A 922,746-nucleotide genomic window follows, 5' to 3' on the forward strand; every position below is an offset into this window, starting at 1 on the left:
GTTTGACACATTGTTTGATAGATTTCTCGAGGCCCCTTCAGTTTCTTATGCGTCAGGAACTACACGAAGGGGCCTCCTGCTTTAAGTGTCAAATAAGGGACCTTCTCAATCGATGGTGATGTGGGATATGAGGTTTTTACTCTCTAAACCCGACTCTTCCCCAGAGATAGGGTAGGGGAGACTGAAATCATAGTCGGCAAACTCTTGCGCTACATACCTGCTTCCTGTACAGTGTTAAGACTGTGTGGCTGTATCCAAATAGCCGCACAACCACGGGCTTCTCGTGCCAGTGCATAATGCCGCTACTTACGGGTGGGATACGCCCGCTTCACGCGGGTCCAAATGCTTCTGGCATGGGTTTGCCCCAGGCGTTTCCGCTAACCCCTTCCGCAGAGATGGGGCCCGGGGCGTCAACCAATCCCGTAAAAATGTTCCGCAAGGCTGGCTCGCGCCTAAAGCGAGTCGGAACCGGCGAGACGACAGGAGAAATATGATTCAGCAGGAGTCGCGACTGAAGGTCGCCGACAACACTGGTGCGAAGGAAATCCTGACCATCCGTGTTCTCGGTGGTTCCTCGCGTCGCTACGCAGGCATTGGCGACATCATTGTCGCAACCGTCAAGGATGCAATCCCCGGCGGTACCGTAAAGAAGGGTGACGTTGTCAAGGCAGTCGTCGTCCGCACCAAGAAGGAAACCCGTCGTCCCGACGGCTCCTACATCAAGTTCGACGAGAACTCCGCAGTGATCCTGAAGAACACTGATGGTGATCCCCGTGGTACCCGTATCTTCGGCCCCGTGGGTCGTGAGCTTCGCGACAAGAAGTTCATGAAGATCGTTTCGCTGGCTCCGGAGGTGCTCTAATTCATGGCTAAGATCAAGTCCGGCGACCTGGTTCAGGTTATTTCCGGTGCAGATAAGGGCAAGCAGGGCAAGGTTCTGAAGGTTCTCCCCAAGGAAAACCGCGTGATTGTTGAGGGCGTCAAGGTCGTCACCAAGCACACCAAGGCTAACCCCCTGACCGGCGCAGCAGGCGGCATTCAGAAGGTTGAGGCACCGATCCACGTTTCTAACGTTGCGATTGTTGACCCCGAGACCAAGAAGCCGACCCGTGTTGGTTTCCGCCTCGAGACTGTAGAGCGTGACGGCAAGGAGCGCACCGTTCGCGTGCGCGTTGCTAAGCGTTCGGGTAAGGACATCTAATGACCGAAACCAAGATCACCCCCCGCTTCAAGACCAAGTACGCTGAGGTCGTCGTTCCCGCTCTGCAGGAAGAGTTCAAGTACGAGAACGTCATGCAGACCCCGAAGATCGTTAAGGTCGTCGTAAACATGGGTGTTGGCGAGGCAGCTCGCGACGCAAAGCTCATGGACGGCGCAATCCGCGATCTCACCGCAATCACCGGTCAGAAGCCGATTGTTACCCGCGCTAAGAAGTCCATCGCACAGTTCAAGCTGCGCGAAGGTATGCCCATCGGTGCACACGTCACCCTGCGTGGCGACCGCATGTGGGAATTCCTGGACCGCCTCGTCACCCTGGCACTGCCCCGAATCCGCGACTTCCGCGGCCTCTCGGACCGCCAGTTCGACGGTAACGGTAACTACACCTTCGGTCTGACCGAGCAGTCCATGTTCCACGAAATCGATCAGGACTCGATCGACCGCGTGCGTGGTATGGACATCACCGTGGTGACCTCCGCGAAGACCGACGAAGAAGGCCGTGCAATCCTGAAGGCACTGGGCTTCCCGTTCAAGACCAACTAACGACTACGTTGTAGGTCCAGACCCCGTTACCGCGGGGTAGGGAAACCACAACGAGGAAGGGCTAAAGCCCACAATGACTATGACTGATCCGGTCGCAGATATGCTGACCCGTTTGCGTAACGCAAACTCCGCATACCACGACACCGTATCCATGCCCTACTCCAAGCTGAAGTCTCGCATTGCAGAGATCCTGAAGGCTGAGGGCTACATCGCCGACGTGAAGGTTGAGGATGCAAAGGTCGGCAAGACCCTGACCCTCGTCCTCAAGTACGGTCCGTCCCGCGAGCGTTCCATCGCTGGCGTGCGTCGTATTTCCAAGCCGGGCCTGCGTACCTACGCAAAGTCCACCAACCTGCCCCAGGTTCTGGGTGGCCTCGGCATCGCAATCCTGTCCACCTCTTCGGGTCTGCTCACTGACAAGCAGGCTGCGAAGAAGGGCGTGGGCGGCGAAGTCATCGCTTACATCTGGTAGTCGGTTAGAAGAGAAAGGAAGAGAATAATGTCACGTATTGGACGTCTCCCCATCTCGGTTCCCGCCGGCGTTGAGGTTAAGGTCGATGGCAACCTGGTCACCGTTAAGGGCCCGAAGGGCGAGCTCTCCCACAAGGTAGCTTCCCCCATCACCGTGGCTCTGAACGAAAACGAGATCGTTGTATCTCGTCCGAACGACGAGCGCCTGTCTCGCTCGCTGCACGGTCTGACTCGTACCCTGATTCAGAACCTGATTATCGGCGTTACCTCCGGCTACGAGAAGAAGCTGGAAATCGTTGGTACCGGTTACCGTGTGACCCCGAAGGGTAACGACCTGGAGTTCGCTCTGGGCTACTCCCACCCGATCAACATCACCGCTCCCGAGGGTATTACCTTCGCAGTGGAGGGTGCTAACAAGCTGACCGTGTCGGGTATCGACAAGCAGCTCGTTGGTCAGGTTGCAGCAAACATTCGTGGTCTGCGTAAGCCCGATCCCTACAAGGGTAAGGGTGTTCGCTACGCAGGTGAGCACATCCGCCGCAAGGTCGGAAAGGCTGGTAAGTAAACATGGCTATCAAGTCGAAGGCAGCGCAGCGTGCACGTCGTCACGCTCGCATCCGCAAGTACGTTTCGGGTACCGCTGCGCGTCCGCGCCTGTGCGTCACCCGTTCGACCCGTCACATGTTCGTTCAGGTTATCGACGATGTCAAGGGCGTAACCCTGGCATCCGCTTCCACCATGGAAGCAGAGCTGCGTGCAGCTGACCTGGACAAGACCGCTAAGGCAAAGCGCGTTGGTGAGCTCGTTGCAGAGCGCGCCAAGGCAGCTGGTGTTGAGGCAGTCGTGTTCGACCGCGGTGGTAACAAGTACCACGGCCGTGTTGCAGCCGTTGCTGACGGTGCACGCGAGGGAGGTCTTGCACTCTAATGAGCGAGCAGAACGTAAAGGAAACTCAGGTGAGCGAAGCAGTAGTAGCTGAAACCGCTGAGACCTCCAACCAGCGCGAGGAGCGCCGCAACAACCGCGGCGAGCGTCGTGGCCGTGGTGAGCGCCGTAACAACCGCGCTCGCGAGGAGGAGAAGGACAAGTACATCGAGCGCGTTGTGACCATCAACCGCGTTTCCAAGGTCGTCAAGGGTGGTCGTCGCTTCAGCTTCACCGCACTGGTCGTCGTTGGTGACGGTAACGGCCTGGTCGGCGTTGGCTACGGTAAGGCTAAGGAAGTTCCCGCAGCAATCTCCAAGGGTGTCGAGGAAGCAAAGAAGAACTTCTTCCGCGTTCCCCGCATCGAAGGCCGCACCATCCCGCACCGTGTGCAGGGTGAAGCAGCTGCAGGCGTTGTGATGCTCCGTCCGGCAACCGCTGGTACCGGTGTTATCGCAGGTGGCCCCGTGCGTGCAGTACTCGAGTGCGCAGGCATTCACGATGTGCTGTCCAAGTCGCTCGGTTCCTCGAACCAGATCAACATCGTTCACGCAACTGTTGCAGCACTCAAGGAGCTTGAGGAGCCCCTGGCAGTGGCAGCCCGCCGTGGCCTGCCCACCGATGAGGTTATCCCCAGCTACCTGCGCAACACCAAGTCTGAAAAGGCAGGTGCGTAGTAATGGCCAAGCGTATTCAGCCCAGCGACGCAAAGCTGGAAATCACCCAGGTCAAGTCCTATGTTGGTCAGAAGCAGAACATGCGCGACACCCTGCGTTCCCTGGGCCTCAAGCGCCCCGGCAACAAGGTAGTCCGCACTGCTGACCCCGTCACCGTTGGCATGGTTAACACCGTTGCTCACCTGGTGAAGGTTGAGGAGGTCAAGTAAAGATGGCAGAAGCTATCAAGATTCACGATCTGCGCCCGGCACCGGGTGCCCACAAGGCAAAGACCCGCGTTGGCCGCGGTGAAGGCTCCAAGGGTAAGACCGCAGGTCGCGGTACCAAGGGTACCAAGGCACGTTACCAGGTTCGTGCAGGCTTCGAAGGCGGCCAGCTGCCGCTGCACATGCGCCTGCCGAAGCTGCGCGGCTTCAAGAACCCCTTCCGCACCGAGTACCAGGTTGTTAACCTGGACCGCATCCAGGAACTGTTCCCCAACGGTGGCGACGTCACCGTTGAGGCACTGGTTGCTAAGGGCGCCGTTCGCAAGAACGAGCTCGTGAAGGTTCTGGGCAACGGCGAAATCTCCGTCAAGGTGAACGTTGTTGTCGACAAGGCATCGGCTTCCGCTATCGAGAAGATCGAGGCCGCTGGCGGTTCTGTAACCGTTAAGTAGTCTTCAAGACGAGAAAGCCCCCGTCCGTACACTGTACGGCGGGGGCTTTTTGCTGCTCGAAAAGACTCACAACAGGGGAATATTCCTGTATTCGCATATTTGAACGCTTGGTGTGCGCCACATTTAGCGTCCAAAAATCACGCTAAGAGAATATAAAAGCTACATAATCTGCTAGGGAGTTATCGTTACCCGCTCTAAACACGATAGACTGGAAGATGTGTTTACTGCGCCCTAAAACTCTTTGAGAGGGATGGGCGCCCCATAGACTTACAGGAGGACATGTGCTGAGCGCATTCGGGCGAGTCTTTAAGACCGCCGATTTGCGGCGTAAGCTGCTGTTTACCCTGGCAATGATTGTGCTGTACCGCGTGGGCACTTTCATCCCCGCGCCAGGCGTTTCCTACGGAAATGTACAGCAGTGTCTGAACGCCAATGTTACGAGCGGTGGCGTCTACGATATCGTTAACCTCTTCAGCGGTGGCGCACTGCTGCAGCTTTCGATCTTTGCCCTCGGCGTGATGCCGTACATTACCGCGTCCATTATCATCCAGCTGCTACGCGTGGTCATCCCGCGATTCCAGGAGCTACACGATGAAGGCGCGCAGGGTCAGGCGAAGCTTACCCAGTACACCCGTTACCTGACCATCGCTCTTGCCCTGCTGAATGCAACCACCATCGTCTCGATGGCGCGCTCCGGTGTTCTGCTGGGTAACTGCCCCGGTATCATCCCTCAGGATGATGTACTGCACATCCTGCTGATTATCGTCACCCTGTGTGCAGGTACCACCGTCATCATGTGGATGGGTGAGCAGATTACCGAGCGTGGCGTCGGCAACGGCATGTCCCTGCTGATCTTCACCTCCATTGCTTCCTCCTTCCCGAGCGCTCTGGGCTCCATCCAGCGCACCCACGGTTGGGGTATCTTCGCAGCTGTCTGCGGCATCGGTCTGCTGGTCATGCTCGCTGTAGTCTACGTGGAGCAGTCCGTTCGCCGTATCCCCGTGCAGTACGCAAAGCGCATGATTGGTCGACGCACCATTGGCGGCACCAGCACCTACATTCCGCTCAAGGTCAACATGGCCGGCGTGATCCCGCTGATCTTCGCCTCCTCCCTGCTGACCCTGCCCGGTCTGATTGCCCAGTTCAACACCCCCACCAACGGCTCCACCCCGCCGGACTGGGTTAACTGGATCAACGCATACCTGGTGCGCGGCGACCACCCGCTGTACATTGTTCTCTACTTCTTCATGATTATTGGCTTCGCGTACTTCTACGTGGCGGTCACCTTCGACCCGGTAGAGGTAGCGGACAATATGAAGAAGTACGGTGGCTTCATCCCCGGTATCCGTGCCGGTAAGCCCACCGAGCGTTACCTCAGCTACGTACTCAACCGAATTACGTTGCCTGGCGCACTTTACCTGGGTGTAATTTCCATGATTCCCCTGGTAGCGCTTATCCTATTCAACGCAAACCAGAATTTCCCGTTCGGCGGCGCCTCGCTGCTGATCGTGGTGGGTGTTGGTCTTGATACTCTCAAGCAGATCAACGCTCAGCTCCAACAACGAAACTACGAAGGACTGCTCCGATGAACCGTCTGCTCATCGTCGGCCCTCCCGGTGCCGGTAAGGGCACCCAGGCCGTCAAGATCGCTGAAGCGCTGAAGATTCCCGCGATTTCCACCGGTGATATCTTCCGCAAGAACATCAAGGAAGAGACCGAACTGGGCAAGGAAGCGAAGTCGTACATCGACTCCGGCAACCTGGTTCCCGACTCCGTCACCAACAACATGGTGCGCGCACGCCTGGCGGAAAGCGACGTCGTCAACGGCTTCCTGCTCGACGGCTACCCCCGCAACACTTCCCAGGTGCACGAGCTGGACTCCATCCTCGAAGCCAAGGGCGAGAAGATTGACCGCGTTCTCCTGCTGGTCGCAGACAACGATGAACTCGTCGAGCGTCTGCTCAACCGCGCAGCAGAGCAGGGTCGCACCGATGACAACGAAGAGGTCATCCGCCACCGCCTGAAGGTCTACGAAGAAGAGACCGCACCGCTGATCGCAATCTACCGCGAACGCGGCATCGTCAAGGAAGTTAACGGCCTCGGCGAGATTGCTGAAGTCACCGCGCGCATCCTCGACGCTCTGAAGTAATCTTCTGCTGTACCCCCGCAATTTGAGGTGCATGATGCATCACAAAGACTTGCGGGGGTACAGTGCTGTCTGTAGAGTTCTAAGCTTGGGCGTACCGCCCCACATACCTAAGGAGCCAGAATGGCACGAGTCGAAATTAAAACCAACGCACAGCTTCAGCAGATGGCTCGTGCAGGCGTCATTACCAGCCGTGCACTTGATGCGGCGGTGGCGGCAGCGCGCCCCGGCGTAACCACCGCAGAGGTGAACGCAGCCTTTGAACGCACCATGCTGGAACTGGGCGGCACCTCCAACTTCTACGGTTACTACGACTACCCGGCGACCGTATGCACCTCCGTCAACCACGAGGTTGTTCACGGTATCCCCGGCGACTACGTGCTCAAGGACGGCGACATTCTCTCCATCGACGGTGGCGCGTACGTTATTGATCCCGCAACCAACCGCCAGTGGCACGGCGATTCGGCGCGCACCGTACTGGTTGGCAACGTGAGCGAAGCACGCGCCGAGCTCTCCGCCGTCACCCGTGAGGCAATGTGGCACGGTATTGCTGCCCTGGCAACCGCAAAGAAGGTCGGCGAAATCGGCCTTGCTATCGAAGCGTACGTGACCGAAGAATACGGCGATAAGTACGGCATCATTGAAGACTACGTGGGTCACGGTATCGGTTCGCAGATGCACATGGCACCGGACGTGCTGAACTACGCTGTGCGTGACATGGGACCGAAGATCAAGCCCGGCATGGCTTTCGCTATCGAACCGATGCTCGTCACCGGTTCTATCGAGACCAAGGTGCTCTCCGACGACTGGACTGTTGTGACCGTTGACGGCTCCGACGCATGCCAGTGGGAGCACTCCGTTGCTGTGCACAGCGAAGGTATTTGGGTCCTGACCGCAGAAGATGGTGGCGCAAGCGAACTTGCTCGCTTCGGCGTAACCCCGGTTCCGATCCCCGCCTAAGTCCCACCGCTAGGGGAGGGGCCCCACCTTTAGCTACCCCACCTACACCGAAGAAACCGGCGAATCCGGTCCGGTGCGTGATAGCGCATCCGAAAGCATCCACATCACAAGGAAGAAGCTCCATGAGCGAAACTCTCAACAGCGGCGAGGCAACCGCACCCGCTGCGACCAAGGTGCCGGTTGAAATCTCGAACGTTCGCCCCGCACCCGGCCAGATTGCCCTGAAAGCACCGCGCCGTGCGAAGCCGCCCAAGCATATCGCTGACTTCGACATGGCTGGCCGCCGCGAATTTCTGAAGGAACTGGGCTACCAGTCGTTCCGTGCATCCCAGCTGTCCAAGCACTATTTTGAGCGTCTGGTCACTGACCCCGCTGAGATGACTGACCTGCCGGCCAAGGATCGCGAGCAGATGGTTGCTCAGGCGATGCCCCAGCTACTGACCCCGGTCCGTACCCTCGAGGCTGACGGTGGCGACACCCTGAAGGTTGTGCACCGCCTCTTTGACGGTGCGCTCATTGAGTCCGTCATCATGCGCTATGACAACCGCGTGACCATGTGCATCTCTTCGCAGGCTGGCTGTGGCATGAACTGCCCCTTCTGCGCGACCGGTCAGCAGGGTTTGACCCGTAACCTGTCCACCGCAGAAATTGTGGAGCAGGTCGTTGCCGGTGCCCGCTACCTGAAGCAGATGAAGGGATTGGAAGAAGCAGAAGGCGGTTCTGAGGATACTCGTCCGCTGCGTGTTTCCAATATTGTCTTCATGGGCATGGGTGAGGCGCTCGCTAACTACAAGGCAACCATGGGCGCTGTGCACCGCCTGATTGACCCTTCGCCCGAGGGCCTCGGTATTTCTGCTCGCGGTCTGACCATGTCGACCGTGGGCCTGGTGCCGGGTATTCGTAAGTTCGAGATGGAGAAGCTGCCCATTACTTTGGCGCTGTCTCTGCACGCTCCGGATGATGAGCTGCGTGATGAGCTCATCCCGATTAACCAGCGCTGGAAGGTCGACGAGACTCTGGACGCTGCGTACGACTACTACCGTACGACCGGCCGTCGCGTCTCCATTGAGTACGCACTGATTCGCGATATTAACGATCAGGGCTGGCGTGCGGATCTGCTCGGTAAGAAGCTGGCTCAGCGCGGTCGCGGTTGGGTGCACGTGAACCCGATTCCGCTGAACCCGACCCCGGGTTCGAAGTGGACGGCATCCCGTAAGGGCGTTGAGCAGAACTTTGTGGAGCGTCTGCGTGCCCACGGTATTCCGACGACTATTCGTGATACTCGCGGTTCCGATATTGATGGCGCATGCGGTCAGCTTGCAGCTAAGGAAGACTAAGCAACTGAGCTTTGACCGATAAGCGGTGCCCCTTTCCTGCGGATGGAAGTCCTTAAGACTTTCTGGAGCATGGGGGAGGGGCTTCTTCCTTTTAAACCTTAAGTGCCTGATGTCATAAAAATCACGGTTGTTTTTCCCATGTCTTTGCCGTACAGTTAACAGTTGGTTGTTTGTGCCAGTGTTAAGTGCGCCTTAAAACGCCCTAGCACCTCACCGCGGTGAGCTCACAAACAGAAGATACATTTGCCCGCCGCACCTGCGACGGGCACCGACGTTAGCGGAGGATATGGCTAAGAAAGACGGCGTCATCGAGATTGAAGGCTCTGTGGTTGAAGCTCTGCCCAACGCGATGTTCCGTGTTGAGCTGGATAACGGCCACAAGGTTCTCGCACACATCTCGGGCAAGATGCGTCAGCACTACATTCGCATCCTGCCTGAGGACCGAGTAGTAGTGGAACTGAGCCCCTACGACCTTTCCCGAGGTCGTATCGTCTACCGTTACAAGTAAACCCGAGATAAACGTCGCCCCTGGCGGCGTTTAAATCGTGTTCAAAGGGATAACGCAGTTCCCCAACGTAAGTGAGGGAACCTCTTATCTCGCCAGTAATCAAGTTGCAATCAAAAGGAATGCGATGAAGGTCAAGCCGAGCGTTAAGCCGATCTGCGATAAGTGCAAGGTGATCCGCCGTCACGGTGTGGTCATGGTGATCTGCGAAAACCCGCGCCACAAGCAGCGCCAGGGCTAATCCCTAGCAGCTGACTTCATAACTGCCCCAACAGAGGGCGGAATTGTCATAGGCACCGCTCCGAAGCAACGCCCACGAGGCGCCTTCGGATACCTCCGGACTCAGAGGCCGGGGACCGGGTAAGAATAACCCGGGCAGTGATGCTATAGACCTCTGGAAAACAACAAGGAGAAGCCAGTATGGCACGTCTCGCTGGAGTTGATATTCCCCGCGAAAAGCGCGTGGAAGTTGCTCTCACTTACATCTACGGCGTGGGCAAGACCCGTGCACACGAAACCCTCGCTGCTACCGGCGTCAACCCTGACACCCGCGTCAAGGACCTGACCGACCAGGAGCTCGTGGCACTTCGTGACTTCATCGAAGGCAACTACAAGGTTGAAGGTGATCTTCGCCGCGAGGTTGCAGCTGACATCCGCCGTAAGGTTGAAATCGGTTCCTACCAGGGCCTGCGCCACCGCCGCGGCCTGCCGGTTCACGGTCAGCGCACCAAGACTAACGCACGTACCCGCAAGGGCCCGAAGCGTACCGTCGCAGGTAAGAAGAAGTAAGCAACGTTGCTCTGTTGGATATCCCTATCCGACCAACGTATTAGAAAACCTTTGTAGGAGAATCAAAAATGCCTCCCAAGACTCGCGCTGCGGCAGCTCGTAAGACCAACCGCCGCAAGGTTAGCAAGAACATCGTTGCTGGTCAGGCTCACATCAAGTCGACCTTCAACAACACCATCGTCTCCATCACCGATCCCACCGGTGCAGTGATCTCCTGGTCCTCCGCTGGCGACATGGGCTTCAAGGGCTCCCGTAAGTCCACCCCCTACGCCGCACAGCTGGCTGCTGAGGCTGCTGCAAACCGCGCCAAGGAGCACGGCGTCCGCAAGGTTGACGTGTTCGTCAAGGGCCCCGGTTCCGGTCGCGAAACCGCAATCCGCTCCCTGCAGGCTGCAGGCCTCGAGGTCGGTTCGATCCAGGACGTTACCCCCGTTGCACACAACGGTTGCCGTCCCCCGAAGCGCCGCCGCGTCTAATTAGGTCTCGACCTAATCCCTCGACGGGTACACTCCGTACGGAGCTGTACCCGGAGAGTACAGACACCCGTCTGCTTCCTAAGATATGTTTTCCCCAACCTGTGGGCTCATATAGCGGAGCTCACCGAAAGGAAACAAAGTGCTTATTGCACAGCGCCCCACTCTGACTGAAGAGGTCGTAGCGCCCAACCGCTCGCGCTTCACCATCGAGCCTCTGGAGCCCGGTTTCGGCTACACCATGGGTAACTCCCTCCGCCGTACTCTGCTGTCCTCCATCCCCGGCGCCGCTGTTACCAGCGTCCGCATTGATGGTGTACTGCACGAGTTCAGCACCGTTCCCGGCGTGACCGAGGACGTCACTGAGATCATCTTGAACATCAAGAAGCTCTCCATCTCTTCTGAGAACGACGAGCCCGTCGTGGCCTACCTGCGCAAGCAGGGCGAAGGTGAACTGACCGCAGGCGACATCGAGGTTCCCGCTGGCGTGGAGATCCACAACCCGGAACTGCACCTGGCAACCCTGAACGCCTCGGCAAACTTCAACGCTGAGCTGGTTATCGAGCGCGGTCGCGGCTACGTGACTGCAGCTCAGAACAAGGTCGGCGATGGCGAGATTGGCCGTATCCCGGTTGACTCCATCTACTCCCCGGTTCTGAAGGTTACCTTCAGCGTGAACGCGACCCGTGTTGAGCAGCGCACCGACTTCGACAGCCTGACCCTGGACGTCGAAACCAAGGAAGCCATCGCACCGCGTGACGCCGTTGCTTCTGCAGGCAGCACCCTGGTCGAGCTCTTCGGCCTGGCACGTGAGCTGAACATTGCAGCTGAGGGTATCGAAGTTGGCCCGTCGCCCGCCGACGAGTCCATGGCAGCTGATCTGGCACTGGCAATTGAGGAACTGAACATGTCCGTTCGTTCCTACAACTGCCTCAAGCGCGAGGGCATCCACACCGTGGGTGAGCTCGTGACCCGCAGTGAAGCTGACCTGATGGACATCCGTAACTTCGGTGCTAAGTCCATTGACGAGGTCAAGGCAAAGCTCATGGAGCTTGGCCTGTCCCTGAAGGACTCCCCTCCCGGTTTCGAGCCTGCTGCACGCCCGCTTGATGACGAAGACGGTTCCGGCGAATAATTTCGACCGAATAGTTCACCCGGTTCCACCGGGATCAGTCAAACTTGATTCCCTAAGAGGCTCCGCTGCTGGGGCGTTAGGGAACGCAACTATGGAGATTTAACTATGCCTACTCCCACTAAGGGTCCCCGCCTCGGCGGTTCCCCGACCCACGAGCGCCACATGCTCAACAACCTGTCGGCGCAGCTGTTCCAGCACAAGCGCATCACCACCACCCTGACCAAGGCAAAGCGCCTGCGTCCGGTGGCAGAGCGCTTCATCACCTTCGGTAAGAAGGGCGACCTGGCTGCTCGCCGTCGCGTGCTGCGTTCCATCACCGATAAGTCCGTCGTGCACGAGCTCTTCACCGTTATTGCTCCGGCAATGGCAGAGCGCCCCGGTGGTTACACCCGCATCATCAAGATCGGTAACCGCAAGGGTGACAACGCTCCCATGGCTGTCATCGAGCTCGTCATGGAGCCCGTTGCAACCAAGGGTGCAGTTGCTGAGGCAACCAAGGTTGCTGAGAAGGCAGCTGAGGCTCCCAAGGCTGAAGCAGCTGAGGGCCTGCCCGCAGGTTCCCACGCACCCCTGGAGTCCGGCGAGGCTCCCGAGGGCTTCGAGGTTAAGGGTAACGCCGATTCCATGAAGTACCACGTGCCCGGTTCCCGTTGGTACTCCAGCACCAAGGCTGAAATCTGGTTCGACTCCGCTGAGTCGGCAGAGGCTGCAGGTTACGCCCCCGCAGGTGGCGCAGCAGCACAGAAGGTTTCCGAGTAATACGGATCTCAGCTGATTTAGGCTAAGCCTAAAATATGTCAATCCGCCGTCCACTATTGTGGGCGGCGGATTGACGTATCTGCATACTTTAAGATGAAGCTGTTCCTGAGGTCCCCTCAATCTTCAAGAACCTGCCAATGTTTTCGTACACTATCACCGCTGAAAGGCACACCAATGCAGAATGCTACTGCTTTAGAGAATCACGAAGAGCAGCTCTTCATTGCTACGCACCGCGTGCGAATTGATTGTGCCTACGACGGTTCCCTTTTCAGCGGATGGGCTGCCCAGCCGAACCTTGTCACGGTGCAGGGAGTCATTGAGAGCGCCCTTGAACTGATTTTGCGTGCACCTCACCGCGTGGTGGTCGCGGGCCGAACCGACGCCGGTGTGCATGCGGAAGCCCAGACCCTGCATTGTGATTTGAATGATGAAGATTGGGCTCGCCTGCAGGGTCGAACGGGGGAGGACGACCCGACGGCTGCCCTGGGTCGCCGCCTCACCGGTGCTCTGCAACGCTGCCTCTACGATGCGGAAGAGCAGTTGAACTTGCCGAAGAATGTTCGCGGTATTCTGCAGGGCGCTATTCAGATTCACCGGGTTACTGAGGTTCCCTTCGATTTTGATGCGCGTTTCTCCGCTACCGGTCGCCGTTACGTTTATCGCATTGCAGATGGCGCGGCGGACGGTCTTAACCCGCTGCACCGCACCTACACCTGGGCGGTGCCTGAGCATCTGGATTGTGCTGATCTTAATCAGTCGGCACAACAGCTGCTCGGTCTGCGCGATTTCCTCTCCTTCTGCAAACCGCGTGAAGGTGCAACCACAATTCGTGAACTGCGAGAGCTTAGCTTCACTCGCACAGAGAGCGGTCTTATTGAGGTGCGCGTGGTGGCTGATGCCTTCTGCCATCACATGGTGCGTTCGCTGGTGGGCGCGCTGGTGCTCTACGGCACGGACAAACGTGACGCCGCCTGGTTGCGTGAGCGGATCGAGAGCCCGGGACGCGAAGCTTCGCTGACTCTGGCGCCTCCGCATGCGCTTGCTCTGGCTGAGATTTACTACCCTGCACCGGAGTTGTATGCAGAGCAAGCAGAGCGCGCTCGAGCGAAGCGTGAAGACCACGAGGCACAGAGTGCTTAATGCCCGGTGCATATTGAGCTGTGTATATTGAGCCTGTATATTGAGCCCAGTCACATGCTGAAAGCGGTGAGGGGCTCAACGGGGGAGTGCAACCGTCGAGGGTGAATTACACGGATGGAATTTAAAATGTGTTTAAGACAAAAAAGCCCTATTTTTAAGGCTTTGGCGGTGGATTAAGCACTCGACGTCCTGTATAGTCTTGATATGTTGTGCGTGTTCTACCCGAGCGCGCTCTAAATCGCTGTCTAGTTGCAGGACGTTAAGGCGGTATAGAGTACGGGCAGAACGGGCGGCAGCTCGGTCCTCACCCGGGTGTTCGTCATGCACGTAAGTAAAAGGCGCGATACCCAACTAAGCGCCGTATGTACATTTCGAGACAAAGGCCAATATTTTGCGCACTTATACTCCCAAGCCCGGCGAAGTCGAGCGCCAGTGGCACGTCATTGACGCCACCGACGTTGTTCTCGGCCGCCTCGCAAGCCAGACCGCTATCCTGCTGCGCGGTAAGCACAAGCCGACTTTTGCTCCCCACGTTGACACCGGTGACTTCGTTATCATCGTGAACGCTGAGAAGGTCGCCCTGACCGGTGCAAAGCTCGAGCAGAAGCGTGCATACCGCCACTCGGGTTACCCCGGCGGTCTGAAGTCCGTGAACTACGCAGAGCTGCTTGAGACCAACCCCGTTCGCGCGGTTGAGAAGGCTGTTAAGGGCATGCTGCCCAAGAACAAGCTTGCTGCACAGCAGCTCAAGAAGCTGAAGGTCTACGCTGGCCCCGAGCACCCGCACGCGGCACAGCAGCCCAAGACCTACGAATTCAACCAGGTCGCCCAGTAATTCGGGCCTACGAAGAAACAATAGGAGAAATCGTGGCTCAGAACGAAGAGCAGATCGTAGTCGAGGAAGAGCTGACCAGCTACACCTCGGAGTCCGCTGCCCCCGCAGCGGCTAAGGCAGCACGTCCGGCACTGACCGTTGCAGGCGCAGCAGTTGGTCGCCGCAAGGAAGCAGTGGCACGCGTTCGCGTTGTGCCCGGTTCCGGCAACTGGACCATCAACGGTCGTAGCCTGGAAGACTACTTCCCCAACAAGCTGCACCAGCAGGATGTCAACCAGCCCTTCAAGCTCCTGGAGCTCGAGGGTGCATACGACGTCATCGCACGCATCAACGGTGGTGGCCCCTCCGGTCAGGCAGGTGCTCTGCGCCTGGGTATCGCTCGTGCACTGAACGAGATCGACCGCGAGAACAACCGCCCCGCACTGAAGAAGGCTGGCTACCTGACCCGTGACGCACGCGTCATCGAGCGTAAGAAGGCTGGTCTTAAGAAGGCACGCAAGGCTTCGCAGTTCTCCAAGCGTTAATCGCTGGTTTTCACGAAGCGTTACGCCCCGCTTCTCCCATTGGGAGGGACGGGGCGTTTTGCGTATCTATCGGTCTCAAACGTTAAGGGTGCTTGTAACTGTTACGTTTGTTCATCGAAGAGCACACCGGTAGAGTTAAAGAGTCAAAGCAGACAGGAAGAAAAGAGTACTCATGGCAGAGCAGAATCCCTCCACCAAGCCCGAAGAGCAGGCAGTGGAGGCTCCTCAGACTGAAGCCCACCAGCACACCGCTGAAGGCGCACACGCACACACCGGTTCTGAGAAGAAACAAGCCATCAAGGAAGCCCTGAAGCCCCAGGCACGCCGCACCTCCGTCGTTGAAGACTACTCGGCAGAACTGGACGAAATGGCTTCCCTCACCCGTGCCCTCGGCAAGGACAAGAAGGACGACGAAACCTCTCAGGCGTGGAAGAAGGGCTACCCCTACGACACCAAGCTCAGCCGTAAGGCATACGAGAAGGAAAAGCGTGCCCTGCAGATCGAGCTGCTGAAGCTGCAGCTCTGGGCTAAGTCCACCGGTCAGAAGATCCTCATCATCTTCGAAGGCCGTGACGCAGCGGGTAAGGGTGGCTCCATTAAGCGCTTCACCGAGCACCTGAACCCCCGTGGCGCTCGCGTTGTCGCATTGGAGAAGCCGACCGATATCGAGCAGACCCAGTGGTACTTCCAGCGTTACATCAAGCACCTGCCCTCCGGCGGCGAAATCGTTCTGATGGACCGCTCCTGGTACAACCGTGCCGGTGTTGAGCGCGTTATGGGTTACTGCACCCAGGCACAGTACTTCGAGTTCATGCGCGAAGTTCCGGACCTGGAGCGCATGCTGGTGAACTCCGGTATCCACATCATCAAGTTCTGGTTCTCCGTCACCCGCGAAGAGCAGCTCGCACGCTTCACCTCCCGCCGTACCGATCCGGTTCGTCAGTGGAAGCTTTCCCCCACCGACCTGGCCTCCCTGGACAAGTGGGACGACTACACCGCGGCGAAGGAAGCAATGTTCTTCTACACCCACACCGGTGACGCTCCCTGGACCGTTATCAAGTCCAACGACAAGAAGCGCGCACGCCTGGAAGCAATGCGTTACGTGCTCACCCAGTTCGACTACCCCGCCAAGGATGAGGCAGTCGTGGGCGAGCTCGACTCGCTGATCGTCCGCTCCGCATCCGACGTCTTCGAGGATGAGTCCGGCGACTCTCCCGACGGCTTCCCGGTTGTCAAGTAAGCGTCGATAGATAGGGGAGAGTAAAAACTCAACCCTGCGGCGATATGGCTGCCAAACAGCTTGCGCTATGAAGGTGCCTGTCTCTCTTTTCCCAACCCGGGAACGGAGAGCAGGCACCTTCGCGCATTTACACGAACCTTAGTTATGAAGCAGATGTGTAGCCGCTGAAAATCACTTTCTGATTCTGAAGAATTTACGGTGTATACGCCTAAGCAGAGTTACTCACAACGTAAAATAAAAGGGTGACTGAACGACTTTTTGGAACCGACGGCGTACGCGGTCTGGCAAACGATGTAATTACTCCCGCCCTGGCTATGGAGCTCGCTCAGGCGGCTTCTATTGTTCTGGGCTTTGACACGGTAGAAGAGGGTGTACGCCCCCGTGCCGTGATTGCAAATGACTCCCGATCCTCTGCAGACTTTATTGTCTCTGCGATGAAGGCTGGCTTCGCTAGCGCAGGTGTTGACGTGCTGGACGCTGGCATTGTCCCCACCCCCGCAGCAGCTTACCTGGTGGCACACACCGGTGCTGACTTCGGCGTGATGATTTCTGCATCGCACAACCCCGCAGCGGACAACGGTATTAAGTTCCTGGCTCGCGGCGGCCAGAAGCTGGAAGACTCCGTTGAGGACGCTATTGAGCGCGTCTACCGCGAGAAGTCCTTCCGCTACCCGACCGGTGGTGCTGTGGGTACCGTCAAGCCCCTGGAGGACGGTACCGAGGCTTACGTGAAGCACCTGGTCTCCACCCTTCCCGAAGGCAAGCCCCTTGCCGGCATGAAGATTGTTCTGGACTGCGCAAACGGTGCAGCCTACGCGGCATCCCCGGCAACCTTCGAGGCGCTGGGCGCAGAGGTCATTGCACTGGCTGTAGAGCCCAACGGCACCAACATCAATGACGGTGTGGGCTCCACCCACCCGGAGAAGCTGCAGGCAGCTGTGGTTGAGCACGGCGCGGACCTCGGCATCGCCCATGACGGCGACTCCGACCGCTGCCAGGCAGTTGACGAAAAGGGCAACCTGGTAGACGGCGACCAGATTATGGCTATCCTGGCTGTTGCCGCTAAGCGCGAAGGCAAGCTCGCAAAGGACACCCTCGTCGCAACCGTGATGAGCAGCCTTGGCCTGGAGCTGTACCTGCGCGAGCACGGCATCACCCTCGGCCGCACCGCGGTCGGTGACCGCTACGTCCTCGAGTCCATGCGCGAGCACGGCTACAACCTGGGCGGCGAGCAGTCCGGTCACGTCATCATGAGCGACTACGCAACCACCGGTGACGGCGTTCTGACCGGTATCCAGCTGGCTGCAGAGGTGGCTCGTAGCGGCCAGACCCTCTCCGAGCTGGCATCGCGCATGCAGCCCACCCCGCAGCGTCTAATCAACGTCAAGGGCGTTGACCGTGCGGCTGTGAAGACCAACGAGGCGCTCGCTGCTGCTGTCAGCGAGGCTGAAGGCGTACTGGGTGCCAGCGGCCGCGTGCTGCTGCGTGCATCCGGCACCGAGCCTCTGGTGCGCGTGATGGTTGAAGCTGCCACCCAGGAGCAGGCTGATGAGGTTGCTCAGCAGCTGGCTGACGTTGTGGCTAAGGAACTGGCACTCTAAACGTATTCTTCCCTAACGGAGGATCGAGAAAGGGCTGGGAAGGTGTAGAGATACCTTCCCAGCCCTTCTGCGTTATCAGGAACAGGCACAGGGGAAGAGGATGCGGAAAACCCCCGTATCCACAGGGGATACGGGGGTTTTGAAAGTTAGTGGTAGAGAGCAGAGAAATTACTTCTTTGCCAGAGCGTCGCGAATCTCCTTCAGGAGTGCGATCTCGGTCTCTTCCTCTTCTTCCTCTTCCTCAGCCTTGTTCTTTGCAGCCAGCTCGGTCAGCTTCTGAACGGGCACAACAACTGCGAAGTACACAGCAGCTGCGATCAGGATGAAGTTGACAACAGCGGTCAGGAACACGCCAACCTTGATCTGGTCGAAGACCAGGAATTCATCGAAGTTGGGGGACTTAACCAGCATCGAGATAGCCGGCATCAGGACGGACTGGACAAGTGCGTTCACCACAGCGGTGAAGGCGGTACCCATGATCAGACCAACTGCGAGGTCGATGACATTACCGCGGATCAGAAAATCTTTAAAACCCTTAAGCATGAGATATAGAATAGCGCCTTTTAGGTGTTCAAAAAGCAGTATCTTGAGAAAATTTTCGTTGTAAAGCATGTGTTTTTCTTCACAGCAGTTCTATGGTGCCCAATACTTAAGGTCTAGGTCACATAAAGCATGAGTAAAAATCTCTGAAACCTGCGAAAAACCGCGGATTTACGGGGTGTACACGCGAAAAAATATGCATCTACAGTGCCTATTTATTTCCGGTGCGGAACCTAGAAATACGACACACATCACCAGTTGGCGCATCCGGCAAAGCCGAAAGCTTAGCTCAGAGCCTAGCTAGCACTTGCATAATCGGGTGCCGCACCCGTACCGATAAACTCCTCAAAAGTCTTCGCACCCGAGGCCACATACTCCTGAGCAATCTGCACACCCACATAGCGGTAATGCCACGGCTCAAAACGATAACCGGTCACCGACTGACGACCATCAGGGAAACGCAAAATATATCCGTAACGCGGAGCATTCTTCGCCAACCACTGACCGGCCAGCGTATCGCGGTAACACTCCTCCAAGCGGCAACCCTCAGGAGAAGCAAAATCAATCGCCAAACCCGTCTGATGCTCCGAATAGCCGGGACGCGCAGACAACTGGTCCGCCACCTTCTGGCCGTTCACCGAAACCCAATACTGATAGGTCTGCTGCTGCACCGCATACGAACGATACGCGCTAGAAACAAGCAGAGTCACGCCATCGGTAGCGGCCGCATCAATCATCGTATCCGCCGCCTTCGCCGCCTCAGCACGCAATTGATGACCGTAGAACTCCACCAGGTCACTCGGCTCCCAATCCTGCTGCGCAAAGGGGCGCATCTTATTCACGAGGCAACGCAACGAGTCCGGCTGAGACTCAACACTGGGCTGAGCAAGAGCCAACGGGGAAGAAGAGGCGCTCGCAGAAGCCGAAGCATTTGCAGAGGCGCTGGTAGCAGAAGCAACAGGGGAGGGCGCGGCAGAAGAAGCCGCCGCAGTGGAAGAGGCACTAGACGAAGCCGCCGCAGACTCAGAAGCAGAAGCGCTCGCTGCAGAAGATGAAGAAGAAGACCCCCGGCCCTGCGAGCCACAAGCCGCCAATAGCGCAGTGCCACCAACACCCAAAGCGGCACCCAAGAGAGTGCGGCGGTTCACCACAGAACTATCAAAAGGCTCCTGAGCGGTAGACGTACGGTGCAGAGACTTCACAATAACTCCTCATCACGGTGTAGGTTCATACAAAAGTAGGTGCATACAAAAAGCGCCGGAGACCTAAAACCCACCCCGAAAGGGAGTGGAGCCTCCGGCACCTTCTACTAGAATGCACCACAAACGCACTACACGGGCGACTGAAAGCCGCACACGAACACTAAAAACCTAAAAGCCTCTAATTCTTACGCAGAAGAACCTGCTCCACGGTATGCTCGGGGCCCTTCTGCAGAATCAAATGCGCACGAGCACGAGTCGGCAAAACATTCTGCAACAGATTCGGCTCATTCACACTCTTCCAAATGCCGGTCGCCACCTCAACCGCCTGCTCATCGCTCAACTCCGCATAACGCTTGAAATACGACTCCGGATTCGCAAAAGCCGAAGAACGCAGAGTCAAGAAACGATTCACATACCAGCGCTCAATATCCTCAGTGCGGGCATCCACATAAATAGAGAAATCAAAGAAATCACTCAGCGTCAGATCAGAAGTCTCCGGACCCTCAGCCTGAGAAGGCGCCAAAACATTCAAACCCTCAAGAATCAGCACATCCGGTGCGGTGACCTCAATATGCTCATCCGGCATGATGTCGTAATACAGGTGCGAATACTTCGGTGCGACCACACGCTCGGCACCGGACTTCACCTGCGACACAAAATTCAACAGAGCACGGCGATCATAGGACTCCGGGAAACCCTTACGGTGCATAATGCCGCGACGCTGAAGCTCCGCGTTCGGGTACAAGAAACCATCCGTAGTCACCAGCTGAACATTAGGAGTAGACGGCCAACGACTCAAAAGAGCCTGCAAAATACGCGCCGTCGTCGACTTACCCACCGCAACAGAACCCGCCACACCAATAATGAACGGCACGCGGCGCTGAGACACATGCAGAAAATCATTCGTCATATGGTTCAACGAAGAAGCAGCAGTCACATACAGATTCAGAAGACGAGAAACCGGCAGATAAATACGCTGCACCTCTTCAAGGTCGACAGTCTCACCCAGACCTCGAAGAGACTCAATTTCCTCAGCACTGAGGGGAACAGAAATCTCATCGGCTAGGTGCGACCAACGGGAACGGTCAAGATGCATGAAGCGGTCATCGCCAGAAATATACGGTGCGGTGCTCATTTATCTAAGTGTACGAACTTTCAGCCCGCGGGGAAAATACCCGCCCCACGGTTTGTTTCGAGAAATAAATGTATGAGAAGAAAAGGGTAAAACCTGAAAAAGCTAGGAAAGCCACATTAAACGTGACGTATAACTGTATTTCACCGTGCGCATATTCGGATACTTGTGGGATAAACTTATAGCATGTGTGGAATCGTAGGATATGTAGGTCTGGACACTGCTCCGGACGGTAACAAGTTTGACCACAACGCATACGATGTGGTCCTCGAAGGTCTGCGCCGCCAGGAATACCGCGGCTATGACTCTGCTGGCGTGGCACTCGTATGCCCCGACGGCATCGTATTCCGTAAGAAGGCAGGCAAGCTCCTGAACCTCGAAAACGAGGTCAAGGAACACCCCCTGCCGGACTCTCAGATTGGTATCGGTCACACTCGTTGGGCAACCCACGGTGGACCCACTGACAACAACGCTCACCCCCACGTTGTCGACAACGGCCGCCTCGCCGTCGTACACAACGGTATTATCGAAAACTTCGCAGAACTGCGTGCCGAACTGCTCGCCGAAGGCGTAGAGTTCGCATCGCAGACTGACACCGAGGTAGCTGCAGCAACCATCGCAAGCATCTACAACAAGCTCGGCACCGGTGACCTCACCGAGGCAGTACGCGTCGCATCCAACCGCCTGGAAGGTGCGTTCACCATCCTGGCTATCCACGCCGACCACCCGGACCGCGTTGTGGCAACCCGCCGCAACTCCCCGCTGGTCATCGGCCTGGGCGAGAACGAGAACTTCCTCGGCTCGGACGTTTCCGCGTTCATTGACTACACCAAGGAAGCCGTCGAGATGGGTCAGGACCAGATCGTGACCATCACCGGCACCGACTACTCCATCATCGACTTCGAAGGCAACCCCGCAGAGGGCAAGCCCTTCCACATCGAATGGGACGCAGCGGCAGCTGAAAAGGGCGGCTACAACTCCTTCATGGAGAAGGAAATCCACGAGCAGCCCGCAGCGGTAGAGCAGACCCTCATGGGCCGCCTGGATGAGAACGGCAACCTCACTCTCGACGAGCTGAACATCGATGACTCGGTGTTGCGCTCGATCGACAAGATCATCGTCGTCGCATGTGGTACCGCAGCATACGCAGGCCAGGTGGCGCGCTACGCCATCGAGCACTGGTGCCGCATCCCCACCGAGGTTGAGCTCGCACACGAGTTCCGCTACCGCGACCCCATCGTGAACGAGAAGACCCTCATCGTGGCACTCTCGCAGTCCGGCGAAACCATGGACACCCTGATGGCAGTGCGCCACGCACGCGAACAGGGCGCAAAGGTTATCTCCATCTGCAACACCCACGGCTCGACCCTGCCCCGCGAATCCGACGCTGCGCTGTACACCCACGCAGGCCCCGAAATCGCAGTGGCATCCACCAAGGCATTCCTGGCACAGATCACCGCAGCGTACCTGCTCGGCCTGTACCTGGCACAGCTGCGCGGCAACAAGTACAAGGACGAAATCGCTTCGATCCTCGCCGAGTTGCAGAACATGCCCGCAAAGATTCAGAAGGTCATCGACAACGACACCCAGGTCAAGGAACTGGGCGTCGAAATGAAGGATGCCTCCTCCGTGATCTTCCTCGGCCGCCACGTGGGCTTCCCCGTAGCAATGGAAGGCGCACTCAAGCTCAAGGAAATCACCTACATCCACGCTGAAGGCTTCGCAGCAGGCGAGCTCAAGCACGGCCCCATCGCACTGATCGATGAAGGCCAGCCGGTCATCGTAGTGGTTCCCTCCGCAAACGGTCGCGACTCCCTGCACGGCAAGGTCGTCTCCAACATTCAGGAAGTGCGCGCTCGCGGCGCCTTCACCATCGTCATCGCCGAGGAAGGCGACGAGGCCGTCAAGCCCTACGCAGACCGCCTCATCACCGTCCCGGCATGCCCCTCGCTGCTGCAGCCCCTGCTGGCAACCGTGCCCCTGCAGATCTTCGCATGCGCACTGGCAGAAGCTAAGGGCCTGGACGTTGACCAGCCGCGTAACCTCGCAAAGTCCGTGACCGTGGAGTAATTCTCTGGAGTAAATCTCTGGAGTAATCCTCGGAAATCGCCTGAGCGATAACGAAAGGGCGGTGGTTGAGTTCTCTAAGAACTCAACCACCGCCCTTGTCGTTTAACCGGGCGGTTATTCGTGAATCAACCAACAAAAATAGACGCTGTGAAACAGGTATCAACCAGGCGTCATATTTGACGCTATCCCACCTAAAAGAAGCGAATCTCGCTAGACTTAAAACAAGAGAAACCGCAAGCAGGACGCGGTCACCACCCCTAACGTAAAAGGTGCAGCTCATGATCATGGGAATCGGCGTAGATACCGTCAACATTGAACGATTCGAACGAATCGTCACCGAAACACCCGCCTTCGTCCGCCGCGTCTTCACCCCCAACGAACGCACCCGGAACGTACGCTCCCAAGCCGTACGATTTGCCGCCAAAGAAGCCGTCGCAAAAGTACTCGGAGCACCCGCCGGACTCAACTGGCAAGACTGCGAAGTCGCCACAGCCGAAAGCGGCCAGCCCTACCTCATCATTGAAGGCACCATCGCCCGCCGAGCCAAAGAACTCGGCATCAACCGCATCCACCTCTCGCTGACCCACGACGAACCCATGGCTATCGCCATCGCAACCGCCGAATACCTCAGCGACGCAGAACTGGCGCACCTGCAAAAGTTCAACCCCGAAAGCTACCGACTCAGCGTCATCGCCGGCGACGATACCACCGACAAAAACTAACGTCACCAACGAAAACTAACGCAGAGCCACATCAACACCACAACCGGTCACCCCTAAGGCCCGCACGGTGCCACCTAAGGAGACAGCAATGAAGCTCATCTACACTGCTTCCCAGGTACGCGAAGCAGAAAAGCCCTACATCGAAGCCGCCGACTACGACGGCTACCTCATGCAACGCGCCGCAGACGCCGTCGCAGCCGAAGCGCAGGAACTGCTCCACGGCAAAGACACAGCAAAAATCCTGCTGCTCATCGGTCCGGGCAACAATGGTGCAGACACCATCTACGCCGGCGCCCGCCTCAGCGCCAAGGGGCACCGCGTTGACGCAGTCATCTTCGACCCCAGCGAAAAGAACCTCGAACTCATCGCCCGCGAAGGCGGCGAAGGCACCCGCGTACTCGACCCCGAACACACCCTCGAACAGCTTGCCGGCTACGACCTGACCATCGACGGCATCCTCGGAACCGGCTCCAGCGGTGCCGTACGCGGTAACGCCGGCGAATACCTGGGCGTACTCCGAGCCGCACAGCTCGACGGTAAGCTCGGCGCAGTCCTCGCCGTCGACACCCCCTCCGGAGTCGACAACAACCGCGGAACCGTGCACGAACCCTCCCTGCGCGCCGACCGCACCGTCACCTTCATCGGTCACAAGCTACCGGCAGGCACCAGCCACAGCGTCCGCTCCGGAGACATCAAACTCTACGACCTGGGCGTACCCGAAGCCCTCGACGCCCACAAGCCCGCCCTGCGCGTTCTCGAACGCGAAGACTACCGCGAACTCATCGAAATCCCCGACGAACACTCCCACAAGTACACCCGCGGCGTACTCGGCATGCTCACCGGAAGCCTCGAATACCCCGGCGCAGCCCTCATGAGCGTGCGCGCAGCCCTCAACACCGGCGTTGGCATGGTCCGCTTCGGTGCCAACTCCCACGAGCTGCGCCAGCTCATGATCGCCCACAACCCCGAAACCGTCTACTTCAGCGGCGCACCCGCCCTGCAGAGGGTCACCGTGTGGGCCGGCGGCTCCGGCTCCAGCTACGACTCGCTGGACAAGAACCGCTACCTGCTCCACTCACCCGAACCCGCCATCCTCGACGCAGGCGCCTGCGACCTGGCGGCAGAATACATGGCAACAGGTAAGCACCTCGGACCCCACAAGATCCTCACCCCGCACGCGGCAGAACTCGAACGATTCCTGCGCATCGTGCACGAACTCGCCCCCGAAACCTGGAAAAAGCACCTGGGCGACGCCATCGTACCCAGCCGCAAAGACATTGACGCAGAGCCCTTCCGCTGGGCCCGTTCCGCCTCCGAACTCTCCGGAGCCACCGTCATGCTCAAGGGCGGTTACACGCTCATCGCGGCACCCAATGGCGCCACCTACAGCGTCGCCGGAGGAAGCCCCTGGCTCGCCACCGCAGGCAGCGGAGACACCCTCACCGGCATCTACGGCGCACTGCTCGCCCAGACCGTAGCCGCCTTCGAAGCCCGCGGAGAAGCCCTGGAAGGCTGCACCTTCGCCTCTATCGGTGCGCTCGCAGTCTACCTGCACGGCGAAGCCGCACGCGCCAGCGCCACCGGAAGTGTCAAGGACGCATTGCTGGGTCCCGCCCCGGCAACCCGCGTCGCGGAGATGCTCCCCGAAGTCATTGCGCGACTCATCGCCGAATAGGGCAGAGGCGCCCAGTACGCCGCCTCCAGCCTAACGCCCTCAAGAGACCCCTAGAGCGTCTCTCAAAGCACTCTAGGCAGAAGGCACAAAGGAAGGGGCGTGAATCCACCGGAAATGGATTCACGCCCCTTCTGCGCGTTTATATCAATGGATGATGCCAAGCTGCCTGTGCCGGAGCAGCGTCTTCAAAGGAACAGCGTCTTCAAAACGGCATACATACCAGTGGGAGAAACCCCGACTATTCTTAGTACGCGCCTTCCTTAGCGAAAACCGCACGGACAGTACGCAGAAGAATAATCAGGTCACCGGTCAGCGACCAGTTCTCAACATAGTAGAGATCCAAACGAACCGACTCTTCCCACGAAAGGTCACTACGGCCCGAAACCTGCCACAGACCGGTAATACCCGGCTTCACCAGCAGGCGACGGTACGCAATATCCTCGTACTGCTCAACTTCCTCAACCAGCGGAGGACGCGGACCCACCAGCGACATATCGCCAATGAACACGTTCCACAGCTGAGGCAACTCATCAATCGAGTACTTACGGATGAACTTACCAACCGGGGTAATACGCGGGTCATCCTTCATCTTGAAGAGCACACCATTACCCTCGTTCTGCGCCATGAGGCGCTTCTTAACCTCTTCGGCGTCAGTACGCATCGAACGGAACTTCACCATCTTGAACATTTCACCGTTCAGACCCACACGGTTCTGCAGGAAGAAGACCGGACCGCCATCACGCTTGACCAGCAGCGCCACCACCAGGAACAGCGGAGACAGCAGAATCAAACCCAGACCCGAAGACACAACATCCATAGCGCGCTTGAAGAACGCCGACAGACCGGTAATACGCGGAGTCGACACGTGCACCAGCGGCAGACCATTCAATGGCTGCATGTGCATACGCGGACCGGCAATATCGGTCGTCGCAGGAGCCATAATCAGCGAAATATGCGCATCAGCAAGCTTCCAACCCAGCAGGCGAACCTGATCCGGGCTCAAGTGGTGACCATTCGTCACAGCAACCATGTGAATATCGTTCTCGCGGATGGCTTCCATAATGTCAGCCGGAGAAGTGCTGTAACCAAGCACCGGAATCGGCGCGCCAGCAACAGTGGTACCGGGAGTAAAACCGGGCAGATAGAACGCAGCGGGGGACAGGCCGGAAGCAACCACATCCTTCAGGTTCTTGTACAGGTGCTGGCCGGTCGTCACATCAGAAATAATCATGACGCGAGTCAACGCGCGACCGCGAGTACGCGAACGTACCAAGCCCTGACGAATAACCCAACGCTCTGTCAGCAGGAAGAACAGACCCAGCGGGTAAGCAATCAGCAGGTACATGCGGGTGACGTCAACCTTGAGGAAGAACGCCACAATAATCAGCAAGCAGAAGAAATAAGTGCTGCCGCGAGTAATGAGGCGGTACTCCTCAGTACCGAAACCCATGATGCGCAGGCTACGGGAGCCGTTGACCTGGAGGATAAACCACCAACCAACGGTCAGGCCAATACCCAAGAAGATGTAATCTATCGCGGGCACGCGGCCATCGAGGACGTTAATAGGCCAAACGTTCACGTAGGGCAGGTCAGCATTCTCCCACCCGAAACGAATCAGATGCGCAGCGATAACCGCAACAGCAATGGCGAAAAGGTCGCCAAGGTAAAGGGCACGCTGAACCTTGGGGTGCCAGCTTCGCTTGATAACGAAGTCTGAACCCCACATTTTTTTAAGACGATCTTGTACTTTCAACGGTGTAATCTTCCCCGGAAATTTGTCCTGTGTTATGGACCGAGAGCGGCGAATAGGCACATTTACCCCTAATTATCGGTGTAAGGGAGACGTGTCCTAGTCTTTATCCTGATGAATGAGTGAACCCCTAATCTTGCTGAGTGAATAATGGCAGAGATTACGGTAAAGGCGCTGGTAAGACGCCTAGTGGAGCGTTAGATGAGCGCACAGCGCGCATAAACGTGTTCCGTAAACTATTCTACGGGGTCGGGGGGTCTTCAGTCTCGAAGAATGAAGACGCAAAGTCGCTCCAGTGTGATGAAATCAATCACAGAAAAAAGAAGAAAAAGGGCCTTCGGGAAGAATGCCTAGTGGAGCTAAGAAACCCCAAAACCATCAGCATGTTTCACGCACTTGCAGGAAAACAATAACCGACAGATAAAAGACAAACCCCGAAGACCCCAAACCCTAAACACAGGGTGCAGAAGGGGACATTAAGGACACTCAAGCCCCGCACGATCCAAAATGAAATCAATCATCGGCTCATAACGACGCGGCGGAACGTTATCGTCCATCGGCACGCACACCGGCAGATCCCCCTGCTCAGCCGCCACAAACAGACCCGGATCATTACAATCCGCAATGCCAATTGTCAGCAACTTACAGGTCGAAGAAGCATAACCAGCCATACCGTGATCCGAAACCACCAGATCCGGAGTCACACCGCGCGCCTTCAACTGATCCAGCGCGATGCGCATCGGGCCAGGGAAATGCGTATGCTGCAGATTACCGTATTGCTCAAACATCACGACATCCATAATCTGGCGGACGTCACCGTCCAGGAAGCGCTCGCCCTCCTCAATCTGAAGAACCTCAGCACCGGCAGCCTTCGCCGCCGCAGCCATCACCGCATACATGGGGAACAGGCCCGCCGGGTGGCCGGTTGCAAACAGAATACGAGAACCGGCACGCACCGCCTCGCCAAAGATACGGGCGTACTCCTCCAACGCGCTGATGCACTGCTCGGCACCAATAGTGTCCTGACCGTGAGTATGCGAACGGTCCGGGTTCAGACCCGCGCGGCGGACCATCACCTCAAACACCGAATCGTAATCCCACTCGCGGGTCCACTGCACACCAAACTCAAGGTGCTCATTACCATCCAGGAAACCCTGAATATGGTCCAGGTTATTCTCGCGGGGGGTCGCCACCTCACCGGTAATACGCACCGAATCCAGGTACGCGGCGAACTCATCGCGGCTCATGGAGAAAGACATTAAAACTCCTCACAACGTGAAAAATACATTACTGCGAGATACCCTGACGTACCTCGGCATAAGCTTCAAGGGTTCGGCGCGCCGTCTGATCCCAACCCATCGTGCGGGCACGCGCCGCGGCGTTCGCACCCAACGAATGACGTAGGTACGGGGCACGCACCAGACGCTCAATAGCCGCCGCCCAACGCTGCGGCGTACGAGGCGCCACCAGCAGACCCGTACGGTGGTTCTCCACCGCATAGCGCAGACCGTCAGCATCCGTAGCGAGCACCGCCGCGCCGCACGCCTGCGCCTCCAACGCCACCAGGCCGAACGTCTCAGATGAGGACGGGGACGCCACAATATCGGCGGCACGGAAAATATTCGCCAGCTCAGACGCCGGAACCGGGGCCTTCAAATGCACCCAATCTGCCACACCCAGCTCAGCCGCACGCTGCAATAGGCGGCGCTCATAATCCGAATCGGAACGACCAATAATATCCACGTCCACCTGCAGGTCGGAGGGGAGCAGCGCGAGCGCCTCCACCAGCAGATGCGGGCCCTTCAACGGCTGAGGCCTGCCAGCAAAAACAATGCGGCAACGAGTCTCCGAGGTGTCATTGAGCGGATGCACGCCAGGAATCGTATGGAAAATCGAGGTGTCAACACCCGGCGGGATAATGGCAAGCTTCTGCGCGTCCGTACCGTAGTACTCGCCCATCTGCTGCGCCTCCAGGGGAGTATTCACAATCACCCGGCTCGCGGAGCTACTCATCAGACGCTCGGCGGCATAGCGTTCCGCAGGCTCGGGCGCCTCACCTTCGCCGCGGCACGCATCCTTAGCGGCAGCCGTCGTATGCGGAGTAAAAAGAACAGGAACCGGGAAGCCAACGCCTTGAGCCGACCACAGCTGGGACGCACGAGCCGCAGCCTGACCCGACAGCCAATAGTGGGCGTGAATAATATCCGGGGTGTACAGTGCCTGCTCGACGCACGCCTGCGCAAAATCATCGGTGACCGTAGCCAACTCGTTCTTCGAAAGACCACGAGCGGACGGAAGATCAAGGCTGTGGCGCACAATGCGCTCGCCGGGCTGAGGAGGCTGACGGAACGGCGAATCGGTGGGGAGCGCCTCACTGCGGTCCAGCGTGAAAACCTCAACCCGCAGCTCGGGATCTAGCTCCAGCATGGCGTGCACCGACCGGGCAATATAGACGTTCATGCCGCCTGCATCTCCGCTACCGGGCTGCGCAAAAGGGTCGGTGTGCATGGAATACACGTGAACCGTCCGAACCGGCGGCAGAGTGCTCATCGATGCTTTCCTCTCTCAAAGGTGTACCTGACCTAGTGTAGCGCGACAGGACTTTCGCACACCGGGCGGTCTAGAATTTAGTAGAAGAGAGGCTGCCTAGTACAGCCTGTACCGTGAACCCACCGTCAGAAGGACCGTGAAGGACCATGACTCACCCTCAGCAGCCTGCCGAACCGCTCTACTGCCCGCCCTGTACACCCGGCCAGGTAGAACGAAGCGCCACCATTGACCTTGATGCGCTGGAACATAATGTGCGCCGACTCAAGGAACTGATTGGCGACCGCGCGCTCATTGCAGTAATTAAGGCGGATGCGTACGGTCACGGCGCGTACCCGGTGGCGCGTTCGGCTATTGCCGCCGGTGCTGACCTGCTGGGTCTGGTGCACGTGAACGAGGCGCTGGAACTGCGCGCTGACGGTATTGATGCGCCGCTCATGGCGTGGCTGCACACCCCCTCCACCGATTTTGAGGCGGCGCTGCAGGAGAAAATCCGCCTGGGTGTTTCCGGTTGGGACCTGGAGGCGGTAGCCGCCGCCGCTGAACGCACCGGCGAGCGCGCTATCGTGCATCTGAAGGCTGATACCGGTCTGGGTCGTAACGGTGCTACCGCTGCGGATTGGCCTGCGCTGGTGGCTCGTGCCGCTTCCCTGGAGGAGTCTGGGCTGATTACGGTTGAGGGTATTTTTAGCCACCTGGCGGTTGCGGATGAGCCGACCCGCGCCGAGACTGCTCAGCAGCTCGACACCCTGGATACTTTTGTGGCTCAGGCTCGTGAGGCCGGCCTGGACCCGAAGACGGTGCATCTGGCGAACTCTCCGGCGACCCTGACCGCCTCGCTGGAGGGCTGGGATGCGGAGGAGCGTCTGCTTGGCGATGGTGTGCGTTGCGGCCTTGCACTCTACGGTCTTTCCCCGCTGCCGGAGGTCACCGCTGAGGACCTGGGTCTCAAGCCCGTCATGACGGTGGGTAGCTACATTGCCGCCGTGAAGGAAGTTCCTGCAGGTCAGGGTGTTTCCTACGGTCTGCGCTACCACACCGAAAAGCCGACCACCCTGGCGCTGGTGCCGCTCGGCTACGCTGACGGCGTGCCGCGCATTGCGGAGAACGCGCCGGTGCGCATCTACCCGGGCGCGCAGAACGCACAGAACGCACAGAACGCACAGAACGCACAGGACGGCTCCGTGCCCAATAATGCGGAGGGTAAGACCTACCGCGTGGTCGGCCGCATCGCCATGGATCAGATGGTCGTTGACCTGGGCGAACCCGGCCTGAGCGACCCCGCCCTGGGTTACCTGGGTGCCCCCGCCATCCTTTTTGGTGCCGGTGAGAACCCGCCCGTGGAAGAGTGGGCGGATGCCGCGCAGACCATTAACTACGAAATCGTGACCCGCATTTCGCCCCGCGTGGAGCGCCTCTACGTCGGCGGCTCCTGGGTTGAAGCTGAACTGAATGAGCTGTGGGGCACCGGTCAGGAGGAGGGCTAATGAGCGCTGAGTACATTTCTGCCGCCCTCGAGCTGGATGTGACCGGCCCCGACCATACCCGCCGCCTGGCGCTCACCCTGGCGCAGCACCTGAACGCCGGGGATGTGCTACTACTCTCGGGTGAGCTCGGCGCGGGCAAGACCACGTTCACCCGCTCCCTGGGTGAAGGCCTGGGCGTGCGCGAAGGCGTGATCTCACCGACCTTCGTGCTCTCGCGCGTGCACCCGAACCTGCCGGACGGCCCCCGCCCCGGCGGTCCCGACCTGGTGCACGTGGATGCCTACCGCCTCTCCAGTGCTGAGGAGCTCGACGACCTGGACCTGGAGTTCTCCCTGCCGCGCTCGGTGACCGTCATCGAGTGGGGTCGTGATAAAGCTGAGCACCTGAGCGATTCCCGCCTGGAGCTGGACTTCACCCGACTGACCGGCGCGGATGCGCGCTTCGCCTACTCGGGCGCCGAAGAATTCAGCTGGGACGACGAAGATGAAGACGAAAGTGACGAGGAAGCGGACATCCCCGAACCTCGCCTGCTGCGGGTGCGCGCCTTCGGCCCCCGCTGGGAGCATGCTTTCGACGCTCTGAAAGAGGCCCTGCAGAGCGCCTAGAGCCCGCGCGTTAGAATGATAGGGTGCTAGTACTTGCCCTTGATTCATCCGCCACCGCATCTGTGGCGCTCGCCCGTGTGCACGGCTCCGAAGCCGGTGCGTCCTTCGAAATCCTCGCCCGCTACGAGAGCGAAGATACCCGCTCCCACGCTGAGGTGATGGGTCCCTACGCGCAGGCTGCCCTGCAGGACGCTGGCGTGCGCGGCGAAGATTTGGATGCGATTCTGACCGGTACCGGCCCGGGACCTTTTACGGGTCTTCGTGCCGGTATCGTTACTGCGCGCGCTCTGGGTTTTGCCTGGTCGGTGCCGGTGTACGGCATGATGAGCTTGACCGCCCTGGCTGAGCGCGCTGTATCCGGTGCGGCTGCCGGTGCCGCCGCGGTGAATGCAGGGGAAGCTGCCGGGGAAGGGAACGTAGAACGAGCATGCGCTCCCGGTGAGGGTGCTGAGCTGCTCGTGCTCTCCGATGCACGCCGCCGCGAAGTCTACTCCGCCCGCTACCGCGTGAACGTCGAAGGCTACAGCCTGGTGGACGGGCCGAACGTATGCCCCGCCTCCGAAATTCTGCCCGGCGGGGCTCCCTCCTACGCCTACGGCTACGGTGCCGGCCTGTACTCCGAAACCCTCGAAGAGCACGGCTGGACCATCGTCGAATCTGCCCGCGAGGTTCACCCCCACGCCGAGTACCTGGTTGCCGCCGCGGCACGCCTGGGCGTAGAGAACCTGAGCGAGGACACCTCCGCCCAGTACCTGCGCGACTCGGACGCAAAGGTCCCCGCCGCAATGCTCGCCCGCCAGCAGAAGCAGGCAGCTACTCAGGGTTCCGCCGCACAGGCTGCCGCGCAGAAGGAGAGCTAAATGAGCGCTACCGAAAATATTGTGCGAGATGACCTGGCGCTGAATAACTTGGCCTTGGGCGCCCGCCTGCGCGTTGCCGAACTTGCCGACGTGCAGGCAATGCACCGCATGGAAACCACCCTGTTCCCCGCCGACGCCTGGCACATCGACATGTTTCTCGAAGAGCTGACCCACCCGACCCGCACCTACTACATGCTCGAATTGCCTGCGGAAGGTTCGGAAGATAACGAGGGCAGCTGGCGCGCTATCGGCTACTGCGGAACCATGGTCGTTGCCGACACTGCCGACGTTCAAACCATCGGCGTGCTCCCCGAGTACGAGGGCCACGGCTTCGGTCGCGCCATGCTCGAGCAGATGCACGAGCGCGCCCGCGAGCAGGGTGCCGAGCGCATCCTGCTGGAGGTGCGTGCCGACAACCCGCGCGCCCAGCGCCTCTACGAACGCAACGGCTACCGTGCGATTCACGTACGCCGCGGCTACTACGATGACGGAACCGACGCCATCATTATGGAATGCACGTTCTAAATACTCCGTTGGGCTAAACGGCAATCCCCCGCAGTAGGGGTAAGCTTCCGCCGCCCTCTACATCGCAGTATCCCTACGCCACAGCATCCCTACATCACTGCAACTAGAAGCACTACGCGCAGACAGCGCAACAGAAAGACGAACTATGAGCACTCGCGAACCCCTCGTTCTGGGCATCGAATCCTCCTGCGATGAGACCGGTATCGGCATTGTGCGCGGTGCACAGCTGCTCAGCAACACCATCTCCTCCTCCATGGAAGAGCACGTGCGCTTTGGCGGCGTGATCCCCGAAATCGCCTCCCGCGCTCACCTGGACGCCATGATTCCCGCCCTCAAGGCGGCACTCGCCGAAGCGGACATCACCCTCGATGAGGTGGACGCTATCGCCGTCACCGCGGGCCCCGGCCTGGCGGGCGCGCTCATGGTCGGTGTCTCCGCGGCGAAGGCGCTCGCTATTGCCACCGGCAAGCCCCTCTACGGCATTAACCACCTGGTCGCCCACGTTGGCGTTGGTCTGCTTGAGGATAACGGCACCGAGGACGGCTCCGACCTGCTGGCGAATGCCGGTTCCGGTGGCCTGGGCGCGCTGCTGGTTTCTGGCGGTCATACCGAAATCCTGCAGGTGCGCGACATTACCTCCGATGTGCGTCTGCTCGGCGCGACCCTCGATGATGCCGCAGGCGAGGCCTACGATAAGGTTGCTCGACTGCTCGGCCTGGACTACCCGGGCGGCCCCGCGATTGACCGCGCCGCCGCCGAGGGTAACCGCAACGCCTTCGTGTTCCCGCGCGGCCTGTCGAACCGTAAGTTCATGGGCACCGCCGAGGAGCCCGGCGCGCACCGCTACGATTTCTCCTTCTCGGGCCTGAAGACTGCCGTGGCGCGCGTGATTGAAAGCTTTGAAGCAGCCGGTGAGGAGGTCCCGGTTGCCGATATTGCCGCGTCCTTCCAGGAGGCGGTTGTGGACGTCATCACCAAGAAGGCGATGCTTGCCTGCCGCGAGCAGGGCATGAAGACCCTGCTGCTCGGCGGTGGCGTGGCGGCTAACTCGCGCCTGCGTGAGCTGCTTGCCGCCCGATGCGCCTCCGAGGGGGTGCGCCTGATTATCCCGAAGTTCACCCTGTGCACCGATAACGGCGCGATGGTTGCGGCACTGGGTGCCCGCCTGGTCGCCGCCGGTCGTGAGCCCTCGGGCGTGGACTTCACGACGGACTCCTCGCTGCCGGTGACCACTGTCTGCTTCTAAAGGGTAATGCGAGCGCGTTGATGCGGCTCGCCTCGAAGAATACCTACAGAAATGCCTCGGCACAGTCTCCCAAGAGGATTCTCCTAAAGGACTGCGCCGAGGCATTTTCTGTATTCAAACTTGAGCTGCGGGGGAATTCTAACGCAGCGCTCGTGCACGGGACTGCGCGGCAACATCTAGCGCCACCTCACGCAGAGAGCCGGTCTTCTCAAAGACCGCACGCTGACGATCCGCACCCGTACCCTCGGTAAGGATGCGGCGCACCTGCGCCAGCTCTACCTCGCAGTCAAGGTCGCGTGCCACCGGCTCCAGCTTGGGCAGAAGCAGCTCAAAATCTTCACGCAGGGTGCGCTGCACCGGCTCGTTAGAGACCACAATCTTAGCCTCCAGGCCATAGCGAGCAACGCGCCACTTATTCTCCTGCGCGTGCCAGGGGGCGAGCACCTCGATGCTTTCACCCGCCTCAATACGGCGGGAGAAGTACTCCACCAGGCACTGCGTGAACGCCACGAGCGCCGCAACATCCGGCAGGGAGGCGAGGCCATCGCAATAGCGCATCTCAATGGTGCCGTAACGCGGAACCGGGCGAACATCCCAACGGTCCTCGCTCGGGTCGTTAATCACGTCGGTCGCCACGAGCGACGCCAGGTAGTCGCTGTACTGCTCCCAGGTATCAAAGTGGAAAGGCAGACCGTTCGTCGGGAGCTGCTGATAAAGCTGGGTGCGGTGCGAAGCGTAACCGGTATCGATTCCATCCCAGTAGGGGGAAGAGCACGAAAGCGCCAGCAGGTGCGGACCGTAGTTGGTCAGCGCGTCAATGAGCGGCAGAACCTTATCGCGGGAGTCAATACCCACGTGCACGTGCACGCCGTAAATGACCATGCGGCGGCCCCAATACTGGGCGCGCTCGACCACACGCTGGTAGCGTTCCTTCGCCACGACCGGCTGGTCAGCCCAATGGGAGAATGGGTGGGTGCCGGCGGGGTAGAACTCAATGCCGAGCTCATCGGTGATTTCACGGATGATGTCGGTGAGCTCCTGCAGCTGACGGCACGCCTCAGCGACGGTATGGCAGATGCCGGTTACCACCTCGATGGTGTTCTCCAGGAATTCGCCGGTCACGTGCGCCCGGTCGGAGGCGGGCTCGAGCAGTTCGGGGCGGCGCTCGCGCAGGATGGCCAGCACCTCGCTGGCACGCTGGGTCAGTTCGCCGCTTTCACGGTCGATAAGTGCAATCTCCCATTCCACGCCGAGAGTGGACTGCGGGGAGGAAGCAAAGTCGATCATATGGCCTTTCCTGCGTCTGGAAATAGGGTCGTGCATGGTGCCGACTGTGGAAGTTATTATCGGTGGGCTCTACCCCGAGTAGGCGCCAGCTCAGCTGATGGCCTGCCCGGCCAGTACAGAAGCACCTCTAGTAGGCACTGTATCTAGTGTACGGTCTGAGGAAGATGCAGGTCCTGTTGAGTGCAGAATCCGGAACGGGAAACGTCACGAATCGTCATGAACGGTAACCCGTCCTCGGGTCTGGGTAGCCCGGGGCTGGGCAGTCGGGGTTGAGTGGCCGGGGTTGGGTAGATAGGGCTGGCGAGGCTAGAGCGGGCGCACATGCCAGCCGACGCGGCGTGAATCCCTACCCGAGCCGATGCGGGTAAAGACCAACGTTGCCGGACGGTACGAAGGTTCCTGTGCACCCTCCTGCGTGCTAGAAGAAGAATTAGCGTTCTTTTTCTGTTTCTTCTTGGACGGCTTAGAACCCGCAGAACCCAGTAGGCGCGCACGCAACTGCTCCGGAACAATATCCACGCCACGCTTCTTAATCGTCAGCGCCGTAAAGCCCTGCTCACGCACCCAGCGCTTCAGCTGCTTTTCCTGCAGGGGAATCTCCTCCAGCACCTCGTAGCAAGCAACCAGCGGATGCTCCACCGGCTCAGCAGAACACAGGTACGCCAGGTGCTCATCCAATAGAGACGCGCCAATACTCTGCGCAAACTCAGCGACCAGATGCGAGCGCACAATCGCCGGGGCAGGCTCCAGCAGGTAATCACCGGGCTGCGGCAGGGACACCGGAACGTCAACGCTCTGCTCCGCCTCTTCCGCCCTCAAGGGGCTACGGAAGCTGACCGACTCGTACGGCGGCAGCAGGGCACTGGTTTCGGCGGGGCCTTCGTTGGGGTCGGCTTTTTCGGCAGGTAGCTCACGCACAGAGGTTGCCGTGCGAGCCACCCCCTCCTGAGCCAGCGCGTTAAACCAGAGCACCAACTCGGCGAGGGAACCCTCAGACTGAATCCACTCCGCCTCAACGCGCGGGTTAGGGTTCGCCTCCGAGGCAATATCTTCGGGCGAGGGGATGCCCTCATGTGGAAAACCGGGACCCAACTTCACGCCCATCGGCACGCCCGTACGAGCCAGATTTAGAACGAACGAGAACGGGGGAGAGAACGCCTCCGGATCAAAAAGGCGCTCCGTCTGAGCCTTCTTCGTACCCCGCAACTCGCGGCGTGCCGGGTCCATCCACACAATGCCCACCGGCTCACCGGCAGCGTCCAGAAGTTCACCGTGCACGTAATCGGTCACATCCCCCGAATACACGCGCGCCTGCGGGCAAAACTCAAGGTTCTTCGCCGCAAAAGAAGCCGTCAGCGGATCCAACTCCACCGCAACCACGGCACCGCGATCGGCCGCATACACGGCAGAATCCGAGGCGATACCGCAACCCAAATCAGCCACCGTGCCGGCAACCGGGCGCAGACGCTGCGCACGATAATGCGCAATCACCGGGCGGGTCGCCTGCTCCGCCGCTTCCTGAGTGAGCATGAGGGTGCGGGCGCGCTCGCCGAACTTGGCGCGCGCACGGGTACGAGCCTGCGCCAGCGAAATAATCTGTGCAGACTCCTCGGGGCTGAAACCTCGCGAACGCAAAGAAGTAACGGCGCTGAGCGTATCCGAGTCCAGCGGGTAGAGCTCATCGGCTGCCGCGAGCGCTTCGGCGCTGAACGGAAGCTTAGCGGCGGGAGTAAAAGGGGATGCGGGAATAGGCATGCTCCTCATTTTACGGGGTGCCGATTTTGGGAGGTGGGGAGCCCGATCTGCTCGGCTTTTTGCTCAGCGTTCGCCTTGCGGTGAAACACCCCGGCAGAGGGGCGCTTTTCTTGACCGAAAGCACAGGTGAAACTAGAGTTGAGGTAGCACTCGAGACAGTCATCGGGCGCGCCACTGCGCCGCTGTCTCGCATCAAACGTAAATCCACAACCCGGAGGAACCGATTATGGCTATCAAGCCCCTGGAAGACCGCGTCGTTATCAAGATTGAGCAGGCTGAGCAGACCACCGCATCCGGTCTGGTTATCCCCGAAACTGCGAAGGAAAAGCCGCAGGAAGCACGCGTTGTCGCCGTTGGCCCGGGCCGCGTGGATGAGAAGGGCAACCGCATTCCCGTAGACATCAAGGAAGGCGACGTTGTCGTGTTCTCCCGCTACGGTGGCACCGAGGTTAAGTACCAGGGCGAAGAGTACCTGATTCTCTCCGCACGCGACGTTCTGGCAATCGTCGATTAATACTTTCAGATGCTCATGCGCCGTACCGCTCATCCGGTACGGCGCATGAGCTATCATCTGCCCCTCAAAATTTCTTTTCTGTGACGCACTAGGAGTAGCGAACACATGGCTAAGCAGCTTGAATTCAACGATGCCGCCCGCAAGTCCCTGCAGGCCGGTGTCGATAAGCTGGCAAACGCGGTCAAGGTAACCCTCGGCCCGCGCGGGCGCAACGTTGTGCTCGACAAGCAGTGGGGTGCACCCGTCATCACCAACGACGGCGTGTCCATTGCCCGCGAAATTGAACTGGACGACCCGTACGAGAACCTGGGCGCCCAGCTGGCGAAGGAAGTCGCCACCAAGACCAACGACGTAGCCGGTGACGGTACCACCACCGCAACCGTGCTCGCACAGGCACTGGTCAACGAGGGCCTGCGCAACGTCACCAGCGGCGCGGCACCCGCCGACGTCAAGCGCGGCATTGAGGCTGCTGTGGAGGCTGTCTCCGCACGCCTGCTCGAGAACGCACGCCCCGTGCAGGGCCCCGAAGTGGCGCACGTTGCCGCTATCTCCGCGCAGTCCGAGCAGATTGGTGAGCTGCTGGCTCGCGCCTTCGAGAAGGTCGGCCAGGACGGCGTCATCACCATCGAAGACGGCTCCTCCACCGAAATCGAACTGGACATCACCGAAGGTATGCAGTTCGACAAGGGCTACCTCTCGCCCTCCTTCGTCACCGACGCTGAGCGTGGCGAAGCAGTGCTGGAGAACAGCCTCGTGCTGCTCTACCAGGGCAAGATTTCCACCATCGCAGAAATCATGCCCGTGCTCGAGAAGATCGTTCAGGCGAAGAAGCCGCTGACCATCATCGCAGAAGACGTTGACGGTGAGGCGCTTTCCGCACTCGTCGTGAACAAGCTGCGCGGCACCATCAACGTGGTCGCCCTGAAGGCTCCCGGTTTCGGTGACCGCCGCAAGGCAATCATGCAGGATCTGGCAATCCTGACCGGCGGCACCGTCGTGACCGGTGAGCTCGGCATCGACCTGCCGCAGGTCACCCTGGAGCACCTGGGCTCGGCACGCCGCGTGACCGTCACCAAGTCCCACACCACCATCGTTGACGGCGGCGGCGACCCCGAGGCAATCGAGGACCGCGTGCAGCAGCTGCGCCGCGAAATTGAGCGCGTGGATTCCGAATGGGACCGCGAGAAGCTCAAGGAGCGCCTGGCTAAGCTCGCCGGCGGCGTGGGCGTCATCAAGGTCGGTGCCGCAACCGAGGTTGAGGCGAAGGAACGCAAGCACCGCATCGAGGATGCTGTGTCCTCCACCCGTGCAGCACTGGAAGAAGGCATCGTCTCCGGTGGCGGTTCCGCACTGGTTCACGCGCTGAAGGCACTGGACGGCATGGACCTGGGCAACCACGACGCAAACGTGGGTGTACAGATTGTTCGCCGTGCCCTGGTTCAGCCGCTGCGCTGGATCGCTGAGAACGCTGGCGAAGACGGCTACGTCGTCGTCTCCAAGGTCTCCGAGCTGCCCGTGGGCCACGGCTTCAACGCCAAGACCGGCGAGTACGTGGACCTCATTGAAGCCGGCGTGATTGACCCGGTGAAGGTGACCCGTTCGGCTCTGCAGAACGCATCCTCCATCGCGGCTCTGGTGCTGACCACCGAGACCCTGGTGGTTGAGAAGCCCGAAGAAACTGAAGAAGCCTAAATAGCGTGTGTGCCCGGTGCCGCCCCTCCATCGTGGAGGCGGTACCGGGCACTCGCTGTCGGTAGGCTCGGATGCGCTCGCGGTCGCGGGGGCGTTAGAACCTGTCGACAGCCTCCCGCTGAGGAATGCTTACTCTGAGTGCTTCTCAGCAAAGAAACCTTTAGCGGTTTACTATAGAAGGTAAGCTGCTCCCGTTTGCGCTCAAACCACCTTGTGGGGTGCGGGCAGACGGTTCGTACCGCATCTTGACATATGCAACGTATAGGCTGAGCTTCTCACCGATGAAGCCAGCATCCGAAAGGTAGACAATGACCATTCCCACCGCTCTGTCCGAGGATCCCTTCGGCTTCACCGGCCTGACCTACGATGACGTGCTGCTGCTGCCCGGCAACACCGACGTCATCCCCTCCGATGCGGACACCTCCACCCGCCTGTCCAAGCGCATCACCCTGAACACCCCCATCATTTCCGCCGCAATGGACACCGTGACCGACTCCGCTATGGCAATCGCTATGGCACGTCTGGGCGGTATGGGCGTTATCCACCGCAACCTCTCGATCGAGGACCAGGCGGCACACGTGGACCGCGTGAAGCGCTCCGAGTCCGGCATGATCATTAACCCCGTCACCATCGGTGCTGACGCAACCATCGCCGAATACGACGAGGTCTGCGGCTACTACAAGGTCTCCGGTCTGCCCGTCGTCAGCGAAGAGGGCGTGCTGGAAGGTATCATCACCAACCGCGATATCCGCTACATCTCCCGTTCCGATTACGAGGGCATTCGCGTCCGCGACATCATGACCCCTATGCCGCTGGTCACCGCGCACCCCAGCGTCACCAAGGACGAAGCATTCGCGCTGCTGTCCCACAACAAGATTGAGCGTCTGCCCCTGGTTGATGACGCAGGCAAGCTCGCCGGTCTGATTACCCTCAAGGACTTCGTCAAGACTGAGCAGTACCCCAACGCCACCAAGGATGAGGACGGCCGCCTGCGTGCCGGCGCCGCTATCGGCTTCTTCGGCGACGGCTACGAGCGCGCAATGACCCTGGTCGAGGCAGGCGTCGACGCACTGTTCGTGGACACCGCAAACGGCCACTCCCAGGGCGTGCTCGACATGATCGCCCGCCTGAAGAAGGACCCCGCCGCAGCACACGTGGACGTCATCGGCGGCCAGGCTGCAACCCGCCTGGGCGCACAGGCAATCATCGACGCCGGCGCTGACGGCGTGAAGGTCGGCGTTGGCCCCGGCTCCATCTGCACCACCCGCATTATCGCCGGTGTTGGCGTTCCCCAGGTGACCGCTATCAACGAGTCCGCTAAGGCGGCAATCCCGGCAGGCGTGCCGCTGATTGCTGACGGCGGTATGCAGCACTCCGGCGAGATCGGCAAGGCACTGGTTGCCGGCGCTGACTCCGTGATGCTCGGCTCCCTGCTGGCTGGTACCACCGAGTCCCCCGGTGAGTTGATTTTCATGAACGGTAAGCAGTACAAGGCATACCGCGGCATGGGTTCGCTCGGCGCGATGCAGACCCGCGGCCGCCACAAGTCCTTCTCCAAGGACCGCTACTTCCAGGCTGACGTCTCCAGCGAAGAGAAGCTGATCCCCGAGGGCATTGAGGGTCAGGTTCCCTTCCGCGGCCCGCTCTCCGCAGTGATTCACCAGCTCGAAGGTGGCCTGCGCCAGACCATGTTCTACGTCGGTTCCCGCACCATCGAGGAGCTCAAGTACAAGGGTCAGTTCGTGCGCATCACCCCCGCAGGTCTGAAGGAATCGCACCCGCACGACATCATGATGACCGTTGAGGCACCGAACTACCGCGGCTAAAACGCCTCACCAACGATGATTCGCCGCATGGTGTGCACACCGTGCGCCGTTGAGCCCGCCCCATACCCGTTCAGGTATTGGGCGGGCATCGGCGCGAATAACGCCCAGCGGCACCCCTCAAACCGAATTCGAAAGGATTCACCCCATGTCTGAAATTCAGATTGGCCTCTCCAAGAACGCCCGCCCCACCTACTCCCTGGACGATGTGGCGCTGATTCCCACCCGCCGTACCCGCGACCGTCGCGACGTTGACACCTCCTGGCAGATTGACGCGTTCAAGTTCGACACCCCCATCATTGGCGCGCCCATGGACTCGGTCATGTCTCCGGCGACCGCCATTGCGCTGGGTAAACTGGGTGGCCTGGGCGTGCTGAACCTCGAGGGCCTGTGGACCCGCTACGAGGACCCGCAGCCGCTGCTCGACGAGATTGTTGAGCTGCCCGAGGCGGACCCCGCCTCCGCAACCACCCGCATGCAGCAGATTTACTCCGAGCCGATTAAGCCGGAACTGATCACTGCACGCCTGGAAGAGATTCGTGACTCCGGTGTGGTTGTTGCCGGTTCGCTGAGCCCGCAGAATACCCAGGAGCACTACGAGACCGTGGTGAAGGCTGGCGTTGAGCTGTTTGTCATCCGCGGCGCGTCCGTCTCTGCTGAGCACATTTCGACCTCGCACGAGCCGCTGAACCTGAAGAAGTTCATCTACGAGCTCGATGTTCCGGTCATCGTTGGTGGCGTGGCTGGCTACTCGCAGGCTAAGCACCTGATGCGTACCGGCGCAGCCGGCGTGCTGGTGGGCTTCGGCGGCGGTTCTGCACAGACTACCCGCCAGGGCCTGGGCATCTCCGCACCGATGGCAACCGCTATCGCCGACGTGGCTGCGGCACGTTCGGACTACCTGGATGAGTCCGGCGGCCGCTACGTGCACGTGATTGCTGACGGCTCCTTGGGCCGCTCCGGCGACATGGTGAAGGCGCTCGCACTGGGCGCTGACGCTGTCATGCTGGGTGCTCCGCTGGCTCGCGCGTCCGAGGCTCCCGGCCAGGGCTGGTACTGGGGCAACGAGGCGCACTCGCTGGACTTCCCGCGCGGCGTGCGCACCCCGCTGGGTGTTGTTGGCTCCCTGGAGGAGGTCCTGTACGGCCCTTCGCACCACGTGAACGGCACCAGCAATATTGTCGGTGCGCTCAAGCGCGCAATGGCTAACTGCGGTTACCTGGACCTGAAGAAGTTCCAGAAGGCGGACCTGACCGTGGTTCCCGCGTACCGCGGCTAATGTAGCTTCATGAATCACCGCTTGGCGGTTGGCAGGTTTTGGTCTGCCGGTCGCCGGGCGGTGCTTTCTATACGCATGCTCTACCCCCGTTAGGGCATGTAGCAGCACCCCGGGATGGGGGAGCGGCTACGTACCGTCGGCGGCGTACAGCGATAGCGTAAAATAGATGTATCCCCGCGCAAGTGCGCGGATTAGTACCAACACGTTGAGGTAATTTTCGTGACCAACTCTGTGAACCTGGACCAGCTCGAAGAGCGTCCCGTCCTGGTGGTAGATTACGGTGCACAGTACGCGCAGCTCATCGCTCGTCGCGTGCGTGAAGCCGGCATCTACTCCGAAATCGTCCCCCACTCCATGAGCACCGAGAAGATGCTCGCCAAGAACCCGGCAGCCATCGTGCTCTCCGGTGGCCCCTCCTCGGTCTACGCCGATGGCGCACCCAAGGGCGACAAGACCCTGTTCGAAGCTGGCGTGCCGATCTTCGGTATCTGCTACGGCTTCCAGGTGATGGCCCAGACCCTCGGCGGCACCGTCGCCCAGACCGGTCTGCGCGAATACGGCGCAACCGACGCTGTGGTCTGCGCTGAGAACTCCTCCTTCCTCACCGGCACCCCCACCACCCAGAACGTGTGGATGTCTCACGGTGACTCCGTGACCGAAGCCCCCGAAGGCTTCGAGGTGCTGGCAAAGACCCCCGGCGCATCCGTGGCAGCATTCGTGGACGAGTCCCGCAAGCTCGGCGGTGTGCAGTGGCACCCCGAGGTGAAGCACTCCGACTACGGCCAGGTCGCCCTGGAGAACTTCCTCTACAATGTGGCAGGCCTGAAGCCCACCTGGTCCACCAACAACATCATCGAAGAGCAGGTCGCTAAGATCCGCGAGCAGGTCGGTAACGACCGCGTCATCTGCGCGCTCTCCGGCGGCGTTGACTCCTCCGTGGCAGCAGCACTCGTGCACAAGGCTGTTGGCGACCAGCTCACCTGCTTCTTCATCGACCACGGTCTGCTCCGTGAGGGCGAGCGTGAACAGGTCGAGCAGGACTACGCAGCATCCATGGGTATCAAGGTCATCACCATCGACGAGTCGGAGCGTTTCCTCTCCGCACTCGAGGGTATCACCGAGCCCGAGGCGAAGCGTAAGGCTATCGGCCGCGAGTTCATCCGCTCCTTCGAAGAGGCACAGCGCAAGCTGATTGCTGAGGCAGGCGAAGAGGGCGCAGACATCAAGTTCCTGGTCCAGGGCACCCTGTACCCGGACGTTGTCGAGTCCGGCGGCGGCGACGGCACCGCAAACATTAAGAGCCACCACAACGTGGGCGGCCTTCCCGACGACCTGACCTTCGAACTGGTTGAGCCGCTGCGCACCCTGTTCAAGGACGAGGTCCGCGCTATCGGTCGTGAGCTCGGCGTTCCCGAGAAGATCGTGGCACGTCAGCCGTTCCCCGGCCCCGGCCTGGGCATCCGCATTGTCGGCGAGGTTACCCGCGAGAACCTGGAGACCCTGCGTGCCGCTGACGCTATCGTGCGTGAAGAGCTGACCGCAGCAGGTCAGGACGAGCACATCTGGCAGTGCCCCGTGGTTCTGCTGGCTGGCGTTCGTTCCGTGGGCGTTCAGGGCGACGGCCGTACTTACGGCCACCCGATTGTGCTGCGCCCGGTCTCTTCGGAAGACGCAATGACCGCTGACTGGTCGCGCCTGCCGTACGACCTGCTGGCTAAGATCTCGAACCGTATTACCAACGAGGTCAAGGACGTTAACCGAGTGGTGCTGGACGTTACCTCCAAGCCCCCGGGAACCATTGAGTGGGAGTAATCCCGCTGTGGGCTACCTAGCTTTGTAGCGGGGAGCCTGTGAAGAAGCCGCCCGGTGCATCCGAATGTGGATGCGCCGGGCGGCTTCTTCGTATCTTCCTAACGATATATAGCGGGTCTGAAGATGGAGGGGTTGTCGTAGTACTGAAAGGAAAATATAATGTAGCTACGTAGTAACATTCTTTATGTTTTTGTGTTGTGCGTAGAAGGGGAAATCATGACCGTTATGACTAGCCGCGAGTTCAATCAGAACCTCGCCAAAGCCCAGAAGCAGGCTCAGCAATCACCCGTAATTATCACTAAGCGTGGTGAACCCACCTATGTCCTTATGACCTATGAAGAGTATTCGCGTAGTCAGAATGAGAGCTCTTCCCTGTATGACTTCTTCGCCAACTACCCTCAACCTGCTGAAGGTATGGACCTGCCCGAAGAATTCCCCACGGCAGAACGTTCCGCACATCAGCGCCCCATTGTGGAGTTCTAGGGGACAACGATGTACCTGCTTGATACCAATATCATTTCTGAGTTGTGGAAGCTCTCACGCGGTAAGGCTGACCCTGTTTTTGAGTCATGGTTTCGCCGTTATTCAGAAAAGCCACTCTATATTAGCGTCGTGACCCTGATGGAGCTGGAGCGTGGAGTACTCGCCATGGAACGTAAAGATCCAGCACAAGGAGCATACCTGCGTGAATGGTGCTCGGCAGTTCGAGAGAAATTTCAGAAACGAACTCTTGTTATTGACGGGGCTGTAGCTGATTGTTGCGCTGGGCTTCATGTGCCGGATAAAGCACCGGAGAACGATGCCTGGATTGCTGCGACCGCGCTGACGCACGGTCTTACCCTTGTAACGCGCAATGTTAAAGATTTTGAGCGTCTGCATGTTCGACTCCTGAACCCCTTCGAACCTGCAATATAGCGAAGGCAAGGCCTGTGAAGGAGCCGCCCGGCGCATCCGAATGTGGATGCGCCGGGCGGCTTCTTGAGCAAAGTCGTGTAGAAAAAGGGAAAGCGTTTTAGGATTTATAAAAAATCGTCTATTTATTTAAACTGCGAGTCTAAATAAAAATGCACTCCAAATAAATGCCCTAAAAAACTATGCCGAGAAATAAACCTTTTTAGTGCGGATGATGTGGATGGCGAATCGAATCACGCCAATGAGCGCTCGACCCCAACCCAAAATGCAGCGCAAAAAACGTACCAAAACAGCAGAACCCAAACGCGCACGCCATATACACGCCGTAGGTCAGCATCATAAACTCAGAATCGTGACTCACTCCCGAAGCGACATTCAACACCAATGAGACGCCCAGAATGACAAGCCACACAGCGCTCGCAGCCGCAATCAGCCACGAGATAACACTCAACACCGGGTGAGGCACCCTAAAGGTCTGCTCAGGGTTCTCAGAGGCGGGTACAGTGGCTACAGAAGCTGTAGCAGGGGCAGTAAACAGAGCAGAAGAGCGCCGCGGAATATGCGCATCAGCATGCTGGCTAGAAGCCTGCGCAGGACGCTTCACAGATTGCTGGGGGACGCCTCCAGCATCGGGAGGGGAAGAATGATACGGTTGCTGCATTGCGGGCTCCTGCATATTTAGTCTTACGGGAGAAGAAACAGCCTAGTTCCTCATCTCGTAAGAAATGAGTGACGGTGATAGAACGAAAGAATGTGGCGGAAAATATATTCTCTCTATATTTCAAGATTAGAAGCGAACCGTATAAAAAACGAGAGCATCAGCGAATAAGATGCAATATGACGCGAAAATTTCGAAAAATACAACAAAAAATCAATAAACCTCAACCTGAAGGTTCAGGGTAGGGTTATTAGACAGGGACCTTAGCCGTAAAACAACGGCGCAGACACAGCAACAGCGAAAGGAACGAGCATGGGAATGATCCTCCCACTCCTCTACTTAGGGGTAGGCTTCGGACTCGCAACGTTGCTACCCGAGCGCTGGAGCAACCGCCTGAAAGAAAGCGCCTCCGCCCTGCTGACCCGCTGGATTATCCCCACCGTCATCGTCTACATCGTCGCCACCAGTCGTCCCGAACTCTTCTTCATGGCAGCCTCCACCATGGTGCTCATGGCGCTTCTCGTACGCTGCGCCGCCTTCTTCACGAACGACCCGGTACAACGGCTCGCCCTCGTCTACCTCAACGCCGGAATCTTCGGAATCCCCGTAGTCGCCAGCTTCTGGGGCGAGGAAGCCGTACGCCTCTACGTCGGCGCGTACATCGGCAACTCCGTCATGGGTAATATCCTCGGCACCTCACTCATGCGCAGAGAAACCAATACAGACGGACTCACGACTAGCCGAGCCAAGCCCACCCGAAAAGCTGTCACACGCAAAGCTGCCGTCGGTGCAGTACTGCGGTCCCTGCTCACGAACCGCCCCATTATCGCCGTAGCAACCGGGCTGATATGCCTGCCAGTCGGACCGTTCCTCAACACCCACGCCGCCGGTATCTACCGGCTCATCACCTGGGTCTTCAGCTTCGTAGGGCTCATGGTGCTCGGCATGTGGCTGAGCACCGCTCGCCTGCACCGAACCGACCTAACACAAGCCTTCCGGTGGGCCGTACTCCGTGTCGTGCTCGTGAGCGTCTACAGCGTCGGCGTACTAACCGCCGCACACTGGATGCACACGCACACCGGGGTGCACCTTGAGCAGCTACTGGCACACCCGCAGGTACTTTTTATCCTCGGAGTGCTACCGCCAGCCGCTAATATCGTCATTCTGGAAACCCACTACCGGCACGAAGGAACAGCCGCACCCATTATCGCCTCCGGAGCAGTCGTCAGTCTGGGAATGATAGCGCTCGCCGTGCCGATCCTGCAGCTGGTTCTCTCCGGCTAAGCAGAGCCTCCAGCTAAGCCGAGAATCTAGCTAAGCAGAGCCAAGAAAGCACGCCGGGACAACAACCCGGGACAACACAGGGGAGAACGCAGAGGGCAACACAAAAGGAGGGCGGGGGCATAAGCCTCACCCTCCTTCTGCTGTCTATCACCTTATCGGCACGCCGTAGCACTCAACGAGCTACAACGCTTAGCGAACGATGTGGTACACCTTCGCCTCGTAGGGGCGCAGGGTCGAACCCGCATCGTCCTTGTAGTTCGAGCTCACCAGCTCAACACGAGCACCAGCCTCACGAGCCTCATTCAGCACAGCGAAGTCGCGCTCCTGCTCCTCAGCGGTGAAGTTCGAAACAACCAGCAAAGACTCGTTTGCGGGGCTGCCGTCCGCACCACCGGTACGGGTGTACGCGTACACAGCCTCGTCCTCGTTGTGCGGAACCTGAACCGAATCCACCGGAGCGAAGGACGCGTAAACCATCAGGTCCTTCAGCTTGCCGCGGCGCAGAGCCACCAGCTGCTGGTAGTGGTAGAAGACCGAATCCTCATCAGCCAGAACAGCCTCAGCGTTAATTGCCGGGTAGTTCGGGTTCACCGCAATCCACGGGGTCACGCCCTCGGGGCTGAAACCAGCGTTAGCGGAGGCATCCCACTGAACCGGGGTACGAGCGTTGTCGCGGCCCTTAATGTAGATCGCCTGCATCGCCTCTTCGTGGCTCAGACGCTTGTGGTCAACGTGCATGTCCTCGTAGAAGCGAATCGAGTCACCATCGCGGTAATCCTCAATCGAATCGAACTTCACGTTGGTCATGCCCAGCTCTTCACCCTGGTAAATGTACGGGGTGCCCTGCATGAAGTGCAGGGTGGTCGCCAGCTGCTTAGCGGACAGGGTGCGGAACTCATCCGAATCGTTACCGAAACGGGAGACAACGCGCGGCTGGTCGTGGTTGTTCCAGTACAGCGAACCCCAGGCGTTACCTTCCAGGGTGGTCTGCCACTCGTTCAGGATGCGCTTGAGCTCGGTCAGCTTGTACGGCGCGTAGGACCACTTGCCGCCCAGCTTGCCGTTCGGGTCGTTATCCACGCCCATGTGATCGAAGTGGAAGATCATGTTCAGCTCACCGGTGTGGTAGCCGGCCCACAGCTTAGCGTCCTGGGGGCTGGTTGCGCTGGTCTCGCCCACGGTCATCACGTCGTAGCGGCTGAAGGTCTCGCGGGTGAGCTCCTTCATCCACGGGTGCACCATGGTGCCGTTCGAGATGACGAACGGAATCGAGGAAGTGTGCTTCTCAAAGTCGGTGGAGGGGTCATCCGGGAAGCCCTCGGGCTTGGAGATGATGTTGATAGCGTCCAGGCGGAAGCCGTCAACGCCCTTGTCCAGCCACCAGCGGACCATGGAGTACAGGTCCTCGCGAACCTTCTCGTTCTCCCAGTTCAGGTCGGGCTGTTCCTTGAAGAAGATGTGCAGGTAGAACTGGCCGGTCGCCTCGTCCCACTCCCACGCCGGGCCGCCGAACTCGGACGCCCAGTTGTTCGGAGGAATCGGGTTACCGTCCTCGTCGAAGCCCTTCGGGTCCTTCCAAATGTAGTAGTCGCGGTAGGGGTTGTCCTTGGAAGAGCGGGACTCCTTGAACCAGGGGTGCTCATCGGAGGTGTGGTTTGCGACCAGGTCCATCAGGATCTTGATGCCGTGCTTGTGGGCGGTTTCGAGCATCTCGTCGAAGTCTTCCATGGTGCCGAAGTCACTCATGATGGCGAAGTAGTCAGAGATGTCGTAGCCGTTGTCCACGTTCGGCGAGTCGAACACGGGGGAGAGCCAGATGACGTTGATGCCCAGCTTAGCCAGGTAGGGCAGCTTCTCGGTGATGCCCTTCAGGTCGCCGATACCGTCGCCGTTCGCGTCGTTGAAGGAGCGGGGGTACACCTGGTACACCACGGCTTCCTTCCACCACTGGCGGCCTTCGTAGGAGGGAACCTCGTATGCCTCGGAGTTGCTCATAATTGCCTTTCTGTACTGGCTATCCAGCCGAAAAGAGGAACAAATTGTGTCTGTGATTGAAGTATAGGGCGAGGGGGCCCGGAATGTCTGTACCGGATCCCCCTCGCGCATTACATTTTGGGGTGTGCTTACTTACGCGTTACCGAAGAGGTACACCTTCGCCTCGTAGGGGCGCAGCAAGGTGCCCTCGTCGGTGAATTCACGGTTCTCATCGCGGTAGTTCGAGCTGATCAGCTTCGGGCTGTTCTCGATGGCCTTCAGCTCAGTCGGGGAGAGAGCCTGCGAGTTGGTCAGCACCACCGAGTCCAGGTTGCCGCCCGCGTAGTTCAGCTGAACGGTGTCATCGCTGAAGTTAGCGACGACCAGCAGAGCGCGCTCGCCGGTTGCTGCGGCGTCCTCGTCGGAGTTCACGCGCAGGTAGGCGTAGACCTGTTCGTCTTCTTCATCCAGTAGGCGGTACTCGCCGGTCAGGACGATCGGGTGCTCGCGGCGCAGGCTAATCAGGTCGCGGTAGTGGTAGAACACGGAATCCTGGTCAGCGAGCTCAGCCTCCGCGTTGATTTCGGTGTAGCGCGGGTTCAGCTTCAGCCACGGGGTGCCGGAGGTGAAGCCTGCGTTCTCGCCGGCGGTCCACTGCATGGGGGTGCGTGCGTTGTCGCGACCGGAGGCGCTGATGTAGCGCAGCATGTCCTCAGCGGAGACGCGACCCGACTCTTCAACGTACTTGCGCCAGGAGTCGTGAATCTCCAGGTCGTTGTAGTCCTTCACATCGTCGAAGAAGACGTTGGTCATGCCCAGCTCTTCACCCTGGTAGATGTAGGGGGTGCCCTGCATCAGGTGCAGTACGGTGCCCAGCATCTTGGCGCTGACGGTGCGGTACTCGGGGGAGTCGTTACCGAAGCGGGAGACGGTGCGCGGCTGGTCGTGGTTGTTCCAGTACAGGGAGTTCCAGCCGCGGCCGTGCAGGCCCTCCTGCCAGTGGGTGAGGATCTTCTTGAGGTCAACCAGGTTGAAGTGGCGGTCGGACCACTTGCCGGTCACGCCACCTTCGGAGGCGTCCACATCCATGTGCTCGAACTGGAACACCATCTGCAGTTCGTTGCGGTCGAAACCGGTGTAGAGCGCGGCGTCGTCCACAGTCACGCAGGGGGTTTCACCCACGGTCATGACCGGGTACTTACTCAAGACCTCGCGGTTCATTTCCTGCAGGAATTCGTGCACGCGCGGGCCGTTAGCAGCGACAGCCAGGCAGTTGTCGAGGCCGCCAGCGAGGACTGCCGGGTCATCGGGGAAGGAGAGGTCCTTGGAGATCAGGTTGATGACGTCCATACGGAATCCGTCCACGCCTTTGTCCAGCCAGAAGCGCATGATGTCGTAGACCTCTTCGCGGACCTTCGGGTTCTCCCAGTTCAGGTCGGGCTGCTTGATGGAGAAGTAGTGCAGGTAGAACTGGCCGGTCGCCTCGTCCCATTCCCACACGGAGGGGCTGAAGCAGGAAATCCAGTTGTTCGGCGGAATCGGCTTGCCGTCCTCGTCGAAGCCCTTGGGGTCGCGCCAGATGTAGTAGTCGCGGTAGGGGTTGTCCTTGGAGGAGCGTGCCTGCTTGAACCATTCGTGCTCGTCAGAGGTGTGGTTGACGACCAGGTCCATCATGAGCTTGATGCCGTGCTTGTGCGCGGTTTCGAGCAGCTCATCGAAGTCTTCCATGGTGCCGAACTCGGTCATGATGGCGCGGTAATCGGAAATGTCGTAGCCGTTGTCATCGTTCGGGGAAGCGTAGATGGGCGAGAGCCACAGCACCTGAATACCCAGCTTGGCGAGGTACGGAATCTTCTCGGTAATGCCGGGCAGATCGCCGATGCCGTCGCCATTGGAGTCGTTGAAGGAGCGGGGGTAGATCTGGTAGACCACCGGTTCCTGCCACCACTGGGTTTGGGTCGTCATGATTGTTCCTTCTCTTGGGGTCGTAATGGGTGTTGGTGCGATAGGTGCCGTCGTATTCGGCGGCTATAAGTCTGGTGCCCTTAGCGCTGGTTGGTGAGGGGCGTAAGGAGGCTCTGCGGCGCCCAGCTGGAGGGGTCGAGCTCGAGGAGCAGGCCGCTGTGATCGGAAATCGCCTCGGGGGAGTTATCTCGGAAGACCACCTCGTGGGAGGCCACGTCGACGAGGCGGTCGGTGAACACGAAGTCGATGCGCTTGGCGTCCGTGTTACCTTCCCAGCCGGCGATTTCACGGTGTACGGTGTTCTCGCCGTCGGTGTGCTCCGCCAGCGAGCGGGTATCCACCATACCGCTGGAGGTGACCAATGCGTAGCCCTCATCGCTCAGATGTGCGGCGGAGTTGAAATCGCCGCCGAGCAGCACGGGTGCGGTGAGGGCGCATTCTGCGAGTGCCTGCGAGAGGTGGGTGTATTCCTGCGCGAAGAGGGGCTCGCCGTCGAAGTCCCACCAGGACATGTGGGTGGTGGCGCACCAGAAGGTACCCGTCTCAGTTTCGATGAGGGCTGCCTGCGCTGCGCGGCGCTGTACCTGGTGGTAGCCGTAGTCGGGGGACATCTCGATGGGCTTGATGCCGCGAATCGGCAGGCGCGAGAGGATTGCTACGCATTCGTCGTAGAGGTCCCAGCCGATGTGGGCTTCGGTGAGGGTCCACTCGTAGGTTGCACCCATTTCGTTGAGCGCCTGGACGAGGAGCAGGGCGTAGTTATCTTCGCGGACCGGCACGCCTGCGCCGCCGCGGTAGTTCAGGGGTTCCTTCACCACGGGGGTGGAGGTGAGCTGGTTGACTTCCTGCAGTGCAATGACATCCACCTGCTGTTCAATGATGAACTTTGCGAGGGTACGGATTTTCGAAATCTGGTGGATTTCGCACCAGCTGTGGGTGTTGAGGGTGAGGAAGCGCATAAAACTAAGTCCGGGGTAGTGCGTGAGAAAGAAGTGTGAGGGATGCACTCCGTTGTTGACGGTTGGGAGCGTTGTGTGGGCTCTCAACCTACGGGTGCACTGTTTATGCTATCGATTCTGTGGGCTGGGTAATAGAGGAAAAGTCTCATCTGCGGTCAGTATTTTTAACCAGTGCCGGGAGATGTTTCAGGTTCTGAAAAACTCTTTCAAAACTTCTATTTTTGGTATGTGTGGGCAGGTATGACCTGGCATTATTGTTTTTGTCTAAAACACATTCGGCATTTAGCGCACGCAGGTTATGTGGCGCCGCTCTCATACACTTCCATTTGGGGGTATAAAGATACGGCGTTCGAATGCATGAACAGCAGGCTGGCAATGAGCGCCAACCCCTGCGTCCGCTCACTCGACAACCCGAAAGGGCGTATAGCCTCATGATGGAAAAAGTACAGAGGTTCGGCTCTGCCATGCTGGCACCCGTTCTTCTCTTCGCATTCGCTGGCCTCGCGGTCGGTATTGCGATCATTGCACAGAACGGCGACCTGATCCCCCTCGCTGCTGACAAGGAAAGCGCGTGGAACCACTTCTGGTCTGTTTGGGAGTCCGGCGCATGGACCGTCTTCAACCAGATGGAACTGCTCTTCGTGATCGGTCTGCCCATTGCGCTGGCAAAGACCGCTAACGCACGTGCAGTGATGGAAGCTGCAATGGTCTACCTGACCTTCAACTACTTCGTCGGCACCATGCTCAAGGTATGGGGCAAGGGCGGCACCGGTTTCTTCGACCTGGACTACACCACCGACATCTCTGAGAGCGCGGCAGGTACCGGTCTGAAGATGATTGCCGGTATCAAGACCATGGACACCGGTATCTTCGGTGCCATCATCATCTCCGCAATCGTGGTGTGGGCACACAACCGCTGGTTCGACAAGAAGCTGCCCGACTTCCTCGGTATCTTCCAGGGTTCCCAGTACGTCTACGGCGTCTGCTTCTTCCTGATGATGCCCGTGGCATTCCTGTTCTCCTGGCTGTGGCCCTACGCTCAGCACGGCATCTCCTCCCTGCAGGGCTTCTTCATCGCATCCGGCGCACTCGGCGTGTGGGTTTACACCTTCCTCGAGCGCTTCCTGATTCCGACCGGTCTGCACCACTTCATCTACTCCCCGTTCGTCTTCGGTAACGTTGTTACCCCGAACGGTATCGCTAAGGACTGGCCGAGCCACCTGACCGAGTTCGCTAAGAGCGACAAGCCCCTGAAGGAACTGTTCCCCGGTGGCGGCTTCGCACTGCACGGTAACTCCAAGGTCTTCGCACCCATCGGTATCGCAGCGGCGTTCTACACCACTGCTCGCCCCGAGAAGCGCAAGGAAGTTCTCGCTCTGCTGATCCCCGTCAGCCTCACCGCGATCCTGATCGGTATCACCGAGCCCCTCGAGTTCACCTTCCTGTTCCTGGCACCCCCGCTGTTCCTGGTCCACGCAATCCTGGCAGCATCCATGGCAGCAATCATGTACCAGCTGGGTCTGGTTGGTTACATGGGTGGCGGTCTGCTGGACTTCCTGTTCCAGAACTGGATCCCGCTGTGGGCAAACCACTCCGGCACCTACCTCATGCAGATTGGTGTGGGCCTGTGCTTCACCGTCCTGTACTTCGTGATCTTCCGCTTCATGATTCTGAAGTTCGACTTCAAGACCCCCGGTCGTGAAGAAGACGGCGGCGAGACCAAGCTCTACAGCAAGGCAGAGTACAAGGCTGCTAAGGCTGCTGAGAAGGACGGCGGCGCAGCTGCTGAGTCCGCTGATGGCGACCTCTACGCACCCCGCGCAGCAGGCTTCCTCGAGCTGCTCGGTGGCGCAGAGAACATCACCACCGTGAACAACTGCGCAACCCGCCTGCGTGTCTCCGTTGCTGATGAGTCCCTCGTCAGCCCCTCGGATGCAGACTTCAAGAGCGCAGGTGCTCTGGGTCTGGTTCGCAAGGGCAAGGCATTCCAGGTTATCGTCGGCATGGACGTTCCCCAGGTTCGCGAGCGTTTCGAGACCATGGTGAACGAAGCTAAGACCCTCTCCTAAGAGGATTCAGCCTTCAACCGTCTGACGGTATGACGCCTCATAAGGTATAGACTTCGCCGGCGGTATCGGATAACACCGATGCCGCCGGCGAAGCTGTACCCGGGCTCGTGTCCAGACGTATTCCCGGCTCAAATCTGCATAACGCGCCCCTCAACGTGAGGGAAGACCACCCTCACCCACCCTGGCTGATGACCTTAGAGCGTGTACTATTTATATATTGCTCACCATCGGATTCAGGAGCTTTGAGTGGATTTACAAGATGTCGTGAATGCGAACCAGCACCGATTCAGTGAAACTGAACGGGAAATTTTGGCATTCATGCTAGAAAACGAAGAGTTCGTTGCAGAGTCAACGATCAACTCTCTGGCACATAAAACTTATACTTCGACCAGCTCAATTATCCGCCTGACGAAGAAGCTGAACTTCTCCGGATTTGCTGAGTTGAAGTACTTCATTAAGTCCTCTCTGAACCGCAGCGAACCCTTCAACCCGCGGTTCATCGAGAGCGGCCGCGAAGACATTCAGCGCACCTACGACTACCTCGAGCACATGGAGCTGAGCGGACTGCTCAAGCGGATCCATGAGGCTCGCACTGTGTACTGCTTCGGTACCGGCTACGCTCAGCGCAACGCCGTGCAGGAATTTGCCAAGTCCATGCAGGTTTGCGGTAAGTTCTGCCACGTCATTCCGGCACGTAATGAGTTCGAAAGCGCCATGAACAATATGACCCAGGATGATGTGGTCATCATTGTGTCCTTCTCCGGTCAGACCGAGAATATGCGCGAACACATTAAGATGCTGGCGCTACGCCGCATCCCCATGATTGCGGTGACCGCCATTGGTGTGAACTACATGTCCTCGCACGCCGAGTACTCCCTGCACTACCAGACCACCCCCACCCACATCAGCACCCAGCGCAAGCCCTACTACTCCTTCGTGGCGCTGTCGGTGCTGCTGGACTACATCGTGCGCCGCTACATTGAGCACGTTGAACACGAGCGCCGTGAAACCCTGCAGGACCAGGTGGATGACGCCCTCAACAACGGGGGCGAAATCGACGCCTAACAAGGCGTGACTGTGCCCACCTGCTCCTTCACTCAATCCTTCTGAATCCGACCGAATCCGCCTGAGACCATCTGAAAGAGACACCCTGTGACCGCAATTTTCGCGCTCATCGAAAACACCGAGAAGATGCGTAAGTACCTGTTCTGGTACCTCATGATCATCCCCGCGTTGCTGCTGCTGTGGATTGCCCTGGGCGCAGCGAACTCCCAGATGGACTTCCAAGCAGCCCTGAAGATTCCCTTCTTCACCGTGGCGTTCCTAAACGCCTGCCTTAGCCTGCTGCTGGGTGGCACCCTCAAACTCGCAGGTGCAGAGAACGAACGCACCGAACGAGCCTACGCCCTGTACCTGACCGTACTGCTGGTCATTATCGGTAACCTGCCCGGCGCAATCCTGAGCTTCTTCCTCTTCCGCTCTCTGCGCTTCGGCAACCTGGAAGGCGAACTGGCACCCAAGTACCGTTGGGCGCTTCTGCCTGCCCTGGTCTTCTACGTATTGGTGACCGTAGTGCTGCTCGCCGTCAATATCGCAATGTGGTCGAAGTAAGCACACAGGCACAGTAAGCACGCAGGCGCACACTGACACCCGCCCCGCTTGAGGCACACCCGGGCAGAGGACCCCGGAAGAACCACCATCTTCGGTGTGTACGTGCAAACGTACACCGCACTGACCCACAAGGACACTCACGACGTGAACCAGATTCCCGAGCCTACCGACGCGCAGCACGCACCCGGCACCCCGGCTGATACTACTCAGCCCGCCGCAGCCGCCGCGACCTCAGCAGAGGAAACCCACGAAGTAGCCGACGAAATCAACATCGCCGAGCTGCCCGCACACCTGAACCCCGCCCACGAGGACTTCGACCCCTCGGCGGGGCTTGAGCGCTGGGCAGAACAGATGGACGTCTACACCGGCCCCGACGCGATGCTCGACTTCAACCAGGTCGACTACGTGCACATCGACCTGTCCGAGGCGAACCCCTCCGGTCTGGCTCAGCTACTCGCCGGACGTAAGACCCGCCTCTCCACGATTCTGCGCGACAAGTCGCAGCTGGAGGCGGGCATGCGCTCCGCACGCACCCTGCGCACCAAGATTTACGAACTCGCTACCGACCACGGCCTGGACTCGGGCTACTTCGTGGCGGGTACCGCCTCCTGGCTTTCGCACGACACCCGCGAGGATGCCGCCGCCTACGAGAAGCGCTTCATCGCGCCGATTCTGATGGCTCCGCTGAGCATCACCCCGCACCCTAAGGACGACGACTTCGAGCTGCGCCTTGCCGGTTCCGCACGCCTGAACCCGGCGATGGTCCGACAGATTAAGCAGGAGTACGGCATCGACCTGGGCACCATGGATGTGGCTCAGCTGGCGAACTCCATGTCCCGCCTGGACCCCGAACCGGTCATCGAACGTATGCGTGCCTCCGCCGGCCGTATTCCGGGCATGACCATCGAGTCGAAGTACTTCATCTCAACCTTTGCTGACCTGAAGGAAAGCCTGGGCGAACTGCCGCACACCGCCATCACCCCGCTGGTTCGTGACCTGGCGGCGCTGAAAGTGCCCGGCGTGAAGCCGCGTGAGCTCAATGCCCACAACCTGCAGCCGCCCCTGGACCAGCGTGACCCGGCAGAGGAAATGCTCCTGCTGGACGCGGACGCGAACGCCCAGGAGATTATCGACACCGCGGTTAGCGGATTCTCCTTCACCATCACTGCGGCGCCCGGCACCGAGCCGCTGCGTACCGCCGTGAACATTGCATCTGCCCTGATGGGTCGCGGTAAGTCCGTGCTCGTGGTGGGCGAGAAGCGCTCCACCCTCGCTGAGTTCTCGGCGCTGCTCAAGCGCACCGGCATTGAGAGCCTGCGCTACGACCTGCTTGCCGAGCATGATGCTGAGGCTCAGCGTGCCGAGTTTATTCGCGCGATCGTGCGTAATGAGAGCGCCGAAGAGCCGAACTCTGAGGACCTGAACGAAGAGCTCGTGGCGACCCGTGCCGCGCTGCTCGACCACACTCGTGCCCTGCTGAACAAGGACTCGAACTGGCAGATTTCTGTCTACTCTGCGTTGCAGCGTCTGGCTGAGCTGACCGCTTCCGAGGACGGCCCGGCAACTCGCGTGCGTTTTGACCGCCCCATGCTCGATTCGCTCATGGAGCGTGAGCAGGTGCGTGCAGAGCTGGTGCGCCTGGGCGAGATTGATGGTTTTGCGGCGGCTTCGCGTACCTCCCCGTGGTACCGTGCCCGCCTGGTCAATGACGAGGAGGCCGCTGAGGCGTACGCCCTGGTCATTACCCTCAAGTCCTCCCTGCTGAACCTGCATGAGGCGATGAACCACACCAGCGCCATGCTGGGACTGCGCCCGGGTCGTACCATCGCCGAGTGGGAGTCGCAGCTGGCGATTCTGATGCGCATCCGCGAGACGCTCAAGCGTTTCCGCGCTGATGTCTACGACCGCCCGGTGACCGACCTGATTGCGGCGACCGCCTCGGGTGCGTGGCGCCGTGAGAACGGCATCGAGATGAGCAGTATGCAGCGTTCCCGTCTGCGCCGCGCGGCGAAGGAGTACATCCTGCCCGGCGTGAATATTGGTGACCTGCACGAGCAGCTGAAGGTGGTCCAGGCGGAGCGCGCCGAGTGGATTCGCCACATTGAGGCGCCCCGCACCCCGCAGATTCCGGAGAACCTGGATCAGCTGGCTGCCGCCCTGAACTCCCTGGTTTCTGAGCTGGCGGGCCTGGGCATTGTCCTGGCGGACACTGTCGAAGGCATCGATTTTGTGCGCACCGACCTGGATGTGCTGGACGCCCGCCTGGACGCCCTCATGGCGGACCGCGTGCTGCTGATGACCCTGCCGGAGCGTGACGCCCTGACCCAGAAGCTGCGTGAGCGTGGCCTGTCGGAGCTGCTCGATGACCTGTACGCACGTCAGGTTCCGACCGAGGTTGTTTCCGCTGAGCTGGAGCTCGCCTGGTGGCAGTCTGCCCTGGAGTTCTTGCTGCAGCATCACGAAGGTAAGCTGCTGGACGGTGACCGTCTGCGCGATACGGAGTCCCGTTTCCGCCGTGCCGACTACGCCCACATGACCAGCGCTCCGGCGCGTCTGCTGGCGAAGATGGCCCGCGTGTGGACTGACCGCATTGAGTCTGAGCACGACCAGGCGGCGTACCTGAAGAGTCAGCTGCGCGGCTACGAGTTCGTGCTCGAAGAGCTGCTGACTCACGCCCCGGTCATGGCGCGTACCCTGTTGCCGCTGTGGACTGCGAGCCCCTTCGCCCTGGCGCGTAAGGTTCCCGCCTCCATGCGTTTTGATACGGTGCTTCTGCTGGATTCCGAGTCGACCCCGCTGGCGGCAAACCTGCCGGCGATTACCCGCGCCGACCAGGTGATTGCCCTGGGCGACCCGCATTCGGGTTACCCCTCGCCGTTCATCGTGTCTGCGCCGACTTTCGGTGCACCCGAGCCGACCGACGAGCAGCTGGACAGCACCTTCGACGTGCTCGCAACCATACTGCCCAACCGTACCCTGGCGATGCTGCATCGCAGCATGGACCCGGTGATTCTCGACTACCTGAACCGTGAGTTCTACGGTTCGCAGCTACATGCGGCTCCGGTGAGCCGCGCCTCCGCTCAGCCTGCCGGTTCGCTGACCGTTGAGTACATTGATACTCGCGGTAAGGTCAGCGATAACGCGAACTTGGATTCGCCCGGTGTTGAGGTGGAGCGCGTCACGAACCTGGTGCTCGAGCACGCGTACCGCACCCCGGACCGTTCGCTGGCGGTTGTGACGGCTAGCCCGAAGCACGCTCAGCGTGTGGCTGAGTCGGTGCGTCACGCCCTGAGCCTGTACCCGCAGCTGGCGCCGTTCTTCGCTGCCGGTGAGGAGTCTTTCCGCGTGGTCGATCTGACCCGCGCCGAGAGCCTCGAGCGCGATACCGTGATTTTCTCCCTGGGTGTGGGCCGTGCCCGCCTGGGTCAGGCGTCGTATGATTTGGGTCAGCTGTCTGCCGAGCACGGTCGCCAGGGCTTTGTGGTTGCGTTGACTCGTGCCCGCCGCGCCCTGCGCATCGTCTCGTGCATTGACCCGTCGGAGCTGGACCCGCAGAAGCTGCACCACGGCGCGGTGGACTTCTACCACCTGCTGCGTGAGCACGCGGAACGTCAGGCACGTGAAGAGGTGGAGGCGAAGGCACAGCGCGTACCGGAGACTCTGCCGCGTAACGCATTCTTGGCAGCCGACGAGGCTGACACCCCGGATTTGGGCGACTGGCTGCTGAACGATTTGGTGGCGCGCCTGCAGGCTTGCGGTGTGCGTGTGACTCGCGGCGAGGGTGATATCGCTCTGATTGCGCACGCCCCGGAGAAGGTGGCGGCTGAGCCGGTGCCTGCGCTGGGCGTGGCTCCCGTGGTCTCGTCGAGCCCGAGCGTGCCGGCGGCTATGCCGCTGGTGGCGTGCTCTGACGGCGAGCAGAATTACGCGCGTGCTTCGGTGCGTGAGCGTACCCGCCTGCTGCCGGAGCGTCTGAGCCGCACGGGCTGGAACTACATTACGCTGGGCACCCTGGAGGTGTTCGCTGATCCGGACGCTGTGGTGGCGCGCGTGCTGCACTACCTGGATATGGATGAGGGCGCTGAGGTTCGTGGCTAGTTATTCGTCGACGCCGAAGCCTCGCCGCGGTCACCGTCGCGTGAGCGGCGGCGGCTCGGTGAGCGGGGCTGAGCCTCTGCTGGTGGGTGTCACGACGCCTCCGGCTTCGGGTACCTCGTCTGTTGTGGGGTTTTCCGCGAAGAAAGCTGATGCTCAAAACCCGAACTCTCAGAAGGCGGGTTCCCAGAAGGCGGCTACTTCCGCGCAGCCGCTGACCCCGGAGGAGCGTGAGCGTCTGGAATGGATGCGTCAGCAGCGTCCTCCGCACTGGGGCAATAACATCGTGTAGCGCACCCGAGCCGGGAGTGCTTCTTAAACGCCGAGGGGCGGGGCAACCTGTGTTGCCCCGCCCCTCTTTTGGCTGGTGTGGAACTTCCGCCTAGGATTTGCCCTTATCGGTGCTGTAGAAGCCGGAACCCTTGAAGGTCACGCCGACGGTGTTGTAGCGCTTGCGCAGGGTTTCTTCGCCGCACTGCGGGCAGACGCGCAGCGCATCGTCGCTAAAGGACTGGCGCTGTTCAAAGACGTGGTTGCAATTCTTGCACTGGTAAACGTAGACCGGCATTTTGTCCTTCTGTATCCGTTTTCGCTGGGATGGTTTATTAACGTGGTTTGAGTGTACCGCTTTTGAAACCTTGGGAGCTATTTGCGTTTTCTTCTCAAATAGCTTTTTCTGGTTTCTTTTTGCCTTTTTCCTGAGCGCTTTTATTAATGTGTCTCGCATATCTTTACGCTTTTGCCTAAAGATTTGGGGTGTCAATCAAGAGCAAACCGGGGATGGGTGAGCCGGGTTCTTTTAGCTCTGCGGGTGAGTGCGGAAAATGCCTTCCTCGGTGAGGATGACCGGCAGAATGGCGTCCCACTGGTCGTAGGGGATAGCTTCGTACATTTCATCGGCAAAGACCACGCCGATGCTCTGCTCCTGCAGCTGCTGTGCGCTGAGCAGGGGGATAATGCGGTCGTAGTAGCCGCCTCCTTGGCCGAGGCGGTGCCCGCCAGCGTCAAAGGCGAGAGCGGGGATGAGGCGCACATTGGCGTTTACGAAGGCTTGATCGTCCTGTTCTTCGCCCTCGGGTTCGGGGATTCCCATGGGGCTGAGCGGGTGCTCAACGGCGGGGTCCCAGTGCACCCAGGCGAGTTTGCGTCCGGGGCGCACGACGGGCACGAGGATACGGTGTCTGTCCTTGTGCAGGCGGGTTAGTGCTTCAATGATGGGCGGCTCGGATTTGGTGGGCAGGTATGCCGCAATGGTGCCGGGGGAGTGGAGGCGCTGCGCGATGGCCTCGAGAATGTGGCGGGTGAAAAGGTTAGTCATCCGCTGCTGACCCTGTTCGCCGCGGTGGCTGCGTGCGGTGAGGCGGTGCGGGCGGATTTGGGAGCGGAGAATATCTTTATCCAGGGCGATATCGTCTGCGCTGGCTCCGGCGTCGGAGTTGCTGGTGGCGGCTGTGGTATTGAGAGGCATGGTGTGTCCCATCGGTATTGCGGGTGAGGTCTTATATGGGGGGCGGAGATGAGCTGGTTTGGGTCATGGTTCCTCCGCGCTGAGGGGGGTGCCTCCGCGCTGAGGAGTGTTTCGAGGCAGCGCGAAAACATCCTTGTGGGTGTCCAAAAGCAATCCGCTCTGCTGGGCTGTAGATTCTACTTTTCAGTATAGGGATTGTAGAAAGTAGCATTGGGCTCGGAAGAACGTATTCTCTCTGCACCCCTAAGAATGTACCTTCACTGATATGTAGTTAGTCACGTTGAAGATTTTTTCATGTCATAGTCTCGATAAATCGCCTTAAGTACTTTACAACTTAGGGTATTCTTGTGGCATGGCTACTGAAATTAAGTCTGTTACTAAGGCAGTTATTCCTGCTGCTGGTCTGGGCACCCGATTCCTGCCCGCAACGAAGGCAACCCCTAAGGAAATGCTCCCCGTCGTCGATCGCCCCGCGATTCAGTACGTGGTGGAGGAAGCAATTCGTGCCGGTCTGAACGACGTTCTGATGATTACCGGTCGTAACAAGCGTGCTCTCGAGGATCACTTTGACCGCGTTCCCGTTCTGGAGCAGCAGCTCGCCGAGCAGGGTAAGGACGCTCTGCTCGCATCCGTGGTAGCTACCAATGAGATGGGCGGCGACCTGCACTACGTGCGTCAGGGCGACCCCAAGGGTCTGGGCCACGCTGTTCTGCGCGCAAAGCGCCACGTCGGCGATGAGGCATTCGCTGTTCTGCTCGGCGATGACCTGATTGACGAGAAGGAAGACCTGCTCACTCGCATGGTGGAGGTCCAGGAGCGTACCGGCGGTTCCGTCGTTGCTCTGATGGAGGTTCCCCGCGAGGCTATTTCCGCTTACGGTGCAGCTGCTATTGAGGCTGTTGAGGGCGAGGACGGTTTCGTTAAGATTACCGGTCTGGTTGAGAAGCCTGCAGCTGATGAGGCTCCCTCGAACTACGCTGTGATTGGCCGTTACGTTCTGAGCTCGAAGGTCTTCGAGGTTCTGGAGAACACCGCTCCGGGCCGCGGCGGCGAGATTCAGCTGACCGACGCTCTGCAGACCCTGGCTCAGGGCGAGGGCGAAGGCGAAGGTGTCTACGGTGTGGTCTTCTCTGGCCGCCGTTTCGACACCGGTGACAAGCTGTCCTACCTGAAGGCAAACGTTATTCTTGCTGCTGAGCGCCCCGAGTTCGGTGACGACCTGCGCGCATGGCTGAAGGACTTTGTCGCAGAGAACTGCTAATTACTCTGCATCCGTCCTCTAGCGAGGGCAACCGATAAATACCAACCACGCTGAGGAAGGCGTTCTTTCCGGTGGGGCGTTAGCTCCGAGGGAGGGCGCCTTCCTTGTTTCGTAGACAGATAGTGCCGAGTGAGAGCTTGGCGATATTTCTGTGGTGAGTATGCTCCGGCATGCTCGGGTGCATATTCCTTCTGGGGTATATGCGCATATCCAGCCCGATTCTTTCCTCTTATGGAAAGCATCGGGAATATAAGGGTATGATTAAAGTCTAGGGATAAAGGGACGATAGAGGGCGACCTGATATGACGCTGTTGAACACCTCCGGTGTGTTGGTAATTCTGACCGTGATTTTGCTGCTGTGGTTTGTGCCCAGGAGCCTCCGTCGCGCGCCCGCAGGTCACGTCATGGAGCCTGAGCGTCCCCTGATTAGTGCCGAGCGTACCGCTGAGGACATTCTCGCCTCCGCCGGCGTGCTGCTGAATGAGTCGGAGGCGTACCAGTCCTCCGATCATGCGGTGGCGCCGGGTACCTCCCTGCCCTCTTCTGCTCTTCCGCAGGCTTCTTCCTCTCACGCTGTCGATGAATCCGCTCAGCCTGCCCCGGACACCGCATCTATCTCACAGATTCGCGAATCTTCCCCCACTGCGCCCTATACCGATGCAATCCCTGTAGTGGAGAAGTCGAAGCCCTCACCGCTGTCTTACTTTGATACTTCGAGCCCGAGCGGTATCGCCCTGTTGGTTGCCGCCGGTCTGGGCGTGCTTGCCCTGATCACCGGCCTTCTGGCACTCTTTGCTGATTTGGCGTGGGGTTGGGCTGTCCTCTTCCTGATTCTTGCCGGTGGTGCGTGGGCTGTGAGCCGTTTTGGTCTGCTGGAGTCTCTTGCCCATCAGGTGAAGGAGAACCGCGATGAGCGCCGCGCCAAAGCTGAAGTAGAGGATGCTGAGGACGATGATGCTGAGGGTGAAGCGTACGAAGGCTCCGACGACGAACCCTACGACGATGCACCCGAATTGGTAGATGGCCCGGCTGCTGAAGGCCCGGATTCTGAGGCTTCTGAGCCTCAGTCGCGCCCCGCTACCCGCAAGCCCGCTGCCCGCAAGTCTGCCGGCAACCTGAACCGTGAGGCGGCACGCCCGAGCCGCGCGCACATCGCGGTGGAGGCATCTGAGGATGCACCCGATGCTACTGCTCGCGAGGCTGTTGCTCGTGAGGAAGTGCCCGCGCCTTCTCAGACTGCGCGTCCCGTTCGCCCGGCACCCGCTCGTTCTGCCGCTACTGCTTCTACCGAGCCGCCTGCAGCTCACCGCCAGGAGCGTCGCCAGCAGCGTCCAAGCCGTTTCCAGCCGATTCGCCGCGGTAGCGTGCTCTTCGACCAGGAGAGCGGTTCCGCTGCTCATGCTTCCGCCACTCGTGCTTCCTCCGCTGCTGCGCCTCGTACCGCGGGGCAGCCTCGGGTAGCGCAGGCGCCGGGTGCACAGCCTCAGCCTGCTCAGTCCGCTCAGCCTGTTCAGCCCGTTCAGAAGGCTCCGGCACCCGCTGCCCAGCCGGTAGCGCCTCAGTCTGCTCAGCCCGCTCAGGTTCAGCAGGCACCCGCGCAGCAGCCGGCAATTCACCCGGATCAGCCGGTGGCTCGTCAGGCTCTGCGTGACGGTTCGCCTGTCCGCCAGGCGCCTGCTACTCCCACGGCTCCTGCCGCTCAGCCGATTCCCGAAGAGATTCCTCTGCCGGATGTCCTGGATGATTCCGAGTTCGACGCACTGGATATCGCCTCGCTGAACGACCTTGCTCACTCTAACGGTGCTATTGCGACCGGTGGTGTTCGTTCGACGAACCGTCACCCCGGTGCTGGCTCCTCCTTTGAGGCGGTCAGCAACACCTGGAACCCGGTTCAGCTGCCCAAGCCGCTGAGCGCCCTGCACCGCCAGGATCAGGGTAAGAATCAGGGTAAGAAGTAGACTTCGCTCTAAATGCGTAAAACCCCGATAGCTTGTGCTGTCGGGGTTTTTCGCGCTGTCCGGTTTTTGCGCTGTCAGTGGTTTGCGTCTATGTGAATGTGCGGTGTGGGTAAAGCTGGTAGTTAAAAAGAAAAGGAACCCCGTCCATGGGGTTCCTTTTCCAGCATCACACACAGGAAGAAAGTCTTCTAGACCGACTAGGAAGACCTTCCCACAAGGCCTGCCCTATTCGGTAATAAAAATATATCCTAATTCCTGCACCTGATACAAGCCGAAAATAGCGACACCCTGTCAATAAACTAAGGTTTGCCTAAGTAAAATCCGCGCCATTGCAGGCGACAAGGGGTAATAACCCTCGGCTGAAAAAAATTTAAAAAACTTTTTAGCCCCTCCATATGTCGAAGTAAGAAGCCTCAAAGAACCTTCAACCAGGCCAATATTGCCCACTCGTGAGAGAATAGCCGAGTGAAAGAATGGTTTGACGCACTCCCGATTGAGGTTGCCCTAGCTTTCATGTGGGTGGTCGGTATCGTCCGCACCAGCATCGTGTACGCTCTTGGTGCGCTCGCTGCTGAAGGTGGCGCGCGCCTCGACCGCATCCGCAAAGCCATGGACAGCCCGCTCTACCGTAAAGCGCGCCGCTTGATTAACCGGTGGGGCGTTGTTGCCGTGCCCCTCTGCTTTCTCACCGTGGGCCTGCAAACCGCGGTCATCATCACGACCGGCTTCACGAAAATGCCGCTGCGCCGCTGGGCTCCGGCGATGCTGGTCGGAACCCTCATGTGGGCGTGCATCTACACCACCATCGGCTTCGCAATTCTTGCCGCGCTCGGCCTGGAACCGTGGATGTTCCCGCTCGCCCTCGCCATTATCATTACGGTGCTGGTCATTGTGTCTCAGCTACGCGAACGCCGCATTAACCGCGAAACCGTTGCGAACGCTACGGAGAATATCGTCGAGAACTAGTCCTGTCTCCAGCAAGGGATAGGTGCACTATCTTGTCGGGTTGAGCCCGCTCACCTGACCCCATACCCCAGCCTAAGATGTGCTAGCGTGGAGGGATGAGTTCATCCGCATCCTCCACCGCAGGTACCCCCGAAGAGCAGCCCGTCAACGACCATGCTCTCACCATCATCGACCCCGAGTTGAGCGCGCCCGAAAACGCTACCGACGAGGTAGAAACCGAAGCGCTCGTCGGGGCTCCCACCCGCGTGTACCTGCACCCCGAGCAGCTGGCAATGATCCAGACTCCGGAGGCTCTGCCCATCCCCGTGCTACAGCGCTCCGTGCTGCGTGTGAGCTACGTGCCGGCGATTATGCCCGGCAAGTGGTTCAGCCGATGGCATGAGCGTTACGGTGACCGCGTGCAGCTGGCGGAGGTGCCCGTGCGTGAGGCGCGCGGCCTGGACTCCCTGCATCAGGACCTGTGCCTGATTGATCCCGCCGCTAACCCCGCCGCTGGATTCGCCGCTGAATCTGCAGAAGCTGCCTCCGAGGCGCCCGCCGAAGCTACCGAGCACGCCCCCACTGAGCGCACCACCATTGAGCACGCCACCATCGAGTGCAAGAACGTACCCGAGACCCCCTTCGCGCACATGAGCATTGTGCGTCCCGACCGCGAGCCGGCAAGCAACGACGGCGAGAAGTACCACAGCATCCGCCTCTACGAGGAGCTGCCCGTGGTCATTCTGCCGGTGGACCACGTGCTCACCGTGCTTGATGAGGTGCCCGTGGAGGAGCTCGCCGAAGAGTTTCTGCTGCAGCCCGCCTCCGATATTCCCGCCTATGAGGAAGTGTCCCGCGCCTGGCGTGAGAGCGCCGGCCGCATCGTGCCCGAAGGCCTGACCGATAAGGAAACCATCGAGCTGGTTGCCGCCGGTGTGGGCCTGTACATTGTGCCCATGTCCATTGCGCGTTTCTACCACCGCAAGGACCTCACCTACCGCCCCGTTGCGGGCCTGGACACCTACCCGGTGCACCTGGTCTGGCCGCGTGCCCCCAAGGGTGAGCCGCGCAGCGAAGAGCTCGAAGCGCTCCTGCAGGACTTTATCGGTATTGTGCGCGGCCGCACCGCAACCAGCGACCGCGGTAGCGAAACCCGACAGGCACGCGCCGAACGCATCGCTGCCGAAAAAGCCAAGGAAAAAGCGAAGGCACGAGCCGCCAACGCCCGACGCGAAGCCCGCGATAAGAAGCGCGCCAACGCCAAGAAAAACGGCAACGCACGCCAGCACGCTCGACAGTCCGCCAAAGCCGCCAGCGCACGCCGCGGCAAGAAACGCTAAAGAACGATAGACGGTAAAATCAAACCATGGCATTAGCAATGGAAACCCGACCCGCAGCCTACGCAGTCATCATCGAGCAGGGCAAGCTGCTCATGACTCGTTGGGTGCCCGAAGACCGCGCGCTCAGCCCCCTCTGGTCCCTGCCCGGAGGCGGCATGGAACCCGGCGAACAGGCGGACGAGACCGCGCTGAGGGAAACCCTCGAAGAGACCGGCTACAGCGTCGCCATTGAAGACATTCTGGGCGTGCACGCCGGACACTTCCCCGTGCGCTCCACCCAGAAAGACCCGCAGGCGCTACCCTTCTGCGCCCTGCGGGTGGTTTTCCGCGCCCACATTGTCACCGGCGAACTGCGCCACGAAATCAACGGCTCCTCCGACACCGCACGCTGGGTACCCATCGCTGAGCTAGACACCATCCGCTACGGCACCCTCATCGACGAGGTCGCCTCCATGATGGGCTACTCCAACGCCGCCAGCTGGGCACGCGAATACCGCGAATTTCTTGCCGACGAAAACGCACGGAAGCTTCCCTAATGAACCGACTGACCATCACCCGCCGTGCGGCGCTCACCTCCCTGGCACTCATGCCGTTGCTTGCCGCCTGCGGTAGCAACGACACGACCCCGCACGTGGATCCCTCCGCGTCCAGCTACGGCACCCTGCGCATCGGCTACGGTGCCCTGCGTGAGATGCGCGCCGTAGCGCACGTGTACGCGCGTGCCCTGCGACAGGTTGGCTACTCCGTAGAACTGGTGGACACTGACAACAGCCGCGCTACCGCCCTGCGCGGGCTCATGGTCCCTTCGGCGAACTCCACCACCCCCAGCGCCACCCTGCCCGACGACGAGGAAAGCAGCGCCGCCACCGTCGAGGCGTTAGACCTGGTCATCGACTACAGCGGCGACCTGCTGCTCTACCTGACCGACGACGGCAAAATCAGCCCCGCCGCCGCGCAGAACGAACGCATCGCAGCCTCCGTGAGCGCCTCCGCTCAGGCAGCCGGCGTGACCCTGCCCCCGGCAGCTACCCCCACCCCGGAGGAGAGCACCGCCTCCGCGCATGCTACGGACGCAACCGCGAGCCCCACCGCAAGCTCCACACGCTCCGCCGATCCCATCAACCTGCGTGCCATGAGCACCACCGACATGACCAACGCTATCTCGCGCATCCTGCCCGAAGAGCTCATGCTCCTCAACGGCGCAAACGCCACCAACAAGGATGTACTGGTCACCACCCGCGCCGTGAGCGCCCGCTACAAGTTCAGCTCCCTCGCGAACCTGCGCGATGTGCAGTCTTCCCTGGCGTTCTCCATTCCGACCGGGTACTCCAGCGGCACCTACGGCGTGGATTCTCTGCGTAGCCTCTACCACTACCGTGTGCACGACCCGAAGATTCAGGACGACCCCGCCGAACGCGTCAACGCCCTCACCGCAGACACCGTGCAGGTGACCCTGCTGCACAGCTGCGACTCCGCGATTGACGATAACCGCCTGGTCACCCTGGAAGACCCGTCAACGGCACTTCTGCAGCAGCAGCTGGTGCCCATTATTCGTCGTACCCTGCCAGATAGCGCCCGTACGGCAATTAACCGCGTATCATCTACATTAGACACGGGTAACCTCTCGTTCCTGTTGCGTCTGACTAGCGGATCCAACCCCATCGCAGATGACGACGCAGCACAATTCATTTTGGATCACCCTAGAAAGTAAATCATCATGACGAAGTACCGTCAGTCCTCAAAGTTGAGCAACGTCCTGTACGACATCCGCGGCCCCATTCTGGATGAGGCCAATCGCATGGAAGCGATGGGCCACCGCATCCTCAAACTGAACATTGGTAACCCCGCACCCTTCGGCTTTGAGGCGCCGGATGCCATCATGATGGACATCATTCGTCACCTGCCCGAAACCCAGGGCTACTCTGACTCCCGCGGCCTCTACTCGGCACGTACCGCCATTGTGCAGCACTACCAGAACCGCGGCATCATGAACCTCGACACCGACGCCGTCTACCTGGGCAACGGTGTGTCCGAGCTGATCCCGATGACCCTGCAGGCACTGTGCGAGACCGGCGACGAAATCCTGGTCCCCATGCCCGACTACCCGCTGTGGACCGCATCCACCGCGCTGGTGGGCGGTAAGCCCGTGCACTACCTCTGCGATGAGGAAAACAACTGGTACCCGGATATTGAAGACATTAAGTCGAAGATTACTGAGCGCACCAAGGGCATCGTGGTTATCAACCCGAACAACCCCACCGGCGCCGTGTACCCGCGCTCCGTGCTCAAGCAGATTGTCGACGTGGCACGCGAGCACGGCCTGGTAGTCTTCTCTGACGAAATCTACGAAAAGATCACCTACGACGGCGCTGAAGCCATCAACATGGCAACCCTCACCGGCGACGACGTGCTCTGCCTGACCTTCTCGGGTCTGTCCAAGGCATACCGCGTCTGCGGTTACCGTGCAGGCTGGGTCGCTATCACCGGCCCGAAGAAGGATGCCGCAAGCTACCTTGAGGGTATTCACCTGCTCGCCTCCATGCGCCTGTGCTCCAACGTTCCGGCACAGCACGCAATCCAGACCGCGCTCGGCGGCTACCAGTCCATTAACGAGCTGATTGTTCCCGGCGGTCGCCTGTACGAGCAGCGCACCCTGGCGCACAAGATGCTCAATGAGATTGACGGCATCAGCTGCACCAACGCGGACGGTGCGCTCTACCTGTTCCCGAAGATCGATATTGAGCGCTTCGACATTACCGACGATGAGCAGTTCGCCCTGGACCTGCTGAAGAGCCAGAAGATTCTCTTCAGCCACGGCCGTGCGTTCAACTGGAAGGACCCGGACCACTTCCGTCTGGTGTTCCTGCCCGATACGCAGACCCTCACCAGCGCCCTGGAGCGTCTGGGTAACTTCATGGCTGACTACAAGCAGAAGCACTAGCCCTGCCGTCTCTGCTACATGTAGACGGAAAATAGCCTGCCCCGCAGTTCTGTTGAGCTGCGGGGCAGGCTATTTTTAGAGGCTTTGCGGATGCGCCAGAGGGCGCAGCAACACGCCGGGAGGGGCATGCTAGTTCGCCGCAGGCTCCCCGTCCTGTGCACCAGCCTGTGCGCCGCGTGCCGCGTTCAGGCGCTCCTGCGCACCCTGCAGCCACGCCTCGCAGCGAGCGGCAAGCGCCTCGCCACGCTCCCACAGGGCGATGGAGGTTTCCAGGTCGCTGGCGCCGGACTCCAGCTGGCGCACGACCTGCTCCAGCTCGGCACGCGCCTGCTCGTAGCCGAGGGTTTCGACGGGTGCGCCCAGTTCGGCGCTGTTGAAGCTAATGTTCTCGCTCATTGAGGAACCTTTCAGAGGTAAAACTTAGGGGTGAAAACCAGGGGTAAAACTTAGGAGATGTTTGAGGGATCCGTAGAGGTCACGGTCGCCTGCGCCTGCCCGGTCGCCGCGCGCACCGTAATCTGCTCGCCCGCACTCAGCGCCGAAGCGTCACGCACAATAGCGCCCGCGGCATCCTGAACGATGGAGTAGCCGCGGTTGAGCGTCTGTGCAGGCGAGAGCGACCGCACCCGTGCCAACGTATGCGACAGAGTCGCCGACTCACGCTCCAGACGGTGCTGCATCGAACGGTGAGCGCGCTCGCGCAGCTGGCTTAGCTCTTCCACACGCATGAGCAGGGAGGACTCCGGGTGGGTGAGCACCGGGCGGCTCCGCAGCTGGGCAATGTAGTTCATCTGCATGCCCACGTAGCCGAGCACCGCACGGTCCAGGCGGGCACGCGCCTCGGTAATGCGGGCGGTTTCTTCCGAAATATCGGGCACAATGCGCTTACCCGCATCGGTGGGGGTGGAGGCGCGCAGATCGGCGACCGCATCGAGGATGGGGGAGTCCGCTTCGTGACCAATCGCCGAGACCACCGGGGTGGTGGCTGCCGCGACGGCGCGGATGAGCGCCTCCTCGGAAAAGGGCAGCAGGTCCTCGAAGGAGCCGCCGCCTCGGGCGATGACGATGACATCCACCTCCGGGTGGGCGTCCAGTTCGGCAAGAGCCGCAATGACCTCAGCCGCCGCACCCTCACCCTGAACGCGGGTATTGCGCACCTCGAAGACCACGCCGGGCCAGCGCAGGGAGGCGTTGCGGATAACGTCCTTCTCTGCGTCAGAATCGCGACCGGTAATCAGACCCACACGATTCGGTAGCATGGGCAGCGGCTTCTTCCGCGCGTCAGAGAACAGTCCCTCGGCGGCGAGAGCTTCGCGCAGACGCTGTAGCTGCTCGTGCAGGTTGCCGGTGCCGACCGCGTACACTTCCTTGCCGATGAGGGAGAGCTTGCCGTTCTTCCACAGGCTCGGCTTGGCGCGGGTGACGATGCGAGCACCTACGGTCACATCAGCCGCCAGGCCGCTACCGGCACGCCCAAAGAGCGCGAGGGTGAAGGAGAAGTCTTCGTTGAGGTCTTTAAGCTCCATGAAGACGTTGCCGCCGCGGCCGTTGAGGGAGGCGACCTGCGCCTCCACCCAAAGCTCGGGAACCTTGTCTACGTAGTTTTTGAGGTTCTGCGCGAGCAGGGCGAGGGGCCAGGGGTTGGTGGCGGTGGTTTCCTGAGACTTCCCGGGAAGCTGCCGCTCGTGCACGGGCGGCACCACCAGTGCGGGTGCCGGTTGCGCTGCGGAGGGGTTGTAGAAGTTCATACCCTCTATTGTCCCTGATTGGTTGGTTATGCGCCTGCTCACAGGTCAGCCGAGCGAATCGGGGTATCTTGCACGCAGTGCAGGTGGAACTTAGCTTCTGGCGCATTCGGCGGGTCTGAATCGGCTTTGAACAGTGTGAGCGGGTACCCTAGGCTCATGCGCTCACCCGATCAGTCAGCCCATCAGAACAACGCCCTCAACACCGCCGCGGCTTCGTCAGCGGCGGGTACTGGCGCGCAAAACTACCCGGCGGACGCGACCCGAGTCGTCGACACACGGATTACCCGCACGGACGGCTATTACACAGCGGATGAAGACACCACCCTGCTACAGCCCACGCGCACGCTCGGCCACGGGACAGCCCCCACAAAGGCCGAATTGCAGGCTGCCCCGGAGCCTCCCTTCGCGGCAGGTTTGCGCAGGTTCCTGACCGTTGTGCTGTGCGCCCTGGCCCTGGTGACCGGTCTGGGCGCAACCGCGGGTGCCTGGGTGAACTCAAAGCTCATGTCAGAGCGCGGTTTCTCACAGATTTCCTCCAACTTGGCGGAGGACTCGCAGCTTGCCTCGCGCATCGCTGACGGCGCGGTGGAAGACCTCATGAACTCCGAGGCTATGACAACCTTCCTCGACGGCACCAAAGAAAGCGGCTTATACTCCATTCTTGTAAAGCCGACACAAGACGGCATACGTTCCCTGCTCAACCGTTCCGCGGCTGAGCTATCAAAAACTGAAGAATATCGAAGCCTCTGGAAGGAAATCGCCGAGGAAACTCGCCGCTACAACCTTGAACACCAGGACGGCCCCGCCGTCATTGTGCTCACCCCCTTCTACCGTGCGCTGGATGCGAAGGTCGGCTCTATCGGATCCTTCGACCCGGACCTAACGAAGCTCGGCCCTGAAACCCTCAACATTGACCGGGTGAAGGACAGCAACAGCCAGCAGGAGTGGTACCTGCACGCCGGCATTAACCGTGCCGCCGCGCTGGGCAAGTCCACCGTGCCGCTGACCATCATCTCGGCGCTGAGCCTGCTGCTGGCTACGTTGCTGGCACCCCGGCACCGCATCCTAGTTCCGGTGGTCACGGCTCTGCTCTACGCCCTGCTGGGATGGGGCGCCGCAGCCTGGTTAGGCGGCCAGAGCCCCGAATCCCTAGGAATTACCAGCCACAGCACCGCCGGAACGGCGCTGATTACCGGGATATGGAACCAGCTCGCACCGTCACTGACCGGGCATCTGGAGGCGGCGGCAAGCTACGGGCTGGTCCTGGCAATCCTCGCCCTGCTGCTCGGTATCCTGATTCGCCTCACCGCCCTGGGCCGAAGCCCTGCGAGCGGTGCCACAGTCATCACACACTAAAAGTCCGAACAACGTAGGATAGTAACCATGTCCACTGAAACTATTGCCCTGGGCCTGCCGCCCGTACCCCGCGAGCGCCGCAGCCGCGCCGAGGTTGAAGCCGCCGCACCCGTCACCGGTGAGAAGAAAGTCCTGCTCGCCACCCCGCGCGGTTACTGCGCAGGCGTTGACCGTGCCGTGATTGCTGTTGAGAAGGCGCTGGAGCACTACGGCGCGCCCGTCTACGTGCGTAAGCAGATTGTTCACAACCGCCACGTGGTGGAGACCCTGGAGAAGCAGGGCGCTATCTTCGTTGATGAAGTGGACGAAGTTCCCGAAGGTTCCGTGACCGTGTTCTCGGCGCACGGCGTGTCCCCGGCAGTGGTTTCCGCAGCCGGCGACCGCTCTCTGAACACCATTGACGCGACCTGCCCGCTGGTGAACAAGGTGCACCGCGAGGCTGTACGCTTCGCCAAGCAGGACTACGACATCCTGCTCATCGGCCACACCGGCCACGAAGAGGTCGAGGGTACCGCCGGCGAGGCGCCCGAGCACATCCAGATCGTGAACTCGCCCGACGAGGTGGACCAGGTGACCGTCCGCAACCCCGAGAAGGTCGTCTGGATTTCTCAGACCACCCTGTCCGTGGACGAAACCCTGGAAACCGTGGCGCGTCTGCGTGAGCGTTTCCCCTCCCTGCAGGATCCGCCCTCGGACGACATCTGCTACGCAACCTCCAACCGCCAGGGCGCCATCAAAGAGATTGCTCCGCGCGCCGACCTGGTCATCGTGGTTGGTTCGGCAAACTCCTCGAACTCCGTGCGCCTGAAGGAAGTGGCACTCGAATACGGTGCTAAGCGTGCCGAGCGTGTGGACTTCGCACACCAGGTAGACGAGTCCTGGTTCGAGGGCGTGGCAACCGTGGGCCTGACCTCCGGTGCGTCCGTGCCCGAGGTTCTGGTTCAGGAGGTGCTGGCTCTGCTCGCCGAGTACGGCTACAGCACCATCGAAGAGGTGGAGACCGCGAAGGAAGACATTCTCTTCTCCCTGCCGAAGGAACTGCGTTCCGCCCTGAAGAATGACGAGAACGTGGGCCGCCAGCTCGGTGGCCGCGGCGCTAAGCCCACTCGCTAAACTCTTATACTGATGACCCCGTGTCCTCTTCCCGCTTTGGGGAGAAGACACGGGGTTTTTCGTGCCTGAGGATGCATGGGTAGGGATGCTTGCGCAGCTTCGCGTTCACGCTACGCGGGGGAGTGCCCCCTCTGCGGCGCTGGGGCGCCTTGAGGACGGAGCCCCCGCTTCGCGCGATCGCCTCCGCAGCTTCGTGGTCTCGCTACGCGGGGAGGGGGAGAGAAAGCACTGGGTTTTCGTGCCTGAGGATGCATGGTTTGGGACAGCGGTACGCGCCGGTTTCCGCTCGCGGGGGGGGGGAGAGAGAGACGGGGCGTGTGTAGGCAGCTTCGCGCTCACGCTACGCGGGGGAGTGCCCCCTCTGCGGCGCTGGGGCGCCTTGAGGACGGAGCCCCCGCTTCGCGTGATCGCCTCCGCTGCAGCCTCGAGGGCCTATTACCCCGGAAATTACCGCGTCATACCACCCCTTCCGTGAACTCATGACATTTGTCATGGGCAGGTCATGACACTCTGTACCGCACCGGTGCGAAAACCGGCGGTGTAATAGAAACATGAACACCGCAGCACTTCAGAACAGCAAGCAAAACACCGCAGAAACCGTTATTTCCGCCCGTTCCCTCCGCCAGGTTTTTACCACCCGTGCGGCAGGCACCGTGGTCGCCGTCGACTCGATTGACCTGACCGTCAAGCGCGGCGAAATCATCGCCCTGCTCGGCCCCAACGGCGCAGGCAAGACCACCCTCATCGACATGATCCTTGGTCTGGCCCAGCCCAGCGGCGGCGAGTTGAGCGTCTTCGGTCGCAACGCCTCCGAGGCGGCACGCGCCGGTCTACTCGGTGCGGTGCAGCAGACCGGTGGCCTGCTCAAGGACCTGACGATCCGCGCTACGGTCGAGATGATTGCGGCGCTGTACCCCACGCCCATTGACGTGGACGAGGTACTCGCCGGCGCCGACCTGACCGATATTGCTAAGCGTAAGGTCGGCAAGTGCTCGGGCGGTCAGCAGCAGCGTCTGCGTTACGCCCTGGCGACCATGCACTCGCCGGAACTGCTGATCCTGGACGAGCCGACCGCCGGCATGGACGTGAACGCGCGCCGCACCTTCTGGGAGCGCATGGAAGCCATCGCCGAGCGTGGAACGACCATTCTTTTTGCGACGCACTACCTGGAAGAAGCACAGAACTTCGCCCAGCGCATCGTGCTCATGGAATCCGGCTCCATCATCGCTGACGGCTCCTCCGACGAGATTCGTGCCCTGACCGGCCACCGCCACCTCAGCTTCCTCGCACCCGCACCCATCACCGACCTGGACGTGCCGGTTGAGGTCACCGAAGAGTCCGGCGGGTACCGCCACCGCATCTCCGTGGTGGAGATTGAGCGGGTACTGCGCACTCTGCTGAACAACTACAGCATCACCGACCTGGAGGTCACCAAGCCCTCCCTGGACGAGTCCTTCACCCTGCTGACCGAGCAGGCCGCCGCCTCCAAGGCATCCGACGCCTAAAGATCAGGCTGCCTAAACACCGCACCGCCTCAACATCACACCGCCGCTACACACCTCAAGGAAAACATCATGCTCCGCTACGCACTCTACGACATCCGCGCTTCTATCCTCTCGACCGACCGTTTCTTCTTCGGCGTGGCACTGCCCATCGTCTTCTTCCTGCTCTTCGGCGCGATGCAGGAATACTCCTCCCAGCCGATGGGCGACGGCAACGTAGCTGCGTACGTCATGATTGGCATGGCGCTGTACGGTGCCGTGCAGAACACCGTGGCGATTAGCGGCAGCACCGTCACCGAGCTGTCGAGCGGCTGGAACCGCCAGCTGGCGCTGACCCCGCTGACCACCGGCAAGTACCTGGGCGCGAAGGCACTGACCGCCCTGGTGATTTCTGCGGTGCCGGTCATCGCGGTGAACATTGTGGGCATGTTTACCGGTGTTGAGATTCCGCTGAACCAGCAGCTTGCCGCCGGTGCGCTGACCGTGCTGTGCGGTCTGGTGTTCGCTTTCTACGGCATCATGATGGGTCTGCTGATTCGTAACGAGAACGCCGTGTCTATTGCGAACGGTCTGCTGGTGATTATGAGCTTCTTCGGTACCGTGTTCTCCCCGCTGAGCACCGACCTGCTGAACTACGCCCGCTTCACCCCGCTGTACGGTGCCGCCGAGATCGCTCGCTACCCCTTCGCCGCAGGTCAGACCATTATTCTGGGCGGTGGTGAGGACTGGTTCGTCACCGAGCCGCTCTGGTACGCCGTGGTGAGCCTGGTCGTCTGGGCGGCAATCTTCCTGGGTGTTTCTGCCCTGCTGATGCGCCGCGCAACCCGCCGCTAAATGCTTCTTCCCGCCGCAGTCTCAAGGGTTCCGTAGTATCAGGGGCTCCCGAGGCTGCGGCGGAAGCCGTACCCACTCACACCGCCTCTGCTAACACAGCCCCTACTGACACCGCCGCACCGGTGGCATCTGCACCCGCGGCACCCGCACGTTAGGCTAGAACCATGACTGAAACCCACCTCCACCCGCACAACACCGACCAGAGTAGCGCCGAGAATGAGGCGGCACCCTCCGCCGCGAAGCGCACCCTGGGTAAGCACCGCTTCCGCTTCCTCCACCGCGAACGCCGCGGCAACGTGAACTGGCTGGCGCTGGGCTTTAGCGCCCCGTGGCTGGTGTTTCTGCTCATGCCGCTGGACAGCTTCCTCACCACCCCGGAGCTGGCGCATGTGCGCTGGACCGGTGTGGCGCTGGTGGTACTGTTCGCGGTGGTGAACTGCTCGGCGTACGCGGTGCCGTGGCTGGTGCCGGTCGCCTCTACGGTGCGTCGAAGCGTCATCTGGACGCTACTGATGGCGCTGCCTGTGGCTGGCCTGACGGCGCTTCGGCTGGAATCTGCGTATGTGGTGTTCTTGTCGTTCAGCATGTACTTTGTGGCGTTCTGGATTTTTGGCACAATCGCCCCGTACCGCCTGCGCTTGGGTGTAGCGGCGATGATTGCCCTGGCCTCCTGGCTAATTTTTATGGCGAGCATCGGCTTTGACGTCACCGCGCGCGGCGGTATCGCCCTCTTCATCGGTGCGCCGATGGTGGGCATGCTGGGCTTCTCCTACCTGATTGAGCTCGGCGAACGCGCGGACGTAGCGCGTGCCTCCCTGGCGCTCTCTGAGGAACGTGAAGAGATCGCCCGCGACGTGCACGACGTGCTGGGCCACTCCCTGACCGTCATCACCCTCAAAGCGGAGCTGGCACAGCGCCTGCTGGAGATTGACCCCGCCCGCGCCGGCGCCGAAATGGAGGCAATCGCGCAGCTGTCCCGCGCATCCCTGGCGGAGGTTCGCTCAACCGTGACGCGCCTGCGTGTGCCCGACTTCTCGGGTGAGATTGAGGGCGCGGGCCGTGCCCTGCAGACCGCCGGTATTCGCGCCGAACTGCCGGAGGCTCAGAGCGCGCTCGCGGTGGCTGGCGTGAACGCGAAGCTGTTCTCCTGGGTTCTGCGTGAGGCGGTGACGAACATGGTGCGCCACTCGGAGGCGAACGCGGCGCGGGTGCGTTTGAGCGCAACCGGTCTGGACATCCTCGATAACGGCGTGGGTGTGGGTGATGCCCGCGGTAACGGTCTGACGGGTATGGCTCAGCGTGTGGCTGCGTCCGGCGGTAGCGTGGTGATTGAGGCGGCTCCCGAGCAGTGGCTGGCGGAGAACCCGAACCCTGCCGGTGGGGTGGGCACGCGCATCCGTGTGAGCATGGATGGCGACACCTCACTGCTGTAGGTAGATGCTGTAGATTGTGGAACTTAGCGCCGCGCCCTAGACGGGGGAGCTACCCGCCCCTGTATGGTGGTGGTAGACAACCTCTTACGGTTGTTCCACCCGGTATTTTCTGCCCCGTCCTTTTCACCGTCTTCAGCCCTGGGAGGCTCCCATGATTCGTGTTCTGCTCGCTGACGATCAGCAGCTCATCCGTGAGGCTCTTGCCGCCCTGCTGGGTCTGGAGGTCGACCTGGAGATTGTGGGGCAGGTCGGTAGCGGTGACGAGGTGTTGGGCGCGGTCGCCCTGTTGAAGCCGGACGTGGTGCTGTTGGATGTGCAGATGCCCGGTGCTTTGCTGGCTGATGGTATTGAGGCGGCTGCGGCGCTGCGTGATGCGGGTGCGTTGAGTGAGTCGGGTGAGCCGGTGCGCACGCTGATTGTGACGACTTTTGGCCGCCCGGGTTATGTGCGCCGCGCCCTGGAGGCTGGTGCGAGTGGTTTTGTGGTGAAGGATACGGGTGCTCGCCAGTTGGCGGAGGCGATTCGTCGTGTGCATGCGGGGTTGCGTGTGGTGGATCCGTCGTTGGCGGCGGATTCTTTGGTGACGGGTGCTTCTCCGTTGACGGAGCGTGAGGCGCAGGTGCTGCGTGAGGCGGCGTCGGGTGGTACGGCTCAGCAGATTGCGGCGGCGTTGTTTTTGTCGGCGGGTACGGTGCGTAATTATTTGTCGGCGGCGATGGCGAAGACGGGTGCGTCGACTCGTCAGGATGCGGTGCGTATCGCCACGGAGAACGGCTGGCTCTAGCGCCCTGCTCTCATTAACCAGGGCGGCTCCTGCGCGAACACGGTAGAATGGTAGTGTCTATGCCCGCAGGCGCCCCGCACCCGTTTCTTCCCGAGACTGGCGGTGCCGCGCTTGGACGCGGGCACCATTTTCGCCCTGTGCCCGCCCGCACCCGCCGCATCACATACGCGGCGCATCCGTGTGTGGCGGGGTACATGATTCGAAGGAAAACTTGTGGCTCTAACTATCGGCATTGTTGGCCTGCCTAACGTGGGCAAGTCCACCCTGTTCAACGCTCTGACCGGCAACACTGTGCTGGCGGCTAACTACCCGTTCGCGACCATTGACCCGAACGTGGGCGTGGTGAACCTGCCGGATGCGCGTCTGAACCGTCTGGCTGAGATTTTTGGTTCGGAGCGTATTCTGCCTGCGACTGTTTCGTTCGTTGATATTGCGGGTATTGTGAAGGGCGCTTCTGAGGGTGAGGGCCTGGGTAACAAGTTCCTCGCGAACATTCGTGAGGCGCACGCTATCGCCCAGGTGGTGCGTGCGTTTGATGACCCGGACGTCATTCACGTGGACGGCAAGGTTGACCCCGCCTCCGATATGGAGACCATCAATACTGAGCTGATTCTGGCTGACCTGCAGACTTTGGAGAACGCTATTCCGCGTCTGGAGAAGGCTGTGAAGATTAAGAAGGGTGACGCCGCTCAGCTGGAGACCTACAAGGCTGCGCAGAAGATCCTGGAGGATGGTGACACCATCATTTCTCGTGCGAAGGACGCGAAGCTGGAGCTGGCTCACCTGAAGGAGCTGAACCTGCTGACTGCTAAGCCGTTCATTTACGTGTTCAACGCGGATGAGGGCATTCTGGCGTCTGAGGAGAAGCAGCAGGAGCTGCGTGACATGGTGGCGCCGGCTGAGGCTGTGTTCTTGGATGCGAAGCTGGAGGCTGATCTGGTGGAGCTGTCTGAGGAGGAGGCTCGCGAGATGCTGGAGATGAACGGTCAGGATGAGTCCGGTCTGGACCAGCTGGCTCGTGTGGGCTTCTCGACCCTGGGGCTGCAGACTTATCTGACTGCTGGCCCGAAGGAGGCTCGCGCGTGGACTATTTATAAGGGTGATACTGCGCCGCAGGCTGCTGGTGTGATTCACTCTGATTTTGAGCGTGGCTTCATTAAGGCTGAGGTTGTGTCTTTCAAGGACCTGGATGAGGCTGGCTCCATGGCGGAGGCGAAGGCTCGCGGTAAGGTCCGCATGGAGGGTAAGGACTACATCATGCAGGACGGCGACGTAGTGGAGTTCCGCTTCAACGTCTAATCTGACGGGTCGATAGGACTTTGAGAATCCGGTGACGGAGGGATGACGAAAATCATCTCACTGTCACCGGATTTTCTGTACCCTTTAAACACAATCTGAAATGGTGTCTAATTCTGAACTTTGACAATTCTTGTGCATTTTCATTATTAGATTCCCCAACAAATTTCAAGCAGGCTATAAAACCTGGCCCTGCAAATATTTGTGGATACCATTTTTGAGATAGTGAGAAGAGGATACAATCGATAGTCTGTGACGGATGCGATGAACATTGATTTGAATGCGTATATGTATACGTGTTGCAGGTGTACATTTTTAGGAGTTTTGGATGATGAAATCACCCTTATTGCTTTGTGAAGAACATGAGTGGCAGGGTTATTGGTGGCTACCAGAGAACCCTGGAAATTTAGTCCCGGGGGTCCTTAAATACGACGGTAAAGGAAAGATATTCCTTGAACTAATCGGTAGCTTTAGTGGATTTAGCTATTTCGATGGAAATCTGTATATCCCAGGCTTGGAGAATTGGGGTATTGTTTATGGAACTTCTGGGAATAGTGAAATTACTCTATTTGGGGTTTCTACTACTGAATCCAATGTGAGTTTTTCCGGAAATCCTGGTGCGGTGCTTCAGGTTGCGGTCGTAGATAGAGCGATTGTTGGCGCGCATATTCTGGATAAAGAGGATAAGATTTTTAGTGGATTCGAAGTAGGTATAGAGGATTTAAATCTTTGGGTTAAATTATCTGAATCTGAATTTAAATATGAAGATATTGAGAATGAAATCGGAGAGAAAAAATGTGGAATTTCATTATCTGTTAAGCCGATACCGGCTGCGGTGGTGAGTGATAACTTATATAATATTATCCACTCTTTTTCACCGGGTAAGATTGAATATTTAGCAGGAGAGACGGTTGGTACCATTAGCGATAAAGTTTGCATGAAAGTTGACTATGCTGATCCGAATAATTTACAGAAAGTCTTAGAGGAAGTTGGAATACTTCAGAAATTAATCTCGTTCGCTGTCTCTCGTTTTGTAGGCATTATTTCACTTCGTCTCTATAGCTCTGAAGGTGAAAGTTTGGACCAAAGTCAACCTGTTGATGTTCTTTATTCTCTCTCCAATGTCGGTTGCCCTGATTCTAAGGGGGCAGATTCTCGGAATGTTCTTTTTACATGTGAGCTTGTTTCGGTTGATAAAGTTCTTCCTCTTTGGTATGAGCTATATGGCCAATTACAGAATGCTGCCAATGAAATTTTAAGTCTACATTATTCCCCTAAGATATCTGATAAAAATGCGCTTCTGACTGCTGTTAACTCAGCTGAGATATTGCATTTTAACTTGGAGAAGCAAGGAAAAATATCAGAAGTTGAAGAGATGGCTGAATGTCAGTCGGATCGAGAGTCTCGGACTGAAAAATCAGGTGAAAAAGATGTCGAGAATCAGAAAGAAGGAGTAGCATCTGCGCCTAAGGTAAATAAAGGCAGGAAGCAAAAACTTCTAAAAGTTCGTCTTAAGGAGCTTGCAAATCGTATTGGTGAAAATATCATCTCTTTAGTGGTTCCTGATGTCGAATATTGGGCAGAAGCGGCTGCAAAATCACGCAATAAGATTTCTCATGAGGGGCATGTATTACATTATGATGAGAATGCGCAGAAGGCTATTATTTTAGTGACTACGTGCGTTGTGATTTTAAATATCTTGAAAGAGCTTGGATTTTCTTCTGAAAATCAGATGAATATTGTAAGGGGCAATCCAGGTATGCGGAGAGCTTTTTATAATGCTCAGTTGTATCTTATGCCTCCAAAAGAGGAAGCTGATGAAAAGAGTCCTGAGGATAACCAAGTATGATGATGACGTGGTGGAGTTCCGCTTCAACGTCTAAGCGATAAAAACATAAAAGCGGAGCCCCGCACTGTGTGTACAGTGCGGGGCTCCGCCCTATTAACCCTCGCGCGCCACAATAGGCAGCCGCCGGGTGTAAGCCTTATCGACCGGGATTAGTGGTCAGCACCAACCATAACGTTGGACGCCTTGATGACTGCGTAAGCGGTCTCGCCAACCTTCAGACCCAGCTCCTTGATGGACTCGTTGGTGATGGACGCAGAGATAACAACCTCGGGAGCGATTTCAATCTTAACGATGCCGTTGGTTGCACCCTCAGTAATCTCAACAACCTTGCCAGCGAACTGGTTACGTGCGGAAAGCTTCATGAAGCCGTGCCTTTCACTCAAAAAACGTACAAATACTTAAGCACTTTACACGCCGCAGCCACTGAGAATCATCTTCCACCCAAAATATTACGCACAAACCATGCAAATTTTATTTTCGGCTTCAACCACGCCCCGAACCCACCCCAAAAGGTCAACAAAAACCAGCCCCGCACATGCGGTTCGCACCCGCCAAATGGTATAGTCAGCACGAACGCGAGAATCCTCGCATCCTCCACCGTCGCACCCCGCCCTCGCTGACGCGCGCCCACACGCCGCAGCCACACACAGCAGGGGAGAAGCGGCGCATCCGCACAGATTGAAGAAGGAACCATGAGCGAAAACCTCAACGAAATCGAAGCACCCACCTGCCCCGAATGCAACGAAAACTACACCTACGAAATGGGCGAACTCTGGGCATGCCCCATGTGCGGCCACGAATGGGAACGCACCGTAGCAGGCGAAACCGAAGAAGCAGCAGGCTCCAAGGTTCTGGACTCCGTCGGTAACGAGCTCGTCGACGGCGACTCCGTCACCATCGTCAAGGGCCTGAAGGTCAAGGGCGGCGCAGACATCAAGGCGGGCACTAAGGTGCGCGGTATCCGCCTGCTCGAATCCCCCGTCAACGGCCATGACATTGAGGCGAAGGTCCCCGGCGCAGGCCAGATGTACCTGAAGTCCTCCGTCGTGAAGAAGGCATAAGCCCAGAAGGCATAAGCCGAGAAGACGTAAAGCGCTTCGCACAAGGCGCAGAAAAGGCGGCACCTCCCGCACTAGCTCACGCTAGGGGAGGTGCCGCCTTTAGTTATGGGGGACTTATTAGCGAGCCCTCAGTAGGCCGGATCGTTACTTCCTGCCGGTCATACCCAGGTACAGGGAAATGGTCAGCATCGCTGCAAAGACCGACAGAATCCAGCGCATCCAGTCGATGCCAGCGGTCGCGGCAACGCCCAGCTGAACTGCCGCCCAGTTGCCGACAGCCGCGCCGACAGCGCCGCAGATAATGGTCCAAAGAATCGAAATGTTCTGGCGGCCTCGCATGAAGAATCGTGCGATTGCGCCAATAATTGCGCCGGTGATAATGGTGCCAATGATAGTGCCCATTGTTCTCTCCAAAGGTTGTACACCTGCCGCTGTGACAGGTGGCGTGTTAGTTCCAGTGTAGGCAATGCTGGTTACGGAAAGCTTAATAACGGGTATGTTAAGGTAAACGGCACCTCAATGTTTTACGTGTAAAACACTGAGGTGCCGTTCCTGACGAACGAAGCGACTACTTCGACTTACGCCAAATCTTCAGAGCGCTGCAAATCATCGGCAACTGCAGGGGCAGGCGACCGTACGCAATAGCCTTACGCTGAGTGGACTGGTTACGCGCATCCAGCGCCATCTGAATGTTTGCGGGGAACACCGCAACAAACAGCAGAGCCGCAAGCAGACCACCGGCACGGCGGGTCTTGTCATTAGCCAGCAGGGCGGCGGTGCCCAGCTCAGCCGCACCCGAAGCGTGAGTGTACGCGTGCGCAGGGCCCGGCAGGTACTTCGGCACAATCGAGTCGAAGGGATCCGGGATGATGAAGTGCAGCGCACCCATCACAGCGAGGGCGCGAGCCATGCGAGTAGCCGAGCGCTCAGCGCTGTACTCTTTCTTCTTAAAAATACTCATGCTCCCATTATGCGCCTGTCAGAGGCGTATTCCTCGGCTCAATGGTGCGCTAACCGTCGCGTGTTTGACTGTCTAGAATGCGGACTCAGCACGCCAAACGGAAATACGTTGTTCAAAAGCAGGTAAGATAGGGAACAACGGCACCACGCGCGGATGACGCCCCGCCTGACCCTCGCCTTTAGGTGAGTCGCCAGATGGAGTAAAACACCGGGTGCCTACCGGAACAATCAAAGGAGTAATACCGTGAAGAAGATTCTGTGCATCGCTATCCTGGCAGGCGCCGCATACTTCGGTTACAAGAAGTTCGTTGCCTAAATAGCTAGCCCTCGGGCACCCTACATATCCTTAAGCAACGAAAACCCGCCGTCTCACATATGCACCATATGCGAGGCGGCGGGTTTCTCGTACGCCCAACCTCCCGGGCATCAAACACGTAGCCTAAGAGTTATAGCTCGGAGGAGGGGTGCCTTCCATATCGACTTGGTTCTTTGCCGGATTCCAAGTGAATTCAACGGTCGTGCGGCCGCTCGCGCTGGCGGAGCTCTCATCACCCTTCACGTAGCGGTAGGTCACGCTAATCGAGCTGTCGGAGGTGCGGGTAATCACCGGGGGGAAAGAGTACGGCTCGTAGGTTGCGGTACCAATGAACTTGCCGCGGTGGAACAGCAGAATATGGTGCACCATCGAGGAGATACAACAATCCTTATGAGAGCTTCCGGGAATAGCGTCAATCCACGACAGCTCAGCACAGGGGTCATAGCCTTCATAGGTTTCTGAAGTGTTCGTCCACTGAGCCCACTTGCTCTTATTCTTCAAATCGCGCAGAGCCTTAGACACCACGGTCGACGCAGAATCAGACGCGCAGGTGGAGTCCTTCTTCGACTCAGACTTGGAATCCGACTTCGACTCAGAGGTCTTCGACTCGGATGCGGTCGGCTCAGCATGAACCGTAATCGTCACCACCGACGGCACCGGAGCAGGCGACGAAGCACTCGGGGTAGCACTCGCGGATGCGCTCGGGCTTGCCGACGGGGTGGGGAACAGCTCCTGCGTAGAAGTAGCGCTCGCGGAGGCAGAAGCACTACCAGAAGAAGACACCACAGTACCCGAAACAGCAGAATCAGTGCTTGCCGAGCAGGACGTGACAACAAGAGCTAGAGCGGCGCCCAGTGCGGGTAAAGCCAAAGCGGTGCGGCCGGTAAAGCGGCGGCGAATAGAAGACATGAATACTCCTGAAGATGCGCGGCAGCGCGCATCGGTGCTGGTCAAGAAGCGAATAGTGAACTCGTCCAGTATAGGGAAAAAGAGGCGGGGACGCAGGGCGCGCGGTCAGCGCCGCTCGTTACCATGGCATGCGCGCTACGTCTGCCCGGCTGCATCTGCCCTGCAACAAAACCCTCGGCAACAAAACCCCGGCAACAGAACCCTCGGCAACAAAAACCGGCTAGCAGACCTTATCGTCCGTCAGATAATGCACCAGCCAGGCGCGCCGCGCGGTCGCAATACGTGCCGTAATCCGCGGAAAAACCCACAGGCTAATAGCGCCCTGCGCCCACAAAATCAGCGAAAACAGCAGCGGCCGGAACGCAATATCGCGCGGATCCACGCCGGGGTTGAGAAGGCGCGCGAGCGCATCCGACAGGAAAATCGACGGGAACATCAGCGACATCAGCACCGTACCCAGCACCCAGCCCGGACCGAAACAGAGCAGAACCCAGCGGGCGCTCATCCGCAGGTTCTTGCGGTGAGACCAGCGGAACTGCCAGCCGCGCAGGCGGTACGGATAAATCACGCCCAGAATCGAGCCCAGGGACACCACAATAGCCGGCACCACAAAGAACGACAGGGACATCATGAGCGTGGGGGTCAGGTTCTTGTCCTGACTGTGCAGAACCAGCGCCAGCAGGGTGCCAGAAACACCCGTGATTAGACCGATTGCAATAGCCTTCGTGCGCACGAACAGGCGCAGGGCGTGGGGGTCGCTACTGCGCAAAGCACGCAGCGCATGCTCCTCATCGTGACCCATCAGGTTCGTTGAGGTGACGTCCGCGACCATCCAGCCGACCATCACCAGCGCAAAACCAGCCGGGCCCTTAAACTCGCTAAACAGCCACGAACGCCAGGCTTCCGGGAGTAGGTACCAGCAGATTGCCGCCAGCAGGGCGTTACACATGAGCGTCTGCGTTTCCACGGGGAGGGGGCGCGTGAACATGCGGCGCAACTCGGCACGCACACTCGGCCGGTACGTATTGTGCGGATCAATGAGGGCACGACCCTCCACCCGCTGACGGCGCAGGTCCTGACGGAGTGCCCTGAAAATCGTCACGGGATGCGCCAGTGGCGCAAGACGGGAAGATACGTGCCTCAAAATGCTCACCTGCCCATTGTAGAGGTGTCGCTGGGGCACAATGGCACCGCAGGAAATCAGCTATGCGGAAACTCCGCCCACTAGTGCCTGTGTCTCCTTGCACACCCGCCCTATCCAGGGGACAATGAAGGCATGGCTGAAGTAACTCTACATAACGAACTCGTAATCCACACCAACGGCGACCTGCCCGCAGTCGGCGCAAAGCTGCCCGAATTCTCGGTTCTCGCGGCTGATCTCTCCGAGATCTCCTCCGCAGATTTCGCAGGTAAGAACCTGGTGCTGAACATCTTCCCCTCCATCGACACCGGTGTGTGCGCAACCAGCGTCCGCACCTTCAACAAGCAGGCTGCGGGCCTGGAGAACACCGTCGTGCTGTGCGTCTCCAACGACCTGCCCTTCGCAATCGGCCGCTTCTGCGCAGCCGAGGGCATTGAGAACGTCGTCACCTCCTCCGCTTTCCGCTCCTCCTTCGGTGAGGACTTCGGCGTAAAGCTTGTGGACGGCCCCCTGGCTGGTCTGCTGGCACGCTCCGTGGTCGTCGTGAACCCCGCCGGTGAAGTTGTCTACACCGAGCTGGTTCCCGAAACCACCAACGAGCCCAACTACGAAGCAGCCTTGGCAGCTATCAAGTAAGCAACTATCAAGTAAGCTTGGTATGGGAGCCGGACGCAATCTAGGCACCCGCGCTACTTCCGTCAGGGACACCTGGCGGTTCACAGCACAGCAGATACTGAACGTCTACAGTGCATGATCTAGGGTTCACCCACACATGCGGCTGGCGACAGCATAACGCCCCGCCCACCCGGTATTTCGGGTGGGCGGGGCGCTTTACTATATCCAGACGCTAGTGCTTGGAAGCGTTGGAGGTTTCGGCGGCTCCGGCGGGATCCTCATCCGCAACCAGCATATGCTCCGGCAGAGTGCCGCGGCGCTTAGCCACCGCAAAACGCGACACCAACAGCAGAATGTACACCACCATAGAAATCAGCAGCATCGACTGCGGCGCCAACACCAAACCAACCACAGCGGACACACCCGCAATAGCTGCGGTGGTATGGTCTTTTGAGCTCTGATAAGCATCGATGGCGAGCACCGCAAATAGCGCCGTCATTACAAAATCCAAGCCCTTGAGTTCACTCAAGAAACTCGCACCCAGCACGTAACCGAGCGTTGCGCTCGCCAGAACGCTCAGGTGCAGGCCCGCATGAATCCATAGGATGCGGGATGCACGAAGCTTATGGCGGTCCGGTCCGGTGTTCAGCGCGTACGCCTCATCAATGAGTGTGTACACGGTGTAGAACTTCGCCAACCCACCACGCACACGCTCAATCGGGTACGACAGGCCATACATGAGATGGCGCGAATTAATGAGCAGAGTCATCACCGCAATAGAGAACAGCGAAGCATGATTCGAAACCATATCGATCAGCACGAACTCCACCGAACCGGCAAACACCAGCATCGGCAGCAGAGGTGCCACCCAGAACGGCAGACCGTAACTGTGCACCAGCACGCCCAGACCAATGCCGACAAAGAATAGGCCCAGCATGATCACGCCGGCAACGCGAATCGCCTCCGCAAAACCGCTCTCGCGCGGGGACTGAGAGCCCTGCGCATTGGGGGAGGCGGTCGCCTCCACTACCGGAATCATGCCGGTCAGCGGAAGAGCAGATGCAATAACCTGCTCAACCTGCTCCTGGGTCGCCTGGTGAGGTGCCTGCTGCGGTGTGGGCTGAGAAGAAACAGCGGGGGAAGAAACAGAATTCTTAGAGATGCTCATCGTAACCCCCTAGAAAACCCAGTTAGCCAGCACAACGCAGGTGACGGTACCCGCCACCATGCTCAGCACCATATTCTTACGCCACAGGTGCACCGCCACGGTCACCACCAGACCTGCCAGGTACGGTGCCGCCGTAGCGAACGAAGAATAATCAATCTTCGCCACCGCATAGATGGCAAGCAACGCGACTGCGCCGAGCGGAATCCAGTGGCTGAGCGCATCCAAAAGTTCGGAGCCAGCCAGAGCCTTCTTCAGCCCGAAAGGAAGCAAACGAAGCAGGAACGTAATACCTGCAGCCACAAGAATTGCGGCAAGAATATAGCCGGTGGTCACTTCACTGTTCATGAAGATTTTCTCTTTCTGCACATACTCAGCGAAAGAACCCGAAAAGAGCGGAAGATCCCTGAACGAGGCGCGCGGGTGAAGCCCTAAGAGCATCCGCGAAAAGGGTAGGGAGAGCCCAGCCGAAGAGAGGCTGGGTGCTAAGTAGTGCGGTAGGTACGTGAGTTGATGAAAGCCGCGAAACATGGAGGCGGAGGGCCGTTCCTCCTGCACGAGTTTTTCAGTGCAAGTTTTCTGCGCGGGTAGTTGCGCGCGTCAGTAGTTCTCGTGCGTGACCTCGGGTGATGCCGCTCCCGGTGCGGTGTTACTCCGGGGCGGCACAGCGTTCTGCGTCGCTAGTTTCCTTAGCGGTGTCTTTCATCTGAGTCATGGGGTACCTTCACCTCTGGGAGCCTCCGCGCAGGTTCGCGCGGGAGGCATTATGCGAATCCTAGAAATAGAAAGAGGGGAGAGCGAAGCTCCACTCATCTATCCTAACCGGTTTTGAACACGTATGTAACGTTCTTATCGCTGTGTGGAAGCGGGCGCGTCAGGAGTAGCGGCGGTGGCTGGGCTCTCTGCGGCGCTTTCAGGCCTCAGTCGCTACCTCATGCCCCGCACGATGCGGCAGAGTACCGCGGCGCTTCGCCACCAGGAAACGCGCCAGTAGCAGCACCACATACGAACCCAACGCCACCACCAGAAACGAGGACGGCGCAAAAATCAGCGCCACCGCAGCCGAAAATGCGACAAAAAGCGCCGTCACACGATCCGGGTTAGCGCGGTAGCCGTCCATCGCAAGAACCGTGAAGATAGCCACCATCACAAAGTCCACGCCCTTCAAGCTGCTCAGGAAGCTCGCGCCCAGCACATACCCGAGGACTACGCTCAGAATCCACGAGACGTAAATCAGCACGTTCACCCACAGAATGCGCGCCCCCGAACGCTCATGACGATCGGGACCGGAATTAAGCGCGAACGCCTCATCACACAGAGTATGAACCGCCAGAGCCTTAGCCCAGAAACCCTTCACGCTGTGCAACGGGTAGGAAAGACCGTACACCAGATGGCGCGCATTCACCAGGAACACCGTCAACGCAATCGACGCCAGGGGCGTGCCCGTGCTGACCATGCCCACCATGAGGAACTCCACCGAACCGGCAAAAACTAGGGCAGAGAGCAGCGGCGCAGTCCAGAGGGGCATGCCGTGCGCGTTGAGGATAATACCCAAACCCAAACCCAACACAGCGATACCAAGCATCACCACGGAAGAGTCCGCAACAGCCAAGCGGAAATCATTCTGCGCGCCGGCGCTCTTAAGTCGAGTGCCCTTAAACCGAGTGCCCTGAAGCTTGGCGCCCTGATGTTTAGCGCCCTGACGCTTGGGAGTCTGTGCCATAAGTGGGTTCCTCGTATGCGTTACGTTCTGCGAAATGCCTCGTCTGCCTGTGCGCGGGTCAAAACAACGCCCGCCGCGGCTTTCCAGTGTATAGGAGCGGCCGGTTGACCGACGAGAAAAAGAGTCCGGGAATAAAATATGAGAAACACGCTTATAGTGAATGACACTAAACAAAGAACCACCCGAAAGGGCACCCCGAAAGGAACCTCAATGGCTGATCAGAACGCCTCCCAGAACACCGCAGAAGAGCAGAAGAAGGTGTACTCGCGCCAGCAGGAACGCCGCGAACTCGACAACTACCGCCAGACCAAGATCGAGCGCATCGACCGCCTGCGCTACCGTGCCTACGGTGCCAACGGCGCAACCCTCGACTTCGGTGTGGGTGAGGGGCTGCTGACCCCCGTCGAGCTGCTGCTTGCCGCAATTGCCGGCTGCTCCTCCGTGGACGTGGACGCGGGCACCTCCCGTCGCGCCACCCCCGAGGTGTTTGAGGTGCTCGCCTCGGCGCTGAAGCAGAACGAAGACGGCGCGGTGCGCCTCGACGACGTTGAGGTGGACTTTGATGTGCGATTCCCTGAGGATGAGCAGGGCGCCAAGGCGCAGAAGATGGTGGACCGTCTGATTCAGCTCAGCGAGCAGAAGGACTGCACCGTTTCCCGTACCGTGGAGCACCCCACGAACGTTTCGTTCCACAACCTGGCTGACTAAAGCCGGGTGAGCTGAAAACCTGGGCGAACTAGCCTGATATGGGACCCTCCCGTACCGCTTGTGATGAGACGGTGCGGGAGGGTTTTTCTGTGTTTTTGTGGTTTTGGGTGGAAAAGAGCTTGAAAAGCGGGTAGGATTGACCCTCAGATTAGAAAAACTTACGGTACGTAAGAAATCCTTATGATTGAAGAATTTCTTGACCGCAGGCCAAACCTTCGGCGGCACTACGCACAGCACGACTAGACTGGACACCAGACTAGACCGCTAGCAAACGCACGAAGCAATAGCCTCAGAAAGAAGACCTGACATGGCACAGCCTACAGAGACTTCCGGCGCTGCATCGGAAGCCACCCCCGCAGAGGGTGAACTGAAGCGAGGCCTCTCCGCCCGCCACATGCAGATGATCGCAATCGGCGGCGCAATCGGCACCGGCCTCTTCGTCGCCTCCGGCAAGACCATCTCCACCGCAGGCCCCGGCGGCGCAATCCTCGCCTACGCCCTCATCGGCATCATGGTGCTCTTCCTCATGCAGTCCCTCGGCGAGATGGCCGCGCACCTGCCCGTCCCCGGCGCATTCCAGACCTACGCGGCACGCTACGTGTCCCCGTCCTTCGGCTTCGCCATGGGCTGGAACTACTGGTTCAACTGGGCGATTACCGTCGCCGCCGAGCTCGTCGCCGTCGGCGAGGTGATGAGGTACTGGTTCCCGGACATCCCATCCTGGGTGTGGGCGGCAGGATTCCTTGTGCTGCTGACCGGCATTAACGCCCTCTCGGCACGCTCCTACGGCGAAAGCGAATTCTGGCTCGCAACCATCAAGGTCGTCACCGTGGTCGTCTTCCTCATCGCAGGTATCGCTATGATCTTCGGCATCCTGGGCGGTAGCTCCCCGGGCGTCTCCAACTGGACCGTCGGTGAGGCACCCTTCGTCGGCGGCGCCCCCGCCGTACTCGCCATCTTCATGGTGGCAGGCTTCTCCTTCCAGGGCACCGAAATGATTGGTGTGGCTGCCGGCGAATCTGAGAACCCCCGCCGCGACGTGCCCCGCGCACTGACCAGCGTGTTCTGGCGCATCATGCTCTTCTACATCGGTGCGATGGTCGTCATCGGCTTCCTGATTCCTTACTCCGACCCGAACCTGCTCACCGCAGCGGACGGCAACATCAACATCTCCCCGTTCACCCTCATCTTCGAGCGTGCGGGCATCGCCTTCGCGGCAGCCATTATGAACGCCGTGATCCTCTCCGCCGTGCTCTCTGCAGGTAACTCGGGCCTGTACGTTTCGGCTCGTATGCTCTTCGCACTCGCCCAGGAGGGTAAGGCACCGAAGATGTTCACCCACATCAACTCCGGCGGCGTGCCCATGAACGCGCTGCTGGCAACCGCAGCTATCGGTGCAATCGGCTTCATCGCCGCGCTGCTCTCGCCGGATGGCGCGTACCTGTGGCTGGTGAACGTGTCCGGTCTGGCTGGCTTCATCACCTGGGTGGGTATCGCCGTGGCTCACTACCGTTTCCGCCGCGCATACCTGAAGCAGGGCAACAGCCTGAAGGACCTGCCCTACGTGGCGCCGTTCTTCCCCGCGGGCCCGATTATCGCCTTCCTCATGTGCCTGGTCGTTATTGGTGGCCAGAACTACGAGGCGTTCCTGAGCGGTGACTGGGCTGGCGTGCTCAGCTCCTACATTGGTCTGCCCGTGATTATTGCGGTCTGGCTGGTACACCGCGTGGTCACTCGTGACCGCATCATTCCGCTGGAGCAGATTGACGTGAGCGGCATTGAGGTGAAGACTTCGAAGTAACGCGAACGCCAGCTGATAACGCCTGTGCCAGCTGATTGAATGAGCTGATACGTAAAGAGCCGCCGGTTCCCCTTGCTGAGGGGAGCCGGCGGCTCTTTGCTATCCGCAGTTTATTCCGCACGGGTGAGCTAGTCCGTATGCCCTGCAGCTCTTAGGAGTGGCGGCGCGAGCGCAGAACGCTCAGACCCAGACCCGCGCAGATTGCGGCAACGCCAATGCCAACAATCACGCCAACGCTGGATGCGCCGGTGTTCGCCAGGGTAGCCTTCTTGGGGCTGCTCTCCTGAACCGGTTGATCCTTAGCGAGGCTGTCCTTTGCCAGGTTGTCCTTAGCCGATTGAGCGGCGGTCACCGGAGCCTCCTGAGCGGGATTGCTCTGAGCGGGCTTACTCTTGGGATGCGCCACGGTCGCGTCCTCCAGCTTGTCAGCGTTGGGGGTCTTATCGGCAACCGACGCCGGAGCGACCGTTGCTTCCGGCAGCGCGGGGACGGTGGGTGCATCAGTCGGGTTTACGCCCACGGTTGCTTCCGGTAGGGGTGCCACGGTGGGTGCATCGGTCGGGTTTACGCCAATGGTTGCTTCGGGCAGGGGTGCCACGGTGGGCGCGTCAGTGGGGTTCACACCCACGGTTGCTTCCGGTAGGGGTGCCACGGTGGGCGCATCGGTCGGGTTTACGCCCACGGTCGCTTCCGGCAGCGCCGGGACGGTGGGTGCGTCAGTCGGGTTCACGCCGATAGTTGCCTCAGGCAAGGGCGCTACGGTCGGCGCATCGGTCGGGTTTACGCCCACGGTTGCTTCGGGCAGGGGAGCTACGGTCGGTGCGTCGGTCGGGTTTACACCGATGGTTGCTTCGGGCAGGGGTGCTACGGTGGGTGCATCGGTCGGGTTCACGCCCACGGTTGCCTCAGGCAGGGGAGCTACGGTCGGTGCGTCAGTGGGGTTCACGCCGATAGTTGCCTCAGGCAGGGGTGCCACCGTCGGCGCATCAGTCGGAACCGCAGACACCACGGGCTCCTGCGCGAAAAGCTCAAGAGGCTTCTGAGCATCAAACGAGCCGTACTCAGCACCCTGAACGCCAGCCGCCATGGTGCCCGCAATGTACTTGTGAGAGGTATTCAGCGTCGCCGCGACATCCGCCGGAACCTTCACCTCCGTCTCAAAAGCACCGTTGTGAATCTGCGAAGCAGGTACGGTCACCTCGGCCACGAAGCGCATACCCGTCTGAGGAAAACGACCGGGAACCCACACATTCGTATCAGACACCACCACGCGCACACCGTGCGGGGTCGCCTCACCGGTGTAGCCGGTACCGCGCACCTTCAACACAGTCTCACCCTTGGTGTTCAAGCGCGGCGAATCCACCTGAAGAACCGGTGCGGCGCTATCCTTCACAACGTCCATGCTCAGCACCTTGCCGCCCGAATAATGGCCATCAACGGCGATATTGGCGACGAAGCTGTAGTTCTTCGCCGGGTCAATCAATTCTCCAGGAACGTAGTGGGTCGCAGTAGCTGTACCATCCTTGAACGGGCCCGCAACGTGCACCGTCTGGATCGGGTTCAGGAACGGGAAACCCCTATGGTTTGCCTCATGCAAGGCCGGGGAAAAAGCAGTGGTTTTCGCGGGCAGCTTCGTCGCCTTGAGCGTAATCTTGTTCAGACGCAGGGCGGTCTTCAGCTTACGGGTATTGGTCTCAACCTTGTAGTTGTAGACCGTAATAACCGGCGGGTTAACCGGATCCGGGGTATTAGCCGCTGCAACAGAAGGCAGAGCGCACAGGCTCAACGACGCGGCAAGAAGAACAGAAGCGCCAGCGCTACCGTAGCGGCGGGAACGAGAAGAGTTAGCCATCATGAAGTTCCTTCTACACGGGTGATTGAGTGATCCGCACTCTTCCTGTATCGCGCCAAGTCGAGTGCGTATACGGTACCGCGACATCGCGGTTAAATACACCGTAACACGCGCCTAAACGCATGAACCGGACATAAGATAACTCGCCGAAATATTACATAAAACCAACGCCTACAGGGAGCACAATAGGGCGGATTAATAAGACAAACACGCACTGCGCCGGGTGGAGGATACGGAAATGCTAGGGTAGAAAGATGCCCACGCAGAAGAACCCACAGAACCGAGTAGAAGCAGCCCAGCCCACCGAGCACAGCGCTACTGAGCACAGCGCTACTGAGCACAGCGCCATCGACAGCACACGCCGCGTCGTGAACGTGTGCGCTGTAGCAATCCGCAACCGGGATGGGCTCGTACTCACCGTGCGCAAGCAGGGCAGCGAGGGGTTCATGATGCCCGGCGGCAAACCCGAACCGGGGGAGACCCCGCTACAGACCGCCTGCCGCGAAGTGAGCGAAGAAATCGGACTCACCCCCGACCCCACCCGGATGCACCACCGCGGACTCCTCGAAGCGGCGGCACTGAACGAGGCGGGCTTTACGGTACGCGCCGAAACCTACGAGTACGCACCCACCGACGAGCAACACGAACAGCTGGCTACGCTGGTGCCGCAGGCAGAAATCGCTGAGCTGCGCTGGGTTGACCCCGCCATGAGTAGCCCCTCCGATTCTGTCGCACAGGCACCGCTGAATACCGAGCAGATTTTCCCGCTGCTGGCGCGTACCCCGCTACCGTAACCACCGCGCTCGTAACCACAGCGCCCAATACGCGCCCCCAGCGCACGACCCTGAACTGGCGGGTGGCACACATGAGGTACACAGGTGCATCCGGTACCCTCAACACAACAACATCTATCGCGGGTAGAACGCATAGAGGCGCTCCACTCCGCCCCCCCCATACACCCCAAGGAGAACCATGAAGAAGACCAACTACAACCTTGCCGTCTACTGCGGTGCACGCTCCGGCAACGACCCGCTCTTCACCACCCGCGCCCAGGAGCTCGGCACCCTCTGCGCCCAGAACAATATCGGCGTGGTGTACGGCGGCGGCCGCACCGGCCTCATGGGCACCGTCGCGGGCGCAACCCTGGACGCTGGCGGCGTGGTCTACGGCGTGGTCACCCACAAGCTAGTTGGCCTGGAAGGCGTGTACCCCGGCCAGACCACCCTCGAAATCGTGGACACCATGCACCAGCGCAAAATCGCCATGATCGACAAGGCTGACGCGTTCGTCGCCATGCCCGGCGGCCCCGGCACCCTCGAAGAATTCTTTGAAGTTTTCAGCTGGCAGTTCCTCGATATTCACTCCAAGCCGGTCGCCTTGCTGAACGTCAACGGCTACTGGGACAAGCTCATCGACGCCATGCACTACATGGCGTCCACCGGCCTGCTCAACGAACGCTACCTGGACGAGCTCATCATCGCCACCACCCCCGAAGAGCTGCTGGATGCGCTCGCCAAGGACCTGGAGCGCCGCGCCGCCGAAAAGAACACTGCTGAATAAAGCCAACACTGCATAAAACCAACGCAGGAAACGAGATTGACTATGGCAACCACCCCCAACCAGGCACGCACCCTGCTGCTGACCTTCTTCGGAGCCTTCCCCGGCGTGCCCGTGAACCCCACCGTGGCGCTCGCCGAAGGTGCCCAGCGTCTGCTGGCTCAGATACGCCCGGATTTGCACGTCATCACCCGCGAGCTGCCCGTCAGCTACGACGGTTCCAGCACCGCTCTGCGCACCGCCCTGCAAGATGTGCAGCCCGACGCGCTCATCAGCCTGGGCGTGGCGGTTGGCCGCGACGCGGTCAGCCTCGAACAGGTCGCTATCAACCTGGACTCCGCCGGTATTGAAGATAACGACGGCGACCAGCGCTGCGATGAGCTAATCACCCCCGGCGGTCAGGAGGCGTACTTCTCCTCCCTGCCGGTGCGCGCCAGCTTTGAACGCCTGCGCGCGGCGGGGGAGCCGGTCGAGATTTCGTACACCGCCGGAACCTACGTGTGCAACCACGTGTTCTACGAGGGCCAGCGCATCAGCCGCGAGCTGGGCTTGAGCATCCCCGCCGGATTCGTGCACGTTCCCGCAACCTGCGCCGACGGCGAAGAGCCCACCGAAAGCACCGGCATGACCGCTCACCGCGACGCCGGTGGCGTAGTACGTGACGAGCAGGGCATCCCGCAGCTGCCCGAATCCACCGTGGTGCGCATTATTGCCGAGATCGCCTCCGACACCCTGCCTGCAGTGAACTAACAGCACGGTATTGAGCTAAAACCCATATAACAAAACCGCCGGATAGCCTCCCTAAGTGGGAGCCTATCCGGCGGTTTGCGTATTTATGCTGAGCTAATTTGTGCTGACTCTACACAGCCGGGCTATAAAACCGGCACATGCAGGCTCAAGCTACTACTTGGTGCGGTTCTTCAGGTAGTAGTCAATCAGCGAAGCAGTCGAAGAATCCTGACGAGCCAGAACCTCACGGTCACCCTCAATAGCGGGAACCAGGTCCAGCGCCAGCTTCTTACCGAGCTCAACACCCCACTGGTCGAAGGAATCAATACCCCAAACAACACCCTGAACGAAGGTGATGTGCTCGTACAGGGCAATCAGGGAGCCCAGAACGCGCGGGGTCAGGCGCGGCGCCATGATGGAGGTAGAGGGGCGGTTACCGCTGAAGATACGTGCGTTGACCACGTGCTCTGCGGTGCCCTCTGCACGAACCTCTTCCTCGGTCTTGCCGAAGGCGAGAGCCTGAGACTGCGCGAAGAAGTTAGCCAGGAACAGCTCGTGAACGTCCTGCTCGCCGTCCTTGGTCGGGTGGACCGGGTTTGCGAAGGCAAGGAAGTCCGCGGGAATCAGGCGGGTACCCTGATGGATCAGCTGGTAGAAAGCGTGCTGGCCGTTGGTGCCGGGCTCACCCCAGAAGACCTCACCGGTGTCGTAGGTGACGAAGGAGCCGTCCGCGCGAACGGACTTGCCGTTGGACTCCATGGTCAGCTGCTGCAGGTACGCGGGGAAGCGGTGCAGGTACTGGTCGTAGGGCAGAACCGCGTGGGTCTCTGCGCCGAGGAAGTTCACGTTCCAGATGTTCAGCAGACCCATCAGAACGGGCACGTTCTGAGCCAGGGGAGCGGTGCGGAAGTGCTCATCCATTGCGTGGAAGCCGGCGAGGAATTCAGCGAAAACCTTCGGGCCGAACACGATTGCCAGGGAGGTGCCGATTGCGGAGTCTACGGAGTAGCGGCCGCCAACCCAGTCCCAGAAGCCGAAAGCGTTCTCGGGGTCAATGCCGAATGCTGCAACCTTGTCCAGTGCGGTGGAGACAGCCACGAAGTGCTTAGCCACAGCCTCGGACGCTTCCTTACCTTCCAGAGCGCCAGCCTCAGCCAGGGCGGAAAGCAACCACTCGCGTGCCACGCGCGCGTTGGTCAGGGTCTCCAGGGTGCCGAAAGTCTTGGATGCGACGATGAACAGGGTGGTCTCGGGATCCAGGTCGGAGACCTTCTCAGCCACATCGGTCGGGTCAATGTTGGAGATGAAGCGTGCGGTGATGCCTGCATCTGCGTAGGGCTTGAGAGCCTCGTACACCATGACCGGGCCCAGGTCGGAGCCACCGATACCGATGTTCACAACGGTCTCGATGCGCTTGCCGGTGATGCCGGTCCATTCGCCGTTGCGCACGCGATCGGCGAATGCGTAGATCTTCTTCAGCACGGCGTGAACGTCTGCGTCTACGTCCTGGCCGTCAACGGTCAGCGCCGGGGTGTAGCCCTCGGGGCGGCGCAGTGCGGTGTGCAGTACGGCGCGGTCCTCGGTGACGTTAATGTGCTCGCCGGAGAACATTGCCTCGCGGGCCTGCTCCAGCTTGACCTCTTCAGCGAGCTTGAGCAGCAGCTCGACGGTTTCGGAGGTAATCAGGTTCTTGGAAAGGTCGACGTGCAATTCGTCGGCGGTGAAGCTGAACTTCTGCGCACGTTCCGGGTCAGCGGCAAACCATTCACGCAGGTTCGGAGTGAGGGACTTGTGATGAGCGGACAGAGCAGACCACGCGGAGGTGGTCGTAGGGTCAATAGAAGTAGTCATAGTTCCATTCTCTTATTTTCGGGTGCCTCTGTCACCTCTTTCGGGGGTGATATGGGACGATACGGCGAAAAAATCGGAACCCGGCACGCTATTGTGGGCCTTGCAGTGGCAAGATGTAGAGTAAAATCCATGACTTCTTCACCTGAACACACGCCCGCTGACACTCACGCGCAGCGCTACCTGCTCATTTCCCGCGAAGGGGAAACCCTACTCAACGATGACGGAACCCTGCACTACCTGACCGGTCACGATGCTGCCGAGCCGCTGACCGAAGAGGCGATCCTTGCGCGCAGCGTCATCCGCCCCGCCGCCTACGATGCTGACGCCCAGAAGAATATCGGGGCGCAGGTGCATGTGCTCTACTGCGAGGACGAAACCCTCACACAGGTCGCCGCCGACCTGAACAACCCTCGGGTGCGCGCCTCCACCAGTGGTTTCCGCTACTACCCGGTCCACGAGGATCCGGAGGGCCGCGCCCACTACGCCACCGCCCTGGCACGCCGCGACTACCTCATCGACATGCGCTACTCCGCATACAGCGGCGAGGAGGCGGCCCTCGGCTCCAAAGGTATCCGCCGCACCGTCTCCGGCGAGATGGTGTTCCCCCGCATCGAACCCGCCGTCATGGCGCTGGTGGCCAGCCGTGACGGCGAGCGCGTGCTATTGGCGAATAACCGCCAGTGGCACCCCAACCGTTTTGCCCTCATTGCCGGATTCGTTGACCCCGGCGAAAACCTCGAAGAGGCAATTGCCCGCGAAGTCTACGAAGAAACCGGCCTGCACACTCTCAGCACCGAGTACCGCATGAGTGACGTGTGGCCTTTCCCTCGTTCGCTCATGATTTGCTACCGGGTGCATGTGGATGAGAATGAACCCATCATCCATCACGACGGTGAGATTCGTGCCGCACGCTGGTTCACCGCCGCTGAGCTGCGTGAGGCGATTGCTATTTCGGAGGAGCGCGGCAACAGCGACGAGGACGACCCCGCCAAGCTGGAGTTGCCCGGCACGAACGCCGTCGCCCGCCGCATGATTGATGAGTGGCTCGCAGAAAAGCCCTAGTGATACACTGGTAGCTAAGCCCAACGGAGGGGGGTCCGTTTTGGCGTGCCCGGAAACGCTCTCATCGCAGAGCGGGTTCACCGGCAAACACTCAAACCGGCAAAACACCCCCAGATACCTATCTGAAGGTACTGCCCCGTGACCCCTGCGCCTTCTAGCGCGCACCCGTTGGCGAGACTATCCCCTAGATTTAAGCGAGAAACTTAACGCATGTCTGAAAACACCGCTTCGCGCCCCGACCTTCGCAATGTGGCCATCGTGGCACACGTTGACCACGGCAAGACCACCATCGTCGACGCGATGCTGCAGCAGACCAACGCCTTCTCTGCCCACGCAGATGTTGAAGACCGAGTCATGGACTCCGGCGACCTCGAAAAGGAAAAGGGCATCACCATTCTGGCGAAGAACACCACCGTGTTCTACAACGGCCCTTCCGCCAACGGTGAGACCATCACCATTAACGTTATTGACACCCCCGGCCACGCCGACTTCGGTGGCGAGGTGGAGCGCGGCCTGTCCATGGTTGACGGCGTTGTGCTGCTCGTGGACGCATCCGAAGGTCCGCTGCCCCAGACCCGCTTCGTGCTGCGTAAGGCACTGGCTGCTAAGCTGCCCGTGATCCTCGTGGTGAACAAGGTTGACCGCCCCGACTCCCGTATTGACGAGGTTGTTGGCGAGTCCATGGACCTGCTGCTCGGTCTGGCATCTGACCTGGCGGACGAGGTTCCCGACCTGGACCTGGACGCTGTGCTGAACGTTCCGGTGGTGTACGCATCCGGTAAGGCTGGCGCTGCATCCCTGAACCAGCCCGTAGACGGCCAGCTGCCCGACAACGACGACCTTGAGCCGCTGTTCAAGACCATCATCGAGCACGTGCCCGCCCCCACCTACGATCCCAACGAGGTTCTGCAGGCACACGTGACCAACCTGGACTCCTCCCCGTTCCTGGGCCGTCTGGCACTGGTCCGTATCTTCAACGGCACCCTGAAGAAGGGCCAGACCGTTGCGTGGGCACGTCACGACGGTGAAATCAAGAACGTCCGCATCTCCGAGCTGCTGGCGACCAAGGCTCTCGAGCGTGTTCCCGCAGAGTCCGCTGGCCCCGGCGAGATCGTCGCAGTGGCTGGTATTGAGGACATCACCATTGGTGAAACCCTCACCGACGCTGAGAACCCCAAGCCCCTGCCGCTGATCAAGGTGGACGATCCCGCGATCTCCATGACCATCGGTATTAACACCTCCCCGCTGGCTGGCCGCGTCAAGGGCGCAAAGGTCACCGCACGTCAGGTGAAGGACCGCCTGGACCGCGAGCTGATCGGTAACGTGTCCATCAAGGTTCTGCCCACCCAGCGTCCGGACGCGTGGGAAGTTCAGGGCCGTGGCGAGCTCGCCCTGGCTATCCTCGTGGAGCAGATGCGCCGTGAGGGCTTCGAGCTGACCGTGGGTAAGCCCCAGGTGGTTACCAAGACCATCGACGGTAAGGTCTACGAGCCCATGGAGCACATGATCATTGACGTGCCCGAGGAGTACCTGGGCGCTGTTACCCAGCTGATGGCTGCGCGTAAGGGCCGCATGGAGAACATGGCGAACCACGGTACCGGCTGGGTCCGTATGGAGTTCGCTGTTCCCGCACGTGGTCTGATTGGTTTCCGCACCCAGTTCCTGACTGAGACCCGCGGTGCCGGTATTTCTTCCTCCTACTCGATTGAGCACGAGCCCTGGGCTGGCGACATTGAGTACCGCACCAACGGTTCGCTGATTGCTGACCGTGCCGGCGTGGTGACCCCCTACGCGATGATTAACCTGCAGGAGCGCGGCACCTTCTTCGTGGAGCCCACCTCTGAGGTGTACGAGGGCATGATTGTTGGTATGAACTCCCGTGCAGACGACATGGAAGTTAATATCACCAAGGAAAAGAAGCTGACCAACATGCGTTCTTCGACCGCGGACAACTTCGAAAACCTGACCCCGCCGAAGAAGCTGACCCTGGAAGAGTGCCTGGAATTCGCTCGCGAAGACGAGTGCGTTGAGGTGACCCCCGAGGCGATTCGTATTCGTAAGGTCATCCTGGATTCCAACGAGCGTGTCCGCGAGTTCCGTCGCCGCGCCCGTGCGAACGACTAATACAGCGCGACTATTAGCGCGTTAGCGACTAACCTGCTGTAGCGGGTGCTGTCGTTACCCAAGCGCCGCGGCTGCCCGCGCTGTGGTTACCCGCGCTGTGGTTACCCGCGCTGTCGTTGCCCAGTAGCTGTGGTTGACCAAGCGCCGCCGCTACCTTCTGAAGAGGAGGTAGCGGCGGCGCTGTTTAACCGCCCGGATTCGTTCGGGACATAATGGCGGGGCAATGGGGGAGGGGCGAGGAGAGTCGAGCGCTTTTGCTTTCTGCCGAAAACCACCTCCAAAAACCGCTTCTGAAAAGCCCGAACACCCCGCGCTGCACATGCGAGTGTGTAAGATAAAATAATGCGCCTGCACGGTGGTGGCACTTATCCGCTGCTCACCTCTGCCGCTCAACGATGTAAATTGCCGGCGCGCTTTGACCATCCAAGAAACCCAACCCTGCGTATGAGAGGGAAAGCCTGTGTCTGAAACCGAGAACACTCAGCCTGATTCTGCGACCCCCAGCTACCCCACGCAGGGTGAGCGCATCGCTCCCGGCTCGCGCCGTGACCTGCTGCCGAATAACTACGATGCGAAGAAGGCACGCATCTTGTTTGTGCATGCACACCCGGACGACGAAACCTCCTCGACCGGCGCGACCATGGCGTACTACGCGCAGAAGGGCGCGGAGGTGTACCTGCTGACGGCTACCCGCGGTGAGCTGGGCGAGGTCATCCCCGAGGAGCTGCACCACCTGGAGGTCGGTAAGCCCGGCTGCCGTGATAACGGTGAGGCGCTGGGCGAGTACCGTACCGGTGAGCTTGCCGGCGCTGTTAAGGCGTTGGGTGTGAAGAAGCAGTTCTTCCTGGGGCAGGAGCCCGCTGTCGCTGAGGGTGCGCTGCCGCTGTACCGTGACTCCGGCATGGCGTGGGGCCCGGAGGGTAAGCCCGTTGCCAACCCGGTGGCGGCGGAGGATTCGTTGACCGCGCAGCCGCTGGAACCGCAGGCTCAGGCACTGGTTGCCGCTATCCGCGCCCTCACCCCCGATGTTCTGGTCACCTACGATTCGGACGGCGGCTACGGCCACCCCGACCACGTGCGCGTGTACGAGATTGTGCGCCGTGCCCTGCAGATCCTTGACGGTGACGAGGACCGCCCGATTCTCACCTGGGGTATTGAGGGTGAGTTCGACGCGGCTGATCAGCGTCTGCAGGCCGCCATTTACGGTGACGGCACCGCCAAGCGTAAGGCAATGGAGGCGCACCGCACCCAGATTACGGTCGTGGACGAGAAGACTTTTGAGTACTCGAATAAGGTGCCGCAGAAAATTTCTGCCGTGGAGACTTTCCGTGTGCTCGACGGTGACCCGACCGCGACCGTGCACCCGAAGCCGCAGGAGGCGGGCCTGGTGTCGAGCCTGCTGACCGGCTCGATTCTGGGTATTTTTGCCGGTATCGCCGGGTCGATTTATCACGCCTGGGTCGTGTACGCGGGGGATACCGCCCTGCCCCTCGGCTTGCTGGTCGCGTACCTGACGGTTTTCTTCACCGCCCTGTGGTGTGCCCTGTCCTTGCGTCGCGGCTACGCTGCGGCTGTTGTGGCTGTTGCTGTGTTCGTGACCGTGTACGTGCTCGGTTACGGTCGCCCCGATTCGCCGTTTGTTCTGGTGAATCCGGGCCATTCGGCGATTGGCCTGTACGGTGCCCTGTGGTGGTTCGGCGCCCCGGTCGCGGCGATGCTGGGTATGCTCGTGTACACGCGCGCTCGCGTGAAGGACGCGCAGTATTTCTCGCCGCGTGCGGCGCATCAGCGTGCTCGCACCAAGAAGTAGGCGCCGAGAAGTAGGCGCCAAGAAGTAGTCTGAAGCCTATCACTACGTCATAACATCAGGGAGGGGTGCTCCGATTAGCCGGGGCGCCCCTCCTGCTGTTTTTGGGAATGCTGTTGTGGGTGCTTGCGCCGCTACGGTCTTCTCAGCCCGCAGGGTAGAGGGCAATAGGAAAGAAAATGTATGCGTTATTCGGTAAATTGTGCGGGGTGGAAATAGCGGCGACTTCATCAAAAAATTCATGTGACGAAGATTTCATTTTTGGCTTAATTTATTTTTAAAAGCCTTTCGACTAGTAATAACGCAAAGAAATACCAGGTCAGCCTAGCCTAAAAAATACCCCCACAAACCCATAAGCGTACTGTCTGCTACACCACGAAAATACGGTTAAACAGCCGGTGCGCGATAGACTATACACAGACTTCCCCGCCGGGTACCAACTACTCGGCGGTTTACTCTGTAGATTCTGCCCTGCAGCAGACGACCCGCAGAACGGCGGGCACGGGGCGAACAGCTTGTAGAAAGGCACACCAATGACCTACGTAATCGCGCTTCCCTGCGTGGATGTCAAAGACCGCGCATGCGTTGAAGAATGCCCCGTCGACTGCATCTACGAAGGTGATCGTACCCTCTACATCCACCCGGATGAGTGCGTGGACTGCGGCGCCTGCGAGCCCGTCTGCCCCGTAGAAGCAATCTACTACGAAGACGACGTCCCCGAAGAGTGGACCGAATACGTCAGCGCCAACGCAGACTTCTTCGACGACCTGGGTTCCCCCGGTGGCGCAGCAAAGCTCGGCCCCACCGGCAAGGACGTGCCCTTCATTGCGGCGCTGCCCCCTCGTGGTGAGTAGTAGCCTGCGGCGCGTAACCCAAAGCGGCGAGTAATAGCTACAACCGCATAGACTAATCGCACCCGCTCACGGGTGCCAAGAGCCTCCATCTAGCACCCGGTGCCCAGGCACCGTCTAGGCGCTGGAATGGAGGCTCTTGCCATAGGCACAGAAGCGCCCGGGCGCTAGACTAAAATGACAAAAACTATTCCCAAGCAACCAGGTGACACAATGACTTACGGCCTGAACCTGCCCGAATACCCCTGGGAGGCGCTCGCCCCCTACCGCGCAACCGCCGCCGCCCACCCGGACGGTCCGGTGGACCTGTCCATCGGCACCCCGGTCGACCCTACCCCGCAGAACATTCGTGAGGCGCTGGCGGCTGCCTCCGACGCACCCGGCTACCCGACCACTCACGGCACCCCCGCCCTGCGTGAGGCTATTGCCGAGTGGTTTGCGCGCCGCCGCGGCGTGACCGGTCTGAACCCGGACGCGATCATGCCCACGGTCGGTTCGAAGGAGCTCGTGGCGTGGCTGCCGTTCCTGCTGGGCCTGGGCCCGGGCGATGTGGTCGTGTACCCGCGCGTTGCGTACCCCACCTACGATATGGGTGCCCGTTTTGCCCGCGCCGAGTCTGTGCCCGCCGACAGCCTGGACGAGTTGGATGCTGATACCCGCAGCCGTGTGAAGCTGATTTGGGTGAACTCCCCGGCGAATCCGAACGGCGTGGTGCGTACCGTGGAGCAGCTGCGTGAGATTGTAGCGCAGGCGCGTGAAATTGGTGCCGTGGTGGCGTCCGATGAGTGCTACGCGGAGCTCGGCTGGGGTGCTTGGGATGAGGCGCGCGGCGGTCAGCCGGTGCCGTCCATCCTGGATTCTCGCGTGTGCGATGGTGACTTCACCGGTCTGTTTGCCGTGTACTCGCTGTCGAAGCAGTCGAACCTCGCCGGTTACCGTGCCGCGTTCATTGCCGGTGCCCCGGAGCTGATGCCGAACCTGATTAATAGCCGCAAGCACGCCGGCATGATTGTGCCCGCCCCCGTGCAGGCCGCCATGATGGTGGCGCTGGCTGATGAGGCGCATGTGGCGGCGCAGAAGGACCTGTACCGTGCCCGCCGCGAGGTGCTGGAGGAGGCGATTATCGCCGCCGGTGGTCGCATTGAGAATTCTGAGGCTGGCCTGTACCTGTGGACCACTTTCGGCGAGTCCACCTGGGATTCGATTGGCCGCCTGGCGGAGTTGGGTATTATTGCTGGCCCCGGCGTGTTCTACGGCGAGGACGGCGAAGGCTACGTGCGTATCGCCCTGACCGCCTCCGACGAGGCGGTGGCGAAGGCTGCTGAGCGTCTGAAGGCATCTGCATCTAAGTAACGTTGCCGTCGGGTAGCTCCCGGCTGGGCTACAGTTCCGGTAGGGGTACAGCTCCGGTAGCTACCTAGCCCGAAGCGCACAAGAGTGCCCGATAGGTGAGATAACACCTATCGGGCACTCTTCAACACCCCTCACAAGGGGCTAAAACAGCTTAGGCTTCGTAACCGTTGGGGTTGTTCTTCTGCCAGTTCCAGTGGTCGCGAACCATGGTCTTAATGTCGCGGCTAGCGCTCCAACCCAGATCCGCCAGAGCAGAGGAAGGATCAGCGTAAGAGACCGCAACGTCACCGGGACGACGATCCACAATCTTGTACGGCAGCTCCTTACCGCAAGCCTCCTCGAACGCGTGCAGAACCTGCAGAACCGAGTAGCCGTTACCGGTACCCAGGTTCCAGGTGTGCAGACCGCCGTGCTGGGTAATGTAATCCAGCGCCTTCAGGTGGCCGTCAGCCAGGTCAACCACGTGGATGTAGTCGCGCACGCCGGTACCGTCAACGGTCGGGTAGTCGTTACCGAAGACGTTCAGGTGCTCGCGGCGACCCACAGCAACCTGCGCAATGAAGGGCACCAGGTTGTTCGGGATGCCCGCCGGGTCCTCACCGATACGGCCGGACTCGTGCGCACCAACGGGGTTGAAGTAACGCAGCAGAGCGATGTTCCACTTGGAGTCGGACGCAGCCAGGTCGACCAGCATGTCCTCGATGTGCTCCTTGGTGCGGCCGTAGCAGGACTGCGCATCCATGTTCATCTTCTCAATCAGAGGCATGGACTCGGGCTCGCCGTACACGGTAGCGGAGGAGGAGAACACGATGGAGTGGCAGTCAGCCTCATCCATTGCGTACAGCAGGTTCAGGGTGCCAGCCACGTTGGTCTGGTAGTACCACAGCGGCTTCTCTGCGGACTCGCCCACAGCCTTCAGACCCGCAAAGTGAATCACAGCGTCGGGGCGAACCTGCTTGAAAAGAGCCTTCATGCCTTCGAGGTCGAGCAGGTCAACCTTGTGGAACTCGGGGGCGCGGCCAGCGAGTTCAGCGACGCGCTTGAGGGACTCCTCGGAAGAGTTTGCAAGGTTATCCATGACGACGACGTCGTGACCTGCCTTGAGCAGTTCAAGTACAGTGTGGGAGCCGATGTAGCCGGCGCCGCCGGTAACGAGTACCTTCATGATGTCCTTTCGGGCTTTATATATCCGGAAAAAGTGCTCCGGATGGGGGACAAAAGCTGTTGAGCTGTATCTAATAGTACAGCCGTGCACGGGGCGTAAGTACTGCGGGACACTGTGCGCTTGTGCACTCTGGTGTGAGCACGTGGGAGGCGCTATTTAGGTGTGTCGACACTCGCCCCCACCCGCAATCTGAACCCGCCTCTCAGTTGATTTCTGAGCCGACCTCTAATCCCACCAGAAATACCACTGGCGGCTCTGGTGAATAAACTCCGTCAGCTGCTCAAAATCCTCAAACACCTGGAACGGAAGATCGGAACAGAACGCGAACTGCTCGACCGCCAGCTTCTTCGCCTCCAATGGATCGGCAACGGGGCGTTCCACCAGAAATTCCAGGCAATCAGCATTGTCAAGAGCCGCCGGGATTGCGCCGTACTTTTCACGCCAATAGTGGGTGAACGCCAGCTGCGTTTCGGCGTTCGGGCAGTCATTCCAGCCGCCGAAGGGCAAGTACGCGGGAATATCGGCGGGGTCATCGGTCGGAATCTGTAGCAGGAGCATCTCGCCCTGCTCCTCATCCAAGAGCTCGTAGCAGAGCAGAGCAGAAAGAATCGGGGCGTCATCTTCGGGCTCCTCATCGGGCAGAAAATCGGAGCTCATAAACTCGTCAACAAGCTCATTGAGATTGAACTCGTCCAAGCCGTCCTCGTGAGCATTTTCGCCGTCATCGGTAACCCTGCGTAGCTGCTGGGCAATCGCGGTGCTGCCGTACTCTTCGGCGGAGGCGCCGCCTCGGGCGGTACGGTAACGCTGCAGGACAGCACGAGTGTAGGCACTCACCTGCTCGAGGGTCAGCGTCTCAACATCGTCAATGATGTCGTGCTCAAGGGACACCGCAATGACCATGCTTTCAAGCACCGTATCGTTCAGGTTCAGGAAGAAGGGGACGAACCCCTCCGCGCGTCCCAGCTTAGCCAGCTCATCGTAACGGGCCATGGCATCAGTAGCCGCAGTGCCCATCGGAATACGCTCGTGCGAGTAGGGGAAGAGGCGCGTGAAGTGCCGGTAGGTTTCGCTCATCGTCGGCTCGGGTGCTGTGGATTCGGACGCTGCTGATTCGGGCGCTGTTGATTCGGACGCTGTGGCTTCGGGCATGGGGGGCTCCTCTCTGAACGGTACCTATCGCTTGCAATGGTCGCCTGCAGTGGCGGGTGCGCGGTACCCGGTACTACAAGCCTAGCGAAAGCTCGAGCGGCCCGCCCTGAAAATGGTCATCGTAGCCGCTGTGGATCCGCGCCCAGCCTATGAGAGCGGCGGAGAGGGAATAAAGAGCATAAAAAGGGGCCGGGATGCTTCACACATCCCGACCCCTAAAGTTCATGGCCGACCCCTAAAATTCGCAAGGGCAACCACTAGTCCAGGTACAGACTAGTTCAGGTGCAGGGCCTCGTTCAGCTCCACGGTGTTCTTCGCACGCGGCAGAACCTCAATCGCGCCGCTGATCGAGTTACGGCGGAACAGCAGGTTCGACACACCGGACAGCTCCGCAGCCTTCACCACGCGCGCCTCTTGACCCGGCAGCAGAACGCTCACGCGCGAACCAGCGGTCACGTACAGGCCAGCCTCAACCACGCAGTCATCACCCAGGGCAATACCGATACCGGACTCCGCACCCAGTAGAGAACGCTCACCAATGGACACGCGCTGAGTGCCGCCACCGGAGAGAGTGCCCATCGTGGAGGCGCCGCCACCCACATCCGAGCCGTCGCCCACCACAACGCCCTGAGAAATACGGCCCTCAACCATGGAGGTGCCCAGGGTACCGGCGTTGAAGTTCACGAAGCCCTCGTGCATCACGGTCGTGCCGGACGCCAGGTGCGCACCCAGGCGCAGGCGGTCACCGTCACCAATACGCACGCCGGCGGGAACCACGTAATCCACCAGGCGGGGGAACTTATCAATGTGGCTCACGCTCAGGTGGCCCAGCTTGCGCAGACCAATCGCAAGCTTCTGGAACTCGGCGGCAAGCACCGGGCCGTGGTTAGTCCACGCAACATTCGCCAGGGTGCCGAACAGGCCGTCCAGGTTCAGCTCATTGGGGCGAACCAGGGTGTGCGAGAGCAGGTGCAGACGCAGGTACGCGTCCAGAGCGTCTTCGGGTGCCTCATCCAGGTTGATGGAGGCGGTACGCACCTCGGTGCGGGCATTGCGCGCCGGGTGCTCAGCGACCAGGTCCTCCAGCTCGTCCGCGATGGACAGGTCGGGGGTCTGGGTGAGGGAGGGCGCGGGGAACCAGGCATCTAGGACGGTGCCGGCGTGCTCGCCAGAGACAACAACATTGACCAGTGCAACGCCGGAGGCGTAACGGGGAGTGTTTTCAGACATGCCTTCCATTATAGTTTTGGGGCTTGGCGTCCATTCAAGACCGTCTCAAATGCTCGATGTGGGCGTTGTGTGCGCGGGCGAACCTGTAAGGTGGAAGGATGAGCCTTTCCCCCAATAATTCTGATCCTCACGAGGTTCCGCAGCCACCGCTGAACCTGGACGTCTCCATGCCCGAGCTGACCCGTGCCCTACTGGATTACGAGTCGGTTTCCGGTAACGAACGAACGATTGCTGACGCCGTGTACACGGCGCTGTCGTTCTGCCCGCACCTGCACCTGACCCGTGACGGGGACGCCATCATTGCCCGCACCGAATTCCCGCCGCTGCCCGGCGCTGAAAGGGAGGGGGCTGAGGGGGAGAGTGCTGAGGGGGAGCGTACCCGCATTATCCTTGCCGGTCACCTGGACACCGTGCCCCTGCCCACCGTTGAAGGCTCCCTGGGTACTGTGCCGTCCACGGTGCGTGAAGAGGACGGTCACAGCGTGCTCTACGGCCGCGGTGCCACCGATATGAAGGGCGGCGTGGCGGTTCAGCTGAAGCTTGCCGCCGAGCTGACTGCGCAGGACACCGACTACAACCTGACCTACATCTTCTACGACAACGAAGAGGTCGCCAGCGAACTCTCCGGCCTGGCGCGTCTGATCCGCAACCACGGCGAACTCATCACCGACGCAGACTTCGGTGTGCTACTCGAACCGACCAACGGCACCATTGAGGGCGGCTGCAACGGCACCATGCGTTTCTTCGTGCGCACCCGCGGCCTCGCCGCCCACTCGGGACGCGCCTGGCGCGGCGAGAACGCGATTCACGCCCTGGCACCGGCGTTGGCGGCGCTCGCCTCCTACGAGCCGAAAACCATTGCCGTGGAGGGTCTGGATTACCGTGAGGGCCTGAATGCGGTGCAGATTTCTGGTGGCGTTGCCGGTAACGTGATTCCTGATGCGGCGGCAATGCACGTGAACTACCGGTTCGCGCCCGATAAGACCCTGGATGAGGCGGTCGCCCACGTGCGTGAGGTCTTCGCCGGATATGAGCTGGATTTTGTGGATCTTTCCCCGGCGGCACGCCCCGGCCTGGACACCCCGCTGGCTGCTTCTCTCATTGAGGCGGTGGGTGAGGAACCTCAGCCGAAGTACGGCTGGACGGACGTGGCGCGCCTGAGCGAGATCGGTATTCCCGCCGTGAACTTCGGCCCCGGTGACGCACTGCTGGCACACACCGATAATGAGCACGTGAGCTTTAGCCAGCTGACCCGCTGCCACGCGGATTTGCGTGCCTGGCTGCTCAGCGACCGCGACGAGGACTAGTCACAGTGCTGATTCTGCCGGTGCTGGCGCTACTATTTGAATTTAGGTGACCGTCAGGGGTTGACGGTCCTGCATGATATGAGATTGACATGAACTTTCTTCTGATTCTGCTTGCCCTGCTGATTGTGGGCATTACGGCGCTCTCCATTGTGGCGCTCGGCGGTGAGCGTGCCGTGCCCGGTGCCGCGTTCTTTAGCGGTGTGGGCCGTGACGGTTTGGGTACCTTTGACCGCGTGGAGGATTTGACGACTGCGGTTCGTTTCTTCGGCGCTTCCGAGGACGAGAAGGCACGTGAGAATGTGCACGGTGCGAAGGATTCTTCTGCCGCGCCGACCGCAGAATCCGCTGATGCTAACGTGGCTGCCGCTGAGCCGGTTCGCCGCGGTGCGGTTCCGCTGGCTGATGATGCGGAGAGCACTCTGAGCGCTCACGAGTTTGTGGAGAAGCGGAAGAACCCGCAGGCTGAGGGTGCGTCTTCGGCGGCTGAGGGGAGCTAGCGTCGGTGAGTGTTCCTTCTCAGCACACTAATCCTGTCCCGCCCGCCCGCGCTAACTCCGCCGCTGACTCTGCCCCTCGCACCTCCTCCGCGAAGGAGCAGAGCGAGTCTTTTGACGAGCTTCTGACCTGGGCGTACACCGTCGCCGGTGAGCGTCTGCACCGGGTGGGGGCGCGTCTGCGTGCCCTGCCCGCGTGGCTGTCGGTGCTACTGATCTATGGACTGTCCCGCGTGTGGGGCTTCATCGTGTTTGCCGTGGTCGGTCAGCAGCAGCTGCACGGTCCGTGGGGTCAGCACCTGGATTATTTGTCGTTCATCAGCACCTGGGATGCCGGCTGGTATGAGCAGATTGCGAAGGAGGGCTACCCGAGTGAGCTGCCGGTGAACGCGGCGGGTGTGGTTCAACAGAATCAGTGGGCTTTTTACCCGATTTTCCCGCAGCTTTCCGGTGCTATTAGCCATGCGACGGGCATCGGGTATTACCCGGTGGCGGCGACGGTTGCTCTACTTGCCGGTTTCGCGGCGGCGTGGGTGATTTACCTGCTGTTTGAGGCGTCGTTGAAGGCGACCGGTTTCACCAGTGAGGAGTCGCCTTCTGCGCTGTCCATGTGGGCTGTGGCGTTGGTATCCTTCTTGCCGGTGGCGCCGGTGCTTCAGGTGCCGTATGCGGAGTCGCTGAACCTGGTGTTCCTTGCCGGTGCCCTGCTGTGCCTGGTTCAGGGACGCTACGGTCTGCTGGTTCCTGTGGCTGCGTTGGCGTGCCTGTCCCGCCCGGTGGGCGTGCCCCTGGGCGCGGCTGCCGGCCTGTGGTGGTTTGCATGCTGGGTTCGTTCGAGCCGCCAGTCGGGTATGGGTACGGCGTTTGTGCGTCATCTGGGGCAGCTGGTGAGCGCCCTGGTAGTGTGTGCGTGTGCGCTGGTGTGGCCTGCGATTGCGTGGTGGGCTACGGGCCGTGTGGATGCGTACACCGCCACGGAGACGGCGTGGCGCGGCACCCATTTGGCGCCGATTCAGCCGTGGCTTTCGCAGGGTTACCTGTACTTTGGGTATGCGGCTCCGGTGCTGCTGACCCTGCTGATTTTGGGCTTTATTGCTCTGTGTTTGAGCCCGTTGGCGCGTAGGGTTTTGGCGACTCCGCTGAACCTGTGGTGTCTGAGCTATTTTGCGTATTTGATTCTGTTTTTGAATCCGCAGTCGTCGACGTTCCGTCTGTTGTTGCCGTTGTTCCCGCTGGTGATTGTGGTGGCGGCGGCGAGCCGTTCGCGGGCGTATCGTTGGGCGTTGCTGGTGGCGGGTGCATGCACGCAGTGGGGCTGGGTGGGCTGGCTGTGGCATTGGAAGCAGCTCCCCGGCGGTGGGGATTACCCGCCGTAAACCGCTGTTGTGGTGCTCTTAGCCGTGGGCGCAATACCCCTCCGCGGTGCTGTAGCGTACGCCTTCTGCTTGTCCAGAGCTTAAAGACACGTCCAGAAAGCGCCGCGGGTTCGGCGGTGCTGGCTCGGAACTGATAATCTATATTCTGTGTTTGGTATTAGTGGCACCGAGTTGATTATTTTGGCCATCATCACGTTCGTGGTGATTGGTCCCGAACGCATGCCCGAATACGCCCGACAGATTCGTGAATTCGTCAAGATGGTGCGCCGCATGGCGTTCGACGCGAAGGACGACTTCAAGGAAGCCCTGGGCGAGACGGGTCTGGAAGATATTAACTGGCGCCAGTACGACCCCCGCCAGTACGATCCGCGCGTGATTGTGAAGCAGGCATTCGCTGAGGACGACGCCGAACGTGAGCGTGAGGCAAGGGAACGTGAAGAGGCGCTGCTGAAGGAGAAGGAAAAGTCGGAGAGCCGTGCTCTTCCGCGAGGCGCATACGCCCCCTTCGACGTGGACGCCACCTAAGATTTTGAATAGAAAGAACCCCGTACCGTGATGGTGCGGGGTTCTTTCTGTATCAGCTGTTTGCCGTCAGCTTCTAGATGCTTGGGTTTAGACAGCTACATTTTAGACGAAGAGCGGCAGGCTCTGACCCGCCCTCGACTCGCCCGAGTGTAGTAGCTGCGAGGCGATGGACTGAATCTCTTCGGCGGTGGCCGAATCCGGGTGGCCCCAGACCACCGGGGTGCCCTCGTCGCCGCCGGTACGCAGGTTCACATCCAGCGGGACAGAACCGAGCAGCGGCACAGGGTAGGAGAGCGCCTCCGAAAGACGCTCAGCGAGCACCTGACCGCCGCCAGAACCGAACATATCGAGCACGGTACCGTCCGGCAGAGTCATAGCCGCCATATTCTCGACCACGCCCACGACCTTCTGACCGGTCTGCAGGCTCAGGGTGCCGGCACGCTCCGCCACATCCACCGCGGCGTGCTGCGGGGTGGAAATGAGCACCAGCTCAGCATTCGGCAACAGCTGAGCCATGGAGATCGCAATATCACCGGTACCGGGCGGCAGATCCAGCAGCAGCACATCCAGGGCGCCAAAGTGCACGTCCATGATGAACTGCTCCAGCGCGCGGTGCAGCATGGGGCCGCGCCACGCCACCGGCTCGTTGCCCTTGAGGAACATGCCGATAGAAATCACGCGAATAAAGCCGCCGCTGACCTTCTGCTCACCCCAACGCTGGGCGGGGGCGGGAACATCCACGGTCGGCGGAAGAATCAGGTCATCCAGGCGGGTCGGGGCGTCGGTAATACCCAGCAGACCCGGGATGGAGAAGCCGTGCACATCCGCGTCAATAATGCCCACCGCAAGCCCGCGCGAAGCGAACGCCGCGGCAAGATTCGCGGTCATGGAGGACTTACCCACGCCACCCTTACCGGACACCACGCCGAACACGCGGGTCAGCGAACCGGGGGCGGTGAACGGGTTGGACCGCTCCGGCTTGAGCATCGAACGCAGGGCGGAACGTTGCTGCGGGTTCATCGCGCCCACCTGCAACTGCACACGCTCAATGCCCTCAACGGTGGCGGCGGCGTCACGAACCTGCTGCTCGATAGTGTTCTTCAGCGGGCAGCCCTCAATGGTGAGCAGAACCTTCACCTCAGCCCAGTGGCGGCCGGGAATCGGCTCACCGCGCTCATCCAATTCAGGATGCACGAGCGCAGTCTCAACCATGCCCAGCTCCGTAATGGGGCGGCGCAGTTCGGGATCCTCGACGCGGGAAAGCGCCGCGTAGAGCGCATCCTGCAGGGGCGAATTAGCGGTCACGGGCGCCTCCCTCACGGGCGCGGTGTGCCTGCTGTTGCGCCTGCTGCTGTGCCTGCTGGGATGCGCGGCTCTGAGGCTGGCTCAAATCGCCGCGGTGGGGATCCTCGCCGCGGTGGGGATCCTGCTCGGAGTCCTTCGCGGAGTGTTCAGCCTTGTCAGAGGCCTGCTCGGTACCGTTCTCAGTACCCTCAGAGCCCTGCTCCTCAGCGTCCTTCTCCTCACCCTCGGAAGTGTCGATATCGTCGATAGCCTCCTCCAGGTCCTCAATGTCCTCACTGATGTCCTGCAGCTGCTCAGCGTGACGCTCCTGCTCCTGCGCAATGTTCTGCAGTTCCTCAAGAATGTCACGCAGCTCGCTACGGACGAAGTCACGGGTCGCAACCTCACGCAGAGCAATACGCAACGAAGCAATCTCGCGGGTCAGGTACTGGGTCTCCTCCAGGTTCTGCTGGTCGCGCTTACGGTCCTCAGACGCCACCACGCGGTCGCGGTCATCCTGACGGTTCTGCGCCAACAGCAGCAGGGGAGCAGCGTAAGAAGCCTGCAGGGACAGCATCAGGGTCAGCAGGGTGAAGTTCAGGCTACGCGGGTCGAACTGCATCTCCTCCGGCGCCAGGGAGTTCCAGGCAAGCCACACGCCACAGAAAATGGTCATCCACATCAGGAACTGCGGGGTACCCATGTAGCGTGCGAACGCCTCAGTCATGCGGCCGAAAGCGTCCGGGTTGGGGCTCGTGAACAGCTTCGGCTTGCGGGTGCCGGGGGTGCTCAGCTGCGAGTCGCTACGCTGCGTGCGGGAGTCGCCGCGCTCGCGGTTGCGTTCAGCGTACTTCTTCTCCAGGCGGTCTTTGAGAATGCGCGCCTTATCGATGCGGGGGTTCTCTTCGGTACGGTTTGCGTCACGGCGGTTCGAATCAGCCAAAGCGTCGTCCTACCTTTCGTACGGGAGTTCCATCATCGTAAGTTCGCCAGTCTTCGGGCAGGAGCGCATCGAGCACGTCGTCGATGGTCACTGCGCCTACCAGGCGGTGCGATTCGTTCACAATGGGAACGATGGTCAGGTCGTAGGTTGCCAGCACGCGTGCCAGCTCTTCCAAACTTGCCTGGTCAGAGACAGGCTCAGTGTCGGTATCGAGGATGTGACCGATCGGCTCGCTCGGCGGCACACGCAGCAGCTTCTGCATGTGCACCAGACCCAGGTACTTGCCGGTCGGCGTTTCCAGGGGCGGGCGGGTCACCATGACGGCAGCCGCCATCGCCGGAGGGATCTCCTCGGCGCGGATGTGCGCGAGCGCCTCCGCGACGGTCGCCTCGGGGGAGAGGATGATCGGCACCGGGTTCATGAGCGAACCGGCGGTACCTTCGTCGTATTCGAGCAGTCGACGCACGTCGTCTGCTTCGTCGGGTTCCATGAGTTCGAGCAGCTTTTCACGCTGGGCGTCGTCCAGCTCGATGAGAAGGTCGGCGGCGTCGTCCGGTTCCATCTCTTCGAGGACCTGCGCGGCACGCTCGTCGTCCAGGTGCGACAGAATCTGCACCTGGTCCTCAGCGGGAAGCTCCTGCAGAACGTCCGCGAGGCGTTCATCCTGCAGTTCTGCGGCGATTTCGACCATGCGCTTATCGCTCATCTCGTGGATAGCATCCGCAAGGTCGGCGGGCTTGGAGTTCTCGTGGTTAGCGACGAACGCGGTTGCCGCCTGCGGCTCCACGTCGGTGGAGAGCACCGCCTCGTCCCAGTCGACAATGAGGGTCTCCTTGGAGCGGCGGCGCCACGTGCTGGAGCCGGAGTTGACGCGGGAAACGAACAGCTCGGTCACGCCCCAGTCGCCGTTGCGGCGCTGCTCAATGGCGACGTCCTCAATGACGGCGTCGCCGCTGCCGTCGAGCAGGCGCACGCGGCGGTCAAAGAGCTCACCGACAATGAGAGTCTCAGAGTTGCGCTGTTCGAAGCGGCGCAGGTTCACCAGGCCGGTTGAAATGATTTGTGAGGCGTCGATACTTCGCACACGGGTCATGGGCATGAACACGCGTTTCTTGCCGAGCACCTCAACGATGATGCCGACAACAATGGGTTCGCTGCCCTTGGCGGGGCGGGCGCCCGCAATGGATGCGCCCAGGCCGCGTTTGAGCACGACGACATCTCGGAGACGGCCGAGGCGGTCACCGAAGGGGTCAAAAACGTCGAGGCCCAAAAGGCGGGCAATGTAAATCTTGCTGGGGGTGCTGAACTTCGAATTGCTCACCTCTCTAGGGTACGCTCCGCCGCGGGGATTCGCACTTTGAGAAGCCGAATTGAACAGGTGTTCGCTACGCCTGTAGAGGAGCTGACTGCCCACCGGGTCCAGGGTTGGGGTGGGCGGTAGAATAGGAGCCATGACTTCTAACCTGCCGAATATTCCCTCGACCCCGCCTTCTTCATATCTGGCGTCGCGCCTGGCGCAGGCTCAGGGCAAGCCCCTGCCCGCCGGTGAGGCGATTGCCTCCTTCGTTCGTCACGATGATGCGCTCGCCGCTTTTGATGTGCTCAGCGAGCAGGATTATCCGGTCACGGCGCTGTACCTGGTCAACGACGGTATCCGCCAGGTGGAATACCCGGTACCGTTGCCGTATGGCCGTATCTTGACTTTTGCGGCGCTTCGAGGGGCAGGATTCGGTGCGTTTTTTGCACTGCTGGTTATAGCCTCGACTAATGACTCCTCTGCGTTTGAGGTAATAAAGTATGTGCTACTGTCGATGGCTATGTTTGTGCTCTGGCAGATGTTCGTTTTGCGTCGCTCTCACGGGAGTCGCCACCCGATGCGTGCCGAATCAATTCCCTCACGTACCGTGATGTACGCCCTGCCGGAGTACGCTCAGGATGCGCGCCGCGTGCTGGGTGCCCACCCTCGCTTCTCGGCGGCGGTTGCGGCTGCGCGTGCGGCAGCTGCTCCGGAAGCTTCGCAGGCGCGTGCCGCTCAGAGCACCGTCTCGATGAATGGTGCACCGGTTCCGACCGGTGCGCCGAAGGCTCCTTCGTACCGTGCGCAGGCGGGCAGCCAGCCAGCACCGAACCAGAACCTGCCCGAGCGTGATACGACCGCGCAGAACGCGGTGGCTCAGAGCGCGGCGCAGAACATGCCCGCACCGGTTGCCCCCGCTCAGCCCGTACAGTCCGCCCCATCCGCACAGTCCGCCCAGCCCGCACAGTCTGCCGAACAGGCAAGTACCGGCCAGGCGACCGCTCAGAAGTCAGATACGCAGAAGCGCCCGGCTCAGCGGTACGGTCTGCGCGTGGATGACCCGGAAGAATACGCGAAGCTGATTCAGCCCAAGCCGCAGCGTCCGACCCCGCGACCGCAGGGCCTGCACGATAAGTCCTCGCACGATAATTCAGCGAAGGACTCCGAATAGCTGTAAGGCACAACGGCGGGAAACAGGCATAGAAGATACGCAGCGTAGAAGATACGCGAAAGCCCCTCACCGAACGAATCGGTGAGGGGCTTTCGCTATGCACACACAACCGGCACTAACCGGTGTTGGTGGCGTGAAGAGCCAGGCTTACTTCGCCAGCTTCGCCATCCACTCCTCAATACCCTCAACGGTGCGCGGCAGCGCAGCGGAGAGGTTCACGTTGCCGTCCTCGGTGCAGAGCACGTCGTCCTCAAGGCGGATACCGATACCGCGGTACTCCTCGGGGATAGACATGTCCTCTTCCTTGAAGTACAGCGCCGGCTCAATGGTGAAGACCATGCCAGGCTCCAGCTCAGCCCACATGTACAGCTCAGCCTTTGCCTGCGCGCAGTCGTGCACGTCCAGGCCCAGGTGGTGGCTGGTGCCGTGCGGCATCCAGCGGCGGTGCTGACCGCCCTCAATGGTGAGGGAAACCTCGGCAGAAACCGGCAGCAGGCCCCACTCTTCCAGACGGTGAGCCAGAACCTCCATAGCGGCGTCGTGAAGTTCGTGGAACTTACGGCCCGGCTTAGCCACAGCGAATGCGGCATCAGCAGCCTCCAGCACAGCGTTGTAGACCTTCGCCTGAACCTCGGTGAACTTACCGTTCACGGGGAAGGTGCGGGTCACGTCTGCGGTGTACAGGGTGTCGTCCTCAACGCCTGCGTCCAGCAGCAGCAGCTTGCCGTCGTCGACGGTGCCGTTGTTGCGGATCCAGTGCAGGATGGTTGCGTTGTTACCGCACGCTGCGATGGTGTCGTAGCCCAGGTCGTTACCGTCGGTACGTGCCACGGAGAAGAACGCGGTCTCAACGACGCGCTCGCCGCGGTGGTGTGCAACAGCCTTCGGCAGTGCACGAACGACCTCTTCGAAGCCCTTGACGGTCAGGTCAACGGAACGCTGCAGGTTCTCAATCTCGATAGCGTCCTTAATCAGGCGAGCCTCGGAGAGAGCCACAGCCAGTTCGGAGTCCAGCTTGTCAGCCTGCTCCAGCTCCACGCCGGTGTTGTAGCGGGAAGTGTCAACCAGAGCGTCAACAGCCGGGTCAACGTTGCGGACCAGGCGGATGTTCACGCCACCCAGGCCCTGGTTGCCGGCGTTCTTCGTGATAGCAACCTCAAGCTCGGACAGGTCGCGGGTACGCAGACCGTAACGCTCGGAGAATTCCTTCAGGGTGGGGCGGGGGCCAACCCAGAACTCGCCGTAGCGTGCATCCGCGTAGAACTCTGCGGTGTCGCGGCCAGCCAGCGGACGGAAGTACAGGGTGACCTCGTGGTTGGAGCCGTTGTCGCCGGTACCCTCTTCGACGGGCTCGAAGATCAGCACAGCGTCAGGCTCGTGGTCGATGCCCAGACCGGTCTGGTGCGCAAACGCCGAGTGGGGGCGGAAGCGGTAGTCGCAGTCGTTGGAGCGGACCTTCAGCGGGCCTGCGGGCAGGACGAGGCGCTCGCCGGGGAATGCCTTGGAGATCTTGGCGCGGCGCTCAGCGGCGTAGTCTGCTACGGGCTCGCGGGTGTAGCCGTCATCTTCGGCAGGTGCCCAGTTTGCGGCAATGAATTCGGTGAACGCAGACGCCTTAGGGGTGCTGCGGTGGTCAGTCTTCTGAGCTTCGGTGCTCTTCTCATTGTTCTCAGTCATGGGTTAATCATAGCCTCTTCATTACAGGTGGGCAGGTGTTTTATCGCTTTTGACCATAAGAGAGGGCGCGGTGGGTCAGAATATATCTTTGACCTGCGACCAGGTACCCGATATTGCGCCGCCGATATTGGTAGGGTTGAATCAGAAGAGTAGATGACATGCCTTAAAACCCCGCTGAGGTGGCGACGAACTAGCGGGGGCGGGGAAGGAGAGAAGATGACGCAGACAGAACACCGAAATAGTGCACCTAATGCGCAGCAGGTACCGCAGCCCGCTGAATCGGGAGCGCCTGAAAACCTGAACCGTGCCGGGCGCTACGATCTGCATATTCACTCCGCTATTTCTGACGGCACGCAGAGCCTGACCGAGCTGGTGCCGCTGATTGCTCGCGCCGGGTTGGCGGGTTTCGCGCTGACTGATCACGATACGACGGCTGGTTGGGCGCAGGCGGCTCAGCTGGCGGATGAGCACGGTCTGGATTTTCTGCCGGGTGCCGAGTTCTCCTGCCGGTACCGTTACACCGATGGTGAGGGCCGTGCACGCACGAAGACTATTCACCTGCTCGCTTATGGTTTTGACCCGGTGGATTCGGAGCTTGCGCGCCGTGTGGAGGCGATTCGTGCCAGCCGTGCGGGCCGTGCGCAGGCTATTGTGGACCGCCTTGCCGCCGACTACCCGCTGACCTGGGATGACGTGTTGGCGCAGGTGGGGGAGGGGAACGCGGCGGTGGGCCGCCCCCATATTGCTGATGCGCTGGTTGCTGCCGGCGTGGTTGCTGATCGTTCTGAGGCTTTTGCGAAGCTGCTGTACACGGGTAGCCCCTACTATGTGCCGCAGCAGGCGCTGGACCCGTTGGAGGCGGTGCGTCTGGTGCGTGAGGCTGGGGGTGTGCCGGTGATTGCGCATCCGATGAGTACGATGCGTGGGCCTGCGTTGAGCCTGGAGTACCTGGGTTTGATGGTGGATGCTGGCCTGGTGGGTGTGGAGGTTTATCACCGTGAGAACTCCCCGGAGGACCGGGCGCGTCTGCTGGAGTTCATTGAGCGTCAGCGCGCGGCGGGCCGTGAGGTACTGGTGACCGGTTCGAGCGATTATCACGGCGCGGGCAAGCCGAACCTGCTGGGTGAGAATACGACGGATGCGGTAACGGTGGCGCGTATCCGTGAGCTACTGGCAACTCAGTAGTAAGACGAAAGAGTGTGGGGCGGGTTCCTTGATGAGGAACCCGCCCCACACTCTTTTGTTTTCACCCCATTGCATATTCTCTAAATCTCTACCTGAAGGTTAGGATTTTTGATACGCTGAGAACGTTCTACTCATTGGGGTGCACAAAGATTGTGTCCCCTTAGTGTGAAGGAGCTATGATGCTTCGACAATTATTCGCCCGTCCTACGAAGCGGGCTATCCAGGCTGGCGGCACGGTACTGCTGGCTGGTGCCATGGTGTGCGGCAGTGTTCCGGCGTATGCCACCGGGCATTTGAAGCCTCACGAGGTGACCCCTATTGTGCAGCCTGATGAGCCGGCAGTGACCTGCAACGACCGGGCAGATTTTGAGTACTATCAGGACAACGGCAGGTTGGGGCGCCGTACTGTTTTTAATTGGGCGCAGTGTGTTGGCCTGATTTCTGAGTATCAGAAGTACCAGATGGTCAAGAAAGATAGTGTTATTTCTCGTGGTCAGTTTGTGGAGTATTTGTATCGTCTGTCGGGTTCTCCCGAGGTGAAGAATCTTCCGGGGCAGTCTCCGTATGGTGATATTAAGACTGATGATCCGCGTTTTCCTGTGGTGATGTGGGCTCGTGAGCGGGGTATTACGTGGGGTTGGAGTGATGGGAATTTCCATTACGATACCCCTGCTAGTGAGGCTGCTACTGCCTTGATGGTGTATCGATTGGCGGGTAGTCCAAACGTAACGGTAGAAGTAGACGATCCTAATGCCTATTTCCTATATACTCCTTGGAAGGAAAAATGGCCGAATATGCCCTATAATTCGGAGCTTCATAAGGCATACACCTGGTTATACTATGGTCTTCAGAATCCAAATAATAAAGATTCTGTCGAGAACGTATCGTATCGACAGCATGGTATCGTATCACCTAATGATGAATTTGAGTGGTTGACTTACGCTACGTATGAGCAGGCCTTTGAAGTGATTCGTCTGGCAGATAAATCTTTCAAATTTAAATAAGAAACGTATCCCCGCTTATGTATCAATACATAAGCGGGGATATGTTTATGAATTTATTCCACAACTATATATTCTTTTTTATTGGAAGTTCCCACTGGAGTCTCAGTAGATTTATAGACATACTGATTAATTTCAATCTTGTAGGGTGGGTTCAGGGAATTTTTAATAGAAAACTTCCATTTATCGTTCAGAACCTTGGGTTTAGGTTTGTTATTGTCTTCGTAGTCCATGTGGCATTCGTCGTATGCGTTTGCTCCAATAATATTCAAACGCCTAACACTACCTTCAAGATAGAAGCCCCACAGTGAAGCGAGGATTCTTTCTAGGGGTACTTCTTGGCTTGGCCCGTAGGGGTTGTCTGAGCGTACTCCTGTAAAGGTGCAGTCGCTAGCCCATGAGCTGATATACCAGTTCGCTGCCTCATGATTACCCGCTGTACCTGAGACTGCGTCATGCCAGCTGGAGGATTCACTGATACATCCCACATACTTATATAACACTCTTTTACTTTCGTATCATTGCATGTTCCCTAAATCTTTACCTGAAGGTTATGATTTTTGATACGCTGAGAACGTTCTACTCATTGGGGTGCACAAAGATTGTGCCGCCCCTCTGTTCGTGAAGGAGCTATGATGCTTCGACAATTATTTGCTCGCCCTACGAGGCGGGTTATCCAGGCTGGTGGCACGGTACTGTTGGCTGGTGCCATGGTGTGCGGTAGCGTGCCGGCATATTCTCTTGGTGTTCTGAAACCTCGCCAAGTGACACCTATTGTGCAGCCCAATGAACCGGCGGTGACCTGTAACGACCGCGCAATCTACGAATATAAGTACCTTCCGAATGCTTATGTGACTTACAGTCGCAAGATTATCTACGACTGGGCTGAGTGCGTTGGTCTAATTTCTGAATACCAGAAGTATCAGCTAATCGAAGAAAACACCGTAATTTCCCGTGGCCAGTTTGTGGAGTATTTATATCGCCTGTCGGGTTCTCCTGAGGTGAAGGATCTTCCGGCTCAGTCTCCGTATGGTGATATTAAGACTGATGATCCGCGTTTTCCTGTAGTGATGTGGGCTCGTCAGCGGGGCATTACCTGGGGTTGGAGTGATGGGAATTTCCATTACGATGCCCCCGCGAATGAAACGACGACAGTAATCATGGCATACCGCCTAGCTGGTAGTCCGGCGGTCAAGCTACCCGATATGAATCCTCCGAATGAGGAAGAGCCCTGGACCAAGCGGAACCCCAACCTTCCTTACGGCTCAGAGTTGCATCGGGCCTATGTTTGGTTGAAATACACTGGAGCCGGCTCCGATAAGAAGTACACTGGCTTCCACGAATCGATTAGACACCATGACGTAGCGAGCATGGACTATGAAGGTCGACGAGTGAGCCAATGGACTTTCCAAGCAACATATGAACAAGCTTTTGAAGTATTGCGCATGGCAGATACTCGAGGTGCATTCTAAAAACTTTTATAAAGAGAAGGCACCTTAGAACAGAACACTGGGGCAACACAAAAGAGTGTGGGGCGGGTTCCCGATTAGGAACCTGCCCCACACTCTTAACACGTGCTCTCACGAACGCGCAGACAAGACCGCCTAGACGCTCTCACGCGAGGCATGATGCTGCAACACCGCACCCGCAGCCGCCGCATCCATCTGAGCAGTCGCCCGCGCCGCACGAGCCTTAGCCCGCGCCTGATGCTGACGCTGACGACGCAACTCATCACGACCATCAATACGCATCTTCTTATCCACCGCATCCATCGAACGGTGACGCACAAACCGGCACGACGCACCCTCAACCGGCTGCGTAGTCTCCGTGAGCGTATCCAACACAGCCTTCAGCGCATGACGGCTCGCCGCCGTCAACGCATCACGACTCGTACCGCCACGAACACCCACCGTACGCTTCGGCGTGAACAGCACACTCGCCCCACGCGGCACACCGCGATACTCAGCGAACGACACCGGATCCACACCCAGACGCTTAGCCATCACCTCAATAGCCGGCGGATTCTGATCCACACACACGAACTTACGGCCCAACTGAGCCGCCGCCGCACCCGTAGAACCAGAACCAGCGAAGAAGTCCAACACCCAATCACCCGGGCGGGAACTCGCCGCAATCATACGACGCAAAAGGCCCGTAGGCTTCTGCGTGGGATACCCCGTCTTCTCCTTACCCGTCGGCGACACAATAGTATGCCACCACACATCCGTAGGGAGCTTACCGCGAGAAGCCTTCTCCTCAGTCACCAAACCGGGAGCCATATACGGTTCACGATCAACCTCCGCAGTATTGAAGTAATAGCTGCGGTGATCCTTCGCGTACACCAAAATATTGTCGTGCTTCGTCGGCCAGCGGCGCGTAGACTTCGCGCCGTAGTCATAAGCCCAAATCAGCTCATTAATGAAGTTCTCACGACCAAAAATCATGTCGCACATAATCTTCACATAATGAACTTCACGCCAATCCAGGTGCAGGTACAGGGTGCCGTCCTGCGCGAGCAGACGATGCGCCTGCTCAATACGCGGCGCTAGGAACGCCCAATAATCCTCGAACGAATCGTTATAGCTCGCCAGAGTCTGCAGGGTGCTCGAATAGCTCTTGCCCTTAAAACCGGTGCGGTCACCCTTCTCAGAAGCCTCCGCGCTCAAGGTGCGGCGCGTCTGCTTCTTACCCGTATTGAACGGCGGGTCAATATAAATCACGGTGAACGCACCATCGGGCAGCTCACGCAGATACTCCAGGTTATCTGCCTGCACCAGCAGCGACGGGCCCTGCGGATCGAAAACAGCCGAATCCGTGGGGTGTGCCTCAGCGGCAGGGGAGGGCGCGGCGGGCGCCGGGGATGCTGAAATACCCAACCCCGGCCCTAGCCTTCAGAACCAGCACGGTCAGCGCCACGGCCCTTACCACGAGAACCCTCAGCACGCGAGCCCTCAGAGCGGCGGCGGGTACGGCGGCGGCCCTCACCCTCCACGGGCTGACCCTCAACACGGCGGGTACGGCGACGCTGACGAGGCGCACGCTCAGTACGCTCGGATGCGCCCTGCTCGGAACGCTCAGTGCGCTTGCGGCCCTCGGAGCGGCTACGGCGCTCGCCGGAACGGCCCTCACTGCCACCGTCACGGGAGCCGCGGGAACGGCGCGAGCCCTTCTCACCGTCACGACCGCCAGAACGACCACCGTCGCGGCCACCGCGAGAACGAGCCGGGCGGCCATCACGCGAGTCACGGGCGCTCTCAAAGAACTCATCGCCCATGCCCTCAGCCACACGCTCTTCACGCGGCAGGCGGCCCTTGGTACCAAGCGGAATGTTCAGATCGTAGAACAGGTGCTCAGAGGAAGAGTAGGTTTCAACCGGCTCGGGAACACCCAGCTCCAGGGCGTCGTTAATGACCTTCCATCGCGGCAGGTCATCCCAGTCAACCAGGGTCACGGCGGTACCCTCATTGCCCGCACGACCGGTACGGCCGGTACGGTGCAGGTAGGTCTTCTCATCCTCAGGCACGCGGTGGTTAATCACGTGGGTCACGTCTTCAACGTCAATACCGCGAGCCGCCACGTCGGTCGCAACCAGAATATCGACCTTGCCGGTGCGGAACGCTTTCAGCGCCTGCTCACGCGCAACCTGGTTCAGGTCACCGTGCAGGGGAGCGGCAGCGAAGCCACGGTTCACCAGCTCCTCCGCCACGCGGGCAGCGTCACGCTTGGTCTTGGTGAAGATGACGGTACGGCCGCGGCCGGTAGCGCGCAGAATGCGGCCAATCATCTCGTCCTTGTCCAGGTGGTGTGCACGGTAGACGACCTGGCGGATTGACGCCTTAGTCTTCGAGGCGTCCTCGGGGTCGGCGGCGCTAATGCGCATGGGTTTGGTCATGTACTGGCGTGCCATCGCAATGACCGGGCCGGGCATGGTTGCGGAGAACAGCATGGTCTGGCGGTCCTCGGGCAGGTAGCTGAGGATCTTCTCAACCGACGGCTGGAAACCCAAATCCAGCATCTCGTCAGCCTCATCGAGGACCACGATCTTGACCTGCTTCAGGTTCAGGAAGCCCTGCTGGTACAGGTCGATAATGCGGCCGGGGGTACCCACCGCAACCTCCAGGCCGCGGCGCAGCAGCTCAGCCTGAGGCTCAATCGGCACACCACCGTACAGGGTGGCGACGCGGGCGTTGCGTAGCTTCGCAGCAATCGCCAGGTCCTCACCCACCTGAATAGCAAGCTCGCGAGTCGGAACCAGAATCAGCGCCTGAGGTGCGCCGGGGTACTCCAAATCAGCCCAACCCTCATCGTCGCGGCCGACCACGCGCTGAATGGTGGGCAGACCAAAGCCGAGGGTCTTACCGGTACCGGTCTTCGCCTGACCAATGATGTCCTGGCCAGACAGAGCCACGGGAAGAGTCAGCTCCTGGATGGGGAAGGGGGAGGTAATGCCAACCGCCGCGAGGGCGTCGCTAATATCCTGGCGAACGCCGAAGTCGGCGAAGGACTTTGCAGTCTGAGTGGTTTCCTGCGTGTTCGTTTCAGTCACTGGACCGTATCTTTCTACCCCAGCTCGGGGTGTGTTTCTCCCCGAATCGGGGTGCACCAGCCAGCGCCCCAACGGTGGAGGCGGTGACGGGCGGGCGTCGAAAGCCGGCCGCGGGAAATTCTTACACGGGAAATTCTTACCGAGACGCCGCCTGCACGCATGGTCAATGCACATGGTTAGTGCTCATGGTTATTCATGATGAGAAGGCGGTGCAGCCTCGGGGTCTTGAAAGGGGTACGACCGGTCATTCACTTAACCCCTCAATATTAACCCGGATTTGCTTCCGGCGCACCCCAGGCCGGTTGTGGTGTGCGCCCGTGATGGGCGATATACCGCCCCAAAACCGGGTATCGTGAGGTTTTCGCATGGGCGGTTTAAAACGCAAACCCCCGCATTCGGCACGGCGTAACCGTACGGCGCATACAGCGCACGCACACAGCGCATACAGCGCGGTTACGCATCATTGCGGATGCGGGGGAAAGCTAAAGCTTATAGGGAATTTAGTCGCCGAGGTAATTAGGCGCCGATACCGAAGCCCACGTGACGCTTCGCGTCGGAACCCAGCTCAACGTAGCCAATCTGAGCGCCAGAAATCAGGGTGGTGTTGCCCTTATCGTCCATAATCTGCAGCAGCGAGCCATCCTCAATAGCCTTCGAGACCTTCTCCATGAGGATTTCCTTAGCCTCACTGGTCTCAACAATAATTTCACGAGCAATGTGGCGAATGCCAATCTTGATTTCCATGAGTCTCCTCGCAGAATAGTCCGGCGCCGTCAAACGCGCGCCGGGTATGGGAACTTATCTTATCTAGCATCTACTCTAGCGTGAATGCGCTCGTCGGCACCGTGAACGGGCGGTACTTCGCCGGGGGCTAATAAAATACTCCACCAACGAACACCAGCAGCAAACGCAAAACACAGAAAAACGTGGCGGGGGGGGGGCAGGCTCTTAAGAGTCCTCCACCTGAATACCGTAGAGAGTCTCCAACGCCTGCACGTAATCCTCCGTGCGGCCCTCAGCCGCAAGCTTCTTGGCGCGCACCGTCGGGGTGTGCAGCAGAGACTTCACCATGCGACGCATCGCCAGCTCAAACTGCTCCGTCGCCGCACCGCAACCAAACTGGCTACGCACCTTCTCCAGCTCGGAATCCAGCACAGCCATAGTGTGCGAGCGCAGCGCAACAATCGCGGAGTCAATCGTGCGGGAACGCTGACGGGACAGGAACGCCACCAGCTCAGACTCCACGATGCGCGTAGCCGTCGCCACGGACTCTTCGGTTTCCTCGGGCGCGGCAAGGCGCACCGATTCGAGGGTAATCAGCTCAACGTTCGGCAGGTCAGCGACCGAGGGGTCAAAATCACGCGAAAGCGCCAGGTCGAGGATCGTGTGGTGACCGGCCGGAATCTGCTCGGGAAGCAGCGGATCGGAGCCGCCGGAGCAACCGATAATGATGTCGGCAGAAGCCATCGCCTGCTCCATGCCGTCCACCGGCACCGCAGAAACCTCGCGCTTTGCCGCGAACTCGGCGGCACGACCCGAACGGGAATTGACCCAAATATCGGTGCAACCGCGCTCGCGCAGTGCCGCAATGGTCGCGCCCGCGTAAGCACCCGTACCAAAAATCAGGGCGCGGCGGGTTGCCCAATCCTTTTCGGCAACCTCATCCGCAAGATCGAGGGCAACAGACACAATCGAGCGGCCCTGAGCGCCAAGCGCCGTATGCTGACCCACCTGACGAGCGGTATGCGCCGCATGCTCAAATAGCTGAACCAGCTCACCGGGAAGAGGCACGCCGTCCTCTTGTGCCTTCGCCTGTGCGGCAGCCAGAGCGCGGCGCACCTGACCGGCGATTTCGCGCTCGCCAACCACGGCAGATTCCAGGCCGGAGGCGACCGTCAGCAGGTGGCGTGCGGCCTCGTCATCGGCGTACACATCGAAGCTGGAATTGACCAGTTCTGTGTCCAGGCCGGAGGTGCGCGCAATAGAGTCGACAATCAGCTCACGAACCATGGGGACATGGGCGGATACGTGTAGCTGAACATACATTTCAAGACGGTTACAGGTGGCAAGAACGACTGCACCCTTCACGCCCAGCTGACGCGCCATATCGCTCGCCAGAACATCGGGTACGCCGGAGGCACCGGCGCTCAACGCAGCGACGGTGGTCAAATCTACGGTGTGGTGCGATGCCACAAATGCATAAGTACTCATCTAGGGGTTAATCATAACCACGCCGACTAAGCCCCTGTAAAGCTCACAGAACCTAAGTTCACGGCTCTACGGGGCTTAGTGGGCGCCACATAGTGGACAAGAAGCGGGGGTATTCGCCGGGGCGTTGTCGGGGTGCTGGCGGCAATTCAAAAGCGCAGGTAGGGGAGAATGCACCGGAATGTGAAGGGGTGTATTCGGGGCTTTACCTGCGTATTCTCTACGCAAATCTCCGCGCAAACGGGCGAAAACAGAGGGTCAGCAGGGACCTAACGGGTGTGAACTAAGGTGTCCCTCACCACTAAGGAAGCCACCTTTAGGTAAAAGTCGCCATGACATAGTGTCGCAAAAACGCCCACATAAACCTGTCACACTAGACACTATGAGCGAAAACCAGCACACCACTCTCGCATCGGAAAAGGGCCCCGCAGCGGCTGCCGCACAGGCACCCGCCCTGCCCGCACACCCCACCGACGCCCAGCGACCCCTACTCACCGACGAGCAGCTCGCACACCTACCCGCCAACCACCCCCTGCGCGCAGGCACCACCGCCGACTCGCCCATGCTCCGCGCCCTCACCGGCCGCCCCTCCAGTCACCGACCCGTCTGGTTCATGCGCCAGGCAGGCCGCTCCCTGCCCGAATACCGTGAAGCACGCGAAGGCATCCCCATGCTGGACGCATGCCTCACCCCCGACCTCGCCGCAGAAATCACCGTGCAGCCCGTCCGCCGCCACAAGGTCGACGCCGGCATCTTCTTCTCCGACATCGTCATCCCCATGAAGCTCGCGGGCGTCAACGTCGACATCGTGCCCGGTAGGGGCCCCGTACTCGACCAGCCCGTACGCACCCTCGACGAGGTGCGCGCCCTGCCCGAACTCAAAGACAGCGACCTCGACCCCATCCGCGAAGCCGTCGCCGCCACCGTAGAAATGCTCGGCGACACCCCGCTCATCGGCTTTGCCGGAGCCCCCTTCACCGTCGCCGCCTACATGGTCGAAGGCGGCCCCTCCCGCGACCACCTGCGCCCGCGCACCATGATGCACGCCGACCCCGCCGCCTGGCACGAACTCGCCGCCTGGGCATCGCGCACCGCAGGCCAGTTCCTGCGTGCACAGATTGAAGCAGGTGCATCCGCCGTGCAGCTCTTCGACTCCTGGGCAGGCTCCCTCGGTGAAGGCGACTACCGCCGCTACGTGCAGGCACACTCCGCAACCGCCCTCGACATGGTGCGTGAATACGGTGTGCCGCGCATCCACTTCGGCACCGGCACCACCGCCCTGCTGCCCGCCATGCACGAAGCCGGCGCAGACGTCATCGGCGTGGACTACCGCCTGCCGCTGTCCGCAGCGAACACCCTGCTCAACGGCGCCGTACCCCTGCAGGGCAACATCGACCCGGCACTGCTTGCCGCAGGTAGCGAAAACCTCTACGCACACGTAGACGAAGTGCTCGCCGAAGGCAACGCCGCCCCCTCGCACGTGGTCAACCTCGGCCACGGCGTACCCCCGACCACCGACCCGCAGGTGCTCACCGACCTCGTGGCGTATATCCACGAGAAAACGGCACGCTCAGGCACACGCTAAGGCAACAGATCCGCGGGGCTAACACATATCAGCGCCGCGGGCCCCCCCCAACAACCACCGCGCCCGCTGATAAAGCCAACACCGCAGGGCAGACCCGCTGACAGACCAAAGGAGAACCACCATGGGCCAGCACACCAACCAGGCACCGCACCGGACCGCACAGGCCAGCTCCTCCACCGCGCCCCAGACCGCACGAGCATTCACCCGCAACGAGAAGGTACCCACCGCCATCGTTATCGGTGGCGGCCCCTCCGGCCTCATCTCCGCACGCCGCCTCGCCGCAGCCGGCATGCGCGTCACCCTGCTCGAACAACGGCACCACCTCGGCGGTGCCGTCGGTGCCCACGAAGTTGGCGGCCTGCTCCTAGACTCCGGCGCCGAATCCTTCGCAACCCGCAGCCCCATCGTCAGCGACCTCGTCAAAGAACTCGGCCTGGGCGACCAGATCGTCACCCCCAACTCCTACGGCTCCTGGCTGTACCTGCCGCAAGGTGCCCGCCGCACCCCCAGCACCGGCATCATGGGCATCCCCGGCAACGTCAACGACAAGTCCCTCATTCCCGTCATCGGCAAGAACGGCCTGCGCCGCGCCCAGGTGGACAAGTTCCTGCCCGTATCCGCTAGCGAAAACGCGAAGACCCTCGGCGAGCTCGTGCGCATCCGCATGGGTCAGAAAGTGCTCGACAACCTCGTCGCCCCCGTCGTCTCCGGCGTGTACTCCACCCACCCCGACAAGCTCGACGTGGACGCCACCATCCCCGGCCTGCGCGCGGCACTGCGCAAGCACCGCTCCCTCTCCGCAGCAGCGGCAGCCTTCCGCTCCGCAGCACCGGCAGGCTCTCAGGTGGCAGGCATCGTCGGCGGCATGAACCAGCTCTCCGAACGCCTCGTCGAAGACCTCTACGCCGCCGGTGTTCGTATTGTCACCGGATTCGACGTCATCGCCGTAGACCGCGACGAATCCACCGGCCAGTGGTTCATCATCCAGCGCCACACCACCGACGGCGAAAACACCCCCCTCTACGCCGACTACCTGGTAGTCGCCACCGACGGCCCGACCGTAGCCCGACTCATTGGCCCGCACGTCTCCACCGCGCTACCCGCCCTGGAACCCGGCCCCGAAGTCGCCCTCGTCACCCTCGTCGTCGACGCCCCCGCCCTGGATAAGCACCCGCGCGGCACCGGCCTGCTCGTCTCCGAAGAAGCAACCGCCGTCCGCGCCAAGGCCCTCACCCACGCCACCGCCAAGTGGCAGTGGGTCGCCGACGCAGCAGGACCCGGCCGCCACGTCGTACGCCTCTCCTACGGCCGCGGCGGCGAAGACTCCCGCTTCTCCGAAGTCGCACTCGCCGACGAGCAGCTCATCACCCTCGCCCTGCGTGACGCAAGCCGCATGATGGATGTTGCCCTCACCCACCGCAATCTCGTCGACGCGGACGTCGTACGGTGGCGCGGCGTACTGCCCGCCTCCACCCCCGGACACCGCGAACGAGTCAAAGAATTCCGCGAACGCGCCAGCGAACTCGGAACCCTCAGCACCGTCGGCTCCTGGGCCGCCGGATCCGGCCTAGTCCTCACCGTCAAAGACACCTACGAGCAGATGGACCAGCTGATCTACCACGCCGCACAAGACTGGGAAGGCATCACCTCCCCGAAGGTCGCAACCGCGAAGTAGACGGCACCGCAACGGCAGAAGCTCAGCCAACAACTCAGCTCAGCCAACAACAAAGCCAAAAATTGAGAAAACGCGCAGCTACGGAAGCCGCGCCTCCAGCACAGCGAACCCTCGCTGAAGAAAGGAACACACAATGTCTCACGATCACGCAGCACACGGCCACGGCGGCGCACACGGTGCACAGGGCCAGGGCGGCTACACCCACCCCGGCCACGGCTACGGCGGCGCACCCAAGGGCTACGCAGTCCAGCACTCCGCAGCTGACGAAAACCGCCGCGGCCGCGAAGAAGGCGAAACCCTGCACTACGCCCTCTACACCGTGTTCGCACGCTCCGGCGCACGCCCCGCAGAAGCAAACACCGACGAAGCACGCGCAGAATTCGAGAAGGTCGCCGAGCAGCTCGCAGCCGACGGCGTGACCCTGCGCGGCATCTACGACGTCTCCGCAATGCGCGACAATGCAGACATCATGATCTGGACCCACGGCGAGAGCCCCGAAAAGCTGCAGGCAGCAGTCCGCAAGATCCGCCGCACCGCACTCTTCGCAGGCACCACCATCGTCTGGTCCACCATGGGCGTACACCGCGAAGCAGAATTCACCCGCAACCACGCACCCGCCTACGCACGCGGCAAGGCACCCGAAGCATGGGTCTGCGTCTACCCCTTCGTACGCTCCTACGACTGGTACTACATGAACCCCGAACGCCGCGCAGAAATGCTCAAGAACCACGGCATGAAGGCAATCGACTTCCCGCAGATTCTGGCAAACACCGTCGCAACCTTCGGCATGAACGACTACGAGTGGGTCCTCGCCCTCGAAGCACCCCAGCTCGTTGACCTGGTCGACATGATGCGCCACTTCCGCAACACCGAAGCACGCCTGCACGTGCGCGAGGAAACCCCCTTCTACACCGGCCGCCGCATCGGCGCAGACGAAGTAGCAGAGGTTCTGGCGTGAGCCATCAGCCGAACAACGGCGTAACCCTCAACGGCACACTCCTGCCGGACGACGTGGTACCCAACCGCACCGACCCGGCGAACACCGCCTCCAACGGCCCCGCCGCGCTCAACGAGCAGACCCTCGGCGACTACCGAAGCGAACGCAGCATCACCCGTGAACGTGCCGAAGAGGCACGCCCCTACGACCTGGTGATTCTCTCCTCCTTCGGTGGCCCCGAGGGGCAGGAGGACGTCATCCCGTTCCTGCGCAACGTAACCGCTGGCCGCGGCATCCCGGACGAGCGCCTCGAAGAGGTCGCCACCCACTACCGCGCCAACGGCGGCGTCTCGCCCATTAACGAGCAGAACCGTGCCCTGCTCGCCGCATTGCAGCAGGCGCTCGCCGAGCGTGGCCCGCACATCCCGATTACCTGGGCGAACCGCAACTGGAAGCCCTACGTGAAGGACGTACTCGCCGAAGCCTACGAGAACGGCCACCGCAACGTGCTCGTGCTGGCAACCAGCGCCTACCCCGGCTACTCGAGCTGCCGCCAGTACCGTGAAGACTACGGCATGGCGATCGAGCAGCTCGGCCTGGAAGGTCGCGTACACGTGGGCAAGATTCGTCAGTTCTTTGACGTGCCCGGCTTCTCCCGCGCCTTCGCTGACGGGCTGAAGGACGGCCTCGCCACGGTGCGTGAGCAGCTTGCCGCACGCGATAGCGGCTCGCCGAACCCGCGCCTGCGCATCATGTTCTGCACCCACTCGGTGCCGACCTCCGCGGCGAACGAGGCAGGCCCGCGCGGCGTGAACTACGAGGGTGGCTCCGCCTACGTGGAGAAGCACCTGCAGGTCGCTCGCGCCGTGCTTTCGCTGGTTCGCGATGAGGCTCCGCAGCTTCTGCAGAACGTCGAATGGGAGCTGGTGTACCAGTCCCGTTCCGGCCCGCCGTCCATGCCGTGGCTCGAACCGGACGTCAACGACGCACTGGAGGCGCTACCCACCCCCGCCAACCCGGCGGAGGACGGCGAAGCCCCCGTGGAAGGCGTCGTGCTGGTGCCCCTCGGATTCGTCTCCGACCACATGGAAGTCAAGTGGGACCTGGACACCGAGGCGCTAGACACCTGCGAGCGCCTGGGCGTGGTCGCCGTGCGCACCCCCACCCCCGGCACGCATCCGGCGTACGTGGAATCGCTGCGCCGCCTGATTGCCGAGCGCGTGGAGAACGGCGTTTCAGCCGACCTGCGCCCCGAACGTGAGAGCGTCCTCGCCCCGAGCGCGAGCGGTCAGTACGGCTGGTTCGACGAGTGCGAACCGGGCTGTTGCAAGCCCGGCCGTGGCGCGCCGAAGCCGGTGGTTGCAGAATACGCGCCCGCCGTTTCTGAGGACGCCGCCTCTGCCGCAACCGCTGCTGAAACCTCTGCCCGCCGCTCCGGTGGCTGCGGCTCCGGCGGATGCTGCTCCCACTAACATCACCCCTGTAGCTCCGGCTCGCCCCAACACCCCCCTAACCGGGGTACGCGGGCGGGTCGGAGCGCACGTGCCTACGGGCTATCACACACATCACTGATAAGGAGAGATATGAGCCATCACGAGTACATCTTGGGCACCCGCGGGTCTGCTCTCGCCCTGACCCAAAGCCGTATTGCTACTGAAACTGTCACCTCCCTCTACACCGAACACCAGGCACACCACGGCGCCGCAGATGCCGAGGTTGTGGACTTCACCCTGCGCACCGTCAAGACCGAAGGCGACGTGCTCACCGGACCCCTGGCAACCCTGGGCGGCACCGGCGTATTCGCGGCGGCACTGCGCCAGCGTCTGCTCGACGGTGAGAACGCCTCCGAAGAAAACCGCGTGGACATGGCAGTACACTCCCTCAAGGACCTGCCCTCCGCACCCTGCCCCGGCCTGGTCATCGCCGCAACCCTCAAACGTGAAGACCCCCGCGACGCCCTCGTAGCACGCGACGGTCTGACCCTGGACACCCTGCCCACCGGCTCCCGCGTGGGCACCGGTTCACCCCGCCGCGCCGCCCAGCTGCGTGCACTGCGCCCCGACCTTGAAATCGTGGACATTCGCGGTAACGTGGGCACCCGCATCGGCCGCGTGAAGGGCCTCGAAGAGCACGCCGGCAAACAGGTCGTGCTCCGCCAGAACACCGAAACTTCCGAACGAGCCGACCACGGTGTAGGCACCGAACGCAGCGGTGACTGCGACGCCGTGGTGCTCGCCGTCTCCGGTTTGAAGCGCCTGGGCAAGGAAGAACTCATTACCGAGTACATGGACCCCACCCGCATGCTGCCCGCCCCCGGCCAGGGTGCGCTTGCCCTGGAAGTGCGTGAAAGCGAGTTCGAGAACCCGGACCCCGCCGCGCTCACCGACCCCGAGGTGGCACGCCCGGTCCGTGCCCTCGGCCGTGCCCTGCTCGCCGCAAACCACTACGAAACCCGCCTCGCCGTCAGCGCCGAACGTGCCCTGCTGCGCCGCCTCGAAGCCGGATGCGCCGCCCCCATCGGTGCGTACGCGCAGGTGGTTGAGGGCGACCTGGTGCTCAACGTTGTGGTGGCCTCCCCGGACGGCACCGACATGCTACGCCACACCTCGGCAACCGCCGAACTGGATGTGCCCGGCGCCGAACGCCTGGGCGTGCGTGTGGCGGAAGACCTGCTGCAGATGGGCGCCGCCGCCCTGGCTGGATTGGATTTGAAGTAGGCATCATGTCTGCCTCGTGTTCTGAATACCCGCACACGGTTCTGCTGACCCGCTCCGCCGCCCAGGGCGCCGCCTTCGCACGCGCCCTCGCCGAAGAATGCGCACAGAACGGCTTGGGGGAGCCCCGGGTACTTTTCGCCCCGCTACAGCAGGCACGCACCGTCGAGCCGGGCGAAGAGCATACCGCCGCGCTGGAGGCGCTCGCCTCCGGTCAGTACGCGTGGGTGAGCTTCACGAGCGCCAACACAGTTCGCGCCTGCGCCGAGCTGTGGGGTGACCAGTTCGCCCGCGCCTGCGCGAGTGGGGGAGCACGCATCGCCTGCGTGGGCGCGGCGACCGCCCGCGCCGTGCACACCCAGCTGGGGCTGGGCACGGATTTTCAGCCGCAGGTGCAGAGCGCCGCCGGTATGCTCGCGGAGTTTGAAAAGCCTGCAGCTGATGTCGCCGCCGTGCTGGTTCTGGAAGGCTCCAACGCCCGCCCGACCCTGCGCGAAGGCCTCAAAAACCTGGGCTGGGACAGCCGCCGCTGCGTGCTCTACGACATGGTGCCCGCCGAGCAGGTGGCACCCGGCGAGCTGAGCCTCAGCGCCGCCCGCGTGCTCGTGCAGGGGAACACAGCTCAGGTGAGCGCCCCGGAAAACCCCGTGCCGGATGTGCTGGTGGTGACCGCCCCCTCCCGCCTGCACGCCCTGCTGGACGGCGCACCCGCGCTAGCGCCCGAATCGGTGCCGCCCGAGCCCGTGCCGCCTGAGTCCGTGCCTCCGGTGGTGGCGATTGGGGCGAGTACCGCCTCCGCATGCCGCGCCCTGAACCTGCGTTATGTGCAGGCCGATTCGCCCTCCCCGCAGGATTTGGCGCGCGCCGCCGCATCCCTGATTTAGACGCATCCCTCATCTAGGCCTCATTAAGACACATCTAAGACCACATATTTTTATCGAGTTTTCAGGAGAGATCATGAACCTCACCCGCCGCCCGCGCCGCCTGCGCACCACCGCAGCCATGCGTTCCCTCGTTGCTGAGACCACCCTGCGCCCCGCGCAGCTGATTCAGGTGTTCTTCGTTCGCGACGGCATTGATGAGCCGCAGCCGATTCGTTCCATGCCCGGCCAGTACCAGCACACCCTGGAGAGCATCATCCCCGCCGTGCGTGAGGCGTACGAGGCGGGCATCCGCTGCATTGACCTGTTCGGCATTCCTCGCGATGAGGATAAGGACGAGGTCGGTTCGACCGCCTGGGATTCGCAGGGCATCCTGAACCGTGCGATTGCGGTGTGCCGTGAGGAGTTCGGTGACGACCTGGTGGTTATGGCTGATACTTGCTTGGATGAGTTCACGAGCCACGGCCACTGCGGTGTGCTGGTTGATAACGGCCACGGCACGCTTGTTGTGGATAACGATCAGACTGTGGAGCTGTACTGCAAGATGGCGGTTTCGCAGGCGCGTGCGGGTGCGCACACGGTGTCCCCGTCGGGCATGATGGACGGCCAGATTGCGGCGATGCGCGCCGCCCTGGACGAGGCTGGTTTTGAGGATGTGTCGATTCTGGCGTATTCGGCGAAGTACGCTTCGGCATTCTTTGGTCCGTTCCGTGACGCGGTGGAGTCCAGCTTCACGGGTGACCGTAAGACCTATCAGCAGGATCCGGCGAACCGCCGCGAGTCGCTGCTGGAGGTGCGCGCTGACCTGGAGGAGGGCGCGGATATGGTAATGGTGAAGCCTGCCGGTAGTTACCTGGATATTGTGCGTGAGGTGGCGGAGTTTTCGCCGGTGCCGGTGGCGGCGTATCAGGTGTCGGGTGAGTACGCGATGATTGAGGCTGCTGCGGCGAACGGCTGGATTGACCGTAAGGCTGTGGTGTTGGAGTCGCTGCGTTCGATTCACCGCGCCGGTGCGGACGTCATCTTGACCTACTACGGTACGGAGGCGGCACGCTGGCTGCGCGAGCAGGACGCCTAACCCCTCCGCATACAAGACTATAAACTGGTTTATTGTAATTATTTTTAAGTATTATGATTGTGGGTCTTCCTAAATATTCTAGGGAGACCCACAATCATTTATCTACATCGTAGTATGATGTATTTGAGATAATTATTTTATTGGGTAATTTATTTTTAGGTAGTTATACTTTCTACTCCTGCGGAGCCCATGAGTAGTAACCATTGAATTCATAGAGTGATTTGAATCTCTCTGTTTCAGGGGGGGTAGTTTTCATAAAGGAATCATAAAATGTATCGTACCTAGGCCTCGAGAAGTAACTTATGTTGATATAGTATCTTCCATCTTTGAGGTTGCAATCGATATGCCCGTCTTCGACTTGAATTATTTGTTTATATCCTGTAAGTGGTATATCTTTCTTGATATTCGCAATGATTTCATCCATTAGAATCTTATTTCCTGAGATGTTTTTTGGAAATGAAAGAAACCAAAGGGCTTCGTTATGAATAAAATTCTTGTCTTCAAGAATTACTTCTTGATTTTTTTGCAGGGAATCTTCATTGCTTGCTACGACCCACTCCAGGGCGCTTCCCATAAGGAGCTTATTGATCTCTTCTGTAACGGATACCTCACCGTTACCCTTGGGGCATGAGTCGCAGTCAATGTACCGAATTGGGATATACCCTTGTCGCCCTGAAGGTGTATCTTTGTATATTGCGGTTGGGATGATTTGTCGAGGGGTCATTTTTACCGCAATGTTATTGCTTAAAGGAACTAGATACGAAGGGGGATTGATTTCGCAGCGCTTGCCATTCTTGTAGTACTCTCCATACCACTCTGTTTCTTTTTCCCAAGTGTAATCCTTGCGGAACATATCTTCGGAAGCTCTTAGATATGCCATGCCTAGGTCTGGGAGAATGAAATTGGATTTAGAAGTATATAGAACATCGATTGAGTACAGGGAGAAAACCCTTCGGCATTCAAGTCGAATGGTTGTTCTGAGCATGGCAACTAAATCTTTTTTGGATTGTTTAAATTTTCCTTCATCTTCCTGACTTAGAGGCAGTAATGCTTCAAACTGGTTTTCGTAGTTCTGCCTAAAGCCGGGGCTGCGAACCCATAAGTCGGCGACATATGGGATAAGAACTTTTTCCCATAAATTAATGGAAAGTGGTTTCTTCTGGGTGAAAATCTCTGAGAGTTCAGGCAAACTGCCTTCATATTCGTCCCACAAATCATCGACAGCGCGACCGAAGGATGAGTCATACTCTCCCTTCACATATCCAATAGTCTCTGCCCTTTTGTAATGGGGAGAAGTCATTCCTTTTCTGTGTAGGTAGTACACTTTTCTTTCTCGAGGGGAGTCATCCTTGCTATCTGAGAAAGATCCAATAATGGAGGCGGGTACGGTGTGGTCTTTTAGGTTAGTCTTCTTCTTAGTCATAAATTCTCTCCTATGAGAATCATTGCAACGAGAACTTTCGTTTCTTAGCCTATCATGTATACATAAAAATCCAGTCAAGAATGATGAAATAACGTGGGCATTCATATGTGATTTGCTGTATACATTCGGTTTTCCAAGGGACGTATTGCTATTTTTCGGGTTCCTCGTTGATGGGTTTGTACCCGAGGGAGGTGCACACAATGTTGCCGTTGGTGAAGTATTCCGCGAGCTTCTCGCGGTCAGCGGGGGAGCGCAGGTCCGCCCAGCGTTCCTGCTCCAGATAGAACGCAACCTGGGAGGTTAGGCAGACGACGCGCTCATCGTGCACCGCCACAATATGCCTGCGCAGCCACGGCATGCGCTTGGCGAGGTTCGGCGGGATTCTGGACGGCACCTTGATTTCTATCTGCCACTGTGACGGTTCGTAGAAGGTCGGCTTGATCTGTTCGGGGTTCTTCGGGAAGACACAGAACTCCTCAATGTCGGGGTAACTGTACTTCTTCGCGGGCAGGAAAAGCCGCCCAATGTAGAACGAATCGGGGTTGAACAGCAGGTAGCGCCTCCTGCAATACCACCGAGTCGCAAAGGTTATAGCGGCAACAATCCCCAACAAGATGGATGCGTCACGGCGGGACATCGGAATAACGCCCAGAACGCTCCAGCCAACGAGCGCGTAGAAGAAAACGCAGAAAGCTAGAAACAACACAAAGTGGGTTTCAGCATAGAAGTTATTTCTTTTCCAGACTCGTCTGGCTCGGGGAGGAATCTCCTCCAGCATTGGTGGAGTGCTTAGCTCCATGAGTTGTCCTCTCTACGGGGTATCGGTGATGAAGTGTGGCTTTTCGCCATTTATGCTAATTAGCCGCTAATCCACTGCGCGGAAAGACGCGATACGCGCCGCCTTCTTCGTCAGCTCATTCGCCGGCTTGTAACCCAGCGTGAGGCAAATAGCGCGCCCCTCCACAAAATACAGGGGCAGCTTCTCGCGGTCTGCCGGGGAATCCACATCCGCCCAGCGTTCCTGCTCCAGATTGAACGCAATATGCGCCACCAAACAATCGATACGGTAATCCCCGAAGCCAAAAGTCTCCAAGGAACCGTTAGAGAAAGTGACGGCAAGACGCCAATCACTGGGCATCTGCTCATCAGGGTCTATATCCTCGGGATCGCCCGTGTACCAGGGGTAAACCTTGAACCGGTCAATATCGGAGTACTGGTAGACCTTGGGCGAACGGAAAATACGCCCACGCTTCACCACGGTCGGCGTGAACTGGTAGTACGAACGCACCGTACACCACAGGTAAGGAATGGCTAGCGCGTAGACAACAAGAAACGCTATTGACGTCTTACCAATGTAGGTGGGCTCATAACCGAGCAGCTCAGTATTCGCGAGCGAATGAAGGTAACAGAGCAGAAAGAAACCACCCACAGGAATCGCCACAAAGAGGAAGATTCCCTGCCCCTTCCAATCAACCTGAATGGGCTCACTACTGGGCATAGCGGTTGTGGTGCGGAACGGGGCGCTGAGCCGACCCAGCGTCCTGGCGTAGATAGCGGGCATGCCCAGGTGACGTTCATTGGGGCTGAAACCGCGTGCGACGCGCCAGCCGCGGCGACCCCAACGCGCCGCCCAATACACCATGAGGAACGGCAGAAGCAGCCCCGGAATCAGGATTCCGTCGTACGCCATATCCCAGTACAGAACGAACGTCGAATAGACGATGACACACGCCCAGCCGTACACGAGGATATGCCCGAAATCCATAATGGCGTTCGAGCCCTTGATGCTTTCCAGCTGGGCTTCAGCCTTGCGGAATGCCGCTTCTTCTTGCTCGGAGGTGAGGTAAGTGCCAGCATCCGCGAGCTCTGTAATTGCCTTCTTCACATCCTCGACGGGCGAACCCATCACCGAGGTGTAGACTTCGCGCGCCCGCGAGGCGCCAATAAGCGTAGGGTAGGCGACCTCCACCAGCAGGCAGCACGCCAGGTAGATGAAGAACGCCACCAGCCACATGTTGCGCACCTGCTCCAGGGGCAGGCCGAGGGCTGCAAGGTCCATGAATTGTCCTCTCTACGGTGTCTCTCTACGGGGTATCGGTGATGGTGTGTCTATGGTGCTCAGAAGCCACATGTGTTTCGAAAAGCCACGTCTTATGTGGCTTCTCGAAACACATGTGGCTTCTCGCGGTATAAGAGCGGTATAAAAGTCGCCTACTTGTACTGCGCCTTCTGGAAGGATGCGCGGCGTGCCGCCTCCTCCGCATGCTTACCGGCAGGCTTGTACCCCAGGGTCGTGCAGATCACTCGGCCGTCCACGAAGTACTTCGCCAACATTTCACGGTCCGCCGGTGAATCCAGCTGCGCCCAGCGTTCCTGCTCAATCTTGAACGCAATCTGCGCCACCAAACAATCAATCTGGTGATCATTGAGCGCATAGTTGTGCTTGCGGCCGCCGGGAAGCAGAATCTCCAGCCGCCACTGGCTCGCGTCCTTCGGGTTCAGCTTGATAGCGTCCGGGTTCTTCGGGTACACACGGAACGCGCGAATCTCAGAGTAGGGGCGGGCCTTCGCCGGAAGGAGCAAGCGCCCAGCCTGGAACGAATCCGGGTTGTACAGCACGTAATCGCGGTTGTACATCAGCAGCATGATGATCAGCGGAATGTACGCCGCCGCCAAGAACCAAGACGCGTTACCAATATAAATCGCTTCCCAATCCTCATCGATGCTCCAGCCCGCTAGCGACGTCAAAAAGACCGCGGCGAGCAGGAACGCAATACCGTTGAGCCCCCAGTAGAAGGTGCGGTCGTCACGAATCGGCTCCACGCCCGGCACCGTGCCGCGCACACGGAACGGTGCGCTCAGCTTACCCAGCGTCGCCGAGTAGATGCGCGGCATACCCAGCACACGGTCGTCCTTGCTGTAACCGCGTGCTTCACGCCAGTGACGGCGACCCCAACGGGCACCGCAATACACCATGAGGAACGGCAGAATCAGCGCCGGCAACAGGATGCCGTCGTACACGATGTCCCAGTACAGGGTGAAGATGGAGACCGCCACAATCCAGGCCCACAGGTACATGACCGTGTGGAACCAGCCGCCAAACACGCCGGCACCCTCAATAGAATCCAGCTTCTTCTTCGCCTTCTTCGTGGCGCTACCCTTGCGGGACGAGCTCAGCGGCGCACCCATCGCGGTACGTTCCGCGGTGGCGCGGCGCGCCTCATCAACGGGCGAGCCAGACACCTCAAGGTACAGGTCGGCTGCCTTCTCCTTCTTGATGGGCACCGGGTAGGCGATATCCACCAGCAGGCACAAGCCCACGTACACCATGAAGGCGATCAGCCACACGTCGCGTAGCTGCTCCATGGGCAGGCCCAGAGCGCTCAGATCCATGAGCGGTTCACCTCCTTACGTCTCTCAAACCCTTACGCGGATGCGGCAGCGGCGGCGGCAGCCGGAAGAGCCGAGATGATACGGTCCATCGCCTCATCGTCGTGGGCGGCAGAAACGAACCACGCCTCGAATGCGCTCGGCGGCAGGTACACGCCGGATTCGAGCATGGAGTGGAAGAACGCGTTGTAGCGGCTGGTTGCCGAGGCCTTGATGTCGGCGTAGTTGTGCACGCCCGCCTCGGAGGTACCAAACGCCACCGAGAAGAGGTTACCGGCGCTCTGGATGGAGTGGTCCACACCGGCGGCGTTGAACGCCTCGGTCAGAGCCTGCTGCAGCTGGGCGCTGCGCGAATCCAGGTGCGCGTAGACGGCAGCATCAGCCAGGGTCAGAGTCGTAATACCCGCCGCGACGGACAGCGGGTTACCGGAGAGGGTACCAGCCTGGTAGACGGGGCCGACCGGCGCCAGGTGTTCCATGACCTCACGCTTACCGGCCAGCGCCGCGATGGGCATACCGCCACCAATAACCTTGCCGAACGTGAAAATATCGGGAACCCAGCCGCCATCCTCGGGAGCCGCGTAACCCCAGTAACCAGCCGAAGACACACGGAAACCGGTCAGCACCTCATCAAAAATGACGAGCGCACCGTTCGCGTGAGCAATCTCGTGCAGGCCACGGTTGAAACCGGGCTCGGGGGTCACCACACCCATGTTGCAGGGCGCCGCCTCAGTAATAATTGCGGCAATCTGACCCTCATGGTTCGCGAACGCCTCACGTACAGCGTCCAGGTCGTTATAGGGCAGAACGATGGTCTCCGCGGCGGTTGCGGCAGTCACGCCAGCAGAACCCGGCAGCGCCAGGGTTGCCACGCCCGAACCAGCCTCGGAAAGCAGCGCGTCCACGTGGCCGTGGTAGCAGCCCGCGAACTTAATGATCTTGTCGCGACCGGTCACACCACGCGCCAGACGAATCGCAGTCATGGTCGCCTCAGTACCGGTGGACACCATACGCACCTGATCAATCGCACCGGGAATCGCCGCGTTAATACGGTTGACCACCAGCTCAGCCAGCTCAGCCTCCGGCGCGCTCGCCGCACCAAAGGACAGACCGCGCTCAGCCGCCTGCTGAACCGCCTCAACCACCTGCGGATGCGCGTGGCCCAGAATCGACGGGCCCCACGAGCAGACCAGGTCAATGTACTCGTTGCCGTCCGCATCGTACAGGTACGCGCCCTTAGCCTTCGCCGCAAACGCAGGGGTGCCGCCCACAGAATTGAAAGCACGCACCGGGGAATTCACACCGCCGGGAATCACCGCGCGAGAACGCTCAAACAGCTTCTCGCTAGCTTCGTGGTGCAGCGGGTGGGTAGAGGAAGGAGTCATCGTATCGGTGCCTTTCAACAGAGACGGCGAACTAAAGAATTACAGGGGACGATGCACGCCAGGCAACGGAGCCTGCACGCTATGAGCGTCCCGTACCTAACCATCATAGGCGCTACAGATGAACCGCAGGTGACAAGCACCTGAACGTACCGAAAGGTGACGATAAAACACAACAGACAAGTTAGGTAACAGAAAGAAGAATACGGCGGCTACCGCAGGTGCCGGTCGGTGTCCAGACGGTTCAACACCTGAGTGTCCTGATCAAACAGCCAGTTCTTATCAAAGAGCAGACGCACAAACGCCAGGCCCATACCCAACGCCATGAAAATCAGTAGGGACTGCACAAAACCGGTCGCCGCCGAATACATGTCACCGCTGGCAAAATGCGACATGGAACGGTAGAACAGCACACCCGGAACCATCGTCACCACCGCCGGAACCGACAGGGAAATACGCGTGTACTTACGCTGATGCAGCGGCGCCACAATCTCAGCCAAAATACCCACACCAAACACGGCAATTGTCGCCGCCATATGCGCGGGCATACCCGCCTCCACCATGTGAATACGGGCGGGGTTCGCCACCGCAGCAATCACGCCACCCCACACGCACGCCACCGGGGAGGCGGCAAAAAGCATCGCGAAGCCAGCCGCCGCAACACCCGAAGAAAGCACCTGCAGAACCAAATCCAGGGTCGGATCCAGAGTAAGAGGCGCCGGAGTAGCCAACGGCAAATGGAACAGCGAACCCAACAGCCACACCGCAAACGACGCACTAATCAGCAGCAAACCCACATACGTCAGACGCGAAATACCCGCCAAAAAGTCCATACGAGAAATGTCGAGCATGCCCGTCACCATGGGGAAACCCGGCACCAAGAACAGCACCGACGAAATAAAACCAATCATATGGTTCGGGCTAACCCAACCCGCCGCAACCAGCACATTAACAACCGCAATGTACAGGCCCGCCGCCAGGAAACCACACGCCATCCACGTCGCCATGTGGCTCACGCCGCGCTTGAGCAGAGTCGAACGCAAATACTGGCCGGCACCCGCCGCCAAGAACACGACCGAGCACTCCACCAGACCGCCACGGTTCAGAAACGCGAACCCGGCACACGCCACAGCCGACGCCAACGCCAGCATCCACGGGGTGTACAGCGGCTTCGCCGAATCTATACGGTCCAGCTCGGCGTTCGCCTCCGCCGGGGTAATCTTCTCGGGAAGCTCAGAAATGAACTTACCCAACTGATCCAGCTTATGAGCGTTAATGCCCATCGTGCGCTGCTCAGCCACCTCAGTACGGAAATTACCGTCCGTGTACGAAGACGTCGAAATCTCGGTGAAGGTCACCTGCGCGTGATGCTCCTTCAACCCCACAGCCTTCGCCAAACGCGCCATCGACGCCTTAATACGGTACGCGCTCGCACCCGACTTCATCAGGATGCGGCCCAGGCGGAGCACCACCTGAGACTGCGCCACCAAATGCTCATGCGCCAGGCGGGTAGAACCCAAATAAATACTGCGCGTATTGGTGTCAGGGTACGGCTCGGTAGTGCGGGGCTGATCATCCATGAGAGGCCTTCCGGGTCGTGCTATTCACGTGCTATTCGTTGCAGGTGCGGTCACCTTCTAGCATAGGGGAGAAGCCCCGGAGGGGATAGTGTCAGCCCGTCAATAAAGGCGAGATATGATGGGTGGCTGGGGAGGCGAGAGCGAGTTTAGCGGCGCAGTTTTATCGGCGCACCGGCCAGCGGCCGTCAATGACCTCAGATTCCTTACCCGGCTGCGTACGCAACCACGCCTGGAAGCTCGCCGCCTGCTCCGCCGCCCACTGAATCTGCTGCTCGTGTAGCTGGCGCGCATCCACGTTGAGAACTTGCGGGAACTGCTCGGTCAGCTTCACCAGCAGACGCTCCGCCGCCAAGGCGTCATCAGCGGACGTGTGCGCGTTTTCTAGGGAGACACCGTACTCGGCGGCAAGAACCTCCAGGGTGCGCTTGCCGCGCTTACGTGGAATCACGTGCTTATGCAGAACGTACGGGTCGAGCACCACACCCGGCGGCAGCTCACCGTTGGCAATATTGTGACGCAGCATCTCGTGGTGCAGCACCGAAAAATCGTAGGCGGCATTGAACGCAATAATCGGCACGCCGTCAAGGTTCAACGCACCAATCGCGCCGGCAAGCTCCCACACGACCTCGCGGGCGGGACGACCGTGCTTACGCGCGTACTCGGTCGTAATACCGTGCACGGCGGCGGCACCGGCAGGGATCTCAACGCCGGGGTCAGCCAGCCACTCGCCACGGCGCACCACATTACCCTGAGGGTCCAGCAGAATCAGGGAAGCAGTCACGATGCGGGCGGTGGTGACGTCCACACCGGTGGTTTCAAGGTCAAAAGTGGCGCGCAGGCCGTTCATCCAGGTCATGCTATAAGACTAACCCAGTAGAGAAGGAGGCGCGCGTCTGGCGGTCATGCTGCTGTGGATAAGCCGTTCTCGGGGCAGTATATTAAGCCCCCCGGGGGTTGCATATTAAGTCGCCGGGGCGGCGCATAAGCCGCCGACGAGCCTGAATGACCGCCGACAAGGTACAACCGCGCTACAGCCGATAGACTGAAACCATGACAACCCAACTTCTCACCGGCATCCCCGGAACCGGTAAAACCCATCACCTCACCGAACGCGCCCTACGCTACCTCGCCGACGGCAACGACCCCGCCCGCCTGCTCATCCTCGCACCCACCCGCACCGCCGCGACCCGCATGCGAGACACCATCGCCGCCTCCAGCGATCGAAGCCTCTCCGTAGCACCCACCCGCGCCTGGGCCGCATACGCCTTCGACCTGCTCAAACGAGCCCAAACCCGGGGTCTACTCAGCGGCGTAGAAGGCAATCTCAAACTTCTCTCCGGCCCCGAACAAGACGTCATCATCGGCGAACTACTCGCCAACCACGCCGAAGGTATCGCACCCGGACCCGTCTGGCCCGACGTACTCCGCGACGCCCTCGCAACCCGCGGATTCCGCCACGAAATCCGCGACTTCTTCGACCGCATGGCAGAATACGACCTCACCGCCGAAGACGTACACGCCCTCGCCACCGAACACAACCAGCCCGCCTGGCACGCCCTCGCCCAACTGCACACCGAATACCGTGCCGTGCGAGCCCTCCGCGCCAAAAACGCCTACGACCCGGCAGTACTCATCAACGACGCCTGCCGGCTGCTACTGCGCGCCCCCGAATTCCTTGCCGAAGAACGCCGCCGCTACGACCTAATCCTCATCGACGACGTGCAGGAACTCAGCCCCTCCATCTACCGGCTGCTACGCCTCATCGCCGCAGAAGTCGCCCCCGCAGACGCCGCGCACCTGACCGAAACCCACCCCGACCTCTTCGCTGAAGGCCCCCAGGTTGTCATGACCTACAGCGACGAAGCCGTGGTCCAGGGCTTCCGTGGCGCCCGCCCCGACCTCGTCACCACCCTGCAGGCAAGCTTCCCGAGCATGCGCACCCGCACGCTCACCACCTCGTACCGCCTGCCCGCACTCATGATGCCGCTCGTGGCGGACATTCGCCGCCGCCTGCCGCGCTACACCCGGTTCGTGCCGCTCACCCCCGAGCAGGAAAGGGCAAAGAACGGCGCGCAGGCAGGGGAGAAGAACAGTGCGCAGGAGGGGGTGAAGAACGGCGCGCCCGCAACCTTCGGACGCATCAACACCACCCCCGCCGACGAAGCCCTCACCTGGGGTGCCGCCGACGAACCGCTGCTGCACCTGGGTGCCGACGGCAAAATCCTCGACCCCGCACACTACCGCACCGCACCCGCCGGAGTGTATAAGTATGCGCTCTCCAGCTCGCAGGACGAGGCGAACCTCATCGCCCAAATGCTGCTCGAAGAACGCATCTACGGCAACCACCCCTACCGCGAGTCCGCCATCATCGTGCGTAGCAGCGCGGACGTGGCGCGCATCCGCCGCGTGCTCTCCTCGAACGGTATTCCGTCGCGTACTTCCGCGGCGCTCGTGCCGGTGCGCGACGAGCCTGCCGTACGCCCCTTCCTGGACGCGCTCAGCCTGCTCGTTTACGCCCGCAAGCGTGGCGAGAAGGCGCTCAACCCCGCCGTGCACATGCCTGCCGGAGGTAGCGCAGAAGGTGCGGAGGCAGGGGAGCGGGGCGGCTACGAGGCCCTCAGCGCAACTGAAGCTGAAGAGCTCATGCGCCGAAGCCTCGACGACGTCATCGCCGAAGAAAGCCGCGCTAACCCCCTCGGCGGCGCGCAGAGCGCCATCACCCTGCTCACCTCTCGGCTCGGTGGCGCATCCAGCATGGACGTGCGACGACTCCGCCAGCAGCTGCGATCCATCGAACTGCAAAGCGGCGGCCACCGCCCCAGCGAGGACCTGCTCCTCGGCGCCCTGCTACACCCCGAAACCCTCCCCGAAGAGGGCGTAGGACGCGCCGTGCACCGCATCGCAGCCGTGCTCTCCGCCGGACGTAAAGCACTCGCGCGACCCGAATCCACCAGCACCGAAGTGCTCTGGGCGCTCTGGGAAGCCAGCGGCTTCGAAAAGACCTGGGTCGCCCAGTCACGCGGCGCAGGCCCCGACGCCGATGCCGCCCACCGAAACCTCGACGCCATGATCGGTCTCTTCGAAGCCGCCGACCGATTCGACGAGCAGATGCGCGGCGCCGGTGCCGAGCAGTTCCTCGACTTCATCGACGCGCAGGACCTGCCCATGGACACCCTCGCCGCCCGCGGCGTACGCCAAGACGCGGTCGAGATTCTCACCCCCGCACTCGCTGCCGGTCAGTCCTGGCGCACCGTATATGTATGCGGTCTGCAGGAAGGCACCTGGCCCAACACCACCGTGCGCGGCTCCCTGCTGAGCACAGGCGACCTCGTGGATCTGTGCGATGCGCGCCTCCGCCAGCGCGCCCAGCAGGCAGAACAGCAGGAGGGGGAGGGCGAGCAGCCTGTGCCGCCCGCCCGTATCCGCAGCTACCCCGAACGCGTGCGCGACACCCGCCACGACGAGCTGCGCATGTTCGCCGTCGCCGCCACCCGAGCCAGCACCCGCCTCGTGCTCACCGCCGTACGCAATGACGATCAGGCACCCGGCGAGTTCTTCGACTTCGTGCTGCCCACCGACGCGGTTGGCGACTCCACGGAGGTGCCCATCACCCGCGTGCGCCGCCCCGCCACCCTGCGTTCCCTGGTGGCGGAGCTTCGCCGCACCCTCGTTGAGGAGTCGCTGAACGCCATGCGTGCCGAAGACGCTCAGCACGGCGCGCAGGTGCACAACGCACCGGAGGAAGATGCGCTCAGCCCGGAGGCTTCCGCGTACCGACTCGATGCTGCCTCCCGCACTCTGGCGCGCCTGGCGAATGCGCAGGCACCCGGTGCCGCTCCCGACGAGTGGTGGGGCCTGTTGCCGCTTTCTAGTACGGAGTTGCTCTTTGCGCACAGCCCGGCAGACCACGCTGAACTGGACGAAAACCACGGTGAAGATGGCGAAAGCCACGCCGAAGAGCCTGCCGAAGAACCGGCTGAAAAGCCGAGCCGCCGCACCATTGCGCTCTCGCCCTCACGCCTGGAAACCATTCACAGCTCCCCGCTGGACTGGCTGGTTTCTGCCGCCCGCGCGGAAGCCCAGACCGACCTGTCCCGCTCGCTCGGCACGCTCATTCACGCCATCGCCGAGGAGTACCCGACCGGCACCCTCGAAGAGCTCCAAACAGCCCTTGACGAGCGCATTAGCTCCCTCGGCGTGCCCGCCCGCAAGGACGATGAAACCGATGAAGAGTACCGCGAGCGCGTGCCCTGGGAATCCTACGCCCTCTACGAGCGTGCCAAGCGCATGATTCTGTGCCTGAGCTACTACTACCGTCAGCACATGGGTGATGCCGGCTGGCAGAACCTCGGTGTTGAAGGCTCCTTCTCGGTGCGTGTGCCCGTGCCCTTCGACCCCGCCGGTGAAGTCGGTGAGCTGGATGCACTGCTCACCGGCCGCGTGGACCGCCTCGAGGGTACCGCCCCGGCGGAGGACGGCACCCGCCGCTACGCCATTGTTGACCTGAAAACCGGCAAGTCTAAGCCGACCGGGTCGGAGATGGAGACGCATCCGCAGCTTGCCGCCTACCAGATTGCGGTGGAGGCTGGCGCGGGTGAGCAGCTGGAGGAGCGTTACCGCGCCGAAGCCGCCGCCCTGGAAGCGGGCGAACCGCTACCGGATGCCCGCCCCCAGGAGCTGGAGTACACCGGCTATACGGGTCGTTCCGGAGGCGCGGCGCTCGTGCAGCTGGGCGCCTCGGGCGTGAACGATGAGAGCAAGACTCGCCTGCAGGTTCAGCCCGCCCTGACGGAGCACGATTCGTGGGCGGCTGAGCTGGTGCAGCACGCCGCGGAGCTGATTGCTGGCTCGCAGGTGCAGGCTCGTCACCGTGAAGGCGGCTACGGGTGCCGCCTGCCGGAGATCTGCCCGATTTGTACGCGCGGCCGCCAGGTGACGCAGCCCTAGTAGTCGCGTACCCTACGTTTACTTTCGATATCACTCACCCCGAACCTCCCATGAGAATGATCCATGAGGAAGAGGAATCATGACTGACTCTGGCGCATACGGCGCTACTAACCCCGGCGCTCGCTCCGGTACTAACCCCGGTTCTGGTGCCGGCATGCTCACCCCCGCCCAGTGGTGCGAGCACAATAGCTGGCAGCTACCCGACGGCACGCTCTTCTCGGCAGAAGCCGCCGGGAACGACCCCGCGCTCAAACCTGCCAACTACCGCAGCGCCCTTGACATTGCCGAGATGCTCAACGGCGCTGACGGTAAGAAGCCGACCCCCGAGCAGGTCCGCATGATTGAGGCGGGCCCCGCCCCGACCCTCGTCATTGCCGGTGCCGGCTCGGGTAAGACCGCGACCATGGTTGACCGCGTGATTTGGCTGGTCGATAACGGTTTTGTGCGCCCTGAAGAGGTGTTGGGCGTGACCTTCACCCGCAAGGCGGCAACCGAGTTGCGTAGCCGTATGCGTGCCGGTCTGAACACTCTGCGCCGTAGCCGCCGCGTCGCCCCGAGCGATGAGGAGCTGCGAGAGGGCATCGCTGACCCGACCGTGCTCACCTACCACTCCTACGCGAATAACCTCGTCAAGGAGTACGGTCTGCGCCTGGGCGTGGAGCAGGACGCGCAGATGCTTGGCGATGCGCAGAAGTGGCAGCTTGCCGCGCAGATTGTGCAGTACTGGGAGGGGGAGCTTCCCCTCGATAAGGACGGCGTGCCGGTGTCTGCGGCGACCATGATTAACCAGATGCTGCAGCTTTCTGACGAGTGCGCGGAGCACCTGGTGGAGCCGCAGGAGGTCATTGACTTCTGCACCGAGCAGCTGGCGGCGTACGCGGCGGTGCCTGATCCGCGCCGTGAGACGAAGACCGAGAGGGACATTCTGAAGGTTCAGCGTCTGCTGCGTAACCGCCGAGTGTACGCGCGTATGGCGATGAGCTACGCCCGCGTGAAGGCGCGCATGCAGGTGCTGGATTTCGGTGACCTGATGCGTTTTGCCGCCCGCATTGCGGAGGCTGACCCGGCGATCCGCGAGGGTGAGCGTGCCCGCTTCAAGGTGGTTCTGCTGGACGAGTTCCAGGACACTTCGCACGCGCAGATGAGCTTGTTCTCCTCGATTTACGGTGCCGATGAGGCGGCGGGTATTCCGGCGCATCCGGTGATGGCTGTGGGTGACCCGAAGCAGTCGATTTACGGTTTCCGTGGCGCTTCGGACGGTCAGATGTTCAGCTTCTACCGCCATTTCCCAACCAAGCATGTGCAACCGCTGTTCCTGTCCATTGCGTGGCGTAACGACATTTCGGTGCTGAACGCGGCAAACCACGTGGCGGAGAAGCTGAAGGAGGTTCCCGAGTGGGTGCGTGCCGCAGACGGCGATATTACCGCCGCTCAGGTTCCTGACCTGCGCCCGCGTTGCGCCCTGGTGGGGGAGCCCGGTTCGCCCGCTTTTGAGCAGGCTGCCGCGGGCATGGTGGGGCGCGTTGATTTGACGTACCACGACTCTGACCGCGAGGAGGCTGTGGCTATCGCCGAGCGTATTGCGGCGATGCGTGCGCAGGCGGTGCGCGAGTATGAGCGCGCCTACGCGGCGCATCGTTCCGGTGATGGTTCGGTGCGTCCGCGCCTGAAGATGCCCGAGATTGCGGTGTTGGCGCGTGTGCACGGTCAGCTGGACCCGATTCGTGTGGAGTGCGAGCGTCTGGGCATTCCGGTGCAGCAGGTGGGTTTGGGCGGTTTGCTCTCCCAGCCGGAGGTTGTGGATTTGGTGTCGGCGTTGCGTGTGCTGGCTGATCCGAACCGTTCAGATGCCCTGGCGCGCCTGCTGACGGGTGCGCGTTGGCGTTTGGGTGCGGCGGATATGTTGGCGCTGGGTGATTGGGCGCAGTCGCTGGTGCGTGAGCGTGAGCGCGCCCTGCGTGAGCAGATGGCGTTGCGTATGCTCGCCGAGGCTGAAGACGCCGACGACGCAGCGGCTATCAGCCTGCAGGCGGAGCACCTGCGTGCCGCCCAGGAACGCCTGGACGAAACCCTCAAGGGCGCGGTGGAGGATTCCTCCGGCTACGCCTCCCTCATTGAGGCGGTGGAGAACCTGCCGCAGGACGGCGCGGACGGCGAACCCCTCTACGGTGAGCACTACCGCGGCCGCCGCTTCTCCCCGGCGGCGCTGGAGCGTCTGCGTGCTTTTGCCGAGCAGATGCGCGTGCTGCGTGCCGGTTTGAGCGAGGAATTGGGCACGCTGCTGTACGAGATTGAGCGCACCATGCTGCTCGATATTGAGCTGGCGGTCCGCCCGGGTACCGACCCGCTGGGTTCGCGCGCGAACCTGGACGCTTTCCACGAGGTTGCCGCCGCCTACGGCATGTCGGCGCCGCGTATTAACGCAATGATTTACGCCGGTTCTGACGGCGTGAGCGCGGAGGAGGGCGACCCGGGTGCGCGCCGCTTCCTGCTGTCTTCGGGCGGCGTGAGCTACGTGATGGGCTTCCTCGCCTGGCTTGAGCGTGCCGATGACGAGGAGAAGGGCCTGGCGCTGGGCGCTGTGGAACCTGACCCGAACGCGGTGCAGCTGATGACCATGCACGCGGCGAAGGGCCTGGAGTGGGATCATGTGCTTCTGCCGGGCCTGTGCGGTAGTGCGACCGGCGGGCAGACCCCGAACCTGTGGCAGATGTCGGCTAATGCGGCTCTGCCCTGGCCGCTGCGTGGCGACCGCGAGTACCTTCCCTCGATCCTTGAGACCCCGGAGGAGATTACCGCCTTCGAGAAGGCAAAGGACCTGGAAGACTACCTGGGCGAGCATAAAGATGATGCTGCCGAGCACGCCGGTATGGAAGACCGCCGCCTCATGTACGTGGCGATGACCCGTGCCCGTAACCTGCTGGCGATGAGCGCCTACCGCTGGAAGAGTGCTTCTGTGGCGCCTCAGCCGGTGCAGCCCTTCTGGGAGGAGCTGATGGAGATGCTTTTCAAGTCCCTCTTCGGCATGGGCACGCCCACGGTAGATGCGCCCTCCGTGCGTTTCCAGGAGACGATGGATACCCCCTGGGCGGCGCCTCAGCTGGTGGGTATGGGCCTGTCGTACACGATGCCGAACCCCGCCGATAAGCGCAAAAAGGTGCACCTGAACCATGTGCGCCGTTGGGTGGAGCAGCTGGCCGAGTCGAAGTACCGCCTGGTTGAGCCAGTGACCCTGGTGCACGGTACGGTTGTGGATCCCTCGAACCTGCCGCCCGCCCCCGATGAGGCGGCACTGCTGGAAGAGCTGGAACTCTACCCCCTAGACGCTGACGAGCTCACCCCCGTACAGGCGGAGGCGCGCGCGAACGCTCGGGCAACCTACGCCGAGCAGGTGCAACGCTACGCCTGGGCGCTGGTTGAGGTCATGGCTCCCGCCCTCGCGCAGGATTGGCAGCTGGCGGCTCCTTCCGTACGAGCACGCACGGTGGCGGAGAACTGCACCCGCCTGAACCTGCCGGTGCCCGAATGGATCATCGAAGCCACCGAGCGGGAGAAATGGCGTGAGACGCAACCGCCTCAGCCCGGTTTCTCGCCCACGGTGGCGGCGGCGCTGCCGATTGAGGTGCGCGGCCAATTCGCCCAGAAGAACTACGAGGACAGGAACCCGAACCTGGGTGCGGTGCTGACCGCCATGTGGCCTTTTGATCCACTGGAGCGCCCCGTAATTTGGCGTTGGGCCTCTGACGACGCTCTCACGCAGGGTACGAAGGAGATGCTTCGCCGCGGCCAGCATGAGCACCTGGAACGTGAGATTGCGATTAACTCCTCGAGCCGTCGCGAGGCGGTCGAGCGTGCCGCCCTGGCGGTGGAGCTCGCCGTCGGCGCGGGGGAGGATGACCTGCACCAGAGCGGGGATGTAGCGGGGGAGAGCGCAAGCCACCCTGCACCCGCCGCATCTGCCGCAGCCGCGGTACAGGGTGAGTCCGCCATTCCCGAATCCCTGCGCCAGCAGGCGGTGGACTGGGAACGCGAAGCCGACCTGCTTCTGCTCATGATGGGTCAGACCGACCCGGTGCTGCGCGATCAGCTGCCGGGGCACCTGTCCGCATCCACGTTCGTTCGCCTGAGCGAGGACCCGCAGGGCACGGTGTATCAGCTGATGCGCCCGGTGCCTCAGCGTCCCTCGCGTGCGGCAACGATTGGTACGGCGGTGCACGCGCTGATTGAGGAGCACTTCGGCGTCGCACCGAGTGCCGACCCGCTGGAGGCACCCGACGCGGAGGACACGGTGGGTGTTGACCTGCCGGGTTCTGCTGCCTCCACCGCGCCCGCTGAGTCTGCAGAAGACCCCGCAGACCCCTCTGAATCTGCAATCCCGGCTGACCTGCAGGAACAGGACGAGTTCACCTTCGAGGACGCCTACGAGGAATCCGAAAGCGAACTGGAGGCCTCCGTCCAGCGCCTCTGGGAGCGCTTCGCCAACAGCGAGTGGGGCAGCGATGAGTGGAAGGAACGCATCTGGGCGGTCGAGTACCCGGTTGAAACCCACATCGAGGGGCTAAGCCTGCGCGGCCGTATCGACGCGGTGTTCCGCACCGAGGACGAAGACGGCGAACGCTGGGTCCTGGTGGACTGGAAGAGCGGTTCCCGCCCGAAGATGTCGACCATGCAGTCTCGACGCTTCCAGCTGGGCCTGTACCGCATCGCGTTCTCCCGCATTATGGGCGTGGACCCGGAGCGTATCAGCACCGTGTTCGTGTACCTGGGCGGCAAGGGTGTTGCGGAGGTGTGGGATCACCAGATCCGCGGCGGCCTGCCCACGGAGGCGCAGCTGGCGAAGGTGATTCGTGAGGCGCGCAAGGGCTAGGTAGCGGATTTCAACAGCGGATCTCCCAGCGCCGGGCGGGCGGCGCTCGCGTACTAGTGTGCCCCGCTAGCCTGCGCCGTGCCAGCCAGCACCGTGTTATCGCTTGCTGTCACCGAATAGAGAAAAGCAGCTCACGTAGGCGTTGTGCCTCGTGAGCTGCTTTTCTGTGCGGATTTCTACGGTTAATGGCAGAGGACGCCTCTTCACCCCACTGCATTAGGGTGATGAGGCGTCCTCGGCCGCTGAAGAACTATAGAGGTACTTCGTGCCCTCGCACGCTCCGGGAAAGAATCGCGCCGAACGACTGCCGCTTTCGCGGCCTCACTCGCGCCGCCGGCGCCCCGTGGGGTTTGCGTGCGTCTTTACTCTCAAACACAACCTCGAAAGTAGCTCTATAGATTTCTGCCATCGGTGATTGGTTGCGCGGTGCATGAATCCGGCTCGGGCCTGACATGACCGGTCAGGGTCCCGTCCAATCTGTCTCCCCAATTTATCGCTGCCACGATATTAGCGCTGGTCAGTGCGCTATGGGGAGTGTGTCCGCTGGTTTTCTCGCGGCACAGCAAAAGTATTCCAGGAGTTTTTGGAAAAATCTACAGGGAAAGTTTTTACCCTAAAATGCACTATTTTGAGCATGGTTCAAGATGAAGTTGAGGCCCTGTGGACTCCCAAAACCAAAAGTTGGTTTTTGTGGGTTTGTGGTGTATTTGCACCCGGGAAATATTGTGAATGGCGTCCTTGGCACACCTTCAAGTCTCAGGCTTAATCTGAGTCATTCATGCACAAAAATGCAAAACTGGTGCTCAAAAGGTGAGGGGAAACACTTAAATAAATTTTGATAAAAGGCCCACTAAGGCCCCTCCACTAGCCCTTATGGGCATAATTTCGTCGGTTTGACAGACACTCAGGGAACTGGTTTCACCGGGCACAGGCAAGCGGATATAAAACCCCCGTAGATACAGTTCAGCCCCGCAGCGCAGTACTGCGGGGCTGAACCGAAAACCTATGCGGTAGGTAGAAACCTAACGGCTACCCGAGCCAATAGCTACTCGGCGGGGCCGACCAGCGGGCCGACCTCCTCCTGTCCGAGCAGTTCGCCGGAGGCGCGCAGGTCGTCCTGAATGTCCAGGAGCATGGACACGGCGTGGGTTGCGCCGTCGCGGTCGCCGACCTCCACGGTGTGGGTGAGCCACTGGGCGATCGCGAACTCCGCGTAGAAGTTCGCGCGCTGCGCCAGGTAGGCGTCGGGCAGCTGGGGCATCTGCTGGCGGTACACCTCGATGGCCTCGTCGGTGAAGTCGATGTCCTGGCAGGAGTACAGCCAGGCGAAGTCCTGCGCGGGGTCGCCCACGTGTACATCGGACCAGCCGGTGACCTCCACGATGCGCGCGGTCGAGGGCGTTACGTGCAGTACGAGGTTCTCTGCGCCCATGTCACCGTGGACCACGCGCGGGCGGAACTGCCACATGGGTCCGGGGGAGAGCACGGTACGCCAGTGCGCGAGCAGGTCGGCGGGCACCTTGCCGGTTGCGGCGGCACGCTCGAGCTCGGCGTTCTTGCGCAGGCGAATCTGCTCCGAAGAGTAGGAGGGCAGGTCGGCTTCGTAAATGATGTCTTCGGGCATCACGTGCAGGGTTGCGATGTCCTTGGCGATGATGGATGCCAGGGAGGGGCGGTTCGCCGCAACTTCGCGGCGGCTCAGCTCGGCGAGCTGGTCCACGTCGTAGATGGTGCCGGGGATGTGCGTGTACACGAAGACGTTGCCGCCCGCGTAGGGTACGGTGCCGGCGACGGTGGGTACGGCGAAGGGCAGTCGTGCGCGCAGGCCGGGGCTGAACGACTGCAGGATGAGGTGTTCAGCTTCAAGGCGCATGCTGGCGTCGGGGCGGCGCGGGGCGCGCACTCGCCAGCGGCGACCGGTGGAGTCGGCGATGATTGCCGAGTCGAAGTCGTCGCTGTCTTCGCGGACCGGTTCGGCGCCGACGGGGTAAATCCCGGGCACTCCGGCGGAGACAATGGCTGCTAGCTGAAGGGGAGATAAAGTCACGGGTTAAGGTTACCAAACCAATGTGTGCCGTTTAGTAGTTTTTAAGATCTTTATGCCAAGTGGTGAAGATACTTGTGGACAAGCCTAAACGTGCTCGTCTGCGTATTTCTGCGCATTGCGTTGCGCTTCTCACCATGCGTGTCCAAACAGGCGGGTTCCTCACGCCTTGAACCCTCAAGCGCTGAATCCTCATGCACTGAATCCTCACGCCCTGAATGAAAGCATCAGCTAAGAAACCGCGGCGGGGCTGGAGAATGCAGTCTGGGAGAATACAATGGAAGACCGGCTATCAGCGCCTCGCGCACCCGCATGCCCGTATATCCGCATGCCCGCGCGAGCGTAAGCCGTCTGCCTGTACCGCCCGCCTTACTGATGGAGCATTATGACCGCCATACCTCAGCAGCCTCAGCATATGATCTCCGCAGACGATATTCTTGCCGGGCTTGACCCGGATCAGCGTGCGGTCGCCACGGAGCTGGACGGGCCCATGCGCGTGCTGGCGGGTGCCGGTACCGGTAAGACCCGCGCGATTACGCACCGCATCGCCTACGGTATTGCGATTGGTCGATACCAGGGCCCGCGTGTGCTCGCCTTGACCTTCACCCTGCGTGCTGCGGAGGAGATGCGCACCCGCCTGCACCAGCTGGGTGCGCACGGCGTGCAGGCGCGTACTTTCCACTCGGCGGCGCTGCGTCAGCTGGTGTATTTCTGGCCGCAGGTGGTGGGCGGTACGTTCCCGTCCATCGTGCAGAACAAAGCCTCGCTGATTACGGAGGCGGCGAACCGTCTGCGCATCAGTACGGACCGTTCCCTGCTACGTGATTTGGCGTCGCTGATTGAGTGGGCGAAGGTTCAGCTGCTCACCCCGGACACCATCATGCAGCGTCTGAGCGAGAAGCAGCTGCCCTCGGCGATTACCCCGCAGAATATGCAGCGTATTTTCCAGGCGTATGAGGACCTCAAGGACGAGCGTAACCTCATCGACTTTGAGGACGTGCTGCTGCTGACCATCGCCATGCTGGAGGAGGACGAGAAGCTCGCCGCGACCGTCCGCAACCAGTACCGCCACTTTGTGGTGGACGAGTACCAGGACGTCTCCCCGCTGCAGCAGCGTCTGCTGGATGTGTGGCTGGGCGGCCGCGACGATATTTGCGTGGTGGGCGATGCCTCCCAGACGATTTACTCTTTTACCGGCGCGACCAGCCGTTACCTGCTGGATTTTGCGCGCCGGTACCGTGGCGCGCATACGGTGAAGTTGACCCGCGACTACCGCTCGCACTCGCAGGTGGTGGAGTTGGCGAACCGTCTGTTGGCGGCGCGTCGTCCGCATCCGGATTCGAGCCCGCATTCGTGGGCGCCGCCGCTGGAGCTGATGTCTCAGCGCGGTCCCGGCGTGGATGTGGAGTGGTTCGGCTACGCGGACGACGAGCAGGAGGCCGCCGGTATTGCCGAGGATATCCGCGACCTGATGGAGAAGGACGGCGTGCCGCCTTCGGAGATTGCGGTGTTGTTCCGCACGAACGCGCAGTCGGCGGCGATTGAGTCTGCTCTGGCTGCCGCCCACATTCCGTACCAGCTGCGTGGCGCGGAGCGTTTCTTTGAGCGTCCCGAGGTCAAGCAGGCGATGCTTGCCCTGCGTGGTTCGGCGAAGTCCACGGACGGTACCGAAGACGTCACTCGCTACACCCGTGACGTGCTTGGTGGCCTGGGTTTTAAGGAGGAAGGCCCGCTCACTGGCGGTGCTGCCCGCCAGAAGTGGGAGTCCCTTGCCGCCCTCGTGCACATGGTGGACATGATGGCGCAGAACCGCCAGGAGCAACTTCGGGAGCACCGCGCGAACCCGCGCCCGGGCGTACCCGAGCCGCTACCTTTGACCATGCACGAGGTGGTGGCGACCCTGAACCACCGCAGCGAATTCAATGACGCCCCGCAGGTCAATGGTGTAACCCTCGCCTCCCTGCACGCGGCTAAGGGCTTGGAGTGGGACGCCGTGTTCCTGTGCGGCCTGAACGAGGGCCTCATGCCGATTACTTTTGCGACCACCCCGGATGAGGTGGATGAGGAGCGCCGCCTGCTGTACGTGGGCATTACGCGCGCCCGCAAGTACCTGTGGCTGACCTGGACGATGACCCGCACCGTGGGTGGTCGCGGTCAGCGGAAGCGTTCGCGTTTCCTAGACGATATTGATCCGGCGAAGCGCCGCCGCAGGGCTGAGAGCGCCGGCTCGTCGTATAGCCCAGCTCGCCCGGCTCGTTCGACTCAGCCCCGTGCCGCACAGCCCCGCCGTTCGTCGAAGGGAAGAGGAGACTATGGCTCAGCGTTTTAAGCGTGAAATTCTGCCCGCCACCGAGGATCGCCCGCAGATTGAGCTGGTCCGCTCGGCACGCCGCACCCGCACCATCAGCATGCAGCGCGACGGCGAGGATGCGCACGGCAACCCCGCCTACCGCCTGCTCATTCCCGCCGCGAGCACGAGCGAAGAGATTGACGAGCATATTGCCCGCCTGCTGCCGCGCATTCAGCGTCGTGCCGCCCGCCGTGAACGTGCCACGCAGCTGACGGTCACGGACGAGTACCTGCGCTCCCGCGCCCTGCACCTGGCGCAGAAGCACCTGCCGGAGCTGGTCGCCTCGGACAGGCTGGAGAAGCTGTCGATTCGCTGGGTGAGCAACCAGCGTCAGCGCTGGGGTTCGGCAACCTACGCGAACACGCAGATCCGCATCTCCTCGGAGCTGCAGGGCGTACCCGAGTACGTGCTGGATTCGGTGATTCACCACGAGCTCTGCCACCTCATCCAGCCGAATCATTCGGCGGCGTTCCGCACTCTGGAGGCGCGCTACCCGCAGCTGCTGCGGGCGCAAGCCTACCTGGAGGGGTACGCGCTGGGGCGCTCGCGGGCTGAGGGTGAGCGCGGCGAAAACAGCGCCAACTAAAGCACCGCTGAAAACCTATCAACCAAAACACTCCAGCCAAAACACTCGAGCGGGGGTGGCTTGTACATCTACAAGCCACCCCCGCTCGAGGTATCAGTTATTCACTTCGCTCAGCTTTACTTTTCTTCGGGCGCGTCGCCGAAGCCGCCGTCCAGCAGCTTCTGCAGCTCCGAGTCGAAGTCCACGTCGTCCAGGCTGATTTCGTTCATGCGCGCATCGTATGCGGTGAAGTCTTCCAGCTCGGCGGGGGTGGGCAGGGTCTCCGGGGTGTCCCAGAGGCCGTCGCGCGCCTCAATACCGTGGGCGTTTTCGTACCAGCGCCAGAACTGCTGTGCCTCACGCACCAGGCGCGGGCGCAGTTCCAGACCGACCAGGTTCTCGAAGACCTGCTCGCTGGGGCCGCCGTCGATGCGGCGGCGCGCCATGATTTCGGTCAGCTGCGGTGCCTTGGGTAGGTTGCGGGTCGCGTCCTCGGTGACGACGGATACCCAACCTTCGATGAGCGCGAGCAGACCCTCCAGACGCTGCACCGCCAGTTCCTGGTCTTCGGTGCGCTGGGGGCTGAACATGCCGCCTTCAAATGCTTCCTGTACGGCGTCGGGGTTGCTCATATCCACCTGGGATGCGGCGTCCTGCATGCGGTTCATGTCCACGCGAATGCCGCGGGCGTAGCGCGCCACGAGCTGAACCAGGTCTTCACGCAACCAGGGGTTTGCCTTGTGCAGGCGAATCAGCGCGGATTCACGCACGGCAAGGTAGAGCAGAACCTCCTGCGGGGGCACCTCGATGCTCTCGGCGAGCTGCTGGTAGCCGTTGGGCAGCAGCGCGGAGGAACCGGGTGCGAGGGGGAAGCCCACGTCGGTGGAGGAGTAGACCTCACCGGCGAGCTGTGCGAGCGCCTGCGCCATCTGTGCACCAAAAATCACGGAACCAATGTTGTTCAAGAAGCCGCTGTTGAGGATCTGAGAGATCTCTTCGGGCACGTCTTCGGGTGCGCCGGGCATGACCATGGACTGGGTGACTTCGGCTGCGACCGGCTCGACCATTTCGCGCCAGGAGTCGAAGGAATGCTCAACCCATTCCGCCTTGGACCACGCCTGTACCGGGTGGTTGTGGCGTTCGATGGTGGTCACTGCGTCCAGCCAGAGGTCGGCGAGGTTCGCCGCGTCTTCTACGGCACGCTTGAGGTTTTCGGGTACGGAGGGGTCTTCACCCATGGATGCGAGCATCTGGCGGGTCTGGTTCTTTACGTTATCCCAGTTCACGCCGCTGGGGCTGTCGGATGCGCCCGCACCGGAGAACATTGCCTGCACCTGCGCGAACATGCTCTGCATCATGGCGGGATTGAAGCCCATGCCCATGTTCTTCAGGTCTTCGGGGTCGATGCTGATGCCGAAGGGGTTCTGACCGCCTTCGCCGAAGAGTGCGCTGAAGGGGTTCTGTGCGCCGAAGGGGTTCTGTGCGTTGGAGGAGCCGCCCTTGCCGCCCTGGCCGGTTGCCCCTGCGGAGGGGTCGAAGCCCTGTTCCTGCATCTTCTTAATGAATTCTTCGAGGGGGTCGCGCTCGTTGGAGGCGCCGCCGGTGGGGTTCTCAGACATGTAGAAGCCTTTCGTAATCCGGGGGTGGGCGCAGCTGGCCCGCTCGCTGTCCAGCCTACCGATTTTTGCTGAGAATTTCCCGTGCCATTGCTGTGGAGGCGGGTTAATCAGCTGAGGGCACACAAGCTTGTCTTCGGGGTCGGGGTTTGGGAGCTTTTTCGTGCCGCCGTCACCGCCAGGTGCTGACACAGCGCGGCGCGGGTCAGGTACGGGTCAGAGCGTGAACGCCTCCTGGGGCTCTATTTTTAGCGGGGTCCCGGTGCCCGCCCACGTGTTGAAAAGCAGGTTTATCCGGTACTGTAGAAACCATGACTAAGTCCACCCCCGATGCTGAGCAGCAGCCGAACGCCGCCTCCGCGAGCGTGAAGAGTAATGAGAAGGCGACCAAACGCCGTCCGCGTTTTGCGCCGCGCCGCGTGAACCTGCGTTCGGTTAGCGCTGTGGCGACGTGCGCCCTGCTGGCTGGCGCTTTTGTTCTGCCCAGCTCCTATGTGAAGGAGGGCCCCGGCCCGCTCTTTGACGTGCTCGGAACCTACCAGGATAAGGACGTCATTGAGATTTCTGGCGCGCCCAGCTATAAGACGTTCGGCAAGATGAATATGACCACGGTATCGGTTTCGGGTGGCCCGTACACGGAGCTGTCCGGCGCGGAGGCGTTCTACGGCTGGTTGGCGTTTGACGGTAACCGCAGCCTCGTGGTGCCGACCGATGCCCTGTACCCGCACGTGAGCCATGAGCAGGCGACAGCGGCGACCGGTGCACAGATGGCTGATTCGCAGACTCAGGCGAAGGTCGCGGCGATGCGCCAGCTGAAGATGGCGGTGACTGAGAAGGTTCAGGTGCTTTCCACGGTGGAGGGTTCCCCGGCGGCGAGCGCGCTGAAGGCTGACGACCGCATCGTGAAGGTGGGGGAGAAGCAGATTGAGACTCTCACCGATGTTCCGAAGGCTGTGAACGCTTCGAACGGTTCGCCGATTGACGTGACCGTGGAACGTGACGGCAAGCAGCAGACGTTTAAACTGACCCCGGTTCGTTCCAGCGACAATAGCCGCTGGATTCTGGGCGCGGGTTTGAAGCAGAGCTATGACCTGCCGGCGCACGTGCAGTACAACCTGGACGGTGTGGGCGGCCCGAGCGCGGGTCTGATGCTGGCGCTGGGCACGGTCGATAAGCTGAGCGAGGGTACCCTGCTCGCCGATGAGGATGCCGGAGGCGACCCGTACCGCAGCTACATTTCGGGTACCGGCACGATTGATGCTGACGGTAAGGTTGGCGCAATTGGTGGTATTAAGTACAAGATTTTGGCGACGGGTCGTTATGGTGCGCGTTATTTCTTGGCGCCTAAGGAGAACTGCGATTCGATTGTGAAGATGCAGGCGCAGGACCCCGACCTGTTCAACTACTATCACGCCGGTCAGGTGCGCGGCACGATGGTGGTTGTGCCGGTGTCGACCCTGGACGAGGCAGTGAAGACGGTGGAGGCGATTAAATCCGGCACCCCGGATGATTCCCTGCCCCGTTGCGGTTCCTAACGTAACGTTTCTCTCCGCGAGGTTCTACCCCGTATAACGTAGAAGTCAGCCCCGGTACCTTAAGGTACCGGGGCTGTTCTGCATCCTCTTCTCTGTCCTCACCAGCCCCCTCACCTCATTATTTCGCACCCCACAACCTCTCAACCCGGGGTCATATTTCGCCCCGAGCTTCTACGAGGTTCTGCCCTTCTGCTGTACCTCTGAGATACTTAAAGACAGTTATTTTCTCTGAACGTATGATGAGCGAGGAATTGTGTCTGAGTCGACCAATAGCACCGCGCATCCCAAGCCGAAGAAGTCAACGCCTAAGCGCCGTAGCCCCCTGAGGGTGACGATTGCTGTGGTGGCGGTGCTCATTGCTGCTTTTGTGGGTGCGTCCCAGGTGTACACGGACTGGCTGTGGTTTGATCAGCTGGGTTATAGCACCGTGTTCACTACCCAGATTTTGTTGAAGGCGGCCGTATTTGTGGTGGCTGCCGTGGTGATTGCCGTGCCGCTGTGGGCTTCGATGTCCTATGCGGTCCGTCATGCTGATGTGGCGCCGGCGTCCGAGAAGAAGCCGCAGGAAGCGCCGAAGCCGGACCAGAGCGTGCCGACGAGCGGCACGGATGCTGCCGAGCAGATGCTGCGTGACGTGTTTGGTCAGCAGCGTGCTGAGGAGAGCATGCGCCGCTACCACGAGAGCGTGGATAAGGCGCGTAAGGTTCTGCTGGTTGCGGTTCCGCTGCTGTTGGGTCTGTTCATTGCTTCGGCGACGATGACTCAGTGGAGTACCGTCGCACTGTTCTTCAACCAGCAGTCCTTCGGTAAGACTGACCCGGAGTTCGGTCTGGATTACGGGTTCTTCCTGTTTGCGTTGCCGTTCTTCCGCATGGTGGTGACTCTGCTGACCTCCGCTGTGGTGCTGTCGGCGCTCGCGGGCGTGTTCATGCACTACTTCTACGGCGGTATTAAGGTGCAGCCGGGCGGTGTGAGCACTACCGTGGCGTTCCGTCGTCACGCTGCGATTGTGGCGGCTGCGTTCTTGCTGACTCGTGCGGTGAGCTTCTGGCTGGATCGTTATTCGTCGACTCAGCAGCAGGTGGGTCGCTGGGCTGGTGCCATGTACACGGACGTGAACTCGTCGATTCCGGTGAACGCTATTTTGGCGATTTCTGCTCTGCTGGTGGCTGTTATGTTCGTGGTCGCGGCTTCGATGAATCGTTGGCGTCTGCCGCTGATTAGCACCGCGATGCTGGTGGTTGTTGCTCTGGTTGCAGGCGGCCTGTACCCGTGGATTGTTCAGCGTTTCCAGGTGGTTCCGAATGAGCAGGGTGCTCAGGCAAAGTTCATTCAGCGCAATATTGATGCGACCCGTTACGCGTACGGTCTGGACAAGATTGAAACCACCCCGTATGACGCGACGATTGATACTCGTGCCGGTGCGTTGAGCTCTTCGAGCGCGACCATTGCGAATATTCGTCTGTTGGATCCGAATGTTGTGTCTTCGGCGTTTGCGCAGATGCAGCAGTTCCGTCCGTACTACCGTTTTGATTCGCAGCTGGCGGTGGACCGCTATGCGGTGGGTAATACCACGCAGGATACTGTGTTGGCGGCTCGTGAGCTGAACCCGGCGCAGACGAGCGGCGATTCTTGGTATAACCGCCACGTGGTGTACACCCACGGTTACGGTGTGATTGCCGCGTACGGTAACCAGGTGGATTCTGCGGGTAACCCGAAGTTCTTGCAGTCCGGCATTAAGGCGACCGGTACCCTGAGCGAGGATTATGAGCCGCGTATTTACTTTGGCATGAGCTCGCCGGAGTATTCGATTGTGGGCGGTAAGGGCGACACCCTGGAGCTGGACCGTCCGCTCTCTGCTGAGGAAACCAACGCCTCCGATGCGAAGTACACTTTCGCCGGTTACGGTGGTCCTCGCGTTGATTCGCTGCTGGCTCGTCTGTCTTACGCGATTAAGTTCCAGTCCTCTGACATTCTGCTTTCGGATGCGGTGCGTGAGGGTTCGCAGATTCTGTACGAACGCAACCCGCTGGATCGTGTGCGTAAGGTGGCACCGTACCTGAGCGTGGATTCTAAGCCGTACCCGGCGATTGTGAATAACCGCGTGCAGTGGATTGTGGATGCTTACACTACGAGCGATCAGTTCCCTTACGCGCAGGGTAGCTCCCAGGATGCGGCGACCGCTGCGGGTGCTCAGCGTTCTAACTCGGTGAACTACATCCGTAACTCGGTGAAGGCTACCGTGGACGCGTATGACGGTTCGGTAACCCTGTACGCGTGGGATGAGGAGGACCCGGTGCTGAAGGCGTGGCAGGGCGTTTTCCCTGGCACGGTGAAGAGCTACCGTGAGATGAACGCTTCGCTGATGAGCCACGTGCGTTACCCGACTGACATGTTCAATGTTCAGCGCACCATGCTGAATAAGTACCACGTGACGAACGCGAATAGCTTCTACGCCGGTGACGATGTCTGGTCGATTCCGAATGACCCGACCAATGATCGTAACCAGCCGATTTCGCCCTACTACCTGTCCCTGCAGATGCCCGGTGATTCGCGTGCGCACTTCTCGTTGACGACCACGTTCATTCCTCAGCAGAGCGATTCGAACTCTCGTAACGTGATGTACGGCTTCCTTGCCGCTAATGGTGATGCCGGTACCGGTAAGGACGGCGAGCGTAGCCCCGATTACGGCAAGCTGCGTCTGCTGGAGTTGCCGCGTTCTTCGGTGGTTCCCGGCCCGGGTCAGGCTCAGAATATTTTCAACTCTGACGCTGAGGTGTCGAACCAGCTGAACCTGCTGCGCCGCGGTTCGTCTGAGGTTATTAACGGCAATATGCTGACTCTGCCGGTGGGCGGCGGCATGCTGTACGTTCAGCCGGTGTACGTGCAGTCGAGCGGTGACGCTAAGTACCCGCGTCTGCAGCGTGTGCTGGTGAGCTTCGGCGATAAGGTCGGTTTCGCTCCGACTCTGGAGGAAGCGCTGAACCAGGTGTTCGGTGGCTCTTCGGGTGCGAAGCTGGACGGTTCGGCGGCTAGCCCCTCGGCTTCTGCCTCTGGCTCCTCTGGTTCTTCTGGTTCTTCGGGGGCTTCGACCGGCGGTTCGTCGGCTTCGCAGTCTTCGGAGCTGAAGCAGGCTCTGACGGATGCCTCGAAGGCGATGACCGATGCTGATGCGGCAATGAAGAAGGGCGACTGGGCTGCCTACGGTGAGGCTCAGAAGCGTCTGGAAGCAGCCGTGAAGAAGGCTCTGGAGGCTGAGGAGGCGCAGAGCGCGGCTTCCGCTAAGGCTTCGGCAGCGCCCAGTGCCTCTGCGGCTCCGAGCGCCTCTGCAGCTCCCAGTGCCGCGGCTTCTGCAAGCGCCCCCGCAAGCGCGAAGCCCAGCGCCAGCGCCTCGGCTTCTCGCTAAGACTAAGAGGCTAAGCCTAAGAGACAGCGGGGGAGTAGCCCATACCGGATGCTCATGGGTCTAGCGTCCTCGCTCTAGATCCGGGGCCTGCACTGGATACGGCTCCTACCGACTAGCTCTAGCGGTCTCTGCGGGAACATCTCTGCGGGAACGGGGTGGAAGTGATTCACTTCCACCCCGTTCCTGTATGTTCTACCCCTGGCACTGCCCCGTAGCCCCTATTCCTACCCAACTGCTTTCTACCCAACAGCCCCTATTTTTGTGTGCTTGGTTACAAATCGCGTTTTTGGCTTGCATGCCCGGTTTGGGGTCTGTATAGTTGTATGAGTCGCCGCGGGGTGGAGCAGTTCGGTAGCTCGCCGGGCTCATAACCCGGAGGTCGCAGGTTCAAATCCTGTCCCCGCAACCAGAAAAACCCGGTATCTCAACGAAAAGTCGCTGAGATACCGGGTTTTGTTTTGCCCTGACGAGACCGAATCCCTATGTTATTCCCTACCTTTCAGCCAAACTCAGGCCCGTCGTCGAGGTGGGGGGAGGGGGGACTATCACCCAACATCGAGGACTATCATCCAACGCCCCTTCGGGGCGTATGACTATCTTCGCTCGTGCATGATCTCGTGGGAGGGAGGTTGCAGAGGAGGATTTTCACCGCCTAATCGGCGTTGATACCGGCTGTTTACCGCCTGAAAATGCAAAAGCGGTATAGCATTTTCCCTCGTATCTCAACCGAATCCCAACCCTTTACCGCCTTCACCGCCTAAAACCGAAAACTTTTATATATACACACGCATATGTAGGAAGATGAACACTCGCGTGTACACTTTTTAGAAATTAGGCGGTAGAGGCGGCAACACACCATGTTTTGACTGATATACCAACGTTTTCGATATACCGCTTAGCCTCAAACAGGCGGTAACTAAGCGTGAAAGAGTAGCGTCCCGCATAGTGGTGTAACCGTGTGGTGATCGGCCCGTTGCTTGTGATGGGTGCGGTCACCGTGTGATCCTTCGAGAAAGCTCTTCTACTTCTGACTCGAAATGATTTGGAGGCACAACGATGACCGCTCCTCATATTATCGACCCTGCTGGCATGCTTGGCGAGGCGTTGTCCCAGGCATCCCCAGATTTGATGCGTTCCTTGCTCCAGCACGTCATTAACGCGTTGCTATCAGCGGACGCTGATGCGGTGTGCGGGGCCCAGTGGGGTCAACAAGATCCGCAGCGTCACACCAGGCGCAACGGGTATCGCTACCGGCCCTTGGACACCAGGGTCGGCACCATTGACGTGGCGATCCCCAAGCTGCGCTCAGGTACCTACTTTCCAGAGTGGTCCAGAGTGGTTGCTTCAACGCCGCAAACGCTCCGAAAGCGCCTTGATCACAGTGGTCGCTGACTGCTACCTAGCAGGAGTGTCTACACGCCGTATGGACAAGCTCGTCAAAACCCTGGGGATCACAGGACTGTCCAAGTCCCAGGTCTCACGCATGGCAGCCGACCTGGACGAGCACGTGGATCAGTTCCGCAACCGGCCCCTCCACGATGCCGGGCCTTTCACCTTCGTTGCCGCTGACGCACTGACCATGAAAGTACGCGAAGGAGGACGCGTCGTCTCGTGCGCGGTTCTGGTTGCCACCGGAGTCAACAATGACGGACACCGCGAAGTGCTGGGGGTGCGCGTGTCCACCAGCGAGACCGCTCCAGCCTGGAAGGAGTTCTTCGCCGACCTGGTCGCCCGAGGCCTGACCGGCGTGCGCCTGGTCACCAGTGATGCCCATCTGGGCCTGGTTGAGGCCATCGCCGCCAACCTACCCGGAGCCACCTGGCAACGATGCCGTACCCACTACGCCGCTAATCTCATGTCCGTCACCCCCAAAGCACTATGGCCCGCTGTCAAAGCGATGCTGCACTCGGTGTATGACCAGCCCGACGCGGCATCGGTCAACGCTCAATACGACCGGCTCTTGGACTACGTCCACGACAAGCTCCCCGCCGTGTGTGATCACCTCGATCAAGCCAGGGCAGACGTCCTCGCGTTCGCGTCCTTCCCCACCGGGGTGTGGACCCAGATCTGGTCCAACAACCCCAATGAACGCCTCAACCGCGAAATCCGCCGCCGCACCGACACCGTGGGAATCTTCCCCAACCGACAAGCAATCATCCGCCTAGTCGGAGCCGTCCTCGCCGAATAAAACGACGAATGGGCCGAAGGCCGACGCTACCTCAGCCTCGACATCCTCACCAGATCACGACTCACACCACAACCCACCGGGCAGGAGGACACCCCACTCCAACTCAGCGCATAACCCAACCCGAAGGACACAAAACGATTACACCACTCCACAGTACTTGACCGGTCGTAGATCCGCTTGTGGTGGCCGGCGGTGGGGTCAGGCACATCAACGAGCCAGCACCACTTGAAGCGCCGCTTCATGGTGGCGCGGCTAACACCGTTTCGTTTGGCTAGGTCGTCGAGTGATATTGCGGTGGTGCAATGCTCGATGAACTGGGTGAACACTGCCGCGTTGGTGATGTCGTTTCGACGTTTGACGCTGGAGGCGCCGCATTGTTTGCAGCGCCATCTGGTGGTGCCTTTGCTGGTGGTGCCGTTGCGTTTCATTTCACCGCCGCAGTGGCAGCGTGGTTGGTTCTTCGACATTGCGACACCACACCACGCCGCGCATAGCACATCACGGCTGCCACACCGAGGATTTCCCGTCGGGGGCTAGATATATGCTTCCGGAGCATATACTTTCCGGAAACCTACAGGTCAATCCGTGAAAATCCGCGATTCCGGACACACATTTTGACCCTTAACCCTGGGTATCGCCACCGGCCCTTGGACACCAGGGTCGGCACCATTGACGTGGCGATCCCCAAGCTGCGCTCAGGTACCTACTTTCCAGAGTGGTCCAGAGTGGTTGCTTCAACGCCGCAAACGCTCCGAAAGCGCCTTGATCACAGTGGTCGCTGACTGCTACCTAGCAGGAGTGTCTACACGCCGTATGGACAAGCTCGTCAAAACCCTGGGGATCACAGGACTGTCCAAGTCCCAGGTCTCACGCATGGCAGCCGACCTGGACGAGCACGTGGATCAGTTCCGCAACCGGCCCCTCCACGATGCCGGGCCTTTCACCTTCGTTGCCGCTGACGCACTGACCATGAAAGTACGCGAAGGAGGACGCGTCGTCTCGTGCGCGGTTCTGGTTGCCACCGGAGTCAACAATGACGGACACCGCGAAGTGCTGGGGGTGCGCGTGTCCACCAGCGAGACCGCTCCAGCCTGGAAGGAGTTCTTCGCCGACCTGGTCGCCCGAGGCCTGACCGGCGTGCGCCTGGTCACCAGTGATGCCCATCTGGGCCTGGTTGAGGCCATCGCCGCCAACCTACCCGGAGCCACCTGGCAACGATGCCGTACCCACTACGCCGCTAATCTCATGTCCGTCACCCCCAAAGCACTATGGCCCGCTGTCAAAGCGATGCTGCACTCGGTGTATGACCAGCCCGACGCGGCATCGGTCAACGCTCAATACGACCGGCTCTTGGACTACGTCCACGACAAGCTCCCCGCCGTGTGTGATCACCTCGATCAAGCCAGGGCAGACGTCCTCGCGTTCGCGTCCTTCCCCACCGGGGTGTGGACCCAGATCTGGTCCAACAACCCCAATGAACGCCTCAACCGCGAAATCCGCCGCCGCACCGACACCGTGGGAATCTTCCCCAACCGACAAGCAATCATCCGCCTAGTCGGAGCCGTCCTCGCCGAATAAAACGACGAATGGGCCGAAGGCCGACGCTACCTCAGCCTCGACATCCTCACCAGATCACGACTCACACCACAACCCACCGGGCAGGAGGACACCCCACTCCAACTCAGCGCATAACCCAACCCGAAGGACACAAAACGATTACACCACTCCACAGGACTTGACCTGAGCAAGAGCACGTTCTACAATTGACGCATAGCTTCAAGGAGGTTCGCATGACCGCCTACGACCACTCGTCGGGGTACACCTACGGCACCGATGCCGTCCCCACGTCTCCGCTCACACTCGAGGATCTACGCCAGATTGAGGGCGCCGCGCACGTCCAGCCCGGTGACGCAGAGCTGCTCGCGCGAGCAGAACCCATCCTGGCGCCGCATGCCATGGAAATGGTCGACACGTGGCGCGGGATTTTGGCTCAAAAGACCTACCTGGCAGCACATTCCGCGCATCCGGATGGACAGCCGAACCCCGAGTACGCGCAGGCGTCAAAGCCCCGATTCGCCCAGTGGATCATCGACATGTGCACGCGCGAGCGGGATCAGGCGTGGTTGGACTACCAGTACCTGATCGGAGCTCGACACATGACCGCGGCGAAGAACGCGGCGGATGGGGCGGACTCGACGCCATTCGTGCCTCTGCGCTACGTGCTCGCCTTCATCGCGCCGACTGTGGAGGTCGGGCACCGTCTCCTGGCGGAGGGCTTCGAGGGCGCAGAACTGGACGCTGTCCGTGACGCGTGGACTCGCGCTGTGACTGTCGCCGTGACAGTGTGGGCGTATGCCTACCGCGATCACCCCGAGCAATTCTGATCCGGCGCTCGCCACCTACGACTCCCCCATCGGCCGCCTCACGCTTGATAGCGGTGTATTCGTCTTTCGCACTCTCTGACTGCTCTCCCTGGAAGCCTCAGTGGCTTCCAGGGAGAGCTTTCTTTCTGGGTTATAGGACACTACGTGTTGCTGGTTGGGTGACTTTTCGGCTTTCTGGTGCGGGAAAGTCACTCTTTCAGTTGGTCGTGTTTGCCTCGTTCCTGTGAATACTGCATCGTGCTCTGTGTGTGGCTGCCCCATGATCCGTCACGGTAAGAAGTCAACAGGAGGTCCTTTGAAGATCGCGGTGGTAGAAGTCCGCTCATCATCAAGGACCTCGACCTCTACCCACAACCCCCGACCAATACCTGGTCACCCACACTCAACTCGGAAGAGCCGGAAATAGCCTTCGTGATAGCGGAATAAAACGAAGGTGTGGAACTTGCAAGGACCGATCTCAAACTGGGATTCGATAGAACAGTTTAGCAAACGCTGACTTCGCTTTGCCGTCACTTGGAAACCTATCCGTTGGAAGTGCAGCTATCCTCACATACGCTTTTCCAAGTGAAGTATAGCTATGCACGTTTCACCGACGTTAGTAAAAACCCCGAACTTATCGCAGCCAACAGAAACCCGGTAGAAAATATATAGGAGCCAAAGGTGGCGCCTTTTAAAATCCAAGTCGTGGGAACGACAGCAAACAAGATCGGTGAGGTCGCAGGTTCAAATCCTGTCCCCGCAACGGATAACTCCCGATAGCTTAGCTATCGGGAGTTTTTTTATTCCCTAAAACCCGTACTCCCGCCGACCTGTCTCCTTCTGCTGTCCTCCCGTCACCTTCCGACCGCCGGTCTGCCTTCTTTCGCCACCTTCCTGCACCTTTCCTGTCGGCGACCTGTCTTCATTTGCCGCCTACTTTTCTTCTTCTTGTGCTACCTTTCTGCCGCCTGCTGGGCGGCTTTCTTTATATCTCCTGCCTCTCCGTATCTCCTGCCTTCTGTAATCTGCGGAGGGGGTCTTCTGAACCTTGTCGGGGCGGTGCTTCGGGGAGACTGATGGGGGGGGCAGCCTGCTGCCCCTTCCGGGGTGCTTGAGGTGGATCTTTCGGCCTCTCGAAACCCCTCTTGAAACCTCCTCACGGAATTTCATAGAACCGTCGTGAAAGTACCCTGGACTGGTTTCGGAACGTCTCCCGATGCGTCTTTCGAGGTATTCCTCAGTCCGTCTATCGGGGCTTCAAGCGGGTGTGCCCATGGGGGTGGTGGAGTCACTTCCGAGCGGTTGCTGGAGGGTGGTTACGCCTTCTTGAGACGCTGCTTTTGAGCTCCTTGAAAGGGGATCTGAAAGGGGTCCTGAAGGGGGCTCTGGGGCGGGTCTCAAGAGCGTGATGAGGGGTCCGATAGGATGCCTGGGTGGGGGAGTGGCGAGGGGGCTGTTTTTGCCTCAAAGTGCATTCTCAAAGTGGAATATGCGAAAGGTGCCTATATTCCGGGCTTGGAAATCACCCGTTTTGCCCCGGAATTCCGCGGTTTTTGGCAAAAATTGGGCTTCGAGTGCAACAATTCACCCCGAAAGTGATTGTAATCACATACCAAACATTCAAGTTAATTGTAGAGTTTTTTGAAACCCTTTCAAAAAACGCTCAAAAACCCCGGAAAATCAAGGAAAAACAGTACATTCAACCTCTGCTTGAAGGTGACTAAAGTTCAACTAGAAGTTGAGAAAAAGCTCTTGTTAAGATTGAATCTTGTTCGATACTCAAAAATAGCCCCAAAAAACCGCTGGAAAAGGCTTTTTGACCTGGTAGCTTTGAGTACGTGGTCACCGCGGTCCGCCGCGTAGCTCTCCGAAATGAATACTGCAGCCCTCCATCACATGAGGACGTCCCCGCAACACACACGGGACGGTTACTGGACTTGCTCCATGCGGCATCACATTCGCAGGCCGACCGCCTATAGGCTTCTCACCTATAGACCACCTATCACTCAACCACTCTCGGGCGTTCGCGCCCCACGAAACACCAACAACGAGGACAACCCATGGCACTTCGCCCCCGCACTGTTAAGGCTGGCTCTCTCGCAGTCATCGCTGTACCCTCCGTGCTCGGTAGCACCCTGGTAGCACCCGCTTCGGCTTTCGCACCCGTCGTTCAGGACATCCCCGGCGCAGCTACCCAGGCCCCCAAGTCCCTGTTCACCTCCACTGTGCAGCCCACCCTCTCGCAGGTTGCTGTGCAGATCCGCCAGCAGGCAGAACAGTCAAAGCAGACTCAGCAGGCTCCCGCAACGACCGCGGTTCAGCCCATCCAGAAGACCTACACTGCCCAGGCAACTCAGCAGACAACCCCCTCGGCTACCTTCCAGTCCGCACAGGCGGCTCAGCCTTCCGCTCAGCCCACACTGGCACAGGTTGCACAGACCCCCGCAGCTACCCAGAGCGCTGCAACCCCTGCCGCGCAGCCCGCGCAGATCGCACAGGCTACTCAGGCGGCATCCGGTGTGGCAGCAACCCGCACCAACCAGACTTTCCTGTCCTACACCTCCCCGGCTGGTACCACCTCGCAGTACCACGTCTACGCTGAGGGCGTGGACTTCTCCAAGCCCGTTGGCGTGGTCTTCTACTTCGACGGCGACTACTGGCGCAACGACCAGTCCAAGGTCTACGACCCCTCCGGTGAGCTGGCTCAGATGGCTGCCTCCGCAGCGGCACAGAACATGCTGTTCGTGCCCGTCATCTCTCCGGACGCCAACCGTTACGATGCTGGCGTGACCTGGTGGGAAGACATGGAGCGTAACGGCGAGTTCTTCCGCTCCTTCGCGTCTTCCTTCATCGCGGCTAACGGCGTGGACTCCTCCAACGTGTGGACCATGGGCTACTCCGGTGGCGCTGAGTTCATCACCTACGAGCTGAACACCAAGCCCCAGACCTGGCGCAACGGCGGCGGCTCCATCATGGTCGCTGGCGGTGGCCTGGACGAGGGCACCCCCTCGGCTGCGCTGAAGTCCCAGCCCATGTTCTGGTACGCAAACTCGAACGACGGCACCGGTGAGACCTACCCGCAGACCTGGAGCGCACGAGGCGCCGTTGAGGGCGGCTACAACGCCTACCGCAACGCTGGCTACACCAACGCTTCCGCGACCGTTCTGAACGGCTCGGGCCACTTCGACTACAACTTCTCCGAGATTCTGAGCAGCTCGCTCACCAAGGGTAAGGCAACCGCCGCTCCCAAGGCCGAGCAGAAGGCAGAGCAGAAGACCGAACAGAAGTCTGAGCAGAAGCAGAACAACGCTCCTCGCGCCCGCACCATGAGCTCCGCAACCTACCAGAGCTACACCTCCCCGGCGGGCACCACCTCCCAGTACCACGTATACGCGAACAACCTGGACTACTCCAAGCCTGTTGGCGTTGTCTTCTACTTCGACGGCGACTACTGGCAGCGTAACGAGTCCAAGGTCTACACCCCCGACGAGGGTATGCTCGCGGCAATGGGCAAGATCGCTAACGCCCGCAACATGGTCTTTGTGCCGATCATCTCCCCGGACACCAACGCATCCGGCGACGGCATCACCTGGTGGGAAGACATGAACACCAACGGTGAGTTCTTCCGCTCCTTCGCGAAGTCCTTCATCAGCCAGAACAACCTGGACGCTTCCCAGGTGTGGACCATGGGCTACTCCGGTGGCGCTGAGTTCATCACCTACGAGCTGACTGACCACAACACCGCTTGGCGTAACGGTGGTGGCTCCATCATGGTCGCGGGCGGCGATTCGGACGGCTCCGTGGACGCTGACGCAACCACTAAGGGCTTGCCTATGTACTGGTGGGTCGGCGCGAATGACACCTCCGGTAACACCAACCCCGTCACCTGGAGCGCACGAGGCGCAGTTGAGTCCGGCTACAACGCATACCTGGGCGCAGGCTTCTCCGACGCCCGCGTGAAGCTGATTGACGGCTTCAGCCACCACGACTACGACCTGCCGCACATCCTGGCGTCCTCCCTGGACTTCGCCGGTAAGACCCCCGCGCTGGGCTACCGCGACCTGTCCGACTCGGACCCGAACTACAACGAGATTAGCTGGAACTCTGATAAGCGCATCATGCTCGGCTTCGCGGACGGTACTTTCCGCCCGAACGCTTCGGTCAACCGCGCGCAGCTGGCAACCTACCTGTACCGCGTGGCTGGTCGCCCCGCAGTGAACGCACCGGCTGTTTCGCCGTTCAGCGACGTTCCGGTCAACCACCCCGCGTACAAGGAGATTTTCTGGCTGAGCCAGCAGGGCATCAGCGGTAGCGACTTCCGCCCCCTGGAGGCCGTCACCGAGTCCACCATGGCTGAGTTCATGTACCGTGCAGCTGGCTCCCCGGCACAGGCTCAGGGCGGCTACGCGTCCCAGGCTCTGGCGTGGGCTGCCTCCAACGGTATTGGTACCGGTTCCACCTCCAATGCTGCGGTCACCCGCTCCGCGATGGCAGGTTACCTGTACATCTACGCGAACTAAGGCTCGCATCCCCTAACGCATAAAGATCCGCCCCGTTCCTAAAGTTCAGGAACGGGGCGGATCTTTTGAGGTTTAGCTCAAGAAGCTAGGCACTAGACCGGGCTTAGAGGGTCTGGGTGGGAGCTTCCACAGCCAGGGGAGCCGGAGCAGCCGGAGCGTTCTTTGCCTTCAGAGCAGCCAGACGAGCGTCCAGCTCGGTCTCGCGCTCCATCTGGTCCAGGGTGTTGAACTGAGCGTCCAGGGAGGAAGCTGCCAGCTCCTGCTGACCGATGACGCGTGCCTCTTCGCGGCGAACCTTCTCTTCGAAGCGGCTCATCTCGCTGGTCGGGTCCAGAACGTCGAACGCCTTCAGAGCGTCGTTCACCTGGGTCTGAGCTGCTGCAGTCTTCTGACGCGCGGTCAGCTCATCACGCTTGTACTTGACCTCTTCAAGCTTGGAGCGCATCTTCTCCAGGCCGTCCTTGAGCTGGTTGACAACCTGAGTCTGGGAAGCCAGCTGAGGCTCAACAGCCTGTGCAGCCTTCTCAGCCAGCAGCTGCTTGTTCAGAGCGATCTTAGCGAGGTTGTCGAACTTGTCAGCGTTGGCAACGTCGCCAGCTGCGCGGAATTCATCAGCCTTGTTAGAAGCTGCCAGAGCCTTGGTGCCCCATTCCTGAGCGGCCTTGACGTCCTCTGCGTGGTCCTTCTCGAGCAGACGCAGGTTGCCGATGGTCTGTGCTACTGCAGCCTCCGCCTCGCGGATGTTGTTGGTGTAGTCACGAACCATCTGGTCCAGCATCTTCTCCGGGTCCTCAGCTGCATCAATCAGGGCGTTGATGTTTGCCTTAGTGAGCTGTGCAATACGGCCGAAGATGGTCTGCTTAGCCATAATCTCCTACTTTCTGTTCACGGGCTGCGGGGGAGCACTACGCTCCTCGTGAGCCGTGCCCGTATAACTAATTATGTGGCAGATTTCTGGGTGCATGCTGTGAAAATGATGCACGCCTGATTTCTGTTACTTAAACTTTTGGTAAATTGCCTCGGGTGTTTTCCGACTGGGGAAAAACCGGTGAGGTAAGCTACGTGCCCCGCCGGTCAGACTGTAGAAATACCTGCAGAAACCGACCGGCAGGATCGCCAGCACCGGCAGGACAGCCAGTGTGGAGGCGGTTAGAAGCTGCCGCCGTCACCGCCGCCGCTACCCCAATCGCCGCCTCCGCTGAAGCCGCCGCCCCAGCTGCCGCCGCTACTACCGCCACTGCTGTGGCCGCCGCTGCTACCCCAGCTACTGGTGCCGGAGTTCATCGCGGTCATCAGAGCGCCCAGCAGCAGACCCTTCGCCAGGTCACCGCCGAAGCTACCGCCGCCGCGGTCGTTCTGGTTGTTGTAGTAGTTGCCGACCTCGCTCTGAGCGCGGTTCTGCGCGTCGGTCGCCTTCTGGATAGCCATATTGGCTTCCTTCATGGCGTTCAGTGGATCCGAAGAAGCCAGGCGCTGAGCCTGACCCAGGTGACGCTCCGCCTCAGAAACAGCGGTCAGGGTCATCGGGCCCACCGCAGCGCGGCGGTTATTGATGTAGCTACGCGCACCGTTCACCGCGGCGTAGGCAGAACGCATCGTACGATCCAGGTTCTGCGAAGCCGCACGAGAACGCTCGCGGGTAGCACGCATATTCGTCATTGCCTTATCCAGCTCAGCGGAGAGCTGACGCAGCTGGTTCGCCAGAGTCAGCGGGTCATTCGGGCGAGCCGAAGCACTCTGGGTGACCTGGTTGAGCACCGCCTCCATACCGGCGGCGACCGCACCCAAATCATCGCGACGCTGAGAAGCCGCGAGGCTCTTCGCCTCAGCCACATCACGCTGAATGCTCAGCAGATCGGTGCTCAGACCCAGCTGAGCCTGCTCCAGCTCCTGCGAACGGGTATGCACAGCCGCACCCAGCGCCTGAATCTGCGAGGCAGCTTCCTCAGCGGTACGCAGGTGAGCGACCGCCTCCGAACGTGCCGTAGCAACGGTTGCCTGAGCCTTCTCAACCTCAGCGGCGCACAGCACCATGTTCGACTCCAACAGGGTAGGAGTCTTGGAAATGGGCTCCAGAGCGCTGGGCAGGTAACGTTCCTTCAACGCGCGGTACTGGGCGGCAATCTCTTCCACCGAGGCGCGCAGCTGCGGCAGACGCTGAGCCAGTGCCTCAATAGCTTGAGGTGCCTCCTGTTCCAGGTTGCGCAGCTGAGCCAGCTTAGCGTCCTGCTCCTGAGCAATACGGGTGACTTCCTGAGAGTTATCAATAATCTCAGTCAACCAGGCACGCTGCTCAGCCTCGGTATCCGGGATGCTATCGGTTAGAAGCTGCTGACGCTGGAAGGACTTACGCATCAAATCCTCAGCGCGCGCAATCTCCTGAGCGAACTCAGCCACCTGCTGGTCGCTGTACTGTGCACGCGCAAAATCCAGTTCCTGCTTCGCGTGGCTCATCGTCGTATCAGCCTGAAGCAGGGCGCTACCGGCGCGAGTGCGCAGCTCCTCCAGCGGAACCTCCGGGATGGGGGAGTAGTTACGAGGCGCACCGTAGGAACGCTGAGGCTGCTGCTGAGCGTTCTTCTTCTTACGGCGGCGGTACATCGCGTAACCACCAGCACCCACGGTCGCCGCCGCACCCACACCGAGCACGCCGGTCACCACGCCAGAAGAGCTACCGCCCTTCTGAGCCTCGATACCCTCAACCGCAGCCAGCGCCGCACCCGAATAGTCGCTGTTCTGCAGCTTCGGCTTAATGTAGTTCTGGTACACCTTCGTCTGCTGATCGCTCGACAGGGTCTTGGTGCTACCGGCCAAGAAATACGCCTGGCGAGACTCGGTAGCAATCACCAGCACCACATCGGCAGAACCCCAATTGTTCTTCGTGGCAAGCGCCTTCGTCCAGCTCGAAGAAGTAGACGGGTTCTCAAACTTATCGATGACCACCACGTGCAAATCCACGTTGTGCTTCTTCGACAGAGCCGAAATCTTAGACTTCAGGGTAGAGGTATCACCCAAAGAGTTCGTGGAATCGTACACGGTGGTGCCCGTAATCTGCATCGGGGCAGCAGCCTGCGCCGACGTGCTCAAAAATGCAGAACCAGCCGGTAGAACCGCCGGGGCACAAGAAAGACCTGCCGCCAGCACTGTGGCACCCAAGATAGTGCGCAGGCGAGGGCGTGCGGGACGAATCTGACGCGCAAAGGCGTGCTCGGTCATGGTCTTTCCTCCGTTGTCGTGAAGTATGAACGGACCTGCACTTCACGGCGTGCTTGAACATCGCACACCTTAGTGCTGGTCACATTATTAGTGTAGCGGTGGCTCAGCCACGCAAACACACAGATACGAGAATGTTGCGCCGCTGTTTGCCACCCGTTTACCGACTTCCCAGGCTTTATACAGGAAAGCCGGTATACAGGAAGGCCGGTATACGGGAAAGCCGGGCCCTAGCCTCATGCTAGACCCCGGCTCACCGGATATTCAGTCAATTAGCGCCGACGCGCAATCTCCAGATTGCTCATCAGATGCTCCACTACCTCCGCGGCATCAACATCGTGGATACTCTGTACCATGCCGTCCACCACCTGAACCCGTGAAGACGAGGCGTACATCCAGCCCAAGAACTGCACATGATTCAGCAACCTAGAACTGCGATCTGCCTGCTTACGCATCTGCACCCATAGGAAGGGCGTAGTCGGCACGCCGCGGCCCTTGTACACCTGGGAGCTAGAGTGGGCGTCCAGAAGCTCAGCGAGCGCCTCAATATTTTCGGTCAGCTCCTTCAAATCCTCATCAGCGGCAGAGGGGCCAACGAAATGGCGATCAACCAGGGACCAAGGCATGTAGCCGCTACAGCTACTTACCCACGCCAGCTTCAACCGCAGATTCTGCAGGCGAAGCACCTGCTGCAGAAGCCGCGAATGGGTGCGCAACACCGACAGCGGCATAGAAGACAACTTCTTCTCCTCCGAGAGCAGGCCCTCGGAGAGGCTCTCCCCAGAAAACGCCTTATACGGATCTGCGACGCCCGCCAGAAGCGCCGGTCCCTCGTAGTGAACGAACGCCAGAACCTCGGGCACGCTCGAGAGGGCACGGATGCGCTCGCCAATGGTCGGCAGATCCTCCCCATCGGGGGCGTACTGTTCGCGGCTGAACATCAATGTCTGGATGGGCAGCTCGGCAAGGTCGGGTGAGTGGTGAGCAAGCGCCCGCAAATCAGTCACAATCTCCGCCAGAACGCCGTCCTGCTCGACCTGCAGAAGCTCCTGGAGAAGCTCAATGACAGCGCGTGCCTGCAGGCTCAAAACAGCGGCGCAGAACTCCGCATCCTGAAGCTCAAGACGCACCTTCTCCAGGCGCTCTTCCAGCGTGGACTGCACGCCCTTGAGCTCAAACTCGCTCAGCTGCTCCGGGCGGAGCATACGGTGCGTACCATCCTCGCTGGAACGGTAGAAAAGCTCGCTAAACTCCAACGTAGACTGAACGCCCTTCAACGCCTGCTCTCGCAACTCGGGCAGAACGTCAAAGGCAACTTCCGTCATCTCATTCCAGACCTTGACCTCATCGAGATTCGAATCCTTGCGCGCCGTCTTCTTCCAGGTCTCAGCAAGCTGCATGGCGCGATCAAAATCGCTCAGCTCCACAAAAGCCGCCAGCTTCTGCGCGCTCTCACGCAGATAACGCACCGCGTAGAGGCGGTCGTTCAAAGAATCCGGGAGAGTATCCTCCAGCAGACGCCAACGGAAGGTACGCTCAAAGCACTGCTCCGTCAGGCTAATGACGGTGGCACTCAGGGAGAACGCATGATCACGGGCAAAAGCGAAAGAGCCCGGCGCCTCCGCCAAACGCGGCAACGATACATAGAACTCCAACGCCCCGCTCAGCTTCAGCCGAGATACCCGGATGGTTTCTTCCAGCTCGGCGGCAAGCACCGCGCGGTCAGCCTGGGCAGTCTCCTTGAAACTGTGTAGCGGTGAAACCTGCGCACGCTCCAGCGTCTGCAGGTTCATGACGGCACGCATGAGGTAGTTCTCTAGAATTTCGATCTGCTGCCAGCGCTGACGCTGATTCAGCGGAACATGATTCTCTTGCGTGCCCACCAGCAGATGCTGCGGCACACCGCTAATCGACGGCAACGCAAAAACTTCATCCTCAGATGTACTGACAGAAAGCACCATGGGGTAGCGGCTGCGCTGCGCGTTCTCGAGCGGGAAAATGAGCTTGTGGTTGGTACTCAAAGAGAAACGATCGGAGGGCTTGCTCTCAGGAGCCTGCTGGGGAGCCTGCTGCTGCGGGCGCTCTTCAGGCTGCGCTCGCTCCTCACCCTGTACCGAGGTGTTCTGGGGCATGCTCTGCTGCTCCTGGTTCTCTGCTGAAGGGCTTTCTGCTGAATGGTTCTGCGCCGAATGGTTCTGTGTTGAATGGTTCTGGGCTGTAGAAGAACTAGACTCGCCACCTACCTGCATCGGCTCCAGCGGGGAAGGCGCCGCCACCGGCTGAGGAGGCTGAGGCGAGGGCGTCTGAGTCTGCTGAGTCTCGACAGTCTGATTCGGCTGGGGGAGCGGCGGCTGAGCACTATGACCCGGCTGCGCCTGCTTCGGCTGGTAATGCATCGGGTAGCTCACCGCGCCCTGTATTGGCTGCGAAGGAACTTGCTGAGGCTGTGCCTGCTGAGTGGGTACTTGCTGTGAAGGCGCCTGCTGGGGCGGTACCTGCTGATTCATCGCCTGGTTCTGCTGCTGTTGCAACACCTGCCGCCTAATCTCACGCGCACGACGGCGTGAGGGGCTCAACGACGCAAAAAATGCTACCGCCGCGCAGATCAGAACAAATATAAGCAGCGCGTACAGGCGGGTTGCGCCGTCCAAAGAAGACGCCACCGCCGCAGGCATGACCGGCAGCGCGCCAACAAGAGCGAAAACAGCAGAAATAATCCTCATAACTTCACCATAACCCAGCTAATCTCCCGCCGCTCATAGCACCCTCGCCTTACCGCATACTAAAAGGGAAGTAGCCGGGGTACCGGGTGCTTTCCATTGGGGCTTTCCACCAGTGCCTCCCGTGCCCGCTCACGGTTAAAAGATGATGCGGCGCAAACCCTCATACAGGGGCTCACGCCGCATCAGTCATCACTCAACTCACTATCACACCCGGGCCGGTCCTCACACCGACCCTTCGGGACATACTGGGGATTCTCGCCCCTTCCGGTGCGGGGCTCTCATCTCCCGCCCCGGAAAACTATCAAACTCGAAAACTATCAAACTCGAAAACTATCAAACTCTATGCGCTACCTACCGCCAGTCAACGCCTGGGTAGTCAGCGGCTGCGCCAACTCGGCGGCTTTCTCCGCACGATGACGGCGGTACACCATTCCCGAGCAACACGCCACAATACCCGCACCGATACCGATGGAGCTTGCCAAGACCGCACAGAAGATTAGGGTTCCGATCATCATGGGTTTCTCCTTTGCCTTTGTCCTTTGCCTTTGTCGTCGGCTCTACGTGCCTTCAACATTACGGAGCGACCCTGTGCTCAAGCTGTGTATGCGGAGGCGTCATGCTGTGTAAACCGTGGAGAAAAACCGAGTGCTTTAAAAGAGAAGCCTGAGAGCGACGAAAAATAGCGGACAAAGCATAGGAAATAAAGCTAACTTTCGCGGAACGACAGGGCGCCCCACACCAGCCAATCTGCACTGAATGAAAAAATGGGAGAAATTCCCAGGGAACTCCCCGATAACCAACAGCAAAAAGATATAGAACACCATAAAACACCCTCTACAGTAGAAAGATAGCGTGCGCCCAGGGCGACGCACACGCGCGACTCTAGGAGAACTTATGACTCAGAACAACGGATGGTCTTACGGTGGCAACGACGGCGTCACGGATGCAACCCGCCCCCTGCAGAGTGTGAACGGACAGGCAAACTACCAGCAGGGTCAGAACGCATACCCGCAGGCATACGCTTCGCCCGGATACACCTACCCCCAGGCGGCTACCGCCCAGGCTACTTCGGCACAGCCTGCACCCCAGGCCACCGATAACAACAAGCGCTACGGCGCCGGTGTTGTGCTCACCGCAGCTCTGCTCGCAGCCCTCGTCGGCGGCGGCGTCGGTGCGGGCGTCGGAGGCGGCATCGCAGCATCGAACAACAGCTCCTCCAGCGCTTCCTCGCGTGGCTCCGTCAGCTCCAATATCAGCAACTCCTCCACCGTGGCAGGCGTAGCAGAAACCGCGAAGAAGGTCCTGCCCTCCACCGTGACCATCATGGCGTCAAACGGCTCCAGCACCGGCGGCGGTAGTGGCGTTATCCTCGATAAGGATGGCCACATCCTCACCAACAACCACGTGGTCACCCTTGCATCTTCGAACGCTGCATCCACCATTGAGGTGCGCCTGAGCGACGGCACCGTGCGCACCGCATCCGTAGTGGGCCTGGACTCTGCCGCTGACCTGGCGGTTCTGAAGATCAGCCCCTCCGGCCTGGACCTGCAGCCCATCACCTGGGGCGACTCCTCCAAGCTGGTCTCCGGCGAAGCCGTGGTTGCCCTCGGCGCACCGTATCGTCGTAGCGAATCGGTGACCGCCGGCGTAGTCTCGAACGTCAACCGCGTGCAGCCCGCTGACTCGAAGGGTCAGAACTACATCCCCATGATTCAGGTTGATGTGCCCATCAACCACGGTAACTCCGGTGGCCCGCTGGTGAACCTCAAGGGCGAACTGGTCGGCATTAACGCGCAGGGCCAGGCAAGTCAGGATGGCGGCACCGCCGACGGTATGGCGTTCTCCATTACCTCCAACTACGCCAAGCGCATCTCCTCCGAGATCATCGCCAAGGGTAAGGCAACCCACGGCTACCTGGGCGCGAGCGTAAAGAACAGCCCCGCGGACACCGGTTCGGGCTCCTCCAAGCTCATCCCCGGTGGCGTTGAAATTGCCTCGGTAGAATCTAACAGCCCCGCCGCGAAGGCAGGCCTGCGATCCGGCGACGTCGTGATTGAAGCCGACGGCCACGCCGTGACCAAGAGCGACGAGCTCAACGGTACCGTGCGTGCCGCAGCAGCAGGCTCTGATCTGAAGCTGAAGATTAAGCGCGGCTCTTCCACCCATGACATCACCGTGACCCTGGGCGACGCCGACAGCCAGAAGTAACCCCTTAATCCTGAAGTAGCAGTGCGGCACAGCTGAGAAGCATCCGCTCAGACGAGACTGCTCGGTCAGTCTAAACAACGCGCACAATAAAGATGCTCCCACCCCATACGCGGGGTGGGAGCATCTTGCATGAGCGAGGCAAAACTATAGCGATACTGCAGAACGGGCGGGCTAAGCGTCCTTGAGAACCTCTCCCACACGCTTCTGCAAAGCCGGGATGACCTCCTGCTCGAACCACGGGTTCTTTGCCCGCCACCTAAAATTCAGCGGTGAAGGATGCACCAGCGGCAGGAACTTCGGAAGATAAGACTCCCACGCACGAACCGTCTCCGTCAGATTCTTCTGCGCCTTCGGGGCATGCACACCATCCAGATAGTGCTTCTGCGAGTATGCGCCCACCAGCAGAATCAGCTGAACATTCGGCATGAGCTCCAGCAGCTGCGGATGCCACTTGGGTGCGAAATCCTTACGCGGCGGGTTATCGCCGTGCGCGCCCTTACCGGGATAGTAGAAATCCATCGGTAGCAGCGAAATCAGCTCGGGATTGTAGAACTGCTCATCCGTCACGCCCATCCACTCGCGCAGCTTCACGCCGCTCGGGTCATTCCACGGGATGCGGCTCTCCTGAGCGGCGCGTCCAGGCGCCTGACCAATCACCACAATACGGGCATGAGGGGACGCCGAATAGACCGGCTCCCAGCCCCGCTCCGTGAACTCCCTATTCTGCGGATCCAAACGAATCTGCTCGGCCAGGGGAGGGGTTGTCTCCAGAATCTGCTGAACCAGAGACCCTGACAGATTATGGTGTGCTGTAGCCATGCTAGATGGCGCCTCCCTCAAAACCGTTCTGACGCCACGCCTCAAAAATCGCAATGGATGCAGAGTTGGCAAGGTTCAGCGAACGGCGGCCCGGCTTCATCGGAATCTTCACACGCTCAGTTACGTGCGGGTCCTGCTGAACCTCAGCGGGCAGACCCACCGACTCCGGGCCAAACATGAACACGTCACCGGGACGGTACTCAATATCCGCGTATGAGGTCGATGCAGTCGTCGTAAACGCAAAAACACGCTCCGGAGCCAGAGCCTCCCACGCATCCTCAAGGGTCTCATGCACCGTCACCACCGCCAGGTCGTGATAATCCAGACCCGCGCGGCGCAGATGCGCATCATCAAAGTTAAAACCCAGCGGCTTCACCAGGTGCAGCTCAGCGCCAGTAATCGCCGCCAAACGGATAGCGTTGCCGGTATTGCCGGGAATCTCAGGGGTATAGAAAAGAATCTTGAACACGTTCCTAAGTGTACCGCGCAGCCTACAAACAGCCCTCGAACAGCCCCGCACGTCCCGGGGGAGTAGCGCTCGCCAACCCAGCCGCAGGTGAACACGCCTAGAAGAGCGCGGATAGAGCGCGATAAAATAAGCGAGGCGAAAAACCGCCCAACAACCCAGCAGGAGGAACCATGAGCGCAGAAACCAACCGTCAGAACGGCCGCGTCTACCTCGACCACGCCGCCACCACCGACGTACTGCCCGCCGCCATCGACGCCATGGTCGAACAGATGCGCAACGGCGGCAACCCCTCCTCCCTTCACGCCGTAGGACGCGACGCCCGCGCCACCGTCGAATACGCCCGCGAACGCATTGCTCGCGCAGTCGGTGCCGACCCCGCCGAGGTTATTTTCACCTCCGGCGGCACCGAAGCGGACAACCTCGCCGTCAAGGGCATCTACTGGAAGCGCCGCGAAGAAGATCCGCAGCGCACCCGAATTCTCGTCTCCTCCATTGAGCACCACGCCGTGGAAGAAACCTGCGAATGGCTCGAAAAGGCAGAAGGCGCGCAGCTCGAATGGATCCCCGTAGATGAGCACGGTAGCGTCAACCCGCAGACCGTCCGCGAACTCATCGAAAAGAACCCCGAAGACGTCGCGCTCGTGACCGTCATGTGGGCGAACAATGAGGTCGGTACCGTACAGCCCATCCCCGAGATCGCCGCTATCGCCGCAGAATACGGTATTCCCGTGCACTCGGACGCGGTGCAGGCATTCGGCGCGGTGCCCATCGACTTCCACGCCAGCGGGGTGGCGACCCTCGCAATCTCCGGCCACAAAATCGGTGGTCCCATGGGCATCGGTGCGCTCGTTGCAACCCGCGCCGTGCAGATGACCCCCGTCCTGCACGGAGGCGGCCAGGAACGCTCCGTACGCTCCGGCACCATCGACGCACCCGCCATCGCAGGTTTCGCAGAGGCTGCCGTGCACTCGGTACAGCACCTCGAAGAAGAAGCCGCCCGCATCGCCGCGCTACGCAACGAACTCGTCGCGGCAATTAGCGCGCTCATCCCGCAGGCGCACCTGAGCGGCGAAAACCCGCTCACCGAAGAATACCCCGGCCAGAAGCGACTGCCCGGTAACGCCCACTTCACCTTCGAAAACGCAGAAGGTGACACCCTGCTCTTCCTGCTGGACATGCAGGGCATCAGCAGCTCCACCGGCTCCGCCTGCAACGCCGGGGTGACCCGCCCCTCCCACGTGCTCATGGCAATGGGAATGGACGAAGACACCGCCCGCAGCGCCCAGCGCTTCACCCTCGGTCACTCCACCACCGGAGCCGATATTGCGCGCCTCATCGCGGCACTACCCGCCGCCTACGAACAGGCAGCAAAGGCGGGGCTGTCCTCGCAGCTGCCGGATGCCTCCCGCTGGCACTAGAACACTGGCACTAGAAAACCAGAAGAGAAGACACCCAACCGCCCTCAGCCTGCAATCTCAGCGTTCGCTGAGGGCTGGCTGAGGGGGCACTGCCCAATATCCCGCCGAGCCCCTGCGTACAATGGGTAGCTACAGTAACGGAAAGTCCGCCCACACCAACAAGGCGTACTTTTCTGGAAGGCTCAACACAACAGAAGGATAGGCAGTGAAAATTCTTGCAGCTATGAGTGGCGGCGTTGACTCCGCAGTCGCCGCAGCCCGCGCCGTAGAAGCAGGACACGAAGTAGTCGGCGTTCACCTCGCCCTATCCCGCATGCCCGGCACCCTGCGCACCGGCTCCCGCGGCTGTTGCACCCTCGAAGACTCCATGGACGCCCGCCGCGTCTGCTCCCAGCTGGGCATCCCCTTCTTCGTCTGGGACTTCTCAGAACGCTTCAAAGAAGACGTCGTCGACGACTTCATCTCCGAATACGAAGCCGGACGAACCCCCAACCCCTGCATGCGCTGCAACGAAAAGATCAAGTTCGCCGCGCTCCTCGAACGCGCCCTCGCGCTCGGCTTCGACGCCGTGGTGACCGGCCACTACGCCCGCGTCATCACCACCGAAGACGGCAACCGCGAACTGCACCGCGCCGCCGACTGGGCCAAGGACCAGTCCTACGTGCTCGGTGTGCTCACCCACGAACAGCTCAAGCACGCCTGGTTCCCCCTGGCGGACACCCCCTCCAAGGCACAGGTACGCGCGGAGGCGGCAGAGCGCGGCTTCTCCGTGGCGAAGAAGCCGGATTCCTACGACATCTGCTTCATCCCCGAAGGTGATACCCGCGCCTGGCTGGGTGACCACATCACAATGCGCCCCGGCCTCATCAAGGACACCCACGGTGAGGTGCTCGGCGAGCACCCCGGCGCGCAGGCATACACCGTAGGCCAGCGCAAGGGCCTGGCACTGGGCCGCCCCGCCGCCGACGGTAAGCCCCGCTTCGTGCTGGAGGTGCGCCCCAAGGAAAACGAAGTCATCGTCGGTTCCCGCGAGCTGCTTGCCGTGCACGAAATACGCGGTATCCGCGCCACCTGGGCGGGCGTACCCGTGGAACAGGCGGCACGCTTCCTGGAAGAGCCCGCACAGTTGGGCGCTCGCAGCGAAGAGTTCGAGGTGACCGCACAGGTGCGTGCGCACGCTGACCCGGTCCGCGCCAAGGCATACATGACCTGGGCACCCGACCCCGAAGCTGAAGAAGAAGGCGCGCTGCGCCTGGAAACCGTAGTGCGCCTGTTGGATCCGCTCTCCGGCGTGGCACCGGGACAGACCATGGTGCTCTACCAGGGCACCCGCGTGCTGGGTCAGTCCACCATCGCCCGCGCCTACTCGCTGGACCGCGAAGACATTCAGGAAACCCTGTCCGCTAGCGCCTCTACCGGCGCCGAATAATCGCGCCGAATAGTAGCGCCGACTAGCCGCGTACCCCCGCTATTCCCAGCTGTTGCCGCAACAGCCTGCTTGAACGCAACGCACAGAAGACCACAACCGATCTGAGGAGAGACCGATGAGCCCCGAAAACACGTCCTGCGAATTTGACCCCCACGCCACCTCCATGGGCGATGAAGTCGCACCCGAGGTTTACGAGGAGCTCTTCGCCATGCGCCGCTCCATCGACAACTTCGATGCAGCGCTGGTGCACATCCTCGCGGAGCGTTTTCAGGCAACTAAGCGCGTGGGCATCCTGAAGGCTGAGCACAACCTGCCCGCCGGCGACCCCGGCCGTGAAGAGGCGCAGATCGCTCGCCTGCGTGCCATGGCGAAGGAATCCAGCCTGGACCCGGAATTCGCGGAGAAGTTCCTGAACTTCATCATCTCTGAGGTGATTCGCCACCACGTGCGCATCGCGAACGAGCACGCTGACCATGACGAAGAGACTGAAAAGTCTGAAAGCTAAGAGCCTGAAAAGCTAAGACTTTCTGAGAGCTCTGCTCTCATCCGTGCTGAGCCTCCATCAGCAGAGCTTCGATCTGCCCGTACTTTTCCCTAACCTGCCTTAACCTCACCCGTTTATGCTCCCTCAATCTTCCTCCCGCCAGAATGCCCGCACCGAGCCGGTGCCTGAGCGCTTGCTGCTGCCCGGTGAGTACCGCGCCCCCGAACGGGACGAACTGACCGAGCAGGACCTTGCCGCGCTCGCTACCGAGCGTCCGCTGGTGTGTGCTAGCGGTCGGGGCGATTTTCCCGGTGACGATTTGGCTGAGGCGATGTCCCGTGTAGAAGGTGAGCTGGGTGCCCCGCACCTGCCGTTCCTGCCGCATCTGCCGGCGCTGGGCTGGCGGAGTACCCCGCTGGCACGCACCCTGGCGGTGTGCGAGGGACTTGCCTTTGACGGCGTCTCGTTTGGTTGGCGCATGGTGCATAGCGGCGGCAGGGGAGCGCGCGAGTCTGCCCTGGCGCAGGACCGTCTGCTCTCCGATATCAATCTTCTAGCTGACCGCGTGGGCGCGCAGAAGAAACGTTTTGGCTCAGGACAGGACACCACCCCGGTGTATAAGATTCAGCTGGTCGGACCGCTGACCCTCGCAGCCAGCATCTACCTACCCGGCGGCGAGCGTGCCATCAGCGATGCAGGGGCGAGCCGTGACCTGCTGGAATCGTTCCTGGAAGGCCTGGAGCGTTGGGCGGAGTCTCTGCGTGAGGCTCTGCAGGCTCCCCAGGCGCTGATTGCCGTGCAATTGGACGAATCGGAGTTTCAGCGTCTGATGGAGGGGACCATTCCTACCGTGAGCGGCTTCCGCTCCTTGTCGGCGTTGCAACCTCACTATTATCAGCAGGTGTACCGTCGGGTGGCGGAGCGTTTTGCCGAACTCAACCTGCAGCTCATCCTGGACGTGGATGGCACCGCGCTCAAACCGGTGCAGGAGCTGAAGCTTCTGACCCAGCCCCGTCCCGCCCTTGACGCTTTGGCGCTGTTGAAAGCTATGCAGGTCGAGGGTGCCGTTCCCTGTGCTCTGCTGTTGCATCCTGACCGCGCCCGTTTGAAGGGGCCGGGCATGTTGCAGGTTCCGCCGCTGAGTGACCCTCGTTCCTGGGAACCTGTGGCGCAGCTTCTGGAGGCTCAGGCTCAGCTGTGGCTGCCGGTGGTGACCTCTGCGCGGGTTCCTGATCAGGTGCGTCGCCTGTACAGCCTGTGGCGTGAGGTCGGTCTTGAGCCGACGCAGTTGAATGCGGTGGGTTTGATGGCTGATGAGCGCCCGCAAACGGGTTCGGTGTCTTCTGCATCCACCCCGGGCGCGGTGAGTGTGCTGGATGCCACGGCTTCGCTGGCGCGAGTGACAGAGTGTGCCCGTGCATTGGCTGAGTGCGCGGTATGATTAGAGAATCAGCATTTTTATGTAAGTATTTACGACATTTCTATAGGGAGGTACTGTGAGTGCAAGCGACGCACACACCATTTTGGTGGTTGATGACGATGATGCTCTGGCGGAAATGATTGGCCTCGTGCTCGCGCAAGAGGGCTTTAACGCTGTTTTCTGCGAAAATGGCGGCCGCGCTTTTGAAACTTTTATGCGCTCCACTCCCGATTTGGTGCTTTTGGATTTGATGCTTCCTGGCATGAACGGTATTGAAGTGTGCCAGCAAATTCGCCGCTCTTCTAATGTGCCGATTATTATGTTGACCGCTAAAAGCGACACTGAAGATGTTGTTAAGGGGCTTGAGGCTGGCGCTGATGATTATATTGCTAAGCCTTTTAAGCACGCTGAGCTTTTGGCGCGTATTCGCACTCGTTTGCGTCCGCGTGAGAGCCGTCAGCTGGTGGTGTCCATTGGCGATATTGTCATGGATATGGACGGTCGTACCGTTAAGTACCACAGCACTGAGGTTCCCATGACTCCTCTGGAGTTTGACCTGCTGGCTGCGCTGGTGCGTCACCCGGGTCAGGCGTTGAGCCGCCAGGAGCTGCTGGATATGGTCTGGGGTTACACTGATGTGAGCGATTCGCTGGTAAACGTGCATGTCCAGCGTTTGCGCGCTAAGTTCGATGAGCTGGGCGCGGAGCGTTTTATTCAGACGGTTCGTGGCGTTGGCTACAAGATTCCGGCCGAGCTGGTGGGATCTTCCGGTAGCTAAGCGGAAGCTATTCATAGGCGAAGGGATAACCTGATTGTCTGTTGCGAAGTCGAGCCATGAGCACGGCGCTTTGACGGCGGAGGCGGTAGCCTCCGCCTCTTCGCGTACCCGCACTTCCAAGCCGCGTAAGGCGAAAGAGCAGCGTAGTAGGAACCTGATGCAGCGTGTTCAGCGTCTGTGGAAGGAATCCCTGCAGTTCCGCGCCCTTGGCACTGCGGGCATCATGATGTTCCTGAGCTTCTTGATGGTAGGTTGGTCCTTGTCGAGCCAGATTGCGACGAGTCTTTTTGAAAACCAGAAAGCTCAGGCGCTGGCGGAATCGGAGAGTGGTTTCCGCAACGTTCAGAGCGTGCTGGACTCCTCTGAAGCCCGTAGTGACAGCGAGATTCGCCGTAATGTGAGCCGTACCCTGACCATCTTGGACGCGGGTAGCTCGGGTAAGCGAAATTGGATTCTTGTGCCTTTGGAAGGCCAAGGTAAACAGGGCTTTATTCCTGAGCAGAGTAGTAATAATTCTTTGAACTCTTCGAGCATTCCGAATGATTTTAAAGAAACTGTTCGTGGTAAAGAAGGTATTTTCTGGCAGACGTCTACGGTGACTACTGTTGAAAATAACCGTGAGCGTACCTATCCGGTGCTTATTGTTGGCACCCATATTTCTATTGCGCAGAACCCTAATTATGGTTTGTTCCTTGTGTACGATATGACGGATTCTTCCGCCACGATTGCGCATATTAACTTTGTTCTTTTTGGTGGTTTCTGTGCACTGCTTGCTGTGGTGCTTTCTGTGGTGTGGATTGTGACTCGTTTTGTGGTCCGACCGATTACTCAGACCGCTATTACGGCGGAGAAGCTGGCTGCCGGTGACCTGGATCAGCGTGTGTCTGTACACGGTGAGCATCAGGCGGCGCGTCTGGGTTATTCCTTCAACCTGATGGCTGACTCGCTACAGGAGAAGATTGTTCAGCTGGAGCGCCTGTCGACTCTGCAGCAGCGATTCGTTTCTGACGTTTCGCACGAGTTGCGTACCCCGCTGGCGACGGTGCGTTTGGGTACGGAGCTTCTGTACGATTCGCGTGAGGATATGGACCGGCCGCTGAGCCGCACTGTGGAGCTTCTGCACGATCAGGTGGATCGTTTCCAGTCGATGCTTTCTGACCTGCTGGAGATCTCTCGCTTCGATGCCGGTAGTGCAATGCTGACCATCGACACTGAAGACTTTATGCGTGTGCTGTCGAATATTCTGCAGGAGGCTTTGCCGCACCTGGAGCGTACGAACACGAAGCTGAACGTGCATACGAGCCATGAGAGCATCATGGTGGATATGGACCGCGTACGTATTGAGCGTGTGCTCCGTAACCTGCTGTACAACGCGATTGAGCACGGCGAATCCCGACCGATTGACGTGTACGTGGGTGCGAACGCCACGAACCTGGGTGTTGCGGTGCGTGACCACGGTATCGGTCTGTCTGAGGATGAGGCCGTTCAGGTGTTCAACCGTTTCTGGCGTGCTGATACTTCGCGTAAGCGCACCCTGGGCGGTACCGGTCTGGGGCTGTCGATTGCTGCTGAGGATGTGCGTCTGCACGGCGGCACGATTGAGGCGTGGGGCGAGAAGGGCCGCGGTGCCTGCTTCACGATGAACCTGCCGCTGATTCACGGTGCGCCTTTGGGTGAGTCGCCGGTTCTTGTGACGGGTGAGCCTGAGGCAATCTCGCATCGTTCGGCGACTGCGAAGGATACGCTGCCCAATATTGCTCCTCGTGTGAACATTGAGGACGAGCTCTAAGGGGTTCGGGCGGGGAGAGGCTTACGCTTCTGCCGTATATGGGTGTGTTGGTGTTGCTCGGCTGTATTTACGCTTATCCTTGCGTATTTGCACTGTTTACCCAGTACAATCAATGCAGGTATATTTTCACGGTGTTGCTATTTCACTGTGGTTATCTTTTCACCGCGCTGCAATGGCCAGCAGCGTTAGCAGGTGATGGTTTGTCTTTGTTCGTAGAGGAAGGTTAAGACCTCCATGTCTCACAGGGCTATTGTTTCTCGACGCGCCGTGCTGTCTTGGGGTGCGGTGTCTTTGGCGACGCTCGTGAGCTCTTGCGCGGGTCTTCCCTCAAACAATCGAGTGACTCAGCACAGTAGCGGTCTGGAAGTGAAGAGTGTTAATACTTCTCCGGCGCGTGCGCCGGGTCCGCTGGCGGGTGCTACTCCCGAGGCGATTATTGAGGGCTTCGTGCGTGCTGGTGTGGATAGCATTGAGAACTATGCGGTGGCGCGCCAGTATTTGAGTTCTTCTTTTGCGGGCCGTTGGAATCCTATGGGTACGACTCGTGTGTACCGTAATACGGTGCAGCCTCGTAGCGACGATAGCGGAACTGCTGAGGGGATGTACCATGTGCGTTTCCAGCAGACGGCGACTGTGAATAGTCAGGGTATTACGAGCACCTTCCCGGAGGCTCAGACTGAGACTCAGGATTTCACCATGGTTATGGAAGATAACCAGTGGCGTATTAGCTCCTGCCCGGATGGTCTGTGGCTGGATGGTGCCGAGTTTGAGCGCGTGTTTAGCCCGTGCCGCCTGTACTTCTACGATCGTGCGTTCCGTTATGCTGTGCCGGATATTCGTTGGTTCCCGCATACGGACCGTTACTTTGAGCTGCTGGTGCGTACCCTCATGATTGGTCCTGCATCCTACTTGAAGGATGTTGCGTTCTCGGCGTTGAATGAGTCGATGAGCCTTGAGACCGCTAACATGAGCGATAACCAGGATGTGCTGGTTCGCCTCTCGGGTGAGCACCTGGACGATAACCGTTTGGCGCGTGTGCGTGAGCAGATTATGCACGGCTTGGAGAACTTCTCCGGTCTGGGTAAGACTGAGGTGTTTTATAACGGCACTCTGATTCCTGAGAATGCGCCGAGCGGCTTTTCTGCGGTGAAGCTGAACCCGGGTGTTCCTGCCCGCACGGTTGCTATTAATTCGAACGGCCAGATGGTAGCGCGCGATGACTATATGAGCAGTGCGGGTGAGCAGTTGCTTCTGCGCGGCGTGAGCCAGTTGAGCTCCCCGGCGATGGGTTACTCGGCGGATGTCTACGCCTGCTTGGCGAATGATGCCGCGAGCCTGTACACGGTGTATCAGGGTACTGCCCGCCGCGTGTGGCAGAGTACTGCTCTGACTGCCCCCAGTTTTGATGCGTATGGCTGGGTGTGGGCTGCCGATGGTGAGGGTATTGTTCGTGCCTTCAAACCGGATTCTGAGGACGCGACCGAGCGTGAGCGCGGCGTGGATATTGGCCTGTCCTGGCAGCGTAATTTGAGCTTTACGAGCGTGAACATTTCTCACGATGGTGCGCGCATGGCGATTGTGGCGTCCACTGAGGGCGCGTCGGCTGTGATTATTTCCGGCATTGTGCGTGATGATGCCGGTAAGCCTCTGCGCCTGACGGAGATGGTGCGCCTGAGCTCTTCTGTGACTCCGCGTAATGCCCGTTGGGCTGGCGACCAGAGCGTCGTGGTGGTGAACGTGAAGAATGGTGAGTCTGAGGTGATTTCCCTCAGCGGTGAAGAGACGAAGCTGGACCGTTTGGATGGTGTGATGACCATTTCGACGGCGGATAATACGTCGAATATTATTGCTCATCGTTCTGACGGTTCGTGCTACCTGATGGAGGAGCGCGGCTGGATTCGTCTGGATACGACTCTGCACGAGATTAGTTACGCCGGTTAGCCTCGGGCAGGCGCGAGCGAGAAAGGGTGCTTTCGGTGAGTTCAGAACAGCCTGGTTTGAACAAGCCCGTGAACGGGTCCCTCACCCGGCTTGTTGGCGCTCTCAGGAGCGCTGGCGGGTCTTTGGGCGAGGTTCTGATGCCGCGTACCTGCCCGTGCTGTGCGGTGCCGGTCGCCTATGATTCCGGCTCGCCGCTGTGTAAGGCGTGTCTGCCGCAGCTACATTCGGCGTTGGCGTGTGTGGAGCGAGTGCAGGTTCTGCAGCCTCTTGAGGGCACGGCTGCTCCTGAGGTGCGTGCGGCATCCCGTTATGAGGGGATTATGCCGCGTGCCCTATTGGCGTTGAAGAACGCGGGACGCACTGACTTGCTGCCCCTGCTGGGTGAGGGGTTGGCGCGTAGCGTGTATGAGCTTCTTCGGGCGCATCGGGCTGAGCTTCAGGCAGGGACTGTTCAGGCAAGGACTATTCAGACAGGGACTGGATTTTCTGATTCGGTTGAGGTTCTGCTGGTTCCGGCACCGTCCTCGGCGCAGAGTGTGCGCCACCGCGGTTATGCGCCGGCGAATCTTCTGGTGCAGGAGGCGGTGCGTCAGCTCAATCAGCGTCTGCCCGCATCGGTGCGGGTGCGCGCCGTGGATGTTATCGGTTATGCGCCTCGTAATCGGCGGGGCAGCGGCGCCTCCTTATCTTCTCGTGTGTCTTCTCTTCTAGGTGCTTCTGAGGCAAAGAACGAGCAGAAGAGCCTGGGGGCTGTGGGCCGTGCCGAGCGGATGCACGGTGCCTTGCGCGTCATGGAGCCTGCCCTGTGCGCGGGTCGGGTGAGCATTATTTGTGATGATGTGGTGACCACCGGCGCGACCGCCTCTGAGATGGTGTGCGTGCTGCAGGATGCGGGTTCGCGGGTGCTGGGTGTGTGCGCGGTTGCTGCGGTACCGAAAAGAATGCTGACATAGCGTTTCTTGTAGTTAGTTGCAAGAGATACACGATTTTTAGCTTTTAAAGTTCGCAGACGGACAAATGGCTATTATTTGGGCTAAATATTTGTCATATCTAGTGATATACGGCATGTTTCGTACTAAAATATATACAAGGGAACGGCATTGGAGTCGAACCCCCGTACCGGGTCCAACCGGACGCGGTATAAGCCCCCAACCTGGAGGGAATGATCGTGGAAGTCAACATCTACGGCCGCAATATCAAGGTCACCGAACGCCTGGAAGAATACGTGAGCGACAAGGTTCAGAAGTTCGCTCAGCTCGGCGATAACGTGAAGGACATTGACGTCAAGTTCAGCAAGGACGGTCATCTGGGTGGCGAGTCCATCCGCGTTGAGATTACCGTTGTTGGTACCGGCCCTGTCCTCCGTTCCGAAGCCCAGGGTCACGACAAGTTCGCGGTCTTCGATGAAACCTACGGCAAGCTCCTGGAGCGTCTGCGCCGTGCACGTGACCGCCGCAAGCTGTACAAGCGCGGTGGCAAGCACCCCGTCTCTGTTGCGGACGCTACCGGCTCGATTCCCGTGGTCACCGAAGCAATTACCGAGATTCTGCTGCCGGATATTCCGGTGGAAGAAGCAGCATTCGATAACAGCGAGGTCACCCTCGCCGATGAGGCAGCATCTCCCATTGAGATTCGCCGCAAGAGCTTCAAGGGCGAGCGTTTGACTCCCGCAGAAGCTGTTGACCGTATGGAACTGGTCGGTCACGACTTCTACCTGTACATTGACAGCGAGACCGGCGCACCGGCTGCGGCATACCGTCGTAAGGGCTGGAGCTACGGCATCATCACTCTGGACAACGAGTAAAACCAACGTACCTGCTGATTGCTGAGGTGCATGACTATCTCAGGCGGCATGCTCAGTAAGCAGGCTCAGGGCCCGGGTGCCTCCGACAGTACTCTGTGTACTGTTGAGGTACCCGGGTTTTCTGTGCCTTCTACTGCGCCTTCTACCGTGCCTTCTACGTGCCCGTTCCTGTAGCCTACATGTTCGTTCCTTCAGCTGGATGGGGCGGCTCTGCCTCAAGCGGAAGGTGAAAGATTCGAGCGTCACCAAATGTCACCTCGTGGGCGCACAGCGTAAAAAAGAGCTCGGACGGGCGAATTAGGCGGCTCTGCCATACAATATGTAGGAAGGCCTCACCGCGCGCACTTTCGCGCGCCCTTGGTGAGGGTACCGAAACAAGCAAGGAGTAGAAGCTCAGTGGCATCTTTCTTGGAGAAAATCCTCCGAACCGGCGATAAGAGGGTTCTGCGACAGCTCGAAGCGTACACTAAGGCGGTGAACTCGCTCGAGGACAGCTTCGCATCCATGACCGATGAGGAACTGCGAGCAGAGACCGACAAGTTCCGCGAGCGCGTCAAGGACGGCGAATCCCTCGACATTATGCTGCCGGAGGCCTTTGCGGTAGTCCGTGAAGCATCCAAGCGCACCCTGGGCAAGCGCCACTACGACGTGCAGCTCATGGGTGGTGCAGCGTTGCACCTGGGCAACATTGCCGAAATGAAGACCGGTGAGGGTAAGACCCTCGTCGCGACCCTGCCCGCATACCTGAACGCGCTGAGCGGCAAGGGCGTTCACATTGTGACTGTGAACGACTACCTGGCTGAGTACCAGGCGAACCTCATGGGTCGTGTGTTCCGCTTCCTCGGCATGGAGTGCGGCGTGATTCTCTCCTCCATGGAACCTGACGAGCGCCGTAAGCAGTACGCCGCAGACATCACCTACGGTACGAACAACGAGTTCGGCTTCGACTACCTGCGTGACAACATGGCGTGGACCGTGGAGGAGCAGGTTCAGCGCGGCCACAACTTCGCCATTATCGATGAGGTGGACTCCATCCTGATTGATGAGGCGCGTACCCCTCTGATCATTTCCGGCCCCGCAGCCGGTGAGGCAAACCGCTGGTACGCAGAGTTCGCGCGCATTGCCGCGACCCTGCTCAAGCGCGGTGAAGACTACGAAGTAGATGAGAAGAAGCGCACCGTCGGCATCCTCGAATCCGGCATTGACAAGGTGGAAGACCACCTGGGTGTGAAGAACCTCTACGAATCCAAGAACACCCCGCTCATTGGCTTCCTGAACAACTCCATTAAGGCGAAGGAGCTGTTCACCAACAACAAGGACTACGTGGTCATTGACGGCGAAGTCCTGATTGTTGACGAGCACACCGGTCGTATTCTGCCGGGCCGCCGCTACAACGACGGCATCCACCAGGCGATTGAGGCGAAGGAAGGCGTCGAAATCAAGCCTGAGAACCAGACCATGGCGACCGTGACCCTGCAGAACTACTTCCGCATGTACGACAAGCTGGCCGGCATGACCGGTACCGCGGAAACCGAAGCGGCAGAGTTCATGAACACCTACGAGCTCGGCGTGGTGCCCATCCCCACCAACAAGGGTGTGCAGCGCATCGACAACCCCGATAAGGTGTACCGCGACGAAATCGCCAAGTTCAAGGCGGTCGTCAAGGACATTAAGGAACGCCACGAAAAGGGCCAGCCGATTCTGGTCGGTACCGCAAGCGTGGAGAACTCCGAGTACCTGTCCCGCCAGCTGGCGAAGGCAGGCGTGCGCCACGAGGTGCTGAACGCAAAGAACAACGAGCGTGAGGCCGCTATTGTTGCGCAGGCGGGCCGTAAGGGCGCCGTCACCGTGGCAACCAACATGGCTGGTCGCGGTACCGACATTATGCTCGGCGGTAACCCCGAATTTGAGGCCGTCGAGAAGATGCGCGAGCTCGGCCTGGACCCGAACACCAACTCCGAAGAGTACGAGGCACGCTGGCCCGAGGTCCTGAAGGCCTGCGAAGACGCCGCTAAAGAAGAGCACGAGGAAGTCACCGAGCTCGGTGGCCTGTACGTGCTCGGCACTGAGCGTCACGAGTCCCGCCGTATCGACAACCAGTTGCGCGGTCGTTCCGGCCGTCAGGGCGACCCGGGCGAGTCCCGCTTCTACCTGTCGCTGACCGACGAACTGATGCGCCTGTTCAACACCGGCATGGCAACCCGCCTCATGGCGGCAGCCCCCGAGGATTCCGCACTGGACTCCAAGATCGTTAGCCGCGCTATCGCCACCGCACAGGCAAACGTTGAGGGCCGTAACGCTGAGCAGCGTAAGAACGTGCTCAAGTATGACGACGTGCTCAACCGCCAGCGCGAAGCGATCTACAAGGACCGCGGCCGCATCCTGCACGGTGACGACCTGAAGGAACAGATTTCCGGCTTCGTGGACGAGGTGCTGACCACCATCATTGACGACCGCGTCTCTGAAGGCCACGCCGAGGACTGGGACTTCGACGAGCTCTGGGACGCACTCAAGCAGGTGTACCCCATCTCCATCACCGTGGACGACCTGGCAGAAGACGCCGGCGACCGCACCAAGATCACTCGCGACCAGATCGTGAAGGAAGTTTTGGCGGACGCACACCTCATCTACGATGAGCGTGAAAAGAGCGTCGGCGAAGAGAGCATGCGCGAAATTGAACGCCGCGTCATGCTGTCCGTCATTGGTGAGCGCTGGCCCGAGCACCTGTACGAGATGGAATACCTCAAGGAAGGTATCGGTCTGCGTGCGATGGCTCAGCGTGACCCGCTGGTCGAATACCAGCGTGAAGGCTACGACATGTACCAGGCGATGCTCGGCGCGGTCCGCGAAGAGACCGTGACCTACCTGTTCAACCTGGACCTGTCCAAGCAGCGTACTCAGGCTTCTGCCGTGCGCCTGGCTGAGCCTTCGCGCCCGAAGTTCCTGCAGTACTCCGCCCCCGATGAGGACGGCCACGAGCAGGTTCACGTGGAGCGTTCGAAGGAAAAGTAGCCTCGGCATAAATCCGAAACCGCTATAGACGCGCAGAGAGGGTGCGAATCCAATACCGGATTCGCACCCTCTCTGCGTGTCTGTGCCTGTTTTGTGCCGGAAACCTTAGTCTTCGTCTACGCGGCTCTGCGGCTGCTCGATGGAAGTAATCAGCCAGGTGCCGTAAATCAGGCGCATCTGCATGGTCACCACGCGAACCTTATCCGCACAACGCAGCAGCGCCACCGCCTCGTAGAGCTCCTCGTGCACCCTCTGCGCTCGCACCCGCAACAGAACCGGCGGAAGAGTCAACAGCATCTCCTTGCGCACCTGACGCGGGTTCTTCGGGAAGAGGGGCAGTAGCCGGTGGAAACAATCCGCTGACACCCACTGCGCCAGCTGCTGACGCGAACGACGAGCCGACATGATCTCCAAGTAAGCAATCGCCACACCCGCGCAACGACCCTCTAGTTGGCGAGCCAACGCATCCGCAGGGCGCAACGGGCGGCCCCTCCTCGCTACCGGCGGGCGCTGCGCCGAATGCTGCTCATAACGCGGCAGCGGCAACAGCGAATAGACCGACGCGCTGTTCCGCCTCTGCACCAGCGCCATCGTGCCCTGCCCCTGCTCCGGTAGCGGAGCGATCTGCTCTGCAATCACAGGCTGAGCCACCGGCTGGGAGGTGCGTGCCGCCTGACGCTTTGAATACGGGCGGGAAGGCTGATCGTTACGGGAGGCGGGCTGCGCAGGCTGAGAACGCGGCGGCGTCCACGGGGCGCGGGGGAGAAGGTGGGCGAAGCTCATGACGGCTCCTTTCGGTGCAGAAGGATGTGTGAGGTGGGTTGAGTGAATGAGATTGAGCGAATAAAAAGCTAACGGGTGAGGTAGAAGAACCGAGACCGCGAAATTGAGATGGCGGAATTGAGATGGCGAATTGAGGTAGTGAGGGGGGGCTAATGAACGGGCTGATCGGGAATCTGCAGAACCTGCCCCTCGTAAAGCAGCTCGGCGTTCTGCCCCAGAGCGTCTCTATTCGCCTCGTAAATATCGAGAGTGTAGTTGTAAATGGTGGAGGCATCGGTGCCTTCACCCAGCTGCTCGGCGGCAATGGACCAGAGCGTATCGCCCGCCTGGACCGTGTAGGAATAGGTGCCCGCCTCAGCGCGGGGAGGGGAGAAGAACGGGCTGCGATCGTGCGGTGAGCCTGCCGCCTCCGTGGGGTGAGGAGCCAACGGAATATCAGGAATCTCGGCAGAGAGGGTTAGGGGAGCGGAGGGGGAATCTGCGGTGGTGCTGTCCGTGGCGGTGCTGTCCGTGGTGGTGCCGGCGGGATCTGCATCTGACACGGTGGCTGGGTTGGTGTCTGGGTTGGTATCTGGGCTGGTTCCTGCCGCCGCGGTACCCGTTGAAGCGCCCATTGAATCTGCGGTCATGACCGCCGAAATGGTCGTCTGCGGCAGACCCTCCGTGCCGTTTGCCCCGGCGTTGCCGGGCGTAGCCACCGCAGCCTGCGCGGGAGCCAAGACCGCGCCCACTCCAAGAGCCGTGCCGCCGAGCGTCAGAACGATGCGGCGCATAAAGCGCGGACGGAAAAATGCCGGAACCTTCAGTACCGCGCGGTCAGCGTTGCGGCTCGAAAAGCGCAAAGATCGAGCGTAGAAGAGCGCGTAGATAAAGCTGATGAACCACCAGGCGGTAATAAGGATTGCCGCCGCACCAGCGCAGAGCAACGAAGCATCAGTAAGAGGATGCGCCGAAGGGATGCGGTGCAGGTTCACGCTCAATGCGCCCAAGACCGCAGCGGAAAGCAGGGGAGGGGCGATGAAGAGCAGCGCGTCCTGGTAGTTTGCCCTAGCGTCGGACTCGGTTGCAGAGCCGGTTGCGGCGGCTACCCCGGTGCTGGCTACCCCTGCGCTGGCTACTCTGGCGCTGGCAGTACGAGGCGCGACCGCGGGACGCGAAACGAAAGTGGCAGGGCGTGAAGCCAAGGTTGCTCGGCGTGAAGCGAAGGCTTCGGGGGCTGAGCCCGGAGTGGAAAGATGGTCCACGATGACCTCCAGATGGTGTGTTTGATAGCTTTTGGTGTTGCTTCATTTATACAGGAGGTTGCACCAAAACTGAAGCAAAACGCATCAAAATGTATAAAAAACATGTAATTTGGTGGAATTTGCTTCAAAAATCAGGCTCAAGAATCATTATTCGACCAGAAAATGCCCCGGTTCGTATCCGCACCCCTCCTCGGGTAGGGTCATAGTATGAGCATGGAAAAGTTCCTACGAGACATTGAGGCGCGCCTCGCCTCCGAACGCGCCTGGGATATGGAACAGGACGCCCGCCAAGTCGCCCGCGTCCAGTACTCCACCATCACCCTCGACGACCGCCTCCTCGCACAGGTCGGCGGCCCCATCCGCATCTGCGCCACTGACATGCAAACCTATGAAGGCAAGCTTGAAATGGTCGGCGAAGAATGGGTCAGCATCGAAGCGCGCGGCGAAAACATCATCTTCCCCCTGCGCGGAATGCTTTGGTGGGAAGGCGGCATTGCTCCCGGGCGCGCTGATATTCGCCCCGAACGCTACCGCATGAAAATCCAGCTCGCCCTGCGCTCCCTTGCCATGGCGCGCGAACCCGTCCGCCTTTCCCTCGAAGGTGGCACCGTCAGCTACGACGGCGTGATCGAGCGAGTTGGCGCCGACTTCCTCGAACTGCGCCTGCTCAACGGCGGCCAGTACCCGCGCATCTACGAACGCGACCAGCACGCGCGTGCAGCCTACGGTGCGCAGGGTGGTTACGGTCAGGCTGGTTACGGTCAGAGCGCCGCCGCCAGCTACTCCCGTGCACCTGGCGGTGCTGGCGTGCGCACCATTCCGCTGGCTCGTATTAGCGCAGTCATCGCTCGTATTTCACGCTAGGGCACAGGGTGAATAGCGGGCAGTGCCCTCCGTGGGCACGCCCGCAGAAACGCCTCGACAACCATAAATACCCTGATGAAAGCGACAATAAACACAAAAAGGTCCGCCCCTCTCCGTTGAAATCTCAACGAGAGGAGCGGACCTTTTAAAGCACTCGAGCATTACGCCCGCGAGGTGCATGTTGAAATACTAATCAACCTTAGCCTTTGCGGTGAGCTTGCCGGAAGCAATCGCCTCCAGAGTCTGCTCGTGGCGCTCGGTAATGTACTCTTCAAAACGAGAACGCTCAATACGCCACTGGTTACGTCCACCAATCTGAATGGCGGGAAGTTCGCCGCTACGCACCAGAGCACGCACCTGCGAAAGCGAAACCTGCAGCTCCTCGGCAACGTCGCTCAGAGTGAGGAAACGAGGTGCAGTCATCGAATTATTCCTTTCCGTGAGTGAAATCCTGGGCCCCCTAGCCACCGTTGGCGGCCTTTTACATAGAGTCCATACAGAACATCTATTGAGTACTTTCAGTATATGCCATCACCGTGAAATTTGCTCACAAAAAGCCTTATATGAGCTGAAAAGTTATCTAATTACCCCTTCAAAAGGGGCAAGACTCAAAAATATTTCATAAACACGACTCTTGTTGAGAGAGAGTACTAAATGAAATATGCTGTTAGGGTTAGTGTCAGACTCAACCAAAGCACTATCGAAAACACACCACTCGCTCATCGGTCAGTTGAACAACACCGGAATCACCGCCGGCTTCCGCACCGAAAGGCACAACCACATCATGCGCATACGACAGAACGCGACGAAGCGTTCCACCCTCACCGAGCCCCACGCCAAACGCCTCAAAAGGCCCACCATCAAAGACTGGCGATTCATCCTCGGTGTACTTCTCGTGCTCGTCTCCATCACCGGCGTGCAGCTCTACGTGCAAGCCAACAACAGCAAAACCGAGTACTACACCGCCAAAAGCGAAATCCGCCTGGGCGAGAAGATTACCGAAGACAAACTCACCCGAGTCGAAGCGAACATCGACTCCGCCAAAGACAAGTACTTCACCCGCGCCGAAGCCGCACAGATGAACGGCAAAATCGCCACCCAGCGCATCCCCGCTGGCAACTTCATCAGCAAAGAATCGGTAGGCACCGAAACCTCCCCGGGCCGCCGCCTCGCCACCGTCAGCATTGACCGCACCGCCGCCTCCGCACTGAAGGCAGGCGAGCGCGTGGATGTGTGGACCTCTGGCCCGCGCAACCCCGACACCAAGAGCGATAACCGCACCGAAAACGGTGCCCGCGCCATCGTCACCAACGCCGAAATCGTCGCCGTAACGGTCGACGAAGGCGTGCTCGGCGCCAACGGCAAGGCAACCGTGCAACTGTGGGTCAAGGAAGAAGCCCTCGCCGCCCTGGTCAAGGAAAGCAATAGCGACTCCAAGATTAGCCTCATCCCCGGCACCTACGGGGAGGGCCAGTGAACATCCCCGTCATCCTCTACGGCGATGACGGCTCGCTCCTGAACCGCATCGAATCCCAGCGCGGCCGCGTCTCCGTGGCGCGCACCGTGCAGGACTTCAGCGAAGCCGTCGGCATGGCGCACACCGGCATTGCCCGCGTGCTGCTCTGCGCCCACGTGCCCGCCGAAATGAGCGTCTCCACCGTGGACGCGCTCGCCGCCTCCGAAGTGCTCCTGGCGGTCATCGCCCCGGACAACCTGCCGCTGCCCACGCAGGCGCACCGCATCCGCCCCGAAGCTGCCCTCGAGGAGATCCTGGGCTCGCTCGAACAGGCTGTGGATGCGGCACTCGCCCGACCCGTAGCAGGCTACGGCGTGCCCGCGCAGATTCCGACTCAGCCGCCCGTTCAGCCCGTTGCCCACCGCCCCGAGGCCGCCTACGGTCAGGATGCAGGGTACGGCTACGACAGTGGATACAGCGGCTACGGTCAGGGTTACGGTGCTGCTGGCTATGGTGCGGGCGGCTACGGCGCGGGCGGCTACGGCGCGGGTGGCTACGGGTACGACCCCGCCGCGGGCGCCGCCTCAAACACCGCCGCGCCCTACGGCGCCGACTATGGAAGCTACGGAATCGACCCCGCGGCACCCGCTGGAAACGCACCCGGTGCACCCGGCGCGCACGACCCGGCAGAAGCCTCCTCCGTTGCGCCCAGCAACGAGGAATCCGTGCTCAGCCAGGCCGCCGCCATCGTCGACTCTTTCGCACCCGGTAGCGACTACGCCCTGCACGTGCAGAATGAGAACAACGACGGCACCCTGCCTCAGCACCCGGACATCAACCAGGACCCTGAGGCGCCCTCCCGCTACCAACCCGGCCACCGCCTCGGCAAGATCGTGACCGTCTGGGGCACCCACGGCGCGCCCGGTCGAAGCACCATTGCCTTCAACCTCGCCGCCCTCGCGGCGCAGCAGGGCCAGCAGGTCTGCCTCATCGACGCAGACACCTACGCGCCCAGCCTGGATGCACTCATGGCGCTCGAGGACACCGGCTCCGGCCTGGCAATTCTCTGCTCGGACGCCGACCGTGCCCAGCTCGACGAGAAAAAAGCCGGCGCCATCATGGAGCGCGTGCCCCTCAAAAACGGCACCTTCGACTTCTTGAGCGGCATCACTTCCTCCTCGCGTTGGCCCGAGGTGCGCGCCCGCGCCTTCTCCGAAGTACTCGAATGGCTCAAGCACCGCTACGACCTGGTCATCTGCGATGTTGCCGCCCCCATCGAGGTCGACGAGGAACTGACCTTTGACGGCCCGGCACCGCGCCGTAACGCCGCGACCCTCACCGCGCTCGCCTGTGCCGACCGCGTGATTACGCTCGGTGAAGCGGACGTCATCGGCCTGCCGCGCCTGATTAACCTCGCCCGCGAGGTGCAGTCGCGACCGGATCTTTTCGCCCCCGAAACGGATGTGCAGTACTGGCTCAACCGCAGCCGCCGCGAAGCCGCAGGGTTCAACCCCGAGGCGAAGATGCGCGATAACTGGGCGCGCTACCTGCAGGTTCCGCTCACCGGCGTGATTCCGTACGAGCGTAAGGTCATGGACCGTTTGCGCCGCAACGGTGAAGCGCTGCTGGAGGTGGCGCCCCGCCACGCGGTGGTGCAGTCCCTGGAGGCGATGCTTGAGGGCATGTATGCGGTACGCCCTGGCGCGTAAGCCCGTCAGATAAGTCCGTCAGATAAGCTCGTCAGATAAAACTAGTGCTGCTCAAAGACCCGGCTTGTTGAGGTGTCCCGTTCAGAGGCTCCGGCAGGCCGGGTTTTCTGCGTCTCAAGCGGATTTAGGGTAGGGGAGTAGTGCGAATATTTCACTTCAAAATTGAGGGGTTTATCTCACCTCACAGCGTCATATTTGGGAATAAAAGCATGCTTCAAGAAATGCTCTGTAAACTATTCCAGGTATTGCCGTTTGAATGGGAATTGCGGCGAGCAAACCGTAAAATAGTTGAACCCACCCGAACTCATGGGAAGCACACAAACATATGTCTTTTGCAGAAGGAATTATGAGCGCCTGCGACTTCGGTCCCGGCGACACTGAACGCGTTCACCTCATCATGGGTGAATGGCAGGTCATCTCTGATATCGCTCAGAGCGATCTGGTTCTATGGTTCCCCACCGATTACATCGTTGCCGACGGCAGTTCCCCGGACGCCGTCTCCGGCCCCAGCGAAACCAGTACTTTCCGCGCCTTCGCGCACGTGCGCCCCTCCAACGTCCGTACCCTCTTCCACCACGACATCATCGACCACGACATGGAAGACGGCATCCGTGACGAAGCCTACCGCGTCTGGATCAACCAGAACATCAGCACCTACACCGACGAAGGAAGCGGTGAAGGCGTTGGCGCCCGCCCGCGCGTGAACGTGACCTTCGTGCCCATCGTGCGCAACAACCGAACCATTGCGTTGCTGACCAGCCACAAGATTGCTACCCCCAATGGTTACCCCTCCATCAGCGACGAGGTCTACGAATTCGCCGCTGACACCATGCTCTCCATGGTGCACTCCGGCCTGTGGCCCGACCCCCTCGCTCAGGGCAACAACACCCAGGGCAACCCCCGCGTGATTGACGGCATTATTGTGCTCGACCGCTCCGGCCGTGTGGTCGTCGCTTCCCCGAACGCGAACTCCATGTACAACCGCATGGGCATGACCGGCTACCTCGAAAAGCGAAACCTTGCCGATGTCACCCGAGCGATGCTGCCTGCCGGTGAGCAGGCGGATGAAACCCTGCAGCTGGTCCTTGCCGGTCGTAGTGACCTGCGCACCGAACTGGTCATTGCCCGCGCTCGCGTGACCATGCGCTCCATCCCGCTACTGGTGCAGAGGCGCGCCCGCCTTGAGAGTGAGGGCGCCGTGATTCTCTGCCGTGACGTGACCGAGTTGCGCCGCCGCGAGCTGGAGCTCATGACGAAGGACGCGACCATCCGCGAAATTCACCACCGCGTGAAGAACAACCTGCAGACCGTGTCCGCTCTGCTGCGCCTACAGTCGCGCCGCATGACCACGGAGGAGGCGCGTCAGGGCCTGGAGCAGGCGATGCGCCGCGTGGCAACGATTGCTACCGTGCACGAGGCGCTCTCGCAGGGTCTGACTCAGAACGTTGACTTTGACGAGCTGATTGAGCGTCAGTTCCACCTTGCCGCTGAGCTTGCTTCCCCCGGCCAGCATGTGTCCACCAAGCTGATTGGCTCCTTCGGCGCGTTGCCGAGCCAATTCGCTACCCCTCTGGCTCTGGTCATTAACGAGGTTGTCGCGAACGCCGTGGAGCACGGTCTGGACGGCGAGACCGGCACCGTGACCCTTGAGGGCATTCGCGGTACCAACGATGAGGGCGAGAATATCCTCACCGTCGTGATTACCGATGACGGTAAGGGCATGGGCGATAAGAAGATTGAAGAGTCCGGCCCGGACGCCTACCGCCCGGTGACCGGCAAGGAAGGCCTGGGCATGCAGATTGTGCGTACCCTGGTGGCGAGCGAGCTGAACGGCTCGATCCGCTGGGAGGCTAACGAGCCGACCGGTACCCGCGTGGTGATTACCGCGGTGCTCGTCTAAGCCCCTTGCTCGTATGACGTTATAGAGCTGCCGCCGCCCCGAGCACGGGGTGGCGGCAGTTTGCTGTCTAGATAGGTTCTGTATATGGCAAAAGCGTGGTGCAGTGATATTGAATCACTGCACCACGCTTTTGATGCCCTATTGAATACTCCGGAAGTTAGGATGCACGGCGGGCACGAGCTGCGCGACGCTTCATCGCACGACGCTCGTCTTCACTGGTGCCACCCCATACGCCGGAGTCCTGGCCGGTCTCGATGGCCCACTTCAGGCAGACGTCTACAACCTCGCAAGAGCGGCAGACAGTCTTGGCCTCTTCAATTTGCAACAGGGCAGGTCCGGTGTTTCCTACGGGGAAGAACAGCTCCGGATCCTTGTCCAAACAAGCTGCACGACTACGCCAATCCACGGTGGACCTCCTTCATGATTTACGGTCTCACGCGGTGGCAAGACACATCTATATTTCCTGTGTGCGTGTCAACCACATCCGCTGATGGGATGCTCACCCAGCGTTAGGGTGAAAATTGACTTATCAACTTTCGCATGTTGGAGCGGATGTGACAAGTACTTTTCTCTAAAAACTTCAGTATTACACTGAGGCATCTATCACTTAGGCAAACCTTTGTCTAATCGAGGGGTGGGGAATCGCATGCTGACACGCATCTTCTGAACCCCCGTCTCATAGGAGAGACTCGGGCGGCTGGGTGAGCGGCACCTCAGGCATAATATAAAGCGGTACCTACCCCCGACATACCGCACCGATGACGAGGCGGTGCACCCGAGACGGGGGAGCGCCCACCCGCTAATGCACCAGCACATCGGAAACATACCAGCACATCGGATCGAATACACCCCGGTCTGCCGCCAACACTACCTCTGAGGAGCCCACCGTGCCGTCACGCCCGTTCAACGTCATCTACGCATTCGTTCTGACCGAAACCTTCGCGGCATACATTCTGATTCGCGGTATCCTCTACCCCTTTATCGTCAGCGAGATGTCTACCGCCCAGGCGATTGTGGGTGGCGTACTCCAGGTGCTCATCGCCGCGGGCATGACCTACTTCGGCCTGCGTTTCTACCGCGGCCGCTTCGGTTCGCGCCTGCCCATGATCCTGATTACCCTCTGCGCCCTGTGGGTCACCGCAAGCACCCTCGTCTTGAACGTGAGCGCTTACGGCCTGAATATTGGCCAGTCCATCACGATTGCGGGTGTTATTGGCGCGGCGGCTGCCTTCATCTTCGTGCTCATGCCCAGCAGCCGCCGCTATATTGAGGCGGTCACCGAGGCGTCGGGCGAAGAAGCGGAGAAGTATAGTCGCCGACGCCGCTAAACCCCTCCCAGAGCGTAGATCTCTAGAGCGTAAACCCCCAGAGCCGCTAAACCCTAGACCGCTCAACTTTAGACCCCTACCGGCACCTTCTGCGTAGCTGCTACAGCCTGTGCTGCCGTGCTCAGCGCCAGGGGAACCTGCGCCGCGCACACGGAGGCGCCATCCACCACCACGAGACGACCGGCGGGCTGCTCACCCTGCGTGAATCGATCCAGCGGCAGCGCGGTCACCGTGCACATGTCGGCATCCGCCAGGGACGCGGGCGCGAGCAGAAGCGCACGCGAGCATCCCATGAGCGCAGCCAGCAGGGGTGAGGAGGCGCGCCTCGGCCAGGGCGTGTAGGCGACCAGCATGGCGCGGAACTCGCTGCGACGCTCCAGAAGTAGCTGCTGAACGGCGGGGGAGAGATACTGCAGGTCATCGACGAACACGAGCGTGTGCGCGGGGTCCTTCACCGAGTCCAGGAGCGCACGGGTACGCTCCACGCTCGGCGGCTCACCCGTAGCGCCGCCAGAACCCTCAAGGACGAGGGCGCTCAGTTGCGGGTTAAGCTGAGCAATACTCTCCAGCAGGGTGCTTTTACCCGCCGCCCGGGAGCCCTGCACCGGAACTACCGCGCCAGCCGGGGCGCTCAACCACACCGGCATCTGCTGGCGGTCAAACGCGACCAAGAGCTTAGCGCCCTGCGGATTGCAGGCGGCGTGGGCGGCGGTCACGTACTCGGTCGAGGGCATGCGATAGTATTCGGGGAACTGCCGCAGAAGCATGCCGGGGCGAGTGTTTGACCCGCTAGAAGCGCTCGCGGCGTTACCCCGCAGAACCTGAACCAGCTCCTGGAAACCCGCAACACAGGGCGAAAGAATCGAAGCGCTCAGCGGCTGATCCCCAATCAACTCCTCATTGATGGAACCCTCCACGCAGTAGTGGCTCTGTGCCGGGGCGGGGTAGTCCTTGCTCGTGGAACGCATCAGGTCGGCATCCAGGAAGCGGCGGCTCAGCAGCGTGGAATGCGCCGCAGCGGCGAAACGACCGCGCGGGTTCAACGCGGAGGTGAACACCACCGAATAGCCGCGACGGCACCCCTGCGAGAGCAGGTCGTAGAGCAGGTTCTCCGTATCGGGTTGGCGAACCAGCGCTTCCAACCAACTGTCCAGACCGTCCACAACAATGAGCGGGCGGGTGGAGCCCTCGGTGCCCCACAGGTTCGGGGTGCGCAGCTGCTCCAGGCAGAACCGCAGATGCGAAAGTTCCTGCGCCCCCACGAGCGCCTCAAAAACGCCAGCATAGGGTTCCAGGTCTCGGTAGAGTGCACCGTCAGAGGTCAGCAGAACAACCGGCGTGCGGGCGGTGAATGCCTGAGCTAAAAGCCCGTAGAGCATCGGGGCCCGTTCGGCACTCTGCGCCAGCAGCGCCAGCGCCTGCTGACCCGACCAGCTGATCGGGCGGCGCACACCGTAGCGGGCAATCTCCAATTCACCCAACAGATACCCTTCGGATGCGGCACCAGAGTCAGCGGGTTCCTGCGGGGCAGCCGCCGGGTCAATGCCGTACGCTACCGGTTCGTTCACCGGCGCCTGTACCGCGGGCAGCGGGGTGTTCTCGGGAAGCTCCGGCGGAATCGGGCAGTATTCATCCTGAACCTCCGCATTCTTCTGCTCACCCCTCGGTGCGTGACTCCTCGGTGCGTACTCGCGTTCATAGAGCGCACGAAGCTGCTGCGCCGAACGAATCAGCAGCTCATCCTCATTGCTACCCAACGTCTGAACGGCAGAAGCGGCAGTCAGCTCACGCCAGCCGCCCTCCTCAAGACCCAGCACCTGCACCGGACGGGCATCGCTGCTCGATGGGACCGCATCAACCAGTGGGGCGCGGAACGGCAGGGAACGACCATCCGGCAGACGCACATACCCGGCACCCGGATGCGCCGCCGAAATATACGCCGCAGACTCATGCTCCAGCAGGTTATAGGAATCCTGTGCGCTCGCCACACGTAGACAAATGCTCGTGGCAATATTGGCGCGAATATCCTGCGAAATGGCACCCTGCGGACGCTGAGTCGCCAACACCAGGTGCAGACCCAGCGAGCGGCCAATCGTGGCGATGCGCATCAGCTCAGCCATAGCGTCCGGCATGGAATCGATGAGCATGCGGAACTCATCCACCACAATCAGCAGCTCGGGGTAGCGCGGAGTGGTGCCCGCCGCCTGGCAGGAGACCAGGTAGTCGCGGTAAGAGTTCACGCCGAGCGCCTGCAGATCCACCTCGCGGCGGTGAATATCGGCGCGCAAAAATTCGAGCGCACGCTCCACCGCGGACACATCAAAATTGCTCAACACGCTGAGTGCATGCGGCAGCTGAGCCAGAGGACCCAAACCCGCCGAGCCCTTGAAATCCACCAGAATCAGGCCGAGGCGCTCGGGTGGGTAACGTAGCGCAGCGCTGAGCACCAGTGAACGCAGTAGCTGCGATTTGCCGGCACCGGTCGTGCCACCGAGCAGCCAGTGCGGGCCGTGCTCAGACAAGCCAATATTCAGCGAACCGCCCGAAGAAACACCCAGGTAGCAGCGAATATCGGAGGCGTAACGCTGAGCGGACCAGCGCTGCAGAACAGACTCCACCGCCATGTCATCGGTGCGGTTCTTCTGCCGTGCGCTCTGCGCCTGGAGGGAAGAGAAGAGATGCGCCGACTGGTGCACCTGCGCCTCACTGAGCGCGCCCTGCTCCTGTTCGCACCCGGCGCGGTACAGGTTCTCAAGAGCGGCACAGAACGCCTCAACGCTGAGCCCATCGGCGTGCTGGCACAGACCCTCACACGCCAGAGGATGCACTTGGTAGACACCCTCGGTGGGCTGCACCGCAGGCGCCACATAACCCTGCGCACGGTATCGGATACTCTGACGGTGGCTACCCTCACTCACGCACTCAACCCAGGCGGCACCAAACAGCGCGCCGGGTGCGTGGGCGGAACTATCACCCTCAGCGCTGCCCAATACGCAGAGCGCCGGGGCGTTCATCTTCTGCTCACGCGGGGAGGCGAACGCACGGGACTGCGAAGACTCCGCGACCGCCCCAGAAGTCAGCGCGGTCAGCAGCGGAGCGTAGATAGCGCTCGCCTGCAGGGGCATGAGAATCAGCGGCGGAACAGATGCCGAAAGCTCCGACTGCAAGCTGCTCTGCAGCGCCTGCAGATACTTCTCCTGCTGCACGCCCGGCAGACAACGCACGCTCACGCCCGGCACCACAGCCAGAGTCTGCACCAGACGGTTGATTCGCTGCTGATCAGTGCTATCAGCGCCAGCCAGTAGAACGTGTACCGAACCCGGATAACCCGCCACCAGCTGCACCAGGTAGGCGCGCAGGTGCGCCTCCTCCAGCTTCAGGTAGTGACCGAGAGTCGGGGTGGGGAGCGGTAGATAGTGGGGTGAATCCTGCTTCTCCAGAGTGCCCAGCGGGAGGTTGCGGCCGCGCAGGTAGGGCTGGCGAGGGCCGCACCCGAGCACAATAGCCGGGTAGACGGCATCATGCAGGGCAGAGGGGCCCGAAATCGCCAGGTCGCCCGCGGTCGGCAGGGCGAGGGCACGTTCCTTCTCCTGCAGCGCCGCCTGATGAGTCTGCTGCGATGCGGCACGGTTCTCCGCCCGACCGCCAAAGAAATGCAGAAGCATCAGCAGCGAAGACGCCGCAGACATCAGCAGAAGGAACCACATGCCGGTCACCAGCGCAATAATCAGACCCACCACAATCGGCAGGCACACGCTCAACAGAATCTGTTTGAGCTTACGCGGCGCCGGAGGGTTTACCACCACCGGCTCGAAGGGGTTGCTGGCATTGCCCAGGGGAGCGAGCGTCTGTGCGGGCTCGCCAGAGGAAGATTCGGGGGAAGAAGCGAGGGAAGAGCCGGGGGTAGCGGTGGCGGTGCTCGCATTCTGTGCGGTGTGTTCGCCGTCGGCGCTGGGTGAGGTGAGCATGCAAAGTGAGGATCCGAGGCGGAAAGGCTCGTTCCAGCGCAGGATGCGCGGCTCAGCGCCCTGCGCCCTCTTGCCACCCTGCGCCTTCTCACTACTCTCGTTCGCGGCGGGGCGCTTCTCAATCCAGCGGATGCCGGAGCTGTCGGCGTAGAAGTTGCCGTGCACCGGCTTGAGGAAGGGGTCCTGCAGGTGAATATGGCGTGGCTGTTCTCCTCCGCGGGCAGCTAGTGCCGCCCTGCCGAGGCTGGTGCGGCCGCGGCTGATGGGGAAGGTTGCGCCCGCGTCGGGTCCGCGCAGAATGTGCAGGAGGCTAACGGCGGGCGCGTTCGGAATGTGGTTATTGAGCGCAATCGAGGCGCCGACGGGGTCCTGATTGTGCGCGGGGCGCAGCTGGAACGTTGCCTCTTGTACCTTGGCGTGCGCGCCGGGCGCGCAGTGTTGCAGGGCTTGGTTGAGTGCCTGCTCTAGGGCCTGCTGGTTTGCGCTACCCGCGCTGCCGGGGTGCAGCTGTATTCCGTTGGGTGCCGCCTCGCCGTCGAGTCGGAGTACGCGGGGGTAGGGGAGCGCATCGGTGGTGTTGTGGTGGTCGAGAAAGAAGAGAGTCATACCCTCAGAAAACATTAAAAAGCATTAAAGCTCAATAAATCACCTTTATATAAACTTACATGTTCGTATTTTTTGAATTTTTCACCCCATTTTTCAAAAATTTGTGGATAAACCGCCCCAACCACCGCTTGCCTGTGCCAGCGTGTATCCCCAAATGTGCCGGTAGGGGTGCTTCTTTGTGGCGCATGGGAGCCTTGAAAAACCCGCCCTAACCCACCCCTGTATCTGCGGCTCTACGCGGCGGCTAACTGCCACAGTAAACAGGGCAGGGTGAATATTTACCCGTAAACAAAATTCCTTCCCAAAAAGCGGACCGTAAAAATGCGCAGAAGAAAGAGCTTTCTTGAACCCGCTTGACCTCGGGGTTCGTGAAGAATATTCACCCAGGGAAAGAGTGTGCGAACAATAGTCCAAAAGCCCCTAAAAGCACGTCATAAGTATGCGTAGTGCTTGATAAACAGGTATCTTAGATTATGACTATATCCATCGCGGGAGGGGCTTTTTATACCCAACCGTGCGGATTGCGGCGCGACTGAGAACCCTCGGATGTGTCCAATCTGGTAGGTGAATACCGCCCTCGCAGAAGCGGCGGTGCGCCGTGATAATACAGGAGAAAACATTGACCGCTGACCTCGTAGTAGTCGGTTCGGGCCTCTTTGGTCTGACCATCGCAGAACAGGCTGCCACTGAGCTGGGCCTGAAGGTTGCCCTGCTGGACCGCCGTTCCCACATCGGTGGTAACGCATACAGCGAGAAGGAGAAGCAGACCGGTATTGAGGTGCACCGCTACGGTGCGCACCTGTTCCACACCTCCAATGAGCGTGTCTGGGAGTACGTGAACCGTTTCACCGAGTTCACCAACTACGTACACCGCGTGTACACCCGCCACAACGGCATCGTGTACCCCATGCCCATTAACCTGGGTACCATCAACCAGTTCTTCAACGCCGCTTACTCTCCCGCAGAGGCAAAGGCGCTCATCGCTGAGCAGGCTGGCGAGCTGGCTGGTACCGACCCGCAGAACCTGAACGATAAGGGTATCTCCCTGATTGGTCGCCCCCTGTACGAGGCGTTCATCAAGCACTACACCGCTAAGCAGTGGCAGACCCCGCCGGAAGAGCTGCCCGCGTCCATCATTTCCCGCCTGCCGGTTCGCTACACCTACGACAACCGTTACTTCAACGACAAGTACGAGGGTCTGCCCGTTGACGGCTACGCAGCATGGCTGGAGCGTATGGCGGCGCACCCGAACATTGAGGTGCACCTGAACACTGACTTCTTCGAGCCCGGTCACCAGTACTCTCGCGAGAACGTTCTGGGTCAGATTCCCGTGGTCTACACCGGCCCGGTTGACCGCTACTTCGACTACGCTGAGGGCGACCTGTCCTGGCGTACCATCGACCTGGAAGAAGAAGTCCTGCCGATTGAGGACTTCCAGGGTTGCTCCGTGATGAACTACCCCGATGCTGATGTTCCGTTCACTCGCATCCACGAGTTCCGTCACTTCCACCCCGAGCGTGACTACACCAAGGACGCAACCGTCATCATGCGCGAGTACTCTCGCTTCGCTGACAAGGGCGACGAGCCGTACTACCCGGTCAACACCTCCGTGGACCGTGAGAAGCTGCTGGCGTACCGCGACCTGGCTAAGGGCGAGAACAATGTGCTGTTCGGTGGCCGCCTGGGTACCTACAAGTACCTGGATATGCACATGGCTATCGGTGCTGCACTGTCCATGTTCGACAACAAGATCCGCCCGCACTTTGCTGACGGTGCGAAGCTCGAGTCCGGTGGTGTTGACGCATAACCATGGCTGATAAGACTTTGAAGAACCTGCAGCGGGTTATTTTCCCGAGCGCAGTTGAGACCGACGTTGTTCCCCTGTACGTGGATGCGAGCGTTGCAACCGGCGTTCAGCTGCCCACCCGTATTGACGGTGACGCTTCCACCTCCATTGCGGAGGCGATGAACACCTCCGGTCAGTCTGTGTCGAGTGCCAGCGCGAACCGTGATGCCGCGAACAGCCTGAACAGCCGCCGCTCCATCACCGTGAACGCGGGTCAGAGCTTGTCTTTCGGTACGTACTTCAACGCGTTCCCCGCCTCGTACTGGCGCCGCTGGACCGACCTGAAGAAGGTCGTTCTGAGCGTTCAGACTCGCGGCGAGGGCATGGTCATTGTGTACAAGTCCAATGGCCGTGGTGTGATTCAGCGCGTGGATGCGAAGCTGCTCTCCGGCGAGGAGACCAACACCTTCACCCTGCCCCTGGCACCGTTCGGTGACGGCGGCTGGTACTGGTTCGACCTGGCTGGCACCGGCGACCTTGAGCTGATTGAAGCGAACTGGCTGGGCGACATTGAGCCCCGCGCAGACGTGAAGGCCGGTCAGGCGACCGTGCAGATTACCACCATGAACAAGGTGGAGTACTGCATCAACAACATTCGTGCTCTGGGTGAGAGCCCCGAGATTTTCGATGCTGTGCACGAGTTCCTGATTGTGGATCAGGGCACCCAGAAGGTGCAGGACCACGAGGACTTCGAAGAGGTCGTCAAGCCCCTCTCCGGTAAGTTCCGCATTATCAACCAGGGCAACCTGGGTGGTTCCGGCGGCTTCTCGCGCGGCATGTTCGAGGCTGTCAACAACGGCTCCGACTACGTGCTTCTGCTCGATGACGACGTCATCGTTGAGCCCGAGTCGATTCTGCGTATGGTGACCTTCGCGAACTACTGTAAGGAACCCACCATCGTGGGTGCGCACATGTTCGACATGTTCGACCGTTCGGTCCTGCACGCATTCGGTGAGGTTGTTGACCCGTGGCGTAACTTCTACGCTAAGCCGCACGAAGATATGGCGATGGGCCACAACCTGGGCCACCACAACCTGCGTAACACCCCGTGGCTGCACCGCCGCGTGGACGTGGACTACAACGGTTGGTGGATGTGCCTCATCCCGACCACCGTCATTAAGGAAATCGGTCTGTCTCTGCCCCTGTTCCTGAAGTGGGATGACGCTGAGTACGGTCTGCGCGCTAAGGCTGCGGGCTTCGCTACCGTGTCCTTCCCCGGTGCGGGCGTGTGGCACGTGTCCTGGACTGATAAGGATGACTCCGTCGGCTGGCAGGCGTACTACCACGAGCGCAACCGCCTCATTACGGCGCTGCTGCACTCGCCCTTCGATAAGGGTGGCCGCGTGCTGCTGGAGTCCCTGTTCTTGGACGTCAAGCACACCCTGTCCATGCAGTACTACACCGAGGCTGGCCGCTTGATGGCGCTGGAGGATCTGCTCTCCGGCCCCGAGCACCTGCACCCCTCGCTCTCGCAGCGTCTGCCGGTGATTCGTGCGATGGCTCAGGAGTACCCGGAGTCTCAGGTGAAGCCGAACGTGGATGACTTCCCGGCTATTCAGACGAAGAAGCCTCCGTTCCGTGGTCGCCGTTCCTTCGCATCCCCCGGTTACAAGAAGCTTGCTTCGTGGACCGCGAAGACTGTTGCTCGTCAGCTGTTCAAGCCGGTGAGTGAAGAGGCGAAGGCTCACCCGCAGATTCAGTTGAACTACGGTGAGACGAACTGGTGGACCCTGTCGAAGTTCGATTCGGCTCTGGCGACTAACGCTGAGGGTACCGGTCTGTTCTGGTACCGCCGCGACCCCGAGCAGCTCAAGTCGAAGCTGGCTCAGGCCGCTAAGCTGCACGTTCAGCTGGTGACCGGCTGGGATAAGCTGCGTGAGCAGTACCGTGCGAAGGCTGCTGAGGTTGCCTCCTACGATGCGTGGGCTAAGACCTTCGCTGAGCATACGGATTCTGAGCTGACCCGATGAACGATCTGAAGTCTGTTCCCCTGAAGGCGCCCGGCCGTGGGCGCGGCATCCTGGATGCGGTGAAGAACCGCTACCTGCTTCGACTGCTGGTCGATAAGGAAATCCAGGTCCGCTACCGCGGCTCGGTGCTGGGCATTTTGTGGTCGTACATTAAGCCGGGTGTGCAGTTCCTGGTGTTCTACATTGCCATGGGTATGTTCCTTGGCTTGGAACGCGGTATGCACAACTATGCGGTGTACCTGTTCTCGGGCATGATTGCCATTAACTTCTTCTCGGAGGGTTTTGGCAATGGTGCTCGCGCCATGGTGGTTAACAGCGCGCTGATTCGTAAGATTTACCTGCCGCGTGAGCTGTTCTCGCTGTCGACGGTGTGGGTGGCTCTGGTGCATTTTGTGCCTCAGATCGCCGTGATGTTGCTGGCCTGCTTCTTGGTGGGTTGGTCCCCGACCTTCCTGGCGTTTGGGTCGATTCTGGCGGGCATGCTCATCGTGATGCTGTTGTCCTATGGTCTGGGTCTGATTTTCGGTGTGGCTAACGTGTTCTTCCGCGATTCGGAGAACATTGTGGACATGCTGCTGATGGTGGCTACCTGGTTCTCGCCGGTGCTGTACTCCTGGACCATGGTGCGTGACACCCTGTACCCGTGGGTGTTCAACGTGTTCATGCTTAACCCGCTGACCGTTGCGGTGGAGCTGTTCCACTATGGCTTCTGGCATCCGACGCTCCGTCCTGAGGATTTGGCGCTCCCTGCTTCGCAGGTGGTTCCGCATCTCTTCAGCTTCTGGACTCCGATTGCCATTGGCATTTCTCTGCTGACCGTTTTGATTGGTGATTTGCTCTTCCGTAAGTTTGAGGGCAACTTCGCCCAGGAGCTCTGATTCTGTGGATATTAAGAAGCTTGAGTTCCCGCCGGTGAGCCCGGACGCTCCCGTGGTGATTCACGTGGAGAATTTGGTGAAGCGCTTCGTTCTGCGCCACACCCGTTCGATGAAGGAAGCTTTTGTTTGGCTGATTAAGGGCCGCAAGGGCGATCTTTCGGAAAAGTTCAATGCGCTCAACGGTGTGAGCCTGGATGTTCGTCAGGGTGAGCGTGTGGCTCTTCTGGGTCTGAACGGCTCGGGTAAGTCCACGCTGCTGAAGATGATTTCTGGCGTGATGCGCGCCGATGAGGGTGAGGTTCTCACTCGCGGCAATATTGCGGGTCTGATTGAGGTGGGTGCTGGTTTCCACCCGGATCTGACTGGTCGCGATAACGTGTACCTCAACGGCGCGATTTTGGGTATGTCCAAGGAGGAGATTGAGGCTTCCTTCGATTCGATTGTGGATTTCGCTGAGATTCACGACTTTATCGATACCGAGGTGAAGTTCTACTCTTCGGGTATGTACCTGCGTCTGGCGTTCTCGGTTGCGGTTCATACGAACCCGGATATCTTCCTGGTGGATGAGATTCTTGCGGTGGGCGATGAGCCGTTCCAGAAGAAGTGTATTGCGAGGATTCAGGAGCTGTGCTCTGCCGGTAAGACTCTTGTCGTTGTGAGCCATGACCTGGATCTGGTTTCTAAGATTTGTGACCGCGGCGTGGTGCTGGAGCACGGTAACCTGCGTTTTGACGGTCCGATTAAGGAAGCCGTGAAGGTGATTCGTGGCGGCGACTAGCCGCTAGATGATTGCTGGTGATGGGGCGTGTATTCCCGATGGGGGAGTGCACGCCCCTTTGCTGTGCCCGAAAGTTATACCCGAGAAGTTGCTGTTGCTCGATAGGGTTCTAACGTTTCGGCATGGGCGGCATGGGTACTAGGGGCGGCAGACGGCGACTGCGGGGTTTTAAGACGAAATGTTACGTGTGCACCGCGTGCAATATAACGGTGAGCAGCGGTAGGCGGTTCGAGAGGTGCACGCGCCACTGTTCTGCAAGTCACAGCTGACTAGGCGTTTTGGATTTTGATGCACATTGGGTAACGATGTGTGCAATTCTGTGCATCAAAAATACTCAAATACTATACTCGTAAATATTAAGGGGCGTTTTATTACATTTTGATAAATTTGATGCGCTGAGGGTAAGGTGATGATGGCATTGATGCATCAATGCTTCACCGTATTCCACACAACCACACCACGCACAGCATCGGATCATTTCAATGGAGAACACCGTACTGGATATCCGGGCGGAGCATCTAACTCTGCTCGAAGAAAATATCCGTGAGGCAATGCGCCACCGCAGCCTGGACCCGCACGAGGACCAGCACGCCGTTCGCGGACTCATTGACGAGCACCTGAACGATTACGAACAGCGACGCGCCCGCATCTCCCTGCCCGATTTGGGCGATCGCGAATCCGTGATTCAGCGCCTGCACGATGAAATCTGCGGCTTCGGCGTGATTCAGCCGTTCCTTGATGATGAGAGCGTTGAAGAAATCTGGATCAACTCTCCCGATGAAATCTTTATTGCCCGCAACGGCGAAAGCGAATTGACCGGCCTGCACCTGAGCGCCGAGGCGATCAATAGCCTACTGGAACGTATGCTCAAGCCTTCGGGTCGTCGTGTGGACCTTTCCTCCCCGTTTGTTGACGCCTCCCTGCCGGATGGCTCCCGTTTGCACGCGGTGATTCCGGATATTACCCGCAGGCACACGAGCATTAACATCCGTAAGTTCGTGGTGCGTGCCCGCCGCCTGCCCGACCTGGTGCGCATGAACTCGCTGAGTGCCGGCGCGGCATCCCTGCTGCACGCGGCGGTGGAGAGCGGCATGAACATCCTTGTGTCGGGTGCGACCCAGGCGGGTAAGACCACGATGCTGAACTGCCTGTCGGCATCTATTCCGCCGCGTGAGCGCGTGATTACGTGCGAAGAAATTTTTGAGCTCGCGGTTCCGCTCCGCGATGTGGTGGGTCTGCAGTGCCGCCAGCCGAACCTTGAAGGCACCGGTGCGATTGAGCTGCGCCGCCTGGTCAAGGAGGCTCTGCGTATGCGCCCGGACCGCATCCTCATTGGCGAGGTGCGTGAGGCGGAATCCCTGGATATGCTCATTGCGCTCAACGCGGGTCTGCCGGGTATGTGCACGATTCACGCGAACTCGGCGCGTGACGCGGTGACCAAGATTTGTACCCTGCCGCTGCTGGCGGGTGAGAATATTTCCTCGGCGTTCGTGGTGCCGACCGTGGCGTCCTGCTTTGACATTGTGGTGCATTGCGGTCGCGATTCGCGTGGTCAGCGTCAGGTCGAAGAGATTAGCATGCTGGGCGGTCGCGTTGAGGACGGCGTGATTGAGATGTCCCCGCTGTTTGTGCGTCGTGACGGTCAGATGGTGTGCGTGGCGTTGGAGCTGCCGAACCCGGACCGTTGGATTCGTGCCGGTCACCGCCCCGAGCAGGTGCTGGCGGCGGCGAAGGCGGGTCAGTAATGCCTCTGTTTCTGAGCCTGATTTTGGGGTTGGGCGTCTGCCTGATTTACCTTTCCTGCTTTCCTGATAATGGCAAGCCGCCGAAGCCGAGTAACGACCCGGCGCTGGTTGTGGCGCTGCGTAAGGCGGGTATGCATTCGCTGACTCCACGCACGTTCATGTGGGTGAGCGTTGCCAGCGGCGTGAGCGCGTCGGTTCTGCTGCTGATGCTTACTCAGCTTCTGCCGCTGGGTCTGCTGGGCCTGATTGGTGGTTTTGTGGCGCCTCGCGTGGTCGTGAATCATCGTGCCCGCGCGGCGGATGCCCGTATTTGGCAGTTGTGGCCGGATGCGGTGGACCACCTGCGTTCGGCGATTCGTGCGGGTTTGTCCCTGCCGGAGGCGTTGATTCAGCTCTCGTACCGCGGCCCGGAAGAGCTGCGTGATGCTTTCGCTCATTTTTCGCGTGATTACCGTGCGTCGGGTGAGTTTGTGCCGTCGCTGAACCGTTTGAAGGAGTACCTCTCTGACCCGGTGGCGGACACCATCATTGAGGCTTTGAAGATTGCCCGCGAGGTGGGCGGTTCGGACCTGGGTAAGCTGCTGGGTACGCTGAGTGATTTTCTGCGTGAGAATGCGCGTACCCGTTCGGAGCTTCTGGCGCGTCAGTCGTGGACCGTAAATGCGGCTCGCCTTTCCTGCGTGGCGCCCTGGTTTGTGCTGTGTCTGATGGCGACTCAGCCTGCCGCGCGCATGGTTTATAACTCGTTTGCCGGTGCGATGCTGATGATTGCCGGCGCCGCTATTTCTTTGGCGGCGTACCGCCTGATGCTGCGTATTGGTGAGTTGCCGCGTGAACGGAGGGTTTTCGGGTGAACCTGCCTCTGATTTTTGGTCTGCTGTTGGCGACCGGCGTGGGTCTGATTCTTTCATCGGTGCTGAATACTCGCAGTATTTCGTTCTCGGATCGTGTGGCGTCGCAGCTGCGCGGTGAGACTCTGCGCGAGTCGCTGTTGAAGGAGCAGGAGCGCCGCGAGCCGAGCCTGCTGGAGGCGATTTCGGCGTTCTGCGCGCCGCTTCTGCGTTCGTTGTCTTCGTCGTTGAGCGGCTCGTCGCTGAGTGATAGTTCGGTGCAGGAGCGTCTGCGTCGGGCTGGCTCTTCGCAGAGTGTGAGCGCGTTTCGTGCTGAGCAGCTGCTGTGGGCTCTTGCCGGGGTGACCGTCATGAGTGCCCTGACTGTTATCGGCGTGGTGCAGGAGCGTTTCTCCATCCTGGTGGCTCTTGTGCTGGTGCTGGTGAGCGGTTTGAGCGGCTTTCTGGCGCGTGACTGGTGGCTGGGCGAGGCGGTGACTAAGCGTGAGAAGCAGCTGGTCGCTGAGTTCCCGGCGCTGGCGGAGATGATGGCGCTGTCGGTGACGGCGGGTGAGTCTGCGCTGGCGGCTTTGGAGCGTATCTGTTTGACTTCTCGCGGCGAGTTGGCTCGTGAGTTTTCTGAGATTTTGGCGCAGACCCGCACCGGCGTTTCGCTCTTGAGTGCGCTGCAGGAGTTCGCGGAGCGTACTCGCGTTCCGGCGTTGAGCCGCTTCGTTGAGGGTATTGCTGTTGCGATTGAGCGCGGTACCCCTCTTGCTGATGTGTTGCGTGCGCAGGCTCAGGATGTGCGCGATAACGCTAAGCGTGAGCTGATGGAAACAGCAGGCAAGAAGGAGATTGCGATGCTTGCCCCGGTGGTGTTTTTCATCCTGCCGCTGACCGTAATTTTTGCGGTCTTCCCGGGCCTGTCGCTCATGCGTCTGAACTTTTAGATTTTGCGGCGGGTACACACCGTACCGGCCGCGCCGCGGTGGGCTGGGCTGATTGCCCGGTGCGCCGCACCAACCACACACTACACCCTTTGATTGAAGGAGAAAATCATGTTCCGTCGTTTCCGCACCACCCTCACCGTGCTGATCGCCCTGGCTGTCGCATCCGTGCTGGCTCTGCGCCTGAAGAACAAGCAGGATGACCCCGAGCGCGGCGACGTGCCCGGTTGGGTCATGATCACCATGATGAGCGCCGTGCTGGTTGCCGCTATCCTGGCGATTGCTCAGCCCGCTCTGACCAAGATGTTCAATGACGCGATTGCTCTGGTTCACCAGTAATGCGTATGCCCCGCTTCGCTTCTGAGCTGACTGCCGCTGAGCTCTCCTCCGCGGAACATTCTGTGGAGGATAGCGAGCGCGGTGACGCCAGCACGGAATTCGTCATGGTCGGTGCCCTGTTAGTGTTGCTGACCATGGCGATTCTGCAGGTTTCTTTCGCCCTGTACACACGAACCATGTTGGTGGATGCTGCAGCGGCTGGGGCACGTTACGGTACGATGCGTGACCGCACTCCGCAGGAGGGCATGGAGCGTACCCGTCAGCTGATTGAGGGGGCTCTTCCGTCTTCGTATGCTGAGAACATTTCGTACCGTCAGAGTAGTGATTCTACGGGTGTGCGCACTTTGGAGGTGACGGTGAAGTCTCCGTTGCCGGTGCTGGGTCCGTGGGGTTTTCCGGATTCTATTGAGGTGAAGGGGCATGCGATTTATGCGGAGCATCGTTCCGGTGATTAGTGGCTTTTCGCTTCGGCAGCGTGTGAAGGAACGTCTGAGGAGCCGGTCTGACCGGCGTCTTACTAGCCAGCACAGCCCCGAAGAGGGTAGCGCCATTGTGGAGTTCCTGGGTCTGGGTATTACTCTGCTCATCCCGGTGCTCTACGGCGTTCTGACGGTTTTTAGTTTGCAGTCTTCGGTGATGGCGGCTCATGCGGCGAGCGCCCAGGTGGTGCTGTACGTGCAGGAGCAACCGCAGGATTCGTCGGTGGGCCCGGATTTGGCTCAGCGTCTGGCGGTGCATGCTGCCGCGGATTACGGGGTTGAGCCCTCCGATGTGAGCGTGTCGTTGAGCTGTGCGTCGGGGGAATGCGTCTCAGGTACGAAGGCGTACGCCACGGTGACGGTTCAGGCGCGTTTGCCGCTGCTGCCTTCGTTTATGGGTGGCGGCGTGATTCCGGTGAGTTCTCATGCGACGAGTTGGGGGTCTGGTCATGCTGAATCCTAATGGTTCGCCGACGCGTGCCCACCTGCTCACTCGAGCCCACATGAAAATTCGAGCCAGTGTGCAGAGCCGGGCGCTCGCCTCTGACTCGCTTGCCTCTGAGCCTCTTGCCTCAGGCCCGGAAGAGGGCAGTATCGCCCCGTTGATTGTGGGCATGCTGGCGTTGCTTCTGCTCATCGGTTCGGTGACGGTGGCAATTACCGGCGCGTATCTGCAGACTCAGCATCTGCAGGATATGGCGGATGCTCAGGCGAACTCGATTACCCGCACGATCCGCACTCCGGAGGAGGCGAACAGTTCGGCAGCGTGGGAGTATGCGAGCGCGTACCTGGCGGAGGTTCAGCCGGGGCAGGATTTTCATGCGTTGCGTCTGGAGAATGTGTCCGTGGATTCTGACCACAGCGTGCACGTGTACCTGTCGGCTCGTATTCGTCCGCCGCTGCTGTCGATTCTGGTGCCTGATGGTATTGAGGTGACCGCTCATGGTTCGTCGCGTTTGAAGACGAGTCAGGGCCCGTCCACCGATTAGAGGCGTTGTGAGCCCCATAGACTGCGAGGGTGCATCCGCAAGGTAGTGTAACGGCTAGCGGATGTGCCCTCGTTTTATGCCTTCTTTTACGTCTTCGTTGCCCGCTATCTGCCCCATCCTTCTGCGCTGTGGGCTGTTGCGGGCTGTAACGGCGGGACTTTCTGGCCGTTTCGCGATAGTGTTAAAAGCTATGGCATCCTTCGACTTTTCTGCTGAGATTAAAGAGCTTCGCGCGATTTTCGACTCTATTGCTGCTGTGAGCGATATTGAGGGGATTGAGCGCGCCATTGAGGACCTGTCTGCGCAGGCTGCCGCACCCGATTTGTGGGATGACGTGGAGAACGCGCAGAAGGTGACGAGTGCACTGTCGTATAAGCAGTCGGAGCTGAATCGTCTGCGTTCGCTGTCTTCTCGCATTGATGATGTTGAGGTGATGGTGGAGCTTGCCGAAGCGGAGGATGAGGAGATTGCCGCCGAGCTGCTCGCTGATGCTGAGCGTGAGTGCGGTGAGATCCGCGCCAAGCTGGAAGAGCTTGAGGTGCTGGTGCTGCTCTCGGGTGAGTACGACCAGCGTGAGGCTGTGGTGACGATCCGTTCGGGCGCCGGTGGCGTGGATGCCGCTGATTTCGCGGAGATGCTGCTGCGCATGTACCTGCGTTGGGCGGAGAAGAACGGCTACCCGACGAAGGTTCTGGACACCTCCTACGCTGAGGAGGCGGGCCTGAAGTCGGTGACCTTTGAGGTGAATGCGCCGTACGCTTTTGGTCGCCTGTCGGTGGAAGCGGGTACTCACCGCCTGGTGCGTATTTCGCCGTTCGATAATCAGGGCCGCCGCCAGACGTCGTTCGCGGCGGTTGAGGTGATTCCTCTGATTGAGCAGACGGATGCTATTGAGATTCCCGAGTCTGAGATTAAAGTGGATGTGTTCCGCTCGTCGGGCCCGGGTGGTCAGTCGGTGAATACGACGGATTCGGCGGTGCGTATGACTCACTTGCCGACCGGTATTGTGGTGTCGATGCAGAATGAGAAGTCGCAGTTGCAGAACCGTGCGGCGGCTTTGCGCGTGCTGCAGTCTCGCCTGCTACTGTTGCGCAAGGAGCAGGAGGACGCGAAGAAGAAGGAGCTTGCCGGTGACATTAAGGCAAGCTGGGGCGATCAGATGCGTTCCTATGTTCTGCATCCGTACCAGATGGTGAAGGATCTGCGTACCGGCTACGAGGAGGGTAATGCCTCTAATGTTTTGGACGGCGGTTTGAACGCCTTTATTGATGCTGGTATTCGCTGGCGCGCTTCGGGGCGCGCGGCTGAAGAGAGCTAAGACGTATAAGGATTGAGTGATGGCTCAGAAAAAGAAGAAAGACGCGAAGAAGGACCCGAATAACGCGATTATTGCCCAGAACAAGAAGGCTCGCCACAACTACAACATTGTGGATACCTATGAGGCGGGCATTGTTCTGCTGGGTACTGAGGTGAAGTCTCTGCGTGATGGTGGGGCGTCCATTGTGGATGGTTTCTGCCAGGTGACCGATAACGAGTTGTGGCTCGAGGGTATTCATATTGCGGAGTACGGTTACGGTACGTGGACGAACCATGCGGCTCGTCGTCGCCGTAAGCTGCTGCTGCATCGTTCTGAGATTAATAAGTTGGCGCAGAAGCTGAAGGAGACCGGTTACACGGTGGTTCCGTTGAAGCTGTACTTCTCGAATGGCCGCGCGAAGGTTGAGATTGCTTTGGCGACCGGTAAGCGTGAGTACGATAAGCGTCAGGCGTTGCGTGAGCGTCAGGATGACCTGGAGGCGCGCCGCGCGATGCGTTACCGCAACCTCGGCTAGAGCTGAGACAAGGGCAGGGGCCTGTCTAGCCGGTCCCTGGCTATCCGGTCCCTGGCTAGCCGGTCCCTGGCTATCCGGTCCCTGGCTATCCGGGACCTATCTGGCCGGTCCCTGTCTAGCTGGTGACTGCGGCTGGGGTCTGGGAGCGTTTCCTCGCGTATAATGGTTGGAAATTCGTAGCGTACCGCGAGCACCATACTTTATGAGGAGACACATGTCTGAGAACCCGAACTACCAGCAGAACCCGGGCGAGTTCATTCCCGCACCGCAGCAGGCACCCGCATACAACATGCAGGGTGGCTACCCCGGCTACCAGCCGACCCCGAGCTCGGCGCTGGCGATTGCTTCGCTGATTCTGGGTATTATTGGTCTGCTGACTGGCTGGCTGATTTTCGGTGGCGTGCTGGGTCTGGTTGGCGTGATTCTGGGTATTGTTGCCCTGGTGAAGGTGAAGAATGGTACTGCCTCCGGTAAGGGCATGGCGATTGGTGGTATTGTCACCGGTGCGCTGGGCATGATTGTTGCTGTTGTTGTGCTGGTTCTGGGTTTGATCGGCATTGGTATGCTCAGCGAGTGCGCTGAGAATGCCGAGCCGGATTCGAACGGTAACTACGTGTGCACCATTCATGGCGAGACTATGACCATGAGCCCTAAGGAATATAAGGCTGTCCGCCGCTAAGTCGCGTTGAGTTTTCGAAACGTTGAGGGACCGAATAGTGTTGAACTATTCGGTCCCTTGCTCTTTTTCGGCGCTGAATCTGCCCGATTGGTGGATTCTGGGGGCTGAATCTGAAATCTTGGACTTCACAGATGACCCAAATGACGGCTTATTTATATAATGGAACCGAACTCAGCGCGCAATGGTGCGTTGGGCGAGTATAAATTGTTCGCTGCAACTGTGAAGGAAAGAACGACGGATGTCTGAGAATAACTACGGAAACAACCAGGGGAACGCACAGAACCCCTACGCTGCTCAGCAGCCTAATTCTTCCGCCCAGAGCTCGTACGGTCAGGATTACGGCCAGGCTCCTGCAGCGCAGAACACTTACGGCCAGGATTACGGTCAGAACGCATCCGCTCAGAACAGCTACGGCCAGACTCAGCAGAACACTGCTGCGCAGAACGCGCCCCAGCAGAACCAGTACGGTCAGTTCGGTGCGCAGTCTTCTTCTCAGAATGCTTATGGCCAGAACGCCGCTCAGGGTGCTGCAGCGCAGAACACCTACGGTCAGGCGCAGCCCGCGCAGCAGCAGTACGGCTACGGCCAGGATGCTTCCTACCAGGCTCAGACCGCGCAGCAGAACCAGTACGGTTACGGTCAGGACGCCTCCTACCAGGCACAGCCCGCTGACTACAACTACCAGCAGAACTCCTACCAGCAGCAGCCCCAGCAGGATGCATACGGTTACGGCCAGCCCGCGGGTTACCCGTACGCGGCTCCCGTGACGAAGAAGGCTCCCGGCATGGCGCTGGCGGCGATGATTCTCGGTATTGCGGCTGTGCTGACCGGTTTCCTCGTGTTTGGTATTCTGCTGGGTATTGCCGCAATCATTCTGGGCGCGCTGTCCCTGAAAAAGACTAAGGAAGTTGGCGCGGGTAAGGCATTCGCGCTGACCGGTATTATCACCGGTGCGGTGTCCGTCCTGATTTCGATTTCCATGCTTTTCGTATACATTTCCTTCTTCCAGACTACTGAGAAGTGCCTTGAGGTTGGTACCGATGACGGTCACGGTAACGTGGTCTGCCAGATTGGTGACAACCCGAACAACCGCATGACTGTTCCGGCTCACCGCTAAGGTTTGACCGTCTAGCACGGTACGCGAGCGGGGTGAGGCTCCCAGACAATCTGGGGCGCCTCACCCCGTTTTCTGTGCCCATGATTTCCTACGCCCGGGATTTTAGCGCCCGCCGTTGATTCGGGTGTGTGCGGTGGAGGCGCGCCCGCAGGGGCCTCTACAGGTGTTCTCTGTCAGTGAGAGCGCCGTGTGTGTGGGGTGGGGGAACTTGCACGCCGTTAAACACCTCGGATATACTGAATCTCTACCGTGTTTGAATGGCACCGCGGCATCAAGGTATGTCGAGGAAAACTTTCAGAAGACGGTGGGCTTTTTGATAAAAGCATATGGGGATGATCGGTTTCGACGATGTGAGTTGAGATGGGTGAAGCGTGCCGAGGATGCAGGGTTATCTCGTTAACGCCCTCTGCAAAAAATTAAGTGCAGAATCTAAGCGCACTGACTTCGCACTCGCTGCCTAAGCGCGAGTTGCCGTCTGTCGGCCTGAGCATGCCTTTGGCTCAGTTACCGGCATCGACTTAAAAGGCCACTGCTGCTAGCCCTTGTTGCGGGGGCTGGCGGGACTTTTACGTGACTAGGTTCGTCGGTATATGTGTTTATGCAAGTACCGGAGCCGAAAAGTAGCGTTCGCATAAACTGCGCACGGAGAAGCCCCGTTGACGCCACATCGGACCGGGGTTCGATTCCCCGCATCTCCACAATCTCCCAGCCGTCCGCTATCCCGTATGGGGTGCGGCGGTGATAATCGGTTCCAATCCAGAGGAAGAACCGCGGTAGGTTTCTACCACCCGGCAGGACGCCCCACGGCGTCACCTGCCGGGTATTTTTATGCCCAAATTCGGTCCGTTCCGGGGCGTACCGGCGTGGTGGCCACCATCATGGGCCTCGACCGCGCGATGAGATGCGGCAGCGGACCCGCCACTGAGAGTGTGTATGACAGAAGAAGCATATTTTTCATGTAATGTAAATTTACGTGTTTCATCTGAGGAGACTCTCTGATAGACTGCTGAGTAATAACGTAAGATACGTCACTATGTGACGTGGGAATACAAACACAACCGCAATTTCTGCTTGGAATTGGGGGCTAGCTGCTTCCACGATTGCAAGAGCTTTAGGGCCAGCATTTGTTGGTGGTTTTGGAAAAGCCCTTGGAGGTCCGGCAGTAATTGCCGCTGCGCTAGCTGTTGCAGCAGTGTCCTGCACTCTCACTCTTTAACCTGGGAGAGGTCCAATGCGTACGAAGAATATATTTACACTAGGATTTTTTCTCACTATTGTTCCGGTGTTCTGGGTGATTATCTCATTTGCCAGAGACGGGGAGTTCTTTAATCCAGTATCAATTCTAAGTGCAATTTTAGGAGGTCTTTTGGTCACTTTTGCAGCCAGAAGGACGCTTGAGAGTGATTCAAAGTTCCCTAAGGGACCCCCTAAAGGACCTAGTGTGTAAAACATCGCTTAGAAGTTTCTAAGAGGAAGAACCGCGGTAGGTTTCTACCACCCGGCAGGACGCCCCACGGCATAACCTGCCGGGTATTTTTATGCCCAATTGTCGGTCTGCATTGTCGGTCTGCTCTGGGGCGTACCGGCGTGCCCGAGGGCGCTCAGGTGACCGCATTGTAATGAGAACGCCATCAGAGAAGACGAAAACGCACCCTATGCCGTAGTATCGAAGGGTAGATATCGTTGTTCGGCGTTATTGTTCATTCAATCTCACCGGCAACATTCGAGAGCAACCACAGAGCCACCAAACGAGCCACAAAGTAGCCGGTCATACAGAATAGCCGGTCATAGGGACGCCGCCGCTACGACGCGGTAGCTACACAGCCGCTATGACGACCACTCAAGGACACACCATGGAAAACCAGATTCCCGCCCCCTCCTTCCCGGAGCAGAACAACGCAAACTCCCCGCAGCCGGTACCTGCAGGCGTCGCACCCGGCGCTCCCCTCGGCGCAGCACCCGCACCCGCCCTGGGCGTGGCACCCGCTAACGTGCGCGACCGCGACGACAGCTACCAGCGCATCCCGGACATCTACCGGGTGCCGACTGAGCATCGCCGCCCCTACGGTGAGACCACCGGCGACTTCCGCGGCCCCGGCTACTTCTACTCCATCGGCGCGTTCGGTGCCTCCCTGGGTGCCCTGGTGCTGACCCTCTACGCGTGGATTCAGGTCGCGGCACTCCACGCTGAGGCAAGGACCAGCTCCGGCGATTACAGCTCCTCTGCTTATAGCTCCAATCTGAGTCTGAGCCCCAACATCATGGTGATTGCTCTACTGCTCGTGGGTCTGATCCCGGTAGGCGTGTCTATCTGGCTTGCCATCTACTCGGCGAAGGTGAACGCCGGTCACACCACCAAGTACACCTCGAAGATGACGACCTTCAACATTCTGGCGTACATCATCTCGGGTCTGAGCCTGCTGGGTCTGCTCGGCACCCTCACGATGCTGTCCTAAAACAGGCAATACGTGCTCTCATAGTGATAACAGCGAGGCGGCGGCTTTCCACTGACCGGAAAGCCGCCGCCTCGCTGTATTTTTACTGCCTCCTGCTTTTACTGCCTCCTGCTCAGGGGAGGGGAGGCTAGGGTCGGGGTGCGAGCGCCTCCAACACCTGCTGCTGGACCGCCGCCGTATTACTTGCCACCAGGGACACCGGGTGCACACCGGCGACTGAAACACCCGCGTGCTCGGGCAAATCGCCCTCCAGGGTGGAGGCGACGCCGCCAGCCTCACGGATCAGCGGCAGTAGCGCCGCCACCTCGTAGAACGACAGGGATGCGTCCACGACGGTATCCACGGCACCCTCAGCGAGCATACACGCCGCCCAGAACGAACCGTACGCACGGGAACGACCCACGCGACCCAGAAGCCGTACAAGCTCGCCAGAGCGGTCTACAGCGCCTTCAGCGGCTGCCTTCCAGGATACGAGGTCGGTATACGCGGCAGACAGCTGATCCAGCTGAGTCAGCGAAGACACCTCAAGACGAGTCGCCTGCGCCAAGGACTTACCCGTGTACGCGCCCGAACCGCGAGCAGCCCACCAGCGGCGACCCAGCGCGGGTGCAGACACCACACCCACCACCGGCTCACCCTGATCCAGCAAAGCAATCAGAGTCGCCCACACCGGCACGCCGCGGCGAAAATTATCCGGCTCAGCAATCGGCGCAATCACCCACTGGCGCGACGCCTGACCGTTATAGCCGGCATGCGCACCGGCAATACCGTCGCGAGTACGCACACGCGACAGCTGCGCGCGCAGAAGCTCCTCAACCTCTCCAGCCACACCCGAGGCGTAATCGTCAGGCTCCTGCACCGGCGCCTGCGGTTCCGCGGGCTGCTGAGTAGCCTGCTGCCACGGTGCCAACGGTGCTGTAGCGGGTGCCGCCTCGGCGGGCTCTACCACCTCGGAAGCGGGGGAGAAAACCGGGCGGTCACGAAAACGCATGGCGCTCACACGATCGACGCTATCGGCAAGAATATGCGCAAGACGCAAATCGTCGGTGTACTGCTGGGGACGGCTCATAGTAATGCTCTTCTTCAGTATTCGGTGATGTAGTCAGCAAAAATGTGTGTGTAATGCTGTGTGCAGTGCAGGGGAGAGATGCTAGACGAGAGCGCCCAGTTCCTTCTCCGAATCGCCCTCTTCAGGAGTCAACAGCAGCAGCTTACGCAAGGAGTCCAGGCGGGCGGGACCGCTCTCACCGGCGTGACCGGCAGCAACGTACGCTTCCAGACCGCACTCGGGAGCCTGCGCCGCGTGAGTACACGCCTTCGGGCAATCCGCCGCACCGGGTGCCAGGTCCACGAACGCCTCCACGACGGTCTCCGGCGGCACATGCGCCAGACCGAAAGAACGAATACCCGGAGTATCAATAATCCAGGTGCCCGGCTCCATCGGCTCACCGTTCGCATTCACCGGACGCAACGCCAACGCCGACGAGGAAGTGTGGCGGCCACGGCCCGTCACCGCGTTCACATGACCGGTCGCGCGCTCGGAACCGGTCAGCGCATTCACCAGGGTCGACTTACCTACACCCGAATGGCCCAGAAGCACCGACACCTGACCCAACAGCTCCTGCAGAAGCTCCTGAACCGGCGCCGACTCCAAACCGGCAGCACCCTCCTGACTCGGCGCCAAACCATCCGAAGAGGAGGACAGCACAATCTTCAAACCGCTTGCCGCATAGTAATCCAGCAGGTTCTGCGGGTACCGCACATCGGTCTTCGTAATGCACAGAATCGGCTCAATACCGGCATCAAACGCCGCCACCACGGCACGATCAATGAAGCCGGTACGCGGCTCCGGGTTCGCCGCAGCAACCACAATCACCAGCTGCTGAGCATTCGCCACGACCACGCGCTCCGACGGGTCGGTGTCATCGGCGCTACGGCGCAGAATCGAGGTGCGCTCACCCAGACGCACAATGCGCGCCAGGGTATCCTTCGCGCCGGAGGTGTCACCCACCAGGTCCACAAAGTCGCCGGTCACAATCGCGGTACGGCGTAGCTCCTTAGCGCGCGCCGCAATGAGGGTACGCTCCTTCTCGGTACCCTCATCAACTACAACCGACCAGCGGCCGCGGTCCACCGTAATGACCCTGCCACGAATCGCTTCTTTGAAGGTCGGGCGGTCCTTCGTGCGGGGTCGGGAGCCCTTCTTGTTCGGGCGCACGCGCACATCCGACTCATCCCATTCGGAGAAATCGCGCACGTTCATGCGGGAAGAACCCATTTAGAAGACCTCCTGGTCGGCGGTAACGATGGAAGCGCCGACCTGCCATTGCGCCAGCATGTCCTCCCACATTGCGGTAAATTCGGGCATGGTCTTAGCCACGGTGGCAACATTCTGCACCACCACATTGGGGCGGCGCAGACCAATAATCGCCGCGAAGGTTGCCATGCGGTGATCGTCGTAGGTGCGTGCCAGAACCTGCGCAGCCTCAGCGGCAGCGGGGATGGGCGCCTCAATCACCAGCGAATCGGCGGTGTCGTGGGCACTGCCTCCCAGGCGGTTAATCTCAGCGGCGAGTGCGGCGAGGCGGTCCGTCTCATGACCGCGCAGATGCGCAATACCGGTCAGCTCAACGCGGCCCTTTACGAAAGCACAGGCGGCCGCCATGGTCGGCGCCAGCTCGCCACCGGCAGACAGGTCAAAGGAGAAATCGCCCTCGGGAAGCTGCGCCGGACCGGTCACGGTCAAACAGCCCTCAGCGTAGTGCACCCGGGCACTCAGCGCGGGCAGAAGCTCACGCCACATATCGCCCACCTGGGTCGTACCCGCCGACGAATCAGCCGCGGGTGCCGGCCAGTGAGGAATAGTCACAGACTCGCCGGTGACCACGGCGGCGGCAAGGAACGGGCCGGCATTCGACAGGTCCGGCTCAATGGTCATCTCAAAGCCGGGGAAGGAACCGGGGTGAACCGTCCAACGGTACTCGCCACCCTCTGCTTCGTTGCTTTGATCTGGGTAGTGCTCATGCACCCGGATACCCATCTGGCGCAGCGCCTCCACGGTCATCTGAATGTGCGGGATGGACGGCACCGAAGAACCCTCGTGCACCAGCACCATGCCCTGCGGCAGGCGAGGCGCCATCAGCAGCAGAGCGGAAACGAACTGGGACGAGGCCGAAGCATCAATACGAACCATGGGCGCCTTAGAGACACCCTCCGCGCTCGCCAGACCGGGGGAGCGTAGAACGAAGGGCAGAGCATTCTCGCCCTGTTCACACTCCACCTGCACACCCAGCTGACGCAGACCCTCCAGAACAGGACCCATCGGACGCTGACGGGCGTGCGGGTCACCGTCAAAAGCGAACTCACCCGGCAGCAGCGCCGCCAGGGCAGGCACAAAACGCATCACGGTACCGGCAAGACCGCACTCAATCGACACCGCCTGCGCCTGAGCGGAATCAGCCTGTGCAGAATCTGCCTGTGCAAAGTTGAGGGGAGTGACCCTCACATCCGGACCGAACGGCGAATCGGTCGGAACCAGCTCAATACCGGCGCCCAGCTGACGTAGCGCCTCAACCATCAGCGCCGAATCGCGCGAATGCAGAGGCGCACGCAAATACGAGGGCGAATCAGCCAGAGCAGCGAGTAGCAGATAGCGGTTTGTGAGCGACTTAGAACCCGGAATATGCACCAGCGCGTTCTTGCCAGCGGCGTTGCTGGAGGCGGGTGCCAGGGGAGCGGGCCAATCACCGGGGGAAAGCTGTACTGCTGCGTCGCTCATACATCCTCTTCTGGTTCAAATCATGGGCATGACGCAGAATCAGAGATGCTGCGCCGGTTGACATCTACCCCTATTCTACCGGTTGAGGGTTTGCGAGCCGCTGAGGGCTCCAGCGATGAGATAGGCAGCGCGAACCAGGCAATACGAACCGGGCAGCGCGAACCAACACAGTACGCAGGAAGGCGGCGCACCCTCATCGGTACACCGCCTTCACACATCGTCAGAATTCTGTCCCCTCAGCGAGGCAACAGCTTGGGGCAGCTTAGAGCTTTGCCTCGGCGCAGAACTTCTGCACATCCTGCAGCAGGCGAGCCTTCAACTGCTCGGGTGCCTGCTGAGCACACGAAGAACGCATCTTCTCACGAACCATCAGCTCAAAGTCCTTCACATCCTCGCACTCGGGGCAGGCATTCAGATGCGCCTGAATCGTGCGCAGCTGCTCGGGGCTCAGCTCCCTATCGAGGAACTCGTAGAGGTGCTTGAGGGTCGACGAGCAGGGCAGGCCGCCGCAATCCTCCAGCAGCTCGGAGGCTGCGGGGACGGAAGAATTCTTGTCTGTGCTTGACATCGGGGTTCCTTTCACACGGAAGGTATAAAGCGTTAGGGGAGAGCCGCCTCAACCTCATGGAGGCTAGCTCACGTGGAGAAGAGCGGAACTAAGAATCCGCAGGCGCCTCGGAACGAGAGCTCTCCGGCGGGGACTTTACGCCCTTGGCCTTGGTAGCCTTAGCCGGCTGCGCCTTAGTGCTCGCCTTAGCACCCGCCTTTGCTGCAGCTTTTGCCTCAGCCTTCGCTTCTACCTTTGCGATAGTCGAAGGGCGCAGGCCGTTCTCACGCGCATAATCGAGTAGCTTCTCACGCAGGATCCGGCGGCCACGATGCAGACGAGACATCACCGTGCCCATGGGAATATCCAGAATCTCCGCAATATCCTTGTACGCGAACCCCTCCACATCGGAGTAGTACACCACCATGCGGAAATCCTCAGACAGCTCATTCAGAGCCTCACGAACCTCCGTATTCGGCAGGGCACTCAGCGCCTCCGCCTCAGCAGAACGCAGACCCACCGCGTCATGCTCACCGGCCTGAGCCAGCTGCCAATCCTCCACCGTCTCACCCTGAGACTGCTGCGGCTCACGCTGACGCTTACGATACAGGTTGATGTACGTATTCGTCAGGATGCGGTACAGCCACGCCTTCAAGTTCGTACCCTCGGTGAACTGGTGGTACGAGGCAAAAGCCTTCATATAGGTTTCCTGCACCAGGTCTTCAGCATCGGCAGAGTTGCGGCTCATCCGCAGGGCGGCAGCGTAGAGCTGATCCACATACTGCATAGCGTCCGCGGTGAAGCGTTCGCGCAGCTCGCGGGTATCCGCCGCAGTGTTGGTTTCAGCCATGTTTCTCCTCTACAGGAACGCGCCAGGCGTTCACATCCATAACGTAGAATTCTTCTCTTTATTCCGCAGAACGTGCACAAACATCTGCGGGTAAAGCAAAACCCCGGGTCCGAATAATATCCGAAACGCCGGGGTTTTAAAGTGTATGCAAGATACCTTATGCGTTGGGGCGCTTACCGTGGTTTGCGCCGCCCTTACGACGGTCCTTGCGCTTACGACCGCGCTTGCTCATCAGAGCCTCCTTATAGTGTTCATGGATGCACGCCCCACCTTCGCGGTGCGCGCTCCCTATTACCTGCCCTAGCAGAGGCGGTCACCGAAAACCGGTGCTCCACGCTATAAGGGCAACGCCGTCTATTTTTTCATAGAAACGGCATGATTGCATCTTGGAACCGGGATATGAGCTAAAAAACACGAACTTTCTTCGCATCAACTCACAGTCCCAGCCGGGGGAGCGGGCTCTTAGCCGTGCTCAGGAATGTTCAGCCAGTTGTACCAGCCGCGGTGCAGAACCAGCCACGCCATCAGACCGTAACCGGACTGACCCGGGCGACCATCATTCGCGGCAAGATCGTTGCGCCACTGCTCGTGGTGAAGCAGCGGGTTGAACGTATCCACGTACACGTGGTTACGGCGGGTCACCACATCCGCGTACGCCGCCGACAGATCAGCGATACGGCGGTTACGCTCAGCGTCCAGGGTCGGCGGCGGGCCAACAACCAGAACCTTAATGTTGTTCTGCGACGCCATGTCCACAATGTTCGCCAGGTTCAAACGCGAACGAGCGCTGGTCAGACCCAAATCAATGTCAAAGGTCGACGGAGCAATAATGAGGCGGTTATCTGCACCGGGAACGAAGCGGCGGCGCGCCTCCTCGAACCAGCGTGCATTCAGCTGCTCGCTACCTTCATTGGGGGCGGCAAGGTTATATGCCGCGATGGATGCAGTGGTCTGCGGGGTGCGCGCCATAACGCGGCCAAACCAGCCCAGGGTGCGGGGGTCGCCAACACCGGCGAGCAGGTCATCGCCGACTGCCACAATTCGAATATTGCGTTGCTCCACGGAATTCTTTCTTCAGCAGGATGCGCCCGCCGTGAGAGGCGGCAAGGCACGTGAGTAATAGTCTTCATATCTAGGATAAGCGCTTACCGGCCTCTTTTCGAACTTAATACTCTATCCGGTAAGTATCCGAGACTAAAAAACCCGTCTTCCCACCAGAAACATCTGACGGGAAGACGGGTTTTGAAGAGCTAAAACCTTAGCTGTTTAGCCGTAGAAGACCTTAGCCTTCGAAGACCTGGTTGAACAGAGCCTCAGCCTCAGCTGCGTGCAGCTTACCGGTACCGGCAGCCGGGGAAGCAGCTGCGGAGCGGGAAGCAAGGCGCATACGGCGGTCAATCAGCGGCTGCAGGTTGAGAGCCATGAACGGCCACTGACCCTGGTTAGCAGGCTCGTCCTGAGCCCACACAACGTCGGTAGCGTTCGAGTACAGAGCCAGCTGCTCCTTGATTTCGCTCTCGGGCAGCGGGTACAGCTGCTCCACCGAGACAATAGCGGTCTTGGTGTCGCCGCGGCGCTCGCGCTCCGCTTCCAGATCGTAGTAGAGACGGCCGGACACGAAGACCAGTCGCTCAACCTGAGCCGGGTTGATACCCGAACGATCGCCAATCACCGGCTGGAACGAACCCTCGGTGAAGTCCTCGATGGAGGAGGCAGCAGCCTTCAGACGCAGCAGCTGCTTGGGGCTGATCACCACGAGCGGCTTGTACGGACGGTGCTGAGAGTGGCGACGCAGCAGGTGGAAGTGCGAAGCCGGAGTCGAGGGGCAAGCCACGGTCATGTTGTTCTCAGCGCACAGCTGCAGGTAACGCTCAACACGAGCCGAGGAGTGGTCAGGACCCTGACCCTCGTAGCCGTGAGGCAGCAGCATAACCAGCGAGGAGCGCTGGCCCCACTTCTGCTCGGAAGAAGACACGAACTCGTCAATGATGGTCTGAGCGCCGTTCGCGAAGTCACCGAACTGAGCCTCCCACACCACGAGCGAGTCGGGGCGCTCCACCGAGTAGCCGTACTCGAAGCCGAGAACACCGTACTCAGAGAGGAAGGAGTTGTAGATACGGAACTTACCCTGGTTCTCAGAGAGGTGCTCCAGCGGCGACCACTCTTCATCAGTGAGGTGATCGTGCAGAACAGCGTGACGCTGAACGAAGGTACCGCGCTGAACGTCCTGACCGCTCATACGAACGTCGGTGCCCTCCATCAGCAGCGAACCGAAGGCGAGCAGTTCGCCCATACCCCAGTTGATGTTGCCGGTGCGGCCCATCTCAACGCGCTGGTCCATGAGCTTCTTCAGCTTCTTGTGGATGGTGAAGCCCTCAGGAGCCTTACCGAACGCATCTGCAATGTGCTGCAGGGTCTCGCGGGAGATTGCAGTCTTGCCGGAGTGAACGACCTCGGTGTTCTGCTGAGCAGCGGGCAGTTCCAGACCGGAAACGTGCGCGCCAGCAGGAGCCGGTGCCGAAGACTGAGTCTCGACGAAGATAGCGTCCAGCTTCGAGTGGTACGAATCCAGAACCTCGTCTGCCTCCTCCTGGGAGACGTCACCACGGCCCACCAAATCCTGTGCGTACAGGGTGCGGGTCGAGGGCAGAGCGTCGATGTCCTGGTACATCTTCGGCTGGGTCATCGACGGATCATCAGCCTCGTTGTGACCGCGGCGGCGGTAGCAAATCAGGTCAACGACAACGTCGCGGCCAAAGCGCTCGCGGTACTCGAATGCCAGGCGTGCGGCACGAACCACCGCGTCCGGGTCATCAGCGTTGACGTGGAAGACCGGAGCCTTAGTCATACGCGCAATGTCGGAGGCGTGGGTTGCGGTGCGGCCGTCGTTCGGCAGGGTGGTGAAGCCAATCTGGTTGTTCACCACAATGTGTACGGTGCCGCCGGTGGTGTACGCCTTCAGGCCGGCCATCTGCAGGGTCTCCATGACGATGCCCTGGCCAGCGAACGCTGCGTCACCGTGAATCAGGATCGGCAGAACCGGGTAGCCCTCAACACCCTGCTCGCGGTAGACGTCCTGCTTAGCGCGGACGATACCCTCGAGCACGGTGTTTGCAGCCTCAAGGTGCGAGGGGTTAGCAGCCACGTAAACCTGGGTCTGCTTACCGGAATCGGAGATGAAGACACCCTCGGTACCGAGGTGGTACTTCACGTCACCGGAGCCACCCTCGTAAGGTGCTGCGGTGCCGGAGAACTCACGGAAAATCTGAGCGTAGGACTTACCAGCAATGTTGGTCAGCACGTTCAGGCGACCGCGGTGTGCCATACCAATGGCAACGCCCTTCAGGTCGTTGTTAGCGGCCTTGTCCAGAACAGCGTCCAGCAGCGGAATCAGGGACTCGCCACCCTCCAGGGAGAAGCGCTTCTGACCCAGGTACTTGGTCTGCAGGAAGTTCTCGAATGCCTCGGCCTCAACCAGCTTGGACAGAACACGCAGCTGCTCCTCGCGGGTGGGCTTAGCAACGCCGCGCTCCAGACGCTCCTGGAACCATGCGCGAACCTCGGGGTCTTCAGAGTACATGTATTCAACGGACAGAGAACCGGAGTATGCCTCATGCAGGCGCTCCAGGATGGTGCGCAGCGGCAGACGCTCGGAACCGCCGAAACCACCGGTCGGGTAGACACGGTCCAGATCCCACAGGGTCAGACCGTAGTTCTCCAGCTTCAGGTCCGGGTGCGAACGCATCTTGTAACCAACGGGGTTGGTTGCTGCGGTCAGGTGGCCGTGCACGCGGTAAGCGTGAATCAGCTGCTGGATACGTGCAACCTTGGAAATTTCGTGAGCGTCATCGACGTGGTTGTCGCGTGCCCAACGAACCGGCTCGAAAGGAACCTTCAGGTCGCGGAAGATTGCGTCGTAGAAGTCGTCGCCGCCGAGCAGGTAGTGCTCAACCAGCTTCAGGAACTCACCGGAACCTGCACCCTGAATGACGCGGTGGTCGTAGGTGCTGGTCAGGGTGATAATCTTGGACAGACCCTGCTGGGTGATGAGCTTCTCGGACAGGCCGCGGAACTCAGCCGGGTACTCCAGAGCACCCACACCGATGATGGCTGCCTGGCCCTTGGAAAGGCGGGGCACCGAGTGGACGGTACCGATACCACCCGGGTTGGTCAGCGAAACAGTGGTGCCGCGGAAGTCCTCAATGGTCAGCGCGCCGTTACGGCCACGCTTAACGATGTCGTTGTATGCGTCCCAGAACTCGCGGAAGCTCAGCTGCTCAGCGCCCTTGAGGTTCGGAACGACCAGGTTGCGGGAACCATCGGGGCGGGGCAGGTCAATAGCCAGACCAAAGTTCACGTGCGCGTTGTGGATTGCAACGGGCTTGCCCTTCTCATCCACACCGTAGGTCACGTTCATCGAAGGCATAGCAGCCACCGCGCGGATCACTGCGTAACCGATGATGTGGGTGAAAGAGACCTTACCGCCGCGGGTGCTTGCCAGGTACTTGTTGATAGCAGCACGGTTCTCGATGAGCAGCTTTGCGGGGACCGCACGAACGGTGGTTGCGGTGGGGACAGTCAGCGACTCTTCCATGGTCGTGACGACTGCCTTAGCAGGGCCGCGGAGGGGGACAATCTTGTCTTCAGCAGGTTCCACAGGTTCAGCCTTCTTGGTAGCAGCGGGAGGGGTGGTGGGGGCAGCAGGTGCAGCCGCAGGCTTCGGTGCCGCGGGAGCGGGAGTTGCTGCAGGCGCTACAGGTGCAGCAGCCGGTGCGGCAGGTGCCGCAGCAGGTGCTGCACTCGCGGTACCGGCGCCTCCCAGCGCCTTGTCGATGGTCTCAAAAATGGGCCACCACGATTGGTCCACAAGGTTCTTGTCCTTCTGGTAACGCTCGTACTGTTCTTCAACGAACCATTCGTTACCGGCAAATTCCTCAGGCACCAGATGTTCTGGCAGATTTGGCACGTTAAACGCCTCTTCCAATTAGTGTGAATTTATCCGTCGCGTCCGGGACTCACCCGGCATAGACGACCCGCGTCTTCGAGGGGCGAATCATCACGCTGAGCATGTGCGCATCGCCTTTGGTGGCTGTTGCGTGCGGGGTGTGCACCGTACCAACCTGCCTAGCGTGCCGTGAACGTCGGGGTTCATCCGCTTACCTGGCGGCACACTCATGCTCCTATGTATAAGTGTAAAGAGAAGCACGGTGAACTTTCCAGCTCATCGCGCCATATCCACAATGCAATTTTTCACTCTTGCTGATTCGCGATGACCCGCGTGTGCACCCAGCGCGGTCTTACACGTGTGAGCAGGCACTCTAAGGCACCTGGAAGAGGCGAAACCTTCGCTAAAATATTGGGTATGGATGACCCTTTGAGTAAGACTCTGACTACTAGCCAACGCAGAATACTGCCGGCACACGCTGCGCCCTATGGCATCAGTGCACCCGAAAACAACCCCTCCTCGGGTGCTCAGCATCTGGACAGGCTGCCTGTTGAATCTCTACACCAGAACCAGCACAGCGCAAACCACCCCGCGGAGGCGGTGACCGCGTGGATCTGATACTCCTGTTCATCGGCCTACTCCTCATCCTGGGTACCGGATTCTTCGTCGCCGTAGAGTTCTCCCTCGTGGCGCTCGAAACCGCGACCGTGCAGCAGGCAAAAGACTCCGGCGATAAAGCCGCCGACGCCGTCCTGCGCTGCCTCAAAACCCTCTCCACTCAGCTGTCCAGCTGCCAGATCGGCATCACCATCACCACGCTGCTGACCGGCTACACCCTCGACGCCGCCATTAAGGCGCTCACCACCGGTGTAATCAACAGCATGGGGCTGCCCAGCAGCGTGACCGATATGCTCACCCTGCTGCTGGCAATGCTCATCGCAACCCTGCTGTCCATGGTTGTTGGTGAACTACTGCCCAAGGGCCTCGCCATCGCCGAACCCTATGACGTGGCACGCCGAGTTGCCCCCGCACAGCTGGCCTTCACCCGCGTCATGTCCCCGCTCGTGCGCCTCATGAACGGCTCCGCCAACTGGATCCTTGGACGCTTCGGCATGGAAGCCAAAGAAGAACTCTCCGCCGCACGCACCCCCGAAGAGCTCTCCTCTATGGTGCGCCGCTCCGCAGAAGAAGGCACCCTCGACTCCGACGCGGCACGCTTCGTGGACCGCACCCTGCGCTTCTCCGAGCTGACCGCCTCCGAAGTGATGACCCCGCGCGGCCAGGTCGCCATGCTCGAAGACACCGCCCCCGTTGCCGAAGTCATCAAGCTGGCACGCTCCACCGGCCACTCCCGATTCCCCCTCTACAAGGGCGACCACGACAACATCGTGGGCGTCGTGCACGTGAAGAAGGCAGTCGGCGTGCCCCCGGAGGTTCGTGAAACCCTCGAAGCTGGTGCCCTCGCAGAAGACGTGCTGCAGGTCCCCGAAACCCTGCACCTGGACGCGCTACTCACCCAGTTGCGCCAAGGTGCCCTGCAGCTCGCCGTGGTCCTCGACGAATACGGCGGAACCGCGGGCATCGCAACCCTCGAAGACCTCGTCGAAGAAATCGTCGGTGAAGTCTCCGACGAACACGACCGCGGCCGCACCGAACGCCCCCTACGCTACGGCAACGGTGACTGGGTGTTCTCCGGCCTGCGCCGCCCCGACGAAATCAACGCCCTCATCCCCGGGCTCGAGGTTGAGGAAAGCCCCGAATACGAAACCGTCGGCGGCTTCATGATGGAACGGCTCGGCCGCATCCCCGAAGTAGGCGACAGCGTCCCCGTACCCGGCGGCACCCTGCGCGTGGACACCCTCGAAGGCCGCCGCGTGGACCGCATCCGATTCACCCCCGCACCTAGCGCACAGGCACAGACCGAGAAGGGAGACCGCGCATGAACGACTGGGTAGCCATCGCACTGCTCGTCATCCTGCTCGCCGGAAACGCCTTCTTCGTCGCCGGTGAATTCGCCATCATGTCCACCCGACGAGCACAAATCGACCCGCTCGCCGAAGAAGGCAATAAGCGAGCGCAGACCGTCATCTACGCGCTAGAGAACGTCTCGCTCATGCTCGCCACCTGCCAGCTGGGCATCACCATCTGCTCCCTGCTGATCCTGAATGTCTCAGAACCGGCACTGCACCACATGCTGGAGGTGCCCCTGCACCTGGTCGGCCTGCCCCACGCAATCGTGGACGTCATCGCCTTCGGCGTCACCCTGATCCTGGTCACCTACCTGCACGTGATCTTCGGCGAGATGGTTCCCAAGAACGCCGCCGTGACCCTCGCCGCCCGCGGTGTGGCTCTCTGGATTGTGCCGACCCTGGTGACCTTCTCCAAGATCTTCGCCCCCGTGGTCGCCCTGCTGAACAACCTGTCCAATAAGCTGCTGGCGCTCATGAAGGTCGAAGCGAAGGATGAAGTCGCCTCCACCTTCACCCTGGGCGAGCTGCAGACCATCGTGGCAACCTCGACCGCGGAAGGCACCGTGGAAGACGATGCCGGCGTGATCGAAAGCGCCCTCGAATTCACCGAGAAGGACGTCTACGAAATCATGGTGCCCGGCGATAAGCTCGTCACCCTGCCCTTCGGCAGCACCCCCGCCGAGCTGGAACGCGCCGTGGCACGTAGCGGCTACTCCCGCTTTGTCATTACCGACAGCGACGGAACCTACATGGGCTACCTGCATGTGAAGGACGCCCTCGCCATCGCCCCCGAGCGGTTTGAGGAGCCCTTCCCCTGGTACAAGCTGCGTTCCCTGGACACGCTCACCCCGACCACCGATATTGACGATGCGCTCGCCTCCATGCAGCGCAGTCGAACCCATATCGCGCAGGTTATGGATGAGCACGGCACCACCCTCGGCGTGGTCTTCCTCGAAGACGTGCTGGAGGAGCTTGTCGGCGAAATCAACGACACCACCCAGGATGCGGTGCGTGAGCGTATACGCCGACAGCAGTCGCGTGAAGCCCAGTAACCGCGTGAAGCCCAGTAACCGCATCGTGAGATACCCCGAATAAAATACCCGAGTAAAACACTCGAGTACAACGGGGGAATCTTGAACACAGCCCGCCCCGCACTCTCGTGAAAGAGAGCGCGGGGCGGGCTGTTTTACTATCAAAAACGGGTTGATGGGCGCACGTAAGGGGCAGGCTTAGGCGGTAGTCTCAGGCGGCGGTATGAAGCGGCGGCAGGGGAGCGGAGTAGGTATAGCTAAACATCCCTGCACCATAAGCTATTGAAAGAAAAAAGGGTAGCCTAACATCACTCAAATGAGACCAATAAAGAGTTGTTTATACGGGTGTTCGCATGATGTAGTTAAGAAACCTACAGACTAGAACGAACCGAAAGAGAGCCCTCATGTCGCACCTGAAGATCACCCGCAAGCACTTCCTCACCGCAATGGGCTCACTCGCTGCATCCTCCCTGCTGCTGGCAGGCTGCGCAACCGAGAACAGCACCTCCTCCGGTTCGTCCTCCTCGGCTGGCTCCAACAGCGGCAAGGTGAAGGTCGTCGCCTCCACTGACGTCTACGCAGACATTGCCAAGCAGGTCGGCGGCGACTACATTGAGGTCACCGCGCTCATCGCCTCCACCAGCACCGACCCCCACTCCTACGAAGCCACCAGCGCCGACCGCCTCAAGGCGAAGGACGCATCCCTGATCGTCATCAACGGCGCAGGCTACGACCTGTTCCTCGAAGACCTCGCCGGTAAGGACAACACCTCCCAGAAGATTGTGAACGCGGTCAAGGTCAGCGGCAAGCTCACCGACGCCGAATACACCCACCTGGTCGAGGACCACCGTGGCGGCGAACACCACGAAGACGGCGGCGACCACGCCCACGCACACGAGTTCAACGAGCACCTCTGGTACGACTTCGAAACCGTGAAGAAGGTCGCCCAGAAGATCGCTGAAGAGCTCGCAGGCATCGACTCCGCACACGCTGAGGCGTTCCGCACCAACGCATCCACCTTCTCCAAGGAACTGGACGCACTGAACGCAGCAGCTAAGGCAATCGCCGGTGAAGGCAAGAAGTACCTGTCCACCGAGCCCGTGCCGGACTACCTGATTTCCTCCACCGGCGCAGAGAACGCAACCCCCAGCGAATTCGCTGAGGCTGCCGAAGCCGGCAACGACGTTCCCGCGCTCGTCCTGAAGGAAACCAAGGACATGGTTACCGAGAAGAAGGTCCAGCTGCTCGCCTACAACGAGCAGACCTCCACCTCCCAGACCAACGAGGTGCTGCAGGCAGCTAAGGACGCCTCGGTGAACTACGTATCCTTCACCGAAACCCTGCCGGAGAACACCAACTACCTGGCATGGATGAAGACCAACGTCAGCAACCTCGAAAAGGCGCTCTCCTAAGTGACTGACAACAATAACGGTGCCGCCCCCGCGATTTCCATTCGCGGGGGTAGCCTCGCTTTCGGGGCCCGCACCCTCTGGAAAGATCTAACCCTCGACATCGGCGCAGGCGAATACTTCGCCGTGCTCGGACCCAACGGCTCCGGCAAGTCCACCTTCCTCAAGGTCGTTCTCGGTCTGACCGGGCTCAACGCCGGCGAAATCTCTGTGCTCGGCAAGCCCGCACGCTTGGGCAACGCCGGTGTCGGCTACGTACCGCAGCAGAAGTCCATCCCCACCTCCACCCCGATGCGCGCCCGCGACCTGGTGGGACTTGGCGTGGACGGGCACCGCTGGGGCATCCGACTGCACGGCCGCAAATACCGCGCCAAGGTGGACGAGCTCCTCGAAGCCGTCGGCGCGACCGAGTACGCGAACGTGCCGGTGGGCCTGCTCTCCGGCGGCGAGCAGCAGCGCCTGCGTATCGCTCAGGCGCTCGCGAACGACCCGAAGATTCTGCTGGCTGACGAGGCGCTGCTCTCCCTGGACCTCAACCACCAGTACGCGGTGGCTGAGCTGATTCACCGGTTCAACCGTGAACGCGGCGTGGCGGTGGTGTTCGTGACCCACGAAATCAACCCCATCATTGAGCATGTGGATCGCGTTCTCTACCTGGCGAATGGCCGTTTCACGGTCGGCTCGGTGGAAGAGGTCATGACCAGCGAGACTCTCACCTCCCTGTACGGAACCCCGGTGAGCGTGCTCAAGGCTAATGGCCGTTACGTGGTGGTGGGTGAGACTCACGCCAGCGACCACTGCCATATTGAGGGCACCGACCAGAACATTCACGGCTCCCACCTGAAGTCTGGTCTTTCTGAACCGCAGCGCACCCTACACCTTCCGGGAGGAACCACTCGATGACCATTCTTGCTTCCCTCCCCGCCCTGGCTCCGGTTGCCGCCGCGCAGAATGATTTGCTCTCCCGCATTTTCGTCTTTGACCGCTACGGTGAGCTGCTGCAGATGCTGCAGAACTCCATTTTTGCTGGCGCTGTTCTGGGCCTTATCGGCGGTTTCGTCGGTATTTTCGTGATGATGCGCGACCACGCCTTTGCGGTTCACGGCATCTCTGAAATGTCTTTCGCGGGTGCCGCCCTTGCCCTGCTGCTCGGCTATGACGTGGTGACCGGCTCCATGGTGGGTTCGATCGCCTCGGCTCTGCTGATTGCCTTTCTGGGCTCTAAGGCGAGCAACTCGAACTCGGTGATTGGTGCACTCATGCCGTTCGGCTTGGGCTTGGGTATTCTTTTCCTCTCCCTGTACCAGGGCCGTAGCGCGAATAAGTTTGGTCTGCTGACCGGTCAGATTGTGTCTGTGGACGCCGACCAGCTGAACACCATGATTATTGGTGCGGTGGTTATTATCTCCCTGCTGGTGATGGTGTGGCGTCCGTTGAGTTTCGCCTCCCTGGACCCGGAGGTTGCGCGCGCTAAGGGCGTGCCGATGCGTTTCCTGTCCCTGATGTTCATGGTGATTCTGGGTATTGCTGTGGCGCTGTCGGTGCAGGTGGTCGGTTCGCTGCTGGTGCTGGCGCTGCTGATTACTCCGGCTGCTGCGGCGATGCAGGTGACTGCTTCTCCGGTGCGCACCCTGATCCTGTCGGTGCTGTTTGCGGAGGCGTCCATTGTGGGCGGTATTCTGCTGGCTCTTGCCGGTTCGCTGCCGATTAGCCCCTACGTGACCAGTATTTCCTTCCTGATTTATGTGGTGTGCCGTGTGATTGGTGGCGTGAAGCGTCGCCATAGCGCGTCGGGCCGCCAGCTGACTGAGAAGGCGTAGGAACTATAAGAAAGAGCCCCACCTCGGGAATGAGGTGGGGCTCTTTTGTTGTCGTGCATAGGTGCCGCGGTAAAGGGGGATGTCCCGGTGCGGCGTGGACTTAGTCTGTGTGGCGTTGTGTTGCCCTGTCCATATGTCCAGTCCAGATGCCCTGTGTGTCGTGCTGTTGCGGCGTCAAAGATCCTTAAAGGCGTCAATCTTTGAAAGCGCATGTCTTTGAAAACGCCGTATCCTTCGTTGAGAAGGTTTTCCCTCGAGGAGGGGCTCCTCAGAATGAGGGGCTTGGGGGTTGCGGCTTAGCCTGCAATGTTAGCGTGCACCGTTAGCGTGCAGTGCCGCCCTGCGATTCTTCCTCGCGACGCGCCAAAGTGCAGTCCGGGCAGTAACCGGTCACTTCAACCACGTGCTCCAGCTCCGAGAAGCCGTGCTGCTTGCCCATCGCCAGTGCCCAATCCTCAAGGGCGGGTGCTTCCAGCTCAATGGCGGTGCCGCATCGGCGGCAGAGCAGGTGGTGGTGGTGATCTTTCACCCGGCAGTGGCGGTACAGAGTCTCACCCTCAATACCCTTGACCGAGTCGAGTTCACCGGCGTTAGCCAGCGACTGCAGCACGCGGTAGGTGGTTGCGAGAGAGACCTGTTCCTTGCGGTTCGCGAGGGTCAGGTGCAGATCCTGTGCTGAGATGAAATCGCCGAGCTCTTCCATGGTCGCCTTGATGATGCGACGCTGGCGGGTATTTCGGGCTTCGGCGGGCTTCGTAATTCTCCGTACGGGAATATGAGTGTCCATTGCTGAACCTTTCGGGGTGGAGATCCGCCCCATTGTGTGGTCGATCTTGTCTTACGACTTTACACTAGAGGCGTTCAAAAGGTGGTTGATTTGCGCTTTATCTCAAAAATTGAAGTTACCAACAGGCACGAATGAGGGTTAACGGTAGACTAAAACTATGAAAATGACGAAGTACACCCACTCATGTATCCGCCTTGAGAATGAGGGGCGCACCCTCGTTCTTGACCCCGGCAACTTTGCCGCTGAAGGCGAACACGCCACCGCGCTGGAAGGCGCCGATTACCTGTTCGTGACCCACGCGCATCCGGATCATTTTGATGGCCCGTCGGTGCTGCCGCTGATTGCTCAGCGCGCCGAGTCGCAGACCCCGTTGAAGATTTGGGCTCCCGAGGCTGTTGCCCAGGTCATCAAGGAGGCTGTGCCCGCTGCCGAGGTCACCGTTGTTTCCTCTGATTCTGAGTTCAGCATCCCGGGTTTTGAGGTGAAGACCTACGGTGGTCAGCACGCTCTGATTCACCCGCTGATCCAGACCATCGCCAATGTTGGTTACCTGATTAACGGTGCAGTGTACCACCCGGGTGACTCGCTGGTGGTTCCTCACCGCGTGCGTGCGAATACTGTTCTGGTGCCGATTCACGCGCCCTGGTCGAAGGTTCAGGAAGTCATCGATTTTGTGATTGCGACCGGCGCTCAGCGTGTGGTTCCGATTCACAACGGCATGATTAACCAGAATGGCACCGGCATTATTGAGGGCCTGGTGACGAACTTCGGCGCGAAGTATGGCACTGAGCTGAAGCACCTGAACCCCGGCGAGAGCATTGAGGTTGAGGCGTAAGCCTGACCGTTGAGCTTCAAACGCGCCGATGACGGCGCATGAAGGAGAGTATTATGAGCACGATTTTTACCAAGATTATTGAGGGTGAGATTCCCGGTCGCTTCGTCTGGAAGGACGAGCACTGCGTCGCCTTCCTGGACATCATGCCTCTGTCGGAAGGCCACCTGCTACTCGTTCCCCGCGCTGAGGTCGACCGCTGGCCCGACCTGCCGGCTGAGCTGGCAGCGCACCTGTTCGCTGTGGCGCACAAGATTTCTGGTGCCCTGGACCAGGCCTTTGATAAGGACCGTGTGGCTCTGATGATTGCGGGCTTCGACGTTCCGCACACTCACATCCACCTGTTCCCGGCTGACGGCATGGCTGATTACGATCCCGCTAACGCAAAGAAGGACGCGACCGCCGAAGAGCTGGATGCGGCCGCTGAGAAGGTGCGTGCCGCCCTGCGCGAGCGCGGCCACGGCGAGTTCGTGCCCGAGGCGTAAGCGCCGTTTGTAGCGCGCGTATCAACACGAAGGAGCCGCCCTCTACAGATTTGTAGAGGGCGGCTCCTTCGTTGCTAGCTATATCCCGTTGCTATATCCCGGCGGGGTGAAGCTTAGTGCTTCTCAGCCTTGGAGATCTGATCAGCCAGGTCCTCGGGGGAGAGGTTAGCGGAGGAGAACTCGGGGGTCAGCGGCAGGTGCAGCTGCAGACCGGTACCGGGGCAAATCTCGACCTTTGCGGAGCGCAGCTTGAAGTCGACCACGTGGCCGCCCTGAACGCGCTCATCGTCGATGAAGTGGGCGTGGCAGCCGGGCACCGAAATGCCCTGCTCGTAGATGGGGGTACGGAAGCCAACGATCGTGCCGGTCACGTTGTCGAACTGGACGATGTCTTCGTTCTCGGTGGCGGCAACCATCTTCGGGTAGGGCTTCTCCTGCTTGATGACAGTGCGGGTGCGGACCCACTCGAACTCGCCGTAAATCTTGATGGCGTACATGTAGTTCTTGGAGACGGTGAAGTCATCCAGAATCTGCGAGGCAGACTTGCGCAGCAGGTTCTGCGGCAGTTCGCGCTTAATCATGGGCACGAAGTTGGTGACCACGGCGTAGGGGGTCTGCTGGCGCAGGTCGGGCAGGGATACGGAGCCGTCGTGGCGCACCTGGTAGCAGACGCCGTCGAGGACGACCATTTCGCCGTCGAGGCCGTTGAAGGTACCCACACCGAAGTTGCCGTGGCTCAGGAGCTCACCGATGGTCATCTCGCCATCGTAGATGCCGTCCAGCAGCTGGGACATGAGGCCGGTCTGAAAAACTTCGTTACGGAAAACAGTTTCACCGTTTAGGATGGTCGGCTGATATGCCATGAGATTTCTCCTCGTTACAGTGGATGCGGCGTCAGACGGGTCGGTCGGTCATCGGCGATACTCGCCCCAGCAGATGCTGAAAGTATGAGGGGCGGTGGGGAGAACACGGCTTCGTGATGTCGTTTCTCGCGGAATTCGTAGGTGCCGCCGGCCGGGCGCACGCACTTTCATTGTACGCCCGTCTCTGAACATATACCTACCGGTCAGCGTGCCAGCATCTTATGATGTGACCTCTAGAACTCTGAAAACAGTCAACTGCACGAGGGCATAAAAATAGACTGGCGTTCCCTCCGGTTGCACGACAAAAAGGGAGGGAACGCCAGCATCAACAGCTTAGCCCTTAGAGCCGCTCTAAGCGCAACTCTAAGCGCAACTAAGGCACGCGAGGCTCATCGAGGCAGAAAAATATTAGACACGAACCGTCACCAAAATAGTACGGTGAGCCTGCACCCTGCAGAAACCCGGTAGAACCCCTCCGCAGACCCCGCAGAACCCCTCCGCAGAAACTTCTCAGAGCACACAACAACGGCCTATACGCTCCCCAAGGAACGTATAGGCCGTTGCCTGTTTTCAGATTAGACGCCGTAGTACAGCTGGTACTCAAGCGGGTGCGGAACCAGCGAGAGCGGCTCCAGCTCGTTCTTACGCTTGTAGTCAATCCATGCCTGAATCAGGTCCTCGGTGAAGACGCCGCCCTCGAGCAGGAAGTCGTGGTCAGCCTCCAGAGCAGCCAGCGCCTCCTCAAGGTTAGCCGGAGCCTTCTTGATGTCCTTAGCCTCTTCAGCGGGCAGCTCGTACAGGTCCTTATCGATCGGTGCCGGCGGCTCAATGCGGTTACGGATACCGTCCAGGCCGGCCATCAGCTGAGCAGCGAATGCGAAGTAGGGGTTAGCGGAGGGGTCCGGTGCGCGGAACTCCAGGCGCTTAGCCTTCGGGTTGGTGCCGGTAATCGGGATGCGGATACCTGCGGAACGGTTACCCTGCGAGTACACCATGTTGACGGGAGCCTCGTAGCCGGGAACCAGACGCTTGTACGAGTTCACGGTCGGGTTGGTGAACGCCAGAACAGCGGAGGAGTGCTCAATCAGACCGCCAATGTACCAGCGTGCGATGTCAGAGAGGTTAGCGTAGCCGCGCTCATCGTAGAAGAGGGGCTCGCCGTCCTGCCACAGCGACTGGTGGCAGTGCATACCGGAGCCGTTGTCACCGAACACAGGCTTAGGCATGAAGGTCACGGACTTGCCCCATGCGTCTGCGGTGCCCTTGATGACGTACTTGAACTTCAGCAGGTCGTCAGCAGCCTTGGTGAGGGTGTCGAACTTGTAGTTGATTTCTGCCTGGCCGGCTGCGCCCACCTCGTGGTGGCTACGCTCAACCTCAAGGCCAACCTCGTCCAGAGCAACGCACATTGCGTCACGCAGGTCAGCCTGCTTATCAACAGGAGCAACAGGGAAGTAACCGCCCTTAATCGGAGTCTTGTTACCCAGGTTGCCACCCTCTTCCTTGCGGCCGCTGTTCCAGTACGCTTCGTCAGAGTCAATCTTGTAGAACACAGAATTCGGCTCGACCTGGTAGCGGACGTCCTCGAAGACGAAGAACTCAGCCTCAGAGGCGAAGAACGCGGTGTCTGCAATGCCGGTGGACTGCAGGTAAGCCTCGGCACGCTCAGCGACGCCGCGGGGGTCACGGTGGTAGGGCTCGCCGGTGCGGGGGTTCACAATGGAGCAGATGATGACCAGGGTCTTCTCAATGCGGAAGGGGTCAACGTACGCGGACTGAACATCGGGGATTAGCTGCATGTCGGACTCTGCAATGCCCTGGAAACCGCGAATGGAGGAGCCGTCAAAAAGCTGGCCGTTGACGAAGAAATCGTCATCAATCGCCTTAGCGGGCAGGTTGAAGTGCTGCTGCACGCCGGGCATGTCGGTGAATCGGATATCAACGAAGACTACTTCTTCGTTCTTGATAAAGTCGAGAACTTCCTGGGGGCTGGTAAACATGAGGACTGCTCCTTGTTTGACTGACCGTGAAGGAGGGTATCTTCCCTCATCGCATTCAGTCTGTGGTTTAGTTTTTGGCCGCGGGCAAAACCCTGTGACATATCAAGCATAGTGGTTATTTTTTGCGCGTGCGTGACTATCGTGTTTCGGTAATGTTACAAATCTTGGAAAGGAGTTACATCTGTGTTGCCTCCCGAAACACAACAGAGATGCTAACGCCCTCTAACAAAGCCGGCAGCGGGGCCAACAACAGCGCCAACAGCAATGCTGGCAACAGAGCAATAACCGGGCGCAAAAAGGCCCCGACACAAAAGGCTCCGGCCCTCCCACTTGGGGAAGAGCCGGAGCCTTCAAAACCTATATCAGCGCCTCGCTTAGCGGCCGCGCATCGCACGACGGTCGGGGCGAGCACGCATCGGGTCAATACCCTTAGGAACAGCGTTCATCGGGTTACGCATAGTGTTCAGGGTGCTCAGGCGACCAGAAATAGCCTGCATTTCCTGCTGAGTCAGAGCCTTCGGAAGCTTGTTCATCGTCTTCACAACGTCCTTGAGCTCAACCTGACCCTCTTCGTGACCGGTCTCAATCACGTGAACCGGAACGCCGGGAGCCACACGGTTCAGGTGCTTCTTCTCAGTGTTCACCAGGGAAGTCACGCGGCTGTGAGGACCTTCGGTCACCAGCACAATACCGGGACGGCCCAGCGCACGGAAGACCAGATCCTGGTGGCGGTTCGCAGCAACGGGCTGCTCCTCAACAATCCAACCGCGGCGCACCGAGTTCATCGCCGCACCACTACGACCGGGCTGGTTCTCAATCTGGGCAAAAGCCGCAGTCTGCGCGCGGCGACCCAGCAGAAGCATCGCCACGATAGCGGCAACGCCCAGACCCAGAATCAGGAAAGTAATCCAGTTACCCAGAGCAATACCGATGAGGAGGAAAACCAAAAGGGTACCCAGAGCCGACAGACTCAGAATCCAACCGATATTCGGGTCGGACTTCTTGGTCATCTGGTAGACCTGCTTCATCTGGGCGAAAGTGCCCGGAGTGCGTTCCTTCTTCTTTTTCTTCTCTTCGCGCTTATCTGCCACGATTCTTCCTCGGCTGGTTCTTCCGCGGCCCCGAGAAGCGCCTCAAACGCTCACGGAACCATAGTGACGTAACGATGCAGTGTATGCCTGCAATTTTTCTAGTTTACCCTACCCACACAAGGGGCGGGGCATAAGGGGAGGCTCCCCGAACACCGGACGAACACCGGGTTCGAGGAGCCTCAACGCTCTCAGAAAGATTCTGAAAAGGCTTAGTAGCCCGCAGCCACCAGGGAGGAGGCTTCCTGCAGGGCTGCACCCTCACCCTCAATGTGGGCAAGGTTCTCAGGAATCGGGTAGCCGTTCTTACGCATTGCACGAGCCCACAGGCGACCTGCACGGTACGAAGAACGAACCATCGGGCCCGCCATAACGCCGGCGAAACCAATTTCCTCAGCCATGTTCGCGAAGTCCACGAACTGCTGCGGCTTCACCCAACGCTCAATCGGGTGGAAGAGCGGGCCGGGGCGCAGGTACTGGGTGAGGGTAATGATGTCACAGCCAGCGTCGTGCAGATCGCACAGTGCCTCGTAAATCTCCTCATCGGTCTCGCCCATACCCAGAATCAGGTTGGACTTGGTGACCATGCCGCCTTCCTTAGCCTGGGTAATAACATCCAGAGAACGCTCGTAACGGAACGCCGGGCGAATCTGACGGAAGATGCGGGGGACGGTCTCCAGGTTGTGCGCAAACACCTCAGGCTTAGCGTCAATCACCTTCTGAACATGCTCGGGAACGCCCTTGAAGTCGGGGACGAGCATCTCAACGCCGGTGTTCGGGCACATCTTGTGAATCTGGCGGGTAGTCTCTGCGTACAGCCACGCACCGCCGTCTTCCAGGTCGTCGCGAGCAACACCGGTCACGGTTGCGTAACGCAGACCCATGACCTTCACGTTCTTAGCAACCTTGAACGGCTCAGCGTAGTCAACAGCAACAGGCTTGCCGGTCGCAATATTGCAGAAGTCGCAACGGCGGGTGCACTCGGAACCACCAATCAGGTAGGTTGCCTCACGGTCTTCCCAGCACTCGTAAATATTGGGGCAGCCTGCCTCTTCACACACGGTGTGCAGGCCCTGACCGCGAGCCAGCTCGCGCATCTCGTTGTATTCGGGGCCAACAATAGCCTTGGTCTTAATCCAGTGAGGCTTCTTCTCAATGGGAACCTCAGCGTTGCGGGCCTCCACACGCAGTAGCTTGCGTCCTTCAGGTGCGGTGCTCAAAAGTCTTCTCCTTGGTCTAGATGTGCCCTCTGTGCAGGTGGGCCACCTTCTATATTACGCCCGCTCAGGCGTAGGTGAAACTGGTTTTCGTATATGACGAACAAAGCCGGACGCGTTACGTGCACGGCCCGATTGATGCTTCTTGACTGCGTCTAACCCTGCGTTTAGTTCTGCGTTTAGTCCTGTGCCGCGACGGGCTCGAAGGACTCCGCCAGACGGTCCTGGTACTTCAGAAGCTCCGCCTCCAGCGGCTCCAGAATATCGGCGGGGGTGACGGTGCGACCCAGCTGCTCCGAAATCGTGGTAACGCCCGCATCGCTAATACCGCAGGGAATGAACTGCTGGAAAGGCGCAGTGTCATTGCAGCAGTTAATCGCGAAGCCGTGCATGGTGGTGTTACGCGAAACGCGCATGCCCAGCGCCGCAATCTTCTTGTCCTGGGTGATGCCGTCGCCCAGAATCCACACGCCGCTACGGCCCTCAACGCGCTCACCCTTAATGCCCAGACCAGCCAGGACGTTAATGATGATCTCCTCAATGATGCGCACATACGCCACCACGTCAATGGGTTCGGGCAGACGCAGAATCGGGTAGCCGGTCAGCTGGCCGGGGCCGTGCCAGGTCAGCTTGCCGCCGCGGTCAATCTTGACGACGGGGGTGGACTTGTCTGCGGGGTACTCGTGGTCTTCGGTGCGTTTACCGGCGGTAATCACTGCCTCGTGTTCGAGTAGAAGAATCGTATTCTGGCGGGTGCGGTTAGCCACCTCATCGTGGATGCGGTACTGCTTGTCCAGGCACTCAACATAGTTCACATAGTTCGGGGCGAAGCCCACGCGTTCAATCGTCACAGACATACTTTCTACCATAGTACTGCTAGTGGAGGGAAGAAAATTAGGGCGCCCTGAATCACGTGATGAGCGAACACGTCGAAATGTTACGTGAGGGCGTGCTCGGGGGCAGGAAGGACGAAAGGGGAGGTAAATACCTGAATTCATCTATGGGGCTCTTTGGAGTATTTGAAGTATTTTAGTGTGCTTGAATATATTATTTGATGCGATTTGATAACATAATGGTATGAGAAGCAAAGAAGCACACGTTCTGGAAAGCATCGCCAACCCGGCTCTACCCACCCTGCAGATCGTCGAGTACCGGGGTGAAACCACCGAGAGCGCACCCTCCGTAACCTCTGCGTACCCCGGACGCTACACCCTGCGCGCCATTTCCCAGCCCGCTCCCTCTACACCGCCAGCTTCTACCGCGCCCACCCTGCGGGCGGCAGCCAACGGGTACGGATTCGAGGAAAACACGGATGCATCCGCTCAGCGGCACGCCCAGACCCCACAGGTAGCCGCCGCCCTACGCAACGCGCCCGGACTCGCCAAGCTCCACGCTGTTACTGGTGAATGTGCCGATCGGCTGTGTCTCTGGTACGAGCCCCTCGACGCGGGCACCCTTGACAAGCTCCTGCGCGCTCGCACCCTGACACCCGCCGAGCTCATGACCCTGGCGCGAACCCTGCACCGGGCGCTCGGCAGCCTCAAAAAGGTGGGGGAGGGGCGCGCCGAACTAAGCGCCGAATACATCGCGCTGAGCGCCGCCGGAGTGCCCAAACTCCTTCTGCCCGACGCTGTCTATTGTGAGGCGGACTCTCTAGACACGGATCAGCTCATCTCCGCTCGGGGCAACTACGAACGCTCCGCAGCGGCACTGCTATGGCAAGCCGCCTGCGGGCACACACCGGAACCTTCCTCCGCCCGCGTACCCCTCTCACTGCGCATGGTCTTACCGCGTATGGGAGCCACCGGCACCGCAACCGAAGGGGCACCCAGCAGCGAGTGGATTGAGCGCCTCGGCAGAGCCCTCGAATACCTGCTGGACGCGCCTGCCCAGGAGGCGGCGCTCGCCGGGCTGGGCTCCGTGGTCGCCCTCGCGGAGGAGGTGCCGCCTCGCCCGCTCAACGTCTACCTGAGCTGTTCAGAAAGAGCCCGCGCCCTAATTCCCGCAGCAGTGGAATCTGAACCGGTACAGAAGCTCTCAAAGGCACAGAAAGCGCAACGCTATCTAGCGGAACGTTTGCCGGGCGTGAAGAAAGCGGGGCGCGCAGTTACGACCGGTTCTAAGCCGTTGAGCTCTGCAACGAGCCCCGGGGTGAGCCTCACAAAGAATCCTGCAAAGACTGCGCCCGCCCCAAAGACCACAGAGGCGACGGGCACATCCCGCCTGAGGGCGCTACGCGGCGCGTTCACCCGCCCCACTGCGCGGCTGGGACTGGCCTCGCGGCTGGGACTGGCCTCGCGGCTGGGCATCGCCGCGCTCGCGCTGGGGGCTATCGCGCTGCCGCTCGGGTTCACCCTCTACGGGCAGAACGCCCCGGCAACGGCACAGCCCGTATCCGCTCAAGCCGTGAACGCAGCGGGGGAGCAGGCACCCGACGGCACGGCAACACAGGATCAGAGCGTACAGGATAAGGCATCGCAGGGCGAGCAGATTCTGCGAGCCCTCATCGACCAGCGGAATCACGAACGGCGCATGCGAGGCGGCGCAGAGCTCACCCTAGACACCGCCGAAGAACTCAGCCGCGACAGCGAGAACATCCGCGTGATGGCGGTGGTCTCCGCACCCGGCTACCGCGCCGATAAAACCGAGCAGGAAGCCCGCAAACTCAGCGAAGAAAACGGCGTCACCCGCCAGAAAGTCATCTTCGACCTGCACCGCGGGGAGAAAGGCTGGGAAATAGCTCGCGCCGAACCCGTCCCGGCATAGCTGACACTGTAGAAGCGAGGATACAACAAAAGCGGCGGCCCCACCCACCGAAGTGGATGGAGCCGCCGCTTTTTGCTCACCGTCCGGGAAAACCCGGAGAGCTACGCTCGGTTACCCATCAGGGCACCGCCACAAGGAAACTTCCTTGAATCTTTGCAGGTCTTAGAGGCCCAGCTCAGACTCGAAGTTTGCCTCCTCCAGGCGGGTCTTGACGGTGTGCAGGAAGCGACCAGCGTCCGCACCGTCGACCACGCGGTGATCGTAGGTGAGGGACAGGTAGCACATGGAGCGGATAGCGATAACGTCGTTACCGTCAACATCCTTAACAACCATGGGGCGCTTCACGATAGCACCGGTACCGAGGATTGCCACGTTCGGCTGGTTGATGATCGGGGTGTCGAACAGTGCACCGAAGGAACCAATGTTGGTGATGGTGAAGGTCGAACCCGACAGCTCCTCGGGGGAGATGTCGCCGGTACGTGCGCGGCCACCCAGGTCACCAATAGCCTTTGCCAGGCCAGCAATGCCCAGGTCGGAAGCGTTCTTGATGACCGGAACCAGCAGACCCTTGGGGGTGTCCACAGCAATAGCGATGTTCTCGGAGCCGTGGTAGGTGATCTGCTTGTAGTCTTCGGTCATGGAAGCGTTCAGAGCGGGGTGCTGCTGCAGAGCCTCAGCGGAAGCCTGGACGAAGAAGGGCAGGAAGGTCAGCTTAGCGCCCTCACGAGCAGCGAAGCCGTCCTTAGCCTTTGCACGCAGCTGAACGATGCGGGTCACGTCAACCTCGGTGACCTGAGTCAGCTGGGTGGAGACGTCCAGGGACTCACGCATACGCTTTGCAATAACCTGGCGGATACGTGCGGTCTTCTCGACGGTGCCACGCTTGGGGGAAACCTCGAAGGTGTGCGGTGCCTTTGCGGAACCAGCAGCCGGAGCAGCAGCTGCAGCGGGTGCAGCAGCGGCGGGAGCAGCGGAACCCTTAGCAGCGATAGCAGCCTGAACATCCTGCTTACGGATGCGGCCACCAACACCGGTGCCCTTGACGGTGGACAGGTCGATGCCGTTGTCCTTAGCGAGCTTACGAACCAGCGGGGTCACGTATGCTTCGCCCTCAGCAGCTGCCGGAGCGGCAGGTGCAGCGGGAGCTGCAGGAGCTGCAGGAGCTGCAGCGGGTGCTGCCGGAGCTGCGGGAGCCTCAGCAACCGGAGCGGGAGCAGCCGGAGCAGCGGGTGCAGCAGCAGCGGAAGCGTCGCCGATGATAGCCAGAACCTGGCCAACCTCTGCGTCCTCATCCTCGGGGATGCGGATCTCGAGCAGGGTACCTGCTACGGGGGAGGGAACCTCGGTGTCAACCTTGTCGGTGGAAACCTCAACCAGGGGCTCGTCAACCTCAACCTGCTCGCCAACTTCCTTCAGCCAGCGGGTAACGGTGCCCTCGGTGACGGACTCGCCCAGTGCGGGCAGTACGACCTCGATGCCTGCAGCAGCAGCTGCGGGAGCAGCCGGAGCAGCGGCGGGTGCTGCGGGAGCAGCAGGAGCCTCAGCAACCGGAGCGGGAGCTGCGGGAGCCTCAGCAGCTGCGGGAGCAGCCGGTGCAGCAGCGCCGGAACCGTCGCCAATGATAGCCAGAGCAGCGCCGACCTCGACGTCCTCGTCCTCGGGGACGAGAATCTGCTCAACAACGCCTGCTACGGGGGAGGGAACCTCGGTGTCAACCTTGTCGGTGGAAACCTCAACCAGGGGTGCGTCAACCTCGATGGTGTCGCCGACCTCAACGAGCCAGCGGGTAACGGTACCCTCGGTCACGGACTCGCCCAGTGCGGGCAGTACTACGGTGTGGGACATAATCTTTCCCGTTCTCCTTGTGAATGCTTGAACTAGAAAAATGTGAGCGGTGACCCGGATGCGCGCCGTATGCGTTGAAGCACGTCGACGCGCATCCGGATAGGGGCGTTGTTCAGCGGATACGCCCGGCAACCGCTAACGACCAACGGTCGTCAATACTAAGCTGACGCGCTAACGCCAGTCAGCAAAAATTATGCGCTGTGCAGCGGGGTGCCGTTCAGGACCATTGCAGCCTCACCCAGGGACTCGTTCTGAGTCGGGTGTGCGTGGATGAACTTAGCGACGTCCTCGGGGAATGCTTCCCAAGCAACCCACATCTGAGCCTCACCAATCTGCTCACCCATGCGCTTACCAATAGCGTGAACACCAACGATGGGGCCGTCCTTCTGGCGGACAACCTTCACGATACCGGTAGCACCGAGGATAGCGGACTTGCCGTTACCAGCCAGGTTGTACTCAGCGGTCTCAACGTTCTCAGCGCCGAACTTCTCCTTAGCCTTGGGCTCGGAGTAGCCAACGGAAGCGATCTCCGGGTCACAGAAGGTGACCTTGGGGATGTTCACGTCTTCAACGATGGAGGGGTTCAGGCCAGCGATTTCCTCAGCAACGAAGATACCCTGCTGGTAACCGCGGTGAGCCAGCTGAACGCCGGGGACGATGTCGCCAACAGCGTAGATGTTGCCAACGCCGGTGTGCAGGCGCTCGTTAGCCAGGACGAAGCCGCGATCCATGGGGATGCCCTGCTCCTCGTAGCCCATGTTTGCGGTGTTCGGGCCACGACCAACAGCGACCAGAACGATCTCTGCCTCGAAGACCTTGCCGTCAGCCAGGGTGACCTTAGCACCGTTAGCGTCCTGCTCAACCTTCTCGAAGAGGGTGCCGGTGTTGAACTTGATGCCGCGCTTCTTGAACGCACGCTCCAGAACCTTGATGATTGCCGGGTCCTCGTTGGGAACCAGGTTCGGCAGGCCCTCGATGATGGTGACGTCAACGCCCATAGCGTTCCACATGGATGCGAACTCGCAACCAATCACGCCGCCGCCGAGCACGATAGCGCTCTTGGGCAGGTAGTCCATTTCCAGTGCCTCAGTGGAGGTCAGAACGCGACCCTCAATGGGCAGACCGAAGGTCTTGGAGACCGAGCCGGATGCCAGGATAATGTTCTTACCCTTGTACTCAACACCACCGACGGTGATGGTGTCCTGAGCGGTCAGCTTACCCTCGCCGGGGATAACCTCCACGCCCTTCATCTTCAGCAGGCCTGCAAGACCCTTGAACTTACCGGAGACGATGTTGTCCTTGTAATCGCGAACCTTGCCCATCTCGATGGACTGCAGAACAGCGTTAACGCCAACCTTGGACGCTTCGCGTGCCTCTTCAGCCAGCTCAGCAGCGTGCAGGTACGCCTTGGTGGGGATACAGCCGGTGTGCAGGCAGGTGCCGCCGACCTTTTCCTTCTCGATCAGGCCGACGGTGAAGCCTAGCTGGCGTGCGCGAATAGCTGCAGAGTAGCCAGCGGAACCGCCGCCGAGGATGAGGATGTCGAATTCTTGAGCCACGATATTGCTCCCTTGCATAGTTGTGGGGGCTAAAGACCCCTGCAATGAGTTCTTTACCAATTTATTGGTAGGTTCCCCAGCATGCGCGAAAGGCCCGCGACTCACAAAAATCGCGCGCCCCTCTGCGTACGCAGAAAAACACTTAATACAACAATACCCCCGTTGAGGGTCGTTTAAGTTCACTCAGGGCGGTTTTAGCTGATTAATCACCCAAACAGCGCAAATTTTTCACCACTCAAGAAAAGCGGTGCGTCATAGAACGGCGTGGTGACAGGACCACCACAGCGGTCGCACAGAACGCAACCAAGAAAAGACACCAAGAAAAGATGCCAAAGAAAGACGCAGAGGAGGGCTCCCCGGTAGAAATACCGAAAAGCCCTCCTCTGATTAGTTAGCTCTATGCTGTGCGGCTACACACCAGATAGGGGTGCACCAGATGAGGGGCACCAGCTAGGATGCACCAATCAGGACGCGCGCCCAGTGCAGCAGACTACTTGGCGTAGGACTGGATGAAGTTCACCAGGGTAGCGGTACCGAAGCCGGTACCCTCCTTCGGGGTGAAGCCGTAGGGTGCCTCCTCGTTGAACGCGGGGCCCGCAATATCCAGGTGAGCCCAGGGGATGCCCTCGCCCACGAACTCCTTCAGGAACAGGCCCGCAGTCAGCGCGCCACCGTAGCGGGAACCAATGTTCTTGATGTCAGCAACGGGGGACTCCAGGCTCTTACGCAGGTAGGACTCCAGCGGCATCGGCCAGTACGCCTCACCCGCAGCGGCACCGGCTGCAATCACACGGTCGCGAATCTCCTCGTCGCCGAGCAGAGCAGCAGTGCGCAGACCCAGGGCAGCCATAGCGGCACCGGTCAGGGTAGCGATATCCAGGATGACGTCCGGGTTCGACTCAGAAGCCAGGGCAATACCATCAGCCATGACCAGGCGGCCCTCAGCGTCAGTGTTCAGCACCTCAACGGTACGGCCATCACGCATGGTGATGATGTCCTCCGGGCGCAGTGCGTGACCGCCGGGCATGTTCTCCGCCAGGCACAGGTAACCGGTCACAGCAACCGGCACATCCAGCTCAGCGGAAGCAACCACAGCGTTCAGAACGGCAGCAGCACCCGCCATATCGCACTTCATGGTCATCATCGAAGCGGCAGGCTTCAGCGAGTTACCACCGGTATCGAAGGTAATGCCCTTACCAACCAGAGCAACGTGAGCCTTCGGGTTCTCCGGGGTGTACTTCACAACGGCAAGAACCGGCTTGCGGGGCGAACCCTGACCAACACCGGAAATGCCGCCGAAGCCCTCCTCAGCCAGGCGGTCGTGGTGGAACAGCTCAATCTCAATGTTCGAGTAATCCTCAGCGACCTCAGCAGCGAACTCAGCGAAAGTCTCCGGGTACAGGTGCGACGGAGGCAGGTTCACCAGACGGCGAGCATCCTTAGCGGTCTCACCCAGAACCAGGGCGTGCACCAGAGCCTCTTCAGCCTCTTCCTGATCAATCGAAGAAACAATCAGAATGGACTCGATCTCTTCCTGGACCGAATCCTTGGTCTTGAAACGCAGGCCCTCCTCAACGAAGTTACCCAGCACAGCGCCGTGAGCAATAGCCTCAATTTCCTCTACCGAAGAAACACCGAAGTCGAAAGCAATTTCCTCAGCGGAACCAACCAGCTGACGAGCCGCAGAACCGGCAGCGTAACGCAGAGCGTCCAGACGCTCCTGACCCTCAGCGGTATCAGAGCCCAGACCCGCCAGCGCCACAATACCGGCGCCGGTGTCCTCAAGGCCGGGCAGACGCAGCAGCTGATCGGGTGCGCCCGAGGCGCCCAGCGCCTCCAGCAGCTCGTTAATACCCTCAATAGAGTCCTCAGACAGGGAGTTCGGCGCCAGGTACGCGCCGTCCGAACCCTTCAGAACGCCCAGAACCAGAACGTCAGCTTCGAGCGCTTCAAGGTCGGTGCTGTGAATAGACAGAGACAGAGACATCGTTACTCCTTTGCGTATGTCTTCTCAAAATAGTCAGGGCACATCCTCGCGCCCGAAAAACTCAACTGTAGGCCCTCGAAGAGTGAGGATGAATACCGCCGCGCAAAGCCGCGCGGACTACTGCTTCTACTCTACACGGATATGTAAGAGGGCGTGAGGTTCAGCTCTCACCCCGAACAGCCGACAGCACAGAAAAACGCACAAGAAGCCGAGCTGCAGCGTCTTAAGAACGTCGATGGGACGCCAAACAAGTTCACCTACTGCGAGAAAAGCCCGCACACTGTCGAGACAGCGCCGTCGTGGCATAAAATGAAAGACTACGGAAAGCGTCAGATAACAGAAGACGCCCCTTCGCCCCAACACCTCGGGTACCGGCAGAAAATACTAAGCCCCCCGAACGCGGCGCGAACCAGACAGAAGTGAGGAGGCGTAATGCTCAACCCCGAAGATCTCTACTTAGCCAACACCAAAATATTGGACGACCCCAGGATGCACGGGCTAACCCTCATCATCGCCCTCTCCAGCCCGCAAGACGCAGGATCCACCGCAGGCCAGCTCGGACAGGTGCTGCTCAGCGAACTCAAAAACATTGAAATCGTCGAGTTCGACAGCGACCAGCTGCACGACTACCGTGCCCGCCGCCCCTACATCCGCTACGAAAAAGACCATTTCGAAAAGCCGCAATACCCGCAGCTGAAGCTCTACGCCGTAGAAGACAGCCTCGACAAGCCGTTCCTGCTGCTTACCGGCGCCGAACCGGACCTGCAGTGGCAGCGCTTCGAAAAGGCGGTGCTGACCATCGCCCAGCGAGTCAAGCCCTCCCTGGTCGTGCTAGTCTCCGCATTCCCCATGCCGGTGCCGCACACCCGCCCCTTCCCGATTACCGCGCACGGCTCCCGCAAGGACCTGATTCGCGGCATCTCCCCGTGGAAGCCCAGCGCGGACGTGCACGCGACCATCACCAACCTGCTGGAAGTTCTCTTCACCGAAAACGGAATCGACACCGTCGGCTTCGGCGTGAACATTCCCCAGTACATTTCGGAGGCGGACCTGCCGCAGGGTACCCTCACCGCGCTCGAACACGTGGGCATGGCGGCACACCTCTCCCTACCCACCGAGAACCTGCGCGAAGCCGCACGCCACGTGCACAGCCAGATTAACGATCAGGTCAAGCAGAACCCCGAGATTGGTCGCATGATCACGACCATGGAGGAGAACTACGACGAGAACTTCCGCACCTCCGACATTGCGGTTCCCCTCTCGCGACGCGACGCGCACAACGTGCCCAGCCGCGACGAGATTGGTGCGCTCTTCGAGCGGTTCCTCGACGAACAATAAGTGCTCGCAGTAGGGGATGCTGCGGAGGAGCGCGAGTCATAGGGGCGCGGAGGGTTGCCCGCCGCGAACCTGGATCATGGATACCGTCTGGCACGTCGGATACCGCCCGCCAGGTATTGCGTGACAGGTATTGCGTGACAGATTATGACGCGGCACCCCGCGCCCCTGTGGACAAACCCCCGCGCACAAACGAACAATACGAATAAATCTGTGGATACTTCGGATACATGAACCGAAGTATCCACAGATTTATTTGTTTAACTCCGAACCCGCGCAAACCATGCCACCGTGAAGGCATGAACGCAAACAATACCCCCAACGGCAATACCCCCAACAACGACCACCTCCGCAGCGATTACTTCCACAACGACCACATCCACGGTGGCTACGACACGCCCCCGCCCATCCGCAACGAATACGACGTGCTCAGCTGCGCCCTCCACCAGCACGGCTACTGGCCCGACCACTCACTCATCATCCTCACCGCAACCGACAACACCCTCGGCCCCAGCCTGCGCGTCAACCTACCCGACGAACCCTGCACCCACAGCGAACGCGCCGACTTCCTGCACGAAACCTTCGCCAAACTCCCCACCTGCCACAACGGCGAAACCCTCACCCGCTTCTACGCCATCATCATCGACGGCGACAACACCGTACGCCAACGCCAACTGCACCCCAACACCGCACAACTTGCCGCCATCGAAGAAATCCAACGGGACGTTGACACCCAAATCCCCATCAACGCATGGCTCCACCTGCTCCACGACCCGCGCATCGTCAGCGAACTACGCTGCGAAGACGTCATCTACGCAGGCGGTGCCAGCATCTGGGCGCTCAACCCCGAACAGCAAGCGCTCACCCTCCTCGCACCCATCGAAGAAATCCGACACAGCAGCTACTACAACTGGCTCACCCGCCACGGCGACACCATCGCCGACACCGCCCACCACAACTACGCCCACAGCCCCTGGGACACCGACCCCACAACCAACCCCGAAACCCGCCACGACTGGGAAAACGCAGTAGAACTCTGGGACCACACCCATACCACCCGCCACGACGAAGCCCGCAAGGGCGTCCGCACCATCTACCGCCAAGCTCAAATCGACCTGTGCTACTGGGACGCCGCCATCAACGCTGCCGCGCACCTGCTCGCCACCCACCCGGTCGATCACGCAGGCAACCCCGCCACCGGTGATGCGCCCACCATCGGCGACGCACTCCGCGAACTCATCCCCGCCGAGGTCGCCGGGCACCTACGTGCCTCCATCGCACCGGTAACCCTCAACCCCATCACCGCCGAAATGCTCACCTACCTCGCCGGCTACGGACTCAACCACGCCCAAAAAGCGCTCGCCTACCTGCACTACTCCGCCCAATACACCTACCACGCCTTCGGCGGCGAATACCCCAGCACCAGCCCCAACCGCGCGCCGCTCGAACCACCCCACTACGGCACCCGCATCACCCGCAAAACCTACATCCCCGCCAGCTTCACCCACGCACTCAGCGCCACACCCGGCACCGAACAGGCACACGTACGCGCCGTGCCCGAAAAATGCGTGCAATGGCAAGACTGGATCCGCCGCACCCACCGCACTATTCAAGAGAGCCGTACCAGTCAACAGAACCGCAGCAACCAGCACGATAACCTCAACGGCTGGGCACTCGAAAACCTCACCCCCGCCGACCTCGCCAGCGCCGCCGAACTCAACACCATCAGCCGCGACGTGCTCCCACGCCTCGAGGAACACCCCAAAGACCACAACGCCCACAACAAACTCGAAAACCTCCAACAACGAATCGACGAAAGCTGCACCAACAGCGAATACCTCACCGAACACCACGCCGTCTACGCCCACTACCTCAACGCCCTCAAAGGAAAACTAGACAGCCCCCACTGGGCACGCCTCAACGCACTCGAACTACTCACCAGCCTGCTCACACCCCACAGCACCGACGGAGAATACGCCGCACTACGCAACACCCAAGCCTGGGCCAACTGGTACAAGGGCTACAGCACCTACGCCCGCCTGCTCCGCCAAGAAGCCCACCGCCACACATTCGGAAAGGACCTCAACATCCTCGACGTACACCTCAACGCAGGCAACCTACCCGCCTGGATCAAACACACCATCTGCGGCGAACCCGGAACACACCGCCGACCCATCAGCACCCTCAAACCCCGAAAACCCTAAAAGCCCGGCACCTAAAACCAGCGCCTAAAAGCGAAGGCATAAAACGAGGGAGGGGCGCGCCACCCCGGCACGCCCCTCCCACATGCGCCTACTCCCACACACAATCGCACCCACCCGAAACACCCCCAAGCCCACCCCGACCAGCGCGTCAAGTTGAAAGCAATTGAAAATCTGCAATACTTATATATTGACCCCGTACAGTCAATGCGCTACAACGCGCCCTCAAACCGCTCCACACAACGAGCAACGGAACCCTGCAAACCGCCCAACGCACGCGGAATAAAACCCGCCCCCACAGCGTTAAACCGGACAAACGCAGCAAACACCCCGACCGAGGACGCCAGCACAGACTTGACAGGGTCTTAGGTGTTTTGCAAACAAAACACCCCACCACAAGCCAGAAAGGGTTCTAGTGGCACCTGCAACCAGCAAGAAGACCGTGACCGGCGACGCAACCGAAGAAACCGTCGCAAAAACCACCACCAAGACCACCCGCACCAAGAAGGCAACCACCAAAGCCGCAGCGGCAACCGAAGACACCACCGGCGCAACCGCCGAAACCGGTGCTGAAACTACTGCCGAAACCGAGGCAGACAAGCCCAAGCGCACCCGCAAAACCACCACCACCGCAACCAAGCGCAAGACCGGTGGCCGCCGCAAAAAGAGCGACGACGACGAATTCGACCTCGTACTCGACGAAGACCTCGAAATCACCGACGGCGAAGATGAAACCGAAGAAGAAGACGAAGAAACCGTAGCCAAAAAAGAAGAAAAGAAGGCCGCAGAAGAAGTAGCAGCCAAGGGCTCCGGCTTCGTCCTCACCGCAAACGACGACGACGACGCACCCGCACAGCGCGTCGTCACCCCCGGCGCAACCGCCGACCCCGTCAAGGACTACCTCAAGCAGATTGGCAAAGTCTCCCTGCTCAACGCACAGCAGGAAGTCGACCTTGCCAAGCGCATCGAAGCAGGCCTCTACGCCGAACACAAACTCGCCGAAAACCCCGACATGGACAAAGACCTCCAAAAAGCCCTGCGCTGGGTCATCCACGACGGTAAGCGAGCTAAGAACCACCTGCTCGAAGCTAACCTGCGACTCGTTGTCTCCCTCGCCAAGCGCTACACCGGCCGCGGCATGCTCTTCCTCGACCTCATCCAGGAAGGCAACCTCGGCCTCATCCGCGCCGTCGAAAAGTTCGACTACTCCAAGGGCTTCAAGTTCTCCACCTACGCAACCTGGTGGATCCGCCAGGCCATCACCCGCGCAATGGCAGACCAGGCCCGCACCATCCGCATCCCCGTGCACATGGTAGAAGTCATCAACAAGCTCGCCCGCGTGCAGCGCCAGATGCTCCAGGACCTCGGCCGCGAACCCACCCCCGAAGAACTCGGCAAGGAACTCGACATGACCCCCGAAAAGGTCATCGAAGTCCAGAAGTACGGCCGCGAACCCATCTCCCTGCACACCCCCCTCGGTGAAGACGGCGATTCCGAATTCGGTGACCTCATCGAAGACTCCGAGGCAGTCGTCCCCGCAGACGCAGTGTCCTTCACCCTTCTGCAGGAACAGCTCCACTCCGTGCTCGACACCCTCTCCGAGCGTGAAGCCGGCGTGGTCGCAATGCGCTTCGGCATGACCGACGGCCAGCCCAAGACCCTCGACGAAATCGGCAAGGTCTACGGCGTGACCCGCGAACGTATCCGCCAGATTGAGTCGAAGACCATGTCTAAGCTCCGTCACCCGTCGCGTTCGCAGGTACTGCGAGACTACCTGGACTAGGAAACACCACCTAGCTTGAGCGGACGTAGCCGGTTCCCGCTCGCGGGGGAGTGCCCCCTCTGCGGCGCTGAGCGCCTTGAGGACGGAGCCCCCGCTCCGCGTGACCGGCTACTCCGTAAAGGCTTAGTTTTGCTAGTTCTAGCGCATACAGAAAAGGCTCTCCGAGATACCGGAGAGCCTTTTCTGTACCTATATGCAGTTTGTTACGACGGCTTGCGGGCGATGCTCGCGCAAGTTCAGCATGACCGGCTTGCGGACTATGCTCGCGGGGGAGTGCCCCCTCTGCGGCGCTGAGCGCCTTGAGGACGGAGCCCCCGCTACGCATGTCCGCTATGCCGTCAACGTTCAGTTCCACAGAGGCTGAGTATGTCAGGTTGGCTCTGCGGACGATGCTCGCGGGGGAGTGCCCCCTCTTCAGCGCCTGGGGGCGCTTCGAGGACGGAGCCCCCGCTACGCATGTCCGCTGCGCCGTCAACGTTCAGCGCCGCTACAGACCCAGCTGACGCAGATAACGGTCCGCCACCGCCTCCACCTGATCCAATCCGCGCACACGATCCAGCGCCTGCGACCACGCATCAGCCTCACCGCCAGCCACCGGCAAACCAGCCGCCGCCCACAACGCCGCCGTCATCGCACCCACCGAATCCGAATCCGAATCCACCGACACCGCACGGCACAACCCTTCAAACAGGGCGCCACGCACCGTCGCCTCATCGGCATCAGCAGGCAAGATCTTCACAGCATACGCCGCACACCAGAACGCCACACCCAACAGCTCCGGCGCCGTCCAACCCGTACCAAAATGCTCCGCCACAGCCCCCGGAACCGGGGCCACGCCGCGCTCCAGCAGCTCAACGGCACGACTCAACGCCGCCGCCGTACGCGAAGCATCACCCGGAATCGAATCATCCGCCGCCACCGAACCACACCACGACACCACACGCCGCGCCGCCTCTAACAATGCATCAAACGAGCCAGCCGGGGACGCCAACAAATCACGAACCAACAACGCATACGCCGCCGCCGAAGCCAACGCCTCCGGATGCCCATGCGTCAACGCCGCCGCACGCACCGCCAACAAAACCACCGTACGCTCCTGCGCCACTGGCAACACACCCAACGCCGCCGAACGCACCAACGCACCACTACCCAAAGCATCAGGATTCAACGACTTCGACACCAACTGCATCTCACCCGAACCCAACGCCCGCAACGTCGCCGCACCCGGACCACGACGAGCCGTCAACTCCGAAGACCCATCAATCTCACGATCCAACGAAAACGGCGCAGAGTCCGGCAGAACCTCACCAATACCGCGGAACCACCGCAAATACGCCAACCACAAACACGCCAACTCATCCGCCGCCGCGCCCTCATTATTCCACTCCAAAACCTCCGTCAGGCCATCCAGAGTGAAACACATCAGCTGCGTATCATCACTGACCAACAGCTCACCAAACGCCGAATCCCACGGCTTAGGGGCGCACTCCGCAATCTGCTCAGCCGACAACAACTCCAACGGATAACCCAGCGCATCACCCAGCGCAGACGCACACAACAAGCCGCGCACCCTGCCCGCAAACTCAGCCGAAACCTCAGGCGCACGCGTGAACTCAACAGAAGAAAAACTCATAGGGCGATTATCCCACGTGCGTTCAGGATGCGGAGGGTAGAGTATTCAGGCGGCTTTGGGCTCACGCTCGTGGGAGGGAGGATGTGCCAGGCGGGTTTGCACTCACGCTCGCGGCTTCGTGCTCATGCTCGCGGGGGAGTGCCCCCTCTGCGGCGCTGGGGCGCCTTGAGGACGGAGCCCCCGCTCCGCACGAGCACCTACGCCGCGGGTTGGGTGCCTGCGCCGCTGTGGGGTCCGAACCGCAAATGACGAACTGTGAGGCGCAAAACATGACGCAGTGCCATACTGAAACCATGAAGATCCTGCACACCTCCGACTGGCACCTCGGCCGCACCTTCCACCGCAGCCCCCTCACCCGCGAACACCAGCAGTTCATCGACGAACTGCTCAACTACGTGCACGCCGAAGGTATCGACGCCCTCCTGATCAGTGGCGACGTCTACGACAGCACCATCCCCACCGCCGAAAGCACCACCCTGCTCGACCAGGCACTCACCCGCCTCATGCGCGCCGGCGTGCAAGTCATCCTCAGCTCCGGCAACCACGACTCCTTCCGCCGCCTCAGCTACGGCGCCGCCTTCTTCGAAGCCTCCGGCGTGCACCTGCGCACCAGCCTCGAAGACGCCACCCGCCCCGTCGAACTCACCGACGGCACCTTGCGCGTACACGTCTACGCCATCCCCTACCTCGCGCCGCGCCTTCACGCCACCGCCCTCGGCGTTGACCCCACCCACCAGGCGGTCCTCGGCGCTGTCACCAACGCCATCCGCGCCGACGCCGCCGAACGTCACGCCCGCGGCGAAGGCGCCGACCGCATCATCGTCATGAGCCACGCAACCGTCAGCGACACCACCGGCAGTGACATTGCTGGCAGCGCAGACACCACACCCCGCAGCGACTCCGAACGCGACATCAGCGTCGGCGGCATCGACTGGGTACCCGCCTCCCTCTTCGACGGCTTCGACTACGTAGCCCTCGGCCACATCCACAAGCGGTACCCCGTCACCCCCACCATCCGGTACAGCGGCTCGCCCCTCGGCTTCTCATTCAGCGAAGAACACAACCGCAACGGCGCCTACCTCATCGAACTCACCCCCGGCGAAGAACCCGCCATCAGCGGCCACGAATGGGCAACCCGCGTACACATGAAAACCCTGCGCGGCACCATGGACCAGCTGCTCAACAGTCCCGAAAACAGCCCCTACGAGCAGGGCTACTACTGCCGCATCGAACTCACCGACGAAACCCTACCCGTCGGCGCCGTCGACCGCCTGCGCAGCCGCTACGAAACCATCTCCCACTTCAGCTACCGCAGCACCCAACCCGCCGCCGACAAACCCGCCGCCGCACCCCCCACCCGCGACGCCGACCCCGTCGAAACCTTCGACCAATTCCACCAATACGTACGCAACCGCCCCCTCACCAGCGAAGAACGCGACGTCATCACCACCCTCAGCGACCACATCAAAAGCCACAAGGACAACGCATGATCCTGCACAACCTCGAATTCGAAGCCTTCATGGCATACCCCAAGCGCCAAGAAATCAACTTCGACACCCTCAACAACGCCGGCGTATTCCTCCTCAACGGCCCCACCGGCGCCGGTAAAACCACCATCCTCGACGCCATCTGCTACGCCCTCTACGGCGAAACCAGCAGCGACCGCGAATCCGCCAAACTGCACTCCACCTACGCGGCACACAGCGGCACCAAACCCCGCGTACTACTCGACGTTACCCTCCACGGCAAACGCCTGCGCATCGACCGCACCCCCGCCTACAATAGGCCCATCACCCGCGGCGCCCGCAAAGGCCAAATGCGCGAAGAAAGCGCCAAAGCAACCCTCGCCGAACTCGCGCCCGGCGCCGACCCCGCCGACGAAAAAGCCTGGACCCCTATCTCCAGCAGCGTCGCCGAAGTCAACCGCACCATCGCCGAACGCACCCACCTGACCAAAGAACAATTCCTCAAAGTCGTACTCCTGCCGCAGGGTCAGTTCGCGCAATTCCTCAAGTCCAAGCCCAAAGAACGCAAAGAACTGCTCAAAAAGATGTTCCCCGTCGAACACTACGAGCAACTCTTTGCCGCACTCACCGAAGAAGCGAAAACCGCCCAGCAGGAAGTCGCCCAGGACGAAAACACCCAGCGCGGCTACCTTGAACGTGCCCGCGTAGAAATGCTCGCCCTGCAGGAGCTACTGGACGCTGTGGATCCGGACGCTGAGGAACCCGCGGAGGCGGGGAATGAGACTTCCGAACAGCTCACCGCTGAGAGCGTCACCGCCGAAACCCTCGACGCATGGGTCGCCGGCGGGGTAGAACGCGCCCGCGAAACCTCCGCGCGCGAAAAGCAGGAGCAGCAGCGCCTCACCGACGAAGCCGACCGGCACACCCGCCTGCTCGCCGAACGCGCCCAACTACAGGCCGACTGGCGCGAATACGAGCAGCTCTGCGAGCGCCGCACCTGCCTGACCGAACGCGCCGACGAGCACAAGGCACAGCGTGAAGAGCTGGCGCAGGCGCGTGCCGCCGCGCCCCTGCACGCACAGTACGCGCAGGTCCACGCCGAATCGCAGGCGCTTGCCGCCCGCCAGCAGGAGCAGGCAGCCTGTGCTTCCGCGCTGGATGAGAACGGCAACGCCCTGCTCGTGGCACTGCGCGATGAGGAAACCTCGGATGACGTCACCTTCCCCGAGGAGACGACCTTCGCCTCATTCCCTTCCTTTGAGCCCGCCGAACAGGAAACCCAGCTCGAGGCGCTCCTCGACACCCTGCGCGCCCTGCAGAAGAAGGACGCGCAGCTTACCGAAGAGGAAGCCGCCGCAACTGCCCTGCTGAAGCAGGCTCACACCCTCGAACAGGACAAGTCGCGTGCCGAAAAGACGCTGAGCGACCTCACCGCCCAGGCCGAGCAGCTTGCCGAAGAACTCGCCGGCTACAGCACCGCCGACGAGGAACGCACCCTCGCCGCGCACCTGGTCACCGAGGCGCAGCAGAAGCACGACGCCGCCCAGCAGATGCAGCAGAAGCTGGATACCGCCTCCGCCGCGGTCGCCGCTGCCGAGAAGCAGAGCAAGCGCACCGCCACCGCCGAGCAGAAGGTGCAGGAAAAGTGGCAGGCTTCGGCTCAGCAGGCGCTCGCGGCGACCGAGGAGTTCAAGAACCTGCAGGTGCTGCGCCTCGCTCAGGCCTCCTCCCTGCTGGCGCGTGAGCTCAAGGACGGCGAACCCTGCGCGGTCTGCGGCTCGGTCGAGCACCCCGCACCCGCGCAGATTGCCGAGGGCGAGCAGCTGGTGGAGCGTGCCGACCTAGACGCCGCCAAGGAGCGTGAAGATAGGGCCCACCAGCAGGCGCGCACCCACGAACTGGCTAAGGACCGGGCGACCAAGGCGCATCAGGAAGCCTCCGAGGCGCTTGCCGCCGCCCGCACCCAGTACGAGACCCTGGCGGCTCAGGGTGAGTGCGATGTTGAGCAGACTGCCGCCCAGTTGCAGCAGACGCAGACCCGCCTCGAGCGGGCTCAGTCCCGTGTGACCGCTCGTGACGGCGTGCTGGTGAAGGTTGAGCGGGTGCGGGGGCAGCAGCAGAAGGCTCAGGAGGCGCTACGCACCATCGAGGGCGCGGCGGTTGAGGCTCAGACTCGTCACCGTGACGCTGCGGCGCGCTGTGAGGCTGCTGCGGCTGAGTTGGCGCCTGCTCGTGCGGCGGTGGGTTTTGCGCAGCGTGTTGAGGCTGTGGAGGGCTACCGTGCGGCGCATCAGCGTCTTGCTCGTGCGGTGTTGCTGCTGGGGCAGGCGCGTGAGCGTCATGCTTTGGCGGCGGAGCAGGCTGAGCGTCTGCTGGCTGAGTCTTCGTTTGAGAGCGCTGAGCTGGTGCAGGCGGCGGTGCGCACCCCCGAGCGTGTTGACGCCCTGGAGCAGGCTGTTGCCGCGTATGAGTTGGAGCACGCCCGCCTCCTTGAGGGCTTTGGTCGTGAGGCGATTGTTGCGGTGGCAGCTCGTGTTGCCGCCGGTGAGCAGGCGCCGGATGATCTGCAGGGTGTGCGTGAGCAGGTTGAGCAGTTGCGTGCGGCGGCGCACCGTTTGACTCTTCGTGAGGGCGAGCGGGAGAGCGTGCTGCGTTCTTTGCAGGGCCTGCGTGCCGAGTATGCGGCGTTCCGTGCGCAGACGGCGCAGCGTTATGACCGCGCGCAGATGCTGGCTAACCTGGCGGCGGCTGCCCGCGGTGACACTCTGGGCGGTTATGAGCATCAGGTTGACCTGGTCAGCTATGTGCTGGGTGCCGAGTTTGAGCGTATTCTGCGGTCGGCGTCGCTGCATCTGGACCGGATGAGTGAGGGCCGCTACGGCATGGTGTTCAGCGATCACCGTGCGAAGGGTAGCCGTTCCGGTGGCGGCCTGAACCTTGAGATTACTGACACGTGGACGGGCGAGCCGCGTGAGGCGTCCTCGTTGTCCGGTGGTGAGTCGTTCTTGGCGTCGCTGTCGTTGGCGTTGGGTCTGGCTGAGGTTGTTCAGGCGAATAACGGCGGTATCGAGCTGGATACCCTCTTCATCGATGAGGGTTTCGGCACGCTGGATGCCGAGACCCTGGACATGGTGATGGGCACGATTGAGTCGCTACGTGATAGCGGCCGCACTATTGGCCTGATTTCGCATGTGGAGGAGATGAAGAACCGTATTCCCGCCCAGATTGTGGTTGAAAAGGGACAGAACGGCTCGTCGGTGAGGGTAAACTCCTATTAGGCATAAATTCGCTTCCGGGCCTCTGTTGTACCATGTCCGGCGGCTTATTCGTGAAAGAGATGATGACCTCGACACCTCAGGATAGGGACCCGAACTCAACGTATCGTGTGGAGCCTCCGGCTGATGCGCGCGCTAGCGCATCCGCGCCGGAGGTTCCTCCGCGCACCACGAAGGTGAGCCCCGCTTCCGATGCGCTGAATAAAATGCGTGCTTCGGGCACGGGTATTCCGACGGTTCCGGGCACCTCCCTGACGGATGTGGTGCGCAACAATGAGCACGTGTTGCAGGAGTTGCCGCCTCGCCCGGTTCCGGCTGCGGATGAGATTAATACGAACGCTTCGCTCCCGGATATTTTGCGTCAGCATTGGGCGTTGTTCCAGCGCAATGGTAAGGAGCAGCGTCGTCACCTGTATGCGGTGCTTCGTGCTGAGGGTTTTGCCCGTAATGTGTTGACGATTCTGTTCCACATTCCGGCGGCTTCTTCGGCGTTTGCGCTGTATATTCTGTTGGCGAGCCATCTGGGTAGTGTGCATGATGGCGGCTATGCGGTGGCGGCGTTTACTGGCGCGTATTCGGTGCAGATTATGCTCGGCCCGATGCTGGTGCGTGCTCTGGGTTTGCGGTCGTTGCTGGCGATTACGTCGGTGCTGAATATTGCTGCGGTGTTGAATATGCTGGTGATTGGTTGGCGTTTGACGGTTGACCCGAATAACGTGAGTACGACCTACCATGCGCTCTCTTGTGTGGCGATGGGCTTTACGACTCCGCCGTGGACTCCGTTCGCTCTTGAGTCGTTGTATCGCCGTAACTACCAGTACAGTGATGTTCGCTTGTCGACTGCGGTGTCGTGGGGTACGACGGCGAATATGTCGATGTACCCGCTGGCTGCTCTGCTGGTGTGGCTGGGCGATGCGTACATCACCCCGAATCATGAGTATGCGGGCTTCTGGATCACGATGATTCTGGATGCGCTGCTGTTCATTGTGGTGCTGGTGGCACCGAGGGTTCTGCCGGATATTTCGCGTATTCGTATGGCTCCGCCTCAGAATCTGGTGCGTCCGAGCCGTCAGACGGTGGTGCTGATTCTTGGCCTGGTGCTGCTGGGTGCGTGCATGGGTTCGGTTGGTTCTGGTCTGCTGGGCTTCTCGCTGATCCACGGTTCGATGAACCTGTTTATGGCGATGGTTGCGACCGGTACCGGCGCGCTCGTGGTGGTGGCTTTCCCGGTGGTTTTGGGTGGCCGTTCGGTGAATCCGTGGCACGGCTGGCTGGTGAGCGGTATTCTGCTGATTATGGCGGCGCTGTATTTGCCGGCGAGCGATGATACATCCACGATTTTCTATGCGTTGGCCTTCTGCGGCGCGGTGCTGGGTGTTGCGTTTGGTGGCCATGAGCTGTGGCTGAACCGTTCGCTCAAGCATATTCCTGATTCGCAGGCAAGCTTCTTTACTCGTTCGATGTTGGGCGTTGGTCTTGCGATGGGTTGCATGTGGGGCGGCTATATGGGCGATGCTCCGTATTACCGTAATGCGTTTATGGTTCCGGTGATTATTGCGACGATGTATTTTGCGTTGGGCCATTTGTACGGTTACCTGTGGCGTGAGGAGCATGAGGAGCAGCTGGCTCCTTTGGCTGAGACGGAACGCGGCTAGTTTAGGGCGCTGCTAGTTCCTTGCGGCTAGTTCCTTGCGGCTTGTTCCCTGCGGGCAGCTTGAGCGTGCCGAGCGCATGCTAAAAGGCGGATGCCCCGCCACCTTTTGTAGGTGGTGGGGCATCTGCCTTTTGCGTACCGTGCTTGGCGTGTTGTGAGCCTCCGCGTAAGAACCTCTGCGTGAGGCTACCGGTTTAGTGACCGCGCTTGATCCACGCCGGAAGCTCGGGTGCTTCCAGGCCGATGCCGGTGCTGTCGCCGTGGCCGGTGAGGACCGCGGTGGACTCGGGCAGGGTCAGCAGGCGGGTCGAGATCGACTCGATGATGGTGTCGAAGTCGCTGTAGGAGCGTCCGGTTGCGCCGGGGCCGCCGTTGAAGAGGGTGTCGCCGGAGAAAACGACGCCTTCGCTGTTCTCCCAGCTGAGGGTGGGTGCATAGAAGCACACGGAGCCGGGGGAGTGGCCGGGGGTTGCGATGACCTTCAGCTCGGTCTCGCCGATGCGCAGCACATCGCCGTCAGCGAGTTCGTGGTCGAAGTCCCAGGAGGGGTACACCATTTCCCAGAGCACACGGTCCGCGGGGTTCAGGTAGACGGGCGCGCCGAAGCGTTCTGCCGCCTCCTTGGCGCTGCGGATGTGGTCGTCGTGGGCGTGGGTCAGCAGAATCTTCTCCACGGTGCGGCCTGCGACGGTGCGGGAGATCTTGTCGACGTCGTGGGCGGGGTCAATGATGATCACGGAGGAGTCATTGCCGATGACCCAGACGTTGTTGTCGACGTCCCAGCAGCCGCCGTCCAGCGAGAAGGTGCCGGAGGTGACGACTCGTTCAATACGTTCGCTCACGCTACGCTCCTAGAGTTCCACGACCGAGCGCAGCACGCGGCCGGTCTTCATGGTTTCGAATGCTTCGTTGACGTCTTCGAGGCGGATGCGCTCGGAGACGAAGCCGTCCAGGTCGAGGCGGCCGAGCAGGTACTGGTCCACGAATTCGGGGAAGTCGCGGGAGGGCAGGGTGTCGCCGTACCATGCGCTCTTGATGGAGCCGCCGCGGCCGAAGACCTCATCCAGCGGGATGTTCCAGGTGGTCCCGGGTGCGGGCACGCCGACGAGGACGACGCGGCCAGCCAGGTCGCGTGCTTCGAAGGCCTGCTTGAAGGTGGGGGCGATGCCGACAGCGTCGATGACGAGGTCTGCACCGAAGCCGCCGGTGAGTTCCTTGATGGCCTCGACGGGGTCGACCTTGGAGGAGTTCACGGTGTGGGTTGCGCCGTGCTCGCGTGCGCGTGCCAGCTTCTCTTCGTCGATGTCGACGGCGATGATGGTGGTTGCGCCACCGAGCTGTGCGCCTGCGATTGCTGCGGTGCCGACGCCGCCGCAGCCGATGACTGCGACGGACTCACCGCGCTTGAGTTCACCGGTGTTCAGAACAGCGCCCAGACCTGCGGTGACGCCGCAGCCGAGCAGACCGATTGCTGCGTACTGTTCGGGGCTGATGTCAGCGGTAATCTTGGTGCACTGACCTGCCGCGACGAGGGTCTTCTCTGCGAAGGAGCCGATACCCAGTGCGGGGGTGAGTTCGGTGCCGTCCTCGAGGGTCATCTTCTGGGTTGCGTTGTGGGTTGCGAAGCAGTACTGCGGCTGGCCCTTGCGGCATGCGCGGCATTCGCCGCAGACGGCACGCCAGTTGAGGATGACCAGGTCGCCGGGGGCGATGTTAGTGACGTCATCGCCGACAGCCTCGACGATACCTGCGGACTCGTGGCCGAGCAGGTAGGGGAAGTCCTGGCCGACGCCGCCGGTGACGTAGTGGTGGTCGGTCTGGCAGACACCGCAGGTGAGGACCTTGACGAGTGCTTCGCCCTTGCCGGGGTCGGGTACGTTGATGGTGGTGACGGTGACGGGTGCGTCCTGGGCGAGGGCTACGACAGCCTTAACCTTGTGCATGCTGTTCCTTTGCTTGGGGATTGCGGTCGATGCTCAACAGCAGATGAGGTTCAACCGCAGATAAAGGTTTTTTGATACGTTCCATTCTACGAGCAATGGAGCACCCGGCGCACGATAAAGCTGATAGTGAAGCGCCCCCGCGAATTTGACGTTTTATGACGTCGCCGCCTCCACCTCGGCAGCAAAGGTGAGCGCACCGCGTCGGAACGCACCCGAGGTCAGTGCGTTGACGTGGTCGCGGCCGGGCAGGGAGATGAAGTGGTTGAGCGGGTTGTCCTCGCGCACCATGTCGTAGAGTTCCGCACCGTCGGCGGCGATGGTGTCCGCGTCACCGAGAACCACCGTAACGGGTACGCGCGGATGCGCGCCCGGATGACCCGCAGGCAGGTCCGGGGAGCCTGCACGCAGGGCGGGCACGTCGAAGAACGGGCCGAAGGGAATCCGCACGAACTTCAGCAGCGCATCGGGCTGAATGGGGGAGTTGTCAATAATCGAGGTGAAGGAGGCAATCGCCTCGTCGGTGGAGTCCGCCGCCGGGGTTTCTGCGCTCGCGGAGGCGCTGGTACCCTCGTGCGCTTCGAGCATGGTGCGCAGGGTGATGAGGTGGTCGTGCAGGGGCAGGCCGCCCAGGGTGAGGGATGCGACCGCCTCCGGGTGGGTGAGGGCGAGTTCCCAGCCGACGCGGGCGCCGAAGGAGAAACCGATAACGTGTGCGCGGGGCTCCAGTTCAACGCCGAGGTCGTTCTCGGTGGCGACGGTGCGCAGCAGCTGGGCGAGCAGGTTGGTGTACAGGTGCATGGGGGTCAGTGGCTGACCTGCCGCGTCGACAGAGGGCACCGAATCGAACGGAATTGTGCGGCTGCGCACACCCGTGTTGTTGGGGAGCTTGCAGTCGATGGCGTGCATGGATTCGGGGTCTTTGAGGTATTCGTCTGAGTGGTAGGGCAGGTCAACAATCAGCACGGGGTATCCGGCGCGCAGGTATTGGCGGATCCAGCCGGTGCCGCCGTAGAGCTGTTCGCCGCGGGTGGCGAAGCCATGAATCATGAGGGCGGGAACGCGGCTTTTGAGCTGCTGCGGCTGGTAGAGGGTGTACGCGAGGTCGGGCAGGGCAACGCTGGGTACAGCAAAGGGCGCGGGAGAGAAATCTGCACTGGTCATATGTCTATCTTAGTGACCAGCGCGGGGTTTCTGTCCTGCGCCCTTTTCTATCTCGCGCCCTTGAAAGGTTGAGGCGATACGCGCTCAGCTGAGCTGCCGCTTAGTTCTTCTGCGACTCACCGGTTGACGTATCGGTGCTCGGGTCGAAGAGCGCCTCCTGCTGAGGCTCAACCTTTGCGCTCGCATCTGCCTTTGTGCTCGTCTCAGAAGCCTGAGCCTCGGAGGCATCGGCATTCGCCTGCTTTTGCTGCTCCTTGCCGTTTTCGATGCGTCCCTTACCGTCGGCAATGAGCGTGCGAATACTGGTGGTGCTGGTGTCCACGGCCTTCTGCACGCGATCCGCAATGGAGGGGCCCTTCGGCTTGGGGAGCATTCCCTGGCCCACCGCCTGCTGCTGCAGTTCGTGCCCGGCGGACATGAGGCGTTCGCGCTGTTCTTTCATCGCACGGGATGCGGTGGTGCTGCGCGGCTGAACCTTCAGGAGTCCGCGGTCGTCTTCGCCGGCAATGATTTGGCGCATGAGCATGATTTCTGCGTCCAGGTGCGCGCCGAAGAGCAGCATATTGTTCATGATCCAGATGAACAGCAGCATCACGATCACACCACCGATCAGGCCGTAGGTGGCGTTGTATTTGCTGAAGTTATTGGCGTAGAGGGTGAAGCCGAAACCGCCCAGACCCATACCGAAGAGTGCCAGCGCCGCGCCGGGGGAGAGCTTCCACGGCTTGAAACGGCGAACGTTCGGGGTGGTGGAGTAGAGCAGGGTAATCAGGGCAATCGCCATGAATAGAATCAGCACCCAGCGGCCGTTGAGCCAGATGAGTTTGATGAGCTCCATGTCCACGGTTTTGGGTACATACTGACCGACCATGTCCAGGACAGTTACGCCCAGTAGCAGCATGAGCATCATGAGTACTACGAGGATGATGATCACGGTGGTGACGAGGACGTTCAGCGGCTTGAGAATCCAGCCGGGGCGGCCTTCACGCACACCGTAGACGGTGTTGAGTGCTCGGCCGAAGGATCCGGTGTACCCGGAGGCGGACCAGATCGCACTGAGGATACCGGTCAACAGCACCAGGCCTGCACCATGGTCGCCGGTAATCTGCTTGATGGGGTCTTCCATAATGGCGTACATCTGGGCGGGTGCGTTGTCCTTGAGGAAGGCGAGGATGACCGCGGCGCTTTCCTCACCGTGCCCAAACACACCCAGTAGCGAGACGATCGCCAGCAGGGCGGGGAAGATGGACAGCACGGTGAAGTAGGTGAGTGCTGCCGCCATGTCGCTTGCGCCGTTTACGCCGAACTTGAAGATGGCACGGCGCAGGATGTAGAGGATGCTGCCCTTGGGGAAGTCGCGTAGCTTTACGCTTGCGTACTTGGGAGCTGCGGGCTTCTTCTTACGGGAGAAGAGTCCGCGTCGAGCTCCGGCGGACACCGTGGTTGAGGAGGTGTCCGTGGAAGAGCCGGTGTGTGCAGCCAATGGGGCTCCTTGAATGAGTGGGATGTACACAGTGGTGCGCCTGTTAGCTTTAGCATGCGGGTTTCAGCGTGTGGGTGCACAGAAGGGGCAGGGAGAACAATGAGCTGTCCTTCCCGCCCCTGCGGTGACATTATAGGGTTTTCTGACCCTCCCGCATTTTTCTGCGAGTGCAGATAGGTGACCTGCTGGTCAATTAGAGAGGGTCGCCGCTCCGAAAAGCTTCAAAAAGCCTTGTCGGATGCTGTTGTCGACTAGCTGAAAACTAGTTGTGAATACCCAGAACCTTAGCGGTGTGAGCCATCAGCTCATCAGCCAGGTCGTGGTTGTCGTTGAGCTTCACGCCGTAACCGGGGATGAGCTCCTTCAGGCGAGACTCCCAACCGGCAATCTTGGAGGGGAAGCACTTAGCCAGCAGGTTCAGCATAATCGGAGCCGCAGTAGAAGCACCGGGGGATGCACCCAGCAGCGCCGCAATGGAGCCGTCAGCTGCAGAAACAACCTCGGTACCGAACTGCAGGATGCCGCCCTTCTTCGCGTCCTTCTTCATAATCTGGACGCGCTGGCCGGCCTCGATGAGCTCCCACTCGCCGCCGTTAGCCTCGGGGTAGTACTGGTACAGCGATTCGAGGCGTGCGTTCTTGTCCTTGACCAGCTCGGAAAGCAGGTACTTGACCAGGGAGAAGTTATCCAGACCTGCACGGGTCATCGGGTAGATGTTGTGCGGGCGCAGGGACAGCGGCAGGTCCAGCAGGGAACCCTGCTTCAAGAAGTTCGTCTTAAAACCAGCGTAGGGGCCGAACATGAGGGCGCGCTTGCCGTCCACGTAGCGGGTGTCCAGGTGGGGGACAGACATGGGAGGTGCGCCCACCGAAGCCTGACCGTACACCTTAGCGTTGTGCTGGTTTGCGGTGGCCTCGTGGGTGTTGCGCAGGAACAGGCCGGAGACGGGGAAGCCGCCGTAGCCCTTACCCTCTTCAATGCCGGACTTCTGCAGCAGGTGCAGGGCGCCGCCACCGGCACCGAGGAAGACGAACTTCGCGTTGATGGTCAGCGGCTCTTCCTTGTTGATGCGGTTGATGGCGTCAATGGTCCAGGAGCCGTTGGATTCGCGGTTCAGGTTGGTGACCTGGTAGCCGTAGCGAACCTCAACGCCCTTGGTCTGCAGGTGGTCAATCATCTGCTGGGTGAGGGCGCCGAAGTCAACGTCGGTACCTTCGGGGGACCAGGTCGCGGCGATCGGCTCGTTGCCCTTGCGGCCGTTGACGGTCAGCGGTGCCCACTCGGCAATCTTCTCGCGCTCGGTGGAGAATTCCATGCGCTCGAAGAGCTTCTCCTTGCGGAAGGAGTCGTAGCGTGCAGCCAGGTACTTGGAGTGGTCTTCACCGAAGACCAGGGACATGTGGGGGACCGGGTTGATGAAGTCGGTGTTGTCCAGGATCTTCTCTTCAACCAGGGATGCCCAGAACTGGCGGGAAATCTGGAACTGCTCGTTGATATTCAGTGCCTTAGCTGCCGAGACGGTGCCGTCGGGGCCAGCGGGGGCGTAGTTGAGTTCGCACAGTGCCGAGTGGCCGGTACCTGCGTTGTTCCAGGGGTTGGAGGATTCCTGAGCGGCCTTATCGAGGCGTTCAAGCAGGACGATGTTCCAGCTCGGTTCGAGTTCCTTGAGGAACACACCGAGGGTGGCGCTCATGATGCCGCCGCCGACCAGGACGACGTCGGTTCGTTCAGTACGTGCTACCACTGAATTCTCCCTTAGGGGTGCGGGTGCCCGGCCTTGGGCACAATGACTGTGGGGTACATCATCTAGCCTACTCCTTTTAGCGGGGGAGGCATAGCTAGAATCAGCAAATAACAGGAGAGTATTGCAGCTCACATGCTAGCTTCCCTGGAGGGCAAAAACCCTCCAAGGCACGCCAAACACATGCAACGCAACACTCAAACCTGAATTGTCTACAACTTACGCAGCTTACCGAACAGCTCAATCGCATTCTGCTCCGTCTGATAACCCTGAACCTCACGGCTCACCGCCACCTTAGACGTCACATTCAACAACGGAACCGCCGGCATAAACTGACCCAACTGAGACACAACCTTCGCATACAACTCACGCTGCGAATCCATCGAATCGGCAGAATCCGCGGTACGAATCGCCTCCATCACCTCAGTAAAACGAGGCGACGGCGCCACCGCCGCAGCAGTAGGCAACGGCGAAGGAGTTACCGAAGGGCTCGGCGAAGCAGAAGCCGAAGCCTCCTCCTCCGGAGACAATGGATCCGGCGAATAACTCGGCTGCGGGCTCGGAGACGCAGAAATCCGCACATTCGAATCCGCACCACGCGACGACGGCACATCAGAACTCTTCTTCGTCAAACCCGTCGTCATATCCGATGGCGCATTCGTAATCAACGAACGCACCTGATGCTCAGCAATCAGCGGCGCCAACACCGGACCAAAGAACGCATACGGGTCACGGTACATGCCGTAGAAACCGGCCAACGTAATACCGCGCTCAGAAGAAACCTCACGGCTCTTCGGCAGATACTCAGCCCACGGCAGAGGCACCGGCTTAATATTCAAATCCACTTCAATCAGCGAAGCCACCATCTCCGAATACACCTTCTGTGGAGTATCCATCCACGGCAGAGACACATCAGCCGGGTAGTAGCACTCAATCACCTGATTGTCGTACCCAGCCGTCGCCAACAGCGAGCGCGCCGTATCCTGATTGCGGTCCGTGTAATTCTTCGCATCATCAGCCTTAATGCGGAACGACGGCGAAATCAACGTCTGCGCTTCCGAGGTGCCCTGCGGATAATACTGGCGCAACGCGCCACGATCCACCGCATGCGAAATAGCGCGACGCACCGAAATATTCTTCAACACCGGATGCGCCGTATTCAGGCTCAAATACACCAGCGAGAACGGGTCACGGCCAGGAGTCTGATAACCATCACGTGCCAGCTGACCCAGATCAGAAGAATTCACCTGATCGCAGGCGTCAATATGACCCTCCATCAGTGCAAAATAACGCTTATCCGACGAAGTGAGGGTCGAAATCTGAATCTCATCCAGCTCAGGTGCCTGACCCTCAAAATGGGTGTTCTTCAGCAGACGCACCGTGCCGCCCTCGAACGACTCCACACGGAACGCACCCGTACCCACCGGGTTGCCCGTCAGCTTCTGATCAGCACCAAAAAGCGAAGGCTCAATAATGCCGAACGCCTGCTGCGTCAAAATACGCGGGAACGCCAACGAAGGACGCGACAGGGTCACCACCACGGAGTTGCCCTTCGCCACCACCGACGAAACCAACGGCATAAAAGACTGCACCGCATACGGTTGAGAATCATTCTGTGCGGGCTTCTTATCGCCCGGACGCGCGGCATCAGAGGCGCTCGGGGAGGCGGTCTCAGAAGCTGACGCACTCGGAGTAGCGGTCTCAGAAGCAGTCCCAGAAGCGCTCGGGGAGGCACTCGCAGAAGCACCCGGAGTCGCCGCACCCGACGGAGACGCCTGAACAGGCGCAGGCTCCACCGCCGAAGGATCAATAGAACCCGGCTTCGGCACACCAAAACCCCACGCAAACAAAGGCTGAGCAGGCACCGCCAAAGCAGCAGTACCCTCACCCGTAGCCAACGCCTGCCACCTCTGGAAATTCTGCACCACAGCATCCGCAGTCAACGCAACGCCATTACTAAAATGCGCCTCACGCAACACAAACGTATGTGTCAAACGGTCATCAGAAACCTTCCAGTCACTACACAACGAATCCTGAACCTCAGGATCACCCGTGTAATGATTCGCCACCAACAATGTCTGCAAAACCTGCGCCGTCACCTGATACGTACTCGCCACAGGAAACAACGCCGGGTCCAAACCCAACGGCGCCGCACCCTGCGCAAAACGGAACACACGACGCGCATCAGCAGACGACGCGCTCGCACTCGCCGAAGAACCAGTAGACGAACCGGCAGAAGACTGACCAGAACACGCAGAAAGCGCCAAACCAGCACTAAAAAGCGCGCCAAAACGCAAAACGGCGCGTCGACTCAAGCCACTCGAGCCGGCAGTAGCTCGCAGCAGCGCATCAGAATTGCCAACAGCTGACGATGCATAAGGCTGATGCTGCACGGGAGGGTCCTCTCTTCCGTCGCGGATGCTTATCTCTCAGGATAACGGTTCAACACCCAACCGGGCGAGACACACCCACCTCGGCAAGGCACATACAAGAGAGCCCGCCGCCACGAAAACCGTGACGGCGGGCCCAATGTAAATGTGTGTGTGCGCGAGGGGGGACTTGAACCCCCACGCCATAAGGCACAGGAACCTAAATCCTGCGTGTCTGCCAATTTCACCACTCGCGCGCAGTGTCACCCCCACATCCGAAGATGCATGCGTCTGAGGCAACAAAAAATTAGTGTACACCAGGAACCAAGGTTCTCCAAGCCTTAAAAGAAGCCCCCATAGGGCAAAAAGCCCGCAAACACGCCGAACAGCAACCCCCACACGGAGGTGCTACACAGCGCCGCTGCCCCTCACGCTACACACACAGAAAGCACGACCCTACTTCGGGTCAATACCCAAATCACGACGCAACTTCGCCACATGACCCGTCGCACGCACATTGTACTGAGCCAAAGCAACAACACCCTGCTCATCAATCACAAACGTCGAACGGATCAGACCCTCATACACTCTGCCGTAATTCTTCTTCTCACCCCACGCACCATACGACTCAGCCACCGCATGATCAGCATCAGACAGCAACGGGAACGTCAACGACTCCTTCTCCACAAAACGCGCAATAGCCGCCGGCGAATCCGGAGAAACACCCAACACCACATAACCCAAGGACTTCAACGACGCCAAATTATCGCGGAAATCGCACGCCTCCTTAGTGCAACCCGGAGTCGACGCCTTCGGGTAAAAATACAAAATCACCTTACTGCCCGCATAATCACTCAGACTATGCTCCACACCCGACGCATCAGCAAGGGTAAAAGCAGGCGCCGGAACACCCGGCTCAAGACGAACACTCATCAAAAACTCCTCAAAACAACAAAGGGGAGGGGACAGGCGAGCCCCACACAGTACACACACTAGTGTCCCACATACCCCACCCAAACAATGTGTCCAGGCTCACCTCAAATCAACTTGCGTACACCACAAAAACTCGCGTATAGTATTTTTCTGTTGCAAGGGAAACCTTGAAAAACAAACAAGCGCCTCTAGCTCAATTGGCAGAGCAATTGACTCTTAATCAATGGGTTCTGGGTTCGAGTCCCAGGGGGCGCACTTGAAAGAAAATCCCGCTGATTCTTCGGAATCGGCGGGATTTTTGCGTTCCCTCTGAAAATGCAGTTTATAGGCTTGAGGAGTCGGGGTTCGGCTTCACTTCTGATGGTGCGCGCCGCATGTTTCCTCCGCGCCTACGCAGGGGCACCCGTCACCCGGACGCTCCGCCCCTCCTTGCTTCGCTGCGGAAGAGCGTCCGTGTGACACCCTGAGGGCGCATCCGGAAAACACGGCGCGCTACCGACGTGCCCCCCCGGCTCCTCTGCGCATCTGTGGTTCAGGGGCTCTTGGAATCCCGCCGGTTCGTTGGGGTGCGCGGTGGTTCCGTGTGTGCGCCCCGTGCCTAGCGAACTGGGGTGGGGGAAGGCTGTCGCCTTTTAGTGTGTTGCTTGGTGGTTGGTGTTTTGCCTGCAAGCACACGAAAGCCCGCCGCAACCCTAAGAGTTGCGGCGGGCATCCAACACAAAAAATCTCTATTACAGGACCGGCCAAATCCGCGTCACAAACTCACGGAAATCCTCCACATCCTTACCCTGCTCCAGCAGGCCAACACCAAAACGAGTCGCCACCTCAGCATTATCCTCAAACGACAAATAAAACGAGCTACCATTCACCGACTCAAGCGTCACCGCATCATCACCCACACGATACGCATGCAGTGCATTCGTATTATCAATCGTCGTAGCCGTACCCGCAGGCGTCAACGCCGGCAAATTCACCGGAGCAATAATCACCTCATCAGGCGCATCCTGATACCCAACAATAAAATGCTGCTGATTAGGATACTGATGCAACGCCAAATCAGGATTACGGTAAACAGCACGACCCGTCGCATACACCAAATTGTATGCACCGTAATTAATAATCTGGTCGTCAAAAACCGGGTGCAGAACCCGAATGAGTTCCTCACCCGTCAAAAACTCGCTACTCTCAACAGAGTTACGGGGGTCAACAACCTCTGCGTACTTACTTGCTTCGGTCAGCTCATCAGCGACCGGGATAATCGGTTCGGTCATAGCTTCAGTCTACCGGGGTAACCAACGAAGGTCACGAGTATTTCGCACATATTACGCGCCATGACGCCCAAAAATGCGAGTTTTTCTCACCTGTTCAAAAACCTGCGCTAGAATCCACGCACGCGCGCAAGGTGTCCACATCATGAAAGAAGAAGGTTGACTTGGGGGTTTCCGTGCAAAAACCACCACGACACCCCATAGAGATTTGACTCACCCCCTCTCAGAGCGCACCATAGAAGGGTGAAGACAACAATGTTCCAGCGAATTCTAAACCTTGTCGACGTCGCCTAGGGCGAGTGGCAGGGTCTATTCACTGCGACTGAGCGCCCCTACCGCTACCACCAACAGCGAGGGGCTTTTTTTATAGCTTGGTACCCCCGGGCATAGGATGCGTGAGGACCACACAAACCCCACGCAGAACATTGAGTACAACGAAGAACCATTAAGACACGAGGCATTTCCATGACCATGGGATTTTCCACTTCTGATGACGCGGCAAACGCTCCCGCAGAACGCATGACCGGTTCTCAGGCAATCGTCCGCACCCTCGAAGACCTGGGTGTGACTGACGTATTCGGCCTGCCTGGTGGAGCTATTCTGCCGACCTATGACCCCCTGTACGATTCCAAGAAGGTCCGCCACATCCTGGTCCGCCACGAGCAGGGTGCAGGCCACGCAGCTCAGGGCTATGCCGTGTCCAGCGGCAAGACCGGCGTGTGCATCGCAACCTCCGGCCCCGGCGCAACCAACCTGCTGACCGCAATCGCAGACGCGAACATGGACTCCATCCCCCTGGTCGCAATCACCGGCCAGGTGTCCACTAAGTTGCTGGGTAGTGACGCATTCCAGGAAGCTGACATCGTCGGCATGGCAATGCCCATCTCCAAGCACTCCTTCATGATCACCGACTCGCAGGACATCCCCCGCGCGCTCGCAGCAGCATTCCACATCGCATCCACCGGCCGCCCCGGCCCCGTGCTCGTGGACGTCACCAAGGATGCGCAGGTCGGCATGATGGAATACCGCGGTATTCCCGAAGACCTCGAACTGCGCGGCTACACCCCCGCCACCCGCGGCCACTCCAAGCAGATCCACGAAGCAGCCAAGTTCATCACCGAATCCAAGCGCCCCGTCTTCTACGTCGGCGGTGGCCTGGTCCGTGCAGGTGCATCCGAAGAGTTCCACAAGCTGGCTAAGCTTATCGGCGCACCCGTCGTCACCACCCTGAACGCTATCGGCGCTTTCCCGGATTCCGACCCCCAGAACCTCGGCATGCCCGGCATGCACGGCACCGTCCCCGCCGTCGCCGCAATGCAGAAGTCTGACCTGCTCATCACCCTCGGCGCACGCTTCGACGACCGCGTCACCGGCCAGGTTGACTCCTTCGCACCCGAAGCTAAGGTCATCCACATTGACGTTGACCCGGCAGAAATCTCGAAGATCCGCTTCGCAGACGTGCCGATCGTCGGCGACCTCAAGTACGTCCTGCCCGAGCTGACCGACCTGCTCTCCACCGAGTTCGCAGACCAGCTGCCGAACCTCACCGACTGGTGGAACGAGCTGAACGTTATCCGCAAGGATTACCCGCTCGGCTACGAGAAGCCCGCCGATGGCCTCGGCTCGCCCGAATATGTCCTCGAGCGCATCAGCGCCCTCACCGGCCCCGACGCATACTACGTCACCGGCGTTGGCCAGCACCAGATGTGGGGCGCACACTACATCCAGCAGGAAAGCCCCCGCCACTTCATCAGCTCCGCAGGCCTGGGCACCATGGGCTACGGCGTCCCCGCCGGCATGGGCGCAAAGGTCGCACACCCCGAATCCACCGTGTGGATCATCGACGGTGACGGCTGCTTCCAGATGACCAACCAGGAACTGGTCACCTGCGCACAGAACAACATCCCCGTCAAGGTTGCCATCATCAACAACTCCTCCCTCGGCATGGTGCGCCAGTGGCAGACTCTGTTCTACGACGAGCGCTACTCCAACACCGACCTGAAGGACGGCCACGGCACCGTACGCATCCCCGACTTCGTCAAGCTCGGCGAAGCATACGGTTGCGCAACCTTCCGTTGCGAACGCGACGAAGACGTGGACGCAACCATCAAGGCTGCCCTCGAAATCAACGACCGCCCCGTGGTCATTGACTTCACCGTCAGCCCCCACGCCCTGGTGTGGCCCATGGTCCCGGCAGGCGTATCTAATGACAAGATTTGGATTGCGAAGAACACTTCGCCCGAGTTCGATCGTGAGGGAGAGAACTAATGTCTCAGCACACTCTGTCCGTTCTGGTAGAAGATAAGCCGGGCGTTCTCACCCGCGTCTCCGGTCTGTTCTCCCGCCGTCTGTTCAACATCCTCTCCCTGGCTGTGGGCCCCACCGAAAACCCCGGTGTCTCCCGCATCACCGTCGTGACCGAAGGTGACGCCCACACCATCGAGCAGATCACCAAGCAGCTGAACAAGCTCGTTCACGTGCTGAAGGTCGTCGAGCTTCCCGCCGACTCCTCCACCCGCCGCGGCCATATCCTGATTAAGGTCAAGGCAGACGCAGTAGCACGCCTGCAGATTGTTCAGGCAGCAGACCTGTTCCGCGCATCCGTGATTGACGTTTCCCCCGAGTCCGTTGTTATCGAAGCAACCGGTTCCGAGGAGAAGCTCAACGCCCTGCTGGACGTTCTGGAACCCTACGGCGTTCGCGAAATCGTTCGCGCAGGCACCATCGGCCTGGCACGTGGCCCCCGCGCCATGAGCGAGCGCATCTAACACCCACCAGGGTGCCACGCCAACCCCGCACCAGCGGGGAATAGCATCGGGTATCGCACCGCCTCAACCGGGAAACCGGCGGGCGATGCGATACCCGCCCCTATGGGCTCACAGACCTTCCGGATACTTCAGATGCTGAGAAGTACTCTCGACAGCCCGCAACTAAACAGCTATCAAGTAGAATAGTCAATGTTGAGCCCAGCCTGGGCCGCATACCAAACTTACTGAGGAGAAGAAATGGCAGCAACCATTTTCTACAACGACGACGCAGACCTCTCTCTGATCCAGGGCCGCACCGTAGCAGTTATCGGCTACGGCTCCCAGGGCCACGCACACGCACTGAACCTGCGTGACTCCGGCGTGAAGGTCATCGTCGGTCTGTCCGAGGGCTCCAAGTCCCGTGCCAAGGCTGAGGCAGAAGGCCTGCGCGTCGCAACCGTTGCAGAAGCAGCAGCAGAAGCAGACGTCATCATGATCCTGACCCCGGACCAGGTCCAGGCAAAGGTCTACGCAGAGAGCATCGAACCCCACCTGAAGCCCGGCAACGCACTGTTCTTCGCACACGGCTTCAACATCCGCTTCGGCTACATCACCGCACCCGAGGGTGTCGACGTGGCAATGGTCGCCCCCAAGGGCCCCGGCCACACCGTCCGCCGCGAATTCGAAGCAGGCCGCGGTGTTCCCGCCCTGGTCGCAGTTGAGAAGGACGCATCCGGCGAAGCACTCGCACTGGCACTGTCCTACGCAAAGGGCCTCGGCGCAACCCGCGCAGGCGTCATCAAGACCACCTTCACCGAAGAGACCGAGTCCGACCTGTTCGGCGAGCAGGCAGTCCTCTGCGGCTCCACCTCCCAGCTCGTCCAGTACGGCTTCGAGGTTCTGACCGAAGCAGGCTACCAGCCCGAAATCGCATACTTCGAGGTCCTGCACGAGCTCAAGCTCATCGTCGACCTGATGATCGAAGGCGGCATCGCTAAGCAGCGTTGGTCCATCTCCGACACCGCAGAGTACGGCGACTACGTCTCCGGCCCCCGCGTGATCTCCCCCGAGGTCAAGGAAAACATGAAGGCTGTCCTGGCAGACATCCAGAACGGCAACTTCGCAAAGCGCTTCATGGAAGACCAGGCTGCAGGCGCACCCGAGTTCAAGGAACTGCGCGCAAAGGGCGAGGCACACCCCATCGAGGCAACCGGCCGCAAGCTGCGCGAGCTGTTCTCCTGGAACTCCGTTGACGACGACTACACCGAAGGTTCCGTCGCTCGCTAAGCGGTAGCTCAGCAATAGCTTTCTAAGAATCCGGTGCTCCACCCACACCCCACACGGGGGAGGGGACGGGGCGCCGGATTCTCGCTGTTTCAGGCTAAATAGCACCACCCACCAAATATGTGATGCAGTTCATGCTTGCTCGAGTTGCGGGCACCCACAGAATACCGTATAGTATTTACTTGTTGCAGGGGAAACCCTGAAAAACAAATAAGCGCCTCTAGCTCAATTGGCAGAGCAATTGACTCTTAATCAATGGGTTCTGGGTTCGAGTCCCAGGGGGCGCACTTGATAGAAAATCCCGCTGATTCTTCGGAATCGGCGGGATTTTTGCGTTCCCTGAATAAATACAGTTTTCATGGGTTGAGGTGTAGATATTCCCCTTACTCCGGTGGTCGATGCTTGGAAGACGGTATTCGCCCTCGTTCCTACAGGGGACCCGTCCTCGCTTCGCTTCGGACACCCTGATGTCACTACGGGCGATACCGTCTTTCCTCGCTTGGTTACCTAGCGTGGCGATGGGGAATATCTATACCTCTGTGCATCTGTGGTTCAGGGGCTCTTGGAATCCCGCCGGGGGTGCGGTAGCTGTGCGGTGGTTCCGTGTGTGCCCCGTGCCTAGCGAACTGGGGCGGAGGAGGGCTGTCGCGGTTTAGCGTGTTGCTTGGCGGCTGGAAGTTTAGGCTGGTGCGCCGCGTTTTCCGGAAGCGCCCTCAGGGTGTCACACGGACGCTCTCCACAGCGAAGCAAGGAGGAAGCGGAGCGTCCGGGTGACGGGTGCCCCTGCGTAGGCGCGGAGGAAACATGCGGCGTGGCAGCCTCCACCCACACGCAATGAGCCACCGCGTATCAGAGTGTAACCCCGGTGAGAGCCTAGCCTAAGACTGCGGTAAACTGAAAGTTATGACTGCAACTCCGTTCTACATCACCACCGCCATCTCCTACCCCAATGGCAACCCGCACATCGGCCACGCCTACGAAACCATCGCAGCCGACGTGCTAGCCCGCTTCAAGCGCCTCGACGGCTTCGACGTGCGCTTCATGACCGGCACCGACGAGCACGGCCAGAAGATGCAGACCACCGCCGAAAAGCTCGGTAAGACCGCCAAGGAACTCGCCGACGAGAACTCCGCACGCTTCAAAGCAATGAACGACGCGCTGAACATCAGCTACGACCGTTTCATCCGCACCACCGACCCCGACCACTACGTCGCATCCCAGGCCATCTGGAAGCGCATGGAAGAAAACGGCGACATCTACCTCGACAAGTACGCCGGCTGGTACTCCGTACGCGACGAAGCCTACTACGCAGAAGACGAAACTGAAGTACGCGACGGCCAGCGCTACGCCATCGCCACCGGTACCGAAGTCGAATGGACCGAAGAAGAATCCTACTTCTTCCGCCTCTCCAAGTACGGCGACAAGCTCCTCGAACTCTACGCCACCGAAGGCTACGTCTACCCCGAATCGCGCCGCAACGAACTGATCTCCTTCGTCAAGGGCGGCCTCAACGACCTGTCCATCTCCCGCACCACCTTCGACTGGGGCGTACCCGTACCCGGCAACGACAAGCACGTCATGTACGTGTGGGTCGACGCCCTCACCAACTACCTCACCGGCCTCGGCTACCCCGACACCGACAACGAACTGTTCACCAAGTATTGGCCCGCCGACCTGCACCTCATCGGTAAGGACATCACCCGATTCCACTCCATCTACTGGCCCGCATTCCTGTGGTCTGCCGGAATCGAACTGCCCAAGCGCGTCTTCGGCCACGGCTTCCTGCTCGTCAACGGCGAGAAGATGTCCAAGTCCGTCGGTAACGTGGTCGACCCCGCAAACCTCGTCGACGCATTCGGTCTGGACGCGGTGCGCTTCTTCCTCATGCGTGAGGTGTCCTTCGGTCAGGACGGCTCCTACTCCGAAGAGTCCATCATCAACCGCATCAACTCCGACCTGGCAAACAACCTCGGCAACCTCGCCCAGCGTTCCCTGTCCATGGTCGCCAAGAACTGCGGCGGCGCCGTGCCCACCCACGGCGAATTCACCGAAGCCGACCGCAAGATCCTCGACGAGGCGGCAGCCCTCTACGAGCCGGTCCGTGCAGACTTCGACGAGCAGGCATTCCACCGCGCGCTCGACCGCATCTGGACCGTCCTCGCAGACACCAACGCCTACTTCGCAGAGCAGGAACCCTGGACCCTGCGCAAGAACGGCGAACTCGACCGCATGAACACCGTGCTGTACGTAACCCTCGAGGTCGTACGCCAGGTCGCCCTGCTACTGCAGCCGGTTATGCCCGACTCCACCGCCAAGCTGCTGACCCTGCTCGGCGTACCCGAAGGCAACGCACGCCAGTTCGCAGCCCTTGGCACCGCACTCGTGCCCGGCACCGAACTGCCCGCACCCGCACCGGTGTTCCCCCGCTACGAAGCACCCAAGGCATAACAGCTACCATTAGCGGATAGCGCCTGAGATAGCGCCGTAACAGATAGCGACAGAAAGCCCTCGGCTTCCCCACCCCAGATGGGGGAGGAGCCGGGGGCTTTTCGCATGCAGATATAGGTGTAGGCGCGGGGCAGAGAAGCGGGGTAGGGGTGCAGGGGTGCACGGGGCCGGGGGGGGGGGGAAAAAAAAGAGAGAGAATGCTGATTGAGCCGCCACTCATCCTTAAGGATGAGTGCGGCACCCCGCCCAGCCCGCCACAGGCTCATCTCAGCCCGCGGAATGAGTGGGGAACCCCTGCATCCGTAAGCAAAGGCCCGGTGAACACCTACCAAAATCAACCTGGAGGATGAGAAAAACCCCGTAGTCAGCGCCACGCTGCGTGAAATAATTGAACTATGACTACGACAACTCCTCACGCCCAGACGGCACAGCCCGCCGTCTCCGCACGAAACCTTTCCAAAACCTACGGCATGGGTGAAGCTACCGTCCACGCCCTCAACAACGTCTCCGTTGACTTTGAGCAGGGCAAGTTCACCGCCATTATGGGCCCCTCCGGCTCCGGCAAGTCCACGCTGATGCAGACCATCGCAACCCTGGACACCCCCGACCCGAACCCGGCAACCTCGATTCGTATTGGCGGTACCGAGCTCTTCGGCCTGAAGGACAACGCCCTCACCGAGTTCCGCCGCGAACACATCGGCTTCATCTTCCAGGCGTTCAACCTGGTCCCCACCCTCACCGCGGGTCAGAACATTGACCTGCCCCTGGGCCTCGCCGGTAAGAAGCCTGACCCGCAGTGGCGCGACTACCTGGTCAAGACCCTCGGCCTGGAAACCCGCCTCGACCACCGCCCCGAACAGCTCTCCGGCGGTCAGCAGCAGCGCGTCGCCATCGTGCGCGCCCTGCTTGCACGCCCCGAAGTGGTCTTCGCCGACGAACCGACCGGTAACCTCGACTCCAACTCCGGCGCCGAGGTGCTGCGCCTGCTACGTGCCGCCGCAACCGACCACGCACAGACCATCCTCATGGTCACCCACGACGCAAACGCCGCCTCCTACGCAGACCGCGTGGTCTTCATCAAGGACGGCATGGTCGCCGGCGAAATGATCGAACCCACCTACGACGCCGTCCTCGGCGCAATGGCACAGCTGGAAGGTCGATAAGCCGTGGCAACCACACTGAACACGGTGGCGCGCTCCAACCTGCGCGCCTCCAAAGGAAAATACGTCCTCACGGGCATAGGCATCGCGATCTCATCTTTCTTCATCGCCGCCATTATGATGCTCACCAACTCGCTGCAGGCGACCGTCAACTCCTCCGTTGGTGACGTGCTCTCCCGCGCCGAGGCGGTCGTCGCCTCCGCCGCTACAACCAGCGACGGTAAAGACAGTAGCGCCATCTACCTGACCCGTGAGCAGATCAAGAAGGTGGAACAGAGCGACCTGCTCTCCGGCTACTGGGTGCAGTACGCCGTTGCGGGTACGATCGGCACCGGCGACCAGAAAGCCCAGGTGCAGTACGACCAGCTGCCCGCCGACTCGAGCCTCTTCCCGTACAAGGTGCAGGGTAAAATCCCCAGTAGCGACCACGAAATCATGCTCTCTACCTACTTCGCGAAGAAGCACAACCTCTCGCTGAACGGCAAGGTCACCAGCACCGACGTTGTAGAATCCGTCAGTGCCCCCGGTACTAATAAGACCGCCGAATACACCGTTGTCGGTCTTTTTGACCCCGGTTTTGAGGGCTCCACCACCAATTATGCTGTCTTCATTGGCGGCACCGCCCTCGGCGAAGCCAGCTTGAAAGCAGCCGAGTCAGAAAACAGCAGCTCCGCGGCAGGCTACCGCAGTATGGCTGGCGCGAACCTCATCTACCTCAAGTTCAAGGACGGCGTAACCGACGCCAAGCTCAAGACCCTGCAGGACTCCCTCAGCACTGGCAACCAGAAAGACGACCCGCGCGTCATGACCGGTCAGAAGCTGCTGGAAGACTACCAGAAGAGCATCTCCACGGTCTTCACCTCCATTAGCGTGGTCCTGGGCGCCTTCGCGGCCCTGGCTCTGCTGGTTTCCTCCTTCGTCATCTCTAACACCTTCGCGGTGCTGGTTGGTCAGCGCATCCGTGAGCTCGCCCTGCTGCGCACCCTCGGTGCCCGCGGCGGCTCCCTCGTGCGGATGCTGCTCGTCGAATCCATTACCGTGGGCGTGGTGTTCTCCCTCATCGGTGCACTGCTGACCTTCCCGGTCGGTGCGCTGGTTGGTGCGAACCTCACCAGCATCATGATCTCGTACTCGATTACCCCGGTAATCATCAGTACCCTGATCTGCACCCTCGTCACGGTGCTTGCCTCGCTCTCTCCGGCACGAAGCGCCCTGCGCATCTCGCCCATTAGCGCAATGAGCGAGCACACCAACCTTGAGGTGCGCAAGCCCGGCAAGGTCGGCCCGATCCTGGGCCTGGTCTTCGGCGCCGCAGGTATCGGCCTGGTTATGCTGGCTCAGAACCAGGGTTCCGGTGAGGGTGCCGGCAATAAGGCCATCCTCCTCATGATGGGGGCCGCACTGCTGCTCGGTATTGCAGTCTTCCTCATCACCCCGCTGGTACTGCCGCCGCTGGTACGCGCCCTCGGCATGGTCACCCGCACCCAGACCGGCAAGCTCGCGCTCGCCAACGCGCTGCGTTCGCCCAAACGCACCGTCTCCACCGGTCGTGCCGTGCTGGTGGGTACCCTGGTCGTGTCGATTGTGCTGACCGGTTACTCGGTGCTGAGCGCCTCGCTGACCAAGGCTCTGGATCAGCAGTACCCGATTTCTGCGCAGGCGAAGTACAGCTCGTATGACCAGTCTGAGGCGGCCTCCACCGTGACCAAGGCGGAGGAGATCGCCTCCAAGGTCAAGGGTATTAAGAACGTTCAGGCATCCGCCGTCGGTTACGCAGCCGGTGTGGTCGACTACACCGTCGAGTACGAGGGACAGACCGCCAACCAGAATTCCGACCTGGTGGCGTTGAGCTCCTCCGATCTGAAGGCAATCTTGCCCGACGAAAACTCGAACCTTGCCGACGACACCGTGCTCGTGCCGCAGGGCCTCTGGAAGTCCGCAGGCTTGAATGAGTCCAGCCGCCTGAAGGCACACGGCCCGCTCGGCGAAGTGGAACTCAAGCCCGTCAAGTCCGCAACCAAGCAGCACCTGCTGATCGTCAACCCTGCCACCGCCGCCAAGCTGCAGGACGCCAAGAACCCGCAGAAGGTTGCCAACCCCGCCGCTGAGGAAGCTCAGAAGCGCCTGGAAGAAGCAATCGCCAGCGGTGACAAGGAAGCTCAGACAAAGGCAGCTCACCTGACCGTCACCAGCCAGGCAACCGGTAACGACACCGTCGTTCTGGTGCGCGCGGCATCCCCGCTGACCAGTAGCGAGAACGCGGCCCTGCAGGCTGACCTGAACCGAGCCAGCCCGAGCAGCTCCTTCACCGGTGGTCTGCAGGAACGTCAGACCTACGACCAGCTGCTGACCGTCATGCTGACCTTCACCCTGGTGATGCTCATGCTCGCAGTGGTCATCTCCATTATTGGTGTGGCAAACACGATGACCCTGTCGGTCAACGAACGCCGCCGCGAGAATGCGATGCTCCGCTCGCTGGGCCTGTCCCGCAAGCAGTTGCGCCGCATGATTTCCATTGAGGCGATCCTGATTACGCTCGCCGCAGTGGTGCTCGGTATGGTTTCCGGTGCGGTGATTGGTAGCCTCTCGGCGCAGATTATTATGTCTTCCATGAGTGCTTCCGCCCCGCTCGTGCTTGACCTGCCGTACGTCTGGTACGTGGTCATCCTGATTGTGGGTGTGCTCGCCGCGATGCTCGCTTCGGCTCTGCCGGCGGCTCGTTCGGCTCGCATGTCCCCGGTTGAGGGTATGCGCGGCTAACCCGGCATAGTCACAGTACCCGGCAAACCCGGATACTCGGCGTGAGATAGTGAAGCCCCGGAGGGTGCCCCAATATGGAGGCGCCCGCCGGGGCTTCACTGTGTCCTCTAATCTGCTAATCTGCCGTGTCCTTATATAAGGGGGCGCTAGTGGGCGATACCCGCCTCATACGCCATAATCACCGCCTGCACACGATCACGCGCACCCAACTTCGCCAACACATGCGACACATGCGTCTTCACCGTCGCCTCCGACAGCACCAACTCCCGCGTAATCTCCGCATTCGACAAGCCGCGCGCAATCAAACCCAGCACCTCAAACTCACGCGGCGACAACTGCTCAATCAACTCACGATGCGGATAATCCTGCACAGGCTCAAAGCTTGCATGCTCAGCCGGAATAAACGTCGCCTTAGGAAGCTCAGAACCAGCAGCCGGGGGAGTAGCCTGCACAGAGTCGGCAACAGGAGCAGCAGGAACAACAGGAGCGGGGGAGTCCAGCACCGGAATCATCTGCTCCAACAGACGGCGAGTCGCAGACGGCGCAATCACCGCATCGCCGCGGTGCACCGTACGAATCGCCTCCAGCAGCTGCTCCGGCGGAGTGTCCTTCAACAAGAAACCGCTCGCACCCGCACGCACCGCCGAATACACGTACTCATCAATATCGAAGGTCGTGAGCATAATAATGCGCACCCGCTCATCCTCCTCACGCTGAGCGTCACGCTCCAGAATACGGCGCGCAGCCTCCAAGCCGTCGCAGTGCGGCATGCGCACATCCATGAGGATGACCTGCGGCGCCTGCCCCTCAGAGACCATGCGGTCAAAAACGTCAATAGCCGCCAGGCCGTCATCAGCTTCCATGACGACCTGCAGGTCCGGCTGGGAGTTGACGAGCATGCTCAGGCCGCCGCGCACCAGGCGCTGGTCGTCGACGAGCATCACACGGATCGGCTGGGTGGTCTGTGGTGCAGAAGAGTACATAGTTTCAATCCTAGATCACGAGGTAGTAGAGGGCACGGGTATTAGAGGTCGCGGTAGGGCAGCGCCGCCTCAACGAGCCAGCCGCCGTCGGGCTGCAGACCGTAGGTGAGGGTGCCGTGGTAGAGGGCGATGCGCTCGCTCATGCCGCGCAGACCGTTACCGCTACCGGGTACCGGGCTGCTGGCGCGCTGATTTACGGCAGAGGCCGAGGCAGAGGAAACAGAGGAAACCGGGTCGTTCTGAATCCGCAAGTGCAGACCGGCCTCACCCCAGTGAATGGTGACGGTGGTTGCCGCGCCGGGAGAGTGTTTGAGCGCGTTGGTGAGCGCCTCCTGCACGGTGCGGTACGCCGCCAGCTCGGCACCCTGCGGCAGGGTGCGTGCCATGGTGCCGGTGATTCCGGTGAAGGTGACGGGTAGCCCGGCGCGGCGGCTCTGCTCCACGAGGGCGGGCACGTCGCTGAGGGTGGGCACGGGCGCGTAGGCGGTTGCCTCGTCCGTGCGGAGTAGCCCGAGTAGGGAACGCATCTGGGTGAGGGAGTCGCGTGCCGTATCTGCGATGAGTTCGAGGGTCTGCTCGGCAATATCCGGTGTGCTCTGCTGCTGAACCTGACCCGACTGCTCAGCCTGACCCGACTGCTCTGCCTGTTGTGTTTGCTGTGCGCGTGCGGTGCGGGCGCTCGCGGCGGCGTAGCGTGCCCCATCCGCCTGAGAAATAATGCTGGAGAGCGAGTGTGCCACAATATCGTGCATTTCGCGGGCGATGCGGGTGCGTTCGTCCTGCGCGGCAAGGCGGCGTTCCTGTTCCTGTTCGTATTCGAGGCGGCGGGCGCGTTCTTCGAACTCTTCGCTGCGCAGTTCGCGCATGCGGCGGGAGTCGCCGAGGAACCAGAAGACGGTGAAGATGGATCCGCAGAGCACGCCGAGCATCAGGGAGATGAAGATACGGGCGGGTATGTCGTCCCAGTGGTAGAGGAGTGAGAGTGAGGCCTGCACGGTGACGGCGAGTGCACCGACCCAGCCGAGGATGAGGGAGCGGAAGCGTGCACGGCGGGTCCAGTGCCTGCCGGTGTGGTAGGCAGCGAGGCTGACCGGCGGGTAGCAAGTGATGACGAGTGAGTCGGGGAAGGGGGACACGAGGGTGAGGCAGAGCGCCGCGATGACCACGTAGATGCTGCCGTAGGGGAAGCGGTAGCGGAAGTAGAGCGCGGTGGTGCTACAGAGTGCAGAGATGACCGGGATCCAGCCGTAGCCGTTGATGAAGGCAACGGAGAGCACGCAGCAGAAGAGCTGCATGTGCGCGACGACGAGGACGTTCATCCAGCTGCGTTTGTCTCTGAGGTAGCTTTGCACGCGGCTGGAGGCGGTGATGGCGTCGGCGGGCAGGTCGCTGCTTTCTGAGATGCCGCGGGTTTTCGTTACGGCGTAGCCGGGTTCGGCTGTCTCTGTGCTGTGCTGTGGGTTCTGCTGGGGTTCGGTGTGCTTGAGGGTCATGTTTCCAGTGTATCGGGGTGGTGGGGCGGGGTTAGGGGCCTCTTTTTGCTCTCACATGCAGGAATATTCTGTGGGTTTGTGTGTGGGAGTGTGTGCTTACGTGTGTGCAACACGCCAAAAACAGTTATTTTAAGTGAGTTCCACCACTTTTTCTTATGATATTTATTCAAGTTGAACTTGAGAGTTTGGGGTTGTATGGGGTTTGAATTCGGGTTTAAGAGACTTGAAGCTCCCTTAAGTAACCTATTTTGGTTGAAAAACCTTCAACTAATGCGGAGAGTTTAAGGAAAACCCCCTCATCAAGCCATTTTTGGAACCATTGCGGTACAGGTCCTTGATGGGTATAGTTTTAGCCGTACCCGAAATCTATGCCGATGGCCCAAGGCCTCGCAGAGCGAACACCAAGCGCTCTGAAGTGCACCTCCCTATATATGGGGAGCGGGATACAACATTATGTCGTTATCACCACAGAGGTTAGGCGCAAGCCTACTTCACTCACTCGAATCTCATCAGGTGACGTTCTTCGCCGTACACGACGGCGGGTGATAACTTTTATTCCTCAAAATGACATCACTCTCGAAGGACATACATGTCTACTAACATTTCTCGCCGCAAGGTTGTAGCTGGCGCAGCATGGGCTGCTCCGGTTGTCGCAGCTTCCGCTGCAGTTCCCGCTTTTGCTTCCTCCACCGAGTGTGAGTGGAACTCCACCGAAAACTACAGCATCTCCGGTCAGCCCTCCGGTGCACGCGACACTCTGAAGATTACTATTCCCGCTAAGGTCGACAAGCTCCGCTTCGAGGTTGCTGGTGGCGCAGGTGGCGGCTCCGCTCAGGTTGCTGGTGGTTCCGGTGCTCTCGTGACCGGTGAAATCCCCGTCAAGGCAGGCCAGGTTGTTGAGCTGGTCGCAGCTGCCGGTGGTGTAGCTTACCTGGCGTCCGAGCCCGGCGTTGACAGCGCGGCTATTTGGCAGACCCGCCCCGCAACCGGTGGTAAGGGCTACGGTAACGGTGGTGACGTAAACGAACAGCCCGTTCCCGCAGACGCCAAGGCTCGTGTTGAGGCTAACGCGCCCATGCCTTCCGATATGAAGCGTTACCTCTACGGTGGTTCCGGTGGCGGCTCCTCCGCTCTGATTATTGACGGCACCCCGATTGCTGTTGCAGGTGGCGGTGGCGGTGCGGGTATCCGTACCCAGCCCGGTACCAACAACATGCCCTCTTCTTCGCCTTTCTACAACCCCAAGGCAGTCAACGCTTCCACCACCAGCCTGGGTGACACCGCGGTTAAGTCCGTTCTGCCCGCAGGTGCAAGCGCATCCGCAGCAGCCGGTGGCGACGCTGAGACCTCCATCTCTCACTACACCGTTCTGAAGCCGTACGCTAACGAGCGTACCGCTATGAAGGTTGCCGGTGGTAAGGGTGGTAACGGCGGCGTCGGTGGCGCAGGTGGCGAGCAGCCCCTGCTGTACAACGACGCTAACTTCTACGGTGTTCTGGGCTTCACCAGCCAGAACAAGCAGGAGCTCTTCAGCTCCGCTACCGCTGGCGACAAGGGTGGCTCCGGCTTCGACGGTAAGGGTGCAGACGGCGTCTTCGCATACTCCTACCAGATCGATAACAACGATATCTCCAAGCTGGAAATCGTTCACCAGACCAACCCCCTTAACCTCAACGAAAAGCGCCCCTACAGCGAAAAGGACACCCGCAAGTCCTTCAACGGCTACCAGACCGTTGTCTCCGCAGGCGGTGGCGCAGGTTACGGTGGCGGTGGCTCCGGTGCTGCTCGCGGTCTCTCCGCTATCATTACCTCCCAGAAGTGGAACGCTAACGAAGAGCCCACTCGTTACCGCCAGAACGTTAGCGCACTGCTGCAGGCAGGCGCAGGTGGCGCAGGTGGCTCCTTCGTTTCCCCCACCGTTCCCAATGGTGAGATTTCCTCCGCTAACAACGCTGCAAAGCAGTCCGGCGTTCGTAACCCCGGTTACGTGAAGGTTACCCTCTGCACCCGCTCCTAATAGCAGTAGCATCTAGGGTCCTCACACTGAGCGAGAACTCATAACAATATTCCCCGGCTGAATTATCAGCCGGGGAATATCGTTTTAATCGGCAGAAGCTGAACGCCACAGAATCCAAGACCCCAGAAGCCAGTGGGCGCCGGGTCGAACCAGAAGGGTAGGGGAGTGGCATGGCAGGAGCTGTAGCTGGTCAGACGTCGTCTAGCCCAGAGTCTGAGAACCCGCCCGCACGCTCTACCGCCCACCCGCGGCGCGTATTACGGTAGAGGCATGACTGAAGCACGTAGCATCGACCTCGCCGTCATCCCCGGCGACGGCATCGGCCCCGAAATCATTACCGAAGCCCAGCGCATCCTCACCCGCGCCTGCGAGCTCGAAAACATCACCGTAACCCCCACCCACTACAAGCTCGGCGCCGAGCACTGGCTGGAAACCGGTGAAACCCTGCCCGACTCCACCATGGACGCCCTCAAACAGCACGACGCGATCCTCTTCGGTGCCATCGGTGCAGACCCGCGCAGCGGCAAGATTCCCTCCGGCCTCATCGAACGCGAAATGCTCCTGAAGCTGCGCTTCGCCTTCGACCACTACATCAACCTGCGCCCCTCCCGTCTGTACCCCGGCGCAGTCTCCCCGCTTGCCAACCCCGGCAACATCGACTTCGTCGTCGTGCGTGAAGGCACCGAAGGCCCCTACATCGGCAACGGCGGCGTTATCCGCGGCGGCACCCCACACGAAATCGCCACCGAGGTCTCCCTCAACACCGCGCACGGTGTGGAGCGCCTGGTGCGCTACGCCTTCGAGCTGGCTTCCACCCGCCGCAAGAAGGTCACCCTCGTACACAAGACCAACGTGCTCACCCACGCCGGCCGCCTCTACAACCGCTACTTCACCGAAATCGCGACTGAATTCCCCGAGGTCGAGACCGACTACCTGCACATTGACGCGACCACCATCTTCATGGTCACCGACCCCGCCCGCTTCGACGTGATTGTCACCGACAACCTCTTCGGCGACATCATCACCGACCTCGCCGGTGCAGTCACCGGCGGTATTGGCTACGCGGCAAGCGGCAACATCAACGCCGTCGGCGAGTTCCCCTCCATGTTCGAGCCTGTACACGGCTCCGCACCGGACATCGCCCGCCAGAACAAGGCAAACCCCACCGCCGCAATCCTCGCCGGTGCAATGCTGCTGCGCCACCTCGGCCACGATGCCGCCGCAGCCCGCATTGAGGACGCCGTCGAGGCAGATATGCGCGAAAACGGTGCCAGTGTGCGCGGAACCGATCAGGTCGGCGCGGACGTGCTCGCACGCCTCGGCTAATACTGGCTCGGCTAAAACTCATCTGCCGTAGCAGTTGAACGCAAAACACTCGTGAAGCCCGGAAGGAACACCCCTTCCGGGCTTCACCCATACCTGCACCCGCGCAGCCCCTGTTCACATCCTGAATGGGAGAAAAGGTGCGCATGCGGCAAACGCATCTTTCCGGTACTCTAAAACAGGTCAGGCACACCCGCCCGGCACCTCGGCGGTGGACACCATCCACCACTAGCTTTGATGCATCCGACTAGCACAGACCGCTAGATGCACCCATCTGCCCCGCACGACAACGCGCCCGGCGGCACACACCGGTCCCTCGCCCCGCCGCGAGAACCGCAATTCAAAGAACGCCCACAGAGGCAACTAGACGAAGAGGAACGCAGAACGATGGCCATCGAATTCAGCCACGAAGCAAACCAGTCACCCGCCACCGCCGAACGCCGCGCCGAAATCCTCGCAAACCCCGGCTTCGGCGACTACTTCAGCGACCACATGGTCACCATCGACTGGGAAGGCGACTACAAGACCGGCGGCACCTGGTACGACGCACGAGTTCACCCCTACGGCCCGCTCGTCCTCGACCCCGCAGCATCCGTCTTCCACTACGGTCAGGAAATCTTCGAAGGCATCAAGGGCTACCGCCACGCCGACGGCTCCGTATGGACCTTCCGTCCTGAAAAGAACGCAGCACGTTTCGCGAACTCCGCACGCCGCCTCTCCCTGCCCGAACTGCCCGCAGAGACCTTCATCGAATCCCTGCGCGAACTCGTGAAGATGGACGAGCAGTGGGTACCCACCGGCGACGGTGAAGCCTTCTACTTCCGCCCCTTCATGATCGCAACCGAGGCATTCCTGGGCGTTCGCCCCGCACGCCACGTGCAGTACCACGTCATCGGCTCGCCCGCAGGTAACTACTTCGGCACCCCCGAACCCGTGGACATCTGGCTCTCCACCACCTACGCCCGCGCAGGCGAAGGCGGCACCGGCGCGGCAAAGTGCGGCGGTAACTACGCAGCGTCCATGATCGCCCAGATCGAAGGCGAAAAGCACGGTTGCAAGCAGGTCATCTTCAAGGACCCGCACCGCGGTGACGCCATCGAAGAGCTCGGCGGCATGAACGTGTTCTTCATTTTCGGCAAGGAAAACAAGATTGTTACCCCCGAACTGACCGGCACCATCCTCGAAGGCGTGACCCGCTCCTCGCTGATTCAGCTCGCCAAGGACCGCGGCATGACCGTTGAAGAGCGCGCCATCACCCTCACCGAGTGGCGTGAAGGCGTGGCAAACGGCGACATCACCGAAATCTTCGCCTGCGGCACCGCAGCAGTGGTTGCCCCCATCGGCAAGCTCAAGGCTGAAGACTTCGAAATCCCGGCACCCACCGAGCACTTCGGCGAAATCTCCAAGAGCCTGCGCGAAGAGCTCGTCGGTATTCAGCTGGGCACCGTTGAGGACCGCCACGGCTGGATGACCCGCCTCATCTAAAACGTGAATCTCAAAACGTGAATCTAACGTAACCCGCGAAATCCCCGCAGGATGCCCGCCCGACCCGCACATCGCGCGGCGAGCAGCCCGCGGGGATTCGCTGCGCCCGGTAAAGATAGGGGAGTGCATAGGGGAGGGGAGGCGCACCTCGCCGCCTCGCTCAAACCCGACCCGCCGCTGCAACCCTCGAAGGCTGGTACCCTAGAAAGTATGCGTATTGCACGATTTACCGTAAATAATGAGCTCCACTTCGGGCTGGTAGAAGGTGACGCAGGCGAAGAAACCCTGCGCGTACTCGCCGGCGACCCCTTCTACTCGGGCATCGAACCGACCGGCACCACCTACCCCATCGACCAGGTGCGCCTGCTCGCCCCGATCATCCCCCGCTCCAAGGTGATTGGAGCGATCGCAAACTGGGCAGGAACCGAGGCGCCCGCCTCCCCGCAGTTCTTCCTCAAGCCCAACACCACCGTGATTGGCCCCGGCGACCCCGTGACCCTGCCCGAGTACTCCGAAGCCGTCAGCGCAGAAGGTGAACTCGCCGTCATTATCGGTCGTATCGCCAAGTCAGTGCCTCTTGAGCGCGTGCACGAAGTCATCTTCGGCTACACCGTAGCCAACGACCTCACCGCCCGCGACCTGCTCGAAGACCGCCAGTGGACCCGCGCCAAGGGCTTCGACGGCTCCACCCCGCTCGGCCCGTGGATTGAAACCGACCTGGACACCGACTCGCTGAACATCACCACCTGGGTTGACGGCGACGTCGTGCAGGAAGGCAACACCTCCGAAATGCACTACTCCGTAGCCGAACAGGTTGCCGCAGCCTCCGAAATCTTCACCCTGCTGCCCGGCGACGTACTGCTCACCGGCACCCCCGCCGGCATCAGCGTACTGCGCGACGGCAACGAAGTAGAAGTCGAAGTCGAAGGCATCGGCTCCCTCGTCACCCGCGTGCGCGACTAAGTAGCCCGCGCCCACAAACGTAACGTACATCCTGAAACACACCGTCAAGGAGACATCATGACCGAATACCACGGTCCCGTACTCAACAGCCCCGCAGACACCCGCGTCCGCTTCTGCCCCTCGCCCACCGGCACCCCGCACGTGGGTATGGTCCGCACCGCCCTCTTCAACTGGGCGTACGCACGCCACACCGGCGGCAAGCTGATCTTCCGCATCGAAGACACCGACGCGGCACGCGACTCCGAAGAGTCGTTCAACCAGGTGCTCGAATCCCTGCACTGGCTCGGCATCAACTGGGACGAAGGCGTGGGCGTCGGCGGCCCCCACGAGCCCTACCGCCAGTCCGAGCGTAAGACCGCAGGCATCTACAACGAGGTCTTCGCAAAGCTCGTTGAAGGCGGCTACGTGTACGAAGACTTCTCCACCCCCGACGAGGTGAAGGAACGCCGCAAGGCAGCCGGTCAGGACCCGCAGCTCGGCTACGACAACTACGACCGCAACCTCACCGAAGAGCAGAAGGAAGCCTATCGCGCCGAAGGCCGCCAGCCCGTGTGGCGTCTGCGCATGCCCGACGAAGACATCACCTTCAACGACCTCGTTCGCGGTGAAATCACCTTCAAGGCAGGCACCGTACCCGACTACGTGGTCGTCCGCTCCAACGGCGACCCGCTGTACACCTTCGTGAACCCCGTCGACGACGCACTCATGGGCATCACCCACGTGCTGCGCGGCGAAGACCTGCTCTCCTCCACCCCGCGCCAGATTGCGCTCTACCGCGCGCTCATCGACACCGGCGTGACCAGCTTCATCCCCGAATTTGGCCACCTGCCCTACGTCATGGGCCAGGGCAACAAGAAGCTCTCCAAGCGCGACCCCGAGTCGAACCTCTTCCTGCTGCGCGACTCCGGCTTCATCAAGGAAGGCCTGCTGAACTACCTGTCCCTGCTGGGCTGGTCCCTCTCCGCAGACCAGGACGTCTTCAGCATCGACGAGCTCGTCGAGCACTTCGACGTACACGACGTTGTCGCCAACCCCGCACGCTTCGACGTGAAGAAGGCAGAGTCCATCAACGGCGACCACATCCGTGCGCTCGACTCCAAGGACTTCCGCGACCGCCTCATCCCGTACCTGCAGGCTGCAGGCGTACTCGGTGAGACCCTCACTGAGCGTGAAGAGCAGGTCCTCACCGAAGCAGCCCCCCTCGTTCAGGAGCGCATGCAGCTGCTCGGCGAAGCACCCGGCCTGCTCGCATTCCTCTTCAAGGCCGACGAAGAAATCAGCACCGCAGACGACGCACGCAAGCAGCTCAAGGAATCCGCACCGCAGGTCCTCGCCGCCGCTATCGAGGCTCTGGAGCCCCTCGAGGACTTCACCGCAGCCAACATTGAGGCAGCCCTGCGCGCCGCAATCGTCGACGGCCTGGAAATCAAGCCGCGCCTCGCATTCGGCCCCGTGCGTATCGCAGTGTCCGGTGAGCGCATCTCCCCGCCGCTGTTCGAATCCATGGAAATCCTGGGCAAGGAATCCTCCCTCGCACGCCTGCGCAAGCTTGCCGCTGAACTGAGCTAACCATGAAGCAGTCGATCATGGGGCAGGCGTTGCTGAAGGGCACCCTCATGGCGCTCACCAACGCCTGCATTATCTGGCTGTTCGCCTACATCGCCGGCTTTGACCGCTCCGTGTGGATGGTCATCATCATTATTGCCGGCGCGGTACTCGCCTACGTGACCGCATTCCTGGAGGCACGCGCCATGCAGAACGCGGCTCGCGGCGGCGACGTGAGCACCTCCTCGTCTGTCGTGGACTCTTCGGATTCTTCTGATTCTTCTGGCTCTTCGGACGAAGAAGAGGAAGAGGACGACTTCGTGGACCCGGGCCCCGACCCGGACGCGGGCGACTTCGACGCCGGAAGCTCCAGCAGCTCTGACTACAGCAGCTCCAGCAGCTCCGACTACAGCAGCTACAGTAGCTCCGACTACTCTGGCGGCGGCGACTCCGGTGGAGGCGGCGATTCCGGCGGTAGTAGCGACTAAGCTCTAGCTAGTTTTGGTGCGCTCGCAGGTACCTGCGGTGTGTACTTTGAGAGCTCCAGCTCAAGAAAATCCCCTGATCCGGTGGGAATCTGACGACTGAAAAGTCTGAAGAAACCCGGCGGATCAGGGGATTTTTCATAAATTTGAGAATATTTTTTGTGATGGATATTTCCTATAAAATTACTAGTCAGTATCTTTTATTGGGGTGAATCTGGTTCCGCTTGGGGGAGCGAGGTAAGAATTTGGTTTGCGCACCCCGACAAAGACTCGTATAGTAGTACCTGTTGTTGCGACGAACTGAAAAGTTCGAATCGAAAACATGCGGTTGTAGCTCAGTTGGTAGAGCACCACCTTGCCAAGGTGGATGTCGCGAGTTCAAGTCTCGTCAACCGCTCCACTAAAGCCCCGAGGTTCGCCTCGGGGCTTTTTCGTTGTCTACGAAAGTTTTGGCAAGTCTTGGCTTTGGAGATGCGGGGTGGGGTGAGGGTTTTATGATCTTTCCCGAGGTGACTGCTTGGGTGACTGTCCAGCCGTCTGACTCTCTGGCTGCTGGGAAGTGGTGCAGGAAGAAAAAATCTTCAAAAAATTTGGGGCGCAAAGCGTGCTGAGGAGGGGGTAAAGCTACTCTCCGAGCCCCCTCGAAGCTGTCTTGAGGGGCGAAAATCGGCCCCAAAACCCTCTTTTTGAAGAAATTTAAAAAACTTTTTAGCCCTAAAAACCCCGGAAATACGCGGAAGTGGCGGGCATGAAACCGTGAATGTGAGGCGGCTCTCCAGATTTCGGCTTGCACGCCTCCAGAAAGACCCGTATAGTTATTACTCGTTCCGGTGATAAGCCGAAAGGCGAAAAACGGAACGGTAACTCAATAGAGTAATGGGATATGGTGTAATTGGCAACACGAAGGTTTCTGGTTCCTTTGTTCTAGGTTCGAGTCCTGGTATCCCAGCTAACCTCCTAACGGAGGTTGCGGCCCCATCGTATAGCGGCCTAGTACTCCGCCCTCTCACGGCGGCAACACCGGTTCAAATCCGGTTGGGGTCACCACTAGGAAAGAAGCTCTTCATCTTCGGATGAAGGGCTTCTTTGTTTATCCGATGAAAACTGTTTTTAGATTCTATGGTGCCGCGGTGAGCCTCTCACGGCGCCGCTCCTTACGTCGCGGCACTCCGGGGCATGATGGGTTTCCTCGCGCGCTCGGCATCATGCCCCGCCACTTCTTACGGCGTGGCATTCGGACGCATAATGAATTCCCTCGCGCGCTCGGCATTATGCGCCCTCATCACCATACAAATCCGGTTGGGGTCACACTAGGAAAGAAGCTCTTCATCTTCGGATGAAGGGCTTCTTTGTTTATCCGGTGAAAACTGGATTTAGATTCGGTCATGACTTAGCGACTTCAGCAATAGTTAAAAGCTATCTCTGAAGACACTAACCCAGTCCCATAGTCCGTAACTCATGACCAGAGTCCATAAGTCATTACTGAACCCGCAGCCGTCTCCGGTCGGAAGACCTCTTAGACTCTGTGGTGCCGCCGCATACTCAATGGGGATAAAAAAAGGGGCGCGCAAAATTTGACCTTCACGCCAAGCCTCGGTATAGTCTTATCCGTAAGCGTGATTGGCGCAGTGGTAGCGCGCTTCGTTCACACCGAAGAGGTCACTGGTTCGAACCCAGTATCACGCACCAAATAACCCCCGTTTCAAGGAACGGGGGTTTTATTATGCCCAACGGTATTTGTGCCCACAAGCAGTACAACACAGCCGCGGACACAACCACCCGAGAATGAGGTACCCCGTGACAACACCCGAACTCGCCACCGCCACCGACTACGGACGCATGTACGCGCGCGTCCGCGGAGGAGAACCCCTCGTCCCCTCCATCACCACCGTCATCGGGCAGCACGCCAGCGACCTCAGCGGCTGGCACGGGTACATGGCAGCCAAAGCCGCCCTCGAAGACCAGCGCGCCTACCGCGCCACCGGATCCCACGGCCTCAAATTCGCCATCATCCGCGACGCAGCCAGCGCCTCCGAACGATACCGCGACGCAGCCGCCGCCCGAGGCGACCGCGTCCACAACTACGCCGAAGCCGTCGCCCTACGCGCCATGGGACGCGAACACAACCTCGACGAAAGCCGCGAACAGCTCATCATCAACGGCGAACAAGCCTACGCCGACCGCTTCGACGAATGGTGGGAAGCCTTCAAACCCCGCCCCCTCGCCGCCGAAATCACCATCTGGAACGACACCGTCGGCTACGCGGGAACCCTCGACCTCGTCGCAGAAATCGCTGGCCGAACCTGCATCATCGACTACAAAACCAAAGGCACCGACAAACGCGGCCGCGTCAAAGCACTCGACGAAAAAGTCGTCATGCAGCTCGTCGCCGGACTCAAAGCCGAAGAATCCCTCGTCGACCCCGACGAAGGCACCTGGGAACCCTGGAAATACGGCGACGCGCCCGTCCTCATGGGCGTGGCCCTCGGCGAAACGCAGGTGTTGCCGCAGCAGGCAAACCCCGCCGTGCTCGAACGCAACTGGTACAAGTTCTGCGCCCTGCGCCGCGTCTGGGAATTCGACCGTCAGGTTCAAGAATTTGAAGACCCCTCGCTCATGCCCGTAGTACCGCCGCCGGTGGCATAGGCCAGTACCCCGCCCGAGGCATAGGGGAGAGGTATCAAAGCCCTGCGGAGGTGAGGCTCAGCCCTCACCCTGTCGCCTCGATTCGTTCTAGATTCGCGCTACTGAATCGGCGACAATAGAACAATAGGCAGAACGGCGCCCGCGCGGCCGCGCGGCCGCTGTGAAAACCCGCTGGGAAAAACCGCCAGCGCAGTTCTGCCGCCATATTGAAATCCGTAAGCACATTCCCGGCACCCGCCGGCAAAGGAGAACCATGACCATCCTGAGCATCCGCACCGTAGGCGACCCGGTGTTGCGCAGCGTCTGCGACCCCATCACCGTCTTCGACGACGACCTGGCACGACTCATCGACGACATGCTAGAAACCATGTATGACGTGGGCGGCGTGGGCCTTGCCGGCCCGCAGGTTGGCATCTCCAAGCAGATCTTCACCTTCGGCGGCATTGACGACCGCGAAGGCTACATCATCAACCCAGTGCTCGAAGTCGGCGAAGAAGACCAGGAAGGCGGCGAAGGCTGCCTGTCCGTGCCCGGCCAGAAGTCCGCGACCCCGCGTAAGAACTGGGCGCGCGTAACCGGCGTGGACCGCCACGGCGAACCCCTCGTGCTGGAAGGTGAGGGCCTGTTTGCGCGCATGCTGCAGCACGAAACCGACCACCTGCACGGCAAGCTCTTTATCGACCGTCTCGTGGGTGAAGACCGCCAGCGCGTGATGCGTGCCCTGCGCGCCGCAGACTACAACACGGTCGCCGCTAAGACCGTGACCGAGCGTGCAGCCCGAGTGGGCGGTGCCTTCGGCGGCGGTGGCGCATTCGGTGCCGGTTCCTCCTTCGGTAGCTTCGGAAAGTAGGCTCACATGCTCAACATCATTTACGCAGGCACCCCCGACGTTGCCGTGCCCCCGCTCGACTACCTGGCGAACTCCGATAAGGTGCGCGTGGTCGGCGTGCTCACCCGCGAAGACGCCCCCGTGGGCCGCAAGCGCGTGCTCACTCCCTCCCCGGTGGCGCAGCGTGCCGAAGAGCTCGGCCTGCCCATCGTGAAAGCAAACCGCTGGAACGACGAAGCTGCCGCGGCCATTGCCGAACTGAACGCTGACGCAGCCGCCGTGGTCGCCTACGGTGCCCTGCTGCCGCTGTCCGCGCTGGAATCCCTGCGCTACGGCTGGGTCAACCTGCACTTCTCCAAGCTGCCCGCATGGCGCGGCGCCGCCCCCGTACAGCGCGCCCTCATCGCCGGTGAGCAGGAAATTTTCTCCACCACATTCCTGCTCGAAGAAGGCCTGGACACCGGCCCCACCTTCGAACAGGAATCCACCCCCGTAGCCGCCGACGACACCGCAGGTGCCGTGCTGATGCGCCTCGCCACCAGCGGCGGCGCACTGCTGGAACGCACCTTCGAACGCCTCGAAGCGGGCGAGAACGGCACCGTGCAGGTCGAGGACGAGTCGGTCAGCTACGCCTCCAAGATGAGCATTGCCGACGGCCGCCTCACCTGGACCGAACCCGCCGAGCGGATCCTGGCACGCTTCCGCGGCGTGACCCCCGAACCCGGCGCATGGTGCGAACTGGGCGAAAACCGCTTCAAGATTGGTGGTCTGGCGGTTGCCGACGAGCGCCTGGTGCAGTCCCTGATCGAGGCGAACGGCGGCCCCCTCGCACCCGGTGCGGTACGTCTGCACGCGAAGAAGGTACTGGTCGGCACCGGTACCGAACCGCTGATGCTGCTGCAGGTTCAGCCTGCCGGTAAGAAAATGATGGATGCGCCCGCGTGGGCTCGCGGCGCTGGCAAGGACATGGCGGAAGGCCTGGTGGTACTCGCATGAGCAACGAAAAGCGCCCCTACAAGGGAGGACACGGCAAGCCCGGTCACGCTGGTAACGCCGGCAACGGCAAGTTCAACCAGGGCAAGTCTCATCAGGGCGGCAGTCAGGGTGAGGGCGGTGCGAAGCGTAAGCGTCGCCGCCGCTCTGGCTCCGGCACTGGTGTGAGTGAGCAGAACCGCCAGCAGTCTCAGAACCGCCAGCGTTCGCAGAATAGCCGTTCTCAGAGCCGCCCGCAGAAGTGGGACGACAACTCCCGCCCCGAATCGCGCACCGGTCGCCGCTTTGACGGCCTGACCAGCGTCGAACGCGCCGCACGCCGCGCCAAGACCGAACACGACGACACCAAACGCGGTGGCGGCGGCACCTCTCAGCGCAATAAGAGTGGCCACGAACGCAACCGCCGCTCCATGTCCGCCCGCGAATTCTCCGCGGCGGCACCCTCCGCACGCTCGCGTACCGCAGACACCGCACGCGCAACCGTCTTCGACGTACTGCGCTCCGTGGCCGAATCTGACGCCTACGCGAACCTCGTGCTGCCCAAGGCGATTCGTAGCCACCGCCTCGACCACCGCGACGCAGGCTTTGCAACCGAGCTGACCTACGGCACGCTACGCCACCAGGGCACCTACGACGCAATCCTCAGCCGCTGCGTAGACCGCCCCCTCGAGAAGGTCGGCACCACCACCCTCATCGTGCTACGCATGGGCGTGCACCAGCTGCTGAACATGCGCGTTCCCGCCCACGCGGCACTGAACCAGAGCGTGTCCCTGGCACGCGAAAAGATTGGTGCGGGCCCGGCAAGCTTTATTAACGCGGTGCTGCGCCGCGTCTCCGAGCGCACCCCCGAAGAGTGGTACGAACTCATCATCGAGGACGCGAAGGACGACACCGAACGCATGGCGCTGCTCGCCTCGCACCCCGGCTGGATTGTGCGTTCCATGCGCCAGGCACTCGTCGCGCACGGCCGCCCCGCCTCCGAAATTGAGCAACTGCTCGAAGCGGACAACCTCGCCCCCGTGGTGAACCTGGTTGCGCTACCCGGCCTGGGTAGCCTCGACGAGGCACGCGAACAGGGCGCCGTCGACGGCGAGCTAGTTGAGGGTTCGGCACTGTACGCCTCCGGCGACTTGGCGCGCCTGGAATCCGTACGCGAAGGCACCGTCCGCGCGCAGGATGCCGGCTCCCAACTGGTGGCACGCGCGCTCGCCGCTGCACCCCTGGACGGCACCGACACCGCCTGGCTCGACCTGTGCGCAGGCCCCGGCGGTAAGGCGGCGCTCCTCGGCGCGCTCGGTATTCAGCGCGGCGCATCCCTGGTCGCCAACGAGGCGGCACCGCATCGCGCCCAGCTCGTGGAATCCTCCATGCGCCCCCTGCCCGAGGACAGCTACACGGTACTCACCGGCGACGGCCGCCAGATCCGCGAGACCCTGCGCAAGAACGCCTCCAACCTGCCCGGCTCCATTGAACCCGGTCAGCTGTTCGACCGCGTCATGGTGGATGTGCCCTGCTCCGGTCTGGGTGCCCTGCGCCGCCGCCCCGAGGCGCGTTGGCGCAAGTCCCCGCGCGATATTGCAGAGCTGCTGCCCCTGCAGCGTCAGCTCCTGGACGCAGCCATTGAGGCGACCCGCCCAGGCGGCGTCATCGCCTACGTGACCTGCTCCCCGCACGCGGCAGAAACCCAGAACATTGTGGCTGAGGTGCTCGAAAGCGGCGCGGTCAGCCTGCTCGACTCCGCCGCCGCACTGCGCGAAGTCGCCCTGCACACCGAGGGCCCGAACGGCGAACCCGTGAGCGTGCTGGAGGGGGAGAAGGACCCCGGTCACACCCCCGAGATCAAGGTTAAGAAGGGCGCCCCGGCCGTGAAGGCTTCGCAGAACCCGACCACCGCTCAGCTGTGGCCGCACGTGCACGGAACCGACGCCATGTTCCTCGCTCTGCTTCGTAAGAACTAGCCGCTTCACCGCCGAGCACCATTCGCCATACGGCACGGATTTGAAAGGAACCCCATGGGTATTGCCATTAACCCGTCGATTCTCTCGGCGGATTTCGCGAACCTGCAGCGCGAGCTGGAGCGCATTTCCACCGCAGACGCCGCGCATATTGACGTGATGGACAACCACTTCGTCCCCAACCTCACCTGGGGCCCGCCCGTGGTCAAGCGTCTGCGCGAAATCTCCCCGGTGCCGTTCGACGTGCACCTGATGATTGAGGACGCCGACCGCTGGGCACCCGAATACGCCAGCATGGGCTGCGAATCGGTGACCTTCCACGCGGAGGCGGCTATCGCCCCCATCAAACTGGCGCGCACCCTGCGTGCTGAGGGCGCGAAGGCGGGTATGGCGCTGCGCCCGGCAACCGCCGTGGAACCCTACCTGGACATGCTCAGCGAACTGGATATGCTGCTAATTATGACCGTGGAACCGGGCTTCGGCGGCCAGGCGTTCCTGGATGTGACCCTGCCGAAGATTGCCCGCGCCGCCAAGGCGATTGAGGGCGCGAACCTGCCGGTGACAGTGCAGGTGGACGGCGGCATCACCGAAGAGACCATCCTGCGTGCCGCGGAGGCGGGCGCAACCTGCTTCGTTGCCGGCAGCTCGGTCTACGGCGTGGATGAGGCGCTCGGCGGCCCGGAGGCGGCCATCGCCTCCCTGCGTGCGGCGGCTGCATCGGTCAAGCGTTCCGGCGGCGGATGCGGTTGCGGCCACTAGCGGTACTCGCCGGTAACGGCGCACGCCAGTAATGGTGCCCGGCATCTATAAAGCCTCAACGCCCCGTTGTGAAGAGCGCCCCGTTGCGGCTCTTCGTGGCGGGGCGTTTTGCGTGCCCGGCTTTCTCAACCGCGGCAGATTCATAGCGAAAACTGGTGGGGAGGGCCACCCATTTAAGCGACATAGTGTCAGCAAGACTGTGACAAAGAGTGAAATATGTTACCCGCGGAATTCCGCGGCAAAACCGGGCATCCTGACGGTCTGAGAAGACAAACAGAACGCGCCTTGATGTAACACTCAGATATCTGTAAGGTTAGGTATAGTTTAGTTATATCTAGGGGGAACTATGTCTTTCAATCGAACCGAGCTGACCGACACCGAAAACCAGGGCGCACCGGGCGTTAACCGCCGTGCCTTCTTTGGCCTCGCGCTCGCCTCCTCGGCTGCTCTCGCCCTCGCAGCATGCAGCAGCGAGACCACCACGACCACCACTTCCGGCGGTTCCACCTCCGGCGGTAACAGCGGCACCCGCACCATCAAGGATATTGACGACGAGAACGTAGAAGTTCCTGCCAACCCGCAGAAGGTTATCGTCCTCTCCGAACCCACCCTTGACGGCCTTCTCGCCCTCGGCGTGACCCCCGTCGGTTCCGTCTCCGGCCGCGGCCAGTCCGGCGTGCCCAACTACCTCGCCGACCGCGCCAAGGGCGTGCAGATCATCGGCACCGTCGCCCAGGTCAACTACGAGCAGATCGGCAACCTTGACCCCGACCTGATCCTCGTCGACTCCACCGGCGTGGACAAGCGCTCCGACGCCTACGAAACCCTCAAGAAGATCGCCCCCGTGGTCTACTGCGGCTACGCGGGCGGCGACTGGCGCATCAACTTCCGCAACGTCGCCAACGCCATGAACATGGTTGACAAGGGTGAAGAAGTCATCAAGGCATACGAGGCAAGCGCCGCAGCGCTGAAGGAGCAGCTCGCCCCCAAGTACGGCGACAAGACCTTCTCCATCGTCCGCTGGGCAGGCAACGGCCCCGCACTGATTCTCAAGGAACTGCCCGCCGGTCAGGTGCTCAACGACCTGGGCCTCAAGCGCCCCGAGGCACAGGACCGCAACGGCCAGGGCCACTCCGAGCCCGTCTCCCTGGAGAACCTGGCAACCATCGACGCGGACTACATGTTCCTGGGCACCCTCGGCGGCGCAAGCCAGCAGAACCCGAACGCGCAGGGCTCCGCAGGCCTGCAGGGCGCCGAAGAAGCACTGAACAAGGCGAAGGAAACCTCCGGCTTCACCAACCTGAAGGCAGTCAAGGACGACCACGTGATTCTCGTGGACGGCTCCAAGTGGACCTCCACCGGCGGCCCGCTGCTGCTCGAAGGCATTGTTGAAGACGTCAAGAAGGCGCTTCCGCTCTAAACGCCCTGTTCTGAACACTCTGTTCTAAACACCTCGTGAAGCAATCACCCGCTGAAGCTTCCTGAACCCCCTTCCCGCCGCACCCTAGACCCGCGGCGGGAAGGGGATGCACGACCCACCACACCATCCTCAAGGACCACAATGACCGAAACTCGACCCGCACGCACCGCAGCCCGCTATGGTGCCGTCGTGGCTCTCGCTGGCGCGCTCATCACCCCGGGAGCCGCGCTGACCGGTACCACCATCGCCTACGCGGAGACCCCCGCAGCCACCCAGCAGGCGGATAAGGCTACCGTCACCATCTCCACCGAGAAGTGGCGCGAAGGTAAGCTCGTGCTACGCGGAACCGGTTTCACTAGCACCGCTCCCAGCCGCGGCGCTGTGTTCGCGGTGAAGTTCCTCGACGCCCTGCCGGATGAGGCTCACCAGGCGATTAACCCGATTACCAAGAAGGGCGGCAACTCGCCCGCAAACTTCATGGCAACCGCCAATGAAGATGGCACCTTCGAGGTTGAGGTGTCCCTGCCGACCCCCGAAAATACCGGTCTGACCGCTGAACAGCTGAAGAGCAAGGGCTGGACCGTGGAGGGTACCAGCCACCGTATCCAGGTGCTTTCCGGCTCCCTGGGCGGTATGGATGCGGACGGTAACACCTACGATCGTCGTGCATCTGTGGCGCAGAATATTACCCTGAGCGACCCGGCTCCGAGCCCCGCACCGACCGCAGAGCCTACTGCGACTGCTGAACCTACCGCTGAGCCTACTGCGGAGCCGAGCGCTACCGCTGAGCCGACCCCCGAGCCGAGCGCAACCGCAGACCCTACCCCCGCACCCAGCGAAGACTCGAAAACCTGCGCCCCCGCTGGCGACTCCTTCACCCCGCGCCTGACCATCGAGAACCCCAAGGCGGTTCAGGGCGGCAAGCTGCACCTGACCGGTGACGGCTGGTGCAACCCCGAAGACAAGAAGGCATCCGTTATCGGCCTGAAGATTGACGATGGCAAGGTATCCCGTAACGACGCCACCGCGGTCAACGATAACCGCACCATCTGGGCTGTCATCACCCCCGATGAAAACGGCCATATCGACACCTGGATTGACCTGCCCACCCGCGCAAACGCAGCCTTCAAAAATGATGAAGACGCCGCCAAGTACGCCTCCGGTGAGCACACTCTGCGACTGCTGACCGGTAGCCTGCGTGAGGGTGACCGATCCGGAACCTACGGCGGCGCCAACAGCCAGGGCGGCATCAACACGACCTTCACCATTGGCGAGTACGCCCCCGGTGACGCACCCGAGCCGGTCAACGCCTCCGATCTGACCGATGGTCACGGCGTGCAGGTGAGCCGTAACGGCTCCACCGTGACCGTGACCGTGCCGAACGCTGAACCGGGCACCTGGGTGTACGCCGCGACCTACCTCGGTAACTCCCCGCAGACCCTCTACGGCTCCGGCTGGAAGCGTCTGGACGGCAACCGTAGCTTCAGCTATGAAACCAGCGTGAGTATGCCCGCCGCCACCTACCGTGTGGTCGTACACAACGGCAACCAGGGTGCTGAAAATGCGGTGCTCGGTTTCGCAGACATGACCGTGGAACGTGCTGTTACCCCTCGTCAGGAAGTTTCCCGCGATGAGCAGGACGCCTCCGACCAGCTGGTCGAAGAGCTGAACGAGAACCCCGCAACCGCAACCTCCACGGCACCTGTGCCCATGCGTAACGCGGGCGGCCGCATCAGCACCCGCGCCACCGACGTGGACGCATCCCTCGCCGCCCTGTCGCAGAGCACCGCTCCGGTTGTGAACCGCGTGCAGGCTAAGGCGAAGGTTCAGAGCGCGCAGAAGTCCCTGGGTACCAGCCTGCAGAAGACTGACGGCGCCGCGAAGAAGGCTGCGAAGGCCGCCGCCGGTTCGAAGAACTCGCAGAACACTCAGGGCTCGCAGGGAACTCAGAACTCCGCAGCAGGCACCAAGGCGCAGGGCCCGGTCATTGAGGGTACCGAGCTGACCGGTCTGACCAAGTGGCTGGTCAACAACGCCAATAACCTGCTGCTCTCGGCGGCTGGCCTGGTGGTTTTGGCTGCGGCTCTGATCCTGCGTACCTCCAAGAAATAAGCTCTCTCAAAAAGTAAGCTCTGACCACACATTCATATCGGCACCGGCTCACGCCCCGTACTCTTGACTCCGCACCCTTGAACAGGGGCGTGGGCCGGATACCCCCAACCACTCGGGTCGCAACCTACTGAACTGTACTGACACGAACCCGGTAGCGTTCAGCTTTGACCCCGGTAATTTTGAAAGGACCACCATGCGTGCACCTTTTTCGGGATCCCCGAAGGCATCCCTGACCTCTAAGGCGCTGACCGCCTGCGCCGCCGCAACCCTGGCGCTGGGCTTGGGTGTTGGCACCGCATCCGCTCTGCCTCCGGGCGGTGCGAAGGCCTCTACCCCCGGCACCTCCTCGACCGTTTCCTCCTCTGTGAGCGAGCACGGCGTGATTTCCTTTAGCGTGAGCGGCTTCCCCACGAACACCGTGGTGTCCGTGAAGGTGGACGACGGCGACCTGTGCCCCTCCGATGCGGCTCAGGGCGCGTGCGTGGTGCACCAGCAGAAGACCGATAACAACGGCAACGTCTCCGGTTCCTTCGTTCTGCCGGATGTAGGCCCTGGTACCCACACCCTGCGTTTCCTTGCGACCGGCGAGAAGCGTGACAAGGACGGTAAGTACCTGGGTACCGAGGCGTACACCAACCGCAGCCCGGAGTTCACCGTGGTGGGCGAGGGCGGTTCGGATAATTCCTCCTCGAATTCTTCGGGTTCTTCCTCGAACCGTGGCTCTTCTGGCTCGAAGGGCAACGGTGGTTCCTCGAACGGCGGCTCGAACTCTAACAGCTCCGACTCCGCAGACGAGGCTCAGGGCTCTAACGATTCCAACGAGTCCTCGTCCAACGGTGGCTCGAACGGTTCCTCGAATGGTTCGGCAGGCGGTGCGGCTGAGGCTGAGACCGTCTACACCGACGCTGAGGGTAACACCATCACCAAGGAGGAGTACGACCGCCTGAACGCGGAAGCTGGCTCTTCCGATACCTCCGCATCTTCTGGTTCTTCCGCCGCTCCCGCTGCTTCGGCTTCTGCAAATGCCCAGAAGAAGGCGACCGCTTCGGCGAGCGCGTCCTCTTCGGCTGTTGCGCGCGGTACTGCGTCGAACCCGAGCGCTTCGGCTTCGGCTAACACCGCGTCCACCGTGCAGACCGTGACCTACGGTGCTGCCTTCCCGTGGATTGGCGTGGTGGTTCTGGGCGTGAGCGTGGTGGTTGCCGCTGCGCTGCTGATTGCCCGCAAGAGCTAAGACTTAACGTCGGATGCGGGTGGGGGAGTGCCCTGCCCGATCCGGCGTTTCTCTCGTTATTTACCGGTGTGCCGGGTGCCCCTCCTGTGGGGTGCCGGGTGTGCCTCCCTGTTTTCTTGTATCGAGCATAAGGAGCATAGTGGCCCGCACGAGCTCATTGTCCCGAGATGTTCAGCAGGAGAGTACGTCCCGTCAGGGTTCTGTGATTCAGGGGCAGAAGTTGGGTAAGCGCCTGGCTTTTCTGTTCTTGTTTGCGGTGCTTTTGGTGGGGGCTGTGGCTGCTTCTTTGCTGTTTGGGTCGAATAATCTTCCGCCGGATCAGGTTCTGGCTGTTTTCAATGGCACTGCTTCTGAGCAGGCGCAGACGATTGTGATGGAGCAGCGTATTCCGCGTACCCTGGTGGGTCTTGCGGCGGGTGCCGCGTTGGCGGTTGCCGGTTCGTTGATGCAGTCGTTGACTCGTAACCCGTTGGCTGAGCCCGGTCTGATGGGTGTGAATGCCGGTGCTGCGGTGGCTGTGATTGCTTCCGTGGTGGTTTTTGGTGTGATGGGTATTTGGCAGTACATGGTTGCTGCGACGATTGGTGGCGCGTTGGCTGCGGTGCTGGTGTATACGCTGGGTCGTGGTCGTGACGGGTCGATTGTGAAGCTTGCGTTGGCGGGTGTGGCGATTTCTGCTGCACTGTCGGCGATTGCGCAGGGCTTGATTTTGGCTGATCAGGATGCGTATAACGAGTTCCGTGTGTGGGTTGCCGGTTCGCTGGAGGGCCGCGGTATGGATATCGCTTCGACGGTGGGTCCGGTGATTGTGCTGGGTGTGCTGGTGGCGTTCTTTGTTGCTCCTGCGATTAATGCTTTGAGTATGGGCGAGGAGGCCGCGACCAGCCTCGGCGTGAGTGTTCGTACGACCCAGAATTTGACGTTGCTGGCGGTGACGGTGCTTGCCGGTGCTGCGACTGCTGCGGTGGGTCCGATTGGTTTTGTGGGTTTGGCGGTGCCGTTTGTGGTGCGTGCTTTGCTCGGTAATGATGTGCGCTGGGTGAATTATGGTTCGGTGCTGTTGGGTCCGGTGTGGCTGCTGTGTGCTGACGTGTTGGCGCGTGTGCTGGTGGCTCCGCAGGAGACTCAGGTGGGTATTGTGGCGACTCTTGCCGGTGCCCCGGTGTTCTTGTTCTTGATGACTCGTCGTAAGGTGGAGGCTCTCTAATGTCGAATTCTTCCGCTCTTTCGATGGCGACCGCCACCACCCCCGCTAATCGTTCGGCGCGTCGTCGTGGCCGCGATTTGGGTGGCCGCCCGGTGCTGACGGTGCGCGGTCCTGTGAGTGCCCAGGTGCCGTGGCGCGTACTGATCCTGAATGTGGCGTTGGTGGTGCTGATTGCGGCGCTGGCGTTTTGGGGCATGTTGCAGGGTGACTACAATATCGCCCCGGATAAGGTGATCCCGGCGTTGCTGGGTGAGGGCAAGCAGATTACGGTGGCTTTCGCTCAGCAGCGTGCGGCGCGTATTGTGGCGGCGCTTCTGGTGGGTGCGGCACTTGGTCTCTCGGGTGCGATTTTCCAGGTGATTTCGGGTAATGCCCTGGGATCGCCGGATATTATCGGTTTCACGAATGGTGCCGCGACCGGTGCGCTGTTGCAGATTATTGTGTTCAATTCCGGTCCCGTTGAGGTTGCTCTGGGCGCTGTGGTTGGTGGCTTGGCTACCTCGGTGCTGGTGTGGTTGTTGACGCGCCGCACGGGTCTGCACGGCTTCCGCCTGGTGCTGGTCGGTATTGGCGTGGGTTCGACCCTGGCGGCGTTTAATTCGCTGCTGGTGGTGCGTGCCTCGCTGACTCAGGCGCAGACTGCGGCGTCCTGGCTTGCCGGTTCGCTCAATGACATCACCTGGGAGCGCACCTACGCGCTGCTGGGTCTGCTGCTCGTGGTGACTCCGCTGCTGCTGATGCTGGTCCGCCCGCTGGGCGCGATTCGTTTTGGTGACCAGGTGGCATCCGGTTTGGGTGTGAGCGTGAACGCGTACCGTGTGGCGGCTCTGTTCATCGGTGTGCTTCTGGTTTCGCTGGCGACCGCGACGACCGGCCCGATTGCCTTCGTCGCCCTGGCGGCACCGCACATCGCGAAGACTCTCGCCCGCAGCGGCGGGGTGGGCTTCACCTCCGCGGCACTCATGGGCGCGCTCATGGTGCTCGGTTCCGACCTGATTGGCCGTTTCGCTGTTCCCGGACGCATCATTCAGGTGGGTGTGGTGACCGGTGCGATTGGTGGCCTGTACCTGATTTACCTGATTTACCTCGAAAGGAAGAAGAGCTAGTGAACACTAGTGTGACGACCCGCCTTGAAGGCGAGAACATGGTGGTTGCCTACGGTGAGCATACGGTGCTCAACGGGGTAGATTTTCAGGTGCCGGAGGGGGAGCTGACCGTCATCCTGGGCCCGAACGCTTGCGGCAAGTCGACCACTTTGAAGGCTCTTGCCCGCGTGAACCCGCTCAAGAAGGGTGAGGTTCGCCTGGACGGCACCCCGCTGCCGCAGATGAAGTCCCGCGCCATCGCTAAGATTCTGGCGATGCTGCCGCAGACCCCGGAGGCGCCGAGCGGCGTGACCGTGGCGGATGTGGTGGCGCGCGGCCGCTACCCGCACCAGTCGCTGCTGCGTTCCTGGTCCGATGAGGACGAGCGAGCCTGCGTGGAGGCGATGCAGGCGGCGAACGTGCTGGAGCTTGCGGAGCGTCCTATTGAGGCGCTTTCGGGCGGTCAGCGTCAGCGTGTGTGGATCGCCATGACCCTGGCGCAGCAGACCCCGCTGATTCTGCTCGATGAGCCGACCACCTACCTGGATATCACGCACCAGATTGAGGTGCTGAACCTGACGAAGAAATTGCATTCCGAAGGCCGAACTGTAGCCGTGGTGTTGCATGACCTGAACCTTGCTTTCAGGTATGCTACTCATGTTGTGTTAATGAAGCAGGGCCGGATTATCGCTCAGGGTGATCCGCGTGCAATAATTACACCGGAACTTATTCAGGAAGTTTTTGACCTGCAATCGGTCATTATTCCTGATCCGTGCACTGGTACCCCTTTGGTGATTCCGAAGGAGAACCAAACGATTCATATTGCCGCTGACGCTATTTCGGCGGCCCGCGAAAGCGAGTAGTTTTCGCCCCTAAGCCGCGTGGGAGTTTGCGCCAACCGTCTCAGTACGGGTGGAAAAGCTCGGCATTGCGCCAAGCAGCGAACGCTAGGATCTGAGGGACCCAGGATCCCCTGCGCGTAGGGCGCCTACCCGGTGCTCGCCCGTCTTTGACGCATGAACGGACCCGAGCACTGGGTAGGTTCCATTTTGGGAACCCGTAGATGAGGCACCGAGACTGCCGCATGAGACCTTCCTCTTGTGAAGGTTTGATGCACGGTCTCGGTGCCTCATCTCATTTAACTGCGCGGTTTGTGCCTGCTGTTTTTGCCAACTATTTTTACCGCCCCAATTTTCGGCCCCACTTTGGGCGGTGTTTGCGTGTACTGTCATGAATGTCATGTTTTGGTTCTTTCGCTTTTTCCTTTGGCTGGAGTTTGGGTAAGGGATACCATAGAGTGAGGCAGTGGAGGCTAACTAACGATAATGCGCCTCCTCACCGATTCTCACCGATTGAGTGTTTTCACAGACCAAGGAGGAACCGTTGGGCGAGCACGAACCCACCGCGACCGTTCCCGCGCAGAACGCTTCTGCACAGGTTGCTTCTGCGCAGCCTCGTACCGTTGCGCCGGCTGTGCGCCCGAGCCCTCCCAAGATCCCGCGCCCTGTACCGGCACCGCGCGTGGACAGCCCCCTCATCAGCGCCCTCATCGCCGAGGCAGTCAGCCCCGAAGAGCTGAACGCCCGCATCGTTGAGGTCGTCTCCGAAGGCACCCCCATCATCGAGCCGGTGCATCTTGACGACGGCACCATCAGTGAGAACGAGCGCATCGTCACCTTCCTGTACTACAACGAGCAGGCGGAGCAGGTGCTCATGTTCATCAACCGCCTGACCGATGAGAAGAACCTTGATCGTTCCCTCATGGCCCGCATCGAGGGCACCGGCTGGTGGCAGCTGAGCATGCAGATGGAAACCACCTGGCGTGCCTCCTACAACTTCTTGCCGGCGCTGCCCGGCGAGCGCCCCGCCTGGCTGGGCGATGACGACCAGGTGCGCCTGCGCGCCGCCCTGGACTCCGGCGAGGGTGACCCGCTGAACCCCGAGACCGTGTGCAACCGCATCGGTCGTTGCATGGGTGTGGTGCAGCTTGAGCACGCGCCGGTGCAGGAGTTTATCCTGACTCAGGAAGAGATTGACGCACTGCCCGCCCCCGAGTGGATGCAGACCTCTGACGGCCACCAGTACGTACTCGGTCGCGTGGGTAACCCCGCCCCGGATGCGCCGCTGTTCATCCAGTTTGACGGTGAGATGTGGTTCAGCCAGGGCATGGAACAGACCCTCAACCGCGCCCATGAGGCGGGCCGTATTCCGGCGATGCACGTGTTCTTCCTGCACTCTGGCGGTCGTGAGAACCGCTGGAAGGAACTGAACGGTGACAACCCGATTGCCGACTACCTGGTGGAGATTGCGTTCCCGCACCTGGAGGCGGTGCACGGCATTAAGACCGACCCGCAGAACATCGTGATTAACGGTCAGTCCCTGGGCGGCCTGTCCTCCCTGCTGGCGGTGCTGAGCCGCCCGGAGGCGTTTGGCGGCGCGATCGCGCAGTCTTCGTCGCTGTGGCAGCCGCAGGTCATGGACCGCCTGGACGAGCTGGAGGCGGCGGGTGAGATCGACCGCCTGCGCCACCTGTACCTTGAGATTGAGGTGGGGGAGCAGGAGTGGGTTCTGGTACCGCCTCACCGCGAGCTGAAGGCGCGTCTGGAAAAGCTGGGCCTGGAGAGGGCACACTGCACGACCTTCAACGGCGGTCACGATTATGCGTGCTGGCGCGGTGCGATTGTGCCGGCCCTGGAACGCATTATTGCTGCCAGCCGGGAGGCTGAACGTACTGAGCCAGGCTCTGAAGAGAACCAGCGAGAGGTAGCCTAGGGCTCCGCCCGGGTAGAGCACACCCCGCATGGTGGGCGTGCGGGGTTCCCGTTAGGGTAAACACCGCCGCGCCCGTATCCTAGAGAAGTACAGCCTAAGAAGAGTGCAGTACTACCGCGCCGCGAGGGGTACCGAAAGGTACCCGGCGTAGGCTGTACACCCGCCCTCATCGACGAGATGGCATCACGCTGCGAACGCACCAGCACGTGAGCGCTATAGAAACCGCAAACGACACAGAAATCGAGAGAAGATGACCGTAGAACGTAGCCCCCTGGCCCCCACACCGCTCATCCCCGAGTCTTTTGCCGCGAAGTACCGCGAAGCCGGCTACTGGATCGACCAGACCATCCCCGAGTTCCTGCTGGATGCCTGCCGCGCAAAGCCGCACTTCCCGGCGCTCGTGGCGATCTCGCACGCGCAGCTCGATGAGGACGGCAAGCCCCAGCAGATTCGCCTCTCCTACGGGGAGCTGGAGGCGGCAGGTCGTGCCGCTGCGGCGCGCCTCATTCAGGCTGGCGTGCAGCCCGGTGACCGCGTGCTGCTGCAGCTGGGTAACACCGCCGAGTACCTGGTGTACCTGCTGGGTATTTTCTGGGCGGCGGCTCTGCCGGTGTTCTGCCTGCCGCAGCATCGCACCACCGAGCTCGTGCACTTTGCGACCCGTACCGACGCGGCGGCGCACGTGTTCTCTTCGCTGACCCCCGGCGCGGATTTCGCCGCCCTGCACGAGGACGTTGCCGCCGAACTGCGCAAGAACTCCCAGGAGCCGCCGGTCGCTATTGACGTTGCCGAGCCGCTGACCCCGCTGACCGACAAGGAGCTCGCTGAAGAGTTCGTGCCCGGCGTCATTCAGAACACCGAGAACCAGCGCGCGAGCGAGCAGGTGGCGTTCCTGCAGCTCTCCGGCGGTACGACCGGCATCTCGAAGCTGATTCCCCGCACCCACGCCGCCTACCTGTACTCGGTGCGCGGCTCGGTCGATATCTGCAAGCTGAACAACAACACGACCATGCTCGTGGTGCTGCCCGCCGCGCACAACTTCACGATGAGCTCGCCCGGTATTCTGGGCGTCATGTGCGTCTCCGGCAAGCTGGTGTTTGCGGCGGATCCGTCCCCGCAGACTGCGTTCCACCTCATTGAGATGGAGGGCGTGACCACCTCCGCGCTGGTGCCGCCGCTGGCTCAGGCGTGGGTCGCCTCCGCGGAGAAGCGCGATGTGTCCCTGCCGTCCCTGCAGACCCTGCAGGTGGGCGGCTCGAAGCTGGCTCCGGCGGTTGCGGGCAAGATCGAGTCCGTGCTCGGTTGCACCGTTCAGCAGGTGTTCGGCATGGCTGAGGGACTGGTGAACTACACCCGCTCCACCGACCCGATTGAGATGCGTCTGAGGACTCAGGGCTACCCGATTAGCCCCGACGACGAAATTCTGATTGTTGATGATCAGGACCAGCCGGTTAAGCGCGGCGAAAGCGGCCACCTGCTCACCCGCGGCCCGTACACGATTCGCGGCTACTACCTGGAGGAGAACGCGAACCGCTACGGCTTCACCGAGAACGGTTTCTACCGCACCGGCGACATTGTGCGCCTGGTCGCCGGCAAGTACCTTGAGGTGACCGGCCGCGCGAAGGACCAGATCAACCGCAACGGCGAGAAGATTGCCGTGGACGAAATTGAAGAGCTGGCGCTGACCCACCCCGACGTTTTTGACGCCGTGGTTCTGGGCATCCCGGATGAGACCGTGGGCGAGCGTGTGGGCCTGGTCATTGTGCCGCAGGAAGGCGCCGACCTGGGCGAAAACCCGCGCCGCACGATGCACGAGTTCTTCACCTCGAAGAAGCTCGCCGACTTCAAGATCCCGGAGCGCGTGCAGGTTCTTCAGGAATTGCCCACCACGAATGTGGGTAAGATTTCTCGCCGCGAACTGCGCGCCAAGCTTGCCGAAATTTTCGGCTAAACCCTTTTCGGCTAAACCCTACGCCCGTATTCCTACCCCTACTTGAGGAGAAAAATGTCCGCATTTGAGACCCTGCGCCCCATCATGGAGAAGTACATCGTCGAGCCCGACTCCCTGCAGACTGCTTTTGACGAGCCGACCACCGACCTGTTCTCGCTGGGCCTGGACTCGATGGGTTCCTTCGCCCTGCTCGACGACCTTGCCGCAGAAGGCGCCGTGATTGAGTTTACCGAGCTGGTGGAGAACCCGACCGTGGAGTTCATCGCCTCCCGCCTGGGCTAAGCGTTACCGCACCCCGAGTGCCCGCCTGCCGCAAATGCAGGCGGGTGCCCGGGGTGTTTGCTACTCGCCTCGCTCGCCCCGCTTAATCTGTGCCGTCTCGCGCCGTATTTGTTGCTATGTTTACCGGCTATGTTTACGCTAGCCAGCGCGAAATGGCGGGGCGGTAGCCTACCTTTCACACACCGCATATCATCCCTAATCCAGACCCTTACTCCAGACCTTTGAGAGGCCACCATGGGCGTAGCTGATACTACCGCACCCGATAGCTTCGGGACTGCTTCCGACCTTCGCACCGCCGCGACTGATCCCGCATCGCACAGTGCTGACAGTCCCTGGCTGCCGCTGACCACGAACGCGCGCGGCATCTACTTTGCCGCCGCGATTGACCCGTCGAACCCCTGCTACAACACCGCGGAGGTTCTGCAATGCCCCGCGGACACCGACCTCGATCTGCTGCGTGAGGCGCTGGTGCAGCTCTACCGCGAGAACGAGGGCTTCGGCGTGCGCACCCGCATTGCCGATGGTGCCGCCTCCCAGCAGATTCTGACCGAGGAGGCGTTCCTCGCGGGCATTGACCTGCTCGTGGACGGGGGCGAACTGGACGGGGGCGAGCTGAGCGACACCGCGAAGGCGGGGGAGGAGAACTCCTCTGACCTGCCCGGCTCTGACTTGCCCGCGCCGGTACGCGCCTGGGCGCAGCGCCTACTCGCCCAGCCCCTCACCACCGATGAGGGCGTGACTGTGCGCAGCGCAGTGGTGCGTTACGGCGGGTTCCTCTGGGTTTACCACTCCTTCTCCCACGTGGTTGCCGACGGGTTCGCCGCGTTCAACGGCCTCTCCCGCGTGGCGGCGATATACCGCGCCCTGTCCGCCGGTCAGCCGGTCCCGGCAACCCGCCGCATGAGCCTGCAACAGCTACTCGACGCCGACGATGCCGCCTCCGACGCCCGTGACGAAGACGTCGCCTTCTGGGAGGCGAGCGGCGCCCTGGAACAGGAAGACACCTCCCTGGCGGGTCGTACCGCCTCCCCGTCGGCGCGGTCTGTACGCCTGGCATTCAGCATTGATGTGCCCACCCAGCAGGCTCTGCTGGATGCGGCAAAGCAGCACGCCGTCTCCTGGCCGGTGCTGGCGACCGCCGCCGTGGGCTCGTACCTGGCGCGTGTGGGCGGCTACCCGCAGGCTTCGTTCGGTGTGCCGCAGATGAACCGTATGTTCGCCCGCACCCTGCCGGAGGCGACCCGCGCCCTGGGTGCGGCGAGCGCGCAGACCGGCTGTACCGCGGTGAATGTTCTGCCGGTGCAGGTTGCGGCGACCGGTCCCATTGCGGAGTCCCTGCACTCGGTGAAGGAGCAGTACGCCCGTAACGCTGAGCATCCGCTGGCTCGTCAGGAAGATTTGGAGCGTACCGCACGTAACGCCCAGTCCAGGCTGTTTGGTGCGCAGATTAACGTGGTGCCCTTTGACGCGGTGCTGCCGCTGGCGGCACCCTCCAAGGACGAGTCCGGATCCGCGGTACCGACCGCGCGCATCCACAATATCTCTGCCGGTCCCGTTGCTGACGCGACCTTCACCCTGCGCGGCATGCCCGGCCGCGGCAACAGCATCTCCTGCGAGATTGACATGAACCCGGCGCTCTACACCGCTAAGGAGCTGGAACGCCACGCCGCCCGCCTGAGCGAGTGGCTGCCCGCCTACGCCGCGGAGGCGCAGCGTGAGGGCGCCTCCCTGAACAATCTCGGCTTGGCGACCGAGGCGGAGCTTGCGACCCTGCGCGAGCTGACCGCCCCGGCGCTGACCGAGCACCCGATGGAGTACAAGACCCTGCTGGGTCGCTTCCGTGATGCGGTGGCGGCGCATCCGCGGGCGCTCGCGGTGCTGGATTCTGCCCCCGCGCCCGGTGAAGTGCTCACCCCCGAGTCGGAGCGCGCCTACGCTTTTGACCGCGCCCTCACTTACGCCGAACTGGATGAGCGCGCCCGTGCGCTAGCCGCGCAGCTGCTGGACTGGGGCGTTCGCCCCGCCGATGCGGTGGGTCTGCGTGTGCACCGCGGTGTGGAGCAGTACGTGGCGCTGTACGCCCTGCTGTACGCTGGCGCCACCTATGTGCCGGTGCTGCCGGATCTGCCCGCCGAGCGTGTGGGCGTGATGATGGAGGACGCCGAATGTTCCCTGCTGTTGCACGGCCCCGGTCTGCAGCCGCTGAGTGCGCAGGAGCTGAACCCGCAGGATCCGCAGCGTCATGCGAACCTGCCCCAGCATACCCTGCCGTTGCTGAGCACTGACGAGCCCACCGGGGTAGTCTACTCTGCACCCGCCGCCGAGGAGCTTCCGGGCACGAAAACCGGTCTGGACGAGGACGCTTACGTGCTCTTCACCTCCGGCTCCACGGGCAGGCCTAAGGGCGTTGCCATCAGCCACCGCGCGATTGATAACCGCCTGCGCTGGCAGCAGCACCAGATTCCGGTGGGGGAGGGCGACCGCGTTCTGCACAAGACCCCCATCTCCTTTGACGTGCACGTGTGGGAGCTGTACTGGCCGCTTGCCGAGGGTGCCGCCGTGGTCATTGCCGCCCCGGATGGGCACCGCGACCCCGCCTACCTGGCGCGTGTGATTGCCGAGCAGTCCGTCACGGCGGTGCACTTTGTGCCGACCATGCTTTCGGCGCTGACCTCTTCGCCGGCGGCGCGCCGCATCCTGGCTGATGCCGGATTCGGGCATGACCGGGAACAGCCTCTGCGCTATGTGGTCTGCTCGGGCGAGGCTCTGCAGAAGGACCAGGTGCAGGCTGCGGGCGAGGTTCTGGGCGTGTACCCGCTAAACCTGTACGGCCCGACCGAGGCGGCGGTGGACGTGACCTTCTGGGAGACCTCCGCCGACCCGCAGCGCGAGAGCGTGCCCATTGGCGAGCCCGTCTGGAACACCGGCACCCTGATTCTTGACCCGACCGGCCACCCCGTGCCGGTGGGTGTGACGGGTGAACTGCACCTGTCGGGTGTGCAGCTGGCGCGCGGCTACAAGAACAACCCGCAGGCGACCTCGGCGGCTTTCGTGGAGCAGGCTCCTGCCGGTGTGCTCGCGCTGCTGAACGGTGAGAGCCAGCGTCTGTACCGTACGGGCGATTTGGCGTGCTGGGAGATTCTTCCCGATGGTCGCGCCGTTATCGGTTACCGCGGCCGCACGGACTACCAGATTAAGGTGCGCGGTCAGCGCCTGGAGCTGGGCGATATTGAGATGGCTCTTGCCGCGGTTGAGGGCGTGAGCGCTTCGGTGGCTCTGCTGTACCGCGGTCTGCGTGAGCCTGCCCTGGCGGCGGTGCTGGAGGTGGGCGACGTGCCCGCCGAGCGTGCCGAGCAACTGGTGGAGGCGGCGCGTAAGCATTGTGCGCAGGTTCTGCCGGATTACATGGTGCCGACCCTGTGGCATACTCTGCCTGCTCTGCCGGTGAGCCCCTCCGGTAAGGCTGATCGTAAGCTCTTGGCGTCCCTCGATTTGACCCCGCAGACTTCTGATGCTGAGGGTCCGCACGGTCTGCTGGAGCAGCAGCTGTGCTCGATTATTGCCGGTGTGCTGGGTCGTGAGCGTTTCGGCGTGGATGAGGATTTCTTCGCTTCGGGCGGTCATTCGCTGGCGGCTCTTGAGGTGATTGCCGCGGTTGAGGAGCAGCTGGGTCTGCGCGTGAGCATCGGTGCGCTTTTCACGCATCCGACCGTGCAGGCTTTGGCGGCATCTATTGCGGGCGAGCGCGGCGAGGGTGCGGAGTTCGCGCCGGTGCTGCCGCTACGTGAGCATCCTGCCGCGCATGATGCCGCTGAGCCCGCTCATCAGCCTGCGCCGCTGTTTATTCTGCCGCCTGCGGGTGGTTTGGGCTGGTGCTATGCGGGGTACCTTTCGCATCTTCCGGCTCAGCAGGGTGTGTATGCTTTGCAGGCTGAGGCGTTCTCTGACCCGCAGGCCGGGTTTGCGTCGAGCTTGCAGGAGTTGGCTGAGGGCTACCTGAAGCTGATTGAGAAGACTCTGGCGGAGCGTTCGTTGCCGCGTCGTTTTGCGTTGATGGGCTGGTCTGTGGGCGGTACTGCCGCGGTGCAGGTGGCGGCCCTGGCGCAGGCTGCGGGTGCGCTGGTTGAGCGTGTAATCCTGCTGGATGCGTATCCTTCGGAGCAGTGGCAGGGTGTGCCTGCGCCGGATGAGCAGGAGAGCTTCCGGGCGCTGCTGCGTATGGGCGGTTTGCCGGAGCCTGCCGCCGGTGAGCAGCTTGATTTGCCGGGTACGTTGGAGCGTCTGCAGAAGGCGGGTTCGGCGATGGGTTACCTACCGGAGGAGAAGTTGGGCGTGTGCCTGGGTAGTATGCGTGCTTCGGCGGCGTTGATGCGTGGTGCTGAGCAGGCGTTCTTTGATGGTGATGTGTTGCTGGTGGGTGTGCCGCATGAGGATCAGCCGTATCTGGATGCGAAGGGTTGGGCGGCGCATGCGTCGTCGTTCCGTGCGGTGCTGCTGGAGGGTACGCACCCTGACCTGGTGAATCCGGCGCGTTTGGCGGAGGTGACCGGCCACTTCGCCGATTAGCCCTCTCTATCTGCAGAGTAGTTAATAAATTAAATGTCCCCGATTGATGAATCATCAATCGGGGACCTTCTATTTATTGGTTTTTGAGAACCCACTCTTTATATCGGAGATAAACTTCTGATAGCTGCCGTCGCTGTTCTTCTAGTTTTGTTTCGTTATCTCGAATGAGCGGTTTTTGATATGAAGCTACAAGATTGGCAAGACCTTGAGCCATTCCTGTATCTTTACTGCATTGTGCTTCAATGACACTGATTCGAATTTCTTCTTCCGATGCCGGGGCATTATTATCACCACTAGCGCGGGTTGCATTTGATAGTTCTTGTGTTTCCCATTCATAGTCGCCTTTTCGTGGCGTTAGACCTTTATCCGATAGGCATTTCCACCATGCTTCACGGTATTTTTTCCATTCGGGATGATTCATGGCAGCTGCATAGGATTGGCCGTGGATTCGACGATAGGCTTCTCTGAGGCCACTTTGCTCTTCGAGGCTGATGCCGGCAATCTCTTTCAACGTGGCTAAGATTTCAGGCATGCACTGTTCCATGATTTTTGTGTCATAGCCCCCGGATGATGGTGCATTCCCGGGTCGCTTGTAGTTTCCATATTTGGCGGAGTATTCGGGGTTCCAGAGGCCAAACTCGCGACCGGACGAAAAGAATTTCCTATCTTCTACATCATCCGGGATATATATTTCGTAGGATTGGCCGTGTTTTGCGAAACAGCGCTGCCTGAGAATTTCCAAGGCTTGATTGTAATACTGGGAATTTTCATCGAAACTGTCATTGTATTCTTCGAGTGGAGTAATGATTCGGTTGTTTTTATAGTCTAGAGTTGCTTGGGCTGTTTCATCACGTTCTAGTTGCGGGCCTGTAGAACAGGATGTGCAGGCTAGCGTGAATGCAAATGTTATGGCCATTGCGGGTTGAAAGATTTTCTTGAGGTTCATGATTCTCCCTCCTTAATTGGATAAAGAATATGTGACAGTAAAGAAAGCGGGGCTGTATTTTGCTGATTGTTGCAAAGCATATGCCTCGGTGAATATGGGCGTCGAGAGAATCTGGAATCTATGTGAATCCCAGAGCGATAAGCAGAATCTCGGGGGAGTGCCTGCTAGCTTGGGAGTGCACCCATAGCGAAAGGCCAAGACGCTATGGCAGACCACGCACAAGGGTGTTTCTGCAGCGTCATGACTACTAGGAGAATGTTCTAGAGCTTCATCATGAACCCCTATGAGTTATGGAGGGTAAATGCTCGTAGATGAGTGAGCCGTGCCCTCCGTAATGTGTTGACCGGGCACCCTGAATATCCACCAATGCTGTGGTGAATATCATAGTTAAGGGTAGTTAAAGGCTACCACCGGCTAGGTACACACGGCAACCAAAACTCCGGTCACGTCTGATTTATTACATAAGAAATGCGTAGTCAACGAGAATATCAACAGGAAGCAGCTTGGGTACCCTGCGCCTCCTCACAGTTAAAACACGAATGCCCCCGGTCGATGAATCATCAACCGGGGGCATCGTTTAGCGTCTAACGCAGAACCGGGGTTCTACCGCTAAATGCTTAGTGCTGCTCCAGCTCGGAGTTAGCGTTCACGTTCAGCAGGTCGTACTTAGCGAATGCCTTCGCGGGAACGTCTGCTGCAACCTCGCCGCGCTTTGCCAGCATCTGCAGGGTGCGGACAACAACCGACTCTGCATCGATGTGGAAGAAGCGACGTGCACCCGGGCGGGTGTCTGCGAAGCCGAAGCCGTCAGCACCCAGGGTTGCGAAGTCGTTCGGAACGAACTGGCGAATCTGGTCGGGAACCTCCGAAGCGAAGTCGGTGGTCGCGATGATCGGGCCAGCAGCGCCTGCCAGCTTCTGGGTCACGTAAGGAACGCGAGCGGGCTGGTTCGGGTTCAGCAGAGCCTCTTCCTCAGCGGCAATGCCGTCGCGACGCAGCTCGGTCCACGAGGTGACGGACCAGACGTCTGCGGAGACGCCCCAGTCCTCAGCCAGCAGCTTCTGAGCCTTCTCGGCCCACGGAACAGCAACGCCGGATGCCAGCAGCTGTGCCTTGGGGCCGGAGGTCAGCGGGGACTCGCTGATCTTGTGGATACCCTTGATGATGCCCTCAACGTCAACGTTTGCCGGCTCAGCAGGCTGGTGAATCGGCTCGTTGTACACGGTCAGGTAGTACATGACGTTGTGGTCTTCGTCCTTGGTGCCGTACATCTGCTCGATACCGCGCTCAACGATGTGAGCAATCTCGTAGCCGTATGCCGGGTCGTAGATCTTGAACGCCGGGTTGGTGGACGCCAGAATCGGGGAGTGACCGTCGTTGTGCTGCAGACCCTCACCGGACAGGGTGGTACGACCTGCGGTTGCACCGATAACGAAGCCGCGGCACATCTGGTCGGAAGCTGCCCAGAAGCCGTCGCCGGTGCGCTGGAAACCGAACATCGAGTAGAAGATGTAAATCGGGATCATCGGCTCGCCGTGGGTGTCGTAGGAGGTACCGATAGCGGTGAACGCTGCGGTTGCGCCTGCCTCGTTAATACCCACGTGAACAATCTGGCCCTCGGGGGACTCGGTGTAGGTCAGCATCAGCTGGTGGTCAACGGGCACGTAGTTCTGGCCGTTGGGGTTGTACAGCTTAGCGGACGGGAAGAAGGAGTCCATACCGAAGGTACGTGCCTCATCGGGGGTGATGGGAACGATACGGTGACCGAAGCCCTTCACACGCATGAGGTCCTTCATCAGGCGGACGAACGCCATGGTGGTAGCAGCGGTCTGCTTGCCGGAGCCCTTCTTGGTCTGTGCGTAGACCTTGGGCTCGGGCAGGGTAATCTCGGGCTGTGCGTTTGCGCGACCCGGGATGTAACCGCCGAGTTCCTTACGGCGTGCGTGCATGTACTGCAGTGCCGGGTGGTTTGCCTCGGGCAGGTAGTACGGCGGGTTGTACAGATCCTTCTCCAGCTCCTCGTCGGAGATGGGGATGTTCAGGTGGTCACGGAAGCCCTTCAGTGCTTCCATGGTGAACTTCTTGATCTGGTGGGTGGAGTTACGTGCCTCGAAGTAGGGGCCGAGCTCCGCACCCTTAATGGACTGTGCCAGGATGACGGTGGGCTTGCCCTTGGTCTCCATAGCTTCCTTGTAGGCTGCGTAGAGCTTCTTGTCGTCGTGGCCACCCAGGCGCAGGTTGAAGATCTGCTCGTCGGTCAGGTCTGCAACCAGTTCCTTGGTCTCGGGGTACTTGCCGAAGAAGTGCTCGCGGATGTAGCCGCCGTCTTCGCCGCGGAAGGTCTGGTAGTCACCGTCGAGGGTTTCGTTCATCAGCTGGATGAGCTTGCCGCTCTTGTCCTTCTTGAGCAGCTCGTCGTAGTCGGAGCCCCACAGGACCTTGATGACGTGCCAGCCTGCGCCGCGGAAGAATGCCTCAAGCTCCTGAACGATCTTGCCGTTACCGCGAACGGGGCCGTCCAGACGCTGCAGGTTGCAGTTGACGACGAAGGTCAGGTTGTCCAGGTGCTCGTTTGCAGCCAGCTGCAGTGCACCACGCGACTCGGGCTCGTCCATTTCGCCGTCGCCCAGGAATGCCCAGACGTGCTGCTCGGAGGTGTCCTTGATCTTGTGGTTGTGCAGGTACTTGTTGAAGGATGCCTGGTGGATTGCGTTCAGGGGGCCCAGACCCATGGAAACGGTCGGGAACTGCCAGAACTCGGGCATGCAACGGGGGTGCGGGTACGAAGGAATACCGTTTGCGCCCTTGGTCTTCTCCTGGCGGAAGCCGTCCATCTGCTCTTCGCTCAGGACGCCCTCAACGAATGCGCGGGAGTAGACACCGGGGGAGGAGTGACCCTGGAAGAAGACCTGGTCGCCGCCACCGGGGTGGTTACGGCCGCGGAAGAAGTGGTTCTGACCCATTTCGTAGAGGTCAGCGACACCTGCGAAGGTGGAAATGTGGCCACCAACGCCGATGCCCTTCTTCTGGGCACGCTGAACCATGATTGCTGCGTTCCAACGGATCCATGCGCGGTACTGGCGCTCGAGTTCCTCATCGCCGGGGTACTCGGGCTGCTGGTCTGCGGGGATGGTGTTGATGTAGTCGGTCTTGACCAGAGTGGGGACCTTTACGCCCTTTGCGCCAGCCTCCTTGAGCAGCGCGCGAAGGATGTACTCTGCACGCTCGGTGCCGTGAGTCTTGATAAGGTCCTCGAGGGACTCAGCCCATTCCTGGGTCTCTTCTACGTCGATGTCCTTCAGGCCATCAAGAAGGGTGCTCAGGGAGTGCTCGTTCGGTACGTTAGCCAAACTAATCCAACCTCTCTTCTGTGCGGTTGTGTAGATTGTTCGCCGCGATGTTGCATTGTCGAACAATCTCTGCGTTTAAGCGCTATAGATCCGTGGGGTCTACTTCGCTACTTATCTCTACTATCTTAGACCTAAATGTGGGCTTCTTGGCATCAAACGAAGGTTTTTGTGATGTGGGTTTCGTGGCTTAGCTCTCTGAGCGAAAAATATGCGCATCAAAAGTACTAGTTAGGGTCTTTTTGTATCTAAATAGTGCGGAATGGTGGGGGTGGCGGAATGGCGCGGAATGATGGGGTATGACCTACCTATAAGGCCGGGGGTCAACATGGCTTGATGTGGCTTGCTGTGGGGTTAGTTGCGAAAAAGAAAAAAATATTGAGACATAGAACACGTGTCTCGGATTTGCGTGGCGCCTCAAAAGCCCGTATAGTTTTCTCTTGTGTTCGCCACTGAAACGACAACGAATCAGTGAGAACTACGGGTCTTTAGCTCAGCTGGTAGAGCGCCACGTTTACACCGTGGATGTCATCGGTTCGATCCCGGTAGGACCCACCGCTAACCCCGGTACCGCAAGGTACCGGGGTTTTTGTTTACCCGGTGTTTGCTGACCTATTGACCTGCCGCGAGGGTATGCTGCGAGGTGCCCTGCGGGAAGCTCGCGAAGATAATCCAGCCGGAACTGCGATTCCTTCGAGCATAAAACTGCACTCCACCTATATATAGCCTGCCCTAAGCGCGTATCCTTATATACATGACTGAAAACAAGAAGGCACAGATTGGTGTCACCGGCCTTGCTGTCATGGGCGCAAACCTCGCCCGCAACCTGGCACGTAACGGCTACACCGTGGCACTGCACAACCGTTCCGTAGAGAAGACCGACGCACTGCTGGCTGAGCACGGCGCAGACGGCGACTTCATCCGTACCGAGTCCCTGCAGGAACTCGTTGACTCCCTCGAGTCCCCCCGCCGCATCCTGATTATGGTCAAGGCGGGCGCACCCGTCGACGCAGTGATCGAGCAGCTCACTCCCATGCTCGATGAGGGCGACATCATTATCGACGGCGGTAACTCCCACTTCCCCGACACCATCCGTCGCGAGCACGTCCTGGCTGAAAAGGGCCTGCACTTCGTGGGCGTTGGCGTCTCCGGCGGCGAAGAGGGCGCTCTCTGGGGCCCCTCCATGATGCCCGGCGGCTCCGCAGAGTCCTACAAGCACCTGGGCCCGCTGCTCGAAAAGATCGCAGCGAAGGCACCTCAGGACGGCGCACCCTGCTGCGCATGGATCTCCACTGACGGTGCGGGCCACTTCGTGAAGATGGTCCACAACGGTATCGAGTACGCCGACATGCAGGTGATCGGTGAAGCCTACGACATTCTGCGCTCCATCGCGGGCATTGAGCCGGCACAGCAGGCAGAAATCTTCAAGACCTGGAACGAAGGCGACCTGAGCTCCTACCTGATTGAAATCACCGCTGAGGTGCTCGCACAGGTCGATGCAAAGACCGGCAAGCCCCTGGTCGACGTTATTGTTGACGCAGCGGGCCAGAAGGGTACCGGCCTGTGGACCGCTAAGGCCGGCCTGGACCTCGGTTCCCCCGTCTCCGCTATCGCAGAGTCCGTGTTCGCACGCGCCCTCTCCTCCTCCGAGCGTGAGCAGCGCGAGCAGGCACAGCGCGAACTGCCCGCAGGCCTCATCGCAACCACCGGCATTGGTGCAGGCGACCCCGAGTTCGTTGAGGATGTGCGCCGCGCACTCTTCGCATCCAAGCTCGTTGCGTACGCACAGGGCATGGACCTGCTCACCCGCGCAGGCAAGGAATACGGGTGGGACCTGAAGCTGGACACCATCGCATCGCTGTGGCGTGCAGGCTGCATCATCCGCGCCGAGCTGCTGGGCGACATCATGGCTGCCTACGCTGATGAGGCTCCCGCGAACATGCTTCTGGCACCCGCTTTCAAGAACCTCATGGAGGAGCTCGTTCCTTCCTGGCGTCGCGTGGTGGCTAAGGCAACCGCACTGGGCATCCCCGTGCCGGTGTTCGCTTCCGCGCTGTCCTACTACGACGGTCTGCGCCGCCACCGCCTGCCCGCATCCCTGATTCAGGGTCAGCGTGACTTCTTCGGTGCACACACCTACGGTCGTATTGACGAAGAGGGCGCCTTCCACACCATGTGGAGCGGCGACCGTTCCGAGGTGAACGCAGCGGACATTCACGTTCACTAAGCTCCCGTAGCTGAATACGTCAAGCCCGCCTTCGGCTGGATGAGAATCCGGTCGAAGGCGGGCTTTCGTTATGTCTTATATGGGGCGCCCCCGAGGTGTATTCAGGGGTATAGCAGGGGAGAAGACCTGCAGAGCCTAGCCAGGAGCCGTCAGGCGCGCCGCTACCGCCTCAAAACGCTAACAAGCACTAAATCCACATGGCGGGGTCAATATACTCCACAGCGTCCACCAGCGGCTTCTTCTTCTCCGGGGTACGCGGACGGTGCTTCGCCGGAATACCGGTAATAATCGAATCGGCGGGGTGATCGTTGACGACCACGGCGTTCGCACCGATAGCGCTATCGGAACCAATCTCCACCGGACCCAGCACCTTAGCGCCGGCACCAATGGTCACGCGGTCACCGATGGTGGGGTGACGCTTCACCTTCTCCAGGGAGCGACCGCCCAGGGTCACGCCGTGGTACAGCATCACGTCGTCACCGACCTCAGCGGTTTCACCAATAACAATGCCCATGCCGTGATCGATGAAGAAACGGCGGCCAATGGTCGCGCCGGGGTGAATCTCCACACCGGTCAGAAAACGAGCAAACTGCGAGAGAGTACGGGCCAGAGCCTTCGTCTCATCCTTCTGCCAGAGCTTATGGGTCAGACGGTGAACCCAAATGGCGTGCATGCCCGAATAGTTCAGCGCAATCTCGACAGCGCCGCGCGCAGCAGGGTCGTGCTGGCGGACGTTCTCAATATCTTCACGCAGACGCGCAATAAAACTCATGGGTTCCCTTTCCCTCATCGGTCGTTCTCTGTATATGCGACCTTTCAAAGGTACCAACAACGGGGCCCTTTCGCCTATTCCCGGCCTGCTACATGTCATAGTAGACACGCTTACCAAAAACTCAGTCACACAAACGCGCGGAACGTAATATTTCTGCCGGTCAAAAGATGCAAAAGCCCCGCCTCGGGACCGTCCACAGTGGGACGAGCCGGAGGCGGGGCATCAGCTATCCAAACCCTAGGTCCAAGACCTCAGGCAGGGAGTAGGGGTGGAAACAACGGGCTATTAGCCGCGGATATCCTCGTACAGGGCGGTAGAGATGTAACGCTCACCGAAGTCGGGAACAATAGCCACGATCAGCTTGTCCTTGTTCTCAGACTTCTTAGCCTCCTCCAGAGCAGCCCAGACAGCCGCACCGGAAGAAATACCGCCCAGAATACCTTCCTGGGTAGCCAGCAGGCGGGAGGTGCGCATAGCGTCCTCAGCGCTGACCGGAGTCACCGAATCGTAGACGCCGCGGTCCAGAGTCTCCGGAACGAAGTTAGCGCCCAGGCCCTGAATCTTGTGGGGGCCAACGCGACCCTCGGAGAGCAGCGGGGAGTCCTTCGGTTCAACCGCAACAACCTTCACGTCCGGGTTCTGCTCCTTCAGGTACTTACCGGTACCGGAAATGGTGCCGCCGGTGCCAATACCCGCCACGAAAATGTCGACCTTACCGTCGGTTGCTTCCCAAATCTCAGGGCCGGTGGTGTTGTAGTGAATGGCGGGGTTTGCCTCGTTGGTGAACTGGGACGCCAGAATAGCGTTCTCGGTGGTCGCAACGATTTCCTTAGCCTTCTCCACAGCGCCGCGCATACCCTCGGTACCCGGGGTCAGCACAATCTGAGCACCGTAAGCGCGCAGCAGCACGCGACGCTCAGCAGACATGGTCTCCGGCATGGTCAGGATGACGCGGTAACCGCGAGCAGCACCCACCATAGCCAGCGCAATACCGGTGTTACCGGAAGTACCCTCAACAATGGTGCCGCCGGGCTTCAGCGCACCCGACTTCTCAGCAGCGTCAATGATGGCGCGACCGATACGGTCCTTAACCGAACCTGCGGGGTTGTAGAACTCAAGCTTGACCGCAACGTTACCGGGAAGGCCCTCGTCCAGTCGGTTCAGCTTAACCAGGGGGGTCTGGCCGGTTGCTTCAACAATGCTGTTGAGAATCTTTGCCATGGGGTGCTCCTTACATGAGCTTGGAGGGAGGCCAGCCGCGACGGGGTCTCCGCAATGAATAATCGGTTACGTGGCAACTCTACTACTCGCCGGCGGCAGGTTTAAACCTGCGGTCACAGTTCGTAATAATGCCAGAGAAAAACCTCAAGGAACGAGGTTCAGGAAGAGGGTACAGAAAAGCGCCGCACAAACCCTTTCTCGATAAAGGATGATGAATGTGCGGCGCTCTCTAGAAACATTATGTAGCCCAAAAGACAACCTCTGTATATAAGAGTAATGATGAACTCTGTTCACCGCAAGCTGGAGCCACAAATTTTATTGCCATCAATGGAAAAAACAGTAAAGACCGCATCCTGAGATGGAAAAGACCCAAAAATGGGGGAGAAAACCAGCCTCAGAGGACTAGTTGATGTCCATGTGCAGGTCCCACTTGTTGTTCAAGTAGCGGCCAACAGCCTCACCGAACATCTTCACGTGACGCTTATCAGCCGCCACGGTCTGCTCCTTACCGTCCTTGAACAGCTTCTCACCCAGATCCACGTTCAAAGTCACGGTCCAGTTGTACGCGCCCTGCGCCAGAACCGGCTGCTTAGTGCCGATAGTCAAGGTAGCGGTCGGGTTCACGTACCAGGTCTTCTTCTCGTCAATACCTGCCTTGGTGGAGTCCGCGTACTTCTTCATCGCCGCCAGGGTCTCCTGGTCGGTGCTGACCTCGTTCATGTAGCGCATATCACCGGTACGCAGCAGGTACTCAAACGCCGCACCGAAGTACGCCAGAGCCGCCGCGAAGCCAGCCACCGAATTCTGGTGCATGGCCTCCGGAACAATCGGGGAGGGAACATTCTGCGGCGGGTGCTCAGCGTTACCCGGCTGGTACTCGCCGTGCTCCTCCATCTTCTCCAGCTTCGCTACGCCGCTGTAATCCTTATTGTCGTTAGGCAGCGGAGAATTCGCTGCGGTAGCCGAAGCCGACGCAGAAGCGGAAGGGGAAGCAGATGCCGAAGCCGAAGCGCTCGGCGACGCGGTAGCAGACTCAGAAGCAGCCGCAGAAGCGCTCTCAGAGCCAGAAGCGGAAGCAGACGCCTCAGAAGTAGCCTTAGAGCCACAAGCGGCCAGCAAAGCCATGGAGCTGACGCCCAGTACACCCAGCGCCGCGCGGCGGGTCAGGTTCTCGGACATAGTGATACCTTTCAGTCAGTCGGTGATTGCAACCAGTTTAGCCGCAAACCCAACAGGATACAGAGTCGAGTGGGCGAAGCGTGAGAAGCGCCTCGCAGATCAAAGCGTTATGACGAACTATGACGCCGCGGAGGTGGCGGACGCCTCAGCGGAAGCCTCAGCGGAAGCCCCAGCAGAAGCGGCGGCAGAAGAGGGTGCGGAAGCCGAACCGGATGCCGCCGCGCTCGCGGTGCCACCGGTAGCGCCACCCTGGGCGGTGCCACCTTGCAAGGTCGCGCCGTACGCCACGCTCAGCTCCCACATCTTAGAATCAGCATGGTAGCGGCCGCGGAAATCACACTCCTGAACCGTCACCTGAGAAGCTGGCCCCGCCGCCGTCGCAGAAGCAGAAACAGAAGCGCTGGGGGACGCCGACTCAGACACCAGCGCATCCTCAGAAGGCTCAGTAGGCTCAACCGATGCGGAGGCAGAAGCAGAAGCACTCGCGGAGGCGACCACCGGCTGGATCTTGCCCTCAGCCACCGCCTCCGTACCGAAATCCAGAGTGTACTTGCCCTTAAACAGTAGGTTGCCATCACTCATAATCGACGGCTGCGCACTCGACAGCGCATAAGAAGCCGAGGGATTCACATACCAGGAACCCTTCTGCACACCCGCAAGAATAGAAGCCGACAGGGCATCCACTTCAGAGCGAGTCTTCGAGGATAGGGTAATGCCGGTCGAGAACGCATCCGTACTACCGGTCTTCACCAGATAATCCATAGCCGCCGCAAAATAAGCAATCGCCTCATGAAAACCCGTCACCGTATTGACCGACAGCGCCTCAGTCACCTTCGGCTTCGGAGCATTACGCGGCGGATGCTCCACCGTACCCTGCTCATAATTCAACGCGCCCTCATAGTGGGTGTACTCCACCAGACCCGAATAGTTCTGACCATCATCACTGTACCCATTCGGGTTAGCGCTCGACTTCGAACCGCTCAAGCTACCGCCCTGAGAACCAGACTGCTGGCTAGAACCACCCGAACCGCACGCGCTCAACAGCGCCGCAGAACCGGCAACAGCAGAAACGCCCACGCCCAGGCGCAGCAGGGAGCGGCGAGAGAAAGAAGACTGAGAAAAAGAAGACATACAAAAACCTTGAATCCGGGAAAGTACGTTACTACCAGAGTAAAACAGATCATGCCCTAACCCGAGTGCGAGTTAGGGCATGATGCCTCATCCATCTGAGGGCTTAAAGGTTGTCACCATTAGAATTGCCGCCATTACCGGAGTTGCCGGAATCACCAGAATTACCGCCGTTAGCACCACCGGAATCGCCAGCATTACCGCCGTTAGCGGCACCACCGGAAGCACCACCATTCTTAGGCTGAGCCGAAGCCTGCGCCTCATACTCATCCTGAATAGTCAAAGTCCAATCATTATCGTGGCGCACACCGGTAACCACCAGGCCACGCTCAGTGCGGCGAACCTTCTCAGACATCTCCGCAGGAGCGCCATCAACCACAACGGTTGGACCCAAATCAATCACCAGGTCGAAAGTCCACTGCACGCTCTTCTTCACCAGAGTCGGAACAGCAGTGAACGCAGACATCGTCACCTTCGGCGAAACAAACCAGTCACGTGCCTGAGAGCTCTCATTCGACTCATCCATGAACGAAGAGAACGAGGCAATGAACTTCTCGTCAGCCTTCGACTCACGCAGCGGAGCCGCATCACCGGTCAACACCAGGTAGTTAATCGCCGCATACACGAACGCAATCGAATCGTACAGACCCTGCACCGAGTTCTCCGAAGCACTCGCCGGGCGCTTGGGGACCGGCACGTTCTGCGCGGGAGCGGACTCGGTCGCCGGAACGAAAGTGCCCTTCTTCTCATAGTTATCGAAGGTGACCTCGCCGCTAAAGTCAGTGCGCGCAGAAGCCGAGGGAGACATCTGAGGGGTATCCGCATCAGCGTTCTCGGTGGTGGACGAAGAACCACCGCAGGCAACCAGCAGGGCGCTCAACGACACGCCTGCAACGCCCGCACCGGCGTAACGCAGAGCAGAACGGCGGCTGATGCCGGTAGCGGAACCATTAGAAAGCCCAGAGGTCAAAGGGAAAAGCGCCACGGAGTACCTTTCGAGTGAGAATCTCAGGTGAGAGACGAGTGAGAGTGCGCCTCGACAAGCGGATATCACACGCGGATATCCCTCTAGAGACAGTCCTAAGTATAACGCGCCCCCGCCTTCACACCCGTGCGTACCACCGCTCAAATGAGCGTGATATGCCGCCCATCAGCGAACTTACCGCAACCAGCGGCAACAGCGCACCGAGGGACGCAGGGCATAGTGAAGGAGAGGACGTGTTCATCGTCTATAGGGATTGTCTATAGGGGAGGGGCTACTGGGCACCCCCGGCAGGAGTAGCTTCTCCACCAGCGGCACCGGGCTGAGCAGCGCCGGGATCAGGAGCGCCGGGAGCTACACTCGGCTGAGCCGTCGCAACGGCAGGCTGAGTCGCCACAGGCTGCGCGGTAGCCGCAGGCGCCTGGGTAGCGGCAGGCGCCTGGGTAGCGGCAGGCTGAGGAGCCTGTGCGCCACCATTCTGAGCGCCACCGTTCTGTGCTCCACCATTCTGGGAGCCAGTGTACTGTCGTGCGCCGCCGTTTTGGGTACCACCGTTCTGTGCCGCACCATTATTTGCGGTACCCTGCGCGGCACCGTTACCCGAAGTATTCGCGCCGGTGTTCGCGCCGCCATTAGCCGCCACGGTGCTGTCATCAGTCACCGTCGGAGTGTAAGTCGACGAAGGATGCGCGCGCGGAGTCTGCGTCGGCTTCGGAGTCAACGCGGGATCATACTGCTGAGGCGAAATCACGACCCAGCGCTTCGCCTCCTCATCGTACTCAGCGTACAGAGCCTTAATCTCCGGGGCCTCAGTGTCCTCTAGAGGCTTGGTCGTATTGGTTGCCTTCTCAACCTGCAGGCCGTGCGCCTGCGTTACGGTGCACGCCCACGAATACTTAGTACCGCGGGTCGTCGGCTGCTTATCGGTCAGGCGGAACGTCCACTCGCCACCCACCAGCCAGTTCGTGCCGGGCGCGTAGAACGCACGCAGCTTCTCCAACGCCGCACGGTCGGTAGCGTTCTGCGCCTGAACTACCTGTAGAGCCGGACCGGGATCACCGGTCATACGGGCATAGTTCACCGCCGCCGCAAAATACGCGAAAGTGGCGCGCAGACCGCGGGCATTCTTGTCGTACATGCTCTCATCCTCAACGGGGATGGGCACGGCGCTCGCCTTAGAATCCACGCTTGCCGGGCCGGCGGTCGGCTCAATCGTGTAGACCTGACCGGTCTCCGGGTCGGTGCTACTCATCGGGGCAGCGCCATGACCGGGAATGTACTTGGTCCACTTCAACTCGCCCGACAGGTTATCGTAGGCACCCGCAATCGAAGCGGAAGCAGTGGGGGAGGCGGTCGCCTCCTCAGTCTTTTTGGAACCGCAAGCGGCAAGCATAGCGCCCAGGGCGGCAGTGCCCGTGAGCGCAATAAAGTGGCGGCGGCTGTGAATCATAGTGATCCCCTTGAATGTGCTGTGATGCGGAAGTATCGGTGATAGGTGAAGAGCTCACGCCCTCATCCTCAGCCTAACATCACGCCACTATAGGAGGGCGCGAAACAGTCACCCGCGGGGCGGGCAGAGGCATATTGAGGCGAAAATGGGCGGACCTCATCTAGCCCTAGCCTATAGATTTCACGCGTGGCACACAAATAAAAGCCCTCATCCGTGCCTCATATCACCCAATATGACGGGATCTTTGAGGCACGGATGCAAAGAAGCTTTAGGCTGAACCTCGAATATAACGAGCCGCCTTAGAAGAGGTGCTCTCATTCGGGGTCGGCTGCGCGCTCGGAGTATTCGTGGACGGTTCAGGGTTAGCCGCAGGGGTGGCGGTAGCACTCGGGGAAGACTTCGGATCCTCCAGCATCTGCCAGCCCTCTGGGCCAAAGTAGACGTAAGCGTCCGCCTTCTGATTACTGCCGTAGATACCGGTGAGCTGCTCACGCTGACGGGTCTCATGGTTGAACAGGAACGCGTTCTCGTCCACCTTCAGGGTCGCCTTCCAGCAGTAGACGTCCTGCTCGGTGGCGGGCACCGGCTGCGGGGAGCTCAGGTTAATGCACATGGGGTGGTTGTTCTTAGAGACCAGCCAGCCGATGTTGTAGCGGTAGATATCGCGGTACATCTGCGCCATGTTGCTAAAGTGCTCTTGGCCGGGCAGGTTCATGAAGGGGTCGGTGTCGCCGGTGAGAAGCATATAGTTCTGCGCCGCACCCCAGTACTGCAGGAAAGCGTGCAGGCCCTCAACGGTGCGCTCTTTAGCTTCCGGGGGCATGATGGGGCGGGGGACATTGACAGCTCGATGGCTCAGGGTGCCGTTCGAGAAATTTCCGGAACGCTCAAAGAAGCAATCCGGCAGAAGAGCAGGTCCGCGACCATCCAGAGCCGACGCCGGCAGAGGCTCGGCGTACGTAATACTGCGCGTGGTGGTTGCAGATTTGGTCTGGGTGCTCTGAGGTGCCGGTGCGGCATGATCGGGAGAAGACTTGGTGAGCGGTTGAGGACGAGAAACGACGGGGCTGCAGGCGCTTGCGAGTGCACTCAGAGTCGCACCAGACGTGAGGGCAAGAAGATGGCGGCGTGACAGCGAACCGAACATACGCAACCTTTCGCAAGAGTAAAGACGGGCAGGCAATAACGGGTAGCTCGGATGCAGTGAACCCCAACGGCAATAAATTTTGCATGCAGTTGCGTGAGGGGTCGGTGAGCGTTCCCGATGTGTGGCATACCGCGGTGAGTACGGATGCAATAGAAAGGGCAGGCCAGAAGCCTCCTGAAGGAATCGGTGTGGTTATGACCTGCCTGGTTGTCGTGCTCAACGATTCTAAGCGTACTTTTAGGTTCGAAAAGACCATATCTACCCCTGAGCGTAAAAAGTTATCAAATCTTAATATTTGCCCGTTTTATGCGGGTTATAAAACGTACCAATGTGTTTGGGATAACCGCATTAAAATCTGATGTTTCCCCTAGAAACTTAGGGATTTTTCAATCTTTTCTTGAGCGAATCAAACTCATATTGGAGTTATTGCACCACAACTCAAAGGTACTAAAACAACCCCTCAGAGTTGTTCGAACATCCCTCAAAAATACCTCAGTAAGAGCCCCCAAACTCCCCGCAGCCGCAACGTGCCCACCACAACGCCCACGCATGGCATGAAGCGGCTTCACCCTATGGGACAATAGCGCTGTGACTACCACCGACTATGCGCAGCTCAAAGCAGCTCGCGAACTGCTCACTCGAATCCCCCTCCCGCTCGACGTAGAAGCCGGCGAAACCCCCGGCACCCCCTACACCGTCACCCACGACGGCACCACCGAGCACGGCACCGCCACCGCGCGCACCCTGCTTGCCGCCATGGCACGCCAACTTGACGACTACATCCTGCCGCGCAGCGCCAGCGTCGACAATCCCCTCACCATCGTGGTCGGAGGCTCCACCGGCGCCGGCAAATCCACCCTCGTCAACACCCTGCTTGGAGAGCCGCTCACCCAGTCCGGCGCGATTCGACCCACCACCCGCCACCCCGTACTACTGCACCGTGCAGAAGACGAAGCGGCTCTGTCCCCCGAACGCTTCCTGCCCACCCTGCCGCGTACCCGCACCTCCGGCATGAACGCCGGGTCGCAGGCACTACCCGGCCTTGACCCGAAGATTGCGCGCGCCCTCATTCCTATTACTACCTCTGCGCTACCGCAGGGCATCGCGCTCATTGACGCACCCGATATCGACTCCGTCTCTGAGGAAAACCGCACCCTCGCCAAGGAGCTGCTCTCCGCCGCCGACCTGTGGCTCTTCGTCACCACCGCCAACCGCTACGCCGACGCCGTGCCCTGGGAACTGCTCCACGAAGCAGCCGCACGCTCCATCGCCATCGCCGTGGTGCTCAACCGCGTGCCCGAAGGCGACGAAGAGGCCATCGAAAACGACCTGCGACGCATGCTCGACGAGGCCGGAATCCACGCCGTACTGATTCACACCGTCACCGAACAGCCGCGCGACGAAAGTGGCATGCTCGCCCCCGTCAGTCTCGCCCCGCTGACCCTGTGGATCCGCGAACTCGGCGCCGACGCACCCGCCCGCGCCGCCATTGCCCGGCAGACCCTCGCCGGTGCCGTCGAAACCCTCGCCGGTAACCTGCAGGTGCTCGCCGCCGAACAGGCGCGCCAGCAGGCGGCGCACCAGTCGCTCGCCAGCATCGTAGCCGAAGAATACGAGGACGCGCTGACCACCATCGACGGCGCCCTCTCCGACGGCTCCCTGCTGCGCGGCGAAGTGCTCTCGCGCTGGCATGACTTTGTGGGAACCGGCGACTTCTTCCGCTCCCTCGACAGCACTATCGGCCGCCTGCGTGACCGCGTCGGCTCCGCCCTGCGCGGTCAGCCCGCCGCCGCCCAGAAGGTAGAAGACGCCCTCGAAAGCGGCATCCACGCCGTCGTGCTGGATGCGGCCGCCCGCGCCTCCGAAAATACCCGCACCCGCTGGCGTGCCAGCCGCGCCGGACGCTCCCTGCTGGCGCGCCTGGATGCGCCGCAGGCGGTTTCTGCTACGCCGCAGGCTGTTGCAGTTGCGCCGCAGGCTGTTTCTTCCGCGTCCGAACAGAGCACAGACGGTGAGGTGAAGGGCGAGGTGCAGTCCGCCGAAGACATTTTCTCCGCAGCTGTTGCCGAGCAGATTCGCCTCTGGCAGGGTTCCGTCCTCGAAATGATCCGAGAAGAAGGCGCCGACAAGCGCAAACGCGCCCGCTTCCTCTCCCTGGGCGTGAACGCCGCCGCCGTGATGCTCATGGTCGCCGCGTTCAGCCTCACCGGCGGCATTACCGGTATTGAGGCGGGTATTGCGGGCGGTAGCGGCGTGGTCGGCACCAAGCTGCTCGAGTCCATCTTCGGTGAAGACGCGGTGCGCCGCATGGCGACCCGTGCCCGCACCGACCTGCTCGAACGTATGGCGGATCTGCTCACCGAGCACGCTCAGCCCTTCACCGAGGTGTTGGAAGAAACCGACCCGCAGGCTGATGCCGAGGACATTCACCGCGCCGCCGAGCAGGTGCAGAAAATTGCCGCGGAAATGAGTGTGCAGAGCCAAGCTGCACAGGCAAAGAGTGTACAGACCCCCTGGTCGGCTACAGCATAGTTAAGGGCGGCGCGCTCAACCGCCTGTCAGCAGATAACCCACACCGCGCACCACAGACGAAGAAAACGCACTATGACTACCCCCGAGAACAAACCTGAGAACAAAGGCACTACTCCCGCCGTGGCGGCCTCGCCCTTCGCGCGCTCCGTCGCATCCCTGAAGGAAGCCATCAGCTACGGTGAAGGACGAGTCCCCGAAACCGTCCTGCTTGACGCCGCCGAAACCCTCGAACGCCTCAGCCAGCGCCGCGAACTCTCTACCGAACACACCGTCATCGGCTTCTTCGGCGCGACCGGCAGCGGCAAATCCACGCTCTTCAACGCCATCGCCGGGCAGAATATTGCCCTCTCCGCCCCCACGCGCCCGACCACCTCCACCGTGCAGGCGGCCATCTGGGAGGCAGAAGGCAGTGAAGAACTGCTCGACTGGCTCGGCATTGACAAGCGCGTCTACCCGCAGACTCAGGCGCTCACCGCCGAAGGAGAAGCAAACGGGGGTAACGCAAGCGGGGGAGCGGTGGCACCCAACGCCGTCACCGAACCGGCACCCGGACTCTTCAACCGTATCCGCCGCGCAGTAGGTGGACGCGGCGAAATGCGCACCCGCACCGGTGGCCTCATCCTGCTGGACATGCCCGACTTCGACTCGGTCACCACCACCAACCGCGACCTTGCCGCCCGCATGATGCGCTACGTGGACGTACTCGTCTGGGTTGTCGACCCTCAAAAATACGCCGACGCCGTCATCCACCGTGACTTTATGGTGCCGCTTGCCGCCTCCGGCGCGCAGGCACTCTGCGTGCTCAACCAAGCTGATAAACTGGCGCCCGCCGAGGTGCCCGCCGTGCTCGCATCCCTCACCCGCCTGCTCCAGGCTGAGGGCACCGAAGCGCACCTGCTCGCCGCACCCATCGCCGTCTCCGCGCGAACCGGTGAGGGCGTCGACGTGCTCCGCGACCTGCTCGCCCAGGTAGCCGCCGCCAAGAGCCTGTCCCTGCAGCGAACCGACGCGCAGCTGCACGCCACCGCCTCCCAGCTGCGCGCCTACGCCGGGGGAGAGGGGGCCGTACTCGCCGGAGCCTACGCCCTCGAAGCGGAACAGAAGCTCGTGAAGGCATGCTACACCTCCAGCCAAGCAGAACAGGTTTTGCAGGCGGCAACCGCCTCCTACCGCCGCGCCGCAGGCCAGCACACCGGCTGGATCCTCACCCGCTGGACGAGCCGCCTGAAAGCTGACCCCCTGCGCCGCCTGCACCTGGGGCAACAGGATGAGAAGAAAAGCTCCTCCAAGGCCGCGAAGTCCGCGGGCATGCTCGGCTCCGATAGCGAGAACGCGCCCGAGCTGGTGGCGTCCTCATTACCCCCGCTGAGCGCCGCCCAGAAGGCAGGCATGGCAAACGCCGTACGCCAATACAGCAAGCAGATGGCGGCCCGCATCGACGAGCCGTGGAAACGCAGCATGAAGGAAGCCGCCCTCTCCCGCGAGGCGGAGCTACCCGAACTGCTCGAACGGGACATGATGCGCATCGACTACGGTCTGGGTCGCACCCGCGCCCCCTGGGTCATCTTCAACGCCCTGCAGTGGATTGCGCTACTGAGCGCCCTGGTAGGTGTCGGCTGGCTGACCCTCATCTCCGGCATGGCGTACCTGCAGATTCAACTGCCGCCCGCGCCGACTCCCGAAGGCTCCCCGGTACCCCTGCCGACCCTGCTTCTGCTGCTGGGTATACTCCTCGGCATCGCCTCGGCGGGTGTGGGCAGGCTGCTCACCGCCATGGGCTCACGCTACTACGCACGTAAGTTGCGGGGTCGCCTGCAGACCGGCGTTGAGAAGGCGGTGCAGTCCTGTGTGGTCGCCCCGGTGCAGCTGGAAGCTAAGCGCCTCAACGCCTACCGCAAGGCGCTGGACATTTAGCGGCATATCATCTGAAACCGCATAAAAGAATCCCTCCCCACCTCAATGAGGCGGGGAGGGATTATTTTCGTGAAAACTATCTATAACGGAGCCTTAGCTTTCCTCAACATCCGAGGCTGAGTGAGAAGTAGAAAGCTCACGCAGACCGTTTGTAATCGCCTGAGCAGCCTTGACGACCAGCTCGGGGTAGTTGCGGTTCGGCTGGCGGGTCATACGATCAATCGGACCCGAGATAGAGACAGCCGCAATCACCTTGCCACCGGGAGCGCGCACCGGAGCGGATACCGAGGCGGTACCGCGCTCGCGCTCGCCCACGGACTGCGCCCAGCCGATGCGGCGCACAGCCGCGAGCATGGCGGCGCTGAAGTGTGCATCGCGCAGGCCTTCAACAATGCGGTTCTGATCTTCCCAAGCCAGCAGTACCTGTGCGGCGGAGCCAGCCTGCATGGACAGCTGGGTACCGACCGGAATGGATTCGTGCATGCCGGAGGGGCGTGCCGCGGTCGCAACGCACACGCGCCAGTCACCCTGGCGGCGGTACAGCTGGGTGGACTCGTCAGCTTCGAGGCTGAGCTTCTGCAGGATCGGGTCGGCCACGGTGATGAGCTCATCAGAAATGGTGGCGGAGGCGAGTTCGGTCAGACGGGGGCCGAGCATAAAGCGTCCCTGCACGTCGCGGGCTACGAGGCGGTGATGTGCCAGTGCCACGGCGAGGCGGTGCGCGGTGGGTCGTGCCAGGCCGGTTGCCTTGACGAGGTCGCCCAGGGATACGGGGCCTGCCTCGAGGCAATCAAGAATGAGGGTCGCCTTGTCGAGCACGCCAACGCCGGAGGAGCCGTGGGAGTGTACCTCTACCATCTGCTCGTCGGCGGCCATGTGTTCGGGCGGCTTGACGGGGTCGACAACCGGTGCGTTGTGGTGTGTGGATGCGTTGGGGTGACGCATTCCGTGTGCGTTAAAACGTGAGGCGGAAGGAGTCATTCTTATATTCTATCTCAGAATATGAAAGATACCCCGGACTTCATGGACTCTTTGGGGTGCAGAGCTGAAGATGGAATCACCCCCTACGGGATAAATTATGAATTTTTCATAATAAGTGTTTATGTGGGTTTATGGGGAAAAATATGCGAAAAGCCGCAGAAAAATGCGTGCAATCCCGCAAGCTTACCCTGGAGTCATAGAATAAACCCACACAAAAACACTCGCTGGTTCGGGGTGTTTCTAGGCCGTCTCACAGGCTAAGAATCCGTGAAAAAATGTGCGACACGCCGCAGGGAAATACCGGTTTGAGGGTCCCATCGGGTACATAATCCGCCCCTCAACCCTGCAAACCAGCGGCGCGCATCACACCGAACGCATCCACCGTAGGAACGCATCAAGCAGGAGAAAGCATGACTAGCGAACAGAACGCAACCACCGCGGGCACCCGTCCGCGCACCCTGGCAGAAAAAGTCTGGGACGCACACGTCGTCGTCCCCGGTGAAAACGGCAAGCCCGACCTGCTCTACATTGACCTGCAGCTACTGCACGAAGTGACCTCGCCCCAGGCATTCGAGGGTCTGCGCATCGAGAACCGCCCCCTGCGCCGTCTCGACCTGACCATCGCCACCGAGGATCACAACACCCCCACCGACAACATCTTCGGCACCATTGCTGACCTGACCAGCCGCACCCAGATCGAGACCCTGCGCCGCAACGCCAAGGAATTCGGCGTGCGCATCCACTCCCTCGGCGACGAGGAACAGGGTATCGTGCACGTGGTCGGCCCGCAGCTCGGCCTGACTATGCCCGGCATGACCATCGTCTGCGGCGACTCCCACACCTCCACCCACGGTGCGTTCGGCGCTCTCGCGTTCGGCATCGGCACCTCCGAGGTGGAGCACGTCATGGCAACCCAGACCCTGCCCCTGGCACGCTTCAAGACCATGGCAATCAACGTTGAAGGTACCCTCAAGCCCGGCGTGACCGCCAAGGACATCATCCTCGCCGTCATCGCGCAGATTGGCACCGGCGGCGGTCAGGGCTACGTGCTCGAGTACCGCGGCTCCGCAATCCGCTCCCTCTCCATGGAGGGCCGCATGACCATGTGCAACATGTCCATTGAGGCGGGCGCACGCGCCGGCATGGTCGCCCCCGACGAGACCACCTTCGAGTACATCAAGGGCCGCCAGCACGCACCCAAGGGTGAAGAATGGGACAAGGCAGTCGAATACTGGAAGAGCCTGCCCACCGACGAAGGCGCCGTCTTCGACAAGGAAATCTTCATCAACGCCGACGAGCTCGAACCCTTCGTCACCTGGGGCACCAACCCCGGTCAGGGTATTCCGCTGAGCCACGATGTTCCCTCCCCGGACGACTTCGAGGACGAGAACGACAAGGTCGCAGCAGAACGCGCCCTCGAATACATGGGCCTGAAGGCGGGCACCCCCATGAAGGAAATCCCCGTGGACGTCGTCTTCCTGGGTTCCTGCACCAACTCCCGCATCGAGGACCTGCGCGCCGCAGCAGACATCGTGCGTGGCCGCACCATCGCCGAGAACGTACGCATGATGGTCGTGCCCGGTTCCCAGAAGGTCCGCGCGCAGGCAGAAGCAGAAGGCCTGGACAAGGTCTTCAAGGACTTCGGTGCCGACTGGCGCTTTGCCGGTTGCTCCATGTGCCTGGGCATGAACCCCGACCAGCTGGCACCCGGTGAGCGATGCGCCTCCACCTCGAACCGTAACTTTGAGGGCCGCCAGGGTAAGGGTGGCCGCACCCACCTGGTCTCCCCGGTGGTTGCCGCCGCAACCGCTGTGCGCGGTACCCTGTCCGCCCCGTCCGACGTCGTGGCCTAGCACGCCGCTATAGCTAAGGAGCCATTATGGAACCCATTATTAAGCACACCGGCATTGGCGTGCCGCTGCGTTCTTCGAATGTTGATACCGACCAGATCATTCCCGCCGTCTACCTCAAGCGAGTGACCAAGACCGGCTTCGATGATGCCCTCTTCGCTAACTGGCGTAAGGACCCCGAGTTCATCCTGAACCAGGAGCCCTACAAGCACGGTAGCGTGCTGGTGGCGGGCCCGGACTTCGGTACCGGTTCTTCCCGTGAGCACGCCGTGTGGGCGCTGCGCGACTACGGTTTCAAGGTCGTTATTTCTGCTCGTTTTGCTGATATTTTCCGCGGCAACTCGGGTAAGCAGGGCCTGGTCACCGCGCAGGTTGCACAGGACGATATTGAGTTGATTTGGAAGGCGCTGGAGCACGAGCCCGGCACCGAAATCACCGTTGACCTGGAGTCCAAGACCGTAACCGTGGGCGCGCTGGTCGTTCCCTTCGAGATTGACGACTACGTGCGCTGGCGCCTCATGGAGGGCCTGGATGACATCGGTCTGACCCTGCAGAACCTCGAGGCTATCGAGGCGTACGAGGCGAAGCGCCCCTCCTGGATGCCCCGCACCCAGGAACTCTAAATAGGGGAGCTCTCAGCCGAGCGCTCTAAAACCTAGAGATATAAAGCTCGAAGGCGGCGACTGATTCAGTCGCCGCCTTCGAGCTTTTCTGCATCCGCACCTCGGCACCCAAAACCTCTGGGCACGCATATAAATTGGCACACATATAAATGCGCCTCCCCGGAGCATTAGCTTCCGGGGAGGCGCATTGATTCAATACCTAGAGCTTAGGCGCCCTCAGTGATGGGGGTGTTCAGGGTTGCGTTCTCGGTGCAGCTGTACAGTGCCGCCGAACCGGGGGAGCGCACGCCCGCGGTCGGGTTGGCGTTCTGCGCGGTGGCAAGAGCGAAGTCAGAAACCACCTCGTGGTTAATGTAGCTGCCGCCTGCACCGCCGCCGCTGCTCAGAGAGCTGAGCGAGTAGATGTTGCCTTCGCTCTCGAACTGCACCTGACGGCCGAAAACGCCCTCGTTGTACGTACCGACGGTCCAGATGTTCAGGCCTGCGCCGCCGCCGCCGTAGCCGGCGCCTCCGCCGGATGCCACGGAAGTGAGGGAGAGCTTACCGTAGGTGCGGGAGAGTAACGCGCCCGAGCCGCCCTTACCGCGGTAGGAGCCGGTAGCGTCCGCACCGCCGGTGCCCTTCTCCTTCTCACTCACGGAGTCGCCCTCGTAGCGGTAGTAGCGCGGGAAATCGTAGGAATCGAACCAGGACTCGGACATGGGCAGGAGCTTCAGCTCGTTGTTCTCGTCGAGGACGCCGATCAATGCCTCACCGAGGGTACCCGCGACGCCGGAGCGACCAGCGGTACCGCCGGTGACCATGAGGCGCATGTCGAGGGCCTTGTCGTCCTCGTCGAGGGGCATGAATTCCTGGTAGGGGCTTGCCATGAGCATGCCGCCCTGACCGGTGTTATCGGTGCCCAAGTCACCGCCCGCGCTGCCGCCTGCGGTGGTGGATGCGTCGCGGCTGTCCAGTGCCACGCGCAGTGCCGGGTTCAGCTGATCCTTGGGCTGGGTGTCGAAGAGGCTCTGGTGGGTGGTGAGGGTTCCCAGCTGTGCGCCGCCGCCACCTGCACCCGCAACGGCTACGACGGTGACTGCGCCGTCGCGGACGAGCTCGACCGCGGAGGAGCCGCCGCCGGATGCACCGTACACGTAGCCGCTGTTAGTACCCACTACCTGCGCTGCGCCGGTTGCGGTGCTGGAGCCGGTGGAGTCGCCGCCCGCTGCGTAGCCTTCGCCGCCGAGTGCGGGCTTCGCGCCGGACGCCGAGCCGACGCCGCCGTTACCCGCCCAGACGCGCAGGATATCGCCGGGCTTGACCGCCAGAACGCCGCTGAGCTGCGCGCCGGCACCGCCGCCAGCTAGGGATGCGTTCGTGACGTCGGTCAGGTAGCTGGGGGTGAAGGAAGATGCGGCACCGCCGGCACCTCCCACGAGGTCGAATCGTACTCGTCCAACGCCTTCAGGGACGAGCCATTCGGTGTATGCACCAGCCTTGTCGTCGAAGCCGGTTGCGGTCGGCTTGAGGGTCAGGGCGGGGGAACAGGTGGGCTCGCCGCTTGCCGCCCATGCAGGGACGGTTGTGCTGGCGAGGATAACGGGGGCACTCCATGCCGCACCCTGTACGAGGCGGCGGCGTGAAATAGCTGATGCAGTGTTGTGATGTGTCATATTGGGTCCTCCGGTTGTTTCGCGGATGCAGCCGCGAAATAACCTGTGGCTGGTTGCGATGTGCCCTGGTTTTTAGTTGACTTTCGAATATTTACGGTGATGTTGAGGTGAATTTTTGAAGTTGAAGTGAGTCAGGAAGCCGAACCGTTGTGGTTGGGCGCCATCGCAGGGTTTATGCAGTGAATACACGCCCGTTCCCTGCCGTGAGGCTCCGTACTGCATGGAGCAACGGCAATGCCGGCGCAGATGCCGCAGCTGAGAGCCGATTGGCTCCTCGGTGAGAGTGGAGGCGCCGTTCAGCGGGTAAGAGTGTGCACGTTATTGTAGGGGGGAGGTTACTCTCAAGTTCAAATTCGTGCGTCAAAAAGACGAAACTGGCGTCAAATTTCGGTGAAGAACCAGAAAATGTTTGCATTGTTGTGAATATTTGTGTATCTTTTTGTTTTTTCTGGCACTGAATCTGGAGGGGTCAGAGCGGTTTATCACACACACAACGGAGCAAAATCCCAGTCACGAGTTCCAAAGGCTCTTCAGTGTTTGGAGCACCTTTACGCAGGGCTTAGAATAATGATGAATATATGCGCCCGTTTCACCCTGCTACCGGCAGAGGGCACAGCACGTATGAGCGTATGAGAACGCGGCGTATCGGCACACTGTTAAAGTTCGGCCTAAACCAGCCGACTCCACAAAGGATTTTTAATGACTGAGAACATCAGCAAGCTTCGCATTGAAGGTGGCACTCCGCTCGTTGGTGAGGTCCACGTTCGAGGCGCCAAGAACCTGGTGCCCAAAGCGATGGTCGCAGCACTGCACGGTTCGACCCCCTCGACCCTGCGTAACGTCCCTGACCTGAGCGATGTCGAAATCGTTACCACCCTCGTGGAGCTGCACGGCGCAAAGGTCGACTACGACCGCGAAGCTGGTGTTCTGACCCTCAACCCCGCACAGGATGCAACCACCGCTGCAAAGAACGCAGAGGAGATTCAGCTCTTCGGCGGTAACTCCCGCATCCCGATTCTGATGGTGGGCCCGCTGCTGCACACCCTCGGTACTGCACGCATCCCCAACCTGGGTGGTTGCAAGATCGGTGACCGCCCCATCGACTACCATATGTCTGCACTGCGCAAGTTCGGCGCAGTCGTTGAGAAGGACGATGAAACCGGCACCACCCTGATTGTTCCCGAAGAGGGTCTGAAGGGTGCAGAGATTGTGCTGAACTACCCCTCCGTGGGCGCTACCGAGCAGGTTCTGCTCACCGGTGTGCGCGCTAAGGGTAAGACCGTCCTGCGCAACGCAGCGATTGAGCCCGAAATTATTGACCTGATTGCTGTTCTGCAGAAGATGGGTGCCATCATCTTCATTAACGAGGACCGCACCATCGTCATTGAGGGCGTGGACGAGCTGACCGGCTACGATCACGCGTCCCTGCCCGACCGTAACGAGTCCGCTTCTTGGGCTTCTGCGGCTCTGGCTACCGGCGGCGATATTTTCGTGCGCGGCGCGGCTCAGAAGGACATGACCGCGTTCCTGAACCAGTTCCGCAAGATGGGCGGCCTGTACGAGGTGACCGCCGAGGGTATCCGCTTCACCCACCCGGCTCAGCGCACTCCCGGTGCCCAGCTGAAGCCCATCGTCTTTGAGACCAACGTGCACCCCGGCTTCATGACCGACTGGCAGCAGCCCCTCGTTGTGGCGCTGACCCAGGCTAAGGGCGCATCTATCGTGCACGAGACCGTGTACGAGGAGCGTTTCGGCTTCACCAACGCCCTGAAGCAGATGGGTGCAGATATTGTTGTCATGCGTGACTGCGTGGGCGGCGCACCCTGCCGTTTCGAGGGTAAGGGCTACGGCCACTCCGCTATTATTTCTGGCCCGACCCCGCTGACCGGTGCCGACATTGAGGTTCCGGACCTGCGCGGCGGCTTCTCCCACATCATTGCTGCTCTGGCGGCTAAGGGCACCTCTCACGTGAGCGGTGTTGAGCTGATTGCTCGCGGCTACGAGAACTTCGAGGAGAAGCTCAAGGGCCTGGGTGCTAACTTTGAGGTGCTGGCACGCAAGGCGTCGAAGGCTCCCAAGCCCGATGCGGCAATCGTTGTTGTTGAGCCCGAGGAAGTTGAGGTTCAGGACTAGTGAGCGGACAGCAGGGAAAGCAGGCTCTGCCTGAGATTGAGCCCACCGCCTCCGGTGATGCTCTGTATAAGGTGCTCGGTAACGCTGCGCGCGGGCTGTACAAGCTCATCGCACGCGTTGAGATTACTGGCCGTGAGAACCTGCCCAAGAGCGGTGGGTATATTATCGTGGCTAACCACACCACCGAGCTTGACCCGGTGACCGTGGCTTTCCCTGCTTTCGTTGAGGGCGCCCTGCCACGCTTCTTGGCGAAGGATTCACTCTTCCGCGCACCCGTGCTCGGCTACATTATGCGCAAGCTCGCGCATATTCCCGTGGTTCGCGGTTCGGTGGATGCGCGTAAGTCCCTGATTACCGCCCGCAAGATTGTTGAGGCTGGCGGTGCCGTCGTGATTTTCCCGGAGGGCACCACCACCCACGATCCGCAGTTGTGGCCCATGCAGGCGCGTACCGGTGCGGCTCGTTTGGCGCTTGCGACCGGCGCACCCGTCTTCCCGGTGGCGCACTGGGGTGACGAGCAGATTCTCGGTTACGTGGATGAGGCCGGCGAGGATGGCCGCATCAAGGAGAAGCGTAAGATTTCGCTGTTCCCGCGCAAGACCGTCCGCGTGAAGGTTGGTAAGGCGCTGGACATCGCCTCCCTCGTTGAGGACGCCAGCCCCGAGGCTAAGCACACCCGCACCGAATTGGGCGTGGTCACCGACGCCATGCTGGACGCTATTACCGCCGAGCTGGAGAAGATCCGCGGCGAGAAGGCTCCTGAGGGTCGTTGGAACCCGCGCACGAAGCGTCGTGAAGCTCCCGGCACCCCCTCCGGCCCGGTCGGTGGTGCGCTCGGCGAACCGGACGAAAAGTAGTATTCCCGCTGGGAACCATTGAGAGCCCCGATAGGTACCCGACCGGGCGCCTATCAGGGGGCTCACCCAAGGACCTCATCCAAGGACCTCACAAGGAAGATGGTGTTTTCGTGACCTTCTTTGGACGCACCCCCGCAGCAAGCCCTGAATTTACCCCTCCGGCAACCGTACAGTCTATTGCTGTGCTTGGCGCCGGTAGCTGGGGCACCGCTTTCGCTAAGATCGCGGCGGATGCTGCCCGCGAGCGCGGCGATAACACTCGCGTGACCCTCATCGGTCGTGATGAGCAGGTGATGGCTGAGTGCGAGCGCACCCGTGAGAACGCCCGCTATTTTCCGGAAATGAAGCTGCCGGACAACATGCACTTCACGGCGGATGCCCCCGCGGCGCTGACCGGCGCCGATATTGTGGTTCTTGCCCTGCCCGCGCAGGTTCTGCGTTCGCAGTTGCAGAGCTTCGCCCGCTATATTGAGCCGAACGCCATGCTGGTATCTTTGGCGAAGGGCCTGGAGACCGGTACGGGTCTGCGCATGTCGCAGGTCATTACCGAGGAGCTGGAAGAGGCTATGGCTCTGCGCGGTGCTGATGTGCGCGCAATCGGCCATATTCCGCACCGCGTGTGCGTGCTGTCGGGCCCGAACCTGGCGAAGGAAATCATGGGGGAGGAGCCTACCGCCTCAGTGGTTGCGGCTCGTACCCTGCCGGTGGCTGAGGCTGTTGCTCACGCGATTGCGTGCGCGTACTTCCGCCCGTACACCAACACGGATGTGGTGGGCACCGAAATTGGCGGCCTGGTGAAGAACGTGATTGCCCTTTGCGTGGGTATTTGCGAGGGCCGCAATTACGGGGATAACTCGAAGGCGTCCATTATGACTCGCGGCCTGGCGGAGATTACCCGCCTGGCGGTGGCGTTGGGCGGCGAGGCTGCGACGATGAGCGGTCTTGCCGGTATGGGCGACTTGATCGCGACCTGCTCTTCGCCGCTGTCTCGTAACCACACGGCGGGCCGTCTGCTGGCGCAGGGTATTACCCCTGACCGCCTGCATGAGCACATGAGCCAGACTGCTGAGTCGATTAAGTCGGCGCCGGTGGTGGCTGAGTTGGCTCGTCGTCACGGTGTGGAGATGCCCATTGTTGAGGCTGTGGTGGCTGTGCTTTCGGGCCGTATCGGCATTGAGGATTTGGCGCCTCAGCTGCTGGGGCGTTCCCTTAAACATGAAGGGCATTAAGAGCACGCAATGAACCTGAGCTCGGTAACCACCGCTGTGTTGGGCTCCGCAGGGTATGGGGCGCTGTGTGCTGCAGCTACAGGGTCGGTAGCTCAAAAAACCGAGTGCGATCGCCCGGTATACCTGTGGGAACCCGCCGATATGGGAGAAACCGCGCACCAACTTCCGGTGACTTACACCACCGATATATACGAGGCTCTTGAGAGCGTCGATATTGTGGTGGTTCCCTGGGACGAACAGGCTGATTCGTGCCCCGAGGAGATGACGGGGGTCATGGCATTCCGCCGATGGGCGTACCTGCTGCCTCAAACCGCTATAGTGCTCGCAGCCGCAGGTTCTGCCGAGGACACCATGAACGTGTCTGAATATCTGCGGCAGATACTGCACACTGAGTTTCCAACGCGGCGTGAACGTGTGGCGGTGCTAACTATTACCGCTCATCATCTGGCGGGTACAGGTGTGATGGAACCGGTAAAAACTCACCCCAGGCGCCCCCGCACCGCCACTCTCACCACCGACGATGCGCACATGCATCAGCTGATTACCGCCTTATTTGATGGGCCTGTGCTGCGTATTCACCGTGCGCCATGACCCCGGTATCTGCGGTTACCGCAGCTTGGGTACTAGTGTCAGAAAGGCCCGTAAGAGACGATACAATGGGCTGTAAGTGGGGCGGGTACGCCCCGAAACGAACAGGGAGAAATATATGACCGAGAAGAAGACCGTCGCCCTGCTGTGCGGTGGCCGCTCCTCCGAGCACCCGATTTCGCTCATTACCGCCGCTGGCGTTCTGAGCGCCATTGACCGCACTGCCTACGACGTCATCACTATCGGTATTACCCGTGACGGCCGCTGGTACCTGACCGATGAGCAGCAGCTTGCCGAGCTGACCGCTGGCACTCGCGGTACCGCAGAGTTCCCCGAGGGCACCCAGCAGGTGTTCCTGCCGATGGGTGCCGGCGATTCCCGCCTGACCCTGGTGGATGCTGAGGGTAACGTTACCCGCACCGCGCCGGTGGACGTTGTGTTCCCGCTGCTGCACGGCCCCTTCGGCGAGGACGGCACCGTGCAGGGTCTGCTGGAAATGGCTGACCTGCACTATGTGGGTTGCGGCGTGACCGCATCCGCTGTGGGCATGGATAAGCACTTCATGAAGGTTGCTTTCGAATCCGCTGGCCTGGAGGTCGGCCCCTACGAGGTTGTCACCAACCGCCAGTGGGAGCACGAGGACCGCGAGCAGATTCTGGAGCGTGTGCTGAAGCTGGGCTTCCCCCTGTTTGTGAAGCCGACCCGCGCGGGTTCTTCCTTCGGTATTACCAAGGTGGATTCGGTGGAGGAGCTCGTGCCCGCGATTGAAGAGGCGCGCCGCCACGACCCGAAGATTATCATCGAGGCCGGCATCGTGGGCCGCGAGATTGAATGTGCCGTGCTGGACGGCCACCACGGCGAGATGCCCCGCGCATCCTACCCCGGCGAGATTGAGGTTGTGGACGAAGATCACGGCTTCTACGACTTTGAGGCGAAGTACGTTTCTGAGTCGTCCGCTGTGACCGTGTGCCCGGCGAACCTGCCGCAGGACGTGCAGGATCGCCTGCGCGAGCTGGCCGTGAAGGCGTTCCTGGCGCTGGACGGCGAGGGCCTGTCGCGTGCGGACTTCTTCTACACCGAGGATGGCCGCCTGGTCATTAACGAGGTGAACACCATGCCCGGCTTCACCCCGATTTCGATGTACAAGACCATGTGGGAGAACACCGGTATTTCCTACACCGATCTGATTAGCGAGCTGCTGACCCTGGCGATGGAACGCCCCCTGGGCCTGCGCTAGGTCTTAGGTCTGCGCTAGTTTTTGAATACGTAGCAGTGGGGGGAGTAGCCCCTGCAGTGAGATGCCCCGCCACGGATTCTTGAGGAATTGCGGCGGGGCGTTTTTTGCGCGGTGGGCAAGTTAATGTCTGTGTGGGCGGGGTAATTGGTACGTATTAGCCTCTAAATCTTGATGAGAATCACTCTAGATTCACCAATGAGAAAAATCACTTAAACTCGCCTCGGGGTCCCTTAAATAGGGGAGTGCAAATTCTAAAGCGGTGTTGATAAGGTGAAACGTAATTCTGCTCACAAGTGTATGAAATGATGCTTCTGGGTGATGGAAAGGTGTCGTTGATAGTCTTTGCACATCGTGAAGCTCAAAGATTGGTATGAAAGCGCTAAAATGAGTAATGAAGAAAAAGCCGATTCGGTAGAATAGATGAAGCCATATCCAATCTGCCCTAGCGATTGGGTATCTATTCACTCACAACGTATCAGAAAGTCAAGGACAACCTTTTGGGAAAACGAAACCGTAAGGTGGTCTCTGCGAGTCTGGCGACAGCACTGGTTGCTTCCGGAAGCCCATACGTAGCCTCATTTGCTCAAGATGTGCAGGAGGCAGCGTCACAGCTTCCGCCGAACCCTGTCGGCACCGCAGAACAAACCCTGGACCCCGCCGCGACCGCGGCATCTTCCTCTCGGACGGCAGTACCTACGCTCGCAACCGTGAGCGCATGGCCCACCGCCCAGGGGGATAATAAGACTGACAATGCGCAGGCAGAGCCCACCGCTCAGCCTAGCGCTTCTTCGAGTGCTCAGCCCACGGCTAGTGCTGAGCCTTCCGCGAGTGCTACCGCTACGGCGAGTCCTAGCGTAGAGCCCTCTAAGGACGCGACACCCACTGCGCAGCCCACTGCCGAGCCCTCCGCTTCTGCGAGTGCTACCGCTACGGCAAGTCCTAGCGCAGAGCCCTCTAAGGAGGCGACCGCTGAGCCTACCGTAGCTCCCAGTGCAAGTGCCGAACCGAGCGTTGCTCCTACCGCAACCCCGACGGCAGAACCTACTGTTGCTCCCACTCCGGAGCCGACCGTTGCACCTACTGCGGAACCCAGCAAGGACGCAACCCCTCAGCCCACTCAGGACCCGACTCCCGAGCCTACGGTAGAGCCCACTCCTGAGCCGACGAAGGATGTAACTCCCGAACCGACCCCGGAACCTACTCAGGATCCGACTCCTGAACCCACTCCCGAGCCAACTAAGGACGTAACCCCGGAACCAAATCCGGAGCCTACCCCTGAACCGACTCAGGACCCTATCCCGGAACCGGAGCCTACTCCCGAACCGACTAAGGATCCCATCCCGGAACCGAATCCGGAACCCACTCCTGAGCCGACCAAGGATGTAACTCCCGAGCCGACTCAGGAACCGAGTAAGGAGCCGAGCGAGGCACCCTCCCAGGATCCGACCCAGGCCCCGGTAGTGCCCGCGCCGACTCAGGAACCCACTAAGGATGCAGAAATCCCCGTGATTCCGGTGATTCCGGTGAATCCGCCAGAAGACAACAATGGTAGCTCAGACGCCAAGACTGTTACCCCGATTGAGACTGAGCCTGTTGCCCCGATTCCTCCGGCGAACAACCCGGTGACCGTCCCTGGAAACCGTCAGGAAACCTCGGAGGAAGATGTCGTCATCTCCATCGAGCTTCCGCGACCGGGCAAATCCTCTGAATCCTCAAGCTCCTCTTCGGGATCTTCAAGCTCTTCACCGAGCACCAAGGCACCGAATGACAGGCTTGATGACAACGAGGACGATCCGTTGCGTTCTGGTGGTACCACCCTCGGACGAATCGCAGCCAATAATGGCTCGAATGACTCCATCCCGGGTGCGGCAGACTGGGTTGCTGGATACCTCTCGCGCAATAAGACCGACGAGGACCACTCCCAGGAGACAAGCCCCTCGAGCTCCTCAAGCTCGGTATCGGCTTCGAAGTCGCCCAGCTCCTCCACCTCGGCTAGCGCCAGCCGCTCCGCAAAGAGCGTGACAAAGGCTGACGGTGCGAACGCCGCTCAGGAGCAGACCGTGAAGAACGCGGACGCAGACGATTCCGGACTTTCCGGGATTGCACCGCTGATTCTCTTCTCGCTCATCGGTCTGGTGCTGATTGCTCTGGCAATCCGCTACTTCAGCCGCGGAGCATAAGGTGAACATAACGCGTAAGAATACGCGATAATAGAGGATGTGAATCCTCAGACTTTTAGCGAAACGCGGGACAACCCCATGCGAGAGACACCTCTCTCGAAGCTGGGGGAGTCCCGCGTTCTGCGCGCCTTCATGCCGATTATCAACGCCCACAATGAGCGGGTTGCCGCTACGGCACGCCAGGCGGGGCACATTGAACCGCTCGATGTGGGTCCGGGCGACGACTGTGCCGTCCTCGCCGCGCCTGCGCCCGGTCAGCGTACCGTGGTCACCACCGACACTCTCGTTGAGGACCAGGACTTCATGAACCTGTGGCCCGGCGGTATCGCACGGATGGGTGAAGGCGGTGAGTTCATTCTGGAACCCGCCCGCAGCAGCGGCTACGATGTGGGGCGCAAAGCAGCGACCCAGAACCTTGCCGACGTTGCCGCCATGGGTGCACGCCCGGCGAGCCTCTTCATCTCCTTGAGCCTGCCCGGTAGCACGCCTTACGGCTGGATTGACGGCTTCGCCCACGGCATTGTGGACGGAATCAACGCCTGCGGAGCCACCGAATGCGTGATTGGCGGCGGCGATATTGGCGACTCCACCGAAATGTCGGTGACCGTCACTGCCCTCGGCTACACGGACCGCGCCGTGCTACGCTCCGGCGCACGCCCCGGCGACACCATCACCCTGGCGGGACGTACCGCCTGGTCCGATGCCGGTCTGCGCCTACTGCTCAACCCGCTCTCCCTGCCCGCCACGGCAGTATTGCGTGCCGTTGCCGCAGGTCATGATACTGAGGCGGCGCTGGACGCGGTGAGCCGGGCATGGGCTCAGCAGCAACCGGAAGGTACTGGCGCTCTTCCTGCTGGCGCTCTTCCCGAAGGGCTCATCGAGCTTGCCCGCACCCTCACCCCCGAAGATGCCGCGCACATGATTGCGGTCTGCGAGCGCGCCGTCGAGTCGCAGCACCACCCGGTCAGCCCCATCCCCGCCGGTGAGGTGGCACGCCTGCATAAGGCAAGCTCCATGCTGGATCTTTCCGACGGACTCGTCAAGGACGCCGGACGAGTTGCCGCCGCCTCCGGGGTGCAGATGCGCCTCGACCGCGCCGCCGTGGATGCGTTCGCCGAGCCGCTACTACCGCTGGCGCGCCTGCTGCTGGCGATTGGTGAGCGCAACGAGGCGGGGGAGAGCCCCGCATCCCTGGCGCGCACCTTCGTGCTGGTTGGCGGAGAAGACCACGGCCTGCTGGCGACCTTCCCCGGTGAGGTACCCGAAGAGTTTGTGCCCCTGGGCGCCTGCGTGGCGGACGCCCCGGAGCGAGGTCTGAGCGCCGAGCTTTACGGTGCCGAACGCCGCCACAATGCGGTGACCGGCGCGGCGGTCGTGATGGACGGCCGCTCCCTGGACGGCATGGGCTGGGAACACTACGGAGCTTCCGTGTAGAAGCTTGACCCACTACCGCAAGTCACCGAGCGCCGCAAGTCACCGAGCGCCGCGAGGTGCGTGCGGTTTGTGTTCCGTCTGTGTTTTCAGTCCGCGGGATGGGCGGTGGGTAATACCGTACATTTAACCGAAATTGCTTAGAATAGAAGTACGAAATAGGTTGGATTCTGCCCGTGCCGCAGGTGCTGAGACATCAGTTGGGAACTAGCCGAGAACCACGCGAAACTGATAGGGAGGGTAGCGTGAACGCAGAACAGAACCAGCGCACCGAAGAGCGCGAGATTTACCGCCGCGCCTGCGTGCGCGCCTACCGCTTCGGCGTAGCGTGGTCCACTGCCGCTCGCACCACCATCGAACGCTACCGCGAGGCGCTCAACGAACTCAACGGGTTCCCCGTGCCCGATAAGGACACCGGCTCCAATATCGCCCACACCCTGCTGACCCTGACGGAAGAGTTCGAGCGGGGCATGGAGCAGGTTCTTCCTAACGGGGACCTGTCTGGCGGAGAAGATGCGTATGCGCCCGAGGCGCCGGGCGCCTCCGAAACCCTCGCCCACCTGTGGATTCAGCTGGGCGGCATCTACGAGCACGCGATTATGCGCGCATCCCGCGTGGCGCGCGGCAACTCCGGTACCCTGCTCTGCGCCTGGGCGCTGGAGGCGGTGCGCAGCTACTGGTTCCTGCCCGGAAACCTCGCTCGGGAGCTCGGTGACGCAGCCGATGAGCTGCCGCTCGTGCGCGCCCTGGAAGCAGACTACGAGCGCGTTATTGCTCGCGGATCCCTGCCGAAGCACCGCGAAGTGAAGCTGGAGTACGCCCACGCGGAGGCGCGCGCAATGGCGTTTGCGGCGGAGCGTATTCGCGCCAGCGTGGGGGAGCAGATGGTGCCCTCCACGATGCTGTCGGTCATGGTGGAGCTTGCCCGCCTGGACGCACACTACGATGCGGATGCTGCTGACGAGGCGCTGAAAGAGCGTCGACGTGCGCTGATGCGTGCCGCCCTGGAACGTACCGCGCAGTTCCCGCCCTCACCCGAGCTTGCCGGTTTCGTGGATGCCGGCGCGCTCGGCTTCTACCTTGCCGTGGTGCACTCCAACCCGCGCTGGGAGGGGGCAACCCTGAACGAGGCGCAGGTAGAGTCCATGCTGCGCGCGCCCTCTGATGCGGTGCGGGCGGGCTCTGAACCCGCCGAGCACGCAGAAGGTGCGCACGCAGAACATGCGGGGCAGGCCGGCTGGGAGCTCATGGGCACGCTGACCTGCGAGCCCCTCGCCCTGGCGCAGCTGCGCCTCGAACTTGAAGCCATGGGCGACAGCCTGCTCATTACGCCCCTGGACATGGCGGCTGGACTCTGGGCGCTACACGTGCACGTGCCCGAAATTGACCCCGCCCGCGAGCTGATTATGGGTTACGGTCAGTGGTCGGATGAGCGTATTTCCTCCCTGGCGGACGGCCACCACGCCGACCACGCATGCCGTGCGGAGGGCGGCGCATGAGCCCCGCCCGACGTTCCGTGAACCCGCAGCAGGAAGCCCTGGACTTGGGGCTTCCCGAGCCTGCGCCTAACAAGAGTGCGCCGGTCAAAGCTGCGTCGGCTAAAAGTGCAATGGCTGAGGCTACGAAGAGCAAGGCTTCACAGACCAAGCCTGCGAAGGTTGAGGCAGTGCAGGGTGAGCCCGTAGGTTCTGCGCCTGCCTCCCGCGCCGGTTCTGCGACCCGAGCTCAGCAGGCAACACAGGATGCGCCGCTACTGAGCGATGAGCAGCTCCGCACCACCGCCGAGCTGACCGTGCGTGATCTTGCCGCCTACGCCCGAGGCGAGGTGAGCCGCGCCGAGCTGAGCGAACGCGCGGCACAGCGCGCCAGCGCACCCTACCGTAAGGCGCTCAAGACGCTCAAGCATTCGCTGGGTCCCGCCGCGCACACCATGACTGATGACGCTATCTACGAGCTGGTCGATATTGCGTTGGCGGCACGGCAGGCAACTCAGCCGGAGGAACCTGCCCGGAAAGCGCCCGCGCGGAAGAAGCCAGCTCAGAAGAATCCGACTCAGAAGAAGCCAGCTCAGAAGAAAACAGTTCAGAAGGAACTAGCTCAGAACAAGCCGAGCCCGCAGGAGAACGATATTGCCGCGCGGGCTACTTCGGCGCGCCCGCAGAAGGTCACGAAAGCGAGCGAGGAGGTCGAGCAGAAGCCTGCGCCGAAGAAGAACGCTATCCGGAAAACCGCAGACAAGAAGGCAACGCCCGCACCGAAAACCCAGGCGAAGAAGGTCACTGATTCCAAGGCCGCCGCGCCGAAAACCCCCGCACCGAAAACCGCTGTCAAGAAGGTAACACCCGCGCCGAAGACCCCGGTGAAGAAGGCTCCCGCACAGAAGGAACCTGTACATAAGGCTTCCGCGAAGAAGGCAGCTACTGAGAAGGTTGCGGCTGCGAAGCCCACATCAGCTGCCGCGGAGGCTAAGAGCCGCGCCCTGGCGCGCTACGCCTCCGAAGACCGCATCGAAAATGCGCCGCTCAAAAAGTACCTTCCCGCGCCCAGTGCCAAGGCAATCTCCACGCACCTTGACCTGCACACCGTTGGGGAGATGCTCGATTACTTCCCGCGCAAGTACCTGCCGCGAGGTGAGCTCAGCTCCTTCGCCGAACTCGTTGAGGGCCAGGACGTCACCATCATCGCCCGCGTGGTGCACGTGAGCACCCGAACCATGGCGGCGCGCCGCGGCAAAATCACGGAAGTGATCATCACCGACCGGCTCTCCGATGCCACCGGGCAGGATGCGCCCGCCGGTTTTGGCGCCGCTGGTTTTGGTGCTGCTGGCCTCAACGCTGGTGGCCCTGTATCCGTGGTGCCCGGGCGCGCTAACCGCCCCGGCGCATCCGGCGCGTCTAGAGTATCCGGCGCGCCCGCGCAGAACTGGCAGGCAACCGGGATGCACAACCCGCGCATCAACGCGCTCGCTCATTCCACGCACAACTCCGGTGCGCACAACCCTGCCACGCAGAACCCCGCTACCCAGAACCCGGCACAGGGCAGGGGGGCGCAACCCGCCTCCTATAGCGGCTACGCAGACAGCTACGGCCAAGACAGTTTTGCGCAGGATAGTTTTGCGCAGGGAGGCCTCTTTGGCGTGCCCGCACCCAGCATGACGAACCCCGGTGCGATCATCGGCTCGCAGATGAAGCTCTCCTTCTTCAACGCCTGGACCGCCGCCCGCGAAATCCGCGAGGGCGAAACCATGATGTTCTCCGGCAGGGTCGGCATCTACCGCGGCGAATACACCCTCACCAACCCGCACTACGCCCTGCTCTCGAAGGACGCCTCCGGCGCGGACGTCACCGACGCCGCCACCGCCCCCGTGCCCGTCTACCGTGCCCCCGTGAAGCTGCCCACCGACCGCATTAGCGGCTACATGGCGCAGCTGCTCGAAAAGGTACCGCTCAAAGAACTCGAAGACCCTGTACCCTACACGATTCGTCGCGCCCGCAAGGTGCCCTCGCTGGAGTGGACGTACCGCGCCCTGCACACCCCCGACTCGGAGGACACCTGGCGTGCCGCGCAGGCGCAGATGCGTTACCGTGAGGCCTTCGTGCTGCAGAGCGCGCTCGCCCGCCTGCATTCGGTGCGTGCCGCGCACCTGACCCAGCCGCGCCCCGCCGTGGAGGGCGGCCTCGCCGATCAGCTGCTGGAGGTTCTGCCCTACGAGCTGACCGAGGGGCAGCAGAAGGTGGGTGCTGAGATTGCCGCGGATCTGTCGAGCGAATCGCCCATGAATCGCCTGCTGCAGGGTGATGTGGGTTCCGGTAAGACCGTGGTGGCTCTGCGCGCCATGCTGCAGGTTGCCGATGCGGGCGGCCAGTCCGCGATGCTCGCCCCGACCGAGGTGCTCGCCGAGCAGCATTTGCGTTCGGTGCTGGACATCCTGGGGGATATGGCGGCGCCCGAAGACTCTGACGCTGACGATTCTGCCGAGGTTTCAGCCGACGAATCTGCTGCGGGAACTCTCGCGGGGAACGGGGAGGAACCCCGCCGTGTGCGTGTGCGCCTGCTGACCGCCTCCATGGGTACCCGCGCCAAGCGCAAGGTACTGCAGGAGCTCGCCGACGGCACCGCCCAGATTGTGATTGGCACCCACGCCCTGCTCTCCGATGAGGTGAGCTTCCACGATTTGGGTCTGGTCGTCGTGGACGAGCAGCACCGCTTCGGCGTGGAACAGCGCGACGGCCTGCGCGGCACCGACGGCGCCCTGCCGCACCGCCTGGTCATGACCGCAACGCCCATTCCGCGTACCGTCGCAATGACCGTGTTCGGTGACCTGGACGTGTCCGTGCTCGACACCCTACCCGCCGGCCGACAGAAAATCTCAACGCACGTGGTGCCCCTCGCCGAGAAGCCCGCCTGGGCGTCCCGCCTGTGGAGGCGCGCCCGCGAAGAAATCGACGCGGGCCACCAGGTGTATGTTGTCGTACCCAAAATCGGGGAGGACGGCGACAGCCTGGAGGAGGGTGCCGCGTTCTTTGGGGCATCCAGCCTGAACGGTGCTGGAACCGGCGCGGGCAACTCTGCTCAAGGTTATTTCGGTCAGGGCGGTAGCGCGAGTAGTGACGGCAAGGTTCAGCTGACCTCGGTCGCCTCAATGTACTCCTACCTGAGCGCTGAGGACGCCCTCGTCGGCGTGCGTATCGGCACCCTGCACGGCCGTATGGACCCGGCGGAGAAGACCGCTGTCATGACCGCTTTCGAGCGCGGTGAAATTGACCTGCTCATCAGCACCACCGTCATTGAGGTGGGCGTGAACGTCCCGAACGCCACGCTCATGATCATCATGGACGCCGACCGCTTCGGCATCTCGGGCCTGCACCAGCTACGCGGTCGTGTGGGCCGCGGCGGCTACGCGGGCACCTGCCTGCTGGTGACCCGCCAGGAGGAGGGCGGCGTGTCCCGCGAGCGCCTGGATGCGGTCGCCTCCACCACGGACGGCTTTGAGCTCTCCCGCATCGACCTGGCGCAGCGCCGCGAGGGTGATATTCTGGGTGCTGCACAATCGGGCTCGAAGAGCACCCTGCGGTTCTTGCGGGCGCTTGCCGATGCCGACATTATTGAGCGTGCCCGCGAGGATGCCCGCTCGGTGGTGGAGAAGGACCCGACGCTGGCTAAGCATCCGTCGCTGGCGCGTACGATTGACCGTGCCCTGGACGCTGACCGTGAGGCGTTCCTCGGCAGGGGATAAGCGCCCCACGAGGCAGAACACGCCGCCCGCCCTGCCCGCTGCCTACCCACCACCCGCTGAAACCGTGACTTCAACACACCGCACTAGTTAAGAGGAGAGACCCTATGAGCCGTATTATTTCCGGTGCCGCCGGAGGCGTTCGCCTTGCCTCGGTTCCGGGGGATAATACTCGCCCCACCACCGACCGGGTGAAGGAATCCCTCTTCTCCAAGCTGGAGAGCTACGACATTATTCGTGGCGCCCGCGTGCTGGACGCCTTTGGCGGCTCGGGCGCGCTCGGCTGTGAGGCGCTATCGCGCGGTGCCGCCTCCGTGACTCTGCTGGACACCTACCCGAAGGCTGTTGCGGTGATTCGCAAGAACGTTGCCGCGGTGGAGAAGGCGATGGGCCGCAACGGCTCTGGTTCTTCTGGCGCTACCGGTTCTGCGGCGCGCGTGCAGCAGTCTCAGGCGCTGACCTACGTGAAGTCCGCCTCCGGTCCGTGGGACCTGGTGTTTGTTGACCCGCCCTACGCCATGCCGAACGAGCAGGTCACCGAGCTACTGGAGGCGCTCACCCCCAAGCTTGCCGAGGGCGCCGTGGTCGTGGTGGAGCGTTCTTCGCGAGATGCGGAGCCGGTGTGGGGCGAGGGCCTGTACTGTTTTTCGACCCGTCAGCACGGCGAGACGGTTCTCTACTACGTGGAGCCTGACGAGGTGGAGGAACAGACGGGTGACGAATCCAGCGACGAGCCCGGCAACGAATCCGGCAAGGAGGCTGAAGAGCTCGCCGCCTAAGTTTGCCGCCTCATCTCACCGCGCCCCTAGCCTTTCTGCCTCATCTTTCCCCCTCAGCCTGCGCTCGCCCGCATGCCGCTATCCCGCATCCTAAATTCGCCCGCATCTACTCATTCCAACGTCTGATATTTATTCGTGAAGGGACCGCCATGATTGCCCTCTGCCCCGGATCTTTTGACCCCGTGCACCACGGCCACCTGGAAATCATTGCCCGCGCCGCTCAGCTCTTTGACGAGGTGATTGTGGGCGTGGCGCACAATAGCTCCAAGAAGTATCGCTTCTCCCTGGAGGAGCGCGTGCAGCTGGTGCGTGAGTCCCTGCAGGAGCTCGGCATTGAGGGTGTGAGCGTGGAGCCGATTCCGCCGGGCGTGCTGCTTGCCGAGTACGCGGCGGAGCGTGGCGCTAAGGTGCTGGTGAAGGGTCTGCGTTCGGCGACGGACTACAGCTATGAGGCTCCGATGGCGAGCATGAACCGCCATCTGGCACAGGTTGAGACGGTGTTCTTGGCGGGTGAGGACCGCTACGGTGCGGTGTCGTCCACGATTATTCGTGAGGTGGCGTCGCTGGGTGGTGACGTGACTCCCTTCGTGCCGGAGGCGGTCGCCCGCGCCCTGAAAAACGCCTAAAACGCCTCATCAACCCGGACAACCCGAGCAACCCGGGCAACCCGTGTGTGCACCCACCCGACACGCCCGGCATGCCTGACACACTCAACAGGCAAGGCAAACTGCCACTGACTGGGCAAACTGTACCGCCGACCGGGCGCTTAACTACCTGTGGAGTAGCCCGACCGGCCGGTTAAGTACCGCGCGGCGCCTCCTTAAGGGGATATTTAAGAGGTGAGCGCCACTTAAAGAGATTTAAAAGGCGCTTAATCTTGATTAACGGTGCGAACCACCCCTAAAATGGGACTTTGGTTTATACATTTCGTAAGGAGAAACGCCATTTCACGTGCAGACGCATCGCCGCTGGTTGTATCAGTCACTAACCTGATTCACCGCCCCGGCACCATGGAAACTCTCACTGAGGTTCTGCCCGCACCGGCAGACCTGGGTAACACGCTCATCGGCGTGGAAGAGGGTTCGGATATTGACCTCGATATTCGTATGGAGTCTGTTGTTGATGGTATCCTAGTAACCGGCTCCGTTGTTGTGGATGTACACGGCGAGTGTAGCCTTTGCTTGGATCCGATTGATTACGAGATGTCGGCCAATATTCAAGAGCTTTTCGTCTTTGAGAAGGCCCCGGCTGGCGGCCCCGAAGATGAAGTAGATGAGCAGTACGCCGTTGAGGATGATTCCATCGACCTTGAACCGGCTCTGCGGGACGCAGTAATCCTTCAACTGCCGTTCCAGCCTGTTTGCAGGGACACCTGCCAGGGTCTGTGCGCCGATTGCGGTGCGCGCCTGGAGGATGACCCCGGGCATCATCACGAGGTGTTGGATCCGCGCTGGTCGGCCCTACAGGGCCTGCTCGGTGCAGATACCGAAAACTAAATTGTTGTTACTAGAGATTGTGAGATAGCTGTGGCTGTTCCCAAGCGCAAGATGTCCCGCGCTAACACCCGCGCACGCCGTTCCCAGTGGAAGGCATCCGTGCCCCAGCTGGTTAAGACCGTTGAAAACGGTCGCGTGACCTACAGCCTGCCCCACCAGGCAAAGGTTGTAACCGACGCTGCAGGCAACGCCCTGTTCCTGGAGTACAAGGGCCGTAAGGTTGCAGACGCCTAAGAAGCGGTGAATCCTTATGTTTGAATTTCCTAGTGTTGATACTAGGGAGTTGCGTAAACGTCTCGGGGTCGATATCGACGCCGAGACGTTTTTGCTATCCCTAACGCACCGTTCCTACGCCTTCGAGAACCCCGGGGTGGAGCATAACGAGCGCCTGGAGTTCCTGGGCGATTCGGTGCTTTCCCTGGCAATTGCTGAAGAAGTGTACCGACGCTACCCCGACCTGCCCGAGGGTGAGCTCGTGAAGCTGCACCACGTGGTGGTGTCTACGGTGGCGTTGGCGAAGGTGGCGCGCGACCTGGATTTGGGCCGGTACATCCTGCTCGGTAAGGGCGAGATTCACACCGGCGGCGCCGATAAGGACTCGATCCTTGCCGACACCATGGAGGCGATTTTCGGCCTGACCTACCTGGAGTGCGGTCGCGAGGCGGCTCGTGACTTGGTGCTGCGCCTGATTGCGCCGCTGCTCGATGATGAGAAGGTCCTGAACTCTGGACGCGACTGGAAGACCGAGCTGCTGAACCTCGCCACCGCCCGCGGTTGGGGAGACGTGCGCTATGAGGTCACCGGCGAGGGCCCCGATCACGCGCGCGTGTACACTGCGGTCGCTATTGTGGCGAACCAGCAGGCCGGTACCGGTGTGGGTCCGAGCAAGAAGGAGGCGGAGCGCCTTGCCGCTGAGCAGGCGTACCGCGTTCTGGTTTAGGCTCATTCAATCATCCTGCAGGTCTGCTAACTCTGCGGGGCTCTTGATCCTGCAATCCCGTTGAGGTGGTAATTCATGCCCGAACTGCCCGAGGTAGAAACCGTCCGCGCAGGTCTAGCCGACCATTCGTTGGGCCGTCCCGTGCGGGCGGTGCGCGTGGTCGATGCCCGTTCGCTGCGCAGGCACCTGCCCGGTCCCGCCCACTTTGAGGCGGCACTCACCGGCAGGGTGCTGCGCGGTGCCTACCGCCGCGGCAAGTACCTGTGGCTGACCCTGAGCGAGGCGGACGGCACGCTTGCCGACGAGGCGCTCGTGGTGCATCTGGGCATGAGCGGTCAGCTGCTCGTGCGCGATGAGCCGGGCGGCGAATCTGGTAGTGACCCGGGTAATGATTCGGAGGCTCGTGCGGCGTTTGATGAGCAGCCGCGGCACCTGCGCGTGGCGCTCGAGCTAGGACCGGCTGGAAATTCGGAGAGTGCGGCGAGCGCCAATCGGGCAAGCGCTGGGCAGCGCTTGCTCTTTGTGGATCAGCGCATCTTCGGTGGCATGTTCCTCAGCCCGCTGGTACCGGACGTACCCGCATCGGTTGCAGTGGACGAAGTAGCACCGGGTGAAGCAGCGCCGGGTGAAGTACCGGAGCATTTTCTGGTACCGGAGCGTTTTCTCGTGCCCGAGGCGGTCAAGCACATTGCCCGCGACCCGCTGGACGAGTTCTTTGACCCCGCGGCGGTGCGCCGCAAGTTCCTGCGCACCTCCAGCGGCATTAAGAAGGTGCTGCTGGACCAGTCGGTCATCTCCGGGGTGGGCAATATCTACGCCGACGAGGCGCTGTGGCGGGCGCGACTACACTACGCGAAGCCCGCACGCACCCTCAGCGCTGCCCAAACCCGCGAACTGCTGGAGGCGGTCACCCAGGTGCTACGCGAATCCCTGGCGGCTGGCGGCACAAGCTTCGACGCCCTGTACGTGAACGTGCTCGGCGAATCGGGCTACTTTGAGCGCTCACTGAACGCCTACGGTCGTGCCGGGGAACCCTGCCACCGTTGCGCGGAGGCGGGCCGCACCTCCCTGATGGTGCGTGAACCGTTCCAGAACCGCTCGTCCTACCGTTGCCCGCACTGCCAACGGGCCCCACGTGCTCGATAGGTCAAGGTGCTCGATCAGTTAAGGGCTCTCGATAGGTAAGAGCTTACGATAGGTAAGAGCTTACGATAGGTAAGAGCTTACGATAGGCGCAAACTCACGCTAGATATGCACGTGACGGCGTAGCTACGTTCCTCCCAGGAGGGGGGATGTAGCTACGCCGTCATTCGTTTAAACCGTATTCGTTTAAGCTTCATTCGTTGAAACCAGGGGCGGGGGAGCCACCCCGAAAAGAAGCGCTTAGCGGCTGTATTTGTCGCCGTAGAACAAGCCCAGACGCTCGTAGCCTTCCTCAATCGACACCGAGGGCTCCCACTGCAGAAGCTCGCGGGTGCGGCGCTGATCAAACCAGTGCGCGGTCGACAGCTGCTCGGCGAGGAACTCCGTCATCGGCGGCTCATCACCGGCGGTCACGTTCTTCGGCAGACGCTCCCACACGCGCTCAATGACTTTACCCGCCAGTGCCGCAACCTTCGCCGGAACCGAGAAACGCGGGGCGGGAACGCCCACCGCCTCACAGAAACCACCGAGCAGCTCAGCGATAGTGCGCGGCTGACCGTTCGTCACCACCAGCGCCTGACCCGCAAAAGCATCGAGGCGCTGATAGCCGCGCACCAGCGCATCCGCGGCGTTATCAATGTAGAGCGTATCAATCAGGCCCGTACCGCCGGAGAGCAGCGGCAGGCGACCCGCGGCGGAACGTTCCAGAATACGCTCGACCAGCTGGGTATCGCCCGGACCCCACATGATGTGAGGACGCAACGCACCCACGCGCAACACCCCGCCACCGGGCAGTGTGGTGCCGTTTGCCTCCAGCGCCAGGAGCTCAGCGGCAGCCTTCGAACGAGCGTAGTTACCGCGCGCATGCTCCGGGGACGCCACGCCGGCACCATCGCCCACAATCGCCGCACCGGCATGAGCCACCGACGGCGACGAAATGTACAGGAACGAACCCACCGAATGGTTCAGCGCCGCCTGTAGCAGGGTGCGGGTGCCCTCAATGTTGATGCGCTCATAGTCAGCCCACTCGCCGCTGACCGAAACCTTCGCCGCGGCATGCACCACGCCGTTCACGCCGGTTATCGCCAGGTCCACAGCCTGCGCGTTCGTAATATCGCCGCGCACCTGCTCAAAACGGGGGCGAATCGAATCGGGCAGAAGCGCCGCAATACCCGAATCACCACGCTGAAAAACGCGCACATCATAGCCGGCACGCAGCAACGCCAGCACGCTCTCACGACCCAACAGGCCGCTCGCACCGGTAAAGAGGATGCGCTCGCCAATACGCGGCGCGAAATCAGGCTCCTCAACCGGGCGTAGCGAACGCGGGGCGGGGTCGGTGTAGCGCGCCGCCAGCGGCTGCGCCGGCTTGCGGAACCGAGCCGTCGGGGAAGTCACCGCATGCGAGGTCGACAAGCGGTGACCAGACGGGCGGGACGCAGACAAGCGGGGTACAGACTCGTGGGAAGAGGACTCACGCGAAGAATGAGGGGACATCATACTCCTTAGACTTAGGGATCCGGCAGGCGCTTACGCCCCCGCAAGGACCTTCGACGCCCACTCACCCAGGGCGGGGCGGTCAATCTTCGAATTGTGGCGAATATCGGTCGGATGCTCGTGCACCACCAGCACCGCGGCAAGCTCCACGCCGGTATCCTCGGCAACCTTCTGACGTACCAGCTGCGAGAGCTCGAAGGGCGCCACACCCTCCGCAATGGGGAAGCGGCGAGCGCCGGGCACGCGATCGAGCAGGGCACGCTTGAGACCCGATGCCGACTGGCGCGCCTCCAAAGCGGCAGTATTCGCGGACGCCTCAATGACCAGCACCGGGGCGGCGGTACCTGCAGGGCCCACTGCGACCAGGGCGGCGCGGCGCACCTCGGGCAGGGACTCGGCGGACTGCTCAGCCGCAACCGGGGTCAGCACGCCCTGCGAAGTCAGCAGCACGTGCGCGAGGCGACCCTCAACCCACAGGCGACCCGAAGCATCCAAGTGGCCGACGTCACCGGTATGATGCCAACCCGGAGTGCTAATGGACTGCTCCTCAGTCACCCACAGGGTATCGTAGCGGTCCTTCACATGCGGCGCCGACACCAGAATCTCACCGGTCACACCCGGCTCATGGGTCAGCTCATCCGCCACCGAACCGTCCTGCAGCAGAGGCGCAATAGCCACCGCCGCACCGTACACCGCGAAACCAACGCACACGCCGTCACGGGCGAACGGGTCAAGCACCTCACCGGCAGCATTCGGGGTACCCTCAGCAATCGCCTGGCGAATCATCTCGAAAGACACATCGGTCACGGGCAGACCCTCGGTCATGCCGTACGGGGTATGCAGGGAGGCGTTCGGCACCAGGGCGGAGAGCGCCTCCAGCAGCGGCACGGGAATCGGCGCGCCAGCGCTCAGCACAGTCTGAACCTTGGCCAACGCCGCACGCTGCTCAGCGTTCAGCTCGTCGGCGGTCGCCACCACATTCACCAGGGCGGCGGGGGAAGCAAACACGACCGACGCATCAATAGCCGCCGCAGCCGACGCCAATGCCGAAGCCGTCAGGGTCTTCGGGCGGGTCACATCCATCGTCGGGGTCACGCTGGTAGCACCCAGCGCCGGACCCAACAGAGCAAACGGCGCGAAGCCAGCCACCAGGCCGCTACCGGGCGCAAAACCGTACGTATTCGCAATGGCATCACGCATACCCGCCAGCTGACGCTGCGTGTACACGACACCCTTCGCCGGGCCGGTCGAACCGGAGGTGTACAGCACCGCCGCATCAGCCTCCGGCACGGGGGAGGGGAACTCTACCACGGTCGGGGTGGGCACCGGCGCACCCGGAGTGCCGTCAGCGGCGGGCGCGGTAAACACCGAACCGGCAACGCCCAGCAGCTTCTCCTGCACCGAACCCAGCGGCTCCACAGAAATACGCACACCCGGCCACAGCAGGGTACGGGCGGCACTGAGCGCGGCGGGAATACCCACCAGGAAGCTCGGGTTAGCGCCCTTCAATGCGCGAGTCAGACCCGGAATGCCCAGACCGGTATCAGCCACCACAATGACCGCGCCCAGCTTCATGCAGGCGTAAATCAGGGTGGTCAGGCGGGCACCCGGAGGCACCATCAGGTTCACGCGGTCACCCGGACGCACACCCAGGGCGTGCAGGCGGGTCGCGGCGGCGTTGACCTGCTGGTTCAGCTCAGCCCAGGTCAGGGTCACGGACACGGAGGTGCCGTCACCCTTGGGATCCATATCCACCACGGCGGTGGAGGTGTCGTCGGCGCGTTCGGTGAGGGCCGCAAGCATGGGGCGGAACGTTTCGCCACTCTGCACCAGACCGTGGCGGCGCGCGCGGGCGGCACGATGCTCCGCCTCCGCATTACGCGGCGGCACCAGCACGCCATCCTCCAGCGTGCCAAAGGTCTGCGCAAGCCACGACATCATGGGGGTGGCAATATCGTAATCCTCAATGACCAGGTGCGATGCCTTCTCGTAGCGGTGCACCTTCGCCTGCGGCATGCGCTCCATCAGATCAAACAGGTAGCGGCGCTGGAACACCGGGTCCTTCGTGCCCCACTGGAAAAACGCGGGCACATCCAGGTCACGGATCCGCTCGGCAATACGCTGCATCGGGGCGTAGGAAGGAACATCGGCGCCGGTCGGAATATCGCCCACAAAATTACGCACACCCTCACGCCACGCCGAATGAGCGTACGGCGCACGGTACGTACGGTAAATCGCCTCGTTGAGCGGGCTCGGGTACAGGCGCTTAGGCTGCTGACCCACCGGCTGCGGCAGGGCACCATCAAGCGCCCCGGCACCGGCAGAACCCGGCGCGGGCAGACGGCCCTCATTCTGAGCCAAACCCAGGGTCACATCAATAAACGCGGTCGAATCGTGAGTACCCCACTCGTGCACACCCAACGCCAGGCGCAGGGCGGCAGGGATATTCTCAATGCCGTCATGGTAGACCGCGGTGTTCGTCAGCATTACGCCCGAAAGAATCTCACGATGCTCCAGCGCCCAACCAAAGGACACCAGCCCACCCCAGTCATGGGCGAGGGTCACGAGCGGCTTATCGGTCTCATCCAGACCCAGCGCCTTCGTGAAATCACCCAGGTCAGCGATACGGTCGGTCAGGGTGCGGCGCTCACCCTCCAAATCCAGGTGGGTGCGCTCCGAATAACCCATATCAATCTGATCAACCGCAACCACACGCCACGGGGCGCGCTCATTCACGCCCGCATCCAGCACGGTACGCCACAGGTACGACCAGGTCGGGTTACCGTGCACGCACAGGATCGTGCCAATCGGCTCCAAACCCTGCTCGACCAGCACCGGAAGGTTATCCAGGTAGTGCCAGCGGCGCGCGCCAGCCTGCTGCGCCCGCTGCTCAATGGGGGCGGTGGTGGGCACCTCCAGAAGGTGGGAGTAGCGCGGGTTCACGCCCGCCCATTCCTCCGGATTGTAGGGAGGCTGAGCCTTAGGGAAATTCAAATGGCGCATGCTGGGGGAATCCTTCCGGATCGAATCGGTGAATGTCTACCGCACTATGGCTAAAGGACTGCCGGTTAAGGGCAGCGACTATGGGCTACAAGGTTAAGAGCTGCCGGCTAACGGGCTACCACTGAATCTCGAGCAGGGCGGTGTTCAGGCCCGAACCCACACCCATGCACAGAATACGGTCGCCCTCCCTATAGGTGGGGGCGCACTCGGCCAGGGTCATCGGCAGCGCCGCGGCAGCTACATTGCCCCACTTCGGGAAAGTCATGGGGATGCGCTCACGCTCAATACCGACCGCCTCAATAATGGCGTTCGTGTGGGCGTTAGAAATCTGGTGAGTCACGTAGGAGGTCATGTCGTTCCACTCCCAGCCGTCCTGATGCGCCTGCTCCCACGCCTGCGCCACCAGCTCCAGGCCGTACTTGAGCAGGCCCTCGGCGTCAGTGTTCATGCCCTGATCCGCCTCGCCACCGATGCACAGGTTACGGTGCTCAGTGCCCGCGCGGGACACCGAACCGACAATGCGGTGACCCTCCGGGTGACGGTCAGCGCGACCAATCACAGCCGCCGCCGCACCCGAACCGAGGGTCAGGGTCGCGAACTGCGCCAGCACATCCTCGCGGGTCGAATCGGGGTTGTTCAGGATGCGCACCGCGGTACGGTGCCACGGGGAGGGGTCCTCGCCAGCCACAATCAGGGCGTAGTCGATAGCGCCCGCATCAATCATGGTGGAGGCGACAGTCATCGCGTTCACAAAGCCCAGGCAGGCGTTCGTAATATCGAAGTTCAGTGCGTGACGCGGCAACTCCAGGCGGTCGTGCACACCCACCGAAACGGCGGGCTCAAAGTTATCGCGAGTCACCGAAGCGTTAATCAGCAGGCCAATCTGGGAACGGTCAATGCCCGCCTCCGCAATAGCCTTCTCAGCTGCGGCAACCACGCCGTCCTCGAAGGTCTGGCCCTCAGCCCAGCCGCGGCGAGTACTAATGCCGGCAAGACGCTCCAGCAGGCCCTTGGGCATGCGCAGACGCTTGTAGGTTTGGGCCAGCTGCTCATCGAAGTAGTCGCTCGTGACGACCTCCGGAGGCAGCTCATGGGTAATGGACAGTAGAGCTGCATTAGCGTGGCGAATGTCAGAGTTTGTGCCGACCTTCTCGGCGGGTGCATTCAACAATGGTGTGGCCCTTGAAAATAGAAGTCAGTGGGATGCAAAGACGGCGGGGAAACGCACAGCGGCCCCGCAGAATTTGTGATGCTCATTCCAATCTACCGCACAGGTCGGGCGAACCCGTATCCGTAGACCCAATATGAACGCCCCCGTTCACCCGGCGCGTAAGATGGTGCACAATGAGGAACTTTGAGTCCCATTTGCTTCGTGCACGCTAACGCCGCCCGCCCACCGCACCGCGTACACTAGAGGGATGCCGCCACGCACCACAGAACGTGCCCGGCACACACCAGATTCTTTTGCAGAAAGGCCCCTTGTGCACCTGATGTCGCTGACCCTGCGCGGGTTCAAGTCTTTCGCCTCCGCCACCACTTTTGAGTTCACCCCCGGCATTAACGCGGTGGTTGGACCCAACGGCTCCGGCAAGTCCAATGTGCTGGATGCGCTCGCCTGGGTGATGGGTGAGCAGGGTGCTAAGAGTCTGCGCGGCGGCAGCATGAAGGACGTCATTTTTGCCGGCTCCGGCGAGGCTGGTTCGGGCGACGGTGCCCAGCGTGCGCCTCTGGGTCGCGCCAAAGTCACCCTGACTTTCGACAATTCTGACGGCACCTTCAGTATTCCCGCTGATCGGGTGCAGATTTCGCGCACCATGTTCCGCTCCGGCGGCAGCGAGTACGAGATTAACGGTTCCCCGGCGCGCCTTGCCGATATTCAGGACCTGCTCTCGGAGGCGGGTCTGGGGCAGCAGATGCACGTGCTCGTCGGCCAGGGCCAGCTGGACGCGGTCCTGCACGCTACCGCCCAGCAGCGCCGCGACATGATCGAGCAGGCGGCAGGCGTGGTCAAGTACCGCCGCCGCCAGGAGAAGACCAGCCGCAAGCTGGAGTCTGTGGCATCGAATGTGACCCGTCTGAGCGACCTGGTTGCCGAGCTGGATTCGCAGCTGCAACCGCTGAGCGAGCAGGCGGAATCCGCCGCGACCGCACGCCAACTGCAGGCGCGCATCCGCCAGCTGGAGGCGGTACTTTTGGCTCGTCAGCTGGGTGTTCTGCAGGCTGAGCAGGCGCAGGCTCTCGCCTCCGAAGCGGAAGGTACCCGCCGCGCCGAAACCCTGAAAGAACAGCTGGAGGCGGCGCGTGCGGCGTCCGCGAAGCATCAGCAGGAGCAGAACCGCCTGAACACCGAGGTCACCGCCTGCCAGAAAGCCGTGTCGACCCTGCGCGAGTCCGCCGCGCGCGTGCGCACCGTGCAGTCTATCGCCGCCGCGCGCGTGCGCACCTACCGTGTGGAACTGACCGAGGCGACCGCAGCCGCCCGCGCCGGATACGAACGCGCCCTGGAACTGCTGGAGGAGCGCCGCGAAGAGGCAGAGCGCGCGGTGGAAAGCTACGCCAGCTTTGAGGAGCGCTACGATGCGGCGCTGAAGAACGTTGAGAAGGCGGCATCCGAGGTGGCGCAGACTGAGCGTGCCTCGGGTGAGGCGGCGCAGTCTCGTGTCCGCGCGCAGGCTCAGCTGGATGCCGCCCGCGCCGCTGCGGTGGAGGCGACCCGCGCCTACGCGGCGGCGGCTGAGCGTGCCGCAACCCTGCGTGAGGCGCTGGGCCAGAGCATGGGGGAGTCACCCGCCGAGCCGGGCGCTGAATCCGCCGAGGCGGTGTTCGACCCCGAGACCGGCGAGCTCATGGATTCTTCGAGCAAGGGCGCGAGCCTGCTGCGCGTGCTGGATGCCGTGCAGATTGACCCCGAGTATGCGCGCGCGGCATCTGCGGCGCTGACCTCGCTGGCGACCGCGGCGTTGAGCGTGCCGGTTGAGGGTGCCGAGGCATCGCATCTGCGCGGTGATAAGGGTGACGAAAGTAGCGAGTCTGCCGCGAAGGAACTTTCAACAGAACTGCCCGAATCCTGCGCCGCCGAGCTGCGCGAGCTGGGTATCCGCCCCGCAACCGAGATCATCGAACCGCTCAGCGAGGATGCCGCCGCGCTCGCCGGCATCGACGAGCACGCCCTGGCTCGCGTGACCGCGGCGCTGAGTGAGCGCCTGGCGGGCGTGCTATTCGCGCCGGATACCGCCTCCGCAGAGCACGCCCTGCACCTGCTCGCCAAGAATGTAGACGCAGGTCAGCGCGCTATCTGGCGTATTTTTGACCCCGCGGGCACCGAACACACCCGCTACAGCCTGCTCTACCCGGCTGAGGGCGCCAGCCCCCTGGAACTTGCCGCCGCATACCGCGCCGCATCCCAGGTCGTGACCCGCACCCGCGCCGAACTGGACGAGGCCGAGCAGGCCGTTCAGCAGGCTCAGACCGCGGCAGAGGCAGCGGTTGAAGCAGAACGCGAGGCAGCGAAGGCGGCGGGCGTGGCGAGCGCCGAGCATGCCCGCGCCCGCGCCCAGGCGGAGTCCCTGGAAGTCTCCGCGCAGAACATTCAGAATGAGCGCGCCCGCCTGAACGAGCGCCTTGCCGCCGCGGAGGAATCCGTGGCGCAGGCGCGCGTCGCCTACGAGTCGGCGCGCACCCGCGAGGATTCCTACCTGGCGGGCACGGGGGAGCAGGCGCCCGCGGCGACCATTGAGCGCCGCGCCCAGCGTTTGGGTGAGGTGCTTGCCGAGCAGGTGAGCGAGCGTGAGCAACAGCTGCACGAGCTGAGTACCGCCCTGAAGAACGCCCAGGAGGGTCTGACCAGCACCAATGATGAGGTGCAGGACCTACAGGCGGCGCACGCGGCGGCGCTGACCCTGCTGGCGCGCACCCAGACGGAGGCGGTGCGCGTGCAGGAGCGTGTGCAGGCGCTGGCTGAGCGTGCCCGCCTGGTGACCGGTTTGACCCTGGAGCAGCTGGAAGAGGAGTACTCCGAGCAGCTGCCGGTTGACGTGCCCGCAGGGGAGACGGTCGAAAACGCCGTCTCCGAAAATACTGCTACCGAACATACCGCTACTGAAACGGCATCAGAGACCGCTGAAGCCTCCACCGAGAGCGTGCGCGCTCGCCTCAAGGCGACCCGCGCCGAACTGGAGGCGCTGGGCGCCATTAACCCGCTGGCGCTGGAGGAGTACGAAGCGCTTTCTGAACGCCACGCCTACCTGAACCAGCAGATTGAGGATTTGAAGGCGACCCGCCGCGACCTCAACACGGTCATGGACGAGGTGAGCTCCCACATCGCCGAGGTCTTCACCGCCGCGCTGGAGGATATTAACACCCACTACCGCCGCATCTTTGAGACCCTCTTCCCGGGAGGCGAGGGCCACCTGGAGCTGGACGACCCGTCCGATCCGTTGAATTCGGGTGTGGAGATTCACGCGCGCCCGGCGGGTAAGAAGGTGAAGCGCCTGTCGCTGCTCTCCGGCGGTGAGCGTTCGCTCGCTTCGCTGGCGCTGTTGATTGCGATTTATATGTCTCGCCCTTCGCCGTTCTACGCCCTGGACGAGGTTGAGGCGGCGCTGGATGACCGCAACCTGTCGCGCCTGCTGCAGGTGATTGGTGAGCTGGGGGAGCGTTCGCAGCTGATTGTGATTACGCATCAGAAGCGCACGATGCAGATTGCGGAGACCCTGTACGGGGTGTCGATGCGCGGTGGCGTGTCGACGGTGCTTTCTCAGCAGATGGAGGAGCTGCGCGAGCTGCTGTAGCTCGCCGCGCGCACCTCAACCTGCGCGTCCCCGACCCTGCCAAATGCACCCACCCGGGCGAACGTCACATGTCCTAGGAATGGTCATGTGCACCCCAGGGTACTGTTCACCGCCTGCACCCGGGTACTATAGGGGGATATGTGCGAACGCCGCCCCGCCCTACCCGCGGTTGGCGTGGTGTTTCGCTGTGATCAGGCCTGATGCCCCGCCCTACCCGCGGCGCGCATCCGGCGGCAACCATCCAGGGAAGGAATAGTGATGAGCGAGAACCTGGCAGATGCTTTCCTCAACGGCGAGTCGTTGAAGAATGCCCCCGGCCCCTATTTTGGTGAGTACGGCGGGCGGTGGATGCCCGAGTCGCTGATTGCCGCCATGGATGAGCTGGAGGCAACCTTTAACGAGGCGAAGAACGACCCCGAGTTCATTGCTGAGTTCCAGCGTCTTTCTGCTGAGTATTCGAACCGTCCGTCGCTACTGACTGAGGTTCCGAAGTTCTCTGGGCACGCTGGTGCGCGTGTGTTCCTCAAGCGTGAGGACCTGAACCACACCGGTAGCCACAAGATTAATAACGTGATTGGTCAGGCTCTGCTGGCTAAGCGTATGGGTAAGACCCGTCTGATTGCTGAGACTGGTGCGGGTCAGCACGGTGTTGCGACTGCGACCGCGGCTGCGCTCTTCGGCATGGAGTGCGTGGTCTACATGGGTGAGGAAGACACTGAGCGTCAGGCGCTGAACGTGGCTCGTATGCAGCTGTTGGGCGCGAAGGTGATTGCGGTTCAGAACGGTTCCCGCACCCTCAAGGACGCCATTAATGAGGCGCTGCGCGACTGGGTTTCGAACGTTGAGAACACCCACTACCTGCTGGGTACTGCCGCTGGTGCGCATCCGTTCCCGGCGATGGTGCGTTTCTTCCACGATGCTATCGGTGAGGAGGCGCGCGAGCAGATTCTTGCCGAGACTGGCCGCCTGCCCGATGGTATTGCTGCCTGCGTGGGTGGCGGTTCAAACGCGATTGGCCTGTTCCACGCGTTCTTGGACGATTCTTCGGTTGAGATTTACGGTTTTGAGGCTGGCGGCGACGGCGTGGAGACCGGTCGTCACGCGGCGACCATTACTCTGGGCCGCCCGGGCATGCTGCACGGCGCGATGACCTACCTGATGCAGGATGAAGACGGTCAGACCATTGAGTCCCACTCGATTTCTGCCGGTCTGGATTACCCGGGTGTGGGTCCGGAGCACTCCTACCTGTCCGATATTGGTCGCGTGACCTACGAGCCGGTGACTGACACCGAGGCGATGGACGCTCTGCGTCTGCTCTGCCGTACCGAGGGTATTATTCCGGCGATTGAGTCCTCGCACGCTCTGGCGGGTGCGTTGCGCGTGTGCCAGCGTTGGGCTGCTGAGGATCCGGAGGCGGCACGCGAGAAGACGATGATTGTCTGCCTGTCCGGTCGTGGCGATAAGGACATGGAGACCGCGCTGAAGTGGTTCGGTCTGGGTAAGGCGATTCCGTCCTCGACCCTGATGACCGGTAATAAGGAAGCTGCCGCATCCGCTGCACAGAACGCACAGGCTGAAAGTGAGGCTAAGTAATGAGCTACCAGGACGCTATTTCTCAGGCGGCACCCTTTGAGGTGTTGGACGGTACGTTCCCGACTACTAACCCCGATTCGCCTCTGGCGGCTCGTCTGGCTGAGTGCGAGAAGCAGGGCCGTGCGGCGCTGATTGGCTACCTGCCGGTGGGCTTCCCGACCCTGGATGAGTCGATTGACGCGGCGATTGCTCTGGGCAATAACGGCGCGGACATTATTGAGCTGGGCGTTCCCTACTCCGACCCGGTCATGGATGGTCCGGTGATTCAGAAGGCGACCGGCGTGGCGCTGGAGAACGGTTTCAAGCTTCCTCAGCTGTTTGAAGCGGTCCGCCGTATTACCGAGGCGACCGACGCGGTGGTTGTCGTGATGACGTACTGGAACCCGGTTCTGGCGTACGGTGTGAAGAATTTTGCGCGTGATTTGGCGGCTGCCGGTGGCGCGGGCATGATCACCCCGGACCTGGTGCCTGATGAGGCGTCGGCGTGGTTTGAGGCTTCTGACGAGTACGGTCTGGATCGTATTTTCTTGGCTGCTCTGTCTTCTTCGCCGGAGCGTCTGTCGACCATTGCGAAGGCGTCGAGCGGTTTCGTGTACGCCGTGTCGGTGATGGGCGTGACCGGTGCCCGCACCTCCGTGTCGGAGGCGGCTCGCACCCTGGTTGCGGACATTAAGGCTGCCGGTGCGCCTCGTGCGTGCGTGGGTCTGGGTGTTTCGACTCGTGCCCACGTTGAGGAGATTGGCGAGTATGCGGACGGCGTGATTGTCGGTACCGCGCTGGTGAAGGCTTTGGCTTCTGGCGGTGTTGAGGCGGTGGCTAAGCTGACCCGTGAGCTGGCGGGGCGTGAAGGCTAATGTCTGATGTACTGTCGCTGGCGAGCGTGCCGGTAGCTAACGTGCTGGCGTCGATTCCGTCACCGAGCGTTTCGTACCTGCAGCTGGGCCCGTTCCGTGTGCATTTCTATGCCCTGTGCATTCTTGCGGGTATGGCGGTGTGCTTGTGGCTGGGTTCTCGCCGTTGGAAGGCGGCGGGCGGTACCCCTGAGCGCGTTTTCGATGTGGCGATGTGGGCTATTCCGGCGGGCATTATTGGTGCCCGCGCCTACCACGTGCTGATTACTGACCCGGGTAGCTATTTCGGTCCGAATGTTGCTGATCCGTGGGCTTTCCTGAAGATTTGGGAGGGCGGCATCGGCATTATGGGTGCCGTGTCGGTTGGTGCGTTGGGTGCCTGGTATGGTTGCCGCCGCTACGGGATTAATTTCCCTGCCTTTGCGGATGCGGTAGCGCCGGGTATTCTGCTGGCTCAGGCGTTTGGTCGCTGGGGTAACTGGTTCAACCAGGAGCTGTTCGGCAAGCCGACGACTCTGCCGTGGGGCCTGGAGATTAGCGCTTCGAGCGGTAATTTCCCGACCCAGTATCCGGCGGGTACGCTGTTCCATCCGACATTCCTGTACGAGTCGCTGTGGAACCTGCTGGGTGTGGCGTTGCTGCTGTGGCTGGGCCGTAAGGGCGTGCTGAAGCTGGGTCAGACCCTGTGGCTGTACGTGTTCTACTACGGTGTGGGTCGCCTCTTCATTGAGATGTTCTTGCGTATTGATACCTCGGAGATGCTCTGGGGCGTTCGTATTCACGTGTGGACTGCTCTGCTGTTGGTTCTGCTGGGTGCTGCTGGTTTTGTGGTGGCTGGTCGTCGTGCGGCGGCGAAGGTTGCTGCGGGTATTGAGCCGGCTCCTGCGGAGTTCGCTCCGAAGCCTGCCGCAGATGAGTCTGCAGAGGACGCTGAGGAGAAGGCATCCGAGAAGGCAGCCGAGAAGGCAGAGCCCGCCGAGGATTCTGACTCTTCTGAGTCTTCGACGAAGGACTCCCAGGCGAAGGACTCCTAGACAAAGGGCTCCTAGCTTTCATCTAAATTCATAGAAAACCGCCGGATGGGGAAGAACCCCCGTCCGGCGGTTTTTTGTACCTGCTTCTCCACTCTGGCGTTCTTCCAAGCGTATGCAGAATTCATAGGCTGGTATGCGGTAGCGCCATGCATGGATTTAGGCCGCTGAGAAGGCATAATAGAGGTATTGCATGTGGTGGGCATCCGCGTAAGGAGTATGAGGCTCTTCGAGTGGTGATGTCTGCCTCGTCTGCGTTTAGAAACACCCACTCAACGTACAGGATTTTATCGTGAGCTCTTCTTCCGGCGATTTTTCGCGCGCCGTTTCTCCTTCTTCTCGTGCAGGTCTGTCGCGCCGCCGCCTGGTGGCTGGTGCGGCGTGGGCTACCCCGGTCGTTGTGGCGTCGTCGGTGATTCCGGCGTATGCGGCTTCTGATGAGGAAGGCGAGTGCACCGGCCCTTACGAGGATTCGACGATGATCACTGCCGGTGACGGCGTGAAGAAGGTTGCCGTGCTGACGGTTCCTGCGGGCGCTAAGCGTATGCGTTTTACCGCTGTGGGCGGTGCTGGCGGCACGAACTACACTGTGGCTGATGCCGGTTCCGGCGCCATGGTGGAGGGTTCTATGGCTGTGCGCGGCGGCCAGACTATTAGGTTGACTGCCGGTTCGGGCGGTATCGGTAATGGCGAGCTGAACCCTGCTGAGGGCGGCGACGGCTACGGTGTGGGTGGCTCCTCGAAGGCTTCTTCGCCGGTTCCCGCGAATGTTGTTTCTGCAATTAACGATTTGACCCGCATTTCTGGCGGTGTGACCGGTCGCGGCGGCATGAGCGCTGTGCTGTATTCGGCGTCCGGTGGTGGTTCCTCCGCTATTGAGGTGGATGGCGTGCCGATGATTGTTGCCGGTGGTGGTGGCGGTGCCGGTGTGCTGGCGTCGTATGCGACGGTTCTGCCGAACCCCGCGAATGCGGGTGCTGTGCGCCCGACCGCGCACTATTCGCTGGATAGCTCCGGCGGTGAGCACCAGTTCAGCACCGGTGGTGGCGCTGGTTCGGGTGACGGTGACGGTTCGCCCGGTTTTGTTGGTTTCACCTCGTACGAGGCGCAGTCTAATCCGATTTTGACGGTGAACCCGGGTTCGGGCGCTGCCGGTGGTGTGGGAGGCGCTGGCGGCGAGAAGCTGAACCCGCCGACTGCTGACGGCCCGGTGATTGGTTTTTCGAGCACCTCCACTCAGAAGCTGGTGAGCACTGCGACTGCCGGTGCGGCGGGTGCGAGCGGTTTCCGTGCGAAGGGCGCCGATGGTGTGGCGAGCTATTCGTACCAGTGGGATCAGACTCCGGAGGGTGTCGATAACCGCCCGTCGAACGCTGGCGAGCTGTTTAACGGCTACCAGTCGGTGGTTTCTGGAGGCGGTGGCGCCGGTTATGGCGGCGGCGGCTCCGGCGCTGCGTTGAGCGTTTCGGCTCGTGTGGTGTCGCAGAAGTGGAATAATGATTCGGCTCGTGCCCGCTATGCGGTGGGTTCGGTGCAGCTGGCTGGCGGTGGTGCTGGCGGCGGTACGTTCATGGATTCTACGGTGCGCATCATGGATCTGGGTTGGGCGTTGAACGCTCCGAATGGTCCGGGTGAGCGCGGTGCCGGCTATATTGAGGTTGCTTTCTGCTTCTAGACGGCTTCTAGGCGGCGGCTGCGAGCTTCTAGAGCTGCTATGAGCCTGTAGGAATCGTATAGGTGCAGATTGAACCCTTTCTTTAGGGTGGTATGCGCCTCAAACTTAATATTTAAATTTTTTCTGAATGCCTCCCAGACCGCTGGTTTGGGAGGCATTCTCATCTTCTGTGTCGGTTCGTCATAGCGTCATATCAACCTTTGGCGGTTTAGCGCATTGGTCGGAATAGACCTTATCGAAAGCTCATCCTCGCTCGCGTGCCGACCCCTAAATAACCCCTCTGTCATATTCGGGGGTGAACCTTTAGATTGGCGGCTCATCATTTTACGGTGGAGATGTAAAGAATACGCGCGCCCACCCCGCTAGGTTGCACAGCGCAGATTGCGGCTTACAGATTGCGGCTTGCAGATTGCGGTTTGAGCGCGGCCACCGATGACTAAGGAGTTTAGATCATGTGCAAGGAAACCATGAAGGCTGTTGTTGTCCCTGAGAAGGTTGACGGTTCGGTTGTTGTCCGTGAGGTTCCCGTTCCGGCTGTCGGTCACGGCCAGGCGCTCGTGAAGATTGAGTACTCGGGCGTGTGCCACACTGACCTGCACGTGGCTTCCGGTGACTTCGGTGAGGTTCCGGGCCGTATTCTGGGCCACGAGGGTATCGGCCGTGTCGTCAAGGTTGGCGAGGGTGTTGAGTCCCTGAAGGAAGGTGACCGCGTGTCGGTGGCTTGGTTCTTCGAGGGCTGCGGCCACTGTGAGTACTGCACCTCGGGTCGTGAGACCCTGTGCCGTTCGGTGAAGAACGCAGGCTACTCGGTTGACGGCGGCATGAGCGAGTACACCCTGGTGACCGCTGATTACGCTGTGAAGGTTCCCGAGGGCCTTGACCCGGCGCAGGCTAGCTCCATTACCTGCGCTGGTGTGACCACCTACAAGGCAATCAAGGAGTCGCTGGTCCGCCCGGGTCAGTGGCTGGTTGCTTACGGTGCTGGCGGTCTGGGTAACCTGGCTGTTCAGTACGCTAAGAAGGTTTTCGGCGCCAAGGTTATCGCTGTTGACATCAACGATGACAAGCTGGCTCTGGCTCGTGAGACCGGCGCTGACCACGTCATCAACGGCCGTGAGGTTGAGGACGTTCCGGCTCGTATTCGCGAGCTGACCGGCGGTGGCGCTCACGCTGCTGTGGTGACCGCAGTGTCGAAGGTTGCATTCAACCAGGCTGTTGAGTCGGTTCGTGCGGGCGGTTCCGTGGTGGCTGTTGGTCTGCCCTCGGAGATGATGGAGCTGTCCATTGTGAAGATTATTCTGGACGGCATCCGCGTGGTGGGCTCCCTGGTGGGCACCCGTCAGGATCTGGCGGAGGCGTTCCAGTTCGGTGCTGACGGCATCGTGGTTCCGGTGGTTCAGCTGCGTGAGGTTGACGAGGCACCGGCTGTCTTCGAGGAAATGGCGGCAGGTAAGATTACCGGCCGTATGGTTCTGGACTTCGCTAGCCTCTAAGCTGGCGGATGATTCGAGGCGCCCGGTAGGGCTTCAAGGTCTCACTCGGCTGGGGTCTTGCCGGTAGTTTCGATGGTTATAACGCCTAGGGCGCATCCCGTGTGGCGAGGGAGTAGGGGTACTCTTTCTGCTGTGCATACGACGCGGGGTGCGCCTTAGTGTTTTAATGCGGCGTTTTAGGGCCCCGGTTTATAGATACGGGTTTATAGCTGCGGGTTTTTGAGAGCCGTTATCGTAAGGGACTGAAAACCCCTGTGAGTACTAGGTACCTAAACGTAATATACGCGGGAATTTATTTTGAAATATCCGCGGAAATATATCAAAATTCCCGCTAAATTAGTTCAATAGAGCATCTTATTTGACATCTAAAGACCTTAAAATGCATGCTTGAATTGTAAACATTCAACCACTGGTTGAGGCGTAATATTTGTCGAAGAGATAGGTTTTGAACACCCTTGCACATACCCTTGATGTAACGGGATGTAACGTGTGAAGGTTTCGGCCCTCCTAGATATCGATTCCTTCTCCCGGAACGTTATACCCGGGTGAATTTCAGCATCTTCGTACCGTGCCGTTATTCACCGTTGAGTCCTACTTCCGGTTAGGCGCCCCTCTAGACACCTTCGGAAGAGGTCTCACAAGATTAGTGTGGGCCCCACGGACATAGTCAATGGGGACTATGTCCGCCACACTAATCCGAAATTCTTGGACAATTCCGCAATAACGCTTCGCGGCGGCGCACCGCCTCGACATAAATTTACCTGCCGGCACGGGTAACATAGCCGGGTTCTCTACTCACTCGGTAACCCACCCGCTACAGAACGCATCTTGATTTTTGTGTTGTTCAGAAGATGCGCCCTGCAGCAAAAGAACGAGGGGCACCTCTGCCAGGTGCCCCTCGTTTTCCTATGCGCGTTTTATCGTTGGCTAGATGCCACGCTGCTTAGTAGATGCCACGCCGTGCGGTCCAGCGGATCGTGCCGCGCTCAAAATCCATGTAGTACACGCCGTTTACATAGGTTTCGTCGCCGCGTGCCGCACCGTAGCGGGCGGTGTTCTTCTCCCAATGCTTGAAGATTGCGCCGTTACCGTTGGTCTCGTACGCACCGTACGCATCCGACCAGAGCAGTACCTTGCCGGAGGCGAATCGCACCTGAGCACCCGTGGAGGTGGCGGTTTCGTCGGTCACCGGGGCACCCCAGGTACTGCGGTGCTGCAGGAAGCGGTGGTAGAACGCGCCGCCGGTGTGTAGGCGGTGGGTGCCGGTCTGTGCGGACCACACGTAGGTGGTGCTGCCGGTGAATTCCTGCTTGATGAGGCCGTTACCCAGGTTCTGTTCATCGGTGGTGGGGGCGCCCCTCATGCCTGCTTTGCGCCAGGTCCAATAAATGTCACCGCGCTCGTTGATGATGTGGGTGCCGGTAGCGGCAGACCAGTAGCCGCCCTCACCGTTGGCGAAGGAGACCGCCATGGTGTCGGATCGGGTTTCCTCGTTGGTGGTCAGGCCGCGGAATCGTGCCACGTCGGAGCGGAACTTCTGGTCCAGGCCGCCGTTGGTGACCAGCCAGTGCGAGCCGTGGGAGTTCGTCCAGTAGATGGTCTTACCGTTGGTGAACTTCTGCGCGTACACGCCGTGACCCAAAGAGTATTCGGTGCCAATCGGGTTGCCGTAGAAGGCGCGGTTCTTATTCCAGAAGCCACCGATGCCGGTACGAATATCAATCGAGCCGGTCGCAGTGGTCACCACATTCGAATCCTGACCGTTCGCCCAATTGCGGTGTACCGCGTTGGGGTTCTTCGCCAGAACCTTCAGATCGTTCACGGTGCCGGGGAAGAAGTTCGAGTCACCCACGAACGGGCCGGAGTCGGTGAACTGCCAAATGTCGTAGCCGCTCCAACCCGCCGGAATTGCACCGACCACGGTCGAGTAGCTTGCCAAGTGCAGTAGCAGAGTACCGAACTGCGGCGAACCCACGCACTGCGACCACCAGGAGGTTGCAGTGTACACCATCGGGGCGCGACCGGTCAGCGAACGATAGGTGTCCACAAAGTCACGGGTCCAGGCGGTCAGCTGCGCCGGGGTCATGTTGTAGCAGGTGTTGCCGTAGGCCGGGTAGGGGTTGAATTCGATGTCCAGCAGGCCCGGTAGGGTCTGGCCGTCGGCACTCCAACCGCCGCCGTTCTGCACGAAGTAGCGCGCCTGATCGGCACCCGAAGAGGTACGGGGGTTCGCAAAGTGGTAGGCGCCGCGCACCATGCCGACCCGTGCCGAGCCGTTGTACTGCTGAGCGAAGTAGGGGTTGGTGTAGTAGCCACCCTCGGTCGCCTTCACATAGGCGAAGCGGGAACCAGCGGCGTAGGCGCTCGCCCAGTCCACGTTCTGCTGGTGCGAGGAGACGTCCATGCCGAGGGTACCGCCGGAGGGAGCCCACGCGGAGCGGCCTTGTGCCAGTGCCTGACCGGAAGCCAGACCCTGCGCGGAGCTCTGGGTTGCAGAAATACCGCTTGCAGAAATACCACTCAGGGTCGCGGTAGAAGCGGGGGAGGTGGCGCCGGTGCGCGCGTTCGCGGTGCCCAGGCGTTCGCGTTCACCCGCGCCCATGGCGGGGTTGGAGCGTTCGACCAGGGACGCATCCGGGGCGGGAGCGTAGCTGAGCTCTTCGTAGGATGCGTTGGGGTTGACCTCTGCGGCTGCGCTCATGGTGGGAGCGGCAAATGCGGCGGGAACGGAGGTGAAGGATGCAGCGACCAGGGCGAGTGCACCTGCGGACGCCACGATAGAGCGGGCTGCCGCGGAGCGCGCGGCAGTCTGGAGTTTCTTCATGATTTTGCCTGTATTCGAGTGAGTGTGTCGATGTAGCCTTGTGTGTGCGGGCTTACGAGCGAATATGCGGGTAGTTGATTGTTTGGGGTATATCAACCGTTGCTGTGACAACCGGTGGACACAGCTAACAGCCTACGGTACTTGCACCGCTGTGCGCAATGTTTTTTGCGCATCATCCTGCGAGATATAACTTTCACATAGTGCACAGTAATTTGGGGTCTTCTGGGGAACTGTTTTGTTTTGGGGCTTGTCGGTGCATTTATTGGGCTCAAATTTTTGCGAAAAATTTTAGGTGTGCGACACGCCGGGGCATTGCGAATTTCACTCTGTGGACTGCTGTGTCGGGGCGTAGCTGGGGTGTAGCCAGAGCATAAGGAAAGGGGTGGGCCGCACACACAAAGACCCACCCCTCATGTTCCGGGTACTGTAATTAGCGCGGCCTCGCACCGGTACCCGGAGTTTCATGGTCGATGCAGGAGAGATGAAGAGTCATCGACCACGCTATGGTGCCTGTTGGCACGTTTATCTCGGTGAGCCCCGCCCGCTCTCTCGGCTTATCGCCGTGCCTACCCGAGAGGGGCAGGCGGGGTCAACAAAAGTTAGTGTTTCCCGAAGGGTTTAGAGGAACTTTGCGATGTCCTCAATGAGCGGCTTGAGAGTCTCGCGGTCGATGTACTCAGCCTTGCCGGTCTTGTAGCATTCGAGCATCTGCTGAATACCTTCGTTCGGGTGCGGGTTTGCCATGAGCCATGCGCGCACCGGGCCCTTCAGGGCGGTCTTGTGAGCCAGCGAAATCTTGTCGAAGTCGATACCGCCACGCAGGTGGTAGACGGGGCGACCCTCGGTCAGTTCGGGGGTGTAGCTCTTGGCGACGGCCTTGTCCAGCAGCTTCTTGGAGTATTCACCGGTGAAAGAGACGGTGAAGAACGCGGTGCGGTTCTTCTTGGGTGCAATGATAGGCAGGATCTTCTTGCGAAGTGCCGGTGCGCCGTTGAGGAATCCACCGTAGTCGCTGCCGGCAATCACGAAGGCGTCGAATGCCTCTGCCTGCTCGGGGGTGACCTTGGAGGCGGGGACAATCTCAACTTCGGGAGCCTGCGGGAGTGCACGCAGATCTTCTGCCAGCCAGGTGGCGTACTGTTCGGTGTAGCCGTAGGTGGAGCCGAAGATAATCAGCACGCGAGTAGTCATCTGTGAACCTTCCAGATATATTTCGCATTTCAAATACTAATTATGGGTTCCAATATAGGCTAGGCGCGCGAAAATGTGAAATCGCCCAGCTTTTGGATGCCCCATCTATCTTCTCACAGCCCACTCTGAGTGTCTCTATGTTTTTGAAACACGCCCGAAGGTTCTCGAGTGTGACTAAATATTGCGCAATGGCTGGTTTCTATGAGTAAAAAGCACCCTAATTTACTTTCCGGGGTGAGGAGGGGTAGTGGGTGTGAAAACTGGCTTTCCGTGGCATGCCTGGCGGGTGGGAGGTGGTGCTCAAAATGCGACGTGAAACACAAATTCTTCGATGGAAAGAGTTGGGGGAACCATACCCAAGCGGGCTTAAAACCCCTATAATTGAGAAAGAGTCCCACACATCCGGCACGTGGTTAACTGTTAGAACGCGTGGGAATAATTGGGAATTTGACGTTAGTCTTCCCCGGAAAACCAGTGTGAACCTCCAACGGTCACACAAAACAACACACAAAGGTTAGGTACATGAGGCGCGCAAAAATCGTTGCAACCATCGGTCCGGCAATCGAGTCCCCCGAGAAGATCTCCGAGGCAATCAAGGCTGGCCTGAACGTCGCCCGTCTGAACATGAGCCACGGTGACCACGCCGAGCACCAGGCACGCTACAACACCATCCGTGAACAGTCTGCAAAGCTCGGTAAGGACGTTGCTATCCTCGCCGACCTGCAGGGCCCCAAGATCCGCCTCGAGCGCTTCGCAAACGGCAAGGAATACCTTGAGCCCGGCGCAGACTTCACCATCACCTCCGAAGACGTTGAAGGTACCGCAGAAATCTGTGGCACCACCTACAAGGGCCTGCCCGGCGACGTCAAGCTCGGCGACAAGCTCCTGCTCGACGACGGTAAGATCCGCCTCGAAGCAATTGAGGTTACCCCCACCCGTGTTCGCACCCGCGTGGTCGTCGGTGGCCCCATCTCCAACAACAAGGGTATTAACCTGCCCGGTGCAGCGGTCTCCCTGCCCGCACTGACCGAGAAGGACGCAAACGACCTGCGCTTCGCACTGAAGATGGGTGCAGACATTATTGCACTCTCCTTCGTTCGTACCGGTGCAGACGTTGACCCCGTCCACAAGATCATGGAAGAAGAGGGTATTCGCGTACCCGTCATCGCCAAGATCGAGAAGCCTCAGGCGGTTGATAACCTGCAGGACATCATCGACAAGTTCGACGGCATCATGGTCGCTCGTGGTGACCTCGGTGTTGAGCTGCCCTTCTCCGAGGTTCCCCTCGTCCAGAAGAAGGCTATCGACATGGCACGCCGCTGGGCAAAGCCCGTCATCGTGGCAACCCAGGTGCTCGAGTCCATGACCGACAACCCCGTTCCTACCCGTGCAGAGGTTTCTGACTGCGCTAACGCAATCCTCGACGGTGCAGACGCGGTAATGCTCTCCGGTGAGACCTCGGTTGGTAAGTACCCGATCCTGACCCTGCAGGCAATGGCTGAAATCGTCAAGGACACCGAAGAGGGCGGCCTGTACCGCGTGCCCGAGCTGGACCGCAAGCCCCGCACCCGCGGTGGCGCAATCACTCGTGCAGCAGTGAACATCGCCGACCAGCTGGATGCGAAGCTCATCGTGACCTTCACCCAGTCCGGTGACTCGGCACGTCGTTTGGCACGTCTGCGCCCCGAGACCCCGATCGTTGCGTTCACCACCAGCCCGAAGGTTCGCTCCTTCCTCTCCATGCTGTGGGGTGTTGACGCTGAGCAGGTTGAGATGATCACCGATCAGGAAGATATGTTCCACTTCGTGGATGAGTACCTGCTCAAGAATGGTCTGGCAGAAGCTGGCGACCTGGTCGTCGTTGCTGCCGGTGCTCCCGCAGGCCGCGCAGGTACCACCAACATGGTTCAGGTACACCGCGTCTCCGGTGCTGAGGGCGAGCGTGAAACTCTGCGTCCTTACGAGGAGGACGAGGTCAAGCGCTAAGCCGCTTGCTCTTTCTGAGTGATTTTTTGAAGGGTAGCCGGGGCTAGTTCCCGGAATATACTGCCCGATGTACAGAAACCACTCGATGCATAGAAGCCGCCGTCCGGTCGTGAATTCTCACGGCTGGGCGGCGGTTTCTTGTGTCTCTTCTCGTGTCTTCATCGTTGCCGTATCTGATGCACGGATGGGCTCTGATGCGTGGGTAGACCGCAAGCGGGCCGCGAGTGGGCGCAGGGCGAATATGCAAAAAGCGGCGGGAAAGCTTCAAACTTTCCCGCCGCTTGTGCGTTGGTGCCCGAGGTGGGACTCGAACCCACACTCCGAAGAACCTGATTTTGAGTCAGGCGCGTCTGCCAATTCCGCCACTCGGGCGTATCACGCATTCGTGCGTAACACCTTTAGAATTCTAACCCAGGCTGTCTAGAAAATCTAATCTATCTGACGTGTTGAGCCGGCTGAGGCGGGGTGCGGGAGGGGGTGTTGAGCGTAAATCCTGAGCTCAGGGTGAACCGGCGCCACTTATCCACAGGTGGAGGCGGGGGAGAAAGCGCGCATCCTGTATCCTTAAAGACTGACTAACCATCCCCGTTCGCCTTCGCGGCTGGGGGCCACCTCAACGTTAAGAAAGTGATCACGGCTCGTGTTCAATTCTCTCTCCGACCGCTTGACGGCAACTTTTAAGAACCTGCGCGGCAAGGGCCGCCTCTCCGAGGCAGACATTGATGCAACCGTCCGCGAAATCCGCCGCGCCCTGCTCGACGCTGACGTCGCCGTCCCCGTGGTCCGCGAATTTACCGCCCACGTGAAGGAACGCGCTCTCGGTGCGGAAGTTTCCGAGGCGCTGAACCCCTCCCAGCAGATCGTCAAGATCGTGAACGAGGAGCTGGTGAGCATCCTCGGCGGTTCGACCCGCCGCATCAACATGGCGAAGAGCGGCCCGACCATCATCATGCTGGCGGGTCTGCAGGGTGCCGGTAAGACCACCCTGGCTGGCAAGCTGGCTCACTGGCTGAAGGGCCAGGGCCACACCCCGATGCTGATCGCATCCGACCTGCAACGCCCCAACGCGGTGACCCAGCTGAAGGTTGTTGGCGAGCGCGCGGGCGTGCCCGTGTACGCGCCGCACCCCGGTGTGACCAGCGAGTTTGACGTACCCACCGGCGATCCCGTGCAGGTGGCACGTGACGGTGTGGCTGAGGCTCGCGCTAAGCTGCACGACGTGGTGATTGTCGATACCGCGGGTCGTCTGGGTGTTGACGCTGAGCTCATGCAGCAGGCACGCAATATTCGTGACGCTATTGAGCCGCACGAAGTTCTGTTCGTCATCGATGCGATGATCGGTCAGGACGCCGTGAACACCGCTAACGCCTTCAACGAGGGCGTGGACTTCACCGGTGTGGTCCTGTCTAAGCTTGATGGTGACGCCCGCGGTGGTGCGGCACTGTCGGTGGCTTCGGTGACCGGCAAGCCGATTATGTTCGCGTCTACCGGTGAGAACGTCACTGACTTTGAGCAGTTCCACCCGGACCGTATGGCAAGCCGCATCCTGGATATGGGTGACATCCTGACTCTGATTGAGCAGGCTGAAGCTCAGTGGGATAAGGCTGAAGCCGACCGCATGGCGAAGAAGTTCATCGATCAGGAAGACTTCACTTTTGAGGACTTCCTGGCTCAGATGCAACAGATTCGTAAGCTCGGTTCCATGAAGAAGCTGCTCATGATGATGCCGGGTGCGGCTCAGATGCGTCAGCAGCTTGAGGCTTTTGACGAGCGCGAGATTGACCGCGTGGAGGCGATTGTTCGCTCCATGACCCCGCATGAGCGTGTGGCTCCGCGCATCATTAACGGTTCTCGCCGTGCCCGTATCGCTAAGGGTGCGGGTGTGACCGTGTCTGAGGTGAACCAGCTGATGGAGCGTTTCGCTCAGGCTCAGAAGATGATGAAGAAACTCGCTTCGGGCAAGATGCCCGGCATGCCCGGTGGTATGCAGATGCCCGGTATGGCGGCTGCGGCGGGTGGCGCTCGTAAGAACGCGAAGAACAACAAGAAGAAGAAGGCTCGCTCCGGCAACCCGCAGAAGCGTGCGGCGCAGGAGGCGGCAACAGCTAAGGCGCAGCAGGCTCGCGCCGGTGCTGCATTCGGTCAGCAGGCTCAGAACCAGGAGATGGATCTGTCCAGCATGAACCTGCCGAAGGGCTTCGAGAAGTTCCTGCAGTAAGAACAAATATGAGCCCCTAAAGGGGTGGTACGGGTGCGCACGTGGTGACGGGGCGCACCCGTACCGGTATGGTGCCCGGTTTGGGCATGTAAACGGGTGTGTGAAGGGAAGGTATCAATGGCTCAGAATGAGCAGAATTGGGATCGAGAGAACGCGGATGATCAGCTGAATGAGCAGATTATGCCGTGGTCTCAGCGCGCCTTCGCTGATGATGCTGTAGAGGGGCCTGCCGGTGAATCTGCCACCGAATCTGCAGACGAGTCTGCCGTTGAGTCTGTAGCTGAGGAGGGCTCACTAGGCTTCTCTGAGGCTTCCGCAGAGGAGGGTGAGGACGAACTTTCAGGCGATTTTGCGGACGACCTTTCAGACGACTTTGCGGATGGCTTCGACAATGATTCGAGCATCCTTCCCGGGTACACCCCCGTCTGGGCGCGTATCGCCCTCGAGTACGGGGAGCACGCCGCTGAACTGGCGGGCGACCTCGTCTACTCCAGCGAGAGCGACGACCCCGCCGTTGACGACGTTGCCGCAACCATCCTGAACCTCATTCGTGAAGCCCGCAGTATGCACGATGAGGTGAAGGCGGAAGACCCCGATAAGCAGCGAGCCTGGAACGACCGCACGAAGGTTGACCGCCTCGCCGCCGCCTTGGAGAGCGAAGAGTGGACCGTCGATAAGCTCACCGGCATGTGGGACGACGCCCCCGCACCCGCCGGAACCGGCGAATCGGATAGCCCCGAGTACCTGCGCGCCCAGGATGAGGAGCGCACCGCCGAGAAGCAGCGCAATGAGCGCATCGAGCAGACTATGGAGCTGGAGGAGAAGATTCAGCGCCGCCGCATCATGGCTCGTTCCACCACCGATGAGGAGCTGATTGCCGCCCTCATTGAGGCGACCGCCGCCTCCCCGGAGCTGATTGCTTACGAGATGGGTGAGCATCAGGTGCAACTCTACGTGCTGTGCGCCGTGGATGATGAGGGCTACATGAACGTGCTGGAGGTCGCTGACGGCCACCTGCACGTGGGTACTCCCGTTGAGGATTACGTGGCGCAGCTGGTGGATCAGCTGCCGGTGACCGGTGCCGCCCTTGAGGGTGAGGCGACCGTGTGGGAGGAGCTACCCAATGGACAGGGTGAGCTGGAGTTCCTGGTGGACGGTGACGCTGCCATGCTCGTTGACCTGCCCATTGACATGATTACGGGGCTTCTTTTGGCGTACCTTCCTGCCGGTACTCGACAGGTTGTTGCCGCGCCGGCAGGGGAGTGGACCCTCATTTCTGCCGACCCGGTGGATCTGATGGCGCTGCTGGGCCTGCTGAACTGCAACGCCCTGATTGCTGAGGGCAACGCGAACCAGCAGCACCTGGTGGTCTATGAGGAGCCCGCCCGCGAACCCTACTCGGATGAGGAATGGTACCTGGAGGCGTTCGGTGAACCCTACGAGAATATCGTGGAGGAGTTCACCTGGCAGCGCGTGCCTAAGCGTCTGAACCGTGCCCTCAGTCGTGAGGAAGTCGCACGTTTTGGCGGTGTGCTGGAGGATTTGCTCTCGGAGCTTCCCGGTAGCGCTCCGGAGCTGTCGGGCTCGAAGATTTTCGGTTCCGATGAGGATGAAATCGAGCAGGGCATCGCTAATGTCATGGCGATGTTTGGTGTGGAGGCTGACTCCATTACCGGTCGCCGCCTGAATGCGTACCTGCGCGATACGAGCAACACCCTGGCGTTGGAGTCGGTGTTGCAGCTGCTGGATGTTCCCACGGAGCTGGCGTTGGTTCCGACTACCGGTTTTGATGTGGCGTCGATTAGCACGGCGCGCGTTTTCGGCAATGAGGATGAGGGCTTCGCGCAGCCTGCAGATGCGGCTGAGCCCGCTGAGACTGAGCCTGCTGAGACCGAGCCTGCCGATGCGTCTGAATCTGCTGATGCGCCTGAAGGTACTTTCTCTGAGGACGACGAGGAGATTGAGCCCTACCCGGGCGGCTACACCTCGCCCATGGACCGTAGCTACCGATTGGTTGCGACCGGTCGCCGCGTGACCCTCGCCGAGTGGATGGATGCCATTAGCGAAGGTCATATTCCCTTCGAGTACACTCATATGTCTTTCCCGGAAGACGCTTTTGATGAGGAAGAAGACGTCCTGGACTCTGAGGCGTTTGATGACTTCGAGGCTCACTATGAGCAGGACCGCGATTCCGATATGGACGAGGCGAACCAGCCTACGGGTGGCAGGAATTTCACCCCGGAGGAAGAAGAAGCTATTCTTGCGCATTTGAGGGCTGCCCTCGCACCGCATTCCGCTAAGTCTGCAACGGAACAGCCTGCCGCAGAACAGCCTGCGGTAGAGCAGTCTGCCGCATCGCAGACCGAGGCGACCCCGGCTGAGGACGCACCATCTGATGCCGCACCGTCTGAGAACGCATCCGCTGAAGATGTTCCGTCTCAGGCAACGCAGGTAGCCCCCTCCGCACGGTCTGCCTCGAAGAAGCCTGCCGCGAAGGAACCTGCCTCGAAGAAGCGCTTGACCGCCGAGCAGATTCGCGCCAAGACCCGCCGTGTGGGTCTTGTCCTGGGCGCGGATGTGACCGCTCAGAGCGCTATCGCCCTGACCCTGGCGAATGTGGCGCGCCGCCGTCGCGCTCAGGGTAAGGCGAGCCGTAAGTTCTCGGTGGCTGCCGCACTCTTTGCGCTGAATGCCACCGTGGAATCCGCCCTGATTCCCACGGTGCTGCGTTCTTTTGAGCAGACTCAGATGAAGAAGCACGCCCGCCCGGTGGCGGATGCTGAGCTGGTGCATCCGGGTGGTAGCGCGAGCGCTGAGCACTCGACCAAGAAGCGCACTCTCATTGACGATTTGCGTGAGGGCCACTACCGCACGGTGGAGGATGCTGCCCCGTCCACGGAGCAGGCACCCTCTGGACTGCGTGAGCGTGCCCTGGGTATAGTGCGTAGCATCAGGCAGCGCGCTGCGAAGAAAACCGACCGCTAAAGGAAAGAAGCCATGAAGGATTCCTATCTGAGCGATGAAGAGCTGAAGGCTTTTATCGCCACCTTGCCCACGCGCCGTTTGGCGGCGGGCGCGCTGATTCGTAATAAGCGCGGCGAGATGCTGCTGGTGAAGCCGAACTATAAGGACGGCTGGATCCTTCCCGGCGGCACCGTGGAGGCGGGCGAGGCGCCCAAGCCCGGTTGTGAGCGTGAGATTGCGGAGGAACTGGGCCTGGATGTGAAGCTGGGTCGTGTGTTGCTGATTTTCCACGGTCTGGCGTTGGGCGTGTGGGGCGATTCAACCTACTACATGTATGACGGCGGCGTGATTGCAGCGGATACGAAGATTACCCTGCAGGATGCTGAGCTGGTGACCTATGAGTGGGTTGCTCCGGAGAACCTGGAGGGTTACGTGCGCCCGTCGATGGTTCAGCGTCTGCGTGAGTGCTACCGCGCCCTGGAAACGGGGGAGACTCTGGAGATGAGCAACCTCGACTCCTAATAACCTCGACTGGCGGCGGCTACGCTGCGGCTCGCCGGGGAGCTACAGGGGTGCATCACGGGCATATCACGGGGCACAGAACGCCGTTTAAAAGTGATATTCGGTGCCTTGGGCAATTATTTTTCCGTGTCGCTAGCTTAAAATCTTGGGCTCTGATACCCTAGCTGAGTACCCGGCGACGCGCGACCCCTCTCTTCGCGCGCCGTTGTGTCCATAGAGGCGCCGTGAATGGCCCGCCCCACGGGTGCTGAACCGTGTGCCTCGCACCAAATTATGAAACAGGAGTAACCACTAAAGTGGCTGTTAAGATTCGTCTCAAGCGTATGGGTAAGATCCGCGATCCTCGTTACCGCGTCGTGATCGCTGATTCGCGCGTCAAGCGCGACGGTAAGACCATCGAAGAGATCGGTATTTACCACCCGACCGAGCACCCCTCGCGTATCGAGATCAACTCTGAGCGTGCTCAGTACTGGCTCTCCGTCGGCGCACAGCCGACCGAGCAGGTTCTGGCTCTGCTGAAGCTCTCGGGCGACTGGGCTGCATTCAAGGGCGAGAAGGCAGAGTCCAAGATTCTGCCCGTCGAGGCTAAGGCTGAGTTCGTTGTTCCCGAAAAGGGTTCCGTGATCCTGCCCGAGGCTATCACCCCCAAGGCTGAGAAGGCTGAAGAGGCTGCTGAGGAAGCAGCACCCGAGGCTGAGGCTGAGGAAGCAGCTGAGTAATTATGTTGGCTGACGCACTCGAACACCTGGTTCGAGGGATTGTCGATCGTCCGGAGGACGTGAAGGTGCGCCTGCGCACTCAGCGTCACCGTGAAACCCTTGAGGTTCGCGTGCATCCGGATGACCTGGGCCGAGTTATCGGCAGGTCCGGTCGTACCGCCAAGAGCATCCGTCTGGTGATGGACGCTATTTCTGATGGCGAGCCGATGCGTATCGACATTATCGACACCGACAAAAAGCGACGCTAGCTCGTTAACGCTTGAAGCCCCCGCTCCCGGAATTTTTCCGGAAGGCGGGGGCTTTCGCGTACCCGGGTCCCGGTGGTAGTGCGGGCGGCAGAATGCACCCGTCCCTGGTGCCCGGTAGAATAGTGGGAGCCGTGCACGTGCACGGCGTAGGTTTTCGACTTGTACCCAGCGGAGGAAAATTATGCAGGTTGTGGTGGCTCGTATCGGTAAGCCTCACGGTATTCGTGGTGAGGTGACGGTTCAGCTCTTTACTGATGCCCCGCAGGAGCGTTTTGCCCGCGGTGAGGTGCTCGGTATCGAGAATTTCAAGCCCGGCTCTGCTGCCGCTTCGGTGGCACCTACCGGTGAGCTGACGGTTGCCGGTGCCCGCTGGAACAAGAAGATTCTGGTGGTCCGTTTTGATGAGGTGACTACCCGCAACCAGGCTGAGGAGCTGCGCGGCAGCCGCCTGGTCTACGAAGTTCCCGAGGATGAGGGCGATGAAGAGGGCTTCTACGAACAGGAGCTGGTGAACCTGCCCGTGTACCTGCTGGCGGATGTTCCCGAGGGTGAGAGCCCCGTGGATAACCCGGCTGTGGGTAAGCCTCTGGGTAAGGTGACCGGTCTGCAGACCATGCCGGTTCAGGATTTGCTGCTGATTAAGCTGGCTCGTTCGCCGCGTCTTGCCTCCGGTGCGGGTGAAGAGATTATGATTCCTTTTGTTGAGGAGATTGTGCCTGAGGTGGTTCCCTCGACCGAGGATGAGCCCGGCTTTGTGCTGCTGACCCCTCCGGCGGGTTTGATTGACCTGGTTGAGGATGCTGAGCAGGATTCTGCGCAGGCAACCGAGCATGCGACCGAGCAGGCGGGGGAGTAGTCCGTGCGCTACGATGTGGTCACGATTTTCCCCGAGTACCTGGAGCCGCTGAAGCTGTCGCTGCTGGGTAAGGCGCGTGAGAAGGGCCTGGTGGACCTGCACCTGCATGATTTGCGTGAGTACACCTTTGACCGTCACCGCACGGTGGATGACACCCCGTACGGCGGTGGCGCGGGCATGGTGATGAAGGCGGAGCCGTGGGGCTTGGCGCTGGATGAGGTGCTTGCCGCCTCCCCGCTGAACGCCGCTACCGAAGATGCTTCTGAGGGTGCTAACTCTGAGGGTGCCGAGGCTGATACCCGCCCTCTGCTGATTGTCCCGTCCCCGGCGGGCGCCGTTTTCGATCAGGCGATGGCGTATGAGCTGGCGGAGGAGAAGCATATCGTCTTCGCTCCGGCGCGCTACGAGGGTATTGACGAGCGTGTGCTGGACTGGGCGCAGGAGAGCTTCCGCGTGATGCCCGTGTCCCTGGGTGACTACGTGCTTTACGGCGGCGAGGTTGCGGTCATGGCAATGATTGAGGCTATCACCCGCCTGATTCCGGGCGCGATGGGTAACCCCGCCTCCCTGGAGGAGGAGTCGCATACGGGCGGTCTGCTGGAGTATCCGGTGTACACGAAGCCCGCCGTGTGGCGTGACCGTGAGGTGCCGGAGGTGCTGCTGTCGGGTAATCACGGTGCGATTGCGCGTTGGCGTCGTGACCGTCAGATTGAGCGCACCCTGGAGCGCCGCCCGGACCTGTTGGAGGCGTATCCGGTGGAGCAGTGGGATAAGAAGGATCGCCGCTTCTTGGCTGAGCGCGGGGTGCATTTTGCGAATCCGGCGAAGGCGGCTCAGAAGAAGGCGAAGAAGAGCTCTGCACCGCAGACCGATAGTGCGGCTCAGGCAGATACCGCGCAGCATGAGGCAGCATGGCCTGATACCGCACAGTCTGATACCGTACAGACCCAGCCGGAGTCCTAAGATTCGAACAGGTGCTCGTGGGCGCCTCGTGATTCTCTGAATGGGGGTTAGCGTCATATAACTGTTAGTTGGCGCTAACCCCTATTTTTTGTGCCCGTGAACCGTTATGCTGAGGTTAACCTCGCTAAGAACCTAGCTTACCTATAGCTGGTGCGAGGTTGTAACTCGCTTTCATTGTTGAAAGCACGTACTCAACAGAAGGAGGACACATGTCCGTTGTTAAGGTTCACCGTTTGACTGTCGTTGGCGACAATCGTGATGAGCTGGAGAAGCGCTTTGCCGCTGCCCGCCACATCGCTGACTCTTTCCCCGGCTTTGAGGGTTTTGAGCTCTGGCGCCCTCTGGATGAGGGTGGCGACTACTTCGTGGTGACCCGCTGGGCTGATGAGGCAAGCCATGATGCGTACGCGGCGGCTCGTCGTGAGCGTGACCCGAATACTGTTGTCTCTCACGCTGATGGCACCATGAGCTTCGAGAAGGTGGAGTTCGGCGAGTAACGGGTTGCTCTGAGTAACCGGTCACTCGGGAAACTATAGATAAATCCCAACGATAATCGCCCTGATGAGGGGTTATCCTATTTTTATCTCACATACTGAGGGGTCGCACTAACTTTTCTACATATTGCTTTAAGTGGGTATTAGCCCATATGGAGGTGATATAAGGAAGGTTTAGGGCGGCTCCTCCTTGATTTTTCAGGGGTTAAAGTCTGCAGGCGTTTTGCCCCGATTGGGTATGTGGGTTTGGCGCTGCAAAACACCTGAAATATGCTCAATAAGTGCTTGCGGAATACCTCAATCCGAAAGTGACACTTTGATGCAAAAAGGTTATTATTATTCCCGAGAGTACACATTCGTCCGTGCCGGTAGTTCGGGCGAAGGCAGTGATTCCCTCTCAGCTACATCGCATGACGTAGCTGAGTCACTCAAGGGAAATATTCCGTGCACCCATGTGAGTGCCTCCTCTGCATAGGAGGTCTGGCAAGGGAGCCGACTCAACTATCACGTATTCACACAAGTGGTGCATGGTACGGACCCCCGCAATATATGGGGTGGGAGCTTGGTGGTTCGAGCGTTCATTGTGGTTGATGACCCATTCAGTCGCGGATAGGAATGTGCTTTGCAAAGCGGGTGAGCAAGCCGGTGGTCCGGACCGGTGCTCACCCGCTCCGCTGTTAAAGACCGCTTTTCACTCGCCTCAAACTCCACGTTTCCCCGGTGCTTTTCGGCCTAATGCTTTTCGGGTACCGGGCGCTCGCGGAACTCGATGGGCCGCTTCGCCTTGGGCAGCGAGTACATGACGCGCAGGTACGCATCCTCTACCAGCTCCTCCAGAACCCGCCCGGTTACGCCTTCGCCGGCACCCACAGAAATCCAGTGCCGCTTATTCATGTGCCACGCCGGAATGATGCTCGGGTAGATGCGCCGCAGCACCTCTGATTCTTCCGGGTCGGTTTTGAGGTTCACGATGGGGTAGCCGATGCCCTCGGTGTACATGGCGAATATCTTGCCGCCCACCCGGTACACCGTGTGCTCGGGACCGAACGGCTGATCGCGCGTCGCCAGCGGCATGGCGAGCGCGAAGCGGTCAACGGCATGTTCGAGGTCCTCGGGTGCCAGAAGTTTGGGGGAGGGGTTTGTGCTCATAGCTTCGAGTCTAATACCCGTGCGGTACTCCGCATAGCGTGCACCCCAAAACTCTCGTACCCTCAGCCGAATCCACGCTAAAATAGGTAACTATGGCTGAATTTATTTATCAGATGATCAAGGCCCGCAAGACTGTGGGCGACAAGGTCATCCTTAACGACGTGACGATGTCGTTCTTCCCCGGCGCCAAGATCGGTATGGTTGGTCCGAACGGTGCGGGTAAGTCGACCATCCTGAAGATCATGGCTGGCCTCGACCAGCCCTCCAACGGTGAGGCGCGCCTGACCGCAGGCTACACCGTGGGTATCCTCATGCAGGAGCCGCCGCTGAACGAAGAGAAGACCGTTCTGGGCAACGTTGAAGAAGGCGTGGGCGAAATCAAGTCCAAGCTGGACCGCTTCAACGAAATCTCCGCCCTCATGGCTGAGCCCGACGCTGACTTCGACGCCCTCATGGAAGAAATGGGTCAGCTGCAGGAAGCTATCGACGCTGCTAACGCATGGGACCTGGACTCCCAGCTGGAGCAGGCAATGGAGGCGTTGCGCTGCCCGCCCGCTGACATGCCCGTCACCCACCTCTCCGGTGGTGAGCGCCGCCGCGTGGCACTGTGCAAGCTGCTGCTGCAGAAGCCTGACCTGCTGCTGCTCGACGAGCCCACTAACCACCTGGATGCAGAGTCCGTGCTCTGGCTGGAGCAGCACCTGCAGTCCTACGAGGGTGCCGTCATTGCGATTACCCACGACCGTTACTTCCTCGACCACGTTGCCGAGTGGATCGCCGAGGTTGACCGCGGTAACCTGTACCCCTACGAGGGTAACTACTCCACCTACCTGGAGAAGAAGCGTGCCCGCCTCGAAGTTCAGGGCAAGAAGGACGCTAAGCTTGCTAAGCGCCTGAGCGAGGAACTGGACTGGGTCCGCTCCAACGCTAAGGGCCGCCAGGCTAAGTCGAAGGCTCGTCTGGCACGCTACGAGGAGATGGCTGCGGAGGCTGAGAAGACCCGCAAGCTTGACTTCGAAGAGATTCAGATTCCTCCGGGACCCCGCCTGGGTAACGTGGTTATTGAGGCTGAGAACCTGCAGAAGGGCTTCGACGGCCGCTCCCTGATTAACGGTCTGTCCTTCTCCCTGCCCCGTAACGGCATTGTGGGTGTGATTGGTCCTAACGGTGTGGGTAAGTCCACCCTGTTCAAGACCATCGTTGGCCTGGAGCCCCTCGACGGCGGCGAGCTGAAGGTCGGCGAGACCGTCAAGATCTCGTACGTTGACCAGAACCGCGCGAACATTGACCCGGAGAAGACCCTCTGGGAGGTTGTCTCTGACGGTCTGGACTACATCCAGGTCGGCAACGTTGAAATGCCTTCGCGTGCGTACGTTTCCGCGTTCGGCTTCAAGGGCCCGGACCAGCAGAAGAAGGCGGGTGTGCTCTCCGGTGGTGAGCGTAACCGCCTGAACCTGGCGCTGACCCTCAAGCAGGGCGGTAACCTGCTGCTGCTCGATGAGCCCACTAACGACCTGGATGTTGAGACCCTCGCATCCCTGGAAAATGCGCTGCTGGAATTCCCCGGCTGTGCAGTGGTCGTCTCTCACGACCGTTGGTTCCTGGACCGCGTGGCAACCCACATCCTGGCGTGGGAGGGCACCGATGAGAACCCGGATCAGTGGTACTGGTTCGAGGGTAACTTCGAGTCCTACGAGAAGAACAAGATTGAGCGCCTCGGCCCTGAGGCTGCTAAGCCGCACCGCGTGGTGCACCGCAAGCTGACCCGCTAGGGTTTGGTTCGGTAGCGAGCCCCGCCTCCTGCGCTGTTGAAGCGTGGGGAGGTGGGGCTTTGCTGTGCCCGCTAGATGCCGTATGCGCTGAATGGTGTACGCGCGGACGAGGGGAATGTGCTGACAAGGGGAGGGGCGCGTGTTCGCCGGTAGAAATAGTTCGCCCAGCGGTGACCGGTACGTCATGGCGGAGTTCACATTCGCGGTTTAATGGATGTGTACAACTAACGCATTTGATACGAAGGATTGGAGATCATGCTTTCAAAATATAACTGGATGTCCCTAGTGACCGGTCTGCTACTGGTCGCAACGGCAATCTACATGTTCGCCAACCCCGCGACCCCGCTGGCAGTTCTGGGTTTTGTGTTCTCCGTTGCGGTGTTGCTCGGTGGCGTGTTTGAGCTGGTACGTTACTTCGGTGCGCTGAAGCCAGCACGTACCGGCTGGGACCTAATCAACGGCATCCTGACCGTGGTGGTAGGCCTGATTCTGCTGACAGCCTCGGCGGGCGCACAGGCGACCTACATCCCGACCATTGTGGGTGTGTGGCTGGTTGCGTGGGCGCTGATTCGTCTGATGACTGCTCAGGGCCTGAAGTACCTGAGCTTCGCCGCCGGACGCCACCTGCAGTTCTCTGCTATCGGTACCCTGATCCTGGGTTTACTCGTGCTGCTGTTCCCGATGTTCTTCGGTGCGGTGGCAGTGTGGCTGATTGCCCTGGTGCTCCTGCTGGCTGGTCTGGTGTTTGTGGGTGACTTCTTCGTTTCCCGCCGCACCAAGCGCACCGTGCACATTTCCCCGGACGGTGTGATTGACGTCGAAGCCCGATAAACACCCGTTAGCGGCGTTGAGCGCATAAACTAGATACGGAAAGACCGTGTGAGACAACCACCTCACACGGTCTTTCTGTATGCTCTAACGTTTGCGCTGAAGCTTTAGGGTGTACTTGCGGCTCTAGCGGCACTCTGCTTTAGCGGTATTCGGGCAGGCGGAACATCATTTCCTGCGCCACGGTCGCCACCAGCTCACCGGAACGATTGAAAATCGAACCCTGCGCGAGCATCCTGCCGCCCTGAGCGCTCGGGGAATCCAGCACGTACAGCAGCCACTCATCGGCACGCGCCGAACGGTGGAACCACATCGCGTGATCCAGCGAGGCGCTCTTGAGGCCCGGCTCCAGCCAGAACTTGCCGTGACGGCGCAGAGCCGGCTCCAGCGGCAGGTAATCCGAAGCGTAAGCAATAGCGGCACGGTGCTCCGCCTCTGACGCCTCAGAACCATCAGCATGCACCAGGCGGTCAAAGGTCTTGAACCACACGCAGGCACGCGGCTGTGTCGAGGAAGCATCCGGCTGAGTGTACAGGGGCGCGTCCACGTGGCGCATATCAATCGGGCGTTCCCACGCGACCGCCTGTGCAATGGGGTGGGGGAGCTGGCCCAAATAGTCGCTGACCATGGGTAGCGACTCGGGGTCCGGAACCTCCGGCATAGTCACAGCGGTGTGCTCCGGTCCGCGGCTATCGGACTGGAACGACATAATCGCCGAGAACATGGGCGCCTCATCCTGGAACACCTGCACACGGCGGGTCGAGAAAGAGCGGCTATCGTTCAGGCGCTGAGTGGCGAAGAGCAGCTCACGCTCAATATCGCCGGGGCGCAGAAAATAGGCGTGAATCGAGTGGATGTCCTTGCCCTCCACCGTGCGGTCGGCGGCAATGATCGACTGGGCAAGAACCTGACCACCGAAAGTACGCGGCTGCTCGCGGGTGAGCGTCACGCCGGTAGACACTTCATCACTACCGAAGGATGCGGGTGCCGCCTCCACGGGGGAGAGGTCCAACATGCGCATGAGGTTTTGGGTCACAGTGGGCTTGGTCATGGTTTCATTCTCGCACGTTTTCAATGAACCGGTTTCTGGCGTAGAGTGGGAGAGCATACTCTGAGACAACTATGATGGGTTGATTTAGAGTATTGACTAGGAACTATGACACCGGATGATTGATCCGGAACGTCACACACCATTGCACAATATCACCCACCAACTTGCCACCGAGCAGGCCAACGCCGAAAAGGAGCAGAAATGACTACGCCGTCTGAAACCACCCCTGACACCGCACAGGACAACGCTCCCGACCAGAACAGCGCACCGAACGCGGCTGCATCTATTGAGCTCAAGTACAACCCCCACGAAGGCGTGGAGGAGCCCTACCTGATCCTGCCCGGCGGCGCCCAGGGTGCCGCAGTGGTCAAGGACCTTGCCACCTACATTTCTCGCGCCCTGGCGGTGAACCCGGACGCCGCTATCCGCCTGACCGCGCGCGGCCGCGTGGTGGCGGTATTCGCCTGCTCCCTGGAGCCGGAGGACGCCTCCTCGAGCACCCCGGTCATCATGGGTCTGCGTGCCCTGCACCTGCTGGCTGACTCCACCCTGGACATGACTGTACAGGCGCAGGCGCTGCTGGACCGTCTGGCGCGTCTGCAGAAGCAGGCGGAAGAGCAGGTCAACGAAGAGAACCCGCAGCTGGTGCTGTTCATGCCGCCGGTGACCGTCAACGCTAGCTGGGCTGGTAAATCGGCCCCGCTCAGTGGCTGGTACGAGGTTGGCACCGTCCCGGTTGAAGAGTTCCACCGCGCCACCGCAGAGGGCCTGGAGGCGGTAGAACGCGCCCTGCCCGAGAACCCCGGCGCCGCGGTGCTTTCCACGGTGCGCTCGCGTATTTGGTCCTCCGATATGGTGCTGGAGTACCTACCTGAACTTGATACCGTGCTTGTGCCGACCGGCGCGGCGTTTGCCCTGCGCGTGTTCGGTTTCATCCCGGAAGGCTTCACGGGCGATCTGCCCCTGTTCGCCGCGCATGTGGGGTCGGATGAGTGGCTGCGCATTGTGGCGCCCGCCGGTATGGTGCTGGTGCGCCGCGGTTCCGGTTCGCTGCTCTAACTCTCATCGAGATACTCAGACTTTTACGCTGGTGGTGTGGGCTCTTAGCCTGCGCCACCAGCCGTTTTTCTATACCGCGTGACATCAATGGGGCAGTTGTAATAATGACACTCGATAGGGCATTACTTTACGAAAATAGGGTATTCTAGAAAAACTACGCCCTCTCACCGGGGCGTCTATGACACACCGATTTACCAGCCACACCGCACGGGAATTCTTCCGCAGCGCCCTCACCAGGCGCATCCTTCCCGTACGGATCGAAAGTGAGACCTAAATGGATCTGATTGCAGTCGACATCGACGGCACCCTTGCCAGCAACCGAGATCAGATGGACAAGTACCTGACCGGTTTCTTCGCAAGCAACCGCCGATTCTTCAAGGCCATCCGCAACGCCACGGTCAACGTTGAAGTTGCCGACCAAGTTCGCGAAATTGCGGCAGAAACCGGCGCAGAGGTCGTAGTAATTACCGGCCGCGACGGCACCTACATGAAGGAACTGAACCAGTTCATCGCCCGTGCAGGTCTGGAACCCAAGCACGTATTCGCTAAGCCCGGTAATGACGGCTCCAACAGCCCCGCGTGGAAGGACTCCATCATTGAGTCCCTGATTGCTGACGGCAACCGCATTATCCACGCTTTTGAAGACACCGACCATGAGGTGTACCTGCGCCGCGGCATCCCCGTCACCTGGATTGCCCCGATTCGTGACTACATTGGCGAATGGCACTACGAGTCGATCGACATTGACCCCGTCGCCTGGGCTGCTGAGCAGCGTGAGAAGGAAGCCGCGCGTGAGCGCCAGAAGCGTCGCCTTGCGGAGGGCGTGCTCGCACACCAGAAGGCTGAGGCGAAGGAACGCCAGGCGAACGTAGCGGTATAAATCCCGCACACTAACTTGAGAGCTGCGGTGGGTAACCCACTCAAACGAATGAGGCGCCGGAAGGATTCAATCCTTCCGGCGCCTCATTTTTTTTTGACACTATATGCGCTTACGCGGCTGATTTAGTGATACCGAGCAGCTCACGCAGGCGGGCCTCGAACGGGGCCGCCAGCTTGTACTGCGCCTCATCCTTCAGGTGTACGCCATCAGCCATGTCACCCTCAGTCAGGTAAATGGTCTGCCAATCCGCGGTGTCCATGAACAGCACGCCGGTCTCGCGGGCACCCTGCCGCGCGACCTCGTTCGCCACGTGACGCTTATGTGCCAGCTGCTTATCCGCCGCAGCGTCCTCGCTCATCGACACCACGCCGCCGAACACAATCTTTGAAGACGGGTACATGCGTCGCAGTTGCTCAATGACCTGAGTCTGGTGCGCGTTCACGTGCTCGCGAGCCTTCGTCTCATCCTCGTGAATGTAAATGTCGTTACCCGAGGCGTCCAGGTAAATCACGCCGGGATTACCGCTCGGCAGAGCCCAACGGCCACCCATCACGCCCTGATAGTAGGAGGGGCACACGCCTTCGCGGGCGGTCACAAAACCCACGCCGCCGCAACGGAACAGGTACGGAACGAAACCTGCCTGCTTCAGGCCCAAACCAACCCAGGAGGTTGCGGTCACCTGCGAGTCGCCAATCACCAGGGCGTCCTTAGCGCCCAGGACGTTCGCGTTACGCGGCAGACCGTTCGCCTTATCCCAGTAGAGTTCAGCCTTCTCAAACTTGGTGTGCAGAACGCCGTTCTCGGAACGCCAGCTCACCGGCAGACCCTCCCAGCCGGCAAAGTCGCTGTACTGGCGCTGCTTCCACCAGTGCTCGTAGACGCCGGATTCCACCGCGACCGGACCGTACTTGGGGGTGTACATGACCACGCCACCCTTGAACTGCTGAACCAGCATGTCGGCGGCATCAGCGGTGGTAGAGAACGGTGCCTGAATCTCACCGGTTGCCTGCGCGCCCTCCTTACCGAAGGCGTTCTGCGCGGTGCGTTCAATCTTCTGCGCCGGGGTAGTCGGTTCCGGAGTCGGCTCGGAGGAGGGGGACTCGCTGGGGCTTTCCTGCGCCGACTGGGTAGGCTCGGCGCTCTCAGCGGCAGTAGCGGCGGTGCTACCGGGCGCGTTGGAGCCTCCTGCGGAGTACACGCCAAAGGAACCGGCAGCAACCACAGCAAGGACTGCGCCGGTCAGAGAAACTTTCGCGATAGGAGACTTGATAGAAGGCATGCACAACAGTATACGATAGGCGCAACCCCAAGTAGAGAGCTTTTGAAGGATATTCAAACGAAAATGGCAAAAAATATGCACCGCAGTGACAAGATTTTGGGCCCTTGATGCAAAACGTCCCCTCCCACCCCGAATCTCGGGGTAGAAGGGGACGAATAAAAACCCATGAGCAAAAACCTATGAGAGCAGGTGGCGAACCCGCCTCAGCTCACAAGCATTGTTAGATGTCAGCCGCCTGAACCTTCAGCGCACGAGCCACGCCGTCGCGTGCCTCCGCAATCTGACGGTACAGAGCCGCAGCATCCTCAGGCAGAGAAGCCAGGTACGCCTCGGTACGCTCCAGCAGTTCAGCGGTCGGCTCGCTCGGGTACATGCCACCAATAATCTGCATGGAAATCTCGTGCGAACGCGAACGCCAAATGCCCTCAATCTGCTCGAAGTACGGCTCATCGTACTGGGCAATCAGCTCGGGCTTGCCGGACTTAAAACCGGAAATAGCGTAACGCTGAATCATGTTCGACAGCTCGCCGGTCACCATGATCTTGTTCCAGTACTCAGCCTTAGCCTCCGCAGTCGGAATCGACGCGTACGCCTGAGCGGCGTACTGCTGACCGTTCGCGGTGTTGTCGTTCTCCAGCTCCGCAGCGATCTGCTCGGCGGAGAAACGGCCACCGGTTGCCAGGCGGCACACCAGGTTCCAACGCAGGTCAGCGTCAATGTCCAAGCCCTCAAGGGTCAGTTCGCCCTCGAAGAGGCGCTGCACGTTGTCGTACTGCTCCTCGGTGCGGGTCTGGTTGATGAACGCCTGCAGCAGCTGCAACTGAGCATCCGAATCGGGCTCTGCAACGCATGCCAGCTCCCAGAGACGGTCAGCGGCACGGTGGCGGGTCTCCTCGCGAGCCTCGGGAGCCACGAAGGAGTGCAGGGTAGCGGACAGGTTGTTAATCTGGGTGCGCAGAGCGGTAGAGTTAGTCTCCTTGCCGATGTTGTTCAGCACCAGGTCAACGTACTTACGCGCCGGCATCTGAGCGTCACGCACGGTATCCCAGAGCGAACCCCAAACCACGCCGCGAGCCACGGACGAGTCAATATCGCCCAGGTGCTTGATAGCGGTCTCAATGGAACGCTCATCCAGGCGAATCTTGGCGTACGCCAGGTCCTCATCGTTCAGCAGCAGCAGGTCGGGGCGCTTCTTACCGAGAGCCTCCTCGACCACGGTCAGCTCGCCGTCAATGTCCAGCTCGATGCGGTCGGTGCGGGTCAGCTTGCCGTCCACCAGGTTGTAGAAACCAATCACCGCACGGTGCGGGCGCAGAGTCTCGAAGCCCTCAGCGTAGGACTGGCGAATACCCAGCGACGAAATGTTGCCAGCCTCGTCGTTCTCCACCTCAACAGCCAGGGTGTTCACGCCAGCAGTCTCAAGCCACTTAGCGCTCCACGCACGCACGTCACGGCCGGAGGTGCGCTCCAGCTCAACCAGCAGGTCATCCAGAACGGTGTTGCCCCAGCTGTGCTTATCGAAGTACACCTTCAGGGCAGCCATGAAGTTCTCCTGGCCAACCCACGCCACCATCTGACGCAGCACCGAAGCGCCCTTCGCGTAGGTAATGCCGTCGAAGTTCACCTGAACATCGGCAAGGTCACGGATCTCAGCCACGATCGGGTGGGTCGAAGACAGCTGATCCTGACGGTACGCCCAGGTCTTCTCCGAAGCGGCGAAGGTAGCCCACGCCTCCTTGGCGTAGCGGGTGTTCTCCGCGGCGGCCAGGGTAGACATGAACTCCGCGAAGGACTCGTTCAGCCACAGGTCGTTCCACCACTTCATGGTGACCAGGTCGCCGAACCACATGTGAGCCAGCTCGTGCAGAACGGTAATCGCGCGGCGCTCACGCAGAGCCTCCGCAACCTTGGAACGGAAGACGTAAGTCTCCAGGTAGGTCACGCAGCCCGCGTTCTCCATCGCACCGGCGTTGAACTCGGGCACGAACAGCTGATCGTACTTCTCGAACGGGTACGGGGTCTTGAACTGCTCCTCGTAGAACTCGAAGCCCTGGCGGGTCAGCTCAAACATGTCCTCAGCATCCACGAACGGCATGAGGGACTTACGGGCGTACACACCCAGCGGAATCACGCGACCCTCAGAGTTGGTCAGCTCGCTGGTGACCTTCTCGTAGGGGCCAGCCACAATCGCGGTAATGTACGAAGACATGCGCGGGGTCGGCTTGAAGAACCAGGTCTTCGCGCGGCCGCAACCGCATTCCTTGTCCTCAATCTTCACCTCGGGCTGGTTCGACACAACCACCCAGTGCGAGGGCACGCGCACGATGAACTCAAACTCAGCCTTCAGGTCGGGCTGCTCAAAGACCGGGAACACGCGGCGGGAATCCGGCACCTCAAACTGAGAGTACAGGTACACCTCGCCGTCAGCGGGGTCCACGAAACGGTGCAGACCCTCACCGGTGTTGGTGTAGAACATCTCTGCGTCAATGACCAGGGTGTTCTCAGCCGCCAGGTTCGGCAGCTGGATGCGCTCGCCGTCAGCCAGGTCGGTGCTCAGCTCTTCGCCGTTGAGGTTAATGGACTTGACCGAGGAAGTGATGGCGTCAATGAAGGTGGAGGCACCTTCTTCAGCGTCGAAGCGGATTTCAACCTTCGAAGAGAAGACGTCTTTGTCCTTCGGAAGGTCAAGCTCAATACGGTACGAGTGCACGCGCTTAATGATGGATGCGCGTTCGATTGCCTCATTGCGGGTTAGGTTCAGGCCGGGCATACAGCTCCCTCTCCTTAGATGTGAATAGCGTGCCGTGGTGACACGCCCTGTCATGGTGTCCTGGTTCCCGAGGCGCGGCTCCTGCGACGCTGCATACGTAGCGCTGGAAGTTTTCAAACGTGGGCGCGGCGAATCGGGACACCAAAAAGTGCCATAACCCACAGTCTACCGTATAGGTGGGGGTCTAGAAGGGTTCCCATTACCCGAACCAGCGCGAATTCGATACAGTTAAGACAGAAAAAACCTAAACGGGGAGGCGCATCCCACCTGATGGATGCGCGGCGCACTCTAGCAACGGCGCTCAGAACTGAGAACCGGCGCCTCCCAAGAACGCACGAACACACGTCACACCAAGACAAAATCACCAGGAGAGTACCCATGCGCGTACACATCGCAACCGACCACGCCGGCCTCGAGCTGAGCCACTACCTGATTGAGTCCCTCACCGCTGCGGGCTACGAAATGATTGACCACGGCCCCGCCGACTACGACCCGCTGGACGACTACCCCTCGTTCTGCATTAACGCGGCCCTCGGTGTGAAGCGTGACCGTGAGGCTGGCCTGGACTCCCTGGGTATTGTGCTGGGCGGTAGCGGCAACGGTGAGCAGATGGCTGCGAACAAGGTTGAGGGTATCCGCGCGGCTCTGGCGTGGAACCACGACACCGCTGCGCTGGCCCGCGAGCACAACAACGCACAGGTTGTTGCTGTGGGCGGCCGCCAGCACAGCAAGGAAGAAGCACTGGAAATCATCAAGGTCTTCCTGGCTACCCCCTGGACTAACGAGGAGCGTCACGCACGCCGTATCGGTCAGCTGGCTGAGTACGAGCAGACCGGCGACATTGCCGGCAAGCAGATTGACGCTGCCTAAGCTCTAAAACATGAGGCGCATAGTGCAGGCTATGCGCCTCAGTCGTTCCTATACTCCATATCATCCGCGCTATTTCTAGCAGATTCTAGCCGACAAGTTTTCGAGGAGAACCCGTGCCCGAAGGCCACTCCATCCACCGTATCGCCCGCCAAATCAGCGACGTCTTCACGGGCGAGCGCGTGCAGGTTACCTCCCCGCAGGGCCGCTACGCTGAGGGTGCCGCCCTGCTGGACGGTCACATCATTACCGGGGCGTACGCGCACGGCAAGCACCTGTTCGTGACTTTCGATAACGATCTGACCCTGAACGTGCACCTGGGTATTTACGGTAACTGGAGCTTCGGCGGGGACGAGACGTTCACGGGTGCTTCGAGCATTGGTGCGCCCCGCAAGATTGGCGAAAAAGAATACGCGGCGGGGGAGGGGGACCCCTACGCCGGTCCTCCTGAGCCGAAGAGTACGGTGCGTTGCCGTATTGTTTCGGAGCACGGCTGGGCGGACCTGGTGGGCCCGACTATCTGCCGCACTCTCACCCCGGAGGAGGTGCGCACCGTCCGTTCCAAGCTCGGTCCCGACCCGCTCAACCCGGATGCCGACCCCGAACAGTTCTACCGTGCGGCCCGCAAGAGCGGACGCCCCATCGGCGTGATTCTGATGGATCAGGCGGCAATCTCCGGTGTGGGCAATATCTTCCGCGCCGAATCGCTCTACCGCCAGGAAATTGACCCGCTACGCCCCGGCAAGACCCTCAGTGACGAGGAGCTGAAGCGACTCTGGGAAGACAATAAACACCTGCTGGTCATCGGCGTGCGCGTGGGTCGTATCATCACCACCGAACCTGAAGACCGCCCCGGCGTACCCGAAACCGAAGCCTGGCCCGACCACGCCAACTACGTGTACATGCACCACGGCGAGCCCTGCCGCCGCTGCGGAACCACCATCCGCGTGGAAGAAATCGCCGGACGCAAACTCTACTGGTGCCCCGGCTGCCAGAAGTAGCCACAGGAGGAGAAGAACAATGGCTGAGGCTCTAATGGTGGTGGATGTTCAGAGGGGTTTTCTGCATCCGCAGCTACCGGCTAGAAATAATGACGGTGCGGAAGAGAAGATGCAGAAGATTATGGAGGCTTTCCGCCGTTCAGGGCGGGAAATAATCCATATTCAGCATCGAGGAACGGACCCGAGCTCTTTCTTTTACGATGAGGAAAATATTAGGTTTCAGTCCGGATTTGAGCCTCATGCGGGGGAGAGGGTATTTACCAAAAATGTGAATAGTGCGTTTATTGGTACGAATCTGCTTGCCTATCTGCGTGAACGCGGGATTGACCGGCTCACGGTGATGGGCTGTACGCTACCGCATTGTGTGTCTACCACTGTGCGGATGGCGGCAAATTATGGTTTTCAGGTGGTTCTTGTTGAGGATGCCTGCGTAACCTTTGCGCTTTCTGATGGTGCCGGCGATTTTCTTTCCCCGGAGATGGTGCACCTCTACAATGTTGCGGCGTTGCGCGATGAATTCGCCACGGTCGTCTCGGCACAGCAGGTGCTTGAGGAGTATGTATAAGCAGGCTGGAGTGTGCGGATTCTGAGCGCGCGAGGAAACAAATCCGCATGCGGAAGGGATTCCCACAGATTCGTTCAGGATAGTTCTCGAGGGGATGACGGGCTGGAGGGCGAAAATCCCGAGCGCGCGAGGGAATGTATTTTCGCCCGTAAGCGATTCCCGTCAACCCCGAGCACAAAAAATCCCCCCGACAACGTCGGGGGGATTGTGCGAGGGGATGACGGGAATCGAACCCGCGTAATCAGTTTGGAAGACTGAGGCTTTACCATTAAGCTACATCCCCGGAATGGAACTTGACCATAGTAACGAGGTTCCATCTGCGCTGTCAAACTCTTAGGCGTGTTGGTGCGGTTTTACGTGGTGACTTTTGTGTGTTCTTGCGGGCGTTTGTCTCATCTTTTTGTGCCGGTCTGCGCATCCTTATGAGGGGAGTACGCGCTCAGTGGAAATAAACCGCGCACGAGCCGCTGTGTTGGGCATTTAGCGGGAAAACAGGTAAACTAGGGCACTGACTGTGTTAAACACGCAAGTGCGCAACACGGTCGGTTTCACGGGGCGTGGCGTAGCTTGGCTAACGCGCCTGCTTTGGGAGCAGGAGATCGCAGGTTCGAATCCTGTCGCCCCGACGTGAAACGGTTGCCGCGACGCTACAGGGTCGTGGCGCTCTTTCCACTAAGCAACCGCGGCACACACGATTCGTGCCGCACCGAAACTATATGAGGAGATCACGGACGTGAAGACCGCCGTCGAGAAGCTCAACCCGACCCTCGCAAAGATTGAGGTCGAGGTTCCCTTCGCAGAATTCAAGCCCTACCTGGACCGCACCTACAAGAACCTCTCGGGTCAGATCAGCGTTCCCGGCTTCCGCAAGGGTAAGCTGCCCAAGCAGCTCATCGAGCAGCGTGCGGGCTTCGACTACATCGTCGAGGCATCCCTGAACGACGCTCTGAACGACTACTACGCACAGGCACTGGGCGAGAACGAACTCTCCCCCCTGGCACAGCCCGAGCTGGACGTTCAGTCCCAGCCCTCCACCGAGAACCGTGAGGCAGACGTCAAGCTGACCATCACCGTCACCGTCCGCCCCGAAATCGAGCTGCCCAACTACGAGGGCCTCGAGGTTGAGGTTGACGAGGTAGAGGTCACCGCTGAGGACGAGGTTCAGGCACTGGACGCTCTGCGTGAGCGCTTCGGCACCCTGAAGACCGTTGAGCGCCCCGCAGCTGACAAGGACTTCGTGACCATCGACATCGCCGCAGAAATCGACGGCGAGCAGGTAGACGCAGCAAACGACCTGTCCTACCAGATTGGTTCCGGCACCATGCTCGACGGCATCGACGAGGCTCTGACCGGCCTGTCCGCTGGCGAGGACGCAACCTTCGAGACCAAGCTCTCCGGTGGCGAGCACGCAGGCGAGCAGGCAACCATCAAGGTCAAGCTCACCGCAGTCAAGGAGCGCGAGCTGCCCGAAGCTGACGACGAGTTCGCACAGCTGGCTTCCGAGTTCGACACCATCGAAGAGCTGAAGGAAGACATCAAGAAGCAGGTTGCAGAAGCTAAGGTTGCCGAGCAGGGCACCCAGGCACGCGACAAGGTCCTCGCAAAGCTCGTTGAGCTCGTTGAGATCCCCGTCCCCGAGAAGGTTATCGAGGACCAGCTCGAGCAGCACTTCAACAACCCCAACGCTGAAGCAGGCCACGACACCGAGGAACACCGCGCCGAGGTTCGCGAGAACACCGAGACCGCATTCAAGAACGAGATGGTTCTCGACGCTGTTGCGGACAAGGAAGAAGTGACCGTTGACCAGGCTGAGATGATCAACTACATCATCACCATGAGCTCCCAGTACGGCATGGACCCCAACCAGTTCGCACAGATGCTGGACGGCTCCGGCCAGGCTGGCGCACTGGTCGGCGAGGTTCGCCGCTCCAAGGCTCTGGCAGCAGTGCTGAAGACCGCAGTGGTCAAGGACACCAAGGGCAACGTTGTTGACCTGTCCAAGTACCTGGGCGAGGGCGAAGAGGCAGCTGCCTAAATCCCCGCCACGGTCTGCAAGAAGCCACCCCGCTAGAGGGCGTGAGCTGATTGCTTGAAACGTGTAGCCTCAGCGGGCATCCACCGAGCTTATCGGTTGGGTGCCCGCTGAGGCTCTTTTCACCCCCGGCTATTCCGCCTCTGCTTCACCCCCTGGCGAACGAACAACCCGAAGGGAAGCGGGGGAGAGCAACTATCGGTAAGGTAGTAGCAACGAAACTTTTCGCGTGCGCTCCGGCGCGTAAATCGCGCAAAGATGCAGCGAAGACCCATTAGAGAAGAAGAGGAAGAATGTCCAGCTACATGCCTCTGCCCATCGGCGCCTCCCAGGCAGCCGGCGTGGCGCCCGCGCCGTCTATGGCAACCCCCATCGTTGGTGCCCAGGAAGATTACGTCTACAACAGCCTCCTGAAGGAGCGCATTATCTGGCTCGGCTCTGAGGTGCGCGACTCCAACGCTAACCTCATCTGCTCCCAGATGCTGCTGCTCTCGGCTGAAGACCCCGAGGCAGACATCTACCTGTACATCAACTCTCCCGGCGGCTCCGTCACTGCCGGTATGGCTATCTACGACACCATGCAGCTCATCCCGAACGACGTGGTGACCGTGGTGACCGGCATGGCAGCATCCATGGGTCAGTTCCTGCTCACCGCAGGCACCATCGGCAAGCGCTACGCAACCCCGAACGCCCGCATCCTCATGCACCAGCCTCTCGGCGGCATCGGCGGTACCGCATCGGATATCCGCACTCAGGCTGAGCTGATTCTGGACATGAAGAAGCGCCTGGCAGAGATTACCGCTGAGCGCACCGGCAAGAGCCTGGAAACCATCCTGAAGGATAACGACCGCGACAACTGGTTCAATGCGGAAGAAGGCCTGGAATACGGCTTCTTCGACCACATTGCTACCACCGCCGGTAAGCTGCCCGAATCGAAGAACGCATAAGGGAGATGCACATGAACTACCTGCCGAACGATATCACCACCTCGGCGCCGGCTATGCCGAGCAACCGCTACGTGCTCCCCAGCTTCGAGGAGCGCACCCCCTACGGTTACAAGCGTCAGGACCCGTACGCAAAGCTGTTCGAGGACCGCATCATCTTCCTGGGCACCCAGGTGGACGACGCATCCGCTGACGACATCATGGCTCAGCTGCTGGTTCTGGAGGCACAGGACCCCGAGCGTGACATCACCCTGTACATCAACTCGCCCGGCGGTTCCTTCACCGCAATGACCGCCATCTACGACACCATGCAGTTCATCCGCCCCGAGATTCAGACCGTGTGCCTGGGTCAGGCGGCATCCGCTGCGGCGGTTCTGCTGGCTGCCGGTACCCCCGGCAAGCGTCTGGCACTGCCGAACGCTCGCGTGCTGATTCACCAGCCCGCACTGAGCGGCCAGCAGGGCGGTCAGGCATCTGACATTGAGATTCACGCGAACGAGGTTATGCGTATGCGTGAGTGGACTGCACAGACCCTGGCACTGCACTCGGGCAAGACCTACGAGGAAGTTGACCGCTCCATTGAGCGTGACAACATTCTGACTGCGGCTGCTGCCCTGGAGTACGGCCTGGTCGATAAGGTGCTGGAGTCGCGTAAGCTGCGTAAGCCTGCAACCAACACCGCTATTTCCCACACCTAAACTTTAGTTTTGAGGAATATCCCGAGTATTTTTCGGGGGAGGGGCGGCATCGTGCCGTGTGCGAGCCTTTGGGCTGGTGCGCGGTGCGGTGCCGCCCTTTTTTATGCCCACTGTTTTGTGCCCGCCGGGCAGGTTACGGCGAGGCGAGCAGATAAGCGGCGTTGGCCTGCGCTTTTGTGCCGGGCTTTATTATCTGCCGGGCTTTACCGTCACATACCGGAGTATCAACCTCCGCCGCCGTCATAAAAGACGCGCTTTGTCATATGCCCGGTAAGTCCGTCCATTTGCGGTGCGTAATTCTGAGTTCCGGGGTGAACTCCGGTAGCCTTAGAGAAGGAGAAAATTAGAGTATTTCATACCGGTTTCTCGCTCAAACCAGGGCGCCCACCACCGCCCCTCCTAAGAAATCACCGCAGACATCAGAACGCTGACCCTTCTGCACTGATTTCACCACGCCGATCGAAAGGGAATCTTCGTGGCCACAGACGTCATTGTGCCTCCCGAACAGCCCAACGCCAGCATGCGATGCTCTTTCTGCAAGAAGACTCGCGCGCAGGTTTTCAAGATTGTGCTCGGCCCGAACGTTTCCATCTGCGACGAATGCGTGGAACTGTGCGAAGAGATCCTCGCTGAGGAGCGTCTGAAGGTGAAAGCCCCCGCGGCTGCCCCCGCGCCTCAGCTGGCCACTCCGCGCGAAATTTACAGCTACCTCAATGACTACGTTATCGGTCAGGACGCGGCGAAGCGCACCCTGGCGGTGGCGGTGTACAACCACTACAAGCGCATCCACGATATTGATAACCCTGTGTTGACCTCCCGCATTCTTTCGGCGACCGCGGGGGAGCAGGTGGAGCTGGGCAAGTCGAATATTCTGATGCTCGGCCCGACCGGTTGCGGTAAAACCTACCTGGCGGCAACCCTGGCGAAGAAGCTGGATGTGCCCTTCGCCCTGGTCGACGCAACCACCCTCACCGAGGCGGGCTATGTGGGTGACGACGTGGAGAACATTCTGCTGCGCCTCATCAACGCCGCTGACGGCGATATTGCCAAGGCTCAGCGCGGCATCATCTACATTGACGAGATCGACAAGATTGCCCGCAAGGGTGGCGAGAACCTCTCCATCACCCGTGACGTGTCCGGTGAGGGCGTGCAGCAGGCGTTGCTGAAGATTATTGAGGGCACTGTGGCGACCGTACCGCCGGAGGGCGGACGCAAGCACCCGGCGCACGCGAATATTGAGATTGATACCTCGAACATTCTCTTCATCGTGGCCGGTGCCTTCGACAATATTGACGACCGCATCGCAGCCCGCGTGGGTGCCGGCGGCATCGGTTTCGGCGCTGAACTGGGAGGTTCCGTGAAGAACCCGCTGGACCAGATTATGCCCGAAGACCTGGCACACTACGGTATTATCCCCGAGCTGATTGGCCGTCTGCCGGTCATCTCGACCCTGAGCGAGCTCAACGAAGAAGAGCTGGCTCGCGTGCTGACCGAACCGAAGAACGCGCTGCTCAAGCAGTACCGTCACCTCTTCGCTTTGGACGGCGTGGAACTCATCATCGACGACGCAGCAGTCGCCGCTATTGCCCGCCTCGCCGCCGAGCGCGGTACCGGTGCCCGCGGCCTGCGCTCCATGATGGAGCAGATTCTGCAGCCGATTATGTTCGACATCCCGGACCGCACCGATGTGGTGTCCATCGTCATTGGTGAGGACACCGTGCTCAACGGCACGGAACCTCGCTACGTGCTGCAGGCGCCCGACCCTGAAGCCGAGACCACCCGCACCGTCAAGAAGGGGGAGGCGAAGGCCGCCTCCCTGAAGGACGCGGACCGTCAGGCGGCATAACCGAATACTTCCAGCCGACAGGCTAGGGAATAAAGAAGCCGTCGCCCCGGTTATACGGGGTGACGGCTCACTAGCAGGTACCGCTCTCGTTGGCTTGTCCTGAAGAGCGTGTGCTGAAGAGCGTGTACCGAAGAATAAGCGCCGGCTCATGAAGCGGCTGCCGCAACCGTATGAGAGAGGAACACTCATGGCTGAGAACGCACCCGCACAGGTCGATTTCTGGTTCGACCCGATTTGCCCCTGGTGCTGGATTACCTCCCGCTGGATCGGTGAGGTGCAGAAGGTCCGCAACATTGAGGTGACCTGGCGCCCCTTCTCCCTGTCCATGCACAACCAGGGCCGCGAGCTGCCCGCCAGCTACCAGGCAGCGATGGACAAGTCCTGGGCACCGGCCCGCCTCATCACCGCTGTGCGCGAGCTGCACGGCAACGAGGTCATCAAGCCCCTCTACGATGCTCTGGGCGAGCAGATTCACCACAACAGCAATAAGGCTGATTCCTACCGCGACGCAATCGTCAAGGCGCTGGAGGAGGTCAACCTGCCCGCAGAGCTGGCGGATGTCGCCTTCACCGATCAGTACGATGAGCAGATGCGCGCCTCCCTGGACCTGGCGCTGGAGACCGTGGGTGGTACCGATGTGGGTGTTCCGCTGATCTCTATCAACGGCACCGCTTTCTTCGGCCCGGTCATCTCCCCGAGCCCTGCCGGTGAAGAGGCAGGTAAGCTCTTTGACGGCGCTCTGGCGCTGGCTTCCTACCCCGGCTTCTTTGAGCTGAAGCGCCCCCGTAACGTGGGCCCGATTTTCCACGGCGAAAAGGGCGAAGCCTAGGAACCCTGCAATGTGCTGAGATTCCTGCAATGCGCGCGGGCTCGGTAGAGTCTGCGGCTGCAGAGCAAAAAAGTACCGCCCGGTCAGTACTGACCGGGCGGTACTTTTCTATTCACTCTGTTGCTCTGAAAAGTGCAATCCCTGAAGCATGTATTCTATGCGCGGTGAGTGCGGCTTGCAGAGGTAGCCTTGCGTTCCTTCTGAGCTTTCTGCGCCTGCTGTGCCTTCTGCGTCTTCTGTGCCTTGCGCTGAGCCCTGTGTTCGAGAACCTTCGGGTGTGTTGCCCGCTGCACAATCTTCGTATCACGCATATGGAAGGTGCGGGTTGCCGTGTACTGGACTGCCGCGTCCGAGGTGAACGCCAGCATCGCAAACACGGCAACGCCTAGTTGGAAGAAAATCGTGGACAGCGGCAGGGACTGGTGCCCCCACAGCACACCGCCGGTAATCGCCGCGAAGTTCAGCGCCGTCAACAGCAGAGCCAGTCGGCGAGCCTTCGACGAGCCTCGCAGAGTGCTCCACAGCAGGAACAGGTGCACCGCCGAATAAATCACCACGAAACCAACCAGCACCGTACCGGTAATGGTCAGCAGCACGTCGCTATCCACCTGATCGAAGAGGTTCAGCAACTCAATGTCGTTGCCGGAACCTTCCTCCAGCAGCTTGGCACGCAGAGCCGGGCGGCTGAGCGCCAGAATGACGCTGTTGATAATGTCTGCGAGGGTCACGGCGATGAGCATACCCGAACCGACCAGCAGATTCAGCGGCATGCGGTACGCCAGGTCGTGCGCGCTGGAGAGGTGAATTTCTTCCCGCTCCTGCGGCTCCAGTCCCTCATTGTTCAGCACGATGACCGGGAGCGCGCCGTCCGTGCGGATTGCGTCACCGCCGCCGTTACGGGCGTGGTAGCCGGAGGAAAAATCGTGCAGAATCTCAACGTGAGTTTCCGGGTGAGCGTACTGAATGGACTCCACAATGTAGTCGCGTTCAAAGTCGGTTTCAGCGTCAATGCGGTGCGTGACCTGCAGGGTGAAGAAGCTGAAACCCACACCGGAGTCGTAGGTGCCCGCCGCTAACCAATCCACCTGGTGACCGCCCGGCAGAAGCCAGCCGTCCGGGGTTTTCCAGAAGCGCACGTGGTGGCGCTTCTCGGGGTTGCCGTCCACTTCCTTCTGGTAGGCAAAAGCCTGCGTCTTACCAAAAATTTTCAGCGGGGAGACCGGCGCCTCCGCGTAGGAGCGGCGGGTGATGGTGGAAAGAATAATCTTCCAGGAAGAGACGAGGGTGACGTCGTCAGCGCGGGTCCAGCCGGCGTCCTGCATGACCTGGTGAATCTGCTCCTCGGTACCAATCAGACCGATATTGACCGGGTCGCCGAGCAGGCCATCCGGAGTGCGGGTGCGCCCAATAAAGTAGTCGGGCACGTAGATGCGGGTCATGATGGCGTGAAAACGCGGTAGCGTCAGGTACGCGGTGACCGCCCAGAAAATAAAAGCGATGGGGAAACCCCAAAAAGAGTGGCCCACCGTATTCGCCAGAATCAGGAAGGTCAGCACGAGGGCCGCGACGCCGGCGAAGATGAAGAAGAGAGTGTCCCAGAAATCGACCCAGAGGCTACGCGGGACGAGGTCTTGCGCCGCGCCGCGCGCGTCAATATCACCACGGTAGACCGGTGGCGAGGTAACTGGGGGAGCGACATCGCTGCGTATAGGCCGCAGGACGCGTTTTTGGTGGGACATTCCCGCCCTTTCTGCACATAGTTAGGGTCTTTGAATATCCATAACTATAGCAAGGGGCAGAATGTGCGAAGTATGCATTCCGGGCAGGGCTTAATCGCTTGGTTCGATTGCCCTGCCGCAGAAAACCCTGCCGCAGAAAAACCGCAGAAAAACGCAGTACTAACACCGAGTGCTGGTGTTGCCGCGCGAAAGAAATATAGGGTGTGCCCCTACTCGGGGAGGGGCTTAGCCTCAACCGCGGCACGTGCGGCCGCAATGGAGCTTTCGTGGTGCAGCATATCGCGGCTTTCACGCATGAGGCGCACCCACTTGCGGGTCAGCTCTTCGAGCTTCTGAGCGCTCAAAGAGCCGGAGGCGATGCTCGCCTCATCGGCGGCGGCGCTGGTGGAAATATGCTGATGCCACAGCTCGTACACTTCGTTGGTGTAGTTGGCATGTAGCGTCTGGGCGTACTCACGTGCCTGGCTGATGTATTCGTTCAGGCTCTTGTGGTAGTGCTGAAGTTGATCGGGGGAAATGTTGGCTTGCGCTCCTGGCGGTGAGCTCGGGGTTGAGCTCTGCCTCGCGTGCGGGTTATCAGGGGAACCGGAAGGTAATGAGTGTGCAGTCATGATGATATAGGGTGCGCCCACTTTGGCGCGGGGTCAGAGCCAGGTGGCATCACTGCCCCCTGACCGGTTGAGTTCTTGTCGTGCGGTTGGGCGGTTATGTCTAGTTCGTACCGGTGATTTGTCTGTTGCTGAAGCTGAATAGAGGGTTGTTCCTGGCGGTAAAACCCTCACATCAACAATCATACATAAAGTGACAGTCAATCTCATAAGGTTGATTATGCTCTTTGCACATTGATGAATATAAAAATGGGTTGGAAACCCCACGGAAACCCCATAGAACCGCAAACTAAACCCACATCGTTGGGGGAGGCACTGGCGAAGATTCTCAGAGGGCTGGAGCAGACATTCACGGGCACAGTTTGGATAAAGCCTATAGTCAGGGCCGTAGAGATTAGCTGCCGCACCCTCACACCCGGCGAGCTGCAACGAACAGCAGGCACAGAAAACGGGGCGGTACCGTCAATCGGTACCGCCCCGTCCTCAACGCTCAAGGAGCGTCATAAATTTAAGCGAAGAATGCTCAATTTAGGCGAAATTACTCAGCTGCTTCTTCTACAACGAGCACAACATCGCGAACCTCCAGCTCGCCCTCAGCCGCCACCAGGGACAGCTCACGAGCGTTACCGGCTGCCTTCAAATCAGCCAGGCCAGCGGCAATGCGATCCAGCTGAGCCTGCGGAGCCGCAATGGTTGCGGACTCAACCTCGGTGCGCTGCTTAACCTTCGCGTCGCTCTTAGCCTTACGCAGACCACCCAGAGCCTCAGCAACATCCGGCAGGATCTGCTTCAGCGACTCAATCTGAGCCGGGTCAGCGTCCGCCAGGACCCACTGAGCAGAAATGCCAGCAGTCGGGTTCTGTGCAGAGTACTCAGCCAGCAGGGTACCTTCCAGAATGGGCAGTGCCTGCGGCCACTCGGCGCGGTGCACGCTACCTGCACGCCACCAGGACCAAATCTCTTCGGTCACGAACGGCAGGAAGGGCGCGAACAGGCGTAGCAGAGCATCCAGGGTGGTTGCCAGCGCAGCCAGAACAGAAGCCTGCTCCTCCTCACCGCGAGCACCGTACGCACGGTCCTTAATCAGCTCAACGAAGTCGTCGGTGAAGGACCAGAAGAAGCTCTCGCAAATCTGCAGGGCACGAGCGTACTCGTACTTCTCAAATGCGGCGGTTGCCTCTTCAATCAGGTACGCCAGGCGAGCCAGCAGGGAGCGGTCCAGGGCGTTGATGAGCACGCGGCCCTGAGCCTGCGAGGTGATGACGGACTTCTCGGTAGCGCCCAGGTTCAGCACGAACTTGGAGGCGTTGAGCAGTTTAATGGCAAGGCGGCGGCCAATCTTCATCTGGCCTTCGTCGTAGGCGGTGTCAGCACCCAGGCGAGCGGAAGCAGCCCAGTAGCGCACAGCGTCCGAACCGTACTTCTCCAGAACCTCGTTGGGGACCACAACGTTGCCCTTGGACTTGGACATCTTCTTGCGGTCCGGGTCGAGAATCCAGCCGGAGAGCGCGGTGTTGTACCACGGCACGGAGGAAGCCAGGGTCTCCGCGCGAACAGCGGTGGAGAACAGCCAGGTGCGGATAATGTCGTGACCCTGCGGGCGCAGATCCATGGGGAAGGTCTTCGCGTGCAGGTCCGGGTTTACGCCCCAACCGGTCGCAATCTGCGGGGTCAGGGAGGAGGTAGCCCAGGTGTCCAGAACGTCCGGGTCAGCGATGAAGCCGCCCGCTACGCCGCGCTGATCCTCGGTGTAACCGGGAGCAGCCTGAGATGCGGGGTCAACCGGCAGCATCTCTTCGGTCGGCAGAATCGGGTTCTCGTAGTCCGGCTCACCCTCAGCGTCCAGCGGGTACCAGACGGGGAAGGGAACGCCGAAGAAACGCTGGCGAGAAATCAGCCAGTCGCCGTTCAGACCCTCAACCCAGTTCTCGTAGCGGCTACGCATGAAGGAGGGGAACCAGTTCATTTCACGGCCGCGCTCGATGAGCTTCTCGCGGCGTGCAGCGTCACGGCCACCGTTGCGGATGTACCACTGGCGGGAAGCAACGATTTCGAGGGGCTTGTCGCCCTTCTCGTAGAACTTCACGGGGTGGGTAATCGGCTTGGGGTCGCCGTCCATTTCGCCAGCTTCAACCAGCATTTCCACGACGGTCTTCTGTGCGGTGAAGACGGTGGTGCCTGCCATGCGCTCGTAGCGCTCGCGACCCTCGGGGGAGGTGATCCATTCGGGGATTTCGCGGGAGAAGCGGCCATCGCGACCGATGAGGGCGCGGGTGTCCAGCTGCAGTTCACGCCACCAGGTGACGTCGGTGGTGTCACCGAAGGTACAGATCATGGCGATACCGGCACCCTTGTCGGGCTGTGCCAGCGGGTGCGCCTTGATCTCGACCTCAACGCCGAACAGCGGGGAGGTGACGGTGGTGCCGAATAGCGGCTTGTAGCGCTCGTCGTCCGGGTGCGCCACGAGAGCCACACAGGAGGGCAGCAGCTCGGGGCGGGTGGTCTCAATCCAGACCTTCTCGCCGTTGGGGCGGTGGAAGCTGATGCGGTGGTACGCACCGGGGCGTTCCTTGTCTTCCAGCTCTGCCTGTGCCACTGCGGTGCGGAAGGTGACGTCCCACATGGTCGGTGCTTCAGCCATGTAGGCGTTGCCTGCTTCCAGGTCCTTCAGGAAGGCGAGCTGGGAGACCTTGCGGGAGTGCGCGTCGATGGTGCGGTAGGTGCGCGACCAGTCAACGGACAGGCCCAGGGTGGTGAAGAGGTTTTCGAAGACCTTCTCGTCTTCAACCGCGAGCTCTTCACAGAGTTCAATGAAGTTGTTGCGGGAAATACGCGGCCACTTTGCCTGGCTGCGGTCGGGCTTGGGGGTGCCGTCTGCCTTCCAGGTGATCAGGTCACGGAAGGAGTCGTTGTCTGCCACGGAGGGGTCGCAGAGAACGCCGTAGTAGTTCTGAACGCGGCGTTCGGTGGGCAGGCCGTTGTCATCCCAGCCGAGGGGGTAGAACACGTTCTTGCCGGTCATGCGCTGGTAGCGTGCAATGACGTCGGTCTGGGTGTAGGAGAACATGTGACCCACGTGCAGGGAGCCGGATGCGGTCGGCGGCGGGGTGTCAATGGAGTAGACCTGCTCGCGAGTGGTGTTCTCGTCGAATGCATAGGTCTTCTCGTCGGCCCAGCGCTGCGAGAGCTTCTCTTCGAGGCCTTCGAGGGCGGGGCGGTCGGGAACGTTAATCTGTACGGGCGAGTCTGAGCCCAAAATGTTTTCAGCCATAACGGCTATTTTCTCATATTCACGGCATTCTCTCAGCTCCAGGGGAATTCTGTGCTGCGCTGAGCTGTTCGTACTGCTCGATGGCGGCTTCTAGACGCGCCAGGAGGTGCCGGTACCGGCGCGCGAACTGCGCCCTGCGTGCTGCGGCGCGTACCCCGCTGGAGGCGGTGAGTTCCTGCCAGCTGGCGGGGTCGAGGTAGCTCTGCCCGAGCAGCAGGTGTACCTCAGAGCTGTAGGGGGTTCCGGTGGCGGCACGGATGCTGCGCGCCCTCTGCTGGAGTGTTTGGCGCCGCTCGTGTAGTGCGGTGATGCGCTGGCGTGGTGTTGCTGTCATGTGGGGGTCCCTATATGAGGAGTAATCGGCGATTTAGCGGAAAACTCAGTGGTAAGTTCAGCGGCAAACTCAATGGAAAACGGCAATGGGGGGGGGGAGGGATCCCCTTAACGTACTGCCCTCGGTTACCTGAAGTGTAGGCGCGAAAATCCGCGGTATCAATAGCCGCGGTATCAACAGTGACAGTATCAGTACAGTATCAATAGTGACGGTATCAACAGTTGGTGAATCCTTCTCAGCGGCGCGGCGGCGGCGTAGACTGAAAGTACACGACCTTTGAGGAGTTGCCATGAGTTCTCTGAGTATTTTCGGTTTGGGCACGTCTGAAACTGTTCTGCTGATACTGCACCTGGTGCTGGTTGCGTTGTGCATCTGGCATTTGACGGTGTGTAGCGGTTACGGTGAGGCGCGCATGCGTTTCGTCCTGCCTCTGATTGTGTTCATGCCGGGCGCCGCGATTCTTTATTTGATGTCGGCGCGTGAGGGTACGGTCCCTCCGGATACGATTAAGACCGGTAGTAGTTCGCCCGTGTATTTTGAGCACCGCCTCGGATTCCGTGACGGTGGTAGGAGCCGCTGGGGTCTGCCTCGCCGCCGCAAGTAGCGGCCTGACGGGGTGCCGGGCGGTTGTGGTACCGGCACCTATCTCACTTCTCACTATCGCACTATCGAAAATTTCAAAATATATGCCCGCGAGTTTGCTTGAACAGAGCACCCGCGGGCATCGCTCTACTAGGATTAAAGTATGACTGAGAACACCCACATTCCTGCATCTCCTTTTCTGCCTCATACTGGCGACGGCAAAGTTGCCGTGGTGACTGGCGCATCCAGCGGTATTGGTCGTGCCACTGTGCACCAGCTGGTGGCAAGCGGCTGGACCGTCTACGCTCTGGCACGCCGCACCGACCGACTCTACACCCTCTATGCGGAGACGGGCGCTCACCCGGTGACCTGTGACGTGACCGACGAGCATTCCGTGCGCTTTGTTGCCGAGCAGATTCTGGAAGAGCAGGGCACCATTGACGCCCTGGTCAATATTGCCGGCGGCGCTATTGGCGTGGATAAGGTCGCCGACGGCAAGACGGTTGACTATCTGAAGATGTACCAGATGAATGTGCTCGGCATTCTGCACATGGTGCGCGCCTTCGCGGAGGCGCTGCGGATGAATGGTCACGGTACGATCCTGAACCTGACCTCCACCGCAGCGGAACATGGCTACGAGGGCGGCGCCGGATACAACGCGGCAAAGTTTGGCGCTCGCGGTCTGACCGAGGCGCTACGCCTGGAAGAGGCGGAGCATAATGTGCGCGTGATTGAGATTTGCCCGGGCATGGTGCACACCGAGGAGTTCTCCCTGAACCGCCTGGGTTCCAAAGAGGCGGCTGACCGTGTTTATGCCGGAGTTGAGAAGCCTTTGACCGCCGAGGACGTGGCGCAGACCGTGACCTTTGCGTTGAACGTTCCGCACCACGTGAACCTCGACCGCATTACGATTCGCCCGGTAGCGCAGCCGAGCCAGTTCAAGGTGATTCGTAAGGAGAGCTAAGCTTTGCACTCTTGCGCTCGCTGATGCGGGGTTATTGTGCGTGCCTCGCCTGCATTCCAGATTCTTGGGATGCGGGCGAGGCTTTTTGTGTGCGCGCCCGGTAAATCTATGGCTTGTGTGGAGCTTTGGTTGGGGTGCCGTGCGGGGCGGGAATAGGTGGGGGAGAGATGTCAAGGAGTACTTGATGAAACTATAAAGTGGTACGTGAGACTTTAAGGTTCACCATAGTGAAATGGTTGGGGTGAAATTATCCACGGAAAGTATCATATTTTCTTCAAATACAATCAAAATGTAGGGTTGCCGGTGCTCATATGTCAGTATATGACCACAAAACACCATAATTGGTCTGTAATAACTCTCAACTTGAGGGGTAGTTTTATAACGATTTTATTACAGTTGCTTAAAGCGGGCATTAAGAGGGGAGAAGACTCAGGGTCGGGTGCTAGCCTTTTAGCAGTCACACCCGTATGTGAACCTGCGCGCCCCTCAAAGACGGAGGCGCACCGCGTAGGTTCACCACCGATAATTCAGAGATCGAGGAAAAATGTCGAAGACTACCCGTCGCGTTTACAAGATCGCAGCTGCGGCAGCTTTTACCGCTGGTTCTGTGGCAGCAATCCCGGCAACCTTCGCGGCAGAAGCACCCGCCGATCAGCAGCAGCAGGTTGTCGACCAGAAGGCAACTGCTCAGGCTTCTTCCCTGCCTGGCGGTAACGCAACCGAGACCCCCAAGGCAGAGGCTCCCAAGACCGAAGCTCCTAAGGTTGAGGCAACTGAGGCTCCCAAGGCTGAGGCTCCGAAGACCGAAGCTCCTAAGGCAGAGGCAACTGAAGCACCTAAGGCTGAGGCAACCGAGGCACCTAAGGCTGAGGCAACTGAAGCACCTAAGGCAGAGACTCCCAAGGCTGAAGCACCTAAGGCTGAGGCTACCGAGGCTCCCAAGGCTGAGACTCCTGCCCCCACCGCTCCTGCAACCCCCGAGCCGACCACCCCCTCCACCCCGACCCCCGAGGCAAAGCAGGCTGACCCCTCCATCGTTATCGAGGATGCTCGCTTCCCCGGTAACGCACAGCTGAACACCGTGAGCGTTGTTGGCACCGGCTTCTACGGTGAGAAGGTTGGCCCCGGCGTACAGGTCAGCATCTACGCACTGGACGCAGACAACCAGATCACCGGTGAGGCTCTCGCTACCGTTGTGGTACCCGCAGAGCAGATTCAGGACGGTACCTTCAAGGCTTCCATTACCGTTGAAGCAAGCAAGCTGCCTGCTGGCGCATCCTACGCACTGGCTGCTGTCAGCAACCCGCAGGGTCAGCCCAACGAGAAGCTCGTGGCTATCTCCTCCTTCAAGGTCACCGAGTCTACCTCCCCCGAGGCTCCCAAGAACGAAGAGACTCCCGCTCCCGTAACCCCGGCACCCGAGGCTCCCAAGACTGAGACCCCCAAGGAAGAAACTCCTGCTCCGGAAGCACCCAAGGCTGAGACTCCGGCACCCGAGCAGACCGAGACCCCCGCTCCTGAGGCACCCGCGGCACCCGAGAATGCAACCCTCACCACCGAGGATGCTTCCCTGGATCCGAACGACCAGTACAACGTTCTGACCTTCAACGGCTCCGGCTTCACCCACGAGTCCGTCGCTAACGGTGTCCAGATCGCAATCTACCGTCTGGATGCAAACGGCAACATCACCGGCGAGGCTCTGGCAACCCACGATATTCCCGCTTCTGAAATCGTGAACGGCACCTTCCGCGTCAAGGTTAGCGTTCTTGCCGAGCTACTGCAGCCCGGTTACGCCTACGCAATGGTGGCAACCAGCGACCCCAACGGCCTGGTGCACCAGGTGGCAGTCACCACCGCTACCGTGAGCGATGCGAACAACCCCGCACCGACCCTGCCGGCAGCTACCGAGGGTGACAACACCACCGTTCGCGATAATGGCGACGGCACCACCAGCGTCTTCACCGCTGAAATGCGCGAAGACGGTTCGGTTGTCGTAACCGAGACCCGTATGCCTTCTTCTCAGGCACCCAAGGCTAAGGTTGGCAACGCATCCGCTGCCACCTCCTCTAGCTCCAATGGCCACACTGTAGGTGTCTCCGGCACCAAGGGTTCGACTTCGACCTCTTCTTCGGCTTCCTCGAAGCCGCAGCTGGCTAACACCGGTGCTGAGGGCGTTGCAGGTATCGCAGGTGTTGGTGCCGCAGCTCTGATTGCTGGTGCTGCACTGATGCTCCTGCGCCGCCGTAGCCTCTAATAGCTCAGCCTCTATAGGTTAGGCTCTGAAAATCTGATGCTCACCGCAAGGTGAGTGACACGAGTGCCGCCAATGCTCTAGAAAGAGTATTGGCGGCACTTTTGCGTGTCGGTGGTTTTGCGTGCCGACAGTTTTGCTGAGCTGTTCTGCCGAGGTTATTTATTGGGTGTTTATTGGTATGCACGCTTTTAGTGAATGCGCCGGGAAAAGCGGTGTGACCTGCTATTTTTTCACTTAAAAGAAATAAATTAAATGCATGAATGTGCAGAATATTTTTATCTCAAATCCATTAAAACTGCATATGCATGCAATAAAACCTTGAGCCTCAAGGGAGAGTTTAAAAATTTTGCCTAGTCCATGCAATTTGAGTGCTCTTGATGCTGTTCCGAAGAGTAAAAAATATTCTGTGTGGGTTATTGCACAGGAAAACACTTGGAAGGTAAAGCGGATTTACCGCAATAAACGCAAAAGTATTGTTAGTGTGGAATTACCGATAAATAGAGCGATTCCCTTCGCGGTAACTTCCACTATTACATGAACGTTATGACTAGTCCGTACGTTATAGCGTTCAATCCCGAAGAGGCACCTGTCCACCTTCGATCCGTGGCACCCTCCGGAGGGTATCGTTCACACTCACAGAAAAGGTGTGTTCCATGCCCGAACCCGCTCACTCAAAAACTCGTGCAACAGCCGCTATTGCTGCTTCCGTCCTGTCCGTCACCGGTGTTGGTGCTGCGCACGCAGATGTGCAGGTGCAGAATACTGGAGGAGTGGCTTCAGCGACCACGGTGGAGTCTGATAATCCTCCCTCCGAGGAAGATGTAACCCCCATCGAAAACGTTGCTACCCAGAATTCCCCGCAGGTGTACGTAGAGCAGGGCGTTGTCATTAACCCCGCACGCTCCCAGAGCATCACCGTCAGTGGTGAAGGCTTCACCGGCGGCCCTGTTGAGCGTTACGGCGTGGCGGTCTACGTGAGCGAATACCGCCAGTACCCCCTCTACGCGTTGGCTCGCGGCTCCGCCGTAGCGATGACCCTCGTACCCGAACTCGACGTGGAGGGTGGTCGCTTCAGCACCCAGCTGACCCTGCCCGCAGGTACCCTCGACCCCAACCAGCAGTACGTCGTCGCGACGGCAGTGGTTGACCCCGGCAAGGGCTACGCAACGGAAGACCCCTCCTACAACTCCTCTGCACCCCTGGAGCTGCTGCCTGCAGACACTCAGAATGAGCCGCTCAACGCTCAGATTCTTTCGGGCCAGCTGGAAATCCCGCAGGAAAAGAACCTCATCGTCTACAAGGTCACCGGTCTGGGTGAGGCGCAGGCCTTCGAGGTGATGACCTATGCCTACGCCCTGGATAGCCAGGGTAACCGCATCCTGCTCGCTGCCTCTCCCGCACGTGCCGACGTTATGAACGGCACCCTCTTGGATGGCATTGAGGTGCCCGGGTCCAGGTTGGAAGAAGTGCAGGCTGTTCACGAAGATCTGCGCTATGTGCTCAGCGTTGAAATCGCGCCCTCTGCCGCTAATGGTTATACCGCCCAGGAAGTTGAGGTTCCCTTCATGAATGGTTGGAATGCACAGAATGGCTCCGCTCCGGTTGCTACCGCTGAGCGCGCAATGGCGGAGCAGGCACAGTCTAAGAAGAAGCGGTCTGAAGAGGATGTACAGTCCGAGCAGAGCGCCCAGGCTGAGTCTGTCCAGGCTGCCTCGAATGCCCAGTCTGAGCAGGTGGTTGCCGTGAGCCCCGTCGAGCAGTTCGACCGCGTACTGCCCGAGGATGACCCGCGCCGCCACTACGACCTGCCGCGCAACACCGTCTTTGACCGCGTCCATGACACCACCGAAGAACAGAACAACACCTCTAACCCCGTGATGACCGCCCGCCTGCACGTAGAAGAAACCGTAGTTCCCGAAAATGACTCTGAGAAGGCTCTGACCGTGCGCGGCGAGGGTTTCACTGGCGTCAGCTCGGTACACCTGATGGTTAGTGCTGTCGACGAATACGGTGTGGCACGCGGTGGCGTAATTGCCTCGGCTGATGTCTCTGAGATTGACGCCTCCGGTGCTTTTACTGCCCAGGTGCAGATTCCCGGCTCGGAGCTCAAGCCCGGCACTACCTACCGTGTGAGTGCTGTGGCGGAGGATGAGCAGGGCACCGTGCGCATGGTCAATGGTGGTTTCACTGTCGATCGCGATAGCGCGGATAACGTGCCTGCAACCCCTGAGGCGTCGGAGTCTGAAAGCTCTGCGCCTGAGGTTAATGCGCCTGATGCTACCGCGCCTGCTGAGGCTACCGCTCCTGCGGCAGATCAGCAGAAGGCGGGGGAGAGCGCTACCGACCAGAAGGATGATACTTCGGTTCCGGTTCAGAACACCGGTGCTCAGGATGCGTCCGCTCAGAAGGTCGAAGCTCAGGAGGTTGAACTGCAGAAGAGTGGCGAGCAGAAGGCGCAGGCCTCTGGTTCTCAGAAGGTTGCCGCTGGTGCCCAGCAGAAGCGTGAGCAGTTGGCGGCTACCGGCGCCTCCAATATGTTGGTCATTAGCGCTGCTGGATCGCTGTCACTGCTTGCCGGTATGCGTTTGAGCCGCCGTCGCCGTAGTGAGATGCAGCTCAGTTCTCGCCGCTAAAACAGGTCAATTATTGCCCCACTAGGCAAAACATGCACATAGATGTAGGGATGTCCGAAATGCAAGATTCGGGCATCCCTACATCTTTAACTTTTTCTAAGGTTATACCTATAATTTAGAGTGCTGTCATAGACGGTACTATCACTCTTACCACCCCGTTCACCCGGGGTAGGAGTCGCTGTGAAGCGCCTCCCGGTCACCGATATCAGAGAACCGTTATTCTGCGCCTACTTCCGACCTTTGGGCGCAGGAGTCACACAACGATTCATCACACTCACTCACGAAAATAGGTGACCATGTTTTCCACGCAGCGTTCCTGCCGCGGCGCGGCGCTAGTAGCGTCTGCCGCCCTCGGTTTGGGCGGCTCCGTCGCGCCTGCAACTCTGGCCCCCGCTACCTTCGCATCTGCCGCTCACGCGCAGACTCAGCTGTCTCCGAAGCCTGAACTTCCCATCGCCGTTGCCACCGATGTGGTTCAGCACAGCATCACCTTGGATCTGCTGGCTCAGACTAGCGACTACACTCTCCTGCAGGTCAGCGGTGTAACTTCCCTGGATCAGGTGAAGGTTCGCCTGTCTGCCATCTCCGTTGAGGATGGCATTATCGCCACTATGACCGTACCTGATGCTCAGCTGACTGCCTCAAAAAATGAAGAAGGCAACATGGAGCTGAGCATTCACCAGCGCCTCAATGTTGAGCAGCCGTACATGGTCGAAATTGAGAATCTAAGCAACGGCGAGACTGTCTCCGTTGAGTTTATGCCTGAGCATGGTGTAACAGCCGATGAGATTATGGCTAGCCGCCAGAACATTTTCTTCCCCGACACCCCCGGTGTTCCCCGCGTTAACCGCGTGGAGGCGAACCCCGCCCCCGAGGTGTCCCTGAGCCCCAGCGCATCCCCGAGTGCCGCGAAGGATAGCCCGCGCCCGACGGTAGCCCCGGCACCTTCTGAGGCGCCGTCTGCATCGCAGAGCGCTTCGGCACGTCCTTCCGCGAGTGCATCTGCTAGCGCCTCGGCGAATGCGTCGGCGAGTGCATCCGCGAGTGCGTCTGCCAGTGCTTCTGCTTCGGCGAGCTCTTCTGCTGATGATGCGGCGCCTGCTGAGGTGACCGAGGATCGTCTGCTGGTGCACTCCCGCTCTGATCAGGCTCCTGCGGAGACCCGCGAGGCGACCCTGGAAATTTCTACCGCAGAACTGCGCGGTTCGGATGAGGTGCAGCCGATTAGCGTGCGCGCTAAGAACGTGGCAGAGAGCGGCTTGGGTTATGACGTGATGGTCTTTGAAATGCCTGCCGATGGTGGTGCCGTGGGTTCGCCGCTGGCGACCACGCATGTGAGCCCTCAGCAGGTGGCTGATGCTTCTTTCTCTGCTGATTTGAAGGTTCCCGGCACTTCTTTGAATGCGGGTAAGCGCTACCGTGTGGTTGTGGTGGGTGGTGACTCCACTGAGGAGCTGAAGCTCATGGCGACCAGCACTTTTGGTGTGAGCGTGATTCAGCGTGCTGTTCCTGTTGATCCGGCTCCGAGGCATACGAATACTGTTGTTCGCCCGCTGGCCCCGGTGATTTCTGAGGCGAATCAGCGGGTGAGCCCTTCGGCTCCTTCGGGGTATGTGAGCCCTGTGGGCTCTTCAGATGCCTCTGCAGACACTCAGGGTTTGGTGACTGATTCTGTCGCTAAGATTCCGTCGGCGGATGGCGCTCTGGGCTACATTGTGCAGGCGCAGCAGTCTGCGCGTGCGATTACCGCGCAGGCTCGTAGTTCTGTGGCTGAGACTACGGTGGTTCCTTCGACGCTGGTGATGTCTGGTTATGCGGTGATGCTGCCCGGTCGTACCGTGGTGAACCTGTTGGGTTACCAGCCTCTAGAGGGGGAGACGGTGACTGTTGCTTCGCCGCAGGAGAATGCGGGTGCTGCGGGTTCGGGTAGCTTCTATACGCGTAGCTCGAAGTCGCGCGGTGATTCTTCCGGTTCGAAACTGGAGGCGAGCGCCCAGGATAACGGCCCTCTGCCGGAGGGTACCTTGCCGCTGAGTATTGCCCTGCTGGGTTCGGTTGCCTTTGTGGGTACCGCTGTGGCGGTTAATGTGTATCGACGTCGCATTGAGGGTGTTGAGGAGCTGGGCGCTGAGTAGCCCTGCTTGAATAGCTCCGGATTCTGGATCTTCGCGCGTGAGACGTGTGGCTCTCTGTAGGGGAGTCGTTGAGTGGGAGGCGCTCTGCCGGGTGCGTGTTCGGTGGGGCGCCTTTTGCGCGCCTGGTTGCCTGCGTACCTGATGTCGACCCTGCTGCGTGGCGGTCTGTTGCGCTCCGGTCTGGTGTGCCTTGGGGATGGTGTAAAAAATCTCTTTTTCGTGCACTTGTGGGAATATTTTCTTGCATTCGAATTTTGCGTTATTTATATCTCAGTAAAGTATTTAATTCCTTTTATTTTGGCGATTATTGCGACATAAAGTTTTAGCACATGAATGCAATGCAACATTAAGTGCAATATCCGTGTTAGTCTAGGGTGTAACCGACGTACTGATGCGCAAATACCTGGATCAGAAACACCGGCTTGTGGTGAGCCTTCCCTAGTCCAGGCTTTGTGCCTACATCGCTTGAAATGGCACACATGACTATCACTCAACTTCCGAAACGAATTCATGCTCTTTCGCTTGCCGCCGCTTTGGGTGCAAGTGCTTTTGTGCTTCCTGGCGCCTCCGCAGTAGAGGCTGAAGCAATTAATGTGAATGATTGTCTGGCGGCTCTAGTTAATAACGAATTTGATTCGAGTTGCCCTTATGAAGACCTTGAAATTGAGGTCGATACCATCGAAATTCGCGTGCAGTCCATTAAGGATGGCAAAGCGACCCTGAAGCTTGCACCCCTTTACGAGGGTGGCTATGTGGGTGACGCATCCAAGGTCTACTTGGTGTTGCAGTACTACAGCACCACCGGCGCGGTGCTCGGATCTGACACCTACGAGCCGTCTGCCCTGCAGGTCGAGCGCGCTGATGACGGCTCGATGCTTGTCACCTTTGAGTTGCCGCAGACGCCCCAGGAAGGCTACTACTCCATTAGTGCCATGGATCTGATGACCTCCGACGCGGGTTACGGCGAATTCATGATTTCTGGAGGCTCCCTCGTACCGCACGCTATTCCGGTTGAGGATGACTCTGACGAGGTTCTGGTGGACAAGAAGGAGAGTGCCCACCATGTGCCGACCATTGATGAGTTGAAGGCGCTGGAGAAGCTCCGTGAAGAGGAGCAGAAGAACCAGCAGGCTGCAGATCAGAAGGGTAGCAAGGATAGGGTCAAGGTGGAGATTCCCTCTGATTCTTCTGAACACTCGAATTCTTCTGAACACCCGGATCTTGAAACTCACACTCAGAAGCTGGAACAGGTCCCGGGTGGATCGGGCTCTTCTCGTGATACTCAGACCCTGAGTGTTTCGGAACTGAAGGTTGCGTATGCTGAGGTTCGCTCTGATAAGGAAACCAAGCCGGTGACTATCAGTGCAGAGCGCCTGCCCGTGAACGCGGCTGGCTACGACCTGATCGTGGTTGAAACCGATATGAGCGGCAACCACAAGGGCGATGCGCTGTCCATTACGCACATCAGCTCTAATCGCATCGTCAATGGCGCGTTCAAGGAAGAGATTGGTATGCCCGGTTCTCTATTGAAGACCGGCTCGGTGTACACCGCTTACCTAGTCCGTGCGGACGATACTGAGTACGCAGAAGAAGTTGTCTCGGTGCGATTCAAAGTCAGCGGCGAAGCGACCGGTAGTGCAACCTCCTCGACGAAGGATGAGATGCCCAGCCAGGATGCCAACGCATCGCTCACGCCCAGTACCAATGCGGCCGAGGCAACCGGCACCACTGCGGGTAGCTCCTCCGCTGCTAGCGCCGTCTCGACCCGCTCTGATGCAACCCAGTCGGGCTCAGGCCAGTCTGCCACGAGTGCGCCCCGCTCCACCCTGGATGCGGTGAGCGCCATGTCCAAGGCAAAGGAAGCGAAGGCGGAGCGTCAGCGTCAGGCCCTTCTGGCTTTGGCTCAGGCACGTACGATAAGTCCGCGTTCGGCTTTTGAGCCGACCCATACTAACCAGATTTCGGCGTATAGCTCGGGTTCTGACCCGGCGTCGATTGCTGTTGCTGCGAACATGGATGCTCTGACGGATGAAGAAAAAGCGGCGTCGGCAGCTTCTGGTAGTGGCAATAAGGGTTTCACTCCCGTGGTTCACTCCGAGTCTAATACTCGTTCCGCGACGGTGAACTCGAACGTCACCCAGGTGCACTCCAACGCGAATGCTGATCGTCAGGATGGCGTGAAGGCTGTAGCTTCCGCAGCATCTCCTGCTGGTGAAGAGGTCGCGCAGCACGGTGTAGCTTTCTGGGTTCTTGGAGGTGCCAGCTTGATGCTGGTGGTTGGTGCCGCGTGGATGGCTCACCGCAGGGGAATCCTCGGCGGCTAATATTCCTCATCAGTGCTTTTTGACCGCTCTGTATATGATGTTCTTTGTTTCATGAGGAATGTTCGCCCCCGCTATCTGTAGACGCAGATAGCGGGGGTAATTCGTATGTTCAGGGTGTTCAAAAAAACTCTACCCTCGCATGAATAAACCTTAAGGTTCGTGATAGGGTTGACATAACCGATAAATAGATGCGAGCTATTGTCAGGTCTTCGCCACCTGAAATACGAAGCGGAGCGTGGTACGACGAGTCCGGGCGCATGACGCTCCCGAAGGGCTCCCCGCGGCACGTGAAGAACGAGCAGTAGTGCGCACAATTCCACCACGAAAAGACGCATTGCATGAGTATTTATTCAGCGAAGCACCGTATTGTCACCGCAACCATTTTGGTTGCGGGGCTTCAGTGTGGGCTTGTTGTACCCTCCGTCGCAGCGGAAGCCCCCGTCACGACGCACTCTGCCATGCTGAAACCCTCCGCATTGAACGCGGACCAGGCTGAAGACAACCAGAAGGCGCAGAGCGCAGCCTCCACCATCACCATGAAGGCGCAGCTTAGGGATGGCGGCTACCTTCTACGTTGGACGGGCTTTCCCAAAGATCTGGAGGCCTCCAGTGTTCTGGTTGACGTGAACTTCTACACCCCTTCCGGTGAGTATGGTGGCTCCGTGCTGGAAAGCCCGACCCTAACTGAGGGGACCAAGGAGGGGGAGTTCCGCCTGCTGATGAGCCCGGCAACGGACTCTAACGTCGTGTACGTCATTGTTCTGGAAGATACCGTGCACGGCGTCTCCTACGAATTCTTCGTGACCGAGCGGGACAACCGCCTGGTTGAGGCCGCTGATCCGCGCAACGGTAAGGCAAAGCCCACCGAACCGCCGATCGACATTGAGCGCGAAGAAGCCGAAACTGCCGAGGCGACTCCTCAACCAACCCCTGAAACTGTAAACTTGCCTTCGCCCACCGCCATCTCAACTACCGCCACCTCATCCACCGATACGTTACCCACCGATGCGGGCGGTGACACGGTTCGCCGTACCGTAGACAACCGGAAGAACAAAGATTCTGGTCAGTATGTTATCTCCGAAGACACCAGTATGCATGACCCGATGAATCAGCGCGAGGGTAAGGCGCACATGTCCATTCAGGACTCGCAGGGTAACTCTCAGGATGACACAAAGCCCGTCACGGTCCGTGCCACGAACTTCCCTCAGAACGAGAAGGGTTACGACCTGATCGTCATGGAAATCGACTCCAATGGCAACACTGTGGGTGATGCGCTCGCCATCGTGCATGTGGGTCCGGAATCCATTTCTGCCGGTGCTTTCGAGGCTGTGATTGGCGTGCCCGGTGCGTCCTTGCAGATTGGCAAGACGTACCTGGTGGCAGCATTTGACGCCGCCAATGATGGCAACCTTCAGCTGAATACGGTTCGTTTTACGGTGACTCAGGCTTCTGTCGAGAATGGTGGCTCGTCGTCTGATTCTTCCTCTAAGAACGAGAGCGAATCGGCTGCGGAACCTTCTGCGAATCCTACGATTACCACTGATTCTGCAGGTGCATCTGGCGCGAGCACACCCGCCGCAGGATCTAGGTCTAAGACCCGCGGTATTCAGGCTGATACCGCCATGGCTCCGGGCACTAAGGACGCCACGATTTCTGTTCCGCGCCCCTCGGGTGGTTCTGTTACCGAGTCTTCCTCGGCTCTGGGGTACCGCACTGAGGAGGCGCAGCCTGTTCAGGTGCCGACCCCCGACTCTAATCTGCCTTCGGGTATCGACTCGGCGGCGCAGTCTCGCCGCGCCGCGATTCTGAATGGTTCTTCCTCTCAGGTTCGTACTGAGCACGGGTCGCCGGATGGCGTGAAGGCAACGGAGGCGCAGATTACCCGCAATACGAGTAAGAGCTCGCCTCTTCTACCGATTTTGGTAACTTTGGGTGGCGGCCTGATTCTTGGTGCCCTGGGCGTGTCACGTGCGCACACCTCGAAGAAGGATTAGTTGCGTAGATTAGTTGCGTAGGGGCTGGGGGAGTGGTGGCCCCCCGGTGCTTGTTCCCTGGTGCTTGGGCGACGTGCTGGTGTGGGCTAGTTGTATCCCCGTCAGTGTGCGGTGGGGTGTTTTGTCATAAAACGGTTCACTTGGTGTGTATCTTGAGAAATTCTCACACTGTCGATATAGTAAGCCTGTCCTAACAATGTCGATAGTATGGATGCACACCAATGAAGATTTTCACATCTAGCACCCGCCTCTCCAAGGGAGCCTGCGCCCTCGCCGTCGCTGGCGCTGTCGCCCTGCCCCTGGCACCCGTTCTCGCCGAGAACATTAATATCGCTGCCCAGAACGTTGCCGCACAGAACGTCGCTGCAGGCGACCAGGCAACTGCTGGCGCGTCCTTCGGTTGGGGCGTGCGCGCCTCCTTCCTGTCCTATAACGGTATGCCCCGCGAAATGACCGACGGTGCAGCCTGGGACGCAACCGCAAAGCAGTTCACCTTCACCCCGACCTCCACCACCGTCTCTGAAGACGGCAAGCAGGTCACCCTGCAGGCTGCCGGCCGCCTCTGGTTCACCGGCCACTGCGCCGAAGGTCAGGACCCCGAAACCGGTTGCGCCCTGAACCTCACCTTCTCTAACCCCCGCGTGGAACTGAACCTCGCTGACGGTACTGGCTCCCTCTACATGACCGTGCGTACCAAGAACTACGCCAGCGGCAAGTTCGAGGGCCCCATGGAAGTCAAGATGGCTACCCTGAGCACCGGCACCGCCAAGCAGAGCGAGAAGGACGGCGTGGTCAGCATCAGCGGCATCTCCGCGAACCTGACCGCCGACGGTAACCACGCCTTCTCCGACTTCTACAACGAAGGCGCCAGCCTCGACCCGCTGAGCATCTCCTACACCGGTAGCGCAGCTAACGCCTCCAAGAGCGCCTACAGCGCCGCCGAGTCCTACAACACCGGCGCGGGCGTGAACCAGCCCCAGAACACCGCACGTCTGGGCCAGAACCACATCGTGCACGTGGCACCCCCGAGCTTCAGCGGCGACACCACCTACACCGTGCTGAACAGCTCCAACCTGAAGATGACCGACACCGGTGTTCTGAAGGCAATCAAGGGCGTTTTCGCTGTGGACGCTGACGGCAACCGCATGCTCGTCATCGGCAGCGAGACCAACAAGCCCGAGCTTTACACCGTGACCGCTGAGGGTAAGCTCGTCTCCTCCGGTATCTACTCTGACGCGGAGCTCGGCGCCAACACCGTCAAGGCAATCGGCTACAACCCCGCCAACAACACCTGGGGCATCCTCAGCATTGACGGCCAGGGCGGCGGCAAGCTGACCATTATTGACGCATCCGGTAAGGCAACCTCGCAGGCTCTGCCGAAGCCCGACTCCATCGACCCGCAGGTTGTGAACGCTTACTCGCTCGACGAGTACTACGGCGACTCGTTCTCCAACAACACCGTGACCCTCGCGCCGCTGCCCGACGGTAGCTTCGTGTACGCACCGTCGACCTCCATCTACGATGCGTCTGGCGAAAAAGTGGTCCAGAAGGGCCACCTGCTGCACCTGAGCAGCAACGGCGTGTCCCTGGTGCCGAACTCCTCGCCCGAGGGCTACACCACCGCCCTGCCCTCGACCCTGGTCAGCCCCAAGGGCTACATTTACCGTTGGAACAACTGGTACGGCGGTAAGGTCCAGGTTCTCAAGTACGAGAACGGCACTTTCAGCGTGGTCCGCGAGTCCTCAACCCTTGAGGGCTTCGAGAAGACCGAGGTCGCCACCATGTTCCTGACCCGTGCGGGTAACGTGGTCGTGGTGGATGCGTCCGGCTCCCGCCTGGTGTTCATGGATGACACCCTGAACAAGGTGAACGAGGTGGTGCTCTCCTCGATGCGCAAGACCGACAAGAGCGGCGGCTACAACGCCCTCGAGCTGCCCAACGGCGATATTATCTACCCGACCAGCTTCGAGAACCCGAACACCTACGAGGATCAGCTGTGGCTGAACCGTCTGGCAGCGAACTCGGCACCGGCACCGGCACCTGAGCCGACCAAGGCACCGGAACCGACCGTTGCTCCGACCGTGGCACCCTCTGTCGAGCCGACTGTTGCCCCCACCGCGGAGCCGACTAAGTCTGCTGAGCCGACTAAGTCTGCTGAGCCGACCGCGGAGCCTTCCGCAACTGCAGAGCCCTCTGCCACCGCTGAGCCGACCGTTGCTCCCACCGCGGAGCCGACTAAGTCTGCTGAGCCGACCGTTGCTCCGACCGCGGCACCCTCTGCAACTGCAGAACCCACCATGACGCCTTCTGCAAGCGCTGAGCCTACCGTGACCGCTGCTCCGACCGTGGCACCCTCTGCAACCGCTGAGCCCAGCGTGACCGCAGAACCCACCGCAGTGCCTTCGGAGGAGCCCACCTCGCCGTCTCTGCCGACCGCGTCCGTTGCTCCCAGCGTTTCCGTAGCGCCTTCTGTTGCCCCGAGTGCTTCTACTGCTCCTTCTGCAACCCCGAGCGCATCGGTGAGCGCATCCCCGACCGCGGTTCCGAGCGTTCCCGCCGTGACCCCTTCGGCGACCGTGTCCGCGTCGGCGTCCGCATCGGCATCCGCTAGCGCGTCTGCTTCTTCGAGTGTTTCTGCGAGCGCGTCGAGCTCCGCAAGCAGCTCCAGCAGCGCTTCGGTGAGCGCATCGGCATCTTCGAGCGCCTCCGCTTCCGCTTCCGCGAGCGCTTCCGCTTCTGAGAGCAGCACCGCCGACCAGAACACTGCCGGCCACAAGGGTGGCTCCAACGGTGGTTCTGACATGGGTTCCGGCGCATCCGACAACTTGGGTGTGAGCGGTTCCAATGGTGGTTCCTCTAACGGTGGTTCCTCCCTCGGTGGTGGTTCTTCCGCAGGTAGCTCCTCGACCTCCGGTAGCTCCTCCTCGAAGCTGGCTCAGACCGGCGCATCCGGCGCTATGTTCGCCGCAGCAGCTGGTGCTATCACCCTGGCTGCAGGTACCGCACTGGTTGTGGCACGTCGCCGCAAGAGCTAAGATTTAGCCTTCGCGCAACACCCCGCTTCGTTACTCGTGTTCATGAGTAGGGAAGCGGGGTGTTCCTTTCATACAATGGAAATATGACTATTCTGAATGTAATCGCAACCTCGCATGGCACCGACTCGGTCGCCGGTCGCGAGGCTATCACGCTGATTCGTGAGCAGATTAAGTTCCTGCTCGCACAGCGTAACGACGGTGTGGAGTACCGTGTCCACGCCGCATATGTGGATGTGGAATCTCCCAGCGTTGATGATGCCGCAGCCTCCCTGCCCAATGATGAGCCCTGCGTGATTGTGCCGATTCTGCTGTCGACCGGCTTCCACACTCAGGTGGATTTGCGCCGTGCCGCACGCAATAGCGGCATTGAGCGTATCAGCATTGGTGAGTCTCTGGGTCCGGATCCTCGCCTTGCCGCGCTGACCCGCGCCCGCTTGGAGGAAGCTGGTTGGACTCCCGGTGACGGCCCCGTGGTTCAGGGTGCTGCCGGTTCTTCTCGTGCTGATGGTCGTGCGGACATGAGCCGCGCGGCTGAGCTGCTGGCTGAGGAGTTGCACGTTCCGGTGCATCACGGCTTCATTGCCGCTATTGATCCGAAGTTCCACGAGGTGGTTGCTGAACATCAGCCTAAGTTTGCTGCAACCTACCTGCTGGCGGAGGGGTTCTTCGCCGGTAAGATGCGCCGTGATGCTGAGTCGACCGGTGTGCCGGTGAAGGTTGCCGCGCCGCTGGTGAACGCGCAGGGTGGCGCTTCTGCTGCCGTGGTGGCGGAGTGCTTTATTGACCGCATGGATGCGGCTATCGCCCAGCTGGATGCCGCCTAACAACTCAGGTTTGCGGTGCGTGTAGATGCGCTCGTAAGGCTGGAAGTGTTAATACAAAAAACCTCGGGACGTCATGGTCCCGAGGTTTTTGTGTTGCTGTGTTTGAGTAGCCGTAGGTGGCTGAACGTTTAGGCGGTCTTGAGGTAGACGTCGCCGTCACGGACCTCTACGGGGTAGACCTTGATGGAGTAGGAGGGGTCAGAGACGCACTCGCCGGTGGTCAGGTCGTAGACCTCCTTGTAGAGGGGGGAGGTGATGGTGGGGTTGCCGTTCTTTTCGCCGACGATGCCGCGTGCGAGGACCAGCGCCTGGCTGTGCGGGTCGAGGTGGTCGCTGGCGAAGATGCCGTGCTTGGTCTTGTAGATGGCGTACTGGTAGCCGTCGACCAGGGCGACTTCACCCCAGTTTTCTTCGAGGTCAGATTCGGCGCAGATGCGTACCCAGTTCTCAGCCATGGGGGTTTCCTTTCGAAGTGGTGGTCTGCGCCGCGCGGGGTGCAGGACACAATAGCGGTTCGTGTGTTCTTTGTTTGGAGTTTACCTTATGAAACCCACATTTGGAAATGGGGCGCGCGGAGGGTGCTAAAGGTTATTTTTACCCTAAAAAGACACCCTCAAATTTCATAGATTAGCCTTACCTAAATTAAGTCTAGATAAGGTAAGAATACCCTATTCTAGCCCGATATTCCGCGGATTTTTTTGGAAAATTTTCCCAAAAAATGCGGATTTTCGATACCTCAACCCCGCGCTAGCGTGTACGATAAAAGTCGTAGTTTAAAACGCCTTTTGACTGCCTGAAAAAACAACATAATCCCACACAAAAATGTTTCGTAATTTTCAGATGCATTCTAAAGAAGCGGGCGCTCTAACTACTCGGTACGCATCAGATACGAGCCCAACGGCACGGAAACTAGGAGTTCCAACGCCGGGCATGATTCGGTCGCACGCTGAGGGTAGATAAGCGCCATGAACTACCTGCATTACAACTAGGAAGGAAAATCCATGTCGCACACCCCCCGCAACATTCTCGTTGTCGGCGCAGGCCCCGCTGCGTGGCGTTTTGTACGCGCGTACCACGAAGGCGCTGAAGCTGCCGGTCGCGCTGCGGACACCATCACCGTCCTCAACGACGAGCCCTACATCCCCTACGACCGCGTTGCTATCGAGCAGATTTTCAAGGACACCGAGAAGGACCTGACCCTCGGCGATCCCGAACTGTGGAATGCAGAGAACATCAACCTGGTCAACAACTGCCACGCAGAGAAGCTTGACCGCACCCGCCGCGTCGTCACTGACACCGAGGGCAACGAGTACCCCTACGACGTGCTGGTTTTCGCAACCGGTTCCCGCGCGGTTCGTATCCCCATTCTTAACTCGGACGCAGCACACGTCTTCCGCACCATCGATGACGTGAAGAACATGGTCTCCGAGGTCAAGCGCCTGCAGGAGACCCTCGGCCGCGCACCCCGCGGTATCGTCGTCGGTGGCGGTCTGCTCGGTCTCGAAGCAGCTGAGGGTCTGAAGGATCTGGGCGCAGAGCCCACCATCCTGGACGTGGCTCCCTGGCTACTGTCCGTTGAGGTTGACCAGGGCGGCGGTTACGCCGTGAACGCCCAGATTAAGGCAACCGGCATTGAGATTGAGACCGGCGTGTACATCTCCGGCATCAACAAGGATGCTGACGGCAACGTCGTCTCCGTCTCCATCGCAGACTCTCCCTCCGAGGATGCAGAAATCCGCACCCTGCCCGCCGACATGGTGGTCTTCGGTGCCGGTATTCGCCCCAACGACGAGCTGGCACGCGAGGCTGACCTGGCACTGGGTGAGCGCGGCGGTATTCTCGTCAACGACGCATGCCACTCCTCCGACGAGCACATTTGGGCTATCGGTGAGGTCGCCTGCGTGCTGGGCCGCACCTGGGGTCTGGTCGCACCGGCTAACGCTATGGCTGACGCTGTGGCAGCTAACCTGCTCAACGACAACGAAGAAGCTCAGGTTGAAGAGTTCGACATCGCAACCAAGCTGAAGTTCTCCGGCGTTCAGGTTGCCGGCTTCGGTGACCGCCGCGGCACCACCGAGGGCTGCCTCGAGGTTCTGTTCGCAGACCCCGCACGCGGCATGTACCAGAAGATCGTGACCAGCGGCGACGCAAAGACCCTGCTCGGTGGCGTGTTCGTCGGTGACACCGCTCCCTTCGACTCCCTCAAGCCCCTGCTCGGTCGCGAACTGCCCGCTGAGCCGAACGTCTACCTGACCGCAGCTGGCGGCGGCGACGGCATCCCCGACACCGAACTGCCCGACGACGCAATCCTGTGTTCCTGCAACAACATCAGCTTCGGTGCTGTCCGCGAGGCAATCGTAGACGGCAACCACGATGTTGCATCCCTGAAGTCCTGCACCACCGCGGGTACCCAGTGTGGTTCCTGTGTGCCGATGCTGCAGAAGACTCTGGAACAGCAGATGAAGAAGATGGGTCTGACCGTCTCCAAGGCACTGTGTGAGCACTTCGACTTCTCCCGTGCAGAGCTGGCTGAGGCTGTGCGCCTGACCAACCTGGACGACTTCGACTCCGTGCTGGCACGCTTCGGCCACGGCGGCGACGGCTGTGCAATCTGTAAGCCGACCGTTGCGTCGATCCTCTCCTCCTTCCGCAACTCTTACGTTCTGGATGCTGGCCGCGGTGGCCTGCAGGAGACCAACGACCGTGCACTGGCGAACATGCAGAAGAACGGTACCTACTCCGTTGTTCCGCGTATTCCCGCAGGTGAGATTCCCGCTAAGAAGCTGGCTGTTATCGCAGAGGTCGCTGACGAATTCGGCCTGTACGTGAAGATTACCGGTGCGCAGCGTATCGGTATGTTCGGTGCTCGCCTGGAGCAGCTGCCCTACATTTGGGAGCGTCTGGTGGATGCCGGCTTCGAGTCCGGTCAGGCATACGGTAAGTCCCTGCGTAACGTGAAGTCCTGCATGGGTTCGACCTGGTGCCGCTTCGGCGTTCAGGACTCCACCGGCATGGCAATCCAGCTGGAGAACCGTTACCGCGGCCTGCGCTCCCCGCACAAGTTCAAGTTCGGCGTCTCCGGTTGTAACCGTGAATGTGCCGAGGCACAGGGCAAGGACGTTGGTCTGATTGCAACCACCAACGGCTGGAACCTGTACCTGGGTGGTAACGGTGGTGCAAACCCCGCTCACGGTCGCCTCTTCGTGAAGGACGCTTCCAGCGAGGACATCATCCGCTACATTGACCGCTACCTGATGTACTACATCCGTACCGCGGATAAGCTGCAGCGTACCGCTCGCTGGCTTGAGGATCTGGATGAGGAGCACGGCGACGGTCTGGCACACCTGCAGTCCGTCCTCATCGAGGACTCCCTGGGTGTGTGCGAGGACCTGGAGCGCGACATGCAGCGTCACGTTGACTCCTACGAGGATGAGTGGGCAGCAACCCTGAAGGACGAGCGCCGCCTGCGCCGCTTCCGTGCCTTCATCAACGAGCCCAACGGTAGCGACGAGGGTTCGCACCTGTACGTGCTGGAGCGCGAGCAGATTCGCCCCGCAACCCCTGAGGAAATTGCGGCGGCAGAAGCTGGCGAGTCCAACACCGTCCTGCTGACCGGTGCCAAGATTCCCGTGGGTAAGCCCAGTGACCTCAACCCGGTCCCGGCAGCGTAGTATGTGCCCGAAGATTCCTCCGTTCCCGCCCCGCGAGTTCGCCACTATTGACGAGGTGCTCGCGGGCGGGGCGCCCGGGCACACCCTGGACGATAGCGTGACGGAACGCGGCATTCTTCTGCCCGGCGAGCCCGCCGAGAATCCCGGCAAGGTCTACATTGTGGGCGGTGGCCCCGGTGCCGCCGACCTGCTGACCCTGCGTGCGGCACGTGCCCTGAGCGAGGCGGACGTGGTCCTTCTGGATCACCTCGCCCCGCAGGAGTACGGCGAGTACGCACCGAACGCCCTCATCGTTGATGTGGGCAAGGTTCCCGGTAAGCACGCTGTTCCGCAGTCCCGCATTCAGCAGCTCATGATTGACTACGCGCTCTCGGGTAAGACCGTGGTGCGTTTGAAGGGCGGCGACCCGTACGTGTACGGTCGCGGCGCTGAAGAGCTGGATGCGTGCATCGCCGCCGGCCTGGAGGCTGAGGTTATCCCCGGCATTACCAGCGCTATTGCGGTTCCTGCGCGTGCGGCAATTCCGGTGACCCTGCGTAAGGTGTCCTCGATTTTCACCGTCATTTCTGGTCACTCCGGCCTGTCGGAGACCGAAGTGTCGGCTGTTGAGGCGACCCTGCGCGCTCAGGGCACCGTGGTGCTGCTGATGGGAGTTCGTACCCTGCCCGATACGGTGGCGTCTCTGCTCTCTCGTGGGATTGAGGCTGACACGCCGCTGGCAACCATTGAGAACGGTTTCTCTGAGAAGGAGCGTGTGACTGTCACGACCCTTGAGAACGCTCAGGTGGATTGCGCATCGGTCAAGGCGCCGGCTATTACCGTCATCGGTGAGGTCGTGCATTATGCTCGCGATGATCAGAACCGCTTTGTGAGCGAGGTTCACGAGCGTCTGCGTGAGCGTTCCACCTCCTAGAGACGGTGCGCTAGATAGCACGGTGCGTTAGATAATATTGCGCAGCCCCGCATCCTTGGTTTTTCCTAGTTGCCGAGGAGCGGGGCTGTTGCTGTGCCTGCTGGTGTTGCTGTGCCGAGTTGTATTGCTGTACTGGGTCATATTGCCGCGCCGGGAAACGATGCGGCACAAAAACACTGGCATAAAAACAGCGGCGCAAAAACATGCGAAAGCGGGGCGGGTATCAGTTGATACCCGCCCCGCTTTGTCGTGGGTGTTGCTCTCAGTGCCTAGAGCCAGTGCCTAGAGCCTCAGTACCTAAAGTCTCTGAGCCTAGATCTTGAAGTCGTTGCCGCTGCCGGAGCTAGAGCTACCGGAGCCGCTGGACTTGCTGGCAGAAGCCGACGCGGAGGGACCCTCAAAGACCTTGCGGAATTGGTCGCTGTACTGGGACACGAAGTACTCGCGGCTGGTTACGCGCCACTTGCCCTCGGCGTACACCACGTAGATCACGACATCCAGGGTGCTTGCCTTCTGAACCTCACCCTTGCCGTTCTGGTAGATGGTGTATTCCTTGACAACATCCCGGCAGGGGAACGCGACAACAGCCAAATCGGTAGAGGCAAGAGCCTTCCCGTCCTTGTCGTCACGGATGCTCAGCTTGCTCTCGTAGTCCTTAGTCCAACCGCCCGCGGCGTAGAGCTTAGCAATAGCCTTCAGGTTGTTGACCAGACCGCTGTCAGCGCCGTGGACCAGACCCTTGAGGTACTGCAGGTCGCCGTTATACATCGCGGCAATGTACGCGCTCTGGTATGCAGCCAGGGTCTTGTAGGCACCCTCGAGGCTGACGGTGCGCTGAGCCACCGTATCAATGACCGGGATCGGAACATTCTTCGCGGGGGAGGTATCGGTCGGCTCAACGTAGTGCGCAATGGCGGGCTTGTACTCGTACTTGACGTCGCCAATGTACTTCTTATAGTCCTTCAAGAACTCGTCGGACGGAATAATCTTCGCGTTGTTACGGCTTGCCGAGGACGAAGATGACGACGAAGCGGATGCCGAAGCCGAGGCAGACTCAGAAGGCGAAGCCGAAGCTGAGGGAGAAGCGGAGGCGCTCGGGGAGCCGGAGAAAGTATCGCCGGTACCGGTGGGGCGAATATCCTTGTTGAAAGCGCATCCTGCTAGAGCCAAAGCACCGGCGGTCAGGCCGCCAAAAAGAATGGTGCGGCGGGTCAATCCGTTTCGGTCGTTAGCAGAGAGGCTGGCGTGTGCACTCGGCCGGAAGGACATGGTATCTCCTGAAAAGTGGTTGATCGAGGTAGCTCGCTTCACAACGCTGTGATGCGTACGAAAGGATCCGCCTCATCGTTTTTGTATGGTGCGCGGTACCAAGGGGGTACCGGGATACGAGCGTGCCGGAGCGTGAACTGCGGCGGTATGAAGTATCCACTTCCCACTATAGAAGACAGGTTTTAAAACTTCGTCAAAAAACCCTGGACGTTGTCTTTAAGGCACAATAACCCAAAGTCGGTGAGGTGCAGGGGTGATTGTGCCTCAACGACTTTGGGTTATGAGCTATTGGACTGATAAGACGGGGCTACTCTCAACCGGAGATAAGACCGGGGAAGGGGTAGTAGGCCCCTGCGGTGCTAGACCTTAGTGGAGCCGCGACCCGAGGATGAAGAACCGCTAGAACCGGCAGAGCCGGAACCTCCAGAACTAGAAGAACCGGAGCCAGAAGAGCCTGAAGAGCCCTTGCCTCCAGCAAAACGCTCGTCCAGATAGCCGGTACTAATGCGCCACCACTTACCCTCGGTGTAGAGCATGATGTGCGAAACGGATACCTGAGTAATCGCCGGAACCTTGCGTTCGGTGCCATCCGGCTGATGGATGGCGGTGGCAGAATACTGGGAGTCCACCAAGATTTCTACGTAGCCGTCACCGTCCTTCACAGCACTGTCCGGTTCGGTATTCCGCATGGAAATGCTGCATGTGAACTCCATGTACCAGCCGTTCTTCTCGTACAGTTCCTTGACCGCCTTGACCTCATCAATGGCGCTCTTATCAGCCGGGTAGGTCAGCTCAATCGCCTGATCCGCGTAGCGACCGTCCTTGAGTGCGGCGATCTGGGCGCTGTAGTAGGCACGCAACGTCTCGTAGGCACCCTGGAAGGTCGGCTCCTCACGGTGCGGAACGCTCTTGAGGGGCTTGGGTACGTTCTTCGCCGGGGAAGAAGCAGTTGCCGGCTGGTACTCGCCCATGTACTCGCCGGTCAGCTTCAGGGGTCCGGGGTACTTCTGCCAGCCCTCGACCAGCGCATCCTCGGAGACGGGTACGCGTGCCGCACTGGACGAGCTGCTTGTGGCATTTGCTGAAGCACTTGCCGAAGCGCTCGCGGAGGAAGTAGCGGTAGCAGATACCGAACTAGATGCAGAAGGTGAAGCGCTCGCGGAAGGGGTGGGGGAGCCTATCTTAGCTTTTGCCTCTTCGCTCAGCGGGCGAATATCGGAGGCGCAACCCGCCATGAGGGAAACCGCGCCACCGAGCAGCAGGGCGCGGCGGCTTACAAGGCGGGACGTAGCGGAACGGGTGCTCGAAGAGCGGTCGGATGAGAGCATCGGTGAACTCCTTGATCTTTTCCGAGGCGGGCTCGGGGCACCCGGCGGCGGGCGCGTGGTTATATGGCGTGTTAGGTGAGGTCGTGAAAGGGGTAAAAACTTTAGGCAAATGCCGCGGTTTCAGACTCCGTTCCGGAAGTGACCTCGGGTGTACCTCACGCCGTGGGTGAGGGGTACTGGTGAACTCATCGTTGAGACTGCTGCAGTCACGCCCGGGTGAGGGGGTAGATGCTATCGAATCATCATTGATGTGTTGCACGATTCATTTTAGACTATTTTGAGGTCAAAATGCACGAAAAAGCACCTTAGTAATCCCTGGGAGTCTATAGGGTGCTCAAGATATCAATCACTGTAAAGTATTGCGACCATGCCCTGTTAATGGGGAGTTATTGGATGGAGCTAGGGGCCCGGTGGGGGGTGCATGCGTACGCCAAATTAAGTGATTTCAGTCATAATTATGACGTGAAAAATGAAAGAGCTACACCTCGGCGCTCTCAAAAGATGGGGGAGAGGAAGGTGCTTAGTTCAACCTTCTGCCTGTGAGAAGGTCTTCAAAGCCTCAGGAAAAATCCCCGATTCCCAAGGGAAAACCCGCTCGATCAACCCCAAATATGCACTCTATTCACCCGCTATGCATTGGCGAATAATCCAGAAAAACCGGTTCCCACACGGGATGCTGCGGGGGTGAAAACTTGCAGGGGTGAATATCTAGTGGAATTACATCGGTGTTCACCCCATATCTTGTGGTTGCACTGGGGGCAACTCCATGGGCTCCCCTGAAAAAATCGAATCCCACTTAAAGCAACACGCAAGGAATGTAAAAACATACATCCTTAAACACGCCCGAGTGCGGGGTGAGGCAAGACCCCTTAAGCCCCCTACTCGCTCTAAATATCGCCGAACGAAGAACCATTCTGTTTTACGCCTCCAGCATTGGCGCATCAGAAAAGTACTGTTCAAACCCACACCCCGCGGGGTTGCATACAGACACAAAAGCCACATAAACTATTAGTGTTTGCAACGACCCGGCCATCACCGGCGAGCAATTCGGAAGAACGGACCGCACCTGCGGACACCCGCCAATCGCTGCGGCGAGGGTGTCTTAGCGGAAGAGATGTAGTCCCAGTAGAACCGGACGGTTAAGCCCGATATAGCTGTAATAAGCGACTGATACCCGCCCAACGCGCCGCTCTTCCGGTGGCTAGGTATCGCGGACATACGCCGCGGCACCCCGTAGCCCCGGGAGGGTTCGGTGCGTTGAGCTGTTAAATCAGTAAGCAAGGTGGTACCGCGCCGCATCCTGCCCCCGGCACAGCCCGGACCGGTCAGCGATGCCCAGGCGTCCTTGCACCCGTCATGTCAATCCTCACCCGCTGAAACGGTGCGGACGACGAGTGCTACGTACCCTGTCGCCCCAACCTCTCAGCGTTGAGAACAACAGATAAGGGCGCACAAACACATGTCCCATGTATATCCCAAGGCGAGCGCCTTTGAAGCCGCAGGAAGCGGCGTCACCGCATCGCCCAAGTTCCCCGCACTTGAAGAAGCAGTCCTCGACTACTGGAAGAAGGACAACACCTTCGCCGCATCCGTCGAGAACCGCCCCGCAGGCGAAAACGGCGAAAACGAATTCGTCTTCTACGACGGCCCTCCCTTCGCTAACGGCCTGCCCCACTACGGCCACCTGCTCACCGGCTACGCCAAGGACCTCGTCGCACGCTACCAGACCCAGCGCGGCCACAAGGTAGAACGCCGCTTCGGCTGGGACACCCACGGCCTGCCCGCAGAACTCGAGGCAATGAAGCAGCTCGGCATGACCGACAAGCGCGAAATCCTCGAAATGGGCATCGACAACTTCAACGACGCTGCCCGCGCATCCGTGCTCAAGTACACCAACGAATGGGAAAAGTACGTCACCCGCCAGGCACGCTGGGTCGACTTCGAAAACGACTACAAGACCCTGAACGTCGAGTACATGGAGTCCGTCATCTGGGCGTTCAAGCGCCTCTACGACAAGGGCCTGACCTACCAGGGCTTCCGCGTGCTGCCCTACTGCTGGAAGGACGAGACCCCCCTCTCCAACCACGAGCTGCGCATGGACGACGACGTGTACAAGGACCGCCAGGACCAGACCGTCACCGTCGCATTCCGCCTCACCGCAGACACCGCCCTCGGCGCTGACGAGAAGGTCGCTGCAGAACTCGACGGCGTCGAAGCACTCGCATGGACCACCACCCCCTGGACCCTGCCCACCAACCAGGCGCTCGCCGTCGGACCCGAGATCGAATACTCCCTCGTACCCGGCGCAGGCAAGTTCGAGGGCCGCTCCTTCCTGATTGCCTCCGAGCTGCTCGGCTCCTACGCCAAGGACCTCGGCTACGAAGGCGACCAGCCCGAAAAGGACGCAGCTGCAGCCGTCACCGCACGCTACACCGGCTCCCAGCTCGAGCACGTGCGCTACACCCCGCTCTGGGACTACTTCGCAGACACCGAAAAGTGGGGCACCGAAACCTCCTGGCAGATCCTCGTCGCCGACTACGTCACCACCGGTGACGGTACCGGCATCGTCCACCAGGCACCCGCCTACGGTGAAGACGACCAGAAGGTCTGTGAAAGCTACGGCATCCCCGTGATCCTCTCCCTCGACGAAGGCGCAAAGTTCCTGAACCTCTTCGCTGAGCCCACCGCCTCCGGCTCCACCGCCCTGGCTGAGATTGCAGGCGTGCAGGCATTCGACGCGAACCGCACCATCATCAACGCCCTCAAGGCAGATGACGTGCTGATCCGCGAGAAGTCCTACGTACATTCCTACCCGCACTGCTGGCGCTGCCGCACCCCGCTCATCTACCGTGCAATCACCTCCTGGTACGTGAAGGTCACCGACTTCAAGGACCGCATGTACGAGCTGAACAAGCAGATCAACTGGATCCCCGAAAACGTGAAGTACGGCCAGTTCGGCAAGTGGGTTGAGAACGCACGCGACTGGTCCATCTCCCGTAACCGCTTCTGGGGCTCCCCGATCCCCGTGTGGGTTTCGGACGATCCGAACTACCCGCGCATGGACGTGTACGGCTCCCTCGAAGAGCTCAAGGCAGACTTCGGCCGCCTGCCCCTGAACAAGGACGGCGAACCCGACCTGCACCGCCCGTACATTGACGAGCTGACCCGCCCGAACCCGGACGACCCGACCGGTAAGTCCACCATGCGCCGCGTGGAAGACGTGCTCGACGTCTGGTTCGACTCCGGCTCGATGCCCTACGCACAGGTGCACTACCCCTTCGAGAACCAGGAATGGTTCGAGAACCACTACCCGGCAGACTTCATCGTCGAGTACATCGGTCAGACCCGCGGCTGGTTCTACGTGCTGCACGTGTTGGCGACCGCGCTCTTCGACCGCCCCGCGTTCAAGAACGTCATCAGCCACGGTATTGTGCTCGGTTCGGACGGTCAGAAGATGTCCAAGTCCCTGCGCAACTACCCGGACGTCTCCGAGGTCCTCGACCGCGACGGCTCCGACGCAATGCGCTGGTTCCTGATGTCCTCCCCGATCCTGCGCGGCGGCAACCTGATCGTGACCGAGCAGGGCATCCGCGAGGGTGTTCGCCAGGTCATGCTGCCGCTGTGGAACGTCTACCACTTCTTCGCCCTGTACGCTAACGCCGCCAACAACGGCGAAGGCTACAGCACAAAGCTCAAGTACGACTCGCAGCACGTGATGGACCGCTTCATCCTCGGCAAGACCCGCGAACTCATCGAGCAGGTCACCGCAGCGATGGACTCCTACGACATCTGGAACGCCTGCGAATCCCTGCGCCAGTACGCCGACGCACTGACCAACTGGTACGTGCGCCGCTCCCGCGAGCGCTTCTTCAACGAAGACACCGACGCATTCGACACCCTCTACACCGCACTGGTGACCGTGTCGAAGGTCGCCGCGTCCCTGCTGCCGCTCAGCAGCGAGGAAATCTACCGCGGTCTCACCGGTGAACGCTCCGTGCACCTGGCTGACTGGCCCGAGGCATCCGCTTTCGCTGACGAGTCTGACCTGCTGGCTCTCATGCAGACCGTGCGTGAGGTCTGCTCCGCCGGTTCGGCACTGCGCAAGGAAAAGAAGATCCGCGTGCGCCAGCCGCTGCAGAAGATGACCGTGGCGATCGCACCCGAGCAGTTCGCTGCCCTGGGTACCGCTTTCGGTGAGAAGGGCGCGGAGTACTTCGCGAACATTGTCGAGGACGAGCTGAACCTGCGCCAGGTGGAGCTGGTCAGCGCCGACACCGTCGACCCCGCCGACTACGGCATCTCCCAGCAGCTGAAGGTCAACGCACGTGCGGCAGGCCCGCGCCTGGGCAAGCAGGTGCAGGTTGCTATTAAGGCATCCAAGTCCGGTGACTGGACCGTGACCGAGGACGGTACCGTCCTGGTCGGCGTGGCAGCACTGGACGGCGGCCTGGCTCTGGAAGAGGGCGAATACGAGCTGGCAACCGTGGTTGCCGCTGACGCTGAGGGTGCTGAGCACACTGCGGCTGCGGTTCTGCCCGGCGGCTTCCTGGTCCTCAACATTGAGCTGACCGACGAGCTGGTAGCCGAAGGTATCGCCCGCGACACCATCCGCGCTATTCAGCAGGCACGTAAGGACGCCGACCTGAACGTTGCGGACCGCATCAACCTGAGCATCGCGGCACCGGAGGAAACTCTGGCAGCTCTGCGCGCCAACGAAGCGCTGGTGACCGGCGAAACCCTCGCCGTGTCCCTGCAGCTGAGCGAAGCAGCCGAGCTGAGCATTAGCGTAGCCAAGGCATAAAACGCCTGAATCGTACGGCCGTCCCGCCCCCTTGACCGGGCGGGGCGGCCCGTCGTCTATCCCGCCGCACGGTTATCCTGCCGCACGGTGGGCCCCTGTCGGCACAGGCCGGCTATCCCAGTGAGGAGAACAATGAGCGAGAAGAATTACCCCGCAATTCCCGACCCCGAGGGCGTGGAGCGGGTCTACGGTGAACTGCTGGCGCGAGCCCCTGAAAACAAGATGGCGCCGCGCCTGGACGCCGTGGCGCGCGCCGTCGAAATCCTCGGCGATGTGCACCGTGCCGCGCCGGTCATCCACATCACCGGCACGAACGGCAAGACCAGCACCGCCCGCATGATTGAGGCGCTGCTGCTCGGCCACGACCTGCGCGTGGGCCGCTTTACCAGCCCGCACCTCGAAAGCGTCACCGAGCGTATCTGCATTAATGGCGCGCCCGTACCCGATGCCACCTTCGTGCGCATTTGGGAGGAAATCGCCCCGTACCTGCAGATTGTGGACGCGGAGATGACCTCGCGCGGCGAGCCCGCCCTGACCTTCTTCGAGTCCGTTACCGTGCTTGCCTTCGCGATTTTCGCGGACGAGCCGGTGGACGTGGTGGTGCTCGAGGTTGGCATCGGTGGCACCTGGGACTCCACGAACGTTGCCGACGGCGTGGTTTCCGTGGTCACCCCGATCGGCCTGGACCACACCGATATGCTCGGTGATACCCTCGCCGAGATTGCGACCGAAAAGTCCGGCATTATCAAGCCCGGCGGCTTCCTGATTTCTGCCGCGCAGGACCCTGAAGCGGCGGATGTGTTGCTCGCCTCCGCCCGCGAAAAGGAAGCATCCTTCGCCTTCGAAGGCGTGGAGTTCGGCATTATCTCCCGTGAGCTTGCGGTCGGCGGTCAGCTGCTGACCCTGCGCGGCCTGGCGGGCGAGTACCCGGATGTGCCGCTGTCCCTGCACGGTGCGCATCAGGCGCAGAACGCCGTGGTGGCTCTCGCCGCCGTGGAGGCGTTCTTCGGCGGTCAGCGTCAGCTGCCCGAGGACGTGGTGCGTACCGCGTTTGAGACGGTGCGCTCGCCGGGCCGTCTGGAGGTTGTGCGCACCGAGCCGCTGACCATCCTGGATGCGGGCCACAACCCGCACGGTGTGCGCGCGTCTGCGGCCGCGCTGACTGAGGCGTTCAAGCTGTCGCACCTGCATTCTGTGGTCGGCATCCTGGGTGAGAAGGATGCTCTGGGCATGTTTGAGACCATGCGCGAAGAGTACGTGGACGCTTCTGACGGCACGTTCCGCCTGTACTTGGCGGCGTCGGATTCACCGCGTGCGATTGCGCCGGAGCGTCTGCACGAGCTGGCGCTGGATGCGGGCCTGGACGAAGACTCGATCGAGGTGTTTGAGCACCTGGACGAGGCGATTGCCACCGCCATGGAGAACGCCCTCTTTGAGCAGGAGTCGGCGGGTGTGCTGATTACCGGTTCGATTACGGTCATTGGTGAGGCGCGTACCCTGCTGGCGGCACATGAGGAGGCGAAGACCCCCGGCGCTGAGGCTGAGGAGCTGCCGGATGAGCTGCCCGCCGAGGGTGCTTATGCGGGTTCTGCGGGTGCAGCATCGGCTTCGGCTCTGGCTGCCGCGGCGGCTGCGGCTGCTTCTGCTGAGCCGGATGAGCTGCTGGACGGCATCATGGCTGAGCTGGGCGGCGAATCTGCGCCGGGTTCTTCGCTGGAGGATTCGCTGGGTCTGCCGCTGGGTGACTCGTACACCGATGATTTCTTCGGTGATGATGACTCCGAGGACGATGCGGATCACTAAGGCGACCTGTTGAGGTTGCAGATATGAGGCGGGGCGCCGCCCCCTAGTTGGTTTTGCCGGCTGGGGGAGTGGCGCCCCGCTTTTTCTGGCGCTGCCCTCATGCTCCCACTCGAACACATGCACTCTCACGTGTTCCCATGGGCTCTCACCTAACCCCAATCGCTCAAATTCAACCGGCATCGCTCGCCCACACTCACCCAAAAATCGAAAAGAACGAAAATTTTCGGGCATCGGGGTACAAAACCGGGCACGCCGTCGCGTCTCGGTGCTATATTCGCTGAGGCGCCGGCCCCACTGTCTGAGGCCGCACCAACACACCCGCACACATACGCATACCAGCGACGGTATGCCACATAGTGAAAGGCACCCATCATGCCCGCACCCTTCACCGATTTGATTGGCACCGATTCGTTCACCGAGTCCCTACGCCAGGAGAACCTCGCCACCTGGCTTTCCGCCACGAATCACCGCTTTGTTGCTGAGCTTTTTGACGGCTCGATTGCCCCGCAGGTCATGGCGGGGTACCTGGTGCAGGATTACCGCTTCCTCGATACCTTCCTCGCCCTGATTGGTGGCGCTATCACCAACGCCGATACTCTCGCGGGCCGCCTGCGCCTCTCCAAGTTCGCGGGCGAAATCGCCGGTGACGAGAACACCTACTTCCTGCGCAGCTTTGAGACTTTGGGCGTGACCGAGCATCAGCGTGAATCCATGCCCGATACGGAGGCGACCACCGGCTTCAAGCGCCTCTTCCTGGATGCGGCGGCAAGCGGCAGCTACGCGGCGATCCTGTCGGTGCTGGTGGTGTGTGAGGGTCTGTACCTGGATTGGGCGTCCAAGGCTCCCGCTAAGCGCCCCGATTCTTTTGTGCACCACGAGTGGATCACCCTGCACGACTACCCGGAGTTCCGTGAACTGGTTGATTTCCTGCGCCGCGAACTGGACCGTGTGGGCCCGTCCGATGCGCAGCGCGCCCGCGAGTTCTTTAGCCGCGCGGTGGAGCTGGAGCAGCTGTTCTTTGACGAGTCGTACACCCACCCGCTGCCCTAAGTAGTACCCTTGATGAAACCCCCGGAAGGTTCCGCCCGCCGCTGAGTTGCGGGCACCTCCCGGGGGTTTTGCGTGCTGAAGAGGCCCTGAAGGCGCCACGAAAGCGTCCCGAAAGCGCGCCCATCTGCGTAAAATAGCATGTCATAAAACGGAACATTTAGGCTGATGGCGTGCCATTTGGTGGTGTGAGAAGCTAGGATAAATGAGGTACCGCTTCCGGGGTGCTGGCTATGCCGCGCCGGTAAGTATCACCGTAAAACACTATCTGAAGGAGTCGTATGAGTACCGCCGCATCGAGTACTACCGAGCCCACCCACGCTGAAAAAGAAGCGCACCACGGGCACGCGGGAACCACGGGCAGCTACTCAGACCGACAGCTCGGATTCTGGCTGGTTGGCGCCGGCCTGATTGCGCTGATTTCTTCGGCGATTCTGGTGTATGAGCGCCTGCAGATTTACATTGATGCCGGCCATTCCACGGTCTGCGATATTAACGCCCTGCTCAGCTGCGGCACGGTGATGCGCACCCCGCAGGCGGAGGCTTTCGGCTTCCCGAACCCGTTCATCGGCCTGGTGGGCTTCTCGATTGTGGTGACGATCGGCGCCGCGATGATGGCGGGTGCACAGTTCAAGAAGTGGTTCTGGGTGTGCATGAATATTGGTTTGGCGGCGGCGACCGCATTCATCATGTGGCTGTGGTACCAGACGACGTTCCAAATCAACGCCCTGTGCCTGTTCTGCATGATCGTGTGGGTTATGACCATCACGCTTTTTGTGAAGACCACGGTCCGCAACGTCTCGGCGGGTGTTGTCCCGGCCTCGCAGTCGATGCGTGAGAGCGCTCGCGGCTGGTCCTGGTTTGCGATTAGCCTGTGGCTGATCCTGATTTTCGGCATTATTGTGATCCGCTTCTTTGAGGTCATTGTGAATATGATGCGCTAAGCGTTCATCTCTGAGCTTGGTTTGAGGGCCGATGCCCCGAACACGCAACGCCCCGGTGCCTGTTGGTGCTGGGGCGTTGCTGTGTCTGCGGGCGGGTGAGGTTGTGCTGGGCTGGGGCACAGAGCTGGGGTGCCGTGTAGCGGGGGAGGCGCCGGTGATCCCGCTGGTGGTGGTCAGCGGGGAAGCGGCGCGGGTGCGTATAATGGTCAGGTATATTCTTGAGCGGCATCGGTCGGAGCGGTCCGCGGGTTTTACCTGCGGCGTCGGTTGCCTGCCGTTCTGATGGACACTAGATTCTTGATACCCCTTCGAGGAGAACCGTGAAGACTGCCGGAATTGCCGCAATGGGCGTTGCTGCCGTTATTTTTCTGACTGCCCTGCTGTTGCTGACCGCCGGTCACTTCTCGCTGCTGTGGGTGATTCTGCTGGTGGTTTCTCCGTTCGTTTTTATTCTGGGTGTTCCGTTTGCGACCGGTTCCGGTCCGGAGTACCTGCCGACCGACCCGAAGCTTGCTCAGCAGGCTCGTGAGGCGCGCGATGCGGAGCTGGGCCTCGACTAGCTTCTAGAGGCTAGCCCCTTCTCTGATAGTTTTTTGAAGCCGGGTGTGCGTAGTGGCACGCCCGGCTTTGCTGTACCCGCCATGCGCCCGCACAACAACACCCGCCGTAATGTGTCCCATGTAATGTGCCCTCGCATCCTGCCGGGAACTGGAGCCCGGATAGGACGGGTGGGGTGGCTTAGAGGCACCCTCTACCGGGTATAATGGAACACGGTGTCTTGTGCGCCCCGCACGCGCATAAAGATCCCCACCAACGCATCGAGGGAGAGTACCCGAAGAGCGTCGGCTATAAGCCGCGGAGCATAACTGTCGCACCGCGCGGGCCGCCCGCCTCGGCGAAGAAACCCGAAGACCGGCAGGGCACCCAGGAAGGGTGTGAGCGTGCCGTGCTCGAGAGCGAGGTGGCTGTGACCGTCGCGGCGCGCTCTGCGTTCCGCCCGCTCGCCCCCTACGGCAGAAGCACTGAACGAGATAGTGCCCGGTAGCGCCAACGAACGCGCACCGTAGGGTGAGGCTTGAGCCGCGGTGGCAGCAACTAGGCTTTGCGCTGTATGCGCGCTGTTAAAATCCTTGCGGTGCGGAGCAGGGTGTAACGAAAGAAGATTAATGTCTGACGAGAAGAACGTCGAACTTGGGGTTTTTGAGGCGCTGAACGCCCTCGCGGAGGAGAAGAACGCCTCTGCAGAGACCCGTGAAACTCTGCGTAAGAATGTTCGCGAGAGCTCTGACGCCCAGCAGGGTACTGAGCGTCGCCGTCCGGGTCGCCCGAAGAAGGAGAAGGCTCCTGAGGTTCCCCTGGATGAGGCGATTGCTGCCGGCCTGACCAACCTGCGTAACGCTAAGGCTAAGCACGCGCCGGCACCTAAGGTTGCCGCTCCCGTTGTGTCTGAGACCGAGGTTGCTTCTACTCTGGATAGCCTGTTTGAGGCTGCTGAGAAGAAGGCGGCTGAGCCTGCTGTCGCGGAGAAGGCCGCGAAGGTGGAGACCATCGAGAAAACTGCAAAGGTTGAGACTGTCGAGAAGACCGCGAAGGTTGAGACTGTCGAGAAGACCGCGAAGGTAGAGGAAGTTGTCGCTCCCGCCGCCGAGTCTGCCGTTGAGGTGAAGGAAGAGACCGCCAAGGTTGAGGTCGTAACTCCCGCACAGGCTGCTGAGAAGACCGAGGCTACCGCTGAAGCTGCTGAGCAGAAGGCTGAAGAGGCCGCCGCAGAGCAGCCCGCTGAGGCTACTGTAGTTGCTGAGGAGTCTGCAACCGAAGAAGCTGAGGCACCCGCCGCAGAAGAGCCCGCAGCTGAGGAGCCTGAAGTAGCTCCCGAGCCGGTCAAGACCATTAGCGATCTGCAGCGCGAAAAGCTGCAGGAGCTGCGCTCGCGTACCCCCATGGGTGCGATGCCGCTGTTCATGGCACCCGAGCCGGAGGAGCTGAGCGAGCTCGCTGTCGCCGCCAAGCTGGAGCGTGAGGCACGCCGCGCCGCTGCCGAGGAGCAGAAGCGTAAGGAGCGCATGGAGCGCCGCCGCGAGGAGGCCGCCGCTGAGGCCGAGGTGACGAGCCACCGTCGCCGTCGCCGTCGCCGCGGTACCGAAGATATTGAGATTGAGGGCGGCGTTGATGATGACGTTGAGACCGTCACCAAGGTGCGTGCACCGCGCCTGGCTGACTCTCACGCATCCAACACTGTGACCGGTGTGCGCGGTTCTACCCGCCTGGAGGCGAAGCGCGTGCGCCGCCGCGAGTCCCGCTCCCTGGGTCGCCGCCGCCACATCGTGACTGAGGCTGAGTTCCTGGCTCGCCGCGAGTCCGTGGACCGCCAGATGCTGGTTCGTCAGAAGGACGGCCGCATCCAGATTGGTGTGCTTGAGGACGGCGTGCTGGCTGAGCACTTCGTGTCCAAGACCCAGCAGGATTCCCTGATTGGTAACGTGTACCTGGGTAAGGTTCAGAACGTTCTGCCGTCCATGGAAGCTGCGTTCGTTGACATTGGACGCGGCCGCAACGCTGTGCTGTACGCGGGCGAGGTCAACTGGGATGTGACCGGCCTGGACGGTGCACCCCGCAAGATTGAGAACGCCCTGAAGCCCGGCGATTCGGTTCTGGTGCAGGTCACCAAGGACCCGATTGGTCACAAGGGTGCCCGCCTGACCAGCCAGGTTTCCCTGCCCGGTCGCTTCCTGGTGTACGTGCCGGGTGGTTCGATGACCGGTATTTCCCGCAAGCTGCCCGATACTGAGCGTGCTCGCCTGAAGAAGATTCTGAAGGACAAGTTGCCCGAGGGTGCTGGCGTGATTGTTCGTACCGCGGCGGAGGGTGCTTCTGAGGAGGAGCTGACCCACGATATTAACCGTCTGCGTGCGCAGTGGGAAGAGATTCAGGAGAAGGCTAACTCCCGCAAGGTGCTGGCTCCGGAGATGCTCTACCAGGAGCCCGACCTGATGATTAAGACCGTGCGTGACGTCTTCAACGAGGACTTCACCGCGATGATCGTTCAGGGTGAGAACGCGTGGGATTCCATTGAGGCGTACGTGACGTACGTGGCGCCGGACCTGGTTTCCCGCCTGCAGCAGTGGGATGGCGACGACGACCTCTTCGACCACTACCGCATCAACGAGCAGCTGGCGAAGGCACTGGACCGTAAGGTGTACCTGCCGTCGGGTGGTTCGCTGGTGATTGACCGTACCGAAGCCATGACCGTGGTGGACGTGAACACCGGTAAGTTCACCGGTAGCGGCGGCAACCTGGAAGAGACTGTCACCAAGAACAACCTGGAAGCTGCTGAGGAGATTGTCCGTCAGCTGCGTCTGCGCGATATCGGCGGCATTATCGTCATTGACTTCATTGACATGGTGCTTGAGTCGAACCGTGACCTGGTTCTGCGTCGCCTGATTGAGTGCCTGGGTCGTGACCGCACCAAGCATCAGGTGGCTGAGGTGACTTCGCTGGGTCTGGTTCAGATGACCCGTAAGCGCCTGGGTACCGGTCTGCTTGAGGTCTTCTCGGAGCCCTGTGAGCAGTGTGCCGGTCGTGGCCTGGTGGTTCACGATCAGCCGCTGAGCGGTCGTAGCGGTGGCGCGTCGGATTACATCCACCGCCATGAGCGTAATGACCGTAAGCGTAGCCGTGCCGCTGCTCGCGAGGATTCTCGTGACCAGCAGAAGCAGGATGCTCTGGAGTCGAAGAAGGCTGAGCGCCGTAACGCTATGGCTGCGGTGGCTGCCGCATCCGCTCACAGTGAGGAAGCTTCGGAGGAGACCGCTTCGACCCGTAAGAAGCGTAAGCGCCGCAAGCGTTCGCGCCGCGCGGAGACCGCTGAGCTTTCGCTTGAGCAGGAGATTCAGGGTATTGCCGAGGCTGCCAGCGAGCAGGCTCACGCGGAGGTTGCTCAGCGTGAGGACAAGGTCGCTGAGGTCACCGAGGGCAACTGGATTGGTGAGCAGGGCGGTTTCTCCCTGGAGCAGTTGGCGAGCGCGTTCGACCGCGTGGAGGAGCAGTCCGCTGAGGATTCTTCGAAGGAGCCTGCTGAGGGCCGTTCGGAGGAGCGTCGTTCGTCCAAGCGTGGCGAGAAGAAGTCTTCTCGTAACCGCCAGCGCCGCGAGCTGACCGATGCGGATATTGCCGCTGTGGAGGGCTCCGGCGCGGGTTCGCTGGAGGACGAGCACCACGTTGACCCGGAGCTCGACCCGCGCTTTACCCGCTCCTCGGATCGTTTTGAGGCGATTCGCGCTGGCGAGGCGAAGGCTCGTGCTTCTCAGAAGGCTGGCCGTCTTGCCCGTGCTGAGGGTGAGTCGTTCCGTTCGGGCCGTGAGGATCGTTCGGAGGAGCGTCGTTCGTCCAAGCGTCAGAACGCTGATTGGAAGAACGCTGAGCAGCAGAACGCTGAGGCAACCTCCGCTGAGGTAAACTCGGGTGTGCAGAAGGCTCAGGATTCCAAGCGTGTTGAGCGTGAGGACCTGCGCATTGAGGATGTTCGTGAGACTCCGCGTGCGTCCCGTCGTCGTGCTCGTCGCGCCGCTGATGAGAAGCGCGCCGAGCAGGCAGCTGAGCAGGCAGCCGCAAAGTCTGATAAGGTTGAGAAGTCTGAGCCTCGCACGGTTGTGACCGGCGTGATTGGTGCTCCGGCTGTGACCGGTGTGGTGGGCGCAGCTCCCGCAGTGGTTGAGGTTCCGGTTGAGGAGGCTCAGAAGCCTGCGGCTCAGGTGCCCGGTTCGACCCCGCGTAAGCGTCGCACTCGCCGTGCGGCTTCGAGCGCCGGTGCCGGTGCTCAGGTCGTGACCGTGGACGTTTCCGAGCGTGCTGAGGGTTCCGTGGTTGCTTCCGCTTCTGTTGCGGATGTGGTTCCGGTGTCTGATGACGCTTCGGCCCCTGTTTTGTTCGGCATTGGCGTTGCTGCTGCCGACATTAAGCGTGAAGGTAAGGACGATTAGTCTTTAGCTTCCGATCATCGGAATTCCGATGGTGTGTTGTATATGAGATAGCCTCGGTAGGGTGAGCCGGAACTTCCCTACCGAGGCTATTTTTTTCTGTGCGTGTGCTGCGTCATTTTAAAGGCGCTATTAAGAGTGCGGTGCAGTATTAGAGGAGCATCACGTGGTGTCTGCGGATAATCCGTGAAACTATCTATTGCGCGGCGCGTAGATCATGCCGTATCCTTAAGGACTGGTGTTTATCTCAGTGAAGCCCTATCGACGCAGGGCCAGCGGGAGACACCGCTCCCACCCGCATCGTCTTCGGCGCGGTCGAGTGATCGGCTGAGTTTGGAACGTGCGGGAGAGAGACACCACCGGTGAGCCTCGCGTGTTGGCTTCGGCGGGCAATCCCGTCGGAACGCACGGGCCGTTCCTCCTTGTTCGCGGTCATTTGACTGGCGGGGGAGGGCGCACAGCAATGAAAGCGCAGGCTGCTCATTCGTGTGAGATCCAAGAAGCAAGTTGTCGAGAAAAGTGAGTCCCATAGTGGCATACGCGATTGTACGCGCTGGCGGCCGCCAGGAGAAGGTTTCCGTAGGCGACCTCGTTACCCTTGACCGTGTTGCAGGCGAGCCCGGCAGCACCATCGAGCTGCCCGTGCTGCTGCTCGTCGACGGTGACAAGGTCACCGCTGACGCAAAGTCCCTGGCTTCCGCCAAGGTTGTTGCTGAGAAGGTTGAGGACCTGCGCGGTCCGAAGATCGTTATTCAGAAGTACAAGAACAAGACCGGTTACAAGAAGCGTCAGGGCTTCCGCGCCGAGCTGACCACCGTCAAGATTACCGCTATCAACGCGTAATCGAAACGACCGGAATTCAACCCTAAGGTAGGAATACAGAATGGCACACAAGAAGGGCGCAAGCTCCACCCGTAACGGCCGTGACTCGAACCCCCAGTACCTCGGTGTTAAGCGCTACGGCGGCCAGTCCGTCAACGCAGGCGAGATTCTCGTTCGCCAGCGCGGCACCCACTTCCACCCCGGCCTGAACGTTGGCCGCGGTGGCGACGACACCCTGTTCGCTCTGGCAGCAGGCACCGTCGAATTCGGTACCCGCAAGGGCCGCAAGGTCGTTAACATCCTGGCAGCAGCTGAGTAATACTCACCGCTAGGGCAGAGGGGGTAGGCGTTAGTCTACCCCCTCTCGCTATGACCTCGAATGCCGTGGATGCCCGCCTGTGCTGGGCTCCACGATGAGGCGCACCCCAACCCGGTCGCGCCTGCCGCCGCATCCGCAGCATGATTGGTGTGTGCCGTGCGGTGGCGAAGTGAAGATTTTCCAAGATAAGGAGAACCCGTGGCAGAGTTCGTGGACCGCGTGGTCTTGCATGTATCTGGCGGTCGCGGAGGTAACGGCTGCGTCTCCGTGCGACGTGAAAAGTTTAAGCCCCTGGGCGGCCCTAACGGCGGTAACGGTGGTAATGGTGGCGCGGTGATTCTGCGCGTGGATAACCAGACCACGACCCTGCTGGAGTACCACCACAGCCCGCATCAGCACGCCCCGAATGGCGATATTGGTCGTGGTGATATGCACCACGGCTTTAACGGTGAGGACCTGATTCTGACCGTGCCGCAGGGTACCGTGGTGAAGGACCGCGAGGGTAATGTTTTGGCTGACCTGCTGCGTGTGGGCGACGAGTATGTTGCTGCCCGCGGCGGTATGGGCGGTCTGGGTAACGCTGCGTTGGCTTCGGCTAAGCGTAAGGCTCCCGGTTTTGCCCTGTTGGGCACCCCCGGTGAAGAGGCTGATATTGTTCTGGAGCTCAAGTCCATTGCGGATGTGGCTCTGGTGGGTTACCCCTCGGCGGGTAAGTCTTCGTTGATTGCTGCGATTTCTGCGGCGCGTCCGAAGATTGCTGATTACCCGTTCACCACCCTGATCCCGAACCTGGGTGTGGTGCAGGCGGGCGATGTTCGCTACACCGTGGCGGATGTTCCGGGTCTGATTGAGGGCGCTTCGGAGGGCCGCGGTCTGGGTCACCGCTTCCTGCGCCATGTGGAGCGTTCTTCGGCTCTGGTGCACGTGATTGACTGCGCTACTTTGGAGCCGGGCCGCGACCCGATTAGTGACTTTGAGGTGATTCGCGGCGAGCTGCAGAACTATGAGGTTGACCCGACTGCGGGTGTGACCGTGCCGCTGCATGAGCGTCCGCAGATTGTGGTGCTCAATAAGATTGATGTTCCTGAGGCTCGTGAGCTGGCGGAGTTTGTTCGCCCCGAGTTTGAGGAGATGGGCTTTAAGGTCTTCGAGATTTCGACGGCTTCCCACGAGGGTCTGAAGCCCCTGATCTTTGCGATGGCAAAGCTCGTTGAGGAGGACCGCGAGGCTCGTGCCGCTGCCGAGAAGGAAGCGGAGCGCGTGGTTGTTGAGGCTCCTGTGGTTCGCCCGAAGGGCTTCCGCGGTAAGAAGAAGCAGGAGTTCATTATTCGCCGCGAGGAGCGTAACCTTGAGCCGCTGTTCCGCGTGATTGGTGAGAAGCCTGAGCGTTGGATTCAGCAGACTGACTTCAATAATGATGAGGCTGTCGGCTACCTGGCGGACCGCCTGGCGCGCCTGGGCGTTGAGGATGAGCTGTTTAAGGCTGGTGCTCGTGCCGGTGACGCCGTGGTGATTGGCGAGAACGACAACTCGGTGATCTTCGATTGGGAGCCGACCATGGTCGGTGGCGCTGAGCTGCTGTCCTCCCCGCGTGGTACGGACGCTCGTCTGGAAGAGATCATTCGCCCGACTCGTGCGCAGAAGCGTGTGGAGTACAAGGAGCGTATGGACGCGAAGGCGGAGGCTCGTGCCGAGCTGGAGTCCGAGCGTGTTGCAGGCGTGTGGACTGAGTCGGTTGAGTACCGCAAGAAGTTGAAGGAAGGCAAGGTCGACGAGAATATCGACATGCCGAACGTTGAGGACTAGTAGCTAGGCGTTAGCTGTTGCCCAGACAGCTGTTACCTCGACGATGATTGGTGCCGCGCACCGGGGTTTGCTCCGGTGCGCGGTGCTTTCTTTATGTGCTGTGTGGTTGCCTCTCGCGCCGGATGTGCGCGTCGGAACATACGGGCGATTCTGCTGGCGATTCTGTGGGTGAACCTGTGGTCGGGTGTGCTGGCTGGGTATTCCACTGGCGGCTTAGCTCACCCCCGTCATTTCGGTTTTTTTGACCGCAAGCAGGTAGCATAGAGGGGAATGTACGCGGGCCATTTTCGGTGTTGCGTACCTTCTGTGTACCTGCCCGCATCCGCACCTGTGGTGGCTCCTTAAGCTGCTGTGGCGCGGTCTCTGTCCCCAGCAAGGACGGCATTTGTGACTGACCAGCCTGTTCACCTTGATTTTGGTGCTCCGAGCACCGAGTCGATTCCCCCGCGCATTCCCGGTCGGGTGCGTCTGGGCGTGATGGGTGGAACTTTCGACCCGATTCACCACGGACACCTGGTGGCGGCTAGCGAAGTTGCCGCCGTGTTCGACCTGGACGAGGTCGTGTTTGTTCCGACCGGTCAGCCCTGGCAGAAGGTGGGGGAGCGGCACGTGAGTGACGCTGAGCATCGCTACCTGATGACGGTGATTGCGACCGCGTCGAACCCGCGTTTTACGGTGAGCCGTATTGATATTGACCGTGGCGGCGCCACCTACACCTTTGATACGCTTAACGAGCTGCGTGCCCTGCGCCCGGATGCTGACCTGTTCTTCATTACCGGTGCGGACGCGATTAGCCAGATTATGACCTGGCGCAATGCCCATAAGCTGTGGGATTTGGCGACTTTTGTGGGCGTGACCCGCCCCGATCATGAGCTGGATCCGCCGATGGCTGAGGGTCGTCATATTACGACCCTGAAGATTCCTGCGATGGCGATTTCTTCGACCGATATTCGTCGCCGCGCAGCTGAAGACGCCCCCATCTGGTACCTGGTGCCCGATGGTGTGGTGCAGTACATTGCTAAGTACGGCCTGTACAAGAAGGACGCCTTGACGGCGTACCGTGACGGCTTGCCCCGCGTGAAGGATGAGTCTGGGCAGGCACCCCAATCGACGAATAATGAGGGAACACATGAGTGAAGCTACGGGTTCGAAGCCCTATAGCGAGGACGAAGCGTACCTCTACGAGACGTACGTGACCGAGGACGGCATTGAGGTGCCGCCGCCTACTAAGGTGATGGGTCCGCGCCGTCTTGCCCGCTACCGTGAAGAAGTTGCCGAGTACTTGCGTGCGGCCCGCCGCGGTGAGCCCGCGAAGCCTGTTGAGAACATGGGCTCCGTGGTTTATACGAACGCTATTGACCCGCAGGTTCTGGCTGTTCAGCGTCGTTTTGCGGCACTGGCGGCTCAGGGCAAGATTGACACTGAGGCGAACGATGAGGAGAAGCTGCACGAGCCTGCTCCTTTGACCAGTAGCCTGCGTGTTCTGCGCCCCGAAGAGATCGCGCAGAACCGTGTGGATGCGACCAGCCCCTCCGCGGTGGATAACCCGATGACTTCTTCAATCCCGGTCATTGCCGTGGTCAAGGAGGAGAAGCCTGAACCCGAGCTGCACCAGTACCTGGTGCGCGATGAGCCGAAGGTTGAGGAGCTGGACAGCTCTGACATTGAGGCTGAGCAGACCGAGGTTGCTTCCGTTGAGGAAGAGACCGTTGAGGTTACTGAGGTTGAAGAGTCCGCTGACGAGCTGCCCACCCGCGTGAGCGCGGTGAACGCTCAGGGTCTTGACCTGAGCGTGCTGGATAGCGCCTCCGCAGGGGATACCGTAGATTCGGTGGACGGCGACCCGACTGTTGCTCTGAGCCCGGATGAGGTTGAGGAGCTGCTGCAGCGCATGGTGGATCGTCAGGGTCCCGACGAGGCACTGGTCGAGGAAACCGCTGAGGAGTCCGACAAGGATTCTGAGGATGAAGAGTCTAAGTCGGCTGAGTCGAAGTCTGCTTCGGCTGCATCTGCTGAGGCTTCGAAGGATGCTGAATCCAAGGAAGCTGCGTCGAAGGAAGCTGGGGAAGACTCTGCTTCTGAGAGTGCTGTTGAGAAGGCTGAAAAGGTTCTGCAACCTGCACAGAAGCCCTCCCTGGCGTGGCTGTGGATTGTGCTGCTGATCGCCCTGGTCGTTGTCGGTCTGATTATGATTTTTGGCCCTAAGTAGGCCGTGAACAATGCACCCCTGTTGCGGGTGCTGCCGGCGGGTGTTCTGCCGGCAAGGAAGGAAAATATGACTGCTGCACAGTCCTCGATTGAGGCTCTGCGCATTGCCGCCCGCGCTGCGGAGGAGAAGCAGGGAACTAACCTGTTCGCTGTGGATGCTTCCGACGCGATGGGTCTGATTGATGGCTTCCTGGTGGTTTCTGCCCACAACGAGCGCCTCGTGAACGCTGTTGCGGATGAGGTTGAGGATGCTCTGCGTGAGCAGGCTGACCTGAAGCCGGTTCGCCGTGAGGGCCGTTCCTCGGGTCGTTGGATTCTGTTGGACTTCGGCGATATTGTCGTGCACGTTCAGCATGAGGAGGACCGCGAGTTCTACGCTCTGGATCGTCTGTGGGCTGAGGCTCCGCGTATTGAGCTGGGCGTTGAGAACGAGGCTCCCTTCGACATCGAGGGTGAGACTGAGGAGGATGCTGCACGCATCATTCCCGCTCAGGATGAGGCGTAGGCTTCCGCTTGATTTTTAGTTGATGAGGGGGTGGGCCCTGTTGGCGCTGTATGGTGCCGCGGGGTCCGCCCCTTTTCTGCGTATTTCGAGGGTGTTTCTGCCCGCCTGGTTTCCCTTTCTGGTTACCTGATTGCCCCTTCTGCCTGCCCGGTTGCCCCGGAACTTTTTTGGGTTTTTGGGTGCGCTGGTTTGCATCGCTGTCCGTGGTGTGTGTAATATATTCATGTTGCCTCGTTGAGGTCACTAACAGAATATGGGGATATGGCGCAGCTGGTAGCGCACCTGCATGGCATGCAGGGGGTCAGGGGTTCGAGTCCCCTTATCTCCACGTTTTCCTCGGTTGAGGAGCTTTTCGCCCGGTTCTTGTGAATCGGGCGATTTTGCTATCTGCCGATAACTCTCGATAGTCAACAACGCAGTTCATAGTTGAGGAGAAGCGCATGGGAGCGCACACACATCACGGCCACCACGGGCATCACCATGGGCACGACCATTCGCATGCCCCGAGTCCGGAGGATGCCGCCTCGATGCGCCCGCGCCTGCTGATTGCGTTCAGCTTGGCGGTTGTTATTGTGTTGGCGCAGGCGATTGGTTCGTTGGTCACGGGAAGTCTTGCGCTGCTGACCGATACGGCGCACGCCATTACGGACGCGTCCGGCCTGCTGGTGGCGCTCACGGCGGCTTCGCTGATGACGCGCCCGGCGACCTCCCGCCGCACGTGGGGTTTCCGCCGCATTGAGGTGCTTGCCGCCCTCGGGCAGTCGGTGCTGCTGCTGGCGGTGGGTATCTACACGGCGGTGGAGGGCGTGCATCGCCTGTTCGCCCCGCCGGAGGTGCCCGGCACCGAACTGCTGATTTTTGGTGTGGTTGGCCTGGTGGCGAACGCTATTGGTATTGCGGTGCTGGCTACGGCGAGGAACGCGAACTTCAATATGCGCGCCGCGTTCCTGGAGGTGCTCAATGACGCCCTGGGTTCGCTGGGTGTGATTGTGGCGGCTATCGTGATTTGGTTGACCGGCTTTTACCAGGCGGACGCCCTGGCGGGTCTGCTGATTGCGGCGCTGATTGTGCCGCGTGCGGCGCGTCTGATGAAGCAGACTACGGCGGTGCTTATGGAGTTCACCCCGGACGGCCTGGACCTGGATGCGATGCGTGAGCATATCTTGAGTGTTGACGGTGTGGTGGAGGTGCACGATGTGCATGCTTCGACGGTGGCGACCGGCCTGCCGGTGGTGACCGCGCACGTGGTGGTTGCCGATTCGTGCTTCCATGACGGCTCTGCGGTGGCGATTCTGGACCGTATCCGTTCGTGCGTGGCGAGCCATTTTGAGGTGTCGGTGGAGCACTCGACCTTCCAGCTGGAGACCGCCGAGTTGGGTGGTCGTGAACCGGATTCGGTTCGCCACCCCTAAGCCACCTGAACCCCTAGGCCACCTGAAAACCTTGCGTGTGTGATTTCTGCGTGCCGAAATAGCGGGGGGAGAGGCGACCGTGATATTTGGCGGCTTATATTTGGTCGCTTCAACACGCAAAAGATACACTCTTTAGGGAGCAAAAGGCGCTCCTCACCCACACACTTTGACAGGCTCGCGGGCAGGCTCTTTAGTTTGGTAGCCGCGGTAGCCTGCAACGATGAGCGCCTCAGCCTGGCCGAAACGGAACAGTGGGCGGGCGCATCCTGAAATTTTTGACGAGAACAACCACGATTAGCAGCAGATACGGAACACTATGCATTCACCTATTGCCACTTACCTGACCGAGACCCTCGAGTCGGTCGCTTCTGATACCTCCGGTGAGCTGGCAAACTACATTCCGGAACTTGCCGCCGTGGACCCGGACAAGCTCGCCGCGTCCATCGCCATGGTTGATGGTGAGCAGTACGCCGCCGGTGACTCCGATGTGGAATTCACGATCCAGTCGATTTCTAAGCCGTTCGTGTATGCCCTGGCACTCGCGGACCGCGGCTATGATGACGTGCTTGCGAAGGTGGGCGTGGAGCCTTCCGGTGAGCCGTTCAACGAGCTGTCCCTGGAGGACGGCTCCGGTAAGCCGCTGAACCCGATGATTAACGCCGGCGCGATTACCACCCATTCGCTGGTGGGCCCTCCCGGTGCGACGCAGGGCGAGCGCATGGAGCGCGTCATTTCTGGTCTGTCTGCGTTTGCGGGCCGCCGCCTGTCGGTGAACGAGCGCGTGTACGAGTCTGAGCTGGAGCACGCGCACCGCAACTACGCGATTGCGCACATGCTGCGCGGCCACGGCATCCTGACCGGTGACCCGACCGTGGCGGTGCAGGGTTATACCCGCCAGTGCTCGCTGATGGTGACGGTCAAGGATTTGGCGTTGATGGCGGCGACTTTGGCGAACTATGGTGTGCATCCGGTGACGGGTGAGCAGGTGGTTCCTAAGACTGTGGTGCGTCAGGTGCTGAGCGTCATGTTCACGTGCGGTATGTATAACGCGGCGGGCGACTGGGCGACCCAGGTGGGTGTTCCGGCGAAGAGCGGCGTGGGCGGCGGCATTATTGGTGCGGTGCCCGGTCAGCTGGGTGTGGCGACGTTCTCGCCGCGCCTGGACGGTCACGGTAACAGTGTGCGCGGCGTGGAGCTGTTTGAGCAGTTCTCTGATGACATGGGCATGCACGTGATGAACGTTCCGACGGTGGCTCGTTCGGCGTTGCGCGCGAACTACCAGATCGGTTCGGGGGACGAGTCGATGCGCCTGATTCAGTTGCAGGGCCGTATCCGTTTTGCGGGTGTGGAGCGCGTGATTCGTGAGATTGTGGAATCCCCGATGGAGGGTTCGAAGGTCGCCCTGGATGTGACGCGCGTGTATGCGGTGGATGAGGTCGCTCAGAGCATGCTCCTGGAGCTGATGCGTCGCCTGCGTAATGACGGGTACAAGGTGTACCTGATTGATAATGACGAGACGATCACGAACACGGATGCGCTGCGCAGCATGGGTGTGAAGGTTCTGACGAACCCGGCGGCGGTGACTTCTGCCGAGTCGGACGCTGAGCGTGTGGCTGAGGCGGACGCCGAAGAAGCTGCGGAGGCTGCGGCTCTGGAGGCGCTGAATGCGCTGGAATCCGCTAAGGCGGAGCAGCCGGAAGCTTCGGAGTCCGAGTAGGTTTCTCTCCGCGTACTTGGATGTACGATTGTGTGAACTTATATATTGAGGCCCCTTTCCCGGGCGCGTTGTGAACGCGTTCTGGGGGAGGGGCCTTGCTGTACTTAGAATTGCGCCCTGCGCTGTGGTTGGAGCTGTAGCTGGATTACCTGGGTTACTTGGATTGCCTGGCGTGCGGGGATTACCTTGCGTGCGGATAGCTTAGGGTGCTGAGCGTGGTATTCGGCGAGCGAGTGGAACGAATGCGCGTAAAGGTTCTTTTATCGCGGCGTTATTACTCATTACGTAATATTTTGAATTTTTCGATATCTAACGGTGGTCTCATCATACACTCGTAATATGAACACTGTTCCACACTCAGAAACACCTATCACTACTCGTCAATCCGCTATTACTGACCTCACTGCTGACCGGGCGGTGGCGGGCGCCTCTGCCCGCGCCTCCATGGGGCGACGGGAACTCTTACAACACGTTGGTACCTTTGGTCTAGGCGCGGTGAGCTTCGGCGTGCTGGGTCTTGGCATCACCGGCTGCACCCCGTCTGCTGCGGAAGGCGCCCACGGAGCGGCGGCTGGCGGGTCTGCCTCGGGTAGCGCATCCGGTAGTGCCTCAGGTAGCGCCTCGGCGACTCCTTCGGCAAGCTCGGCGGCTACCTCCTCCGCATCTGCGACTGCGACCTCGTCGAACCCGGTTCCCGCAGCGCGCGCCTGGACCGGCCCGCAGACCGGCCTACCCGGTGAGGGCAAGTACATTGCGTGGACGGTTGATGACGGCGCTGACCCGGAGGTGGTGCGCGCCTACGCGGAGTTTGCTCACCGTACCGGCACGCGCCTCACTTTCTTTATTAATGGTCAGTACCCGGCGTTTAAGCAGCATCGTGACCTGTTGTTGCCGCTGGTGAAGAGCGGCCAGTTGCAGATTGCGAACCATACGTATAGTCATGCGGCGTTGACGAGCCTGACGGATGAGCAGATTGTGCATGAGCTGACCCGTAATGATGAGGAGATTATGCGGCTTTTTGGGGTGTCTTCGAAGCCGTATTTCCGCCCGCCGTACGGGTATTATGATGCGCGCGTGTTGGCGGCTGCGGCGTCGTGTGGTTTTACGCGCCCGGTGTTGTGGTACGGGTCGTTGGCGGATTCTTCTAATATTTCTTCGGCTGAGGTGTATGCCTATGCGGAGAAGTATGCGTTGGCTCAGCATATTGTGATTGGGCATTTGAATTATCGGGGTGTGGTGTCTGAGCTGGACCGTATTCGGGCGTTGTTGGATCGGCGCGGTTTGACGACTGTCACGATTCGTGACTATTACGGGTAGTGCGGGGGAGTCCTGGCGGGGGTTCCGGTGGGTATACTGGGAGGCATGATGAAGCTTCCTCAGAACCCTATCCTTCGGCAGGTGCACCGTTTCCGTGAGTCGCTGCTGCTTCTGCTGTATTATTCGCTGTCTTTTCTGGGTGTGCGGTGGGTGCGCTCGGGGCATCCGCGTGTGGCGGCGGTGTGGTCTGTGGGTTTGTGGCTGAATTTGGTGGTGCGCGGTATGGGTCAGCTGGTGCGTATGCTGGTGCCGGTTCTGCAGGATGCGGAGGCGCGCCGTGCTCGCGCTGAGCGTGCCCGCGCCTACCAGCCGCGCTAGCCCTGCTGCCCGCAGGTTCTTACCCCGCGCGGATTCTAGGCTGATATGACGAAGCCCCCTTGTACTAGAAATAGCACGAGGGGACTTCGTTTTTAACGTTAGCTTGGTTTCTTTGTCGCTGAAATTTCTATTTCTTCTTTTTGTCAGTCCATTCGCAGGCGATACCGTCATCGTCTCTATCCAACTCAGCCCGATAGCCAGGTTCACCCCGGTGTATGGGCGCAGCACCTGCAGCTCGGGCTTCAGCACAGTTCTTGTAATACACGCTGGACTGCGCCGGGGCTTCCTGAGTAGGCACTTTCTGAACGGGAGCAACTGCCGCAGGCTCCTGAGCTGGAGCCTGCGTTGCCACGCGAGTAGGCCTTGGTTTCGTGGCTCGTGGAGTAGGAGTATATGTCTCCCACGGAGCTACAGAAGGACTGGGAGTTGGTGAAGGCGAAGGAGTTCGTTTAGGACGTTTAGTTTTACTAGGCTTGGGTGAAGGGGTCTTTGAAGCAGAGTCTTTAGCAGGTACAGTTTTCTGTTCAGAGGTCTCCGTCGAGCAACCGGTCAGAAGCAGGGCACCCGCAAGAACACCAACGGTCGCGGCGTGAATTTTCAACACAATATTCCTTTATAAAGTGAGTGGACAAGGATGTTCACCGTAGAACACACACTCAAGTGTAAAGGAAAACTATCCCACCCGCAGGCACTATTGAGCCTTTCAAGCATTCTGACAAGGGAAGAAACACCAACCGGGCACAGCAAAGCCCCCTCGTACCGGTTCACACAAGAACCGGTACAAGGGGGCTTCGCTATATATTCGCTATATCTAGGGGCACCAGCCGGAGGCGCTAGGGGAGTAGCGCCCCCACTGGGATAGCTCTAGCGGGAAGCACTAGCCAGAACCGTTGCCCAGATCCGCTGCCCAGAACCATTGCCCAGAGCCGCCGCTAGGAGCAGTTGCCGTTCATATCGCAGGACGGACCCGCCTCCGAGGCACCCGCCAGCGGGTTCAACAACTCAACCTGATGGGTCTGCTCCCACACCTGACGCAGCGCCTGCACCAGCGCCTCCGCAGGCTGCGCACCACTGACCGCCCACTTCGACTCAATCAAGAAGAACGGCACACCGTTAATGCCCAGCTGGCGCGCCAACTGCTCATCAGCACGCACGTGCTCCGCGTAACGGTCGCTCTTCAACACCGCCTCAACCTCGGCAGTATCCAGGACAATCTCAGAGGCGATATCCAGAATCGACTCGTGATCCTGAACCGAACGGCCCTGGGTAAAGTACGCCTTCTTAAACGCCTCCTCCGCCGCCGACGCCAAGCCCTGCTCCGCCGCATAGTGAATCACACGGTGCGCATCAAACGTGTTACCGTAGCGTGCCTGCCGCCAATTGAAATCCAAACCGACCTCGCGGGCGCGCTCCGCCAACGACTCCTGGGTCGCAATCGCCTGCTCCAACGGCATCTGATACTTGCTAGCAATCATCTCCGGCAGCGAACCAGCCGGGTACTCCGTAGCCGACGGGTCCAGCTCAAAGCTATGCCACACCACCTCAACCTCGTCACGGTGCTCAAACTCGGCGAGCGCCTGCTCCAGGTTACGCTTGCCCACGTAGCAGAAGGGGCACACAATATCGGACCAAATATCAATACGCATGGTATCTATTCCTTTCACACTCGGATGCGGCAGCTGCCGCAACTGTACGCTCACCTAACGCCCCGGCCGCAGTGATTATTCCCCGGCGTTTATTCCCGCCGCTAGTTTCAAGCCCTGCCGAGTGCCGCCCCCTTATAGAAGATGCACGGATAAGAAGCCCCGGCGGGGACAACGCTAAAAACGCCAGCAGAGTTGGCGCGTTTTGCAGATTCCTGGCGCAAATTGCTGTATTGCTGGCGTCTTTTGCTCCGTATAGTAGTAACCACAAGGCAACGGAAACCACCGAAAAACTCGGCAGGAATCCACAACCAAGTTTCTAATCTTCAAGGAGAACACATCATGGCAACCGCACTCATCACCGGTTCTTACGGCGGCCTCGGCACCGAATTCGTCAACATCCACGCAGCAACCGGCGGCGACGTCATCCTGGTTGGCCGCAGCCAGAGCAAGCTCGACACACAGGCAGCACAGGTCGAAAAGGACTACGGCGTGAAGGCATACACCATCGCCGCTGACCTCTCCACCGAAGCAGCCGCCCAGCAGATCTTCGACGCGTGCCAGCAGCTCGGCATCCTGCCCGACTACTTCATCAACAACGCAGGCTTCGGCGGTCAGGGTGACTTCGCTCGTGAGCGTTCCATGGAAGATGACATGTCCATGATTGCTGTGAACATCGAATCCCCCACCCGCCTGCTCAAGCTCTTCCTGCCCGAAATGATCAAGCGCGGTTCCGGTAAGGTCCTCAACGTCTCCTCCACCGCAGCTACCATCCCCGGCCCGCTGCAGGCAGTCTACTACGCTACCAAGGCTTACATCACCAGCTGGTCCAACGCTCTGTGGCGTGAGGTTCAGGGCACCGGTGTGACCGTCTCCTGCCTGATGCCCGGCGCTATGGCAACCGGCTTCGCAGCAGCAGGCGGCCTGGACGACACCAAGCTCTTCGCTAACGCTGTCTCCCCGGCACAGGTTGCCAAGGACGGCTACGACGGCATGATTGCAGGCAAGATCAACGTTGTCTCCGGTCTGGTCGCGTGGCAGAAGCCCCTCATTTCCCTCTCCCCGATGATGCCGCGCAAGGCAATGCTGAACTTCGTCTACGACCAGCAGATTGCAGGTAGCGCAAAGTAACACCCTATGAAAACCTACATACTGGATGCCCAGTTCTCACAGCTCTTCACCGCCTTCGACATTGATCCCGGTGAAGTGCTCCGCAAAGCGGGCCTGGCAGAAGACCTCTTCAGCCGTTCAACACCCGCCCTGTCCGGCTCCGACTATCTAGCTCTCATGGAAGCAGTAGGGCAGTTGGCGCCCTCCGAGGACTTAGCGATCCGCCTGGCAACATCTGACGGTGTTGAGCGTTTCAGCCCGCCCATATTCGCGGCGTACTGCGCTCAAAACGGTCAGCGGTGCATCGAACGGTTAGCTCAGCATAAGCCCCTCATCGGGCCGATTCGTTACCGCCTCGAAACCCTGGGGCAGGAAAGCACCCTCTACATTGAGGCAGATGAACCCGGAATCCAGATCCCCGCATTCCTGGCAGAAGTCGAACACGCTTTTATCCTGCACATTATCCGCTCAGCAACCAAAGAGCAGATACAGCCCCTTCGCGTAGAAAGCGTCTACCCGGTCAGCTCCTCCCTCGAGAAACTGCTCGGTGTGCCGGTAGAAGTGACCGGAGTCAACGCCATCACCTTCAAACTCTCGGATCTGCAGATTCCCTTCATCTCCCACAATGAGAGCATGTGGTCCTACTTTGAGCCGGAGCTCTCACGCAGGCTCTCGCAACTGGACGTGGAGGACAGCACCTCAGCTCGAGTGCGTGCCGCCCTGGTGGAACTCCTCCCGGCGGGGGAGAGCACCATCGAGGACGTAGCCCGCAAGCTCGTCACCAGCACCCGAACCCTGCAGCGGCAGCTCTCTGAGGAAGGCACCACCTTCCGTAAGCAGCTCAACCATGTGCGTCTGCTCCTTGCCAAGCAGTACCTATCCACCACGGATATGAGCATGGACTCTATCGCGTTCATGCTCGGCTACCTTGAAGCTAATAGCTTCGTGCGCGCCTTCACCCTCTGGACAGGTACCACGCCCGCCGCATACCGTGCCGAACACCGTCACGCGTAGACCCACGCATCAAGGTGCGGACACCATACGAATGAACGCATTGTGAGAACGCAAGGCCCCCTCGAACCGGGTTTTCCGGTGCGAGGGGGCTTTTACTGTATCTAGAGCTTTAGCCGAAACGACTAGCGGCGGGCAGTCGCCGAAGCGCTCGTCGTAGTAGCCGGCGCGGTCGTAGCCGCCGGAGCCGCCGTCGCACGAGCAGGCGGAGCAGTCGTTGCCGCCGGAGCCGTAGTAGCCTGCTGGCTAGCCGCTGCCTCATCCTCATAGCGAGTGGTCGGTGCCTGAGTCGGAGCCTCAGTAGTAGGCTCCGGGGTAGGGGCCTCGGTGGTCGCCTCAGGTGACGGGGTGTGCTCCTCCGGGGTGGGGGTCGGCGAAGGAGCCGCCGCCTTAATTTCTTCCTCGGATGCGTCACCGTAGTAGTCACGAATCGTCACCGCAGTCAGGCCGCGGTCATCGAGCAGGCCCTTCACCTTATCCAGGATCGGGATGATCGTCTCGTAGTTCAGGTGACCCAGCACAATCTGCTGCGGCAGCATGTAGCGGATGCAGCGCGTGTAAATCACGCGGGGGCTCGTCTTCGCCTCATCACCGGTAGTACCGTTCCACATGACCGGGCGGGTAAAACCAATCTCGCCGGCTGCCTTCAGCACCGCATCGTTATAGCGACCGTAAGGTGGGCGGAAGTACGGCTTCGACGAGACACCGAACATGCTCATAATCTCGTCTTCGTTACGCTGCAGCTCTTCCTTCACGCCCTCAGCGTCCAGGGTAGTCAGGTCGGCGTGGCTGTAGGTGTGGTTCGCAACCTGAATCTGACCGCTCTGAACCAGCGGACGCAGCAACGACACATGCTCCTTAAAACCGGTGTAAGAAGCGTTAATGAAGAACGTCAGGCGAGTATTCGTACGCTTCGAGAACTCAGCGTAACCGCGAATCGCCTCCGGGCTCGCGCCGTCATCAACAGTCCACGCAACATACTTACCCTCACCAATAAGAGAGTTGCCGATACCGGGCCATTCGCGCGGCTTATCAACCGGGTTGCCAGCAGCGGCAACGGTCGGCGAATTCGTAGGTGCGGGGCGAGTAGCAGCAGTAGTCTCGCCGCCAGCCTGATACGGAGTGAAATTACCGCTGGTGCCGTCGTAGTCATTCGACTTCTTCGAGCAGGCAGCAATCAGCGGAAGCATAGCGGTGCCGAGCACAAAAAGTCGGCGGTTAGGCTGTGAGTGGGTCATACTCTCCAGGATAACGCCCCCACCTGCAAGGAACGAATCTGAACGGCGAATACACCCCTAAATAATGCGCACATCACACCGCGCGCTCAGCACCACAGTATTAATAGGTATAAAAACTAGGTATAAGAACACAAAAATCAAGAAGCCGCAAGCCGGTAACGCTCCGCTAAACTAGTGGGATGGAGAATCTGGGCACTCACGAATTGCGCAACCTTGTGAACGATGCTGCCGACGAGGCAGTCAACATCGGCTACCGCGTTGCTGACCGGCTGCACAGGTGGCGCGAAAAGCGCGCCATCGCCGCCGGTCGCGAGCCTATCCTCGTGCCCACCGAAGGCTACGGACGCGCCGCCTCCGACGGCAACCCCGGCTGGGTCCGCGTTATCGCCCGTGCACTCTACAAAACGGTCACCCTCGAACGCCTGCTGCAGGTTGTAGAAGGTACCCAAGACACCGCCAACCCCATGCGCGGCTGGCGCTCCTTCACCGCCACCGCAATGTCCGATGCGCCCGTCACCATCGTCATCGACGGCACCAAGTATGAAGCGTACACCGACCGCGGCGGCGTGCTCGACGTCAAACTTAGCATCGACCTGGAACCCGGTATCCATGAAGTCATCATGTACGTGCCCGGCTCCCGCGCCGTAGCAACCAGCGTCTACATCGTTCCCGAAAGCCAGAAGCTCGGCGTCATCATGGACGTCGACGACACCGTCATGGTCACCATGCTACCGCGCCCCCTGGTTGCCGCCTGGAACTCCTTCATTCTCGACGAGCACGCACGCATCCCCACCCCCGGCATGGCGGTCATGACCGACCGTATCCGCCGCAGCCACCCGGATGCGCCGTTCATGTACCTGTCCACCGGCGCCTGGAACATCACCCCGACCCTGCGCCGCTTCCTCAGCCGCAACGGCTACCCGCGCGGCACGTTCCTGCTGACCGACTGGGGCCCCACCCCCGACCGCTGGTTCCGCTCCGGCACCAACCACAAGGTCGAGTCCCTGCGCCGCCTCGCCGAGGAATTCCCGCAGATGAAGTGGATCCTCGTCGGCGACGACGGGCAGCGCGACCCGTACATCTACAACGGCTTCGCGGTACGCTACCCGGACAACGTGGCGGCAATCGTCATCCGCAACCTGACCGTGGGGGAGACCATGCTCGCCTCCGGCCGCGTGTGGAGCGACTACCGCGCCGAACAGATGATGCGCTCGCCGCTGTGGATTGAAGCCACCGATGGCGTAACGCTCAGCAAGAAGCTGCGCGAGCTGGGCCTGATCGATTTCTAGCCGGTTGTGTTTCTCCTGCGCCTCACCGGTGCCTCACCGGTTGCTAAAACCAGTGCCGATACCCAGTAAACCCACCGCAAATACCGCGAAATACCGGTATATGCGGTGGGTTTTGCTGTTTCAGCGGAATTAACCAACTTAAACCCACGACACACCGGCTCATCAAAAAGAGTTAAAAATCTTTTCTACAGCTTTAATCACACAGCTTAAAGCCGCTCGAAGGGGGTTAACCCTCGCCATTAAGAAAGTCCGTTCTGCTTTAAAACCGCGCCGTTCCGCGCAAGAACGCGTGAGAGTTAAGATCTCTTTAAAATCAAGCCCGAATCTGCCGGGTTTTATGCCCCCGAAAGCATACATGAGGTTAACTGAACCTCAACTTGGCGGGCGAATGAACCCTTAAAAATCCTGACCAACTTAAACCCCACCTGTGGATAACCCGGCGCACCCCGCGAAAATCCAACGAACTAGCCCCGCGGCAGGGTGTGGATAAGCTGTAGACACCCCATCTTAAGTGGGTTCAGCTGTGGGTTTATCGAACGAAACACGCCCCTCACACCACATCATCTTGTGGTGCAGAAAAATCTCGACACTAGATGTAGTATTAATACTCGGTTCCACCACTACGGCACTTTTGAGCGCCCTGCCCCCGCGCAGGAAACCGCCACACCCCACTAGGAGGGGTAGCGGACGGCACCGCGCTCACCGTCAACACCACGTGGTGAACCACAGACGAAACACGCCAGATTCATTCACGAGATAACCCCGCCTGAGCGGGAGAAAGTAAGAGGCATTCCCATGGTAGTGACCGTGTACACCAAGCCGCAGTGCGTCCAGTGCAACATGACCTACCGCGCCCTCGACGCGAAGGGTATCAGCTACATCAAGGTTGATATCACCGAAGACGCTCAGGCCCTCGAAATGGTCAAGTCCCTCGGCTACATGCAGGCACCCGTCGTCATCGCAGGCGACGAGCACTGGTCCGGCTTCCAGCCCGACAAGATCAACGCTCTGGCAGCGTAACAATCCAGCCGAAACCCGCACAAACGGGAATCGGCACGGAACTCACACCGGCACACGAGAATAAGGAGTACACGTTGAGTACCGCCCTCACGCCCAACCCCGTCGACGAGCACGCAGAAATCCGCAAGATTCTTATGGATGCACGCAACGCCTCCGAGGGTCGAGCGACCGAGGTCCTGGACGACACCGCGCCGCTCATCGTGTACTTCTCCTCCATCTCCGGTAACACCCACAAGTTCGTGGAGAAGATCCGTGCCCGCCGCCTCCGCCTGCCGCTGCGCACCGGCGAAGACACCCTCATTCTTGATGAGCCGTTCGTGCTCGTCGTCCCCACCTACGGCAAGCCTGAAGGCGCCGGTAACGTTCCCCCGCAGGTGGTTAAATTCCTGAACGTGGAGCAAAATCGCAACCACATGATCGGTGTGATTGGCTCCGGCAACACCAACTTTGGTCCGCTCTTCGGTATCGCGGCAGACATTGTCGCCAAGAAGTGCGATGTGCCCGTGCTCTTCAAGTTTGAGCTCATGGGCACCGATTCAGATGTAGAAAAAGTCAACGAAGGATTGGAAGCATTTTGGACGCAAAACTGCCCTCAGCACTAGAAACTCTCGGTGCGAGCCACAGCGGCAAGAGCGTGCCCGAGAAGTTCAAGGGTATGAGCTACCACGAACTGAACGCACTGCTGAACCTCTACGATGAGAACGGCCAGATTCAGTTCGATGCAGACCGCCAGGCTGCACGTCAGTACTTCCTGCAGCACGTCAACAACAACACTGTCTTCTTCCACGACCTGGAAGAGAAGATCGAGTACCTGATCGAGAACCAGTACTACGAGCCGGAACTCTTCGACAAGTACAACTTCCAGTTCATTAAGAACCTGTTCAAGCGCGCCTACGCCGTGAAGTTCCGCTTCCCGACCTTCCTGGGTGCCTTCAAGTTCTACACCTCCTACGCGCTCAAGACCTTCGACGGTCAGCGCTACCTGGAGCGTTTTGAAGACCGCGTCTGCATGGTCGCACTGCTCCTGGCAGAAGGCAACGAGAAGCTCGCCGAAGACATCGTGGACGAGATCATCTCCGGCCGTTTCCAGCCGGCAACCCCGACCTTCCTCAACGCAGGTAAGAAGCAGCGCGGCGAGCTCGTCTCCTGCTTCCTGCTGCGCATGGAAGACAACATGGAGTCCATCGGCCGCTCCATCAACTCTGCACTGCAGCTCTCCAAGCGCGGCGGCGGCGTGGCATTCGCCCTGACCAACCTGCGCGAATCCGGTGCGCCCATTAAGAAGATTGAGAACCAGTCCTCGGGCGTTATCCCCGTCATGAAGCTGCTGGAAGACGCCTTCTCCTACGCAAACCAGCTCGGCGCACGTCAGGGTGCCGGTGCCGTGTACCTGCATGCACACCACCCCGACATCTACGCCTTCCTGGACACCAAGCGTGAGAACGCTGACGAGAAGATCCGCATCAAGACCCTCTCCCTGGGCGTTGTCATCCCCGACATCACCTTCGAGCTGGCGAAGAAGAACGAGGACATGTACCTCTTCTCCCCGTACGATGTGGAACGCATCTACGGCGTCCCCTTCTCCGACATTAACGTCTCCGAGAAGTACTACGAGATGGTCGACGATGCACGCATCACCAAGACCAAGATCAACGCGCGTGAGTTCTTCCAGACCATCGCAGAGATCCAGTTCGAGTCCGGCTACCCGTACGTGATGTTCGAAGACACCGTCAACCGCGCGAACCCCATCGCCGGTAAGGTCATCATGTCCAACCTGTGCTCCGAGATCCTGCAGGTCTCTGAGCCGTCCACCTACCACGCTGACCTCGGCTACGAGACCGTCGGTAAGGACATCTCCTGCAACCTCGGTTCGCTGAACATTGCACTGACCATGGACGGCGACGACTTCGGCAAGACCGTGGAAACCGCGATTCGTTCGCTGACCTCCGTCTCCGACCAGTCCGACATCCGCTCCGTACCCTCCATCGAGCGCGGCAACAACATGAGCCACGCCGTGGGTCTGGGCCAGATGAACCTGCACGGCTACCTGGCACGCGAGCACGTCTACTACGGTTCCGAAGAAGCGCTGGACTTCACCAACATGTACTTCTACACCGTCGCCTACCACGCAATCCGCGCCTCCATGCAGATCGCTAAGGAACGCGGCCAGCGTTTCGAGGGCTTCGAGAACTCGAAGTACGCATCCGGTGAGTTCTTCGCCAAGTACATTGAGAAGGAATGGGAACCGCAGACCGAGCGTACCCGCGAACTGTTCGCTAAGCACCACATCCCCACCCGTGAAGAGTGGATTCAGCTGGCTGCTGACGTGGCACAGTACGGCATGTACAACCAGAACCTGCAGGCTGTTCCGCCGACCGGCTCCATCTCCTACATCAACGGTTCGACCTCTTCGATTCACCCGATCGCTTCGAAGATTGAGATCCGCAAGGAAGGCAAGCTCGGCCGCGTCTACTACCCGGCGCCGTACATGACCAACGACAACCTGGAGTACTACCAGGACTCCTACGAAATTGGTTACGAGAAGATCATCGACACCTACGCTGTGGCAACCCAGCACGTGGACCAGGGCCTGTCGCTGACCCTCTTCTTCCGCGATACCGCAACCACCCGCGATATCAACCGCGCCCAGATTTACGCATGGCGTAAGGGTATCAAGACTATCTACTACATCCGTCTGCGTCAGATGGCTCTTGAGGGTACCGAGGTTGAAGGCTGCGTATCCTGCATGCTCTAGCCCGAATGCTGTGACGCATTCAGCCTGAGCTGGCACACTATAACTAAAGACTGGAAGGGGCGGTTACGGTGAACACGCAAACCGCCTGCGCGACCGGTTGGGCGCGCGTGGGACCGTAACCGCCCCTTAAGAATCGGAGAATTACTAATGAGCGAAAAGGTGAAGCTCGTCGACCACGTGATCGAGGCTATCAACTGGAACCGTATTGAGGACGAGAAGGACCTTGAGGTTTGGGATCGTCTGACCGGTAACTTCTGGCTGCCGGAAAAGGTGCCGCTGAGCAACGACGTGCCCTCCTGGAAGACCCTGACCGAGGAAGAGAAGCAGCTGACCATGCGCGTCTTCACCGGTCTGACCCTGCTGGACACCATCCAGGGTACCGTCGGCGCCGTGTCCCTGCTGCCGGACGCTGTGACCGCGCACGAAGAGGCCGTGTACACCAACATTGCGTTCATGGAGTCCGTGCACGCAAAGTCGTACTCCTCGATCTTCTCGACCCTCGCCTCCACCAAGGAGATTGACGAGGCGTTCCGCTGGGCTTCTGAGAACGAGCACCTGCAGAAGAAGGCGAAGATCGTTCTGTCCTACTACATCGGTGACGACCCGCTGAAGAAGAAGGTTGCCTCCACTCTGCTGGAGTCCTTCCTGTTCTACTCGGGCTTCTACCTGCCCATGTACTGGTCTTCGCACGCGAAGCTGACCAACACCGCTGACCTGATTCGTCTGATTATTCGTGACGAGGCAGTGCACGGCTACTACATTGGCTACAAGTTCCAGCGCGGCCTGGCGAAGGAATCCGCGGAGCGTCAGGCAGAGCTGAAGGAGTACACCTTCAACCTGCTGTACGAACTGTACGAGAACGAGGTGGCGTACACCCACTCCCTGTATGACGGTGTGGGTTGGAGTGAGGACGTGAAGAAGTTCCTGCACTACAACGCTAACAAGGCTCTGATGAACCTGGGCTACGAGCCGATGTTCCCGGCGACCGTGACTAACGTGTCCCCGGCGATTCTGTCGGCACTGTCCCCGAACGCTGATGAGAACCACGACTTCTTCTCCGGTTCCGGCTCTTCCTACGTTATCGGTAAGGCTGTGAACACCGAGGACGAGGACTGGGACTTCTAAACCCCACTCGCCCTGAGATATAAGGCTGAGATAAACCGTGCGGAACCCCCGCGTGTCCACTGTGGATGCGCGGGGGTTCCGTCGTTTAACCGGGCTGCGGAAGCAGGGGAGAAGGGCCGGAGAAGACACGGAGAAGCAGGGGAACGGGAGCGGTTTTGCCGGTTCCGACGGTTCCAACTGCCGGAGTTTTTACCTTCACCCTGTAGCATAAAAAATTATTGATATATCGGGGTACGGGGCGTACTGTTGGACTACTACCCCACAACCCCGAAAGGAACACCCATGCGTTCAGTTGTCATGGAAGCCCCCGGCAAGGTCGTCGTCAACGAAGTCGACAAGCCGACCCTCCTCGAACCCACCGACGCCATCATCAAGCTCGCAGCATCCTGCATCTGCGGCTCCGACCTGTGGCCCTACCGCGGCGCACAGCCCGTTGAGCACCGAGCAATGGGCCACGAATACATCGGCGAAGTCGTCGAAGTAGGCTCCGAGGTCACCACCGTAGCCCCCGGCGACTTCGTCGTAGGCTCCTTCTGCATCTCCTGCGGCGAGTGCGAAACCTGCACCGCAGGCTACCCCTCCCGTTGCCTCAAGGCAATCGCAGCAGGCGACGCCTTCATCGGCGCACGCTCCAACGGCACCCAGGCAGAATACGCCCGCGTACCCTTCGCAGACGGCACCCTCGTCAAGACCCCCGCAGCACCCACCGCAGAGCAGATCCCGCACCTGATGGCGGCATCCGACGTGCTCGGCACCGGCTGGTACGCAGCAGACGCAGCGCAGGCAGGCCCCGGCAAGACCATCGTCGTTGTTGGCGACGGCGCAGTCGGCCTGAGCGCAGTCATCGGCGCTAAGCAGCTCGGCGCGGAGAAGATCATCATCATGTCCCGCAACCCCGAACGTCAGGCGCTCGCTAAGGCATTCGGCGCAACCCACATCGTGGAAGAGCGCGGCGAAGAGGGCATCGCCAAGGTCATGGAGCTCACCGACAGCGTGGGCGCACACGGCGTTGCGGAGGCTGTTGGCACCCAGCAGTCCTTCGACCAGGCGCTCGGCTGCGTACGCCACGGCGGCTACATCGGCTTCGTGGGTGTGCCGCACGACAGCTCCATCGGCACCGATAAGCTCTTCGGCAAGCAGGTTCACCTGGAGGGCGGCCCCGCCCCCGTGCGCAAGTACCTGCCGACCCTCATTGATCTGATTTACAAGGGCGAAATTGAGCCCGGCAAGGTATTCGACCTGGTTCTGCCCATCGACGAGGCAGCTAAGGGTTACGAGGCAATGGACCAGCGTACCGCCACCAAGGTTCTGCTGACCATGCCGTAATAGCCGGTCGTATCGCCGGTTGGCTGTATCGCCGGTTCTTGTGCCTTCTGTACCGGCACTGTACCGGCAAACCGGCGTGTATGCGCTACTGATCCCCGCACCGACCCTGTTCGTTCCACGTGAGCGTAGGGTACCGGTTGCGGGGATTAGTGCATTAAAAATCGGGTTTATTTGCCACCTTCCGGCGAGGTGGGGGACAAATGCGTGAGCTAAGGCATAGAATGAAAGAGCATGATTCGTACAACTCGAAGGATGATAATGACGAAGAAGCCTTTCCCTTCCGACCTCGAAATCGCACTTGCCGCCGATCTTTGGCCCATTAACAAGATTGCAGCGGACAACGGCATCAGCGAAGATCGCCTTGAACCCTACGGTAAGTACGTGGCTAAGGTCCTCCTCGACGAAACCACCAACGCAGAGACCGCCCGCAAGCGCGGCTCCAAGTACATCGTGGTTACCGCAGTCACCCCCACCCCGCTCGGTGAAGGTAAGACCGCAACCTCCGTCTCGCTCGCACAGGGCTTCGCACAGACCGGCCGCAAGGCAATCCTGGCTCTGCGTCAGCCCGCAATGGGCCCGACCTTCGGCATTAAGGGCGGCGCAGCGGGCGGCGGCTACTCCCAGATCGTTCCCATGGAGAAGCTGAACCTGCACCTGACCGGCGACTTCCACGCCGTCACCGCAGCACACAACCTGCTTGCCGCAATGATCGACAACCACCTGCACCACGGTAACGAGTTGCGCATCGACCCGCGCGCAATCGAGTGGCGCCGCGTTATCGACATGAACGACCGCTCCCTGCGCAACATCGTCGTGGGTCTGGGCGAACGCATGGACGGCGTGGTTCGCGAGACCGGTTTCGACATCACCAGCGCCTCCGAAATCATGGTGATTCTCTCGCTGGCAACCTCCTTCAAGGACCTGCGTGAGCGCCTGGCAAAGATTGTGATCGGCCTGAACTACGACGGCGAGCCCGTCACCGCAGCCGACCTGAAGGCTGACGGTGCAATGTCCGTCATCCTGGCAGACGCAATCAACCCGAACCTGCTGCAGACCCTGGAGCACACCCCCGCACTGATTCACGCGGGCCCCTTCGGCAACATCGCAACCGGTAACTCCTCCGTGGTCGCCGACTACGTTGGCCTGGAGTACTCCGACTACGTGATTACCGAGGCTGGCTTCGGTGCCGACATGGGTGCGGAGCGTTTCTTCAACGTCAAGTGCCGCGTCTCCGGCCTGAAGCCCGACGCTGCAGTGCTCGTCGTCACCGTGCGCTCCTTGAAGTCCCACTCCGGCCTGTACAAGATCGTTCCGGGCAAGCCCCTGCCCGAAGGCATGCTGCAGGAAAGCCCCTCCGACGTGGAGAAGGGCGCAGAGAACCTGAAGAAGCACATCGAGATCGTGCGCAACTTCGGTGTTCAGCCGGTCGTGGCAATCAACGCGTTCCCGACCGACTTCGAGTCCGAGCACGAGACCATCCGCCGTATCGCTGAGGAGGCTGGCGCTCGCGTCGCTATTCACCGCGGTGTGGCTGAGGGTGGTAAGGGCACCACCGACCTGGCAGACGTGGTTGCTGAGGCATGTGACGACGTTTCGGATCTGAAGTACACCTACGATCTTGAGGACTCCATCGAGACCAAGATCGAGAAGGTCGCCACCAAGGTCTACGGTGCGGACGGCATCTCCATTGCTCCCGCTGCCGCTAAGCAGCTGAAGCGTTTCGCTGAGCTGGGCTACTCGCACCTGCCCGTGGTTATTGCGAAGACCCACCTGTCTATCTCTTCGGATGCAACTTTGAAGGGCGCACCGACCGGCTGGATCCTGCCCGTGCGCGAGGTTCGCCTGGCTGCAGGTGCTGGCTACGTCTACGCTATCTGCGGCACCATGCGCACCATGCCGGGTCTGAGCAAGAGCCCCGCAGCTGAGCGCATTGGCTTCGACGAGAACGGCGTGATGGTCGGCCTGTCCTAAGGCGACTATTCCGGCTGATCTATAGCTAGTGGAGGCGGCGCTCCTTTCCCACAGCCGGGGGAGGGGCGCCGCTTTGCTGTGCTCCAGTGGTGGCAGGTGCCGGGCGGCAGATGGGGTGAATGCCGGTGTGATTGCCAGTGAAAAGGCTGAGCATTGGGGTTTTGGGTGCTGAACGGTGCTGAATGGCGGGGGAGTGAAGGATAGTGGAACCCCTAGTGGAGGGGTCTTTCACCCTTTCCTTGAAGGCTTCCCGAGTGCCCCTCCGGAGGGTGGGATTGGTATGTGCTGGTTAATAATTGGGCTCTATTTATGCTTGAAAGTCAGTTTTTATTAAACAATCTGTAGAAGTTGATTTTTTAGTGACACACTGTCTTGCATTTTGTGAAAATATGGTATTGACTAGGTGTTTTATTTTTTAACAGGGGTTTCAATGGGTGTACTCAGTGAACCTGAAGGCGGGACTGCTGTTATCGTTTTGTTATAAAAGCTCTACTTTAGGGGGTACCCAATGGGCCCAAACAGACCAATTGATTTTTCCCTCGAGTGTATATCCGTACATGTTTTGAACAGTGCGTGGTGCATTTTTTCCATTCCATGAAGTTGCAAAAGCTTGAAGATAGTTTGACCTTAACCCTCTACTTCCGCGGAATACCGGGATAAAACCGGGTACTGAGTCTTCAAAATTACTGAGCATGAAGCTCAGGTTAAAGATGCACTGAAGTGCCAAATGAGGGAAAATCTAAAATTATTTTGGGTGAAATAAGTCACACTAAAACTCGAAAAAAATGAAATTGGTACGTATGTATACCCTAAAAAATAGCTATTTTTATTACAGAATGATTACATTGAGGCGCGGGTCACTAAAACGGGCTCTCCGTACCAAATTGAGCGGCAAAACAGCCCCCAAAAAGTTCGCTACTATTGAGTCATCAAGTAATCGTGAGATTTCCAAAGTCCTCGGGTTGCTTGTGTTTGAGTGAGTGATAGATACCCCTGGGTGTCATGAGAAGCGACTGCGTATCGATGCGCAGTCGCTTCTCTGTTTAACTTTTGAATTTCGCTGCTTGAATTTCATGGAGCCTCAGATAGACGGGACCTTGGCTAGAGCTTGGACCGAGGGCCTCCAGAACCTGTTCCATATGCATCCCGCACATTCAACGCCGAATGCGCTCGGAATGCGCTCATAGGGAAGTGCTCTATATGGGTGCCTGCCGCATCATGGGAGCCCCTACACTGGAACTATGACTACTTACCCCGAACCCACCCTCATCTTTGAGAACCCCGAACTGACTGTCCGTGCGTTCAGCGTCTCTGAGATGGACAACAGCGTCTACCTCATCACCATGCGCGCCACCGGTGAGCAGGTGCTTATCGATCCCGCGGACGATGCAGAAGAACTCTACGCCTTCACTCTCGATGCGCTCCTGAGTGACTGCCCGCAGCTCGAGCTGGTAGACGGTGAAGAGCGCCGCGTGCGCGTTATGGAGCGAGAAGAGGACTTCAACTCTATTAGGCCCCGCGCAATTGGTCTGACCGGCATCCTGGTCACCCACGGTCACTGGGACCACATCCGCGCTATTAAGGAGCTTGACCGCCTCACCGGTGCTGTCACCTCCGCGGGTGCAGCTGATGTGGCTGACATTAAGGAACAGGAAGACTACACCGTCGAAGAAGAGCTGACCGGCGGCGAAAGCTTCGACTTCTACCTCTCTGATACCGTCATCCGCGCCCTGCACGTGCCCGGCCACACCCCCGGATCCATCGTCTACACCCTCGAAACCACCTGGGAAGACGGCACTCCCGCAACCCTGTTGTTCACCGGCGACACTCTCTTCCCCGGCGGCGTGGGTAAGACCGACTCCCCGCAGCAGTTCGGTGAGCTCTTCTCCAACGTGCTCGAAAAGCTCTTCGGCGGCTTCGAGGACGACGCTATCGTGCTGCCCGGCCACGGCCGCTCCACCACCCTCGGCGATGAGCGCCCCCACCTGGAAGACTGGGGAACCCGCGGCTGGTAAACCGCGCCTGACAGTCCACCTCATATAAGTACTGCACCCTCATGCCTTCACCTGCCGCATAATCCCGCTGGTGAAAGGCGTGAGGGTGTAGAATTTAAGTTCGAAGATAAGACGAAAGGATTTTCGATGACACCCCGCCCGGCACACGGTAGCACCGCACTCAAAGCGAACGATCTGACCAGCATCCGGGTTCAGGGTGCCCGCGAAAACAACCTCAAGAACGTAGACCTCACCATTCCGCGTGATGCGATGGTAGTCTTCACCGGCCTTTCCGGCTCCGGTAAGTCCTCCCTCGCCTTCGACACCATCTTCGCGGAAGGTCAGCGCCGCTACGTTGAGTCGCTGTCCTCCTACGCGCGTATGTTCCTCGGACAGGTCGATAAGCCCGACGTAGACTTCATCGAGGGTCTCTCCCCGGCGGTGTCTATCGACCAGAAGTCCACCTCCAAAAACCCGCGCTCAACCGTCGGTACCATCACCGAAATCTACGACTACATGCGTCTGCTCTGGGCACGAGTTGGTCACCCGCACTGCCCCGAATGTGGCGAAGAAATCACCCAGCAGACCCCGCAGCAGATCGTGGACATTCTGCAGGAATACCCCGAACGCACCCGCCTGCAGATCCTCGCGCCCGTCGTCAGCGCACGTAAGGGCGAGTTTGTGGACCTCTTCAAGGACCTGCTGACCCAGGGCTACTCGCGTGCCCGCGTGGACGGCGAAACCGTGCAGCTCTCCGACCCGCCCAAGCTCGCCAAGCAGTACAAGCACACCATAGAGGTGGTCGTCGACCGTATCGTCATTAAGGACGGTATTCACCAGCGCCTCACCGACTCCATCGAAACCGCGCTCAAACTCGCCGACGGCCGCGTGCTCATCGACTTCGTGGACCGCGAGCAGGACGACCCCGAACGCACCCGCTCCTTCAGCGAAAACCTCGCCTGCCCCAACAACCACCCGCTGCAGATCGACACCATCGAGCCGCGTGCCTTCTCCTTCAACTCGCCGTTCGGCGCGTGTAGCGCCTGTGACGGCATCGGCTCGCGCCTGGAAGTAGACACCGAACTGCTCGTGCCCAACCCCGACCTGACCCTCGGCGAGGGTGCTATCGCTCCCTGGTCGCAGGGCAAAGCAACCACCGAATACTGGCTGCGCCTGCTCGCCGGTCTGGGTGAGGAGCTCGGCTTCGACCTGAACACCCCCTTCAAGGACCTGCCCGCCAAGACCCGCGCCGCCATTCTGGACGGCAAGGACTACAAGGTTGAGGTCTCCTACCGCAACCGATTCGGCCGCGAACGCCGCTACACCTCCGGATTCGAAGGCGTGAAGGCGTACATCAAGCGCAAGCACGAAGAAACCGAATCGGACTTCGCCCGTGACCGCTACGAACAGTACATGCGCCAGGTCGCCTGCCCCTCCTGCGGCGGCGCGCGCCTGAACCCGACCATCCTCGGCGTGAAGGTCGGCGGCAAGTCCATCGCAGACATTACCGACCTGTCCCTGGCTGACGCACTTAGCTTTGTGCGCGGCCTGCAACTGACCGCCCGCGAAGCCAAGATTGGTGAGCAGGTCCTCAAGGAAATTGATGCGCGCCTGCAATTCCTGCTGGACGTGGGCCTGGACTATCTGACCCTCTCACGCTCCGCCGGTACGCTCTCCGGCGGTGAGGCGCAGCGCATCCGCCTGGCCACCCAGATTGGTTCCGGTCTGGTCGGCGTGCTCTACGTGCTCGACGAGCCCTCCATCGGCCTGCACCAGCGCGATAACCGCCGCCTCATCGAAACCCTGACCAAGCTGCGCGATATGGGCAACACCCTCATTGTGGTTGAGCACGACGAAGACACCATGCGCGAAGCCGACTGGATCGTGGACGTAGGACCCGGCGCCGGCGAGCACGGCGGCGAAATCGTGCACTCCGGCAGCTTTGAGGAGCTGCTGAAGAACACCAAGTCCATTACCGGCGACTACATGGCTGGCCGCCGCAGCATTGAGGTGCCCGCATCCCGCCGCCCCGTGGACAAGAAGCGTCAGCTGACCGTGCGCGGCGCCCGCGAAAACAACCTCAAGAACGTGACCGTGTCCTTCCCGCTGGGCGTGTTCACGGCGGTGACCGGTGTGTCCGGCTCGGGTAAGTCCACCCTCGTCAACGACATTCTGTATACCTCACTGGCGAACAAGCTCAACGGCGCCAAGCAGGTGCCCGGCCGCCACAAGAGTATCGACGGCCTGGAACACCTGGACAAGGTCATTCACGTGGACCAGTCGCCCATCGGCCGCACCCCGCGCTCGAACCCCGCCACCTACACTGGCGTGTTTGACCACATCCGCAAGCTGTTCGCAGAGACCAGCGAAGCGAAAATGCGCGGCTACACCCCGGGTCGATTCTCCTTCAACGTCAAGGGCGGCCGCTGCGAGGACTGTTCCGGCGACGGCACCCTGAAGATTGAAATGAACTTCCTGCCGGACGTGTACGTACCCTGCGAAACCTGCCACGGCAAGCGCTACAACCGCGAAACCCTCGAAGTGCACTACAAGGGCAAGACCATTGCCGACGTACTTGAAATGCCCGTGGAAGAAGCCGCAGAGTTCTTCGCCGCATTCACCCCGATTGCGCGCCACCTGAACACCCTCGTGGACGTGGGCCTGGGTTACATTCGCCTGGGTCAGCCCGCAACCACTCTCTCCGGCGGTGAGGCGCAGCGCGTGAAGCTCGCAACCGAACTGCAGAAGCGCTCCAACGGCCGCTCCATCTATGTGCTGGACGAGCCGACCACCGGCCTGCACTTTGAAGACATCCGTAAGCTGCTTGCCGTGTTGCAATCGCTGGTTGACAAGGGCAATAGCGTCATCACGATCGAGCACAACCTGGACGTGGTCAAGTGCGCCGACTGGATTATCGACATGGGCCCCGAAGGCGGTAGCGGCGGCGGCACCGTCATCGCCGAGGGCACCCCGGAACAGGTGGCTCAGGTGAAGGGCTCGCACACCGGCGCATTCCTCGCTGAGATCCTGAACTAGTTGAGAACTTGAACTAAAGGAAATCTACGTGACTGATACTCAAGCAACCGGACCTGCCCGGGGAGCTCAGGCAATCCGCGACGCTGTGAACCGAGGCCCTGTGAACCGGGGCGCTGTGACCACCGCGGACCGTGCCCGGCACATCCTGCACACCCAGCTGGAGGCGGACTTCTGCCAGGCACCCGGCTCGATTAGCCGCGCCCTCGAAGAGCTACGCGACTACCCGGAAGCCGAGAGCCTGCCGCTACTCGCCACCGTGCAGCCGCCCTCCGAGAAGATGGGCGCCGCACGCCGCCGCAACGACGACATCTGGGAGCTGCGCGTCGCCAACTACGCGAGCATCGGCATTCTCTGTGCCAAGCATCCGCGCGTGCTGGAGAAGGCCGTCGACTACATGCTCGGCGACCAGTCGAACTGGCTGGGTGACTACGCGCAGCTGCGCCAGCTCAACGAACTGCTCACCCCCTACACCCAGCAGGTCAGCGGCACGAGCATCTACTACACGCCCGACCGCGCCCTGCTGAACTCGGTCGTACCCGAGGGCGTGCAGGCGCAGGAGGTCAAGTGCGCCGTGCCCGGTGTGGGCATGATGCGCCGCGTTGACCCCGCCGAGCTGAAGGCTGCGCTGCTTGCCGAAATCACCGGCGAGCGCACCATCCGCAGGGAGGCAAACGCCTCCGCGGGTGCGATTGAGGTTGACCCGGAAGACACGGAGGCGCGCGTAACCCGCCTGCGCGTGGAGCTGCTGGACGCTGAGCAGTTTGAGCGCTTCCGCGGGGATAAGCGCTACTCGAACGCGCTGGGCTTTAGCGTGACCCGCCCGGATGTGCTGGTGCTTGCCGCCTACCCGGTGGAGGAGAACGCATCTAAAGCCTCTGAAGTGGCCGCGGCGGGGGAGAGCGACCCGGCGCTCGCAGACCCTATCGCTATGGTTGGTATGAGCGACGATTCGCCGATTATGCGCCAAATCGGTATTGATGTGCTGCCCGCCTGGCGCGGTGCCGGCATCGCCAGCGTGCTGGTGCGTGATGCGGCACGCCTGACCCTGGCGGAAGGGTACCTGCCGTTCTACGGTACGAGCCCCTCGCACATGCTGTCGCAGAGGGTGGCGATGAATGCCGGGTTGGTGCCGACCTGGTGGGAGTACGTCTCTACCAGCCTGAACGACCTACCCATGGACTAGGTGTTATATATGAAAAAGCCCCCAAGATGTGAAGTCTTGGGGGCTTTTTACTGTTGAGTTTTGCTCGCGGTGAGTTTCGCCTGCTGGCTTCTCAGTGTTCAGCGTCTAAAACCTTAGCTTCTACAGCTTCGCGCCGTTGCTGGCAATCACCTCGCGGTACCAGTGGAAGGACTTCTTGCGGTAGCGCGCCAGGGTGCCGGTGCCGTCGTCGTTGCGGTCCACGTAGATGAACCCGTAGCGCTTGGACATCTGCGCGGTGGAGGCGCTAATCATGTCGATGCAACCCCAGGTGGTGTAGCCGAGCACGTTCACGCCGTCCTCAATCGCCTCACGCACGGCGTGCAGGTGCTGGCGCAGGTAGTCGATGCGGTAGTCGTCTTCCACAGTGAGCTCACCGTTCACCTCGACCAGTTCGTCGCGGGCACCCAGACCGTTCTCCACGATGAATAGCGGCTTCTGCCAGCGGTCCCAATACTGGTTGAGAACCACACGCAGACCGGTCGGGTCAATCTGCCAACCCCATTCGCTGGCGGGCAGGGTCGGGTTCGCCACGCCGCCGAGGATATTGCCTTCGCCGCGCTCGCCTCGTGCCGGGTCGCCGGTCGCGCAGGTGGACATGTAGTAGCTGAACGACACGAAATCCACGGTGTTTTTCAGGTCCTCGCGGTCCTGCTCGGTGATGTTCAGCTCCACGCCCTTCTCACGCAGGGCACGCAGGAAGTAGCCGGGGTATGCGCCGCGCACGTGCACGTCACCGAACGCGAAGTTCGCCTGTTCCGCCTGCATGGCGGCGAGTACGTCGGCGGGGTCGGGGGTGAGCGGGTAGGTGGGCATGGCTAGAATCATGCAGCCGATCTGTGCGCCGGGTGCCAGTTCGCGTGCCGCGGCGGTGGCGCGTGCGGAGGCGACCAGCTCGTGGTGCATCGCCTGGTACAGGTCGGCGTCGCTGAGCTGGTCCGCCGGGGTGTTGATGCCGCCGGACATGAACGGCAGGTGCAGCATCGAGTTGATTTCGTTGAAGGTCAGCCAGTACTTCACACGCTTGCCGTAGCGGGCGAACACGGTGCGGGCGTAGCGTTCGTAGAAGCCGATGAGTTCGCGGCTGGTCCAGCCGTTGTACTGCTCGACCAGGTGCAGCGGCGTTTCGTAGTGGCTGAGGGTGATGAGCGGTTCCATGCCGTGCTTTTCGAGCTCGTCCAGCACGCGGTCGTAGAAGGCGAGGCCCGCCTCGTTCGGGGTTTCTTCGTCGCCGCGGGGGAAGATACGCGACCAGGCGATGGAGAAGCGGAAGACCTTGAAGCCCATCTCCGCGAGCAGGGCGATGTCTTCGCGGTAGCGGTGGTAGAAGTCGACGCCTTCCAGCTTGAGGTTGTCCTCGGTGGGTTCGGCGGTGCGCGGGTACAGGCCGCCGGCGGGTAGCACATCCTGCAGGCTGGGGCCCTTGCCGTCTTCATTCCAGGCGCCTTCGAACTGGTTGGCGGCGGTGGCGCCTCCGAAGAGGAACCCTGCGGGGAACGCGCCGAGCGGCTGCGGCTCGGTCAGCGCCGGGTTGGTGTTGGGCAGCGCGGCGGTTTGGGCGGTGATGTGCTGGTCCTGATGCACGGCATCCTCCAAGGTGTTTTGGGTCTTTCTTCTACCCTAGCGGAGGGGGTGGGGGATTACTAGGTTTGCGCTGTTTTGGGGTTCAGTTTTGGGACTCAACGGGCGCGTAAAAGCCCGGTGTTCTCACACGAAAATTCACGTGAGAATACCGGCTTTTGCAGTGCTTTTATACAGCGCTTTTATGCCGAGCTAAGCTGCTAAGCTTTTACGTCGGGGTAAGCTGCTAAGCTGCCGCGGGGTCTGCGATACTAGTTGGCGAAGCCGAGCGCGAACAGCCACGCGGTACCGACTACGCCCCAGACGACGAGGTTCACGATAGCTGCCATGAAGCCGATCTTGAACCATTCGCCCACGCTGAAGTAGCCGGAACCGTAGTACACGCCCGCCGGACCGGAGGCGTAGTGGGTGATGCCGCCAATCAGGTTGCCCATGAAGCCGAGGAACAGCGCCGCGAACATCGGCGGAACACCGGCAGCTACCGCCGCACCGAGGAACACGGCGTACAGCGCCACAACCTGCGCGGTGTTCGAAGCGAACATGTAGTGGATGAAGAAGTACGCCAGAACCAGGATTGCGAATGCCATAGGCCACGCCATGCCGCTGACGCTGTGCGCCGCCTGCTGACCGATCCAGTCGACGACCTTGAGCTTCTTCAGGTGGTCCGCCATGCCGACGAGCACGGCGAAGAAGATGAGGGTGGACCATGCGCTGGAGTTCTTCGCCATGTCCTTCCAGGTCAGGACCTTGGTGACCAGCAAAATCGCGATGCCGAAGAATGCGGCGCTGGTGGCGTCAATACCCAGGGAGGTACCGGTAATCCACAGGACCAGCAGCAGTGCGAAGGTGCCGAGCATGATCCATTCCTTGGAGCTCATCGGGCCCATTTCGTGCAGTTCCTGGCGGGCGTGCTCGGGGGCGTCCGGGGTCTTCTTGATGGTCGGCGGGTAAATCTTCGACATGATCCACGGCATCACGATCAGTGCGGCAAGACCGGGGACGATAGCGGCGAGCGCCCAGGTACCCCAGTCGAGGTTGATGCCGCGGTCGTGCGCGAACTTCTGCGCCAGCGGGTTACCCGCCATTGCGGTCAGGAACATTGCGGAGGTGATGGTGTTGACCTGCGCCTCCGTCATGAGCAGGTAGGAACCGAGCTTACGGCGCGATTCGGGGGTCTCGTTGGTGGAGCCGTTGACCTCGGAGAGGGAACGGATAATCGGGTAAATCACGCCACCGGCACGTGCCGTGTTGGAGGGGGTGGCGGGGGCGAGAACCAGGTCGGTGATTGCCATACCGTAGGACAGGCCGAGGGAGGACTTGCCGAGCGCACGCACGAACAGCAGCGCGATGCGCTTGCCCAGGCCGGTGATGAGGAAGCCGTCGGCGATGAAGAACGCGGCAACAATAATCCAGATGGAGGAGTTACCGAAGCCGGTCAGCGCCTCACTCTTTGCCGCCATGGTGCCGGTAATCATTGCGGCACCCAGGCCGACGAGCGCCACGGACGGGGTGGGCAGCGGCTGCAGGATCAGGCCGAGGATGGTGCCGACGAAGATGGCGAGCATGTGCATGCCGCGCGGGTCGACGCCTTCGGGGGCAGGAATGAACCAGATGGCGAGGGTCGCTACGAGGATGATGGCAACGTGCAGGATCAGCTTGTTTCGCTGTTTGCGGGCTGCGTTCGCCCCCTGGCTGGGGGCGGCGGCTACCGCTGTGTTGGTGGACTGTGTCATGTCCGTACTCCTTATGTGAAACGTACAGTGTGGTCCGTGGCGGGTGGGCCGTCACGGTGTGCGCGTTTCTTCTGCGTTGTCATGCTGTGTTGTGTACTTGTGGCAATGTGTGGGATGCCACGTAGTCTTTTAATCGTAGTGGTTTGGGTTCACCGAGTGAAGAAAATCGGCATAAAAAATGTGAATATGACCGGGCGTATCGACCGCTGGGCAGTCACCTCTGAGCTGCCCTTGAGACGCCCGCCGACCGCGCATCGTAAGTGACGGGCGTAACCGTAAAATAGGAACGTGCAGATTATTCGAGAGACCGGCCCCGAGTCCGGCGATATCCTCATTCACCACGACCAGACGGTGCAGATGCTCCGTGAGGTGGCAAGCGGGCAGCGTGAAGCCACCCTACGCATGTATCAGCCGAACCCGACGGTCGCTTTCGGCCGCCGCGACGAACTAAACCCCGGATTCGCGGACGCCTCCGCGGCGTGCGCCGAGCACGGTTTCGAGGTGCTGGTACGCAAGGTTGGAGGGCACGCCGCCGCCTACCATCAGGGGTGCCTGGTCGTGGACCATTTTCAGCCCGCCTCCGACGCGCGAAGCGGCAACACCCTACGCTATGAACTGTTTGGTTCCATGTACGCGCAGGCGCTACGCGAAGTCGGCGTGGACGCGCGCATGGGCGAGATCCCGGGGGAGTACTGCCCCGGCGAGTATTCGGTGCACGCGCAGCTTCCCGCCTCCGCAGGTGGTGGCCGCATTAAACTGGTCGGCACCGCCCAGCGTGTGGTGACCGGCGGCTGGTGGTTCAGCACCGGCATCGTGGTCTCTGATTCTGCACCCCTGCGGGCGGTTACTGCGGATGTGTACCGTGCCCTCGGCATGGACCTGGACCCCGCCACGGTTGGCGCGGCGCAGGATGCGAACCCCGCCCTGCTCATGGAAGACCTGGAAGACGCCATCGTTGAGGTGTACGCCCAAAACGGCTTTCGCTGAAACGATTCGCCGAAGTGACGCACCGAGCGATTGGCCGGGCTGATTCACCGGACTGATTTCGCTCATCTTTATCCCTGACTTTACCCATAGACTTTTACCCCTAACCCGCCCCGAACTACCCCCACCTGAAGCGAAGGAGCATCCATGCGTTGGGCACAGATTAAAGACTCGAAGGGCAGCCGCGCAGTCTGCTTCTTCGAAGAGACCGTGTATGAGCTTCCGGCGAAGCTCAGCCCGCTACTGAATTTCTACAGCCGGTTCCGCCTGAACTTTGGCGACCCGAAAAACGCCGTAGCAATCCTGAAGGAGAACGGCGCGACCGTCATGGGTCACGGCGAGGAACTATGGAACTCCCTGCCGTTCATTCGCCCGCTGGATAAGCCCGGCAAGATTGTGTGCGCGGGCTTGAACTACCGCGACCACGCCGCAGAAATGAACCTTGAAGTACCCGAGCATCCGGCGCTGTTCGCGAAGTTCCCGAACGCTCTGATTGGTCCCGGCGAGCAGATCCGCATGCCCGCCGATGACGGCACCGGCAGCACGAAAATCGACTGGGAGGTTGAGCTGTGCCTGGTCGTGGGCGCTCGCCTGCGTAACGCCACGGAGGAGCAGGCACTCGAGGCTCTGATGGGGTACACGGTCATGAACGATGTGTCGGTGCGTGACTGGCAGGGCCGTTCCTCGGAGTGGTTCCAGGGCAAGAACTGGGATGCGATGACCCCGTTCGGTCCGGTGATTGTGAGCCCCGATGAGGTTGACCCGGTTGCCGGCCTGGAGCTGGTGTGTGAGGTGGACGGCGTGGTGCGTCAGCACGGCACGACGGCGGATATGGTGTTCACCCCGGCGCAGCTGCTGTCCTATATTTCGCGGTTTATGACCCTGGAGCCGGGCGACCTGGTGGCGACGGGTACCCCGGCGGGGGTTGGCTTGTCGCTGCATCCGCGTCAGTGGTTGAAGCCGGGTCAGACGGTGCGCACCCGCATTGAGGGCATTGGCGAGCTGGTGAATGTCTGCTCGGAGGCGGGCGCCCTGTAGCTATCCGGTAGCTCCGTAGTTATCGGGTAGCCCCGTAGCTACCGGATATTTCTGTGAGCAACCGCAATTGAACCCACGTGAACCCACTGAGGCGTCTGCGGTGCCTGCTATTGGGTGCACTAGAAGGCACCCATAAATGAATACTTATGCACCCCGCATGTGTTTTTGAGGCACATGCGGGGTGTTTCTATACCTTTTTAAAGCTCCCGGTGGGTGGCTTGGAATTCTTGGAATGTACGGCGAAGAGCGTCCTGTACGGGGGAGTGTGGCGCATGCATGGTTACACGCTGCCAAACACACAAAAACTTTAAGATTTGACCTAAATCTTAGGGTTTTGGGTGGGTTTTGTGGGTCTATAGGGGTGAAACAAGGGGGTTCCTGTGGGTGCGGCCCCTGCTTGAAAGTTGCTGATCTGGCGTACGGGAGCCCCTGTTTCGGTGATTGAGACCATATCTACCCTCGGTACAGAATCCCAATTGTGGGCACGTGTGAGAAATTCAACAGGGGGTTTTGGTGCGTCATTCCGGGAAGTTTGTGGTTGAAGGTTTAGTTTTTCGTGCGCAATTTTCGTTTTTCTCAAGTTACACTCGCCTGACTAGGAGTAAAACTCAAACACTGTGGTGCAAATTTCAAGAGGCTGAACATCTATCGGTGCACACAGGTGTAAAGAAATATGAGCCTAAACCTGAACCTTTGACAAAAAAATCGGTGCCCCAAGTCACAAACTCGTTTTGCGTTCGCCTAAAAGACTATGTAGGGTATGGGGATTATCTGAGAGTTTCCTGAGAATTCCTGCCAGAAGATCAGGACCCACCCGGGCATACCCTCAGATGCATATTTCACTCACGTCCGTGTTTGTTCATACAAACGCACTCACTCAAACAAGCCGACACGAACGGAAGAAAAACATGACCACAACTGCATCCAAAAATCCGGCACAGCGCCCGACAAACCGCCGCCGTGCCACCATCGCTGTCTCCACAGCACTGGCAACCGTCATCACCGGCGCGAACCTCCCCGCGACCTTCGGTGCCACCGCCTCCACCCGCAACGTATCCGGTACCACCTGCGTCGAAGCAGGCTACCGCACCGTGCCGACTCTCGCGAACATTACCAACGTCGCGCCCGGTCCGACCTGCTACTGGAACCCCGACCAGCAGGCACAGACCATTGACACTCTCGCACCGGTCGACTCCTCCCTCACCAAGGAGCAGCTGACCACCACCGAGAACACCTCGCCCCTGAGCGGCAAGCTCGCCAGCGACTCCTTCGCAGCCCAGAAGCTCACCGGCACCGAAGCCGTCGCGCCCAACAGCAGCGAAATTAGCCGCACCTTCCTCGAATACAGCGGCGATGCGGGCAACCACCCCGTCACCACCGCCATCAACGGCGGTACCCTCAAGAAGATTCGCACCCAGACCGTTGGCGGCCACGAGAACATCCCGACCCTCGCCGTGAACTCCGCGAACCCGCACCAGGAGTACGTCGAGGTCGTCTCTCGTGACCAGCGCGTCAACGCTAATCCCGAGAACAAGCGCATTCTCACCGGCGGCATCCCGATCCCGAACTGGCTTGCTGAGGACCACGGCCTCTCCGGCGACCAGTCCATCGCCCTGTACGACGAGGCGACCGGCATCTGGCGCTCCTACTTCAAGTTCGTCAAGGATGCAGACGCACAGACCTACACCAGCACCGCCCGCGTGCAGGTGGGCGGCGGTAACGCATCCACCCCCAAGAGCGCCAAGATTCAGTACGACAACGTCGGCCGCGGCAATGCGGGTCAGACCGTCACCATCAAAGCGCCCGTGAGCATCGATGCGAAGTCCGGCAACGCCCGCACCTCCTACCCGATTGCTCGCGGTGCGAAGTTCCGCCTGGCAAAGAACGTGCCCGGCGCGTCCATCAACGAAACCACCGGCGAGATCACCTACAAGATTCCGGCAGGCACCCGCGGCACCGTGGACATCCCCGTTGCGGTTGACTACCCGGCGACCTACCACGTGTCCTCCGGCGGCTACATGCTCGCTAAGCCGAACTTCGGCGGCGTGGGCGAAGACAACTACTGGCTGACCCTCAAGAACGGCACCTCCTCCGTGGTGGGCCTGGCAAACGAGCTCACCCAGATCGGTGTGGACGAGCTTAAGGCAGGCAAGATCAACCACATGGTGTCCATCACCGCGGCTGACTACGCAGCGATGACCGCCTCCTTCCCTGCGAAGGGCACCGACGGCAAGATTAACCTGAGCAAGTACCCGAACGCACCCCGCGCGGGTCAGCGCGGCTTCCTGCCCGCAAGCTTTGACGTGGAAGAGCACCTGGCAAACACCGGCCACGCCGACGACCAGCTCACCCGCATGATCCTGACCGCGATGAAGGAATACGGCTTCATCCTTACGGACCACAACCTCTTCACCAACGCATTCAACCTGGAGGCGGCAAGCTCCTACGCACCCTACGCCCGCCAGGGTAAGAACGTGTACAAGGAAGACCCGCAGCTGGCGGCAATGTTCGCGAACTTCGTTCCCAGCGGTTTCACCGGCAACCAGTTCCCCTGGCAGCAGGTGCAGTGGATGCCCGTGAACTACACCGAGTCCGCTGAGAATACCGCACGCCGTGAGGGTACCCAGGTTCTGCCGCAGAGCAACAACCAGGCGACCGACTCGAACGCTGACGCACACAAGATTGCACGCCCCGTGACCGTGCGCCGTTCCGCCGTGCGCACCCCCAAGGCTGACCGCATCAGCGATGCCGAGACTCAGAACGCGGCAGTGAACCAATCTTCGGATGCCGTGAAGTTCAAGTACCCCTCGGACGCTTACGGTAAGACCGGCACCGGCTCCGGCGTGATTTACCAGCCCGCCGAGCACCACGCCACCGTCTACTCGGGTGAAACTGCCGTGGCGCAGAGCGTGCACCAGAGCCACAAGGTCTCCCCGAACTACCGCTACGCCCGCGACTACAACTTCCAGGAAATCGAGCAGACCCCGAACTTCCGCCCCAGCCGCTGGGTCAACAAGGAGAAGATCAACACTGCTGGCGGCCAGTTCTCCAGCGCCGAGACCGGCATCCGTTTTGCCTCCAACGGCAAGACCGGCACCTACTCGATTGATCTGAATACCCACGAGGTTACCGGCACCACCTGGGACCTGCGCCGCGATAACGGTAAGAACATCACCGTGAACCGCACCGGCAAGGCACCCGCCCGCATGTCCGATGTGAAGGCGAAGAAGGGTTCCGCCGCACAGCTGTACTCGATCCCGCTGAAGGTGCACGTGGTCGACAAGAACAGCCCCATCGCGCGTGAGGACTCCGTCTCCCTGTACTCGGGCACCACCCAGAACGTGGCAGTGCTGAACAACGACGAGGCGTCCTTCGGCGCGTTCAGCCGCGGCGAGACCGTGAAGAAGCTGGAGCTGCTTAACCAGCGCGGCCAGGCCGTCAGCGCATACAGCGACGAATACGGCACCTACCGTGTGGTGACCCTGCCCGACGGCACCCAGGGCATCGCGGTTTCTGCTAAGAATAAGCAGGGCTTCGCACCGCTGGTCCGCTACCGCGCAGTGACCGACAAGGGCGTAAAGTCCGCTGAGGGTTACCTGCAGGTGGCAGTAGCTAACCGATAGCGGCCGCGCATGTAGTATTAGCGCACTTCAAGAGCGCACATAGGGGAGAGGGGCACGCTCAAGAAAGCACGCCGCACAGGCGTCACTTTCTTGACGTGCCCCCTTCCTGTACCTAAGGTGAAAATACTATGACTCAGAGCCAGCACACAGACCAGACCGAAACTAACACCACCCACAACCACCCCGCAGACCATGTAGCGGCGCACATCGCCGAGCATGCCTCGGCGCACGACCACGAGGTGCCCGCCAACGCGCCCCTCCTTGAAGGTAGCTGCCCCAAGGATTGGGAGGAACAGTTCGGCCCGTCCGTCGCGATTTTCTCTGCGCTCGCGAACCCGCTGCGCCTGGCGCTTGCGCATCACCTGATGCACCGCCCGCACAGTGTGAGCGAGTTGCACACCTGCCTGGGCATTTCGCAGCCTCTCGCATCGCACCACCTGCGCATCCTGCGTGAGGCGCACGTCATTGACCGTGAGCAGCAGGGCCGCACCACCATTTACCGTCTGAAGGACGACCATATTAGCCACATTGTGCTTGACGTGTATGAGCATACGCGTGAGCATCATGCGGACTAGTCTGCCCTTAAGCTGAGCGTTGGCTGGGAGCCGTTGTAAGATGGTGTGTGTCCGTGCACCAGTACAGTGCGGAATAGTATGCGCACCCGCGGCGCCCCGAGTGGCACGCGCGCGCCTGAGTTAAGGAGACTTATGTCTGCCGCTGATTCTTCAGCAATTGTTATTAGCGTTTCTGGTGAGGAGCGCGAGGTCACCGCGAAGACTGCCGCTGAGCTGTTCGCTGACGACCCGAAGATCGTTGTAGCACGCGTGAACGGCGTGCTCGTTGACCTCTCCCACGAGCTGTCTGCTGGCGACTCCGTTGAGCCGGTTTTCATTCACGAACCGGACGGCCTGAACGTTCTGCGCCACTCCGCTGCGCACGTGATGGCGCAGGCGGTGCAGGAGTACCGCAAGGACGCCAAGCTGGGCATTGGCCCGTACATTACTGACGGCTTCTACTTTGACTTTGATGTGGCTGAGCCGTTCACCCCGGAAGATCTGAAGAAGATCGAGAAGTCGATGATTAAGATCATCAAGTCTGGTCAGCTGTTCCGCCGCCGCGTGGTCACCCACGACCAGGCTGTCGCTGAGATGGCGAACGAGCCGTACAAGCTGGAGCTGCTCTCCCTGAGCCAGGGCCCCGGTTCTGGTGCGGATGCTGCCGAGGGTGCATCCGTGGAGGTCGGCGAGGGTGAAATCACCATCTACGACAACGTGAACCCGAAGACCGGCGAGACCGTCTGGAAGGACCTCTGCCGCGGCCCGCACCTGCCGAACACCAAGCTGATCGCTAACGGTTACGCCCTGATGCGTGCCGGTGGCGCGTACTGGCGTGGTTCTGAGAAGAACCCCATGCTGCAGCGTATTTACGGTACCGCGTGGCCGACTAAGGACGAGCTGGTGGCGTACAAGGAGCGCATCGCTGAGGCGGAGCGCCGCGACCATCGCCGCCTGGGCCGTGAGCTGGACCTGTTCTCCTTCCCGAAGAACATTGGCCCCGGCCTGCCGGTGATTCACCCTAAGGGTGGCGTGATTAAGCGCGAGATGGAAGATTACGTGCGTACCCGCCACATTCAGGAGGGTTTCCAGTACGTCAGCACCCCGCACATTTCGAAGGAAGACCTGTTCTACACTTCCGGTCACCTTCCGTACTATGCGGACGGCATGTTCCCGGCTATGGAGCTGGATAACGGTCATTACCGTCTGAAGGCTATGAACTGCCCGATGCACAACGAGATTTACCGTTCTCGTGGCCGTTCGTACCGTGAGCTGCCGCTGCGTTTCTTCGAGTTCGGCACCGTGTACCGTGATGAGAAGTCCGGCGTGCTGCAGGGCCTGACCCGCGTGCGCATGATTAGCCAGGACGACTCCCACTCGTATGTGACGAAGGAGCAGGCACCGGACGAGGTGCGTCACCTGCTGAAGTTCATGCTGAGCCTGCTTGAGGACTTCGGCATGACTGACTTCTACCTTGAGCTGTCCACCCGCGACACTGAGGGCGATAAGAAGGACAAGTTCATCGGTACCGATGAGCAGTGGGAAGAGGCTACCGCGGTTCTGGAGCAGGTTGCGAAGGAGACCGGCCTGGAGCTCGTACCCGATCCCGGTGGAGCTGCGTTCTACGGCCCGAAGATTTCGGTTCAGGCGAAGGATGCTATCGGCCGTACCTGGCAGATGTCGACCGTTCAGTACGACTTTAACCAGCCGAGCCGTTTCGGTCTGGAGTACCAGGCTGCGGACGGCACCGTGCAGGAGCCGGTCATGATTCACTCGGCGAAGTTCGGCTCGATTGAGCGCTTCTTGGGTGTGCTGACTGAGCACTATGCGGGTGCGTTCCCGGCGTGGCTGGCACCGGTTCAGGTGATTGGCGTGCCGGTGGCTGAGGCGTTCAACGACTACATGACCGAGATCGCGGATAAGCTGCGTGCGCACGGTGTGCGTGTTGAGGTGGATTACGGTTCGGATCGTTTCACGAAGAAGATTCGTACTGCGTCTACTGAGAAGGTTCCGTTCATTCTGATTGCTGGCGGTGAGGATGCGGAGCACGGCGCTGTTTCGTTCCGTTTCCGCGGTAACAAGCAGGAGAACGGTGTGCCTGTGGATGAGGCTGTGGCACGTATTGTGGAGCATATCCGCAACCGCGTGAACGAAGACCCCAAGCCCAGCACTGAGGCTGCTGAGTAGTACTAGGCTTCTGGTCTAACTCATATATAGAAACCACCCCCTTTGCGGCGACAAGCTGCGGAGGGGGTGGTTTCTTTTGTGCGCTTTGAGGAGGTGCGGGTGGAGAAAAGTGTGTTGTGGTGGAGTTTTTCCTAGTCTGGGCGGGTGTCTTCGTGCTAATGTAAGTGACGGCGCTAACGTTCGTTGGCGTTCACAAGTATCGATAACTGAAAGAATCGGTTAGAGAAGTGTTTGTGGTCGTAATGCATCATATTGCGACCCGTGGACCAAATATCTTTTCCCATAGTTTAGGAGATGTGATGACGAATCTCGAGGAAGAAATTCGTAAAGCTCGGCGCGAGATTAGGGCAGAGGCCTACGCGATGAGTATCGGTGAGCTGGCGAATATGTACGCTGAAGGTGACTTGCTTTTGACACCTGTATATCAGCGTTTGTTTCGCTGGGATCTACGACAGAAGAGTCAGCTTATTGAAAGTATCCTAATTGGACTTCCTTTGCCTTCTGTTTTCGTCGCTGCAGATACGGAGGGGCGCTGGGAAGTGGTGGATGGACTACAGCGTATTAGTACGCTTTTGGAGTTTATGGGATATCTGAAAGATGAAGAATTAGAGAATGAAGATAATCATAAAATTAAACCTGCATCCGTACTAGGAAAAACTGAATATCTTCCCTCTCTTGAAGGCGTTGCTTGGGATGAAGAGGTGAGAACTAAGAATACACCTAAGGGGTATCTCAGTGAGGCTCAAAAGCGAGACCTTAGGCGCTCAAAGATTGATGTTAAAATCATTGAGAGAGATTCTGACATTAAGGCAAAATATGATCTTTTTAAGCGCCTTAATTCAAATAGCAGTAAATTGGATCCTCAGGAAATTCGTAATGCGGTAATTGCTAGTGAATCCCCGGAAATGGTGAGGTGGATTTCGCGGAAGGCAAGTTCTCCTGAGTTTTTGAATCTTATGACTCTTACTCAAAAGCGATTGAAGAAGAAGTATAATGAAGAGATGCTTCTTCGGTTCTTGTTGCTATCTCACCTGTCCAATGAGAATATTAAAAGCATATCAGATTTCACTAAAGATATAGATAATTTTGCATTTGATATTGCGGTAAATTTTGAATCCAGAAAAGATGCATATGATGAATTGTTTGATGCTACGTTTGGAAAGTTGTCAGAGTTTCGCAATATTTTCCATCCTTGGGACAGTAAAAATAATAAATATATTGAAAAATTTAGCCTTAGTGCATTTGAGGCATTTGCCTCCGGTGTTGGGTATTGTGTCTTCAACGATTTAAAGTTTAATGATAATTTTGAGGAGGTATCCAAGAAATTCTGGGGAAAGCCTGAGGCGAAGAAGATTACTGGGTCAGCGACTGAGGCGCGAATTAAATGGACGGTCCCGGCTGGTCGTGAATTACTAGGCGCTTCGATAGATTAGGGGATTTACTTCTGTGTCTAAAGAAGAAGCAAGCAACCTGGACATTGATTTTGAAAAAGAGATTGATGCAGAAACAGCCTGGAGGAAACGTGAATTAATTCAAATTAAATTTGATATAAAACGGATTAAAAACCAGCAGGAGTCTTTAAGAATTAGTGCAAAAATGTATAGATTAAAGGCTGCTTATGTCATGCTTTATTCACATTGGGAAGGGTGCGTCAAAGAGATGGGATTGAAGTATGTTGAGGCCATTAACTCAAAAAGGTTGTCTCAGTCGGACGTCAATGATTCTTTGAGAGCTGCATTTCTGGCAGATTCTTTAAAGCCGCTTGCCTCTTTGGTAAGTAAAGATGGTTTTGATATATCTAAATTCTTGGACAAGTATTCTGAGTTTCAGGAGAAGGATTTCTTTGTTAAAGCATCGATTGTAAATACAAAGGCTAACCTTGGGCATGATACTCTGTTTAAAATACTTCAGGATTTAAATGTTTATGACTCATCAATCAGAGAATCTCTAGGTGGAAAATTTATAAAATCAAGTAAAAATCTTCTTAGTATGAGAAATGCTGTTGCTCACGGCAATAAAGAGGTTGTTGAAGAAGTAAATGAAGCGATTGATCAGTATTTGGAAATACATCAAGAAATTGTAGATGCAATAGATGTAATAGCGGATGCGTTTTGTGACGCGTGGATTTATAAGAAATATCTAAAGACTGTAGGGTAAAGAGATGTTTGATAGATCTTGTACAAATTGTTTTATATCAGTGTGGAAAGGAGTATCATAAAGGGGTATAGATTTCTGAGGAAATAAGCTTGCATCGGGGTGCTGTAACTGGTCTACCCGTTGTAATCCAGAACAGTCTGCACTCGTAGCCTTGTGGGTTTAGAGTGTCGGGGAGCGCGGCAAATCATCCAAGCCGAACGCGTACGAAACCTCGGACAAGACTCACGAGGCGTAACAACCGTTGCCAGCACATCCGGCGTAACCCAGCCGGAAACCGCACATGAAGACCTAACAATCGGCACCTTCCTGCAGTACGCACAGATGATCCCGAACGGCTCAGTCGTCCTAGAAAGCGACCTGAGCCCAGCACGGAGGCTGCTGAGTAGTACTAGGCTTTCTTGGTCTAGCTCATATATAGAAACCACCCCCCTTGCGGCGACAAGCTGCGGAGGGGGTGATTTTTTGTGCGCTTTGAGGAGGTGAGGGTGGGGGAGGGACGGGTGGGGTGCAGAAAGTTGTGTCGCGGGCTAGTTTTTAGCTCCAGAGTGCTAGCGTGGTAGTAAGGCGAACGTCCATAGTCATTCAGAAAATGGGTAGCTGGATGGTCCTGAAAATGATGTCTCACTGTTGATTATTGAGGGAGCACGAGCGTATGAAGTCGAATAAGTATGTTCCTGTTGGGATGCTGTTCTTGATCCTGGCAATTATCTTGAACGCAGTGTCAAATGTCAGCGACCTAGTGCTTGGAATTCTCTACGGCATCTCAATAGCAGTATTGATTATTGGACTTTTGAATAGTCGAAAATAGGTGCTGCATCAGACAAAAACGGACCCGGCAGCTATCCATCAGATAGCCCGCCGGGTCCCTTCTTTATACCGTTGCTATGCGCTCAGCCCTAGCGGGTGGTGCGCTCCAGCAGCTGCAGCACGTTCTAGTAGGTGTGGCCAGTGCGGGCTGACTGCAGTTGACCGTGGCCAGCTAAGCTAGCGAACTGGCACCGAGCCTATATATAGGACCCCCTGCGGCGACAAGCTGCGGAGGGGGTGGTTTTTGTTGGTAAATTTTACAATATTTGATATTTCAAATACCTGAATACGTCAGTAAATATTTGTGTGATACATTAAAATTATTACCTGATTGGTTAAGGTGTAATAATGGTTGTGCATTAATTATTTTATAAATAAATTTTAAAATACTCAGGAGGAAGATTGGGAAAGAAGAAACCTCGTTTGCAAGAGGGCGCTGTTTTTCAGTGCTTATGTGCATCGTGTCGTAAAACTTGGAATATCCCTGCAATTATCTCATACCTAGATGATGAAGGGAATATTAAAATATCGGACAGGCATACAACTTGCACTAAAACTGATTCTAATAAAAATTTATTCTATAACTTTAGTTTGGAGCTATTGTTTCACGATGATTCTCTTCGAGCTAATGAATATTGGAATATAATTCGTGGGTGTTCCTCTCATCGAAATTTTCATTATCATATTTACCGGTATCACAGTGGCCGTGATACACGTATGGAAAATCATCCACTGAACAGTATTGCGGAGAGTAATGCTGCTTATGAGGAAGCAAATATCCATATTGTAGAAGGTGCCATAGAGAGGATTGAAGAATGGCAAGCCTCGAATTGATGAAGGAGCGAGCTCGTATTGCTGGCCGATTCAATCTGGCTGCTCGTCGGAACTCAAAGTACCGCAATATTGTAGATCTTGTGGCATTTAAATCAAATGGAGAATGCCGTGTTGTTCCAGCTGCGCCTGTAGAAAAGGTAAATGATGTGGTGCGTCGATCTTTAGCTATTGCTGATGGTTTTCCTGTTGTTGTTGTGACTGAGGTGGAGGGGCAATTGTATGCGAAAACTCTGCACAGTACTGCCGAGAAGGTGCTTGACCAAAAACCGCAAGGTGTTGTTCTAGCGTCACCTGAGACGGGTATAACCGAGGCAAAAACATTGCCAAATGATGTGAATATTGGAGATTATTTAAAAAGTATTCAGGGAATTTCTAATGTTTCAAATATATTGGAAGAAGATTATTTGTCTCTCTGGAACGAATCTTCTCATGAAAATAAAATTGAAGCTAATATTACTAAGTTCTCATTTGCCTAAATACTTGTGTGGCATAAATAAATTATATTTAAAACATAGTAGGGACCCGGCAGGCCATCCACATTGGATAGCCCGCCGGGTCCCTTCCTTTATACCGTTGCTATGCGCTCAGCCGTTTAGCGGGTGGTGCGTTCCAGCAGCTGCAACACGTTCTGGTAGGTGTGGCCGGTCGCCTCCGTCATGCCCTGCTCACAGGTGCGGTTTGCCGAAATGTATGCGGCGAACTCCTTCTGCTCGCTCAGCTCCGCAGCCTCCGCCTCCGTAGCGCTCGCAGTCAGCTCAGGGTGCAGCATACCGCGGTCACCCGCATAACCACAGCAACCCCAGTGCTTCGGCACGTACACGTCGTCACTCATCGCGTTCGCAATCTTCTCAAACGCAGGCTGAGTACCCAAGTGAGTCATGGAGCAGGTCGGGTGTAGCGCAATCGACGGCAGGGGAGCAGACACGGTCAGCTTGTCCAGCATGTTATCGGCGGCGAACTGCACCGCGTCGTACATGCGCAGACGCGAGAAGTCCGGCTCACCCGGCTTCAAACCGTTCACGATCTTGTGCTCCAGCGCCTCAATAACCTTCTTGCGCATCACCTCAAGACCCTCAGTACAGGATGAAGCGTCACACACGACCGGCAGGCGGCCACCGTCAGTAGCCTCCCACAGGGACTTCAGCACACGGTCGCTCATAATCGAGTAGCCGTCGGTGAAGCCCTTCGACTTCCACGGGGTAGCACAGCACATCTCACCAATATTGTCCGGGATGCGGTACTTCACGCCCGCACGCTCACACAGGCGAATGAACGCCTGGGTTGCATTGACCGGGTCGTGCTTGCCGTCGCCGTCCACGCCGCCGAACATGGCGTTCACGCAGGCGGGGAAAAACACGATCTCAGCGGTTGCGTCCTTGTGCGGCTTACGCGCCGGGCCACCAACCGGCAGGTCCTTCTTGTAGGAAGGAACCATGTCGTCACCCATGACCTTGCGGGCAATATCGGTGGTGCCGTGTACTACGGGGAACGGCAGCTTCTTCGCCACGGTCAGGGCCTTGCCGGCGACCTTGTCCATGATGCCCCACTGCTGCGCGGCGACCTTCCAGCCGGTAGCGGCCAGCTTGTCCTGGTTCTCAGAACGCAGGCGGCGAATCAAATCACCGGTGTTAATGTTCACGGGGCAGCGGGTCTGGCACATGCCGTCCACGGCACAGGTCTCAATGCCGTAGTACTCGTACTCCTTACGCAGGCGCTCGGCGAGCTCGTGGTCGCCGTTCAACTCAGCGGCGGCAATCTCACGGCGCAGCACGATGCGCTTACGCGGGGTCAGGGTCAGGTTGCGGGAGGGGCAGACCGGCTCGCAGTAGCCGCACTCCACGCAGCGGTCGACTTCTTCCTCGACGGTTTCGGCGACCTTCAGGTCGGTCACGTAGTCGGTGTCCGGCTCGGCGAGCAGCACGCCGGGGTTCATGAAGCCCTTCGGGTCAATGAGACGCTTGATCTGGCGCATCACGTCGAAGAGTTCCTCACCGAACTGGCGGCTCACGAACGGCGCCATGATGCGGCCGGTACCGTGCTCAGCCTTCAGCGAGCCTTCGTTACCGAGAATCAGCTGAACCATTTCTTCGGTGAACTCGCGGTAGCGGTCCAGCTGCTTCGGGTCGCGGAACTGCTCGTTCAGCATGAAGTGGATGTTGCCGTCCTTCGCGTGACCGAAAATCACGGAATCCTTATAGCCGTGTGCGTCGAACAGCTTGGTCAGGTCGCTACAGGTGTTACCCAGAACCTCGACGGGCACGACCACGTCTTCCAGCAGGGCGTTCGTGCCGGAGGGGCGGTTACCCGCAACGGTGGTGTACAGGCCGCGGCGTGCCGCCCACAGGGCGTTACGTTCAGACAGCTTGCTGGTCATCGACACCGGCGAAGCCACCGGCAGGCTCTTAAACATGGGTGCAGCAGCGGCGGCAAGGTCGCTCAGCTCCTGCTCAGAGTTGCCCTGGAACTCAACCAGCAGGGCGGCGTGGTCCTTCACGTCGATGGCGGCGAGCGCCTCCGCAGCCTGACCGGTACGCTGAGCCACACGAATACTGGTGGCGTCCATCAGCTCGACGGTAGCGAGCTTGTTAGCAACCAGTTCGGGTACGGAGCGTGCCGCGTCAATGAGGTTGTCGAACACGAGCAGGCCGGTGGAAATGTTCTTCAGAATCGGCAGGGTGCGGTAGGTTGCCGAAGCAACGAAGCCGAGGGTACCCTCCGAACCAATCAGCAGGTGCTGCAGAATGTCCACGGGGGTTTCGAAGTCGACCAGGGAGTTCAGGCCGTAACCCATGGTGTTCTTCATGGAGTACTGCTGGCGAATCTTCGCCATGGACTCGGGGTTCTCGGTGACGCGCTTGCGCAGGCGCAGCAGGCCCTCGTGAAGCTCGGGTTCGAGGGAGCGTAGCTTCTGGTCGGCGTCCGGCTCGGCGGTGTCAATGATGGTGCCGCTGGGCAGCACGAACACCATGGAGTCCAGGGTGTTGTAGGTGTTGTACTTGGTGCCCGAAGACATGCCGGAGGAGTTGTTCGCGACCACGCCACCGATGGTGCAGGCGGACCAGGATGCCGGGTCGGGGCCGAGCTTGTAGCCGTATGGTGCCAGGTAGTTGTTGACCATCATGATGGTCGCGCCGGGCTGCACGCGCACCTTCTTGCCGTCTTCAAGAACCTCGATCTTCTTGAAGTGGCGGCGGGTGTCGACCATCAGACCGTCGCCGCTGGACTGGCCGGAGAGGGAGGTGCCGCCGGAGCGGAAGGTCAGCGGCAGGCCGAGGTCGCCGGCTGCGCGGAAGATGTTGGCGACGTCTTCGGCGGAGTCGGGGCGGATCAGGCCGGCGGGTACGAGCAGGTAGTGGGATGCGTCGTGTGCAATAGCGAGGCGTTCGAGCTCGGAGACGCTGGATTCGACGGCTTCTGCGCGTGCGTCGCTGAGCAGGCGCTTGAGGGTGTCCTCGTAGGGGGAATTGAGGGCTTCAGATGTATTTGACACAACGGTCATAATCTTGAGCTTCCTTACAGATGAAGGGGTGTGTAATGCTGTCTTTCTCAGTATCTTCTTTTGAACGCCGTCTTTTCCGCTTAGCTATGGCTAAGCTTGGCGACTACTTGTCACCATAAGGGAAGCGGGTTATACGCCGGGTGGTGATGTGGTTTCCCTGCGTATTTATTGGTATCCCGTGGGTTTTGTGCATGCGCCTGAAGGAGACAGCTACCCTGCCCGCGGACCGATTTGGAATTTTTTAGGTTCACCTACCAGCTGCTGTAACAATCCAGCAAACAACCCAAAAGAAAACGTGGGGCAGAAAGCTACATGCTTTCCACCCCACGCTTGTGTAACGTTTAGGCTTCGTCGAAGAAGTCCTCATCAATCCTCTTGATGGTGTAGGTTCGTTCCACCTGTACGCCGATACCGTACTTCACCATGAGACGGGCCAGCTGGTCACCATCTACCAGAACCACTGAGGTGCTACCGCTGAGTTTCTTCGCGAACTCCCGCGCGTCGGTGGTGAAAGAGCTCGAGGTGATGAATACGCCCTGCGTACCTTCTGCATGTACCGCACCGACAAATTCTTGGATAGCCGGTCGGCCTACGGTGTTTTTCTCACCGTATCGCTTGGCCTGAACGTAAATCTTTGACAGACCCAGTGCGTCCTGGTCGATGACTCCATCGATACCGCCATCGCGAGATGCCTGGGTGACGATACCCCGCTCTTCGGCGCCTCCGTATCCCATAGCTAGCAGGATATCCACCACCAACTGTTCAAAAGCGCCGGGGGATATGGAACGTACGCGCTCCAGAATATCGTGCACGAGTGCAGACTCCAGCTGAGCGATACTCTCATCAATGAGCTCTTGGGGAGTGCTCTCGTCTACGTTTGCGGGTTCGGACGTGCTGGGGGCTACCTTGGGCACATCGTTCTTCGTGCCGCTCTTAGCCGGCTGAGTCGGGGTTGCTGTGGAGGAGTTCGACTTAACGCCGCGAACAATCTCCGCGACGATTTCCGAAGGGAGGCCCTGAGGGTACTGATTAGCAAGCTTCTTGCCTTCGTCCGAAATCTTCTGACGGCCGCGACCCGGCGATTCAACGGCTCCCCACTGTTTGAGGTAGGTGAGACCCCAGCTAATGCGGTCCACGTATACAAGGCGTCGACGGTTCGACATGAGTTGCTTCATCTGCTTCGGTGAGAGTGCGGAACGCGCGGCAACAGCGGTATAGATTTCCTTATTGCTACGCTCGACGCCGTCGGAAAGGTAACTCAGGATATCAGGAATAAACTCGTAGAACTTGGGAACCACGACCGGTTCGATCTCGGATGCTGACGACTGATTGGTCATCGAGATAATCTCCATTGATTGGTGGATGTATTGTCGAGTACAACTATACCCTCAGGTGGGACAGCTATTCCTGCTCGCGGTCAGCGGTAATTGTTTAGATACTGTTCGGAGGGCACCGGAAGTGCGAGGGTGCTACAGAGGAGAGACGCTCAACCCTAGGCGCGGCCGCCGAGCGCCGTAACATTCCAGCTAGCAGTACTATCAGAAGTCACCACACCACAAAACAGAGGAGAACCCGCTGAAGCACGCACCCCCAAATCCTCCACAAACACGCGGCCACCCGCAGGCACACTACGCTCCTTACGATCCACACCCGCACAATACACCGTCATCTTCGCACCCGAACGGTTCTCCACCGCAACCGAACCGCCACTCGACACCGTATCGTGCACAAAACCGCGGCTGCCCTGCATCTGAATCTCGCCAACCTCCGCGCTCTGACTCGTCAACGGCACACCATCAGGCGCCTCAAACTCACCCGAAGAACCAACACCCGCCGCACGAACCGACACCATCCACTGCGCATCATCAGTCAGCTGCGACGTCGACGCCGTCACACGCGCCGAACTATACGGCACACTCACCGCACCGGCAGACTTCGCGGAACTAGAAGGACCGGTACTAGAAGGAGCCGGCGCAGACGCGCTCGCCGTATTACGAACCCACACGCCCGCACCCTCACCCGAACCGCCAGCAACCACCTCAACCTGAGTGCCCGAACCGTCAGTGACCGAAACCTTCATCGTGCCCTCCGGCTCACCGCGACGCTCAAACTCCACATACGAATAGGAGGCGGGCGCCGCCGGGCCCTCAAAGACCGCCTCCTCAACAGCGCCGCGACCGGTAAACAGGCGGAAACCCTCAGAATCCTGAAGCACCGGCGCCGTCGCGTGGCTCGCCGCAGTCGGCTCAGACGAAGCCTCAGCAGACGCAGAAGGGGAGGAGTTCAGGGAGGCGCACCCACCCAGGGCAGCGGCGAGCGCACCGGAGAGGCACAGGCTCACGCCCAGCTGACGGAAGCTCGGGTGAGGAAAACCTGACTGGCGGAAGCTCGGCAGGTGCAAGAAGGAAGCGGTGATGTGTGAAGGCATAAGGCACTCCGAGGTGCGGGTCGGCAACGCTACGAGGCAGTAACACTGCGGGGGATAGTAACACTGCTGGATAGCGCAACCGAGGTGATGGGTACACCACATATTGTGTCAGGTTAAATGCCCGCAGTGCAATGAAATAGAAACGCAAACGCAACGGCGCGGAGTATCATTCACACTATGGATAAGGCGGAACAGAACCAGGCAGAAAACACGGTAAAGAACGGCACAGCACCCAATACGTCGGCAGGGAATAGCTCGGGGGACAGCCCGGCGGGTGCGTCTGTGCGCCCTGAAACTACCGCATCTAAAACCGCTCCCGCTGAAGCAATCCCCGCTACAGCGAGTCCGGCAGCAGCTAGTCCCGCAGAAGCAACCGCCCTGCCCGTAGACGCCGTGCAGATTGATAGCGCCCGCCTGGACAGCGCTCACTCCGTCTACTCCACCGACCTGGACCCCGACGACGACTACGAAGAAGTCGTCGAAGAATACGCCACCACCGACGCGCCGGACGGCACGCACCGCGAGGAACGCCGCATCACCCGCACCACGCATCACCCGCACGGCAAGGGCGACCAGAAAGCTGGCACTCCGAATACGGGCTCCCCGAAAGCAGGCACCCGGGGCAACCCCGATGATGCCGCCGAGATAATCGATGCGGGCGAACCCGAAACGCACACCACGACCATCCGTACGGTCACCCGCACCGTCACGGACCCACCGCGTCGCGCCCCGCGCACCCGCCTGTTCCGTACGCTCAGCAAGTACCGCGGCGAGAAGAACCTGGCGGCGTGGGAGGAACGTTCCTCAACGCCCATGTTCGTGGCGTCCGTGCTGTACCTGCTCGCGTTCGCCGCACCCATCATGAGCACGCGCATCCAAGAACCGTACGACGGGTACCTCAACATCATTCAGATGATTCTGTGGGGCCTATTCGCCGCCGACTACTGCATTCGCCTGTACCTGGCGCCACGGCGACTCTACTTCATCACGCACAACCTGATGAACCTGGCGATTGTGCTGCTACCCGCGTGGCGTATTGTCAGCTTCCTCGCCATGATTCACCTGACCACCAACCGCCAGTACAAGAGGCTCTCAGAGCTGGCGGTGAAGCTCTTCGGGTACACCGCAATCTTCATCATCATGTTCGCCCTGGCAATCTATTCGGTGGAGTCCTCCGAGCCGGGCGCGATGATTCGTGACCTGCCCACCGCCTACTGGTGGACGTTCACGACCCTCGCCACGGTCGGTTACGGCGACGTCTACCCGATCACCGGCATCGGCAGGGTTATCGCCGTGGTCGTCATGCTGTACGGCGTGGGTATGGTCGCGGTTGCGACCGGTGCGCTCGCCAGCTGGATTATCGAAAAAATCGGTGGCAGGGAGGAGCAAGAGTACCCCGCAACCAAGGCTGACGTGGACGATCTTCGCCAGGAAATTTCTGAGCTACGTGCCCTGCTAGCTCGTGAGTATGCGCGCCGTGAAGCCCACAACTACACCCTGCGTGAGGTCGTGGATGAAGACGGCGTACACCCGATTCCTTCGGAGGCGGAGGCGGCACGCCGCGCCGGTTTCGGTGCCCCCGGTTTCGGTGCTGCTGAGCCCGCCTCGGCTGCTGCCTCGAATACCGCACCGGGCGCCGCGCGGACTGGTGAACCCGCTGATTCCTCGACCTCTCATGAGGTTGCGGTGCGTGAGCAGGAGCCAATCGCCCTGCTGGAGGAGACTCGCCAGACGTTCACGATTATTCGTGAGAAGTTCGCGTTGCGCTCTCGCAAATAGGTGTTGAGTTCTGCTGAGTTCTGCTGTTGTCTGCAACGAAATTGTGGGTTTGCCGGTGGCGCGGCAGAAATACTGGGGCAGAAATCCAGAAAATCTCGCCAGATATTATGTTGTGGCTTGTCAAGGTAAAATTAGCCCGCTCAGAGTGCAAATTGGTGCTCTTGCCTGTGAATAACCCCTCAATTTAAGGTCTAATGTGACCAAACTATCTTTTAAAAATAACCGTCACTAGTGAAACTCCTAGCCAGAGCCTATAAACTATCTACGTGCCGATTACCGAGCACCCTGTAGCCCAATGCGCTACGGGGTGTTGTCGTATCCCCACCTCACTCACGGGCAGACACCACTCAACTCACAAACTCACTCAAACACACACACTCTGTTAGGACACTTTCGTGGCACCTAAGTCCACCCTGGGTGCGCTCGCTCTACTCGTCAGCGCGCTCTCCCTCACCGCGTGCGCATCCGCACCGAATAACGCCTCCGCATCCGCTGTTGTTGACCAGGCTGCTTTTGCAACCGCCGAACCTAGCGCCGTTTCCGCCCCCGGCGACGACAGCACCGGAATTAAGGCGGCGGCTGGCGTCTCGCAGGACCCGTCGATTCACCCGACCGCAACGCAGCCCACCGAGACCCCCGCACCGGATAACACGAGCAATCAGGAACCTGCCTCACCCGCCCCGACCGCTATGCCTTCTTCCATGCTCGCGACTCGTTCGACGACGAGTGCTGACGGCACCTGGGTTCAGCAGGGCGCCGCCGACCTCGAGAACTACATGGACGCCGTCATCCACGACGGTGTTATCGAGGTGACTTACCACCTGAACCACGAAGAGCTGGCGACCCCCTTCTGGGTTGGTGCTTTCGAGGCGAAGACCGGCAACTTTACCTACGTTTCCCGCGTGGATCGTGCGAAGCTGGCCCGCGCACCCTACGCCTCCGACAAGGAAGCCAAGGAATTCACCATGGAGAACGGTGTGCTGAGCTTCCCCATGACCTATGAGGGCGCCACCCGCATCATTCACCTGGAAAAGCAGCACGGCTAAGCGCGCTACCGGGGGAGTCATCTCATATCTGGCACGCATAGCGGATGGGTCGTTCCCGTTGCCGCGTGCGGGCTATAGAATGGGACTATGAGCGAGAACACGACCCCCGAGCACGGCACCGCAGCCTCGGTGCAGGATTCCTTCGAGCTGCCCGGCGCACCGGACCAATTCCAGCGCCTGTGGACCCCTCACCGCACCGCCTATGTGAGCGGTGGCCAGAAGGACTACACCGAGAAGACCTGCCCCTTCTGCACCGCGCCCAGCCGCAGTGACGAGGAGTCGCTGATTGTGCACCGCGGCGAGCATGCCTTCGTGATTCTCAACCTCTACCCGTACAACCCGGGGCACCTGCTCATCTGCCCGTACCGTCACATCCCGTTCTACGATGATGCGACCGAGGCGGAAACCATGGAGATTGCGCAGCTGACCCAGCTCGCCATGAAGGTTCTACGTGAGGTGTCGCATAATGACGGCTTCAACATTGGCATGAATCAGGGCAAGGTGGGCGGCGCGGGCATTGCTGATCACCTGCACCAGCACATTCTGCCGCGCTGGAGTGGGGATACGAACTTCCTGCCGATTATCGCTCACACCAAGACCATGTCCCGCACGCTGGATGATATGCGTGTGGCTATTGCGGAGGGGTTTGCTCGACTCAGCTAGGCAGGCTGGCTAGACGATCCGGTCTAGGTAGCCCGGCCTAGATAGCCCAGTCTAGATAGCTCGGTGGCCCGGTTGGCAGGCTTGGTGGGTTTGAAAATCTGCACTCACTACTTCAATTTGCCAACCAGTGCAGAAAAAACTTGCTTCATAAATGCGTAGATTAGGCGGTCGACGCGTATTTGAATGATGTTATGCCCCTTGGATATGGCAAAGTTTTAACTGCAGCGACGCTGCGGGGAAGCTTCCGGCTTCCATGAACACCGCATAGCTCACCGAAAAATAGCGGTCACCGATCGCTTTCGGGCTTGGCAGGGTAAGCACCCTGCATCAACCACAGAGGTCAGCGCCTCAACTGAGAACCCACCCGGTCGTGCGTGAACGCGCGGCAACACTGCGAGGGGTGCGGATCAGCGTGAAGGCTGCTGGCCTCTTTTGCGCTCCGAGGATGCGCGCCGGGAATGTGTGGAGCGTCTGGGGCAGTCCCGCCAGCCGCGCCGTGAACCCGCCAGAGCCGTGAGATGTGCCAGCACTAGATGCGCCAGACCCGCTAGAGTGGAATGCTATGGACTACCCCAACCTGCTTGAGACTGCTTTCGACGAGTTTAGTGCCGCGCCTGCTGTAGCTACTGCGCCTGCCGCCGGTAATGATGCCGGTGCAGCCGGTGATTCTGCAGGCGCGCCGCAGCTGCTCATCTGGAGGCAAATCCGCTGGTCCAATCGCCGCCCGCTCATTGAGGTGGAACCGGTCGTGCCTGTAACTGGTGGAGCCATTGGCGGGGTCGCTGAAGGAGCTCATCACCGGTCATCTCAAGCGGCAGGGGAGAGCGCTCCTATCCAGGAAAGCGTGCCCGCTCAGCTTGGCGTTCCGAGCGGGGTGCGCATCCAGATTCCGCTGACCCCCGGCGCCTACCTGGGGCTGCGTATTCCGCGCGATAGCGAGGGGGAACTCTACCGCTACTGCGCCGGCTACACCACCGGCGTAAGCGGTGACGCCGCCCCCGAATCTGCCTCCGAACCCGGGGTTACCTCCGCCGGAATCCGCCGCGTACCCTGTCCCGAGGGCACCCGCATCCAGCGTGGCCAGCAGTGCCCGCGCTGCACCGCCCGCGACGAATTCACCGCCCTGCACAGCGCGCACCTGTACCCCGGAACGCTCACCGAATCCATGCGCGCCTACGCCATGCTGGAGCACCGCCTCTACATCGCGACGTTCCCGGACGGCACGCACAAGGTCGGCACGAGCTCTCTGCATTCGACCCCGCGCCGCCTGGACGAGCAGGCGGTCGCCACCGCCACCTACATTGCGCTCGCACCCGACGGGCTTACCATTCGCCGCGCCGAAGATGCCGTGACCGCCCTCGCGAAGATTCCGCAGGTCAAGCAGGTGGCGAGCAAGTACCGTGCCTGGACGAACCCGCTGCCCGGCGCGCAGCTTCGCTCTGCTCATCAGGAGGCGGTTGCCCGCGCCCGCGAAGCGCTCGCCGAGCTGGCGCGCACCGAGCCGGAGGTGCCGCTCACCGCCCTGGATGAGCCGTGGATTCCGTCGCTCGCCATGAACCGCCCGTATGCGGCACTGCGGGCGCAATCGCCCGAACCACTGGCGCCGTGCGATTCTGGTCTGGGTAATCCCGGCATCGAGAGCGGGGCGGCTGGCTTCTTCTGCACGGGCGCGGCGGGTCAGTTTTTGAGCGCCCACACCGGCGATGCTGACGCGGCGTTCCTGGTGAATACTGCCGCGTGGAGGAATGTGCTGGTGGAGCCTGCGCAGGAGTTCACGCGGGTGAGGGTGCAGGGTTCGCTGTTCTAACTACCCCAGCATCCCGCCCCGTCCGGCTGTAGCGAACGAGTCCCGGCGGACCATTCAGCCGTTAGCGTGCGTGTACTAAAATGGTAAGCATGTCCAAACCCCTCATTCGTCTTCTCGGCCAGGGCGTACGCGTCGCGACTAAGCTTCGCGGCGGCGGCTCCGCCTTCCCCGGCCTTGTCATGGAAAAATTGCACCCCGACTTCGTCGCTGAAGAGCTCGCGAAGCTGCCCTACGGCGTGGTTGTTGTCTCCGGTACGAACGGTAAGACCACCACCACGAAGATGGCTGTGCAGCTGCTTGAAGCTCAGGGTCTGAAGGTTTTCACTAACCGCACCGGTTCGAACTTTGTGCGCGGTGTTGCCGCGGCACTGCTGGGCGAGATGACTCTCGGCGGCAAGCTTGACGCTGATATCGCTGTGCTTGAGCTGGACGAGGCGCACGCCGTGCACTTCGTCAAGGCTGTCAAGCCCGACTACGCTCTGCTGTTGAACGTTCTGCGTGACCAGCTGGACCGCTTCGGTGAGATTGACACGACCCGTCGCATGCTGGCGACCGTCGCCTCCGCAACGACCGGCACCGTGGTGCTCAACCGTGAGGATCCGCGCATCCGCTCGCTCGCTGAGAACGTGCAGCCGGGCGTGACCGTCAAGTACTACGGCCTGGATGAGTCCCTGCGCTCGTACTTCCCCTCGGATGATGAGATGCGCGGCGGCACCGTTGCGAAGGCAACCCTTCCCGATGCAGACGTCACCCTCACCGCGTTCTCCGGCACCTCCGCTACGTTTGATCTGGCGGGTGTGGAACGAGTCGGTGAGATTAACCTCTACGGCATTTACAACATCTTCAACGCAGCAGGCGCTATGGCGCTGACCCGCGCCGTCATGGGAGATAAGCTCAACGAAGATAAGCTCATTGCGGAGCTGGCGAAGATTACCCCCGCCTTCGGTCGCGGTGAGACCCTGAACGTGAACGGCCGCCCACTGCAGCTGCTGCTCGTGAAGAACCCGAGCGGTTTCCGCCTGTCCCTGGCGAGCGCGAACGCTGACGACTACGCCACCATGATCACGATTAACGACCAGTACGCTGACGGTCGTGACGTGTCCTGGCTGTGGGATGTTGACTTCGACAGCTTGAAGAAGACCGGCGTGCAGATGGTTTCGGGCGTGCGCGCCTGGGATATGGCGCTGCGCCTGGAACATGACGGCGTGAAGGTTGACGAGGTCAACGAGAACCTCGCCGATGCGCTCAAGGGCTTCATTGCCTCCAGCGGTAACGCGCCCATGCGTATTTTCTGCACCTACACCGCAATGCTGGCTCTGCGTGAAGAGCTCGCAAAGATCACTGACGTTGAGAGGGTATCCTAATGACGGCAACTCACACTTTTGAGGGCACCCCCGCCTCCGGCCCCAATAACGGTAAGACTCTGCGTATTCTGCAGCTGTACCCGCTCGACATGAACATTTACGGCGACTGGGGTAACACCCTGGCGTTGGCTCGTCGCGCGCAGGCACACGGCTTTGACGTGCAGATTCTGGATCACAACCCCGGTCAGCCTTTCCCGAAGGATGTTGACATTATTCTGGGTGGCGGCGGTCAGGATTCCGGTCAGTCCGTGATTCAGGACGACCTGCACGCTAATGGTGACACGCTGCGCGCGCTGGCTGAGGATGGCGTGCCGATGCTCGTCATTTGTGGCCTGTACCAGCTGTTCGGCAAGGAGTTCCGCACCCGTGAGGGTGAGGTGCTGAAGGGCATCGGAATTTTTGATGCGCACACGGTCGGCGGTGATGACCGCCTGATTGGCAACATTGTTGAGGAGTCTGAGGAGTTCGGCACCGTGATTGGTTTTGAGAACCACTCGGGCCTGACTTACCTGGGTTCTGGCTGTACCCCGCTGGCTACCGTCACCAAGGGCGAGGGCAACAATGTGACTGATGCATACGAGGGTGCGCGCGTGCACAACGTGATTGGCACTTACCTGCACGGTTCGCTGCTGCCGAAGAACCCGAAGATTTCGGACTACCTGATTGAGCAGGCGGCTAAGCGTAAGTTTGGCGAGTTCACGCCGAACACGATTGACGACTCGCTGGTGGAGAAGGCACGCGCTTCGGCTGCATCTCGCCCCCGCTAGCATCCTATTCCGGGCGGTGGCGTGCACTTTCTGAGGTGGTGTGCGCCTCCGCTACGGTATAGTTATGTGAGTACAGTACGGTGCGTGGGACGTTTCGCCGTGTCCGCACAGAGGTTTTGACTAAGGGAGATACGAATGTCCGGTCACTCTAAATGGGCGACTACTAAGCACAAGAAGGCTGCTATCGACGCTAAGCGCGCGAAGGCGTTCGCGAAGTTCATTAAGGCAATTGAAGTTGCAGCACGTATGGGCGGCGCTGATATTGCTGGTAACCCCGCTCTTGACCTGGCTGTGTCCAAGGCGAAGAAGAACTCCGTTCCTAACGACAACATTGACCGCGCAATCAAGCGTGGCGCTGGCCTGACCGGTGAGACCATTGACTACACCGAAATCATGTACGAAGCACGCGGCCCGCAGGGTACCGCTCTGTACATTGAGTGTCTGACCGATAACCGTAACCGTGCAGCGTCTGAGGTTCGCCTGGCTGTGACCCGTAACGGCGGCACCATGGCTGACCAGGGTTCGGTTGCGTTCCTGTTCGAGCGTAAGGGCGTTGCTGAGGTCACCAAGACTGACGGTCTGACCGAGGACGACGTTCTGATGGCTGTCCTGGATGCAGGTGCCGAAGAGGTTCTGGACGAGGGCGACGTGTTCACCGTTGTTTCCGCAGCGACCGACCTGCCCGAGATTCGTAAGGCACTGGACGAGGCTGGCCTGGAGTACAACAACGACGACCCGGTCTTCCGCCCGACCATGCAGGTTGACCTGGACGCCGAGGGTGCTAAGAAGTTCATGAAGCTGGCAGACGCTATTGAAGAGCTCGACGACGTTCAGAACGTCTACTCGAACGCTAACGTTTCTGCTGAGGTTATGGCAGAGCTGGAAGCTGAGTAATCGCTCGGATTCTGATATCTGATGCTTGAAGAAGCCGCTCCTTTAACCGAGCCGCCGTAGGGTGGCTGGTTGGGGGAGTGGCTTCTTAGCGTTTTGGGCTATATTGCCTGCGATACCGCATCTTGGGGATGCGCTGGATACTTTTCGCGGGGTGCGCGGTGACCGCACTTGTGGTGACCGTTCTCGCGGTGACAATGTTCGTGGCGTGCCCCGGTGCCGGGTGCTAGGATTCTGAAGGGCTAGAATCTAGAGATTCTAGAGGGAGTTTGTCGAAAGGGGAGATGATGGCTGCCGCTCAACCTGCCGCACGCGATAGCATGCGTGAAAACCGTACCGCTGCCGCTGTGGAGCGTGTGCCGGGTGCAACCCGCATCATGGGTGTTGACCCGGGTCTGACCCGCTGCGGCTTCTCCATGCTCGATATGACCGCCGACCGTAAGGCGCACTTCGTGAACGTGGGTGTTGCCGGCACGATCCCTGCGGAGTCCCTGGACCAGCGTATTCTCTGGATTTTCAACGCCGCCTCCCACTGGCTGGACACCTACAAGCCGGATGCCCTGGCGATTGAGCGTATCTTCGCTCAGGAGCAGGTGAACACGGTGATTGGTACGGCGCACGCTTCGGGTGCGGTAATTTCTGCGGCGGCGATGCGCGGCGTGCCGGTGTTCTTCCATACCCCCTCGGAGGTGAAGGCGGCGGTGACCGGTAGCGGCCGCGCCGATAAGGCGTCGGTCGGTCGCATGGTGACCCGTATTTTGGGGCTGGATTCCATGCCGAAACCCGCCGATGCTGCCGACGCCCTGGCAATTGCCATTTGTCACGGTTGGCGTGGCGGCGGCATCGGTTCGGGTATTAACATGTCCGCTCAGACGCAGACTCATCAGGGTTCACGCCCGGCACAGGCGCCTCGCGGCGGGGTGTTGACTCCGGCGCAGCGTGCCTGGATGGAGGCGGAGGCGCGCGCTCGCCGCTAGAGGTGCCTGTGTGTGCCTTCGTAGGTCTTTGCGCCCCTCCTGCTGGCTTGTGTATATTCGCTAAGAAGTTCGAATATATGCTTGATTTCAGAAGAAATATTCTAATATACTTGTAGTGTCTCCCCGTCGAACTGGGGGAGTGCGTTCTGTGGGTGCCGGAGTTCCCGGTGCCCTCACACTGCCGCGAGCCTCATTCCTGGGCGCGGTGTTGAAAGGTGGAGAGAAATGATTGCATCCCTGACCGGTCGTGTGGCTCAGGTGGGCCTTGACCATGCGGTGATTAACGTGAACGGTTTCGGCATGCTCGTGTACGCTACTGCGCGTACTCTCTCCAAGCTGCGCACCGGTGAGGAAGCTACCGTGCTGACCACCATGATTGTGCGTGAAGAGTCGATGACTCTCTACGGTTTTTCGGAGCCTGCCGAGCGTGAAGTGTTCGATATGATGCTTTCGGTTTCCGGTATTGGTCCGCGCATTGCTCTGGCGGTGTTGAGCGTTCACACTGCTGCTGAGGTGGAGCGCGCCGTGGCGACCGGTGACGATAAGGCGTTCACGAAGGTTCCCGGTATCGGCCCGAAGGGCGCCCGCCGTATTGTGCTGGAGCTTGCCGGCAAACTGATTCTCAGCGATGGCCAGACCGATGAGCTACCGCTGAGCCAGGGCATCATCTGGAAGCCGCAGGTGCTTGATGCTCTCACCTCCCTGGGCTGGAGCGAGAAGGACGCTTCCGCCGCTATTGACGCCTACGTGCAGCACAACCCTGCCGCAGAGACTGAGCCGGTTGGTGTGGCTCTGCGCGGTGTGCTCGCCTCCTTGGGTACTCAGAACACGGTGGGCCGCCACTAATCGGCGCGCCCTGTTCGTTGTATCCCACTCAAACTTTTGTGAAAGAAGAATTCTATGAGCCAGAATCCCTATGAGCCGCAGCCCGCGGCGTCCCTGGTTTCCGGCGGGTATTTTCCCGGTCAGGTGCCCGGCACTCAGGCGTCTTCAGCTCCCGCCCAGCGCCTCGTGGCGATGGAAGAAGAGCCTGAAGAGAAGATGATTGAGGCGGCACTGCGCCCTAAGTCCCTGGATGACTTTGTGGGTCAGCGCCGTGTGCGTCAGCAGCTGTCCCTGGTGCTGGAGGCTTCGAAGATGCGTGGCCGTAGCGCCGACCATGTGCTGCTGTCGGGACCTCCCGGTCTGGGTAAGACCACTCTCGCAATGATTATTGCGGCAGAGATGGAGGCGCCGCTGCGCATTACCTCCGGCCCGGCGATTCAGCATTCGGGTGATTTAGCGGCGATTCTGTCTTCGCTGACCCCCGGTGAGGTGTTGTTCCTGGATGAGATTCACCGTATGAGCCGCCCGGCTGAGGAAATGCTCTACATGGCGATGGAAGATTTCCGTGTGGATATTGTGGTCGGTAAGGGCGCGGGTGCGACCTCCATTCCGTTGGAGCTGCCGCAGTTCACCCTGGTCGGTGCGACGACCCGCGCGGGTCTGCTGCCCGGCCCTCTGCGTGACCGATTCGGCTTTACCGGTCACCTGGAGTTCTACTCGGTGGAGGAGCTTGAGCTGGTACTTCGCCGTAGCGCGGGCCTGATGGACATGCAGATTACCTCCGAGGGATTCACCGAGATTGCCGGTCGTTCCCGAGGCACGCCGCGTATTGCGAACCGTCTGCTGCGCCGTGTGCGTGACTGGGCGCTGGTCAACGGCGTGGATCGCATTAATGCGACCGATGCCGCAACCGCTCTGGACATGTACGAGGTGGATTCGCGCGGCCTGGACCGCCTGGACCGCGCTGTGCTGGAGGCGCTGATTCACAAGTTCGGCGGCGGCCCGGTGGGTCTGTCTACCCTCGCCATTGCGGTGGGTGAAGAGACGGAGACCGTGGAGACGGTTGCCGAGCCGTACCTGGTGCGTGAGGGCCTGATTGGTCGTACCCCGCGCGGTCGTGTGGCTCTGCCCGCGGCGTGGGAGCACCTCGGCTTGGAAGCCCCGGAGATTCAGCTTTAGGCCCGATTCAGCTCTAGACCCGCACCAGCTGATAACACAGCAGTTGATGACACAGTAGTAGCCCGTGTGAGGTAGCAACAACCTCCCGCGGGCTTCTCTGTGCGCTCCTTTGTATCGTTCGGCAACGCATCTTTCTGCACCACTTCTACAGGCGCTGTCAGGTTCCATCGGGCTCTGCCGGGCTTTATCAGCGACATAAAATTACGCCGAGAGAGTCCAAAACTCAGGTTAACCTCACAAAAATGCTGGTTCGGGTCACTAAAGCTCAAGCTCTCGCGTAGGATGGATACGTACTGTATCTACGATTCCACACCTTCTGGTACGCTCAACCCTCGCGGTGAGCGGCACGGGTGCGGATGTGAAAGTGAGACCATGGATTTTAACCTCCTGATTATGATCGCCATGATGGCGCTGCTGGCATGGATGATGTTCTCTGCGCAGAAGCGTCAGCGTAAGCAGATGGAGGAGCTGCAGGCAATGCGACGTGCGCTCGTCCCTGGTGATCAGGTGATGACTGCTTCCGGCGTTTACGGCACCGTTGTCAGCACTGACCTTGAGAACAACAAGCTGCAGCTTCAGATTGCAGAGGGCGTTGTGATTACTGCGTCCATGAATGCGATCCTGAACCTTGTTGAGGAGGAAGCCCCCGCAGCGCCCCTGACCGAGGACGTGTACGAGGCTACCGCATCCGAAGCTCCCGCTTCCGATACCTCTTCTGATACCGCTAAGTAATTCAGAGCGTATGAGCCCGGCGCCCATGAGCGGCGTCGGGTTTTCACGTTACGGAATCTGTAGAACACTCAATACTATTCACACGAAGAAGGAACATTATGGCTAAGCGTTCACCGCTTGCAGCCGCGCGAGGGGCGCTCCTCTCGATGGTCCTGCTCATGGTTGTTATGGCTGCCGGTATTTTTGGCAGCACCTACTCGGGAGGTTCTTGGGCACCGAAGCTCGCCCTGGACCTTTCGGGTGGTACTCAGATGATTCTTTCTCCGAAGGTCAATGGCTCTTCGGATGGGAACGTCACCCAGGAGCAGTTGAACCAGGCGGTTGAGATTATTCGTCAGCGCGTTGATGGTGCCGGCGTTTCGGAGGCGGAGGTTACCACCTCCTTCGGCTCGGGTAATAACGTGGTTGTTTCGGTTCCCGGAACAATTAGCGCTGAGACTCGTCAGCTGATTCAGGCGTCTGCAAATATGACGTTCCGCCCGGTGCTGCTTTCTGGTGCCGGTACTGCGGTGGCTGAGGATGCCCGCACTGCGGACGATAAGCTGCCCAAGCCCTCCGCGGAACCGACTAATGGTTCGGACCGCAACTGGATTACTGCGGACCTGTACAAGCAGTACGAGGCGAAGGACTGCACCGCGGCACGTAATGAGGACGCCGATAGTGCCGACCCGACTAAGCCGATGGTGGCGTGTTCCACTGACGGTAAGGAGAAGTACATTCTGGGTCCTGTGGAGCTGAGCGGTAGCGATATTTCTACCGCAAGCCACTCGCAGGAGACGAGCGGTCAGGGCGTGACGACGGGCCGTTGGGCTGTGAACATTCAGTTCAACGATGAGGCTCGTGAGAAGTTCCAGAACATCACTTCTCGCCTGAACGCGATTCGTGCGAAGAACGCAAATGATCCGCGTGCCCGCTTCGCAATTCTGCTGGACGGCAAGGTGCTGTCCTCCCCGGTGTCGCAGGCAGTGATTTCTGACGGCAAGCCGCAGATTACCGGTAACTTCACCGAGCAGGAGGCGAAGGCTCTCGCCGATCAGCTCAAGTACGGTGCCCTGCCGATTAGCTTCACGATCCAGTCGGAGCAGCAGATTTCTGCGACCCTGGGTTCGGAGCAGCTGCGTGTGGGTCTGCTGACCGGTCTGATTGGTCTGCTGCTGGTGTTCGTGTACTCGCTGTTCCAGTACCGTCTGCTGGGCTTTGTCACGATGATGTCGCTGATTGTGGCTGGCATTATTTCGTATGAGGCGATTGCGCTGCTGGGTTGGGCGTTGAACTACCGCCTGTCCCTGGCTGGTGTGGCGGGTCTGATTGTGGCGATTGGTGCTACGGCTGACTCGTTCATCGTCTACTTTGAGCGTATCCGTGACGAGATTCGTGCGGGCCGCACGATCCCGTCGGCGGTGAACCACGGTTGGCAGCGTGCATCCCGCACTATTTTGGCGTCGAAGGCTGTGAACCTGCTGGCTGCTGTGGTGCTGTACGTGGTGTCGGTCGGTTCGGTGAAGGGCTTCGCGTTCACCCTTGGTTTGACCGCGATTGCTGACCTTGTGGTCGTGTACCTGTTCACCCACCCGATGCTGACCCTGCTGGCGAATACCCGCTACTTCGGTGAGGGTCACCGCCACTCGGGCCTGTCGCCTGAGTCGCTGGGCGCTACGCCGCTGTACCGTGGTGCCGGTCGCCTCCGCAGCCCGGAGGAGAAGCAGCTGAGCATTGCTGAGCGTCGCCGTGCAGAGCGTGCCGCCGCTGAGGCTGACGAGTCTGCTTCTGATGAGAAGAAGGAGAGCTAAGCATGGCTACCGATGTGAAACCTAATGCTTTTGCCCGCTTCGGTAATGACCTGCATTCGGGTGCCCGCTCGTACCCCTTCGTGGGTAAGCGCCGCCTGTGGCTGCTGCTGGCTACTGTGCTGATGGCGGTTTCGGTTCTGATTCCGGCTGTTGGTGGCGGCTTCAACCTGGGTATTGATTTCCGTGGCGGTTCGGAGTTCGTGGTCTCGAAGACCGCGCACGTTGATACTGCTACGGGTGAGCGCATTATTCACGAGAAGGCGAAGGATGCTTCGGATGTTCGCGTGACCAATATTGCGCCGGGTACGATTCGTGCCCAGATGAGCAAGCTCAGCGATGATGAGACTCTGCAGGTGAAGGCGGCTCTGCAGGAGGGTTACGGCGTCTCTGAGAATGACGTGACCTCCTCGTTTGTGGGCCCGACCTGGGGTGCGGATGTGACCCGTCAGGCGTTCTGGGGTCTGATTGCGTTTGTGGTGCTTGCGCTGATTGGTATGGCGTTCTACTTCCGTACCTGGAAGATGTCGCTGGCGTCTATTGCGGGCCTGTTCTTCACCGTGGTGGTGACGGTTGGCCTGTACGCCGCGTTCGGCTTCGAGATTACTCCGAGTGCAATTATTGGTTTCTTGACGATTCTGAGCTACTCGCTGTACGACTCGGTGGTGGTGTTCGATAAGATCCGTGAGAACACCGAGGACGTGCTGGAACGCCGCGACACGACCTTTGCCGAGCAGATTAACCTGGCGGTGAACCAGACTCTGGTCCGTTCGATTAACACGGCTATTGTGGGTGTTCTGCCGGTGGGCGCGATCCTGTTCATTGGTGCGTTCATCCTGGGCGCGGGTACTTTGCAGGACCTGTCCCTGTCGCTGTTTGTGGGTATTCTGGTGGGCATGTTCGGCACGCTGTTCGTGTCTGCTCCGCTGTATGCTTCGCTACGTTTGGGTGAGCCTCAGATTCGTGAGCACACCGCGAAGGTGGAGAGCGGCAACTTCAAGGACGCTGAGGCTGAGGAGGCTGAGGGTGACTCTTCGGAGGAGCCCGCCGAGGCTGAGAAGTCTGAGAAGTCTGAGAAGGCTGAGAAGTCCGAGGATTCCGCAGAGGACGAGAAGGCTGCCGAGAAGCCCGCTAAGAAGCCGGCACGTGCAACCATTGAGATTCACCGCGTGAACCTGAACGGTTAGCCTGCGTTCCGCCAGCGCTACTAGTGCTACTGTGCTACTGGCGTTGCTAACGATAGGGGAGTCGATACCGAGAGGTGTTGGCTCCCCTTTAGTGTGCCCGCAGTTTTATGCCCGCTGGTTTGTTCCTACCGGCCTAATATTTCACAGGTCTAATGTGTCACAGTGCGGCATAGTTTACGCACATATTTTGGCGCATATCCGCGTGCTGGGTAGGATAAAGGTAGAAGATACTGCGCGCCCGCATCCACGCCTTTCAACGACGAGCAGATTCGGGGGCTCAGGTCATCGCTGTTACGTCCAAAGGAGCCCGGAATGAGTGCAGAACCTGCCGTGAACACCAACGCTGAGAACCCTGCAGGGACCGCCGAGAAGCCTGCGGTTCGGCCCGCTGGCCCGATTCCTCTGCCTGAAACTGATTCGTCTGACGCAAAGAAGAAACGCGGCTCGCACCGCGTCATGGCTGCTGGCGGGCGTGTGCCGAACCGCCTGGTCTTCGGTAGCCGCAGCAGCAAGATGGAGGCGTCCGATTCGCGCGGCGGTACCATCCGTTTCTCCCCGATGATTGCGCCGGTCGTACGTGCCGTGCGCCGCTACCACCCGGACGAAGACATCCAGGTGCTGCAGCGCGCCTACGAGGTGGCGAACCGTTGCCACGAGGGTCAGAAGCGTAAGAGTGGCGACCCGTACATCACCCACCCGGTCGCGGTGACCGCAATTCTTGCGGAGATGGGTGCAACCGGCCCCGTGCTCGCCGCCGGCCTGCTGCATGACACGGTGGAAGACACCGATTACACGATGGAGCAGCTCACCGAAGAGTTCGGCGAGGAGGTCGCCTACCTGGTCGACGGCGTGACCAAGCTGGACAAGATGACCTACGGCGAGAACGCCTCCATTGAGACGATCCGTAAGCTCGTGCTGTCCATGAGCAAGGACATCCGCGTGCTGCTCATCAAGCTTGCCGACCGCCTGCACAACGCGCGTACTTGGCGTTTTGTGCCGCAGGCTTCTGCCGCGAAGAAGGCAGAAGAGACCCTGAAGATTTACGCGCCGCTCGCGCACCGCCTGGGCTTGAACACGATCAAGTGGGAGCTGGAGGACCTGTCCTTCGCCGCCATGAGCCCGGAAATTTACGCCGAAATGGTGCGCATGGTCGGCGAACGTACCCCCGCGCTCGAAAAGTTTCTGAACGAGGCGCGCACCAAGATTAAGGAGCGCCTGGCACAGGTCGGTATCGAGGCGACCGTGACCGGCCGCCCCAAGCACTACTACTCGATTCATCAGAAGATGAAGACGAAGGGCCGTAGCTTCGACGAGATTAATGACATCCTCGCGGTGCGCATCATGGTTGAGGAGGAGGCGGAGTGTTACACCGTGCTCGGCCACGTGCTGTCCCTGTGGCCGTCGATGACTGGTCGTTTCAAGGACTACATTAAGAACCCGAAGAACAACAACTACCAGTCGCTGCACCTGACTGTGTACGGTCCGGGTAACCTGCCGCTTGAGATTCAGATCCGCACCTACAAGATGCACGAAGAGGCCGAGTACGGTGTGGCTGCGCACTGGCGCTACAAGGCGGCGTCGCGCGGCGAGAAGGTCGCGGCTCGTGGCGGCGCGCCCGCGAAGGACCCGAAGGAGCCGGGCACCCAGACCTCGGCGATGATGAACGTCGGCATCCTGCAGTCCATCGCCGAGATTTCGAACTCCAACCCGGAATCGGAGAAGTTCTACGAGTCGCTCGCCGACACCCTCGACACCGACGAAATCGTCGTACTCACCCCCAACGGCGAGGCAATCGCCCTGCCCAACGGCTCCACCCCCGTGGACTTCGCCTACGCCATCCACAGTGAGGTTGGCGACCGCACCGTCGGCGCGAAGGTCAACGGCCGCCTGGTGCCGCTGCACACGGTCCTGCCCACCGGCGCGACCGTGGAGATCATGACCACGAAGAACGAGGATGCCGGCCCCAGCGAGGACTGGCTGAAGTTCGTTCGCTCCTCACGCGCTCGCACGAAGATCCGCCAGTACTTCGCGAAGGAACGCCGCCTGGAGGCGCTGCTCGCCGGCCGCGAGATGCTCACCAAGAGCATGCGCAACAGTGAGCTGCCGCTGCAGAAGATGATGAGCCCGGAGATTATGACTCAGGTGGCTCAGCTACTGCACAAGAACGACGTGGCGTCGCTGTACCGTGCGATTGGTGAGCACGAAATCACGCCGAAGCAGGTCATTGACACCCTGGTTGAGGTGCACCGCGGCGACGAGCCGGCACCCGAGGTTGAGGTCAGCGACTTTGACGAGACGCTGCTGAAGTCCACCCGCAAGGCGATTGGCGATAACGGCGTGATTGTGCCGGGTGCTGAGGGTGTGCTGACGAAGATTGCGCGCTGCTGCACCCCGGTTCCGCCGGATGACATTATCGGCATTGTGACCCGTTACAACGGCATTTCGGTGCACCGCCGCGACTGCCCGAACATGCGTAACGCTGACGAGGAGCCGCGCGTGACCACGGTTGAGTGGGCGTCTTCGCCGACCGCTACGTATCGTGTGCAGATTCAGGTGGAGGCGCTGGACCGTAAGGGCCTGCTGAGCGACCTGATTCGCGCGATCTCTGAGTCGGGCGTGAACATTCTGGATGCGCGCGTGCACACTTCAGAGGATCGTACCGTGGTGGACCGCTTCGCCCTGGAGCTGGGTGACCGCTTCATGCTGGAGCACGTGCTGAACGTGGTCCGTAACGTGACGGGCGTGTACAAGGCGTACCGCCTGACCGGCGCGAAACCCTCGGAAGCGTAGCCTCTTTAGAAATATCCTTCATAGGTTGATTCGAGGTGCTGGTTTTTGTACTCTTGAGTTAACCGTTCGGCCCGCTACTCTTGATGGAGTAGACGGGCCGGATTTCTATTTTCTGCTCTTTACACTGAGAAGCCACATGTGTTCCGAACACATGTGGCTTCTCGCCGTTAAACGGGTTGTGTTCCAGAATGACGAACGGGCGAGTGCGGGGTCTGGGGAACCCGTATACTGAAAGAGTTCGCGCCGCCGGGTACGAAACGGCTTGTGGAAGCTACGAACGCTCCCACGGAGTACAGCATCTAGACCGGCGCTGGCGCATGTGTACGACCGGGGCCGCACTGGTTCCGAACTTTTGACGTTTCTTCGACTGTAGAAACGATTACTGATGAGAGGTTGACCGCCCCTATGACGACGCAGTCTACGGATTCTTCCGCTACCACTGACGAGCACCGTAACCGCAATACGGAGCGTGCGCAGCTGCACTCTACGATTTGGCGTATTGCGAATGACCTGCGCGGTTCGGTAGACGGCTGGGACTTTAAGCAGTACGTGCTGGGTATGCTTTTCTACCGTTACCTCTCTGAGCGTCTGGTGAAGCATCTCAGCGATGCTTCGTCCGGCGGCAATTATGCAGCGCTTCCCGATAGTTTTATTGACGCTGAGGGTAAGCGTGATGTCATTAAGAATCTCGGTTTTTTCCTCTTACCCTCAGAGCTCTTTTCCTCAGTACATGCTGCTGCACAGCGTGATGATAACCTCAATGAGACCCTTCATAAGGTTTTCAAATCAATCGAGTCTTCAGCTGAGGAGATTTATTCTGAGAATAACCTAAAAGGTCTTTTTGATGATTTTGTATTAGACTCTAATAAATTGGGAGCGACTGCTACTGCTCGTCATGAGACTCTAAAAAAACTTATGGACGCTGTGGCAGAGATGGACCTTAGCTCTGATTATTCGGAGAGTTCAAATGACGCTTTCGGGGATGCATACGAGTTCCTTATGGGTATGTACGCGGCGAATGCGGGTAAGAGCGGAGGTGAGTACTACACTCCACAGGAAGTCTCAGAGCTCCTGGCAGAGATTGCTATGGACGGGCGTAATCCCCAAGATATTAGTACCGTGTATGACCCGGCGTGTGGTTCAGGTTCGCTGTTGCTAAAGTTTGCCCGCATCCTGCGAGAACGTGGTGACGAGGTTGAGATGCCACTTTTTGTAGGACAGGAGATTAACCTGACGACCTATAACCTGTGTCGCATGAATATGATTCTTCATGGTCTTGATTTGAACGGTTTCAACATTGCGCATGGTGATACCTTGATAAATCCGAAGCATCGCAGGAACCTCGAAGCGAGGGAGAATGCTGGGGATAAGGCCTATGGCCTCTACGATGCTATCGTGTCTAATCCGCCCTATTCCACGAAGTGGAAGGGCGATTCTGATCCGACCCTAATTCACGATGAACGTTATGCCCCGGCAACAGTTCTGGCACCTAGGTCGAAGGCTGACCTGGCGTTTACGATGCACATGTTGGCTTCTCTTGAAGAAACGGGTACGGCTGCGATTGTCGAATTTCCAGGTGTGCTGTACCGTGGCAATGCCGAGCGCAAGATTCGTGAATATTTACTGAAAGAGGACAGGGTGGACGCTGTAATTCAGTTGCCCCCTAACCTGTTCTACGGCACGAGTATTGCGACTTGCATTCTGGTTCTGAAGAAGAGTGCCCGTAAGGACCATTCGGTGCTATTCGTGGATGCTTCGCACCTCTTCGATAAGGGCACGAACCAGAACATTCTGGGTAAGGCGCACCGTGAGAAGATTCTGGAGGTGCTGGCGGCTCGTGAGGAGCGTGAGCATTTCTCGGCGCTGGTTCCGGTGGAGAAGCTGCTGGAGCAGGAGGCGAACCTGGCGGTGTCGAGCTGGGTTGAGCCGGAGGATACGCGTGAGCGCGTGGATATTGTTGAGCTGAATTCCCGTATTGAGGGTATTGTGGCTCGTCAGGCTCAGTTGCGCGTGGAGATTGACGCTATTGTGGCGCGCCTGGAAGGCGGCGAGTAGTCATGGCTGAGGTGACGAATTATATTGACCGCCTGATGGCTGAGCTCTGCCCGGGCGGGGTAGAGTACCGCCCGCTGGGTGAAATTGCTGATATTGGAACTGGTAAGAGCGACAAGAAGGACGCTCAGGAGTCTGGGCAGTATCCTTTTTATGTTCGTTCCAAGACAATTCTTCGGTCGTCAAAGTATCTATACGATGAGACTGCAATTGTTATTCCTGGTGAAGGTGGCGTTGGTGAAATCTTCCACTTTGTATCCGGGAAATATGACCTGCATCAGCGCGCCTACAGGATTTCTTTTACGGTTGATGAAATGAACCCCAAGTTTGGGTATTACTATATTTCTTCATTCTTTAAAGAATATATTAACCGGCATGCAGTTGAAGCTACCGTTAAATCTATTCGTAAGCCAATGCTTGTGAAGTTTGAGGTCCCTGTTCCTCCCTTGGAGATTCAGGAAGCGATTGTTGAAATTCTCGACAAATTCACGAACCTGGAAGCAGAGCTGGAAGCGGAGCTGGAAGCGCGTACTCTGCAATACGAGTATTACCGTGACTCGCTCTTCGAAGCCCTTGACTGCCCCCGTGTTCCCCTGGGCTCCTTTGCGCAGCTTGTCCGTGGTTCTGGTATGCCGAAGACCGATTTTTCCGAATCCGGTGTAGGTGCAATTCACTACGGCCAGATTTATACGAAATTCGGTACTGCAACCGCAGAGGTTATAACGCACGTCCCGGAAGAGAAAGCAAAGAAACTTGCTGTAGTTAACCCCGGTGATGTCATTGTCGCTAACACGAGTGAAAACCTTGAAGACGTTTGCAAGGCTGTAGCGTGGGTTGGAGATTCTGACATTGTTACTGGCGGTCACGCAACGGTTATTAAAGCTCCCGAGCAGAACGCAAAGTTTATTTCTTATTACATGGCAACCGGCCGGTTCAATAAGGATAAAAGGCGTCATGCTTTCGGTACGAAGGTTATTGATGTTGCGCCTAAGAACCTTGCGAAAATCGAGTTTCCGGTTCCGCCTCTGGAAGAGCAGCAGCGCATTGTCGATATTCTCGACCGCTTCGACTCTCTAACCACGAGCCTCTCCGAGGGTCTACCCGCAGAGCTCGCCGCACGTCGTAGTCAGTACGAGTACTACCGTGACCAGCTACTTACCTTCCCCCGCAAGGGCGACAACCAGTAGCCACCCGCGCATCAAACTGCGCATCACGCGCACACCCCGTGCAGGGGCGGCACCCCGCCACCCCTGCGCGGGCCCCGCACTTCAATCGCACTCAACAACCCAAACTCAAACTAGCCGGGCTCACCAACCCCGAGCCCAACCGTCCATATTCCACCCCTACACAAAGGAGTACCCCGTGGAAACTGTACCCAACTACCCCTATCTCTCTGAAGGTAGCCGTGACCGGGTCCTCACTAGCGACACCTATACTGTTATCGGTGACCGTGAAAAGGCTCCTGGTTATGATGAATGGAAGACTGCACAGACCCTCCATAGTTCAGCTCAAACTGAATCTCAACTTGAACGCGAACTTATTAGGGTTCTTAGGGCCCAGGGATATGAATATTTACCGCGACTCACCGACGAAGCCGCACTCATCCGCAACCTGCGCGAACAGCTCGAACGCCTCAACACCCGCCCCGAAGAAGGTGCTTACGGCCCCAATAGCGGATTCCACTTCAGTGACGAAGAATTTGACCGCTTGCTTAACCGGCATATTGCTCGCTATAACGATGGCATCCTTGAGAAGGCTAAGCTCATTCAGGAGGAACGTCGTATCAACTTCTATCTTGACGACGGTACCCCACGCAATATAATACTCATCGATGCCGTTAACCCTGCACGCAACCGCATGCAGGTCATCAACCAGTACCGTGTACCCGATGACCAAGGCAAAACCCTGAACCGTTACGATGTAACCATCCTCATCAACGGTCTGCCCCTTGTACATATCGAGCTCAAAAGGCGTAGCATCTCCATTCGCCGCGCCTTTCAACAGATTGAACGCTACCAGGGAGAGGGTTTTCAACAAGATACCTACCGTCTTTTCGAATACGCCCAAATCTTTATTATTAGCAATGGTGTAGACACTAAGTACTATTCCAACACCGTACGTCACAAGCACATCGAAGATCAGCGGAAAGCCAGCCGCAAGGTAGCCTCCGGCGGCTCCGCGGGCAAGAGTTTTGAGTTCACTAGTTATTGGGCGGATTCAAAAAATAACCGTATTGGTGATTTGATGCTTTTCGCCCGTACCTTCCTGAATAAGCGAACTATTGCAAATATCCTCACTCGATACTGCATTCTCACTGTAGATGAAGACCTGCTCGTCATGCGTCCCTACCAGATTGCGGCAACCGAGCGAATCATCAACCGTGTCGAAATCGCCAACAATGACCCCAAGCGCCTCGGTACCAAGGAAGCCGGCGGCTACATCTGGCATACTACCGGCAGCGGTAAGACCCTCACGAGCTTCAAAACCGCACGCCGCCTGGCAGAAACCGGGCTTGTCGAAAAGGTCATCTTTGTCGTGGACCGCAAGGACCTCGATTACCAGACTATGCTCGAATACAATAACTTTCAGGCAGACTCCGTTAGCTCCACCGGTAGTACCCGTGAACTCGGCGAACGCCTCGCCGACAGCGGAACCGGCATTGTCGTCACCACCATCCACAAGCTGTCCAATCTAATCTCTGCTGAACCCAAGCACCCTGTCTACCGTCAGCGTGTAGTTATCATCTTCGACGAATGCCACCGCTCTCAGTTCGGCGCAATGCACCGGTCTATTCGTAAGCGTTTTACTAAATACAGCATGTTCGGCTTCACCGGTACCCCCATCTTCGACGAAAATTCCGCAGGCGGCCCCGGTACCACTACCGTAGAAATCTTCGGAGACCGGCTACATTCATACACCGTTGTGGACGCTATCAACGATAAAAATGTACTGCCTTTCCATATGGAGTACACCATCACAAATGCAACCTACAGCGATGAAGAGAAAAGCGCATACCAATTAGAGTGCATTATGGAGGGCAGTGAGCAACCAAATCCAAAAGATATCGAGAAGTACCTCCAATCTAAAGAAGCTCTTGAAAACCCTCAACGAATTGAGGCTATTGCAACCTACATTCTGGATAACTATGACCGGAAAACTAATCAGCGTGCAGGTCGTAATTATGACCTTAAACGGATTAGAGATATCACTGATCCTGTTACTGGTGCAAAATCCAGGGAACCCTATACTGTAACAGTTCGCGGTTTTAACTCAATCCTGGCAACCTCCTCAATCGATGCTGCCTGCACCTACTACGACACCATCAACACCCTGCAAGAAGAACGTATCGCAGACGGTGTACTCGACCCTGCCAAAAAGTTGAAGGTTGCCATCATCTACACGCAGGGCAACGGTTCGCAGTTGTTCGATACCTTCGGCGAGGAAGAAAACTATGAATTTCCCACCGCGGGTAGCGCAGAACAGAACCGCATGGCAGGCTTCCTCGAAGACTACAACACTATGTTCAGCACGAATTTCAGCGCTGATGGTAAGTCCTTTGACAATTACTATAAAGACGTCTCTCGCCGTATGAAGACACGCGAATTAGACATGCTCATTGTAGTAAATATGTTCCTGACCGGTTTTGATTCTAAGACCGTCAATACTCTATGGGTCGATAAGAATCTCAAGAGTCATGGTTTGGTCCAGGCTTTTAGCCGTACGAACAGAATTCTGAACTCTCTTAAGCCTTCCGGTAACATTGTATGTTTCCGTGATTTGGAAGAAGCTACGAATGATGCTTTTGCCCTCTACGGTGACTATACTGCTGGCGCGAATGCTGGAAGTGGCTTGGAAACTCCGTGGAATATTGTGCTTACCCGCCCATATAAGGAAGCCCATATTGAGTACTGTAAGGTCGTAGATGAGCTCCGTGAAGAATTCCCTGTAGACGCTGGAGGAAATATTATTGCGGATACTCCGGAACAAAAAGTACGCTACGTTAAACTCATTAACCAGGTACTTACCCTACAGAATGAGTTGGAAGTCTTTGATGAATTTATTCGGGATGGAAGTGCTCAGCTAATTAGTGACTACGATATGCAAGGCTATCTGGGTAAATATAACGATATTCGTGAAGAAGCACGTGAAGCACGTGATTATGACGGCGAACTTGCCAACCCAGATGGAGGGGATGAGCTAGGTCCTGATCCTTGGTACGACCAGATAACCTTTGAAGTGGAATTGCTTAAACAGCAGAACATGGACGTCTACTTTATCTTGGAGCTGGTCGCCAAAGCGCGTGCTGAGCGTGATAATGCTAGGGATCAGAAAGAATCGCAGGAATACACTGAACGTCGCATTGAAGAGTTCCGCAAGATAGTTCATCGTGCTGTCCGCAGTGATAATGAGCTGCGCAATAGCGGCGATATTATTGAAGACTATTTTGAAAAGTACCTTACTGAACCGACTGTAGACGCAGAAGGGTCGGAAGACGTACATGAGCGGTTCCGTATCTACGTAACTGAACGTCGAGTTAGTGAAGAAGATTCCATCGTCCAGGAGGAAGAGCTAAAGCGCGAAGAAACTCGGCGTGTAGTCAATCGTGCGTTGCGTGAAGGAAACCGAAGCATTATCGGTAAGGTTAGTCGTCTCATTAAGAGTAAGATGTCGTTCTTCGGAGGCGCCTTGGGAGATCCTGACCTTGAAGATGCCGCAGTTAAACGCCAGCGCGTACAGAATAAACTGGAGAAGCACATTGGCCGATTCATGCCGTTCCTCGGCGGCCGCTAACCTACTGTGTCAGTGGTAGTCCGCGGTAACCAGCGGTAATTCGCCCAGAAGCCACATGTGTTTCGAAAAGTCACTTCTTTGGTGGCTTCTCGAAACACATGTGGCTTTTCGCCGTTAAGCGGGGAAGGGGTGGCACAGCATCAACCCGGCTCTACGCTACTGATCAGCCCCTCTGCACAGCGCCGATTTTCGGTCATGGGTTAGTGACTTTGGTGTGGGTTAAAACCTCAGCCCAAAGTCACTAACCCATGGTCGAAGTCCGTAACTCATGACCGAATTTCCATACGGGGCGGCACAGCCCCTTATCTTGTCAGGGGTCTTTTCTAACCTGTAATCAGAAGCACCGAAATTCGCAGAGTTGGGAAGGAAGAGACTATGGGTAACCTCGGTATGACCGCAGCAGTGACCGCACTTGCATTAGTGGCTTCGACTGTAGGCCTTATTTTTCTGATGGTTCTTGAAGCAACTGGATATTATTGGTATGCGGCTGCCAGGAGGGAAATAATTGCTAATCTTCTAAAAGAATTTGGTATATCTAGAGAATCTAGAGTTGAATCTCTTAAACGATTTGGGAAGGTAGTAATAAAGAATACTGCATTTAATATATCTCACCCATTTCATCTATTTCCTCCCAAAGATGTAGATAACGAATTTAAAGATAAAGTTCAAAATTTTCTAAAGTTGGTTGAAAAGGAGTCAAGCTCTATTGCCCAAAGTCATTGCATTGATTCATTGGCCCAGCTAGAAAAAATGAATGGACTCACCCCTAAATATGACCCATCTAGGGAGGTTTATCTATCTTTAAGGGATTTTTGCTCCGAGATAGAGGAAATTAAATATGCAGATTTTGTTAGCTATGATGACGTTCTGAACCTCATTAAAGAAGAAAGTATCCTGACAAAGTATTCTTGGGTTAAGAAGCGCTGGCAATCTGGCTACCTCCTTCCCATGATGCGTGATTTTGTTGACTATGCCGGGAGGGGAACGACTATTGGGTTGTTTATTGGTTTTACTATTGCCTTAATCCAAAGGGATCCTTTTGGTTTGGTCATGACGGTACTTCCTGTGGTAGGTGCAATCATTGGGGCAATTTCATACTCTATAAAAATTGACCTTATCGAGAATGAAGTGAATAGGGTCAACAAGGGAAAGTATAAAACCCCTATAAGGGTAGCAGTTAGATCTATTGTTTTCACTTTGTGTGTTTACTTATTTTTGAACGCTAGTTTTCTGATAGTTGCTCTACTATATGGGCCAAGATTTGGCGGTTAATATACCAATGATTCAACCTTTGGTAGATTATTCTCCGTCTAATGCATAATGAACTGTGAAAGTGATGCTATGTATCGTCTGATTAGAACGAAGCCCCAACATAGTTCTAGTGATAGCGGTGTATTCTCAATCCAGCCCTCCGAGTGGCTATTCTGTATTGGCAACTCGGTGGGCTGCTTTGACATGTTAAAAGCTTTTATAAGCTCGATGCATCTGCGGGAGAGCGTGCCTCCAGAAAACCCCTCGTCACGCAATATTTTTCTGCTTTTTCTCCGTCGTGGGGCGGTGCAGCCCCTTATCTTGTCAGGGGTGCCCCGTACCTTGGTGGTAGAGAACAACGACGCGTTCTCACCCACTCTGCCGAGCGACCAAAGGAGCCCCTCATGTACACGGTTGGTTACTACAATGACGAAGACTTCCGCGCCTTCTACTCCGGCCAGGACGCCGCCAACATTGACGACTTCTTCACTGACAACGGCGAATACCTCATGGTGTACCTGCCGGAGGTGGCCGACCGCGAGTTCCTCGCCGGCCTCCGCTACGGTAACGGCTGTGACGCTCTCTGCCAGAGCGGATACGCCCTCGACGAGGCGGAAGAGGCACTTCGCGACATGTATGCGCTCGCCGTGTAGCCCTCCCACCTGTCACAGATGGGGATCCGGTCATGAGTTACGGATTTGTGCCATAGGTTAGTGTCTTTGGTCGTAGTTAAAAACCATGGTCGAAGACGCTAAGCCATGGCACAAATTCTGCTGAGGCTCCACCTCCACGCTGGCGGAAATTCGGTAATGACTTAGCAATTTCGATCATGACTTAGCGTCTTTGGAGGGGGTTAAAACCCCAGCCTGAAGTCACTAACCCGCCACCAAAAAAGCTAAACCATAACCGGCTCCCGCCCATCAACCTGGCGCATCCAGGGCCGCCTTCTTTTTAGACAGAGGTTTTCGATAGGTTAGTGTCTTCGCCGTGGGTCTTTAACCCGCAGTGAAGGCACTAACCTATCGAAGATCCATGAACCCGGTGCGCCCTCCATCTGCATCGGGTGGAGGGGCGCGAATATAACCCCCGCAGACACGCAGAAGCCACATGTGTTTCGAAAAGCCACCAAAGAAGTGGCTTTTCGAAACACATGTGGCTTCTCGGCGTTAATTTCTCGGCGCTATGAGGTTAATCTAGGTCAGTAACCCGGGGCACCAAGCCTCTATCAGCCGGCACCCCGGGCATTACCTATCCGGCTAAAACTCCGGCTAGACCTTAGTTGCCGAAGCCCTGCAGGGTTGCTGCCCAGGCGCGGCGCGCCTCCAGAGCTTCCTTAGCCTTGGCGATCTTCTTGGAGTCGCCGCCCTTCTCAGCTGCGGCGAGCTCTGCTTCCAGCTCGGCGAGGGAGTCCTCGATCTGTGCGAGCAGGGAGTTCGCGCGGGCTGCCTTGGCGGGGTCGTTGCGCTTCCACTTTGCCTCTTCGGCGCCGTTGATTTCGTCCTGAATGCGGCGCAGTTCGCCGTCGATACGGCGCAGGTCGTTGCGGGGCACGCGGCCTGCCGCATCCCAGCGGTCCAGGATCTTCTCGAAGGCTGCCTTCGCGCCCTCAATGTCCTCGACGGGCAGGAGTGCGCGTGCTTCTTTGAGCAGTGCTTCCTTGACCTTGAGGTTTTCGGCGTAGACTGCGTCCTGCGCTGCTTCGGCTTCGTTGCGGGCGTTGAAGAACACGTCCTGTGCCGCGCGGAAGCGTGCCCACAGCTTGTCGTCTTCGCGGCGGTGGCCGCGGGGTACCTGCTTCCAAGCACGCATCAGGTCGCTGTATGCGCGGGAAGTTTCAGACCAGTCAGTGGAGGTGGACAGCTCTTCCGCACGTGCAATCAGCTCTTCCTTGGCGCGCTTGATGCGTGCGTTGCGGTCGTCCAGCTGCGAGAAGTGTGCGCGGCGGTTGCGGTCGAAGGTGGTGCGGGCTGCACGGAAACGCTTCCACAGCTCGTCCTCTACGCTCTTTGCCAGGTGAATTTCGCGCTGTGCCTTCTTCCACGCTTCGAACAGTTCGTTCATGCGGGAGTGGGAGTTCTTCCAGTGAATCTGGTCGGGGTCCTGGCCGGCAATCTGCTCTGCTTCCGCGACGATTTCTTCGCGGACGGCGAGGGCGCGTTCACGGTTTTCGGTGCGTGCCTGCTGCTGCTTTTCGCCGAGTTCAGCGATCTGCTCTGCGAGGGTGATGAGGCGCTTCTGCAGGCCGGAGTAGTCGCCGACCATGTTGCGCACACCAATCTGTGCACCGATGGAGGTGATGCCCTTCTGCAGGTCTGCTGCGGGGGCGTTGTTGGCGAGGCGGGATTCGAGCAGGGCAACCTGCGCCTCGACGTTTTCAAACTTGCGGGCGAAGTAGCTGAGCGCTTCTTCTTCGGAGGCGCCGGGCAGCTGGCCTACTGCGTATTCTTCGCCGTCGACAATGACGAAGACGTGGCCGTCCTCGGAGACGCGGCCGTACTGGCGTGCCTTTTCGAGGTTTACAGTGTCGTCGGGTTTGGTAGTCACCGCTATAACTCTTTCACTCGGGGGTGCTGGGGGTGGGGCGCCTTTGCGCTGTTCCCCGTGGTGGGCACCCGTTTGGGTGTGCGTGTGCACCTCCTAAGCATAGCCTCTGTGGGGTGTGTGTGAGTAGTGTCTGGTCGTGTTGTGTTGTGGGCGAACCTGCCGGCCGCGGGTTTGTGCGGGTTTGGCGGGTGGAACTGGGGGAGTGGATGCTGTGCTGGGGTGGGTGTTGGTATGATGGGTAGATATGCCCGGAGGTGTTCCGGGGTTTTGTTGTCGAGTTCTTTGTCAAGGAGTATCGCGTATGGCTCGCAAGGCTTCGCTGTCTGGTTTTCCCGAGTATCTTCCGGCTGAGCGGTTGGTTGAGAATCATGTTCTGGACACTCTGCGTGAGACTTTTGAGTTGCACGGTTTCTCCCCGATTGAGACTCGTTCGGTAGAGACTATTGAGCAGCTGCTGCGCAAGGGTGAGATTGACAAGGAAGTTTACGCAATTTCTCGCCTGCAGGAGGATGAGGCTGCTAAGGCTAAGGAAAAGCTGGCTCTGCACTTTGACCTGACCGTGCCGTTTGCCCGTTACGTGGTGGAGAACGCTGGTTACCTGAATTTCCCGTTCTCGCGTTACCAGATTCAGAAGGTGTGGCGTGGTGAGCGTCCGCAGGAGGGTCGTGCCCGCGAGTTCACTCAGGCTGATATTGACGTGGTTGGTGACGGCGAGCTGCCGTTCCGTTACGACGTGACCCTGGCGCTGGTTGTTGTTGATGCGCTGTCGAAGCTGCCGATTCCTGAGTTCAAGCTGCGTGTGAATAACCGCAAGCTGGCTGAGGGTTTCTACCTGGGCTTGGGTTTGACTGATACTGCGGCTGTTCTGCGTTCTATTGACAAGCTGGAGAAGATTGGCGCTGAGCGTGTGGCTGAGGAGCTGCAGGCTGAGGCTGGTGCGAGCGCGGATGCTGCCGCTGCCGCCTTGGAGTTGGCGCAGATCCGCACTGAGGACGCTTCTTTTGTGGAGCAGGTGCGTGCGCTTGCCGCTAAGTATTCGGTGGAGCATGAGCTGCTGGATCAGGGTCTTGCTGAGCTGGCTGAGGTCATTGAGGAGGCGGCTCGCCGTGCGCCGGGTAAGGTGCTGGCTGACCTGTCGATTGCTCGCGGCCTGGACTACTACACCGGCACCGTGTACGAGACTGTTCTAGTTGGTCACGAGTCGCTGGGTTCGATCTGTTCGGGTGGCCGTTATGAGTCGCTGGCGTCGAATGGTAAGAAGACGTACCCGGGTGTTGGCCTGTCGATTGGTGTGACCCGTGTGGTGGCTCGTATTCTGTCGCAGGGTTTTGCGCAGGCGAGCCGTAAGGTGCCTTCGGCTGTGTTTGTGGCTCTGACGAATGATGAGGGCTGGTCTGCTGCGAATGATGTTGCGGATGCGCTGCGTGCCCGCGGTATCGCGTGTGAGGTGTCTGCGAATGCGGCGAAGTTCGGTAAGCAGATTAAGTACGCTGAGAAGCGCGGCATTCCGTTCGTCTGGTTCATTTCGTCGGATGAGTCGGGTGCCCCGGTTCACGAGGTGAAGGATATCCGTTCGGGTGAGCAGGTTGCTGCTGATCCGGCTTCGTGGATGCCGCCGGCTGAGGACCTGCACGTTCAGATTGTGCGTGCTGAGGGCCTGTAAGTAGATCGGTAAAGAGTAGGGGCCTGTAGCACCTGTGGTGTTTGGCCGCTGTATTATCTGGCTGCTCTAGTATCTAGCTGCTCTGGGCCTGCATATGGACCCGCATATGGATGTGTACCCGCCTGGTGGGGAGGATGTTGACCTCCCTGCCGGGCGGGTTTTTATTTTCGGTAATGACTTAGTGACTTTGGAGGGGGTCTTTAACCCGTACCAGAGTCACGAAGTCATTACTGAAATCCATAAACTCATCACTAAAAAACTGCAACCTCGCACGGAACACCCCCGCCACCCTCCTCACCTCCACCCGCCTCCTGGGTCTTCGGCTACCTACCCCGGGTTATTTCAGAAGTAGATTCCGTAAATGGGTCACGACCTCCAGCTCCTTGTTGAAGATGTCAGCCCACGTGAGGTGCACGACCGTCCAGCCGGCACGGGTTAGGGCACGGTCGCGGGCGGCTTCGTAGCGGTCCCTGCCGGGGTGGTCCACGTATTTCTGTTCGCCGTCGAACTCGAGAATGACCCGCGCCTCGGGCCAGGCGAAGTCCACCCGATAGTTGTGTCCCTCGCATGAAATCGGGTACTGCGTTACGGGCAGGGGCAGCATGTGTTCCATGAGTAGGCACCGGGTGAGGCTCTCGCCCGCCGACTCGCTGGATGCATCCACCGCCTGCGCCAGGAGGGGCCCTGCGGAGCTGCCGTACCCCGTGAGGTTCAGGAGAATCTCGGTTACCTCGCGGGGTTCCAAGAGTCCCCGCCGCATGATGGAGTCGGCGAGAACCACCGCCTCCCGAAAGGGCCTGGTGCGTGCACAATCTTGTAGCGTGCGAGCTACCGTCGTCACCATGATGGATGTGCCGGGTAACCTGGTGACTTCCTCGGGGCCGGTGGCGCTGTAATGCCGGGTGATTCTTCCCTTGTCAGAGGTGCTATGACTACAGCTATACACGCTTATCATTTGGGGAACAGAGAGTACATCAAGTCCCCATAGCGCCGCGGCTGATGTGTGGGAGAAGATCCCTTGAAGACCCATCATCTGAGCAGCGATGCACCGTACCGTGAGCCGCTCTTCGGGGGTGAGCGCTTGGGCATCGCGGGTGTAAATATAGGCTCCTCGCTGGATACGTTGCAGAGACCCTTCCGCCACTAGCTTGCGAATGCGTTTCGGCCCGATTCCTCGCAGGTTGAGCATCTGGGAGTTCAGCACGAATGGGTGTAGTTCTGCGGCGCGGGTAATTTCTGGTGTAGCCGGTAGTACGTTTGGGACGCGTTGCCACGGAATAGTTACGGTGTTCATAGGCTTTATCCTGGCAGGCTGTGTGAGGTTGTGGGGCTTGTTCGTGAAATCTGTGGATAACTTGGTCGGTTTTGCAGAATGAGCGTTTGTCCACAGGCATGCGGAGTGGATTCCCCGGTAATACTTCGATAGGGTAGTGGGTTTTCGATAGGTTAGTGTCTTCGCCCCGGGGTAAAGGCCCACGGCGAAGACACTAACCTATCGACCGCAGACCCCCACGAACCTGCCGCCCTACCCGCCTCCTGCCTCCGCGCCCTATTTTCTGCCCCTGACTTGCCCGGAGGGGATACAATATATGAGGCGCACGCAGTGTGCGCATATCATCAACCGCGTGTACCCGGCTACTGTCTATAGTCGTGAGGTGCCCGCTATGAAAGGAATGTCTGTGCTTCGCACTCACACCAACGGCGAGCTGACCGCCGCAAACATTGGAGAGACTGTTACCCTGACCGGTTGGGTGGCTCGTCGCCGCGACCACGGTGGCGTCGCCTTCGTTGACCTGCGTGACCGCGAGGGCGTCACCCAGTGCGTTTTCCACAACGAGGCTGACTTCGAGCACCTGCGCAACGAGTATGTGCTGCGTGTGACCGGTCTGGTGACTAAGCGCCCGGAGGGCAACGAGAACCCGAACCTGGCGACCGGCGAGATTGAGGTTGAGGTGTCCGCCGTTGAGGTGCTGAACACTGCCGCTCCGCTGCCTTTCCAGATTGACGAGCACGTTGAGGTGGGTGAGGAGGCGCGCCTGCGCTACCGCTACCTGGATCTTCGCCGCCCGGAGCCGGCTCGCATCATGCGCCTGCGTTCGGACGCGAACCGTGCGGCACGCAACCTGCTGGCTGAGGACGGCTACATTGAGGTTGAGACCCCGACCCTGACCCGTTCCACCCCTGAGGGTGCGCGTGACTTCCTGGTGCCGGCTCGTCTGGCTCCGGGTTCGTGGTACGCTCTGCCGCAGTCCCCGCAGCTGTTCAAGCAGCTGCTGCAGGTTGGCGGTATTGAGAAGTACTACCAGATTGCTCGTTGCTACCGTGATGAGGATTTCCGTGCCGACCGTCAGCCTGAGTTCACTCAGCTGGACATTGAGGCGTCGTTCGTTGATCAGGAAGACATCATTGAGCTGGGCGAGCGCATCGTTGAGGCTGTGTGGAACCTGATTGATGTGAAGGTTCCCCGCCCGATTCAGCGCATGACCTACAAGGATGCGATGGAGAAGTACGGTTCGGACAAGCCTGACCTGCGTTTTGGTCTGGAGCTGACTGAGCTGACCGAGTACTTCAAGGACACCACTTTCCGCGTGTTCAAGGCTCCTTACGTGGGTGCTGTTGTGATGCCCGGTGGTGCTTCTCAGCCTCGCCGTACCCTGGACGCTTGGCAGGAGTGGGCGAAGCAGCGTGGTGCTAAGGGCCTGGCTTATGTCCTCATTCAGGAGGATGGCGAGCTGACCGGTCCGGTTGCTAAGAACATTACTGACGCTGAGCGTGCTGGCCTGGCTGAGGCTACCGGCGCGAAGCCCGGCGACTGCATCTTCTTCGCTGCTGGTGAGGCTAAGGCTTCCCGTGCGCTGCTGGGTGCTGCTCGTGTTGAGATTGGTCACCGTACCGGCCTGATTAAGGACGGCGAGTGGTCCTTCGTGTGGGTTGTTGATGCCCCCATGTTTGAGTCTTCTGCTGAGGCTACTGAGTCCGGTGACGTGGCTCTGGGTCACTCCGCGTGGACTGCTGTGCACCACGCGTTCACCTCCCCGAAGCCCGAGTTCATGGATACTTTCGACACTGACCCGGGTTCGGCTCTGGCGTACGCTTACGACATTGTCTGCAACGGTAACGAGATTGGTGGCGGTTCGATCCGTATTCACCGCCGTGACGTGCAGGAACGCGTGTTCGCTGTGATGGGCATTGGTGAGGAAGAGGCTCAGGAGAAGTTCGGCTTCCTGCTGGATGCGTTCAAGTACGGTGCACCGCCCATGGGTGGTATTGCGTTCGGTTGGGACCGTATTGTGTCTCTGCTGGCTGGCGTTGATTCGATCCGCGAGGTTATTGCGTTCCCGAAGACCGGTAATGGTTTCGATCCGCTGACTGCGGCTCCTGCACCGATTACTCCGGAGCAGCGTAAGGAAGCTGGCGTTGATTTCAAGCCGAAGAAGAAGGACGAGGAGTAATCTTCTCTAGTCTTTGGTCGTGCGCCCCGTAGGGGTGTGGGGCTGTGCGGTGTAAACCCGGCGGGCGTTGAGTTGTGCCGGGGTTGCCGTTGAGGGTGGGCTGTGTATTCTGCTGGTGCAGGGTCGCAGCCCACCTTTTGTATCAACTGGCGTGCGTGCCGATTTGTGTACTAACCAGAAGTGTGTACTAACTGAAGGGGGGAGGGGAGCATGCGTATTCTGGTTGCCGGCCCGAGTGGTAGCGGTAAGACGACGTTCGCGGCGCGGTTGGGGCGCCTCCTGGACATTCCGCATACGGAGATGGACTCGTTGCATTGGGGTCCGAACTGGACTCCGCGCCCTAGTTTTGAGGCGGATGTTCAGGCGCTCATTGAGCGGCCTGCGTGGATTACGGAGTGGCAGTATCCGCAGGTGCGCGGCCGCCTGCTGGAGCGTGCGGATGTGGTGATTTACTTGCGCTATAGCCGTGCGGTGGTCATGTGGCGTGTGGTTCGCCGGACGGTGCGCCGTGCGGTGACGGGTCAGAGGCTGTGGGCTGATAACGTGGAACCGCCGCTGTGGAATATTCTGCGCGACCCGGACAACATGATCCGGTACACGTGGAGGAGCTACCCGCACGTGGGCCAGCTGCTGGCGGAGGCTCGCGGGCAGCATCTGCAGAAGCGTTTTATTGAGTTTCGTACTCCGCGGGCGGCGAACCAGTTTTTGCGTGCCGTGCAGCTGCGCGGAGTGCTCTGAGGCTGTTGCCTCTAGAACTGTGGCTCTCCTAAACCAGCCGCCGAGAGTGGTGTTGAAAGAGATGTATGAGCCGGGTGAAGGCCGGTTCCATGATGAAAGGTGAACGATGCGAGTAGTTATTCAGCGTGTGACCCGCGCGGTGGTGCGTGTGGCGGGTGAGACGGTCGGCGCGATTGAGCAGCCCGGCTACCTGGTGCTGGTCGGTATCACGCACGGTGACGGTGCGGCGCAGATTGCGAAGCTTGCCGATAAGACTGCTAACCTGCGCCTGATGGAGGGGGAGAAGTCCCTGCTCGATGAGGGCGCACCCGTGCTGGCGGTCAGCCAGTTCACCCTGTACGGGGATGCGAAGAAGGGCCGCCGCCCCTCCTGGTCTGCTGCTGCGCCCGGTGTGGTGAGTGAGCCGCTGTTCAACGACTATGTTCAGGCGCTGCGTGAGCATGGCCTACACGTGGAGACCGGCGTGTTCGGTGCGGACATGCAGGTGGAGCTGGTCAATGACGGCCCGGTGACCCTGATTCTCGATAGTGAGACCCTCTAGGGCGGCGCTTTCGATAGGTTAGTGGATTGCCCCGGGGTTTAAAACCCACGGCGAAGACACTAACCTATCGAAAACCCGTGTGGTGTCACGCCGCGAGCTAAATCCGCAGCTGTATACCCACACCCCGTACCCGCCTCCAGATTGTGAAACGATAGAGTAAGACTATGGCTGATTCCCTCTTTAACCTTGAGTTGCCCGATGACGGGGACCGCGTGAGCCTAATCGGTGCGTCCGCTGAGGAGCCCGCCTCCTCGCGTGCCTCTGCGTCGCGTGCGCATTCTGCCCGTTCGGCGTCTCGTGCGCCGTTGGCGGTGCGTATGCGTCCGCGCACGATTGATGAGGTCCTCGGCCAGGAGCACCTGCTGACTCCGGGTGCGCCTCTGCGCGTGTTGGCGGGGGAGAATGCCGGACCGGCTGGCCCGTCCTCGGTGATTTTGTACGGCCCGCCGGGTACGGGTAAGACCACCCTGGCGCATGTGATTGCGCGCGCGCCGGGTCGTAAGTTCGTGGAGCTTTCGGCGATTACCGCGGGCGTGAAGGATGTGCGCGCGGTCATGGATCAGGCGCTGCTCGACCGCGACATGTACGGCACGACCACCGTGCTCTTCCTCGACGAGATTCACCGTTTTACAAAGGCTCAGCAGGATGCGCTCCTGCCCGGTGTGGAGAACCGCTGGGTGATTCTGGTGGCGGCTACGACGGAAAACCCGTCGTTCAGCATTATTTCGCCGCTGCTCTCGCGCTCGCTACTGTTGCGGGTTCATTCGTTGGAGCAGTCCGATATTGAGCGTCTGATTGACCGTGCGTTGGCTGACCCGCGCGGTTTTGACGGTGCGGCGGTCATTGATGAGGATGCGCGCGCCCACCTCGCGGCGGTTTCTGGAGGCGACGCTCGCCGCTCCCTGACCTCCCTGGAGGCTGCGGCTGCGATTGCCTTTAGCGAGGCTGAAGCTGCGGGAAATGCCCCGGCAGAAACTGGCCCCGCAGAAACCGGTGCCGAAGAGGCCGAACCTGCCGCGCCGGTGCGCATCACCCTGGCACACGCCACGGAGGCGGTGGACCGCGCCGCGATCCGCTACGACCGTTCGGGTGATCAGCATTATGACGTGGTGAGTGCGTTCATTAAGTCCATGCGTGGCTCTGATGCGGACGCCGCGGTGCACTACTTGGCGCGCATGTTGGAGGGTGGCGAGGATCCGCGTTTTGTGGCGCGTCGCATCATGATTTTGGCGAGTGAGGATATTGGTCTGGCTGATCCGCAGGCGCTGCAGGTGGCGACGGCTGCGGCGCAGTCGGTGGCGCTGGTGGGCATGCCGGAGGCGCGCATTATTCTCTCGCAGGCGGTGATTTATTGTGCGCTCGCGCCGAAGTCGAATGCGGCGTATAACGCGATTAACCGCGCGATTGCGGATGTGCGTGTGGGTGCTGCCGGTCAGGTTCCGGTGCATTTGCGTGATGGTCATTATGCGGGGGCTAAGCAGTTTGGTCACGGCGTGGGGTACATTTATGCGCATGATGAGCCGGGGCATGTGGCGGCACAGCAGTACCTGCCGGATACCCTGCGCGGCACGGTCTACTACGAGCCGACGCAGCATGGTTTTGAGCGCACGTTGACGGAGCGGCGTGAGCGTATCCGCCGTATTTTGGATGCGGCTCCGGCGCAGGATACGACCCGTTAGCTCATGCGGCGCCTAGTAATACTTAGGAAATGAACGGATGAAGCTTTCTCTTTCCTTACCTCCCGTGATTGCTTCCGAGCTGGTGCACGCTTTCGGTGGGCTTGGCATGCGGGGTGAACTTTATGATGGGCGGAAGACCTATTGTTTGGCGCGCCGACCGGCACTCTATGTGAAGGGTGAACCGGAGCTTCTGTCAGAAGCGGGTCTTCGCTTCACGGTAGGTGATGGAGCCTATGAGGCGACCGTGAATCTCGTGCATCAGGAGTATGCGGGTTGGCATATTGTGTGTAGCCCCCTGCAGGGTGGAATTGCTGGTCAGAGGCCTGCTGTAGAGGTGACATTTGGCCCGCATACTCACGTTTTCACTCCGTATTCTCTAATCCATGCTGCGGCCCCGGAGGGGTGGACTACCTGGCGTGAGATGGTTGACAGAGAGCTGCTCACATATACGCTACTTTTTGCAGAGGTAACAGATAATCTCGCGGGGGATATGCGTAGCCTGCCGTCTGTTGTCGAGCTTTTTGACGTTCCTACTGAGGAGGTCGTTCTTTTTGTGTTCGATTTTGAACGGGATGATTCTGCTTTACCGAGCCCAGACGAGGTTACTGCTGAGCTTCTTGCCCCGAACGAAGGTACAGCTGCTGCGCTGTGTGGGTACAGTTTTGTGGCGTAGATTTGTCTGAGTGCTGGAAATGATGCGCCTGAGGACACGCGAAGATGGCACCGGCAGACCCTGCCGGGGGAGTGGCGTGCCCCTGTAGGCGAGCCAGCTGCGAGAGCCAGCCACACGAACCACCCGCACCAAACAGTAGGCAAACAGAAAGCGGTGCGTAGTACCTCGGTAGTACTGCGCACCGCGTCAGAGTTTTGAGTTGTGATAGACGTCTTGGCTGTCGGCCTTCCCGGAAGGGCGGACGCCAAGCTTGTTATGGTTTCTAGTCTAGGCGATATGGGGGCGCGGTTCAAGCTATTTCCCATAAAGACACAGGTTAAAAATAACGAAATGATTACAATCCAACATCTCGGCGCCGCAATTTTTCGGGGAAGTCGCACCTAAATAGCTCTGACGGGCATAAATAATTCCTGTGGGGGTCGTGTGGGGAAGCATCAAAAACCCACATACACAGTGATTTGAACCAAAGATTTCCCAAAAGGCTGGTAAAGCCCGGGGGCATCCGGTAAGCTTGACGGGTCTGGCAATTACTATGCCCGCATCCGTGCGGGTGTCAGTAATGTAGCTGCGGGGTACTCTGCCCCGAGCTCTCCGCCCCACCGCCGTACAGCAACGACCGAGTCGGTCGCGTACGGATTCCGGCGGGGTCAACCGAGGAGGCCAGTATTCAACAGACCGAGGCCCCACCCGTGAGGGTGCAGGAGCCTCACATATGAAAGGTAGATTGTGGCTAAGCACAACCGCACCCGCCGTACCGTGCGTCAGTCCCGTGCCCTGGGCATTGCACTGACCCCGAAGGCAGAAAAGTACCTCGAGCGTCGTCCTTACGGCCCCGGCCAGCACGGCCGTGCCCGCAAGAAGGCTGACTCCAACTACGCTACCCAGCTGAAGGAAAAGCAGCGTCTGCGCGCTCAGTACAACATCCGCGAGGCACAGATGCGCCGCGCATACCTCGAGGCAAAGCGTACCGAGGGCCAGACCGGTAAGAACATGGTCGAGCTGCTCGAGACCCGCCTCGACGCTCTGGTTCTGCGTGCAGGCTTCGCCCGCACCATTGCACAGGCACGTCAGATGGTTGTTCACCGTCACATCATGGTTGACGGCGTTCGCGTGGACCGCCCCTCGTTCCACGTCAAGCCCGGCCAGCTGATCCACGTTCACCCCAAGGCTGAGAAGACCACCCCCTTCCAGGCTGCGGCTGCAGGTGAGAACCAGGCAGTTCTGCCCGAGGTTCCCGCATACCTGAACGTTGAGATCGAGAAGCTGCACGCAAAGCTTGAGCGCAAGCCCAAGCGCGAAGAGATCCCCGTGATCTGCGACGAGCAGCTGGTCGTTGAGTACTACTCGCGTCTGGCATAATCTCGATTTTTCGAGAAGCAACCCGTCCTGCACCGTTCGGTGGGGGCGGGTTGTTCCCGTTTAACGCGCGGGTTTTTGGGGTATATACACCAGAGGGCAGTGGTGCCGCTGAACCTGTGAATCTTCCTTCGCTGGGAGTTTCATGAGAGTTTAGGGGGCGCTTGAAAGATTTTTCGACTAAAATAGGGGATTGAACTGTGTATACAGTCCGGCTGCGTGCCACGGTGGCACGCGGTCCTGTACGACTATTGATAAGCATCATGCATTGAGCGGAATGGGGATATAGATGACCGGCGGAGATATTGCGGGCCTGATTGCGGCAGGAGTTTTTGCGATTCTGGTGGCCCTGCTTGCGCTACCCATTATTCGCCTGACCAAGGTGTTTGATGAGCTTATCGTGACGATTCGTTCGTTGAACCAGAGCACCGGCCCCCTCATTGAAGAGGTGACCCGCACTGTGGTGACCACCAATGAGCAGCTGGAGAAGGTTGACGACATCACCTCGAACGTTTCGGATGCGTCCGCGAACGTTTCTGCGCTGTCCTCGCTGGTCACTTCGACTGTGGGTCAGCCGCTGATTAAGGTTGCGTCCTTCTCGTACGGTGTGCGTCAGGCGTTCCGCGGCGGCAAGTCCGGCGACGCACACGGCACCGGCAACACTGGCAACACCGCTGGTGGCCAGTACGGTTCGGCACAGTCCTCTTACTCTGCAGGTGGTGAGAACTAATGGGTCTGCTTCGTTCAGCTCTTCTGCTTGGCGCCGGTGCGGCGGTTGGTTACTTCGCTTCCAGGCGTGCCGCCTCCGAACCTGCTCAGCGTACCCCCGGCAGCGCCCTGCTCATGCGTGAGCACGGTGAGCTTGCCCTCAACCCGGAGTCTCAGATGGGAAAGTTCTTCGATTCGCCGATTGGCAAGCCCCTGCAGCCGTACGCGTTGCGTGCTGTTGAGTTCGCCGCCCGCGTGCGTGAAGGCATGCAGGAGAAGGAGATGGAGCTCAACGCTAAGGTGGAGCGCCAGAAGCAGGATTTGCGTCCTGGCTCCCTGGATACGTGGGACCGCCAGATGAGTTCGGCTGAGATTGAGTCCACGAACCGCCGCTTGGCTGAGCGTGAACTCATTGAGGTGGAGGCTGAGATTGCCTCCTTGGAAGAGGCTCAGAAGCGAGCGCGTGAGCAGCGTATTGCGCGTGACCGTCAGCTCGGTGACGGCTTCTTCAACTAGGTTTTAAGGTGGTGTCTTCGCCCGTAAACCACGGTACGAGACTGGCTCGATTAGCCATTTTGCTCTCGGGCAGGCACCATAGGTCAGTAGACTAATTTAGAATTTCGCACAGATTACTCTAAGGAACGAGATGCTCTCACAGGAGATTTCCAAGCGCTGGATCGATTTCTTCGCTTCCCGCGGCCATACTGTGGTGCCTTCGGCATCGCTGATTTCGAACGAGCCCGGCGCTATGTTCACCATTGCCGGTATGGTGCCGTTCATTCCCTACTTCCTGGGCCGTGAGACCCCTCCGTTCTCCCGCGCGACCAGCGTGCAGAAGTGCATCCGCACCCTGGATATTGAAGAGGTCGGTAAGACTGCGCGTCACGGTACCTTCTTCCAGATGGCTGGTAACTTCTCCTTCGGTGATTATTTCAAGGAGCAGGCGATTCCGTTTGCTTACGAGCTGCTGACCACCCCTCAGGATAAGGGCGGTTTCGGTCTGGATCCGGAGCGCCTGTGGGTCACCATTTATGAGGGTGACGATGAGGCCTTCGACATTTGGCACAACAAGGTGGGCTTCCCGGCTGAGCGTATTCAGCGTATGGGCATGAAGGAAAACTACTGGTCCACCGGTCAGCCCGGCCCCGCAGGCCCCGACTCGGAGATCTTCTATGACCGTGGCCCCGCGTACGGTAAGGAAGGCGGCCCGGCGGCTGACGACGACCGTTACATTGAGATTTGGAACCTTGTGTTCATGCAGTACCAGCGTGGCGAGGGTATCGGTAAGGATGACTTCGAGATTCTGGGTGATCTGCCGAAGAAGAACATCGATACCGGTCTGGGCGTTGAGCGTCTTGCCATGCTGCTACAGGGTGTTGAGAACTTCTACGAGACCGACCAGGTTCGCCCCGTTCTGGACGCTGCTTCTAAGCTGTCCGGTAAGAAGTACCACGGCTCTGAGTCTGCTGAGGACGAGGGCTATGAGGACGACGTGCGTATGCGCGTGGTGGCTGACCACATCCGTTCCTCGCTGATGCTGATTGCTGATGGCGTGACCCCCTCCAACGAGGGTCGCGGCTACATTCTGCGCCGTCTGATGCGCCGCGCTATCCGTGCGATGCGTCTGCTGGGCGTTACTGAGCCCTGCCTGCCCGTGCTGTTCCCGGCTTCGCGTGATGCGATGAAGGGTGCTTTCCCGTACGTTGCTGACGACTTCGAGCGTATTTCCCGTATTGCGTACGCTGAGGAGAAGGCGTTCCTGCACACCATTGAGACCGGTACTGAGCGTCTGGAAGAGGCAGTTGCTGCCGCTAAGAAGGACGGCTCTAACGCTGTTTCCGGTGCGGAGGCGTTTGCTCTGCACGACACCTACGGCTTCCCGATTGACCTGACCCTGGAGATGGCTGCTGAGGCTGGCGTGAAGGTTGACGAGAAGGCTTTCCGTGAGCTGATGGCTGAACAGCGTCACCGTGCGCAGGCTGACGCTAAGGCGAAGAAGGGTGCGTTCGCTGACCTGTCCGAGCTGCGTAAGCTCGTGGATGAGCGTGGCTCCATCTTCACCGGTTACACCGAGCTGCGTACTGAGACTAAGCTGCGCGCGATCCTGGTGGATGGCGTGTCGGTTCCCGCCGCTAAGGCTGGCGACAAGATTGAGGTTGTCCTGGATGAGACTCCGTTCTACGCGGAGGCTGGTGGCCAGGCAGCTGATACCGGTGTTATTACCGGCAACGGCTTCATTATTGACGTTCAGGACGTTCAGCAGCCCGTGAAGGGTCTGAGCGTTCACCGCGCCGTTGTGCGTGAGGGCGAGGTTCACGTCGGTGCCGATGTTGTGGCACAGGTTGACGTTCAGCGCCGCCGCGACGGTGAGAAGGCACACTCCGGTACCCACATCATTCACGCTGCTCTGCACCAGGTGCTCGGCAACGAGGCTACCCAGCGTGGCTCTTTCAACAAGGAAGGCTACCTGCGTTTTGACTTCGCGTGGAACGAGGGCCTGTCCGAGTCCGCTAAGCGTGAGGTTGAAGAGGTTGCTAACCTCGCAATCCGCGATAACCACGAGGTGATTACTCGTGAGATGCCGCTGGCTGAGGCTAAGGCTCTGGGCGCTATGAGCCTCTTCGGTGAGAAGTACGGCGACGTGGTGCGTGTTGTTGAAATCGGCGGCGAGTTCTCCCGCGAGCTGTGCGGTGGTACCCACGTTGGTTCGTCCGCTGAGATTGGTTCGCTGACCCTGCTGACCGAGGGCTCTGTTGGCTCCGGTAACCGCCGTGTTGAGGCTCTGGTGGGTCTGGATTCCTTCAACCACCTGGCTGCTGAGCGTACCCTGGTGAACCAGCTGACCGGCCTGATGAAGGTTCAGTCCTCCGCTGATCTGCCGGAGAAGATTAACCAGACTCTGGCTAAGCTGAAGGCTGCTGAGAAGGAACTGGCTCAGCTGCGCCGCGAGAAGCTGCAGGCTGAGGCTGGCAAGCTGCTGGAGAACGCACAGACCATCGGTTCTGTTCGCGTTCTGGCGCATGACGCTGGTGAACTGGACGCTAACGGCGTTCGTGAGCTGGCTCTGGATCTGCGTTCGCGCTTCGGCTCCGAGGCCGCTGTTGTCGCCGTGGTGGGTGTGGCTAATGGTCGCCCCGTCGTCCTGGTGGCAACCAACGAGGGTGCTCGTGAGGCTGGCGTGAAGGCTGGCGCTCTGGTCCGCGTCGCTGCCGGTGTTCTCGGCGGCGGTGGCGGCGGTAAGGACGACGTCGCTCAGGGTGGTGGCCAGGATGCATCCAAGATTGGTGCTGCACTGGACGCTGTCCGCGACGCTATCGCACAGGCTCAGGCCTAAACATGGCAGAATTCCAGCGCGGAGTGCGGATGGGTGTCGATGTGGGTAACGCCCGCGTCGGCACCGCCCTCAGCGACCCCGACGGTATCCTCGCCACCCCGCTCAAGACGCTACGCCGCGACGCGAAGAAGAACTCTGACCGCCGTGTTTTGCGTAAGCTGATTGAGGTGAACGAGGTGGTGGAGGTGTTCGTCGGGCTTCCGAAGACCATGCGTGGTGGGGATTCTCCCTCCACGGAAATGGCTCGGGAGTACGCTCAGGCTCTGCGCTCCGAGCTGGATGCCGAAGAGAAGACACACATTAACATTTGGCTGGTGGATGAGCGACTCACCACCGTGAGCGCTCACCGTGCACTGCACGAGGCTGGGGTTTCCAGCCGAGATTTCAAGACTATGGTTGACCAGGTGGCGGCTGTGAATATTTTGCAGTACAGCCTGGATGCCCTCAAGGCGGGGCAGTCCGTAGCCGGGTACAAGGTGAGCGATCCGGCCCACGAAGAAAACCGACCGTCCGAGTCAGAAGGGACCACGGTCGGTGCCGTCAACGAAACGGAGAACCTTCAGTGACCGAACAGAATAAACATCCCGAAGAGAGCGGGCTCGACCTCTTTAGGCCGACAGCCGAGGATGAACGTAAGGGCATCACCGGCATCACGATGGAACAGGAAATCGTGTCGGTGGCTACGTTGCGTGCGCGTAAGCGCCGCCGCCGTGCCATCATGCTGAGCGCGATTTCTCTGTTTGTGGTGGCTCTGGTCATCATTTCGGGTGCCCTGATTACTCGCTATGACCCGTTCAAGACTCGTGACTACTCGGGTGGCGGCAATGGTACGACCGTGACCTTCACGATTCGTTCTGGCCAGTCCACCGCGCAGGTGGCGCAGGAGCTTGAGGCAGCGGGCGTTATTGCTGATGCTGATAAGTTCGTTGAGGTGTACACCAAGGAGAGCAAGGGCAAGTACCTGCAGCCTGGTACCTACGAACTGCAGCAGCACATGAGCAGCTCGAGCGCGATTACGACCATTATCGAGGCGAACAGCAACGTCCTGTACCTGGCGATTCCGCAGGGTAAGCGCGTGAGCGAGACCATCGACCTGATTGTTTCTGGCTCCGATGGCGCATTCACCCGCAAGCAGGTTGAGGATGCGGTCAGCAACTACACCCAGTACGGTGTGCCGAGCAACTTCCCCTCGATTGAGGGTTGGCTGCACCCGGGCGAGTACCGCTTCCCGAAGGACACCGACATCAAGAAGGTCATTCAGACCATGGTTGATAAGACCAAGGCTGACCTGAAGGAAGCCGGCGTGAGCGGCGACCAGAAGACCTTCGAGGTTCTGACCATCGCCTCCATCGTGGAGCTTGAGGCTCAGCCGAAGGACTACGTGGCGGTTGCGGGCATCATTGAGAATCGTCTGAACAACCCCGATGGTGAGACCTCGGGTCTGATTCAGTCGGATGCGACCGTGACTTACGGTCTGGGTGTCCGCTCGTACCACCTGACGGAGGAGCAGAAGGCCGATAAGAGCAATAAGTACAACACTTATGCGAATAAGGGTCTTCCGAAGGGTCCGATTGGTTCCCCGCAGCTGGCTTCGATTAAGGCTGCTGCGGCTCCTGAGAAGAACCCGTACTACTACTGGGTGACTGTGGACCTGGACTCCGGTGAGACCAAGTACTCCCGCACGTACGCTGAACACCAGCGTTATGTTGAAGAGTACAACCAATGGTGTTCTAATCACCCGAACCGTTGTAGCTAAGTTGCTGCTGATTGGTTCAGCCGGTAGCTACGATCGATAGTTTTGGACTGAAGGTTTCTTGCTGAGGCGGGTACCGCCTCCACGAGAGTGGGGGAGGTGCCCGCCTTTGCTGTACCCGAATACTGGGCTGTGCTCGGTTGTACTCGGTTGCGGTCGGTTATTTGGCTATACCCGAATAGTGGTTTGTCCCTTAAAATGGGTAGAGTGCGCCTATGAACGCGAGTTCGTGGCGTGCGTGTCCGTAAGCCCCAAGCGTTGAGAGCGTTCCCCAGCGTTGAGAGCGAGAGAGTACCGATGAAGACTGAACCGTACCGCGAAGCGCTGTACCGTGAAGCGCCCTATCTTCGCCGCGCCTACGTGCTGGGGCACCCGATTGAGCATTCCCTGTCACCTGCGCTGCATCGTGCGGCGTACGACTTTTTGGGCGAGGCGAATCTTGAATATGATCGCCGCGATACTCTACCCGATGATTTGCCGGCGATAATGCACGGTGTGCGCCACCCGGACGGTACGGAGGACGCCCCGTATATTGCGGGTCTGTCAGTGACGATGCCGTTGAAGACCGCGGTCATTCAGTATTGCGATGAGATCAGCGAGATGGCGCAGGTGACCGGTGCTGTGAATACGGTGTATCCGCGCGGCGAGAAGGTGCTGGGGCATAATACGGACGTCATCGGCATTGTGAACGCGCTGCGCCACGCCGGTTTGGAGCCGCACCCACTCAAGGATTCCGCCGCGATTGTGGGCGGGGGAGCGACCGCTATTTCCGCTTTGGCGGCGCTGCACGCATTGGGGTACCGCCGCGTGAGCGTGTACGCTCGTTCCCTGCATAAGCTTGGTAGCGTGCAGGAGGCGGCGGACCGCCTGGGTGTTCAGCTGGAGCAGATTTCCCTAGCTGAGCTGCCGAAGAATCTTGCTGAGCGCGGTCATCACCCGGTGGTGTCTACTCTTCCTGCCCATGCGGCGGATGAGTGGGCGAGCCAGCTGAGCGGACTGAAGGGCGCCTCCGCGACGCACCGGCCGGTACTGCTCGATGTTGCGTATAACCCGTGGCCTTCGGTGCTGGCGAGCGCTTGGGAGGCGAACGGCGGCACGGTGGTTTCTGGTTTGGAGATGCTGCTGTATCAGGCGGTGGAGCAGGTTCTGCTTTTTACTGACCGCACCCTGTCTGAGGGTGAGCTGCTGGGCCTGGTGAATGCGATGTGTGAGGCGGCTGGTCTTCCACTTCGTGCTTCCGTTTCGTGAAAAAAGCGTGCTTTCACTCGCTCAGTAAACAGGCATTTTATACACTATTTATACACGTGAAGAATTATTATTCCTTCCTCCTGCGCTGCGGTGCGGGTGCGATGAAAAGAGGTTAACCTATGGCCCTGCGTTGGCTCACTGCCGGAGAATCCCACGGCGAGGCGCTCGTCGGCATTATTGAGGGCGTACCCGCCGGTGTGGAACTCACCAGCGACATGGTGCGTGACGCCCTGGCTCGTCGCCGCCTCGGCTACGGCCGCGGTGCCCGCATGAAGTTCGAGGAGGACCGCGTGCGCATCCTGGGCGGTGTGCGTCACGGCCTGACTCAGGGCGGCCCGGTCGCGATTGAGATTGCGAACACCGAGTGGCCCAAGTGGACTGACGTGATGAGCTCCGACCCGGTGGATCCGAAGCTGATTGAGGGTCGTGCGCGTAATGCTGCGCTGACTCGTCCGCGCCCCGGTCACGCCGATTTTACCGGCATGCAGAAGTACAACTTCTCTGAGGCTCGCCCGGTGCTGGAGCGCGCCTCCGCCCGTGAGACCGCGACCCGCGTGGCTCTTGGCGTGGTTGCCGCCCAGATTTTGAAGGCTCTGGGTGTTGAGCTGGTTTCTCACACCGTGGCTGTGGGTGGCGTGCACGCTCCCGAGGGCGCCCCGGTGCCTTCGCCCCGCAACGTTGACCAGCTGGACGCTGACCCGCTGCGCTGCTTCGATAAGGCAACCTCCGACGCGATGGTTCAGCGCGTGGATGAGGCGCACAAGGACGGTGAGACTCTCGGCGGTGTGGTTGAGGTGCTCGCGTACGGTATGCCTCCCGGACTGGGTTCGTACGTGCACTGGGACCGCCGCCTGGACGCGCGCCTTGCCGCAGCGCTGATGGGTATTCAGGCTATTAAGGGCGTTGAGGTTGGTGACGGTTTCGCGACCGCTGACCGCCCGGGCACTGCCGCTCACGACGAGATTTCCATTGGCGAAAACGGCGTAACCCGCGATACCAACCGTGCAGGTGGTATTGAGGGCGGCATGAGCATTGGCGACCTGCTGCGTGTGCGCGCGGCAATGAAGCCCATTGCGACCGTGCCGAAGGCTCTGAAGACCATTGATACTTCCACCGGTGAAGAGGCTCGCGCCCACCACCAGCGTTCGGACGTGTGTGCTGTTCCCGCTGCCGGCGTGGTGGCGGAGGCGATGGTCGCCCTGGTGCTCGCTGAGGCTGCACTGGAGAAGTTTGGTGGCGACTCGATTGGTGAGACTCGCCGCAACATGGATTCCTACCTGGACGCTATCCCGGCGTCTCTGGCGTGGGAGTCTAACGTGGCTGGTTGGGACGCGTAGTGCCCCTTCCGGCGGAGTCTGAGGGCCGCGGCGCGGAAGGTCACGGTTCCGGGGAGGTTTCTGTGAAGCAGGGCGTTCGCCCGGTCGCTTCGAGTCCCCTTGCGCGTATTGCTGCGGCAACGCAGCGTGCGCGAGGGGGCGCTTCGCCGCGCCCCGAATCTGGAGTCTCGGAATCCGGTACTTCTGCTGCGGCTGAGCAGGCTGTTGAGGCTCGTGAGGATGCCGCGTCGGTTTCTTCTGCCCGCCCGGCGTCTCGCGTGCCCACTCCGGCTGACCTGATGCGTTCTGGCACCCGCCCCCTGCCCGCCGCTGCGGCGAGCACGCAGGGTGTGCGCCTGTACGCCTCCTCGGTATCTGAAGACGCCGACCCGGCGCTCGGCCTGGACGAGGATTTGCGCCTGAAGCTACTTAGCGCCCTGCAGGGCATGGGCACCGCCGCCGCGGAGCCCGGTAAGGAGCCCGCGAAGGCGGAAGCGCCCAAGCCGACTGCACCCAAGCCTGTTGCGCCGAAACCTGCCGCGCCCAAGCCGGCACCTGCCAAGCCCGCAGCTCCGAAACCGGCTGCACCGAAATCTGTCACGCCGTCGGTAGCCGCTGCGCCCAAGCCGGCACCTGTAAAGCAGGCACAGCCTGCAGAGGCGGCGGGGGAGAGCGCTACCGCTTCTGCGCCCGCAACTCCCGTAGCCGCAGCCCCCGCAACTCCCGTAGCTGTGCCCGCGGCTGAACCCGCCAAGCCGGTGCGTCCGACCCCGGCACTGTTCGGCAAGGTTCAGGTTGCTGCACCCGCAGTACCCGCCACGGCAGAAGAGAGCCAGGCAGGGGAGAAGCCCCTCGAAGCTTGCGCGCCGGAAGAAACGCCCGCATCGGAAGAACCCGTTGCGCTGGAAGAAATCCCCGCGGAAATCCCCGCAGAGGCGCTCACCGAAGACGAGTCCGCCGGCGCTCGCATCCACCCGCAGCAGGTGCGTGAAATGCACGAGAACTTCGCGGAACGCTCCCGCCCCATCGTGCTCATCGGCCCCATGGCGGCAGGTAAGACCTACATCGGTACGCACCTGGCGCGTTTCTACGGCTACGAGTTCCTCGACGCCGACCAGCTCATCGTGGAACGCTACGGTGAAGTCTCCGAAATCTTCGAGATTTTCGGTGAGGCGTACTTCCGCGAGCTCGAACGCAAAACCATCGAAGAGGTCCTCACCTCGCCCGTGTACCGCAACACGGTGTTCTCCCTGGGCGGTGGCGCGCCCATGACCGACTCGGTTGCGGAGCTGCTCAAAGACGAATGCGTGGTGTACATCCTCGTTGATGCTGACACCGTCACCCCGCGCATTACCGGCAACAAGACCCGCCCGCTGCTGCAGCCGAACCCGGTCGAGCGGTGGACCGAAATTTTTGAGCGCCGCCGCAGCCGATACGAAGAGCTGGCGCACTTCACCCTGGACGCACGAGGCGGCCGCCCCATCACCGAGATGACCGCCGAAATCCAGGCGTACGTGACCGCAACCCGTGCCTCCCGCGCGCAGCGCCCCCAAGCATAACCCCTCACCTGTGAAAGGACACATGATGAGCACTCAGCCCACCCCCACTTTCGGTGCCTCCGGCGCGGAAGATATCACCCGCATCCCGGTGACCGGCAGCTCCCCGCGTGAGAACTATGAGGTTCTCATCGGCCACAACCTGCTCGGTAAAATCCCCGAAATTCTGGGCAACCGCACCAAGAAGGTGCTCGTGATTCACCCGCGTGCCCTGCGTTCCACCGGTGAGCTGGTCATGGAAGACCTGCGTGCCATGGGCTACGAATCGTTCAGCGCCGAAATCCCGGATGCTGAGGAGGCGAAGCACTACCAGGTGGCGGCGTTCTGCTGGCAGGTGCTCGGTCAGAACGACTTCACCCGCACCGACGCGATTATCTCCGTGGGTGGCGGCGCTATTACCGACGTTGCCGGTTTCGTGGCGGCAACCTGGCTGCGCGGCGTGCGCGTCATTCACATTCCGACCACCCTGCTCGGCATGGTGGACGCTGCCGTAGGCGGTAAGACCGGCATCAACACCGCCGAGGGTAAGAACCTGGTCGGCGCGTTCTGGCCGCCCGCCGCGGTGCTCTGCGAAATCGGCACCCTGCGCACCCTGCCCGAGCATGAGCTGCTGACCGGCATGGGTGAGGTCGTCAAGTGCGGCTTCATCGCAGACCCCGAAATCCTCGATCTGATCGAGGCGAACCCGAACGCCGTACGCGACTCGCAGTCCGCCGTGATGCGTGAACTCATCGAGCGTAGCGTGCGCGTGAAGGCGGAGGTCGTCTCCGAGGACCTGCGCGAATCCGGCCGCCGCGAAATCCTGAACTACGGCCACACCCTCGCCCACGCCATTGAGCGCAACGAGCGTTACCAGTGGCGTCACGGCGCGGCAGTGTCCGTCGGCATGGTCTACGCCGCCGAACTGGCGCTGGCAACCGGTCACGCCGACGAAGAACTCGTGGCACGTACCCGCCGCATCCTCGAATCCCTGGGCCTGCCCACCTCCTACAAGGCAGACGCATGGCCCCAGCTGCTCGAAGCAATGCGCCGCGACAAGAAGGCACGCGGCAACCTGCTGCGCTTCATCATTCTTGACGGTCTGGCTCGCCCGCGCGTCTACGAGGTACCGGACGACTCGATCCTGTACATGACCTACCAGGAAATTACCGAGTAGGTGATGAGTCCCGTCCATTCACCGGAGGCACCCGGCACGTATCTGCCAGCACATGACAGGCAGTACGCGCCAGCCAGCGGGGTGCCGCAGAATCTGTGGCGCCCCTGCTAGGCAAATTCGTGCGCATCCTGTAGAATGTACGGGACATATTTTTGCTCATTGAAAACTTAGCGCCGCGCCGGGTACCACTACGGCGTGAGCGTCGATGACACGAAGGAGAGCCCCATGGCATCCACTACCGATATTAAGAACGGCGCCGTCCTGAAGATTGACGGCAACCTCTGGTCCGTCGTAGAGTTCCAGCACGTTAAGCCCGGTAAGGGCGGCGCATTCGTCCGCACCAAGCTGCGCAACGTTACCTCCGGCAAGGTCGTCGACCGCACCTTCAACGCTGGCGCTAAGATCGAAACCGCAACCGTTGACCGCTCCGACTACCAGTACCTGTACCAGGATGGCGACGACTACGTCTTCATGGACATGAAGACCTACGACCAGATCAACGTTCCCGCAACCGTTGTTGGCGACGCAGCAAACTACATGCTCGAGTCCCAGACCGCAACCATCGCAATGCACGAGGGTAACCCCCTGTACATTGAGCTGCCCGCATCCGTGGTCCTCGAAATCACCTACACCGAGCCCGGCCTGCAGGGTGACCGCTCCACCGGCGGCACCAAGCCCGCAACCGTTGAGACCGGCTACGAGATCCAGGTTCCCCTGTTCCTGGAGACCGGCACCAAGGTCAAGGTTGACACCCGCACCGGTGAGTACCTCGGTCGCGTGAACGACTAATGAATTCGCGTACGAAAGCCCGATTGCGCGCCCTCGAAGTGCTCTTCGAGGCGGATCAGCGCAACGAAGATTATATTGAGGTACTCCGCCGCCGCCGACTGTACACGGTAGCGCAGATTTCTGCTTACTCTGAGGAAATCATTCGTGGCGTCCGCGACCACGACGAAGAAATCCGCGAGTTTGTGGAGACTTACGCCCGTGACTGGTCCTTCGAGCGTATGCCCGCCGTGGACCGTGCCGTGCTGCGTATTGGCACTTGGGAGCTTCTGTACAATGACGAAGTTCCGGATGCTGTCGCAATTTCTGAGGCTGTCGGTCTGGCGCGTGTGCTGTCCACGAATGACTCTCCGAAGTTCGTGAACGGTCTGCTGGATAAGCTCCGTCAGGTGAAGCCGACCCTGCTCGCGTAAGACGTCCCGCCGCAGCCTGCCCGCCAGCCTATGGCTACTTGGTTGGTTTGCCACTGTTGAGGATGCACCCGCAGGGGAGCGTACGTGAAACCCCCGCCGTACTGTAGTTCGCTACAGGACGGCGGGGGGTTTCTGTGTCTACGCTTCTTCGGTCGGTGCGGTTCTGCGTGGGGTTCCGGATTGGGTGCAGATGCGCTTGCTGGGTTCGGCGGTATTCGAGGCTTCACCGGACAACGCAGGCGGGGGAGTGCCCCCTCTGCGGCGCTGAGCGCCTTGAGGACGGAGCCCCCGCCTCGCGTGTCCGGTATGCGCCCCATTACATCAGGGGCGGAGGTTAGACAACCTCGTCTACCTCATAGTCGCAACCTTCGTGCTCAATATCGGTACTGCCGAGAACATATGCCCCGTCATCACGTCGAACGATAAAGATCCTCCGTGTTTGGCTGGCGTTCAGCCTAGACCCGTCAGACAGACGAATATTACTAGTATCTTCACAGTAGGTGATGGCTATACCCGCGTTAGGCTCCGAAGGCTTAGAACCATCAGAGTGCTCCAAATTGTAGATAGAGGGAAAGCGAACATCACGGACGATAATATCGCCTTCCACAGGGGAGGATGCTGCGAGCTTACGCATAGACTCTGCCTGCTTTTTAACGCTTTCGAGAATACCCTTACTTACGTACTGAAGTAGCTCCTCATCACTGGTATGTTTCAGATCTCCATGCACCCAGGCGTTCTTAACACGTAGATGCTGGTCCAATACGGCGTACGCTGCGACAAGCGCCGCGTTTTCAGCTTCCTTCGAATCATTATTGGTGTCCACGCTCGGGCGAACCAATACAATCTCGGAGCCGGACGGGCCGGTCGGAGTAGGCGAAGAAGTAGCAGTGGGAGGCGCAGAAGCCTCAGTACTTGCCGATTCAGCGCTCGCGGAAGTGGAAGCGCTCGATTCTGCGTTGACCTGCGCGCCTCCGGAACATGCGGACAGGGTGAGCATCAGTGCCGCAGAGAGCGCGGCAATAGAACTACGGTTAAACATCATTGTTGGTTCTTTTCTGGTGTGTGGTTGTGTAAACCGCAGAATTATCCCTACAGCAACGTGTGGAATTCAGCGGAATGTTATCGATTGATGCCATTACCCTAACATACATCTACAGAGCACACACCCCGGCGTATTGTTTGTCCATTTTGTCGAGAGCCTGCTCGTTGTGGTGCAGGCTAGGGGCTCGGTACGCGCCTCATCCTGTCTCCCCCTCACCGTGAGCGGTCTCTCGCCGAACCTGAACGTAGCCTGTGAACTGTGGTACCCTACTAGAAGCACAAAACCTTTAAATCCGTCCCGTGAGGCGGGGAAGGAGACGGCTATGCCTGGGTCAACTGTACCCACATCCGGCGCGAATCAGGGGCGAAACGTAACCGCAGCCCCCCATTCGGCAACCCCTCAAAACGCCTCCGAGGACGCGACCACCGTCGGCCGCACCATCCTCAGCGAGGACGAAATCCGCCGCGCCCTCACCCGCATCGCCTACGAAATTATTGAAACCAACAAAGGCGTAGAAAACCTCGTACTCATCGGCATCCGCTCCCGCGGCGTGCCCCTCGCCGTACGACTCGCCGCCCGCATCCAAGCCATCGAGCCGAACTTCAACGCAGAAACCCGACTCGGCGCCCTGGACATCACCGCCTACCGCGACGACCAGCCCGTCTCGCCCAACGGCACCACCTCCCCAGATACCGCAGGGGAGAGCATCATGCCCAGCATCGGCATTGAAGGTAAAACCGTAGTCCTCGTTGACGACGTCCTCTACTCCGGCCGCACCGTACGCGCCGCCCTCGACGCACTCAACGCCCACGGACGACCCGCCCTCGTACGCCTGGCAGTCCTCGTAGACCGCGGACACCGGCAACTACCCATCCGCGCCGACCACGTGGGCAAAAACCTGCCCACCAGCGCCAGCGAAACCGTGCGCGTCGTACTGACTGAAACCGACAACGCAACAGACCGAGTTGACATTATCCAGCTGGGAGGGCTCTCATGAAGCATCTGCTCGACACCCGCGAACTAACCCGCGAAGAAGCCATCGAAATCCTTGACGTCGCCGACTACATGGCGCAGGTCAAAGCCGAAAACCGCACCCTCAACGTGCTCAACGGCAAGACCGTCGTCAACCTCTTCTTCGAGGACTCCACCCGCACCCGCCTCTCCTTCGAAGCCGCAGAGAAGCGCCTGGGTGCAGCCGTCACCAACTTCTCCGCCTCCGGCTCCTCCCTGTCTAAGGGCGAGTCGCTCAAGGACACCGCGCAGACCCTCAAGGCGATTGCCGCGGATGCGTTCGTGATCCGCCACTCGGCATCCGGCGCACCGCAGCGCCTCGCCGAGGCAGGCTGGACCGACATCCCCGTGCTCAACGCGGGCGACGGCACCCACGCACACCCCACCCAGGCACTGCTCGACGCTGTGTCCCTGCGCCAGTACAAGGCAGAACTCGACGGCCTCGACAGCCCCCGCGGCACCGACCTGTCCGGCATGCGCGTGCTCATCGTTGGCGACATTCTGCACTCGCGCGTGGCACGCTCCAATCTCTGGCTGCTGAGCACCCTCGGCGCGCAGGTCGTCTTCGTTGCACCGCCGACCCTGCTGCCGCTGAACACCGCCTCCTGGGTTGAAGAAGCGGGCGTAGAAATCTTCCACGACTTCGACGAAGCCATCGCCACCAACCCGGACGCCGTGATGCTGCTGCGCATCCAGAAGGAACGCATGAACGCTGCGTACTTCCCCTCCGCAGAGGAGTACACCGACCTGTGGGGCCTGACCGCCGAACGCTTCGCAACCCTGCAGGCGCAGCCGCAGCCGGTCGCAATCCTGCACCCGGGCCCCATGAACCGCGGCCTGGAAATCTGCACCGAAGCCGCCGACGCCACCAACTCCTGGGTCCTGCGCCAGGTCAGCAACGGCGTGGCGCTGCGCATGGCGGTGCTCTACCTGCTTCTGACCGACGGCTCCAGCGCCAAGCTCTACGCCGGCGACGAATCCTAAACGACCTTCCTAACGAGAGGAACCAACACCATGAGCAAGTACCTGATTAAGGGCGCAAGCCTCTACGGCGAAAAGGTCGCCGACATCCTCATCGAGGACGGTGTGATTAGCCGCATCGCAGAGAACATTGACGCCGCAGACGCACAGGTCGTCGAGGCGGCAGGCCAGGTGGCGCTGCCCGGCCTGGTCGACATCCACACCCACCTGCGCCAGCCCGGCTACGAGGCATCCGAAACCGTTGAGACCGGCACCCGCGCAGCAGCCCTGGGCGGCTACACAGCAGTGTTCGCCATGGCAAACTCCATGCCCGTGGCAGACACCGCCGCAGTCGTTGAGCAGGTCGACCGCCTCGGCAAGGAATCCGCATGGTGCCGCGTGCAGCCCATCGGCGCAGTGACCGTGGGCCTGAAGGGCGAGCGCCTCTCCGACATTGGCGGCATGGCGAACTCCACCGCGAACGTGCGCGTGTTCTCTGACGACGGCATGTGCGTGTACGACCCCGCCGTGATGCGCCGCGCCCTCGAATACGTCAAGACCTTCGACGGTGTTATTGCGCAGCACGCGCAGGAGCCGCGCCTGACCGAAGGCGCCCAGATGAACGAAGGTAAGGTGTCCGCTGACCTGGGTCTGACCGGTTGGCCTGCCGTCGCTGAAGAGGCAATCATTGCTCGCGACGTGCTGCTGGCTGAGCACCTGGACTCCAAGCTGCACATTTGCCACCTGTCTACCAAGGGCTCCATTGAGGTTGTGCGCTGGGCTAAGTCCCGCGGCGTGAAGGTGACCGCGGAGGCAACCCCGCACCACCTGCTGCTCACCGACGAGACCGCACGCACCTACGACCCGGTCTTCAAGGTGAACCCGCCGCTGCGCACCGAAGAGGACGTTATGGCGCTGCGTCAGGCAGTTGCTGACGGCATCATCGACGTGATTGGTACCGACCACGCACCGCACCCGGCCGAGACCAAGGAATGTGAGTGGGCGTGCGCAGCGAACGGTATGACCGGCCTGGAGCAGGCACTGTCCATCATCCAGATGACCCTGGTTGACACCGGCATGATTACCTGGCGCGATGTGGCACGCATCCTCTCTGAGGAGCCCGCGAAGATTGGTCGCCTGGACCACGAGCAGGGCCGCCCGCTTGCCGAAGGCGAACCGGCAAACATTGTGCTGGTCGACCCGAAGGCAACCCGCGTCATCAAGCCGGAGGAGCAGGCAACCAAGGGTAAGAACAACCCCTACCGCGACATGGAGGTGCCCGGCTCGATCCGTGCAACCTTCTACGCTGGCCACCCGACCGTGCTGAACGGCGAGCTGGCAACCCCGCGCCGCTAACCTGCGAGGCGAACGTACGTGGTGACCGTGCCTGGCGGTGGTAGGTTCACGCCTGCCACCGCCTTGCGGGGAGCACCGCCCCCAACCTCACCGACCCAGGCCGAGACAATCGACCGAGACCCCAACCGAAAGAGAGAACCTTCGTGGGAAAGTTCCTGACCGCCATCATCTGCATCGCCCTGGTTGCCCTGTGCATCTACGGCATGTGGCACGGATGGCGCTCGCGCCTGGCACGTCAGGCGAACATGTTCGGCTCCCTCAAGGAAGTTCCCGAACGCTACGAGGGCATGACCGCTGACGCCGCTTTCGAGGGCGAATACGTCAGCACCACGATCTTCGGCAACTGGCTGGACCGCGTGGGTTTCGACTCGCTCGGTTTCAAGAGCAAGTCCACCCTGCTGATTTACCCGGACAGCATCATCTTCACCCGTGACGGCGCGAAGGACCTGTGGATTCCGGCGAAGAAGCTCGCCGTCATCACCACCGACCGCGGTATGGCGGGCAAGGTTGTGGAGAAGAACGGCCTGGTTGTGATTGGTTGGACGCTGGACGGTCACCGCGTGCAGACCGGCTTCCGCACCCGCTACGCCGAGGACAAGCAGGCGGTACTGCAGGAACTGCGCCGCATCGCCCCGAACGCGGTGGATGCGCCCGAGAAGTGGGCGGCAGAACCGGAAGCCTAACCGGCAGCCCGGACTAATATCCCGGACCAATATCCCCGGCGCACCCGCACACCCATAGATTTTGCCCCACGGCAGGCGAACACCCCGCCGAAGGCACCATAGACTACCCCGGAACCTGCACGGTAGAGGCCGTACAGGAAGCGGGGGAGAACACCAGAGAAAAGGAAGAAGAGCATGACTGACATGACACGATCCGGCGCCCTGCGTACGGACCGCGCGCTGCTCGTCCTGGAGGACGGCACCGTCTACCGCGGCTATGGCTACGGCGCAACCGGCGCGTCCCTGGGCGAGGCGGTTTTCTCGACCGGTATGACCGGCTACCAGGAAACCCTGACCGACCCCTCCTACGCGGGTCAGATTGTGGTTCAGACCGCTCCCCATATTGGCAACACCGGCGTGAACACCACCGACGCTGAGTCCCGCAAGATTTGGGTTGCAGGCTACGTGGTTCGCGACGCCGCACGCGTGGCATCCAACTGGCGTTCTGAGCGCACCCTTGACGAAGAGCTCATTGAGCAGGGCATCGTCGGTATTCAGGGCATTGACACTCGCGCCCTGACCCGCCGCCTGCGTTCGAGCGGTTCGATGCGTGCGGGCGTGTTCTCCGGTGAGCACGCAGAACGCCCCGAAGCTGAACTGCTGGAGGAGGTGCGCGCCTCCGAGCCGATGGCCGGCCGTAAGCTCGCTGACTCCGTTTCGGTTGACACCGCCTACACCGTTGAGCCGCACCAGTTCAACTGGTTCGCACCCCCGGTCGCAACCATCGTCGCCCTGGACCTGGGCATTAAGTCGATGACCCCGCAGCGTTTCGCTGAGCGTGGCGTGCGCGTGCACGTGCTGCCCGCAAACGCAACCCTCGAGGACATCTACTCCTACAACCCCGACGGCGTGTTCTTCTCCAACGGCCCCGGTGACCCGGCAACCGCTGACGAGCAGGTTGAGCTGCTGCAGGGCGTGCTGCGTAAGGGCACCCCGTTCTTCGGCATCTGCTTCGGTAACCAGTTGCTTGGCCGCGCCCTGGGCTTCGGCACCTACAAGCTGCCCTTCGGCCACCGCGGCATCAACCAGCCGGTCATGGACAAGACCACCGGCAAGGTTGAGATCACCGCGCAGAACCACGGCTTCGCTGTGGATGCGCCGATTGGCGACTACGTGACCGCACCGAACGCCGAGTTCGGTCAGGTCATGGTCTCCCACGTGGGTCTGAACGACAACGTGGTTGAGGGCCTGACCTGTAAGGACATCCCCGCGTTCTCCGTGCAGTACCACCCCGAGGCTGCTGCGGGCCCGCACGATTCCGCCTACCTCTTTGACCGTTTCATCGACCTGATGGTCGCAACCAAGACTGCAAAGGAAGCATAAATGCCTCGTCGTACTGACCTTAATAGCGTCCTCGTCATCGGTTCCGGCCCCATCGTCATCGGTCAGGCAGCGGAATTCGACTACTCCGGCACTCAGGCGCTGCGCGTGCTGAAGGAGGAGGGCGTGCGCGTCATCCTCGTGAACTCGAACCCGGCAACCATCATGACCGACCCCGAGTTCGCGGACGCCACCTACATTGAACCCATCACCCCCGAGGTGATTGAGAAGATCATCGAGAAGGAAAAGCCGGACGCAATCCTGCCGACCCTGGGTGGTCAGACCGCGCTGAACGCGGCAATCTCCCTGGATGAGCGCGGCGTGCTCGCCAAGTACAATGTTGAGCTCATCGGCGCGAACATTGAGGCGATTAACCTCGGTGAGGACCGTGAAGCATTCAAGGGCGTGGTGGAGCGCGCCGGCGGCGAGTCTGCACGCTCGGTGATTGTTCACTCCATGCCGGAGGCGCTGGAAGCCGCTAAGGAGCTGGGCTACCCGATGGTGGTCCGCCCCTCCTTCACCATGGGTGGTCTCGGCTCGGGTATGGCGTACAACGAGGAAGACCTCTACCGTATTGCCGGTGCCGGTATTCAGTACTCGCCGACCAGCGAGGTCCTGCTGGAGGAGTCCATCCTCGGCTGGAAGGAATACGAGCTGGAGATGATGCGTGACACCAACGACAACGTCGTGGTCGTCTGCTCCATCGAAAACTTCGACCCCGTGGGCGTGCACACCGGTGACTCCATCACCGTGGCACCCGCACTGACCCTGACCGACCGTGAGTTCCAGAAGTTGCGCGACATCGCGATCAACGTGATTCGTGAGGTTGGCGTGGACACCGGTGGTTGTAACATCCAGTTCGCGATTGACCCGAAGACCGGCCGCATCATCGTCATTGAGATGAACCCGCGCGTGTCTCGTTCTTCGGCGCTTGCGTCGAAGGCTACCGGCTTCCCGATTGCGAAGATTGCGACCAAGCTGTCCCTGGGTTACACCCTGGATGAGATTCCGAACGATATTACTCAGAAGACCCCGGCGTCCTTCGAGCCGACCCTCGACTACGTGGTCGTGAAGGTTCCGCGCTTCGCGTTTGAGAAGTTCCCGGCTGCTGACCCGACCCTGACCACCACCATGAAGAGTGTTGGCGAGGCTATGGCTCTGGGCCGTAACTTCACTGAGGCTCTGCAGAAGGCGATGCGTTCGCTGGAACAGAAGGGCGCGTCCTTCTCGTTCAAGCCGCTGACTCTGTCTGAGGCTGAGCTGGCTGAGCTGATTGAGAAGACTAAGGTTCCGACCACTCAGCGTATTTACCAGGTTCAGCAGGCTCTGCTGGCTGGCGCTACCGTGGAGCAGCTGCACGAGGCGACCAAGATTGACCCGTGGTTCCTGGATCAGCTGGTGCTGCTGAATGAGGTTGCCGGCGTGGTTCACGCTAAGCGCGACCACCTCGACCCGGAGACCCTGAAGCTGGCCAAGCGTCACGGTTTCTCGGACGCTCAGATTGCTGAGATTATCGGCTCTTCTGAGGATGTTGTGCGCGGTGTTCGCCACGCTCTGGGTATCCGCCCGGTCTTCAAGACTGTTGACACCTGTGCTGCCGAGTTTGAGGCGTTCACTCCGTACCACTACTCCTCCTACGACCTGGAGGATGAGGTTGCGCACCACGAGAAGCCCTCGATTATGATTCTGGGTTCGGGCCCGAACCGTATCGGTCAGGGTATCGAGTTCGACTACTCCTGTGTGCACGCTTCGCTGGTGCTGCGTTCGCTCGGTTACGAGACCGTCATGGTCAACTGCAACCCTGAGACTGTTTCGACTGACTACGATATTTCGACTCGCCTGTACTTCGAGCCGCTCACCCTTGAGGATGTGCTTGAGATTGTTGAGTCGGAGCGTCGTACCGGCGGTCTGATGGGCGTATTCGTTCAGCTGGGCGGTCAGACTCCGCTGAAGCTGGCTCGTGCCCTGAAGGATGCGGGCGTGCCGATTCTGGGCACCACCCCCGAGGCTATTGACCTGGCTGAGGACCGCGGCGAGTTCTCCCGCGTGCTGGAGGAGGGCGGCCTGATTTCGCCCAAGAACGGTACCGCGTTCACTTTCGAGGGTGCTAAGCGCATCGCTGACGAGATTGGTTACCCGGTTCTGGTTCGTCCTTCGTACGTGCTGGGCGGCCGTGGCATGGAGATTGTCTACGACGAGGCGAACCTGGCACGCTACCTGGAGAACGCTACCGAGGTTTCGCCTTCGCAGCCTGCTCTGATTGATAAGTTCCTTGAGGACGCTATCGAGATTGACGTTGACGCCCTGTTTGACGGCGAGGAGCTGTACCTGGGCGGCGTCATGGAGCACATCGAGGAAGCCGGTATTCACTCGGGTGACTCCTCCTGTACTCTGCCTCCGATTACTCTCGGCCCGGACATCATCGCAAAGGTGAAGGACGCTACCGAGAAGATTGCTCGCGGCACCGGTGTGCGCGGCCTGATTAACATTCAGTTCGCGTACGTGTCTGAGAACCTGTACGTGATTGAGGCGAACCCGCGTGCGTCTCGTACTGTTCCGTTCGTGTCGAAGGCTACCGGCGTGCAGATGGCTAAGGCCGCTGTGCTGATTGGTCTGGGTAAGAGCATTGCTGAGCTGAAGGCTGAGGGCTACCTGCCGCAGAACATGGACGGCGCATCCCTGCCTGAGGAGACCGCGATTGCTGTGAAGGCTGCGGTTCTGCCGTTCGCTCGTTTCCGCACCCCCGAGGGTGTTGTGGTGGATTCGCTGCTGAGCCCGGAGATGCGTTCGACCGGTGAGGTCATGGGTCTGGATAAGCACTATGACACCGCGTTCGCGAAGGCTCAGGCTGGTGCTGGTTCGCCGCTGCCGACCTCCGGTAAGGTATTCATTTCGGTGGCTAACCACGATAAGCGTAACGTCATTATTTACGCGAAGATGCTGGAGTCGCTGGGCTTTGAGATTGTTTCGACCGGTGGTACTGCTGAGATTCTGCGCCGTAACGGCCTGAACTCGGTGCTGGTGGCTTCGAAGTTCGCTGAGGCGAATGGCGACCACTCGATTGTGGACATGGTCCGCAACGGTGACATTGACCTGATTCTGAACACCCCTGCCGGTGGTGCTGCTCGTAGCGATGGTTACGAGATTCGTGCCGCTGCGGTTTCGGTGGGCTGCCCGGTCATGACCACCATTTCTGAGTTCGCTGCGGCTGTTCAGGCGATTAATGCTCTGCGTGAGCACAGCTGGGACATCATGAGCCTGCAGGAGCACGGCGTTCAGCTGGCTGCCGCTGTGGATGCTCGTTCTGAGGGTGGCGAGGCGTAATGTCCGCTGCTTTTGGTGATCGTCTGGCGAAGGCGATGGCGGAGCGCGGCCCGCTGTGTGTGGGTATTGACCCGCATCCGAACCTGCTGGAGCAGTGGGGTCTTGAGGATTCCGCTGCCGGTCTGGCTGCTTTTACTGAAGCGGTCTATGAGGGTTGCGCCCCGTTTGCGGCGGCGTTGAAGCCTCAGGTGGCGCTGTTTGAGCGTCACGGTTCGGCTGGTCTTGCTGTGCTGGAGGCGCTGTTTGCCCGCGCTGCCGCTGATGGTGTGCTGATTGTTGCTGACGCTAAGCGCGGCGACATTGGTTCGACCATGAAGGCGTACGCGGACGCGTGGCTCGGCTCCTCCTCGCCGCTGGGTACCGATTCGGTGACTTTGAGCCCGTACCTGGGTATTGAGTCGCTGCGTCCGGCGCTGGATTTGGCGAATGAGAATGACCGCGGCACTTTCGTGCTGGCGTTGACTTCGAACCCCGAGGGTAAGAGCGTTCAGCACGTGGGCGCGTCGGAGTCCGGTCATTCCGGCGAGTCCGAGGGCGCTGTGGCTAAGCGTATTATCGCTGCGGCTACCGCTGAGAACGCTTCCCGCCAGTGGGAGCAGATGGGTCCGTGCGGCCTGGTGGTTGGCGCGACTGTTGGTCAGGCGCTGGTTGATTTGGGTATTGACCTGAGCGTGTTCAACGGCCCGATTCTGTCGCCGGGTTATGGTGCGCAGGGCGCTTCGGCGGCTGATCTGTACCGCGTGTTTGCTGGCGTTGAGTCGCAGGTGCTGGTGAATTCCAGCCGTGGCGTGCTGGCTGCTGGCCCGTCGGTTGAGGGTTTGGCGAAGGCTGCGCAGGCGGCTCGTGATGACCTGTTGGCGGCTCGCGGCGCATAGTTCGCGTGTTGCGTGAGGGGCGTGTGCTCCGGGTGGATTCTGTTGAGAGTCTGCTCGGGGTGCGCGCCCTTTTTGCGTGTATTGTGGGGGCTGAGGTGCTCAGCGTGATGCGAGTTTGCTCACCTCTGTAGTCGGGGAGTGCGCCTGCTCTATGAGATGCGTGCATGGCTCCACTTTTGATAGGGCGAATACTCCGCTATGCTATAGGGGTACTCCCTGATATTTACGTGCTGACGTGCGTAGACGCATTGTTGGTGTGAGGGTGAGTGCCGCGGGTAGAACGGGGGTTCTCGTGCTATCCGTGTTACATTAGTTGATAAGTAAAATTCTATAACTCGCAGAAATGGGGGACCCAACCATGCCGCTGACTCCGCTAACTGAGGATGCGCGCGCCTCCGCCCGCGAGAAGGCAGTACTTGCCCGAGCACACCGCCAGGAAATTAAGCGTGCACTGAGTGACCGTGAACTTTCCGTACGTCAGGTGCTCGACATGGTCGATTCCGACCCTGCACTGGCTAAAATGCCGGTGGGGCAGATGTTGCGCGCACTTCCGGGCATTGGTGCCGTTCGAGCTGAACGCATCATTGAAGAACTTCATATTGCACCGACTCGCCGCCTTGGCGGCCTGGGTGTACACCAGCGTCGCAAGATGGTGGAGTACTTCAACCGTAATTCGCGGTATTTGAACCGTGCACGTCGTAAGACTGCTGGTCAGTCTTCCGAGTCTTCTCAGTCCTAATACCTCGTGCCTTCAGCCGATGAAGGCGCAGTAAGGAAGCTATGTCTCAGCCGACTCTCACCGTACTGGCTGGCCCCACTGCTGTTGGCAAGGGTACGGTGTGCCAGTACATTCGTGAGAACTACCCGAACGTGTGGTTCTCTGTTTCCGCTACTACTCGTGATCCTCGCCCCGGTGAGGTTGACGGTACTCACTACTATTTCGTTTCGATGGAAGAGTTTGACCAGATGATTGCTGACGGTCAGATGCTTGAGTACGCTGTGGTGCACGGTAAGAACAAGTACGGTACTCCGCGCGCTAAGGTCCAGGAGGCCCTGGACGCTGGCCGCCCGGTGATCCTTGAGATTGACCTGCAGGGTGCTCGCCAGATTCGCGAGACCATGCCTGATGCCCGCCTGATTTTCTTGGCTCCTCCGAGCTGGGATGAGCTGGTGTCGCGTCTGGTGGGTCGAGGCACCGAGAGTGAGCAGGAGCAGGCTCGTCGCCTTGAAACCGCGAAGATTGAGCTGGCTGCTGAGAAGGAATTTGACGTCACGGTCGTCAACGACTCTGTTGAGCGTGCAGCGAAGGAAATTGCTGAGCTGATTGGCGCCGCCTAATCTGCATGCTTTGCGTTTGCGGTGGGGCTAGAGTTTCTTCCGACCTGTAGTTCTGCCGTGAGGCGTTGTGAAGGGTGGGGGTTTCGAAGAGTTTTCTTCGGAGCCCCCACCTTTTTTGGCCGGGCCGACATCTTTTGTCCGGGCTGGTACGTGCGTTTTAGCCGTTGAGAGGGTAGAATGGTTCTTTAGTTTTGACCGTGCCCTCAGTGTGCCCGGTTTGCGCCATAGCGCGAACGGTGTGCGGGGGCGTTCGGTACGTACATTCCATCAAGCTATTTGGAGTTTTTAGTGGCAAACGAAAACAAGGAACACGAGGACTACAACTTCGTTGACGGTGTCGCTCCCGAGGGCATCGTGAGCCCCAGCGCTGACGCGCTGATTGAGAAGGCGGAGTCCAAGTACGGCCTGGTGATTTTCGGTGCCCGCCGTGCACGCCAGATTAACGCGTACTACGCTAACCTGCAGGACAATACTGCTGCGCACGTTGGCCCGCTGGTTGACGCTGAGTCGAACGAGAAGTCCCTGTCGGTGGCAATGCGTGAAATCATTGCTGACCGTGTTGTGGCGGAGCACCGCCCGGGCGCAAAGTTCGACGAGGACGGCTACCCGATTCCCGAGGATCTGTCCGCTGTGATTGATTTCAGCGCGGCTGAGTTCCCCGGCGCTATCGAGGAGGAGTACATCCCCGCAGGTAGCGAAGAGGTTATCGCTATCGAAGAGGTTATCCTCGACGAGTCCGCTGAGTAATCTGCTTCTACAAGGATTCTTTGACGTACCATGCGCATTATCGTTGGTATTGGAGGGGGCATTGCTGCGTATAAGGCGGCGATGCTCCTTCGTCTTTTTGCGAAGAATGGCGACGAGGTAATCGCCATGCCCACCCCGAACGCGACGAAGTTCGTGGGTGTTCCCACCCTGGAGGCGCTGAGCGGCAACCCCGTCTCAACGGACGTGTTTGACCGCGTGCCGGAGGTGAACCACGTGCGTCAGGCTGAACAGGCTGACGCTGTGGTGATTGCCCCGGCGACCGCTGATTTGCTGGCTCGTTTGGCGGCTGGTCGTGCGGATGATCTGCTGTCCTCCACGGTGTTGACGACGCACGCCCCGGTGATTTTGGCGCCGGCGATGCATACCCAGATGTGGGAGCATCCGGCGACTCAGGCGAATGTGCAGACTCTGCGTTCGTGGGGCTATCACGTGATTGAGCCCGCGATTGGGCGTTTGACGGGCCCGGATTCTGGCCCCGGTCGCATGCCTGAGCCGGAGGATATTTTCGCGGTCGCACTGGACGTGATTGCGCGCTTCCCGAAGGGTCAGGTACACCCGGTGTACACGCCCGGTTACGCGCCGACTGAGCCCCTGTACACGGGCACGGAGCAGGAGCGTCTGGCGGCGGCACGTGCGGCGACGCTGAACTCGGCGCTGCTTGGTCAGGTTGAACCCAGCCAGGCTGATTCGGGTCAGGTAGCTGGCGCATCCGAATCGCTGCGTGGTCCTCTTGCCGGTCGCCTTGTGGTCATTACCGCCGGCGGCACCCGTGAGGCGCTGGACCCGGTACGCTTCCTCGGCAACCGTTCGACCGGCAAGCAGGGCGTGGCGCTCGCGGAGGCGGCACGCGACCTGGGCGCGACTGTGCACCTGATTGGTGCGAACCTTGAGGTTCCCGCGCCGGAGGGTGTGCAGGTGACCCGTGTGGTCAGCGCCCTGGAGCTGCGTGAGGCGACCCTTGAGGCGAGCGCGGCGGCGGATGTGCTGATCATGTCTGCGGCTGTGGCTGATTTTAGGCCCGCCGAGTTTGCCGAGTTCAAGATAAAGAAGAGCGCCGACTCTGAGGACGCGCCGGTGATTCAGCTGGTGCGCAACCCGGATATTCTGCGTGAGGTCGTTGTGCGCCGCCAGCAGGCTCGTGAGGCGGGGGAGAGCACCCTCGGCCCGAAGCTCATTGTTGGTTTTGCGGCGGAGACCGGTTCGGTGGAGAAGACTCCGTTGGAGCTGGGTCGTGAGAAGCTGCAGCGTAAGGGTACGGACTTCTTAGCGGTCAATACGGTGGGCGTGAATCGTGGTTTTGGCACGGACGATAACACGATTACGCTGCTGTCGACTCTGAACGATGAGGCGCCGGTGTTCTCCGGTTCGAAGAAGGAGCTGTCGGTGCGTCTGTTGGAGCATGTGGCGGCTTTCCTGCCGGAGCTTTCTGCCTGAGCTTTTGGCCTATGGCAACCTGGTGCATCCGCGTGTAGTTGCGGAGCGTTCATAGTTCGAAACGTTCGTGGTGTGGAGCCCGTGCGGTGCCTCCTGTGGGAGGTATCGTGCGGGCTTTGCTGTACCCTTACGGCTCTGCCGCCCGCCTCCTTCTGCGGCCCCCTTGGAGAGCATTATGCGCAGGGATTTGTGACCGGGATTTCTTTCCTTTCGGCTTCGGCTGGGGGAGTGCCTCATATTTCTGTCATACTGGTGAAATTTCTGACCGTACCCCTGAACCGTCAGATAAAGGTCTTGTATCATGGCATAGAGAGTATTTCGCGTCGAAGGGGAAGAAGCACCATGCCCGAGAATCAGAGCAAGCCCGCCACGGTACAGTCCGCCCAGAGTGAGGAGCGCCCTCAGATTCTGGTGATCACCGGTATTTCCGGTGCAGGCCGCAGTACTGTCGCAAATGTACTGGAGGATGAGGGCTGGTACGTTATCGATAACATCCCGCCGCAGATGCTCGGTTCCCTGGCTGAACTGGTGACCCGCGACGGTGCGCGAGTTCCGAAGGTGGCGCTCGGTATTGACGTTCGCGCCCGCGCCCTGTTCTCCGATCTTCCCGCTGCGATTGAGACTCTGCGCAAGTCCGATATTGACTTCTCCATGCTCTTCCTTGACGCCAAGGATGAGACCATTATTGCCCGCTACGAGGCTCAGCGCCGCCCGCACCCGCTGCAGGGTGAGGGCCGCGTCCTCGACGGTATCCGCGCTGAACGCACTCTCTTTGAAGGTCTGCGCCTCGCTTCTGACCGCACCATTGACACCACCGGCATGAACGTTCACGAGCTGGCTCGTACCGTGCGTGAAATGTTTGCTGAGGGTGCGGATAAGAAGCTGAACCTGACCGTGATGAGCTTCGGCTTCAAGTACGGTGCGCCGTCGGACGCTAACTACATGGCTGATATGCGTTTCATCCCGAACCCCCACTGGGTTCCGGAGCTGCGCCCTCTGACCGGTCAGGACGCCCCGGTGCGCGACTACGTGCTGGAGCACGCGGGCACTGAGGAGTTCATCAGCAACTACCTTGCGGCCCTTCGCCCCGTGCTTGAGGGCTACCGCCGTGAGGGCAAGTACTACGCCACCATCGCAATTGGCTGCACCGGTGGTAAGCACCGTTCCGTGGCTGTGACGGAGGAACTGGCTCGTCGTCTCTCTGCTTTCGGTGAGCTGAACGTGAATGTTCAGCACCGCGACAAGGGCCGCGAGTAAGTTTTTCCCGGCGCGTCCCAACCACCGCGTCGTGATTCATTGGCCGCCGTCCGGCCCTGCACCGTGGGGCCGGCATACCGTTCCTTCCGGGTATGTGAGGTATTACTATGTCCACCCATTCGACCAGTTATGACACTCAGGGTATTCCGCGCCTGCCGGCTCTGCCGACTCAGGCGTTGCGCCTGTTGAAGACCACGCACCGTTCGCCGAAGGTCACGGCGATGGGCGGCGGTCACGGGCTGTACGGTTCCCTGTCTGCGCTACGCCACGTCACGCCTGATTTGACGGCTGTTGTGACGGTTGCTGACGATGGCGGCTCGTCGGGTCGTTTGCGTGAGGAGATGGGTATTCTCCCTCCGGGGGATTTGCGTATGGCGCTTTCTGCGCTGTGTGATGACACCGATTGGGGTCGCACGTGGCGTGATGTGATGCAGCATCGTTTTAGCGCGCCCGAGGGTTATGAGGGGGAGTTCCCGCTGGATTACCATGCTCTCGGTAACCTGCTGATTGCGACTCTCTGGCAGCTGCTGGATGACCCGGTTGCCGGCCTGGACTGGGCGGGTGCCCTGCTGAATGCGCGCGGCCGTGTGCTGCCGATGGCGCTGGATCCGATGGTCATTTACGGCACCGTGCTGCGTGAGCATAACGGCGGCGGTATTGAGCGTGTGAAGGTGGTCGGCCAGGTGAACCTCTCAAAGGAGGAGCGGGTTCACGATATTGGTCTGACCCCTGAGAATGCTCGCCCCTGCCCGGAGGCGCTCTCCGCTATTGAAGAATCCGATTGGATTGTTTTGGGCCCGGGTTCGTGGCGTACGTCGGTTCTGCCGCATCTGCTGTTGGACGCTCAGCGTGAGGCGATTATCCGCACGGAGGCGCGCCGCTGCGTGGTCATGAACCTCTCCGACGATAAGGAGACGGTCGGCTTCACCCCGGCAACGCACCTGGATTTGTTGCGCCAGTACGCCCCGAAGCTTCACCTGGACGCGGTGATTGCTGACGCTGACATGCAGGCTGATCACCGTTCCGAGCTGGAGCGTGAGGCTTCTGCGATGGGTGCGAAGGTTGTGTGGGCGCATCTGCGTTCGAGCTCCCAGCCGAATGTGCACGACCCGCTGAAGCTTGCGGCTGCGTATAACGAAGCGTTTGAGCTGAGTTCTTAGATTGACTGGCTTGGATTTGCGGCTCAGGTGTGCTGCTTGAGCTGGCTGTTTTGTGCGCTCTTTTCCTGATTTTTAGACTTAAACACTACGCCCAGAAGGACCTTTCATGGCATTAACCACGCTCGTCAAGGACGAACTCGCCAACTACGAGGCAACGAAAGTCTCTGCTCGTAAGGCAGAAATCTCTACGATTCTGCGTTTTACCGGAGGCCTGCACATTGTCTCGGGGCGAATCGTGGTGGAGTCTGAGGTCGACCACGAGGCAACCGCCCACCGCATGCGCCGCACCATTGCGGAGATTTACGGTCACGACTCTGAGCTGACCAGCGTCAGCGGTGGTGGTCTGCGTCGAGGCGGCCGCTACATTGTGCGTGTGGATCACGGTGGTGAGGCACTAGCTCGCCAGACCGGTCTGCTGGATTTGCGTGGCCGCCCGGTGCGTGGCCTGCCGCCGGCTGTGGTGAACGGCTCCCTGCAGGATGCCGAGGCGGTTATGCGCGGTGCGTTCTTGGCGCACGGTTCGCTGACCGAGCCGGGTCGTTCCTCCTCCCTGGAGATTACCTGCCCCGGCCCGGAGGCGGCGCTCGCGCTGGTGGGTGCGGCTCGTCGCTTGGAGATTATTGCGAAGGCACGCGAGGTGCGCGGCACCGACCGTGTGGTGGTGCGTGACGGCGAGACCATTTCGCAGCTGCTGGAGCGTATGGGTGCGACTAGCACCCTGACCACGTGGCGTGAGGCGCGCACCCGCAAGGAGGTTCGTGCGACCGCAAATCGTCTGGCGAATTTTGATGATGCGAACCTGCGCCGTAGCGCTCAGGCGGCTGTTGCGGCGAGCGCCCGCGTGGAGCGTGCCCTGCAGATTCTGGGGCATGAGGCGCCGGATCATCTGCGCTATGCCGGTGAGTTGCGTGTGTTGCATAAGCACGCGTCGTTGGATGAGCTGGGTCGTCTGGCTGATCCGCCGATGACGAAGGACGCGATTGCGGGCCGTATTCGTCGCCTGCTGGTGATGGCTGATAAGCGTGCTTCGGAGCTGGGCGTTCCGGGTACTGAGCTTCCGCGCGAGGACTAGGCGAAGGCTAGATTCCGGTCTTAAACGGTGCGGGAAGCTCGTGTGGCTGAGGTGTTTGTGACGGTTTTGTGACAAACCAAACCCCTCCGTTTTTGAACAAAAACCGCATATTTTTCAAAAATGAGCCTGTGGATGGCCCCTTTCGCGTTGTGCGAGGGGAGTTATCCACAGGCTCTTTGCATGCGCTCGTGCGTTCGCGCGCGTGAGCCTAGGGTAGGGGTATGACGAGCATGACCCCCAACCCCGACCAGAATGCTGTACAGGGCACTGTGCAGGACAGCGCACCCCAGCAGGGTAGTACAGCCCAGCAGGGCGGCGCGCAGCGTAGCGCCCGCTCCCTGATGAACAGCCTCTACCGTAGCCCGCGCGCCCGCAAGAACGGCGCGCCGGACGCCGAGGACACCGTGCCGCTGGCTATTGCCGCTGAGGTAACGCCGGCGCAGATGCCTGCCGAAGAAGCACCCGCCGAGCCCGCGCCTGCCGGCCAGCCCGAGGCATCCCAGCCGGAGTCGAATGGCTGGGCTGACTGGGATCAGCAGCCCGACTGGAACGAGGTGGACGACTGGGCGGAGTGGGAGCAGGCTGATCAGCCCGGCACCACCCGCAGTACCCGTTGGGGCTTGTCGCCGCGCGTGTTGCTTCTGGTGGCGGTGCTGGCGTTGGTTGCCGTGGTGTGGGGTGTGACCCAGTTTTCGGCGGCGCCGCGTGCCGAGCAGGTCGCCTCCCCGAGTGCTTCAGCCGAGTCGGTGCAGGCGGTGGGTGCCCAGCAGAGCCCCGGTGCTCAACCCGGCACTCAGTCTACTGCCCAGCCGGGTGCTAACCCGAGTGAATCTGCGCAGGGTGGCGCCTCCGGTGAGGCTACCGTGCGGGTGCACGTGGCGGGTGCCGTGAACAACCCCGGCGTATATACTCTGCCCGCACAGGGTCGTGCCGTGGATGCGATTGCCGCCGCCTCCGGTGCCGCCGCGGATGCTGACCTGGACCGCGTGAACCTCGCCGGTACGCTGAGTGACGGGGTGCAGATTTATGTGCCGCATCGTGGTGAGACGGCCGCCCCGGCGCAGATTCAGCCCAATGGCGGCACGGCGAATGCCGGTCAGGGTAACTCGGCGAATGGTGCAGCGCAGAACGGTGCATCTCAGGGTGGTACTCAGCCTCAGCCTGCACGCACGCTGACCGCTTCGGGCAGCGCCCAGAAGGGCTCATCCCCGGTGAACATTAACACCGCCACCGCTGAGGAGCTGCAGTCCCTGCCGCGTATTGGTCCGGCGATGGCTCAGCGCATTATTGCCTGGCGTGAGGCGCACGGCGGTTTCCGTAGCGTGGATGAGCTGGATGCGGTGCCCGGCATCGGTCCGTCGATGCTGGAGAATCTGCGTCCGCTGGTGACGGTCTAATGCACCGGCAGAATCGCTTGCAGAACCGCAGGCCGAACCGCCAGCAGGCGGGGGTTCGGGAACTATTTCCCGGGTCCTTGCGTCTCACCGGATCCGCGGCGACGGTGTATCGCCGCGCCCGCTACCGCTGGAGCATCGGCGCTGAACGGTGGCGTACCCGCCGCGACGAGCAGGAGCTGCGCGCCCAGGGAAGCCTCATTCATCTGGACCTTCGCCTGAGTTTTACGGTGCTGGCGCTGTGGGCTTTTACCGCGGTGGCGCTGACCGTGGGCACGTGGCGGGTGGTGCATCCGCTGGCGTGCGTGCTCATTGCCCTGCTGGGGTGCCTGGCGATTCTGCTCTTCTTTCCGCCGCGTGCGGTGATGCCCTACAGCCTGCTCTTTCGCACGACCGGTCAGCTGGTTTTTCTGGCGTGTATTGTGACGGTTCAGGCGGTGCTTTTGTGCGCTACGGGGGTGGATGCATCCCGCGCCACCCTACAGCAGGCGCAGGGTGCCTCGCTTCGTCTGAACGGCACGGTGGAGCAGGTTCGCCGCGTGGATCCGCGAACTACCCTGGTGGTTATTAAGCTGGAGGAAATTCAGGGGCGGAGCGTGCGTGCGCTGGTGAATGAGCGGGTGCGCGTGTACCGGCGTGATGGTTCGGCAAAGAGCGCCGCGCAGCGTCTGGAGGCACGTTCGGCGGCGAGTTCGGCGACTCAGCAGCAGGGGAACGGTACCGCGCGCCCGCAGGCACTCTATCCGGGCATGAAGGTGACCGCCCTCGGCACGGTGGAGTTCAACGGTTCCACGGCGAAGCTGAGCGGCGCGACTATTTTCCCGATGCCTGCCCCCGCCTACGGTGCCGGGTCGGACACTATCACCCGGACTGCGGAGGAGCCGTACCTGTCCACGCTCAAGGAGCAGCTGCGCACCCGCGCCCTGGACACCCTCGACACGGAGTCGGCGGCGCTGGTTTTGGGCACCGCCTACGGGGACGATTCGCTGATGAGTTCCACCGCGCGGGAGGAGTATAAGCTCAGCGGGCTCAGCCATATTACGGCGGTGTCCGGGGCGAATATTGCCATTGTGTTTTTGGGCGCGTACCGGCTGGTGTTGGCGATTCGCCCGTACCGTTTCGCCAGCGCATACCTGCTGTTCCGCTCCTGGAAGCAGCGGTTGCGGGGGAGAGGCGCGGGTCCTTCTCGCCGCCCCGCGTACCCCCGGCGCGCCGCCCATACTCAACAACTAGCCCAGCCTCAAAAACCCGCCCGTGCTCAACGGCCTACTCTGCCAAACGCCCACGCCCTGCCGCCGCTTGTGCATCGGCTGAGTACCCTCGCCATTCCGCACCGCGTCATGGTGCTGTGCGGGGTTGCGGCGGTGCTCGCCTACGCCATGCTGCTGGAGACTGAGGGTTCCGTGATTCGTTCCCTCGCCATGGGTCTGCTCGGTGCTTACGCGATGCTGTGCGGTTCGGGTCGTCAGTCCTTGGCGGCGCTTCAAACGACGGTGCTGATGTGTTTGCTTGCCGCCCCGCACCTTGCCGTGGATATGGGGTTCGCCCTGTCGGTGACGGCAACCTCCGCGCTGATTCTGCTGGGTCCGCCGCTGATTCGCCTGCTCATGCGCCTCATGCCGGTGTTCTGCGCGGAAATGCTCGCCGCGCCAATCGTGGCGTCCCTGTGGTGTACTCCGCTGATTTTGGCGATGAGCGGTAAAGTGCCGCTCTACTCTGTTCCGGCGAACCTGATTGCCGCTCCTTTGGCGCCGCTGAGCATGCTCGCCGGGCTGGGGGCGCTCGGATTCATGCTCCTGGGTCTGCCCGCTCTGGCGGATGTGTGCCTTCGTGCCGGTGGTCTTGCCGCGCAGGGTATTGAGTGGGCGGCGCACACTGCCGCGCACGCGCCGGGTAACCCGTGGGAGCCCGGTTCGAGCGTGCCGGCGGTGGTGTGTAGCGCCCTCTGCGTACTGGGTCTGAGCGTTGTCCTCTGGTGGGTGGATGCGCGCCGCTACCGTGCGGTCACGCACCGGCAGTATGTGCGGGTGGTACCGCACACCGCGCCCGCCTATCAGCACCCCCATCAGCCCGCCCGTTCTTAACCATCTCGCCCTGCCCAATTCACCCTGACCAATGCTAGGAGGCACCCGAGAAGAAAACGCTATGATGGATACTCGAGACTCTACCCGCGCCGCACCCCCGTGCGCAGTGGGGCCGAGTTCAGCCCGTACCCTGCAGATAAAGGCGAGTGATAAGCGTGTCCGAGCGTAAGCGTTCAACCCAACGTGGTGGTTCCCGAGGCTACGCCCGCCGAGGCGGCCCCGCCCTCGACACCGCGTGGCGTACCGTCACCCCGGCGCCCGCCGTCATGCTCTACGGCCCGGAGGAGTACTTCGCCTCCCGTGCCGCGGCACGCCTGCGTGAGCTGTTCCGCAGCATCCACCCGGAGGTGGACCGCGTTCAGATTAACGCCGCTACCTACACGGCGGGGGAGCTGATTCTGCACGCTTCGCCCTCCCTGTTCGGTTCTGCGAAGATCATTGAGGTTGAGAACCTCGCCTCCATGAGCGACGAGTTTTTGACCGATACGCTCGCCTACCTGAACGCCCCCGAGCCGGACATCATGCTCATTCTGAACCACTCGGGCGGTAACCGCGGCAAGAAGCTCATCGACCTGGTGCGCTCCCAGTTCGTGCTCATTAACTGCAAGGCGCTCAAGACCGATCGCGAGAAGAGCGAGTTCTTGGCGGGGGAGTTCGCCGCCGCCCAGCGCCCGATTACCGGCGGCGCCCTGGCGTTGCTGACTGCCGCCTCCTCCGACACTGCGGAGCTTGCCGCCGCCTGCCAGCAGCTGCTCTCTGACGTACCCGGCGAAATCACCGAGGAGGTGGTGAACCGCTACTACGGCGGCCGCACCGAGGTCACCGCGTTCCGTGTCAGTGACGCGGCGATTTCCGGTAACGCCCCGGAGGCTCTGCGTCTGCTCCGCCACTCCCTTGCGACCGGCACGGAGCCGATTCCGATGCTTGGCGCGCTCGCTATGCGTATCCGCAATATTGCGCGCGTTCACCACGTGCGTATGAGCGCTAATGAGCTGGCGCGTGAGGTGGGTATGTCACCGTGGCAGGTTGAGCAGGCTCAGCGTGACGGCCGCCGTTTTACCGGCGCCCAGTTGGCGCATATTGTGCAGCTTCTGGCTGATGCGGACGCGCAGCTGAAGGGCGAGTCGCAGGATGCTGTGTATGCGGTGGAGCAGGCTGTTTTGGCGATTGCTCTACCTCCGCGCCTGTAGTGCATAATAGAGCCCATGCTCGAAATTCTGAAGAAAATTTTCTTTGCCCTGCTGCCCTTCCTGCAGAAGGCGGCAGAGGATGCCCTCAACGAGGCTACTGCGTCTAAGGGCGGCTCCGAGTCCTCCCAGAAGAGTGAGTCCCGCAAGGATGAATCTCGTCAGCGTGAATCTCGTCAGGGTGAGGCTCGCACCTCCGGCTCTTCGGCGCCTAAGCCGAGCGCCCCGAAGTCTTCCTCGGCACCTAAGCCTTCCGCACCGGCCTCGACCGGCGCATCCGACGGTTCGGATTACCCGGGCGATTACCGTGACATGATCAACTTTGAGTACTCGCCTTCCCTGGATGGCGACGCTGACCCGGGTGAAATCGTGTGGACGTGGGTTCCCTTCGAGGAGGACCATTCGCAGGGTAAGGACCGCCCGGTGCTTCTGGTGGGTCGTGACGGTGAGTACTTGCTGGCGCTGATGATGACCAGCAAGGATCACAATAACCGTGAGCACGCTGATCCGAATTACCTTGATATTGGTTCGGGCCCGTGGGATCCGCAGGGCCGCGCTTCTGAGGTGAAGCTGAACCGTGTGATTCGTGTTCGCCCGGATGCGATGCGCCGTGAGGGTGCGATTATGCCGGAGGATACGTTCCGCCTGATTGAGCGTGCGTGGACTCGCCATAACGGCTAACGCCCTGTGCCGGTAGTTTCACCGGCGACCGGTGCGGATTATCTGCGCCGGATGTGGAGGCTGCGTGTAGCGGTTTTCACAGTATTTTTCTCTCCGCGAGGGTCTGTCGTGGAGGCTGTTCATCTGGTATTATGTGTGGTTGAGTGTCCGATGGTCATCGGGCACTGCTGGCCGGTTGCCATAGGCATCCCCACGCCGCTCAGTCGATGATCGGCCAGCGTCGCCCTCACCGACCAATAAGACAAAACAGAAAGTTTAATTGTGGCTAACATTAAGTCTCAGAAGAAGCGTATCCTCACCAACGAGAAGGCTCGTCTGCGCAACAACATTGTAAAGTCCGAGCTGAAGACCGCGACCCGCAAGGTCAAGGCTGCTGTTGAGGCACAGAACAAGGAAGCAGCTGTTGAGGCTCTGCGTTTTGTGAACCGTAAGCTGGACAAGGCTGTTTCCAAGGGTGTTCTGCACAAGAAGACCGCTGCAAACAAGAAGTCCGGTCTTGCTACGCTGGTAAACAAGGCTTTCTAAAACTTGCGGGGTACGTGAGTACCTCTCTGGTTTAAGGGCAGAGACCCCCTGTGTTCCCCCTCCTCTAAGGGGAACGCAGGGGGTCTCTTTTTGCCCAATTCTTGGTACGGATTCCCTGCCCAGATTCGGGGAGGCGCTCGCCCGGTGACGAAACCGCTTGCGGGTTGCGTGGGAGCCCGTATAGTGGGAACTATCGGCGGTACCGCACACCGCCCGCACCCTAACAATAGTGCCGTATAGACGGCACCGGGGGAGTGAGCACCGCCGATACACACCACACAACCACCGACCACGAGCTAAGGACAACGATGAGCCAGCCTAACTTCCCTCCCGCCCGACTCTTTGACGCTTTCGCCAAGCCCGCCTCCCCAGAACAGCCCGCGAAGAAGGGCCTGCTCGGCAAGCTGCGCCTGAGCGAATCCTCCGAAGAGGACAACTACACAACCGTCATGCTGGTCGGTTTCAACTCCGCGAAGGAACCGCCGGGCAACGGCGAGGACGCCCTCGACGTGATTCACCGCGCCTTCGACCCGTGCGATGAGAGCCCCGGCTTCGACATGGACGACTTCTACGACTACGGTTCCGTCGCCCCGCAGCTGCTGAACAACGACGATTCCGAATCCACGGTCCTGGTGTGGCCCAAGATGTTCTACAACATGGTCACCATCCCGGAGCGCCGCCTGCGCCTGCTCGTGGTGACCGGCCCCGCCCCGAGCCTGTGCCTGCAGCGGTTCATGAACCGCTTCTTCAAGTACGTGAAGAAGCTCCACGTGGACCACGCAATCTTCGTTGAAACCTTCGAGGACCAGGTGGCGCACACCCGCCCGTACCCGTACACGCTGACCACTCACGACGAGAAGCTGGCGGCCATCCCCGGTATTCTGCACGAGGACTACACCGGCCCCACCTCGGTGACGATGGCAATGTCTGCGCTCGCCGCTGAGCACGGCCTGTCCTCCTCGGTCATGCTGCGTATGAGCATCCCGGGGTACCTGAGCTTTGACCAGCAGAACCCGCGCGCGGTCGTGAGCCTGATCGAGGCGCTGGAAGTCATCCTCGGCATTACAGTCGAGTCGGAGGAGTACGACCGCCTGCGCGCCCACGCCGATGAGTGGGAGGCGGAGCTCGCCGAAGAAATGGCGAAGGACTACGAGAAGGTTGAGCTGGTGCGTGAGATTGAGCAGAAGATGGATTCGACTCTGCGCACTGTCTCCGGTGAGGTGATTGCTGAGGATATTGAGGGCTACCTGGATTCCCTCAGCGGCACCTCCGGGATCGACTCAGGGACCGTAAATCCTGGCGATGGTGGTGCGGATTCCGCGGAGGATTCTTCGGAACGCTAGGTCCGTTCGCACATATGGCGCGGGTATGGGAAAATGATAGGTAACTATGCCCATACCCGCAGCCAGCATCTCGAAAGGATGATGTGATTGGCACCGATGTCGAAGAACCCGCCCGTTCCGGCGGCGACCGACCCCGCGATTATTCGCAATTTCTGCATTATCGCCCATATTGACCACGGTAAGTCCACCCTCGCAGACCGTATGCTGCAGGCCACCGGCGTGGTTGCCCCGCGCGATATGAAGGCGCAGTACCTGGACCGCATGGACATTGAGCGTGAACGCGGTATCACCATTAAGTCTCAGGCTGTGCGCATGCCCTGGGATGTTGACGGCACCTCCTACGCGCTGAACATGATTGACACCCCCGGCCACGTGGACTTCACCTATGAGGTGTCCCGCTCCCTGGCCGCGTGTGAGGGTGCGCTTCTGCTCGTGGACGCCGCCCAGGGTATTGAGGCTCAGACCCTGGCGAACCTGTACTTGGCGATGGAGAACGACCTGACCATCATCCCGGTGCTGAACAAGATTGACCTTCCCGCGGCTCAGCCCGATAAGTACGCTGAGGAGCTGGCGAACCTGATTGGTTGCGAGCCGGACGAGGTTCTGCGCGTATCGGGTAAGACCGGTGAGGGTGTTGAGGCTCTGCTGGACCGTATTGTGGAGGCGATTCCCGCCCCGCAGGGTGACGCATCCGCCCCGGCGCGTGCCATGATTTTTGACTCGGTGTACGACTCGTACCGCGGTGTGGTCACCTATGTGCGTGTTGTGGACGGTAGCCTGCAGCCGCGTCAGAAGATTAAGATGATGTCCACCGGCGCTGAGCATGACCTGCTCGAAATCGGCGTGATTTCCCCTGAGCCTGTCCCGTCGAAGGGCCTGGGTGTGGGCGAGGTGGGTTACCTCATTACCGGTGTGAAGGACGTCCGTCAGTCCCGTGTGGGTGATACCGTCACTTCTGCCGCGAAGCCTGCGCAGGAGTCCCTGGGCGGTTATGAGGACCCCAAGCCGATGGTGTTCTCGGGCCTGTTCCCGATTGATGGTTCTGACTACCCGGCGCTGCGTGATGCGCTGGATAAGCTGAAGCTCAACGACGCCGCGCTGATTTACGAGCCGGAAACTTCTGCCGCTCTGGGCTTTGGTTTCCGCTGTGGCTTCTTGGGTCTGCTGCACCTGGAGATTGTGCGTGAGCGTCTGGAACGCGAGTTCAACCTTGACCTGATTTCGACCGCACCGAACGTTATTTACGACGTGGTGGATGAGGCGGGTAATGCTAAGCGCGTGACCAACCCGAGTGAATTCCCCGAGGGTAAGGTCGCGACCATTCGCGAGCCCATGGTGGCGTGTACGATTATTGCCCCGAGCGAGTACATTGGCGCGATTATGGAGCTGTGCCAGGCTCGCCGCGGCCAGATCGGCGGCATGGATTACCTGTCCGAGGATCGTGTGGAGATGCGTTACCGCCTGCCCCTGGCAGAGATTGTGTTCGACTTCTTCGATCAGTTGAAGTCCCGTACCCGCGGTTACGCGTCGCTGGACTGGAAGTTCGACGGTGAGGAAGAGGCTGACCTGGTGAAGGTCGACATCCTGCTGCAGGGTGAGAAGGTGGATGCGTTCAGCGCCATTACTCACCGCGATAAGGCGTACTCGTACGGCCTGATGATGACTTCTAAGCTGCGTGAGCTGATTCCTCGCCAGCAGTTTGAGGTGCCGATTCAGGCGGCTATCGGTTCGCGTATTATTGCCCGCGAGAATATCCGCGCGATGCGTAAGGACGTTCTGTCTAAGTGTTACGGTGGCGATATTTCGCGTAAGCGTAAGCTGCTGGAGAAGCAGAAGGAAGGCAAGAAGCGCATGAAGATGGTCGGTCGTGTGGAGGTTCCTCAGGAAGCCTTCATTGCGGCACTGTCTTCGAGCGAGGAGAAGGAAAAGAAGAAGTAGCCTTCTCAGATCTTCTAATGTAGGCGGCGTGCTCTACCCCTAAGTGGGGAGGGGCACGCCGCCTTTGCTATGCCTAGACGGGCATAGGTTGCTTGGAGATAGGTAATTAGCATTATTTTGATATTCATTAGGGTGTAATGCGTGTTACCCCTTGTCAGGGTATTAGGTGTAGAAGTAAGGTAAGACTGGGTGTAGCACGGATGATTACACCCATGGTTTACATTCAAAGGAGAATCATGAACGACAAGGTTCCCAAGAATAAAAAAGATCATCTTATTCCTGCATGCATAATTGGAAGTTTTTCTAAAGAATCGGGGCAAGGAGACAGAAGAAGAAATAATATAGTCTCTGTAAAAAGAAGAGGAAAAGCTGAAATCTATGAAACCAAGGCGGGGAGTGTACTATATTCTAATGGAGAATATGATTCTCTATTAGATGACCTATCTGGAAGAAGGGTTACAGATGGGCTATGGGATGAATATGAAAGTGAACTTCCCAAGCTGATAAAAAATTTTGAAAGCAGAATGAAGCTATCTTGGGACATGTATATAGAGACGTTAGTTCCATACGTGGCATCATTGTTCATCCGGGACCAAGGGTACAGGAAATGGGTAAATTCTCAGGCAAATAACCTATTGGGGGCAGACGCAACAGACGAGACAACTCAGTTCAATCGTGGAAAATTCTATGCAGAGAATAAAATAGATATTCTTGCATACTCTATCGATGTTCTTGTAGATGAGATGAAGCGTTTTATTTTACCTGATAGAGGTATATCATTTATTTTTCCTTCATCTGATGAATGGAGATCTGATTCAATGATTTCAGATTGTGGAGTTCCTAATGGCTCCAGGATTTATCTAGCTGGAGAAGATTGCTTAAGTCCTCTATCATTCCTTGTTCCAATCTCCTCAAAAATAGTAATCAAGCTGACACCTAGAGAGAATATATATGGTTCACTAGAAGGCGATACTGTACCCATTCGGTACATTGATTTAACCCAGCAAATTGTAGATACTGAATTTGGTAAGGAACAAGCGGTTAAATATATCAATACTGCATTGGCGCAAGGCGCTAGGGATGTGATGATTGGTGCAGATAAAGATAATTTAACGAACATTGAATTTTTTGATATTTCAGATGATTATTTTGTTGAAAACATTCTTGCAATGGGTGCGTTAATTAGGGAAAGTAGCAAGGAGGCCGCAGGCAATATATGTAAGTTTTATAGAAACATGGAAGGATTCACGGGGGAAATAATATATCATAAGCATGCAGGGCCTGTATTAAGATCTTTTCTTATTAGGAAATACATAAATCCCAGTGATGATGAGTTGCAATTTTACGGAAAACGCGGACTAAGAAAAATAAATAAGCAGACAGACTTTAAATATATAGCAGAATATATATTCTAAAACAATAATTAAGGGGTGCATATATTCCAGTTATATGCACTCCTTAATTATTGCTTTAATTTTATAGTCTGTCACCTTAGTGTCGTTGCATCCTTTACAATTTACCCAATTGGAAAATGTAGGGTTTGAATGTGATTTATCTAATGCTAAAATATGCACAGTATGATTTTGTTTTGTGGAAGAATTATTATTCTTTAGCTCGGAAATCTACGTATTGCATTAACGTATTTATCGCAGATATATAGGAGGCAGAATGCCCGCCCAGCCCACCGGCGCCCCCGCACCCCGCGACGGGCGCATCCCCGCCACCAGCGCGGCAGGATGCGAAACCCGCGACTTCAGCCTCTACGTACACATCCCCTTCTGCTCCGTACGCTGCGGCTACTGCGACTTCAACACCTACGCCACCGAAGACTTCGGCAACGGCATCGGACTCGGCACCTACGCCGACGACGCCATCGCAGAAATCCTCTTCGCCGCCCGCACCCTCGAAACCTCCGGCGTCGCAAAACGCCCCATGCACACCGTCTTCTTCGGAGGCGGCACCCCCACCAAACTACCCGCCCGTGACCTCGTACGCATCCTGCACGCAGCCATCGACGTATTCGGCCTGGTCGAAGGTGCAGAAGTCACCACCGAAGCGAACCCCGACTCCGTCACCCGCGAAGACCTGCAAACCCTCAAGGACGGCGGCTTCACCCGCGTATCCTTCGGCATGCAGTCCGTCGTCCCCGAAGTGCTACAGGTACTCGACCGCACCCACACCCCGTCGAACGTGCCGAAGGTCGTCGCCTGGGCTAAGGAGGTCGGCCTGCAGGTGTCCGTGGACCTGATTTACGGTTCGCCGGGGGAGAGCCTGCAGCAGTGGGAGCAAAGCGTGCGCGCCTCAATCTCCTACGAGCCGGACCATATTTCCGCCTACTCGCTGATCGTGGAGGACGGCACCAAGCTTGCCGCGCAGATTCGCCGCGGCGAATACACCATGCCCGACGAAGACCTCATGGCGGACATGTACCTGCTCGCCGAGGAGCTACTCACCGAAGCCGGTTACAACTGGTACGAGGTCTCCAACTACTCGCGCAGCCAGGACACCCGCAGCGACCACAACCTCGCCTACTGGCGCAACCAGGACTGGTGGGGTATCGGCCCCGGCGCGCACTCGCACGTGAACGGTACCCGCTGGTGGAACGTGAAGCACCCGGTACCGTACACACAGAAGGTGCGTGCAGGGGAGTCCCCGGCGGCGGCACGTGAGGTACTGGACACCGCCACCCGTGCTTTTGAAACGATTATGCTCATGATCCGTGTGCGTGAGGGCCTGGCGATGCGCGAGCTACTCGCCGTGCACGATGAGGCGCAGCTGGGCGCCTCCCTGCGCTGGCTAGTTTCTCAAGCTCTGATTGAGCCTGACGCTTTAACTTCTCAGGCTGAACCTGACCCTGAAGCTCACGTGCGCCTGACCCTCAAGGGTCGCCTGCTGGGGGACGCGGTGACCCGTGAGCTGCTTCCGGAAGTCTCGGAAGAGCACGAGGAGCACTAAGAAATACCTGCGTGATAAGGGGCTTTCTAGTTGGGGCTGCGTCTTGGCTCAGGTCTGTCGCAGCTCCACTTGAGCGCTGTCTCTGCTGCCGCCTGCGCACGGCGTACATCCCGGAATTGCCGTAATATTTCGGTAATTTCGGGGTGTTTTTGTGGGTTCAGAAAAATTTTTAAAAATTTTTTCGGGGCTTTTTGGAGGAGTGTCAGGGGAGTACTAAACCTTACACGGGCGTGCTAATTGTTCGCATTTGTGCTGGACTAGCTGAAAGAATTTTCCACTCTTTCATACCATTTTTAGGGTGCGTATTTTTCGAATACTTTCCTGCGAAAAATTTTCCCAAAACCCCTAATTTCAAGTTGTGGTTGAAGGTTACGCTGTGCCATAATAGGTCTTGGCAGGACGGTATATGTCTAACAGCGTGTTCTCGTCTTTGCTGAAGTTGAGTGAATACGGTTGTGGGCTCCTGGTAACAGGGGCCCACGATCGTTTAACAACGATTATCTACAGCACCATTCGGTAGAGTTTGCGGCAATTCATGCACACTGAGCAAAGAAGCCCCAAAAGAAAAGCCCTGACAGAAAAGCGCCCGGAAGCAAAGCTCCCGCAGGGTAGCGCCTCCGCCAATAGCCTCTAGAGCAGCAGTACTTAAACACTGAACGCCCCGCACACAACGTGCGGGGCGTTCATCGTAAAAGCTATCAGCGCGGTTTTAGGACTCAGTAGATTCTGCGTTCTCGGTGGAGTAGAAGCGGTCCAGCAGGCGCGGGTTAAAGCGGTAGCTGTACGGCTCACCGCGGTTCACCTCAATGCCGGCACGCAGCGACGCAATAGCCATGAACAGCCACACGAGCGCGCCCAGAACCATAGCAATGTTGCCCAGGCCGGGCAGGAAGGACAGCACCCACAGCACCACCAGAGCAATGGAGGGCAGGAGGGTGAAGTTCATCGCCTCGCGAGCTTCCTGCTCAGCGAAGGGCGCGTTATTGCGGCTGACGTAGAAAACCGCTGCGGAAGGGATGATGCCGAGAATACCGCCGAAGTGAGCGAGAGTCGCACGGTTGCGGTCCTGAATCACGCTAATCTTACGGGTTTTCTGAGGCCCGGTTGCCGGGCGAACATCGTTAGTCACGAAAATCCTGGTTCGATAGAAGTTTCTTGTGGCGATCACCTCAGCCGGTGGAAATACCCTCCGAAGAGGTAAATCGTTTGAGCGGCGGTGACCTAAGAGTGTAGTGATGTTGCGGCAAAACCCACAGGGGCAATGCCACACGCTCAACCATTGTACCGCTTTAGCGGGCAAAACCCACAGGATAATGCCCTCGTGGGAAAGGTTCTGAGCAAACTCACACCTGCGCCCGCAGACTGGGGCAGAATAACGGGTTGCGGGTGCGGTTAGGCTGGGGTTAGGCGCCCGGCTCGGTCAGAAAATCGATGAGCGATTCCACCGGGCCGAGCAGCGTCGGATCCAGGTCAGCGTAGGAGTCAACGCGGGAGAGGATGTGCTTCCACGCCTGCGCCACATCCGCCTGCGTTTCATGCGGCTGACCCAGACGACGCAGCGTGCCCTTCTTGAAGTCCTCGCCGCGCGGCACCTGCGGCCACGCCTTCAAACCCAGCACTGAGGGCTTGACTGCCTGCCAAATATCAATGAACGGGTGGCCCACAATCTTTACGTGCCCGGCGGCACCGGGCACAGCCATCGCCTCCGCGACAATATGCTGCTCCTTCGTGCCCTCAATCAGGTGGTCGACCAGAATACCCAGGCGGCGGCCCGGCCCCGGCGCGAACTCACGAACAGCGCCGGCAAGGTCATCCACGCCGTGCAGCGGCTCCACGACAATGCCCTCAACGCGCAGATCGTGGCCCCAGACCTTCTCCACCAGCTCGGCGTCGTGCAGACCCTCAACCCAGATGCGGGAGGCGCGCGCCACCCGAGCCGGGGCGTTCTTCACCGCGATAGAACCGGAGCGAGAAATCGTGCGCTTGGGCTCCTTCGCGGCCACCGGGGCGACAATCTCAACGGGCTCACCCTCAATCAGGTAGCCAGGACCCAGCGGGAAGTTCTTCACCCTGCCCTTCGCGTCCTCGAGTCCGAAGAAGAGAGCACCGCCGATGCGTTCAGCCTTCACGACCTCACCCACCCAGCCGTTAACATCCTCAATGAGCAGGCCGCGGCGTAGCGGCACCTTACGCGGGGGCGGTGCCTGGCGGCTCATGCGGGCGGCGTTTAGATCCTGGGCACCCCAGCCGTAGGGGGAGTGGTGGGTACTCAACGTATTCTCCTTTGGGGCGGTAGGGGCAGGGCCGGTAGGGCGGTGACAACGCCGGAACAGTTTAGAGAGAACCGGCAGAGGAACTAAAACAGGGGTCGGGCACCCCGCAGATTAAGCGGATAGCGGGAGCGACCCCTTTCAGCCTAGCTATTGTATCGGGTCGGGGGTAGTATCCCCTAGAATTGATACGACCATTGTTGGCGGTGCACTCATCGAGCACCGCCATCGTCTCGAGAGGAAGGAAACGCATGAGCCACTACGATACTCTCGGCGTATCGAACGACGCCAGCCCCGAAGAGATCAAGAAGGCGTACCGAAAGAAGGCACGTCAACTGCACCCCGACGTGAACCCCTCCGAGGACGCAGCCGAAGAGTTCAAGCGCGTCACCCTCGCCTACGAGGTGCTCTCCGACCCCGAAAAGCGCTGCAACTATGACACCACCGGCGACGAACAGGGCCGCGCAGGCTACCCCGGAGGCGGCGGCTACCCGGGCGGCGGATTCAGCGGCTTCGGCGGGTTCGAGGACCTGCTGAACATGTTCACCGGCGGCGCGGCAGGTGCCCGCGGCCCCGCATCCCGCATGCGTCAGGGCCAGGACGACCTGATTACCGTCTCCATCAGCCTGCAGGACGCCGTGTTCGGTGTTGAGAAGACCATTGAGCGTCGCTCCGCCGTGACCTGTAAGTCCTGTAACGGTGAAGGCACCGCGGAGGGCACTCAGCCCGAAACCTGCACCACCTGCTCCGGTCACGGTTTCATGCAGCGCCGTGTGCAGTCCATCCTCGGTACCGTCATGCAGCAGGTCGAATGCCCCGACTGCCACGGCTACGGCACCGTCATCAAGACCCCCTGCCCTGAATGCCACGGTCAGGGCCGCGTCCGTGAAGACGTGCCGCTGACTTTCAACGTTCCCGCCGGTGTGCACGACCAGGCGCGTATCCGCCTGCGCGGCAAGGGCGAGGCCGGTCTGTACGGTGGCCCCAACGGCGACCTGTACATTGATCTGAACGTCAAGCGCGACAAGTACTTTAGCCGCGAGGGCGACAACCTGGCCACCACCGTGAACATCCCCATGGTCGCAGCGGCACTGGGTACCACCATTCCGCTGAAGACCTTCGACGGCGACCAGGAAGTTGTTATCCCCGCAGGCACTCAGAGCGGTGACGTGATCACCCTCAACGGCCTGGGCGCAACCGTGCTCGGCACCGAGCGTCGCGGCGACCTGCTGGTGCGTATCCAGGTGGTCACCCCCACCGACATGACCGAAGAACAGCGTGAACTGCTGCGCCAGTTCGCCGCCCTGCGCGGTGAATCCCTCACCGAAGGTTCGCAGGTCAAGCACCGCGGTGGTCTCTTCTCCCGCCTGAAGAACCAGTTCAAGTAGGATTCCTACACCAAGCTGAGGATGCGGCGGGTGCGGTACTCAACCCGCACCCGCCGCATTCCTGTTAGCACTGCTGTTAGTACTGCTGACAGGAAAGCGCTGTACGCGCCCGCGCTAAGCTGCACACCTATTTCACACTCCACCCACACACCCACGCTTTCAACCCGCACCTCAAGGAGAACCATGAGCGCCCCCATCTTCTACATCAGCACGGAAGAATACGACGCACTCACCCCCGGCGCCACCTGCGCGCTGGGCGGCTCCGAAGGCAAGCACGCCCTCGTCAAGCGCCTTGAGCTCGGCGAACGCATCGACCTGGGTGACGGCACCGGCCGCCGCGCACTCGGTACGGTCGCCTCCATTAATGCGGACGGCGTGAGCGTGCAGGTGCAGGAGCTGCGCGAGGAACGTAGCGTGCCCTCCATCTACCTGGTGCAGGCGCTCGCGAAGGACGGCCGCGACCTGCTCGCCATCGAGACCGCGACCGAGCTGGGCGTGTACGGTGTGCTTCCGTGGAGTGCGGACCGCTCCATCGTGCGGTGGAAGGGGGAGCGCGCCTCCAAGGCACACACCAAGTGGCAGAACACCGTCACCGCCGCCGCGAAGCAGTCGCGCCGCGCGCTCATTCCCGAAGTGTACGACCTGTACAGCACCGCCGACCTGGTGGAGCTCATTGAAGAAGTAGCCGGTTCGGAGCAGTCCGCCGCCGTGTTCATCCTGCACGAGCAGGCGACCGAACGCCTCAGCACCCTGGCACGCAAGCTTGTCGAGGCGGAGAACCTGCCCGAAGAAATCTACCTGCTCGTCGGTCCCGAAGGCGGTATTAGCGACCGCGAAGTGCAGCTCTTCACCGACGCCGGCGCGCAGCTGGCACTGCTCGGTGACGAGGTGCTGCGTTCCTCCACCGCCGGGTCTGCCGCCATGTGCACCCTGAACGTGGTGCTGGGTCGCTGGTAGAGCACCTCCGGTAGAGCGCCGCCGCTCAAGTCCAGCTCCGGCACAGTCCAGCCGGTAAAAGCGCTTGCTAGAGCCCAGCTGATAGAGCCCACCCCGAGCGTGACACATCACGCACATCTATACTTGTAAATACATCACTAGCCAAGGAGCCCATATGACTACCTCCCGACCTCTATCAACCGCGCGCACCGTATCCTTCAAGAGCGCCGCAGAAATGATTGCCGTGCTCGGCCCGCAGGACGCGCACCTGGCGATTATCGAGGACTACTTCGAGCAGATTAGCCTGCGCCCCAAGGACCTGGACGTGCTCATTACCGGCCCCTCCGAGGCCGTGAACACCGTCGCTAAGCTGCTGAACGAACTGCGCGTGCTCTCCAGCCACGACACGCAGATTACCGTGCAGGTCATTCACCGCCTCATGGGTATGCTCGGCGACGAGCTGAGCAACCCGGCGCACTCGCTGTCCACCAGCATCCTCTCCACCCGAGGCACCACGATTCGCCCCAAGACCATTAACCAGAAGAAGTACGTGGACGCTATCGACGCGAACACCGTCATTTTCGGCATCGGCCCGGCGGGTACCGGTAAGACCTACCTCGCCATGGCGAAGGCTGTGCAGGCGCTGCAGACCCACGAAGTGAACCGCATTATCCTCACCCGCCCCGCCGTGGAGGCTGGTGAGCGTCTGGGCTTCCTGCCCGGCACCCTCAACGAGAAGATCGACCCGTACCTGCGCCCGCTCTACGACGCACTGCACGACATGCTCGAGCCCGAAACCATCCCCAAGCTCATGGAGGCGGGCACCATCGAGGTCGCACCGCTGGCGTACATGCGCGGCCGCACCCTCAACGACGCATTCATTATCCTTGACGAGGCGCAGAACACCACCGCCGAGCAGATGAAGATGTTCCTGACCCGCCTGGGCTTCGGCTCGAAGATGGTCATTACCGGTGACATCACCCAGATTGACCTGCCCGGTGGCGCCGCCTCCGGCCTGAAGCAGGTGCGCAACATTCTGCAGGGCGTGGAGGATATTCACTTCAGCATCCTGGAATCCTCTGACGTGGTGCGCCACACCCTGGTGTCGAACATTGTGTCCGCCTACGATCAGTGGGGCGAAGACCAGAAGGCGATGGAACGCAAGCGCAACCGCAAGGTCAAGCGCGCCACCATCGAGGCCGCAGCCGAGAAGCTGCTGGACCGCGCCGGTATTAACGGCGGCTCTGAAAAGAACGCCGAAAAGGACGCCGCGCAGAACCCCAACAACGCACAGACCACCCCGGAAGGACGCTAAACGGTGGCAGAGATCGAATTCGACTGTGAAGAACCCGCAACCGGTGCCGACCCGGCAACCGATGCTTTCATCCGCGAATCTTTCGAAGCGGTAGACACCGAGGTGCTCACCCGCCTCGTCGAGCACGCCTTCAAGCGCATGCACCTTGCCGATGACACCTACCTGTCCATCGCCATCGTGAACGAAGACGAAATGGAACGCGTGCACATCGAGTGGATGGACCTGCCCGGCGCAACCGACGTAATGAGCTTCCCCATGGACGAGCTGGAACCCGGAACCCCCGAAAACCCCTCCAGCGGCATGCTCGGCGACATCATCCTCTGCCCGCCCGTCGCCGCACGTCAGGGCGCAGATGCGGGCCACAGCACCCTCGACGAGCTGTGCCTGCTCACCACCCACGGCATTCTGCACTGCCTCGGCTACGACCACGGCACCGCCGAAGAGGAAGCTGAAATGTTCGGCATTCAGCGCTCCATCCTCGAAGAGTTCCTGGGCCGCCCGGCACCGGTCGAAACCCGACACTAGGGGAGCGGCGTGGATATTCTACTCACAGCCCTCCTCGCCGTTCTTGCGCTCTGTCTGACCGTGGTCGCGGCGATCGCCGAAACCGCGTTCACCTACCTGCCGCACAACGAGGCTGAGGAAGCGGTGGAGGCACACCCGGACACCCTCGGCGCCCGCGTCCTGCAGCGCACCCTCGACGGTGACTCCGAGGTGTACACGCACCCGCTGCGCCTGACCCGCCTCATTGCGGCAGCCGCCGCGGTGCTCGCCACCATGACCTGCCTGCTGAACCTGGTCGAGGTGCACGCGCTCGCCGCCGTGCTGACCCTCGTATTTGTTGCGCTGGTGGGCTACCCGATTCTGCACGTGCTGGCGCGTTCGGTGGGTCGTAACCGCCCGGTTGCGTCGATTCGTGTGCTGGCTCGCCCGGTGCACTACCTGTCAGTCCTGCTGAGCCCGGCGACCGGTCTGCTCGATAAGCTCAGTGTGCGCCTGGCGCCGGAACGTTCGGCTGAGGCCCCGGTCGGCGTGTTCGATGAGGAGGAGTTGCGCGAGTTCCTGGACCGCGCCTCCGATGCTGAAACCATTGAGGACGACGAGGCGCAGATGGTGCAGTCCGTCTTTGAGATGGACGATACCCGCATCCGTTCGCTCATGGTTCCGCGTACCGACATGCTCACCGCCAGCCGTGACACCCCTCTGCGTGAGGCACTGAGCCTGTTCCTGCGTTCGGGTTATTCGCGTATGCCGGTGATTGGTGATTCGAGCGATGAGATTCTGGGCGTGCTCTACCTGAAGGACGCGATGCGCGCCTTCATCCTGCATTCGGAGTCTCCGGAGGGTACCGCCCTGCCGACCGTAGTTGAGCTGATGCGCCCGGCTCGTTTTGAGCCCGAGTCGAAGCGCGCCATGGACCTGCTGCGTGAGATGCAGCGCGAGTCCACGCACGTGGCGATCATTGTTGACGAGTACGGCGGCACCGCCGGTCTGATTACCCTTGAGGATTTGATCGAGGAGCTGGTCGGCGACATTTCTGATGAGTACGACCATGAGCGCCCCGAGTACACGCTGAACGATGACGGCACGTTCCGTCTCTCTGCCCGTCTGGGTATTGATGAGCTGGGCGAGATTTTCGGCCGTGAACTCGACGATGAAGATGTTGATACGGTGGGCGGTCTGCTCGCTAAGCATCTGGGTATGGTGCCGATTATCGGTTCTGAGATTGAGATTGACGGCATTCATATTCGTGCGATTGGTTCGTCGGGCCGCCGCCACCAGGTGGATATGCTGCAGGCGTGGTATGAGCCGCCTCGTGATGAGCAGCAGAACGCTGAAGGTTCCCCGGAATCCTCGGGGTCTAATTCCTCGGAGTCTAGTTCACCGGAGTCTCATTCCCTGACCTCTGAGGTTGCTGACATCCTCACCGTGGATACCGAGCCGCCCGCTGTGGCTGAGCCGCACGCGCATCCGGATCTTCCGGGAGATATTGCAGAGGCTGAACCTGCCACCGATACGCACGGCAACCGCTAGGTACCGAACATAGATGCACAGCATCTTCCCTAACACGCTTTGAGTCGGCCGCCCCGCCCAGAAAAGGCGCAGGCAGATGAGGCTGGCACCCCATACCCCGCACGGGGTTTGACAAGGAGAAACACATGGACCAGGAGTACACCCCGCTCGATTTGAGCATGCTGGACTTGAGCACCCCGCTGCCGACCTACCCGGAGAATTTCCGCTCGGGCTTCGCGTCGCTGGTGGGCCGCCCGAATGCGGGTAAGTCTACTCTGACGAACGCTATGGTCGGTCAGAAGGTGGCTATTACCTCGAACCGTCCGCAGACGACCCGCCACACGATCCGCGGTATTGTGCACAAGGACGAGTACCAGCTGATTCTGGTGGACACCCCGGGTATTCACCGCCCCCGCACTCTGCTGGGTGAGCGTCTGAACGACCTGGTGGCGAGCACCCTTTCGCAGGTGGATGTGCTGGGCTTCTGCATTCCGGCGAATGAGAAGATCGGTCCGGGTGACCGTTACATTGCCTCGCAGCTGGTGGCGTCGAGCAATAAGCCGGTGGTTGCTATTGTGACGAAGGCTGACACTGTGAGCTCCGAGGAGCTGCGTGAGCAGCTGCTTGCTGTTGAGGCGCTCGGCGAGGAGGTCATGAGCGCTGAGCGTGCGGCTCGTGCTAAGCGCGCCGCGCATCGTGCGAAGAAGGGTAAGGGCGGCAAGAATGATGCTGTGCCTTTCGCGAAAGGTTCGGGTCCTGCGGCTAAGCGCCGTGCCGGTGAGGTTGCTGAGCCGATGCCGGTTGACGGTAAGGGCGGCTGGGCTGCGATTATCCCGGTGTCTGCGGTGAAGCATTTCCAGGTGTCTGCGGTTGCTGACCTGCTGGCGCAGTACACTCCGCTGTCGCCGCCGCTGTACCCGGATGGTGAGCTGACCGATGAGCCGGAGGCAACCCTTATCGCGGAGCTGGTGCGTGAGGCCGCCCTGGAGGGTGCGCGTGAGGAGCTGCCCCACTCGATTGCTGTGACGGTTGAGGAGATGGAGTTCCGTGAGGGCCGCCCGGCGGATAACCCGCTGCTGGATGTGCACGTGAACCTGTTTGTGGAGCGTGAGTCGCAGAAGTACATCATTATCGGTAAGGGCGGCTCGAATCTGCGCAAGATTGGTACGAAGGCTCGTGAGCAGATTGAGGCGATGCTCGGTACCCGCATTTATTTGAATATTCATGTGAAGGTTGCGAAGGAATGGCAGTCTGACGCGCGTGCGTTGAACCGCCTGGGATTCTAGTAGCTTTCCTGAGCGCATCGCCTTGAGGGACTACTCCGAGAGGCGGTCGCGCCTCCTTGTTTTCACCCGGTGGCTTGCGGAAATATGTGCATGCCTCCGGGTGAAACTTTTCACTCTCATTCGGCGCTCATAGGGAAGAGTGTTACTCTGAGAAAGCACTTGCTCACCGGCAGAAAGAGAAAAGGTATGCCCCAGGCACCTCGTTTACGAAGCACCGGTCGTCATATGCGCACGACGGTCATGACTTCAAACCGCAATAAGTGGATTGCTCTGCTCGTTGCTTGCATGCTCGTCGTTGTTGTCGGCTACGGTGGTGTGGTGGCTCTGCGTATGCGCAATAATCTGCATACTCAGGAGCTGAACATCAGCAATTACAAGGACGGCCTGGAGAACGGCGCCTTGGACATTCTCGTGATTGGTTCCGATACCCGTAAGGGTAATAACGGGGCGTACGGTGATGAGGATGACCGCAATTCTGAGGCTCGCGCGGACGTGATGATGCTGTTGCAGATCAGCAAGGACCGTAAGAACGTGAGCGTGCTGTCGTTCCCGCGTGACTTGATGGTCGATGTTCCGCAGTGTACTGATCCTGAGACCGGCACCGTGTACCCGGCTGAGGAGAACGTGCAGATTAACGAGTCTCTGTCTCGCGGTGGTGCCGGTTGTACTGTGGCGACCATTAGCAAGCTGACCGGTGTGAATATTGACCACTTCATGTTGGTGGACTTTAACGCTGTGAAGGAGCTGTCGAAGGTCGTTGGCGGCGTTCAGGTGTGTGTGGACGCTCCGATTGATGACGAGTACAGTGGTCTGAAGCTTCCTGCGGGTACTTCCACTGTTGAGGGTGAGCAGGCTCTTGCGTTCTTGCGTAGCCGCCACGGCTTCTCGGATGGTTCCGATATTGGTCGTATTCAGGCTCAGCAGGGCTTCTTGTCTTCGCTGCTGCGTAAGGTGAAGAGCGAGGGTACTCTGTCGAATCCGGGCCGTCTGATTAACATTTCTGAGGCGATTACTCAGAACGTGACGGTGGATAAGAACCTGGCTAATATCAGCACTCTGGTGGGTGTTGGTGCGACTCTTGGTGGCGTGGACCTGTCGAATGTTGTGTTTGCGACGGTGCCGACTGAGCCGTGGAGCCAGGACGCGAACCGCCTGCAGCTTTCTGCGGATGCTGCGAATGTGTTCCAGCGTCTGCGTGATGATAAGTCGCTGAAGGAGAAGGCTCCGGAGGCGCCGGCTACTGCAGCCGCTCCGGTTCAGCTTGATCGTACGGTTCCGGTGAGCGTGTACAACGCGACCGGTCTGGATGGCCGCTCGGCTACGATTTCTTCGGTGATTGAGGGCCTGGGCTACTCGAATGTTACTCCGGGTACCTCCGCTAACCCGACGAACTTCACCACGGTGTTCTACTCGACCGGTTACGAGGCGGAGGCGAAGGAAATCGCCGCGAAGCTGAACGTGACCCGCGTGGTGGCGACCGAAGAGGTTCTGGGCGTGTCGGTGACGATCGGTACTGACTTCCCGTCCGGTGAGGCGATGGAGAAGCAGGAGGCTGCGATTGCGGGTAACGCGACCGGTCAGACTGCTGATCAGAACAAGTGCCAGACTGCTTTCGCCTACTAGGTTGTAGCTAGTAGAACCGAGTAGAACACAGCGCTGATGCGTGAATAGTGAGTGAAGGGGCGTAGCGCCAGAAATGGTGGCTGCGCCCCTTTGCCGTTAATTCTTTCCAGATGATGGACGGCACTCCGTGCGCTGTGCCACCGCCTCCGGCGCCTGTGATAGCGTGGAGGTATGACTATTGTCGGTGAGAGCATGCGCGGGGTTACCCGCCAGGCAGTGAACCTGCTGCTTATTCGCCGGAACGGGGCACGCTAGAATCTGCCGCAACCGTTCCGGCTTTTTGACGCGGCATCTCACCTTCGCATCCTTTCTGATGCACCGCCTTGACCACGGCTGCCGGGGACCGATACCCGGCACGGTACGAGCCCCACATTTGGGGTAGAGCGAGACGGACCAACCAACAGGAATTCATCATGAAAAACCACCAGAAGCCCAGCCCCATGCCGGTACACAAGTACCGCCCTTTCCACGAGCAGATTGTTGTTGACCTGCCGGACCGCACCTGGCCGGATAAGGTCATTGAGAAGGCTCCGCGCTGGTGCGCAGTGGATCTGCGTGACGGCAACCAGGCGCTGATTGACCCCATGGACACCGACCGTAAGCTTGCCATGTTCAAGTTGCTGGTGAAGATGGGTTACAAGGAAATTGAGGTTGGTTTCCCTTCGGCGTCGCAGACTGACTTTGATTTTGTACGTACTCTCGTTGAGGACGGCCACATCCCTTCGGACGTGACCATTCAGGTTCTGGTGCAGGCGCGTGAGCACCTGATTGCCCGCACTTTTGAGGCGATTGAGGGCGCACCGCAGGCGATTGTGCACTTCTACAACTCGACCTCCGTGCTGCAGCGTCGCGTGGTGTTCAACCAGGATCAGGAGGGCGTGCTGGATATCGCCCTGCAGGGTGCGCGCCTGTGCCGCAAGTACGAAGAGCAGATGATTTCTGATACTAAGGTCATCTACGAGTACTCGCCCGAGTCCTTCACCGGCACCGAGCTGGAGTATGCGGCTCGCGTGGTGAACGCTGTGGCTGAGGAGCTGGAGATTGGTCAGAACGGCCGCGAGCTGATTGTGAACCTGCCCGCTACCGTTGAGATGGCTACCCCGAACGTGTACGCCGACTCGGTCGAGTGGATGCATCGCAATCTGAACCACCGCGAGCACATTGTGCTGTCGTTGCACCCGCATAATGACCGCGGTACCGGCGTGGCTGCTGCTGAGCTGGGTTACCTGGCGGGCGCTGACCGTATTGAGGGTTGTCTCTTCGGTAATGGCGAGCGCACCGGTAACGTTGACCTGGTGACTTTGGGTCTGAACATGTACACCCAGGGTATTGATCCGCAGATTGATTTCTCTGATATTGACGGTATCCGTAAGACTGTTGAGTACTGCAACCAGTTGAAGGTGCACGAGCGTTCGCCGTACGGTGGCGACCTGGTGTTCACTGCGTTCTCTGGTTCTCACCAGGATGCTATTAAGAAGGGCTTTGAGGCTCTGGAGCGTACCGCTGCTGAGGCGGGTAAGACCGTGGATGAGGTGTACTGGGAGGTTCCGTACTTGCCGATTGATCCTCGCGATTTGGGTCGTACCTATGAGGCGATTATTCGTGTGAACTCGCAGTCCGGTAAGGGCGGTATGGCGTACCTGCTGAAGCAGGATCATGGTCTGGATTTGCCGCGTCGTGCGCAGGTTGAGTTCTCGAAGATTGTTCAGGCTCGTACCGACGCTGAGGGTGGCGAGATGACCAGTGAGAAGCTGTGGAACATCTTCGCGGATGAATATCTGCCCGCTGCTGATCCTGAGAAGCGTTGGGGTAAGTACCGTATTGAGTCGATTAATATTGATTCGGCTGATACCGGTGCGACGACTCTGCGTGTTGGTCTGAATATTGATGGTCACACGTACACTCGTTCTGCTTCGGGTACCGGCCCGGTGGATGCTCTGCAGAACATCCTTTCGGGTGAGGGCGTGGATATTCGTGTGATGGATTATTCGGAGCACACCATGTCGGCTTCGTCGACTGCTAACGCTGCTTGCTACGTTGAGGCTGCTGTTGGTTCTCGCGTGCTGTGGGGTATCGGTGTGGACAGCTCGACTACTCGTGCGGCGTTGAAGGCGATGATTTCGGCTGTGAACCGTGCGCTGCGTGATGAGCGCCAGGCGTAGGCGATGACCGTTATGCTTTGTGCGCGGTTTGCGGGTGACCGTTAACCGTGCATGATGTAAGGGGCGGGATGCATACTGGGAGTATGTATCCCGCCCCTTAGGCGTTTAATGTGCTCAGGTATTGTGTGCGTTGGCGGGTTGTGGGGCGAATAATCTGCAGAGAGGAACTCTCATGAAAAGCTACGCGATGGTGTTTAGCCCCGTTGATGCGGCGGGCACCGATTCTTCTGCTCGTGCCTGGAATTATGAGCTGCGCGGTGGTGATGATACTGCTCTGCCTGCCGGTTCCCCCGAGGTGTGGGAGGCTGGCTGGGTGGGTTCGACTGGTCCCGGTATTGAGCAGGATCAGTGGCCGCGCAGCACGTTTACGGGTTTGCCGATGCAGCATATTTTTACGGTGAGGTTGCCGGAGGAGTACCTGCCGGATGCGCAGAAGTACCCGGGCGTGGTGGCGTTCTCGTTCTTCGCTGGTGATGGCCAGTTCGCTGAGGATGAGGCGACTGAAGGTGTTGCTAATGCTGCCAGTGATGACCCGTTTGAGGTGCAGTATGCGCAGGCTCGGGTGCATCCGTATCAGCTTCTGTTGCGCGATATTTTGGATGCTGAGTTTGCGGTGCTGTACCTGAACGAGCAGGAGTTCTCGTCCCGCACACAGCCGCCTGAGGATGTGCGCCGCCCCGGTGAGCATCGTGGCGAGGAGGAGAGCTTCAGCGCCTGGGCTTTGGCGGATCAGCAGCAGCCGCTGGCTCGTAAGCCTGCTCTGGTGGGGTGGGTTCCGACGGATGACCCGAATGCCGGTAAGGTCCCCAGTGATGTGTTTGAGAATGTTGACCCGGATACCGGTTATCTGAGTCCTTTCGATTGGGACTCGGAGGATTCGGAGTGGTTTGAGTGGGCTAAGCCGCTGATTGCGGTGGGTACTCACCTGGGCGGCACTCATTTTTATGCGCAGGCTCTGCCGGAGGGCATGACGGCTCGTTATATTGAGTTCGATGAGTTTGATGTGCTGAATTTTGGGTGCGGTAGCGCTGTTTTTGATTTTGAGACCGGTGTTTTTGACTGGTCGTGCGACTAGTACGCTTGCGCCTGTGACCCACATTTGACACGCCGTTGACACGCATTTGAGGTGTTTGCGCGGCTTCCCTTGAACCGTGTATGAGCCGTAGATGCACCGCGGTGTACCGCCCAAACCGGCACCCCGAGCGTTTCACAGTGTGGACGGGGCGGTTTGCGGAGGTTCCACATCACCTTCCGTGAGCCGTCTCGGGCGGGTGTGCCTGCGGTATCCTTGAAACCGTGGAATGGATTCAAGCGATTATTTTGGGCTTCGTTCAGGGCCTGACCGAATTTCTGCCGATTTCGTCATCGGCGCATCTGAACATTGTTGGCCAGATCCTGCCGGAGAAGGCTGACCCGGGCGCCGCGTTTACCGCAATCACCCAGCTGGGTACTGAGACTGCGGTTCTGATTTTCTTCTGGCGCGATATTGTGCGCATTGTCAAGGCGTGGTTTGGTGCTCTTGCCGGTCGCGTGCCGCGCAACGACCCGGATGCCCGCATGGGTTGGCTGATTATTATTGGCTCCCTGCCCATCGGTGTTCTGGGTCTGTTGCTGGAAGACTACATTGACACGCAGTTCCGTAGCCTGTGGATTGTGGCGACCATGCTGATTGTCTTTGCCGTGTTCCTGGGTCTTGCGGACCGTTTTGGCCGCGAGCAGCGTGAGCTGAAGGACCTGACGTTCCGTCACGGCCTGCTGTACGGTTGCGCGCAGGCGCTGGCACTGATTCCGGGCGTTTCCCGTTCGGGCGGCACCATTACTGCGGGTCTGTTCATGGGTTACACCCGTGAGGCAGCTGCGCGTTACTCGTTCCTTCTGGCTATGCCCGCCGTGTTCATGTCTGGTCTGTACAAGACCTTTAAGGTGGTTACCGGTGAGGAGGCGACCGGCTTCTACGGTATCCCGTCGACGATTGTTGCGACTCTGGTCGCGTTCGTGGTGGGTTACCTGATGATTGGCTGGTTCCTGAAGTACGTGTCTTCGAAGTCCTACGGCATTTTCATTTGGTACCGCATTGCGCTCGGTATCCTGATTTTCGTTGGTCTGGGCACTGGCGTTCTGAACGCTACTTCTTCGGCGTTCTAAGGCTTTAGCCCTCAGCGTGATATGACATACCCGTCCGTGAGTTTCTCACGGGCGGGTATTCTTATTGGAGTAGATTTTTTGGCACCCGCATGCCCTTAGGCCGGGCGGCGGGTGTGGCGCGTCCACCGGTGTGGGCGTTTTTACGGAAAGGAAACCCATGCGAGCTTGGGATGCCCCCGCCTCTGTGACTCTGCCCGGTCAGGCTGCGCTGCCGCGTATTTTTGATACTTCTGCCGGTGAGATTGTTCAGGTTCAGGAGGATAAGGCGGCGAGCCTGTACGTTTGCGGTATCACCCCGTACGACGCGACGCATATGGGTCATGCATCCACTTATGTTGCTTTTGACCTACTGCACCGTGCCTGGCTGGATGCGGGCGTGCCGGTGACGTACGTGCAGAACGTGACCGATGTGGACGACCCGCTGCTTGAGCGTGCGACCGCCACGAACGTTGATTGGCGTGAGCTGGCTGAGGATCAGACGGAGCTGTTCCGCACCGACATGAAGGCGCTGAACGTGATTCCGCCGGCGCACTATGTGGGTGTGGTGGAGTCCATTGAGTGGTTGTTCCCGCTGATTGAGGATTTGCTGCGCCGCGGCCTGGCGTACCGCGTGCCCGGTTTCACGGACGAGCAGGGTGTGGTGCATCCTGACGGTGACGTGTACCTGGACTTGAAGGCTGTGCGTGAGCTGCCCGCGAACGCTGAGGGCTACTCGTGGGAGCCGGGCGAGGTCTGCCACCTGACCCGTGACGAGATGCTGGAGATTTTTGCTGAGCGCGGCGGCGACCCGAACCGTGCCGGTAAGCGTGACGCGTTGGATCCGCTGCTGTGGCGTGTTGAGCGTGAGGGCGAGCCGAGCTGGGATGCCGGCGAGCTGGGCGCGGGCCGCCCCGGCTGGCACATCGAGTGCACGATGATTGCCCGCCGTTTTGTGGATGGTTCGCTGACCGTTCAGGCGGGTGGTAACGACCTGACTTTCCCGCACCACGACCTGGGTGCGGGCCATTCGTGGGCTGTGTCTGCACGCCCGCACGCTAAGCATTACGCGCACACCGGCATGGTCGGTTTGGATGGCCACAAGATGAGCAAGTCCCGCGGTAACCTGGTACTGGTTTCGCGTCTGCGTGCGGCCGGTGAGGATGCAAACGCGGTGCGTCTGGCGATTATGGGTCAGCATTACCGTTCGGATTGGTTCTGGACTGATGAGCTACTGGAGCACGCGAAGGCTCGCCTGGATACGTACCGTCATGCGGTGTCGGTGGCTGAGGGCCGTGAGGGTTCCGAAGGTGTCACCGATGAGGCGGCGGTTGAGCTGCTCACCGCTGTGCGTGAGGCACTCGGTGAGGACCTGAACGCTCCGGCGGCGTTGGCTGCCGTGGATGCGTGGGCTGTGAAGGCTCTGGCGGACACCACCGTCGGCGGTGGCGCGCTGGTGCGTGACATCCTGGCGGCACGCCTGGGCGTGGTCCTCTAAGATGGCTTCGTCGGTCATGGAGGAGCTGTACGCTCTTCGCCCGTATGACCGTGAGACGGTCGATGCGCTCGCCGCAGAGATGTTAGCTGAGGTGCGCGCGTACGAGGCGCAGAGGGAAGCGTAGGGCTTCTGAGAGCAACAAGAGGGGTGGGTGACTCTGGAATAGTCCAGGGTCACCCACCCCTCTTGCTGTTTATCTGGTTAGAGTACTCGGCGATAAACCTTAGCCATCAATTATTATTAATCGCATGGAACAACTTGAACTCAGAGTTCTGAAACAGATGGAAAACTATGTCTCACCGTTTGACTATGGCACTGAAGGGTTTAACGATGGGTGGTGGCATGGTCCAAGAATAGATACTATTGCTGATGCCGAAAATTACGGTACTGCTTATGTACAGCTTCTAAAAGACGGTATCGAAATCGGCCGAGCAGAAATTACCTATCGGGATATATCTCCTGATTATGTTGGTATTACCACTGCCGTACGTTGTCGAAAGATCTGGTTTTTTGAGATAAACTCGGGTTTTCGTAGGCAGGGTTACGGTAAAACGTTCACCGCATTGCTGACAGAAAAATATTCAGAACTACCTCTTGTCGCTTTTTCAAAAGGTGCCGATGATTTCTGGGCGGGCATTGGGTGGTATTTTTATCCCCCTAAAGATAAGGAAGAGACCAACCCCATGAAACTTTTTGCTTCAAGGGAGATTAGTAATTAGAGGTTTAGCTACTGAAATAGATAGTGTTATCCCGTATAAGTCTGTATCCATATTTGGTAGAAAGCCTCAACATCTAAGCCATATTCAGCGGAAGCGCGCTAGTGTGCAATATTCTCACAGCCTACCTGGGTGTAGCCCTGCTAAAGAGGCATACGTATAAAGGGGTGGGTGACTCTGGAATAACTCCAGGGCCACCCACCCCTTGCGTTTAACCGGTTGTAGAACCCGATACCGGCAGCTATTGAATGGCTAGTCTTCGGTGTCTACAAATTCCTCGCGGAAAATCTGTTCACCGGCGAGAACCTCATCAAGAAGCTTCTCCTGAGCGGGTTCCAGGTGCACCAGGTGCGTGAGGGTGTAGAGCAGACGCTCGTACTCTTCGCTCCAGGCATCCGGCCATTCTCGCTGAACAATATCGTTGAGTGAGGAGCTACGGCGCACTGCCGGCTTCTTAAGGCGGTATTTAGCCCACAGACCCAGCACCTGGTTGCCACCAATGGTGTAGTCGAAGACGCGTTTCTCCACGTTCTCGCAGCGAGCCTTACCGAAGGAGACCGTGCCCATTACTGGGTTGTTTTCCTCCTCAGAGAGGCTATTAACCGGGTCGGGGGAGAAGCTGGGCTTCTTCTCCGGCATGGTCCTGCCCATGTCTACCGTCGGGGTCGGCAGGGTATAGTCTGCATCTTTGGGCAGCTGGTGCAGGTATTTCATACCCGGTAGGGGTTCACCGCGTTCACCGTAAGTGTGCAACCACACAACCTGCTTGCCGAGCTGAACGGCGCGCTCCCAGAGCGCAGGGTCAGCGGTGAGAGGCACACGAATACCCGCCTGCTGGAGTGGCTTGTCAAAGGTGCGCACATAGCCGGGATGCCCCGTAAGTGCAGCCAGATAGTAGACGAGATCGCCGGGAGCATCTGCTCCGAAGCGCTGGCTGAGGAGCCGTGCCGTCGGTTCGGTAAGATTAGGAGAACCATCGACAGCGAAAGCCGGGTGAACTCGTCCGCCTTCACTTCCCTTAAAAGAGTTTTTATCTGGGATCAACGAGCTGATGTAGAGACCAGGTCCCGCTTTGGGATGACGTGAGTGTTGCTCCACAATAAAAATCTGGTCAGGAATGCGATATTCCCATAATTTGGGTGAGGGCCTGTGAATTAGACGAGCATCAGCCAAAATATACTGACGGTCAAAGGAACGATATCCTACCGGTACAATATTCGGCGCATCCGGAATAACCTCGCGAGCAATCTGGTCGTTAAGGCTTTCATGACTTCCTTGGAAAGTATCTTCTCCGGGAAGCGGTTTTTTACCTGCGAAGATACTGGTGCTATCAGTTTTCTTAAAACGCTCAGCACGTACCTGCAAATCGGTGCCCTCAATCAGTTCAGCCCAGCGTTCTTCCAAAATGGACAAGGAAGGATCATATACCCACGACCTAGAAGGATCAATCCCAGGAAAATGGTCTAGGTAGAAATCAGGCAATTCAGGGTAGCTATCCCAGTCACCACCCGCTTCGGGAGCAAACTTATCGCCCCAGCCGGAACGTACCGGCTCAAACTCTGCACCGTCCAGGTCGAGGGCAGCGAGGGCTTGCGTTTTCTCAGCAAAGGTACCGTGCAGGGCAACGTAGCGAATATCCGCGGGAGTTTCCTCATCGGTATCTTCTTCCCGTAGGAAAAGAGCAATGGACACCGGGGTCTCAATGGCAAAGATAGCGTTCTCCGCCGGAGGCTGTAGGCCTTCAGGGGTCACATTAATAATCCATCCGCGGCTAGAAGAGCGGCGAATGTACTCGCGCATTCCCGCAAAACCGGGTCCATTCAGATAGCCGTCTGCGGTAATGAAACAGACCACACCCGCACGCTGAGCGCTATCAGGCTGACCTTCCAAAGCACGGAAAGAATCCTCAAAGACCTTCCAAAAAGCCCAACGCCAGAAATAGACGTACAGGTTTTTCAGCACATACTCGTACTTGCCCATACTGGGGGCACGGAAGTCGTCCAGAATGGGAGAGTTTTTTTCTTTCTTATCCTTTTTCTTGTAGCGGTGCCCAGATTCAACCCAGCCACCCATACCTTGCGCTTTGTCTTTGTAGGGCGGGTTGCCGATGCACACCTGAATGGGGACCTCACGCTTTACTCTGGTTGCCTTATTCGACAACTGATAGAGCAAGCGTAGAGTATTACCACTCATAGGCTTTGCCCTTGAGTAGGGATCATACAATGTATCTGCCACATAGAGGTTCAAACCATCCTTGGGAACCTCAGCGCCCAGCTCCTTAAGAGTCTGGTTGAGGCGTAACTCAGCCACGGAGAAAGGACCCGACTGCAACTCAAATCCGTACAGGTTCTCTGCCAGACGATTCAGAGCGCGAGTACGCGCGGTAGGAGGCAGGCTCTCCGTCTTCGCTACCTTATGCATGACTGACAGAGGATAGGTGCCGGTACCCATCGCCGGGTCAATTACGGACACACCCTCACTCGCCAGACCGTGCTCCTTACCCAGGTAGATGCGCAGGGCGTCATCCACTAGACGCACCATCTGGTCTACCACCTCAACGGGGGTGTAGTAGCTACCGGTCTTTTTGCGTTGTTCAGGATTGTAAATACTTAGGAAATGCTCGTAAAGATGCAGATATACATCTGCCTTTCCCCCGGAGATATATTCCCAGGAGGCAGCGCCCATGACTCGCACAATGACGGCTAGAGCGTTATACAGGGAGCTCTTCTCGTCCAGATGTTCGGTGAGCAAACCCAGCGCATTACCCAGCAGACCGTGCTGAGAACGCAATCGATTAGCCATAGTTGATAGAGATTCAATGCTGAGATTATGCCCCTCAGATAGTGCAACGACCAGCGAGAATACCACCGTCTGAGCAAAGCTATCTGCGAATTCCTCGTTGCTCGTGCCGGGGGCGAGGGTATCACGCCAGTCATCACGTAGACCTACCAACTTAGACGGGATCAGAAGGTCCTCCTCGCCCTTCTTCTTAGCTTTCGCCTGATCCGCTTTATAGGTCTTTTCCTGCGCATCAAGACCCAAGAGCATCTCCTCACGTAGCAGTGCTGCCAGGGGCGCCAAGGTTTCCACCAGTCGGTCAGCGCTTGTAATAGGAGCCGGTACCCAGCGCAAGAAATTCAGGAAAAGGGTAGCCAGATTGGCTGGAGCAGTCCATGTAATTTTTTCAGGAAATAGAACACGCTTTTTCTTGATAATGACTGAACCAGCATTTATGTTTACTGCGTTATCGTTTTTCTCAGAGCCTGTCGGTACAGGCTTACCATAACGATAAAGACGCCACTCGGTGCCATTGGTGTACAAAAGGTTTGGGAGGTTCCGCAGACGCTGCCACTGCTTATACTCGTGGCTCTTCTTAGTGAAAGAATCGGGGTCAATGTTCTTACCCGGGGCCTTCAGCTCCACATAACCGGTCAAAACACCATCGACCATGATGGCGTAATCAGGGCGAACCAGACCCTCAGAAACTAGACCCCCCCCCGCTGTTTTCAGCGAGGTCTCACGGACGGTCTGAACTTCCATTGAATGCAGAGCACCAAAACCCTTCAGAAGGGTAGCTACCGGGTTCGTCAGCTGAGCTTCCGGTTCACCTTCCCCAAAGCCCAGGTTCTCTCGCACCTGATCGCCGAACTCGGCAATCAGTGAGTTGAAATCAGTCATAATACTCTTTCCTTTGCCCCATAATTCGTGGGCACTAAGGTGTTTCTGCCCGCAGAGGATTTCCACGGACTCTCATCAAGTCTAACCAAAAAATAAGTAGCCCCCATTGCTCAGTGGTCATCGCTCCATCCGTGCCGCCGCCCTATCACGCTTGCGAGGGAACACGCCACAGCCAATTTGCAGACTCCGCTAAAATAGAAAAGGACTTTTTCCGTACCCGAGTTCGCCGCACAGCGCGAACAGCACAGACTGACCCAAACCCGAGGAGAATCACCCCGTGAGCAGCGGCACCCCCACCCCCACCGGCGCAATCAACCGCCGCGGCCCCTTCCGCCCCGGCGAGCGCGTCCAAATCACTGACGAACGCGGCCGCATCACCACCATCACCCTCGCCGAAGGCGGCGAATACCACTCCCACAAGGGCTTCCTCAAGCACGACGACCTCATCGGCGCACCCGAAGGCACCGTCATCCCCAACACTCACGGCATCCTCTACCAGGCGCTGCGCCCCCTCTACAAGGACTTCGTGCTCTCCATGCCGCGCGGCGCAGCCGTCGTCTACCCCAAGGACGCCGCCCAGATCATCGTCAAGGCAGACATCTTCCCCGGCGCACGCGTCGTCGAGGCAGGCGTCGGTTCCGGCGCACTGTCCATCGCGCTGCTGCGTGCGGTCGGCGACTACGGTTGCGTGCACTCCTTCGAACGTCGTGAAGAGTTCGCAGACGTCGCCCGCGGCAACATCGAGACCATGTTCGGTGGCCCCCACCCGGCGTGGAAGCTGAGCATCGGCGACCTGCAGGACACCCTGCCGCAGGTTGAAGAGCCCGGCAGCGTCGACCGCGTCGTGCTCGACATGCTCGCACCCTGGGAGTGCCTGGACGCCGTGGCGGAGGCGCTCGCACCCGGCGGCGTGCTCATCTGCTACGTTGCGACCGTGACCCAGATGTCCCGCCTGGTTGAGGGTATGCGCCTGGACGGCCGCTTCACCGAACCCGAATGTGACGAAACCATTGTGCGCGGCTGGCACGTGGAGGGTCTGGCGGTCCGCCCCGACCACCGCATGGTGGCACACACCGCGTTCCTGGTCGTGGCTCGTCGCCTCGCTGACGGTGCGGTACGCCTGGCACCGAAGCGTCGCGCGTCCAAGACTGACTTCTCTGAAGAGGATATGAACGCGTGGATTCCCATGAACGTGGGTGAGCGTGAGGTGACCGATAAGAAGATTCGCCGCGCCGCACGCGATGCGAAGAACCTCGCCGCTCACGCCGCACGCGCGAACGAGATTGCGCTCGAACAGAACGGCATCGAGTCTGCTGAATAATTGATGAACCACCTTTGACCTGCGGGGGCACGGGCGTTGCCTGGAGCCCCCGCAGTGCACTCACCAGGATACTCACTGTGCCCAACCACCCGCACCGAGTAGCCGCCGATTAGGACGAACAGCTAAAGGAGCTACCGTGTCCACCCACGAATCTGCAGATCAGGCAGGAACCCCCCAGTACGGCACCGCCCACAGTGCAGCCAGCGCGGCACCGCACTACTCGGCTGCTTTCGGGTCGACCTCCCTGCCCGGCAGTCAGCCCGTCAGCGCGCAGGAGTATGATGCCGTGCTGCGTCGACTTTCCGCGGCGGAGGCAACCCGCGACAATATGAGCCGACAGATTCGTGGTGCGGGGGAGAAGAACCGCAAGCTCGTTGAGGCAATCACCAGCATGCGCTACCAGGTGGAGCGTCTGCGCGCCTCCCTGTCGCAGAACGTCATGCCGCCGCTGAATTCGGCGATTGTGCTGGCGGTGCATGAGGGTCAGACCATGACCTACGAGCAGGTCGCTGACGATAAGACTCCCGCCGAGATTGACACCTACCTGGACGTGCAGGTGAGCGGCCGTATGATGCGTATTCCCGTATCCCCGCTCATCGACCTGTCCACGCTGACCCCCGGCATGACCGTGCTGCTCAACGACAAGACGGAGGCGGTGCTCGCCCTGGACACCGAACCCTTCGGTGACGTGGTGACCGTGCGCGAGGTGCTGGATGAGCAGCGCGTGCTGGTTGATACGTCCTCGGGTGCTCAGCAGGTGGCGCGTGTGGCTGGTTCCCTCGACATTGAGCAGCTGCGCACCGGTGATGCGGTCACCCTCGACACTCGCACCCGCATGCTGACCTCGCAGGTTCCCGCCTCCCGTTCGCAGGAGCTGGTGCTGGAAGAGATTCCGGACGTCACCTACGAGCAGATTGGTGGCCTGGGCGCGCAGATTGAGCAGATTCGTGACGCGGTGGAGCTGCCGTACCTGCACCCCGAGATTTTTGAGCGCTACCACCTGGCACCGCCCAAGGGCATTCTGCTGTACGGTCCTCCCGGTAACGGTAAGACCATGATTGCTAAGGCTGTGGCGAACTCCCTGGCGGCTCGTGCGGCTGCACTGAACCCGGGTTCGGCTACTCGCGGCTACTTCTTGAACATTAAGGGCCCCGAGCTGCTCGATAAGTTCGTCGGTGAGACCGAGCGTCAGATCCGCGATATTTTCGTTGCCGCCCGTGAGAAGGCGGAGGCGGGTCACCCGGTCGTCGTGTTCTTTGACGAGATGGAGTCGCTGTTCCGTATGCGCGGTTCGGGTCGTTCCTCCGATATTGAGACGACCATCGTGCCGCAGCTGCTTGCCGAAATTGACGGCGTGGAGTCGCTGCAGAACGTCATCGTTATTGGTGCGACCAACCGTGAAGACCTCATTGATGCCGCGGTGATGCGCCCGGGCCGACTCGACCTGAAGATCCGCATTAACCGCCCGGACGCCGCCGGTGCGGCAGAGATTTTCGGCCTGTACCTGACCGAGGACCTACCCCTGGACGCTGCGGAGGTGGCAGCCGCCGGCTCGACCCGCGCCGCCCTGACCGCGATGATTGCGGCGGCGACAGGTCAGCTGTACGCGCGCACCCCCTCCACGGCGTACGCTGTGGCAACCGTGGATTCTTCCATGGTCGTTGGTTCTGGCGCGAGCGCGAACCTGTCCACTCACACGCTGTACCGCGGCGATTTCGCTTCGGGTGCGGTGATTCGCAATATTGTGGACCGCGCGAAGAAGGCGGCGATTAAGGAGCAGCTGCAGGCGCTGACTGCCGGCGCGGACGCTTCGAGTGTGGGTATTGGTACCCGCCACCTGCTGGAGGCGGTACGCGCCGAGTTTGAGGATCAGGTGGACTTGCCGCCGCTGCCCGATATTGAGGATGCGCTCACCGTTGCCGGTGTGCGTGGCCGTCTGGTGTCGGTGGAGCCGCCGCGCTAAGCCGCGCCTCCCGCACTACAAGCATGAGCCGGGCGCTTATCCCGCATTAACCTCAGTATTACCGCAGGTCCAGAGCCTTCAGATGGTATAGAACTTTTCAGGAGAACCCCATGAACTCCACCCCCAGCTACGGTGTGCACCGCATTATGGGTGCCGAAACCGAGTACGGCGTCATCGCCCCCTCCGCGCCGGGCACCAACCCGACCGTGCTGTCCGCACTGGTGGTCAACACCTACGCCAAGTTGGCATTCCGCCGCGGCGCCGCCTTCCGTGAGCAGCTACAGCGCCGCGCCCTGGCGGATGAGCTGACCGCCGAGCAGGTACGCCAGGCAGAGAACTACTCGACCGCCACCCCGGAAGGTCAGTGGTTGGGTGAGTCCGAGTCGCCGCTGCGTGATGCCTTCGGTCAGGTGCAGGACGCCTCCACCGCCCATTCGAGCCAGATGACGCACACCCGCACCGAGCTGACCAGCGAAGATATCGCCCTGGAGATTATGCGTGAGGCGGGCGTTCAGGCACCGGGTGAGCCTGCCGAGCCGCGTAGTGCCCTGGATGCGCTCGCCGGTGTGCACGGTCGCGGTGGTTTCCCGGAGCGTCTGGATTGGGACCGCGTGACCATGAACGCGATTCTGCCCAATGGTGCGCGCCTGTATGTGGATCACGCGCATCCGGAGTATTCGTCGCCGGAGGTTCTGACCCCCGCCGATGCGGTGCTCTATGACGCTGCCGGTGACGCGCTGGCGTACGAGTCGCTGGTGGAGTTGGGCAATCACGCGCAGGATTTGCCGCAGGTGAAGCTGTACAAGAACAACACCGATTCGAAGGGCCAGTCGTACGGCGCCCACGAAAACTACCTGATTAGCCGTGATGTTCCGTTCGAGCAGGTTTCGGATGCGCTCCTGCCGTTCTTTGCGACCCGCGCAATTTTTACGGGTGCGGGCCGTGTGGGTATTGGTACGCACGGTGAGGTTCCGGGTTTTCAGATTAGTTCGCGTGCTGATTTCTTTGAGCGCACGATTGGTCTGGAGACCACGATTCGCCGCCCGATTGTGAATACGCGCGATGAGCCGCATGCGGATGAGTCGAAGTACCGCCGCCTGCACGTGATTCCGGCGGATGCGAACCTCTCGCACTATTCGAACCTGTTGAAGTTTGGTACGGCGGCGCTGGTGATGAATCTGATTGAGTCGCACAGCGAGCAGCACCCGGTGCTGCCGGGTGTGCGCCTGTCCGATCCGGTGGCGGCGATGCACGCGGTCAGCCACGATTTGTCGCTGTCGGTTCAGCTGCCGTTGGCGCCGTCTTCGGCAACCCTGCCAAACCCGGTGTCCACGAGTGGTTCTGCGAGCGCCCTGCAGATTCAGCGCGCCTACTATGAGGCATCCCGTGCGCACGAGGAGTCGAACCCGGCGGGTGTGGATGCTGCAACCGCACAGATTCTTGATCTGTGGGGCGAGGTTCTGGACGCCCTGGAAACCAACCCGCTCTCGCTGGCGGATCGTCTGGATTGGGTGGCGAAGTATGCGCTGGTGCGCGGCTATGTCGCTCAGGGCGTAGATTATGCGAATCCGAAGTTGAAGGCGTTGGATTTGCAGTACGCTGATATTGACCCGTCGAAGAGCCTGTATCACCGTCTGGTGGCGCGTGGCCGTATGCGCACGCTGTTCTCTGCGGAGCAGGTGGAGCGTGCGACGACTGAGCCGCCGCGTGAGACGCGCGCGTTTTTGCGCGGCACGCTGATGTCCCGCTGGCCCGAGGAGATTCTGGGTATTAACTGGGATACGGTGTCCTGCCGTGGCAGGTATTCGAAGGATCTGACTCGTTTTACGATGATGGAGCCGACCCGGTACGGTGCCGCCGAGGTGGAACCGCTGCTGGATGAGGTGAACCATTCGGATGAGCTGCTGAACCGCCTGCGCTAGTACGCTAGTAGCACCTCACCACCCCTAAACCCACATCAACTCACATTTTTCCCCGGGGCGAATACCCCCATTCGGAAGAGTGAAAACCACATAACCCACAGGTAGGGTGCAGTAAGACCGGGGTACCAAAACCCTCACCCCACCCCTTACACCCCGCATCCGACCCCACTCAAAACTTATTTGTCCACAACCGAAAACCCCTTGAGGAGAGAACCATGAGCCGCGAACGCATCAGCGCACAGCAGACCGAAACCACCGCAGCCGAGCAGGAGCAGGAACTGACCCTCGCCGCCTCGCACATGGTGTCTGACGTGAGCGAGGTCGACGACCTGCTCGACGAAATTGACGGCCTGCTCGCTGAGAACGCTGAAGACTTCGTCACCGGCTTCGTCCAGAAGGGCGGCGAGTAACCGGCGCACCTGCGCGCCGGGTCAGCATCATGGAACACCGTATTTTCGGCATTGAAAGCGAATTCGGGCTCAGCTACGTCCCGCACGGGCTCGGTCGGCTGAGCATCGAAGAGTCCGCCGCCGCCCTTTTCAAGCCCGTCCTGGATCAGTGGCGTTCAACGAACGTCTTCCTGCCCAACGGCGGTAGGCTCTACCTTGACGTGGGTTCGCACCCCGAGTACGCCTCCGCCGAATGCGGCAGCATTGACGAACTGCTCGCGCAGGAACGCGCCGGTGAGCTACTTTTCGCGGACCTGGCGCGTACCGCCCGTAAGCGCCTGCTCGCAGGTTCGGAGGGTCGCCCCCTCGACGGTGAACTGTACCTGTTCAAGAACAACGTGGATTCGGCGGGCAACTCCTACGGCAGCCACGAGAACTACCTGATCAGCCGCAAACTGCAGTTCAACGACCTGATTAAGCAGCTCGTGCCGTTCCTGGTGACCCGCCAGATTCTGGTCGGTGCCGGTAAGACCCACCCGAACGGTGGCCCGGTGCCCGGTTCGACCGACCCGGCGTCCAGCACGGGTGTGCCCTCGTACTCGTTCTCGCAGCGTGCCGACCACATTTGGGAGGCGGCGTCCACCTCGACCTCGCGCGCTCGCCCGCTCATTAACACCCGTGACGAGCCGCATGCGGACGCTTCGAAGTTCCGCCGCATGCACGTCATTAATGGTGATTCGAACATGGCGGAGCCGACGACCCTGCTGAAGATTGCCAGCACCGACCTGGTGCTGCGCATGCTGGAGGACCGCTTCCCGGTCACGAGCCTGGATATTGTGTCTGTTCCGGCGGCTCTGCGCGCTATCAGCCACGATCTAACCGGTACTGCGACCTTCGAAACCACGGACGGTAAGCATTACACGGCGTTGAGCGTTCAGCGTCACTACCTGGATGCGGCACGCCAGTACGTGCAGCAGTACGGCGCGCACCACCACCACGTGGACTACGCCCTGGACCTGTGGCAACGCACCCTGGACGCTATCGAGTCCGGCGACTACAGCAGCATTGATACTGAGATCGACTGGGCGATTAAGAAGAAGCTTCTGGATGCCTATATTGCCCGCGCCCGCGCCGCTGGTCAGCCTGCCGATTATGCGAGCGCCCGCATCCGTCAGCTGGATTTGGCGTACCACGACATCGACCCGGAGCGTAGTGTCTTCCACGCGCTGGTTCGTCGCGGTGCGGTCAAGCGCATCCTGCCCGAGGGTGCTGCGGAGGCGGCGAAGACTCAGCCGCCGAACACTCGCGCCCTGCAGCGTTCGCGTTTCATTAACGCGGCGGTTGCGGCGGGGGAGCAGTTCACCGTGGATTGGGTGCACTTGAAGCTCAACGCCTACCCGCAGCACACGCTGGTGTGCAAGGACCCGTTTGCTACCGGCAGCGAGGAGCTGGAGGAGGTGCTGAGCCTGCTGGCGTCTAAGGCGCGTCAGCATCAGGAGGCGGCATTCCCGCCGCCCTGCTAATCAACAGCACTGCTAGGCAGCTCTGCTAGAAATGCTCTGACGAGGGGAAACCCACCGGCGGTCGGGGCTGTAGACCTTCGGGAACATCCCGGCCGCAACACAGCTTGAACACAGCTACGTGCCGTAGCATAAAACAGCTAAACCTATACCTGTAAACTGTTCTGTGGCACACGGGCACTCACACGCCCCACTCTCACAGAAAACCCCAGAGGATAACACTATGATGAAACGCTCTAAGCTCACTATTTTCGGTGCCAGCGCGGCAGCTCTCGCGCTCGCACTGTCTGCATGCGGCGAACAGGCAACCAACAACGGCGACCTGTCCAAGGTGCAGTACACCCTGAAGAACGCGACCGCTGAGCCCGAAGCAACTTTCGCAACCCCCTTCGCCGCGTCTAGCCCTTCTGCGTACGTGATTGAGGAAGGTAACGGCGACTCCATCAACGATGGTGACTACGTGCTCGTTGAGGCTGCCGTATTCAAAGGCACCGACGGCAAGATCAACGGTTCCACGTACTCCAGCGAGCCGATTCTATTGCCAGTCAATGAGCAGCTAAAAAAGGCAGCACCGCAGGTATACGAAACCCTGAAGAAGATTAAGGTTGGCGGTTCTTTCTCGTACACCACCAACGTTCTGCAGCAGCGCAGCACCGCAGGCGTGACCACTACGACCGCTTCGCCCGGTACCGCAACTAACGTTGAGGTGTACACCGTGAAGACGAAGCTGCCCAAGTACGCAACAGGTAAGGCCGTTGAGGCTGACCCGTCGCTGCCGTCCTTCACCCTGGATGAGTCCACCGGCAAGGCAGAGCTGAAGATGCCCGATAACAAGCAGGAACACACCGAGCTGGTCTCCAAGACCCTCATTGAGGGCGAGGGCCCCGAGGTGAAGGAAACCGACACCGTGTACGTGCGCTACATTGGCGCACAGTACTCCGACGGTAAGGTCTTCGACGGCAACTATGACAAGACTCCCACCGGATTGTCCCTGCAGGGCGTTATCAAGGGCTGGACTCAGGGCTTGAAGGGTAAGAAGGTCGGCTCCCGTGTTGAGCTGGTCATCCCGGCTGATTTGGCGTACGGTAACGACACCGGCGGTTCCAAGCCTTCGGGCACCCTGGTGTTCGTGGTTGATATTCTGGGTGCGGAGGAGAACCCGCAGACCCTGCAGCGTGCTCAGGCTGCTTCTAGCGCGGCCGCTGCGGAGGCGAGCGCCTCGGCAACCGCTTCTGCGACCGCAACCCCGGCGGCTACCGCTTCTGCGACCGCGCAGTAGCCTGGGACCCATATTTTCGGTACCCACATTTTTATACCGCGCTCGCCGCTTATATGATGTAGGCGGCGGGCGCACCCACTATTTCGATTCATTTCGAACCAATCAAAGGAGACACCCATGTCTTTCGGTCAGCGTAACCTCGACCGCGAAAAGCCCGAAATCGATTTCCCCGAGGGCGACGCCCCCACCGAGCTGGTCATCACCGACCTGATCGAGGGTGCAGGCGCTGAGGTTGTTCCCGGCTCCCGCGTGCTCACCCACTACGTTGGTGTGGCATTCTCCACCGGTGAAGAGTTTGACGCGTCGTGGAACCGCGGCGAGCCGCTGCCGTTCCAGGTGGGCGTTGGCCAGGTTATCCGCGGTTGGGATGAGGGTCTGCTCGGCATGAAGGTCGGCGGCCGTCGTCGCCTGGAGATTCCCGCCGACATGGCGTACGGTGACCGCGGCGCAGGCTCGGTCATTAAGCCCGGCGAGTCCCTGATTTTCGTGGTGGACCTGCTGGACGTCCGCTAAGGACTAGCCAGGTTCTCGCGTTTCTCACGTAAGAGACACGTGGCCCGGTGCTTTCTCCCGATTGTGGGAGGGGCACCGGGCTTTTGCGTGCCGTGGTTTTGGGTGCGGCTATTAGCGCGCCCGCGAGATTTTATACCCGCGCACTCCTTCCGCCCCCGCCCCGTACGCTGAACCGCCCCATACGCTAAGTAAGTGCTGCGGAACACACACGGTATGATGGAATCATGTCCACCGCAGCTCAGCTTTACATGACTCTTCACCGCCTCGCCACCGCCGCCGAGGCACGCGACACCGCAACCCGAACCCAGGGCATCAGCCGCAACGAACTACTGACCCTGCTCGGCATTAGCACGCGCGCTAACGGCTCCCTCAGCGAGTCCCAGGAACGCGCCTTTGAACGAGCCAAGCAGACCCTGCGTGATGCCGGCGCGCGCATCACCCACGTGACCACGGATCTGGGGGAGCGCTACCGCCTCGAACCCAGCAACGCCGCAAAGCTGCCCGCCTGGAACCCTACCGCCGAGGAGTTCCGCCTCATCAACACGATCCTGCGCGGCTGGGAAGGCACCGAACTGCAGGATGACGCCTACCGCATCCTGCGTAAGATTGCGCTCACGAGCGAGAACCTCACCGATGAGGCGCTCGCCGCCGCGAAGATTCAGGACCCGAAGACCGGCAAGCGTCAGCGCGCGAAGAACCTGCACACCTACCGTGAGCCCCTTCAGCGCATTTACTTTAGTGATAACCCGCACCTGAATGAGCTGTTTACCGCCTATGCGGAGCGTAAGACCGTCACGTTCACCTATCAGACGGCTGCCGGTGCGACCCGCCTGCAGGAGAAGGTCAGTGTTGCCGGTATTGGTTACCGTTACGGCACCTGGTATTTCGTCGGGTACTACACCGAGAGTGCGGAACGTAAGGAGTACACCTTCCGTGCTAGCCGTATTCAGAAGCTCACGATGCTCTCGCGTATTGATTCAACCCCCATCAATGCGACGTTCAACGCTAAGAACTGGCTTGAAGACATTCAGGGGTACGAAGAGTACCTGTCCGTCGTGGAGGTTAGCGCCGATTCTACGCGTTCGGAGCCTTTCACTGTGCCTTCGTACGGCACGATTGATAGCGCTGTGGCGGCGACCAGTTACAGCTGCGTGATTGAGCCACCCGCTGAATCAGACTCTGCTGATTCGGGTTCCGAGGCTGCCTCTACCCGCCAGCGTGACAGCTACGCCGCCCAGCAGCAGCTTTTGCGCACCCTCACCGACCTGCACAGTGGCGCGGTCGAAGACCCCGGCACCTGGAGCAAAATCGACCAGCGTAACCGTAATAACGTCCTTGATGCCCTCGTCGACCTGATTCTGGGTCTGCACCGTGCCGACCGCTGGGCGAGCACCCACGGTGAGGCGCCCATGCCGTTGAACCAGCTCAACGCCCTCTACAGCGTGGACACCGACAAAAACCGCGACCTCGGTAAGACCATTATTCCCGAGATTTTCGCGCAGGTAGATACCGTTCCCTTCGATTCTGATCCCAAGGACCCGGACGCGCTCAAGCCCAGCTACATTAACCTGCTGCCGGACTTTGGCGGCGCCACCCCGCACACGCTGCTGAACTACGCGCGCCTTACTGACACTGAGCTCGCCATTCTCGTCTTTACCCTCTCTGCCGCAGATATTCTGCACCCGGCGGATGCGCGTCTGGGCAGTATCCGTGCGGCGCTCGCCGTCGCCTACCCGAACGCGCCCGTCTATGCGCAGCACCTGTGCTTCGCCCCGGAGGAGCCTTTGTTGCAGGAGGCGACCGCCGCCCTGAGTAGCGGCAATGCCGTGACCATTGGTTACGGTACCTCTGAGCGTGCCGCCGACCGCCTGGTGGACCCGTATGCGTTGGTGTTGCACCGCGACCACATGTACCTGCATGCGTGGTGCCGTACCGCTGAGGAACGCTACTATGCGGCGCGCGGTGAGGAAGTCCCCGAGTACGTACCCGAGGCTTTTGCTCACCCCACCACCGGCGAGGCAGCGAACAGTGTAGTTGCAGACAGCGAGGCTGCGGATAATGAAGCGGGGGAGAAGACCCCCACTTTCTGGCGTAATTTCCGCCTCACCCGCATCAACCACATCCGTGAGGCGGGCGCGGGTCGTACCCACCCGGTCACCGGTGACACCGTTCCGCATTGGCACGCGCAGCAGCACAGTACTCAGACCAACCCGTTCGCTGAGTTGCGGATTCACCCGACCGAGCATATTCCCAGCGGTGAGCCACTCGATACTCTCACCGCAACGTACATGCGTCGAAGCACCCACCACGTGAAGAAGGCTTCACGCACCCAGTACGTGCGCATCCACTACTACAACAACGCCCACGGCGCTGGCGATAAGAACATTCTCGATACCGTCATTGCGCACCGAGGTGCCCTCGAACTGGTCGGTCCCGAGCACCTGCGCGCGGCGTTGCTTGACCAGTTGCAAACCCTCAACGCGAGTAGCCGCAGGGGTGTGCCCGCAGAAAAATAGAACTTCACCCACTAGCAAAAACACCCTAAAAACCCATCTAAGGCGCCAAAACATTAACCTAAAACTTGTATAATGGTGCTCATGTCTTGGTGGTTCTGGATTTTGCTATGGGGCGCGCTCATCATCTGCTCGCTCCTCTATTTGGCATGGTTCACCTACAAAGCACTCACTCGCGGTTTCACACTCCTTGACGAAACCGTAACCTGGGTCGAGTCAATCGAGGGACAATTCGACGCAGCGCAAGCGAACGCAAGCCGAAAACTCCCACGAGACACCACCCTCGGGGTATTCACACCCATCACCGAGGCATACAATAACTACGAACAAGGTAAGCAGACACGCAGGTCTGAGCGGATCAAGCGACGGGTCTCCCGACGAGATCGACTCGGCCAACCTCAAAACATCGGAGACCTGCTCTAACCAGAAAGGCACACCATGGGCCAGATTTTCAGCCACCCCGCGACCATCATCGTCGTTATCCTCCTTATCGTCCTGCTCTTCGGCGCACCCAAGCTGCCCGGCATGGCACGCAGCCTCGGCCAGTCCATGCGCATCTTCAAGACCGAAGTTGAGGGTCTGAAGAACGACTCCAAGAAGGACCCCCGCGAGAAGGACGGCGAAGAGGTCGTCACCGCTGAGGTCGTAGACAACGGCAAGGACGGCAAGACCGAAACTAAGTAACGGTCCCGCCCCCAACGCACCAAACCCGTGCCAGCCCACCGGCCGGCACGGGTTTTGCGGCACCACCCCGTAAACACCCCATCAGACCCCCTCAGCCGCATCACATACGGCACCGACACCCAGAGGACACCACGTGGCAACACCCGACCAGGACGTGCGCAACCGCAAAGTCAATCCTGAAGCACGCATGGAACTCAAGGAACACCTGCGCGAATTCCGCGACCGCTTCATCAAAGCGGCTATCGCAACTGTCATCGCAGCCATCATCGGTACGGTCTTCCTCTACCAGCCTTTCATCGAAATGATCTCTGCGCCCCTGGAGCAGATCAACGTAGAAACCGGCCGCAACGCAAACCTGAACTACGGCAGCGTCGCATCTCCTTTCGACCAGCTGCTGAAGGTCGGTATGTACATCGGCTTGGTGATTGCCTCTCCCGTTTGGCTTTACCAGGCGCTGCGATTCCTGCTGCCGGCACTGCACACCAAGGAGAAGAGGTATCTCTTCGGCTTCCTCACCGCATCTATTTTCGCGTTTGGTTGCGGTGTCGCCATTTCGTACTTCACCCTCCCCGGCGTGGTCTACGCGCTGCTGAAGTTCACCCCCGTCAACAAAAATAACTTCATTGACGCGGGCGTGTACATCTCCTTCATCCTGAAGTTCGTTGTGACGTTCTCCTGCGCCTTCATCATCCCGGTTATCCTGGTCGGCATTAACATGCTGGGCCTGATTCGCGGCACCACCATTTTGAAGGCTTGGCGTTGGGTTGTCGTGCTCGTTGCAGTGATCGCAGCGCTGACCGCACCCGGTAGCGACATCATGATGATGTTCGTGCTCATGGCGCCGCTGCTGATTTTCTTCTTCACAGCAATCGGCATCTGCATGATCAACGACAAGCGCCGCGACCGCAAGCTCGCCAAGCTGGCGCAGGGTGCGGATGAAGCAAGCCTGAACACCGCAACCAGCAGTGAAGATCTGGCGAAGATGGGTTACTTCGACGAAGAGAAGACGTCCTAAATTGAATAGCTCGCTGTGAGCGAGGCAGCCGCAAGGGGCGGGGTACAGAGAACCTGTACCCCGCCCCTTTCGCTCGCCCGAAAAAGCATAGCCACCGATGCGCTCGCTGTTCGCCCATACCGGATTAGTGCCCCTGGAGGATGCTTTCTGGAGGCTTGCGGCAAGCGAACCGTTACACTGGACATACTATGAGCAAGCACCACGCACAGCACACATCCGACGCACACACTTCTACCGCTTCTACCGAGCAGACTCCAGCGGAGCGCACCGATTACGCTGCCGCCTACACCGCATCCCGAGAGCGCGCCGCGTATGCGAAGACCGCCCTCGGGGCTTTTGAGGCGTCCCTTGATTTTCCGCTGGATGATTTTCAGCGTCAGGCGTGTGCCGCCGTGGAGGCGGACCGCTCCGTCCTCGTTGCCGCACCCACCGGCGCCGGTAAGACCATCGTGGGTGAGTTCGGTATCTACCTGGCGCTGCGCCGCGGCATGAAGGCGTTCTACACGACCCCCATTAAGGCGCTGAGCAATCAGAAGTACCACGACTTTGTGCGCGCGTACGGTGAGGATTACGTGGGTCTGCTGACCGGCGATACGAGCATTAACACGGAAGCACCCGTGGTTGTGATGACCACCGAGGTGCTGCGCAATATGCTCTACGCCAATTCGACCACGCTGACCGGTCTGGGCTATGTGGTGATGGATGAGGTGCACTACCTGGCGGACCGTTTCCGTGGCGCAGTGTGGGAAGAGGCAATTATTCACCTTCCCGAGCATGTGAACGTTATTTCTCTGTCGGCGACGGTGTCGAACGTTGAGGAGTTCGGCGCGTGGCTGGATACGGTGCGCGGCGGTACGGACATTATTGTTTCTGAGCACCGCCCGGTGCCCCTGTGGCAGCACATGATGGTCGGTCACCGCGTGGTGGACTTGTTCGTACCCGAGGACAACTCCGCACAGGGCAAGAACCAGGAGCCGGAGGAGAAGCTCTCCCGCAAGCAGGCGAAGAAGGCACAGAAGGCTAAGCAGCGCGGCGCAACCGTGGAGGCGGGCGCTAACCCGTTGCTTGCCGGTCTGCGTCTGAACCCGCAGCTGAAGGCGCTACGCCCCGGCTTCCGTTCCGCACCTGGCCGTGGCCGTTACGGTGGTAAGCGTGAACGTTTCCGTCACCGCCGTGAGGGCTGGCTGAATGAGACGTTCAGCGGCGGCTCGAACCGCCGCGATCGCTTCAGTAATGACCGGGACTTTGATGCGCGCGGTGAGCAGAAGCCCCTGCGCCCGCAGCGCATCACCCGCCCGGAGATGGTGCGCGCCCTCGACAAGCAGGGCCTGCTGCCCGCTATTTGCTTTATCTTCTCCCGTGCCGGTTGCGATGGCGCCGTCAGCCACTGCGTATCCGCCGATATTACGCTGACCACCCCTGAACAGCAGCAGACCATCCGCGCCTACATTGCCGAAGCAACAGCGCACCTGGACACCCGCGACCTGAACACCCTCGGCTACTACGAGTGGCGTGACGGCCTGATTCGCGGTATCGCCGCGCACCACGCCGGCCTGCTGCCCCTCTTCAAGGAGGTTGTAGAAACCCTCTTCGCGCAGGGCCTGATTAAGCTGGTCTTCGCCACCGAAACCCTCGCGCTGGGCATCAACATGCCCGCACGCACCGTCATCCTGGAAAAACTCACCAAGTATAACGGCGAATCCCACGTAGACATCACCCCTGGCGAATACACCCAGCTGACCGGACGCGCCGGCCGCCGCGGCATCGACATCGAAGGCCACGCGGTCGTCATGTGGCGCCCCGGCATGTCCCCCGAACACGTGGCAACCCTCGCCTCAACCCGCACCTACCCGCTGAACTCCTCATTCCGCCCCACCTACAACATGGCGGCAAACCTCATCGCCTCCTACGGCGCCGAACGCACCCGCAAAATCCTGGAATCCTCCTTCGCACAGTTCCAGGCAGACAAGTCGGTCGTGGGCGTCGCCTCCCGCGTACGCAAAAACGAAAGCGCCCTAGAAGGCTACCGTGAAGCCATGGCATGCCACCTGGGCGACTTCACCGAATACGTCCAGCTCAGCCGCCAGATCGCCGAACTGGAAAAGAAGGCATCCAAGAGCAACGAACGCCACGCACGCGCGCAGGCACACCACAGCATCCAACAGCTCCTACCCGGCGACATCATCTACATTCCGCACGGCCGCTCCCGCGGCTACGCAGTCGTCATCACCCGCTCCGACTCGCACGCCGACCCGCGCATCGGCATCATCACCGAGGACGCGCACCAGCGCACCGCCTCAACCCGCGATTTCGAAGGCGCCGTCGAACCGGTCTCACGCATCAAAATCCCCAAGCGCCTGAGCCTCAAAACCGCCAAGGAACGCCGCGACACCGCAAGCCGCATGCGCCAGGCACTCTACGACGGCCGCGCCCCGCGTGCGCTCGCACAGCAGAACATCCCGGCTCGTCAGAACAGCATTGACGCGCAGCTGGAGGCTCTGCAGGCTCAGCTGCGTAACCACCCGTGCCACGGCTGCTCCGACCGCGCAAACCACATGCGTTGGGCTGAGCGCTGGCAGAAGCTCAACTCTGAAACGGAAGGGTTGCGCCGTCAGATTGCCCGCCGCACCAACACGATCGCGCAGGTCTTCAACCGCATTGCGCGCCTGCTGGAGAGCTACGGCTACGTTGAGCGCACCGAGGACGGCGAATTGTCGCTCACCACCGGCGGCCAGGCTCTGCGCCGCATCTACGGCGAGCGCGACCTTCTGACCGCCCTGTGCCTGGACGCGCACTTCCTCGACGGACTGGAGCCCGCCGCCATCGCGGCAACCGTCGCCGCACTGACCTACCAGGGTAAGCGCGACGCGGTGGAATACCTGGCTCACTACCCGCACCCGTCCCTGCGTGCACCCATTGCGACGATTACGCAGCGCCTCGCCGACCTGAACGCAGCCGAGGAACAGTTCAAGGTCAACCCGACCCCGGCATGCGACTTCGGCCTGGTCGAACCCATGTACGCATGGGCGAACGGCGCGCACCTCGCAAAGGCAATCGAGGACACCGGCCTTGCCGCCGGCGACTTCGTGCGCTGGGCAAAGCAGGTACTGGACGCCCTGGATCAGATTGCGCACATCCGCTCGCTGGACCCGGTCATTCGCGCCCGCTGTGAAGAGGCGATTGAGGCGGTCCGCCGCGGCGTGGTCGCGCTGGACGTCTAACCGGCGCCTTAGTGCTACACCGTGCATGGTGCTACACCGTGCTACGTCGTATATAGTGCAACGCCATGCCCGACCGGTTCGGACTACCACCCCCGCCACCGCGCACCGTTCCGCCTTATTCCGCCTCATCTGAGGCATGTCGTCTAAGGCACGTCATCTAAGGACGAACGAACTACCGCAGGTAGCGGGGGTGCTTCTATACTCAAATGAGATGCTCAGCTCAGCTACGCGGACACCAATGAAGTGCCCGCGCTCGTGTGCGCCTCGGCGTGCCTCAAAGGTGAAAGGATTCTAATGTCTACCCGTATTTTTGTAGATGGTAGCGTGTACAGCCCGGTCGACCCGTACGCAACCGCAATGCTGGTCGAGGACGGTACCGTCCGCTGGGTTGGTTCCGATTCAGGCGCGCGTTCAATTGCCGACGAATCAGCCACCATCACCGAACTCGAAGGCGCCCTGCTAACCCCCGCCTTTGCGCGCGCACTGGCACCGGTCGCAGGCAAGGAAGCACCCGAAATCCTCGACTACCTGCAGGCATACCGCGCAGCCGGCTACCACACGCACACCCTCCTCGCCGGCATGGAAGACGTACCCGACCTCGTCTCCGCACTCAGCTACTACACCGCCGAACACGGCACACCCGACATCCGCCTCATCCTCAACGCCACCGGCGTAGAAACCGATGAACTGATCAGCGCCATCAAGGCACTACGCCCCCTCACCGAAGGCGAACGCGCCGTCAAGGGCCTGCAGCTGGTCGGCATCTTCGTCGCACCCGCCGAAGCCCCCGCAGCAGCACAGGTAGCCGAAGACGCCGTACTCCTGCTCTCCATCGACGCATCCACCGGCTTCACCCCCGCAGCCGACGCCGCGCTCGCCGTACGCGAAAACCACCCCTGGCTGTCCATCCGCCTAGACGCCGCAATCAGTACCCCGCAGGACCCCATCACCGACGAATACCTCACCAAACTGGCAGAAGCACGCATCAACCTCGGCCTGAGCGTCTGCGAACCCGAAGAAGACGAAACCGCCAATGACACCGTCCAAGCACTCCTCGCACACGCCGGGGGAGAAGCACGCGAGTCAGTAGCCTCCGTAGCACGCCGCGCAAACGCAACCGGCACCTCCATCGCCCTCGGCTCCGACGCACAACTCTACGCACCCGGCGCCTGGTCCCTCATCCGCGAACTCGTCAACGACGAACACGGCATCTCCGCACGCAGCGCCTTCGCCGCCCTCACCCGCGGCGTATACCGCCTAGCACACGAAGAAAACCCCTTCACCGGCCAGCTAACCCCCGACACCCCCGCATACGTAGCACAATGGCGCGTCGAAGCCCTCATGGTCCAAGCACCCGACTCCCGCGTAGCATCGTGGAGCACCGACCCCCGCGCTCGCATTCCGTTGCTTCCGGTGTTGGATGAGGATTCGCCTCTGCCCGTTTTGGAATCTATTTACACTGAAAGTAACTAATTTTTTAGCTTGTCAACAACCTTTTTAGGCTGTTTAGGGGCGGTGGAAGCCCCCGATGGTTCAGTTGCCCACACGTTTACCCGGTATACTGGATACCTACACTGCCTGTTTTATATACACCTGTGAGGGAGTAATATGCGCGTTCTAACTGTCATCCCGACGTATAACGAGAAGGAGAACCTGCCCATCGTGGTAGAGCGTCTTCGCAAGGCAGCTCCCGAGGTGGACATTCTCGTGGTGGATGATAACAGCCCCGATGGCACCGGCCAGATCGCTGACGAGCTGTCGGCTAAGGATTCCCAGATTCACGTTCTGCACCGCACCGTTAAGGACGGTCTGGGTGGCGCATACCTCGCTGGCTTCGATTGGGGCCTTGAGGCAGGCTACGACGTTCTGATTGAGATGGACGCTGACTGCTCGCACCAGCCTGAGCAGCTTCCTTCTCTGGTTCGTGCTGTGGAGGCGGGCGCTGACCTGGCTATTGGTTCGCGTTACGTTCCCGGCGGCAAGACCAAGAACTGGCCTGCTCACCGCCAGATTCTCTCTCGCGGCGCTAACCTGTACACCCGCCTGATTCTGGGCACCTCCATTAAGGACATTACCGCTGGTTTCCGTGCGTACCGCCGTGACGCCCTGCAGCGCCTGAACCTTGATGGTATCGACTCGAAGGGTTACGTGTTCCAGGTTGATCTGGCGTGGCGTTCTGAGCAGGCTGGCCTGAACATTGTTGAGGTTCCGATTACCTTCGTTGAGCGTGAGATTGGCGCTTCGAAGATGGACGGCAACATTATCTTTGACTCCATGTCTAAGGTGACCCGCTGGGGTATGGCTAACCGCGTTCAGAAGCTGAAGAAGGTTCTGGGCAAGTAAGACTTCTTGCCAAGGTGCTTCTTGCACCTGATTTAAACGAAAGGCCGGGGCGGATACATATCGTATCTGCCCCGGCCTTTTTGTGCTTTCGGTAGCGCCCTTTCCTGGCTCATGTACCGACCCCGGCTCACGTACCGAGAAAAGCCAGCACCAAACGAAGAAAGCCCGCTAAGAGCACGAGTGGCGCCTTAGCGGGCCTTCTTACAGCGCGGGCTTCTACAGCGTTTCTACGGTGCTTTTAGAGCGCGTAGTGCTTGCGGTAGTATTCCAGGCGGTCTTCCAGAGTCTTTTCCAGCTCTTCGATGCTGCGGCGTTCCATGAGCATATCCCAGTGGGTACGTGCGGGCTTCTCTTCTTCGGCGTCTGCGGTGGAGTCGCCGTTGACGAGGTATGCTTCCTTACCGGACTTTGCGGTCCATACCGAGGGGATTTCTGCTTCTGCCGCGAAGGTCACGAAAACACGGTCACCGTCTGCGGTACGGTATTCGACGCGCTGGCGGGGCGCGGGCTGTACGTTCGATTCGGTTTCCATCGACTGGGAACCCAGGCGCATACCGCGCAGGCTACGATCGCTCATTTTTCCTCCAGTGTCGTCGGGTGCGCTCTTTGGCGCTTTAGGCATAACGTTGGGCGGGGGAGAGCTATTCCCTCGAACGTTTACAAAACATCCATTATATCGGTAATAGTCTCCGCCCGCCCAGCGTGGTGGTGTTTATTCGGCGTGATTTTTGGTGATTCACGCCTTTTATGCGTTAGATTTCGCGTTTAGCCGTTGATGCCGTAGCTTCCGGGTGCCTGCGGTGCACTCTTGGGCGCCTCCGCTGCGGGCTTCTTCGGTGCGTCCGTAAGGTCGGATGCGGGCAGGGTGCCGAATGCGTTGCCCAGGCCGCGCAGTGCATCGCCGAGTTCGGTCGGGATGAACCAGAGCTTGTTGGCGTCGCCTTCGGCGAGCTTGGGCAGGGTCTGCAGGTACTGGTAGGTGAGCAGCTGCTGGCTGGGGTTGGATTCGTGGATTGCTGCGAAGACCTTCTGCACGGCTTCCGCTTCACCGTTTGCGCGCAGGATTGCGGACTGTGCGTCACCTTCTGCACGAAGAATCTGTGCCTGCTTTTCACCCTCTGCACGCAGGATGGCTGCGCGGGATTCACCTTCTGCGGTCAGAATGTCGGACTGCTTCTGGCCTTCTGCGGTGAGGATTGCGGCGCGGCGGTCACGCTCTGCACGCATCTGCTTCTCCATGGAGTCCTGGATGGATGCCGGGGGCTGGATTTCCTTGATGTCCACGCGGGAGACGCGCAGGCCCCAGCGGCCGGTGGTGGAGTCGAGTACGCCTCGCAGCTCGGCGTTGATCTGGTCACGGGAGGTGAGGGTCTGCTCCAGGTTCAGGCCACCGACGACGTTACGCAGGGTTGCGCTGGTCAGTTCGTCCACGGCGCGAATGTAGTTGGTGATTTCGTAGGTTGCAGCCTTAGGGTCGGTGACCTGGAAGTACACGACGGTGTCGATGCCGACCACGAGGTTATCTTCGGTAATCACGGACTGCGAGGGGAAGGAAACGACCTGTTCACGCAGGTCGATGAGGGGCAGCACGCGGTCAACTACGGGGATAACGAGGTGCAGGCCGGGGTTGAGGACGGCGTGGAACTTACCCAGTCGTTCGACGATGCCGGCTCGTCCCTGCGGGATGACGCGCACGGTCTTTGCGAGCATCGTCAGCACGAAGAGGATGAGTAGGACCGTCAGAATAAGGCTGATAGGCATTGTTTCTCCTTATCGGTGAGTTATATGGTGTGTTTTTGGGTATCTGAACCTGCTTCTAGGGCCAGTATTCAGATGGGTCTTAGTTGTTGGTCTTAGTCGTGGGGGAGAGGCTCTACGATTGCGGTAGCGCCCTCAATGGCTCGTACCCTCGCGTGCGATCCTGCAACGAGCGTTCCGGAGGCGGTGCGCGCCGTCCAGGTGTCGCCAGCTAGTACCACTAAACCGGTTTCACTAGTCACATCTTGAGTGACTCGCACCTCAGTACCAATGAGTGCTTCGGCATTAGTGACAGCTCCGGTGGCTGATCTATTGAGTTTCTTCAGCAGTGGCGGGCGCAGACCAAGAACCAGAATCACGCAGATTACCACGAAAATAACGGTTCGAATCAGCATGTTATCCACGAAGGGCGATATTGCTGCGGTGACGCCTGCGCTGATCGCCAGCATGAGAAAGAACAGGTCGAGGCTGAGCATTTCTATGACGGCGAAAACGAGAGCGAGTGCAACCCAGAGCGTCCAGGGTGTCTCAAAGAGCCAATCCACGAGTTTTCTCCTTTGATGTACATCAACCGGCGTGGTTGACGTTGGATCTGCACACGAGGCGACGACACCTTCGTGATGCGGGGTATATCCATTATTTCAGGTGGATTGAGTACTGGCGACGGTTCTGGTGACCGAGTGAGGTTAATACATGAACTGTTAAGACTTTATTTAGATACGGGGAATCTCGGGTTCATTCTAGACCTCCCTAAAAAGCCGATAATATACATTATGTAAAGTAGACCTATTTTTCACTACCCCACCGGCTACTCACCGGTGCTTTCTACGCTCTAGCTGGTACGGGTTAAAACTGCGCTCCTCGTGGTGCGACTACTGCGACTGCACTGTTCCATCCGTGGCTCTGCGCTCAGCTAGGCGCTCATATACCCCGAACCTTCGGGCCCCTCAGCGCCTCCCGTTAAACGACAAACACCCGAGACGAGCTCACACCATTCGGTGCGCCCCGTCTCGGGTGCCTGTCATCAGCTACTGAGCTTTTTTATTCTGGGCTTCTTTATTCTGCGTGCTTTTCGCTGAACTCTACCCAGGCGTTAAGCACACGCTCCGCTGCGCCGGATGCAATAGATTCGCGCGCATCAGCCAATGCCTGAGTGAAACGGGTCTCAAAGCTCTCGCCGTTGACCGGGCGGTACGCGACCAGGCCAGCCGCAGCGTTCATCACCACAGCGTCGTGAATGGCGCGCAACGGGCTCTTCGGGGACTCGCCCTCCCCCGCCAAAATTGCGCGGAAAACGCCCGCGTTGTACTCGGCGTCGCCGCCACGCAACTGCTCCAGCGGTGCGTTCTGCAGACCGTACTCGGTCGGGTCAAAACGGTACTCGGTCAGTTCGCCGTCTACGGCCTCCCACAGGCGGCTCGTGGTGGCGATGGTCAGCTCATCCAAGCCGTCATCACCGCGGAAAATCAGGGCGTGATCGCCGCGCTCCGCGAAGACGTGAGCCATCTTCTCAGCCATGACCGGGTTAGCAACGCCGATAGCCGAGGACTTCACGCGAGCCGGGTTCGTCATGGGACCCAGGTAGTTGAACGCGGTCGGAATGCCCAGCAGGCGGCGGGTTGGGCCCACGTGGCGCATTGCCGGGTGGAAAGTCATCGCAAACAGGAACGTGATACCCGTCTCGCGAGCGCATTCGGCGACTGCGGGAATGGGCATGTCGAGGCGGATTCCGAGGGCTTCGAGGACGTCTGCGGAGCCGGATTTGGAGGTGGAGGCGCGGTTACCGTGCTTGACGACGGTGGCGCCGGTGCCTGCGATGACAAGGGCTGCCATGGTGGAGATGTTGACGGTGTTTTGCTGGTCGCCGCCGGTGCCGACGATGTCTACGGCGTGGGGGTCGATGTCGATGGTTTCGGCTTTGGCGATCATGCCGGCTGCGAGTGCGCCGAGTTCTTCGGGGGTTTCGCCTTTGGAGTGGAGGGCGGTGAGGAAGGATGCGAGGATCGGCTGTTCGGTTTGGCCGGTCATGATGTGGTCCATTGCCCAGGCGACTTCGGTGTCGGTGAGGTTTTGGTGTTTGATGAGCTGGTTGAGGATGTATTTCCAGGTGATTTCGTGCGTAGTCATGTGTTAAGTGTAAAACCCCCGCCGCGTATCTGCATGGTTGGGTGCAGTATGCGAGACGGGGGTTTGTTAGGTGTGTTGCGCTTTAGTGGCGCGTGGTGGGTGCCTTCGGTTTAGTGGAAGGAGTCACCGCATGCGCAGGAGCCTGCTGCGTTGGGGTTGTCGATGGAGAAGCCCTGCTTTTCGATGGTGTCTTCGAAGTCGATGGTGGAGCCTTCGAGGTAGGGTGCGCTCATCTTGTCGACGATGACTTCTACGCCGTCGAAGTTGCGGACTGCGTCGCCGTCGAGGACGCGCTCGTCGAAGTAGAGCTGGTAGATGAGGCCGGAGCAGCCGCCGGGCTGGACGGCGATGCGCAGGCGCAGGTCGGTGCGGCCTTCCTGTTCGAGGAGGGTGCGGACCTTGGTCTGTGCTACTTCGGTGAGGTTGACGCCGTGGGTCGGCAGTTCGGTGGTGGTTTCACTCATTGGTGTTGTCCTTTTGTTTGGTTGGTTGCCCGTGTGCGCCGCGTGTGGGTGCGTGTGGGCGTTTTAGCCTTCACGATACGCGCCCGGGTGTTTGATGTACAACCTAGGGTGTGCATAGTTCGCCGGGGGCGTGAGTTTTGGTGTGGAGGCTTGACATGTAATTCTGCTTCTAGGATACCGAAAAAGTGGGGGTTGGGGGTTGGGGTTTGTGACCCTTCTCCCCCACTTTTTGTGGATGTTCCTAGCGGGCGCCGAGTGCGCTCAGAAGCAGCGCCTCCGCGAGGATTGCGTTCTTGAAGTCCGGGATGTAGAGGGACTCGTTGGCGCTGTGTGCGCGGGTGTCGGGGTCTTCTACGCCGGTGACGAGGATCTGTGCCTGCGGGAAGAGGTCCTTCAGGTCGGAGATGAACGGGATGGAGCCGCCCATGCCGGTCTGTACGGGTTCGACGTCCCATGCGGCGCGCATTGCGTCGAGGGCGGTCTGTGCGCCGTCTGCGTCGACTTCGGTGGCGAAGGGCATGCCGGAGTCAACGGCGGTGTAGTTCGCCTGTGCGCCGTGGGGTGCGTGTGCCTTGATGTGTTCGGCGAGGGCGCGGTGTGCGTTTTCGGGGTTGTCGCCGGGTGCTAGGCGGGTGCTGATGCGTGCGCGGGATACGACGGCGAGGGTGTTGGAGGAGGTTGCGATGGAGGGGATGTCCATGCCGATGACGGAGATTGCCGGCTGGGTCCACAGGCGGGAGGCAACGCTACCGGTGCCTGCCAGGGGTACGGTGTCGAGGATGCCGGAGTCGTTGCGGAAGTCTGCTTCGGCGTATTCGAGTTCGGGTTCGGGGGCGCGGTGCAGGCCTTCGACGGCTACGGCGCCGGTGGCGTCGTGCAGGGTGGCGATGAGCTGTGCCATGAGGGTGTGGGCGTCGAGCATGGGGCCGCCGAACATGCCGGAATGGATGGCGTGGCTGCCGACGCGTACTTCGATGTCGCCGGATGCGACGCCGCGCAGGCTGGTGGTCAGTGCGGGTACGCCGGCGCGCCAGTTGGCGGAGTCTGCGACGACAATGTAGTCGGCGGACAGTTCCTCACGGTAGGTTTTGAGGAAGGAGACGAAGGAGGGCGAGCCTGCCTCCTCTTCACCCTCGATGAAGAGCTTCACGCCGAGCTTGAAGTCATCGCCGAGAGTCTCGTTGAGGGCTGCGAGCGCGGCAAGGTGCACGAGGATGCCTGCTTTGTCGTCTGCTGCGCCGCGGCCGTAGAGTCGGTCGCCCTTACGGGTTGCGACGAAGGGGTCGGTGTCCCACAGGTCGAGGTCGCCGGCGGGCTGCACGTCGTGGTGGGCGTAGAGCAGGATGGTCGGGTAGCCTTCTGCGGCGGGGCGGGAGGCGATAACGGCGGGCATGCCCTGCTTTTCGGTGCCGTCTGCGGCGGTGTAGGTGGCGCGTTCGATGCGTACGTTGTCGAAGCCTGCCTTGGTTGCGAGCGCGGCGACTGCCTCGGCGCTGCGGTCTACCTGGGTGAGGTCGTGCGATTCCCAGGCGATGGAGGGAATGGCGACGAGCTCGGTGAGGGTCTGCAGGGTTGCTTCGAAGTTTTTGGTGACGGCGTCGCTGAGGGCGCTGTGGTGGGTGAATTCAGTAGTCATGTTTCTACCTTACCCCCACCTTGACCCTGCCTTGCCCCTAACCGCCGGGTGGTTGGGGTTGTTTCAGTTGCTGGTGTGGGCTTGTGGGGGCGGGTTTGGTGTGTGCCGTTCGGGTATGATGGGAGGGTGTTTGGTCGTAAGAAAGAGAAGGCTGAAGCGGAAGCTGTTCAGCCGCAGGTTGTAGAGGAGCCTCAGGCTCCGGTTAATCCGAAGTTCACCCCGAAGAAGGGCCGTCCTACTCCTTCGCGTAAGGAGCAGCAGGCGGCTCGTCGTCAGCCTCTGGTTGTTAATGACCGTAAGGAGGCGAAGGCTCGTGAACGTGAGGCGATGGCGAAGGCTCGTGAGCGTCAGAATGATGCGTTGATGGGTGGCGATCAGCGTTACCTGCCCGCCGTGGACCGTGGTTCGCAGCGTCGTTATATCCGTGACTACATTGATGCGCGCCGTAACCTTGGCGATTTCATGCTGGCTGTGCTGCTGGTTCTGCTTATTGGTGGCTGGATTGCTCAGGGTGTGGCTGGTACGTCTTCTGCGGCGGCGCCGATTTATTACGGTTCCGTCTACGCAATGTATGCGCTGATGATCCTGTGGGTTGTTGACTACTTCATTTTGTGGCGCAGCTTGAAGAAGAAGCTGATTGCGAAGTTCGGTGAGGTTCAGCGTGGTTCTGGCATGTATGCGTTTAACCGTGTGATGATGATTCGTCGTATGCGCCGCCCGGTTCCGATGGTGAAGTACGGCGAGTACCCGCACTAAGTCGTTAGTGCCTTATAGGTGCTTGGGGAGAGGTCCTGAAGGTTCAGGCCTCTCCCCTATTTTTATATTCTTATTTGTTCTTGCGCGAGAAGCCACATGTGTTTCGAGAAGCTACTTCTTTGGTGGCTTTTCGAAACACATGTGGCTTCTGGACGTATAACCGTGGCTAGACGCCGGTACGGTTAGGCGTCGATTTGGGAGTAGAGGATCTGCCATGTGCCGTCGCGGTGTTCGAGGGCGAAGACGTAGATTTCTTCTTCCTTGTCGCTACTCCAGGTTTCTTGGCGGCCGTCGGGTTCTACCTCGGTGTGTTTGTCCCATTCGTGGTTGGTTTTCAGGTAGTAGGTTCGGCTGTCGTCGCTCCAGGGTATGCCTTCGGGTTCGAAGTGTTCGATGCCGTCGATGACCCATCCGCCGCGCTGGTAGAGCGCTTCTATTTCGCGATAGATTTTGAGTTCTCCGTCGTTTGAGGTGGAGAGGAATTCGCGTGCTTTGCTGTAGTCGCCGGTTTGGACGCCGTAGTTGACCCACTGGTTCCAGGCGTCCATGGTTTTGAGGATGCCCTCCGGGGTCTTTGCGCGGTATCCGTTTTCGGGGGCGTTGGGTTTGGGGACGTTCTGGGCGGGGCCTTTGGCGTCTGCTTTGCGGTATTCGCCGTTACTGGCGTTGTTGCCGGCGCTACTGCTTGAGCTGCTGCTGGTGGCAGGCGTGCCGGGAGCTGTGGAGCCATCTCCTGCAGTTATGATGTCGTGCGGCACGCAGGCGGCGAGTAGGGCGCTGAGGCTGATGAGTGTGCCTCCGGTCAGCATTGAGCGGCGGTTCAGCATGTTGGGGTTCATGGTTGGTCCTCCACATCGTTGTAGTGCATGGTCTCCCGCTTATCTCCATTATGCGCGAGCGCGAACTTATACGCTCAGAAGCCACATGTGTTTCGAAAAGCTACTTCTTTAGTGGCTTTTCGAAACACATGTGGCTTTTCGGCGGAATAGAGGGCACACAAAAGGGGGCACCGCCTCCACCCCAACGGGTAGAGAACAGTGCCCCCTTTCAGCACGCCAAGTTAGCGCACAGAGTCAACACGTCGGGGAGCATAAAGCCCCCCGCCTGTACACCTTTTAGCGGCGAGCGCGGCGCAGCTTCACCAGGCCACGGTTAATGTGTGCCGCCCAGAGCGGACCCTCATACAGGAACGCAGTGTAGCCCTGCACCAGGTCAGCGCCAGCGTCCAGGCGCTCCTGCACATCCTCAGCGGTGGTCACGCCGCCAACAGAGATGATAGCGAGGTCGTCGCCAATTTCGCGCTTGAGCAGGCGCAGCACCTCAAGGGAGCGGGGCTTCAGCGGCGCACCGGAAAGACCGCCGGCACCGATTTCCTTGACCTTGGTCATGTCGCTGGTCAGGCCCAGGCCGTCGCGGGCGATGGTGGTGTTGGTGGCGATGATGCCGTCCAGCTTCAGTTCCTTCGCCAGGGCTGCCACCTCAATCACGTCCTCGTCGACCAGGTCCGGCGCGATCTTCACGGTCAGCGGTACGTGGCGGTTGGGGCATACGCGGTCTGCCTCTTCACGCACGGCGGCAAGCAGCGGGCGCAACGACTCGATAGCCTGCAGGGTGCGCAGACCCGGAGTGTTCGGGGAGGAGACGTTGACGACCAGGTAGTCTGCCTGCGGTGCCAGGGTGCGGGTAGAGATCAGGTAGTCCTCGATAGCGTTTTCAAGCTCAACGACCTTGGTCTTGCCGATGTTCACGCCAATGACGGGGCGTACGGCGCCGCGGTATTCGGTTTCGAGGTCTGCGCGGGCGGCGGCAACGCGCGGGCCTGCCGCTGCGGCACCGTCGTTGTTGAAGCCCATGCGGTTGATGACCGCCTTATCTTCCACGAGGCGGAAGAGGCGCGGCTGCGGGTTACCCGGCTGCGCCTGACCGGTAATGGTGCCAATCTCGACGTGGCCGAAGCCGATACCAGCCAGTGCAGCAATGCCCTTACCGCCCTTGTCGAAGCCTGCAGCCAGGCCGAACGGCGAGGGGAAAGTAATGCCCATGACGGTGGTTGCCAGTTCCGGTGCGGGCTGGAAGTACTTGCGCAGCGCGCGGGTGATGCCGACGTTGCGCAGGGTCTGAACGCCCCAGAAGCCGACGTGGTGTGCCTTCTCGGGGTCCATGCCCTTGAAGAAGATGTTGAAGAAGGTCGGGTAGATGCGCATTTGTTCTCCCTAGTGTTGGAGGGTGTGGGTGGTTTATGGGGCTATGAGCCGGGCGTGCCTGGTCTGTATACCGGGGGCTACTTGTCGTTGGCGACGGCGTCGACAGCGCCACCGTAGCGGCGGTCGCGGCGTGCGTACTCTTCGACAGCTTCCCAGAGGGTGCGGCGGTCAACGTCGGGCCAGAGCACGTTCATGAAAATCATCTCGGCGTAGGCGCTCTGCCAGAGCAAAAAGTTCGAGATGCGCTGCTCACCGGAGGAACGCAGGAACAGGTCAACGTCGGGCAGGTCCGGCTCGTCCAGGTACTTCTGGATGGTCTTTTCGGTAATGTTGCCGGGCTTGAGCTTGCCCGCCACAGCGTCCGCTGCGATAGCTGCCGCCGCGTCAGCGATTTCTGCGCGGCCGCCGTAGTTCACGCACATGGTGAGAGTGCAGACGGTGTTGTCGATGGTTTCGCGCTCGCAGTGTTCGAGCTCTTCGATGACGTTCTTCCACAGCTTGGGTCGGCGGCCAGCCCAGCGGATGCGCACACCCCAGGTCTTGAGGGTTGCCAGCTGGCGCTGCAACACCTCGGTGGAGAAACGCATAATGAACGCCACTTCGCTGGGTGAGCGCTTCCAGTTTTCGGTGGAGAACGCGTAGGCGGTCACGTACGGGATGCCCATCTCGATAGCGCCCGCAACAACATCCAGCAGTGCCGCCTCGCCGGCGCGGTGGCCCTCGGTGCGGGGCAGGCCGCGTTCGTTTGCCCAGCGTCCGTTACCGTCCATGACGACGGCGACGTGCTGCGGAATGAACTTCTTCGGAATCGGCGGCGGGGTTGCCCCGGTGGGGTGTGCGGGCGGGGGTACGGGCTGGGTGCGTGCCATGTGTGCCTTTCTTCCCTGGCGGGTTCTCCCCCGGGGTCGTTTGCCTAGATATGCGCCAGATACAAACCTGGCGTGCTGTAGCTATTTTACCGTGACACAGCGCGCATGGGCGGGTGCTTCGGGGGTTATTTTGCGTCCTGGTTGACGCATGATTGGCGCACCGGCGTGCATCTACACTGTGCGGGTGGTTCTTTACAGCGAAGGACTTTCGTTCTCGAGGGCGCTCGCCGTTTTCAGGGGGTGTTCGAGCAGGTTCTGGGTGGTTTTCAGGTAGAGCCCCAGAATTTTGGAGGCAACCGGCACGGGTGCTGCATCAATCGTCTCCCAGGCGCGCGGATCCGCCGATGCGGTGGCGAGCGCATAGCCGAGCTCTTCGGCACGCAGGCCGGTCAGGGGCGTGTCGGTGGCGGGTGCACATTGGGGGCAGAGGACCGTGTGGTGCCCGTAGGTGTGGGCGGTGTGGAAGGCAATGTACCTGCCGCTTCCGCCTGTAGCGCCGGGGATTGTAGTGCCGGGGGTGCTAGTGTCTGCTCCGTTATCGCCAGGGTAATTTGTGTTCACGAGCGGGTTACCGCATCGGGTGCAGTTCTCACCGATGAGCGGCCAGCCGGCGGCGTTCATGCTGCGCGCCAGGTAGCGGGTCAGAATCCTCTGCGGCACATGCTGCCCGTGCGCAAGCGCGGCAAGCGCCCCGTGAGTCAGAGTGTAAATATCGGAGGTACTGTCGGTGTCTTTGGTGAGTGCTTCCGCCAGTTCGGCGATGGTGGAGGCGCACGTGTACGCATCATAGTTCGCCATGATAGGTGCGGTGTAGGCGTGCAGGGTTGCCGCCTGGGTGATGGTGTGCAGGTTGGTTCTGCCACGGCTGAAGGACAGGTCGGTGTGCATGAACGGTTCGAGTCGCCCACCGAATTTGGAGGTGGGTTTGCGTACGGCTTTGGCGACGGCGTGGGTGATTCCGCCGTCGCGGGTGAGCATGATGATGATGCGGTCGGTTTCGCCGAGTTTTTGGGTGCGGAGGATGAGGGCGGCGTCGCGCCAGGTGCGGGGTTCGCTCACGGGTGTCTCCGTTCTCGGTACATGCTCGGTAGGTGCGTGGTGGATGCTCAGTAGATGCTGAGGGCAAGATCTACGCGGGTGTTGTGGGTACGGTTCGACCCCTGCCGTATTACCCCGCGTAGGGGGTACCGGTCAGGGGTCGGTCCGTAACGTATGGGCGAGGCGCTATTTAGTCCTCGTACTCGATATCGTCGTCGATGTCGTCTTCATCGTCGAGGATTTCTTCCAGGTCGTCCTCGTCTTCGTCACCGTAAACGCTCAAGGGGGTGACCTCGTTGTAGGCTTCGAAGAGGGAATCTTCGTAGGCTTCGAAGGCGTTGGCGATTTCTACGTACGCCTCATCGACGGCGGGGTCGTGCTCGCCGGTTCGGTTTACGACGGCGGTCAGGTGCGCCTCCAGCGCGTCAAGGAGGCGGGTGAGTTCGGTGCGAGGATCAATGCTCATGCCATTATTCTACTACCTACGCGCCTATGGTGTGCGCCGGGCGGTCATAGGGCGGTTTAAATGCGGAACTATGAACGGGCACAGCAGGTCAACCGGCAGGTCAACCGGCTGATAAGTTCGGGGCGGCGAAGAGAGCCACAAAGTCAGAGCGGTAAAGCCAGGTCGGTGCGGCGAGGCCGGTAAAGCCAAGCATGCACGCGGCGCATCACGCACCGTACATAAAGCACCGCATAGAAACACCTGATAGACACAGCGAACCCGCCGTCCCCAGCTTCCCCACTCCTCAAGGGAGCAGGTGCCGGGTGCGGCGGGTTCTTCTGTCGGTTAGTTCAGCTTGACGCTGCGCCTACTGAATGTTTGCTTCTTACGGGTTGAGCCCGAGAGAATGAGAAGCCGGGGTTTTAGAAGCCCAGGGATGCTGCCGATGCGCGGATTGCCTCAGCGGATGCCTTCAGCTGTGCCAGCTCAGCCTCGTTCATGGGAACCTCGAGCACGCGCTGGATGCCCTCACGGTTGACGATGGTGGGCAGGGACAGTGCAACGTCCTTGAAGCCGTACAGCTCGCCTGCAATGGTGGTGGAGACGGGCAGCACTGCGTTCTGGCCGCCGAGGAATGCCTCAGCGATACGTGCGCCGGAGATACCGATTGCGTAGTTGGTGGAACCCTTGCCCTCGATGACCTTGTACGCTGCGCGCATAGCTTCGGTTGCCAGTTCTGCACGGACCTCTTCGGTGAAGACGGGCTTGCCGTCCTGCTCCCACTCGGTCAGGGGAACCATGCCGATGTTTGCTGCGGACCAGACGGGGAACTCGGAGTCGCCGTGCTCGCCAACAACGTTTGCGTGAACGCTCTTGATGGAGACGCCAGCCTTGTTAGCGATCAGCCAACGCAGACGGGAGGAGTCCAGAACGGTACCGGAGGACAGCACGCGGTTTGCGGGCAGGCCGGTGATCTTCTGGGCAACGATGGTGAGAACGTCACAGGGGTTGGTGACGAGCATGATGATTGCGTTGGGTGCTACGGACAGGATGTTCGGCAGCAGCTTCTCGAGGATTGCGACGTTTGCGCCTGCCAGCTCGAGGCGGGGCTGGCCAGGCTTCTGGCGAGCACCAGCGGTGATGATAACCATGTCGCAGTCGCGCAGCAGTTCGATGTCGTCGCCACCGGTTACGGTTGCTTCGTGTGCGAACATTGCGCCGTGTGCGATGTCCAGTGCTTCAGCGTGTGCGCGCTTGCCGTCGATGTCGTACAGGACGATTTCGTCTGCGGAGCCGCGGACCATAGCTGCGTATGCGGTTGCGCTACCGACGCCGCCTGCACCGATGACGCCGAGCTTGGTGGGGTTGTTGACACCGTTCATTGCTGTATGCCCTCTTTCGTGAGAGTTATCCGTGTGGTGCGAGAGGATTCTCGCGGGGTTTATAAGGAAGCGGGTGTGTGCCTCGGGGGTGAATTTCCTGAGGTGGGCTCGCTTCGTTACTTTCTATTATGCCGCAGATTTTGCGTTTTGTGTTGGGTTATTTTGCTTTTTTCGATGGGTGCTGGTGACTTTATGGGCTATGAGGGGTGTTTTTCACTCATAAAACCAAATAATGACGTTCTGACCTTTTGAGCAAGCTCACATGTCGCTCTCACATGTCGCTAAAGTAGCCCTCAACATCCACGGCACCGCCGGAAGCCTCGAAATCGGCACGAACCGCCTGCGCCAACTCGTCATCAACCAGGAAATCCAAAGCCACAGAAGCCAAACCGAACGACGCATCCAGGGCAGCATCCACCGCCGCTGGAGTGTCCGCACAGTGCGCGAACTCCACCGTGTGCATACCGGTACCCTCGGGCGCAATCTGAATCAGCGGGTGAATACCGGGCACACGCAGGCTCACATTACCGAAATCGGTAGAAGCCGCCAGGGTATCGCTGACAGTGCCAGGCGGGTACGGGTGGCGCCCCACCGAACGCTGAGCCGAAACCCAACGCTTCAACAGCGGACGATTCGTACGCACCGGCATGGTCATCGGCGAAGAATCCCACGTCACCTCCGCACTCACGCCAGCCATGAGCGCCGCGCCGCGCAGCACCTCCTCAACCCGTCGCGACAGCGCACGCAGAGTCGGCGCGTGCTTAGAACGGATATTAATGTGCAGGCTCGCGGTGGCAGGAATCAGGTTCGGAGCGTCCCCGCCGTGGTCAATAATCGCGTGGATACGGTCAGAGCCGGGAATCTGCTGACGCAACAGACCCAAACCCTGATACGCCAGGTTCGCCGCATCCAGCGCGTTACGACCCATAAACGGGTGCGAGGACGCATGCGCGCTCACGCCCCTATAGGTCACACGACATTCGCGGCGGCCCAGCCACGCCTGATCAGCCACATCCATAAAGTAGGGGTGCACCATAATGGCGGCGTCCACCTGCTCGAATGCCCCGGCGCGCGCCATCAGCTCCTTACCGGCTTCAGACTCTTCGGCGGGCGTGCCGTAGTAGAGGACCCTACCGCTGAACGCCTCGGGGCCGGTGGCGAGCGCATCCGCCAGGGCAAGGAAAGCACCCAGCCCCGATACCGCAATGACGTTGTGGCCGCAGCCGTGACCGATGCCCGGCAGCGCGTCGTATTCGGAGAGAATCGCGATGGTGCGGTGCTTGGCGGGGTCGTAGTCGGCGCTGGTGAGCTCCACCTTGAACGCGGTATCCAGGCCGAAGGCGGGGTACTCGATACTGAGGTTCGGGTGGGCTTCGCGGACCGCGTCAACGAGCGTGCGGGAGGCGAAGTACTCCTCGTAGGCGGTCTCAGGATGCGCGTGAATCGCCTTGAGAATTGCGGTCAGGGAGTCCGCGCGGGTGGCTACGGATTCGGCGAGGTCGCGGCGAATATGCGCCAGCCCGCTGTCTTCGTCGAGGTGGTGACCTTTTCCATGACCGCGGTGCGGGCTGTGCCCCTTTCCGTGTCCCTTTCCATGACCGTGGCGCTCGCCGTGGCTACGTTCCTGCTCAGGCTGCCCATGGTCGGCGTGCTTCTGCTCGGGATGTGCGTGCTTGTGCTTGCGGCGGTGCTCAGCGGCACGCTTACGCTGCTCGGTTTCAAGGGCAAGGATCTCAGAGTACTCGCTACCGCGCACGCAATCAGCATCGGGCGCGTCATAGTGGCGGGTTGTTGCGGCGGGTCGGTTCGGTACCGTTCGACCGGAATTATCAGAAGTGGGCTGGGTGGGGGCGGCAGTGCCCTGTGCGTTCGCGTCAGTCATGCTTCTACGCTACCGTCTGCGCTCGCCGGGCGCTAGATGTTCGGGCATGATGGAGTCGAAAACACCCAAAAAGAAATTTGTGTCACATAAAAGAAAATTTGTATATATCCTAGGAATCTTTGATTCATAGGAGTAGCGTTAAGCACATGGGAGCGGCAATCCAGCCGCACCCGTCACCATCCGGCGCTAGCGATGCGAATGCCGGCAGGACAGTTCACAACCGGTCCAAACCATGTCGTTTGGGCCTCTGCCATTACCGTGACAGACCCATGGATGCGAACCGTACCGGCAAGCACACACCGCAGTGAGCGCCACAACCACGCTAAGGAGCTCCATCCCATGAAGGCAGCACGCTTCTACGACCGTAACGACATCCGCATTGAAGACATCCCCGCACCCGAAGCCGCTGCGGGCGAGGTTCTGGTCAAGGTCGCATGGTGCGGCATTTGCGGTACCGACCTGCACGAATACCTGGACGGCCCCATCTTCTGCCCCCAGCACGGTCACCCCCACCCCATTTCTGGTGAGGACTCCCCCGTCACCCTCGGTCACGAATTCTCCGGTGTTGTTGAGGCACTGGGCGAAGGCGTAGACGACCTGCAGGTTGGCGACCACGTTGTTGTCGAGCCCTACATCATTCGCGATGACGTCTACACCGGCCCCGACTCCAAGGACTACCACCTGTCCAAGGACATGAACTTCATCGGCCTTGCCGGTCGCGGTGGTGGCCTGTCCGAGAAGGTCGCTGTCAAGCGTCGCTGGGTTCACAAGATCCCCAACACCATTCCCCTGGACGAAGCTGCACTGATTGAGCCGCTGAGCGTTGGCTACCACGCTGTTGAGCGTGCAGGCGAGTTCGAAGAGGGCGCATTCGCACTGGTCACCGGTGCTGGCCCCATCGGTCTGCTGACCTCCGCAGTTCTGAAGGCTAAGGGCGCTAAGGTCATCATCTCTGAGCTGTCCCCGCTGCGCCGCCAGAAGGCTCTGGATTCCGGCGTTGCTGACTACGCTTTCTCCCCCGCAGAGGTTGACGTTCTGGCTGAGATTCACAAGCTGACCGACGACCGTGGCGCTGACATCGCATTCGAGTGCACCTCCGTTCAGCCCGCACTGGACCTGATTCTGGATGCCCTCAAGCCCACCGGTAAGGTCGTCATCGTCTCCATTTGGGGTAAGCCCGCTTCCCTGGACGTTCAGAAGGTTGTACTCAAGGAGCTCGATATCCGCGGCACCATCGCATACGTGAACTCCCACCCGGAGACCATCAAGCTCGTTGAGTCCGGCAAGATTGACCTCAAGCCCTTCATCACCGGCAAGATCGCTGTGGAAGACCTCATCGACAAGGGCTTCGACACCCTGATCCACCACAACGAGACCGCTGTGAAGATTCTGGTCACCACCGACCCGGAGCGTCTGGCTGAGTAATTCAGTGTCAGCTGATGCAGCTGTTCTTCTAGCTTCCCTAGCGTAGCTAGTGTGGGGTGAGGTTCCCTTCAAGGAACCTCACCCCACTACTTTTTTGCGCGCTGATATATTTTGAGCGCTTCTTTGCGACGGAAATTTCTGCGACTGAAGTTTCTGTGCCTATTTTGCAGCCCGAAAGTTTGCGGCCAGGAAGTTTTCAGTCCGAAAGTTTTCAGCACAGGCCTTTCCGAAAGGCGCATGCCAGCACACTAAAGCTGATGGGACCATCCGGGCATACAAAAATCCCCGGTTCCGAAGAACCGGGGATTATCTGTGCGCGAGGGGGGACTTGAACCCCCACCCTCTAATACGAGGACTAGCACCTCAAGCTAGCGCGTCTGCCTATTCCGCCACCCGCGCAGGTGACTTTCGAACGTTTTCCTTTCGGTGCCGTTCGAAGCAACACGTAATACTATACGGGCTTTCTGAATACTCTGCAAATCGAATGGGCATGTTCTGCGTCACATATTCAAGGTTGGTTGGTTCGCCGTGCCCCCGGTGATCTTCTCGCACCGTGAGTAATATGACCGGCACACCCCAGTCAACTGCCATATTTTCGGTCATAACGACTAGAATAAAGAGCATGAATAATGAGAACCTCTCCCGCGAAGAAGCCGCAGAACGTTCGGCTCTCATCAGTGTCGACACCTACGACGTGCATGTCGACCTGACTAACGCCAAGGACCCCGAATTCGAGTCCTACCCCACCGTCACCACCGTCCGATTCTCCTGCAACACCCCCGGTGCAGAAACCTTCATCGACTACATCCATCACAGCGTCGACTCCGTTAAGCTCAACGGCACCGAACTGACCCTGGCTGACGTCGTCAACGGCGCACGCATCACCCTGCCCAACCTGCAGGCAGAAAACGTGCTCACCATCCACGGTCGCTCCTACTACTCCCGCTCCGGCGAAGGTATGCACCGCTACTTCGACCCCTCCGACGGTCGCGTCTACCTGTACACCCAGTACGAGCCCTCCGACTGCCGCCGAGTCTTCCCGAACTTCGAGCAGCCCGACCTGAAGGCAGTCTTCAACTTCCGCATCACCGCACCCAAGGACTGGGTCGTCAGCTCCAACGGCGTACTCGAAAGCCAGGTCGTAGACCCCACCGACGACTCCATCACCAAGCGAGTCTTCTCCCCCACCGCAAAGATCTCCACCTACATCACCGCAATTGTTGCCGGCGAATACTTCACCGCAACCACCACCTACAAGCCCAAGAGCAAGGTCAACAGCGGTGACATCCCCCTGGTCGCATACTGCCGCCAGTCCCTCAAGCCGCACTTCGACTACGACCACATCTTCAAGGTCACCAAAAACGGTCTGGACTTCTTCCAGGACCTCTTCGACTACCCCTACCCGTACCCCAAGTACGAGCAGGCATTCGTGCCCGAATACAACATCGGCGCAATGGAGAACCCCGGTCTGGTCACCTTCACCGAAGACTACATCTTCGTCTCCGGCGCAACCGAGGACGACCTCGAAGGCCGCACCAACACCATCTGCCACGAAATGGCGCACATGTGGTTCGGCGACCTCGTCACCATGAAGTGGTGGGACGACCTGTGGCTCAAGGAATCCTTCGCAGACTTCATGGGCACCCTCGGCGCTAAGGAAGCTAACCACTTTGAGGATGCGTGGGTCACCTTCGCGAACAACCGCAAGGCATGGGCATACATGCAGGACCAGCTACCCACCACCCACCCCATCGTCGCTGACATCCCCCACCTAGAAGCAGCATCGCAGAACTTCGACGGCATCACCTACGCAAAGGGCGCATCCGTGCTCAAGCAGCTGGTCGCCTACGTAGGCTTCGACACCTTCATCGAAGCAGCACGCGTGTACTTCAAGCGTTTCGAGTGGGGCAACACCTCCCTGAACGACTTCCTGCAGGTACTCAACGAGGTGTCCGGCCGCGACATGCAGGCATGGGCTAACGCATGGCTGCAGACCTCCGGCGTGTCCGCACTGGGCACCAAGCGCGTCTACGGCGAAGACGGCCAGCTCACCGACCTGATCCTCACCCAGGAACTGCCCGCACAGCAGCCCGCAGGTCTGGGCCGCCCCCACGTGGCAAAGCTGGAAACCTTCGCACTAACCGACGGCAAGCTCACCTCCACCGGCCTGTTCTCCCTCGAGTACCCGGCAGAGCCCGTCTCCGAGCACCGCGTGGAGCTCACCGATGAGCAGAAGAAGCTCGTTGGCGAAGCTGACCTGCTCATGCTCAATGCCGAGGATCACACCTACGCCAAGGTTGCCCTGACCGACGAAGACGGCCTGCAGGCAGCTATCGAAGGTGTCTCCACCCTCGAATCCGCACTCTCCCGCGGCCTCATCTGGGGCTCCCTCTGGGAGAACGTGCGCGATGCACGCCTGCCCGTCACCACCTACGTCGACGCAGTCGTACGCAACGTCTCCAAGGAACCGAGCGCATCCCTGCTGGGCACCATGGTCAACAACGCACAGGTCGCTATCGCAACCTTCTCCGCACCCACCGGCCGCGAGCGCCTCTACGACGCTCTCTACGACGCATTCGCAGCTGCACTGGCACAGGCTAAGCCCGGCTCCGACGAGCAGCTGATTCTGCTGCGCGCCCTGATTGCGGTCTCCACCAACGCGACCAAGGGTGAAGAGCTCTGCCGCGATATTGCCCGCGGTGCTTTCGAAGACACCACCGGCGATATTGCTGACGCAACCGGTATTCCTTACGACCAGAACCTGGGTTGGAGTGCGCTGGGTGCGCTCGCAAGCCGTGACCTGGTGACCGTTGAGGATTTGGACCGTGCGGCTAAGTACAGCCCCTCCTCGATTTCTTCGAATGGTTACGCGTACGCGATTGCTGCCCTGCCCTCTGCTGAGCGTAAGGCTGCTGCGTACAAGACCATCATGGAAGACGAGTCGCTGTCGAACGACGCCCTGGCTTCGACCATTAACGGTTTTGCTCGCGGTCCGGTTGAGCTGCGTGAGTCCTACTACGACTCCTACTTTGAGGCTCTGCTGCCCATTTGGGCGTCCCGTTCGATTGGTATGGCGACCCGTATTGTGCGTGGCCTGTACCCGAAGGCTCCGTACAACACCGGCTCCACCGAGGGTCTGGGTGTTGAGGGTAACCCCTCCGTTGCGCTGGCTCAGCGTTGGCTGGAGGCGAACCCCGAGGCTCCTTCGGCTCTGCGTCGTCTGGTGCTGGAGGCTCAGGATCACGGCCGCCGTTCGATTGTGGCGCAGAAGTTCAACGCTTCCCTGCAGGACTAAGCTGCATGGTTTGAGTAGCCGAGCGGGGTGCGAGTCGGTACCTAGGTATCCAAGTATCTAGGTGTCTAGGTAACCAGGTATCTAGACTAGGTTCCGCTCCCCCCCCCGCTAGGTTCTCAATCCGCTGTGAGAGACTGCCGTTCGGCACGCTCCCGGTAATGCTCCGGGACGTGCCGGGCGGTGGTCTTTTTCTGGCTCATCTATAGAATTCACAGCGGCGGTACGCCGTCTACATATTTCTCTCATACGGTGGTTCAAACGCCGACATAGGCGCTTGTTGGTGAGGTAGTTGGCGGGGTAGTTTCGCTAGGGTACAAGACTATATGCACCCGGTGCCAAAAGACAGATAAATGTCACCCCTATTTATAAGCTGTCCAGACTGAAAGCATGAGAGAATAGACTAGGTATCCGCTCGCTTAGACATATCAGAAGGAGTTTTCAGTGGTCGATTACGCACTCGGTGACCGCGGTAGCGTTAACATCGTCACCGATGATTACTACGAAGCAGAAACCCTCCAAATCTTTGAGGAACTGCACATCGACCGTGAACGGATCTGGTACGGTGAAGCGCGCCTCGTGCCCGAACCGGATAACCCCTACGAGCCCAATAGCATTGCCGTCTACATTGACGAGTTCAAGGTAGGCCGCATGAGCGTGGAGGACTCCGCAGCGTACTGGGATTCCATTACCCGCGTGGTCGCCTCCGGCTACGAACCCATCGCGCACCTGCAGCTCTCCGCTGTTGCCGTACGCACTGAAGGCGGCGGCATGCACGTGAAGAGCACCGGTGTTCTCTCCCTGTCCGCGCCTAGCTCGCTCTTCCCCCTCAACGACGCACCGACCCGCGCGACCCTGCTGCCCCAGGGCCCGTCCATGAAGGTACTCGACGAGAAGGAACACTCCGAATACCTGCACAGCATCCTGCCGCCCAGCGGTGAAGGTCGCGTGATCCTGACCCTGGAAGCGAACCAGCTCAAGACCTCCGACGGCCGCTTCGTTGACAGCGTGGAGGTGCGCCACGACCGCAAGCTCGTGGGCCGCCTGAGCACCCAGATGTCTGAGCAGCTCGCACCCGTCATTCGTTACGCGTTTGAGAACGACCGCCTCACCAGTGCGTGGGGCACTATTCGCGGTAACACCCTCGAGCTGTCGCTGACCGTTCAGGCTGCACGCCCCGCCGACATTCCGCAGGAATGGTACGAGACTCTGCCCAATAACGTTCCGGCACTGCTACCCGCTGGCGAAGAGTACGAGGTGCCCGCCGCATTCGTACCCACCGAAGGCGAGCGCCACTACCTGGAGTCCTCCGCACAGCAGGCTCCGAAGAAGCGTCGCGGTTTCATGAGCTCCCTGACCGGCGGTTCCATTGCTTCTGAGTCGACCCACCATGAGCCCACCGCCGAGAAGCCGATGATCGAGTACAGCCTGGAAGAAGAGGAGTACTACGAGCCGAACGAACGCGACCGCCTGGTGAACCTGGTCAAGGGTGCAGGCCTCGCCGTTCTGGTCGCCGGCCTGATTTCGATGCTGTGGACCCCGATGCTCGGCATCCTCATCGCTATTCTGGGTGGCGCCGTTGCGGCAGTCGCCTTCTACTTTGGTCGTCAGCCCTACTACGAGGACTATGACGAGTATGAGGAAGAATACGAAGAAGAGGGAACTGCTGAAGAAGCAGAAGAAACCAATATGAAGGCATAAGCTCCTCTGCGACAGAGCGTAAAGATACGAAAGGGCGGCTACCCCACCATCACGGTGAGGTAGCCGCCCTTTTGTGTGCCCCAGCAGCTCTCTAAACGCCAACGAGGCACTTCCAGGTATCTACATTCCGACAGCTTTTCGGGAACAGTTAAAAACCAGCGGGGGCGAAAGCCTCATCAGCTTTCACCCCCGCAAGGAGTCAGATCTTAGTCCTGGCCGTAAGTCGCCATGAACTGATCCATGCTGTCATGCTGCAAAGCATAGGACAGGTTAGCATTCGCAGCCTGGTTCACGATAACAATCGACTGACCGTCGTAGGACCAACCCGGGCCTGCGTTCGGCAGGGTGGTCATACGCATCGTGGTGTCACCGCTGGTCAGCACCGGAGCCGCAATTTGGGCAATCTGCGCTGCATCCAGACCGGAGTCCACGCGCATATATCCTGCGATAGATTCAACAGCAGATTGGAAAGAACCCACATTATTCAATGCGCCCTTAGCTTTCATCGTGTTATACATACCACGCAGGAACGCACGCTGGTTACGAACACGCTGGTAGTCGCCGTCAGCGAACGGGTAGCGAGCACGCACGAACGCAAGAGCCGCACCACCATCCATATGCTGCATACCCTGCTTGAAAGACCACGCATTGATATCGAAGTCGAAAGGTACCTGGACATCCACGCCATTAACAGAGTTCACTAGAGCCTTGAAGCCCTCAAACTCAATCTCAGCCACGTGATCAATCTTGATACCCAGCAGGTTCTCAACGGTTGCAACCTGCAGAGAAATACCGCCGTAGTTCAGTGCCGCGTTAATCTTTGCCGCGCCGTAGCCGGGGATGTTCACCCAGGTATCACGCATAATCGAGACCAGGTACACGCCCTTACCATCAGCAGGGATGTGAGCAAGCATGATGCTATCTGCACGGGAACCGCTCACCAGAGCAGCCTCAGAACCGGAACGGGTATCGCTACCGAGCAGCAGGATGTTCTTGCCCGGACCCTTCACGACATTGTAGCTGTAACCGTCATCCAGGATGCCGTCGCCGTCCTTATCGTGATCGCTCGCGTTAGCTGCAAGAGCCGCAGCAGCATCGGAGCTGTTCTCGCCATTAGCACCGTTCTTGCCGGTATCCGAGTTGGTGACGGTCGGAGCCTTCAGATCCGTCACGTTGAGCTTCTTAGCCTCGCCAAGCTGCTCCTTAATTTTGCTGAGATCTTCATCCACCTTAGTGATGGAGTCAAACTTCTCGGTCTTGCTATCCCAGGTGTGGCCAGCACGCCAAATAAAGAAACCAATACCGAGGGTAATAACCAGCAGAAGAATCAGCAGGATCAGCAGAATACGCTTGACCCATTTCTTCTTCTGCGACGGTTCAGAGTGAGCGTCGCTCATTAAGTTGTCCTTTGTTTGAGGTGGTGATACGCGAGGTGCGCAGCGCATCCAGCGAAGTCTCTAGAATGCAGAGAGCCGGAGAATACCCGCCGATACGGGGCGGCGCTGGAGGGCACAGAAAATGCACAACTCGCAAAATACTTTCCCATTGTAACGCTGTCAGCGGGTCTGCGCACCGGCGAACGAAAGGTTTTACACTACAACTTTCCTCACGTTCACGCGATTTATTTTGCTATGTGCCGCAGAACGCACAATGCCCCGCCTCCCTGAAAACCAAGGAGAACGGGGCATTGATTTCGCTAAAAAGCAAAACTGGGACAGAAGATTTACTTCTTGCCGAAGTTGCCGAAGCGTGCGTTGAAGCGCTCGACGCGACCTGCGGAGTCCATGATGCGCTGCTTACCGGTGTAGAACGGGTGCGACTCGGACGAGATTTCAACCTCGACGATCGGGTACTCGTTGCCGTCTTCCCACTTCTCGGTCTTGTCCGAGGTCATGGTAGAACGGGTCAGGAAGACCTTGCCGGATGCGAGGTCGCGGAACAGAACCAGGTTGTAGTCCGGGTGGATTTCTGCCTTCATTGATTACCTTCTTCTGCTACTGGATTTTGCCAGTAGCCCTTATATAGATGGAGTAGGTTTTTCGATGTGCAGCTATCGAGAAAATCTCAGAGCGCATCACCATTGTGCCCGCATAGGGCGCGCACAACCCATTAAGGGTACCACCTTCACGGATTAAATCCCAGTACGTTCCCTCACAGGCACCAACCTACACACCGCGAGGGCACCCGAAGAAGGCACTCACGCGGGTTAATAACCAGATTAGGACTCGGGTTATGAACGCGGGCGGGTCTCCCAGAACGCCACGGCGCTCGCCGCCGCAACATTCAAAGAATCCACACCGTGCGACATCGGAATCATCACCGTATCGTCACACGCCGCCAAGGTGCGGGGCGACAGACCGTGCCCCTCCGTGCCCAGAATCAGCGCAAGCTTCTCATCCCGGCGAGCAGACAGCTCCTCCAGGGTCAGCGAGTCCTCCTCCAGAGCCAACGCCGCGCTCTTAAAGCCCAGCTCGTGCAGGGTCTGCAAGTCAGCAGGCCACGACTCCAAGCGAGCCCACGGCACCTGAAAAACAGTACCCATCGACACGCGAATCGAGCGGCGATACAGCGGATCAGCACACCGCGGAGTCACCAGCACGGCATCCACGTTCAGCGCGGCAGCCGAACGGAAAATAGCTCCCACATTCGTGTGGTCCACAATATCTTCCAAAATCGCCACGCGAGAGGCACCCTGCAGCAACTGCTCCAGAGGCTGCGGCGCCGGACGAGCCATCGCCGCCAACGCACCACGATGCAGATGAAAACCGGTCACCCGCTCCAGCTGCTCTTCACTACCCACATACGCGGGAGTGTCAGGATGGGCGCGCAAAACATCCGCCAAATCATCAGCCCACTTCTCACTCATCAGGAAAGAAACGGGCTGATGACCGGCAGCGAGCGCACGACGAATCACCTTCGAGGACTCCGCAATGTAAATACCCCACTGCGGTTCCATGGCGCTACGGAGCTTCACATCGGTCAGCTGCGTGTAGTAGCGCAAATCCTGCTCGGGTGCCTGCGCCAGGGCCGTGACCGACTCGATGGCGTAGACACGCTCGGCACGCTCAGCGATCTGTTCTGCGCTCAGCTGCTTCGGGGCACGGCTCATGCGCGCTTGAACGCGGAGTAACGACCCGCGGAGGTGACGGTCAGAGCCAGGTCCATGTCGTAGGTTGCTGCGAGGTTCGCCTCGGTAATGGTGGACAGAATCGGGCCGGCTGCGACCACGCCGCCGTCACGGATCAGCAGGGCGTGGGTGAAGCCCGCCGGGATTTCCTCGAGGTGGTGGGTGATGAGTACGGTAGCCGGTGCGTAGGGGTCAGCGGCAAGTGCGGTCAGACGCTCGACCAGGTCCTCACGGCCGGAGATGTCCATACCTGCGCCGGGCTCGTCCAGCAGCAGCAGCTCGGGGTCGGTCATGAGGGCGCGGGCGATCAGTGCACGCTTGCGCTCGCCGTCGGAGAGGGAGCCGAAGGTGCGGTCAGCGAGGGTATCGACGCCCCAGTCAGCCAGCAGCTCGGTGGCACGCTCGTCGTCCATGACGTCGTATTCTTCCTTCCAGCGGCCGGACACGGCATACGCTGCGGTCACGACAACGTCAGAGACCTTCTCGCTGGCGGGAATCTGGGTAGCCGAAGCACCGGAGGACAGACCAATGCGCGGGCGCAGGTCGAACACGTCAACAGCGCCGAGGGTCTCGTCAAGGATTTCAACCTCGCCGCTGGTCGGGTGCAGGCGGGCTGCCGCAATCGAAAGCAGAGTGGACTTACCGGCGCCGTTGGGGCCCAGAACGACCCAGCGTTCACCTTCGTTCACAGTCCACGAAACGTTGTTAAGGATGGGGCGGCCGCCGCGAATCACGGAGACATTCTGAAGGTTGAGTACGGTGCTCATGGTTCTTCTTCCAGTGAGTTAGATGGATGGGATGCGCCCCACCCCGCAACCCGTGCCGGGTTATCGGAGCGGTGGGCGCACATAGTGCGCGGGCACCCCACATTGGGTTCCTCGCGCAAAATCTAGGAGCTATAGGGGGCTCAGGGGCTATAGGTGCCGCCGCGTAAAGGGGCGGCGCGCCTCATCAAATGTACCTTGTCAGATGTACCTTGTCAGGGGTGCGGGTGCATCCGCAACGGCACCTATAGCAGCTGAAGTTATTAGTCGATGAAGCCGCGTGCGCCGCCGACCAGCTCAACGTGGCCGGTCTCAACGTCTGCGGTGACCATCTTCGCGATTTCCTGCGCGAACTCGTTGACGGTGTAGAGCTTGCCGGCGGTCTCGCGGCGCTGCTCAATAGCACCGGGGTGCAGGCGGTTCAGCAGGGTTGCGGTGACGGTGCCTTCAATCATGTCAGCGGACACCACGACCAGGGAGATACCCTTCTCGGAGAGTGCGGGGATCTCGGCGATCAGTGCGTCTTCGCCTGCGCGCTTGGACTCTGCGACGGGCTTGTACTCGTCCATGGTCTCAACCTCGCGAATGAAGTGCGCCTGGTGGCTGGTCACGAACACGATGCGTGCACCTTCGGGCATCTTCTCTGCAGCCAGGCGTGCCAGGTTCAGCTGTGCGTCACGGTTCAGGCGCATTGCGTAGTCTTCGCCCATGCCGGTTTCCATGCCGCCCGAAGCGTTCAGGATTAGGTAGTCCAGGGAGCCGAAGGTCTCCACAGCGGTGTTGACGAGGTTCTGCAGGTCCTCGCTGTTGGTCACGTCAGCCTGCACTGCGATTGCCTTGCCGCCAGCCTCTTCAATAGCCTTGACAATCTTGTTCGCGCGCGGTGCCTTGGAGCGGTAGTTCACCACAATGTTCGCGCCCTCGGCGGCGAGAATCTGTGCGGTGTCTGCGCCAACGCCGCGGGAGGAGCCGGTAATGATGATGGTCTTGCCGGTCAGCTGTGCCATAGTTTTATGTCCTTAAGTCTAGAAAGGGTGCGCCCACGCTCGGGCGCTTTATGCAGTCCGTACAGGGTGGGGTTAGTGACCCATGCCCAGGCCGCCATCAACGGGGATGACAGCGCCAGAAATGTAGCTAGCCTCATCGGATGCGAGCCAGCGAATCACGCGAGCAACCTCTTCAGCCTCAGCGAAACGACCAGCCGGGATGGATGCCAGGTAGTTCTTCTTGGTCTCTTCGGGCAGAACCTCGGTCATTGCGGTGTTAATGAAGCCCGGTGCCACCACGTTAGCGGTGATGTTACGGCCACCCAGCTCACGGGTGATGGAGCGTGCCATACCGACCAGTGCAGCCTTAGATGCGGAGTAGTTGACCTGACCGGGGGAACCGTACAGACCCACCACGGAGGAAACCAGGATGATGCGGCCGCGCTTGAGCTTCAGCATGCCCTTGATGGCGCGCTGAACCACGCGGAAAGAACCGGTGAGGTTGGTGTCGACCACGTCGGTGAAGTCGGATTCCTTCATGCGCATCAGCAGCATGTCGCGGGTGATACCTGCGTTGGCGACCAGCACTTCCACGGGGCCGAATTCTGCCTCAATTTCCTTGAATGCTTCGTTAATGCTGTCGGCATCGCGTACATCTGCCTTGACGGCGAAAAATTCTTCGGGGGCTTCACCGCTACGGTAGGTGATGCAGACGTTGTGTCCTGCTGCCTGGAATTCCTTGGCAATTTCGTAGCCGATGCCTCGGTTGCCGCCGGTGACCAGCACGGTCTTGGGAGTGTTCTCGCTCATGAGCTTCCTTGATGAGTCGACCCCTCGCAATCAGAGCCGATGCAGCGGCTCCACGGTTGGGGTGTGGACGGATGGACAGTCGAACCCTATTTTACCGCGTTTTAGGGCGATGGTGCCGCAGGCTACACTCCACTCTTGAACGCTGAACACCTACTCCCCTTCTTTTGCATACCTCATCGGGCGCGTACACTAGCTGAAGCGGAACAGCCCGCGCCCCCTTTCTGCGGGCTCGCGCGGGCACAGAATAACACCGCACGTAGAGGCGCAATAGTAAGGATAAGAAGACATGGATCTGCTCGGTTCACTCTCTCAGGATGCACAGCCCGAGTACGCCAAGTGCTCCCGCAAGGGCTGCCAGCAGGCGGCAGAATTTCAGCTGCTCTGGAACAACCCGAAGGTGCACACCCCCGAGCGCCGCAAAATCTGGTTGGCGTGCTCCGAGCACGTGGGCTGGCTCGAGAATTACCTACGCGAGCGTGAGTTCTGGAAGCAGACTCTTCCATTTGAAGGCTAGCACCGCTTGAGAGGTAGCTCCGTTTGAGGGATAACCCCACCTATCGAAAGTAATTTCGATATATGCTATATTTGTTCTAATGAGTTCGGGTGAGCATCCCGGCACGCCAGACAATTACACTCGCTGGACAATTACGCTCACTAGGCAATCACACCCAAGGAGGCACCTCCCCATGATGGGCTATTCACACACCGTCAGCGCCGCAGCTGGCTGGCTAGTGCTCGTCGAGACGGGAGTGGTGCAGGTTCCCGATACCCCCACCCTCATCGTGACTACTCTGGCGTGCGCCGGCGCGGGTATGCTACCGGATATTGACCACCACAACGGCAGTATCGCCAACTCCATTCCACCCATTTCACGCTGGGTAGCACGCATTGTCGGTGCAGTCAGCGGAGGACACCGCAAGGGAACGCACTCTATTTTGGGTCTGGTAGCCTTCTGGGCGATTGCCTATTTCAGCGCCAACCTGAGCTACAACGGAATCCCCTGGGCTTCACTACTTCTTGCCGCATTCTCGGGCGGTCTAGCCTTACGTGTGCTTGGCGCACCGGGTGGATGGATCGGTGCCGTCGCCCTCGGGTACGCCGCCTACACGACCGATTCGCTGGCACTACTCCCCTGGGCTATTTCGGTCGGTGCCACCATTCACCTGATCGGCGACCTGCTGACAACCCGCGGACTGCTACCCCTCTACCCCATTGTCATCAAGCCCCTGGTGGCATCCCCCCTATGGAAAAAGAGCGGCTACATGGCGCTCCCAATCCTGGGTGATGCTGGCAGCGTACGCGAGAAGGCGCTCGTTCTAGCACTGACCGGGTACGTCGCCTGGTACGCGGCAGCCATGATGGGCTTCACCGAATACCCCCTGCAAATGTTCGGGCTGGGTATTCACGCCGCATAACTAAATTCTCAACGCATAACTAAATTCTCCATGAGAACAGTATCAAAGAGGACAGCAAAGCGCCCCGTCACTTCCCTACGGAAGCGGCGGGGCACTTTTCTAATCCTTATCCCGACCTATCGGGGTGAGAGATTAAGCGTCCTGGATGGGCCAGAAGACGTCAACCTCAACGTTCTCTTCACCGGAGGTGGGGTACTTCTCGAACTCAGTGTTGTGCATTGGCAGTTCTCCTTTGTGAGCGGGCGGGAATCTCTTCTCCCCCGCGTTAGCTCACCATCTGTAGTGAGCCCTAATGTTTCGCTTTTGCGTCCTCGCAATGGCGGGAACAGTTATAAGTCTACGCCCCATACATGTTGGGTTTCTACCATTTTTCCCACAATGTATGTAGAGACACATGAAAAATTCAAAAAGCCCACACAGACCCCCCGAAATATCGCCTAAGAGCTTTTCTTTCCCTCAGGAAAACCCACAAGTCAACATTATTTCCCGTCAAATACGCCGCGAGTTTCATGCGCCAGAACCCACAATTCCCATGCACGGGAACGCAATAACACCACATATGATCAGAAAACAATACAACCCCACGGGCCAGGTCACATTTTTCGGCACTATTCACGAGAAAAATACCGACAACATCTTCCGCAACACATTTTCAGAGCACAGAAATACGCCACAAACAATACGCCCCGGACAATAGAACAACGCGCACAATAAAACACCGCGCGATACACACAAGACACGCAAAGAGGCCCCGGTGCCACACGGCACCGGAGCCTCCCCCATGCTTTTATGTCGGTGAATATTGCTCTATGAATATTGCTTTACGCCAGCCTTTACGCCAGCGAAATCAGATCCTGGTAATCCTTCGACCATAGGTCCTCCACCGCATCCGGCAGAAGCAGCACGCGCTCAGGATCCAGCGCTTCCACTGCGCCCTCATCGTGAGAAACCATCACAATAGCACCCTGGTACGCCTTCAACGCATTCAGAATCTCCTCACGCGAGGCGGGGTCCAGGTTGTTGGTCGGCTCATCGAGCAGCAGCACGTTCGCACTCGACGCCACCAGGGTCGCCAGGGACAGACGGGTCTTCTCACCACCGGAAAGCACACCGGCAGGCTTATCCACATCATCACCGGAGAACAGGAACGAACCCAGAATCGTGCGCACCCGGGTGTCATCCAGATCCGGCGCAGCAGACTTCATATTCTCAAAGACAGTGCGGTCGCCATCAAGAATTTCGTGTTCCTGCGCAAAATAGCCCAGCTTCGCGCCGTGACCGTACACGACCTCGCCCGTATCAGGCTCGATGGCACCAGCCAGCATGCGCAGCAGAGTGGTCTTACCGGCACCGTTCAGGCCCAGCACCACCACGCGCGAACCGCGGTCAATTGCCAAATCAACGTCCGTGAAAATCTCTAGAGAGCCGTAGGACTTTGACAGACCCTGGGCAGAGAGCGGAGTCTTACCGCACGGCGCCGGATCCGGGAAGCGAATTGCCGCAACCTTATCGCTCTGACGCTCCTCCTCCAGGCCGCGCAGAAGCTTCTCAGCACGCTTAATCATCTGCTGAGCAGCAACGGCCTTCGTCGCCTTCGCGCGCATCTTATTCGCCTGCTCCATCAGAGCATTCGCCTTCTTCTGCGCATTCGCACGCTCACGCTTGCGGCGGTGCTCATCCTGCTCACGCTGAGTCAGGTAGTTCTTCCAGCCCATGTTGTACTGGTCAATCACGCAGCGGTTCGCGTCCAGGTAGAAGACGCGGTTGACGACCAGTTCCATCAGGTCAACATCGTGGCTAATGACCATCAGGCCGCCCGAGAAGTTCTTCAAGAAATCGCGCAGCCACAGAACCGAGTCGGCATCCAGGTGGTTGGTCGGCTCATCCAGCAGCATGGTGTCCGCATTGGAGAAGAGAATACGCGCCAGCTCCACACGGCGACGCTGACCGCCCGACAGAGTAGACAGCGGCTGGGCGAGCACACGCTCCGGCAGGTCCAGGTTGGAGGTGATGACCGCCGCCTCCGACTCAGCCGCGTAGCCGCCACCGGCAATAAACTCAGCCTCAAGACGGTCGTAGCGGCGCATACCCTTAGCGCGCACCGCCGGGTCCTCGCTCGCCATGTCTTCCTGCGCCTGACGCATCTTGCGCGCCACACCATCCAGGCCACGCGCCGAGAGGATGCGGTCACGAGCCAGCTGGCTCATGTCATCCACCTTCGGGTCCTGCGGCAGGTAGCCGATAGTGCCGCTACGGGTCACCGTACCGTCAGCAGGCAGGGTCAGACCGGCAAGCACCTTAGTCATAGTGGTCTTACCGGCACCGTTGCGGCCCACCAGACCAATCTTGTCGCCCTTATCGATGCGGAAGGTGACCTCTTCCATGAGCAGGCGCGCACCTGCACGCAATTCGAGGTTCTGTACAGCAATCATGGGTGCCTTTCCGGATGGCGTCTGGTGTGTGGTCTTGGAGTGCTCGGTAGGCGGGATTCGCCGGGCTAGAAGTGGCGAGCGCGCGGAGCACCTCATCAATTTTAGTGCAGGTGTGCCGAGTGCGCATGTGGGAAACCTTTTGTTTTTGTGGCGTGAGGTGTACGATACATACCGAACACTATTTGTAGAACATTGTTCAAAACTGGGTTGTGACAAGCAAGTCAACCACCGCTACCCTCAACTCCGTAGAAAAATCTGCGGAGAAATACGTATCAAAGGAGTACCACCTCAATGACCGATTCCGCGCGCGAATCAGCCCAGGCAATCCCGGCAACCCAGGCACCGCGCCGTAACGTAGCGGCAAAGACCTCCCTCGCCACCGATCTCTCCCTCATCGCAGTGTTTGCAGGCTTCATCGCCGCGCTCGCCATCATGCCCGCCATGAGCCTGGGCGGCATCGCGGTCCCCTTCACCTTCCAAACCCTCGGCATTTACATCACCGCCCAGGTGCTCGGCGGCAAACGCGCCACCGCCTCCGTGGCGCTGTACCTGCTGGTCGGTTTTGCTGGCCTGCCCATCTTCGCTAAGGGCGGCGCCGGTCTGGGTACGCTCGCCTCCCCCAGTGCCGGCTACCTGCTCGGCTTCCTGCCCTTCGCTGCTATTGCCGGTACCCTCGCCTACCTGTTCACCCGTAACACTCGTTCGGTTGGTGCGACCTTCCTCATGGCTCTGCTCGCGAACTTCTGCGGTTTTGTGGTTCTGACCGCCTGCGGTATCGCCGGTATGATGGTGAACGCCCACATGACTTTTGATGCCGCGTTCAGCGCGGCAATGGTATTCGTTCCCTGGGATCTAGTGAAGTCCACGATCGCGGTTCTGGTTGGTTTGTCGGTACGCCGCGCCTTCCCGTCCCTGGCTTCTACCCAGCGTTAAAGGCACACAATGTGCCACACGAGAGGATAGCTATGTTTTTTCGCCGCTCCACGCGCCAGCCTGCACCACAGCAGGTACAGGGCGAACAGGCGGTGAGCGCCTCTACCAGCATGCCCGCCCTTGAGCTTGAATCGGTAAGTGTTTTCACCGAGCTACCCGAAGGCGGGCATCGCCGTATCCTCAAGGATGTGAGCCTGCGGTTCACGGCGAAGCGCACCGCGGTGCTCGGTCTGAACGGTAGCGGCAAGTCCACCCTACTGGGGCTTTTCAATGGGCTCACCCACCCGGATGAAGGTATTGTGCGCGTGAACGGTGTCGACACCCTGGAGGCGCCGAGCCGCAGCTCGAAGGGTGCGGGTGCTCGCGGTAATTCGCAGGGCGCTTTTGAGGGTGTGGGCATGCTCTTCGCCCAGCCGGAGGCGCAGCTGATTATGCCCACCGTTGCCGAAGATATTGACCTGAGTCTGCGCCGTGCCGCATCCGTTGAAGGTAGTTCCCTCAGCGGTGAGCAGCGCCGCGAACGGATTCGTGGACTGCTCCGTGAGCGTGGCCTCGAACGTCTGGAGGACCAGAGCGTTTTTACCCTCTCAGGAGGCGAAAAGCAGCTGGTCGCTCTCACCAGCGTGCTGGCGGCGCACCCGCAGATTCTTCTGCTCGATGAGCCGACTACCCTACTGGATTTGCGCAATCGCGCGCGGCTGCTCAAGCATTTGGAGTCGCTGAATCAGATGCTGGTTCTCAGCACGCACGACCTGGATTTGGCGGCGTCCTGCGATGAAGCCGTGATTATCCATGACGGCCGTTTGCTCGCTCAGGGGGATGCGGTGCAGCTGGTGCAGCAGTACCGCACGTGGTGTGCCGAGGGGTTCCCCAACGAGGGTGCTACCGAAGGTCTGGATTCGTCAGGAGGCGCGCATGGGCGCTAACACGCCGCGTGTGAACCCTCGTCCCGCCTCCCAGGGCTCGGATTTCAACCCCGGCACCCTGCTGGTGGGTTTCTACCAGCCGCTGGGCACACCGGTGCATCGGGCGCCGCTGTGGTTCAAGGGGGCGCTCTTCTTTGGGTTGTTTCTGCTGTTGGCGGTGACCGGCTGGCAGGTGGCGCTGGTGGCTTTGGTCGCGTCCGCACTGTGCGCCTTGTGGGCTGGTGTGCCCGCCTCCCAGTTGTGGCTGGTGGTTCGCACATTGTCTCTGCTGCTACTGATTATGGTCGCCTATTACGTGTTTACGGGGCAGTACGCCTCCGGCGCGGATGCTATCGCGACCATGCTGACGGCTTTCTACGCTTCCCGCACCCTGCTGGTGAGCACTCCCCTGCCGGTTCTGATTGACGGCTTTGTGAGGCTCTGTTCGCCGCTGCGTTTCGTGGGTCTTTCTCCCGAGCGTCTGGGTCTGCTGATTGCGTTGATGGTCCGGTCGATTCCGGCGCTCATGGACCGTTGGGGTGCGTTGCGCAGGGCGGCGGTGGCGCGTAATCTGCCCAAGCGCATGTATTGGCGGCTGCTGATTCCGTGGGTGGTGCAGGCGGTTGATTACGCGACGGCGACCGCTCGTGCTTTGCGGGCACGACACGTGGATGAGCTGAAATAGCGCAGATACGCGAGAGGGGCGGGGTGAACCGTAAAGTTCACCCCGCCCCTTCGCTGTGCCTCGCCTAGCTTAGGCTGGTTTAGGGCGTTTCAATGAGAAGCGCTGCCGGGAGCTGCTCCCACCACAGGTACCAGTCGTGCTGGCCGTAGAGCGCCTCCACAAGCTTGTCGAAGCCGCGGTAGACACGCACCGGCATCGCCGAGGAAACCATCGTATGCTCAACCGCCAGGATCTCTGCGTCGCGGCGAGTCGTGACCGGTACAGGCGTGTAGAACTCGATAAAGTCCGAGGCAATAACAGCCGGGTAGGCGTCGTCGCGTTCAAACCAGTAGCGGGCAATGGACAGCATCGCCTCGGGGCTGGGGCTGGAGTCCCACCCGCCGAAAGGCAGGTAGGCGAACACCCCGGAAGCATCCCACAGCGGCAGGTCCATGATGAGCAGTTCCGCGGCGCTGTCAATGTCGGTGGCTTTGACCTTCTCATTGATGATGCCGGCGGTCAGTTCGAAGGGGTACTCCGCTTTCAGCGGCATAGCGATATCGTCTTCACCGAGTTCGCCGTTTTCCATGAGGAGACGGTAGGTCTGCAGGTAGGTGCTCTCGTTCAGGTGCCGGAACGCCTCGTGCGCGGCAACTTCTACACCGACTTGATCCAGGTAATGGTGATGGTCGGTGATGAGCTCATGTGCGTACCGCTCGACGGTGTCGGCGGTGATGTCCTGCACTGGGGTTGAGGTACGCAGGGAGACGTTATTCTCAATGGTCCCGAGCAGGGTCGGGTCGAGGGCAACCACGATGGGGGTTGTTCCCCGGTTCTTGCCCTCGTAAAGGTGTTCGAGGTATCGCCGGTTAAGTTCGGCTCGTGGGGCGCCGTGGCGGATTCGCTCGTGTGGGTAGGGATACAAAGCGACGAAGCGCTCATAGAGCTCTGCCATGGTGTTCTCCGATGTTTGGTTGCCCCCAGTTTATCGCGTATTTTCGCGCAAAAATACGGGTTTTTGGATGTTTTAGCGGGGCACGGAGGGCGCGCGATTTTTTCGTTTGATGAGTGTGTATCGGTGTGTGCTAAACACGCTTAAACTGCCTTAGTGTTGGGCGGTTTGCGCGCCGATTTTCGCTAGAAAAAGTTAGAAATTTTTCGCCACCATATGAGATTGTGGGCGAGTTACCCCGGGCGGTACCAAAGGGTTCGGCGGACACTTTCGCGGAGGGGCGGGCGCCTCCTGAATGTCTGTTACCAACCGCAGATACACGGCAGAAAGGGCACCAAACCCACAATTTCAGAAGGAAAAACACCCTCTTTTCTTCTTCGGCGCGTCATATTTGACGTATTAGGGGTGTTTCGGGCGAGTTCTGCCGCCGCCGCGTAGCTGCTGGAGTAAAGTGTTGGTACCAGCTACCGCCCGTGCCGTGTTGGTACGGAAAACGCCGCTGGGACCATCAACTCGCAGGAGTTCAAACCAACGGAGGTTCTCATGTCGAATAACTACTACAAAGAGATGGTTCGCCTGGCTGACAGCATTGCTGATAAGGCGCATGAGGGGCAGACTGACCGTAACGGCTGGCCCTATATCTCCCATCCCCGCCGTGTGGCTCTTGGGGTGCGTAAGCTTGCTTGTGAGTTGGCTGCCGCAACTCACCCTGATATCTCTTTGGAGGAGCTGAAGGCTGAAGCGCAGATTGTGGCGCTGCTGCATGACACGGTGGAGGATACCGGCGTTTCTCTCGCTTTCTTGGCGCGTCATTTCTCGGCGCGTATTGTGGATGCGATTGAGGCTTTGACCCGCCGCCCGGGTGAGTCGCGTGAGTCGTATCTGAGCCGGGTGCGTGTGAATGATTTGGCTCGTCTGGTGAAGCTTGCCGATATTGCGGATAATACTGACCCGCAGCGTTTGGCGCTTCTGGAGGAACCGACTCGTACCTGCCTCATGATTAAGTATGAGCACTCGCTGAAGCTGCTGCACCTGAACGACTAGGTTCAAAGCTGACAGTATAGAAGCCGCCCGGTATGGAATATATTCCATGCCGGGCGGCTCTTTGTGCTTTCTGTGAGTAGAAGCTGAGCCTATCGTTTAAGCTCTATAATCTGTAACTCATTTTCATCCTGGTTGCTCGTATCAAAGCGGTATTCCTTCTTAGAGAAGATCCTCCATAGATGGGTTGGAATCAGGATTAGACTCTTCCACCCACAGGTCGGTAAGAACTAAGTCGTTGCTATGGGGTCTCGGTTCCAATTCGTTCCAGTCTATTAGAGCCAATACAGGGAAAGAGAAATCTGCACCAGTAATGACACATTCCCCTTTACCCAAAGACGGAATCGCTTCAAAGGAGGCATGATCCAGAGTTGATGTTGTTCTTCCAACTATCTGTAAATCAAGCTCGTTAACGAGTCGATGAATAAAAAAGTTATGTATCTGGTAGACAATTGAAGGCAATATATCCGCAGGGCGCTGACTAGAAAGAGTTACGTAAAAACCAAACTTCCTACCTTCTTTAACGATTTCTTCAAAGGCATCGAGGCAATAATCTTTTCCGCGATTTTCCAGTTCACCCGAATTAGCATTTAGAATATTATGTGCTTCATCAATAATAAGGTGAGTTGTTGAACCATTACCTTTTTTATCCTTTTGTTCAGCGTACATAATTTTTGCAACCAACGCAGGTATCATACGTTTAGTGTTCTGATTTGCACTCGACAAATCTATAATGTTGAGATTATTGAAATTTTGAAGACTTTGTTCACCCACAGAGACGACTTTATCTAAATCCTTTAAAGCTACACCTATTCTTTTCATAAGAGGATCAAGATATTCTTTTTGTACGTCCCCCCAAGCCGTATTATATATATAGGAGAACCTAAGGATAAACCCTAATCGACTCAAAGGTGGTGAATTTTTCAGGGCCTGCTCCAAGACTGGCAAAAGGGATTTTTCTAATTCATGATTAACAAATTCACTTAAATCCAGACCGTCACATATCATCCTCTCGGAATCAAACCCCTTGGGGTAATCTGCATGAAATCCTGGATTGCCATTGTAATAATAACTACCGGCCCCTTGCGAGGAAACCATCGAAAAAAACGAACTATAAAAATTCCATGAAGGTCCATTTTTCTCAACAAACTCTTTATATAAATCAACCCATTCACTATATGCCTCACTATGAGCAGTGAGCTGCGTAGTTAAAATCTTCTTATACGTTCTAAGTATAGACTTTGCCAAACGACCCCAATCTCCTCTTTTCTTATTATAATGATTAAGTGTGCTATTTATAAATGAAACCTGATTTTCAGAACGCGCACCAAAGAGCATAGACAGAATTTCTGCATCAGACAAATAAGTCTCACTCAAAGGAATTCTATTTAAATTACCCGATCTTGCAGATAATTTAAACACACTCTTTTTTTCAAAAGAAACACCAAAGGAATCATCATGCGAATATTCCCCATTGAAATCAATAACAATAAATTTTGAATTTTCTAGCGCACCTTTCCCATATTTTTTAAATAGATTGAAATATAGGCGATGTAAAGTGTTTGATTTGCCACTACCAGAATTCCCAAATATACCGATATGAGAGCCAAAAACGCGACTAATTGGAATATTAACTTCCTGATTTCCAAGAAGGTCACCTCCAACACGTAGCACAGGAGTTCCATCACCCAATGAATACATTGCAGAATAGTCATTATGGGTAATGCATGCTACTTTATTGCCAACCATGGGGACATAACGAGACGTAACATTAAACCTCCCATCCTTAATAGTTCCCACACTCTTTGTTTTAATGATCCTATTAATAGAATCCTTAGAGTATCTATTGTCAAACTCTTTACTGCCGACAGGGTTTTGCTGGTCAATAATTTTTTCTGATATCACTTTTGCAACAATTCTAACATTCCCTTGAAGAATCGACACAAAAGAACCAACCTTGGGACCAGGAAGAATCTGACCATCCCATAAAATATTAGACCCATTGACCATTTCATACATAGCTATCTCTGCAATATTTGATTCCACAGAGACAACAATCCCAATATGCTTATCCATCTCACTTGACTCCAAAGCGAAAAATTCTAGTTACAGCATCCAGTGTTAAATGTTCACTATCTGCAATCGAATTACTATCAGACCGAATATCCCTTGGCCAAATAAATTTCAGATTTTTTGGATATTCAGATGGCTCATATCCTAGATTCCTAATAATATTTCCCTCAGTTCTATCTGAGTAGCAAAAAATATACGCTTTTAGTTCTTTATTTCTAAGTGCTCGCTGCATCATTTTAGATATATGCTTATCTTGAAATGAAAATCCAACAACGAACAAAACTGACTGGGGTTTATCTAATTCAGTTTGAAAAATCCTAAGGGTGTCATGAAAATAGTTCTCCGCAAATGTATTTCGTGATTCATGACCATCGGGCTTAACAATAACGGGGCCATCCACAACTTCTGCCTTAATTTCTATCTCATCATTATCTGTTTTTTTCCAATTAACTGAGCCATGTGGCTTAATCAATGAAACACTAGGAATTTCGTCAATAAAATTATTGGAGGGCCCCCTATAGGAAACAGTTCGATTAAAATTTAAATTATCCAAAATTCTCTCAAAATACCCTCGAGAACCATCATTGACAACAAATGTTTCAGATTTTGATACTTTATCAAGAGCGCCTTCAAGAAATAAATCATAATTAGTCGTAAAGATATTTACATTTTTGGGAATCTGGCGCGAGTTCATTCTGTTCATGAGACTAACGATTTCCCGAACAAATGCGGTATAGCTCCTAGAAACCAGTTTTACACTATCCAAGTCCCCCCTGTCTTCCTCTGAGCGACCCAAAATAATTTCACTTACTCGAATGACATCTTTTAAAAGTAATTCATTGCCATATTCTTCGCAGGTTTTGCAATGTGCGCCTCCTGCAGATTCATTAGGTGTCTCATGGTCATTGTTTCCTCTGGCTTTTTCCCAATACGTATTCATCGTGCCAATCGCACCCGATGAACATCCTGAGCCAATCAGAAAATTCACATTCTTGCTGACCGCAACCTCGCGGATCTCTTCCAGAATATGCATATCCCCTCCTATGGAAATATGGTTAACAATATCCTTCTCAATATAGCTTCATCATGGTGAACGGTCAAAGCCCTCTAAAGCACAAAAGTACCCGCCCGGTGCCGAAGGCATACACCTTCCGCACCGGGCGGGTACCTTATCTGCGGTCAGGAGCTTAGATGTTGAAACCCAGCGCGCGCATCATATCGCGGCCGTCCTCAGTAATACGCTCCGGACCCCACGGCGGCATCCAAACCCAGTTCACACGCCAAGAATCAACCAGGTTATCCAGGTTAGCCTGAACCTGCTCCTCAATAACCTCCTGCAGCGGGCACGCCGCGGTGGTCAGAGTCAGGTCCAGAATGAGGGTTCCATCCTCATCCCAGCGCAGACCGTAGAGCAGACCGAGGTCAACAATATTGACGCCGAGCTCCGGGTCAATAACCTCCTTGAGGGCTTCCTCAATCTCTTCCTGAGGAACACGACCCTGCACAGTCTCAGTCATAGTTCTATCTTTCTGTCAGAATCCGGTCAGGGAAGAAGCTTACTTCTTACCCACGTAAGCTACGTAGCCCTCTTCTTCCAGGCGGTCAGCCAGCTCGGGGCCGCCCTGGTCAACCATCTTGCCGTCCACGAACACGTGCACGAACTGCGGCTTGATGTAGCGCAGGATGCGGGTGTAGTGGGTAATCAGCATGACGCCCATGTTGTTCTCGTCGTGCGCACGGTTCACGCCCTCAGACACGATCTTCAGTGCGTCAACGTCCAGACCGGAGTCAGTCTCATCCAGGATGCCGAACTTGGGCTTGAGCAGCTCCAGCTGCAGAATCTCGTGGCGCTTCTTCTCACCACCGGAGAAGCCCTCGTTCACGTTACGTGCGATGAACGCGGGGTCAATCTCCAGGTTCTTCATGGCTTCCTTAACGTCCTTGGTCCAGGTACGCAGGGAGGGAGCCTGACCGTCCACAGCGGTCTTAGCGGAACGCAGGAAGTTGGACATGGTCACACCGGGGATCTCAACCGGGTACTGCATAGCCAGGAACAGGCCTGCGCGTGCACGCTCGTCCACGCTCATCTCGGTGATGTCCTCACCGTCGAGCAGGATCTGACCGGAGTCAACCTGGTACTTGGGGTGGCCAGCAATGGTGGAAGCCAGAGTGGACTTACCGGAACCGTTCGGGCCCATGATTGCGTGAATCTCGCCCGAGTTGATGGTCAGGTTAACGCCCTTCAGGATGGGCTTGGTGGTTTCGTCGTCGAGGATAACCGAGACGTGAAGGTCCTTGATTTCAAGGGTAGACATTGATTTCTCCTGGTAAAGCTTAGTTGTTGCTGAGGGCGAGCTCTGCCTCAAGGGCCTCGGTGAGCTGCTCTTCAAGTTCGGGAACACGAATCTGCTGAATGATCTCGTTCAGGAAGCCGCGCACGACCAGACGGCGTGCCTCAGCCTCCGGAATACCGCGAGCCTGCAGGTACCACAGGTGCTGTTCATCGAGCTGGCCGGTGGTGGATGCGTGGCCGGCGCCCTCAATCAGGCCGGTCTCAATCTCCAGGTTCGGCACGGAGTCGGCGCGGGGGCCAACTTCCAGCAGCAGGTTACGGTTCAGCTCGTAGGTGTCGGTGCCTTCTGCATCCTTACCAATCAGAACGTCACCAACCCATACGGAGTGCGCACCCTTACCCTGCAGTGCGCCCTTGTAGGTCACGCGGGACTTGCAGTTGGGTACGGAGTGGTCCACGAACAGGCGGGACTCAATGTGCTGGCCAGCGTCTACGAAGTACAGGCCGTACATTTCAGTCTCAGCGCCGGGAGCAGTGAACTTGGTGGAGGGGGTCACGCGCACCAGGTCGCCGCCGAGGGACACCACAACGTGCTTGAAGCGTGCGTTGCGGCCCAGCTTAGCGTAGTGTGCGGAGGTGTGGATTGCGTCGTCAGCCCACTGCTGCACGGAAACAACGTTCAGCTCAGCCTCGTCGTTCACCACGAACTCAACATTCTGTGCCAGGACGGTGGAGCCGGTGTGGCGCAGAACCACGACAGCCTTCGAGAAGGGCTTAGCCTCAATCACGATGTGCTGTGCGGCAGGCTCGTTGCCGGTGCCGGTGATGTCGATTTCCACGTGCTCAGCCAGTTCAGCTTCGGCGGGGATGGTCACCACGGTTGCTTCGGTGAAGCTGGACCACGCGTTCGCTGCCACACGGTCCTCGGGGATACCTGCGGAGCCGATGCGTGCATCCTCGCGGGAGACGGTCTCAACCTGAACCTGCTCGGGTGCAGTGATCTTCGGTGCCGGTGCGGTGCCGGTCAGCTTCTCCAGGTGCAGGCCGCCCAGACGCTTCAGCGGGGTGAAGCGCCAGTCCTCTTCACGACCGGTCAGGGGTGCGAAGTCCTCCACGTTGTAGGAGGTCTTACGCTCTGCACGGGATGCTTCGAGTACCTTCTGGACGTTGTTCGGGTTGGAGCCCTGGTGGTGTGCCTCGGTGGCGCGCAGCAGGGTGTCATCGTGGGCGAACTCGGTGGCGAGCTTCTCGCCCTCCTGGTCCATGCCGGGGATGATCGGGGAGTGGTAACCCAGGGTTTCTTCGTTGGTCGGCATTAGCCCACAGATCCTTCCATCTGAAGTTCGATCAGGCGGTTCAGTTCGAGTGCGTACTCCATCGGCAGCTCACGTGCGATGGGCTCAACGAAGCCGCGGACAATCATTGCCATTGCTTCTTCTTCGCTCAGGCCGCGCTGCATCAGGTAGAACAGCTGGTCCTCAGAGACGCGGGAAACGGTCGCCTCGTGACCCATGGTCACATCGTCCTCGCGGACATCCACGTAGGGGTAGGTGTCGGAGCGGGAGATGGTGTCCACCAGCAGTGCGTCACAGACCACGGAGGACTTGGAGTGCTTAGCGCCCTCACGAACCTGAACCAGGCCGCGGTATGCGCTGCGGCCGCCGTTACGTGCCACGGACTTGGACACAATGGTCGAGGAGGTGTTCGGTGCAATGTGAACCATCTTCGAGCCGGTGTCCTGGTGCTGACCCTCACCCGCGAATGCGATGGACAGGGTCTCACCCTTAGCGTGCTCACCGACCATGTAAACAGCCGGGTACTTCTGGGTGACCTTGGAGCCGATGTTGCCGTCCACCCATTCCATGGTGGCGCCCTCGTGCGCAACCGCACGCTTGGTCACCAGGTTGTAGACGTTGTTCGACCAGTTCTGGATGGTGGTGTAGCGAACGCGTGCGTTCTTCTTCAGCACAATCTCAACCACTGCCGAGTGCAGGGAGTCGGACTTGTAGATGGGGGCGGTGCAACCCTCAATGTAGTGAACGTAGGAGCCTTCGTCCGCAATAATCAGGGTGCGTTCGAACTGGCCCATGTTCTCGGTATTAATGCGGAAGTACGCCTGCAGCGGGATCTCCACGTGAACTCCCGGGGGAACGTACACAAAGGAGCCACCGGACCATACGGCGGTGTTCAGTGCGGAGAACTTGTTGTCACCAATCGGGATGATGGAGCCGAAGTATTCCTTGAACAGTTCGGGGTATTCGCGCAGACCGGTGTCGGTGTCGACGAAGATCACGCCCTGCTTCTCCAGGTCCTCACGGATCTGGTGGTACACGACCTCAGACTCGTACTGTGCAGCCACACCCGCAACGAGGGAGTTACGCTCCGCCTCGGGAATGCCCAGGCGCTCGTAGGTGGTGCGGATGTCCTCGGGCAGCTCCTCCCAAGAAGCCGCCTGACCCTCGGTCGAACGCACGAAGTACTTGATGTTGTCGAAGTCGATTTCGGAAAGATCCGCACCCCAGGTGGGCATGGGCTTACGCTCGAAGAACTTCAGCGCCTTCAGACGCATGTCCAGCATCCACTGGGGTTCGTTCTTCTTTGCAGAGATGTCGCGCACGACATCCTCATCCAGGCCGCGCTTTGCTACCTGGCCTGCTTCGTCGGAGTCTGCCCAACCGTACTCGTAGTTGCCAATGCCCTCGAGTTCGGGGTTCATCTCCAGGATCTCTGAAATGACGGTGTCGTTGGCGTTCTGCCCAACTTTCTCAGTCATTACGGCCTTTCTTCGATGGTTATTACATTTCTTGCCGCCACCTGCCGGTTGCAGGTGCGGTAGTTGAGGGGGCTGATACCGCGCTCGACCACGGCGTTTAACGCAGCGTGGGGCGGGCGGGTTTCAGCATGCGGGTCGCACCCTTGAGGGGTTCATCGGGGTGCGCCGCTGGGTACTGCGGTGATTGTTACGCGGAAGATTCCTCCGAAGGTTTCCCTGCGGATTCTTCTGTGTTCTTCTCACTCTCGGCGGTGACGCGGTTCAGGGGCACGTGCGTGGTACACACATGAGCACCCGAAGCCATGGTTGAAAGCCTACGGACATCAACGCCGAGCAGGTCAGAAATAATCCCGGTTTCCTGCTCGCAGAACACTTGGAAGTCTCCAGCGAGGTCGCGTACCGGGCAGTGACCCTGACAGAGCTGAATACTTGCCAGGAAATGCTCGGGAACAGTTCGTCCTGCAGGAGGCGCGGTGACCTGAGCGGTCGCCACAAAACCATCCTTGCTCATTGCCTCTGCGAGCGCCTGCGCTCGGGCTGCCACATCGTCACCGGCGGCTTCTACGACGGGTCGGTAGCGGGCTTCCATTTCTGCGGCGCGGGCGGAGGCGAAAGCTTCGAGAGCTTCCTGCCCAACCGTGTCGCGGAGCATTTGCAGGGCTTCGCGGGCGATGATGAGGTAGTCGTTGCCGAGGCGTTCGTGGCCCTGGGGGGCGATCACGTAGCGGCGGGCGGGTCGTCCGGCTCCGGCGCCGTGCTTTTTGATGGGCGCGACCTCAATCATGTTGTTGGATTCGAGGGCGTCGAGGTGGCGGCGTACCGCTGCGGGGGTGAGGCTGAGGAGCTCACCGAGGGTTGCTGCGGATACGGGGCCGTTGTTGAGGACTTCACGCAGGACGCGGTCCCTGGTGCGTTCTTCTGCCTCGGCTTTGCGCTTGGATGTGCGTGCCGCGGAGGACTTTGTACTGGAAGCACCAGTAGAGCCCGAGGCGGCAGTTCGGGTGCCGTTTCGGGTCTGCGCCTCGTTCGTTGAGACGCGCTGAGGGGTCTTATTCACGGAATACACAAATAAAGTATGTCCTAATTAGTTTTTCTTTGGCTAGTTAGGTACCCCTACTTGCTAACTTTTCTACCTTAGGGTGAACTTTTAAGTCGTAACAAGTGTGCCTTAAACGTGAGTTAGGGCATAAGATGAAGGGGGCACACACGCTCATTCATCGAAAAAATCGAAAGTGACTGTCTATGGAGACCACCACCGCGGGCCAGCAGGACCACCCGGGGCGTGCATCCGCCACGCCAACGGCGCACTCTGAGCACCACACGGAGCCCGGAGCCTCCCCCACCGCACGACGACGCATCATCACCGAAGAACCGGCGCTCAGCATTAAAGACCTCATCAAAGAGTTCAAACCCTCACGCGCCTTCCGCACCAAATACCCCGAACGGCTCACCGCCAGCGGGCTCTACCGCGCCGTCAACAAGGTCAACCTGCGCGTCTTCCCCGGTGAGGTGGTCGTCCTACTCGGAGCCAACGGCGCCGGCAAAACCACGACCCTCGCCTGCGCGCAGGGTCTACTCAAACCCACCCGCGGTACCGTGCGCCTGCTCGGAGAAAACCCGCTACAGGCAGACCCGGAGCTGCGCGCCAAGGTCGGCATTATGCTCCAGGACGGCGGCCTACCCAACGCCATGCACCCCATCCCGCTGCTGGAACACATCTCCACCATGTACACCGACCCATACCCGGTCGAAGAGCTCGCAGAGCGCCTCGGCATTGATGCCTTCAACGGCACCACGATTCGCCGCCTCTCGGGTGGTCAGAAGCAGCGTGTCTCCCTCGCCGCCGCCCTCATCGGTCGCCCGGACGTGCTCTTCCTCGACGAGCCCTCCGCGGGCCTGGACCCGCAATCCCGCAACGTCGTCTTCGACATCATTCGTGAACAGCGTGAACTCGGCACCGCGATTGTGCTCACCACGCACCTGATTGACGACGCGCAGAAGCTCGCCGACTATGTCTACATCATTGAAAACGGCACTACGGTTCAGGAAGGTACCGTCTCCGAGCTCATCGCCAGCGACGGCACGAACCGTCTGCAGTACAGCCTGAACGCACCCACCCCCACCCGTGAGCAGCTACTGCCCGCGCATCTGCGTGCCGGTGTGGAACTCATCGAGAAGGTGCCCTACACCCCGGCGCGTGACGGCGCCCCCTCCGTACCCGGCGAGTATGAGCTGGTCGGCGCGCTACGCCCCGAGCACCTGGCGGCATTCACTGCGGCACTCGCCGAGCATTACCTCATGCCGATTTCTCTGACCATGGAACCGAAGACCCTTGAGGATGTCTTCCTCGACATTTCAGGACGTGATATCCGATGAGCAACACCGCACGCACCAACAACCGGGCTGCAGAAAAGCCTGTGGAAGAGAACCAAATGGAAGAACGCGCCGCGAACACCCGCCCCAAGGTCTCTTCTATTGACGAAGACGAGGAGTACATTCCCCCGCGCGCGAACTACCCGCTCGTGCGCGTCATTGAGCAGGGCCGCTACGAAACCATGGCGATGCTACGCAACGGCGAGCAGCTGATGCTCAACATTATTTTTCCCGTCATGGCGCTCATTGCCCTGCGCTTCACCGGCCTGATTGATGAATACGCTAACTCGGTCGGTGTCTCCCGCATGGATGCGGCGGTCCCCGGCGTTCTAGCGCTCTGCGTGATTTCTACGGCGCTGTCCGGTCAGGGCATTGCCACCGGTTTTGATCGCCGCTACGGCGTGCTACGGTTCCTGGCGACCACTCCCCTGGGTCGTAACGGCCTGATCATGGGCAAGTGCATTGCAGTGCTGGTGGTCGTGGCGATTCAGTTCACCCTGGTGGCGGTGCTCGGGTACGGTCTGGGGTGGCGCCCGGACGCTATCGCCGTCTCGCGCTCCATCATCACGATGATCATGGGTGCCGGCGCATTTACGGCACTGGGACTGCTCATTGCCGGTACGGTACGCGCGGAGGCGACCCTCGCCATCGTGAATATCGCCTGGGTGATTCTTGCCGGTGCCGGCGGCGTCGTATTCCCGCTGAAGTCCTTCCCCGACTGGTACGCCGCGGTTGTGGCATGGTCACCCTCGGCGGCTCTGGGCGATGCGCTGCGCGGCAACTTCATTCAGCATCAGTGGCTTGCCGACCCGCACTGGGTATTGATCGTATGGACCGTGGTCATTGGGTTTATTGCCTCGCGCAAGTTCAAGTGGTCCGACTAGTAGCGACCTAACCAGTAGCGACCCAGATAGAAGCATCCCAGCTAGAGGCGACCTGATTGCCCCTGATGGTCACAGCCACAGGTAAAAAGGCACGGGCAAAAAGGCACAGGTTAAGCCGCAGGTTGCAGGTTAAAAGGCGGGCGCCGGATATGTTCCGACATATCCGGCGCCCATTTATTTAACACAAACTTTTAGCCTCAACCGCACACAGAATGTACGGTCTGAGACTAAAAGATAGCACCCCCTCCAGAACCTTATATCTCGCCACCACAGCAAGATAATCATCAGTTTCCGCGCGGAGGAGGGGCTTCAATCACCGAGATGCAGACCGACCCAACCACTGTTTCGGTCTGCAACCTTCCTGCTCAACCTTAACATGAGCTTCACCACTTACACAAAAATTGTTACATTACTGAACAATATTCAGCCACGAGCTCAGCAATACCGCCCAAAAGTACGCACTCCACACCCGGAAAGACCAGTCAACAGAGGCATAACAGCCCGTATCACCCTGTGAATGTCTGCAGCCCCACACCGGATACTGCCGTTTAGTGAACTATCCTGTTAAAACGAAAGGGTCGAAACAAACCTCCCGGCTCCCCGCACCTACCCGGGCATCTACCAGGGCATCTACCTGGTACTTACCAGGGCACTTACCCAAGTACCTACGCAGGTACCCACCGGCGCGGGAATAAGTACCCCCCGAAGGCACGTTACACCCGACGGACAGCGCGCTAGCACAAGCCTGCTGGCGCATCCACTCACGTTGTGAAAGGACACCCCACGTGGCAGAGAACTTCCAGTGGACTGAAACCGACCAGCGCGCCGTAGATACCGCACGTATCCTCGCCGCAGACGCCGTAGAAAAGGTCGGATCCGGTCACCCCGGCACCGCAATGAGCCTGGCGCCGGTCGCCTACCTGCTCTTCCAGAAGGTCATGAACCAGGATCCCTCCGACGACCGCTGGGAAGGCCGTGACCGCTTCATCCTCTCCCCCGGCCACACCTCCCTCACCCTGTACACTCAGCTGTTCCTCGGCGGCTACGGCCTCGAAATGAAGGACCTGGAAGCCCTGCGCACCTGGGGCGCCCTCACCCCCGGCCACCCCGAATACAAGCACACCAAGGGTGTAGAAATCACCACCGGCCCGCTCGGCCAGGGCCTGGCATCCGCCGTTGGTTTCGCCTACGCACAGCGCCGTATGCGCGGCATGTTCGACCCCGAAGCTGCACCGGGTACCTCCCCCTTCGACCACCACGTCTACGTCATCGCCTCCGAAGGTGACGTGCAGGAAGGCGTCACCGCCGAGGCGTGCGCGCTCGCAGGTCACCAGGAGCTCGGCAACCTGATCGTCGTCTGGGACCGCAACCACATCTCCATTGAGGAAGACACCGACGTTGCCTTCACCGAGGATGTAGCAAAGCGCTACGAGTCCTACGGTTGGGATGTTCAGCGCGTGGACTGGACCCGCACCGGCGACTACGTTGAGGACGTCGCAGAACTGTACGCCGCTATTGAGCGCGCGAAGGCTGTCACCGACAAGCCCTCCTTCATTGAGCTGCGCACCATCATCGGCTACCCCGCTCCCACCAAGCAGAACACCGGCGCAGTGCACGGCTCCAAGCTCGGCGCCGATGAGGTTGCCGCAACCAAGGAACTGCTCGGCTTCGACCCCGCCAAGAGCTTCTTCATCGAGGAGAACGTCCTGGCACACACCCGCCAGCTCGTTGAGCGCGGCGCAGTGGCACACAAGGCATGGGATGAGAAGTTCGAGGCGTGGGCTAAGGCAAACCCCGAGCGCGCTGAACTGTACAAGCGCCTCGTCGCAGGCGAACTGCCCGCCGACTACAAGGCTGCCTTCCCCGTGTTCGAGGCTGGCACCTCCGTGGCAACCCGCGCGGCATCCGGCACCGTCATCAACGCTATCGCTGACACTTTCCCCGAACTGTGGGGCGGCTCCGCTGACCTCGCCGGCTCGAACCTGACCACCATCAAGGGTGCAGAGTCCTTCAACCCGGCATCGCGAACCACCGAAGACTGGACCGGCAACCCCTACGGCCGCGTGCTGCACTTCGGTATTCGTGAGCAGGCTGCCGCAGCAATCGTCAACGGTATTGTGCTCTCCTCCCCGACCCGCGCGTTCTCGGGCACCTTCTTCGTGTTCTCCGACTACCAGCGCCCGGCTGTTCGCCTCTCCGCACTGATGGGCGTTCCCGCAGTGTACGTGTGGACTCACGACTCCATCGGCGTGGGCGAGGACGGCCCCACCCACCAGCCGATTGAGCACCTCTCCGCCCTGCGCGCTATCCCCGGCTTCGACGTGGTTCGCCCCGCGGACGCTAACGAAACCGCCGTCGCATGGCGCACCATCCTGGAGAAGTCCGACCGCCCCGCAGGTATCGTGCTTTCCCGTCAGAACCTGCCTGTTTGGGCTCGTGAAGACGTGCACGCAGACGCTGAGGGTGAGAAGTTCGCTTCCGCTGAGGGCACCGCACGCGGCGGCTACATCATGGCTGACACCGAGGGCACCCCGGACGTCATCCTGATCGCTACCGGTTCCGAGGTTGAGCTGGCTATTCAGGCTCGCGCAACCCTCGCAGAGCAGGGCATTGCGGCTCGCGTGGTTTCCATGCCTTCGCGCGAGTGGTTCGCTGAGCAGAGCGAGGAGTACCGCGAGTCGGTTCTGCCCTCCTCGGTTGCAGCCCGCGTCTCCGTCGAGGCTGGCCTGGCGATGAGCTGGTACGACCTGCTCGGCACCGCCGGCCGCGCCGTGTCCATCGAGCACTTCGGTGCATCCGCCGATGCGAAGACCCTGTACCGCGAATTCGGTATCACCGCGGAGGCTGTCGTGGCTGCCGCCAAGGAATCCATCGCCGCCGCCAAATAAGCGATACTCGTGCCCTCGGAACGCAACGGTTCCGGGAGGCGCGACGCGAACAATCCGGGCGCCCCGCTACGAGGGGCGCCCGGGCCCGCTATCGCGTCCCTCCAATACTTTTTCATTTCCTCATTCAAGAATCGAAGGTTTTATCCATGTCTGAGTCCACTCAGAAGCTTTCCGACGCCGGTGTCTCCATCTGGCTTGACGACCTCTCCCGTGAGCGTCTGACCAGCGGCAACCTCGCCGAACTCATCAAGACCCACAACGTCGTCGGTGTGACCACCAACCCCACCATCTTCGCTGGCGCGCTCTCCAAGGGCGCCGCATACGCTGAGCAGATGCGTGAACTTGCCGCAGCTGGCGCAAGCGTTGAAGAGGCAGTCTTCGCCGCAACCTGCGACGACGTACGCGCAGCCTGCGACGTGTTCGCACCCGTCTACAAGGCATCTAACGGTTTTGACGGCCGCGTCTCCATCGAGGTTGACCCCCGCCTGGCACGCGACGCCGAAGGCACCGCCAAGATGGCACGTGAACTCTACGAGCGCGTGGGCCGCGAAAACGTCATGATTAAGATCCCCGCAACCCAGGAAGGTCTGCGCCCCATCGCAGAGACCCTGGCTGCTGGCATCAGCGTGAACGTGACCCTGATTTTCTCCCTGACCCGCTACCGCGAGGTCATCAACGCCTACATGCTCGGCCTGGAGCAGGCGCTGGAGAACGGTAAGGACCTGTCCACCATCCACTCGGTCGCATCCTTCTTCGTCTCCCGCGTAGACACCGAAATCGATGCGCGCCTCGAAGCTGCCGGCGGCGACGCTGTGCAGCTCAAGGGCAAGGCAGGCCTGGCGAACGCACGCCTCGCCTACGAGGTGTTTGAGGAAATGTTCTCCTCCCAGCGTTGGGCACGTCTGGAAGCACACGGCGCAAACGTACAGCGCCCGCTGTGGGCATCCACCGGTGTGAAGGACCCCGCACTGCCGGACACCCTGTATGTCACCGGTCTGGTTGCGCCCAACACCGTGAACACCATGCCCGAGGCAACCCTGAACGCTGTTGCCGACCACGGCGAAATCACCGGCAACACCATCGTTCCGAACTACTCCGAAGCGAACAAGGTTCTGGACGCTATCTCCGCTTACGTCTCCTACCCGGAGGTCGTGGAGAAGCTTGAGGTTGAGGGCCTGTCCAAGTTCGACATCTCCTGGGAAGAACTGCTGCAGACCGTCCGCGAGGCACTCGAGCAGGCTAAGTAGCCGCACCACAGTAGCGGCACCACAATAGCCGCCGAAAATATAGTGCGGCACTAACCGCTGTCGGTGTGCACCGCCCGATGCGCACCATGGCACCCCTATCCAATCTGCCGGGGTTCCCGCCAGAGCTTCACCGCTCGGGGAACCTCGGCGAATTAGGGTGCCACTGAAACAATCCCGTCAAAACCGGTACAATACAGGGTACACACCTTCCAGAATGCGGCTTCGCCTCCGCGCGAATAAAGGTACGAACCGCGCGCCGCACGAACCAACCAAGGCAATCAAAGGAATATATTGTGACTATCGGTCATGAAGCGAACCCCCTCAGGGACACTCGCGACCGCCGCATTACCCGCATTGCGGGGCCGTCCGCGCTCGTCTTCTTTGGCGTAACCGGTGACCTGGCCCGCAAGAAGCTGCTTCCGGCAGTGTATGACCTCATGAACCGCGGTTTGCTCCCGCCGAGCTTCGGCCTTGTCGGCTTCGGCCGCCGCCCCTGGAGCGATGACGATTTCCGCTCCTACGTACGCGAATCCGTTGAAGCACACGCCCGTACCCCCTTCCGCGAAGACGTATGGAACCAGTTCCAGCAGGGCATGCGATTCGTCGTAGGCGCCTTTGACGACGACGCAGCCTATGAACAGCTCAAGAGCACCCTCACCGAACTCGACGAACGCGGTGCCCACGGCAACCACGCCTTCTACCTGTCGATTCCCCCGAAGGCATTCGAGCAGGTCCTCACCAAGCTCGCCGAACACGACCTCGCATCCCGCGATAACGACACCGTCAACCCCGTCGACGGTTGGCGCCGCGTGGTCATCGAAAAGCCCTTCGGTCACAACCTTGAAAGTGCACGCGAACTGAACTCCATCGTGGAGGCAGTCTTCCCGCCCGACGCAGTGTTCCGCATCGATCACTACCTCGGCAAGGAAACCGTGCAGAACATCCTGGCAATGCGTTTCTCCAACCAGATGTTCGAACCGCTCTGGAACTCCAACTACGTTGACCACGTCCAGATCACCATGGCAGAAGACATCGGTATCGGCTCCCGCGCAGGCTACTACGATGGCGTGGGTGCAGCCCGCGACGTCATCCAGAACCACCTGCTGCAGCTGCTCGCCCTCACCGCCATGGAAGAGCCCCTCAGCCTCGATGCCAAGCACCTGCGCGCCGAAAAGGCTAAGGTCCTCGAAGCGCTCCGCATTGACGATCTGCCGAACTCCTTCGCGCTCGGTCAGTACGCCGCAGGCTACCAGGGTGGCGAACACGTCAACGGCTTCTTCGACGAAGCAGACATCCCTGCAGACTCCCGCACCGAAACTTTTGCAGCGCTGAAGGTCTCCATCGCAAACCGCCGCTGGGAAGGCACCCCCTTCTACCTGCGCGCCGGCAAGCGCCTGGGCCGCCGAGTCACCGAAATCGCCGTGGTCTTCAAGAAGTCCTCCGACCGTCTCTTCGGCGAAAGCGAAAACCCGCAGGTCGGCCAGAACGCCATCGTCATCCGCGTGCAGCCCGACGAAGGCATGACCATTCGCTTCTCCGCGAAGGTCCCCGGCACCCAGATGGAAATCCGCGACGTCAACATGGACTTCGGCTACGGCCACTCCTTCACCGAAGAGTCCCCCGAAGCCTACGAACGCCTCATCCTGGACGTTCTGCTCGGCGAACCGCCGCTGTTCCCCCGCCACGAAGAAGTCGAGCTCTCCTGGAAGATTCTCGACCCCTTCGAAGAGTACTGGGAAGAAAACCGCATTAAGCCTGAACCCTACGAGTCCGGTTCGTGGGGTCCGCGTTCAGCACACGAAATGCTTGAGCGTGACAACCGCGCTTGGAGGCGCCCGTGATCTCGCACCTGCATAACACCACCGTTTCCGCCATCAACAAGGAACTGAGCCACCTGGCGGCAGCCAACGGTAGCCTCAGCAGCGGACGAGTTCTCACCCTTGTTGTCCTCGCGGAAAAGGGCCACTCCCGCGAAGCGATGCGCGCCGCAATTCGTGCCTCCCACGAACACCCGAGCCGCATTATTGTGCACATCTCCCACGACCCGCTCGACCCCGACCAGCTGGATGCAGAAATCCACCTCGGCGGCGACACCGGCGCATCCGAGATGATTGTGTTGCGCGGCTGGGGTAGCGCATCCCGCCCGACCGAAGCACTCATCTCCGGTCTGCTGTTGCCGGACTCCCCGATTGTGGTCTGGTGGCCGCACTCGGTGCCGGAGAACCCGGCACAGCACTCCATCGGTCGTATCGCTCAGCGTCGTATCACCGATTCTGCGCGCGCAGAGGACCCGAAGGAAGCTCTCAAGCACCTCACCGAGGTGTTCCGTGCCGGCGACACCGACCTAGCGTGGACCCGCCTCACCCTGTGGCGCACCCAGCTGGCAGCGCTCATGGAGCAGATGCCCTCCTCCCCCGTGCGCCGCGTGGTCGTGTGGGGTTCGAGCAAGTCCCCGTCCGTGGTGCTACTCGGTACTTGGCTCGGCTGGAAGCTTGAAGCGCCCGTACACCTCGCCACCATCGGTGCGGCAAACCGCGGCCTGTACCGCGTCAGCATTGAGCGTGAAGACGGTTCCGTGACGATGTTCCGCCCCGGCATTTCCGTGGCGACCATCTCCACCCCGTACGCACCCGATCAGCAGATTGCGCTGCCGGTGCGCACCCTCGCCGAGTGCATCTCTGAGGAGTTGCGCCGCCTCGACCCGGACGACACCTACGGTGACGTGCTGAAGCAGGCACTGTGCACCGTCACCCTTGTGGACGATACCTGCCAGCCTGAAGACATGCTGGATCTCGAAGAATACCCGGAGGTTTTCGATGCCTAAGATTCAGAACATGGGCGCATCCACCCCCACCCTGGTGGCGCACCCGACCCGCGAGGCTCTCGCAGCGGACGCGGTGACCCGCATCCTCGACATCATTGAGCACGTGCTCTCTGAGCGCACTATCGCCCACATTTCGCTGACCGGCGGCACGATGGGTATCGCCACCTTGAAGGCGTGGGCTGAGAACGAGCGTGTGAAGGATATTGACTGGTCCCGCGTGCACTTCTGGTTCTCCGATGAGCGTTACGTGCCCGAGCGTAGCCCCGAACGCAATGACGGTCAGGCTATTGAGGTGCTGCTCGCTCCCCTGCTTTCGCACGGCCTGGTCGTGGGTAATGTGCACCGTATGGGTCCGTCCGATATTTTCACCGGTCTTGAGGCTGCCGCCGAGCACTACGCTTTCGAGATGCGCGACTACGCCGGTTCCGCACCGGCTGTGAGCGTGCAGATGCCCGAGGGCGCAACCGAACTGCCGCTGGCTGGCGGTCACGGTGGCGGCGCAGGTCACGAGCACGGCGGCTCCGGCGGCTGTGGTTGCGGTGGCGGCGGTTGCGGTTCTTCTGCACCTGAGCAGTCCATCGAAGAGACCACTCTGGAAGACTTCGATGCTGAGGCTGCTGAGCCCGCAGGCGGTTGCGGATGCGGCGGCGGAGGCTGCGGTGGTGGCGGTGGCGGCCAGTGGCCCGCACCGGTCTTTGACATCACCCTGCTGGGCATGGGCCCGGACGGTCACATTGCGTCCCTGTTCCCGGGCCGTAAGCAGGTTCTGCTGGGCACCGGCCTGCCGGAGGACCCGGTTGAGGGCGGTAAGGCTGTGACCGTGATGGTGTCTGATTCGCCGAAGCCGCCGGCTGAGCGCGTGTCGGTGACCCTGCCGATTATCAATAATTCGCGTCACGTGTTCTTCCTCATCACCGGTGAGGATAAGCAGGATGCGACCAGCCGCCTTCTGGCTGGCGCGAAGCTGGACGCTGAGGACCTGAACGCTCAGCTGCTGCTGGAAACCCCGGCGGTGGGTGCGCGCGGTAAGAAGCAGACCCTGATTTTTGCAACCGAGGAGTCGCTGGCACCTGAGAACCGCTCGTAAGGTTCGGTTCTGGGCTGCATCAAGATAAAGAGTGGAGCCCCGGATAGTTTCGACTATCTGGGGCTCCACTCTTTGCTACGCTCGCCTACTGCCCGTCTACTTTTCAGCAGCGGCAGGATTCTGCGGTTGCTGTTCCTGGGCCTCCTCCGCGTCGTCCTCGAAGCCCACGTACAGTGCCGCCAGCGACGGAACCGTCGCCTCCAGCACCTCCTGCGCCTCCTCAGCGGTCGGGGCGAGCTTCGCACCGGTCAGGTGCAGGTACTCGCGCACCGTCATGGGCTGCGCCCAGTCGAAGTGCTCGCGCACGGCGGTGATGTTCGCGCCGGATTGCAGCACGTTAATGCCGCGGGCAAGGCCGATGTCCGTCACCTTCACGATGGCGTCGGTCTCCTCGGGGATGTCGTACGGGTCGCGGTTCTGCAGGTCCACGATGAACGGCAGCACGCCGCGGCTCTCAGCGCGCAGGGCGAACTTGGTGTGCACCTGGCTCACCTCGTGCACCTCACCCACACCCACGGCAGGCACCACCATGAAGCCCGCTTGCAGGTCGTTCACCGCGTCCAGGGTACTTGCCTGCCCGAAACCGGAGTACAGCTGCACCACCGGCACGAGGTAGCACACCTCCGCCTTGAGCGCCTTGCGTGCCTCAATGTCGATGTACTCCCAGGCGCCGCCGGTACCGTCCGTAATGTCACCGGAGTGGTGCGCGTAAATGGCGCCCTGGCTGTTCTTCACGGTCTGCGACCAGTAGCTGATCTTGTCCATGTAGTTGCCTTCGGCGTCGAACATCATCAGCGACAGGTCAATGTCCACGCCCTCATCCCAGAAGCAGAAGAGGCGGATCACGCCGGTGGGCGGCAGGTGCACCGTCGAGGTGTTGTAGCGGCCCATACCGTCCAGGGAGGGGCGGGCGCTGCGGGTGTTCAGCGGCATGACCATATCGCCCACCTCGTCGGGCAGGTAGATGCTGGTCTCGGCAAGACGACCGGACAGGCCAATCTCGACCAGGCGCTCCAGCAGGTCCAGCACCGCCGGGCTGTATTCGCGCGCCGGAATCATGGTGGCGATACCGGTCTTGGACAGGTTCATTCGCTGCGGGGCGGCAGGCTGAGCCTTCTGACCGGAAGCCTCGCGACGCTCTGCGCGCTGGTGCGCAGTAGCTTCGGAGCCGACCGGAATGGACGGCAGCGGATTCTCCGGGCCGGAATTCGCGCCGAAGAATGAGCCCAGCGGGTTCGGGATACCCGCATTCTGCATGAGGTTCTGAACCCTCGCGACACCCTCCGGGTTGCGGCGCGCGTAGTCAGCGAGCTCCCGGTCCTCCTGCACCGCCACCGGGTTGGCGGGACGCTCCTTCGGCGGGTTCGCGAGCGCGTTACGCTGCAGGGTCACCAGGTTGCGGATCTGCACCAGGATGGGCGCGGAAACGCGCTGCGCCACGGCGGCAAAAGCGTCAAAGATGACCTGCTGGCCGGGGCTCGGCGCGGTGTCGATGCCGTAGCGGGGCGCCTCGAACGCGGTCAGGGCGCGCACCAGCTGGCGTGCAAACACGCCGGGGCGGGTGGAGAGCAGACGTGCCACATTCTGCGCATCCTTAGTTGCGTAGGCGCGGTCTACCAGCGACTCGAAGCTGTACACCTCACCGCGGTACAGGTCGTCAGCCCAGCGGCTCAGCGCGGTCAGCGAGGGGTAGTCGCCGGGATGAACCGCCTTGACGAGGCGCTTGTACATTTCGGCGTTGGGTGCGCTGTCGTAGCGGGCACCCACCGGGTCGGCATCAATAATGCGGTTGAGCAGGTGCGCGATGCGGGTGCGTTCGCTACGGCGCAGCTTCAGGCGCGGCGCGATGCTCAGGCTCAGATCACCCACCGTGCCGTTGAAACGCAGACGCGAGTAGGCGGCGGCGAGGGCGAGCGCCTCCTTCATGGTGCGCAGACGCTCAGCGTCTTCGGGGTGCAGGCAGGCGGCGATGAACACGCGGTTCTCGCGGCTGGTGTTCTCCGGGCGGGCACCCGGCAGAGCGTCATGCTGGGCGAGGAAACGGCGCAACGCCACCAGGTCGCGCTGGTCGGTCTGGTTGTACGCCTGCTGCTGACCGAGCAGCTGCTGGTAGAGGGCGCCCGCCATAATCAGGGCGTTCTGCACGCCGCTGACCATCTGCAGGGGTCGGCGGTTGCGTTCCATGGCCGCGAAGTTGGAGCGGCTCATCGGCTGCTGCCACTCGTAGGGCACGTAGTTCTCGGGTAGACCGCCCAGGATGCGCTCGGTGCCGTCCGGGTTGTAGTACGGGTTGGAGAGGTAGTGCATGATCTGCTCGGTGTAACGCTGCTCGTCGGTGAGCGTCAGGGCGCGCAGATCAAAGTCGCGGCGGAACACGCGACCGGGGCGGTACCCGTATTCGTAAGACCAGATGGTCGCGAACAGGGCAAACTCGTTGGCGCTGGCACGCAGCGCCTGGGCGAGGGACTCGTCGCTGAGGGCCAGACCGCAATCACTCAGGAAGGACACTCGCCCCAGGTCGGTGTCGAATACGCCGGCCTGGTGCCGCTCATTAATGCTCGAGTAGTTCGAGCGGTAGTAGGGGCCGTACAGGTCGGTGAAGACGTACACGCCGTAGCGGCGCATCAGGATGAGGCGCACGAGGGGGCTGAGGCCCTCGGGCGCTTCGCCGTGAAGGTACGCGGATTCGTTGAGGTAGGGTGATTCTTGCAGGTAGGGGGATGCGTCGTAGGGAGTGGTCACGGGTCGTCCTTTCCGTTGGTCTCACCCGGCTGTCACCGTCGGTGGTGGTCTATTTTCTTATCGTAGCGGTGTGGGCGCGAGTTGTCGCTGGGTTTGGTCATCGGTGACCGGCGGGGGTGCTTAGCTACTTAGCTCGGGTTCTCGGCTTCTTCGGTGGTGCCCAGTTCATGGGCGGTACCCGGTCCATGCGGGACGGAAGTTAAAAGAAAAATGGCGGGAAGCGAAGAATCCGACAAATATAAGAAAAAGATATTTCAGAAAGTAGGACTCTTCATGATCCGCCATTACCTATAGATTACTCCCGCCCCGCGAGGGTGGTCAAGCCGTTTCGTCACCGAAGCATGCTCGGGGGGGTTTCTACTAGGGGGTTTCTACCCGCCGGTGAGGCTCTAGCTAAGGGGCAAGTAGCCTCACCGGCAGGTAGGTTTTTCGGGCTAGGACTCCCCCAGCAGGGCGAGCGCAGCCTCGCGGGCGGCAAGCGCCTCCTCCGTCTCGCGGGCAGGCACAGCGGCCAGGGCACGTAGTGCTTTCGCCATGACCGTGGAGCCCTTCATCTTCGGCTCCAGGACGGCGGGAATCTCAACCGGCGTGCCGTACAGTTCGGCAAGCTCCACGGCAAGCTTCACGATGGGAGCACTCTGCCTCACCTGCGGGAGCACCGGAAGAATCTGGCGCACCGTCTGGAAGATAGACCACCCCGCCAAGGGGCTCAGCGAAGCGACATCGTTCAGCGTCTGCACCAGGCGATTCACCCCGAACCAGCCGTGTTCCAGCAGGTACCCGAGCTCGCTGGCGAAAAGGCGCGCATCCCAGTTGCCGCGGTCTATGAGGAACGCAATAGTCTCCGCCGTCAACGCGCGACGTTCCGGGGCGTACACTACAGAAGCCCACGCCAGGAAGTTATACGACGGCACCCCCAGAGCACGCTCCGCCGTACCGAGCGCCTGCATAACCTCCTCAAAACCGTGAAGACGAGAGAACTGATACACGCTCAGCAGTGGCTTATACTGCACCGCCAGGAGGTCCGGGTTGTGGCGCATCGCCCAGGCGTACCAGCCACATATCAGGGCAACAGACGGTACCTCGGTATGTTCCAGGGAACGTCCCGGATACTCCGCACGGGCACCAGCCACCGTGTATGTCGCCGCCGTGAACGTGCTCCGCTCCGTGGCAGGTTCCTCCCCCGGCACCTGCCACAGATCATAGGTGGAATCATTCACCTCATACTCGCCACGCAGAACCTTCGGAAGCGCCTCACGGTACGACTTGAAACGAATCACCGTGCGCTCAAAAGAACGCTCCACCGCAGGTAACGGCTCCGCCAGCAGAGGCGCAAAGCCCTGCCCAGCCGCGCCCTCGCTACTATAGGGCTGATCCCCGAACGCAACACGCAACTGCTCATGGAATAGTGCCGTGGGCGACCGGTACGCCCAATATTCGCTACCCTTGCGCGGGTACCCCTTGAAGTGAAAATCAGCACCCTGAAAACGGCCCGTGTGCTCGGCGAGTGCCGCCTGCGGGTCAGGGTCTGCGGCGTGTACATGCTGGACCAGCAGACGGTACGCCAGATACCGCAATTGGTCGCGACCGTCATGCCAGGCACGGCTCAGGTAGCGACGCAGATGCTTCTGAAAAGCGGGACTGAACTCAATGACTCGCCCCTCCTGATGCGCCCGGTGCAGGTAGGCCAGCAGCGCAGGGATGCGGCGGGCAGACTGCTCCCTCTCGTTGAGGTGGTAGAGGGCGAACAGCAGCTCTTCGCAATCCCGATCGTCCCGAATAGCGTCCCGGGTAGCCTCGGATGCGCGCCCAGCCTGCGGCGCCGCGTTGAAGGCAGCATTCAGCTCAGAGGCCGAGAACCCAAGGGCAGGGACATCCGGGATTTGCACGCTACGGGGCTGCTGATCTGATGCGGACTGATTTGAGGCAGGCCGGGTGGAGGCGGGCTGAGTCGAACTAGGCTGTGCTGGCGCAGTGCCGAGGCACAGCTTCCGGGCGCGGTCCTTGAGCTCCAGAGGAAGAACCTCCACAGCATCCTGCACATAGCCAGAGACCTCAACGGCACGTCCCGGAACCGCCCGAACACTCAACTCAAGCACCTTCAAACCGGCGGTCATCAGCTTCTTCTCACGCCGAAACAGCAACTGCGCGGCGGCAGGCAGCGCATCCGCCACCAGGGTTTGAAGCTCACCAGCAGTCAGCGGCACCTGACCGGCAGGAGCAGAACCGCCAGAGGGCGCGCAAACCTGCAGAACACTCTGCAGCATCTGGGCACCCACAGCAGCCGTGGTCGCCACCGGCGAAGCCAACAACGCCGGAATCAGCGCCCCGAGCCGAGCATAGGATTGCGCCTGAGCCGCCAAAGCCTGCTGACGTTCAGCACCGCGCAGCCCCTTCGGAACCGCCGTCAGAGCCTCAAAGGCACGCGAGAAAACGCGGGCGTTCTGTGGCGCATAATCACGCAGCAACGCCTGAACGCACTCCTCCTCAATCCGGGCGCGATACTGCGGAAAATGCTCCGCCAAATACACGAGGAAATCATGACCGCAGATGGTCAGCTGCGCATCATAAATAAACCAGACCGCGAGACCATTCGAGGGCAAGGCTCCCTCCACGGTAAACAGCGCCCAGATTTTTTCCCAGTGTTCCGGGTGCTCCCTGAAAAAATCGGCAATCGCCTCATCATCCATAGAGCGCATGGAACGCCCCGGCACTACGCGCCACAGGAAATTCTGCAGGTATTCGGCGCTCCACGCAGGCACCGCGGGATGCACACTTTCAGGCACAGTATTAGGCACCGCTCTCCCCCAGCAGGGCGAGCGCAGCCTCGCGGGCGGCAAGCGCCTCCTCCGTCTCGCGGGCAGGCACAGCAGCCAGGGCGCGTAGTGCTTTCGCCATGACCGTGGAGCCCTTCATCTTCGGCTCCAGGGCGGCGGGAATCTCAACCGGCGTGCCGTACAGTTCGGCAAGCTCAACCGCCAGGCGCACATAGTCGCCACCCTTCGTCAGCCCACCGACCATCGGCAGCAGCAGACGCAGAACCTGCAGCACACGCCAACCCGCCAGCGGACTAATAGCCGACACCTCACGCAGGGTCGCCACCAGGCGGTTCGCAAGGACCATCCCGTCCTCCAGTGCCCACTTCAGGGTCTCTGCGAAGGTTCCTGTATCCAGCAGGCCCGCCTCAAAGAGTGCCGCGATGGCTTCTGCCGCCGCCAGACGGTACTCGGGGTTCTTCGCGCTCGCCACATAGCCGAGCAGGGTGCAGGTCGGGGCGCCCACCTGCACGGTGGACTCCCTCAGCGCGCGCATGAGCACGGGGACGGGGGTTACGGTCTTCTCCTCAACGCACTCCGAAGCGGCAAATAGGAAGTATGCAGAGAGCAGGTCCGGGTTATTCTGAAGCAGCCAGGACGCCCATTCGGTAAGCGCCGTCATGAAGTCGCCCTGCCAGCCGTACGATTCAGAAGCATTCGGCAAAAAGGTGAAGGGAATGAACGCGGTGTTCAGCACCTCGTAGGCGATGGCCTCCTCGGGGCTCATGCTAGCGGTTGCGTGGCTCAGCGCCTCGCGCGCCTCATCCACGGTATCCACGATATCGCTCTCGACCTGCCACATCGGTTCATGACGAACAAAGTCGGCGGCAACAAATTTTCCGGTGGGTTCTCCCGCTTGGCTAGCTTTACGGTATTCCTCAACCTTGCTGTCATTAAGGCCGGAATAGTAGACGCTCCAGGGGATATCCAGGGCAGAAACAGTGCGATAAGTCCAGTCGCTGTAGGTAAGCTGACGGGCAGGTAGTGGTGCGCTCAGCAGACGCACCGTGCGACCTTCTGTGTGGTACTCTCCCCCGGCGGCGACAGCACGCATCTGCTCGCGGAAGATCTTGTAGAGGTCACGGTAGCCTTCTAGCGACGTGTAGCCAGGGTCCCAGAGGTGGTGCTTATTCTGGACGACCAGGCGCACCATCTCTTCTGTAGAAATGAGCTTGCTATGGTCGCTGGAGCGCCGCCATATCAGCTGGCTACGTTCAAAACGCTGCATGATCGAAGCCATTTCGGAAATTTCCTCAGACTTGTATCCCGCGGCCTCGGCGTTAGCTTCCAACACGGCGCAGAGCGCAGGCATGTACGCGACGTTGTTGTAGCTGTAATGGTCAGCAATTTTGCGCAGGGTGCGAAGCTGCTGCTGTTCCGCCGGTGCCAGCTTGTCGGTCGCGGCAAAGTGGTAAAGGCGTGCCAGGTTCTCTCCCCGAATGCTGGGAGATTCATCCCCGGTAATTCGACCGGAGGTGGTGTTCGACTCATCCGTCAGCAGAGTGCAGAACTCATCCAAATTTGCAATGGATGCGATGGGTTCTCGGCGCTCAACGCCGCGCAACAGCACCGGCGGCACCTCTACGGAGGCGCCCGCCGCCTCCGCCTCTTCCGCCTGGGGTAGGCGGTCTTCGGGCAGGCAGGCTTCCGCGGCGCCGCGCAGTTCCAGGGGTAGCACCTCGTAAGCCTCAAGGATGCGCTCAGCAACGTAGTTGGCGAGCGCCAGCTGCTCGGCGGTTTGCGCCTTCTTGCGCTTGGCTTTGCTCAAACCAGCGTACTGGGTGGTAATGAGCTTGAGCAAGCGCAGGGCACCGCGCTGAATCTTCTTTTCGGTGCGGTAGAGGTTCGCGCCGAGTGCGTCGATGAGCTGTTCCAGCTCGACCTGTTCGAGCGGTGCCAGCTCTGCGTTTTCGTTCTTCTGCAGGGCAGCGGGTGCGCAGGCTTTGAGCACGTTCTGCAGCATGGTCTGGGCGAAACCAACCGATGCGCTGGGGTCGGCGGTGAGGACAGCCATAAGCTGCGCGAAGCGTGCCCGGTTTTCTGCGTCGGTGGGCTGCAGATCGGTGTAGACGGAGTGGAACGCAGCCGAGTTGAAGGCGCTAAAATCGCTGGTCAGGCCGCGCAACAGGGCGTCCAGAATCTCGTCGCGAATGTCGAAGTATTCGCCCATCAAGCGGCACAGTTCGGCGCTTTCTCCCATGTAGTTGCCGTACCCCTTGAAGAGCACCCCCTCGGTGCGGAAGACCGCCCAGAACTCCTGGTCGAGCAGGGTCATGTCACGGGTGAAGAAGGTTTTGAGCTGGGCGTGATTACTGGCGCTTCCCTTCTTCACGCTGGGCAGGGCTTCGTGCAGGAAAAGGACCAGGTATTCGGGGGCATCGCAGCTCAGCTTGCGGGCGCGAAGCAGCGTGTAGCAGGTTTCCCAAATTTTCTTCGAGCGCGCCCAAGAGTTCGGCAGCCCCTCAATAAAACGCAGAATCCACTCCTCGGGGCGTTCGGTGGCGCCGAGCAGGAACGCATCAATCAGCTGCTGGTCGGGTTTACCTTCCCAGAGCAGGGTGCGCATGGCGCGACCGGCGGAGCGATGGTATTCCCACGGGTCGCCGTCGGGGGTGCGCACGAGCGCCCCGGCAACGTAGGCGGCGAGCGGGGTGCGGTTAATGTGGTCGCTACCGATCACGCTCTTAGGGGTGAGGGTTCGGGCGAGGGATGCGCGTTCCTCCTCGGTGGAGCCGCTGATGACGGCGTGGTATTCCTGCACGTCAGTTGATTCTGCCGCCATGAGGGCTTTGAGGGCGGCGCGGCGCTCTTCAAGTGTGCGCTCACCTGCGCTGTGCTCGCTAGGGTTATGCGGCTGGGCGGTATCAGTCATCGGTACCTGCTTTCGGGGGTTAGTGAAGGTAGTGAAGAGTTGAACGGAGGTGTTGGACGGGTACGGGTTGAGCGGTTAGCCCTGCACCTGTTTGAGGATATTCCGGGCGTACCGCGCCTTCTGCGAAGAGCCGGTCAGTGAACCCAACCAGGCACGCAATGGCTCATCCACCAGCTCCGCACGGGTGGCAGAGTCGAGAGTTGCCAACGCCTGGCTGAAAGCGCCCAGTAGCTTACCGAGCGAGTTCGCCCCGACATCCAGGTGCGGTATGAGGCGCGCGAAGAAGCGCACAGCTGCCCGCGCATCCAGCTGGGCGAAGTCGGTCAGGGCGAGCGCCCAACGGTTCAGCATCGCCAGCGGCACAAAGTTCACGAAGCCTGCCGTGGCGTCCTCAAGGCTGAGCTGATCGTCCAGCACGCGGTGCATGATTTCCACGGCGAGGGAACGAATCTCAACGCGCTGCTCCGAGAAACCCGCAGCGAACACGAATGCGCAGGCGGGACCCCACACGCCGGGATGCGCCGCCAATGCCAAATACAGGCTCCGGTCGAAGGCGCTGTGATCCAAGATGTACCAGTTGCTAGTAGCGCAGTAGTACGCCAGCGGTTCTGCCCGCGAGGGGTAGAGCAGGGCGTACTGTCCTTCTTCGTCGTGGTGGGCGGTGGCGAGGCCGCGGAAAGCGTTCAGCTCCGGGGTGGAAGCGCCGTGCATCACCCCGTTCAGTTGAAGGCCCCAGCTCTTTTCCCTCTGGGATACCGTGATGGATTCCAGGTAGGGGTTCACGCGCCCGGTGGCGAGGGTGCCGTCAAGGGCGGAGCGGAGCACACGAATCTGGGTAGGAGCAGAGCGCGGAGCGTCCTCCTGAGCGTTCTTCACGTATTGCTCTTCGAGGCTTTCAAGCAGGGCCAGTGCCTCAGCGCGACGGCTCTGTGCGTCCTGTCGCTGCTCATCGGTAGCGTACGGAAGCAGCACCTCCGGCACACGCACACGCAACAGCGCCGCCGTGAAATCCGGGCGCAGGATGGGGGCTCCATCAGCCAGGTTCTTGGCGTACCGGCGCACCAGGGTATCCGGATGCACCCACCCGCCGAGCAGTTCAGGGGTGGCAAGCGGCGTGTAGCTCTGCCTGCTCTTCAGCGCGCCGAGGGCGTCCTTGAAGCCGGTGCTGAAGAACGCGGCGTGGCGGGAGTACATGTAGTGCAGGTTCGGCACCGTACCGGGGTCTTCCCTCTGGGTCATCTCCGATGCCTGCTCGCGCTCACGCAGCTTCCCGGCGGCGGCTAGAACCGTCAAATGCACGCGCATGTCGAACCAATCCAGACCCCAGTGGTTCAGCTTTTTCAGGCAGAGGGGAACAAGCTGTTCGAGCAGGTTCGGGCTCTGCGCGGTGCCGTCGGCGCTGAGCAGGTAGGCGGTGAGCAGTTCCAGCTCCAGCTCACATCCGGCGTGCGTTTCGGGCTGGTCTGCTTCGTTGAGCGTATCGGAGGTGGCGCAGGGCGCGACCTGGTGGTGCAGGAGCGCACGGGCGCGTTCTTGCACGTCAGATGCGGTAACGGGGCGCACGGGGGTGTCCCAGTACCGGTGGATTGCGGTGCGGGAGGCGGCGAGCGCCTCCGCGGCGGCGGCCTCAATGTCAGCAGCTTCAGTGAGGGCGCTTTCCTCACCGCTCCCCTGTCCATTCTCCAGGTCTTGTGCTTCTTCAAGCAGCGGCGAGCCGTTCTCCTGAATCTGCGCCACAACCAGCGGATCCAGCTGGGAACGGTAGTCGCGGTAGAGTTCACGGGCACGCTCAGCGAACACGATAACGTCGGCGCTCGCGTCCTCAGCGGCACCAGCCTGCACCCATTCTTCGAGGTGGTTGAGGGCGGCGGCTTGAACCTGCGCGTGGGTGTGGCTGAGCGCCATGACCACAGCGTCTTCGCAGGCGGCAGCGTCGAGGGTGCCCGCCCGGTAAAGCGCCTGGAGCATGGTCAGGATTTTGAGTGCGTTTGCCTTGGTTCCGGCGCATACGGCGGGTGCCGCGTAGGCGAAAGCGGCGGCATCCAGCGCCTGCGGGTTTTTGCTCCAGAGGCGGTGAATATGCTGCACACCGAGGGTTACGCTCGGACCGATGGGCGAGGAGAAAAGCGTCAGAAATTCGCTCTGACGTGCCGCGATTTCTTCAGCGGTGAGTTTAAGCCCGGTGACCAGGCGTGAAAACCAGCCGACCCGGTACGCCGGGAAGTCGCTCATGAGGGAGCTTAAGAGCGCGTCAATGAGGCGGTCACGGCTGATCAGCCCGGTTTCGGTGGCTTCGATGAGGGCGCAGGACCAGCCGGGGTTGTTGACCTTCTGTGCGGGCTTGTAGGAGTCGCGCTGGGTGAGGGATACGTCCCGGTTGCCTTCGACGGCGAGCATGCCCCAGATGAGCTCTTCACGCAGTTGCTTATCTTCACGCAGCAGCGGGAGGATCAGCTCGCGGTCACAGTTGATGAGGGCGGTGTAGTATTCCTCGTTGTGTTCGAGGCGCGCCCCGCCGTAGAGCTCAGCTAGGCGCATCGCAACGCCTCCGGTGAACCAGCCGAACTCTGCGAAGGCTTTCACGCGGTCCTGGGTGACGGTTCCGGGCGTGTTTTTACCGAGCTGGGAGCCGAATGGGGTGGTGACAATGTCGAAGTACTGCCAGCGGCGGTAAATCTGTTCGAGGGTACCACCGACCGCCAGGATGTTGGCGAGGTTGCGGTTGAAGTGCATGATGTCGCTCCAGGTTTTCTGTTGCCTGGTGAGCGGGTAAATGACTTCGCCGGGGAGCGGCTCGGTGATGACACCTTCGGGGAAGGTGTGCGTTTCGGGGCGTTTACTCATGATGGTCTTTCGGGAAGGAAGCTGAGGCGAGCTTTTGGGGCGTCGTCTTTTAGTGCGGTGCGTGGTATGTCGGGGCGTTTACCCTAGCCGGCGGCGTGTTCGCGGTAGAGAATACTGACCGCCAGCGCGTGCTTGCAGGGGCCGCGCGTACCGCGGTATTTCAACCACCAGGGGCAGGAGCAGAGGTACCCCTCCACAGCGTACGGGTCGGCGGGCAACACCACAGTGTACGTGTTCTCACCGCTGCGCACACTGTACTCACCGGTGCCGTGCTCCCCAGCACCGACCCGCTCAATAGCGCCGGAGTCGGCAAGCTTTTTCGCGCCGACTAGGCGCGGGTGCATGGCGGTCAGCGCCTCCGGATGCACGGGCAGCGGGCGGTGGAAATACTCGCCAGCATGCGCGTCAAAACCAACCTGACCGGAGGAAGCCAGCAGGGCGAGGGCGTCGCGGGTTGCCGCCTCATCCAGGCCTGCGCGGGCAGACATGACGGGCACGTCAATGCGCGGCTCGAAGGAGAGTAGCACGCTGAGCATGTCGGCGTTCTGGGCGGTGTTCGGGTTAGACAGCGCCTGCAGCACGGATCCCTCACCGGAGAACCCGCGTGACTTTTCGGGGCTCAGGCCAATGCTCAGGCGTGCGCCGGGCAGGTGCGCCACCCACACGCTGGGCACGGGCGCGTTACCGGCGGTCACGGGCTCACTGTACGCGTCCAGGCGCTGAATGTGGCGGATGAGCGGCTCAAGCACGCGCAGACGTTCGGGGCCCGCCACGCATACGGATCCGGCGGTGGCGCGGGTGGCGAGGCGCAGGGAACGCACGGCGCGGGTCGCCCACAGCACCGCCTTGGTGCTGGAGTTACGCGGCAGGGAGTGGATGAAGGTTCGGGCGGCGGCAGCGTCCAGGCTGTGCACGGGACTCATGCGGGATGAAAGCATCTGCGTTTCTGCAAAGCCCTTGAGCCAGCGGATGGGCAGCGGCACTTTTTCTTCCATGACGGAGCCATCAAGTGTGGTGGTGAGCAGCCCGTCGTCGCCAACGTTCAGGTGGATGGGCTCCCCTGCCCTGAGGGAGGCGAGCGCGGCGCGCAGGGGCGGGTTGACGTCTACGTTGGTGACGCCTACGGCGCTGTGGCTGGCGTCGAGTGCGCTGGAGTCAACGTCGAGGCGCGCGTACACTCCGCAGCAGGCGCTGAAGGATTCGAAGCGTAGGCCTTCGGCGGTGCTGGTGACGACGGGGTCTGCGGCGCGTAGGGCTCCGGCGAGGGAGCTGGGCGGCACGTAGAAGCGGGTGCGGGCGACCCTGGCGACGACCAGTAGTGCGGTGGCGTAGACGTCTGCTCGTTCGAGGAACCCGGAGAAGAAGTACGGGTGGGAGGCGGCACCTTCGGGGGTGCTGCCGCCGCTGGTGGCGAGGCTGAGCGCGAGGGAGTCGGCGCCGTCGATGAGGGCTGACGGTGCGGTGTACGTGTAGTCGAGGGTGTAGGCGCTCATGGCTTCTTTGCCTTTCGTATGTGGTGTATATGTCCTATCATGCCGTAAAGATTCGCGCCCCGCTACCGCTTTCGTCATTACCGTTTGGTGCATAAAAAATCCCCGGCATTCTCGGTTGAGAAGTGCCGGGGAGAAGCTTTATTGGCTCACCCTCGATGGGGTGGGCGCGGGCTCTAGCTAGAGGCTCTGGCTAGACGACAATCTGGCCGTTGAAGCGCATTGCCAGGCCGTACAGGACCACTGCGATAACCCAGATGACGATCACGGTGACGGTCAGGCGGATCAGGTTCTTGGACGCCATACCGGAGGAGTTCAGGGAGTTGGTCATACCGCCGCCGAACATGTCGGAGAGGCCGCCGCCCTGACCGCGGTTGAGCAGCACAAGCATCACTGCGATCACGCTGGTGATGGCGATGATGACCATGAGTACGTTCATGATGACGTCCATGGGGACCTTCCTTCGTTGTCTTCTGGTGGGGTGCCTGGGCTGCGGGGTGCAGACAGACGGGTTTAACTATACGCTACCGCCGCCATTCGGTCACGTTGAGGCGGCTTTTTACGCGGCGTGGTTGCTGCGGCGCTGGTATTCGCTGGGGGTCAGCTGCAGGGCTGCGGGTCGGTCGGTGAGCACACGCTGGGCGGTGAGTTCGTCGCCTTCGGTGTCGTAGGCGCGCACGTATCCGCCGTCGATGAGGTAGTAAGTGAACTGCTGCGCGGCTGCCCAGTAGGCGCCTCCTTCAGTGTAGAAGCCCTGGTCTACCCAGTCTCGCAGGGTGAGGGTCACGGGAATTTCGGGTGAGGAGGTACGGCTGTAGAGCTGGTCGAGGAATGCTTCTCGGCGGCTCTCGAAGTACTGGTATTCGGGCGAGGGTTCCCGATATTCTGCGCCGCCTGCGTAGTCGATGCTGCCGCCGTCATTGCCGGGTAGGCGCGGGGCGTTCACTTTGCGGTTGCGCAGGTAGCTGTAGAGAATCATGCCGACGAGGGCTGCGACGACCAGGGAAAAACCAAAGCTGAACATGCCGTTAAGTGTACGGGGCGAACCGCGGGGTTGGCGTGTTCTGGGCGGGTTTTGCGGTTAGGGGCGAACGCGCCCGCCTCCACAGCTGGCTCATACACCAGCCTCTTGCCCCTCCGCCGCTAGCTCGTTGGCGGTTAAATGGTTCAGCGCCCGGTCGGATGGGTACCCGCCGGGCGCTGTAACGCTATGAGACGCTATGGTGCGTCGGGGTTTTATGCGTCGAAGCGTGCGATTGCTGCGAACTCGTCAGCCTGCAGGGATGCACCGCCGACGAGCACGCCGTCCACGTCTTCCTTGCCCATGATGGAGGGTGCGGAGGAGGACTTGACGGAGCCGCCGTAGAGGACGCGGACCTTCTCTGCAACGTCTGCGGAGTAGAGCTTAGCGATTTCTGCGCGGATTGCTGCGGACATTTCCTGTGCGTCGTCTGCGGTTGCAACCTTGCCGGTGCCGATTGCCCAGACGGGCTCGTATGCGATGACGAGGGTTTCTGCCTGCTCTGCGGTCAGACCTGCGATGGAGCCGCGCAGCTGCTCGAGGGTGTACTCGACGTGGGTGCCTGCTTCGCGGATTTCGAGGGGCTCACCGACGCAGAGGACGGGGGTCAGGCCGTGCTTGTATGCTGCCTGGACCTTTGCTGCGCACAGTTCATCGCTTTCGTGGTGGTAGGTGCGGCGCTCGGAGTGGCCGACGAGCACGAAGGTTGCGCCGAGCTTGGAGAGGAATGCGCCGGAGATTTCGCCGGTGTATGCGCCGGAGTCGTGGACGGAGAGGTCCTGGCCGCCGTAGAGGATGTCCAGCTTGTCGCCTTCGACGAGGGTCTGCACGGAGCGGATGTCGGTGAAGGGCGGGAAGACGGCTACTTCGGTTGCGGAGAAGTTGAAGTTTGCGTCGTCGAGGGTCCATGCGAGCTTCTGGACGAGGGTGACTGCCTCTGCGTGGTTGAGGTTCATCTTCCAGTTGCCTGCGATGAGGGGCTTACGCGACATAGTTCGCTCCTTAGCTTTCCCGCGCGGTATGCCGGGCGGGGTTGTTGTTCGGAATTTTCCTTTTCTATTTTAGAGGGTTGGCGGCATATTTTCACTGGTTCGGCGCGGTTTTATGCTCCACGTTGACTATTCTCACCCCACGTTCACCGCTTTCTTTCAACCCTTGCTATTTTGCGGGTTCTGTTGCCATTTAAACGGGTGCAGGGGAAGCCTCATAGTGGCTTCCCCTGCGGATGCACTTCCTCGGTTTTGGAGAAAGCTACAGCTGCCCAAATCCTTGCGGGTAGATTGGCTCGTAGGTGTTGCGGTTGCTGTAGCCGTCACGGTCGACCACAATCACCCACTGCCCACGCAGATGCTCCACAGCCAGCGAGAAACGCCCCAGGTACTTCAAATATTTGCGGATATCCTGCTTCTCACCCGTCTCAGTCACATAAAACGCAAGGTCCTTAGCCTTAGTCGTGTACAGGGTGCTCACCAGGATATTTCGGCTCGTATTTTTAGCCTTTTCACCCGCAACAAGATTATCAACAACGTTGGCACTCAGCACATTCTTATCAGCCGAGATAACCCACCCGCGCTTCTCCCTGTACAGGCGGAGAATATCGGGGTGGAGTACCTTTTCCGGGTCCGTGACCTTAGAAAGAGGCTCAGTATCGCCCGTGTGGTAGAAGTAGTTCATCGACGCAAAGAAGTACGCCAAGAACGCGTACAGGCCGCCGCGGTCGTAGTTATCCATTCCGGGCTGCTGAATAGGGTACGGCACGTTCTGAGCCGCCTGTGCCTCGGTGGCAGGAATGAAGCGGCCCTTACGTTCAAACGCCGTGTAGACGAGCGGTCCGGAGGAAGGCCCCATCGTACGGAGCTCGTTGTACTTCTCCGTGGGTTCCAGGCGCACAAACTCCTGATCCCGCTTCTTATCGGTTTTGGACTCTGAACCAATCTCATTGAGCAGTTTGGTACCCCAACCAAAAGCTATCGCGACGAGGGCGGCGCCAGCGAACACGCCAGCCCGTATAAACCTGGCGCGAGATAGCATATGCCTCATGTACGCTCGTTGCTCGTTATACCCGGGCCCACCGTATCCGGTGCCACCAAAGTTATTCGTCATGTTGCTCTCCCCTCCCCTAGCTCAAGCTATTTTCTGAAATGAATTGGACGGGCCTCCACTCATTCGTAAATTGTGTGCGTAGAGTCCCGTGTATTGCGCCGTCACGGATCAGGCCGCGCATATCAAAATCGGTGATGGGGTACACCTGGTTCGTGTCTTTGCGGTACACCTGAACTTCGGGAAGAATATCGAACCGCACATTCCATTCCACAATTTTTAGCGTCTCGTCAATGAGGCGCGGCTGCCCCTCCAGCAGGTTCATGGTCAGAATCTGGGGATTAGGAGTAATGACCCAGCCCCTGCCCTCTTCGTAGAGGTCCTGAATGGCGGGGAAGAACATTTCTTCGCTGATATTGTCCATCCGCAGAACGGCAGGTTCCGAGGCGAGGATCATGTAGTTTTGGCAGGCGTAGTAGTAGCCCAGGTAGGGGCGCAGGTTTGACACCTCGTAACGGCTCGGGGTGTACCTCACCCCCGGTGCGGGTGCCGAGTAGGCGGGGTGGTCCCGGTTTGCGGGTGTGTAGGGCCCGATCACGTGGTCGGCAACATACGGGTATGTTCCGGTGTAGTCTTTTTCGTCAAAAAGCGTTTGAGCGTTTACGGTCATTCTTTCCTCCCTGATTCCGTATTCACAAGCTATCGAGTTCATGAGCTGCCAAGTTCGCAAGTTGCCGAGGCGGTTCTGGGCTGCTCGCGGGCGGCTAGGCTCAACAGCCGGGCGTCTTCGCCCGTCCGCCTTTGCTTGTCCGTCTTCGCTTGTCTGTATTTGCTTGTCTGTTGAGGTGCGTACGCTCCCCACTTCACTTCCCCGCGGCAATCTTGAGATTGCCAGCCGGGGCCCTCTATATTTCCAGTCTATTAGAGCTAGTCCCCTGCGTCCCCGATACAAGCTGTACGTTGCAGAATCCACAGCATATAGCCAGGAAACAGTATGCAAACACCCGCAAGGACAACTAACCGGGCATGAGCGGGCATGCAGAAACCCCCGCCGGAACGGTACCGAAATACCGCCCCGACGGGGGTTCCTTACACTAAAACCGTGTACTAAACCTGTGCATCCAGATTAGGCGCCCAGTGCCTCCAGGCCGGGCAGAGTCTTACCCTCAATGTACTCGAGGGAAGCGCCACCACCGGTGGAGATGTGGCCGAACTGCTCATCCTTGAAGCCCAGGTTACGGACTGCAGAAGCAGAGTCGCCACCACCAATGATGGAGAATGCGTCAGAGTCGACGATAGCCTGTGCCACCGCGCGGGTACCCTCAGCGAAGGGAGCAATCTCGAACACGCCAACGGGGCCATTCCAGAAGATGGTCTTTGCGCCCTTGATCTTCTCAGCGAAAATCTCAGCGGTCTTGGGGCCAATATCCAGGCCCTCAGCCTCTGCGCCCAGCTTGCCGCCGGTCAGATCCTCAATGGGGCGAATCTCGGTGTTAGCGTCAGCGGAGAATGCGTCAGCCCAGACAACATCCACTGCGGTGATGATCTCGGTGCCCTTCTCGGGAGCTTCCTTCAGGTAACGCAGAACGTTCTCGACCTGGTCCTTCTCCAGCAGCGACTGGCCAACCTCGTAGCCCTGTGCGTATGCGAAGGTGTAGCCCATGCCGCCACCAATGAGGATGGTGTCAGCCTTACCGATCAGGTTGTCAATCACGGCGAGCTTATCGGAAACCTTAGCGCCACCCATGACCACAACGAAGGGACGCTCGGGGTCGTTCAGGGTCTTAGCCAGAACGTCAACTTCCTTCTTCACCAGGTCACCCAGGTATGCGGGCAGACGCTTAGCAACGTCGTAGACGGAAGCGTGCTTGCGGTGAACTGCACCGAATGCGTCGTTCACGTATGCGCCGTTCTCGCCGGTCAGTGCGACCAGCTCGTCAGCGAATTCGCCGCGCTCTGCGTCGTCCTTGGAGGTCTCGCGTGCGTCGTAGCGGACGTTCTCAACGACCAGAACTTCGCCATCAGCCAGGGCTGCTGCCTTAGCCTTTGCGTCCTCGCCTACCAGGTCGGTTGCAACCTTCACGGGCACGGATGCCAGCTCAGCCAAGCGTGCAGCTGCCGGTGCGATGGAGTACTGGGGGTCGACCTTGCCCTTGGGGCGGCCCAGGTGTGCGGTCACGATAACACGTGCGCCAGCCTTGGCAAGCTTCTCAATGACGGGCAGGGATGCGCGGACGCGGCCGTCGTCGGTGACAACGCCGTCCTTCAGGGGTACGTTCAGGTCGGAACGGACGAGAACGTAGCGGCCTGCGACGCCTTCTTCGAGCAGTTCGGACAGTGCCTTAGCCATAGGAATTCCTCCTGGATAGGTGGGTTTATATACCGTTTCCATCATACCGAATACTAGGGTGTTTGACAGCCTAAAAAATAGCTTTTATATGGTGTTTCTCCGCAGAATATCGCGGATATTCGCACACTCTATCAGCTATTTTCTTACGGTACTTTTGACCCAAAAAGGGCGACGGAAAATAGTATGTTTATACGTTTTTTGGGGTTTTATTAAGACCCTTTACACAGGGTCTTGGTACAGCAAACCCCGACTCCCCCGCTTAATGCGGTGGTGCCGGGGTTCACTATGCGTTAGTTACGCGGGGTGACGCTTACACTCGGTGAGCGTCGTAAGCCTATTGGGGCTTAGAGGGAAGCCACAACCTTGTTGGTGAACTTCACGAGGCGTGCAACGTAGCCGTACTCGTTGTCGTACCAAGCGATAACCTTCACCTGGTCGCCGATGACCTTGGTCAGCGGTGCGTCGAAGACGGTGGAGATGGGCTCACCCTCGATGTCCTTGGACACGATGGGATCCTCGTTGTACTTGATGATGCCCTTCAGGGGGCCCTCAGCTGCGGCCTTGACTGCTGCGTTGACTTCCTCAACGGTGACCTCGCGCTCAGCGGTGAAGGTCAGGTCGGTGATGGAGCCGGTGATGGTGGGAACGCGGACTGCGAAGCCGTCCAGCTTACCCTTCAGCTCGGGCAGAACCAGACCAACAGCTGCTGCTGCACCGGTGGAGGTGGGGACCATGTTCACAGCTGCTGCGCGTGCACGGCGCAGGTCGCGGTGGGGAGCATCCTGCAGACGCTGGTCAGCGGTGTATGCGTGGATGGTGGTCATCAGACCCTGCTTGATGCCGAATGCATCGTTCAGAACCTTAGCCATCGGAGCGAGGCAGTTGGTGGTGCAGGATGCGTTGGAGACGATGTGGTGGTTAGCCGCATCGTACTGGTCGTCGTTCACGCCCATGACGAAGGTGCCGTCGATGTTCTTACCGGGAGCGGAGAGGATAACCTTCTTAGCGCCAGCCTCGAGGTGTGCCTTTGCCTTGCTGCCTTCGGTGAAGAAACCGGTGGACTCGAGGACTACGTCAACGCCCAGGTCCTTCCAGGGGAGGTTCTGGGGGTCGCGCTCAGCGAGGATCTTGATTTCCTTGCCGTCAACAACCAGTGCGCCTTCCTTGACCTCGACCTCTGCGTTGAAGCGACCCATGATGGAGTCGTACTTGAGCAGGTGTGCCAGGGTCTCAACATCGGTGAGGTCGTTGATTGCGACGATCTCGAAGCCGACGCCCTCGGTCTGAGCCACGCGGAAGAAGGTGCGGCCGATGCGGCCGAAGCCGTTGATTGCTACGCGTACAGTCACTGGAGTATCTCCTTGTCAGTGCGTTGGTGGCGGTGTACAAATCCGATGCCTTGCAGGCTCTGGTTTATCGGATTCGTCCGTGCTCTATGTTGCCCGGTGCGTTCCGCCGTTGTTGGTAATAATCCTACCCTAGTTTGTGTGTGTTTTGGTGTGTTCTATCGAGAAATTTTTGTGAGTTGCGCCATAAAAACCGGTAAAAACCCGTTGTTTTCTGTTGTTTTACGTTGTGTTCACCCTTAGAAAATGTTGCGATACGGTCACGGCAACATAAACACACATGAAACGCACATTTATTAAAAACCGCGCCGTATCAAGGCAAAATCTGAGGGTAAAAAATACCCTTTCACCTGCGAATGGGTTTCAATGACGCCCTTAGCGCCCGCATGCAGTGCAATTTCTCACGCGAAAACAGACGAGCCCAACGTAAGACACACCACAGCCTTAAAACGGGTTAAATGCGCTCCCGGCGTACAGTTTTCGTGTCGCGTGTCGTGATTGTATCTCGTGTCGCAACAGGGGCGGCTAGTACACCACTATCGCAACAGCACCCAAACCCGAATGAGCCGATAGCACCGGCGGTAGCGCACTCACCAAAAACTCCGGCGCCGAAGAAGCGGCAGCATCATGAACGAGGGAGCTCTCCCCCAGCATCTGCTGAACCTGCTCGTACAGTTGCACCGCCTGCGCCGCATTACCCACATGATGCACCGCAACCACCTCACCGCGCGGGGTTGCAGCAAGCAAAGAATTAGCAGGGTCGGCGGCAGTAGAACCCGTTGAAGCAGAGGTGAGAGCCGCCGCATGCTGATGCTCACGGCAGGTCTGCACGGTCACCTCCACCAGGCGCTCCAGGGCGCGCGCCGCAGTGCGGGGACGCTCCACATACGCCAGCTTGCCCTCGGTGATTGTGCCAATCGGCTTGATCTGGAACATCTGCCCCACCATCGCCAACGCCGGGGAAACACGACCGCCGCGGCGCAACGCATCCAGGGTCGGGATATAGAAGTAGAGCGTGGACTGCTCGCAGATGGATTGAATGTAGTCCACCAGCTGCGCGGGGGTCGGATGGTCAGCAGTCGGACACTCAACATTCGAGCCGGCGGATGCAGCGTTTAGCACCTCCAGGGCACGCACCACCGCATGACCGTAGGCGCCCGCGACCGTACGGCTATCCACCACGCTCACGCCCTCGGAACCCAGGCGGCTCAGGCGGGCACCGGTGCGTGCCGCCTCCACCGTGCCCGAGAGCTCACCGGACAGATGCACAGACACCACATGCGTAAAACCTCGCGACGCCAAATCGTCATACACATCAGCAAACACGCCCGGCGCGGGCCCGGAAGTGCTCACCGTCTGACCCATCACGTGCGCGAGCATAATCGCCTCGTCCACCTCAGCGGCGGTCAAACCCTGCAGCTGACGATCCGGCTCACCGGGCGTGCGAATAGTCACCGGCATCGGAACCAGCACAAAATTACCGCGAGCGCTCAGACGCTGCACCAACTGCGGGTCGAGGGCGGCGGCGCTATCGGTCACCACGGCAATGCGGTTCTCTGCGTTGTTTTCTCGCTCCATATCCCGACCCTTCTTCCGGTTCGTCAGTGCATGATTCGATGACGAACCCTCTCCTAGCGTTCCCTGAACATTATGGCACTCATCACTACTGCAGTACAGCAAAGCCCCGCCGCGCCTCCGGTACGTTCCACAGAACGAACCGAAGCCACAGCGGGGCTTGTACTTTATCTAAGAAGCTTAGATTCTAAGAAATTTAGATTCTAAGAAGCTTAGATCACGATGTTCACGAGCTTAGGCGCACGAACAATCACCTTGCGGATCTCGGCGTCACCAATCGAACGCTGAACAGCGGCATCCGCCAGAGCCAGCTCCTGAAGCTCCTGCTCGGAAATATCCTTCGCAACCTCCAGGCGAGCCTTGACCTTGCCCTTAATCTGCACGATAGCGGTGACGGTGTCATCCACCAGCAGAGCCGGATCAACCTCGGGGAAGCCCGCGGTCAGAACCGGGGTGTCGTGGCCGAGAGCGTGCCACATGTCCTCAGCGGTGTAGGGTGCGTACAGAGACAGCAGAATCGCGATAGTCTCAGCAGCCTTACGGACAGCCGGATCAGCCGCACCAGCACCGGAATCAATAGCCTTACGAGTAGCATTCACAAGCTCCATGGTCTTCGCAACAACCACGTTGAACTTGCCGTTATCCAGCAGGCCCTGAACCTCGTGCACGGTGCGAGCAATCAGCTTCTGCAGCTCCAGGTCGCCGGTGGTTGCGTCAACACCGGGTTCGCTGGTGACGTCCTGAGCCACACGCCAAGCGCGCGCCAAGAACTTCTGCGAACCGGACGGGGAAACATCCGCCCAGTCCACGTCATCCTCGGGCGGGGACGCGAAAATCATGGTGGTGCGGATAGCGTCCACACCGAACTTGTCGAGCTGCTCGCCCAGGTTCACGCCGTTACCCAGCGACTTGGACATCGCCTTACCACCGTTGAGCACCTGACCCTGGTTCATGAGCGCCTTGAACGGCTCATCGTGCTTAATCAGGCCCAGGTCACGAACAACCTTGGTGAAGAAGCGTGCGTACAGCAGGTGCAGAATAGCGTGCTCCACACCACCAACGTACATGTCGACGGCACCCCACTCGCTCATAGCCTGCGGGTCGAAGGGGCCCTCATCGAAGTTCGGGGAAACGTAGCGCAGGAAGTACCAGGAGGAGTCCACGAAGGTGTCCATGGTGTCCGAGTCACGGCGAGCCTGCTTGCCACACTCGGGGCAAGGCACAATCGCCCAGTCATCGGCAGCAGCAAGAGGCGACTGGCCCTTAGGAGCCAGCTGCTCACCGCGCAGGTTATCGGGCAGCAGCACCGGCAGCTGATCCTCAGGAACCAGAACCTCGCCACAATCCTCACAGTGAATCACGGGGATGGGGGTACCCCAGAAACGCTGGCGGGACAGCAGCCAGTCACGCAGACGGTAAATAACCTTACCCTCACCGGTGCCAGCAGCCTCAACCAGCTCAACAGCCTTAGCGATCGCCTCAGCCTTCGGCAGGCCGGTCAGCTCACCGGAGTTGATGAGCACGCCGTCACCAGCCGCAGCAATACCGCTGGTAGCCGGGTCCTCAGCACCCTCAACGTCCAGAACCTTCACGATGGGCAGGTCGAACTTCAGGGCGAACTCGAGGTCGCGCTGGTCGTGCGCGGGCACAGCCATAATCGCGCCGGTACCGTAGTCGGCGAGCACGTAGTCAGAAGCCCAGACGGGCAGCTTCGCGCCGGTCAGCGGGTTGATCGCGTAGCGGCCGGTGAACACGCCGGTCTTCTCGCGGTCGGAGGACTGGCGGTCAATATCGCTCAGTGCCTTAATGTCTTCGCGGTACTGCTCCAGGGCAGCCTTGTGCTCGGGCGCCACGATCTGCTCGGCGAACGCCGCATCCGCAGCAACCACGATGAAGGTTGCGCCGTACAGGGTGTCCGGGCGGGTGGTGAACACGGTGAAGGACTCAGCGGGCTGGTCCTCGGTCGCCTCAATCTCGAAGCGCACCTCAGCACCCTCAGAGCGGCCAATCCAGTTGCGCTGCATGAGCAGAACACGGTCGGGCCACTTGCCTTCCAGCTGCTCCATGTCGTCCAGCAGCTGCTGTGCGTAATCAGTGATCTTGAAGTACCACTGGTTCAGCGACTTCTTAGTCACGGTAGTACCGCAACGCTCACACGCACCGTTCACAACCTGCTCGTTCGCGAGCACGGTCTGGTCCTTGGGGCACCAGTTGACCATGGAGTCCTTACGGTACGCCAGGCCCTTCTTGTAGAACTGCTCGAACAGCCACTGAGTCCACTTGTAGTACTCGGGGTCCGAGGTGTGCAGGCGGCGGCTCCAGTCAGCGGCAATAGCGTAACGCTTGAAGGACTCAGCCTGAGTCTCAATGTTCTTGTACGTCCACTCCTTGGGGTGAGTGTCGTTCTTAATGGCTGCGTTCTCAGCGGGCAGGCCGAAGGAGTCCCAGCCAATCGGGTGCAGAACATCGTAGCCGCACTGCTTGAAGTAGCGGGCGTTCATGTCACCAATAGCGAATGCCTCCGCGTGACCCATGTGAAGGTCGCCGGAGGGGTACGGGAACATATCCAGCACATACTTGCGGCCCTTGGGGGCGTCACCGGTGGGCTGGAAAACCTTCGTTTCGTCCCAGTAGGGGCGCCACTTGGCTTCCATAGCGCGGAAGTCGTACGCATTTTCGTTGCGTTCGGTCTCTACCTGAGCAGACACAGCGATTCCTTAAATAAAGACAGGTTGATAAAAACTTAACCCTCCAAGTGTAACGCGAAACCCGCACCGCGCCAGAGTTGAGGCCGCACCGACTACCAAATGGACGGCACCGCCCGCCCGACCACCCGCCCAGCTGACGATGCGGGGCGCAAGTTTCAGAGCCCTTTCAGGCTTCTCCCCTAGAATTAAGAACGGGACTTCGCCGTCCCAGTACCCAACCCGCGAAAGGTACCCATGACCTCCACCGTTACCCCGGACTCCCCCAACACCTCAGTTCTTGAGGGTGTGCCCGGCCCGCTCATTCCCGGCACCCGCCACGACGCCCTCATCGGTGACGGTGCGCAGGCAGTCATGACCCGCTACTGGCAGTACGGCAAAGGCATGAACGACGGCACCTTCCCCGAAGGCTCCTACCCCGTGCTGCTCGTGCACGGATTCCGCGGCGACCACCACGGCCTGGAAATCATCGCGAACTACCTACTGAAGCTCATCCCGAACGTCAGCATCATCAGCCCCGACCTGCCCGGTTTTGGCCGCTCCGCAGACCTGCCCGAAAATACCCAGAGCGCAGACACTCAGGGCGAAGACAATATCAACGCGTACGTGGCGTGGCTGAACAACTTTGTGAAGCACACTAACCCCGCCCGCGAGGATGCACAGCCCCTGCCGCTGCACGTGGTCGGCCACTCCTTCGGCTCCATCGTCACCAGCGCCTTCGCCGCCGCACACCCGAACTCGCTCGCGCTGCTCTCGCTCATCAACCCCATCAGCGAACCCGCCCTCGAAGGTAGCCAGCGCGTCGCCTCCCGCCTCGCCTCCCTCTATTACCGTGCCGGCGCGGCACTACCCGAAAAAATCGGCTACCCGCTACTGCGCTCGCAGCTGATTACCCGCGCCTCCAGCGAAGTCATGATGCGCACCAAAGACAAGGCAATGCGCCGCTTCATCAATGGCCAGCACGCCGCCTACTTCGGCTCCTTCGGCTCCCGCCGCGGAGTGCTCAGCGCCTACGAAGCGTCCATTACGCACACCGCCGCCGAATACGCCGCCGCAATCCGGGTTCCGGTGCAGATGCTCGTCGCCGAAGACGACGACCTGGGCACCCCCGAAACAGCGCGCGCCATGTACGCGACGCTGACCTCCCGCGACCTGCCCGCTACTTCGACCGGTGCCCGCGAGCGCCTGGACATGATCCCCGAAGTCGGGCACCTCATCCACTACGAAACCCCGCACCTGGCCGCGGAACTCATCGCCGATTTCGCCACCGACCACTCAGGGAACGAGAAGTAAGGAACCAACATGAAACTCATGGTTGACGCCCGATACACCCGTATCGGCTTCCACGACGGCATCAGCCGCTACACCGCATCCCTACTGGGCGCGCTCAAAACCCTCATCGACACCGGTGACGAAGCCGCCACCGACCTCGACCTGACCATGATCATTAGCGACGAGCGTCAGCTGGACATGCTGCCGGATTTGCCGCACGTGAAAATCTGCTCGCCCACCGGCCCGCTCGAACCGACCGCCTCGCTGCAGCTGAACAAGTACGCGCCGGACGTGGTGTTCTCCCCCATGCAGACCATCGGCTCCACCGGACGCAAGTTCAAGCTGATCCTCACCCTGCACGATTTGATTTACTACTCGCACCCGACCCCGCCCGGGTTCCTGCCCGCACCGGTACGCGTGGGCTGGCGACTCTTCCACAAGACCTACACCCCGCAGCGCATCCTGCTCAATCACGGCGACGCGGTCGTGACGGTTTCTGAGTCGACCGCCTCGCTGATTCGTGAGCACGAGCTGACCACCAAGCCGCTGTTCGTGGTGCCCAACGCCCCGCAGCCCGGCAGTGTCGTCTCCCGCCAGACCGCACTGGAACGCGCCACCACCCGTGAAGAGCAGCCCGTCAAGCACCTGGTGTACATGGGTTCGTTCATGCCGTACAAGAACGTTGAAACCCTACTGCTGGCGATGCGTTCCCTGCCGGATTACCGCCTGCACCTGCTGTCGAAGATGCCGCCACAGCGTCTGGTGCAGCTCACCGACGAACGCCTCATCGGTGAGAACGTGGAGGTGCACAACGGCGTGAGCGATGAGGAGTACCAGCAGCTGCTCCGCCAGGCGCACGCCCTGGTGACTGCCTCCCGCGAGGAGGGTTACGGCCTGCCCGTGGTTGAGGCGCAGGCTGCCGGTTGCCCCGCGGTGATTAGTGACATCCCGATTTTCCGTGAGATTGCCCCGCACGCCGTGTTCGCGCCGGTTGACGGTGCTCCGGAGGCGCACGCCGCCGACTGGGTGAAGGCTATCCGTTCCCTGGAGGACACCGCCGTTCGCGAGCGCGTGATTATTGACGGCCTGTCGGATGTGCGCCGCTACTCCTGGCGCGACTCGGCGCTCAAGCTGCTGGAGGTCGTGCGCGGGCTCTAAAGCCTGCGTTGGGCAAAGAAATGCCGCCGCACTCCCCCGAAACTCGGGAGGGTGCGGCGGCATTCTCATATTCAATTCGTGCGCGCCGGGTGGCGTATGCGGCGTACAGCAAACGATGTGCAGCGGCGGTTCGCTACACACTTCCTCCGCGCCGACGCAGGGAACCCGCCCTCGCAGAGCTCGGGCACCCTGAGGGCGCATCCGGAAGGTGCAGTCTCACCGCATCACACCGGAGCAGAAATCCTTATACGTAAGCTCCGCGGGCTGCTTCCTTCGCAGCCAGCTCATCCGCGTGACCGTACGCGTAGAAAATCTTCGCGTCATCCAGCTCAGCAAAACGAGCCAGGTAGCGGCACACCGCGCCACGCTGGGCCTTCGTCATCGAGGACAGCAACACAGGATCCGGGTGAGTAATGCCGTTATCGCGGCTCGGTGCCGATTCGCCAAATTCCGGCTCGTAATCATAGGCAATATTGGTGAAACTCATCGGTGAGTACCTTTCCTTGGGGCGTTTCTGAGTGGAGCGCCGCAACAATGCAGGCACTGCCGGAGGTAACACCGCGAAAAGAACCTACGGAGATCACAGGAAGTCTCTTCGCAGTAGTGGTCGTGATACCTCTAAACTACCCAAGAGCCAATCAATGTTCAAGAACCATCGGGGAACGCCCCGATAGTGGACGCGTCCCCGGTTGTCAGGAAGAAATCAGGGGCATCACAGCGGCGTATGCCCCCGAGTTCCCAACCAAGCTAAAACCTGCCTAAAAGCTACCCCGAAAGCCAGCCCGAAAAGCAGAAATGCTGCCGCACTCACCAAGAGTGCAGCAGCATTTCTAAAAGCTAACGATGCGGGCTACGCCATAGTTGCGTAGAGGCCGCGCTCGGCATCCTTACGAGCCAGCTCATAGGCGTGACCGTACGCGTAGAAAATCTTTGCGTCATCCAGCTCAGCGAAGCGCGCCAAGTAGCGGTAAACAGCTCCTCGTTCTGCGCTGGTCATGTCGGAAAGCAACACGGGGTCCGGGTGCATGACGCCGTAATTGTGTACAGAAGCAGACCCACCGCATGCAGGTTCGTATGCGGGGGTGATCATAGTCTGAGTCACCAGTATTCATCTTTCGTTGGTGCGCACGGTTGTGAGGCATGCGCGAAGTTGAGTGATAGATACTGCCAACACCACCTCGACAAGTGCCGAAATAGTATCCGCAGTGCTGAAGTATATTACCGTGGATACGGAGACTACGCTAATTAGGGGCACCTAGAGCTACCATCAGCCACTAGATGCACAAAGGTGCATAAAATGGCGGATGTGTGCCCACACCGAGCGAGGCTAATCTACACCCCGTTCGCCTGTGCCGCGCTGGCCTGGGATGCATAAGTTTGAGATGTGCCCTTCTCCCCTGCGCTCGCCATGACTTCATCCTCATCGTCCTCGTCACCATCAAGGCCCAGAAGAGCCGTCACCATCGGCAGAGGATTGAACTCGCCCAGCTGACCGGTGCGGTCCACCTTGCGCATCATGAACGCACGCTGCAAACGCCGCTGAGTCCACGGCGAGAGCACCAACATCAGCAGCGCCTCCACCACAAAAATGCCGATCAGAACCCACAGCAGCAGATCCGAAGAACCCGCCTGCTCACGCAACTGCTGAGCATCCGCCACCAAACGATCGATGCCCTCCGAATGCAGGCGCGACGTATCAAGCCCCGTCAACGCGGACAGGCTCACCGGCGACGCCACATTCAGTAGCACCGACAGCATCAGCAGAAGCACCGCATACAGCCCGTAATGCATGGTGCGCATCAGCTTCTTCACGCGCGCAAAACCGTGGTTCAGTTCCGTACCAATATCGGTGAAAGCCGCCGCCTTCTGCGCCTGCTCGCCCGCCGGCATCATGTGCGGCACCAGGCGGTGCGAAAGCATCAACGGCACCGGCGAACACGCATCAAAATACTGCATGTGACTATTCACCGACGGGCCCGGCAGGGTCACAAAGCTGACATCCACACCGGCGGGCTGAGTAATATTCGACCTGCCGATACTGTCACCACGAGCGGAAATCTCGCACCGGTCAGCCACATCAAGCTCCTGCAGCATCGGCGCGTAGGCGCGCACATACAGGTGGCAGGCGCTACGCACCGACATCATGAGCGCCAGAATCAGCGCGCCCCAAAACGCCACGGAGGCGGCGGTCAGCTCAGGGACAGCGCCCTCAACACGCAGCTGAGCCAGCAGTAGCATGAACACCGCGTACAGCATGAAAACGCCGTGCACGAAGAGCAGCGGAATCAACCACTTCACGTAGGCTCGCGTGCCGTACGGGTTGACCAGGCGCACATCTTCCGGGGTGTTTACCGAGGTAGTTGCGGAGGTTTTTGCGGAGGCGCTTTCCCGAGCACTCTTGCGGCCGATACGCGCCCGCCCCTTCAAAGTACCCGGCACGCTCGCGACCAGGGGTACCACACTCAACGCCAGCGGCACCAGCATCGCATGATGCAGCAGCAAACGGTACGGGCTTGCCAGCAGGGACGCCTCCACCAGCCACGAGAACGCCGCGATCACGCTCACCCACAGCAGCATGGCGCGGTTACGGTAGCCGCCCGCGGCATCCAAAGACTCCGGGATGTCGTTGCGGTCACTAGCGATAATGCTAATCGGAACCACGCCACTACCCAGGCCGTAGAAGAAACGAATCGGCTTCTTACCCGCCGCCGCACGGCGACGCAGCAGCTCATAGCTCAGGTAGCCACCCTGCGAATGGGCAATAATACCCACCGCATCGCTACGGGAACTCAAATCATCCAGCTGACGATCCAGACGCGCATAAATACGTTCCAAATCGCGTGAATCCGGGCTGGTCGCCGTCTGAATCAGCTGCGTAGGAATAGCCTTCACCAGCGCCCACAGCTCACGGGCACGACGAGCCAAAACCCAGCCCACAATACCCAGACCGAGCACCGCTGCAAGAGCCGTAAACGCACCCTGCGCAGTGCCCAGGGACGCCACAAAAGCATCACGGAAGGTCATCACAGTCATCGCCGCCAGCACCAGCCACAGCGCCACGTTCATGAACCGCGCCATAGAACGCAATAGGTGCCCGGCGCGTTCACGCCAGGTCACGCCGGGGCGCTCATAGTAGAAGCAGAACATCAAAAACAGCGGCAAAACCGACGCCAACCAGGGCAAATGTTCCTTCAACGGGCGGTAATGTCTGGGTCGCCAGAAGCCCTCCTGAAAGAGGAGGCTACGGCGAGTGACCGTGCGCACCGGGCGCGGCTTCGGCTGAGGCAGGCGCGGAAATTCAAGATTGGGCAGCTCAATATTGGGTAGTTCGATGTTCGGGAGCTCTACCTTGGGAAGCTCAATTTTGGGCAGATCAATCTTAGGGAGCTCCACTTTAGACAGGTCAACCTTGGGTAGTTCGACCTTTGGAAGTTCCACCTTGGGCAGCTCCACCTTGGGCAGCTCCACCTTGGGCAGCTCAAAACTAGAGAGAGCAAAACCGGTACCCTCCGGCGCGGGTAGCTCCTCCGCTGGGGCATCCTCAAACACCGGAAGACCCAGCACGCTCACATCAAACGCGGGGCGCAATACAGCCCACTTACGCAGGCGGTACTTACGCGCAGAGTCCAGAGTGCGCTCCAGAAGATTCTGTCCCTCAGCCGCAGAAGACGAGGCGGTTTCTTCCTGAACGGGGTTCTCCTCAACCTCCGGGCTTTCCTCGACCGGGTCGGCGGGGTATTCCGTGCGCTCAATCGTCAACGAATACGTCAGCTCGCTATGGTGGCTCAACGGGTTCACCTCAGCGGCAGACGGGAGGGTATCGCCGTCAGGAATCAGCTCAACACAAACCCGCGCAGAAGCCTCCGCCTCGGGGGGCTCTTCGGAGGGGGGCGCCAGAGGAAAGGGCTACAGAATCCGCACCCGTATTCAGCGCCAACAAAGTCTGCACGCTATGCGCCACCGGCTTGCCAAAATACGCGAGCGTCTCGCCGTGATTCTGGTAGCCGATGCCGTGAATCAGCAGCACCGCCGCATCATGGTGCTTACCCTTACGGTGCAGGGCGCTCTTCGGATGCGCAGAAGCATACTCAGCCAGCCGCCGCTGCTCACCGTCAGGCAACGCGCTACCCTTCAGCAGATGAGGCACCTTAGACATGCCTCTCACCTCCTCGCCTCTGCGCTGACCCCACAGACACAACCCACGCCGTCAGCACCGCGTTCAGGGGCAAAACCGCCCCCTCACCAAAACACTACAGCACGACTAGAAAATTACAGCACGTCCAGACCGTCACAACGAATCTGAACCGGTCGCTCCCCCACGTTCTTCTTCAACGCCGCAATCGTTGCACGCGTAGCACGCAACTCGCGGGTCACCTGCTGGGCAATGCCGTACGAGAAGAACAGCAGGGTACGCCAATCGCCCTGAACCGGCGCCTCCTCAGAATCCTCAACAAGAGACTCCGACCAGGCAAAATACCCCTGATCCAGAGGAACCGGACCCACAATACGCAACTGCTCACGCACGCGCTCCGGTAGCGCAGAAGAGCCCAAGAACTCTTCCATGAAGGCGCGAACATCTGCCTCCGCGCCAGTCACCGCAGCCGTACGAACCGCCGGAGGCAGACCCGTCTGAGCGCGCTCCTCCAGCTCCTGACGAGCAAACCACGCCGGATCCCAACGCACCAGCGCCTGCTCCACCGGCGACGGCGAAGCAGTCGTCACCACCGTACCCTCAAGAGCCGCCGGACGAACCAACGCCGCCGCATTCAACCAGCGACGTAACGCCGCCTCCGGAGCACGCAACGAATCAAAACGAAGCATCTTATCGGCATCCAACAAAAGCGCCGCCGCATAGCCGCCAAAAGCCACCGGCTCAGCACCCGGAGTCGCCACCACCAGCGCAGGCTCAGGACCAACCGACGCCCGCACGTGGTCACCCGCCGAAGAAATCACCGGAACATTCGGGAACGCACGACCCAGCTCCTCAGCAGTACGAGTCGCACCCGCCGCCGAATAACGCCAATGCGTAAAACCACACTCAGAACAACGCCACTGCTGCGCCAGGTGACCGCACCACGAACATGACGGAACCGACGAACCCGAAGCCACCGACAACGGTCCGCTACACTCGCCACAACGCGCCGGCATGCGGCAACGCTCACACGAAAACGACGGAATATAACCGCTACGCGCCACCTGCACCAGCACCGGGCCACGCGCCAACGCCCGACGAGCATGCTCAAACGCCAGGTGAGGAATACGCGCCATCGCCGCCAACGGGTCACGCGCCAACTCAAACTCCGAACCCGTCGAAAAAATACGCGGCGAATAATCACGCACCAGCGCACGCGGCGCACGCACATGAGACGCCCAGCGGGTACGCACCAGACGCGCCGCCTCACTACTCATGCTGAACCCGACAAACAGCGCCGCAGTATTCTCAGCAGAAGCACGCAGAAGCAACACGTCACGGGCATGACAATACGGGGCGCGCCGCTCCACCAGCGAAGAATCGCCGTCATCCCAGCACACCACCAGGCCCAGGTTCGCCACCGGCGCGTAAGCTGCCGCGCGGGTACCAATCACCACCGGAACCCGGCCCAAACGCGCCTTCACAAACCCGTGATAGCGCGTATGCGGAGTCGAATCAGAACTCAAACGCACAAACGAATCAGCGGGCAGACGCTCGGCGAGCGCCGCCTCCAGAAGATCCAGGTTCTTAGCGGTCGGAACCACCGCAATAGCGCCGCGACCACTTGTTGCAGCCGTCGCGAGTGCGGTCGCCACAACATCCGCCCACGTGTGCTCCAGGTGGCCGGGAAGAACCGTCATCACGGCGCGGGTCGCGGCACCGGCGGCAACATCCTCAATGAACTCCGCACCGTTCTCGTAATCGGAGAAGACGGAGGCGGCATCCGGGGCGTCCGGGTTCAGTGCCGGCGGGTCCAGCACAAAGGGTGCGGGCGCGCCGGGGGTGGCAAGCCAAGCGTACGGGTCGGTAGCGCTGGAGACAGCGGCACTGAAGGTGGCGGAGGCGGCAGAAGGCTCAGATTCCGCGCTCTCGGAAGCCGCGCTCTCGGGAGCATCGGAAGTGCTTACCGGGGCAGAATCGCCCAAATACGCCGACTCGTAACCCGGTAGAAGGGGCGCGTACTTCTTATCCAGCGCGGCAATGCGCGGCGGCACCGCCAGGCGCAGCACGTTCGCCACCGTGGAGGCGTAACGGTCGGCAAGCGCCTCCGCGAGCGCAAAAATTTCAGGCGCAACAGCCGGCACACGCGACAGCACCGACTTGAGCGGCAGCAACGAGGTACGCGTCCAATCGGTCGTGGCGGCGCGTTCCTCAATGTAACCGGTCAGCTCGTGGCCGTTGAACAGCACGCGCACGCGGGCGCCGGGCACCGCATCCTCACTCAGCTCGGCGGGCACGCGGTAATCAAACGTGCGGTCCACCTGCGGCAGGGTGCTATCCACGCGCACACGCGCCACAGGGTTCGGCACGCCGCTCGCCTCCAGCTCAGCGGCAACATTCACCGGCTCCGGGGCAGCCGGAATCAGGGCATCACGAAGAGCAGGAAATCCCTGCAACAGGTCAAGCTGTTGCAGGGATTCCTGCTGGGCACCCAACGGTGCCGAAGAGTTCGATTCAGAACTGCTCTGAGTCACCCGAATCAGCGTGCTCCTCTACCCTGACAGATATTAGGAGGAGGACACTGCCGAACGCAGTGCATCCACGCGGTTCAGGCGCTCCCAGGTGAATTCCGGCTCGGTACGACCGAAGTGGCCGTGAGCTGCGGTCTTCTTGTAGATCGGGCGGCGCAGATCCAGTTCGTTAATGATTGCCAGCGGGCGCAGGTCGAAGACCTCACGCACAGCCTTCTCAATCTTGATCGGGTCGACCTTCTCGGTGCCGAAGGTTTCAACGTACAGACCGACCGGCGCTGCCTGGCCGATAGCGTACGCAACCTGAACCTCGGCGCGGTCGGCAAGACCGGCACCCACAATGTTCTTCGCAACCCAACGCATTGCGTACGCTGCGGAACGGTCCACCTTCGACGGATCCTTACCGGAGAACGCGCCACCACCGTGACGAGCCGAACCGCCGTAGGTGTCCACAATAATCTTGCGGCCGGTCAGGCCCGCGTCACCCACGGGGCCACCCTGAACGAAGCGGCCAGCGGGGTTCACAATGAACTTAGCGTTGGAAGAATCCAGATCGACGCTACCCAGAACCGGTGCAATCACGTGCTTCTCAATGTCTGCACGCAGGTCAGCCAGGTCGTAGCTTGCGGTGTGCTGGCTCGAAACAACCACGGTGTCCACGGAGACGGGGACGTTGTTCGAATCGTAGCCGAGGGTCACCTGAGTCTTGCCGTCGGGGCGCAGCTCGGTCAGCAGGCCGTCCTTACGGACCTTGGTCAGACGCTCAGAGAGGCGGTGCGCCAGCCAAATCGGGGCGGGCATCAGCACGTTCGTCTCGTTGGATGCGTAACCGAACATGATGCCCTGGTCGCCCGCACCCTGGCGGTCGTACTCGTCAGCAGCGATGCCCTGACGAACCTCGAGGGACTCGTACACGCCGGCGTTAATGTCCGGGGACTGCTCGCCAATGGACACGGACACGCCGCAGAACTCGCCGTCGAAGCCGCGGGTCGAGGAATCGTAGCCGATACCCAGAATGGTCTCGCGCACGATGGAGGGGATTTCGACGTAGCTGGAGGTGGTCACCTCACCAGCAACATGCACCTGACCGGTGGTTACCATGGTCTCCACAGCAACGTTCGCTGCGGGATCCTGGGCAATGATGCCGTCAAGGATGGCGTCAGAAATCTGGTCACAAATCTTATCGGGGTGGCCTTCAGTCACCGACTCGCTGGTGAATAGGCGCAGATGGTTATTACTCACGGTTTCCACTCTACTGGTTGAGGGCGCGCGAAGATAGCGCGCTCGTAATGATGACGGTTTCCTTCAATTATGACACGTTTGTTAAGCGCTATTACGAGGCGGGGCGCTGCGTTCACACCCCGGGCGGGCTTTCATGCGGCACCACCGGACGCATAGATCAGCACTGCTTAGGTCAGCGCCGCCAGAATCTTCTGAGCCAACGCCGGACCAATACCCGGCACCGCCGTCAGCTCCTCGGCGCTCGCCTGCTTAATCTGAGCCACCGACCCGAAGTGCTTAATCAGCGCGGCACGCTTCACCTCGCCCAGACCGGGCACCTCGTCCAGGGCGGAGGCGACCATCGCCTTACCGCGCTTAGAACGGTGGAAGGTAATCGCGAAACGGTGCGCCTCGTCGCGGATGCGCTGCACCAGGTACAGCGCCTGCGAGGTGCGCGGCAACACGACCGGGTAGTCGTCGTCAGGCAGCCACAGTTCCTCCAGGCGCTTAGCGATGCCGGCAACGTACACATCCGTAATGCCCAGGTCGCTCAGCGCGGCGGATGCGGCAGCCACCTGAGGCGGGCCGCCGTCCACGAGCACCAGGTTCGGCGGGTAGGCGAACTTCGCCGGCTCGGGCGTGGAGGCGTCAATCTCGCCGGAGTGCACGGGCGCGGCTTCGCGTTCCGCCTGCTGCGCCAGGTGCCTCTTGAAGCGGCGGGTAATGACGTCGTACATGCTGGCGGTATCGTCGCGCGCGGCGTCGCCGGTAATACTGTAGGTGCGGTAGGCGTTCTTCGCGGGCATGCCGTCCTCAAAGACCACCATGGATGCGACCACGTTCGTGCCCTGCACATGCGAAATGTCGTAGCACTCGATGCGCAGCAGCGGGTCGGGCAGTTCGAGCGCCTCCTGCAGCTCCACGAGGGAGGCGCTGCGAGTGGTCAAGTCACCGGCACGGCGGCTCTTGTGCAAGGTCAGCGACTGGCGCGCATTCTCGGCAACCGTCTTCATGAGTTCTGCCTTGTCGCCGCGCTGCGGGACGCTAATCTCCACGGGGCCACCGCGCACCTCCGCCAGCCAGGACGCAAGCTGCTCCTTATTCTCAGACTCCACCGGCACCAGCACGGAGCGCGGAATATCGTAGCTATTCAGGCTCTTCTCGGCGTCCTTCTGGGAGGCGAGGCTCGCCGCAATATCGCTGTACACCTGCGCGATCAGCTGCTCAATGAGCTGCGCGTCGGTGCTGTCGTTGACTTTCTCCACGATCCAGCCGCGCTGGCCGCGGATTCTGCCGCCGCGCACAAAGAACACCTGAACGGACGCCTCCAGGTCATCCTCAGCGTAGGCGAACAGGTCGGCATCCACGGTCGCGCCGAGCACCACGGCATTACGCTCAAACGCTTTAGTCAGCGCGGCAATATCGTCGCGAAGAATAGCGGCGCGCTCAAAATCCATATCAGCCGCGGCGGCTTTCATTTCCGCGGTCAACTGGGCGATATGCTTCTCAGCACCACCCGCCATGAACCGGGTCAGCCCGCGCGCCAACTCGCGATGCTCCTCCGCGCTAATCTTGCCCACGCACGGCGCCGCACACTTATCGATATAACCGAGCAAGCACGGTCGGCCACTATTCTTCGCGCGGTTAAACACGCCATTCGTGCAGGTGCGCACCGGGAACACGCGCAGCAGCGCATCTAGGGTTTCACGAATCGCCCACGCCTGCGAATACGGGCCAAAATAGCGCACGCCCTTACGGCGCTCACCGCGAGTCACCATCGCGCGCGGGTACACATCGCTGACCGTAATCGCCAGGTACGGGTACGACTTATCGTCACGGAAGGCAATGTTGAACCGCGGCGAAAACTCCTTAATCCAGGTGTATTCGAGCTGCAGCGATTCCATCTCGCTCGCCACCACGGTCCACTCCACACTCGCCGCCGTATGCACCATCGCATAGGTCTTCGGGCTCAGCGTCTGCGGGGACGCAAAATAGCTGTTGAGGCGGTTACGCAGGTTCTTCGCCTTACCCACGTAGATGACGCGGCCATCGGCATCGCGGAAACGGTAAACGCCCGGGTCGGTGGGGATTTCGCCGGGGGCGGGGCGGTAGCTGGAAGGCTCTGCCATGGGTACTTTCTCCTCGCTCTACTGGGCTTTACGACGGTTCTCGCAGCGGTTCTCTGTGGTGGGGCTCGCGAGACCGCCGGGGTCATCTCGGGCTCGCGCATACGACAAACCGCGCATCCTACACCCATCTCCCCCAAAGTGCGGGGGTCGGTGCGTGAATGCGCGGTTTAAGTCTACGCGGTACAGGCGGCGCGTGCCCTAGCCTGCGTCACGTGCGGCTGAGGGCGAAACGTTGTATTCGTGCTTTCGCGCCTGGCCGGACAGCTGAGCAATCTCACCCATGATCGCGTCGGTGGTAACGCGGCGCTGCTTGCCGGTCATCTTCTCGCCGGTTTTCTCAAAGTAGAGCGGCTTACCCACACGAATCGTGAAGCGGCGCGGGTAAATCATGTTCGAACCAGGCTTCTGCAGGCGGTCGGTACCAATCAGACCGACCGGAACCACGGGCGCGCCGGTCATGTGCGCCAGCCACGCCACACCAATCTTGCCGCGGTACAGGTAGCCGTCGCGGGAGCGGGTGCCCTCGGGGTAAATGCCGAAGACCTTACCCTCCTGCAGTTTCTCCAGGGCAATGTCGAGCGCCTTGAGCGATTCGGAACGGTCGGAGCGGTTCACGGGAATGATGTCCACGGCTTCGAAGAATGCCTTCATCATCTTGCCGCGCGGGCCGGGGGTGTTCACGTACTCAGCCTTGGCGAGGAACGCCACGCGGCGCGGCATCATGGCGGAAATAATGATGGAGTCCAGGAAGGACAGGTGGTTGGAGGCGACAATCACCGGGCCGGTAGCGGGGAAGTTTTCGAGTCCGGTCACGCGGGCGCGGAAGACGGTGCGCAGGATTCCGGTGACTGCTTTCTGGGTGGTTTTGTAGAGAAGCACGTGAACTCTCCTGATGTGCCGATAGATTGCGGGCTGTGGCGGCGGTCCGCCGTGGATGCGGGGTGAGCGACCCCTTCAGATGGTGCGCCGTGCGGGTGCACAGAATCTGTACTGAAAAAAATTTGTACTGTGTTTAGTAGTACCGGGTTTTATTATTCCACACCCGGGTGTAGGAACGTGAGGGGTGCCGCGCTCCCCTTCCACATGCTGGGATGCGCCAGCCTGCATAGCTTCCGCCCCGAAACGCCCCGGAACACCCTGGAATACCCTAGAACGCCCCGGAACACCGAAACCTTCGCCTCCCCCTCCGTTACAGGCGGTGAGGTAGCGCAGGGCGGCAGCGCGAAAGCTAAGGGTTCAACCTCAACGTAATATTTCAGGTTTTCCGCCGTGTGATTGCAGATTTTCCAGAAAAGTAGCCGCGTCACATTGTGACGCTACGTCAGCAAAGTTTCGTAAATGCGTATTTAATATGCAAGAATAAAAGGCAGGGTGGGCTGTCGCACCTCCCTCAAGGACGATTCACCCCGAACATAGTGAGCCGCCCCTCCAGCGGATGTGCGTCGGAGCCACTCCACATACAAATTCCACGCACACTGGAGACATACACTATGGCTACAAAACCCGTCTCGCGTGCGCAGGCAGCAAAGATTGCCCGCCGCTCAGACACGGTCGGTGCCTATGCCGGAAAAGGCTGGGTACAGGCTGTTGCGTTTGTGATGCTCCTGGGCTTCACCATCATGGCAGTCCTTGCAATGCGCACCTACGCACTCTCCATGCCGCTCCCCGACAAAATTGTCGGCAATGACGGCAAAACTATCGCAACCCAAGAACAGATTCTGCACGGTCAGGAACTGTTCCAGGGACGCGGCCTGCAGCAGTACGGATCCGTACTCGGTCACGGTGCCTACCTCGGCCCCGACTACACTGCAGAATACCTGCGCCTGACCACCGATGCCGCCGTCAAGGAGTACCGTGAGCAGGGCAAGCAGGACCCCCGCGAACTCGTCAAGAACGAGTGGCGCAAGGAGAACAAGTACGACGAGCACACCAAGACCATCACCTGGTCCGCTGGTCAGACCAAGGGCTACCAGCTCATGCTCAAGCACTACCGCGAAACCCTGATGAAGGGTGACACCTCGCAGGGCCTGTTCCCCAACGCCATTAAGAACGACGAAGAACTGCACGACATCGTCGCATTCTTCGGCTGGACCGCATGGGCATCGGCGGCAGACCGCCCCGACCAGCCCTACTCCTACACCAACAACTGGCCCTCCGAACCCAACGTGGACAACAAGCCCACCGCGGATCTGATGGTCTGGTCGGCACTCTCCCTGATTGCCCTCATCGGTGGTACCGGTCTGATGTTCGCCATCTACGGCCGCTGGTCCCGCGCTATCGGCTGGCACGCGGAAGAGGCACCCGTCCTCGACTTCCGTCAGCCCGACGAAGTTCGCCTGACCCCCTCGCAGAAGGCAGCCTGCTTGCTCTTCGCAACGATCCTGGTGCTGTTCCTGCTGCAGGCTCTGGTGGGTGCGCTCACCGAGCACTACCGTGAAGAACTCACCGGATTCTTCGGTATCGACATGGGCCAGCTGTTGCCCTACACGGTATCCCGAACCTGGCACCTTCAGCTCTCCCTCTTCTGGACCGCAGGCGCGTTCCTGGCGGGCGGTATCTTCATCGCCCCGCTGATTACCCGCCGCGAACCCAAGAAGCAGGGTCTGCTCACCTACGTTCTCATCGGCGCCGTGGTCTTCGTGGTCCTCGGCTCGCTGCTGAACGAATGGTTCTCTCAGAAGGGCCTCATCCCCAAGGAACTCACCGGCTTCTTCTCGCAGCAGTGGGAGTTCCTGGACCTGCCGCGATTCTTCCAGATCCTGCTCACCGCGGGTATGTTCATCTGGATCGTCATCGTCTGGCGTACCCTCTCCGCTCGTCTGAAGGGCTCGAAGAAGACCTCCCTGCCGTGGCTGTTCCTCTTCTCCGGCCTCGCCATCCCCATGTTCTACGCGGTCGGCCTGCTCGCAGGTCAGCGTACTCACGTGACCGTTGCCGAATTCTGGCGATTCTGGGTGGTTCACCTCTGGGTGGAGGACTTCCTCGAACTGTTCACCACCGTCATGGTGGCGTACATCTTCGTGCTGCTCGGCGTGGTCCGCGAGCGCATCGCGATCTCCATCATCATGATGGACGCCGTGCTCTACTCCGTCGGTGGTGTGATCGGTACTCTGCACCACACCTACTTCGTCGGTACCCCCTCCGAGCAGATGGCATTCGGTGCGTTCTTCTCGGCTGCTGAGGTTATTCCGCTGACCTTCCTGACCGTTGAGGCGTGGGGCTTCATGCAGCTGGGTGCTCGCCAGTACTCCAACCGTACCAAGCCTTTCCCGCATCGTTGGGCTGTCATGTTCCTGATTGCTGTGGGCTTCTGGAACTTCCTCGGCGCTGGTGTGTTCGGCTTCCTGATTAACCTGCCGATCGTGTCCTACTTCGAGATTGGTACCGCGCTGACCGCAAACCACGCACACGCCTCCATGATGGGTGTGTACGGTATGCTCGCGATCGCGTTCGCGGTGTTTGGTCTGCGCTACCTGCTCCCGGAGAACAAGTGGCCTGAGAAGGGTCTGAAGTTCTCCTTCTGGACTCTGAACATTGGTCTGCTGTGGATGTCCTTCATCTCGCTGCTGCCGCTGGGTATTGCTCAGCTGTACAAGTCCGTGGGTGAGGGCTACTACGAGGCTCGTTCCTTCGCGTTCATTCACGACGGTGCTTCCGCCGTGATGGGTTGGATGCGTATGCCCGGTGACGTCATCTTCCTGGTCGGCATCATCCCGCTGATCAAGCTGGCGCTGCTGGGTATCAAGGAGATCTTCTCCAAGAACGCTAAGGAAACCGTCCTGGAGCTGCCCGAACCGCCGCTGTACGAGGTGGTTGAGGACGCTCGCATCGCAGAGTTCGCCGGCGCTAAGGCTGCCGAGGAGCTGCCCGAGCAGACCAGCCCCTACCGTAGCGATCGTCGAGGCTAACCATGCCTGAGCAGATTGCTGGAGTTTCTTTCCTCGTGTGGCTGGCCTGCGTGTACGCGCTCGGCCTGGTCGCCGTGGGTTGGGGCTTCGATATTCTCGCCAAGCGCACCAGCCAGCGCATGGTGGCGGCGCGAACCTTCGGGTTCACCTACCACCAAGAGAGCGACGCGTGGCTCTGCCCCGAAGACCAGTGGCTGTGGGCGACCGCATTCGACTCGGATAACCGAGTGATGCGTTACCGCGCCAAGCCCAGCGTGTGCAACACCTGCCCGATTAAGGACAGCTGCACCGTCTCGGCGAACGGTCGCGAGCTCACCCGCGAAGTGGACGAATGGCCCTACTCCGAGTCGGGTCGTTTCCACCGCGGGCTGGCGGTTGCTGTCTCGCTGCTGGGTGTGGTCACCCTGATTGGTGCCGCCATCGTCTGGCACTCCCCGCTGGAGCTTCTGGTGGAGGGTGCCGCCGCGGTGGTCTGCCTGTCGCTGACCTACCCGCTGGCTGTGAAGCTCATGCGTTCCCCCGCGAACTTCGAGAACGATCCGAAGCATATTCACGCATCCACCGCTGATGAGTCGGTGAACGTGAAGATGGATCGTTTCGCGGCGAAGTGGGGTGGTGTGTCGAATGAGCGTAAGCGCCGTACCGAGCAGACCCGCAAGCAGATGATTGCGGATGCAACCCTGCCGGTTCGTACCTCTGCCCTCGACCCGGACCGCCCCGCCTGGAGCGGTACCGGCACCTCGGTTAAGCGACTGCACAAGACCACGAACGAGGTCTTGCAGGAGCAGAACCTGGCTGAGGTTGAGGCCGCGGAGGAAATGGCGAAGAAATAGCGCTGCATAGGTTTTTCCGTTCCGGCGGCTGACCGGCTGGCTGGTCCCGTCTGTTAGCTTCGGCGGCTACCCCGTGTGGGTTTCTCTTTTGAGTTTTCCATGCGGGGTGCCGCCGGGGCGCCGACCCGCCGCGACGTGCGCCGGGACGGAGAATTCCCCTCCCTCAACTCCCCCACACACAGCCCGGTACCGGGCACCCCCTACTACCTGCACCGTATGAGGCGCGGGCAGGTGGGCACACATACCGTCCTCCCCCAATACTTGTGAAGGAAAACCATGGATCCCGTCACTTTGGCAACTATCCTCATCCCAGTTGCCGTCATTGTTCTTTTTATTCTGATTCGTATGTTCCGCGTCATCCCCGAATACGAGCGTGGCATCTCCTTCCGCTTCGGTCACCTGCGTTCGGAGCTGAAGCCCGGCCTGAACGTCGTCTTCCCCCTCGTTGACTCCCTGCAGCGCGTTGATATGCGTGTCATCACCCTGACCATTCCCCCGCAGGAAGTCATCACCAAGGACAACGTCCCCGCCCGCGTGAACGCCGTGGTCCTCTTCCGCGTGACCAACGCCAAGAACGCTGTGCTTGAGGTTGAGAACTACCCGATTGCCACCAGCCAGATTGCGCAGACCACCCTGCGTTCCCTGCTCGGTCGCGTTGACCTGGACACCCTGCTCGCACACCGCGAGGACCTGAACGAGGACCTGCGTTCCATCATCGGTTCGCGCACCGAACCGTGGGGTATTCAGGTGGAGCTCGTCGAAATTAAGGACGTTGAGATTCCCGAGGCTATGCAGCGCGCCATGGCTCGTGAGGCTGAGGCTGAGCGTGAGCGCCGCGCAAAGATCATTTCGGCACGCGGTGAGCTGGAGGCTTCGAGCGAGCTGAAGGAAGCGTCCGACATTCTGAGCCAGTCCCCCGCCTCCCTGCAGCTGCGTTACCTGCAGACCCTGCTGGAGCTGGGCGCCGACCAGAACTCGACCGTGGTCTTCCCGCTGCCCATGGACGTAATTGGCCCCCTCGTGGGCGCGCTCAAGGGCGAGAGCAAGTAGGCTACTCCCCTTCCCTGATGTACTAGCCTGAAGTACCCGCCGCGGCGGCTAATTCGCAGCCGCGAGAAACATAGAAATATCCCGTGCAGATGAGAGCATCTGCACGGGATATTTCTATGCGGGATTTGTACGCGAAACACTTTCAAGCCGAATGCTTTCAAGCGGAGCCCCGACACAAAAGCACCGGGAAGGAAGGCGTTTGGCCCGCCGCGGGGGTTGGATGAGGTGGTTGCGGCGGGCCAAACTTTCCTAGGTCGGCTACACACCGTAGAGGTGCGGGCGCGGCAGGTACATCAGCCAGTTGGGTGAGGGCCGGAATCCTACCGCAAACGGTTTTCACCGACGCCTTAAGCATAACCGGCACGCGCCCCGAACCAGCGGCAGTTTGAGTGAAGCATCAATCACCCATCTCGCACCATGCCGGGGCGGTATTCAGCCCAGAATCGGCGCCTAAAACATCGGTACCTCAAGCACCGGCGAGCTGGCTACAGTGCAACCCCTAGCGCAGTGCCCGTCAGCTAGCGCAGCGCCCAGCAAACTAACGTAATGCTCGGTGCGCCTGGTCAAAGAACTCGCGCTCATACACGCACGCCGACAGGTACGCCCGCGCCGCACGCACACGCTGAGCCGGTGAAGCCGCCTCAAACGCACGCTCCACCTCCGCGAGGCTACGCGCCACATCCGCGGCGAACTCTTCGCCACCGTACATGCTCAGCCACTCCGCGTACGGGTGGTCCGCGTGATTCTGCGAGGAGAGCACAGCGCCCACCTCTTCGTACAGCCAGTAGCAGGGCAGGACCGCCGCGGCACCGACCACGTAATCCTCACCGGCGGCGGAGGCACGCAGGAAATTCGTGTACCCCATCGTAATCGGCGAGGGACCACCCAGACGCGCACGGTTCGCCAACCAGCCCTCGTGCAGCTGCGATTCGGCGGCAATCGCCTCGTGCGCACCGGCCGCCCAGTGCACCTGCGCCTCAGCGGTATCAGCACGCGCCGAGAGAGTCGCGAGCGCACGCGAATAATCCCGCAGGTAGAGGGCGTCCTGGTCCAGGTAGAAGGCGAACAGGTCCTCGTCGAGGGTGCCGTCACCGAGGGCACGCACGAAGGGCAGGTCCAGGATCTGGTGCCAGGTTTCGCCGCCGGCTGCCCAGAGGGCGGCGGTCCAAGGACCGGCGGGCTGTACGACGGCTTCACCGGCGGGTACGGGGCTGACCGGTAGCAGACGCTCCGGGCTGGTGCCGTCCAGGGTATTGCCCTCAGAGTCGGTGGTGGCGAGCAGGTGATGCCACGGGTACGCGGAGGCGGCAGCCTCCAGACGGCGGGCACGGGCGGCGTGGTCCACCGGGCCGTGGCCCTCACCGGAGCCGACCTGCAGCCCGGCACCTGCGGCAATGGATTCGTGGAGCCAGCGGGTGCTCCACTGCAGGGCGCGGTAGGTGTCTTCGCTGGTCAGAGTATTCTTCTCGCCCTCAGAAGATTCTGCGGCTTCGGTGTGCCCTGCGGCCTCGGTGTGCTGGAGCAGTTCCACGCCCAGGCGGGTCGCCAGCGAGGAGGACAGGGAGCATCCGGTGCCGTGCGTATTGCGGCTCTCCAGGCGCGGGGTGCGCACGTGCGCGCAGGTGCCATCCGGGAAGACCGCGGTGTTACCGGCGTCCTGACCGCACAGGTGGCCGCCCTTCACAATCACGGTGGTTCCAGTCGCCGCCGCAAGGTTCGCCGCCTGCTCATGCGCCTCATCAAAGGTCTGGGCGGGCTCCTTCTGACAGAGCACGGCAAGCTCCGGAATGTTCGGGGTAATCACGTCCACGAGCGGCACGAGGTCGCGCAGCGCCTGCTCCGCTTCCGCCTGCAGCAGGCGGTCACCGCTAGAAGCAATCATGACCGGGTCGAGCACGACCACGGGCACGGGGTGCTCACTCAGCCAGGTGCTGACGGTGCGGATCGTGTCCGCGTCGCCGAGCATGCCGATTTTTACGGCGTCAACCGTGACGTCATCAAAAACGGCAGCAAGCTGCGCGGTCAAAAATTCCAGGGGCGGGGTGAATACTTCGCGCACTCCGCAGGTGTTCTGGGCGACCAGTGAGGTGGTCACGCACATGCCGTAACCGCCGGATGCGGTAATGGACTTGAGGTCCGCCTGAATACCTGCACCGCCGGAGGGGTCGGTTCCAGCAATGGACAGAACCCTCGGCACCCTAGAGGTCCCAGGTGCCCCGGGAGTTCCGGAGGCGCTCGCGCCGGGTGCAGAGTTGGAGGTAGTTGAGGGGTTGGTGGGTGCGCACGCGGGCGCGGTAGGCTGCTCTGCCATGATCGATAATCCCTTCGCTAGTTCGAACTAGAGCAGGTTCAATGGGTGATTCTCTCAGCCTTGAGTGTTCTGACGCCGTTTCGTGCGCCCACTGTGCCGTATGCCCCGTATACCCTTCATTGGGCGGGGTGGGCTGGTGTTGGGCGGGTTGCGGGCGTCTCAAGGCACCCCATATCGCTCTGCCAGGTTATCACAACGATTCTCAGGAGCTGAAAGTTTTGCGGGCGGCAAGTGAATCTCTCCGAAATTTTCGTTTGAGCATTGTGTTGCTACACCCCCACTCCGGCGCGGCTTTTCCAGCGCAGGTTTCAGCGCACACCCCACCCAGAACTCGCCCATTAAAGAGCAGTGCCCGGCACCGCTTCACGCAGTACCGGGCACTATCCGCCGAGTAAATCAGTCGGGCATATCCGCCGGGCTTAGGTCAGGGCGAAAATCTCTGCCGGTGAGCCCTCCGCAATGATCCTGCCCTCGTGCAGCAGGACCGCGCGGTCAGCCAGGGAGGCGATACGCGCATCGTGCGAAATGATCAGCACCGCACGGTTCGCCAGCACGGCACGCAGAGACTCGGTGGCGTCCGCGAGCTCCAGCTGGGTGGTGGACTCGTCCAGAATCACGGCGTGCGGGTCAGCCAGCACAATACGTGCCAGTGCCAGCTGCTGAATCTGGTCGCGGGTCAGAGGCGAATCCGCGCCGCTGACGACGGTATCCATGCCCTGCGGCAGGTCGCGCCACCAGCGGGCACCGACAGCGTCCAGCGCCTCGCCCATCTGCTCGACGGTTGCATCCGGCACGACCACCGTAAAGTTATCGGCGAGAGTACCGAAGAAGACGTGCGCTTCCTGGGTGCAGACCAGCAGGCGCGGGCGGCCGTCAGCGGCGGCATCGGTCGGAAAATCGCCGTGACCGACGGGGCGACCCATCACGTTAATGGTGCCGTCCAGGGCGGTCAGCGAACCACCGATTAGGCGCGCCAGGGTGGTCTTACCCGAGCCGGAGCGGCCCACCAGGGCGAGCGCTTCACCGCGACGAATCTTCAGGGTGATGTCTTCCAGAACGAGGGCGTCGGGCGAGTAGCCGTACGAAACCTGGGAGCAGTCAATGGCGTACTCCGGGTTCTTCACGGCTTCATCAGACACGGCGGAGAACGCTTCGGCACGGTGCTGTGCACGCGCCTCACGCTGCTTCTTCGCCAAGGACACCACACCGAACACGCGGCCCATGTTCACGAGCATGATGCGCAGGCTGCTGACGTGGTGGTTCAGCATGTCGGTGAGGACTCGCAGGCTGAACACCATGACCGAGGCGGTCGCTACGGCACCCCAGCTTGCCCAGCCGAGAGCCACGCAGGCGGCACCCCAGAGCATGCACAGAATCGTGGGCATCCAGGAGTTGATAGCGTCCACGGTGAAGTACAGCTGGCGGATGCGCACCATGCCCAGCTGCGCGCCAAACAAACGTTCCTTGTTCTCAGCGGAGAAAACCTCTTCACGGGCGGCGTGAACGCCCAGCTCGCGAATCGTGGAGGTGCCGCGAATGTTCTCGGTCAGCACGCTGTTGAGGTCACTCACGCACTCCTGGGCGGTCTGGTTGCGTGCCGCCATGAGCGGCAGCATCTTCGACATGATGAGGGCAAGACCGGCAATCATGGGCAGCATGATCAGACCCATTGCGGGGCTCACAAACGCCAGGGAGATGGTGGAAATCAGGAAGTACAGCAGCACGTAGATTGCGCCGAGCAGGTCCTCGCTGACGGACTTGGCTGCCGAGGACAGGTCGTCGGTCACGCGGGTGAGCAGGTCGCCGCTACCTGCTTCTTCCACGGTGCGTGCATCCAGGTCGAGGGTGCCGTCGAGGGTGTCCTGGTTGGTGTCGCGGGTAACGAGCGCTCCCAGTCGAGCCGCGCTGTACGAGGAGACCATGAGGGTTATCGCCTGCACGATGAACGCCGCCAGGATAATCAGAATCGGCTGCCACGGGTAGCTGGAGAACTTGCCTGCCACCACGTCGTCCACGGTGGCACCAATCTGCAGGGGCACCACCGCGCCCATGAGGGTGCTGACCATGTAGATGACGAAGGTGTAGAGGGCGCGCCCCTTATGCGCCACGAGGTAGTTCCACATGCGGCGTGCCACGTAGGCGGGGGTTTCGATGGGAAGCTGCTTTGCCATGCTAGTTCACCTCCTGATTCTGAGTGGTTGAGAGAGTTTCCGAGTCGGCGGCTGGGTAGCCGTCACGTTCCATGCGGCGGGTTGTCTCCGCGGTCGTGGAGACAACGTAGACCTGCTCCAAATCCTGCAGCAGGCCGGGGTAGCCGACGGGCAGGCGGTCACTACCGACCTGGGTTTCCATCGCGTCGTAGATGTAGCGCTGGCTGGGTTCGTCCACGGAGTTCAGCGGCTCGGTCAGGATAAGCACCTGCGCATCCTGTGCGAGCGCGCGGGCGAGTGCCAGACGCTGACGCTGACCGCCGGAGAGGTTCGCGCCTTCACTGGTGATGCGGGCGGCGAAGTAGTCTTCGGGGTTGCGTCCGCCCAGTCGGTAGGCGATTTCGCGGGAGTCGGTAATCTTCAGCAGCTCCTGGTCCTTTGCCTGTGCCAGCTCCTCATCAGGGTTCGGCACGGTGCCCAGGCGCAGGTGCTCCTGCAGGGTTCCCGCGAAAATCATGGGGTTCGGTTCGCTCAGTAGCACGCGGCGGCCGGAGGCGTCCTTGAGGTCCTCTCCCCCGCGTCGCAGGGTGCGGGCGAGCGCCTCGGCGTAGTCCTGCGCGGTGAGGTTGTAGTCGCGCGGGTTGACGTACACGATGCGCGGGTTGCTGGCACCGGCGGGGGCGACGGGTACGGGCACCTCAAGGGTGCTCGCCTCGGCCGCCTGTTCGGCGCGTGCCAGCTGCGCCATTTCTTCGTCGGTACGCGGCTTCTTCAGCACGCCCTGGCGCACGCCCGCGTGACCTTCGAGGCGGGCGATTTTGGCGAGCGCAATCTTGGCGTAGCGCCATTCCGTCAGGAAGTTCTGGGTAATCCAGATGGGGCCGCCCATCATCGAGATAATGGAGGCGACGGTCACCAGGGACGCGGCGGGGGTGTCGGAGACCCAGCGGCCGTTTTCGACGTGGCCGGTGAGGGCGAAGCCGATGCCGAGCAGGGTCACGGCACCGCCGAGTAGCGCGCGGATGAGGTACATCCAGCGGTGCGTCTTTTCGTAGCGCATGTAGCTATCGAAGACTTCGTCGGTGCCGCGGTGGTAGCGTTCACGCATCTGCTCTTCAGCGCCCAGGCCGGCGATGGTGCGCAGACCGGTGGCGATGTCGGAGGCGCGCGAGGAGGCTTCGCCATCCTTCTCACGGTAGTCGCCAATCTTCGATTCGAGGAAGGACGAGTACCAGGCAATCACGCCGACCACAATGAGCGTACCGATGAGGGTAACGACCGCGGTGACGGGGTTGATGAGCCAGAGTTGCACGGCACCGAGGGATGCGATGATTATGGCCTCGACGAATAGCGGCAGTGAGAAGTAGACGTTGGTAACACGTCGTACGTCTTTGTTCATAACGGTGACTGCTTCACCCGCGTCAACGGTTGTGCGGGTGCGTCCCATGAGCCGGTTAATGTAGGCGCGCCAGTCGCGGCCGAGTTCAGCGCTGAGAGTCATGGAGGTACCCCAGCCGAAGAACTCGTTAATCACGATGAAGGTGATAGCGGCGACGACGACCCAGAACATGGGCCAGGCGTCGGGGGCTTTGCCAGCGATGTGCTGGTTGATGAATTGACCCACCATGACGGGAATCAGGATTGCGCCGATGCCTGCGGTGGTTTCTCCGAGGATGGGGATTACCCAGCGGTGCCAGGGGTATTTGTGTCCGGGCGCGGTGACTCGCAGGGCGAGGCGCTTTTTGAGGGCTTCTTCTTCAGCCTTGCGCAGTTCGCTGCCGGTTATTTCCGGTGCAGATTTTTTCTGCGCGGCTTTTTCCTGCGTGGTTTTGTTATGCATGGATTCTTCATGCGTAGCTTCTTCACGCGCAGCGTTTTCTTGTGCCTTGTCAGCGTTGTATTCAGTCATTCAACGTCTCTCCTTTCTCTTACCCTATTCCTTTATCAATGTGGCACGCAACACTATGAGTGCATTAGTGGGGCGTGTCGTTATTTTGTGCAACGTATCTGGGGCGTGTATCAACCGCGCAATATAAGCCGGCATCAATCGGCGGACTTGAACCTACGCGGTCATTGATGCGGTCTGGCGCCCTGTGGCGTGGAACCCTACAGCCTGGCACCCTACAGTCTGGAGCCTCACGTCGTGGAGCCCAGCGGCATAGAACCCTGTGCGTTCAACCTTCTGAACGCAGACTTTCTGAGCGCGGGGTTGTGCATCGCTGCACCTAGCCTGCACCTAAAGCGCTTTGTTCTACCCTACCTGAACTTTGTGGTTTCCCGCATTAGAGCACGCGCCTTCGCGCCCCTGCCGAGTTGTTCCCTCGTAACGATAACGCCCCCGCACCCGCCCTATTCCCGATAGACTGGAATTCTCATGAGTATTTTGAATTTTCTTTCTCCCTCGCTGGGCGAGAACCCCGGCGACTACAATCGACGCGATTTCAAGGGCAACCCCCTCACCGCCGAAGAAATCTATGAGGCATTCACCGAGTGGATTTCGACCCGCGGCATGACCCTGTACCCCGCGCAGGACGAGGCTGTTCTGAGCATTGCCGCCGGACATAACGTGGTGCTGGCAACCCCGACCGGTTCGGGTAAGTCCACCGTGGCTGTTGCCGCGCATTTTACGGGCCTGGCGACCGGTCAGCGTTCCTACTACACCGCCCCCATTAAGGCGCTGGTGTCTGAGAAGTTCTTTGACCTGATCAATATTTTTGGTGCCGAGAACGTGGGCATGATTACCGGCGACTCCGCCATTAATACGGAGGCGCCCATTATCTGCTGCACCGCGGAAATTCTCGCCAATATTGCCCTGCGCGAGGGTAAGGATGCGGACCTCTGCCAGGTCATCATGGACGAGTTCCACTTCTACTCTGACCCGCAGCGCGGCTGGGCGTGGCAGCTTCCCCTGCTGGAGCTTCCGCAGGCGCAGTTCCTGCTGATGAGCGCGACCCTGGGCGATACGACTCGTTTCCAGGAGGAGATGACGGCGCTGACCGGTCGCGAGAGTGACCTGGTGGCGCATTCTGAGCGTCCCATTCCGCTGCATTTCTACTACTCCACCACCCCGGTTCAGGAGACGGTGCAGGAGCTCGTGCAGACCAAGCAGACTCCGGTCTACATTGTGCACTTCTCGCAGAAGGCGGCGCTGGAGCAGGCGAACGCACTGCTGTCGGTGGCTATTGCTTCGAAGGAAGATAAGGAACGCATCGCCGAGCTGATTGCTAAGTTCCGCTTCGGTCCGGGCTTCGGTAAGGCCCTGAATAAGCTGGTGCGTGCCGGTATCGGTATTCACCACGCGGGTATGCTGCCCAAGTACCGCCGCCTCGTGGAGCAGCTGGCTCAGGAGGGTCTGCTCAAAGTGATTTGCGGTACCGACACCCTGGGTGTGGGTATTAACGTGCCGATCCGTACCGTGCTGATTACGGCGCTGTCAAAGTTTGATGGTGCCCGTAGCCGCCGTCTGCGTGCCCGCGAGTTCCACCAGATTGCCGGACGCGCAGGCCGCGCCGGTTTTGATACCGCAGGCACCGTGGTGGTTCAGGCACCCGAGCACGATATTGAGAACGCCCGCCTGCTGGCTAAGGCTCAGGCGAAGTTCGGTGATGACACGAAGCGCATTAACCAGTCGCTGTCCTCCAAGCGTAAGAAGGCGCCGGAAGGCTTCGTTGGCTGGTCTGAGAAGACCTTCGAGCAGCTGGTAGAAGCCGCCCCGGAGCCGCTGACCTCCTCCTTCGACATCACCCATTCGATGCTGCTGAACCTGATGCACCGCCCGGAGAACCCGGTCATTGCCGCGTACCGCATCATTCAGAACAACCACGAGAGCCCGGCGCGCCGCCGCGAGCTGCTGCGCAAGGCGATTGGTATCTACAAGGAGCTGCTGACCGGTGGCGTGATTGAGCGAACCAACACCCCTGACGAGCACGGCTCCTACCTGCGCCTGACCGAGGACCTGCAGGATAACTTTGCCCTCAACCAGCCGCTGTCCGCTTTTGCGGTCGCCGCGCTGGAACTGCTCGACCCCGAATCCCCCAGCTACGCGCTGGACGCGCTCTCCCTCATCGAGGCAACCCTGGAATCGCCGAACCAGGTGCTGTACGCACAGGAACGCAAGGCAAAGAACGAGCTGTCGGCACAGCTCAAGGCGGACGGTGTGGACTACACCGAACGCATGAACGAGCTGGACAAGGTCACCTACCCGCAGCCCCTTGCGGAGCTCATTGATCAGGCGTACACGACCTACAAGCAGTCCGCACCGTGGGTTGCACGTTTTGAGCCGCGCCCCAAGTCGATTGTGCGTGACATGTACGAACGCGCGATGGGCTTCAACGACTTCGTGCAGTACTACTCGCTCGAACGCGCCGAGGGCGTGCTTCTGCGTTACCTTTCTGACGCGTACAAGGCGCTGCGCCACACCATCCCCGATTCTGCCGTGACCGACGAGCTCGACGACATCATCGAGTGGCTCGGCGAGCTCGTGCGCCAGACCGACTCCTCCCTGGTGGACGAGTGGGAGAAGCTGGCTGCCGGCGAAGACACCGCAACCATTGCCGCCGAGCACGCCTCCATCGAGGAGGAAGAGCCTCCCGCCGTGACGAAGAACCTGCGCGCTTTCCGCGTGATGGTGCGCAACGCCCTGTTCCGCCGTGTGGAGCTCTTCGCTGAGGAGCGTGACCGTGCCCTGGGCGCGCTGGACGAATGGTGCGGCTGGGATGCCGACCGCTGGGCGGACGCCATGGACGACTACTTCGACACCTACGACGACATCTACACGGACGCCGATGCGCGCTCGCCTCGCCTGGTCAGCATGGATGAGGACACCGCCGCGCATCCGGGCGTGTGGAAGGTTCAGCAGAGCTTCGCCGACCCCGAAGATAACTTTGACTTCGGTATTCGTGCCGAGGTTGATTTGGCGGCCTCCGATGAGGCGGGGTACCCGGTGCTGAAGATCCTGAGCGTGGGTGAGTTCTAAGGCTCCAATTGAGGCTCCGTCTGGGGCTCTGTTTGAGACTCCATCTAAGGCTCCGCCCAGATGTTGCCCGTAGTGGGCTAGAATACAGAGTATCTATCTATTTGAATGAAAGAAGGTTCACCGTTGACCGTTTCTTCGCTTCCCAAGGTTGAGTACCGCAAGGGTTCGGTCGTCAAGCACGACGGCTACGAGATTACCGACCACTGGTTCCAGGTTCCCCTGACCCACGGTCTGATTTTCTCCAAGGGCAAGGATGCCGCTCTCTCCTCCCGTTTCGCGGACCAGACCATCACCGTGTTCGCCCGCGAGGTTGTGAGCACCAACGAGACTCTGACCGTTTCGGCTGATAAGCGTCCTTACATTGTGTACCTGCAGGGTGGCCCCGGTTTCGGTTCGCCGAAGACCGGCTCCATTGGCGGCTGGATTGCTGAGCTGGCGAAGACTCACCGCGTGGTTCTTCTGGATCAGCGCGGTACCGGCATGTCTTCCCCGCTGTCTGCTCGCAACATCACCGCTGTGGGTGACCCGCAGGTTCAGGCTGAGTACACTGAGCTGTTCCGTGCGGACTCCATCATCGCTGACGCGGAGGCTGTCCGCGAGGTGCTACTGGCTGACCGTGCCGACAAGCGCTGGTCCACCATTGGTCAGTCCTTCGGTGGCTTCCTGACCCTGTCCTACCTGTCGTTCGCACCTCAGTCGCTGCGTGACTGCCGCATCACCGCGGGTCTGGCACCGATTCGTACCTCCGTGGACAACGTCTACCAGCACACCTTCGACCGTATGAAGGAACGTGTTGAGGAGTACTACAGCTGGTTCCCCGAGGACGCCGAGCTGGCAACCCGCATTGCTGAGCACCTGCGCACCCACAAGGAGTACCTGCCCACCGGTGAGCGTCTGACCGATCACCGCTTCCAGATGGCTGGTCACTTCCTGGGTGGCTGCTGGCGCGAGCGCGGTCTGCACTACTTCCTGGAGACCGCTTTCGCTGAGGGTAACGACCACCTCTCCGATCAGTTCCTGACCGCTATGGGTGCCGAGGTGACCTTCCAGGCGAACCCGCTGTACGCCCTGATGCACGAGACCATTTACGCTGACGGCCCCGCTGATGGCGTTCTGCCCGGCATCCCCGGCTACGAGCTGTCCCCCTCCCCCGCGCCGACCAACTGGTCTGCTGCTCGCGTGGCGGCTTCCCGCCCCGAGTTCGCACCGGATGCGGATCGTCTGCTCTTCACCGGCGAGCACATCTTCCCCTGGTACTACGAGGAGGATCCCTCGCTGCGTCCGCTGGCTGAGGTTGCTAACCTGCTGGCTGAGAAGAAGGACTGGGGTCGCTTGTACGACCACGCACAGCTGCACAAGAACGAGGTTCCCGTGGTGGCTGCGGCGTACAACCCGGACGTGTACGTGGACTTTGAGCACTCCATGGAGACCGCTCGCTGGGTCGGTAACACTCAGGTGTGGACCTCGAAGACCCACCACCACGACGGTTTCGGTTCTGACCCGCTGACCATTCTGGGTCACCTGAAGAACATGCTGGCTGAGGTTCACAACCAGTAATTCTTCGCCGGGTAGTCATTCTGCCCCGGGTTTATCCCCGAATATATTTTGATATAGCTAAAGCCCCTCACCCCGGTTGATCCGGTGTGAGGGGCTTTAGTGTGAGCACTCAGCCTCGTGAGGCCGCAGGCTCAGTAGCTCAAACTACTACTTGGAGGAAGCGTGCGCATCCTGCGCGGTGCGGGCACGCATCACGAGGGCGTGGTATTCGTCTTCCTTCTCGATCAGCTCTTCACGCAGCTTGGCGGGAATGGCATTGAGCTTCTCGGTTTCCTGCTGCCAGCGGGCGGTGATGTCCGCACGCTCGGCGGCGGGTGCATCCTCGGGCAGTGCCAGGTACTTCTCGGAGAGCGCCTGAACACGCTGAATGGTCTGCAGTGCGCGGCCCTTGGGGCTGAGCAGCGAGGCAAGCACGGTAATGATGAGGACACCCACGATGACCATCAGCGACATTTCGGTGGTAATCTCCACAACGTGCACGGGCTCGCCGTGGTTAATGAACGGCAGGTTGTTCTCGTGCATTGCGTGCAGGATCAGCTTCACGCCAATGAACGCAAGGATGGTCGCCAGGCCGTAGGAGAGGTAGACGAGGCGGTCCAGCAGGCCGTCAATGAGGAAGTACAGCTGGCGCAGACCCATGAGGGAGAATGCGGTCGCGGTGAACACAATGTAGACGGACTGGGTGAGGCCGAAGATCGCGGGGATCGAGTCGAGCGCGAAGAGCAGGTCGGAACCGGCGATAGCGACCATGACGAGCATCATGGGGGTCATGACGCGCTTGCCGTTTTCGATGGTGAAGAGCTTGTCGCCGTCGAAGTGGTCGCTGGTCTTCAGGTACTTCTTGGCGAGGCGGACCATGATGTTGTCTGCTTCGTCGTCGCCGTCGCCTTCGGTGATTTCGTCCTTGAGCAGGTTACCTGCGGTCATGAGCAGGACCAGGCCGAAGATGTAGAACACCCAGGCGAAGGAGTTGATGATTGCCGCGCCGGCGAAGATGAAGGTGCCGCGCGCCAGAATCGCGAAGACGATACCGAAGAGCAGAACCTTCTGCTGATTCTCACGAGCGACGCGGAAAGTGCCCATAATAATCATGAAGACGAAGAGGTTATCGACCGAGAGAGCTTCTTCGGTGATGTAGCCTGCGTAGAATTCGGTGGCGGCGGAGGGGCCGTTCGTCACGAAAATGTACAGACCGAACAGCATCGCGATGCCGATGTAAATACTCGACCAGATGGCCGCTTCCTTGACGGAGGGTTCGTGCGCCTTACGGACGTGGAACACGAAATCGAAGGCCAACAGACCCGCGATGATGAGAATAGTAACCAACCATTGCAACCCGGTAACTTCCATGGGGAGCCTTTCTTGTGGTGTGCGTACAGGACCACAAGTCTCTCCCGCCGACCTGAATGGAGGTCGGCCCGATTCACCGGTTAGGCGCCTTCGGCTAACGTGCTGACGATGAGTCGATTGGTGGGATACTCCCTTGCTCGGTGAACGATTATACCTTAGGGTTTATGATTCTCTGAAGGTCCAGTGAAGTTTTTATGTTTCTGACGGTTTATTAGGTGGTTTGAAGGGCGCGAAATCACCGGTATTTATAGATTATTTGTAGGGTGCCGAAGGTCGTACTAGCACAGTAGGCATGCTTCCGTACACGCAAAGAGGGACCCGAAGTGGTGCCACTCCGAGCCCCCCAAGGTGAAGAGCCTCCGCGGTTTAAGAACCAGCGGTATGGGTTTAGATGTTCAGCTCGCGCAAACGTGCTACAAGCTGCTGACCCAGGTCAGTACCTGCAGAACGAGCAATATCTTCAGTACCCGGCATGCTCAATGCGCCGTACACGTACACGGGTTCTGCCCACTTCATGCTGGAAAATGCCGCGGTGTTCTGCAGAGGGTTGAAGATTTCGGGGAAGTTGTTCGGCAACTTCTCCGCATAGATTTCTGCGTTTGCACCAGCACTTGCGGCAACTACGAGGGTCTTACCGGCCAGCTTATCGCCGTCGCTACCGTAGGCGAATCCGTAGGTGAAGACCTCATCCAGCCACTGCTTAAGCAACGCGGGAACCGAGTACCAGAAGACGGGGAACTGCAGAACGATAACGTCCGCTTCCACGAGAGCCTGCTGTTCTGCGGCGATATCAAATGAACCATTGACGCGGTGGGTTGCAATTTCACGCACCTCAACGTTTTCTCCCAGGGCATCGGTGACAACACGGAGAGCTTCAGCGTTGGCGGTCGAAGATTCGGGAGTGGGGTGACCGTAGATGATAAGAGCCTTAGACATTTGTCTTCTTTCTGTAATGCAGTTTTCAGCTAATGATTATGAATCGTTCCGACGGGGTTATCCCGTCGGATGCGGCATTCCGGGTTTAGCGCTGCTACTAGTTAGCAACGGTGAAGCGGCGGCCCACGTGCTTGGGCTCCTCCGCCTCATCAATCAGTGCGACAGCGAAGTCCTCGGCGCTAATGGAAGCACCTGCGGGGGTGTCCAGCGCGGTGTTGTACTTGCCGGTGCGCTCGCCCGGTGCGATCTCGAACGCCGGGGAGACCATGGTCCAGTTCAGACCCTCGGAGGCGCGGTATTCGTCAAGAATATGGGAGAATGCCTTCGCCTCGGGCTTGTACTCTTCGGGGAAGCCCTCGCTATCAACGAAGCGGTTGCCGTTGCCGTCCTCGAGGGAGCCGGCACCGCCGACGACCAGCAGGCGACCGGTAGGTGCTGCCGCGATCAGTGCGCGGTGTGCGTCAATGACCGGCTGCGCGGAGGTGCCGCGGCCCGCAGAGACGGCGACGATGGTGACGTCGTGGTTGTTGACGACGTCAACCAGTGCTGCGGTGTCTGCGAGGTCGATGCTGTGGGCGGTAGCGCCTTCGGGTGCCTTGCCGGAGCGGGTGTAGGCGTCAACCCGATGGCCGCGGGAGATTGCTTCTGCTGCGGTGCGTGCGCCGACCATGCCGGTTGCGCCGATGATTGCGATGTTCATGAGGGCTTCCTATCGGAGTGGTTTCTGACGTTTTTGTTGCGGTTTTTCTTGCGGTATTCCGCGTGATAGTTTTATAGTATCCATTAGAAACCAGGTACCTCAAGGTAACTATTAGGGGGTTTGAGAAAATATTTAAAAATATTTTTCGCACCCCTCGCACCCCCTCAAACAGCCCTTGGCAGATTGAAAAGACAGCAGCTATGACCATCACGCTCACCTCCCCCGCACGCAAAACTGCAACCACGCACGAAACCACCTCCCCAGCACGCGAAACCGCAACCACCCGCACCCCGCAGGACGACCTGCCCGCCAATATTCTCGCCCACGCCTGCCCCTCCCGCACCGTGATGCGCCACCTCACCGACCGGTGGACCCCGCTCATTGTTGCGGCGCTCTCCGAACAGCCCGTCGCCCGCTTCGGTGAACTCAAAGCAATGATTCAGGGCGTCTCCCCCAAGGTCCTCACCCAGACCCTGCGCTCCATGGAACGTGACGGCCTGGTAGAACGCCGGGTCACCGCATCCATTCCGCCACGTGTGGACTACGAACTGACCGCGCTCGGTACGACCCTCATTGAGCCGATGGCCGCCCTGCGCCACTGGGCGCAGGACAATATGCAGGCGGTACTCGAAGCCCGCGAGCGCTACGACGCCGCCGCACTAGAGAATGGCGACGTATAAAAGGCGCAGCGGCAAGCGGCACAGCGTAAAAAGGTGCAGCGTAGAGCGGTGCAGTGGGAGCAACACATCGCAGACCAGCACGCATAGACCAGCACCGCGTAGCAAGCCCACATCAAAGTAGCCCTCCCCGTGAACTATTACGGGGAGGGCTACTTTTTCATTCAGTGAGGATCATTCAATGAGGAGATTCAATTAGGAGGTCGTCATATTGAAGGTCGGCGGGGTGAAAGCAATCGCGTTCACCTGCTTGTTCGTATCCAGTTTGTCGTTCTCATGAATCGTCGGCACGGTGATAACCACCTCGAACTGGTACATGCCTTCCATGAGCTTATCGCCACGCAGCGCAAAACGCGCGGAGATGCCGGTCGCCTGATCATTCACGCTCGATGCAAACGGAATGACCTGACCCTGAACGGTCTGAGTCTTGCCGTTGCGGGTCATGACGGTTGCTTTGCCGGTCGGGTCGGTCGTGAAGACCTGACGGTCAATGATTTCACCCTTGGGCGAGAAGAGGTAAATGTCCATGGACGGGTGCAGGTGCGTGGTGCCGGCCGTCGCCTCCAGCGCGGAGACGTTGTAGGTCATCACGAACTCACCGCAGTTCAGGTTGAGGTCGCCCTCAGGGCCGTGAGTCGCCTCGTACACGGACATGAGGCGGATCGTTGCGGGGTTCGGGGAGGTTGCATTCTCCATGGACCACCACGCCTGACCGGTCACCGGCGCAGTCACGGGCTTGTTCTTGGTGCGCGACTGCAGGGCGCCGCTGGCGGGGTTGGTGATCATCCAGCCGCCGACCTGGGTGAAGTCCGGGCCCTTAACCGTCTTGCAATCATCAGCCGAGGCTGCGAATGCGGGCACCGCCGTGGAGACGGCAATAGCGGGCGTAGCCCAGAGCGCGCCGCGGGTGAGGTTGCGGCGGGTAACGGAACGAGCTCCCGTAGTGTGTTCGTCTGAAGGGTTATTCGAAATAGTCACAGATTTTTCTTTATCGTTCGGAAGCGTCACGGTATTATTTGACACGTAAAACACTTTGATAGTGTACAGCATGTATCTGCACTCAGTGGAACTTCACGAGCAATGAATTATATCATGGCGAAAAACCCAAGTCAGACACCTAAACGCCGGACTTAGAGCACCGGGCTCAGAGCACGGTGTTTAGGGTACCAAGTTTAGAGCACCGGGTTTAGGCGTGACCCGCCTCCTTCATCAGGCGCAGCTCCTTCTTCAAATCGGCAAGCTCATCACGCAGACGCGCCGCCAACTCAAACTGCAGATTCTCCGCCGCCACGCGCATCTGCTCATTCATCTGCTCAATCAAATCCAGCAGATCCTCGGCGGGTACCGCCGCCAGGCCGTCGGCACGAACACGCGCCTCCGCACGGGCGAGAAGCTCCTCCGACTCCGGGGTGCTCGTGGCAATCTTCGACGAGGTCACAGAACCGGTCTTCGCACCCGCACTCACCGTGCGGGCACCCTTCTTACCGCTCTTCCGCAGCTGCAGAAGCTCGCGGGTATCTTCCTCCTCGCGGGCGAGAACATCCGTAATATCGGCAATCTTCTTACGTAGCGGCTGCGGGTCAATGCCGTGCTCACGGTTGTACGCCTGCTGAATCTCGCGGCGGCGGTTCGTCTCATCAATCGCCACGCGCATAGAATCCGTAATCTTATCGGCATACATATGCACCTGACCGGACACATTACGCGCCGCACGACCAATGGTCTGAATCAGCGAAGTGGTCGAACGCAGGAAGCCTTCCTTATCGGCATCCAGAATCGCAACCAGGGACACCTCCGGCAGGTCCAGGCCCTCACGCAGCAGGTTAATACCAACCAGCACATCAAAAGTACCCAGGCGCAGCTCACGCAGAAGCTCCACACGGCGCAGAGTGTCAACGTCGGAGTGCAGGTACTGCACCTTCACGCCGTGCTGCAGCAGATACTCGGTCAGATCCTCCGCCATGCGCTTGGTGAGGGTCGTGACCAGCACACGCTCATCACGCTCAACGCGCACGCGAATCTCCTCAAGCAAATCATCAATCTGACCCTTAGTCGGCTTGACCACAATCTCCGGGTCAATCAGACCGGTCGGGCGAATAATCTGCTCCACATAACCATCAGCCTGCGACAGCTCATACTTACCCGGAGTCGCCGAAAGGTAAATCGTCTGACCGATACGCTCCAGGAACTCCTCCCACTTCAGCGGGCGGTTATCCATCGCCGACGGCAGACGGAAACCGTGCTCCACCAGGGTGCGCTTACGGGACATATCGCCCTCATACATGGCACCAATCTGCGGGACCGTCACGTGCGACTCGTCAATAATTAGCAGGAAATCATCCGGGAAATAATCCAGCAGACAGTTCGGGGCGCTACCGGGGGCACGACCGTCAATATGGCGCGAGTAGTTCTCAATGCCGTTGCAGAAGCCCATCTGCTCCATCATTTCCAGGTCGTAGGTGGTGCGCATGCGCAGACGCTGCGCCTCCAGCAGCTTGCCCTGGGATTCGAGGGTCTGCAGGCGCTCGCGCAACTCATCTTCAATGGAGGTGATAGCCTTCGCCATACGCTCCGGGCCAGCAACATAGTGGCTTGCAGGGAAGACGTACATTTCTTCTTCCTCGCGAATCACCTCGCCGGTCAGCGGGTGCAGGGTGTAAATCGCCTCAATCTCATCACCGAAGAACTCAATGCGGATCGCGTTCTCCTCGTACATGGGGATGATTTCGACGGTATCGCCGCGCACACGGAACGTGCCGCGGTGAAAGTCCATGTCGTTACGCGCGTACTGCATCGCCACGAACTGGCGCAGCAGCTCGTCGCGGTCAATCTCCTCACCGCGACGCAAAGTCACCATCTGCTCAATGTACTCCTCGGGCGTGCCCAAACCGTAAATGCAGGACACGGTCGCAACCACCACCACGTCACGGCGAGTCAGCAGGGAGTTCGTCGCCGAGTGGCGCAGACGCTCCACCTCCTCGTTGATGGAGGAGTCCTTCTCAATGAACGTATCGGTCTGCGGCACGTACGCCTCAGGCTGGTAGTAGTCGTAGTACGAGACGAAGTACTCCACCGCATTATTCGGCAGCAGCTCGCGCAGCTCATTCGCTAGCTGCGCGGCCAGGGTCTTATTCTGCACGAGCACCAGAGTCGGACGCTGCACCGCCTCAATCAGCCAGGCTGCGGTCGCGGACTTACCGGTACCGGTAGCGCCCATCAGCACGATGTCCTTCTCACCGTTCTGCACACGCTCGGTGAGCTCGGCGATAGCCTTCGGCTGATCACCGGCAGGCTGGAAGGGGCTAATGACCTCAAAGGGGGCGACAACGCGGTTAATCTGGGGTGCGTAACTCATGTATCCATCCTAGGGGAAAGCCGCCCGATGCGCGCTACGATTGGTCGCCCCTTTTCTGCTGGCGCAATACGATGACGCGCAATGCGCTCGCAATACCCTCTGCCCACCGGTGGCTACGCGCCTGCGGGTACATGCCAGTGGGGCACCTCGCGGGTAAGGATTTAGCGCACCTCCACGGTCGCTCCGGCGAGGCTCATCAGCCCCCGGTTCGTCAGCGGAAGATACCCATTCAGGGCGCTCAAAATCAGCTGCATGGTGCGCTCTTCATCCTCCACGCTCAGCCCGCGCGGAATGCCCACACCCGGCACGCAGATGCGCTGCTTATACAGGTCAATCACCGCGCACACGGTTCGGTTCGGCACACCCAGCACCGGCAGCATGCCGCGGTGGTTGACGGTGCGCAGGCCCTTACCGACCACGGCGGCGGTGCGGATATCCGGCAGGGCATTCCCCTCAAACCGGGAGGCGCCCGCACCGTTCGCAAAAGCGGCAGGGTCGGGAATACTATTCGGCACCGCGCTCTTCTCGTTAAGCGCAGACAGCATCGGCTCCCCCACGGCGGCGGTGACCGCCACGTAGCGTACCTGCCGGTCCATGGCGTTGAGGTAATCCAGTTCCGCGTACTCCTCCACGCGGTAGTTCCCGACCAGGCCAGCTTCACCCGACCCGGTTTCTTCCACGGTTCGGGTGATGACTTCTTCATCGTAGAAGCTTGCCACGCACACCTGCGGGGCGCCGCGCTCAATGCGGGCGCGGCACTGGTAGTCGTCATCGAGCAGCCAGAGGGACAGCTCGTAGCCGTCGGGTACATCGCGCACACCGGTCGCGAGTAGCACTTCGCTACTGTCCAGGGGGAACGGCTCCCAGCCTGCCGGTTCGAACGCGTTGAGGGCACCGTCCAGGGCGGGGTTGCAGGATCCGAGGCTCGGTGCCTGCTCAGCCGGGGTGAACGCCTCGGTGGAGGGCATGGCGATGGTGAGCCCGCGCATCCTGCCGGCGAGGCAGAGTTCAACCGCCATGAGAAGGTGACCCGCACCTTCACGGCTGAGCGCTGGGCTCTGAACCAGGTGCGCCACACCGGAGTTATCCAGGCTGAGGTGTTCGCCGACTCCGCGGGCGGCGTTAGAGTAGCGGTTGTGCAGGCGCACCAGCTCGTCAAGGGGCAGGGCGCGGCCCACGGTGCCGAACGCCTGGGCGATGGCGTGAACATGTTCGGGGAAGACACGGCAGAGCCTGCCGAGCTGACGGGCAAACTCTGCCGGACGCTGCGTGAGCACGCCCAGCAGGGTGCCGAGGTTCTGCTGGCGGTAGGCGTTGAGTAGCTGGGCGACGGTGGCGGGTTCAAGCTGCTCAGCGCTGTTCCGCTTGTGGAGGCGCGTTCCTGCGCGGTTGAGGGTTGCGGTGCCGCCGCGGCTGCCCGCGGACTGCTCTGATGAGTTTTTGCCTGCTTGTTCGACTGCTTGTTCTCGGTAGGTTCCCGACTGCGTCACGTTTTCACGACCTTGAGCTCTTCAGAGCGTTCGTTAGCTGATTCTTTATAGGGTGACGGGCGGGGCTCGGCGCCTACCGGCAGATGGTTCGTGCACACACCACCGTCTGCCGGATCGTATAGTACCGGCATACAGCTGTGCCTCGTTCCTTGAGTAACTAAGCTATAGCTTCAAGACGTCAGCATCAGGATCTCAGCACTGAGATAGTACCCAGTTCTCCGCGCTGAGATGTCAGCGTTGAGCCCGCCCGTCAGTGCGGGAGCACCCGCTCCCCCGTGGAGGCGCCGGGCTGGGTTACCGCTGGTGATGAACCCGTTGCCCATGCTGTGGAGGGGCGTGTGCGTTCCGCAACGCTTTTTAGGCTATCAGCTTTAGCGGGCAATTACTAGGGTTAGAGTAACTATTGATTAAGGTTGAGCTATGTTTCAGGTTTTGAGAGCTTTATGCGGGCGTTTTAGCCCGGAAATCCAGGAAGAACAGAAATCTAAGACCGGGAATCTAGAATCTGGAATCTAGGGGCCGGTAACCTAGACCGGCAAATCCACCCACTGCGTATCGCCCCAGGTCACGCTCGCCGCGCCGGAACTCAAGCTCACCACCAGCTCCTCGGCACGTTCCAGCTCCTCCGGGCGGTCAAACACACCCAGGGAAATCGTGGCACCCTCCGCGCCATACTCGGTACCCAGCACGTTCAGACCGGCGGCGCGGATTTCGTTTTCCAGGCGGCCAGCGTCCGCATGCGAACTGGGCACCCGGCCCACGCGCAGACGCTCACGCGAATCAAATAGCGCACCGTCCAGGGTCTGCACCACCGCATCCGTGTAGGCACGCACCAAACCACCCGCGCCAAGCTTAATGCCGCCAAAGTAGCGCACGACCACCGCAACCACATCCGACAGGTCGGTGCTGCCGTCCTCGCGGGTCTGACGCGCCAGCAGCGCCTGCATCATCGGCACACCGGCGGTACCGGCGGGCTCGCCATCGTCGGAGGAACGCTGAATATCGCGGTCAGCACCAATAATGAACGCCGAACACACGTGGCGGGCGTCGTGGTAGGTTTTGCGCACCGACTCGATGTATGCGCGCGCCTCCTCAACAGTGCTCACGCGCTTGATGTGACCAATAAATTCGCTACGCTTAATTTCGAGGAGGCTCTCATAGGGCTCATCGCCGCGCGGCACAAGGTAGCGGTTGGCGCGAGTTTCTTCCTGCATGTGTCCTCCTCTAATCAGTACCTATCTATTGTGGCACAGCCCGTCAGGAGCACCGTCCATGTCCCAGTCTTCTTCCCCCGCTTCTACCGCCCTGCGCCGTTACGCCCTCACCGGCGGTATCGGCAGCGGCAAGAGCACCATCGCCTCCCTCTTCGTTGAGCAGGGCGCGTTCCTGGTGGATGCGGACGCTATCTCCCGCTCCCTCATGGAGCCCGGGGAGGCGGTACTCGCCCGCACGGTCGCGGAGTTCGGTGAGCATCTGCTCGATGAGGACGGCCGCCTCAACCGCCCCGCCCTGGCGCGTATCGTGTTCAATGATGAGCAGGCGCGCCTGCGGCTGAACGCGATTGTGCACCCCGCTATTCGTGAGCGTGCCGCGCAGCTGGTGGAGCAGGCACAGTCCGAGCCCGGTTTTAGTGGCGTGGTGCTGGAGGACATTCCCCTGCTCGTGGAGACCGGCGACCCGTCCGCCTTTGAGGGCGTGGTCGTGGTGCGCACTCCCCTGGCGACTCGCCTGCAGCGCCTGGTGTCTTCGCGCGGCATGAGTGAGGAGGATGCGCGCGCCCGCATTGCCGCGCAGGCAACCGACGAGCAGCGTGAGGCTATCGCAACCTGGATTATCGATAACGGCGGTTCGCTAGAGGAGACCGCCGCGCAGGTGCGCGCCGTCTGGGCGCAGATGACCGCCTCCTAAAACCCTCCCCGGCAGCACCGGGCACACGCCCCGGATCCCAACGCGCCCAGCCCCAAACCCAAACCCTCCCAGAACGCAAAGAACCCCCTCACCTCCCAAACGGGAGATGAGGGGGTTCCCCTGCTCTAGGCACCCCGTGCGGGGTTACCTATCGGCTATTACGCCTGATGAGTGCTCATCTGAGCGGCAGATTAGTTGCCGGTCAGCTTCTTGCGGAGCTCAGCCAGTGCCTCATCCGATGCGAGGGTACCTGCGGAAGCGGGCTCCTCGGAGGAGTAGGAGGTCGGTGCGGGCTCAGCTGCTGCGGGAGCCGCTGCTGCAGCCTCTGCGTCAGCCTCGAGAGCCTTAGCAACCTGAACCTTGTGAGCCTCGAAGCGAGCCTGTGCCTCTGCGTACTGTGCTTCCCAAGCCTCGCGCTGTGCGTCGAAGCCTTCCAGCCACTCGTTAGCCTCGGGGTCGAAGCCCTCGGGGTACTTGTAGTTGCCAGCCTCGTCGTACTCTGCAGCCATACCGTACAGAGCGGGGTCAAACTCGGTAGCGTTGGGGTCAACGCCCTCGTTTGCCTGCTTGAGGGACAGGGAGATGCGGCGGCGGTCCATGTCGATGTCGATGATCTTAACGAAGACCTCTTCACCAACGGAGACGACCTGCTCAGCCAGGTCAACGTGGCGGGTTGCCAGCTCGGAGATGTGGACGAGGCCTTCGATGCCGTCCTCAACGCGCACGAATGCACCGAAGGGAACGAGCTTGGTGACCTTGCCGGGAACAATCTGACCCAGAGCGTGGGTGCGAGCAAATGCCTGCCACGGATCTTCCTGGGTTGCCTTGAGGGACAGGGACACGCGCTCGCGGTCCAGGTCCACCTCGAGAACCTCGACGGTAACGGGCTGGCCAACCTCGACAACCTCGGACGGGTGGTCGATGTGCTTCCAAGACAGCTCGGAAACGTGAACCAGACCGTCCACGCCACCCAGGTCCACGAATGCACCGAAGTTGACGATGGAGGAGACAACGCCCTCGCGGACCTGACCCTTCTCCAGCTCGTTGAGGAAGGAGGAGCGAACAGCGGACTGAGTCTCTTCCAGGTATGCACGGCGGGACAGAACAACGTTGTTGCGGTTCTTGTCCAGCTCGATAATCTTAGCTTCGAGCTGCTGGCCGATGTAAGGTGCGAGGTCGCGGACGCGGCGCATCTCAACGAGGGATGCGGGCAGGAAGCCACGCAGACCGATGTCGAGGATAAGGCCACCCTTGACAACCTCGATAACGGTACCGGTAACGACGCCGTCGTTTTCCTTGACCTTCTCGATGTCGCCCCATGCACGCTCGTACTGTGCGCGCTTCTTGGAGAGGATCAGGCGACCTTCCTTGTCCTCCTTGGTGAGGACGAGTGCCTCAACCTCGGAGCCGAGCTCGACAACCTCAGAGGGGTCGATGTCGTGCTTGATGGACAGCTCGCGGGAGGGGATGACGCCTTCGGTCTTGTAACCGATGTCGAGCAGAACCTCATCGTGGTCGATCTTAACAACCTGGCCGGAGACGAGATCGCCATCGTTGAAAACCTTGATGGTCTTCTCGACAGCCTCGAGGAATGCCTGCTCGTCGCCGATGTCGTTGATTGCGACCTGAGGGATGTTGGTGCTCATGTAGTGAGGGCTCCAATTGGATTTCTAATAGGTCGACGCTGCCGGTTCGCCGTTCAACACCCCCGAGTGGAGGCGCCGGCCGGCTCACTTTTTCACCCCGGCGTGCACGGCATAGGGCCGCTAACACCTTTGAACGGGGTGAGGAAACGTCGAGCTGACGGATACTTACAATGTGTACCGCCCACCGGAAGCGAATGCTTTAAGGCAGGGTGTACGAGCGATCTGCGCCCGTCTTCTCCCCGTTTTCTTAAGGAGAAAAAGAGCATAGAAAACCCGTACGTTGGTACACGCAGTTAACAGTTTACGGGAATCCCGGGCGTGTCGTCAATGGTTACGCGCCCGGTTTTACTCCCCTATTTTGCAGGTAGGACGGGGACGACTCGCGGGACGGTGCTCGTCCTCGTTCCTACAGGGGCACCCGCCCTCGCTTCGCTTCGGGCACCCTGATGTCACTACGGACGACACCGCCCCTCCGCGCGAGACACCAAGCCTAGCCGGAACGCAGGGTAGCTATACCCTCCGGAAGCGACATCAGGGTACCCTCTCGGGTGCTCTCCGCAGCGAAGCAAGGAGAGAGCGGAGCGCCCGAGAGGGTGGGTTCCCCTGCAGGAGCGGAGGAAGGGTATAGCGTACCCACCCGCCCTGTAGGAACGAGGACGAATACTGCCTTTCCAAGCAGAGCCAAGCGGCCCAGCTTTCCCAAGCGGGAACTGAGGGGCTAAGCCTAGTGGCCCGCCTCCTGCCAGGACTTGCCCCAGCCGACCTGCACATCCAGAGGAACACGCAGGGATGCGGCACCGCTCATCTCCTCGACCAGTACGCGTTCGGCAGCTTCACGCTCACCGGTGGCGACTTCGAGGATGATTTCGTCGTGCACCTGCAGCAGCATGCGGGTCTTGAGGCCCTCTTCGCGCAGGCGGCGGTGAATGTTGATCATGGCGATCTTGATGATGTCCGCGGCGGTGCCCTGAATCGGGGCGTTGAGGGCGGCGCGTTCGGCGGCTTCTCGGCGTACACGGTTGGGCGAGTCCAGGTCGGGCAGCACGCGGCGGCGGCCGAAAATGGTTTCGGTGTAGCCGTCCTGGTGTGCCTGCTTGAGCACACCGCGCAGGAAGCGTCCCACGCGTCCGAAGCGTTTGAAGTAGTTGGTGCGCAGTTCGCCGGCTTCGTCAGAGCTGATGTTCAGCTGCTTGGCGAGGCCGAAGCGGGACAGGCCGTATGCCAGGCCGTAGGACATTGCCTTGACCTTGGAGCGCTGCTCGGGGGTGACGTCTTCGGGTGCGACGCCGAAGACTTCGGAGCCGACGTAACGGTGCAGGTCCTCCCCCGCTTCGTAGGCTGCGATGAGCTTCTCATCGGCGGCGAGGTGCACCATGATGCGCATTTCGATCTGCGAGTAGTCGGCGGTGAGCAGACCCTCGTACTCCACGCCGTCGACGGGTGCGGGCGCGACGATGAAGGCGCCACGGATGCGGCGGCCTTCTTCGGTGCGGATCGGGATGTTCTGCAGGTTCGGCGCGGTTGAGGAGAGTCGACCGGTGGAGGCGGCACCCTGCTGGAAGGTGGTGTGCACGCGTCCGTCGTCGGCGGCTGCTTTCTGCAGGCCTTCGACGGTCTGGACGAGTTTGATGTTGTCGCGGTAGGCGGCGAGCGCACCGAGGAATGCGGCACCGTCGGACTCCGGGGAGATTTTGGAGAGCAGTTCGGTGACGGATTCGGCGTCGGTGGAGTAGCCGGACTTGATTTTGCGGGTGTGCGGCAGGGCGAGCTTGTCGAAGAGCACGGTCTGCAGCTGTTTGACGGAGGCGAGGTTGAGGGGTTCTTCGCCGTCGTCGGTTTCGACGGTGTCGCCGATGATGGCGCGTGCGGCGTCCTGTGCTTGGGCTGCGCGTGCGGAGAAGGTGTCGTGTAGTTCGGTCAGGAGCGCGTCGGAGACGGCGATGCCTGCCTGTTCCATGTCTGCGAGGACGTAGAGCAGCGGCAGTTCGATTTCTTCGTAGACCTTCAGCTGGCCGTGTTCTTCCATTTCGAAGTGAAGCAGGCGTGCGAGTTCGTGAATGATGCGGCTGATTTGCGTGAAGTAGCGCAGGTTTTCGACGGGTTCGGCTTCGCCGGGCATGCTGAAGAGGGAGGGTTCTGCCTCTTCTTCTTCGGGCTGGAAGACGAGCTGCGCGTAGGGGTCCTTGGGGATCCAGAGGTAGCGTTCGGCGAGGTCTTCCATGCGTTCGGAGAAGAGCTTGCGGGTTGCGGTGGGGATGAAGCCGCACATGTAGGAGGACAGTGCGGGGTCTTCGACGGCGCCGGCGAGTTCGTAGCCGTGGGCGCGCAGGAGTTTGCGCTGGTTTTTGAGGTCCATGACGATTTTGCGGGCTGCTTCGTCGGAGAGCCAGGCGGCGAGGGCGGCGTCGAGTTCCGGGTCGATGGTGCGGGTGTCGATCCAGAGGCTGGTGCTCTTGCTGGTGAGGAGCACGCCGAGCAGTTCGGGGTTTTCTTCGGCGGCGCGGATTTTGGTTTTGGTGACCTTGACGGCGGGTGCGTCGCCGATGGCGGGGCGCGCTACGGGCAGGTTGGTGACCGGGTAGAGGGTCACGGCGCCTTCGAGGCGTTCGGGTACGGCGATGGGCGCGCCCTGTTCGTCGGTGCCGTAGTTTTCTTCGGCTGCGGAGGCGCAGAAGGCGCGGAATGCTGCGGCGTCTGCGTTTTTGGTGGGTGCGCTGGTGTTGATGGGTGCGTAGACGGGGCCGGTGGGTGCTTTCTTGGTGGCGCCCTCCTCCCCTGCTTCTGCGGTGGAGCTTGCAGAGCCTGCGGTTCCGGCTGCGCGCACGATGGGGCCGAGGGTGTCGGCGGCACGCTTGCGGATGGTGCGGAACTCTACTTCGTCGAAGAAGGTGTTGAGCGCGTCCAGGTCGGGGGTGAATGCGGTGTCTTCGAGGGTGATGTCCAGGTCGAGGTCGTTGACGAGCTGGTTGAGGCGGCGGTTGCGCACCACGTTGTCGATGTTTTCGCGTAGTGCTTCGCCCTTCTTGCCGCCGATCTTGTCGCTATTTTCGATGACGGCGTCGAGGGAGCCGTATTCGCCGAGCCACTTGGCGGCGAAGCCGGGGCCTACGCCGGGTACGCCGGGCAGGTTGTCCGCCTGCTCACCGGTGAGGGCAGCAAGGTCGGGGTACATGTGCGGAGGTACCTTGGTTTTCTTTTCGACGGCGGCGGGGTCCATGCGCTGAATACCCTTGGAGGGGCCGGTGGTGACCGGGTAGAGCAGGGTGACGTCGTCGGTGACGAGCTGGAAGATGTCGCGGTCGCCGGAGAGGATGAGTACCTTGTAGCCGGCTTCGGTGCCGCGGCGGGTGAGGGTTGCGACGATGTCGTCGGCTTCGTAGTTTTCGTAGGTGAGCGCGGGGATGTTGAGCGCGCCGAGCATCTTCTTGATGAGGTCGATTTGGCCGTTGAAGGCTTCAGGGATGGCGTTGCGGCCACCCTTGTATTCACCGTATTCGGCGGTGCGGAAGGTGCCGCCGGGCAGGTCGAAGGCTACGGCGATGTGGCTGGGCTGGTTGTCTTTGATGATGCTCAGCAGGGTGGAGAGGAAGGCGTGGACGGCTTCGGTGTGCTGGCCGTCGCTGCGCACGAAGATGTGCTGTCCGGTCTTTTCGGCCATGGTATAGATGCCGAAGAAGGAGCGTAGGGCGAGGGAGTGTCCGTCAATGAGCAGGAGGGTTTTGTTCTCTGTAGTCACTCTTCTAGTGTATCGAGTCTGAGTTTGCTCGGTGGTTGGGTTCGTGACGGCTGGTTTTGTGACGGCTGGTTTTGCGCGGTGGCTACTGGTCAGTCCTGCTGGGAGGCGCCCGCGCCGTACTGAGTGCCGGTGCTGTGCCATATAGCGGAATCACGGGGTGTGTGGAAAGAGTTTTACCTCATATATAGGCGCCGGTGGGGTGCGTTTGGTGAGTTTTCCTCCCAAAAACTGTGCCCCATGCCACTATGTAAGGTGGATAATAATACAGTTTCCAGATAATATATAACCTTATTATCGCCTCCAGCGTAGGAAACCCCCACACCCCGTGTATTCATAGGCAGAACTCTACCCAGAATTCACCGGCAGAATTCACCAACAGGATTCACCGGACCGTGAGGGCACCTCCCGCGCTTAACACAACGAACCCTCATTTAGGAAACTATGAAGGCACTCAAAAAACTTCCCCTCCTCGCGTGGATTATCATCGCGATTGCATCGGGTGTGCTTATCGGCATGCTGACCCCCGGAATGATTAGCGGCATCAATGACGCAACCGGCGCAGCCATCCCCACCGACTTCATTGTGCAGCTCTTCGTCTCCTTCTCCACCGTGTTCAGTGCCTTCCTGAGCTTCGCGATTCCGCTGATTATTATCGGCTTCATCGTGCCCGGTATTGGTTCCCTCGCGCAGGGTGCAGGCAAGATGCTCGGCATCACCGTGGGTCTGGCATACCTCTCCAGCATCCTTGCGGGCTTCCTGGCACTGACCTGCGCATTGCTGCTCTACCCCATCATCCTGAAGGGTCAGCAGCTGGCATCCTTCGACAACCCGGAGAACGCACTCTCCGCCGGTTACGTTTCCATTCAGTTGCCCCCGATTATGGGTGTGCTCAGCGCGCTGGTTCTCTCCTTCATTCTGGGTCTGGGCATTACCGCACTGAAGACCCGTGCGATGCTGAACCTCTTCGAGGACTTCCAGGTCATCGTTGAGAAGATGCTCAGCTACGTGATTATCCCCCTGTTGCCCGTGCACATTGTGGGCGTGTTCGCGAACATGACCCTCGCCGGTCAGGTCGCCAAGATCCTCTCCGTCTTCGGTCTGGTCTTCGTCATGGTGATTATCCTGCACTGGGTCACCCTGGCCCTGCAGTACTCGGTGGCTGGCGCGGTGTCTCGCCGTAGCCCCATCCAGATGCTCAAGACCATGATGCCCGCGTACTTCACCGCAATCGGTACCCAGTCTTCGGCTGCGACCATCCCGGTGACCGTGCGTTCGGCAAAGAAAGCTGGCATCTCTGCTCGCGTGGTGGACTTCGCGATTCCGCTGTGCGCGACCATTCACCTTTCCGGCTCCATGATTACCATTACCTCCTGCGCGGTGGCTGTGCTGTTCATGACAGGTAAGAGCCCCGACTTCGGTTCGCTGGTTCCCATGATTCTGGTGCTCGGCGTGATGATGGTTGCCGCTCCCGGCGTTCCCGGCGGTGGCGTGATGACCGCAATCGGTCTGCTCGAGTCCATGCTCGGCTTTGACTCCTCCATGATCGCCCTGATGATTGCTCTGTACCTGGCTCAGGACTCCTTCGGCACCGCAACCAACGTGACCGGTGACGCGACCATCGCAGCCCTGACCGAGCGTATTTCCAAAGCAATCGGAGCGAACCCTGATAAGGAAATTCGCGACGAGGACATCGAAAAGGCAGAAGCTATTTCCGCTTAATCCTCATCCGCTCACATAGCGTTTTTCAGCCCCGTCTCCTGAGTTCAGGAGGCGGGGCTGAATCGTGCCCGGAACCTCCCCCGCAGGTCAAAGGCACCCTAACCGAGGAGTACACTGGAAGTCATGACTGAAAACAACACACAGCACGCACCCGTCCGCGCGGCAGCACCCACCACCCTCAGCGCAGAAGAAATCAAGGCGCAGCTGACCGAAAGCGGAATCCCCGAACACCTGCACCCCTACTTCCCCCGCGGCCTGGGCGAACTCATCCCCGCCATGGGCATTAAGTTCCAGGAACTCACCGCAGAACGCACCGTCGCAACCATGCCCGTTGCCGGTAACACCCAGCCCATCGGCCTGCTGCACGGCGGCGCCAACGTGGTTCTTGCCGAGACCCTCGGCTCCCTCTCCGCGGGCGTACACGGCGGCGAAGACCTCGTAGCGGTCGGCGTGGACATCAACGCAACCCACGTACGCCCGGCAGTCTCGGGTCTGGTCACCGCAACCTGCACCGCCGTCAAGCTCGGACGCACCCTGTGCATCCACTCCATCGACATTGTGGATGAGCGCGGCCGCACCACCTGCACGGCGCGCATCACCAACATGCTGATCCCCCGCCCCACTGCATAAATTCCCACTGCATAAAGTCTTACAGCCTACGCAAGTAGCCTAAAATCGTAGAAGCACGGGGTACACGGCACCCCGCCAACACCCATCAGAAGGTACGACCAGAAGGAGCACCATGGCCCGCGAGCGCACCCCCTATTTCAAGCGTTACCCGAAGATTGTGCGTGCCAAGCGCATTGTCCTGCCCATCGCAATCGGTGTAATGCTGGTGTGCCTGGTGACCGCCATCAATAACCCCGGTAGCTTCTGGTGGCTGGGCGTGATGCTCGGTACTGGCGGCATGCTCTGGGCGGGTTCTCCCACGGACCGCCCGATTAGCGGCCCGAACAATGACGACGACGATTTGAACCGCTACCTGCGCTAAGCCTGCCTGCGCTAAATCTGTCTGGCACGGCAGCTCTTGCGGCATTGGGTTACCTGCGGCACCGGCACAGAAACGCTCCGGGTTTAGAAACGCTCCGACTGCCCCAGCAGGGTGCGAGCTTCAGAGGTTAAACACTAACGCCCCGTCTCTCAGCTTCACTGTGAGGGATGGGGCGTTAGCGTGTCATGAAAAGGTGCTGATCAGATACTGACCAACCGAAGGCGCATACGGGCGAATCCTAGTCTTCGCCGTAGCCTGCGTTCGTACCTGTACCGTGATGTACTTTATACGTCTCGCATTTAGGAGAGCTGCTTGATAATGGTGTCGGAAACTTCGCGCATGGACAGGCGGCGGTCCATGGAAGTCTTCTGAATCCAGCGGAATGCTTCCGGCTCGGTCAGGTTCATCTTGGTGATGAGTAGCGACTTTGCGCGGTCAACCAGCTTGCGGGTCTCGAACTGGTCGCGGATGGTGCCAACTTCCTTCTCGAGAGCGCGAATCTGCTCGTAGCGGCTGATTGCCACCTCGATTGCGGGGACCAGGTCGTTCGGGGAGAACGGCTTGACGACGTACGCCATAGCGCCTGCCTCAACGGCACGGTCGACAAGTTCCTTCTGGCTAAATGCGGTCAGCAGAACGACGGGAGCGATCTGCTCCTTCGCGATTTCTTCAGCTGCGGTGATGCCGTCCATGATTGGCATCTTCACATCCATGAGGACGAGGTCGGGGCGGTGCTTCTGTGCTAGCTCGACGGCGGTCTTGCCGTTATCGGTTTCTGCAACGACATCGAAACCCTGGTCCTTCAGAATTTCGACGATGTCGAGGCGAATCAGTGCCTCGTCTTCTGCCACGACGACGGTGCGGGCCGGGCCCTGCTCCTCCGCCTGGTTTTGAGTGGTCAGCTCTGACATTACTCTTCTCCTTATCAAATTGAATCACTTAAAGTCTACAGGAGGGAATAAATGTTCATCTACTTTCTCGCCCTGTCCCCCGCGTGTTATATGCGTCCTATATGCAGGTGGGAGGAGTTTTCTTGTGTCATCTTGGAGCCGCCACGCAGATTTTGCACCTTCATGCATATTTTTGTTCTATACTGCTTATAACAACAAAGAAAAACCTCACAATATAGACGTCACGCGGCGAAATTCACACCTAAAACATAGACCCGAAAATGACTCTGACATGCACTAACACACCCTCGGGTTAGACACAAACGTAATAAACAAAATATTTATACCGAAACTCCATCACCTGCCAAAGAAGGCCGATACACTGGAATGGATTATTCTCCTCGACTTCTCCGGCACTCGCATTTGACCGACCATACTCGATACCCGGAGGGGATTCATGTCAATCACCCGTCAAGCACGCACCCTGTACTCAGACTTCGTCGAGTACAAGGAACTCGACCGCGAACCGCTGACTTCCATTCACCCCGGAATTCTCGTCGCCTTCGACTCCACAGCGCTTGCAAGCCTCTACAACTACCCAACCCACATTAGCGACGAAATCCTCCGCGCCTACTCACAGCTGCGCGGACACGCATTCCTCCCCCACCAGGCACTCAAAGAATTCTGGGCAGCACTCGACGGCGCCTCCCCCGTACCCGCCGCCGCAGACCGCGTCCGCTCAGCGCTCGCGTCCTTCAAAGAAACCCTTCCCGAAGAACGCAACTCCCCCTGGAGCGCGCTGCGTTCAGTTGCGCACCAGCTGGACCACTCCATCGCGCAGATCATGAGGATCCTCGAACCCACCACCGACACCGGATCCATCAACGTGGCACGCCGCGAAGACGACACGATCCTGCCGAGGTTGAACCGCATCTTCACCGGACACGTAGGTGCCGCCCCCAGCCCCGAACGCCACGAACAGCAGTGCCGTGAAGCCCTCGAACAGGGCCACCCGCTACTCGCTAACGCCAGCTTCGACGCCGACTTCGCGCTCTGGAACCAGTGCCTTACTGAAGCAACCACCCGCGTGAAAGGCACCGACTGCGTATTCGTCACCGGCGGTGTGCGCGACACCTGGCTGCGCAACGGCCCGCAGGTACGCGCCGCATCGGGTGGCAAACCCGTGCGCCAGCTGGCGAACCGTCAGCTGCTGCGTGAATACGCGCAGGCAACCGGAGGCGGCGTGTTCCGCATCTACACCGTTGAGGAAATCCTGCGGCTCGCCTCCAACCAGTACGGCGTGACCGTCAGTGACGCCACCTACAATGCGATTCGCGCGGAACAGCCCGTAGCCGTGTAAAGCCGCGGTATAAAATCACCACGTAAAGTCGCCGTCGAGAATAATCCCACCACACTAACCACAAATAACGCTAAGAAGCCACATGTGTTTGATGCACATGTGGCTTCTTAGCGTCTCGGAAGCTAACAGACGTCCTTCGTTACGCTATCCCTCGCGGCTGGCGCGGTACAGCTCAGCGGCATGCTGCTCCAAGGAGTCGTCATCGCCCAGAAGCAGGTAGCACAGGTACAGGGTGAAGGCGGCGCGGCGGTCGTCAGCAAGCGCGCTGGTTCCTTCGCCGGGCTGGGTGCTGAATACGATAACGTCATGCGCCTGAGGCAGTGCGGCAATCAGGTGTGCGGCGGTCTCGTAGCCGTCCTGGTTGCCGGGCAGGGTGACGTGGTGCGGCTCCTGGTTCTCATCAGCAGCACCGGCCTTCGCTCGAGCGGCATGAAAGTTAGCCTTAAGGACGTCCTTAACACGGCTAATCAGCTCGTCATCGGGCAGTGCGCGGTCAGTATCTGCCAGCGCCACGTGGATGCTGTTCAGAGTCTCGTAGGGGTGCGCACCCGCAAAGTATCCGGCGGCGAGCGCGTAGCCGGTCAGCAGCTGCGCCTCGGGGTCGGTGAAGGTGCCGCGCGCCTCACGCAGGGCGGGCAGTAGAAGCTCGGTCAGGAGGGGGTGCAGGGACTCGGGGGCGTTCGCGATAGCCTCCTGCAGGTACTCTTCCGCCTCTGCGGTGGGCTCGGCGTTGAGTAAGGTCAGGAAAGCCTCATCGGTGCCCGCCCAGCAGCGGGCAATCAGTACGAGGGTTGCAATGAGCGCGAGAAGGTCGCGGTAGTTGCCGGAACGGTCAGCGCCGAAGGACTCAGCAACAACGCGGGCGAGCATGCGGGCGGCAATGTTCTCGAGGATGAACTCGTCGTAGGTGTTATCGCCGGGCCAGTTTGCGGGGTCGGGAAGGTAGGTTTCGTCCAGGTACCGCAGCACGGGCTCGAGGGGCGCGGGCGCATCCGCCGCGAGGTCGGGGCGGCACTGCTCAACCCAGCTGTTCACGGTAGCCTCGTCAGCGATGCCGGTAGCCTCAGCAAGCTGGGCGCGCGACAGGCTATACGGTGCAACGAGCTGGGCGAGGTCATCGCACGCGCCATTGGAGCGGTAGGTGGGCCGGTAGTTGGGGGTGGGAAGAGTTCCGGGGAGATTGGCGGCAGCCATGGGGGCTCCTTCGCTGAGGTTCGGGGTGAATTGGGTTGTATGGTGTGCGATGCGCGGGGCCTCTTGAGGGGCCAGTGTTGAGGGGTCGGCGCATCTTCTGTTTTCAGAATATCCCAGAGCCCCGAATCGTGTACGGCCCGCGGTCATTACACGCCCGTTAACCGCGAAAAGCCACATGTGTTCACAACACATGTGGCTTCTCGGCGGAAAGATAAAGGATGTTAGTCCAGCAACGCGTCCACGAATGGTTCCGGGTCGAACGGCGCCAGGTCGTCAGGGCCTTCACCCAGGCCGATGAGCTTGACGGGAACGCCGAGCTCCTCCTGGATAGCGACCACGATGCCGCCCTTTGCGGTGCCGTCGAGCTTGGTCAGTACGATACCGGTGACGTCCACGATATCGCCGAAGACCTTCGCCTGAACCATGCCGTTCTGGCCGGTGGTCGCGTCAATCACGAGCAGAACCTCGGTGACCGGCGCCTCCTTCTCGATAACGCGCTTAATCTTACCGAGCTGATCCATCAGGCCGGACTTGTTCTGCAGGCGGCCCGCGGTGTCCACGAGCACGGTGTCAACGCCCTGCTCCTTGCCAGCCTTCACGGCGTCAAACGCGACGGATGCGGGGTCGGCGCCTTCCTTCTCGGAACGCACGGTCTTCACGCCCACGCGGTCACCCCAGGTGGTCAGCTGCTCAGACGCCGCCGCACGGAATGTGTCCGCGGCACCAAGGAGCAGGGTCTGACCGTCAGCAACCATCACGCGGGCAATCTTACCGACCGTGGTGGTCTTACCCACACCGTTCACGCCAACGACCAGCACCACGCCGGGGTTGCCGTCGCTGCCGGCGGTCTTCAGCTCGCGGTCCATGTCGGGGCGAACAATCTTCACGAGCTCTTCGCGGAGCATCTTCTTCACGGCGGCGGGGTTGCTCGTACCCTCAACGCGCACGCGCCGCTGCAGCGCCTCCACCAGGCGGGTAGTCGGCTCAGAACCGAGGTCAGCCAGCAGGAGGGTTTCTTCAACCTCGTCCCAGACGTCCTGGTCGATACGGTCGCGGGAGAGCAGAGCCAGTAGGCCCTTGCCGAGCATATTGTTGGAGCGTGCCAGGCGGGCACGCAGACGCACCAGGCGACCCGCGGACGGGTCGGGCATATCAAGTTCAATAGCGCGAGGTGCCGAGCTTTCGGGTTTTTCCGCCGATCCGCCGGAGGCTTCTGCCGCCTCCTGACGCAAAGACTGCAGGTTCGCGGTCTTCTTGGGTCGGCGCAGAACGGCGAAAAGTATACCGGCGATCACCAGTACACCCAGCACGATTGCGCAGATTATCATCATCGTTTCATTCACACTACTAGCTTACCGGTTTGGGCGGTTTGGCTGGTCGAGATTACGCGCATGCCCGGCTGTCGGCGGAGTAGACTGGACACTGTTAAGTTTTTTAGCCGAACACATGTTGGGCAGTTGCGGGTGGGGCCTGCGGCTGCCGCACGGCACCGCACGATTTCGAGGATGAACATGAGGAACCCTGCCACAACACCGCCTGTTTTTGACCCGCGCACGATTGACCCGAACCGTGTGCCGACTGGTTTGAAGGTTCTGATTGTTGCGTCGTTCATGATTGCGGTGGGTTTTGGTTTGGTGGCGCCGGTGCTGCCGAATTATGCGCAGAATTTTAATGCCACGGTCACTATGGCGACGATGGTGGTTTCTGCGTTGGCGATTACGCGCCTGATTTTTGCGCCGTCGGCGGGTCAGCTGATTACCCGTTGGGGTGAGCGTCCGGTGTACACGATTGGCATGCTGATTGTGTCGGTGACGTCGTTTATGATTGCGTTCGCCTGGGATTATTGGGTGCTGCTGGCTTCGCGTGCGGTGGCGGGTATCGGCTCGGTGATGTTCACGGTTTCTGCGATGGGTCTGCTGGTGCGTCTGTCCCCGGCACATATGCGCGGCCGTATTTCGGGCTATTATGCGACGGCGTTCCTGTTGGGTAACCTGCTGGGCCCGGTGATTGCGAGCGCGCTCGCGCCGTTTGGTATGCGCGCGCCGTTCATTGTGTATGGTTTTTCGCTGCTGGCGGCGGGCCTGATTGTGTGGTTCTTGATGCCGTCGCAGGCGGCGTTGGAGGCGGAGCGTGACGCGATTATGGAGGCGGCGGCTCTGGCTGAGGGTAAGGGCACCGGGGTGTTGCCGTCGGCGGCGCCTTCGCCTGCTGGCGCATCCGGTCAGGGGGCTAAGCCTGAGTCTTCTTCGGGTAAGAGCGACCTGCCTGCGATGACGGTTCGTGACGCGTTGAAGTTCTCGAATTACCGTTCTGCGTTGGTTTCGAATTGGGCGATTGGCTGGTCGGTGTTTGGTGTGCAGTCGTCGATTATTCCGTTGGCGGCGGCGTATTTGGCGACTGGCGGTGACATGTCTAATTCGGTTGCGGGTACCCTGTTGGCTTCTTTGGCGATGGCGACGAATTCGTTTGGTAATGCGTTGACGCAGACGTTCTCGGGTCGTTTTTCGGATCGTTTTGGTCGCCGTGTGATGGCGTTTTCGGGTCTGCTGTTGGCGGGTTCTGCGGTGACGTTTATGGGGTTCGCGCCGGTGGCGTGGGTGTTTGTGTCGTTGACGGCGTGCTTGGGCATTGGTGCGGCGTTTATGGGCCCGTCGATTCAGGCTGCGGTGTCTGATGTGATTGGTACTCGCCGCAGTGGTGGTCAGGTGTTGGCGGTGTATCAGATGTTTAGTGATTTTGGTATGATTTTGGGTCCGCTGGTGGCTGGTTTGATTGCGGATGCGTGGGGCTTTGTTCCGGCGTTCATTATCAGTGGTTTGTTGTTGGTGGCGGCGGCGTTTACGTGGGCGCCGTTCCGGAAGGCGCGCTGGCCGAAGGATATTGCGGACGCGGACTATACGGGCCGCTAAGAGCTCTATAACAAGTGAAAAGCCGGTGCCCGGTTCCTCCTGAGTAGGTAGGAACCGGGCACCGGCTTTATACATCTATTTTGATTTTAGGGCAACAGCCAGACGGGCCCAATAACGTCCGGGCCGCCCCAGAGCAGTCGCATCCACAGGGCGGATCCGAGCAGACCCGCCAGCACCAGCAGGGGGCGGTACATGCGGCTCTTCGGCAGGTAGGCTGCGATTAGCAACGACAGGGGGAACACCGGCAGCAGAATACGCACGGTGGATGACGTCGGGAGCCAGAAGATGAACAGGTATCCGGCGTAGCAGGCGGTCCACAGCCACAGGGCGGGGTGTAGCAGGGTGCGGGTGAACTTCTGTGACATCCACCAGTAGAAGCTCAGGATGAGGAGCACCAGGCCCGCCCACATGATGATGGCGGGTACGGAGCCTACGAAGTAGAGGTTGAACTGGTGGACCCACTGGGCGAAGTATTGGTGGCCGTCTTCAACCTTGCGGAAGCTCCAGCCGAGTTCCGTGGCGAGGTACGCGTCCATGCGTCCGGTGCGTAGAGCCGCGTGCAGGGGGTGTACGAAAGCGAAACCGCACACCAGTAGCGCGCCGAGGAGCTGGCCGAAGCGTCCACGGAACGCAGCCCATGCATCCGACAGTGCGGACTGTGAGGGTTCGTCGGCACGGCGGGCGAGGTAATCAGATACGGTGCACCACAGCCACCACAGGCCGACAAAGGCGCCGAGCGGCACACCCAGGGGGCGGGACAGCGCCGTCAGAAGAGCTACGGGCAGTAGCAGGATGTAGCGGCCACGCACCACGCACCAAACGCTCATGGCAAGGAGCAGAGTGGAGAGAGCTTCGGCGTAACCGGTGATGAAGATGGGGCTTGCGGGGCTGAACGCGTACACGGCGAGCGCCCACAGGGCGATGCGGTTTCGGCTCTCATCACCAACGAGGGCTCGGGTGTCAAAGATGCCGCGGTCACGCCAGTTCAGGCTGCCGATGAAGAGGCGGTAGAGTACGACTGCCAGGGCGAGGCCGGCGGCGAGGCTGACTCCGACTGCGGCGAGGCGGTGGTCGATACCGAAAATGTCAGCGACTTTGCCGCTGATCATTGAGTGGAGGGGCATGAAGGCCCATGAGTTGAAGGATACGGACCCGTCAGCGCGGAGGGGTAGCTCGGTGGGGTACCACTCTTTGTAGATGTCCCGGTACCAGCCGGCGTCCCAGATGTTGAGGTAGGAGAGGAGGCCGGGATGGTTTTTGTTTTCGTTGCTGAGGGGGTTTCGCTGGTCTTCTGCGAGCGAGTACGCGAAGGTTGCGAGGTGGGTTGCGCAGGCTAATGCCCAGATGATGAGGGCGGGAATCCAGGTGCGCCAAGCGGGCAGTTTCTGGGGGTTAGGTGACTCGGTGTTACGCACCCGGGTTTTAGCTGAGGGACGTGACGCTTTGAGGGTGGGTACGGGACCGGCGGAGGAGCCGGAAGTGAGGTCACGTTCGATGAAGGACGCAGGTTTTTCTGGGGATTGAGCCATAGTATTCTCGCGAGTGTAGTGTGGACGCATAATGGATATTCGGCGCCGTATCGGTTGAATCGTGTCTATTAGATACGGCGGGTGCTGCCCAGTCCAAGGCGGGTGGTGCAGTTTAGTGAAATATCCATGTGTAGACTATCAACGAACTGACTGCGTCTCAATGTGAACGCGCTATTCCTGCTGATTATGACGAAAGAGATGCGTGGAGCCGGTGCCTGCGAGGGAGCAGGTACCGGCTTTATGTGTGCGAGAGGTGGGCTGACAGCAACACTCAACCTCAGACCAGCTTTATATACCCCAGCCTGAGGCGAGCTAACCCAAGAAGGAAACCCCAGACCAACCCCTATATCAATCAACCCGAGGGATAGGCGACCTAGAGGGCGTACCGGACACGCGAAGCGGGGGCTCCGTCCTCGAAGCGCCCCCAGGCGCTGAAGAGGGGGCACTCCCCCGCAAGCGTGAACCGGTACAACCTCTCAAACAACTACCCCACGGAAGCCTCACTCCCCCGCGAGCGGCGTCCGGTACAACCTCTCAAACAACTACCCCACGGAAGCCTCACTCCCCCGCTTCGTGTGTTTTGGTCCCCTTCTCTTAGCAACCCCTATCGGGTCACCGGCACCTTGGAGAATTCACGCACGGTACCCTCCGGGTCGCCGGAGCGTACCAGCGCTTCACCGATGAGTACCGCATCCGCACCGGCACCGGCGTAGGCGCGTACGTCCTCGATGCTAGCGACACCGGATTCGGCGACCTTGATGACGGAGTTGGGCAGGTGCGCTGCGAGGGAGGCGTAGTGTTCGTTGTTGACTTCGAGGGTCTTGAGGTTACGCACGTTGATGCCGACGATCTTGGCGCCGATGCGCTGGGCGACCTCGATTTCTTCGGGGGTGTGGGTTTCGACGAGGGCGTTCATGCCGAGCGATTCGGTGAGTTCGAGGAATTCGCGCAGGGTCTGCTCGTCGAGGGCTGCGACGATGAGCAGGACCAGGTCGGCGCCGTGTGCGCGTGCTTCCCAGATCTGGTATTCGTCGACGGTGAAGTCCTTGCGTAGCACGGGGATGTTCACGGCGGCGCGGACTGCGTCGAGGTCTGCGAGGGAGCCGTTGAAGCGGCGCTGCTCGGTGAGTACCGAGATTGCTGCGGCGCCACCTGCCTCGTAGCGTGCGGCGAGCGCGGCGGGGTCCGGGATCTCACCGAGCGCACCCTTGGAGGGTGAGGAGCGCTTCACCTCAGAGATAATGCGGGCAGTCGAGCCGTTGCCGCCGCCGGGTACTTCGCCGCGGAGGGAGGCGAGCGCGTCGCGGGCGGGTGCAGCGGCGAGGGCGCGCTTCTTCATTTCCTCGAGGGGAACCTGCTGTACGCGGGCGGCGAGGTCTTCGCGGACGCCGACAATGATCTCGTCGAGAACGGTGCTCATGGTGTCTCCTTGGGTTACTTGGTGGCGTTGACGGCTGCGTCTGCGTCCAGGGGTGCCAGGCCGGAGGCGGTCAGCACGGCGCGCAGCGGGGCGGCGGACTTGTTGACGGTTTCGAGGGTTTCGGAGTCCGGGTTGGAGTCCATGACGAGGCCCGCGCCTGCCTGTACGTAGGCGGTGCCTTCCTTGAGTACGGCGGTGCGGATGGCGATTGCCATGTCCATGTTGCCGGCGAAGTCAAAGTAGCCGCATACGCCGCCGTAGACGCCGCGGCGGGTGGGTTCGTATTCGTCGATGAGCTGCATGGCGCGCGGCTTGGGGGCGCCGGAGAGGGTGCCTGCCGGGAAGGCGACGCGCAGCACGTCGTAGGCGCTGAACTGCGGGTCGAGTTCGGCGCTGACGGCGGAGGAAATGTGCATGATGTGGCTGAAACGCTCAATGATCATGAACTGGTCGACGGACACGGTGCCAGGCTTGGCGATGCGCGAGAGGTCGTTGCGTGCCAGGTCGACGAGCATGAGGTGTTCGGAGCGTTCCTTCTGGTCGGCGAGCAGTTCTTCGGCGAGTGCGAGGTCTTCTTCGCGGGTTGCGCCGCGCGGGCGGGAGCCGGCGATGGGGTGGGTGCTGGCGATGCCGTCCTTGAGGGTGACGAGCGCCTCTGGGGAGGAGCCGACAATGTGGAAGGGGGTGCCGTTGCTGTCTTCGAAGTTGAAGAGGTACATGTACGGCGAGGGGTTGGACTGGCGCAGTACACGGTACACGTCGAGTGCCTTGGCGTTGGTTTCGGCTTCGAATCGGCGTGAGAGCACGATCTGGAAGACGTCGCCGTCGATGATGTTCTTCTTGGAGCGGTCGATGGCGTCCTTGAAGCCCTGTTCGCTCCAGGTGAGGGTGACGTCTTCGCGGACCTTACGGTCAACGTCTGCCACGCCGGAGAGAATGGAGGTGGTGGCTGCGGCGCCGCGTTGCAGGCGGCGGAGCATGCTGTGCAGGCGCGCTACGGCGTCCTCGTAGGCGCCGTCGACGTTTTCGCTGGTGCCGTTGAAGTTGATGGCGTTGGCGACGAGCAGGACGGTGCCGTCCTTGTTGTCGTGGATTGCCATGTCGGAGACCATGTTGAGCGCGAATTCGGGCAGGTTCACGTCATCTGCGGGCGGGTAGGGCAGGTGCTCCCAGTGGCGCACGACGTCCCAGCCGAGGTAGCCGACCAGGCCGGAGGTGAGCGGCGGCAGGGTCGGGTCGGGTTCGGTGTAGAGCATCTGCAGGGTCTTGGCGATGGCTTCTACGGGGTCGCCGTCGACGGGTGCGCCGGCGGGGGTGCGTCCCTGCCAGTGGACTGCGCCGTCAACGGTGGTGAGGGTGGAGCGGGAGGATGCTCCGATGAAGGAGTAGCGGTCCCAGGCTGCGGATTCGCCTTCTGCGGAGATTTTGGCGGATTCGAGCAGGAAGGTGCCGTGGGCTGCTTCGACGGGTTCGCCCTGGTCGTTTTGGAGTACGAGGGATCGGTAGATGCCGATGGGGGTGAGTGAGTCGGCGAGGATTTTGATGTGTACGGGAATGACGCGGGTGCCGGCTGCGCGGGCGCGGAATTCTTCGAGGCTGGGGGTGATGGTGCCCAAATCCTGCATTGCTGTACTCCTTGGTGTTGGGTTGGGAGCGCGTCGGTGCGCTGTGTCCCTTAGCTGCCGCGCTGGGTTTTACCGGTGCATGAGGGTTTTACCGTATGTGCCGGTGTGTTTCTCTGGCGCATACATGCCAGATTCTTATACGCCCGATCATGCCTGATAAGGCCCGGTAAGCCCTTTAAAGCCCGGTAAGCCCTGCGCGCGGGTTGTTTCAGTTTAACCGGTGCTACGGCCCAGTTTCACGGTGAAGAGTCAATAGTTCTCTTCGTGAAACTGAGCCGCGTACCGTTCAGCGGTGTTAGTTGCTGAACTGCTTGAGGGTTGCTGCGGTCTGCAGTGCCGCTGCGGTTGCCTCGTAGCCCTTGTCTTCGTTCGAGCCTTCCAGGCCTGCACGGTCGAGTGCCTGCTGCTCGTTATCGCAGGTGAGCACGCCGAAGCCGATGGGGCGGCCGGTCAGCACGGACACGTCGGTCAGGCCGTTGGTTGCGCCCTGGCAGACGTAGTCGAAGTGGGGGGTGCCGCCGCGGATGACCACGCCGAGCGCGACGATCGCGTCGAACTTCTCAGCGAGGCGGGTTGCTGCGACGGGCAGCTCGAAGGTGCCGGGAACGCGCACGAGGGTCGGCTCAATGCCTGCGTCGCGTGCTGCACGCTGCGCACCGTCGATGAGGCCGTCCATGACCTGGGTGTGCCAGCTTGCAGCTACGATTGCGAGCTTGAAGCCCTTGTAGTCTTCGGGGTTGAGGGTGGTGTCTGCTGCGCCTACGCCGCTCATTGTGTTCTCCTTGTGGGTTTTGGGTTTTTGAAAAGTTTAGTGTGCAGGGGTGCCGCGGGCTATCTGCGGGGTCTCTACTCTGTGCCGCTACGCGCTTTTGAGCACGTGGCGCATACGCTCACGCTTGGTCTGCAGGTAGTGTGCGTTCTCGACTCGGGCGGGAATTTCGTCCGGGATGAGGTCGGTAACCTGCAGGCCGAGGCTTTCGAGCGCCTCCTGCTTGGCGGGGTTGTTGGTCACGAGCCTCAACTCGTTCACACCGAGTTCCTGCAGGATCAGTGCCGCCTGCGAGTAGTCACGCATGTCGCCGTCCAGACCGAGCGCCAGGTTCGCGTCGAGGGTGTCGAGTCCGGCATCCTGCAGCGCGTAGGCGCGGAGCTTGTTGACCAGTCCGATGCCGCGTCCTTCGTGGTTGCGCACGTAGATGAGGTACCCGCCGGTGCGGCCAATGATGCGCAGGCCGTTCTCCAGCTGGGGGCCGCAATCGCATCGGAAGGAACCGAAAATGTCGCCGGTGGCGCATTCAGAGTGGATGCGTACCGCGGGTGCTCCCCCGTCCTCGGCGGGTACGGGGGTGCCGTCACGGTCGAGGGCGCGGGCGCTGATGTGCTCGGCGCCGTCTGCGAATCGCCAGGCGCGCAGACCGAACAGACCCTGCGGGGTGGGTACGGCGACCTCTTCGGTGCTTTCGACCAGTAGCGGGCTGGGGTTGGGCACCATGTCGAGGGGGCTGACCCGGTAGCCTTCAGCGAGCTGGGAGGCGATGCGCAGGGATTCGGCGCTGAGCTCTTCAGCCTGCGCCTCAATCGGCTCAACCAGGGTGCCCGGCTCTGCCAAGGTGACAGCCGCGGGGGTACCCGATGCGGAAGTGCCCGGCGTTGCCTGGGTGTTAGGGGTTTCGCTCATGCGTTCTCCTACGCCTTAGCTACGTACTTGATGAGGTCTTCGATAGAGATCATGGGCAGGTTGTGCTCGGTGGCGAAGGCGCGCAGGGCGTCGAAACGCATCATGGAGCCGTCGTCGTGCACGACCTCGGCGATAACGCCCACGCCGGACAGGCCCGCCGCGAGGGAGAGTTCCACTGCGGCTTCGGTGTGGCCGGGGCGTTCCGCCACGCCGCCGTCAACGGCGCGCAGCGGGAAGATGTGGCCCGGGCGGGTAATGTCAGCCGGGGTGGAGGATGCGTCCGCGAGGATCTGCACGGTGCGTGCGCGATCTGCCGCGGAAATGCCGGTGCTCACGCCGGATGCCGCATCGCAGGAGACGGTGTATGCGGTGCCCTTGGGGTCTTCGTTGTTGGTGACCATGGGCGGCAGGTTCATCTCGTCGGCACGCTTGTTGCTCAGGGGCGCGCAGACCACGCCGGAGGTGTAGCGGATCATGAAGCCCATCAGCTCGGGGGTTGCGTGCTCGGCGGCGAAGATGATGTCGCCTTCGTTTTCGCGGTCTTCATCGTCGACGACGACCACGGCGCGACCTGCGGCGATAGCGTCCACCGCGGTCTGTACGCTGTCGAGGACGCTTGCAGCGTCGGCGCGACGCGGTGCAACCTGCTCGGAGGAAGAGGCCTGGGGCACGCCTGCGAACGCGGTCAGACGCTGCACGTACTTAGCGAGCGCATCGGTCTCAAGGTTCACGCTGTCGCCGACCTTGAGCGCGCCGAGGTTGGTTGCCTTCAGGGTTTCAGGGATCAGGCCGACCTCGAACCATGCGGGGGTTTCGCCGGGCTCAGATACCGCGGTGACGGTCAGGGACACGCCAGAAACCGCGATGGAGCCCTTCTCAGCGAGCAGGGGCGCCAGTTCGGTGGGCAGGTTGAAGCGCAGGGTGCTCCACGCCTCGTGCGCGGTGACGGATGCGAGGGTACCGACCGCATCCACGTGGCCCTGCACGACGTGACCGTCGAGGCGGCCACCGGCGGGCAGGCAGCGCTCCAGGTTGACGGTGTCGCCGGGGTTCAGGTTGCCGAGGTTGGTGCGGCGCAGAGTCTCACCCATCACGTAGGCGCGGAACTGGCCGGGCTGCAGCTGGTCGAGGTCGATAGCGGTGAGGCATACACCGTTGACGGCGAGGGAGCCACCGTGTTCGAGGTCGGCGACAATGTCACCGGCGTTGAGGGTCAGGTAGGCTGCGTCGCTACCTTCGATGGGGGTGATGGATTCTACGGTGCCGAGGGCGCCAATGATTCCGGTAAACATGTGTGCTTTCCTTTTCTCGCCGTGTCCGCCGGGGCGTCGTCGTTGAGGGCGACGGGCGGCGATGGTTTGTTCGTCGGTATAACTATACGTATTTTTCGAATATTCCCCGTGACGGGGAGCTTTTGTGCCAGCATGCGAACCAGCCGGCATGAATCAGCCGGTACAAATTAACCAGCGCGAACTAGCCGGGTACAGGCGGGCGGGGGCTTTGAGGTGTTACTTCCCCGCCCACGCTTAGCCCAAGGGCGGCTAACCCAAGCGAAGCTAATCCAGCCGCGGTTCCGGCGCGTGGCAGGCGTCCAGCTTCGGCAGGGTGCGCCGCTCACCAGGCTCCTGCGCGGTTCCGCGAGGTGCCGGCACCAGGTGCGTTGCGGTGTCATTGCCGAGCACGCGCACCGCCGGGAACATTCCCAGATCATCCAGTTGCAGGCGCGGTGCCTGCGCGAGGGTGTCCACGAGCAGACCGTAGACGGCGCTCTTGCCCTGCCCCATAATCATGGGGGCGCGGTACCAGACCATCTCATCGATGAGGTCTTCACCGGAGAAGAGGCCAACCATGCCGGGGCCACCCTCAATCATGAGGTGCCGCACCCCGCGGGCGTACAGCTCATCGAGCAGTTCGCGCGGGTCGTGGGTGAAGACCTGCAGGAAGTTCTGCGGGTCCGCCTCCACGCCTTCGGGCGGGTTGAGGCCGCGCACGCGGTAGTTCTCGGGAATCTCGGTCTTGCCCATGACCACGCGCAGCGGCTGCTTCTCGAAGCGTTCCCCGTTGGCGTCGCGCGCATCCAGGGTCGGGTCGTCCATGAGGGTGGTTCGGGTGCCGGTCATGACGGCGTCGGCGCGGTGACGAATCAGGTGCCCGTCAATACGCGCGGCGGGGCCGGTAATCCACTTGCTCGTGCCGTCAGCTGCCGCAATGAACCCGTCCAGGGTGGAGGCGCTCTTTGCTGTGATGAAGGGGCGGCGTTCGGCGGCGGCAATGAACCAGCGCTCATTCAGCAGGTAGGATGCGTTCGCGAACTCCTCCATGGCGTGCACGGTGACGCCCTGCGAGCGCAGGTAGGCGGCGCCTCCGGCTGCGTTTTCGGTGTCGTCGCTGTAGGCGTAGTAGAGTTCACTGATACCCGCCTCGGCGACGGCGTGGGAGCAGGGGCCGGTGCGTCCGGTATGGTTGCAGGGCTCCAGGCTCACGTACATGCGGGCGCCGGTGAGGTCGGTTCCCGCGGCACGGGCGGCGGCGAGGGCGTCGGCTTCGGCGTGCGGGGTGCCTGCGCCTCGGTGGTAGCCAACGTGCAGCAGGTGCCCGTGCGCGTCGGTAATAACAGCGCCGACGAGGGGGTTCGCGCCGCGGATGCCCTGGCGTGCCGCCTGCAGCGCCAGGGTCATGGCGTCTGCGTGGCTGAGCGCCTGCTCGGGGTCGGGCAGCTGGAGGGTGCGTGCGGCGGGCAGCCCGGCGAGGTGCCCGTACTCCGCGGCGGAATAGTCCGCCTCGTTGTGCGGCAGAGACACGCTCGGGGCAACGGTTGCGGGCAGGTGCGCGCTCGCCAGCACCTGCAGCGAGGGGTTCTGCGGCATTTATGCACGGCCCTTCTGTAGGTCAGTCACCTCAACGGTCACGTCGGGGAACTGGGTCTGCACCCGAGTCTTCTGCGCCTCCAGGTTGCGGGTGCGCCACCAGACGAAGAAACCGACGAGGGTGAAGCATCCGTAGAACACGTACATGAGGGAGGTTGCGTAGTAGCCTGCGCTCCACAGCAACGGCACACCGACCAGGTCGACGGCAACCCAGATGAGCCAGAATTCAACCCAGCCGCGCGCCATGCCGTAGGTGGCGAGCAGTGAGCCGGTGAAGATCCAGGCGTCGGACCAGACCGGTTCGTAGGAGCCGAGCGCACGGAAGATGGGGGTGAGCAGCAGGGTGCCTGCAACCATGGCAATAACCAGGCCTGCGCGTTCGGTGTTGGTGGCCCACGTGGGGATCACCGCGGCACCTTCGGAGGCGTCACCACCGGCGGCACGGGTTGCGCGCCAACGATGCCAACCCCAGATGGACACGGCAATAAACATGATCTGGCGGCCTGCCTGGCCGAGCATGGTCACGGGGTGCGGGCTGCCGACGAGGGCGCCCAGGAAGACGGTGAGGAGCAGCAGGTTGCCGAGAATGCCGACGGGCCACGCCCATACTTTGCGTCGCATGCCGCCGAGCGCCGATGCCAGGCCGAATGCGTTTCCGAGAACTTCGCGCACGAGGAGGGACTGGTCCCCCACGTGAATTTGTGCGTCGAAGAGCCACCGCAAGATGTCCATTGTTTCTTTCCTCTCTGAGTTGGACCGTGTGTCGGATGCGCTGGGTGCGCATCTGCGGCGGCTCCGGGGAGAGGAACAGAAAAGGGCGGCTACCGCGGGCATCTTAGGGAGTGCCCGGTATCCGTACTGAGGCGGGAGCAACAGATCAGCCAGCCGTGGCTGAAATCAGCGACTGCGGTCGAGGGGAATAACGTACCGGCACCTACGAAAGGCGCCTCTCCCCTGTCGCACAGAAAACCACTGTGCTGAAAACTACTATGCTGAAAACCGCCGTGCTGAAAACTACTGCGCTCTCGAGTATTTTTCGCGAGTAGCAGTTCTCTCAAACAACTGCTTCGGTGCACCCTACACACTATCCCGGTTGTCGGGAGGTGCGGCGGAGTGCGCTCCTGCCTTTTTCTGCTCGTGCTACCTTCCATCCAGACTGTACTGTCGGCACCGGATTTTCACCGGTTCGGCCTCTCTTGCGGGCGGGCGTCTCTAGTGGAGTCTTGGCGTCCTGCGCGGATACGAAGATTCGTACGATTTTTGCCTGCCTGCGAGAGCGGTTCGCGGGCTGTGACCGCCGGTTCGGAATTTCACCGACCCCGGAGCACGATGTCGATATTGATTATGCCACAGCGCACGCCGGGGGTTTAATTTTGTTTTCTCTGGGATAACTTCCGTGACAAGATGACGTTTTATGACTGTGCTAGCAGTGCGGCTTCACGCCCCCTACGCGACTGCCCGCGGTAGCCGCCCGCAGGACCGCTTTGGAACCCAATCCTTCATTTTTCGGGGACGATTTATCACGGTTTCATAACGGTGAAGAGCGCCAAACAGACCAAAGAGTTACGGGGACCTCCAGGGGGTTGCTCAGGGCACATTGAACACCCGTCAATACCTTTATGACAAGGAATTATAACAATAAGGTTAAATTATTGGTTTAAGGTTTACTCCAGGGGTGATTTAAGGTTATTCTTATCTACAGGAGCTCCCATCACCGATAAACCGGTTCCGTTGAGAGCGACATGATTCGGACCATCCGAGCACTCACATCAAACCCTTAAGCTTCTGCCATTTGAAGCTGGAAAACTGGCCCGCGGACTGCATTCCCCGGATGGTTTTCACGCAGCATCTGCGCGTACTGGATTGCGCAGTATTGCGGCGCACGATGTTGATGTGCTTCACCATCGGGAGGCAACCACACCGAATTATTTTTCAACGGAACCGGCGTGGGAGCTCTTCCGAATAAACTTCCGGAAGATTGCATGGTATGCGCCTTTGTAAACCTCTACGAGGGGCGTTGTGCGTGTCAAACGGTCATAAGCTCCCGTTCTTCTGTCGTCGCCTACCGTGGTGCGCGATGGGGGTTACGGGAACCTTGCGGGATGGTTGATCCCGCGCGCTCTGCATTGTCTTGTGGAGTGTGGTGTGTTTGGGTGGCGTATTCGCAGTGCCGGAGCGGATACGCCACCCGTTTTTAACGCGTAAAACCCTGCCCACCCCAAACTTAGGCGAGCTGCACACGAAACTCAGCCCCAGACCAACCTCATATACCAAGACTGAGGCGAGCTAACCAGAGAAGGAAACCCCAGACCAACCCCTATCTCAACCAACCCGAGGGATAGGCGACCCAGAGGGCGTACCGGACACGCGAAGCGGGGGCTCCGTCCTCAAGGCGCCCCCAGGCGCTGAAGAGGGGGCACTCCCCCGCAAGCGTGAACCGGTACAACCTCTCAAATAACTACCCCACGGAAGCCGCACTCCCCCGCGAGCGTTGTCCGGTACACCCTCTTCTCGCAAACGCATCCAGAAAACGTAACGCTCCCCCATCTACAGATAGTAGATTGAGGGAGCGTTATGTCTTTATAAGGCTAAAGCCTGAAGGATTAGCCCTCTACGGAGCGGAATGCTACAACCGCGTTGTGGCCGCCGAAACCGAAGGAGTTCGACAGTGCCACGATCTCGCCGGCGGGCAGTTCGCGTGCCTCGGTCACCACATCCAGGTCAATCTGGGGGTCCTTGTTGTCCAGGTTGATGGTGCAGGGCGCGGTGCGGTGGTGCAGAGCCAGTACGGTCAGCACAGCCTCCAGGGCACCCGCGCCGCCGAGCAGGTGGCCGGTCATGGACTTGGTTGCGGAGACGGCGATGTTCTTGGTGTGTTCGCCGAAGGTTTCGTGCATTGCGGTTGCTTCGGGCAGGTCACCGGCGGGGGTGCTGGTGGCGTGCGCGTTGATGTGCACGACGGTCTTCGGGTCGATGTTGCCGTCTTCGAGGGCTTCGCGCAGCGCGCGGGTTGCGCCGAGTGCTGCGGGGTCCGGTGCGGTGATGTGGTAGGAGTCGGCGGAGACGCCGGTGCCTGCCAGTTCCGCGTAGACGCGTGCGCCGCGTGCCTTGGCGTGTTCTTCGGATTCGAGGATGAGTGCTGCTGCGCCTTCACCCATGACGAAGCCGTCGCGGTCGACGTCGTAGGGGCGGGATGCCTTTTCGGGTTCGTCGTTGCGGGAGGAGAGTGCCTGCATCTTGGCGAAGGCTGCCATGGGAAGCGGGTGGATTGCTGCTTCGGCGCCGCCGACGATGACGATGTCTGCCTTGCCGCTGCGGATCATTTCGGCGCCCAGCTGCATGGCTTCGGTGGAGGATGCGCATGCGGAGACGACGGTCTGTGCTGCGGCGCGTGCCTTGAGGTTCATGGAGACTGCTGCTGCGTTGCCGTTGGGCATGAGCATCGGGACGGTCATGGGGAGGACGCGGCGGGGGCCCTTTTCGCGGAGGGTGTCCCATGCGTCGAGGAGGGTCCACACGCCGCCGATGCCGGTGCCGAAGGCTACGCCGGTGCGCTCGGGGTCGACTTCTTCTGCGGATTCGGCGTCGGGGCCGGTGAATCCTGCGTCTTCCCATGCTTCGCGTGCGGCGATGAGGGCGAGCTGGCCCGAGGGATCCAGGCGCTTTGCTTCTACCTTGGTGAGGCGGCCGGATTCGAGGGCGGGCACGGCGAGCTGGCCTGCAATGTATACGGGCAGGTCGTATTCCTTGACCCAGGGGTGGTCGAGGGTGGATACACCAGATACGCCCTTGGTGGCGTTTTCCCAGGTGGTGGGGACGTCGCCGCCAATGGGGGTGGTCGCGCCGAGGCCGGTCACCAGCACTTTTCGAGACATTGTGGCACTTTCTCTTCGGTGGTCGATTTGGTGGTTTATCCGGTGGTGTGTGGATAAAAACCTGTTGGGCCCGGGGATGCGGTGCGCGTTTTCACGCCGTGGAGAGTGCAGTCATCGCACCCTGTGTGTTCCCGGGGTGTGTTGGATTGAAAGCTGAGTGAATAGCGATGCGGCGCGGGCCGGTGAGAGCCCGCGCCGCCTCGTTATTGGTTATAGCTTAGGCAGCGTTCGCGATGAACTCGACTGCGTCGCCAACGGTCTTGAGGTTCTGGACCTCTTCGTCCGGGATGGTCACCTCGAACTTCTCCTCAGCGTTCACGACGATGGTCATCATCGAGATGGAGTCGATGTCCAGGTCCTCGGTGAAGGACTTGTCCAGCTGAACGTCCTCAACCTCAACGCCGGTCTCTTCGTTAACGATTTCTGCCAGACCTGCGAGGATCTCTTCCTTGTTAGCCATTCAGGGGCTCCTTTGTTGTTTCGATGGTCATCGCACCCGCCGGGTGGGGGTACGCGTGCATTACCGAGTTTATCGTGTCTGCGTGGTGTACGCATGCGTCAACTCGGAGTTTAGGGGATGCTTTCCCGTTATAGTTCTTTCGCAGACGGCGCGGCGCCCGCGAAGAAGGAACGGGTGAGCATCGGGCTCCGGTGGTTTTCCTTAGGGAAGGACGACTACCTGAGCTGCGAATGCCAAGCCGGCACCGAAGCCGATCTGCAGGGCGAACTTGCCGGAGAGTTCCGGGTTCTCCTTGAGCAGGCGGTGTGCGGCGAGCGGGACCGATGCGGCGGAGGTGTTACCGGCATCGACGATGTCGCGTGCCACTGCCACCGTGTCGGGAAGCTTGAGGGTCTTGACCATCTGGTCAATGATGCGGGCGTTTGCCTGGTGCGGGATGAGCGCGCCGAGTTCGTCGGGGGTGATGCCGGCGGTTTCGAGTGCCTGCTTGGCAACCTTCGCCATTTCCCATACTGCCCAGCGGAAGACGGAGGGGCCGTCCTGGCGCAGGGTGGGCCAGATCTTTTCGCCTTCCTGCACGGGGTTTGCTACGAAGTCGCGGTTGCGGATGTCCAGCAGGGAGTGAGTCATACCCACAGTACCCCAGCGGGAGCCGTCCGAGCCCCATACGGTGGGGGCGATGCCGGGTTCGTCGGAGACGCCTACGACTGCTGCGCCCGCGCCGTCGCCGAGCAGGAAGGAGATGGTGCGTTCGGTGTTGTCGATGAAGTCGGAGAGCTTCTCAACGCCGATGACCAGCACGTGCTTTGCGGTGCCCGCGCGGACGAGGGCGTCCGCCTGGGCGATGCCGTAGCAGAAACCTGCGCACGCTGCGGAGATGTCGTATGCGGGGCACTTGGAGCCGATTGCGTCGGCGACCAGGGTTGCCAGGGAGGGGGTTGCGTAGGGGTGCGAGATGGTCGAGATGATGACCGCCTCAATGTCCTCACCGGCTACACCGGATGCCTCGAGGGCGTCCTTGGCGGCACCGATAGCGAGGTCGGTTACCGACTGGTTTTCGCTGGCGCGGTGGCGGGTTGCGATGCCGGTGCGCTGCTTGATCCATTCGTCGGAGGAGTTGATTGCCTCAACGATGTCATCGTTGGGGACGATGACCTCACCGCGGGCTGCGCCGTAACCGAGGATGCGGGAGTAGCGGTTGATTTCGTACTGCTTGAGGGTAGTCACGTATTCAATCCTTAGTGCTGATGCTCGCAAGACACTGTGTGCCTCGCATGTCTAAAGTGCATATCTAGTGTGAAGGGTTCCTGGCGTGAGGAGAGCTGGGGGCTCTCCTGCGGCATTTAGCCCTTCAGCGAGGCGAGATCCTCGGGAGTGTTGATGGAGGTGCCGGGCACACCGCGCATCGCGCGCTTTGCCAAGCCGACCAGGGTGCCTGCGGGGGCGACCTCGATAATGCCGGCGACCTCACGCTCGAGTAGGGTTGCCATGCACAGGTCCCAGCGGACGGGGCTGGTGACCTGGGAGACGAGGGTCTTGACGAACTCTTCACCGGATGCCACGGCGGAGCCGTCGCGGTTGGTCAGCAGTGCGGAGGTCGGGTCGGATACCTGCAGGGATGCGGCGAACTCTTCCAGGGCGGGCACGGCGGGTGCCATGGCCTCGGTGTGGAATGCGCCAGCTACCTTCAGGGGGATGACGCGAGCGCGTGCGGGCGGGTTCGCGGCGAATGCTTCGATGGCGGGGATGGGGCCTGCGGCTACGATCTGGCCGCCGCCGTTGGAGTTTGCGGCGACGAGGCCTGCTGCGTCGATGGCTTCGCGGACGTTTTCTTCAACGCCGCCGAGTACTGCAGCCATGCCGGTCGGGGAGGCGGCTGCCGCCTCCGCCATGCCGTTGGCGCGCACGCGCACGAAACGCATTGCGTCTTCGTCGCTGAGTACGCCCGCGAGGGCTGCTGCGGTGATTTCGCCGACGGAGTGGCCCGCGAAGATGAGTTCTTCACCGTCGAGTTCGCGTAGTGCGAGGCGACCGGTGACGATGCCTGCAGCCACGATGAGGGGCTGGGCGATTGCGGTGTCCTTGATGGTTTCTTCTTCGGCTTCGGTGCCGTAGTGAATCAGGTCGATGCCTGCCGCTTCGGAGAGTCGTTCCAGGTGCTCACGCACACCTTCAATCTCGAGCCAGGGGCTCAGGAAGCCCTTCTTCTGGGAGCCCTGTCCGGGGCAAACGAGTGCGCGCATGCGGTGCGACCTTTCTGGTTTTTAGTACTCGTACGCGGTGCCTCCGCAGAGACGGAGACCACGGCTAGTCTGTTACCTATGCTACCTTGTTCAGCCGCTTTGCATAAACATCGCAGTGCAAGAATTTTGGGGTGCACTGGGAGCGTAGACAGTGGTTGAACAGTGTATAGCTTAGATTGAACTCCCCCATTCGTACAACCCGAACGGGCAAGGTTCAAATAGAGAGACAGCTAACTTTCGAGTTGCCCCCCCCTATGCTCGCGGATGCGCCCGCGCGTACGTTTCCGCCAGACGCTTCATCGACACGTGCGTGTAAATCTGCGTGGTCGCCAACGATGAATGACCCAACAGCTCCTGCACCGAACGGATATCGGCGCCACCATCGACCAGGTGAGTCGCCGCCGAATGACGCAAAACGTGCGCACCCGAGGCCTGCGTGTTCTCCACCGTGCGCAGTAGGCGGGTCAGGTCCTCACGAATCTGACGGGCGTTCGCACGCCCACCGCGAGGGCCAATAAACAGCGCCGTCACGCCCTGGGAACCCTCCGGAATCCACTGCGGACGACCATAAGACACCCAACGATTCAATGCCTTGAGCGCCGGGGTACCCAGCGGCACCACGCGCTCCTTATTGCCCTTACCCAGCACGCGCACCGTCTTATTTGCACGGTCCACGCTCTGCAAATCCAGGCCGGTTAGCTCAGAAATACGCATACCCGAGGCGTACAGCACCTCTACCACAGCTTCGAGGCGTAGCAGGCGCGCATCACGAGGATCCTGCGCCCGACGCTCCTGCAAGGTGGTTAGTAGCTGGTTCATCTGCTCACGGCTCAGCACCGGCGGCAGGTGATTCTCCCGCTTGGGGGTGCGCATACCGCGCGTAGGGTTGGCGTGCACCAGTTCCTCCTCCTGAGCCCAGGTGAAGAACGTGCGTAGGGTCGAGCCGCGGCGCGCCACCGTAGAACGAGCCGCCTGCCGCAAATGTAGCGAACCCAACCACTCACGGATGAGGGATGCGTCAATGGTGTCCAGATGCCGCACACCGCGGCGCGCCATGTAGCCGAAGAAGCCCTCCAAATCCGAAATATAGGAACGAATCGTCTCTTCGGAACGGTGCTTCTCATAGCGCAGAAAACGCTCAAAACGGTCCAGGACGGGGCGGAACACCTCGCCGGAAACGCCCAGTGCAGAATCGGGTAGAGCCGAGCCGGGTAGGGCTGAGTCCAGGCTTTCGCCGTGAGTCTGGGGATGACTGGCGGCAAGGCTACGGGTGTAGGTCACCGGCAGGGTCGCGGAGGGAGCCTCATCTCGGTATTCTTCCCGGTATTCTTCCCGGCTCTCGCTCCGGTTTTCGTGCTGGCGGGCGGGGGTCATGCATCCCTCCTTTCGTGGTTCCGGTTCCTGACTCTAGCGGCGTTGGCGCTTCTCAACAGTGTATTTCTGTCCCCTGCTGTATTTCTATCCGCGGCTATATTTCTGTCCCGGCGCATCTGCCGTTAGGACGGCGGGGTAGGCTCCGCGCCAGTACGCGCGAGCCTACCCCAATTGTAGAGAGATTCAGCCTCCTCCACGCACCGCCCCGTCATGACCGACCGCCGCATCCCGCTATAGCGGGGGTGCTCAGTGGCTCTCCTACGCTGCGGCAGCCGGGCGGACCTTCCTCCAGCTCGTTCCGCTGCTCTCCGCCAGACCGCAGCGACCCAGGTGGAACAGGTCAGCCATCACGTCGCGAGCGCTCAACCCGAGGGCGGCGGCAATCTCGTCCACGCCGCGGTAGGAGCGCGGGCTCAAGTCATCCCAGACTCTGCCCTGTCGTTCGGTCAACTCATCCAACGCGCTAGAGGACGCCACCCGGTCCCATTCGCTCTCGTGCTCGGTACCCAGCTCGAAACCCGCGGCGGCATCGTACTCGAGAATATCGGCGGCCTCGGTGAGTGTTTGCGCTAGTCCATCGCGTAGCAGACGGTTCGTGCCCACCGAGTTCGGCGAGTTAATCTGCCCCGGAACAGCCCAGAGGGTACGCCCAATCTCCAGCGCGTGACGAGCCGTATTCAGCGCACCGGAACGCCAGCGCGCCTCCACCACAATAGTGTGCCGCGCCAACGCCGCAATCAGGCGGTTACGCTCCAGAAAACGCCACCGCGTGGGGGTGTTGCCCACGCTCACCTCACTCATGATGAGCCCGCGGTCAACAATCATGTTCAGCGCATCCGAGTTCTGCGCCGGGTACAACCGATCCAGCCCACCCGCCATGAAGGCGATAGTCGGCAGGTCGCTACCCTGCTGGGTCAGAGCCGCCCGATGCGCCGCAATATCAATGCCCATCGCACCACCAGAAATCACCGTGTACCCGCGGCGCGCCAGCTCCGCGGCAAGGTGGGTCGTCGCCTCCGTACCGTAGATGCTCGGGTCGCGCGAACCGACCAGCGCCACGCTCGGGGCAGAGGCCACATCCAGCAGGTGCCGCGAATCGCCTCGGCACCACAGCCCGTACGGTCGGGCAGGCCCCAAATCGTTCAGCTGCGGCGGCCACAGCGGATCGGCGGGAGTAACCAGCCACGCCCCGCAGGTTGCCGCCATGTGCGCCTCCGCATTCAGGGTGCGTTCCATGCGGCGGTTCCAACGCAGGCGGCGGGTCGCGAGCGCCTTGCCAAACTTATCGCGGCTCATCTGATGCTCACCCGGCGTGTAGTAGTCATTCGCGCTGAAAAACAGGGTGGACTCCCCCTCCGCGGGCGCACCCACCGAGTGCAGAAAATCGCTGAGCTGTTCGTCCGGTTCGCCGTGCTCCCAGGTGTGCTCATCCGGGATGTGCCCGGTCAGCAGGTAGTGCAGGGTCAGCGGCGCGCCCAGGGTGGTGAGGGATTCGACCACGAGCTCATCGGCGGGTTCGGCGGAGCGCATCAGCTGGGCGATGCAGCAGCGGATGTACTCGCGGCACGCCGCCTCAAGCTCCTGCGCGCTGAGGGTGGGATTGAAGAGCGGTGCGGTAGCTACAGGGGTGGTTGTGTCTGCGGTATCAGCAGATTTTTTGGCTACTGATTCAGCACCCTCTTGGTTTGCAGACTCCGGTGTCTCGTCCAGGTACACCGGATTCAGACAGGAAGCGAGGAACCCCGGCAACCGCGCCGCGTTATACGGGCTCGGCGAGGGTTCCTGCCCCAGCGACAGAATATGCGCCACCCTCTCACGCACCAGGGCGTGCGCATCCAGGGTGCGACCGGGTAGGCGGATTTGCAGTTCCTCCTGCACAAAATCCTCCGCCGCGCTCTCTTCTGGCGTGTGCTCTTCAGGCACACGCTCTTCCGGAGCTGCTTCTCTCAGCCCGTTGCCTTTCAGTTCAGCCTCTTCAGCTCGTTTTCTTAGTTTCTTCTCACTCATGATCTTCTCCTCTCGTGAGTTGCTCAATCTCGTGAACACTTCTTCGTTAACGCCTCGGCGCTCAAAGCGTCGGCACGCTATTTCAACTGCCCCTGCTGCCTCAAAAAGAGCGCCACGTCCAGGTGCTCCCGGCTCGGGTAGGTGGCACCCTCCAAATCGGCGAGGGTCCAGGCGATACGCAGCACCCGGTCGTAGCCGCGAGCCGTCAGCGTTCCGCGATCCACGGCGGCGTTCAGCTCACCGGTGAGCTTCGCATCCAGACGCAGCGGGCCGCGCAGAATCTTGCCGTTCATCTCCGCATTCGTCTTCAACCCGTACGGCTCCAGGCGCTCCTTCTGAGCCTGCCGCGCCGCCATGACGCGCTCACGAATCTGCGCCGAACTCTCATTCACCTGACCGCCCGCAAGCTCCGTGGAAGACACCTTCGGAACCGTCACATTCACGTCAATGCGGTCCACCAGCGGGCCAGACAGCCGCCCAAAATAGGCGCGACGCTCACGCGGGGCACACGTGCACTCTGTACCGGTACCCACATTCATGCCGCAGGGGCACGGGTTCGCTGCCAAAATCAGCTGAAAACGCGCCGGATAGGTCGCCGATGCACTCGAACGATCCAGGGTCACGGTCCCCGACTCCAGGGGCTGACGGAGCGAATCGAGCACCGTGCGTTTGAACTCCGGCGCCTCGTCGAGAAAAAGCACGCCGCGGTGCGCTTTAGACACGCAGCCCGGGCGGGGAATGCCGCTGCCGCCGCCCAGAATCGCCGGCGCGGAGGCGCTATGATGCGGTGCCTCAAACGGCGGCTGACGCACCAGCTCACTCAGGTGCTCCCCCGCCGAGCAGAGGGAACGAATCGCGGTCACCTCCATCGCGGCATCGTTGTCGAGGGTCGGCAGGATGCTCGGCAAGCGCTCCGCCAGCATGGTTTTACCCGAACCGGGAGGGCCGGTCAGCAGCATGTGGTGACCACCAGCAGCGGCAATCTCCAGGGCAAAACGGCCCTGCGACTGACCGGCAACATCGCTCATATCCGAGGGAATTTCAGCCGGTTTTACTGCCGGTGCGCTCGCCTCCGTCTGCGGGGTGGGCGGGTAGGTCAGCTTCTGACTCTCAGCCCCGAGAGCGGCAAAAACCTCAGCCAAGCAGCGGAAACCGCTCACCTGCGCGCCGGGAATGAGCGCCGCCTCCTCAGCATTTTCGGCGGGCACAATCACGCGGTGGCGTCCAGCATCCACGGCGGCTTTGACCGCCGGCAGGATGCCCGGCACGGGGCGTAGCGTTCCGTCCAGACCCAGCTCACCCAGGAAGACGCTATCGCCGCTGGGGTGCAGTTTCTTCTCCGCCTGCAGCGCCGCAACCACAATGGCCAGGTCGAACGCCGAGCCGCGTTTGGGCAGGGTTGCCGGGGTCAGGTTCACGGTGAGCCGGTGCTGAGTGAGGGTGATGCCGGTGTTTTTCGCCGCGGAGCGCACACGCTCTTTCGACTCGTTGAGGGCGGTGTCCGGCAGGCCCAGCAGCACGAAGCCGGGCAGACCCTGCGAGATGTCAGCCTCAACGTCAACGATGTGCCCGCGCAAGCCCACGAGCGCCACGGAATATGTGCGTGCGAATCCCATTACGCCACCGCCTTCAGATGCTCAAAGGTGAAGGTTTCGCAGGTCCCGGTCACCGCAATGGCGTCGATGCGAAAGCGCGGAAAATCCAGGTTCTCGCGCAGCCTGCACCACAGAATCGCCAGCGAGCGCGTGCGGCGCGCCTTATCGCGGTCAATGGACGCGAACGGGTGCCCAAAGTCTTCGCTGCTGCGGGTCTTGACCTCAATGAAAACCAGTTCGTCCTCGGGGTCGATGGCGATCAGGTCGAGCTCGCCGCGGATCTGCTCGTGTTCCAGTCCGGCGGGCGGGCGCCAATTCCTCTCCAGAATCCGGTAGCCGTTCGTCTCCAGGATGCGGGCGGTCAGCTCCTCGCCCCACCTGCCGACGCTGTGGGCGCGGGGCTGGGTTCGCTGGATCTGGGTTCGCGGAGTCAGGGGTCTGTTGGGTGCGCTTCGGGTTGCGGCGCGGGCTGTTATTCGGGCTGTTGTCATGGGTCTCTCCCCGGTAGATAGCGGTAGTGCTTCTACTGTGCCCGCCTCGCGCGTGCCCGAACGCGGTTAACAAAAAACTGTGGATAACCTCGGTTCCCAGAAGGAATTAGAGGTTATCCACAGCCATTTATTTGAAATTTTGGGGCATATTTTTCAAAAACACCGCTCGGGTGCCGATTCGGCGCGTCATATTCGCGCGGGTTCATCATCTCAGTTCCACCGCCCGGCTTCATCACGGGGGTTCATCGCGCGGGTTCATCACCTAGCTCTGCCGCCCGGCAGCTCGACACCGGCGCGCTTCCCCCCGGCAGCTCGGTAGCCGCACCTACCCCTGGCAAGGCGGTGAATCAGGCGTGAGCTAGGCGTTCGTGAGCTAGGCGTTAAAGTCCGGCATTTCCGGCACGGTGAACTCCTGGTTGGGCAGGCGCTCCTCCACGTTCACGTCACGCACCGAGTAGGCGTGCACCTTCTTCACAAAGCGGTTGGAGCGGAATACATCCCACACCCACACGTCGCTCATGCTCACCTCAAAGTAGAGGGTGCCGTCCTGCACGTGCGGGGTGACGTCCACCTGGTTCGCCAGGTAGAAGCGTCGGTCGGTTTCTACCGCGTAGCTAAAGAGCGACATAACGTCTTTGTATTCGCGGTAGAGCGCCATTTGGGCGTCGGTCTCGTAGTTTTCGAGGTCTTCTGCGCTCACTACTCTTCCTTTCCTGGGCTTTTAGTACTAATTCAGCGATAGCACATTTGGCTTTCGCAGGCTTCCGAGGCACGGTTTCAGGCATGCCACGCACTCTAGCCCCCCCCTAGTAGCGCTGTGCCGCGGCAGCCTCAATCTGCTCGGCGGTCGCAGGAAGCGACCATGACAGTCGATGCTGCGGGCTGGGGCCCTGCACGCTAATCGCCTCGCGGTGAGCGGCGGATCCGTAGCCCTTGTTCTTCGCCCAGCCGTACCCCGGGTAGCGGGTATCCAGCTGGACCATCAGCTCGTCACGTTCCACCTTCGCAACCACCGATGCGGCGGCAATGGAGGCGCACTTGTAGTCGCCCTTAATGACCATGATTACCGGCATCTGCGCGGGCTCACCCGCACCCTCCCAGGCTTGGGCGAGCAGTGCGTTGTAGTGTGCCTGCGCCGGGTCCGGTGCCAGCGCGCTGAACAGGTCCTCCTGCGGAGGGGTGAACCAGTCGTGCTTACCGTCCAGCAGGGCGGCTTCGGCGCGGTATCCGCGGCGCGCCAGCTCGGCGAGCGCACGCTGGGCAGCAAGCCTCAGCGAGAGGGTCATGCCGAGCCGGTCAATATCTGCCGGTTCCACGTGCCCGACCGCCACGGCGCACCACTGGCGGATTTCGGGAACCATGGATTCGCGGCGTGCCGGTGAGAGCGCCTTGGAATCGATCAGCCCGCCCACTTCGAGGGTGGCGTCCGGGGTGAGGATTGCGACGCCCACGGTGACCGGGCCCGCCATGGAGCCGCGGCCCACCTCGTCGATTCCGGCAACCGCGCGGGCGCCAGAGGCGAAGAGCTGCTGCTCGTACTCGAGGTCGGCAGCAGGCGGGGTTGCTTTCACGGGCTTAGTTTTTGCGGGTTTCGTTGCGCTCTTCTGGGCGCTCACCATCATTCCCAAGCTCGCTTACTCGCTCGGGGTGGAGGTCGGCGCAGGAACGGAGGAGAACACCGAGCTCTCATCCTGCAACAGACCGAAGTGATTCAGCGGCCACGCCACCACGAACACGTTACCCTGCACGTCGTCCTTGGAGATGAACGCGGTGCCGTCGCTAATGTGGTAGCGGGAGTCGGCGGAGTTGCTGCGGTGGTCACCCATCACGAAGTACTTGCCGGCGGGCACGGTCACCTTGAAGGGCACCTCCGAGGGCGGGTTGCCGGGGTACAGGTACGGTTCGGTGATTTCTACACCGTTGACCTTGATCTTGCCGGTGCCGTCGCTCTCGACCACGTCACCGGGGGTGCCGATAACGCGCTTGACCAGGAAGTTCGAGGAGGTATCCGGCAGAATACCCGCGAAGGACAGGGCGTCCTTGAGCGGGCTGCTGGTCTTCTGGGTGGAGGGAATCCAACCCTGAGAGTCCTTGAAGACGATGACGTCGCCGCGCTTGGGCTCGCTAAAGTAGGAGCCCGCCACGTTAATGAACACGCGGTCGTTGACCTGCAGGGTCTGCTCCATGGAGCCGGAAGGAATGTAGAAACCTCGCAACAGGAAGGTCTTGACCAGGAACGCGATGACCAGCGCGTAGAGGATGACGGTGCCACCCTCGCGTGCCTGCACCCAGAACCATTCGCCGAGGCGGCCTTCTTCCTGCGCCTGGGAGTAGGTCAACTCTGCCTGTTCGGCGCGCTTTGCCTTGCGGCGTTCCCTGGGGGTCATTTCGGAGAAGTCCTTGGTGGTTTCCACGTCTGTAGCATTCTCCTTATCGGTGGCTTCTTCGCGCTCGGTATTCTTCGCGTCCTTCGCAGCGGCACTCTCAGAAGTACCGGTGGAGGCGGCGCTCGCCTCGGCACTAGCTACCACCTCGCGGGTGCTCTTGGTATCGCTTTCGGTCGCCTCAGTAGCGCCCGCGGATGCCGCCCAGGGGGTATCCTTCTCGGCCGCGGCCTTCTCAGCGTCCGCGTTCTCTGCTGCAGCCTTTTCGGCGGCGAGGCGCGCAAAGTATTCTTCCATTTCGCGGCGCTCGCGGCGGCTTTGAGGCTGGTATCCCTCGGGGAAGGGGCTGGTGTTCGCAGTGTTCTTATCGTCTGCCATGCTGGAGTGAGCCTTTCGTTTGAGAGATACCTAGCTCGAGTGAAACGGTACCTAGCTATTGTATCGAGAGTGCTTGCGCTCTTGGGCTTTTATTTTCTGAGAGCGGCAAGGTTCTCAGAATATGCAAAAACCGCTCCTTGCCCGCGCAATGCGGTTGGGGAGCGGTTTGCAACAGAATTCTGTATCTATAAAGATTAGAACTCGCGCTTCTCGCGGATACGAGCAGCCTTACCGTGGCGGTCGCGCATGTAGTACAGCTTTGCACGACGAACGTCACCGCGGGTCACAACCTCAATCTTCTCGATGGAGGGAGAGTGAACGGGGAAGGTACGCTCAACACCAACGCCGAAGGAAACCTTGCGGACGGTGAAGGTCTCGCGAACGCCTGCACCCTGGCGGCCAACGACGAAGCCCTTGAAGACCTGGATACGGTGGTTCTTACCTTCAACGATCTTAACGTGAACGTTCAGGGTGTCACCGGGGCCGAATGCGGGGATGTCGTCACGGAGGGACTTCTTGTCGAGGAAGTCAAGAGTCTGCATAGTTGTAGATCTCCAGAGTCATCTGCCGCAGGTCAAATAGACTCAGATTGCTCTGCCCCACTGCGGGACAGAAAACCTCATGCTTCGGACAGGATTGGTGCCCGAAGGTTGACATCGTTGGTCGCTCTCCCCCCTGCGGCAGGGGCGTGCCCGATGTCAACACAATGCTCCATTATCCCAATGCACCCGCGTTTATGCAAGCATCCGGGGAGCACTTTTAGAAGGGGGGTTCGTCACTCTGCGCTCCCCCGTTCTGTGGAGGAGTGCCCTGAGCGGTCACACCGGGTGCCTCCGCGTTCTGCTGGGGTGCGTGCGCAGGCGCATACTGCTGCGTGTACTGAGGCGCCTCCTGCTGAGGTGCCCCCTGCATGTCGTTGACCGTGCGCTTCTCCACGGTGCGGGCGAAGGTGCTCGTACCGTAGTTCAGGTCGTGACCGATGCCCAGGGCATCCACTTCTACCGTGGTGCCCTGCGTGCCGTCTTCGCGGTTCCAGCGGCTAATGCGCTGGCGGCCGCTCACGACCAGCGGTTGCCCCTTCTCAATGGAGGTGGCGATGTTCTGGGCAAGGCGGCGGTAGGCTTTCACGGTGTACCAGTTGGTGGTGCCTTCCTTCCAGGTGCCGGTGGCGTCCTGCCAGCGCGGGGTGCTGGCGAGGCGAAAGTTCACGACGGGCACCCCGTTGGGCAGGGTGCTCAGTGCCGGGTCGGAGGCGGTGAATCCGCGGATCAGGATGGTGTCGCTCATGGTTTCTCCTTAGAAACTAATGGGTGGGTTCCTTCACCTTGCCAGGGGTGAGCGAACCCCGCATCTGCCGACCTCTGTACCTGTGGATAACCTCGCGTTTTGCGGTTTTGAGCACCGCCTGTGGATAGAGTTTTTGAACTTTTTGCCCCGTTTTTTCAAAATTAGCCCGCGGGCACCCCATTCCCTACAGAAATATGACGACCGTTCCCCCGACCCCCCATCCGGCATCGTGTCAGGTATCCGTGATAGGTATCTCAGCGTCGGGACGGCTATTTTTACCCTCAAGTTCACTATTTCAGCCCCGCGCACTCTATCCTTGATGATGCGGTGCACTCAGCCGCTTCCCGTCTACCCGCCTTGGAGAATCCGTGAGCAAAAAGCCCGCGAATAACAACCTGCCTTCTTTGCAGGAACTTCAGCAGCTGCAACGCAACCTGCCCAAGCTGCCCGATTCGATGGACCCGCAGAAGAAGCGCCTCATTTACGGCCTGCTCGCCGTGCTTGCCGTCATTGTGCTGATTATTGGCCTGGTCTACGTGAGCAAGAACGGCGTGGACGGCCTGCTCGGCTCCGATAAGAGCACCTCCGCCACCGATGACGAAGAGACCAACGTTCAGACGGAAACCCTCGCCGAGGTCAAGAACCCGTACAAAGCGGTTGATCCCGCGACCGCGCTCGCACCGGATCTGGCGACTGCGAAGAGCGAGCTGGCGTCCCTGCAGGTGAGGGATCGCGCGTCGAAGAACGGCTACTCTCGTGACCAGTTCGGCCCCGCCTGGGATGACGTTGACGGTAACAAGTGCAACACTCGCGACGACATTCTGCGCCGCGACCTGACCAATGTTCGTTTCAAGGTCAGGACCCACGCCTGCACCGTAATCAGCGGCACTCTGAATGACCCGTACACCGGCAAGACCATCGAGTTCAAGCGCGGCAAGAAGACCTCCTCGGCAGTGCAGATTGACCACGTGGTGGCTCTTTCGAACGCGTGGCAGACCGGCGCGCAGGATCTGACCGCAGAGCAGCGCCGCCAGCTGGCGAACGACCCGGAGAACCTGCTGGCTGCAGACGGTCCGGCGAACCAGCAGAAGTCCGATGCGGACGCCTCCGAATGGTTGCCGAGCAACACCGCCTACCGCTGCACCTACGTGGCACGCCAGGTGCATGTGAAGGCGAAGTACAAGCTGTGGGTGACCGCGGACGAGAAGAAGGTTATGGAGCGCGTCCTCAACTCCTGCAAGGACACCAACCCTACTAAGAAGTAGTCCCGGCTAAGAAATAGCCTCCCGGCACCTCGCCGCGCACCAACGTAAACACATAAAGAAAACCGCCCCGCACCCTGAGTTTTGGGTGCGGGGCGGTTTTTCTATGCGGCGCCCCAGGAGGGAATCGAACCCCCGACCAAGAGATTAGAAGGCTCCTGCTCTATCCTCTGAGCTACTGAGGCCTTCCTCTAGGGTACATGAGAATTTATGCTTCTCATGCACAGCACGCCTCAGGTAGGGGCTACCCCGCCGGGCAGCACATCCGGTGAGCACGCCGGATGTTCGCGCTAGGAGCCTACCTTGGTGGCTTCCCGTTCTGCCTTCTTCACCTCGCGGCGGCGTGCACGGCGGCTTGATGCGCCGGGGAACAGCTGCCACCACAGGCGGATGGTGGTGCGGCGAATCTGCGTGGGGTGCAGGCTCACGTACACCAGGCGGCGGGTTGCCGGGTCGAGGGCGACCAGGTAGATGATGTAGCCCAGGCAGATGACCGTCGCGATGAGTCGGCCCATGTCCTGGTTGAAATCGCGCAGGTAGGGCGACACGTTCAGCTGGTCGCTCACGCCGTACGCCATGAAGAACAGCGTGGTGATGAAGTACCACATGAGCTGGAAGTGCGAGCGCAGGCCGGTTGCGGCGAGCATCGGGATGGCCCAGAGCAGGTACCAGGGCTGAATCATGGGGCTGCACAGGAGCATGAACAGGATCGCGAGGCCGGCGTGGCGCACGATGTTGCGGTCGCGTCCGACGAATGCCATTGCCATGGCGCCAAGCATGCCGATGCCCTTGCCGACGGTCTCGATGAGCTTGCGGATCACGTCGAAGGCGTCGCCCTGAACGAACAGGGAGGCGGCGCCGATGACCAGGCCGAAGGGGGTGTACCAGATGTACTGGCCGCCGGTGGTGGACAGTGCCTTGATCCAGCCGAATTCCAGTCCGGTTGCCCAGCCCATAAGCGCCATTTCGGCGAGCAGCAGCACGCCGGAGAGCGCCCAGAAGATGAACTTGCGCGGCCAGGAGGCGTTCTTACCCGCCCAGAGCAGACCCACGAAGGGCAGCACCACGAGGGCGAGCGGCTTGACGGCAACGCCGAGGGCTACGAAGGTCACGCCGAGCGGGCCGCCCCACCAGGTGTCGCGGTAACGCTTGGCGTAGTAGAGGCCGCCGAGCATGAACATGGTCATGAGCGAGTCGTTGTGGCCGCTGGCGATGAACGATGCGATGAACAGCGGGTTCGGGCCGATCTGCCAGAGGGCGCGGACCTGGTTGAAGCCGTGCGCCTGGGCGAGTTTTGCCACGTAGAAGAGGATGCCGATGACCGCGAGCACGGAGAGCAGGCGGAAGTAGAAGAGGGAGAGGTCGATGTTCTCCCCCGCCAGGCGCACAATCCACTCTTCGAGTTTGAGGGAGACCGGTCCGTACGGGGGCGGGGATTCCGCCCACATGGGGTCCGCACCGTTCTGCATGAAGTTTGAGATTTCGGAGACACCGTGCTTGTACGGGTTGAGGCCGTGCGCCATGACCATGCCCTGGCCGTAGTAGGAGAACATGTCGCGGCTGTAGATGGTGAAGGCGAAGACCTGCGGCAGGGACCAGCTGGTGATGACGGCAATCATCCAACGCATGGTGTTGGGTTCGTTCCAGTCGCCCATTTTCTGGTAGATGCGCAGCCATTCGCGGCACATGATCATGGCGCCGAGGGCGAGCATGATAATGCCGGTGATGACCCATGCTGCTTCGAATCGGATGGCGCGGATAGTGTCGTAGCGCCAGAAGCTGGAGCTGTCGGCGAGCCAGCCGACGGCGTAGGAGCCGAGGGTGACCATGATGGAGCCGATGGTGCCGATAATCAGCGTGCGCAGACGGTGATTATTGACGTAGTCCAGGAGTTTGGGTGAGAGAGGTGCGTCGTGTGCGCCGGGTGTGGCGAGCCGGTGTGCTAGCTCCTTTGGTGCGCGCATAACTCCCTTTCTGTCTGCATCGTCGTTCTGGTTTTTATCATACCGGAGCCCTTGGATGCACTGGCGAGAATCACTGCCGCGAAGACGCTTGTGGACACACCGGAGGGCACACCGTAGGGTACACCGGATAGCACGCGGACTGGTGCGGTTCTCCCCTGCTGCCGCCGTTTGCGCATCCTCTTATGCCCGATGCGCCTTGTTGTGCCCTTTTGTGACGTGCTGTTCGCCGGGCCGGCGGCGTTTGGGGGTAGAGTGGGAGGGTGAGTATTTCTAGTGAACGTATTGTATGGATTGACTGCGAGATGACCGGCCTGGACGTGGAGAATGACGCTCTCGTCGAGGTGGGTGTTCTGGTCACGGATGCCGATTTGAACATTCTGGGTTCTGGCGTTGAGTTCGTCATTAAGCCCGGTGATGAGTCTCCTGCCGGTGCGCTGGAGAACATGAATGACTTTGTGCGTTCGATGCATGAGGCATCGGGTCTGCTACCCGATATTGAGCACGGCGTGTCGATGGATTACGCGCAGGAGCAGGTGCTTCGCTACATCAAGAAGTATGTTCCGGTGGCGGGCAAGGCGCAGCTGGGCGGCAACTCGGTGGGCATGGATAAGCGCTTCTTGGAGCGTTACATGCCCGAGGTCATGGCGCATCTTCACTACCGTGTGATTGATGTGTCGACCATTAAGGAGCTGGCGTCGCGCTGGTACCCGGCGGCTCGTCATAGCGCCCCGGCGAAGACCGGTAACCACCGCGCACTGGGTGATATCAAGGACTCGATTGATGAGTTGAAGTATTACCGCCGCGCTATTTTTGTGCCGCAGGGCCCTGATGCGATTGCTTCAGCGCAGATTGCGCGTGAGGTGGAGGCTGAGCGTGCCGCACGCGAGGCAGCTGAGCGCGAGGCTGAGGCATCCGCTTCTAAGGCGGCTGAGGCATCCGAGGCGTAAGCAAGGCATGTAACGAGCATCACGGCTTTTCAACTTGGCAGGTATCTGAATCTCCTGTACAGTAGTATCCGTTGCATATCGCAAGGGAAACCAAGCGAAGCACATGGTGGTCGTAGCTCAGTTGGCAGAGCGCCTGGTTGTGGTCCAGGAGGTCGCGGGTTCAACCCCCGTCGATCACCCCGATGGAAAGGGTCGTTATGGTTATCCGTAACGGCCCTTTCGCTTTACCCCCTGTTCGGTTTGCCTGTACACGGTTCACCCGCACACGGCGTACCGGAACAGAGCTTCTACACCCGCACGTTAAACCAGCGAGCGGGAACGGGGCGCAGCACATCTTCACGAAGTGCATCCTCACGAAGCACACCTTCATGAGGCAGGCACTCATGAGGCAGGCACACCCGGCAAGTTCCCGCCCAACAGTTCCCGTTCAACACAAGCAAAGGATAATTCCGTGGCTATTCGCCCCATCGTTATTCACGGCAACCCCGTTCTGCACCGCCCCGCGGCACCCGTCACCGAGTTTAATGATGAGCTCAAGGAGCTCGTGGCTGACATGTACGAGACCATGGACGCATCCAACGGTGTGGGCCTGGCGGCACCGCAGATTGGCGTGGGCCTGCGCGTCTTCACCTACAAGATGGAGAATGAGGACGGTGTTCCCCCGCGCGGCTGCATCATCAACCCGGTACTGACCCTGGGCAAGATTTCTACCGCCGATCCGGACCCCTACGAGGAGGAAGAGGGCTGCCTGTCCTTCCCCGGTTACGGCTTCCCCCTCAAGCGCGCAGAGTGGGTGACCGTGAACGGTCTTGACGAGCACGGCAACCCCGTCCAGTTTGAGGCGACCGGCTGGTTTGCACGCTGCATGCAGCACGAAACCGACCACCTGGACGGCAAGCTGTACGTGAACCGCCTGAACAAGAAGTGGACCAGCAAGATGAAGAAGGTCGTGAAGAAGGAAGGCTGGACCGTCGACGGTAACTCGTGGATGCCCGGCGTTGATCCGGATCCGTTCGGCCACTAATCACGAGCTCTTCTGAAGGTCAGACCGACCTTTCGAGAAGTTTAAAACGAAGACCGCGAATGCACTCTCAAGCGCATTCGCGGTCTTCGTTTTCTATCAGCCGGTCATGTTTTCCACCAGCCAACGGTAGCGTGAAACGGGTCATCCTATGAGCCGGGTTCTGTCTAAAACGCCACCCGAAGGGGCGTTTCGAGGCAATCATCTATCTAGAACGTACGTTGCCGCACGTCTCAAGCAGCCTACCCGAATACGCACCCCACCTCCGCGAAGGAAGCTGACGGGGATCGGGCGCACTACCCTACCATGGCGTATTCTGTTTGACCTTGCTCCGAATGGGGTTTACCTAGCCGGGCACGTCACCGCGCCCGCTGGTGGTCTCTTACACCACCCTTTCACCCTTACCGCGGCGAACCGCGGCGGTTTACTTTCTGTGGCACTGGCCTGCGGGTTACCCCGAGTGGATGTTATCCACCATCCTGTGCTGTGGAGCCCGGACTTTCCTCGAAGCACGTGTGCCTCGCGATTGCCCGGACGGCCCGTTTCACCCAACCCATTATACGCACACCCTTGGAGGCGGCTATTTCCCGGGCTCCCTCACGGGCACTCAGGGGCGAACTGGGACACGCAGGGATACGCCTGGCACCTCACAACTGCACTGCGTCTCACAGCTACACTGCGTCTCGCGGGTACACTGGAGAGATGCTGATTCTTCTTCCCCCGTCCGAAGGTAAAACTCCCGCCCCCACTGGCAACGCGCCCGTCTGCTTTGCTGATCTTTCATTCCCCGAACTGACCGTCGAGCGTGAGAGCGTCCTGGAGGAGCTGGCGGCTGTCAGCTCGGGACCCGACGCTCTGGCGGAGCTCAAGGTGGGTGCATCCCTCGAAGCAGAGGTGGAACGCAATACGCGCCTACTGACCGAACCGGCACAGCCCGCGATTCGCACCTACACGGGCGTGCTGTTCGAGGCGCTGGATTATGAGAGCTTCTCCCCCGCCGAACGCGATGCCGCGCACTGGTCGTTGCTGATTTCTTCGGCGCTATGGGGTATTCTGCGCCCCGAGGACGCGATCCCCGCCTACCGCCTGTCGATGGGTGTGAAGCTGGGTTCGGTGGGTGCGCTCGCCTCCTTCTGGAAGGGCGCGTTGGGTACCGCCCTGGAGGCTACCGCAAAGGACCAGCTGATTCTAGATTGCCGTTCTGCCGCCTATGCGAAGTCATGGGTGACTCCCCCGTCGCAGACTCTGGCGGTTCGTGTGGAGCGTGTGGCGACTGATGGGTCGCGTAAGGTCGTCTCGCATATGGCGAAGCATTACCGCGGTCTGTTTGCGCGGTACCTGATTCAGTCGGGCTTGGCGGCTCGTCCTATTGACGGCTCCACAGCGGGTATTGCCGAATTTTTGGAGGCGGTCAGCGCGGACTGGTCGGTGGAGTGCACTCTGCCGACGGCGCGAAAGGTGGGCGTTTTGACGCTGCTGGTGCATGAGCAGTAGGTCGCCCAACTATTTTTTCGCCTATTTTTTGCATCATATTGAAAATTTTTTAACTATTTTTCTAGGGGCTTAAACCCGTATCGTCCCCTGTAAAACCACATTTCCCCACATTGAGCGGGTAGGTTTTTATGGGGTGCAAGGCGGATAGTGTCTATCTATCCACCTTCTTTTTGTGCACAGAAGTGCTTATAGTATTAAACGTCTCGCCATTGGTGGCGGGTAATTCGCTCACAAACGCTCATATTCTCAACTCAGCACACACGAAGCACGACATGCCACGTACGTATAACAAACTCGCAGAGGCTTAACCAATGGTTATTGGTTTGCTAGCGTAGAAGTAACCACTCAGAAACACATCGATGGGACAATGAAATGTCTACTTTTTCCTCTCGTCGCGCCCTTTTTAAGGGTGCGGCAGCACTAACAGTCGCTGGCGCTTTGGGTGCGCACCACGCCGGCGAGCAGAGCGCCCAGGCTGCCACCTTGGACGTTAAGACCACCCCGCTGACGTTCAAGGTTACTGAGGCGTCATTTGATATTAGCGGCTTCAACCTCAGCTACGAGATTACCGGTCTGCAGGCTGTGCTTGATACCGGCCTGTACACCCCGTACATTGAGGCCGGCTACTACACCAAGGAGAAGGGCTTCAGGCAGTTCTATTTCTTCTCTCTTGAGCCGAAGAAGCGCATCGAGAATGATGTCTACATTAGGCACCACATCATTAATCGTGATATCACCGGCGGCCCGAATGCAAACTATGGTATTCGCCTGTCTCTTCGTCCGCGCCGTGAGCAGTACACCATTCTGCGCACTCTTGAAGTTCGCCCTACGATTGACACTGAGTTCGCGTGGGCACCGTTCATTGTGGACATTGATATGGATGGCGAGTACGCTCCCGATATCTACAGGTCATGTAAGGCGAAGGTTCTGTTGCTCGATAAGGACCGTTGTTTCCACCCCCAGCGTGCGGTGACCCGCGGCGACCTGATGGATGCTATCTACCGAAGCGCCCGCTCGCCGAAGGTGAAGCTTCCTGCGCGTTCTCCCTTCCCGGATTTGTCTCCGAAGGATGAGCGTTACGCGGCGTACATTTGGGCGTATCAGAATGGTCTGACTTCCGGCTGGTCTGACGGTAAGATGCACCCGGAGGCGGTGGCTAGCCGCGCTACGATGGCTGCGTTCTTCTACCGTTACAAGCATCTTCCCTCCTCTACCGGTACTCGCTGGTACAATCCGACCACCCCTGCCGATATGAAGCCTGGTTCCCCGTTCTTCGTGGAGTGCTCGTGGCTGCACTCGTCGGTGAATATTGATACGAGCTATTACTATAAGAGCAAGGATTTCCGTCCGACCAAGACTGCTACCCGCGAGGAGCTGGCTCGTGTCCTGTCAATGCTCGACATGCTTGACACCATCCCCAATAGCCCTTATCTCGATGATTAGGATTTGGCAGGCGCCGTGAACCGGACGGTTGACCCTACACGTTTTAGCGTGGGTTGACTTCTGAGAACAGCAACTGAAGATAGCGGCTATAGAAGGGGCGGTGAGAGTTTTTCTCTCACCGCCCCTTTTTTGTGTACCCGTTTTTGTGTGCCCGTTTTCTGATGCTGGCGCTGCTGGGTGCCGTTTTTAGCGCTGGTTTTGTTTACAGTTTTGTTTCTCTGTTGTGTAGTTTTTTGGGGTCGGGCTTTGTATAAAACCGGGGGCGTAAATTTCGAATTTTTTGTCTTATAACTCTTATTGGAATGTTTTTCTCGTGTTTTCATTGAATGTCTAAGACGCGGATTGGTAGGCTGAAATTGCACTTCAGCATGCCGCCGCTACGGGTCCTCTACTATGTGGATTCGGTGCGGGTTCGGTGCGGTGGACTGTCACTCATTGATCCTCTCAACTTCTTTTCTCATTCGCCCTCTTTCATGTAGAAAATTCAGATTGGATAATGATGTCCTCTTTCTTTAAGCCTGTTCGTGGCACGCACCGAAGGGTTGCGGGTGCTTCCCTGGCGTTGGGTTTGTCTCCGCTGTTGGCTTTGACGCCGGTGGCGGCTCAGCCGGCGCCCGCCTCCCCCGCGCAGAACGCGCCCGTACAGAACACTCCCGCACAGAACGCGCCTGCCCAGAACAAACCTGCACAGGGTGATCAGCAGGATGCTTCCCTGCCGACCCTGCGCGTGTCCAGCGGTTCCCTCGACATTCTTCACGGCGGTACCGTGCACGTGGAGGGTACCGGGCTGAGCCCCGAGTTCTTGGCGCATCATGAGCTGCGTAGCCTCACGATTGCTCCGAAGGGCTCTTCGACCTACGCTAACCCCTACCAGAAGGTTGATCACCGCGGCCTTGTCTTTGACGCTCCGAAACCAGCTGCTGACGGCAGTTTCAGCGCTGACCTGACGGTTCCGGCGAATAGCCTCCCGGCAAACCTGGAGTACGAGGTCATTCTCACCTACCGCCCCGTAGACGATGCGCACCCCTATGCGTGGAACACTGAGGACCGCATCCGTACGGCGCTACCGGTGGAGTTCAACCTCCCGAAGGCTGTCCTTCCCTCCATCACCTATGATGTTTCGGCTATTTCTGAGGAGCAGATTGCTTCCGGTCAGCCGATTGAGGTGACGCTGACGGGTACCGGTTTTCAGGATGTCAGCTCTGTAAAATTCACCCTATCCGAACATGATGAGCAAGGAAAGGTCACGAACGATAATGTGGCTTCACTTGGTGAGCTGAAGGCGCCGGATACGGAAGAGAATCAGCGCATTTTCAAGGGCCTGATTCCTAACGGCTATTTCCAGAAGAAGGTCACTATCCCTGCGGGAGTTCTAAAGTCCGGTAAGGGGTATTCCCTGGGTGTTTCCGGTGTAGAAACCCACGGGTGGCCTAAGCTGACGCGTAAGTTCCCCTTCGTTCCGGTGGGCAATAATCCTGCGCGCATGGCGTATCAGGATAATTCGTTCAGGAATACCCTGCCGAAGGTATCCGTTGCTGCGCAGGATTTTGATCCGGGTCAGGACCGCGTCTATAAGGTGACTATTTCTAATATTTCACCCGAGGTGGACCTGGGGTACTACCTTGATTCTGTGTCGATTTATAACGCTACCTCTGGTGAGCAGGCACCCTTTGCGAGGAATGATGTAGCGGGCCAATACGATAAGCAGGATGAGCTGGTGACCCGCAACGCTGACGGCACTCTGACGGTGGAGGTTGAGTATAAGGTTCACGGTGATTCCTCCTATAGGCCTTCTTCTCGCGGTTCGATGGCTGAAGTGCGTGTGGTGTTCTCGGACTCTAAGTATTCGTACGGTAGCCATAAGTTCACGGTGAGCGCGCAGCTTCCGATGGTCCCTCCTGCCGCTGATGCTGTTGATTGGGAGAACCCGGCGAATGTTAAGTTGAAGGTCGATTCGGGGACCCTCAATATTTCTCAGGGTGGCACGGTGTCGGTGACGACTTCCCCGTTGAGCGCTGAATTCCGTCAGAAGTACGCTTTCTACGAGCTGGCTCTGGTGAAGCGCGGATCGGTGTACGTGTATGAGGAGCACCATAGTTATCCGCCCCTCAACGAGTACGGCGGGATGCTCAAGGACTTGGAGCATCAGGTGCGTGAGAACCCGGACGGTAGCCTCACCTACACGTTTAAGGTTCCCCCGCAATACCTTGAGGTTGCCAATGGTACGCTCTTCGATGTGGTGATGTCGTACTACCCGTTGGATGATTTTGAGCCGGAACCTTCGAGTAGGTCGAACCGTTTGTATGCCCGCGCCCATATTGATGTGGTTCAGGAAACGCAGCCGACCCGTGGGACCTACACCTTCAGTCAGTCCGCTATCGATAACCCGTGGAAGGATACGACGCTGCGAGTTGAGGGACGCCATGTCCTCTCCCAGGCTAGTGAACTGATTTCTAATGAGTCGCCGGTCGTCGCTATCTATGAGGCTGACCCTGCAACGGGAAAGATGGTGGGCCAGCCCGTGTTCACTCAGCAGGTGGACTACACGTACTCCGGGGTTAACTCCAGGTGGTTCCGCAATAACTATTTCAGCACGGAGCTGAAGATTCCTGCGGGTACGTTGAAGCCGGGCAAGCTCTACTTTATTGGTATGTATGGGGACGGGTTGCCTTACCCCGGCATGGAAGATTCTCCGGGTTCTATGCTGAATGATGTTGCGGAGTTCCTTCCGGTGCATTCCCCCAATCAGGAAACCGCACGTCCTGCGTTGCATCTTGGGTCGGTGAGGCTGAACCCGTACGCGAAGACGAACTCGTTTACGGCACGCGCTACCGAGCTCTATGCACCGGGTGAAGGATTGTACCGCCTCTCGGTGCAGCATGTTGATGAGCAGGGGCGTTTGAGCGGTCAGACGGTGTTCCAGCGGGCGATCCCCGCTGAGCGCATCAAGGACGGCAGGGTGGAGCTGAATCTGACGATTGATCAGCAGCTGAGCTATTCGGGTGCGTACCGTCTGGTCTTGGAGAAGGTCACCCCCGGTAAGGATGGTGCCGGCGAGTCGGTGGAGCAGCTTGCTGTCGAGGATATTCCCGTGAATCTGACGCATAAGGATGAGTTGCAGGCGGCTGAACGCTGGTTTGCTGAGCGTCAGATTCTGCCTGATCCTTCGCCGCAGTCCAAGAATAGCAATCTGACGCGCCGCGATGTGACGGTGGCGCTGTACCGCCTGGCGGGTTCCCCGAAGGTTGACCTGCCTGCAACCAGTCCTTATGCGGATGTGGCGACGAGCGACCCGGACTACGCCGCGTACATTTGGGCTCGCCAGAAGGGCATTACCTTCGGCTGGGTGGACGGCAAGTTCCACCCGGAGGTGAGCCTTTCGGCCCCGTCGACGGTGGCGTTCCTGTACAGGTATCAGAAGGCGGTGGGTCAGGCCATTCCGAAGGCGCCGACCTCTCCCTCGCTGCCGAAGAGCAGTAGCCTGCCGGGCAATAATGACGCGCTCCGGAGTACTACCGGCTGGGAGCATAAGGCTCTTAAAGGTGCCGCTTTCTGGAGTGAGGTTCAGTGGGCTGTTGATCACCGCGTGTGGGGTTACGCCGTGTGGGATCACGGCGTTGACAAGGAACACGTTTATGAGGGCTTTGATTATTCTTTCGTTTCCTCTGGTGATTTGGCGTTGATGCTGTACCGCATGGAGCACGGCGGCAGCCACCTCAAGTAGCGCCCGGTCGTAGTAACCGGTGGGTTGGAATGTTCGGATTAGTTCGGCTTTTCAGCCCGCCGGTACCGCCCCTCCTATTCGTTTCTCCAGAACGCTTCTTCTCCCCTGTTCGGGGTTTTCTTTTCACACTTTATCCGCTCAACTTTTTCACTCACTTCATCTACTCACTCGTTTCAATCACCGTACAGTTTTTTGTAGATGGGATTATGATGTCTTCATTCTTCACACCACGAGGCGCCCGGTGCCGCTCCACTGCCCCGCGCCGTTCAGCTACCCAGCATCACCCGGCGAGCACCCGCGCGCTCAGCCTATCGTTGCTGCTGGGTTTGAGCCCGCTTGCCGGTATTACTCCGGCGGCACTGGCGGCTCCCGAACACCCGGCGCAACCAGCACAGGCGACCCCCGCCTCTCCCGCTGCAGCTTTGAACCAGCGCCAGGCAGAAAACCAGCAGATTCCTGCAGCTCAGGGCGAGCAGACCAGTTCGCTACCGATTTTGCGTGTCACCAGTGGCACGTTAAAAATTGAGACTGGCGGCACGGTGCATGTTGAAGGCACCGGCTTCACTCCCGAGTTCTTGGCGCATCACGAACTGCGTAGCCTCACAATTGCCCCGAAGGGCTCTTCAACCTACGCCAACCCCTACCAAAAGGTCGATCACCGCGGTCTTATCTTTGACGCCCCAAAACCGGCCGCTGACGGCAGTTTCAGTGCCGACCTGACGGTTCCGGCAAATAGCCTCCCGGCCAACCTTGAGTACGAGGTCATTCTGACCTACCGCCCCGTAGACGATGCCCACCCCTACGCGTGGAACACTGAGGACCGCGTCCGTGCGGCGCTGCCGGTGGAGTTCAACCTCCCGAAGGCGGTGCTCCCCTCCATCACCTACGATGTTTCGGCTATCTCTGAGGAGCAGATTGCCTCGGGCCAGCCGATTGAGGTGACGCTGACGGGTACCGGTTTTCAGGATGTCAGTTCCTTGAGTTTCACGCTGTCTGAGCAGGGAACAATTAGGACCTACAGCGTGGCTTCTCTGGGCGAGTTCCAGGCGCCGGATACGGAAGAGAATCAGCGCATTTTCGAGGGCCTGATTCCGAACGGCTACTTCCAGAAGAAGATCACTATCCCTGCCGGAGTCCTGAAATCCGGTAGGGGGTATTCCCTAGATGTTTCCGGTGTAGAAACCCACGGGTGGAATAAGCTGTCGCGTAAGTTCCCCTTCGTTCCTGTGGGCAATAACCCCGCGCGTATGGCGTACCAGGATAATTCGTTCAGGAACACTCTGCCGAAGGTTTCTGTGTCTTCCCCGAACTTTGATCCCGGTCAGGACCGCGTCTATAAGGTGACTATTTCTAATATTTCACCCGAGGTGGACCTGGGGTACTACATTGACTCTGTGCGGATTTATAACGCTACCTCTGGTGAGTCCAAGCCTTTCGCGGTCAACGATGTGGCGGGCCAGCACTACAAGCGCGACGAAATCGTAACCCGCAATGCTGACGGCACCCGTACGGTAGAAATCGAATATAAGGTTCAGGATGATGACGGGTTCTACCCCTCTCACGTGGGCTCGACGGCAGAAGTTCAGGTAACGTTCTCGAACTCTGAGTATTCGTACGGTAGCCATAAGTTCACGGTGAGCGCGCAGCTTCCGATGGTGCCGCCTCCCGCTGATACGGTTCGCCCGGTGAACCCCGCAAACGTGCAGCTGAAGGTCGATTCGGGAACCCTCAATATTTCTCAGGGCGGCACGGTGTCGGTGACGACTTCCCCGTTGAGCGCTGAATTCCGTCAGAAGTACACCTTCTACGAGCTGGCTCTGGTGCGACGTGGATCGGTGTACGTGCATGATTGGCGTAATAATAATCCGCCTCTCGACCAGTACGGCGGGTTTCTCAAGGATTTGAAGCATCAGGTGCGTGAGAACCCGGACGGTAGCCTCACCTACACGTTTGAAGTTCCCCCGCAGTACGTTGAGGCGGCGGACGGCGAGCTCTTTGACGTGTTCATGTCGTACTACCCCTCGGATGTAAATGAGCGGGATTTGTTGAGTCCGATATATCGTATTTACATCCGCGCCCATATTGATGTGGTTCAGGATGCGCAGCCTACCCGCGCGACCTACCGTTTCAGCCGGTCTGCGATTGATAACCCGTGGAAGGATACGACGCTGAGGGTTGAGGGTTGGCACGTCCTCTCGCAGGCTAATAACTTCGCGGGGGATGGTGAACAGCCGGTTCTCGCCTTGTATGAGGCTGACCCGGCAACAGGCAAGATGGTGGGTCAGCCCGTGTTCACGCACACGCTGAAGTTCACTAACCAGCAGGATAACTACGGCACGTTCCGTAACAACTACCTCAACACGGAGATGACGATTCCGGCGGGTACGTTGAAGCCGGGCAAACTGTACTTCATGGGCGTGTACGGTGGCGGGGTGCCTTACCCCGGCATGGAAGATTCTCCGGGTTCTATGCTGAATGATGTTGCGGAGTTCCTTCCGGTGCATTCCCCCGATCAGGAGTCTGCACGACCCACGCTGCACCTTGGGTCGGTAAGTTTGAGCCCGTACGCGAAGACGAACTCGTTTACGGCACGCGCTACCGGGCTCTCTGCACCGGGTGAAGGATCGTACCGCCTCTCGGTGCAGCATGTTGATGAGCAGGGTCATTTGACCGGTCAGACGGTGTTCCAGCAGGCAATCCCGGCTGACCTCATCAAGGACGGCAGGGTGGAGCTGAATCTGACGATTGATCAGCAGCTGAGCTATTCGGGTGCGTACCGTCTGTTTATGGAGAGGGTCACCCCCGGTAAGGATGGTGCCGGCGAGTCGGTGGAGCAGCTTGCTGTCGAGGATATTCCTCTGAAGCTGACGCGTGAGGGTGAGTTGCAGGCTGCTGAACGATGGTTTGCTGATCGTGAGATTCTGCCTGGTCCTTCGCCGATGTCCTGGAATAGCAATCTGACGCGCCGCGATGTGACGGTGGCGCTGTACCGCCTGGCGGGTTCCCCGAAGGTTGACCTGCCTGCAACCAGCCCTTACGCGGATGTGGCAACAAGCGACCCGGACTACGCCGCGTTCATTTGGGCTCGTCAGAAGGGTATTACCTTCGGTTGGGCGGACGGCAAGTTCCACCCGGATGCGCCCCTTTCGACCTCGTCGACGGTGGCTTTCCTGTACAGGTATCAGAAGGCGATGGGTCAGGTCACGCCGAAGGCGCCGGCCTCTTCTTCGCTGCCGGGTAACCAGGATGCGCCCCAGAGTTCCGGTGGCTGGCAGCATAAGGTTCGTGAGGGTAGCGCTTTCTGGCGTGAGGCTCAGTGGGCTGTTGATTACCGCATGTGGGGTTACAGCGTTGACGGGGAATACGCCTATGAGGGCTTTGATAATTCTTCCATTTCCTCTGGTGATTTTGCGTTGATGCTGTACCGTATGGAGCACGGCGGTAGCCACCTCAGGTAGCGCCCGATCGTGGTGAGGAGTGACCGGTGGGCTGGAATGTTCGGCGTAGTTCGACTTTTCAGCCCGCCGGTGCAGCCTCTGTTCCTCCCCTCCCCAGCGGCTTCTCTTGCCTGACATCAGGATTTACGGGGCTTCTTCTCCCCTAGCCTGGCTTTTCAGACTATATCTGCTCGACTTCTTCGCTCGCTTCATCTACTCACTCACTTCAATCACCGTACAGTTTTTTGTAGATGGGATAATGATGTCTTCATTCTTCACACCACGAGGCGCTCCGCCTCACTCCGATACCCCGCGCCACCCGGCGAGCGCCCGTGTGCTCAGCCTGTCACTGCTGCTGGGTTTGAGCCCGCTTGCCGGTATCACCCCGGCGGCACTCGCAACACCGACCCAGGCGGCACCTGAGCAACAGGCGCAACCAGCACAGGCTGCACCCGCCTCCCCCGCACCGTTACCCCCTGCTGCCCCTGTAGCTGAGGATAAGAAACCTGATAACCCGGTTGGCCTGAAGCTCACCTCGGGCACCCTCAATATTTCTGAGGGCGGCACTGTTTCCGTGACCACTGCGCCGCTGAGTGCCGAGTTCCGCGCGAAGTACACGTTGTATGAGTTTGGCATTGTGGAGCGCGGTGAGAATTACTTCTGGTCACAATACGGCAACCCCCTTCCTGAAGCGCAGTACGGCAGCAAGGTTGCCGACCTCCGCGCTGAGGGTAAGGCCCACGATAATCCTGATGGGAGCGTCACGTTCACTCTTGACATCCCGAAGCAGTGGATGATGGTTCCGGAGGGAACCCTCTTCGATGTGGTGTTGACCTATTACCCGTCCGGTAAGCCTGACCCGCGCGACTATCCGTATGAAGATCTTCGTAGCACGGCGCGAATTCCTTTGCCCACGGTGCGCGACCCTGAGCCTGATCAGCCGACGTACCGCTACAGCATTTCGGCGATTGATAAGCCGTGGCAGGATACGACTCTGACGGTTGAGGGCTACCATATTCTTCCCCCGAATATCGTAGGTGGATACGACAGCCAGGCATACGTCACTCTGTATGAGGCAGACCCGGCTACGGGAAAGATTATGGGACGCCCTGTGTTCTCCCATGTTGTTCCGTTGACGGGCAACTGCTTGCATCACTGTACGGGTTTCCGCAATAACTATTTCGGCACGAAGATGACGATTCCGGCGGGTACGTTGAAGCCGGGCAGGCTCTACATGATTGGCATCTACGGTTCTAATCTGCCTCACCCGGGCGAGGAGGACTATAACGGCAGCTTGCTGACCAGTGTTGCGCAGTTCCTTCCGGTGCGGTCGGGGCAGCCGAGCGATAACCAGCCGAATCCTGACCAGCCTGTAGCGCGGCCGGATTTGTACATTCCGCATAAGCGCATCAACCCGTATCAGGAGATGAATACTCTCACCGCCCGAGTCTCGGGTCTTCCGAAGCTTACCGAGGGCTATTACCGTTTCTCGGTTCAGGCAACGGATATTTTTGGCGAGCTGACCGGTGAGAAGGCTTTGGAGCAGGTTATTCCCGTTGAGCGCATCCACGATGGTGCCGCTGAGGAGACGCTGAACGTCCCCGGTAGCGCGCTGAATTATGAGGGGTCTTACAGGGTTGTTCTGGAGAAGGTAATCCCTGGCAAGGATGGCGCCGCGGATGCGGTCGAGCCGGTGGCTTCTGAGAATCTTGATCTCTTGGCGAATACTGCTGAGGAGCAGAAGGCGGCTGTCGAGTGGGTTAAGCAGCAGGCTCTTTTGGACGAGAGTAAGACCGTTTTGAGTCGCCGCGATGTGACGGCGGCGCTGTACCGCCTGGCGGGTGCACCTCATGTTGAGCTACCTGCAACCAGCCCTTATGCGGATGTGGCGACAAGCGACCCGGACTACGCCGCGTACATTTGGGCTCGTCAGAAGGGCATTACGTTTGGCTGGGCGGACGGCAAGTTCCACCCGGAGGCGAAGCTTTCGATGCGTTCTACGTTGGCGTTCTTGTACAGGTACCAGCGGATGGTCGCGCCGGCTCCTGCGCCGGAGTCGAGCAGTTTGCCGTCTTCGTCTGTGCCCAAGAACAGTAGCGTGCCGGGTGATTCTCCGGTCCGGGTTTCGCGTTCGCATTGGTCCGATTATGAGCGTACGGATACTGCATTCTGGCGGGAGTCGCTGTGGGCTACTCAGCAGTTCATCTGGGGTTATAAGGATTATTCTCGCCGTTACGCTGAGGATTTCAGTTCGGATACTGTTTCTTCTTCGGAGTTGGCGGTCATGCTGTACCGCCTGGAGCACGGCGGCAGCCGCCTCAAGTAGTTGCCCTGAAGTAGTTATTTGAGAGTCGCCTCCTGCGGCCACGCAACCTGATGCTATGTTGCTTTACAATCGGTGATGGCGGGCTGAAATTTCGGGCTGATTCGCCCGGCTTTTCAGCCCGCCAGCACTTTCGCTAAGACGCACTGTGCGCCCCCTTTTCTACTCAACTTTTCGTTCCTTTTCACCGTTCATTTCTCCCCTTCCACTCAACGTTTTCCCTCACTCACTTCAATCACCGTGCAGAAAACCACCGTGCAGGAAACAACCGCGTAAAAAGCACAGTGCAGAACATTAGATGGGATAACCGTGTCTTCCTTCTTCCGACCAACCACCGCTCAGGGTGCTAAGATGCCCGCACTAAAAGCCTCTGCCCAAAATGCCCGCACTCTAAAGACTCAGGGCAAGAAGGCAATCAGCCTCTCCCTGTTGCTGGGCATGACCCCGGCGCTGGCGGTCACCCCTGCTGTGCATGCTGATGCGGCACCGGCGAAACCCGCACAGACTGCTCAAGCGGCCCCTGTTCAGGTAGGCGCCGCCTCCCCTGCCGCATCGCTGCAGGCAACCCCCGTACCCGGTGCCGCTACCGACGCTACCGGTATTAGCGATGCTGACAAGATTGATTTGAAGGTCACCACCGGCACTCTCAATATTTCTCAGGGCGGCACGGTGTCCGTGACGACTTCCCCGTTGACCCCCGAGTTCCGTAAGAAGTACAAGCTCTTCCAGTTCGGCCTCGTGAACCGTGGTACCGGTTACGAGTGGTCCCGTACCGGCGAGGCAACCCAATATCCGCTGCACCGCGGCAAGGTTGATCATCTTCGAGATGAGGGTATTGTCCGCGACAACCCGGACGGGAGCCTCACCTTCACCTTTGAGGTCAAGAAGCAGACCATCCCGGCTAGCCCTTCGCCTGCCCTTGACGTGGTGCTGACCTACTATCCGGCGGGTGAGCGCGAGCCGAACGCCGATGAGTATGAGGACCCCCGCCTTACTGCCCGCACTCCGCTCAGCCTGACTCAGGACCCTGAGCCGGATCAGACTACTTACGTGTACAGCATGCCGGCGGTCGATAACCCCTGGGTTGATACGCAGCTGACGATTGAGGGCTACCATATTCTCTCTAAGCAGCTTGTTGAGCCGGGGAGTGCCCCGGCGTATCTGATGCTGTATGAGGTTGACCCTGCAACGGGAAAGATGGTGGGCAAGCCTGTTTTCACCCATAAAGTTCGTTATACGGATTGCGGTGAATACTATTGCTGGAGTTTTCTCAACAACTATTTCTCTGCGGATGTGACAATTCCTGCGGGTACTCTGCGACCGGGTAAGGCGTACATGATTGGTGTCTACAGCGGCCTCTTCCCGGATCCGGATGAGGAGAAGGTACCCGGTAGCCTTTTGACGGATGTTGCCCCGTTTATTCCGGTGCGCTCGCCTGACTCGAACGCCGAGATGAAGGATGCTGCCCCGGTTCTGCGCGTTGAGCCGCAGCAGATGAGCCAATATCGTTCTGACTCACCGCAGGTGAGCCCCTATTGGGAGAAGAACACGTTGCAGGTGCGTGCCGTGAATCTGCCGAAGCTCACTGAGGGCCATTACCGTTTCTCTATGCAGGCTACGGATGCTTCTGGCAATCTGACGGGTCAAAAGGCGTTGGTGCAGGATATTGCGGCTGACCGCATCCAGAGCGGTTACACGGAGGCTACGCTCACTATTCCCGGTGAGACGCTGAATTATCAGGGCGGTTATAAGCTGGTGGTGGAGAAGGTTCTTCCCGGTCAGGGTGGTGCCGCGGATTCTGTGCAGCAGGTTGTTTCTACTGACCTTGGTTTGGTGGTGAACGCGTTTGAGGAGCGTGAGACTGCGAAAAGGTGGTACAAGGCTCAGCAGCTTCCTAAGTCAGAGTCCTATTCTTCTGAGAATTTGACGCGCCGTGATCTGACGGTGGCGTTGTACCGCCTGGCGGGTTCCCCGAAGGTTGAACTTCCTGAGACCAGTCCGTATCCGGATGTTCAGCCTGATGACCCGGACTATGCAGCGATTGTGTGGGCTCGTCAGCAGAGCATTACGTTCGGCTGGGTTGATGGTGGGTTCCACGCGGATGCACAGATTTCTGCTCGCTCTATCGTTGCGTTCTTGTACAGGTATCAGCGTTCGCATGGTAAGGTGTCGCCCATCTTGCCGACTGCCGCGCCCCAGCCTCGTAATGGCAGCTTGCCTGGGTCGAAGGATTCTGAGCTGAGCACTAAGTATTGGGCTACGGATTTAAGCGAGGGTAGCGCTTTTTGGCGTGAATCTCGGTGGGCTGTGCAGCAACACATCTGGGGCTACGCCGAGAATTGGCTACGCGAGGACTTTACCTGGCCGCAAACGACCACCTATGATTTGGCGGTCATGCTGTACCGTATGGAGCACGGCGGTAGCCACCTCAGGTAGCACCCGGTCGTGGTGTTAGCCATCTTGGTTGGCTTTCGTCAAATAGGCGACTTTATGGCTCTGTTTATGTGCCATTTTTATTGTGGGTGACTTTTATGTTGCCTTACCCACCGCATTGTGAATATTCTCAACCTGCAGAGGTTGCATAGGTGCGAATTTTTCGAATGCGGTGGGTTTTTTGCGCTTTCTTTTTTGTACAGTGACCAGTGTTTGTGCTTATCAGCACACTATTTAGGCATATTTTCCACGTCATGCACATACTTTTTAAAGCTATACTTCACCTTAAGACATGCGATAAAACACACAGGCATTTTTCGCACTGATGACCTTTCAGGTTCCAGCACGTCTTAACTATTTGCTACGGTGTTTATGCGCACCACACTCGATGCGTGACACCGATAAAAACTGATTGGATAACAATGTCCTCACTTCCCAACCACATGCGCTTTGCGCTACCCAAAAATGTGGCCAAGAGCAGCTGCGCCATCACCCTGGCTGGCGCTATGCTCTTGCCTCTCTCCCCCGCGTTTGCCGCACCTGCTACTCCGGTAGCAGCCGAGGCTGTTGCGCCGGGTGAGGTTCAGGGTGCCCAGCGCCTGCAGGTTACCTCCGGCACTTTTGATATTCTCAAGGGCGGCAACGTGACGGTTAGCGGCTCCGGCTTCTCCAAGGACTTCGTTAAGGGCAAGTCGTTCCGCCTGTACGTTGTTCCGAAGGGTGAAAGCGTCGCTTTCCCGCCGCACCACCCGCGTGATTACCCCTTCTATGTTCAGGATGTTCCCGCGTCCGCTTTTGCGGCTGACGGCACCGTGAACCTGACCGCTTCTATCGGCGCTAACTATCTGGAGGCCAATGGCTCGTCCTTCGATGTTGTGCTCGGTTACCGCGATGACGCTGAAGACGGCTGGATTCCTGCGGATGAGGTTCGTACTGAACTGAAGGTTGCGGATGTTCCCGCCGTTGATTCCCCGACCCTGTCGTACAGCGCTTCGTCGGTGAATGCTTCTGAGAACGCTAAGGTCACTGTGAACGGTGCTGGTTTCCAGAATATTTCGTACAACGGTAGCGAGTCGCTGATTGTTGCGGTTCGTGCGGTTGATCCGGCGACCGGTAAGGCGACCGGCCCCGCACTGGCTCAGTCGGAGGCTAAGTTCACCTCCTACTCTGCTTTCTTTGGTCAGTACATGGGTTACACCAACGGCCGTTTCTCGACTGTTCTGGACATCCCGGCGGGCACCCTGAAGTCCGGCAACTCCTATGTTGTGCAGACTTTCGAGTTCAACGTTCCGGAAGATAACGATGAGGCGAACAGCCAGGCGCTGAGCACTCAGGCGTTTGTTCCGGTGAACGGTGAGAACGTTAAGAAGGCCTCTCCTTCGGTTTCTTTGAGCACTGACAAGGTGGATCTGAGCTCTTCGACCACTATCCGTGTGAAGGGTAAGGATTTCGACGTCCCCGCTGGTGCTACCGTGAATGTGCTGTTCTCGGCTGCTGAGGCTGACGGCAACCCGACCGGTGAGGCTCTGGATAGCATCACTCTGAACGCTGACCGTGTGGCGACCGGCGCGTTTGAGACGACCGTTAACGTTGACGGCACCAAGCTGGATGAGGATAGCCACTACGCTATTTTTGTAACCATCAACTACGCCGATGGTCAGCGTGAGCGCATCGCGGCTGATTACCTGACCCTGACCGGTGAGTCTGCGAACAAGAAGGCTCGTGAGCGTTTCGCTGATGTTCCGGCTGCTCACGCGAACCACAAGGCTGTTCTGTGGGCTGCTGATCAGAAGCTGATTGATTCTCGCGAGAAGGATTGGTTCGGCGTTAATGATGATGCGACCCGCGGCGAGCTGACTGTTGCACTGTACCGTATGGCTGGTTCCCCGAAGGTTAATCTGCCGGCTACTAGCCCGTACCCGGATGTGAAGGCCGATGACCCGAACTACGCTGCGTACATTTGGGCTCGTCAGAAGGGTATTACTTTCGGCTGGTCTGATGGTAAGTTCCACGCGAATGCGTCTGTGTCTAACGCTACTGTTGCGGCGTTCCTGTACCGTTTTGATGGTAAGAAGTCGGTTGCTGCGACTGAGGCGCCGTACACCGATGTAAAGGTCGGCTCTGCGTTCTACCGTGAGATTACTTGGGCTAAGCAGCAGAAGCTGCAGGTTTTCCCGGGCTCTGAGTACCACCCGTCTGCGCTGGTGAGCCGTGGTGAGCTGGCTGGTTTCTTGATGAACTACAAGGTCCGCTAGGGTTTTGCTAGTTCACTGGGTTTAGCTTCTAGGTTCTAGAGATTATGCCGGGCTGGCGGCGATGAAACGTTGGTTTTATCCCGCCGGCCCGGCTTTTCTGTGCCATTGCGGGGTGTTTATGAGGTGTCTGCAAGGTATCTGTAGGGGCGCGTGCGGGACTGTCGCCCGGTGCTGTTCCGCGGTTTTTCGAGGTATTTTTGCCGGCTAACACGCTAATGTGGGCTGTACCGCATGTGGGGCGCACCTCATGCGGTACCCGCTATTGGGCGGATTTTTGGGGTGCTCCACTCCCCTTTTTAAGAATGTTCTGTGGAGTGTAAATTAATATTTTTCAAGCTGTGGTTTATGCTTAGGACTGTTGCGCCCCCTTGGTGCGCACCCTTATCCGGCTGGGTGCGTAGAACTAGAGGGAGCCCATCACACACCGATACATCAACCACATTGAGGATTTATGTCCCAGGATTTTAAGCAGTCGACTGATACTGCCCATAATTCTTCTGCACCTCTGCTGGCACCGGAGGGCACCCCCGAGGCTTCTTCTCAGGCTGAGTCGAAGAAGCGTAAGCGCCGCCGTATTGAGCTGGCTGTTGGCGCTGTGGCGCTGGCGGGTGTTTTGTATCTGCCGTTCTCACCTCTTTTCTCTTTTTATGATCCGTCGGAGGCGCGTCTTTCTTCGGCGGATACTGCTGCGCCGGCGACCGCTTCGGCGACTTCTACTTCTGCTCTGGTGTCGAGTTCTTCGACCCAGGGCCCGAAGATTCTGCGTCCGTCCGTGACCGCGCCGGATGCGAACACTATTTTTGCTGATGCCCCTGAGGATTCTGCGTACTATGCGGGTATCCGTTGGGCTGTTCGCACCCAGACGATGGAGCCGGTTTCTGAGGACCAGTTTGGTGCTGAGGATCCGGTGACTCGTGGCGAGTTGATCACCATGTTCTATAAGCTGGCGGGTTCGCCGGCGGTGACTCGTCCGGAGCATTCGCCGTATGCGGATGTTGATGAATCTGACCCGAACTATGATGCGTACCTGTGGGCGCGTCAGGAGCGTATTACCTCCGGCTGGGTTGATGGTAAGTTCCATGCGGAGGCGCACCTGTCGAATGCTTCCGCTGCGGCGCTTCTGTACCGTGCTGATGGTGCGCAGAAGATTCAGATGTCGGGTACTTCCCCGTTTAGCGATGTTTCGTCTGCGACTCCGTTCTACCGTCAGATTGTGTGGGCGTCTCGCCATGGCGTGTCGACGGTGTCTGAGGGTAATGCTTTTGAGCCGACGACTCAGACCTCTCGTGGTCGTATTGCGATGATGATGTACCTATATTTCCGCACTTCCTAGTTTCTGTGCTTCGTTTTAGCGCTTTGCTTTAGCGTGTTTGTCTGCCCCGCACTCCTGTTTGGGAGTGCGGGGCCGCTCGTATTTTGAGGACTGTGCGCGGGGCTGTCTGGGGTTGGAGCTACTTGGGTTTGGTGCTATCCGTGCGCGGCATCATGCACGCAATGAAATATTTCGGAAGGTTCAAGTTTTTCTTGAGTAACGTACCAATTTCTACTTGAAGGTTTGTTAGGGTGAGAGTGTTTCCTGAACCGATGGGGACACTCAACCACTTCTCATTGGGTTGGCGCAGATTCGACGGATATTTCTCATTCCTATTTAGAACCTGCATCGGCGCAATGGACATGACCGATAAGGAATGTTTATGTCCGCTCTTCCGAACTCTAAGTCTTCACTCCTGTATGCAACTCGCAGCTGCAGTGCACTGGCGCTGGCGGGTGCGATTATTCTGCCGGTGACTCCGGCGCTTGCCCAGAATGCTACTGCAGATATTCCTGCAGCGGCTGGTTCTCTGCCGGGTGATCGCGTCCGTGAGAATCCCACTGATACTTCTGATGAGTTCTATCCTCACTTGAGCTACAACGCGTTGAAGAATACTGATAAGGATCAGGTTCTGGACTTCTGGGGTTGGGGGTTTGAGGGTGATTTTAACTCCCCGAAGGGTGTTCAGGTTGTTGTGCGAGAGGTGGGTTTGAACTCCCCGGTTCTGGTGGTTAGCGACATCGTTGAATATAACCACGAGAATCTGGCTTTCGCTTACCAGAGCGGCTACATCCACGGTACGGCGAAGATTCCGGCAAACACCTTGGATAAAGAAAAAGATTATGTTATCGAGGTGTGGGGTAACAACGGCTACGAGGGCGACGAGTTTATTACCCCCGTCGTGGGTCAGGCACCCGAGGGCCGCGGTACCCTGCTTGCTACCCAGGAGCTGGATTTCGAAGGCTCTGACGGCACGACAGCTGCGGATATTCCGGGTAAGACCCCGCAGAAGGTTACGTTCAGGTACCGGTACGACGGCGAGGATTCGTATCTGTACACCGCTGAGGGCGGCACCATCCATGTGAAGGGTTGGGGCTACACCAAGGAGTGGCGTGATAAGCACGGCAAAGTAGTGTTTTATATTGCTACTTCTCGGGGTGTTCCTGACGACGGTGATTTCCTACCCGCTAAGGATGTGTTGCTCCGTTTTGAGGAGGGTAAGGATTTCACCATTGCTGAAAACGGCACCCTGAATGCTCAGTTGAGGGTCAAGCCCGGTGAGCTGCAGAACTACTACGAGCCTCGCGTCCCCTTCCCCGGTGCTCCGAGTTACGAGAAGCGTTATGAGGTGAATTATGAGATTGGCATGTTTACCGAGAAACAGGGTCAGCCCCCGCTGACCCTTGATGATCTGCGGGCTGGCAAGAACGTGCTGTTTCATAGTGCGCTGTACACTCAGGCGTTCCGACCCAGCCCGTTTGCTCCCAAGGTGGAGTACAAGGCTCTGGGTGATACTACCGCTGATCAGAACATTTACTTCTTGGGTACCGGCTTCTACGGCCAGTTTAACTTCTCCAGGGGTGTTCAGTATGTGATTCGTGAGAAGGGCTCAAACACCCCGGTTCTGGGGACGAGCGACATTTTTGAATATAACCACCCTAGCCATATTTCTGAGTTCAAGAACGGCAAGGTACGCGGCGTCGTGAAGGTTCCGGCGAATACTCTGGATCCGGCGAAAAAGTACGTGGTGGAGGTTTGGACTAACAACGGCTACAAGAACGGCGAGAATGCCGGCCCTGTGGTGGGCAAGGCACCTGAGGGTCGCAGTGAGCTGTTGGCTTCTCAGGACCTGAACTTCAAGGGGTCTGACGCTGATGAGGGTAAGCAGCCCAGCCTGACTGATGAGCAGCGTAAGGAACGCGCTACCCGCGGCGAGCTGACGGCGGCTCTGTACGCTCAGGCTGGTAGCCCCAAGGTGAACCTCCCGGTAGTCTCCCCCTGGCCGGATGTAAAGACCACCGACCCGAACTACGCCGCTTACGTGTGGGCTCGCCAGAAGGGCATTACTTTCGGCTGGTCTGATGGTAAGTTCCACGCGGATGCCGGCATTTCGAACGCTACGGTTGCGGCATTCACCTACCGTGCAGCGGGTTCCCCTACCCTTGATCATGACTGGCACTCGTACACTGATCTGACCCCGGATTCTGCGTTCTTCCGTGAGATTGTGTGGGCTGGTCAGAACAAGGTTGCGCTGAGCACCAGCGGCACGTTCAATCCCAAGCACATGGTGACTCGCGGTGAGCTGGAGGTTCTGATGATGGCTTTCTAGGTTCGCTAAGATAGCCATCTGAATAACCCCGCGTTCCCGAATGGTTTTTCTGTTCGGGAGCACGGGGTTCTGTTTTCGGGGTTTAACGTGCTGAGTTTTAGCGTGCTGGGTTCAGTTTTTAGCGGCTGGTCAACCTGGGAAAACCCTCAGAACCTTCAAGTCTCTCTTGAGTGTTTCCTGACATCTGTTCAGCCCTTTGATAGGGTGAAATTGTCCCCGAAATTGACGGGGACATTCGACCACTTCTCATTGGGTTGGCGCAGATTCGACGAAGATTTCTCACTCCCCTTTTAGAAACTGCATTGGCGCGATGGGTTCGACCAATAAGGAATGATTATGTCCGCTCTTCCGAATTTCAAGGCTTCGTCCTTCTTCCGTGCAGCACGGGGTTGCGGTGCATTGGCGCTGGCTGGCGCGATGGTTTTGCCGATGTCTCCTGCGCTTGCTCAGAATGTTGCCGCGGATGCTCCTGCGGCGGCTGTCGCTGGTTCCCTGCCGGATGATCGCGTCCGCGAGAATCCTGTTGCTACTTCTGATGAGTTCGCTCCTCATTGGCGCTACAACGCTTTGAAGGATACCGGTAACGATCAGGTTCTGGATTTCTCTGGTTGGGGTTTTAACGGTGACATTCAGTCCCCCAAGGGTGTTCAGATTGTTGTGCGTGAGAAGACCCTGAGGGCGCCGGTTCTGGCAACCAGCGACATCATCGAGTACAACGACCCCGAGTATGCGTTCCAGTACCAGCATGGGCTCCTCAACGGTAACGTTAAGATTCCCGCTAACACCCTGAATAAGGCAAAGCAGTACGTTGTCGAGGTATGGGGCAACAACGGCTACCAGGAGGGTAGCGAAGACCTGGTGACCCCCGTTGTTGGCAAGGCACCCGAGGGCCGCGGTACTCTGCTCGCTTCTCAGACGCTGAACTTCAATGGTTCTGACGGCACGACGGCTGCGGATGTTCCGGGCGCTAAGGCCACCCAGGAGGACGCTCCGACGTTCGAGGTTCTGTACGACGGCAAGGCTCAGCTGCTGTACACCTTTGAGGGCGGTACCGTCCACGTGAAGGGTTCGGGTTTCACTAAGGAGTGGCGTGAAAAGCACGGCAAGGTGGCGGTTTACCTGGCCGCTTCTCAGGGTGTTCCCGACGGTAGCCTACTGCCCGCTGATGATACGCCGCTGCGTTTTGAGGAGGGTAAGGACTTCACCATTGCTGAGGACGGCACCCTGGATGCTCAGCTGACGGTCAAGCCGGACGTGCTTCAGCGCTACTATGAGCCTCGCTACTACTTCCCCGGTATCCCGACTTACGATGTGCGTTACGAGGTTGACCTGGTTGCTGAGCAGCAGGGTCAGCCCCAGCTGACCATTGAGGATCTGTGGGCTGGCAAGAATGTGATTCGCCGTATTGCGGTGCAAACTCAGGCGTTCCGTCCCAGTCCGTTTGCCCCCAAGGTGGAATACAAGGCTCTTGGCGATACCACCACTGATCAGGACATTTACTTCTCGGGTACCGGTTTCTACGGTGAGATTCACTCCGTCAAGGGTGTTCAGTATGTAATCCGTGAGAAGGGTTCGAACACCCCGGTTCTGGCGACCAGCGACATCATTGAGTACAACCACCACGACCGTGCCTTTGAGTATGTGAACGGTGTAGTGAACGGCACCGTGAAGGTTCCGGCTAACACCCTGGATGCTTCGAAGAAGTACGTGGTGGAGGTCTGGGCTAATGACGGCTACAGTGAGAGCGGCGAGTTCCTTGCCCCCGTTGTAGGTAAGGCACCTGAGGGTCGCGGTGAGCTGTTGGCTTCTCAGGATCTGAATTTCAAGGGCTCTGACGCTGTTGAGGATAAGAAGCCTAGCTTGACCGATGAGCAGCGCAAGGAACGCGCTACTCGCGGCGAGCTGGCGGTGGCTCTGTACCTTCAGGCTGGCGCGCCCGAGGTGAAGCTGCCGGAAGTCTCTCCGTGGTCGGATGTGAAGACTGACGACCCGAACTACGCTGCGTACATTTGGGTTCGTGAGAAGGGCATTAGCTACGGCTGGTCGGACGGCAAGTTCCACGCGGATGCTGGCATTTCGAATGCTACCGTTGCGGCGTTCACTTACCGTGCGGCGGGTTCTCCTGCGGTGAAGGGTGATTCTCCCTATGTGGATGTTAAGCCTGGTGCTCCGTTCTATCGTGAGATTCTGTGGGCTAGCCAGAATTTGCCTACCGTGTACGGTGGTCAGTATTTCATTCCTAAGCAACTGCTGACTCGCGGCCATTTGGAGACTGTTCTGACTGCTTTCCAGTCTCGCTAAGCTGGCTCTGCTTATCGACTAGTTACCTGAAGAACCCCGTGTTCCCGAGCAGGTTTTCTGTTCGGGAACACGGGGTTCTATTTTTGGGTTCTGTTCTCGGGGTTTAGCTTGCTGAGTTTAGCTTGCTGGGTTCAATTTTTAGTGGCTGGTCAACCTGTGAAAAACCTCAGAACTCTCAAGCCTCTCTTGAGTGTTCCCTGACATCTACCTGAGGGTTTGCTAGGGTGAAAATGTCCCCGAAACCGACGGGGATAATCGACCACTTTCTCACTGGGTTGGCGCAGATTCGACGGAGATTTCTCACCCCAGGAACCCTATGAACCTGCATCATCCCGGTGGGTACGACCCGTTAGGATGATGTATGTCCTCGCTTCCGAACTCTAAGTCTTCTTTCCTCCGTGCGGCGCAGGGGTGCGGCGCGCTGGCGTTGGCTGGTGCTATGGTTCTGCCGATGACCCCGGCGCTGGCTCAGAATGCGGCACCTGTTGCTGATGCACCGGCGGCGAATGCTGTAACCCCCAAGCCGGCTGCTCAAGACGCAGCGGCGCAGCCGACGTACTCCGCTGATTATGACGGTATTCTGTACACCGGCGAGGGCGGCACCGTGACTCTGAAGGGTGCCGGTTTCACTAAGCAGTGGCGTGAGCAGCACGGCACCGTTGTCTTCTACATTGCGGCTACGAAGGACCGCCCCGGTAACGCTGAGCCTTCAACGTCGATGCTCCGCTTTGAAGAGGGTAAGGACTTCACAATTGCCGATGACGGCACTTTTGAGGCTAAGCTGACCATCAAGGCTAAGGCCCTGGAGAGTTTCTACACTCCCATCGATTATTTCCCGGGTATCACCCTGGACGAGGTGCGTTACGAGACGGGTATTTTGACCGAGGCTAAGGGTCAGCCGCAGTCGAGCATTGAGGATATTTGGGCTCGTAAGAACGTTATCGCTCACAATCCGATGTACACCCGCGCTTACCATCCTGAGGTCATGGCACCTAAGTTGAAGTACGACGCACTGAAGGACACCACGAAGGATCAGGAGCTGCTGGTCCAGGGTGAGGGTTTCGTTGGGGAGGAGCTGCCTGGCCGTGAGGGTGCCATGTACGTGATTCGCGAGAAGGGCACCGGCACCCCCGTCCTGGCGATGAGCGATATGAAGTCCTACTATGAAAGCCCCGATGGTGTAACCCGCCTGGAGGGAGGCACTCTTTACCGCACCATCAAGATCCCTGCAAACACCCTGGATCCGTCTAAGCAGTACGTCATTGAGGTGTGGAGCGACTACGACTACGACCTCACCAAGAAGGACAGGCCCCTCATCACCCCGATTGTGGGTTACGCGCCGGAGCACCGCGGTGTTCTTATGGCTCGTCAGGATCTGAAGTTTGAGGGTGTTCCGGACTTCACGGATGCTACTGCGCCCCAGCGAGAATACAAGACCCTGACCTCGAAGCTCACCTACCAGGAGCAGAAGCAGCGCGCTACTCGCGGCGAGTTGACTGCGGCGCTGTACGCTCAGGCTGGCAGCCCCAAGGTGAACCTCCCGGCAGTCTCCCCGTGGCCGGATGTGAAGACGACCGACCCGAACTACTCCGCTTACGTGTGGGCTCGTCAGAAGGGTATTACTTTCGGCTGGTCGGACGGCAAGTTCCACGCGGATGCCGGTATTTCGAACGCTACTGTTGCGGCGTTTACTTACCGTGCGGCGGGTTCCCCGGCTGTTTCTGGTGTTTCTTCGTTCACGGATGTTAATCCGAGTTCCGCCTTCTACCGTGAGATTCTGTGGTCCACTCAGCAGTATGTCATTACTCCGGATTTCGGCGCTTTTAATGCGACGGATCTGGTGAATCGTGGTCAGCTGGAGCAGATGCTGTTCAATTTTCAGAACCGTGCTAAGTAAGGCGCGTTAGTTCCGCGCTAACTACCCCCGTGTTCCCGAACAGGTTTTCTGTTTGGGAACACGGGGTTTTCTGCGCCCGTTTTCTGCACCATTTTTCTGTGCATATTCTTTGAGTGTTCGCAGGGTCGTTGAGGCACAAAAATTTCAGGACTTTCAACTGTTCCTTGAGTGTTTTCGCAATTTCTCATTGAGGGTTTGGTAGGGTGAGAATACCCCAAAACAGATGGGGATAATCAACGAATTTCTTATTGGATTAGCGCGACTTCAACGGTGAAGATTCGGTTGGGAATCATCCTGCAGGAATTGCAAACATCCAATGGGACGTACCATAAGGATGTTTTATGTCCCCACTTCCGAGTTCTAAGTTTTCATTCCGCCGTGCAACGCAGGGTTATTGCGCGCTCATGTTGGCTGGCACTATGGTCCTGCCGATGACACCGACGCTGGCTCAGGACACAGTACCGGTCACTAACAATTCTGTCGCTAACGCACCGGTTACCGATACTGCTTCCCCGGTTTCCCAGGACGTCACGGATGGCCCGTCTTTCACCATTGATTATGGGGAGGGTGCGGCTTTGTACACCGATGAGTACAACGAAATTACGGTGAGGGGCACCGGTCTCACCAAGGAATGGCGTGAGCAGCACGGCGAGGCAGTCCTTTACATTGCCGCTACAGAGCATCATCCCGATAACGTTGAGCCTTCAAGGTCGGTGCTTTTCTTTGGAGAAGGTTGGCGTTTCCCTATTGCCGATGACGGTACTTTTGAGGCAAAGCTGACGATCAGATATGGCGACTTGGAGAGTTTCTACACTCCCGCTTATGGGGTCCCGTATTTCCGCGGGGAGGATGTGCGCTATGAGATTGGTATCCTCACAGTGGGCGAGGATCAGCCGTGGCCGACCATTGAGGATATTTGGGCTCGTAAGAACGTGGCTATTCACAAGCCAATATATACCCGTCGCCATCCTGAAATTATCGGGGCCCACTGGAGGTACGATGCACTGAAGGACACCACGAAAGATCAAGAGCTGATGATTGAGGGTGAGGGTTTCAGCGCGTATGAGCTCCCCGGTCGTGAGGGTGTCATGTACACAATTCGTGAGAAGGGCACCGGCACCCCCGTCCTGCTCATGAGCGAGATGGAGCGCTACTACGATCGCGGCCATGGCACACTTCAGCTGTGGGGAAACGCTGTTTACCGCACCATCAAAATTCCCGCGAACACTCTGGATCCGTCTAAGCAGTACGTCCTTGAAGCGTGGAGCGACTACGGCTATGTCAGCCAGACGGATAAGACTCTGATTACACCGATGGTGGGTTACGCGCCGGAGCACCGCGGTGTTCTCATAGGCCGTCAGGACCTGAAGTTTGAAGGTCTTGAGGAATTCACGAATGTATCTTTACCCAAGCCCAAGTATAAGCACCTCTTCTCAAAGCTTAGCGATGAGGAACAGCAGCAGCGCGCTACTCGCGGTGAGCTAGCTGCGGCACTGTACCTTCAAGCTGGCGCCCCCAAGGTGAACCTCCCTGCAGTCTCCCCGTGGCCGGATGTAAAGACAGACGACCCGAACTACGCCGCGTACATTTGGGTTCGTGAGAAGGGCATTAGCTACGGCTGGTCTGATGGTAAGTTCCACGCGGATGCAGGTATTTCACGCGCTACTGTTGCGGCGTTCACCTACCGTGCGGCGGGTTCCCCGGCTGTTTCTGGTGTTTCTTCGTTCACGGATGTACATCCAAGTTCCGCCTTCTACCGCGAGATTTTGTGGTCTACTCAGCATGGTGTCATCAATCCGCAAAGGGGTATTTTTGAGGCAACCACGATGGTAAATCGTGGTGAGCTGGAGCAGATGATGTTTATTTTTCAGAACCGCACTGACTATGGTGGGCTGGTTCTAGTCTGAGTCTATGACCCCGTGTTCCCAGACAGGTTTTCTGTTTGGGAACACGGGGTTAGCTTTTATTGGCTGATCAACCTGTGAAATGCCTCAAAACCTTCAAGCATCCCTTGAGCGTTCTCTGACATCGTTTCGAGGGTTTGATAGGGTGAAAATGTCCCCGAAACCGACGGGGCTTCCAATCACTTTTCTCATAGGGTGTGTGCAGATTCAATGGCGAATTCCCTACTCGCCACTGAACCAGTACAGTCCCGAAGAAACAACTTTAAGGATTTCTTATGTCCTCGCTTCCGAACTCTAAGTCTTCTTTCCTCCGCGCAGCTCAGGGGTGCGGCGCGCTGGCGTTGGCTGGTGCTATGGTTCTGCCGATGACCCCGGCGGTGGCTCAGAATGCGGTTCCTGCCGCTGATGCCGCCGTTGCTGCCGCTACCCCGCAGGCAGTTCACCAGGTCGCTGCGGCTACCCCGACCCTGAACGTTTCCATCCCTGACGGTTACAAGTACGATGGCGTAAACGCATCCCTCGTCACGACCGAGGGCGGTACCGTCCACGTGAAGGGCGCGGGCTACACCAAGGAGTGGCGCGCTCAGCACGGTACCGTGGCACTGTACATTGCTCCCGCGAACTACGCGCCCTCCGGCTACGAGATTCCTACCTCGAAGATGCTGCGCTTTGTGGAGGGTCAGGACTTCACCATTGCCGATGACGGCACTTTTGAGGCTGACCTGAAGGTTGAGGCGTACAAGCTTGCCGCCTACTACTTCGTTGATGATGACAACTTCCACGATCCGACCGGCGGCACCAAGTACGATGTCCGCTACGAGATTCACGTGGTTGCTGAGCAGAAGGGTCAGAAGCCGCTGACCGCTCAGGAACTGTGGACCAGCAAGAACGTGGTGAGCACCCAGGTTCTGAACACTCTGGGTGAGAAGCCGGAGCCGTTCGCACCGCGCCTGGGCTACAACAGTGTGGCTGATTCCGCAAAGTCGCAGGATCTGAACGTTGGCGCTCAGGGCTTCTACGGTGAGATTCACTCCGTCAAGGGTGTTCAGTTCGTGGTTCGTGAGAAGGGTTCGAACACCCCGGTTCTGGCAACCAGCGACATTATCGAGTTTGACCACCCCACCGAGTCTTCGGCGTACCGTGACGGCAACCTGTACGGTAACGTGCATCTTCCGGCAAACACCCTGAACGCTTCGAAGAAATACGTAATTGAGGTCTGGGCTAATGACGGCTACGGCGAGAACGGCGAGCTGATTGCACCGGTCGTGGGCAAGTCCACCGAGGGCCGCGGTACCCTGCTCGCATGGCAGGATCTGGACCTGAACGGTACGAACGGTTACCGGGACGCAAACCTGCCCAACGCTCAGGATCCTAAGAAGGACGACCAGAAGCCTGCTCCTTCCGACGAGAAGCTGAAGACTCCCGCAACCCGCGGTGAGCTCGCAGCTGCCCTGTACGTTCAGGCAGGCACCCCCGAGGTGAAGCTGCCCGAGACCTCCCCCTGGCCGGATGTGAAGACTGACGACCCGAACTTCCCCGCTTACGTGTGGGCTCGTCAGAAAGGTATTACCTTCGGTTGGTCGGACGGCAAGTTCCACGCGGATGCCGGTATTTCAAACGCTACCGTTGCGGCGTTCGCCTACCGTGCGGCTGGTTCACCCGCGGTTAAGGGCAACTCCCCCTACAGCGATGTTGCTCCCGGTTCGGCGTTCTACAGTGAGATTCTGTGGGCTCAGCAGAACAAGGTGGTGCTGAACGCTAGCGGCGCTTTTGATGCTCAGCACATGGTGACTCATGGTGAGCTGGAGACTCTGATTGAGGCGTTCCAGGCTCGCGCTAAGTAAGGTCGTTTAGACCGCCCACGTCCCCCTCGGGTTTTACCTTGAGGGCGCGTGCGGCGCGGCGCATCGGACAGCTCTCTGATTCCCCGTGCTCCCGAATTGTTTTCTGTTCGGGAGCACGGGGTTCAGCTTTTAACAGCTGCCGCTGTGTGAGATTTCTCGAAACCTTAAAGTATTCCTTGAGTGTTTCCTGACAAGCGTTCAACGCTTTGATAGGGTGAGGATATCCCCGAAACCGAGGGGATTTTCAACCACTTTTCTCATAGGGCGTGCGCAGATTCGACGGTAGATTCTCAGCCTGCAGGTAAGCTCGCGCAGCCCGGAGAAATAACCCTAAGGATATTTCATGTCCTCACTTCCGAACTCTAAGTCTTCATTCTTCCACGCGGCTCGCAACTGCAGTGCACTGGCGCTGGCGGGCGCGATGGTCCTGCCGATGACCCCGGTGCTAGCCCAGGACGCAGTGCCCGCCGCAAACGTGCCTGTTACTAACGCACCGGCTGTAAATGCCCCCGCCCCTGCAACTCAGGATGTCGCGGATGAGCCGTCTTTCACTGTTGTTTATGAGGATTACTACTTCCAGAACGGCCGTGACTACATCGAGCAAGAGGGCGACGGTCTGTACACCGGTGAGGATAGTAAAATTACGGTTCTGGGCACCGGATTCACCAAGGAGTGGCGCGAGCAGCACGGCAAGGTTGTCGTCTACATCGTGCCTGAGGAGAACGTCCCCTACAACGCTCTGCAGATGACCGACACTCTTCTGCGGTTTGAAGAGGGCAAGGACTTCACCATTGACGATGACGGCACCTTTGTCGCCACTCTGAAGGTTAAGGCTAATACTTTGCCGAGTTACTACACCCTCACGGAGTATTTTCCGGATATGACTCTGGACAAGGTGCGTTACGAGGTTGGTATCCTCGCCGAGCCTACGGGCCAGCCGCAGTCAACCGTTCAGGATATCTGGGCTCGCAAGAACGTTGTGACGCATCACGGTCTGAGCACCAATGATTATCACTTCGACACTTTCGCACCTAAGTTGAAATACGATGCTCTGAAGGACCCCACGAAGGATCAGGAACTGCTGATTCAGGGGCAGGGCTTCGTGGGGAATAACATCCCCGGCGCCGAGGGCATGATGTACGTCATTCGCGAGAAGGGCACGGGTTCCCCCGTCCTGGTCATGAGCGAGATGAAGCATTACGTCCAAGGCGATGATGAATACGAGACGAGCCTGGAGGGAGGCTTCGCTTTCGTCAATCTCAAGATTCCCGCGAACACGCTGGATCCGTCCAAGCAGTACGTCATTGAGGCGTGGAGCGACTACGGTTACCCCAGCAAGACGGATAAGACTCTCATCACCCCGATGGTGGGTTTTGCCCCGGAGCACCGCGGCGTTCTTTTGGCGCACCAGGATTTGAAGTTTGAGGGTGTCCAGCGGTTCACGAATGCTTACGTACCCGTAGAGGAACGTATGTACTTTTCGACATCGTTGAACGACGAGGAACGGAATCAGCCCGCCACCCGCGGTGAGCTGGCTTCCGCCCTTTATGAGATGAAGGGCAGCCCCAAGGTGGACCTTCCTGAAGTCTCCCCGTGGCCGGATGTGAAGACGGACGACCCGAACTACGCCGCCTACATTTGGGCTCGTGAAAAGGGCGTTACTTTCGGCGGGCCTGACGGAAAGTTCCACGCGGAGGACGGTCTCACGAATGCAACCGTTGCCGCAATGATTTACCGTGCGTCTGGTTCACCGGAAGTATCGGGTGTTTCGTCCTTCCCGGATGTTACGCCGGATTCCGCGTTCTACCGTGAGATTCTGTGGGCTACCCAGCAGAATGTTATTACTCCCGAGACCGGCATGTTTGAACCGAATCATGCTGTGACCCGCATTGAATTGGACTGGACGTTGTTTTATTACCGGCATCGTGTGATGAACCCTATCACTACCGGTCTGTATCGCATTGCTAACTAAGTAGGCCAGGTAACTAAGTAGGCCGGCCGGTTCTAGCCCGGGCACCTCGTCACAACGGACGGGGTGCCCGGGCTCTTACGCGCTGAGGGAATCCGCGCGGATTCTTCTAGAGTTCTCGCCCCCTAGAATTCTCGCCCTAGAGTTCCCACGCGGGGGCTGCGGCGGTGCTTGCCGAGCGCGCATCCTGACCGGTTGCCACGCCGGTGGAGACGGTGAAGTCCCACGGGTCGGTGTTCAGTGCGGACAGCTTCGTTTCGATGGCGAAGCCGCGTTCGGCGAGCAGGGCACGCAGACGGTTTGCCGCCGACTGCAGCCAGAGTGATTCGCTGGCGGCGTGGGAGCAATCAATCAGGGCGATGTTGCTGCCGTCGACTCGTGCGGTTTCGCGGAATTCGCTGGCGGGGTGGTGGCGCAGGTCGGCGGTAATGTACACCTGCGCGTCGGTGGCCCGCACAGCGTCGAAGAGGGAGTCACCGGCACCACCGCAGAGGGCGACGCGGTGGATCGGCTGGTCGGCGCGTCCGGCGATACGCAGGCCGCCGGCGGTTGCAGGCAGTGCCGCAGCGAGGCGTTCTGCCAGCTCCTTGAGGGTGATTTCTTCGGGCAGAGTGCCGAGGCGGCCGGTGCCTACCGCGTGTTCCTGCTCGTCGAGTACCTGGGTTTGCGCTTCAGTGAGCGGTTCGCGGTCAATCAGGCCGATAGCGTCACAGAGTGCTTCGTTCACACCTTCAACGGCGGCATCTGCGTTGGTGTGCGCGCCGAGCAGGCCGCATCCGCCCTCGATGAGGGTGTGCAGAACGTTGCCCTTGTAGTCGCTGTCGGGAATGAACTTTGCGCCGCGGAGCAGCAGCGGGTGGTGGGTGATGAGCAGCTGTGCCCCTTCGTCTATGGCTTCTTCGGCGGTGGCGGTGAGGGCGTCTACTGCGAAGAGGACGGTGCTCACTTTAGCGGCGCCACGTCCGGCGACGAGGCCGGAGGCATCCCATCCGGCGGCGAGCTGCGGCGGGAAGAGCGTGTGGAAGGCGTCGACGACTTCTGCGAGGGTGGGGGTTTCTAGTTTTTCAGTCATACCTCTATTGTGGCAGGTGGCGCAGTGGGGATGTGGCGGGGTTGCGGGCGGTTTACGCCGAAGCCTGCGACTGTGCAGGAATATTGTGCGGCGCGGCGGTGTTCTTTAGGTAGTGTGGTTTTCTACATGTTAGTTCGAAGCTCACTATTCGAGGAGGAATCATGACTGATGTTGTACTTGCCGGCGGCTGTTTCTGGTGCCTGGATGCGGTGTACCGCCAGTTCCGCGGGGTTGAGGCGAGCGTCTGCGGCTACACGGGCGGCGATACTCCCGACCCTGATTATCGTTCGGTGTGTTCGGGCGCGACCGGGCATCAGGAGGCGCTGAAGCTCAGCTTTGACCCGCAGGTGATTGACCTGGATACGGTGTTGGATATTTTCTTCACGAGCCACGACCCGACGAGCTGGGATCGTCAGGGTGCGGATACCGGTTCGCAGTACCGTTCGGTGCTTTTCTACGCGGATGAGCAGCAGCGTGAGGCGTTTGAGCGTGCGGTGGCGCGTGCTCAGCAGCTGTACCCCTCCCCCATTGTTACGGAGATTAAGCCCTTGGGCGTGTTCTATGAGGCGGAGGAGTATCACCAGAATTATTACGCGTTGAATCCGGCGCAGGGTTATTGTGCGTTTGTGGTGAGCCCGAAGGTGGCTCAGGCGCGCCGTAATTTTGCGCATCTGCTCCGCTAGCTGCCCCGTTAGCCGCTCTGTTAGCCGGTGCATCCGGTTCAGTCGAGGCGTATTACGTTGTTCACCCCGTAGCTGTCTTTTGTTGTGCGACAGCTGCGGGGTGTCTTCATATGCCTGGCTATTTGTTGTTCGCCTGCGCTTTACGGTTGCTATAAGGTGCGCCCGGTATGATGGGGGTGTCGACTCACTCCCCTTTGTCCGTTGACCTCACCGAAAGACTGCTGATGACTAGCTCCTCTTTTAAGCCCGTCGCTTTGAGCCGCCGCGCCGTGTTGGGTGCGGGCGGTGTTGGTCTTGCCGCCGTGTTGTCTGCGTGTGCGCGTACGGTGCATCCGCCGGTTGATGTTGCCGCTTCTGATTCGGCGAGCTCGTCTGCTTCGCCGGCGTTGCCGTCTGCGAATAAGTCGTATAAGGGTAAGGTCACTTTCGATAACTTTGAGAAGAACGGCGAGTACGTTCCTGCCACGGCTGAGAAGAAGGCGCAGAATGTGCCCAAACCGATCATGCCGGAGAAGGTGCAGGAGCTGAGTATTGACGGTATTTATGCGCTGATTGGCTATTGGATTTCTAGTTTTAATTATCTGGCGTTGACGGGTGATATTGAGCCGTTGAAGAAGACGGATCCTAGTAGTGAGTACTATAAGGAGCTTGAGCCGATGGTCAAGCTCTATGAGACGGGGCGCGGCTGGATTTATGACACGAGTGAGCCGATGTCTGTGTATCTGACGACGGATACTCCCACGCAGATTGAGGGTGACCGTATTCTTTATTTCTGGCGTGCCCGTTCGCTGGTTGATCAGAATGGGAAGAGGCATCTGACGGAGGGCGATAACCGCGATAAGTCCCTGGTTGGGGCGGCGGATGCGCAGGGCCAGGCGATGAGGATTGTTGTGGAGTATAAGGAGGGTGCTTGGTTTATGAGCACTCAGAAAGATAAGGATGCTGATAAGAGCTCGAATTCTGCGAGTGCTTCAGCTTCTTAGTCTTCTGTTGTCCTTGTCTGTGTCTTCGCTATAGTGCTTTGGGGCGGTATTAGGTAGGGCTTCGTAATCGACACTATATGGCGACTTCTGCGGGGCGGCTGTGTGCTTGCCGGTATGATGGGATTGTCGACTCACTCAATTTCCTCTGTTGACTTCCTTTGAAAGGCTGATAATGACGAGCCCTTCCCCCACCTCTGCTGGTATGTCCCGCCGCGTGGCGCTGGGTGCAACCGGTGCCGGTGTGCTGGCTGCATTGACTGCGTGTGCCAGTGATATTCGCCCGCTGGCTGACGGTAGCGCATCCAGCTCTCCTTCTGCTTCTGCAAGTGCGTCCGAAAGCGCATCCGCGAGTGCCTCGGCTAGCGCTTCAGCTTCTGCTTCTTCCGGCAAGTCCTACAAGGGCTTTGTGAAGTTCGATAACTTCGAGAAGAACGGCGAATACGTTCCTGCCACGGCTGAGAAGAAGGCGCAGAACGTGCCGAAGCCTCTCGTTCCGGCGAACATGAACGATCAGAACGTTGATGGCTTGTACGCGTTCATCGGCTACTGGCTGGCGAGCTTTAACTATGCACTGATGACCGGCGATGCTGAGCCGATGAAGAAGGCTGACCCTGCAGATGTGTATGCGAAGAGCCTGGAGGAATTTACGTACATGTACGAGAGCAATCTGGGCTGGATGTACGGTACGGATACCCCGGTTACTATTGAGCTGATTACTGGTTCACCGCAGAAGGCATCCGGTAGCACTACCCGTTACAACTGGCCGGGTTACATGAACTACAGCCCTGATGCGAAGATTCATCGTGAGGGCAAGTCTGACCAGCCCCTTAAGACGGATTCCAGCCAGAAGGGCCAACTGATGAAGGCTGCTGTGGAATACAAGGACGGTAAGTGGTTTATGCTCACCGGCAATGAAGGCTCTTCTTCGTCGGCTTCCGGTTCTTCTTCTAGCTCTTCTTCTGTCTAGACCCCACCATAATGGTCAGGCGTAACGGCTTATGATGAGCTTCTCCCCGCCCGCGGTAATGCACCGTGGGCGGGGTTTCTTTATGCCGAAACTCTGCGAAAATTCTGCCGAAACTCTGCGGAAACCCAGGGAACACCCAGGGGAAAACCCCGCGGATGTTCGGGGTTGGTGGAGGGCGCCTCGGGTACGCTTAATGTATATACATTGACGTACTACATGTGGTCTTTACCTGCAGGTTGTGAGCCCCGTGCTGATGGCTTTGGGGGTGAAGGTTCCGACGAAGGACTTCCGATGACTACTTTCTTCACTCGACGTACTGCCCTGGGTGTTGCTGTTGCTGGCGCGCTTTCTGCGTTGACTGCGTGTGCCAGCGATATTCGTCCGCTAGCTGGCGGCACCGGCTCGGCTTCTCCGTCGGAGGCGGCCACCGCCTCCGAGACTGCCTCCCCGTCGGCGTCTGCGAGCGCTTCTCCTTCGGCGTCTGAGAGTGCTTCTGCGAGTGCTTCTGCCGCTTCGGGGCTTCGCTCTTCGGGTAAGTCCTATAAGGGTGCGATAAAGTTCGATAGCTATGAGAAGACCGGCGAGTATGTTCCGGCGAGCGCTACGAATCCGGCGGAGAATATGCCGAAGCCTGTTCCTCCGGCGAATATGAAGGAGCACAGCGTTGATGGTGCGTATGCTTTCTTGAGTTTCTGGCTGGCGAGCTTGAACTATTTGATGATGACGGGTGACCCGCACCCGATTGAGATTGTTTACCATGATGGCTACGGCTGGGAAAAATATCCCAGCACGATTAAGCTGTATGCGTTGGGTGCTGGTTGGGTGTACGGTACGGAAACTCCGTATATTGTTGAGCTGCTAACGGACGCTCCGCGTGAGGTGCCGGGTAGCGATAATACTCGCTTTATTTGGGAAGGCTATTCCTACATGGACCCGAAGATGATGCGCCATTTTAGGAATCAGCCGGAGAAGGCGACGAGTGCTGATGAGTCGAAGAAGAAGGTGGCGAGGTTCCGTCTGGAGTACAAGGACGGCAAGTGGGAGCTGTCTAGCGCCGCTTAGTTGCCGTCTGGCGGAGGGTTTTCCCCTCGTGGTGATTTCTCATGGTGTAAGACCCCGCACCTGGTAAAACGCTGGGTGTGGGGTCTTAATTTTCTGAACATGCGAGGTGGCCACAGGGCTATCTGGTGGCTCTCGGGTAACCTTAAATGTATATACATTGACGTACTGATAGGCCTGTACGGGGTGCGTATGCACACCACGGTGTGTGGCGTGATTTGCTTTGTATTGGCTCCAACGAAGGGCTTCCGATGACTACCTTCTTCACTCGACGTACTCTCCTGGGTGTGGGTGCGACCGGTATTCTTGCGGCGCTGACTGCTTGCGCTAGCGATATTCGCCCGCTGTCGCAGGGTTCCGGCGGTTCCTCCGGTTCGCCTTCTGCTGCTTCTGGTGCGGCTTCTTCTTCTGCGAGCGCCTCTGCGTCGCCTTCGCCCACTGATGATCACACTCCCGGCTCGTATGTTGGCCCGATTAAGTTCAATAACTACGAGCGGAACGGCACCTACATTGCGGCGAGTGCGAATGCGCCGGCGCAGAACGTGCCGAGGCCCCTCATCCCGGAGAAGATGAAGGAGAACAGCCCCGAGGGTGCCTACGCTCTGATGGGTTATTGGCTTGCCTCCCAGAATTATCTGATTCTGACTGGCGATGTTGAGCCGCTGATGCAGGCGGATCCGGCAAAGGCTTTTTTGAAGAACTCTAAGACCATGATTAAGCTCTACGAGTCGGGCCTGGGTTGGATTTACGGTTCGGATCAGCCGTACAAGATTGAGATTGCGGAGAACGAGCTTCAGCCGGTTGCTAATAAGCCGAACCGTTATGAGTGGCTTGTGACCGTCGCCTATGACCCTGCCGCTAAGTACCACATTGAGGGTGAGCCTGATGCGACTATCGTTGAGGAGGAAAAGACGATTCCTCGCACGACGAAGTTCATCATGGAGTACAAGGAAGGCATGTGGCGCATGCTCCTGGATAACAACAGCTAAATTTCTTCATCTTCTGACACACATTACTTAAGGATTTTTTTCATGGCTACTTTTCTTTCTCGACGTGCCGCACTAGCTGCTGCTACCGGCGCCGGCGCGGCTGCGGCGCTGACTGCCTGCGCTAGCGATATCCGCCCGCTGGCTGATAGCTCCGCCTCCGGTGAGGCTTCGCCTTCGGCAAGCGCTTCTGAGTCCGCGAGTGCATCCCCCTCGGCATCGGCGTCGGTGTCGGCGTCTTCTTCCGCTAAGAAGTCGTACAAGGGCGCGGTGAAGCTCGACAAGTACGAGAATAACGGCGAATACGTTCGAGCAACTGCCACTCAGAAGGCACAGAACGTGCCGAAGCCTGTTGTTCCGGAAAAGATGCACGAGGCAACCATTGAGGGCATGTACGAGTTCCTCTGCTACTGGGTGGCAAGCTTCAACTACATGTTCATGACGGGCGATTACGAGCCTCTCAAGAAAGCTGACCCTGAAGGCCGCTATGCGAACGATCAGGCCAATGCCGTTCTTATCTACTCTTCCGGTAAGGGCTGGGTGTATGACACGGATGCACCGGTTACCGTTCAGCTGCTGACTGATGCTCCCAAAAAAGTCGAGGGCGGCCCCAACCGTTACGATTGGCTCGGACGCATCATCTATGATCCCAACGCAAAGGCCCGCGTTGAAGGTCATGACCCTGTTCCCCTGGTTGAGGGATCGACCAAGAGCGAGGCGACCAATTTTCCGTTTGATTATAAGGACGGCGCCTGGTTCTTGCTTAGTGATGAAGAAGCCGACTCCCCCTCTTCAGAGGCAAGTAGCGCTGGCGCCTAACCCGCGTTCCTAGCCACTTGTCCTAGCCACTTATGGCGATGAGAGAAGCCCCCGTATGCAGTTGAGGCTGCGTGCGGGAGCTTCCCCTTTTTCGCTTGCATAGCTTTTGTTTACATGACCTGCGTGCGGTTGTGTTGAACTGCCCCCAGACGATCAGCTGCAGGCTTCGAACGTGTCACCCAACCTGCTCGGGTACGCTTAAAAGCACACGAACAAACCATTGAGGGGTTCTCATGCCTACCTTCATTACCCGACGCACCGCCCTGGCTGTCACCGCTGCCGCCGCGCTCGCTTCCTTGACTGCCTGCGCGAGCGATATCCGCCCGCTGGAGGACCCGAGCGTAGTTGACCCGATGCGCCCCTACAAGGGCGAGTTGAAGTTCAATAGCTACAAGTCCACGGGAACCTACCGCCCCGCAAGCGCCACGGAGAAGGCGGAGAACCCGCCCATGCCCGTCCCTCCCCAGAATATGAAGTCGAAGACGACCTCGGGCATGTACGCGGCGGTGGGCTACTGGGTCGCATCGGTGAATTATCTGACCATTACCGGTAATAATGAACCGTTCAAGGTCGTGGACCTGGACGGTATCTACGTGCAGAAGATGAAGTCGTATGTAGAGTTGTACGCAAAGGGTGAGGGGTGGATGTACGGCACCGAGACGCCGCTCATGGCTGAGCTGACCGAGGAGACCCCGCAGAAGGTTGACGATCAGCAGTACCGTTGGAAGGGTATTGTCCGTGGCCATAAGGATGCTGTTCTCCATTACGTACCCGAGGACAGGGACATTCGTGTGGGTGAGTCGAGCGGTGATTCCAGTAACGATGAGGTCACTTTTGTGTTGAACTATCGAGACGATGCGTGGATGGTCACCGTTGAGACGAAGAATTCCTCGACGACTTCTCCCGGTTCCTCGGGTGGGAGCGATTCTGGCCTTAACGTTTAGGATGCGGCGGCGCTGGAAAATACGGACGCAGGAAAGCGGCGGTGTAGGAAAGCAGCAGCACAGGAGGATGATGACACTTTCCCCTAGTAAACGGCGCTTTTCGTTAGCTAACGTAGCTTTTGTAGCATTTTCCAAGGATTAATAACGAGAAAATCATAAACATACCCAAATGAACTAAGGTACCCTTAAATAGATACACCGATAATCTATTGAAGGGTGCCTTATGTCTACCTTCGTAACCCGACGCGCCGCCTTTGGCATCGCCGCCACCGCCGCGCTCGCTTCCTTGACCGCCTGCGCCAGCGATATCCGCCCGCTCAGTGACCCGAGCACGGCTGATGCGCAGCGGCCCTGGTGATTATGAGTTCTTCTTTATCTTGGAGTATCAGGATGGTGCCTGGACGGTTTGGAATGAACCAGCCAAACTTACGACGAGCTCGCCCAGCTCAAGCGCAAGTAGCTCCGGCGCCTCCGTTTAGAACCCCGACCATGTCGTAAACGTACGCGAGTCTCTGACCCCGTGTTTTTCGTCATCTACCGCCGCTTTTACGGTCATGGAGGCGCACACAACATTGGGCTGACCACTCCCCTGCGATATTCTGGAATTAGTTCAATACCGGCACATACTTTATTCACCTCAGAAAGAGCCCCATGTCTACCATGTATACCCGCCGCACCGCCCTGACCGCACTGGGCCTGGGCACCGCAGCGCTTCTTGCCGCTTGCTCTTCCAAGTCTTCCTCCGAGTCTTCAGCGACCGCGAGCGCATCCGCTACCGAGTCTTCGACCGCGAGCGCTAGCGCGACCGCATCCGTCTCCCCCACCGCTGAGGCAACCACCACCGTTGAGCCTGGCCCCAGTATGAAGGGTGAGGTCGTTCTTGCCGACTACTCCTCCACCGGCACTTTTGAGCCCGGCACCAAGGAGCACAAGGCTGTCAACGTTGCGATCCCGGTTGAGCCGGCGAAGCTGCGTGAGAACAGTGTTGAGGGTCTGCACGCGTTCATCGCGTACTGGCAGGCTACCCTGAACTACCTGCTGCTGACCGGTGACGGTACCCGCTTCACGAACATTGACCACACCGGCGACTACTCGACTGTGGCTGAGTTCTTCCAGAGCATGTACGCTTCGGAGAGCGGCTGGGTTATTGGTTCGGAGCGTCCGATGGTTCTGTCGCTGACTGCTGACCGCCCGACTAAGGACACTCGCACCGGCTACTACACTTGGGCATCCGAGATGGTGATTGATGGTGCTGAGGGTGCTGGCGTGTACAGCAAGACCAATGATCGTGTGCAGCCGCTGACCGAGGTGTTCAAGTACCCGGGTAAGCCGGTGGCTGGTCAGATTGTGGCTCATTACCAGGACGGCACGTGGCGTATGGTGCGTCGTGCTCCGGGTACTGCGTCTGCTTCGCCGGTTCCGTCGCTGAGCCCGAGCGCTTCGGCTGAGGGTGCTGCATCTGCAGAGGCGACCGCTGCTTCTGCTGAGGCATCGGCACAGTAGGTTCGAATCCCCTATACCGGACCCCCTATACCGCCGAGAAGCCACATGTGTTTCGAAAAGCCACAATCATGGTGGCTTCTCGAAACACATGTGGCTTTTCGCTTTTTATTCCTTCTTGAAAAAGACAGATATAAACAAAAAAGCCTTGATTCCGAAGAATCAAGGCTTTTTCCTAGTTGTGACCCCAACCGGTTTGTAACGGTGACGGAGGGGCATGATGCCGAGCGCGCGAGGAAATCCATCATGCCCCGGAGTGCCGCGACGTAAGGAGCGGCGCCGTGAGAGGCTCACGGCGGCACCACAGAATCTAAGAGCTCTTCCGACAGATACAGATACAAACAAAGAAGCCCTTCATCCGAAGATAAAGGGCTTCTTTCCTAGTGTGACCCCAACCGGATTTGAACCGGTGTTGCCGCCGTGAGAGGGCGGAGTACTAGGCCGCTATACGATGGGGCCGTGAGATTTACATCTCTTTTACCAGGTCTCCCTGGCAACACATATAACTATACAGAGGTTCCCGAAAACAGCCAAATCGAAAAGCAGTGAATTGAGTCACATATTTTACACCGAGTGCAAGACCCACCGCATAGGCTCCTTTCCAGCCAAACCAGGCACTCCCCCGGCAGCTTCCACCGCCACCACACCCCGCCTCCACCCAATAAACACCTCACAAAACGCCACGGCGCCAAGGCACAAAAATGCGCCCCGCACAGTGTACGGGGCGCATCCGCTCAAATTAGAGCAAGAAACTATGCCTTACGGCGGCGAAGCACCATCACAGCAGCACCAGCGATCAGCGCAAATGCACCGACAGCCGCCAGGCTCAGAACACTCTGAGCACCAGTCTTAGCCAGCGAACCCTTGCTCTGAGGCGCAGACTTGGTCGCAGAAGCGCTCACCTGAGAATCAACGCCGGAGCTCTTAGGCTGAGACTCAGACTTTGCCGAAGAAGAGTTCTTCAGCGGCGCGGTCTTCGTAGTAGTTCCCAGCTGGTCGTTAGCTTCCTCGGTCTTCGAAGGTTCACCCTTCGACTGCTCAGCCGCAGGCTTCTCTGCTACTGCAGGTGCAGACGCGGAAGCAGAAGGCTCAGCGGAGGGGGAGGCCGGGAATGCCGGCTCATCAGCCTCATTGCGGTTATCTGCGTTGCCAGCGTCCTTCGCGTCATTAACAATCAGCGAAACAGCCGAATCGTAATTGCGGTTGGTAGCCACATCAGAACCAGCAGTGACGGTGCCGAGCATGTAGCCCTGGCTGTACTGCATGGTGTTTGCCGGAACACGCAGAGTTGCCTCGAAGGAGTACTTGCCGGTACGTGAGTTGTAGACAAACGCGCTTGCCGGAACGATAGTAGACACCTTCTGGATGTTTGCCAATTCGCTATCGGTCAGCTTGTCATAACCCATCGACCATTCACCTTCCTTGACGAGGAACAGGCGGAGACCTTCGGCCGGCGGCTTATCATAGTCGTAGCCGGACACGTGGAAGGTGTAGGGGCGGGTAATGTCGACGGTACCCTCAGCGAAGTTCAGGGTGGGGTCAATCAGCACTGCAGTAGCCTGCTTCGGGTAGCCCTGGAAGGGAACCTTTGCGGGATTAATAGTCGCGGTGGAGGTGAATTCACCCTCGGAAACCTTAGCGTAGAACTTCACGATGGAGTTCGGAACCAGCTTCTGCTGCGAGGAAGGAACAGCCTTGCCGTTACGATCCACGGTCGCCTTGGAGGTGTAGGTGTCAGTCAGGGAGCCGTCACCGGTCTTCGCGTTCAGCACATAGGGTACTGCCGCGGTGGTGTTGGCGATGTCCTGCTTATCCACTGCAATGACGGAGCCGTCCTCGGCGATGGTCAGGTCGTTAGCCTTACCGCCATTCATCTCAACCTCACCGATTACACGGTCGGTCTTAGCGTCGAAGATGGCGATCTTACCGGTACCGAAGTCGGTCACGTACACCAGGTCGCGGCCCTCGTCGTTCTCCATGGACAGCGCCTGGGTGCCGAACTTGACGAACTTCTTGAACGCACCGGTGGTCAGGTCGTACACGGAGATACCGGAGTTTACACCATCCACGCCCTGGGAGGAGACGTAAATTTCGTTCTCGGAGTGGTCAATAGTGACGTCAGAGGGGCGAACCTCAACAGAGGAGTTCTCGCCGCGGGTCTGAATAACCTGCTCGGTCTTGAAAGTGTGGGTGTTAATGACGAAGACCTTGCCGCCGGTGCGCTCAGGCACGTACAGCTTGTCGCCATCAACGGTCATGTTCATGCCGATGTAGCGGGTACCGCCATTGGGGGCACCTTCCAGCTGCAGCTTGGTGACCTCGAAGGTCTTCATATCGATTGCGGACACGTAGTAGCGACCGGTCACGAACACCTTGCCGGAGTTGTGGTCCACCAGCACAGAGCGGGGGTGCTCAATCCAGTTCGGGTCACTCTCGGCAATGCCGTGGTTAGTCCAAATCTGCTCCATGGTGTTCTGGTCGAACACAGACAGGGAGTTGTCGGTGGTGTTAGTAACCCACACGGTACCGGACACATCATCAACAGTGATGCCGTACGCGGAAACGTAGCCAAATTCGCCGTTCTTATCCAGCTCGAAGGGAAGCGCTGCCACTTCTTCAATCTGAAGAGTGTCTGCGTTGACACGAGCAATAGTGGAGGCGAGGTCGCCGCGTGCACCCACGCCGACCATCCAGATCTTGTTGGTCGCCTTGGAGTAGGCAACCTGGTACTGACCGGGCAGGCCCTGGGTAATCTGCGCGACGGATGCGGAAGTGTCAACAACGCGGCTCAGCGATGCGGTGGAAGGAGTCGATGCGCTGGAGGCGGCGGTCTGGTTTGCGGTATTCGGTGCTGCGAAGGAGGCAGGAATCATGGCTGCGCCGGAGATCGCGAGCGCGAGGGAGCCGACGGCGAGCCCCTTCAGTGCTTTACCCGAGGAGGGAGTGAGGTTCAATGTGTGTCCTTCAAATGTGTAACGGAAGTGCTCACATGCCGCATGCGAATGCTAACGAGACACCCGTGAATATGCGGTGACATATTCGACGGCACGAAAAGCAGAAATGCAGGTAACGCATAAATTTACCTACCTTCTAATCCTCAGTGTTTTCCCAGGAAAATACAAGCAGCGACGTGGGTGTGTTTTGTATTTTTATGAGTGAGCCCCTAATTCGCCTCCAGTATCACGTGAAGGTTGAGCTGTTTCCGGGGTTTTTCTTTGCTCTTGCAGGCAAAAACCCTGTCCACAAGGGGTGTTGTGACGCTTTTATATTTACACATTAATGTAAAAGTTTAGGTGAGGCGCGCCAGTAACATTCACCGCTGGCCACACATTTTTTCGACATTCAAAACCTATATTTTTACAGACAAGTGCACATATATAAATATATTTTAAAACCTCTGCCCAGCATTAGCCCAAGCAGGCACGCAAAAGGCGGGTACCCCTCCCCCAGATTCGAAGAATCCGAAAGAGAAAATACCCGCCTTCTCACGCGTTAGATCGAGCATTCAAGCCCGAAAACTAAACGCTACACTTTATGCCTTGCGGCGGCGCATCACCAGAGCAGCACCCGCAATCAGAGCCACAGAAGCGAAAGCAACCAGCGGCATCACAGCGTCAGCACCGGTGTTCGCCAAAGCGCCACGCGAAGAGCCAGCCTGCGAAGAACCAGCATCGCTCTTAGCTACCGAGGAACCACCGATAGAAGAATCGGAGGAGCCGCCATTCTTCACAGCCGAACCGGACTTATCAGCCTTCACAGCATCCGGAGCAGACTTGGAGTCCTGTGCACCGGTCTTAGCGTCAGACTTGGCATCAGACTGAGATGCCTGATCCTTGGAGGTCTGATCCTTAGCCTCTGCGGTATTCTCGGACTTAGCATCAGACTTCTTGTCCTCAGCCTTCTTGTCCTCAGGCTTCGGGTCAGCCGGCTTCGGATCAGCCGGCTTCGGATCAGCCGGCTTCGACTCCTCAGCCTTCACACCGGTCACCGTCGGGTAACCCGCGAACTGCAGCGAAGTCGGGGTGATGCCCACCGGAGCTGCGCTCGCGTCGGTGTCCTTCACGCCAACCTTGAACTTCAGAATCGAGTTAGCCTTCAGCTGCTGAACCGATGCGGGAACGTCGTTACCCTGGCGGTCCTTGCCGGGCAGGGTGGTGTACTCGCTGGCGGTGGTGATCTCGCCGGTGGTGCCGTTGAGCACGTAGGGCAGGGTCACCTTCTCGTCGCGGTCCTTCTTGTCGAGAACCAGCACGGAGCCATCCTTGAGCAGGGTCACGTCGTTCGCGGCTGCCCCGTTCATCTCGACCTCGCCGATGACCTCGTCAGCGCGACCGTCAAAGACAGCCACCTTGCCGGTGCCGAAGTCGGTCACGTACACCAGGTCGCGATCCTCATCGTGCTCCAGTGCGAGCGCCTGGGTGCCGAACTTGACGAACTTCTTGAACGCACCAGTGGTCAGGTCGTACACAGAGATACCGGAGTTGACGCCCTTCACACCCTGAGAAGAAACATAAATCTCATTCAGCGAGTGATCCACCGCCACGTCGGAGGGGCGAACCTCAACGGTGGAGTCCTCACCCTGAGTCTGGATGGTCTTCTCAACCTTGAAGGTCTTGGTGTCCACGACGAAGAGCTTGCCACCGGTGCGCTCGGGCACGTACAGCTTACCGCCGTCCAGGAACAGGTTCATGCTCACGTAGCGAGTACCGCCGTCGGGTGCGCCTTCGAGCTGAATCTTCTCAACCTGCTTGGTCTTCAGGTCGATCGCGGATACGAAGAAGCGGCCGGTCACGAACGCCTTACCGGACTCGTGGTCAACCAGAACGGAGCGGGGGTGCTCGATCCAATTCGGGTCGCCTTCCTTCACGCCCTCGTTAGTCCAGATGAGCTTGAGGGTCTGCTGGTCGTACACTGCCACGGAGTTGTCGATAGTGTTGGTGACCCAGACGGTGCCGTCCACGTCATCAACAGTCACGCCGTATGCGGAGGTGTAACCGTACTGGCCCTTGTCGTTCTTCTTCACGGGCAGCTCGGCGAATGCCTCGGTCTGCAGAGTGTCTGCATCCACGCGTGCCAGGGAGGAAGCGAGGCCGCCGCGCGCACCCACGGTGGGTACGAACAGCTTGTGGTTCTTCTTGGAGTAGCCAACCTGGAACTGGCCGGGCAGACCCTGAATGATGTTTGCAACGCTAGCGTTTGCATCCACGGTGCGGTGTGCCTCGGTGGAGGGGGCGGTGGAGTCGGTTGCCTTGGTCTTGGTGGCGGTTGCCGGGTAGCCCTGGAACTCGCGGGTTTCGGGGGTGACCTGCTTGACCTCGGAGTTGTCGCCTGCGGTTGCGGTGACCTTGAACTTCAGGATGGAGTTCGCCTGAATTTCAGAAGTCTTTGCGGGTACGTCGTTGCCCTGGCGGTCCTTGCCGGGCTTGCTGGTGACCTTGTCCGAGGTGCTGACGGTGCCGGTGGTGCCGTCGAGGACGTAGGGCACGGTTGCGGTTGCGCCAGCCTGCTTGTCCACAGCAACAACGGAGCCGTTGGGCAGCACGACCAGGTCGTTTGCCTTGCCGCCGTTCATGGCGACCTCGGCGATTAGCTTGTCCGCTGCGCCGCCGTCAATCACGCCCACCTTGCCGGTGCCGAAGTCGGTCACGTACACCAGGTCGTTGGCCTCATCGTTATCGAGCGAGAGCGCCTGGGTGCCGAAGGGGATGAACTTCTTAAACTCGTAGGTGGTCGCATCGTACACGGATACACCGGAGTTCTCGCCCTGCGAAGAGACGTAAATTTCGTTCTGCGAGTGGTCAATAGCCACGTCGGAGGGGCGAACCTCGCCGTCCTTATCGCCCTTCACAGAGATGGTCTTCTCGACCTTGAAGGTCTTGGTGTCGATCACGAAGAGTTTGCCGCCGGTGCGTTCGGGCACGTACAGCTTACCGCCGTCCACCAGAATGTTCATGCTGATGTAGCGGGTACCGCCATCGGGCGCGCCCTCAAGCTGAATCTTCTCGACCTTCTTGGTCTTCAGATCGATAGCCGAGACAAAGAAGCGACCGGTCACGAAAGCCTTACCCGACTCGTGATCGACACGCACCTCGCGGGGGTGCTCAATCCAGTTCGGGTCGTCCTTGCTCAGACCCGCATTGGTCCACAGCTGCTTCATGGTCGCCTGATCGTATACGGCAACGGAGTTATCGCGGGTGCTGGTCACCCACACGGTACCTTCCTCGTCATCGACGGTGATACCGTACGCACCCTCGTAGGAGTAGCCCGAGTCCCCCTTGATAATGGGCAGCTCGGCAACTGCCTCAATCTTCAGGGAGTTCGCGTCAATGCGAGCAATCGTAGAAACGTGCTCGTCGCGGTCTGCAGTGCCAGCAACCCAAATCTTGTTGGTCTTCTTGGAGTATGCGACCTGGAACTGACCGGGCAAGCCCTGGGTGATCTTTGCCATCGCCTTGTCGGTGATGGTGCGAGCTTCACTGCTCTGGCTTGCTGCCGGGGTGGATTCTGCCGCGAACGATGCGGGGATGGTGGCAACGCCGGAAATTGCCAGTGCCAGCGATCCAACGGCGAGGCCCTTGAATGCCTTGCTCGAAGCGAGGTTCATATGTATGTCCTTTTTCGTGGGTGGTGTGTGGAGGTGCTTCTCTCCCCCACCGATGGGTGGTGAGGTGCCGCGTTTTTCCTGCTCTCTAGTGTGGGTTTCGTGGGCCCACGAGGAAGGAAACTAGTCTTCACACAGTATTAAGTAAGGCAACCGTTAACTTACCTTCTAGGTAATACTTACTTAGCGCACAGAATTTTTCAAGATTTCAGGTATATATGACGCAAAATTTCATATGCCAGGCACAGCCTGTCACTAAAACTCCCCGAGGTGCGGCAATATAGCAGCGAGGCACGACTAGGCACAGCAAAACCCCCGCCTCCAGCAAAGCCAGAAGACGGGGGTTCCACACACCCCAATACACAGTGCCGAAGTGACACGGTGCCGGGGTGACTAAAAATTAGGAGACATACGAGAAGTCAGTGAACAGCAGGTTCTGCAGCTTGTAGCGGCGAATGAAACGAGCCAGCTCCGCGCGAGTAGTCGGCGCGGTCGGGTTGAACACGCCCGAAGCATCCAGAACGATGTCGTTCGCGCCAGCCCACGCGACGTAACGGTGCAGAGTACCAGCACCGAGCACGTCGCGGAAACGAGAACCAGCGCCCTCCTTCATTTCGGTCAGCTGAACCTCCGCGTTGTACTGGAACAGCACAGCCGCCAGCTCCTCGTGAGAAACCGGTGCGGTCGGGTCAATCTTGTCGCCACCAGTGAGCGGCTCGGTGATCTTGCGGTCACGAGCCCAGTGCAGCGCGTTCGCGGTCGGGCGGCCTGCCGCATCCGCGAAGGGTGCAACATCCGAGTTTTCGCTCACGCCAGCGTGACCAGCAGCGTGGTTCAGCAGAGCAATAAGCTCCTCACGGGTCACCGGGCGGTCCGGCTCAAACGCGCCAGTCTGCGGGTTCGGCATCAGCCACTTCTTCTGGTTCGCCATGCGGATATCCTCAGCGAACGGGTGGTTATCCGGAACATCCTCGAAAGAAGTCTTCAGGATCTTGGTCTCAGCCAGGGGGATGCGCGCAGCAATCTGGTGGGTGATCTCCTGACCCCACGGGTCGGAGCAAATATCCAGCTGCAGGGCGTGATCAACACCCTCACCCTGCATCAGCTCGATGGGGAACTGGTCGCTACCGCTGAAGCTGTCAGCGTCACCGTCAAATTCGGGGGTGAGCGGCCAGGAGCGCAGAGTTTCGAAAGAGTCGTTACGAACGTAGCCGTGGCGTACGGTCAGGGTGGTGCCTTCGGTGAGGAATTCGCGCAGACCGTGTGCAGTGTAGTTGACGGTCATACCGGTTTCAGTGATGGTGGCGCGCTGAATAACGAGGCGCGGGCCTTTAGTTTCCTCGGTTGCCGGGGCAAGGTTTGCGGGGGCTTCGTCTGCCTGAGCGGCCTGTGCCTGCAGGGTCAGTGCGCCTGCAGCGGCGGCGGCAGAAGCACCCTTTACGAAGAATCGTCGTGAGAGTCGATGGGTAAGCAAGGGCATGATTGTCCTATTCAGTTCTTGTTTGAGTTGAGTGAGTTACGGGTGGCAGGACGCGTGGACAGCGGCGTAAACGGTGAGTGAGGCCGATACGGTGGTTCCCTCCCCTGTGTGCGTGAGTGAGACGCAGCGTACGGGGTGCGGGTGTCTGTCGGGCGGATGCGCGGTGAGTGAGACCGGCACGAGTTCCCTGACCCAGTCATCTAGCGTACCTTAAGGTCCCGTTTAAAGCGAAGACGAAACGGCGGTGATTTTACGCCCATTTTCGGTATTCAACGAAGTAGGGGCGTTATCTGGCAACGTTTGCCGGAAGTTGGCATGGGTTCTTGATGGGGCGGCTTTGAATTGCTCTACGCCAAAGTGTTCCGGGATGTGGAATATGTGGGGTTCTGAGGTTTTGTGTGCGACACGCTGTTTCAAACCCTTTTCAAAGAGTTATAGTTATTGGTACCCTATCACTGTTTCTATATCCTAACAAAGGAGTTACCCATGGAGGCCAAGGAATTCTCTGAGAAGGCCCTCCTCTTTTTCGCCAAGTCCAAGTACGCCGACCTCTTCGGCGTGGCACTGGTCATCGCCATCGCAATCGCCTCAGGATACCTGAGCACCAACCTCGCCAAATACGTTGACTGGGGCCCGATTACGAGCTTCATCCCCCTCGGCGTGATTTCCGTGATTAACGTGGGTATTTCGATGATGTCTACCCGCCTGACCGGCCGCCTCTCCAACGTTGGCAACGTGCTCGGCATTATTAACACGGCGCTGTCCGGAGCGATCGACTACATTCTGGGCAACAAGGCAGCAATCATCACCTACCCGGTGACCTTCATCGTGTACACCTTCGCGATTCGTAGGTGGCAGAACTCCGAACGCGGCAAGGCTCTAGAACCGCCGACCGGCACGAAGGGCCAGCTGATTATTGGCGGTATTGTGGCGGGTTCGTTCGCGTTCTCCCTGGTCACGAACTACATTGGCTACGGCGGCAAGACCTCGTTCCTGTTCTGGATCACGACCGTAGTGTTTGGCCTGTCCCTGTCAGCGAACATTCTGAACGCGCTCAAGCTCACGATGCAGTGGCAATTCTGGTTCCTGTACAACACCGTGCAGTGCATCAAGGCGCTGACCCAGGGCAACTTCGCGAACGTCGGCAAGTACATCTTCTACATCATCAACAGCGTGGCAGCGCTCCTGCTCTGGACCCGAAACGGCACCTCAGCCAAGGGAGCTGTAGCGGCGGCAGCGTAGGGGTACTCCCCCGGGCGGTGACAGCGCCACTCTGCAGCTTAGTTACTAACGCATGATGAGGCCCCTCGGCCTGCAGTTTACTACTGCGGGCCGAGGGGCCTTACCTGTGCCCCGCGAGTGCGGGGAATACGTTGAGTTTCTTTCATTATTGCCCTTGATATAGGGCTCATCCCCGCTCGCGCGGGGAACACGGGCGCGCCACGAAAGCCCTATAGGTTTGGTTCGGCTCATCCCCGCTCGCGCGGGGAACACGTAGTTTGAGTCGATAGCTGGTAGAGCGCCCAGGACTCATCCCCACTCATGCGGGGAACATTCTTTGACGAACTCCTGGCCTTTGTTGCGGGTCGGCTCATCCCCGCTCGCGCGGGGAACACGATGACCACTGACCGTCAGCGCCCTTCACCCGGGGCTCATCCCCGCTCGCGCGGGGAACATTCGGCTGTCGCGCGTATGCACAACACCCTGGGCGGCTCATCCCCGCTCGCGCGGGGAACACACAAGCCGCTCATCCAAGAACGTCGCTGTCGTCGGCTCATCCCCGCTCGCGCAGGGAACACGGAGCGAGGGAGGGAGGGGAGGGAGCCCTGCCCGGCTCATCCCCGCTCACGCGGGGAACACACCGCCCAACCAGCATTGTCCTTGCGTGACGAGGGTTCATCCCCGCTCGTACGGGGAACACAAGAAAAAACGCTCATTTATCCTTCTTTTCTTTGACCTCAACACCATGTGGACGCGGGGTGCCGCTGTTATTCCAGCCCCACGCTCGGGATTTCGGCGGGTTCTCCTCACGCCAATCCATCCAGCGGCGCACCTCAGATTCAAAATAACCCCATGTGCTGCCGATACGCGAGGCGGGGTGCAGGTCGCCCTTCTTGCGGGCATTATTCACGGTCTTAACCTCCACCCCAGCCATTGCTGCAACCTCTTTAGAGGACAGATACACAGTGAACTCCGTGTATTCCTCTTTCTTTGCCATTGCTGTTATCCTTTCTTCTGCGTGTTTCATGATTTCACGCCCTTCTATCCCCCTCGTTTAGTGGGGGTTTCCCCGGTGCCTTTTCCCACGTCCTTTATTAGGCGGTGGCACCGGGGTTTTATATTCCTGCAGTCAATAAACAGACAACCGCCTGGACAGTATTAGTCACGACTATAATGCCTGCCAGCCCAAACGAGCAGATGCCAAGCCCGACTACAATTATTCAGCTTTTATCGCCGATTCTAGATACCCAGCAGGCTCTGAGAGTAAACCCAGCCAAGACCAGCGAGAAGTGGACAGCAACAGCGAATCCGGCAACGCCGAAGCTTAGCCCTGCTAGTACGAGGAACATCGGCTCCCTTCTCCAGCCGGGAGCCTAGGAGGGGAATCATCCCCGCTCGCGCGGGGAACACGCCATGACCGCGCCGGGTGCATCAATCACCAGGGGCTCATCCCCGCTCGCGCGGGGAACACGGGGATAGGGTCTGCGCCGGTGGACAGTTCAGCGGCTCATCCCCGCTCGCGCGGGGAACACGACCCAGCCGAACTGGGCTTCCACCAGCATGGCGGCTCATCCCCGCTCGCGCGGGGAACACCGGCTCCTCCGAAGCATCCGACGAAGCCTCGGCGGCTCATCCCCGCTCGCGCGGGGAACACCTCAGGGCACCAAAAGACATCGCGGCCGTTCACGGCTCATCCCCGCTCGCGCGGGGAACACTTTGCGGTGATGTCTGCGAGATTTGCGAGTCGCGGCTCATCCCCGCTCGCGCGGGGAACACCCTCTGGAATACCTCAGGACATCGCCTAAGCACGGCTCATCCCCGCTCGCGCGGGGAACACGCCGGTGCTGTGGCTGCCGCTATCGCCCTGGCCGGCTCATCCCCGCTCGCGCGGGGAACACTATAATTCCTCAGATGGTGATTTTGATTTGCTCGGCTCATCCCCGCTCGCGCGGGGAACACGCCCATTCGATGAGGCAGTTCACGAGGCGGGGCGGCTCATCCCCGCTCGCGCGGGGAACACCGCTCCATGCCCTGCACGGTGAGCGACTGTCCCGGCTCATCCCCGCTCGCGCGGGGAACACGGACCGACCAAGTGGCCGAGGTGCAGTTCACCTGGCTCATCCCCGCTCGCGCGGGGAACACCCATTCCACCAAACCGGCCAGCGTGTCGGTTGCGGCTCATCCCCGCTCGCGCGGGGAACACACAGAACGGGTCAGTGCCGTGCAGGGCGTGCTCGGCTCATCCCCGCTCGCGCGGGGAACACCAAACCTGGCAGACATCACCGCAAAGAACGCGCGGCTCATCCCCGCTCGCGCGGGGAACACGGTAGACTAGGCACATTATCGCTAGTGCGCTAAGGCTCATCCCCGCTCGCGCGGGGAACACAGCAGAATAGGAAGGCGGGTGCAGGTTGGGCACGGCTCATCCCCGCTCGCGCGGGGAACACATGAGGAAATCTCGCAGGCTTTGCATGCGGCGCGGCTCATCCCCGCTCGCGCGGGGAACACAACACGTTGACTGGCTCCTGGTGGGCTATTTCCGGCTCATCCCCGCTCGCGCGGGGAACACTTTGCGCAAAGGAGCGGAGAGCCGTCATGAATCGGCTCATCCCCGCTCGCGCGGGGAACACATTCCTGATTGGAGAGAAAAATGACTAACGTGCGGCTCATCCCCGCTCGCGCGGGGAACACCGACCGACAGCGAGCGCTGGGACGGGGTCTGCCGGCTCATCCCCGCTCGCGCGGGGAACACGATAAGCTCCTGCAGAATCGCGGCGTTACCGACGGCTCATCCCCGCTCGCGCGGGGAACACAGGTCACTAAGACCCTTTGAGCGGCGGCAAGCCGGCTCATCCCCGCTCGCGCGGGGAACACCTGTGTCCGTCGTAGGCGGCGTGCCGGTGACTAGGCTCATCCCCGCTCGCGCGGGGAACACAGCCCATCTCGCCACCCCACTGCCCGCTCGGGCGGCTCATCCCCGCTCGCGCGGGGAACACTGGGATGTTCATACTGGCATCATTCGCGAGTACGGCTCATCCCCGCTCGCGCGGGGAACACCGCCAATCTGTCGGGTGCTCATGGCCACCGTCCGGCTCATCCCCGCTCGCGCGGGGAACACAACACACGGTACATTTTTAGTAGCCAAAAAATCGGCTCATCCCCGCTCGCGCGGGGAACACTCGCACCCGTAGACCTGAAACCCGTGCCGGCGCGGCTCATCCCCGCTCGCGCGGGGAACACCTCGTAGTAGTGAATATGCTCAGCGGCGAGCGCGGCTCATCCCCGCTCGCGCGGGGAACACGACGGGGCCTCGCTTCGTGTTGATGACTCGCGCGGCTCATCCCCGCTCGCGCGGGGAACACCCGTTCGGTGTGCGTGATAGCCACGTGCCCGGCGGCTCATCCCCGCTCGCGCGGGGAACACCAACAGCTCTAACCCTCAATGAAAGCCCACCCCGGCTCATCCCCGCTCGCGCGGGGAACACGGCGAAATGGGGTTTAGTGTAAATACGCCTGGCGGCTCATCCCCGCTCGCGCGGGGAACACGTTGTCGAGAAATTCGACCTGCACGCCCCGATCGGCTCATCCCCGCTCGCGCGGGGAACACGCCCGTGCTGGCCGACTCGTCGGTACGCCCCGCGGCTCATCCCCGCTCGCGCGGGGAACACTCGGCGGTCGCCTGCGGCCTGGTGTTCAGCAGCGGCTCATCCCCGCTCGCGCGGGGAACACGCCTAACACTGCTCCTAGGTCATAATCTATGTCGGCTCATCCCCGCTCGCGCGGGGAACACTCGAACCAGCCTTCACCGTTGCCGGGTAGCGCCGGCTCATCCCCGCTCGCGCGGGGAACACGTATAGCGTATGAGGTTAGTACATTCCTGCTTCGGCTCATCCCCGCTCGCGCGGGGAACACGGGCAATAGCGGCATTCACATTCTTGCGCACACGGCTCATCCCCGCTCGCGCGGGGAACACGCATTGATGAGCTAGGCGATAAGACCAATTCCCGGCTCATCCCCGCTCGCGCGGGGAACACACTTGCTGACATGGGGCTTTACCCCCTACATCAGCAAAATAGAATCACTTTGGAGCCAGAGCCTGCATCCAGAATACACGATAAACAACCGCTCCTAACCACGACGAGCACGGCGATACTTACTCGCCTTACTCCACCCAGATTTTGGCACCGTTTTACGAACCACCGGGCGATAAATCAGCTTCACACCCTCAAAATCCACAGGCTCCCAATCCGCATTATTCACCCGAAACTCAAGCCGCTGCTCATTATCCGCCGGAAACACCATCGTCGCCCTACCAGCACCACCCGACTCCAACACACGCGCCCACAACTTCTCACGAATCCTGGCACTCACACGACCCACAAACACGCCAGGATTAATCTCCAAAAGCCACTTCGTCAAATCACCACGAAGACTCACCGGACAAGCAGACAACACAATCACAATCATGACTCGTCTCCAGAGAAATTCGCACGCGCCGTAGTACCTCCCGTGTACTCATCCCACAAAAGCATCTCAGTACTATCAAGCATCTCCTCAGGAACCTCCTCAGACAACAGAAGCCGCTGAATATCCCGCACAACCCGCTCCATCACCTTCTCAGAACGAATACGGTCACGCACCGCCCTACGCGTCACAGACCCAATATCCATCCCCTCCGTATAGCCAGCAACCACCTCAAACGCAGCAGGAATCGTAACCTCCGCCTTATACAAATCAGCAACGTCATACACAAAAGAAGAAGCATGCCCCGTATGCACAAAACCCAGCCCAGGCGCACATCCCAAAGACACAATCGCCGCATGAACAATCCCATACAACGCGGCATGAGCAGCCGACAACGCCTGGTTAATCGGTGACCCATCACCAAAATTATTCGGATCATACTCACGGCGCTCCCACGGAACACCAGTCCGCTCAGACCACTGCCTATACACAGAACGCACCCTAGCGCCCTCCCTGCCACGCAGCTGCTGCATCGTCAGCTCGCTCGTGTCCTCACCAGGAAAACGCCACTGATACATCATGCGCGCCACAGCCAAACGGCTCCGCGTATTCGACACCAACTTCGCCTGAGCAATCAACAGACGCGAAGAACGAGCCACAGACTTACCGCTCGCATAATAACGAACACCCTGCTCGCCAACCCACACCACCGTAGTACCGCACTCCCCCAACAAAGCCATCGCCTGATGAGTAATACGAGTACCCGGCCCCAACAGCAAAGCGCTCAAACTCGCAGCAGGGCAATGAACCACGCCCTCTTCCTTCACAAACGTCACCGCACTATCCGCACGGGAAATCGTCGCATGCTCCACATACACAAAACTCAAACGGTCAGAACTACGAAACAGCTCAGACGAGCTCGGAGGAATAGCCCCCTGCATGATCTTCTCCTATGAACATCAGCGTGCCAGCATCGGCACAAAAATATGAGTGAATAAAGAAAGGGCGGGGCACCATCACACAGAACAGTCCCCCGCCCTTCACCCGCATTACCTAGCGAGACAGAGGCGCCAACGTCAGAAGGCCCATACCGTACGCCTTACCCCTGCCCATACCGGAGAGCAGAGACTTACGGAACAGCTCAACATCAGTGATGCGAAGAGCACCATCAAACTGAGCCTTACGGTGAGTCACCTTACCGACCTTACCCTCAGCATTGCGGCGAGCAAACGCAAGGTCCTGACGAGAAGAAACCATCGGGCACTCCTCAATATCCTGACCTTCTACCGCGGGAATTACTTCAAATCCCCACTGCGGAGCACGCTCACGAATCCACGCCCGCTGTTGCTCAGCCGTCACATGCGGGAACGCTTCACGCTTGCCCGTCTGCTTATTCGTGTGACGCTTCACCGGGTTTGCGGCAAGACGGAAAGCCCACTCCTGACCGTTCTCCAGCTTCGCCAGCAAACGACCATAATGAGCGCTCTCACCAGGGCGAGTCTGCCAGCCAGCCTGCTCCACAAGAGCCGAAAAATCAGGCTCCTCAGGGCTCAACATGTACAGAACCGGAGCATGCTTAGACTCATCCAAACGCCACAGGATGCGGTTCTCAGAATAATCCGTATCCGGCGGCAAAGTCGCCATCACAGCTGCATGCATCGCCTGCGGGCTACGCAACAACTTCCACGCACCACGACGCTGCGGATTAATCATGAAACGAGAAAAATACGTCATGCTTCCATCACCGCCTTCATGTAATCAGGCTCAGAATCCTGGGTAGAAGAACTCTTCGCAGAAGCCCCTTCCTCCATGTTCTGTGCAAGCTGATCTTCCTTGACATTTACGAGGACAGGCTCAACCGACACAACCTCACGCGTAGCATACTGACGATGCTCCGAGCTGAAACTCACCGGAATATCCTGAACCAAATCACCGCGCTCACCAGGCAACGCATCACGCAGGATGCGCAACGCTACCGGGCTCGGAAAATCCTTACGACGATACTCAGGAACCTGCCACTCCAACGAACGCAGAGCCTCCTCAGCAGACTCCTCACGGATACCCAAAACAAGGTCGTAACCAGCCGGGCATGCGCGCCGCCCAAGATACAGAGGATATACGGGCTTCTTCAGTGCAGACTCGACAGTCTCCAACTGTTCACGTTCACCTTCCAGAGCTACCACAAAAACAGCATCCGACAGGTACATACGAGTCGAAAGAGAAGCCGCACCATTCGGGTTCTTAGCCCAATTCTTAGCGGTCTGATAGTCACGAATCAGGGTACCCGAGGCATCCGTACGCACCGCAAACTTCAACGAAACCAAATCGTCAACCGGCTCGTTACGCGAGCGCCCCAAGGCAGCAGCGACCATTCCAATCACGCCAGATTTGCTCGGCTCATGTCCGGCATCACGGCGACGGAAACGGCTCTGAGTGCCCCATGACTGCAACGGCCCGCTCATCTTCAAGAGCAGGGTGGGCATTAGGACTCCTGAGAGGTGAGAGCAGTCAGCTGAGCTTCCAGGGACTCCAGCAGACCCTTCAGAGAAACAGGTTCGCCAAGACCAGCCAGTTCTTCCTTGAGGTCGCCCAAAGCCAGAACATACGAAGCGACCGGCTCATAACCGTACGCTTCTTCAATGTTCTTAGCCTCAGATGCGAGCGCACGAGCTGCAGCCACGCGGCGTCCCTCAACCTCGGTAATAGCCTTCTCGAAGGCGTTCACGTAAGAGATGGGGCGGTCGTTGCGAACGGTTACGATAACCGCGTCAGGCAGGGTGCGTGCGGCGAAAGAATTCTGCTTACCAGTAGGCATAGAGTTGATGAAGGAACGGACAAACGCCAGGGTTGCTTCAACGCTTGCAGAAGTATCACCCAGGTTAGCGTTCAGTGCATCCAGGTTGATGTTGGCGTAGCGGTAGAAGGTGCTTGCCGCCATCTCAACGGTGCCAATCATGCCCGCACCGGTAGTGTCATCGGAAGAACGAACAACGTCATCCACTGCGGTGTAGTAGTCGAAATCGGGTTCAGAACCGTGAACACTCAGGGCGTGTGCTACCTGGCATGCTGCGTCAACGTTGAAGTCGGCTGCTTCTGCCAGCATACGACCGAAGAGAGCAATATCAACGCTGTGGTTGGTGTCAAGGATTTCCTTAACATCCTTCGCAACGAGCTTCTCGCCGTTAGCGTCAATAATTGCCTGTGCCAGCTTGTCAATCTGCTGGTTGCTCAGCAGAATCAGGTAGCCAGAAACAGCGCGGCCTGCTTCTTCGTCTTCCTTCTTCTTCGGCTTCTCCAGCTTGATCTTTGCCGCCTTGAACGCCTCAACGACAGCCTTTTCAGCCAGGTCAGCATCGAACTCAGGCGCAAGGTCCAGGATACGTGCCACTACCTTGTCAGCAACCAGGCGGGTACGTACGCCCAGCTTCGAGCGGTCAAGGTGCGATTCAAAATCGCGGCGAATAACGGACTTCCAAGCCTGGCTGGAAACGCGCTGACGCTGAACGCCGCCAAAGAAAGCGGACTTGGGGCTGCCGGTGTCGTCACGGTTAATGTTCGACGGGGGCAAGGTCTGCAGGGCGTGGATGTCGACGAAAGTAGTCATAATTTTTTTCCTTCTTTCAGGAGTGATAGTTACTTAGTGGTTTTATTCGCAGCAGCGCGAACAGGGATGAGTCCATAGGAGAAGTCGCGGTTCCAGCGGTACAGCACCTTCTGACGCGTCGTAGGGTTCAGAAGATACATGTAATCCACCGCAAATCGACCGTAGTCAAAGGCAATACCTTCGGAACGGAGCAGAGTAATCAGGCTCCGCAAGTAATGCTGGCGAGCGTTCTCCGTCTGAGCAGTCAGCAGAGAATCAAAACGCTTCTTCATCGAAGAAGTAGTCTGACTGACCAAACGACCGACTGCCTGGCCGAAAGAAACACCCGCAACATGCATAGGCTGGTTCTGCGCCTGCTGGTGCAACGCGAAAAGAGTCAAAGCAGTGTACGCGGCATTCTCCGCATTACTCGGTTGGTCGCCCTTGCCTCGGTACTCTTCAGGGATACCTTCAGTACCGTCTTCCTTCTCCAAGACGAATCCCCAAAGCTCAGGATGAGCCAAGGGCGGTTCGCCCGTTCCCCGGCGAAGCTTCGCCAGCTGTGCAGTAGCAGACGAAACACCGCTACTCTTCTGGTGGTAAAGGCGCATCACCTTTGCAGCAATAAACTGCTGCAGGTCATTCTGCGCAGTACGGTCACTCATTAGTGTCCTCCTGAGGTGAGTGAGAGGTAGAGGCTTGATAAGCCAAAGGGATGATCTTACGCAGACGCGCATGGAGCTGCCGTTCTGCGTGAGCAACACTGTAAAGAACTTCGTTCCCCGAAAGATCCTTACCAAAGAAACCAAGCATAGCCTTGGGCCCTGCACTATCAATAAGGATGTTCGCTTCATGCTGGATAGCGGTACGCACCAGACGCTGCCATTCTTCCTTCCTAGCGGAGATGTCCTCTGTTGCCCCCTGACCTGCAAGCCAGAGGCGGAAAGACTCCTCCATACGGTTAAGTACGGCTTCGGTAGCATCTGCACGGAATTCATATTCCCGACCTGCAGCACGCAACAAATTACCCGCAAACTGTCCCAGAGCAATTGCCGCGTCCATGGTTGCCTGAATATTTTCACGCACCATCTGGGACGCGCTCACGCCTTCATCAGTCAGCAGAGAAAGCTCAATGGTCATCGAGTCAGAAATAATGTTCTCAATCACGGCACTCTGGTTGCCGTACTCAACGCCTACCAGCTGAACCTGCACCTCCGCATCAGTCGGAAAGTACCTTCCCGAACCCAACTGACGAATCACAGGAGCAGGCTTATTCTGCTTCTCAGATTCCGGGGTGAGACGAGTCAGCAGAGCATCAGCTCCACGCCACAGGGTGCGTTCAGCCGAATGAGCCTGAGGCATCCACACCTGTTCAGTCTTCGACGACTGATTCTTGCTGTAGCGATAACCCGTCAGCGGGTCAGTATAGGTATTGCGGTCAAACCATTTATCACCATTAGCAACAAGGACCGAAGTTACGCGCTCGCCGTCATGATGCAGACGGATACGGCGTGACTGCCAGGTCAAAATCTCGCACATGCCACTCGCCGGCACCGGCTCATCCTTGTACTGAGCCGCAGGACCACCAGTGTACGCACGCGGTGCTGCAGTATCAGGCTCAGCACGCTCCCATACCGGGAGATCAAGCGCAAACGACTCATCATCAGTCAGCTGCTCGTAGTCGAGACTGTACAGCAGGGTTTCCATGATGTTGGCGCCGTGAACAATCACCTTACCGGTGGTGCCGTACCAACCAACACCCAGAGGGTAGCCCTTACCGCCCTTAACACGGGGGTCACCCACTGCGCCAGATTTAATACCGGAATAGTCCCAGGCTTGAATCGTCAGCAGGTAGCGTGCTGCCTCGGCAAAACTCAGAGAGTCCAAGGTCTTTTCAGCGCGAACCGAGAAGTACTCGCTCTCCGAGTCCAAAAGCAAGCGGCTAACAGGTTTCGTGTCTCCCTTAGCCGTACGCAAATCATGCACCTGCATAAAGGGGCGGTCACCGCCTACCAGCCAGAAACGGTCCTTGAAAATTTCAAGGTATCCCAGAACAGCCGCCAGATTGTCAGCATCAGGCTCTCGCATCTGGCGAATCCAAGGAGCCGCACCACCAAAGGTCTTAACGCCTTCGCTAAGAAAAGTGGCACGCGCAAAGATAATGAGCACAACACCCAAGATTGCAACATCGGTTAGCGGATTATCCGTTTGAATTCGGTCAATCTCATACACCCGTTTGAAGAAATCCTGGAGTGACAGCTCAGCAACCTCGCCCGTTTTCAGTCGAACCGGGATCCACGCTTCATCAACAAGATTGAAGCGGGGTTCTTCCAAGCTAGCCATTCGCACTCCTTTCATCATCGAAATCGGCTCATCGTCGTGTGACGAATGAGCAGTCATAAAAATGGTTTCTAGTCCACAATAGGAGTGGACCGTTAATTTAGCCTTGTCAGGGGGTTCTTGGTGGACCTCCAGCGGCTTGATAGTTCCACTATAGGAGCACCAAGAAGGTTAAGTCAAGTGAATCTACCAATTTATTAATACCTTTGATATTTTTAAGGTGTAGAATAAAACCGAAGCAACGGAAGCAGAATCCCCGCTAGCGCAGGGACCACATCAACCAATTTTATAAATACTGGCTCATCCCCGTCTGCTTCGGGGAACATACGCCTCGCACCGCAGCGAGGTACGCACTAGTCTACCGTCTAAGGAGAATCATGGCACCCGCCCCTGAGTATCTTTCAACACCTGAAACGGCATCATTCTGGGCAAAAACAGGAGACAAGGACTCCCCTACCCGCGGCCTCTCCCTCGTTCAGCACATGCTCGATGCTGGTTCTGTTGCCGCCCGACTCTGGGATACATGGCTCGCCCCGGGTCTACAGAAGCGATTCAGTGAGCACCTCCACCTGTCCATGGAAGATACGCGCGCGCTCGTATGCTGGCTTGCCGCCACCCACGACATGGGCAAAGCAACCCCTGAATTCTCCGGGCAGCTCGATGCACGACGCGACGAAAACCTCGCTATATACCGTCAGCGTATCGAGCAGCAGGACTTTGAGTTCCCTGAAGACCTTGTGACCCCCACTAGCGGTATGCGCTGCCCCCACAGTAAATACAGTCAAAGCATCCTCACTCACTTGCTCACCAGCAATGTCGAGGGCATGCCGAGTGAAGTTGTTGAAACTCTCGCAAGTATTTCCGGCGCGCACCACGGCACACCCGCAGACTATCTCTCTACATCCGCTGAACTGAGCAACGTCATTTTGGAGCGCCTCTCCCCCAAATGGCATGCCACCTGGCAGGAACTCTACGACATCACCCTGGAACGTTTCGGTGCATCCTCGGCGTTACAGCAGCTAGCACAGCACGAACAGGCTATCCCCGTCTCCGTGCAATTCTGCATTACCGGTTTCGTCATCATGTCAGACTGGATTGCTTCAAACCCTGATTTCTTCCCCATGGGCACCTTCGGTTCAGCCGAACAGGAACAGCGAGCGCGCATTGGTTGGCAGGCGCTCGGGCTTGAACAACGCTGGATCGCCGCGCTGGATACCGACCCCGACACCCCTGCAGCTGATCTCTACGCATCCCGTTTTGGGTGGAAGAATCCCACCCTACGCCCCATGCAGGAAGTCGTAGTCGAAGCGGCACGCTCCATGCAAAGCGGCGGCATGATGTGCATCGAAGCACCCATGGGTCAAGGTAAGACCGAAGCCGGTCTTATTGCTGCCGAGTTCCTGGCTCAGGCAACCGGTCGCACCGGCGTAGCCTTTGCGGCACCGACCCAGGCGACTTCTAATGCCCTCTTTGACCGTGTTACCGAATGGGTGAAATACCAGACAAACAATGTGGCACAAGAACACGGTGGACCTCTTGAACCGCACTCCATGTTCCTGGGCCACTCCAAGAACCGTTTCAACAAGTCCTATGAGGCGCTCTCCAAAGCAGATATTTTCGACGAGTCTTCTACCCCTGGGCGAGAAAACAACCGAAAAACGCTACGCCCTGGAACGTCTCTCGCGCGGCACAGCTGGCTCAGCGGTACGAAGAAGGGACTTCTCTCCAGCTTCGTCGTGTGCACTATCGACCAGGTTCTCATGACCGCACTGCAAGCACGGCATGTGATGCTCCGATATCTTGGCCTTGCGTCTAAGGTCATCATCATTGATGAGGTACACGCCTACGACGCATACATGAGCAAGTACCTTTCCGCTGCGCTCTACTGGCTGGGTCAAGTGAATGCGCCCGTCATTCTCATGTCGGCAACCCTGCCGTCAGCTACTCGTGATGATTTGATGAAGAGCTATGCCAAGGGCTTGAGGACTGGAGCAGAACCGAACAAGGTAACTGCTTCTGTTTCTACACAGCAGAATAATGACTTACTGGCTCGAATGATGGCGAATCTTGCGAAGCCTCAAGCACCTTCAGCACCTGCCGTGACTGAAAATTCTCCTCTTGATTTGGATTATCCCGTCATTCACACGCTCACCGCCGAAGACAACGGAACACCTAAGAAATGGAAGGTCGAACAACCCGTAGAGCAAACCGAAATCGAGTTGAAGCTCATTGACGACAGCCCCGAAAGCGTCCTGAACGTACTCGAACCGCTCGCCAATGACCACGGATGCGCCGCAGTCATCTGCAACACCGTTGGACGAGCTCAGGAAATGCACGCATTCCTGAGTGAACAGTTCGGTGAAGAGCACGTAGTCCTCACGCACTCTCGCTTTACCGCCACGCACCGCGCCGAACAAGAAGAACTCCTTGTCTCAAAGCTCGGCAAGAAGGCGCACTACAGCGAAGCTGACGGGGAGGATTCCTCGCGCCCGCACCGCCTCATTGTGGTGGGTACGCAGGTCATCGAGCAGTCACTTGACCTGGACTTTGATGTAATGATTACCGACTTCGCGCCGGTCGACCTGGTACTTCAACGCATGGGACGTCTGCACCGTCACGATAGCCGCAGCAGCTCAGAACGCACCCCCGCATACCGCAAACCGGTGTGCTACGTGCGAGGAGTTGAGACGTTCGGCTCGCACATTGAGGCACCCGACTTCCCGCGTGGATCCAAGGCAGTCTACGAGCCGATGATTCTGCTCAGCAGCTACGCACAGCTACTCCCCCACTTCGACGGTGAGCCGATTCGAATTCCGGCAGACATTAGCCCTCTGGTGCAGAAGACCTACCAGGAAAATGCGTCTGCTGAGATTCCTAGTGCTTGGGCAGAAGTCTACGAAAGCGCCAAGCAGGAGTACAAGAAGAGTAAAGAACAAGCCAAGGCCCGAGCTAAAGGCTATCTACTCTGTGCACCTCATGGTGACCAGCACACCATGGCGGACTGCATGAACCGCCTCCTCCATTCCAACGACCAGCGATTCTCCGACGAGCAAATCGGTGAGGCAAAGGTTCGCGACACCGACGCGTCCCTGGAAGTTATCGCAATCGTTGCGGAACGGAACCAACCGGGCAATCCCAAGAGCGCGATTAAAAGCTACCGGCTCTTGCCTTCCATCAACGGCACAGACGAGGCTGAATCTCTCCGCTTTGACGCTTCAGCCGATGACCCGCCGACTTACTGGCAGAGCATGCAACTTGCGGCTTCGTCGATTCGACTCCCCTACCAATACTCAGATGCACCCAACCACCGCATCAAGGGTCGGATACTCCGATTCGACGCTGCACTCGACCAGCTGGAGAAGGAACGCATCGAGAACTGGCAGAAATCATTCATGCTGGAGGGGCAGCTCATCCTACCCTTCGAAGAGGTCGAAGCAGGTGTGTACTCCTACACACTCTGCGATTACGAACTGGTGTACAGCACCCAGCTAGGCTTGCAGAGCTTCAAGCTTGATAACGAAGACTAGCCAAGACAAACAAAGACCCCCGCCCGGATCCTCTCGTGGAGCATCCGGCGGGGGCCTTTTGCATATAAAACTTTTCGGCGCAGTTCACGCATTCACGCTGCACGGTTTCGCAGCGTCAGGCGGCGGCTACTCAGATTCGCCGAGCATGCCCTCACGAGCCAACGCAGTCAAACGAGACACCGCACGGAAATACTTCTTCTGATAACCACCAGCCAGCATCTCCTCAGTAAACACCTTGTCAAAAGGCACACCCGAAGAAACAATCGGCAAGTCCTTGTCATACAGGCGGTCAGCCAACACCACAAAACGCAGCGCCACCGACTGCTCAGTAATCGGGTGAACATCACGCCACGCAATACCATCCAGGCCATCAATCAGCTGACGGTAACGCGACGGGTGCACCTTCGCCAGATGCTCCACCAGATCAGCGAAGTTATCAACACCAACAGTCTGGCCGCCGAACACTTCCTCAACCTTCGCATCAAACGCATCATCAGCAACAGGCTCCGGCGCAGCAGGCAGGCCACGGTGACGGAAATCCTCACCATCCACACGGTGCACCTCAAACTGCGAAGCAAGCACCTGAATCTCACGCTTAAAATCCTCAGCCGCGAAACGGCCCTCACCCAGCGCACCAGGCAACGTGTTCGACGTCGCCACAAGCTTCACGCCAGCATCCGCCAGCTCACGCATCAGACGAGACATGAGCACAGTATCACCCGGATCATCCAGCTCAAACTCGTCAATACACACCAGCTTGTAGCTGCTCAACGCCTCAACCGTCTTACGGAACGTCAACGCACCCACCAGGTTCGTGTACTCCACAAAAGTACCGAACGCCTTCGGGCCATCCACATAATGCCACAACGACGCCAACAGGTGAGTCTTACCCACACCAAAACCGCCGTCAAGGTACAGGCCAGCCTTCGTAGAATCCTTCTTCTTGCCACCAAACAGGCGACCAAAGAAACCGGCACCAGCGCCGCCACCATTAATCTTGTCGCCAAAATCCTTCAGCTTCTGCACAGCCTCAGCCTGCGACGGCTGATTCGGATCAGGAATGTAGCTATCAAAAGACACTTCGCCAAAACGCTCAGAGGGGCGGAAACCCGCCAGCAACTCATCAGCAGAAACACGAGGGATGCGGTCGGTCAAGTGTACGGTCGTGGTGGGCACAAAAACTCTTTTCTTCAGTGACGGCGATGTGACTTCCGCTTTAAGTGTAGTACTGTCTAACACCCCGCGTGAGCGGCATGAGTTGCCCGCCACATTACGGGCATGAGGAGGGGGTGGTGGGATATGCGGGAGGGGCTACTGGGCTGGGACGCGGAGGTCGGGAATGCGAGGGCATGGGCGTTCGGGTGCGGAGGCTGAGGTGGTGCGCTCCCCGGGCTGGGTCTGTATTCCTACTTTCTATTTTATTTTTCTGACAAATAAGATTATAATAAGGAGCGTTTATCTTCGGAGGTTTTTATGTCATTTCTATCAAAAAATTGGGCAGGACTGTCAGTCTGCCTGATCATTTCTATCATCTCTTGGGTTTTAGGAGGATTCCTGCCTGTTGTGGGAGCACCTGTTTTCGCCATTTTTATCGGAATGATTCTCCATCCCTTTCTCACTTCCTATACACAACTGGATGCCGGTTTGACTTATAGCTCCAAAAAACTGCTTCAGTATGCTGTTATTTTGCTTGGGTTTGGACTCAATATCTCACAAGTTTTCGCAGTTGGAACATCTTCCCTTCCTGTTATCCTTTCAACTATTTCAATTGCTTTGATTATAGCTTTCTTTTTCCAACGCTTTTTTAACCTTGATACAAAGCTAGCTACCTTGGTTGGAGTTGGATCTTCTATCTGTGGCGGTTCTGCCATTGCAGCGACTGCTCCTGTTATTCACGCCAAGGAAAAAGAAGTAGCCCAATCCATTTCTGTTATCTTTTTCTTCAATGTCTTGGCAGCTCTTATCTTCCCAACTCTAGGTTCTTGGCTCCATCTTTCCAACGAAGGTTTTGCTCTCTTTGCGGGTACTGCGGTCAACGATACTTCCTCTGTGACAGCTACTGCTAGTGCCTGGGATAGTCTTTACAATGCAAACACTCTTGAGCCTGCAACTATTGTCAAGCTGACACGTACTCTAGCTATTATCCCTATCGTTCTCTTCCTCTCCTATTATTGGCAAAGCCGTCAACAAGGCAACAGCCAAGGAGTGAAGCTTCAAAAAATCTTCCCCGTTTTCATTCTCTACTTTATCCTAGCTTCTCTGCTAACTACTCTTCTCACATCTTTCGGTGTCAGCACTAGCTTCTTTTCACCTCTCAAACAACTCTCCATATTCTTCATCATCATGGCTATGAGTGCTATTGGTCTCAAAACCAACCTCATTGCTATGATCAAATCCAGTGGAAAATCCATTCTTCTTGGAGCCCTTTGCTGGATTGCTATCATCCTGACTAGTCTTGGCATGCAATTACTCATCGGTATTTACTAAGAAAAAAGGGAGTCTAAAGGCTACCTCAGAACGTAGACAAATCAGATGGATTTTGGACTGTCGTTGGCTCGCTTTCTCAAGAGCAGCTGAAGGAAAAAGGGCTACTGAAATAACCCCATAACCATTGAGAAGCCACATGTGTTTCGAGAAGCCACTTCTTTGGTGGCTTTTCGAAACACATGTGGCTTTTCGCCGCACAGGTAGGTAGGTGGGTAGGTAGGCAGGTAGGTAGGCACATAGGCAGGTATCTGCGCAGGCTTGCCGGGGCACGCCTCCGGGACCCCGCCTCATAACCGGCTGCGGCCCCGCAAACCCACCCCACGGCGCATGGCGTCTTCCGTAAAATGGTGTCTATGGCTAAGAAAACTAAAGGTAAGAAGAGCGGCGCAGCAACCGCCGCCGTGGCACTGCTGACCGAGACGAACACCCCCTTCCAGATGCGCGAATACGAGCACGTTGAGGGCGTCACTTCCTTCGGTGAAGAGGCCGCGAAGAGCCTCGGCGCCTCCGAGGAGCAGGTGTTCAAGACCCTGCTGATTGTGCACGAGAAGGATTTCGCGGTCGCGATCGTACCGGTCTCTGGCAAGCTGAACATTAAGGCCGCTGCCGCTGCCCTGGGCTGGAAGAGCGCCTCCATGTGCGACCCGAAGGTCGCTGAGCGCCGCACCGGCTACGTGGTGGGCGGTATTTCTCCGCTGGGTCAGAAGACCCCCTCCCCCACCCTGCTGGATGAGTCTGCGCAGCTTTTTGACACGATCATGGTCTCTGGCGGTAAGCGCGGCCTGGATGTTGAGCTCGCCCCGGACGACCTGCTGAAGCTCACCAACGGCAAGTACGCTGATATCCGCGCGTAGCGGGAATAACCCGCCCGGCCGCGGCGTTACATATGTCGTAAGAGCCTGGGCATGAGAGCAAAGTGAAGGAGTCATGATGGGTAACTCGCTACCCGGCGTGGGTGCTATCGCCAAGAACTGGCGTGAAGTTCTCAAGCCTGAAGAATACGCTGTTCTGCGTGAGGGCGGCACCGAGCGCGCGTTCACGGGCGAGTATTGGAACACCCACACGGAGGGTGTGTATTCTTGCCGTGCCTGCGGTACGGAGCTGTTCCGTTCCGATCAGAAGTTCGATTCGCATTGTGGTTGGCCGTCGTTTTTCGCGCCGCTGGCTGAGGACCGTGTGCGTTATCTGGAGGATACGACGTTCGGTATGCGCCGTGTGGAGGTGCGGTGTGCCGCCTGCGATTCGCATCTGGGTCATGTGTTTGAGGGTGAGGGTTACCCGACTCCCACGGATTTGCGGTATTGCATTAATTCGGTGTGTCTGACGCTGACCCCCGCTAGTGAAGCACAGCCTGGCGATACCCCGGTTGACGGGACGGAATCCACCGAATAGACCCCGCCAATGCCCCCAGCAGGCACGCCGGTGAACCGCTTATTGTGAGTCTCTCTAAATTCGAGGCTTTAAGCTCGGGCGGGTAGAATGGCGTAGTGCCTTCGCGGGCACGCCACCCCGCCCGGGCTCGTGTTTGCTCGGGCGTACGCCTACCCGGGCATCTGGCGCATCGTACGGGCGCGTCGAACCAGACAGAGGAAAAGGATTGAGTGCATGAGTACCGCAGCTGAACAGAATGCCGCAGGCACCCCTCAGCTGACCCTTCACGGTATCGAAGTTCCGGACGTTGTTCCTCTGGAGGCCCCTTCCTCACCGATTCCGACTCTCATCACCACTGAGAGCGGTCTGCGTCGTGCCGCTGAGCAGTTGGCGGCGGCGTCCGGCCCTGTGGCTGTTGATACTGAGCGTGCTCAGGGCATCCGCTACGGTTCGCGTGCCTTTTTGGTGCAGCTTAAGCGTGAAGATCAGCTGTACCTGATTGACCCTGAGGCGTTCAAGGATTTGCGCATTATTAACGATGCTTTGGCGGATGCTGAGTGGGTTATTCACGCCGCGATTCAGGACTTCCCGAGCCTGGATATGCTCGGTATGCGCCCGAACCGCCTGTTTGATACGGAGCTTGGTGCGCGTCTTGCCGGTCTGGAGCGCGTGAACCTGGGTGCGACCGTTGAGGAGCTGCTCGGCTATAAGCTGGCGAAGAAGCACTCTAAGGAAGACTGGTCGCGCCGCCCCCTGCCGGAGTCCTGGCTGAACTATGCGCTGCTGGACGTTGACGTGCTCATTGATTTGCGTGACGCGTTGGAGGATTTGCTCCGCCAGCAGGGTAAGCTGCAGTACGCCCTGGAGGAGTTCGAGTACCTGTGCAAGACCCCGGTGAAGGATCCGACGGATCAGCCGGAGCGTTGGCGTAAGACGAAGGGCCGCACGATGTTGCGTTCGGTCAAGCAGCTGACGGCGCTGCGTAACCTGTGGCATGAGCGTGACTCGCTGGCACGTAAGAAGGACGTTGACGCGAAGCGTCTGCTGCCCGATTCTGCGATTGTGGAGGCGGCACGCACCATGCCGCGTAACGTGCCCGCTATCATGGCGATTCCCGGTTTTCAGACGCGCGGTTTGCGTCGTGAGGGCCCGCGCTGGGTGCGTGCTATTGCTGCGGCGGCACGCGGTGAGAACGCCGTACCGTTCACTTTGCCGTCGACCGCCCCGCCGCCGTTGAAGGCGTGGGAGTCTAAGCGCCCCGAGAACTTGGCGCTGTTCACCGAGGTTCGCCAGGCAATTGATGAGCTCTCTGAGAAGCTGACCATTCCGGCGCAGAACCTGATTACGACCGATTATGTTCGCCGCCTCTGCTGGGAGCCGCCGGCTCGTTTTGACGAGCAGACCCTGCGGGATGCGCTCGCCGAGTACGGTGCGCGTTCGTGGCAGACGGGTCTGGTTGCCCCCGTGATTGCGCCGATTTTTGCCCGCCACCTGGGGTAGATTTCACTAACGCTAAATAGACATGTGCCGGTTGGGTGTGTTGCTGATGCGACCACCCGACCGGCACTTTGTGTGCCTCGGAGTGTGTGGCGGGGGTTTGCCGCGGGATTGCACCTCAGGAGTTTGCATTGGGTGCAAATGCGAACAAAGCTTAGCCTGCTCTCATTCGATTTTTATCCCAAACCGGCATAGGGTGGAGAGAGTACACGAAAGGAACCATCATGCCCGCACCTAACGGATGCTGCCGCTCTCAGAAGGCATGCGCCTCCCCCACTGCATCTGCCGCCGTCGACACCGCAGTCGATACCGCAGAGATTGAATCTTCTGCTCGCGTCTTTTCCCGCCGCGCAACCCTTATCACCGGTGCCGTCGCATCCGGTGCGCTGCTCGCATCCTGCGCTGAAGGTGACTCCAACGTCACCGTACCCGAAGGCAGCGTAGAGATGGGCGCCGCCTCCGCAGTGGGCGTAGGTAAGGCGGCTAAGTTGACCCACGGCTCCACGACCGTTATCGTCTCCCAGCCCTCTTCGGGCGAATACAAGGCGTTCAGCACCGTCTGCACCCACCAGGGCTGCCAGGTGCAGGTGCAGGACTCCAACCGCATCGTGTGCCCCTGCCACGGCTCCGAATACGCCGTAGCTGATGGCTCGGTCATTCACGGCCCCGCTGAGGAGGCACTGACCAGCTACCCGGTGCAGGTGAAGGGCGGCAAGATTTTCGTCGCCCACACCAATAAGGACTCCTAAAACCTGTAGTTCAGAAGACGTACGGCAAAGCCCCGCCCATCACAATGGGCGGGGCTTCTTGCTGTATATACTGTGCCCGTCATTGACGGGTACTTGTCGCTGAGCACCTGCTATTGCGGCGCGCTACTGAGAGAAGCTCAGGCGGCACATCTCAGGTACGACCGCTTAGCGGGTGTGGCGCGGCTTCTGGCCCTCTTCACGAGCGAACGGCACCTTATCGCCAGCCAGCTGCGCACGCAGGTCCGCGATAATGGTTTCCGCGGTCAGACCGACCTCCTCAAGAATCTGCTCGCGGGAAGCGTGCGGAATGAACTCCGCAGGAAGACCCAGCTCGCTCAGCGCGGTATCCACGCCAGCCGCACGCATTTCCTGGCGGATGCGCGAACCCACACCACCGGAACGCACGCCGTCCTCAATGGTCACCACAATACGGTGATCACGAGCCAGCTCAATAACTGAAGACGGCACCGGCATCACCCAGCGCGGGTCAACCACGGTGGACTGGATACCCTCGGCGGCAAGCACCTTCGAAGCTTCCAAAGCCACGCGAGCCATAGCGCCCACGGCAACGAACAATACGTCACGCTGACCGGTCTCCGGGTGGGGTTCACCGGTGCGTGCCAGCACGTCCACACCGTCGCTGCGACGCTCCAGGGCGGGAATGTCCTCACCCACGGAGCCCTTCGGGTAACGAATCACGGTCGGTGCATCGTTGATAGCTACAGCCTCACGCAGCTCTTCGCGCAGGGTCGCGCCATCACGCGGAGCCGCCAGGTGCAGACCCGGAATGAACTGCAGCATCGCCAAATCCCACATGCCGTGGTGGCTTGCACCGTCCGGGCCGGTAATGCCGGAGCGGTCCAGCACCACGGTCACGCCCGCCTTGTGCAGGGCAACGTCCATGAGCAGCTGGTCAAAGCCGCGGTTCAGGAAGGTAGCGTAGAGGGCAACCACCGGGTGCATGCCGCCGTACGCCAGGCCGGCACTCATCGCCACAGCGTGCTGCTCAGCGATACCCACGTCAATAACGCGCTCGGGGTGGCGCTTCTGGAATTCGCGCAGACCCACAGGAATCAGCATCGCGCCGGTAATGCCGACGACGTTCTCCTGCTCATCCGCAATATCTGCGATTTCGCGACCAAAGACACCGGTCCACGACTCGGAGGTGCTGGTCGAAACATCCTCACCGGTCAGCGGGTCAATCTGGCCCACCGCGTGGAACTGGTCGTCCTCATTCGCGCGGGCGGGCGCGTAGCCGTGGCCCTTCTCGGTAATGGCGTGCACAATCACCGGGCCGGCGTAGTTCTTCGCCGCGGTCAGTGCGTTCTCCACAGCCTGCTGGTCGTGGCCGTCAATGGGGCCCACGTACTTCATGCCCAGGTCTTCAAAAATGCCCTTGGGTACGACGACGTCCTTAATGCCCGCCTTCATGCCGTGCAGGCCGCGGTACACCATCTGACCGACGGGGCCGCCGCGCTGCAGACCGATGCGCACCGCATCCAGGGCGTGGTCGTAGCGGTGATCGAGGCGCACACGATCCACCTGCTGCTGCACACCGTGCTTGAGCTCAGAGAGCTGGTTCGCGAAACCGCCAATGGTCGGCGCGTAGGAGCGGCCGTTATCGTTGACCACAATCACGACCTTGCGGGTGCGGTCGGCAGCAATATTGTTCACAGCCTCCCACGCCATGCCGCCGGTCAGCGCGCCGTCACCAATGAGAACCACGGTGTAGCGGTCATCCTCACCGTTGAGCTTGTGCGCGCGAGAAATACCGTCAGCCCAAGAAATCGAGCTGGAAGCGTGCGAAGAAGCAATAATGTCGTGCTCAGACTCGCCACGATCCGGGTAACCCGACAGGCCACCCTTCTGACGCAGAGTCTTAAAGGCGTGACGACCAGTCACCAGCTTATGCACATAGGACTGGTGGCCGGTGTCGAAAAGAATGTTGTCCTTGGGAGATTCGAAGACACGGTGAATGCCGAGGGTCAGCTCCACAACGCCCAGGTTCGGGCCCAAGTGACCGCCGGTCGCCGACACATTCGTCACGATGAACTGGCGAATCTCCTTAGAGAGCTCCTCCAGCTGCTCGTAGCTGAGGTTCTGCAGGTCCGCCGGAGACTGAATACCCGGGAGCAACTTGGCAGTGGCACCATCGCCAATGCTGTAGTCTGCGGTGGGTGCGCCACCGGCGGCGCTATTCGGGGTCTCCTCCTGCGGCAATGCGTTTTCAGCGGGCATACACCCACACTCCTCAAGGTTGGGGCACGGCTCATTCCGTGCGTTGGTTCTTCAATGATTCTACCGTTTACGGTGCCAAAAAGCAGATTTATACGCCCGCAGAGCAAGACGCACCGGGTTGAGCGAAAACAGCCTGAAATAACCCCTAGTGGGCAGGCTGGCGAACAGCCCAGCCCGCCCTACACAGCGATTATTTGCTTCTTTGTTACGGCAACTAGAGCTGCGCGCTACGTGGTGCGGCGGCGACGCGGACGAGGCTTCGCCGGGGCACGCTCAAAAAGCGCCACCGACTCCACATGATGCGTATTCGGGTACATATCAAACGCTCGAAGCTGCACCATGTCCCAACCCAGCTCACGCAAAATACCGGTGTCACGACCCAGGGATGCCGGGTCGCACGCCACGTACAGAATACGCTTGGGGTCCAGCGCATCCAGGCGTTCCAGGGTGGTTCGGTTCGCACCCTCACGGGACGGGTCAAGGACCACCGCATCAATGGCGGGGATTTCACCAAACTCAAGGGCGGTCTTCAAATCCACCAGGTGGCGTGCCACGTCGCCGCGAATCACCTCAATGCGGGTGTCCGCCGAGTTATCGGTGCGGGAACAACCATCCGGCGCAAAGTTCGAGCGCGCATCCTTATGGGTCACCGGGGAACCCTCAATGCTGACGACGGTACCCGTCGCGCCCACGGCGTCCGCGAGCGCGGCGGTGAACAGGCCCGCGCCGGCATACAGGTCGAGGGTGCATTCGCCTTCCTGCGGGCGGAGCATGGTGAGCATGGTTCCGACCATGGTGGAGGGGGCGGCGCGGTGAATCTGCCAGAAGCCGCCGGCAGACACCTGGTAGCTGAATCGGCGGGAGCCGAAGGTGACTTCTTCGGTAACGGAGCGCAGGCCCGCGCCGAGCAGCTGGTCGCCTTCGGGTACGCGGCGGTAGGGGCTGTGGGCGGAGCCGGGGCGGCCGCGCTTGGGTTTGCCGTTGGAGGTAGACTGCGGGGTGAAGAAGAGGGAGATTTTGCGCTTGGCGAGCAGTCCCCAGGCGTCGGATGCCTGCTGTTCGATGTCTTTGGCGACTTCTTCGATGGAGAAGCGCGGGTCGACGATGAACTGCAAGAGGACCCTGCCGCGGGAGGAGACGGTTGCCTCGACTTCGCGTACGCCGCGCAGGTTCAGCTTCTCAAGCTCTAGGTTGCGCAGTTCGGTGGCGGCGAGGGGAAAGTCGATGACCGGTACGGGCTGGGAGGCGCGGTAGGGGTGCATGCCGATGCGCCAGGTGACGGCGGAGTTCTCATTGCCGCTGTTCTTCTGGTTGCCTGGCTTATCGCCGGGCTGGGTGCGGACCTTGGTGACGTTGTAGCGCACGCGGGTACGCCAGGACAGGCCCTCGTTGTTATCGCGCAGGGGTAGCTCTTCAACGATGAGGTTGGTCAGCAGGGGCGATTCGAGGGGCAGGCCGCCCAGGCGGTTGATCTGGGTGCGGACGATATCGGTCTTGTAGCGTCGCTGCTCGGCCAGGCTGATGTGGCCGTATTCCATACCGCCGAGCAGTTCGGGTACTCCGGTGGCTGCGGCGCGTTCCTCTTCGGTGGCGAGCGCATCCGCCTGAATCCAGGGGTGGGGGCGGCGCGCCAGGGAGGGTACGGGTACGGAGATGACGTCTGCGAAGTAGAAGCGGCGCTTGGGGCCGATTGCGGTGATGCGCACTTCTGCCTGTTCGCCGACGATGCCGTGACGCACGAAGATGACACCCTGTTCGGTGCGCGCTACGAAGGCGCCGCCGTGCGCGGGTGCCTCGCAGGTGACGGTGAGGGTCTGCCCGACGCTGTATCCGTCTACGTTGTTGGAGGCGGCAGGCGTGGTAGCAGTGTGGGTCACAGCATTGTCTCCTAAAGAATCACTTAATGTGAACTATTTTACACCGGATTGTACCTTTACTCCGGTTCCGACGCCCCGCAAGGGGCGCCTCATTAGTTGCAAAAGGCAAAGTCCAGGCGCTATGCGGGGTGCTCAAGCAAAGTTGCAGGGCAATTGACCGGGCTGGGCACCGAGCAATTATTTCTGGGCGCTAGGCAATTTTTTCTGGGTACCGGGCGATTATTACGGCTGGCGTTTCTTCTCGCGCGCCACAGCGTCCGCCTCGTGCAGGCGGCCGCGGTACACCGCGTGGCGGTTGCTCTGAATCAGTTCACGGCCGCCACCGGCAGAACGAGTAATCTTCGGGGCGACAGCTGCCGTTTGGTCCTCTGCTTCTACCGTTGATTCTTCGCTGTGTAAACGCTGATCAAAAATCTCATCATACACCTCATCCTCGTGCATCGCCCAGGGCACGGTTGCCGTCATGACACCCGGCTCGTGCAGAAGCGCCCGCTTGAGGCGGCGCACCGTGCGGCGGTGCAGAAGACGCTGCCACCAGTGCTCCACCACGAACTCCGGCAGGTACACCACCAAAATATCGCGCGGCGACTTCTTGCGGCGGCGGCGAATATACGAGACGACCGCATCCACGGTGTTACGGTACGGCGAATCAATGACGGACAGCGGCACCGGAATACCGAGGGCGTACCAGCGCTTCTTCACAATCTCCAGGGCGGCGCGGTCGTTGTTGACCGTCAGCGCCTCAATCGTGGAGGGGCGACCGGCACGCGCATAGGAGAGGGCACGAACCGCCGGGCGGCGCACACGCTCCACGTACACGATGGCGTGCACACGCGAAGGCAGTGCCGCCACATCCGCAACGGATTCGGCGTTCAGGGGGATGTCCAGGGCGGCATCCACCGCATCGTAGTGGCGGCGAGTCACAACCATACCTCCAACCATCAGGGCAATCATTCCAAGGGAGAGCCACGCACCGGCGGCGAACTTCGTCACCACGACGATGACCAGCACCGCGGCGGTCACAACCACACCCACCGCAGAGACAGCGATATCACGAATCAGGGCGCGGCGCGGCATCTGCGCGAGGGTAATACGTAGCAGACGCATGCGGTAGCGTACCACCGCAAGCTGAACCAGCACCATGGACAGGCACATGCCCACAATGTACAGCTGAATCAGCGAGTACACATCCGAACCGAAAACGGTGGTGAGGAAAATTGAGAATGCCGACAGCGCCAGCACACCGTTCGCGTACAGGCCGCGCGATTCCACGCTGCGGAAGAACACCGGCAGGTACTGGTAATCAGCCAGCGACGAGGCAATCACCGGGAAGCCCGTAAACGCAGTCAGCGAGGCAATAATCAGCACGCCCACCGTCGCAAACACCAGCAGCTGCGCGAAGAACGGAACACCCTGATAAATCGCCAAAGCCACCTGGTACAGCGCCGGCTTCTGGTGGAAGTACTCCCCCGGCGCGTGCCCGTCAATGAACAAGAAACGAGTCGTATCGTGCACCATGTGCACGCGGGTTGCCGCCGCAAAACCGAGCAGGCTCACCAGCAGGACCGAGGTGATTAGGCCCATCATCATCATGGTGACCGCCGCATTATATTTCTTCGGGCGGCGGAAATACTTCACCGAATTAGAGATCGTAGAAACACCCGAGAACGCCACCAACCCGGCGGAGAAAGAACGCGCCAGAAGCAGCACCAGCGCCAAGCCTTCCATGGCATGATCCTGGTATTCGGGGGCAATCACGTAGGTTGCCGATTCAGCCAGCGGCAGAGTACCCGTAGCGGCACGAATCCAACCCACAATGAGGGTGACTCCCAACAACGCCAAGAACACATACAGCGGCCAGTACGCAATCTTTCCCAGCAGCTGCACGCCGCGCAACGCAAACAGCGTCAGGGCAACAATGAGCAGCACCGCAATGAGGGTGCGCCAATCCTGAATCTGCGGGTACAGCGCCACCAAAAACGAGGACGCCGAAGACATCGAAACCGCCACCGTGAGTATGTAGTCCATCAGCGAGGATGCACCCATCACGATCGAGGGCAGCGCACCCAGCTTGCGGTGCACCAGCTGAATATCGCCCTCGGAGGCAATCTGATTAATGTTGTAGCGGTAGGTGCCAATCACCAGCAGACCCACCATCGCCACACCCAAACCAATCCAGGGCGAAAAAGCGAGCGCAGAGGCACCCGCGGCGGCAAGGGTCAGAATCATCTGGTCGGCGGCGTAGGCGACCGAGGAGATACCGTCGGCACCGAAAAGAGGCAGGGCGTAGCGCTTCGGCAGCGCGACTGCCGAAAGATTTCGCGTGCTGACCGGCTGACCGGTCAGGGCGATGCGCATCTTATCCCAACGATTCCTCACGCTGTTAAGGCTATCGGTCGCGGCTTCAAAGCTCAATTTTATTCAGCCGAATAGTGGGCATTGCGAGCGGAATATCACGGAGCCTCGGCGCGGAACCTCACCCGCCCATTACACTGGTAGAGGTAGGCGGTAACGCCTTCTGGACACAAAACATCAACACATTCGGAGGGTTGTATGCCTCACTTCGTCATTATGGGTGCCGGACGCGTGGGCGTCATGTTGGCGCGCACTCTGGAAGCTTCGGGGCATACGGTCGCCGTCATCGACCAGGACGAACGTGCCTTCCAGCCGTTGCGTAAGGGCTTTGAGGGGCGTCTGGTGACCGGTGTTGGCTTCGATGAGGACGCCCTCAAGCGTGCCGGTATTACCGAGGCGTACGCTTTTGCCGCCGTCTCTTCGGGCGATAACTCGAATATTATTGCCGCCCGTGTGGCACGCGAAATGTTCAAGGTGAAGAACGTTGTGGCGCGTGTGTACGACCCGAACCGCGCCGAGTTCTTCCAGCGCATGGGCATTCCCACGGTCGCGTCGGTGCGATGGTCCACCGACCAGGTGCTGCGCCGCCTGCTACCCGAGCAGGCGCTCAAGGGCGACTTCCGTGAACCCTCGGGCCGCCTCATGCTCACCGAAATTCCGCTCGACGACGGCTGGGCAGGCCACGCCCTGACCAGCATCGAAAGTGCCGCCGGGGTGCGCATTGCCTACATCACCCGCTTCGGCGAGGGCATGCTCCCCCGCCCGGACAGCGCCTACCAGCAGGGCGATAGCGTGCACGTGATGATGCGCACCGACGACGTTGCGGACGTAACCCGCATCCTCTCCCGCCCGCCGCGCGTTGAAGACGAAGAAGCGGAGGCTGAGGGGGACTACGCCCCCGCCTCGGGCCACCGCAAGCATCCGCACCGCAAGCATCCCCACGGCCCGAAGAAACCCGCCGAGCAGAAGCACAACGACGGCCCCGTCATCGAGCATGAATTCCACCTCGGTGACACTCCCCCGGAGCTGCCCGATCCCCTCGAACTCATCGGCCGCCATCGTGACCACTCGAAAGGTGAGAAGTAAGTGAAGGTCCTCATTGTTGGTGCCGGTTCCGTGGGCGCCTCCATCGCTAAAGAGCTCATGATGAACGGCCACGACGTGACCATCATCGACTCCAAGCCCGAAGCCAAGAAGCGCGCCGATCTGCCCGGCGTGCGCTGGCATATTGGTGACGCCTGCGAGCTGTCCGTGCTACGCCAGGTACACCCGAACAAGGCGGACGTGGTCGTTGCCGCAACCGGTGACGACAAGGCAAACCTAATGGTGTCCCTGCTGGCTCGTAGTGAGTTTGGTGTGCCCCGCACCGTGGCACGTGTGAACAACCCGCGTAATGAGTGGCTTTTTGATGACTCCTGGGGCGTGGACGTTGCCGTGTCCACCCCGCGCCTGATGACCGCCCTCGTCGAGGAAGCCGTGGAAGTCGGCGACGTGGTGCGCCTGCTGACCCTGCAGGCTGGCGGCGCGACCCTTGCCGAGTACACGGTGCCGGACGGCCATCCCGTCATTGGTTACCGCGTGGACCACGTGCAGTGGCCCGTCGATACGGTGCTCACCGCCATCCTGCGTGACGGTGCGCCGATCCCGCCCAGTGCGGATGTGGCGATTGAGGGCGGCGACGAGCTGTTCTTCATCACGACCATCGCCGGCGAAGACCAGATCCGCGCGCTGTTTGCATAGCGTTGTTTGAAGAGGCGAACGCCCCGGTCACCCTTCACGGGTACCGGGGCGTTCGCCTACTTTTATAAAGCTTTTGATGAAGTTGTGGGGGCGTGTCTTAGCGGTTCGCAGAGCTTTCAGGGCCTTCAGAACCTTCAGAGCCTTCAGACTCTGCGGCTACCTCAGCTTCTTCAACATCCGGTGCTTCAGTGTTCAGCGCCTCCTCGGGAGCCGACACACGCCACGCCAGCCACACGCCCAAAGCGTACAGCGGCAGACCCATAATCAGGCGGGTCGCGCCCAGCGCCTCCACATTATTCGCGAAGTACAGGGGCACTTGCACGGCAAGGCGCAGCATCATCAGCACGGTAATAATCCAGGTGGCAAGCATGTACTGGCGCAAACGCACCGGGTTCTGGCGCCAGCTCAGCGCCTCACCACGAATGACCGCGAAAATCAGACCCATCAGCGGCCAACGCACCAGCATCGACAGCAGATACGCCAGGATGTACACGCCGTTCGTCCAGAAGCCCACCACAAAGTAGTCGCTCGCATTACCGGTACGGTACGCGGCAAACGCACAGATCGCCACGCCCACCAGACCGGTCAGCGCACTCACCAGCTTAGAGCCCTGCACCAGGCGAATCAGGGTGAACACGCCCGCCGCAGCCAACGCCGCAATCAGGGACAGGTTCAGCTCCTTCGTCACGGTGAACAGCACCAGGAACGCCACCGCGGGCAGGGAGGATTCCACCAGGCCGCGCCAGCCGCCAATAGCGTGCAGAATATCCACGTCGCCGTTAGCGGTGCGGCGCATATTCGCGCCCATGGAGGCGCTCAGGCTCTGCGCCAGCTGATTCTCCTCCCGCGCCGGGACATCTGCGGTGCTAGGTGCGGGGTTAGCGTTCGGATCGGGCTGGGTCGAAGACTGCTCAGCGCTCATATTTTCCCTTCTCCACAAAGAATTGCGGCACAATCTCATAGCGCGGGTTATAAATCACCGGCTGATGCGCCCTCACAGACACCACCCCGGAACAGCGCAGCAGCGCACCGGCATGCACGCCGGGCACCATCTGCTGGCCCTGCCACTTGAGCATGACCCTATCCCCCGGATTAAACGGCGCATATGGCGGGAAAGACACCTCGTGCGGTTCCTGCACCGCCACGGTCGCCAAAGACGCCGTGTTCAGGTGGTGTTGCTTCTCGGGGTCCTCGGATTCCTCCTCGAAATCCTCACCGGGCGGCTCCACAATCGGCATACCAATCAGCGCCAGCGGGCTCGACCATTGCAGCGGCTTCGACTTAGCCACCACCAGCTCGGCACGGTACATCGGCTTATCCTGCACGGTCGGCAACCACACCTGCTCCACGCGTCCTGCAAGGCGTACGCGAAAGCGCTCGGGGTACCCGGGAGCAAGAATCTGCTCCTCAGGAACCGCGAGCGCACTCGGGTAGTTCGAGAACTCAGGCATTAGCCAATCTCGGTAATCTCAGGGCCGCGGCGAGGCATCGGGCGCAGTTTGCTGTGCTCATTCTCGGTTTCTTCCTCAACGGCGGGCTCTTCCTCAGCCGCAACGACCAGGTCGGCGGGCAGAGTCATGGGCAGCAGTTCACGCGGCGGGCGCGGGTCGTCGCCACGGTCCACCACGACGGTGCGGAATACTTCCTCCACGGAGGCGGCAGCCTTGTCGTCACCGAGCACAGCCGCGCCGGAGATGACGCCGCGCAGGAACCAGCGGGGGCCGTCCACACCCACGAAGCGGGCGATGCGCTCGCCGGGCTGGCCGTCCGGGGTGACGGCGGGCAGGCGGGTGAGCATCTCGGCACCGAAGACGCCGGCGTAGATTTCGACAACGCCGCCCTGGGAGGCGACGGACTCGGTCAGGTCGTGACGGATGTCGTCCCAGATGCCGGTGGTGCGCGGTGCGGCGAATGCCTGCACCTGCAGGGTTGCGCCGTCGCGGGTGATGGTTGCGGCGATTACCGCGCCGGTTGCGTCGTCAGTTTCGAGGCGCAGGTTCATGCCGTCGAGCAGCTTGATGCGCAGCGCACCCAGGTCGACGTAGTCTTCGAGGTCTTCGGCGGTGACTTCTTCAATATCGTGCGGGCCGTTGACGCGGTCGTACTTGATGACCTCGGGAGCATCAGCTTCGGCGCCCTCAGCCTCGATTTCCTCAGCTTCAGTGGTTTCTTCGGTCGCCTCGACTGCCTCTTCGGTCTTTGCCTCTTCAACCTCAGCGGCGTGCTTCTTCTTACCAAATCCGAACATGGTATTCCTACTTTCACCGCACGCAGGGTGCGGGGGTTTCTTCTCTTCTCTCGTGCGGCAATCGCGGTGAGAGCAGACTAGTGGATTCCGCTGGAGCCGAAGCCGCTGGAGCCGCGTTCGGTCTGTTCCAATTCATCCACCACGGTAAAGGTTGCGTGCTCGTACTTCTGAATGACCAGCTGGGCGATGCGGTCGCCGCGCTGCACGTGGAAGGACTTGGTCTTGTCAGTGTTGAGCAGGGTGACCATCAGCTCGCCGCGGTAGCCGGAATCAACGGTGCCGGGTGCGTTCACAATGGTGATACCGTTCTTGGTCGCCAGGCCGGAGCGCGGGTGAACCAGACCGACGTAGCCTTCGGGCAGGGCGATTGCCACGCCGGTGGGGACGAGGGCGCGTTCGCCCGGTTCCAGCTCGAAGTCGATGCGGGAGCGCAGGTCGGCGCCGGCGTCGCCGGGCTTTGCGTAGGCGGGTGCGGGCAGCTCGGGGTCGAGCAGCTTAATGTGGACGTTTACGGGGGTCATCATGGTCAATACTCTAACCTTTCGCGGGTGTCTGTGCCATCACCTCGCGCTGTGTTGAGGCTCTACTGCGGGGTGTTTTCGTTACGTGTTCGCGTTGAGCACATGCCGCAGCGTGTGCCGTGTTGGGTGCGACGCGGCGCTGTTCTTGTGCGCGCTTTCACATACACGCTTTCACATGCTCAACGGCACATACTCAACGGGGCGGGTGCACTCGGCACTCGCCCCGTCATGAGGTGTATGTCGGGTGGGTGTTAGCCCTTCCCTAAAGTTTTAGCCCTCGCACTCGATGCAGTAGGACAGGCCGCCCTCTTCGCGTGCAATCTGCGAGCGGTGGCGCACCAGGAAGCAGGATGCGCAGGTGAACTCGTCGTCCTGAGCGGGCAGCACAACAACGTTCAGCTCCTCGTTGGAGAGGTCAGCACCGGGCAGCTCGAAGCTTTCTGCTGCGCTGTTTTCGTCTTCGTCCACCGCACCGGACTGCATCTCGGAACGGCGGGCGTTCAGCTCCTCGTAGGACTCTTCGTTCTGCTCTTCGTCCTGCTTGCGAGGTGCATCGTAATCAGTTGCCAAACTTTCACGCTCCGTTGGTTCTGTGGCTGTGTGTTGGACTAGGCCACGCTGGTTTAATGAGTGCTCTAGGTACCGCTGGTGTGTAATTAACCCCGACGGCATGCCAGGTATTGTTCACCATTGGCACCCTATTTGTCTAATCCTGGGTAGGCTTTGGACTGTTTAGGCGTCACATTCTAGCTTTTTCGGTGCGAAAAGTACATCTTTTTTTGGTGAAAATCCCGCCTCCGCTACTGATTTACCGCGCTTTCACGGTACCCTGGTAGGTAGTTTGCGTTCCGTGCAACACATTCACGAACGCGTCCGGTTCACCTATGGAGGTTCTCATGCTTGAACTGCGTCTGATTGGCGTTCACGATGACGGCGAAAATCTGGTGCTTGAGTCTGCTGACGGCACCCGCTTCTTGCTGCCGATTGACGCGAACCTGCGCACGAGCATCACCAAGGCTCGCCGTATTCAGCCTGCCCGCGGTCTGGGCGCTAAGGGCACCTTCGGTCCGCGCGATATTCAGACCCGTTTCCGTCAGGGTGCCTCCGTTGAGGAAATCGCTGAAGAGTCCGGTTGGGAGCCGGAGCGCGTGCGCCGCTACGAGTGGCCGATTGTTGCTGAGCGTGCCCACATTATTCGTGCCGCTCAGAGCGTGAAGATTGGTCGCCGCAGCTCCGCTTCGGGTACCGCACAGATTCCCGTGACCCTGAGCGCCCGCATTGAGGAAGTCTCCGAGCGTTACGGTTTTGAGGACGCAACCCAGGACTGGACCACCCGCCAGCAGGAGAACGGCCAGTGGCGCGTTGAGGTTGATATTGCGCTGAAGGATTCGGTGCGTCAGAACCTGCCCGCGCAGGTCGTCTTCCCCGCACGTTGGGTGTACAACCCGGCGAACCAGGGCCTGTACGCGTCGAATGAGGCGGCGTACTTCCTGATGGGCAATAGTGAGGACGCTGTTGCCGCCGCCGCGAAGAAGGCTCCCGTGGAGGTTCCTCCCGCCCGCCTGCCGAAGGCACCCGAGCCCGCACCGGCACCCCTTACTTCCTCTGAGAGCGCTGATGAGCGTAAGCTCAAGGAGCTTCTGGAGCGTGCCCGTTCGGTGCGCCCGGCACAGGTTGAGGAGCCCGAGGTGTTCGTGCACCGCGAGCCCGCTCAGCCCGCTGAGCCTGTAGCACCTGCGGCTCCTGTTGCGTCTGCGTCCGCTGCCCCGGCAGCATCTGCACCGGCGGCTCCGGCTGCACCCGAGCCCTCCGCAGAGACCACCGACCCGCTGGCTGTGGATTCGGAAGCACCCTCTGAATCCGTTCCGGTCGAGTCCTTCACCCTGGCGGCACCCATCGAGGATGCACCCGCTGCTGAGGCCGCTGAGGCGCCCGCTGCTGAGGCACAGCCTGAGCCCGCCTCCGCCGAGCCTGCATCTGAGGAGAAGCCCAAGCCCTCCTCCTCGAAGAAGCAGCGTGTGAGCGTTCCGGCATGGGATGACATCATCTTCGGTAGCCGCAAGTAAGCGCCCCTCGCGCTGCCCGATAAAGGGCATCTAGGCAGTAGCTTCTAGGCAGGGGCTTTAGGCCGGGCTTTAGGCAAGGGCATCTAGACATACGAAAACCGCTGGTTATTCACCCGAATAACCAGCGGTTTTCTGTATCTTCTCAGCCTGTGCCCTCTGATGTTTTAGAAGACTAGTACTTTAGAAAGTCTTGAGCATACGCAACGGCACCAGACGCTCAGCGTCCGTCAGCGAACCGTGCTGACCAACCATGTGCAGGGCACGCTCCTGATAGTGACGCATATCGTACAGCGCCCAGTCGTCGCGAGCGCACACCATCAGGTCGCCAATGCGGCCGCGCGCCGCATCCGTAATGACCGGGCCAAAGTAGCCGGCACGCATCAGTTCGCGAGAGTCAATCACCCAGGCGCGCTCGCCCCAGTACTGCGCCCAACGCTGCGCGGTGGCGGTGCGTGCCGCCTCCGAGGTGTCTTCCAGGTACAGGTGCACGGCGCGCGGCTCACCGGCGGTCATCGCAATATTGCGGGTCAGCTCCTCAACGCCCGAGTAGTCAATGCGCTGGTGCTCGGGCACGTTCACCATGCCGTGATCGGCGGTCACGAAGAGCGCCGCCCATGCCGGGGCGCGCTCCGCCAGACGCTTCAGAGCCGAGTTCAGTTCCTCCAGCTGCTGCAGCCATTCGTTGCTGCCCACGCCGTAGCGGTGGCCCGCCGCATCAATCTCGCCCCAGTACAGGTACACGGTGGTCGGGGTGCGGCTAGACAGCGCCTCCAGGGCGTAGGTGACGCGGGCGTTATAGCCGACGGCATCCACAAAGTCGCCGCCGCGCAGCGCCGCCTCGGTCAGACCCGTGCCGCGGTACTTGCCCAGCGAAATGGTCAGCACGCGGCGGTTCGTATGGTGGCGTTCCAGCACGGTCGGCAGCGGTTGCCAGGCGTGCGGGTCCACTGACTGATCCCAGCCGGAGAGGTGGTTCATGACCGAGCCCGCTCCCCCGTTACCAGCCGGGTTGCGCACCTCGTAGCCGGCAATGCCGTGCGCGCCGGGTGCCGTGCCGGTACCAAGCGAAGTCAGGGAGGCGGCAGTCGTAGTGGGGAACGCGGCGTCCAGCGGGCCCAGGTTCAGGGTCTTACGCAGGGCGGGCGCGTAGCCACCGTAGCTGTTGAGCAGCTGCTCGCCCAGGCCGTCCACCATGATCACGCAGGCGTGACGGAACGACACCGGGTCAACATCCTGCTCCGCGAGGCGGCCGGCAAGGTTCAGCGGGTCGGCAACAGCGTGGAACGCCGGGTCGGAATCTAGCGCGTGCGCGGGGCGCGCCAGGCTTCGCTGAGCCACCAGAGAGGAGGCGGACTCCAGCACATCGGCGATGCTATTGCTACCGTAGGCGGGCGCGGGAGGCAACGGCGCGCCCAGAACATCGTGCAGGGTGGTCTGTACCGTCATAAGGTCCTCTCAGGGGTGTGGCGGGTGTGTGAAAGTACGGGGCGCCGCACGGGATTTATGCCGCGCGGGCTGTTATTGTGCGGCGAGCGCTACCACCGGTGCTTATCGGTGATGCTTATCGGCGGGTTGCGTACATGCGGGCACGGTGCAGAGCACGCGCAAAATGCTGCGCACGCTGAACCGACTCCGGGCCGTCAGCGGTCGCAGAAACACGCACCGCAATGTCCTCGCGGCGCGCATCGCCGGTGAAGCCGTGGTCGGCGTTGCACTGCGAATCCTGGCAACCGGCAGGAGCCAGCTCCATGTGCAACGAACCGGTCCAAGCAATCTGGAAGGAAATCTCAGTCGGGGCGGTGCTACCGGCGTTGTACGCCTGCGGCTGGCTGAAACCGTAGCTGATGGTGACCGCGTTCAGGGCGCTCAGGTGCACCGCCTCCACGCTCACATGCGCCACGGTGCCCTGCGCGTCACCCTCAAGGTGCTGGTCGTCCAGGTGCGCAAAGATGACGTGCTCACCGCAGAGCACCATCACGGTGATGTGGCGGTGAAAATCATCGCGGGAGAAGTGGGTTTCATGCTGTACGAAGTGCGCGTCCGGGTTCATGCCCGCTAGCGCGTCATCCACCACTTCCAGCACGAGGTCGGGGTAGAAACCGGCATGCTTAATGTCTGCGACCAGTTGCTCGCGTTCGGGGGTGGTGGCGTACATCGTACCTCTTTCGTGCGGTGCCCTCATGAGGCGACGTCGGTCGGCGCACACAATGAAGGCGGTTAGGTATTACTCCCCTCTACCTTAGAGGGTTCCAGCCGGGCTGTGCTACTTGACCACGCTAATACAGGCTCATATGACGGCGTGCACTCCCCCGGTACGCTTCGGTTACTGCTCCGCAACCGCCTTGGCGCACCCCACAGATGACGCCGACCAACCAGCCCGTCTCATCCGCTACCACCCGCTAAAATAGGAGGAGCGAAAACACACCGACACGAGGAGATATATGGCTCGCCGATCCAAATCCGCCGTCAGCGACTACCCGGTGGATGTGGTAGAGAATATCGTCGACATCGACGTATCCGCCGAGATGGAAACCAGCTTCCTGGAATACTCCTACTCGGTGATTTATTCGCGCGCCCTCCCCGACGCCCGCGACGGCCTCAAGCCCGTGCAGCGCCGCATCCTCTACATGATGCAGCAGATGGGTCTGCGCCCCGACAAGGGCCACGTCAAGAGCGCCCGCGTGACCGGCGAGGTCATGGGTAAGCTCCACCCGCACGGCGACGCCGCCATCTACGACGCGATGGTGCGCCTCGCCCAGCCCTTCGCGCTGCGCCTGCCCCTCGTTGACGGTCACGGTAACTTCGGCTCCCTCGATGACGGCCCGGCAGCCGCCCGATACACCGAAGCACGCATGGCGCCCGCCGCGCAGGCACTCACCGCGGATCTCGAAGAAGATGTGGTTGACTTCGTGCCGAACTACGACAACCAGTTTATGCAGCCCTCCGTGCTGCCCGCAGCGTTCCCAAACCTGCTTGTCAACGGCACCACCGGCATCGCGGTCGGCATGGCGACCAACATGGCGCCGCACAACCTACGCGAGGTCATCGCCGGTACCCGCCACCTCATCGCTCACCCCGAGGCGACCCTCAAAGACATCATGAAGTTCATCCCCGGCCCCGATCTGCCCACCGGCGGCACCATCGTGGGTCTGGGAGGTATCCGTGACGCCTACGAAACCGGCCGCGGCACCTTCAAGACCCGCGCGAAGGTCTCCATCGAGCAGGTCAGCCCCCGCAAGCAGGGCATTGTCGTCACCGAACTGCCGTACATGGTCGGCCCCGAAAAGGTCATCGAAAAGATTAAGGACGGCGTCAACTCCAAGAAGCTCACCGGTATCTCCGACGTGGTCGACCTGACCGACCGCACCAACGGTCTGCGCCTCGTCATCGAAATCAAGAACGGCTTCAACCCGGAGGCGGTGCTCGCCGCCCTCTACAAGCACACTCCGCTTGAGGATTCCTTCGGCATTAACAACGTGGCGCTCGTGGACGGTCAGCCGCAGACCCTCGGCTTGCTCGACCTGATGCGCGTGTACATTGACCACCGCCTGAATGTGGTCCGCCGCCGCACCGAATTCCGCCTGGGCAAGCGCACCGACCGCCTGCACCTGGTGGAGGGCCTGCTCGTGGCGATCCTCGACATTGACGAGGTCATCCAGATTATTCGTGAGTCTGATGAGACCGCTCAGGCACGTGAAAAGCTGAAGGTCGTCTTCGACCTGACCGACACCCAGGCGAACCACATTCTGGAACTGCGTCTGCGCCAGCTCACCAAGTACTCCCGCCTGGAGTTGGAAGCAGAACGCGACACCCTGCAGCAGGAAATCGCGGAACTGCAGCGTATCCTCGGCTCCGATGCGGCGCTGCGCGAGCTGGTTTCTGACGAGCTCGCCGAGGTCGCCGAACGCTACGGCACCGACCGCCGCACCCAGCTCAAAACCAAGGACGACATGCAGGTCGCCATTGAGGCAGTCACCGCGCAGTCCAAGGCGAAGAAGAGCCTGGGCCTCGCCCTCGAAATCGCTGACGATCCCTGCTGGGTGCTGCTTTCGGCCTCCGGCATGATGGGACGCACCCCCGGCAAGCCCATCCGCGAGGCGCTCGTGGATCCTGGCAAGCGTTTCAAGCACGACGTGTTCACCTCGATTGTGCCGACCACCGCGCGCGGCGAAATCGGTGCCGTGACCTCCGCAGGACGCATGGTGCGCCTGTCCGTCATGGACATTGCGGTGCTGGACGAGAACGGCGGCACCCCCTCCATGGCGTCGGCGGTGAAGGCAGCCGAGCTGGTTCAGCTCGCCAAGGGTGAGAAGCTGGTCGCCCTCGTACCGCTGAACACGGTGCTGGCGCTGGCAACCGCGGGCGGCGTGATTAAGCGCCTCAACCCGGATTACCCGCTGAACCAGACCGAGTGGGACATCATGAAACTCAAGGACGGCGACGAAATCGTAGCCGCCGCCCCCTGCCCCACCGACGATGCGGTACTCACTTTCGTCACTCGTGACGCGAAGCTGCTGACCTTCGACGCGGCGAAGGTCCGCCCGCAGGGACGCACCGGCGGCGGTATCGCAGGCATCAAGCTTGCCGACGGCGACCGCCTCATCGCCCTGGGGGTGACCGCGCCCGGCGACGCGGCGGAGGTCGTAACCGTCACCAACGGCAAGGACGGCCTGGCGAGCGCCAAGGTCACCGCCCTGAGCGAGTACCCACAGAAGGGCCGCGCGACCGGTGGTGTGCGTGCGCACCGCTTCCTCACCGGTGAGAGCCAGCTGGCTCTGGCGTGGGTTGGCGTGGGCCCGGCGAAGGCGGCGTCCTCCGGCGGTGTGGCTCGTTCCCTGCCGACTGAGCACGGTGCCCGTGACGGTTCCGGTGTGATGCTTACTCAGAGCATCGGCATTGTGGGCCCGAACTATGCGGCTGTTTCTGCTGAGCTGGCGGTTAGCCCGGAGGGTGAAAAGCTCTTCTAGGCGCGCCGTTCACGGCCTTTCGACCTCATGTTGCTAACGAAGCCGGGGGTGAAGACACGTTGTGTGTGTCTTCACCCCCGGCTTTTATGTGGTGTACCTTAAGTAACACAGCACACATTTATTGACGCATTGTTCTTAGAGGATTTGTCGTGCTTGATTTACTGTCCGTCACACCAGAGTTATTTATCGTGCTCCTGCTTGCTGCCTTCTGCGCGGGATGCATTGACTCTGTCGTGGGCGGAGGCGGCATGATCCAGCTCCCCGCCCTACTCATGGCGCCCGGATTCTCCCCCGTCGCCGCCCTGAGCACCAATAAAGTTGCCAGTTCCATGGGCACTTTGACGAGCGCCTCAACCTATATTCGCTCGCTCAAAATCCCGTGGAAAATCCTGCTCCCCGTAGCGTTCGTGGCGTTCTGCGCCTCCGCCGCCGGCGCGTACTGCGCCACGATCCTGCCAGCACATATTTTCCGCCCTGCCATTGTGGTGGTTCTAGCCGCTATCCTCGTCTTCTCAGTGCTACAACCGCGCATACCTCGCGGGCAGCCTCGCGTGCTCGCAACCTCATCGTTCCTAGTGCGCGGCTTTGCGCTGGGTCTGATTCTGGGCGGCTACGACGGCATCCTCGGGGCTGGCACCGGCGCGATGATGCTCGTCGCCCTGCAGATAGCCATGGGCTACGATATGCTCCACGCAACCGCAGCCGCCAAGGTTCTCAACACCGCCACCAACCTCGGCGCGCTCCTCTATTTCATTCCGCTAGGCTCGATTCACTGGTTCCTCGGAATTGCCATGGGATGGGCCAACATGGCGGGAAGCTGGGTTGGTGCCCGCACCGCAATTCACCTGGGTGAACGATTCATTCGCCACGTGCTCGTTATCGTTATGACCCTCATGCTGCTGCGATTGAGCGCGCAGATACTCGGCTGGGTTTAGCTCCCTCCTCCCCACCCTCACCCGAACCTATTCGCGCGGAGATATAAACACTCAGAACTATCTGCGCACAAAGAAATGCCCCGGTACTTTCACGAAGTACCGGGGCATTCCTCGCAGTTTCTTGCGTTCAATCTCGCCCGTGGTGGCTACGCTCAGCTGCGTTTAGAGGCGAACCACCTCGTCGCAGCGGGCAATATCCTCAGGACGGTGCGACACCAGAACCGTAGCCACGGAGCTGGAGCGGGTTGCCGCGTCCAAGTCAGCCATCAGTGCGCGGGCAGACTCAGCATCCAGGTGCGCGGTCGGCTCATCCAGCAGCAGCACCGGCGAGTTCACCAGCAGGGCACGAGCCACCGCCAGACGCTGACGCTGACCACCCGACAGGAAGGAACCGCCAGCGCCCACCGGGGTGCGCAGGCCCTGAGGCAGAGCGTCAAACCACTCGCCCAGACCCACACGGCGCAGAACCTCAATCAGCTCTTCCTCGCTCGGGCGATCCGAACGGTCACGAGCCAGCATCAGGTTACCCTCAAGGGTCGACTCGAAAATGTGAGCCGCCTGCGGGCACCACGCTGCGTAGCCGCGCAGCTGCTCACCTTCCAGGACCTCACCGGAAGCCAGCACGCGGCCGGACTCCAGTGGCAAGAAGCCCAGAACGGTTGCAAGCACCGTAGACTTACCGGAACCGGAGGGGCCGGTCACCGCAGTCCAGGAGCCCGCACGGGCGTTCATGTTCAGGTCGGTGAAGACCGGGTGATCCATGCCGGGCCAGCGGGCGGCAGCGTCCTGCAGGCTCAGGGCGGGTTCAGCGACCTTCACACCGAGTTCCTGCGGGGTACCGCAGCTGACCAGCTTGGGCTCGCCGGGCTTCGGCGGGCGCGGAGTATCGCTCTGAGAACCAGCCGCAGATTCGGGGCGATCAAAGCGGTGAGCACGCTGACGGTCAGCCTCCAGCAGCTCCTCCATCTCAGCCTCCGCGCGGGCACGCAGACGCTCAACACGACGCGGCAGAACGTGGGTGTCCACCTCAGCCTCGGTCGGCACGGAACGCTTCAGGGTCGAGGTCGCAACAACACCCTCCAGGGATACGTCACGCACGCTCGGGGCAATCGTCGCGAGCAGGCGGCTGAACGCGGGCCAGGAGCGGACCGCCTCAACATGGCCCAGGGAGCTTTCCAGCATGCCGGTGCACAGCAGCACCACAATCGCCGCTTCGGGGGCACGCACGGTGCCATCAACAGCCAGCGGGTATGCAATGACTGCGCTCGCCAGAGCTGCACCGAACCAGCTCAGAGTCACGAGGGTACGACCCACGCCCTGAGCGGTCGAGCCCTTCTGCAGGGCGGACAGGTTCTCGGCGTCCAGGGCGCCGTTAGCCTTCTCAGCGGTGGTTGCCACGCCGTTAGCGCGCAAATCCTCAGCAGCCGAGAGCATGCCGGTGCCCAGGCGCAGCATCTGCGCGGTGGAGCGGCGAGCCAGCGCCTCCGCGCGGGCATCGGCGCGGAGCACAATCCACGGAGCCACAAAAGTGCTGACCAGCACGGCAAGCAGAACCGGAATCAGAGCCTGCGGCAGAATGCACGCGGTCGTAATCAGCGCCGCGGTCATGACCAGCAGGTGCGCAGCCGGTGGAATAATAACGCGCGGCACGCCGTCACGCAGCTCATCAATACCGCCCACGAGGCGTTCGAGCAGCGCGTCACCACGCAGCAGGGCACGAACGCTGCTCACGCTCTGCCATGCGCCAACCCAGGCGCGCAGACGCAGAATATTTGCGGCGGCAAGAACCTTCGAGTGGGTCATCAGACGCTCAGCGTAGCGGGCGCAGGCACGACCCAGGCCGAAGAAACGCACGCCCACAATGGCGACCATCAGGTACATCATTGCCGGGCCCTCGGCGGCGCGAACAATCAGCCAGCCGGACAGCGCGGTCAGTGCCGCAGCCATCAGGGAAGTAATCGCAGCCATGATGACCGGGCCGGTTGCGGCGCGAACACCGATACCGGTCAGTTCCTTCAGGGTGCGCAGGCTTGCGAACAGGCCAGCAGGCGCAGCTTCCTCGGCCTCGACAGCTGCGGAGGCGCCCGCCGGGGCGGTGCTTTCAGCCTCGTACTCTTCCCTGTCCTTGAGCAGGTGCGCGGGGGCTTGCGCGGGAACCGCAACGCGGGCGGTATTCGCCTCGGCGGTCCATGTGTAGCCCTGGGCGGTCTGCACGGCACGAACGAGGATATCGCAGCCAGCGGCGAGCTCCTGCTCGTGGGTCACGATCAGCACGGTTGCGCCAAGTTCCGCCAGGCGGTGCAGGGCACGGGTCACCAGGTATGCCGAGTAGGCGTCCAGGTGCGCGGTCGGCTCATCCACCAGGACCGTCAGCACGGTCTGTTCACCGCCGGCACGGTAGATAGCCTCGGCACGAGCCAGGGTGCGTGCCACGGCGAGGCGGCGTGCCTGACCTGCGCTGAGGGCACCGGGTTCGAGGGCGGTCAGCTTCTCCATGCCCAGCTGAGCCAGCGGGCCAACCAGCAGCGTGGACTCGGCATCGGTGACGGACAGCTTCTTGGAGTCCATCGCTTCACTGAGCAGAGCGGCTGCACGCTCACGCTCCGCCTCGGTGGCGCTGAGTGCGTAGAGCGCCATTTCGGTCTGCACGGTCGGCGCGGTGAAGACCGGCGACTGCGGAATAACCAGGGTGGTTCCCAGACCGGTCACGCTACCGGTCAGGTGCACGGGCTCCTCCGAGCCGGTGGGCACCAGACCCTCGCGCACGGCACCGGAGAACACGTTCAGCAGGGTGGACTTACCGCAGCCGGACTCACCCATCACGCCGATAACCGCGCCGCGTGCATCCTGGGCAGTTACACCCTGAGCGGTAGCAACGCGACGGTCCAGATTCAGGGACAGGTTAGTCAGCACAGCAGGACGCGCCGGGTAGCTCACCGACAGGTCCTTAACGACGATGGTGGAAGGCTGAGCCTTCTGCACTGCCGAATCCTGCACTGCCGGATCCTGCACTGCCGGATCCTGCACTGCCGGATCCTGTGCATTCGAGTCCGCAGCGGCGGCGGGCAGGGGCGCATCAATAATCTTCTGGGCGCTACGCAGGGCGGCAACGCCGTCCTCCGACTGGTGGTAGGCGGCACCCACATCACGCAGCGGCTGGTAGCATTCGGGGGCCAGCAGCAGCACGAGAATTGCGGTATCCAGGCCCAGGGTGCCGTTGACCAGGCGCACACCAATCAGCACAGCAATCAGCGCCACCGAAATAGTGGTGATGAGCTCCAGAGCGAGCGAAGACATGAAAGCGCTACGCAAAGTCTGCATGGTGCGTTCACGGTAACGCTGGCCGAGGGCGTTCATGGAGCGGGTCTGTGCACGTTCACGGCCCAGACCGATAATGACGGGCAGGCCGCGCACCAGCTCCAGAATATGGTCGGAGAGGCGGTGCAGCTCAGCCTGAGCTTCTGCGGTTTCGTCGCGGGTGTTCTTACCAATCAGGATCATGAACACCGGAATAAGCGGCAAGGTGCATACCAGCACCATGGCGCTCATCCAGTCTAGGGCCGCCACAACAACCCAGAGGATAAACGGCACAATCGCGGTGGACACGAACGCGGTCAGGGTCTTCGTGTAGTAGTCATCCAGGGCGTTCAGGCCGCGGGACAGCAACACAGCGGTCGCGCCGGTACCTTCGGGGGTGTCTGCGCCACCGGTGGCGAGCACACGCTTGAGCAGCGAGGAACGAATCTGAGACTTCGCTCCGGAGGCGGCACGCTGCGCGCTCACAGCCAGCAGGTAGTCGGTACCCGAGCGGACGAGCAGGGCAGCCACGGCGACCGCAATCAGGCCGGGGGTAATGGTGTCTGCGTCACCGAAGATACCACCGAGGCCGAGCAGCCAGCCGCCGTGCGCCTCCAGCTGCGCCTGCGCGGAGCCCGAGAACTCAATGTAGGCGCGGTACACGTCCGGGGCGCTGGTCTCTTTGAGACGCGCGTGCTCGGCGGCAACAGCGGCGAAACCGGCGTGTGCCGCGCGGGCAATAATCACAGCCAAGGCGGCACTGAAAAGCACCGTCGCGAGGGTGTGCACGGCGGTGATAACACCGAACGTGCTGAGGGTTTTACGGGCGTCAGGGCCCAGAGGTGGGCGGCGGTCAGCGCGGTCATTGCGCTTTCCCTCGGTCACCTCTGGTGCCTCAGTGTTCTGATGTTTGTCAGCATGACGCGGTGTGTGCGTTCGACTCACGTGTTGTCCTTAGTCTTCTGCTGTTTTTACCTCCCATCAGTTTAAGGGTTGGGCTATCCAATACCTATTTGACCAGTCAAGTTTCGGATAATTGGCTGTCCCTCACCCCGCGCTAGTTCTAGCCGCGCATCGCATCAGCGGGGCTCTTGCGGGATGCCACCCACGCCGGGTACGCCGAAGACACCAGACCGGTAAGGGCGCCAACGCCCACTCCGAGCACCACGAATCCGGGCGAGAGAACCGCCTGCCAGCCCTGCACGAGCGAAAGAATAATCGTCGCAATCATGCCGGAGCAGGCGCCGATGGAGCCGCCGAGCACGCCGAGCATGACGCCCTCCATGAGGAAGATGCGGGCAATCAGCCATTTACTCGATCCGATGGCGCGGCGCAGCGCAATCTCTGCGGTGCGCGATTGCACGGACAGATACATTGCGGTTGCCGCCGAGAGGGAGGCGAGCACCAGCAGAATACCGGAGAGCACACCCACGTACAGGCCCAGATCCGAGGCGATAGACGCGCGTAGGCTCTGCAGGTCGGAGGGGGTTTCCACGTTGATCTGGCTGGGTTCAGCGGGCTTGAGGGTCAGCGGAATTGCCTTGGCGACCGCTTTGCCGTAGCCCCGTTCGGTTTCGGCAATGTATGTGACCTGGCCGCGTCCGGTGCGCTGAAGTGTGCCCGGCGAGACAATGACCGTATTCCTGAATTCGTAGCCGCTATTGCCGGGGTCGAAAAGGCCGACGACCGGCATCAGCTGACCATCCACCCAGATGCTCACACCGGGTGCCACCTGCGGCAGTCCGCCGAGCTTAATGCCGTAGTCGACGGCGGGTAGCTCGCCGGGTCGGGGCTCGGTTGTGGCGTTATCTGCCGCCTTATCTTCGGGGAGAATGCCGAGGGCGCGGGCAGCGGAGACCGAGACGATAGCGCCCGAGAGCTGCTCGGCGCGTTCACGGTCGGCAACGTTCTGCAGGGTGAGGGTCGAGTTCATCTGTTCGAGCGCACGCAGGGTTTCGGGGTTCATGCGGGCACCGATTTGCTCGAGCCTGGTCTTCGAGGTGGAGCTGAGGCCAATCGCCGTTTTGGGTTCGTCCTCGTAGGGGCTGAACCGAGTGATTCGCACGTCGGCTGGCGCCACGCTGCTGACGAACCCGGTGTTCTTCACGTAGTCCAACGCGCTAATGCGGTCGGCAACGTTCTGCGCAGATTCACCCTGCCGGTAGGTTCCGAGCATGTTCTGGTCATTGTCCCTGTCGCTGATGTAGAGCGTGGATTGTTCGGATCCGAGCAGACGCTGGTTCACCTGGTAGCTGGCGGATTCGCTCATGCCGGAGGCGCTGATGAGTCCGCCCACGCCCAGGGCGAAGGACAGGCCCAGCAGCAGGGTGCGTAGCGGTCGTGAGGTGAGCGCCGAGATTGCCTCGATGCTGTCGTCGGTGAGGAAGCTTCCGCGGCGGTGCGCGGCGGGCTTCTCCCCCGGCGCGAGGCTGGCGGGGGTATTCGCGGGAGCATCTGCAGTGGCTTCCGCCGGGGTGTCTGCTACAGACGACACAGCCTCGGCGACCGGCACCTCAGTCACCGGCACCGTAGCCGAATCGGTGCGGCCCTGCTCATGCAGCCGCCCATCCTCAATGCGGATCACGCGGCGGGCGGCGGCGGCAACCTCCGGGTCGTGCGTAATAACCAGCACGGTACAGCCGGTGGCGTTAATGCGCTGCAGAATCTCAATGACCTTGGCGCTATTGTGGCTGTCCAGGTTGCCGGTGGGCTCGTCGGCAAGAATCAGCGGCGGGCGCGTGGCGAGGGCGCGGGCAATGGCGCACCGCTGCTTTTCACCGCCGGAGAGGTAGCGGGTGCGGATGCTGGCGCGGTCGCTCAACCCCAGAAATTCTAGGGTTTCTTCGGTGCGTTGCAGGCGCTCGCCGTAGGGTACGCCCTGCACGCGCAGGCCCATGGAGGCGTTGGTGGTGCTGGTTTCGTCCAGCAGCATGTTTGAGGATTGGAAGATGAAGCCGAGGTGGTCTCGGCGCATTTCGTCGCGTTCTCTGTCGCTGAGTCCTTCCGTGTTTTTGCCGAAGAGGCTGTAGGTTCCGCTGGTGGGAGTGTCGAGCAGGCCAATGGCGTTGAGCAGGGTTGATTTACCGGAGCCCGACGGACCAATAATGGCGAGGAATTCGCCGCGTTCCACCACCAGGTCGAGACGATCGAGGACGGGTCGGTCGCTCCCCTCAAAGATGCGGGTAATGCCGCGCATTTCGATGGCGGGCGCGGTACCGAGCCCGGCGGCAGGTGTAGCGGCGGACGCTACGTTGGGCGCAACTGTAGGCGCACGTCCCGGGCTTGCGTCTGGGGTTCTCTTACGGCGGCTCATGAGACAAGCACCTTCTGTCCCGTGCTGAGGTTCGCGTTGATGGCGGCGTATCCGCCGGCGGTGCGTAGAACCTCAACGTTGACTCGTTCGGTAGCGGGCGCATCCTTGCTGGTCGAGGTGGAGCTTCCGCCCTTTTCAACCAGCACGTAGGTGCCCTGGGAGTCCTGGCGTACCGCGGTAGTCGGCACGGCGAGGGTGGTTGAGGTGTTGCCCTTACTGGTGATGGATGCGCTCTGCCCCGGAGTGAGCTTGCTCGGGTCGTCGGCGCTGAATCGCACGCTCTTTGCCGCACCCTTGGAGGGGTCGTTCTGCAGCTCACCAATGCTGGTGATGGTGCCCTCCACGCTGCCGGTGGAAGTGCGCAGGCTAACGCGGTCGCCGACCTTGAGCTTATTGGCAACGGAGAGCTCAACGCTGGATTCCACGTAGGGTTCGCTGGTTTCTACACTCGCGATGGGGTTGCCGTCGCTGATGAGCTGGCCGACCGCCGCAACTGCGGTGACGGTGTGGCTTCCGCCGGGCAGAATCGCGTAGTTGTTGCGGGCAATGCTGGTGACCCCTTCGCTGGGCACGCCGGTCAGGTGCGCGCGGTGCAGGCGCGTGACGGCGTCGAGGGTGTCTTCGGTGACGGTGCCGCTCTGAGCGGTGGCGTACCCGGCGGAGTTCAGTGCCTTCTGGAAGGCGAGCACGTCGTCACCGTTATCGCCCAGGTGGAGGTCGCGGTACAGCGGTAGCGGCCCATCCAGCACGAAGACGGGGTCGGCGCCAATGATGCCGATGAAGTCACCGGCCTTGAGCACGTTACCGGGCTTCTGGTTCTGGTAGACGAGCACCGGCTCACCGTTGGTGCGCGCACTAATCGGGGCGGTCTCTCCAGCCTTGGTGGTTCCGGCAATGGCGAGGCCCTCGCTGACGGTTCGTTCTTCAACCTTCGCCCAGACCGGAATCACGGTTTTCGCCTGCACGGCCGGGTCGGGGCCCGTGGCGGCGTAGCGGGTGCCCAGGTAGAAGGACAGCATGAGCGAACCGATGGCGAGGATAGCCAGCAGCAGGAGCACGCGGGGTCGGGCGATGCGTTCGCTGAAGCGGTGCCCGCTGTTTTGGTTTTTCGTGTGAGTGGTCATGGCGGTGTCTTTCTAAACTGTTTTTGCGCTGTCTTTTAGCGCCCCGGTTTACTGGTGCTCCAGAACGTACTGCTTGAACTTCTCGTCACGCTCACGTTCTGCCTTGCGTTCCTGCTCAAGCTGCGACTGGTACTTGCGGATGAGCGGCATCTGATACTGTGCCTCCAGGTCGTAGAGCTGCTTGCTCATGCCGACCTGCTGGTTACATTCGGCCTGGATGGTGGCGATGCGGATCTCTTCTTCGGAGGCGGGCTCGTTGAAACCGCCGTTCTTGCTCCGCTGCTCATTCAGCGGGCTTTCCTCGGCGACAGAGCCTGCCCTATTGGGGGTGAGGCCGCGGTCAGAGACGCACTGCTTCCACTTCTCTTCGAGCTCGCGGTGCAGTTTGCTACCGTAAACGGCGTTAACCGCCTCGGTGGAGATACGACTGGATGTGGACTGCACATCATTCTCGGGCCTCTTACCTTCGGGAACCGCGGCGTCCAGGGTCTCGCGGGCCTTGTCAAGACATTCGGTGCGAAGCTGCTCCTCGGGGCTCAAGCTCTCCGGTGAGCTAAAGGAGATGGGGGCGGCGTTGGGGTCTCGCTTCTGGAATCCGTACTTCTTGGCGTATTCGACGTTCCAGGGGCCGTACTTTCGCCCATTATCGCCGCGCGGCGCGCTTTCAGATTGGGGAGCTTGGACGGTGTAGCTCTGCCCGTGTTCGGCGTAGCACTGCTTCATGGCGATTTGATGGGCCGTGTATTCGTAATGAGTGCCCACCTCGTAGTAGACGTAATCGTCCAGGGGCATCTTCACGATGTCCTGCTCCGCGTCAAAGATGGCGTGGACGCTTTCGTCGCGTTCCAACGGCGGGTTAAAGAGCGAGCATGCGCTCAGCGGGAGCACGCCGATGCAGAGCAGGGCGCCCGTGGCGAGCAGGCGGCGGCTCATGCCAGTGCGAGGGGCGGTGGTGCGGCGGGTGAGGAACTTCATCGTTAAACCCCTTTCATAAGAGTGAGTTGTACACCACATTACACGTTCTACTCCCTGTCGCGCCCGAATTTCGGGGGGGTGTGCACCAAAAATTTTTGCGCGCCCACTCGCCTGCCGCGAGCTGCATCCGCTGCGGGAATATCCTCGCGGGTGCGGGCTACCCGCCGAGCCTGTGTCTCGGGTGGCCCGCACCATTACCGGTCTTTCCCCGGTATCAAGATTCGGTTTTAAAATCCGACGTCAAAACCGGTCGTGGACGCTCGGGTTACTGGTGCTCCTGAACGTACTGTTTGAACTTCTCGTCGCGGTCACGGTCGGCTTGGCGTTCCTGTTCAAGCTGCGACTGGTGCTTGCGGATGAGCGGCATCTGGTACTGGGCTTCCAAGTCGTAGAGCTGCTGGCTCATGCCGACCTGCTGGTTACATTCGGCCTGGATGGTGGCGATGCGGATCTCTTCTTCGGAGGCGGGCGCGTTCGGTCCTCCGTTCTTCATCATCTGATCAAACATCGGAGTTTCCTCGGCGACGGATCCAGCCGAGCGCGGGGTGAGACCGCGGTCGGAGACGCACTGCTTCCACTTCTCTTCGAGCTCGCGGTGTAGCTTGCTTCCGTACACGGCGTTACCCGCTTCGGTAGAGATACGAATGTAGGTGGGCTGTTCTTCCTTCTCAGGCCTCTTGCCGTCGGGCACCGCGGCGTCCAGAGTTTCACGGGCCTTGGTATAGCATTCGATGCTGAGCCGCTCCTCGGGGCTCATGCTCTCCCCCGAGTTGTAGGAGATGGGATCGGCTGCGTTGGGGTCCCGCTTCTGAAAACCGTACTTCTGGGCGTACTCAACATTCCAGGGGCCGTACTTTCGGCCCAAATCACCGCGTGGCCCGCTTTCAGAATGGGGAGCTTGGGCGGTGTAATTCTGCCCGTGTTCGGCATAGCACTGCTTCATGGCAATCTGAAAGGCCGTGTACTCGTAGTTGGTGCGCTCGTAGTTGCGGTAATCGTCCAGGGGCATCTTCACGATGTCCTGCTCCGCGTCAAAGATGGCATGGACGCTTTCGTCACGTTCCAACGGCGGGTTAAAGAGCGAGCAGGCGCTCAGAGGCATGATGCCGATGCAGAGCAGGGCGCCCGTGGCGAGCAGGCGGCGGCTCATGCCAGTGCGAGGGGCGGTGGTGCGGCGGGTGAGGAACTTCATCGTTAAACCCCTTTCATAAGAGTGAGTTGTACACCACATTACACCTTCTGTTCCCTGTCGCGCCCGAATTTCGGGGGGGGGTGTGCACCAAAAATTTTTGCGTGCCCGCTCATCTGTTGAGAGCTGCATCCGCTGCGGGCATAGTCTCCAGCAGGAATAGCCCTCTGTGTGCATAGTCCACTGTGTGCATAGAAAAATCCCCCGAACTTCTCAGAAGAGAAATTCGGGGGATTCTTCAATCAGCTACATGCTACTTGGTCGGCAGTTCAGCCAGTTCGGTAGCGTCGTGAGCCTCGGGGATGTGATCCACGTGCAGACGCTTACGGAAGACCCAGTAGGTCCATGCCTGGTAGACGAACACGACCGGCAGACCAAGGCAGGTCACGAAGGTCATAACGCCCAGGGTGTACTCGGAGCTGGATGCGTTCGCAATGGTGAGCGAGTATGCCGGGTCCAGGGTGGAGGGCAGAACGTTCGGGTACATTGCGGTGAAGATTGCCAGCGCGCCGAATGCGAGGAACACGGACAGACCAGCGAAAGCGCGACCCTCACGGCCACCCTTTGCGGAAATCCAAGCAATCAGAACAGCAACCACAGCCAGGATGGTGCACAGCCAGGAGATGCCGTTACCGGTAGTGAAGTCCAGAGTCAGAACCCATGCAACGATCGGCAGCAGCAGGACGGGAGCCCAGCGTACCAGGGTGTTGCGGGCACGGTCGCGGATTTCGCCGTCGGTCTTCAGGGCGATGAAGGCAAGACCCTGAACCAGGGAGAAGCCCACGAAGCCCAGACCGCCGAGCAGAACCGGCAGGGAGACCCATGCGAAGGCGCCGCCGACGCGGTCGCCGTTCTCGTTGATGGGCAGACCCATGGAGGTCAGGCCCAGCAGAGCACCGACGAGCAACGCGATGAAGAAGGAAGAAACAGACAGAGCGATGTTCCAGTTACGGATCCACTTCTCGTCGTTCTTCTTACCGCGGTATTCAATTGCGACCACGCGCAGAATCAGGAAGACCAGCGCGAGGGTCAGGGGGATGTACAGAGCCGAGAAGAGGGCTGCGTACCAGATGGGGAATGCTGCGAAGATAGCAGCACCGCCGGACACAATCCACACCTCGTTACCGTCCCAGACGGGGCCGATGATGTTCAGCAGCAGACGACGTTCCTTCTCGTTCTTGGTGAACTTGGAACCCATCAGCATACCGACACCCAGATCGAAACCGTCGAGAATCATGTACATGATGAGGAAGACGCCAATGGCGACAAACCAGAGGGTGGGCAGGCCAGGCTGACCGGCAAAGATATTGAAATCAAAGTTCATGGTGAATCAATCCTTACCCGCCTAGTAGGCGAACTCCAGCACATCGCGCTTGGACTTGTCGTTGGACTCGTCCTCGTGGGGCGACTGAACCAGCTCGGGCATTGCTGCCACAACACCGGCCTTGACGTACTTGATGAGCAGGTAAACCTCAACCACCATCAGCACGCCGTAGAGCAGACCCAGGGTGAGCAGGGAGAAGAGGATTTCTTCACCGGAAACACCCGGGGAGATAGCTGCTGCGGTGAACAGGTGGATTGCGGGGTCACCCTGAAGGTTCGGAGCCACAACGAAGGGCTGGCGGCCCATTTCGGTGAAGATCCAGCCCAGTGCGATTGCGAAGAAGGGAGCCATGATGGACCAGACAGCAACGTTCTTGAGCAACTTGGACTCGGGAACGGTGCCAACGCCCTTCTTACGGGTTACCCACAGTGCGTAGAGGTAGAGGGGCAGTACGACTGCACCCAGACCAATCATGCCGCGGAAGCCCCAGTAGGAGACCTCGAGGGAGGGCAGGTAGTCAATCTTCTGACCTGCACGCTCGCCGTAGAGCGGGTTGTTGGGCAGGTTGGTGCCGAACTTAGCTTCGTACTCGGGCAGCAGGGTCTGAATACCCTTCACCGGGGTATCGAAGTTGTCGTGAGCCAGGAAGGACAGCACGCCGGGAACCTCGATGATGGGGGTGATCTTGTCACAGCTCTGAGCGCCGAGCTCGCCGACGGTCAGAACGGAGAAGGAAGTGCCGTCGTGGCACGCAGCTTCTGCAGCAGCCATCTTGAGGGGCTGCTCGTGGATCATCATCTGTGCCTGCAGGTGACCGGATGCACCAACACCTGCGAACGCGAGGAGACCAACGACTGCGCCCAGGCGCAGGGACTTGAGCCAAACCTGGAAGTCCTTCTTGTCTCGTGCGCCCTTGTCGGACTCACCAACAACGACCTTGCCGTCAACGACCTTGTCGATGCCGTCCTTGCGGCGACGCCACAGCTTGTACCAGGCAATACCGACCAGGAAGCCACCGGCGACCTGAATGGATGCGGTGATGACGTGAGAGAAGGTCACCCATGCGAGGGGGTTCATCAGCACTGCGCCGATGTCGGTCATACGGGGACGACCATCAATCATTTCTGCACCAACGGGGTGCTGCATCCAGGAGTTTGCAACCAGAATGAAGAATGCAGAAATCCAGGAGCCGAGAACTGCCATGAACAGCGAGAACGCGTGTACAGCAGGCTTGAGGCGGTCCCAACCGAAGATCCACAGACCGAGGAAGGTCGACTCAACGAAGAAGGCGAAGAGGCCTTCCATTGCCAGCGGAGCGCCGAAGACGTCGCCGACGAAGCGGGAGTATTCACTCCACGCCATGCCGAACTGGAATTCCTGAACCAGACCGGTGGCCACACCCATAGCGAAGTTAATGAGGTACAGCTTGCCCCAGAACTTCGTCATGCGCTTATATTCGTCCTTCTTGGTACGAACGTAGCAAATGTACAGGTAGGTCACAACAAGGCCCAGACCCAGAGTCAGCGGAACCATGAAGAAGTGGTAGACGGTGGTAATACCGAACTGCCACCTACCAAAATCAAGGGGATCCATTGATAGGTCCTTACTATGTGTGTACTTAATGTGCGTTTGTGCCAGATTTCGGGTAGCCCGCCATCGATGGAGGGCATACGAGAGTTACTGACACAGTGTCTCTCATGCTTCTAAGGTACAGGGTTTTCCTAAGAAGCTGTGAGTAGGCTGTGCATAGTATGGACGTTTATTGTTTGACGTTTCGCTAAAGGTACCTTGGACGTTATCCCTCGATGCAAGGGTGGTGAGAGGAATGAGACACGATGGTGCCTTGCGGGGTTGAGAAGCAGTTTCGGAACCTTGGTGAAATATTGCAGTTTTTAATATTTTCTGCAAAATTTTGGTGACAGATTTCGTGATTGTGACAGATGCTTCAAGTAGTGCTCAAAGCTTAAATTTGCCTGTTTCATGCGGAATTTACGCGGAATCTCCGAGAATTGCGTGACTATTCTCACACAAAATTCATGGATTGTGACACGCCAGCCACCACTGCCCCGCAAGGCACCGCACGCTACATATCGATGCTCTACATATCAATGCTCTCGGCATCCAGCTGATGAGCACCCGCAATGATGAACTCCTTACGCGGAGCCACCTCAGAACCCATCAACAGAGAGAACGCACGCTCGGCAGCCTCCGCATCCTCAATACGAATACGACGCAGCATGCGATGACGCGGATCCATCGTCGTCTCAGCCAACTGGTCAGCGTCCATCTCACCCAGACCCTTATAACGCTGAATGGGTTCCTTATAGGACACCCCCTGCTCCCGCAAAGAATCCAGAAGCACGTGCAGCTGATTCTCCGAGTAGGTGTACACCATCTCGTTCGGCTTGCCGCGGCGCACCACCTCCACGCGATGCAGAGGCGGAACCGCAGCGTACACGCGACCCGCCTCAATCAGCGGGCGCATGTAACGGTAGAACAGGGTCAGCAGCAGGGTACGAATGTGGGCGCCGTCCACGTCCGCATCGGTCATCATAATGACCTTGCCGTAGCGAGCAGAATCCAGGTCAAAAGTACGACCCGAGCCTGCACCAATCACCTGAATCAGCGCCGCGCATTCAGCATTCGCGAGCACATCAGTCACCGAAGCACGCTGAGTGTTCAGGATCTTACCGCGAATCGGCAGCAGAGCCTGATACGAAGAAGAACGCGCCAGACGCGCAGTACCCAGCGCCGAGTCACCCTCCACAATGAACAGCTCAGAATGCTCAACGTTGGTTGAACGGCAATCCACCAGCTTGGTGGGCATGGACGAAGACTCCAGCGCGGTCTTACGGCGCTGAGTTTCCTTATGGATGCGCGCCGAGACGCGGGTCTTCATCTCAGAGACGACCTTCTCGCACAGAGCGGTCGCCTGAGCCTTCTCCGCACGGGCGGTCGACTCCAGGCGAGCCTTCAGGGCGTCCCCCACAACCTTCGACACGATCTGGCGAACCGCAGGGGTACCCAGAATCTCCTTGGTCTGACCCTCAAACTGCGGCTCAGCAAGACGCACGGTCAGCACGGCGGTTAGGCCGGCGAGCACGTCGTCCTTCTCAATCTTGTCGTTACCCACCTTGTACTTGCGGGCATTATCGGCAAGGTGCTTGCGCATCACGCGCAGCAGGCCCTGCTCAAAACCGGTGGTGTGGGTACCGCCCTTGGGGGTGGCAATAATGTTCACGAAGCTACGGACCGTCGTCTCGTAGCCGATGCCCCAGCGCAGGGCAACGTCCACCTCGCAATCGCGTTCCACGTCAGTCAGCTGCGAGCGGCCGTCCTCACCCAGCACAGGCACGGTCTCGGTAAAAGAGCCGTTGCCGCTAAAACGCCAGGTGTCGGTAATACGCTCATCGTGCGCCAAGAACTCGACAAACTCACTAATGCCGCCGTCGTACTGGAAAACTTCCTCGTGGGGCTCCAGCTCGCCGGGGGTGCCGGGTAGGCGGCGCTCATCGCGGATGCAAATACGCAGACCCGGAATGAGGAACGCGGTCTGGCGCGCACGAGCAGCCAAGTCCTCGTAGCTGAACTTAGCGTCGGGGGTGAAAATCTGCGGGTCAGCCCAATAGCGCACACGGGTGCCGGTCACGCCACGCTTAGCGCGGCCCACAATCTGCAGGGCGTCAGTGCCCTCGGTTGCGGGAGTGAACGGATCATCAGGCTTGGGAGTGCGGCCGGACTCGAAGAAGCCGGGAATGCCGTGGTGGAAGGACATCTGGTAGGTCTTCGAGCCGCGGTCCACCTGCACATCCAGGCGGGAAGACAGCGCGTTCACCACGGAAGCGCCCACACCGTGCAAACCACCGGAGGCATTATAGGAGCCGCCGCCAAACTTACCGCCGGCGTGCAGCTTGGTGAACACGACCTCCACGCCGGACAGGCCGGTGCGCGGCTCAATATCGGTGGGGATACCGCGGCCATCATCGCGCACCTCAACCGAACCGTCACGGTACAGAATGACCTGAATGGACTGACCGAAACCGGCGAGCGCCTCATCCACCGAGTTGTCGATAATCTCCCAGAGGCAGTGCATCAGGCCGCGGGAGTCGGTGGAGCCAATGTACATGCCCGGGCGTTTGCGTACAGCTTCCAGACCTTCCAGCACGGAGAGGTGACGGGCGGTGTAGTTCGAAGACGCCACGGGAATCCTTTCGGCAAGTGATGACTGTGTGTTCTCTGCAGGTGTTCCCCGCAGGTGTTTTCTGCAGGTGATCTCTGCGAATATACTCTGCAGATGTTCTCAGCACGGCAAGCTCGCGTAAGGGGAGAAAGAAACGCCCCGGCTTGCGCTCATAGTGCTCTAAGTTTCTATTCTATCGTGGCTTGTTGCCCGCTTCTGTCTGCACCGTCATTAGGCACTGCACCGTCATTAGGTCCTGTCGAGAGAATAAAACAGCAGAAAAGCACCGGCCGCCACTCCCCCATGGAGTAGCAGCCGGTGCGTGAGTATCTGCGGGTATCTGAATTTTTAGGGTGCGCTTTCGAGGTATTCAGCCTGTGCTTTTCCAACCTGTGCACTTCCATCCTGTGCTTTTCCAACCCAGGCACCTCATGGCAAAGTTTCCCCTAGTGTGCCTCACCCGTGGCACGCGAGGAGCTCTCGTGACGGTTCGTGACCATGATATTGGACTTGAAGTAGAACTCTTCGGGCAGCTCATTCGTGACCGGGCCGTGCGGGAACTCGCTGAGCTTCGGCACAAAGTACCAGTCCATCAGCTCGCCGCTACTCTGCTTGAGCACGCGGCGTTCCCTCATGGCGTGGTGTACCTTGCGACGCAGGCGCGGGCTGTCTTTCAGGGTGCTGGTGAAGACCCACGGAGTCTCGTAGCCCTCGGTCATCATGCCGAAGGTGATGCGCAGGTTGCCGTTCGTATCGGCGTCCATCGTGAAGTCGCCGTCTGCGATGTCGGTGAAGGCGAGCATCCAGCTGTGGCGGCGTTCGTAGCTTTCACGGGTAGTCTGCAGCGCCGCAATGATGCGGTGGTCAACCAGTAGTTCCACCTTGCGTTCGGTGATTTCGCCCAGACGAGCGTAGGAGCCGAAGGCGCGGTTCGCGCCACTGCGGCGAGGCCACTTCGTCACCGCACCGTGCGGCACCTCCCCCGCAAAGGTGAAGGGGCCCGTAATGGTGCCGGGCAGACGCAGACGCTCAAACGGAGCAGTCGGCAGGAAGGTCGTCAGCAGCTGATCGGAGCTCACCGACTTACCCCAGCGCGCCATCTCAAAGATGGTCGGTTCAGGGCCCACCGGGTAGAGGCGCGGCATCTTGCGACCGAACTCGTCAAAGCCATCAATAAACTCACCGTTGGAGCTGTACCCGGGCATGGTCGCGCCGAGCGGGCGAGTCCACGACCCCGAATACGGTTTGGTCAGGTGCGGGTTCTCCACCGGCAGGATGCTGGTGCGAGCGCCCAGGTAGGCGGGCATGCGCGAGAGGTTACGCCAGGCGAACTTCGCGGCAACCGCCTCGCGCCACCACATCGGGCGTTTGCCCGGGGTCTGCCCGCCCAAGCAGTGTATGAGCAGCCAGAATCCGGCCCAGCCGAGGCACCCTGCGGCAACCACCCAGAAAATAATCGTCAGCACAGTGTGCAGGGTTCCGGTCGCCCAGATATTCGTGGCAATCAGAGCCATGAACGCCGCCCACGCCGCCATGACGTACGGGCCGAGTGTAATCATCGGGTCAACCACCTTCACGGCGGCAATGACGCGGCGGTTCAGTCCGCGCCACACGTAGGAGTACGCCCAGCATCCGGCGGCAAGGGCGAGTGCCATCAGCAGAAGAAGGATGAGCATCGGTGTGTCTCTTTCGCTGCAGGTTTTTCTACCGCGGTCGGTGACAGCAAGCATCGGGCAGATGCCCCGCTGAAAGGCTCTTCAATAGCAAAACTCGTCTGCCGAAGGTACCTTCAGCAGACGAGTTTCTTTGGTGTCACTAACCTTGAGGTAAAGCTTCTCACACTATTGTGCCTTTAATTGGTATCTCAGTGGGGGATTTTAGAGGGATGCGTGAAAAATTCGCACCCAACCCCGCGTTTCCACCCAACAGAGCGGCACAGCGAGTACGCTCTGGTGCCTCAGCGACGGTTTTAGACAGCGGTTTTAGGAAGCCAGCGCCGCAGCAATCTGAGGAATCAGCGCCTCAAAAGCACGCGCACGGTGGCTAATCGAGTTCTTAATCTCGGCGGGAATCTCAGCGCACGACTTGCCAGCGTACTGACCCTCGTACAGGGCGTTCTCACCGTTCAGCTCCACGGGGCGCAGAATCGGATCGTAACCGAAGCCGCCCTCCCCCGCCGGTGCAGTCAGCAGCTCGCCGGGCAGCTCGCCGTACTCGACCGCCTCAAAACCGTTCGGGGAGGCAACCGACGCCGCGCAGCAGAACTTCGCGCCGCGGTGCTCGGCAGGAATATCGCTCAGCTGAGCCAGCAGCAGGTTCAGGTTCGCGCTGTCATCACCGTGGCTACCCGCCCAGCGCGCCGAGAAAATACCGGGGGCGCCGTTGAGCACATCCACCGACAGACCGGAATCGTCAGCAATAGCGACCAGACCGGTTGCCTCTGCAACAGCGCGCGCCTTCAGCAGGGAGTTCTCAGCGAAGGTCACGCCGGTCTCGGGAACATCGGGTGCGTTCACGCTGGAGGCGTCAACCACCTGGGTATCAACGTCCAGGCCGTCAATGCGTCCGCGCAGAATTTCGCGCAGTTCCTTGAGCTTGCCCTTATTGTGGCTCGCCAGAACAATCTTTGCGTCTGCCATAGTTTCTCCTTGTCGACGGAACTAGTTACTGGAACCGGTTAGTGTGCCAGTGCTTCACGCTGAATCTGAGCCAGCTCTGCGGTGCCTTCCAGCGCCAGGTCGAGCAGGCTGTTGAGCTCGTCGCGGTCGAAGGGCGCGCCCTCTGCGGTGCCCTGAACCTCAACGAACTTGCCGCTGCCGGTGACGACCACGTTCATGTCGGTCTCTGCGCGTACGTCCTCGGTGTAGGGCAGGTCCAGCATGGGGGTGCCGTCAATAATGCCCACCGAAATTGCGGACACCGAATCAATCAGCGGGTTCGCCTTAGCGGGCAGAATCTTCTGCTCCTTCGCCCAGGTAATAGCGTCAGCCAGCGCCACGTACGCGCCGGTAATCGAAGCGGTGCGGGTGCCGCCGTCAGCCTGCAGAACATCGCAGTCGAGCACGATGGTGTTCTCGCCCAGCTCATCCATGTTGATGACGGCGCGCAGGGAGCGACCAATCAGGCGAGAAATCTCGTGGGTGCGGCCACCCACGCGGCCCTTCAGCGACTCGCGAGAAGAACGGGTGTTGGTGGCGCGCGGCAGCATCGCGTACTCGGCGGTCACCCAGCCCTTACCTTCGCCCTTGAGCCAGCGCGGCACGCCCTCGGTGAAGGATGCGGTGCACAGCACGCGGGTGTTGCCGAACTCGATGAGGGCGGAACCCTCAGCGTTGCGGGACCAGCCGCGGGTAATGGTGATGGGGCGCAGTTCGTTGAGGGCGCGGCCGTCTTCGCGGGTTGCAGTCATGGGTTCTCCTTGGGTCTGTCTGTTGGTTCTGTGTTAGCTGGCGCGAAAGGCGTGCACTGGGGTTGTTATGCCTAGTCCGGTTTGTTTTAGCCCAGTCCAGCTCGGGCTTCGCCTAATCTAGCTCTGGCTTAGGGAGCGCAATCGCGGTGTTCAGCGGCGGGTCGAGCACCTCCACCACGTTCAGGGTGGACGTGACCGGGTTAGCCTCCGTCGGGCGCGGGTAGATGCGGTAGCTTGCCGCCATTTCGGCAATGCCGACCGGGCCGGAGAAGGCACTACGCGCCTCCGCGTAGGCGATGTCCGGGTCGTTCCACACGGGCAGGTGGGTCAGCAGTAGGTTGCGCACGCCCGCCTCCGTGGCTGCCTGACCGGCACGCTTGCCGGTCAGGTGAATGCCGCGCAGGGCGTCATCGCGGCCCTCCTGGTAGGCGGCCTCGCAGAGGAACAGGTCAGCGCCGCGAGCAGCCTTAACCAGGCCCTCGCACAGGTCGGTATCGCCCGAGTACGAGAACACGGTGTGGCCCTCACGGTCATTGCAGGTGATACGCAGGGCGTACGGGTCCTTCGAGGGGTGAACCACGCGGAACGGCTCCACGCGGAAGGGCCCAATCTGCACAGGCTCACCCTCAGTCCAGGTGTGGTACTCGAACTCGGTGCTCATGCCCGGATCCGGGTCCAGGCCGTGAGTCGCCGAAAGGTACTCGTTAATCGCGGCGGGACCGTACAGCGGAATGCGGCCCTTGGGCCAGCCGCGCGGATCCCACTTGACCGCCACGTGCAGACCGGACAGGTCGATGCAGTGGTCCGGGTGCAGGTGCGAAATCAGGATCGCGTCGATATCGCTCAGGTCAATGTGGCGCTGGAGCATGCCGAGTGAGCCGTTGCCCATGTCCATGATGATGCGCCAGGTGCGACCCGCGAAGTCCGTGGCGGTGAGCATATAGCAACTAGCCGGTGAGACGGGGCCGGGAAAGGAGCCCGTGCAACCGATAACGGTTAGACGCATGAGGTGTCGTCCTTAGGGGTGGTGCCGGAAAATTCGGTGCCCGCGGAGGTGTGTGCCGCCTCTGCGGAATCTGCCGATTCGTCGATGTTGATGTTGCGGTGTGCCGCAAGCATTTCGGGGGTGAGCGCCGCCAGCGAGCCGGTCGGGTAGCGTTCCGCCACGGAGCTGGTGTGGCGCACGTTGGTGACCTCGGGGCCGAGGAAGCGGCGCGCCAGCTGCGAAAACGTCTCAGATTCGCCGGTGGCGAGGAATTCGTGGCGCGGGTTTTCCTCGGGGACCGGGCTTTCAATGGCGTGGTTGAGCAGTTCGCGGTACACGTCCTTCGCGGTCTCATCCGCGGAGGAAACCAGGGTGACGTCCTCACCCATAATGTAGGAAATCACGCCAGCCAGCAGCGGGTAGTGGGTACAGCCGAGCACGAGGGTGTCCACGCCAGCGTCCTTGAGCGGTTGCAGGTACTCGCGGGCGGTCTCCAGCAGCTCGGGGCCGGAGGTAATGCCCTTCTCCACGAACTCCACGAAGCGCGGGCACGCCACCGAGTGCACCTCAAGGTTCGGGGTAATCGCGAAAGTGTCCTCGTAGGCGCGGGAGGTGACGGTCGCCTCCGTAGCAATCACGCCGATCTTGCGGTTGCGGGTTGCGGCGAGCGCACGGCGGGCGGCGGGCTGAATCACCTCAATGACGGGGATGCCGTACTGTCGGGTGTAGCGTTCGCGGGCGTCGCGGAGCACCGCTGCGGAGGCGGTGTTGCAGGCGATGACGAGCATTTTCACGCCGGAGTCGACGAGTTCGTCCATAATGCGTAGCGCGTTGGCGCGTACTTCTGCGATTTTGAGGGGGCCGTAGGGGCCGTGGGCGGTGTCGCCGACGTAGATGATACGTTCGTGAGGCAGCTGGTCCATGATGGCGCGTGCCACGGTGAGTCCGCCGACTCCGGAGTCGAAGACGCCGATGGGTGCCGCGGCGGTGGGGCCTACGGGCGCGGGGCTACCCCAGGGGGTGCGGGCACGGTAGGGATTGGTTGCGTCGATACTGTCACTCATGTGTCACCTACACTTTGTTATCGGTCGGGTACCACGTTCTATGCTAACTCGCTAAGGTTACCCATTTATTCCATAGAGCGGTTAGATGAGTCGAGAACCACCATTATGTGGTTGTATATGACAATAGTTTGAGGGGTAATTCGAAAAATTCGTTCTATTCTTGCTCGTTTGCCCCGCCAAATGCTCCGCCGGGCGTTTCTTCTTCGTCGTCCAGCCCGTCGAGCATGGCGAGCATGAGCGAGTCCTGAACCCAGGAGACGAAGTTGTACACCACAGCCATGTACTCTTCCTGGGTCTCAATCTTGGAAGGGTCGGTGAACGCCGCAATATCTTCTGCGCTCTCTTCGTCCACGATGTAGAGGCGGTCGGCGAGCACCAGGCGAATATCGCCGAGCGCGGCGGCCCAGGCGCGGGCATGTTCTTCGTTGAGGCGCAGGTCGCTGGATTCAATATCGAAGGCGAGCATGGCGAGGTTCGCGCGTTTGGTTTCGCGCAGGTCGCGTTCGGTGTAGCGGCGGTATTCGGTGGCGGTCTCGTCGTCGCTGCTTGCGGCGGGTAGTAGGCGTGCTACGGCGCTATCGGCGGGGACGGTGGGGTTTTCGGTGATGCCGACCAGCGCCTCCAGCGGGTCGACGGTGCCGCCGTCGGCGGTGGTGTCTGCCGGGCGCAGTAGCGCGCGCACGTCTTCGGCGAGTTCGCGGATCAGGTCGCGTTCGGCGGGTTCGAAGGAGGCGGTGTAGCCTCCGGGGGTGCGGCGGAAGGGTCGCGCCATTAGTTTTCTACTTTCTCGAAGGTTGCCAGCAGGCCCCAGGCGTGCATTGCCTGGGTGTGTTTTTCGGCGTCTTCGCGCGAGCCGGTGAAGACGATTGCCTTGCCGTTATTGTGCACCTGCAGCATGAGCTCTTCGGCGCGGGCGCGGGAGTAGCCAAAGTGACTGCGGAAGACGTAGGACACGTAGGTCATGAGGTTGACGGGGTCGTTCCAGACGATGACTTTCCATGGGGTGTCTGTGGCGAGGATGTTCTCCAGGGCGGTGTCGAGGTCGGTGTCCTCGAGGGTTCCGGTGGAGAGGGTCACGGCGGTAGTGTTCATTGGTTTCCTTTGCGGCCGGTTCCCTTTGATTATACGGGCGGGCCTGTGTTGCCCCTGTGTTGCCCCGTGCCGCTCCCGTGTTGCCGCTGTGTTCGTCCTGCGCCGCTGCGGTGTTTATTATGCAGTGATCCCGCACAGAGTGCTGGTAATTTGTCATACTACAGCACTTAGAGTCAAGAATACTTTATGTAGTGATTGACACGCCGACTTAAGAGGAAAAATACCCTAATCCCCCACTACAATAAACATATGGCTACTACCTCTCTTCTCACCGATCACTACGAACTGACCATGCTCCAGGCGGCACTCGCCTCCGGCGCAGCCAACCGTAAGTGCACCTTCGAAGTCTTCACCCGCCGCCTGCCCGCAGGCCGCCGCTACGGCATCCTCGCAGGCACCGGCCGATTCCTCGAAGGCCTCGCAAACTTCCGCTTCAACGACGAAGAACTCTCTTTCCTCTCCTCCCGCAACATCGTCAACAAAGAAACCCTCTCCTACCTCGAATCCTTCACCTTCAGCGGCAACATCCGCGGCTACGCAGAAGGCGAAGCGTTCTTCCCCCACTCCCCCGTCATGCAGGTCGAAGGCACCTTCGCCGAAGCGTGCGTCCTCGAAACCTACCTGCTGTCCATCCTGAACTTTGACTCCGCCGTGGCGAGCGCCGCCTCCCGTATGAGCGCAGCCGCAGGCAACCGACCCTGCCTCGAAATGGGTTCTCGCCGCGCCCACGAACGCGCCGCCGTCTCCGCTGCACGCGCCGCAGTTATCGCCGGCTTCGCGGGCACCTCCAACCTGGAGGCCGGTCTGCGCTACGGCCTGCACACCATCGGCACCAGCGCCCACGCCTTCACCCTGCTGCACGACAGCGAACGTGAAGCATTCGAGGCGCAGCTGCGTTCCCTCGGCGCCCGCACCACCCTGCTCGTCGACACCTACAACGTGGACGAGGCAGTCCGCCTCGGCGTGGAACTCGCTGGTGAAGAGCTCGGCGGTGTGCGCCTGGACTCCGGCGACCTGGTCGCCACCGCGGCTCGCGTGCGTGAACTGCTCGACTCGCTCGGTAACACTAACACCAAGATCACCGTCACCAGCGACCTGGACGAGTACGCTATCGCATCTCTGGCGGCAGCACCCGTGGACTCCTACGGCGTGGGTACTAAGCTGGTCACCGGTTCCGGTGCGCCGACTTCCTCCATGGTGTACAAGGTTGTTGAGCGTGAGAACGCCGCTGGCGAAATGCAGCCGGTCGCTAAGGCGTCGGCTGGCAAGGCGTCCATTGGTGGCGCCAAGCGTGCGGCCCGCCGACTCAACGGCATGGGTATCGCGACCGCCGAGGTTCTGGGCACCCACGAGGACCCGAACCTGCTCGAGGACACCCGCCCGCTCATGGTGGACTTCGTCCGCAACGGCGAACTGCTGCCCGGCTTCACCGGCGAGGAAGGCGTGCGCCGTGCAACCGCCCGCCACGCAGCATCCCTGGCTGAGCTTCCCGAAGCTGCCCGCCGCCTCTCGGAGGGTGAGCCGATCATTCCGACCGAGTTCATCTAAACCACCCTTCTGAGATACTGTTTTCACCTGGCGAATCAGAGTGAAAACTCATTCCTACTTGTAAAGGACAGACATGTCTAAGGCACTGATTATTGTTGACGTGCAGAACGATTTCTGCGCCGGCGGCACCCTCGCCACCGAGCGCGGTGCAGACGTTGCCGCGCTGATTAGCGAATACGTGGAGAACAACCACCACCGCTACGACGCGATTGTTGCCACCCAGGACTGGCACATCGAGCCGGGTTCGCACTTCTCCGACACCCCCGACTACGTTGACACCTGGCCGGTGCACTGCGTCGCAAAGAGCAAAGGCGCGCAGATTCACGAGAACCTGGACACCGACTACATTGAGGCGTACTTCCGTAAGGGCCGCTTCGAGGCAGCGTACTCGGGTTTTGAGGGTCTTCTGGCACCTGAGGATGAGGTCGCAACCGGCGAGCACGAGCCCGGTGTGGATGCGTCTGAGGACGGCCCGCAGACTCCCCTGTCGGAGTGGCTGGATGAGCGCGGTATCGAGTTCGTCGATGTTGTTGGTATCGCCACCGATTATTGCGTGTCGGCAACCGCTCGCGATGCGGTCGATGCAGGCTACGAGACTCGCGTGCTGCTTGACCTGACCGCGCCCGTGCACGAGGACAAGCTCGACGACGTGGTTGCCGAGCTTGAAGATGAGGGCGTCGAGGTGGTTGAGGTTCTCTAACCTCGACCTTGAATATACAGAGACGTTGAATATACGTTGAATATACAGAGGCGGGGAGCCCGGGATGTACTATCCCAGGCTCCCCGCTTCTAGCATGCCCATAACCTAGCGTGCCTATAACCTAGCGTGCCTGTAACCAGCCGAGGTCATGAAACCTCTGCGGTTATGCAGCAGATTGAGCCGCTTACTTAAAGCGGACCTTCGCCATGACCTCGCTCACCCAGGCATTTCTGGGCGCGAAAAAGCCCGCGAGCGCATACACTCGCGGGCTTCTACCACTCACGTTCAGAAGGCGCTAAGACTAACCCTTTGTCTCGCAGAGGTACACCTTGGCTTCGCCATCATGGACGTTAATGCCGGTCCTCATCGCGTTCATAGAGTTAGAGATTTCACCCTCAATAACGCGCGGCGACAGGTACGAACCACCCGCACCACCGGCACCGGAGAACTGCAGGTAGCTCACGCTCTGGCGAATACCATCAGGGTTGTTATTCCACTTCTGAATGGTCGTAATAGCAGACAGCGCCAGTGCAGCACCCGAACCGCCACCACCGTAGCCGCCGCCACCGCCTCCGGACATTGCGAACTGGTAGCCGTTGAACTCGGCGGCAATCTCCTCAGCAGAGAATTCGATGCGCTCGCCGCCGGGCAGGGTCAGCACTTCAAGGTTCTTCGGGTCGTTATTGTCGAGCTGGTAGCTATAAGCGACAGCACCGTTACCACCCTTAGCCTTAAAGCCGGAGCCGCCCGCGTTACCTGCGGTCGAAGAGCTGTACAGCACCTGGTTATTCTGGCTGTCGTAGCTAAAGATATGGTTGGGGCTACCAGTCGGCACCTCGGGCTTAGCACCACCCGCTCCACCGGCGCCATTGTTTCCACCCTTACCGCCGTCAACAGATACCTTAGTGTTCAGGCTGTGGGTGTAGAACTGGGTGCCCGTGGTGGCGTCTCCACCGCGAGTGCTCAAACCGCTACCCGCAAAGCTGCGAATGGGCGGATCAGTCGGGTGGTAAATATTCGTCACGCTCGCGTCAAGAACAGCGGGGAAATGCTTGGCGTGAGGCGCTGAGGTGTAGGAGTACGTGATGCCGCCGCCACCGCCACCACCTGCAACAGCGATGACCTCGCCGTCAATTAGCAGTGCCGAGGCGCCGCCGCCGGGGTGTCCATAAACCTCAACGGTACCCTTGGGACCCCTTTTAAGTTCCCTCCAGTTGAGGGCGCCCGGGTAGCGTTTGGTCACTTCAGCCACCACTTCGGCAGGCATGGTGAATCGGGGTGCGTCGCCGCCGTCGCCGTAGCCACGCCCGCCTCGTCCGGGCCCGTCAGTCGTAAGCCTGCCCCGGCGGTGGTAGTTTCCCCCAGAACCGCCGCCCGCAATGATACGAACCGTCTGTCCCGGCTTCACTTCAACGATTCCAATCGCGCGGGCACCCGAGCCGCTTTCGTGGCCGGTGTCGCTGACTCCGCCACCACCAAAAATATCGAAGCGGATCCTATGCACGTTAGCGGGGACGGTGAATTCCTCTTCTACACGATAGTCACTATATCCCCTCAAGAACTTGTGGGGACTGTCAGCAAAGACGCAGTCCATGGATGCAGCGAACGCGGGAACAGCAGCCGAGGTGGCGATGACGGGGGCGGCCCACGCGGCACCCGCAACGACCCTGCGGCGAGAAATATGAGTAGACATCAGTGTCCTTCGGTGTGGTTAGTTCAGGTGCTCGCTCCCCTACCGCGCGCGGGGCGGCAGACTGTGCCGGGCTGATGCTTCCCCGGAGGCGGGGCTCATCAGGTGCTACGCTACCGCCTCAGCTGTGAAGCGGAAAATGTGGTGCTTCAGGTGTGCGTGGTTGGGAAACGGTGACCTGGTGTTTCTCTATATGTGCACCGCTCATGCACTCAGCACTGCCCTTTTATTCATTCTGGCCGGTGTCTAAGAGCGGGGAGGAGTCTACACCGAACCGTGTGTTCAGCGCCGGATGTTACCTCCTCTTCTACCCTACAGGTATAAGGCTCTAGTTGAGGGTCATCTCTGCTTATGCGACCAAATATTACGGGCACGCAAAAGCCCCGCGAGCGCATACACACTCGCGGGGCTTCAAGCCAAGAACTGCTACCGGTAGTAGCTAGTTCAACATACACAAGGCAATATCAAATTACTTTCCGGTCTGGCAGAGATACACGGATACTTCACCTTCATAAGAACCCCATGCCAAGATATGTCCATTATTGAAAGCCACTGACATCTCCCCTTCCATCACCTGCGGCGCCAGGTAGGAACCACCCGCACCACCAGAGCCTGCCATCTGCACATAGCTGATGCTCTGGCGAATACCCTTCGGGTTGTTATTCCACTTCTGGGCAATCGTGATAGATGACTGCGAGAGCGCCGCACCAGAGCCGCCACCACCGTAGCCGCCACCGCCGCCACCGGATACCATAATCTGTGCACCATTGAAGAAGGGCGCTACATCGTAGTAGCCGATTTCTTCTCGGGTTCCATCGGGGAATTCAAGAACTTCTACGTCGTCCTGACGCCACCATGCCTTATTATTGTCCAATTGGTAGCTCATGGACATTACGCCATCGCCACCCTTACCGTTCAGACCATCAGTGCCGGGATTACCAGCGGTCAAGGAACTATAGATAATCTGATTATTCTGGCTGTCAAAGCTCAGGATTCCGGAATGATTACCAGTCGGGACACTGGGCTTAGTACCACCGGCACCACCAATACCCCCACCGCCACCTTTACCGCCTTCAACAGTCAGTTCAAGGCTCACATCCTGGGCATAGTATTCGTGGGCTTCGGTGGCGTCACCGCCACGAGCCCCACCAGCAACACCAGCTGCGCTGTATACGGGCGCGTGGGTCGGGTGCTCGGGCCCAGTCATACGAACATCCACAATGCCTGGGAAATGGCGCCTATAGGGCTTTGCAGTGTATGGTTTGCCAACATTAGCCGCTCCACCACCGCCACCAGCAACAGCAATGACCTCACCGTCAATCAACAGTGCTGAGGACCCGCCACCAGAGCATCCATAGATTTCTTCCATCGGCATCGGTTGAGGAAGTGGACCATTGTCCCAATAGCTTCCCCAAATCCAGCGCTCATAAACATTATTTAGAACCTCTTTGGGAATTTTCACCTCGGGGATTGACCCTCCGTCACCAAATCCGTATCCGCCCTTTGCAGGACCGAGTCGGTATCCCTCGCCTACAGGATAAGGTTGAGGTTCATAACGGCCTTCACCGCCTGCAATAATTTTGACGGTCTGATGGGGTTTCACTTCAACGATTCCGCTAACTTTAGCGCCGGATCCACCAGGAAGATTGGTGTCGTAGGTCCCACCTGCACCACCGATCAGCTCAAAACGTAGCTTATGGGTGCCTTCTGGAATAGTAAATTCTTTCTCTGCTCGTTCAAAATGGTTCATTCCTCGAGCAGAAACATACGCGTTCTCTGCAAAAGTACAGTCCACAGAAGAGGCGAAAACCGGCACTACTGAAGAAGCCGCAATCACGGGAGTTGCCCAGGCGGCACCCTTCACCATCCTGCGACGAGAAATATGAGACATCACTGTCCTTCAAGGGTTGGTGCAACCGTCCCAGTGCACACTATCCGGGTGCGCGCCTTCCTGGGGTTGGTTGCATGGTGTTTCTTAGAGTTTTGATGACCCGCATAGACCTATATGCTGCGCATCAATGGAAAGTTCCCTGAGCCCGGCGACCATGCCGTGTTTCTAAAGAACTTACCCCCACTAGGCTACACGTTCTATCTCCGCGCTGTCATGATTATCGCGCCTCAGACCCAACATTTTTGCATTTTATGCATACAGAAGCCCCGCAAGCGCATACACTCACGGGGCTTTTCTCTACGTTCTATCCGCGTTCTAGCGTCGGCCCACGAACCAGTCCGACAGCTTATCGATACGCGCCTGAATCTGCTCTGCAGAAGCTTGCGCGACCGCCGGGCCGCCACAAATCTTACGCAGCTCATTATGAATCACGCCGTGCGGCTGACCCGAACGAATCGACCATGCCGCCACATTCTTCGCCAGCTTATTACGCAGCGCCTTCAACTGGCGGTGATCCACCACCGAAGGTGCCGCAGTCGCCGGGCGGCGTGCCGCGTGTTCACGCTGATGCGCTCGCAGTAGCGTACCGACCTGTTCGGCATCCAGCAGACCCGGAATACCCAGGAAGTCCTGCTCCTCCTCGCTACCCACGGCAAGGTTGCCGGAGGCGAACTCGGCGCCGTCGAACAGCACACCGTGGAAGGACGCCTCGGAGCCGAGCGCCTCGAACTTGCCGCGCGCCAGCTGTTCGGAGGCGCGTTCCTCGCGGTTTGCTTCTTCGAGCAGGTGGTCGTCCAGGCCCTCAACCATGGGGTCGATTTCCTGGGGTGCGCCGCGGTCGAGGGCGTGGTCACGTTCCACTTCCATGTCGTTGGCGAGCATCATCAGCTGCGGCACGGACGGCAGGAACACGGAGGCGGTTTCGCCGCGCTTGCGGGCACGCACGAAACGGCCGATCGCCTGCGCGAAGAATAGCGGGGTGCTGGTGCTGGTGGCGTACACACCCACGGCGAGGCGGGGCACGTCCACACCTTCGGACACCATGCGCACGGCGACCATCCAGCGCTGCATGCCTTCACGGAATTCGTCGATTTTTGCCGAGGCTTCACGATCGTCAGAGAGGATCACGGCGGGGTATTCGCCGGTAATTTTTTGAAGCTGCTCGGCGTAGGCTTTAGCATCCGCGTGGTCGGTGGCGATGACGAGCGCACCGGCGTCGGGTACGGTGCGGCGCACCTCGGTCAGGCGCTTGTCAGCCGCCGCGAGCACGGTCGGGATCCATTCGCCGTTGGGGTCGAGGGCGGTTCGCCACGCCTGGGAGGTGATGTCCTTGGTGAAGCCTTCACCGAGGTTTGCCGCCATTTCCTCACCGGCAGAGGTGCGCCAACGCATCTGTCCCGAGTACGCCATGAAGATGACCGGGCGCACCACGTGGTCCTTCAGCGCGGGGCCGTAACCGTAGGAGTAATCTGCCTTGGAGCGGCGGATACCGTCGTTGTCCACCTCGTAGGTGACGAACGGAATCGGGGAGGTATCCGAGCGGAACGGGGTACCGGTCAGCGCCACGCGGCGGGTTGCATCGTCGAACGCTTCACGCAGACCGTCACCCCAGGACAGCGAATCGCCAGCGTGGTGAATCTCGTCAAAAATCACGAGGGTCTTCGTTGCCTCGGTGTTGCGGGCGTGCAGCTGCGGCTTATTCGCCACCTGCGCGTAGGTCAGCGCCACACCCTTGTAGTGGCGGCTGATGGTCACATCCGCGTTCTTGAAGTTCGGGTCAATGGGAATACCAACCTTCGCGGCGGCGTCTGCCCACTGCTTTTTCAGGTGGTCGGTCGGCGCCACAACAATGAGCTGGCGGACCGTGCCGCGGTTGAATAGTTCCTTGGCGAGGGTCAGCGCGAACGTGGTTTTACCCGCGCCGGGGGTTGCGACTGCCATGAAGTCGCGGGGGTTGGTTTCGAAGTACTTCTGCATGGCTTCTGCCTGCCAGGCGCGCAGGCTGACGGAGGTGCCCCAGGGGGCGCGGTCGGGGTATGCCGGGGAGAGCTTCGGCTTCACCATACTGTCGAATAGTGTGGGTTCCTCTGCGGGTGCGCTCATTCTCTCCTTCTTCCTCGTCTGCCTCTGCTGGTTCCTTCCGCCGATTCAGCGTAGGCGCTTCTGCCTCGTTTGGAGGTGGTGAGCGTCTGGCGTTCCTAGTGCTCTGGCGGTCCGGGCACAGCGAGGTTAAATTCTAGCACCACATCCGCGGGTTGGGCCGGGCTGTGGTGCAAGAATTTGGTGCTAGTCAGCAACGTCTCATGGGCGGTGTTGGGCCGTTGAGTCTGACTGCTGCGTGTTATTCAGATGTAGTTATTTCAGTCGTATTGTCTGAGGTGTCTTGCCTGGCGCGTATTATTCGCCGGAGCCGTTGTCGCCGTCGTTACCGGGTGCGAGGCCTTCGTAGATTTCCTTGCACTGGGGGCAGACGGGGAACTTCTGCGGGTCACGGCCGGGTACCCACATTTTGCCGCAGAGGGCGCGCACGGGTTCACCGGTCAGCGCCGATTCGAGGATCTTTTCCTTGCGTACGTAGTGGGAGAAGCGCTCGTGGTCGCCGGGCTCAGAAAGCTGAGTTTCTTCGCGTTCGAGCAGAGCGGTGCCGCCTGCGGTTCCGGGGCCAAAGGGGTCTTCGATGCCTTCGATCGAGCTCATGTTTCTCCTTGATGATGAGGTGGGATACATAGGGTGAGGGGTGCCGCTGCACGGTTGGGTGCTCGGCGCCTTCTCTATTTTAGTAGCTGTTGCGTGGTGCTGAGCCCGCGGGCGGTCAATAAGGAGGCAGACCACAGTTCAACCATAGGCTCTTAGGTGTTGCGGTGAGTTTCCTTCCGCTAGAATTTCGGGCGGCACAGAAGCATAGAAAAGGGGTTCCGTGCCAGGCTTAGTACCTAACACGGAACCCTTCTCGTTTATTCCTGATGCGCTGGAGCTTCGACTCTCGTTAGTTCGTTTGGAAGCGTGCCACGCGCTCCAGCATCTTGGAGCTGACCTGGTCGTAGCGGTGACCGCCCCACGCCACGCCACCCACGAGCAGTGCGGCACCAATCAGGAGCTGAATCAAGCCACCGAAGACGAGGGTTAGTAGATCTTGGGTCACGAAAATGTACACAACAACCGAGATACCGCCGGGTAGCGCGCTGAGCATCACCAGAATTACGGTGAGCATCAGCAGCAACTGATTAGCGAAGCCCTCATTGTTCTTCGGGTTCTTGAACGGGTTAGCACCCGGAGGCGCCACGGGCGGGCTAATGAAGGTGTCCATCACGCTGCCCATACCGGACGCTGCGGCGAGCACGCCCAGCTGGTGCATCAGCACGATGGGGAAAAGCTCCAGGTGTCCATTTGCCGCTGAGGCGACGAACACCATCACCACCACGATCGGAACCATCAGGATGCTGTAACCCCAGAGACGGCCGAGACGATCGTCAATACCGCGTAGCGGGGAGAGCACGTGCAGGCTGAATGCGGTGTTGTCGTATGAGACGAGGTAGCACATGTAGTAGCCGGTGAAGACGGTGCAGAAGTACATCCAGAATCCGAAGAGCTGCATAACGCCGCTATTGATAATCTGGTTAGCTTCAGCCGCGTTGATGCCGTTAAAACTGGCCCGACTTTCGAAGGAGCCTACCGAGCTCAGGAACAGGGGCATAGCCACCGTCAGTATCAGGTAAAGCATGGCGGTGCTTACGGTCAGCAGCTGCAGACGGTTGTCTTTCAGAAATGAGTGCAGGGTTCGTGCCGCCACGGCGCCACGCGGAGTTGCGGGGAACCGTGCAAACAGGCCCAAATCACCTGCGGCAACTTCGGCAGCGCTGGCGTGGTGCGCGCTACCGCCCACATTCGCCATGGAACGTGCCAGGTTCTTACCCCACAGCCACCATCCACCAACCAGGTAGACGAGGGTCAGAACCAGGCAACCAAGGGCGGCGCCCATATTGCCGGTCGCCACAAAGTAGGGCACCGCAAACGCGGACCCGAAGGGCGTCACGCTGAGCCACGGCAGGTAGGGCAACACCTCTTCCCAGTGCTTGGTCAGGTAGGTTATCGTTCCACCGAAGATAAAGCCGGCGCTCATCATCAGTAGCATGGCAACGATCATCAGGGTGTTGGCGATGCGCGGGTTATCGTTCAGCGCCATGCCCAGGCGGTTGGCGAGGCGCGCCCACACCATGAGGTTCGCAAGGCCGAGCACGCAGCAGATGAGGTACACGACCAGCGCGAGCGGTTGCGATATAAACGCGATAGCGCCCAGCAGCACGGCAATGATGCTCGCGATGCCGGGGATACCCACGAACCCGCCGAGGAACTGGCCCTTCTGCAGGGTGGAGGGTTTGATGGGGAAGAGCACGAATCGGCTCTCATCCAGGGTGCCGTCCAGACCGCTGAAGAAGATAGGGACGATAGCCCAGGCGAGCGCAATAACCGCGCCTACCAGGAGGGTTCCGAGCTGGCCGTATTCGGGTACCTTCGAGTTAGCGATAACGTATGCGGAGCCGAGGCCGAAGAGCATACCGCCCGCATAAAGCGCCGCAAAAATCAGGCCGATGAGCGCCCAGATGCTTCGGCGGAAGGAAGCGAGCACATACTGCCACTTTAGTGAGACGAGGTGCCCAACCATGACAATCCTTCCGAGGAGGTGCGGCCACCGACCAGCTGCACAAATCGTTCTTCAAGGCTCACGCCGGCGCGTACTTCGTCGACGGTTCCGGCGGCGAGAATACGGCCGGAGTCCATGACGGCTACGTGGTCACACAGGCGCTGCACGAGGTCCATCACGTGCGAGGAGATAATGACAGTTCCGCCGGAGGCTACGAAGCCACGCAGAATGTCCTGAATATTGGCGGCAGAAACCGGGTCGACCGCCTCGAAGGGCTCATCCAGGATCAGTACGGAGGGCGCGTGAACGAGGGCGGCGGCGAGCGCAATCTTCTTGGTCATACCGGCGGAGTAGTCGGCAACGGCACGGCCTGCAGCGTCGGTCAGGTCCATTGCGGCGAGCAGGTCCTTGACGCGGGAGGCAACGGTTTCTTTATCGATTCCGTGCAGGTAGCCGGAGTAGGTGATGAGCTGCTCACCGGTGAGCTTGTCGAAGAGGTGCACGCCGTCGGGCAGCACACCCAGGTGTGCTTTGGCTTTGAGCGGGTCGGCCCACATGTCGATGCCTCGCACGTATGCGGTGCCTTCGTTGGGCTTGAGCATGCCGGTGACCATGGAGATGGTGGTGGTTTTACCGGCGCCGTTGCGGCCGACCAGCCCGTAGAACGATCCGGAGGGGATGTCGAGATTGATGCGGTCGACGGCGACCTTCTGACCGAATGCCTTGGTGAGGCCGCGGATTTCGATGGCGGGGCGAGCGCCAGCCGCAGGTGCGGTCTGCGGGGTGACGGGTAGCTGCGGTGCTACCGACGCGGGAACGACAGCTTCCGGAGCTGCAGGCTCGCGGTTTGCGGCTTCTGGGGTTACAGCCTGGGGTGTTGCCGCGGCGGGTACTGCCTCTATT

General features: G+C 60.1%; 678 protein-coding genes, 17 tRNA genes, 2 other RNA genes, 4 pseudogenes, 1 CRISPR repeat array and 1 riboswitch (1 of these 703 only partly in view). Of the genes and pseudogenes, 435 read left to right on the forward strand and 266 right to left on the reverse strand.

Going from position 1 to position 922,746, the window contains the following annotated elements; all coding sequences use genetic code 11:
- The first annotated feature begins 490 nt into the window (after window positions 1-490).
- From rplN to glmM, 24 genes are all read left to right on the forward strand, one after another.
- Window positions 491-862, forward strand: a complete 372-nt coding sequence (gene rplN, locus ACP3RB_RS01450) for a 50S ribosomal protein L14 (protein WP_005504986.1) — start codon at window positions 491-493, stop codon at window positions 860-862.
- Between the two features lie 3 nt (window positions 863-865).
- On the forward strand, window positions 866-1,201 hold the full coding sequence (rplX, locus tag ACP3RB_RS01455) for a 50S ribosomal protein L24 (RefSeq protein WP_005504988.1): 336 nt from the start codon (window positions 866-868) through the stop codon (window positions 1,199-1,201).
- Window positions 1,201-1,761: a 50S ribosomal protein L5 gene (gene rplE / locus ACP3RB_RS01460; RefSeq protein ID WP_005505001.1), complete on the forward strand. Its 561-nt coding sequence runs from the start codon at window positions 1,201-1,203 to the stop codon at window positions 1,759-1,761. The genes rplX and rplE overlap by 1 nt, the downstream gene beginning before the upstream one ends.
- A gap of 73 nt (window positions 1,762-1,834) precedes the next feature.
- The gene (rpsH, locus tag ACP3RB_RS01465) at window positions 1,835-2,233 is read left to right on the forward strand and encodes a 30S ribosomal protein S8 (RefSeq protein ID WP_049331925.1); all 399 of its coding nucleotides are present in this window, start codon (window positions 1,835-1,837) and stop codon (window positions 2,231-2,233) included.
- A gap of 27 nt (window positions 2,234-2,260) precedes the next feature.
- On the forward strand, window positions 2,261-2,797 hold the full coding sequence (gene rplF, locus ACP3RB_RS01470) for a 50S ribosomal protein L6 (protein WP_005505004.1): 537 nt from the start codon (window positions 2,261-2,263) through the stop codon (window positions 2,795-2,797).
- 2 nt (window positions 2,798-2,799) lie between these two features.
- Complete coding sequence (rplR, locus tag ACP3RB_RS01475) at window positions 2,800-3,159, forward strand: 50S ribosomal protein L18 (RefSeq protein ID WP_005505006.1); 360 nt, start codon at window positions 2,800-2,802, stop codon at window positions 3,157-3,159.
- A gap of 29 nt (window positions 3,160-3,188) precedes the next feature.
- Entirely contained in the window at window positions 3,189-3,833 is a 645-nt protein-coding gene (rpsE, locus tag ACP3RB_RS01480; RefSeq protein WP_171840195.1) for a 30S ribosomal protein S5, read from the forward strand.
- A 2-nt stretch (window positions 3,834-3,835) separates the two neighbouring features.
- Window positions 3,836-4,042, forward strand: a complete 207-nt coding sequence (gene rpmD / locus ACP3RB_RS01485; protein ID WP_004005265.1) for a 50S ribosomal protein L30 — start codon at window positions 3,836-3,838, stop codon at window positions 4,040-4,042.
- A gap of 2 nt (window positions 4,043-4,044) precedes the next feature.
- A complete protein-coding gene (gene rplO / locus ACP3RB_RS01490) occupies window positions 4,045-4,491 on the forward strand; it encodes a 50S ribosomal protein L15 (RefSeq protein WP_005505008.1) in 447 nt (148 codons plus the stop codon).
- Window positions 4,492-4,772: 281 nt separating this feature from the next.
- A complete protein-coding gene (gene secY, locus ACP3RB_RS01495) occupies window positions 4,773-6,080 on the forward strand; it encodes a preprotein translocase subunit SecY (RefSeq protein WP_424826947.1) in 1,308 nt (435 codons plus the stop codon).
- A complete protein-coding gene (locus ACP3RB_RS01500; protein WP_424826946.1) occupies window positions 6,077-6,640 on the forward strand; it encodes an adenylate kinase in 564 nt (187 codons plus the stop codon). Before secY ends, ACP3RB_RS01500 begins: the two co-directional genes overlap by 4 nt.
- A gap of 120 nt (window positions 6,641-6,760) precedes the next feature.
- On the forward strand, window positions 6,761-7,597 hold the full coding sequence (map, locus tag ACP3RB_RS01505; RefSeq protein ID WP_298592551.1) for a type I methionyl aminopeptidase: 837 nt from the start codon (window positions 6,761-6,763) through the stop codon (window positions 7,595-7,597).
- 122 nt (window positions 7,598-7,719) lie between these two features.
- On the forward strand, window positions 7,720-8,934 hold the full coding sequence (gene rlmN / locus ACP3RB_RS01510) for a 23S rRNA (adenine(2503)-C(2))-methyltransferase RlmN (protein ID WP_005505017.1): 1,215 nt from the start codon (window positions 7,720-7,722) through the stop codon (window positions 8,932-8,934).
- Window positions 8,935-9,220: 286 nt separating this feature from the next.
- Entirely contained in the window at window positions 9,221-9,442 is a 222-nt protein-coding gene (gene infA, locus ACP3RB_RS01515) for a translation initiation factor IF-1 (protein WP_005505018.1), read from the forward strand.
- Between the two features lie 124 nt (window positions 9,443-9,566).
- Window positions 9,567-9,680 carry a 50S ribosomal protein L36 gene (gene rpmJ, locus ACP3RB_RS01520; RefSeq protein WP_004005257.1) on the forward strand — a complete coding sequence of 38 codons (114 nt, stop codon included), beginning with the start codon at window positions 9,567-9,569 and terminating at the stop codon, window positions 9,678-9,680.
- A gap of 179 nt (window positions 9,681-9,859) precedes the next feature.
- Window positions 9,860-10,228 carry a 30S ribosomal protein S13 gene (gene rpsM / locus ACP3RB_RS01525; protein WP_005505026.1) on the forward strand — a complete coding sequence of 123 codons (369 nt, stop codon included), beginning with the start codon at window positions 9,860-9,862 and terminating at the stop codon, window positions 10,226-10,228.
- Window positions 10,229-10,296: 68 nt separating this feature from the next.
- The gene (gene rpsK / locus ACP3RB_RS01530) at window positions 10,297-10,704 is read left to right on the forward strand and encodes a 30S ribosomal protein S11 (RefSeq protein ID WP_005505028.1); all 408 of its coding nucleotides are present in this window, start codon (window positions 10,297-10,299) and stop codon (window positions 10,702-10,704) included.
- A gap of 139 nt (window positions 10,705-10,843) precedes the next feature.
- Window positions 10,844-11,836: a DNA-directed RNA polymerase subunit alpha gene (locus tag ACP3RB_RS01535; protein WP_304191857.1), complete on the forward strand. Its 993-nt coding sequence runs from the start codon at window positions 10,844-10,846 to the stop codon at window positions 11,834-11,836.
- Between the two features lie 105 nt (window positions 11,837-11,941).
- Window positions 11,942-12,595: a 50S ribosomal protein L17 gene (gene rplQ / locus ACP3RB_RS01540; RefSeq protein ID WP_005505032.1), complete on the forward strand. Its 654-nt coding sequence runs from the start codon at window positions 11,942-11,944 to the stop codon at window positions 12,593-12,595.
- Between the two features lie 174 nt (window positions 12,596-12,769).
- On the forward strand, window positions 12,770-13,735 hold the full coding sequence (truA, locus tag ACP3RB_RS01545; RefSeq protein WP_424826945.1) for a tRNA pseudouridine(38-40) synthase TruA: 966 nt from the start codon (window positions 12,770-12,772) through the stop codon (window positions 13,733-13,735).
- Window positions 13,736-14,126: 391 nt separating this feature from the next.
- Complete coding sequence (gene rplM, locus ACP3RB_RS01550) at window positions 14,127-14,570, forward strand: 50S ribosomal protein L13 (RefSeq protein WP_005505035.1); 444 nt, start codon at window positions 14,127-14,129, stop codon at window positions 14,568-14,570.
- 32 nt (window positions 14,571-14,602) lie between these two features.
- Window positions 14,603-15,094 (forward strand): 30S ribosomal protein S9, encoded by a 492-nt coding sequence (rpsI, locus tag ACP3RB_RS01555; RefSeq protein ID WP_005505036.1) that lies wholly within the window; start codon window positions 14,603-14,605, stop codon window positions 15,092-15,094.
- Window positions 15,095-15,266: 172 nt separating this feature from the next.
- Complete coding sequence (gene ppk2 / locus ACP3RB_RS01560) at window positions 15,267-16,334, forward strand: polyphosphate kinase 2 (protein ID WP_311448939.1); 1,068 nt, start codon at window positions 15,267-15,269, stop codon at window positions 16,332-16,334.
- Window positions 16,335-16,576: 242 nt separating this feature from the next.
- Window positions 16,577-17,935 carry a phosphoglucosamine mutase gene (gene glmM / locus ACP3RB_RS01565; protein WP_311448940.1) on the forward strand — a complete coding sequence of 453 codons (1,359 nt, stop codon included), beginning with the start codon at window positions 16,577-16,579 and terminating at the stop codon, window positions 17,933-17,935.
- Between the two features lie 168 nt (window positions 17,936-18,103).
- Here glmM and mscL read toward each other — a convergent pair whose 3' ends face one another.
- The 3 genes from mscL to coaA all read right to left on the reverse strand — a co-directional run bounded on the left by mscL (window position 18,104) and on the right by coaA (window position 20,812).
- Window positions 18,104-18,478, reverse strand: coding sequence for a large conductance mechanosensitive channel protein MscL (gene mscL / locus ACP3RB_RS01570; RefSeq protein ID WP_294632050.1), 375 nt, complete (start codon window positions 18,476-18,478; stop codon window positions 18,104-18,106).
- A 293-nt stretch (window positions 18,479-18,771) separates the two neighbouring features.
- Window positions 18,772-19,677, reverse strand: a complete 906-nt coding sequence (locus tag ACP3RB_RS01575) for a M15 family metallopeptidase (protein ID WP_426699228.1) — start codon at window positions 19,675-19,677, stop codon at window positions 18,772-18,774.
- A gap of 178 nt (window positions 19,678-19,855) precedes the next feature.
- The gene (gene coaA / locus ACP3RB_RS01580) at window positions 19,856-20,812 is read right to left on the reverse strand and encodes a type I pantothenate kinase (protein WP_060824439.1); all 957 of its coding nucleotides are present in this window, start codon (window positions 20,810-20,812) and stop codon (window positions 19,856-19,858) included.
- Between the two features lie 183 nt (window positions 20,813-20,995).
- Between coaA and glmS the strand changes: the two genes are divergently transcribed.
- The 3 genes from glmS (at window position 20,996) to ACP3RB_RS01595 (ending at window position 25,276) form a co-directional block, all read left to right on the forward strand.
- Window positions 20,996-22,879 (forward strand): glutamine--fructose-6-phosphate transaminase (isomerizing), encoded by a 1,884-nt coding sequence (gene glmS, locus ACP3RB_RS01585; protein ID WP_049338090.1) that lies wholly within the window; start codon window positions 20,996-20,998, stop codon window positions 22,877-22,879.
- Between the two features lie 278 nt (window positions 22,880-23,157).
- Complete coding sequence (locus ACP3RB_RS01590; protein ID WP_426699229.1) at window positions 23,158-23,601, forward strand: holo-ACP synthase; 444 nt, start codon at window positions 23,158-23,160, stop codon at window positions 23,599-23,601.
- An 88-nt stretch (window positions 23,602-23,689) separates the two neighbouring features.
- Complete coding sequence (locus ACP3RB_RS01595) at window positions 23,690-25,276, forward strand: bifunctional ADP-dependent NAD(P)H-hydrate dehydratase/NAD(P)H-hydrate epimerase (protein ID WP_311452661.1); 1,587 nt, start codon at window positions 23,690-23,692, stop codon at window positions 25,274-25,276.
- 244 nt (window positions 25,277-25,520) lie between these two features.
- Here the strand turns inward: ACP3RB_RS01595 and ACP3RB_RS01600 are convergent, their stop codons facing one another.
- The 3 genes from ACP3RB_RS01600 to ACP3RB_RS01610 form a co-directional block, all read right to left on the reverse strand.
- Window positions 25,521-27,002, reverse strand: coding sequence for a sugar transferase (locus ACP3RB_RS01600; protein ID WP_311452660.1), 1,482 nt, complete (start codon window positions 27,000-27,002; stop codon window positions 25,521-25,523).
- A 500-nt stretch (window positions 27,003-27,502) separates the two neighbouring features.
- On the reverse strand, window positions 27,503-28,285 hold the full coding sequence (locus tag ACP3RB_RS01605) for a phosphatase (protein ID WP_426699230.1): 783 nt from the start codon (window positions 28,283-28,285) through the stop codon (window positions 27,503-27,505).
- Between the two features lie 28 nt (window positions 28,286-28,313).
- Window positions 28,314-29,576, reverse strand: a complete 1,263-nt coding sequence (locus ACP3RB_RS01610; RefSeq protein WP_426699231.1) for a glycosyltransferase — start codon at window positions 29,574-29,576, stop codon at window positions 28,314-28,316.
- 146 nt (window positions 29,577-29,722) lie between these two features.
- Between ACP3RB_RS01610 and alr the strand changes: the two genes are divergently transcribed.
- The 5 genes from alr (at window position 29,723) to tsaD (ending at window position 34,296) form a co-directional block, all read left to right on the forward strand.
- Window positions 29,723-31,060 (forward strand): alanine racemase, encoded by a 1,338-nt coding sequence (gene alr, locus ACP3RB_RS01615; RefSeq protein WP_426699232.1) that lies wholly within the window; start codon window positions 29,723-29,725, stop codon window positions 31,058-31,060.
- The gene (gene tsaE, locus ACP3RB_RS01620) at window positions 31,060-31,665 is read left to right on the forward strand and encodes a tRNA (adenosine(37)-N6)-threonylcarbamoyltransferase complex ATPase subunit type 1 TsaE (protein WP_426699233.1); all 606 of its coding nucleotides are present in this window, start codon (window positions 31,060-31,062) and stop codon (window positions 31,663-31,665) included. The genes alr and tsaE overlap by 1 nt, the downstream gene beginning before the upstream one ends.
- Before the next feature lie 23 nt (window positions 31,666-31,688).
- Window positions 31,689-32,525: a tRNA (adenosine(37)-N6)-threonylcarbamoyltransferase complex dimerization subunit type 1 TsaB gene (gene tsaB, locus ACP3RB_RS01625; RefSeq protein ID WP_426699234.1), complete on the forward strand. Its 837-nt coding sequence runs from the start codon at window positions 31,689-31,691 to the stop codon at window positions 32,523-32,525.
- Entirely contained in the window at window positions 32,526-33,050 is a 525-nt protein-coding gene (gene rimI / locus ACP3RB_RS01630) for a ribosomal protein S18-alanine N-acetyltransferase (protein ID WP_426699235.1), read from the forward strand.
- A gap of 145 nt (window positions 33,051-33,195) precedes the next feature.
- A complete protein-coding gene (gene tsaD / locus ACP3RB_RS01635; protein WP_303980281.1) occupies window positions 33,196-34,296 on the forward strand; it encodes a tRNA (adenosine(37)-N6)-threonylcarbamoyltransferase complex transferase subunit TsaD in 1,101 nt (366 codons plus the stop codon).
- A gap of 138 nt (window positions 34,297-34,434) precedes the next feature.
- Here tsaD and ACP3RB_RS01640 read toward each other — a convergent pair whose 3' ends face one another.
- Together ACP3RB_RS01640 and ACP3RB_RS01645 are read right to left on the reverse strand one after the other, a co-directional pair.
- Window positions 34,435-35,583 carry a glutamate--cysteine ligase gene (locus ACP3RB_RS01640; RefSeq protein WP_426699236.1) on the reverse strand — a complete coding sequence of 383 codons (1,149 nt, stop codon included), beginning with the start codon at window positions 35,581-35,583 and terminating at the stop codon, window positions 34,435-34,437.
- 306 nt (window positions 35,584-35,889) lie between these two features.
- A complete protein-coding gene (locus ACP3RB_RS01645; protein WP_426699237.1) occupies window positions 35,890-37,338 on the reverse strand; it encodes a THUMP-like domain-containing protein in 1,449 nt (482 codons plus the stop codon).
- Window positions 37,339-37,564: 226 nt separating this feature from the next.
- On the opposite strand from ACP3RB_RS01645, the gene groES reads away from it, so the two are divergent.
- From groES to ACP3RB_RS01685, 8 genes are all read left to right on the forward strand, one after another.
- The gene (gene groES / locus ACP3RB_RS01650) at window positions 37,565-37,852 is read left to right on the forward strand and encodes a co-chaperone GroES (RefSeq protein WP_005505066.1); all 288 of its coding nucleotides are present in this window, start codon (window positions 37,565-37,567) and stop codon (window positions 37,850-37,852) included.
- Between the two features lie 105 nt (window positions 37,853-37,957).
- On the forward strand, window positions 37,958-39,544 hold the full coding sequence (gene groL / locus ACP3RB_RS01655; RefSeq protein WP_294630489.1) for a chaperonin GroEL: 1,587 nt from the start codon (window positions 37,958-37,960) through the stop codon (window positions 39,542-39,544).
- A 308-nt stretch (window positions 39,545-39,852) separates the two neighbouring features.
- On the forward strand, window positions 39,853-41,370 hold the full coding sequence (gene guaB, locus ACP3RB_RS01660; protein ID WP_060824453.1) for an IMP dehydrogenase: 1,518 nt from the start codon (window positions 39,853-39,855) through the stop codon (window positions 41,368-41,370).
- A 145-nt stretch (window positions 41,371-41,515) separates the two neighbouring features.
- Window positions 41,516-42,646, forward strand: a complete 1,131-nt coding sequence (locus tag ACP3RB_RS01665; RefSeq protein WP_049356381.1) for a GuaB3 family IMP dehydrogenase-related protein — start codon at window positions 41,516-41,518, stop codon at window positions 42,644-42,646.
- Between the two features lie 219 nt (window positions 42,647-42,865).
- Window positions 42,866-44,458 carry a glutamine-hydrolyzing GMP synthase gene (guaA, locus tag ACP3RB_RS01670; protein WP_426699238.1) on the forward strand — a complete coding sequence of 531 codons (1,593 nt, stop codon included), beginning with the start codon at window positions 42,866-42,868 and terminating at the stop codon, window positions 44,456-44,458.
- Between the two features lie 216 nt (window positions 44,459-44,674).
- Window positions 44,675-44,941 carry a type II toxin-antitoxin system Phd/YefM family antitoxin gene (locus tag ACP3RB_RS01675; protein ID WP_070593719.1) on the forward strand — a complete coding sequence of 89 codons (267 nt, stop codon included), beginning with the start codon at window positions 44,675-44,677 and terminating at the stop codon, window positions 44,939-44,941.
- A gap of 9 nt (window positions 44,942-44,950) precedes the next feature.
- Window positions 44,951-45,373: a type II toxin-antitoxin system VapC family toxin gene (locus tag ACP3RB_RS01680; RefSeq protein WP_426699239.1), complete on the forward strand. Its 423-nt coding sequence runs from the start codon at window positions 44,951-44,953 to the stop codon at window positions 45,371-45,373.
- A 973-nt stretch (window positions 45,374-46,346) separates the two neighbouring features.
- On the forward strand, window positions 46,347-47,312 hold the full coding sequence (locus tag ACP3RB_RS01685) for an AEC family transporter (RefSeq protein WP_426699240.1): 966 nt from the start codon (window positions 46,347-46,349) through the stop codon (window positions 47,310-47,312).
- Window positions 47,313-47,501: 189 nt separating this feature from the next.
- Here the strand turns inward: ACP3RB_RS01685 and ACP3RB_RS01690 are convergent, their stop codons facing one another.
- The 3 genes from ACP3RB_RS01690 to ACP3RB_RS01700 all read right to left on the reverse strand — a co-directional run bounded on the left by ACP3RB_RS01690 (window position 47,502) and on the right by ACP3RB_RS01700 (window position 52,210).
- The gene (locus tag ACP3RB_RS01690) at window positions 47,502-49,307 is read right to left on the reverse strand and encodes a glycoside hydrolase family 13 protein (RefSeq protein ID WP_426699241.1); all 1,806 of its coding nucleotides are present in this window, start codon (window positions 49,305-49,307) and stop codon (window positions 47,502-47,504) included.
- A 132-nt stretch (window positions 49,308-49,439) separates the two neighbouring features.
- Entirely contained in the window at window positions 49,440-51,251 is a 1,812-nt protein-coding gene (locus ACP3RB_RS01695) for an alpha-glucosidase (protein ID WP_426699242.1), read from the reverse strand.
- Window positions 51,252-51,331: 80 nt separating this feature from the next.
- Window positions 51,332-52,210, reverse strand: coding sequence for an endonuclease/exonuclease/phosphatase family protein (locus ACP3RB_RS01700; RefSeq protein WP_426699243.1), 879 nt, complete (start codon window positions 52,208-52,210; stop codon window positions 51,332-51,334).
- Between the two features lie 431 nt (window positions 52,211-52,641).
- On the opposite strand from ACP3RB_RS01700, the gene ACP3RB_RS01705 reads away from it, so the two are divergent.
- The 5 genes from ACP3RB_RS01705 to ACP3RB_RS01725 all read left to right on the forward strand — a co-directional run bounded on the left by ACP3RB_RS01705 (window position 52,642) and on the right by ACP3RB_RS01725 (window position 60,277).
- The gene (locus ACP3RB_RS01705; RefSeq protein WP_424826931.1) at window positions 52,642-54,279 is read left to right on the forward strand and encodes an alpha-glucoside-specific PTS transporter subunit IIBC; all 1,638 of its coding nucleotides are present in this window, start codon (window positions 52,642-52,644) and stop codon (window positions 54,277-54,279) included.
- Between the two features lie 318 nt (window positions 54,280-54,597).
- On the forward strand, window positions 54,598-55,344 hold the full coding sequence (locus ACP3RB_RS01710; RefSeq protein WP_426699244.1) for a MurR/RpiR family transcriptional regulator: 747 nt from the start codon (window positions 54,598-54,600) through the stop codon (window positions 55,342-55,344).
- Between the two features lie 87 nt (window positions 55,345-55,431).
- Window positions 55,432-55,890: a cell shape determination protein CcmA gene (locus tag ACP3RB_RS01715; protein ID WP_294644498.1), complete on the forward strand. Its 459-nt coding sequence runs from the start codon at window positions 55,432-55,434 to the stop codon at window positions 55,888-55,890.
- 96 nt (window positions 55,891-55,986) lie between these two features.
- Window positions 55,987-59,988 carry a DEAD/DEAH box helicase gene (locus tag ACP3RB_RS01720; RefSeq protein WP_426699245.1) on the forward strand — a complete coding sequence of 1,334 codons (4,002 nt, stop codon included), beginning with the start codon at window positions 55,987-55,989 and terminating at the stop codon, window positions 59,986-59,988.
- Window positions 59,981-60,277 carry a hypothetical protein gene (locus tag ACP3RB_RS01725; RefSeq protein ID WP_426699246.1) on the forward strand — a complete coding sequence of 99 codons (297 nt, stop codon included), beginning with the start codon at window positions 59,981-59,983 and terminating at the stop codon, window positions 60,275-60,277. The genes ACP3RB_RS01720 and ACP3RB_RS01725 overlap by 8 nt, the downstream gene beginning before the upstream one ends.
- A gap of 90 nt (window positions 60,278-60,367) precedes the next feature.
- Here the strand turns inward: ACP3RB_RS01725 and ACP3RB_RS01730 are convergent, their stop codons facing one another.
- The gene (locus tag ACP3RB_RS01730) at window positions 60,368-60,553 is read right to left on the reverse strand and encodes an FmdB family zinc ribbon protein (RefSeq protein WP_311452638.1); all 186 of its coding nucleotides are present in this window, start codon (window positions 60,551-60,553) and stop codon (window positions 60,368-60,370) included.
- Between the two features lie 231 nt (window positions 60,554-60,784).
- Window positions 60,785-61,453 (reverse strand): 5-formyltetrahydrofolate cyclo-ligase, encoded by a 669-nt coding sequence (locus ACP3RB_RS01735; protein WP_426699247.1) that lies wholly within the window; start codon window positions 61,451-61,453, stop codon window positions 60,785-60,787.
- A gap of 352 nt (window positions 61,454-61,805) precedes the next feature.
- Here ACP3RB_RS01735 and galU point away from each other — a divergent pair, with 352 nt between their 5' ends.
- The 7 genes from galU to ACP3RB_RS01770 all read left to right on the forward strand — a co-directional run bounded on the left by galU (window position 61,806) and on the right by ACP3RB_RS01770 (window position 69,898).
- A complete protein-coding gene (gene galU / locus ACP3RB_RS01740; RefSeq protein WP_315428574.1) occupies window positions 61,806-62,714 on the forward strand; it encodes a UTP--glucose-1-phosphate uridylyltransferase GalU in 909 nt (302 codons plus the stop codon).
- Window positions 62,715-63,016: 302 nt separating this feature from the next.
- Window positions 63,017-64,672: a hypothetical protein gene (locus ACP3RB_RS01745; protein WP_426699248.1), complete on the forward strand. Its 1,656-nt coding sequence runs from the start codon at window positions 63,017-63,019 to the stop codon at window positions 64,670-64,672.
- A 465-nt stretch (window positions 64,673-65,137) separates the two neighbouring features.
- The gene (locus tag ACP3RB_RS01750) at window positions 65,138-65,638 is read left to right on the forward strand and encodes a DedA family protein (RefSeq protein ID WP_426699249.1); all 501 of its coding nucleotides are present in this window, start codon (window positions 65,138-65,140) and stop codon (window positions 65,636-65,638) included.
- Window positions 65,639-65,733: 95 nt separating this feature from the next.
- Window positions 65,734-66,957 (forward strand): LysR substrate-binding domain-containing protein, encoded by a 1,224-nt coding sequence (locus ACP3RB_RS01755; protein ID WP_426699250.1) that lies wholly within the window; start codon window positions 65,734-65,736, stop codon window positions 66,955-66,957.
- A gap of 38 nt (window positions 66,958-66,995) precedes the next feature.
- Complete coding sequence (locus tag ACP3RB_RS01760; RefSeq protein ID WP_005505097.1) at window positions 66,996-67,493, forward strand: NUDIX domain-containing protein; 498 nt, start codon at window positions 66,996-66,998, stop codon at window positions 67,491-67,493.
- The gene (locus tag ACP3RB_RS01765; RefSeq protein ID WP_426699251.1) at window positions 67,493-68,668 is read left to right on the forward strand and encodes a glycine betaine ABC transporter substrate-binding protein; all 1,176 of its coding nucleotides are present in this window, start codon (window positions 67,493-67,495) and stop codon (window positions 68,666-68,668) included. The genes ACP3RB_RS01760 and ACP3RB_RS01765 overlap by 1 nt, the downstream gene beginning before the upstream one ends.
- A 6-nt stretch (window positions 68,669-68,674) precedes the next feature.
- Window positions 68,675-69,898, forward strand: coding sequence for a pyridoxal phosphate-dependent aminotransferase (locus ACP3RB_RS01770; protein ID WP_298593290.1), 1,224 nt, complete (start codon window positions 68,675-68,677; stop codon window positions 69,896-69,898).
- 129 nt (window positions 69,899-70,027) lie between these two features.
- Here ACP3RB_RS01770 and ACP3RB_RS01775 read toward each other — a convergent pair whose 3' ends face one another.
- Complete coding sequence (locus tag ACP3RB_RS01775) at window positions 70,028-70,294, reverse strand: exodeoxyribonuclease VII small subunit (RefSeq protein WP_426699252.1); 267 nt, start codon at window positions 70,292-70,294, stop codon at window positions 70,028-70,030.
- A 50-nt stretch (window positions 70,295-70,344) separates the two neighbouring features.
- Window positions 70,345-71,646: an exodeoxyribonuclease VII large subunit gene (gene xseA / locus ACP3RB_RS01780; protein WP_426699253.1), complete on the reverse strand. Its 1,302-nt coding sequence runs from the start codon at window positions 71,644-71,646 to the stop codon at window positions 70,345-70,347.
- 156 nt (window positions 71,647-71,802) lie between these two features.
- Between xseA and ACP3RB_RS01785 the strand changes: the two genes are divergently transcribed.
- The 8 genes from ACP3RB_RS01785 (at window position 71,803) to ACP3RB_RS01820 (ending at window position 81,813) form a co-directional block, all read left to right on the forward strand.
- Window positions 71,803-73,002, forward strand: coding sequence for a dehydrogenase (locus ACP3RB_RS01785; protein WP_426699254.1), 1,200 nt, complete (start codon window positions 71,803-71,805; stop codon window positions 73,000-73,002).
- A gap of 27 nt (window positions 73,003-73,029) precedes the next feature.
- A complete protein-coding gene (locus tag ACP3RB_RS01790; RefSeq protein ID WP_296705415.1) occupies window positions 73,030-74,115 on the forward strand; it encodes a 4-hydroxy-3-methylbut-2-enyl diphosphate reductase in 1,086 nt (361 codons plus the stop codon).
- Window positions 74,116-74,666: 551 nt separating this feature from the next.
- On the forward strand, window positions 74,667-75,620 hold the full coding sequence (locus ACP3RB_RS01795; RefSeq protein WP_426699255.1) for an ATP-binding cassette domain-containing protein: 954 nt from the start codon (window positions 74,667-74,669) through the stop codon (window positions 75,618-75,620).
- A 69-nt stretch (window positions 75,621-75,689) separates the two neighbouring features.
- Complete coding sequence (locus ACP3RB_RS01800; protein WP_426699256.1) at window positions 75,690-76,451, forward strand: ABC transporter permease; 762 nt, start codon at window positions 75,690-75,692, stop codon at window positions 76,449-76,451.
- Window positions 76,452-76,615: 164 nt separating this feature from the next.
- Complete coding sequence (locus ACP3RB_RS01805) at window positions 76,616-77,884, forward strand: sensor histidine kinase (protein WP_426699257.1); 1,269 nt, start codon at window positions 76,616-76,618, stop codon at window positions 77,882-77,884.
- 151 nt (window positions 77,885-78,035) lie between these two features.
- Window positions 78,036-78,668 carry a response regulator transcription factor gene (locus ACP3RB_RS01810; protein WP_298594010.1) on the forward strand — a complete coding sequence of 211 codons (633 nt, stop codon included), beginning with the start codon at window positions 78,036-78,038 and terminating at the stop codon, window positions 78,666-78,668.
- A 213-nt stretch (window positions 78,669-78,881) separates the two neighbouring features.
- Window positions 78,882-79,967: a redox-regulated ATPase YchF gene (gene ychF / locus ACP3RB_RS01815; protein WP_005505132.1), complete on the forward strand. Its 1,086-nt coding sequence runs from the start codon at window positions 78,882-78,884 to the stop codon at window positions 79,965-79,967.
- Between the two features lie 325 nt (window positions 79,968-80,292).
- On the forward strand, window positions 80,293-81,813 hold the full coding sequence (locus ACP3RB_RS01820; RefSeq protein WP_426699258.1) for a HEPN domain-containing protein: 1,521 nt from the start codon (window positions 80,293-80,295) through the stop codon (window positions 81,811-81,813).
- 149 nt (window positions 81,814-81,962) lie between these two features.
- Here ACP3RB_RS01820 and ACP3RB_RS01825 read toward each other — a convergent pair whose 3' ends face one another.
- Complete coding sequence (locus ACP3RB_RS01825) at window positions 81,963-82,175, reverse strand: TOBE domain-containing protein (RefSeq protein WP_005505155.1); 213 nt, start codon at window positions 82,173-82,175, stop codon at window positions 81,963-81,965.
- 330 nt (window positions 82,176-82,505) lie between these two features.
- On the opposite strand from ACP3RB_RS01825, the gene ACP3RB_RS01830 reads away from it, so the two are divergent.
- On the forward strand, window positions 82,506-82,874 hold the full coding sequence (locus ACP3RB_RS01830; RefSeq protein WP_426699259.1) for a zinc ribbon domain-containing protein YjdM: 369 nt from the start codon (window positions 82,506-82,508) through the stop codon (window positions 82,872-82,874).
- Window positions 82,875-83,018: 144 nt separating this feature from the next.
- On the opposite strand, the gene ACP3RB_RS01835 is transcribed toward ACP3RB_RS01830, so the two are convergent.
- From ACP3RB_RS01835 to ACP3RB_RS01850, 4 genes are all read right to left on the reverse strand, one after another.
- The gene (locus tag ACP3RB_RS01835; RefSeq protein WP_294630554.1) at window positions 83,019-83,276 is read right to left on the reverse strand and encodes a GlsB/YeaQ/YmgE family stress response membrane protein; all 258 of its coding nucleotides are present in this window, start codon (window positions 83,274-83,276) and stop codon (window positions 83,019-83,021) included.
- A 166-nt stretch (window positions 83,277-83,442) separates the two neighbouring features.
- Window positions 83,443-83,835 carry a DoxX family protein gene (locus tag ACP3RB_RS01840; RefSeq protein ID WP_049358632.1) on the reverse strand — a complete coding sequence of 131 codons (393 nt, stop codon included), beginning with the start codon at window positions 83,833-83,835 and terminating at the stop codon, window positions 83,443-83,445.
- Window positions 83,836-84,273: 438 nt separating this feature from the next.
- Window positions 84,274-85,059, reverse strand: a complete 786-nt coding sequence (locus ACP3RB_RS01845) for an LppP/LprE family lipoprotein (protein ID WP_426699260.1) — start codon at window positions 85,057-85,059, stop codon at window positions 84,274-84,276.
- A gap of 220 nt (window positions 85,060-85,279) precedes the next feature.
- Window positions 85,280-86,161 (reverse strand): hypothetical protein, encoded by an 882-nt coding sequence (locus tag ACP3RB_RS01850; protein WP_426699261.1) that lies wholly within the window; start codon window positions 86,159-86,161, stop codon window positions 85,280-85,282.
- Between the two features lie 174 nt (window positions 86,162-86,335).
- Here ACP3RB_RS01850 and tpx point away from each other — a divergent pair, with 174 nt between their 5' ends.
- The gene (gene tpx / locus ACP3RB_RS01855) at window positions 86,336-86,836 is read left to right on the forward strand and encodes a thiol peroxidase (RefSeq protein WP_294630562.1); all 501 of its coding nucleotides are present in this window, start codon (window positions 86,336-86,338) and stop codon (window positions 86,834-86,836) included.
- Window positions 86,837-87,047: 211 nt separating this feature from the next.
- Here the strand turns inward: tpx and ACP3RB_RS01860 are convergent, their stop codons facing one another.
- The 3 genes from ACP3RB_RS01860 to ACP3RB_RS01870 form a co-directional block, all read right to left on the reverse strand.
- Window positions 87,048-87,983 carry an AzlC family ABC transporter permease gene (locus tag ACP3RB_RS01860; RefSeq protein WP_426699262.1) on the reverse strand — a complete coding sequence of 312 codons (936 nt, stop codon included), beginning with the start codon at window positions 87,981-87,983 and terminating at the stop codon, window positions 87,048-87,050.
- A 9-nt stretch (window positions 87,984-87,992) separates the two neighbouring features.
- A complete protein-coding gene (locus ACP3RB_RS01865; RefSeq protein ID WP_060824483.1) occupies window positions 87,993-88,328 on the reverse strand; it encodes a branched-chain amino acid transporter permease in 336 nt (111 codons plus the stop codon).
- Window positions 88,329-88,893: 565 nt separating this feature from the next.
- Window positions 88,894-89,703: an AzlC family ABC transporter permease gene (locus tag ACP3RB_RS01870; RefSeq protein WP_426699263.1), complete on the reverse strand. Its 810-nt coding sequence runs from the start codon at window positions 89,701-89,703 to the stop codon at window positions 88,894-88,896.
- 210 nt (window positions 89,704-89,913) lie between these two features.
- Between ACP3RB_RS01870 and ACP3RB_RS01875 the strand changes: the two genes are divergently transcribed.
- Window positions 89,914-90,411, forward strand: coding sequence for an OsmC family protein (locus ACP3RB_RS01875; protein ID WP_311474125.1), 498 nt, complete (start codon window positions 89,914-89,916; stop codon window positions 90,409-90,411).
- 307 nt (window positions 90,412-90,718) lie between these two features.
- A complete protein-coding gene (locus tag ACP3RB_RS01880; RefSeq protein WP_426699264.1) occupies window positions 90,719-92,212 on the forward strand; it encodes an amino acid permease in 1,494 nt (497 codons plus the stop codon).
- A gap of 151 nt (window positions 92,213-92,363) precedes the next feature.
- Here the strand turns inward: ACP3RB_RS01880 and ACP3RB_RS01885 are convergent, their stop codons facing one another.
- Window positions 92,364-94,067 carry a hypothetical protein gene (locus ACP3RB_RS01885; protein ID WP_426699265.1) on the reverse strand — a complete coding sequence of 568 codons (1,704 nt, stop codon included), beginning with the start codon at window positions 94,065-94,067 and terminating at the stop codon, window positions 92,364-92,366.
- 251 nt (window positions 94,068-94,318) lie between these two features.
- On the opposite strand from ACP3RB_RS01885, the gene ACP3RB_RS01890 reads away from it, so the two are divergent.
- The 3 genes from ACP3RB_RS01890 to ACP3RB_RS01900 all read left to right on the forward strand — a co-directional run bounded on the left by ACP3RB_RS01890 (window position 94,319) and on the right by ACP3RB_RS01900 (window position 96,371).
- Window positions 94,319-94,858, forward strand: a complete 540-nt coding sequence (locus tag ACP3RB_RS01890) for an NUDIX hydrolase (protein ID WP_426699266.1) — start codon at window positions 94,319-94,321, stop codon at window positions 94,856-94,858.
- A 178-nt stretch (window positions 94,859-95,036) separates the two neighbouring features.
- Window positions 95,037-95,624, forward strand: a complete 588-nt coding sequence (locus tag ACP3RB_RS01895) for a TIGR00730 family Rossman fold protein (protein ID WP_426699267.1) — start codon at window positions 95,037-95,039, stop codon at window positions 95,622-95,624.
- Window positions 95,625-95,666: 42 nt separating this feature from the next.
- Window positions 95,667-96,371 (forward strand): pyroglutamyl-peptidase I, encoded by a 705-nt coding sequence (locus ACP3RB_RS01900; RefSeq protein ID WP_426699268.1) that lies wholly within the window; start codon window positions 95,667-95,669, stop codon window positions 96,369-96,371.
- 153 nt (window positions 96,372-96,524) lie between these two features.
- On the opposite strand, the gene pgi is transcribed toward ACP3RB_RS01900, so the two are convergent.
- Entirely contained in the window at window positions 96,525-98,201 is a 1,677-nt protein-coding gene (gene pgi / locus ACP3RB_RS01905; protein ID WP_426699269.1) for a glucose-6-phosphate isomerase, read from the reverse strand.
- Between the two features lie 129 nt (window positions 98,202-98,330).
- Between pgi and ACP3RB_RS01910 the strand changes: the two genes are divergently transcribed.
- From ACP3RB_RS01910 to dapC, 5 genes are all read left to right on the forward strand, one after another.
- On the forward strand, window positions 98,331-99,263 hold the full coding sequence (locus ACP3RB_RS01910; protein ID WP_426699270.1) for an NAD(+) diphosphatase: 933 nt from the start codon (window positions 98,331-98,333) through the stop codon (window positions 99,261-99,263).
- A gap of 210 nt (window positions 99,264-99,473) precedes the next feature.
- Window positions 99,474-101,387 (forward strand): translational GTPase TypA, encoded by a 1,914-nt coding sequence (gene typA / locus ACP3RB_RS01915; RefSeq protein WP_426699271.1) that lies wholly within the window; start codon window positions 99,474-99,476, stop codon window positions 101,385-101,387.
- A 460-nt stretch (window positions 101,388-101,847) separates the two neighbouring features.
- Window positions 101,848-103,197 carry a PIG-L family deacetylase gene (locus tag ACP3RB_RS01920; RefSeq protein ID WP_426699272.1) on the forward strand — a complete coding sequence of 450 codons (1,350 nt, stop codon included), beginning with the start codon at window positions 101,848-101,850 and terminating at the stop codon, window positions 103,195-103,197.
- 530 nt (window positions 103,198-103,727) lie between these two features.
- Window positions 103,728-104,048 (forward strand): ferredoxin, encoded by a 321-nt coding sequence (gene fdxA, locus ACP3RB_RS01925; protein ID WP_303980118.1) that lies wholly within the window; start codon window positions 103,728-103,730, stop codon window positions 104,046-104,048.
- Window positions 104,049-104,258: 210 nt separating this feature from the next.
- Window positions 104,259-105,398 (forward strand): succinyldiaminopimelate transaminase, encoded by a 1,140-nt coding sequence (dapC, locus tag ACP3RB_RS01930; protein WP_426699273.1) that lies wholly within the window; start codon window positions 104,259-104,261, stop codon window positions 105,396-105,398.
- A gap of 151 nt (window positions 105,399-105,549) precedes the next feature.
- Here the strand turns inward: dapC and galE are convergent, their stop codons facing one another.
- From galE to dapD, 3 genes are all read right to left on the reverse strand, one after another.
- Complete coding sequence (gene galE / locus ACP3RB_RS01935; RefSeq protein WP_049341848.1) at window positions 105,550-106,563, reverse strand: UDP-glucose 4-epimerase GalE; 1,014 nt, start codon at window positions 106,561-106,563, stop codon at window positions 105,550-105,552.
- Between the two features lie 225 nt (window positions 106,564-106,788).
- Window positions 106,789-107,715 (reverse strand): DUF4253 domain-containing protein, encoded by a 927-nt coding sequence (locus ACP3RB_RS01940; RefSeq protein WP_426699274.1) that lies wholly within the window; start codon window positions 107,713-107,715, stop codon window positions 106,789-106,791.
- A gap of 273 nt (window positions 107,716-107,988) precedes the next feature.
- Complete coding sequence (gene dapD / locus ACP3RB_RS01945; RefSeq protein ID WP_311649140.1) at window positions 107,989-108,954, reverse strand: 2,3,4,5-tetrahydropyridine-2,6-dicarboxylate N-succinyltransferase; 966 nt, start codon at window positions 108,952-108,954, stop codon at window positions 107,989-107,991.
- 89 nt (window positions 108,955-109,043) lie between these two features.
- Between dapD and dapE the strand changes: the two genes are divergently transcribed.
- The 4 genes from dapE (at window position 109,044) to ACP3RB_RS01965 (ending at window position 112,647) form a co-directional block, all read left to right on the forward strand.
- Window positions 109,044-110,252, forward strand: a complete 1,209-nt coding sequence (dapE, locus tag ACP3RB_RS01950) for a succinyl-diaminopimelate desuccinylase (protein WP_426699275.1) — start codon at window positions 109,044-109,046, stop codon at window positions 110,250-110,252.
- 89 nt (window positions 110,253-110,341) lie between these two features.
- Window positions 110,342-110,749 (forward strand): taurine ABC transporter substrate-binding protein, encoded by a 408-nt coding sequence (locus ACP3RB_RS01955; protein ID WP_426699276.1) that lies wholly within the window; start codon window positions 110,342-110,344, stop codon window positions 110,747-110,749.
- Between the two features lie 5 nt (window positions 110,750-110,754).
- A complete protein-coding gene (locus ACP3RB_RS01960; RefSeq protein ID WP_426699277.1) occupies window positions 110,755-112,122 on the forward strand; it encodes a hypothetical protein in 1,368 nt (455 codons plus the stop codon).
- A 147-nt stretch (window positions 112,123-112,269) separates the two neighbouring features.
- A complete protein-coding gene (locus ACP3RB_RS01965; protein WP_303968341.1) occupies window positions 112,270-112,647 on the forward strand; it encodes a twin-arginine translocase TatA/TatE family subunit in 378 nt (125 codons plus the stop codon).
- A 102-nt stretch (window positions 112,648-112,749) separates the two neighbouring features.
- On the opposite strand, the gene ACP3RB_RS01970 is transcribed toward ACP3RB_RS01965, so the two are convergent.
- The 3 genes from ACP3RB_RS01970 to ACP3RB_RS01980 are packed head-to-tail and all read right to left on the reverse strand — an operon-like array spanning window position 112,750 to window position 116,195.
- Window positions 112,750-113,952, reverse strand: coding sequence for a P-loop NTPase (locus ACP3RB_RS01970; RefSeq protein WP_294630602.1), 1,203 nt, complete (start codon window positions 113,950-113,952; stop codon window positions 112,750-112,752).
- Window positions 113,942-114,874, reverse strand: a complete 933-nt coding sequence (locus ACP3RB_RS01975; RefSeq protein ID WP_426699278.1) for a DUF1003 domain-containing protein — start codon at window positions 114,872-114,874, stop codon at window positions 113,942-113,944. Before ACP3RB_RS01975 ends, ACP3RB_RS01970 begins: the two co-directional genes overlap by 11 nt.
- Complete coding sequence (locus tag ACP3RB_RS01980; RefSeq protein WP_311446876.1) at window positions 114,867-116,195, reverse strand: magnesium transporter MgtE N-terminal domain-containing protein; 1,329 nt, start codon at window positions 116,193-116,195, stop codon at window positions 114,867-114,869. The genes ACP3RB_RS01975 and ACP3RB_RS01980 overlap by 8 nt, the downstream gene beginning before the upstream one ends.
- Before the next feature lie 130 nt (window positions 116,196-116,325).
- Between ACP3RB_RS01980 and ACP3RB_RS01985 the strand changes: the two genes are divergently transcribed.
- Window positions 116,326-117,342: a hypothetical protein gene (locus ACP3RB_RS01985; RefSeq protein ID WP_426699279.1), complete on the forward strand. Its 1,017-nt coding sequence runs from the start codon at window positions 116,326-116,328 to the stop codon at window positions 117,340-117,342.
- A gap of 147 nt (window positions 117,343-117,489) precedes the next feature.
- On the opposite strand, the gene ACP3RB_RS01990 is transcribed toward ACP3RB_RS01985, so the two are convergent.
- Window positions 117,490-119,019, reverse strand: a complete 1,530-nt coding sequence (locus ACP3RB_RS01990) for an aminopeptidase P family protein (protein WP_304192646.1) — start codon at window positions 119,017-119,019, stop codon at window positions 117,490-117,492.
- Between the two features lie 216 nt (window positions 119,020-119,235).
- Between ACP3RB_RS01990 and ACP3RB_RS01995 the strand changes: the two genes are divergently transcribed.
- Window positions 119,236-120,204 carry a PHP domain-containing protein gene (locus ACP3RB_RS01995; protein ID WP_426699280.1) on the forward strand — a complete coding sequence of 323 codons (969 nt, stop codon included), beginning with the start codon at window positions 119,236-119,238 and terminating at the stop codon, window positions 120,202-120,204.
- A gap of 176 nt (window positions 120,205-120,380) precedes the next feature.
- Window positions 120,381-121,208 carry a heme peroxidase gene (locus ACP3RB_RS02000; protein ID WP_426699281.1) on the forward strand — a complete coding sequence of 276 codons (828 nt, stop codon included), beginning with the start codon at window positions 120,381-120,383 and terminating at the stop codon, window positions 121,206-121,208.
- Window positions 121,209-121,261: 53 nt separating this feature from the next.
- Here the strand turns inward: ACP3RB_RS02000 and ACP3RB_RS02005 are convergent, their stop codons facing one another.
- On the reverse strand, window positions 121,262-121,693 hold the full coding sequence (locus ACP3RB_RS02005) for a hypothetical protein (RefSeq protein ID WP_426699282.1): 432 nt from the start codon (window positions 121,691-121,693) through the stop codon (window positions 121,262-121,264).
- Window positions 121,694-121,837: 144 nt separating this feature from the next.
- On the opposite strand from ACP3RB_RS02005, the gene ACP3RB_RS02010 reads away from it, so the two are divergent.
- The gene (locus ACP3RB_RS02010) at window positions 121,838-122,677 is read left to right on the forward strand and encodes a heme peroxidase (RefSeq protein WP_426699283.1); all 840 of its coding nucleotides are present in this window, start codon (window positions 121,838-121,840) and stop codon (window positions 122,675-122,677) included.
- 132 nt (window positions 122,678-122,809) lie between these two features.
- Here the strand turns inward: ACP3RB_RS02010 and ACP3RB_RS02015 are convergent, their stop codons facing one another.
- From ACP3RB_RS02015 to ACP3RB_RS02030, 4 genes are all read right to left on the reverse strand, one after another.
- On the reverse strand, window positions 122,810-124,081 hold the full coding sequence (locus tag ACP3RB_RS02015; RefSeq protein WP_426699284.1) for a DNA-methyltransferase: 1,272 nt from the start codon (window positions 124,079-124,081) through the stop codon (window positions 122,810-122,812).
- Window positions 124,082-124,089: 8 nt separating this feature from the next.
- Window positions 124,090-125,751, reverse strand: coding sequence for a DEAD/DEAH box helicase (locus tag ACP3RB_RS02020; protein WP_426699285.1), 1,662 nt, complete (start codon window positions 125,749-125,751; stop codon window positions 124,090-124,092).
- 516 nt (window positions 125,752-126,267) lie between these two features.
- Entirely contained in the window at window positions 126,268-126,495 is a 228-nt protein-coding gene (locus tag ACP3RB_RS02025) for a DUF3107 domain-containing protein (RefSeq protein ID WP_070507618.1), read from the reverse strand.
- Window positions 126,496-126,699: 204 nt separating this feature from the next.
- A complete protein-coding gene (locus ACP3RB_RS02030) occupies window positions 126,700-127,962 on the reverse strand; it encodes a glutamyl-tRNA reductase (protein WP_426699286.1) in 1,263 nt (420 codons plus the stop codon).
- A 379-nt stretch (window positions 127,963-128,341) separates the two neighbouring features.
- On the opposite strand from ACP3RB_RS02030, the gene hemE reads away from it, so the two are divergent.
- The 7 genes from hemE to hemB all read left to right on the forward strand — a co-directional run bounded on the left by hemE (window position 128,342) and on the right by hemB (window position 136,829).
- Window positions 128,342-129,544 carry a uroporphyrinogen decarboxylase gene (hemE, locus tag ACP3RB_RS02035; protein WP_426699287.1) on the forward strand — a complete coding sequence of 401 codons (1,203 nt, stop codon included), beginning with the start codon at window positions 128,342-128,344 and terminating at the stop codon, window positions 129,542-129,544.
- A gap of 121 nt (window positions 129,545-129,665) precedes the next feature.
- The gene (gene hemG, locus ACP3RB_RS02040; RefSeq protein WP_426699288.1) at window positions 129,666-131,219 is read left to right on the forward strand and encodes a protoporphyrinogen oxidase; all 1,554 of its coding nucleotides are present in this window, start codon (window positions 129,666-129,668) and stop codon (window positions 131,217-131,219) included.
- Between the two features lie 133 nt (window positions 131,220-131,352).
- Window positions 131,353-132,177: a hydrogen peroxide-dependent heme synthase gene (gene hemQ, locus ACP3RB_RS02045; protein WP_304192625.1), complete on the forward strand. Its 825-nt coding sequence runs from the start codon at window positions 131,353-131,355 to the stop codon at window positions 132,175-132,177.
- Complete coding sequence (locus tag ACP3RB_RS02050) at window positions 132,174-133,628, forward strand: ferrochelatase (protein WP_426699289.1); 1,455 nt, start codon at window positions 132,174-132,176, stop codon at window positions 133,626-133,628. Before hemQ ends, ACP3RB_RS02050 begins: the two co-directional genes overlap by 4 nt.
- A gap of 111 nt (window positions 133,629-133,739) precedes the next feature.
- Complete coding sequence (locus ACP3RB_RS02055; protein WP_426699290.1) at window positions 133,740-134,873, forward strand: hydroxymethylbilane synthase; 1,134 nt, start codon at window positions 133,740-133,742, stop codon at window positions 134,871-134,873.
- 5 nt (window positions 134,874-134,878) lie between these two features.
- A complete protein-coding gene (locus ACP3RB_RS02060) occupies window positions 134,879-135,754 on the forward strand; it encodes a uroporphyrinogen-III synthase (protein ID WP_426699291.1) in 876 nt (291 codons plus the stop codon).
- Window positions 135,755-135,827: 73 nt separating this feature from the next.
- Window positions 135,828-136,829: a porphobilinogen synthase gene (gene hemB, locus ACP3RB_RS02065; protein ID WP_426699292.1), complete on the forward strand. Its 1,002-nt coding sequence runs from the start codon at window positions 135,828-135,830 to the stop codon at window positions 136,827-136,829.
- A gap of 172 nt (window positions 136,830-137,001) precedes the next feature.
- Here the strand turns inward: hemB and ACP3RB_RS02070 are convergent, their stop codons facing one another.
- The 7 genes from ACP3RB_RS02070 to ACP3RB_RS02100 form a co-directional block, all read right to left on the reverse strand.
- On the reverse strand, window positions 137,002-138,252 hold the full coding sequence (locus tag ACP3RB_RS02070; protein WP_426699293.1) for a hypothetical protein: 1,251 nt from the start codon (window positions 138,250-138,252) through the stop codon (window positions 137,002-137,004).
- Window positions 138,253-138,400: 148 nt separating this feature from the next.
- Window positions 138,401-138,958, reverse strand: coding sequence for a hypothetical protein (locus ACP3RB_RS02075; RefSeq protein ID WP_426699294.1), 558 nt, complete (start codon window positions 138,956-138,958; stop codon window positions 138,401-138,403).
- A gap of 159 nt (window positions 138,959-139,117) precedes the next feature.
- Window positions 139,118-140,311, reverse strand: a complete 1,194-nt coding sequence (locus ACP3RB_RS02080; protein WP_426699295.1) for a carboxylate transporter — start codon at window positions 140,309-140,311, stop codon at window positions 139,118-139,120.
- 152 nt (window positions 140,312-140,463) lie between these two features.
- A complete protein-coding gene (locus tag ACP3RB_RS02085; protein ID WP_426699296.1) occupies window positions 140,464-141,645 on the reverse strand; it encodes a sugar dehydrogenase in 1,182 nt (393 codons plus the stop codon).
- Between the two features lie 32 nt (window positions 141,646-141,677).
- The gene (gene hemL, locus ACP3RB_RS02090) at window positions 141,678-143,027 is read right to left on the reverse strand and encodes a glutamate-1-semialdehyde 2,1-aminomutase (protein ID WP_426699297.1); all 1,350 of its coding nucleotides are present in this window, start codon (window positions 143,025-143,027) and stop codon (window positions 141,678-141,680) included.
- 209 nt (window positions 143,028-143,236) lie between these two features.
- On the reverse strand, window positions 143,237-144,604 hold the full coding sequence (locus ACP3RB_RS02095; RefSeq protein WP_426699298.1) for a threonine/serine ThrE exporter family protein: 1,368 nt from the start codon (window positions 144,602-144,604) through the stop codon (window positions 143,237-143,239).
- A gap of 160 nt (window positions 144,605-144,764) precedes the next feature.
- Window positions 144,765-145,460: a 3'-5' exonuclease gene (locus tag ACP3RB_RS02100; RefSeq protein WP_426699299.1), complete on the reverse strand. Its 696-nt coding sequence runs from the start codon at window positions 145,458-145,460 to the stop codon at window positions 144,765-144,767.
- 194 nt (window positions 145,461-145,654) lie between these two features.
- Here ACP3RB_RS02100 and ACP3RB_RS02105 point away from each other — a divergent pair, with 194 nt between their 5' ends.
- Both ACP3RB_RS02105 and ACP3RB_RS02110 read left to right on the forward strand, forming a co-directional pair.
- A complete protein-coding gene (locus tag ACP3RB_RS02105) occupies window positions 145,655-149,551 on the forward strand; it encodes a PD-(D/E)XK nuclease family protein (RefSeq protein ID WP_426699300.1) in 3,897 nt (1,298 codons plus the stop codon).
- A 79-nt stretch (window positions 149,552-149,630) separates the two neighbouring features.
- Window positions 149,631-154,418, forward strand: coding sequence for a UvrD-helicase domain-containing protein (locus ACP3RB_RS02110; RefSeq protein ID WP_426699301.1), 4,788 nt, complete (start codon window positions 149,631-149,633; stop codon window positions 154,416-154,418).
- A gap of 1,045 nt (window positions 154,419-155,463) precedes the next feature.
- On the opposite strand, the gene ACP3RB_RS02115 is transcribed toward ACP3RB_RS02110, so the two are convergent.
- Entirely contained in the window at window positions 155,464-156,465 is a 1,002-nt protein-coding gene (locus ACP3RB_RS02115; protein ID WP_049349437.1) for a phosphotransferase, read from the reverse strand.
- A gap of 382 nt (window positions 156,466-156,847) precedes the next feature.
- Between ACP3RB_RS02115 and ACP3RB_RS02120 the strand changes: the two genes are divergently transcribed.
- Together ACP3RB_RS02120 and ACP3RB_RS02125 are read left to right on the forward strand one after the other, a co-directional pair.
- Complete coding sequence (locus tag ACP3RB_RS02120) at window positions 156,848-158,791, forward strand: ATP-dependent helicase (protein WP_426699302.1); 1,944 nt, start codon at window positions 156,848-156,850, stop codon at window positions 158,789-158,791.
- On the forward strand, window positions 158,775-159,398 hold the full coding sequence (locus tag ACP3RB_RS02125) for a M48 family metallopeptidase (protein ID WP_426699303.1): 624 nt from the start codon (window positions 158,775-158,777) through the stop codon (window positions 159,396-159,398). The genes ACP3RB_RS02120 and ACP3RB_RS02125 overlap by 17 nt, the downstream gene beginning before the upstream one ends.
- A gap of 116 nt (window positions 159,399-159,514) precedes the next feature.
- Here the strand turns inward: ACP3RB_RS02125 and ACP3RB_RS02130 are convergent, their stop codons facing one another.
- Window positions 159,515-160,996, reverse strand: a complete 1,482-nt coding sequence (locus ACP3RB_RS02130) for a zinc-dependent metalloprotease (protein WP_426699304.1) — start codon at window positions 160,994-160,996, stop codon at window positions 159,515-159,517.
- Between the two features lie 308 nt (window positions 160,997-161,304).
- On the opposite strand from ACP3RB_RS02130, the gene ACP3RB_RS02135 reads away from it, so the two are divergent.
- From ACP3RB_RS02135 to ACP3RB_RS02150, 4 genes and pseudogenes are all read left to right on the forward strand, one after another.
- Window positions 161,305-162,528: a YlbL family protein gene (locus ACP3RB_RS02135; protein WP_314604408.1), complete on the forward strand. Its 1,224-nt coding sequence runs from the start codon at window positions 161,305-161,307 to the stop codon at window positions 162,526-162,528.
- Window positions 162,529-162,781: 253 nt separating this feature from the next.
- A complete protein-coding gene (locus tag ACP3RB_RS02140; RefSeq protein WP_426699305.1) occupies window positions 162,782-165,934 on the forward strand; it encodes a UPF0182 family protein in 3,153 nt (1,050 codons plus the stop codon).
- 332 nt (window positions 165,935-166,266) lie between these two features.
- Window positions 166,267-166,343 (forward strand) — tRNA-Met (locus ACP3RB_RS02145).
- Between the two features lie 647 nt (window positions 166,344-166,990).
- Window positions 166,991-168,236, forward strand: a pseudogene (locus ACP3RB_RS02150) (IS256 family transposase).
- A gap of 47 nt (window positions 168,237-168,283) precedes the next feature.
- Here ACP3RB_RS02150 and ACP3RB_RS02155 read toward each other — a convergent pair.
- Window positions 168,284-168,589, reverse strand: a pseudogene (locus ACP3RB_RS02155) (transposase-like zinc-binding domain-containing protein); the annotation flags it as partial.
- A 150-nt stretch (window positions 168,590-168,739) separates the two neighbouring features.
- On the opposite strand from ACP3RB_RS02155, the pseudogene ACP3RB_RS02160 reads away from it, so the two are divergent.
- From ACP3RB_RS02160 to ACP3RB_RS02170, 3 genes and pseudogenes are all read left to right on the forward strand, one after another.
- Window positions 168,740-169,814: pseudogene (locus tag ACP3RB_RS02160) on the forward strand (IS256 family transposase); the annotation flags it as partial.
- Window positions 169,815-169,912: 98 nt separating this feature from the next.
- Window positions 169,913-170,506: a protoglobin domain-containing protein gene (locus ACP3RB_RS02165; protein ID WP_426699306.1), complete on the forward strand. Its 594-nt coding sequence runs from the start codon at window positions 169,913-169,915 to the stop codon at window positions 170,504-170,506.
- Between the two features lie 2,039 nt (window positions 170,507-172,545).
- On the forward strand, window positions 172,546-175,005 hold the full coding sequence (locus ACP3RB_RS02170) for an S-layer homology domain-containing protein (protein WP_426699307.1): 2,460 nt from the start codon (window positions 172,546-172,548) through the stop codon (window positions 175,003-175,005).
- 103 nt (window positions 175,006-175,108) lie between these two features.
- Here ACP3RB_RS02170 and ACP3RB_RS02175 read toward each other — a convergent pair whose 3' ends face one another.
- From ACP3RB_RS02175 to ACP3RB_RS02190, 4 genes are all read right to left on the reverse strand, one after another.
- Complete coding sequence (locus ACP3RB_RS02175; RefSeq protein WP_049342210.1) at window positions 175,109-175,873, reverse strand: PspA/IM30 family protein; 765 nt, start codon at window positions 175,871-175,873, stop codon at window positions 175,109-175,111.
- 281 nt (window positions 175,874-176,154) lie between these two features.
- Entirely contained in the window at window positions 176,155-178,221 is a 2,067-nt protein-coding gene (locus tag ACP3RB_RS02180) for a TPM domain-containing protein (RefSeq protein ID WP_311446717.1), read from the reverse strand.
- A gap of 269 nt (window positions 178,222-178,490) precedes the next feature.
- On the reverse strand, window positions 178,491-180,941 hold the full coding sequence (locus ACP3RB_RS02185) for a non-ribosomal peptide synthetase subunit (protein WP_311446716.1): 2,451 nt from the start codon (window positions 180,939-180,941) through the stop codon (window positions 178,491-178,493).
- A 347-nt stretch (window positions 180,942-181,288) separates the two neighbouring features.
- Window positions 181,289-181,456, reverse strand: coding sequence for a hypothetical protein (locus ACP3RB_RS02190; protein ID WP_311446715.1), 168 nt, complete (start codon window positions 181,454-181,456; stop codon window positions 181,289-181,291).
- Between the two features lie 379 nt (window positions 181,457-181,835).
- On the opposite strand from ACP3RB_RS02190, the gene ACP3RB_RS02195 reads away from it, so the two are divergent.
- Entirely contained in the window at window positions 181,836-183,149 is a 1,314-nt protein-coding gene (locus tag ACP3RB_RS02195) for a S1C family serine protease (protein WP_311446714.1), read from the forward strand.
- A 171-nt stretch (window positions 183,150-183,320) separates the two neighbouring features.
- Here the strand turns inward: ACP3RB_RS02195 and ACP3RB_RS02200 are convergent, their stop codons facing one another.
- Window positions 183,321-183,968 (reverse strand): uracil-DNA glycosylase family protein, encoded by a 648-nt coding sequence (locus ACP3RB_RS02200; RefSeq protein WP_314673334.1) that lies wholly within the window; start codon window positions 183,966-183,968, stop codon window positions 183,321-183,323.
- A gap of 1 nt (window position 183,969) precedes the next feature.
- The gene (locus tag ACP3RB_RS02205; RefSeq protein WP_005508556.1) at window positions 183,970-184,437 is read right to left on the reverse strand and encodes a tRNA (cytidine(34)-2'-O)-methyltransferase; all 468 of its coding nucleotides are present in this window, start codon (window positions 184,435-184,437) and stop codon (window positions 183,970-183,972) included.
- A 170-nt stretch (window positions 184,438-184,607) separates the two neighbouring features.
- On the opposite strand from ACP3RB_RS02205, the gene ACP3RB_RS02210 reads away from it, so the two are divergent.
- The 10 genes from ACP3RB_RS02210 to secA all read left to right on the forward strand — a co-directional run bounded on the left by ACP3RB_RS02210 (window position 184,608) and on the right by secA (window position 198,512).
- Entirely contained in the window at window positions 184,608-185,855 is a 1,248-nt protein-coding gene (locus tag ACP3RB_RS02210; protein WP_314929232.1) for a cysteine desulfurase family protein, read from the forward strand.
- A 205-nt stretch (window positions 185,856-186,060) separates the two neighbouring features.
- Complete coding sequence (gene mnmA, locus ACP3RB_RS02215; protein ID WP_424827062.1) at window positions 186,061-187,284, forward strand: tRNA 2-thiouridine(34) synthase MnmA; 1,224 nt, start codon at window positions 186,061-186,063, stop codon at window positions 187,282-187,284.
- A 115-nt stretch (window positions 187,285-187,399) separates the two neighbouring features.
- Window positions 187,400-187,789: a chorismate mutase gene (locus ACP3RB_RS02220; protein ID WP_314645077.1), complete on the forward strand. Its 390-nt coding sequence runs from the start codon at window positions 187,400-187,402 to the stop codon at window positions 187,787-187,789.
- A gap of 115 nt (window positions 187,790-187,904) precedes the next feature.
- Window positions 187,905-189,209 carry a methionine synthase gene (locus ACP3RB_RS02225; RefSeq protein ID WP_315342040.1) on the forward strand — a complete coding sequence of 435 codons (1,305 nt, stop codon included), beginning with the start codon at window positions 187,905-187,907 and terminating at the stop codon, window positions 189,207-189,209.
- Window positions 189,210-189,264: 55 nt separating this feature from the next.
- Complete coding sequence (gene mtrA, locus ACP3RB_RS02230; protein WP_294630689.1) at window positions 189,265-189,966, forward strand: MtrAB system response regulator MtrA; 702 nt, start codon at window positions 189,265-189,267, stop codon at window positions 189,964-189,966.
- A gap of 34 nt (window positions 189,967-190,000) precedes the next feature.
- Window positions 190,001-191,755, forward strand: coding sequence for an MtrAB system histidine kinase MtrB (gene mtrB / locus ACP3RB_RS02235; protein ID WP_426699308.1), 1,755 nt, complete (start codon window positions 190,001-190,003; stop codon window positions 191,753-191,755).
- A 234-nt stretch (window positions 191,756-191,989) separates the two neighbouring features.
- The gene (locus tag ACP3RB_RS02240) at window positions 191,990-193,696 is read left to right on the forward strand and encodes an LpqB family beta-propeller domain-containing protein (protein WP_426699309.1); all 1,707 of its coding nucleotides are present in this window, start codon (window positions 191,990-191,992) and stop codon (window positions 193,694-193,696) included.
- A gap of 122 nt (window positions 193,697-193,818) precedes the next feature.
- The gene (locus ACP3RB_RS02245; RefSeq protein WP_426699310.1) at window positions 193,819-194,649 is read left to right on the forward strand and encodes a ComF family protein; all 831 of its coding nucleotides are present in this window, start codon (window positions 193,819-193,821) and stop codon (window positions 194,647-194,649) included.
- 209 nt (window positions 194,650-194,858) lie between these two features.
- The gene (gene hpf, locus ACP3RB_RS02250) at window positions 194,859-195,500 is read left to right on the forward strand and encodes a ribosome hibernation-promoting factor, HPF/YfiA family (protein ID WP_304193568.1); all 642 of its coding nucleotides are present in this window, start codon (window positions 194,859-194,861) and stop codon (window positions 195,498-195,500) included.
- Between the two features lie 396 nt (window positions 195,501-195,896).
- The gene (secA, locus tag ACP3RB_RS02255; protein WP_426699311.1) at window positions 195,897-198,512 is read left to right on the forward strand and encodes a preprotein translocase subunit SecA; all 2,616 of its coding nucleotides are present in this window, start codon (window positions 195,897-195,899) and stop codon (window positions 198,510-198,512) included.
- A 105-nt stretch (window positions 198,513-198,617) separates the two neighbouring features.
- Here the strand turns inward: secA and ACP3RB_RS02260 are convergent, their stop codons facing one another.
- The gene (locus ACP3RB_RS02260) at window positions 198,618-199,295 is read right to left on the reverse strand and encodes an Rv3235 family protein (protein WP_314852856.1); all 678 of its coding nucleotides are present in this window, start codon (window positions 199,293-199,295) and stop codon (window positions 198,618-198,620) included.
- A gap of 149 nt (window positions 199,296-199,444) precedes the next feature.
- The gene (locus tag ACP3RB_RS02265) at window positions 199,445-200,539 is read right to left on the reverse strand and encodes a LysM peptidoglycan-binding domain-containing protein (protein ID WP_315295493.1); all 1,095 of its coding nucleotides are present in this window, start codon (window positions 200,537-200,539) and stop codon (window positions 199,445-199,447) included.
- 207 nt (window positions 200,540-200,746) lie between these two features.
- Here ACP3RB_RS02265 and ACP3RB_RS02270 point away from each other — a divergent pair, with 207 nt between their 5' ends.
- Complete coding sequence (locus tag ACP3RB_RS02270; RefSeq protein WP_426699312.1) at window positions 200,747-201,403, forward strand: histidine kinase; 657 nt, start codon at window positions 200,747-200,749, stop codon at window positions 201,401-201,403.
- A 189-nt stretch (window positions 201,404-201,592) separates the two neighbouring features.
- Here the strand turns inward: ACP3RB_RS02270 and ACP3RB_RS02275 are convergent, their stop codons facing one another.
- A complete protein-coding gene (locus tag ACP3RB_RS02275) occupies window positions 201,593-201,826 on the reverse strand; it encodes a helix-turn-helix domain-containing protein (RefSeq protein WP_005505378.1) in 234 nt (77 codons plus the stop codon).
- A 361-nt stretch (window positions 201,827-202,187) separates the two neighbouring features.
- Here ACP3RB_RS02275 and ACP3RB_RS02280 point away from each other — a divergent pair, with 361 nt between their 5' ends.
- The 3 genes from ACP3RB_RS02280 (at window position 202,188) to ACP3RB_RS02290 (ending at window position 206,468) form a co-directional block, all read left to right on the forward strand.
- The gene (locus ACP3RB_RS02280) at window positions 202,188-202,880 is read left to right on the forward strand and encodes an SAF domain-containing protein (RefSeq protein ID WP_303966482.1); all 693 of its coding nucleotides are present in this window, start codon (window positions 202,188-202,190) and stop codon (window positions 202,878-202,880) included.
- Window positions 202,877-204,568: an AAA family ATPase gene (locus ACP3RB_RS02285; RefSeq protein WP_315342027.1), complete on the forward strand. Its 1,692-nt coding sequence runs from the start codon at window positions 202,877-202,879 to the stop codon at window positions 204,566-204,568. Before ACP3RB_RS02280 ends, ACP3RB_RS02285 begins: the two co-directional genes overlap by 4 nt.
- A gap of 325 nt (window positions 204,569-204,893) precedes the next feature.
- Entirely contained in the window at window positions 204,894-206,468 is a 1,575-nt protein-coding gene (locus ACP3RB_RS02290; RefSeq protein ID WP_294630711.1) for a sensor histidine kinase, read from the forward strand.
- Between the two features lie 157 nt (window positions 206,469-206,625).
- Here the strand turns inward: ACP3RB_RS02290 and ACP3RB_RS02295 are convergent, their stop codons facing one another.
- Window positions 206,626-206,874, reverse strand: coding sequence for a WhiB family transcriptional regulator (locus ACP3RB_RS02295; RefSeq protein ID WP_005505386.1), 249 nt, complete (start codon window positions 206,872-206,874; stop codon window positions 206,626-206,628).
- A 481-nt stretch (window positions 206,875-207,355) separates the two neighbouring features.
- Between ACP3RB_RS02295 and ACP3RB_RS02300 the strand changes: the two genes are divergently transcribed.
- Complete coding sequence (locus ACP3RB_RS02300) at window positions 207,356-207,796, forward strand: alpha-N-acetylglucosamine transferase (RefSeq protein WP_294630713.1); 441 nt, start codon at window positions 207,356-207,358, stop codon at window positions 207,794-207,796.
- Between the two features lie 68 nt (window positions 207,797-207,864).
- On the opposite strand, the gene ACP3RB_RS02305 is transcribed toward ACP3RB_RS02300, so the two are convergent.
- Window positions 207,865-212,370, reverse strand: coding sequence for an FtsK/SpoIIIE domain-containing protein (locus ACP3RB_RS02305; protein ID WP_426699313.1), 4,506 nt, complete (start codon window positions 212,368-212,370; stop codon window positions 207,865-207,867).
- 619 nt (window positions 212,371-212,989) lie between these two features.
- Here ACP3RB_RS02305 and glf point away from each other — a divergent pair.
- The 17 genes from glf to ACP3RB_RS02390 all read left to right on the forward strand — a co-directional run bounded on the left by glf (window position 212,990) and on the right by ACP3RB_RS02390 (window position 229,258).
- Entirely contained in the window at window positions 212,990-214,177 is a 1,188-nt protein-coding gene (glf, locus tag ACP3RB_RS02310) for a UDP-galactopyranose mutase (RefSeq protein ID WP_426699314.1), read from the forward strand.
- Window positions 214,178-214,179: 2 nt separating this feature from the next.
- The gene (locus tag ACP3RB_RS02315) at window positions 214,180-216,186 is read left to right on the forward strand and encodes a glycosyltransferase (protein WP_315260497.1); all 2,007 of its coding nucleotides are present in this window, start codon (window positions 214,180-214,182) and stop codon (window positions 216,184-216,186) included.
- The gene (locus ACP3RB_RS02320; protein ID WP_304193492.1) at window positions 216,183-217,064 is read left to right on the forward strand and encodes an ABC transporter permease; all 882 of its coding nucleotides are present in this window, start codon (window positions 216,183-216,185) and stop codon (window positions 217,062-217,064) included. The genes ACP3RB_RS02315 and ACP3RB_RS02320 overlap by 4 nt, the downstream gene beginning before the upstream one ends.
- Before the next feature lie 4 nt (window positions 217,065-217,068).
- Window positions 217,069-217,842, forward strand: a complete 774-nt coding sequence (locus ACP3RB_RS02325; protein WP_303978078.1) for an ABC transporter ATP-binding protein — start codon at window positions 217,069-217,071, stop codon at window positions 217,840-217,842.
- A gap of 482 nt (window positions 217,843-218,324) precedes the next feature.
- A complete protein-coding gene (locus ACP3RB_RS02330) occupies window positions 218,325-219,587 on the forward strand; it encodes a CpaF family protein (protein WP_311468764.1) in 1,263 nt (420 codons plus the stop codon).
- Window positions 219,587-220,441, forward strand: coding sequence for a type II secretion system F family protein (locus ACP3RB_RS02335; protein WP_296702262.1), 855 nt, complete (start codon window positions 219,587-219,589; stop codon window positions 220,439-220,441). Before ACP3RB_RS02330 ends, ACP3RB_RS02335 begins: the two co-directional genes overlap by 1 nt.
- Window positions 220,438-221,370 (forward strand): type II secretion system F family protein, encoded by a 933-nt coding sequence (locus tag ACP3RB_RS02340; protein ID WP_049345773.1) that lies wholly within the window; start codon window positions 220,438-220,440, stop codon window positions 221,368-221,370. Before ACP3RB_RS02335 ends, ACP3RB_RS02340 begins: the two co-directional genes overlap by 4 nt.
- A gap of 108 nt (window positions 221,371-221,478) precedes the next feature.
- Window positions 221,479-221,706, forward strand: a complete 228-nt coding sequence (locus ACP3RB_RS02345) for a hypothetical protein (protein WP_070676030.1) — start codon at window positions 221,479-221,481, stop codon at window positions 221,704-221,706.
- Between the two features lie 5 nt (window positions 221,707-221,711).
- Window positions 221,712-222,161 carry a TadE family protein gene (locus ACP3RB_RS02350; protein WP_399548223.1) on the forward strand — a complete coding sequence of 150 codons (450 nt, stop codon included), beginning with the start codon at window positions 221,712-221,714 and terminating at the stop codon, window positions 222,159-222,161.
- A 22-nt stretch (window positions 222,162-222,183) separates the two neighbouring features.
- The gene (locus ACP3RB_RS02355; protein WP_426699315.1) at window positions 222,184-222,648 is read left to right on the forward strand and encodes a pilus assembly protein TadE; all 465 of its coding nucleotides are present in this window, start codon (window positions 222,184-222,186) and stop codon (window positions 222,646-222,648) included.
- A complete protein-coding gene (locus ACP3RB_RS02360; RefSeq protein ID WP_426699316.1) occupies window positions 222,611-223,174 on the forward strand; it encodes a pilus assembly protein TadG-related protein in 564 nt (187 codons plus the stop codon). The genes ACP3RB_RS02355 and ACP3RB_RS02360 overlap by 38 nt, the downstream gene beginning before the upstream one ends.
- Window positions 223,175-223,364: 190 nt before the next feature.
- On the forward strand, window positions 223,365-224,492 hold the full coding sequence (prfB, locus tag ACP3RB_RS02365) for a peptide chain release factor 2 (protein WP_426699317.1): 1,128 nt from the start codon (window positions 223,365-223,367) through the stop codon (window positions 224,490-224,492).
- Window positions 224,493-224,511: 19 nt separating this feature from the next.
- Window positions 224,512-225,006 (forward strand): SsrA-binding protein SmpB, encoded by a 495-nt coding sequence (smpB, locus tag ACP3RB_RS02370; RefSeq protein WP_005508591.1) that lies wholly within the window; start codon window positions 224,512-224,514, stop codon window positions 225,004-225,006.
- A 214-nt stretch (window positions 225,007-225,220) separates the two neighbouring features.
- Entirely contained in the window at window positions 225,221-225,685 is a 465-nt protein-coding gene (locus ACP3RB_RS02375) for a DUF4190 domain-containing protein (RefSeq protein WP_311452100.1), read from the forward strand.
- Window positions 225,686-225,923: 238 nt separating this feature from the next.
- The gene (locus ACP3RB_RS02380; protein ID WP_426699318.1) at window positions 225,924-226,802 is read left to right on the forward strand and encodes a DUF4190 domain-containing protein; all 879 of its coding nucleotides are present in this window, start codon (window positions 225,924-225,926) and stop codon (window positions 226,800-226,802) included.
- A 328-nt stretch (window positions 226,803-227,130) separates the two neighbouring features.
- Window positions 227,131-227,503, forward strand: a transfer-messenger RNA (tmRNA) gene (ssrA, locus tag ACP3RB_RS02385).
- Window positions 227,504-228,655: 1,152 nt separating this feature from the next.
- The gene (locus tag ACP3RB_RS02390) at window positions 228,656-229,258 is read left to right on the forward strand and encodes a hypothetical protein (RefSeq protein ID WP_426699319.1); all 603 of its coding nucleotides are present in this window, start codon (window positions 228,656-228,658) and stop codon (window positions 229,256-229,258) included.
- 127 nt (window positions 229,259-229,385) lie between these two features.
- On the opposite strand, the gene ACP3RB_RS02395 is transcribed toward ACP3RB_RS02390, so the two are convergent.
- The 8 genes from ACP3RB_RS02395 to ACP3RB_RS02430 form a co-directional block, all read right to left on the reverse strand.
- Entirely contained in the window at window positions 229,386-230,327 is a 942-nt protein-coding gene (locus ACP3RB_RS02395; protein WP_426699320.1) for an inositol monophosphatase family protein, read from the reverse strand.
- Between the two features lie 81 nt (window positions 230,328-230,408).
- Window positions 230,409-231,536, reverse strand: coding sequence for a ribosome small subunit-dependent GTPase A (rsgA, locus tag ACP3RB_RS02400; protein ID WP_426699321.1), 1,128 nt, complete (start codon window positions 231,534-231,536; stop codon window positions 230,409-230,411).
- A complete protein-coding gene (gene aroA / locus ACP3RB_RS02405) occupies window positions 231,537-233,036 on the reverse strand; it encodes a 3-phosphoshikimate 1-carboxyvinyltransferase (protein ID WP_426699322.1) in 1,500 nt (499 codons plus the stop codon). It lies immediately after the preceding gene.
- Between the two features lie 262 nt (window positions 233,037-233,298).
- Window positions 233,299-233,604 carry a mycothiol system anti-sigma-R factor gene (gene rsrA / locus ACP3RB_RS02410; protein WP_426699323.1) on the reverse strand — a complete coding sequence of 102 codons (306 nt, stop codon included), beginning with the start codon at window positions 233,602-233,604 and terminating at the stop codon, window positions 233,299-233,301.
- 88 nt (window positions 233,605-233,692) lie between these two features.
- The gene (locus ACP3RB_RS02415; protein WP_426699324.1) at window positions 233,693-234,433 is read right to left on the reverse strand and encodes a sigma-70 family RNA polymerase sigma factor; all 741 of its coding nucleotides are present in this window, start codon (window positions 234,431-234,433) and stop codon (window positions 233,693-233,695) included.
- A 157-nt stretch (window positions 234,434-234,590) separates the two neighbouring features.
- Window positions 234,591-234,665 carry a 50S ribosomal protein bL37 gene (locus tag ACP3RB_RS02420; RefSeq protein ID WP_095343185.1) on the reverse strand — a complete coding sequence of 25 codons (75 nt, stop codon included), beginning with the start codon at window positions 234,663-234,665 and terminating at the stop codon, window positions 234,591-234,593.
- Window positions 234,666-234,895: 230 nt separating this feature from the next.
- Entirely contained in the window at window positions 234,896-235,495 is a 600-nt protein-coding gene (locus ACP3RB_RS02425) for a GDSL-type esterase/lipase family protein (RefSeq protein ID WP_005505446.1), read from the reverse strand.
- A gap of 220 nt (window positions 235,496-235,715) precedes the next feature.
- Window positions 235,716-239,399: a multifunctional oxoglutarate decarboxylase/oxoglutarate dehydrogenase thiamine pyrophosphate-binding subunit/dihydrolipoyllysine-residue succinyltransferase subunit gene (locus ACP3RB_RS02430; RefSeq protein ID WP_426699325.1), complete on the reverse strand. Its 3,684-nt coding sequence runs from the start codon at window positions 239,397-239,399 to the stop codon at window positions 235,716-235,718.
- 587 nt (window positions 239,400-239,986) lie between these two features.
- On the opposite strand from ACP3RB_RS02430, the gene ACP3RB_RS02435 reads away from it, so the two are divergent.
- From ACP3RB_RS02435 to ACP3RB_RS02455, 5 genes are all read left to right on the forward strand, one after another.
- A complete protein-coding gene (locus tag ACP3RB_RS02435; RefSeq protein WP_426699326.1) occupies window positions 239,987-241,321 on the forward strand; it encodes a hemolysin family protein in 1,335 nt (444 codons plus the stop codon).
- Window positions 241,318-242,400: a hemolysin family protein gene (locus tag ACP3RB_RS02440; RefSeq protein WP_426699327.1), complete on the forward strand. Its 1,083-nt coding sequence runs from the start codon at window positions 241,318-241,320 to the stop codon at window positions 242,398-242,400. The genes ACP3RB_RS02435 and ACP3RB_RS02440 overlap by 4 nt, the downstream gene beginning before the upstream one ends.
- Before the next feature lie 383 nt (window positions 242,401-242,783).
- Complete coding sequence (locus tag ACP3RB_RS02445) at window positions 242,784-243,791, forward strand: metal ABC transporter solute-binding protein, Zn/Mn family (RefSeq protein ID WP_426699328.1); 1,008 nt, start codon at window positions 242,784-242,786, stop codon at window positions 243,789-243,791.
- Window positions 243,792-244,691, forward strand: a complete 900-nt coding sequence (locus ACP3RB_RS02450; RefSeq protein ID WP_311446673.1) for a metal ABC transporter ATP-binding protein — start codon at window positions 243,792-243,794, stop codon at window positions 244,689-244,691.
- Window positions 244,688-245,608: a metal ABC transporter permease gene (locus tag ACP3RB_RS02455; protein WP_426699329.1), complete on the forward strand. Its 921-nt coding sequence runs from the start codon at window positions 244,688-244,690 to the stop codon at window positions 245,606-245,608. Before ACP3RB_RS02450 ends, ACP3RB_RS02455 begins: the two co-directional genes overlap by 4 nt.
- A 322-nt stretch (window positions 245,609-245,930) precedes the next feature.
- Here ACP3RB_RS02455 and ACP3RB_RS02460 read toward each other — a convergent pair whose 3' ends face one another.
- Window positions 245,931-246,395, reverse strand: a complete 465-nt coding sequence (locus tag ACP3RB_RS02460) for a Fur family transcriptional regulator (protein WP_298593895.1) — start codon at window positions 246,393-246,395, stop codon at window positions 245,931-245,933.
- 157 nt (window positions 246,396-246,552) lie between these two features.
- Here ACP3RB_RS02460 and ACP3RB_RS02465 point away from each other — a divergent pair, with 157 nt between their 5' ends.
- Both ACP3RB_RS02465 and ACP3RB_RS02470 read left to right on the forward strand, forming a co-directional pair.
- Complete coding sequence (locus ACP3RB_RS02465; RefSeq protein WP_294642145.1) at window positions 246,553-247,230, forward strand: MBL fold metallo-hydrolase; 678 nt, start codon at window positions 246,553-246,555, stop codon at window positions 247,228-247,230.
- A gap of 53 nt (window positions 247,231-247,283) precedes the next feature.
- Entirely contained in the window at window positions 247,284-247,712 is a 429-nt protein-coding gene (locus ACP3RB_RS02470) for an HIT family protein (protein WP_049342167.1), read from the forward strand.
- Window positions 247,713-247,825: 113 nt separating this feature from the next.
- Here ACP3RB_RS02470 and budA read toward each other — a convergent pair whose 3' ends face one another.
- The 5 genes from budA to lipB form a co-directional block, all read right to left on the reverse strand.
- Complete coding sequence (gene budA, locus ACP3RB_RS02475; RefSeq protein ID WP_049352570.1) at window positions 247,826-248,575, reverse strand: acetolactate decarboxylase; 750 nt, start codon at window positions 248,573-248,575, stop codon at window positions 247,826-247,828.
- Window positions 248,576-249,150: 575 nt separating this feature from the next.
- A complete protein-coding gene (gene glnA / locus ACP3RB_RS02480; protein ID WP_426699330.1) occupies window positions 249,151-250,575 on the reverse strand; it encodes a type I glutamate--ammonia ligase in 1,425 nt (474 codons plus the stop codon).
- Window positions 250,576-250,949: 374 nt separating this feature from the next.
- The gene (locus tag ACP3RB_RS02485; protein WP_426699331.1) at window positions 250,950-251,666 is read right to left on the reverse strand and encodes a DUF4191 domain-containing protein; all 717 of its coding nucleotides are present in this window, start codon (window positions 251,664-251,666) and stop codon (window positions 250,950-250,952) included.
- Window positions 251,667-251,875: 209 nt separating this feature from the next.
- Window positions 251,876-252,883, reverse strand: a complete 1,008-nt coding sequence (gene lipA / locus ACP3RB_RS02490; protein ID WP_049347251.1) for a lipoyl synthase — start codon at window positions 252,881-252,883, stop codon at window positions 251,876-251,878.
- 176 nt (window positions 252,884-253,059) lie between these two features.
- Window positions 253,060-253,737 carry a lipoyl(octanoyl) transferase LipB gene (gene lipB, locus ACP3RB_RS02495; protein ID WP_426699332.1) on the reverse strand — a complete coding sequence of 226 codons (678 nt, stop codon included), beginning with the start codon at window positions 253,735-253,737 and terminating at the stop codon, window positions 253,060-253,062.
- A 220-nt stretch (window positions 253,738-253,957) separates the two neighbouring features.
- Here lipB and ACP3RB_RS02500 point away from each other — a divergent pair, with 220 nt between their 5' ends.
- Entirely contained in the window at window positions 253,958-255,646 is a 1,689-nt protein-coding gene (locus tag ACP3RB_RS02500) for a peptidase (protein ID WP_426699333.1), read from the forward strand.
- Between the two features lie 162 nt (window positions 255,647-255,808).
- Here the strand turns inward: ACP3RB_RS02500 and sucB are convergent, their stop codons facing one another.
- From sucB to ACP3RB_RS02515, 3 genes are all read right to left on the reverse strand, one after another.
- Window positions 255,809-257,491 (reverse strand): 2-oxoglutarate dehydrogenase, E2 component, dihydrolipoamide succinyltransferase, encoded by a 1,683-nt coding sequence (gene sucB, locus ACP3RB_RS02505; protein WP_426699334.1) that lies wholly within the window; start codon window positions 257,489-257,491, stop codon window positions 255,809-255,811.
- Window positions 257,492-257,682: 191 nt separating this feature from the next.
- The gene (gene lpdA / locus ACP3RB_RS02510; protein ID WP_044142607.1) at window positions 257,683-259,068 is read right to left on the reverse strand and encodes a dihydrolipoyl dehydrogenase; all 1,386 of its coding nucleotides are present in this window, start codon (window positions 259,066-259,068) and stop codon (window positions 257,683-257,685) included.
- Window positions 259,069-259,540: 472 nt separating this feature from the next.
- Entirely contained in the window at window positions 259,541-261,037 is a 1,497-nt protein-coding gene (locus ACP3RB_RS02515) for a leucyl aminopeptidase (RefSeq protein WP_426699335.1), read from the reverse strand.
- A gap of 432 nt (window positions 261,038-261,469) precedes the next feature.
- Here ACP3RB_RS02515 and ACP3RB_RS02520 point away from each other — a divergent pair, with 432 nt between their 5' ends.
- From ACP3RB_RS02520 to ACP3RB_RS02530, 3 genes are all read left to right on the forward strand, one after another.
- Complete coding sequence (locus ACP3RB_RS02520) at window positions 261,470-262,375, forward strand: PAC2 family protein (RefSeq protein WP_311452117.1); 906 nt, start codon at window positions 261,470-261,472, stop codon at window positions 262,373-262,375.
- Between the two features lie 296 nt (window positions 262,376-262,671).
- A complete protein-coding gene (locus tag ACP3RB_RS02525) occupies window positions 262,672-264,576 on the forward strand; it encodes a metal-dependent hydrolase (protein WP_426699336.1) in 1,905 nt (634 codons plus the stop codon).
- A 412-nt stretch (window positions 264,577-264,988) separates the two neighbouring features.
- Window positions 264,989-266,356 (forward strand): RNA polymerase sigma factor, encoded by a 1,368-nt coding sequence (locus ACP3RB_RS02530; RefSeq protein ID WP_426699337.1) that lies wholly within the window; start codon window positions 264,989-264,991, stop codon window positions 266,354-266,356.
- 487 nt (window positions 266,357-266,843) lie between these two features.
- On the opposite strand, the gene ACP3RB_RS02535 is transcribed toward ACP3RB_RS02530, so the two are convergent.
- Window positions 266,844-267,989 carry an ADP-ribosylglycohydrolase family protein gene (locus tag ACP3RB_RS02535; protein WP_426699338.1) on the reverse strand — a complete coding sequence of 382 codons (1,146 nt, stop codon included), beginning with the start codon at window positions 267,987-267,989 and terminating at the stop codon, window positions 266,844-266,846.
- Window positions 267,990-268,258: 269 nt separating this feature from the next.
- Between ACP3RB_RS02535 and ACP3RB_RS02540 the strand changes: the two genes are divergently transcribed.
- From ACP3RB_RS02540 to ACP3RB_RS02550, 3 genes are read left to right on the forward strand one after another with little or no spacing between them, the layout of a single operon-like run.
- A complete protein-coding gene (locus ACP3RB_RS02540) occupies window positions 268,259-269,479 on the forward strand; it encodes an exonuclease SbcCD subunit D (RefSeq protein ID WP_426699339.1) in 1,221 nt (406 codons plus the stop codon).
- Entirely contained in the window at window positions 269,476-272,733 is a 3,258-nt protein-coding gene (locus tag ACP3RB_RS02545) for an AAA family ATPase (RefSeq protein ID WP_426699340.1), read from the forward strand. The genes ACP3RB_RS02540 and ACP3RB_RS02545 overlap by 4 nt, the downstream gene beginning before the upstream one ends.
- A gap of 59 nt (window positions 272,734-272,792) precedes the next feature.
- Window positions 272,793-274,385 carry an MFS transporter gene (locus ACP3RB_RS02550; RefSeq protein WP_426699341.1) on the forward strand — a complete coding sequence of 531 codons (1,593 nt, stop codon included), beginning with the start codon at window positions 272,793-272,795 and terminating at the stop codon, window positions 274,383-274,385.
- Window positions 274,386-274,578: 193 nt separating this feature from the next.
- Here the strand turns inward: ACP3RB_RS02550 and ACP3RB_RS02555 are convergent, their stop codons facing one another.
- From ACP3RB_RS02555 to bcp, 8 genes are all read right to left on the reverse strand, one after another.
- Window positions 274,579-275,226, reverse strand: coding sequence for an MBL fold metallo-hydrolase (locus ACP3RB_RS02555; RefSeq protein ID WP_426699342.1), 648 nt, complete (start codon window positions 275,224-275,226; stop codon window positions 274,579-274,581).
- A 9-nt stretch (window positions 275,227-275,235) separates the two neighbouring features.
- The gene (locus ACP3RB_RS02560; protein ID WP_314728870.1) at window positions 275,236-276,327 is read right to left on the reverse strand and encodes an S-(hydroxymethyl)mycothiol dehydrogenase; all 1,092 of its coding nucleotides are present in this window, start codon (window positions 276,325-276,327) and stop codon (window positions 275,236-275,238) included.
- 153 nt (window positions 276,328-276,480) lie between these two features.
- Window positions 276,481-277,488, reverse strand: coding sequence for an alpha/beta hydrolase (locus tag ACP3RB_RS02565; RefSeq protein ID WP_426699343.1), 1,008 nt, complete (start codon window positions 277,486-277,488; stop codon window positions 276,481-276,483).
- Window positions 277,489-277,588: 100 nt separating this feature from the next.
- Window positions 277,589-278,971, reverse strand: a complete 1,383-nt coding sequence (locus ACP3RB_RS02570; protein ID WP_426699344.1) for a YihY/virulence factor BrkB family protein — start codon at window positions 278,969-278,971, stop codon at window positions 277,589-277,591.
- A gap of 262 nt (window positions 278,972-279,233) precedes the next feature.
- Window positions 279,234-280,715: a malate:quinone oxidoreductase gene (locus tag ACP3RB_RS02575; protein ID WP_311449418.1), complete on the reverse strand. Its 1,482-nt coding sequence runs from the start codon at window positions 280,713-280,715 to the stop codon at window positions 279,234-279,236.
- A 209-nt stretch (window positions 280,716-280,924) separates the two neighbouring features.
- A complete protein-coding gene (locus tag ACP3RB_RS02580) occupies window positions 280,925-283,105 on the reverse strand; it encodes an ABC transporter substrate-binding protein (protein ID WP_426699345.1) in 2,181 nt (726 codons plus the stop codon).
- Window positions 283,106-283,256: 151 nt separating this feature from the next.
- Window positions 283,257-283,338, reverse strand: a tRNA-Leu gene (locus ACP3RB_RS02585).
- Between the two features lie 199 nt (window positions 283,339-283,537).
- Window positions 283,538-284,014, reverse strand: a complete 477-nt coding sequence (gene bcp, locus ACP3RB_RS02590) for a thioredoxin-dependent thiol peroxidase (protein ID WP_426699346.1) — start codon at window positions 284,012-284,014, stop codon at window positions 283,538-283,540.
- A gap of 182 nt (window positions 284,015-284,196) precedes the next feature.
- Here bcp and ACP3RB_RS02595 point away from each other — a divergent pair.
- Window positions 284,197-284,269 (forward strand) — tRNA-Lys (locus tag ACP3RB_RS02595).
- 476 nt (window positions 284,270-284,745) lie between these two features.
- On the opposite strand, the gene ACP3RB_RS02600 is transcribed toward ACP3RB_RS02595, so the two are convergent.
- Window positions 284,746-285,285, reverse strand: coding sequence for a hypothetical protein (locus tag ACP3RB_RS02600; protein ID WP_426699347.1), 540 nt, complete (start codon window positions 285,283-285,285; stop codon window positions 284,746-284,748).
- A 462-nt stretch (window positions 285,286-285,747) separates the two neighbouring features.
- Here ACP3RB_RS02600 and ACP3RB_RS02605 point away from each other — a divergent pair, with 462 nt between their 5' ends.
- From ACP3RB_RS02605 to ACP3RB_RS02635, 7 genes are all read left to right on the forward strand, one after another.
- Entirely contained in the window at window positions 285,748-287,550 is a 1,803-nt protein-coding gene (locus ACP3RB_RS02605; protein WP_426699348.1) for an acetolactate synthase large subunit, read from the forward strand.
- The gene (gene ilvN / locus ACP3RB_RS02610; RefSeq protein ID WP_060824598.1) at window positions 287,550-288,050 is read left to right on the forward strand and encodes an acetolactate synthase small subunit; all 501 of its coding nucleotides are present in this window, start codon (window positions 287,550-287,552) and stop codon (window positions 288,048-288,050) included. Before ACP3RB_RS02605 ends, ilvN begins: the two co-directional genes overlap by 1 nt.
- A 237-nt stretch (window positions 288,051-288,287) precedes the next feature.
- On the forward strand, window positions 288,288-289,316 hold the full coding sequence (gene ilvC / locus ACP3RB_RS02615) for a ketol-acid reductoisomerase (RefSeq protein ID WP_005508646.1): 1,029 nt from the start codon (window positions 288,288-288,290) through the stop codon (window positions 289,314-289,316).
- A gap of 211 nt (window positions 289,317-289,527) precedes the next feature.
- Window positions 289,528-289,600: transfer RNA gene (locus ACP3RB_RS02620), tRNA-Lys, on the forward strand.
- Window positions 289,601-290,216: 616 nt separating this feature from the next.
- Complete coding sequence (gene metG / locus ACP3RB_RS02625; RefSeq protein ID WP_426699349.1) at window positions 290,217-291,761, forward strand: methionine--tRNA ligase; 1,545 nt, start codon at window positions 290,217-290,219, stop codon at window positions 291,759-291,761.
- Window positions 291,762-292,156: 395 nt separating this feature from the next.
- On the forward strand, window positions 292,157-292,924 hold the full coding sequence (locus tag ACP3RB_RS02630; protein ID WP_012903286.1) for an ABC transporter ATP-binding protein: 768 nt from the start codon (window positions 292,157-292,159) through the stop codon (window positions 292,922-292,924).
- 3 nt (window positions 292,925-292,927) lie between these two features.
- On the forward strand, window positions 292,928-295,681 hold the full coding sequence (locus ACP3RB_RS02635; RefSeq protein WP_426699350.1) for an FtsX-like permease family protein: 2,754 nt from the start codon (window positions 292,928-292,930) through the stop codon (window positions 295,679-295,681).
- Between the two features lie 146 nt (window positions 295,682-295,827).
- On the opposite strand, the gene ACP3RB_RS02640 is transcribed toward ACP3RB_RS02635, so the two are convergent.
- Entirely contained in the window at window positions 295,828-296,664 is an 837-nt protein-coding gene (locus ACP3RB_RS02640) for a response regulator (RefSeq protein WP_426699351.1), read from the reverse strand.
- A gap of 41 nt (window positions 296,665-296,705) precedes the next feature.
- Window positions 296,706-298,157, reverse strand: a complete 1,452-nt coding sequence (locus ACP3RB_RS02645) for a sensor histidine kinase (protein WP_426699352.1) — start codon at window positions 298,155-298,157, stop codon at window positions 296,706-296,708.
- Window positions 298,158-298,746: 589 nt separating this feature from the next.
- On the opposite strand from ACP3RB_RS02645, the gene ACP3RB_RS02650 reads away from it, so the two are divergent.
- The 25 genes from ACP3RB_RS02650 (at window position 298,747) to ACP3RB_RS02770 (ending at window position 329,786) form a co-directional block, all read left to right on the forward strand.
- A complete protein-coding gene (locus tag ACP3RB_RS02650) occupies window positions 298,747-300,174 on the forward strand; it encodes a transcriptional initiation protein Tat (protein WP_426699353.1) in 1,428 nt (475 codons plus the stop codon).
- A gap of 270 nt (window positions 300,175-300,444) precedes the next feature.
- The gene (locus ACP3RB_RS02655; RefSeq protein WP_426699354.1) at window positions 300,445-301,500 is read left to right on the forward strand and encodes a 3-isopropylmalate dehydrogenase; all 1,056 of its coding nucleotides are present in this window, start codon (window positions 300,445-300,447) and stop codon (window positions 301,498-301,500) included.
- A gap of 384 nt (window positions 301,501-301,884) precedes the next feature.
- On the forward strand, window positions 301,885-302,982 hold the full coding sequence (locus tag ACP3RB_RS02660) for a branched-chain amino acid aminotransferase (RefSeq protein ID WP_426699355.1): 1,098 nt from the start codon (window positions 301,885-301,887) through the stop codon (window positions 302,980-302,982).
- 210 nt (window positions 302,983-303,192) lie between these two features.
- Window positions 303,193-303,945 carry a fumarylacetoacetate hydrolase family protein gene (locus ACP3RB_RS02665; protein ID WP_005507404.1) on the forward strand — a complete coding sequence of 251 codons (753 nt, stop codon included), beginning with the start codon at window positions 303,193-303,195 and terminating at the stop codon, window positions 303,943-303,945.
- Window positions 303,946-304,002: 57 nt separating this feature from the next.
- Complete coding sequence (gene gltX, locus ACP3RB_RS02670) at window positions 304,003-305,514, forward strand: glutamate--tRNA ligase (RefSeq protein ID WP_426699356.1); 1,512 nt, start codon at window positions 304,003-304,005, stop codon at window positions 305,512-305,514.
- A gap of 2 nt (window positions 305,515-305,516) precedes the next feature.
- Entirely contained in the window at window positions 305,517-305,978 is a 462-nt protein-coding gene (locus ACP3RB_RS02675) for a hypothetical protein (RefSeq protein ID WP_426699357.1), read from the forward strand.
- Window positions 305,979-306,299: 321 nt separating this feature from the next.
- Window positions 306,300-306,375: transfer RNA gene (locus ACP3RB_RS02680), tRNA-Gly, on the forward strand.
- A 477-nt stretch (window positions 306,376-306,852) separates the two neighbouring features.
- Window positions 306,853-306,924, forward strand: a tRNA-Gln gene (locus ACP3RB_RS02685).
- A gap of 22 nt (window positions 306,925-306,946) precedes the next feature.
- Window positions 306,947-307,022, forward strand: a tRNA-Glu gene (locus ACP3RB_RS02690).
- A 567-nt stretch (window positions 307,023-307,589) separates the two neighbouring features.
- Window positions 307,590-307,664: transfer RNA gene (locus ACP3RB_RS02695), tRNA-Val, on the forward strand.
- Window positions 307,665-307,772: 108 nt separating this feature from the next.
- A complete protein-coding gene (locus ACP3RB_RS02700) occupies window positions 307,773-308,621 on the forward strand; it encodes a cytochrome (protein ID WP_426699358.1) in 849 nt (282 codons plus the stop codon).
- A gap of 253 nt (window positions 308,622-308,874) precedes the next feature.
- A complete protein-coding gene (gene def, locus ACP3RB_RS02705) occupies window positions 308,875-309,471 on the forward strand; it encodes a peptide deformylase (protein WP_298593938.1) in 597 nt (198 codons plus the stop codon).
- 6 nt (window positions 309,472-309,477) lie between these two features.
- Window positions 309,478-310,446: a methionyl-tRNA formyltransferase gene (gene fmt, locus ACP3RB_RS02710; protein WP_426699359.1), complete on the forward strand. Its 969-nt coding sequence runs from the start codon at window positions 309,478-309,480 to the stop codon at window positions 310,444-310,446.
- The gene (locus ACP3RB_RS02715; protein WP_426699360.1) at window positions 310,443-312,401 is read left to right on the forward strand and encodes an RsmB/NOP family class I SAM-dependent RNA methyltransferase; all 1,959 of its coding nucleotides are present in this window, start codon (window positions 310,443-310,445) and stop codon (window positions 312,399-312,401) included. Before fmt ends, ACP3RB_RS02715 begins: the two co-directional genes overlap by 4 nt.
- Window positions 312,402-312,455: 54 nt before the next feature.
- Window positions 312,456-313,157 carry a ribulose-phosphate 3-epimerase gene (gene rpe / locus ACP3RB_RS02720; protein ID WP_296703063.1) on the forward strand — a complete coding sequence of 234 codons (702 nt, stop codon included), beginning with the start codon at window positions 312,456-312,458 and terminating at the stop codon, window positions 313,155-313,157.
- Between the two features lie 346 nt (window positions 313,158-313,503).
- Window positions 313,504-314,577 (forward strand): ABC transporter substrate-binding protein, encoded by a 1,074-nt coding sequence (locus ACP3RB_RS02725; RefSeq protein ID WP_426699361.1) that lies wholly within the window; start codon window positions 313,504-313,506, stop codon window positions 314,575-314,577.
- Window positions 314,578-314,718: 141 nt separating this feature from the next.
- Window positions 314,719-316,689, forward strand: coding sequence for a peptidase (locus ACP3RB_RS02730; protein ID WP_426699362.1), 1,971 nt, complete (start codon window positions 314,719-314,721; stop codon window positions 316,687-316,689).
- Between the two features lie 193 nt (window positions 316,690-316,882).
- Window positions 316,883-317,923 carry a plasmid partitioning protein gene (locus ACP3RB_RS02735; RefSeq protein ID WP_426699363.1) on the forward strand — a complete coding sequence of 347 codons (1,041 nt, stop codon included), beginning with the start codon at window positions 316,883-316,885 and terminating at the stop codon, window positions 317,921-317,923.
- Between the two features lie 139 nt (window positions 317,924-318,062).
- Window positions 318,063-319,130: a FecCD family ABC transporter permease gene (locus ACP3RB_RS02740; protein ID WP_426699364.1), complete on the forward strand. Its 1,068-nt coding sequence runs from the start codon at window positions 318,063-318,065 to the stop codon at window positions 319,128-319,130.
- Window positions 319,130-320,236, forward strand: a complete 1,107-nt coding sequence (locus tag ACP3RB_RS02745) for a FecCD family ABC transporter permease (RefSeq protein WP_308561042.1) — start codon at window positions 319,130-319,132, stop codon at window positions 320,234-320,236. The genes ACP3RB_RS02740 and ACP3RB_RS02745 overlap by 1 nt, the downstream gene beginning before the upstream one ends.
- Window positions 320,236-321,078, forward strand: coding sequence for an ABC transporter ATP-binding protein (locus tag ACP3RB_RS02750; RefSeq protein WP_060824615.1), 843 nt, complete (start codon window positions 320,236-320,238; stop codon window positions 321,076-321,078). Before ACP3RB_RS02745 ends, ACP3RB_RS02750 begins: the two co-directional genes overlap by 1 nt.
- 520 nt (window positions 321,079-321,598) lie before the next feature.
- Window positions 321,599-322,987 (forward strand): enterochelin esterase domain-containing protein, encoded by a 1,389-nt coding sequence (locus ACP3RB_RS02755; protein ID WP_426699365.1) that lies wholly within the window; start codon window positions 321,599-321,601, stop codon window positions 322,985-322,987.
- 250 nt (window positions 322,988-323,237) lie between these two features.
- On the forward strand, window positions 323,238-324,938 hold the full coding sequence (locus tag ACP3RB_RS02760) for a (2,3-dihydroxybenzoyl)adenylate synthase (RefSeq protein ID WP_426699366.1): 1,701 nt from the start codon (window positions 323,238-323,240) through the stop codon (window positions 324,936-324,938).
- A 54-nt stretch (window positions 324,939-324,992) separates the two neighbouring features.
- Window positions 324,993-325,220, forward strand: coding sequence for a phosphopantetheine-binding protein (locus tag ACP3RB_RS02765; RefSeq protein ID WP_049360351.1), 228 nt, complete (start codon window positions 324,993-324,995; stop codon window positions 325,218-325,220).
- 234 nt (window positions 325,221-325,454) lie between these two features.
- The gene (locus tag ACP3RB_RS02770) at window positions 325,455-329,786 is read left to right on the forward strand and encodes an amino acid adenylation domain-containing protein (protein ID WP_426699367.1); all 4,332 of its coding nucleotides are present in this window, start codon (window positions 325,455-325,457) and stop codon (window positions 329,784-329,786) included.
- Window positions 329,787-329,859: 73 nt separating this feature from the next.
- On the opposite strand, the gene ACP3RB_RS02775 is transcribed toward ACP3RB_RS02770, so the two are convergent.
- Together ACP3RB_RS02775 and aceE are read right to left on the reverse strand one after the other, a co-directional pair.
- A complete protein-coding gene (locus ACP3RB_RS02775) occupies window positions 329,860-330,732 on the reverse strand; it encodes a hypothetical protein (RefSeq protein WP_426699368.1) in 873 nt (290 codons plus the stop codon).
- A 617-nt stretch (window positions 330,733-331,349) separates the two neighbouring features.
- Complete coding sequence (gene aceE / locus ACP3RB_RS02780) at window positions 331,350-334,082, reverse strand: pyruvate dehydrogenase (acetyl-transferring), homodimeric type (protein ID WP_426699369.1); 2,733 nt, start codon at window positions 334,080-334,082, stop codon at window positions 331,350-331,352.
- Between the two features lie 479 nt (window positions 334,083-334,561).
- Between aceE and ACP3RB_RS02785 the strand changes: the two genes are divergently transcribed.
- Together ACP3RB_RS02785 and gndA are read left to right on the forward strand one after the other, a co-directional pair.
- Window positions 334,562-334,634, forward strand: a tRNA-Val gene (locus ACP3RB_RS02785).
- 199 nt (window positions 334,635-334,833) lie between these two features.
- Window positions 334,834-336,306 carry an NADP-dependent phosphogluconate dehydrogenase gene (gndA, locus tag ACP3RB_RS02790; protein WP_426699370.1) on the forward strand — a complete coding sequence of 491 codons (1,473 nt, stop codon included), beginning with the start codon at window positions 334,834-334,836 and terminating at the stop codon, window positions 336,304-336,306.
- Between the two features lie 187 nt (window positions 336,307-336,493).
- On the opposite strand, the gene epsC is transcribed toward gndA, so the two are convergent.
- The 7 genes from epsC to ACP3RB_RS02825 form a co-directional block, all read right to left on the reverse strand.
- Window positions 336,494-337,078 (reverse strand): serine O-acetyltransferase EpsC, encoded by a 585-nt coding sequence (gene epsC, locus ACP3RB_RS02795; protein ID WP_060824622.1) that lies wholly within the window; start codon window positions 337,076-337,078, stop codon window positions 336,494-336,496.
- 285 nt (window positions 337,079-337,363) lie between these two features.
- On the reverse strand, window positions 337,364-338,299 hold the full coding sequence (cysK, locus tag ACP3RB_RS02800; protein WP_303984090.1) for a cysteine synthase A: 936 nt from the start codon (window positions 338,297-338,299) through the stop codon (window positions 337,364-337,366).
- A gap of 402 nt (window positions 338,300-338,701) precedes the next feature.
- Window positions 338,702-339,478, reverse strand: coding sequence for a DUF6318 family protein (locus ACP3RB_RS02805; RefSeq protein WP_426699371.1), 777 nt, complete (start codon window positions 339,476-339,478; stop codon window positions 338,702-338,704).
- 117 nt (window positions 339,479-339,595) lie between these two features.
- Window positions 339,596-340,609, reverse strand: coding sequence for a DUF6318 family protein (locus ACP3RB_RS02810; protein ID WP_426699372.1), 1,014 nt, complete (start codon window positions 340,607-340,609; stop codon window positions 339,596-339,598).
- Window positions 340,610-340,712: 103 nt separating this feature from the next.
- Window positions 340,713-341,591, reverse strand: a complete 879-nt coding sequence (locus tag ACP3RB_RS02815) for a DUF6318 family protein (protein ID WP_426699373.1) — start codon at window positions 341,589-341,591, stop codon at window positions 340,713-340,715.
- A 271-nt stretch (window positions 341,592-341,862) separates the two neighbouring features.
- Window positions 341,863-343,038: a DUF6318 family protein gene (locus tag ACP3RB_RS02820; protein ID WP_426699374.1), complete on the reverse strand. Its 1,176-nt coding sequence runs from the start codon at window positions 343,036-343,038 to the stop codon at window positions 341,863-341,865.
- Between the two features lie 268 nt (window positions 343,039-343,306).
- A complete protein-coding gene (locus ACP3RB_RS02825) occupies window positions 343,307-344,185 on the reverse strand; it encodes a DUF6318 family protein (protein ID WP_426699375.1) in 879 nt (292 codons plus the stop codon).
- Window positions 344,186-344,773: 588 nt separating this feature from the next.
- Here ACP3RB_RS02825 and ACP3RB_RS02830 point away from each other — a divergent pair.
- Together ACP3RB_RS02830 and ACP3RB_RS02835 are read left to right on the forward strand one after the other, a co-directional pair.
- On the forward strand, window positions 344,774-346,717 hold the full coding sequence (locus tag ACP3RB_RS02830) for a dynamin family protein (RefSeq protein WP_426699376.1): 1,944 nt from the start codon (window positions 344,774-344,776) through the stop codon (window positions 346,715-346,717).
- A gap of 72 nt (window positions 346,718-346,789) precedes the next feature.
- The gene (locus ACP3RB_RS02835) at window positions 346,790-348,631 is read left to right on the forward strand and encodes a GTPase (RefSeq protein WP_426699377.1); all 1,842 of its coding nucleotides are present in this window, start codon (window positions 346,790-346,792) and stop codon (window positions 348,629-348,631) included.
- Window positions 348,632-348,724: 93 nt separating this feature from the next.
- Here the strand turns inward: ACP3RB_RS02835 and ACP3RB_RS02840 are convergent, their stop codons facing one another.
- Window positions 348,725-349,612, reverse strand: a complete 888-nt coding sequence (locus tag ACP3RB_RS02840) for an IclR family transcriptional regulator (protein ID WP_374046250.1) — start codon at window positions 349,610-349,612, stop codon at window positions 348,725-348,727.
- A 410-nt stretch (window positions 349,613-350,022) separates the two neighbouring features.
- On the opposite strand from ACP3RB_RS02840, the gene leuC reads away from it, so the two are divergent.
- Both leuC and leuD read left to right on the forward strand, forming a co-directional pair.
- A complete protein-coding gene (gene leuC, locus ACP3RB_RS02845; RefSeq protein ID WP_308561775.1) occupies window positions 350,023-351,465 on the forward strand; it encodes a 3-isopropylmalate dehydratase large subunit in 1,443 nt (480 codons plus the stop codon).
- 26 nt (window positions 351,466-351,491) lie between these two features.
- Entirely contained in the window at window positions 351,492-352,085 is a 594-nt protein-coding gene (leuD, locus tag ACP3RB_RS02850) for a 3-isopropylmalate dehydratase small subunit (protein ID WP_005505627.1), read from the forward strand.
- Window positions 352,086-352,291: 206 nt separating this feature from the next.
- Here the strand turns inward: leuD and ACP3RB_RS02855 are convergent, their stop codons facing one another.
- Window positions 352,292-353,740 (reverse strand): transcriptional initiation protein Tat, encoded by a 1,449-nt coding sequence (locus ACP3RB_RS02855; protein ID WP_426699378.1) that lies wholly within the window; start codon window positions 353,738-353,740, stop codon window positions 352,292-352,294.
- 699 nt (window positions 353,741-354,439) lie between these two features.
- Here ACP3RB_RS02855 and murA point away from each other — a divergent pair.
- From murA to mutM, 15 genes are all read left to right on the forward strand, one after another.
- Entirely contained in the window at window positions 354,440-355,873 is a 1,434-nt protein-coding gene (gene murA, locus ACP3RB_RS02860) for a UDP-N-acetylglucosamine 1-carboxyvinyltransferase (RefSeq protein WP_060824635.1), read from the forward strand.
- Window positions 355,873-356,730: a lysophospholipid acyltransferase family protein gene (locus ACP3RB_RS02865; RefSeq protein ID WP_294630838.1), complete on the forward strand. Its 858-nt coding sequence runs from the start codon at window positions 355,873-355,875 to the stop codon at window positions 356,728-356,730. The genes murA and ACP3RB_RS02865 overlap by 1 nt, the downstream gene beginning before the upstream one ends.
- Before the next feature lie 110 nt (window positions 356,731-356,840).
- Window positions 356,841-357,959: an NAD(P)H-dependent glycerol-3-phosphate dehydrogenase gene (locus tag ACP3RB_RS02870; protein ID WP_424826414.1), complete on the forward strand. Its 1,119-nt coding sequence runs from the start codon at window positions 356,841-356,843 to the stop codon at window positions 357,957-357,959.
- A 141-nt stretch (window positions 357,960-358,100) separates the two neighbouring features.
- Entirely contained in the window at window positions 358,101-358,550 is a 450-nt protein-coding gene (locus ACP3RB_RS02875; protein WP_424826413.1) for a hypothetical protein, read from the forward strand.
- Window positions 358,551-358,665: 115 nt separating this feature from the next.
- On the forward strand, window positions 358,666-359,784 hold the full coding sequence (locus tag ACP3RB_RS02880) for a D-alanine--D-alanine ligase family protein (protein ID WP_426699379.1): 1,119 nt from the start codon (window positions 358,666-358,668) through the stop codon (window positions 359,782-359,784).
- A 707-nt stretch (window positions 359,785-360,491) separates the two neighbouring features.
- Entirely contained in the window at window positions 360,492-361,964 is a 1,473-nt protein-coding gene (locus ACP3RB_RS02885; RefSeq protein ID WP_426699380.1) for a hypothetical protein, read from the forward strand.
- A 78-nt stretch (window positions 361,965-362,042) separates the two neighbouring features.
- Entirely contained in the window at window positions 362,043-363,398 is a 1,356-nt protein-coding gene (locus ACP3RB_RS02890) for a thiamine-phosphate kinase (RefSeq protein WP_426699381.1), read from the forward strand.
- 242 nt (window positions 363,399-363,640) lie between these two features.
- Window positions 363,641-364,894, forward strand: coding sequence for a Dak phosphatase (locus tag ACP3RB_RS02895; protein ID WP_426699382.1), 1,254 nt, complete (start codon window positions 363,641-363,643; stop codon window positions 364,892-364,894).
- The gene (locus tag ACP3RB_RS02900) at window positions 364,891-368,631 is read left to right on the forward strand and encodes a helicase-related protein (RefSeq protein ID WP_426699383.1); all 3,741 of its coding nucleotides are present in this window, start codon (window positions 364,891-364,893) and stop codon (window positions 368,629-368,631) included. Before ACP3RB_RS02895 ends, ACP3RB_RS02900 begins: the two co-directional genes overlap by 4 nt.
- 104 nt (window positions 368,632-368,735) lie before the next feature.
- A complete protein-coding gene (gene rsmD / locus ACP3RB_RS02905) occupies window positions 368,736-369,407 on the forward strand; it encodes a 16S rRNA (guanine(966)-N(2))-methyltransferase RsmD (protein ID WP_426699384.1) in 672 nt (223 codons plus the stop codon).
- Between the two features lie 149 nt (window positions 369,408-369,556).
- Window positions 369,557-370,033 carry a pantetheine-phosphate adenylyltransferase gene (gene coaD, locus ACP3RB_RS02910; RefSeq protein WP_060824643.1) on the forward strand — a complete coding sequence of 159 codons (477 nt, stop codon included), beginning with the start codon at window positions 369,557-369,559 and terminating at the stop codon, window positions 370,031-370,033.
- Window positions 370,034-370,294: 261 nt separating this feature from the next.
- The gene (locus ACP3RB_RS02915; RefSeq protein WP_426699385.1) at window positions 370,295-370,903 is read left to right on the forward strand and encodes a YceD family protein; all 609 of its coding nucleotides are present in this window, start codon (window positions 370,295-370,297) and stop codon (window positions 370,901-370,903) included.
- A gap of 30 nt (window positions 370,904-370,933) precedes the next feature.
- A complete protein-coding gene (gene rpmF / locus ACP3RB_RS02920; RefSeq protein ID WP_005505656.1) occupies window positions 370,934-371,137 on the forward strand; it encodes a 50S ribosomal protein L32 in 204 nt (67 codons plus the stop codon).
- Between the two features lie 16 nt (window positions 371,138-371,153).
- Complete coding sequence (gene rnc / locus ACP3RB_RS02925; RefSeq protein ID WP_060824644.1) at window positions 371,154-371,843, forward strand: ribonuclease III; 690 nt, start codon at window positions 371,154-371,156, stop codon at window positions 371,841-371,843.
- A 75-nt stretch (window positions 371,844-371,918) separates the two neighbouring features.
- Complete coding sequence (mutM, locus tag ACP3RB_RS02930; protein ID WP_426699386.1) at window positions 371,919-372,989, forward strand: bifunctional DNA-formamidopyrimidine glycosylase/DNA-(apurinic or apyrimidinic site) lyase; 1,071 nt, start codon at window positions 371,919-371,921, stop codon at window positions 372,987-372,989.
- 237 nt (window positions 372,990-373,226) lie between these two features.
- Here the strand turns inward: mutM and ACP3RB_RS02935 are convergent, their stop codons facing one another.
- The 3 genes from ACP3RB_RS02935 to ACP3RB_RS02945 form a co-directional block, all read right to left on the reverse strand.
- Window positions 373,227-374,483 carry an NAD-dependent epimerase/dehydratase family protein gene (locus ACP3RB_RS02935; protein ID WP_426699562.1) on the reverse strand — a complete coding sequence of 419 codons (1,257 nt, stop codon included), beginning with the start codon at window positions 374,481-374,483 and terminating at the stop codon, window positions 373,227-373,229.
- Window positions 374,484-374,516: 33 nt separating this feature from the next.
- Window positions 374,517-377,486: an alpha/beta fold hydrolase gene (locus ACP3RB_RS02940; protein WP_426699387.1), complete on the reverse strand. Its 2,970-nt coding sequence runs from the start codon at window positions 377,484-377,486 to the stop codon at window positions 374,517-374,519.
- A gap of 115 nt (window positions 377,487-377,601) precedes the next feature.
- Window positions 377,602-378,657: a 3-oxoacyl-ACP synthase III gene (locus ACP3RB_RS02945; protein WP_426699388.1), complete on the reverse strand. Its 1,056-nt coding sequence runs from the start codon at window positions 378,655-378,657 to the stop codon at window positions 377,602-377,604.
- Between the two features lie 310 nt (window positions 378,658-378,967).
- Between ACP3RB_RS02945 and ACP3RB_RS02950 the strand changes: the two genes are divergently transcribed.
- The 6 genes from ACP3RB_RS02950 to adhP all read left to right on the forward strand — a co-directional run bounded on the left by ACP3RB_RS02950 (window position 378,968) and on the right by adhP (window position 388,919).
- Window positions 378,968-382,276 (forward strand): chromosome segregation SMC family protein, encoded by a 3,309-nt coding sequence (locus tag ACP3RB_RS02950; protein WP_426699389.1) that lies wholly within the window; start codon window positions 378,968-378,970, stop codon window positions 382,274-382,276.
- 258 nt (window positions 382,277-382,534) lie between these two features.
- Window positions 382,535-383,869 (forward strand): tryptophan synthase subunit beta, encoded by a 1,335-nt coding sequence (gene trpB / locus ACP3RB_RS02955; protein ID WP_426699390.1) that lies wholly within the window; start codon window positions 382,535-382,537, stop codon window positions 383,867-383,869.
- Window positions 383,869-384,723 carry a tryptophan synthase subunit alpha gene (trpA, locus tag ACP3RB_RS02960; RefSeq protein WP_426699391.1) on the forward strand — a complete coding sequence of 285 codons (855 nt, stop codon included), beginning with the start codon at window positions 383,869-383,871 and terminating at the stop codon, window positions 384,721-384,723. Before trpB ends, trpA begins: the two co-directional genes overlap by 1 nt.
- Entirely contained in the window at window positions 384,723-385,754 is a 1,032-nt protein-coding gene (gene lgt / locus ACP3RB_RS02965; RefSeq protein ID WP_426699392.1) for a prolipoprotein diacylglyceryl transferase, read from the forward strand. The genes trpA and lgt overlap by 1 nt, the downstream gene beginning before the upstream one ends.
- A 289-nt stretch (window positions 385,755-386,043) precedes the next feature.
- A complete protein-coding gene (locus ACP3RB_RS02970) occupies window positions 386,044-387,426 on the forward strand; it encodes a phosphoenolpyruvate synthase (protein WP_426699393.1) in 1,383 nt (460 codons plus the stop codon).
- A 452-nt stretch (window positions 387,427-387,878) separates the two neighbouring features.
- Complete coding sequence (gene adhP / locus ACP3RB_RS02975) at window positions 387,879-388,919, forward strand: alcohol dehydrogenase AdhP (RefSeq protein ID WP_012903352.1); 1,041 nt, start codon at window positions 387,879-387,881, stop codon at window positions 388,917-388,919.
- A gap of 943 nt (window positions 388,920-389,862) precedes the next feature.
- On the opposite strand, the gene ACP3RB_RS02980 is transcribed toward adhP, so the two are convergent.
- Both ACP3RB_RS02980 and ACP3RB_RS02985 read right to left on the reverse strand, forming a co-directional pair.
- Window positions 389,863-391,743 carry a GH25 family lysozyme gene (locus tag ACP3RB_RS02980; RefSeq protein ID WP_426699394.1) on the reverse strand — a complete coding sequence of 627 codons (1,881 nt, stop codon included), beginning with the start codon at window positions 391,741-391,743 and terminating at the stop codon, window positions 389,863-389,865.
- Window positions 391,744-392,361: 618 nt separating this feature from the next.
- Window positions 392,362-392,934 (reverse strand): flavodoxin domain-containing protein, encoded by a 573-nt coding sequence (locus ACP3RB_RS02985; protein WP_315427669.1) that lies wholly within the window; start codon window positions 392,932-392,934, stop codon window positions 392,362-392,364.
- 522 nt (window positions 392,935-393,456) lie between these two features.
- On the opposite strand from ACP3RB_RS02985, the gene pyk reads away from it, so the two are divergent.
- The gene (pyk, locus tag ACP3RB_RS02990) at window positions 393,457-394,920 is read left to right on the forward strand and encodes a pyruvate kinase (RefSeq protein ID WP_426699395.1); all 1,464 of its coding nucleotides are present in this window, start codon (window positions 393,457-393,459) and stop codon (window positions 394,918-394,920) included.
- Between the two features lie 289 nt (window positions 394,921-395,209).
- Here pyk and ACP3RB_RS02995 read toward each other — a convergent pair.
- Window positions 395,210-395,292 (reverse strand) — tRNA-Leu (locus ACP3RB_RS02995).
- A gap of 268 nt (window positions 395,293-395,560) precedes the next feature.
- On the opposite strand from ACP3RB_RS02995, the gene ffh reads away from it, so the two are divergent.
- From ffh to ACP3RB_RS03035, 8 genes are all read left to right on the forward strand, one after another.
- The gene (gene ffh, locus ACP3RB_RS03000) at window positions 395,561-397,138 is read left to right on the forward strand and encodes a signal recognition particle protein (RefSeq protein WP_426699396.1); all 1,578 of its coding nucleotides are present in this window, start codon (window positions 395,561-395,563) and stop codon (window positions 397,136-397,138) included.
- 117 nt (window positions 397,139-397,255) lie between these two features.
- On the forward strand, window positions 397,256-400,123 hold the full coding sequence (locus ACP3RB_RS03005) for a hypothetical protein (RefSeq protein ID WP_426699397.1): 2,868 nt from the start codon (window positions 397,256-397,258) through the stop codon (window positions 400,121-400,123).
- Window positions 400,124-400,135: 12 nt separating this feature from the next.
- Entirely contained in the window at window positions 400,136-400,624 is a 489-nt protein-coding gene (locus ACP3RB_RS03010) for an NUDIX domain-containing protein (RefSeq protein ID WP_426699398.1), read from the forward strand.
- 296 nt (window positions 400,625-400,920) lie between these two features.
- A complete protein-coding gene (gene rpsP / locus ACP3RB_RS03015; RefSeq protein WP_049356712.1) occupies window positions 400,921-401,343 on the forward strand; it encodes a 30S ribosomal protein S16 in 423 nt (140 codons plus the stop codon).
- Between the two features lie 2 nt (window positions 401,344-401,345).
- Window positions 401,346-401,591: an RNA-binding protein gene (locus tag ACP3RB_RS03020; RefSeq protein WP_005505691.1), complete on the forward strand. Its 246-nt coding sequence runs from the start codon at window positions 401,346-401,348 to the stop codon at window positions 401,589-401,591.
- Between the two features lie 181 nt (window positions 401,592-401,772).
- On the forward strand, window positions 401,773-402,447 hold the full coding sequence (rimM, locus tag ACP3RB_RS03025; protein WP_314850841.1) for a ribosome maturation factor RimM: 675 nt from the start codon (window positions 401,773-401,775) through the stop codon (window positions 402,445-402,447).
- Window positions 402,448-402,450: 3 nt separating this feature from the next.
- Window positions 402,451-403,410 carry a tRNA (guanosine(37)-N1)-methyltransferase TrmD gene (trmD, locus tag ACP3RB_RS03030; RefSeq protein WP_426699399.1) on the forward strand — a complete coding sequence of 320 codons (960 nt, stop codon included), beginning with the start codon at window positions 402,451-402,453 and terminating at the stop codon, window positions 403,408-403,410.
- A gap of 209 nt (window positions 403,411-403,619) precedes the next feature.
- Window positions 403,620-403,907: an antibiotic biosynthesis monooxygenase family protein gene (locus tag ACP3RB_RS03035; protein WP_426699400.1), complete on the forward strand. Its 288-nt coding sequence runs from the start codon at window positions 403,620-403,622 to the stop codon at window positions 403,905-403,907.
- A gap of 729 nt (window positions 403,908-404,636) precedes the next feature.
- Here ACP3RB_RS03035 and ACP3RB_RS03040 read toward each other — a convergent pair.
- Complete coding sequence (locus tag ACP3RB_RS03040; protein ID WP_311452180.1) at window positions 404,637-405,053, reverse strand: MmcQ/YjbR family DNA-binding protein; 417 nt, start codon at window positions 405,051-405,053, stop codon at window positions 404,637-404,639.
- A 92-nt stretch (window positions 405,054-405,145) separates the two neighbouring features.
- Here ACP3RB_RS03040 and ettA point away from each other — a divergent pair, with 92 nt between their 5' ends.
- Window positions 405,146-406,825 (forward strand): energy-dependent translational throttle protein EttA, encoded by a 1,680-nt coding sequence (gene ettA / locus ACP3RB_RS03045; protein ID WP_297604938.1) that lies wholly within the window; start codon window positions 405,146-405,148, stop codon window positions 406,823-406,825.
- Window positions 406,826-407,080: 255 nt separating this feature from the next.
- Complete coding sequence (locus ACP3RB_RS03050; RefSeq protein WP_426699401.1) at window positions 407,081-407,656, forward strand: HdeD family acid-resistance protein; 576 nt, start codon at window positions 407,081-407,083, stop codon at window positions 407,654-407,656.
- Window positions 407,657-407,795: 139 nt separating this feature from the next.
- Here ACP3RB_RS03050 and ACP3RB_RS03055 read toward each other — a convergent pair whose 3' ends face one another.
- The gene (locus ACP3RB_RS03055; RefSeq protein ID WP_426699402.1) at window positions 407,796-408,704 is read right to left on the reverse strand and encodes an acyl-CoA thioesterase; all 909 of its coding nucleotides are present in this window, start codon (window positions 408,702-408,704) and stop codon (window positions 407,796-407,798) included.
- Between the two features lie 201 nt (window positions 408,705-408,905).
- On the opposite strand from ACP3RB_RS03055, the gene ACP3RB_RS03060 reads away from it, so the two are divergent.
- Together ACP3RB_RS03060 and ACP3RB_RS03065 are read left to right on the forward strand one after the other, a co-directional pair.
- Entirely contained in the window at window positions 408,906-409,763 is an 858-nt protein-coding gene (locus ACP3RB_RS03060; RefSeq protein ID WP_426699403.1) for a transcriptional regulator, read from the forward strand.
- Between the two features lie 274 nt (window positions 409,764-410,037).
- A complete protein-coding gene (locus ACP3RB_RS03065) occupies window positions 410,038-410,643 on the forward strand; it encodes a peptidase (protein ID WP_311452183.1) in 606 nt (201 codons plus the stop codon).
- 109 nt (window positions 410,644-410,752) lie between these two features.
- Here ACP3RB_RS03065 and ACP3RB_RS03070 read toward each other — a convergent pair whose 3' ends face one another.
- Window positions 410,753-411,922 carry a GDSL-type esterase/lipase family protein gene (locus ACP3RB_RS03070; protein WP_426699404.1) on the reverse strand — a complete coding sequence of 390 codons (1,170 nt, stop codon included), beginning with the start codon at window positions 411,920-411,922 and terminating at the stop codon, window positions 410,753-410,755.
- Window positions 411,923-412,142: 220 nt separating this feature from the next.
- Window positions 412,143-414,692, reverse strand: coding sequence for an aminopeptidase N (gene pepN / locus ACP3RB_RS03075; RefSeq protein ID WP_426699405.1), 2,550 nt, complete (start codon window positions 414,690-414,692; stop codon window positions 412,143-412,145).
- A gap of 378 nt (window positions 414,693-415,070) precedes the next feature.
- Here pepN (ACP3RB_RS03075) and ACP3RB_RS03080 point away from each other — a divergent pair, with 378 nt between their 5' ends.
- The 3 genes from ACP3RB_RS03080 to ACP3RB_RS03090 all read left to right on the forward strand — a co-directional run bounded on the left by ACP3RB_RS03080 (window position 415,071) and on the right by ACP3RB_RS03090 (window position 417,125).
- Window positions 415,071-415,562 carry a ribose-5-phosphate isomerase gene (locus ACP3RB_RS03080; protein WP_070605377.1) on the forward strand — a complete coding sequence of 164 codons (492 nt, stop codon included), beginning with the start codon at window positions 415,071-415,073 and terminating at the stop codon, window positions 415,560-415,562.
- Between the two features lie 113 nt (window positions 415,563-415,675).
- Window positions 415,676-416,560, forward strand: coding sequence for an Fpg/Nei family DNA glycosylase (locus ACP3RB_RS03085; RefSeq protein ID WP_426699406.1), 885 nt, complete (start codon window positions 415,676-415,678; stop codon window positions 416,558-416,560).
- A gap of 19 nt (window positions 416,561-416,579) precedes the next feature.
- Window positions 416,580-417,125: a cysteine hydrolase family protein gene (locus ACP3RB_RS03090; RefSeq protein WP_426699407.1), complete on the forward strand. Its 546-nt coding sequence runs from the start codon at window positions 416,580-416,582 to the stop codon at window positions 417,123-417,125.
- Window positions 417,126-417,337: 212 nt separating this feature from the next.
- Here the strand turns inward: ACP3RB_RS03090 and ACP3RB_RS03095 are convergent.
- Window positions 417,338-417,408 (reverse strand) — tRNA-Gly (locus ACP3RB_RS03095).
- A gap of 268 nt (window positions 417,409-417,676) precedes the next feature.
- On the opposite strand from ACP3RB_RS03095, the gene ACP3RB_RS03100 reads away from it, so the two are divergent.
- From ACP3RB_RS03100 to ACP3RB_RS03125, 6 genes are all read left to right on the forward strand, one after another.
- Window positions 417,677-417,751 (forward strand) — tRNA-Pro (locus ACP3RB_RS03100).
- A gap of 107 nt (window positions 417,752-417,858) precedes the next feature.
- The gene (tig, locus tag ACP3RB_RS03105; RefSeq protein ID WP_311446147.1) at window positions 417,859-419,160 is read left to right on the forward strand and encodes a trigger factor; all 1,302 of its coding nucleotides are present in this window, start codon (window positions 417,859-417,861) and stop codon (window positions 419,158-419,160) included.
- A 290-nt stretch (window positions 419,161-419,450) separates the two neighbouring features.
- Window positions 419,451-420,104, forward strand: coding sequence for an ATP-dependent Clp protease proteolytic subunit (locus ACP3RB_RS03110; RefSeq protein WP_005505718.1), 654 nt, complete (start codon window positions 419,451-419,453; stop codon window positions 420,102-420,104).
- A 5-nt stretch (window positions 420,105-420,109) separates the two neighbouring features.
- Window positions 420,110-420,799: an ATP-dependent Clp protease proteolytic subunit gene (locus ACP3RB_RS03115; RefSeq protein WP_012903382.1), complete on the forward strand. Its 690-nt coding sequence runs from the start codon at window positions 420,110-420,112 to the stop codon at window positions 420,797-420,799.
- A gap of 475 nt (window positions 420,800-421,274) precedes the next feature.
- On the forward strand, window positions 421,275-422,645 hold the full coding sequence (clpX, locus tag ACP3RB_RS03120) for an ATP-dependent Clp protease ATP-binding subunit ClpX (protein WP_426699408.1): 1,371 nt from the start codon (window positions 421,275-421,277) through the stop codon (window positions 422,643-422,645).
- 187 nt (window positions 422,646-422,832) lie between these two features.
- Complete coding sequence (locus ACP3RB_RS03125) at window positions 422,833-423,474, forward strand: DsbA family oxidoreductase (protein ID WP_426699409.1); 642 nt, start codon at window positions 422,833-422,835, stop codon at window positions 423,472-423,474.
- A 155-nt stretch (window positions 423,475-423,629) separates the two neighbouring features.
- Here ACP3RB_RS03125 and ACP3RB_RS03130 read toward each other — a convergent pair whose 3' ends face one another.
- The 4 genes from ACP3RB_RS03130 to ACP3RB_RS03145 all read right to left on the reverse strand — a co-directional run bounded on the left by ACP3RB_RS03130 (window position 423,630) and on the right by ACP3RB_RS03145 (window position 429,426).
- Window positions 423,630-425,213 carry an LssY C-terminal domain-containing protein gene (locus ACP3RB_RS03130; RefSeq protein WP_426699410.1) on the reverse strand — a complete coding sequence of 528 codons (1,584 nt, stop codon included), beginning with the start codon at window positions 425,211-425,213 and terminating at the stop codon, window positions 423,630-423,632.
- 209 nt (window positions 425,214-425,422) lie between these two features.
- A complete protein-coding gene (locus ACP3RB_RS03135) occupies window positions 425,423-425,824 on the reverse strand; it encodes a hypothetical protein (RefSeq protein ID WP_426699411.1) in 402 nt (133 codons plus the stop codon).
- Between the two features lie 535 nt (window positions 425,825-426,359).
- On the reverse strand, window positions 426,360-429,092 hold the full coding sequence (gene valS, locus ACP3RB_RS03140; protein WP_426699412.1) for a valine--tRNA ligase: 2,733 nt from the start codon (window positions 429,090-429,092) through the stop codon (window positions 426,360-426,362).
- A 19-nt stretch (window positions 429,093-429,111) separates the two neighbouring features.
- Window positions 429,112-429,426, reverse strand: coding sequence for a hypothetical protein (locus ACP3RB_RS03145; RefSeq protein WP_426699413.1), 315 nt, complete (start codon window positions 429,424-429,426; stop codon window positions 429,112-429,114).
- A 289-nt stretch (window positions 429,427-429,715) separates the two neighbouring features.
- On the opposite strand from ACP3RB_RS03145, the gene ACP3RB_RS03150 reads away from it, so the two are divergent.
- The 10 genes from ACP3RB_RS03150 (at window position 429,716) to ACP3RB_RS03195 (ending at window position 446,171) form a co-directional block, all read left to right on the forward strand.
- Window positions 429,716-430,030, forward strand: a complete 315-nt coding sequence (locus ACP3RB_RS03150) for a hypothetical protein (RefSeq protein WP_060824675.1) — start codon at window positions 429,716-429,718, stop codon at window positions 430,028-430,030.
- 141 nt (window positions 430,031-430,171) lie between these two features.
- Complete coding sequence (locus ACP3RB_RS03155; RefSeq protein ID WP_426699414.1) at window positions 430,172-430,972, forward strand: SDR family oxidoreductase; 801 nt, start codon at window positions 430,172-430,174, stop codon at window positions 430,970-430,972.
- A 544-nt stretch (window positions 430,973-431,516) separates the two neighbouring features.
- Window positions 431,517-433,226, forward strand: a complete 1,710-nt coding sequence (locus tag ACP3RB_RS03160; RefSeq protein ID WP_426699415.1) for an LPXTG cell wall anchor domain-containing protein — start codon at window positions 431,517-431,519, stop codon at window positions 433,224-433,226.
- 653 nt (window positions 433,227-433,879) lie between these two features.
- Entirely contained in the window at window positions 433,880-435,859 is a 1,980-nt protein-coding gene (locus tag ACP3RB_RS03165; protein WP_426699416.1) for an adhesin, read from the forward strand.
- Window positions 435,860-436,155: 296 nt separating this feature from the next.
- Window positions 436,156-437,994 carry a propanediol dehydratase gene (locus ACP3RB_RS03170; protein ID WP_426699417.1) on the forward strand — a complete coding sequence of 613 codons (1,839 nt, stop codon included), beginning with the start codon at window positions 436,156-436,158 and terminating at the stop codon, window positions 437,992-437,994.
- A 72-nt stretch (window positions 437,995-438,066) separates the two neighbouring features.
- A complete protein-coding gene (locus ACP3RB_RS03175; RefSeq protein ID WP_426699418.1) occupies window positions 438,067-438,312 on the forward strand; it encodes a hypothetical protein in 246 nt (81 codons plus the stop codon).
- 161 nt (window positions 438,313-438,473) lie between these two features.
- Window positions 438,474-440,318 carry a hypothetical protein gene (locus ACP3RB_RS03180; protein ID WP_426699419.1) on the forward strand — a complete coding sequence of 615 codons (1,845 nt, stop codon included), beginning with the start codon at window positions 438,474-438,476 and terminating at the stop codon, window positions 440,316-440,318.
- A gap of 338 nt (window positions 440,319-440,656) precedes the next feature.
- Window positions 440,657-442,312, forward strand: coding sequence for an enoyl-CoA hydratase (locus ACP3RB_RS03185; protein WP_426699420.1), 1,656 nt, complete (start codon window positions 440,657-440,659; stop codon window positions 442,310-442,312).
- Window positions 442,313-442,533: 221 nt separating this feature from the next.
- Complete coding sequence (locus ACP3RB_RS03190; protein ID WP_426699421.1) at window positions 442,534-445,347, forward strand: HtaA domain-containing protein; 2,814 nt, start codon at window positions 442,534-442,536, stop codon at window positions 445,345-445,347.
- An 83-nt stretch (window positions 445,348-445,430) separates the two neighbouring features.
- The gene (locus ACP3RB_RS03195; RefSeq protein WP_311452203.1) at window positions 445,431-446,171 is read left to right on the forward strand and encodes a sirohydrochlorin chelatase; all 741 of its coding nucleotides are present in this window, start codon (window positions 445,431-445,433) and stop codon (window positions 446,169-446,171) included.
- A 128-nt stretch (window positions 446,172-446,299) separates the two neighbouring features.
- Here the strand turns inward: ACP3RB_RS03195 and nirD are convergent, their stop codons facing one another.
- Window positions 446,300-446,626: a nitrite reductase small subunit NirD gene (gene nirD / locus ACP3RB_RS03200; protein WP_049350096.1), complete on the reverse strand. Its 327-nt coding sequence runs from the start codon at window positions 446,624-446,626 to the stop codon at window positions 446,300-446,302.
- 546 nt (window positions 446,627-447,172) lie between these two features.
- On the opposite strand from nirD, the gene nirB reads away from it, so the two are divergent.
- Window positions 447,173-449,842 (forward strand): nitrite reductase large subunit NirB, encoded by a 2,670-nt coding sequence (gene nirB, locus ACP3RB_RS03205; RefSeq protein WP_426699422.1) that lies wholly within the window; start codon window positions 447,173-447,175, stop codon window positions 449,840-449,842.
- A gap of 1 nt (window position 449,843) precedes the next feature.
- Window positions 449,844-450,755: a uroporphyrinogen-III C-methyltransferase gene (gene cobA / locus ACP3RB_RS03210; RefSeq protein ID WP_314604782.1), complete on the forward strand. Its 912-nt coding sequence runs from the start codon at window positions 449,844-449,846 to the stop codon at window positions 450,753-450,755.
- Between the two features lie 312 nt (window positions 450,756-451,067).
- Here the strand turns inward: cobA and ACP3RB_RS03215 are convergent, their stop codons facing one another.
- Both ACP3RB_RS03215 and ACP3RB_RS03220 read right to left on the reverse strand, forming a co-directional pair.
- Window positions 451,068-452,024 (reverse strand): DUF6318 family protein, encoded by a 957-nt coding sequence (locus tag ACP3RB_RS03215; RefSeq protein ID WP_426699423.1) that lies wholly within the window; start codon window positions 452,022-452,024, stop codon window positions 451,068-451,070.
- A 359-nt stretch (window positions 452,025-452,383) separates the two neighbouring features.
- Window positions 452,384-453,352 carry a DUF6318 family protein gene (locus tag ACP3RB_RS03220; protein ID WP_311468644.1) on the reverse strand — a complete coding sequence of 323 codons (969 nt, stop codon included), beginning with the start codon at window positions 453,350-453,352 and terminating at the stop codon, window positions 452,384-452,386.
- A 1,459-nt stretch (window positions 453,353-454,811) separates the two neighbouring features.
- Between ACP3RB_RS03220 and ileS the strand changes: the two genes are divergently transcribed.
- The 17 genes from ileS (at window position 454,812) to ACP3RB_RS03305 (ending at window position 477,347) form a co-directional block, all read left to right on the forward strand.
- Window positions 454,812-458,153, forward strand: coding sequence for an isoleucine--tRNA ligase (gene ileS, locus ACP3RB_RS03225; protein ID WP_426699424.1), 3,342 nt, complete (start codon window positions 454,812-454,814; stop codon window positions 458,151-458,153).
- Between the two features lie 132 nt (window positions 458,154-458,285).
- A complete protein-coding gene (locus ACP3RB_RS03230; RefSeq protein WP_426699425.1) occupies window positions 458,286-459,956 on the forward strand; it encodes a bifunctional folylpolyglutamate synthase/dihydrofolate synthase in 1,671 nt (556 codons plus the stop codon).
- Between the two features lie 372 nt (window positions 459,957-460,328).
- Complete coding sequence (locus tag ACP3RB_RS03235) at window positions 460,329-461,006, forward strand: TenA family protein (RefSeq protein WP_311446125.1); 678 nt, start codon at window positions 460,329-460,331, stop codon at window positions 461,004-461,006.
- 278 nt (window positions 461,007-461,284) lie between these two features.
- Window positions 461,285-461,947 carry a vitamin K epoxide reductase family protein gene (locus tag ACP3RB_RS03240; RefSeq protein WP_426699426.1) on the forward strand — a complete coding sequence of 221 codons (663 nt, stop codon included), beginning with the start codon at window positions 461,285-461,287 and terminating at the stop codon, window positions 461,945-461,947.
- A gap of 320 nt (window positions 461,948-462,267) precedes the next feature.
- The gene (locus ACP3RB_RS03245) at window positions 462,268-462,507 is read left to right on the forward strand and encodes a nucleoside-diphosphate sugar epimerase (protein ID WP_070635093.1); all 240 of its coding nucleotides are present in this window, start codon (window positions 462,268-462,270) and stop codon (window positions 462,505-462,507) included.
- A 606-nt stretch (window positions 462,508-463,113) separates the two neighbouring features.
- Window positions 463,114-466,926, forward strand: a complete 3,813-nt coding sequence (locus tag ACP3RB_RS03250; protein WP_426699427.1) for an Rne/Rng family ribonuclease — start codon at window positions 463,114-463,116, stop codon at window positions 466,924-466,926.
- Window positions 466,927-467,454: 528 nt separating this feature from the next.
- Entirely contained in the window at window positions 467,455-467,766 is a 312-nt protein-coding gene (rplU, locus tag ACP3RB_RS03255) for a 50S ribosomal protein L21 (RefSeq protein WP_005505764.1), read from the forward strand.
- Between the two features lie 40 nt (window positions 467,767-467,806).
- Complete coding sequence (gene rpmA / locus ACP3RB_RS03260) at window positions 467,807-468,064, forward strand: 50S ribosomal protein L27 (protein ID WP_005505766.1); 258 nt, start codon at window positions 467,807-467,809, stop codon at window positions 468,062-468,064.
- 198 nt (window positions 468,065-468,262) lie between these two features.
- Entirely contained in the window at window positions 468,263-469,870 is a 1,608-nt protein-coding gene (gene obgE, locus ACP3RB_RS03265) for a GTPase ObgE (protein WP_426699428.1), read from the forward strand.
- A gap of 387 nt (window positions 469,871-470,257) precedes the next feature.
- The gene (gene nadD, locus ACP3RB_RS03270; RefSeq protein ID WP_060824694.1) at window positions 470,258-471,007 is read left to right on the forward strand and encodes a nicotinate-nucleotide adenylyltransferase; all 750 of its coding nucleotides are present in this window, start codon (window positions 470,258-470,260) and stop codon (window positions 471,005-471,007) included.
- Entirely contained in the window at window positions 471,000-472,079 is a 1,080-nt protein-coding gene (locus tag ACP3RB_RS03275) for a sulfite reductase subunit alpha (RefSeq protein WP_311452213.1), read from the forward strand. Before nadD ends, ACP3RB_RS03275 begins: the two co-directional genes overlap by 8 nt.
- Before the next feature lie 66 nt (window positions 472,080-472,145).
- Window positions 472,146-472,583: a ribosome silencing factor gene (gene rsfS, locus ACP3RB_RS03280; RefSeq protein ID WP_005505774.1), complete on the forward strand. Its 438-nt coding sequence runs from the start codon at window positions 472,146-472,148 to the stop codon at window positions 472,581-472,583.
- A 255-nt stretch (window positions 472,584-472,838) separates the two neighbouring features.
- A tRNA-Ala gene (locus ACP3RB_RS03285) sits at window positions 472,839-472,911 on the forward strand.
- Window positions 472,912-473,023: 112 nt separating this feature from the next.
- Complete coding sequence (locus tag ACP3RB_RS03290; protein ID WP_311452214.1) at window positions 473,024-473,995, forward strand: cation diffusion facilitator family transporter; 972 nt, start codon at window positions 473,024-473,026, stop codon at window positions 473,993-473,995.
- Between the two features lie 316 nt (window positions 473,996-474,311).
- Complete coding sequence (locus ACP3RB_RS03295; RefSeq protein WP_070593382.1) at window positions 474,312-475,712, forward strand: glutaminase; 1,401 nt, start codon at window positions 474,312-474,314, stop codon at window positions 475,710-475,712.
- A 495-nt stretch (window positions 475,713-476,207) separates the two neighbouring features.
- Window positions 476,208-477,029, forward strand: a complete 822-nt coding sequence (locus ACP3RB_RS03300) for a polysaccharide deacetylase family protein (RefSeq protein WP_426699429.1) — start codon at window positions 476,208-476,210, stop codon at window positions 477,027-477,029.
- A 45-nt stretch (window positions 477,030-477,074) separates the two neighbouring features.
- Window positions 477,075-477,347: a hypothetical protein gene (locus ACP3RB_RS03305; protein WP_231917957.1), complete on the forward strand. Its 273-nt coding sequence runs from the start codon at window positions 477,075-477,077 to the stop codon at window positions 477,345-477,347.
- Between the two features lie 127 nt (window positions 477,348-477,474).
- On the opposite strand, the gene ACP3RB_RS03310 is transcribed toward ACP3RB_RS03305, so the two are convergent.
- Together ACP3RB_RS03310 and ACP3RB_RS03315 are read right to left on the reverse strand one after the other, a co-directional pair.
- Entirely contained in the window at window positions 477,475-477,951 is a 477-nt protein-coding gene (locus tag ACP3RB_RS03310) for an excalibur calcium-binding domain-containing protein (protein WP_426699430.1), read from the reverse strand.
- Between the two features lie 328 nt (window positions 477,952-478,279).
- On the reverse strand, window positions 478,280-478,993 hold the full coding sequence (locus tag ACP3RB_RS03315; protein ID WP_426699431.1) for a DsbA family oxidoreductase: 714 nt from the start codon (window positions 478,991-478,993) through the stop codon (window positions 478,280-478,282).
- 339 nt (window positions 478,994-479,332) lie between these two features.
- On the opposite strand from ACP3RB_RS03315, the gene ACP3RB_RS03320 reads away from it, so the two are divergent.
- Both ACP3RB_RS03320 and ACP3RB_RS03325 read left to right on the forward strand, forming a co-directional pair.
- Window positions 479,333-480,121 carry an SDR family NAD(P)-dependent oxidoreductase gene (locus ACP3RB_RS03320; RefSeq protein WP_426699432.1) on the forward strand — a complete coding sequence of 263 codons (789 nt, stop codon included), beginning with the start codon at window positions 479,333-479,335 and terminating at the stop codon, window positions 480,119-480,121.
- Window positions 480,122-480,127: 6 nt separating this feature from the next.
- Window positions 480,128-481,114 (forward strand): helix-turn-helix domain-containing protein, encoded by a 987-nt coding sequence (locus ACP3RB_RS03325; protein WP_426699433.1) that lies wholly within the window; start codon window positions 480,128-480,130, stop codon window positions 481,112-481,114.
- Between the two features lie 122 nt (window positions 481,115-481,236).
- Here ACP3RB_RS03325 and ACP3RB_RS03330 read toward each other — a convergent pair whose 3' ends face one another.
- Complete coding sequence (locus tag ACP3RB_RS03330) at window positions 481,237-482,349, reverse strand: polysaccharide deacetylase family protein (RefSeq protein WP_426699434.1); 1,113 nt, start codon at window positions 482,347-482,349, stop codon at window positions 481,237-481,239.
- A 179-nt stretch (window positions 482,350-482,528) separates the two neighbouring features.
- Between ACP3RB_RS03330 and ACP3RB_RS03335 the strand changes: the two genes are divergently transcribed.
- The 10 genes from ACP3RB_RS03335 (at window position 482,529) to ACP3RB_RS03380 (ending at window position 498,048) form a co-directional block, all read left to right on the forward strand.
- The gene (locus ACP3RB_RS03335) at window positions 482,529-483,638 is read left to right on the forward strand and encodes an App1 family protein (protein WP_311474030.1); all 1,110 of its coding nucleotides are present in this window, start codon (window positions 482,529-482,531) and stop codon (window positions 483,636-483,638) included.
- A 795-nt stretch (window positions 483,639-484,433) separates the two neighbouring features.
- Window positions 484,434-484,658, forward strand: a complete 225-nt coding sequence (gene nrdH, locus ACP3RB_RS03340) for a glutaredoxin-like protein NrdH (RefSeq protein ID WP_426699435.1) — start codon at window positions 484,434-484,436, stop codon at window positions 484,656-484,658.
- A gap of 74 nt (window positions 484,659-484,732) precedes the next feature.
- Window positions 484,733-485,260 (forward strand): class Ib ribonucleoside-diphosphate reductase assembly flavoprotein NrdI, encoded by a 528-nt coding sequence (gene nrdI / locus ACP3RB_RS03345; protein ID WP_308561555.1) that lies wholly within the window; start codon window positions 484,733-484,735, stop codon window positions 485,258-485,260.
- Window positions 485,233-487,413, forward strand: coding sequence for a class 1b ribonucleoside-diphosphate reductase subunit alpha (gene nrdE / locus ACP3RB_RS03350; protein WP_311446110.1), 2,181 nt, complete (start codon window positions 485,233-485,235; stop codon window positions 487,411-487,413). Before nrdI ends, nrdE begins: the two co-directional genes overlap by 28 nt.
- Window positions 487,414-487,560: 147 nt before the next feature.
- Window positions 487,561-488,538, forward strand: a complete 978-nt coding sequence (nrdF, locus tag ACP3RB_RS03355) for a class 1b ribonucleoside-diphosphate reductase subunit beta (protein ID WP_311449702.1) — start codon at window positions 487,561-487,563, stop codon at window positions 488,536-488,538.
- A gap of 282 nt (window positions 488,539-488,820) precedes the next feature.
- Window positions 488,821-489,864: a zinc-dependent alcohol dehydrogenase family protein gene (locus ACP3RB_RS03360; RefSeq protein WP_426699436.1), complete on the forward strand. Its 1,044-nt coding sequence runs from the start codon at window positions 488,821-488,823 to the stop codon at window positions 489,862-489,864.
- 258 nt (window positions 489,865-490,122) lie between these two features.
- Window positions 490,123-491,835 (forward strand): formate--tetrahydrofolate ligase, encoded by a 1,713-nt coding sequence (locus tag ACP3RB_RS03365; RefSeq protein WP_424826358.1) that lies wholly within the window; start codon window positions 490,123-490,125, stop codon window positions 491,833-491,835.
- Window positions 491,836-493,076: 1,241 nt separating this feature from the next.
- Window positions 493,077-493,850 (forward strand): MBL fold metallo-hydrolase, encoded by a 774-nt coding sequence (locus ACP3RB_RS03370; RefSeq protein ID WP_311452225.1) that lies wholly within the window; start codon window positions 493,077-493,079, stop codon window positions 493,848-493,850.
- A gap of 126 nt (window positions 493,851-493,976) precedes the next feature.
- Complete coding sequence (uvrA, locus tag ACP3RB_RS03375; RefSeq protein WP_426699437.1) at window positions 493,977-496,865, forward strand: excinuclease ABC subunit UvrA; 2,889 nt, start codon at window positions 493,977-493,979, stop codon at window positions 496,863-496,865.
- A gap of 28 nt (window positions 496,866-496,893) precedes the next feature.
- Window positions 496,894-498,048 carry a GNAT family N-acetyltransferase gene (locus tag ACP3RB_RS03380; protein ID WP_426699438.1) on the forward strand — a complete coding sequence of 385 codons (1,155 nt, stop codon included), beginning with the start codon at window positions 496,894-496,896 and terminating at the stop codon, window positions 498,046-498,048.
- A gap of 120 nt (window positions 498,049-498,168) precedes the next feature.
- On the opposite strand, the gene ACP3RB_RS03385 is transcribed toward ACP3RB_RS03380, so the two are convergent.
- Both ACP3RB_RS03385 and ACP3RB_RS03390 read right to left on the reverse strand, forming a co-directional pair.
- A complete protein-coding gene (locus ACP3RB_RS03385; protein WP_426699439.1) occupies window positions 498,169-499,650 on the reverse strand; it encodes a glycoside hydrolase family 1 protein in 1,482 nt (493 codons plus the stop codon).
- A gap of 248 nt (window positions 499,651-499,898) precedes the next feature.
- On the reverse strand, window positions 499,899-501,380 hold the full coding sequence (locus tag ACP3RB_RS03390; RefSeq protein ID WP_426699440.1) for an anion permease: 1,482 nt from the start codon (window positions 501,378-501,380) through the stop codon (window positions 499,899-499,901).
- 288 nt (window positions 501,381-501,668) lie between these two features.
- Here ACP3RB_RS03390 and ACP3RB_RS03395 point away from each other — a divergent pair, with 288 nt between their 5' ends.
- From ACP3RB_RS03395 to ACP3RB_RS03430, 8 genes are all read left to right on the forward strand, one after another.
- Window positions 501,669-502,367, forward strand: coding sequence for a lipoate--protein ligase family protein (locus ACP3RB_RS03395; protein ID WP_426699441.1), 699 nt, complete (start codon window positions 501,669-501,671; stop codon window positions 502,365-502,367).
- Window positions 502,368-502,511: 144 nt separating this feature from the next.
- A complete protein-coding gene (locus ACP3RB_RS03400; RefSeq protein ID WP_311452229.1) occupies window positions 502,512-503,402 on the forward strand; it encodes a fumarylacetoacetate hydrolase family protein in 891 nt (296 codons plus the stop codon).
- 908 nt (window positions 503,403-504,310) lie between these two features.
- Window positions 504,311-507,025: a Rib/alpha-like domain-containing protein gene (locus ACP3RB_RS03405; RefSeq protein WP_426699442.1), complete on the forward strand. Its 2,715-nt coding sequence runs from the start codon at window positions 504,311-504,313 to the stop codon at window positions 507,023-507,025.
- Window positions 507,026-507,153: 128 nt separating this feature from the next.
- On the forward strand, window positions 507,154-507,600 hold the full coding sequence (locus ACP3RB_RS03410; RefSeq protein WP_426699443.1) for an ArsR/SmtB family transcription factor: 447 nt from the start codon (window positions 507,154-507,156) through the stop codon (window positions 507,598-507,600).
- 132 nt (window positions 507,601-507,732) lie between these two features.
- On the forward strand, window positions 507,733-509,766 hold the full coding sequence (thrS, locus tag ACP3RB_RS03415; protein ID WP_426699444.1) for a threonine--tRNA ligase: 2,034 nt from the start codon (window positions 507,733-507,735) through the stop codon (window positions 509,764-509,766).
- Between the two features lie 299 nt (window positions 509,767-510,065).
- Window positions 510,066-511,199, forward strand: a complete 1,134-nt coding sequence (locus tag ACP3RB_RS03420; protein ID WP_424826348.1) for a DUF262 domain-containing protein — start codon at window positions 510,066-510,068, stop codon at window positions 511,197-511,199.
- A gap of 13 nt (window positions 511,200-511,212) precedes the next feature.
- Window positions 511,213-511,923, forward strand: a complete 711-nt coding sequence (locus tag ACP3RB_RS03425) for an MAE_28990/MAE_18760 family HEPN-like nuclease (RefSeq protein WP_424826347.1) — start codon at window positions 511,213-511,215, stop codon at window positions 511,921-511,923.
- A gap of 1,622 nt (window positions 511,924-513,545) precedes the next feature.
- Window positions 513,546-514,040 carry a hypothetical protein gene (locus ACP3RB_RS03430; RefSeq protein WP_424826346.1) on the forward strand — a complete coding sequence of 165 codons (495 nt, stop codon included), beginning with the start codon at window positions 513,546-513,548 and terminating at the stop codon, window positions 514,038-514,040.
- Between the two features lie 116 nt (window positions 514,041-514,156).
- Here the strand turns inward: ACP3RB_RS03430 and ACP3RB_RS03435 are convergent, their stop codons facing one another.
- The 3 genes from ACP3RB_RS03435 to ACP3RB_RS03445 form a co-directional block, all read right to left on the reverse strand.
- On the reverse strand, window positions 514,157-517,063 hold the full coding sequence (locus ACP3RB_RS03435; RefSeq protein WP_426699445.1) for an FAD-binding and (Fe-S)-binding domain-containing protein: 2,907 nt from the start codon (window positions 517,061-517,063) through the stop codon (window positions 514,157-514,159).
- A 341-nt stretch (window positions 517,064-517,404) separates the two neighbouring features.
- Window positions 517,405-518,400 (reverse strand): restriction endonuclease, encoded by a 996-nt coding sequence (locus ACP3RB_RS03440; RefSeq protein WP_426699446.1) that lies wholly within the window; start codon window positions 518,398-518,400, stop codon window positions 517,405-517,407.
- 155 nt (window positions 518,401-518,555) lie between these two features.
- Window positions 518,556-519,491, reverse strand: a complete 936-nt coding sequence (locus tag ACP3RB_RS03445) for a hypothetical protein (RefSeq protein ID WP_426699447.1) — start codon at window positions 519,489-519,491, stop codon at window positions 518,556-518,558.
- 282 nt (window positions 519,492-519,773) lie between these two features.
- On the opposite strand from ACP3RB_RS03445, the gene ACP3RB_RS03450 reads away from it, so the two are divergent.
- The 19 genes from ACP3RB_RS03450 (at window position 519,774) to ACP3RB_RS03540 (ending at window position 546,032) form a co-directional block, all read left to right on the forward strand.
- On the forward strand, window positions 519,774-521,270 hold the full coding sequence (locus tag ACP3RB_RS03450; RefSeq protein WP_426699448.1) for a potassium channel family protein: 1,497 nt from the start codon (window positions 519,774-519,776) through the stop codon (window positions 521,268-521,270).
- Window positions 521,271-521,665: 395 nt separating this feature from the next.
- Window positions 521,666-522,316: a hypothetical protein gene (locus ACP3RB_RS03455; protein WP_315429509.1), complete on the forward strand. Its 651-nt coding sequence runs from the start codon at window positions 521,666-521,668 to the stop codon at window positions 522,314-522,316.
- Window positions 522,317-522,403: 87 nt separating this feature from the next.
- Entirely contained in the window at window positions 522,404-522,979 is a 576-nt protein-coding gene (locus ACP3RB_RS03460) for an HIT family protein (protein WP_426699449.1), read from the forward strand.
- Between the two features lie 562 nt (window positions 522,980-523,541).
- Window positions 523,542-524,786 carry a hypothetical protein gene (locus tag ACP3RB_RS03465; protein ID WP_426699450.1) on the forward strand — a complete coding sequence of 415 codons (1,245 nt, stop codon included), beginning with the start codon at window positions 523,542-523,544 and terminating at the stop codon, window positions 524,784-524,786.
- A gap of 80 nt (window positions 524,787-524,866) precedes the next feature.
- A complete protein-coding gene (locus ACP3RB_RS03470) occupies window positions 524,867-526,150 on the forward strand; it encodes a MurT ligase domain-containing protein (protein ID WP_426699451.1) in 1,284 nt (427 codons plus the stop codon).
- A complete protein-coding gene (locus tag ACP3RB_RS03475) occupies window positions 526,150-526,917 on the forward strand; it encodes a type 1 glutamine amidotransferase (RefSeq protein ID WP_426699452.1) in 768 nt (255 codons plus the stop codon). Before ACP3RB_RS03470 ends, ACP3RB_RS03475 begins: the two co-directional genes overlap by 1 nt.
- Window positions 526,918-527,052: 135 nt before the next feature.
- On the forward strand, window positions 527,053-527,811 hold the full coding sequence (locus ACP3RB_RS03480) for a YebC/PmpR family DNA-binding transcriptional regulator (RefSeq protein ID WP_049345517.1): 759 nt from the start codon (window positions 527,053-527,055) through the stop codon (window positions 527,809-527,811).
- Between the two features lie 284 nt (window positions 527,812-528,095).
- Complete coding sequence (gene ruvC, locus ACP3RB_RS03485; RefSeq protein ID WP_426699563.1) at window positions 528,096-528,785, forward strand: crossover junction endodeoxyribonuclease RuvC; 690 nt, start codon at window positions 528,096-528,098, stop codon at window positions 528,783-528,785.
- Window positions 528,786-529,010: 225 nt separating this feature from the next.
- Window positions 529,011-529,631 carry a Holliday junction branch migration protein RuvA gene (gene ruvA, locus ACP3RB_RS03490; protein ID WP_311649121.1) on the forward strand — a complete coding sequence of 207 codons (621 nt, stop codon included), beginning with the start codon at window positions 529,011-529,013 and terminating at the stop codon, window positions 529,629-529,631.
- A 171-nt stretch (window positions 529,632-529,802) separates the two neighbouring features.
- Window positions 529,803-530,789 carry a Holliday junction branch migration DNA helicase RuvB gene (ruvB, locus tag ACP3RB_RS03495; RefSeq protein WP_172855776.1) on the forward strand — a complete coding sequence of 329 codons (987 nt, stop codon included), beginning with the start codon at window positions 529,803-529,805 and terminating at the stop codon, window positions 530,787-530,789.
- A gap of 372 nt (window positions 530,790-531,161) precedes the next feature.
- Window positions 531,162-531,521, forward strand: coding sequence for a preprotein translocase subunit YajC (yajC, locus tag ACP3RB_RS03500; RefSeq protein WP_294630923.1), 360 nt, complete (start codon window positions 531,162-531,164; stop codon window positions 531,519-531,521).
- A 98-nt stretch (window positions 531,522-531,619) separates the two neighbouring features.
- Window positions 531,620-533,311: a protein translocase subunit SecD gene (secD, locus tag ACP3RB_RS03505; RefSeq protein WP_426699453.1), complete on the forward strand. Its 1,692-nt coding sequence runs from the start codon at window positions 531,620-531,622 to the stop codon at window positions 533,309-533,311.
- A 2-nt stretch (window positions 533,312-533,313) separates the two neighbouring features.
- Entirely contained in the window at window positions 533,314-534,495 is a 1,182-nt protein-coding gene (gene secF, locus ACP3RB_RS03510; RefSeq protein ID WP_426699454.1) for a protein translocase subunit SecF, read from the forward strand.
- A 312-nt stretch (window positions 534,496-534,807) separates the two neighbouring features.
- The gene (locus ACP3RB_RS03515; RefSeq protein WP_426699455.1) at window positions 534,808-537,285 is read left to right on the forward strand and encodes a RelA/SpoT family protein; all 2,478 of its coding nucleotides are present in this window, start codon (window positions 534,808-534,810) and stop codon (window positions 537,283-537,285) included.
- Between the two features lie 405 nt (window positions 537,286-537,690).
- Window positions 537,691-539,340, forward strand: coding sequence for a type I restriction-modification system subunit M (locus ACP3RB_RS03520; RefSeq protein ID WP_371572706.1), 1,650 nt, complete (start codon window positions 537,691-537,693; stop codon window positions 539,338-539,340).
- 2 nt (window positions 539,341-539,342) lie between these two features.
- Window positions 539,343-540,524, forward strand: a complete 1,182-nt coding sequence (locus ACP3RB_RS03525; RefSeq protein ID WP_426699456.1) for a restriction endonuclease subunit S — start codon at window positions 539,343-539,345, stop codon at window positions 540,522-540,524.
- Between the two features lie 175 nt (window positions 540,525-540,699).
- Entirely contained in the window at window positions 540,700-544,128 is a 3,429-nt protein-coding gene (locus ACP3RB_RS03530) for a type I restriction endonuclease subunit R (RefSeq protein WP_426699457.1), read from the forward strand.
- Window positions 544,129-544,503: 375 nt separating this feature from the next.
- Complete coding sequence (locus ACP3RB_RS03535) at window positions 544,504-545,400, forward strand: hypothetical protein (protein ID WP_426699458.1); 897 nt, start codon at window positions 544,504-544,506, stop codon at window positions 545,398-545,400.
- 383 nt (window positions 545,401-545,783) lie between these two features.
- Entirely contained in the window at window positions 545,784-546,032 is a 249-nt protein-coding gene (locus tag ACP3RB_RS03540) for a hypothetical protein (RefSeq protein ID WP_070686411.1), read from the forward strand.
- Between the two features lie 622 nt (window positions 546,033-546,654).
- On the opposite strand, the gene ACP3RB_RS03545 is transcribed toward ACP3RB_RS03540, so the two are convergent.
- Window positions 546,655-547,923 carry a DUF349 domain-containing protein gene (locus ACP3RB_RS03545; protein ID WP_426699459.1) on the reverse strand — a complete coding sequence of 423 codons (1,269 nt, stop codon included), beginning with the start codon at window positions 547,921-547,923 and terminating at the stop codon, window positions 546,655-546,657.
- 301 nt (window positions 547,924-548,224) lie between these two features.
- Here ACP3RB_RS03545 and hisS point away from each other — a divergent pair, with 301 nt between their 5' ends.
- The gene (hisS, locus tag ACP3RB_RS03550; RefSeq protein ID WP_049350086.1) at window positions 548,225-549,586 is read left to right on the forward strand and encodes a histidine--tRNA ligase; all 1,362 of its coding nucleotides are present in this window, start codon (window positions 548,225-548,227) and stop codon (window positions 549,584-549,586) included.
- 337 nt (window positions 549,587-549,923) lie between these two features.
- Here the strand turns inward: hisS and ACP3RB_RS03555 are convergent, their stop codons facing one another.
- The gene (locus tag ACP3RB_RS03555) at window positions 549,924-550,250 is read right to left on the reverse strand and encodes an endonuclease domain-containing protein (protein WP_426699564.1); all 327 of its coding nucleotides are present in this window, start codon (window positions 550,248-550,250) and stop codon (window positions 549,924-549,926) included.
- Between the two features lie 94 nt (window positions 550,251-550,344).
- On the opposite strand from ACP3RB_RS03555, the gene ACP3RB_RS03560 reads away from it, so the two are divergent.
- The gene (locus ACP3RB_RS03560) at window positions 550,345-550,482 is read left to right on the forward strand and encodes a hypothetical protein (protein ID WP_426699576.1); all 138 of its coding nucleotides are present in this window, start codon (window positions 550,345-550,347) and stop codon (window positions 550,480-550,482) included.
- Window positions 550,483-550,742: 260 nt separating this feature from the next.
- On the opposite strand, the pseudogene ACP3RB_RS03565 reads toward ACP3RB_RS03560, so the two are convergent.
- Window positions 550,743-550,880: pseudogene (locus ACP3RB_RS03565) on the reverse strand (DUF559 domain-containing protein); the annotation flags it as partial.
- A 385-nt stretch (window positions 550,881-551,265) separates the two neighbouring features.
- Between ACP3RB_RS03565 and aspS the strand changes: the two are divergent.
- The 17 genes from aspS to nusB all read left to right on the forward strand — a co-directional run bounded on the left by aspS (window position 551,266) and on the right by nusB (window position 570,295).
- Entirely contained in the window at window positions 551,266-553,038 is a 1,773-nt protein-coding gene (gene aspS, locus ACP3RB_RS03570; RefSeq protein WP_044150411.1) for an aspartate--tRNA ligase, read from the forward strand.
- Between the two features lie 210 nt (window positions 553,039-553,248).
- On the forward strand, window positions 553,249-553,776 hold the full coding sequence (locus ACP3RB_RS03575) for an adenylate kinase (protein ID WP_426699460.1): 528 nt from the start codon (window positions 553,249-553,251) through the stop codon (window positions 553,774-553,776).
- A gap of 106 nt (window positions 553,777-553,882) precedes the next feature.
- The gene (gene dtd, locus ACP3RB_RS03580; RefSeq protein WP_426699461.1) at window positions 553,883-554,317 is read left to right on the forward strand and encodes a D-aminoacyl-tRNA deacylase; all 435 of its coding nucleotides are present in this window, start codon (window positions 553,883-553,885) and stop codon (window positions 554,315-554,317) included.
- Between the two features lie 164 nt (window positions 554,318-554,481).
- On the forward strand, window positions 554,482-555,996 hold the full coding sequence (locus ACP3RB_RS03585; protein ID WP_426699462.1) for a replication-associated recombination protein A: 1,515 nt from the start codon (window positions 554,482-554,484) through the stop codon (window positions 555,994-555,996).
- Between the two features lie 37 nt (window positions 555,997-556,033).
- Window positions 556,034-556,669, forward strand: coding sequence for a hypothetical protein (locus ACP3RB_RS03590; protein WP_426699463.1), 636 nt, complete (start codon window positions 556,034-556,036; stop codon window positions 556,667-556,669).
- A 726-nt stretch (window positions 556,670-557,395) separates the two neighbouring features.
- Entirely contained in the window at window positions 557,396-558,028 is a 633-nt protein-coding gene (gene rpsD / locus ACP3RB_RS03595) for a 30S ribosomal protein S4 (protein ID WP_005508739.1), read from the forward strand.
- 286 nt (window positions 558,029-558,314) lie between these two features.
- Window positions 558,315-558,755 (forward strand): DUF948 domain-containing protein, encoded by a 441-nt coding sequence (locus ACP3RB_RS03600; protein WP_314729495.1) that lies wholly within the window; start codon window positions 558,315-558,317, stop codon window positions 558,753-558,755.
- A complete protein-coding gene (locus ACP3RB_RS03605) occupies window positions 558,755-559,249 on the forward strand; it encodes a hypothetical protein (protein ID WP_005508736.1) in 495 nt (164 codons plus the stop codon). The genes ACP3RB_RS03600 and ACP3RB_RS03605 overlap by 1 nt, the downstream gene beginning before the upstream one ends.
- 130 nt (window positions 559,250-559,379) lie before the next feature.
- The gene (gene alaS / locus ACP3RB_RS03610) at window positions 559,380-562,067 is read left to right on the forward strand and encodes an alanine--tRNA ligase (RefSeq protein WP_426699464.1); all 2,688 of its coding nucleotides are present in this window, start codon (window positions 559,380-559,382) and stop codon (window positions 562,065-562,067) included.
- A gap of 2 nt (window positions 562,068-562,069) precedes the next feature.
- Entirely contained in the window at window positions 562,070-562,633 is a 564-nt protein-coding gene (gene ruvX / locus ACP3RB_RS03615) for a Holliday junction resolvase RuvX (RefSeq protein ID WP_012903482.1), read from the forward strand.
- Window positions 562,630-563,823, forward strand: coding sequence for an endolytic transglycosylase MltG (gene mltG / locus ACP3RB_RS03620; protein WP_426699465.1), 1,194 nt, complete (start codon window positions 562,630-562,632; stop codon window positions 563,821-563,823). Before ruvX ends, mltG begins: the two co-directional genes overlap by 4 nt.
- Before the next feature lie 294 nt (window positions 563,824-564,117).
- On the forward strand, window positions 564,118-565,068 hold the full coding sequence (locus ACP3RB_RS03625; protein ID WP_426699466.1) for a shikimate dehydrogenase: 951 nt from the start codon (window positions 564,118-564,120) through the stop codon (window positions 565,066-565,068).
- 119 nt (window positions 565,069-565,187) lie between these two features.
- Entirely contained in the window at window positions 565,188-566,405 is a 1,218-nt protein-coding gene (gene aroC, locus ACP3RB_RS03630; protein WP_060824748.1) for a chorismate synthase, read from the forward strand.
- Window positions 566,405-567,943, forward strand: a complete 1,539-nt coding sequence (locus ACP3RB_RS03635; RefSeq protein ID WP_426699467.1) for a shikimate kinase — start codon at window positions 566,405-566,407, stop codon at window positions 567,941-567,943. The genes aroC and ACP3RB_RS03635 overlap by 1 nt, the downstream gene beginning before the upstream one ends.
- 25 nt (window positions 567,944-567,968) lie before the next feature.
- Entirely contained in the window at window positions 567,969-569,096 is a 1,128-nt protein-coding gene (gene aroB / locus ACP3RB_RS03640) for a 3-dehydroquinate synthase (protein WP_005505930.1), read from the forward strand.
- A gap of 225 nt (window positions 569,097-569,321) precedes the next feature.
- Window positions 569,322-569,885, forward strand: coding sequence for an elongation factor P (efp, locus tag ACP3RB_RS03645; RefSeq protein WP_219101370.1), 564 nt, complete (start codon window positions 569,322-569,324; stop codon window positions 569,883-569,885).
- Complete coding sequence (nusB, locus tag ACP3RB_RS03650) at window positions 569,885-570,295, forward strand: transcription antitermination factor NusB (RefSeq protein WP_296704113.1); 411 nt, start codon at window positions 569,885-569,887, stop codon at window positions 570,293-570,295. Before efp ends, nusB begins: the two co-directional genes overlap by 1 nt.
- A gap of 334 nt (window positions 570,296-570,629) precedes the next feature.
- Here nusB and ACP3RB_RS03655 read toward each other — a convergent pair whose 3' ends face one another.
- Window positions 570,630-571,337, reverse strand: coding sequence for a methyl coenzyme M reductase subunit gamma (locus ACP3RB_RS03655; RefSeq protein WP_426699468.1), 708 nt, complete (start codon window positions 571,335-571,337; stop codon window positions 570,630-570,632).
- A 322-nt stretch (window positions 571,338-571,659) separates the two neighbouring features.
- On the opposite strand from ACP3RB_RS03655, the gene pyrR reads away from it, so the two are divergent.
- The 23 genes from pyrR (at window position 571,660) to hemW (ending at window position 600,041) form a co-directional block, all read left to right on the forward strand.
- Window positions 571,660-572,334, forward strand: coding sequence for a bifunctional pyr operon transcriptional regulator/uracil phosphoribosyltransferase PyrR (pyrR, locus tag ACP3RB_RS03660; RefSeq protein WP_304193164.1), 675 nt, complete (start codon window positions 571,660-571,662; stop codon window positions 572,332-572,334).
- Window positions 572,331-573,332, forward strand: a complete 1,002-nt coding sequence (locus ACP3RB_RS03665; RefSeq protein ID WP_426699469.1) for an aspartate carbamoyltransferase catalytic subunit — start codon at window positions 572,331-572,333, stop codon at window positions 573,330-573,332. The genes pyrR and ACP3RB_RS03665 overlap by 4 nt, the downstream gene beginning before the upstream one ends.
- A gap of 30 nt (window positions 573,333-573,362) precedes the next feature.
- The gene (locus tag ACP3RB_RS03670) at window positions 573,363-574,664 is read left to right on the forward strand and encodes a dihydroorotase (protein WP_049337441.1); all 1,302 of its coding nucleotides are present in this window, start codon (window positions 573,363-573,365) and stop codon (window positions 574,662-574,664) included.
- Window positions 574,665-574,807: 143 nt separating this feature from the next.
- Entirely contained in the window at window positions 574,808-575,347 is a 540-nt protein-coding gene (locus tag ACP3RB_RS03675; protein ID WP_311647936.1) for a hypothetical protein, read from the forward strand.
- 174 nt (window positions 575,348-575,521) lie between these two features.
- A complete protein-coding gene (gene carA, locus ACP3RB_RS03680; RefSeq protein ID WP_304193171.1) occupies window positions 575,522-576,709 on the forward strand; it encodes a glutamine-hydrolyzing carbamoyl-phosphate synthase small subunit in 1,188 nt (395 codons plus the stop codon).
- The gene (gene carB / locus ACP3RB_RS03685; RefSeq protein WP_311452835.1) at window positions 576,710-580,030 is read left to right on the forward strand and encodes a carbamoyl-phosphate synthase large subunit; all 3,321 of its coding nucleotides are present in this window, start codon (window positions 576,710-576,712) and stop codon (window positions 580,028-580,030) included.
- On the forward strand, window positions 580,030-580,905 hold the full coding sequence (pyrF, locus tag ACP3RB_RS03690; RefSeq protein ID WP_426699470.1) for an orotidine-5'-phosphate decarboxylase: 876 nt from the start codon (window positions 580,030-580,032) through the stop codon (window positions 580,903-580,905). Before carB ends, pyrF begins: the two co-directional genes overlap by 1 nt.
- A 358-nt stretch (window positions 580,906-581,263) precedes the next feature.
- Entirely contained in the window at window positions 581,264-581,644 is a 381-nt protein-coding gene (mihF, locus tag ACP3RB_RS03695) for an integration host factor, actinobacterial type (RefSeq protein WP_070847723.1), read from the forward strand.
- A gap of 41 nt (window positions 581,645-581,685) precedes the next feature.
- Entirely contained in the window at window positions 581,686-582,243 is a 558-nt protein-coding gene (gene gmk, locus ACP3RB_RS03700; protein WP_296704085.1) for a guanylate kinase, read from the forward strand.
- Window positions 582,244-582,531: 288 nt separating this feature from the next.
- Window positions 582,532-582,990 carry a DNA-directed RNA polymerase subunit omega gene (gene rpoZ, locus ACP3RB_RS03705; RefSeq protein WP_314704761.1) on the forward strand — a complete coding sequence of 153 codons (459 nt, stop codon included), beginning with the start codon at window positions 582,532-582,534 and terminating at the stop codon, window positions 582,988-582,990.
- Window positions 582,991-583,020: 30 nt separating this feature from the next.
- Window positions 583,021-584,445, forward strand: coding sequence for a bifunctional phosphopantothenoylcysteine decarboxylase/phosphopantothenate synthase (locus tag ACP3RB_RS03710; protein ID WP_426699471.1), 1,425 nt, complete (start codon window positions 583,021-583,023; stop codon window positions 584,443-584,445).
- A 342-nt stretch (window positions 584,446-584,787) separates the two neighbouring features.
- Window positions 584,788-585,702 (forward strand): RNase adapter RapZ, encoded by a 915-nt coding sequence (rapZ, locus tag ACP3RB_RS03715; protein ID WP_005505957.1) that lies wholly within the window; start codon window positions 584,788-584,790, stop codon window positions 585,700-585,702.
- Between the two features lie 107 nt (window positions 585,703-585,809).
- The gene (locus tag ACP3RB_RS03720) at window positions 585,810-586,862 is read left to right on the forward strand and encodes a gluconeogenesis factor YvcK family protein (protein WP_012903503.1); all 1,053 of its coding nucleotides are present in this window, start codon (window positions 585,810-585,812) and stop codon (window positions 586,860-586,862) included.
- Between the two features lie 106 nt (window positions 586,863-586,968).
- On the forward strand, window positions 586,969-587,934 hold the full coding sequence (whiA, locus tag ACP3RB_RS03725; RefSeq protein WP_219101387.1) for a DNA-binding protein WhiA: 966 nt from the start codon (window positions 586,969-586,971) through the stop codon (window positions 587,932-587,934).
- 221 nt (window positions 587,935-588,155) lie between these two features.
- Window positions 588,156-589,331, forward strand: a complete 1,176-nt coding sequence (locus ACP3RB_RS03730; RefSeq protein ID WP_426699472.1) for a ComEA family DNA-binding protein — start codon at window positions 588,156-588,158, stop codon at window positions 589,329-589,331.
- Between the two features lie 77 nt (window positions 589,332-589,408).
- Window positions 589,409-591,412, forward strand: coding sequence for a ComEC/Rec2 family competence protein (locus ACP3RB_RS03735; protein ID WP_426699473.1), 2,004 nt, complete (start codon window positions 589,409-589,411; stop codon window positions 591,410-591,412).
- A 155-nt stretch (window positions 591,413-591,567) separates the two neighbouring features.
- Complete coding sequence (gene holA, locus ACP3RB_RS03740; protein WP_426699474.1) at window positions 591,568-592,602, forward strand: DNA polymerase III subunit delta; 1,035 nt, start codon at window positions 591,568-591,570, stop codon at window positions 592,600-592,602.
- A gap of 15 nt (window positions 592,603-592,617) precedes the next feature.
- Window positions 592,618-593,280 carry a type II toxin-antitoxin system PemK/MazF family toxin gene (locus tag ACP3RB_RS03745; RefSeq protein ID WP_426699475.1) on the forward strand — a complete coding sequence of 221 codons (663 nt, stop codon included), beginning with the start codon at window positions 592,618-592,620 and terminating at the stop codon, window positions 593,278-593,280.
- Window positions 593,281-593,541: 261 nt separating this feature from the next.
- A complete protein-coding gene (gene rpsT, locus ACP3RB_RS03750) occupies window positions 593,542-593,805 on the forward strand; it encodes a 30S ribosomal protein S20 (protein WP_049360830.1) in 264 nt (87 codons plus the stop codon).
- 308 nt (window positions 593,806-594,113) lie between these two features.
- The gene (locus tag ACP3RB_RS03755) at window positions 594,114-595,148 is read left to right on the forward strand and encodes a PAC2 family protein (protein WP_426699476.1); all 1,035 of its coding nucleotides are present in this window, start codon (window positions 594,114-594,116) and stop codon (window positions 595,146-595,148) included.
- A gap of 96 nt (window positions 595,149-595,244) precedes the next feature.
- Window positions 595,245-597,086: a translation elongation factor 4 gene (gene lepA, locus ACP3RB_RS03760; protein WP_371260001.1), complete on the forward strand. Its 1,842-nt coding sequence runs from the start codon at window positions 595,245-595,247 to the stop codon at window positions 597,084-597,086.
- Between the two features lie 236 nt (window positions 597,087-597,322).
- Window positions 597,323-598,501: a hypothetical protein gene (locus tag ACP3RB_RS03765; protein ID WP_426699477.1), complete on the forward strand. Its 1,179-nt coding sequence runs from the start codon at window positions 597,323-597,325 to the stop codon at window positions 598,499-598,501.
- A gap of 253 nt (window positions 598,502-598,754) precedes the next feature.
- On the forward strand, window positions 598,755-600,041 hold the full coding sequence (gene hemW, locus ACP3RB_RS03770) for a radical SAM family heme chaperone HemW (RefSeq protein ID WP_426699478.1): 1,287 nt from the start codon (window positions 598,755-598,757) through the stop codon (window positions 600,039-600,041).
- 709 nt (window positions 600,042-600,750) lie between these two features.
- On the opposite strand, the gene ACP3RB_RS03775 is transcribed toward hemW, so the two are convergent.
- Together ACP3RB_RS03775 and ACP3RB_RS03780 are read right to left on the reverse strand one after the other, a co-directional pair.
- Window positions 600,751-601,170, reverse strand: a complete 420-nt coding sequence (locus ACP3RB_RS03775) for a DUF4870 domain-containing protein (RefSeq protein WP_426699479.1) — start codon at window positions 601,168-601,170, stop codon at window positions 600,751-600,753.
- 274 nt (window positions 601,171-601,444) lie between these two features.
- Window positions 601,445-602,314, reverse strand: a complete 870-nt coding sequence (locus ACP3RB_RS03780) for a DUF3097 domain-containing protein (RefSeq protein WP_426699480.1) — start codon at window positions 602,312-602,314, stop codon at window positions 601,445-601,447.
- Window positions 602,315-602,562: 248 nt separating this feature from the next.
- On the opposite strand from ACP3RB_RS03780, the gene dnaJ reads away from it, so the two are divergent.
- From dnaJ to ACP3RB_RS03845, 13 genes are all read left to right on the forward strand, one after another.
- Window positions 602,563-603,699 carry a molecular chaperone DnaJ gene (dnaJ, locus tag ACP3RB_RS03785; RefSeq protein ID WP_426699481.1) on the forward strand — a complete coding sequence of 379 codons (1,137 nt, stop codon included), beginning with the start codon at window positions 602,563-602,565 and terminating at the stop codon, window positions 603,697-603,699.
- A gap of 183 nt (window positions 603,700-603,882) precedes the next feature.
- A complete protein-coding gene (locus ACP3RB_RS03790) occupies window positions 603,883-604,656 on the forward strand; it encodes a 16S rRNA (uracil(1498)-N(3))-methyltransferase (protein WP_426699482.1) in 774 nt (257 codons plus the stop codon).
- A 154-nt stretch (window positions 604,657-604,810) separates the two neighbouring features.
- A complete protein-coding gene (locus ACP3RB_RS03795; RefSeq protein ID WP_426699483.1) occupies window positions 604,811-605,950 on the forward strand; it encodes a PhoH family protein in 1,140 nt (379 codons plus the stop codon).
- A 3-nt stretch (window positions 605,951-605,953) separates the two neighbouring features.
- The gene (ybeY, locus tag ACP3RB_RS03800; protein ID WP_005505992.1) at window positions 605,954-606,475 is read left to right on the forward strand and encodes an rRNA maturation RNase YbeY; all 522 of its coding nucleotides are present in this window, start codon (window positions 605,954-605,956) and stop codon (window positions 606,473-606,475) included.
- 9 nt (window positions 606,476-606,484) lie between these two features.
- Window positions 606,485-607,984 (forward strand): hemolysin family protein, encoded by a 1,500-nt coding sequence (locus ACP3RB_RS03805; RefSeq protein WP_426699484.1) that lies wholly within the window; start codon window positions 606,485-606,487, stop codon window positions 607,982-607,984.
- Between the two features lie 125 nt (window positions 607,985-608,109).
- Window positions 608,110-609,249 (forward strand): GTPase Era, encoded by a 1,140-nt coding sequence (locus tag ACP3RB_RS03810; protein WP_424826310.1) that lies wholly within the window; start codon window positions 608,110-608,112, stop codon window positions 609,247-609,249.
- A 186-nt stretch (window positions 609,250-609,435) separates the two neighbouring features.
- Entirely contained in the window at window positions 609,436-610,872 is a 1,437-nt protein-coding gene (locus tag ACP3RB_RS03815) for an LCP family protein (protein WP_426699485.1), read from the forward strand.
- Window positions 610,873-611,285: 413 nt separating this feature from the next.
- Complete coding sequence (gene leuA / locus ACP3RB_RS03820) at window positions 611,286-613,034, forward strand: 2-isopropylmalate synthase (RefSeq protein ID WP_296704020.1); 1,749 nt, start codon at window positions 611,286-611,288, stop codon at window positions 613,032-613,034.
- 172 nt (window positions 613,035-613,206) lie between these two features.
- A complete protein-coding gene (locus tag ACP3RB_RS03825) occupies window positions 613,207-614,109 on the forward strand; it encodes a hypothetical protein (RefSeq protein WP_426699486.1) in 903 nt (300 codons plus the stop codon).
- Window positions 614,110-614,330: 221 nt separating this feature from the next.
- Window positions 614,331-615,179, forward strand: a complete 849-nt coding sequence (locus ACP3RB_RS03830) for an undecaprenyl-diphosphate phosphatase (RefSeq protein WP_049334200.1) — start codon at window positions 614,331-614,333, stop codon at window positions 615,177-615,179.
- A 157-nt stretch (window positions 615,180-615,336) separates the two neighbouring features.
- Entirely contained in the window at window positions 615,337-616,653 is a 1,317-nt protein-coding gene (mshC, locus tag ACP3RB_RS03835; protein ID WP_314644510.1) for a cysteine--1-D-myo-inosityl 2-amino-2-deoxy-alpha-D-glucopyranoside ligase, read from the forward strand.
- Window position 616,654: 1 nt separating this feature from the next.
- Complete coding sequence (locus tag ACP3RB_RS03840) at window positions 616,655-616,777, forward strand: hypothetical protein (RefSeq protein ID WP_314729420.1); 123 nt, start codon at window positions 616,655-616,657, stop codon at window positions 616,775-616,777.
- A gap of 124 nt (window positions 616,778-616,901) precedes the next feature.
- Window positions 616,902-617,372 (forward strand): GCN5 family acetyltransferase, encoded by a 471-nt coding sequence (locus tag ACP3RB_RS03845; protein ID WP_426699487.1) that lies wholly within the window; start codon window positions 616,902-616,904, stop codon window positions 617,370-617,372.
- A gap of 249 nt (window positions 617,373-617,621) precedes the next feature.
- Here ACP3RB_RS03845 and ACP3RB_RS03850 read toward each other — a convergent pair whose 3' ends face one another.
- Window positions 617,622-621,047 (reverse strand): type ISP restriction/modification enzyme, encoded by a 3,426-nt coding sequence (locus tag ACP3RB_RS03850; RefSeq protein WP_426699488.1) that lies wholly within the window; start codon window positions 621,045-621,047, stop codon window positions 617,622-617,624.
- A 277-nt stretch (window positions 621,048-621,324) separates the two neighbouring features.
- On the opposite strand from ACP3RB_RS03850, the gene ACP3RB_RS03855 reads away from it, so the two are divergent.
- From ACP3RB_RS03855 to ACP3RB_RS03915, 13 genes are all read left to right on the forward strand, one after another.
- On the forward strand, window positions 621,325-622,368 hold the full coding sequence (locus tag ACP3RB_RS03855) for a tRNA (adenine-N1)-methyltransferase (protein ID WP_426699489.1): 1,044 nt from the start codon (window positions 621,325-621,327) through the stop codon (window positions 622,366-622,368).
- Between the two features lie 136 nt (window positions 622,369-622,504).
- Window positions 622,505-624,331 (forward strand): proteasome ATPase, encoded by a 1,827-nt coding sequence (gene arc / locus ACP3RB_RS03860; RefSeq protein WP_049349601.1) that lies wholly within the window; start codon window positions 622,505-622,507, stop codon window positions 624,329-624,331.
- Between the two features lie 110 nt (window positions 624,332-624,441).
- A complete protein-coding gene (dop, locus tag ACP3RB_RS03865; RefSeq protein ID WP_426699490.1) occupies window positions 624,442-626,253 on the forward strand; it encodes a depupylase/deamidase Dop in 1,812 nt (603 codons plus the stop codon).
- Window positions 626,254-626,468: 215 nt separating this feature from the next.
- Window positions 626,469-626,663 carry a ubiquitin-like protein Pup gene (locus ACP3RB_RS03870; RefSeq protein ID WP_426699491.1) on the forward strand — a complete coding sequence of 65 codons (195 nt, stop codon included), beginning with the start codon at window positions 626,469-626,471 and terminating at the stop codon, window positions 626,661-626,663.
- Window positions 626,664-626,692: 29 nt separating this feature from the next.
- Window positions 626,693-628,165, forward strand: coding sequence for a Pup--protein ligase (gene pafA / locus ACP3RB_RS03875; RefSeq protein ID WP_426699492.1), 1,473 nt, complete (start codon window positions 626,693-626,695; stop codon window positions 628,163-628,165).
- A 220-nt stretch (window positions 628,166-628,385) separates the two neighbouring features.
- Window positions 628,386-629,441, forward strand: coding sequence for an FKBP-type peptidyl-prolyl cis-trans isomerase (locus ACP3RB_RS03880; protein WP_314644498.1), 1,056 nt, complete (start codon window positions 628,386-628,388; stop codon window positions 629,439-629,441).
- A gap of 117 nt (window positions 629,442-629,558) precedes the next feature.
- On the forward strand, window positions 629,559-629,954 hold the full coding sequence (locus ACP3RB_RS03885) for an FKBP-type peptidyl-prolyl cis-trans isomerase (protein WP_005508667.1): 396 nt from the start codon (window positions 629,559-629,561) through the stop codon (window positions 629,952-629,954).
- A gap of 224 nt (window positions 629,955-630,178) precedes the next feature.
- Window positions 630,179-632,470, forward strand: a complete 2,292-nt coding sequence (locus ACP3RB_RS03890; RefSeq protein ID WP_426699493.1) for a WYL domain-containing protein — start codon at window positions 630,179-630,181, stop codon at window positions 632,468-632,470.
- 435 nt (window positions 632,471-632,905) lie between these two features.
- Entirely contained in the window at window positions 632,906-633,151 is a 246-nt protein-coding gene (tatA, locus tag ACP3RB_RS03895) for a Sec-independent protein translocase subunit TatA (protein ID WP_005506024.1), read from the forward strand.
- A 133-nt stretch (window positions 633,152-633,284) separates the two neighbouring features.
- The gene (gene tatC, locus ACP3RB_RS03900; protein WP_426699494.1) at window positions 633,285-634,166 is read left to right on the forward strand and encodes a twin-arginine translocase subunit TatC; all 882 of its coding nucleotides are present in this window, start codon (window positions 633,285-633,287) and stop codon (window positions 634,164-634,166) included.
- A 188-nt stretch (window positions 634,167-634,354) separates the two neighbouring features.
- The gene (locus ACP3RB_RS03905) at window positions 634,355-637,387 is read left to right on the forward strand and encodes a DEAD/DEAH box helicase (RefSeq protein ID WP_426699495.1); all 3,033 of its coding nucleotides are present in this window, start codon (window positions 634,355-634,357) and stop codon (window positions 637,385-637,387) included.
- Between the two features lie 294 nt (window positions 637,388-637,681).
- Entirely contained in the window at window positions 637,682-638,860 is a 1,179-nt protein-coding gene (locus ACP3RB_RS03910; protein WP_426699496.1) for an amidohydrolase, read from the forward strand.
- 135 nt (window positions 638,861-638,995) lie between these two features.
- Window positions 638,996-639,730, forward strand: a complete 735-nt coding sequence (locus ACP3RB_RS03915) for a polyprenol monophosphomannose synthase (RefSeq protein ID WP_426699497.1) — start codon at window positions 638,996-638,998, stop codon at window positions 639,728-639,730.
- A 238-nt stretch (window positions 639,731-639,968) separates the two neighbouring features.
- Here the strand turns inward: ACP3RB_RS03915 and ACP3RB_RS03920 are convergent, their stop codons facing one another.
- From ACP3RB_RS03920 to ACP3RB_RS03945, 6 genes are all read right to left on the reverse strand, one after another.
- Complete coding sequence (locus ACP3RB_RS03920; protein WP_005506034.1) at window positions 639,969-640,307, reverse strand: RNA polymerase-binding protein RbpA; 339 nt, start codon at window positions 640,305-640,307, stop codon at window positions 639,969-639,971.
- A 188-nt stretch (window positions 640,308-640,495) separates the two neighbouring features.
- Complete coding sequence (locus ACP3RB_RS03925) at window positions 640,496-641,491, reverse strand: SPFH domain-containing protein (protein WP_426699498.1); 996 nt, start codon at window positions 641,489-641,491, stop codon at window positions 640,496-640,498.
- A gap of 92 nt (window positions 641,492-641,583) precedes the next feature.
- Window positions 641,584-642,033: an NfeD family protein gene (locus ACP3RB_RS03930; RefSeq protein WP_426699499.1), complete on the reverse strand. Its 450-nt coding sequence runs from the start codon at window positions 642,031-642,033 to the stop codon at window positions 641,584-641,586.
- A gap of 511 nt (window positions 642,034-642,544) precedes the next feature.
- Window positions 642,545-643,615 (reverse strand): anthranilate phosphoribosyltransferase, encoded by a 1,071-nt coding sequence (trpD, locus tag ACP3RB_RS03935; RefSeq protein ID WP_426699500.1) that lies wholly within the window; start codon window positions 643,613-643,615, stop codon window positions 642,545-642,547.
- Window positions 643,616-643,725: 110 nt separating this feature from the next.
- Window positions 643,726-644,079: a HesB/IscA family protein gene (locus tag ACP3RB_RS03940; RefSeq protein WP_049358261.1), complete on the reverse strand. Its 354-nt coding sequence runs from the start codon at window positions 644,077-644,079 to the stop codon at window positions 643,726-643,728.
- 241 nt (window positions 644,080-644,320) lie between these two features.
- Entirely contained in the window at window positions 644,321-645,715 is a 1,395-nt protein-coding gene (locus tag ACP3RB_RS03945; protein WP_426699501.1) for a M20/M25/M40 family metallo-hydrolase, read from the reverse strand.
- Between the two features lie 126 nt (window positions 645,716-645,841).
- Between ACP3RB_RS03945 and ACP3RB_RS03950 the strand changes: the two genes are divergently transcribed.
- Window positions 645,842-646,471, forward strand: a complete 630-nt coding sequence (locus tag ACP3RB_RS03950) for a DUF3043 domain-containing protein (RefSeq protein ID WP_426699502.1) — start codon at window positions 645,842-645,844, stop codon at window positions 646,469-646,471.
- 182 nt (window positions 646,472-646,653) lie between these two features.
- Here the strand turns inward: ACP3RB_RS03950 and ACP3RB_RS03955 are convergent, their stop codons facing one another.
- The 7 genes from ACP3RB_RS03955 to ACP3RB_RS03985 all read right to left on the reverse strand — a co-directional run bounded on the left by ACP3RB_RS03955 (window position 646,654) and on the right by ACP3RB_RS03985 (window position 654,291).
- Window positions 646,654-647,310 (reverse strand): DUF6318 family protein, encoded by a 657-nt coding sequence (locus ACP3RB_RS03955; protein WP_426699503.1) that lies wholly within the window; start codon window positions 647,308-647,310, stop codon window positions 646,654-646,656.
- A 276-nt stretch (window positions 647,311-647,586) separates the two neighbouring features.
- Window positions 647,587-648,675 carry a quinone-dependent dihydroorotate dehydrogenase gene (locus ACP3RB_RS03960; RefSeq protein ID WP_049341239.1) on the reverse strand — a complete coding sequence of 363 codons (1,089 nt, stop codon included), beginning with the start codon at window positions 648,673-648,675 and terminating at the stop codon, window positions 647,587-647,589.
- Between the two features lie 77 nt (window positions 648,676-648,752).
- Window positions 648,753-649,544: an isoprenyl transferase gene (locus ACP3RB_RS03965; protein ID WP_005509086.1), complete on the reverse strand. Its 792-nt coding sequence runs from the start codon at window positions 649,542-649,544 to the stop codon at window positions 648,753-648,755.
- Between the two features lie 192 nt (window positions 649,545-649,736).
- Complete coding sequence (gene recO, locus ACP3RB_RS03970; protein ID WP_426699504.1) at window positions 649,737-650,603, reverse strand: DNA repair protein RecO; 867 nt, start codon at window positions 650,601-650,603, stop codon at window positions 649,737-649,739.
- Between the two features lie 169 nt (window positions 650,604-650,772).
- The gene (locus tag ACP3RB_RS03975; protein ID WP_311452306.1) at window positions 650,773-651,048 is read right to left on the reverse strand and encodes a hypothetical protein; all 276 of its coding nucleotides are present in this window, start codon (window positions 651,046-651,048) and stop codon (window positions 650,773-650,775) included.
- Between the two features lie 401 nt (window positions 651,049-651,449).
- A complete protein-coding gene (locus ACP3RB_RS03980; RefSeq protein WP_049341246.1) occupies window positions 651,450-652,409 on the reverse strand; it encodes an L-lactate dehydrogenase in 960 nt (319 codons plus the stop codon).
- A gap of 271 nt (window positions 652,410-652,680) precedes the next feature.
- A complete protein-coding gene (locus tag ACP3RB_RS03985) occupies window positions 652,681-654,291 on the reverse strand; it encodes an amidohydrolase (RefSeq protein ID WP_426699505.1) in 1,611 nt (536 codons plus the stop codon).
- Between the two features lie 339 nt (window positions 654,292-654,630).
- On the opposite strand from ACP3RB_RS03985, the gene ACP3RB_RS03990 reads away from it, so the two are divergent.
- A complete protein-coding gene (locus ACP3RB_RS03990) occupies window positions 654,631-655,716 on the forward strand; it encodes a 2,3-butanediol dehydrogenase (RefSeq protein WP_304193583.1) in 1,086 nt (361 codons plus the stop codon).
- A 313-nt stretch (window positions 655,717-656,029) separates the two neighbouring features.
- On the opposite strand, the gene ACP3RB_RS03995 is transcribed toward ACP3RB_RS03990, so the two are convergent.
- Window positions 656,030-656,115, reverse strand: a tRNA-Leu gene (locus ACP3RB_RS03995).
- A gap of 223 nt (window positions 656,116-656,338) precedes the next feature.
- Between ACP3RB_RS03995 and pepN (ACP3RB_RS04000) the strand changes: the two genes are divergently transcribed.
- Both pepN (ACP3RB_RS04000) and ACP3RB_RS04005 read left to right on the forward strand, forming a co-directional pair.
- Window positions 656,339-659,011 carry an aminopeptidase N gene (gene pepN, locus ACP3RB_RS04000; RefSeq protein WP_426699506.1) on the forward strand — a complete coding sequence of 891 codons (2,673 nt, stop codon included), beginning with the start codon at window positions 656,339-656,341 and terminating at the stop codon, window positions 659,009-659,011.
- Between the two features lie 441 nt (window positions 659,012-659,452).
- Window positions 659,453-660,709: a hypothetical protein gene (locus ACP3RB_RS04005; RefSeq protein WP_311452310.1), complete on the forward strand. Its 1,257-nt coding sequence runs from the start codon at window positions 659,453-659,455 to the stop codon at window positions 660,707-660,709.
- Between the two features lie 206 nt (window positions 660,710-660,915).
- Here ACP3RB_RS04005 and ACP3RB_RS04010 read toward each other — a convergent pair whose 3' ends face one another.
- The 6 genes from ACP3RB_RS04010 to ACP3RB_RS04035 all read right to left on the reverse strand — a co-directional run bounded on the left by ACP3RB_RS04010 (window position 660,916) and on the right by ACP3RB_RS04035 (window position 666,396).
- Complete coding sequence (locus ACP3RB_RS04010; protein WP_311452311.1) at window positions 660,916-662,106, reverse strand: LCP family protein; 1,191 nt, start codon at window positions 662,104-662,106, stop codon at window positions 660,916-660,918.
- A 326-nt stretch (window positions 662,107-662,432) separates the two neighbouring features.
- Window positions 662,433-662,687: a type B 50S ribosomal protein L31 gene (locus ACP3RB_RS04015; RefSeq protein WP_005506069.1), complete on the reverse strand. Its 255-nt coding sequence runs from the start codon at window positions 662,685-662,687 to the stop codon at window positions 662,433-662,435.
- A 252-nt stretch (window positions 662,688-662,939) separates the two neighbouring features.
- Window positions 662,940-663,818, reverse strand: coding sequence for a TrmH family RNA methyltransferase (locus tag ACP3RB_RS04020; protein WP_314933872.1), 879 nt, complete (start codon window positions 663,816-663,818; stop codon window positions 662,940-662,942).
- Complete coding sequence (locus tag ACP3RB_RS04025) at window positions 663,815-664,603, reverse strand: ABC transporter ATP-binding protein (RefSeq protein WP_294631075.1); 789 nt, start codon at window positions 664,601-664,603, stop codon at window positions 663,815-663,817. The genes ACP3RB_RS04020 and ACP3RB_RS04025 overlap by 4 nt, the downstream gene beginning before the upstream one ends.
- 260 nt (window positions 664,604-664,863) lie before the next feature.
- Complete coding sequence (locus ACP3RB_RS04030) at window positions 664,864-665,607, reverse strand: SDR family oxidoreductase (protein ID WP_060824810.1); 744 nt, start codon at window positions 665,605-665,607, stop codon at window positions 664,864-664,866.
- Window positions 665,608-665,679: 72 nt separating this feature from the next.
- Complete coding sequence (locus tag ACP3RB_RS04035; protein WP_005509097.1) at window positions 665,680-666,396, reverse strand: beta-ketoacyl-ACP reductase; 717 nt, start codon at window positions 666,394-666,396, stop codon at window positions 665,680-665,682.
- Window positions 666,397-666,682: 286 nt separating this feature from the next.
- Here ACP3RB_RS04035 and ACP3RB_RS04040 point away from each other — a divergent pair, with 286 nt between their 5' ends.
- Complete coding sequence (locus ACP3RB_RS04040) at window positions 666,683-666,910, forward strand: hypothetical protein (RefSeq protein WP_005506080.1); 228 nt, start codon at window positions 666,683-666,685, stop codon at window positions 666,908-666,910.
- Window positions 666,911-667,082: 172 nt separating this feature from the next.
- Complete coding sequence (locus ACP3RB_RS04045) at window positions 667,083-667,811, forward strand: metal-dependent hydrolase (RefSeq protein WP_049354628.1); 729 nt, start codon at window positions 667,083-667,085, stop codon at window positions 667,809-667,811.
- 833 nt (window positions 667,812-668,644) lie between these two features.
- Here ACP3RB_RS04045 and ACP3RB_RS04050 read toward each other — a convergent pair.
- A complete protein-coding gene (locus ACP3RB_RS04050; RefSeq protein ID WP_426699507.1) occupies window positions 668,645-670,243 on the reverse strand; it encodes an ABC-F family ATP-binding cassette domain-containing protein in 1,599 nt (532 codons plus the stop codon).
- A 291-nt stretch (window positions 670,244-670,534) separates the two neighbouring features.
- Here ACP3RB_RS04050 and ACP3RB_RS04055 point away from each other — a divergent pair, with 291 nt between their 5' ends.
- The 3 genes from ACP3RB_RS04055 to ACP3RB_RS04065 are packed head-to-tail and all read left to right on the forward strand — an operon-like array spanning window position 670,535 to window position 672,766.
- Window positions 670,535-671,176, forward strand: coding sequence for a biotin transporter BioY (locus ACP3RB_RS04055; RefSeq protein WP_426699508.1), 642 nt, complete (start codon window positions 670,535-670,537; stop codon window positions 671,174-671,176).
- A 32-nt stretch (window positions 671,177-671,208) separates the two neighbouring features.
- The gene (locus ACP3RB_RS04060; RefSeq protein WP_426699509.1) at window positions 671,209-672,102 is read left to right on the forward strand and encodes an energy-coupling factor ABC transporter ATP-binding protein; all 894 of its coding nucleotides are present in this window, start codon (window positions 671,209-671,211) and stop codon (window positions 672,100-672,102) included.
- Window positions 672,092-672,766, forward strand: a complete 675-nt coding sequence (locus tag ACP3RB_RS04065; RefSeq protein WP_303962254.1) for an energy-coupling factor transporter transmembrane protein EcfT — start codon at window positions 672,092-672,094, stop codon at window positions 672,764-672,766. The genes ACP3RB_RS04060 and ACP3RB_RS04065 overlap by 11 nt, the downstream gene beginning before the upstream one ends.
- 79 nt (window positions 672,767-672,845) lie before the next feature.
- Here the strand turns inward: ACP3RB_RS04065 and ACP3RB_RS04070 are convergent, their stop codons facing one another.
- Window positions 672,846-673,700, reverse strand: a complete 855-nt coding sequence (locus ACP3RB_RS04070; protein ID WP_426699510.1) for a DUF4253 domain-containing protein — start codon at window positions 673,698-673,700, stop codon at window positions 672,846-672,848.
- A 540-nt stretch (window positions 673,701-674,240) separates the two neighbouring features.
- Here ACP3RB_RS04070 and ACP3RB_RS04075 point away from each other — a divergent pair.
- On the forward strand, window positions 674,241-674,741 hold the full coding sequence (locus tag ACP3RB_RS04075) for an HD domain-containing protein (RefSeq protein WP_005506097.1): 501 nt from the start codon (window positions 674,241-674,243) through the stop codon (window positions 674,739-674,741).
- A 159-nt stretch (window positions 674,742-674,900) separates the two neighbouring features.
- Here ACP3RB_RS04075 and ACP3RB_RS04080 read toward each other — a convergent pair whose 3' ends face one another.
- From ACP3RB_RS04080 to ACP3RB_RS04110, 7 genes are all read right to left on the reverse strand, one after another.
- Window positions 674,901-676,814: an ATP-binding protein gene (locus tag ACP3RB_RS04080; RefSeq protein ID WP_426699511.1), complete on the reverse strand. Its 1,914-nt coding sequence runs from the start codon at window positions 676,812-676,814 to the stop codon at window positions 674,901-674,903.
- Window position 676,815: 1 nt separating this feature from the next.
- Window positions 676,816-677,844 carry an SIR2 family protein gene (locus ACP3RB_RS04085; protein WP_426699512.1) on the reverse strand — a complete coding sequence of 343 codons (1,029 nt, stop codon included), beginning with the start codon at window positions 677,842-677,844 and terminating at the stop codon, window positions 676,816-676,818.
- 154 nt (window positions 677,845-677,998) lie between these two features.
- Window positions 677,999-678,328 (reverse strand): metal-sulfur cluster assembly factor, encoded by a 330-nt coding sequence (locus tag ACP3RB_RS04090; RefSeq protein WP_060824818.1) that lies wholly within the window; start codon window positions 678,326-678,328, stop codon window positions 677,999-678,001.
- 39 nt (window positions 678,329-678,367) lie between these two features.
- Entirely contained in the window at window positions 678,368-679,126 is a 759-nt protein-coding gene (gene sufC, locus ACP3RB_RS04095) for a Fe-S cluster assembly ATPase SufC (protein ID WP_311452319.1), read from the reverse strand.
- 19 nt (window positions 679,127-679,145) lie between these two features.
- A complete protein-coding gene (gene sufD, locus ACP3RB_RS04100) occupies window positions 679,146-680,420 on the reverse strand; it encodes a Fe-S cluster assembly protein SufD (RefSeq protein ID WP_311472702.1) in 1,275 nt (424 codons plus the stop codon).
- On the reverse strand, window positions 680,420-681,877 hold the full coding sequence (sufB, locus tag ACP3RB_RS04105; protein WP_060824821.1) for a Fe-S cluster assembly protein SufB: 1,458 nt from the start codon (window positions 681,875-681,877) through the stop codon (window positions 680,420-680,422). Before sufB ends, sufD begins: the two co-directional genes overlap by 1 nt.
- A 187-nt stretch (window positions 681,878-682,064) precedes the next feature.
- The gene (locus ACP3RB_RS04110) at window positions 682,065-682,943 is read right to left on the reverse strand and encodes a helix-turn-helix transcriptional regulator (RefSeq protein ID WP_426699513.1); all 879 of its coding nucleotides are present in this window, start codon (window positions 682,941-682,943) and stop codon (window positions 682,065-682,067) included.
- Between the two features lie 176 nt (window positions 682,944-683,119).
- Here ACP3RB_RS04110 and ACP3RB_RS04115 point away from each other — a divergent pair, with 176 nt between their 5' ends.
- The 7 genes from ACP3RB_RS04115 (at window position 683,120) to ACP3RB_RS04145 (ending at window position 693,180) form a co-directional block, all read left to right on the forward strand.
- Window positions 683,120-684,253 carry an ABC transporter ATP-binding protein gene (locus ACP3RB_RS04115; protein ID WP_426699514.1) on the forward strand — a complete coding sequence of 378 codons (1,134 nt, stop codon included), beginning with the start codon at window positions 683,120-683,122 and terminating at the stop codon, window positions 684,251-684,253.
- Complete coding sequence (locus tag ACP3RB_RS04120) at window positions 684,250-685,134, forward strand: ABC transporter permease (protein ID WP_426699515.1); 885 nt, start codon at window positions 684,250-684,252, stop codon at window positions 685,132-685,134. Before ACP3RB_RS04115 ends, ACP3RB_RS04120 begins: the two co-directional genes overlap by 4 nt.
- 785 nt (window positions 685,135-685,919) lie before the next feature.
- On the forward strand, window positions 685,920-688,022 hold the full coding sequence (gene tkt, locus ACP3RB_RS04125; RefSeq protein WP_426699516.1) for a transketolase: 2,103 nt from the start codon (window positions 685,920-685,922) through the stop codon (window positions 688,020-688,022).
- A 146-nt stretch (window positions 688,023-688,168) separates the two neighbouring features.
- Window positions 688,169-689,269 carry a transaldolase gene (gene tal / locus ACP3RB_RS04130; protein ID WP_426699517.1) on the forward strand — a complete coding sequence of 367 codons (1,101 nt, stop codon included), beginning with the start codon at window positions 688,169-688,171 and terminating at the stop codon, window positions 689,267-689,269.
- 293 nt (window positions 689,270-689,562) lie between these two features.
- Complete coding sequence (gene zwf / locus ACP3RB_RS04135; protein ID WP_426699518.1) at window positions 689,563-691,110, forward strand: glucose-6-phosphate dehydrogenase; 1,548 nt, start codon at window positions 689,563-689,565, stop codon at window positions 691,108-691,110.
- On the forward strand, window positions 691,107-692,093 hold the full coding sequence (locus tag ACP3RB_RS04140; RefSeq protein ID WP_426699519.1) for a glucose-6-phosphate dehydrogenase assembly protein OpcA: 987 nt from the start codon (window positions 691,107-691,109) through the stop codon (window positions 692,091-692,093). The genes zwf and ACP3RB_RS04140 overlap by 4 nt, the downstream gene beginning before the upstream one ends.
- On the forward strand, window positions 692,086-693,180 hold the full coding sequence (locus ACP3RB_RS04145; protein WP_426699520.1) for a 6-phosphogluconolactonase: 1,095 nt from the start codon (window positions 692,086-692,088) through the stop codon (window positions 693,178-693,180). The genes ACP3RB_RS04140 and ACP3RB_RS04145 overlap by 8 nt, the downstream gene beginning before the upstream one ends.
- Before the next feature lie 96 nt (window positions 693,181-693,276).
- Here the strand turns inward: ACP3RB_RS04145 and ACP3RB_RS04150 are convergent, their stop codons facing one another.
- The 14 genes from ACP3RB_RS04150 to leuS form a co-directional block, all read right to left on the reverse strand.
- Window positions 693,277-695,922 carry a hypothetical protein gene (locus ACP3RB_RS04150; protein ID WP_426699521.1) on the reverse strand — a complete coding sequence of 882 codons (2,646 nt, stop codon included), beginning with the start codon at window positions 695,920-695,922 and terminating at the stop codon, window positions 693,277-693,279.
- 434 nt (window positions 695,923-696,356) lie between these two features.
- Window positions 696,357-698,621, reverse strand: a complete 2,265-nt coding sequence (locus tag ACP3RB_RS04155) for a DUF6493 family protein (RefSeq protein ID WP_426699522.1) — start codon at window positions 698,619-698,621, stop codon at window positions 696,357-696,359.
- A gap of 91 nt (window positions 698,622-698,712) precedes the next feature.
- Complete coding sequence (locus ACP3RB_RS04160) at window positions 698,713-701,610, reverse strand: endonuclease (RefSeq protein WP_426699523.1); 2,898 nt, start codon at window positions 701,608-701,610, stop codon at window positions 698,713-698,715.
- Between the two features lie 75 nt (window positions 701,611-701,685).
- Window positions 701,686-704,454, reverse strand: a complete 2,769-nt coding sequence (locus ACP3RB_RS04165) for a DUF6493 family protein (protein WP_426699524.1) — start codon at window positions 704,452-704,454, stop codon at window positions 701,686-701,688.
- Between the two features lie 83 nt (window positions 704,455-704,537).
- Window positions 704,538-705,947, reverse strand: a complete 1,410-nt coding sequence (locus ACP3RB_RS04170) for an SWIM zinc finger family protein (protein ID WP_426699525.1) — start codon at window positions 705,945-705,947, stop codon at window positions 704,538-704,540.
- 190 nt (window positions 705,948-706,137) lie between these two features.
- The gene (gene secG, locus ACP3RB_RS04175) at window positions 706,138-706,395 is read right to left on the reverse strand and encodes a preprotein translocase subunit SecG (protein ID WP_005506130.1); all 258 of its coding nucleotides are present in this window, start codon (window positions 706,393-706,395) and stop codon (window positions 706,138-706,140) included.
- A gap of 108 nt (window positions 706,396-706,503) precedes the next feature.
- Window positions 706,504-706,968: a hypothetical protein gene (locus ACP3RB_RS04180; protein WP_426699526.1), complete on the reverse strand. Its 465-nt coding sequence runs from the start codon at window positions 706,966-706,968 to the stop codon at window positions 706,504-706,506.
- A gap of 212 nt (window positions 706,969-707,180) precedes the next feature.
- Entirely contained in the window at window positions 707,181-707,957 is a 777-nt protein-coding gene (gene tpiA / locus ACP3RB_RS04185; protein WP_005509126.1) for a triose-phosphate isomerase, read from the reverse strand.
- Window positions 707,958-708,216: 259 nt separating this feature from the next.
- Window positions 708,217-708,963, reverse strand: a complete 747-nt coding sequence (locus tag ACP3RB_RS04190) for a DUF6318 family protein (RefSeq protein ID WP_426699527.1) — start codon at window positions 708,961-708,963, stop codon at window positions 708,217-708,219.
- A 121-nt stretch (window positions 708,964-709,084) separates the two neighbouring features.
- The gene (locus ACP3RB_RS04195) at window positions 709,085-709,675 is read right to left on the reverse strand and encodes a DUF6318 family protein (RefSeq protein WP_426699528.1); all 591 of its coding nucleotides are present in this window, start codon (window positions 709,673-709,675) and stop codon (window positions 709,085-709,087) included.
- A 456-nt stretch (window positions 709,676-710,131) separates the two neighbouring features.
- A complete protein-coding gene (locus tag ACP3RB_RS04200; RefSeq protein WP_426699529.1) occupies window positions 710,132-711,355 on the reverse strand; it encodes a phosphoglycerate kinase in 1,224 nt (407 codons plus the stop codon).
- 344 nt (window positions 711,356-711,699) lie between these two features.
- The gene (gene gap, locus ACP3RB_RS04205) at window positions 711,700-712,704 is read right to left on the reverse strand and encodes a type I glyceraldehyde-3-phosphate dehydrogenase (RefSeq protein WP_315340994.1); all 1,005 of its coding nucleotides are present in this window, start codon (window positions 712,702-712,704) and stop codon (window positions 711,700-711,702) included.
- Between the two features lie 522 nt (window positions 712,705-713,226).
- Complete coding sequence (locus ACP3RB_RS04210) at window positions 713,227-714,279, reverse strand: DegV family protein (protein WP_426699530.1); 1,053 nt, start codon at window positions 714,277-714,279, stop codon at window positions 713,227-713,229.
- A gap of 209 nt (window positions 714,280-714,488) precedes the next feature.
- Window positions 714,489-716,930, reverse strand: a complete 2,442-nt coding sequence (gene leuS, locus ACP3RB_RS04215; protein ID WP_426699565.1) for a leucine--tRNA ligase — start codon at window positions 716,928-716,930, stop codon at window positions 714,489-714,491.
- Window positions 716,931-717,218: 288 nt separating this feature from the next.
- Between leuS and ACP3RB_RS04220 the strand changes: the two genes are divergently transcribed.
- Window positions 717,219-718,274, forward strand: a complete 1,056-nt coding sequence (locus ACP3RB_RS04220; RefSeq protein WP_426699531.1) for an alpha/beta fold hydrolase — start codon at window positions 717,219-717,221, stop codon at window positions 718,272-718,274.
- A 9-nt stretch (window positions 718,275-718,283) separates the two neighbouring features.
- On the forward strand, window positions 718,284-719,411 hold the full coding sequence (locus tag ACP3RB_RS04225; RefSeq protein WP_426699532.1) for a glycosyltransferase family 4 protein: 1,128 nt from the start codon (window positions 718,284-718,286) through the stop codon (window positions 719,409-719,411).
- Window positions 719,412-719,655: 244 nt separating this feature from the next.
- Here the strand turns inward: ACP3RB_RS04225 and ACP3RB_RS04230 are convergent, their stop codons facing one another.
- The 8 genes from ACP3RB_RS04230 to ACP3RB_RS04265 all read right to left on the reverse strand — a co-directional run bounded on the left by ACP3RB_RS04230 (window position 719,656) and on the right by ACP3RB_RS04265 (window position 730,303).
- Window positions 719,656-719,898, reverse strand: coding sequence for a DNA mismatch repair protein (locus tag ACP3RB_RS04230; protein WP_303967496.1), 243 nt, complete (start codon window positions 719,896-719,898; stop codon window positions 719,656-719,658).
- 363 nt (window positions 719,899-720,261) lie between these two features.
- Complete coding sequence (locus ACP3RB_RS04235; RefSeq protein WP_044143859.1) at window positions 720,262-720,513, reverse strand: hypothetical protein; 252 nt, start codon at window positions 720,511-720,513, stop codon at window positions 720,262-720,264.
- A gap of 230 nt (window positions 720,514-720,743) precedes the next feature.
- Window positions 720,744-723,200: an aconitase gene (locus tag ACP3RB_RS04240; protein ID WP_426699533.1), complete on the reverse strand. Its 2,457-nt coding sequence runs from the start codon at window positions 723,198-723,200 to the stop codon at window positions 720,744-720,746.
- A 49-nt stretch (window positions 723,201-723,249) separates the two neighbouring features.
- Window positions 723,250-723,567, reverse strand: a complete 318-nt coding sequence (locus ACP3RB_RS04245) for a hypothetical protein (RefSeq protein WP_426699534.1) — start codon at window positions 723,565-723,567, stop codon at window positions 723,250-723,252.
- A 113-nt stretch (window positions 723,568-723,680) separates the two neighbouring features.
- Window positions 723,681-726,077, reverse strand: a complete 2,397-nt coding sequence (locus ACP3RB_RS04250) for a primosomal protein N' (protein ID WP_426699535.1) — start codon at window positions 726,075-726,077, stop codon at window positions 723,681-723,683.
- A gap of 33 nt (window positions 726,078-726,110) precedes the next feature.
- Window positions 726,111-727,316, reverse strand: coding sequence for a methionine adenosyltransferase (gene metK, locus ACP3RB_RS04255; RefSeq protein ID WP_070690219.1), 1,206 nt, complete (start codon window positions 727,314-727,316; stop codon window positions 726,111-726,113).
- A gap of 167 nt (window positions 727,317-727,483) precedes the next feature.
- Complete coding sequence (gene uvrC, locus ACP3RB_RS04260) at window positions 727,484-729,424, reverse strand: excinuclease ABC subunit UvrC (protein ID WP_426699536.1); 1,941 nt, start codon at window positions 729,422-729,424, stop codon at window positions 727,484-727,486.
- Window positions 729,425-729,622: 198 nt separating this feature from the next.
- Window positions 729,623-730,303 (reverse strand): lysophospholipid acyltransferase family protein, encoded by a 681-nt coding sequence (locus ACP3RB_RS04265; protein ID WP_426699537.1) that lies wholly within the window; start codon window positions 730,301-730,303, stop codon window positions 729,623-729,625.
- A gap of 611 nt (window positions 730,304-730,914) precedes the next feature.
- On the opposite strand from ACP3RB_RS04265, the gene ACP3RB_RS04270 reads away from it, so the two are divergent.
- The 3 genes from ACP3RB_RS04270 (at window position 730,915) to ACP3RB_RS04280 (ending at window position 735,215) form a co-directional block, all read left to right on the forward strand.
- Window positions 730,915-733,332 (forward strand): nitric-oxide reductase large subunit, encoded by a 2,418-nt coding sequence (locus tag ACP3RB_RS04270; RefSeq protein WP_426699538.1) that lies wholly within the window; start codon window positions 730,915-730,917, stop codon window positions 733,330-733,332.
- A 2-nt stretch (window positions 733,333-733,334) separates the two neighbouring features.
- Window positions 733,335-734,165: a transposase gene (locus tag ACP3RB_RS04275; protein WP_426699539.1), complete on the forward strand. Its 831-nt coding sequence runs from the start codon at window positions 733,335-733,337 to the stop codon at window positions 734,163-734,165.
- Between the two features lie 276 nt (window positions 734,166-734,441).
- Window positions 734,442-735,215: a slipin family protein gene (locus ACP3RB_RS04280; protein WP_005506196.1), complete on the forward strand. Its 774-nt coding sequence runs from the start codon at window positions 734,442-734,444 to the stop codon at window positions 735,213-735,215.
- Between the two features lie 538 nt (window positions 735,216-735,753).
- Here ACP3RB_RS04280 and ACP3RB_RS04285 read toward each other — a convergent pair.
- The 3 genes from ACP3RB_RS04285 to ACP3RB_RS04295 form a co-directional block, all read right to left on the reverse strand.
- Window positions 735,754-737,526 (reverse strand): bifunctional hydroxymethylpyrimidine kinase/phosphomethylpyrimidine kinase, encoded by a 1,773-nt coding sequence (locus tag ACP3RB_RS04285; RefSeq protein ID WP_426699540.1) that lies wholly within the window; start codon window positions 737,524-737,526, stop codon window positions 735,754-735,756.
- 419 nt (window positions 737,527-737,945) lie between these two features.
- On the reverse strand, window positions 737,946-739,697 hold the full coding sequence (locus tag ACP3RB_RS04290; RefSeq protein WP_426699541.1) for an ABC transporter ATP-binding protein: 1,752 nt from the start codon (window positions 739,695-739,697) through the stop codon (window positions 737,946-737,948).
- Window position 739,698: 1 nt separating this feature from the next.
- A complete protein-coding gene (locus ACP3RB_RS04295; protein ID WP_426699542.1) occupies window positions 739,699-741,585 on the reverse strand; it encodes an ABC transporter transmembrane domain-containing protein in 1,887 nt (628 codons plus the stop codon).
- Between the two features lie 465 nt (window positions 741,586-742,050).
- On the opposite strand from ACP3RB_RS04295, the gene ACP3RB_RS04300 reads away from it, so the two are divergent.
- Both ACP3RB_RS04300 and ACP3RB_RS04305 read left to right on the forward strand, forming a co-directional pair.
- The gene (locus ACP3RB_RS04300) at window positions 742,051-744,651 is read left to right on the forward strand and encodes a DEAD/DEAH box helicase (RefSeq protein ID WP_426699543.1); all 2,601 of its coding nucleotides are present in this window, start codon (window positions 742,051-742,053) and stop codon (window positions 744,649-744,651) included.
- A gap of 105 nt (window positions 744,652-744,756) precedes the next feature.
- Window positions 744,757-746,208, forward strand: a complete 1,452-nt coding sequence (locus ACP3RB_RS04305; RefSeq protein ID WP_426699544.1) for an alpha/beta fold hydrolase — start codon at window positions 744,757-744,759, stop codon at window positions 746,206-746,208.
- Window positions 746,209-746,355: 147 nt separating this feature from the next.
- Here the strand turns inward: ACP3RB_RS04305 and ACP3RB_RS04310 are convergent, their stop codons facing one another.
- The 3 genes from ACP3RB_RS04310 to ACP3RB_RS04320 all read right to left on the reverse strand — a co-directional run bounded on the left by ACP3RB_RS04310 (window position 746,356) and on the right by ACP3RB_RS04320 (window position 749,194).
- Entirely contained in the window at window positions 746,356-747,558 is a 1,203-nt protein-coding gene (locus tag ACP3RB_RS04310) for a TerC family protein (RefSeq protein WP_426699545.1), read from the reverse strand.
- A gap of 387 nt (window positions 747,559-747,945) precedes the next feature.
- Window positions 747,946-748,494 carry an NAD(P)H-dependent oxidoreductase gene (locus tag ACP3RB_RS04315; RefSeq protein ID WP_311445998.1) on the reverse strand — a complete coding sequence of 183 codons (549 nt, stop codon included), beginning with the start codon at window positions 748,492-748,494 and terminating at the stop codon, window positions 747,946-747,948.
- 97 nt (window positions 748,495-748,591) lie between these two features.
- A complete protein-coding gene (locus ACP3RB_RS04320) occupies window positions 748,592-749,194 on the reverse strand; it encodes an NAD(P)-dependent oxidoreductase (protein WP_426699546.1) in 603 nt (200 codons plus the stop codon).
- Between the two features lie 200 nt (window positions 749,195-749,394).
- On the opposite strand from ACP3RB_RS04320, the gene ACP3RB_RS04325 reads away from it, so the two are divergent.
- On the forward strand, window positions 749,395-749,874 hold the full coding sequence (locus tag ACP3RB_RS04325) for a winged helix-turn-helix transcriptional regulator (protein ID WP_426699547.1): 480 nt from the start codon (window positions 749,395-749,397) through the stop codon (window positions 749,872-749,874).
- Window positions 749,875-750,066: 192 nt separating this feature from the next.
- Here ACP3RB_RS04325 and ACP3RB_RS04330 read toward each other — a convergent pair whose 3' ends face one another.
- From ACP3RB_RS04330 to ACP3RB_RS04345, 4 genes are all read right to left on the reverse strand, one after another.
- A complete protein-coding gene (locus tag ACP3RB_RS04330) occupies window positions 750,067-750,849 on the reverse strand; it encodes an ornithinee aminotransferase (protein WP_426699548.1) in 783 nt (260 codons plus the stop codon).
- Between the two features lie 208 nt (window positions 750,850-751,057).
- Window positions 751,058-753,226: an excinuclease ABC subunit UvrB gene (gene uvrB, locus ACP3RB_RS04335; RefSeq protein ID WP_426699549.1), complete on the reverse strand. Its 2,169-nt coding sequence runs from the start codon at window positions 753,224-753,226 to the stop codon at window positions 751,058-751,060.
- A 161-nt stretch (window positions 753,227-753,387) separates the two neighbouring features.
- A complete protein-coding gene (locus tag ACP3RB_RS04340; protein WP_426699550.1) occupies window positions 753,388-754,716 on the reverse strand; it encodes a 2-oxoglutarate dehydrogenase in 1,329 nt (442 codons plus the stop codon).
- Window positions 754,717-755,243: 527 nt separating this feature from the next.
- A complete protein-coding gene (locus tag ACP3RB_RS04345; RefSeq protein ID WP_426699551.1) occupies window positions 755,244-755,930 on the reverse strand; it encodes an IMPACT family protein in 687 nt (228 codons plus the stop codon).
- A 58-nt stretch (window positions 755,931-755,988) separates the two neighbouring features.
- On the opposite strand from ACP3RB_RS04345, the gene coaE reads away from it, so the two are divergent.
- On the forward strand, window positions 755,989-756,624 hold the full coding sequence (gene coaE, locus ACP3RB_RS04350; protein ID WP_426699552.1) for a dephospho-CoA kinase: 636 nt from the start codon (window positions 755,989-755,991) through the stop codon (window positions 756,622-756,624).
- Window positions 756,625-756,815: 191 nt separating this feature from the next.
- On the opposite strand, the gene rpsA is transcribed toward coaE, so the two are convergent.
- Both rpsA and polA read right to left on the reverse strand, forming a co-directional pair.
- A complete protein-coding gene (gene rpsA / locus ACP3RB_RS04355; protein ID WP_070616461.1) occupies window positions 756,816-758,270 on the reverse strand; it encodes a 30S ribosomal protein S1 in 1,455 nt (484 codons plus the stop codon).
- A gap of 724 nt (window positions 758,271-758,994) precedes the next feature.
- Entirely contained in the window at window positions 758,995-762,006 is a 3,012-nt protein-coding gene (polA, locus tag ACP3RB_RS04360) for a DNA polymerase I (RefSeq protein WP_426699553.1), read from the reverse strand.
- Window positions 762,007-762,447: 441 nt separating this feature from the next.
- On the opposite strand from polA, the gene ACP3RB_RS04365 reads away from it, so the two are divergent.
- The 3 genes from ACP3RB_RS04365 (at window position 762,448) to ACP3RB_RS04375 (ending at window position 764,716) form a co-directional block, all read left to right on the forward strand.
- Window positions 762,448-763,725 carry a dicarboxylate/amino acid:cation symporter gene (locus tag ACP3RB_RS04365; RefSeq protein WP_296703338.1) on the forward strand — a complete coding sequence of 426 codons (1,278 nt, stop codon included), beginning with the start codon at window positions 762,448-762,450 and terminating at the stop codon, window positions 763,723-763,725.
- A gap of 123 nt (window positions 763,726-763,848) precedes the next feature.
- Window positions 763,849-764,355 (forward strand): PaaI family thioesterase, encoded by a 507-nt coding sequence (locus ACP3RB_RS04370; protein ID WP_426699554.1) that lies wholly within the window; start codon window positions 763,849-763,851, stop codon window positions 764,353-764,355.
- 112 nt (window positions 764,356-764,467) lie between these two features.
- A complete protein-coding gene (locus ACP3RB_RS04375; RefSeq protein ID WP_049341350.1) occupies window positions 764,468-764,716 on the forward strand; it encodes a hypothetical protein in 249 nt (82 codons plus the stop codon).
- Window positions 764,717-765,015: 299 nt separating this feature from the next.
- Here ACP3RB_RS04375 and ACP3RB_RS04380 read toward each other — a convergent pair whose 3' ends face one another.
- Window positions 765,016-765,627 carry an ANTAR domain-containing response regulator gene (locus ACP3RB_RS04380; RefSeq protein WP_005509159.1) on the reverse strand — a complete coding sequence of 204 codons (612 nt, stop codon included), beginning with the start codon at window positions 765,625-765,627 and terminating at the stop codon, window positions 765,016-765,018.
- A 436-nt stretch (window positions 765,628-766,063) separates the two neighbouring features.
- Between ACP3RB_RS04380 and ACP3RB_RS04385 the strand changes: the two genes are divergently transcribed.
- Complete coding sequence (locus ACP3RB_RS04385; protein WP_426699555.1) at window positions 766,064-766,966, forward strand: PIN-like domain-containing protein; 903 nt, start codon at window positions 766,064-766,066, stop codon at window positions 766,964-766,966.
- 144 nt (window positions 766,967-767,110) lie between these two features.
- Here the strand turns inward: ACP3RB_RS04385 and ACP3RB_RS04390 are convergent, their stop codons facing one another.
- The gene (locus ACP3RB_RS04390; RefSeq protein ID WP_426699556.1) at window positions 767,111-768,160 is read right to left on the reverse strand and encodes a glycosyltransferase; all 1,050 of its coding nucleotides are present in this window, start codon (window positions 768,158-768,160) and stop codon (window positions 767,111-767,113) included.
- 221 nt (window positions 768,161-768,381) lie between these two features.
- Window positions 768,382-769,491: a signal recognition particle-docking protein FtsY gene (ftsY, locus tag ACP3RB_RS04395; RefSeq protein ID WP_426699557.1), complete on the reverse strand. Its 1,110-nt coding sequence runs from the start codon at window positions 769,489-769,491 to the stop codon at window positions 768,382-768,384.
- A 180-nt stretch (window positions 769,492-769,671) separates the two neighbouring features.
- Between ftsY and ACP3RB_RS04400 the strand changes: the two genes are divergently transcribed.
- On the forward strand, window positions 769,672-771,069 hold the full coding sequence (locus tag ACP3RB_RS04400; protein ID WP_311452999.1) for an MFS transporter: 1,398 nt from the start codon (window positions 769,672-769,674) through the stop codon (window positions 771,067-771,069).
- Between the two features lie 86 nt (window positions 771,070-771,155).
- Here the strand turns inward: ACP3RB_RS04400 and ACP3RB_RS04405 are convergent, their stop codons facing one another.
- The 21 genes from ACP3RB_RS04405 to ACP3RB_RS04505 form a co-directional block, all read right to left on the reverse strand.
- Window positions 771,156-772,598 carry a hypothetical protein gene (locus tag ACP3RB_RS04405; RefSeq protein WP_426699558.1) on the reverse strand — a complete coding sequence of 481 codons (1,443 nt, stop codon included), beginning with the start codon at window positions 772,596-772,598 and terminating at the stop codon, window positions 771,156-771,158.
- A gap of 604 nt (window positions 772,599-773,202) precedes the next feature.
- Window positions 773,203-774,018, reverse strand: a complete 816-nt coding sequence (gene trpC / locus ACP3RB_RS04410; protein WP_314893948.1) for an indole-3-glycerol phosphate synthase TrpC — start codon at window positions 774,016-774,018, stop codon at window positions 773,203-773,205.
- Window positions 774,019-774,032: 14 nt separating this feature from the next.
- Complete coding sequence (locus ACP3RB_RS04415; protein WP_070830669.1) at window positions 774,033-775,643, reverse strand: anthranilate synthase component I; 1,611 nt, start codon at window positions 775,641-775,643, stop codon at window positions 774,033-774,035.
- Window positions 775,644-775,938: 295 nt separating this feature from the next.
- A complete protein-coding gene (gene ribH / locus ACP3RB_RS04420) occupies window positions 775,939-776,415 on the reverse strand; it encodes a 6,7-dimethyl-8-ribityllumazine synthase (RefSeq protein WP_005506244.1) in 477 nt (158 codons plus the stop codon).
- 87 nt (window positions 776,416-776,502) lie between these two features.
- Window positions 776,503-777,321, reverse strand: a complete 819-nt coding sequence (locus ACP3RB_RS04425; protein WP_426699559.1) for a GTP cyclohydrolase II — start codon at window positions 777,319-777,321, stop codon at window positions 776,503-776,505.
- An 8-nt stretch (window positions 777,322-777,329) separates the two neighbouring features.
- The gene (ribB, locus tag ACP3RB_RS04430; RefSeq protein WP_426699560.1) at window positions 777,330-778,613 is read right to left on the reverse strand and encodes a 3,4-dihydroxy-2-butanone-4-phosphate synthase; all 1,284 of its coding nucleotides are present in this window, start codon (window positions 778,611-778,613) and stop codon (window positions 777,330-777,332) included.
- A gap of 264 nt (window positions 778,614-778,877) precedes the next feature.
- The gene (gene ribD / locus ACP3RB_RS04435; protein ID WP_426698618.1) at window positions 778,878-780,188 is read right to left on the reverse strand and encodes a bifunctional diaminohydroxyphosphoribosylaminopyrimidine deaminase/5-amino-6-(5-phosphoribosylamino)uracil reductase RibD; all 1,311 of its coding nucleotides are present in this window, start codon (window positions 780,186-780,188) and stop codon (window positions 778,878-778,880) included.
- Window positions 780,189-780,920 (reverse strand): nicotinamide riboside transporter PnuC, encoded by a 732-nt coding sequence (gene pnuC, locus ACP3RB_RS04440; protein ID WP_426698619.1) that lies wholly within the window; start codon window positions 780,918-780,920, stop codon window positions 780,189-780,191.
- Between the two features lie 401 nt (window positions 780,921-781,321).
- Window positions 781,322-781,520: riboswitch (FMN riboswitch) on the reverse strand.
- 1,271 nt (window positions 781,521-782,791) lie between these two features.
- On the reverse strand, window positions 782,792-784,063 hold the full coding sequence (gene fabF / locus ACP3RB_RS04445) for a beta-ketoacyl-ACP synthase II (RefSeq protein WP_304193786.1): 1,272 nt from the start codon (window positions 784,061-784,063) through the stop codon (window positions 782,792-782,794).
- Between the two features lie 217 nt (window positions 784,064-784,280).
- A complete protein-coding gene (locus ACP3RB_RS04450) occupies window positions 784,281-784,523 on the reverse strand; it encodes an acyl carrier protein (protein WP_005506250.1) in 243 nt (80 codons plus the stop codon).
- Between the two features lie 201 nt (window positions 784,524-784,724).
- Window positions 784,725-785,750 (reverse strand): beta-ketoacyl-ACP synthase III, encoded by a 1,026-nt coding sequence (locus ACP3RB_RS04455; RefSeq protein ID WP_426698620.1) that lies wholly within the window; start codon window positions 785,748-785,750, stop codon window positions 784,725-784,727.
- Window positions 785,751-785,866: 116 nt separating this feature from the next.
- The gene (locus ACP3RB_RS04460) at window positions 785,867-786,766 is read right to left on the reverse strand and encodes an ACP S-malonyltransferase (protein WP_005507477.1); all 900 of its coding nucleotides are present in this window, start codon (window positions 786,764-786,766) and stop codon (window positions 785,867-785,869) included.
- A gap of 252 nt (window positions 786,767-787,018) precedes the next feature.
- Window positions 787,019-788,140, reverse strand: coding sequence for a tyrosine recombinase XerC (locus tag ACP3RB_RS04465; protein ID WP_426698621.1), 1,122 nt, complete (start codon window positions 788,138-788,140; stop codon window positions 787,019-787,021).
- Between the two features lie 258 nt (window positions 788,141-788,398).
- Window positions 788,399-790,147, reverse strand: a complete 1,749-nt coding sequence (gene dprA, locus ACP3RB_RS04470) for a DNA-processing protein DprA (RefSeq protein WP_426698622.1) — start codon at window positions 790,145-790,147, stop codon at window positions 788,399-788,401.
- A 77-nt stretch (window positions 790,148-790,224) separates the two neighbouring features.
- Entirely contained in the window at window positions 790,225-791,763 is a 1,539-nt protein-coding gene (locus ACP3RB_RS04475) for a YifB family Mg chelatase-like AAA ATPase (RefSeq protein ID WP_311446023.1), read from the reverse strand.
- A complete protein-coding gene (locus ACP3RB_RS04480; RefSeq protein ID WP_426698623.1) occupies window positions 791,763-792,233 on the reverse strand; it encodes a YraN family protein in 471 nt (156 codons plus the stop codon). The genes ACP3RB_RS04475 and ACP3RB_RS04480 overlap by 1 nt, the downstream gene beginning before the upstream one ends.
- 373 nt (window positions 792,234-792,606) lie before the next feature.
- Window positions 792,607-792,933 carry a DUF2469 domain-containing protein gene (locus tag ACP3RB_RS04485; protein ID WP_005506259.1) on the reverse strand — a complete coding sequence of 109 codons (327 nt, stop codon included), beginning with the start codon at window positions 792,931-792,933 and terminating at the stop codon, window positions 792,607-792,609.
- A gap of 106 nt (window positions 792,934-793,039) precedes the next feature.
- On the reverse strand, window positions 793,040-793,861 hold the full coding sequence (locus tag ACP3RB_RS04490; RefSeq protein WP_426698624.1) for a ribonuclease HII: 822 nt from the start codon (window positions 793,859-793,861) through the stop codon (window positions 793,040-793,042).
- A gap of 6 nt (window positions 793,862-793,867) precedes the next feature.
- Window positions 793,868-794,995, reverse strand: a complete 1,128-nt coding sequence (gene lepB, locus ACP3RB_RS04495) for a signal peptidase I (RefSeq protein WP_426698625.1) — start codon at window positions 794,993-794,995, stop codon at window positions 793,868-793,870.
- 194 nt (window positions 794,996-795,189) lie between these two features.
- Window positions 795,190-795,537 carry a 50S ribosomal protein L19 gene (gene rplS, locus ACP3RB_RS04500; protein WP_049337710.1) on the reverse strand — a complete coding sequence of 116 codons (348 nt, stop codon included), beginning with the start codon at window positions 795,535-795,537 and terminating at the stop codon, window positions 795,190-795,192.
- Between the two features lie 217 nt (window positions 795,538-795,754).
- The gene (locus tag ACP3RB_RS04505) at window positions 795,755-796,282 is read right to left on the reverse strand and encodes a single-stranded DNA-binding protein (protein ID WP_426698626.1); all 528 of its coding nucleotides are present in this window, start codon (window positions 796,280-796,282) and stop codon (window positions 795,755-795,757) included.
- 368 nt (window positions 796,283-796,650) lie between these two features.
- Here ACP3RB_RS04505 and ACP3RB_RS04510 point away from each other — a divergent pair, with 368 nt between their 5' ends.
- Entirely contained in the window at window positions 796,651-797,547 is an 897-nt protein-coding gene (locus ACP3RB_RS04510; RefSeq protein ID WP_426698627.1) for an HNH endonuclease family protein, read from the forward strand.
- Between the two features lie 109 nt (window positions 797,548-797,656).
- On the opposite strand, the gene ACP3RB_RS04515 is transcribed toward ACP3RB_RS04510, so the two are convergent.
- Together ACP3RB_RS04515 and mptB are read right to left on the reverse strand one after the other, a co-directional pair.
- Window positions 797,657-797,729 (reverse strand) — tRNA-Arg (locus tag ACP3RB_RS04515).
- Between the two features lie 105 nt (window positions 797,730-797,834).
- The gene (gene mptB, locus ACP3RB_RS04520; protein WP_426698628.1) at window positions 797,835-799,508 is read right to left on the reverse strand and encodes a polyprenol phosphomannose-dependent alpha 1,6 mannosyltransferase MptB; all 1,674 of its coding nucleotides are present in this window, start codon (window positions 799,506-799,508) and stop codon (window positions 797,835-797,837) included.
- Between the two features lie 260 nt (window positions 799,509-799,768).
- Here mptB and orn point away from each other — a divergent pair, with 260 nt between their 5' ends.
- From orn to def (ACP3RB_RS04535), 3 genes are all read left to right on the forward strand, one after another.
- On the forward strand, window positions 799,769-800,455 hold the full coding sequence (orn, locus tag ACP3RB_RS04525) for an oligoribonuclease (RefSeq protein ID WP_311452913.1): 687 nt from the start codon (window positions 799,769-799,771) through the stop codon (window positions 800,453-800,455).
- A gap of 106 nt (window positions 800,456-800,561) precedes the next feature.
- Window positions 800,562-800,634 (forward strand) — tRNA-His (locus ACP3RB_RS04530).
- A 272-nt stretch (window positions 800,635-800,906) separates the two neighbouring features.
- Window positions 800,907-801,479 (forward strand): peptide deformylase, encoded by a 573-nt coding sequence (gene def / locus ACP3RB_RS04535; protein ID WP_303966237.1) that lies wholly within the window; start codon window positions 800,907-800,909, stop codon window positions 801,477-801,479.
- A gap of 133 nt (window positions 801,480-801,612) precedes the next feature.
- On the opposite strand, the gene rnpB is transcribed toward def (ACP3RB_RS04535), so the two are convergent.
- An RNA gene (rnpB, locus tag ACP3RB_RS04540) (RNase P RNA component class A) lies at window positions 801,613-802,018 on the reverse strand.
- A 160-nt stretch (window positions 802,019-802,178) separates the two neighbouring features.
- Here rnpB and ACP3RB_RS04545 point away from each other — a divergent pair.
- From ACP3RB_RS04545 to ACP3RB_RS04610, 14 genes are all read left to right on the forward strand, one after another.
- Window positions 802,179-802,970, forward strand: coding sequence for a YaaA family protein (locus ACP3RB_RS04545; protein WP_311452912.1), 792 nt, complete (start codon window positions 802,179-802,181; stop codon window positions 802,968-802,970).
- Between the two features lie 372 nt (window positions 802,971-803,342).
- Window positions 803,343-804,413: an S-layer homology domain-containing protein gene (locus tag ACP3RB_RS04550; RefSeq protein WP_311452911.1), complete on the forward strand. Its 1,071-nt coding sequence runs from the start codon at window positions 803,343-803,345 to the stop codon at window positions 804,411-804,413.
- 496 nt (window positions 804,414-804,909) lie between these two features.
- Window positions 804,910-808,137: a siroheme synthase gene (locus tag ACP3RB_RS04555; protein WP_426698629.1), complete on the forward strand. Its 3,228-nt coding sequence runs from the start codon at window positions 804,910-804,912 to the stop codon at window positions 808,135-808,137.
- 206 nt (window positions 808,138-808,343) lie between these two features.
- Window positions 808,344-811,595: an S-layer homology domain-containing protein gene (locus tag ACP3RB_RS04560; protein WP_426698630.1), complete on the forward strand. Its 3,252-nt coding sequence runs from the start codon at window positions 808,344-808,346 to the stop codon at window positions 811,593-811,595.
- Window positions 811,596-811,833: 238 nt separating this feature from the next.
- A complete protein-coding gene (locus tag ACP3RB_RS04565) occupies window positions 811,834-813,900 on the forward strand; it encodes an S-layer homology domain-containing protein (RefSeq protein ID WP_426698631.1) in 2,067 nt (688 codons plus the stop codon).
- Between the two features lie 348 nt (window positions 813,901-814,248).
- Window positions 814,249-816,333 carry a peptidase gene (locus tag ACP3RB_RS04570; RefSeq protein ID WP_426698632.1) on the forward strand — a complete coding sequence of 695 codons (2,085 nt, stop codon included), beginning with the start codon at window positions 814,249-814,251 and terminating at the stop codon, window positions 816,331-816,333.
- Between the two features lie 419 nt (window positions 816,334-816,752).
- Window positions 816,753-818,585 carry an S-layer homology domain-containing protein gene (locus tag ACP3RB_RS04575; RefSeq protein ID WP_426698633.1) on the forward strand — a complete coding sequence of 611 codons (1,833 nt, stop codon included), beginning with the start codon at window positions 816,753-816,755 and terminating at the stop codon, window positions 818,583-818,585.
- Window positions 818,586-819,036: 451 nt separating this feature from the next.
- The gene (locus ACP3RB_RS04580) at window positions 819,037-819,918 is read left to right on the forward strand and encodes an S-layer homology domain-containing protein (RefSeq protein ID WP_070629587.1); all 882 of its coding nucleotides are present in this window, start codon (window positions 819,037-819,039) and stop codon (window positions 819,916-819,918) included.
- Between the two features lie 361 nt (window positions 819,919-820,279).
- Complete coding sequence (locus ACP3RB_RS04585; protein WP_426698634.1) at window positions 820,280-822,226, forward strand: gluconolactonase; 1,947 nt, start codon at window positions 820,280-820,282, stop codon at window positions 822,224-822,226.
- Window positions 822,227-822,562: 336 nt separating this feature from the next.
- A complete protein-coding gene (locus tag ACP3RB_RS04590; protein WP_426698635.1) occupies window positions 822,563-824,527 on the forward strand; it encodes a gluconolactonase in 1,965 nt (654 codons plus the stop codon).
- A gap of 361 nt (window positions 824,528-824,888) precedes the next feature.
- Entirely contained in the window at window positions 824,889-826,424 is a 1,536-nt protein-coding gene (locus ACP3RB_RS04595; protein WP_426698636.1) for an S-layer homology domain-containing protein, read from the forward strand.
- Window positions 826,425-826,765: 341 nt separating this feature from the next.
- Complete coding sequence (locus ACP3RB_RS04600) at window positions 826,766-828,331, forward strand: S-layer homology domain-containing protein (RefSeq protein ID WP_426698637.1); 1,566 nt, start codon at window positions 826,766-826,768, stop codon at window positions 828,329-828,331.
- A 272-nt stretch (window positions 828,332-828,603) separates the two neighbouring features.
- A complete protein-coding gene (locus ACP3RB_RS04605; RefSeq protein WP_426698638.1) occupies window positions 828,604-830,172 on the forward strand; it encodes a gluconolactonase in 1,569 nt (522 codons plus the stop codon).
- Window positions 830,173-830,515: 343 nt separating this feature from the next.
- On the forward strand, window positions 830,516-832,144 hold the full coding sequence (locus ACP3RB_RS04610; RefSeq protein ID WP_426698639.1) for an S-layer homology domain-containing protein: 1,629 nt from the start codon (window positions 830,516-830,518) through the stop codon (window positions 832,142-832,144).
- 136 nt (window positions 832,145-832,280) lie between these two features.
- On the opposite strand, the gene ACP3RB_RS04615 is transcribed toward ACP3RB_RS04610, so the two are convergent.
- Window positions 832,281-833,213 carry a Nif3-like dinuclear metal center hexameric protein gene (locus ACP3RB_RS04615; protein WP_426698640.1) on the reverse strand — a complete coding sequence of 311 codons (933 nt, stop codon included), beginning with the start codon at window positions 833,211-833,213 and terminating at the stop codon, window positions 832,281-832,283.
- Window positions 833,214-833,374: 161 nt separating this feature from the next.
- Between ACP3RB_RS04615 and msrA the strand changes: the two genes are divergently transcribed.
- From msrA to ACP3RB_RS04660, 9 genes are all read left to right on the forward strand, one after another.
- Window positions 833,375-833,896 carry a peptide-methionine (S)-S-oxide reductase MsrA gene (msrA, locus tag ACP3RB_RS04620; RefSeq protein WP_426698641.1) on the forward strand — a complete coding sequence of 174 codons (522 nt, stop codon included), beginning with the start codon at window positions 833,375-833,377 and terminating at the stop codon, window positions 833,894-833,896.
- Window positions 833,897-834,120: 224 nt separating this feature from the next.
- Entirely contained in the window at window positions 834,121-834,879 is a 759-nt protein-coding gene (locus tag ACP3RB_RS04625; protein ID WP_426698642.1) for a DUF6318 family protein, read from the forward strand.
- 172 nt (window positions 834,880-835,051) lie between these two features.
- Window positions 835,052-835,846: a DUF6318 family protein gene (locus tag ACP3RB_RS04630; RefSeq protein WP_424826216.1), complete on the forward strand. Its 795-nt coding sequence runs from the start codon at window positions 835,052-835,054 to the stop codon at window positions 835,844-835,846.
- Between the two features lie 291 nt (window positions 835,847-836,137).
- A complete protein-coding gene (locus ACP3RB_RS04635) occupies window positions 836,138-836,908 on the forward strand; it encodes a DUF6318 family protein (protein ID WP_426698643.1) in 771 nt (256 codons plus the stop codon).
- 248 nt (window positions 836,909-837,156) lie between these two features.
- Window positions 837,157-837,894 carry a DUF6318 family protein gene (locus ACP3RB_RS04640; RefSeq protein ID WP_426698644.1) on the forward strand — a complete coding sequence of 246 codons (738 nt, stop codon included), beginning with the start codon at window positions 837,157-837,159 and terminating at the stop codon, window positions 837,892-837,894.
- A 42-nt stretch (window positions 837,895-837,936) separates the two neighbouring features.
- Window positions 837,937-838,710, forward strand: a complete 774-nt coding sequence (locus ACP3RB_RS04645; RefSeq protein ID WP_426698645.1) for a DUF6318 family protein — start codon at window positions 837,937-837,939, stop codon at window positions 838,708-838,710.
- Between the two features lie 233 nt (window positions 838,711-838,943).
- A complete protein-coding gene (locus ACP3RB_RS04650; RefSeq protein ID WP_426698646.1) occupies window positions 838,944-839,654 on the forward strand; it encodes a DUF6318 family protein in 711 nt (236 codons plus the stop codon).
- A gap of 223 nt (window positions 839,655-839,877) precedes the next feature.
- Window positions 839,878-840,012 carry a hypothetical protein gene (locus ACP3RB_RS04655; protein WP_426698647.1) on the forward strand — a complete coding sequence of 45 codons (135 nt, stop codon included), beginning with the start codon at window positions 839,878-839,880 and terminating at the stop codon, window positions 840,010-840,012.
- Window positions 840,013-840,305: 293 nt separating this feature from the next.
- The gene (locus tag ACP3RB_RS04660) at window positions 840,306-841,157 is read left to right on the forward strand and encodes a DUF6318 family protein (RefSeq protein ID WP_426698648.1); all 852 of its coding nucleotides are present in this window, start codon (window positions 840,306-840,308) and stop codon (window positions 841,155-841,157) included.
- 383 nt (window positions 841,158-841,540) lie between these two features.
- Here ACP3RB_RS04660 and ACP3RB_RS04665 read toward each other — a convergent pair.
- From ACP3RB_RS04665 to ACP3RB_RS04680, 4 genes are all read right to left on the reverse strand, one after another.
- Window positions 841,541-841,613: transfer RNA gene (locus ACP3RB_RS04665), tRNA-Glu, on the reverse strand.
- Window positions 841,614-841,906: 293 nt separating this feature from the next.
- Entirely contained in the window at window positions 841,907-844,108 is a 2,202-nt protein-coding gene (locus ACP3RB_RS04670) for an LPXTG cell wall anchor domain-containing protein (protein ID WP_426698649.1), read from the reverse strand.
- A gap of 578 nt (window positions 844,109-844,686) precedes the next feature.
- Window positions 844,687-847,758, reverse strand: coding sequence for an LPXTG cell wall anchor domain-containing protein (locus ACP3RB_RS04675; RefSeq protein WP_426698650.1), 3,072 nt, complete (start codon window positions 847,756-847,758; stop codon window positions 844,687-844,689).
- A gap of 397 nt (window positions 847,759-848,155) precedes the next feature.
- The gene (locus ACP3RB_RS04680; RefSeq protein ID WP_426698651.1) at window positions 848,156-849,235 is read right to left on the reverse strand and encodes an S-layer homology domain-containing protein; all 1,080 of its coding nucleotides are present in this window, start codon (window positions 849,233-849,235) and stop codon (window positions 848,156-848,158) included.
- A 486-nt stretch (window positions 849,236-849,721) separates the two neighbouring features.
- Between ACP3RB_RS04680 and ACP3RB_RS04685 the strand changes: the two genes are divergently transcribed.
- The gene (locus ACP3RB_RS04685) at window positions 849,722-850,477 is read left to right on the forward strand and encodes a nicotinamide mononucleotide transporter (RefSeq protein WP_426698652.1); all 756 of its coding nucleotides are present in this window, start codon (window positions 849,722-849,724) and stop codon (window positions 850,475-850,477) included.
- Between the two features lie 691 nt (window positions 850,478-851,168).
- Here ACP3RB_RS04685 and ACP3RB_RS04690 read toward each other — a convergent pair.
- The 8 genes from ACP3RB_RS04690 to casA form a co-directional block, all read right to left on the reverse strand.
- Window positions 851,169-851,453 (reverse strand): helix-turn-helix domain-containing protein, encoded by a 285-nt coding sequence (locus tag ACP3RB_RS04690; protein ID WP_426698653.1) that lies wholly within the window; start codon window positions 851,451-851,453, stop codon window positions 851,169-851,171.
- Between the two features lie 384 nt (window positions 851,454-851,837).
- A CRISPR array of direct repeats spans window positions 851,838-854,489; the repeat unit is 29 nt; unit sequence CGGCTCATCCCCGCTCGCGCGGGGAACAC.
- Between the two features lie 94 nt (window positions 854,490-854,583).
- Window positions 854,584-854,922, reverse strand: coding sequence for a type I-E CRISPR-associated endoribonuclease Cas2e (cas2e, locus tag ACP3RB_RS04695; protein WP_426698654.1), 339 nt, complete (start codon window positions 854,920-854,922; stop codon window positions 854,584-854,586).
- On the reverse strand, window positions 854,919-855,860 hold the full coding sequence (gene cas1e, locus ACP3RB_RS04700) for a type I-E CRISPR-associated endonuclease Cas1e (protein ID WP_070635348.1): 942 nt from the start codon (window positions 855,858-855,860) through the stop codon (window positions 854,919-854,921). The genes cas2e and cas1e overlap by 4 nt, the downstream gene beginning before the upstream one ends.
- A 112-nt stretch (window positions 855,861-855,972) precedes the next feature.
- The gene (cas6e, locus tag ACP3RB_RS04705) at window positions 855,973-856,653 is read right to left on the reverse strand and encodes a type I-E CRISPR-associated protein Cas6/Cse3/CasE (RefSeq protein WP_426698655.1); all 681 of its coding nucleotides are present in this window, start codon (window positions 856,651-856,653) and stop codon (window positions 855,973-855,975) included.
- Window positions 856,650-857,402 carry a type I-E CRISPR-associated protein Cas5/CasD gene (gene cas5e, locus ACP3RB_RS04710; protein ID WP_426698656.1) on the reverse strand — a complete coding sequence of 251 codons (753 nt, stop codon included), beginning with the start codon at window positions 857,400-857,402 and terminating at the stop codon, window positions 856,650-856,652. The genes cas6e and cas5e overlap by 4 nt, the downstream gene beginning before the upstream one ends.
- Complete coding sequence (gene cas7e, locus ACP3RB_RS04715) at window positions 857,402-858,523, reverse strand: type I-E CRISPR-associated protein Cas7/Cse4/CasC (RefSeq protein ID WP_426698657.1); 1,122 nt, start codon at window positions 858,521-858,523, stop codon at window positions 857,402-857,404. The genes cas5e and cas7e overlap by 1 nt, the downstream gene beginning before the upstream one ends.
- Before the next feature lie 29 nt (window positions 858,524-858,552).
- The gene (casB, locus tag ACP3RB_RS04720; RefSeq protein WP_426698658.1) at window positions 858,553-859,167 is read right to left on the reverse strand and encodes a type I-E CRISPR-associated protein Cse2/CasB; all 615 of its coding nucleotides are present in this window, start codon (window positions 859,165-859,167) and stop codon (window positions 858,553-858,555) included.
- On the reverse strand, window positions 859,160-860,845 hold the full coding sequence (gene casA, locus ACP3RB_RS04725; RefSeq protein ID WP_426698659.1) for a type I-E CRISPR-associated protein Cse1/CasA: 1,686 nt from the start codon (window positions 860,843-860,845) through the stop codon (window positions 859,160-859,162). Before casA ends, casB begins: the two co-directional genes overlap by 8 nt.
- A gap of 374 nt (window positions 860,846-861,219) precedes the next feature.
- Here casA and cas3 point away from each other — a divergent pair, with 374 nt between their 5' ends.
- On the forward strand, window positions 861,220-864,369 hold the full coding sequence (gene cas3, locus ACP3RB_RS04730) for a CRISPR-associated helicase Cas3' (protein WP_426698660.1): 3,150 nt from the start codon (window positions 861,220-861,222) through the stop codon (window positions 864,367-864,369).
- Window positions 864,370-864,495: 126 nt separating this feature from the next.
- On the opposite strand, the gene zapE is transcribed toward cas3, so the two are convergent.
- The gene (gene zapE / locus ACP3RB_RS04735; RefSeq protein ID WP_049327058.1) at window positions 864,496-865,545 is read right to left on the reverse strand and encodes a cell division protein ZapE; all 1,050 of its coding nucleotides are present in this window, start codon (window positions 865,543-865,545) and stop codon (window positions 864,496-864,498) included.
- A 297-nt stretch (window positions 865,546-865,842) separates the two neighbouring features.
- On the opposite strand from zapE, the gene ACP3RB_RS04740 reads away from it, so the two are divergent.
- The 5 genes from ACP3RB_RS04740 (at window position 865,843) to ACP3RB_RS04760 (ending at window position 870,473) form a co-directional block, all read left to right on the forward strand.
- Window positions 865,843-866,856 carry a YeiH family protein gene (locus ACP3RB_RS04740; RefSeq protein ID WP_426698661.1) on the forward strand — a complete coding sequence of 338 codons (1,014 nt, stop codon included), beginning with the start codon at window positions 865,843-865,845 and terminating at the stop codon, window positions 866,854-866,856.
- Between the two features lie 353 nt (window positions 866,857-867,209).
- Window positions 867,210-867,710, forward strand: coding sequence for a Cys-tRNA(Pro) deacylase (gene ybaK / locus ACP3RB_RS04745; RefSeq protein ID WP_049340583.1), 501 nt, complete (start codon window positions 867,210-867,212; stop codon window positions 867,708-867,710).
- A gap of 76 nt (window positions 867,711-867,786) precedes the next feature.
- Entirely contained in the window at window positions 867,787-868,248 is a 462-nt protein-coding gene (gene msrB / locus ACP3RB_RS04750) for a peptide-methionine (R)-S-oxide reductase MsrB (protein WP_314644684.1), read from the forward strand.
- A 213-nt stretch (window positions 868,249-868,461) separates the two neighbouring features.
- A complete protein-coding gene (locus ACP3RB_RS04755; protein ID WP_426698662.1) occupies window positions 868,462-869,727 on the forward strand; it encodes an HRDC domain-containing protein in 1,266 nt (421 codons plus the stop codon).
- 221 nt (window positions 869,728-869,948) lie between these two features.
- Window positions 869,949-870,473 (forward strand): Rieske (2Fe-2S) protein, encoded by a 525-nt coding sequence (locus tag ACP3RB_RS04760; RefSeq protein WP_294631321.1) that lies wholly within the window; start codon window positions 869,949-869,951, stop codon window positions 870,471-870,473.
- Window positions 870,474-870,638: 165 nt separating this feature from the next.
- Here the strand turns inward: ACP3RB_RS04760 and dxs are convergent, their stop codons facing one another.
- The 3 genes from dxs to ACP3RB_RS04775 all read right to left on the reverse strand — a co-directional run bounded on the left by dxs (window position 870,639) and on the right by ACP3RB_RS04775 (window position 876,946).
- The gene (gene dxs / locus ACP3RB_RS04765; protein WP_426698663.1) at window positions 870,639-872,711 is read right to left on the reverse strand and encodes a 1-deoxy-D-xylulose-5-phosphate synthase; all 2,073 of its coding nucleotides are present in this window, start codon (window positions 872,709-872,711) and stop codon (window positions 870,639-870,641) included.
- 227 nt (window positions 872,712-872,938) lie between these two features.
- Window positions 872,939-874,588 (reverse strand): class I SAM-dependent RNA methyltransferase, encoded by a 1,650-nt coding sequence (locus ACP3RB_RS04770; RefSeq protein ID WP_426698664.1) that lies wholly within the window; start codon window positions 874,586-874,588, stop codon window positions 872,939-872,941.
- A 222-nt stretch (window positions 874,589-874,810) separates the two neighbouring features.
- On the reverse strand, window positions 874,811-876,946 hold the full coding sequence (locus ACP3RB_RS04775; protein ID WP_311452789.1) for an APC family permease: 2,136 nt from the start codon (window positions 876,944-876,946) through the stop codon (window positions 874,811-874,813).
- A 195-nt stretch (window positions 876,947-877,141) separates the two neighbouring features.
- Here ACP3RB_RS04775 and ACP3RB_RS04780 point away from each other — a divergent pair, with 195 nt between their 5' ends.
- Both ACP3RB_RS04780 and ACP3RB_RS04785 read left to right on the forward strand, forming a co-directional pair.
- A complete protein-coding gene (locus ACP3RB_RS04780) occupies window positions 877,142-878,029 on the forward strand; it encodes a potassium channel family protein (protein WP_426698665.1) in 888 nt (295 codons plus the stop codon).
- Entirely contained in the window at window positions 878,030-878,683 is a 654-nt protein-coding gene (locus ACP3RB_RS04785; protein WP_303977894.1) for a potassium channel family protein, read from the forward strand.
- A gap of 97 nt (window positions 878,684-878,780) precedes the next feature.
- On the opposite strand, the gene ACP3RB_RS04790 is transcribed toward ACP3RB_RS04785, so the two are convergent.
- The 5 genes from ACP3RB_RS04790 to ACP3RB_RS04810 form a co-directional block, all read right to left on the reverse strand.
- On the reverse strand, window positions 878,781-879,605 hold the full coding sequence (locus ACP3RB_RS04790; RefSeq protein WP_426698666.1) for a DUF3159 domain-containing protein: 825 nt from the start codon (window positions 879,603-879,605) through the stop codon (window positions 878,781-878,783).
- On the reverse strand, window positions 879,595-880,134 hold the full coding sequence (locus tag ACP3RB_RS04795) for an asparaginase (RefSeq protein ID WP_424824945.1): 540 nt from the start codon (window positions 880,132-880,134) through the stop codon (window positions 879,595-879,597). The genes ACP3RB_RS04790 and ACP3RB_RS04795 overlap by 11 nt, the downstream gene beginning before the upstream one ends.
- Window positions 880,134-880,931, reverse strand: coding sequence for a DUF3710 domain-containing protein (locus ACP3RB_RS04800; protein ID WP_426698667.1), 798 nt, complete (start codon window positions 880,929-880,931; stop codon window positions 880,134-880,136). Before ACP3RB_RS04800 ends, ACP3RB_RS04795 begins: the two co-directional genes overlap by 1 nt.
- Window positions 880,932-881,008: 77 nt before the next feature.
- Window positions 881,009-881,455, reverse strand: a complete 447-nt coding sequence (gene dut, locus ACP3RB_RS04805; RefSeq protein ID WP_044142235.1) for a dUTP diphosphatase — start codon at window positions 881,453-881,455, stop codon at window positions 881,009-881,011.
- 267 nt (window positions 881,456-881,722) lie between these two features.
- On the reverse strand, window positions 881,723-882,022 hold the full coding sequence (locus ACP3RB_RS04810; RefSeq protein ID WP_005506382.1) for a DUF4193 domain-containing protein: 300 nt from the start codon (window positions 882,020-882,022) through the stop codon (window positions 881,723-881,725).
- Window positions 882,023-882,348: 326 nt separating this feature from the next.
- On the opposite strand from ACP3RB_RS04810, the gene sepH reads away from it, so the two are divergent.
- A complete protein-coding gene (gene sepH / locus ACP3RB_RS04815; protein ID WP_426698668.1) occupies window positions 882,349-883,518 on the forward strand; it encodes a septation protein SepH in 1,170 nt (389 codons plus the stop codon).
- A 180-nt stretch (window positions 883,519-883,698) separates the two neighbouring features.
- Here the strand turns inward: sepH and ACP3RB_RS04820 are convergent, their stop codons facing one another.
- Both ACP3RB_RS04820 and ACP3RB_RS04825 read right to left on the reverse strand, forming a co-directional pair.
- Entirely contained in the window at window positions 883,699-884,964 is a 1,266-nt protein-coding gene (locus tag ACP3RB_RS04820) for an alkaline phosphatase family protein (protein ID WP_426698669.1), read from the reverse strand.
- Window positions 884,965-885,079: 115 nt separating this feature from the next.
- A complete protein-coding gene (locus ACP3RB_RS04825; RefSeq protein ID WP_426698670.1) occupies window positions 885,080-885,673 on the reverse strand; it encodes a DUF5998 family protein in 594 nt (197 codons plus the stop codon).
- Between the two features lie 286 nt (window positions 885,674-885,959).
- Here ACP3RB_RS04825 and ACP3RB_RS04830 point away from each other — a divergent pair, with 286 nt between their 5' ends.
- Both ACP3RB_RS04830 and ACP3RB_RS04835 read left to right on the forward strand, forming a co-directional pair.
- On the forward strand, window positions 885,960-888,485 hold the full coding sequence (locus ACP3RB_RS04830; protein WP_303974673.1) for a DNA gyrase/topoisomerase IV subunit A: 2,526 nt from the start codon (window positions 885,960-885,962) through the stop codon (window positions 888,483-888,485).
- A 248-nt stretch (window positions 888,486-888,733) separates the two neighbouring features.
- Window positions 888,734-889,420: a TSUP family transporter gene (locus ACP3RB_RS04835; RefSeq protein WP_246827947.1), complete on the forward strand. Its 687-nt coding sequence runs from the start codon at window positions 888,734-888,736 to the stop codon at window positions 889,418-889,420.
- Between the two features lie 162 nt (window positions 889,421-889,582).
- On the opposite strand, the gene ACP3RB_RS04840 is transcribed toward ACP3RB_RS04835, so the two are convergent.
- From ACP3RB_RS04840 to clpS, 15 genes are all read right to left on the reverse strand, one after another.
- Entirely contained in the window at window positions 889,583-893,602 is a 4,020-nt protein-coding gene (locus ACP3RB_RS04840; protein WP_426698671.1) for an ATP-binding cassette domain-containing protein, read from the reverse strand.
- 178 nt (window positions 893,603-893,780) lie between these two features.
- The gene (locus tag ACP3RB_RS04845; RefSeq protein WP_426698672.1) at window positions 893,781-896,030 is read right to left on the reverse strand and encodes an ATP-binding cassette domain-containing protein; all 2,250 of its coding nucleotides are present in this window, start codon (window positions 896,028-896,030) and stop codon (window positions 893,781-893,783) included.
- Entirely contained in the window at window positions 896,027-897,154 is a 1,128-nt protein-coding gene (locus ACP3RB_RS04850; RefSeq protein WP_426698673.1) for an efflux RND transporter periplasmic adaptor subunit, read from the reverse strand. The genes ACP3RB_RS04845 and ACP3RB_RS04850 overlap by 4 nt, the downstream gene beginning before the upstream one ends.
- Window positions 897,155-897,202: 48 nt before the next feature.
- Window positions 897,203-898,129 carry a multidrug transporter gene (locus ACP3RB_RS04855; protein ID WP_426698674.1) on the reverse strand — a complete coding sequence of 309 codons (927 nt, stop codon included), beginning with the start codon at window positions 898,127-898,129 and terminating at the stop codon, window positions 897,203-897,205.
- Window positions 898,130-898,394: 265 nt separating this feature from the next.
- On the reverse strand, window positions 898,395-899,321 hold the full coding sequence (locus tag ACP3RB_RS04860) for a multidrug transporter (RefSeq protein ID WP_426698675.1): 927 nt from the start codon (window positions 899,319-899,321) through the stop codon (window positions 898,395-898,397).
- A 250-nt stretch (window positions 899,322-899,571) separates the two neighbouring features.
- Entirely contained in the window at window positions 899,572-900,642 is a 1,071-nt protein-coding gene (gene cydB, locus ACP3RB_RS04865) for a cytochrome d ubiquinol oxidase subunit II (protein WP_303977919.1), read from the reverse strand.
- 21 nt (window positions 900,643-900,663) lie between these two features.
- A complete protein-coding gene (locus tag ACP3RB_RS04870; RefSeq protein WP_426698676.1) occupies window positions 900,664-902,235 on the reverse strand; it encodes a cytochrome ubiquinol oxidase subunit I in 1,572 nt (523 codons plus the stop codon).
- 505 nt (window positions 902,236-902,740) lie between these two features.
- The gene (locus ACP3RB_RS04875) at window positions 902,741-904,843 is read right to left on the reverse strand and encodes a DNA gyrase/topoisomerase IV subunit B (RefSeq protein ID WP_426698677.1); all 2,103 of its coding nucleotides are present in this window, start codon (window positions 904,841-904,843) and stop codon (window positions 902,741-902,743) included.
- 425 nt (window positions 904,844-905,268) lie between these two features.
- Complete coding sequence (locus ACP3RB_RS04880) at window positions 905,269-906,498, reverse strand: peptidase E (RefSeq protein WP_426698678.1); 1,230 nt, start codon at window positions 906,496-906,498, stop codon at window positions 905,269-905,271.
- A gap of 306 nt (window positions 906,499-906,804) precedes the next feature.
- Entirely contained in the window at window positions 906,805-907,461 is a 657-nt protein-coding gene (locus tag ACP3RB_RS04885; RefSeq protein ID WP_049350311.1) for a non-canonical purine NTP pyrophosphatase, read from the reverse strand.
- Between the two features lie 38 nt (window positions 907,462-907,499).
- Window positions 907,500-908,231 carry a ribonuclease PH gene (rph, locus tag ACP3RB_RS04890; protein ID WP_049359116.1) on the reverse strand — a complete coding sequence of 244 codons (732 nt, stop codon included), beginning with the start codon at window positions 908,229-908,231 and terminating at the stop codon, window positions 907,500-907,502.
- Window positions 908,232-908,343: 112 nt separating this feature from the next.
- Window positions 908,344-909,237, reverse strand: coding sequence for an MBL fold metallo-hydrolase (locus ACP3RB_RS04895; RefSeq protein WP_426698679.1), 894 nt, complete (start codon window positions 909,235-909,237; stop codon window positions 908,344-908,346).
- Window positions 909,228-910,280, reverse strand: coding sequence for a glutamate racemase (gene murI / locus ACP3RB_RS04900; protein WP_303963081.1), 1,053 nt, complete (start codon window positions 910,278-910,280; stop codon window positions 909,228-909,230). Before murI ends, ACP3RB_RS04895 begins: the two co-directional genes overlap by 10 nt.
- A gap of 154 nt (window positions 910,281-910,434) precedes the next feature.
- Window positions 910,435-911,052, reverse strand: a complete 618-nt coding sequence (locus tag ACP3RB_RS04905) for a DUF2017 domain-containing protein (RefSeq protein ID WP_426698680.1) — start codon at window positions 911,050-911,052, stop codon at window positions 910,435-910,437.
- Entirely contained in the window at window positions 911,052-911,372 is a 321-nt protein-coding gene (gene clpS, locus ACP3RB_RS04910) for an ATP-dependent Clp protease adapter ClpS (RefSeq protein WP_005507825.1), read from the reverse strand. The genes ACP3RB_RS04905 and clpS overlap by 1 nt, the downstream gene beginning before the upstream one ends.
- A 249-nt stretch (window positions 911,373-911,621) precedes the next feature.
- Here clpS and ACP3RB_RS04915 point away from each other — a divergent pair, with 249 nt between their 5' ends.
- Both ACP3RB_RS04915 and ACP3RB_RS04920 read left to right on the forward strand, forming a co-directional pair.
- Window positions 911,622-912,920, forward strand: coding sequence for a nicotinate phosphoribosyltransferase (locus ACP3RB_RS04915; protein ID WP_426698681.1), 1,299 nt, complete (start codon window positions 911,622-911,624; stop codon window positions 912,918-912,920).
- A 73-nt stretch (window positions 912,921-912,993) separates the two neighbouring features.
- Window positions 912,994-913,620: an isochorismatase family protein gene (locus tag ACP3RB_RS04920; protein ID WP_426698682.1), complete on the forward strand. Its 627-nt coding sequence runs from the start codon at window positions 912,994-912,996 to the stop codon at window positions 913,618-913,620.
- A gap of 301 nt (window positions 913,621-913,921) precedes the next feature.
- On the opposite strand, the gene ACP3RB_RS04925 is transcribed toward ACP3RB_RS04920, so the two are convergent.
- From ACP3RB_RS04925 to ACP3RB_RS04950, 6 genes are all read right to left on the reverse strand, one after another.
- Window positions 913,922-915,313, reverse strand: coding sequence for a transcriptional initiation protein Tat (locus ACP3RB_RS04925; protein ID WP_426698683.1), 1,392 nt, complete (start codon window positions 915,311-915,313; stop codon window positions 913,922-913,924).
- A gap of 466 nt (window positions 915,314-915,779) precedes the next feature.
- Window positions 915,780-917,201 carry a transcriptional initiation protein Tat gene (locus tag ACP3RB_RS04930; RefSeq protein ID WP_314671673.1) on the reverse strand — a complete coding sequence of 474 codons (1,422 nt, stop codon included), beginning with the start codon at window positions 917,199-917,201 and terminating at the stop codon, window positions 915,780-915,782.
- A 315-nt stretch (window positions 917,202-917,516) separates the two neighbouring features.
- Window positions 917,517-919,304, reverse strand: coding sequence for a DEAD/DEAH box helicase (locus ACP3RB_RS04935; RefSeq protein ID WP_294627078.1), 1,788 nt, complete (start codon window positions 919,302-919,304; stop codon window positions 917,517-917,519).
- Window positions 919,305-919,598: 294 nt separating this feature from the next.
- Window positions 919,599-919,898: a DUF3039 domain-containing protein gene (locus tag ACP3RB_RS04940; protein WP_005506434.1), complete on the reverse strand. Its 300-nt coding sequence runs from the start codon at window positions 919,896-919,898 to the stop codon at window positions 919,599-919,601.
- Window positions 919,899-920,187: 289 nt separating this feature from the next.
- Window positions 920,188-921,864, reverse strand: a complete 1,677-nt coding sequence (locus ACP3RB_RS04945) for a transporter (protein ID WP_426698684.1) — start codon at window positions 921,862-921,864, stop codon at window positions 920,188-920,190.
- Window positions 921,840-922,746, reverse strand: partial view of an ATP-binding cassette domain-containing protein gene (locus tag ACP3RB_RS04950; protein WP_426698685.1) — the 3' portion only. Its footprint extends 77 nt past the window's final position; 907 of the gene's 984 nt are visible here — the last part of the coding sequence; the start codon falls outside the window, past its right edge — the gene reads right to left on this strand; the stop codon is at window positions 921,840-921,842. The genes ACP3RB_RS04945 and ACP3RB_RS04950 overlap by 25 nt, the downstream gene beginning before the upstream one ends.

Origin of the sequence: Rothia mucilaginosa (genome assembly GCF_049990865.1) — a bacterium.
Taxonomy (GTDB): Bacteria; Actinomycetota; Actinomycetes; order Actinomycetales; family Micrococcaceae; genus Rothia; species Rothia mucilaginosa_I.

Coding starts and splice junctions, on each gene's coding strand:
- rplN (WP_005504986.1), top strand. CDS start 491: ATGATTCAGCAGGAGTCGCGACTGAAGGTCGCCGACAACACTGGTGCG.
- rplX (WP_005504988.1), top strand. CDS start 866: ATGGCTAAGATCAAGTCCGGCGACCTGGTTCAGGTTATTTCCGGTGCA.
- rplE (WP_005505001.1), top strand. CDS start 1,201: ATGACCGAAACCAAGATCACCCCCCGCTTCAAGACCAAGTACGCTGAG.
- rpsH (WP_049331925.1), top strand. CDS start 1,835: ATGACTATGACTGATCCGGTCGCAGATATGCTGACCCGTTTGCGTAAC.
- rplF (WP_005505004.1), top strand. CDS start 2,261: ATGTCACGTATTGGACGTCTCCCCATCTCGGTTCCCGCCGGCGTTGAG.
- rplR (WP_005505006.1), top strand. CDS start 2,800: ATGGCTATCAAGTCGAAGGCAGCGCAGCGTGCACGTCGTCACGCTCGC.
- rpmD (WP_004005265.1), top strand. CDS start 3,836: ATGGCCAAGCGTATTCAGCCCAGCGACGCAAAGCTGGAAATCACCCAG.
- rplO (WP_005505008.1), top strand. CDS start 4,045: ATGGCAGAAGCTATCAAGATTCACGATCTGCGCCCGGCACCGGGTGCC.
- ACP3RB_RS01500 (WP_424826946.1), top strand. CDS start 6,077: ATGAACCGTCTGCTCATCGTCGGCCCTCCCGGTGCCGGTAAGGGCACC.
- map (WP_298592551.1), top strand. CDS start 6,761: ATGGCACGAGTCGAAATTAAAACCAACGCACAGCTTCAGCAGATGGCT.
- rlmN (WP_005505017.1), top strand. CDS start 7,720: ATGAGCGAAACTCTCAACAGCGGCGAGGCAACCGCACCCGCTGCGACC.
- infA (WP_005505018.1), top strand. CDS start 9,221: ATGGCTAAGAAAGACGGCGTCATCGAGATTGAAGGCTCTGTGGTTGAA.
- rpmJ (WP_004005257.1), top strand. CDS start 9,567: ATGAAGGTCAAGCCGAGCGTTAAGCCGATCTGCGATAAGTGCAAGGTG.
- rpsM (WP_005505026.1), top strand. CDS start 9,860: ATGGCACGTCTCGCTGGAGTTGATATTCCCCGCGAAAAGCGCGTGGAA.
- rpsK (WP_005505028.1), top strand. CDS start 10,297: ATGCCTCCCAAGACTCGCGCTGCGGCAGCTCGTAAGACCAACCGCCGC.
- rplQ (WP_005505032.1), top strand. CDS start 11,942: ATGCCTACTCCCACTAAGGGTCCCCGCCTCGGCGGTTCCCCGACCCAC.
- truA (WP_424826945.1), top strand. CDS start 12,770: ATGCAGAATGCTACTGCTTTAGAGAATCACGAAGAGCAGCTCTTCATT.
- ppk2 (WP_311448939.1), top strand. CDS start 15,267: ATGGCAGAGCAGAATCCCTCCACCAAGCCCGAAGAGCAGGCAGTGGAG.
- mscL (WP_294632050.1), bottom strand. CDS start 18,478: ATGCTTAAGGGTTTTAAAGATTTTCTGATCCGCGGTAATGTCATCGAC.
- coaA (WP_060824439.1), bottom strand. CDS start 20,812: ATGAGCACCGCACCGTATATTTCTGGCGATGACCGCTTCATGCATCTT.
- glmS (WP_049338090.1), top strand. CDS start 20,996: ATGTGTGGAATCGTAGGATATGTAGGTCTGGACACTGCTCCGGACGGT.
- ACP3RB_RS01590 (WP_426699229.1), top strand. CDS start 23,158: ATGATCATGGGAATCGGCGTAGATACCGTCAACATTGAACGATTCGAA.
- ACP3RB_RS01595 (WP_311452661.1), top strand. CDS start 23,690: ATGAAGCTCATCTACACTGCTTCCCAGGTACGCGAAGCAGAAAAGCCC.
- ACP3RB_RS01600 (WP_311452660.1), bottom strand. CDS start 27,002: ATGTGGGGTTCAGACTTCGTTATCAAGCGAAGCTGGCACCCCAAGGTT.
- ACP3RB_RS01605 (WP_426699230.1), bottom strand. CDS start 28,285: ATGTCTTTCTCCATGAGCCGCGATGAGTTCGCCGCGTACCTGGATTCG.
- ACP3RB_RS01610 (WP_426699231.1), bottom strand. CDS start 29,576: ATGAGCACTCTGCCGCCGGTTCGGACGGTTCACGTGTATTCCATGCAC.
- alr (WP_426699232.1), top strand. CDS start 29,723: ATGACTCACCCTCAGCAGCCTGCCGAACCGCTCTACTGCCCGCCCTGT.
- tsaE (WP_426699233.1), top strand. CDS start 31,060: ATGAGCGCTGAGTACATTTCTGCCGCCCTCGAGCTGGATGTGACCGGC.
- rimI (WP_426699235.1), top strand. CDS start 32,526: ATGAGCGCTACCGAAAATATTGTGCGAGATGACCTGGCGCTGAATAAC.
- tsaD (WP_303980281.1), top strand. CDS start 33,196: ATGAGCACTCGCGAACCCCTCGTTCTGGGCATCGAATCCTCCTGCGAT.
- ACP3RB_RS01640 (WP_426699236.1), bottom strand. CDS start 35,583: ATGATCGACTTTGCTTCCTCCCCGCAGTCCACTCTCGGCGTGGAATGG.
- ACP3RB_RS01645 (WP_426699237.1), bottom strand. CDS start 37,338: ATGCCTATTCCCGCATCCCCTTTTACTCCCGCCGCTAAGCTTCCGTTC.
- groES (WP_005505066.1), top strand. CDS start 37,565: ATGGCTATCAAGCCCCTGGAAGACCGCGTCGTTATCAAGATTGAGCAG.
- groL (WP_294630489.1), top strand. CDS start 37,958: ATGGCTAAGCAGCTTGAATTCAACGATGCCGCCCGCAAGTCCCTGCAG.
- guaB (WP_060824453.1), top strand. CDS start 39,853: ATGACCATTCCCACCGCTCTGTCCGAGGATCCCTTCGGCTTCACCGGC.
- ACP3RB_RS01665 (WP_049356381.1), top strand. CDS start 41,516: ATGTCTGAAATTCAGATTGGCCTCTCCAAGAACGCCCGCCCCACCTAC.
- ACP3RB_RS01675 (WP_070593719.1), top strand. CDS start 44,675: ATGACCGTTATGACTAGCCGCGAGTTCAATCAGAACCTCGCCAAAGCC.
- ACP3RB_RS01680 (WP_426699239.1), top strand. CDS start 44,951: ATGTACCTGCTTGATACCAATATCATTTCTGAGTTGTGGAAGCTCTCA.
- ACP3RB_RS01685 (WP_426699240.1), top strand. CDS start 46,347: ATGATCCTCCCACTCCTCTACTTAGGGGTAGGCTTCGGACTCGCAACG.
- ACP3RB_RS01690 (WP_426699241.1), bottom strand. CDS start 49,307: ATGAGCAACTCCGAGGCATACGAGGTTCCCTCCTACGAAGGCCGCCAG.
- ACP3RB_RS01695 (WP_426699242.1), bottom strand. CDS start 51,251: ATGACGACCCAAACCCAGTGGTGGCAGGAACCGGTGGTCTACCAGATC.
- ACP3RB_RS01700 (WP_426699243.1), bottom strand. CDS start 52,210: ATGCGCTTCCTCACCCTCAACACCCACAGCTGGTGCGAAATCCACCAG.
- ACP3RB_RS01705 (WP_424826931.1), top strand. CDS start 52,642: ATGATGGAAAAAGTACAGAGGTTCGGCTCTGCCATGCTGGCACCCGTT.
- ACP3RB_RS01710 (WP_426699244.1), top strand. CDS start 54,598: ATGCTAGAAAACGAAGAGTTCGTTGCAGAGTCAACGATCAACTCTCTG.
- ACP3RB_RS01730 (WP_311452638.1), bottom strand. CDS start 60,553: ATGCCGGTCTACGTTTACCAGTGCAAGAATTGCAACCACGTCTTTGAA.
- ACP3RB_RS01735 (WP_426699247.1), bottom strand. CDS start 61,453: ATGCCTCTCAATACCACAGCCGCCACCAGCAACTCCGACGCCGGAGCC.
- galU (WP_315428574.1), top strand. CDS start 61,806: ATGGCTACTGAAATTAAGTCTGTTACTAAGGCAGTTATTCCTGCTGCT.
- ACP3RB_RS01745 (WP_426699248.1), top strand. CDS start 63,017: ATGACGCTGTTGAACACCTCCGGTGTGTTGGTAATTCTGACCGTGATT.
- ACP3RB_RS01755 (WP_426699250.1), top strand. CDS start 65,734: ATGAGTTCATCCGCATCCTCCACCGCAGGTACCCCCGAAGAGCAGCCC.
- ACP3RB_RS01760 (WP_005505097.1), top strand. CDS start 66,996: ATGGAAACCCGACCCGCAGCCTACGCAGTCATCATCGAGCAGGGCAAG.
- ACP3RB_RS01765 (WP_426699251.1), top strand. CDS start 67,493: ATGAACCGACTGACCATCACCCGCCGTGCGGCGCTCACCTCCCTGGCA.
- ACP3RB_RS01770 (WP_298593290.1), top strand. CDS start 68,675: ATGACGAAGTACCGTCAGTCCTCAAAGTTGAGCAACGTCCTGTACGAC.
- ACP3RB_RS01775 (WP_426699252.1), bottom strand. CDS start 70,294: ATGAGCGAGAACATTAGCTTCAACAGCGCCGAACTGGGCGCACCCGTC.
- xseA (WP_426699253.1), bottom strand. CDS start 71,646: ATGAACTTCTACAACCCCTCCGCAGCGCAACCGGCACCCGCACTGGTG.
- ACP3RB_RS01785 (WP_426699254.1), top strand. CDS start 71,803: ATGCGCTCACCCGATCAGTCAGCCCATCAGAACAACGCCCTCAACACC.
- ACP3RB_RS01790 (WP_296705415.1), top strand. CDS start 73,030: ATGTCCACTGAAACTATTGCCCTGGGCCTGCCGCCCGTACCCCGCGAG.
- ACP3RB_RS01795 (WP_426699255.1), top strand. CDS start 74,667: ATGAACACCGCAGCACTTCAGAACAGCAAGCAAAACACCGCAGAAACC.
- ACP3RB_RS01800 (WP_426699256.1), top strand. CDS start 75,690: ATGCTCCGCTACGCACTCTACGACATCCGCGCTTCTATCCTCTCGACC.
- ACP3RB_RS01805 (WP_426699257.1), top strand. CDS start 76,616: ATGACTGAAACCCACCTCCACCCGCACAACACCGACCAGAGTAGCGCC.
- ACP3RB_RS01810 (WP_298594010.1), top strand. CDS start 78,036: ATGATTCGTGTTCTGCTCGCTGACGATCAGCAGCTCATCCGTGAGGCT.
- ACP3RB_RS01820 (WP_426699258.1), top strand. CDS start 80,293: ATGATGAAATCACCCTTATTGCTTTGTGAAGAACATGAGTGGCAGGGT.
- ACP3RB_RS01825 (WP_005505155.1), bottom strand. CDS start 82,175: ATGAAGCTTTCCGCACGTAACCAGTTCGCTGGCAAGGTTGTTGAGATT.
- ACP3RB_RS01830 (WP_426699259.1), top strand. CDS start 82,506: ATGAGCGAAAACCTCAACGAAATCGAAGCACCCACCTGCCCCGAATGC.
- ACP3RB_RS01835 (WP_294630554.1), bottom strand. CDS start 83,276: ATGGGCACTATCATTGGCACCATTATCACCGGCGCAATTATTGGCGCA.
- ACP3RB_RS01840 (WP_049358632.1), bottom strand. CDS start 83,835: ATGAGTATTTTTAAGAAGAAAGAGTACAGCGCTGAGCGCTCGGCTACT.
- ACP3RB_RS01845 (WP_426699260.1), bottom strand. CDS start 85,059: ATGTCTTCTATTCGCCGCCGCTTTACCGGCCGCACCGCTTTGGCTTTA.
- tpx (WP_294630562.1), top strand. CDS start 86,336: ATGGCTGAAGTAACTCTACATAACGAACTCGTAATCCACACCAACGGC.
- ACP3RB_RS01860 (WP_426699262.1), bottom strand. CDS start 87,983: ATGAGCATCTCTAAGAATTCTGTTTCTTCCCCCGCTGTTTCTTCTCAG.
- ACP3RB_RS01865 (WP_060824483.1), bottom strand. CDS start 88,328: ATGAACAGTGAAGTGACCACCGGCTATATTCTTGCCGCAATTCTTGTG.
- ACP3RB_RS01870 (WP_426699263.1), bottom strand. CDS start 89,703: ATGGCACAGACTCCCAAGCGTCAGGGCGCTAAACATCAGGGCGCCAAG.
- ACP3RB_RS01875 (WP_311474125.1), top strand. CDS start 89,914: ATGGCTGATCAGAACGCCTCCCAGAACACCGCAGAAGAGCAGAAGAAG.
- ACP3RB_RS01880 (WP_426699264.1), top strand. CDS start 90,719: ATGGCACAGCCTACAGAGACTTCCGGCGCTGCATCGGAAGCCACCCCC.
- ACP3RB_RS01885 (WP_426699265.1), bottom strand. CDS start 94,067: ATGATGGCTAACTCTTCTCGTTCCCGCCGCTACGGTAGCGCTGGCGCT.
- ACP3RB_RS01890 (WP_426699266.1), top strand. CDS start 94,319: ATGCCCACGCAGAAGAACCCACAGAACCGAGTAGAAGCAGCCCAGCCC.
- ACP3RB_RS01895 (WP_426699267.1), top strand. CDS start 95,037: ATGAAGAAGACCAACTACAACCTTGCCGTCTACTGCGGTGCACGCTCC.
- ACP3RB_RS01900 (WP_426699268.1), top strand. CDS start 95,667: ATGGCAACCACCCCCAACCAGGCACGCACCCTGCTGCTGACCTTCTTC.
- pgi (WP_426699269.1), bottom strand. CDS start 98,201: ATGACTACTTCTATTGACCCTACGACCACCTCCGCGTGGTCTGCTCTG.
- ACP3RB_RS01910 (WP_426699270.1), top strand. CDS start 98,331: ATGACTTCTTCACCTGAACACACGCCCGCTGACACTCACGCGCAGCGC.
- typA (WP_426699271.1), top strand. CDS start 99,474: ATGTCTGAAAACACCGCTTCGCGCCCCGACCTTCGCAATGTGGCCATC.
- fdxA (WP_303980118.1), top strand. CDS start 103,728: ATGACCTACGTAATCGCGCTTCCCTGCGTGGATGTCAAAGACCGCGCA.
- dapC (WP_426699273.1), top strand. CDS start 104,259: ATGACTTACGGCCTGAACCTGCCCGAATACCCCTGGGAGGCGCTCGCC.
- galE (WP_049341848.1), bottom strand. CDS start 106,563: ATGAAGGTACTCGTTACCGGCGGCGCCGGCTACATCGGCTCCCACACT.
- ACP3RB_RS01940 (WP_426699274.1), bottom strand. CDS start 107,715: ATGCCCGAAGCCACAGCGTCCGAATCAACAGCGCCCGAATCAGCAGCG.
- dapD (WP_311649140.1), bottom strand. CDS start 108,954: ATGGAAGGCATGTCTGAAAACACTCCCCGTTACGCCTCCGGCGTTGCA.
- dapE (WP_426699275.1), top strand. CDS start 109,044: ATGAGCCTTTCCCCCAATAATTCTGATCCTCACGAGGTTCCGCAGCCA.
- ACP3RB_RS01955 (WP_426699276.1), top strand. CDS start 110,342: ATGAACTTTCTTCTGATTCTGCTTGCCCTGCTGATTGTGGGCATTACG.
- ACP3RB_RS01985 (WP_426699279.1), top strand. CDS start 116,326: ATGACTTCTAACCTGCCGAATATTCCCTCGACCCCGCCTTCTTCATAT.
- ACP3RB_RS01990 (WP_304192646.1), bottom strand. CDS start 119,019: ATGACTGAGAACAATGAGAAGAGCACCGAAGCTCAGAAGACTGACCAC.
- ACP3RB_RS01995 (WP_426699280.1), top strand. CDS start 119,236: ATGACGCAGACAGAACACCGAAATAGTGCACCTAATGCGCAGCAGGTA.
- ACP3RB_RS02000 (WP_426699281.1), top strand. CDS start 120,381: ATGATGCTTCGACAATTATTCGCCCGTCCTACGAAGCGGGCTATCCAG.
- ACP3RB_RS02010 (WP_426699283.1), top strand. CDS start 121,838: ATGATGCTTCGACAATTATTTGCTCGCCCTACGAGGCGGGTTATCCAG.
- ACP3RB_RS02025 (WP_070507618.1), bottom strand. CDS start 126,495: ATGGAAATCAAGATTGGCATTCGCCACATTGCTCGTGAAATTATTGTT.
- ACP3RB_RS02030 (WP_426699286.1), bottom strand. CDS start 127,962: ATGAGTACTTATGCATTTGTGGCATCGCACCACACCGTAGATTTGACC.
- hemE (WP_426699287.1), top strand. CDS start 128,342: ATGAGCGAAAACCAGCACACCACTCTCGCATCGGAAAAGGGCCCCGCA.
- hemG (WP_426699288.1), top strand. CDS start 129,666: ATGGGCCAGCACACCAACCAGGCACCGCACCGGACCGCACAGGCCAGC.
- hemQ (WP_304192625.1), top strand. CDS start 131,353: ATGTCTCACGATCACGCAGCACACGGCCACGGCGGCGCACACGGTGCA.
- ACP3RB_RS02055 (WP_426699290.1), top strand. CDS start 133,740: ATGAGCCATCACGAGTACATCTTGGGCACCCGCGGGTCTGCTCTCGCC.
- ACP3RB_RS02060 (WP_426699291.1), top strand. CDS start 134,879: ATGTCTGCCTCGTGTTCTGAATACCCGCACACGGTTCTGCTGACCCGC.
- hemB (WP_426699292.1), top strand. CDS start 135,828: ATGAACCTCACCCGCCGCCCGCGCCGCCTGCGCACCACCGCAGCCATG.
- ACP3RB_RS02070 (WP_426699293.1), bottom strand. CDS start 138,252: ATGACTAAGAAGAAGACTAACCTAAAAGACCACACCGTACCCGCCTCC.
- ACP3RB_RS02080 (WP_426699295.1), bottom strand. CDS start 140,311: ATGGACCTTGCAGCCCTCGGCCTGCCCCTGGAGCAGGTGCGCAACATG.
- ACP3RB_RS02085 (WP_426699296.1), bottom strand. CDS start 141,645: ATGGATCTGAGCGCTCTGGGCCTGCCCATGGAGCAGCTACGCGACGTG.
- hemL (WP_426699297.1), bottom strand. CDS start 143,027: ATGACTCCTTCCTCTACCCACCCGCTGCACCACGAAGCTAGCGAGAAG.
- ACP3RB_RS02095 (WP_426699298.1), bottom strand. CDS start 144,604: ATGGATGATCAGCCCCGCACTACCGAGCCGTACCCTGACACCAATACG.
- ACP3RB_RS02100 (WP_426699299.1), bottom strand. CDS start 145,460: ATGACCTGGATGAACGGCCTGCGCGCCACTTTTGACCTTGAAACCACC.
- ACP3RB_RS02105 (WP_426699300.1), top strand. CDS start 145,655: ATGACAACCCAACTTCTCACCGGCATCCCCGGAACCGGTAAAACCCAT.
- ACP3RB_RS02110 (WP_426699301.1), top strand. CDS start 149,631: ATGACTGACTCTGGCGCATACGGCGCTACTAACCCCGGCGCTCGCTCC.
- ACP3RB_RS02120 (WP_426699302.1), top strand. CDS start 156,848: ATGACCGCCATACCTCAGCAGCCTCAGCATATGATCTCCGCAGACGAT.
- ACP3RB_RS02125 (WP_426699303.1), top strand. CDS start 158,775: ATGGCTCAGCGTTTTAAGCGTGAAATTCTGCCCGCCACCGAGGATCGC.
- ACP3RB_RS02130 (WP_426699304.1), bottom strand. CDS start 160,996: ATGTCTGAGAACCCCACCGGCGGCGCCTCCAACGAGCGCGACCCCCTC.
- ACP3RB_RS02135 (WP_314604408.1), top strand. CDS start 161,305: ATGACTAAGTCCACCCCCGATGCTGAGCAGCAGCCGAACGCCGCCTCC.
- ACP3RB_RS02165 (WP_426699306.1), top strand. CDS start 169,913: ATGACCGCCTACGACCACTCGTCGGGGTACACCTACGGCACCGATGCC.
- ACP3RB_RS02170 (WP_426699307.1), top strand. CDS start 172,546: ATGGCACTTCGCCCCCGCACTGTTAAGGCTGGCTCTCTCGCAGTCATC.
- ACP3RB_RS02175 (WP_049342210.1), bottom strand. CDS start 175,873: ATGGCTAAGCAGACCATCTTCGGCCGTATTGCACAGCTCACTAAGGCA.
- ACP3RB_RS02180 (WP_311446717.1), bottom strand. CDS start 178,221: ATGACCGAGCACGCCTTTGCGCGTCAGATTCGTCCCGCACGCCCTCGC.
- ACP3RB_RS02185 (WP_311446716.1), bottom strand. CDS start 180,941: ATGAGGATTATTTCTGCTGTTTTCGCTCTTGTTGGCGCGCTGCCGGTC.
- ACP3RB_RS02190 (WP_311446715.1), bottom strand. CDS start 181,456: ATGATGATCGGAACCCTAATCTTCTGTGCGGTCTTGGCAAGCTCCATC.
- ACP3RB_RS02195 (WP_311446714.1), top strand. CDS start 181,836: ATGACTCAGAACAACGGATGGTCTTACGGTGGCAACGACGGCGTCACG.
- ACP3RB_RS02200 (WP_314673334.1), bottom strand. CDS start 183,968: ATGGCTACAGCACACCATAATCTGTCAGGGTCTCTGGTTCAGCAGATT.
- ACP3RB_RS02210 (WP_314929232.1), top strand. CDS start 184,608: ATGAGCGCAGAAACCAACCGTCAGAACGGCCGCGTCTACCTCGACCAC.
- ACP3RB_RS02220 (WP_314645077.1), top strand. CDS start 187,400: ATGAGCCCCGAAAACACGTCCTGCGAATTTGACCCCCACGCCACCTCC.
- ACP3RB_RS02225 (WP_315342040.1), top strand. CDS start 187,905: ATGCTCCCTCAATCTTCCTCCCGCCAGAATGCCCGCACCGAGCCGGTG.
- ACP3RB_RS02240 (WP_426699309.1), top strand. CDS start 191,990: ATGTCTCACAGGGCTATTGTTTCTCGACGCGCCGTGCTGTCTTGGGGT.
- hpf (WP_304193568.1), top strand. CDS start 194,859: ATGATCGTGGAAGTCAACATCTACGGCCGCAATATCAAGGTCACCGAA.
- ACP3RB_RS02260 (WP_314852856.1), bottom strand. CDS start 199,295: ATGAGCTTCGCCCACCTTCTCCCCCGCGCCCCGTGGACGCCGCCGCGT.
- ACP3RB_RS02270 (WP_426699312.1), top strand. CDS start 200,747: ATGAGCATGGAAAAGTTCCTACGAGACATTGAGGCGCGCCTCGCCTCC.
- ACP3RB_RS02275 (WP_005505378.1), bottom strand. CDS start 201,826: ATGACTGCACCTCGTTTCCTCACTCTGAGCGACGTTGCCGAGGAGCTG.
- ACP3RB_RS02280 (WP_303966482.1), top strand. CDS start 202,188: ATGCGCATACGACAGAACGCGACGAAGCGTTCCACCCTCACCGAGCCC.
- ACP3RB_RS02290 (WP_294630711.1), top strand. CDS start 204,894: ATGTCTTTTGCAGAAGGAATTATGAGCGCCTGCGACTTCGGTCCCGGC.
- ACP3RB_RS02305 (WP_426699313.1), bottom strand. CDS start 212,370: ATGACTCTCTTCTTTCTCGACCACCACAACACCACCGATGCGCTCCCC.
- ACP3RB_RS02315 (WP_315260497.1), top strand. CDS start 214,180: ATGGCTGATAAGACTTTGAAGAACCTGCAGCGGGTTATTTTCCCGAGC.
- ACP3RB_RS02320 (WP_304193492.1), top strand. CDS start 216,183: ATGAACGATCTGAAGTCTGTTCCCCTGAAGGCGCCCGGCCGTGGGCGC.
- ACP3RB_RS02330 (WP_311468764.1), top strand. CDS start 218,325: ATGGAGAACACCGTACTGGATATCCGGGCGGAGCATCTAACTCTGCTC.
- ACP3RB_RS02335 (WP_296702262.1), top strand. CDS start 219,587: ATGCCTCTGTTTCTGAGCCTGATTTTGGGGTTGGGCGTCTGCCTGATT.
- ACP3RB_RS02345 (WP_070676030.1), top strand. CDS start 221,479: ATGTTCCGTCGTTTCCGCACCACCCTCACCGTGCTGATCGCCCTGGCT.
- ACP3RB_RS02350 (WP_399548223.1), top strand. CDS start 221,712: ATGCCCCGCTTCGCTTCTGAGCTGACTGCCGCTGAGCTCTCCTCCGCG.
- ACP3RB_RS02360 (WP_426699316.1), top strand. CDS start 222,611: ATGCGACGAGTTGGGGGTCTGGTCATGCTGAATCCTAATGGTTCGCCG.
- prfB (WP_426699317.1), top strand. CDS start 223,365: ATGGCATCCTTCGACTTTTCTGCTGAGATTAAAGAGCTTCGCGCGATT.
- smpB (WP_005508591.1), top strand. CDS start 224,512: ATGGCTCAGAAAAAGAAGAAAGACGCGAAGAAGGACCCGAATAACGCG.
- ACP3RB_RS02375 (WP_311452100.1), top strand. CDS start 225,221: ATGTCTGAGAACCCGAACTACCAGCAGAACCCGGGCGAGTTCATTCCC.
- ACP3RB_RS02380 (WP_426699318.1), top strand. CDS start 225,924: ATGTCTGAGAATAACTACGGAAACAACCAGGGGAACGCACAGAACCCC.
- ACP3RB_RS02390 (WP_426699319.1), top strand. CDS start 228,656: ATGGAAAACCAGATTCCCGCCCCCTCCTTCCCGGAGCAGAACAACGCA.
- ACP3RB_RS02395 (WP_426699320.1), bottom strand. CDS start 230,327: ATGAGCCGTCCCCAGCAGTACACCGACGATTTGCGTCTTGCGCATATT.
- rsgA (WP_426699321.1), bottom strand. CDS start 231,536: ATGGGTTCTTCCCGCATGAACGTGCGCGATTTCTCCGAATGGGATGAG.
- aroA (WP_426699322.1), bottom strand. CDS start 233,036: ATGAGCGACGCAGCAGTACAGCTTTCCCCCGGTGATTGGCCCGCTCCC.
- rsrA (WP_426699323.1), bottom strand. CDS start 233,604: ATGTCAAGCACAGACAAGAATTCTTCCGTCCCCGCAGCCTCCGAGCTG.
- ACP3RB_RS02415 (WP_426699324.1), bottom strand. CDS start 234,433: ATGGCTGAAACCAACACTGCGGCGGATACCCGCGAGCTGCGCGAACGC.
- ACP3RB_RS02440 (WP_426699327.1), top strand. CDS start 241,318: ATGAACGACTGGGTAGCCATCGCACTGCTCGTCATCCTGCTCGCCGGA.
- ACP3RB_RS02445 (WP_426699328.1), top strand. CDS start 242,784: ATGTCGCACCTGAAGATCACCCGCAAGCACTTCCTCACCGCAATGGGC.
- ACP3RB_RS02455 (WP_426699329.1), top strand. CDS start 244,688: ATGACCATTCTTGCTTCCCTCCCCGCCCTGGCTCCGGTTGCCGCCGCG.
- ACP3RB_RS02460 (WP_298593895.1), bottom strand. CDS start 246,395: ATGGACACTCATATTCCCGTACGGAGAATTACGAAGCCCGCCGAAGCC.
- ACP3RB_RS02465 (WP_294642145.1), top strand. CDS start 246,553: ATGAAAATGACGAAGTACACCCACTCATGTATCCGCCTTGAGAATGAG.
- ACP3RB_RS02470 (WP_049342167.1), top strand. CDS start 247,284: ATGAGCACGATTTTTACCAAGATTATTGAGGGTGAGATTCCCGGTCGC.
- budA (WP_049352570.1), bottom strand. CDS start 248,575: ATGGCATATCAGCCGACCATCCTAAACGGTGAAACTGTTTTCCGTAAC.
- glnA (WP_426699330.1), bottom strand. CDS start 250,575: ATGTTTACCAGCCCCCAGGAAGTTCTCGACTTTATCAAGAACGAAGAA.
- lipB (WP_426699332.1), bottom strand. CDS start 253,737: ATGTCTGTGACGATTGAACGCGTGGGCTTCGCCCCGAACTATGTGAAC.
- ACP3RB_RS02500 (WP_426699333.1), top strand. CDS start 253,958: ATGAGAAGCAAAGAAGCACACGTTCTGGAAAGCATCGCCAACCCGGCT.
- sucB (WP_426699334.1), bottom strand. CDS start 257,491: ATGTCCCACACCGTAGTACTGCCCGCACTGGGCGAGTCCGTGACCGAG.
- lpdA (WP_044142607.1), bottom strand. CDS start 259,068: ATGCAAGGGAGCAATATCGTGGCTCAAGAATTCGACATCCTCATCCTC.
- ACP3RB_RS02515 (WP_426699335.1), bottom strand. CDS start 261,037: ATGTCTCTGTCTCTGTCTATTCACAGCACCGACCTTGAAGCGCTCGAA.
- ACP3RB_RS02520 (WP_311452117.1), top strand. CDS start 261,470: ATGCTCAACCCCGAAGATCTCTACTTAGCCAACACCAAAATATTGGAC.
- ACP3RB_RS02525 (WP_426699336.1), top strand. CDS start 262,672: ATGAACGCAAACAATACCCCCAACGGCAATACCCCCAACAACGACCAC.
- ACP3RB_RS02535 (WP_426699338.1), bottom strand. CDS start 267,989: ATGAGTTTTTCTTCTGTTGAGTTCACGCGTGCGCCTGAGGTTTCGGCT.
- ACP3RB_RS02540 (WP_426699339.1), top strand. CDS start 268,259: ATGACGCAGTGCCATACTGAAACCATGAAGATCCTGCACACCTCCGAC.
- ACP3RB_RS02545 (WP_426699340.1), top strand. CDS start 269,476: ATGATCCTGCACAACCTCGAATTCGAAGCCTTCATGGCATACCCCAAG.
- ACP3RB_RS02550 (WP_426699341.1), top strand. CDS start 272,793: ATGATGACCTCGACACCTCAGGATAGGGACCCGAACTCAACGTATCGT.
- ACP3RB_RS02560 (WP_314728870.1), bottom strand. CDS start 276,327: ATGCACAAGGTTAAGGCTGTCGTAGCCCTCGCCCAGGACGCACCCGTC.
- ACP3RB_RS02565 (WP_426699343.1), bottom strand. CDS start 277,488: ATGACCAGTGCAGATTTCTCTCCCGCGCCCTTTGCTGTACCCAGCGTT.
- bcp (WP_426699346.1), bottom strand. CDS start 284,014: ATGAGTGTTCGTCTTGAGCCGGGTGTTCCGGCGCCTGCTTTTACCCTT.
- ACP3RB_RS02600 (WP_426699347.1), bottom strand. CDS start 285,285: ATGACCGAACCGATTATCCCGGTCGCTGATGAGCTGACCGAAGCAAGT.
- ACP3RB_RS02605 (WP_426699348.1), top strand. CDS start 285,748: ATGACCATGGGATTTTCCACTTCTGATGACGCGGCAAACGCTCCCGCA.
- ilvN (WP_060824598.1), top strand. CDS start 287,550: ATGTCTCAGCACACTCTGTCCGTTCTGGTAGAAGATAAGCCGGGCGTT.
- ilvC (WP_005508646.1), top strand. CDS start 288,288: ATGGCAGCAACCATTTTCTACAACGACGACGCAGACCTCTCTCTGATC.
- metG (WP_426699349.1), top strand. CDS start 290,217: ATGACTGCAACTCCGTTCTACATCACCACCGCCATCTCCTACCCCAAT.
- ACP3RB_RS02630 (WP_012903286.1), top strand. CDS start 292,157: ATGACTACGACAACTCCTCACGCCCAGACGGCACAGCCCGCCGTCTCC.
- ACP3RB_RS02640 (WP_426699351.1), bottom strand. CDS start 296,664: ATGTACTCTTCTGCACCACAGACCACCCAGCCGATCCGTGTGATGCTC.
- ACP3RB_RS02645 (WP_426699352.1), bottom strand. CDS start 298,157: ATGACCCTCAAGCACACCGAACCCCAGCAGAACCCACAGCACAGCACA.
- ACP3RB_RS02650 (WP_426699353.1), top strand. CDS start 298,747: ATGTCTACTAACATTTCTCGCCGCAAGGTTGTAGCTGGCGCAGCATGG.
- ACP3RB_RS02655 (WP_426699354.1), top strand. CDS start 300,445: ATGACTGAAGCACGTAGCATCGACCTCGCCGTCATCCCCGGCGACGGC.
- ACP3RB_RS02660 (WP_426699355.1), top strand. CDS start 301,885: ATGGCCATCGAATTCAGCCACGAAGCAAACCAGTCACCCGCCACCGCC.
- ACP3RB_RS02665 (WP_005507404.1), top strand. CDS start 303,193: ATGCGTATTGCACGATTTACCGTAAATAATGAGCTCCACTTCGGGCTG.
- gltX (WP_426699356.1), top strand. CDS start 304,003: ATGACCGAATACCACGGTCCCGTACTCAACAGCCCCGCAGACACCCGC.
- ACP3RB_RS02675 (WP_426699357.1), top strand. CDS start 305,517: ATGAAGCAGTCGATCATGGGGCAGGCGTTGCTGAAGGGCACCCTCATG.
- def (WP_298593938.1), top strand. CDS start 308,875: ATGACCATCCTGAGCATCCGCACCGTAGGCGACCCGGTGTTGCGCAGC.
- fmt (WP_426699359.1), top strand. CDS start 309,478: ATGCTCAACATCATTTACGCAGGCACCCCCGACGTTGCCGTGCCCCCG.
- ACP3RB_RS02715 (WP_426699360.1), top strand. CDS start 310,443: ATGAGCAACGAAAAGCGCCCCTACAAGGGAGGACACGGCAAGCCCGGT.
- rpe (WP_296703063.1), top strand. CDS start 312,456: ATGGGTATTGCCATTAACCCGTCGATTCTCTCGGCGGATTTCGCGAAC.
- ACP3RB_RS02725 (WP_426699361.1), top strand. CDS start 313,504: ATGTCTTTCAATCGAACCGAGCTGACCGACACCGAAAACCAGGGCGCA.
- ACP3RB_RS02730 (WP_426699362.1), top strand. CDS start 314,719: ATGACCGAAACTCGACCCGCACGCACCGCAGCCCGCTATGGTGCCGTC.
- ACP3RB_RS02735 (WP_426699363.1), top strand. CDS start 316,883: ATGCGTGCACCTTTTTCGGGATCCCCGAAGGCATCCCTGACCTCTAAG.
- ACP3RB_RS02745 (WP_308561042.1), top strand. CDS start 319,130: ATGTCGAATTCTTCCGCTCTTTCGATGGCGACCGCCACCACCCCCGCT.
- ACP3RB_RS02760 (WP_426699366.1), top strand. CDS start 323,238: ATGACCGTAGAACGTAGCCCCCTGGCCCCCACACCGCTCATCCCCGAG.
- ACP3RB_RS02765 (WP_049360351.1), top strand. CDS start 324,993: ATGTCCGCATTTGAGACCCTGCGCCCCATCATGGAGAAGTACATCGTC.
- ACP3RB_RS02770 (WP_426699367.1), top strand. CDS start 325,455: ATGGGCGTAGCTGATACTACCGCACCCGATAGCTTCGGGACTGCTTCC.
- ACP3RB_RS02775 (WP_426699368.1), bottom strand. CDS start 330,732: ATGAACCTCAAGAAAATCTTTCAACCCGCAATGGCCATAACATTTGCA.
- gndA (WP_426699370.1), top strand. CDS start 334,834: ATGACTGAAAACAAGAAGGCACAGATTGGTGTCACCGGCCTTGCTGTC.
- epsC (WP_060824622.1), bottom strand. CDS start 337,078: ATGAGTTTTATTGCGCGTCTGCGTGAAGATATTGAGAACGTCCGCCAG.
- cysK (WP_303984090.1), bottom strand. CDS start 338,299: ATGGCAAAGATTCTCAACAGCATTGTTGAAGCAACCGGCCAGACCCCC.
- ACP3RB_RS02805 (WP_426699371.1), bottom strand. CDS start 339,478: ATGTCCGAGAACCTGACCCGCCGCGCGGCGCTGGGTGTACTGGGCGTC.
- ACP3RB_RS02810 (WP_426699372.1), bottom strand. CDS start 340,609: ATGTCTTCTTTTTCTCAGTCTTCTTTCTCTCGCCGCTCCCTGCTGCGC.
- ACP3RB_RS02820 (WP_426699374.1), bottom strand. CDS start 343,038: ATGATTCACAGCCGCCGCCACTTTATTGCGCTCACGGGCACTGCCGCC.
- ACP3RB_RS02825 (WP_426699375.1), bottom strand. CDS start 344,185: ATGTTCGGTTCGCTGTCACGCCGCCATCTTCTTGCCCTCACGTCTGGT.
- ACP3RB_RS02835 (WP_426699377.1), top strand. CDS start 346,790: ATGACTACCCCCGAGAACAAACCTGAGAACAAAGGCACTACTCCCGCC.
- ACP3RB_RS02840 (WP_374046250.1), bottom strand. CDS start 349,612: ATGACTCCTTCCGCCTCACGTTTTAACGCACACGGAATGCGTCACCCC.
- leuC (WP_308561775.1), top strand. CDS start 350,023: ATGACTAGCGAACAGAACGCAACCACCGCGGGCACCCGTCCGCGCACC.
- leuD (WP_005505627.1), top strand. CDS start 351,492: ATGGAACCCATTATTAAGCACACCGGCATTGGCGTGCCGCTGCGTTCT.
- ACP3RB_RS02855 (WP_426699378.1), bottom strand. CDS start 353,740: ATGACACATCACAACACTGCATCAGCTATTTCACGCCGCCGCCTCGTA.
- murA (WP_060824635.1), top strand. CDS start 354,440: ATGACTGAGAACATCAGCAAGCTTCGCATTGAAGGTGGCACTCCGCTC.
- ACP3RB_RS02875 (WP_424826413.1), top strand. CDS start 358,101: ATGGGAGAAACCGCGCACCAACTTCCGGTGACTTACACCACCGATATA.
- ACP3RB_RS02880 (WP_426699379.1), top strand. CDS start 358,666: ATGACCGAGAAGAAGACCGTCGCCCTGCTGTGCGGTGGCCGCTCCTCC.
- ACP3RB_RS02890 (WP_426699381.1), top strand. CDS start 362,043: ATGCGAGAGACACCTCTCTCGAAGCTGGGGGAGTCCCGCGTTCTGCGC.
- ACP3RB_RS02900 (WP_426699383.1), top strand. CDS start 364,891: ATGAGCCCCGCCCGACGTTCCGTGAACCCGCAGCAGGAAGCCCTGGAC.
- rsmD (WP_426699384.1), top strand. CDS start 368,736: ATGAGCCGTATTATTTCCGGTGCCGCCGGAGGCGTTCGCCTTGCCTCG.
- coaD (WP_060824643.1), top strand. CDS start 369,557: ATGATTGCCCTCTGCCCCGGATCTTTTGACCCCGTGCACCACGGCCAC.
- rnc (WP_060824644.1), top strand. CDS start 371,154: ATGTTTGAATTTCCTAGTGTTGATACTAGGGAGTTGCGTAAACGTCTC.
- mutM (WP_426699386.1), top strand. CDS start 371,919: ATGCCCGAACTGCCCGAGGTAGAAACCGTCCGCGCAGGTCTAGCCGAC.
- ACP3RB_RS02935 (WP_426699562.1), bottom strand. CDS start 374,483: ATGTCCCCTCATTCTTCGCGTGAGTCCTCTTCCCACGAGTCTGTACCC.
- ACP3RB_RS02940 (WP_426699387.1), bottom strand. CDS start 377,486: ATGCGCCATTTGAATTTCCCTAAGGCTCAGCCTCCCTACAATCCGGAG.
- trpB (WP_426699390.1), top strand. CDS start 382,535: ATGAGCGAGAACCTGGCAGATGCTTTCCTCAACGGCGAGTCGTTGAAG.
- trpA (WP_426699391.1), top strand. CDS start 383,869: ATGAGCTACCAGGACGCTATTTCTCAGGCGGCACCCTTTGAGGTGTTG.
- lgt (WP_426699392.1), top strand. CDS start 384,723: ATGTCTGATGTACTGTCGCTGGCGAGCGTGCCGGTAGCTAACGTGCTG.
- adhP (WP_012903352.1), top strand. CDS start 387,879: ATGTGCAAGGAAACCATGAAGGCTGTTGTTGTCCCTGAGAAGGTTGAC.
- ACP3RB_RS02980 (WP_426699394.1), bottom strand. CDS start 391,743: ATGAAGAAACTCCAGACTGCCGCGCGCTCCGCGGCAGCCCGCTCTATC.
- ACP3RB_RS02985 (WP_315427669.1), bottom strand. CDS start 392,934: ATGACTACTCGCGTGCTGATTATCTTCGGCTCCACCTACGGCTACACC.
- pyk (WP_426699395.1), top strand. CDS start 393,457: ATGAGGCGCGCAAAAATCGTTGCAACCATCGGTCCGGCAATCGAGTCC.
- ACP3RB_RS03005 (WP_426699397.1), top strand. CDS start 397,256: ATGGCTCAGAATGAGCAGAATTGGGATCGAGAGAACGCGGATGATCAG.
- ACP3RB_RS03010 (WP_426699398.1), top strand. CDS start 400,136: ATGAAGGATTCCTATCTGAGCGATGAAGAGCTGAAGGCTTTTATCGCC.
- ACP3RB_RS03020 (WP_005505691.1), top strand. CDS start 401,346: ATGTTGGCTGACGCACTCGAACACCTGGTTCGAGGGATTGTCGATCGT.
- rimM (WP_314850841.1), top strand. CDS start 401,773: ATGCAGGTTGTGGTGGCTCGTATCGGTAAGCCTCACGGTATTCGTGGT.
- ACP3RB_RS03035 (WP_426699400.1), top strand. CDS start 403,620: ATGTCCGTTGTTAAGGTTCACCGTTTGACTGTCGTTGGCGACAATCGT.
- ACP3RB_RS03040 (WP_311452180.1), bottom strand. CDS start 405,053: ATGAGCACAAACCCCTCCCCCAAACTTCTGGCACCCGAGGACCTCGAA.
- ettA (WP_297604938.1), top strand. CDS start 405,146: ATGGCTGAATTTATTTATCAGATGATCAAGGCCCGCAAGACTGTGGGC.
- ACP3RB_RS03050 (WP_426699401.1), top strand. CDS start 407,081: ATGCTTTCAAAATATAACTGGATGTCCCTAGTGACCGGTCTGCTACTG.
- ACP3RB_RS03055 (WP_426699402.1), bottom strand. CDS start 408,704: ATGACCAAGCCCACTGTGACCCAAAACCTCATGCGCATGTTGGACCTC.
- ACP3RB_RS03060 (WP_426699403.1), top strand. CDS start 408,906: ATGACTACGCCGTCTGAAACCACCCCTGACACCGCACAGGACAACGCT.
- ACP3RB_RS03065 (WP_311452183.1), top strand. CDS start 410,038: ATGGATCTGATTGCAGTCGACATCGACGGCACCCTTGCCAGCAACCGA.
- ACP3RB_RS03070 (WP_426699404.1), bottom strand. CDS start 411,922: ATGCCTTCTATCAAGTCTCCTATCGCGAAAGTTTCTCTGACCGGCGCA.
- pepN (WP_426699405.1), bottom strand. CDS start 414,692: ATGCCCGGCCTGAACCTAACCCGCAATGAGGCAATCGAACGCGCATCC.
- ACP3RB_RS03080 (WP_070605377.1), top strand. CDS start 415,071: ATGCGCGTACACATCGCAACCGACCACGCCGGCCTCGAGCTGAGCCAC.
- ACP3RB_RS03090 (WP_426699407.1), top strand. CDS start 416,580: ATGGCTGAGGCTCTAATGGTGGTGGATGTTCAGAGGGGTTTTCTGCAT.
- ACP3RB_RS03110 (WP_005505718.1), top strand. CDS start 419,451: ATGTCCAGCTACATGCCTCTGCCCATCGGCGCCTCCCAGGCAGCCGGC.
- ACP3RB_RS03115 (WP_012903382.1), top strand. CDS start 420,110: ATGCACATGAACTACCTGCCGAACGATATCACCACCTCGGCGCCGGCT.
- ACP3RB_RS03125 (WP_426699409.1), top strand. CDS start 422,833: ATGGCTGAGAACGCACCCGCACAGGTCGATTTCTGGTTCGACCCGATT.
- ACP3RB_RS03130 (WP_426699410.1), bottom strand. CDS start 425,213: ATGTCCCACCAAAAACGCGTCCTGCGGCCTATACGCAGCGATGTCGCT.
- ACP3RB_RS03135 (WP_426699411.1), bottom strand. CDS start 425,824: ATGACTGCACACTCATTACCTTCCGGTTCCCCTGATAACCCGCACGCG.
- valS (WP_426699412.1), bottom strand. CDS start 429,092: ATGGCTGAAAACATTTTGGGCTCAGACTCGCCCGTACAGATTAACGTT.
- ACP3RB_RS03145 (WP_426699413.1), bottom strand. CDS start 429,426: ATGACAGCAACACCACGCCAGCGCATCACCGCACTACACGAGCGGCGC.
- ACP3RB_RS03150 (WP_060824675.1), top strand. CDS start 429,716: ATGAGTTCTCTGAGTATTTTCGGTTTGGGCACGTCTGAAACTGTTCTG.
- ACP3RB_RS03155 (WP_426699414.1), top strand. CDS start 430,172: ATGACTGAGAACACCCACATTCCTGCATCTCCTTTTCTGCCTCATACT.
- ACP3RB_RS03160 (WP_426699415.1), top strand. CDS start 431,517: ATGTCGAAGACTACCCGTCGCGTTTACAAGATCGCAGCTGCGGCAGCT.
- ACP3RB_RS03165 (WP_426699416.1), top strand. CDS start 433,880: ATGCCCGAACCCGCTCACTCAAAAACTCGTGCAACAGCCGCTATTGCT.
- ACP3RB_RS03170 (WP_426699417.1), top strand. CDS start 436,156: ATGTTTTCCACGCAGCGTTCCTGCCGCGGCGCGGCGCTAGTAGCGTCT.
- ACP3RB_RS03180 (WP_426699419.1), top strand. CDS start 438,474: ATGACTATCACTCAACTTCCGAAACGAATTCATGCTCTTTCGCTTGCC.
- ACP3RB_RS03185 (WP_426699420.1), top strand. CDS start 440,657: ATGAGTATTTATTCAGCGAAGCACCGTATTGTCACCGCAACCATTTTG.
- ACP3RB_RS03190 (WP_426699421.1), top strand. CDS start 442,534: ATGAAGATTTTCACATCTAGCACCCGCCTCTCCAAGGGAGCCTGCGCC.
- ACP3RB_RS03195 (WP_311452203.1), top strand. CDS start 445,431: ATGACTATTCTGAATGTAATCGCAACCTCGCATGGCACCGACTCGGTC.
- nirD (WP_049350096.1), bottom strand. CDS start 446,626: ATGGCTGAGAACTGGGTACGCATCTGCGCCGAATCTGACCTCGAAGAA.
- nirB (WP_426699422.1), top strand. CDS start 447,173: ATGTCGCACACCCCCCGCAACATTCTCGTTGTCGGCGCAGGCCCCGCT.
- cobA (WP_314604782.1), top strand. CDS start 449,844: ATGTGCCCGAAGATTCCTCCGTTCCCGCCCCGCGAGTTCGCCACTATT.
- ACP3RB_RS03215 (WP_426699423.1), bottom strand. CDS start 452,024: ATGTCCTTCCGGCCGAGTGCACACGCCAGCCTCTCTGCTAACGACCGA.
- ACP3RB_RS03220 (WP_311468644.1), bottom strand. CDS start 453,352: ATGCTCTCATCCGACCGCTCTTCGAGCACCCGTTCCGCTACGTCCCGC.
- ileS (WP_426699424.1), top strand. CDS start 454,812: ATGTCCCATGTATATCCCAAGGCGAGCGCCTTTGAAGCCGCAGGAAGC.
- ACP3RB_RS03230 (WP_426699425.1), top strand. CDS start 458,286: ATGAGCGAGAAGAATTACCCCGCAATTCCCGACCCCGAGGGCGTGGAG.
- ACP3RB_RS03235 (WP_311446125.1), top strand. CDS start 460,329: ATGCCCGCACCCTTCACCGATTTGATTGGCACCGATTCGTTCACCGAG.
- ACP3RB_RS03240 (WP_426699426.1), top strand. CDS start 461,285: ATGAGTACCGCCGCATCGAGTACTACCGAGCCCACCCACGCTGAAAAA.
- ACP3RB_RS03250 (WP_426699427.1), top strand. CDS start 463,114: ATGTCTGACGAGAAGAACGTCGAACTTGGGGTTTTTGAGGCGCTGAAC.
- rpmA (WP_005505766.1), top strand. CDS start 467,807: ATGGCACACAAGAAGGGCGCAAGCTCCACCCGTAACGGCCGTGACTCG.
- ACP3RB_RS03275 (WP_311452213.1), top strand. CDS start 471,000: ATGAGTGAAGCTACGGGTTCGAAGCCCTATAGCGAGGACGAAGCGTAC.
- rsfS (WP_005505774.1), top strand. CDS start 472,146: ATGACTGCTGCACAGTCCTCGATTGAGGCTCTGCGCATTGCCGCCCGC.
- ACP3RB_RS03290 (WP_311452214.1), top strand. CDS start 473,024: ATGGGAGCGCACACACATCACGGCCACCACGGGCATCACCATGGGCAC.
- ACP3RB_RS03295 (WP_070593382.1), top strand. CDS start 474,312: ATGCATTCACCTATTGCCACTTACCTGACCGAGACCCTCGAGTCGGTC.
- ACP3RB_RS03305 (WP_231917957.1), top strand. CDS start 477,075: ATGATGAAGCTTCCTCAGAACCCTATCCTTCGGCAGGTGCACCGTTTC.
- ACP3RB_RS03315 (WP_426699431.1), bottom strand. CDS start 478,993: ATGCGTATTGATATTTGGTCCGATATTGTGTGCCCCTTCTGCTACGTG.
- ACP3RB_RS03320 (WP_426699432.1), top strand. CDS start 479,333: ATGGCAACCGCACTCATCACCGGTTCTTACGGCGGCCTCGGCACCGAA.
- ACP3RB_RS03325 (WP_426699433.1), top strand. CDS start 480,128: ATGAAAACCTACATACTGGATGCCCAGTTCTCACAGCTCTTCACCGCC.
- ACP3RB_RS03330 (WP_426699434.1), bottom strand. CDS start 482,349: ATGACCCACTCACAGCCTAACCGCCGACTTTTTGTGCTCGGCACCGCT.
- ACP3RB_RS03335 (WP_311474030.1), top strand. CDS start 482,529: ATGGAGAATCTGGGCACTCACGAATTGCGCAACCTTGTGAACGATGCT.
- nrdH (WP_426699435.1), top strand. CDS start 484,434: ATGGTAGTGACCGTGTACACCAAGCCGCAGTGCGTCCAGTGCAACATG.
- nrdF (WP_311449702.1), top strand. CDS start 487,561: ATGAGCGAAAAGGTGAAGCTCGTCGACCACGTGATCGAGGCTATCAAC.
- ACP3RB_RS03360 (WP_426699436.1), top strand. CDS start 488,821: ATGCGTTCAGTTGTCATGGAAGCCCCCGGCAAGGTCGTCGTCAACGAA.
- ACP3RB_RS03365 (WP_424826358.1), top strand. CDS start 490,123: ATGACGAAGAAGCCTTTCCCTTCCGACCTCGAAATCGCACTTGCCGCC.
- ACP3RB_RS03370 (WP_311452225.1), top strand. CDS start 493,077: ATGACTACTTACCCCGAACCCACCCTCATCTTTGAGAACCCCGAACTG.
- uvrA (WP_426699437.1), top strand. CDS start 493,977: ATGACACCCCGCCCGGCACACGGTAGCACCGCACTCAAAGCGAACGAT.
- ACP3RB_RS03390 (WP_426699440.1), bottom strand. CDS start 501,380: ATGACACAGTCCACCAACACAGCGGTAGCCGCCGCCCCCAGCCAGGGG.
- ACP3RB_RS03400 (WP_311452229.1), top strand. CDS start 502,512: ATGCGTTGGGCACAGATTAAAGACTCGAAGGGCAGCCGCGCAGTCTGC.
- ACP3RB_RS03405 (WP_426699442.1), top strand. CDS start 504,311: ATGACCACAACTGCATCCAAAAATCCGGCACAGCGCCCGACAAACCGC.
- ACP3RB_RS03410 (WP_426699443.1), top strand. CDS start 507,154: ATGACTCAGAGCCAGCACACAGACCAGACCGAAACTAACACCACCCAC.
- thrS (WP_426699444.1), top strand. CDS start 507,733: ATGTCTGCCGCTGATTCTTCAGCAATTGTTATTAGCGTTTCTGGTGAG.
- ACP3RB_RS03420 (WP_424826348.1), top strand. CDS start 510,066: ATGACGAATCTCGAGGAAGAAATTCGTAAAGCTCGGCGCGAGATTAGG.
- ACP3RB_RS03430 (WP_424826346.1), top strand. CDS start 513,546: ATGGCAAGCCTCGAATTGATGAAGGAGCGAGCTCGTATTGCTGGCCGA.
- ACP3RB_RS03435 (WP_426699445.1), bottom strand. CDS start 517,063: ATGACCGTTGTGTCAAATACATCTGAAGCCCTCAATTCCCCCTACGAG.
- ACP3RB_RS03440 (WP_426699446.1), bottom strand. CDS start 518,400: ATGACCAATCAGTCGTCAGCATCCGAGATCGAACCGGTCGTGGTTCCC.
- ACP3RB_RS03445 (WP_426699447.1), bottom strand. CDS start 519,491: ATGCCTTCACACATCACCGCTTCCTTCTTGCACCTGCCGAGCTTCCGC.
- ACP3RB_RS03460 (WP_426699449.1), top strand. CDS start 522,404: ATGAGCGAGAACACGACCCCCGAGCACGGCACCGCAGCCTCGGTGCAG.
- ACP3RB_RS03465 (WP_426699450.1), top strand. CDS start 523,542: ATGGACTACCCCAACCTGCTTGAGACTGCTTTCGACGAGTTTAGTGCC.
- ACP3RB_RS03470 (WP_426699451.1), top strand. CDS start 524,867: ATGGTAAGCATGTCCAAACCCCTCATTCGTCTTCTCGGCCAGGGCGTA.
- ACP3RB_RS03475 (WP_426699452.1), top strand. CDS start 526,150: ATGACGGCAACTCACACTTTTGAGGGCACCCCCGCCTCCGGCCCCAAT.
- ACP3RB_RS03480 (WP_049345517.1), top strand. CDS start 527,053: ATGTCCGGTCACTCTAAATGGGCGACTACTAAGCACAAGAAGGCTGCT.
- ruvC (WP_426699563.1), top strand. CDS start 528,096: ATGGCTGCCGCTCAACCTGCCGCACGCGATAGCATGCGTGAAAACCGT.
- ruvA (WP_311649121.1), top strand. CDS start 529,011: ATGATTGCATCCCTGACCGGTCGTGTGGCTCAGGTGGGCCTTGACCAT.
- ruvB (WP_172855776.1), top strand. CDS start 529,803: ATGGAAGAAGAGCCTGAAGAGAAGATGATTGAGGCGGCACTGCGCCCT.
- yajC (WP_294630923.1), top strand. CDS start 531,162: ATGGATTTTAACCTCCTGATTATGATCGCCATGATGGCGCTGCTGGCA.
- secD (WP_426699453.1), top strand. CDS start 531,620: ATGGCTAAGCGTTCACCGCTTGCAGCCGCGCGAGGGGCGCTCCTCTCG.
- secF (WP_426699454.1), top strand. CDS start 533,314: ATGGCTACCGATGTGAAACCTAATGCTTTTGCCCGCTTCGGTAATGAC.
- ACP3RB_RS03515 (WP_426699455.1), top strand. CDS start 534,808: ATGAGTGCAGAACCTGCCGTGAACACCAACGCTGAGAACCCTGCAGGG.
- ACP3RB_RS03520 (WP_371572706.1), top strand. CDS start 537,691: ATGACGACGCAGTCTACGGATTCTTCCGCTACCACTGACGAGCACCGT.
- ACP3RB_RS03525 (WP_426699456.1), top strand. CDS start 539,343: ATGGCTGAGGTGACGAATTATATTGACCGCCTGATGGCTGAGCTCTGC.
- ACP3RB_RS03535 (WP_426699458.1), top strand. CDS start 544,504: ATGGGTAACCTCGGTATGACCGCAGCAGTGACCGCACTTGCATTAGTG.
- ACP3RB_RS03540 (WP_070686411.1), top strand. CDS start 545,784: ATGTACACGGTTGGTTACTACAATGACGAAGACTTCCGCGCCTTCTAC.
- hisS (WP_049350086.1), top strand. CDS start 548,225: ATGGCTCGCAAGGCTTCGCTGTCTGGTTTTCCCGAGTATCTTCCGGCT.
- ACP3RB_RS03560 (WP_426699576.1), top strand. CDS start 550,345: ATGATGGAGTCGGCGAGAACCACCGCCTCCCGAAAGGGCCTGGTGCGT.
- ACP3RB_RS03575 (WP_426699460.1), top strand. CDS start 553,249: ATGCGTATTCTGGTTGCCGGCCCGAGTGGTAGCGGTAAGACGACGTTC.
- dtd (WP_426699461.1), top strand. CDS start 553,883: ATGCGAGTAGTTATTCAGCGTGTGACCCGCGCGGTGGTGCGTGTGGCG.
- ACP3RB_RS03585 (WP_426699462.1), top strand. CDS start 554,482: ATGGCTGATTCCCTCTTTAACCTTGAGTTGCCCGATGACGGGGACCGC.
- ACP3RB_RS03590 (WP_426699463.1), top strand. CDS start 556,034: ATGAAGCTTTCTCTTTCCTTACCTCCCGTGATTGCTTCCGAGCTGGTG.
- ACP3RB_RS03600 (WP_314729495.1), top strand. CDS start 558,315: ATGACCGGCGGAGATATTGCGGGCCTGATTGCGGCAGGAGTTTTTGCG.
- ACP3RB_RS03605 (WP_005508736.1), top strand. CDS start 558,755: ATGGGTCTGCTTCGTTCAGCTCTTCTGCTTGGCGCCGGTGCGGCGGTT.
- alaS (WP_426699464.1), top strand. CDS start 559,380: ATGCTCTCACAGGAGATTTCCAAGCGCTGGATCGATTTCTTCGCTTCC.
- ruvX (WP_012903482.1), top strand. CDS start 562,070: ATGGCAGAATTCCAGCGCGGAGTGCGGATGGGTGTCGATGTGGGTAAC.
- ACP3RB_RS03625 (WP_426699466.1), top strand. CDS start 564,118: ATGAAGACTGAACCGTACCGCGAAGCGCTGTACCGTGAAGCGCCCTAT.
- aroC (WP_060824748.1), top strand. CDS start 565,188: ATGGCCCTGCGTTGGCTCACTGCCGGAGAATCCCACGGCGAGGCGCTC.
- aroB (WP_005505930.1), top strand. CDS start 567,969: ATGAGCACTCAGCCCACCCCCACTTTCGGTGCCTCCGGCGCGGAAGAT.
- efp (WP_219101370.1), top strand. CDS start 569,322: ATGGCATCCACTACCGATATTAAGAACGGCGCCGTCCTGAAGATTGAC.
- nusB (WP_296704113.1), top strand. CDS start 569,885: ATGAATTCGCGTACGAAAGCCCGATTGCGCGCCCTCGAAGTGCTCTTC.
- ACP3RB_RS03655 (WP_426699468.1), bottom strand. CDS start 571,337: ATGATGTTTAACCGTAGTTCTATTGCCGCGCTCTCTGCGGCACTGATG.
- pyrR (WP_304193164.1), top strand. CDS start 571,660: ATGCCTGGGTCAACTGTACCCACATCCGGCGCGAATCAGGGGCGAAAC.
- ACP3RB_RS03665 (WP_426699469.1), top strand. CDS start 572,331: ATGAAGCATCTGCTCGACACCCGCGAACTAACCCGCGAAGAAGCCATC.
- ACP3RB_RS03670 (WP_049337441.1), top strand. CDS start 573,363: ATGAGCAAGTACCTGATTAAGGGCGCAAGCCTCTACGGCGAAAAGGTC.
- carA (WP_304193171.1), top strand. CDS start 575,522: ATGACTGACATGACACGATCCGGCGCCCTGCGTACGGACCGCGCGCTG.
- carB (WP_311452835.1), top strand. CDS start 576,710: ATGCCTCGTCGTACTGACCTTAATAGCGTCCTCGTCATCGGTTCCGGC.
- pyrF (WP_426699470.1), top strand. CDS start 580,030: ATGTCCGCTGCTTTTGGTGATCGTCTGGCGAAGGCGATGGCGGAGCGC.
- mihF (WP_070847723.1), top strand. CDS start 581,264: ATGCCGCTGACTCCGCTAACTGAGGATGCGCGCGCCTCCGCCCGCGAG.
- gmk (WP_296704085.1), top strand. CDS start 581,686: ATGTCTCAGCCGACTCTCACCGTACTGGCTGGCCCCACTGCTGTTGGC.
- ACP3RB_RS03710 (WP_426699471.1), top strand. CDS start 583,021: ATGCGCATTATCGTTGGTATTGGAGGGGGCATTGCTGCGTATAAGGCG.
- rapZ (WP_005505957.1), top strand. CDS start 584,788: ATGCCCGAGAATCAGAGCAAGCCCGCCACGGTACAGTCCGCCCAGAGT.
- ACP3RB_RS03720 (WP_012903503.1), top strand. CDS start 585,810: ATGTCCACCCATTCGACCAGTTATGACACTCAGGGTATTCCGCGCCTG.
- whiA (WP_219101387.1), top strand. CDS start 586,969: ATGGCATTAACCACGCTCGTCAAGGACGAACTCGCCAACTACGAGGCA.
- ACP3RB_RS03730 (WP_426699472.1), top strand. CDS start 588,156: ATGACGAGCATGACCCCCAACCCCGACCAGAATGCTGTACAGGGCACT.
- ACP3RB_RS03745 (WP_426699475.1), top strand. CDS start 592,618: ATGCTCGAAATTCTGAAGAAAATTTTCTTTGCCCTGCTGCCCTTCCTG.
- ACP3RB_RS03755 (WP_426699476.1), top strand. CDS start 594,114: ATGAGCCAGCCTAACTTCCCTCCCGCCCGACTCTTTGACGCTTTCGCC.
- lepA (WP_371260001.1), top strand. CDS start 595,245: ATGTCGAAGAACCCGCCCGTTCCGGCGGCGACCGACCCCGCGATTATT.
- ACP3RB_RS03765 (WP_426699477.1), top strand. CDS start 597,323: ATGAACGACAAGGTTCCCAAGAATAAAAAAGATCATCTTATTCCTGCA.
- hemW (WP_426699478.1), top strand. CDS start 598,755: ATGCCCGCCCAGCCCACCGGCGCCCCCGCACCCCGCGACGGGCGCATC.
- dnaJ (WP_426699481.1), top strand. CDS start 602,563: ATGAGCCACTACGATACTCTCGGCGTATCGAACGACGCCAGCCCCGAA.
- ACP3RB_RS03790 (WP_426699482.1), top strand. CDS start 603,883: ATGAGCGCCCCCATCTTCTACATCAGCACGGAAGAATACGACGCACTC.
- ACP3RB_RS03795 (WP_426699483.1), top strand. CDS start 604,811: ATGACTACCTCCCGACCTCTATCAACCGCGCGCACCGTATCCTTCAAG.
- ACP3RB_RS03810 (WP_424826310.1), top strand. CDS start 608,110: ATGGACCAGGAGTACACCCCGCTCGATTTGAGCATGCTGGACTTGAGC.
- ACP3RB_RS03815 (WP_426699485.1), top strand. CDS start 609,436: ATGCCCCAGGCACCTCGTTTACGAAGCACCGGTCGTCATATGCGCACG.
- leuA (WP_296704020.1), top strand. CDS start 611,286: ATGAAAAACCACCAGAAGCCCAGCCCCATGCCGGTACACAAGTACCGC.
- ACP3RB_RS03825 (WP_426699486.1), top strand. CDS start 613,207: ATGAAAAGCTACGCGATGGTGTTTAGCCCCGTTGATGCGGCGGGCACC.
- mshC (WP_314644510.1), top strand. CDS start 615,337: ATGCGAGCTTGGGATGCCCCCGCCTCTGTGACTCTGCCCGGTCAGGCT.
- ACP3RB_RS03840 (WP_314729420.1), top strand. CDS start 616,655: ATGGCTTCGTCGGTCATGGAGGAGCTGTACGCTCTTCGCCCGTATGAC.
- ACP3RB_RS03845 (WP_426699487.1), top strand. CDS start 616,902: ATGGAACAACTTGAACTCAGAGTTCTGAAACAGATGGAAAACTATGTC.
- ACP3RB_RS03850 (WP_426699488.1), bottom strand. CDS start 621,047: ATGACTGATTTCAACTCACTGATTGCCGAGTTCGGCGATCAGGTGCGA.
- dop (WP_426699490.1), top strand. CDS start 624,442: ATGAACTCCACCCCCAGCTACGGTGTGCACCGCATTATGGGTGCCGAA.
- ACP3RB_RS03870 (WP_426699491.1), top strand. CDS start 626,469: ATGAGCCGCGAACGCATCAGCGCACAGCAGACCGAAACCACCGCAGCC.
- pafA (WP_426699492.1), top strand. CDS start 626,693: ATGGAACACCGTATTTTCGGCATTGAAAGCGAATTCGGGCTCAGCTAC.
- ACP3RB_RS03880 (WP_314644498.1), top strand. CDS start 628,386: ATGATGAAACGCTCTAAGCTCACTATTTTCGGTGCCAGCGCGGCAGCT.
- ACP3RB_RS03885 (WP_005508667.1), top strand. CDS start 629,559: ATGTCTTTCGGTCAGCGTAACCTCGACCGCGAAAAGCCCGAAATCGAT.
- ACP3RB_RS03890 (WP_426699493.1), top strand. CDS start 630,179: ATGTCCACCGCAGCTCAGCTTTACATGACTCTTCACCGCCTCGCCACC.
- tatA (WP_005506024.1), top strand. CDS start 632,906: ATGGGCCAGATTTTCAGCCACCCCGCGACCATCATCGTCGTTATCCTC.
- ACP3RB_RS03905 (WP_426699495.1), top strand. CDS start 634,355: ATGAGCAAGCACCACGCACAGCACACATCCGACGCACACACTTCTACC.
- ACP3RB_RS03910 (WP_426699496.1), top strand. CDS start 637,682: ATGTCTACCCGTATTTTTGTAGATGGTAGCGTGTACAGCCCGGTCGAC.
- ACP3RB_RS03915 (WP_426699497.1), top strand. CDS start 638,996: ATGCGCGTTCTAACTGTCATCCCGACGTATAACGAGAAGGAGAACCTG.
- ACP3RB_RS03920 (WP_005506034.1), bottom strand. CDS start 640,307: ATGAGCGATCGTAGCCTGCGCGGTATGCGCCTGGGTTCCCAGTCGATG.
- ACP3RB_RS03925 (WP_426699498.1), bottom strand. CDS start 641,491: ATGCCTATCAGCCTTATTCTGACGGTCCTACTCATCCTCTTCGTGCTG.
- trpD (WP_426699500.1), bottom strand. CDS start 643,615: ATGACTACGCACGAAATCACCTGGAAATACATCCTCAACCAGCTCATC.
- ACP3RB_RS03940 (WP_049358261.1), bottom strand. CDS start 644,079: ATGAGTGAAACCACCACCGAACTGCCGACCCACGGCGTCAACCTCACC.
- ACP3RB_RS03945 (WP_426699501.1), bottom strand. CDS start 645,715: ATGACTACTGAATTCACCCACCACAGCGCCCTCAGCGACGCCGTCACC.
- ACP3RB_RS03955 (WP_426699503.1), bottom strand. CDS start 647,310: ATGAACCCCAACATGCTGAACCGCCGCTCAATGCTGACCGGAGGCACA.
- ACP3RB_RS03960 (WP_049341239.1), bottom strand. CDS start 648,675: ATGCGCATCTACCCGACCTTCTTCAACATCTTCTTCAAGGGCATGGAC.
- ACP3RB_RS03965 (WP_005509086.1), bottom strand. CDS start 649,544: ATGGCACGCACCCAGCCCGTACCCCCGCCCGCACACCCCACCGGGGCA.
- ACP3RB_RS03975 (WP_311452306.1), bottom strand. CDS start 651,048: ATGAGCATTGATCCTCGCACCGAACTCACCCGCCTCCTTGACGCGCTG.
- ACP3RB_RS03980 (WP_049341246.1), bottom strand. CDS start 652,409: ATGAACGGTGTCAACAACCCCACCAAGCTCGGCGTCATCGGTGCAGGC.
- ACP3RB_RS03985 (WP_426699505.1), bottom strand. CDS start 654,291: ATGACTGACGCGAACGCACAGGGCACTGCCGCCCCCACCCAGCCCACT.
- ACP3RB_RS03990 (WP_304193583.1), top strand. CDS start 654,631: ATGAAGGCAGCACGCTTCTACGACCGTAACGACATCCGCATTGAAGAC.
- pepN (WP_426699506.1), top strand. CDS start 656,339: ATGAATAATGAGAACCTCTCCCGCGAAGAAGCCGCAGAACGTTCGGCT.
- ACP3RB_RS04010 (WP_311452311.1), bottom strand. CDS start 662,106: ATGAGCGACGCTCACTCTGAACCGTCGCAGAAGAAGAAATGGGTCAAG.
- ACP3RB_RS04015 (WP_005506069.1), bottom strand. CDS start 662,687: ATGAAGGCAGAAATCCACCCGGACTACAACCTGGTTCTGTTCCGCGAC.
- ACP3RB_RS04020 (WP_314933872.1), bottom strand. CDS start 663,818: ATGAGCCGTGCCCCGAAGCAGCTGAGCGCAGAACAGATCGCTGAGCGT.
- ACP3RB_RS04025 (WP_294631075.1), bottom strand. CDS start 664,603: ATGAGCACCGTACTCAACCTTCAGAATGTCTCCGTGATTCGCGGCGGC.
- ACP3RB_RS04030 (WP_060824810.1), bottom strand. CDS start 665,607: ATGGCACAGCTGACCGGCAAGACCATCATCATTACCGGCTCCTCCCGC.
- ACP3RB_RS04035 (WP_005509097.1), bottom strand. CDS start 666,396: ATGAGCGAGAACACTCCCAAGACCGTGCTGGTCACCGGCGGCAACCGA.
- ACP3RB_RS04040 (WP_005506080.1), top strand. CDS start 666,683: ATGGATCTGCTCGGTTCACTCTCTCAGGATGCACAGCCCGAGTACGCC.
- ACP3RB_RS04045 (WP_049354628.1), top strand. CDS start 667,083: ATGATGGGCTATTCACACACCGTCAGCGCCGCAGCTGGCTGGCTAGTG.
- ACP3RB_RS04050 (WP_426699507.1), bottom strand. CDS start 670,243: ATGATTGCTGTACAGAACCTCGAATTGCGTGCAGGTGCGCGCCTGCTC.
- ACP3RB_RS04055 (WP_426699508.1), top strand. CDS start 670,535: ATGACCGATTCCGCGCGCGAATCAGCCCAGGCAATCCCGGCAACCCAG.
- ACP3RB_RS04060 (WP_426699509.1), top strand. CDS start 671,209: ATGTTTTTTCGCCGCTCCACGCGCCAGCCTGCACCACAGCAGGTACAG.
- ACP3RB_RS04065 (WP_303962254.1), top strand. CDS start 672,092: ATGGGCGCTAACACGCCGCGTGTGAACCCTCGTCCCGCCTCCCAGGGC.
- ACP3RB_RS04070 (WP_426699510.1), bottom strand. CDS start 673,700: ATGGCAGAGCTCTATGAGCGCTTCGTCGCTTTGTATCCCTACCCACAC.
- ACP3RB_RS04075 (WP_005506097.1), top strand. CDS start 674,241: ATGTCGAATAACTACTACAAAGAGATGGTTCGCCTGGCTGACAGCATT.
- ACP3RB_RS04080 (WP_426699511.1), bottom strand. CDS start 676,814: ATGGATAAGCATATTGGGATTGTTGTCTCTGTGGAATCAAATATTGCA.
- ACP3RB_RS04085 (WP_426699512.1), bottom strand. CDS start 677,844: ATGCATATTCTGGAAGAGATCCGCGAGGTTGCGGTCAGCAAGAATGTG.
- ACP3RB_RS04090 (WP_060824818.1), bottom strand. CDS start 678,328: ATGACTGAGACTGTGCAGGGTCGTGTTCCTCAGGAAGAGATTGAGGAA.
- sufC (WP_311452319.1), bottom strand. CDS start 679,126: ATGTCTACCCTTGAAATCAAGGACCTTCACGTCTCGGTTATCCTCGAC.
- sufD (WP_311472702.1), bottom strand. CDS start 680,420: ATGCCGACCAACGAAGAAACCCTGGGTTACCACTCCCCGATCATCCCC.
- sufB (WP_060824821.1), bottom strand. CDS start 681,877: ATGACTGAGAAAGTTGGGCAGAACGCCAACGACACCGTCATTTCAGAG.
- ACP3RB_RS04115 (WP_426699514.1), top strand. CDS start 683,120: ATGGAGACCACCACCGCGGGCCAGCAGGACCACCCGGGGCGTGCATCC.
- ACP3RB_RS04120 (WP_426699515.1), top strand. CDS start 684,250: ATGAGCAACACCGCACGCACCAACAACCGGGCTGCAGAAAAGCCTGTG.
- tal (WP_426699517.1), top strand. CDS start 688,169: ATGTCTGAGTCCACTCAGAAGCTTTCCGACGCCGGTGTCTCCATCTGG.
- ACP3RB_RS04145 (WP_426699520.1), top strand. CDS start 692,086: ATGCCTAAGATTCAGAACATGGGCGCATCCACCCCCACCCTGGTGGCG.
- ACP3RB_RS04155 (WP_426699522.1), bottom strand. CDS start 698,621: ATGCGCTCTATGGATGATGAGGCGATTGCCGATTTTTTCAGGGAGCAC.
- ACP3RB_RS04160 (WP_426699523.1), bottom strand. CDS start 701,610: ATGACTGATACCGCCCAGCCGCATAACCCTAGCGAGCACAGCGCAGGT.
- ACP3RB_RS04165 (WP_426699524.1), bottom strand. CDS start 704,454: ATGAGTAAACGCCCCGAAACGCACACCTTCCCCGAAGGTGTCATCACC.
- ACP3RB_RS04170 (WP_426699525.1), bottom strand. CDS start 705,947: ATGAGCGCCTACACCCTCGACTACACGTACACCGCACCGTCAGCCCTC.
- secG (WP_005506130.1), bottom strand. CDS start 706,395: ATGGACGTCATCATGAACGTACTCATGGTCATCATCGCCATCACCAGC.
- ACP3RB_RS04180 (WP_426699526.1), bottom strand. CDS start 706,968: ATGTTCAGCTTTGGTTTTTCCCTGGTCGTCGCAGCCCTCGTCGGCATG.
- tpiA (WP_005509126.1), bottom strand. CDS start 707,957: ATGTCGCGTAAGCCCCTCATCGCAGGCAACTGGAAGATGAACCTCAAC.
- ACP3RB_RS04195 (WP_426699528.1), bottom strand. CDS start 709,675: ATGACCGTAAACGCTCAAACGCTTTTTGACGAAAAAGACTACACCGGA.
- ACP3RB_RS04200 (WP_426699529.1), bottom strand. CDS start 711,355: ATGGCTAAGGCACTGTCCGAACTGCTCGAAGAAGGCGTCGCAGGCCGC.
- ACP3RB_RS04210 (WP_426699530.1), bottom strand. CDS start 714,279: ATGGAGCGAGAAAACAACGCAGAGAACCGCATTGCCGTGGTGACCGAT.
- leuS (WP_426699565.1), bottom strand. CDS start 716,930: ATGGAAGCCAAGTGGCGCCCCTACTGGGACGAAACGAAGGTTTTCCAG.
- ACP3RB_RS04220 (WP_426699531.1), top strand. CDS start 717,219: ATGACCTCCACCGTTACCCCGGACTCCCCCAACACCTCAGTTCTTGAG.
- ACP3RB_RS04225 (WP_426699532.1), top strand. CDS start 718,284: ATGAAACTCATGGTTGACGCCCGATACACCCGTATCGGCTTCCACGAC.
- ACP3RB_RS04230 (WP_303967496.1), bottom strand. CDS start 719,898: ATGAGTTTCACCAATATTGCCTATGATTACGAGCCGGAATTTGGCGAA.
- ACP3RB_RS04245 (WP_426699534.1), bottom strand. CDS start 723,567: ATGTCTAAGGTGCCTCATCTGCTGAAGGGTAGCGCGTTGCCTGACGGT.
- uvrC (WP_426699536.1), bottom strand. CDS start 729,424: ATGGCAGAGCCTTCCAGCTACCGCCCCGCCCCCGGCGAAATCCCCACC.
- ACP3RB_RS04270 (WP_426699538.1), top strand. CDS start 730,915: ATGGCTACAAAACCCGTCTCGCGTGCGCAGGCAGCAAAGATTGCCCGC.
- ACP3RB_RS04275 (WP_426699539.1), top strand. CDS start 733,335: ATGCCTGAGCAGATTGCTGGAGTTTCTTTCCTCGTGTGGCTGGCCTGC.
- ACP3RB_RS04280 (WP_005506196.1), top strand. CDS start 734,442: ATGGATCCCGTCACTTTGGCAACTATCCTCATCCCAGTTGCCGTCATT.
- ACP3RB_RS04285 (WP_426699540.1), bottom strand. CDS start 737,526: ATGGCAGAGCAGCCTACCGCGCCCGCGTGCGCACCCACCAACCCCTCA.
- ACP3RB_RS04290 (WP_426699541.1), bottom strand. CDS start 739,697: ATGGCAAAGCAGCTTCCCATCGAAACCCCCGCCTACGTGGCACGCCGC.
- ACP3RB_RS04295 (WP_426699542.1), bottom strand. CDS start 741,585: ATGACTGAATACAACGCTGACAAGGCACAAGAAAACGCTGCGCGTGAA.
- ACP3RB_RS04300 (WP_426699543.1), top strand. CDS start 742,051: ATGAGTATTTTGAATTTTCTTTCTCCCTCGCTGGGCGAGAACCCCGGC.
- ACP3RB_RS04305 (WP_426699544.1), top strand. CDS start 744,757: ATGAAAGAAGGTTCACCGTTGACCGTTTCTTCGCTTCCCAAGGTTGAG.
- ACP3RB_RS04310 (WP_426699545.1), bottom strand. CDS start 747,558: ATGGAAGTTACCGGGTTGCAATGGTTGGTTACTATTCTCATCATCGCG.
- ACP3RB_RS04315 (WP_311445998.1), bottom strand. CDS start 748,494: ATGTCTAAGGCTCTTATCATCTACGGTCACCCCACTCCCGAATCTTCG.
- ACP3RB_RS04320 (WP_426699546.1), bottom strand. CDS start 749,194: ATGAACATCGCAATCATCGGCGCAACCGGCATGGTCGGCGCACGCACC.
- ACP3RB_RS04325 (WP_426699547.1), top strand. CDS start 749,395: ATGACCATCACGCTCACCTCCCCCGCACGCAAAACTGCAACCACGCAC.
- uvrB (WP_426699549.1), bottom strand. CDS start 753,226: ATGAGTTACGCACCCCAGATTAACCGCGTTGTCGCCCCCTTTGAGGTC.
- ACP3RB_RS04345 (WP_426699551.1), bottom strand. CDS start 755,930: ATGCAGGAAGAAACTCGCGCCAACCGCTACCTTGTGCCGCGCGGCGAT.
- coaE (WP_426699552.1), top strand. CDS start 755,989: ATGTCCCAGTCTTCTTCCCCCGCTTCTACCGCCCTGCGCCGTTACGCC.
- rpsA (WP_070616461.1), bottom strand. CDS start 758,270: ATGAGCACCAACATCCCTCAGGTCGCAATCAACGACATCGGCGACGAG.
- ACP3RB_RS04365 (WP_296703338.1), top strand. CDS start 762,448: ATGAAGGCACTCAAAAAACTTCCCCTCCTCGCGTGGATTATCATCGCG.
- ACP3RB_RS04370 (WP_426699554.1), top strand. CDS start 763,849: ATGACTGAAAACAACACACAGCACGCACCCGTCCGCGCGGCAGCACCC.
- ACP3RB_RS04375 (WP_049341350.1), top strand. CDS start 764,468: ATGGCCCGCGAGCGCACCCCCTATTTCAAGCGTTACCCGAAGATTGTG.
- ACP3RB_RS04380 (WP_005509159.1), bottom strand. CDS start 765,627: ATGTCAGAGCTGACCACTCAAAACCAGGCGGAGGAGCAGGGCCCGGCC.
- ACP3RB_RS04385 (WP_426699555.1), top strand. CDS start 766,064: ATGTCAATCACCCGTCAAGCACGCACCCTGTACTCAGACTTCGTCGAG.
- ACP3RB_RS04390 (WP_426699556.1), bottom strand. CDS start 768,160: ATGGCTGCCGCCAATCTCCCCGGAACTCTTCCCACCCCCAACTACCGG.
- ftsY (WP_426699557.1), bottom strand. CDS start 769,491: ATGATGATAATCTGCGCAATCGTGCTGGGTGTACTGGTGATCGCCGGT.
- ACP3RB_RS04400 (WP_311452999.1), top strand. CDS start 769,672: ATGAGGAACCCTGCCACAACACCGCCTGTTTTTGACCCGCGCACGATT.
- ACP3RB_RS04405 (WP_426699558.1), bottom strand. CDS start 772,598: ATGGCTCAATCCCCAGAAAAACCTGCGTCCTTCATCGAACGTGACCTC.
- trpC (WP_314893948.1), bottom strand. CDS start 774,018: ATGAGCACCGTTCTCGACGAGATCATTGTCGGCGTCCGCGAAGACCTC.
- ACP3RB_RS04415 (WP_070830669.1), bottom strand. CDS start 775,643: ATGCAGGATTTGGGCACCATCACCCCCAGCCTCGAAGAATTCCGCGCC.
- ribH (WP_005506244.1), bottom strand. CDS start 776,415: ATGAGCGGCGTAGGCGCAGCAGACACCACCCTCAACCCCGAAGACTAC.
- ACP3RB_RS04425 (WP_426699559.1), bottom strand. CDS start 777,321: ATGAGCGAAACCCCTAACACCCAGGCAACGCCGGGCACTTCCGCATCG.
- ribB (WP_426699560.1), bottom strand. CDS start 778,613: ATGTTTACCGGAATCATTGGCGCCCTCGGCACCGTAGAATCCATCACC.
- ribD (WP_426698618.1), bottom strand. CDS start 780,188: ATGCCGCAGAACCCCTCGCTGCAGGTGCTGGCGAGCGCGCACCTGCCC.
- pnuC (WP_426698619.1), bottom strand. CDS start 780,920: ATGGACATCTTGCGGTGGCTCTTCGACGCACAAATTCACGTGGGGGAC.
- fabF (WP_304193786.1), bottom strand. CDS start 784,063: ATGTCTCGAAAAGTGCTGGTGACCGGCCTCGGCGCGACCACCCCCATT.
- ACP3RB_RS04450 (WP_005506250.1), bottom strand. CDS start 784,523: ATGGCTAACAAGGAAGAGATCCTCGCAGGTCTGGCAGAAATCGTTAAC.
- ACP3RB_RS04460 (WP_005507477.1), bottom strand. CDS start 786,766: ATGCGCGCACTCGTTTGCCCCGGACAGGGCTCCCAGAAGAAGGGCTTC.
- ACP3RB_RS04465 (WP_426698621.1), bottom strand. CDS start 788,140: ATGACCCCCGCCCGCCAGCACGAAAACCGGAGCGAGAGCCGGGAAGAA.
- dprA (WP_426698622.1), bottom strand. CDS start 790,147: ATGAGTGAGAAGAAACTAAGAAAACGAGCTGAAGAGGCTGAACTGAAA.
- ACP3RB_RS04475 (WP_311446023.1), bottom strand. CDS start 791,763: ATGGGATTCGCACGCACATATTCCGTGGCGCTCGTGGGCTTGCGCGGG.
- ACP3RB_RS04480 (WP_426698623.1), bottom strand. CDS start 792,233: ATGACAACAGCCCGAATAACAGCCCGCGCCGCAACCCGAAGCGCACCC.
- lepB (WP_426698625.1), bottom strand. CDS start 794,995: ATGGCAGACGATAAGAACACTGCGAACACCAGCCCCTTCCCCGAGGGA.
- rplS (WP_049337710.1), bottom strand. CDS start 795,537: ATGCAGACTCTTGACTTCCTCGACAAGAAGTCCCTCCGTGACGACATC.
- ACP3RB_RS04505 (WP_426698626.1), bottom strand. CDS start 796,282: ATGAGCGACACCATCCTGATCCGCGGATTCACCGCCTCCGACCCGGCA.
- mptB (WP_426698628.1), bottom strand. CDS start 799,508: ATGCGCGCACCAAAGGAGCTAGCACACCGGCTCGCCACACCCGGCGCA.
- ACP3RB_RS04545 (WP_311452912.1), top strand. CDS start 802,179: ATGCTGATTCTTCTTCCCCCGTCCGAAGGTAAAACTCCCGCCCCCACT.
- ACP3RB_RS04550 (WP_311452911.1), top strand. CDS start 803,343: ATGTCTACTTTTTCCTCTCGTCGCGCCCTTTTTAAGGGTGCGGCAGCA.
- ACP3RB_RS04555 (WP_426698629.1), top strand. CDS start 804,910: ATGATGTCCTCTTTCTTTAAGCCTGTTCGTGGCACGCACCGAAGGGTT.
- ACP3RB_RS04560 (WP_426698630.1), top strand. CDS start 808,344: ATGATGTCTTCATTCTTCACACCACGAGGCGCCCGGTGCCGCTCCACT.
- ACP3RB_RS04565 (WP_426698631.1), top strand. CDS start 811,834: ATGATGTCTTCATTCTTCACACCACGAGGCGCTCCGCCTCACTCCGAT.
- ACP3RB_RS04570 (WP_426698632.1), top strand. CDS start 814,249: ATGCCCGCACTAAAAGCCTCTGCCCAAAATGCCCGCACTCTAAAGACT.
- ACP3RB_RS04575 (WP_426698633.1), top strand. CDS start 816,753: ATGTCCTCACTTCCCAACCACATGCGCTTTGCGCTACCCAAAAATGTG.
- ACP3RB_RS04580 (WP_070629587.1), top strand. CDS start 819,037: ATGTCCCAGGATTTTAAGCAGTCGACTGATACTGCCCATAATTCTTCT.
- ACP3RB_RS04585 (WP_426698634.1), top strand. CDS start 820,280: ATGTCCGCTCTTCCGAACTCTAAGTCTTCACTCCTGTATGCAACTCGC.
- ACP3RB_RS04590 (WP_426698635.1), top strand. CDS start 822,563: ATGTCCGCTCTTCCGAATTTCAAGGCTTCGTCCTTCTTCCGTGCAGCA.
- ACP3RB_RS04595 (WP_426698636.1), top strand. CDS start 824,889: ATGTCCTCGCTTCCGAACTCTAAGTCTTCTTTCCTCCGTGCGGCGCAG.
- ACP3RB_RS04600 (WP_426698637.1), top strand. CDS start 826,766: ATGTCCCCACTTCCGAGTTCTAAGTTTTCATTCCGCCGTGCAACGCAG.
- ACP3RB_RS04605 (WP_426698638.1), top strand. CDS start 828,604: ATGTCCTCGCTTCCGAACTCTAAGTCTTCTTTCCTCCGCGCAGCTCAG.
- ACP3RB_RS04610 (WP_426698639.1), top strand. CDS start 830,516: ATGTCCTCACTTCCGAACTCTAAGTCTTCATTCTTCCACGCGGCTCGC.
- ACP3RB_RS04615 (WP_426698640.1), bottom strand. CDS start 833,213: ATGACTGAAAAACTAGAAACCCCCACCCTCGCAGAAGTCGTCGACGCC.
- msrA (WP_426698641.1), top strand. CDS start 833,375: ATGACTGATGTTGTACTTGCCGGCGGCTGTTTCTGGTGCCTGGATGCG.
- ACP3RB_RS04625 (WP_426698642.1), top strand. CDS start 834,121: ATGACTAGCTCCTCTTTTAAGCCCGTCGCTTTGAGCCGCCGCGCCGTG.
- ACP3RB_RS04630 (WP_424826216.1), top strand. CDS start 835,052: ATGACGAGCCCTTCCCCCACCTCTGCTGGTATGTCCCGCCGCGTGGCG.
- ACP3RB_RS04635 (WP_426698643.1), top strand. CDS start 836,138: ATGACTACTTTCTTCACTCGACGTACTGCCCTGGGTGTTGCTGTTGCT.
- ACP3RB_RS04640 (WP_426698644.1), top strand. CDS start 837,157: ATGACTACCTTCTTCACTCGACGTACTCTCCTGGGTGTGGGTGCGACC.
- ACP3RB_RS04645 (WP_426698645.1), top strand. CDS start 837,937: ATGGCTACTTTTCTTTCTCGACGTGCCGCACTAGCTGCTGCTACCGGC.
- ACP3RB_RS04650 (WP_426698646.1), top strand. CDS start 838,944: ATGCCTACCTTCATTACCCGACGCACCGCCCTGGCTGTCACCGCTGCC.
- ACP3RB_RS04655 (WP_426698647.1), top strand. CDS start 839,878: ATGTCTACCTTCGTAACCCGACGCGCCGCCTTTGGCATCGCCGCCACC.
- ACP3RB_RS04660 (WP_426698648.1), top strand. CDS start 840,306: ATGTCTACCATGTATACCCGCCGCACCGCCCTGACCGCACTGGGCCTG.
- ACP3RB_RS04675 (WP_426698650.1), bottom strand. CDS start 847,758: ATGAACCTCGCTTCGAGCAAGGCATTCAAGGGCCTCGCCGTTGGATCG.
- ACP3RB_RS04680 (WP_426698651.1), bottom strand. CDS start 849,235: ATGCCCTTGCTTACCCATCGACTCTCACGACGATTCTTCGTAAAGGGT.
- ACP3RB_RS04685 (WP_426698652.1), top strand. CDS start 849,722: ATGGAGGCCAAGGAATTCTCTGAGAAGGCCCTCCTCTTTTTCGCCAAG.
- ACP3RB_RS04690 (WP_426698653.1), bottom strand. CDS start 851,453: ATGGCAAAGAAAGAGGAATACACGGAGTTCACTGTGTATCTGTCCTCT.
- cas2e (WP_426698654.1), bottom strand. CDS start 854,922: ATGATTGTGATTGTGTTGTCTGCTTGTCCGGTGAGTCTTCGTGGTGAT.
- cas1e (WP_070635348.1), bottom strand. CDS start 855,860: ATGCAGGGGGCTATTCCTCCGAGCTCGTCTGAGCTGTTTCGTAGTTCT.
- cas6e (WP_426698655.1), bottom strand. CDS start 856,653: ATGACGTATTTTTCTCGTTTCATGATTAATCCGCAGCGTCGTGGTGCG.
- cas5e (WP_426698656.1), bottom strand. CDS start 857,402: ATGCCCACCCTGCTCTTGAAGATGAGCGGGCCGTTGCAGTCATGGGGC.
- cas7e (WP_426698657.1), bottom strand. CDS start 858,523: ATGACTACTTTCGTCGACATCCACGCCCTGCAGACCTTGCCCCCGTCG.
- casB (WP_426698658.1), bottom strand. CDS start 859,167: ATGAGTGACCGTACTGCGCAGAATGACCTGCAGCAGTTTATTGCTGCA.
- casA (WP_426698659.1), bottom strand. CDS start 860,845: ATGGCTAGCTTGGAAGAACCCCGCTTCAATCTTGTTGATGAAGCGTGG.
- cas3 (WP_426698660.1), top strand. CDS start 861,220: ATGGCACCCGCCCCTGAGTATCTTTCAACACCTGAAACGGCATCATTC.
- ACP3RB_RS04740 (WP_426698661.1), top strand. CDS start 865,843: ATGTCATTTCTATCAAAAAATTGGGCAGGACTGTCAGTCTGCCTGATC.
- ybaK (WP_049340583.1), top strand. CDS start 867,210: ATGGCTAAGAAAACTAAAGGTAAGAAGAGCGGCGCAGCAACCGCCGCC.
- msrB (WP_314644684.1), top strand. CDS start 867,787: ATGGGTAACTCGCTACCCGGCGTGGGTGCTATCGCCAAGAACTGGCGT.
- ACP3RB_RS04755 (WP_426698662.1), top strand. CDS start 868,462: ATGAGTACCGCAGCTGAACAGAATGCCGCAGGCACCCCTCAGCTGACC.
- ACP3RB_RS04760 (WP_294631321.1), top strand. CDS start 869,949: ATGCCCGCACCTAACGGATGCTGCCGCTCTCAGAAGGCATGCGCCTCC.
- dxs (WP_426698663.1), bottom strand. CDS start 872,711: ATGCCCGCTGAAAACGCATTGCCGCAGGAGGAGACCCCGAATAGCGCC.
- ACP3RB_RS04775 (WP_311452789.1), bottom strand. CDS start 876,946: ATGCGCATCGCCCTGACCGGTCAGCCGGTCAGCACGCGAAATCTTTCG.
- ACP3RB_RS04780 (WP_426698665.1), top strand. CDS start 877,142: ATGCCTCACTTCGTCATTATGGGTGCCGGACGCGTGGGCGTCATGTTG.
- ACP3RB_RS04790 (WP_426698666.1), bottom strand. CDS start 879,605: ATGAGCGCTGAGCAGTCTTCGACCCAGCCCGATCCGAACGCTAACCCC.
- ACP3RB_RS04795 (WP_424824945.1), bottom strand. CDS start 880,134: ATGCCTGAGTTCTCGAACTACCCGAGTGCGCTCGCGGTTCCTGAGGAG.
- ACP3RB_RS04800 (WP_426698667.1), bottom strand. CDS start 880,931: ATGTTCGGATTTGGTAAGAAGAAGCACGCCGCTGAGGTTGAAGAGGCA.
- dut (WP_044142235.1), bottom strand. CDS start 881,455: ATGATGACCCCCGTAAACGTCCACATTAAGCTGCTCGACCCCGAGCTG.
- sepH (WP_426698668.1), top strand. CDS start 882,349: ATGCTTGAACTGCGTCTGATTGGCGTTCACGATGACGGCGAAAATCTG.
- ACP3RB_RS04820 (WP_426698669.1), bottom strand. CDS start 884,964: ATGACGGTACAGACCACCCTGCACGATGTTCTGGGCGCGCCGTTGCCT.
- ACP3RB_RS04825 (WP_426698670.1), bottom strand. CDS start 885,673: ATGTACGCCACCACCCCCGAACGCGAGCAACTGGTCGCAGACATTAAG.
- ACP3RB_RS04830 (WP_303974673.1), top strand. CDS start 885,960: ATGGCTCGCCGATCCAAATCCGCCGTCAGCGACTACCCGGTGGATGTG.
- ACP3RB_RS04835 (WP_246827947.1), top strand. CDS start 888,734: ATGATCCAGCTCCCCGCCCTACTCATGGCGCCCGGATTCTCCCCCGTC.
- ACP3RB_RS04845 (WP_426698672.1), bottom strand. CDS start 896,030: ATGAGCCGCCGTAAGAGAACCCCAGACGCAAGCCCGGGACGTGCGCCT.
- ACP3RB_RS04850 (WP_426698673.1), bottom strand. CDS start 897,154: ATGACCACTCACACGAAAAACCAAAACAGCGGGCACCGCTTCAGCGAA.
- ACP3RB_RS04855 (WP_426698674.1), bottom strand. CDS start 898,129: ATGAAGTTCCTCACCCGCCGCACCACCGCCCCTCGCACTGGCATGAGC.
- ACP3RB_RS04860 (WP_426698675.1), bottom strand. CDS start 899,321: ATGAAGTTCCTCACCCGCCGCACCACCGCCCCTCGCACTGGCATGAGC.
- cydB (WP_303977919.1), bottom strand. CDS start 900,642: ATGAACTTTGATTTCAATATCTTTGCCGGTCAGCCTGGCCTGCCCACC.
- ACP3RB_RS04870 (WP_426698676.1), bottom strand. CDS start 902,235: ATGGATCCCCTTGATTTTGGTAGGTGGCAGTTCGGTATTACCACCGTC.
- ACP3RB_RS04880 (WP_426698678.1), bottom strand. CDS start 906,498: ATGCTCATCCTTCTTCTGCTGATGGCACTCGCCCTTGCCGCCGGATGC.
- ACP3RB_RS04885 (WP_049350311.1), bottom strand. CDS start 907,461: ATGGCAGACGCAAAGATTGTTCTGGCGAGCCACAATAAGGGCAAGCTC.
- rph (WP_049359116.1), bottom strand. CDS start 908,231: ATGACTGCAACCCGCGAAGACGGCCGCGCCCTCAACGAACTGCGCCCC.
- ACP3RB_RS04895 (WP_426698679.1), bottom strand. CDS start 909,237: ATGCGTCTAACCGTTATCGGTTGCACGGGCTCCTTTCCCGGCCCCGTC.
- murI (WP_303963081.1), bottom strand. CDS start 910,280: ATGAGTGACAGTATCGACGCAACCAATCCCTACCGTGCCCGCACCCCC.
- ACP3RB_RS04905 (WP_426698680.1), bottom strand. CDS start 911,052: ATGGCGCGACCCTTCCGCCGCACCCCCGGAGGCTACACCGCCTCCTTC.
- clpS (WP_005507825.1), bottom strand. CDS start 911,372: ATGAACACTACCGCCGTGACCCTCTCCACCGGAACCCTCGAGGACACC.
- ACP3RB_RS04915 (WP_426698681.1), top strand. CDS start 911,622: ATGGCTACTACCTCTCTTCTCACCGATCACTACGAACTGACCATGCTC.
- ACP3RB_RS04920 (WP_426698682.1), top strand. CDS start 912,994: ATGTCTAAGGCACTGATTATTGTTGACGTGCAGAACGATTTCTGCGCC.
- ACP3RB_RS04925 (WP_426698683.1), bottom strand. CDS start 915,313: ATGTCTACTCATATTTCTCGCCGCAGGGTCGTTGCGGGTGCCGCGTGG.
- ACP3RB_RS04930 (WP_314671673.1), bottom strand. CDS start 917,201: ATGTCTCATATTTCTCGTCGCAGGATGGTGAAGGGTGCCGCCTGGGCA.
- ACP3RB_RS04935 (WP_294627078.1), bottom strand. CDS start 919,304: ATGAGCGCACCCGCAGAGGAACCCACACTATTCGACAGTATGGTGAAG.
- ACP3RB_RS04940 (WP_005506434.1), bottom strand. CDS start 919,898: ATGAGCTCGATCGAAGGCATCGAAGACCCCTTTGGCCCCGGAACCGCA.
- ACP3RB_RS04945 (WP_426698684.1), bottom strand. CDS start 921,864: ATGGTTGGGCACCTCGTCTCACTAAAGTGGCAGTATGTGCTCGCTTCC.